General features: G+C 71.1%; 745 protein-coding genes, 1 tRNA gene and 31 pseudogenes (1 of these 777 running past the window's edge). 358 read left to right on the plus strand and 419 right to left on the minus strand.

What is annotated here, in order from left to right:
- From AS857_RS12990 to AS857_RS13020, 7 genes are all read right to left on the minus strand, one after another.
- Positions 1–281 carry the 5' portion of a class I SAM-dependent methyltransferase gene (locus AS857_RS12990; protein ID WP_058043259.1) on the minus strand. It extends 460 nt beyond the left edge of the window, so only the first 281 of its 741 coding nucleotides appear in the window; its start codon is at positions 279–281; the stop codon falls past the left edge of the window.
- Complete coding sequence (locus tag AS857_RS12995; protein WP_058043260.1) at positions 278–1,528, minus strand: flavodoxin family protein; 1,251 nt, start codon at positions 1,526–1,528, stop codon at positions 278–280. The genes AS857_RS12990 and AS857_RS12995 overlap by 4 nt, the downstream gene beginning before the upstream one ends.
- Positions 1,525–2,613 (minus strand): bifunctional diaminohydroxyphosphoribosylaminopyrimidine deaminase/5-amino-6-(5-phosphoribosylamino)uracil reductase RibD, encoded by a 1,089-nt coding sequence (gene ribD, locus AS857_RS13000; protein WP_058044116.1) that lies wholly within the window; start codon positions 2,611–2,613, stop codon positions 1,525–1,527. The genes AS857_RS12995 and ribD overlap by 4 nt, the downstream gene beginning before the upstream one ends.
- Positions 2,614–2,651: 38 nt before the next feature.
- Positions 2,652–3,644, minus strand: a complete 993-nt coding sequence (locus tag AS857_RS13005) for a formylglycine-generating enzyme family protein (protein WP_058043261.1) — start codon at positions 3,642–3,644, stop codon at positions 2,652–2,654.
- Positions 3,641–4,396 (minus strand): SAM-dependent methyltransferase, encoded by a 756-nt coding sequence (locus AS857_RS13010; protein WP_058043262.1) that lies wholly within the window; start codon positions 4,394–4,396, stop codon positions 3,641–3,643. Before AS857_RS13010 ends, AS857_RS13005 begins: the two co-directional genes overlap by 4 nt.
- Before the next feature lie 130 nt (positions 4,397–4,526).
- Positions 4,527–6,239, minus strand: a complete 1,713-nt coding sequence (locus tag AS857_RS13015) for a WD40 repeat domain-containing protein (protein ID WP_058043263.1) — start codon at positions 6,237–6,239, stop codon at positions 4,527–4,529.
- A complete protein-coding gene (locus tag AS857_RS13020) occupies positions 6,236–6,775 on the minus strand; it encodes a GTP cyclohydrolase II (RefSeq protein ID WP_079110444.1) in 540 nt (179 codons plus the stop codon). Before AS857_RS13020 ends, AS857_RS13015 begins: the two co-directional genes overlap by 4 nt.
- A gap of 823 nt (positions 6,776–7,598) precedes the next feature.
- Here AS857_RS13020 and AS857_RS13025 point away from each other — a divergent pair.
- Positions 7,599–7,991 (plus strand): DUF6233 domain-containing protein, encoded by a 393-nt coding sequence (locus AS857_RS13025; RefSeq protein ID WP_058043265.1) that lies wholly within the window; start codon positions 7,599–7,601, stop codon positions 7,989–7,991.
- Positions 7,992–8,091: 100 nt separating this feature from the next.
- Here the strand turns inward: AS857_RS13025 and AS857_RS13030 are convergent, their stop codons facing one another.
- Positions 8,092–11,985, minus strand: coding sequence for a type I polyketide synthase (locus AS857_RS13030; RefSeq protein WP_058043266.1), 3,894 nt, complete (start codon positions 11,983–11,985; stop codon positions 8,092–8,094).
- 659 nt (positions 11,986–12,644) lie between these two features.
- On the opposite strand from AS857_RS13030, the gene AS857_RS13035 reads away from it, so the two are divergent.
- The 5 genes from AS857_RS13035 to AS857_RS13055 are packed head-to-tail and all read left to right on the plus strand — an operon-like array spanning position 12,645 to position 20,035.
- Positions 12,645–13,928 carry a phenylacetate--CoA ligase family protein gene (locus AS857_RS13035; protein ID WP_058043267.1) on the plus strand — a complete coding sequence of 428 codons (1,284 nt, stop codon included), beginning with the start codon at positions 12,645–12,647 and terminating at the stop codon, positions 13,926–13,928.
- Positions 13,925–15,229 carry an MFS transporter gene (locus AS857_RS13040; protein WP_058043268.1) on the plus strand — a complete coding sequence of 435 codons (1,305 nt, stop codon included), beginning with the start codon at positions 13,925–13,927 and terminating at the stop codon, positions 15,227–15,229. Before AS857_RS13035 ends, AS857_RS13040 begins: the two co-directional genes overlap by 4 nt.
- Positions 15,226–16,371, plus strand: coding sequence for a GNAT family N-acetyltransferase (locus AS857_RS13045; RefSeq protein ID WP_058043269.1), 1,146 nt, complete (start codon positions 15,226–15,228; stop codon positions 16,369–16,371). Before AS857_RS13040 ends, AS857_RS13045 begins: the two co-directional genes overlap by 4 nt.
- Positions 16,368–17,534: a LuxE/PaaK family acyltransferase gene (locus tag AS857_RS13050; RefSeq protein ID WP_058043270.1), complete on the plus strand. Its 1,167-nt coding sequence runs from the start codon at positions 16,368–16,370 to the stop codon at positions 17,532–17,534. Before AS857_RS13045 ends, AS857_RS13050 begins: the two co-directional genes overlap by 4 nt.
- Positions 17,531–20,035 (plus strand): aldehyde dehydrogenase family protein, encoded by a 2,505-nt coding sequence (locus AS857_RS13055; RefSeq protein ID WP_058043271.1) that lies wholly within the window; start codon positions 17,531–17,533, stop codon positions 20,033–20,035. The genes AS857_RS13050 and AS857_RS13055 overlap by 4 nt, the downstream gene beginning before the upstream one ends.
- A gap of 120 nt (positions 20,036–20,155) precedes the next feature.
- Here the strand turns inward: AS857_RS13055 and AS857_RS13060 are convergent, their stop codons facing one another.
- The gene (locus AS857_RS13060; protein ID WP_058043272.1) at positions 20,156–21,067 is read right to left on the minus strand and encodes a phosphotriesterase family protein; all 912 of its coding nucleotides are present in this window, start codon (positions 21,065–21,067) and stop codon (positions 20,156–20,158) included.
- A gap of 88 nt (positions 21,068–21,155) precedes the next feature.
- Here AS857_RS13060 and AS857_RS13065 point away from each other — a divergent pair, with 88 nt between their 5' ends.
- The 3 genes from AS857_RS13065 (at position 21,156) to AS857_RS13070 (ending at position 22,977) form a co-directional block, all read left to right on the plus strand.
- Positions 21,156–21,722: a CGNR zinc finger domain-containing protein gene (locus AS857_RS13065; RefSeq protein WP_058043273.1), complete on the plus strand. Its 567-nt coding sequence runs from the start codon at positions 21,156–21,158 to the stop codon at positions 21,720–21,722.
- A gap of 323 nt (positions 21,723–22,045) precedes the next feature.
- On the plus strand, positions 22,046–22,183 hold the full coding sequence (locus AS857_RS39930) for a hypothetical protein (RefSeq protein ID WP_160330221.1): 138 nt from the start codon (positions 22,046–22,048) through the stop codon (positions 22,181–22,183).
- Between the two features lie 551 nt (positions 22,184–22,734).
- Positions 22,735–22,977, plus strand: coding sequence for a hypothetical protein (locus tag AS857_RS13070; RefSeq protein ID WP_058043274.1), 243 nt, complete (start codon positions 22,735–22,737; stop codon positions 22,975–22,977).
- Positions 22,978–23,376: 399 nt separating this feature from the next.
- Here AS857_RS13070 and AS857_RS13075 read toward each other — a convergent pair whose 3' ends face one another.
- Positions 23,377–25,647: a terpene synthase family protein gene (locus AS857_RS13075; RefSeq protein WP_173864748.1), complete on the minus strand. Its 2,271-nt coding sequence runs from the start codon at positions 25,645–25,647 to the stop codon at positions 23,377–23,379.
- Positions 25,648–25,862: 215 nt separating this feature from the next.
- Between AS857_RS13075 and AS857_RS13080 the strand changes: the two genes are divergently transcribed.
- The 7 genes and pseudogenes from AS857_RS13080 to AS857_RS13105 all read left to right on the plus strand — a co-directional run bounded on the left by AS857_RS13080 (position 25,863) and on the right by AS857_RS13105 (position 32,765).
- Positions 25,863–26,243 (plus strand): DUF937 domain-containing protein, encoded by a 381-nt coding sequence (locus tag AS857_RS13080; RefSeq protein WP_058043275.1) that lies wholly within the window; start codon positions 25,863–25,865, stop codon positions 26,241–26,243.
- A gap of 163 nt (positions 26,244–26,406) precedes the next feature.
- Complete coding sequence (locus tag AS857_RS41285; RefSeq protein ID WP_058043276.1) at positions 26,407–27,174, plus strand: hypothetical protein; 768 nt, start codon at positions 26,407–26,409, stop codon at positions 27,172–27,174.
- A complete protein-coding gene (locus AS857_RS41290) occupies positions 27,171–28,469 on the plus strand; it encodes a sensor histidine kinase (protein ID WP_420823934.1) in 1,299 nt (432 codons plus the stop codon). Before AS857_RS41285 ends, AS857_RS41290 begins: the two co-directional genes overlap by 4 nt.
- 189 nt (positions 28,470–28,658) lie before the next feature.
- Positions 28,659–28,862, plus strand: a pseudogene (locus AS857_RS42075) (acyl-CoA-like ligand-binding transcription factor); the annotation flags it as partial.
- Between the two features lie 162 nt (positions 28,863–29,024).
- Positions 29,025–30,476, plus strand: a complete 1,452-nt coding sequence (locus tag AS857_RS13095; protein ID WP_058044119.1) for an MFS transporter — start codon at positions 29,025–29,027, stop codon at positions 30,474–30,476.
- 22 nt (positions 30,477–30,498) lie between these two features.
- On the plus strand, positions 30,499–32,067 hold the full coding sequence (locus AS857_RS13100) for an alpha/beta hydrolase (RefSeq protein WP_058043277.1): 1,569 nt from the start codon (positions 30,499–30,501) through the stop codon (positions 32,065–32,067).
- A 173-nt stretch (positions 32,068–32,240) separates the two neighbouring features.
- The gene (locus AS857_RS13105) at positions 32,241–32,765 is read left to right on the plus strand and encodes a DUF4142 domain-containing protein (RefSeq protein ID WP_160330223.1); all 525 of its coding nucleotides are present in this window, start codon (positions 32,241–32,243) and stop codon (positions 32,763–32,765) included.
- Positions 32,766–32,795: 30 nt separating this feature from the next.
- Here AS857_RS13105 and AS857_RS13110 read toward each other — a convergent pair whose 3' ends face one another.
- Positions 32,796–35,276 carry a SpoIIE family protein phosphatase gene (locus tag AS857_RS13110; protein ID WP_058043279.1) on the minus strand — a complete coding sequence of 827 codons (2,481 nt, stop codon included), beginning with the start codon at positions 35,274–35,276 and terminating at the stop codon, positions 32,796–32,798.
- 436 nt (positions 35,277–35,712) lie between these two features.
- On the opposite strand from AS857_RS13110, the gene AS857_RS13115 reads away from it, so the two are divergent.
- The 8 genes from AS857_RS13115 to AS857_RS13150 all read left to right on the plus strand — a co-directional run bounded on the left by AS857_RS13115 (position 35,713) and on the right by AS857_RS13150 (position 45,996).
- Complete coding sequence (locus tag AS857_RS13115; protein WP_058043280.1) at positions 35,713–36,627, plus strand: ATP-grasp domain-containing protein; 915 nt, start codon at positions 35,713–35,715, stop codon at positions 36,625–36,627.
- Positions 36,624–37,499: an ATP-grasp domain-containing protein gene (locus AS857_RS13120; RefSeq protein WP_063804242.1), complete on the plus strand. Its 876-nt coding sequence runs from the start codon at positions 36,624–36,626 to the stop codon at positions 37,497–37,499. The genes AS857_RS13115 and AS857_RS13120 overlap by 4 nt, the downstream gene beginning before the upstream one ends.
- Before the next feature lie 512 nt (positions 37,500–38,011).
- On the plus strand, positions 38,012–38,494 hold the full coding sequence (locus AS857_RS13125; protein ID WP_058043281.1) for an NADH-quinone oxidoreductase subunit B family protein: 483 nt from the start codon (positions 38,012–38,014) through the stop codon (positions 38,492–38,494).
- Between the two features lie 85 nt (positions 38,495–38,579).
- Entirely contained in the window at positions 38,580–40,613 is a 2,034-nt protein-coding gene (locus AS857_RS13130; RefSeq protein WP_058043282.1) for a proton-conducting transporter transmembrane domain-containing protein, read from the plus strand.
- Positions 40,614–40,638: 25 nt separating this feature from the next.
- Positions 40,639–41,604, plus strand: a complete 966-nt coding sequence (locus tag AS857_RS13135; protein ID WP_245699804.1) for a respiratory chain complex I subunit 1 family protein — start codon at positions 40,639–40,641, stop codon at positions 41,602–41,604.
- 11 nt (positions 41,605–41,615) lie between these two features.
- A complete protein-coding gene (locus tag AS857_RS13140; protein ID WP_058043283.1) occupies positions 41,616–42,314 on the plus strand; it encodes a hypothetical protein in 699 nt (232 codons plus the stop codon).
- A 749-nt stretch (positions 42,315–43,063) separates the two neighbouring features.
- Complete coding sequence (locus AS857_RS13145; RefSeq protein ID WP_058043284.1) at positions 43,064–44,464, plus strand: proton-conducting transporter transmembrane domain-containing protein; 1,401 nt, start codon at positions 43,064–43,066, stop codon at positions 44,462–44,464.
- A 2-nt stretch (positions 44,465–44,466) separates the two neighbouring features.
- Positions 44,467–45,996, plus strand: coding sequence for a hydrogenase large subunit (locus AS857_RS13150; protein ID WP_058043285.1), 1,530 nt, complete (start codon positions 44,467–44,469; stop codon positions 45,994–45,996).
- Here AS857_RS13150 and AS857_RS13155 read toward each other — a convergent pair.
- Positions 45,993–46,178, minus strand: coding sequence for a hypothetical protein (locus AS857_RS13155; RefSeq protein ID WP_058043286.1), 186 nt, complete (start codon positions 46,176–46,178; stop codon positions 45,993–45,995). The two genes, AS857_RS13150 and AS857_RS13155, sit on opposite strands and share 4 nt — an antisense overlap.
- Before the next feature lie 173 nt (positions 46,179–46,351).
- On the opposite strand from AS857_RS13155, the gene AS857_RS13160 reads away from it, so the two are divergent.
- Positions 46,352–46,424 (plus strand) — tRNA-Ala (locus AS857_RS13160).
- A gap of 64 nt (positions 46,425–46,488) precedes the next feature.
- The gene (locus AS857_RS13165) at positions 46,489–47,895 is read left to right on the plus strand and encodes an SDR family NAD(P)-dependent oxidoreductase (RefSeq protein WP_058043287.1); all 1,407 of its coding nucleotides are present in this window, start codon (positions 46,489–46,491) and stop codon (positions 47,893–47,895) included.
- Positions 47,896–47,943: 48 nt separating this feature from the next.
- On the opposite strand, the gene AS857_RS13170 is transcribed toward AS857_RS13165, so the two are convergent.
- Positions 47,944–48,393, minus strand: a complete 450-nt coding sequence (locus AS857_RS13170; protein WP_079110447.1) for a winged helix-turn-helix transcriptional regulator — start codon at positions 48,391–48,393, stop codon at positions 47,944–47,946.
- Positions 48,394–48,475: 82 nt separating this feature from the next.
- Positions 48,476–49,111: a TetR/AcrR family transcriptional regulator gene (locus AS857_RS13175; protein WP_058043289.1), complete on the minus strand. Its 636-nt coding sequence runs from the start codon at positions 49,109–49,111 to the stop codon at positions 48,476–48,478.
- Positions 49,112–49,153: 42 nt separating this feature from the next.
- Between AS857_RS13175 and AS857_RS13180 the strand changes: the two genes are divergently transcribed.
- Positions 49,154–50,164, plus strand: a complete 1,011-nt coding sequence (locus tag AS857_RS13180; protein ID WP_058044121.1) for a serine/threonine dehydratase — start codon at positions 49,154–49,156, stop codon at positions 50,162–50,164.
- Between the two features lie 7 nt (positions 50,165–50,171).
- Here the strand turns inward: AS857_RS13180 and AS857_RS13185 are convergent, their stop codons facing one another.
- Together AS857_RS13185 and AS857_RS13190 are read right to left on the minus strand one after the other, a co-directional pair.
- Positions 50,172–51,161: an SMP-30/gluconolactonase/LRE family protein gene (locus tag AS857_RS13185; RefSeq protein ID WP_079110289.1), complete on the minus strand. Its 990-nt coding sequence runs from the start codon at positions 51,159–51,161 to the stop codon at positions 50,172–50,174.
- Complete coding sequence (locus AS857_RS13190; protein ID WP_058043290.1) at positions 51,158–51,802, minus strand: hypothetical protein; 645 nt, start codon at positions 51,800–51,802, stop codon at positions 51,158–51,160. Before AS857_RS13190 ends, AS857_RS13185 begins: the two co-directional genes overlap by 4 nt.
- Before the next feature lie 153 nt (positions 51,803–51,955).
- On the opposite strand from AS857_RS13190, the gene AS857_RS13195 reads away from it, so the two are divergent.
- The gene (locus AS857_RS13195; protein WP_144440799.1) at positions 51,956–54,541 is read left to right on the plus strand and encodes a hypothetical protein; all 2,586 of its coding nucleotides are present in this window, start codon (positions 51,956–51,958) and stop codon (positions 54,539–54,541) included.
- Between the two features lie 9 nt (positions 54,542–54,550).
- Here the strand turns inward: AS857_RS13195 and AS857_RS13200 are convergent, their stop codons facing one another.
- Together AS857_RS13200 and AS857_RS13205 are read right to left on the minus strand one after the other, a co-directional pair.
- On the minus strand, positions 54,551–55,444 hold the full coding sequence (locus tag AS857_RS13200; protein ID WP_058043292.1) for a trypsin-like serine peptidase: 894 nt from the start codon (positions 55,442–55,444) through the stop codon (positions 54,551–54,553).
- Between the two features lie 161 nt (positions 55,445–55,605).
- Positions 55,606–57,360: an ABC transporter ATP-binding protein gene (locus AS857_RS13205; RefSeq protein ID WP_058043293.1), complete on the minus strand. Its 1,755-nt coding sequence runs from the start codon at positions 57,358–57,360 to the stop codon at positions 55,606–55,608.
- Positions 57,361–57,535: 175 nt separating this feature from the next.
- Between AS857_RS13205 and AS857_RS13210 the strand changes: the two genes are divergently transcribed.
- Positions 57,536–58,630, plus strand: coding sequence for a TolB family protein (locus AS857_RS13210; RefSeq protein WP_058043294.1), 1,095 nt, complete (start codon positions 57,536–57,538; stop codon positions 58,628–58,630).
- Between the two features lie 9 nt (positions 58,631–58,639).
- Here AS857_RS13210 and AS857_RS13215 read toward each other — a convergent pair whose 3' ends face one another.
- On the minus strand, positions 58,640–60,787 hold the full coding sequence (locus AS857_RS13215; protein WP_107105569.1) for a type 1 glutamine amidotransferase family protein: 2,148 nt from the start codon (positions 60,785–60,787) through the stop codon (positions 58,640–58,642).
- A 261-nt stretch (positions 60,788–61,048) separates the two neighbouring features.
- On the opposite strand from AS857_RS13215, the gene AS857_RS13220 reads away from it, so the two are divergent.
- Positions 61,049–61,708, plus strand: a complete 660-nt coding sequence (locus AS857_RS13220; protein WP_058043295.1) for a 50S ribosomal protein L25/general stress protein Ctc — start codon at positions 61,049–61,051, stop codon at positions 61,706–61,708.
- Positions 61,709–62,147: 439 nt separating this feature from the next.
- On the opposite strand, the gene AS857_RS13225 is transcribed toward AS857_RS13220, so the two are convergent.
- Positions 62,148–62,948, minus strand: coding sequence for a VOC family protein (locus AS857_RS13225; protein WP_058043296.1), 801 nt, complete (start codon positions 62,946–62,948; stop codon positions 62,148–62,150).
- 246 nt (positions 62,949–63,194) lie between these two features.
- Positions 63,195–64,253, minus strand: coding sequence for an NAD(P)-dependent alcohol dehydrogenase (locus AS857_RS13230; protein WP_058043297.1), 1,059 nt, complete (start codon positions 64,251–64,253; stop codon positions 63,195–63,197).
- Between the two features lie 118 nt (positions 64,254–64,371).
- On the opposite strand from AS857_RS13230, the gene AS857_RS13235 reads away from it, so the two are divergent.
- Positions 64,372–65,247 carry a helix-turn-helix transcriptional regulator gene (locus AS857_RS13235; RefSeq protein WP_058043298.1) on the plus strand — a complete coding sequence of 292 codons (876 nt, stop codon included), beginning with the start codon at positions 64,372–64,374 and terminating at the stop codon, positions 65,245–65,247.
- 68 nt (positions 65,248–65,315) lie between these two features.
- On the opposite strand, the gene AS857_RS13240 is transcribed toward AS857_RS13235, so the two are convergent.
- The gene (locus AS857_RS13240) at positions 65,316–65,876 is read right to left on the minus strand and encodes a hypothetical protein (protein ID WP_216823966.1); all 561 of its coding nucleotides are present in this window, start codon (positions 65,874–65,876) and stop codon (positions 65,316–65,318) included.
- 293 nt (positions 65,877–66,169) lie between these two features.
- Between AS857_RS13240 and AS857_RS13245 the strand changes: the two genes are divergently transcribed.
- The 6 genes from AS857_RS13245 (at position 66,170) to AS857_RS13270 (ending at position 72,448) form a co-directional block, all read left to right on the plus strand.
- Positions 66,170–66,538: a hypothetical protein gene (locus AS857_RS13245; protein ID WP_058043299.1), complete on the plus strand. Its 369-nt coding sequence runs from the start codon at positions 66,170–66,172 to the stop codon at positions 66,536–66,538.
- Between the two features lie 70 nt (positions 66,539–66,608).
- Positions 66,609–67,118, plus strand: coding sequence for an O-acetyl-ADP-ribose deacetylase (locus tag AS857_RS13250; RefSeq protein WP_058043300.1), 510 nt, complete (start codon positions 66,609–66,611; stop codon positions 67,116–67,118).
- Positions 67,119–67,465: 347 nt separating this feature from the next.
- Positions 67,466–68,995, plus strand: coding sequence for an amino acid permease (locus tag AS857_RS13255; RefSeq protein ID WP_058043301.1), 1,530 nt, complete (start codon positions 67,466–67,468; stop codon positions 68,993–68,995).
- 107 nt (positions 68,996–69,102) lie between these two features.
- Complete coding sequence (locus AS857_RS13260; protein WP_058043302.1) at positions 69,103–69,903, plus strand: GNAT family N-acetyltransferase; 801 nt, start codon at positions 69,103–69,105, stop codon at positions 69,901–69,903.
- A gap of 522 nt (positions 69,904–70,425) precedes the next feature.
- On the plus strand, positions 70,426–71,793 hold the full coding sequence (locus AS857_RS13265; RefSeq protein WP_245699812.1) for a globin domain-containing protein: 1,368 nt from the start codon (positions 70,426–70,428) through the stop codon (positions 71,791–71,793).
- A 58-nt stretch (positions 71,794–71,851) separates the two neighbouring features.
- Positions 71,852–72,448, plus strand: a complete 597-nt coding sequence (locus AS857_RS13270) for a pyridoxamine 5'-phosphate oxidase family protein (protein WP_058044126.1) — start codon at positions 71,852–71,854, stop codon at positions 72,446–72,448.
- A gap of 159 nt (positions 72,449–72,607) precedes the next feature.
- On the opposite strand, the gene AS857_RS13275 is transcribed toward AS857_RS13270, so the two are convergent.
- Both AS857_RS13275 and AS857_RS13280 read right to left on the minus strand, forming a co-directional pair.
- Entirely contained in the window at positions 72,608–73,579 is a 972-nt protein-coding gene (locus tag AS857_RS13275; protein ID WP_058043303.1) for a PASTA domain-containing protein, read from the minus strand.
- A 100-nt stretch (positions 73,580–73,679) separates the two neighbouring features.
- Positions 73,680–73,892, minus strand: coding sequence for a hypothetical protein (locus tag AS857_RS13280; protein WP_058043304.1), 213 nt, complete (start codon positions 73,890–73,892; stop codon positions 73,680–73,682).
- 170 nt (positions 73,893–74,062) lie between these two features.
- Between AS857_RS13280 and AS857_RS39935 the strand changes: the two genes are divergently transcribed.
- From AS857_RS39935 to AS857_RS13300, 4 genes are read left to right on the plus strand one after another with little or no spacing between them, the layout of a single operon-like run.
- Positions 74,063–74,605 (plus strand): RNA polymerase sigma factor, encoded by a 543-nt coding sequence (locus AS857_RS39935; RefSeq protein WP_275477356.1) that lies wholly within the window; start codon positions 74,063–74,065, stop codon positions 74,603–74,605.
- Between the two features lie 58 nt (positions 74,606–74,663).
- Complete coding sequence (locus tag AS857_RS13290) at positions 74,664–75,335, plus strand: hypothetical protein (RefSeq protein ID WP_058043306.1); 672 nt, start codon at positions 74,664–74,666, stop codon at positions 75,333–75,335.
- Positions 75,336–75,363: 28 nt separating this feature from the next.
- Positions 75,364–76,416: an ROK family protein gene (locus tag AS857_RS13295; RefSeq protein WP_058043307.1), complete on the plus strand. Its 1,053-nt coding sequence runs from the start codon at positions 75,364–75,366 to the stop codon at positions 76,414–76,416.
- A gap of 11 nt (positions 76,417–76,427) precedes the next feature.
- Positions 76,428–77,408 carry an ROK family protein gene (locus tag AS857_RS13300; RefSeq protein ID WP_058043308.1) on the plus strand — a complete coding sequence of 327 codons (981 nt, stop codon included), beginning with the start codon at positions 76,428–76,430 and terminating at the stop codon, positions 77,406–77,408.
- 96 nt (positions 77,409–77,504) lie between these two features.
- On the opposite strand, the gene AS857_RS13305 is transcribed toward AS857_RS13300, so the two are convergent.
- The gene (locus tag AS857_RS13305; RefSeq protein ID WP_058043309.1) at positions 77,505–78,950 is read right to left on the minus strand and encodes a glyceraldehyde-3-phosphate dehydrogenase; all 1,446 of its coding nucleotides are present in this window, start codon (positions 78,948–78,950) and stop codon (positions 77,505–77,507) included.
- Positions 78,951–79,235: 285 nt separating this feature from the next.
- Between AS857_RS13305 and AS857_RS13310 the strand changes: the two genes are divergently transcribed.
- Together AS857_RS13310 and AS857_RS13315 are read left to right on the plus strand one after the other, a co-directional pair.
- Positions 79,236–80,162, plus strand: coding sequence for an NADP-dependent oxidoreductase (locus AS857_RS13310; RefSeq protein ID WP_058043310.1), 927 nt, complete (start codon positions 79,236–79,238; stop codon positions 80,160–80,162).
- A gap of 58 nt (positions 80,163–80,220) precedes the next feature.
- The gene (locus AS857_RS13315) at positions 80,221–81,156 is read left to right on the plus strand and encodes an AraC family transcriptional regulator (RefSeq protein ID WP_058043311.1); all 936 of its coding nucleotides are present in this window, start codon (positions 80,221–80,223) and stop codon (positions 81,154–81,156) included.
- 12 nt (positions 81,157–81,168) lie between these two features.
- Here the strand turns inward: AS857_RS13315 and AS857_RS13320 are convergent, their stop codons facing one another.
- Positions 81,169–81,798 (minus strand): histidine phosphatase family protein, encoded by a 630-nt coding sequence (locus AS857_RS13320; protein ID WP_058043312.1) that lies wholly within the window; start codon positions 81,796–81,798, stop codon positions 81,169–81,171.
- Positions 81,799–81,880: 82 nt separating this feature from the next.
- Between AS857_RS13320 and AS857_RS13325 the strand changes: the two genes are divergently transcribed.
- The 5 genes and pseudogenes from AS857_RS13325 (at position 81,881) to AS857_RS13345 (ending at position 88,598) form a co-directional block, all read left to right on the plus strand.
- Positions 81,881–82,357, plus strand: coding sequence for a DUF6314 family protein (locus AS857_RS13325; RefSeq protein WP_058043313.1), 477 nt, complete (start codon positions 81,881–81,883; stop codon positions 82,355–82,357).
- Positions 82,358–82,499: 142 nt separating this feature from the next.
- Positions 82,500–84,241, plus strand: a pseudogene (locus tag AS857_RS13330) (pyruvate dehydrogenase).
- Positions 84,242–84,348: 107 nt separating this feature from the next.
- The gene (locus AS857_RS13335; protein ID WP_058043314.1) at positions 84,349–84,909 is read left to right on the plus strand and encodes a PadR family transcriptional regulator; all 561 of its coding nucleotides are present in this window, start codon (positions 84,349–84,351) and stop codon (positions 84,907–84,909) included.
- A 47-nt stretch (positions 84,910–84,956) separates the two neighbouring features.
- Positions 84,957–86,678: an acyl-CoA dehydrogenase family protein gene (locus tag AS857_RS13340; RefSeq protein WP_058043315.1), complete on the plus strand. Its 1,722-nt coding sequence runs from the start codon at positions 84,957–84,959 to the stop codon at positions 86,676–86,678.
- A 204-nt stretch (positions 86,679–86,882) separates the two neighbouring features.
- Positions 86,883–88,598, plus strand: a complete 1,716-nt coding sequence (locus AS857_RS13345) for a GAF domain-containing sensor histidine kinase (RefSeq protein WP_058043316.1) — start codon at positions 86,883–86,885, stop codon at positions 88,596–88,598.
- 630 nt (positions 88,599–89,228) lie between these two features.
- Here the strand turns inward: AS857_RS13345 and AS857_RS13350 are convergent.
- The 4 genes from AS857_RS13350 to AS857_RS13360 all read right to left on the minus strand — a co-directional run bounded on the left by AS857_RS13350 (position 89,229) and on the right by AS857_RS13360 (position 93,841).
- On the minus strand, positions 89,229–89,972 hold the full coding sequence (locus AS857_RS13350; protein WP_079110292.1) for a response regulator: 744 nt from the start codon (positions 89,970–89,972) through the stop codon (positions 89,229–89,231).
- 292 nt (positions 89,973–90,264) lie between these two features.
- Positions 90,265–90,780: a hypothetical protein gene (locus tag AS857_RS13355; RefSeq protein WP_058043318.1), complete on the minus strand. Its 516-nt coding sequence runs from the start codon at positions 90,778–90,780 to the stop codon at positions 90,265–90,267.
- A gap of 86 nt (positions 90,781–90,866) precedes the next feature.
- On the minus strand, positions 90,867–92,270 hold the full coding sequence (locus AS857_RS42350) for an HNH endonuclease (protein WP_079110293.1): 1,404 nt from the start codon (positions 92,268–92,270) through the stop codon (positions 90,867–90,869).
- Positions 92,271–92,602: 332 nt separating this feature from the next.
- Positions 92,603–93,841 (minus strand): PP2C family protein-serine/threonine phosphatase, encoded by a 1,239-nt coding sequence (locus tag AS857_RS13360; protein WP_058043319.1) that lies wholly within the window; start codon positions 93,839–93,841, stop codon positions 92,603–92,605.
- A gap of 348 nt (positions 93,842–94,189) precedes the next feature.
- On the opposite strand from AS857_RS13360, the gene AS857_RS13365 reads away from it, so the two are divergent.
- The gene (locus AS857_RS13365; protein ID WP_058043320.1) at positions 94,190–94,513 is read left to right on the plus strand and encodes a hypothetical protein; all 324 of its coding nucleotides are present in this window, start codon (positions 94,190–94,192) and stop codon (positions 94,511–94,513) included.
- Between the two features lie 427 nt (positions 94,514–94,940).
- Here AS857_RS13365 and AS857_RS40245 read toward each other — a convergent pair whose 3' ends face one another.
- Both AS857_RS40245 and AS857_RS13375 read right to left on the minus strand, forming a co-directional pair.
- Positions 94,941–95,318: a hypothetical protein gene (locus AS857_RS40245; protein WP_058043321.1), complete on the minus strand. Its 378-nt coding sequence runs from the start codon at positions 95,316–95,318 to the stop codon at positions 94,941–94,943.
- Between the two features lie 413 nt (positions 95,319–95,731).
- Positions 95,732–96,199 carry a hypothetical protein gene (locus AS857_RS13375; protein ID WP_058043322.1) on the minus strand — a complete coding sequence of 156 codons (468 nt, stop codon included), beginning with the start codon at positions 96,197–96,199 and terminating at the stop codon, positions 95,732–95,734.
- A gap of 481 nt (positions 96,200–96,680) precedes the next feature.
- On the opposite strand from AS857_RS13375, the gene AS857_RS13380 reads away from it, so the two are divergent.
- Positions 96,681–96,989 carry a hypothetical protein gene (locus AS857_RS13380; RefSeq protein ID WP_058043323.1) on the plus strand — a complete coding sequence of 103 codons (309 nt, stop codon included), beginning with the start codon at positions 96,681–96,683 and terminating at the stop codon, positions 96,987–96,989.
- Between the two features lie 108 nt (positions 96,990–97,097).
- Here the strand turns inward: AS857_RS13380 and AS857_RS13385 are convergent, their stop codons facing one another.
- From AS857_RS13385 to AS857_RS13390, 3 genes and pseudogenes are all read right to left on the minus strand, one after another.
- On the minus strand, positions 97,098–97,514 hold the full coding sequence (locus AS857_RS13385; protein ID WP_058043324.1) for a hypothetical protein: 417 nt from the start codon (positions 97,512–97,514) through the stop codon (positions 97,098–97,100).
- A 213-nt stretch (positions 97,515–97,727) separates the two neighbouring features.
- Positions 97,728–97,915: pseudogene (locus AS857_RS41295) on the minus strand (substrate-binding domain-containing protein); the annotation flags it as partial.
- Positions 97,914–99,359 (minus strand): NHL repeat-containing protein, encoded by a 1,446-nt coding sequence (locus AS857_RS13390; protein WP_144440801.1) that lies wholly within the window; start codon positions 99,357–99,359, stop codon positions 97,914–97,916. The pseudogene AS857_RS41295 and the gene AS857_RS13390, both read right to left, overlap by 2 nt.
- A gap of 265 nt (positions 99,360–99,624) precedes the next feature.
- Here AS857_RS13390 and AS857_RS13395 point away from each other — a divergent pair, with 265 nt between their 5' ends.
- Positions 99,625–99,822: a hypothetical protein gene (locus AS857_RS13395; protein WP_058043326.1), complete on the plus strand. Its 198-nt coding sequence runs from the start codon at positions 99,625–99,627 to the stop codon at positions 99,820–99,822.
- A 359-nt stretch (positions 99,823–100,181) separates the two neighbouring features.
- Here AS857_RS13395 and AS857_RS13400 read toward each other — a convergent pair whose 3' ends face one another.
- The 8 genes and pseudogenes from AS857_RS13400 to AS857_RS13420 all read right to left on the minus strand — a co-directional run bounded on the left by AS857_RS13400 (position 100,182) and on the right by AS857_RS13420 (position 104,292).
- The gene (locus tag AS857_RS13400) at positions 100,182–101,159 is read right to left on the minus strand and encodes a hypothetical protein (protein ID WP_058043327.1); all 978 of its coding nucleotides are present in this window, start codon (positions 101,157–101,159) and stop codon (positions 100,182–100,184) included.
- Positions 101,160–101,243: 84 nt separating this feature from the next.
- Positions 101,244–101,833 (minus strand): annotated as a pseudogene (locus tag AS857_RS37540) (IS5 family transposase); the annotation flags it as partial.
- Between the two features lie 165 nt (positions 101,834–101,998).
- The gene (locus AS857_RS41300; protein ID WP_245699813.1) at positions 101,999–102,196 is read right to left on the minus strand and encodes a helix-turn-helix domain-containing protein; all 198 of its coding nucleotides are present in this window, start codon (positions 102,194–102,196) and stop codon (positions 101,999–102,001) included.
- Positions 102,197–102,273: 77 nt separating this feature from the next.
- Positions 102,274–102,417: pseudogene (locus tag AS857_RS42080) on the minus strand (recombinase family protein); the annotation flags it as partial.
- 9 nt (positions 102,418–102,426) lie between these two features.
- Positions 102,427–102,564 carry a hypothetical protein gene (locus AS857_RS41310; protein WP_245699815.1) on the minus strand — a complete coding sequence of 46 codons (138 nt, stop codon included), beginning with the start codon at positions 102,562–102,564 and terminating at the stop codon, positions 102,427–102,429.
- A 282-nt stretch (positions 102,565–102,846) separates the two neighbouring features.
- Positions 102,847–103,521, minus strand: coding sequence for an HD domain-containing protein (locus AS857_RS13410; RefSeq protein ID WP_058044127.1), 675 nt, complete (start codon positions 103,519–103,521; stop codon positions 102,847–102,849).
- A gap of 4 nt (positions 103,522–103,525) precedes the next feature.
- On the minus strand, positions 103,526–103,807 hold the full coding sequence (locus tag AS857_RS13415) for a hypothetical protein (protein WP_058043328.1): 282 nt from the start codon (positions 103,805–103,807) through the stop codon (positions 103,526–103,528).
- 11 nt (positions 103,808–103,818) lie between these two features.
- Positions 103,819–104,292 (minus strand): hypothetical protein, encoded by a 474-nt coding sequence (locus AS857_RS13420; protein ID WP_058043329.1) that lies wholly within the window; start codon positions 104,290–104,292, stop codon positions 103,819–103,821.
- Positions 104,293–104,377: 85 nt separating this feature from the next.
- Between AS857_RS13420 and AS857_RS13425 the strand changes: the two genes are divergently transcribed.
- Together AS857_RS13425 and AS857_RS13430 are read left to right on the plus strand one after the other, a co-directional pair.
- A complete protein-coding gene (locus tag AS857_RS13425) occupies positions 104,378–104,719 on the plus strand; it encodes a PadR family transcriptional regulator (protein ID WP_058043330.1) in 342 nt (113 codons plus the stop codon).
- A complete protein-coding gene (locus AS857_RS13430; protein ID WP_058043331.1) occupies positions 104,716–105,387 on the plus strand; it encodes a permease prefix domain 1-containing protein in 672 nt (223 codons plus the stop codon). Before AS857_RS13425 ends, AS857_RS13430 begins: the two co-directional genes overlap by 4 nt.
- A 122-nt stretch (positions 105,388–105,509) precedes the next feature.
- Here the strand turns inward: AS857_RS13430 and AS857_RS42355 are convergent.
- The 10 genes and pseudogenes from AS857_RS42355 to AS857_RS13475 all read right to left on the minus strand — a co-directional run.
- A pseudogene (locus tag AS857_RS42355) lies at positions 105,510–105,683 on the minus strand (Tn3 family transposase); the annotation flags it as partial.
- A gap of 12 nt (positions 105,684–105,695) precedes the next feature.
- Positions 105,696–105,845 (minus strand): annotated as a pseudogene (locus AS857_RS42360) (Tn3 family transposase); the annotation flags it as partial.
- 237 nt (positions 105,846–106,082) lie between these two features.
- On the minus strand, positions 106,083–107,237 hold the full coding sequence (locus AS857_RS13440) for a substrate-binding domain-containing protein (protein ID WP_079110296.1): 1,155 nt from the start codon (positions 107,235–107,237) through the stop codon (positions 106,083–106,085).
- Complete coding sequence (locus AS857_RS13445; RefSeq protein ID WP_058043333.1) at positions 107,234–108,325, minus strand: ABC transporter permease; 1,092 nt, start codon at positions 108,323–108,325, stop codon at positions 107,234–107,236. Before AS857_RS13445 ends, AS857_RS13440 begins: the two co-directional genes overlap by 4 nt.
- Positions 108,322–109,875, minus strand: coding sequence for a sugar ABC transporter ATP-binding protein (locus AS857_RS13450; protein WP_058043334.1), 1,554 nt, complete (start codon positions 109,873–109,875; stop codon positions 108,322–108,324). The genes AS857_RS13445 and AS857_RS13450 overlap by 4 nt, the downstream gene beginning before the upstream one ends.
- Before the next feature lie 133 nt (positions 109,876–110,008).
- The gene (locus AS857_RS13455) at positions 110,009–112,909 is read right to left on the minus strand and encodes a SpoIIE family protein phosphatase (RefSeq protein WP_058043335.1); all 2,901 of its coding nucleotides are present in this window, start codon (positions 112,907–112,909) and stop codon (positions 110,009–110,011) included.
- A 178-nt stretch (positions 112,910–113,087) separates the two neighbouring features.
- Positions 113,088–114,053 carry a cyclase family protein gene (locus AS857_RS13460; RefSeq protein ID WP_107105571.1) on the minus strand — a complete coding sequence of 322 codons (966 nt, stop codon included), beginning with the start codon at positions 114,051–114,053 and terminating at the stop codon, positions 113,088–113,090.
- A 232-nt stretch (positions 114,054–114,285) separates the two neighbouring features.
- The gene (locus AS857_RS13465; protein ID WP_079110297.1) at positions 114,286–116,397 is read right to left on the minus strand and encodes an ABC transporter ATP-binding protein; all 2,112 of its coding nucleotides are present in this window, start codon (positions 116,395–116,397) and stop codon (positions 114,286–114,288) included.
- Positions 116,394–116,864 (minus strand): NUDIX hydrolase, encoded by a 471-nt coding sequence (locus AS857_RS13470; RefSeq protein WP_058043337.1) that lies wholly within the window; start codon positions 116,862–116,864, stop codon positions 116,394–116,396. The genes AS857_RS13465 and AS857_RS13470 overlap by 4 nt, the downstream gene beginning before the upstream one ends.
- 453 nt (positions 116,865–117,317) lie before the next feature.
- A complete protein-coding gene (locus tag AS857_RS13475; RefSeq protein WP_058043338.1) occupies positions 117,318–118,328 on the minus strand; it encodes a zinc-dependent alcohol dehydrogenase family protein in 1,011 nt (336 codons plus the stop codon).
- A gap of 115 nt (positions 118,329–118,443) precedes the next feature.
- On the opposite strand from AS857_RS13475, the gene AS857_RS13480 reads away from it, so the two are divergent.
- A complete protein-coding gene (locus tag AS857_RS13480) occupies positions 118,444–119,373 on the plus strand; it encodes an AraC family transcriptional regulator (protein ID WP_058043339.1) in 930 nt (309 codons plus the stop codon).
- A 79-nt stretch (positions 119,374–119,452) separates the two neighbouring features.
- Here the strand turns inward: AS857_RS13480 and AS857_RS13485 are convergent, their stop codons facing one another.
- Together AS857_RS13485 and AS857_RS13490 are read right to left on the minus strand one after the other, a co-directional pair.
- The gene (locus AS857_RS13485) at positions 119,453–120,919 is read right to left on the minus strand and encodes an amino acid permease (protein WP_058043340.1); all 1,467 of its coding nucleotides are present in this window, start codon (positions 120,917–120,919) and stop codon (positions 119,453–119,455) included.
- A gap of 92 nt (positions 120,920–121,011) precedes the next feature.
- Positions 121,012–121,710 carry a TetR/AcrR family transcriptional regulator gene (locus tag AS857_RS13490; RefSeq protein WP_058043341.1) on the minus strand — a complete coding sequence of 233 codons (699 nt, stop codon included), beginning with the start codon at positions 121,708–121,710 and terminating at the stop codon, positions 121,012–121,014.
- Positions 121,711–121,876: 166 nt separating this feature from the next.
- Here AS857_RS13490 and AS857_RS13495 point away from each other — a divergent pair, with 166 nt between their 5' ends.
- Both AS857_RS13495 and AS857_RS13500 read left to right on the plus strand, forming a co-directional pair.
- Complete coding sequence (locus tag AS857_RS13495) at positions 121,877–123,295, plus strand: M6 family metalloprotease domain-containing protein (protein WP_058044130.1); 1,419 nt, start codon at positions 121,877–121,879, stop codon at positions 123,293–123,295.
- A gap of 109 nt (positions 123,296–123,404) precedes the next feature.
- The gene (locus AS857_RS13500) at positions 123,405–123,722 is read left to right on the plus strand and encodes a WhiB family transcriptional regulator (protein WP_173864749.1); all 318 of its coding nucleotides are present in this window, start codon (positions 123,405–123,407) and stop codon (positions 123,720–123,722) included.
- On the opposite strand, the gene AS857_RS13505 is transcribed toward AS857_RS13500, so the two are convergent.
- The 3 genes from AS857_RS13505 to AS857_RS13515 all read right to left on the minus strand — a co-directional run bounded on the left by AS857_RS13505 (position 123,662) and on the right by AS857_RS13515 (position 127,363).
- The gene (locus tag AS857_RS13505; RefSeq protein WP_058043343.1) at positions 123,662–124,582 is read right to left on the minus strand and encodes an alpha/beta fold hydrolase; all 921 of its coding nucleotides are present in this window, start codon (positions 124,580–124,582) and stop codon (positions 123,662–123,664) included. The genes AS857_RS13500 and AS857_RS13505 overlap by 61 nt on opposite strands.
- A gap of 199 nt (positions 124,583–124,781) precedes the next feature.
- The gene (locus tag AS857_RS13510; RefSeq protein WP_420823935.1) at positions 124,782–126,632 is read right to left on the minus strand and encodes a M4 family metallopeptidase; all 1,851 of its coding nucleotides are present in this window, start codon (positions 126,630–126,632) and stop codon (positions 124,782–124,784) included.
- A 302-nt stretch (positions 126,633–126,934) separates the two neighbouring features.
- Positions 126,935–127,363 carry a gamma-glutamylcyclotransferase family protein gene (locus tag AS857_RS13515; protein ID WP_058043344.1) on the minus strand — a complete coding sequence of 143 codons (429 nt, stop codon included), beginning with the start codon at positions 127,361–127,363 and terminating at the stop codon, positions 126,935–126,937.
- An 81-nt stretch (positions 127,364–127,444) separates the two neighbouring features.
- Here AS857_RS13515 and AS857_RS13520 point away from each other — a divergent pair, with 81 nt between their 5' ends.
- Genes AS857_RS13520 through AS857_RS13530 form a run of 3 tightly spaced genes read left to right on the plus strand, consistent with a single transcriptional unit; the run spans position 127,445 to position 131,452 of the window.
- Positions 127,445–129,886: an FHA domain-containing protein gene (locus AS857_RS13520; protein WP_058043345.1), complete on the plus strand. Its 2,442-nt coding sequence runs from the start codon at positions 127,445–127,447 to the stop codon at positions 129,884–129,886.
- Positions 129,887–129,899: 13 nt separating this feature from the next.
- Positions 129,900–130,430 (plus strand): hypothetical protein, encoded by a 531-nt coding sequence (locus AS857_RS13525; RefSeq protein WP_063804243.1) that lies wholly within the window; start codon positions 129,900–129,902, stop codon positions 130,428–130,430.
- On the plus strand, positions 130,430–131,452 hold the full coding sequence (locus AS857_RS13530; RefSeq protein ID WP_058043346.1) for a serine/threonine-protein kinase: 1,023 nt from the start codon (positions 130,430–130,432) through the stop codon (positions 131,450–131,452). The genes AS857_RS13525 and AS857_RS13530 overlap by 1 nt, the downstream gene beginning before the upstream one ends.
- Positions 131,453–131,508: 56 nt before the next feature.
- Here AS857_RS13530 and AS857_RS13535 read toward each other — a convergent pair whose 3' ends face one another.
- Positions 131,509–132,786 (minus strand): streptophobe family protein, encoded by a 1,278-nt coding sequence (locus tag AS857_RS13535; protein WP_058043347.1) that lies wholly within the window; start codon positions 132,784–132,786, stop codon positions 131,509–131,511.
- A 507-nt stretch (positions 132,787–133,293) separates the two neighbouring features.
- On the opposite strand from AS857_RS13535, the gene AS857_RS13540 reads away from it, so the two are divergent.
- From AS857_RS13540 to AS857_RS13560, 5 genes are all read left to right on the plus strand, one after another.
- A complete protein-coding gene (locus AS857_RS13540; RefSeq protein ID WP_058043348.1) occupies positions 133,294–134,199 on the plus strand; it encodes a DUF6777 domain-containing protein in 906 nt (301 codons plus the stop codon).
- Between the two features lie 37 nt (positions 134,200–134,236).
- Positions 134,237–134,956, plus strand: a complete 720-nt coding sequence (locus tag AS857_RS13545) for a DUF998 domain-containing protein (RefSeq protein WP_079110299.1) — start codon at positions 134,237–134,239, stop codon at positions 134,954–134,956.
- Positions 134,957–135,206: 250 nt separating this feature from the next.
- Positions 135,207–136,589 (plus strand): family 2B encapsulin nanocompartment shell protein, encoded by a 1,383-nt coding sequence (locus tag AS857_RS13550; RefSeq protein WP_058043349.1) that lies wholly within the window; start codon positions 135,207–135,209, stop codon positions 136,587–136,589.
- Positions 136,576–138,000, plus strand: a complete 1,425-nt coding sequence (locus AS857_RS13555) for a cysteine desulfurase (RefSeq protein WP_058043350.1) — start codon at positions 136,576–136,578, stop codon at positions 137,998–138,000. Before AS857_RS13550 ends, AS857_RS13555 begins: the two co-directional genes overlap by 14 nt.
- A gap of 232 nt (positions 138,001–138,232) precedes the next feature.
- Positions 138,233–139,327 carry a hypothetical protein gene (locus AS857_RS13560; RefSeq protein ID WP_058043351.1) on the plus strand — a complete coding sequence of 365 codons (1,095 nt, stop codon included), beginning with the start codon at positions 138,233–138,235 and terminating at the stop codon, positions 139,325–139,327.
- A 79-nt stretch (positions 139,328–139,406) separates the two neighbouring features.
- On the opposite strand, the gene AS857_RS13565 is transcribed toward AS857_RS13560, so the two are convergent.
- From AS857_RS13565 to AS857_RS13610, 12 genes are all read right to left on the minus strand, one after another.
- Positions 139,407–140,354 carry an MBL fold metallo-hydrolase gene (locus tag AS857_RS13565; protein ID WP_058043352.1) on the minus strand — a complete coding sequence of 316 codons (948 nt, stop codon included), beginning with the start codon at positions 140,352–140,354 and terminating at the stop codon, positions 139,407–139,409.
- A 67-nt stretch (positions 140,355–140,421) separates the two neighbouring features.
- Positions 140,422–141,510: a PP2C family protein-serine/threonine phosphatase gene (locus AS857_RS13570; RefSeq protein ID WP_058043353.1), complete on the minus strand. Its 1,089-nt coding sequence runs from the start codon at positions 141,508–141,510 to the stop codon at positions 140,422–140,424.
- A 56-nt stretch (positions 141,511–141,566) separates the two neighbouring features.
- Positions 141,567–141,722, minus strand: a complete 156-nt coding sequence (locus AS857_RS40360; protein ID WP_173864750.1) for a hypothetical protein — start codon at positions 141,720–141,722, stop codon at positions 141,567–141,569.
- Between the two features lie 25 nt (positions 141,723–141,747).
- Positions 141,748–143,580: a carbamoyltransferase family protein gene (locus AS857_RS13575; protein WP_058043354.1), complete on the minus strand. Its 1,833-nt coding sequence runs from the start codon at positions 143,578–143,580 to the stop codon at positions 141,748–141,750.
- A 126-nt stretch (positions 143,581–143,706) separates the two neighbouring features.
- Complete coding sequence (locus AS857_RS13580) at positions 143,707–144,630, minus strand: SGNH/GDSL hydrolase family protein (protein ID WP_058043355.1); 924 nt, start codon at positions 144,628–144,630, stop codon at positions 143,707–143,709.
- A 65-nt stretch (positions 144,631–144,695) separates the two neighbouring features.
- Positions 144,696–145,625 (minus strand): NAD(P)/FAD-dependent oxidoreductase, encoded by a 930-nt coding sequence (locus AS857_RS13585; protein WP_058043356.1) that lies wholly within the window; start codon positions 145,623–145,625, stop codon positions 144,696–144,698.
- Positions 145,606–146,931 (minus strand): MFS transporter, encoded by a 1,326-nt coding sequence (locus AS857_RS13590; protein WP_063804245.1) that lies wholly within the window; start codon positions 146,929–146,931, stop codon positions 145,606–145,608. Before AS857_RS13590 ends, AS857_RS13585 begins: the two co-directional genes overlap by 20 nt.
- Before the next feature lie 52 nt (positions 146,932–146,983).
- Complete coding sequence (locus tag AS857_RS13595) at positions 146,984–147,874, minus strand: phytanoyl-CoA dioxygenase family protein (protein ID WP_058043357.1); 891 nt, start codon at positions 147,872–147,874, stop codon at positions 146,984–146,986.
- 85 nt (positions 147,875–147,959) lie between these two features.
- Positions 147,960–149,795: a carbamoyltransferase C-terminal domain-containing protein gene (locus tag AS857_RS13600; protein WP_058043358.1), complete on the minus strand. Its 1,836-nt coding sequence runs from the start codon at positions 149,793–149,795 to the stop codon at positions 147,960–147,962.
- A gap of 12 nt (positions 149,796–149,807) precedes the next feature.
- The gene (locus AS857_RS13605; RefSeq protein WP_058043359.1) at positions 149,808–151,367 is read right to left on the minus strand and encodes a radical SAM/SPASM domain-containing protein; all 1,560 of its coding nucleotides are present in this window, start codon (positions 151,365–151,367) and stop codon (positions 149,808–149,810) included.
- A 128-nt stretch (positions 151,368–151,495) separates the two neighbouring features.
- Positions 151,496–151,660 carry a hypothetical protein gene (locus AS857_RS39945; protein WP_160330226.1) on the minus strand — a complete coding sequence of 55 codons (165 nt, stop codon included), beginning with the start codon at positions 151,658–151,660 and terminating at the stop codon, positions 151,496–151,498.
- A gap of 479 nt (positions 151,661–152,139) precedes the next feature.
- Entirely contained in the window at positions 152,140–153,099 is a 960-nt protein-coding gene (locus tag AS857_RS13610; protein WP_058043360.1) for a 2OG-Fe(II) oxygenase, read from the minus strand.
- 157 nt (positions 153,100–153,256) lie between these two features.
- Between AS857_RS13610 and AS857_RS13615 the strand changes: the two genes are divergently transcribed.
- Entirely contained in the window at positions 153,257–154,573 is a 1,317-nt protein-coding gene (locus AS857_RS13615) for an alpha/beta hydrolase (protein WP_058043361.1), read from the plus strand.
- Entirely contained in the window at positions 154,570–157,092 is a 2,523-nt protein-coding gene (locus AS857_RS13620) for a bifunctional lysylphosphatidylglycerol flippase/synthetase MprF (RefSeq protein ID WP_058043362.1), read from the plus strand. The genes AS857_RS13615 and AS857_RS13620 overlap by 4 nt, the downstream gene beginning before the upstream one ends.
- 13 nt (positions 157,093–157,105) lie before the next feature.
- On the opposite strand, the gene map is transcribed toward AS857_RS13620, so the two are convergent.
- On the minus strand, positions 157,106–157,873 hold the full coding sequence (gene map / locus AS857_RS13625) for a type I methionyl aminopeptidase (protein WP_058043363.1): 768 nt from the start codon (positions 157,871–157,873) through the stop codon (positions 157,106–157,108).
- Between the two features lie 86 nt (positions 157,874–157,959).
- On the opposite strand from map, the gene AS857_RS13630 reads away from it, so the two are divergent.
- Entirely contained in the window at positions 157,960–158,238 is a 279-nt protein-coding gene (locus AS857_RS13630; RefSeq protein WP_058043364.1) for a helix-turn-helix domain-containing protein, read from the plus strand.
- A 131-nt stretch (positions 158,239–158,369) separates the two neighbouring features.
- Positions 158,370–159,590, plus strand: coding sequence for an FAD-dependent oxidoreductase (locus tag AS857_RS13635; RefSeq protein ID WP_079110302.1), 1,221 nt, complete (start codon positions 158,370–158,372; stop codon positions 159,588–159,590).
- A 25-nt stretch (positions 159,591–159,615) separates the two neighbouring features.
- Here AS857_RS13635 and AS857_RS13640 read toward each other — a convergent pair whose 3' ends face one another.
- Positions 159,616–160,239, minus strand: coding sequence for a TetR/AcrR family transcriptional regulator (locus tag AS857_RS13640; RefSeq protein ID WP_058043366.1), 624 nt, complete (start codon positions 160,237–160,239; stop codon positions 159,616–159,618).
- A 120-nt stretch (positions 160,240–160,359) separates the two neighbouring features.
- A complete protein-coding gene (locus AS857_RS13645) occupies positions 160,360–160,821 on the minus strand; it encodes a hypothetical protein (RefSeq protein ID WP_058043367.1) in 462 nt (153 codons plus the stop codon).
- A 254-nt stretch (positions 160,822–161,075) separates the two neighbouring features.
- On the opposite strand from AS857_RS13645, the gene AS857_RS13650 reads away from it, so the two are divergent.
- A complete protein-coding gene (locus tag AS857_RS13650) occupies positions 161,076–162,665 on the plus strand; it encodes a helix-turn-helix domain-containing protein (protein WP_058043368.1) in 1,590 nt (529 codons plus the stop codon).
- Positions 162,666–163,093: 428 nt separating this feature from the next.
- On the plus strand, positions 163,094–163,891 hold the full coding sequence (locus AS857_RS13655) for a class I SAM-dependent methyltransferase (protein ID WP_058044133.1): 798 nt from the start codon (positions 163,094–163,096) through the stop codon (positions 163,889–163,891).
- 24 nt (positions 163,892–163,915) lie between these two features.
- Here the strand turns inward: AS857_RS13655 and AS857_RS13660 are convergent, their stop codons facing one another.
- The 6 genes from AS857_RS13660 to AS857_RS13685 all read right to left on the minus strand — a co-directional run bounded on the left by AS857_RS13660 (position 163,916) and on the right by AS857_RS13685 (position 169,770).
- A complete protein-coding gene (locus AS857_RS13660) occupies positions 163,916–165,385 on the minus strand; it encodes an NF041680 family putative transposase (RefSeq protein ID WP_058044134.1) in 1,470 nt (489 codons plus the stop codon).
- Positions 165,386–165,518: 133 nt separating this feature from the next.
- Positions 165,519–165,923, minus strand: coding sequence for a tail fiber domain-containing protein (locus AS857_RS13665; RefSeq protein ID WP_107105572.1), 405 nt, complete (start codon positions 165,921–165,923; stop codon positions 165,519–165,521).
- Positions 165,924–165,958: 35 nt separating this feature from the next.
- Positions 165,959–166,171, minus strand: a complete 213-nt coding sequence (locus AS857_RS13670) for a hypothetical protein (RefSeq protein ID WP_058043369.1) — start codon at positions 166,169–166,171, stop codon at positions 165,959–165,961.
- 353 nt (positions 166,172–166,524) lie between these two features.
- The gene (locus AS857_RS13675) at positions 166,525–168,000 is read right to left on the minus strand and encodes a hypothetical protein (RefSeq protein WP_058043370.1); all 1,476 of its coding nucleotides are present in this window, start codon (positions 167,998–168,000) and stop codon (positions 166,525–166,527) included.
- Positions 168,001–168,210: 210 nt separating this feature from the next.
- Positions 168,211–169,380 (minus strand): methyltransferase, encoded by a 1,170-nt coding sequence (locus AS857_RS13680; RefSeq protein ID WP_173864751.1) that lies wholly within the window; start codon positions 169,378–169,380, stop codon positions 168,211–168,213.
- 12 nt (positions 169,381–169,392) lie between these two features.
- A complete protein-coding gene (locus AS857_RS13685; protein ID WP_058043372.1) occupies positions 169,393–169,770 on the minus strand; it encodes a dihydrofolate reductase family protein in 378 nt (125 codons plus the stop codon).
- Between the two features lie 160 nt (positions 169,771–169,930).
- Between AS857_RS13685 and AS857_RS13690 the strand changes: the two genes are divergently transcribed.
- Entirely contained in the window at positions 169,931–170,752 is an 822-nt protein-coding gene (locus AS857_RS13690) for a hypothetical protein (protein WP_058043373.1), read from the plus strand.
- A gap of 183 nt (positions 170,753–170,935) precedes the next feature.
- Here AS857_RS13690 and AS857_RS13695 read toward each other — a convergent pair whose 3' ends face one another.
- A complete protein-coding gene (locus tag AS857_RS13695; RefSeq protein WP_058043374.1) occupies positions 170,936–172,510 on the minus strand; it encodes an AMP-binding protein in 1,575 nt (524 codons plus the stop codon).
- A 220-nt stretch (positions 172,511–172,730) separates the two neighbouring features.
- Entirely contained in the window at positions 172,731–173,063 is a 333-nt protein-coding gene (locus AS857_RS13700) for a glyoxalase superfamily protein (protein ID WP_058043375.1), read from the minus strand.
- Positions 173,064–173,354: 291 nt separating this feature from the next.
- Between AS857_RS13700 and AS857_RS13705 the strand changes: the two genes are divergently transcribed.
- Positions 173,355–173,864, plus strand: coding sequence for a hypothetical protein (locus AS857_RS13705; RefSeq protein WP_144440802.1), 510 nt, complete (start codon positions 173,355–173,357; stop codon positions 173,862–173,864).
- Between the two features lie 62 nt (positions 173,865–173,926).
- On the opposite strand, the gene AS857_RS13710 is transcribed toward AS857_RS13705, so the two are convergent.
- Both AS857_RS13710 and AS857_RS39540 read right to left on the minus strand, forming a co-directional pair.
- Positions 173,927–174,796 (minus strand): sulfotransferase family protein, encoded by an 870-nt coding sequence (locus tag AS857_RS13710; protein ID WP_058043377.1) that lies wholly within the window; start codon positions 174,794–174,796, stop codon positions 173,927–173,929.
- Between the two features lie 42 nt (positions 174,797–174,838).
- Positions 174,839–176,395, minus strand: a complete 1,557-nt coding sequence (locus tag AS857_RS39540) for a glycoside hydrolase family 6 protein (protein ID WP_144440803.1) — start codon at positions 176,393–176,395, stop codon at positions 174,839–174,841.
- 181 nt (positions 176,396–176,576) lie between these two features.
- Between AS857_RS39540 and AS857_RS13720 the strand changes: the two genes are divergently transcribed.
- Entirely contained in the window at positions 176,577–177,542 is a 966-nt protein-coding gene (locus AS857_RS13720) for a TIGR03557 family F420-dependent LLM class oxidoreductase (RefSeq protein ID WP_058043379.1), read from the plus strand.
- A 34-nt stretch (positions 177,543–177,576) separates the two neighbouring features.
- Here the strand turns inward: AS857_RS13720 and AS857_RS13725 are convergent, their stop codons facing one another.
- The gene (locus AS857_RS13725) at positions 177,577–178,638 is read right to left on the minus strand and encodes an ATP-dependent DNA ligase (RefSeq protein ID WP_058043380.1); all 1,062 of its coding nucleotides are present in this window, start codon (positions 178,636–178,638) and stop codon (positions 177,577–177,579) included.
- A 106-nt stretch (positions 178,639–178,744) separates the two neighbouring features.
- Between AS857_RS13725 and ligD the strand changes: the two genes are divergently transcribed.
- Together ligD and AS857_RS13735 are read left to right on the plus strand one after the other, a co-directional pair.
- Positions 178,745–179,773, plus strand: coding sequence for a non-homologous end-joining DNA ligase (gene ligD / locus AS857_RS13730; RefSeq protein WP_058043381.1), 1,029 nt, complete (start codon positions 178,745–178,747; stop codon positions 179,771–179,773).
- An 81-nt stretch (positions 179,774–179,854) separates the two neighbouring features.
- Positions 179,855–180,274: a hypothetical protein gene (locus AS857_RS13735; RefSeq protein ID WP_079110303.1), complete on the plus strand. Its 420-nt coding sequence runs from the start codon at positions 179,855–179,857 to the stop codon at positions 180,272–180,274.
- Positions 180,275–180,329: 55 nt separating this feature from the next.
- Here AS857_RS13735 and AS857_RS13740 read toward each other — a convergent pair whose 3' ends face one another.
- Positions 180,330–181,607 carry a CapA family protein gene (locus AS857_RS13740; protein ID WP_079110304.1) on the minus strand — a complete coding sequence of 426 codons (1,278 nt, stop codon included), beginning with the start codon at positions 181,605–181,607 and terminating at the stop codon, positions 180,330–180,332.
- A 181-nt stretch (positions 181,608–181,788) separates the two neighbouring features.
- On the opposite strand from AS857_RS13740, the gene AS857_RS13745 reads away from it, so the two are divergent.
- A complete protein-coding gene (locus tag AS857_RS13745; RefSeq protein WP_058043383.1) occupies positions 181,789–181,989 on the plus strand; it encodes a hypothetical protein in 201 nt (66 codons plus the stop codon).
- Between the two features lie 53 nt (positions 181,990–182,042).
- Here the strand turns inward: AS857_RS13745 and AS857_RS13750 are convergent, their stop codons facing one another.
- The 5 genes from AS857_RS13750 to AS857_RS13770 all read right to left on the minus strand — a co-directional run bounded on the left by AS857_RS13750 (position 182,043) and on the right by AS857_RS13770 (position 185,812).
- On the minus strand, positions 182,043–182,504 hold the full coding sequence (locus tag AS857_RS13750) for a large conductance mechanosensitive channel protein MscL (RefSeq protein ID WP_058043384.1): 462 nt from the start codon (positions 182,502–182,504) through the stop codon (positions 182,043–182,045).
- A 132-nt stretch (positions 182,505–182,636) separates the two neighbouring features.
- Positions 182,637–183,371: a Mut7-C RNAse domain-containing protein gene (locus AS857_RS13755; RefSeq protein ID WP_058043385.1), complete on the minus strand. Its 735-nt coding sequence runs from the start codon at positions 183,369–183,371 to the stop codon at positions 182,637–182,639.
- Between the two features lie 115 nt (positions 183,372–183,486).
- Complete coding sequence (locus AS857_RS13760; protein WP_058043386.1) at positions 183,487–183,750, minus strand: hypothetical protein; 264 nt, start codon at positions 183,748–183,750, stop codon at positions 183,487–183,489.
- Between the two features lie 228 nt (positions 183,751–183,978).
- Positions 183,979–184,980 (minus strand): hypothetical protein, encoded by a 1,002-nt coding sequence (locus AS857_RS13765; RefSeq protein WP_058043387.1) that lies wholly within the window; start codon positions 184,978–184,980, stop codon positions 183,979–183,981.
- Between the two features lie 211 nt (positions 184,981–185,191).
- Positions 185,192–185,812 carry a hypothetical protein gene (locus AS857_RS13770; protein ID WP_144440804.1) on the minus strand — a complete coding sequence of 207 codons (621 nt, stop codon included), beginning with the start codon at positions 185,810–185,812 and terminating at the stop codon, positions 185,192–185,194.
- A 309-nt stretch (positions 185,813–186,121) separates the two neighbouring features.
- Between AS857_RS13770 and AS857_RS13775 the strand changes: the two genes are divergently transcribed.
- Genes AS857_RS13775 through AS857_RS13790 form a run of 4 tightly spaced genes read left to right on the plus strand, consistent with a single transcriptional unit; the run spans position 186,122 to position 190,780 of the window.
- A complete protein-coding gene (locus AS857_RS13775; protein ID WP_058043389.1) occupies positions 186,122–187,402 on the plus strand; it encodes an aminotransferase class I/II-fold pyridoxal phosphate-dependent enzyme in 1,281 nt (426 codons plus the stop codon).
- Positions 187,399–188,577, plus strand: a complete 1,179-nt coding sequence (locus AS857_RS39950; protein ID WP_058043390.1) for a GNAT family N-acetyltransferase — start codon at positions 187,399–187,401, stop codon at positions 188,575–188,577. Before AS857_RS13775 ends, AS857_RS39950 begins: the two co-directional genes overlap by 4 nt.
- Entirely contained in the window at positions 188,574–189,512 is a 939-nt protein-coding gene (locus AS857_RS39955; protein WP_063804246.1) for an NAD-dependent epimerase/dehydratase family protein, read from the plus strand. The genes AS857_RS39950 and AS857_RS39955 overlap by 4 nt, the downstream gene beginning before the upstream one ends.
- Positions 189,509–190,780, plus strand: coding sequence for a condensation domain-containing protein (locus AS857_RS13790; RefSeq protein ID WP_058043391.1), 1,272 nt, complete (start codon positions 189,509–189,511; stop codon positions 190,778–190,780). The genes AS857_RS39955 and AS857_RS13790 overlap by 4 nt, the downstream gene beginning before the upstream one ends.
- 36 nt (positions 190,781–190,816) lie before the next feature.
- Here the strand turns inward: AS857_RS13790 and AS857_RS13795 are convergent, their stop codons facing one another.
- The 5 genes from AS857_RS13795 to AS857_RS13815 form a co-directional block, all read right to left on the minus strand.
- Positions 190,817–191,260, minus strand: a complete 444-nt coding sequence (locus AS857_RS13795) for a CBS domain-containing protein (protein WP_058043392.1) — start codon at positions 191,258–191,260, stop codon at positions 190,817–190,819.
- Positions 191,261–191,337: 77 nt separating this feature from the next.
- Complete coding sequence (locus AS857_RS13800) at positions 191,338–191,640, minus strand: thiamine-binding protein (RefSeq protein ID WP_058043393.1); 303 nt, start codon at positions 191,638–191,640, stop codon at positions 191,338–191,340.
- Between the two features lie 36 nt (positions 191,641–191,676).
- Complete coding sequence (locus tag AS857_RS13805) at positions 191,677–192,825, minus strand: MAB_1171c family putative transporter (RefSeq protein ID WP_079110305.1); 1,149 nt, start codon at positions 192,823–192,825, stop codon at positions 191,677–191,679.
- Positions 192,810–193,343: a M48 family metalloprotease gene (locus AS857_RS13810; RefSeq protein WP_216823967.1), complete on the minus strand. Its 534-nt coding sequence runs from the start codon at positions 193,341–193,343 to the stop codon at positions 192,810–192,812. The genes AS857_RS13805 and AS857_RS13810 overlap by 16 nt, the downstream gene beginning before the upstream one ends.
- A 278-nt stretch (positions 193,344–193,621) precedes the next feature.
- Positions 193,622–194,848 (minus strand): FUSC family protein, encoded by a 1,227-nt coding sequence (locus tag AS857_RS13815; RefSeq protein WP_058043395.1) that lies wholly within the window; start codon positions 194,846–194,848, stop codon positions 193,622–193,624.
- A gap of 107 nt (positions 194,849–194,955) precedes the next feature.
- Here AS857_RS13815 and AS857_RS13820 point away from each other — a divergent pair, with 107 nt between their 5' ends.
- On the plus strand, positions 194,956–195,729 hold the full coding sequence (locus AS857_RS13820; RefSeq protein ID WP_058043396.1) for an SDR family NAD(P)-dependent oxidoreductase: 774 nt from the start codon (positions 194,956–194,958) through the stop codon (positions 195,727–195,729).
- A 116-nt stretch (positions 195,730–195,845) separates the two neighbouring features.
- Here the strand turns inward: AS857_RS13820 and AS857_RS13825 are convergent, their stop codons facing one another.
- Complete coding sequence (locus AS857_RS13825; protein ID WP_058043397.1) at positions 195,846–197,051, minus strand: ScbA/BarX family gamma-butyrolactone biosynthesis protein; 1,206 nt, start codon at positions 197,049–197,051, stop codon at positions 195,846–195,848.
- A gap of 306 nt (positions 197,052–197,357) precedes the next feature.
- Here AS857_RS13825 and AS857_RS13830 point away from each other — a divergent pair, with 306 nt between their 5' ends.
- The gene (locus AS857_RS13830; protein ID WP_058043398.1) at positions 197,358–198,023 is read left to right on the plus strand and encodes a ScbR family autoregulator-binding transcription factor; all 666 of its coding nucleotides are present in this window, start codon (positions 197,358–197,360) and stop codon (positions 198,021–198,023) included.
- Positions 198,024–198,533: 510 nt separating this feature from the next.
- On the opposite strand, the gene AS857_RS13835 is transcribed toward AS857_RS13830, so the two are convergent.
- Entirely contained in the window at positions 198,534–199,211 is a 678-nt protein-coding gene (locus tag AS857_RS13835; protein ID WP_079110306.1) for a ScbR family autoregulator-binding transcription factor, read from the minus strand.
- Positions 199,212–199,612: 401 nt separating this feature from the next.
- Here AS857_RS13835 and AS857_RS13840 point away from each other — a divergent pair, with 401 nt between their 5' ends.
- The 4 genes from AS857_RS13840 to AS857_RS13855 all read left to right on the plus strand — a co-directional run bounded on the left by AS857_RS13840 (position 199,613) and on the right by AS857_RS13855 (position 204,238).
- The gene (locus AS857_RS13840; RefSeq protein ID WP_058043399.1) at positions 199,613–200,401 is read left to right on the plus strand and encodes a response regulator transcription factor; all 789 of its coding nucleotides are present in this window, start codon (positions 199,613–199,615) and stop codon (positions 200,399–200,401) included.
- Positions 200,402–200,516: 115 nt separating this feature from the next.
- Positions 200,517–202,271, plus strand: a complete 1,755-nt coding sequence (locus tag AS857_RS13845) for an acetyl/propionyl/methylcrotonyl-CoA carboxylase subunit alpha (RefSeq protein WP_058043400.1) — start codon at positions 200,517–200,519, stop codon at positions 202,269–202,271.
- Positions 202,272–202,372: 101 nt separating this feature from the next.
- Complete coding sequence (locus AS857_RS13850; protein WP_079110307.1) at positions 202,373–203,362, plus strand: alpha/beta hydrolase; 990 nt, start codon at positions 202,373–202,375, stop codon at positions 203,360–203,362.
- Between the two features lie 108 nt (positions 203,363–203,470).
- Positions 203,471–204,238, plus strand: coding sequence for a DUF6796 family protein (locus AS857_RS13855; RefSeq protein ID WP_058043401.1), 768 nt, complete (start codon positions 203,471–203,473; stop codon positions 204,236–204,238).
- Between the two features lie 6 nt (positions 204,239–204,244).
- On the opposite strand, the gene AS857_RS13860 is transcribed toward AS857_RS13855, so the two are convergent.
- Positions 204,245–204,709 carry an SRPBCC domain-containing protein gene (locus AS857_RS13860; protein ID WP_058043402.1) on the minus strand — a complete coding sequence of 155 codons (465 nt, stop codon included), beginning with the start codon at positions 204,707–204,709 and terminating at the stop codon, positions 204,245–204,247.
- Between the two features lie 226 nt (positions 204,710–204,935).
- Between AS857_RS13860 and AS857_RS13865 the strand changes: the two genes are divergently transcribed.
- The gene (locus AS857_RS13865) at positions 204,936–206,030 is read left to right on the plus strand and encodes a carboxylate-amine ligase (protein ID WP_058043403.1); all 1,095 of its coding nucleotides are present in this window, start codon (positions 204,936–204,938) and stop codon (positions 206,028–206,030) included.
- Between the two features lie 66 nt (positions 206,031–206,096).
- Here the strand turns inward: AS857_RS13865 and AS857_RS13870 are convergent, their stop codons facing one another.
- Positions 206,097–206,630, minus strand: a complete 534-nt coding sequence (locus AS857_RS13870; RefSeq protein WP_058043404.1) for a DM13 domain-containing protein — start codon at positions 206,628–206,630, stop codon at positions 206,097–206,099.
- Positions 206,631–206,828: 198 nt separating this feature from the next.
- On the opposite strand from AS857_RS13870, the gene AS857_RS41895 reads away from it, so the two are divergent.
- Complete coding sequence (locus AS857_RS41895; RefSeq protein ID WP_058043405.1) at positions 206,829–207,956, plus strand: baeRF3 domain-containing protein; 1,128 nt, start codon at positions 206,829–206,831, stop codon at positions 207,954–207,956.
- Here AS857_RS41895 and AS857_RS41900 read toward each other — a convergent pair.
- From AS857_RS41900 to AS857_RS13890, 3 genes are all read right to left on the minus strand, one after another.
- Positions 207,950–208,732, minus strand: coding sequence for an AAA family ATPase (locus AS857_RS41900; protein ID WP_275477358.1), 783 nt, complete (start codon positions 208,730–208,732; stop codon positions 207,950–207,952). The two genes, AS857_RS41895 and AS857_RS41900, sit on opposite strands and share 7 nt — an antisense overlap.
- Before the next feature lie 263 nt (positions 208,733–208,995).
- Positions 208,996–209,865 (minus strand): isocitrate lyase/PEP mutase family protein, encoded by an 870-nt coding sequence (locus AS857_RS13885; RefSeq protein WP_058043406.1) that lies wholly within the window; start codon positions 209,863–209,865, stop codon positions 208,996–208,998.
- Positions 209,866–210,306: 441 nt separating this feature from the next.
- Positions 210,307–210,555, minus strand: coding sequence for a DUF1876 domain-containing protein (locus AS857_RS13890; RefSeq protein WP_058043407.1), 249 nt, complete (start codon positions 210,553–210,555; stop codon positions 210,307–210,309).
- A gap of 859 nt (positions 210,556–211,414) precedes the next feature.
- On the opposite strand from AS857_RS13890, the gene AS857_RS13895 reads away from it, so the two are divergent.
- Positions 211,415–212,902, plus strand: coding sequence for an amino acid permease (locus AS857_RS13895; RefSeq protein ID WP_058043408.1), 1,488 nt, complete (start codon positions 211,415–211,417; stop codon positions 212,900–212,902).
- A 112-nt stretch (positions 212,903–213,014) separates the two neighbouring features.
- Here AS857_RS13895 and AS857_RS13900 read toward each other — a convergent pair whose 3' ends face one another.
- Positions 213,015–214,496, minus strand: coding sequence for a Gfo/Idh/MocA family protein (locus AS857_RS13900; RefSeq protein ID WP_079110310.1), 1,482 nt, complete (start codon positions 214,494–214,496; stop codon positions 213,015–213,017).
- A gap of 179 nt (positions 214,497–214,675) precedes the next feature.
- On the opposite strand from AS857_RS13900, the gene AS857_RS13905 reads away from it, so the two are divergent.
- Complete coding sequence (locus tag AS857_RS13905; RefSeq protein WP_245699817.1) at positions 214,676–215,314, plus strand: hypothetical protein; 639 nt, start codon at positions 214,676–214,678, stop codon at positions 215,312–215,314.
- Here the strand turns inward: AS857_RS13905 and AS857_RS13910 are convergent.
- The 3 genes from AS857_RS13910 to AS857_RS13920 all read right to left on the minus strand — a co-directional run bounded on the left by AS857_RS13910 (position 215,263) and on the right by AS857_RS13920 (position 216,507).
- The gene (locus AS857_RS13910) at positions 215,263–215,610 is read right to left on the minus strand and encodes a hypothetical protein (protein ID WP_063804317.1); all 348 of its coding nucleotides are present in this window, start codon (positions 215,608–215,610) and stop codon (positions 215,263–215,265) included. The two genes, AS857_RS13905 and AS857_RS13910, sit on opposite strands and share 52 nt — an antisense overlap.
- Before the next feature lie 117 nt (positions 215,611–215,727).
- Positions 215,728–216,201 (minus strand): hypothetical protein, encoded by a 474-nt coding sequence (locus AS857_RS13915; protein ID WP_058043410.1) that lies wholly within the window; start codon positions 216,199–216,201, stop codon positions 215,728–215,730.
- 75 nt (positions 216,202–216,276) lie between these two features.
- Positions 216,277–216,507: a hypothetical protein gene (locus AS857_RS13920; protein ID WP_144440805.1), complete on the minus strand. Its 231-nt coding sequence runs from the start codon at positions 216,505–216,507 to the stop codon at positions 216,277–216,279.
- Between the two features lie 393 nt (positions 216,508–216,900).
- Here AS857_RS13920 and AS857_RS13925 point away from each other — a divergent pair, with 393 nt between their 5' ends.
- From AS857_RS13925 to AS857_RS13935, 3 genes are all read left to right on the plus strand, one after another.
- Complete coding sequence (locus tag AS857_RS13925; RefSeq protein WP_058043412.1) at positions 216,901–217,632, plus strand: class I SAM-dependent methyltransferase; 732 nt, start codon at positions 216,901–216,903, stop codon at positions 217,630–217,632.
- Positions 217,633–217,978: 346 nt separating this feature from the next.
- Positions 217,979–218,182: a cold-shock protein gene (locus AS857_RS13930; protein ID WP_030365760.1), complete on the plus strand. Its 204-nt coding sequence runs from the start codon at positions 217,979–217,981 to the stop codon at positions 218,180–218,182.
- A gap of 323 nt (positions 218,183–218,505) precedes the next feature.
- The gene (locus AS857_RS13935) at positions 218,506–218,811 is read left to right on the plus strand and encodes an SCO5918 family protein (protein ID WP_058043413.1); all 306 of its coding nucleotides are present in this window, start codon (positions 218,506–218,508) and stop codon (positions 218,809–218,811) included.
- Positions 218,812–218,876: 65 nt separating this feature from the next.
- Here the strand turns inward: AS857_RS13935 and AS857_RS13940 are convergent, their stop codons facing one another.
- Positions 218,877–219,113, minus strand: a complete 237-nt coding sequence (locus tag AS857_RS13940) for a hypothetical protein (RefSeq protein ID WP_058043414.1) — start codon at positions 219,111–219,113, stop codon at positions 218,877–218,879.
- A gap of 338 nt (positions 219,114–219,451) precedes the next feature.
- Between AS857_RS13940 and AS857_RS13945 the strand changes: the two genes are divergently transcribed.
- The gene (locus AS857_RS13945; protein WP_058043415.1) at positions 219,452–219,994 is read left to right on the plus strand and encodes a GNAT family N-acetyltransferase; all 543 of its coding nucleotides are present in this window, start codon (positions 219,452–219,454) and stop codon (positions 219,992–219,994) included.
- A 211-nt stretch (positions 219,995–220,205) separates the two neighbouring features.
- Entirely contained in the window at positions 220,206–220,721 is a 516-nt protein-coding gene (locus AS857_RS13950) for a hypothetical protein (protein ID WP_058043416.1), read from the plus strand.
- A 36-nt stretch (positions 220,722–220,757) separates the two neighbouring features.
- Here the strand turns inward: AS857_RS13950 and AS857_RS13955 are convergent, their stop codons facing one another.
- Entirely contained in the window at positions 220,758–221,408 is a 651-nt protein-coding gene (locus tag AS857_RS13955) for a TetR/AcrR family transcriptional regulator (RefSeq protein ID WP_058043417.1), read from the minus strand.
- A gap of 115 nt (positions 221,409–221,523) precedes the next feature.
- Here AS857_RS13955 and AS857_RS13960 point away from each other — a divergent pair, with 115 nt between their 5' ends.
- Entirely contained in the window at positions 221,524–222,078 is a 555-nt protein-coding gene (locus tag AS857_RS13960; protein ID WP_058043418.1) for an NADPH-dependent FMN reductase, read from the plus strand.
- Between the two features lie 16 nt (positions 222,079–222,094).
- Here the strand turns inward: AS857_RS13960 and AS857_RS13965 are convergent, their stop codons facing one another.
- The 5 genes from AS857_RS13965 to AS857_RS13985 all read right to left on the minus strand — a co-directional run bounded on the left by AS857_RS13965 (position 222,095) and on the right by AS857_RS13985 (position 226,322).
- Positions 222,095–222,337, minus strand: coding sequence for a hypothetical protein (locus tag AS857_RS13965; protein WP_144440806.1), 243 nt, complete (start codon positions 222,335–222,337; stop codon positions 222,095–222,097).
- A 225-nt stretch (positions 222,338–222,562) separates the two neighbouring features.
- Positions 222,563–223,036, minus strand: coding sequence for a hypothetical protein (locus tag AS857_RS13970; RefSeq protein WP_144440807.1), 474 nt, complete (start codon positions 223,034–223,036; stop codon positions 222,563–222,565).
- A gap of 265 nt (positions 223,037–223,301) precedes the next feature.
- Positions 223,302–223,946, minus strand: coding sequence for a response regulator transcription factor (locus AS857_RS13975; protein WP_338058255.1), 645 nt, complete (start codon positions 223,944–223,946; stop codon positions 223,302–223,304).
- Complete coding sequence (locus AS857_RS13980; protein WP_245699819.1) at positions 223,937–225,757, minus strand: sensor histidine kinase; 1,821 nt, start codon at positions 225,755–225,757, stop codon at positions 223,937–223,939. Before AS857_RS13980 ends, AS857_RS13975 begins: the two co-directional genes overlap by 10 nt.
- A 199-nt stretch (positions 225,758–225,956) precedes the next feature.
- Complete coding sequence (locus AS857_RS13985) at positions 225,957–226,322, minus strand: hypothetical protein (RefSeq protein WP_338058256.1); 366 nt, start codon at positions 226,320–226,322, stop codon at positions 225,957–225,959.
- 226 nt (positions 226,323–226,548) lie between these two features.
- Between AS857_RS13985 and AS857_RS13990 the strand changes: the two genes are divergently transcribed.
- Positions 226,549–228,900, plus strand: a complete 2,352-nt coding sequence (locus AS857_RS13990; RefSeq protein ID WP_079110312.1) for an MMPL family transporter — start codon at positions 226,549–226,551, stop codon at positions 228,898–228,900.
- A gap of 11 nt (positions 228,901–228,911) precedes the next feature.
- Here the strand turns inward: AS857_RS13990 and AS857_RS13995 are convergent, their stop codons facing one another.
- Complete coding sequence (locus tag AS857_RS13995; protein WP_058043422.1) at positions 228,912–237,491, minus strand: type I polyketide synthase; 8,580 nt, start codon at positions 237,489–237,491, stop codon at positions 228,912–228,914.
- Positions 237,492–237,636: 145 nt separating this feature from the next.
- Between AS857_RS13995 and AS857_RS14000 the strand changes: the two genes are divergently transcribed.
- The 3 genes from AS857_RS14000 to AS857_RS14010 all read left to right on the plus strand — a co-directional run bounded on the left by AS857_RS14000 (position 237,637) and on the right by AS857_RS14010 (position 240,511).
- A complete protein-coding gene (locus AS857_RS14000; RefSeq protein ID WP_245699820.1) occupies positions 237,637–238,746 on the plus strand; it encodes an ABC transporter permease in 1,110 nt (369 codons plus the stop codon).
- Positions 238,747–239,066: 320 nt separating this feature from the next.
- A complete protein-coding gene (locus AS857_RS14005; protein WP_058043423.1) occupies positions 239,067–239,759 on the plus strand; it encodes a transglycosylase SLT domain-containing protein in 693 nt (230 codons plus the stop codon).
- A gap of 218 nt (positions 239,760–239,977) precedes the next feature.
- Positions 239,978–240,511, plus strand: coding sequence for a DUF4232 domain-containing protein (locus AS857_RS14010; protein ID WP_245699822.1), 534 nt, complete (start codon positions 239,978–239,980; stop codon positions 240,509–240,511).
- Positions 240,512–240,591: 80 nt separating this feature from the next.
- Here the strand turns inward: AS857_RS14010 and AS857_RS14015 are convergent, their stop codons facing one another.
- Both AS857_RS14015 and AS857_RS39960 read right to left on the minus strand, forming a co-directional pair.
- Complete coding sequence (locus AS857_RS14015; RefSeq protein ID WP_107105573.1) at positions 240,592–242,376, minus strand: protein-arginine deiminase family protein; 1,785 nt, start codon at positions 242,374–242,376, stop codon at positions 240,592–240,594.
- 177 nt (positions 242,377–242,553) lie between these two features.
- Positions 242,554–243,045, minus strand: a complete 492-nt coding sequence (locus AS857_RS39960) for an LppU/SCO3897 family protein (protein ID WP_058043426.1) — start codon at positions 243,043–243,045, stop codon at positions 242,554–242,556.
- Between the two features lie 696 nt (positions 243,046–243,741).
- Here AS857_RS39960 and AS857_RS42085 point away from each other — a divergent pair.
- On the plus strand, positions 243,742–244,221 hold the full coding sequence (locus AS857_RS42085; RefSeq protein ID WP_338058257.1) for an HNH endonuclease family protein: 480 nt from the start codon (positions 243,742–243,744) through the stop codon (positions 244,219–244,221).
- Between the two features lie 157 nt (positions 244,222–244,378).
- Here the strand turns inward: AS857_RS42085 and AS857_RS14030 are convergent, their stop codons facing one another.
- The 4 genes from AS857_RS14030 to AS857_RS14045 all read right to left on the minus strand — a co-directional run bounded on the left by AS857_RS14030 (position 244,379) and on the right by AS857_RS14045 (position 247,984).
- A complete protein-coding gene (locus tag AS857_RS14030; protein WP_058043427.1) occupies positions 244,379–244,894 on the minus strand; it encodes a GNAT family N-acetyltransferase in 516 nt (171 codons plus the stop codon).
- A gap of 256 nt (positions 244,895–245,150) precedes the next feature.
- Positions 245,151–245,783 (minus strand): GNAT family N-acetyltransferase, encoded by a 633-nt coding sequence (locus AS857_RS14035; RefSeq protein WP_058043428.1) that lies wholly within the window; start codon positions 245,781–245,783, stop codon positions 245,151–245,153.
- A gap of 96 nt (positions 245,784–245,879) precedes the next feature.
- Complete coding sequence (locus AS857_RS14040; RefSeq protein ID WP_058043429.1) at positions 245,880–247,211, minus strand: glycosyltransferase; 1,332 nt, start codon at positions 247,209–247,211, stop codon at positions 245,880–245,882.
- Positions 247,208–247,984, minus strand: coding sequence for a MerR family transcriptional regulator (locus AS857_RS14045; RefSeq protein WP_058043430.1), 777 nt, complete (start codon positions 247,982–247,984; stop codon positions 247,208–247,210). The genes AS857_RS14040 and AS857_RS14045 overlap by 4 nt, the downstream gene beginning before the upstream one ends.
- 478 nt (positions 247,985–248,462) lie before the next feature.
- Between AS857_RS14045 and AS857_RS14050 the strand changes: the two genes are divergently transcribed.
- The gene (locus AS857_RS14050) at positions 248,463–249,980 is read left to right on the plus strand and encodes an AMP-binding protein (protein WP_144440808.1); all 1,518 of its coding nucleotides are present in this window, start codon (positions 248,463–248,465) and stop codon (positions 249,978–249,980) included.
- A gap of 10 nt (positions 249,981–249,990) precedes the next feature.
- On the opposite strand, the gene AS857_RS14055 is transcribed toward AS857_RS14050, so the two are convergent.
- Positions 249,991–250,470, minus strand: a complete 480-nt coding sequence (locus AS857_RS14055) for a hypothetical protein (protein WP_058043432.1) — start codon at positions 250,468–250,470, stop codon at positions 249,991–249,993.
- A 54-nt stretch (positions 250,471–250,524) separates the two neighbouring features.
- Here AS857_RS14055 and AS857_RS14060 point away from each other — a divergent pair, with 54 nt between their 5' ends.
- A complete protein-coding gene (locus AS857_RS14060) occupies positions 250,525–250,872 on the plus strand; it encodes a hypothetical protein (RefSeq protein WP_144440809.1) in 348 nt (115 codons plus the stop codon).
- Positions 250,873–250,919: 47 nt separating this feature from the next.
- On the opposite strand, the gene AS857_RS14065 is transcribed toward AS857_RS14060, so the two are convergent.
- Positions 250,920–251,471, minus strand: a complete 552-nt coding sequence (locus AS857_RS14065; protein WP_058043434.1) for a GNAT family N-acetyltransferase — start codon at positions 251,469–251,471, stop codon at positions 250,920–250,922.
- A gap of 244 nt (positions 251,472–251,715) precedes the next feature.
- Between AS857_RS14065 and AS857_RS14070 the strand changes: the two genes are divergently transcribed.
- Positions 251,716–253,329, plus strand: coding sequence for an FAD-binding oxidoreductase (locus tag AS857_RS14070; protein WP_058043435.1), 1,614 nt, complete (start codon positions 251,716–251,718; stop codon positions 253,327–253,329).
- A gap of 153 nt (positions 253,330–253,482) precedes the next feature.
- On the opposite strand, the gene AS857_RS14075 is transcribed toward AS857_RS14070, so the two are convergent.
- Positions 253,483–254,244, minus strand: a complete 762-nt coding sequence (locus tag AS857_RS14075) for a class I SAM-dependent methyltransferase (protein ID WP_058043436.1) — start codon at positions 254,242–254,244, stop codon at positions 253,483–253,485.
- 240 nt (positions 254,245–254,484) lie between these two features.
- Between AS857_RS14075 and AS857_RS14080 the strand changes: the two genes are divergently transcribed.
- The 3 genes from AS857_RS14080 (at position 254,485) to AS857_RS14090 (ending at position 256,384) form a co-directional block, all read left to right on the plus strand.
- Positions 254,485–255,195: a TNT domain-containing protein gene (locus AS857_RS14080; protein WP_058043437.1), complete on the plus strand. Its 711-nt coding sequence runs from the start codon at positions 254,485–254,487 to the stop codon at positions 255,193–255,195.
- Positions 255,192–255,449: a hypothetical protein gene (locus tag AS857_RS14085; RefSeq protein WP_058043438.1), complete on the plus strand. Its 258-nt coding sequence runs from the start codon at positions 255,192–255,194 to the stop codon at positions 255,447–255,449. The genes AS857_RS14080 and AS857_RS14085 overlap by 4 nt, the downstream gene beginning before the upstream one ends.
- 77 nt (positions 255,450–255,526) lie before the next feature.
- Positions 255,527–256,384, plus strand: a complete 858-nt coding sequence (locus AS857_RS14090) for a maleylpyruvate isomerase N-terminal domain-containing protein (protein WP_058043439.1) — start codon at positions 255,527–255,529, stop codon at positions 256,382–256,384.
- A 51-nt stretch (positions 256,385–256,435) separates the two neighbouring features.
- Here AS857_RS14090 and AS857_RS14095 read toward each other — a convergent pair whose 3' ends face one another.
- Positions 256,436–257,623 (minus strand): multidrug effflux MFS transporter, encoded by a 1,188-nt coding sequence (locus AS857_RS14095; RefSeq protein ID WP_058043440.1) that lies wholly within the window; start codon positions 257,621–257,623, stop codon positions 256,436–256,438.
- Between the two features lie 349 nt (positions 257,624–257,972).
- Here AS857_RS14095 and AS857_RS14100 point away from each other — a divergent pair, with 349 nt between their 5' ends.
- Positions 257,973–258,533, plus strand: a complete 561-nt coding sequence (locus AS857_RS14100) for a GNAT family N-acetyltransferase (RefSeq protein ID WP_058043441.1) — start codon at positions 257,973–257,975, stop codon at positions 258,531–258,533.
- A 96-nt stretch (positions 258,534–258,629) separates the two neighbouring features.
- On the opposite strand, the gene AS857_RS14105 is transcribed toward AS857_RS14100, so the two are convergent.
- Positions 258,630–259,742 carry a PP2C family protein-serine/threonine phosphatase gene (locus AS857_RS14105; RefSeq protein ID WP_058043442.1) on the minus strand — a complete coding sequence of 371 codons (1,113 nt, stop codon included), beginning with the start codon at positions 259,740–259,742 and terminating at the stop codon, positions 258,630–258,632.
- A 212-nt stretch (positions 259,743–259,954) separates the two neighbouring features.
- On the minus strand, positions 259,955–261,178 hold the full coding sequence (locus AS857_RS14110; RefSeq protein WP_058043443.1) for a beta-ketoacyl-[acyl-carrier-protein] synthase family protein: 1,224 nt from the start codon (positions 261,176–261,178) through the stop codon (positions 259,955–259,957).
- 461 nt (positions 261,179–261,639) lie between these two features.
- Here AS857_RS14110 and AS857_RS14115 point away from each other — a divergent pair, with 461 nt between their 5' ends.
- Entirely contained in the window at positions 261,640–262,293 is a 654-nt protein-coding gene (locus tag AS857_RS14115; protein WP_058043444.1) for a HemK2/MTQ2 family protein methyltransferase, read from the plus strand.
- Positions 262,294–262,396: 103 nt separating this feature from the next.
- Complete coding sequence (locus AS857_RS37550) at positions 262,397–262,564, plus strand: CDGSH iron-sulfur domain-containing protein (protein WP_079110314.1); 168 nt, start codon at positions 262,397–262,399, stop codon at positions 262,562–262,564.
- 98 nt (positions 262,565–262,662) lie between these two features.
- Here AS857_RS37550 and AS857_RS14120 read toward each other — a convergent pair whose 3' ends face one another.
- The 4 genes from AS857_RS14120 to AS857_RS14130 all read right to left on the minus strand — a co-directional run bounded on the left by AS857_RS14120 (position 262,663) and on the right by AS857_RS14130 (position 265,060).
- On the minus strand, positions 262,663–263,646 hold the full coding sequence (locus AS857_RS14120; RefSeq protein WP_058043445.1) for an iron-containing redox enzyme family protein: 984 nt from the start codon (positions 263,644–263,646) through the stop codon (positions 262,663–262,665).
- A 130-nt stretch (positions 263,647–263,776) separates the two neighbouring features.
- Positions 263,777–263,932, minus strand: coding sequence for a DUF6131 family protein (locus AS857_RS40365; protein WP_173864753.1), 156 nt, complete (start codon positions 263,930–263,932; stop codon positions 263,777–263,779).
- A gap of 190 nt (positions 263,933–264,122) precedes the next feature.
- Positions 264,123–264,560: a hypothetical protein gene (locus AS857_RS14125; RefSeq protein ID WP_245699824.1), complete on the minus strand. Its 438-nt coding sequence runs from the start codon at positions 264,558–264,560 to the stop codon at positions 264,123–264,125.
- Between the two features lie 125 nt (positions 264,561–264,685).
- Positions 264,686–265,060, minus strand: a complete 375-nt coding sequence (locus tag AS857_RS14130) for a GNAT family N-acetyltransferase (protein ID WP_079110315.1) — start codon at positions 265,058–265,060, stop codon at positions 264,686–264,688.
- A gap of 107 nt (positions 265,061–265,167) precedes the next feature.
- Between AS857_RS14130 and AS857_RS40630 the strand changes: the two genes are divergently transcribed.
- Positions 265,168–267,156: an eCIS core domain-containing protein gene (locus AS857_RS40630; RefSeq protein WP_058043446.1), complete on the plus strand. Its 1,989-nt coding sequence runs from the start codon at positions 265,168–265,170 to the stop codon at positions 267,154–267,156.
- 46 nt (positions 267,157–267,202) lie between these two features.
- On the opposite strand, the gene AS857_RS14140 is transcribed toward AS857_RS40630, so the two are convergent.
- A complete protein-coding gene (locus tag AS857_RS14140; RefSeq protein WP_275477359.1) occupies positions 267,203–267,676 on the minus strand; it encodes a maltokinase N-terminal cap-like domain-containing protein in 474 nt (157 codons plus the stop codon).
- A 138-nt stretch (positions 267,677–267,814) separates the two neighbouring features.
- On the opposite strand from AS857_RS14140, the gene AS857_RS14145 reads away from it, so the two are divergent.
- Positions 267,815–268,357, plus strand: coding sequence for a DUF1707 and FHA domain-containing protein (locus AS857_RS14145; RefSeq protein WP_058043448.1), 543 nt, complete (start codon positions 267,815–267,817; stop codon positions 268,355–268,357).
- 23 nt (positions 268,358–268,380) lie between these two features.
- Here AS857_RS14145 and AS857_RS14150 read toward each other — a convergent pair whose 3' ends face one another.
- Both AS857_RS14150 and AS857_RS14155 read right to left on the minus strand, forming a co-directional pair.
- Entirely contained in the window at positions 268,381–269,022 is a 642-nt protein-coding gene (locus AS857_RS14150) for a dioxygenase family protein (RefSeq protein ID WP_058043449.1), read from the minus strand.
- Positions 269,023–269,058: 36 nt separating this feature from the next.
- Positions 269,059–270,045: an AraC family transcriptional regulator gene (locus tag AS857_RS14155; protein WP_173864754.1), complete on the minus strand. Its 987-nt coding sequence runs from the start codon at positions 270,043–270,045 to the stop codon at positions 269,059–269,061.
- A gap of 417 nt (positions 270,046–270,462) precedes the next feature.
- Between AS857_RS14155 and AS857_RS14160 the strand changes: the two genes are divergently transcribed.
- Positions 270,463–270,999, plus strand: coding sequence for a hypothetical protein (locus AS857_RS14160; protein WP_058043450.1), 537 nt, complete (start codon positions 270,463–270,465; stop codon positions 270,997–270,999).
- A 104-nt stretch (positions 271,000–271,103) separates the two neighbouring features.
- On the opposite strand, the gene AS857_RS14165 is transcribed toward AS857_RS14160, so the two are convergent.
- Positions 271,104–272,738: a CocE/NonD family hydrolase gene (locus AS857_RS14165; protein ID WP_107105625.1), complete on the minus strand. Its 1,635-nt coding sequence runs from the start codon at positions 272,736–272,738 to the stop codon at positions 271,104–271,106.
- Positions 272,739–272,871: 133 nt separating this feature from the next.
- On the opposite strand from AS857_RS14165, the gene AS857_RS14170 reads away from it, so the two are divergent.
- Positions 272,872–273,645 (plus strand): TetR/AcrR family transcriptional regulator C-terminal domain-containing protein, encoded by a 774-nt coding sequence (locus AS857_RS14170; RefSeq protein ID WP_079110316.1) that lies wholly within the window; start codon positions 272,872–272,874, stop codon positions 273,643–273,645.
- A gap of 79 nt (positions 273,646–273,724) precedes the next feature.
- A complete protein-coding gene (locus AS857_RS14175) occupies positions 273,725–275,161 on the plus strand; it encodes a hypothetical protein (protein WP_063804250.1) in 1,437 nt (478 codons plus the stop codon).
- Here the strand turns inward: AS857_RS14175 and AS857_RS14180 are convergent.
- The 9 genes from AS857_RS14180 to AS857_RS39965 all read right to left on the minus strand — a co-directional run bounded on the left by AS857_RS14180 (position 275,148) and on the right by AS857_RS39965 (position 285,656).
- Positions 275,148–275,927: an ABC transporter ATP-binding protein gene (locus AS857_RS14180; RefSeq protein ID WP_058043453.1), complete on the minus strand. Its 780-nt coding sequence runs from the start codon at positions 275,925–275,927 to the stop codon at positions 275,148–275,150. The genes AS857_RS14175 and AS857_RS14180 overlap by 14 nt on opposite strands.
- The gene (locus AS857_RS14185) at positions 275,924–278,119 is read right to left on the minus strand and encodes a prolyl oligopeptidase family serine peptidase (RefSeq protein ID WP_144440810.1); all 2,196 of its coding nucleotides are present in this window, start codon (positions 278,117–278,119) and stop codon (positions 275,924–275,926) included. Before AS857_RS14185 ends, AS857_RS14180 begins: the two co-directional genes overlap by 4 nt.
- On the minus strand, positions 278,112–279,413 hold the full coding sequence (locus AS857_RS14190; RefSeq protein ID WP_058043455.1) for an MFS transporter: 1,302 nt from the start codon (positions 279,411–279,413) through the stop codon (positions 278,112–278,114). Before AS857_RS14190 ends, AS857_RS14185 begins: the two co-directional genes overlap by 8 nt.
- Complete coding sequence (locus AS857_RS14195; protein ID WP_058043456.1) at positions 279,410–281,332, minus strand: FtsX-like permease family protein; 1,923 nt, start codon at positions 281,330–281,332, stop codon at positions 279,410–279,412. Before AS857_RS14195 ends, AS857_RS14190 begins: the two co-directional genes overlap by 4 nt.
- A gap of 158 nt (positions 281,333–281,490) precedes the next feature.
- Positions 281,491–281,580, minus strand: coding sequence for a class III lanthipeptide (locus tag AS857_RS40635; RefSeq protein WP_216823968.1), 90 nt, complete (start codon positions 281,578–281,580; stop codon positions 281,491–281,493).
- Between the two features lie 66 nt (positions 281,581–281,646).
- Positions 281,647–281,736 (minus strand): class III lanthipeptide, encoded by a 90-nt coding sequence (locus AS857_RS40640; RefSeq protein ID WP_216823969.1) that lies wholly within the window; start codon positions 281,734–281,736, stop codon positions 281,647–281,649.
- Between the two features lie 64 nt (positions 281,737–281,800).
- Positions 281,801–281,890, minus strand: coding sequence for a class III lanthipeptide (locus tag AS857_RS40645; RefSeq protein WP_206329932.1), 90 nt, complete (start codon positions 281,888–281,890; stop codon positions 281,801–281,803).
- An 18-nt stretch (positions 281,891–281,908) separates the two neighbouring features.
- A complete protein-coding gene (lanKC, locus tag AS857_RS14200; protein WP_058043457.1) occupies positions 281,909–284,515 on the minus strand; it encodes a class III lanthionine synthetase LanKC in 2,607 nt (868 codons plus the stop codon).
- Between the two features lie 364 nt (positions 284,516–284,879).
- Positions 284,880–285,656, minus strand: coding sequence for an ArsR/SmtB family transcription factor (locus tag AS857_RS39965; protein ID WP_160330227.1), 777 nt, complete (start codon positions 285,654–285,656; stop codon positions 284,880–284,882).
- An 849-nt stretch (positions 285,657–286,505) separates the two neighbouring features.
- Between AS857_RS39965 and AS857_RS40650 the strand changes: the two genes are divergently transcribed.
- From AS857_RS40650 to AS857_RS41330, 5 genes and pseudogenes are all read left to right on the plus strand, one after another.
- Positions 286,506–286,871: a hypothetical protein gene (locus tag AS857_RS40650; RefSeq protein WP_216823970.1), complete on the plus strand. Its 366-nt coding sequence runs from the start codon at positions 286,506–286,508 to the stop codon at positions 286,869–286,871.
- A 140-nt stretch (positions 286,872–287,011) separates the two neighbouring features.
- Entirely contained in the window at positions 287,012–287,317 is a 306-nt protein-coding gene (locus AS857_RS40655) for a helix-turn-helix domain-containing protein (protein WP_245699825.1), read from the plus strand.
- A gap of 265 nt (positions 287,318–287,582) precedes the next feature.
- Positions 287,583–288,671 (plus strand): mechanosensitive ion channel family protein, encoded by a 1,089-nt coding sequence (locus AS857_RS14215; protein ID WP_058043459.1) that lies wholly within the window; start codon positions 287,583–287,585, stop codon positions 288,669–288,671.
- 328 nt (positions 288,672–288,999) lie between these two features.
- The gene (locus AS857_RS14220) at positions 289,000–289,344 is read left to right on the plus strand and encodes a hypothetical protein (protein ID WP_058043460.1); all 345 of its coding nucleotides are present in this window, start codon (positions 289,000–289,002) and stop codon (positions 289,342–289,344) included.
- Between the two features lie 340 nt (positions 289,345–289,684).
- Positions 289,685–289,870: pseudogene (locus AS857_RS41330) on the plus strand (transglycosylase SLT domain-containing protein); the annotation flags it as partial.
- Here AS857_RS41330 and AS857_RS41335 read toward each other — a convergent pair.
- From AS857_RS41335 to AS857_RS14235, 4 genes and pseudogenes are all read right to left on the minus strand, one after another.
- Positions 289,864–289,986 (minus strand): annotated as a pseudogene (locus tag AS857_RS41335) (transglycosylase SLT domain-containing protein); the annotation flags it as partial. The pseudogenes AS857_RS41330 and AS857_RS41335 overlap by 7 nt on opposite strands.
- A 231-nt stretch (positions 289,987–290,217) precedes the next feature.
- The gene (locus AS857_RS14225) at positions 290,218–291,324 is read right to left on the minus strand and encodes a PP2C family protein-serine/threonine phosphatase (RefSeq protein WP_058043461.1); all 1,107 of its coding nucleotides are present in this window, start codon (positions 291,322–291,324) and stop codon (positions 290,218–290,220) included.
- Between the two features lie 344 nt (positions 291,325–291,668).
- A complete protein-coding gene (locus AS857_RS14230; protein ID WP_058043462.1) occupies positions 291,669–292,136 on the minus strand; it encodes a hypothetical protein in 468 nt (155 codons plus the stop codon).
- 129 nt (positions 292,137–292,265) lie between these two features.
- Positions 292,266–292,898, minus strand: coding sequence for a TetR/AcrR family transcriptional regulator (locus tag AS857_RS14235; RefSeq protein ID WP_058043463.1), 633 nt, complete (start codon positions 292,896–292,898; stop codon positions 292,266–292,268).
- Between the two features lie 141 nt (positions 292,899–293,039).
- Between AS857_RS14235 and AS857_RS14240 the strand changes: the two genes are divergently transcribed.
- The gene (locus AS857_RS14240) at positions 293,040–294,104 is read left to right on the plus strand and encodes an aldo/keto reductase (protein WP_058043464.1); all 1,065 of its coding nucleotides are present in this window, start codon (positions 293,040–293,042) and stop codon (positions 294,102–294,104) included.
- Between the two features lie 125 nt (positions 294,105–294,229).
- On the opposite strand, the gene AS857_RS14245 is transcribed toward AS857_RS14240, so the two are convergent.
- Complete coding sequence (locus AS857_RS14245) at positions 294,230–294,718, minus strand: glutathione peroxidase (protein WP_058043465.1); 489 nt, start codon at positions 294,716–294,718, stop codon at positions 294,230–294,232.
- A 391-nt stretch (positions 294,719–295,109) separates the two neighbouring features.
- On the opposite strand from AS857_RS14245, the gene AS857_RS14250 reads away from it, so the two are divergent.
- Entirely contained in the window at positions 295,110–296,540 is a 1,431-nt protein-coding gene (locus AS857_RS14250; RefSeq protein ID WP_173864755.1) for a tetratricopeptide repeat protein, read from the plus strand.
- 12 nt (positions 296,541–296,552) lie between these two features.
- Positions 296,553–296,699, plus strand: a complete 147-nt coding sequence (locus AS857_RS39970) for a hypothetical protein (RefSeq protein ID WP_160330228.1) — start codon at positions 296,553–296,555, stop codon at positions 296,697–296,699.
- Positions 296,700–296,710: 11 nt separating this feature from the next.
- On the opposite strand, the gene AS857_RS39555 is transcribed toward AS857_RS39970, so the two are convergent.
- Positions 296,711–297,787, minus strand: coding sequence for a hypothetical protein (locus tag AS857_RS39555; RefSeq protein ID WP_144440811.1), 1,077 nt, complete (start codon positions 297,785–297,787; stop codon positions 296,711–296,713).
- 171 nt (positions 297,788–297,958) lie between these two features.
- On the opposite strand from AS857_RS39555, the gene AS857_RS14260 reads away from it, so the two are divergent.
- The gene (locus AS857_RS14260; protein WP_144440812.1) at positions 297,959–298,651 is read left to right on the plus strand and encodes a hypothetical protein; all 693 of its coding nucleotides are present in this window, start codon (positions 297,959–297,961) and stop codon (positions 298,649–298,651) included.
- Between the two features lie 225 nt (positions 298,652–298,876).
- Complete coding sequence (locus AS857_RS14265; protein WP_107105579.1) at positions 298,877–300,478, plus strand: ADP-ribosylating toxin; 1,602 nt, start codon at positions 298,877–298,879, stop codon at positions 300,476–300,478.
- A 332-nt stretch (positions 300,479–300,810) separates the two neighbouring features.
- Here the strand turns inward: AS857_RS14265 and AS857_RS41905 are convergent, their stop codons facing one another.
- Positions 300,811–300,945 carry a hypothetical protein gene (locus tag AS857_RS41905; RefSeq protein WP_275477360.1) on the minus strand — a complete coding sequence of 45 codons (135 nt, stop codon included), beginning with the start codon at positions 300,943–300,945 and terminating at the stop codon, positions 300,811–300,813.
- A 254-nt stretch (positions 300,946–301,199) separates the two neighbouring features.
- Positions 301,200–302,336 carry an alkene reductase gene (locus AS857_RS14270; protein ID WP_079110322.1) on the minus strand — a complete coding sequence of 379 codons (1,137 nt, stop codon included), beginning with the start codon at positions 302,334–302,336 and terminating at the stop codon, positions 301,200–301,202.
- 146 nt (positions 302,337–302,482) lie between these two features.
- On the opposite strand from AS857_RS14270, the gene AS857_RS14275 reads away from it, so the two are divergent.
- Both AS857_RS14275 and AS857_RS14280 read left to right on the plus strand, forming a co-directional pair.
- Complete coding sequence (locus AS857_RS14275) at positions 302,483–303,313, plus strand: helix-turn-helix transcriptional regulator (protein WP_058043471.1); 831 nt, start codon at positions 302,483–302,485, stop codon at positions 303,311–303,313.
- Between the two features lie 76 nt (positions 303,314–303,389).
- Positions 303,390–304,553 carry a CaiB/BaiF CoA transferase family protein gene (locus tag AS857_RS14280; protein ID WP_058044144.1) on the plus strand — a complete coding sequence of 388 codons (1,164 nt, stop codon included), beginning with the start codon at positions 303,390–303,392 and terminating at the stop codon, positions 304,551–304,553.
- Between the two features lie 26 nt (positions 304,554–304,579).
- Here AS857_RS14280 and AS857_RS14285 read toward each other — a convergent pair whose 3' ends face one another.
- The 6 genes from AS857_RS14285 to AS857_RS14310 all read right to left on the minus strand — a co-directional run bounded on the left by AS857_RS14285 (position 304,580) and on the right by AS857_RS14310 (position 311,676).
- Positions 304,580–305,266 carry a response regulator gene (locus tag AS857_RS14285; RefSeq protein WP_058043472.1) on the minus strand — a complete coding sequence of 229 codons (687 nt, stop codon included), beginning with the start codon at positions 305,264–305,266 and terminating at the stop codon, positions 304,580–304,582.
- Position 305,267: 1 nt separating this feature from the next.
- Positions 305,268–306,446 (minus strand): sensor histidine kinase, encoded by a 1,179-nt coding sequence (locus tag AS857_RS14290; protein WP_058043473.1) that lies wholly within the window; start codon positions 306,444–306,446, stop codon positions 305,268–305,270.
- A 5-nt stretch (positions 306,447–306,451) separates the two neighbouring features.
- A complete protein-coding gene (locus tag AS857_RS14295) occupies positions 306,452–308,671 on the minus strand; it encodes an MMPL family transporter (protein ID WP_058043474.1) in 2,220 nt (739 codons plus the stop codon).
- Between the two features lie 96 nt (positions 308,672–308,767).
- The gene (locus AS857_RS14300) at positions 308,768–309,727 is read right to left on the minus strand and encodes a carbohydrate kinase family protein (RefSeq protein WP_058043475.1); all 960 of its coding nucleotides are present in this window, start codon (positions 309,725–309,727) and stop codon (positions 308,768–308,770) included.
- The gene (locus tag AS857_RS14305) at positions 309,724–310,677 is read right to left on the minus strand and encodes a pseudouridine-5'-phosphate glycosidase (RefSeq protein ID WP_058043476.1); all 954 of its coding nucleotides are present in this window, start codon (positions 310,675–310,677) and stop codon (positions 309,724–309,726) included. The genes AS857_RS14300 and AS857_RS14305 overlap by 4 nt, the downstream gene beginning before the upstream one ends.
- A gap of 309 nt (positions 310,678–310,986) precedes the next feature.
- A complete protein-coding gene (locus AS857_RS14310) occupies positions 310,987–311,676 on the minus strand; it encodes a LysR family transcriptional regulator substrate-binding protein (RefSeq protein WP_058043477.1) in 690 nt (229 codons plus the stop codon).
- A 44-nt stretch (positions 311,677–311,720) separates the two neighbouring features.
- Between AS857_RS14310 and AS857_RS14315 the strand changes: the two genes are divergently transcribed.
- From AS857_RS14315 to AS857_RS14330, 4 genes are all read left to right on the plus strand, one after another.
- A complete protein-coding gene (locus AS857_RS14315; RefSeq protein WP_216823971.1) occupies positions 311,721–312,053 on the plus strand; it encodes a tautomerase family protein in 333 nt (110 codons plus the stop codon).
- 80 nt (positions 312,054–312,133) lie between these two features.
- Positions 312,134–313,471, plus strand: a complete 1,338-nt coding sequence (locus AS857_RS14320) for a TolB-like translocation protein (RefSeq protein ID WP_058043478.1) — start codon at positions 312,134–312,136, stop codon at positions 313,469–313,471.
- Positions 313,472–313,717: 246 nt separating this feature from the next.
- Positions 313,718–314,260 carry an RICIN domain-containing protein gene (locus tag AS857_RS14325; RefSeq protein ID WP_058043479.1) on the plus strand — a complete coding sequence of 181 codons (543 nt, stop codon included), beginning with the start codon at positions 313,718–313,720 and terminating at the stop codon, positions 314,258–314,260.
- 198 nt (positions 314,261–314,458) lie between these two features.
- Positions 314,459–315,130 carry a lipoprotein gene (locus tag AS857_RS14330; RefSeq protein ID WP_063804251.1) on the plus strand — a complete coding sequence of 224 codons (672 nt, stop codon included), beginning with the start codon at positions 314,459–314,461 and terminating at the stop codon, positions 315,128–315,130.
- 144 nt (positions 315,131–315,274) lie between these two features.
- On the opposite strand, the pseudogene AS857_RS42090 reads toward AS857_RS14330, so the two are convergent.
- The 5 genes and pseudogenes from AS857_RS42090 to AS857_RS14350 all read right to left on the minus strand — a co-directional run bounded on the left by AS857_RS42090 (position 315,275) and on the right by AS857_RS14350 (position 319,481).
- Positions 315,275–315,581, minus strand: a pseudogene (locus tag AS857_RS42090) (hypothetical protein).
- 102 nt (positions 315,582–315,683) lie between these two features.
- Positions 315,684–318,071: an ATP-binding cassette domain-containing protein gene (locus tag AS857_RS14335; protein WP_058043480.1), complete on the minus strand. Its 2,388-nt coding sequence runs from the start codon at positions 318,069–318,071 to the stop codon at positions 315,684–315,686.
- Positions 318,072–318,213: 142 nt separating this feature from the next.
- Positions 318,214–318,603 carry a VOC family protein gene (locus AS857_RS14340; RefSeq protein WP_058043481.1) on the minus strand — a complete coding sequence of 130 codons (390 nt, stop codon included), beginning with the start codon at positions 318,601–318,603 and terminating at the stop codon, positions 318,214–318,216.
- Between the two features lie 36 nt (positions 318,604–318,639).
- Entirely contained in the window at positions 318,640–319,059 is a 420-nt protein-coding gene (locus tag AS857_RS14345; protein WP_058043482.1) for a helix-turn-helix transcriptional regulator, read from the minus strand.
- Between the two features lie 89 nt (positions 319,060–319,148).
- Positions 319,149–319,481, minus strand: a complete 333-nt coding sequence (locus tag AS857_RS14350; RefSeq protein ID WP_058044146.1) for a cupin domain-containing protein — start codon at positions 319,479–319,481, stop codon at positions 319,149–319,151.
- Positions 319,482–319,551: 70 nt separating this feature from the next.
- Between AS857_RS14350 and AS857_RS14355 the strand changes: the two genes are divergently transcribed.
- A complete protein-coding gene (locus AS857_RS14355) occupies positions 319,552–320,502 on the plus strand; it encodes a helix-turn-helix domain-containing protein (protein ID WP_058043483.1) in 951 nt (316 codons plus the stop codon).
- 268 nt (positions 320,503–320,770) lie between these two features.
- Complete coding sequence (locus AS857_RS14360; RefSeq protein WP_160330229.1) at positions 320,771–321,901, plus strand: GDSL-type esterase/lipase family protein; 1,131 nt, start codon at positions 320,771–320,773, stop codon at positions 321,899–321,901.
- Positions 321,902–321,910: 9 nt separating this feature from the next.
- Here the strand turns inward: AS857_RS14360 and AS857_RS14365 are convergent, their stop codons facing one another.
- A complete protein-coding gene (locus tag AS857_RS14365; protein ID WP_079110325.1) occupies positions 321,911–323,155 on the minus strand; it encodes a GDSL-type esterase/lipase family protein in 1,245 nt (414 codons plus the stop codon).
- A gap of 1,059 nt (positions 323,156–324,214) precedes the next feature.
- Here AS857_RS14365 and AS857_RS14370 point away from each other — a divergent pair.
- Positions 324,215–325,462 carry an ATP-grasp domain-containing protein gene (locus AS857_RS14370; protein WP_144440813.1) on the plus strand — a complete coding sequence of 416 codons (1,248 nt, stop codon included), beginning with the start codon at positions 324,215–324,217 and terminating at the stop codon, positions 325,460–325,462.
- 83 nt (positions 325,463–325,545) lie between these two features.
- Here AS857_RS14370 and AS857_RS14375 read toward each other — a convergent pair whose 3' ends face one another.
- The gene (locus AS857_RS14375) at positions 325,546–326,181 is read right to left on the minus strand and encodes a hypothetical protein (RefSeq protein WP_058043486.1); all 636 of its coding nucleotides are present in this window, start codon (positions 326,179–326,181) and stop codon (positions 325,546–325,548) included.
- 181 nt (positions 326,182–326,362) lie between these two features.
- Between AS857_RS14375 and AS857_RS14380 the strand changes: the two genes are divergently transcribed.
- On the plus strand, positions 326,363–327,853 hold the full coding sequence (locus AS857_RS14380) for an FAD-dependent monooxygenase (RefSeq protein ID WP_058043487.1): 1,491 nt from the start codon (positions 326,363–326,365) through the stop codon (positions 327,851–327,853).
- 60 nt (positions 327,854–327,913) lie between these two features.
- Here the strand turns inward: AS857_RS14380 and AS857_RS14385 are convergent, their stop codons facing one another.
- Positions 327,914–328,603: a hypothetical protein gene (locus AS857_RS14385; protein WP_058043488.1), complete on the minus strand. Its 690-nt coding sequence runs from the start codon at positions 328,601–328,603 to the stop codon at positions 327,914–327,916.
- Positions 328,600–330,849 (minus strand): MMPL family transporter, encoded by a 2,250-nt coding sequence (locus AS857_RS14390; protein ID WP_160330230.1) that lies wholly within the window; start codon positions 330,847–330,849, stop codon positions 328,600–328,602. The genes AS857_RS14385 and AS857_RS14390 overlap by 4 nt, the downstream gene beginning before the upstream one ends.
- Before the next feature lie 238 nt (positions 330,850–331,087).
- Between AS857_RS14390 and AS857_RS14395 the strand changes: the two genes are divergently transcribed.
- From AS857_RS14395 to AS857_RS14415, 6 genes and pseudogenes are all read left to right on the plus strand, one after another.
- The gene (locus AS857_RS14395) at positions 331,088–333,592 is read left to right on the plus strand and encodes a polyprenyl synthetase family protein (protein WP_058043490.1); all 2,505 of its coding nucleotides are present in this window, start codon (positions 331,088–331,090) and stop codon (positions 333,590–333,592) included.
- 24 nt (positions 333,593–333,616) lie between these two features.
- Positions 333,617–334,363, plus strand: coding sequence for an SOS response-associated peptidase (locus AS857_RS14400; RefSeq protein WP_058043491.1), 747 nt, complete (start codon positions 333,617–333,619; stop codon positions 334,361–334,363).
- 196 nt (positions 334,364–334,559) lie between these two features.
- Entirely contained in the window at positions 334,560–334,736 is a 177-nt protein-coding gene (locus AS857_RS39975) for a hypothetical protein (protein WP_160330231.1), read from the plus strand.
- Positions 334,737–334,746: 10 nt separating this feature from the next.
- Complete coding sequence (locus tag AS857_RS14405; protein WP_058043492.1) at positions 334,747–335,892, plus strand: methyltransferase domain-containing protein; 1,146 nt, start codon at positions 334,747–334,749, stop codon at positions 335,890–335,892.
- A 138-nt stretch (positions 335,893–336,030) separates the two neighbouring features.
- Positions 336,031–336,795 (plus strand): phosphotransferase enzyme family protein, encoded by a 765-nt coding sequence (locus AS857_RS14410; protein WP_058044148.1) that lies wholly within the window; start codon positions 336,031–336,033, stop codon positions 336,793–336,795.
- Positions 336,762–337,365 (plus strand): annotated as a pseudogene (locus AS857_RS14415) (hypothetical protein). Before AS857_RS14410 ends, AS857_RS14415 begins: the two are co-directional and overlap by 34 nt.
- Before the next feature lie 12 nt (positions 337,366–337,377).
- Here AS857_RS14415 and AS857_RS14420 read toward each other — a convergent pair.
- Positions 337,378–339,006: an alkaline phosphatase D family protein gene (locus tag AS857_RS14420; protein WP_058043493.1), complete on the minus strand. Its 1,629-nt coding sequence runs from the start codon at positions 339,004–339,006 to the stop codon at positions 337,378–337,380.
- 271 nt (positions 339,007–339,277) lie between these two features.
- Between AS857_RS14420 and AS857_RS14425 the strand changes: the two genes are divergently transcribed.
- A complete protein-coding gene (locus AS857_RS14425) occupies positions 339,278–339,466 on the plus strand; it encodes a hypothetical protein (protein WP_058043494.1) in 189 nt (62 codons plus the stop codon).
- A gap of 55 nt (positions 339,467–339,521) precedes the next feature.
- Here AS857_RS14425 and AS857_RS14430 read toward each other — a convergent pair whose 3' ends face one another.
- The 3 genes from AS857_RS14430 to AS857_RS14440 all read right to left on the minus strand — a co-directional run bounded on the left by AS857_RS14430 (position 339,522) and on the right by AS857_RS14440 (position 345,737).
- Complete coding sequence (locus AS857_RS14430) at positions 339,522–340,493, minus strand: hypothetical protein (RefSeq protein WP_058043495.1); 972 nt, start codon at positions 340,491–340,493, stop codon at positions 339,522–339,524.
- Positions 340,494–340,603: 110 nt separating this feature from the next.
- Positions 340,604–344,350: an ATP-binding protein gene (locus AS857_RS14435; RefSeq protein WP_058043496.1), complete on the minus strand. Its 3,747-nt coding sequence runs from the start codon at positions 344,348–344,350 to the stop codon at positions 340,604–340,606.
- Positions 344,351–344,756: 406 nt separating this feature from the next.
- The gene (locus AS857_RS14440; RefSeq protein WP_058043497.1) at positions 344,757–345,737 is read right to left on the minus strand and encodes a DUF1731 domain-containing protein; all 981 of its coding nucleotides are present in this window, start codon (positions 345,735–345,737) and stop codon (positions 344,757–344,759) included.
- 487 nt (positions 345,738–346,224) lie between these two features.
- On the opposite strand from AS857_RS14440, the gene AS857_RS14445 reads away from it, so the two are divergent.
- Positions 346,225–347,868: a hypothetical protein gene (locus AS857_RS14445; RefSeq protein ID WP_058043498.1), complete on the plus strand. Its 1,644-nt coding sequence runs from the start codon at positions 346,225–346,227 to the stop codon at positions 347,866–347,868.
- 112 nt (positions 347,869–347,980) lie between these two features.
- On the opposite strand, the gene AS857_RS14450 is transcribed toward AS857_RS14445, so the two are convergent.
- Positions 347,981–348,964 (minus strand): AraC family transcriptional regulator, encoded by a 984-nt coding sequence (locus tag AS857_RS14450; RefSeq protein ID WP_058043499.1) that lies wholly within the window; start codon positions 348,962–348,964, stop codon positions 347,981–347,983.
- A 103-nt stretch (positions 348,965–349,067) separates the two neighbouring features.
- On the opposite strand from AS857_RS14450, the gene AS857_RS14455 reads away from it, so the two are divergent.
- The 4 genes from AS857_RS14455 to AS857_RS14470 all read left to right on the plus strand — a co-directional run bounded on the left by AS857_RS14455 (position 349,068) and on the right by AS857_RS14470 (position 354,937).
- Positions 349,068–349,886: an NAD(P)H-binding protein gene (locus AS857_RS14455; RefSeq protein WP_063804319.1), complete on the plus strand. Its 819-nt coding sequence runs from the start codon at positions 349,068–349,070 to the stop codon at positions 349,884–349,886.
- Between the two features lie 389 nt (positions 349,887–350,275).
- Complete coding sequence (locus AS857_RS14460) at positions 350,276–351,544, plus strand: aspartate aminotransferase type Ic (RefSeq protein WP_058043501.1); 1,269 nt, start codon at positions 350,276–350,278, stop codon at positions 351,542–351,544.
- A 301-nt stretch (positions 351,545–351,845) separates the two neighbouring features.
- Positions 351,846–353,504 carry an amidase gene (locus AS857_RS14465; RefSeq protein WP_058043502.1) on the plus strand — a complete coding sequence of 553 codons (1,659 nt, stop codon included), beginning with the start codon at positions 351,846–351,848 and terminating at the stop codon, positions 353,502–353,504.
- A 311-nt stretch (positions 353,505–353,815) separates the two neighbouring features.
- Positions 353,816–354,937, plus strand: a complete 1,122-nt coding sequence (locus AS857_RS14470) for an alpha/beta hydrolase (RefSeq protein ID WP_079110327.1) — start codon at positions 353,816–353,818, stop codon at positions 354,935–354,937.
- Between the two features lie 105 nt (positions 354,938–355,042).
- On the opposite strand, the gene AS857_RS14475 is transcribed toward AS857_RS14470, so the two are convergent.
- A complete protein-coding gene (locus AS857_RS14475; RefSeq protein ID WP_058043503.1) occupies positions 355,043–355,711 on the minus strand; it encodes a LysE family translocator in 669 nt (222 codons plus the stop codon).
- A gap of 82 nt (positions 355,712–355,793) precedes the next feature.
- Between AS857_RS14475 and AS857_RS14480 the strand changes: the two genes are divergently transcribed.
- Both AS857_RS14480 and AS857_RS14485 read left to right on the plus strand, forming a co-directional pair.
- A complete protein-coding gene (locus tag AS857_RS14480; protein ID WP_058043504.1) occupies positions 355,794–356,507 on the plus strand; it encodes an MOSC domain-containing protein in 714 nt (237 codons plus the stop codon).
- Positions 356,508–356,617: 110 nt separating this feature from the next.
- Positions 356,618–357,604: a MerR family transcriptional regulator gene (locus tag AS857_RS14485; RefSeq protein ID WP_058043505.1), complete on the plus strand. Its 987-nt coding sequence runs from the start codon at positions 356,618–356,620 to the stop codon at positions 357,602–357,604.
- An 85-nt stretch (positions 357,605–357,689) separates the two neighbouring features.
- Here AS857_RS14485 and AS857_RS14490 read toward each other — a convergent pair whose 3' ends face one another.
- The 5 genes from AS857_RS14490 to AS857_RS14505 form a co-directional block, all read right to left on the minus strand.
- Complete coding sequence (locus AS857_RS14490) at positions 357,690–358,526, minus strand: tunnelling fold family protein (RefSeq protein ID WP_160330232.1); 837 nt, start codon at positions 358,524–358,526, stop codon at positions 357,690–357,692.
- A gap of 109 nt (positions 358,527–358,635) precedes the next feature.
- Positions 358,636–359,169 carry a hypothetical protein gene (locus AS857_RS14495; RefSeq protein ID WP_144440814.1) on the minus strand — a complete coding sequence of 178 codons (534 nt, stop codon included), beginning with the start codon at positions 359,167–359,169 and terminating at the stop codon, positions 358,636–358,638.
- 272 nt (positions 359,170–359,441) lie between these two features.
- Positions 359,442–359,633, minus strand: coding sequence for a DUF1272 domain-containing protein (locus AS857_RS37580; RefSeq protein WP_079110329.1), 192 nt, complete (start codon positions 359,631–359,633; stop codon positions 359,442–359,444).
- A gap of 207 nt (positions 359,634–359,840) precedes the next feature.
- Positions 359,841–360,173, minus strand: a complete 333-nt coding sequence (locus AS857_RS14500; RefSeq protein ID WP_058043508.1) for an antibiotic biosynthesis monooxygenase family protein — start codon at positions 360,171–360,173, stop codon at positions 359,841–359,843.
- Positions 360,174–360,377: 204 nt separating this feature from the next.
- Complete coding sequence (locus AS857_RS14505) at positions 360,378–360,731, minus strand: SH3 domain-containing protein (protein WP_058043509.1); 354 nt, start codon at positions 360,729–360,731, stop codon at positions 360,378–360,380.
- A gap of 272 nt (positions 360,732–361,003) precedes the next feature.
- Between AS857_RS14505 and AS857_RS14510 the strand changes: the two genes are divergently transcribed.
- On the plus strand, positions 361,004–361,963 hold the full coding sequence (locus AS857_RS14510; protein WP_144440815.1) for a hypothetical protein: 960 nt from the start codon (positions 361,004–361,006) through the stop codon (positions 361,961–361,963).
- 78 nt (positions 361,964–362,041) lie between these two features.
- Here AS857_RS14510 and AS857_RS14515 read toward each other — a convergent pair whose 3' ends face one another.
- Both AS857_RS14515 and AS857_RS14520 read right to left on the minus strand, forming a co-directional pair.
- Positions 362,042–363,127 carry an outer membrane protein assembly factor BamB family protein gene (locus AS857_RS14515; protein ID WP_058043511.1) on the minus strand — a complete coding sequence of 362 codons (1,086 nt, stop codon included), beginning with the start codon at positions 363,125–363,127 and terminating at the stop codon, positions 362,042–362,044.
- Positions 363,128–363,516: 389 nt separating this feature from the next.
- Positions 363,517–364,011, minus strand: a complete 495-nt coding sequence (locus AS857_RS14520) for a hypothetical protein (protein WP_058043512.1) — start codon at positions 364,009–364,011, stop codon at positions 363,517–363,519.
- Between the two features lie 159 nt (positions 364,012–364,170).
- Between AS857_RS14520 and AS857_RS14525 the strand changes: the two genes are divergently transcribed.
- A complete protein-coding gene (locus AS857_RS14525; RefSeq protein ID WP_058043513.1) occupies positions 364,171–364,605 on the plus strand; it encodes an ester cyclase in 435 nt (144 codons plus the stop codon).
- A 52-nt stretch (positions 364,606–364,657) separates the two neighbouring features.
- On the opposite strand, the gene AS857_RS14530 is transcribed toward AS857_RS14525, so the two are convergent.
- Together AS857_RS14530 and AS857_RS14535 are read right to left on the minus strand one after the other, a co-directional pair.
- Positions 364,658–364,960, minus strand: a complete 303-nt coding sequence (locus AS857_RS14530) for a hypothetical protein (RefSeq protein ID WP_058043514.1) — start codon at positions 364,958–364,960, stop codon at positions 364,658–364,660.
- A gap of 55 nt (positions 364,961–365,015) precedes the next feature.
- Positions 365,016–365,621, minus strand: coding sequence for a carbonic anhydrase (locus AS857_RS14535; RefSeq protein WP_058043515.1), 606 nt, complete (start codon positions 365,619–365,621; stop codon positions 365,016–365,018).
- 464 nt (positions 365,622–366,085) lie between these two features.
- On the opposite strand from AS857_RS14535, the gene AS857_RS14540 reads away from it, so the two are divergent.
- Positions 366,086–367,024 (plus strand): amidohydrolase family protein, encoded by a 939-nt coding sequence (locus AS857_RS14540; protein WP_058043516.1) that lies wholly within the window; start codon positions 366,086–366,088, stop codon positions 367,022–367,024.
- An 11-nt stretch (positions 367,025–367,035) separates the two neighbouring features.
- On the opposite strand, the gene AS857_RS14545 is transcribed toward AS857_RS14540, so the two are convergent.
- From AS857_RS14545 to AS857_RS14560, 4 genes are all read right to left on the minus strand, one after another.
- Positions 367,036–368,394, minus strand: coding sequence for a cytochrome P450 (locus tag AS857_RS14545; RefSeq protein ID WP_058043517.1), 1,359 nt, complete (start codon positions 368,392–368,394; stop codon positions 367,036–367,038).
- Positions 368,395–368,593: 199 nt separating this feature from the next.
- On the minus strand, positions 368,594–370,000 hold the full coding sequence (locus AS857_RS14550) for a S10 family serine carboxypeptidase-like protein (RefSeq protein WP_058043518.1): 1,407 nt from the start codon (positions 369,998–370,000) through the stop codon (positions 368,594–368,596).
- A 26-nt stretch (positions 370,001–370,026) separates the two neighbouring features.
- The gene (locus AS857_RS14555) at positions 370,027–371,244 is read right to left on the minus strand and encodes a phosphatidylserine decarboxylase (RefSeq protein ID WP_079110331.1); all 1,218 of its coding nucleotides are present in this window, start codon (positions 371,242–371,244) and stop codon (positions 370,027–370,029) included.
- A gap of 249 nt (positions 371,245–371,493) precedes the next feature.
- Positions 371,494–371,934, minus strand: coding sequence for a MarR family winged helix-turn-helix transcriptional regulator (locus AS857_RS14560; protein ID WP_058043519.1), 441 nt, complete (start codon positions 371,932–371,934; stop codon positions 371,494–371,496).
- Between the two features lie 83 nt (positions 371,935–372,017).
- On the opposite strand from AS857_RS14560, the gene AS857_RS14565 reads away from it, so the two are divergent.
- The 3 genes from AS857_RS14565 (at position 372,018) to AS857_RS14575 (ending at position 375,049) form a co-directional block, all read left to right on the plus strand.
- The gene (locus AS857_RS14565; protein WP_058043520.1) at positions 372,018–372,575 is read left to right on the plus strand and encodes a quercetin 2,3-dioxygenase; all 558 of its coding nucleotides are present in this window, start codon (positions 372,018–372,020) and stop codon (positions 372,573–372,575) included.
- Between the two features lie 301 nt (positions 372,576–372,876).
- Positions 372,877–374,130: a family 2 encapsulin nanocompartment cargo protein terpene cyclase gene (locus AS857_RS14570; protein ID WP_245699829.1), complete on the plus strand. Its 1,254-nt coding sequence runs from the start codon at positions 372,877–372,879 to the stop codon at positions 374,128–374,130.
- A 61-nt stretch (positions 374,131–374,191) separates the two neighbouring features.
- Complete coding sequence (locus AS857_RS14575; RefSeq protein ID WP_058043521.1) at positions 374,192–375,049, plus strand: geranyl diphosphate 2-C-methyltransferase; 858 nt, start codon at positions 374,192–374,194, stop codon at positions 375,047–375,049.
- A gap of 117 nt (positions 375,050–375,166) precedes the next feature.
- On the opposite strand, the gene AS857_RS14580 is transcribed toward AS857_RS14575, so the two are convergent.
- The gene (locus AS857_RS14580) at positions 375,167–375,532 is read right to left on the minus strand and encodes a DUF488 domain-containing protein (protein ID WP_058043522.1); all 366 of its coding nucleotides are present in this window, start codon (positions 375,530–375,532) and stop codon (positions 375,167–375,169) included.
- Positions 375,533–375,873: 341 nt separating this feature from the next.
- On the opposite strand from AS857_RS14580, the gene AS857_RS14585 reads away from it, so the two are divergent.
- Positions 375,874–376,872 carry an L-histidine N(alpha)-methyltransferase gene (locus AS857_RS14585; RefSeq protein ID WP_058043523.1) on the plus strand — a complete coding sequence of 333 codons (999 nt, stop codon included), beginning with the start codon at positions 375,874–375,876 and terminating at the stop codon, positions 376,870–376,872.
- Between the two features lie 76 nt (positions 376,873–376,948).
- Here the strand turns inward: AS857_RS14585 and AS857_RS38880 are convergent, their stop codons facing one another.
- Positions 376,949–377,179, minus strand: coding sequence for a hypothetical protein (locus tag AS857_RS38880; RefSeq protein ID WP_107105583.1), 231 nt, complete (start codon positions 377,177–377,179; stop codon positions 376,949–376,951).
- A gap of 354 nt (positions 377,180–377,533) precedes the next feature.
- Here AS857_RS38880 and AS857_RS14590 point away from each other — a divergent pair.
- The 3 genes and pseudogenes from AS857_RS14590 (at position 377,534) to AS857_RS14600 (ending at position 380,613) form a co-directional block, all read left to right on the plus strand.
- Positions 377,534–379,650 (plus strand): annotated as a pseudogene (locus tag AS857_RS14590) (catalase).
- A 90-nt stretch (positions 379,651–379,740) separates the two neighbouring features.
- Positions 379,741–380,250: a metallophosphoesterase family protein gene (locus AS857_RS14595; protein WP_058043524.1), complete on the plus strand. Its 510-nt coding sequence runs from the start codon at positions 379,741–379,743 to the stop codon at positions 380,248–380,250.
- 111 nt (positions 380,251–380,361) lie between these two features.
- The gene (locus AS857_RS14600) at positions 380,362–380,613 is read left to right on the plus strand and encodes a hypothetical protein (protein ID WP_058043525.1); all 252 of its coding nucleotides are present in this window, start codon (positions 380,362–380,364) and stop codon (positions 380,611–380,613) included.
- Between the two features lie 86 nt (positions 380,614–380,699).
- Here the strand turns inward: AS857_RS14600 and AS857_RS14605 are convergent, their stop codons facing one another.
- The 3 genes from AS857_RS14605 to AS857_RS14615 form a co-directional block, all read right to left on the minus strand.
- Positions 380,700–383,369 (minus strand): AMP-binding protein, encoded by a 2,670-nt coding sequence (locus AS857_RS14605; RefSeq protein WP_063804252.1) that lies wholly within the window; start codon positions 383,367–383,369, stop codon positions 380,700–380,702.
- Between the two features lie 292 nt (positions 383,370–383,661).
- Positions 383,662–384,492, minus strand: coding sequence for an ammonia-dependent NAD(+) synthetase (nadE, locus tag AS857_RS14610; protein ID WP_058043526.1), 831 nt, complete (start codon positions 384,490–384,492; stop codon positions 383,662–383,664).
- A 225-nt stretch (positions 384,493–384,717) separates the two neighbouring features.
- Entirely contained in the window at positions 384,718–385,344 is a 627-nt protein-coding gene (locus tag AS857_RS14615; RefSeq protein ID WP_058043527.1) for a TetR/AcrR family transcriptional regulator, read from the minus strand.
- A 74-nt stretch (positions 385,345–385,418) separates the two neighbouring features.
- Between AS857_RS14615 and AS857_RS14620 the strand changes: the two genes are divergently transcribed.
- From AS857_RS14620 to AS857_RS14630, 3 genes are all read left to right on the plus strand, one after another.
- Positions 385,419–386,366, plus strand: coding sequence for a GNAT family N-acetyltransferase (locus tag AS857_RS14620; RefSeq protein WP_058043528.1), 948 nt, complete (start codon positions 385,419–385,421; stop codon positions 386,364–386,366).
- A complete protein-coding gene (locus AS857_RS14625) occupies positions 386,276–388,660 on the plus strand; it encodes an alkaline phosphatase D family protein (RefSeq protein ID WP_216823972.1) in 2,385 nt (794 codons plus the stop codon). Before AS857_RS14620 ends, AS857_RS14625 begins: the two co-directional genes overlap by 91 nt.
- Positions 388,661–389,086: 426 nt before the next feature.
- Positions 389,087–389,791, plus strand: a complete 705-nt coding sequence (locus tag AS857_RS14630) for a DUF4232 domain-containing protein (RefSeq protein WP_245699832.1) — start codon at positions 389,087–389,089, stop codon at positions 389,789–389,791.
- A 43-nt stretch (positions 389,792–389,834) separates the two neighbouring features.
- On the opposite strand, the gene AS857_RS14635 is transcribed toward AS857_RS14630, so the two are convergent.
- From AS857_RS14635 to AS857_RS14650, 4 genes are all read right to left on the minus strand, one after another.
- Positions 389,835–390,251 carry an SHOCT domain-containing protein gene (locus AS857_RS14635; protein ID WP_058043531.1) on the minus strand — a complete coding sequence of 139 codons (417 nt, stop codon included), beginning with the start codon at positions 390,249–390,251 and terminating at the stop codon, positions 389,835–389,837.
- Positions 390,252–390,260: 9 nt separating this feature from the next.
- Positions 390,261–391,619 (minus strand): hypothetical protein, encoded by a 1,359-nt coding sequence (locus AS857_RS14640; RefSeq protein WP_058043532.1) that lies wholly within the window; start codon positions 391,617–391,619, stop codon positions 390,261–390,263.
- Positions 391,620–391,828: 209 nt separating this feature from the next.
- Entirely contained in the window at positions 391,829–392,026 is a 198-nt protein-coding gene (locus tag AS857_RS14645) for a hypothetical protein (RefSeq protein WP_058043533.1), read from the minus strand.
- Between the two features lie 153 nt (positions 392,027–392,179).
- Positions 392,180–394,891, minus strand: a complete 2,712-nt coding sequence (locus tag AS857_RS14650; RefSeq protein WP_058043534.1) for a winged helix-turn-helix domain-containing protein — start codon at positions 394,889–394,891, stop codon at positions 392,180–392,182.
- Between the two features lie 273 nt (positions 394,892–395,164).
- Here AS857_RS14650 and AS857_RS14655 point away from each other — a divergent pair, with 273 nt between their 5' ends.
- Positions 395,165–396,817, plus strand: a complete 1,653-nt coding sequence (locus AS857_RS14655; protein WP_079110334.1) for an MFS transporter — start codon at positions 395,165–395,167, stop codon at positions 396,815–396,817.
- A complete protein-coding gene (locus AS857_RS14660; RefSeq protein ID WP_058043535.1) occupies positions 396,814–397,353 on the plus strand; it encodes a potassium channel family protein in 540 nt (179 codons plus the stop codon). The genes AS857_RS14655 and AS857_RS14660 overlap by 4 nt, the downstream gene beginning before the upstream one ends.
- Here AS857_RS14660 and AS857_RS14665 read toward each other — a convergent pair.
- Complete coding sequence (locus tag AS857_RS14665) at positions 397,321–398,688, minus strand: diacylglycerol/lipid kinase family protein (protein WP_058043536.1); 1,368 nt, start codon at positions 398,686–398,688, stop codon at positions 397,321–397,323. The genes AS857_RS14660 and AS857_RS14665 overlap by 33 nt on opposite strands.
- Positions 398,689–398,856: 168 nt before the next feature.
- Here AS857_RS14665 and AS857_RS38890 point away from each other — a divergent pair, with 168 nt between their 5' ends.
- Both AS857_RS38890 and AS857_RS14675 read left to right on the plus strand, forming a co-directional pair.
- Positions 398,857–399,846, plus strand: a complete 990-nt coding sequence (locus AS857_RS38890; RefSeq protein WP_144440818.1) for a hypothetical protein — start codon at positions 398,857–398,859, stop codon at positions 399,844–399,846.
- 5 nt (positions 399,847–399,851) lie between these two features.
- The gene (locus AS857_RS14675; protein ID WP_058043538.1) at positions 399,852–401,258 is read left to right on the plus strand and encodes a DUF2252 domain-containing protein; all 1,407 of its coding nucleotides are present in this window, start codon (positions 399,852–399,854) and stop codon (positions 401,256–401,258) included.
- A 60-nt stretch (positions 401,259–401,318) separates the two neighbouring features.
- Here AS857_RS14675 and AS857_RS14680 read toward each other — a convergent pair whose 3' ends face one another.
- The 5 genes from AS857_RS14680 to AS857_RS14700 form a co-directional block, all read right to left on the minus strand.
- Positions 401,319–402,662 carry a cation:proton antiporter domain-containing protein gene (locus tag AS857_RS14680; RefSeq protein ID WP_058043539.1) on the minus strand — a complete coding sequence of 448 codons (1,344 nt, stop codon included), beginning with the start codon at positions 402,660–402,662 and terminating at the stop codon, positions 401,319–401,321.
- A 253-nt stretch (positions 402,663–402,915) separates the two neighbouring features.
- A complete protein-coding gene (locus tag AS857_RS14685) occupies positions 402,916–404,061 on the minus strand; it encodes an XdhC family protein (protein WP_058043540.1) in 1,146 nt (381 codons plus the stop codon).
- Positions 404,054–406,195 (minus strand): xanthine dehydrogenase family protein molybdopterin-binding subunit, encoded by a 2,142-nt coding sequence (locus tag AS857_RS14690; RefSeq protein ID WP_058043541.1) that lies wholly within the window; start codon positions 406,193–406,195, stop codon positions 404,054–404,056. Before AS857_RS14690 ends, AS857_RS14685 begins: the two co-directional genes overlap by 8 nt.
- Positions 406,192–407,184 carry an FAD binding domain-containing protein gene (locus tag AS857_RS14695; protein WP_058043542.1) on the minus strand — a complete coding sequence of 331 codons (993 nt, stop codon included), beginning with the start codon at positions 407,182–407,184 and terminating at the stop codon, positions 406,192–406,194. The genes AS857_RS14690 and AS857_RS14695 overlap by 4 nt, the downstream gene beginning before the upstream one ends.
- Complete coding sequence (locus AS857_RS14700) at positions 407,181–407,771, minus strand: 2Fe-2S iron-sulfur cluster-binding protein (protein ID WP_058043543.1); 591 nt, start codon at positions 407,769–407,771, stop codon at positions 407,181–407,183. The genes AS857_RS14695 and AS857_RS14700 overlap by 4 nt, the downstream gene beginning before the upstream one ends.
- 303 nt (positions 407,772–408,074) lie before the next feature.
- Between AS857_RS14700 and AS857_RS14705 the strand changes: the two genes are divergently transcribed.
- The 4 genes from AS857_RS14705 (at position 408,075) to AS857_RS14720 (ending at position 410,770) form a co-directional block, all read left to right on the plus strand.
- Positions 408,075–408,653: a TetR/AcrR family transcriptional regulator gene (locus AS857_RS14705; protein WP_058043544.1), complete on the plus strand. Its 579-nt coding sequence runs from the start codon at positions 408,075–408,077 to the stop codon at positions 408,651–408,653.
- Positions 408,650–409,246: an N-acetylmuramoyl-L-alanine amidase gene (locus AS857_RS14710; protein ID WP_216823973.1), complete on the plus strand. Its 597-nt coding sequence runs from the start codon at positions 408,650–408,652 to the stop codon at positions 409,244–409,246. The genes AS857_RS14705 and AS857_RS14710 overlap by 4 nt, the downstream gene beginning before the upstream one ends.
- Positions 409,247–409,401: 155 nt before the next feature.
- Positions 409,402–410,169, plus strand: a complete 768-nt coding sequence (locus AS857_RS14715) for a hypothetical protein (protein WP_058043545.1) — start codon at positions 409,402–409,404, stop codon at positions 410,167–410,169.
- A 19-nt stretch (positions 410,170–410,188) separates the two neighbouring features.
- A complete protein-coding gene (locus AS857_RS14720; protein ID WP_216823974.1) occupies positions 410,189–410,770 on the plus strand; it encodes a 2OG-Fe(II) oxygenase in 582 nt (193 codons plus the stop codon).
- Between the two features lie 64 nt (positions 410,771–410,834).
- Here AS857_RS14720 and AS857_RS14725 read toward each other — a convergent pair whose 3' ends face one another.
- Positions 410,835–411,965 carry an ABC transporter substrate-binding protein gene (locus AS857_RS14725; protein WP_058043547.1) on the minus strand — a complete coding sequence of 377 codons (1,131 nt, stop codon included), beginning with the start codon at positions 411,963–411,965 and terminating at the stop codon, positions 410,835–410,837.
- A gap of 209 nt (positions 411,966–412,174) precedes the next feature.
- On the opposite strand from AS857_RS14725, the gene AS857_RS14730 reads away from it, so the two are divergent.
- From AS857_RS14730 to AS857_RS39565, 7 genes are all read left to right on the plus strand, one after another.
- Positions 412,175–412,750: a hypothetical protein gene (locus tag AS857_RS14730; protein ID WP_144440819.1), complete on the plus strand. Its 576-nt coding sequence runs from the start codon at positions 412,175–412,177 to the stop codon at positions 412,748–412,750.
- Between the two features lie 250 nt (positions 412,751–413,000).
- On the plus strand, positions 413,001–413,336 hold the full coding sequence (locus AS857_RS40660) for a hypothetical protein (protein ID WP_058043549.1): 336 nt from the start codon (positions 413,001–413,003) through the stop codon (positions 413,334–413,336).
- 440 nt (positions 413,337–413,776) lie between these two features.
- On the plus strand, positions 413,777–415,072 hold the full coding sequence (locus AS857_RS14740) for a cytochrome P450 (protein ID WP_144440820.1): 1,296 nt from the start codon (positions 413,777–413,779) through the stop codon (positions 415,070–415,072).
- A gap of 7 nt (positions 415,073–415,079) precedes the next feature.
- Entirely contained in the window at positions 415,080–416,717 is a 1,638-nt protein-coding gene (locus tag AS857_RS14745; protein WP_079110338.1) for a PfaD family polyunsaturated fatty acid/polyketide biosynthesis protein, read from the plus strand.
- Positions 416,718–416,808: 91 nt separating this feature from the next.
- A complete protein-coding gene (locus AS857_RS14750; RefSeq protein ID WP_063804254.1) occupies positions 416,809–423,273 on the plus strand; it encodes a type I polyketide synthase in 6,465 nt (2,154 codons plus the stop codon).
- Positions 423,263–429,511, plus strand: a complete 6,249-nt coding sequence (locus AS857_RS14755) for a type I polyketide synthase (protein ID WP_058043552.1) — start codon at positions 423,263–423,265, stop codon at positions 429,509–429,511. The genes AS857_RS14750 and AS857_RS14755 overlap by 11 nt, the downstream gene beginning before the upstream one ends.
- A gap of 153 nt (positions 429,512–429,664) precedes the next feature.
- Entirely contained in the window at positions 429,665–429,850 is a 186-nt protein-coding gene (locus AS857_RS39565) for a hypothetical protein (protein WP_144440821.1), read from the plus strand.
- A 160-nt stretch (positions 429,851–430,010) separates the two neighbouring features.
- On the opposite strand, the gene AS857_RS14760 is transcribed toward AS857_RS39565, so the two are convergent.
- The 7 genes from AS857_RS14760 to AS857_RS14790 all read right to left on the minus strand — a co-directional run bounded on the left by AS857_RS14760 (position 430,011) and on the right by AS857_RS14790 (position 435,829).
- Positions 430,011–431,267, minus strand: a complete 1,257-nt coding sequence (locus tag AS857_RS14760) for a glycosyltransferase (protein ID WP_058043553.1) — start codon at positions 431,265–431,267, stop codon at positions 430,011–430,013.
- A gap of 20 nt (positions 431,268–431,287) precedes the next feature.
- Positions 431,288–432,226: an alpha/beta fold hydrolase gene (locus tag AS857_RS14765; protein ID WP_058043554.1), complete on the minus strand. Its 939-nt coding sequence runs from the start codon at positions 432,224–432,226 to the stop codon at positions 431,288–431,290.
- Positions 432,223–432,465 (minus strand): acyl carrier protein, encoded by a 243-nt coding sequence (locus tag AS857_RS14770; protein WP_058043555.1) that lies wholly within the window; start codon positions 432,463–432,465, stop codon positions 432,223–432,225. Before AS857_RS14770 ends, AS857_RS14765 begins: the two co-directional genes overlap by 4 nt.
- Before the next feature lie 73 nt (positions 432,466–432,538).
- The gene (locus tag AS857_RS14775) at positions 432,539–433,552 is read right to left on the minus strand and encodes a 3-oxoacyl-ACP synthase III family protein (RefSeq protein WP_058043556.1); all 1,014 of its coding nucleotides are present in this window, start codon (positions 433,550–433,552) and stop codon (positions 432,539–432,541) included.
- Between the two features lie 35 nt (positions 433,553–433,587).
- The gene (locus tag AS857_RS14780) at positions 433,588–434,463 is read right to left on the minus strand and encodes an alpha/beta fold hydrolase (RefSeq protein WP_063804255.1); all 876 of its coding nucleotides are present in this window, start codon (positions 434,461–434,463) and stop codon (positions 433,588–433,590) included.
- A gap of 32 nt (positions 434,464–434,495) precedes the next feature.
- Positions 434,496–434,780, minus strand: coding sequence for an acyl carrier protein (locus AS857_RS14785; RefSeq protein ID WP_058043557.1), 285 nt, complete (start codon positions 434,778–434,780; stop codon positions 434,496–434,498).
- An 11-nt stretch (positions 434,781–434,791) separates the two neighbouring features.
- Positions 434,792–435,829: a beta-ketoacyl-ACP synthase III gene (locus AS857_RS14790; protein WP_245699834.1), complete on the minus strand. Its 1,038-nt coding sequence runs from the start codon at positions 435,827–435,829 to the stop codon at positions 434,792–434,794.
- A 372-nt stretch (positions 435,830–436,201) separates the two neighbouring features.
- Between AS857_RS14790 and AS857_RS14795 the strand changes: the two genes are divergently transcribed.
- The 3 genes from AS857_RS14795 (at position 436,202) to rox (ending at position 439,235) form a co-directional block, all read left to right on the plus strand.
- Positions 436,202–436,600 carry an ectoine synthase gene (locus AS857_RS14795; protein WP_058043559.1) on the plus strand — a complete coding sequence of 133 codons (399 nt, stop codon included), beginning with the start codon at positions 436,202–436,204 and terminating at the stop codon, positions 436,598–436,600.
- Between the two features lie 2 nt (positions 436,601–436,602).
- The gene (gene thpD / locus AS857_RS14800; protein WP_058043560.1) at positions 436,603–437,526 is read left to right on the plus strand and encodes an ectoine hydroxylase; all 924 of its coding nucleotides are present in this window, start codon (positions 436,603–436,605) and stop codon (positions 437,524–437,526) included.
- A gap of 281 nt (positions 437,527–437,807) precedes the next feature.
- A complete protein-coding gene (rox, locus tag AS857_RS14805) occupies positions 437,808–439,235 on the plus strand; it encodes a rifampin monooxygenase (RefSeq protein WP_058044153.1) in 1,428 nt (475 codons plus the stop codon).
- A gap of 52 nt (positions 439,236–439,287) precedes the next feature.
- On the opposite strand, the gene AS857_RS14810 is transcribed toward rox, so the two are convergent.
- Both AS857_RS14810 and AS857_RS14815 read right to left on the minus strand, forming a co-directional pair.
- Positions 439,288–439,623 (minus strand): thioredoxin family protein, encoded by a 336-nt coding sequence (locus tag AS857_RS14810; protein ID WP_058043561.1) that lies wholly within the window; start codon positions 439,621–439,623, stop codon positions 439,288–439,290.
- Between the two features lie 286 nt (positions 439,624–439,909).
- Positions 439,910–441,214: a YhgE/Pip domain-containing protein gene (locus AS857_RS14815; protein ID WP_058043562.1), complete on the minus strand. Its 1,305-nt coding sequence runs from the start codon at positions 441,212–441,214 to the stop codon at positions 439,910–439,912.
- A gap of 134 nt (positions 441,215–441,348) precedes the next feature.
- Here AS857_RS14815 and AS857_RS14820 point away from each other — a divergent pair, with 134 nt between their 5' ends.
- The 3 genes from AS857_RS14820 (at position 441,349) to AS857_RS14830 (ending at position 444,647) form a co-directional block, all read left to right on the plus strand.
- Positions 441,349–442,023: a MerR family transcriptional regulator gene (locus AS857_RS14820; RefSeq protein WP_058043563.1), complete on the plus strand. Its 675-nt coding sequence runs from the start codon at positions 441,349–441,351 to the stop codon at positions 442,021–442,023.
- A gap of 86 nt (positions 442,024–442,109) precedes the next feature.
- Positions 442,110–442,817: a bifunctional 2-polyprenyl-6-hydroxyphenol methylase/3-demethylubiquinol 3-O-methyltransferase UbiG gene (gene ubiG, locus AS857_RS14825; protein ID WP_058043564.1), complete on the plus strand. Its 708-nt coding sequence runs from the start codon at positions 442,110–442,112 to the stop codon at positions 442,815–442,817.
- A 153-nt stretch (positions 442,818–442,970) separates the two neighbouring features.
- Positions 442,971–444,647 (plus strand): purine-cytosine permease family protein, encoded by a 1,677-nt coding sequence (locus AS857_RS14830; RefSeq protein ID WP_058043565.1) that lies wholly within the window; start codon positions 442,971–442,973, stop codon positions 444,645–444,647.
- 11 nt (positions 444,648–444,658) lie between these two features.
- On the opposite strand, the gene AS857_RS14835 is transcribed toward AS857_RS14830, so the two are convergent.
- On the minus strand, positions 444,659–445,690 hold the full coding sequence (locus AS857_RS14835; protein ID WP_245699837.1) for an acetylserotonin O-methyltransferase: 1,032 nt from the start codon (positions 445,688–445,690) through the stop codon (positions 444,659–444,661).
- A gap of 240 nt (positions 445,691–445,930) precedes the next feature.
- Here AS857_RS14835 and AS857_RS14840 point away from each other — a divergent pair, with 240 nt between their 5' ends.
- Positions 445,931–447,340 (plus strand): Dyp-type peroxidase, encoded by a 1,410-nt coding sequence (locus tag AS857_RS14840; RefSeq protein ID WP_058043567.1) that lies wholly within the window; start codon positions 445,931–445,933, stop codon positions 447,338–447,340.
- A gap of 42 nt (positions 447,341–447,382) precedes the next feature.
- Here AS857_RS14840 and AS857_RS14845 read toward each other — a convergent pair whose 3' ends face one another.
- The 8 genes from AS857_RS14845 to AS857_RS14880 all read right to left on the minus strand — a co-directional run bounded on the left by AS857_RS14845 (position 447,383) and on the right by AS857_RS14880 (position 457,657).
- Positions 447,383–448,114, minus strand: coding sequence for an alpha/beta fold hydrolase (locus tag AS857_RS14845; RefSeq protein WP_058043568.1), 732 nt, complete (start codon positions 448,112–448,114; stop codon positions 447,383–447,385).
- Positions 448,111–449,985 (minus strand): hypothetical protein, encoded by a 1,875-nt coding sequence (locus AS857_RS14850; protein WP_058043569.1) that lies wholly within the window; start codon positions 449,983–449,985, stop codon positions 448,111–448,113. Before AS857_RS14850 ends, AS857_RS14845 begins: the two co-directional genes overlap by 4 nt.
- Complete coding sequence (locus AS857_RS14855) at positions 449,982–452,459, minus strand: GMC oxidoreductase (RefSeq protein WP_058044154.1); 2,478 nt, start codon at positions 452,457–452,459, stop codon at positions 449,982–449,984. The genes AS857_RS14850 and AS857_RS14855 overlap by 4 nt, the downstream gene beginning before the upstream one ends.
- A gap of 143 nt (positions 452,460–452,602) precedes the next feature.
- Complete coding sequence (locus AS857_RS14860; protein ID WP_063804256.1) at positions 452,603–453,127, minus strand: hypothetical protein; 525 nt, start codon at positions 453,125–453,127, stop codon at positions 452,603–452,605.
- A gap of 72 nt (positions 453,128–453,199) precedes the next feature.
- A complete protein-coding gene (gene ctaD, locus AS857_RS14865; protein WP_245700139.1) occupies positions 453,200–454,849 on the minus strand; it encodes an aa3-type cytochrome oxidase subunit I in 1,650 nt (549 codons plus the stop codon).
- Between the two features lie 289 nt (positions 454,850–455,138).
- Positions 455,139–455,840: a vitamin K epoxide reductase family protein gene (locus AS857_RS14870; protein WP_079110341.1), complete on the minus strand. Its 702-nt coding sequence runs from the start codon at positions 455,838–455,840 to the stop codon at positions 455,139–455,141.
- Positions 455,837–456,352 carry a hypothetical protein gene (locus AS857_RS14875; protein ID WP_058043571.1) on the minus strand — a complete coding sequence of 172 codons (516 nt, stop codon included), beginning with the start codon at positions 456,350–456,352 and terminating at the stop codon, positions 455,837–455,839. Before AS857_RS14875 ends, AS857_RS14870 begins: the two co-directional genes overlap by 4 nt.
- A 354-nt stretch (positions 456,353–456,706) precedes the next feature.
- Complete coding sequence (locus tag AS857_RS14880; RefSeq protein WP_058044155.1) at positions 456,707–457,657, minus strand: LysR family transcriptional regulator; 951 nt, start codon at positions 457,655–457,657, stop codon at positions 456,707–456,709.
- An 89-nt stretch (positions 457,658–457,746) separates the two neighbouring features.
- Here AS857_RS14880 and AS857_RS14885 point away from each other — a divergent pair, with 89 nt between their 5' ends.
- Positions 457,747–458,667 carry a zinc-binding dehydrogenase gene (locus tag AS857_RS14885; protein WP_058043572.1) on the plus strand — a complete coding sequence of 307 codons (921 nt, stop codon included), beginning with the start codon at positions 457,747–457,749 and terminating at the stop codon, positions 458,665–458,667.
- Complete coding sequence (locus AS857_RS14890) at positions 458,664–459,656, plus strand: alpha/beta hydrolase family protein (protein WP_058043573.1); 993 nt, start codon at positions 458,664–458,666, stop codon at positions 459,654–459,656. The genes AS857_RS14885 and AS857_RS14890 overlap by 4 nt, the downstream gene beginning before the upstream one ends.
- A gap of 24 nt (positions 459,657–459,680) precedes the next feature.
- Here the strand turns inward: AS857_RS14890 and AS857_RS14895 are convergent, their stop codons facing one another.
- From AS857_RS14895 to AS857_RS14905, 3 genes are all read right to left on the minus strand, one after another.
- Positions 459,681–460,304, minus strand: coding sequence for an isochorismatase family protein (locus AS857_RS14895; RefSeq protein WP_058043574.1), 624 nt, complete (start codon positions 460,302–460,304; stop codon positions 459,681–459,683).
- A gap of 111 nt (positions 460,305–460,415) precedes the next feature.
- Positions 460,416–461,408, minus strand: coding sequence for a GlxA family transcriptional regulator (locus tag AS857_RS14900; protein WP_058043575.1), 993 nt, complete (start codon positions 461,406–461,408; stop codon positions 460,416–460,418).
- Between the two features lie 101 nt (positions 461,409–461,509).
- The gene (locus AS857_RS14905; RefSeq protein WP_058043576.1) at positions 461,510–462,385 is read right to left on the minus strand and encodes an NmrA family NAD(P)-binding protein; all 876 of its coding nucleotides are present in this window, start codon (positions 462,383–462,385) and stop codon (positions 461,510–461,512) included.
- Between the two features lie 205 nt (positions 462,386–462,590).
- Between AS857_RS14905 and AS857_RS14910 the strand changes: the two genes are divergently transcribed.
- Positions 462,591–463,139: a hypothetical protein gene (locus tag AS857_RS14910; RefSeq protein WP_058043577.1), complete on the plus strand. Its 549-nt coding sequence runs from the start codon at positions 462,591–462,593 to the stop codon at positions 463,137–463,139.
- Positions 463,140–463,256: 117 nt separating this feature from the next.
- Here AS857_RS14910 and AS857_RS14915 read toward each other — a convergent pair whose 3' ends face one another.
- The 6 genes from AS857_RS14915 to AS857_RS14940 form a co-directional block, all read right to left on the minus strand.
- Positions 463,257–464,846, minus strand: coding sequence for an FAD-dependent monooxygenase (locus AS857_RS14915; protein ID WP_058044156.1), 1,590 nt, complete (start codon positions 464,844–464,846; stop codon positions 463,257–463,259).
- Positions 464,847–464,886: 40 nt separating this feature from the next.
- Positions 464,887–466,206 carry an alpha/beta hydrolase gene (locus tag AS857_RS14920; protein ID WP_245699839.1) on the minus strand — a complete coding sequence of 440 codons (1,320 nt, stop codon included), beginning with the start codon at positions 466,204–466,206 and terminating at the stop codon, positions 464,887–464,889.
- A 194-nt stretch (positions 466,207–466,400) separates the two neighbouring features.
- Complete coding sequence (locus AS857_RS14925; RefSeq protein ID WP_144440822.1) at positions 466,401–467,522, minus strand: NHL repeat-containing protein; 1,122 nt, start codon at positions 467,520–467,522, stop codon at positions 466,401–466,403.
- A 368-nt stretch (positions 467,523–467,890) separates the two neighbouring features.
- A complete protein-coding gene (locus tag AS857_RS14930; RefSeq protein WP_216823975.1) occupies positions 467,891–468,598 on the minus strand; it encodes a hypothetical protein in 708 nt (235 codons plus the stop codon).
- 60 nt (positions 468,599–468,658) lie between these two features.
- On the minus strand, positions 468,659–471,586 hold the full coding sequence (locus AS857_RS14935; protein WP_079110452.1) for a M4 family metallopeptidase: 2,928 nt from the start codon (positions 471,584–471,586) through the stop codon (positions 468,659–468,661).
- A gap of 239 nt (positions 471,587–471,825) precedes the next feature.
- Positions 471,826–472,542 carry a hypothetical protein gene (locus tag AS857_RS14940; protein ID WP_144440823.1) on the minus strand — a complete coding sequence of 239 codons (717 nt, stop codon included), beginning with the start codon at positions 472,540–472,542 and terminating at the stop codon, positions 471,826–471,828.
- 139 nt (positions 472,543–472,681) lie between these two features.
- Between AS857_RS14940 and AS857_RS14945 the strand changes: the two genes are divergently transcribed.
- Positions 472,682–474,304 (plus strand): alpha/beta hydrolase, encoded by a 1,623-nt coding sequence (locus AS857_RS14945; RefSeq protein ID WP_058043582.1) that lies wholly within the window; start codon positions 472,682–472,684, stop codon positions 474,302–474,304.
- Between the two features lie 158 nt (positions 474,305–474,462).
- Here the strand turns inward: AS857_RS14945 and AS857_RS14950 are convergent, their stop codons facing one another.
- Positions 474,463–475,422 (minus strand): helix-turn-helix transcriptional regulator, encoded by a 960-nt coding sequence (locus tag AS857_RS14950; protein ID WP_058043583.1) that lies wholly within the window; start codon positions 475,420–475,422, stop codon positions 474,463–474,465.
- A gap of 91 nt (positions 475,423–475,513) precedes the next feature.
- Between AS857_RS14950 and AS857_RS14955 the strand changes: the two genes are divergently transcribed.
- The 3 genes from AS857_RS14955 (at position 475,514) to AS857_RS14965 (ending at position 477,440) form a co-directional block, all read left to right on the plus strand.
- Complete coding sequence (locus tag AS857_RS14955) at positions 475,514–476,224, plus strand: NADPH-dependent F420 reductase (RefSeq protein ID WP_058043584.1); 711 nt, start codon at positions 475,514–475,516, stop codon at positions 476,222–476,224.
- A gap of 50 nt (positions 476,225–476,274) precedes the next feature.
- On the plus strand, positions 476,275–476,685 hold the full coding sequence (locus AS857_RS14960; protein ID WP_079110343.1) for a VOC family protein: 411 nt from the start codon (positions 476,275–476,277) through the stop codon (positions 476,683–476,685).
- Between the two features lie 440 nt (positions 476,686–477,125).
- Complete coding sequence (locus tag AS857_RS14965) at positions 477,126–477,440, plus strand: SH3 domain-containing protein (protein WP_058043585.1); 315 nt, start codon at positions 477,126–477,128, stop codon at positions 477,438–477,440.
- A gap of 66 nt (positions 477,441–477,506) precedes the next feature.
- On the opposite strand, the gene AS857_RS14970 is transcribed toward AS857_RS14965, so the two are convergent.
- The 5 genes from AS857_RS14970 to AS857_RS14990 form a co-directional block, all read right to left on the minus strand.
- Positions 477,507–477,893, minus strand: a complete 387-nt coding sequence (locus AS857_RS14970; protein ID WP_058043586.1) for a hypothetical protein — start codon at positions 477,891–477,893, stop codon at positions 477,507–477,509.
- On the minus strand, positions 477,890–478,186 hold the full coding sequence (locus AS857_RS14975) for a type II toxin -antitoxin system TacA 1-like antitoxin (protein WP_245699840.1): 297 nt from the start codon (positions 478,184–478,186) through the stop codon (positions 477,890–477,892). Before AS857_RS14975 ends, AS857_RS14970 begins: the two co-directional genes overlap by 4 nt.
- 39 nt (positions 478,187–478,225) lie before the next feature.
- The gene (locus tag AS857_RS14980) at positions 478,226–480,124 is read right to left on the minus strand and encodes an SMI1/KNR4 family protein (RefSeq protein ID WP_058044158.1); all 1,899 of its coding nucleotides are present in this window, start codon (positions 480,122–480,124) and stop codon (positions 478,226–478,228) included.
- A gap of 326 nt (positions 480,125–480,450) precedes the next feature.
- A complete protein-coding gene (locus tag AS857_RS14985) occupies positions 480,451–481,743 on the minus strand; it encodes an MFS transporter (RefSeq protein WP_058043588.1) in 1,293 nt (430 codons plus the stop codon).
- 100 nt (positions 481,744–481,843) lie between these two features.
- Positions 481,844–482,737 (minus strand): LysR family transcriptional regulator, encoded by an 894-nt coding sequence (locus tag AS857_RS14990; RefSeq protein ID WP_058043589.1) that lies wholly within the window; start codon positions 482,735–482,737, stop codon positions 481,844–481,846.
- Positions 482,738–482,773: 36 nt separating this feature from the next.
- Here AS857_RS14990 and AS857_RS14995 point away from each other — a divergent pair, with 36 nt between their 5' ends.
- The gene (locus AS857_RS14995) at positions 482,774–483,676 is read left to right on the plus strand and encodes an EamA family transporter (RefSeq protein WP_058043590.1); all 903 of its coding nucleotides are present in this window, start codon (positions 482,774–482,776) and stop codon (positions 483,674–483,676) included.
- Between the two features lie 198 nt (positions 483,677–483,874).
- A complete protein-coding gene (locus AS857_RS15000) occupies positions 483,875–484,438 on the plus strand; it encodes a GNAT family N-acetyltransferase (RefSeq protein ID WP_079110345.1) in 564 nt (187 codons plus the stop codon).
- Between the two features lie 201 nt (positions 484,439–484,639).
- On the opposite strand, the gene AS857_RS15005 is transcribed toward AS857_RS15000, so the two are convergent.
- From AS857_RS15005 to AS857_RS41345, 4 genes are all read right to left on the minus strand, one after another.
- Positions 484,640–485,356, minus strand: a complete 717-nt coding sequence (locus AS857_RS15005; protein WP_058043591.1) for a hypothetical protein — start codon at positions 485,354–485,356, stop codon at positions 484,640–484,642.
- Positions 485,353–485,940, minus strand: coding sequence for an RNA polymerase sigma factor (locus tag AS857_RS15010; RefSeq protein ID WP_245699842.1), 588 nt, complete (start codon positions 485,938–485,940; stop codon positions 485,353–485,355). The genes AS857_RS15005 and AS857_RS15010 overlap by 4 nt, the downstream gene beginning before the upstream one ends.
- Positions 485,937–486,125 carry a hypothetical protein gene (locus tag AS857_RS15015; RefSeq protein ID WP_144440824.1) on the minus strand — a complete coding sequence of 63 codons (189 nt, stop codon included), beginning with the start codon at positions 486,123–486,125 and terminating at the stop codon, positions 485,937–485,939. The genes AS857_RS15010 and AS857_RS15015 overlap by 4 nt, the downstream gene beginning before the upstream one ends.
- A 187-nt stretch (positions 486,126–486,312) precedes the next feature.
- Complete coding sequence (locus AS857_RS41345; protein WP_079110346.1) at positions 486,313–486,699, minus strand: hypothetical protein; 387 nt, start codon at positions 486,697–486,699, stop codon at positions 486,313–486,315.
- A 602-nt stretch (positions 486,700–487,301) separates the two neighbouring features.
- Here AS857_RS41345 and AS857_RS15025 point away from each other — a divergent pair.
- From AS857_RS15025 to AS857_RS15050, 6 genes are all read left to right on the plus strand, one after another.
- On the plus strand, positions 487,302–489,011 hold the full coding sequence (locus AS857_RS15025; protein ID WP_058043594.1) for an amidohydrolase: 1,710 nt from the start codon (positions 487,302–487,304) through the stop codon (positions 489,009–489,011).
- 52 nt (positions 489,012–489,063) lie between these two features.
- On the plus strand, positions 489,064–490,095 hold the full coding sequence (locus AS857_RS41350; protein ID WP_245699844.1) for a helix-turn-helix transcriptional regulator: 1,032 nt from the start codon (positions 489,064–489,066) through the stop codon (positions 490,093–490,095).
- A gap of 183 nt (positions 490,096–490,278) precedes the next feature.
- Entirely contained in the window at positions 490,279–491,334 is a 1,056-nt protein-coding gene (locus tag AS857_RS15035) for an alpha/beta hydrolase (protein ID WP_058043596.1), read from the plus strand.
- A gap of 385 nt (positions 491,335–491,719) precedes the next feature.
- A complete protein-coding gene (locus AS857_RS15040; protein WP_058043597.1) occupies positions 491,720–492,478 on the plus strand; it encodes a transglycosylase SLT domain-containing protein in 759 nt (252 codons plus the stop codon).
- Positions 492,479–492,876: 398 nt separating this feature from the next.
- The gene (locus AS857_RS15045) at positions 492,877–493,113 is read left to right on the plus strand and encodes a chaplin family protein (RefSeq protein ID WP_058043598.1); all 237 of its coding nucleotides are present in this window, start codon (positions 492,877–492,879) and stop codon (positions 493,111–493,113) included.
- Positions 493,114–493,413: 300 nt separating this feature from the next.
- Positions 493,414–494,640, plus strand: a complete 1,227-nt coding sequence (locus AS857_RS15050; protein WP_079110347.1) for a serine hydrolase domain-containing protein — start codon at positions 493,414–493,416, stop codon at positions 494,638–494,640.
- Between the two features lie 52 nt (positions 494,641–494,692).
- Here AS857_RS15050 and AS857_RS15055 read toward each other — a convergent pair whose 3' ends face one another.
- The 3 genes from AS857_RS15055 to AS857_RS15065 all read right to left on the minus strand — a co-directional run bounded on the left by AS857_RS15055 (position 494,693) and on the right by AS857_RS15065 (position 497,317).
- Positions 494,693–495,079 (minus strand): hypothetical protein, encoded by a 387-nt coding sequence (locus AS857_RS15055; RefSeq protein ID WP_058043600.1) that lies wholly within the window; start codon positions 495,077–495,079, stop codon positions 494,693–494,695.
- 148 nt (positions 495,080–495,227) lie between these two features.
- The gene (locus AS857_RS15060) at positions 495,228–495,902 is read right to left on the minus strand and encodes a DUF6585 family protein (RefSeq protein WP_058043601.1); all 675 of its coding nucleotides are present in this window, start codon (positions 495,900–495,902) and stop codon (positions 495,228–495,230) included.
- Positions 495,903–496,081: 179 nt separating this feature from the next.
- A complete protein-coding gene (locus tag AS857_RS15065; RefSeq protein ID WP_079110348.1) occupies positions 496,082–497,317 on the minus strand; it encodes a glycosyltransferase in 1,236 nt (411 codons plus the stop codon).
- Positions 497,318–497,663: 346 nt separating this feature from the next.
- Between AS857_RS15065 and AS857_RS40665 the strand changes: the two genes are divergently transcribed.
- The gene (locus AS857_RS40665; protein WP_216823976.1) at positions 497,664–498,491 is read left to right on the plus strand and encodes an ECF-type sigma factor family protein; all 828 of its coding nucleotides are present in this window, start codon (positions 497,664–497,666) and stop codon (positions 498,489–498,491) included.
- Positions 498,492–498,523: 32 nt separating this feature from the next.
- Here the strand turns inward: AS857_RS40665 and AS857_RS15075 are convergent, their stop codons facing one another.
- On the minus strand, positions 498,524–499,447 hold the full coding sequence (locus tag AS857_RS15075; protein WP_058043602.1) for a phosphotransferase family protein: 924 nt from the start codon (positions 499,445–499,447) through the stop codon (positions 498,524–498,526).
- A 161-nt stretch (positions 499,448–499,608) separates the two neighbouring features.
- Between AS857_RS15075 and AS857_RS15080 the strand changes: the two genes are divergently transcribed.
- On the plus strand, positions 499,609–500,142 hold the full coding sequence (locus tag AS857_RS15080; protein WP_058043603.1) for an AMP-binding protein: 534 nt from the start codon (positions 499,609–499,611) through the stop codon (positions 500,140–500,142).
- A gap of 136 nt (positions 500,143–500,278) precedes the next feature.
- On the opposite strand, the gene AS857_RS15085 is transcribed toward AS857_RS15080, so the two are convergent.
- The 6 genes from AS857_RS15085 to AS857_RS15110 form a co-directional block, all read right to left on the minus strand.
- Entirely contained in the window at positions 500,279–500,608 is a 330-nt protein-coding gene (locus AS857_RS15085) for a TfoX/Sxy family protein (RefSeq protein WP_058043604.1), read from the minus strand.
- A 4-nt stretch (positions 500,609–500,612) separates the two neighbouring features.
- A complete protein-coding gene (locus AS857_RS15090) occupies positions 500,613–500,999 on the minus strand; it encodes a VOC family protein (RefSeq protein ID WP_058043605.1) in 387 nt (128 codons plus the stop codon).
- A 216-nt stretch (positions 501,000–501,215) separates the two neighbouring features.
- The gene (locus AS857_RS15095; protein WP_058043606.1) at positions 501,216–501,812 is read right to left on the minus strand and encodes a TetR/AcrR family transcriptional regulator; all 597 of its coding nucleotides are present in this window, start codon (positions 501,810–501,812) and stop codon (positions 501,216–501,218) included.
- A 103-nt stretch (positions 501,813–501,915) separates the two neighbouring features.
- Positions 501,916–502,323 carry a DnaJ family domain-containing protein gene (locus AS857_RS15100; RefSeq protein ID WP_058043607.1) on the minus strand — a complete coding sequence of 136 codons (408 nt, stop codon included), beginning with the start codon at positions 502,321–502,323 and terminating at the stop codon, positions 501,916–501,918.
- Positions 502,320–504,146, minus strand: coding sequence for a TnsA endonuclease N-terminal domain-containing protein (locus tag AS857_RS15105; protein WP_144440825.1), 1,827 nt, complete (start codon positions 504,144–504,146; stop codon positions 502,320–502,322). Before AS857_RS15105 ends, AS857_RS15100 begins: the two co-directional genes overlap by 4 nt.
- A gap of 253 nt (positions 504,147–504,399) precedes the next feature.
- Positions 504,400–505,377, minus strand: coding sequence for an isopenicillin N synthase family dioxygenase (locus tag AS857_RS15110; RefSeq protein ID WP_173864756.1), 978 nt, complete (start codon positions 505,375–505,377; stop codon positions 504,400–504,402).
- 279 nt (positions 505,378–505,656) lie between these two features.
- Here AS857_RS15110 and AS857_RS15115 point away from each other — a divergent pair, with 279 nt between their 5' ends.
- Both AS857_RS15115 and AS857_RS15120 read left to right on the plus strand, forming a co-directional pair.
- Positions 505,657–506,676, plus strand: coding sequence for an Lrp/AsnC family transcriptional regulator (locus tag AS857_RS15115; RefSeq protein WP_245699846.1), 1,020 nt, complete (start codon positions 505,657–505,659; stop codon positions 506,674–506,676).
- A 34-nt stretch (positions 506,677–506,710) separates the two neighbouring features.
- Positions 506,711–507,967 (plus strand): erythromycin esterase family protein, encoded by a 1,257-nt coding sequence (locus AS857_RS15120; RefSeq protein WP_079110352.1) that lies wholly within the window; start codon positions 506,711–506,713, stop codon positions 507,965–507,967.
- A 25-nt stretch (positions 507,968–507,992) separates the two neighbouring features.
- Here AS857_RS15120 and AS857_RS15125 read toward each other — a convergent pair whose 3' ends face one another.
- Positions 507,993–508,250 (minus strand): hypothetical protein, encoded by a 258-nt coding sequence (locus AS857_RS15125; protein WP_216823977.1) that lies wholly within the window; start codon positions 508,248–508,250, stop codon positions 507,993–507,995.
- A 117-nt stretch (positions 508,251–508,367) separates the two neighbouring features.
- Positions 508,368–509,237, minus strand: coding sequence for a LysR family transcriptional regulator (locus AS857_RS15130; RefSeq protein WP_058043611.1), 870 nt, complete (start codon positions 509,235–509,237; stop codon positions 508,368–508,370).
- 110 nt (positions 509,238–509,347) lie between these two features.
- On the opposite strand from AS857_RS15130, the gene AS857_RS15135 reads away from it, so the two are divergent.
- Positions 509,348–509,794 (plus strand): nuclear transport factor 2 family protein, encoded by a 447-nt coding sequence (locus tag AS857_RS15135; protein ID WP_058043612.1) that lies wholly within the window; start codon positions 509,348–509,350, stop codon positions 509,792–509,794.
- Positions 509,795–509,805: 11 nt separating this feature from the next.
- Positions 509,806–509,910, plus strand: a pseudogene (locus AS857_RS41355) (NAD(P)-dependent oxidoreductase); the annotation flags it as partial.
- Here the strand turns inward: AS857_RS41355 and AS857_RS15140 are convergent.
- From AS857_RS15140 to AS857_RS15190, 11 genes are all read right to left on the minus strand, one after another.
- Positions 509,869–510,765 carry an MOSC domain-containing protein gene (locus tag AS857_RS15140; RefSeq protein ID WP_079110354.1) on the minus strand — a complete coding sequence of 299 codons (897 nt, stop codon included), beginning with the start codon at positions 510,763–510,765 and terminating at the stop codon, positions 509,869–509,871. The pseudogene AS857_RS41355 and the gene AS857_RS15140 sit on opposite strands and share 42 nt — an antisense overlap.
- 19 nt (positions 510,766–510,784) lie before the next feature.
- Positions 510,785–511,453 carry an O-methyltransferase gene (locus AS857_RS15145; protein ID WP_058043613.1) on the minus strand — a complete coding sequence of 223 codons (669 nt, stop codon included), beginning with the start codon at positions 511,451–511,453 and terminating at the stop codon, positions 510,785–510,787.
- Positions 511,454–511,617: 164 nt separating this feature from the next.
- On the minus strand, positions 511,618–512,844 hold the full coding sequence (locus AS857_RS15150; RefSeq protein WP_245699848.1) for a cytochrome P450: 1,227 nt from the start codon (positions 512,842–512,844) through the stop codon (positions 511,618–511,620).
- An 88-nt stretch (positions 512,845–512,932) separates the two neighbouring features.
- A complete protein-coding gene (locus tag AS857_RS15155) occupies positions 512,933–514,165 on the minus strand; it encodes a cytochrome P450 family protein (RefSeq protein WP_058043615.1) in 1,233 nt (410 codons plus the stop codon).
- Positions 514,166–514,224: 59 nt separating this feature from the next.
- Positions 514,225–517,338 (minus strand): amino acid adenylation domain-containing protein, encoded by a 3,114-nt coding sequence (locus AS857_RS15160; protein WP_058043616.1) that lies wholly within the window; start codon positions 517,336–517,338, stop codon positions 514,225–514,227.
- Between the two features lie 115 nt (positions 517,339–517,453).
- On the minus strand, positions 517,454–517,942 hold the full coding sequence (locus AS857_RS15165; RefSeq protein ID WP_245699850.1) for a TIGR03618 family F420-dependent PPOX class oxidoreductase: 489 nt from the start codon (positions 517,940–517,942) through the stop codon (positions 517,454–517,456).
- A gap of 911 nt (positions 517,943–518,853) precedes the next feature.
- Positions 518,854–520,269 carry a DEAD/DEAH box helicase gene (locus AS857_RS15170; RefSeq protein ID WP_058043618.1) on the minus strand — a complete coding sequence of 472 codons (1,416 nt, stop codon included), beginning with the start codon at positions 520,267–520,269 and terminating at the stop codon, positions 518,854–518,856.
- Positions 520,270–520,767: 498 nt separating this feature from the next.
- Positions 520,768–521,424 (minus strand): hypothetical protein, encoded by a 657-nt coding sequence (locus AS857_RS15175; protein ID WP_058043619.1) that lies wholly within the window; start codon positions 521,422–521,424, stop codon positions 520,768–520,770.
- Positions 521,425–521,690: 266 nt separating this feature from the next.
- Positions 521,691–522,029, minus strand: coding sequence for a nuclear transport factor 2 family protein (locus tag AS857_RS15180; RefSeq protein WP_058043620.1), 339 nt, complete (start codon positions 522,027–522,029; stop codon positions 521,691–521,693).
- Positions 522,030–522,278: 249 nt separating this feature from the next.
- Positions 522,279–522,890 carry a hypothetical protein gene (locus AS857_RS15185; RefSeq protein WP_107105586.1) on the minus strand — a complete coding sequence of 204 codons (612 nt, stop codon included), beginning with the start codon at positions 522,888–522,890 and terminating at the stop codon, positions 522,279–522,281.
- A gap of 189 nt (positions 522,891–523,079) precedes the next feature.
- Positions 523,080–523,886 (minus strand): inositol monophosphatase family protein, encoded by an 807-nt coding sequence (locus AS857_RS15190; RefSeq protein ID WP_058043622.1) that lies wholly within the window; start codon positions 523,884–523,886, stop codon positions 523,080–523,082.
- 62 nt (positions 523,887–523,948) lie between these two features.
- On the opposite strand from AS857_RS15190, the gene AS857_RS15195 reads away from it, so the two are divergent.
- Together AS857_RS15195 and AS857_RS15200 are read left to right on the plus strand one after the other, a co-directional pair.
- Positions 523,949–524,677, plus strand: a complete 729-nt coding sequence (locus AS857_RS15195) for a TetR-like C-terminal domain-containing protein (protein WP_058043623.1) — start codon at positions 523,949–523,951, stop codon at positions 524,675–524,677.
- A gap of 194 nt (positions 524,678–524,871) precedes the next feature.
- The gene (locus AS857_RS15200) at positions 524,872–526,122 is read left to right on the plus strand and encodes an MFS transporter (RefSeq protein WP_063804258.1); all 1,251 of its coding nucleotides are present in this window, start codon (positions 524,872–524,874) and stop codon (positions 526,120–526,122) included.
- Between the two features lie 570 nt (positions 526,123–526,692).
- Here the strand turns inward: AS857_RS15200 and AS857_RS15205 are convergent.
- Together AS857_RS15205 and AS857_RS15210 are read right to left on the minus strand one after the other, a co-directional pair.
- Positions 526,693–528,003, minus strand: coding sequence for a phosphatase PAP2 family protein (locus AS857_RS15205; protein ID WP_275477367.1), 1,311 nt, complete (start codon positions 528,001–528,003; stop codon positions 526,693–526,695).
- Between the two features lie 513 nt (positions 528,004–528,516).
- Positions 528,517–529,452 (minus strand): hypothetical protein, encoded by a 936-nt coding sequence (locus AS857_RS15210; RefSeq protein ID WP_058043625.1) that lies wholly within the window; start codon positions 529,450–529,452, stop codon positions 528,517–528,519.
- A 264-nt stretch (positions 529,453–529,716) separates the two neighbouring features.
- Between AS857_RS15210 and AS857_RS15215 the strand changes: the two genes are divergently transcribed.
- Positions 529,717–530,802 (plus strand): glycosyl hydrolase family 18 protein, encoded by a 1,086-nt coding sequence (locus AS857_RS15215; RefSeq protein WP_058043626.1) that lies wholly within the window; start codon positions 529,717–529,719, stop codon positions 530,800–530,802.
- A gap of 41 nt (positions 530,803–530,843) precedes the next feature.
- On the opposite strand, the gene AS857_RS15220 is transcribed toward AS857_RS15215, so the two are convergent.
- Positions 530,844–531,152 carry a hypothetical protein gene (locus AS857_RS15220; protein WP_144440826.1) on the minus strand — a complete coding sequence of 103 codons (309 nt, stop codon included), beginning with the start codon at positions 531,150–531,152 and terminating at the stop codon, positions 530,844–530,846.
- Between the two features lie 310 nt (positions 531,153–531,462).
- Here AS857_RS15220 and AS857_RS15225 point away from each other — a divergent pair, with 310 nt between their 5' ends.
- Positions 531,463–532,038, plus strand: a complete 576-nt coding sequence (locus AS857_RS15225) for an HAD family acid phosphatase (protein WP_058043628.1) — start codon at positions 531,463–531,465, stop codon at positions 532,036–532,038.
- 60 nt (positions 532,039–532,098) lie between these two features.
- On the opposite strand, the gene AS857_RS15230 is transcribed toward AS857_RS15225, so the two are convergent.
- Positions 532,099–533,346 carry a cytochrome P450 family protein gene (locus AS857_RS15230; protein ID WP_058043629.1) on the minus strand — a complete coding sequence of 416 codons (1,248 nt, stop codon included), beginning with the start codon at positions 533,344–533,346 and terminating at the stop codon, positions 532,099–532,101.
- A 313-nt stretch (positions 533,347–533,659) separates the two neighbouring features.
- Here AS857_RS15230 and AS857_RS15235 point away from each other — a divergent pair, with 313 nt between their 5' ends.
- Positions 533,660–536,191, plus strand: a complete 2,532-nt coding sequence (locus tag AS857_RS15235; RefSeq protein WP_245699851.1) for a discoidin domain-containing protein — start codon at positions 533,660–533,662, stop codon at positions 536,189–536,191.
- 109 nt (positions 536,192–536,300) lie between these two features.
- Here the strand turns inward: AS857_RS15235 and AS857_RS15240 are convergent, their stop codons facing one another.
- A complete protein-coding gene (locus AS857_RS15240) occupies positions 536,301–536,867 on the minus strand; it encodes an SDR family oxidoreductase (RefSeq protein ID WP_338058258.1) in 567 nt (188 codons plus the stop codon).
- On the opposite strand from AS857_RS15240, the pseudogene AS857_RS41360 reads away from it, so the two are divergent.
- Positions 536,850–537,092, plus strand: a pseudogene (locus tag AS857_RS41360) (MmyB family transcriptional regulator); the annotation flags it as partial. The gene AS857_RS15240 and the pseudogene AS857_RS41360 overlap by 18 nt on opposite strands.
- Before the next feature lie 49 nt (positions 537,093–537,141).
- Positions 537,142–537,690: a GNAT family N-acetyltransferase gene (locus tag AS857_RS15245; RefSeq protein WP_058043630.1), complete on the plus strand. Its 549-nt coding sequence runs from the start codon at positions 537,142–537,144 to the stop codon at positions 537,688–537,690.
- A gap of 13 nt (positions 537,691–537,703) precedes the next feature.
- On the opposite strand, the gene AS857_RS15250 is transcribed toward AS857_RS15245, so the two are convergent.
- Positions 537,704–538,777 (minus strand): hypothetical protein, encoded by a 1,074-nt coding sequence (locus tag AS857_RS15250; RefSeq protein WP_058043631.1) that lies wholly within the window; start codon positions 538,775–538,777, stop codon positions 537,704–537,706.
- A 298-nt stretch (positions 538,778–539,075) separates the two neighbouring features.
- Here AS857_RS15250 and AS857_RS15255 point away from each other — a divergent pair, with 298 nt between their 5' ends.
- Together AS857_RS15255 and abc-f are read left to right on the plus strand one after the other, a co-directional pair.
- On the plus strand, positions 539,076–539,309 hold the full coding sequence (locus tag AS857_RS15255) for a hypothetical protein (RefSeq protein WP_058043632.1): 234 nt from the start codon (positions 539,076–539,078) through the stop codon (positions 539,307–539,309).
- A gap of 201 nt (positions 539,310–539,510) precedes the next feature.
- Entirely contained in the window at positions 539,511–541,157 is a 1,647-nt protein-coding gene (gene abc-f, locus AS857_RS15260) for a ribosomal protection-like ABC-F family protein (RefSeq protein ID WP_058043633.1), read from the plus strand.
- A gap of 81 nt (positions 541,158–541,238) precedes the next feature.
- Here abc-f and AS857_RS15265 read toward each other — a convergent pair whose 3' ends face one another.
- Positions 541,239–541,877 (minus strand): TetR/AcrR family transcriptional regulator, encoded by a 639-nt coding sequence (locus tag AS857_RS15265; protein ID WP_058043634.1) that lies wholly within the window; start codon positions 541,875–541,877, stop codon positions 541,239–541,241.
- Between the two features lie 66 nt (positions 541,878–541,943).
- On the opposite strand from AS857_RS15265, the gene AS857_RS15270 reads away from it, so the two are divergent.
- The 4 genes from AS857_RS15270 (at position 541,944) to AS857_RS15285 (ending at position 550,695) form a co-directional block, all read left to right on the plus strand.
- Positions 541,944–542,708, plus strand: a complete 765-nt coding sequence (locus AS857_RS15270) for an SDR family oxidoreductase (RefSeq protein ID WP_058043635.1) — start codon at positions 541,944–541,946, stop codon at positions 542,706–542,708.
- Between the two features lie 510 nt (positions 542,709–543,218).
- Positions 543,219–549,299: an FG-GAP-like repeat-containing protein gene (locus tag AS857_RS41910; RefSeq protein WP_058043636.1), complete on the plus strand. Its 6,081-nt coding sequence runs from the start codon at positions 543,219–543,221 to the stop codon at positions 549,297–549,299.
- A complete protein-coding gene (locus tag AS857_RS15280; protein WP_058043637.1) occupies positions 549,296–549,718 on the plus strand; it encodes a hypothetical protein in 423 nt (140 codons plus the stop codon). The genes AS857_RS41910 and AS857_RS15280 overlap by 4 nt, the downstream gene beginning before the upstream one ends.
- A gap of 155 nt (positions 549,719–549,873) precedes the next feature.
- Entirely contained in the window at positions 549,874–550,695 is an 822-nt protein-coding gene (locus AS857_RS15285) for a lipase family protein (protein WP_245699852.1), read from the plus strand.
- A 110-nt stretch (positions 550,696–550,805) separates the two neighbouring features.
- On the opposite strand, the gene AS857_RS15290 is transcribed toward AS857_RS15285, so the two are convergent.
- The 3 genes and pseudogenes from AS857_RS15290 to AS857_RS40415 all read right to left on the minus strand — a co-directional run.
- On the minus strand, positions 550,806–551,576 hold the full coding sequence (locus AS857_RS15290; RefSeq protein WP_058043638.1) for a maleylpyruvate isomerase family mycothiol-dependent enzyme: 771 nt from the start codon (positions 551,574–551,576) through the stop codon (positions 550,806–550,808).
- 64 nt (positions 551,577–551,640) lie between these two features.
- Positions 551,641–552,981 (minus strand): aldehyde dehydrogenase family protein, encoded by a 1,341-nt coding sequence (locus AS857_RS15295; protein WP_058044167.1) that lies wholly within the window; start codon positions 552,979–552,981, stop codon positions 551,641–551,643.
- A 21-nt stretch (positions 552,982–553,002) separates the two neighbouring features.
- Positions 553,003–553,686: pseudogene (locus AS857_RS40415) on the minus strand (type 1 glutamine amidotransferase domain-containing protein); the annotation flags it as partial.
- Positions 553,687–553,909: 223 nt separating this feature from the next.
- Here AS857_RS40415 and AS857_RS15300 point away from each other — a divergent pair.
- Positions 553,910–554,881, plus strand: a complete 972-nt coding sequence (locus AS857_RS15300) for a YwqG family protein (protein WP_063804259.1) — start codon at positions 553,910–553,912, stop codon at positions 554,879–554,881.
- A gap of 62 nt (positions 554,882–554,943) precedes the next feature.
- Here AS857_RS15300 and AS857_RS15305 read toward each other — a convergent pair whose 3' ends face one another.
- The 3 genes from AS857_RS15305 to AS857_RS15315 form a co-directional block, all read right to left on the minus strand.
- Entirely contained in the window at positions 554,944–556,107 is a 1,164-nt protein-coding gene (locus AS857_RS15305) for a hypothetical protein (RefSeq protein WP_058043640.1), read from the minus strand.
- A gap of 21 nt (positions 556,108–556,128) precedes the next feature.
- On the minus strand, positions 556,129–556,608 hold the full coding sequence (locus AS857_RS15310; RefSeq protein WP_216823978.1) for a VOC family protein: 480 nt from the start codon (positions 556,606–556,608) through the stop codon (positions 556,129–556,131).
- A gap of 112 nt (positions 556,609–556,720) precedes the next feature.
- Positions 556,721–557,308: a helix-turn-helix domain-containing protein gene (locus AS857_RS15315; protein WP_058043641.1), complete on the minus strand. Its 588-nt coding sequence runs from the start codon at positions 557,306–557,308 to the stop codon at positions 556,721–556,723.
- Between the two features lie 114 nt (positions 557,309–557,422).
- Here AS857_RS15315 and def point away from each other — a divergent pair, with 114 nt between their 5' ends.
- Positions 557,423–558,085, plus strand: coding sequence for a peptide deformylase (gene def, locus AS857_RS15320; protein WP_058044169.1), 663 nt, complete (start codon positions 557,423–557,425; stop codon positions 558,083–558,085).
- A 68-nt stretch (positions 558,086–558,153) separates the two neighbouring features.
- On the opposite strand, the pseudogene AS857_RS37620 reads toward def, so the two are convergent.
- From AS857_RS37620 to AS857_RS15365, 10 genes and pseudogenes are all read right to left on the minus strand, one after another.
- Positions 558,154–558,395: pseudogene (locus AS857_RS37620) on the minus strand (hypothetical protein); the annotation flags it as partial.
- Between the two features lie 46 nt (positions 558,396–558,441).
- The gene (locus AS857_RS15325; protein WP_058043642.1) at positions 558,442–558,816 is read right to left on the minus strand and encodes a hypothetical protein; all 375 of its coding nucleotides are present in this window, start codon (positions 558,814–558,816) and stop codon (positions 558,442–558,444) included.
- A gap of 108 nt (positions 558,817–558,924) precedes the next feature.
- Entirely contained in the window at positions 558,925–560,109 is a 1,185-nt protein-coding gene (locus AS857_RS15330; protein ID WP_058043643.1) for an acyl-CoA dehydrogenase family protein, read from the minus strand.
- Positions 560,110–560,131: 22 nt separating this feature from the next.
- Positions 560,132–561,076, minus strand: a complete 945-nt coding sequence (locus AS857_RS15335; RefSeq protein ID WP_058043644.1) for a 3-hydroxyacyl-CoA dehydrogenase NAD-binding domain-containing protein — start codon at positions 561,074–561,076, stop codon at positions 560,132–560,134.
- On the minus strand, positions 561,073–561,822 hold the full coding sequence (locus AS857_RS15340; RefSeq protein ID WP_058043645.1) for an acetoacetate decarboxylase: 750 nt from the start codon (positions 561,820–561,822) through the stop codon (positions 561,073–561,075). Before AS857_RS15340 ends, AS857_RS15335 begins: the two co-directional genes overlap by 4 nt.
- Positions 561,819–562,580 (minus strand): crotonase/enoyl-CoA hydratase family protein, encoded by a 762-nt coding sequence (locus AS857_RS15345; protein ID WP_058043646.1) that lies wholly within the window; start codon positions 562,578–562,580, stop codon positions 561,819–561,821. The genes AS857_RS15340 and AS857_RS15345 overlap by 4 nt, the downstream gene beginning before the upstream one ends.
- On the minus strand, positions 562,577–563,803 hold the full coding sequence (locus tag AS857_RS15350) for a CaiB/BaiF CoA transferase family protein (RefSeq protein ID WP_058043647.1): 1,227 nt from the start codon (positions 563,801–563,803) through the stop codon (positions 562,577–562,579). The genes AS857_RS15345 and AS857_RS15350 overlap by 4 nt, the downstream gene beginning before the upstream one ends.
- Positions 563,804–563,980: 177 nt before the next feature.
- Positions 563,981–564,880: a LysR family transcriptional regulator gene (locus AS857_RS15355; protein WP_058043648.1), complete on the minus strand. Its 900-nt coding sequence runs from the start codon at positions 564,878–564,880 to the stop codon at positions 563,981–563,983.
- A 91-nt stretch (positions 564,881–564,971) separates the two neighbouring features.
- A complete protein-coding gene (locus tag AS857_RS15360) occupies positions 564,972–565,361 on the minus strand; it encodes a VOC family protein (RefSeq protein WP_058043649.1) in 390 nt (129 codons plus the stop codon).
- Positions 565,362–565,945: 584 nt separating this feature from the next.
- Positions 565,946–566,368, minus strand: a complete 423-nt coding sequence (locus AS857_RS15365; RefSeq protein ID WP_058043650.1) for a cysteine/serine endopeptidase inhibitor — start codon at positions 566,366–566,368, stop codon at positions 565,946–565,948.
- Between the two features lie 368 nt (positions 566,369–566,736).
- Here AS857_RS15365 and AS857_RS15370 point away from each other — a divergent pair, with 368 nt between their 5' ends.
- A complete protein-coding gene (locus AS857_RS15370) occupies positions 566,737–567,642 on the plus strand; it encodes a glycoside hydrolase family 19 protein (protein ID WP_058043651.1) in 906 nt (301 codons plus the stop codon).
- A 269-nt stretch (positions 567,643–567,911) separates the two neighbouring features.
- Here the strand turns inward: AS857_RS15370 and AS857_RS15375 are convergent, their stop codons facing one another.
- A complete protein-coding gene (locus tag AS857_RS15375) occupies positions 567,912–570,791 on the minus strand; it encodes an AfsR/SARP family transcriptional regulator (protein ID WP_160330236.1) in 2,880 nt (959 codons plus the stop codon).
- A gap of 229 nt (positions 570,792–571,020) precedes the next feature.
- On the opposite strand from AS857_RS15375, the gene AS857_RS15380 reads away from it, so the two are divergent.
- The gene (locus AS857_RS15380; protein WP_058043653.1) at positions 571,021–572,493 is read left to right on the plus strand and encodes an AfsR/SARP family transcriptional regulator; all 1,473 of its coding nucleotides are present in this window, start codon (positions 571,021–571,023) and stop codon (positions 572,491–572,493) included.
- 9 nt (positions 572,494–572,502) lie between these two features.
- Here the strand turns inward: AS857_RS15380 and AS857_RS15385 are convergent, their stop codons facing one another.
- A complete protein-coding gene (locus AS857_RS15385; protein ID WP_079110359.1) occupies positions 572,503–573,000 on the minus strand; it encodes a hypothetical protein in 498 nt (165 codons plus the stop codon).
- 599 nt (positions 573,001–573,599) lie between these two features.
- Here AS857_RS15385 and AS857_RS15390 point away from each other — a divergent pair.
- The 3 genes from AS857_RS15390 (at position 573,600) to AS857_RS15400 (ending at position 577,220) form a co-directional block, all read left to right on the plus strand.
- Positions 573,600–575,093, plus strand: coding sequence for an RICIN domain-containing protein (locus AS857_RS15390; RefSeq protein ID WP_058043655.1), 1,494 nt, complete (start codon positions 573,600–573,602; stop codon positions 575,091–575,093).
- A gap of 114 nt (positions 575,094–575,207) precedes the next feature.
- Positions 575,208–576,425 (plus strand): basic secretory protein-like protein, encoded by a 1,218-nt coding sequence (locus AS857_RS15395; protein WP_058043656.1) that lies wholly within the window; start codon positions 575,208–575,210, stop codon positions 576,423–576,425.
- A 423-nt stretch (positions 576,426–576,848) separates the two neighbouring features.
- Positions 576,849–577,220, plus strand: coding sequence for a cupin domain-containing protein (locus tag AS857_RS15400; RefSeq protein ID WP_058043657.1), 372 nt, complete (start codon positions 576,849–576,851; stop codon positions 577,218–577,220).
- Here the strand turns inward: AS857_RS15400 and AS857_RS15405 are convergent.
- Together AS857_RS15405 and AS857_RS15410 are read right to left on the minus strand one after the other, a co-directional pair.
- Complete coding sequence (locus tag AS857_RS15405; RefSeq protein ID WP_058043658.1) at positions 577,196–577,717, minus strand: hypothetical protein; 522 nt, start codon at positions 577,715–577,717, stop codon at positions 577,196–577,198. The two genes, AS857_RS15400 and AS857_RS15405, sit on opposite strands and share 25 nt — an antisense overlap.
- Positions 577,718–577,872: 155 nt before the next feature.
- On the minus strand, positions 577,873–578,319 hold the full coding sequence (locus AS857_RS15410) for a hypothetical protein (RefSeq protein WP_063804260.1): 447 nt from the start codon (positions 578,317–578,319) through the stop codon (positions 577,873–577,875).
- 622 nt (positions 578,320–578,941) lie between these two features.
- Here AS857_RS15410 and AS857_RS15415 point away from each other — a divergent pair.
- The 3 genes from AS857_RS15415 to AS857_RS15430 all read left to right on the plus strand — a co-directional run bounded on the left by AS857_RS15415 (position 578,942) and on the right by AS857_RS15430 (position 583,217).
- Positions 578,942–579,505: a YrhB domain-containing protein gene (locus tag AS857_RS15415; RefSeq protein ID WP_058043659.1), complete on the plus strand. Its 564-nt coding sequence runs from the start codon at positions 578,942–578,944 to the stop codon at positions 579,503–579,505.
- A gap of 526 nt (positions 579,506–580,031) precedes the next feature.
- On the plus strand, positions 580,032–581,582 hold the full coding sequence (locus tag AS857_RS15425) for an alpha/beta fold hydrolase (protein WP_079110361.1): 1,551 nt from the start codon (positions 580,032–580,034) through the stop codon (positions 581,580–581,582).
- 12 nt (positions 581,583–581,594) lie between these two features.
- On the plus strand, positions 581,595–583,217 hold the full coding sequence (locus AS857_RS15430) for an alpha/beta fold hydrolase (protein WP_058043662.1): 1,623 nt from the start codon (positions 581,595–581,597) through the stop codon (positions 583,215–583,217).
- A 48-nt stretch (positions 583,218–583,265) separates the two neighbouring features.
- Here the strand turns inward: AS857_RS15430 and AS857_RS15435 are convergent, their stop codons facing one another.
- From AS857_RS15435 to AS857_RS15445, 3 genes are all read right to left on the minus strand, one after another.
- Positions 583,266–585,152 carry a hypothetical protein gene (locus AS857_RS15435; protein ID WP_144440827.1) on the minus strand — a complete coding sequence of 629 codons (1,887 nt, stop codon included), beginning with the start codon at positions 585,150–585,152 and terminating at the stop codon, positions 583,266–583,268.
- Positions 585,153–585,306: 154 nt separating this feature from the next.
- Positions 585,307–586,482, minus strand: coding sequence for a tryptophan 7-halogenase (locus tag AS857_RS15440; RefSeq protein ID WP_079110362.1), 1,176 nt, complete (start codon positions 586,480–586,482; stop codon positions 585,307–585,309).
- Positions 586,479–589,517 carry a LodA/GoxA family CTQ-dependent oxidase gene (locus tag AS857_RS15445; RefSeq protein ID WP_058043664.1) on the minus strand — a complete coding sequence of 1,013 codons (3,039 nt, stop codon included), beginning with the start codon at positions 589,515–589,517 and terminating at the stop codon, positions 586,479–586,481. The genes AS857_RS15440 and AS857_RS15445 overlap by 4 nt, the downstream gene beginning before the upstream one ends.
- 129 nt (positions 589,518–589,646) lie before the next feature.
- On the opposite strand from AS857_RS15445, the gene AS857_RS39570 reads away from it, so the two are divergent.
- From AS857_RS39570 to AS857_RS15470, 5 genes are read left to right on the plus strand one after another with little or no spacing between them, the layout of a single operon-like run.
- Positions 589,647–589,955, plus strand: coding sequence for an ApyA family aminopyruvatide-related RiPP (locus AS857_RS39570; RefSeq protein ID WP_144440828.1), 309 nt, complete (start codon positions 589,647–589,649; stop codon positions 589,953–589,955).
- A 19-nt stretch (positions 589,956–589,974) separates the two neighbouring features.
- Complete coding sequence (gene apyH, locus AS857_RS15455) at positions 589,975–590,844, plus strand: multinuclear non-heme iron-dependent oxidative enzyme ApyH (RefSeq protein ID WP_160330237.1); 870 nt, start codon at positions 589,975–589,977, stop codon at positions 590,842–590,844.
- An 8-nt stretch (positions 590,845–590,852) separates the two neighbouring features.
- The gene (locus AS857_RS15460) at positions 590,853–591,719 is read left to right on the plus strand and encodes a hypothetical protein (RefSeq protein ID WP_144440829.1); all 867 of its coding nucleotides are present in this window, start codon (positions 590,853–590,855) and stop codon (positions 591,717–591,719) included.
- Between the two features lie 2 nt (positions 591,720–591,721).
- Positions 591,722–593,743 (plus strand): B12-binding domain-containing radical SAM protein, encoded by a 2,022-nt coding sequence (locus AS857_RS15465; RefSeq protein WP_079110364.1) that lies wholly within the window; start codon positions 591,722–591,724, stop codon positions 593,741–593,743.
- Position 593,744: 1 nt separating this feature from the next.
- Positions 593,745–594,872, plus strand: a complete 1,128-nt coding sequence (locus AS857_RS15470) for a methyltransferase domain-containing protein (RefSeq protein ID WP_144440830.1) — start codon at positions 593,745–593,747, stop codon at positions 594,870–594,872.
- Here the strand turns inward: AS857_RS15470 and qhpG are convergent.
- The 6 genes from qhpG to AS857_RS40250 form a co-directional block, all read right to left on the minus strand.
- Positions 594,780–596,234 carry a flavin-dependent monooxygenase QhpG gene (qhpG, locus tag AS857_RS15475; RefSeq protein ID WP_058043670.1) on the minus strand — a complete coding sequence of 485 codons (1,455 nt, stop codon included), beginning with the start codon at positions 596,232–596,234 and terminating at the stop codon, positions 594,780–594,782. The two genes, AS857_RS15470 and qhpG, sit on opposite strands and share 93 nt — an antisense overlap.
- On the minus strand, positions 596,231–597,619 hold the full coding sequence (locus AS857_RS15480; RefSeq protein ID WP_107105587.1) for a radical SAM/SPASM domain-containing protein: 1,389 nt from the start codon (positions 597,617–597,619) through the stop codon (positions 596,231–596,233). The genes qhpG and AS857_RS15480 overlap by 4 nt, the downstream gene beginning before the upstream one ends.
- Positions 597,616–598,494 carry a LodA/GoxA family CTQ-dependent oxidase gene (locus AS857_RS15485; RefSeq protein ID WP_058043672.1) on the minus strand — a complete coding sequence of 293 codons (879 nt, stop codon included), beginning with the start codon at positions 598,492–598,494 and terminating at the stop codon, positions 597,616–597,618. The genes AS857_RS15480 and AS857_RS15485 overlap by 4 nt, the downstream gene beginning before the upstream one ends.
- Positions 598,491–599,909 (minus strand): hypothetical protein, encoded by a 1,419-nt coding sequence (locus AS857_RS15490; protein WP_058043673.1) that lies wholly within the window; start codon positions 599,907–599,909, stop codon positions 598,491–598,493. Before AS857_RS15490 ends, AS857_RS15485 begins: the two co-directional genes overlap by 4 nt.
- A gap of 40 nt (positions 599,910–599,949) precedes the next feature.
- Positions 599,950–601,278 carry a ferritin-like domain-containing protein gene (locus AS857_RS15495; protein WP_160330239.1) on the minus strand — a complete coding sequence of 443 codons (1,329 nt, stop codon included), beginning with the start codon at positions 601,276–601,278 and terminating at the stop codon, positions 599,950–599,952.
- 411 nt (positions 601,279–601,689) lie between these two features.
- Entirely contained in the window at positions 601,690–601,836 is a 147-nt protein-coding gene (locus AS857_RS40250) for a hypothetical protein (protein ID WP_162492564.1), read from the minus strand.
- A gap of 583 nt (positions 601,837–602,419) precedes the next feature.
- Here AS857_RS40250 and AS857_RS39980 point away from each other — a divergent pair.
- The gene (locus AS857_RS39980) at positions 602,420–602,578 is read left to right on the plus strand and encodes a hypothetical protein (protein ID WP_160330240.1); all 159 of its coding nucleotides are present in this window, start codon (positions 602,420–602,422) and stop codon (positions 602,576–602,578) included.
- Positions 602,579–602,600: 22 nt separating this feature from the next.
- Here the strand turns inward: AS857_RS39980 and AS857_RS15505 are convergent, their stop codons facing one another.
- The 4 genes from AS857_RS15505 to AS857_RS15520 form a co-directional block, all read right to left on the minus strand.
- The gene (locus AS857_RS15505; protein ID WP_058043676.1) at positions 602,601–602,852 is read right to left on the minus strand and encodes a hypothetical protein; all 252 of its coding nucleotides are present in this window, start codon (positions 602,850–602,852) and stop codon (positions 602,601–602,603) included.
- A 302-nt stretch (positions 602,853–603,154) separates the two neighbouring features.
- On the minus strand, positions 603,155–604,723 hold the full coding sequence (locus AS857_RS15510) for an RICIN domain-containing protein (RefSeq protein WP_144440832.1): 1,569 nt from the start codon (positions 604,721–604,723) through the stop codon (positions 603,155–603,157).
- Positions 604,724–605,124: 401 nt separating this feature from the next.
- Entirely contained in the window at positions 605,125–605,583 is a 459-nt protein-coding gene (locus AS857_RS15515; RefSeq protein ID WP_058043678.1) for a cupin domain-containing protein, read from the minus strand.
- 173 nt (positions 605,584–605,756) lie between these two features.
- On the minus strand, positions 605,757–606,767 hold the full coding sequence (locus tag AS857_RS15520) for a DUF2278 family protein (RefSeq protein ID WP_058043679.1): 1,011 nt from the start codon (positions 606,765–606,767) through the stop codon (positions 605,757–605,759).
- 365 nt (positions 606,768–607,132) lie between these two features.
- Between AS857_RS15520 and AS857_RS15525 the strand changes: the two genes are divergently transcribed.
- Positions 607,133–607,564, plus strand: coding sequence for a GNAT family N-acetyltransferase (locus AS857_RS15525; RefSeq protein WP_058043680.1), 432 nt, complete (start codon positions 607,133–607,135; stop codon positions 607,562–607,564).
- A 31-nt stretch (positions 607,565–607,595) separates the two neighbouring features.
- Here the strand turns inward: AS857_RS15525 and AS857_RS15530 are convergent, their stop codons facing one another.
- Positions 607,596–608,432, minus strand: coding sequence for a DUF5995 family protein (locus tag AS857_RS15530; RefSeq protein WP_058043681.1), 837 nt, complete (start codon positions 608,430–608,432; stop codon positions 607,596–607,598).
- Positions 608,429–609,007, minus strand: a complete 579-nt coding sequence (locus AS857_RS15535; RefSeq protein WP_144440833.1) for a hypothetical protein — start codon at positions 609,005–609,007, stop codon at positions 608,429–608,431. The genes AS857_RS15530 and AS857_RS15535 overlap by 4 nt, the downstream gene beginning before the upstream one ends.
- Before the next feature lie 277 nt (positions 609,008–609,284).
- Here AS857_RS15535 and AS857_RS15540 point away from each other — a divergent pair, with 277 nt between their 5' ends.
- Complete coding sequence (locus AS857_RS15540) at positions 609,285–609,641, plus strand: DUF805 domain-containing protein (RefSeq protein ID WP_058044172.1); 357 nt, start codon at positions 609,285–609,287, stop codon at positions 609,639–609,641.
- A 178-nt stretch (positions 609,642–609,819) separates the two neighbouring features.
- On the opposite strand, the gene AS857_RS41915 is transcribed toward AS857_RS15540, so the two are convergent.
- Positions 609,820–609,948, minus strand: a complete 129-nt coding sequence (locus tag AS857_RS41915; RefSeq protein WP_275477362.1) for a hypothetical protein — start codon at positions 609,946–609,948, stop codon at positions 609,820–609,822.
- A 317-nt stretch (positions 609,949–610,265) separates the two neighbouring features.
- On the opposite strand from AS857_RS41915, the gene AS857_RS15550 reads away from it, so the two are divergent.
- Positions 610,266–610,724, plus strand: a complete 459-nt coding sequence (locus AS857_RS15550; RefSeq protein ID WP_058043684.1) for a hypothetical protein — start codon at positions 610,266–610,268, stop codon at positions 610,722–610,724.
- A gap of 52 nt (positions 610,725–610,776) precedes the next feature.
- Positions 610,777–611,757, plus strand: coding sequence for an MBL fold metallo-hydrolase (locus tag AS857_RS15555; protein ID WP_245699853.1), 981 nt, complete (start codon positions 610,777–610,779; stop codon positions 611,755–611,757).
- A 99-nt stretch (positions 611,758–611,856) separates the two neighbouring features.
- Here AS857_RS15555 and AS857_RS15560 read toward each other — a convergent pair whose 3' ends face one another.
- The 4 genes from AS857_RS15560 to AS857_RS15575 all read right to left on the minus strand — a co-directional run bounded on the left by AS857_RS15560 (position 611,857) and on the right by AS857_RS15575 (position 614,731).
- On the minus strand, positions 611,857–612,561 hold the full coding sequence (locus AS857_RS15560; protein ID WP_058043686.1) for a DUF5710 domain-containing protein: 705 nt from the start codon (positions 612,559–612,561) through the stop codon (positions 611,857–611,859).
- A gap of 222 nt (positions 612,562–612,783) precedes the next feature.
- Positions 612,784–612,969 carry a DUF1737 domain-containing protein gene (locus AS857_RS15565; RefSeq protein WP_058043687.1) on the minus strand — a complete coding sequence of 62 codons (186 nt, stop codon included), beginning with the start codon at positions 612,967–612,969 and terminating at the stop codon, positions 612,784–612,786.
- A gap of 94 nt (positions 612,970–613,063) precedes the next feature.
- Entirely contained in the window at positions 613,064–613,402 is a 339-nt protein-coding gene (locus tag AS857_RS15570; RefSeq protein ID WP_245699854.1) for a hypothetical protein, read from the minus strand.
- 153 nt (positions 613,403–613,555) lie between these two features.
- Positions 613,556–614,731 carry a serine hydrolase domain-containing protein gene (locus tag AS857_RS15575; RefSeq protein ID WP_058043688.1) on the minus strand — a complete coding sequence of 392 codons (1,176 nt, stop codon included), beginning with the start codon at positions 614,729–614,731 and terminating at the stop codon, positions 613,556–613,558.
- A gap of 330 nt (positions 614,732–615,061) precedes the next feature.
- Here AS857_RS15575 and AS857_RS15580 point away from each other — a divergent pair, with 330 nt between their 5' ends.
- A complete protein-coding gene (locus AS857_RS15580; RefSeq protein WP_245699855.1) occupies positions 615,062–615,613 on the plus strand; it encodes a 2'-5' RNA ligase family protein in 552 nt (183 codons plus the stop codon).
- 41 nt (positions 615,614–615,654) lie between these two features.
- Here AS857_RS15580 and AS857_RS15585 read toward each other — a convergent pair whose 3' ends face one another.
- The gene (locus tag AS857_RS15585; RefSeq protein WP_058043690.1) at positions 615,655–616,899 is read right to left on the minus strand and encodes an amidohydrolase; all 1,245 of its coding nucleotides are present in this window, start codon (positions 616,897–616,899) and stop codon (positions 615,655–615,657) included.
- Positions 616,900–617,082: 183 nt separating this feature from the next.
- Here AS857_RS15585 and AS857_RS15590 point away from each other — a divergent pair, with 183 nt between their 5' ends.
- Complete coding sequence (locus AS857_RS15590; RefSeq protein ID WP_058043691.1) at positions 617,083–617,259, plus strand: thiazolylpeptide-type bacteriocin; 177 nt, start codon at positions 617,083–617,085, stop codon at positions 617,257–617,259.
- Positions 617,260–617,363: 104 nt separating this feature from the next.
- On the opposite strand, the gene AS857_RS15595 is transcribed toward AS857_RS15590, so the two are convergent.
- The 10 genes from AS857_RS15595 to AS857_RS15640 all read right to left on the minus strand — a co-directional run bounded on the left by AS857_RS15595 (position 617,364) and on the right by AS857_RS15640 (position 634,615).
- A complete protein-coding gene (locus AS857_RS15595; RefSeq protein WP_058043692.1) occupies positions 617,364–619,364 on the minus strand; it encodes a TOMM precursor leader peptide-binding protein in 2,001 nt (666 codons plus the stop codon).
- Positions 619,361–620,116, minus strand: a complete 756-nt coding sequence (locus AS857_RS15600) for an ABC transporter permease (RefSeq protein ID WP_058043693.1) — start codon at positions 620,114–620,116, stop codon at positions 619,361–619,363. Before AS857_RS15600 ends, AS857_RS15595 begins: the two co-directional genes overlap by 4 nt.
- A complete protein-coding gene (locus AS857_RS15605; protein WP_058043694.1) occupies positions 620,113–621,057 on the minus strand; it encodes an ABC transporter ATP-binding protein in 945 nt (314 codons plus the stop codon). The genes AS857_RS15600 and AS857_RS15605 overlap by 4 nt, the downstream gene beginning before the upstream one ends.
- A gap of 6 nt (positions 621,058–621,063) precedes the next feature.
- A complete protein-coding gene (locus tag AS857_RS15610; protein ID WP_063804261.1) occupies positions 621,064–622,419 on the minus strand; it encodes a M50 family metallopeptidase in 1,356 nt (451 codons plus the stop codon).
- Complete coding sequence (locus AS857_RS15615) at positions 622,416–623,468, minus strand: lantibiotic dehydratase C-terminal domain-containing protein (RefSeq protein WP_058043695.1); 1,053 nt, start codon at positions 623,466–623,468, stop codon at positions 622,416–622,418. Before AS857_RS15615 ends, AS857_RS15610 begins: the two co-directional genes overlap by 4 nt.
- Positions 623,465–626,269, minus strand: coding sequence for a lantibiotic dehydratase (locus AS857_RS15620; protein WP_058043696.1), 2,805 nt, complete (start codon positions 626,267–626,269; stop codon positions 623,465–623,467). Before AS857_RS15620 ends, AS857_RS15615 begins: the two co-directional genes overlap by 4 nt.
- A 126-nt stretch (positions 626,270–626,395) precedes the next feature.
- On the minus strand, positions 626,396–628,060 hold the full coding sequence (locus tag AS857_RS15625) for a nitroreductase family protein (RefSeq protein ID WP_058043697.1): 1,665 nt from the start codon (positions 628,058–628,060) through the stop codon (positions 626,396–626,398).
- Positions 628,061–628,127: 67 nt separating this feature from the next.
- Positions 628,128–630,200: a TOMM precursor leader peptide-binding protein gene (locus AS857_RS15630; protein WP_173864730.1), complete on the minus strand. Its 2,073-nt coding sequence runs from the start codon at positions 630,198–630,200 to the stop codon at positions 628,128–628,130.
- Positions 630,187–632,583, minus strand: coding sequence for a TOMM precursor leader peptide-binding protein (locus AS857_RS15635; RefSeq protein ID WP_063804262.1), 2,397 nt, complete (start codon positions 632,581–632,583; stop codon positions 630,187–630,189). Before AS857_RS15635 ends, AS857_RS15630 begins: the two co-directional genes overlap by 14 nt.
- A 103-nt stretch (positions 632,584–632,686) precedes the next feature.
- On the minus strand, positions 632,687–634,615 hold the full coding sequence (locus tag AS857_RS15640; RefSeq protein WP_058043698.1) for an AfsR/SARP family transcriptional regulator: 1,929 nt from the start codon (positions 634,613–634,615) through the stop codon (positions 632,687–632,689).
- A 350-nt stretch (positions 634,616–634,965) separates the two neighbouring features.
- Between AS857_RS15640 and AS857_RS15645 the strand changes: the two genes are divergently transcribed.
- From AS857_RS15645 to AS857_RS15655, 3 genes are all read left to right on the plus strand, one after another.
- Positions 634,966–635,808 (plus strand): helix-turn-helix transcriptional regulator, encoded by an 843-nt coding sequence (locus tag AS857_RS15645; RefSeq protein WP_079110368.1) that lies wholly within the window; start codon positions 634,966–634,968, stop codon positions 635,806–635,808.
- Positions 635,809–636,024: 216 nt separating this feature from the next.
- Positions 636,025–636,666, plus strand: coding sequence for a DUF1707 SHOCT-like domain-containing protein (locus tag AS857_RS15650; protein WP_058043700.1), 642 nt, complete (start codon positions 636,025–636,027; stop codon positions 636,664–636,666).
- Between the two features lie 375 nt (positions 636,667–637,041).
- Complete coding sequence (locus tag AS857_RS15655) at positions 637,042–637,542, plus strand: hypothetical protein (RefSeq protein WP_144440834.1); 501 nt, start codon at positions 637,042–637,044, stop codon at positions 637,540–637,542.
- A 184-nt stretch (positions 637,543–637,726) separates the two neighbouring features.
- On the opposite strand, the gene AS857_RS15660 is transcribed toward AS857_RS15655, so the two are convergent.
- Positions 637,727–638,473 carry a hypothetical protein gene (locus tag AS857_RS15660; protein ID WP_144440835.1) on the minus strand — a complete coding sequence of 249 codons (747 nt, stop codon included), beginning with the start codon at positions 638,471–638,473 and terminating at the stop codon, positions 637,727–637,729.
- Between the two features lie 229 nt (positions 638,474–638,702).
- Between AS857_RS15660 and AS857_RS15665 the strand changes: the two genes are divergently transcribed.
- Complete coding sequence (locus tag AS857_RS15665; protein WP_058043703.1) at positions 638,703–639,578, plus strand: GNAT family N-acetyltransferase; 876 nt, start codon at positions 638,703–638,705, stop codon at positions 639,576–639,578.
- Positions 639,579–639,645: 67 nt separating this feature from the next.
- Here the strand turns inward: AS857_RS15665 and AS857_RS15670 are convergent, their stop codons facing one another.
- On the minus strand, positions 639,646–640,884 hold the full coding sequence (locus AS857_RS15670; protein ID WP_058043704.1) for a HEAT repeat domain-containing protein: 1,239 nt from the start codon (positions 640,882–640,884) through the stop codon (positions 639,646–639,648).
- Between the two features lie 693 nt (positions 640,885–641,577).
- Here AS857_RS15670 and AS857_RS15675 point away from each other — a divergent pair.
- The gene (locus AS857_RS15675; protein WP_058043705.1) at positions 641,578–642,657 is read left to right on the plus strand and encodes a hypothetical protein; all 1,080 of its coding nucleotides are present in this window, start codon (positions 641,578–641,580) and stop codon (positions 642,655–642,657) included.
- Here AS857_RS15675 and AS857_RS39985 read toward each other — a convergent pair.
- The 3 genes from AS857_RS39985 to AS857_RS15685 are packed head-to-tail and all read right to left on the minus strand — an operon-like array spanning position 642,654 to position 645,431.
- Positions 642,654–642,800, minus strand: coding sequence for a hypothetical protein (locus AS857_RS39985; protein WP_160330241.1), 147 nt, complete (start codon positions 642,798–642,800; stop codon positions 642,654–642,656). The genes AS857_RS15675 and AS857_RS39985 overlap by 4 nt on opposite strands.
- Entirely contained in the window at positions 642,793–645,096 is a 2,304-nt protein-coding gene (locus AS857_RS15680) for a caspase family protein (RefSeq protein ID WP_058043706.1), read from the minus strand. The genes AS857_RS39985 and AS857_RS15680 overlap by 8 nt, the downstream gene beginning before the upstream one ends.
- Positions 645,093–645,431, minus strand: a complete 339-nt coding sequence (locus AS857_RS15685) for a hypothetical protein (RefSeq protein ID WP_058043707.1) — start codon at positions 645,429–645,431, stop codon at positions 645,093–645,095. The genes AS857_RS15680 and AS857_RS15685 overlap by 4 nt, the downstream gene beginning before the upstream one ends.
- 266 nt (positions 645,432–645,697) lie before the next feature.
- On the opposite strand from AS857_RS15685, the gene AS857_RS15690 reads away from it, so the two are divergent.
- The 4 genes from AS857_RS15690 to AS857_RS15705 all read left to right on the plus strand — a co-directional run bounded on the left by AS857_RS15690 (position 645,698) and on the right by AS857_RS15705 (position 649,038).
- Positions 645,698–646,237 carry a 2'-5' RNA ligase family protein gene (locus tag AS857_RS15690; protein ID WP_058043708.1) on the plus strand — a complete coding sequence of 180 codons (540 nt, stop codon included), beginning with the start codon at positions 645,698–645,700 and terminating at the stop codon, positions 646,235–646,237.
- 294 nt (positions 646,238–646,531) lie between these two features.
- Entirely contained in the window at positions 646,532–647,002 is a 471-nt protein-coding gene (locus AS857_RS15695; RefSeq protein WP_058043709.1) for a cupin domain-containing protein, read from the plus strand.
- A gap of 371 nt (positions 647,003–647,373) precedes the next feature.
- A complete protein-coding gene (locus AS857_RS15700) occupies positions 647,374–647,862 on the plus strand; it encodes a hypothetical protein (protein ID WP_058043710.1) in 489 nt (162 codons plus the stop codon).
- 189 nt (positions 647,863–648,051) lie between these two features.
- Complete coding sequence (locus AS857_RS15705) at positions 648,052–649,038, plus strand: aldo/keto reductase (RefSeq protein ID WP_058043711.1); 987 nt, start codon at positions 648,052–648,054, stop codon at positions 649,036–649,038.
- A 57-nt stretch (positions 649,039–649,095) separates the two neighbouring features.
- Here AS857_RS15705 and AS857_RS15710 read toward each other — a convergent pair whose 3' ends face one another.
- A complete protein-coding gene (locus tag AS857_RS15710; RefSeq protein WP_058043712.1) occupies positions 649,096–649,584 on the minus strand; it encodes a MarR family winged helix-turn-helix transcriptional regulator in 489 nt (162 codons plus the stop codon).
- Positions 649,585–649,678: 94 nt separating this feature from the next.
- Between AS857_RS15710 and AS857_RS15715 the strand changes: the two genes are divergently transcribed.
- From AS857_RS15715 to AS857_RS15730, 4 genes are all read left to right on the plus strand, one after another.
- Positions 649,679–650,560 (plus strand): NmrA/HSCARG family protein, encoded by an 882-nt coding sequence (locus AS857_RS15715; protein ID WP_058043713.1) that lies wholly within the window; start codon positions 649,679–649,681, stop codon positions 650,558–650,560.
- 383 nt (positions 650,561–650,943) lie between these two features.
- Positions 650,944–651,951 (plus strand): PP2C family protein-serine/threonine phosphatase, encoded by a 1,008-nt coding sequence (locus AS857_RS15720; RefSeq protein WP_338058259.1) that lies wholly within the window; start codon positions 650,944–650,946, stop codon positions 651,949–651,951.
- A gap of 246 nt (positions 651,952–652,197) precedes the next feature.
- The gene (locus tag AS857_RS15725; protein WP_058044175.1) at positions 652,198–652,605 is read left to right on the plus strand and encodes a YciI family protein; all 408 of its coding nucleotides are present in this window, start codon (positions 652,198–652,200) and stop codon (positions 652,603–652,605) included.
- 15 nt (positions 652,606–652,620) lie between these two features.
- On the plus strand, positions 652,621–653,775 hold the full coding sequence (locus AS857_RS15730) for an RNA polymerase sigma factor (RefSeq protein WP_058043715.1): 1,155 nt from the start codon (positions 652,621–652,623) through the stop codon (positions 653,773–653,775).
- A gap of 102 nt (positions 653,776–653,877) precedes the next feature.
- Here AS857_RS15730 and AS857_RS15735 read toward each other — a convergent pair whose 3' ends face one another.
- Positions 653,878–655,080: a globin domain-containing protein gene (locus AS857_RS15735; protein WP_058043716.1), complete on the minus strand. Its 1,203-nt coding sequence runs from the start codon at positions 655,078–655,080 to the stop codon at positions 653,878–653,880.
- Positions 655,081–655,634: 554 nt separating this feature from the next.
- Between AS857_RS15735 and AS857_RS40675 the strand changes: the two genes are divergently transcribed.
- The 3 genes from AS857_RS40675 to htpG all read left to right on the plus strand — a co-directional run bounded on the left by AS857_RS40675 (position 655,635) and on the right by htpG (position 658,907).
- Positions 655,635–655,838 (plus strand): hypothetical protein, encoded by a 204-nt coding sequence (locus AS857_RS40675; protein ID WP_144440836.1) that lies wholly within the window; start codon positions 655,635–655,637, stop codon positions 655,836–655,838.
- Positions 655,839–656,057: 219 nt separating this feature from the next.
- A complete protein-coding gene (locus AS857_RS15745; RefSeq protein ID WP_058043718.1) occupies positions 656,058–656,582 on the plus strand; it encodes a hypothetical protein in 525 nt (174 codons plus the stop codon).
- A 414-nt stretch (positions 656,583–656,996) separates the two neighbouring features.
- Positions 656,997–658,907 carry a molecular chaperone HtpG gene (gene htpG, locus AS857_RS15750; RefSeq protein WP_058043719.1) on the plus strand — a complete coding sequence of 637 codons (1,911 nt, stop codon included), beginning with the start codon at positions 656,997–656,999 and terminating at the stop codon, positions 658,905–658,907.
- A gap of 150 nt (positions 658,908–659,057) precedes the next feature.
- Here the strand turns inward: htpG and AS857_RS15755 are convergent, their stop codons facing one another.
- From AS857_RS15755 to AS857_RS15765, 3 genes are all read right to left on the minus strand, one after another.
- Complete coding sequence (locus AS857_RS15755) at positions 659,058–659,873, minus strand: DUF899 family protein (protein ID WP_058043720.1); 816 nt, start codon at positions 659,871–659,873, stop codon at positions 659,058–659,060.
- A gap of 662 nt (positions 659,874–660,535) precedes the next feature.
- Positions 660,536–660,946: a hypothetical protein gene (locus AS857_RS41380; RefSeq protein WP_058043721.1), complete on the minus strand. Its 411-nt coding sequence runs from the start codon at positions 660,944–660,946 to the stop codon at positions 660,536–660,538.
- A gap of 612 nt (positions 660,947–661,558) precedes the next feature.
- Entirely contained in the window at positions 661,559–661,942 is a 384-nt protein-coding gene (locus tag AS857_RS15765) for a hypothetical protein (RefSeq protein WP_058043722.1), read from the minus strand.
- Positions 661,943–662,279: 337 nt separating this feature from the next.
- Between AS857_RS15765 and AS857_RS15770 the strand changes: the two genes are divergently transcribed.
- Positions 662,280–663,128, plus strand: coding sequence for an aminoglycoside phosphotransferase family protein (locus AS857_RS15770; RefSeq protein ID WP_275477368.1), 849 nt, complete (start codon positions 662,280–662,282; stop codon positions 663,126–663,128).
- A gap of 241 nt (positions 663,129–663,369) precedes the next feature.
- Positions 663,370–664,178 (plus strand): IS5 family transposase gene (locus tag AS857_RS37635; protein WP_162492566.1). Its coding sequence is split into 2 segments (ribosomal slippage): positions 663,370–663,709 and positions 663,709–664,178, totalling 810 coding nucleotides; the frame shifts between segments, so codons are not numbered across the junction.
- Between the two features lie 4 nt (positions 664,179–664,182).
- Here AS857_RS37635 and AS857_RS15785 read toward each other — a convergent pair.
- Entirely contained in the window at positions 664,183–664,557 is a 375-nt protein-coding gene (locus AS857_RS15785; RefSeq protein WP_245699632.1) for a DUF6896 domain-containing protein, read from the minus strand.
- A 352-nt stretch (positions 664,558–664,909) separates the two neighbouring features.
- On the opposite strand from AS857_RS15785, the gene AS857_RS15790 reads away from it, so the two are divergent.
- A complete protein-coding gene (locus AS857_RS15790; RefSeq protein ID WP_058044176.1) occupies positions 664,910–666,805 on the plus strand; it encodes an SMI1/KNR4 family protein in 1,896 nt (631 codons plus the stop codon).
- Positions 666,806–667,283: 478 nt separating this feature from the next.
- On the opposite strand, the gene AS857_RS15795 is transcribed toward AS857_RS15790, so the two are convergent.
- Positions 667,284–667,694, minus strand: a complete 411-nt coding sequence (locus AS857_RS15795) for a DUF6463 family protein (RefSeq protein ID WP_058043724.1) — start codon at positions 667,692–667,694, stop codon at positions 667,284–667,286.
- 181 nt (positions 667,695–667,875) lie between these two features.
- Between AS857_RS15795 and AS857_RS15800 the strand changes: the two genes are divergently transcribed.
- The 4 genes from AS857_RS15800 to AS857_RS15810 all read left to right on the plus strand — a co-directional run bounded on the left by AS857_RS15800 (position 667,876) and on the right by AS857_RS15810 (position 670,619).
- Positions 667,876–668,463 carry a TetR/AcrR family transcriptional regulator gene (locus tag AS857_RS15800; protein ID WP_058043725.1) on the plus strand — a complete coding sequence of 196 codons (588 nt, stop codon included), beginning with the start codon at positions 667,876–667,878 and terminating at the stop codon, positions 668,461–668,463.
- A 360-nt stretch (positions 668,464–668,823) separates the two neighbouring features.
- Positions 668,824–669,000: a hypothetical protein gene (locus AS857_RS39990; RefSeq protein ID WP_160330243.1), complete on the plus strand. Its 177-nt coding sequence runs from the start codon at positions 668,824–668,826 to the stop codon at positions 668,998–669,000.
- A 75-nt stretch (positions 669,001–669,075) separates the two neighbouring features.
- Positions 669,076–669,849 carry an alpha/beta fold hydrolase gene (locus tag AS857_RS15805; protein WP_245699857.1) on the plus strand — a complete coding sequence of 258 codons (774 nt, stop codon included), beginning with the start codon at positions 669,076–669,078 and terminating at the stop codon, positions 669,847–669,849.
- A complete protein-coding gene (locus tag AS857_RS15810; RefSeq protein WP_058043727.1) occupies positions 669,846–670,619 on the plus strand; it encodes a MerR family DNA-binding transcriptional regulator in 774 nt (257 codons plus the stop codon). The genes AS857_RS15805 and AS857_RS15810 overlap by 4 nt, the downstream gene beginning before the upstream one ends.
- 144 nt (positions 670,620–670,763) lie before the next feature.
- On the opposite strand, the gene AS857_RS15815 is transcribed toward AS857_RS15810, so the two are convergent.
- Positions 670,764–672,044 (minus strand): MFS transporter, encoded by a 1,281-nt coding sequence (locus tag AS857_RS15815; RefSeq protein WP_173864757.1) that lies wholly within the window; start codon positions 672,042–672,044, stop codon positions 670,764–670,766.
- 97 nt (positions 672,045–672,141) lie between these two features.
- On the opposite strand from AS857_RS15815, the gene AS857_RS15820 reads away from it, so the two are divergent.
- The 4 genes from AS857_RS15820 (at position 672,142) to AS857_RS15835 (ending at position 676,276) form a co-directional block, all read left to right on the plus strand.
- Positions 672,142–672,594, plus strand: a complete 453-nt coding sequence (locus tag AS857_RS15820) for a winged helix-turn-helix transcriptional regulator (RefSeq protein WP_058043729.1) — start codon at positions 672,142–672,144, stop codon at positions 672,592–672,594.
- A 648-nt stretch (positions 672,595–673,242) separates the two neighbouring features.
- Positions 673,243–675,222 carry an ABC transporter ATP-binding protein gene (locus AS857_RS15825; RefSeq protein ID WP_058043730.1) on the plus strand — a complete coding sequence of 660 codons (1,980 nt, stop codon included), beginning with the start codon at positions 673,243–673,245 and terminating at the stop codon, positions 675,220–675,222.
- Positions 675,219–675,695 carry an NUDIX domain-containing protein gene (locus tag AS857_RS15830; protein WP_063804325.1) on the plus strand — a complete coding sequence of 159 codons (477 nt, stop codon included), beginning with the start codon at positions 675,219–675,221 and terminating at the stop codon, positions 675,693–675,695. Before AS857_RS15825 ends, AS857_RS15830 begins: the two co-directional genes overlap by 4 nt.
- Before the next feature lie 77 nt (positions 675,696–675,772).
- Complete coding sequence (locus tag AS857_RS15835; RefSeq protein WP_063804263.1) at positions 675,773–676,276, plus strand: NUDIX domain-containing protein; 504 nt, start codon at positions 675,773–675,775, stop codon at positions 676,274–676,276.
- Between the two features lie 57 nt (positions 676,277–676,333).
- Here the strand turns inward: AS857_RS15835 and AS857_RS41385 are convergent, their stop codons facing one another.
- Positions 676,334–676,771 carry a hypothetical protein gene (locus tag AS857_RS41385; RefSeq protein WP_245699858.1) on the minus strand — a complete coding sequence of 146 codons (438 nt, stop codon included), beginning with the start codon at positions 676,769–676,771 and terminating at the stop codon, positions 676,334–676,336.
- Positions 676,735–676,926 (minus strand): hypothetical protein, encoded by a 192-nt coding sequence (locus AS857_RS41390; RefSeq protein WP_245699859.1) that lies wholly within the window; start codon positions 676,924–676,926, stop codon positions 676,735–676,737. Before AS857_RS41390 ends, AS857_RS41385 begins: the two co-directional genes overlap by 37 nt.
- A gap of 117 nt (positions 676,927–677,043) precedes the next feature.
- Here AS857_RS41390 and AS857_RS15845 point away from each other — a divergent pair, with 117 nt between their 5' ends.
- The 9 genes and pseudogenes from AS857_RS15845 to AS857_RS15880 all read left to right on the plus strand — a co-directional run bounded on the left by AS857_RS15845 (position 677,044) and on the right by AS857_RS15880 (position 687,651).
- On the plus strand, positions 677,044–677,718 hold the full coding sequence (locus tag AS857_RS15845; RefSeq protein WP_058043733.1) for a hypothetical protein: 675 nt from the start codon (positions 677,044–677,046) through the stop codon (positions 677,716–677,718).
- Positions 677,719–678,460: 742 nt separating this feature from the next.
- Complete coding sequence (locus tag AS857_RS15850; protein ID WP_058043734.1) at positions 678,461–679,081, plus strand: RNA polymerase sigma factor; 621 nt, start codon at positions 678,461–678,463, stop codon at positions 679,079–679,081.
- Entirely contained in the window at positions 679,078–680,052 is a 975-nt protein-coding gene (locus AS857_RS15855) for a CU044_5270 family protein (protein WP_058043735.1), read from the plus strand. Before AS857_RS15850 ends, AS857_RS15855 begins: the two co-directional genes overlap by 4 nt.
- 108 nt (positions 680,053–680,160) lie before the next feature.
- Positions 680,161–680,415 (plus strand): annotated as a pseudogene (locus tag AS857_RS37640) (glutaredoxin domain-containing protein); the annotation flags it as partial.
- A 241-nt stretch (positions 680,416–680,656) separates the two neighbouring features.
- Positions 680,657–682,390 carry an amidohydrolase gene (locus AS857_RS15860; RefSeq protein WP_245699860.1) on the plus strand — a complete coding sequence of 578 codons (1,734 nt, stop codon included), beginning with the start codon at positions 680,657–680,659 and terminating at the stop codon, positions 682,388–682,390.
- 252 nt (positions 682,391–682,642) lie between these two features.
- Entirely contained in the window at positions 682,643–683,026 is a 384-nt protein-coding gene (locus AS857_RS15865; RefSeq protein WP_063804327.1) for a DUF6294 family protein, read from the plus strand.
- Positions 683,027–683,516: 490 nt separating this feature from the next.
- Positions 683,517–685,040: a glycosyltransferase family 39 protein gene (locus AS857_RS15870; RefSeq protein WP_245699875.1), complete on the plus strand. Its 1,524-nt coding sequence runs from the start codon at positions 683,517–683,519 to the stop codon at positions 685,038–685,040.
- A gap of 373 nt (positions 685,041–685,413) precedes the next feature.
- Positions 685,414–686,742 carry a M20 metallopeptidase family protein gene (locus tag AS857_RS15875; protein ID WP_079110461.1) on the plus strand — a complete coding sequence of 443 codons (1,329 nt, stop codon included), beginning with the start codon at positions 685,414–685,416 and terminating at the stop codon, positions 686,740–686,742.
- A 303-nt stretch (positions 686,743–687,045) separates the two neighbouring features.
- Positions 687,046–687,651 (plus strand): CAP domain-containing protein, encoded by a 606-nt coding sequence (locus AS857_RS15880; RefSeq protein WP_107105590.1) that lies wholly within the window; start codon positions 687,046–687,048, stop codon positions 687,649–687,651.
- A 165-nt stretch (positions 687,652–687,816) separates the two neighbouring features.
- Here AS857_RS15880 and AS857_RS15885 read toward each other — a convergent pair whose 3' ends face one another.
- Entirely contained in the window at positions 687,817–688,341 is a 525-nt protein-coding gene (locus AS857_RS15885; protein WP_144440837.1) for an RICIN domain-containing protein, read from the minus strand.
- A 250-nt stretch (positions 688,342–688,591) separates the two neighbouring features.
- On the opposite strand from AS857_RS15885, the gene AS857_RS15890 reads away from it, so the two are divergent.
- Positions 688,592–689,119 (plus strand): DinB family protein, encoded by a 528-nt coding sequence (locus AS857_RS15890; protein WP_058043740.1) that lies wholly within the window; start codon positions 688,592–688,594, stop codon positions 689,117–689,119.
- A gap of 38 nt (positions 689,120–689,157) precedes the next feature.
- Here AS857_RS15890 and thpR read toward each other — a convergent pair whose 3' ends face one another.
- The 3 genes from thpR to AS857_RS38915 form a co-directional block, all read right to left on the minus strand.
- Entirely contained in the window at positions 689,158–689,751 is a 594-nt protein-coding gene (gene thpR, locus AS857_RS15895; RefSeq protein ID WP_058043741.1) for an RNA 2',3'-cyclic phosphodiesterase, read from the minus strand.
- A gap of 300 nt (positions 689,752–690,051) precedes the next feature.
- Positions 690,052–690,534 carry a hypothetical protein gene (locus tag AS857_RS15900; RefSeq protein ID WP_058043742.1) on the minus strand — a complete coding sequence of 161 codons (483 nt, stop codon included), beginning with the start codon at positions 690,532–690,534 and terminating at the stop codon, positions 690,052–690,054.
- Complete coding sequence (locus tag AS857_RS38915; RefSeq protein ID WP_058043743.1) at positions 690,535–690,759, minus strand: hypothetical protein; 225 nt, start codon at positions 690,757–690,759, stop codon at positions 690,535–690,537.
- A 319-nt stretch (positions 690,760–691,078) separates the two neighbouring features.
- Between AS857_RS38915 and AS857_RS15910 the strand changes: the two genes are divergently transcribed.
- Positions 691,079–691,645: a MepB family protein gene (locus AS857_RS15910; protein ID WP_058044178.1), complete on the plus strand. Its 567-nt coding sequence runs from the start codon at positions 691,079–691,081 to the stop codon at positions 691,643–691,645.
- Between the two features lie 144 nt (positions 691,646–691,789).
- Here the strand turns inward: AS857_RS15910 and AS857_RS15915 are convergent, their stop codons facing one another.
- Positions 691,790–692,896 carry a serine hydrolase domain-containing protein gene (locus AS857_RS15915; protein ID WP_058043744.1) on the minus strand — a complete coding sequence of 369 codons (1,107 nt, stop codon included), beginning with the start codon at positions 692,894–692,896 and terminating at the stop codon, positions 691,790–691,792.
- 186 nt (positions 692,897–693,082) lie between these two features.
- Between AS857_RS15915 and AS857_RS38920 the strand changes: the two are divergent.
- Positions 693,083–693,357: pseudogene (locus AS857_RS38920) on the plus strand (transposase); the annotation flags it as partial.
- A 672-nt stretch (positions 693,358–694,029) separates the two neighbouring features.
- Here the strand turns inward: AS857_RS38920 and AS857_RS15925 are convergent.
- Positions 694,030–694,683 carry a TetR/AcrR family transcriptional regulator gene (locus tag AS857_RS15925; protein WP_058043746.1) on the minus strand — a complete coding sequence of 218 codons (654 nt, stop codon included), beginning with the start codon at positions 694,681–694,683 and terminating at the stop codon, positions 694,030–694,032.
- Between the two features lie 73 nt (positions 694,684–694,756).
- Between AS857_RS15925 and AS857_RS15930 the strand changes: the two genes are divergently transcribed.
- From AS857_RS15930 to AS857_RS41400, 3 genes and pseudogenes are all read left to right on the plus strand, one after another.
- Positions 694,757–695,152 (plus strand): Dabb family protein, encoded by a 396-nt coding sequence (locus AS857_RS15930; RefSeq protein WP_058043747.1) that lies wholly within the window; start codon positions 694,757–694,759, stop codon positions 695,150–695,152.
- Between the two features lie 498 nt (positions 695,153–695,650).
- On the plus strand, positions 695,651–696,085 hold the full coding sequence (locus AS857_RS15935) for a hypothetical protein (RefSeq protein WP_058043748.1): 435 nt from the start codon (positions 695,651–695,653) through the stop codon (positions 696,083–696,085).
- A 184-nt stretch (positions 696,086–696,269) separates the two neighbouring features.
- Positions 696,270–696,423 (plus strand): annotated as a pseudogene (locus AS857_RS41400) (SDR family oxidoreductase); the annotation flags it as partial.
- 44 nt (positions 696,424–696,467) lie between these two features.
- Here AS857_RS41400 and AS857_RS15940 read toward each other — a convergent pair.
- The 3 genes from AS857_RS15940 to AS857_RS15950 all read right to left on the minus strand — a co-directional run bounded on the left by AS857_RS15940 (position 696,468) and on the right by AS857_RS15950 (position 699,533).
- Positions 696,468–696,953 carry a DUF5709 domain-containing protein gene (locus AS857_RS15940; protein ID WP_058043749.1) on the minus strand — a complete coding sequence of 162 codons (486 nt, stop codon included), beginning with the start codon at positions 696,951–696,953 and terminating at the stop codon, positions 696,468–696,470.
- An 812-nt stretch (positions 696,954–697,765) separates the two neighbouring features.
- Entirely contained in the window at positions 697,766–698,881 is a 1,116-nt protein-coding gene (locus tag AS857_RS15945) for an NAD(P)H-dependent flavin oxidoreductase (RefSeq protein WP_058043750.1), read from the minus strand.
- A gap of 43 nt (positions 698,882–698,924) precedes the next feature.
- A complete protein-coding gene (locus AS857_RS15950) occupies positions 698,925–699,533 on the minus strand; it encodes a flavodoxin family protein (protein ID WP_058043751.1) in 609 nt (202 codons plus the stop codon).
- A gap of 120 nt (positions 699,534–699,653) precedes the next feature.
- On the opposite strand from AS857_RS15950, the gene AS857_RS15955 reads away from it, so the two are divergent.
- Both AS857_RS15955 and AS857_RS15960 read left to right on the plus strand, forming a co-directional pair.
- Positions 699,654–700,265: a TetR/AcrR family transcriptional regulator gene (locus AS857_RS15955; RefSeq protein ID WP_058043752.1), complete on the plus strand. Its 612-nt coding sequence runs from the start codon at positions 699,654–699,656 to the stop codon at positions 700,263–700,265.
- A gap of 75 nt (positions 700,266–700,340) precedes the next feature.
- Complete coding sequence (locus AS857_RS15960) at positions 700,341–700,877, plus strand: GNAT family N-acetyltransferase (protein WP_079110462.1); 537 nt, start codon at positions 700,341–700,343, stop codon at positions 700,875–700,877.
- On the opposite strand, the gene AS857_RS41405 is transcribed toward AS857_RS15960, so the two are convergent.
- Positions 700,874–701,095 carry a hypothetical protein gene (locus tag AS857_RS41405; protein WP_245700164.1) on the minus strand — a complete coding sequence of 74 codons (222 nt, stop codon included), beginning with the start codon at positions 701,093–701,095 and terminating at the stop codon, positions 700,874–700,876. The two genes, AS857_RS15960 and AS857_RS41405, sit on opposite strands and share 4 nt — an antisense overlap.
- Before the next feature lie 167 nt (positions 701,096–701,262).
- On the minus strand, positions 701,263–701,451 hold the full coding sequence (locus AS857_RS15970; protein ID WP_058043753.1) for a cupin domain-containing protein: 189 nt from the start codon (positions 701,449–701,451) through the stop codon (positions 701,263–701,265).
- A 290-nt stretch (positions 701,452–701,741) separates the two neighbouring features.
- On the opposite strand from AS857_RS15970, the gene AS857_RS15975 reads away from it, so the two are divergent.
- The 3 genes and pseudogenes from AS857_RS15975 (at position 701,742) to AS857_RS15980 (ending at position 703,821) form a co-directional block, all read left to right on the plus strand.
- Positions 701,742–702,167 (plus strand): hypothetical protein, encoded by a 426-nt coding sequence (locus tag AS857_RS15975; protein ID WP_058043754.1) that lies wholly within the window; start codon positions 701,742–701,744, stop codon positions 702,165–702,167.
- 243 nt (positions 702,168–702,410) lie between these two features.
- Positions 702,411–702,714, plus strand: a pseudogene (locus AS857_RS37645) (YkvA family protein).
- A 486-nt stretch (positions 702,715–703,200) separates the two neighbouring features.
- A complete protein-coding gene (locus AS857_RS15980; RefSeq protein WP_245699878.1) occupies positions 703,201–703,821 on the plus strand; it encodes a hypothetical protein in 621 nt (206 codons plus the stop codon).
- Positions 703,822–703,950: 129 nt separating this feature from the next.
- On the opposite strand, the gene AS857_RS37650 is transcribed toward AS857_RS15980, so the two are convergent.
- Positions 703,951–704,124, minus strand: coding sequence for a CsbD family protein (locus AS857_RS37650; protein WP_079110373.1), 174 nt, complete (start codon positions 704,122–704,124; stop codon positions 703,951–703,953).
- 637 nt (positions 704,125–704,761) lie between these two features.
- Here AS857_RS37650 and AS857_RS15985 point away from each other — a divergent pair.
- Positions 704,762–705,475, plus strand: a complete 714-nt coding sequence (locus AS857_RS15985) for a PepSY domain-containing protein (RefSeq protein ID WP_063804264.1) — start codon at positions 704,762–704,764, stop codon at positions 705,473–705,475.
- A 309-nt stretch (positions 705,476–705,784) separates the two neighbouring features.
- On the opposite strand, the gene AS857_RS15990 is transcribed toward AS857_RS15985, so the two are convergent.
- Positions 705,785–709,066, minus strand: coding sequence for a cytochrome P450 (locus AS857_RS15990; RefSeq protein ID WP_058043755.1), 3,282 nt, complete (start codon positions 709,064–709,066; stop codon positions 705,785–705,787).
- Between the two features lie 258 nt (positions 709,067–709,324).
- On the opposite strand from AS857_RS15990, the gene AS857_RS15995 reads away from it, so the two are divergent.
- From AS857_RS15995 to AS857_RS16005, 3 genes are all read left to right on the plus strand, one after another.
- Positions 709,325–709,975 (plus strand): PAS domain-containing protein, encoded by a 651-nt coding sequence (locus tag AS857_RS15995; protein WP_245699881.1) that lies wholly within the window; start codon positions 709,325–709,327, stop codon positions 709,973–709,975.
- Between the two features lie 399 nt (positions 709,976–710,374).
- Positions 710,375–711,115 carry a transglycosylase SLT domain-containing protein gene (locus tag AS857_RS16000; RefSeq protein ID WP_058043756.1) on the plus strand — a complete coding sequence of 247 codons (741 nt, stop codon included), beginning with the start codon at positions 710,375–710,377 and terminating at the stop codon, positions 711,113–711,115.
- 262 nt (positions 711,116–711,377) lie between these two features.
- Positions 711,378–712,376 (plus strand): type III polyketide synthase, encoded by a 999-nt coding sequence (locus tag AS857_RS16005; protein WP_160330244.1) that lies wholly within the window; start codon positions 711,378–711,380, stop codon positions 712,374–712,376.
- Positions 712,377–712,527: 151 nt separating this feature from the next.
- On the opposite strand, the gene AS857_RS16010 is transcribed toward AS857_RS16005, so the two are convergent.
- The 4 genes and pseudogenes from AS857_RS16010 to AS857_RS16020 all read right to left on the minus strand — a co-directional run bounded on the left by AS857_RS16010 (position 712,528) and on the right by AS857_RS16020 (position 716,439).
- Complete coding sequence (locus AS857_RS16010) at positions 712,528–713,802, minus strand: serine hydrolase domain-containing protein (protein WP_058043758.1); 1,275 nt, start codon at positions 713,800–713,802, stop codon at positions 712,528–712,530.
- Between the two features lie 1,093 nt (positions 713,803–714,895).
- On the minus strand, positions 714,896–715,288 hold the full coding sequence (locus AS857_RS16015) for a hypothetical protein (protein ID WP_144440838.1): 393 nt from the start codon (positions 715,286–715,288) through the stop codon (positions 714,896–714,898).
- Between the two features lie 433 nt (positions 715,289–715,721).
- A pseudogene (locus AS857_RS38925) lies at positions 715,722–715,826 on the minus strand (IS5/IS1182 family transposase); the annotation flags it as partial.
- Positions 715,827–715,917: 91 nt separating this feature from the next.
- Complete coding sequence (locus AS857_RS16020; RefSeq protein ID WP_058043760.1) at positions 715,918–716,439, minus strand: hypothetical protein; 522 nt, start codon at positions 716,437–716,439, stop codon at positions 715,918–715,920.
- 251 nt (positions 716,440–716,690) lie between these two features.
- Between AS857_RS16020 and AS857_RS41920 the strand changes: the two genes are divergently transcribed.
- The 3 genes and pseudogenes from AS857_RS41920 to AS857_RS37670 all read left to right on the plus strand — a co-directional run bounded on the left by AS857_RS41920 (position 716,691) and on the right by AS857_RS37670 (position 719,294).
- Positions 716,691–717,128, plus strand: coding sequence for a potassium-transporting ATPase subunit C (locus AS857_RS41920; RefSeq protein ID WP_275477369.1), 438 nt, complete (start codon positions 716,691–716,693; stop codon positions 717,126–717,128).
- 81 nt (positions 717,129–717,209) lie between these two features.
- Entirely contained in the window at positions 717,210–718,022 is an 813-nt protein-coding gene (locus AS857_RS16025) for a DUF6585 family protein (protein ID WP_338058260.1), read from the plus strand.
- Positions 718,023–718,171: 149 nt separating this feature from the next.
- A pseudogene (locus AS857_RS37670) lies at positions 718,172–719,294 on the plus strand (IS630 family transposase).
- A 54-nt stretch (positions 719,295–719,348) separates the two neighbouring features.
- Here the strand turns inward: AS857_RS37670 and AS857_RS16030 are convergent.
- From AS857_RS16030 to AS857_RS40000, 3 genes are all read right to left on the minus strand, one after another.
- Positions 719,349–719,834, minus strand: a complete 486-nt coding sequence (locus AS857_RS16030) for a GNAT family N-acetyltransferase (RefSeq protein WP_058044183.1) — start codon at positions 719,832–719,834, stop codon at positions 719,349–719,351.
- A gap of 263 nt (positions 719,835–720,097) precedes the next feature.
- Positions 720,098–720,838 carry a dienelactone hydrolase family protein gene (locus tag AS857_RS16035; protein WP_058043762.1) on the minus strand — a complete coding sequence of 247 codons (741 nt, stop codon included), beginning with the start codon at positions 720,836–720,838 and terminating at the stop codon, positions 720,098–720,100.
- 435 nt (positions 720,839–721,273) lie between these two features.
- Positions 721,274–721,417: a hypothetical protein gene (locus AS857_RS40000; RefSeq protein ID WP_160330246.1), complete on the minus strand. Its 144-nt coding sequence runs from the start codon at positions 721,415–721,417 to the stop codon at positions 721,274–721,276.
- Positions 721,418–721,523: 106 nt separating this feature from the next.
- On the opposite strand from AS857_RS40000, the gene AS857_RS40005 reads away from it, so the two are divergent.
- On the plus strand, positions 721,524–721,688 hold the full coding sequence (locus AS857_RS40005) for a hypothetical protein (RefSeq protein WP_160330247.1): 165 nt from the start codon (positions 721,524–721,526) through the stop codon (positions 721,686–721,688).
- Positions 721,689–721,952: 264 nt separating this feature from the next.
- Here AS857_RS40005 and AS857_RS16040 read toward each other — a convergent pair whose 3' ends face one another.
- Positions 721,953–723,617 carry an AAA family ATPase gene (locus AS857_RS16040; RefSeq protein ID WP_245699886.1) on the minus strand — a complete coding sequence of 555 codons (1,665 nt, stop codon included), beginning with the start codon at positions 723,615–723,617 and terminating at the stop codon, positions 721,953–721,955.
- Between the two features lie 520 nt (positions 723,618–724,137).
- Here AS857_RS16040 and AS857_RS16045 point away from each other — a divergent pair.
- Complete coding sequence (locus AS857_RS16045; protein WP_058043763.1) at positions 724,138–724,782, plus strand: hypothetical protein; 645 nt, start codon at positions 724,138–724,140, stop codon at positions 724,780–724,782.
- A 376-nt stretch (positions 724,783–725,158) separates the two neighbouring features.
- Here the strand turns inward: AS857_RS16045 and AS857_RS16050 are convergent, their stop codons facing one another.
- Positions 725,159–725,641, minus strand: a complete 483-nt coding sequence (locus tag AS857_RS16050; RefSeq protein ID WP_058044185.1) for a MarR family winged helix-turn-helix transcriptional regulator — start codon at positions 725,639–725,641, stop codon at positions 725,159–725,161.
- Positions 725,642–725,754: 113 nt separating this feature from the next.
- Here AS857_RS16050 and AS857_RS16055 point away from each other — a divergent pair, with 113 nt between their 5' ends.
- Together AS857_RS16055 and AS857_RS16060 are read left to right on the plus strand one after the other, a co-directional pair.
- Positions 725,755–726,504: a dienelactone hydrolase family protein gene (locus AS857_RS16055; protein ID WP_058044186.1), complete on the plus strand. Its 750-nt coding sequence runs from the start codon at positions 725,755–725,757 to the stop codon at positions 726,502–726,504.
- A gap of 80 nt (positions 726,505–726,584) precedes the next feature.
- On the plus strand, positions 726,585–726,959 hold the full coding sequence (locus tag AS857_RS16060) for a hypothetical protein (RefSeq protein ID WP_063804265.1): 375 nt from the start codon (positions 726,585–726,587) through the stop codon (positions 726,957–726,959).
- 133 nt (positions 726,960–727,092) lie between these two features.
- Here AS857_RS16060 and AS857_RS37675 read toward each other — a convergent pair whose 3' ends face one another.
- Both AS857_RS37675 and AS857_RS16070 read right to left on the minus strand, forming a co-directional pair.
- Positions 727,093–727,614 carry an HAD domain-containing protein gene (locus AS857_RS37675; protein WP_079110377.1) on the minus strand — a complete coding sequence of 174 codons (522 nt, stop codon included), beginning with the start codon at positions 727,612–727,614 and terminating at the stop codon, positions 727,093–727,095.
- A gap of 376 nt (positions 727,615–727,990) precedes the next feature.
- Positions 727,991–728,338: a hypothetical protein gene (locus AS857_RS16070; protein ID WP_144440840.1), complete on the minus strand. Its 348-nt coding sequence runs from the start codon at positions 728,336–728,338 to the stop codon at positions 727,991–727,993.
- A 742-nt stretch (positions 728,339–729,080) separates the two neighbouring features.
- On the opposite strand from AS857_RS16070, the gene AS857_RS39580 reads away from it, so the two are divergent.
- Entirely contained in the window at positions 729,081–729,722 is a 642-nt protein-coding gene (locus AS857_RS39580; RefSeq protein ID WP_144440841.1) for a hypothetical protein, read from the plus strand.
- A gap of 255 nt (positions 729,723–729,977) precedes the next feature.
- On the opposite strand, the gene AS857_RS16080 is transcribed toward AS857_RS39580, so the two are convergent.
- Entirely contained in the window at positions 729,978–731,222 is a 1,245-nt protein-coding gene (locus tag AS857_RS16080; protein WP_160330248.1) for a hypothetical protein, read from the minus strand.
- Positions 731,223–732,021: 799 nt separating this feature from the next.
- Between AS857_RS16080 and AS857_RS16085 the strand changes: the two genes are divergently transcribed.
- Entirely contained in the window at positions 732,022–732,606 is a 585-nt protein-coding gene (locus tag AS857_RS16085) for a TerD family protein (protein ID WP_058043768.1), read from the plus strand.
- A 228-nt stretch (positions 732,607–732,834) separates the two neighbouring features.
- Here AS857_RS16085 and AS857_RS16090 read toward each other — a convergent pair whose 3' ends face one another.
- Both AS857_RS16090 and AS857_RS16095 read right to left on the minus strand, forming a co-directional pair.
- Entirely contained in the window at positions 732,835–733,410 is a 576-nt protein-coding gene (locus AS857_RS16090) for a hypothetical protein (protein WP_058043769.1), read from the minus strand.
- Positions 733,411–734,002: 592 nt separating this feature from the next.
- Entirely contained in the window at positions 734,003–734,371 is a 369-nt protein-coding gene (locus AS857_RS16095; RefSeq protein WP_245699888.1) for a winged helix-turn-helix transcriptional regulator, read from the minus strand.
- A gap of 62 nt (positions 734,372–734,433) precedes the next feature.
- On the opposite strand from AS857_RS16095, the gene AS857_RS16100 reads away from it, so the two are divergent.
- On the plus strand, positions 734,434–735,096 hold the full coding sequence (locus AS857_RS16100; RefSeq protein WP_173864758.1) for an NAD(P)-dependent oxidoreductase: 663 nt from the start codon (positions 734,434–734,436) through the stop codon (positions 735,094–735,096).
- Between the two features lie 459 nt (positions 735,097–735,555).
- On the opposite strand, the gene AS857_RS37685 is transcribed toward AS857_RS16100, so the two are convergent.
- Positions 735,556–736,399, minus strand: a protein-coding gene (locus AS857_RS37685; RefSeq protein WP_420823936.1) for an IS5 family transposase whose coding sequence is annotated in 2 segments (ribosomal slippage) — positions 735,556–736,038 and positions 736,040–736,399 — 843 coding nt in all. Because the reading frame shifts where the segments join, the coding sequence is not laid out codon by codon here.
- 37 nt (positions 736,400–736,436) lie between these two features.
- Positions 736,437–736,760, minus strand: a complete 324-nt coding sequence (locus AS857_RS16105) for a hypothetical protein (protein WP_058043771.1) — start codon at positions 736,758–736,760, stop codon at positions 736,437–736,439.
- Positions 736,761–737,313: 553 nt separating this feature from the next.
- Between AS857_RS16105 and AS857_RS16110 the strand changes: the two genes are divergently transcribed.
- Together AS857_RS16110 and AS857_RS16115 are read left to right on the plus strand one after the other, a co-directional pair.
- Positions 737,314–737,514, plus strand: a complete 201-nt coding sequence (locus AS857_RS16110) for a S26 family signal peptidase (protein WP_058043772.1) — start codon at positions 737,314–737,316, stop codon at positions 737,512–737,514.
- Positions 737,515–737,682: 168 nt separating this feature from the next.
- Positions 737,683–738,600 carry a DUF6891 domain-containing protein gene (locus AS857_RS16115; protein ID WP_058043773.1) on the plus strand — a complete coding sequence of 306 codons (918 nt, stop codon included), beginning with the start codon at positions 737,683–737,685 and terminating at the stop codon, positions 738,598–738,600.
- Positions 738,601–738,657: 57 nt separating this feature from the next.
- On the opposite strand, the gene AS857_RS16120 is transcribed toward AS857_RS16115, so the two are convergent.
- Positions 738,658–738,900 carry a hypothetical protein gene (locus tag AS857_RS16120; RefSeq protein ID WP_058043774.1) on the minus strand — a complete coding sequence of 81 codons (243 nt, stop codon included), beginning with the start codon at positions 738,898–738,900 and terminating at the stop codon, positions 738,658–738,660.
- A gap of 619 nt (positions 738,901–739,519) precedes the next feature.
- On the opposite strand from AS857_RS16120, the gene AS857_RS38940 reads away from it, so the two are divergent.
- Entirely contained in the window at positions 739,520–739,831 is a 312-nt protein-coding gene (locus tag AS857_RS38940) for an SH3 domain-containing protein (RefSeq protein WP_144440843.1), read from the plus strand.
- A gap of 682 nt (positions 739,832–740,513) precedes the next feature.
- Here the strand turns inward: AS857_RS38940 and AS857_RS16130 are convergent.
- Positions 740,514–741,116 (minus strand): transposase, encoded by a 603-nt coding sequence (locus tag AS857_RS16130; RefSeq protein WP_058043776.1) that lies wholly within the window; start codon positions 741,114–741,116, stop codon positions 740,514–740,516.
- 194 nt (positions 741,117–741,310) lie between these two features.
- On the opposite strand from AS857_RS16130, the gene AS857_RS16135 reads away from it, so the two are divergent.
- Complete coding sequence (locus AS857_RS16135) at positions 741,311–741,694, plus strand: VOC family protein (protein ID WP_058043777.1); 384 nt, start codon at positions 741,311–741,313, stop codon at positions 741,692–741,694.
- A gap of 215 nt (positions 741,695–741,909) precedes the next feature.
- Here the strand turns inward: AS857_RS16135 and AS857_RS16140 are convergent, their stop codons facing one another.
- A complete protein-coding gene (locus tag AS857_RS16140) occupies positions 741,910–742,914 on the minus strand; it encodes a RimK family alpha-L-glutamate ligase (protein WP_063804266.1) in 1,005 nt (334 codons plus the stop codon).
- Positions 742,915–743,347: 433 nt separating this feature from the next.
- On the opposite strand from AS857_RS16140, the gene AS857_RS16145 reads away from it, so the two are divergent.
- The gene (locus AS857_RS16145; RefSeq protein ID WP_245699891.1) at positions 743,348–743,779 is read left to right on the plus strand and encodes a hypothetical protein; all 432 of its coding nucleotides are present in this window, start codon (positions 743,348–743,350) and stop codon (positions 743,777–743,779) included.
- Positions 743,776–744,147 (plus strand): peptidase inhibitor family I36 protein, encoded by a 372-nt coding sequence (locus AS857_RS16150; RefSeq protein ID WP_058043779.1) that lies wholly within the window; start codon positions 743,776–743,778, stop codon positions 744,145–744,147. The genes AS857_RS16145 and AS857_RS16150 overlap by 4 nt, the downstream gene beginning before the upstream one ends.
- A gap of 471 nt (positions 744,148–744,618) precedes the next feature.
- Here the strand turns inward: AS857_RS16150 and AS857_RS16155 are convergent, their stop codons facing one another.
- Both AS857_RS16155 and AS857_RS16160 read right to left on the minus strand, forming a co-directional pair.
- Positions 744,619–745,683: a TerC family protein gene (locus tag AS857_RS16155; RefSeq protein WP_079110381.1), complete on the minus strand. Its 1,065-nt coding sequence runs from the start codon at positions 745,681–745,683 to the stop codon at positions 744,619–744,621.
- Between the two features lie 358 nt (positions 745,684–746,041).
- On the minus strand, positions 746,042–747,526 hold the full coding sequence (locus AS857_RS16160) for a SulP family inorganic anion transporter (protein WP_058043780.1): 1,485 nt from the start codon (positions 747,524–747,526) through the stop codon (positions 746,042–746,044).
- Between the two features lie 1,010 nt (positions 747,527–748,536).
- Between AS857_RS16160 and AS857_RS16165 the strand changes: the two genes are divergently transcribed.
- Positions 748,537–749,226, plus strand: a complete 690-nt coding sequence (locus AS857_RS16165; protein WP_144440844.1) for a hypothetical protein — start codon at positions 748,537–748,539, stop codon at positions 749,224–749,226.
- A gap of 87 nt (positions 749,227–749,313) precedes the next feature.
- Here AS857_RS16165 and AS857_RS16170 read toward each other — a convergent pair whose 3' ends face one another.
- A complete protein-coding gene (locus tag AS857_RS16170; protein WP_058043782.1) occupies positions 749,314–749,532 on the minus strand; it encodes a hypothetical protein in 219 nt (72 codons plus the stop codon).
- Positions 749,533–749,592: 60 nt separating this feature from the next.
- Between AS857_RS16170 and AS857_RS16175 the strand changes: the two genes are divergently transcribed.
- On the plus strand, positions 749,593–750,450 hold the full coding sequence (locus tag AS857_RS16175; protein ID WP_058043783.1) for a maleylpyruvate isomerase family mycothiol-dependent enzyme: 858 nt from the start codon (positions 749,593–749,595) through the stop codon (positions 750,448–750,450).
- A 45-nt stretch (positions 750,451–750,495) separates the two neighbouring features.
- On the opposite strand, the pseudogene AS857_RS37695 reads toward AS857_RS16175, so the two are convergent.
- Positions 750,496–750,984: pseudogene (locus AS857_RS37695) on the minus strand (transposase family protein); the annotation flags it as partial.
- Positions 750,985–751,598: 614 nt separating this feature from the next.
- Positions 751,599–754,346 carry an AfsR/SARP family transcriptional regulator gene (locus AS857_RS16185; RefSeq protein WP_058044188.1) on the minus strand — a complete coding sequence of 916 codons (2,748 nt, stop codon included), beginning with the start codon at positions 754,344–754,346 and terminating at the stop codon, positions 751,599–751,601.
- 308 nt (positions 754,347–754,654) lie between these two features.
- Here AS857_RS16185 and AS857_RS16190 point away from each other — a divergent pair.
- A pseudogene (locus AS857_RS16190) lies at positions 754,655–755,609 on the plus strand (SDR family NAD(P)-dependent oxidoreductase).
- A gap of 366 nt (positions 755,610–755,975) precedes the next feature.
- Here AS857_RS16190 and AS857_RS38950 read toward each other — a convergent pair.
- Positions 755,976–756,380: a hypothetical protein gene (locus AS857_RS38950; RefSeq protein ID WP_058043784.1), complete on the minus strand. Its 405-nt coding sequence runs from the start codon at positions 756,378–756,380 to the stop codon at positions 755,976–755,978.
- A gap of 240 nt (positions 756,381–756,620) precedes the next feature.
- On the opposite strand from AS857_RS38950, the gene AS857_RS16200 reads away from it, so the two are divergent.
- Together AS857_RS16200 and AS857_RS16205 are read left to right on the plus strand one after the other, a co-directional pair.
- Positions 756,621–757,064, plus strand: coding sequence for a hypothetical protein (locus AS857_RS16200; RefSeq protein WP_144440845.1), 444 nt, complete (start codon positions 756,621–756,623; stop codon positions 757,062–757,064).
- Positions 757,054–757,836: an RICIN domain-containing protein gene (locus tag AS857_RS16205; protein ID WP_058043786.1), complete on the plus strand. Its 783-nt coding sequence runs from the start codon at positions 757,054–757,056 to the stop codon at positions 757,834–757,836. Before AS857_RS16200 ends, AS857_RS16205 begins: the two co-directional genes overlap by 11 nt.
- Positions 757,837–758,061: 225 nt before the next feature.
- On the opposite strand, the gene AS857_RS41425 is transcribed toward AS857_RS16205, so the two are convergent.
- The 4 genes and pseudogenes from AS857_RS41425 to AS857_RS16220 all read right to left on the minus strand — a co-directional run bounded on the left by AS857_RS41425 (position 758,062) and on the right by AS857_RS16220 (position 762,329).
- Positions 758,062–758,376 (minus strand): hypothetical protein, encoded by a 315-nt coding sequence (locus AS857_RS41425; RefSeq protein WP_245699893.1) that lies wholly within the window; start codon positions 758,374–758,376, stop codon positions 758,062–758,064.
- Between the two features lie 1,138 nt (positions 758,377–759,514).
- Positions 759,515–760,282 carry an alpha/beta fold hydrolase gene (locus tag AS857_RS16215; RefSeq protein WP_058043788.1) on the minus strand — a complete coding sequence of 256 codons (768 nt, stop codon included), beginning with the start codon at positions 760,280–760,282 and terminating at the stop codon, positions 759,515–759,517.
- A gap of 496 nt (positions 760,283–760,778) precedes the next feature.
- Positions 760,779–760,969: pseudogene (locus tag AS857_RS40420) on the minus strand (IS5/IS1182 family transposase); the annotation flags it as partial.
- A gap of 70 nt (positions 760,970–761,039) precedes the next feature.
- Positions 761,040–762,329, minus strand: a complete 1,290-nt coding sequence (locus AS857_RS16220) for an NAD(P)/FAD-dependent oxidoreductase (RefSeq protein WP_058043789.1) — start codon at positions 762,327–762,329, stop codon at positions 761,040–761,042.
- A gap of 781 nt (positions 762,330–763,110) precedes the next feature.
- On the opposite strand from AS857_RS16220, the gene AS857_RS16225 reads away from it, so the two are divergent.
- The 14 genes and pseudogenes from AS857_RS16225 to AS857_RS40010 all read left to right on the plus strand — a co-directional run bounded on the left by AS857_RS16225 (position 763,111) and on the right by AS857_RS40010 (position 777,724).
- Positions 763,111–763,578 (plus strand): hypothetical protein, encoded by a 468-nt coding sequence (locus AS857_RS16225; RefSeq protein WP_144440846.1) that lies wholly within the window; start codon positions 763,111–763,113, stop codon positions 763,576–763,578.
- A 267-nt stretch (positions 763,579–763,845) separates the two neighbouring features.
- Complete coding sequence (locus AS857_RS16230) at positions 763,846–764,688, plus strand: alpha/beta fold hydrolase (RefSeq protein ID WP_058043791.1); 843 nt, start codon at positions 763,846–763,848, stop codon at positions 764,686–764,688.
- 435 nt (positions 764,689–765,123) lie between these two features.
- Complete coding sequence (locus AS857_RS16235; RefSeq protein WP_144440847.1) at positions 765,124–765,522, plus strand: MDR/zinc-dependent alcohol dehydrogenase-like family protein; 399 nt, start codon at positions 765,124–765,126, stop codon at positions 765,520–765,522.
- 366 nt (positions 765,523–765,888) lie between these two features.
- A pseudogene (locus tag AS857_RS41925) lies at positions 765,889–768,816 on the plus strand (Tn3 family transposase); the annotation flags it as partial.
- 167 nt (positions 768,817–768,983) lie between these two features.
- A complete protein-coding gene (locus AS857_RS16250) occupies positions 768,984–770,165 on the plus strand; it encodes a tyrosine-type recombinase/integrase (protein WP_063804267.1) in 1,182 nt (393 codons plus the stop codon).
- Positions 770,166–770,248: 83 nt separating this feature from the next.
- Positions 770,249–771,334: a tyrosine-type recombinase/integrase gene (locus AS857_RS16255; protein ID WP_338058261.1), complete on the plus strand. Its 1,086-nt coding sequence runs from the start codon at positions 770,249–770,251 to the stop codon at positions 771,332–771,334.
- Between the two features lie 17 nt (positions 771,335–771,351).
- A complete protein-coding gene (locus tag AS857_RS16260) occupies positions 771,352–771,696 on the plus strand; it encodes a helix-turn-helix domain-containing protein (RefSeq protein WP_058043796.1) in 345 nt (114 codons plus the stop codon).
- Complete coding sequence (locus AS857_RS16265) at positions 771,693–774,107, plus strand: site-specific integrase (protein WP_058043797.1); 2,415 nt, start codon at positions 771,693–771,695, stop codon at positions 774,105–774,107. The genes AS857_RS16260 and AS857_RS16265 overlap by 4 nt, the downstream gene beginning before the upstream one ends.
- Positions 774,104–774,757, plus strand: a complete 654-nt coding sequence (locus AS857_RS16270; RefSeq protein WP_058043798.1) for a hypothetical protein — start codon at positions 774,104–774,106, stop codon at positions 774,755–774,757. Before AS857_RS16265 ends, AS857_RS16270 begins: the two co-directional genes overlap by 4 nt.
- A gap of 26 nt (positions 774,758–774,783) precedes the next feature.
- Positions 774,784–775,362 (plus strand): hypothetical protein, encoded by a 579-nt coding sequence (locus AS857_RS41440; RefSeq protein WP_058043799.1) that lies wholly within the window; start codon positions 774,784–774,786, stop codon positions 775,360–775,362.
- A 106-nt stretch (positions 775,363–775,468) separates the two neighbouring features.
- The gene (locus tag AS857_RS40685; RefSeq protein ID WP_216823980.1) at positions 775,469–775,930 is read left to right on the plus strand and encodes a hypothetical protein; all 462 of its coding nucleotides are present in this window, start codon (positions 775,469–775,471) and stop codon (positions 775,928–775,930) included.
- Positions 775,927–776,328: a hypothetical protein gene (locus tag AS857_RS16290; RefSeq protein ID WP_058043802.1), complete on the plus strand. Its 402-nt coding sequence runs from the start codon at positions 775,927–775,929 to the stop codon at positions 776,326–776,328. The genes AS857_RS40685 and AS857_RS16290 overlap by 4 nt, the downstream gene beginning before the upstream one ends.
- Positions 776,329–777,053: 725 nt before the next feature.
- Positions 777,054–777,464, plus strand: coding sequence for a hypothetical protein (locus AS857_RS16300; RefSeq protein WP_058043803.1), 411 nt, complete (start codon positions 777,054–777,056; stop codon positions 777,462–777,464).
- A 122-nt stretch (positions 777,465–777,586) separates the two neighbouring features.
- Positions 777,587–777,724 (plus strand): hypothetical protein, encoded by a 138-nt coding sequence (locus AS857_RS40010; protein WP_160330250.1) that lies wholly within the window; start codon positions 777,587–777,589, stop codon positions 777,722–777,724.
- A gap of 17 nt (positions 777,725–777,741) precedes the next feature.
- Here the strand turns inward: AS857_RS40010 and AS857_RS16305 are convergent, their stop codons facing one another.
- Positions 777,742–779,877, minus strand: coding sequence for a hypothetical protein (locus AS857_RS16305; protein ID WP_144440849.1), 2,136 nt, complete (start codon positions 779,875–779,877; stop codon positions 777,742–777,744).
- Between the two features lie 482 nt (positions 779,878–780,359).
- Between AS857_RS16305 and AS857_RS41445 the strand changes: the two genes are divergently transcribed.
- Together AS857_RS41445 and AS857_RS39595 are read left to right on the plus strand one after the other, a co-directional pair.
- Positions 780,360–780,509, plus strand: coding sequence for a hypothetical protein (locus tag AS857_RS41445; protein WP_245699896.1), 150 nt, complete (start codon positions 780,360–780,362; stop codon positions 780,507–780,509).
- Between the two features lie 165 nt (positions 780,510–780,674).
- A complete protein-coding gene (locus AS857_RS39595) occupies positions 780,675–780,863 on the plus strand; it encodes a hypothetical protein (RefSeq protein WP_144440850.1) in 189 nt (62 codons plus the stop codon).
- A gap of 480 nt (positions 780,864–781,343) precedes the next feature.
- Here AS857_RS39595 and AS857_RS16315 read toward each other — a convergent pair whose 3' ends face one another.
- Together AS857_RS16315 and AS857_RS16320 are read right to left on the minus strand one after the other, a co-directional pair.
- Positions 781,344–785,597, minus strand: a complete 4,254-nt coding sequence (locus AS857_RS16315; RefSeq protein ID WP_058043805.1) for an nSTAND1 domain-containing NTPase — start codon at positions 785,595–785,597, stop codon at positions 781,344–781,346.
- Positions 785,594–785,905, minus strand: coding sequence for a CU044_2847 family protein (locus AS857_RS16320; RefSeq protein WP_144440851.1), 312 nt, complete (start codon positions 785,903–785,905; stop codon positions 785,594–785,596). Before AS857_RS16320 ends, AS857_RS16315 begins: the two co-directional genes overlap by 4 nt.
- A 74-nt stretch (positions 785,906–785,979) precedes the next feature.
- Between AS857_RS16320 and AS857_RS16325 the strand changes: the two genes are divergently transcribed.
- From AS857_RS16325 to AS857_RS16345, 5 genes and pseudogenes are all read left to right on the plus strand, one after another.
- Complete coding sequence (locus AS857_RS16325; protein WP_420823944.1) at positions 785,980–786,738, plus strand: sugar nucleotide-binding protein; 759 nt, start codon at positions 785,980–785,982, stop codon at positions 786,736–786,738.
- 13 nt (positions 786,739–786,751) lie between these two features.
- A complete protein-coding gene (locus tag AS857_RS16330; protein ID WP_160330251.1) occupies positions 786,752–787,504 on the plus strand; it encodes an HAD family hydrolase in 753 nt (250 codons plus the stop codon).
- A 24-nt stretch (positions 787,505–787,528) separates the two neighbouring features.
- Positions 787,529–788,554, plus strand: a pseudogene (locus tag AS857_RS16335) (NAD(P)H-dependent glycerol-3-phosphate dehydrogenase).
- Between the two features lie 248 nt (positions 788,555–788,802).
- Positions 788,803–789,567, plus strand: a complete 765-nt coding sequence (locus AS857_RS16340) for a transposase family protein (RefSeq protein WP_063804269.1) — start codon at positions 788,803–788,805, stop codon at positions 789,565–789,567.
- Positions 789,568–789,614: 47 nt separating this feature from the next.
- Complete coding sequence (locus tag AS857_RS16345) at positions 789,615–790,166, plus strand: hypothetical protein (RefSeq protein ID WP_245699899.1); 552 nt, start codon at positions 789,615–789,617, stop codon at positions 790,164–790,166.
- Positions 790,167–790,204: 38 nt separating this feature from the next.
- On the opposite strand, the gene AS857_RS16350 is transcribed toward AS857_RS16345, so the two are convergent.
- The 18 genes from AS857_RS16350 to AS857_RS16435 all read right to left on the minus strand — a co-directional run bounded on the left by AS857_RS16350 (position 790,205) and on the right by AS857_RS16435 (position 803,822).
- Entirely contained in the window at positions 790,205–790,531 is a 327-nt protein-coding gene (locus AS857_RS16350) for an HIT family protein (RefSeq protein ID WP_058043808.1), read from the minus strand.
- A gap of 31 nt (positions 790,532–790,562) precedes the next feature.
- A complete protein-coding gene (locus AS857_RS16355; RefSeq protein WP_245699902.1) occupies positions 790,563–791,078 on the minus strand; it encodes an AAA family ATPase in 516 nt (171 codons plus the stop codon).
- 17 nt (positions 791,079–791,095) lie between these two features.
- Positions 791,096–791,755 (minus strand): HAD family hydrolase, encoded by a 660-nt coding sequence (locus AS857_RS16360; protein ID WP_160330252.1) that lies wholly within the window; start codon positions 791,753–791,755, stop codon positions 791,096–791,098.
- A gap of 19 nt (positions 791,756–791,774) precedes the next feature.
- Complete coding sequence (locus AS857_RS16365; protein ID WP_245699904.1) at positions 791,775–792,305, minus strand: HIT family protein; 531 nt, start codon at positions 792,303–792,305, stop codon at positions 791,775–791,777.
- Entirely contained in the window at positions 792,302–792,724 is a 423-nt protein-coding gene (locus AS857_RS16370; protein ID WP_245699919.1) for a MazG nucleotide pyrophosphohydrolase domain-containing protein, read from the minus strand. The genes AS857_RS16365 and AS857_RS16370 overlap by 4 nt, the downstream gene beginning before the upstream one ends.
- Positions 792,725–792,751: 27 nt before the next feature.
- Positions 792,752–793,870 carry an NUDIX hydrolase gene (locus AS857_RS16375; protein ID WP_058043812.1) on the minus strand — a complete coding sequence of 373 codons (1,119 nt, stop codon included), beginning with the start codon at positions 793,868–793,870 and terminating at the stop codon, positions 792,752–792,754.
- A 399-nt stretch (positions 793,871–794,269) separates the two neighbouring features.
- On the minus strand, positions 794,270–795,169 hold the full coding sequence (locus AS857_RS16380; protein WP_245699922.1) for an endonuclease/exonuclease/phosphatase family protein: 900 nt from the start codon (positions 795,167–795,169) through the stop codon (positions 794,270–794,272).
- A 139-nt stretch (positions 795,170–795,308) separates the two neighbouring features.
- On the minus strand, positions 795,309–796,220 hold the full coding sequence (locus AS857_RS16385) for a CPBP family glutamic-type intramembrane protease (RefSeq protein ID WP_160330253.1): 912 nt from the start codon (positions 796,218–796,220) through the stop codon (positions 795,309–795,311).
- Positions 796,221–796,277: 57 nt separating this feature from the next.
- Complete coding sequence (locus tag AS857_RS16390; RefSeq protein ID WP_160330254.1) at positions 796,278–796,970, minus strand: class I SAM-dependent methyltransferase; 693 nt, start codon at positions 796,968–796,970, stop codon at positions 796,278–796,280.
- Between the two features lie 59 nt (positions 796,971–797,029).
- On the minus strand, positions 797,030–797,632 hold the full coding sequence (locus AS857_RS40015) for a hypothetical protein (RefSeq protein WP_058043816.1): 603 nt from the start codon (positions 797,630–797,632) through the stop codon (positions 797,030–797,032).
- Complete coding sequence (locus tag AS857_RS16400) at positions 797,629–798,240, minus strand: hypothetical protein (RefSeq protein WP_144440852.1); 612 nt, start codon at positions 798,238–798,240, stop codon at positions 797,629–797,631. Before AS857_RS16400 ends, AS857_RS40015 begins: the two co-directional genes overlap by 4 nt.
- Positions 798,241–798,498: 258 nt before the next feature.
- The gene (locus AS857_RS16405) at positions 798,499–799,011 is read right to left on the minus strand and encodes a helix-turn-helix domain-containing protein (RefSeq protein ID WP_144440853.1); all 513 of its coding nucleotides are present in this window, start codon (positions 799,009–799,011) and stop codon (positions 798,499–798,501) included.
- A 29-nt stretch (positions 799,012–799,040) separates the two neighbouring features.
- A complete protein-coding gene (locus AS857_RS16410) occupies positions 799,041–799,349 on the minus strand; it encodes a hypothetical protein (RefSeq protein ID WP_058043819.1) in 309 nt (102 codons plus the stop codon).
- A gap of 158 nt (positions 799,350–799,507) precedes the next feature.
- Entirely contained in the window at positions 799,508–800,659 is a 1,152-nt protein-coding gene (locus AS857_RS16415) for a glycosyltransferase (protein WP_160330255.1), read from the minus strand.
- A gap of 337 nt (positions 800,660–800,996) precedes the next feature.
- A complete protein-coding gene (locus AS857_RS16420) occupies positions 800,997–801,725 on the minus strand; it encodes an HAD family hydrolase (RefSeq protein WP_245699924.1) in 729 nt (242 codons plus the stop codon).
- 134 nt (positions 801,726–801,859) lie between these two features.
- On the minus strand, positions 801,860–802,339 hold the full coding sequence (locus AS857_RS16425; RefSeq protein WP_058043822.1) for a helix-turn-helix domain-containing protein: 480 nt from the start codon (positions 802,337–802,339) through the stop codon (positions 801,860–801,862).
- A 60-nt stretch (positions 802,340–802,399) separates the two neighbouring features.
- Positions 802,400–802,822 (minus strand): hypothetical protein, encoded by a 423-nt coding sequence (locus AS857_RS16430; protein ID WP_058043823.1) that lies wholly within the window; start codon positions 802,820–802,822, stop codon positions 802,400–802,402.
- A gap of 73 nt (positions 802,823–802,895) precedes the next feature.
- Positions 802,896–803,822, minus strand: coding sequence for a hypothetical protein (locus AS857_RS16435; RefSeq protein ID WP_058043824.1), 927 nt, complete (start codon positions 803,820–803,822; stop codon positions 802,896–802,898).
- Positions 803,823–804,214: 392 nt separating this feature from the next.
- Here AS857_RS16435 and AS857_RS16440 point away from each other — a divergent pair, with 392 nt between their 5' ends.
- The 3 genes and pseudogenes from AS857_RS16440 to AS857_RS37715 all read left to right on the plus strand — a co-directional run.
- Positions 804,215–805,558, plus strand: a complete 1,344-nt coding sequence (locus AS857_RS16440; RefSeq protein WP_245699939.1) for an NsdA family TPR-like regulatory protein — start codon at positions 804,215–804,217, stop codon at positions 805,556–805,558.
- A 24-nt stretch (positions 805,559–805,582) separates the two neighbouring features.
- Entirely contained in the window at positions 805,583–806,128 is a 546-nt protein-coding gene (locus AS857_RS16445) for a GNAT family N-acetyltransferase (RefSeq protein WP_058043825.1), read from the plus strand.
- Between the two features lie 48 nt (positions 806,129–806,176).
- Positions 806,177–806,428: pseudogene (locus tag AS857_RS37715) on the plus strand (TrmO family methyltransferase domain-containing protein); the annotation flags it as partial.
- 106 nt (positions 806,429–806,534) lie between these two features.
- Here the strand turns inward: AS857_RS37715 and AS857_RS42365 are convergent.
- Positions 806,535–807,647: a TauD/TfdA family dioxygenase gene (locus AS857_RS42365; RefSeq protein ID WP_107105628.1), complete on the minus strand. Its 1,113-nt coding sequence runs from the start codon at positions 807,645–807,647 to the stop codon at positions 806,535–806,537.
- Between the two features lie 96 nt (positions 807,648–807,743).
- On the opposite strand from AS857_RS42365, the gene AS857_RS16455 reads away from it, so the two are divergent.
- Both AS857_RS16455 and AS857_RS16460 read left to right on the plus strand, forming a co-directional pair.
- Positions 807,744–809,030, plus strand: a complete 1,287-nt coding sequence (locus AS857_RS16455) for a helix-turn-helix domain-containing protein (RefSeq protein ID WP_058043827.1) — start codon at positions 807,744–807,746, stop codon at positions 809,028–809,030.
- Positions 809,027–809,902 carry a phosphotransferase enzyme family protein gene (locus tag AS857_RS16460; protein WP_058043828.1) on the plus strand — a complete coding sequence of 292 codons (876 nt, stop codon included), beginning with the start codon at positions 809,027–809,029 and terminating at the stop codon, positions 809,900–809,902. Before AS857_RS16455 ends, AS857_RS16460 begins: the two co-directional genes overlap by 4 nt.
- 211 nt (positions 809,903–810,113) lie before the next feature.
- Here AS857_RS16460 and AS857_RS41450 read toward each other — a convergent pair whose 3' ends face one another.
- Positions 810,114–810,476, minus strand: coding sequence for a DUF1877 family protein (locus AS857_RS41450; protein WP_338058266.1), 363 nt, complete (start codon positions 810,474–810,476; stop codon positions 810,114–810,116).
- Between AS857_RS41450 and AS857_RS41455 the strand changes: the two genes are divergently transcribed.
- Positions 810,387–810,578, plus strand: coding sequence for a hypothetical protein (locus tag AS857_RS41455; RefSeq protein WP_245699944.1), 192 nt, complete (start codon positions 810,387–810,389; stop codon positions 810,576–810,578). The two genes, AS857_RS41450 and AS857_RS41455, sit on opposite strands and share 90 nt — an antisense overlap.
- A 265-nt stretch (positions 810,579–810,843) precedes the next feature.
- Here the strand turns inward: AS857_RS41455 and AS857_RS16470 are convergent, their stop codons facing one another.
- Entirely contained in the window at positions 810,844–811,770 is a 927-nt protein-coding gene (locus tag AS857_RS16470; RefSeq protein WP_058043829.1) for a methyltransferase domain-containing protein, read from the minus strand.
- Between the two features lie 1,132 nt (positions 811,771–812,902).
- Here AS857_RS16470 and AS857_RS16475 point away from each other — a divergent pair.
- Together AS857_RS16475 and AS857_RS16480 are read left to right on the plus strand one after the other, a co-directional pair.
- Positions 812,903–813,229 (plus strand): hypothetical protein, encoded by a 327-nt coding sequence (locus AS857_RS16475; RefSeq protein WP_058043830.1) that lies wholly within the window; start codon positions 812,903–812,905, stop codon positions 813,227–813,229.
- 301 nt (positions 813,230–813,530) lie between these two features.
- Positions 813,531–813,986 carry a hypothetical protein gene (locus AS857_RS16480; RefSeq protein WP_058043831.1) on the plus strand — a complete coding sequence of 152 codons (456 nt, stop codon included), beginning with the start codon at positions 813,531–813,533 and terminating at the stop codon, positions 813,984–813,986.
- 480 nt (positions 813,987–814,466) lie between these two features.
- On the opposite strand, the gene AS857_RS16485 is transcribed toward AS857_RS16480, so the two are convergent.
- A complete protein-coding gene (locus AS857_RS16485) occupies positions 814,467–814,961 on the minus strand; it encodes a DUF4265 domain-containing protein (RefSeq protein ID WP_058044192.1) in 495 nt (164 codons plus the stop codon).
- 310 nt (positions 814,962–815,271) lie between these two features.
- On the opposite strand from AS857_RS16485, the gene AS857_RS16490 reads away from it, so the two are divergent.
- Complete coding sequence (locus AS857_RS16490) at positions 815,272–815,661, plus strand: hypothetical protein (RefSeq protein WP_245699946.1); 390 nt, start codon at positions 815,272–815,274, stop codon at positions 815,659–815,661.
- 107 nt (positions 815,662–815,768) lie between these two features.
- On the opposite strand, the gene AS857_RS16495 is transcribed toward AS857_RS16490, so the two are convergent.
- Positions 815,769–816,362, minus strand: a complete 594-nt coding sequence (locus tag AS857_RS16495; RefSeq protein WP_058043832.1) for a hypothetical protein — start codon at positions 816,360–816,362, stop codon at positions 815,769–815,771.
- 149 nt (positions 816,363–816,511) lie between these two features.
- Positions 816,512–817,006 carry a hypothetical protein gene (locus tag AS857_RS16500; protein ID WP_058044194.1) on the minus strand — a complete coding sequence of 165 codons (495 nt, stop codon included), beginning with the start codon at positions 817,004–817,006 and terminating at the stop codon, positions 816,512–816,514.
- Between the two features lie 968 nt (positions 817,007–817,974).
- Here AS857_RS16500 and AS857_RS16505 point away from each other — a divergent pair.
- The gene (locus tag AS857_RS16505; RefSeq protein ID WP_160330258.1) at positions 817,975–818,403 is read left to right on the plus strand and encodes an Imm63 family immunity protein; all 429 of its coding nucleotides are present in this window, start codon (positions 817,975–817,977) and stop codon (positions 818,401–818,403) included.
- Between the two features lie 326 nt (positions 818,404–818,729).
- The gene (locus AS857_RS16510) at positions 818,730–819,590 is read left to right on the plus strand and encodes a hypothetical protein (RefSeq protein WP_058043834.1); all 861 of its coding nucleotides are present in this window, start codon (positions 818,730–818,732) and stop codon (positions 819,588–819,590) included.
- A gap of 295 nt (positions 819,591–819,885) precedes the next feature.
- Here AS857_RS16510 and AS857_RS16515 read toward each other — a convergent pair whose 3' ends face one another.
- From AS857_RS16515 to ku, 4 genes are all read right to left on the minus strand, one after another.
- Positions 819,886–820,275: a DUF3592 domain-containing protein gene (locus AS857_RS16515; protein ID WP_144440854.1), complete on the minus strand. Its 390-nt coding sequence runs from the start codon at positions 820,273–820,275 to the stop codon at positions 819,886–819,888.
- 129 nt (positions 820,276–820,404) lie between these two features.
- Positions 820,405–820,989 (minus strand): hypothetical protein, encoded by a 585-nt coding sequence (locus AS857_RS16520; RefSeq protein WP_058043836.1) that lies wholly within the window; start codon positions 820,987–820,989, stop codon positions 820,405–820,407.
- A gap of 18 nt (positions 820,990–821,007) precedes the next feature.
- Complete coding sequence (locus tag AS857_RS16525) at positions 821,008–821,382, minus strand: hypothetical protein (RefSeq protein ID WP_058043837.1); 375 nt, start codon at positions 821,380–821,382, stop codon at positions 821,008–821,010.
- Between the two features lie 38 nt (positions 821,383–821,420).
- Positions 821,421–822,314, minus strand: a complete 894-nt coding sequence (ku, locus tag AS857_RS16530; RefSeq protein WP_058043838.1) for a non-homologous end joining protein Ku — start codon at positions 822,312–822,314, stop codon at positions 821,421–821,423.
- A 620-nt stretch (positions 822,315–822,934) separates the two neighbouring features.
- Here ku and AS857_RS16535 point away from each other — a divergent pair.
- Complete coding sequence (locus AS857_RS16535; protein WP_144440855.1) at positions 822,935–823,675, plus strand: hypothetical protein; 741 nt, start codon at positions 822,935–822,937, stop codon at positions 823,673–823,675.
- A gap of 45 nt (positions 823,676–823,720) precedes the next feature.
- Here AS857_RS16535 and AS857_RS16540 read toward each other — a convergent pair whose 3' ends face one another.
- From AS857_RS16540 to AS857_RS39600, 3 genes are all read right to left on the minus strand, one after another.
- Positions 823,721–824,710, minus strand: coding sequence for an ATP-dependent DNA ligase (locus tag AS857_RS16540; RefSeq protein ID WP_058043840.1), 990 nt, complete (start codon positions 824,708–824,710; stop codon positions 823,721–823,723).
- A gap of 71 nt (positions 824,711–824,781) precedes the next feature.
- Entirely contained in the window at positions 824,782–825,081 is a 300-nt protein-coding gene (locus AS857_RS16545; RefSeq protein WP_144440856.1) for a hypothetical protein, read from the minus strand.
- A gap of 254 nt (positions 825,082–825,335) precedes the next feature.
- Positions 825,336–826,409 carry a hypothetical protein gene (locus AS857_RS39600; RefSeq protein ID WP_144440857.1) on the minus strand — a complete coding sequence of 358 codons (1,074 nt, stop codon included), beginning with the start codon at positions 826,407–826,409 and terminating at the stop codon, positions 825,336–825,338.
- A 155-nt stretch (positions 826,410–826,564) separates the two neighbouring features.
- On the opposite strand from AS857_RS39600, the gene AS857_RS16555 reads away from it, so the two are divergent.
- Positions 826,565–826,870: a hypothetical protein gene (locus AS857_RS16555; protein ID WP_058043843.1), complete on the plus strand. Its 306-nt coding sequence runs from the start codon at positions 826,565–826,567 to the stop codon at positions 826,868–826,870.
- 171 nt (positions 826,871–827,041) lie between these two features.
- Here AS857_RS16555 and AS857_RS16560 read toward each other — a convergent pair whose 3' ends face one another.
- The gene (locus AS857_RS16560; RefSeq protein WP_420823937.1) at positions 827,042–827,323 is read right to left on the minus strand and encodes a hypothetical protein; all 282 of its coding nucleotides are present in this window, start codon (positions 827,321–827,323) and stop codon (positions 827,042–827,044) included.
- Between AS857_RS16560 and AS857_RS16565 the strand changes: the two genes are divergently transcribed.
- The 5 genes and pseudogenes from AS857_RS16565 to AS857_RS41460 form a co-directional block, all read left to right on the plus strand.
- Positions 827,322–828,263: a site-specific integrase gene (locus AS857_RS16565; RefSeq protein ID WP_245699950.1), complete on the plus strand. Its 942-nt coding sequence runs from the start codon at positions 827,322–827,324 to the stop codon at positions 828,261–828,263. The genes AS857_RS16560 and AS857_RS16565 overlap by 2 nt on opposite strands.
- Positions 828,260–828,739: a hypothetical protein gene (locus AS857_RS16570; RefSeq protein ID WP_058043845.1), complete on the plus strand. Its 480-nt coding sequence runs from the start codon at positions 828,260–828,262 to the stop codon at positions 828,737–828,739. The genes AS857_RS16565 and AS857_RS16570 overlap by 4 nt, the downstream gene beginning before the upstream one ends.
- Positions 828,736–829,266 carry a hypothetical protein gene (locus AS857_RS16575; protein WP_058043846.1) on the plus strand — a complete coding sequence of 177 codons (531 nt, stop codon included), beginning with the start codon at positions 828,736–828,738 and terminating at the stop codon, positions 829,264–829,266. Before AS857_RS16570 ends, AS857_RS16575 begins: the two co-directional genes overlap by 4 nt.
- Positions 829,267–829,288: 22 nt before the next feature.
- The gene (locus tag AS857_RS16580; RefSeq protein ID WP_058043847.1) at positions 829,289–829,774 is read left to right on the plus strand and encodes a hypothetical protein; all 486 of its coding nucleotides are present in this window, start codon (positions 829,289–829,291) and stop codon (positions 829,772–829,774) included.
- A 135-nt stretch (positions 829,775–829,909) separates the two neighbouring features.
- Positions 829,910–830,171: pseudogene (locus AS857_RS41460) on the plus strand (Tn3 family transposase); the annotation flags it as partial.
- Positions 830,172–830,266: 95 nt separating this feature from the next.
- Here AS857_RS41460 and AS857_RS16590 read toward each other — a convergent pair.
- Positions 830,267–830,869 (minus strand): TetR/AcrR family transcriptional regulator, encoded by a 603-nt coding sequence (locus tag AS857_RS16590; RefSeq protein WP_058044195.1) that lies wholly within the window; start codon positions 830,867–830,869, stop codon positions 830,267–830,269.
- Between the two features lie 153 nt (positions 830,870–831,022).
- Here AS857_RS16590 and AS857_RS16595 point away from each other — a divergent pair, with 153 nt between their 5' ends.
- The 5 genes from AS857_RS16595 to AS857_RS16615 all read left to right on the plus strand — a co-directional run bounded on the left by AS857_RS16595 (position 831,023) and on the right by AS857_RS16615 (position 834,673).
- On the plus strand, positions 831,023–831,868 hold the full coding sequence (locus AS857_RS16595) for a 4Fe-4S domain-containing protein (protein WP_160330259.1): 846 nt from the start codon (positions 831,023–831,025) through the stop codon (positions 831,866–831,868).
- Positions 831,869–832,088: 220 nt separating this feature from the next.
- Complete coding sequence (locus AS857_RS16600; RefSeq protein WP_107105594.1) at positions 832,089–832,700, plus strand: recombinase family protein; 612 nt, start codon at positions 832,089–832,091, stop codon at positions 832,698–832,700.
- 176 nt (positions 832,701–832,876) lie between these two features.
- Complete coding sequence (locus tag AS857_RS16605) at positions 832,877–833,446, plus strand: MmyB family transcriptional regulator (RefSeq protein ID WP_058043851.1); 570 nt, start codon at positions 832,877–832,879, stop codon at positions 833,444–833,446.
- A gap of 157 nt (positions 833,447–833,603) precedes the next feature.
- Positions 833,604–834,134, plus strand: coding sequence for a PaaI family thioesterase (locus AS857_RS16610; RefSeq protein WP_058043852.1), 531 nt, complete (start codon positions 833,604–833,606; stop codon positions 834,132–834,134).
- Positions 834,131–834,673, plus strand: a complete 543-nt coding sequence (locus AS857_RS16615) for an oxygenase MpaB family protein (RefSeq protein ID WP_160330260.1) — start codon at positions 834,131–834,133, stop codon at positions 834,671–834,673. Before AS857_RS16610 ends, AS857_RS16615 begins: the two co-directional genes overlap by 4 nt.
- Positions 834,674–834,944: 271 nt before the next feature.
- Here AS857_RS16615 and AS857_RS16620 read toward each other — a convergent pair whose 3' ends face one another.
- The 3 genes from AS857_RS16620 to AS857_RS16630 all read right to left on the minus strand — a co-directional run bounded on the left by AS857_RS16620 (position 834,945) and on the right by AS857_RS16630 (position 839,288).
- A complete protein-coding gene (locus AS857_RS16620; RefSeq protein WP_058043854.1) occupies positions 834,945–837,812 on the minus strand; it encodes a peroxidase family protein in 2,868 nt (955 codons plus the stop codon).
- Positions 837,813–838,236: 424 nt separating this feature from the next.
- A complete protein-coding gene (locus AS857_RS16625; RefSeq protein ID WP_058043855.1) occupies positions 838,237–838,761 on the minus strand; it encodes a hypothetical protein in 525 nt (174 codons plus the stop codon).
- Positions 838,762–838,901: 140 nt separating this feature from the next.
- Positions 838,902–839,288 (minus strand): hypothetical protein, encoded by a 387-nt coding sequence (locus tag AS857_RS16630; RefSeq protein WP_058043856.1) that lies wholly within the window; start codon positions 839,286–839,288, stop codon positions 838,902–838,904.
- Between the two features lie 149 nt (positions 839,289–839,437).
- Here AS857_RS16630 and AS857_RS41465 point away from each other — a divergent pair.
- Both AS857_RS41465 and AS857_RS16635 read left to right on the plus strand, forming a co-directional pair.
- Positions 839,438–839,626 (plus strand): annotated as a pseudogene (locus tag AS857_RS41465) (NAD(P)H-dependent glycerol-3-phosphate dehydrogenase); the annotation flags it as partial.
- A 571-nt stretch (positions 839,627–840,197) separates the two neighbouring features.
- Entirely contained in the window at positions 840,198–841,151 is a 954-nt protein-coding gene (locus AS857_RS16635; RefSeq protein ID WP_245699955.1) for an ATP-grasp domain-containing protein, read from the plus strand.
- A 3-nt stretch (positions 841,152–841,154) separates the two neighbouring features.
- Here the strand turns inward: AS857_RS16635 and AS857_RS41470 are convergent.
- From AS857_RS41470 to AS857_RS16645, 3 genes and pseudogenes are all read right to left on the minus strand, one after another.
- A pseudogene (locus tag AS857_RS41470) lies at positions 841,155–841,409 on the minus strand (IS5/IS1182 family transposase); the annotation flags it as partial.
- A gap of 92 nt (positions 841,410–841,501) precedes the next feature.
- On the minus strand, positions 841,502–842,542 hold the full coding sequence (locus AS857_RS16640) for a hypothetical protein (RefSeq protein ID WP_245699957.1): 1,041 nt from the start codon (positions 842,540–842,542) through the stop codon (positions 841,502–841,504).
- 797 nt (positions 842,543–843,339) lie between these two features.
- Positions 843,340–843,626, minus strand: a 287-nt coding sequence (locus AS857_RS16645; RefSeq protein ID WP_216823981.1) for a hypothetical protein, incomplete at its 5' end; no start/stop codon positions are given.

Consider the following 843,626-nt stretch of genomic DNA (forward strand, 5'->3'; position numbering starts at 1 on the left):
TCGCCCACCAGGTAGCGCACCCCCAGGGGGTTGCGCTTCTCGATGGACCAGGCGGCGGCCACCATCGTGTCGGAGACGTCGACGCCGAGGACCTCCGCGGCGCCGAGCAGCTTCGCCTGCCGGCTGTAGAAGCCCGTCCCGCACGCCAGGTCCAGGACCGACTTGCCGCTCAGGTCCCCGAGCATCCGCAGGAAGCTGTCCGACTCCGGGTAGCGGGCCATGGGCAGCGACTTGAAGCCCTCGTACGCCTCACCGATGTCGTCGTACTGCTGCACGGTCATGTGAGTTCCTTCTCCAGGGGGGTGTCGAGGAGGCCGGCGTCAGGGGCGGGCCGGCGGCGCAGCCGGTCGCCCGCCAGGGCCGCGCGCCTGCCCTGGTGCCGGGCGGCCGCCAGCGCCTGGACGGTCGGCAGGACCCCCGCCGACCGGGCGTGCGACGTGCCGTACGGATTGCCGCCGGCCTCGAACACCACGGGATCGGTGTAGCCCGGCGGCACCACGACCGCACCGCAGTGGTGCAGCACGTGGTGGAGGGAGAGGAGCGCCGACTCGCTGCCCGCGTGCGGGCGGGCGGTGGAGACGAACCCGCTGGCGGGCTTGCCCGCGAGCGGCCCCGGCCCGGCCGGGGGCTCCAGTGACTGCAGGAAGCCCAGCAGCGGCGCGGAGACCGCGCCGGCCCGCACCGGGGCGCCGAGGACCACCGAGTCCGCCCACGCCACGTCGGCCGGGTCGGCGGCGGCCGCCGCCGGGGCGCCGCCCGCACGGCCGGGCAGCCCCGACTCCCGCCGCACGCCCGGCCCCGCCAGCCGGCGCAGCCGCACCTCGGCACCGACCTCCCGGGCCCCGGCCGCGCACTCCTGCGCCAGCAGCCGGACCGTCTCGTCCTCGGCGCAGTGGACGACCGTCACCCGGCTGCGGACCGCGGCGTCCTGGGCGGGACGGCCGCCGGACCGCGCCCGGGCGGCCACGCCGGCCAGGCGGAGGCCCAGCTCCCGGGCCGCGGCCCGGTCGTGCTCCGCGACGCTGCCGTCGCGGAGGGCGGTGACCGCCAGCCCGTACGGATTGCCGCCCACGCCGTCACAGGACGGATCGGCCGGATCTGCGGGATCGCCGGGCCGGTCCGGCCCGGCGCCGAGGGTCCAGGCCCCCCAGTGGTGGGCCGACTGGTACAGCGTCAGCAAGGTGGCCTCGCGGCCGCCGTGCAGGCAGGTCGAGGCCGTCATCCCCGTCACCACCCGGTCGGTCAGCAGCCCGTCCCACCACAGCTTCGTCGTGCCGTCCAGGAACCGCTTGAACGGTGCGGAGACGTTGCCGAAGTACGTGGGGGAGGCCAGCACCAGGCCGTCGGCCCACAGCACGTCCTCCGGCCCGGCCTCCTCGTCCGGCCACGCGGGGCCGGCCCTGTCGTCGGCGACGCGCAGCAGCCGCACCCGGGCGCCGTAGGCCTGCGCCCCGGCGGCCGCGGCCTCGGCCAGCGACCGCATGGTGCCGCGCCGGCTGTGGTAGACGACCGCGACCCGCGGGGTCACGACACCTCCTCCGGCTCCGGGCCGCCGGGGAGGGGGCGGGCGCGCAGCACCATCCGGACGTCGTCGCCGAGCCGGGTCACCTCGTCCAGCCGCAGGCGCAGCGCCTCGCTCAGGGTGCCCGCGCCGAACCCGTCGAGCACCGCGCGCCCCTCACCGCCGATCAGCACCGGGGCGACGTACGCCACGACGCGGTCGAGCAGGCCCTGCGCCGCGAACTCCGCGGCCAGCCGGGCGCCGCCCTCCAGCAGCACGGAGCGCAGCCCCCGCTCGTACAGCGCCTTCACGAGCGCCGTGAGGTCCAGCCGCCCGCCGGGCTCGGGGAGGGTCAGCACCGCGTGGCCGTGGGGGAGTACGGGCGGGGCCGCCGACTCGCCGACGACCACGAGGGTGGGCGCCGCGTCGTCCAGGACGCGCGCGTCCGGGCGGATGCCGCCGGTGCGGTCCAGCACCACGCGCAGCGGCGGCTTGCCCTCCACGCCGTGCCGCAGCCCGAGGTGCGGGTCGTCCGCCCGCAGCGTCCCCGAGCCGACGAGCACCGCGTCGTGCGTGGCCCGCAGCGTGTGCGCGTCGGCGCGGGCCTCGTGGCCGGTGATCCAGCGCGAGGTGCCGTCGGGCGCCGCCGAGCGGCCGTCCAGGCTCCCGCCGAACTTCCAGGTCACGCACGGCCGGCCGAGCCGGGTGGCGGTCAGCCACAGCTCGTTGGCCCGCTCCGCCTCCTCGCGCAGGACGCCGCCGACGACCTCGACCCCGGCGGCGCGCAGCCGCTCGGCGCCGCCCGCGTGGCCGGGGACGGGATCCGGCACCGCGTACACCACGCGGGTGACCCCGGCCGCGAGCAGCGCGTCCGCGCAGGGCCCCGTACGGCCCTGGTGCGCGCAGGGCTCCAGGGTGACCACGGCCGTTGCTCCCCGCGCCCGGTGCCCGGCCGCGGCCAGAGCCTCGACCTCGGCGTGCATGTGGCCGGCGCCGCGGTGGTAGCCCTCCGCCACGGTGGTGCCGTCCGCGTCCAGCAGGACGCAGCCGACGACGGGGTTGGGGCTGGTGCGGCCCAGCGCGGTGACGGCGAGCGCGAGCGCCCGCCGCATCGCCTCCTGTTCGGCGGGCGTGGCGCCGTCCGGGGCCGTCACGGCGTCTCCGCGAGGCGGAAGCCCATGGCGTAGATGTCGCGCTTGTACCAGCCGTGCCGGCGCCGGACGCGGGCGAGGTCACCGAAGCGGGTGAAGCTGCCGCCGCGGGCGATCCGGTAGGCGCCCTGGGTGAGGGCGAGGTCGTCGGCGATCTCCTCCCCGCCGGGGTAGGCGGCGTAGTCGTCGGCCACGTACTCCTCGATGTTGCCCGCGAGGTCGTGCACGCCGAACGGCGAGCGCCCTGCGGGGAAGATGCCGATCGGCGTGGTCGCCAGGGGGCCCTCCTCGACGGTGTTGGCGGCCCCGGGCCGGAAGTCGTCGCCCCAGGGGAAGTCGCGGCCGTCCCCGCCGGAGGCGGCGTACTCCCACTCGGCCTCGGTCGGCAGCCGGAAGGCGCGCCCGGTGCGGGCCGCGAGCCAGGCCGCGTAGGCGTCGGCGGCCTCGGGGGTCACCGTCCACACGGGGTGGTTGGCGAGCTGGCCGGGGTAGACGCCGAAGCGCCAGGTGGTCGGCAGCTCGGTGCGGCCGGTGTCCTCCAGGAACAGGCGGAACTCGGCGTTGGTGACGGGGTACAGGGCGATGCGGAAGGCCGCGAGGTCCGCCTCGTGGACGGGGGCCTCCTTGGCGATCCACTCCTCCTCGACCCCGGCGTGGCGCCAGCGGGCGGTGACCTCGCCGACCTCGCCGGGCTCCAGGCCGAGGCTGACCCGGGCGGCGGGCACGTCGGCCATCGGTGGGTCCTCGGGGCGGATCCGCGGATCGCCGACGAGGCCGAGGACGGTGCCGGCGGCGTGGCGGCGGGCGAACGGCTCGGCGGGGTCCTGCGCGATCGCGACGAGGGCGTCCGGCTCCGTGGCGAGCAGGTCGCGGTGGCCGGCCAGGAGGTACTGCGGGCCGCGCGACACGAAGGCGTCGGGCAGGCCCATCGCGGCCCGGTCGGTCAGGGTGTTGGGGTTGGCGAGGACGACCGGCGGCGTACTGCTGGTCATGACTGGTCTCCCGTGGACGGTCGGAGGGGGCTTCCGGTCGGCCGCACGCCGGCTCCGGCGCGGCGGAACGTGCTCACCAGATAGGTGAGGTCCCCGACGGCGCGGGGCACCTGGCGGGTCGTCACGAGGGCGAACCCGTGGCAGGCGGCCAGCGCGGTCAGCTCGGCCTCGGTGAACTCGCGGTAGAGGCGGCTGCCCTCGTTGGCGTAGAGGCCGCCCCTGCCGTCCGCCGCGTGGAAGACGGAGAGCGTGAGGAGGCCGCCGGGGCGCAGCAGTTCGCGGACGCGGCGCAGGTACGGGCCGTACGTGCCGGGGTGCTGGTGGTGGAAGCACCCGTTGTCCAGGACCGCGTCGTACTGCGCGGTGCCCGGCAGGTCGAGGGCGGCGGTGGCGAGGAAGCGGGCGCGGCCCGGGTGGCGGCGGATGAGGGTCTCCCACTCGGGGGAGGCGACGAGGTCGATGCCGGTGACCCGGTGTCCGGCGGCGAGCAGGAGTCCGGCGTCGCGGCCGCGGCCGGCGCCGATGTCGAGCACGTGGGCGGGGGTGCCGGCGCCGGTCCGGGTGCGGAGGGCGTCCATGAGCAGGCGCGGCGCCTGCCGCATCGCCTCCTCACCGGTCCAGACGTCGCGGCCGCCGGCGTAGTGGTCGCGGAAGTCGCTGTGCAGGACGACGGCGTAGAGGGCCTCGTCGAGCGGCGCGGCTTCGGTGCGTTCGACCGTATACCGGTCGGCTATGGAGTGGCTTGCGCCCATCGGTGCACGGTCCTGTCGTGTTACTGGTGCTGGGTGGTGCTGGTGCTGAGGCGGGTCCGGGCATGGGGCGGTCGCGGGGGAGGCGGGCGAGCAGTCCTCGCCTCCCCCGCGACCGGTGCGGGTGCCCGTGCTAGATGCCGGGCGTGTAGTACACCTGGCCGTCGTAGGAGGACGCGGCGAAGGCCTTGCGCTCGGCGTCCCAGGTGAGGGACGAGATGCCCGCGGTGGTCGGGCGGACGACGGCGGTCCACTCGCCGGCGGTGCGGTCGTAGAGCGCGATGCGGCCGTTGTAGGAACCGGAGGCGACCACGCGGCCGTCGCCGGAGGCGGCGACGCACTTGATGGAGTGGGTGTGCGGGGTGTCGAGCACCTCGGCGCGCTGCTGCGGGTCCCAGATGCGCAGCTTCAGGTCGCGGCTGACGCTGGCGAACCAGCCGTCGCCCAGGCCCGCGCAGCCGTTGGCGATCCGGTCGTGCGCGTCCTCGATCGTGGCGACCTTGGTGAGGTCCGAGATGCGGTACCAGGTCGCGGAGGCGTCGGCGGCCACGGAGAAGATGAGGTCGCCGGAGACCGCGACGCCCTTGACGGCGTTGGTGTGCAGCGGCAGGTCCTCGACGTGCTCGGCCTCGCCGGCGCCGGTCAGGCGCAGCAGCAGGCCCTCGCCGGTGTAGGCGCCGACGACCGCGTAGGAGGCGCCGTCGCGCTCGAAGGCCGCGCCGCAGTTGAGCGGGGAGCGGTGCTGGTGGAGCTCACGGCCGGTCAGGGCGTCGAAGACCTTGCCGAGCTGGCCGCCGGAGAGCACCAGGCCGCCGAGCGGGGTGAGGAAGTTGCACAGGCTGCCGGTGCGGGCCACGACCTCGCCCTCGTGGTGCACGACGCCGCTGTCGCCGCGGTGCACGATGCCCGCGTCGCCGATGGTCAGCGTGCCGGAGGCGGTGGGCAGCACGGCGTTGACGCCCTGGGTGGGCGGCACCTCGGCGGCGTCCCAGGCCTTGCCCTCGTAGTCGTAGCCGCGGTAGCCGGCGCCGAAGGTCGCGAAGACCAGCCGGGAGCCGCCGGCGAAGGCGCAGGAGCGGGGCCAGACGTCGTCCGGCAGGGCGGTGGTGTCGCGCCGCTCGGGGACGCCCGAGGCGACGTCCCACAGCTGCATGGTGCGGTCGTAGCTGAGGCTGACCAGCAGGTTGCGGGCGTCGTCCAGGACCAGGCGCTTGATGCCCGCCTCGTGGGCCGGCAGGACCTTGCGCTCGGTGGGGCCGACGACGATGATCTGGCCCTCGTCGTTGCCCGCGAAGATGGTGCCGCCGGAGGAGATGGCGATGGTGTCGGTCTCGATGCCGTCCATGTCGAGGTCGGCGATCAGCCCGCCGGTCTCCAGGGACCAGCGCTTGATGGTGCCGTCGTCGCTGGAGGAGATGAGCTCGTCGCTGTCGCGGGCCCACTCCACCGAGATGACGTCGGCGGTGTGGCCGGTGAAGCGGGCGACGAGCTTGCCCGTGAAGTCGTAGACCCGTACCCGGTGGTCGCGGGAGGCGGTGGCTATGAGCTCCTTGGACGGGTGGAAGACCGACATCTCCACGTCGTCCTCCTGGTCGGCGAGGACCGCGACCAGGCGCAGGTCCGGCACCGTCCACAGGCGGGCGGTGTAGTCGCTGGAGGAGGTCACCAGGTGGCGTCCGTCCGGCGAGAACGAGCACTGGTTGGCCAGGTGGTCGTGGAAGGAGCGGGCGATGGCCGTTCCGGTCCGCTGGTCCCAGCAGATGACCTGGTTGTCGTAGCCGGCGGTGGCGACGTAGGCGTCCTGCCAGGCCGCGATGCCGCTGATGGGTCCCCGGTGCTGGATCACGCTGTTCCTTCCACGAGTTCGATCGAGTGGCCGCCGTACTCGGCCTTGGCGCGCAGGTAGTGGTCGTTGTTCTCGTTACGGAAGATTCCGGTACGGACCTGTTCGACGACCTCGATCCCGTACGAGGCGAGCTGCTCGGCCTTGTCGGGGTTGTTGGTGTGCAGCCTGATCCGCGTCACCCCGAGAGCCTGCAGCATCTGGGCGGCCGAGCGGTAGTCCCGCAGGTCGTCCGAGAAGTTCAGCTCGCGGTTGGCGGCGAACGTGTCCAGGCCCTGGTCCTGCAGGCGGTAGGCGTCGAGCTTGTTGTACAGCCCGATGCCCCGGCCCTCCTGGCGCAGGTAGAGCAGGACGCCGCCGGAGGCGGCGAGCAGCTGCATCGACTCGGTCAGCTGAGGGCCGCAGTCGCACCGCGCGGAGCCGAAGACGTCGCCGGTCAGGCACTCGGAGTGCAGCCGGACCAGCGGGACGTCCGCGATCGGTCCGAACTGCACCGCCACGTGCTCCAGCCCGTCGCCGAGCCCGGTGAACGTCACCATCTGGCCGGGCGTCCAGGCCCCGTCGGCCCGCTGCACGGGGATCTCGACGCGAGCTCTGACGCCCACGGACCCCTCCGGCGGTTCCACCGACGCCCCGTGCAACGGGGTGTCCTCCCCATTGAGTGTTTTGGGCACTGCTTCCTCCCGTAGAACGAGCACGCCCCGAACCCCAGGGCGCAGTCACAGCATGGGTGTGGAGGGCAGCGCGGACAGCACGGTCCGTACCGGTACGGGTACCGAGATCATTTGACAGCGGTACCGAACCATCCGGTCTGTTCGTTTGGAAGCCCGAAGCTTTTGGCCCGTCAGTTCTGCCGTGCGATCCGGACGCTTCGGGATCTTCGGTCAGGGCCCCTGTGATCGGAAACCGCTCGTCCGGTTCTGTCTCTGGCGTCCCGCAGCCGGATCCTCGGACGGCCGCTGACGACCAGGAACATCTCATCGGTGTCGGCGTGGTGGTGCCAGACGAACTCGCCGGACAGCCTGGCCGGTTCGATCCTCCTGGAGCCTAGGGGAGGTTCCGGTGCCGGACCTCCATTTGTGATCACCAATCCGGCGAGCCCGGTCGGTGCCGGCGCCGTGGGATTCGCCCTCGAGCGGCGCCAGCACGGCACGACTGGTACCGGTGCGGTCGCCCTGCTGCCGCCCGGCCGTTGCACCGGGCCACCGGCCGGCTGAGCCGCCCCCCGGCGTCACCCCTTCGGGCTAATCTCCCGGCCGCCGGGAACCGCCGCCGGGCACCGCGGTGGTACTCCGCGCACCGGTACTGCGACCTGCGCAACCACCCCCCGCCGAGCCCCCCGCGCTGCTACCGTCGCGCGGCATGGAGCAGCTCTTCAGCGACGACGAACTCGCCCTCATCACGGCGGCCGCGCAGGAGTCGGGGATGGACCCGCGCGACTGGGTCCGCGCCGTGGTCCTGCAACTCCTCACCGACGACGAGTACATGGAGGAGGAACCGACCGCCTCCGGCGGCCACCACGCGGGGGACGGCCGCCCGCCGTACCGGGCCGACATGGAGCACGCCGTGTGGCCGGTCACCACCCACCGGGGGTCCGGCCGGAACATGCACGAGCTGCATCACGCCGGATGCTGGGTACCGAAGGGGGGCGAGAGGACCATGTCCACCGCGCAGGCCCGCGAAGAGCTCCTCACGCGCAACGCCCACCCCTGCGAGGCCTGCCAGCCGGAACGGTTCCTTACCCCGCTGGTCTAGCCGTCCGCCGCAAGCGCTGCCGACCCGCACGGCGGCCCGTGCGCGGCCCCGCCGGGCACCGCGCACGGGCCGCCTGTGCGGTCCGTCCTCCCGCCGGCCGCTACGCGGCGGGAGCCCCCGCCGGCTCGTCCTGCGGGGCGAGGACGGAGGTGACGTAGCCCGCCAGCCCCTTCGCCGTCGGGTAGTTCCACAGCACCGTCACCGGCAGCCGCACGCCGAGCAGCTTCTCCAGCTGGGCGCAGACCCGCATCGACATCACCGAGTCGAGCCCGAGGTCGGTCAGCGGCCGCTCCGGGTCCAGCTCACCGGCCGGCATCTTCATCTCCCGCGCGAGCCGGCCGATGATCTCCTCGCCGACGCGGGCGGCGAGCTCGTCCGCCGGCAGCTCCCGCCAGCGCGCCGGGTCGTCCTCGGCGGTGGCCGCCGCGCCGTCCGCGGACAGCGGCTCCTGGCCGGGCGCCGTCGCGTCGTCGTCCGCCGCCGCCCCGTTCTCGTGCAGCGCCCCGAAGCGGGTGCCCGGCAGCCACGCGCGCAACTGCCCCTGCTCGTCGCTGATGACGATGTCGACGGTGTCCGTCGCCGGGTCCACGAGCCGGATGTCGACCCAGCCGGTCTCGGGGGCCTCGCCCACCACGCGGACCTCGCGGATGTGGGCGGGCATCCGCACGGTGGGCGGGCCGCCGTAGATGACCGGGACGATGCCGAGGGCCGCGTCCAGCAGCGGCGCCCACGTGACCTGGTCGCCGGGCACGGCGGGCGCGTGCACCCGGGCGCGTATGACGCCGTCGCCGGTCAGCAGCTCCTCGACCGTCCACGGCCAGGCGATGCCCTCCACGCCGATGGCGTCCAGGCGTCCGATCACGACCGACGGGTCCGCCGCCGTCAGGTCCCGGGGCGGCGTCACGGAGAGCATGCCGGCCGGGAACGGCGGGGCGTCCGCGGCCATGGTGGACGAGGTGGTGTGGGTCAGCCAGTTGCCCGGGCCGGAGGTGCCGGACGGGCCCGCCGGCCGGGTGCTCAGCCGCAGCGTCAGCCCCTCCTGCACGACCTGCACCTCGCGCGGGATCGCCAGCGCGACCGGGAACTTCAGCGAGACGTCGAACAGCGCCTTGCTGCCGCCCTGCCCGGGCGCGGCCTCCAGGAACGTGTGGATGATCGAGGAGGCCGGGACGATCGAGGTGCCGTGCAGCGCGTGCCCGCCGGGGAATGGCCGGACGGCGTCGTCCAGATAGGTGTTCCAGATGCGCAGCGGCGTCGAGGCCGCGACGTCGACCGGCGGGCCCAGCAGCGTGTGCCCGGTGACGTCGTGCCCGTGGGCGACGACGGCGCCCGCGGGCAGCACGGCGTCGGTCCAGTAGCGGCGGTGCTGCCAGGCGATCGGGGGCAGCTCCGCGATCCGGCCCGCCGGGTAGTGCGCGCTCCAGTCGACCTCGGCGCCGTGGCTGTGCAGCGAGGCCAGGTTCAGCAGCAGCGTGCGCAGCTCGGGCTGGTTGCGGCGCAGGGTGTGGGCGACGTGGCCGCCCGTCACGTCCAGGTGGGCCAGGGTCTCGCCGATCGAGTGGGAGACGACCGGGTGGGGCGAGACCTCCAGGAAGCGGCGGTGGCCGTCCTCGACGGCGGCGGTGACGGCCTGGGCGAGGCGGACGGGGTTGCGCAGGTTGGCCACCCAGTAGCCGGCGTCGTGGCGCACCTGCGCCCGCGGGTCGTCGAGCGCGGTGCTGTAGAGGGGCACCTGCGGCGTGCGCGGCTGCAGCTCCGCGAGCGCCTCGCGCAGGCCCTCCGTCAGCGGGTCCATGTGGGCGCTGTGGAAGGCGACGTCGGAGTTGACGTTGCGGACGGGCACGCCCTGCGCTCCCCAGTCCTGCACGAGCGCGGCGACGGCCTCCGCGTCGCCCGAGACCACGGCCGAGGCGGGGGAGGAAGCGATCGCCGCGCAGACCGCGGCGTTCCCTTCGAGGCGGGCGGCCACCTCCTCGAAGGGCAGGCCCGCCATGGCCATGCCGCCCTTGCCGGCGACCCGGCGCAGCAGCGAGGACCTGCGCCCGCTGAGCCGGGCGCCGTCCTCCAGGGACAGCGCCCCGGCGACGACGGCCGCGGCGATCTCGCCCACGGAGTGGCCTATGACGGCGGCCGGCCGGTGGCCGTAGGAGCGCCACACCTCGGCGAGCGCGACCTGCACCGCGAAGATCATCGACTGGGCCCGGTCGACGGCCTCGAAGTCCCCGGAGACGATGGCCTGCCGCGGCGAGAAGCCCAGCTCGGTGCGGAACACCGGCTCCAGGCGGTCGATGACGTCCGCGAACACCGCGTTGCCCGCGAGCAGTTCGCGGGCCATCCCGGTCCAGTGCGAGCCGTGGCCGGAGAAGACCCACACCGTCCCGTCGCCCGAGCCCGGGCGGACGGTGCCCTCGGCGACGTTGTCCTGCTCCTGCTCCTCCGCGTCCTCGGAGGCGACGGCCCGCAGGGCGGCCACCAGCTCCGCGCGGCCGTCCGCCACCACCGTGACCCGGTGGTCGAGGTGGGAGCGGCGGGTGGCCAGGGTGTGGCCGACCGAGGACAGCGGGGTGTCGGGGTGCCGCTCCAGCCAGTCGGCGAGCCGGCACGCGTACTCGGCGACGCCCGCGCGGGAGCGGTAGGACAGCGGGAAGAGCTGCGGCACGTTCGGCAGCGGCTCCTCCTCGCTCTCCCCGGCCGGCTCGGGCGCCTCCTCCAGGACGACGTGGCCGATCGTGCCGCCGTAGCCGTACCCCGAGACGCCCGCGCGCCGCGGGGTGTCGCCCTTGGGCCAGACCTGGTGCTCGGTCACCAGCCGCAGCCCCCACTCCTCCCACGGGATGTCCGGGCTGGGCTCGCTGGTGAGGACCGTCGCCGCCATCTCGGCGCGCTGCAGCATCAGCGTCGCCTTGATGATGCCGGCGACGCCCGAGGCGGGCTCGGCGTGCCCGATGTTGGACTTCACCGAACCGATCCAGCACGGCTTGTCGGCGGGGCGGCCCGCGCCGAAGACCGCGTGCAGCCCCGAGGCCTCGACCGGGTCGCCGAGCCGGGTGCCGGTGCCGTGCGCCTCGATGTAGCCGGCCGTCGCCGGGTCCAGGTCCGCGGCCTTCTCCCAGGCCAGCCGGAGCAGATCGCGCTGCGCGTCGGGGTTCGGGGCCATGATGCCGCTGGTCCGGCCGTCCTGCGCGACGGCCGTACCCTTGATCACGGCCAGCACGCGGTCGCCGTCGCGCTGCGCGTCCGACAGCCGCTTGAGGACCAGCACCCCGCAGCCCTCGGCCCGGCCGTAGCCGTCGCCCTCCGCGTCGAACGGCTTGCTGCGCCCGTCGGGGGAGAGCGCGCCGGCCGCTTCGAGGGTGAGGGTGTAGGCGGGGGAGAGGATGATGTTCACGCCGCCCGCCAGCGCGAGCGAGGTCTCGCCCGCCAGCAGGGACTGGCAGGCCAGGTGCACGGCCACCAGGGAGGCGGAGCAGGCCGAGTCCAGGACGAAGCTCGGCCCGTGCAGGTCCAGCACGTGCGAGACCCGGTTGGCGATGCCGGTCAGCTGGGCGCCGATGCCGGTCCAGGGCTCGATCCGCGGCAGGTCCTCCAGCAGCCGGCGCCCGTAGTCGTCCGAGCAGGTGCCGATGTAGACCCCGGCGTCGGAGCCGGCCACCGAGCGGGGCGCCATGCCGGCGTGCTCCAGCGCCTCCCAGGCGACTTCCAGCACCAGTCGCTGCTGGGGGTCCATCAGCTCGACCTCGCGCGGCGCGATACCGAAGAACTCGGCGTCGAATCCGTCGACGGCCCCGATGAAGTTGCCGGGGCGTTCGGCCCTGCGCAACGCCTCGGTGAACTCCGGGCTAATCTTTGTGTAGGCGCGCCACCGGTCCTCCGGAGTGGATTCCACGGATACCTTGCCGCCGGCCAGGAAGTCCCAGAAGGATTCGGGGGAGTCGATACCGCCGGGGAAGCGGCAGCCGATGCCGACGAGGGCTACTGATTCTTGAATACGCATGCGTCTCAATTCCGTTCGTCCGGGCGAGTGCGGATGCATGACGGAGCGGCGGAAGTCGGGGGCCGGGATGCTTTCGCAGAAGGCCGGGCACGGGTGGGTGCGGGCGTTCGCGGAGCTGCCGACGCTCCGCAGGGAAATGCTCGTTGACGAGTTCCCGGTGACTTCCTGACGAGATCCGCTGTCCTTGTGCAACGTTCACACAGCATGCGTGGTTGGTCCACACAACGCCGTGGAAGTTGTCAACTTGGTAAGGGGCGCACGCTCTTCGCGGTCGCCGGGCAGGGCCGCGAGCTGGCCAGGAGGCGGCTGTTACCTGCGGTCACCTGGTGAGGTGCTCCGGCCAATCTCGTTCCGGCCCGTTTCCCGGGCCCGTACTCGGGGCGGTGCTGTTCGCGGTGGCGAACGGTGCCCGGATGTGAGCTGCAACACCGCTGAATCGCTGCTGTTTCCAGCCATCCGAACGCGTTCGCGGGCGACCGATTTTGCAGTACGTTCGGCCGTGTTCCATCATTGTGACCGCGCGTCAGGCGGACCGCCGGCGCTTCACGAGTGCGTGGTGCACGCGTTCTCGTTGAACAGTCAACCGGAGGGCGGCGAGCGCACTGGCCCCGCCCGGCCGGAACCCCCATCCCTCATTCCCTGAGCTAGGCAAAGGCAGCATGCCCGTCCATCAGCTATCGGACCTCATACGTTATGTCCGTCACAACTCCCCGTTCTATGCGGACCTCTACGCGGACCTTCCGCCGGATGTGGACTGCCTCACCGATCTGCCGGTGGTGGACCAGAGCGCTTTCTGGGCCGCGAATACCCTGCACGGCAATCGCGTCCTGACCGCCCCGCTCGACGAGGCCTCGGTCTTCAAGACCGGCGGCACGACCGGCGCACCCAAATTCTCCTGCTACACCCGCGAGGAATGGCGGGAGTTCGTGACCGCCTTCGGCCACGGCCTCGTCGACGCCGGGCTGCGCCCCGGCCACCGGGTCGCGGACCTCTTCTACGCGGGCGAGCTCTACGCCAGCTTCCTCTTCATCCTCGACTCCCTCTCCCACGCCCCCGTGGGCAGCGTGCGCCTGCCCATCGGCGGCGGCGCCCCGCTGGAGACGACCGTCCCCACGCTGCGCGACTTCGCCGCCCAGATCGTGGCCGGCACCCCGACCACCCTGTGCCGCCTGGCCGAGCACCTGATCGCCGCCGGCGAGCAGCTCCCCTCCGTCGAGCTGCTGTTCTTCGGCGGCGAGGCCCTCTTCGACGACCAGCGCCGCCTGCTGGCCCGCGCCTTCCCCAACGCCGAGCCCCGCACACTCGGCTACGCCAGCGTCGACGCCGGCCTCCTCGGCCGCCCCGTGCCCGGTGCGGCGGACGCCCGCACACACCGCGCCTTCACCCCGCACACCGTCGTCGAGATCCTCGACGACGCCACGGACGAGCCCATCCGCGAGGCCGGCCGACCCGGACGCGTGGTCGTCACCCAGCTCTTCCGCCGCCTCATGCCCGTCATCCGCTACCCCGCGGGCGACCGAGCCGAGTGGACCGACCCCGAGGCGGGCGTCTTCCGCATCCTCGGCCGCGCCGAGGAAGGCGTGCGCGTCGGCCCCGTCTCCCTGTACTCCCAGGACGCCCAGGGCGCCGTCGCCGCGGCCGACACCGACGGCCGCGTCGTGGGCATGCAGCTCGTCGTCCGCCGCTGGGACGGCCGCGACGGCCTCGTCCTGCGCCTGGCCGTATCTCCTGACGACCCCGGCTCCGAGGACCCGGCCGGGCTCGACGTCCTCGCCAAGTCCGTCGTGGCCGAGCTCGAAGAGGCCCGCCCCTTCTACCCCGACGCCGTCGCCACCGGCTTCGTCCACCCGCTGTCCGTCGAGTGGGTGCGCCACCGCGACCTCACCGTCAACCAGCGCTCCGGCAAGCTCGTCCGCGTCATCGACGAAAGGCCCACGGCATGACCGCCGCCCCGACGGCCGGCACCGGCCGCCGGCTGCCGCTGGTCCTGCGCAACCGCGCCTTCGGCGCCGTGTGGCTCGGCCAGGTGCTCACCCAGGCCGCCGTCCGCATGTTCCAGGTCGGCGTCTCCTGGTGGCTCGTCGCCTACGCCGTCTCCGGCGGCAACGGCCTCGCCTCCGGCCTGTTCATGGCGGTCAGCACCGTGCCCGCCGTGGCCCTCGCCCCCTTCGTCGCCCGTGCGATCGGTCGCTTCGCCCACCGCTCCGTGCTGCGCACCGCGGCCGGCGGCGCCGCCGTCGCGGCCACGGCCCTCGCCGTCTGGGCGTACGCGAGCGACCTGCCCATCGCGGCCGCCTACGCCGCGACCCTCGCGCTCGCCACCTGCCAGGCCTTCTTCGACCCCTGCCTGACCACCTCCGTCCCCGAACTCGTCGACGACGAGGACATCGAGGCCGCCACCGGCTTCGAACTGTCCACCCAGTCCCTCGCGAGCCTCGGCGGAGCCCTGCTCGGCGCCCTCATCGTCGACCGCGCCGGGATCCCCGGCCTCGCCGTCGGATGCGCCGCGGCCTACGCGGCCGCCGCCGTGCTCATCGCGACCGTCCGCTTCCGCACCCCGGACGCGGGCGAGGGCGAAGGGGCGGAGGGCGACGGGACCGGCCCGCGCACGCTGCGCCAGGTCCTCTCCGGCCTGCCGTTCGTCCGCGCCATCCTGGTCTGCTTCACCGCGGCCAACCTCTTCACCACGGCCGTGTTCATCGTGATGCCGCTCTACACCAAGTCGGTGCTGCACGGCGACGGAGCCACGGTCGCCCTGCTCGAAGCGGCCCTCGGCACCGGCACGCTCATCGGCTCCTTCACCGGCGCCCGCATCCCGGGACGGCCCACCGTCGTCGGCTCCGCCTGCCTCGGCGCGATGGCCCTCGCCCTCGCCGTCCCCGGCATCGTCGGCGAACGGCCCGTCATCGCGGGCAGCCTCGCCGTGACCGGCTGGTGCGTCGGCGTCATCGGCGTGCGCTTCGTGGCCCTCTTCCAGCGCCTCGTGCCCGCCGCCGACAAGCCCGCCTTCTTCGCGGTCATGCAGGCCGTGCTCGGCGCGACCTTCCCCCTGGCCTCGCTGCTGTTCGGCCTGCTGGGCGACCACCTCTCGCCCCAGACCCTGTGCCTGATCCAGGCCGTGGGCCTGGTCCCGGCGGCCTGCGCCCTGGCCCTGCTCAAGGAGCCCGCCCCGGCCGCGGAGACCCCCCGCCCCGAGGCGGAGACGCAGGTACCGGCCGGCGCCGCCGCGGGAGGCGCGAGGTGACCGTCCCCGCCCCAGCCGTCGAGCAGGCCACCCCCGGCGACATCGCCGAACTGCGCCAGCTCTACTACGCCGTCTACGGCCCGCACTACCCCACGGCGCTCGGCACCGACCCCGCCGTGATGGCCCGCCTCATCGAGGACCCGCACACCCTCTGGCTCGTCACCCGCTGCCCGCGCACCGGCGCCCTCACCGGCTCCGCCGCGGTGCACAGCGAGCCCGGCAGCCGCCTCGGCCGCCTCGAAGGGCTCGCCGTCCACCCCGACCAGCGCGGCTCGGGGCTCGCCGGCCTGCTCACCGAGGCCCTGTGCCGGCGCACGCTGGACGCCGGCCGCCTCGACTCCGTCTACGCCACGGTCCGCACCGTCAGCGCCGGACCCCAGCGCGTCGTCGCCCGCAACGGCTTCCGCCCCATGGGCGTCCTGCCCAACGCCGTCGACGTCCACAGCCGCGAGAGCCTCGCGCTCTACGCGCGTTACTCGCCCGGCGTGCTGGAACGCCGCGCCCCCGTCGCCGAGGTGCCCGCCCCGCTCGTCCCGCTCCTGCGCACCGCGGAGCAGAGCCTGGGCGTCAGCTACGCCCGCACCCGGGCCACCGCACCGGCGCCGGCACCCGCCGGACCCGCGGCCGCGGACCTGGAGATGATCGAGGCGCCGGCGTTCGTCCGCCGCCGCTTCCGCGAGCGCTTCCCCGACGCCGGCCACTGGTTCTATCCCCTGCACACCCCCAACGTGCTGCTCGTCCCCGGCGACGGGAGCTTCGAGGTCTACGCCTGCCTCAACCGGGCCGGCGGCTACTGCGCCCTCGTCGCCGGCCACCCCGGCCCGGCCGTCGCGGCCGCCCACCTCGAACCGATCACCCGCGCCCTGACCCGCGCCGGAGCCGGCTACGTCGAGGCGCTGCTCCCGCTGGACCGGCACGACCTGCTCTCCGCCGGCCTCGCCCAGGGCTTCATCCCCAGCGCCCTCTACCCGGCCATGCGCCGGGAGGGGGACGGCTTCCACGACTACGTCGTGATGTCCCGGACCACCGAGCAGATCGACTTCCGCGGCCTGGTCGCCGACGCGGCCCTGCAGCCCTTCCTGGATTCCTACGTATCGGCCTGGGCGTCGACGTATCTGCCCTCACGCGAGGTTGCCTCATGACACTCACCGCACCCCTCAACCCCCATCTCGCCCCGGTCGCCGTCCCCGACCCGGACGCGCTCGCACACGTCCAGCGCCTGTGCGACCTGACCGACCCCTACGCCTCCGGCCCCGCCGAGGAGGAGCTCTTCGCCGCCGCCATGGCCGAGAGCCACGCCTGGCACCGCGAGCGCTCCCCGTTCTTCCGCGACCTCCACACGGCCACCGCCGCGGACGCGCCCTACGGCGCGCCCCTGGTCCACGCCAACTTCTTCAAGCGCCACGAAGTGCTGTCCATCCCCCGCGAGGACGTCCACCTGCACCTGACCTCTTCCGGCACCACCGGGCAGAAGTCGCAGATGTTCTTCGACGAGTGGACCATCCGCTCCGCCCAGCGCATGGTCGCCCGCATCTTCGAGCGCAACGGCTGGATCACCCCCGACCGGCCCGTCAACTACCTGCTCTACAGCTACGAGCCGGCCCGCGACCTCAAGCTGGGCACGTCCTTCACCGACAACTACCTGTGCGACTTCGCCCCGGCCCGCCAGGTCGAGTACGCCCTGCGCAACACCGGCGCCGGGCACGAGTTCGACCCCTTCGGCTGCATCGCCGCGCTGCGCCGCTTCGCCGAGGACGACGCCCCGGTCCGGATCCTGGGCTTCCCCGCCTTCCTCTGGTTCACCCTGGAACGCATGCGCGCCATGGGCCTGCCGCCCCTGCAGCTGCCCGAGGGCTCGCTGATCATCCTGGGCGGCGGCTGGAAGGGCCACACCGATCAGCAGATCGGCAAGCACGAGCTCTACGCCCGCGTCACCGAACAGCTCGGCGTCCCCTCCGAGCGGATCCGCGACACCTTCGGCTCCGTCGAGCACTGCATCCCCTACATCGAGTGCTCCCACCACAACCTGCACGCGCCGGTGTGGTCCCGGGTGTTCATCCGCTCCACCCGCACCCTCGAACCGCTGCCGTACGGAGAGAAGGGCTACCTGCACCTCGTCTCCCCGTACATCACCTCCGTGCCCGCCCAGAGCGTCGTCATGGGCGACCTCGCCTCCCTCCTCCCCGGCGAGGAGTGCGGCTGCGAGCTGGACACACCGTGGTTCACCATTCACGGCCGCGCCGGAGTGAGCCGCAACAAGAGCTGCGCGGTGGCCGCCGCCGAGCTGATGAAGGGAATGTCATGACCGAGACCATGAACCACCACTACTGGCAGGGCGCCTTCATCGGCGACGACGAGGCCGCACGCCGCCTCGGAACCCTGCCCGCGGCCGTCGAGCAGGCGCTCTCGTCCCCGCTCGACACCGAGACCGTCCTGGCCGCCTGCGACGGCCTCGCGAGCGCCCTGCGCGACCCGGCTCACCCCGTCCGCGCCCGCCTCGCGCCCCACGTGCCCGCCGGCGAGGACGCCGACGCGCTCCTGGGCGAACTCGCCGCCTTCCTCGGCCGCGACGCGCTCAGCCGCAAGCTCCGCCGCGAACTGGGCGGCACCGCGCCGCAGCGCCTGAACCGCCCCGACGCCAAGGAGACCGTCTACGAGGCGTGGGCCCCCGTCGGCCTCGTCGCCCACATCGCCCCCGGCAACGCCGCGACCGTCGCCCCCCTCAGCCTGATCGAGGGCCTCCTCGCCGGCAACGTCAACGTCCTCAAGACGAGCAGCGCCGACACCCTCCTCGCCCAGCACCTCCTCGCCGAGCTCGCCGCCCTCGACCCCACGGGGGCCGTCGCCGAGCGCGTCATCGTGCTGCGCTTCTCCTCCGGCCGCCAGGACTGGCTGAAGCTCATGTGCGCCCCGGCCGACGCCGTCGCCGTCTGGGGCGGAGAGGCCGCCGTCGAGGGCGTCGCCGCCCACGTCCCGGCCGGCTGCCGGCTCGTCGAGTGGGGCCACAAGATCTCCTTCGCCTACCTGACGCGCGACGCGTGGGCCGACGAGGAGACCCTCGCCGCCCTCGCCGCCGACGTGTGCCTCTTCGAGCAGCAGGCCTGCTCCAGCCCCCAGGTCGTCTACCTCGACACCGAGGACGCCGACGAGGTCTTCGCCTTCGCGGAGCGCTTCGCCGCCGTCCTCGCCGGGATGCCGGCGGCCGCCGCGGAGGACCTCGACCCGGCGGAGGAGGCCGAGCTCACCACCACCGAGCTCATCGCCCGCCTCGAGGAACACCTCGGCCTGACCCGGGTGATCGCCGCCCCCGACGGTTCCTGGCGCGTCATGGCCGACACCCGGCCCGCGCTGACCGCCTCCCCGCTGCACCGCAGCGTGTGGGTCAAGCCCCTGCCGCGCAAGGGCCTGATCGGCGCCCTGCGCCCCATGCGCCGCTACCTGCAGACCGCCGGCATCGCCGGCAGCCGCACCGACGTCGCGGAGCTGTCCGCCACCGTCCTGGCCGCGGGCGCCACCCGCGTCACCCCCGTCGGAGCCATGACCGCCGGCTACTCCGGCGAACCCCACGACGGCGTCTACGCTCTCCAGCGCTACAGCCGCCGCGTCGCCGTCCAGGCCGACGAGCGCTTCGCCACCACCGCCTGCCTCGACGACCTGGCCCGCGCCGCGGACTTCCCGGCGCCCACCGGCCCGCTGCTGGACAAGGCGGCCGTCCAGGAGCGCAACCGCGACGTCGCCCGCGGCGACGCCGAGCTGTACTTCCGCAGCGGCGGCAGCACCGGCACCCCCGCCCTGTCCCTCTTCAGCTACGACGACTACGACACCCAGATGCACGCCGCCGCCCGCGGCCTGCTCGCCGCCGGCTACGACCCGGCACGCGACCGCACCGCCAACCTCTTCTACTGCGGCGGCATGTACGGCAGCTTCATCAGCTTCTTCTCCATCCTGGAGCGGCTGGGCGGCGTCCAGATACCGATGGCCGCGGGCCCCGACCACCGGGCCACCGCCGAGGCCATCGTCGCCTACGAGGTCGACACCCTCTTCGGCATGCCCTCCTACCTGTGGCAGCTCCTGCACGAGCAGGAGGAGCTGCTGCGCTCCTACGGCGGCATCCGCAAGATCTTCTACGGTGGTGAGCACTTCACCGACGAGCAGCGGCGCACCCTCGCCGACACCTTCGGCATCGAGGTCGTCCACTCCATCACCTACGGCAGCACCGACCTCGGCCCGCTGGGCTACCAGTGCACCGAGAGCACCGGCAGCGTCCACCACCTCCACGCCGACCTGCACACCCTGGAGATCCTCGACGTCGCCTCCGACGAGCCGGTGGAGCCGGGGGAGACCGGGCGGCTGGTCTTCACCACCCGCGCCCGGCGCGGCCAGCACCTCGACCGCTACGTCATCGGCGACCTCGGCCGCGCACTGCCCGGCCGCTGCCCCTGCGGCAGCCACTCCCCGCGCTTCGAACTGCTCGGGCGGCTGGGCGACGTGATGCGCGTCGCGACGTACTTTCTCAACTACCGCCGCTTCGTGGCGATCGCCGAGGAGAGCCTGCGCTTCAGCGGCGAACTGCAGATCCTGCTCGCCGGCGACGGCACCCGTGAGGGACTCACCGTCCGCATGGAGCGCACGGCCGCGACGGACGTGGCCGCGGCGCGGGAGGCCTTCCTGGCCGGGTACCCCGAACTGCGCACGGCCGTGGAGGAGAAGCTCCTCGCCCTCACCGTCGAAGCGGTCGAAGGCGCCGACCTCGACCGCACCCCGACCAGCGGCAAGCTGCGCACGGTGGTGGACAACCGGAGGTGACCCGTCCTGCTCGTCGTCACGCAGGACCAGCGGGACGACGGTGACCAGGACGAGGGCCGGCCCCGTCAGCAGACTCGGCATGATCGCCGAACGTGCCGACGGGGCCGGCCCGTTCCCGGATCAGGCGTCGTCACGCGGCCGGCCGGCCGCGAAGGCGCGGGCCGGGTTCGTGACGAACACCCGGTGGGCGAAGTCCTCGCCGAGCTCCGCCGTCAGCGCGGGCCGCAGCGTGCGCAGCAGGTACGGCATGCCCGGGCCGTCCGCCGCCGAGCGCGCGGCGGCCGTCGTGGTGTCCCCGCCCAGGAGGATCCGGCCGGCGTGGCCCGCCTCGGCGAGGGCCGTCAGCGCGTCGAACAGCCGCCAGTCCGTGGCGTGATGGGAGCGCGAGGGGCCGTCGAAGGCGAGGAAGGCCCCCTCCCCGGCCGCCCGGAGGTGCACGCGCAGGTCGGGAGAGCGGTTGAGGTGGCCGAGGACGACCCGGACCGGCGGGACGCCCAGCTCCCCGCACAGCAGGTCCAGCACGTCCAGGGCGCCCGTGCCGAGTTCGAGGTGGACGGCGATCGGCGCACCCGTCGCGTGGTGCGCCTGCGCGGCGGCGGCCATCACGTGCCGAGCGTGTCCGTCGAGGCCGTGGAAGCCTCCGGCGACCTTGATCAGCCCGGCGCGGACCGGCCCGTGCGTCAGGTCCCGGACGAACAGCTCCGTCAGCCGGTCCCGGTCGCGGTCCAGACGCTCCCGCTCGTAGTGCACCGCCTGGTGCAGCCCCGTCGCGGCGACCACGTGCACCCCCGTGGCGGATGCCAGCGCCGCGAGATCGGCCCGCCGGCGCCCCATGCCGCGGGGCGTCCACTGCACCACGGCCTGCCCGCCCGCCGCCTGGAAGGCGCGCAGCTCCGCGCCCGCCGCCTCCACGTCGTCGAGCTCCTGGCCCGGCAGCCGGGGGCTGCGCAGGAAGAGGTGGTCGTGCGCGTCGCAGACGCCCAGCTCCTCCGCGGGAACATCCCCGAGAACGGTCCGTACGACGGGCCCCATGGTGTCTCCTCCGCTCTCCATGCGTAACGGCTCACCCGTTACATGATCAGCGTGATCACTGTAACGGGTGAGCCGTTACGATGCTCCTATGACCGACGAGGACGACCGCTTGGCCTTCCGCTTCGACTGCGGAGCCGGCTGGCTCAATCTGCTCGCCACCAGCGGCCGGCACTTCGGCACGCACCCGGTCGAGCGCATGGCCACGCCCGGGCGGCTGGCGGAGTGGCTCGACCGCAGCGAGCTGACGCCGGCCCGGCCGCCCGGCGCCGCGGACCTCCGCCAGGCCCACGCCCTGCGCGAGACCCTGCGCCCCCTCGCCCTGGCCGTAGCGGAAGGGCAGCCGCCGCCGGCCGGAGCCGTCGGGGAACTCACCCGCTTCCTCGGCGAGGAGCGCGACCCCGTACGGCTCGTCGCCGCGGACCGGCTGCTGCGGGAGCCGCCCGCCACGACCGGAGCGGCCCTCGCCCGCATCGCCCGGCAGGCCGCCGACCACCTCACCGGCCCCGAGCGCCAAACCCTGTCGGTCTGCCCCGAGCACGACTGCCGCGGCGTCTTCGCCAACCCCACCGGCCGCCGCCGCTGGTGCCCGTCACCGGCCTGCGCGAGCCGCGGCCGCGTCCGCGCCCTCCGCGAGCGCCGCCGTGCGGGGGAGTGAGGTAGAGGGATCCTCTGCGTGGCGAAGGGCGTTCATGCCGTGCCGCTTGTGTTTGCCGGAGTAGTGCGGGCTGGCGGCGATCCAGTTGATCGGCAGCAGCGCCCGTCCAGGTCGCGGACGCCGGACGGCTCGGAATGCTCGGGAAGGCAACCACTTCTAAACGCACACGGGAGCCCTCAATGAGAGCTCCCGTAGCCATCAGATTTCGAGGTTCGCCGAGCAGCCCTCGGAAAACCTAACCTGCTTTCCAGCCCGACCATGCTCCGCTGGTGGCTCGGGTGTTGTGCCACCAACCGCCATCGCTGCCTCTGCAGGATATGGTGATGGACCAGCCGTTTGCGCTGGAAGGCAGGCCGTCGTTCGGGTTGCACCAGCCCTTCATGTTGAGCCAGTTACTGGTCGACGAAGCGGTTGACCAACGGCTCCATACGCTGTGGTCAGTTCCGATGACGAAGACCTGAGGGTAGCCATCCGGCTTCTGCCAGTAGACGACGTCAACGCCGGTGCCTTTGCAGAACCAGTTTCCGCCCCAGTTGCTGAAGTGGCACCACCCGTCAGAAGTCCGGTAGGCGGATCCGGGCACTGATGCCTGGATCCTTTCATCTTCGCTTCTCGGGGCGGCTTGTGCAGCAGTGGAGCTAGCCGCGACAGCCATCAGTGCCCCAGCAGCCAGAACGCCTAGGCGTCGACCTGAACTGCGCACGATAGAACTCCTCTGTTGTCGTTTCTCTCGAAACGTGCAGAAAGTGTCTAACTGTCACCGCAGAACGCGCACATCGTAGTGTGCCTGTTTGTACCGAAGCACGACATGTTCGAGCCAACCCCACACAGCACCACTGCCGCCCGGCCGGTGAAGTCGTCGTCGATCCACACAGCGGGGCGTCCCCCAACCAGCCGTCGACGTGATCACGCTTCCACAGGTAGCCGTCGGGATGGCTGCTGGTGATCTCAGGACGCGGCACGTCGACGTGCGGCAGAGGCGGAAGGCCGCGCCCGATTCACCGGCACGAGCATGGCGGGCCCGAAGACCGACTTGGAGTTGGCCCGCCAGGAGATCACCTTGCTGCGGGCCGCGCGGGACAAACTCACTGAGGCCCTGCGGCGCCAGCTCGGCCAGCAGTTCGACCAAGTCGCCGTCGGTGATCGCGTGACCCGCGTGAACGAGCTCACCGCTCAGGACCAGCGGCTCTCTGCCGATCTCGTTGCCGCCCAGCAGGCGACGGCAGAGCTCGAAGCACAGCTCACCGAGGCCTAGGATGACCTCGCTGCGGCCCGCGGCGGTCTGCAGAAAATCTGCCGTGGACATCACCGAGCCGAGCGAACTCGATTTCTACCAGAAAGCGTTCGAGCTGCTGCGCCGAGGCGCCGTGTACGGAGATGCCGCCAAGGAGCTTCTGCGAAAGGCCCGGTCCTTCTGGACCAGTGCTCCGCTCCGGACGGGAGACCGAGACGCAGAGGACTCGATTTCCGCATGGGCCGCGGCGGCGGTTCCCTTAAGCCGACACCGCCTGACTGACTGCCCCCAGCCCGCAGGTCATCCCAAGGGACGTCCTGGCGAGCCGGGCGCGTCTTCCTTCCACGGAGAGAACTGGGGAGCAGATAGGGGGTGCGGCACCCAAGAGCTGCTGCCCCGTCGGAACTCCCCGGCGCCCCGTCAGCCCACCGGCTGGGCGCCGGTGGCGGGGGCGCGGAGCAGGGCCGACAGTCGTGCGGCCGACGTGCCCAGGCCGGTCGGGGTGCCCAAGGGCGGGGTGACGGGGGCCGGGGCGCCCTTGTGGCGGAGCAGGTCCTCCTCCCGGTAGCGGCGGCAGTCCCGGTGCCAGGTGAGGATGCCGGCCATCCAGTCCTGGAGCTCCCGGGCGTACCCCCGCAGCGCCGCGCGGGCCTCCGCGTCGAGGCCGAAGTCCTCGAAGAGGACCGGCAGCTGGTGGTCGACCACGTGCTGGAACTCCCGCATCCGCGAGGCCTGGAGGTCGGCGACGATGCCCAGCGCTTCCATGCGCCCGCAGTCGAAGAAGTCCTCGACGACCAGGACGGCGTTGTGGATCTCGCCCTCGAACTGGATCTCCTTCTGGTACGAGAACATGTCGTTCATCAGGATGGCGTAGTCCATGGCCGCGTTCTCCATGGCCTGGACCGGCTGGGAGCGGTAGATCTCCGGCGGCACGGCCGCGCCGTGGCCGTTGCGGCAGAGCGTCAGGGTGAGGTCGGAGCCGAAGGTCTGGCGGCGCATCTCGATGTAGTCCACGGGCTCGGGGACGCGGTGCAGCTTCTGGTTCTCCAGCTCCCACAGCCAGGCGTCGAGCATCGCCTTGACGGCCGCATGGAGATCGGCGCGCTCGCTGCTGGTCATGGCCTCCGTGGTGCGGGCCCACAGGTCGGCCAGGCCGAGCTCCAGGACGTGCTCCGGGGGCGGGGTGACGGGGGAGTCCACGGGCATGAACAGCAGCAGCCGCTTCGTGCAGGCCTTGGCCGCGGCCATGCCGGCCGCCCCGGTGTGCCCGCCGAAGGCCACGGGGTAGTAGTCGTCCCCGTAGGTGCCCCAGGTCAGCCAGTCGGTGGCCAGGTCGAGCTGGCCGGCGGTGCCGTCGGGGTGGAGGCCCGCGGCGCACAGCGCGAAGTCGTAGTCGGCGAGCTTCTCCTCGGTCCACAGCCCGGAGCCGGGAAGCACGGGGTTCGGGGCGAGCATCCCCATGCGGTGGCCCCACACGATGCTGTTCCGCCGGGAGGCGTCCAGGTGGGGGTTGAGCCGCACCTGGTACGGCATGGGGAAGTCCGGCAGCGGCAGGTGGCCCACGGCCTGGAACGGCACGTGGGTGTGGCGGCGCAGCCGCGCCGGTGCCGTCGCCGCGATCGAGGTGAACATCCGTGCCGCGGACGTGCCCAGCCCGAGCGGCCCGGCGAGCAGCGCCTCGGGGGCGTTGACCGCTCCGCCCGGGGCGTCGTTCATGTAGCGGCTGGAGCGCATGTGCCATTCGTGGCCGCCGGACTGCCAGTCCTGGAGCCCCTTGACGTAGGCGAAGACGTCGTGGCGGGACAGCGGGTCCAGGCCGTGCTCGTCGAAGAGGGGCGCCAGCTCGGTCAGGGCGGTGTGCTCGAACTGCTGGAGCCGGGAGGTGAGCCAGTCGTTGACGGTGTCGGCCGCCTGCTGGGTGTCGCACCCCAGGAACCGCTCCAGGACGAGGACCGCATTGGCCAGCTCGCCCTCGGCCTCGGTCTCCCGCTGGTACGAGAAGAGGTCGTTGCGCAGGTGCACCCCGTCGGCGAAGGTGTCCTTCAGCACCCGCATCGGCCGGCTCGCGGCGACGGCCCCGGGGACCTCGGCGCCCACCGCGAACTCGACGAGGTTGGCCGACCAGGGGGCGCCGCCCACCTTGCGGCGCATCTCGATGTATTCGATCGGGTTGGCGACCCGGCCCTCGTTGATGTTGGACAGTTCCCAGATGGACTCGTTGAGCAGGTGCCGCGTGCTCTCGATGAAGCGCCGCCGCCAGTCCTCCGACATGGACGGGACCGTGCGGGCCCATAGGTCCGCGAGGCCCGCCTCCACCGGGTTGGTGGGCTCGGGGGTCCCGCCGGCGTCCAGGGGCATGAAGGCCGGCAGCCGGTCGAGATACGCCTTCGCGCCCGCCATGTCACCGGTGCGCTTGAAGATGTCGAGGAAGTGGTCGTCGAAGAAGAACACCCAGACGTACCAGTCGGTGACGAGATCGAGCACCGGGCCGGACGCCTCCGGGTGGGTGTACGCGCACAGCAGGGCGTAGTCGTGCGCGTCCAGGTCCGCCTCGTCCCAGATGCCGGAGCCCTCCAGCATGTTCATCTCGCGGGCCCAGGCCTTGGAATGCTCCCGGGCGCCTTCCACGTGGGGATTGAGGCGCGCGGGGTACGGCATGTAGAAGGAGGGGAGAGCGAAAGGGTGCGACATGGCCGCCCACGCTAGTTCGCGTGCCCCTGGCAGGTAGATCGGAAGGTCATATTTCCCCTCAATGAGGTGAAAGCCGGGGCCGCGCCGCTTAAGGATCTTGAGTTCGGTGCCGCCGCTTCCGCGGGCCCCGGCGCGGGGGCGCACGCCGTTCCGCACGGTGATCGCCGCACTACCTTGCGTACCGAGATCTGTTCGGCCCGCGTAATGTCGGGCCCATGGGCGATGAAGCGCTGCAGCAGGACGTACTGGACGAGCTGGGTGAGGACAGGATCCAGGAGCTCGCAGGAGAGCTCGGCACCGACGCGGACGGGGCGACACGGATGGTGCGGGAGACCGTCGCCGCCCTCCCCGAGGAGCTCACCCGCCAGGAGAGCGCGGCCCCGGCCGGAGCAGCCGGCCCGGGCGGGTTCGGCGGCCTCGGGGGCGGGCTGGGCGGCGGGCTGATGTCCGGCGTCCTCGGGAAGATCACCGGCCCCGTGGCCGAAACCGTCGCCAAACGCACCGGCCTGCCGGTCGCCCAGGTCACCCGGGCGCTCGAACTGCTCCTGCCGGTCGTCATGACCACCATCGCCAAGCGCCGGGGAAGGAAGAAGTAGGCCGTGCGGCCGGGCGGGGGCCGCCCGCGGACACCTCCTGCGGCGGGGCTCCCGGCCGTGGCCTGCGGCGGGCCCGGAGGGCGCGGCGTGCGGCTCGCATAACATCGTGGCGTATCCCGGGTCCCGGACAGGGGCCGCCGCCAGCCGACGATGGAACCGCCGAGTGCCCCGATCCACCTGCCCCGACGCCGGGAGCGCCGTGCCGAGTGCCGCCTCCCGCCGGCGCGCCCTGCGGGCGCTCGGTGCGCTGGCCGTGCTCGCGGCGGCGGCGACCGGGTGCGCGAGCGCGGGCGAGCCCGTCGGCGCCGGCCGGACGGCCCCCGCCTCGGCCCCGTCCAGACTGTGGCCGCAGGCGACGCCGGCTCCGTCGCCGAGCGGCCCGCAGCACGACGGCGAGACGGCCACGAAGGTCCCCGGCGTCGCGGCCGTCCCCTCCGGGGACATCCACAAGGTGGACGCCTACGCCGCGGTCAAGGCCGAGGTCACGGCCAACCGCAACAGCGTCACGGGCGCGGACGCCCTCGACGACGCGACCGCCGCGAAGGTCTCCTCGTCGTGCTCCACCCCGCAGCAGCGGCAGCGCAACTGCCCCATCCGCAAGCCCGTCTACAGCGACCTCACCGGAGACGGCCGCGAGGACCTGATCGTCGGCATCGAGATGGAGGACCACTTCCTCTCGCTGCGCGCCTACACCCTCGTCAAGGGCGAGCTCACCCGCGTCCTGTCGACCGTCGCCCAGCCCTCGTCCGTCGAGGTCGCCGGCCGCGACCTGATCGTCTGGGAGCCGTGGACGACGCCGCACTACGCCCTGCGCTCGGTCTACACCTGGAACACCCAGAACCACTACATGGACTTCCGGCGCTACGAGATCCGCCGCGCCGAGTCCGGCGCCGCCCCGGCCACGCCGCGCGACCGGGAGCGCCGCCGGTGACCGCCGGGCCGCGGGGCCTGCGGGCCCGCCTCCGCAGGCTCTCCCGCCTGGGCTCGCTCTACGGGAAGTTCACGCTCTTCCTCGCCGTCGTGTGCTGCGTCGTCGCGACCGTGCTCGGCGTCCTCGTGCACGTCATCGTCACCCGGCAGACCGTCCACCAGGCCCGCTCCGAGGCCCTGTCCCGGCTCGACGCCGCCACCAAGGCCTACGCGTCCGGCGACCCCATGCACCGCCCCGCGGCCCTGAACCCGCCCGACCTCCCGCGGCGGCTCCAGGAGATGGCGCTGCGCGGCGAGCGCGGCACCGCTCTCGGCGACCACGACGGCACCCCGACCATGTGGGCCGCCGGGCCCGCCGACGCCGGGGTCATCACCGCCCGGTTCGACTACCGGCACAGCAAGGACACCATCGACGGCCTCGACCGGGCCATCGCCGGCTCCGCCACGCTCGCCATCGGCGGCACCCTGCTCATCGGCGTCTTCGCCGTCTCGCGGGTCACCCGCAGACTCCACCGCACCGCCGATGTGGCCCGCCGCATCAGCGCCGGCGACCTCGACGCCCGCGTCGCCGACCCGCGCACCACCCGCCCCGCCCGGGAGCAGGACGAGGTCGCCGCCGTCGCCGCGGCCCTCGACGCCATGGCGGGCACCCTGCAGGCCCGGCTGCAGAGCGAGCAGCGCTTCACCGCCGACGTGGCCCACGAACTGCGCACTCCCCTCGCCGGCCTGCAGGCGGCCGCGGACCTGCTGCCGCCCGGCCGGCCCACCGAGCTCGTGCGCGACCGGGTGCAGACGCTGCGCCGCCTGACCGAGGACCTGCTGGAGATCTCCCGGCTCGACTCCCTGACGGAGAAGGCCGACCTCGACGCGCACCTGCTGGGACAGCTGGCCGAGCGGGCCGTGCGCGCCTCCGGGATGGAGGCCGAGGTGCGCGTCCTGAAGGACGCGTGCGTGGAGACCGACCGGCGCCGCCTGGAGCGGGTGCTGAGCAACCTGCTCGTCAACGCCCACCGCCACGGCCGCCCGCCCGTCGTCGTCACCGTCGACGGGCCGGTGGTCTCCATCCGCGACCACGGCGAGGGCTACCCGGACTACCTCCTCGAACACGGCCCCCAGCGCTTCCGCACCGAGCCCACCAGCACCAGCACCAAGGGCCACGGCCTGGGCCTGACCATCGCCGTCGGCCAGGCCCGGACCATCCACGCGGAGCTGACGTTCGCCAACGCCCCCGGCGGAGGGGCGCTCACCACCCTGTGCCTGCCCGAGTACGAGGAGAGGCCGGAGGAAGCGGAGTAGAGGCCGCCGCCCGCTCCGGCCGCCGGCCACGGCGTGCCGACGACGGCCGCCGCCTGTCGTACGCGGCACGCGCCGCAGGAGACCGCCGCCGTGCGTCAGGCCGCGCTTCAGGCCGCTCGTGAACCGGTGGGGAGGGTGGCCCGCGCCCCGAACCACCGGGCCAGCGCGCTGCCGAAGGCCTCGGTCGCGGTGGGCCCGCCCGGAGCGGTAGTCGGCCGCCTGGCGGGCGTTGTCGGCTCGCCCGCCCTGCGCGCCCGCGTCCGCGAGGCCGTCGAGGAGCTGGAGGACGCCCTCGCGCGGGCCGTCGCCGGGACGACCGGGGCCCGCCCCGGCGACCCGGTGCCGCGACTGACCGCGGCCCTCACCGTCACCGCCTACCGCACCGTCGTCGCCACCACCATGGCCCGGCTGCTCGCGGGCGAACGTGCCGCCGACGCCGCCCCTGGCCACCGCGCGCTCATCGGCACCACGTTCGACGCCCTGGAGGCGGCGCTGCGGGCGCTCGGTGGTCCGGCCCGCGGGCCCGGGACCCCCCGACGCTGTAGCCTCGGCCGCATGCCACCGCACCCCCGCCGACCCCGGCCGTGGACCGCGGCCCTCGTCGAGGAACGGCCCCGCCCGGATCGCATACGGACCCGCCCCGGCGGCTGGCGGCTCGCGGTGGCCACCGTCTGCTTCGGTGCCTTCATGGGCCAGCTCGACGCCAGCATCGTCACCCTCGCCTACGGCGGGCTGCGCAGCGAGTTCCACGCCTCGCTGGCCGCCGTCGAGTGGGTCTCGCTGGCCTACCTCCTCACCCTCGTCGCACTGCTGGTGCCGGTCGGCCGGCTCGCGGACGCCCACGGCCGCAAGCTGTTCTACCTCTACGGATTCCTCGTCTTCACCGCCGCGTCGGCCGCCTGCGCCCTCGCCCCGTCCCTGGCCGTCCTCGTGGTCTTCCGCGTGCTGCAGGCCGCGGGGGCGGCGATGATGCAGGCCAACAGCGTGGCCCTGGTGACCACCAGCGCGCCGCGCGGGAAGATGCGCGCCGCCCTCGGCGTCCAGGCCGCGGCGCAGGCCCTCGGACTCGCCCTCGGCCCGACCGTCGGCGGCGCCCTGGTGGCCGGGCTCGGCTGGCGCTGGGTCTTCGCGGTCAACGTCCCCGTCGGCCTGGCCGCCCTCGTGGCCGGCCAGTACCTGCTGCCCCGCACCCGTACCCGCAGCCCCGCGGCCGGCTCCGACCGCCTCGGGCCGGTGCTCCTGGCCGTCGCGACCACCGCGCTGCTGCTGGCCCTGTCCATGGTGTCCGGGCTGACCGTGCCCGCCTGGGCCGTCGCCTTCCTGTTCGCCCTGGCCGCAGCCGCGACCTGGGGCTTCGTCCTGCGGGAACGCCGGGCGGCCCACCCCCTCGTCGACCCGGCCCTGCTGCGGCGCCGGGCCGTCTCCACCGGCCTCGCCGCGGCGCTCGGCGCCTACCTCGTCCTCTTCGGCCCGCTCGTGCTCGTGCCCGTCGTGCTCACCGGCGCAGGCTCCTCCGAGCTGCACGCCGGGCTGGTCCTGACGGCCCTTCCGGCCGGCTTCGCCCTGGCCGCGACCTGCGCGGAGCGCGTCCTGCCCAAGGCCCTGGGCGACCGGAGCCGCTGCCTGCTGGGCGCGGCCGTCGCGATCGCCGCGCTCGCCGCCATGCTCGCCCTCCCGCTCGCCACGGGCCCCCTGGTCCCGCTGCTCGCCCTTCTCGGCCTGGGGCTCGGCGTCTTCACCCCCGCCAACAACGCCCTGGTCATGGGGGCGATCCCGGCGGCGTCCTCCGGCACCGGGGGCGGGCTGGTCAACATGGCCCGCGGCCTCGGAACGGCCTTCGGCATCGCCCTGGTCACCCTCGCGCTCCACCACTCCGGCGCCGCCGGCCCCCACCGCGCGGTGGCCGTCCTGCTGGGCGCCGCGCTGCTCGTCGCGGCCGCCGCGTGGCTCGGGCCGACACGCCGGGGCCCGTCACCCGGACGAGCCACCGGGGACGCCGGCGGTTAGCAGGCCAAGTACCGTCCGCGGCATGAGGCCCGTACTCGCACCCTCCCTCTCCCTGCCCCTCGCCGTCGCTCTGCTGGCCTGCAGTCTGACCGCCTGTGCGAGCCGTGACGAGGCGGCGGGCCGACCGGACCTGACCCCCTATTACGACCAGGAGATCGCCTGGGAGCCCTGCTCCCGGGACCAGGACAAGACGATCAGGAACGAGACGCGGCACGCCCCCGGCGCACCCGAGTGCGCCCGGCTCACCGTGCCCTACACCTACGCGGACCCCGCCAAGGGCGAACTGCGGCTCGCCCTCATGCGCTACCGCACCAAGGACCAGGACCACCGTCTCGGCTCGCTCGTCCTGTCCTTCGGCGGACCGGGCGAGTCCGGGCTCGTACGGCTCGGCGCCCGCGGCCCGGACGGCTTCGGCAAGGCCGGCGGCCGCTACGACCTCGTCACCTTCGACCCGCGCGGCACCGGTGCCAGCTCCCCGGTCCGCTGCGGCCCCCGCGGCGCCGCCGTGGAGGCGGCCCGCGGCACGGACGAGGACTCCGGCGCCCGGGGCGGCCTCGCCGACCGCATCGAGGACCGGGCCAAGGGCCTGGAGGAGTGCAGCAGGCGCTCCGGGCCCGTCCTGCCGCACGTCGGGACCGTCAACACCACCCGCGACCTGGACGTGCTCCGCGCCGCCCTCGGCGAGGACAAGCTCCACTACCTCGGCTACTCCCACGGCACCCGGCTCGGCGCCGCCTACGCCCACCGCTTCCCGCAGAAGGTCGGCCGCATGGTCATGGACGGCGTCGACGACCCGTCGCCCGACGCGAGGCGGACCACCCTCGCCCGGGCCGCCGCCTACCACAAGGCCCTGCGCCACGCGGTGGAGATCTGCACCAGGCGGGGCGACGAGGACTGCATCCTCGGCTCCGACACCGACCGGGCCATGGAGAACGTCACCGCCGCCTTCGACCGCCTCGACGAGCAGCCCCTGCCCTGGGTGAACGGCCGCACCCTCGACCGGGAGACCGCCGTGACGCGGACCATGGGCCTGCTGCGCTCCCGCGGCGGCCTGCCCGAGGCCCCCAACCTCCTCGCGTCCATCGTCTACCACCTGCCGCCGGGGGAGTCCGCGCACATGGCCGAGGAGGAGGCCGCCCGGGCCGAGGGCAGGACCGAGGACGGCCGCGACGGATCCGGGGCGGCACGGGCCGCGGTCAACTGCGCCGACTCCAAGGGACGTTACACCGCCGGCCAGGTCGCGAACGCCTACGACGACTTCGCCGACGCCTCACCGGTCTTCGGCCCGACCCTGGCCTCCGACATGGCCCTGTGCACCGGCTGGCCGCAGGCCGGTGACGACAGCTCCCACGACGTCGCGGCCCCCCGCGCCCCCAAGATGCTCCTGCACACCTCCGAATTCGACCCCGCCACCCCCGTGCAGTGGCTGCGCCGCATGGCCCGGGCCGTCGGCCCCTCGGCCGTCACCATGACGGACACGGGCGGCGGCCACAGCGTCTACGGCTCGCCGGACGCCGAGTGCGTCAACGACAGGATCGACTCCTTCCTCCTGGACGGGACGCTGCCGGCCGACCGTACCCGCTGCACCTGACGCCCCGGCACCTGCCCGTGCTCCATTGGAGGGGACTGCGGGGCGCGCTGATGCGGCGCGCCCCGGCCGGGGGCAGGCATCAGCTCCATGGGGGCGTCGCCACGTACGTCCCACCCGATGCCGTCCCGTGCCGGGCCGACCGGCGCGGGACGATGACGAACGGAGCGTGCAGGATGCGTATGGGACACCGGTTCACGACCGCAGCGGCAGCCCTCGCCATGGTGGCGGGACCGGCGGGCGTCGCGCTCGCCCAGACGGACACGGAGGCGGCGAAGGACGGCTCCTTCCTGGCGATGGCCCATCAGGGCGGCCTCGGCGAGATCGCCATGGGCAAGGACGTCAAGAAGAACGCCACCACCTCGTGCGTCAAGAAGACCGGGGAGATCCTCGTCAGGGACCACACCCGGCTCGACAAGAAGATCACGGACCTCGCGAAGCGCCTGAGGGTGACCCTGCCCGACCGGGCCATGGCCGAGCAGCGCAAGGACCTGAAGAGCCTTCAGAAGAAGGCGCACACGCGCGAGTACGACCGGCTCTGGCTGAAGCTGGCGGCGGCCGGGCACGTCCAGGCCCTCAAGATGCTCGACGACGAGATCGCCCAGGGGAAGAACGCCGACGTGCGCGAAGCCGCCCGCATGGCGAGACCCGTGGTCGCCGACCACCTCAAGAGAGTGCAGGTGTGCCAGAAGCAACGCTGACACCCTGCCTGCCGCAGGCCGCCCCGGTGTTCACCCGGCGGCGGCCAGCGGCTGCTGGGCCCAGATCGTCTTCCCCTCCGCGGTGAAGCGCGTACCCCAGCGCTCCGTCAGCTGCGCCACCAGCAGCAGCCCCCGGCCGCCCTCGTCCGTGACCCGGGCCCGGCGCATCCGGGGCGAGGTGCTGCTCGCGTCCGACACCTCGCAGATCAGCGAGGAGCGCTCGCGGATCAGCCGGAGCCGGATGGGGGCGTAGGCGTGCCGGACGGCGTTGGTGACCAGCTCGCTGACGACCAGTTCGGTGGTGAACCCCAGCTCCTCCAGCCCCCAGGCCGTCAGCTGCTCGGACGCGAACTTGCGCGCCTCGGCGACCGTGGACCGCTCCGCCGGCAGGTCCCAGCTGCGCACCTGCGAGGCGTCCAGCGCGCGTGTGCGGGCGAGCAGCAGCGCGATGTCGTCCTTGGGCCGCTCGGGGCGGCGCGGCAGCAGTGCGTCCAGGACCGCGTCGCAGGTCTGCTCCAGGGGCGCGGCCGGACCCGACAGGGCCGTGCGCAGCCCGTCCAGGCCCGCGCCGATGTCGTGGTCGTGGCTCTCGACCAGCCCGTCGGTGTACAGCGCGAGGAGACTGCCCTCGGGCAGCTGCAGTTCGGCGGACTCGAAGGGCAGCCCGCCCAGGCCCAGTGGCGGGCCGCCGGGGAGGTCCAGGAAGCGGGCCGTGCCGTCGGGCGTCACGAGCACGGGCGCCGGATGGCCCGCCCGGGCCAGGACGCAGGAGCGCGACACCGGGTCGTACACCACGTACAGGCAGGTCGCGCCCGTCTCCCGGACGGTGCCCGGCAGCCGCTCCGCCGCCTGGTCCTGCTGGTCCTGGGCCAGCTGGACGACCAGATCGTCCAGGTGGGTGAGCAGTTCGTCGGGCGGCAGGTCCAGGTCCGCGAGGGTGCGGACGGCCGCGCGCAGCCGGCCCATGACGGCCGACGCCTGCAGCCCGTGGCCGACGACGTCGCCGACGACGAGCGCGACCCGGGCGCCGGACAGCGGGATGACGTCGAACCAGTCCCCGCCGACGCCGGCCTGGGCGCCGGCGGGCAGATAGCGGGAGGTGACCTCGACGGCCGTCGGCTCGGGCAGCCGCCCGGGCAGCAGACTGCGCTGGAGCGTGAGCGCGACCGAGCGCTCCACCGCGTATCGGCGGGCGTTGTCGACGCACACGCCCGCCCGCGCCGCGATCTCCTCGGCCAGCAGCAGGTCGTCCGCGTCGAACGGATCGGTGCCCGGGTACCGGACGAACAGGGCCACGCCGAGCGTGGAGCCCCGCGCGCCGAGCGGCACGGCGAGCACCGAGTGGGCACCCTCGTCGCCCAGGCACCGGGAGAGGGCGGGGCCGCCGCCGTCCGCCCACGCCGCGATCGCCGCCGCCTCCGCGCGGTGCAGCGAGGGGCGGCCGGAGGCGAGCGCCTCGGCGGGCGGGGAATGCGGCGCGTAGGAGAAGGAGCTGCCCGGCTCCCCGGGAAGGCCGTCGAGCACGGACCGCGCGGCTGCCCGGCGCACCGGCTCCGCGTCCGGCCCTCCGGCGCCCGCGTCGTCCGGGCCCGCACCGGCTCCACCGGCCGCATCTCCGCTGTGCAGTACGGAGTCGAGCAGATCGACGCTGACGAGGTCCGCGAACGCGCCCGTGGTGACCTCCGCCAGCTCCTCGGCGGTGCGTCCGACATCCAGCGTGGTGCCGATGCGGGCGCCCGCGTCGTTGACCATCGCCAGCCGCTGCCGGGCGCGGTGCGGCTCCGTGCGGTCCAGTGCCGCTATCGACACGCCCTGCACGCGGCCGTCGCCGTCCTTGAGCGGGGTGAAGAACGTCGCCCACGCGCGCTTGCGGGACTGGCCGGGCGCGCGGAAGAAGGTGTCCGTGCGCAAGGTCTCGCCGTTGCGCAGCACATCCGCCATCAGACGGCCGAACTCGTCGAAGGGGGCGCCGGGGAAGATCTCGGTGAGCTGCAGCCCCAGCATGGCCTCCTCGGGACGGCCCGACAGGCGCACCATCTCCCCGTTCGCACCGGTCAGCCGCAGATCGCGGTCGTAGACGGCGGTGGCGATCGGGGACTGCACGTACGCCCACTCCTTGAGGGCGGCGTCCTTCTGCGCCGCCTCCTCGAGCACGGCGTCCGGCTCGCCGGGCGGGGCGCCTTCCGGAGCGGCGCCGAGCAGCACCCACTGCACGCGGCCGTCGCCCTCCGGACAGGGGTGTGCCCGCACGGTGACCCGCACCGCCCCGCCGTCCCGGTGGCGGGCCGTGAGGGCGCCGCTCCAGGGTGCGGACCGCGTGAGCGCCCGCAGTGCCGGGGGCGGCAGGGGTGCGGCGAGCAGGGCGGCGGCGGGGCGGCCGATGACCTCCTCGGGCGCATGGCCGAGCGCGTGCCGCGCGGCGGGGCTCCACAGGGTGACGGTGCCTTCCGCGTCGACGGCGGCGACAGGGACCGTCGCCGTGGGGGAGAGGGGGTCGGAATTCGCGTCCATCGATGGTCATCTCGTCCGGCGGGCGGCGTACGGCGGGGCCGCCTGCCGCCCGCATAAATCAGGCTGTAGCTATCTTTCCCGCACCAATCGGCACTGAAGCATCCATCTCGCCCCTAACTGTCGCGGTGGTCCGGGTGGACCGCCGGGGCGGCCCGGGTGTGATCCGGCCACGACGAGGCCGTTGTATCGGCCAATCGAAGCGTGGTGTGCATAGCCCCGCTGCAGCGCCGTCCGTCCGTCGTCCTGCGCAGGGGCGGCCCGTATCCGACGGGGAATCAGTCGGTCGGATACGGAGAAAAACGGACGGCGCATGATCGGTTTGCTACACAATTGAGACAGCCCCCGACATGCCCGCCCCGTCACGCATGACATCCTGAGCCGTCACAGTTCTGCCGGACGCACTCGGCGGATGTCCGGGGATTACGAGGATGCACCAATGAGACTCTGCTTCCTGGTGGAGGAGCAGTACCGGCACGACGGCATGCCGGTGGACGTCATCCGCCAACTCAGGTCCTGGGGCCACCGGGTGGACGTGCTCAGGCCCGGCGGGTCGCTCCTCAGGCTCTCCGAGACGGTGCGCGCGGGCCGGCACGACGCCTGGATCCTCAAGACCGTCTCCGGCGGACCCGGGCTCACCCTCCTCGAAGCCGCGGCCGGCGCCGGACTCACCACCGTCAACGACGCCCGCGCCATCCGCGGCGTGCGCGACAAGGCCCTCGCCGCCGTGACCGCGGAGACCCACGGCCTGCCCGTCCCCGTGACCTACGCGGCCATGCGCATCGAGGACTTCGCGGAGGTGCCCGCCGCCGAGTACCCCCTCGTCGTCAAGCCCGCCGACGGCAGCTCCGGCCGGGCCGTGCGCCTCGTGCCCTCCCCCGACCGGCTCGCGCACCAGGCGCCCCGGGACGAACACGGGGCGGGCAGTGGCATGCTCATAGCCCAGCCCTACGTCCCCAACTCCGGCGTCGACCTCAAGGTCTACTGCGTCGACGGCGAGCTCTACGCCACCGAACGCTGCTCCCCCCTCCACCCCGACCAGCCCGCGAGCGAGCGGCAGGTGCCGCTCAGCGCCGAGGTGGCCGCCATCGCCGCCCGCGTCGGAGAGGTCTTCGGCCTCGACCTGTACGGCGTGGACGTCGTCCTCGGCCCCGACGGGCCCGTCGTCGTCGACGTCAACGACTTCCCCAGCTTCCGTCAGGTCCCGGACGCGGTCGCCCGCGTGGCCTGGGCGATCCTGCGGCTCGCCGACGCGGGAGGAACCCGCCCGCGCGCCGCCGCGGCCGGCGCCGCCGCCCTGCTGTCGGCGCAGCCGTCCGCGCCAGCCGGCGGCCCCCTCGGCGGCGACGCATGAAGATAGGCCTGCTCACCCCGGCCCCCGACCACCCGCTGCTGGCAGCCGCCACCGGCCTGCTGACGCCCCGCCACCGCGTCGACGCGCTCGACCCCGCGCACGCGCCCGACCCCGCGCCCGGTGACCTCGCCGACGTCTACCTCCTCAAGACCCGGACCCCGCGCGCCCTGGCCTTCGCCCGCCGCCTCGAGGAGCGTGGCGCGCCCGTGCTGAACTCGGCCGCCTCCACCGGGCAGTGCCAGGACCGGACCGCCATGGCGGAAGTGGCCCTGCGCGCCGCCCTCCCCTTCGTGGCCACCGCCACCGAGCCCTCCCTCGCCGGCCTGGCCGCCCGCGGCGACCTGTCCTACCCCGTCGTGATCAAGAGCCGCCACAGCCGCCGCCACGACCTGGTGGCCCGCGTCGACGACCCCGTACGGCTCGCCGTGCTCGCGGCCGAGTGGGGCGACGAGCCCGTCGTGGTGCAGCGCTTCACCCCCAACGACGGCTGGGACCACAAGCTGTGGGTCGTCGGCGACCACGTCTTCGCCGGCCTGCGCCGCTCGGAACTCGCGACCCCCGTCCGCACCGGCACCGAACCCCTGCGCACCGACGCCCTGCCCGCGGGCTGGCTCGACGTCGTACGGCGCGTCGGCGAGGTCTTCGCCCTGGACGTGTACGGCGTCGACCTGCTCGACGTCGCCGGGAGCCCGCTCATCGTGGACGTCAACGCCTTCCCCGGCGTCCGGGGCCAGACCGGCGCCCCCGAGGCCCTGACGGACCTGACCCTGCGCACGGCAAGGGGCACTCACCTCCCGCGAACCCCCACGAGCGCCACCCCCGAGCCGGCCGCCTGCCCGCCCGCCGCCGCGACGGCGCGTAACCCTCACTGAGGTACCCGGCGGTGCCGAGCGGGCCTGAGGCGTGCAGGGCACCGCTGGTCGCGGTCGTGGGGGTTGCGCGCCGTCGCGGCGGTTTTGAATGGCGCGCCCGTTCCCCGGCAGGCCGCCGTACGAACGGCGTCGCACCGCGACCCCGCAGCCCCGGTGGAGCCGTCTGCGCGCGAACCCTCGCCCGTACAAGAGACGCGAATTCGACTCATCCGTCCCAGCCGTCCGCAATGTCACCCCCAGGGGACGGCCCCTCTCCCCACCCGTGACCGCGGCCCCGTGCCGCCGTTGACCCGGCCAGACCAGTCCTCATGCAAGCGGGGCTGCCGAAGGCCGTACGACGTTCCCACCCGGAGCGCCGGCGGGCCCGGACCGGGCTACCGACCGCCGCCCGCACGGGCCGTCGCGGCCCTTCCGACCGGCGGCCGTCTCTCGGCGCGATTCCGCGCTGTGACGGCGGGAGACGGCCGCCACACCTTCGTGAGGGACACCGACGCCGAGGTGAGGGAACCCGCATGGGCCTGCTGCGCAAGATCCGTGAGACCGGACGGGTGGCGGAGGACGCCCCGCCGCGCCCGGCGGGGAACCTGCCGCCCGGCGCCGCGGAGCTGGCCGGTTCGGCCCACGTGCGCTGCATCGACGCGGGTTCCTGTAACGGCTGCGAGATCGAGATCGCGCAGGCCTTCGGGCCGGTGTACGACGCAGAGCGCTACGGTGCCCGCCTGGTGGCCTCGCCCCGCCACGCCGACGTGGCCCTCGTGACCGGCCCCGTCACCCGCAACATGGCCGAGCCGCTGCGCCGCACCGTCGCCGCGATGTCCCGGCCCCGCCTGGTGGTCGCCGTCGGCAACTGCGCGATCGACTGCGGCGAGTTCGCCGGCGGCCACGGCGTGGAGGGCGCGGTGGCCGACGTCGTCCCCGTCGACCTGCGGGTGCCGGGGTGCCCGCCGGAGCCGGAGCGGATCGTGGCGGCGCTGCGCGTCGTGACGGGCCGGTGAGCGCGTACGGCTGCAGGAGACCCGCGGCCGGCGGCGGTCCGATAGGCAGCCGTCCCCGCTCAGCCGCCCCCGCGGGGTACGCCGCATGAGCCCAGCCGAGTCCGCGACCGTCGTGGCCACGGGTCTCGCCGGTGCCGGAGTGCTGGCCGGGATGCTCCTGCCCACCCGCGCCCGGGTGGTGACGGTGGGGCTGTGCACCGCGGGGCTGGGCGGCGCCGGACTGGCGGGCGGGATCGCGGCGCTGGGCGGCACCGCCTGGTCCGCGTACCTGCCCGGCCTCCTGCCGCTGGCCGGGCTGCGCCTGGCCGTCGACGCCCTCTCGGGCCTGTTCATGGCCGTCGCGGGCGCCGTGGTCCTCGCGGTCTCCGTCTACGGGATCGGCTACGCCTCCGGCCGCGGCCCGCGCGGCACGGCGTCGCGCGGCGTCCAGTCGTCCCTGCCGGTCTTCGCCCTGACCCTGGTCCTGGTCCCGGCCGCCGCTTCGGTCTCGTCCTTCCTGCTGCTGTGGGAGGGGATGGCGGTCACGTCGCTGGTCCTGGTCCTGGCCGAGCAGCGCGACCGCTCCGCCGTCCGCGAGGCCGGCGTCTGGTACGCGGTGATGACGCACGTCGGTCTCGTCCTGCTGCTGGCGGGGCTCGCGCTGTTCGCCGCCGGGGCGGGCGGCGAGACGTTCGCGCAGCTGCGCGCGGGGGCGGCCGCCATGTCGCCGGGCGCGCGCGGCGCGGTCTTCGTCCTGGTCGCCGCGGCGTTCGCGTCGAAGGCGGGCATGGTGCCCCTGCACCCGTGGCTGCCGCGGGCCCACCCCGAGGCGCCGAGCAACGTCTCGGCGCTGATGAGCACGGCGATGGTGAACCTGGGCGCGTACGGCATCATCCGCGTGGACTTCGAACTGCTGGGCGGCGGCCCGGGCTGGGGGTGGCTGCTGGTCCTCGCGACGGGATCCCTGTCGGCCGTCTACGGCATCCTGCAGGCGGCCATGGCCTCCGACCTCAAGCGCCTGCTCGCCTATTCGACGTCGGAGAACCTGGGCCTGGTGCTCATCGGCGTGGGCGCGGCGGGCCTGTTCGCCTCCTCCGGCTATCCGGTCCCCGCGGCCCTCGCCCTGGCCGCGGCCCTGCTGCACGTCACCAACCACGCCGTCTTCAAGGCGCTGCTGTTCTGCGCGGCCGGTTCCGTCGTGCGGGCCACGGGGCTGCGCGACCTCGACCGGCTGGGCGGCCTGCGCGCCAGGATGCCGGCCACGGCGGGCTTCTTCGCGGTGGCTTCGCTGGCCGCGGTCGCGCTGCCGCCGGGCAACGGCTTCCTCAGCGAGTGGCTGCTGCTGCAGTCCCTGATCCACGGCATGGCGGTTCCCGGGGTGTCCACGGCCATCGTCCTGCCGCTCGCCGTGGCGGTCATCGCCCTGTCGGCGGGGCTGGCGGCCGCCGTGTTCGTCAAGGCCCTGGGCGTCGGCTTCTTCGCCCGGCCGCGCAGCGGAGGGGCCGCGGCGGCGGAGGAGAGCCCGCCCCTGATGCACGTCGGCATGGGCCTGCTCGCCATCGGCTGCACGGCCCTCGCCCTCGTCCCCGGCACGCTGGGCAGCAGCCTGTCGCGGGCGGTCGCCGCGGCGGGGCTCCACGACGGCCGCCCCCTGGCGGGCGGCGGCCTGGAGCTGCGGCTGGACCGGGCCGCCGCCTCCCTGTCCCCCCTGTGGGTGACGGCGGCCCTGCTCGCGGGCGTCGTCGCCGCGGCCGCCCTCATCCGTCTGACGGCCCGTCGCGGACGCCGTACGAACGCGCGGGTGTGGGACTGCGGGGGCGGCGCCCCCACGCCCCGCATGTCGTACACCGCGACCTCCTTCGCCGAGCCCCTGCAACGGGTCTTCGGCGATGTCCTCGATCCCGAGCAGGACGTGAACGTCACCCCGGTGCGCGATTCCGCCTACCTCGTGGAACGCGTGCGCTTCCGGCGCAGCGTCCGCGACCGGATCGAACACCGCCTCTACCGCCCGGTCCTGGCGGCCGCCCTGGCCGTGGGCCGGGCCGCGCGCCGGCTGGCCCCCGGCAGCGTGCACCGCTACCTCGGCTACGGGTTCTTCGGTCTCGTCGCTCTCCTGCTGGCCCTGGCGGTCGGCTGGTGAGCGCCACCTCGCACGGGGAGACGCCGTGAACGGCACCATGACCGCCACCGGAACGGCCGCGGTGACCGCCCAGGTCGCCCTGGTCGTCGCCGGGGCACCCCTGCTCGCCGGGCTGATGAGGCAGGTACGGGCGCTGATGGAGGGGCGGGCCGGGCCCGGCGTCACCCAGCCCTGGCGCGACCTGCGCAAGCTGCTGCGCAAGGAGGCCATCACCCCTGCGGGCACGGGCCCGGCCTTCCGCACGGCACCCCTGCTGCTGGTGGCCACCATGGCCGTCGTCGCCGCGCTCGTCCCGCTGGCCTCGACCGCCACCCCCGTCAGCGGCAGCGCCGACCTCATCCTCGTCGTGGCGCTGCTCGGACTCGGCACCGTCACCCTGGCCCTCGCCGGGCTGGACACGGGCACCGCCTTCGGCGGGATGGGCGCCTCCCGCGGGATGACCGTGGCCGCGCTCGTCGAACCGACGATCCTCCTCGCGGTGTTCGCCCTGTCGATACCGACGGGGTCGACGAACCTGTCCGCCATCATCGCCGGCGGCATCCACGACCCGGTCCGCCTGGTCTCCCCGGCGGGCCTGCTCGCCACCGCCGCCCTGGCCGTCGCCGTCCTCGCCGAGACCGGCCGGCTCCCGGTGGACAACCCCGCCACCCACCTGGAACTGACGATGGTCCACGAGGCGATGGTGCTGGAGTACGCCGGACCCGACCTCGCCCTGGTCGAACTCGGCTCCCAGATGCGGCTGACCGTCCTGCTGGGCCTGCTCGCCTCGCTGTCCGCCCCCTGGGGCATCGCCACGACCGCCTCCCCGGCGGCCCTCGTCCTCGCCCTCGTCCTGCTCGTGCTGAAGGTCGCCCTGCTGGGCGCGGCCCTCGCCGCGGCCGAGGTGTTCTGGGCCAAGCTGCGGCTCTTCCGCGTGCCCGAGCTGCTGGCCGGATCCTTCCTGCTGGCGCTCCTCGCGGTGACCGCCTCGTACTTCCTCACGGGAGAGTGAGTGAGGGACACATGACCGACAGCGTCTACACGCAGCTGCTCGACCTGGCGTGCGGCGCGTTCCTGCTCGCGGCCGTCGTCGTCCTGTGGCTGCGGCAACTGACCTCGATCGTCCGCGTCTTCGCCTTCCAGGGCGTGGCCCTGGCCGCCGTCGCCGCCCTGCTCGGCCTGCACGAGGACCGCCCCGGCCTGCTCGCCGTCGCCGCCGGCGTCGGGCTGCTGCGGGCCGGCGTCCTGCCGCGCCTGATGCTCCGCGCCCTGACCGCCGGCACGCCCCCGCGCCCCTACCCCCACTACCAGGAGGACGTCAGCGAGACGCGCGAGACGCGGCCGCTGGTCAACGTCGCCGCGTCCCTGCTGAGCGCCGCCCTCCTCACCCTCCTCGCCTACGCCGTGTCCCGGCCGCTGGTCGAACTGCACCCCACACCGGCGACGCGCGCCCTGCCCGTCGGGCTCGCCGTCGTCCTCATCGGCTTCTTCACCCTGGTCACGCGCCGCCGCGCGCCGGCCCAGGTGGTCGGCTTCCTGCTGCTGGACAACGGCATCACCGTCACCGCCTTCCTCGCCGCCTCCGGAGTCCCCCTGATCGTCGAACTCGGCGTGTCCTTCGACCTGCTCCTCGCCGTTCTCGTCCTGCAGATCCTCACCACCCGGATGCGGGTCGCCTTCGGCGGCACCGGCATCGACGACCTGCGGGAGCTACGCGACTGATGACGCACGCCACCACCGCACTGCTGCTGACCGCCCCCATCGCGGTACCGCTCGCCACCTCCGCCGCGTACGCCGCCTCCGGCCTGCGCGGCGCGAAGGCGCGCGCCGGGGTCGCCGCCCTCGCGCACCGGACGCCGCGTCAGCGCGGCGCCGCGGCGCCCGTGGCCACCCTCGTCCTCCGGCCGGGCGGCCGGCCGGACGAGTCCGTGCGCCACGGGGGTGCGCCGGACGCGGACGGCTCCGCGTACCCCGGCCCGGGATCCGCCACGTCCACCGTGCCCGGAGCCCGCCCGGCGGCGCCTCCGGGGCCCGGCACCGGACCCGGCGGGTCCGCCCGGCCCGGCAGGGAATCCGCTGCCTCTCCGGCGCCCGGCAGGGAAGCCGGAGCGTCCCCTCTCCCCGGCTCGGTAACGGCTTGGTCCGGTACGGGCCCTGACGGGTCCACTCCTTCCGGGCCGGGGACTGCTCCGTCCGCCCGGACCGGTACGGAATCCGCGGTGCCTCCGGGGCCCGGCACCGGACCCGGCGGGTCCACCCCGCCCGGGCCGGGGTCCTCCGCGTCCCCTTGGTCCGGGACGGAATCCTCCCCTTGGTCCGGGACGGACCCCTCCGCCTGGCCCGGCACGGAATCCGCCGTGTCACCGGCTCCCGGCAGGCGGTCCGGAGGGCCCGCCCGCCCCGGCGCCGGGCCCTCCGCGCCCCCACGGCCCTGGAGCGCGCACCGCGGCCCGCGCCCCGCCGCCGGAGCCGTGCCGCGGCCGCTCACCGGGCGGCTGGGACTCGTCTCGCCGTTCGCGATCCTCACGTGCGGGGCCGTGCTCGCCTGTACGGTCCCCGACGACGGGCCCGTCACCGCCTACGGGCGGCTGCTGCGCGCCGACGCGCTGACCGTGTGGATGCTGCTCACCGTCGGCGCGGTCGCCTGCCTCGCCTGCGCCGCCAACCCCGCCCACCTCGCCCACGAGCGCACCGACCTTCCCGCGACCCGCCGCTACCACCTGCTGATCCACGCCTTCCTCGCCGCGATGAGCGCCGCGGTCCTCGCCGCCAACCTCGGCGTCCTGTGGGTCGCCATCGAGGCCACCACCGTCGTCACCGCCTTCCTCGTCGGCCACCGGCGCACCCGCGCCTCGGTCGAAGCCGCATGGAAATACGTGGTGATCTGCTCGGCCGGCATCGCCCTGGCCTTCCTCGGCACCGTGCTCGTCTACTACGCGGCCCGCCAGGCCGGCATCCCCGAGGCGTACGCCCTGGACTGGCAGACCCTCGCCGCCCACGCGGACCGGCTCGACCCTTCGGTCACCCGTCTGGCGACCGGCCTGGTCGTCCTCGGCTTCGGGGCCAAGGCCGGCCTCGCGCCCCTGCACGCCTGGCTGCCCGACGCCCACAGCCAGGCCCCCGCGCCGGTCTCCGCCCTGATGTCCGGGGTCCTGCTCGCGGTGGCCTTCGCGGGCCTCCTGCGCTACAAGGTCATCGCGGACGAGGCCCTGGGCGCCGGCTTCACCCGTACCCTGCTCGCCGGCGTCGCCCTGGTCACCCTCGCGCTCGCGGCGGCCCTCCTGCTGGCCCAGCGCGACTGCAAGCGCATGCTGGCCTACTCCAGCATGGAGCACATGAGCCTGATCGCCCTCGGCACGGCCGTGGGCAGCCCGCTCGCCCTCTCCGCCGTCCTGCTGCACATGACCGGCCACGGCCTCGCCAAGACCGTCGCGTTCTGCGCCTCCGGCCACATCGCACGGCTGTGCGGAACCACCCGGATCGGCAGGATCCGCGGGCTGCTCGCCCACTCGCCCTGCCTCGGCACCGCCTTCGCCGCGGCCGTGGTCGCCCTGCTCGGGTTCCCGCCGTTCGGCCTGTTCGCCTCCGAACTGGGCATCGTCCGGGCCGGCTTCCTCTCCGGCCCCCGCTGGGCCCTGGCCGCGGCCCTCGTCCTGATGCTCGTCGCCTTCGCCGCCCTGGCCGCCCGCACCTCCCGCATGCTCCTGGGCCCGCCGCCGGGCGAGGACGACGAGGAGGAACCCGTCCCGCTCGGCGCCGACGCCGCGGCCCCCCTGGTCGCCGGACTGGCCGCCTGCGCGGCCCTCGGCGTCACCACCGGCCCCCTCACCGCCCTGCTGACCGAGGCCGGCGAGATCATCGGAGGCCACTGAGCATGCACCCGGGCACCGCACACCGCACCGTCACCGACATCGGCCCCGCCGAACTGCCCGGCAGAGCCGCCGACCTGCTCGGCGGCGGCCACCGCCTCGCCCTCGTCGCCGCCCACCACGACAGCGCCGACGAACCCGGCGGCCGGGCCGTCCGCGTCGTCTACCTCTTCACGGCCGGCCCGCCCGACACCCGCACCGAGCTCCACGTCCGCCTCGACCCCAAGGCCCCCGAACTCCCCACCCTCGCCCACCTCTCCTTCCCCGCCGGCCGCTTCGAGCGCGAGATGCGCGACCTGCACGGCATCGTGCCGCTGGACCACCCGCTCCCGCACCGCCTCGTGCGCCACTTCCACTGGCCGCGCGGCTGGTACCCGATGCACCCCGACGCCGGGCCGCCCCCGCCCTTCGCCGAACCCGAAGGCCCCTACCCCTTCCCGGAGGTCGAGGGGGAGGGCGTCTACGAGATCCCCGTCGGCCCCGTCCACGCCGGCATCATCGAACCCGGTCACTTCCGCTTCTCCGTCGTCGGCGAGACGATCATCAAGCTCAAGGCGCGCCTGTGGTTCGTCCACAAGGGCATCGAGAAGCTCTTCGAGGGCCGCACCCCCGAGCAGGGCCTGCCGCTCGCCGAGCGCATCAGCGGCGACACCGCCGTCGGCCACGCCCTCGCCTACTGCCTCGCCGTGGAGGAGGCCACCGGCGCGCACGTCCCCGTGGACGCGCGCCGCGCCCGCGCGCTCCTCCTCGAACTCGAACGCCTCCACAACCACGTCGCCGACCTCGGAGCCCTGTGCAACGACGTCGGCCACGGCGTCCTGAGCGCCCGCGCCCAGCACGTCCGCGAGCGCCTGCTGCGCCTCAACCACGAGGTCACCGGCCACCGGCTGCTGCGCGGCGGCGTCGTGCCCGGCGGCTCCGTCCTGCACGCCGTGCCCGGCCCGGCCAGGCTCGCGGAACTGGGCCGGGAGATCCGCGACATCGTCACCCTCGCCCTCGGTCACAGCACCGTGCGCGACCGCTTCACCGGCACCGCCCGCCTGGACGTCACCGCGGCCCGCGACCTCGGCTGCCTCGGCTACGTCGCCCGGGCCAGCGGCCTGTCCGCCGACGCCCGGGCGAGCCACCCCTTCCACGACCACGCCGGGGCCTTCACCGTCCCCGTCCACACCACCGGCGACGTCCTGGCCCGTTTCCTCGTACGGGCCGAGGAGACCGAGACCTCCCTCGCCATGGCCGAGCGGCTCGCAGCGGGGCTCACGGCGGGCCGGACGACCGGTACGTCGCTCGCCTGGCCGCCGCTGTTCGCCCGCAGCACCCGCCGCGCCGGCGTCGGCATCGTGGAGGGCTGGCGCGGCACCATCACCACACGGGTCGAACTCGGGGCCGGCGACGCGCTCACCCGCGTCAAGACCGTCGACCCGTCCTTCTTCAACTGGCCCGCCCTGCCCGTGGCCCTGGCGGACACGATCGTCCCCGACTTCCCCCTGGCCAACAAGAGCTTCAACCTCTCGTACGCGGGGAACGACCTCTAGCCGGTGTCGACGCCGTGGGCGCGGGCCAGGCGCAGGGCGTCCTCCAGCTCGTCCTCCGCCACGGCGATCTCGTAGGCGTCCCCGGCCGACTCGGCCTCCGCGAGGGCCTTCCGGGCCTGCTGTACGCGCTGCTGCATGGCCTCGGCGAATTCGCTCACGGCGGCCCCCGGCGCAATGGGCATGAACAGGAGATTCCTTGAAGTCTAGAGCCGATCGGCCCCGGTGGCGCCCACGGAGCAACGCCGACTTCCCGGTCGCAGGTCGCCGGCCCCGCCCGTTCCCGCATTCCCACGCCGACCTGCTCCGATATCCGTTTTGCCGCTGCCGAAACGATGGGTAAGGTGCGGGCCAATGCTCGTGCGTAGCGCAGAGGCAGGCGCGCCGGCCTGGCAGGTCGGAGGACGCCGGTTCGAATCCGGCCGTACGAGCAGGCTCAAGACGTGAACGAGGTGGGGCCCGGGGCTCTGCGACGGGGGCGGGGACGACGCGGACGTGGGCGGCAACACCGGCACCACTGGTGCCACCGGCACCGGTGACCTCACCGAGGGCGAGCTCGCGGCCTTCGACCGCACCGTCGGCCTGCTGAGGCAACTGCCCCTCGACGACCCGATGCGGCTGCGTGCCGAGCAGGTCGCCTCGTCCTTCGTGCGCGACGGACGGCACCGCCGCCGCAAGGCCCGGCGCGAGGAACAGGCCGCGGCGGACGCCCAAGTGGCCGCCGCCACGGCGACGGGCGCCCTAGCCCGCCGCGAGGACGCACCGCTGGAGACCCCCGGTACGGGCGGTACCTACAGCCGCTCGCGCCGCTGCTACGTCTGCAAGACCCCCTACCGGCAGGCCGACGCCTTCTACCACCTGCTCTGCCCCGGCTGCGCCGCCGACAACGCCGAGCGGAGGGGCCTGCGCACCGACCTGACGGGCCGCCGGGTCCTGCTCACCGGCGGCCGGGTCAAGATCGGCTTCCAGCTCGCCCTGATGATGCTGCGCGACGGCGCGGAGCTGCTGGTCACCAGCCGCTTCCCGCGCGACACCGTCCGCCGCTTCCACGCGGCCGAGGGCAGCGAGGCGTGGCGGGACCGGCTCACCGTGATCGGCATCGACCTGCGCGACCCCCGCCAGGTGCTCGGCCTGTGCGAGCGGCTGAGGGACGAGGGCCGGCCCCTGGACATCCTGGTCAACAACGCCGCGCAGACGATCCGCCGCCCGCCCGGGGCGTACGCGCCGCTGGCGGCGGGGGAGTCGCGGCCGCTGCCCGCCGGCGGCGCCGCGGCGACGGCCCTGTGGCAGGCGCCCGGCTTCCGCACGCCGTACGCATTGGAGGGGACCGGGGACGGCGCGGGCGCCTCGGCGGCGCTCGGTCTCGTCCTGCCGGCCGCCGCGGAGGTGGACGAGGCCGGGCTGGTCCCGGACCGCTCCGCCGCCAACTCCTGGTCCGCGTGCCTCGGCGAGCTGGACCCGGCCGAACTGCTGGAGACCCAGCTGGTCAACGCCCTCGCGCCCACGCTCCTGTGCGACCGGCTGCTGCCGCTCCTGCTGGCCTCGCCCCACCCGCGGCGCTACGTGGTCAACGTGACGGCGGTCGAGGGCCGTTTCGCCGTGCGCAACAAGACGGCGGGCCACCCGCACACCAACATGGCCAAGGCGGCGCTGAACATGCTCACCCGCACCAGCAGCCGGGAACTCGCCGCCCGCGGCGTCCACATGTGCAGCGTCGACACCGGCTGGATCACGGACGAGAACCCGGCGCCGAAGAAGGCGTGGATGGCCGCGCACGGCTTCCGCACCCCGCTGGACATCGTGGACGGCGCGGCCCGGGTCTACGACCCGATCGTGCGCGGCGAGGCGGGGGACCCGGTCTCGGGCGTCCACCTCAAGGACTACCGGGTCGCCGACTGGTGACGGGGCCGCGCTCTGCGGGAGCAGGGCGGCCCCGGGCGGAGCCGCCGGTCAGGCCGCGCCCTCGACGCCCCAGCCCGGCACCTGGAAGCGCGCGGTGATGGCCGAGCTGTCGACCTCCTCGCCGCAGCACCGGCAGACGACGGCCGGGTCGAGATCGGCGCCGCAGGAGTGCTCGAAGACGGTCGGCGGCACATCCGCCAGGTGACGGTCGCCCCAGCTCATCAGCATGATGAGGACCGGCCGCAGATCGTGCCCGGCTTCCGTGGGGCAGTACTCGAAGCGCGCGGGCCGTTCGCTGTAGGGAACCTTCTCCAGCACCCCCGCCTCCACCAGGCGGCGCAGCCGGGAGGCCAGGATGTCGCGCGGGGCCCCGGTGTTGCGGGCGATCGCGTCGAAGCGCCGGACTCCGAAGAAGACCTCGCGCAGCACCAGCAGGGAGTACTTCTCGCCGACCACACCGAGCGCGTCGGCGATCGAACAGGGGCGCGGCTTCGTCATGCGCCCCATCGTAGGGCAGCAGGATTTGCTTCCCCAACCCTTGCGGTCGCGTACATCCATTTTCCCAACCGACACGGCCGCCTCAGGGGTGTGCCGCCTCGATCAGCTGCCGCAGGGCGCCGTAGTAGACCTCATGGTCCGTCATGGCGGGCAGGATGACGCCCGTGTTCCCGGTCAGGACCGGGAACTCCCCGGGATCCAGCGCGGCCAGTGCGGTCCGGGTGCTCGTGACCGTCCGCCCGGGGTCGCGGTGGTCGACGAACGTGGCGCTGCCGAGGGTCAGCAGGTACATCCGCCGGTACGCGTGGAACGCCTGCTCCGGCGTCATCCCCGCGGCGATGCTGTCGGCGAGCGCCGGCTCGACCAGGCGGGCCAGCAGCTGGGGGCCGAGCCAGGGGCGCGAGCCGCGCAGGGCGACCAGGCCGGGGTGCGCGGTGAGGAGCTCGTACAGCCCCCGGAACCGCCGCTCCGTGGCCTCGGCCCAGGCGGTGCCCGGCGGGATCCCGGGCAGCTCGGCGGCGAGGTGGTCGGTGCACAGGTCGATCAGCCCGCCCAGGTCCGTGCAGCGGCGGTGGATCGTCGCGTGGGAGATGCCCAGCCGCTCGGCCAGGGCCCGGAAGCTGAGGGCCGAGGGGCCTTCCTCGTCGATGATCGCGAGGGCCGTGCGGGCGATGAGCTCCGGGGTCGCCCGGGCGAGGGAGGGAGATTGCCGTGGCATGTGATACAGCGTATCGTACGCTGTATCACCCACGCTTTCGCCATGCTGCGGCCCTGTGCTTCCCGCCCGGTCCCCGCCTGCGCCCCGAGGAGACACCCCGTGCACGACCTCACCCACGGCGACGTCGAACAGGCCGCCGCCCGCATCGCCGGCCGGACCCGCCCCGTCGCCGTCGCGCCGGCCGGTCCCGGCACCCCCGGCCGGGTGTGGTTCGCGCTGGAGTCCCTGCAGCACACCGGCTCCTTCAAGGCACGCGGCGCCTGGAACTTCCTCGCCGCCCACCGCGAGGCCGGCACCCTGCCCCGGGCCGGGGTCACCATCGCCTCCGGCGGCAACGCCGGACTGGCCTGCGCCTGGGCCGCGCAGCAGCAAGGGGTGCCCGCCACCGTCTTCCTGCCCGAGAACGCCCCGCAGGTGAAGACCGACCGGCTGCGCGGCTACGGCGCCGACGTCCGCCTGGTCGGCTCCGAATACGCCGAAGCGCTCGCGGCCTGCGAGGAGTTCGCGCGCACCACCGGCGCCCTCGCCAGCCACGCCTACGACCACCCGCTGATCGCCGCGGGCGCCGGCACCCTCCTGGAGGAGATCCGCGCGCGTGTCCCCGGCCTGGACACGGTCGTCGTCGCGGTGGGCGGGGGAGGCCTCTTCGCCGGCGTCGCCACGGCCGCACGGCACCACGGGATCCGCACCGTCGCGGTCGAGCCCGAGGGCAGCCGGGCCCTGCACGCCGCCCTGGAGGCCGGGCGCGTCGTCGACGTCACCGTCGACTCCGTCGCGGCGGACGCCCTAGGGGCCCGCCGCGTCTCGGAGGCGGCCCTGGCCGCGGCCCGCCACCAGGACGTCACCTCCGTCCTCGTGCCCGACGACGCCATCGTCGGCGCTCGGCAGTCCTTGTGGGACGAACACCGCCTCGTGGTCGAGCCCGCCGGGGCCACCGCGCTCGCCGCCCTGACGGCCCCCGGCGGTCCGTACGTGCCCGCGGAGGACGAGACCGTCGCCGTCGTCCTCTGCGGCGCCAACACCGACCCCGGCGACCTGGTGCGCCGCCGCTGACGCGCGGTCAGCGGGGGCCGGGCGGCAGTTCGCACCAGGCGATGCCGGGCTCCACGAGGCTGCCGAGCACGAGGGTGCCCCCGTGTTCGTACACGCTGGTGACCATCCGGTAGCCGGCGCCGCGCCGCCCCAGGTCGTGGGCGACCCGGCCGTCCGGGCCGATGCCCATCACGCGTGCGAACCGGCGCGGGGGCGGACGCAGACGGACCGCCGCGGCCGCCGCCCCGCGCCGTAACGCCGCGGGCGCACGGTGGAGCCGGTCGAGGAGCGCCTCCCGGGGCGCGGCCAGAGCGGTCCAGAAGGTGCCGTCGGCGCTGCGGGAAAGGTTGTCGGGAAAGCCCGGCAGGTCCTCGGCCAGGGTGTCGCGCAGCCCGGACCGGGGGCCGGTGAGCCACAGCCGGACGAGGCGGTACGCGCCGGTCTCGGCCACGACGACGGAGGACTCGTCGGCCGCCAGGGCGACCCCGTTCGCGAACTGCAGGTCGTCGAGGAGCACTTCGGGGACACCGCCCGGCCGGAGCCGCAGCAGCCGGCCGGTGCCGGAGTGCTCCACGATGTCCGCCCGCCAGTCGCGCAGCCCGTACCGGCGGCTGGAGGCCGTGAAGTAGACGGTGCCGTCCGCGGCGGCGGCCGCGTTGCTGCAGAAGTGCAGCGGTTCACCGGCCACCGAGTCCGCCAGGACCTCGACCTCGCCCCCGGCCTCAGGGGTGACGCGCAGCAGCCCCCGTTCGGCGTCACAGACGAGCAGCCTGCCGTCGGGGAGCAGCTCCAGGCCGAGCGGCCTGCCGCCCGTGTCCGCCAGCTCCTCCACCCGGGCACCGCCGCGCGGGCCGGGAAGGGTGATCCGCCGGATCCGGCCGTCGCCGGTGCCGGTCAGCACCCGCCCGGCGCCGTCGACGACGACGTCCTCCGGCCCCGGACCGCCGATGCGGAGCATGCGCAGGGGCGGCAGCGGCCGGGGCGGCGCGGGACGCACGGAAGCGGGCGCGTGGCTCATGAGGCGGCCACCGGGCGCCGGGCGCGCAGGCAGCGGGACATCTCCTCGGCGTACGGGAGGATCACCCCGGCACCGATCGCCACGCCGAGACCCGCGAGGTACTTCGCGGGCAGCGGCCGGTCCTTGGGGAGCAGGACCCAGTCGCCCCGGCCGCGCCCGCCGCGCAGCGCCGCACGGACCTCGTCGGCGTGCAGGCATGCGGTGAACGCCATCGCCGACAGCGGCAGCACCTCCAGGAAGCTGTGGATGTGCTGCTCCACGGGGTGCACTTCACGCTTCTTCGTGGCCAGGCTCACGTCGTAGAGGGCCGTGGCGCCGTGCGCGAGGGCGGCTCCTCCCATCACGGAGAGGACGAGCGGGTTGATCCTGGCCAGGAGTCCCATCGCGACGGGGACGCCGGCCTCGGTCATCATCAGCGCATGGACGGCGGACTCCTTCACGCCGCTGGTGTGTTCGATGCGCGTCCGCTTGTGCATCCACCAGTCGGCGACCGCGGGCACCACCCACATCGGGAGCACCCCGTAGAGCAGGAAGCGCCGGTTGGTGTCCTCGACGGCGGTGGAGTGGAGGGGGACGGACAGGTCGCGCCCGCGGCGCCAGTGCTGCCAGGAACGGACGAAGGGCTTGCCGCAGAAAGCCATGAAGCCTCCGGGGAGAGGGGTACCGGACTACATCTTCCGTACACGTGTACCCCGTACTTCTCTCCCATGCGGCCGGGAGACGGGAATCGGCGCGGCCGGGACGGAGACCGGCGCCGTGTGGCACGACCGGGCCCGGTCGCCGATCCTGGGAACGTGCCCGATGTGGTCGAAATACGCGTGCACGGTGTCGGTGGGGCACCGCCCGCGGGTGTCCTCCGGATCGCCGAGCTGCGGCATGTCGGCGGTGACGACACGGCACGGTTCCTGCGGCGCTCGGTGCCGCCGCCGGAGCCGCCCGCGAGGGAGGCCTTCCACTGGGCGAACATGACCTCCGGTTCGGTGACCAAGGCGCTGTGGCTGCTGCTGGCCCCCTTCGGCATACTGAACCTCGCCCGCTACACCCTGCCGATGGCCGTCCGCGTCCCCGGGAAGCGGGAGACCGAAGTGCGGCGCAGGGTACGGCAGACAGCCGATGCCGTGCTGCGGCTCCTCGGGCTCGTGCTGACCCTGCTGCTCACTGCGGCCGTCGCCTTCGTCGCGATCGACCTCGTCGCCTGGCAGTGCGGCGGCAGCACGCTCTGCACGTCCGGTAACAGCTGGGTGCCCTTTTCCGGCAAGCAGCCGACCAGCTGGTCGTGGCGGCTGCCCCTGGGCGTCGCCGCACCGGCCGCACTGATCTGGCTGCTGGTCCGGTTCGGCCGGCAGGTCTACGTCTATCCGCCGCCCACGGCCACGAAGCCGGAGGAGTGGCCGGACGGCGTGGGCGCTCTCGCGCAGAAGCCGTTCTGGTCCTCCTCGCCGCGCGCCCCCATGCTGAGGGTGTTCCACACGACCGCGGCGGTGGCCGTGCTCGCGATGCTCGTCGCGTACGCGTCGGTCGAGCCGGTCGCCGGTCTGCGGACCGCCGAGGGCTGGGAGGACGACGCCCTCTGGGCTCTGTTCGGCTTCGCCGCAGCGGTCGGCCTGCTCTGCGTCGCCCTCACGGCGGCCGGCTACCACCCCCGGGGCGAGAAGCTCGTCTACGACCGCACCGGCCGCGACGCCATCCGGATCCCGGTGCCGTGCCACATGCTCCGCTGGAGCATGTGGGTGGCGCTGCTCGCGGTCGTGGTGCTCGCGGTCTTCTTCGGACCGCACACCACCTCCCAGGGCACCGGCAGCCCGCCCGTGAATCTGGCCGGCTTCGCCTGGGCCTTCAACGCCCTGTACGCGGCCTGCGCGGTGCTGTTGCTCGCCTTGCTGGTCACCACCTTGTTTCTGCACGGCGTCATCCCGACCGCAGGCCTGGCGAAGGAGCAGCGGCCCATGTGGGGTGGGCTGGCGTGCCCCGTGCTCGCGAGCCTGGCGGTGCTCCTGGCCACGGGATTCACGGCCGGCTTCGCGATCCAGACCGCCCGGCTGCTGGGCAGGCTCGTCCAGCCGGAGGAGGCTCCCTCCGGGGGCGGGGCGCTGCTCGTGCTCCCCACTGTCTTCCACGTCACCGCGCTGCTGTGGGCACTGGTGCCGGCGGTCGCCGTCGTGCTCGGAATCTGTCTGTGGGTCTTCCGCCCCGGGCCGGTCCCCGACCTCAAGGGCCGCATCCGGAGCGACTACCCGCAGACGACCGAGGAGGACTTCCCCGACCGCACCGTGGCCCGCCTGGCCAAGGCCTGGCGCCAGGCTGCTCTGAAGTACCGGCTGCCCACCGTCCTGGTGGTGGTCGCCCTCACGGGGTTCGCCTGCGCGCTCCTGCAGGGCTGCTTCGCCGGCGAAGCCCTGGTGCTGGGGGAGGACCGTGGATTCAACCGGATCCAGGACGCCCTCTACAACCGCGTCTGGCTCGGCGTGAAGTTCTTCGGACTGGCCGACGATATCGGGGCATGGGTGCTGACGGGACTGGCGGCAGGCCTGGTGTTCCTGGGCGTGCGCGCCTTCCGCAGCCTGCAGTGGCGACGGGCGGTGGGGGTGCTGTGGGACCTGCTGGCGTTCTGGCCGCGCCTGGCGCACCCGATCGTGCCGCCTCCCTACGGCGGCCGGGCGGTGCTGGCGCTGACCCGGCGGATCCAGGACAAGACGGCCGAGGGCGGGACGGTCGTGCTGTCCGGCCACAGCCAGGGAAGCCTGATCTGCGTGGCGGCCGTTCTCCAGGCCGCCCATGCGCCGCAGCCGGCCGACCCGCCGCAGCCGGCGGACGCGCCGCAGCCTGTTGACCGGCTGGCCCTGCTGACGCACGGTTCGCAGCTGACGTGGGCGTACGCCCGGCTGTTCCCCGCGTACGTGGGCCATCCGCTGTTGCGGGACGTGTACACCCGGCTGAACGGGCGCTGGCGGAACCTCCACCGCTGGAGCGACTACCTCGGCGGCCCCGTCCTGGCACGCCCCGCCGAGGGGCACGTCCGGCCGTCACTCGGCGACTGGGAGACGATCGACCGGGCCGTGGTCACGCCGGACCCGGGCGGCGACGGCGACTTCTGGTGCCGCCGCATCGGTCCCGAGATCCAGCTGCGCGACCCGCACAGAATCGTCGCCCGGGACGACAAGCCCGAGGCGCCGCTGCTCAAGCACAGTGCGTACTACGCGGATCCGGCCTACGACCACGTCCTGCAGGAACTGATCGACAGCGTCCCGGGACGACAGCCGTCCGCAGCCGCCCCGGCACGCCCTTCGGCCGCCACGCGGCTCGGCACAGCCGTCGCACGCCGCCTGCGCGCCGGCCGCCGGCCGCCCGGACGACGGCCGGGCGGCGGCTTCCGGGGGTGAACGTCCCCGTCAGGCGCGCTGCGCCCGCTCGTAGGCCTTCCTGGCCTGCGCCCCCAGCACGGGGCCGAACATCGAGGTGCTGCCGTCCAGTGCGTCACCGTGGCTGTTGACCGAGACCAGCGTGCCCAGCCCGGTCGACGCGTCGAAGCCTGCCAGCCACGGGCCGCCGCTCGCCCCGCCCGCCATGTCGCACGGCACCTGCCACTCGTCCGCGGGCGCGGCCTTCGCCGGCCCGGCGCAGTACAGCAGTTCCTCGCCGCGCTGCGGGCGCGACGCCGGATAGCCGAAGGAGGTCACCTGCCCGCCCGGCTTGCGGTCGAACGACACGTCCTGCCCGCCGACCGCATCGGTCAGCTGCTTCCCCTTGTACGGATCCACCGTCAGCGCCGCGACGTCGCCGGTGCTCTCCTGCGCCCACGAGGCGGGGGTGACCGTGGCCCGCACCGGGAAGACGCCGTAGGGCCGGGCCCCCTTGGCGTAACCGGGTACGAACACGAGGTCCGTGTACGTGTTCACGGGGGAGGCCCCGCGCCGTACGCAGTGCGCGGCCGCCATCACCACGGAGCGATTGCCGCTCTTGACGGCGGTGGCGGTGCACCAGGTGTCGTTCCCGTTGGCATTGACGAAGAAGAGCCGGCCGACGGTCTTCACCGGCGCGCCCTTCCACGCCTTGGTCATCGGCCCGGTCGGGCCGAGGTCGACGCTCTGGCCGACCTTCTTCATCCGCGCCGCGGTCCAGTGGGCCAGGGCGTCCTGACGCTCCTTCACGGTGTACGTCACCTCCGCCACGTCCGGCGCGGCGGCGGGCGGCTGAGCGGCGGCCGGGGAGGGCGCGGCGCCCAGGGCGGCCGCGGAGGCGAGGGCGACGGCGCAGAGCCGTCCGAGCAGGTGTGGCGCACGCATGAAGACCTGTTTCTCCCGAGAAAGCGGAATAAGGGTTCCCACCGGGAGATGCGCGGGTGCGCAGGGAGGTTCCCGTGCACCGCGAGCTGTACGGCGCGGGCCGACGGGACGGCTTCCGGCACCCGGGCCCGTCGCGTCACGTCGTGTCATATCGTGTCATGTCACGGTGCGGGGCCTGCGGGGGAGAGCCCGCCGTGCACCTCGTCCGAGGCCAGCGCCACCACCCCCGTCGCCGTCTCCAGCAGCGCGGGCCGGTGCGTGACCATGACCACCGTCCGGTGCGCGACCAGCCGCCCCAGGGCGGCCACCACCAGCCGCTCCGCCTCCGCGTCGAGCCCCGACGTGGGCTCGTCCAGCAGCACGATCGGCGCGTCGGCCAGCAGGGCGCGGGCGATCCCCACGCGCTGGCGCTGCCCGCCCGACAGCCCGCCGCCGCAGTCGCCGAGCCGTGTGTCGAGCCCGTCGGGGAAGTCGTCGGTGAACGCCGTGACCAGCGCCGCCCGGGCGGCCGCCCGCACCTCGTGCGGTTCCGCGTCCGGCCGCGAGTAGCGGATGTTGTCGGCGATGGTCCCCGCGAACAGGAACGTCTCCTGCAGCACGGCCGTGACCTGGCGGCGCAGCCACTCCTCCGGCAGGTCGCCCGTCGCCGTCCCGTCGATGCGCACCGTGCCGCACGTGGGCCGGTACAGGCCCGCGACCAGTGCGAGCGCGGTCGACTTGCCCGCACCGTTGGGCCCGGTCAGGGCGATCCGCTCGCCCGCCCCGATGCTGAGGTCGAGGCGGTGCAGCGCGGGGCGGTCCCCGTAGCGCATCGACACCCCCTCGAAGTCGATGCGGCCGTTCGCGCGGGCGGACAGGCCCGGGGGAACGGCCCGCACCGGCCGCCGCAGCGGGCACGGCTCCTGGAGGATCTCGGCGATGCGCCCGGCCGAAGCCCGGCCCTGCGCGAACGTTCCGGAGAGCTTGGACAGCGCCCGCAGCGGAGCCACCATGCCCGTCAGATAGCTGAGCGCGACCACGAGATGGCCGGTGCTCCACCACCCGCGCAGCACCCCCATGCCGCCCACCCACAGCAGCCCCGCCGTGCCGACCGCCGTCGCCGACTCCAGCAGCGGCGCCCGGCGGGCCTGGACGTCGGCGGCCTCCAGCCCCGCGCTGAGCAGCCCCCGGCTCCGCGCCGCGAACTCCCGGTCGTGCGCCTGATGGCGGCCGAAGACGTGCACCGTCCGGATGCCCTGCAGCGCCTCGGCGACCAGCCCGGTCAGCTCGCCCTCCGCCTCCCTGCGCCGCCGGGCGGCCAGCTGCCCGCGCCGCCGGTTGCGGACGCCGAGGAGCAGGACCAGGGGGATGGCCGCCACCCCGATCAGGCCGAACCGCCAGTCGAGCAGGAGCAGCGCGGCCGCGTAGCCCGTGACCGAGAGGACACCGGGGAAGAGCACCGAGCAGAACGCGACGAGGCTGTCCTTGATGTTCCCGCAGTCGGTGATCACCCGGCTCGTGGACTCGCCCACGGTCTGCCGGTCGTGGTAGCCGAGCGGCAGGCGCTGCAGGTGGGCGAACGTCTCGCAGCGGATCGCCACGCTCATCCGCTCGCCGACGCCGTTCATCGTCCGGTCGCCCGCGTAGTCGAACACCGCGGACACCAGGGCCACCAGCACCACGAGTGCGGCCGCCGTGGTGAGCATGGCCGTCCCGTCCCGCCCGAAGACGTCGAGCAGCGGGCCGAGGGGGTTGTGCGAGCCGGCCATGCCCAGCACCCGGTCCACGACGGCGGCGACCGGCCACGGCGTCACCAGGTCGGCGGCCATCTCGCACAGCCGCATGCCGACCCCGAGGGCGAGCAGCCGCCGGTGCGGGGTGCCGAACCCGCGGAAGAACCACAGCACGTGACGGTTCGCCGTGGACGGGTCCTTCATCAGCGCTCCCAGCGGACGGCGTCGGCCGCCCTCATGGTCGCCGCAGCCCGCCGCGGCGGGCAATCCGGCACGCTGCCGGGCGGTGAAGTGACTGCGGAATGCGTAGACGCAGGGTGGGCCCCGGCTTCCGCCGTTCCGGCCTCCGGCGCGCTGCGGCTCCACTAACGTCGGCCGGGTGCGCAGTCGCCTGTACGTCGCAGCGTTCCTGGCCGCCCTCGCCCTGACGGCCTGCAGCAGCTCCGAGGGGCCGCGGCCGCCGGGGCCGTCCGACGGCCGGGCGGGCGCGCGGGCCGACGGCGCGGAGCTGCTCTACCGCGGCAAGGGGCACACGAGCGCGCAGAACCCGGCCTTCTCGCCGGACGGCGGTTCCGTGCTCTTCACGCTCTTCGCAGGCGGCTACAACGAGGGCGCCGCGGCGCTGCGCGTGCTCTCCCTGCGCGGCGGCGCGCAGAGCCGTCCCGGCACCCTGCTCGACGAGGCCGACCGGGCGGCCGTGAACCTGCCCGGCTCCAGCTGGCACTCGTCGGCGGGGGTGACCTTCGCCTCGGACCGGGAGGGCGGGCGGGACGAGGTATGGGTGATGCCGCCGGGCGGCCGGCCCACCCGGGTCACCGAGCACGGCGGCGACTCCGGCTACCTGGAGCCCAGCTTCTCGCCGGACGGCTCGTGGATCGTGTTCCAGGAGAGCCGGGAAGGGCGGGAGGGCGGTCGGGAAGGCGGCAGGGAAGACCGAGAAGACCGGGAGGGCGCGGAGAGCGGGACGGAGAAGGAACCGGCGGACGGCGGCAGCGCGCTCGGCTCCCTGTGGAAAGTCCGACGGGACGGCAGCGGACGGACCCGGCTCCTGGACGGCCCCGCCACCGGCACGGACAACCGCCAGCCCAACTGGTCGCCCAAGGGCGACCGGCTGGTCTTCCAGCGGCGCGAGCGCGGCGGCCACGACTGGGCGCTGTACGTGATGAACGCCGACGGCAGCGGCCTGCGGCGGCTCACCGGCGGCGCCGGCGAGCACACCGACGCCAGCTGGTCGCCCGACGGCCGGCAGGTGGTCTTCTCCTCCACGTCCGGCGGTCTGGAGGTGCCGCAGATCTTCGTGATCCCGGTGGACGGCGGCCGCCCCGTCCGGGTGACCAGGAACGACGGCTCCTACGACGGCGCGCCGAGCTGGTCGCCGGACGGGCGGTGGATCGCTTTCGAGTCCCACCCGGGGGACGAGGACCGGCCGACTGCACTGTGGCGGATCCCCGCCCCCGGAACGGACGGGCCGTAGCCCCGGGGCTCAGCCGGTGGTGACCGTCAGCAGGGAGTACTGGCCCACGGTCAGGGACACCGTGGCGGTGGTGCCCGCCACCTGCCAGGTGACCGGCTGCGGGGCCGGCGAGGCACCGTCCGGGGAGCTCACCGTGGCCGACAGCACCCGCTTGCCCGCGGGCAGCTCCAGAGCGACGGAGCAGGCGATCGGCGTGGTCTTGAACGCGACCGGAGTGTCACCGAAACAGGTGAAGTTGACCAGCTGGACGACGGTGTCGTCGCCGAGCCGGCTCACCTCCATGTGGATCCGGCGGTCGCCGGTGAGCCGCACCGAGGGCGGCGCGGCCGCGAGGACGGGCGCCAGGATCTGGTCGGCGCTCGCCTGGTCGGCGGAGGTCAGGTAGCTGTGCCCGGCCAGGTTCTTGACGTACCAGCACGTACCCGAGCCGAATCGATTCTGCTTGCTCGCGGGCAGCGGATCGCCCTTGCGGAACCCCAGCACGTCGGCCAGCGCGTACTCGCTGCGGGCCGTGCCCAGGCCGTCGAGGGCGGTGGGCGCCGGACCGGTGATCACGACCGTCCCGCCGCCCGCCACGTACTCCCGCAGGACCGCGGCCTCGCCGTCCGAGACGGCCTGCAGGTTCGGCAGCATCAGCACGCGGTACGGGGCCAGGTCGGCGGCCTCCAGGTGCGGGCTCGTGACGGTGGCGAAGGGGATGTGGGCGTACACCAGCGCCTTGACCGTGCCGCGGAACTCGCCCAGCCACGCCTGCTTGGTGCAGCTCTCCTCGGGGCTGCCCCCGGCCCACCAGTCCGTGACCCCGGAGGGCACCTTGGTGTTGGCGTACATCCCCGTGCCGGCGGCGGGGCTGACGAAGTCCCGGGAGGCGGAGGAGTGGTAGACGCCGACCTCGGCCGCGGGCACGGCGTTGTAGAGCTTCTCCTGGTTGGCCGCGACGAAGGCGTACATGCGGGTGCGCATCGCCTTGTCGGTGCTCGCGTCCTTGAACGGGCTCTTGACCTCGTACGGATTGCAGCCGGCCGCCAGCAGCTCGGCCATCACCAGCGACGCGTCGTCGGCCTTCCAGCCGTAGGAGAACGCCCACGCCGGCTTCGCCCCGCTGGCGGCCCGCGCGTACTTGTACATCGAGATCAGACAGGTCCAGTCGGTCGCCGTGGCGTGGCGCATCCCGTCGTAGTTGCCGAGGATGTCCACCTCCCAGACGTGGCTCACGCCCTCCGCCTTGCGCAGGTACGCCCCGTCGAGGCCGACCAGCGTGGCGTACTGGTAGTCCATGCTGACCGTCTCGACGAAGGTGACCACGTCGGGGTTGACCGACCGGCCGGCGGCGGCGATGTCGAGCTGCCACTGGTTGAGGTTGCGGTGGCGCCACTCCACGTAGCGGCGGAAGGGCAGGCTCGTGAAGTCGGCCTGGGCCGGGAGGGCGAGGCCGGTGTCGGCCTTGAAGGCGTCCGCCGCCCAGGTGGAGCCGTCGCACCAGCTCATCGCGCCGTCGAAGTAGATCGGCACGTCCGGCCAGATCGCGTCCACGCCCGTGGCGGCGAGGGCCTTGATGCGGCCTAGGTAGTAGTCGCGCCAGGGGGAGTTGGGGCTGAGCCAGCAGCTCTCGTCCCCCGGGTCGACCCAGACGACCAGGCTGCCGTAGAAGACGTTGGGCTTGCCGTCGAGGGAGCGCTGCACCCAGGACTTGCCCTCGCCGTCCTTGTAGAACGACGGGCCCTTCTCGCCGCCGACGCTGATGAGCTCCAGCGACGGGTAGTACATGACGACCCGGATCCCGGCGGCGTGCGCCAGCTCCGTGAAGCTCTTGACCTTGCCCATGTGCTCGGTGAACTCCGCGGGCGTCAGCCAGTTCGACAGGATCGTGTCGAGCTCGATCACATTGACGTTCTGCGCCTTGAGCGCGGTGATCACCGGCTTCATGTCGCGCAGCGGGTCGGCGTCCTCGTCGAACGTGCCGTCGGCCAGCCTGGCGAACCGGCTCCACTCGGGGAAGAGCCCCTGCCGGGCCGCGGCCGGCGCCCAGGCGGGCTCGGTGCCCGGGCCGGAGGGGCCGGGGAGGCGGGGGAGGAGCTGGGAGGCCAGCGCGCCGCCGCTCACTCCCAGGCCCGTCCGTAACAGCGCTCTCCGGTTGAATCTTCGCATTCCGCTCATGGGTGTCCCCTCGCATTCACGACTTCACGACTTCACGACGGTGTGACGGGGTCTGCACGGTGCCCGCAAAGTCTGCCCGATCGCCTCCGCGCCGGCCGACGGATTCCGGTTAAGGCGGTGCGCATCCGCCATCAGGGGTGCGCATCTGCCATCAGATGGAAAACAGCCCGATATCGCTCCCGTACGGAGTAGCCGGGGCGGCACCTCTCCGGCAGGCGGTTAACAGAGTCTCCAGACGACTGAACCGCGAGGAGTGCAGGCATGGCTGAAGTGAAGCTGACCGCCGAGACGCGTACCGAGTTCGGCAAGGGTGCCGCCCGTCGCATCCGCAGGGACAACAAGGTCCCCGGGGTCATCTACGGGCACGGCTCCGATCCGCGGCACGTGGCGCTGGACGGGCATGCCCTGCTGCTGGCCCTGAGGACTCCGAACGTACTGATCCGCCTGGACATCGACGGCAAGAAGGAACTCGTCATCCCCAAGGCCGTCCAGCGGGAGGCCCTGCGCGGCTTCCTCACCCACGTGGACCTGCTGATCGTCAAGAAGGGCGAGAAGGTCACCGTGGACATCCCGATCCACACCGAGGGCGAGCTCGCGCCCGGCGGCAACCTGCTGGAGTACATCCTCAACGCCCTCCCGGTCGAGGCCGAGGCCACGCACATCCCGGAGGGCGTCACCATCTCCATCGAAGGCCTGGAGGCCGGCCACACCATCCACGCCAAGGACATTCCGCTGCCGCGGGGCACCACCCTCGCCGTCGACGACGAGGACGCCGTCCTGCAGATCGTCGCGGCGCAGACCGAGCCCGAGGAGGAAGAGGAGGAGGAAGGGGAAGGCGAGGAGGCGGCGGCCGCCGCCGAGGGTGCCGAGGAGGGGGAAGCGGCTCCCGAGGGCGAGAGCGGCGGCGGCAGCGGCAGCTGAGCCGGGGTCCGGCTTCTGGTGCCGGACGGGTTTCTTGCGCGGGACGGGCTTCCGACGCCGGACCGGCTTCTGGTGTCGGGACCCGCTTCCGGGTGCGGCCTTGGGCTCGGATCCGGAGCGGACCCCGGTCCCGGACCCCGGTCCCGGACCCCGGTCCCGGACCTTGGCCCCGGACTGGACCCTGGTCCCGGACTGGACCCCGGACCCCCGGCTCTGGACCCAGGCCCGGCCCGGAGCCCTGCCCTGGCTTGCCCGGCCCGGCCCGGCCCTGCCCGGAGCCCTGCCCGGGCAGGGCCGACGGCGGACGGAATCCGCCCGCCGTGCGCCCCCCGGCGGACCGACCCCGTCGGCCTCGTTGCCCTGCTCCCGGCGTCCGGGGACCCACCCGTCGCCGTGACGTCGTCGGCCCCGGGCGGGCCGTCCCTCGCGCGATCGGGGGTCAGGCCTCGCGCGGCAGGGGCTTGATGACGCCGAAGACCGCGCCGAACTGGTCGGCCAGCCAGGCGATCCGGCCCACGTCCGGCACGTCCGCGGCCGGCGCGACCACCGAGCCGCCGCTCTCCTGCGCCTTGGTGACGGTCGCGTCGGTGTCCGTCACCAGGAAGTACGGGATCCAGCGGGACTCCATGCCGTCACCGTCACCCTCGCCCTCGCCCGGCACGGGGGCGATCCCGCCGAACGGGGCGTCGGGCCCGCTGCTGCCGGCCGTGGAGATCAGTGTGTACATGCCCGTGCTGAACTCCCTCTCCTCCGCGCCCCACCCGAACAGGGATCGGTAGAAGGCCGCGGCGGACGCCGGGTCCGCGGTGTGGAGCTCGACCCAGAGCAGGGTGTCGGGCTCGCACATCCTCTCCAGCCCCTTGACGGCACCCGGCTGCCAGAGGGAGAACTCCGCGCCGCCCGGGTCGGTGAGACAGGCCAGCCGGCCGGCGTCCATGACGTCGGCCGGCGGCACCCGCACCCTGCCGCCCGCCTGCTCGGCCGCCTTGGCGGTGGCGTCCGCGTCGGGGGTCTGGAAGTACACCGTCCACGCCGGGCTCGCGCCCTCCTCCGTCAGCGGACCGAGCGCCGCGACGTCCTTGCCGTCCTGCTGGAAGAAGGCGTAGCCGCCCGTGTCGGGCCCGGCGGACTGCACGTCCCAGCCGAAGACCCGGCCGTAGAACTCGGCGGACCCGGCCGTGTCCGGGCTGCCGAGGTCGAGCCAGTTGGGTGATCCGGTCACGAAATCTGTGCTGAGCATGGTGGGTGCCCCTTCGACGGATACGCGCGAGGGGCCCGGCACCGCGGGCGCGGCGCACGGCGTCCCCCGACGCGTCTCAGTCTTCCACCGCGGCGGAGGCACCGCGCGACGCCGTGGCCAACGCCCACCGGCGTACGGGGTCGCGGCCCGGCGCGATGCAGGGCGGTCAGTGGCCTGAGCGGCCGGTGGCCTGAGCGGCCGCCGGCCGGCTCATCGTGCCGGACCGCTGTGCGTCGGACGGTCGCGTCAGATCGTCGCGGCGTCGATGACGAAGCGGTAGCGGACGTCGCTCGCCAGCACCCGCTCGTACGCCTCGTTGATCTGCTCGGCCCGGATCAGTTCGACCTCGGCGCCGATGCCGTGCGCACCGCAGAAGTCGAGCATCTCCTGGGTCTCCGGGATGCCGCCGATCATCGAGCCCGCCAGGGACTTGCGACGGGCGACGAGGGCGAGGGACGACACCGGCTGCGGCCGCTCCGGGATGCCGACCTGCACGAGCGTGCCGTCGGTCTTCAGCAGGCCGAGGTAGGCGTCCAGGTCGAGGTCGGCGGAGACGGTGTTGACGATCAGGTCGAAGCTGTCCGCCAGCGTCTCGAAGGTGGCCGGGTCGGAGGTCGCGTAGTAGTGGTCCGCGCCCAGCCGCAGGCCGTCCTCCTGCTTGCGCAGCGACTGGCTGAGCACGGTCACCTCCGCGCCCATCGCGTGCGCGATCTTCACGCCCATGTGGCCCAGGCCGCCGAGGCCGACGATCGCGACCTTCTTGCCGGGGCCCGCCTGCCAGTGGGCGAGCGGGGAGTACAGGGTGACGCCCGCGCACAGCAGCGGCGCCGCCGCGTCCAGCGGGATGGAGTCGGGGATGCGCAGGACGTAGTTCTCGTCCACGACGATGTGCGTGGAGTAGCCGCCCTGGGTGACCTCGCCGTCACGGCCGGTGCGCCCGTAGGTGCCGACCATGCCGAGCTTGCCGGTGCAGTACTGCTGGAGCCCGGCCTTGCAGTTGTCGCACTCACGGCAGGAGTCCACGAAGCAGCCGACGCCGACGCGGTCGCCGACCCGGTGGCGGGTCACGCCGGAGCCGACCGCCGTGACCACACCGGCTATCTCGTGGCCGGGAACGACCGGGAAGTGGCCGTCGTCGCCCCACTCGCCGCGGGCGGTGTGGATGTCGGAGTGGCAGATGCCCGAGTACTTGATCTCGATGAGGACGTCGTGCTCACCCGGCTCCCGGCGCTGGACGGTGATGCGCTCCAGGGGGGCCTTCGCCGAAGGGGCGGCGTACGCGGGAACGGAGGTGTGTGTCGTCATGGCCGCAATCCTGCGCCCACCCGCACATCCCAGCCAGAACCCGGCTGAGACTACGCTTGCGGTTCCTACCACCGGCAGTATCACCCTGGCTCGCAGGGCCGCCCGCATACTGGTGGGTATGGACCAGCGCACCGAACTGAGCGAGTTCCTCCGCAGCCGCCGGGCTCGGCTGCAGCCCGAGGAAGTGGGCCTCACGCCCTACGGCGGGCGGCGCCGGGTGCCCGGGCTGCGGCGCGAGGAGCTGGCGCAGCTCGCAGGCGTCAGCGTCGCCTACTACACGCGCCTGGAGCAGGGGCGCGGCCAGAACGTCTCCACGGGTGTGCTGGAGGCGATAGCCGACGCCCTGCGTCTGACCCGCGCCGAGCGGGACCACCTCACGCACCTGGTGCACCCGTGCGCGACGAAGACGCGCCGGCCGTCCCGCCCGCAGCGCGTGCGCCCCTCGGTGCAGCACCTCATCGACACCATGGACAACACCCCGGCCTACGTGATGGGCCGCCGCCTGGACATCATCGCCTGGAACCGGCTGGCCTGCGCCCTCCTGGGCGACTTCGAGGCGATGCCCGCGGGGCAGCGCAACATGGCCTGGCAGATCTTCCTGGAGCCCGCCACCCGCGAGCTGTACACCGAGTGGGACCGCAAGGCCGCGGACGTCGTGGCCTTCCTGCGCCTCGACGCGGGCCGCTGTCCCGACGACCCCAAGCTGGCGTCCCTGGTCGGGGAACTGTCCGTCAAGAGCCCGGAGTTCCGCTCGCTGTGGGCCACCCACAACGTGCAGGACAAGGGTTTCGGGGTGAAGGAACTGCACCACGCCGTGGTGGGCCCGCTGACACTGTCCTACGAGACCCTCGTCCTCCCCGCGGACCAGAGCCAGCAGCTGATCACCTACCACGCCGAGCCCGGCTCGCCGTCCGCCGAGTCGCTGCGGATCCTGGCGAGTTGGGCCATGGAGAGCACCGGGAGCGGCATGCCCACGGCGCGCCCCGGCGCGTAACCGCCAGATTGGAGGCCGACGCCGTCCTGTGAGCCCTGTGAGCCCTGTGAGCTTCACGAACGCCGCTCTCAGTGCCGGGCGTTGACGAACCCTATGCCGACGGACCCCCACCAGCACACCTGGGAGACGAGGGCCGTGCCCGCGCCCCAGGCGAGCAGGCCCCGGCCCGGCGGGGTGGGGGAGTGCTGCGCCAGGCGCCGGGTGAGCACCCCGGCCTGGAGGCCGTTGAGGGTGAGGACGACGATCATGACGAGCTTGGCGCGGGTGAGCGGCGAGGCCGGGTCCGGGTGCAGGAAGGCGCCGCTGGCCAGCAGCCCTGCCAGGCCGGCCCAGATGGGCACGTGCAGTCGCCCGGCGGCGTTGAGCGCGTCGGCGAGCGGAAGCCGCCGGGTGACCCACAGCAGCCCGAACCAGTCGGCGGCCAGCACCGCACCGAAGCCGAGGGCCAGGGACGCGAGGTGCACGAAGAGGGCCCCGGTGTGCAGCGCCTCGTCGGTGCGGACGTGCAAGGAGACCCACAGGCAGCCCGCCAGGGCCAGGCACGCCAGGAGCGCGCCGGCGGCGACCGTCCACCACGAGTCGTACAGGCGCAGCGGCTGTGGCTGCGGCTGTGACTGAGGAGCGGACACGGGACCTCCCGGAAAACGAGGCGAGGAGCGCGGGGTAAGGAGCGCGGAGTAAGAAGTAGGTAAGCCTTACCTATGTTCGTTGCTGTCCGTCAAAGCGGGTCCGTCGATACGTCCCGATCCGGGCCGAAGCGTGACCGCCGCGAGATCACGCCGAGATACTCCGGCCGGCCGTACAGGCGTTCCCGCCTCGTCGGCGCGACGCAATGCCGCGCCCACCGACGAGTGATTCCGCCGGATGGAGCAGCGCACGTGGATATCTGGAGGCACCGTCCCGTCACCACGAAAGGACTCCCGTGCGTATCCGCCGCGCCCTGGGCACCGCCGTGTCCGTCCTGCTGCTCACCACTTTCGCCGCCTCACCCGAGGCGCACGCCGCGAACGGCACGCTGACAGTGGACTACTCCCGCTGCAGAGCGGGCACCGGCATCACCGGGGTGGCCTGCCTCCGCGAGGCCGTGAGCAGGCGCGAGAAGGACCCGCAGGACGGCAAGTGCTACAGCCTGCTCACCGAGAACCGGGCCAAGATCCGCCGGCTCACCAACGGAACCAGCCGCGCCATGCTCTACTTCACCGACCGCCACTGCACGCGGCGCGCGGGCGTCCTGGGCGCAGGCCGCCACTTGACGAACCCGCCGGTGCGCAGCGTGCAGTACCCGATCTGACGCACCGGGCGGGAGCGGGCCCGGCCGGGCCCGCTCCCGCCTTCCTGCGCCGTCGAGGAGGATGGGTCCCATGGCCACGATCACCTTCGTCCAGGGAAACATCACCCAGCAGCACGTCGACGCCGTCGTCAACGCGGCGAACTCCTCGCTCCTCGGGGGAGGCGGCGTCGACGGCGCCATCCACCGCGCGGGCGGCCCCGCAATCCTGAACGCCTGCCGCGACCTACGCGCCTCCCACTACGGCAAAGGCCTCCCCACCGGCAAGGCCGTGGCCACCACGGCGGGCGACCTCCCGGCGCGCTGGGTGATCCACACGGTGGGCCCGGTCTTCTCGCAGCAGGAGGACCGCTCCCACCTCCTGGCTTCCTGTCACCGCGAGTCGCTCCGAGTCGCCGACGAACTGGGCGCGAAGACGGTCGCGTTCCCGGCGATCTCGACGGGCGTGTACAGCTGGCCGGTCGAGGACGCGGCCCGCATCGCGGTCGAGACGGTCCGGCAGACGGAGACGTCGGTGGAAGAGGTTCGCTTCGTCCTCTTCGACGAGCGGGCGTACGAGGCATTCGCGTCGCAGATGCGTTGATGGCTGTATGGGTCGGGAGGATGACCACGCCTGAGCCCCCTGACGAAAGATCACTGGACGGCCGCCACCTCGCACAAAGATGGCGGCCGTCCAGCGATTGCCGGGCACGGTGCACCGACCCGGAATAGCCTTGCCGGAGACGGTCCCGCCCTCGTTCACTGTTGCAGGGCGTGGAGCGAGGGAGGGCAGGTTGGCGGGTCTGAAGCTGTGCCGTACGGCGGGCGGGGTGACGGAGCCCGTGCCTCAACCAGGGGCTCTTCTGCCGGCGCAAGACGTACCGCGCTTACCAGCGGTTGCGGAACATTGCCCCCTGTCCCTTTCTGCTCTCCTCTGTGCGGAGATTCTCGATGCGTACATCAGCTCATGCACGATGGCAGCCGTCCGAGCCGCCGGGCGACGACGAGCGCATACTCAAGGAGCTCGGCTATACCCAGCAACTGCACCGGCGCATGGGCGCCTTCGGTAACTTCTCCGCTTCCCTGTCGGTCATCTCCATCATGTCCGGGGCGTTGCTGCTTTTCGGCTACGGCCTGAACAGCGGTGGACCCGCAGTGGTGGTGTGGGGGTGGCTCGCCGTGGGGCCGCTGGTGCTGTGCCTGGCCGCGGCGCTGGCCGAGATCACCTCCCGCTACCCCACGAGCGGCGGCCTGTACTACATGGCCCGCCAGCTCGGCGGTGAGCGGTGGAGCTGGTACACCGGCTGGCTCAACCTTCTGGGGCTGCTCGGCGGGATCGCGGCCCAGGACTACGGCATCGCGACCTTCACCGCCGCCTGGGCGAACCTGCAGTTCGGCTACGTGCCGACGCCAGGGTCCCTGCTGGTCCTTTTCGCGGTCATCCTCGCGTTGCACGCGGTCCTGAACCTCTTAGGCACCCGGCTGATGAACGTCCTGACCTCCCTGAGCGCGTGGTGGCACCTGGCCGGGGCCGTCGTCATCATCGGCGCCCTGATGCTCGTCCCCTCCCACCACCAGTCGGCCGGCTTCGTGTTCTCCGAGTTCACCAACAACACCGGCTGGTCGAGCCCCGTGTACGTGATCCTGCTGGGCATGCTGCTGCCCTGCTTCGCCCTGGCCGGCTACGACACATCGGCCCACCTGAGCGAGGAGACCAGTGGCGCCTCCGTGGCCGCGGCGCGCGGGATCATCCGCTCGGTGACGGTGTCCTGGATCGCCGGCGGCATCCTGCTGGCCGCCTTGCTGTTCGCCATCCAGGACTACACCGGAACCCTGGGCAGCGAGACCGGGGTGCCGGTGGCGCAGATCTTCCTGGACGCTCTGGGCGTGGCGACGGCGAAGGCGTTGCTGCTGGTGATCATCGTTGCGCAGTTCCTGTGCGGCTACACCGTCACCGCCTCCGCCAGCCGCATGACCTACGCCTTCGCCCGGGACGGCGCCCTGCCCGGCTCGGCGCATTGGCAGAAGGTCAGCCGCCGTACGGCCGTCCCGGCCAACGCTGTCTGGCTCGCAGTCGGTGTCGCCTTCGTACTGGCCCTGCCGTCCCTGTATTCCGCCACGGCCTTCTCGGCGGTGACCGCGATTTCCGTCGTGGGCTTCACCCCGGCCTACGCCATCCCGGTGCTGCTGCGACTGCGCCACCGGGACCGGTTCACCCCCGGGCCCTGGCACCTGGGCCGCTGGAGCCGGCCGATCGGGTGGGTGGCCGTGCTCTGGGCAGCCGGGGTAACCGTGCTGTTCCTCCTACCGCAGTCCAGCCCGGTCACCGCCACGAGCTTCAACTACACGCCCGTCGCCTTGCTGGTGGCCCTCGGCATGGCCGCCCTGTGGTGGCGCTTCGGACGCCGCTCCTACGGGGTGCCCCGCTCCAGCACGGCGAACGCCCACGACCAGACCGAAGAAGCCGAAAACGTCACCTGATGACCGCACGACTGCACAACCGCACGTCGCAAGCAGAGTCCGAGGCGCCAAGGGCATCCACCACCTGCTCAGGAGCCTTGCCGAACACAACACGTCATGGAGGCACCGTGACCGTTTCCACGGAGTCCATCGAATCGGTACAGCAGCTCACCACGGCCTGGCGGACCATGGTGCTCGACCGCGACCCGAACGCGGACGTGCGTGACCTTCCGGGCATCGCTGTCCGCTGGGCCGACAGCCGGTTCGGGTTCTTCAACTGCATCACCTTGACCGAGGCGGAAGCGGGAGCAGAGCTCCTCAGGCACCATCTGAACCAGGCCGCGGACATCATGCGGACAAAGAAGCACCCGGGCTTCGTGTGGCTCTTCGAAGACCTCCTCGACGACGAGGCCCGCTCCGCGCTGGAGACGACAGCCGAGCAGGCCGGCCTCCAGTACGCCTTCCCCGGTACGGGCATGGCCGGCGACCTGCTCCCCATCCCCGAGCCGGCCCACCCCGACCTGACGTTCACCCGCGTGCGCACCGACGAGCAGTTGCAGGCCTACGCCGACCTCCAATCACGCGCGTACGGGTTCTCCTTGGAGGAGGGCCGCGACGGCCTGGCCGGATCCGCGCTCTGGAAGAACGAGGTGTACGCCTACTTGGCCATGCGAGGCGACGAACCGGTGGCGTGCGCCGCCACGGTCGAAGCACAAGGGCGCCTGTTCGTCGCATTCGTCGCCACGGACCCGCAGTGGCAGCGCAAGGGCTACGGCGAAGCGGTCACCCGCAAAGCGCTGTACGAAGGCGCGCGGGCCACCGGACTGACCCGCGCCACGCTGCACGCCACCGCCGCCGGAGCCCCCGTGTACCCGCGCATCGGGTTCCGGCCGAACACACCAATCCACTTCTACAGCCTGAAAGGCTGATCCGCTGAGGCAGCTTTCAGGCCTCTCCGACGGGCCAAGTGGCGGGGCCTCGGCCTCCGCCGCTTGGAGATGGATCTCGCGGTTCAGGCGTCCCGGAGCCGACCTTCAGTAGATCGTCGGCACGCGACGGCACGGCCCCGTGTTCCTCTCACGTTGGACAGGAGCGAGCAGGTGCAAAAGGACAGGAACGCGCGTTCGTGACCAGACCGGGGCACGGGTGCACCTTTCGCTGATGCGGACCGGCGCGCCGAGCGGCCCCGGTGTTGCCGGGGGCCGTTCGATATGTGCCTTCAAGTCATCACACCGATCATTTTCAGCCAGCGTGGTTCCACAAGAACTCGCACCGACTTCTAGCGGGTGCAGCTCTTCCTCACCTCGTGAACCTCCCTCAGGATCGGGGGACATCCGGAAGCGGTCAGTCCGCTTCATCGACTCCGCACTCCGATGAGGACTCATGCCGGCCCCATTCGACCTCCTTGCCGCTCGCTCTCGACCGAGATCCGCTGGGGGAGCGCTGGACCGTTGAGATTCCGGATCGGTCGCCCGAGCAGTACGCCCGCACGCACGGCTTCGGAATACCCCGAGTACCCGGAGTACCCGCAGTACCCGGAGCACCCCGAGTATCGCGAGTACCCGCAGTACTCGGAATACCCCGAGTACCCGGAGCCCGTCCACGGCGTCCATGCCGGCCATGACGTCCATGCCGACCATGACGTCCAGGCTGTGCATGCCGTAGAGCCGGAGACCGCTGAAGCGCCGTTGTCGGACCACGAGATCGCCCTCATCAGGACGTCCCTCTCGGTGGTCGAACCCCTCGCAGGGGAAATAACGGTCTACTTCTACGCAGTCCTGTTCGCCCGCTATCCCGAAGTCCGTTCGATGTTCCCGGAAGGGATGGACGCCCAGCGCGATCGCCTCCTGCGCGCGCTGCTGCGCATCGTTGACCTGGTCGACGACCCCGAAAACCTCGTCCGCTTCTGCGGACACCTCGGCCGCGATCACCGTAAATTCGGCACCGCCGCCGCGCATTTCCCGGCCGTGGGCGAATGCCTCCTCGCCACGCTGGCCCGGTACGCCGGTTCCGCGTGGACCCCGGAGATCGCCGCCGCCTGGACGAAGGCGTACGGCACGGTCGCGCAGGTCATGATCAGTGCGGCCGAGGAGGACGAGGCGGTACGGCCCGCCGTGTGGCCCGCCACGGTCGTGCACCGCGTCTCGCGCGGCCACGGCATCGCCGAAATCACCGTACGTCCCCATATTCCGTACGAGTACGCCGCAGGCCAGTACGTGAGCGTCGAGACCCCGTGGTGGCCGAAGCGGTGGCGCTACTACTCCGCCGCCAACGCGCCTCGCGAGGACGGCACCCTCACCTTTCACGTGCGCGCCGTGCCCGGCGGCTCGGTCAGCGAGGCGCTGGTGCACCGGGCGGCGGTGGGGGACGTCATCCGGCTCGGGCCCCCGATGGGCGACATGACCCTGGACGTGGCCGACCAGGGCGAACTGGTCTTCGTGGCCGGCGGCACCGGTCTCGCCCCGGTCCGCGCACTCGTCGAAGAGGTCGCCCGGCGAGGGGGATACCGGCAAGTGCACCTGTTCCTCGGCGCCCGGACCGGGGCCGAGCTGTACGGGGTCGACGACATGCTCCGGATGGCCCAGCGGCACCACTGGCTGACCATCAAGGGCGCGGTCTCCGACGAGTACATTCCCGGAATCCGCGGATCCCTCCCGGACGTACTGGCCGAATACGGGCCGTGGTACGAGCACGACGTCTTTCTCAGCGGCCCGGCCCAAATGGTCGCCTCCGCCAAGGAGATGCTCACCCTCAGCGGCACCCGGCCCGACCGCATTCATCACGACCCCTTCGAGACTCCCGTCCTGTCCGCTCCCTGAGCCGCGCCGCCCCCCTCCGAATCCGACCTGTCACCTGCCAGGAGACCCCTTCGTGACCATGCCTCCGCCGTCCTTCGGATCAGCGGGTGAACACCAGCTGCAGCAGCACATGGGCACTGCGGACCGCGCCGCCCGGTTCTACGATCAGCAGGTGCGTCGCCATCTCACGCCGGAGATGCAGGAATTCATCGGGCGCCAGGCCATGGTCTTCCTGGCCACCGCGGACTCCCACGGGGAATGCGACGCCAGCTTCCGGGCCGGGCCGCCGGGTTTCGTCCACGTGATCGACGCCCACACCCTCGCCTACCCCGAATTCCGCGGCAACGGTGTGCTGGCCAGCGCGGGCAACATGGTCGAGAACCCGCACCTCGGCATGCTCTTCGTGGACTTCACCCACCACCACGTGGGACTTCACGTCAACGGCGTCGCCCACCTCTACCACGACAGCGACCTCCGGCGTCTCCGCCCCGGCCTGCCCACCGACGTCGCGCCCGGGCGCAGTCCGGAAATGTGGGTGCACCTCACCGTCGAGGAGGCCTATATCCACTGCTCCAAGTACATACCCCACCTGGTACCGGCCCCCCGCCCCGCCGGCCGCGACGCCTCCCGCCCCAAGGACTCGGACTACTTCACCCAGCCCCACGCGGCTTACTGAGGCACACCGAAGCCTGCGCCGGCGCGCGAGTGACGCAGCAGCCGACGTTTTCGCCGCACTCCGCGCGCTCGGCGCCGACCTCGACGGCCCGCGGGGCGTTCCCGGACCGGGTCCCGCCCGGCCCGGGCGCCTGTCAGCGCGTCCGTCCTCCTCCGGCCGTCAGCACAGACGGGTGTGGCGGCAGATGATCCGGCCGCCGCCGTGGGAACCGCCGGACGAGCCGCCGGAGCCGCCGGAGTCGCCCAGGCGGGGAATGCCGTCCGGGAAGGCGGTGTTGCGGTTGCGGTCGCCGGGGAAGGGGTCGCGGTAGTCCGGATCGAGGTCGCCGTCCCGGTCCGGCAGGTCCACGGACGTGCCGTTGCCCCGGTCGGGCTCCGGGCAGCCGTTGTCCTTGGACGACAGGTAGAGCGTCACCCGTGTGCCGCTCTCGACCTTCGCGTCCTTGGCCGGGTCGTGCGCGCACACCCGCCAGTCGTCGTACTCGCCTTCGTCGGGCAGCTTGTCGTTGCGGTAGGCCTTGCGTGCCTCGATGCGGCCGGCGGGGACCCCCAGGGCGATGACCTCGGCGCGGGCCGTCCACCACGTCTTCCACACCAGCTCGGGCATGGTGGGCCACGGTATGGGCCGGCCGTCCTCCTTCGGGCACGGGGCGTCCTTCGGCACGACGCCGAAGTCGAGCGTCGGCTTCGTGCCGAGCGGCCGGCCGGCCTCCTGGAAGCAGACGGTCCACGTCGTACGGCCCCGGATGAACTTGTTCTTCTCGGACGCATCGTGGGAGTTCACGATGAACCCGGCCTTCCGGGCCTTTCCGTACGCGACGTCCAGGTTCTGGCCGCGGTAGTCGGCGGCCGGCGGTCGCGTCGGCTCCGCGGTGCTCGTCGCGGAAGAGGCGGCCGCCGCGCCGGGCTTCACGCCGCGGGGCTGCTTCGTGCCGGCCGCCTTCGCGTCCGCCGCGGTGCCCTGCGTGCCGTCCTTCTGCAGGTCGGGCAGTACGGCGCCCAGCACGGCCACGGCGGCGACCGCCGTCGCGACCTTCCGGCGCTTCGACCAGGGGTTGCGCTGCCGGGGTGCGCCCTCGGGGTCGTGCGGCGGATCGGACGGTGCCGGAGTGGTCGTCTGCGGGCCAGGCATGGCGGCGCCCTTCGAATTCGTGCAGTTGTGCGGGCGTATCGTACACAGCCCGCGGCGGGCGCCGGCCCCGGCCCCATGACGGGCTCGGGGCGCGGCGGGCTCAGGGGCCGGAGATGAAGTGCAGGGCCGTGACGGCTGCTGCCAGCACTCCGGCCAGCACCGTGATCAGGACCGATGACGTCAGCAGGTACGCGCTTCCGAGGCTCGCCGTCGTGCCGTTGACGAGCGCCACGACCTCCGTGGGGCTCGGGTGGCGCTTCGGGCCGGCGGGGCCGCTGCCGTCGGGGTGTGGTGTGCCGGTACGGCGACTCATCAGGGCCTCTCCTCCGTCGGGGCTGTCATCGAAGAAGGGGCGGAAAAGCGCCCGTCCCGTGCAAGTTCCGTGGGCGGAGGCTGCCGAGGAGCGGCTCCCGGCGGCCTTTGCACGCCATCGCCTTCTCAGGGACCTTTAAGGGTGTGGACCGACCCGGAGGAGGTGGCTGCGTGAGCCCCCGAGGAGATCACGGGGCCGTACCCGCTGAGTTACCGGTTTTCGCCGCTTTCTTTACGGCGGAGTATCCACGAGTCGTGCACAGTCTGATGAGAGCCGGGGCGACCTATGAGGAAGCCGAGGATGCGGCGCAGGACGCCATGCAGGAGCTCCTGCGCAATTGGCCGGGCTGCAAGAGCCCCGCGGGCTGGGTCCGGAAGGTCGCCTGGCACGCGTATTGCAAGAAGGCCGAGCGCAATCGCAGACGACTGGCCCTGGAATCGCGGAGCGCACGCCTGTCGGGACCGGCGTCACCGGACCGCGCCGAACCGGACGAGCACGAAAAGGTGCTGGAGATCCTGCGCGGTCTCCCGCCCCGGCAGGGGCAGGTCCTGGCCCTGCACCTGGACGGATACTCCGCGCAGGAAACCGCTGAACTCCTGAGCGTGAAGGCGAGCACCGTCCGCAGCAATCTGCGGCACGCGATCGCCACGTTGCGCAGCCTGCTGGACAACTACGAGGGACAAGAAGGAGGTCCGCGTGTCCGCAAGGGATGAGCGGGGTCTCGCAACACGCAGGGCCCGGCCGAAGGCCGCCAGAGATGCCACGCCGTGCGTGCATCCGGCCTTCGAGCGTTTTCTCCGGACCGTCCGGGCCGACGTCGAGAGCCGGCTGACCCCGGACGCGGTGGAGGAGCGCCTGCAGCGGCTCGTCGGGGCCGCGACGGCGGCAGCACCGGAGGCGAGCCCCGCACGGACGGCCGATGGCTCCGGCTTCGCCTCCCAGGCCGGCTGGGCCGCCTACGGCTATCACGTCGTCCGCCTCTGGCTGCTGGCCGTCGCGACCGCGGGCCGCCCGGGTGTCCGTCTCCACCGGGACGACGTCGACGCGCTGGCGGTGGAGACGGCGGCGCGGGCCCTGAGCAGTTTCCGCGACGGGGCGCAGCAGCCGGTTCCGGAACCGCAGGCCGCCGTGCCGGAAGTGAAGGCGGCGTTTCTCACCGAGTGCGTGCGGCACCTGCCCTATGCCGACCGGAGCCGCCGCCTCATGGCCGAGCAGGATTCCTTCGACGAATTCGAGGACACGGACGCATCCGGTCTCGTGGGTGTGCTGTGGGACTGCGCGACCACCGAGCAGGCGGAGGAACTGCGTCGCGTGGCCGGCGACGACGAGGAGGCGTGCGACACCGACGAGATCGTCACTCTGACGCCCATCGCCATCCGCGCCGCGGCCCAGCGGTACCCGGAGGGAGTGCCTCCGGACCGATGGCCTGATCTCCTCTCCTGAGCGCACCACCGGACACAGGTGACATCTCATGAACGTGAACGACGTGAAAGTGCGGCAGGTGCTGCGGCGTTCGTACGAGCTCGACCACGGGCACTACGCGGTCGGCGTCGAACTCCAGCCGTACAAACTCACGGGGGTCGTCGTCGGATCCGACGGTGTGGTGATGGCCCGCACCCGTCGGCACCTCACGGTCATGGAGTCGGCGGAGGTGGTGAAGCGCGTGGCCGAGATGGCGGGCCGTCTGATGGACGACAGACTGGGCTGCGCCTTCCCCCGGAGCAGGGTGTGCGTCGGGGTCCAGGTGGGCGGCCCCGTCGATCCGGACACGGGAACGGTCCTCCACCTCGTCAACGGCCCCGACGACCACCGGCACGAGAAGCCCCCTCCGTACGAGTGGGTGGACGTCCCCCTCGGCGCGGAGCTCGCCTTCAAGATGGGCTGCGCCACGTCGGTGGAGAACGACGCCCACGCCTTCGCGGCGTACGAGCAGAGCCTCGGCGTGGGCAGCAGGAGCGCGACGTTCGGGGTCGTGCTCGTCCGCGACGGCGTGGGTGCCGGAATGGTCGTCCGGGGCGAACGGATCTCCGTCCCGATGGAGTTCGGGCACCTCCAGGTCTGGCAGCGGGGCCGGATCTGTGACTGCGGAATGCGGGGGTGCATCGAGAGCCAGGTCGGCAACCGGGCGCTGACCGCCGTGGTCAAAGAGCTGACCGGGCGGGAACTGGACGGGCTGGAGGCCGCGATCGCGCTCGCCGACAGCAACGACCCGCAGGCCCGCCAGGCGGCAGCGGCCTTCCGCAAGGCCGGGACCTCGATCGCCCGTGGCATCGCCACAATGCTCACCACGTTCGGCCCGACCCAGGTGGTGATCTATGCGGCGGAGGATCTCATCAGCGGCGGGCCGGGGCGCCGGGCGGCGAATTCCTTCCTCCACGCGATGAGGAAGTTTCCCGCGCACACGTTCCACATCAGCAGGGACTGTCACATCGTCACCAAGCCGCTGGATGCCGTCCGTGGTGCGCACGGCGCCGCGCTGATCGCGCTGCAGAGTTGTTTCGGCGTCCGGCTCCGACCCCGGTAGGAGTGTCCCCCATGCGCCCACGGTTCCACGACGACGACCGGCTCGCCATCGGACTCGACATCGGAGGCACGAAGATCGCAGCAGGAGTGGTCGACGCGGGAGGCCGCATCGTCGAACGGGTCCCGGCCGTGCCGTGCCCCTCCGACCAGGCGGCCATCCTGAAGGCCGTTTCCGTCCTGGTCGAAGAACTGCACTCCCGGAATCCCGGGACCGTCGCCGTCGGCGTCGGAGCGGCGGGCCTCATCCACTGGCCCGAAGGCCGCATCCGGACCGCTCCCAACAATGCCTACCGCGATCTGCCGCTCCGCCGCCTGCTCCAGGAAGCCACCGGACTGCCGGCCCTTGTCGACAACGATGCCAATGCCGCCTGCTGGGCGGAGTACCGCAAGGGAAACAGCGCCGCCTACATGGCATTCGTCACCGTGGGCACCGGCGTCGGCGGCGGTCTCGTCCTGGCGGACCGACTCTTCCGCGGCCGCACCGGGATCGCCATGGAATTCGGGCACACGATCGTCGACCCGCACGGCACCGAACGCTGCGGCTGCGGCATCGTCGGCTGCCTCGAACCCCTTGCCTCCGGGCGGGCGCTCGGTCGCTACGGCAGCGCGGCGGCCGCGGCCGAACCCGGCGGGACGCTGGCCACGCTCGCCGGAGGGCCCGGCCGCGTGACCGGGGAGACGGTCTCCGCAGCCGCGCGCACCGGAGACCCGGCCGCACGTGCCCAGTTGGAACGCCTCGGCCACTGGCTCGGCATCGGCATCGCGACGCTCGTCAACCTCTTCGACGTCGAGCTGGTGGTCGTCGGCGGCGGCGTCGCGGAAGCCGGTGAACTGCTGCTGGCCCCCACCCGTTCGAGCTTCGCCCGGTACGTCACCGCGGGCGCCCACCGTGAACTCCCGGACATCAGGCCGGCCCGCCTCGGGCCGGAGGCGGGGTGGATCGGCGCGGCCCTCCTGGCCCTGGATCAGGACGGGCCGGACGGGGGAGTGTGAGAGGCCCACGGAAAACGGCCGGGCGGCCACCTCGCCGTTGAGGTGGCCGCCCGGCCGCGGCGTTCGGGAACGCCGGAGAAGACAAGTGCGCCGGGATCAGACCTGCGGCACCGGGAAGGTCGGGTACTCCACCCCGGACACGTGCTGGACGACACGGATGACCTGGCAGGAGTAGCCGAACTCGTTGTCGTACCACAGATAGAGGATCGCGTTGTCGCCGTCGACCTTGGTGGCGCCGGCGTCGACGATCGAGGCGTGGCGCGAGCCGACGAAGTCCATGGACACGGCGTCGGGGGCGGTGGTGAAGTCGATCTGGCGCTTCAGCGGCGAGTTCAGCGAGACGTCGCGGAGGTACTCGAGGACCTCCTCGCGGTTGGTCTCGCGCCCGAGCCGCAGGCTGAGGATCGCGATCGAGACGTCCGGCACCGGAACGCGGATCGAGCTGCCGGTGATCGGCGCCTTGAGGTCGGGCAGCGCCTTGGCGACGGCCGAGGCGGCACCGGTCTCGGTGATGACCATGTTCAGCGGCGCGGAACGGCCGCGGCGGTCGGCCTTGTGGTAGTTGTCCAGCAGGTTCTGGTCGTTCGTGAACGAGTGGACCGTCTCCACGTGGCCGCGCAGCACGCCGTACTCGTCGTCCATCGCCTTCAGCGGCGGGACGATCGCGTTGGTGGTGCAGGACGCGCAGGACAGGACCCGCTCGTCCGGCTTGATCATGTCGTGGTTGACGCCGTGCACGATGTTGGGCACGTCGCCCTTGCCGGGCGCGGTCAGGACGACCTTGTCGATGCCGGGGCGCAGGTGCTTGGACAGGCCCTCGCGGTCGCGCCACTTGCCCGTGTTGTCGATGAGGATGGCGTCCTCGATGCCGTACGCCGTGTAGTCGACCTCGGACGGGTCGTTGGCGTAGATCACCTTGATCTCGTTGCCGTTGGCGACGATCGTGCTGGTCGCCTCGTCGACGGTGATCGTGCCCTGGAACTGGCCGTGGATGGAGTCGCGCCGCAGCAGCGAGGCGCGCTTCACGATGTCCTGGTCGCCGCCCTGGCGGACGACGATGGCGCGCAGCCGCAGGCCGTTGCCCGAACCGGCCTTCTCGATGAGGAGGCGGGCGACGAGGCGGCCGATGCGGCCGAAGCCGTAGAGGACGACGTCGCGGCCCTCGCACCGCTCGATCTTGTTGTCACCCGTGGCGCCGGCGACGGCCTCGGCGGTGAAGTCCTCCACCGAGAGACCGCGGTCGTCGGCCTTGTACGTGGCGGCGAGCATGCCGAGGTCGATCTGGGAAGGGCCGAGATCGAGCGTGGTCAGGGCCTGCAGGAACGGCAGCGTCTCGGTGACCGAGAGCTCCTCGCCGGCTATCTGCCGGGCGAAACGGTGGGTCTTCAGGATGCTGACCACCGACTTGTTCACCAGGGAGCGGCTGTGGAGGAGGACCGTGACGTCCTGCTCCCGGTGCAGCTTCCCGATGATCGGGATCATCGACTCCGCGATCTCCTCGCGGTTCTTCCAGCTTGTGAACGAGTCCTCGTTGACAGTCACAGGTGCAGGTCCATCTCTCGATCGAGCTAGGCGGCGCTCATATGCTAACCCCACACTCTTTTGACTGTTCAAGCGGTGTCGCTGAGGGGAATCCCACACTCCGGAGCGCGGTCGCCGCGTGCCCTGGAGTAGCCGCCCCCGGGGATGGTTCAGGATCCCGGCCGTGAAGACGATGGGACATCTTTCCAAGACCCAGGGATATTCATCCGCTCATTCGATCTCCCTAATGTTGAGCACATCAACCGCCGGGGACACCGCCCCGGCCCCTCACAGGGAGAGATCACCATGCGCGCTGTCGTCCAGAAGTCCTTCGGAGGCCCCGAGGTCCTGGAGGTCGTCGAGACCGAGCGTCCCACCCCCCTCGGCGGCGAGGTCCTCGTCCGCGTCCACGCCAGCGGCGTGAACCCGGTCGACGTGGCCGTCCGCTCCGGCGCGTACCCGCTGCTCGGCGAGCCGCCCTTCGGCGTCGGCTGGGACATCTCCGGCGTCGTCGAGGAGGCCGGCCCGGGCGCCCGCTTCAAGCCGGGTGACGAGGTCTTCGGCATGCCGTTCTTCCCGCGCGCCGCCACCGGCTACGCCGAGTACGTCGCCGTGCCGTCCCGCCAGGTGGCCCGCAAGCCCGCCGGCCTCGACCACGTGCACGCCGCGGCCCTCCCGCTCGCCGCGCTCACCGCCTGGCAGGGACTGGTGGACGCGGCCCGGATCACCGAAGGGCAGCGGGTGCTGATCCACCGCGCCGCCGGCGGCGTCGGCCACCTCGCCGTGCAGATCGCCAAGGCCCGAGGCGCCCACGTGATCGCCATGGCGAGCGCCCCCAAGCACGACTTCCTGCGCGGCCTGGGCGCCGACGAGGTCATCGACTACCGCACCACCGACTTCACGGAGGCGGTCAAGGACGTCGACGTCGTCTTCGACTCCTCCTCCGAAGGCGTCCGCTCCCTGTCAGTCCTGCGTCCCGGCGGCACGCTCGTCAGCATCATGGAGCACTGGAACCAGGAGCTCGCCGCCCAGGTCGAGGCCGCGGGCCGGAACTTCGCCGGAATCTCCGTCGAGCCCGACTACGCCTCGCTGGAGGCGATCGCCGCCCTCGTGGACGCCGGCCGCATCCGCCCCCACGTCGCCGAAACGTTCCCCCTGGCCGAGGCCGCCGCGGCCCACGAGGCGGTCGGATCGGGCCGTACCCAGGGCAAGATCGTCCTGACCGTGGACTGACACGGGCCGGGACGTAGGCTGGCCGGACGGCCGGTGACGGGGACGAGAGGGGACGGCGTTGGACATCCTGACCGAGGCGCTGGGCTCGATGCGGACCGGGCAGCCCAGGTCCGTACGCACCCACGGCCGCGCCCCCTGGGGGCTGCGCCTCCCCCCGGTCGCCGGCGCCGGCTTCCACGTGGTGCTGCACGGCACCTGCTGGCTCGTCCCCCTCGGCGACGCGCCGCACCTGAAGCCCCTCGCCCTCGGCCCGGGCGACGTGGTCTTCCTGCGCGACGGCCGCGGGCACATCCTCGCCGACGACCCCGCCACGCCGGCCGAAGCGGAGCGGCCGGAGCAGTTCCGGCCCGGCTCGCCGCTCGGCACGGTCACCATCGGCGGCGACGGCCCCAGTACCAGCCTGCTGTGCGGCAACTACCACCTGGACCAGGGGCGCCCCCACCCCCTGGTGAGCCGGCTCCCCGAGATCATCCACCTCCCCACCCGGCACGGCCGCCACCCCGAACTGAGCGCCGCCGTCCAGCTCCTCGGCACGGAGCTGGAGAACCCCCGCATCGGATCGGCCGGCATCGTCCCCGCGCTCATCGACTCGCTGCTCCTCTACATCCTGCGCGCCTGGTTCGAGGACCAGCCCCCGACGGCGGCCAAGGGCTGGGCGGCCGCCCTCGGCGACAGCGCCGTCGCCCCGGCGCTCTCCGCCGTCCACGCGGACCCGGCCGCCCAGTGGACCGTCGAGGCGCTCGCCGAGCGCGTGGGCCTGTCCCGCGCGGCCTTCGCCCGCCGCTTCACGGCCCTCGTCGGAGAGCCGCCCATGGCCTATCTGACCCGCTGGCGCATGACGACCGCCGCCCGGCTGCTGCGCGAGACCGACGCTCCGCTCACCACCGTCGCGGCCCGGACCGGATACGGCTCCGAATACGCCTTCGCCAAGGCGTTCAAACGCGAATACGGCCGGGCCCCGGGCGGCTACCGCCGGGAGGCCCGGGCCGCGTGAGGCACACCGCGGTCACGAGCCGAGGTGCCGGGTGTCACCGAGGCCGACGACCTGGCGGTTGTGGAAGAAGTCGTCCTCGCGCAGCGTGGTGATGCTGCCCGGGGCCGCCCGGAAGCCGACACGGCCCAGCGCCTCGAACGGCATCCCGATCCACGCCGCCACGACGAACGTCAGGGCGAAACCGTGCGTCACGAGGACCTGGTGCGCGCAGGGGCGGCGCAGGATCTCGTCCACGGCCGCGTAGACGCGCCGGGCGAAGACCGCTCTGGTCTCGGCCCCCGGCACGCCCTCGTGGTGTCCCATCCGGTCCCCGGTGACCGGAGGCGGGACGAACCGCCGGTCCAGCCACTCCTGCGGCCTTCCCTCGGCCTCCCCGTAGGACTTCTCCCGCAGCCTGCGATCCAGGACCGGTTCCACGCCGAGGAGCGCGGCCACCTCTTCGGCCGTCTCCCGGGTCCGCTGCAGGTCGGAGGAGAACAGCTCCACCCCGGCGCCGTCGGGGACCGCGGCCCGCAGCGCCCGGGCGATGGAGGCCGCCGCGCGCCTGCCCGCCGGCGTGAGCCGTGAATCGTGCCAGCCGCCGACCACCCCTTCGACGTGGTGCGTCGCTTCCGGGTGCGTGACGACGTAGACGCTGCGCATCAGTGCGTGCCCTTCTCGTGGGGTCCTCACCCTGTGCCGCCGCGAGGCCCGTCGCCCCACGGCGGCGGGGGATGATGGGGCGGTGAACCGCGCCGCCCATGATCCGACACCCGTCAGGGATTCGGCACCCCGTCCCGTCCCCGACGCCCTCGCCTACCTGTCCGGGCAGTGGACGGTCGACCGCACCCTGCTCGACCTGGACACCGGCGCCGGCGGGTCGTTCCACGGCACGGCCGTCTTCCGGCCCGCCGATGACGGCGCGTCCGTACTGCACGTCGAGGACGGCGAGCTGAGCTGGGGCGGCGCGGTCAACCGGGCCGGGCGGACGCTCCGGCTGCTGGCCCGGCCGGACGGCACGGCCGAGGTGCTGTTCGCCGACGGCCGGCCCTTCCACGACCTCGACCTGCGCACGGGGCACTGGACCACCCGCCACCCCTGCGGGCGGGACGGCTACGACGCCACGTTCACCGTCGTCTCACCCGACGAATGGCACGTGCAGTGGCGTACCACCGGCCCGGCCAAGGACCACCTCCAGCGCTCGGTGTACCGGCGGCGCTAGGCGGCCGGTCGCCGCAGCGCCCCGCGCCCGCCCCTTCCTGCCAGGGATGCACCGGCAGGTGTTCTGTGGATTGATGGGGGCAGGGGCGGAGAGACCGGCCGCGCGCCGGTCCTTGCGACCGGCGATGCGGGAGGACGGGTTCATGCCGAAGGAGACGGTGGCGGAGCAGTTCGTGGACATCCTGGCGCGTGCCGGGGTGCGGCGGCTCTACGGGGTCGTCGGGGACAGCCTCAACCCGGTCGTGGACGCGGTGCGCCGCAATGCCGCCGTCGACTGGGTCCAGGTCCGGCACGAGGAGGCCGCCGCCTTCGCCGCGGGGGCGGAGGCCCAGCTGACCGGCAGGCTGGCGGCTTGCGCGGGCTCCTGCGGCCCGGGAAACCTGCACCTCATCAACGGCCTCTACGACGCCCACCGCTCCATGGCCCCCGTGCTCGCGCTCGCTTCGCACATCCCGAGCGGCGAGATCGGCACCGGCTTCTTCCAGGAGACCCATCCGGACCAGCTGTTCCGCGAGTGCAGCCACTACTGCGAGCTGGTCTCCAACCCGCAGCAGATGCCGCGGGTGCTGCGGACCGGCATCCAGAACGCCGTCGGACGCGGCGGCGTCAGCGTCATCGTCCTGCCCGGCGACGTCGCGGGGGAGCAGGCCCCGGCCCGCTCGGGCGAGCACGCGCTGGTCACGGCCCGGCCGTCGGTGCGGCCCGGGGACGCGGAGATCGACGCCCTCGCCCGGATGGTCGACGAGGCGGGGAAGGTGACGCTGTTCTGCGGCAGCGGCACGGCGGGGGCCCACGAGGAGGTGATGCGCTTCGCGGAGCGGGTCAAGGCTCCCGTCGGGCACGCGCTGCGCGGCAAGGAGTGGATCCAGTACGACAACCCCTACGACGTCGGCATGAGCGGCCTGCTCGGCTACGGGGCCGCCTACGAGGCCACCCACGAGTGCGACCTGCTGATCCTGCTGGGCACCGACTTCCCGTACAGCGCCTTCCTGCCGGACGACGTGAAGATCGTGCAGGTGGACGTGCGGCCCGAGCACCTGGGCCGCGGTCCGCGCTCGACCTCGCGGTGTGGGGCGACGTCCGCGAGACGCTGCGCTGCCTGACGCCGCGGGTGCAGGTCAAGAGCAGCCGGAAGTTCCTCGACAAGATGCTCGCGAAGCACGCCGACGCGCTCGAAGGCGTCGTGAAGGCGTACACGCGGAAGGTGGAGAAGCGCACGCCGATCCACCCGGAGTACGTGGCCTCCGTCCTGGACGAGGAAGCAGCCGAAGATGCGGTCTTCACCGTCGACACCGGGATGAACAACGTCTGGGCGGCCCGCTACCTCACCCCGAACGGCCGACGCCGCGTCATCGGCTCCTTCACCCACGGGTCGATGGCGAACGCCCTGCCCCAGGCCATCGGGGCGCAGTTCCTGGACCGGGACCGGCAGGTCGTCTCGATGTCCGGCGACGGCGGGTTCTCCATGCTGATGGGCGACTTCCTGACGCTGGTGCAGTACGGCCTGCCGGTGAAGGTGGTGCTGTTCAACAACTCGTCGCTGGGCATGGTCGAGCTGGAGATGATGGTGGGCGGCCTCCCGGCGTACGGAACGGCCAACCACAACCCCGATTTCGCGGCCATCGCGGGCGCGGCCGGTGCGTACGGCGTGCGGGTGGAGAAGCCGAAGCAGGTGCGGGGTGCCCTGCGGGACGCGTTCCGGCACAAGGGCCCGGCGCTGGTGGACATCGTGACCGACCCCAACGCCCTGTCGATCCCGCCGAAGATCACCGCGGACATGGTCGGCGGTTTCGCCCTGTCGGCGGGACGGATGGTCCTGGAGGGCGGCGTGGGCCGGATGGTCCAGATGGCGCGCTCGAACCTGCGCAACATCCCGCGCCCCTGAGGGCCACTTCGCCCGGACCCGGCCCCGAGGCGCGGCGGCGAGTGAGCCGCGTCTCACCCGGGCGGCGGTGCTTGTCTATGAAACGAGTTGCATAGCAGGATCCGGGTATGGCGCTCGAGCACGCGATCCTCGTCTCCCTGCTGGAGAAGCCGGGCTCCGGCTACGAGCTGGCCCGGCGCTTCGAGCGGTCCATCGGCTACTTCTGGACCGCCACCCACCAGCAGATCTACCGCGTCCTCAAGCGGATGGAGGGCGACGGCCGGCTCGACGTGCGCGAGGTGCCGCAGCAGGGCCGGCCGGACAAGAAGGAGTACTCCGTCGCCGCCCCCGGGCGCGCCGCTCTCTCCGACTGGCTCCACGAGCCGATCGAACCCGAGAGCGTCCGGCACGACCTCGCCGTGAAGATCCGCGGCGCGGCCTTCGACGACCCGGCCGCACTGATCCGCGAGGTCGAACGCCACCACCGGGCGCACTCCGACCGGCTCGCGCACTACCTCGCGGGGGAGCGGCGCGACTTCACCGGGCCCGAGGCGCCCGGCACGCCCGGCGACGCCGGGCGGGAGCTCCAGCACGTCGTCCTGCGCGGCGGCATCGCCTACGAGCGCATGACGATCGCCTGGCTCGACGACGTCCTTGCCACGCTCCACCGGCTCCGGGCCGGGCACTGACCTGCAGACCACACCCTCCGATCTCCACGCCGGAAAGGCGAACCTCCATGGCCGACCAGCTGCTCTTCAACCCGCGCACCTACGACCCCGCGCACTTCGACCCCGAGACCCGCAGGCTGCTGCGCGCCACCGTCGACTGGTTCGAGGAGCGCGGCAAGCGCAAGCTGATCGAGGACTACCGCTCCCGCGCCTGGCTGGCGGACTTCCTCGCCTTCTCGGCCAAGGAGGGCCTGTTCGCCACCTTCCTGACGCCGTCCTCCGCCGCCGACGGGAACGAGGACAAGCGCTGGGACACCGCCCGCATAGCCGCCCTCAACGAGATCTTCGGCTTCTACGGGCTCGACTACTGGTACGCGTGGCAGGTCACCATCCTCGGCCTCGGCCCGGTCTGGCAGAGCGACAACGCCACCGCCCGCGCCCGCGCAGCCGAACTCCTCGCCCAGGGCGAGGTGTTCGCCTTCGGCCTGTCCGAGAAGGCCCACGGCGCCGACATCTACTCCACCGACATGCTCCTGGAGCCGGACGGCGACGGCGGCTTCCGGGCGAGCGGCTCCAAGTACTACATCGGCAACGGCAACGCCGCAGGTCTCGTCTCCGTCTTCGGCCGCCGCACCGACGTCGAGGGCCCCGACGGCTACGTCTTCTTCGCCGCCGACAGCCGCCACGAGGCGTACCACCTCGTCAAGAACGTCGTCGACTCGTCGAAGTACGTCAGCGAGTTCCGCCTGGAGGACTACCCGGTCGCGGCCGAGGACGTCCTGCACACCGGCCGCGCCGCCTTCGACGCCGCCCTCAACACCGTCAACGTCGGCAAGTTCAACCTCTGCACCGGTGCCATCGGCATCTGCGAGCACGCGATGTACGAGGCCGTCACCCACGCGCACAACCGCATCCTCTACGGCCGCCCGGTCACCGCCTTCCCGCACGTGCGCCGCGAGCTGACCGACGCCTACGTCCGCCTCGTCGGGATGAAGCTCTTCAGCGACCGCGCCGTCGACTACTTCCGCTCCGCCGGCCCCGACGACCGCCGCTACCTCCTCTTCAACCCCATGACGAAGATGAAGGTGACCACGGAGGGCGAGAAGGTCATCGACCTGATGTGGGACGTCATCGCGGCCAAGGGCTTCGAGAAGGACACCTACTTCGCCCAGGCAGCCACCGAGATCCGGGGCCTGCCGAAGCTGGAGGGCACCGTCCACGTCAACCTCGCGCTGATCCTGAAGTTCATGGGCAACCACCTGCTGAACCCGGCCGAGTACGCGCCCGTGCCGACCCGACTCGACGCGGCCGACGACGACTTCCTCTTCCGCCAGGGACCGGCCCGCGGCCTGGGCGCCATCCGCTTCCACGACTGGCGCACCGCCTACGACGCCTACGCCGACGTGCCCAACGTCGGCCGCTTCCGGGAGCAGGCGGACGCGCTGTGCGAGTTCGTCACCACCGCCGCCCCCGACGAGGAGCAGAGCCGCGACCTCGACCTCCTCCTCGCCGTCGGCCAGCTCTTCGCGCTCGTCGTGCACGGCCAGCTGATCCTGGAGCAGGCCCGCCTGACCGGCCTCGACCGGGACGTGCTCGACGAGCTGTTCGCCGTCCTCGTCCGCGACTTCTCCGCGCACGCCGTCGAACTGCACGGCAAGGACTCCGCCACCGAGGAGCAGCAGCGGTGGGCCCTCGGCGCGGTCCGCCGCCCCGTCGTCGACGACGCCCGCTCGGCCCGCGTCTGGGAGCGCGTCGAGGCGCTGTCCGGCGCGTACGAGATGGCGCCGTAACCCACCTCCGGCCGGGGCCACTCCGGCACCGGTGACCGCTCCACGCCACCTCGGTCCTGTCCCGCTCGCATCGGGGCGGGACCGGGGCCGTTCTCCCACGGAGCCGCTTCTTCCGGCCCGGGCGGGCGCATCCGTTTCTGCCCCGCCCCGGGACCGATACGGTGGTCCGACGAGACACACCTCGCCCGTTCGTGAGGAGACGCGTTGGAGACCGCCGGGGGTGGTTCGGTGCGGCTGCCGCACCTCAGACTGGACGAGCTGCTGGGGGAGCTCCAGGCGCGGCTCGACACCGCACGCGGTACGTGGGACCGGGTGCACAGCCTGCTGGAGGCAGTGCTGTCGGTGGGGCGCGAACTGGACCTGGAGCACGTGCTGCGCCGGATCATCGAGGCGGCGGTGGTGCTGGTGGACGCGCAGTACGGGGCGCTGGGGGTCATCGGGCAGGACGGGCGCACGCTCTCGCAGTTCCTCACGGTCGGGCTGACGGACGAGCAGATCAAGGCCATCGGGCCGTTCCCCTCGGGGCACGGGCTCCTCGGGGAGCTGATCCGGCACCCCGCGCCGCTGCGTCTGCCGAAGATCTCCGAGCACGCCGCCTCGTACGGCTTCCCGCCCAACCACCCGCCGATGCACAGCTTCGTGGGCGTCCCCATCCGCGTCCGCGACCAGGTGTTCGGGAACTTGTACCTGACCGAGAAGCGCGGCGGGGCGGATTTCGACGCCGAGGACGAGGCGGTGCTCTCCACGCTCGCCGTCGCCGCCGGCGTCGCCATCGACAACGCCCGGCTGTACGAGGAGTCCACGCGGCGCGAACGGTGGCTGCGGGCGAGCGCCCGGGTGACGACCAGTCTGATGTCCGGCAGCCCGCGGCAGGACGTGATGGCCCAGATCGCCGAGCTGGCCAAGGAGATCACCGAGGCCGAGCTGGCGACGGTCTCGCTGCCGCTGGACGACGGGTCCGCGCTGACCGTCGAGGTCGCCACGGGCGGACTGGCCGACGCCATCCGCGGAGTCGCCCTCCCCGTCGAAGGGACCCTGGTCGGCGTCGTGCTCTCCGAGCGCGAGCCGGTGTGCAGCCTCAGCGTCGACGAGGACCCGCGGGTCTCCGCGGTGCCCAAGTCGCTGACGGGGCTGGGACCGGCGGTGGCGGTGCCGATCAAGTCCGGTCAGACGGTGATCGGCGTGCTCTTCCTGGCCCGGGGCACGGGGCGGCCGGTGTTCTCGCAGGAGGAGATCGAGCCCCTGCTGAACTTCGCCGGGCAGGCGGCCATGGCCATGGAGCTGGCGGAGCGCCGGGCGGACGCCGAGCAGCTCACGCTGCTGGAGGACCGCGACCGGATCGCCCGCGACCTGCACGACCTGGCGATCCAGCGGCTGTTCGCCACGGGGATGACGCTGCAGAGCGCGGACCGCTTCATCGACCACGCGGAGGCGTCGGAGCGCGTGCAGCGGGCGGTGAACGACCTCGACGAGACCATCAAGATCATCAGGGCGACGATCTTCGGCCTGCGGTCCCGGGAGACCGCGCCCCAGCACGGGCTGCGCACCCGCGTCGTGCAGACCGTCGGAGGCGCCGCCACGCTCCTCGGCTTCGCGCCGGGCCTGCGGATGGAGGGCCTGCTGGACACCCAGGTGCCGCGCGCCGTCATCGACGACGCGGTGGCGGTCCTGGCGGAGGCCCTGACGAACGTCGTCCGGCACGCCCGCGCCACGTCCGTCGGCGTCTCCGTGGTCAACGACGGCCGGGACCTGGTGCTCACCGTCACCGACGACGGCGTCGGCATGCCCGGCGACGGGCGCCGCAGCGGGTTGCGCAACCTCACCGAACGCGCGGAACGGCACGGCGGGCAACTGCTGCTCTCCGCGCCCTCCGGCGACGGCACGGTACTGACCTGGCGCGTTCCCATCCCGGCGGAATAGCCGCGGGCCGGTTGTCCCGCCGCCCTGCCGTGCCGTAAAGAAGTTCAAAATTCAAGGGGCTGGGTGTCCCTTGCCACGGCACCACCGGGGGCGTCTTGGTGCACCCCCGTGCGCACGGGTCGACCCCCGATCCGCGGGGGGCCGATCGGCCCCATGGGGAGGGACTGACCGTCCCCGTGGTCCCGGAGGGTGTTCCCCCGAAAGTGGATATCCGGCCGATGAACGGCCGGAGACGGGGGAAAGTCATGCAGGCGAACGACAACACAACGAAAACAACGGCCCATCGGGCCCGTGGCCGTGCAGCCGCGCTGCGGTCGGCCTGGATCGCGCAACTCCTGTGCCTGGGCACGCTGGGCTGGGTACGGGACGCCTCGATCAGCGCGCTGGGTCCGTTCTCCGTGGCGGGCTTCGTGCTGTTCCTCGGCTGTGAGGCGGCGGCCGCCCTGTTCATCGCCCGCGCCCGGCGCAGGAATGCGGCACCGGCAGGCTTACGGCCGTCAGCCCGGTGCACCGGGTGTACGGACGGATGTGCGAATGAATGCAGGGACGGCTGTGGCCGAGCGGGTGCCGACGAGGCGGCCGCGGGCATCTGACGGCGGCGTGACGCGCTCACGCCGGCAGCGGTCCGGCTCAGCCCTGGCGGCCGGACTGCTCCCGGCGGTCCCCGGGTTCGCCCGCCTGCGGGCCCGGCTCGGGGGCGGCCCGGCCGGCCTGCGTGGCGAGGACGGCGGCCTGGATGCGGCGCTCGACGCCGAGTTTGGCGAGCAGCCGCGAGATGTGGTTCTTGACCGTCTTCTCGGACAGGAACAAGCTCTTGCCGATCTGACGGTTGGTGAGCCCGTCACCGATCAGCGCGAGGATGTCGCGCTCGCGGGGCGAGAGGTCGGCGAGCCGCTCGTCGCCGGGTCCGGCGTCCTCGCCGTCCCCGCGCAGGCTCGTCATCAGGCGCGTGGTCGTGGCCGGGTCCAGCATGGACTGGCCGGAGGCGACGGTGCGGATGGCGGAGACGAGGTCGGACCCCTTGATCTGCTTGAGGACGTACCCGGCGGCCCCGGCCATGATCGCGTCCAGGAGGGCATCGTCGTCGTCGAACGAGGTCAGCATCAGACAGGCGAGCCCCGGCATCCGCGAGCGCAGCTCCCGGCACACGGTGATGCCGTCGCCGTCCGGCAGCCGGACGTCCAGGACGGCGACGTCGGGGCGGAGGGCGGGTCCCCGGGCGAGGGCGTGGTCGACGGTTCCCGCTTCGCCGGCGACCACGATGTCGTCCTCGGCGTCCAGCAGGTCGTGAACGCCCCGCCGGACCACCTCGTGGTCGTCCAGGAGGAAGACCCGGATCGGCCTGTCCTGGGAGAACACCTCTGTCTGGTCCACAACCGGCTCCCGTCGACGGGTCGGCGCACCGCTGCGCTGCACCGATCATGATCTGCCGGGGGCGGCGCCCGCCATGGGCCGAACGGCCCTGAGAGGGATCAGCCGCCCCGCAGCCGGGCGGCCCTCGCCCTCCTGCCACCAGGAGCCTTCAGCGGCCCCTCGGCGCGGGCGCCGGGTCGATGAAGTTCTGGTAGGTCCCGCCGCTGGAGTGGGCGTCGACGGCGTGGAAACCGGAGTCGGCCCACTGCTTCGCCGCGATCTGCGTAGGAGCGGCGTGAGCGCGCCGACAACCTCAGCTCACGAGCGACTCGCGCATGCGGTCCAGCCCTCGCAGCACCTCGTCACGGTTCTTCGCCTGCTTGATCCACGCCGGAAGGCGGCCGATGGCCCCCATCTTGCGCCAGGGTTCGTACCAGGGGTCGTGCTCACGCAGTGTCGCCTGCACGTACCGCCGCAGCAGGTCGAGGTGTTCCGGGGTGTACGCCCACAGGAAGCCGTGCCGCGTCCGGGTCTGGAGCCACAGCGGCGCCTGGAAATAGGGGTCGTTCATCTCGGGGTCGCCGTACCAGTGGAAAGTGATCGGCCATGTCTTGTCCCGCTTCCGGGACAGCCCGCAGTGGCGGCACACGAGCCGCCGCTCCGCGGACCACGTGAGCGTCGCGTCGTCGGCTTCGCGGGGCTCCGGAACGACCTGTGCCTGTTGCTCGCACCTCGGGCAGCACACCAGCACCCGGTCGGAAGAGGCGAAGTGGTACTTGTCGTGTCCGGGGTCCCGGAAGCGTAGGGGAGGAGCGGAGGCGGTGGGCACCGCCCCAGTATGCACGGTACGTCCGTGCGGAGACCGGCGGACCAGGGCGAGCCGGATCGTGGGTGGGGGACAGGCGCGGATGGTGGTCACCGCAGTAGGCGGTTTGCCGGTCGGTGAGCTCCGTGTCCGGGGAGTTCTGGTGCGGGCCGCCCGGTTCTATAGCGTGGCGACTTCTTCCCGAGCCGCCACTCCATGACTGTCCGGTCCCCTTTGGCGAGGTTGCAGTCGGGGCACGCCGGCACCAGGTTCCCGATGCTGTCATCCCCACCTCGGGAAATCGGAATGATGTGCTCTTGATGCAGGGATTGAGACTTCTCGCCACAGTAGGCACATGCGCCCCCGTACCGATCCCACAGTCGCGCGAGTTCGCGCCCGGTTATGCCGTATCGCTTGGAACTGGCCAGCATCGCCCGGCGTTGATGGTTTCCGCGACGCTTCGCGGCACGGACCTTCTCCGGATTCGCCTCGAAGTAGGCGCGCCGGGAGCATCGACTCGAACAGTAGACGCGGTTCGCCGTACTGAGAGGCATACTCTCGCCGCAGTGGGCGCACGGGCGTGAACGGAGAGCTGTTCCCACCTTGCGCTTGTACTGGAATTTCAAGTAGCAGGACTGCCCACAGAATTTGGCAGTGGCTGGACGATGGGACATCGTGCCACCGCACCAGGCACAGGAGCGGGCTTTGGGCTTGGGCGTGTAGTTGGCGCGGTACCAGCATCCGTAGCCGCAGTACTTGCGGAGACCGTGTTCCTGTGCCTCGATCGGTTGCCCGCAGACCTCACAGTGCCGGTCTTGTTTCGCCTCTGCACGTTGCACCTTGCGACGCTCTGCCTGCGCAAGGTTGTTCATGGTGACCTGGCACTCAACCGAGCAGTAGAGAGCGAGGGCACGCCTCTCGGAAGGGACAGCCAGGCCGCAGCCTTTGCACGCAAGCGGCTCCGTGCGCACCTTCGGTTTGCTGCGAGCCTTGCATGGCTGACAATGCTGCGGTCTGCGCCCCGCTTTGCCCCCGGGCGATTCGAAGGGGCTCCCGCAGCCCTTGCACCAGAGGGTTATCGAGACCGGCCTTGACTCGGCTCGCTTCTCGCGCCGCCTGAGCAGCCGCTCCTCATGGGACATGGCGGGCTGACGCGGGACATGCCCCTGAGCCCTGTAGTAGCACTGCTGGCCGCAGTGCCTCGCGAAGGCCTTGAGGTGATTGATATCGGCACCGCAGACTTCGCACCTTCTGTCGCCCCGAAGGAGGCGCAGTTCCTCCATGCGCGCCGTGTGATGACTCTTGGACCTGCGGACGCTCGCGGCGGCCCTGTGCTCCTCGGAGCAGTAACGGGGAGGTGCGCCAGGGCGGTTCGGCCGAGCGAACCGGGTGCCGCACTCCTCGCAGGTGAGCATGGTCGGTCGGCGTGCTTCTCGGGCACATGCATCCGAACAGTACTTCGCCAGTCCGTGCCGGTGGCTGATGTCCACGCTGCATACAGCACATCTCCGCATGAGTTTCTGTCCCGCCCCCTCATCGTCGCGCCCGGCACGCACTCATCGTCGGCGTCGGCGTCAGCGTCGGCGTTCAAGGTAGGGCACGGCACTGACACGTTCAGGACTTTCTCGCCTGTGCCTCCGGGGGCGGAGTTGGCAGCGGAGCGCGTGGCCTGGAAGCCGGATGTGGGGCGAACCGGCCTGCGAGACTGCGATTGTGGAACTCGCCCATGCCGGCCTTCGGCTCATCGGGGCAGGGAACCCACGCCGTTGTCCGCGGCGGCGGCTGGACCAGGACTCCTTGGGTCTGACCAGGCGGCCGCGCCCCAGCCTCGCTGAGGCGCCAACTATTAGGCGGCTTCGGTGGGACTGCCTCCGTAGTGCCATTCGATGAGTTCGGGGTGCCATTCGAGGAGCAGGATGGTGGCGTCGTCGCTGAGGGCGTTGCCCTGGTATTCGAGGATTGCGTGGATGAGCAGCCGCAGGACTTCGGAGGGCTGCTGGCCGGCGGCGGAGGAGCGGATGATGAAGTCGGTGAACCGGTCCAGGCCGAAAGCCTCGCCGTCCTTGCCACGGGCCTCGGTGACACCGTCGGTGTACAGGAGCACCCGGTCACCGGGTTCCAGCGTCGTGTTGTACACCTCGCGGCGGGTGGGTTCGAGCTGGAACGGCAGCCCCATGGGTGGCTGAGGTGGGCTTTCCAGGGCATGCTCCAGCACGCCCTCATTACGGATCAGCAGGGGAGGCGGGTGGCCGCAGTTGCACCACCGCAGCACGCCGGTGTCCACATCCAGCTGGCACACCACGCCCGTGCAGAACTGTTCGGGGAGCCACTCGGCGAGCGTCCGATCCACCGTCTCGATCATGTTCGGCAGGTCGACACCGGAGCGGCGGCCGTTGCGGCAACCGGCCATCACCACGGAAGTGGTCAGTCCCGAGGCGAGGTCGTGGCCCATCCCGTCGAAGATGCTGGCGTGCAGGATGTTCTTGCTCACCGAGTGGTCGAAGGCGTCTCCGCCGAGTTCGTAGGCGGGTTCCAGAACAGCGGTGGAGATCACGCCGGTGCGGCCGACACTGCGCGGTGGCAGGAAGGCACGCAGCATCTCGGTGGGCAGATCCATGCCCTGCGTGCGAATGCGGGCGACGAACCAGTCGCTGTAGGTGCGCTTGGAGGTGACCACCAGGGACAGCACCCGCGCCAGCATCCGGCACCGGCGCAGCCGCACCCCGTCCAGCACCCCGGCCCGCACACCCAGCACGCCGAGCCGCTCCGCACCGTCCACCATCGGCAGCCACACCACCACGTCCTGCCGGGACTCGTGGACCCGCAGCGACAGTGTGCGGTAGGCCCAGCCTCCTTCACTGGAGTCCACCGGCAGCCGTTCGGTCTGGTCGTCTAGAGGGATGAGCAGATGCTGCTGGAGGTCGACGAGGTAGATCGTGGCGCTGTCGAGGCCGAGTGCCCGGGCGCACCGGTTCACCAGTCCGGGCAGTTGGTAAGGGACGATCGCATTGGCCTCCGCGAGCAGCCGTTCCAGCATCTGCTCGTCCGCCCCGGTGGTGACCGCCCAGTCGTCCCTGCCGACCATGACACCACCTCCGCCATATCAGGATCGCATCTATCCGTCCGAGTCTCATTCCGGGCGGAAAGCGGAGGCGCTAGGGCGGTGGGCAAGAAGACATTCGCCCGCCCGCGCACCTGTCATTTCCGTATCGACCCGATGCCCCTGGCGCTTTGGATCTGCAGCGTCTGAGTGACGTTCGCTGACGGCATCCCGCCCGTCGTTAGGCCCGCCCGGATGCCCGCGGGGGTGTCCCGGAGTGGACTGCCGAGCCCACCGGCTTCCCTCAACATGCTGAGATCTGGGGAGTGCACGCCGACGGCATCGAAGAGGCCGTCGGCTTCTTCGTCAAGAACGAAAGGCTGTGGAATTTCTATGCCTGACCCTGCGGGTTTCCCCTTCCCGGTCAAGGGCGAGGTCGCCGTCTTCCACGGTGAGTTCTACCGGGCCCGTGCCGCCCTGGGGCTGTGGCCGTCCGCTGAGTTGCTGCCCGATCCCGGCCGTCCCGCACCCGTGGGCCTCGCGCCGCGTGAGGCGGCCGATGGGTCGGTGGGGTACCTGGTTGCGCCGGAGCGCCTGGAAGCCTGGTACGCCGTGACGTGGACGTTCCGCTGGCGCGGTGAGCTCTTCGAGTGCACCGCCGCCACGCCCGCCACGCTCTCGGGCGCGCTGGGGTTTCGCGGACAACTTTCAGCTTGACCCGGAGGCAGGCCCCGACAGGGTCCACACCCAGTACACGATCACGGTGGACCTCGACGGTGTCACCGACCTCGAACAGCACCGCACCGACCTACTGGCCAACCAGTAGTCGAGGCCTTGAGGGGCCTGGGGTCGCAGGTTCACGCCGCAGCGAGGGAGGGGACAAGGACGGGACCCGGGGTGCGGAAAGGGCCGTCTGCCTCATCGCCTCGACATCCAGGTCGCGGCCCGTCCTCGCTCGGCGGATCCCAGAGGGACCGTGGCCTCTGCTGACCGAACAGGCCCCCGCCCACGTCCCGGTCTGCACCTGGAACCTCGCCGACTACCGCCCGGGCCACACCCCGTCGTCCGGATCCGCCAACTGGCACACCTTCGGCGGCCCGGACCGGCCGCTCGTGGCGGCGAGTCCGGCCCGGGCGTCAGGGCATCAGCAGTGGGGGATGCCCTTCTGCGGGTCCCCCTTGGTGTCGACGTTGCCGCCCCAGACCCACACGCCGGGGCCCAGGTGGCGGTTCATGGGCTTGCCCATCCAGACGCCGCCCTGGTACCAGACGTTGGTGTGCTGGCCGCCGGAGCTGACGTCCTGCCCGCGAGTCCAGCAGTCGATGTCGATGTAGGCGCCCCGGCCTGCCGTGCCGTAGACACGGCTCTTCAGCTTCGGGGCTCCACGGACGTTGCTGTGCAGGTCGATGGTGTACCTGTCGTCCACCTTCACCGAAGCGGACGAGACGGATGCGGACGGGGCGGGCACGGCCTGAGCGACGCCGGCGGCGGTGCCTGTCATGAGGATGGCCGTGGCGGCCATGCAGACCGGTATGACTCTGTTGCGAGGACGGAGTGACACGATGTTCCTCCTGAAGGAGTTTCTGGTGCTTCTGCGGTTCCTGGACGTATCAGGGCGTGTCAGGGCGTCAGGAGACGTAGCCTTGGCCGGCTTCGGGTAGCCGTCGGGCCGCCGTCGCCCGACCCGGCGCGCCGGCAGTCGACGGTGTAGGTGTGGTTGCGGTCCGGGTCGATCCGCTGCGCGTAGACCAAGGCTTCGGCCGCCACTGCGTTCAAGGCCGATCCCGGCAGTCAGTCCCACCGTCGCCGTGGTGACGGCGTACGTCAGGCGCTTGACGTGAAGGATCCGGTGTCTCCATGCCTGATGAGGCCGTGCCCGAGGTCATCCACGTCGCGTCGCACGCGGCCGTGTCCTGGCCGGTCGGGGACGCGGCGTCAGTCCCATGGGTGGCACTGGTCTCGTACCGGAGTGCCCGAGGCGTTGCCGAGGCACACCCGCGCCTGGACGTCCTTGATGGGCTTGCGGGAGCCGTACCACTGGGCCACGATCCCGTCGTTGCCGTCGGTGCAGTCGACAGCCGGTGAGCGGTAGTGCCAGTGATCGGCCCACTTACCGCCGTCCTTCACGTGGTAGCGGATCTGTGTGACCGCGCAGTATCCGTCACGCGCGTGGTCCCTCGCCCATGCCTGGACACCGACCTTGGTGCCGGTCCACTTGATGTGCGCACCGCCGTCTGCCTGCTGCGTGGAACCACCGACCCAGCCCGAGGCCCAGCGTTCGTGCTCGGTGGTGCCGTACGACAGGGCGGGCCGCCAGTCGTTGCTGCTGTGCGCCTGCGCGCCGCCCGCAGCGGTCAGCAACAGGGCCGCGGTACCGGCCAGGGTGAGCAGTTTCCCCCGCATGATCGGTCCTTTCCCACGTGTGGTGATACCTGCTGTGCCGGATCGTCGGGGTCGCCGGACTGTTCCTCAGGGCCACGTGTCCGGGCTGCTTCCCTCTCTCGCTGTCACCGCTCAGGTGCTGCGAGAGAGGGAAGCGCGGTGCCCGACAGCCGCCCCCGCGTCCCGCTGCCGGTGTCGCCCAAGCTACGGGTCCAGGCCGCCGCGCACATCGGGGCTAACCCTGAGTCGCTCCGGCGCCGGGGCTCGGCCTCGCCGGGCATGAATACGCCTGATGAGACGCGAAGGCGGGCATGCGAGCCTGATCTCGGCTTGGGGTCGTAGAGTCGTCTGCCTCATCACCTGATCCGTGGTCAGGGACAGGCCGGCCGACCGGGCGAGCTCGCCGCCTTCCCCGCACCGTCCTCGCTGACGGAGACAGCTGCTACGTGACATGCCGCAGCTCGCCTTGCTCCGGTCGCCGGCAACAGTCGATCATTCGCAGATGAGACCCGAAGTTCAGGCGTTCGTAGCCGACGGCCCCCTCCCCGACTGGGACGCCGACGATGAGGAGATCGACCGGCGAGTCCAACAACTCGAGGCCATCTCCGCGCCCGTCACGCCCGACGAGGCACAGGCCCTGGCTGCCTGCTTCGGACCCGACGACTGCTACGGCGTCGCCTGGTCACTGCTGCACCTGATCGAGACCGGCCCAGGCCCGGTGCCGCCGGTCACACCGCCCGGCACCGATGCCGGTGAATGGCACCACACGCTCTGGAACCGCTGGGGAAACGGACTCGCCGATCACCGATGAGGGCTTGATGCGGTAGAGCCTTCGAGGCCGTCATGACAGGCATCCGTGGCGCGGCCCGGCCATGCGAACGGACAAGCTCGCCATCGCCCACGCCCTGGGCCCCCGACGTCACCCGAACGCGTTCCTGCCGCAATTGCCGTGCGCGGTACCGAGGATCTGTGAAGCCTGCTTCCCGGTGAGCTCAAGCTCCTGCTTGGTCTTTTTGGCCTGGTCGACGAGGGCCTGCCCGCGGGCGACGCAGAGCGCATTGCCATGAGTGACGAGCACGTCGTCGCTGATGCGGTCCAGATCCGGGTAGTGCTCCCGGATCGTCCTGAGGTAGAGCTTGGCCGACAGCCCTGTCAGCCCGTGTACTTCCGCGGGGGCCGCCGACGGACTCCCGGACGGGGCGGCCGAGGCGGACACGGACGCGGCAGCCGGTGTCGCCGAGGCGCTCGACTTGCTGTCACCGGACGGGCCGCACGCCGAGGCGCCGAAAGCGGCAACCGTAAGGCAGACGGCGAGCAGGGGCAGACGCTTGTGCATGAATCTCCTGGTACGTAAGTGAACCGAGAGATTCTCTCTCATTCCCGGCGTGCTCTACGACTGCATTCTCCCGCCGGCCGGCTGCACCGCGCGGGCATCACCGAGGGCCCAGCCTCTTTGGGCATGCTGGTGCCGAGTAGCGGGGCGCCTTCTCGGCACCCTTCATCACTTGCCCCAGATCTTCCGGTAGGCCGCGCGGTAGCCGGGTGGGTCTCAGGAGGTGGCGTCGGCGCTGTTGGCGGCTGTGGCGATGTGGACGGGAGCCACGTATCCGCTGGCGGGATCGCCGGAGAAGGCTCGGTTGAACTCGTCGACGATCTGCCGCCCTGCTCCGTGAGCGCCTCTGGCACGGTGGCTGCCTGGGATTGTTTGCTGTTGATGCGTTGGAAGGCGGAGAAGTCACGATTCATTCGCTTCGGCACCCTTGCGCGGATCGGACCGCACGCAGAGGGAGATCGTGGTGGGAGGCTCCGAGTCCCCATGGCCGACCTTTACCACCACCCGGTCCTCCTCCCGGCCGGCCCGCAGCGCGGGGAGCGCGGCCCGGCCCCGGGCGTCCGTGGCCAGGAGGGTCTCTGTCGTTCCGTCGCTGAACGTCGTGCCTCCGTCGGAGACCACACGGCAGGTGAGCGGCACGCCGGGGATGGGCAGGCCGTTGCTGATGTACTGAACCACGCCCGACATTCCGGTGCGCTGCCCCGGCGCTGTCTCCGTCACCAGTTGGGACACGAACTGGGTTTTCCCGCAGGGACTTTCGGGGTCATCGGGTATCGGGTACTGCCCGATCGACTTGTTGGTCGGGTTGGTGTACCAGACCCATTTGCCGTGCTTGTCCACGCACAGCCCCATGGCGTCGCCGCCGTTCGGCAGGGACGGGCCCGGGAGCTCGGTAATGCTCTTGTCCGTACGGAAGCGCGAGATCCCATTGCTGGTCGCTACCCAGAGATTTCCGTCCGTGCCCAGCATCATTTGCCGAGGCGCGCCGAATCCGGAGATGAACCGCTGCGTCCAGCTGCGGAGGGCTGTGTCGTACCGACAGATCTGGCTTGGGTTTTCGGTGCCTACCCATACCGCGTCCCCATTGGGGCTGGCGACGACGTGAACCGGCTTCTGGTTGCTTCCCCCGGGGAGCGGAATGGGCTGAGGCTGCTCGTCCTTGGCGGGGGTGTACCTGTAAAGGCTGTTCGTCTTCCGTGGATAGTCTCCCGCGCTGGCCTGCCCCGTCACCCAATAGGTGAAATCGCCGGGTGATTTCGCGTTCGCCGGAGCGGTGACGGCCACGGACCAGGGCCATGTGTCATAGACCGGGTTCTGCTGGGCATCCGGAAACGGATATGTGCTGGGAGTGCCGGACTCGTCTTCCACGTCACAATATCCGACCACAGCATGCAGGGGCTCGACGAACATGATCCAATAGGAATACATGGGTGTCCCGGCGGCGCCCGTATCGATCAGGAGCCACGTGAGGGTCTGAACCCAGGATTCATAGGCAAGCTTGACCCCGCTGAGTCGCCTCTGGTCCACGATGTCGTATTGGACGACCGAGTCTCCGGCCCAATCGGAGACGCAGGTGAACCATACGGCCTTCCTCCCGTCCGTTCGCGTCGGGCGGGGGTCCGGAATGATTCCGATGCAGGGGGTGGGGACTTCGTCGGTGACCGCGAGTTGGTTGGCAAGGCTTGTCGGATTCACCTGGACGAGCCCGCTCCACTCGGTCGTCACCCAAAGGTATCCATCCGGTCCCACGGTGACGAACTGCGGATCAGAGGCGCCATTGAGGAGTGGGTATTCCACGGGTTCGCCAACGCCCGGCATTCTGGACCACTCCTCCAATGTGCCGCTCAAGAATGAAGTGTCTACTATCGGCCCGGCGTGCCCGCCGTGCAAGTGGCCGTTGGAAGATTGGCTTGAACGCACGCCGTAAGGTGCGCGTTCAGGTATTTCTCAGGTGACTGGTGTTCGGTGTCGGCGAAATGATTCCCCCGCGCCTTTGCGGCCCTCTGTGTGACATATCCATTACACATGCTGCTGTGAATGTTGTGCCAGAGTACGGCTCCGGGTGTGCGTGAGGCGCATGGGCGCAGCTGTCCAGCCAGAGCGAGCAGGGGACATGAGGAGTGGGCAAGCGGTTCATGTCTTCACGCTCGCGGGCCTCCTGCTCGGGGGTGCCCTCTACGAGCTCTACTCCCTGGCGGGCCTCGAGCCGGCCTGCTACGCAGCCATTCCGGCGGTCTACTGCACCAATTGGCTTGTGGCACGAGCGCGCCAGTGGTGGGCGCTCCGCCGCACGGCCGCACAGCAAGAGTGAGAGATCCCAGCAAGCAGCAGTAGATGCTGCACCTTCACTGTGGATCCTCGCGGGGCATTCGCGCGGGGATCCACAGGCACGTTCGTCAGACCTCCCAAACGATCAGGTCAGACGGCTGGACCCAGGAGCGCCTCCCGGCCGTGCAGGAAGCGGCGTTGGTTCACGATGAAGTAGACCCCGGGGCTGGAGCATGAAGGAGACCTTGCCCCGGACGGGCTCCTTGGTGCCGTAGTGGATAGGCCGTCTCGGCCAGGAAGGCGCGGCTGTTCTCCGTCAGCCGATCCACCGCCGCGTGGGCGTCGGAGAGGATGCTGGAGGGCCGCCGCCGAGCGGGTCGGGGCGGACGCGCGCCGCTCGGCTCACGCGAGCCTGATGGAGATGGCCCATGAAGTGATCGATGCCACATCGGCGACCATGTGGTCCTTGGACGACGCGGTCACGAGCTGCAGGCCGCGGTCGACATACGGATGCACGTTCCACAACAGGCTGCCCGCGCCGGAGTAGTGGACGCGTGCTCCTGCGCCGCTGAGCGCCCACGCACTGTTGGGCGGGGCGGACGTGGCGGAGGGATGTTGCACGCCCCCCGTGGTCCCGGCGGTCGCACGCGCCAGGACCGTGCCGACCGGCAGCGACGTCGGGATGCCCACGACGTATCCGCTGATGCGCGCCGGGTCGGCGACCTGGTGGTCCTTCGACCGTACGGTCCAGGTCTTCCCCGGTTCGCCGTAGTTGACGGCTCCATCGGGGTACGAGGCCGTGGCGATGTTGCCCTGCCCTGTCCAGTGCACCTGGAATCCGCCACCCAGCAACGTGCACTGGTCCGACGGGAGGCGCACGGTCACCTGCGGGGCGGACTCCGGATTGGGGCTGGCCCGGCGGTCGCTGCACGACGCGACCCAGGAGCGCACCTGGTCCTTGCTCACGCCGTCGATCTTCATGCCGATCGCGTATCCGGTGAGTTCGTGGGCCTGACGGGCGTTCACGTGGTCCTTCGAGGACACGATCCAGGATGAGAAATCGGGGCTCGGGTAGGAGGCGGTCAGATAAGCGCCGTAAGGGTATTCCGCGCCGGTCGCACCGCCGCCGATGGCGATCATCGACGGGTCCTCGACTCGGACCGAGTGGTCGGTCCAGATGCTCCGGGCCGGCGCGGCCACCGACTGGAAGATCGCCAGGGTGATCCGGCCACTCGCGTCGTGGTATCTGCCTACTTCGACCGAGCGCGCCCCGTCGGGTCGGGGCGGGTGGGCGGCCGCCGTGGCCGGGCCGCCCAGCAAGGCCCCGAGCAGGGCCAACAGGGTGCCCGATATGGGCAGTAGGGCCTTTGTGCGTCGCATGGCTCTCCCTCCGCGTGTCAGTACGTCCGTCCGAACTATGGACCGGCCGGTCGCCCCGCGGAATCCCCAGATTTAGACGTCGTTCTATTTGGTGAGGCGGCGGTGACAGATGAGGGTTGCGGCTATGCCGACGAAAGCCAGGAAGTGTTCGGCCTTGCGTTCGTGGCGGCGGTGGAGCTGGCGGCAGCCCGGCGAGCCAGGACACGGCCCGTTCGGCGATCCAGCGGTGGCGTCCGAGCCGTTGTGAGGACTCGATGCCCTTGCGGGCGATGCGGTGGCGGATGCTGCGTTTGCGGAGCCATCGACGCAGGTGGTCGTAGTCGTAGCCCTTGTCTCCATGGAGCTTGCCGGGTCGCCGTCGACAAGGTCTTCGTCGGGAGCGGATCGGCGGGATGCCCCGCACGAGCGGTTCAAGACCGAGGCTGTCGTGCATGTTCGCGCCGGAATTGCCCAGCGAGAGCGACAGTCCGTTCCGGTCGGTGACCAAGTGGATTTTCGATCCAGGCTTGCCACGGCCGGTCGGATTCGGTCCTGTCAGAGGACCCCTTTGCAGCCCGCATGGTGACGGAGTCGATCGCGCAGCGCGACCGGTCCAGTTCCCCGCGGGCACCGAGTCCGTCGAGGACGACGCGGTGAAGGCGAGCCCGGACCCGTGCCCGGCTCCACTGGGCGAAGCAGATCCTTACGACGCTCTCGAGCATCCTTGAGACCGCGGTCGACGACAGGCGCCGGGTACGCAACCCGATGCGGGCCAAGTCCGTGCGCCTGCCCAAGGTGCCCGAAGATCTGCGTGAGGGGGTGCCGGCAAGAACGCTGTCACCAGCCGCAAACGGCGGTGATCAGTCCTCGGACCTGGTGGGTTTGGGCAGTTCCGGCGTGCTCGTCGCCTCAGCGAGTGCGAGGCGACCGCCCTTCAGCTCGGGCACGTAGTTGTGGATCGTGTTCCTGGAGGCGCCGAGGAGCTTCGCGATCGAGGTGACGGTGGTCTCCGGGCGGGCGAGCAGGTCGCGGGCGTGACGTACCTGCTCTTCCGCCATCGCGGGCGGGCGGCCGAGTCGGGCGCCTCGTGCAGCGAGGTGAATCCGACCCCACGCTTGCGCAGGCCGGACACGATCGCGATGAGGTCCTGGACAGAACGGCCGAGCCGGTCCAGCGACGGGACGACGAGGGTGTCGCCCTCGCGCAGGTAGTCGAGGGCCTTCCACAGCTCCTCGCGTTCGGCGTTCTTGCCGGACTTCTTGTCGGAGAAGATCCGGATGCACCCTGCTTAGGTGAGTGCATGGATCTGCCGGTCGAGCAACTGTCCCTTGGCGGACACGCGTGCGGATCCCACGAGGCCGCCGGTCCGTACGGCCGGAACGGGTGCGAGGAAATCGGCGATGTCGTCGTCCCGAGGTGGCTGCACCCGCCAGATCGTACGGAAAACGGTGCTCCTCAACTTCTTGAGCACATCGACTTTCTGGCACCGTTTCATGGGCATGATCCGGTGCCGATCCGGCCGGGCACCGCCGCCTACCGATCCTGCTCATCAATCGGTCGATGGATCAGCACCCGCGGGTGAGGGCCGGGGTGGGCCTGCCACGTCCCCACCCCGGGGTGTCTGGTGACCGCATCAGCCGTATCGTGCTGTGGGCTGACCGGACGCGACAGGGGCCTTGGCGTGCGGCGGCTGTCCGGGGACCCGTGCTCACGCCTTCGGCTGGTAGCCGTCGTAGTCGTTCCAACTGGGGGATTGGGTCATCAGTTGTTCCCAGGTAGGCCAGACAGCGTGGGTCTGCTGGCGAACCAGTTCGCCGGGCATGCTGAATGGTGGGGCCTTGTGCGGTTTGTCGAGTGCTTGACCGACGATCGTGTCGTAGAGCACGGGTGCGGCGTGGAGGCGGGGCAGCGAGGCATGGATGCGGTCGGCGTAGCCGGCCGGGAGGGTGTGGGGCCCCTCGGGGCCGAGGTCGAAGCCGGCGCCGGCCGTCACCAACGCGATCTCGGGACGCTTGCGTATGGCGATCTCGTAGTGCAGGTGCAGGGCGATCGCATCCCATACGACCTCGACCCTCTCAGGTGACACCCCCTGGTCGGTGAGGAAGCGGGCGGCCAGGTCGGCGCCGTCAATATCGAAGGGCTGATCGCCGTTGCCCTCGGGGCTGAGTCCGGCGTCGTGCAGAAGGCAGCCCAGAAACAGCAGTTCGTCGTCATAGTCGCGGCCGGGCTGCAGGCCTTGCTGCTCTCCGAGGAAGCGTCCGTACAGATAGCTGCGCATGCTGTGGTTGAAGATCGCTGGGTCCTCGATGCCTTTCACGAAGCGCATCGCGCTCAGCGCTATGCCGGTACGAGGAAAGAGCAGTTCAGCGTATACGTCGTCCATCACGTCACCCTTCCTGGGCGTTGCGTGCAAGAGGTTGGCTTCCGCGGGTACGAATGTGGATCCGCCGTAAGGCAAGCAGTCCGCCGACTCCCGGGATGGCGGCGCGCCATCGGGCGCCCGTCGAGGCGGCAGACGGGGCCATCGAAGTGGCCGCGAGGGCGACGAGGTAGGCCATGCCGTGCAGCGGGCCGACGAGCGTCGTGACCGCTTGCGTGCGTGTGGTGAGCAGGTTGCCCAGCAGCACCGCGAAGGAGGCCGTCTCGACACCGGCCGCGATCCGCAACATATGCACTGGGATCACGCTCCCGTGGTCGAGCCAGGACGGACGATCATCAGGATGACGACGATCGCCCAGAGGACGTTGAAGATGCCGGTGAGCATGGTCAGCCGCGTCGCCGCGGGACGCTGCCCATCCTGTGCCGCCGAGTCCTGGGTCAACGCGAGCAGGCGCTGCTGGCCGGGCAGGATGGCCATGGCCAGGATGGCCGCGGCGATCACGGTCAACGCCAGCGACGCGATCAGCCAGGCGTCGGTGAGGACGCCGAGCGCGGCGCCGGTGGCGAGCCCGAAGACCGGCACGGCGAGACCGGCGACAGCGTAGCCGCGGCAGATCCGGTGCAGGAGTGCGGCGATCCCGGCGGCTCGCCCGTCCGGATCCTGGCCGCCGAATGCCTGCAGCGCGTAGCGGGGGAACATGGACGCGGCCACCGTGATCGATCCGACCGCCAGAATCGCCGCGAGGACATGTACGGACAGCAGCACCTTGGTCACTGCGGATTCCTCCGAGCAGAAGCGTGAATGTGTTGGCTGCCAATACATACCCTGCCTACACCAACTTTGGGTAGGCTGCCTACTCATGAGGGCAGACATGGTGCGAGGGCACCTGGACGGACTGTTGCTGGCCGTGCTTGAACCAGGCCCGCTGCACGGCTACGCGATCATCGCCGCGGTCCAACACCGCAGCAGGGGCGCACTTGAGCTGCGCACGGGCACGATCTACCCGGCCTTGAACCGGCTGGAGCGGCTCGGGCTGCTGAGCAGCAGCTGGCAATCTTCTGGTGAACGGCGACGGCGATGCTACGAACTCACCGACGCCGGACGGCACACCCTGGCCGGCGAGCGCACCGCGTGGAGCGAGTTCACCACAGCGATCGGCTCGGTCCTGAACCCCGCCGCACCGCCCGGGTTTGCCACATGAGCGCCACCAGTCGGCAAGCCGACCCCGTCGAGGACTACATCGCGGCCCTGACAGCCACCCTGCACGGCCCGGCCCGAATCAAGGCCCGGTTGATCGAGGAGATACGCGACGGCCTCGCGGACACGGTAACGGCGCATACCCGGGAAGGAATGGCTTACCAGCGCGCTGCCCACCAGGCAGTGGAAGAGTTCGGGACCCTCGACGAACTCGTGCCGAGCTGCCAACGGGAACTGACCATCGCCCAGGCCCGGCACACCGCCCGGGCCGTCGCCCTCACCGCCCCCTTCCTGGTCGCCTGCTGGTACCTGGCCTGGACCACCGACCACGATCAGCCCTGGCAGCTGCCACGCACGGCTCAGCTGCTGGCCGTTCATCTGGCCGGTGTTGCCTGCGTCGCAGCACTACTCGCCGCGGCGACGCTGGCCGCCACCGGCACCCTCGCTCGCTGGCTGCCCATTCCGCACCAGCTGCCCCTCGCGGTCGCATGGACCGGCACTACCGCCAGCGTTGCCATGGCGGTTGCGACGCTCGCGCTCGCCACCGCCTCCGTCCTGGCCACGAACTGGCCACTGCTTGCGTTCGCCGGAGCACTCGCAGCCGCGTCGCATGCCGTGGTGGCAGCCTCGGCCCGGGCCTGCCGCCGATGCGCGCGCCTGCCGGCCACGTGACCCACCGCCCTCGGCCGCGCGGCTGACGTGTCCTCGGACACGTCACCGGGTCATCAGCCACTGGATCAGGATCACTTACGTAATCGCCGGTAGTTACCCGTGTGTGGCCGGCTGCTGGTCGTGAGCAGCTCGGCCCACTCCGGTTCGTCCAGGACGTCCTGGAGCATGAGGGTGTTCACGTAGACCAGGGCCGATTGCAGGATTCGCAGGCACAGGACGAACATTTCCTGTTCGTCGCGCCGGTTCGAGGCGATCTCTCCGCCCTTGCCGTAGGCGATCACGGAGTTCGCGCCGTTGGAGGTCCGCGTGATCCTGGGCAGCAGGTCGAAGTTCAGCAGCCTCGTGATGCAGACCCCGATTTCCGACTGCCCGTGCGAGTCCGTGTAGTTGGCTTCCACGTCCATGGTGGTGCCGTGCCGCAGTGAACAGGTTCTACGTGATCCGCCACACCTACGCAACGACTCCCTGACAGGGGCGGGTGCAGCATTCGCTGCGCCCTCCCTTTCTTTGCGTCCAGTGGCCCCTCACCCTCCGTCACACGAGGCGTCGCAGGGCCGGGCTGTCGCGGCAAGGATGGGAGTGATGCAACGCGCCCGCGAGGGGGTCACCCCCCGGCTCCGGCCGGGTTTCATTCTCCCCAGATTCTTCCCAGAGCCCCCGAGCGGTGCTTGTGAGGGCTTTTCCAGTGCTCTTGATCACTTGCCCCAGATGCTCCGGTAGGCGGCGCGGTAGCCGGGTGGGTCCCAGGAGGTGGTTCCGGTGCTGTTCGTGGCGGTGGCTACGTGTACGGGGGCGACGTATCCGCTGGCGGGGGTGCCGGAGAAGGCTCGGTTGAATTCGTCGATGATCTGCCAGCCCTGCTCCGTGAGCGCCTCTGGCACGGTGGCTGCCTGGAATTGTTTGCTGTTGATGCGTTGGAAGGCGGAGGGGTCGCCGTCGCCCGCGCCGATATTGTACGGGGGGCCGCCGCCTTTTCTGCGGGCGGCGCGTAGGGCCGGGGCGGCGTCGGCGAAGTAGACGTCGTTGATGGCTACGGAGTGGGTCCATCTGTCGCCGAGGCGGGCCAGGAGCGCGGAGACCTCCTGAGGCGTGCGGCTGCTCGTGTCCGAGATCGGGATGTTCTCCTCCGCGAGGAGCTTCACTCCGGAGCAGGTGGCGAGCTCTTTCTTGATCAGTTCGGACTTGTTCCTGGCGAACGGGATCGAGGCGTCGGTGAACACCACGACTCCGGCGGTGCCGTGGGAGTGCGCGATGACCCAGTCCGCGCTGATCCTCGCGACGTCCTCGACCCTGGTGGTGACGTTGGTGAACAGCTCGGGGTCCTTGCTCGGGCCGGGGGAGCCGACCGCGTGCCAGCCGATGAGCGGGATGTGGTCCGCGTGGGCCCTCGCGACCTGCTGGGACGTCAGGTGGGGGTCGAAGCCGCCGATGACGATGCCCGCCGGCCGGAGGGCGACGGCCTGGCCGAACGCCGCCTGGATCCCGGCGGGGGTGCCCTGGCCGTCGATCACCCGGGCGTCCCAGCCGATGGTCCTCGCGGCTTCCTGTACGCCGCGGACGGTGCCGGCGACGCCCGGGTTGGTCATGGTCTGCGCGACGTAGACGATCTTCTTGCCGGGTACGGCCCGGGGGCCGGTGGTGGGGCCGTCCCACGCCGTGTCGGTCTTCTCGGCCTGCCGGGTGGCGGCCCGGGCCTTCGCCAGGACGGCGGGGCACCCGGCCGCCGTGGGCTCCGCGGGCGGGGAGGCGGCGCCCGTCGATGCGCCGCGTTCGCAGCCGGTGGCGACGATGCACGCCGTCACCGCCAGCGCGATCGTGCCTGCCAGGCCGGCGGCGCGGGCCGTGGTCACCGCGTGGCTCCGGGCGGGTGGCGGGGCGTCCGGGAGGGTTCCGTCCGCCGTCGGCGCAGTTGCCGGCGGGCGGCGTAGCCGGCCAGGCCGACCGCGAGGAGCAGGGTGCTGCCGTTGAACAGCGGTGTGACCCAGAAGCGGGCGCCGAGCTGGCCGATCCCGGCGAGGCCGACGGCCAGGACGGCGACGGCGACGAGGGTGCCCAGGGCGTTGGCGCGGCCGGGCCTGATCGCGGTGGAGCCGAGGAGCGCGCCTACGAAGGCGGGCAGCAGGTAGTCCATGCCGACGCTGGGGTTGCCGATCTGCTGCTGAGCGGCGAGCAGGATGCCGGCGACGCCGACGACCAGGCCCGATCCGGTGAAGGCGTAGATCACGTAGCGCCGGGAGGGGATGCCCACGAGGTCGGCGGCGCGGGCGTTGGACCCGATGACGTAGAAGTACCGGCCGAGGGGCAGCCGTTCCAGCAGCAGCCACAGCGCGACGGTGAGGGCGAGGACGTAGAAGGCGGAGACCGGCAGGCCGAGGAACCGCGAGTCGTAGAGGGCGGTGAAGCCGGCGGGCAGGCCGTGCGGGCCGGGGACGATCCGGGCTCCGTCGGTGATCCAGCCGGTGAAGGCGTACATGATGCTGCCGGTGCCGAGGGTGGCGATGAAGGAGTCGATTCTGGCGAACTCGACGACGGCGCCGTTGACGGCGCCGACGGCCGCCCCGCCCAGGATCACCACGAGGCAGGCGAGCGGCCAGGGCCACCCCGCGGAGACGATGAGGTGCATCGTCATGACGTGCGCGAGGCCGAGGCCGTAGCCGATGGACAGGTCGAACTTGCCGGCGGCGATGGGGATCGTGGCGCCGAGCGCGAGCACGGCGGGGATGGACTGGCTGGACAGGACGGCGGAGACATTGTCCCGGGTGGGGAAGGTGCCGGGCAGGGCGAGGGAGAAGGCCACGAACAGCAGGGCCGTGAGGGCGAGGAGGCCGTAGGCGCCGACGAGGTGCCCGAGCCGGTGGCCCGGCGGGTGCCGGGGCGAAGGGGAGGGTGGCGGGGGCGGGGACGGGGTGGGGGGAGAGGAAGAGGAGGGCGGTGTCATCGTCCCGGCGTTCCGGTGAGGGCGGTGATGTCCGAGGCGGCGTGGGTGAGCGCGGTGACCGTGAGCGTTTCGCCGCTCAGCTCCGCCGTCACGGTGCCGCGGACGAACACCAGGGCGCGGTGGCACACGTCGGCGACCTCCTCGAAGTCGGTGGAGATGAGCAGGACGGCGAGTCCTCCGGCGAGCGCGTCCCGGAGCAGCCGGTAGATCGCCGCCTTGGCGCCGACGTCGACGCCGGCGGTCGGCTCCTCCAGGATCAGCAGGTTCCGGCTCGTCCCCAGCCAGCGCCCGAGCATGACCTTCTGCTGGTTGCCTCCGGAGAGGGTGGCGATCGGCGCCTCGCTGTCGCGGGGGTGCACCGCGAACCGCTCGATCAGGGCGCCGGCCTCGGCGCGCTCGCGCCCGGGGCTGATCCAGTGCGCGCCCTGCAGGCCGGCCGCCCGGGGGTTGGCCAGGAAGTTCTCCCGTACGGTCAGATCGGGCGCGCAGCCCTCCTCCTGCCGGTTGCTGGTCACGAAGCCGACGCCGTCGCCGACGGCGGCCGCGACCGTGCCCGGCCGGTACGGGCGCCCGCCGAGCAGGATCCGCCCGCCGAGGACCGGCCGGGAGCCGGCGAGGGCCCGGCCCAGCTCCATGTGCCCGGCGCCGGTGAGGCCCACCATGCCGAGGATCTCGCCGGGGCGCAGCCGCAGGCTGACCGGTCCGGTGTTCTCGGTGCGCACGCCGTCGAGGGTCAGGACGGCGGGGCCGGGGGCGGGGTCGGTGATGCCGTGGGTGCCCGGCCCGTGGCCCACGGCGTCGTGGCCCACGATGTCGTGCACCAGCCGGGCGGGACCGTGGCCGGCGAGCGGCCCGTGGCTGACGAGCCGGCCGTCGCGCAGCACGGCGAACGCGTCCGCGACCTTGTAGACCTCGTCGAGCCGGTGGGTGACGAAGACGACGGCGCGGCCGTGGTCGCGCAGGGTGTGCAGGACGTGGAAGAGCCGCGCGCAGTCGGCCGCCGGGAGGCTGGCGGTCGGCTCGTCCAGGACGATCAGTTCGGCCCGGGTGCTCAGGGCGCGGGCGATGGCGACCAGGGAGCGTTCGGCCCGCGTGAGGTCGGCGACGACGGCGTCCGGGTCGAGGTGCGCGGCGACGATGCCCAGGGCCTCGGTGCACTGACGGCGCGTCCGCCGCCAGGACACCAGTCCCGCGCGGCGCGGGTATCCGGTGCCCAGGGCGATGTTCTCGGCGACGGTCATCCACCCGACCAGTCCCAGGTCCTGGTGGATGAAGGACATGGCCCGGGAGGCCGCCTCGGTGCCCAGCGGGTGCCCGGCGACGCTGACCTCGCCCTCGTCCGCGTGGTGGATCCCCGCCAGCACCTTGATGAGGGTGGACTTCCCGGCGCCGTTCGCACCGAGCAGGGCCAGGACGCTGCCGGTGCGGATGTCGAGGTCGACCGAGTCCAGCGCGAGGGTGCCGCCGAGCCGTTTGCTCAGGCCGCGTATGCGGACGAGGGGCTCGGGGCCGTGGCCCGGGAGGGGGCGGGTGTCGGGAGTGTCGTGCACGGACTTCTCCGGGACCTGTCAGGACCAGTTACCGCAATGCCGTCATTTCGTGATTCCACTACTTCGTCGTTTACGTAGTTTTGCCGTTTTCGTCATGCTACGGCCACCACGGGCCCCGGCGCCGGATGGGCCGTCAGATCGCCGGAATGTCGTCGAGGAACGCCTCGGCGCCGAAGGGCTTGCCGCCGACCTCCAGGGCGCACTCCGCCCAGATGACCTTGCCCTCGGCGGTGTAACGCGTGCCCCAGCACTGGGAGAGCTGCGCGACGAGGAACAGGCCGCGGCCGCCCTCGTCGGTGGTGGCCGCGTGGCGCAGGTGCGGGGCGGTGCTGCTCGTGTCGGCGACCTCGCAGGTCAGCGCGCGGTCGTAGAGCAGGCGCACCTGGATGGGGCCGGTGCCGTACCGGATCGCGTTGGTGACCAGCTCGCTGAGCAGGAGTTCGGTGGTGAACGCGATCTCCTCCAGCCCCCACTCGGTCAGGCGGGCGGTGACGGCGGCGCGGACGGAGGAGACGAGGGCCGGGTCGGCGGGCAGGTCCCAGATGGCGATCCGGTGCGGGTCCAGGGTGTGGGTACGGGCGACGAGCAGGGCGATGTCGTCGGCGGGGTGCTCGGGGACCACGGCCCGGACGACCTCCCGGCAGGTCTCCTCGGGCGGGCGGTTCGGGTGGGACAGGGCCCGGCGCAGCTGCTCCAGGGCCACGTCGAAGTCGCGGTGGCGGTCCTCGATGAGCCCGTCGGTGTAGAGGACGAGCTGGCTGCCCTCGGGGAGGAGGAACTCGGCGCTCTCGAAGGGGAGGCCGCCCAGGCCCAGGGGCGGGCCCGCGGGCAGCTCGGGGAAGGTCACGGTGCCGTCGGGGCGGACCAGCGCGGGCGGTGGGTGCCCGGCCCGGGCCATGGTGCACTGCTGCGTGGTGGGGTCGTAGATGACGTACAGGCAGGTGGCGCCGATGATGCCGGTGTTGCCGTTGGACGGGTCCTCGCCGCACTCCTCCCGGTCCAGGCGCCCGACGAGGTTGTCGAGGTGGGTGAGGACCTCGTCGGGAGGCAGGTCCAGCTCGGCGAAGTTGCGCGCGGCGGTGCGCAGCCTGCCCATGGTCGCGGCGGCGTGCAGCCCGTGGCCGACGACGTCCCCGACGACGAGGGCGACGCGGGTGCTGGAGAGGGGGATGACGTCGAACCAGTCCCCGCCGACGCCGGACTCGGCGGGCATGTAGCGGTGCGCGACCTCGACGGCGTTCTGCTCGGGGAAGCCGTGCGGCAGCAGGCTGTGCTGCAGGGCGAGGACCATGCTGTGCTCGCGCGTGTAGCGGCGGGCGTTGTCGATGCAGATGGCGGCGCGCGTGGCGAGCTCCTGCGCCAGCGAGCAGTCGTCGTCGCCGAAGGGCGAGGGGTCCTGGGAGCGGTAGAAGCTCGCTATGCCCAGGACGATGCCGCGGGCGAGCAGCGGGACGGTGATGAGGGAGTGGACGCCGTGGGCCAGGAGGCGCTGGGCGCGCGCGGGGTTCTGGGAGATCCAGCCCGGGGCGGTCCGCAGCTCGGGCTCCAGGACGGTCTCCCCGCTGGTCAGACAGCGGAGCTGCGGCGTGGTCCCTTTGAGGTCGACCCGCTCGCCGGCGGGGTAGAAGGGGCAGTCGTCGCGGATGCCGTGGACCACCGTGCGGTGGAGGTCCTTGCGGGGGTCGGACGGCTCGTCGCCGCGCAGCACCGCCGCGGGAAGGTCGATGGTCACGTAGTCGGCCAGGCGCGGGACGGCCATCTCGGCGAGCTCCAGGGCGGTGCGGCTCACGTCCAGCGTGGTGCCGATGCGGGTGCTGGCCTCGGACAGCAGCTCCAGGCGGCGCCGCGCCGCGACGGCGTACTTCCCCACCCCCGGCTCGCCCACCAGCACCAGCCCGCTGGTCGCACCACCGTCGGCGGGCCGGCCTGGGCCGCCGGGCGCACCGCGTGCGCCGGGGGTGCCGGCTGCGCCGGGCCTGAGGGCCTGTGCCGTCGCGGCGTCCCGGCCGGGTGCCGGGTGGCCGGGAAGGGCCCCGGGCGGCGGGACGACCTCGGTGAGGGCCTGCTGCGCTAGGAGACCGGCGGGCTCGCCGAGGGGCGGTCCGGCCTCCGTGGAGACGGCGAGGCGCTGGTGCCGCGAGGGGATGACCGCCTCGACGGCGAGGCCCTCCACACCGGAGGGGCTCGTCACCGGGCGGCTCAGCAGGGTGACCCGCCGGTCGCCGGGCAGGATCACCTCGACGGCGGCCCGCTGGGCCGAGGCGAGCAGTTCGCCGGCCTTCTCCTTGAGGATCATCTGGTCGCGCCAGTCGAGGCCGCTCGCGCCGAGCTCGCCCAGCTGCCCGTTGACGGGCGTGCCGTCGGCCGACGCGTGGCGCCTGGCGTCGAGGTAGGCCTGCAGCAGGGCGCGCTCCCGTGCCGAGCTCTGTTCCAGCAGCCGCCGTTCGATGGCGCCGGCCGCCCTGCGGATCACGACGTCCAGCGCCGCGTCCGCGTCCGTGTAGGGGTAGCCGAGGCAGAGGACTCCCTCGATGCGCCCGTTGAGCAGGTCCCGTACGGGGATCGCCACGCACGCGTTCGCCTGCGAGCGTTCGGCGAAGTGCTCGGCGCCGTAGATGTTGACCAGTTGCCGCTCCGCGAGGGCCAGGCCGATGCCGTTGGTTCCGCCGTACTTCTCGGCGAACACGAAACCCGGGACGCTCTGGATCGCGGCCAGGTGCCGGACCATGTCGGCCTGGCCGAACCGGCGTTGCAGCACCGCGCCGCGCGCGTCGGCGAGGGAGATGTTCATGCTCCTGCCGTCGAACATGGCCTGCAGCCGGCTCATCACGGGCGCGGCCGCGCGGATGAGGCGGCCGTCGAGGTCGAGGTCCTGCGTGTAGGGGAGCTCGCACCCGCCCGGCGAGAGCCCCAGCGCCCGGCTGCGCTGCCACGAGTCCAGGATCGGGCTGCGCACGGCGTCCTCGACCGACCCGCCGCGAAGGAACTGCTCACGGGCGCGTACGGGACCGATGTCGTCCGCCACGAGCCCCATCCGGATCACTTCCTCATCGGTACGTGCGCCGATGGCCACCCGTACCGGGGCGGCTGCACTGTTGTTCCATTTTAGAACTTTGCCGACATAACGGAACGGGGGCGGGTGCGTGCGAGCATGCGTGGTCGTTCGGTCACCGTTGGTGACGAGGGGCGGGAGTGGGCGCGGCCAGGCGCCGTCAAAGCACGGCCACGGGGTTGACCGGGGAGCCCGTGCCACCGGGGATGTTCAGCGGCGCCACGAGGAGCAGGAACGCGTAACGGCCCGTGCCGGCGCAGACGGCGGAGAGCTCTTCGAGGTCGAGGTTGTCCAGCAGCGGCACCCCCATCGCCGCGATGGCGAGCGTGTGGACGGGGGAGTGCAGGCCCTCGACGGGGGAGGGCCGGACGTCGCTGTCGCCGTCGCCGCCGAGCAGGGCGACGCCGCGCTCGGCCAGCAGGGGCACGGCGTTCACATGGAGGCCCGCGGAGGAGGCGCCGGGGTCCCAGGCGCCCAGTTCTCGGCGGCGCCGGAAGCGGCCCGTCCGTAGCAGCACCGCGTCGCCCTCGTCGATCGTCACGCCGAGCGCCTCCTCCGCGGCGGTGAGGTCCGCGGCGTGCACGGCCTGCCCCGGCTCCAGCCACGTGCTGCCCAGGACGGCCGGCAGGTCGAGGAGCACCCCTCTGGTCACCAGGGGGCCGAGCGCCGCGACCTCGCCGAAGCGGGCCCCTCCGGCGCCGACGAGGTCGCGCGCCGTGCCGCCGCCGTAGAACCGCCCGCGGTAGGCCATGTGGGAAAGCGCGTCCAGATGGCTGACGGCCTTGCCGTGGTAGTCGGCGCCGATGAAGTCCTTGTGGGCGGCGGGCTCGGGCGCCTCGACGTCACCGAGGTCGGACATGTAGTGCAGGGCGGGCCTGGTGTTGTCCGGACCGGGCGCGGTGTCCCACGGCCGCCCCATCGGGACGACGGTCCCCGTCCGCACCAGGGCGCCGGCCCGCAGGACGTGGTCCGCGGTCACCCGGTTCCAGGCCCCGCGGTCGGCGGGCGACCAGCGGCCCCACGTGCGGACCCTCTCGAAGAGCGCGTCGAACTCCTCGCGGGAGACGGCCGGCCCGTTGCGGGCGCCGTTCGGCGGGGGAGCCGGAGCGCCGGTGGGGAAGCCCATGTCCATGGTGCTGAATGATGAGCCGTCGGCCGCCGGATGCGGGCGATGCGCGGGCGGGCATTTCGGTGACACCGCTTCTACGCGCGTTGACGGCTCGATCGGAACGTCACGCGACCCCCGGACGGAAACCGCACGGGGGCCGCACCTGCGCGTTTGCGCGTCTGCGTATCTACGTGTCTACGTGTCTACGTGTTCCACGCGTCTACACCATCCGTACCTGCACCACCCGCACCTACGCCATCCGCCGCTGCTCCGGTACGGGCACGTCCCGGAACTGCCCGCGCTGCAGCTCGTACAGGCCCCGGAAGACGCCTCCGGGCGTGTTCAGCAGCTCCTCGAACGTGCCGCTCTCCCGGAGCTCGCCCTTCTCCAGCACGTGGATGACGTCGGCGTGCCGCACGGACGCGAGGCGGTGGGTGATCAGGACGACGGTCTGGCCGCCGTCGGCGAGTTTGCGGATCTGCTCGAACACCTCCAGCTCGGCCCGCGCGTCCAGGGCCGAGGTCGGCTCGTCGACGATGAGGATGCGGGCGTCGCGGTAGCGGGCGCGGGCGATGCCCAGCCGCTGCCACTGGCCCCCGGAGATCTGATGGCCTCCCTTGTAGCCCTTCGACAACAGCGTGTCCCAGCCCTTCGGCAGCTCCGCCACGACCTTGTCGGCGCCCGAGTGGACGGCGGCCTCCTCCAGTGCCCGCTGGTCCAGCGGCCGGTCGGTGCGGCCGATGGCCACGTTCATGCGGCACGTGAACGGCCACCGGTGGAAGTCCTGGCCGACCATCGCGATCCGCGAGAACAGCTGCGCCCGGTCCAGTGCGCCGGCGTCCACGCCGTCCCACAGGATGCTCCCCGCATCGGGCCGGTACAGACCGGCCACGAGCTTGGCGACGGTGGTCTTGCCCGACCCGTTCACCCCGACGAGCGCCACGATCCTTCCGGCGGGGATGTCCAGCGAGACGTTCCTGAGCGCCGGCCGCTCGCGGTTCCGGAAACCTTCGGAGTCCTCGGAGTCTTTGGAGCCGTCGGAGCCGTCGGCGGGATAGCGGAAGGTGACGTTCTCGAAGCGGATCAGGGCCGGCCGCTCGGGCACGGGCAGCCCGCCGTCGGGGATGGCCCGATCCGCCGCCTCCTGGCACAGACGCTCCAGGTCCTGTACGTAGCAGGCCTCCTCGTAGAGGTTGTTGACCTGCAGGACGAGGGTGGACAGGCTCTGCCCGCCGGTCCGCGTGGCCAGCACCGCAGTGCCCGCCACCGACAGGTCCATCGCCCCCGCCGCCAGCAGCCCGATCAGCGCCAGGTACGTCAGGGCCGTGGCGGCGCCGGTGAGCGCGGACGCGATCAGCCGGACCCGGGCGGCGCTGTCGGCCAGCCGCGACTGCTCGGCCTCGGAGTCCTGCGACATGCTGCGGAAGTGATCCACGAGGAAGGGCCCGACGCCGTGGACGCGGATCTCCGGGGCGGGACCCGTCCGCATCAGGGTCTGGCTCAGCAGCCTCCCGGCCCGCGAGTGCTGCACCCACCGCAGGTAACTGGCGTACCGCGTCCGCGAGTTCCGGAGGGCCGCCCAGGAGCGGGGCACGGTCATCAGGACGAGGAGCGGCAGCAGCACCGGATGCAGCACGGTCAGTACGCCGGCGGCGGCCGCGAAGGACACCAGGGATCCGATGACGCCGGTGCAGTAGCTGATCATGCGGCGCGCCGAGGCGGCCCCGTACTGGGCCGAATCCAGCAGCCGGTGGAACTCCGCGTCCTCGATCGCCGCCAGCTCGACCCGGACCACGCGCTCCAGGTACTGCTCGGTCGCCACCCGCTCGACCTTCGGCTCCAGCCGGCCCGTGCCCGACGTCGAAGCCGACGCCGCCAGCGCGCTCACCGTCCCGGCGAGCGTCACCACGACCATCGCCGGGACGGCCGCCAGCAGCCGCTGCGCGATGGTCCCGGAGGCCAGGACCGCGGTCAGTACGCCGTTGACCGCGACCAGCCCCACGGCCTGCCCCGCACCCCGGATCAGCTCGGCGGCGCCGACCACGGCCAGGGACCGGCGGTCGGCCTGCCGGGCCAGGCGCACCGTCGAGCGGACGAGGCGCGGCAGGCACAGGGCCATCGCCCACAGCGACATCTCGAAGTACGCCGCCTCGTGCTGGGCCCACCCGTTGTCGTACAGCAGCGGGCCGCCGAACAGCAGCTGTTCCGAATCCGGCCGGCTCCCGGGCGCTGCGTCCTCCGCCGCGACGCCCGTGCTCTGTTCCCTCTGCCCCCTCTGCCCCCTCTGCCTCTTCTGTTCCCTCTGCTTGCTCGGCCCCCTCTGCGCCTTCTGCGCCCCCGGCTTCGTGTTCTCCTGCTTCATGCCGCGCCTCCCGGCTTCCCGTCCCAGCCGTGTGTGGACAGCAGCGCCCCCGAGACGAACCTGCCGAGGACGGCGGCCGTGCAGGGCACGCAGTCCGCGGGCGGGTGCGCCGGGTCGGCCCAGAGGAGCGTGGAGCACTTCTCCGGCTCCAGGTTGCGCGGCTCGCCCGACCACCGCTGCGCGGTGAAGACGACCCCGACCCGGGCCTGCCCCTCGGGGTTGCGGTGGTGGATCAGGTGGCAGAACTCCAGGTCGGCCGGGTCGATGGCGACTCCGACCTCCTCGGCGACTTCGCGCAGCGCGCCGTCGGCCAGGGTCTCGCCGTCCTCGAGGTGCCCGCCGGGCGGGGCGAGGAGACCGGCGGCGTACACGTCCCCGGCCCGCCGCAGCAGCAGGACGCGGCCGTCGTCGCGGTGCAGCAGGACCATCACGTCGACCACGCACGTGTAGCGCGCCCGCTGCCTCATGACGGCCACCTCCCGGCGGTGGCCGCGCCGGATCCCACGGGCCCTGCCGGCCGGCGGTGTTCGAATGCCGGATGCACCCCGCCGGTATGCGCGGGGCCCTCGTGATGGTGATGCACTACGCCTCCTCGTTGACGTACGGATCGGACGAGCGATCGGGAAAACGACCCCTGATCGGGGGCGTCACGGCCCTCCAAGGGCGTTTCGTCGCTCGGGAATTCGAGGAGGCGTCAACCGGCCCGCGGGGTCTGGGGCGGGGGCCGGTCGCCGTTTGTGCGATTCACTCCACCGTGGCCGGTCACCCGATCCGGGGGTTGCGTTGCGGCCGGAAACGATCACTTGCCGCTTCTGCCCCTGTGGCTGCGGGGCGGCCGTCGGACCCTCTTTGCAGAGGGGCCTGCAGCATCGCGCGGCGGCTGTTCACGGGCCGCGCCCGGCTCGTCGCCGCCCCGGTGGTCACACCTTCACCACGATCTTGCCGGTGAAGGTGCTGGAGTCCATCAGGCGGTGCGCGTCCGTGATGCGCTCCAGGCCGTCGAAGGTCTCGGCGATCACGGGCGCCAGCGCGCCGCTCGCCAGGCCCGAGCCGATGAAGGCGGCGGAGCGGCGGCGGTAGGCCGCGTCGCGGCACATGACTCCGTTGCCGTACGCGTGGACGGTCAGCGGCCAGTTCATCGACAGCTGGATGGGGCGCGGGTCCAGGAAGCCGTAGGCCACCATCGTGCCGCCGGGCGCGAGCGCGTCGCCGAGGGTCGCGAAGCCCGGGCCGCCCACCCCGTCGAAGGCCATCCGCGCACCCCGGCCTCCGGTGATCCGCTTGACCTCCTCGACCAGGTCCTGGGAGCCGGTGCTGACCACATGGGCCGCGCCGAGCTCCAGCAGCCGCTCCCGCTTGGACTCGCCGCGTGTGGTGGCGATCGGGACCGCACCCATCCGCAGGGCCGTCTGGATAGCGGCCGTACCCGTACCGCTGGAGGCGGCCGTGATGACCACGTGGTCGCCCGGGGCCAGCCCGCCGGTCTCCACCATGCCGCCGTACGCCGTCGAGTACGACAGCCACGCCGCCGCGGACGTGACCGCGTCCACGCCCTCGGGCCGGGGCACCAGCGACGCTTCGGGCAGGACGGCGTGCTCGCCGTACACCCCGTGGACGCCGAAGTCGAAGTTGGCCGCCGCCATCACCGCATCGCCGGGGGCGAACGCGGTCACGCCCTCGCCCACCGACTCGACCACGCCCGCCGCCTCGTAGCCGAGCCGGGAGCCGGGCAGCGTCGGCTGGTAGTAGTAGCGACCGGCCCGGAACAGGGCCTCGGCCCGGTTGAGGCCGATCGCCTCGACGCGGAAGAGGACCTCGCCGGGCCCGGGCCCTGCCAGCGGCACCTCCTCGACCTTCAGGACCTCGGGACCGCCGAGCTCATGGAAGAGAACCGCCTTGGTGACTGCCGTGTGTGCAGGAGAAGTTGTCATGGGAACGACCGTACGGAGGGGGCGGAAGACGATCCATATCCGAAAACCTCCTGGTTATGTCCCAGCGTCTTTCGATCATGGCGGCAGAGTGCGATCGTGGCGGTAGGGTGCGGCCATGGACGTTCTGAGCGACGCGATCGCCGCCATGCGCACCGGGCTCCCCCACTCCTCGCGCTCCGTCAAGCGCGCGCCCTGGGGCGTCCGCTTCCCCGCCTCCGACGGCTCCGGCTTCCACGTGGTCCTCCAGGGCTCGGCCTGGCTCCTGCCGCCCGACGGGGCCGAGCCCGTCCGCCTCGGCCCGGGCGACGTCGTCTTCCTGGCCCACGGGTACGGGCACGGTCTCGCCGACGACCCCGGCACGCCGCTGGAGGACGCCCGGTCGAAGCCGGACGGCTCCTGGCCGTCGCTCCGTGACCGAGGGCCCGTCCGCGGCGACGACACCCTCATGCTCTGCGGCGCCTACCGGCTGAACAAGGCGCGGGCCCACCCCCTCCTCACCGATCTGCCGCCGTTCATCCACCTTCCGGCCCGCATCGGAGCCCACGACCGGCTGCGCGCCGCCATCGAGCTGCTCGGCGCCGAACTGGCCGACCCCCAGCCCGGATCCGACGCCGTCGTGCCCGCGCTCCTCGACACCCTGCTGCTCTACCTGCTGCGCACCTGGTGGATGACCAAGCGACCCGAGGAGTCGTCCGGATGGGCGGCGGCCCTGGGCGACCCGGCCGTCACGGCCGCCCTGCACGCCATCCACGACGACCCGGCGCATCCTTGGACGGTCGAGGAGCTCGCCGCCCGGGCGGCGCTGTCCCGCGCCGCCTTCGCCCGGCGCTTCACCGCGCTCGTCGGCCAGCCGCCGCTCGCCTATCTGACCTGGTGGCGCATGACGACGGCGGGCCGGCTGCTGCGCGAGGGAGACGCCCCGCTGCGCACCGTCGCCGAACGGGCGGGATACACCTCGGAGTTCGCCTTCGCCAAGGCCTTCAAGCGCGAGTACGGGGTGGCGCCGGGCCGGTACCGCAAGCAGGGGGCCGGCCTCACGGCGTGACCGGTGTGCCCGAAGTGACCGGCGTGATCCGCGGAGTGGGGGTGCCGGCAGCGGTGCCGGTGACGGAGGCCGGGGCCCGTTACCCTGCCCGGTGCCGGGCCCCGGCGTGTGCGGCCCGCCGCGCCCTGCCCCGGCGCCCGTTCACCAGACCGCACACGATCAGCAGCGCCGCCCAGGCTCCCGTGCACAGGACCTGCGTACGGGAGTCCGGTTCGAGGACCATGACCACCAGGACCGCGCCGATCGCGAGCAGGGTCAGCCGGGTCAGGTGGGGGAACAGCCACATGCGCACCGGCGGTTCGGCATCCCCGGCATCCCCGCGCCGAACGCGGCGGCGGCGCAGGCGCAGCTGCGAGAGGCCGATGAGGAACCAGACGATCAGGATGGTGGCCCCCACGGCGTTGAGCAGGAAGCGGAAGACGGTGTCCGGCCAGACGACGCTGAGGACGACCGCCGCGAAGCCGAAGGCGGCGGAGGCGAGGACGGCGTTGCGCGGGACGCCGCCCGGTGTGACGCGGCCGAGGGTGCGGGGCGCGTCGCCGCGGTGCACGAGGGAGTAGAGCATGCGGGAGGAGCCGTAGATGTTGGCGTTCATGGCCGACAGCAGGGCGACGAGCACCACGGCGTTCATGAGGTGCCCGGCGCCGGGGATGCCCATGCGCTCGAGGGTGCCGCTGTAGGGGCTGATGTGCGCGGTGCTGCTGTCCCAGGGCAGCAGGGTGACGATGACGGCCATGGAGCCGATGTAGAAGAGGCAGATGCGCCAGACGACGGTTCTGGCGGCGCGGCCCACCGCCCTGACCGGGTCGGCGGATTCGGCGGCCGCGATCGTGACGGTCTCCAGCCCTCCGTAGGCGAAGACCGCCGCGACGAGGCCGAGGGCGAGCCCGTGCCAGCCGTGCGGCAGGAAGCCGCCGTGGCCGGTGAGGTGGGCGGCGCCCGGCGCGGCGGAGCCGGGCAGGAGGCCGCAGACGGCGAGCGCCCCCAGCAGGAGGAAGATGCAGATGGCGGTGACCTTCAGCCCGGCGAACCAGAATTCGAGGTCGCCGAAGCGCCGGACGGCGGCGAGGTTGCTGCCCGTGAACACGGCCATGAAGAGCGTCATCCACACCCAGCCGGGGACGCCGGGGAGCCAGTCCGTCATGATGTCGGCCGCCCCGATGGCCTCCGCGGCGACGCTGACGACCAGCAGCGACCAGTACAGCCAGCCCGCCGTCAGACCGGCCCAGGGGCCGAGCGCCTTGGCCGCGTGCACGGAGAAGGACCCGGTGGCCGGGTCGGCGGCGGACATCTCCGCCAGCATCCGCATGACCAGCAGCACCAGGCCGCCGGCCAGGACGTAGGCGACGACGATCGCGGGCCCCGCGGCCCCGATCCCCACCCCGGAGCCGACGAACAGGCCCGCTCCGATGGCGCCGCCCAGCGCGATCATGGACAGGTGACGCTGTTTGAGCCCGCGCGGCAGCCCGGCGCCCGCCTCCGTGGCGGCGGCGGGCGCGGGCGGGTTCTTGCGGGTGGCGGCGCTGGCGGGAGGTGGCGCGAGCATGCTGACCGTCCTGGGGCTGAAGGGAGGCGTGGGCGTGGAACCACTACCTACCGATCAGCCGGGCGCGGCACCCTTCCGGGCCGCCCGCTCTGTCAGGTCGGGGGAGCGAAGCGGTCGATGAGGGCGGTGACGCCGGCGGCGAGCTGCTCCTCGCCGCCGCGCACGGCCAGGCCGGGGCCGAGGGCCCGCAGGCGGGGGAACTCCTTGACCGGCAGCCGGTGCAGGCCCATGCGGAAGGCGGGCTCGGGCTCGTCCGGGTTGTCCACGACTTCCCGCAGCTCGAAGACGATGTAGCCCAGGACCCAGGAGATGACGGCCCGGTACAGCTCCAGCGTGGCCCGCTCGTCCAGCCCCGCCCGTTCCAGCCGGGTCAGCAGGCGCTCGTGGGCGCGGAGCACCGCGGGCGGGCGCCGCGTCAACGGCACCGTGAAGGGGCGGATCACCAGCAGGGGCGCGACGTTCGGGTGGGCGAGCGCGACGCGGTACATCGCCCGCGCGACGGCGACGAGGGCCTCCCGCCACGGGGGAGCGGCTTCGTCGTCCCCGCCCGCGAGGACCGCCGGGCCGAACGGGGTGCCGTTCAGCTTCTCCTCCAGCTCTATGAAGATCCGCTCGACGAGGCCGTCGAGCAGGTCGTCCTTGCTGGGGGTGTACCGGTAGAGGGCCATCGTCTCGACGCCGAGCTCCTCGGCCACCCGGCGCATGCTCAGCCCGTCGAGCCCCTCGCCGTCGACGATGCGCAGCGCCGCGCCGACGACGCGTTCCCGGGTGAGCCGGGTGCGGTCAGCCACCGCGACCGACCTCCTCTGCGGGGAAGCCCCGCCCTCGGCATCCGCCCTTGACAAGGGGCGCGAAGCGGGATGAGCCTGTACGTATACAGCATAAACGGAGACAGTATGTTTACAAGGTAAATATGCTCCGTATCCTCTGATCGATCCGACCTGGTGAGTGATCACCATGCGACACACCCGTACGACCCGGGCCTGCCCGGTGCCCCTGGCGCCCGATGCGCGGGCCCGGCTCTACACCCGGTATCTCGATCTGACGGACCTCGGCCGGCTGCCGAAGGGCACGTCCTTCGAGGACTACTACTACATCTGGCGTTCCGCCCGGCGCGGCGAGAAGCGCGTAGGACTCGACGACGGCGCCGTCCGGGTCGGACCGGTCGCCGAACGGGAGCTGATCGAACGGCCCTCCAAGCGGCTCAAGGGAGTGATCAACACCCTGGTGCTCCTGGTGGACTTCCCCGACCGGCCGCACGATCCGGATCGCCGTACCGGCCACTACCGGCAGTTGCTGTTCAGCACGGACACCCTGCCGACAGGCAGCATGCGCGACTACTACCGCACGGTGAGCGGCTTCGGCTCGTTCAGCGAGAACGGCATCGACGTCCGGGGCGAGGTCCACGGCTGGTTCCGGATGCCGCAGCCCCTCTCGTTCTACGCGGACGGGAACTCCGGCATGACCGAGGAAGGGTTCCCCAGGAACTCCCAGGGCATGGCCCGCGACGCCGTCCGGATGGCGCTGGAGGAGGGCATCGACTTCACCCCGTTCGACGTGCTCGGCGAGAACATGGTCACCGCGCTCTTCATCGTGCACGCGGGCCGTGGGGCCGAGAACACCGAGTCGCTGGACGACCTGTGGAGCTTGAAGTGGGGCATCCCGGACGGTGTCGAGGTCGCTCCCGGCCTGAAGGCCGAGACCTTCCTCACGGTCCCGGAAGACTGCTCCATGGGCGTGTGCGCCCACGAGTGGGGCCATCTGGCCGCGCGCTGGGCCGATTTCTACGACACGGGCCGGCTGGAGGCGACCAAGTCCGCCGGCCTCGGCGATTACTGCCTGATGGCGTCCGGGAGCTGGGGCAACTTCGGTCTCACGCCGACGTTCCCCAACGGCATGCTGCGCATGTTCCACGGCTGGGCCGTTGCGCAGGACATCTCCACGACCACCAAGGACGTGGTGATCCGGCCGGCGGCCGAGAGCGGCGACCTCGTCTTCATCCAGAATCCGGACACCATGACGGAGAACCAGTACCTCCTCGTCGAGTACCGGCGGAGCCGCGGGCAGGACGCCGCCCTCCCCGATCAGGGCATCGCCGTCTACGTCGTCGACGAGGCCATCGAGAACGTGAACAGGGAGAACCGCCTTGCGATCGAACTGATGCAGGCCGACGGCAAGCGGGACCTCGGGGCGATCTTCAGGACGGGGAACAGCGGGGACGCCCAGGACCTGTATCCCGAGGGGGACAACACGATCCTCGGCGAGACGACCACCCCGGCGCTCAACCTCCCCGACGGCACGTTCTCCGGCGTCACCATCGAGGTCCAGGGCAGGCCCGGGGACAAGGAGATGGGCATCGACGTCCACATGGCGTGACGTTCACACGGATACCTCACGGATCCCGGGTAACGCGGAGTAGGGAGAGGGACCCACTCATCCCACACCACACCGACCCGACCGGAGGGATCGTTCCATGGATCGCCACATGGACTGGCGACAGTACGGCGCTTGTCTCGACGAGGACCCCGAGCTGTTCTTCCCCGTCGGTACGACGGGTCCCGCACTCGTACAGACCGAGGACGCCAAATCGGTGTGCCGCACCTGCCCGGTGCGCGCGGAGTGCCTGCGCTGGGCACTGGAGTCCGGGCAGGAGAGCGGCGTGTGGGGCGGGACGAGCGAGGCCGAGCGGCGGACGCTGCACCGGGCCGCGAAGCCCCGTGCGACGTCCGCCGCGGGCCGGGTTCAGCCCAGGAACTCCAGGAGGGCGCGCGTGACGGCCTCCGGCTGCTCCTCGACGAGGTAGTTGCGGCTCCCCTCGATCTCGGCCATGCGGACGTCGGTGCCCTGCTGGGGGAACACCTCCCGCATGTACTCGAAGAACGTCCCGTAGGCGAGGCCGAGCATCGGCACGGAGATCTTGTCGTACGACTCGAAGTCCGCGATGTCCTTCTGGTACGACTGGAACCAGCCCTTGGCGGCGCGGATCGCCTCGGTCGTCGAGTACGCCTGCGCGTAGACGTCCCGGTCGCGGTCGGTGATCGCGTCGGGGTTCACCAGGCTCAGGCCGAACATGTAGTCGATGATGTGGCGGTAGCGGCCGGTGAGGATCTGCTCCGGGAAGTCGGCCACCTGGTTGAAGGCGAGCCACCAGCGGTGCGGGCCCTTGTCGCCGGGGTTCGGCAGCATGGGGAACTTGTAGTAGCTCCGGTCCGCGTGCGTGGTGTTGAGTATCGCCACCTTCTCCGTGGCGTCCGGGTGGTTCGCCGCGTAGGCGAAGGCGACCATCGCGCCGATCCCGTGCCCGGCGATGTTCACCTTGTCGTGGCCGAGGTGGCGGACCAGCTCGCGGATGTCCTGGGCCATGTTCTTCTTGTCGAAGCCCGACTCCGGCTTGCTCGACCCGCCCATGCCGCGGATGTCGACGGTGATCACGCGGAAGCGGGCCGCGAGCGCGGGCATCACCTTCCGGTACTCCCACCACGTCTCGGGCCAGCCGGGCAGCAGCACCAGCGGCTCGCCCCGACCACCGGTCACGTAGTGCAGCCGGACGCCGTTGACGTCCGCGTACTCGCTGGTGAACTCGCCGTCCAAAGACGCCGCGAGCTCGGCGTTGAGGGCCTTGAGCCCCTCGGCGTCCGTGACCGTCCCTGCGTTTGCCGACACTGCGCTCCCCCTATGTCGTCGACTGTGCTTGGCTGTCGACCAGTAGTGCCGGGGTGGGTTTGAACGCCCAACCCACTGGTGGCGACGACCATAACAACATCCACTTCACCGGACCAGATGTTGTGGATCACACGGAACCCGGCCCGTTCCCCCGCGCGAGGTGCGGGGGAACGGGCCGGGCGGGCGCGAACCGGAACCGTCAGCGCTTGACGGCCGGGCCCTCCTTGGGGGTGTTGGCCGCGGTCACGTTCACCGCGGCCCAGGCGGCGTCGACCGCCTTGTACTCGGCGCTCTTCTCGCCGTGGATGTCCGCGGCGGCCTGCAGCGTGGCGACGCGGGCCTCGTGGAAGTCGGTCGTCGAGACCATGTAGCGGGTCAGGGCGCGGTAGAAGATCTGCTGCGCCTTGTCCCGGCCGATGCCGGTGACAGCCTTGCCGTCGAACGTGGCGGAGTCGTACTCCACGCCGCCGATGGTCTTCTTGCCGCTGCCCTCGGCCAGCAGGTAGAAGGCGTGCGAGGAGACGCCGGAGCCGGCGTGCACCTCACGGTCGTAGGAGCCCTCGTCCCAGTAGTCGACGGTGCCCTCGAGGACGTCCAGCGACGGCTTGTCCATGCGGCGCAGGAACTTCTGCTCCAGGCCGAGCTTCTCGCCGAGGAGGTAGTTCGGGGGGTTGCCGCCGTTGTTCGTCCGGAACTCCACGCCCGCGCCGAAGATGTCGGCGAGCGACTCGTTGAGCGCGCCCGCCTCGCCGAACTGGTTCTGGCGCGCGTCCACCCGCGTGGGCTGGAAGTCGGCGGTCGCCTCGATCACGCCGTGGCTGAGCTCGTGACCGGTGACGTCCAGGGCCACCAACGGCTGCTTGAACGTTTCTCCATCGCCGTCGCCGTAGAGCATGCAGCCGCACTCGGGGGACCAGAAGGCGTTGCCGACCTTGTCGCCGAAGTGCACCAGGGCGCGCGGGCCGGAGCCGTCGTTCTTGATGCCGTTCCGGCCGAACGTCGCCTTGTAGTAGTCGTACGTGCTCGTGATGCCGAACTGCGCGTCGACGGCGGCGGTGGCGTTGTCGGTGGCGGTGCCGTTGCCCCAGCGGTTGTCCGCGTCGGTGAACGCCTTGCCGGCCGCGAAGGAGTCGAGCTCCTTGGACTGGGCGTCACGGGTCTCCCCGCCGCCGCGGCTGAGGTCCTTGAGGACGAAGGAGTCCTTGGCCGTCTGAGTGGTCGTCAGCGGGATGTTGCCCGCGAACAGCGAGGCGCCGGTGCCGTTGGCCTGGGCCGGGAACTGCGTGCCGGGCTGCGCCTTGGCCGGCGGAGTCGCCTTGGCGCCGGTGCGGGGCTTGGCCTCCTTGCCCTCGCTGCGCAGCTTGGCCTTCAGGCGGGGGGAGATGATGCCGTCGCTGAGCGGCGTGCTGCTGATGACCTTGCCGCTGCCGGCGTCCACGACGACGCTGTGGCTGACGCCGGTCTCGGCCTTGCCGCCGCCGGTGACGGTCACGCGGTAGGCGAGGACCGGCTCGGTGCTACGCGCGTCGACCACGAGCTCGGTCTTGGCGGCCTTGCCGTCCACCGACTTCGCGGCCTTCGCCGCGGCCTGCGGCGCGGTGAGCTTCGGGGCGACCGACGGCACGGAAACGCGGTGCCGGATCGCCCGGGTGACGCCGAGGTAGTTCTTCTTCGCGTCGAGGTGGACGACGAGGTCGCCGCCGACGACGGGGACGCCCTGGTAGGCCCGGACGAAACGGACGTGGCGCTTGCCCTCGGGGTCGATGAGGGTGTCCTTGACGCGGAGCGTCTCGTTCTTGCCGACGCCCGTGGCGTCCGCGTGGGCGAGGGCGGCGGCGGTGGCCGCCTTGACCGTCTCCGCGTTGGCGGCGAGGGCGGCGGCACCGACCGAGGAGTCCGCGGCCGCTGCGCGGGCCCGGTCCCGGAGGGAGTCGGCCGTGTCCACAGGCTGAGACGGGGCGGCGGAGGCCGTGCCCGCCATGGTGGCCGCGGCCACGATCGTCGCGGCGGCGATGAGTATTCGTTTGCGGGTCGTGGGGGTCGTACGCAAGTTCAGCGCCCTTTGCGTCAAGGGCGGTTCGGGGTGCACCCGGCCGCCTGCATGCACGCGGTGCCGTCACTCGCGCACCGCGGGAACCTGTGGTCCCGCGGAGGACTCTGCCTGTACTGGCATGGGCATGAAAAGAGCAGATAGGCGTGATGTCCGGACAGTTGATCAACTGTTAACAATGCCTCAACGCAAGGTATTCGGGCCGTGACGTGGCGTCGAACCGCAGATGAAGAGGTGGGGTTTGGGGGAGAGGTTGCGGGCAGCTCGCGCTGTCTCGCTATGTGAGATGGGGGAGTTGGTGCCTACGCCGGCCCGTGCGGCCAGCTGCCGCCCTCCACCCGCGTCCCCGCCGCCCGCAGCCGCCGCGCCGTCCGGTCCGCCGCGAGGTACACCCAGGCGCGCACCGCACCCCCGCGCTCGGGCAGCACCTGCCGCCCGACCCGTACGTACATCTCCCCGCGCCCGTCCGGGCCGCAGCCCTCCAGCTCGTCCAGGGACGCGAGCACCGCCGCGTACTCCCCGGGCGCGACGGAGACCAGCTCCCCGCGGACCTCCCCGCCCGGCTCGGCCACGGCGTACGGATAACCGGGCCCCTCGTACAGCACCGCGCCCCGCAGCCGCGCCGGCTCCTCGGCCACCGTTCGGCCCCGCAGGTAGTGCCCGTGGTTGACCTGCCCGGGACGCAGCGTCCCGTAGACGAACACGGGCAGCCGCTCCGGCTCCACCGCCATCTCCCGCTCCCTCCACCCGTCGCCACGGGCGCACCCGTCACCGAAAGGCGGGGGCGGGCGGCCCGCCGTAAAATTACCGGTATGGGAGACCGGTCTGCCGCGCCCTCCGCCCCCGGACTCGTCATCGAGTCCGAAGGCGGCTCGAAGACGATGGCTCCGGTCCGCTCCTACCTCGTGGGGCGCGATCCCCGGAGCGACCTCGTACTGCAGGACGACCGGGTCTCCTGGCACCACGCCGTGCTGCGCCCGGTCGCCGGCCACTGGATCGTCGAGGACACCGGCAGCACCAACGGCACCTGGGCCGAAGGCCGCCGCGTGCAGGTCCTCGACGTGGGGCCCGGCACCGTCCTGCGCTTCGGGAACCCCACCGACGGGCCCGCCGCCGTCCTCAGGAACGCACCGCCCCCGGTCCCGCCGCCACCGCCGCCTCCGGCGGAGCATCCCGCGCCGCCTCCGGCCGAGCGGCCCGCGCCCCCGGCGGAGCGTCCCTCGTCCGTCGCCATGCCCGCCGCCACCGGCACCTTCCGCCGGCCCACCTCCGTACGCCCGCTGACCCCCCGCACCGTGCGCATCGGCCGCGGCCCCGACAACGACGTGGCCGTCGACGACCTGGTGGTCTCCCGCCGCCACGCCGAATTGCGCTCCGGGCCGGGCGGCGCCTACGAGATCGTCGACCTCGGCAGCCACAACGGAACCTTCCTGAACGGCCACCCCGTGCGCCGCGCCCCGGTCCTCCCCGGCGACATCATCGGCATCGGCCACTCCGCCTTCTGCCTCGTCGGCGACCAGCTCCAGGAGTACGTCGACAGCGGCGAGATCTCCCTCGACGTCCAGGACCTGTGCGTCCACGTCGAGACCGACGGGGGACGCAAGCGGCTCCTCGACGACGTCTCCTTCCCCGTCGAGGAGAAGTCCCTGCTCGCCGTCGTCGGCCCCAGCGGCTCGGGCAAGTCCACGCTCCTCAACGCCCTCACCGGCCTGCGCCCCGCCGACCAGGGCGCGGTGCTCTACGACGGCCGCGACCTCTACCGCGACTACGCGGAGCTCAGGGCCCGCATCGGGCTCGTCCCCCAGGACGACATCCTGCACGTCCAGCTCACCGTGCGCCGCGCCCTGTCCTACGCCGCCGAACTGCGCTTCCCCGGCGACACCGCCAAGGCGGAACGCCTGGCCCGCGTCGAGGAGGTCATCGGCGAACTGGGCCTCGAACAGCGCGCCGACCAGCCCATCCACAGCCTCTCCGGCGGCCAGCGCAAGCGTGTCAGCGTCGCCCTGGAACTCCTCACGAAGCCGTCGCTGCTCTTCCTCGACGAGCCGACCTCCGGCCTCGACCCGGGCATGGACCGCTCGGTGATGAACACGCTGCGCACCCTCGCCGACGACGGCCGCACGGTCATCGTCGTCACCCACAGCGTGCTCAGCCTGGACGTCTGCGACCGGCTGCTGGTCCTCGCCCCCGGCGGGCGGACCGCCTACTACGGACCGCCCGGCGACACGCCCGGCTTCTTCGGGTTCAAGGAGTGGCCCGAGGCGTTCGAGGCCTTCGAGAACGACAAGGACCGGGACTGGACGGGGGAGTACCGCGCCTCGCCCCAGCACCGGCAGTTCGTCGAGGCCGCCGCCGAACAGCCGCGCCTCGCCGCGCCGACGGCTCCGGAGGCGCCGCCCGAGCCGCCCGCCAAGCCCCAGAGCTGGGGCGCCCAGCTGTGGACCCTGATGCGCCGCTACGTGAGGGCGCTCAGCACCGACCGCACCTTCCTGATCATCATGATCGTGCTGCCGTTCGTCACCGGCGCGATGGCCCGGCTGTCCTCGGGCACCCGCTTCGCCTCCGCCGACAAGGCGAACACCGTCCTGCTGATCCTGTGCGTCGGCGGCGTGCTGACGGGCGCCGCCAACGCCGTGCGCGAACTCGTCAAGGAACGGGTCATCTACCGGCGCGAACGAGCCGTGGGCCTGTCCAGGTCCGCCTACGTGATGTCGAAGATCATCGTCCTGGGCGTGATCACGGTGGGGCAGGCGATCGTCCTGTCCATCGTCGGCCTGGGCGGGGTGGACACCCGCGCGCCCGGCGGGAAGGGCGTGCTCATGCCGCCCTTGCTGGAGATGACGCTGGCCCTGGCGCTGCTGTCCTTCACCTCCATGCTGCTGGGCCTCCTGGTGTCGGCGATCGTCCGCCGCGAAGAGGTCACCATGCCGCTGCTGGTGCTCATCACCCTGGTCCAGGTCGTCTTCTGCGGCGGAATGATCGAACTCAACAACAAGCTGGTGCTGGAGCAGCTCTCCTGGCTGGTGCCCTCGCGCTGGGCCCTGGCGGCCATGAGCTCCACGATCGACTTCACCCACATCCCGCCCGCCACCGGACAGCTCCCGCCGTCGGCCGGGGGAGGCGACCCGCTCTTCCGGCACGCCGTCGGCACCTGGCTGCTCGACATGGGCATGATGGTGTTCCTGTCCCTCGTGTTCGCCTTCCTGGTGGCCCGCCTCCTGCGCCGCCACGAGCCCGCGGTCATGCGGAAGTGACGGAGTCGGAGTCATGAGCACCGTCCCCCTCTCGCCCGGCAGCGCGTCCGGCATCCCCGGATTCCTGCCCACCCACGTCGTGCCCCCCGGCGGGCTCGCCACCTGGACCGCCCCCGACGGGACCGTCCCCACCCAGCCGCTGGACCCGCTGCTGCCCGTACGGCTCGTGGAGCGCCGCGGCGAATGGGGGCAGGTGATGTGCTCCAACGGCTGGGCCGCGTGGACCGACGCCCGGCTCCTGGTCTCGCTGCCGCAGGGGCCGCCCGGGGCCGGGGGCCTGCCCGAGCGGACGCAGGACGCGCGCGCCCTCCTGGCCCGCGTCGAGGAGACCCTCGGGCAGTACCGCACGGCGGTGGAGGACCTCGCCGCCGGGCGCTCGGACGGGGAGACCTTCGGCCGCACGACCCGGGGGCTGCGGATCGGGGCCGTGGTGGACGGCGACGCCGTCTGGCTCTACGACGCCGGACGGGACGTGTGGTGCTACTGCGACGGCACGGCCATGGCCGCCCTCGCCTCCCCGGCCGGGCCCGGCGGTGAGGGCTGATGGCCGGGACCGGTGAACGCCCGTCCGAGCTGATCGGCGAACGCATCGCCGGCTACGAGGTGGAGAGCGAGATCGGGCGCGGCGGCATGGCCGTCGTCTACCGCGCCCGCGACCTGCGGCTCGGCCGGGTCGTCGCGCTCAAGCTGCTCGCCCCCGAACTGGCCCGCAACGACACCTTCCGCAAGCGCTTCGGGCACGAGTCGCAGGTCGCCGCGGCCATCGACCACCCGCACATCGTCCCGGTGTTCGAGGCCGGGGAGGCCGACGGGCGGCTCTACATCGCCATGCGGTACGTGGCCGGGCAGGACCTGCGCGTCCTGCTCGACCGCGAGGGGCCGCTGCCGCCGGACGCCGTGTGCCGCATCGCCGGTCAGGTGGCCTCCGCCCTCGACGCCGCCCACGCCCACGACCTCGTGCACCGGGACGTCAAACCGGGGAACATCCTCGTGGCCGAGGGCACCGACGCGGACCACCCCGAGCACGTGTACCTCACCGACTTCGGGCTGACGAAGAAGTCCCTGTCGCTGACCGGGTACACCCGGGTGGGCCAGTTCGTCGGCACGCTGGACTACGTCGCCCCCGAGCAGATCGCGGGCAAGCCGGTCGACGGACGGTGCGACGTGTACAGCCTGGGGTGCGTGGTCTTCGAGATGCTGACGGGAGCGCCGCCGTTCCGGCGCGAGGACGACATGGCGCTGCTGTGGGCGCACCAGTACGACGCGCCACCGCGGCTGTCGGAACGGCAGCCCGGGCTGCCGGACGCGGCCGACGACGTCCTGGGCAAGGCCTTGGCGAAGACGCCGGACGAGCGCTTCGAGAGCTGCTGCCGGTTCGTGGCGGCTCTGCGGTCCGCGACGACGACGTCCGGCAGGGGCCCGGGGGGCGGTGACAGGACGGGGAACGGTGAGAGGACGGGGACCGGCGAGAGGACCGGGCCGCCGAGGACGCCGCCGGGCGAGCCGCAGGAGGTCCCCGAGCCGCCGGCGTGGGCGGCGGCGGTGTTCCCCGAACGGTGGCGGTGAGCGGGGAGGGGTAGTGCAGGCGGGGCCTGATCCCCCTCGGCCTGCCCCCTACGGCTTTACGGCTTCCCGGTCTCCTCCGCGACGCCCCGGCGTCCGGCCCTCCGGGACAGCAGGCTGCCCAGGTAGCCCGCCACCAGTCCCCACAGCAGACCCACGCCGGTCAGCGTCAGCAGGTGCGGGGTCAGGGCGACCTCGCCGCCGAAGGACGACAGGTCGCCGATGCCCAGCAGCGACAGCCCGACGCGGGCGGAGATGCGGGTGAGGACGCCGATGACGAACAGCGTGACGGCCAGCGCCGCCCCCATCTGCACCGCGTGCTCCCAGTGCTGCATCGTCGCGGGCGACCGCACGGCCAGCAGGAAGCCCGCCGCGAGCAGGGCGACCACGGCGAGGGCCACCAGCAGCCACGCCCGCCCGTCGTGCTCCGCGAGCGAGGCGACGGTCACCGTGGACGGCTCGTCACCGCCCCCGCGCAGCACCGCCGTGAGCGCCTTGGGCAGGGGCAGCCCGAGGGACTGGCCCGGCACGCGCCCCTCCCAGGAGCCTCCGAGGCCGAGGCCCAGGGAGATCCAGGCGAGGTTGGGCAGGCCGAGCAGGAGCACCGCCATGGTCCCCGCCGGGTTGCCGCGCGTGACCGCGGAGACGAGCCCGACGAGCAGGAAGAGCAGCACGTAGCCGAGCAGCAGCGCCACCACGGCGAACGCGGCGGGCCGCACGGGGTCCTGGAAGCGCAGCAGCCGTGACGGCAGCGGCGTCTTGCGGGAGGCCGCGACCGCCACGGCGAGCAGCACGAGCAGCCACAGCAGCCCGTAGCCGAGGGTGGGCCCCACGGCCGCGCGGAACCCGACGCTGGGGGAGACGTCCAGGACGTCCCCGATGTCGCCGAGGAGGGAGTCGCCCAGGTCGATGCGGAAGGTGTGCCGCGCGCCGAGGGCGATGAGCAGCAGGGCGACCAGCCACAGTACGGCCGTACGGGCGACGCGGGCGAGCAGTTCGCGCCCGCCCGCCACCGCGTGGTGGCGCAGCGGGCGCAGGAAGACGACGGCGAGGGCGACCGCCCCGGCCAGGGTCACCGAGAGCGGCACGACGTCGAGCGAGGCCCCCGTACGGCCCAGGACGCCCGCGCCGCCGGACAGTTCCACCGTGCCGCCCACGGCCGAGACGACCGTGGCCGCGGTCACGGCCGGGAACGCGCCCGGCAGGCCGTCGGCGCCGGCGGCCCACAGCCCGAGCGCGGCGACGGCGAACATGGCCACCACCGCGGCGGCCACGGCCGCGAAGGCGTCCCACCAGACGCGGACGAAGGAGGGCGCGCCCCCGGGCGGCTGGCTCACACTGCCTCCGCATGCCTCGTCGACGGTCGGGTACCCGGGCTCCGGAGGGGGGAGCCCGCACGCTCAACGTACGCCCGCGCGGCCCGCTCCACCTGTCGGGGATCCGCCTCCCGGGCCACCCCTCCCCGGGCGAACCCCACTTGCGGCCGGTGCCGGTCTGCGGCACACAATGATCACGGGGGGCGGTGACATCCCAGCGCAGGACCCATCAGAGGACCAAACGGAGGAGCAGGGCCCGTGTCGTCCGAACCACCGTCAGAAGACCGCCCCACCGGCCCGCCGTCCGGCCCTCTCTCCGGTGGCGGAAGCGGATCCGGCCGGACCGGTCCGCCCACCCCGGCCGAGCCGCCGGAGCCGACCCGGGCGGACTGGCCCTCGTCCGGCGGCGGCCGGAGCGTGCCCTCGGGCCCGGAGCCGCCCGGCCCGCCCGCTCCGCCGTCCGGCGGCCATGGCGCGCCGCCGCCCGGCGGGGAACCGCCGCGCCCCTGGTGGCGGTCCGGTCCCAGGGTGGCCCTCGTCGGGGGCCTCGGGGTGGTCGTGGCGGCGCTCGCGGTCTACTTCCTCCGGCCGGAGGGCGGCGGCGAGGTCTTCCTGCAGGCCGCATCGGCCGAGGGCAGGGACCCCTTCACCCCCTCCACGGCCAAGGAGAAGGGCACGAAGGAGGCGACCGCGGCCCCCGTCTCCCCGGCCCCGGGCGGCACCCGAACCATCGAGGGCTCCAGCCCCGGCCTCTACGGCGGCAGCGAGAACGAGTCGAGCTGCGACGTGGAGCGCCAGATCAAATACCTGACGGAAAATCAGACAAAGGCCCGGGCCTTCGCGAGCGCGGCGGGCATCCAGCAGGGTGAGATTCCCGGCTATCTGCGCGGCCTGACCCCCGTACAGCTGCGCTCGGACACCCGCGTCACCAACCACGGCTACAAGAACGGCTCGGCCACCCCCTACCAGGCCGTCCTGCAGGCCGGAACGGCCGTCCTGACCGACAACCGGGGCGTGCCCCGGGTGCGCTGCGCCTGTGGCAACCCGCTCAGCGGGCCCGTCGCGATCAAGGGCAGCCAGACGACGAAGGGGCAGAGCTGGAGCACGTACAAGTCGTCCCAGACCGTCGCCGTCGCCCCGGCCCGCACCGTCATCGTCTTCATCATCATCTACGACCCGCGCACCGGTCAGTGGTTCGAACGGCCGGTCGGCACCGACGGCAGCAAGGACCGCCCCATCCCGCCCCCCAAGGGCGGCGTGACGTCCGGCCCGGCCACGCCGCAGTCGGAGGAGCCGAGCAGCATCGAGCCGTCGAAGCCGTACTCGTCCCCGCCGCCGTCGCCTCCCACGACACCGTCGCCCCCGCCGCCGGCCGAGCCCGGGCCCGCGTACGGCCCGCAGAACCGGAACGCCGGATCCGGGGGAGCGCCGTGAGCCGGACCGCCCGGCGGCGGATCTGAGACCGCCTCCGATGCCCGACGCGCCGCTCGCGCCCCGGTCGCAGGAGGCCGGGGCCCGCCCGGCCCCGGCCGCCGCCGGGGCGCGGGCGGCCGCGCGCGAGCTGCGCCCGGCGTGGCTGCTGGCCGCGGCGGCGGCGGCCTACAACGCCTGGCTGCTGGAGTTCCTCCTGCCCACGGGCCTGGACGCCCGGCACTCCTACGTCAGCGAGCTCTACGCCGCCGACCAGCGCTTCCACGGGCTGTTCGGCGCGATCGAGATCGTCACCGCCCTGCTCGTGGCCGTGGGAGCGGCTCCCCTTCCGCGCCCGCCGGGCAGCAGCCGCTGCGCCCTCGCGAGCCGCTGGTCGCTGGTCGCCTTCGCCGCCTCCTCCGTGGCGGACGTCGTCGTGCCGATGCGCTGCGCCCCCTCGGTGAACAGCGCCTGCGAGGTGGTCAACCCCTTGCACACGGCCACCAGCGCGCTGGCCCACGCGGCGCTGTTCGCCTCGATGGCGCTGATGGTGGCGGCCGCGGCGGGCGGCACCCGGTGGCCGCTGGTCCGCCGCTGGGGGCCGTGGGTCCTGGCCGCGGCCCTGACGACCGCCCTGCTCACGGTCGGACCGCTCATCGGCCGGCCGGGCTGGCACGGCGTCCCGCAGCGCGCGCACCTGGTGCTCGTCGGGGTGTGGCTCGCCCTGCTGGCCGCCTCGTTCGCGGGGCCGGCGAGAACCGGTCGTCACAGAAGTACGTGACGATCGAATCTGGTCGATTTATGCAAGAGAGTAAAGGGCTTCGGAGGCCTCCGACCGCTCGGACGCCCCGGAGTCCGTCCGGAAAGCGAACCTGATCAGGAACCCACCGGACAGAGCGAGTTCACTTCTGCATGAATCTGTCGCTTCGTCAACAGGCGGTGTTTTAAAGCCATGACGCATTACTGCAGTCTTGTGAACGCAATGTTTCCAACAAGACGATCATCCTCGTCACCCACACGAGGAGGTCCTCATGAACGACCGGCTGAGTCTCAGCCCGGACGCGGCACGGCAGCTCGCGACCACCACCAAGACCACACCGCAGATGCGCGGCATCACGCCCCGCTACCTGCTCCGCGCCCTGCCGTGGGTGGACGTCGAGTCCGGCACCTACCGCGTCAACCGCCGGCGGACCTTCATACTCGGCGACGACCGGATCACCACGTACAGGAACGACGACGCCCACCACATCGTCCCGGAGGACCTGCGGGAGATCCCCTACCTGCGCGAGGCGGGCGAGGACCTCCTGCGCGAACTGGCCGCCTCCTTCACCGAGGTCACCTTCGAGGCCGGGCAGACCCTGGTCGAGGAGGGCGAGACCACGGGCAGACTGTGGGTGATCGTCCAGGGCCGGGCGGAGAAGCGGGTCACCGGCCGCTACGGCGAGGACGCGCTCCTCGAAGTCGTCGGCGACGGCCAGTTCTTCGACCTCGACTCCTGGTCCCACGGCCGCCCCGCGCCCTGCCGCGTCCGGGCCCTGACCCCCGGCACCGCGCTCTGCGCCGACCGCGACCAGCTGGCCCGGCTCGCCGGGCGCGACGAGGCGCTGAGCGCCGCCCTCGCCGCCTTCAACGCCGGCGAGCGGACCGTCCCCGGCTCCGAGGTGCCGGTGGACCTCACCGCCGGGCACGTCGGCGAGCCCGACCTGCCGGGCACCTTCGTCGACTACGAGGACGTCCCCCGCGAGTACCACATGACGCTCGCCCAGACCGTGCTGCGCGTCCACTCCCGCGTCGCCGACCTCTACAACGAGCCCATCGACCAGACCCGGGCCCAGGCCGACCTGACCGTCCAGGCGCTGCGCGAGCGCCAGGAGCGGTCGATGCTCAACCACCCCGAGTTCGGCCTGTTCAACAACGTCGCCCCGGGCCAGCGGGTGCAGACCCGCACCGGCGCCCCGACCCCCGACGACATGGACGAACTGCTCAGCAGGGTCTGGAAGCAGCCCTCCTACTTCCTCGCCCACCCGCGCGCCATCGCCGCCTTCGGCCGCGAGTGCACGCGCCGCGGCGTGCCCCCGGTCATCGAGAACCGCTTCGGCAGCCCCCTGCTGACCTGGCGCGGAGTCCCGCTGCTGCCCTCCGACAAGGTGCGCATCACCGGCCCGAACGGCGCCGGCACCACAGAGATCCTGCTGATGCGCGTCGGCGAGGCCGAGCAGGGCGTGGTGGGCCTGCGCCCCGCGAAGGTGCCCGACGAGGTCGAGCCGGGCCTGTCGATGCGCAACATGGGCATGGACCAGAAGGGCATCACCCAGTACCTGATGACGGCCTACTTCAACGCCGCGGTGCTGGTCGAGGACGCCCTCGCCGTGCTCCAGAACGTCGAGGTGTCCAAGTACCATGACTACTCCTGACATGTCGTGGGGCGCGCACGCCCCGGGCATGGCCCCGGTGCCGGGAACGCAGGCACCGGGCATGACGACGCCGGGCACGGGAATGCCCGGGACGACGCCGCCCGCCGCCACGGCACCGGCCCCGAACCTGCCGTGGGCGCCGGCCGTGCCCGGGCAGCCCACCGTGGGCAGCGCGGCCACCCGCAGCGGCGGGTTCACCCCCGAGGCCGCCCGGCAGGACGTCCCCGTCCTGCAGCGCCCCGTCAACGGGCGCCCCGTCGTCTGGCTCGACAACGGCGCGACCACCCAGAAGCCCCGCCAGGTCATCGAGACCCTGGCCGCCTACTACGCCACCGCCAACTCCAACATCCACCGCGGTGCGCACACCCTGGCCCGCGAGGCCACCGAGATGTACGAGGGCGGACGGGCCGCGGTCGCCGACTTCCTGGGCGCCCCGTCACCCGACACCGTCGTCTTCACCCGGGGCACCACCGAGGCCGTCAACCTCGTCGCACAGAGCTGGGGACGCGCCAACCTCGGCCCCGGCGACGAGATCCTGGTCTCCACCCTGGAGCACCACTCCAACATCGTCCCCTGGCAGATGATCGCCAAGGAGCGGCGGGCCCGGGTCGTGCCGATCCCCCTGCTGCCCGACGGCAGCATCGACCAGGACGCCTACGCCGACCTGCTCTCCTTCCGCACCCAGCTCGTCGCGATCAGCCACGCCTCCAACGTGCTGGGCACGGTGCCGCCGGTGAAGGAGATGACGGCACTGGCCCACCGTTACGGCGCCAAGGTGCTCGTGGACGGCGCCCAGGCCGTCGCCCACTTCCCCGTGGACGTCCAGGACCTGGACAGCGACTTCTACGTCTTCTCCGGGCACAAGCTCTACGCCCCCACGGGCATCGGGGCGATGTACGCCAAGCCGGAGATCCTGGCCGCCATGCCGCCGTGGCAGGGCGGCGGCAACATGATCGACCAGGTGGAGTTCGGCCGCGTCACCTACGCCCCCGTGCCGCACTGCTTCGAGGCCGGCACCGGGCACATCTCCGGCGTCGTCGGACTCAAGGCAGCCATCGACTGGCTGACCTCCTTCGGCCGCGACGCGGTCGCCGCGTACGAGACCGCGCTGCTCGGCCACGCCCAGCAGGCCCTCGCCGCGGTACCGGGCCTCACCGTCCTGGGCAGCGCGCCCGAGAAGATCGCGGTGCTGACCTTCACGCTCGCGGGCCGGGACCCGATGGAGGTGGCCCGCAGGCTGGACCGGGACGGCATCGCCGTCCGCGCCGGCCACCACTGTGCCCAGCCCTCGCTGCGCCACTACGGGCTGGAGACCGCGACCCGGGCCTCGCTGGCCCTGTACAACACCGCCGAGGAGGTGGACCAGCTGGCCGCCGCGCTCATGCAGATCCAGGCGCAGCCCGCCATCTGATCCGCACTCACATATCCCGAACCGCCGTACAGTCGCCCCGGTGCACCGCGCGCCGGGGCACGCTGTCGTCCCGGGCTTGCGGCATCCGGGGTGTCGCGCCGAACCGATGCGCGGCACAACTACGAGATTCCGCGGTATTTCCGGTGGCACAGGGAACCATCAGCTACGGAAGACAATCTCGTACGTCAGAGACGCACGAGTGTGCGTACGACCCGGAAGCAGGGGGCGGTACATGTCACGAAGAGTCGCGCAGCGGCGGTTGTCGGCGGTGCGGGGCGCCATGGGATCGGTGGCCGCGCTCGCGGCCGGGCTGATCCTCGTCGCGGGGACGCCCGGGACGGCCGCGGCCATACCGGCCGCAGGCAGCACGCAGACGGCACCGAGCTGCGGCAGCGACCAGGAGGCGCACCGGCCGTCCGCCGCCGAGGCCGCTGCGGCCGGCGCCGCCACGGCGGAGCCGCCGGCGGCCGCGGTCGGCACCGCTGCGGAGAAGATCTCCTTCGGCATGCCCTCCCAGCTGCCCATCGGCATGTGGTCGCGCGCCGGCGTCACGCTGCGCACGCCCGTCTCCAAGGGCACCGTCCGGCTCGACGTCCGCAGCCGCGGCTTCGGCACCGACTCCCTCGTGGTCCAGCGCTACGTGCCGAAGACCCACAGCTGGACGGACCTGAAGACCCGTCCGTCCGGCTCGGGCACGCACGGCGTCCTCACCTTCCCCCTCACCGCCGACGCGAGCGCGTCCCGCCCGCACAGCGTGGCCCTGCGCATCCAGGACCTCGACCGTCCGGGCACCGTCACCGTCACGGCCTCCGTCGAGAACGGCAAGGGCCGCACCTACCGCGCCCCGGCCCGCACCGCCACGGCCACCCGGCCGGACGTCTCGGCCGGCGGCTGGAAGAGCGGCACCGCGCTGAGCCGCGGCGGCGCGGCGAGCGCGCCCTTCGCCCTCACGGTGAAGAACACCACCGACCGCCCCTACCCCTCCCTGTACGCCTCCTACTTCGCCTACGGCGCCGGCACCGGCCACGCCCTGGCCCCCAAGGACCTCGTCCTGCAGCAGTACCGGCCCGGCCACGGCTGGGAGCGCGTGCAGCTCGTCGCCGGCGGCTGCGACCCCGGCATGAGCGCGGCGCTGCTGCCGGTCACCAAGGGCCCGCTGGCGCCGGGCGCCACCGCCACCTACCGGCTGCGGGTCGCCGTCGCCGGGTCCGCCCCGCGCGACGTGACCAAGGTCGACGCGGGCCTGACGGTGGGCAACGGCGACCTGTCCTTCTTCCACCAGGACCTGCCCTTCACGGTCCGGGCGGGCAAGACGTCGGGCAAGTAGCGCACCTGTGCAGTGACACCGCGGGCCGGCCCTTCCGGAAGGGCCGGCCCGTCGGCTTCGCCGGGGACCGCCGGCCGCGTCAGGACGGGCCCGGGTCCCCGTCCTCCGTCCGGTCGAACGCCGCCCAGCGGGCGAGCGCGAACTTCCCGCCCTCCCGGCGCACTTCGGCGGCCCCGTGACCCGGAAAGTGCGCAGGGAACACCAGGGCCCGCGTGTCGGCGGCCTCCTCCAGGAACCGCCGGCGCGAGCGGGTGGCCTGCGCCTGGTCCTCGCTCAGGCACGTGTCGCATTCGGGCTCCGCTATCTGCAGCGGGCTGTGCACCAGGTCGCCGATGAACAGGGCGCGCTCAGTGCCCGACTCCAGCCGCACCACGGATGAGCCCGGAGTGTGCCCGGGAGCGGCCTCCAGGCTCAGCCCCGCGTCGATGCGGTGGCCGTCGCCCTCCCAGAGCACCATCTGCCCGGCCCGGTGCACCGGGAGCACACTGTCCTCGAACACCTCGGCGACGCCCTCGGCGAGGCTCAGGTCCCCGAGGACGCCCCGGGGGGTGTGCGGGCCGTCCGGGTTCCAGTAGTCGAAGTCCGCCCTGGCGACGAGATACGTCGCGTTCGGGAACGTCGGCACCCACACGCCGTCCTGTAACCGGGTGTTCCAGCCGATGTGGTCCGAGTGCAGATGCGTGTTCACGACGACGTCCACGTCCTCGGGACGGACCCCGGCGGCGGCCAGCCGCTCCAGGTAGCCGGTCTTCAGGTGCGACCAGTCCGGCATGTGCGGCCGGTCCTTGTCGTTGCCCAGCCCGGTGTCCACGAGCACCGTACGGCCCTCGCTGCGCAGCACCCACGTCTGCACGTTGCACACCAGCTGGTCGGTGGCCGGCCGCCAGAAGTCCGGCGCCAGCCACGACTCGTTCTCCTTCCACATCCGCGGAGTGCTGGAAGGAAAGATGGCGGGAACGGGCGCGACCGGCGAGTGCCATTCCACGATGCGGGTGATGTCCACTCCGCCCAAGGTGATCGTCTGCATGCCATCGACGCTATGCACCACAGGCGGAACCGCCAAGAGGCAGATGGCACCGTTGTGTTGAGCAGCCTCACTGCTCCCGCCGCACCGCGAGGAGCGCCGCGTCGTCCGACAGCTCGCCGCCCGCGTAGGCCAGCAGATCCGCGACGACGCGGTCCAGCAGCGCCGCCGGGGCCGACTCCGGCATGCCGGCCAGGCGCTCCGCCAGCGGATAGAAGCGGCCCGCCGCGTCCCGCGCCTCCGTCACCCCGTCGGTGTACAGCAGCAGCAGGTCGCCCCGCTCGAACACGAATGCCTGCCCGCGGTACGCGTCGTCCACCATGCCCAGCAGCGCCAGCGGCGGCTGGGGGACCGGCGCCGGCACCTCCCTGACCCGGCCCGCCCGGCACAGCAGCGGCGGCAGATGGCCGCAGTTCACCAGCTCCGCCCGGCCCGGCTCGGCCACCTGGACCAGCACCGCGGTCACGAACTCCTCGCCGGGCCGCCGCCGGCACATCGCGGCGTCCAGGCGCCCCGCCACGGCCGTGAGGGAGGGCTCGACCTGCGCGGCCTCCCGGAACGTCCCCAGCACGGCCGCCGCCGTGTCGATCGCGGACAGCCCCTTGCCGCGCACGTCCCCCAGCAGCAGCCGCGTCCCGAACGGCGTCGCCAGCGTCTCGTACAGGTCGCCGCCCACGCGCGCCTCCGCGGCGGCGGCCAGATAGCGCACCGCCACCCGCAGCCCGTCCATCCGCTCGGGCGGCGGCCGCAGCAGCGTCTGCTGCGCGGCCTCCGCCACCGACCGCGACTGCAGCAGCTCCCGCTCCCGCGTGGCCACCAGCAGTACGTTCGCGGTGCTGACGCACGTGATGGCCAGCACCGTGAAGCCCGACGTCAGGTGGACGAGCATCGGCACCTCGTCGTCGGCGAACGCCAGCGGGGCGACCAGGACGAGCGCGCCCAGGCCGACCAGCATCGGCACCCGCGCCCTCCGGGAGCCGATGCTGGCGAGCACCGGCGCGGTGGCCAGGACGGGGGACACCGTCCACCGCGGGTCCGACGCGAGGTCCATCACGACGGCCGTGACCAGCAGCATGTACGCCGCCACGACGAGGAGGCGCGCGCGATGCGGCAGGCGCGGCGCCTGGGGCTGACCGTCCGGGCCGGTGACGTGCGTCATGATTGATTTCCACCATAGGCACACCCGCCCCGGCCGCAACCCGTCCCGCCCCGCCGTCAGCGCTCCCCGGGGCCGCTCCCCGGTGTGAAGTGCCAGTACGTCTGCGCCCGCGGCCGCCAGTGCCGCGCCAAGGGGTCGCGCACCCTCCGCCGGCACCAGCCCCACGGGGTGACCGCCAGGTAGTACACCGCGGTCAGCAGCACCGTCCGCACGGCGTCGCACCTCCTTCCCCGGCAGTCAGTCCATCGGGATTTCGCCACGCCAGTCCCGCTCCTCCTGCCACGGCGGCTGCTCCTCCTTGCGCAGCAGGAAGCCGCCCAGTGCCAGCAGATCGATGTTGGTCCGCATGAAACACGCGTAGGCCTCCCGCGGCGTACGGACGATCGGCTCGCCGCGCACGTTGAACGACGTGTTCACCAGCACCGGGCAGCCGGTGCGCTCCTTGAACGCCAGCAGCACCCGGCGCAGCCGCGGGTGGCGCCCGTCCACGGTCTGCACCCGCGCCGAGCCGTCCACATGGGTCACCGCCGGGACGGTCGACCTCGGCACGTGCAGCAGATCCAGGCCGCGCACCCCCTCCGGCACCTCGGCGGCCAGCCGCTGCGCGGCCGCCACCCGGCCCACGATCAGCATGTACGGGCTCTCCTGGCGCAGGTCGAACCAGTCCTTCGCGTCCTCGGCCAGCACGGCGGGCGCGAACGGCCGGAACGACTCGCGGAACTTCGTCCGCAGGTTGAGCGCCGACTGCATGCCCGGGTCGCGCGGGTCGGCGAGGATCGAGCGCGAGCCCAGCGCCCGCGGCCCGAACTCCATCCGGCCCTGGAACCAGCCCACGATCGCACCGCCCGCCAGCGCACCGGCCACCTGCTGCGCCACGCCGTCGAAGCCCGGGCGCTCGTACGGGATGCCGTGGGCGTCCAGGTACGCGCCGATCTCGTCGTCCGAATACGCCGGGCCCAGCAGCGCACCCGCCATCGCGTCGTGCCCGGAGCCCAGGTGGGCGCGGGGCGCCCCCCGCTCGTGGGCCTCCGCGAGCGCCGCCCCGAGCGAACCCCCGGCGTCACCGGCCGCGGGCTGCACCCATAGCTCCGTCAGGCCCGCGTCCTCCAGCAGCCTGCCGTTGGCCACGCAGTTGAGCGCGACGCCGCCCGCCAGGCACAGCCGCGGCTCCCCGGTCAGCCGCCGCGCGGTGCGGGCCAGCCGGATCACCACGTCCTCCGTCACCTGCTGCACCGACGCCGCCAGATCGAACTCCCGCTCGGTCAGCGGCCCTTCCGGCCGGCGCCGCGGGCCGCCGAAGAGCTGCTCGAAACCGGGGCCGGTCATCACCTGCCCCCGCAGGAACTCGAACCGGCGCAGGTCCAGCCGGAACGAGCCGTCCGGCTTGACGTCGATCAGCCGCTCCCGGATCAGCGGCGCGAAGCGCGGCTTCCCGTACGGAGCGAGGCCCATCAGCTTGTACTCGCCCGAGTCGACCTTGAAGCCGCAGAAGTAGGTGAACGCCGAGTACAGCAGCCCCAGCGAGTGCGGGAACCGCAGCTCGGCGAGGTGCCGCAGCCGGGTGCCCACGCCCTGCCACACGGTGGTCGTCGCCCACTCGCCGACCCCGTCGACGCACAGCACGGCGGCCGACGGGTAGGGGCTCGCGAAGAACGCCGACGCGGCGTGGGACTCGTGATGGCGCCGCGCCACGACCTCCGGCACCGCCCGGCCCTGCGGCCCGGCGAGGTGATCGCGCACCGCCCGCGTGGCGCGCCGCTTCCAGCCGAGCCACGCCGGCATCCCGTCCAGGAACGACGGGAGGCCGTACGGCGCCGCCCCCGCGTACGTCGCGAGCACCCGCCGGAACTTCAGCGCCGGATCCTCGTAGTAGGCGACCGCAGAGACGTCACCGAGCTCCGCCCCGGCCTCCCGCAGGCAGTAGCCGACCGCCTCGTGCGGGAAGGACGGGTCGTGCCGCCTGCGGCTGAACCGCTCCTCCTGAGCGGCCGCGACCGGAACGCCGTCGGCGACCAGCGCGGCCGCACTGTCGTGATAGAAGGCCGACAGGCCGAGAACCAGCTGCGTCACGCGGCGCCCCCGGATCAGAACATGGGATAGATGGACGCGTCGTCCGCCGGCTGCGGCTTCAGCGCCCGCTTGCGGCGCAGCAGCCGCGCCAGGATCCTGCGGAGCAGTGCCATGCTGTCCCTCCCCTCAGGACGATGTGCCGAGGCGCTCGGCGAGGACGCGGGCGACCGCGTCGTACCCGGCGTCGACGCAGTGCACCCGGTCCACGAACAGCCAGTCCGCAGGCGCCGTCGCCGCCCCGAGGGCCTCGTTCATGTCGAGGAACGGCACCCCCAGCCCCGCACAGCCCTCGCGCAGGGCCGCCGCGTAGGCGCGGCCGACGTCCATCGAGGCGATGTCGTTGTGCAGCCGGCGCCAGTTGGAGACGTCGTCCAGCTCGTCGAACAGCGCCTTCTCCTGGGCCGCGGGCTCCTCCCGCACCCAGGGCGCGAGCGGCTGCAGGACGAACGTCAGCCGCGCCCCCAGCGCCCCGGTCAGCAGCTTCCACCCGCCGAGGTGGCGGACCGTCAGCCCGGCGGCGTGCGCGATCCGCTCGGCCGGGCCCGGCACCGCGGACGCGTCCGGCGCGGGCCCGCACTCGAAGAAGGCGCCGTGCCGGCCGTGCTGCGCCGCGGGCAGGCGGCTGAGCACGAGGTTGTTGACGCCGGAGAAGACGACGATCTCCGCCACCTCGGGCAGCAGGTGCTGGAAGAGCGTCAGCAGCATCAGCTCCTGCGCCGAATTCAGGCTCTGGCCCGAGAAGTTGAGCCACGGCAGCCCCGGGGCGTGGTGGCTGCCCAGCCGCGAGGAGACGGTCGCGTGGTCCCCGCTCGCCCCCACGCCGAAGACCGCCGAGCTGCCGGCCAGCAGCCGGACGGGGCCCGGCGGGCGGCCGTCGGCCACCGTCGCCGGCCCGCCCGCCGTGTGGGTGACCCGGAATCCGCAGGAGTCGGTGGAGTACACCGGGGTCCGCTCGTTTCCGTACTGGAAGAAGCCGATGTAGGGCTGGTCCTCCAGGACGAAGGTGTAGTGCTCCATGTGGGGGACGAGTTCGGCGCGCGGGGACTTCATGGGGCAGGGCTCTCCTCGGGTGTCCGGGCGGCGGGCGGCAGGTGGCAGGTGGCGGGGCCGCGGTGTCAGTGGGCGGCGGGCGGCAGGTCGTAGAGCGCGCCGGGCCGGTCCTCGCGGATCAGGTCGGCGTTGACGGCCATGGCGGCGAGGCCGCCGCTGGCCGCGGCCATGGCCGCCTGCTGCATGTTCTTGCCCAGGTCACCGGCCACGTACAGACGGGGGAGCGAGGTCCGGCCGCGCTCGTCGGTCTGCACCGAGGTGAGGTCGGCGGCCTGCAGCCAGGGGCGCAGCGGCTCCACGCGCGGCTCGGTGTCCATGTGCAGGAACAGGGCCGTGAAGGACAGCGAGCGCCCGCCGGCCAGTTCGACGGCCACCCCGTCGGGGTGGGCCGAGACGCCGACGACCTCGTCGGGCACGGTGTCCACCCCGGAGGCGGCCAGGAATCCGCGCTCCTCCTCGGGCAGCTCACGCCGGTCCGACAGGTAGGTGAGCGAGGACGTCCAGGCGGTCAGGGTCGCGGCGAGGCACTCGCCGGGCACCGCACCGCCGTACACGCCGAAGGAGCCGTCGCGCACCTCGTAGGCGTGGCAGTACGGGCACTCGAAGACGCCCTTGCCCCACAGCGCGGCGAGCCCCGGCACGTCGGGCAGCTTCGAGCGCACGCCGGCCGCGTAGAGCACCGTGCGGCTCGTGAGCGCCCCGGCCTCCTTGGCCGTCGTCACCAGGCGGTCGCCCTCGGGCGCCACGGTGATCACCTCGTCGTCGAGGAACTCCACGCCGTAGCGGGAGATTTCGGCGCGGGCGCGGGCACGGAAGTCCGCGATGGTCACCCCGTCGTTGGTGAGCATGTTGTGCATGACGCCGGCCGCCATGTTCCGGGCGTCGCCGGAGTCGACGAGTGCGACGCGCCTGCGCGACCTGCCCAGGTACAGCGCCGCGTTGAGGCCCGCCGGGCCGCCGCCGACGATCACGGTGTCATACGCTTCCGCGGTCATGCTCTCCTCTTTCGGTGTCGGTGTGCTGCTGCTGGTCTCGATGCGGTATGCGGGAGGACTCCGGCTGTTCGCCGGTGAGCATGTCCTGGCGCAGCGGCGCGAGCAGGGCCACGGATCCCAGGATCAGGACGGCCCCGGACGAGACGAAGACGGTGGTGACGGACGTGGTGCGGGCGAGCAGGCCGCCGAGGGCCGCTCCGATCGGCATCGTTCCCCACGAGCACAGCCGTGACACGCTCATCACGCGGCCCTGCAGTTCCGGCGGCGCGAACCGCTGGCGCAGCGACAGGACCGGGATGTTCCAGCTCATCATGAAGATGCCGTTGCAGAAGATCGCGACCCCCGCGAGGACCGTGTTCCCGGCCAGGCCCAGGCCGACGTAGGCCGCGCCCGACAGGATCAGCGACCACTGCGCCAGGACGAGCGTGGGCAGCCGCCGCGCCAGCCGGGGCGCGAGCCACGTCCCGGCGATCGAGCCGACGGAGCCGACGGTCAGCAGCAGGCCGTAGCCGGTGGCGTGCAGGTGCAGGGTGCGGTAGGCGAGCAGCACCAGCATCGAGAACGTCGCGGAGTACACCAGGCCGTAGAGAGCGCTGGCGGCCAGCGTGCGGGTGAGCGCCGCCCGCGTGAGCACGAAGGCGACCCCCGTGCGCACGTCCTGCCACAGGGAGCGGGCCGCGGACGTGCCGGGCGGGGGCGTCGTGCGCGGGGCCGCCTTGACGCCGGCCAGGCCCAGCAGCAGGACGGCGGCGAGCCCGTAGAGCGCCCCGCCCGTCGCCAGCGCCAGGGTCGCGCCGACCCCGACCAGGAGACCGGCCAGCGGCGGACCCGCCATCTCGTTGAGGATGACCTGCGGGGCGAACAGCCGGCCGTTGGCGTGCTCCAGGTGCTCCGACTCCACGATGTCGGGCAGCATCGCGGGCGCCGCGGTCTCCGCCAGGGTCTCGGCGATCCCGAGGACGAAGGACAGCACGTACAGCACGGCCAGCGACGTGCCCGCCGCGAACGCCGCGACGGCCGCCAGCAGCGCGGCCGCGCGCGTGACGTTGCTGAACAGCAGGATGCGCCGCCGGTCGTGACGGTCCGCCAGGACGCCCGCGGGCAGTGCGAACAGCAGCCACGGCAGCATGTTGACCGCCGTGAGCCCGGCCACCACCATCGGCTGCGGGTGGCTCGCGACCACCAGCAGGGGCAGCAGGGTGCGGGTGACGCCGTCCCCGGCGTTGGACGCCACGGACGACGACCACAGCCAGCGGAAGCGGCTGCCCAGCACGGGCTTGCGGGCCGGTGCCCCGGTCTTGGTCAAGGGATCTCACTCCGCGTCCGGCCGTGCCCCGCGGCCCCGCCGCCCGGCGCGGTCACGACCAACTCGTGAGCCCCAGGAGCCGCTCGCCCAGCGGAGTGAGCTCGGCGCGCCCGTAGAGCTCGCGCTCCTTCTTGCGAGGGCTTCCGTGGTGCTCGTGCTCGTGCGGCGGGATCCGGTCCCGCCAGAACCGTACGCGGCTGTCCCGGAGCGCGGCGTCGTCCTCCAGGGCGGGCGCCATGGAGATGTACTGTGCCATACGCACCCGGTCCGCGGAGCGGTTCGGGCGCACTCCGTGCGGCAGCAGGCTGTTGAAGATGATCAGGTCGCCGGGGTCCACCTGCAGCGTCTCGATCTCGTGGCCGGTGATGTCCGGCGTCATCGGGTCGCGGTCCGGCGGCTGTTCCTCCAGCCAGCCGTCCAGCTTCTCGAAGATGCCGGGCACGCACTGGAAGCCGCCGATCTCCTCGTTGCCCTCGCTGACCGAGAGCACGCCCTGGCAGCTGATGGGCAGCGGCCGCCGGGAGGTGTCGACGTCCCAGTGGACGAACCCGCCGAACTCACGGCTGCCGCGGTTGGGCGGGTTGACGTTGGCGAAGTCGATCACGACCCACAGGCCGGTGGCGTCCCAGATGTCGACGAACGCGTCGTACACCCGCTGCGTCTGCCGGTTGTCCCACATGGCCTGGTGGTTGTAGATCTCCACCAGCCCGCTGTGGCCGGGCAGCCGCTGGTTGTCCGTGCGGCCTGCGTACCAGGTGGAGGGGTCCCCGGGGGTCATGTCCTCGAATTCCCACAGGGCCTTCTCCAGCCGCTCCACGTTGCCGGCGGGCACGGCCTGGCGGACGACGACGTAGCCGCGGGTGGTCCAGTGCTCCCAGTCCTCGGGGGACAGCACGCGCAGGGGCAGCTCCTTGCGGATGTCCCTGAGCTGGGTCCTCGCCATGTTCGGTGCTCCTTGTGACTCGTGCTCTGCGGACGGACGGACGGGCAGGCAGGCGGACGGGCGGGCGGGCGTTCACCCGGTCCGTTCAGGTGATGACTGCCCGCTCGTCGGCCAGGACGACGGCGTCGAGCGCCGTGGTGTCCAGCAGCTCCAGCGCATCCCCGAGGTCGTTGAGGATGGGCCGTCCGCCGCCGTTGGCGCTGGTGTTGATGAGGATCGGCAGTCCGGTGCGGCCGGCCAGCGCGTGGCACAGGCGGTGCAGCAGCGGGTGCTCCGCGGCGTGCACGGTCTGCAGCCGCGCGGTTCCGTCGATGTGCCGCACCTCGGCGAGCTGCTCCGCCAGCTCCTCGCGGACGCGCACGGCGAACAGCATCGTGTCGGTGTGGTCGAGCGGGCCGGTGAAGTACGCGTCGGCCACCTCGGCGGGGCACAGCGGGGCCACCGGGCGGAACCACTCGCGGCGCTTGATGGTCTGCGAGACGTGGCGCCGGGCGCCGGTCCAGTGCGGGGAGACGAGCAGCGACCGGTGCCCCAGGGCGCGCGGCCCGGTCTCCATGCCGCCGCCGAGCCAGGCCACGCACTTGCGCCCGGCGAGCAGGGCGGCCACGTGGTCGACGAGGGCGGTGTCGCTCGCGAGGGTCAGGCGGGTCCGCCCGGTGCGCAGCGGGTCGCGGGCCGTGAGCCGGGGGCCGCAGTAGGCGAGCTCAGCCCCGGGGCGGCTTCCGCCGGCTGCCGGCCGGTCCTCCGGCGCGGCCGCGGCCAGCGCCGCGCCGAGCGCGATCCCGGAGTCGTCGCAGCAGGTGGGGATGGAGACCCGGGTGAACAGGCCGCTCTCCGAGATGCGGGTGTTCGCCGTGATGTTCAGGGCGCAGCCCCCGGCGTAGCTGAGCGCCGGATAGCCGGGCCAGCGCTCGTGCAGCCCGGTGACGAGGTGGGCGAGATCCTCCTCCACGGCGGTCTGGAGCGTTGCCGCCAGGGTGCGGCAGACCGGGTCGCCCGGGCTGTGGCCCACGAGGTGGCGGTGCCCGCGCGGGGTGCGGATCTCGTCGGGGAACACCCCGCCGTAGGAGTGCACGACGTCGTCGTCGGTGGCGTCGGCCAGCAGACCGTCGAGATAGCCGCCCGCGTCCTCGTCGTACGGATACCAGGTGTCCTCGTACCGCAGGGCGCTGCCGGCGGGCGCCCGGCCGCCCAGGGGTGCCAGGAGGTCGGGCGCGGTGCGCCGGGCGCGCTCCCCGGCGAGCATGGTGCGCAGCACGGGCAGCAGGTCCGGGTCGGTGGCGCCGGTGGCGGCCAGGCCCAGCAGCTTGCCCGTGTCGAACTGCCCGCCGTGCACCCTGCGGGCCAGCGCCTCGTAGACCAGCCCGAAGCGGGGGCCGGTGCGGTTGTTGAAGGACAGGACGGGGGTGAGCGACGGGCCGTCGCCCAGGCACACCATGCCGCACTCGGCGTAGTTGCCGGTGCCGTCCAGGACGAGCGTGAGGGCCTTGGCCGCCCCGGAGGTGTAGTGGGCCAGGGCCGCGTGCGCGAAGTGGTGGCGGACGGCCACGACGGGCAGGGGGCCTGCGGGGCCGTCGGCGAGCGGCCAGTCCACGGACTTGACCGGGCGCAGCACGGACGTGGCCAGGGCGTCGCCCGGGCGGCTCCAGGTGATGTCCTCGGAGACGAGCTCGACGAGCCCGTCGGGCAGGATCCGGCACGCGGGGGTGTACCAGTCGGCGACGGCGACCGCGGTGACCGGGCCGCGGGCGAGCGCGTGCAGCCGGTTCACCCAGTCGCCGATCTCGCCGGCGAACCGGGCGTTGCCGCCGCACACGTGCCGCAGTCCCACCTGCCGCTCGCCCTCGATGACGTGGAGCCCCCGGGGCTGAGCCAGCGCCGCGCCCCCGTCGTGCCCGAAGTTGAGTCCGATCGTCGGCATCTGGCGGGCTCCTCAGACGCCCGCGCAGAACTGGGCGTGGTGGCGCTCCAGCAGCCCTTGGACGACTTCGCGCATGTACGCGCAGTAGCCCGGGGACATGACCTGGATGGATCCGTTCTCCTCCTCCAGGGCGCCCGCCGAGCCGCCCGAGCACGTGCCCTGGAGCTCGCAGCCCTGGCAGCCGGGCCCGTTGGTGTAGGCGCGCATGCCGTAGTCCCGGTAGGCCGAGGAGTTGAAGACGCCCCGCCAGTCGTCGATGGTGCCGAGCTTGCGCGCCGTCGCCTTGCAGGCGAACACGCTGCCGTTGGGCTCGATGGACAGCTGCCGGCCCACTGCCGGGCACGTCTTGTAGTCCGCCTGCGCGGCCCACTTCGCCTCGTCGGCGATCATCTGGAACGTCTGGTACCAGTAGCCGCTGAGCTGGACCCCGCGCTCGCGCCCGTAGTCGACGGCGGACAGCAGCTTCTGCGCCACGTCGTGCGGGCTGTGCTGCTCGAAGAACTCGCGGGCCTGGAAGGAGACGATCACGTCCAGGGAGTCCAGGCCGGCCTCGGCGACGAAGTCGATCAGCGGAGTGCCCCACTTGTCCCACGTGTACTGCGACAGGACGGTGGTGATGCTGACGGGCACGCCAGCGGCCTTCATGTCGAGGATGGCCTTGCGCACCACCGGCCACGGCGTGCGCTGCTGCTGCCCGCCGCGGAACTCGCCGGTCTCCGGGACGAGGTAGTCGATCGAGACGGTGGTGGAGACCCGGTAATCGGCCAGGGCCTGGAGCAGCTCGGCGTCGATGCGCGAGCCGTTGCTCGTCATGTCGTAGGACAGCGAGACGCCGTCGTGGAAGTGCCCGAAGGTGCGCAGGATGTGCAGGATCGTATTGCGGGCGAGCGTCGGCTCGCCGCCGAAGAAGGACACGGTGAGCTCGCCGCCGCCGTTGGCCTTGCGCAGCGCCACCGCTTCCCGCAGCGTCTTCTCCGCCACCTGCGGGGACATGTGCATCGAGGGGTTGCGGGCGCCGTCGGTGCCCTCGTTCCAGTCGCCGCGGGCGAGCGTCGGGCCGCTGTCGCCGCGCGCGGTGCGCAGCTGGACGAGGACCGGGCCCGGCTTGACGGACTCCCCGGACGTGTTGCGCTCCTCCACGCCGCCGTCGAAGTTGTAGGCGAAACAGCCCTGACAGGAGAAGTTGCACGCGTTGGTCAGCACCAGCTGGATGGAGGAGTGGAAGACGCCGCTGCTGAGCGCCTCGCCCCGGGCGGCGAGGAGTTCGTCGATCTGCGCGGCCTCGTCGTGCCCGGCCTCCACGAGGTACTGCGCCTCGATCAGGCTGTCGACGGCCTCGCTGCCCGCCCGCTCCCGCAGCAGGTCCAGGGGGATGCCGCCGGCGGCTTCGCGGAGCAGCTCGACCGTGTCGCGGTCCACCAGGCGGGCGTTGCCGAAGAGGGAGTGGAAGGCCACCGTGCGCTCGGTGCCGTCGTAGGCGTCGAGCCGGCCGCCGAACCGGGCGAAGTCACGGTCCTTGGCGGTGCGCATCGTACGGACGTAGCGGGAGGACTGGTAAACCGGAGCCGACATCGGTGGACTTCCTCCTGGAAACGGTGCGAAATCGAACGGGCCGGGGCGGGCCGGGGGCGCGCGCTCGTGGAACGGGCCCGCCGCGGGCGTGAGGCGGCGGGCCCGTCGGAACCGGTGCGCCGGGACGACTAGGCAGGTGTGGCCGGCGCCTTCGTCTCGGAGACCTCCGTGACGGACTCCGCCTTCGGCACCGGCGTGATCGTCGGTGCGTTGCCCTTGTCGGGCGAGACGAACCCGCAGGGGCGCGACGACGCCGTGGGCGTCGGCGTGATCATTTTCTTGACTTCGGCCATCAGTCTCTCCTCGCCGTGGTCGGGCGGTATGCGTACATACGCGGTCAGCGAATCATGGCCGGGTTGGGCCGGGGGATATTTGTTCCGGCCACTTTTTTCGGAGCGTATTACTTGATCGAGAGCGATGTGATGACCATACAAATGACATGGATTCCTGTTCGAGAAGGGCGAAGGCGCCGGCGGGATGAGCATGGGATTCCGGCCTCACCAGGCGTCATGCGAAAAACGGTCCTTCTGCTCGCCGTGCCGGGTATGCATGTGCATGGCATGGATCAAATGCCAGCGCCTTACGGGCCGTTACGGAGCAGGAGGGAATCGGCGCCGGGAAGGGAAATGATCTGTGGCCCGCTCTTTTCCTGCGCCGCCCGGCGCTCTTCCCTGCCCGCGGCATCGCGGTCGTGCGCGTACGCGGGGGAGCGCGCCGGATTCCCCGTGCGCGCCGGGCGGACGCTGCGCGTGCCGCCCGGCGCGCCCCGGGTCTAGCGGAGGTCGTCCCACGTGACGACCGGGCTGCCGGCGCGCAGGCTGTAATCCACGGCGGGATTCCGCGTGGGCCACTTCAGGCGCAGCCAGCCGGGAACGGTGGCGGGAATGCCGTCGTCGGCCGCCAGGTGCCAGAACGTATTCGAATCCTGCCGCGCGAAATAAGGGCAGAAGAGGGAGATCACCAGCGTCACCCGGTGGCCCTTCGTCACGGGTGTGACCGCGTGGAAGATACGGCTGCCGTGCAGGAACAGCGTTGCGCCGCGCTCCCCGCAGTCCGCCTCGCGGAACCGGGAATCCTCCCGCCCCGGGCCGGGGAATTCGTCCGTGCGTCCCTGGAAGTAGGTGAAACGGCCGCCGTCGTAGTCGTCGTAGCCGCTCAGCTGAATGGTGAAGACGTAATCCATGCCGTCGCGGTGCCAGCGGACGCCGCCCTGACGGCCCCGGCCCTCGCCGTAATTGACCTGGGCCGTGGGCAGCCGCAGCGGATGGGGGATCAGCGGGATGCCGACCAGCCGGGAGCAGGTGAGGAGGAAGTCGCGGTCGCGGATCATGTTGGCGATGAACGGCGAGAGCAGGTCGGCGGCGCGCAGCCGCCGCGTCGCGGTGAACCCGGCGTCCTGCGCCGCCGCTTCGAGCCGCCCGCACACCGTGGCGAGGCAGTCCAGGCCCTCCTCCGTCAGGATGTGCCACGGCCCGGCGATCGCCGCGTCGTCGACCCGCCCCTTCCAGCGCCACAGCTCTTCCCCGCGGTAGCCGAACTCCCGCAGGGAGGTCACCGGTCCGGCGGCGTCCGGCGACACGAACCGGCTCCGCCAGGGCGGCTCCGCGGGGAGCCGGGCACTGCGCAGGGGCGCCCGGGCACGCAGCGCCTTGAGGACCTTGCGGAATCCGTCGGGGGCCTGGGACAGAACGAGTGCGCCGGTTCTGCCGCTCCCTGTCGACGTCGTGGGCACGAGGCATCTCCTATGGGGGAGAACGCTTTCGGCTGAACGGCCGGACGGGGCCACCGAGAATCTCCCACCGCACCCCTCCACTGACAAGAGTTGCGACGCGCGTTCCCGAGTTGCTCCCTTTGTAGGGATATGTAGCATTTTCAGGGAGGTGCGTCGGATGCGGATCGCGGCAGGCCCGCTGGAGTGGTCCCTGGTGAGCGGATGGATTCCGGTCGCCCTGCTGGCCGTGGGCCTGTGCGCCCTGGCGGTGCTCCTCTTCTCCCGCCGCCGCACCTGGTGGACCCGGTGGGCCCCGCTCGCCGTCCTGCTGGCCGCCGTCCTCACCTGGCTCCTGCGGACCGCCGTCGACGACTGGTGGCAGCCCTTCCCCGACCCCCTGCCCCTCAACGTGGTGATCTGGGCCGGGATCGCCGTCCTCGGGGTCTGCCTCGCCGCCTTCCGTATCCCGCTGCTGCGCCCCCGGTACCGGGCCGGCGCCGCCCTCGCCGCCCTCCTGGCCGTGCTCCTGGGAGCCTCCGAGATCAATCAGCACTTCGACCAGTACCCCACCGCGCGCTCCGCCCTCAACTCCTGGCTCACGAAGACCACGAGCATCACCGACGCCACCGGACGCACCGAACCCGCCCTGCGCGTCCCCGCGGGCAGGACCATCGCCGACGTCTGGCACCCGCCCCCGGGCATGCCCGGGAACGGAACCCTCTCCAAGTCGTCCATCCCCGGCACCCGGTCCGGCTTCGACGCCCGCAGCGCCTACGTCTACCTGCCGCCCGCCTACCGGGCCACCCCGCGCCCCCTGCTCCCCGTCGTCGTCCTCATGGCCGGCCAGCCCGGGTCCCCCGACGACTGGATCAACTCCGGGCGGCTCGTCGACATGATGAACGCCTTCGCCGGCGAGCACCGCGGACTCGCGCCCGTGATCGTCGTCGTGGACCCGCTGGGCTCCCAGTTCGCCAACACCCTCTGCCTCGACTCCCGCCTCGGCAACGTCCGGACCTACCTCGCCACCGACGTCCCCGACTGGATCCGCTCCCACCTCCAGGTCGCCACCGCCCGCACCTCCTGGGTCGTCTCCGGCATCTCCTTCGGCGGCACCTGCTCGATCCAGCTCGGCGTCAACGCCCCCCAGGTCTACGGGGTCGTCAACGACATCTCCGGCCAGGAGGCGCCCACGCTCGGCAGCCGCCGGAAGACCGTCGACAAGGCCTTCGGCGGCGACGAGGCGGCCTTCACCGCGGTCAACCCCCTCGACGTCATGGCACGGCAGCGCTTCCCCGATACCAAGGCCGCCTTCGTCGCCGGCAGCAGCGACGCCACCTACCGGCCCCAGCAGCGCACGGTGTACGACGCGGCCGTCAAGGCCGGGATGCGGGCCGAATGGGTCCTGCTCCCCGGCGGCCACAGCTGGCAGGTCTGGCGGCCCGGCCTGGAGAGGCAACTGCCCTGGATCTCCCGCGAGACGGGGCTGATCCGGTGAGCGAGACCACCGCCCCGCCGCCCGCGCCCACCCCCGGCGACAGCACCCACCCCTGGCGCGTCACCCTCGACCGGCTGCTCGCCCCCGTCCGGCACGCCCCCTTCACCCTCGCCTTCCTCGCGGTGCTGTGGATCGTCGGGGCGGTCACCGGCAGCCTCGGCAGCGGGCCGGGCCCGCACCGCATGGAACAGGTCGGCGCCGGCGTCCCCGCACTCGCCGAAGGCCGCTGGTGGACCCCCGTAAGCTCCCTGCTGTGGTGCCCCGGACTCGGCGGCTACATCGGCGCCACCGTCGTCGTCCTGCTGCTCGTCACCCCCGCCGAGCGGCGCCTGGGCGTGGCCCGCACCGCAGCCGTCCTCATCGGCGGCCAGATCCTCGGCACGCTCCTCGGCGTCGGCGTCGTCGCGCTCGGCAACGCCGCGGGGGAGTGGTGGCTGGAAGAGCTCGCCGGCTACCTCGCGGTGACCCCGACCGTCGGCGCCCTCGCCGTCGGCGGCGTCCTCAGCTACCGGCTCACCGCCCTGTGGCGGCGCCGCACCCGCCTCGGCATCGTCGCCTTCGCCCTCGTCATGGCCCTCTACGTCGGCCACCTCCAGGGCGTCCTGCGCCTCGGCGGCGCCGTCGTCGGCCTCGTCGCCGGCGCCCTGCTGTACCACCGGACCGGTCCCTGGCGCCTGCGGCACTCCTCCCACACCGAGGCCCGCGTCCTCGTCGCGCTCGTCGTGGCCGCCGCCGCCATCGGCCCCATGGTCGCGATCCTCTACCGGGACGCCTACGGCCCCCTCAACTCCTTCCAGCTCTACGTCTCCGTGCAGCCCACAGGCCAGGAGGTCGCCGAGGCCTGCGCCGCCTCGAAGGAGGACTGCCACTTCGTCCACGCCCTGCGGAACTTCTACGACTCCCCGGCCACCGTCATGGCCGTGCTCGTCCCCGCCCTCATGCTCGTCCTCGCCGAGGGGCTGCGCCGCGGGCTGAGGCTCGCCTGGGCGCTGGCCGTGCTCGTCCACCTCGCCTGGATCGCCCTCTTCTCCTGGTGGCTGCACGACTTCCTCAGCCACCCCGCCGGATGGGCCGAGCCCGCCGAACGCTCCACGTACGCCCAGGCCTTCGCGGAGCAGATGCTGCTGCCCGTCCTGATCGTCATCCTCCTGATCGTCACCCGCGCCCGCTTCGACCTGCGGCTCCCGCGCTCCGCCACGCGCGGGCTCGCAGCCGTCGTCGGCGGCGCGCTCGTCCTGGCCTGCGCCGCGTACGTCGGGATCGGCTACGCGGTGCGCGACCAGTACGACCCCGAGGCCACGCCGTCGGTGCTCTTCTCCGGGCTGGCCTCGGAGTTCCTGCCACCGACGCTGCTCGCCACCTTCACCGACTGGCCGGTCCCGGTCGGCGGGACCGCGCAGGCCCTGTTCCACTACTGCGGGCTCGTCTTCTGGCTCGTCACCCTGATCGCGCTGCTCGTCACCTTCCGCCGCCCGCGCCTGCACACCGACGCCGACGCCGCCGTGCGCGCCCGCGGGCTCCTCGTCGCGCACGGCGGCTCGACGCTCAGCTACCTCACCACGTGGGACGGCAACTACTACTGGTTCGACGCGAACGGCCGGGCCGCCGTGGCCTACCGGGTGGTCGCCACCGTGGCCCTGACCACCGGCGAACCCTTCGGCGCGCCCGACGCGCGGGCCGCCGCCGTCGCGGGCTTCTCGCGCCACTGCGACGAGCGCGGCTGGACACCGTGCTTCTACAGCGTCGGCGAGGAGTCCCGCGCCGCGGCCGAGGCCCTGGGCTGGCGCTCGGTGCAGGTCGCCGAGGACACCGTCGTACCCCTGCCCGACCTGGCCTTCACCGGCAAGAAGTGGCAGGACGTGCGGACCGCCCTCAACAAGGCCAAGAAGGACGGCATCACCGCCGAGTGGTGGTCCTACCCCGACGCCCCGGTCGCCATCACCGACCAGGTGCGCTCGATCTCCGAGGAGTGGGTCGCCGACAAGGGACTGCCGGAGATGGGCTTCACCCTGGGCGGCCTGGACGAGCTCGACGACCCGGCCGTGCGCTGCCTGATCGCCGTGGACGCCGACCGCACGGTCCACGGCATCACCAGCTGGATGCCCGTCTACGAAGCGGGCCGGCCGGTCGGCTGGACGCTGGACTTCATGCGCCGCCGGGCCGCCGGCTTCCGCGGCTCGATGGAATTCCTCATCGCCTCGGCCGCGCTCGGCTTCCAGGAGGAGGGCGCCCGCTTCCTCAGCCTCTCGGGCGCCCCGCTCGCCCGCAAGGCCACGGAGGAGCCGCCGGCGGCGCTCCAGCGGATCCTCGACTACGGCGGCAAGGTCCTCGAACCGGTCTACGGCTTCCGGTCGCTGCTGAACTTCAAGTCCAAGTTCCAGCCGCAGTACCGCCCCATGTACATGGCCTATCCCGACCCGGCAGCCCTCCCCGCCATCACCCGCGCCATCGGCAAGGCGTACCTGCCGCACATGACGGCGGCCCAGGGGGTCCGGCTGATGCGGCAGTTCTCGGCCTGAGCGGGCGGCGGGATCACGGCAGCGTGAGCACCCGCGGGCCGTCGTCCGTGATGGCGACCGTGTGCTCGATGTGCGCGGCGCGGCTGCCGTCGGTGGTGCGCAGCGTCCACCCGTCGGGGTCCGTGCGGTAGTCGTTGCGGCCGCCCGCCATGAGCATCGGCTCTATCGCGAGGACCAGGCCGTGCCGCAGCGGCAGGCCCCTGCGGGGGCGGCCCCAGTTGGGGACGTGCGGGTCCTCGTGCATCTGCCGGCCGATGCCGTGACCGCCGAAGTCCTCGGGCATGCCGTAGCGCCCGGCGCGGGCGACGGCCGAGACGGCGTGGGAGATGTCCCCGATGCGGTTGCCGACGACGGCCGCGGCGATGGCGGCGTCCAGGGCCTGCTGGGTGGCGTCGACGAGGGCGGTGTCGGCGGGCCGGGGCGTGCCGACGATGAAGCTCACCGCGGAGTCGCCCGTCCACCCGTCGAGCCGGGCGCCGCAGTCGAGGCTGACCAGGTCGCCGTCGCGCAGCGCGTAGTCGTCCGGGAGGCCGTGCACGACCGCGTCGTTGACCGAGGCGCAGATCACCGCCGGGAAGGGGGTGGGGGCGAAGGAGGGCCGGTAGCCCAGGAAGGGGGAGCTCGCCCCGGCCTCGCTCAGCACGGCGCGCGCCGCCTCGTCCAGCCCCCGCAGCCGTACTCCGGGCCTCGCGGCGTCACGGGCCGCGGCCAGCGCACGGGCGACGACCCGGCCTGCCGCGCGCATGGCCTCCAGCTCACCGTCGGTCTTGATCTCCACCATGGTTTCCGAACCCCCTCGGCGTACTGCCAATTCTTATACCGGCAATTCTTATACCGGTATAAGTATCACGGTCTAGTATCGAGGTCATGGTGAGGACCCCTTTGACCCCCTGGGAGCGGCACCGCGGCGAGATGCTCGGCGCCCTGCTCCGCGAGGCGCGCGGCGACCGGAGCATGGTGGAGATCGCCGCCGCCTCGGGACTGTCCGCGGAGACGCTCCGCAAGATCGAGACCGGCCGCGCGCCGACGCCCGCCTTCTTCACGATCGTGGCGCTGGCCTCCGTGCTGAACCTGTCCATGGAGCAGCTGGCGGCCGCCGCCGCGGCAGGCGCCGACGCAGTGGAGGGGGAAGTGCTGACGGCGTGAAGGCGGTGGGCGGGCCCCGGCCCTGACGGCTTTTCGGACCCTCCCGGAAGCATCGACTGACCGATCGGTTAGATTGCTGACCGATCGGTCAGAGTCATGCGCGGAGTCATGCGCGGCGAAAGGCGGGAATCATGGAAAGCACGACGTGCTGCGTGGTGGGCGGCGGACCGGCAGGCATGATGCTGGGGCTGCTGCTGGCCAGGGCCGGGGTCCAGGTGACCGTCCTGGAGAAGCACCGCGACTTCCTGCGCGACTTCCGCGGCGACACCGTCCACCCCTCCACTCTGCGGCTGCTGGACGAACTCGGCCTGGGGGAGCGGTTCGCGGAACTGCCCTTCCCCAAGCTGGAGGAGATGCGGATGGAGATCGGCGGCACCACCGTCGTCGCGGCCGACTTCCGCCGCATCCCCGGCCGCCACAAGTACATCGCCATGGTCCCGCAGTGGGACTTCCTCGACCTGCTGGCGAGCGCGGCCGCCGCCGAACCCTCCTTCACCCTGCGCATGTGCACCGAGGTCACGGGCCTGCGCAAGGAGGGCGGCCGCGTCACCGGCGTGCGCTATACCGCCGAGGACGGCACGCCCGGCGAGATCGAGGCCGCCCTGACCGTCGGCTGCGACGGCCGCCGCTCCGTCGTCCGCAGGGAAGCCGGCCTCGTCCAGGACGAATTCGACGTCCCCATGGACGTCTGGCAGGTCCGCGTGGACGCACCCCGCGGCGGCGTCAAGGACGGCCGCGTCTTCGCCCGCTTCGGCGGCGGGCAGGCCGCGGTCACCATGGACCGGGGCGCGTACTTCCAGACCTCCTACCTCATCGCCAAGGGCCGCGACGCCGAGCTGCGCGCCCACGACATCCAGTGGTTCCGCGACCGGCTCGGCGGCCTCTTCGGCTGGGACGCCGACGTCACCGGCGCGATCCGCTCCTGGGACGACGTGAAGCTGCTCGACGTGACGATGGGACGGCTCCCGCGCTGGTACGCGGGCGGCCTGCTCTGCATCGGCGACGCTGCCCACACCATGTCGCCCGTCGGCGGCGTCGGCGTCAACCTCGCGATCCAGGACGCCGTGGCGGCCGCCCGCATCCTCGCCGGCCCGCTGCGCGAGGGAAGGGTGCGCGTCCACGACCTGGCACGGGTGCAGAAGCGCCGGCGGCTGCCGACGGCCCTGGTGCAGCAGTCGCAGCTGGGCGAGCACCAGCTGATCCGGAGCGCCCTCGACGGCACCCTGAACGCCGCCACCCTGCCCCTGCCGATGCGCCTCCTGCGCCGCGCGACGCCCCTGCGCACGGTCACCGCCTACCTGGGCGGCGTCGGGATACGGCCCGAGCGTGCGCCCGCCTTCGCGAGGGCGTAGGCGCACCCCGCGACGGGCACCCGGCTCAGGCCGGGGCCCGGACCGCGTGGAGCGTGAACGTCACCAGTTCCTCGGCCGCCGCGCCGAGGTCGACGTCCGGGTCGGCGAGCCAGTGCGCGACCACCCCGTCGATCGCCCCGCCGATCGCGAGCGCCACCGCCCGCGTGTCGAACGCGCGCAGCCGGCCCGCCGCCTGCCCGGCCGCCAGCAGCTCCGCCAGGGCCTGCCAGCGGCCGCCGGTGTCGTGCCGGCCCGGCGTCTTCAGCTGCGTGCCGCCCTCGTCGTCGAGGAGCATTTCGGTGATGACCCGCACGTGCCGCCGGTTGGCCTGCTGGTAGCCGACCATCGCCCGGACGTAGGCGACGAGCGCGTCCAGCGGATCCGCCTCCCGCTCCACGCGCTCGGTGACGTACGCCCCGAACTGCTCCAGCACCTGCGCGAACGTCGCGCGCGTGAGGTTGTCCTTCGACGAGAAGTGGTAGAGGACCGCGGCCTTGGAGATCCCGGCCCGCTCCGCGATCGCCGACAGCGACGTCGCCGGATAGCCCCGGGTGGAGATCAGGTCGATGGTGCTCTCGATGATCTGCTGCCGGCGCGCCCGCTCCGTGAAGGTCGGCTCGCCGGGACCGGCACTGCGGCGAGGGGTCATCGCGACGCCACCTCTGCCTTTCTCGCTCTGCGGCCTTCACCGTCCTCCGGCCGACGGACACCAGACCGTACACCGCCGCGTCCGCGCCCGGGCGAGCGGGGAGCCGGGCCCGCCCGCCGGTCAGTCCCACCAGTTGAACAGGACGTCCCCCAGGCACGCGGGCTTCCAGTAGCGGATCTCGGTCAGCTCGGCCGGAGACAGGTCCGAGACGTCGACCTCCTCCAAGGGCGTCATCAGCTCCTTGACGCCCATCACCCGCAGCCCCGCCGTCTCGAAGGCCTGAGCCCACAGCGGCGGGTCCGCGAAGCCGGGAACCGGCTTGCCCTCGCCGACCGCGTCGGTGGTGAAGGCGACCACCGGAAGATGGGCGTGGCCCAGGGCGGTGAACGCACGGCCGTACCCGTCGGTGAGGGTCGCATGGCGGAACGTGTGCATCTCGCCGGGGACCATCTCACCGGCCCGCCCCCGGGCCTCCATGGCCGCGGTGAAGCAGGCGGCCCGGAACAGCGCCGCCTCGGTCCGCGGCAGAGGAGCCTCGTGCGGCCCCCGGAACCCCGTAGCCCCCCGCGCCAGACGGATCAACGTGACTTCCTTCCCGTGCGTCTCGTCCCGTCACGCACGTGCTCATCCGTGACGCCTCGCTCCTCCCTACCCAGCACAACGCGCGAACCGCCTCTGCGTACGCTCCACCCGCAGTGCGACCGGCCTGCCGCGCCACGGCACGCGCCCCCCGGCGTGCACACGTCCAACGCACCTCCGTACAACGGCGCGAGCACTCCGGGCGCCCTCAAGTAGCCTGGGGGAAAGGGTGAAAAGGGTGGGAAAGGGGTGGCCCTGTGGTCACAGAAGGCGGCGGCGAACAACTCCGGGGGCAGTCGCACGGCCACGCAGCCCGGCTGACCCGGCTGCTGGACTTCGCACGTACGGGGGAGAGCGGCGACGACGCGTCCGTACGCCGCCTGGTCACCTGGCTCGCCGGGGCGCTCGGCGGCGCCGTCACGCTGACCAGCCGGGACGGGGAGCCCCTGACCGGCCCGGTCTCCCGGGAAGAAGCCGCCGCCCACCGGGAACTCGCCGCACGCGCCGGCGAACTGCTCGGCCAGGTCGCCGGCGGCCGGCTCCACGCGGCAGCCGTGGACGACCACCACGGACAGCTGCGGCTCGTCGCCCTCGGACGGCGCACCCCGCGCCCCGTCCTCACCGCCGCCCTGGCCCGGCCGTTCGACGAACAGGACGCGGACCTCCTCGGCCGGGCCGCCGCCGTCCTGGCCCTGCTGCTCAAGGCCCGCGAGGCCGAGGAACACCGCCGGAGCGCGGAACGGGCCACGGAATGCCTGCGGCTCGCCGTCTTCCAGCTCCTCATGGGAGGAGACGTCGCCCTGGCCCAGCGCACCGCCGCAGGCCTCAGCCCCGGCCTGCTCGACGCCGACACGGCCCGCGTCCACGTCCTCGAACTCCCCGAGCACCGGCGCGAACTCCTCGTCCGTGAATGCGAAGAGGCCGCCGGGGAACGCGCCCTGGCCGTGCGCTGCGCCGCGTACGACAGCCAGCTCATCGTCGTCGCCCCCACGACGCGGCGGGGCGATCCGGAAGACGGCGCCGGGCATGACACCGGCGGCCACGACGTCGCCGCCGCATTGCACCGCATCGTCGAAGAGCGCCCCGGCGTCTTCCTCGGCACCGGCGGACTCCACCCCCTCACGCAGCTGGCCGACGCGTACGGCGAAGCCGCCCGCGCCCTGGCCGTGGCCCGGTACCGGCCCGGCCGGGTGGCCGAACACCTGCCCCAGACCCGGCTGACCGCCCTCCTCGACCCGGCCGCCTCGGGCGCCTGGGCCGCCCGCGTCCTGCAGCCGCTGGACTCGCTGCCGTACCACGGGCGCGGCCCCCTGCTCGCCACGGTCGGCCTGGGGCTGGAGTTCACGGCGGTCAACGCAGCCAAGATCCTCGGCATCAGCCGCAACACCGTCCGCGCCCGGATGGACAGGACGGCCGCACTGCTCGGCGCCGACCTCGCGGACGTACGCGCCCGGGCCGCGCTCCACCTGGCGCTGCAGATGCCCCCCGCCGCCCCCGGCACGGCAGCAGGCGACGGTTCCCGGCCGGCAGGCCTGGAACGCCTGCTGGCGGCCGGCCCCGTCCGCGACTGGGCGCAGGAACTCCTCGGGCGCCTCGCGGCCGCCGACCGCGACCTGCGCCGCACCCTGCGCACCTGGATCGCCGAGAACACGGCGGTCGAGGAGACGGCGGCCCGCCTGGGCGTACACCCCCGCACCGTGCGCGACCACCTGCGCGGCGCCGAGCAGCTGCTGGGCCGCCGGCTCGTACCGGGCGGCGGCGACCTCTACGAAGTGGTCCTCGCGTGCGCCGCCCTGGAGGAAGTGGAATTCGGCTCCCGCCCGGGCTGTGTCATGTGCGCCGCTTGAGGCCGCGCACCGGGGAGAGCCGGGTCTCCGCACCGTGCACCCGTGACAGAAACCGGCGCACAACCGTGCATCCGTGACGTGTCCGCGTCCGGCCGCCAGGACCTAACGTGGTCTCACCGGCGCTGCACCGCGCCGGTTCACGGGGGAACGGTGCCGCCGGCCCGACCGCCCGGCGCACCTGTCCACGCCCGCCTGATCCGCACGCGGGCGTGGACACGGAGCCGGGCCCGGGGCCGCGCCACGGCACGGCCTCCGGGCGCCCGCACTTGGGGGTGCGCCCGCGCCCGGGGCCGGCGGCCCGTCCGGGAAAAACCGTTGGCCTGTCCACGAGCGCTCCCGCTAGCGTCAGGCCGGTGACGACGACCAGTGGACAGACGGACAGCGGGCGGGCCGGCCGGGCGGAGGACTGGCGCGAGACCAACCGTGCGATGTGGGACGAGCGGGTTCCCCTCCACACGGGCAGCGCCTTCTACGACCTCGCGGGGTTCAAGGCCGGCCGCAACGACCTGCGCGGGTTCGAGCCGGACGAGGTCGGGGACGTCACCGGCAAGCGCCTGCTGCACCTGCAGTGCCACATCGGCACCGACACGCTGTCCTGGGCCCGCAAGGGCGCGGACGTGACCGGGCTGGACTTCTCCGGCGCGGCGGTGGAGGCGGCGCGGACGCTCGCGGCGGAAGTGGGCGAGGAGCGGGCCCGGTTCGTCCAGGCGGACGTGTACGACGCACCGGCCGCGCTGCAGGGCGAGACCTTCGACATCGTCTACACGGGCTTCGGGGCCCTGTGCTGGCTGCCCGACCTGGCACGCTGGGCCCGTACGGCCGCCTCGCTGATCGCGCCGGGCGGTTTCCTGTACCTGGCGGAGTTCCACCCCGTGGCCATGTGCCTGGGCGAGGACGGCGGCGCCTTCGCCGAGGACTACTTCGCCCGCGGGCCGCTCACCTACGACGAGCCGGGCTCGTACGTTGACATGAGCGCCCCGACGCGGCACAACCGCTCGGTGGAGTGGCTGCACACGATGGGCGACGTGGTGAGTGCGGTGAGCGCCGCGGGGCTGCGGCTGGAGTTCCTGCACGAGTACGACTTCACGCTGTTCGAGTTCCTCGACGACATGGTCCGGGGGCAGGACACCAGTGGCAGCCGGGGCGGCGGGAGCGCGGTCTACCGCCTCCCGGAGGGCCGCCCGCGCGTTCCGATGGTCTACTCGCTGCGCGCGTCCAAGGAGTAGGAGCACAGGAGAAAAGCTTGGCTTTTATGGTCTGAGTCGGTCACGTTCGGCGATGCTCTCGGCCCGCTTCACGGTCTTGCCCACGTTGTAGCGGCTGGCGGGCCGTCGGTTCTTCGAGCCGGGTGGGCGTCCCGGGCCGGGGCGTGAGGGTTTGGGCGCACGGGCCGGACAGGCGAGGTGCGGGCGGAGGTTCCTGAACCCGCGGCGGACCCGGGCGGGGGTGAGGCGTCCGGGCTCGGCCGGTTTCTCCCAGGGGCGCCTCAGGTCGGCGGCGGCCTGGCGGACGAGCCGGAGCTGGGTGTGGGCGGCGATCACGAGCCAGGTCCAGCGGTCGGCGGCTTCGGGGGTGCGGAGCTTCGGGCGGGTCCAGCCGAGGGTCTGCTTCATCAGTCGGAACGTGTGTTCCAGGTCGAATCTCCGCAGGAATACCTGCCAGCGCACGTCGACGTCCTCGCCGGTCAGTCCGGTGGCCGAGGACCACAGCCACAGTGGCAGCGGGTCGTTGCCGCCGGGCAGACGGTCGACCTCCAGACGGATCAGCGTGCCCTCGATGACGGGGAGTTCGCCGGTGTGGTCGATCCACGCGGAACGGGTGGTCAGACGAGGGTGGATGCGGTCCCAGGCCATCGCGCGGGCGGCGCCGTACCGTTCGGTGACCTGTGCCGTCGCAGCGTCCGGCTCGCCCCAGGTCTCGGGCTTGGCGAAGCGGAACTCCCTGCCGTGCTTGGGCGGGTGGCCGCCGCGGGGGTGGGCCAGGTAGTACTCCTTGCGGGAGGGCGCCGGGCGGCGCATGACCCGGTCCGTGCGCATCCGCCCGAGGACCTCCACCGGCAGTCCGCGCAGGAGATGGGCCATGCGCGGAGCGTCGTAGCCGGCGTCGAAGACAATGAGGATGTCGCGGTCGCCGACGTGCCAGCAACCCATCTCGATCAGGTCGGTGACCACCCGGCGGACCTGGGCAGCGGTGACCTCGGCGACGTCGTCGGCCGGACCGAGACGGACGGCGTCCAGGAGCTGGCACCAGGAGGTCCGGCCCGATTCAAGGGCGGCGACGAACGAGTACGGCCAGCCAGGCACGAACTGGTCCGAGGTCCGTCCGCTGCGGCCGTAGACGTGGCAGAACAGACGCTCCGCGCTGGTCGGGGCGTCGGGGCGGAGCCAGTTGCTGACGTCCACCGCGAGGACCAGGCGCCCGTCGCCGGCGTGCGGCATGGGCAGGCCGGCCAGCACCTGCCGCGGCCGGGGCACGTCGGCGTGTCCGTTGTTCAGCGCGTCGTACATGGCGCCGTGCCCGCGCCGGTGCTCGGCCACCAGCGTCAGGTCCACCGGCGCTCGCACTGACCCGTCCGCGCACAGCAGCGCGTCCACCAGCTCGAACAGCTCGTCCCCGCGCGCGGTGAGGCAGTCGAATAAGTCGTCCCGGAAACGTGACGCTACCGCGAACGCTTCCTCCGGAACAGCAGCAGGCAGCAGACTCACCTTCACGGCCTTCATCATGGTCACGTGCACGTGTTGGCCGAGCAGGCAATTGAGCCGACGGCCGCCCCTGCTCCCGGTGCGAGAACCCGGAGGAGCGGCCCTCGCGACCGGGATAGCGGTGAAACAGGGCCAGGCGGATTCGCCGTCTCTACGGCCTTGCCTGCCCCTCGGCCGCCTCGGCCAGGGACGACCGGCCCCGGGCGACTTGTTCCCGCAGCGTCTCGACCTGCGCGGTGAGGTCTTCGATGCGGCGGTGGAGGGCCTGGATACAGACGAGGGCGACGCCGTTGGTGTCGGTGGCGGAGATAGTGACGTTGTTGTCGCCGAGCCCGAAGGCCTCGTACCAGTCCTGTGCCATCGGGCCGAGGTGCCGGACATCCGGCGGGTCCCAGTGGTAACGCCAGGTGCTGATCGGCAGCTGGAGGACTTCCTCCAGGACCTGGTGACCGTTGACGGCCTCGGCGGGGCCGGTCGTAGCCGCAGTCGCGGCAGAGGCCAGACCTGCCGGGCCGGCGAGGACCTGCGCACGAGCCAGGTGATCACGGCGTGCCACCCGCGCTCTGCGGGCGGCACGCCACCAAATGGTGATCAACGGTCCCAGCGCACCGGGGTCACGTCGGTCTTCGCATTACGGTCCGACAGACCGCCCAGCAGGGAGTTCAGCAATCCGGTGACGATGCTCAGGAGCTGGGGGGATGCCTGCTCGGCGATCGGGGTGAGGGCGGCCGTGCTGCCTCCGGCCCGGGCTCCGTCGGCCTGGGTGACGGGCGTGGCACGACGGTCGGGATTGACCGATGTCATGAGCTTCTCCTATGAAGAAGGATCCGGCCTTGCACGATCTGCCCACGGTGACCGCGGAACAAGGCATTCCGACCTGCCGCCACCCAAACGAGTGCCAGCCCTGCGATGGCTGGCGGACGACGTGTCCACCGGAGTCCTGCCAACCCCGCAACAACACAGCCTCAGTCAGGTAACAGAAGAAAGCAGCGCCGAGAACAGGCACCGGATGCCCCGCTACGAAGTCGGCAAAACCTTCGAACCTGCCGAAACCCTCACCGCACTTCACGCAGCCAGAAGTTAAAGATCAAGAAAAGAAGGAGCACCGGTACGTGCTGGGAAGCGCGTACCGGTGCTCTTGTCCGCCTGTGCGGGGCCTACTTGCGGCGGCCCGCCGTGGAGACGGTTCCCTCTCCGCCCGCGAGCTTCCACTCCTTGTGGAGCGAGCCCAGCGGAATGGGCTTCTGGAAGATCGGCGTGCCGAAGATCTTCAGCTGGAGCTGGAGGGCTCCGGCCAGGTCCAGCCCGCCGTACGCGGCCCACTTGCCGGTGGCCGAAGCCGAGCCGTCGGCGGCCGCGGCGGCCCGCCCCTCGACCTCGGCCCGCAGGTACGGGGCGACGTCGGCCGTGACGCCGACCGCGCCGTACAGGCCGACGGACGCCTCGGCGCCGAGCGTGGCCTTCACCTTGCCGGCCGCTTCCACCGACGCCTGCGGCGAAGTGGCCGTGATGTCGGAGGAGTTGACCGGCGACCAGCCCTTGCCCTTGGTGTACTCGCCGCCGACGCGGAAGCCTCCCTTGAGGTCCTCCTTGACGTCGACGTTGACGTGGCCGTCGGCGTCCACCTGCAGGTAGCAGGTGAGGCCGAGGTTGACCACGACGGGCACCGCGCCGACCTGGATGACCGGCGAGGCGTGCAGCTTGGCGAACGGAAGCCGCAGCGGCTTGCCCTCCGTCGAGGCTGCGGCCTGGCCCTTCAGCTCCCACTGGGAGGACCAGTCGCCCGACAGCGAGACCGAGGCGCCGGCCGGCGCGCCGCCGAAGCCGGAACCGCCGCCGTCGTAGGCGAAGTTCACCTCCGGAGCCAGCTGGACGTAGCCCGAGGCCGACGCGGAGGCGGACGCGGGGGCGTCCTTGGCGGTGGCGATGGACGTGCCGACGTCGATCCGCAGGTTGCCCAGCGGCAGCTTCGCGCCCTTGGGCCCGAAGTTGACGTTGCCGGTCTTCGCCCAGGAGACCTTGACGCCCTTGACGAGCGGCTCCACGCCGACCGTGGACGGGTCCACGGGGACCGATCCGCCGGCCTTGGCGTCGCCCAGCAGGGCGCCCATCGTCGCCGGTGCGGTGTTGACCTCGGTGCCCTTCTCGGTCTTGCCGAGCACCTTGGTGACCTTGGCGAGGACACCGTCGGGGGCACCGGGGGCGGGGGCGCTGGCGATGATGTCGCCGACGTCCACCTGGTTGTTCTTCCCGGGGGCCGCGCTGCTTCCGGCGCTTGCCGAGCCGGAGGGCGTGGGGGTGCGGCCGGGGGCCAGGCCCTTCGGGGGCTTCGCCGCGCCGGAGATGACGGCGCGTCCGCTCTTCCGGTCGAACGAGGCGACCTTCAGCGAGGACTTCTGCGCCGTCCTGCCGGAGCCGGACGGGCGGGCCACGGCGCTCGGGGCGCCCGCGCCCTCGGGTGCGGCCCGGACGGCGAGCTGGGGTTCCGCGGCGGGCGGACGGGCCGCTGCGGCCTGCTCGGTGCCGGCGCCGGTGTCACTGCCGGACGGCCCGGAGGCCGCGGAGCACCCGGTGGCGAGCAGGGAGGCAGCGGTGATGGCGGGTAAAGCTATGAATCGTGCGGGCTTGCGCAAATTCGATCCTCGGGAGCGTGAGGTGGGGGCAGGCCGGAGGAGGTGTGCACTCCGGCCCGCATCACACGGCATGGACGGGTGAACCGGACGGCTACCCGCCGGTAACGGCATGATCATGCCATGGGCGCACGTGCCCTCAGAAGCCTTAAACCACTGGCGGGCAGTGATCTGGATCACTGCCCGCCAGCGGGGTCTCCCGGCCCGGAAAGTTCAGTTTTTGACCGACCGCAGAACGACGAACTTCGCGTCGCTCGCCACGATCTCGCAGTTGCCGAAGAGACGGCGCAGCTTCACGTGGTACCCGAGGTGACGGTTGCCGATGACCCACAGCTCCCCGCCGGGCCGCAGCGCGGCGCGCGACCCGGTGAACATGCGCCAGGCCGTCGCGTCGGTGGTCGACTGGTGGGAGTGGAAGGGCGGGTTGTTGAGCACCAGGTCCACGGACTCGGCGGGCATCCCCGACAGCCCGTCGCCCACCCGGAACTCGGCCGCGGCCCGCGCGCCCGCGTTCTCCCGGAACGTGGCCTCCGCGGACGCCACCGCCTGGTACGACTCGTCGACGAACACCACCTCGGCCTGCGGGTTGGCCAGTGCCGCGGCCGTCCCGACGATGCCGTTGCCGCAGCCGAGGTCCACGATGCGCTCCGGGCCGCGCCGCTGCGGCAGGTTGCGCAGGAAGAAGCGGGTGCCGATGTCGAGCCGCTCGGCGCAGAAGATGCCGGCGTGGTTGGTGGCCGTCAGCCCGGAGGCCGGACCGATGCCCAGCGGCAGCGAGTAGCTGTAGGGCCAGGGGCTCGCGGCCCGGGGGAGGGCGGGGTCCGGCGAGCAGAAGATGAGCCGGGCCTTCTTCACGGCCAGCGAGGTCCGGGTGGGGCCGACGATCCGCTCGAACAGCTTCAGCGTCGAGGTGTGGATCTCGGTCACCTTGCCCGTGCCGACGACGACGGTCCCCGCGTGCAGCCGGGGAGCGAGCCGGTGCAGCTGGTCCTCCAGGAGCGCGAGGCTCTTGGGCACGCGGACCAGCAGGACGTCGATGCGGTCCGGCGGGGAGTCCTGCGTCGACAGCAGGGTGACGGCGCCGGGCGCGACGCCGTTGCGCTCCAGGTTCAGGCGGGTGGCCTGCTGGGCGAGGAACGAGTCGGTGATCTGTACGGGGCTGTGGCCGTGCTCGGCGAGGGCAGTGGTCAGCGCGCCCCACCGGTCGCCCAGCACGGCCACCGTGCCGGACAGGTCCGTGGGGCCGTCCGCGGTCTCCGCGCTCCCCGCCAGATGGCTGAGGAGGTATTCATCGGCGGCGTCCCAGGCTCGGAGCTGGTCGCGGGGGTCCTCGGGGAAACGAGTCAGGCCCAGCTCGCCCCATGGCGTCATCAAACGGTTCATTGTGCCCTCAGGCTAGTCGAGACCCCTGGTGTAGGTGAGCACGGCCGCTCCGCCGGCGAACGAACGGCTGTCGACGAGGCCGAACCGGTGGGGCCGGAACGCGGTGCTGAAGACCGGGATGCCGGCGCCGATGGCCACCGGGTAGCACTTGACGATCAGTGCGTCGATCTCGGGCAGGAGCGTACCCGCGAGCTCTCCGCCGCCGCACAGCCAGACGTCCATGCCGTCCTGCTGCTTGAGCTCACGGACGAACGCGACCGGGTCGCCGGAGACGATCTCGACCGCCGGGTCGGCGCCGGCGAGTGTCCGGGAGAAGACGTACTGCCGCAGGTGGGCGTACGGGCTGGTGATTCCCGCGGAGAGTGCGGGCTCGTAGGTGCCGCGCCCCATCAGCCGTCCTCGCCCCGTTCCCTCTCGACGACCTGATCGCCGACCTCGTGGACCGGACCCTTCCGCCCACCGCCGGGGAGTGAGCGCTGCGCCGCCCGTCCCGATCACTGGGTAAAGTGTCGCCGCCACACGAACAACGCAGGTGAAACGGGGTCAGGGCATGGGCATACTCAACCGGGTGAAGAACCTGGGCGACCAGGTGGGATCGGCGGCCACCTCCTTCGGCAAGGATGTCGCCCACGCCGTACAGCGCGGCGTCGACGCCGGGCGCGCCGGCACGAACGCCTCCGGCGACTGGGCCCTCTCCGTCCTGCGCTCGCTGCCCGCCCCCGCCGCGCCCACGCCCGTGGAGTGGGAGTTCTCCCTCGGCGCCCTGATCTGCCGCCACCCCAAGGTCCCCGCCATCACCGCCAAGGCGCTGCGCCCGCTGGACGGCATCGGCGCGCTGCGCTTCGGACCCGAGTCGGTCGGCTTCGACGGCGAGGACATCCCCTGGGACAAGGTCGTCCACCTCCAGCTGCACGACGCCTTCAGCGCCATGACCACGGAGGCGCTCGACGCCGAGATCGACCGGATCCGGGACCTCCTGCCCCCGCTCCCCGGGCGGAAGTGGGTCGTCACCAAGGTGGTCGAGGGCCTCGCCTCGGTCATGCTCGCCGCGCTGGAGCAGGCGGGCGAGCAGCGGCTGGAGACGGTGAACGTCGCCTGTGAAATCACCTACCGCGGCGCGCTGGGGATGAAGAAGACCCTGCGGGCCAACATGTTCAGCACGGCCCTGCTGGCCCAGCAGGCCGAGGTCATGCACAGCCTGGTGCTCACGGCCCAGGCCAAGGGCATCCCGGTGCTCCCCGCGGAACCCCCGCTGCACGGCACCAAGACCGGCGAGCGCGTCCTCGCGCTACGGGCCCGCACGGACACGGTGGCCGCCCAACTGCGAGCCGAACAGGGCACGGAGCAGGCGGCCCTCGACTCCGCTCGCTGACGCGCACCGGCCCGGGCCGGCGACGGCATCGGTTGGCCGGAAAAGCATCGGTGTGATCTGCGGCTTTCGAAACGATGGTCGGATGTGCTCCCTGGCCGTGGTGATTGTTGCTCAGGGAGCGTGTGGCCACCGAATCGTTTTCGCTGAAGGGGCCGGCCGCGGGGCGGCGGCCGGCCCTGCGGGTCACAGGGAGGCTGCGGCCTCCGCCTCCGCTTCCGCCTCGCGCCGGAGCAGCTTCTTGTCCGGCTTGCCCGCGTCCGTCAGCGGCAGGGCGTCGATGAAGGAGACGTGAGCCGGCTCGTACATGGCGCCGCGCTCCCGGTTCACCATCTCGCGCAGCTCCTTCTCGTCGAGCTCGCTGCCGGGGGCGGCCACCACCGCCGCGTACACGTGCTCCATGCGGTTGGCGTCCGGGACGCCGAAGACGGCGCTCTGCAGGACCTGCGGGTGGGTGTTGAGCAGGTCCTCGAGCTCGGTGGTGTAGACGTGGCCGCCGACCACCACGATCATGTCCTTGAGCCGGTCGACGATGGTCAGGTAGCCCTCGTCGTCCAGGAAGCCGATGTCGCCGGTGTGCAGCCAGCCGTCACGCAGGACCTCGGCGGTGAGCTCGGGCTGCTTCCAGTACCCCTGCATGATGTGCTCGGAGCGCACGCAGACCTCGCCGTGCTCACCGGTGGGCAGGTTGCGGCCGGACTCGTCGCGTATCGCGATCTCGACGCCCTTCATGGCCTTGCCGGCGGTGCGCAGCCGGTCCAGGTTCTCGGGGTCGTGGTCCTCGGGGCCGAGGACGCTGATGCCGCCCGCCTCGTTCTGCCCGTAGAACTGCGTCAGCACGGACCCGAAGCGCCGGACGGCGGAGGCGAGCCGGGCGGGGGAGGACTGGCAGCCGCCGTAGGTGATGTTGCGGAGGCTGGAGGTGTCGGTGCGCTCCACCTCCGGCTGGTCCATGAGCTGGTACAGCAGGGGCGGCAGCAGGAACATGTGGGTGATGCGCTCGCGCTCGATCGTCGCCAGGACCTCCACGGGGTCGAAGTCGTCGAGCAGGACGACCGTGCCGCCGCTGGTGCGCAGGGTGACGTCGGCCAGCAGTCCGGCGGCGTGGGCGAGCGTCGTGCAGACCAGCTGCCGCATCCCGTCCTCGTCCTTGCCCTCCGGCTCCAGGATCTCGTCGACGTCGTCCTGGAAGCCCGGCAGCCGCTCGAAAGCGGTGCAGATGGCCTTGGGGTGACCCGTGGTGCCGCCGGTGTGGCGGATCATGCAGATGTCCTCGGGGCGGGCGAGTCCGCCGAGCGGTTCGGCGGACTCGCCGGCGGACAGCTCCAGCAGGTCCGTGCCCACCTCGGCCGGGCCCAGCGAGAGGACGGTGCGGACCTCCGTCAGCCCGGCCAGTTCGGCGGCGCGCGACGCGTAGGCGGGGTCGGCTATCAGGGCGCGCGTCTCGACGTCGCGGATGATGTTGGCCTGAACGTCGGCCGCCAGCTTGTTGTAGAGGTGGTTGACCGAGCAGCCGATCAGGTTGGCGGCGTAGCGGGCGGCGATCGTCTCCGGCAGGTTTCCGCTGAGCAGCGTGACGGTGTCCCCTCGCTCGATGCCCTGGGCGAGCAGCGCGCGGGCCATGCGGTGGACGAGGTCGCGGAGTTCGCCGGCGGTGACGCGGCGGTCGTGGTGAACGACGGCCGTCCTGGTGGGTTCGGCTTCCAGGATGTCGAGGTTCCGCTCCACATATGTGCGGAACTGCTGCGCCGTGGCGGTCATGGGTGATTCCTCCTGATGCGGCAGTACGATTGCCAGCAGTTGACTTAGGCAACCAGTTGGATGGTAGTGCCAGCGATCAACAGCTCCAAGTCGGCAAGCGGCGTAGCCGCGCTTCCCGCGACCGAAACGTCGATATTCGGTCAACAGGATGGAGGAGTGCGGTGGCAAGGGCTGCGGGCGGTCGGCCGGCCGGTCGCCCGCCCGGTCCGCGCCGCGTCCGTCAATTGACCGGAGTCCCCACGCGCAGCCGGTTTCCGTCGGGGTCCTGCAACTCGATCTCGCGCGCCCAGGGGGCGGAAACGGGTGGGACGCCGAACTCGGCGGCGACGGCGTCGATATCGCGGACCCGCAGATAAATCAGCGTGCCGGGCCGGGCGTCCCCCTGGTGCTCCGACAGGAACAGCCGCACCGGCCCGCGTGCCACCTCGACGAACGCCGGGAGGCCCGGCTCGAAGCGGTGTTCCCACTGCTCGGCGAAACCGAGCCGGGCGTACCACGCGACCGCTGTGCGCGCGTTCTCGACATAAAGCACGGGGATGGCTTCTTCGTCCACGGTGCCATCATTACAGACCGTGCGGATCGCCGAGTGCGCCGATCGGGCGGGGTACGGGCAGAGGCGGCCGGTCAACTCCCGTTCCGCACACGGCACGGCGCCGCCCCGGCCGACCGTGGATTTCCCTGAGATCTTGGTTCACCTGCGTGGCGTGATGCCGCTAATGTGGGTGAGCCAAGTTGGTTCCCCCCACGTGTCGGCAGCGATTTCCCGTGTCCGCAACAAAGCGGAATCGCGGATTTCGAAGTGCGGCTTTTCCCCTGCCCGTTCCGCTCGTGGAGTCCCCTGGCCATGTCTTCCTCCGAAACCTCCCCGACTTCCCCGTCCCCCTCCGCCTTTCGCCGTCGCTGGGCCGCCGCCTGCGGGATAGCCCTGGCCGGCGTGCTCACGCTGGCCGGCTGCACCGGGGGCGACGAGGGCACGTCGCCGGGCAAGAAGTCCTCGCCCTCCGTCTCCGCTCCGGTGTCCGCGGCCCCGTCCCCCTCACCCTCGACGCCGCCGTCGGAAGCTCCGGCCACCGCGCCTTCCCGCAGCACGGCGCCCTCGCCGGTCCTGCCGAAGCCGCCGCGCAAGACGGCCACCCCGCCCGCTGCCGGGCACACCGGCGCAGCCGGCTCCGCAGCCCGTACTCCCGCGCCGCGCGACGCCGGTACGACGTGCGAGATCCGCTCCAACGCCGGCAACTGCTACAAGGCGGGCCAGTACTGCCGTTCGGCCGATGTGGGGTCGCGCACGCACGACGCTCAGGGCCGGGCCATCATCTGCGGCGGCGACAGCGGCAAGCCGCGCTGGCACTACTGACGGCCCCGGAACGTACAGGCCGCACACCCTCCCTCCGCACCGGCCGCGGTCGGTGCGCCGGACTACCTCGCGTAGGGGATGTTGACCTCGCCGGCGATCTCCTCGAACACCGCCAGGGCGTCCTCCGGCATCTCCTGATGCCACCGCAGATCGAGCACCACGGCGGGCGGATGCCGGGAGTAGTGCTCGCGCTTGCCCGCGTCGACGGGGAAGTCCGCCGGCGCCGTGCCGTTCGCGCGGGAGCCGCGCGAACGGGCGAGGAGGAAATGGGTGCCGCTGTTGCCGCCGAGCGGATGCTGCTCGCTGTTCCACGGATCGAGCATCGCTGGCTCGAAGGCGAGACCGAGCGAGGCGGTCAGCCGCCGCAGCGTGCTTTCGGTCCTCGTGGCCAGGTCCTCGTAATGGAGACGGGACACCGGGCCCGGCCAGCGGGCGGCGAGTTCTTCCGAGGCGCGGATCTGCGCCGCCCATTTCCCGGCGTGCTCGCGCGCCGGGATGTGGGGGTACTTGCGCAGCTGCGAATTCACGACGGCCCGCCCGTCCCGGCCCAGGAGGAGGAGATGGGCCGGGACGACGTCCCGCACCGCTGCCGCCTGCATCTCGATCCAGCGGACCGCCTTGGTCGATTCGACGACGACAGGACGCCCGGACCGCACGGACAGGGTTTCGTACAGGTCCGGTGAACCCGCCGGCCCCAGGCCGTCGCTGCCCGGGCGCAGGCCGGCCCATACGGAGCAGCCGGCACCGCAATAGGCGCACTGGACCGTCTTCCCGTCGTCCTTCACGGCACCCAGGCGCGTGCTGTTCCACGCTTCTCCTGCGTAGAAGACCGAGGCGTGCGTGCCCAGCAGCAGGCCGAGGAGCGTCGTCCCGGAGTGCCCTGCGCCGGCGATGAACGCCACCGTTCGGTTGACCCGTCCGTCAGGGTTCATCGCAGCCCTCCGCGTCAGCCCCGGATCCGCCCGGTCAGTCGTTCACCCATGATGCCCCGGCTCGGCCGGGCTCGTGCCGGGAAGGTGCGGAACCGGCTTGTCTCCGGGCGGGTCCGTGGGCGGCCCGGCAGGCGGCGCCGCCGGCGGAGCAGTGGGAGCGGGTCCCTGGGGCGATCCGGCCGTCGGCGCCGTGGCGGGTGCGGGGACCGGGGCGGGCACGGGTGCGGGCGCAGGAGCGGACGCGGGCTCGGAGGCGGCGGGCGCCTGCGCGCCGTCGGCCGGGGCGCTCCCCGGCGGGTTGGCGGGAAGCACGGACGGCAGGAGGGGGACTTCCGGCTGCCCGGACTCCAGGGCGGGCGGCATGAGGTGCGACGGCGTGGCGCGGGCGAGGGCGAGCGCGTACTCGGCCCACCAGCGGCCCGCGGGCGGCGCGCCGCGGCAGGCGCCGTCGGACTCGCCGGGACGCTTGATCCACAGGAAGGCGTCGACGCGCGGGTTCCCCGTGGCGGTGCTGGGCGGGGCGCCGAGCGCCCGCCCGGGCGGGTTGCACCAGGACTCGGGCTCGTGTTCCTCCTCCCCGTCCCCGTCCTCCGGTTCCGCTCCGTCCCCGGGACCCCGCGTGCCCGCGGCCCTCCGGGCCTCGGCGGCCGCAGGCACGGGCTGCTGCTGGTCCTGCTCCTTGTCCTCCTCATCGCCGCCCTCCTTCTGCTTCTCCTTCTCCTTTTCCTTTTCTTTCTCCTTCTTGTGTTCGTCCTTCTTCTTCCCGCCCTCCGGCGGTGCCGGAAGCGGGCCGTTGCCGTTGCGGCTCGTGTCGATGACGTAATGGGCACCGCCGAGAAGGGCGGAGAGACGGTCGCCGTAAGCGCGGGTGACGGGCGTCGTGTGGAAATTGGAGACGTTCAGCGCGAACCCGTCGGCCTCCGCGATCCCCGCTTCGGTGAGCGCCGTGACCATCATGTTGTGGTCCCGGATCCAGCCGGGGTTTCCGGCGTCGATGTAGACGGAGACGCCGGGCTTGGACTTGAAGGTCCGCACGGCCTGCGCGATGAGCGCCAGGCGCTGCTTGGCGGCCGCTGCGGGAACGCAGCCCGACGCCCACTGGGCGAGCGCGTCCGGTTCGAGGACGATCCAGGCCCGGCGCGCGCCGATCCCGGCCGCGGCCCGCGCGGCCCAGGCGCGGTAGTGGGCGGCGTCGGGAGCGCCGCCCGACGAGTACTGACCGCAGTCGCGCTGGGGGATGTTGTAGGCGACCAGCACGGGAATGACCCCGCTGCGCTCGGCCTGCCGGGTGACGCTCTCGGCCTGCGCCTTCGGATCGTCACCGGTCAGCCAGACCGCCATGGGCTCCTTCGCGATGCGCTGCAGGACGACGGCGTCGTCCTCGCGCCCCTGCTCCTGCCAGACCCGCACCTGACGGGCCGCCGGCCCCCGCGGCTCGACCCAGAACGGGGACGTGGCATCGAGGTTGTCGTCCTCCTCCGTCAGGGCCTCGCTGGCCGGTCCCGCCAGCGACAGCGCCCCTGCGCACACCAGGACGACCGCACCGCAGCGCAGCGCCCGGTTCCTCCTCTTCTTCTTCGTTCCCGTCGGTCTCGTCATGGACGCCCGTGCCTTGCGGGGCCGGGCCGTGTGTCGCCGGGACTTGTGTGACATCGATCCCCCAATATTTCATATCGGCCGATCTGTCCATTCCAGACAGAGTGACAGGTGCCGACCCGTCAGACACGTCGGATTACGCCGAACGGGATCTGAAAAAGGGGAAATCGGAGGAGAAGGCGCAATGGTGCGCATCGGATACACGATGATGACCGAGCAGGCGGGCCCCCGTGAGCTCGTCTCGCACGTGGTGGGCGCGGAGGACGCGGGATTCGACTTCTCCGTCACGTCCGACCACTACTCCCCCTGGCTCGCGTCCCAGGGCCATTCGCCCAACGCGTGGGCCGTCCTGGGTGCCGCGGCGCAGGCGACGTCGCGGATTCCGCTCATGACGTTCGTGACGTGTCCCACCACGCGCTACCACCCCGTGGTCGTCGCCCAGCAGGCGGCCACGGTGCAGCTGCTCTCGCAGGGGCGCTTCCGCCTCGGGCTGGGGTCGGGGGAGAACCTCAACGAGCATGTCGTCGGGCGCGGCTGGCCGGGCGTCAGCGTCCGGCACGAGATGCTCGAAGAGGCGGTCTTCATCATCCGGGCGCTCCTGGACGGGGAGCTCGTCACCCACCACGGCACCCACTACGACGTCGAGCACGCCAAGCTGTGGGACGTTCCCGAGCCCGCCCCGCCCATCGGCATCGCCGTCTCGGGGGAGCACTCGTGCCGCCTGGCCGGCCATCTGGCCGACGTGGTCATCGCGACCGAGCCACGGAGGGAGCTGCTGGAGGCGTTCGACCGCCACGGAGGCGCCGGCAAGCCCCGCATCGGACAGCTGCCCGTCTGCTACGACACCGACCACGACGCGGCGGTCGAGCGGGCCCACGAGCAGTTCCGCTGGTTCGGGCTCGGCTGGCCGGTCCACTCCGAGCTGCCGCACGACGCGGCCTTCGCCTCCGCGTCCGCCTTCGTCACCAAGGACGACGTCGCGAAGGCGATCCCCTGCGGATCCAATGCGGACCGCTTCGTGGAGGCGGTGCGGGCGTACACGGAGGCGGGGTTCACCGAGGTCGCCCTCATCCAGATCGGCGGCGACCAGCAGGCCCCGTACCTGGACTGGGCCAAGAGGGAGCTGCTCCCCGCCCTGCGCACGCTCTGAGCGGGGACGCCGCGGGCGGCGCCCGCCGCGGACCTCACAGCTGGAGGACGTCGGCCAGCTTGTAGGCCGCCGGTTCCTCCAGCTGGGCGTACGTGCACTGGTGCGGCTCGCGGTCGGGGCGCCAGCGGCGGAACTGCGTGGTGTGCCGGAAGCGGTCGCCCTGGAGGTGGTCGTAGGCGACCTCGCAGACCCGTTCGGGGCGCAGGGGCACCCAGGACAGGTCCTTGGTGCCGGTCCACCGGCTGGGCCCGCCGGGCATCCGGCCGGCGGCCTGCGCCTCCTCGGTGGCCCACTCCTGCCACGGGTGACCTTCCGCCGTGGGCATCCGCAGGGGTTCGAGCTCGGCCATCAGCTCCTGCCGGCGGCGCATGGGGAAGGAGGCGCAGACCCCGACGTGCTGCAGCCGCCCGGCCGCGTCGTAGAGGCCGAGCAGCAGGGATCCCACCACGGGCCCGCTCTTGTGGTGGCGCAGCCCGGCGACGACGCAGTCGGCGGTCCGCTCGTGCTTGATCTTGGCCATGGCCCGCTCGCCGGGCCGGTACGGGGAGGCGGGCGGCTTCGCGACGACCCCGTCGAGCCCGGCCCCTTCGAACTGCTCGAACCACGCGTGGGCCGTCTCGAGGTCGTAGGTGGCCGGCGCGATGTAGACCGGGGCCCGTACGCCCTGCAGTGCCGAGGTCAGCGCGTCCCGCCGGTCCCGCTGCGGGGTCGTCAGCAGGGATTCCTCGCCGAGGGCGAGCAGGTCGAAGGCGATGAAGCTCGCCGGGGTGACCTCGGCCAGATGGCGGACGCGGGAGTCGGCGGGGTGGATGCGTTCGAGCAGGGCGTCGAAGTCGAGGCGCCCGCCGCGGCTGATGACGATCTCCCCGTCGAGCACGCAGCGGGGCGGGAGCTGCTCGCGGAAGACCTCGACGAGCTCCGGGAAGTAGCGGGTGAGCGGTTTGCTGGAGCGGCTGCCCAGCTCGACGTCGTCGCCGTCGCGGAAGACGATGGCCCGGAAGCCGTCCCACTTCGCCTCGTACAGCATGCCGGGCGGGATCTTCGCCACGGACTTGGCGAGCATCGGCTGCAGCGGGGGCATCACCGGGAGATCCATGACCGCGATTGTGCGGGCCCCGGGCCCCGGCCGCCTCTTCGCGAGCCCCGCGCCCCGAGCCGCCGCCCGCAGGCGCCGTGCGGCGCGGGCCTCTAGCGTGAGGGGTATGGCAGAGGAGGCGCTGGAGCTCACCGTCGGGGAGCGGACGGTACGGCTGTCGCACCCGGACAAGGTCTACTTCCCCGAGCGCGGCTTCACCAAGTACGACCTGGCCCGCTACTACCTCGCCGTCGCCGACGGCATCGTCCGGGCGCTCAAGGACCGCCCGACCACGATGGAGCGCTACCCGGACGGGGTCGAGGGGGAGTCCTTCTTCCAGAAGCGGGCGCCGAAGAACCTGCCCGATTGGATCCCGACCGGCCGGATCGCCTTCCCCAGCGGCCGCCACGCCGACGAGATCTGCCCCAACGAGGCCGCGGCCGTGCTGTGGGCCGCGAACCTGGGCTGCCTGACCTTCCACCCCTGGCCCGTGCGCCGGACGGACACCGAGCACCCCGACGAGCTGCGCATCGACCTCGACCCGCAGCCGGGCACCGGGTATGCGGACGCCGTTCGCGCCGCCCTCGGGCTCCGGGAGGTCCTCGACGGCCTGGGCCTGACCGGCTGGCCCAAGACCTCCGGCGGGCGCGGGCTGCACGTGTTCGTGCCCATCGCGCCGCGGTGGACGTTCGTCCAGGTGCGCAGGGCGGCCATCGCCGTCGCGCGGGAGCTGGAGCGGCGGTCGCCGCAGGAGGTCACCACGGCGTGGTGGAAGGAGGAGCGCGGGGCCAAGGTCTTCGTCGACTACAACCAGACCGCCCGCGACCGCACCATCGCCAGCGCCTATTCGGTGCGGCCCCGCCCGCACGCTCCGGTCTCCGCACCGCTGACGTGGGACGAGGTGGCCGGCGACGCGGTGCCCGAGGACTTCGACCTGGCCACCATGCCGGCCCGGTTCGAGGCCGTGGGCGATCTGCACGCGGGCATGGAGGACCGGCCGTGCGGGCTGGAGGCCGCCCTGGAACTGGCCGACCGGGACGAGCGCGAGCACGGGCTGGGCGACCTGCCCTACCCGCCGGAGCACCCGAAGATGAAGGGCGAGCCGAAGCGCGTGCAGCCCAGCCGGGCCCGCAAGGACCCACCCCCGTCCGGCTGATAGCGCTTTGTCCAGGTTTATTAAAGATTGCGGCGTGGTACGTCGGCATTGCTTCATCCACCCCGCACACAGGGAGCCCCCATGCCCAGGACCCTCGCAGCCCGCAGCAAGAAGATCTCGACGGACGCCATCGTGGTGGCCGCCCTGGCCGGCTCGCTGCTGGTCGCCGGATCCGCCCAGGCGGCCTCGGGCCCCGGCGTCCCGCCGGTGCCGCAACGCCCCGCCGGCACCATCACCAGCCCCACGGGCGTCAACGAGCGGATGTACCCCAGCACGGACTCGGCCGTACGGGGAACCTTCGGCCGAGGTGCCAAGATCGGGCTGCGCTGCAAGGTCCACGCCCAGAGCGTCGGCGGGAACGACATCTGGTACATGCTGCGCAACCGCCCCACCTGGGTCGCGGCGGCCTACGTCGGCAACGTCAACGCCGTCCCGCTGTGCAAGGAAGTCAACCGCGGCACTCTGGAGGACTCGCCCGTCACCCGGGCCGCGATGGGCTGAGCCGCCGTCACGGGCCGCTGCCCCTCACGGGCCGCCCGCACCGGGCCGGCCCCCGTCAGCGGGCGGGCGTCAGGCCGTCCTCGGCCGCACCCCGGGACAGCACGGCCGCGGCGATCTCCTTCCGCGCCCGGTCCAGGTCGGCCCGCCCGCCCGGCCGGGTGCGCAGAGAGCGAGGGAGCTCCAGGACGCGCCACGGCGGGCCGTGGTCCGTGATCTGCGGGAGGAACTCGGCCTTGACGACCCGCCAGCGGGAGCCCGCCCGGGCGGGCGGGGCGAACGTGAAGCGGGCGATGCTGCTCTCGTTGCCCCGCCGGTCCGGATCGCCCTGCGGATTGATCATCCTCCCGGCGAGCTGATCGCCCATTCCGTAGACGACCCACGTGCCGTTGACCTTCTCGTAGGCCTGCGGCACGTGGTTGTGCGTGCCGAGGATCAGATCGACGGCCGGCCGCCGCCTTCCGCCCGCCCGCGTCAGCTGCCGGGCCAGGGACAGCTGTTCCTCGTCCGGTTCGCTCTGCCACTCGGTGCCCCAGTGCATGCTCACCACGACGACGTCCGCCCCCGCCGCCCGGGCGGCCCGCGCGTCGGACAGGATCCGCGCCGGGTCGGTGAGGTTGACCATCCACGGGCGCCCCTTCGGCACCGGAGCGTTGGTCCCGTAGGTATAGGAGAGCTGAGCCACCCGGGCGGGCCCCGCCCGCAGGAGGGTGACCTGCCGCGCCTCGGCCTCCGAGCGCGCCGAACCGGCGTGCCGCAGACCCGCCTTGTCCATGGCCGCGAGCGTACGGGCGACCCCCGCACTCCCCGCGTCCGTCGTGTGGTTGGACGCCGTCGAGCACGAGTCGTACCCGGTCTCCTTGAGGGCGCGGGCGACCTGCGGCGGCGAGACGAACGACGGATAGCCGCGGAACGGCCCCTTCTCCTCGCCGTAGACCGTCTCCATGTGGCAGATCGCCAGGTCCGCGGCGGACACCGTCCCTTTGACGCCGGCGAACATGGGGCCGAAGTCGGGCTCCTTGCGGGCGCCCTCGCCCCTGCCGCCCGGCCGCCGGGACCGGGCACCGTCCTGCTGCGCCTGCCGGATGATCTCGTCGTGCGGCAGGACGTCGCCGGAGGCCACCAGGGTGAACCCGGTGCGTGCGGGCCAGGGCGGTGCCGAACGCTCCCCGGTCCGCGGGCCGGTGTGCCTCCCGCCCGCTTCCGACGCCGGCCCCCGGACCGGCTCGGCCGGGTGGTCCGGCCCCGGGCATCCCGTCACCCCCGCGAGTGCGGCGACTACGCCTGCCGTGAGCGCACAACGCCTGCCCGCGGCCCTTTTCGTCGTATCTTTCATCGCCCAGCAGCTCCCGGTGCGCCCGCGCGGCCCCACAATGCCCTATAGGACGTATATAGGGGAGTGGTATCGCGCGCGGGGTCGGTTACTCCGGGTGGCTGATGGCAACGGATTGTGCTGCCGCTGCGGGAGGCGGGCGGAATAATGGTGGTGTCTTGTTTCCCGGCCGAATGCTGTCGTGATGCTGTGTAAGGACTGTCTGAACCCGGTCATCGAGGGCCCCGAGGGCGGTTACGTCTGCGGCCAGTGCTTCCATGTGGTGGAGCCCAACGGCTACGCGGAGCGACGGGCCGAGGGGGTGCGGCGAGCCGCCGAGGAGCGCCGCATCCGGACGGAGGAGCGGCGCGCCCGCGCCGAGGCCCGCAACCGCACCTGGCCCTGACCCTGTGGGCGGGGCCGTCGTCACCGGGCCGGAGCCCCGCACGCGGCAGGCCCTCAGTACGCCCCGGGCGCGGGCCTCCCGCCCGGCGCGGCCGACGGGGGCTGCTCGCTTCCGCAGTAGCGGCACTTGAGCGCCGCCGCGGGGATGTCCTCCGACAGGCAGGCCGCGCAGGTCTTGAGCGGGCCCGGATCCGCGAAGACCACGACCCCGCGCCGCGCCTGCAGGTGCTTGTACGGGATGACGATGAAGAAGTAGACCACGGCCATGAAGACGAGGAAGTAGACGGCCGCGGAGAGGAACGAGCCGAGGTCCAGGTACGTGTTCTTGTTGCCCGCCCGGCCGAGCTGCCAGCCCAGCCCCATCGAATGCCCGCCCTGGGCCCGGGCGATGATCGGGTTGATGATGAAGTCGGTGAACGCCTTGATGAGCGTGCTGAGGGCCAGAGCGATGATCAGGCCCACGGCGACGGCGACGATGTCACCGCGCATGACGAAGTTCTTGAACCCTTTGAGCATGACCGTCCTCCGGACGCGACCGGCTCCCGTGCACGACCGGCTCCCCGAGACGGAACCGGCTTGCGGAATCCGGACAGCACGCTACATTCCGTCACGCCGCCCTCAGCGGTACGGCACGCCCCGGCGGGCGGCTCACGCGGCCGGTCCGCCGAATTCCCGCACCGCGTCCTCGACGATGGCCTCCAGCCGCTCGTGGTGCGCCCCGCGCCAGTACACGCGCTCGCAGGCCGTGCACTGCGCGAAGACGTCGTACGTCCGCCGCGTCCCGTGCTCCAGCCGCTCCGCCACGGTGTCCTTCTCGGCGTCCGCGAGGCGCCCGTTGCAGGCGGTGCACCGCGTCCACGGCGCCAGCACCGGCCTGAAGCGGCCGAGGACGTCGCGCAGTTGCTCGTCGGGCCGGTCGCTGTAGACGTAGGCGCCGGCCCATATCTCGCGCCGCCGCAGCAGGCCGCGGTCGCGGCTGAGCAGCACCCGGCGTTCCGCCGCGGAGAGCGCCGCGAGGGCGGGGTCGCCGATGTCCTCGCTCTCGTAGGCCGCGTCCACGCCCAGGAGGCGCAACCGGCGTGCGAGCGTCCCGAGATGCACGTCGAGGAGGAAGCGCAGCGGCGCGCCGGGCACCTGCTGCGGGCGCTCGACCGAGCGCACCTCCACCGATTCCCCCGCCGCGGGGACGTGGGCCGCGGGCACGGGCCGTCCGTCGACGAGCAGCCGCCCGGCCTCGGTGAGCGGGACGCCCAGCGACTCGATGACGTGGCCCAGCGACGACGACGCGTCGATCGCGACGGGCGCCCGCTTCCGCCGCAGCTCGGAGTTGACGAAGAGCTGCAGCTCAGGGGCGACGGTGACATGGATTTCCGGTCTGCTCACGCGGTCAGCATGCCACTCGCGGGGGCGCTGCCGGGTGCCGGGACGGGGGCGGTCCCGTCGGCCCGGGCCCGGCCCCCTGACAGGGGCCGGAGCCGGGAGGCGCCTCGACGGGACGTCAGGAGGCGCTGGGCAGGGCCGGCACTTGATGGGTCGGGCAGGTGTAGCCGTTGCCGTGGATGTAGCTCCAGCCGAGCTCCTTGATGTGGGGCGTGGCCGTGTGCGTGTGGTGCAGGAGGTGCCCCCACAGGTCGTCGTCGCGCGAGGGGCCGGGGTCGGGAATGACGAGGTCGAAGGTGGTGTGGGTGGTGCAGCCGTGGTGGTCGCACGCCAGGTAGAAGCGGACGGGTCCGGGAGTTTTGCCTGCAGTGGTGAGGCTCATGGGTGCAACTCTCGGGGGATCCACCGGGCGGAGGAGGCCGGATCCGCGGATCTCTCCCCCGCTCCGGTGACGCAGCGTGTGACGGCGGCCGGGGCCGGGTAGTCCTCTTCCCCTGGCGCACCTTCGGTTTTCGCCGCCGCCCGCTCATGAGTTCTGGCGGGTTGATCACTGTGCGTAGGCGGCCGGGTCGCCCGGCGGCCCCGGCGGCGGGCTTCGCGGTGCGTGCGGCTACTGACGGACCGTCCAGTGGTCGTTGGCGCCGGCCTGGAGGAACCTCAGTGGCGGGCAGAGGAAGTCACGGCCCTGGGGGCTGGTCTCGGTCCACGGCGAGTCGGCCGGCCGGGCGGGCTGCCACGCCCCACGGCTGCGCAGCGCGACGGAGCTGGAGTCGAAGACGGTGTTCCTCGCCTCGCTGCAGTAGTAGCCGGTGCCGGTCGCAGGGTTGACGCTTGCGTAGACCTCGAACATGTCCCAGCCGTGCGAGAGCCCGCTCCGGTCCTGCCCCGCGTTCCGGAAGAGCAGGTCCCAGCCGGCCGTGCGGTAGTTGTAGAGGTACGCGGACCAGCGGTTGGCCGGGGCGTCGTCCTGGACCATCTGCACGCTGTAGGCGGGCCGCCCGGTCGCGCCGTTCGTGTACGTGGCGAGGAACGAGGCGTCGACGGCCACGGTCCTCGCGGGTCCTCCGGGGTCGGAACACCAGTCCCAGGCCCAGATCTCGTTGCCGCTGTTCCAGTAGGCCGTGACCACTTCCATGCACGAGTTCTGCGCCTTGGTGGTGGGGGAGTAGGTGAAGTTCTCGCCGTCCGAGACCCGGTAGGAGGCGTCGACGCTGTGGGTGGCCATGATGCCGTCGTGGGTTCCGGGCTGCGGGAAGACGCCCCACCAGTTGTGCGTGAGGTCGGCCTCGGGGGTCGCGGTCCCGCCGCCTGCCGTGCGCGCGTGGTTGCTCAGCGAACCCGCCGAGGTCGCGGCCCGGCGGCCCTCCGCGAAGACGCGGGCGGCCCGTTCGCGGGCGGCGGAGCGGCCGGGGGCGTGCGCCCCGGTGACCGTGCCCCGGTGCGGGGCGTCGGGGGAGGGCGCGGGCGCGAGGGCGGCGAGTGCCGCGGGCTCGGCCGGCCGGGGGTGGGAGGCCGCGGGCGCCGTGCTGCCGAGGGCGGCCACCGCCGCCAGGGCGGACAGCAGGGCCACGGCGGTACGGGCGCGCGGGCGGCGGGAACGGGATCTCTTCATGGCTCCTCCGGGCAGGGCGCGGGGAAGTGCGGTGGGGGGTGGGAGCACGGCGCCGCCGGGGGCGGCGGCCGGGAGTTGGTCCGGTCCAAGCGGTGAGAATGTCCATGACAATCCCTGAGGTGTCAAGAGATGCGGAACACCGGGTGGGGCGGTGTGGCAGGGGGGGGGGGGCCCGCCGGGGCCCGCACCGCCCTGCCGGTTCCTCAGGCGCTCAGCTCAGAATGCCCTGCAACACCCCGCCGACCAGGCCCACCAGCCCGCCGACGACCCCGCCGACCGTGTGCACCAGGCCGCCCAGCAGCCACGTGACCACCGACAGCAGCCCCGAGGAGTCGTGGTCGTCGTACCGGTCGCCCTTGTGGCCCGGGCTGCGGGCCAGGTCGGAGACGTCGACGCCGTACTTGGCCAGGTACGCCGTGGCCGCGGCGGCGTCCGTCGTGGCCGTGGTCATCTTCTTCAGGTCCGGCCGGGCGGCCTTCGCCTGCTCGGCCAGCGCCGCCCGGGCGTGCCGCAGTTCCTCCAGATGACCCTTCAGCTTCGCGCACGTCCCGCCCTGCTCCGCGTCCCCGGCCGCGTCCGCCGAGGCGCACTCCTCGACGGCCGCCGCGGCCCGCTGCCCGATCACGTTGCGGTCGATGGCCCGGGCGCCGCCGGCGGCCGCCTCGCGTGCCGCCCGGGGATCCGCGGCCGACGGTTCGGTCGCCACGGGGGTCGTGGGCGGCATCGGGGGCGGGAAGCCGGCCGACGCGACGGCGGAGCCGGTCGCGCCCAGAGCCAGCGCACCACAGAGAACACCGGAGACCATGAGAGCGGTTCCGCGGGAAGCACCCATGAACGAACTCCTTCGGGCAGGACGGGTGATCTTTACGCTCACCTTGCGCCCGGCCCCACCACCCCGCAACCCGGCACGGGCCCGGCGGTGACGGGCGTGCACCGCCCCGGGCCGGGGGCGGGCGATCGTATAGAGGTACGAGCGGAAAAGCCAATGAGGACCACGCGTGAGTGAAAGCGGCCCCGACGTCCTGGCTCCGCGCGTCCCCGCACGGCAGGCTGCAGGCGCACCACCCCCGCTCCTCCCGTGCCCCCACCCCGTGCACGGCCCCCAGCTCCCTCCCGCCGACGGAATGAGCCCCACGCCCCCATGCCCGACAGCAACCGATCCGCCGACCTCTTCGACAAGCCCCTGAACTCCCCCTTCCTGCAAGCCGTCCACGCCACGCCGGTCCGCCCCTACTACCGCCCGCTCCACGCCCGCGACGGCGAAGCCGTCATGGACGGACGGCAGGTCGTGATGGCCGGCTGCAACGACTACCTCGGCCTGGCCACCGACCCCAGGGTCACCGCCGCCGCCGGCGCCGCCCTCCGCACCTACGGAGCCTCCTGCTCGGGCGCCCGCACGCTCAACGGCACCCTCCCGCTGCACGGCGAACTGGAGGCCGCCGTCGCCGACTTCCTCGGCACCGAGGACGCGGCCGTGGTCACCACGGGCTTCCAGTCCAACCTCGCCCTCGCGGCCCTCTTCGGCACCGGCGACCTCGTCCTCAGCGACAACGCCAACCACGCCTCGCTGATCGACGGCATCCGGCTGGGCGCCGCCCACCGCCTCCGCTACCGCCACCGCGATCCCGCACACCTGGACCGGCTGCTCGCCGACGCCGACCCCGCAGCCGCCAAGGCCGTCGTCACCGACGGCATGTTCTCCATGGACGGCGCCCTCGCCCCGCTGCCCGCCCTGACGGCCGTGGCCCGCCGGCACGGCGCCCGCACCATCGTCGACGGCGCCCACGACATCGGACTGCTGGGGCCCTCCGGACGCGGCGCCGCCGAGCACTTCGGCGTCCACGACCGGGTCGACCTCTTCACCGGCACGTTCTCCAAGTGCTTCGGCTCCACCGGTGGGTTCCTCGCCGGCCCCGCCCGCGTCATCACCTACCTGCGCTACGCGGCCCGGGCCATCCTCTTCTCCGCCTCCATGCCACCGCCCGCCCTCGCGGCCGCCCGGAGCGCCCTGGAGATCAGCATCGCCGAGCCGTGGCGGCGCCACCGCGTACTGACCCTCGCCGCCCGCCTCCGCGAACGGCTCGCCGGCCTCGGCTACGACACGGGCCCGGCGACGGCAACGGAGGAGACCGCCGCGGACCCCGCCGGGCCGGTCATCGCCGTACGCGCCGGGGAGCCCGCCGCCTGCGTCGGGCTGTGGCAGCGCCTCCTCGACGCAGGCGTCTACACCAACCCCGTCGGACCCCCGGCCGTACCCGAAGGGTGCTGCATCATCCGCGTCACCCTCCAGGCGACCCACACCGACGCCCATGTCGACCGCATCGCCGAAGCCTTCGCGGCCGCCCGGCGCCTGCCGCCGGCCCCCGCCGTCCCCGTCCTGGCCCGCCCCCGCCAGGCCCCCGCCCCGGAGACCGCACGATGACCGACGTCACCATCACCCCCGTGCGGGGACGCGCCGCCACCACCGCCTTCATCCGGCTGCCCTACAGGCTCTACCGCCACGACCCCCACTGGGTCGCCCCCCTCGAGCACGAGCTGCGCGCCTGCCTCGACCCCCGCCGCAACCCCTTCCACACCACCGGCACCGTCCAGCTCTTCATCGCCCACCGGGGCCCCGTCCTCCTCGGGCGCATCGCCGCCCACATCGACCCGCGCTACCAGCAGCGCCACCGGGCGGGCACCGGTCACATCGGCTTCTTCGAGTCCACCGACGACCCGGCCGTCGCCGGTGCGCTGTTCACCGCCGCCGGCCAGTGGCTGGCCGAGCAGGGGGCCGACCGCATGCTCGGCCCCCTGAGCTTCACCACCAACGACGAATGCGGCCTGCTCGTCGACGGATTCGACGGCCCGCCCACCATCCAGATGCCGCACAACCCCCCGTACTACTCGGAGCTGTTCACCGAACACGGCTTCACCAAGGCCAAGGACCTCCACACCTTCACCGGCCCCGTGCCACCGGACGGCGAGGCCCCCGCGGTCATCCGCCGCGCCGCCCGGCGCGCCCTGGCCGCACCCGGCGTACGCGTGCGGCCCCTCGACCGCCGCCGCTACGACGAGGACCTCGCGGTCGTCCAGCGCATCTACAACGAGGCCTGGGCCGAGAACTACGCCTCCGTGCCCCTCACCGACGCCGAGTTCCGGCACCTCGGCCGCCGCCTCAAGCCCCTCCTCCAGCCCGACCTGCTGCAGATCGCCGAAGTCGACGGCGAGCCCGCCGGCTTCACGCTCTGGCTCCCCGACGCCAACCAGGCGCTGGCCGCGGCCCGCGGCCGCCTCACCACCTGCGGCCTGCCCCTCGGACTGATCCGGGCCACCCTCGCGCGCCGCCGCATCACCCGCACCCGCGCCTCCACCTCCGGCATCACCAAGGAACACCGCGGACGAGGGCTGATGGCCGCCCTCTTCTGCCGGGCCCAGGAGGCCGCCGCGCGCCTCGGGTACACCGAGAACGAGTACTCGTGGATCCTGGAGGACAACCGGGACGCCGCCCGCTACGCCCGGGCCATGGGCGCCGTCCACACCCGCACCCACCGCCTCTACCACCGTGCCCTCGCCGCCGCCCCCGCCCCGTCTCCCGCTCCGGCCGCCGCCCGATGAGATACGCCGTCACCGGCGCCACCGGATTCATCGGCACCCGCCTCGTCGCGCACCTCACCGCGCTCGGCCACGACGTCACCGCGCTCGTGCGCGACCCCCGGCGCCCCGTCCCCGGCGCGCGCACCGAGACCGTCGACCTCGTCACCGGCACCGGGCTGCGCGAGGCCACCGCCGACGCCGACGTCGTCGTCCACCTCGCCGCCCTCACCCACGCCGCCGACCCCCAGGCCCTCACCACCGTCAACACCGGAGGCACACGGCGCCTGGTGGCCGCCCTGGCCGCCCAGCCCCACCCGCCCCGCCTCGTCTACTGCTCCTCACTGGCCGCAAGTGGCCCCGGGCGGCTGCGCCACGAGAACGACCCGCCGGCCCCCGTCTCCGCCTACGGCCGCAGCAAACTCGGCGGCGAACAGGCCCTGCGGGAGGCCGACACCCGCCTGCCCGCCCTCACCGTGCGGCCCCCCATCGTCTACGGGCCGGGCGACCGCCACTTCCTGCCGAGCCTGGCCGCGGCCGCCAGGACCGGACTGCTCCCCGCCGTGGGCCGCCGCGGCCCCCGCCGCTACTCCCTGCTACACGTCGACGACCTGTGCCGCGCCCTGCTCGCCGCCGCCGAGTCCGGCACGCCGGGTGCGGTCTATCACGCAGGGGACGGCACGGAGCACCTCTGGAGCGACATCGGTGCGGCCGTCGCCGCGGCCATGGGGCGGCGCCCGCCCCGGGTGGTGCACCTCCCCGTCCCCCTGGCCCTGGCCGCCGCCCGCACCCTGGGCCGCACCGGCATCCTCAACCCGGACAAGGTCGGCGAGGCCCGGCACCCCTCCTGGACCACCGCACCCGGCACCCTCCCCTCGTTCACCCCCCGCATCACCTGGCCCGACGGACTCCGCAGCACCCTGGGTCCCGCACCCCTCGACATCCGGAGCAGCACATGACCGTGCGCCGACGTCTCTCCCCGTACGAACGCGTGGTCTGGGCGGCGGGTGAGGCACTGCCCGCCACCGTCGTCGCGGCCGTTCACGTGGAGGGAACGACGACTCCCGCCCGGCTGCGGCGCGCCCTGGCCGCCGTCCGCGACCGGCACCCCCTCGTCGGCGCCCGCGTGGAGCGCACCGGCCCCTGGCGGGCGTGGCTCACGACCCGCGACGTGCCCGAAACGCCCCTGCGCGTGGTGGGCGCAGGCTCCGGACGGCCCCTCACCCGCGTGATGGAGGAGGAGCTCCAGCGTCCGTTCACCCCCGGCACCGGCCCCCTGGCACGGTTCGTCCTCGTCGACGGCGGGACGTCGTTCGACCTGCTCGCCGCCTTCCACCACGTCGTGGCGGACGGCCACTCCGCCGCCATCGTGATCCGCGACATCCTCGAGCACCTGGCCGCACCCGCAGCGGAACAGCCGGTGGTCGCCGCGCCCTCCGCGGACGGCCTCCTCCCCGGGCCCCGCGTCCGCCCCTCCGACCTCGTCAAGCTCTCCCGGTCCCTGCGCATCCCCGGCCAGGCCACCGGACCGGCACGGGCCTGTGGCCCCGCCACACCACTGACCTGCCACACCTGGACGATGGGCAAGGCGGAGACCGCCGCGCTGCTCGAACGCTGCCGCGCCGAGCGGACCACCGTGCACGGAGCCCTCTGCACGGCCTTCGCCCGCGCCCGGCGGGCCTCCGGGCCCGCCCGCATCGCCGTCGCGGCGGACCTGCGCCGCATCCTGGTGCCCGCGCCCCAGGAATCCGTCGGCCTCTACGCCGCGAGCTTCGTCCTCCCCGTCGACCCGGGGCTCCAGGACGGCTTCTGGAACCGGGCCCGCGACGTCAAGGAACGCCTGCACCGTCGCCTGAACCCGGAGGAACTGCGCCCCCTCGTGGCCGGGTTCCGGCTGATGCCCCTGCCCCACCGGATGATCACCGCGCTGCTCCACCGCAGCGAGAAGAAGGGAGCGCGCTTCGACGTGGCACTGAGCAACGTCCGCATGTCCATCCCGGACACGTACGGGGATCTGCGCGTGACCGCCTTCCACGGCGTGGCCCACACCACGCTCTCCGGCGCCCCGGTGGTCATCCTGATCGGCCTGGGCGGCCGGCTGTTCCTCAGCGTCACCTCCACCGACCCCGATGCGGCGGGCCTGTGCGAGAGGGCCATGGCTCACCTCAGGGCGGCAGCGGCACCCACGGCCACCGGGACGCTCGCGCTCGCACGCCCCGAGACCTAGCGGGTGCCCGCCCTCGAACCGCCGTGACGCGGGCGGTCAGTGCGCGCCCGCGTACACCCGCGAAGCGAACTCCGCGATCTGCTTGTCGGAGAGGTTCTGCGCGAGGTTGGCCTCCGAGATCATGCCGACGAGGCGGTGGCCGTTCTGCACGTCGATCACCGGCAGCCGCTTGATCTGGTGCTGCTCCATGGATGCCAGGGCGTCCGTCGCGCTCGCGTCCGCGTCGATCCAGTGCAGCTCGCCGCCGAGCGAACCCGCCTCCACACTCGCCGGATCCACACCGTCGGCCACGCACTGGACGACGATGTCCCGGTCGGTGACCAGGCCCTGGAGCCTGTCGTCGTCACCGCATATGGGCAGCGCGCCCACCTGCAGCTCGCGCATCATCTTCGCCGCGTCCTGCAGCGATTCGTGCTCGCCGACGCACTTCGCGCCCGCCGTCATGATGTCGCGGGCCTTGAGCGGCTTGTTGCGTGCCATGATCGCTCCTCCCGTCGTGGCCGGTTTTCCTTTCTCCATCGCAACACGGATGACCACCCGACGCCATGCGCGCACGCTCACTGCCCGCGGTCGGCCATGTGCTGTTCGAACATGCTGATCTTTCCGTCCAGCATGCCGGGCTTCCCGGGCCACAGATCGGCCTTCAGGACCAGCTGGACTCGCGGCGCCCTCGCGGCGACGGCCTCCGTGGCCCGCCGGACGACGTCCATGACCTCGTCCCACTCGCCCTCGATCATGGTGTACATGGAATCCGAGCGGTACGGCAGCCCGGATTCGCGGATGATTTTCACGGCGTCGGCGATCTCGTCGGGAAAGCTCTCCCCGACGCCGACGGGGGTCAGGGTGAAGGCGATGAGCACGGTGGTCCGCCGTCCTTTCTCTGTTGTCTCTTCGTCTCATTTCCCCGCGGGCCGCGGGGCGGTCGTGGTCGTGTGATAGGCGGACGCGACGAGCAGGAGACGGTCGATCTCGTGGGTCAGGCTGCGCGCCGACTCGTCCGCGTCCCGGTCCGTGGGCCCCGTGAGGTTCGCCGTCTGCGCATGGGGCTTCTGGCCGTCGTGCTTGTTCCGCAGGGCGGCCGTGAGCCAGGACGCCGTGATGTGCGCTTCCACCAGGTGTTCCGGCAGGGACTGCCGCCCCACGCTCTGACGGATGGATTCGAGCGTGGTGGGCGGAATGTAATTGCGCAGGACGATCATCGCGTCACGGATCTCGATGACCCGGCGGTAGAGCCGCAGCTGGAGGGGGACGGCCGCCGCGCCGATGCGGTTGGCCGGGCGCAGGACGACGTCCGGCGTGTGCGTGGTCAGGTCCTGCCACAGCTGTTCCAGGCCGCGGTAGGACCTGCGGTACTGCAGGTGGGTCCGGATCCGGGCGAACACCGGAAGCGCCACTCCGAGCGCCATGAACGCCGCCTCGACCCCGGTCACGGGCGAGAACAGCGGCGCGAACACCGGTGAACGCGTGCAGAGGTAGACGAGTTTGAGCGACCACAGCACGGAGGCCAGCAGGATGCCGGTGCCGAACAGGCGCAGCCCGTAGCGCAGGAGTCGCGGCGTGCCGTGCCGGCCGTAACTCCAGCACACGAATCCGCAGAAGGTGTCGGCCGTGAGGTGGAAGGCGAAGAACACCCACCAGTAGGCGTCCGGCACGCTCGCCGTGCTCCGGGACGGCGCGATCTGGTTGCGCGCGTGTGCCGGTCCCAGCACGTCCAGCAGTACGAGGGCGGCCATGACGGCGACCGCCGTGCCGAACAGCAGGTGCGTGCGGCGATGGCGGCCGGCCGCCCCGTGGATGAACCACAGGACCGCCGCCGCATCGACGATGCTGAACAGATGGGTGGTCAGGTCCACCCAGTGCGCCCCGGGGACGATGCGCGCGAGCGCGGCCGTCACGGGTTCGAGGTGCATGGACATCGCCAGGGCGATCATGACGACGGCGAACCACAGAGGCCGCTGCTCCCGGTGCCGGACGGCCTGCGGAGCCCTGACGAGGGCCGCCGACCACAGGGCGGCGATGCCCGCGTTCTCTATCCAGGTGAGCACGAAGCCCCCGCAGGACGGCCCACCCGCAGGCCCATCGCCGATTCCAGGCCGCCCAGCATCCCCGACAGCAGCGTCGGCGCCGGCACCCGCCCGGCCGCCTCCAGGATCAGGGTGGCGATCATCTCCGCCTCCTGCTCCTGCTCGTCGCCGTAGCGGATCCGCGGCAGGACCCGGCGCACCGACTGGGGATCGGTGATGTCGAGGTGGCGGTGGAGCCGGGTGTCGTCGAGCGCGGAGCGGTGGTTGCACACCAGGTGCCCGATCTCGTGGACGATGATGTGCTCCTGGTGCAACGGGCTGGTCTGCCCGTCGTAGAGGATGAAGTCCTGGGTCTCGACGGACAGCAGCATTCCCGACGGCGTCCCGGGGACGGTCGGTGTGGGCAGAGCCAGTAGACGCAGCGGCCGGTCGCGTTCGGCCGCAAGACGTTCGCACAGGTCCTGTGCGGAGAAAGGGTCCGGCACAGGAATCCGGCCGATCACCTTCTGGCATCGGCGGCGCAGATGCCTCCAGTGCATCTCAGTCGCTTCTCCCGCGGTCGTAGGGACGGGCGGGCACATGACCCGGTAGCCGCGCCGGGTCATCGTGGCCCCCCGGAGCCGGTGGTGGTGGGCGGGCAGCCCCGCACGGCATGCTTCAAGGCGGTCAATGGCAGCACCACGAGCCCCCCTCGCACATATGCCCAAGCCGCCTGCGATCGTAGATCGCCGCGCCGCGTCACGCCAGGGTTGCGGAACGTTGCCGGGGAAACCGGGGAAACCGGGGAATGCCGCCCGCGAAAAGGAAGGCCCGGGGGCTACTTGAGCGTGCTGCGACGGCCGTAGCGACTCTTGCGGAGCCGCTGGGCGATGCGGTGGAGACGCGGGTAGCGCTCGCGCTGTTCCCGGGAGTGGCGGTCGAGTTCCTGCGTCAGCCGCTCGGTGCGCTTCTCCACGTCGAGCTCGTCGAGGATGCGGTCGATCTCCGCCAGCAGCGCTCCGTGCAGCTGCCACTGCCGGGGATGCAGCTGCACCTGGCGGAGGAGGAGGTCCGCGGCGCGGTCACGGGTCCTGCGGGCGGCGTCGAGTTCGCGCGTGAGGTTGTCCTCGGCGTGTTCGGCGCTGGTGGTGACGTGCGTCGTGATGACGACGGCGAAGTGCTCGACCGCCAGGGCCATGTTCGTGAAGACCTCCCGGAGCGCGGCGGCGGTCTCTTCGGGGAAGAGCGACTCCTCCCTGCGGTGGGTCGCGAGGTCGGTGAGGGTACGGCAGGTCACGCGCAGCACCACCGCGGTGATCTCGAGCGCGTCCAGCCCGGTGCGCAGCACGACCCGGTAGAGGAGCCCCTCCTTGACGCGCGGATTGAGGCGGAGACTGTCCTCGGCCTGCCGCAGCGAGGCGTCCACCTGGACGATGTCGTGGTCGAGGCGGCGGGCCGCGTGCAGCCGGGCCGCGGCCTCCTCCACGGGGGTGTGGCCGGTGATCTCCTCACCGATGTCCTGCAGGAGGAGGCGCATCCGGCGGGCGAGGTCCTCGATGGCCTCCCCGGCCGGCTGCACCCACACCGGGGGGACGAGCAGGACGTTGAACAGCAGCCCGACCACCGCGCCGATCAAGGTCTCCAGCACGCGGTCCCACGCCGTTTCCGCGACCCGCGTCACCCCGAGGACGAGCATCGCGCTGATCGCGACCTCGGGGACGAACTCGCCCGCCTTCACGAACCGCCCGATGACGAGGGAGGCCAGGATGATCAGCCCGAGGCTCCACCACGACAGCCCGACCAGCACGCTGAAGCCGATCGCGATCAGGACGCCGGCCACCACGGAATTGACCCGGCGGACGCCTGTGGTGAGCGTGGCGTACAGGGTGACCTGGACGACCAGCAGTGCGGTGAGCGGCGCGGTCAGCGGGGCGGGCTCGTTGCTCAGCCACAGCGCCACGACATAGGCGATCACCGCGGCTGCGGTGGACCGGACCGTCTGCACGACCGCGGGTTCCCTGCCGCGCCTCACCAGCATCGTCAGGGGGTCACGAAGCCCGGGCACATCGGGGTTCCTTCCCCTTCCCGCCCGCCTGCGAGCCATCCGATGCGCCACTCGGGTGGCGGGAGGGGCCGACCGGGCCTGTGCAGCAGGATGGCAGGATTCCCGCCATGACTGAACATCAGGGTTTTCTTGCCGGTAAGTGCGTTCTGGTGACGGGGGCGAGCAGCGGCATCGGCGCTGCCGCAGCGAAGGTGTTCGCGCGCGAGGGCGCCGCGGTGGTGCTGACGGCACGCCGGGAGGAGCGCCTGGCGGCGCTGTGCGAGGAGATCCGCGGGGGCGGGGGTGACGCCGCGTTCGTCGTGGGCGACATACGCGACGAGGACGACGCGCGGCGGGCGGTGGAGTTCGCGGTGGAGCGGCACGGGCGCCTCGACGCCGCGTTCAACAACGCGGGAATCGGGTGGGACCAGGAGCCGATGCACCTGATGAAGGACGACGCCTATGACGCGATCATGGATACGAACGTCCGGGGCGTCTGGAACGTGATGCGGCACGAACTCGCGGCCATGGTGGAGGCCGGATCGGGCGGATCCGTCGTCAACAACAGCAGCGTCGCCGGAATGCTGGCGATACCCGCCGCCGCACCGTACATCGCGTCGAAGCACGCGGTGATCGGCCTGACGAAGGCGGCGGCGGCCGAGTACGCGCCGCACGGCATCCGGGTGAACACGGTCGCGCCGGGGACGACGCGGAGCGAGATCATCGCCGGCTGGTTCGAGCGCAACCCGCACATCGAGCCCGAGCTCCACCGCTTGACGCCGCAGGCGCGCACGGCCGAGCCGGCCGAGATCGCGGAGGCCGCGGCCTGGCTGTGCAGCGACCGGGCGTCGTTCGTGACGGGAGCGGTGCTGCCCGTGGACGGCGGATTCACGATGGTGTGACGCTGCGCGGCGGTGTGACACGGGCGGAGCCCGGCGGCCTGATCCGGCTGCCGGGCTCCGCCCGTGTTCCGCTGTGGTGCGTCTTGCCCCGCCTTGCGTCGCTTGCCCCCACCTCGTCAGGCGACGGGCGCGGGAGCGGTGTGCGTGGTGGTGAAGACGGGCTGGTCGTTCTGGAGCCCGACGGTCGTGTGGGTGACGGTGTGCGAGGTAGTACGGGTCTCGGTCGTGAGGGTGATGGGGGCGTCGAACTCCGCGTACCGGTGGAACGTGGTGTGCGTGGCGGTGGGCTGGGGCCGGTAGCCGGTGCCCGCGGCGTCCGGGGCGCAGGCGCACGGATCCACGTCCGTGGCCGCGTCCGTGCCTGCGGTGACGGCCTCGGTGACGGGTGCGGTGACGGTGTACGCGCCCTGGTTGGCGGCCTCGATGAGCACGAGTCCGGGGACGTGGTCGACGGCGTGGTCGTAGAGGACGGTGTTGTCGAAGGTGTGGCGCAGCTGCCAGGTGCGGGGCTGCGCCGTGGGGCTGAGCACGACCTCGTCGGGCGTGGTGCGGCCGACCTGCACGGGCGGGAGCGGCGGCGTGACGGGCGGCAGGGTCGTGGGCGGCCGGTGGTACGCACCCCGGAGGCGGCGGTAGACCATGGGGGGAATCCACTCGAAGTCGGTCTCGCCCGTGGCGAGAACGGTCTCGGAGGCCTCGTCGCCGGCGTCGCCGGACCCGGCGGCGGTGACGGTCATGTGGAGGTGGAGGGCGGTGGTGCGCTTGTTGCGCGTCGTGGGGGTGGCCGTGATGTTGACGTGCAGCGGCGTCGCCCGGTGGGTGTCGACGGCGGCGTCGGGGTTGAGGGTGTAGGAGAAGGTGCGCAGGAGAGTGGCGTGGTCCAGCGGGGCCGCGTAGGCGGTGTGGGCGAGGAAGAGACCGGCCTGGCGAATGGTCTGGGCGACGGTGAGGGTCTCGTAGTGGGTGCCGTGGCCGGGTATGCGGTGGGCCGTGTGGGCGGGCCAGACCGCGGAGACGGTGTAATGGGTGGCGTCCTGCTGCTCGCAGCCGGTCAGGTACACGGCGTCGTCGAAGCTCAGGTGCACCAGCTCCTTGGCGACGCGGCCGCTGCCGCCGGCCCCGGAGCCGTCGGCGGTGTCGCCGGCACCGTTACCGGCCCGCGAGTCCTCGGCGCTAAGGTCTGCGGCTGAGGCGCGGAGCCGGCCGGACGCATCGATCCGATCGGCCTGCAGCCGGACGTTCCGGCACGGGACGGACCGGTCGGCGTGCTGCTGGGTGCTCTGGTCGGCACGGGGAGCGGGGCTGAGCAGGATCTGAGACACGTCTCTCCTCGAAGTGGATTCGTGCGTCCCGGTGGTTAGCCGGCTCGGTGATAAGATACGTACTATCCGGTTTGCTTTATGGGTGGGTGGCAGGGTATGGAGCCGGCCGCCCGGCGGGCCGGGTGAGGAAGACCCCGGATTCGCCGCACCGGGGGCGGACCGCAGGTTCCGCCGGTGCGCCGGTGTCGTCGTGCTTGCTCAGGCCGTTGTCCGCGGGCCCTGCCCGGTCCCGTCCGGCTGCGCCCGGCGATCCTGCCGGGTGAGCGGTCTTGTAGCGGTTGGCTGTCGGTGATTGGGAGGTAATCAATGGCGAAGCAGGCGCGGGCGATTCACACGCGCCGTCTCATTCTCGAGGCGGCGGGCGAGGTCTTCGACGAATACGGATACGAGTCGGCGACGATCGCGGAGATCCTCGGGCGCGCGGGCGTGACCAAGGGTGCGCTGTACTTCCACTTCGCCTCCAAGGAGGAGCTGGCGCGCGGCGTCCTGAGCGAGGCGTTGACGACCGAAGGCGTCATGCCCCAGGAGTCGCGCCTGCAGGAGTGGGTGGACGTCGGCATGGTGCTGGCGCACCGGCTGCCCAGGGAGCCCCTGCTGAGCGCCGCGATCCGGCTGTCGGCCGACCGCAAGGCGCGGGACCTGTTCGGCACGTCCTGGCCGGGGTGGATCTCCTTCATCGCGGGGCAGCTGGCCGCGGCGAAGGAGCAGGGGGAGCTGCTGCCCCATGTCGACACGGACCGGATCGCCGTGCTGTTCGTGAGCGCCTGGACGGGCGTCGAGGTCCTCTCGACGGCGCTGGACGGGGGCGACTCCCTGGAGGAGCGGGTCGCGCTGCTCTACGACACGATCCTGCCGGGCATCGCGGTGCCGGGTGCACTGCGGGCGCTGGACACGGCCCCCGACCGCGGGACGCGGGTCTGGGACGCGCACCGGGCCCAGCGCGAGCAGGAAGCGGCGTCCGCCGCGTCGTGACGACCGAGGCGTTCCCCCGGCGGTGAGGCCGGGCGGGCAGGAGATGTGCCGGCGGCGGGCTGTGCAGGACCGCTGCCGCATGGAGGACAGGCTCTCCGCGCTGCCACGGATGACGACGTCCACGCTTCCCCCTGTGTTTGTGGCCGATGCCGGCGCGGGCGCCCGGTGCCGATGGACACGAGCCCCCCTCGTTCCTCCCGGCACGGCATCGGAAAGCTGTCCCGGAGCCGCTGCTCGTGACGGGCGGGGCCTCGGGTGATCCGACGTCAGGGACGCTAACAAACCGGCCATCCTGTTTGTCAAGGCTCGACGGGAATCCCATACTCATCCCGTGACCTGGGTGAATGGTCCACCGGGAAGGCGGCCGGGCGCAGCCGAAGGAGAAACCGCACGGTTGGTTTCTCCATGCTTTCAAGGGAACGACAAAGGCCCGCAATGTGCATTGCGGGCCTGGTGGTCGGTTGCGGGGGCGCGGCTGCCGTTCTCCGTCCGACGTGGCGCTGCGGGAGCTCAGCCGCGGAGCGCCTCGGCCCCGGCGGGCCGGTCGGCGGTGGTGCCGGTCGCGTTGATGACGGATTCCGTGCCGGCGGGCTGCAGTTGGGTCAGTGCCTTGGGCGTTGCCAGCTGCGGCAGCAGAGTGTGCCAGAGGCCGGTGAGGGTCTGGCGTGAGAGCCAGCTGCGGTCGTGACGTGCCAGGGCCTCGAATCCGGCGGTCGCCCCCACGACCGCGGCGGTCAGCTCCTCCCGCACGGCCTGCGGCGGTGTCTGCCCGTGGGTCGCGGACCGTTCCAGCGTGCGGCGGACGCACTCGAGCCACTCCTGGCGCAGATTCGTCTCGGAGTGGTGCGCGGTACGGCAGTTGAGGTGGAAACCCGCGCGCACCACGACGTCCCACCGCAGCTGCTGGGCGATGACGTGCGACGAGTCGACGAGCGCCTGCAGGGGGGAGGGGCTCTTGCGGTGGGCGTGCCGGGCCAGGGCGTGCAGGGTCCGGGCGGCTTCGGACTCCACGGCCGCGGCCATGGCCGCCTTGGTGTCGAAGTGGAAGTGCAGGGCGCCCGAGCTCACCCCGGCGCCGGCGCTGATGCCGGCGAGCTTGGCGCGGGTGTAGCCGAACTGGTCGAAGGCCTGGGCTGCGGAGCGGATCAATGCGTGCCGGGTGTTCATGGCCCGTTCTTGCTTCGTCACCGGCAACTCCTGGGGGACAACGTCATGGGGCACGTCATGGGCCACATGAAACCAACTAACTGGTTTTATTTCTACTGCCACTGCCCGGTATAGGCGTTAGGTGAGGTATCTGGCGTCCAGGGGTCCGTACAGGCCGTACCTCTCGGGTTGCACACCGTGCCGACCGGGGGAGTGACGTAAGGGGGTCGCCTTCTCGTGGATGCCGGTAAATCCTCTTACTGAAGGGCAAGTTGCCTCAACCTTTCAGCCTGCGCCGTTCGCTCGTGACCGAAATGCGGCTTTTGATGCGAGAGGCGACGTAGCACCCGATTAGTTCTTTGACAAACCGACAGCCCGGTTTGTAATGTCGCGGTGAACGGTTGTTCGCGGCATCGTCGCCGCGCGAACGTGCAGGAGCAGCGATGGATCAGCAGGTCAGCACCCTTGTCGATGCGCACGCCGGGGAAGCGTCCCGGCGTCGTGTGCCCGGGCCGAGGGCCGGGCACCCTGCAGACCGGGCCCCGGCCCTGACGCGGCCGGGCGAGACCCTGCGGATCCTCGTCGTCGACAGCGACACCCAGTCCGCCGAGACGCTTTCCCGGAGACTGCAGCGCCACGGCTGCGAGACCTTCTCCGTCGCCACCGGGGAGGCCGCCCTCGCCGAGTACCGTTCGGCGGACCTGGTCCTGCTGGATCCGGAACTGCCCGATCTGGACGGCCTGGAAGTCTGCCGGGCCCTGAGAGCCGCCAGCGAGGTCCCCATCATCGCCGTGACCGCCCTGGCCGGCGAGCTCGACCGGGTCCTCGGTCTGCAGGCCGGCGCCGACGACTACGTCGTCGAGCCCTACGGCTTCCGCGAGCTGATGGCCCGTATCGAAGCCGTCATGCGCCGTGCGCGCCCCGCAGCGCGCACCTCGGCGGGGGTCATCACCAGCGGAGCGCTGACCATCGACCCCGACCTGCGCGAAGTGCGCCTGGGGGGACGCCGGATCGACGTCACCCGCAAGGAATTCGACCTGCTCCACCTGCTGGCGTCCCGCCCCGAGAAGGTCGTCTCCCGCGAGCAGCTCATGACCCAGGTGTGGGACGACTACTGGTCCCGCCCCGGCCGGACGATCGACACCCACGTCAGCAGCCTGCGGGGCAAGCTCGGGTCCGCAGGCTGGATCATCACCATCCGCGGCGTCGGCTTCCGCTTCGGGCGCGCCTGAGCCCGCACACGCCCCCTCCCTCGCCGTCGACTCGTCGATCACCCCTCGACCGCTCTCTGATTGGGTCTGCCGACATCCGATGACTTCCGATCGTCTTTGAAAGAGGACATTCATCGTGCGCAAGGTGCTCATCGCCAACCGTGGCGAAATCGCTGTCCGCGTAGCTCGCGCGTGCCGGGATGCCGGGATTGCCAGTGTGGCGGTCTACGCGGATCCGGACCGGGACGCGCTGCATGTCCGCGCTGCTGATGAGGCGTATGCGCTGGGCGGTGACACCCCGGCGACGAGCTACCTCGATGTGGCCAAGGTGCTTGCCGCGGCGGCCGAGTCGGGGGCGGATGCCGTTCACCCCGGGTACGGCTTCCTTTCCGAGAACGCCGAGTTCGCGCAGGCCGTGCTGGATGCGGGTCTGACGTGGATCGGTCCGCCGCCGCAGGCGATCCGGGATCTGGGTGACAAGGTGGCGGCCCGTCACATCGCCCAGCGTGCGGGTGCGCCGCTGGTGGCCGGTACCGCCGACCCGGTTGCGGGGGCGGAGGAGGTCGTGGCGTTCGCGCAGGAACACGGCCTGCCGATCGCGATCAAGGCCGCTTTCGGTGGTGGCGGGCGTGGTCTGAAGGTCGCCCGCACGCTGGAGGAGGTCCCCGAGCTCTACGACTCCGCCGTCCGCGAGGCGGTCGCGGCGTTCGGGCGGGGGGAGTGCTTCGTCGAGCGCTACCTGGACCGGCCCCGTCACGTCGAGACGCAGTGCCTGGCCGACAAGCACGGCAACGTGGTGGTCGTCTCCACGCGTGACTGCTCGCTGCAGCGCCGCCACCAGAAGCTGGTGGAGGAGGCTCCGGCGCCGTTCCTGTCGGCGGAGCAGAACGCCGAGCTCTACCGTGCCTCGAAGGCGATCCTGCGCGAGGCCGGTTACGAGGGCGCGGGCACGTGCGAGTTCCTCGTCGGCCAGGACGGCACGATCTCCTTCCTGGAGGTCAACACCCGTCTGCAGGTCGAGCACCCGGTCACCGAAGAGGTCACCGGCATCGACCTGGTCCGCGAGATGTTCCGCATCGCCGACGGCGAGGAGCTCGGCTACGACGACCCGCCGCTGCGTGGTCACTCGTTCGAGTTCCGCATCAACGGTGAGGACCCGGGCCGCAACTTCCTGCCCGCTCCGGGCACGGTGACCCGCTTCGATGCGCCGACCGGTCCGGGTGTGCGCCTGGATGCGGGTGTGGAGTCGGGCAGTGTGATCGGCCCGGCGTGGGACTCGCTGCTGGCGAAGCTGATCGTCACCGGTGCCACGCGTGAGCAGGCCCTGCAGCGGGCGGCGCGGGCACTGAACGAGTTCAAGGTGGAAGGCATGGCCACGGCCATCCCCTTCCACCAGGCCGTGGTGACCGACCCCGCCTTCACCGCCGACCCCTTCCGGGTCCACACGCGGTGGATCGAGACCGAGTTCGTCAACACCATCGAGCCGTTCGCCGGAGCGGCGGCCGAGGAAGAGGGCGAGGAAGCCGGCCGCGAGACCGTCGTCGTCGAGGTCGGCGGCAAGCGCCTGGAAGTCTCCCTCCCCTCCTCCCTCGGCATGGCCATCGCCCGCACCACTGCGCCCGGCGGGGCCAAGCCCAAGCGCCGCGCCGCCAAGAAGTCCGGCTTCGCGGTCTCCGGCGACGCCCTCGCCTCCCCGATGCAGGGCACCATCGTCAAGGTCGCCGTCGAAGACGGCCAGCAGGTCGCCGAGGGCGACCTCATCGTGGTCCTGGAGGCGATGAAGATGGAGCAGCCCCTGAACGCGCACCGCGCGGGCACGGTCAAGGGCATCACCGCCGAGGTCGGCGCCTCCGTCTCCTCCGGCGCCGTCATCTGCGAAATCAAGGACTGAACTTCCGCAGCTCGCCCCGCCCCGCCCCGGACACGGCGGCCCCTGCGGGCCGCCGCACCGGGCCCCGGACCGCCACACCGACCACCGGTTCTGGAGACCCCATGAGCACCGAGACAACCGGACCCGCCACCGTCGCCGCCGCCTTCCCCGATCCGGCCTTCCCCGATCCGGCCGGCCCCGGACCGGCCGGTCCGGCGGAATCGGGTGAGCAGCAGGAGCTGTACCCCGTGGTCCCCGACGTCCGCGTCCGGGACGCCGTGCTGGATGCCGAGGGCGTCGCACTGTCGGCCCTGATCGCCACTCCGCCTCCGTGGATTCCACCGCGCGCCACCGTCTTCGCCGTCCACGGCGGCGGCATGCGGGCCGGCTACTTCGACGCCCGTGTTCACCCCGGGCAGTCGCTGCTCACGCTGGGGGCGAGCCTCGGCTTCACGGTCGTGGCGGTCGACCGCCCCGGTTACGGCCTGTCCGCCGAGCGCTTCCCCACGGGCGCCACGCTGGCCGAGCAGTCGGGTCTGCTGCACGCCGCGCTCGCCCAGTACGCGCGCCGCCACGACACCGGCGCGGGCATGTTCCTCCTCGCGCACTCCTACGGCGGCAAACTGGCCCTGCACGCTCTGGCCGACGACCGCGGCGCGGCATTCCTGGGAGCGGACATCTCCGGGATCAGCCACCGCTACGCCGTCGACGTCCAGGACCCGCAGGCCTTCCACAGCCGCAGGACCTGGAGCCGGCACTGGGGACGCCTCGACCTCTACCCGCCGGGCGCCTTCCGCGCGGTCAAGCCCCTGGTGACGCCGATGCCGCTGCGCGAAGCGGCCGAAGCCCTGCGCTGGGGCGAGGAGTTCCCCGGACTGGCCGCCCGGGTCCGTGTTCCCGTGCGCTTCACCTTCGCCGAGCACGAGGGCTGGTGGCGTCATGACGAGGAGACGATCGACTCGATGCGTACGGCCTTCCCGGCCGGCGCGCAGGTGCTCTTCGACCGTCAGCCGGCCGCCGGACACAACATCAGCCTCGGCTGGGCCGCTCGTTCGTATCACCTGCGCGCCCTGGCCTTCTTCGAGGACTGTCTGCTGCCGCGCACGGCCTGACGGCCGGTCAGCAGTGACTGGCCGGCAGGGGTCGGCCGGCAAGGCCTGGGCCTCCGGATGCGATCAAGATAGGTTAGCCTCACCTAAGTTGACCGGGGAGGTCGTCCCATGACGTCGAGCAACGTGGCCGAGTCGCCGTCCGTCGCACCGTCACCGCTCGCAGGTGACGGAGCAGGCAGCGGATGGATACGCATCGCCGGGCTCTCGGGGGTGCTGGCCTCGATCGCCTGGCTCGCCGGGGACATTCTCCTGCTGGGCAAACCCATGGGGACCGCCGGCCAGTACCCCCTGCTGGCCTCGTACGACGGCACGGCCCGTGACTCGCTGGCGGCCATGCTGCCCGCCTCCACGACGCGGCTGGCCTGGGGAGCGCTGCTCGGCGTCCTCACCGGTCCGCTCTATCTGGTGGCGTGCCGGCACCTGCGGTACGGCCTGAGTCCCGCCCCGCGCCGGTGGTCCCTGCCGCCGTATCTGCTGCTGACCGCCGGCTTCGCACTGGCCCCGTTCGCCCACGGCTCCTTCTACTACTGGGGGCAGGCCGCCAAGGCTGTCCACGAGTCCGGCGCCCGTTCCGAGGCCCTGATCGCGCTGCCGGGCGACATCGCCACGGTGCTGTTCATCCCCTACGTGGTGCTCCTGGTGTGCTGGGTGGCCGGGTCCGTATGGATGGCCGCCTGCATCCTGCGCGGGGGGACGGCCTTCCCCCGGTGGATGTGCGTGGCGAACCCCCTGGTCTTCATCCCCGTCGGCATGCTCCTGACCAAGGCACTGCCGGGGGCTGCGGGAACCGCGGTGCAGGGCGCGGCGCTCAGCGTGGGGAACCTGCTGCTCTTCACCCTGTCGACCGCCGTCCTGTGGAAGCGGCGCCGGGGGTGACCGGCGTCAAGGCCGGGGGAGGGCCTCGTCCCGGGGGCCATGCGCCGTCTCCGCCCGTTTCTTCAATGCTTTGTTGAGGGCCTCGAAGTCCGTGACGGTGGCGGTGATGCTCCGGCGCAGGAAGGGCACCAGCAGGCCGGTGAACTTCTCGCTCTGCACGACGCGGGTGCCGCCCCCGTCCAGGTCCGTGAGGACGAAGCGGTGTTCGCCGCTGAACAGGCCGGGCAGCACGGTCCGGCCGAGCCAGCGCAGCTCCTCGGCGGGGGCTGCGGCCTTGACCGTCGGGCGGAAGGTCATCGGCCGTCTGCCGGTGGGGAACACCCTCAGCTTCAGCCGCCGGCCGGGGGCGGCCGTTCCCGAGGCATGCCGGATGAAGGGATTCCACTCCTCGTAGCGCGGCAGGTCCGTCAGGACCTGCCAGACCCGCTCGGGTGTGGCGGCGATGTCGATCACGGTGGCTATCTCCCGCACCGGCGTCTCCCTCTGCTCCGTGCCGCAGGTATCTCCCGCAAGGCTCAGTATTGGCCGGAACGGGGCCGTCGGCCTGTCCGGACCGGCCGGCCCGGGCCCGTCGCGCATCTGGAGCAGCCGCTGTTACCGGCCGCGGCCACCGGGCACACCTGCAGCAGCCGGGCCCCTCCCGCACCGGGATCCGGGGTTCCGGCGCGGCCGTGCGGACGAGAGGGCGGATGGACGCATGATCACGATGGGGGTGGAGGAGGAGTACCTGCTCCTGGACCCCGTCACGGCGCTGCCGGTGCCGCTGGCGGACGCAGTGCGTGCGGCGTCCGGCATGGAGGCGATGACCGAGGCGCGGGAGGTCCAGACCGAACTGCTGCAGGCCCAGTTGGAGGCTGCCACTCCGGTCTGTACCGGCCTGGCCGAGGTCGGCGGGCACCTGCTGCGGCTGCGCCGTGCGATCGGCGCCGCCGCGCAGAAGGCGGGCTGCCGGCCCGTGGCCTGCGGAACCGCGCCGCTGGCCGGGGGTGCGCCGGTCGCGGTCACCGAGGGGGAGCGTTACCAGGCGCTCCAGGCGCAGGGGGCGCGTCTGGTCGACGAGCAGCTCGTCAACGGCATGCACGTGCACGTGGGGGTGCCGGACCGCGCCCGGGCGGTGGGTGCGCTGAACCGGCTGCGGCCCTGGCTGCCGGTACTGGTGGCCATGGGGGCGAACTCCCCGCTGTGGCGGGGGAGGGACACCGGGTTCGCCAGCTGGCGGACGGTGGTCTTCGGCCGCTGGCCGGTCAGCGGCCCGCCGCCGCAGTTCGAGGGGCCCGGCGACTACGACCGCCGCGTCGGCGCCCTGCTCAGAGCCGGAGCGATCCTGGACACGGGGCAGCTCTACTGGCAGGCGCGGGTCTCCGAGCGCTACCCCACCCTCGAAGTGCGGGCCCTGGACGTACAGCTCACCGTCGAGGACGCGGTCCTCTTCGCCGGGATCGTGCGTGCTCTGGTGGCCACGGCCCTGCGCGAGGATCGGGAGGGCGTGCCGCTCGCACCGTGCCCGCCGGAGATGCTCCACGCGGCCAACTGGCATGCCGCCCGGTACGGGCTGCACCGAGGCCTGATCGACGCCCACGGCCGGCGCCGCGGCCCCGGCGAGGCGGTCGGCGACCTCCTCGCACACATCACCCCCGCCCTGGACGAGGCCGGGGACACGCGCGAGGTCAACCGCCTGCTGCGGCTCTTCCTCGACCGCGGCGCCCCGGCCGACCGCCAGCGCCGCGCCCTCGCCTCCGGCGGGCTGCAGGCCCTGGTCGCCCTGGCGGCCACGGAGAGCCCGGAGCACTAGTCCGCACCGGAAGGCCCGACCCGGCGCGTACGGCGCGCGCCGGACCGGGTGCCCCCAGCCTGACGGTCAGGCGCGGGTGAGGGCGGTCGCCCCGAACGAGACGTCGAAGCGGTCGCACCAGATGCTGACGCTGGTGTAGCGGTTGAGGTCCACGCCCGCGGGCAGGGCGTAGTTCTGGTCGCCCTTGTTCCCCTTGAGCGAGCCCAGGCTGACATGCGCGCCGTCGTCGAAGACGTGCCAGCCCTCGCGCCCGGGCTTCACGGGGGCGTCGCTGATCAGGACCTTCAGCTCGGGGCCGTTGCTGGTGTCGAGGTTCTCCAGGCGCAGGGTGCGCGTCCCGTCGGGCAGCTGGAGGATGCGCACCGTCCCGCTGGTGCGGTGCTCGTGGCTGATCAGCTCACCGGTGGCCAGCGTCCGCACACCACCGGTGCCGTCCGGCCGCCCGGCGCCGGTGACCGCCGGGACGGACTCCCGCACGGTCTCGTCCACCCACAGTTTCCACGGCTGGAACCACACCAGGCCCACGGCCAGCGCGAGAGCCCCCGCGATCAGTACCCCGATGACGGCCGGCTTGCGCAGCACCCGTCGTACACGTCCCATCTCTGCCTCCGAAAAGCCGGCGTGTCCACTCACTCCTTACGACGGTTTCCAGCCGGTCCGGCGCTCCCGAAAACTGATGACGAAAGTCTTACGCCGCCCGCCGGAAGTGGTTCGTTTGGTGGCGCTGGAGTGGCTGGGATACGGCATTTCTGCTGATCTGTAATGGTCCCGGAGGCTGCAGGCGGTAGGAGAACACCCATGGACATCGGCGACCTGACCGACGAGATCCTCCGTGATCTGCGGGGACCGCGTCCCTACCCGGCGGTGTCGCTGCTCGTGCCGACGACCCGGCGCGACCCCTTCAGCCCCGAGGATCCCGTCCGGCTGCGGAACACCGTCGCGGAGGCCAAGCGCCGGCTGGCCGAGGACGCGGGGGTCTCCCGCGCCGCCCGGATGGACGTCGAGTCGCACCTGGACGCCGCCGTCGCCGAAGTGGATCTGACGCACGCGAGCGACGGGCTGCTCGTCCTCGTGGCCCCCGGCGAGCACCACGTCTGGTACGTGCCGCGCGCGGTGCCCCAGCGCGTGGTGATCGCCAAGACGTTCCTCACCCGCAACCTCGTGGCCGCCGTCCGCGTGGAGGAGCCCTACTGGGCCCTCGCCCTCTCCAAGGGCGAGGCGCGGCTGTGGGACGGCGCCGGCGACGCCCTCGCCGAGGCCGACGCGAACGGCTTCCCCGTGCAACCCGCCCTGCCCGATCACCAGGACGCCATGCCGGGCCGGCACTTCGACATGCCCGTCCGCGAGGAGGGCCACGTCGAGCGCGAGCGGCAGTACCTGCGCACGGTCGCCGCCGCTCTCACCCGCGTCCTCGAACAGCACCCCCGCCCGCTGTACGTGGTGGGCCTGCGCGAGCTCACCTCGCACTTCAGGGAAGCCCTCCCCAACCGGGTGATCACCGCCGAGGTCGAGAGCGGCGGCGCCCCCGGCAAGAGGGGCCACGACCTCCTGGAACTGCTCCGCCCGGCCTTCGCGGAACGCCGCCAGGCCCGCCGGGACGACGTGCTGCAGCGGCTGAGCGACGCGCGCGGGGCACGCCGCTTCACCTCGGGTCTCGACGAGATCTGGCAGACCGTGCGGCAGGGCCGGGTGGCCCTCCTCGCGGTCGAGGACCACTACCAGGCGGCCGTCCGCACGGACGGCAACGGCGGGCACCCCCAGCTGGTGGAGGCCCCTGTCGAACCCCTCAGTGCGGATCCCTCCCTCCACGAGGACGCCGTGGACGAGATCGTGGAGAGCGCGCTCGACAGCGGCGCGGACGTCGAGTTCCTCCCGGACGACACGCTCGCCGGGGAGGACCGCCTCGCCGCGGTCCTGCGCTACTGAGTCACGGAGCGGTCGGTCCGAAGCTCCCGGGAGACCCGGGAGTCCCGGAATTCCAGCGCGGAGACGTGCTCGCGGGTGCCGGCGCCCAGGAGCACCAGGGACGCGGCCTCCGCGACGTCCGCCGGCACCGCTCCGTTGCCCTCGCCGCGTCCGGGTGCGGCGTCCAGGGCGCGGAGCAGCTTGCGGAGACCTCGATCGTGCCGGGTGAAGACGCGCTCGCGGACCCAGCGACCCCGCGCCCGCTGCCCTTCCAGCGCCTGCGCCGTCCCCACGTCCAGCAGCACCAGGTGCAGCTGGTGGCCGCGGAGCCCGGCTTCACGGGCCAGCCAGCGCCGCATCCAGGGGCGGCTTCCGCAGTCGTGCACCAGAACCGGCCGCCCGCTGCGTACCGCTGCACGGATCCGGAAGAAGTGCTCCAGGCGGGCGCAGGGGCGGTAGAGCGCGTACGGCAACCGGTCGGGCATGCGCGCCTCCCACCTCTCGTGGGCGGTGCGCGGATCGACGGCGGGAGCCGCGGGCGACCAGCGCCGCAGCAGGGTGCTCTTGCCGCTGCCGGGCAGCCCCGACACCACGACGACCGACCCCGCCGGGTACGACAGCACCGCCGGAGCCCGGCTGCCCGGGGCCCGCAGGTCGACCACGCCCTCCGGGCGCAGCCCGGCGACGGGCGCGGGCGGGGATGCGGGCGCAGACGGGGATACGGGGGCGGGAACGGCCCCCCGGCGTATCCCCGAAGGACCCGCCGCCGCGCTGTCTGTGGTTCCGGTCCGGCTCACGGTCTGTCGTCCCCTGCCCATCGCCTGCTGTGTCCGCAGCATCGAACGTACCGCCGGCAGGGCGGTGCGCGGCCCCGGCCGGGAGCAGGGGCAGTTCTTCAGACGCCGCCGCGCCCCCCGCCGGTTCACCGGAGGCCCCTACCGGTTCACCGGGTGGGCGGCGGCGGCGGGCGGTGGCGGGCGGCGGGGCGGAGGCGGTCGCAGGGCGGAGCCCGGGGCCGGGCCGAGGGGAAGGACCCGGCCCCGGGCCGGTCGGGGACGGCTCAGCGGGCGGTCGCCGCAGTGATCAGGGACCGGTCGTGGTGGCGGCTGATGTTCTTCTCCAGCAGCGTCAGGCACTCGGCGACGCCGATGCTGGAAGCGGTGTGCTCGGGCAGCCGTCCGTCCCGTGTCCTGAGCTCCGTCAGCGCCTGGTCCATGGCCGACTGCGCGGCGAAGAGGCAGGGGGTGCTGTAGATCGCCACGTCGACGCCGAGCCCGGTCAGCTCCGGCAGCGAGAGCCGGGGCGACTTGCCGCCGGCGATCTGGTTGAACAGCAGCGGCTTGTCCCCGATGACGTCCCGGACCTTGCGGATCCAGTCGACGCTGCGGACGCCGTCGACGAGCAGGACGTCCGCGTCGGTGGCGGCCAGGGCCTTCGCGCGGCGCAGGATCTCGTCCTCCTCCGTGGCGTCGGTACGGGCGACGACGACGAGGTCGCGGCGGGAGTCGAGGACCATGTCGAGCTTGTCCAGGTACTCCTGCAGGGGAAGGATCTGCTTGCCGTCGACGTGACCGCAGCGCCGCGGACGCTGCTGGTCCTCGAGGATCACGCCCGAGGCGCCGACGGCCTCGAGCTGCTGGACGGCGTGGCAGGCGGTCTCGGGGTCGACGTAACCGTCGTCGATGTCGACGAGCAGGTGCTGGGCGGGGAAGGCGAGGCGCAGCCGCTGCACGAAGGCGACGATGTCGGGCCAGGCTATGAAGCCAATGTCGGGGAGCCCGTAGTGGGAGGCGGCGAATCCGAATCCGGAGACGAACATGCCGTCGTAGTGCTGGGCCGCCACGGAGGCGGAGAACATGTCGAAGATGCCGATGAGCGGGGTGGTGCCGTCCGAGGCGATGGCGTCGCGTAGCCGGGCGGGGTGGTTCACGGTACCCTCCGAGGACTGGGTTGGCGTGTGTCGGACCCGTTGCGGCCGCTGTCTTTGACGGAAGCCCGCAGCGGCAACGGGGAGCGTGCGCTGACCGGAGGCCCTGGGGGCACGCCGTCGCATGGCGCGCCCCCAGGGCCTTTTTGCTGTGGATCCCTGTGCCTACGGCTGCTGTTGATGTGCCGTCAGGTGACATCGGGAGATTAGGTCAAGAGATAGTCATGCGGCAATATATGCAAGGTAAAGGCGTGTGGCCGGCGATGCATTCACGCCGACCACACGCGCCCCGGGACCTCTGGCCGTCAGCCCCTGCCGGAGGCCGCTCCGCAGCTGAACCAGCCCTTCCGGCCCCGGCGTCGCCCGCTCGCATATGCCGGTGGATCGGCCGGATCTCACGGGTCGCCCCTCGCTCCCGGGGCTCCTCGCCGGGCGCCGCCGGGGCTACTGCTTGGTGAGGTTCCTGGCCTCGGCGCGCCCCTTGAGTTCGAGCTGTTCGGCGAGGTCGCGGAGCGCACGGGCGCCGGCGATCTCCTCGCCGATGCGGGGCTCGTTCGGGTCCTGCGGGTCGCGAGTGGAGGAGGTGCGCGCGCGGAGCTCCGTGCCGTCGCGCAGCCGGAGGAGGGCGGCGGCCCGGGTGTGGGATTCGTCCTCGTCGAATTCGATTTCTACGTGCCAGCCGGCGACCTGCATGGGTGGACACCTCCGCCGTTCGAGCTTCTGTGGCGGCCAATGTAAGTCGCTGCCGTGCCGCCGCCGCGTCCCGCGCGCCCGCGCGCTCCCAGGTCCACCCGTCCGGCTGCCCGGCCGTCCCCGTGTCGGCTCCCTCCGCATTCCTCCCGCTTCCGTCCGGGCCGGACGTCCGCCCCTGCTCCGTGTAACCAGCACGTTTTGCCTGGGGCAAGTAATGCAAGATCACGGACGTGTGGCCTTGATCACATCGGTCAGGGGTATGGCGCGAAAACGGTCATGTACCGCCGTGCCATTCGTGCTGCGCGAATCCCTTTGTATGTCTGGAAAATGCCCGTCCTGCGCACTCTGACCAGCGCAGACCGAGCGCTTACCGGCGGAAATATCAATTCCCTGTGAACTCTTGACGGCGCCCTTACACGCCTCACACCATTCACGGCATGGAGTCCACCGACAGCCGGCCGAGCACCGAGGCGCAGCAGCGCCCCGGCGCCATGCCGTGCCACGGGGCGCACACGCCCCACGGCAGGCCGGCCCGTCGCACGACGACACCCGGCCGGCGGCGGCCCTTAAAGGGCTGACCTCCCCGCGCCACCTGCAGCGCCCAGGGCGATGACGGAAGCACCGTCCTCCCCGGGCCACGCACCCCCACGCCCGCGCCTACCGGCCTGCCCTCCCGGCAGACCCCTCCTGGGGCTGCCCACAGGCAGCCGGAGGCACCCCGGCCACAGGCCGGCGGGCATCGCTTCACCCCTCGGAGAAGACCGGCGTCGCCAGCCGGCCCTCCGGGTAACCGGGTCGCTCCCCCTCCGAGCACCACCGCGTCCCGGTCCTGCCCCCTCCAGCGAAGGCGAAGAACCACATGAGTGACCGCACCCTCACTGCGGCCGAACCCCAGCCCGCCGCCACGGCGGCGCCGACGGCCTCCACGCACGTGGACGCCGGCGATGCCGGGTACAGCAAGGACCTCAAGTCCCGCCACGTCAACATGATCGCCATTGGTGGAGCGATCGGCACCGGACTCTTCCTCGGTGCCGGTGGCCGTCTCCACAGTGCCGGTCCGTCCCTCTTCATCGCCTACGCGGTGTGCGGCCTCTTCGCCTTCTTCGTCGTGCGTGCGCTCGGCGAGCTCGTGCTCTACCGCCCCTCCTCCGGAGCCTTCGTCTCCTACGCCCGTGAGTTCATGGGCGAGAAGGGCGCCTTCACCGCCGGCTGGCTCTACTTCCTGAACTGGGCCACCACCGGCATCGCGGACATCACCGCCGTGGCCACCTACACGCACTACTGGGGAATGTTCAGCGACATCCCCCAGTGGGTCCTCGCGCTGATCGCCCTCGCGGTCGTGCTCACCGTGAACCTGATCTCGGTGAAGTACTTCGGCGAGATGGAGTTCTGGTTCGCGATCATCAAGGTCGCCGCGATCACCCTCTTCATGGTCGTCGGCATCTTCCTGCTGGCCAGCCAGCACAGCGTCGGCGACTCGACCCCGGGCCTGGCGAACATCACCGACCACGGCGGCATCTTCCCGACCGGTGTCATGCCGATGCTGCTCGTCATCCAGGGCGTCGTCTTCGCCTACGCCTCCGTCGAGCTGTGCGGTGTGGCCGCGGGTGAGACCAAGAACCCCGAGAAGATCATGCCGAAGGCGATCAACTCGATCATGTGGCGTGTCGGCCTGTTCTACGTGGGCTCGGTCGTGCTGCTCGCGCTGCTGCTCCCCTTCACCGAGTACGTCGCCGGCGAGAGCCCGTTCGTCACCGTCCTGTCGAAGATCGGCGTGCCGTACGCGGCCGGCGTGATGAACCTCGTGGTCCTCACCGCCGCCCTCTCCAGCCTGAACTCCGGCCTGTACTCCACCGGCCGCATCCTGCGCTCGATGGCGATGTCGGGCTCCGCGCCGAAGTTCACCGGCCTGATGAACAAGGGCCAGGTGCCCTACGGCGGCATCCTGCTCACCGCGTTCTTCTGTGTCCTCGGTGTCGGTCTGAACTTCGTCGTCCCGGCGGACGCCTTCGAGATCGTGCTGAACTTCGCCGCGATCGGCATCATCGGCACCTGGGGCATGATCATGGTCTGCTCCCTGCTCTTCTACCGCCGCTCCAAGGAGGGCCGGGTCACCCGCCCCGGCTACAAGCTCCCCTGGGCGCCGTACACCCAGATCGTCACCCTGATCTTCCTGGCCGGCGTGCTCGGCATCATGGCGTCCGAGCCCGGCGCCGGCCGCACCACGGTGCTGTGCCTGCCGATCATCGCGGCGATGCTGGTCGCCGGCTGGTTCCTCGTGCGCGGCCGGGTCGCAAAGACCCAGCGCGAGAACGAGCTCGCCCGTGCGGAGGCCGGTCAGTCCTGACCGGGTGAAGCCCCGCCGGTCCTGACCGGCTGAGAACGACGAGAGGCGCCCGACCCGGGAGACCGGGGCGGGCGCCTCTTCGCATGCCTGCCGTCCGCTGCCCGCCCGCCCGCTACGGCTTCGCCGAGTCCACCCCCGGCCGCCCGGCGCGCCACTGCCCCCGCGTGAAGTCCGGGATCTCCTGCGGCGCGCCCTTCGCCTTGATGGAGGCGTGGCTCAGCGGAACCGGCGCGCTCCACGTCGCCGCGTCGTAGACGTCGAAATCGGGCACCAGCCCCTGCTGCATGCACTGCATGAGCCGGAAGATCATGATGTAGTCCATGCCGCCGTGCCCGCCCGGCGGGTTCGCGTGCTCCTTCCACAGCCAGTGGTCCCACTCCGCGTACGCCCCGAAGTCGCCCCACTCGTCCCCGGACATCTCCGGCTCCAGATAGATCCGCGGCGGGTAGTCCTCGAACGCCCCCTTCGTGCCGCCCAGCGCGTTCACGCGGCTGTAGGGGTGGGGGTTGCTGACCGCGTGCTCCAGGCGGATCACACGCCCCCGCGCCGTCTGCACGAGGCTGACCGACATGTCGCTGCCGACGTACGTCTCCTTCCAGCTCGCATCGCCGGGCGGCATGTGCTGCGCGCGGTAGGCGGCCAGGCCTGCGGCGGGGGAGCCGAACGTCGTGATCCGCACGGCCCGGTCCCCGCGGTTGACGTCCATGTAGTTGGCGACCGGCGCGAAGCCGTGAGTGGGGTAGACGTCCCCTCGCAGCCGGGTGTGCCACCGCCGCCGCCACGGCCCCTCGTAGTACGTCGGCGAGAACATCAGCTCCCGCAGGTCGTGGATGTAGGCCCCCGCCCCGTGCAGCAGCTCGCCGAACTTCCCCGCGTGAGCCATGCGCAGCACGCGCATCTCGTTCCTGCCGTAGCAGCAGTTCTCCAGCTGCATGCAGTGCCGCCGCGTGCGCTCGGACAGGTCCACCAGGCGCCACAGCTGATCGAGTTCCATGGCGGCCGGACACTCCACCCCGACGTGCTTGCCCGCGGTCAGGGCCGCCTCGGCCATCGGGAAGTGCCACTCCCACGGCGTGGCCACGTACACGAAGTCGACGTCGCCGCGCCCGCACAGCTGCCGGAAGTCGTCCTCGCCCTTGGTGTAGAGCGCAGGCGCCGGCTGGCCGGCCGACCTGACCTTGGCCGCGACCTTCTCCGCCTTCGCCCGCACCGTGTCGCACAGCGCCACCACGCGCACCCCGGGCACCGCCAGGAACAGCTCCGTCATCGCGCTGCCGCGGTTCCCCAGCCCGACGATCCCGACCCGCACCGTGCTGCGCCGCTCGAACGGCACTCCGATCATGGTCTCGCCCTGGCGCCGCGGCGCCGCTGCTGCTGCGGCGGGGGAGGCTGTCGCCTGGGCCAGCCCGAGGCCCAGGCCCGCACCGGCGCCCGCCGCGCCCGCGGACTTCAGGACGAGGCGGCGGCTGACATCGGGGGTCTGCTCCCGGCCCTCGACGGAGGTGTGGGGACTGGGGCTCTCAAGGTGATCGACGTGATCGGGGTGATCGACGTGATCAAGGTGCCTGGGGTTCTGCGGGGCTGACTCGTGCATCGGTCCTCCTGGACACAAGGGGCTGATGTGAGCTGCGGCGCGTACGTGAACCTCGCTGACTTCGGTTAGTGACCCTGACGGGTGTGATGCGTGCTACGCAAGAGGGCTCGCACGACGAGATGCAGCCGGATAGCCGGACGGCCGACGGGCTCCGGGGACCCGGTGTTTAGGGTGGCGGCATGGGTAATGAGTTCGGCGGGGCGGGGGACAGCCTCTGCATGTCCAACGGCGGGACGGCCGTCTTCGTCGACGTGCTGTGGCTGGCGGTATCGGAACTGGCGGACCGCCCCTGGGACTTCCGCTTCGCCTCGCTGCTGGCTCTGCAGGACCAGAACGTGATGGGGCGAGGCGTGGTCGGCTTCGACCTGGAGGACATCGACTGGGGGGACACCCCGTCCGAGCGGGCCGAGGCCAAGGACTTCGTCCTGCGGGTCATCGACCTCGCACTGCAGCGGCACCGCTGGGACGAGCTGGGATACGAGCCGCCCTACGCGCCCAAGTACCTGCAGCACTTCCGGGCCATGGTCGAGGCCTTCGTCCCGGCCCCGCTCCCCGACCGGGCCGGAGACGACGTCTTCCCCGGCCCGGACACGGCCGTGACGACCTCCTGCGTGCCCCACCGGGTCCTGAACGCCCTGCCGCACTGGGACGGCTGCGTCTTCTGCACCGCGGGAAGCGTGTTTCCGTCCTCACCCTCGGCGGCTGCGGAGGGGCAGGTGCGGGAAGCCGGGCATGCGGGCCCTGTTCAGTCTCATGCGGGCCCTGTTCAGTCTTCGGAGTCCGAGGACGCATCGTCCTCGAAGAACTGGGTCTCGTAGTAGTCCATCAGCTGCTCGGCGGTGTGCCCGTTCGTGCGGGCGAAGTCCTGCGCGATGGCGGCCGCCCAGTTCCCCAGGGACAACGCGAGCGCCACCACCCCGTCCGTGCCGTGCTCGGCCTCGATGCTCTTGATGGTGGCCAGGTTCACCCACGGCACCACCCCGGGCTCCGACTCCGGCACCGTCCGGCGCAGCAGCTGGATCACGGTGCGCGTCATCTGCGGTTGCAGCGGGCGCAGCCGCTCGCGCTCCTCCTGGATCCTGGCGACGATGCGGGCGCGCTCTTCCCTGTTCACGGTGTTCCCCATTCCCCCCGTCCGGTGGTGGCGAGGGCCCACCGTAGGGCCGGTGCAGGGGGCCGGGTGGCGGGATTCGAGGATTGAACACCATCTGTACCCCCCGGTACCCGCGGATCAGCGGGCGGGCGGACCGGGCCGGGCGGCCGGGGCGTACGGGACCAGCGTGGACGAGGGGTCGTCGGCGGACGTCACGGTCCGCTTGCCGCGGGCGAAGGAGAGGGCGAACTCGATCTCCTCGTCGACCGTCAGGGTGGTCACGGGTGCGTCGGAGAACGGTGGCTTCTCGGGGCCGATGCGGTAGCCGGTACGGATCAGCCGGTCGTCCGGACCGCTGTGGTCCACGGCGGCGAGACCGTTGCTGTGAAGGGCCCATTGCCCGCTGACCTGCCAGGTGCAGCGCAGCTCCAGTCGGCCGGGGGCCGGGCAGTGCCAGCGGAACCGGGAGATGCTCAGCTCGGTGCTGATGCCTTCGAAGCGGCTCCAGCCCCGGCCGTCGGCCAGGAACACGAGTTCACTCGTCTCCATGGCGCCCACGTCGAAGGGGGCGCTGCGCCACTGGCCGGTCAACTGCTCGTCGAGAAAGGTCACCCAGAGATTATTCCTGCACCGCGTGCCGCGGCGCCGGGAGCTCCGGCACCGCGGGGGGCGGCGATGCGTGGCTGGTCACCGGAGGGCGATACGGCTGGAAGCCTCCCTGGGGAGCTTGTCGTTGACGAAGGAGACGGTGTCGCCGAGGGGGCTGTCCTCGACATTGGCGAGATGGGTGACGTTGGAGAGGCGGTGCATCAGCGGCCGGGGGCTGATCCCGCCGCCCCCGCCGGCCGCCTCGGCGGTGCCGGCTGCGGAGACGGCGCCGCACACCAGAAGGGTCGATCCCACAGCAATACGCGTCACGATGCGGTTCTTCATGCCCTGCCAAACGACGCATGGGAGCAATCGACACGCATTGCCGCATCGAGGGTTCTAAGGCACATCAGACACATGAAACACATTATGGATAAAGGGTGGTTGATGTGCTGCGACCGGAGGCCCCGATCCGGCTCGTGAAGCCTTCGGGCGGGGGTCCGGAAAGATCGTCGGGAAACCCGGCCCGGCGCCGCCGGAACCGACCTCTGAGCGGCCTTCGCCGGGGGCGCGCACGGCCGTTCGACCCCCTCCGCGGGTGGCACCCTTCCCTACCGCCCCCGGTCCCCTCGCGCGGCCGGGTACGGCTTCCAGGAATGGCCTCTGACCTGGGCTTTCGTGTCATTCCAGCCTACGATCGAGGCCACGGGAAAGGGGGTCCGGATGGACCGGAACATCCGTACGGTGGACGACGTCCTGAGGCTGCTGGACGGCCTGTTCGCACCGGAGGCCGACCGCTGGACGACCGGCGCGGCGTCCTGGTGGGACGGCTTCTACGAGGACCGCTCCAGGCCGGTGCCGTTCTTCGTGGACAAGCCCGACGAGAGCCTGGTCTCGTACCTCGACCGCGGCCTGATCGCTCCCGGCCGCGCCCTCGACCTGGGCTGCGGCCCGGGCCGCAACGCGATCCACCTCGCCTCGCGGGGCTTCGAGGTCGACGCCGTCGACCTCTCCCCGGCGGCAATCGCCTGGGCGGAGGACCGCGCCCGGGAGGCGGGGGCCGAGGTCCGGTTCCGGTGCGGCGACGCCTTCGCCCTCGTCGGCGAGGAACTCGACGGCCAGTACGACCTGATCTACGACTCCGGCTGCTTCCACCACCTGCCGCCGCATCGCCGGATCAGCTACCTCGCCCTCCTCGACCGGGCCCTCGCGCCCGGCGGCCGGTTCGCCCTCACCTGCTTCGCGGCCGGCGAGATGGGCTCCGAGATCCCCGACGCGGACTTCTACCGCCAGGCCCGCCTCCACGGCGGTCTCGCGTACTCGCCGGAGTCGCTGCGCCGGATCTTCTGCGACCTCGAGGAGGCCGACCTGCGCCGCATGCGCGACGAGCCGTCCGGGTCGTCCTCCTTCGGCGAGCCCTTCCTCTGGGCGGCGCTCTTCCGTCGCGCGGCGTGACGTCGTACGGCGTGATCCGGTGACGCAGCATGACGCAGCATGACGCAGTGTGCCGGGCGGTGAACATCTGCCGTCGTAGCTGCAGAAATAGCCCGGCGGGGCCCGGATTTTTTCACCCGATGGTGGGGCGGAAAAAAATTTCTGCCCACCTGAGGTCGGTTCCGTGCTACTGTCTTTTCAGTTGCAGTTGTGGTTCCCAAAGACTTGCAAGTGTGTCCGGTCGGCCTCCAGCCGACGGAAGCACTTATTTGTATTTCCGGCTTTTCTTTTCCGGACGGGCAATCATCTCGGCGATGCGGGGCTCGCGCAGTGCGGTCCCCGGGTAACGCCCCGAAGGAGATTTACTATGGCTACTGGCACCGTGAAGTGGTTCAACGCGGAAAAGGGCTTCGGCTTCATCGAGCAGGACGGCGGCGGCGCTGACGTCTTCGCCCACTACTCGAACATCGCCACCCAGGGCTTCCGTGAGCTTCAGGAAGGCCAGAAGGTGACCTTCGACGTCACGCAGGGCCAGAAGGGCCCGCAGGCGGAGAACATCCTTCCCGCCTGACGCCTGTGCCTGACGCCCGGCGTCTGACGCGTTGACGTAGCTGGGGCCCGCACTTTGGGTGCGGGCCCCAGCTCGTTGCGTTTCCCGGGCAGTTTTCCGCACTGGTCCCGGCTCGGGCCGGCCCCCGCCGTCCCGTGGCTCGCTTTTTCTTCGGCTCGTGTGCCGGTGATTGTGATTCCTGGACGCGGCCCATGCCGCAAAGAATTTCTCGAATGTGCTGCACCGAGGAATAAGGTTCTGTGATGTCCGGCGTTCCCGCCGGCGCCGCACGCCCCCCGGCCGGCAGCCCTGCCCCGGATCCCCTCCCACCCCGTTGAGGCACTATGCGCTGCGTCATTGCCCGCTTCCCCTTCGACTTCGTCAAGAGCGAGGTCGAACAGATGATGAAGGGCATCGCGCCCGAGCCCGTCGACGGAGCGTGCGTGGTCATCGGCCGCCGCACCTACCCCGTCAAGCAGGTGGGGCAGGTGATCACCAAGCAGGACCGGCGTGATTTCACCGCCGGTGAAGTGACCCGGGCGCTGACGCGCCTCGGCTTCACCTGTCACCCCGCGGCCCCCGCCCCTGCTCGCACGCCGCTCCAGGCGACGTCACCGCTGCCCCTGCCCGGGAGCCTGCCGCAGATCTGAGGGCTGCCTCACGCCCCTGTCAGCCCCTGCCGGGAGCCGCGCGAAGCCGCCCTCTCCCGGCTTGGTCACACCCTGTCCACGATCCCCACCTTCCCCTCGGAGCGGGCGCAGTGGGCACCGCAGTACCAGTGGCCGCCCGCCTCGACCCCTTGGCCGACGATCGGGACCCGGCAGTGTTCGCAGATGGGCGCCATGCGGTGGATGGCGCACGCGAACGAATCGAACGCGTGACGTGAACCGTCCTGGGTCTCCACGAAGAACGCCAGGTCGTAGTCGTTTCCGCATACCTCGCAACGTGCCATGGGCCGCATGGTCCGGAGCGGGGAGGGCCGGGGCAAGGCTATGACGGGCGGGTCGGCGCGGCTGTACCCGACCGGCGGAACCGCGCGAGCCCGCAGAGGGAATGGCCCGGCCGTCCGGCCGGGCCATTCCCGTATGCGCGCACGCCCGTCGACGCCGACGCCGAGTCGACGTGGAGCCCCGGCCCTCCCGACCCTCGACGCCGATGCCCGTCCGGCGTTGCATCCCGCCGCGCAGGTGAAAGCCCACGGCGGTCGCCGCGACCGGCGTTCCGGCAGGCGAAACCAGGCGACCGCAAATTGGTTTGCCGCCGGCCGGTCCGGCCGGATAGGAAGCTCGCATGCTAAAAGGCAGCACGGTCGGGCTCAGGGCCCGGCACGAGGACGACATCCCGATCCTGCGGTCCGAGCTCTACGACGACGTGGTCAACGCCTCGCGGGCCGAAGGCGGGCCGTGGCGGCCGATCACGCCGGGCTCGAAGGATCCGCGGCTCGTGGTGGACGACAAGGCGCAGGGACTCGTCCAGTTCTCCGTGGTGGAGCTGGAGGGCGGCACGCTGGTCGGCACCGCGACGCTGTGGGGCATCGACAATCACAACCGGTCCGCGCACATCGGGCTGGGGCTGCTGCCGTCTGCCCGCGGCAAGGGCTACGGCACCGACGTGGTCGCGGTGCTGTGCCACTACGGTTTCGTCGTGCGCGGCCTGCAGCGGCTGCAGATAGAAACGCTGTCGGACAACGCCGCGATGCTGCGCTCCGCCGAGCGCAACGGCTTCGTCCGCGAGGGCGTGCTGCGCTCCTCGGCCTGGGTGATGGGCGAGTTCCTGGACGAGGTGCTGCTCGGGCTCCTCGTCCAGGACTGGAAGCCGGACTCGAAGGTCTAGTTCGCCGGCATCGCCGGCACCCCCATCTGCTACCACCGCTGCACCGACTGGGACGACCTCTAAGTGCCGGGACCCGGGCCCGTCATGGGTGGGTGTCAGACGCCTTTGCTGTGCGGGGAAAAGGGGTTTCTGCGGTGGCGGAGCAGCCTGTTAGGTTGGCTTGTTCTGTTCGGCAGTCGAGGGGAAATTCGTGCGTAAGGTGGCACAAACCGTGGGCGCGGCGCTGATTGCAGCGGTGCTGATGACGGGTTGCAGCAGCGGATCGGACGGCGAGGGCGGGAAGGACGCCGCCAAGGCCGGGAACGAGTCCGCGGCGAAGCCTTCGGCGGGCGGTTCCCGGAAGCCCGGGGAGGACGGCACCAGGAAGCCGGAGCAGGGTGACGCCAAGAAGCCGGCCCAGGGTGGTGGCGACGCCGACCTGGACGGCATATGGAACCAGCAGAAGGGCTACGACATCGTCCGAGTGACGATTTTCGGGGACCGTGGCATTTCCGACTCCGACAAGGGCGTGTGCAGCGGGCCCGCACAACGCTCCGGCACGACAGTGAAGTTCGACCTGAAGTGCCCCAGCCCCGGCAACCCGCGCACCAAGGGCACCGCCACCCTGGTGGACGGTGGCAAGACCCTGTCGGTCAGCTGGGAGGGAGGCCTGACGGAGACGTTCACCAAGGACCCCATCAAGGTCGAGATGCCCAAGATCGACGTACCCAAGATCGACGTCCCGTAGCGGCCCGGGCGGGCCGGTCGCCCTTGGCGCCCGGCGTCAGCGCTCCGCCCCCAGCCGCGTGACGAGGTCGTGCCAGGCGGCCTCCAGGCGGTCGAGCGGCATGCCGCGCTCGACGCTCAGGTGGTGGACGAGGGCGGTGTCGAGGCAGCCGAGCAGCGTGTGCGCGAGGAGCTCGGGATCGCCCTCCACGCCCGCCTCGCGCAGCAGCATGGCGACGTGAGCGACGCGCAGGCCGTACGCCGGGACGCCGTAGGTGCGCAGGGGGTCTGCCCGGGTGGCCAGGATCAGTTCGTGATGATCGTGCTCGTGGCGGATGACGGCGGGCCCGAAGGCGTGCAGACGCTGCGCCGCGGGGGCTCCGGGGCCCAGGGGTGGGGGACCGGAGAGGAAGGCGGCCTGGAGCTGCTGCTCGCGGTGGTCCAGGAGTGCCAGCAGCAGTCCGGTGCGGTCGCCGAAGCGCCGGAAGACGGTGCCTTTGCCGACGCCGGCGGCCGTGGCCACCGCCTCCATGGTCAGGTTCGCGGCTCCGCACTCGATCAGCAGGCGGGATGCCGCCTCCAGCAGCCGGGTGCGGTTGCGCGCCGCGTCGGCTCGGAGCTGCGGGGGCTCGCCGACCGGGAGCAGGGTGAGTTCCTTCCGGCCGTCCGGGGCGCCGGACGGCGGCGAGGGGGGAGCGGAGCCGGTCATGGGTCCAGCGTAACGTCTCGGCGAGATAACTGGACCGTGGTCCGGATAAGTGGCACAATCCTAAAACAGGACCACGGTCCGGTTTGCTTTCGTTATCATTCCCCTGGAGTTCCTCATGTCTGTCCGCATCCTTGCGCTCGTCGGCAGCCTCCGCGCCGGGTCCCACAACCGCCAGCTCGCCGAGGCCGCGGTCAAGCTCGCCCCCGAGGGCACCGAGGTCGAGATCTACGAGGGCCTGGCCGACGTGCCCTTCTACAACGAGGACCTCGACGCCGAAGGGGCCGCCCCCGAGGCCGCCGTCCGCCTGCGCGAGGCGGCCGCCTCCGCCGACGCCCTCCTGCTGTTCACCCCCGAGTACAACGGCACCATCCCCGCCGTGCTGAAGAACGCCATCGACTGGCTGTCGCGCCCGTACGGCGTGGGCGCCATCGTCGGCAAGCGGGTCGCCGTGACCGGCACCGCCGCCGGGCAGTACGGCGGTGTCTGGGCACAGGACGAGACCCGCAAGGCCGTGGGCATCGCCGGCGGCAAGGCCCTGGAGGACGTCAAGCTGGCGGTCCCCGGCTCCGTGACGCGTTTCGCCGAGACCCACCCGATCGACGACGCCGAGGTCGCCACCGCGCTGACCGAGGTCGTCCGGACCCTGGCGGACGCCCCCGTCGCGGCCTGAACCGAGGTGGGCGCGGTCAGCGCTTCGGCTGCCTGACCCAGCCCTTCTTGACCAACTGGTCGCAGTGCCACCTGCTGTAGCGCGCGCTCTCCCCGTGCTTCTTGGCCGCCTTGAGGCAGTCCTCGTACGAGAAGGGCGGCTTGGCGGAAGTCGCGTGCACGGCGGAGGGGGGTGCAGGGACGGGTTGGGCGACCGCTGCCGGTGCGGCCCAAGCGCCCGCCATGACGACCGCGGCCAGCATGAAGTTCATCCGACGCACAGCGCCCTCCGCTTCTCGCTCTCCTGCTGATTCCCGTGCCAGAGGCACTTGTCATCACCCAACGAGAGCACGGGCCGAGGGAAACGCTTTCCCGCCGTCATTCACCCTGAGGCCTGAGGCCTGAGGCCGGGTCATGGGCCTCAGGCCTCAAGGAGGCCCCGCTCGGGCCGGGCCGCCCGCCATGCTTCCCCCGTCGGGCGGCCCGGCGGCTTGGACGGCCCCGCCTCACACCTTGTGGTAGGCGCGGGCCTCGATCGTGTGCGGCTTACCGCTCAGGTGGATCCGCATGTAGTGCTTCTGGTTGGGCGAGGCGCGGAAGGTGTCCACGTTCATCCAGTCGCCGGTGCAGTAGCCCCAGCCGCCCTTGGCGATGACCTTCTTGTCGCTGCTGCGCACGATGTCGATCTTGAGCTTGGTGCCGTCGCCGCCGTTCCAGCAGCGGGCGTGCACGCCGAGCGCGTTGCTGCGCGGGACGAAGTCGGCGGTCGCCCAGTACTTGGTGGGGGAGTGCTTGTACGGGCCCCAGATCCGTTTCCAGCTCGCCTGGACGCTGTGGCCGACACCGGTGTCGAGGTCGGCGGTCTGCGTGACGACGCTCCGCGCGGCCTGCTCCGCCTGGGCCGAAGGGGCGGCCACCGCCAGCCCCGCCCCGAGGGCCACCGTTGCCGTTGCGACAGCAAGGCTCTTGCCTGCCTTCATGGCTTCCTCCCGTTGAACGTGCTCTCCATAGGAGCGGGGAGTGCGGTCCCGGGCCCCGGGTCCGGGGCTGCAACCGGCCGTTCCGCGCCGGTTTCCGAACCCTTCGGCCCGTTCCCGCGCTCCCCTTTCGGTGCTCACCATTCAAGGCCCGGGCCGCCGTGCACACATCAGGGCCAGCCCTGAAATGCGCGCCCGGCCTCTGCGGACCCGCGGTCGGCGGTTGGCAGCCGTCAGCCGGCGGTTGCTCCTTGCGCGGTGGAGCACGTCACCCGCGCAGGTACGACAGGACGGCCAGCACGCGCCGGTGGTCGGTCAGGTTCGGCTCCAGGCCGAGCTTGGCGAAGATGTTGCGCACGTGCGTCTCGACGGTCTTGCCGCCCACCACCAGCTGTTCGGCGATCGCATCGTTGGAACGCCCCTCGGCCATCAGAGCCAGCACGTCCCGCTCCCGGGGCGTCAGCTCCTCCAGCGCACTGCCCGCCCGCCGGCGGTGCAGCAGCCGGGACACCACCAACGGGTCGATCACCGACTCGCCCGCCCCCACCCGCTTGACGGCACCGATCAGCTCCTCGACGTCCGCGATCCGGTCCTTGAGCAGGTACCCGAACCCTCGTGCGCGGCGCGCCATCACCTGCACCGCGCTGCCGGCCTCCACGTACTGCGACAGCAGCAGCACCCCGACCTGCGGGCAGCGCCCGCGGATCGCGCACGCCGCCCGTACGCCCTCGTCGGTGTGGGTCGGCGGCAGGCGGATGTCGAGCAGGGCCACGTCGGGCCGTACCTCCTCCACCAGCCGCACCAGGTCCTCGGCGTCCCCGGTCTGCCCGACCACCTGCATTCCCGCCTCGGTCAGCAGCCGCACCAGGCCCTCGCGCAGCAGGGCGGAGTCCTCGGTCACCGTCACGCGCACGGCAGCTCCACCCGCACCCGGGTCCCGCCGCCCGGGGGACTGTGCACCTGCAGGACGCCGCCGACCGCGGCCAGCCGGTCCGCCAGCCCCTGCAGCCCCGTTCCGCGCGCGGGGGCCGCCCCGCCCACCCCGTCGTCGACGGTCTCGACCACCAACAGCCCCTCGCACTGCCGGGCCGACACGCTGACCGCCTGCGCCTGCGCGTACTTCGCCGCGTTCGACAGCGCCTCGCACACCGCGAAGTACGCCGTCGACTCCACCAGCGGCGGGTAGCGGCGGTCCTCCACCGAGACCACCACGGGCACCTGCGCCTGTTCCGCGAGGGCGTGCACCGCCGGGCCCAGCCCCTCCCGGGTCAGCACGGCCGGGTGGATGCCGCGGGCGATGCCCCGCAGGTCCTCCAGGGCCATCCGCAGCGTGCGGTCGGTCTCGGCGACCGTGTGGCGCAGCCCGCCGTCCTCGGCGTCCGCGAGGCGGGCGTCCAGGCGCCGCAGCGACATCAGGGCGAAGACCAGCCGGGTCTGTGCGCCGTCGTGCAAGTCCCGCTCCAGGCGCCGGCGTTCCCGGTCGGCCGCCTCCAGGATGCGGGAGCCGACCGCACGGGACTCCCGCCCGCGGGCCGCGGCCTGCGACCGCAGCCGGACGTTCTCCAGGCACAGCCGGACCGACGCGCTCACCGCGGTCAGCAGCTGAGGGTCTTCCCCCAGGGCCGCGTCGTGCACCAGCACCGCCGAAGGCCTCTCCCGGCCGTCCACTGCGGTGACGCTTTTGCCCGATCCCGGGTACGGGCCGCGCAGCGCTCGGCCGGCCGGGTCGAGGTAGCCGCCGGCCGCCTCCGACCACAGGCCCAGCCGCAGCGAGGGATCGCCGAGCAGGCGCGCCAGTACGTCCTGCAGTCGTCGCGGCGTCGGATCGGCGCCCACCTCGATCACCACACTGCCCACCGCGGCCCGCCGCAGCCGCATCCGCAACAGCCCCACCAGGAACGTCACCGGGACCGCCATCTCGCTCAGGTCCGACAGCAGCGCGGGCGTCGACGCGGCGGGCCCCAGCAGTCCGGGCGCGGCCACGTGCAACACTTCCCAGCCCACCAGCGCCAGGGCGACCAGGATCGCGATCCACGCCGGCAGCAGGGCCCGGCGCCTCGCGGTGCTGCTCGCCCGCCAGTTGCGCACCAGCGCGACGACGACCACCACGGTCAGCAGCGCACCCGTCCACCGGTAGACGAGGTCGACGCCGTCGAACAGCTCCCGGCCGGGCCGGAACAGCAGGGGGTTGGGGCCGCAGTCGACGCAGCTGAGGTAGGTCGCGTCGCGCTCGACCGACGGGTCGTAGGTGAGGACGCGCAGCAGCCCGCCCGCCGCGACGAGCAGGTAGGCGCCGGCGACCACGCGCCGGGCGAGGACCGTGGTGAGGCGGCCGTCGGGGAAGACCAGCAGCAGATGCGCCAGCACGGCCAGGTTCAGCGCCTCCCACCAGGCGCCGAGTGCGAACAGCACCGGCACGTCGGTGCCTTGCAGGTTGCCCAGGAACCACGTCACGCCCTCGGCCACCATCAGCGGCCCCGTGCGGTTGGCCGGGCGCCGCCACCAGGCGATCAGCCCGGCCGCGGCGAACGTCCAGCCCATCGCCAGATCGCGGAGGACGTCCGCCTGCGTGGCGCCCGTGCGCCCGTAGGCCCAGGAGCCCGTACAGCCGGCCGCAACGGCCAGGGCTGCCGCACCCGCGACCGCCCGTCCGGGCCTGCCGCCGAGTCCGCCCCCCGCACTCCCGCTCCCACAGGAGCCGGCTCTGCCCAGAACCCCACCCACGAGCACCACCATAGGGCAGGCCCCTCGCCGGTCAACGGAACCACGAGCGCGTGTCCTGCACTCGAACGCTCTTTTGCGGAGGGGGTGTTCGCGCCCTCGGGGGATGCGGATGCCCGGTGCGGACGCCGGGTCTGTCGCGGGATGTCCGACGGCGGCGGCCTCCGCGGCGGCTGCCGCCGCACGCAGAGGGCGCCGGGGGTCATGACCGGCCGGCAGCATGCCACGCCGCGGCGAACCGGCGGACCGACGCGAAACGCTGCCCAGGGTCGGGCCGGGTGGCACGGTGCAGCACGCCGAGCCGAGCCGGGCTGCCGCGCCAAGCGCATTCGTCGTCACCTGCGTCGAGCAGCAGCCGGGCGGCACGGCCGAGCGCGAAGACGGTGGTGCGGACGTCGATGGTCGCGCCGCGCTCGTACTCCTCCGGCGCCATGAACCGTCGTGAACCCGGCAGCCGGTCCTCCTCCAGGACGAAGGGCCCCGGGCGGTACTCGTCCAGGTCTACCAGGCGCATGGTGTCGGTGGTGAAGTCGTACAGCAGCGCGCCGTCGTAGAAGTCGACGGCCACGTAGCCGGCTTCCTCCACCGCGAGGTGCGCGCTGAGAATCCGTTCCCACGCGCGCGTGACCAGAGGGAGAGCCGTGCACCGCCGGTGGTGCCTTCCTTGACGAACCACCGTTCTCCGCCGGGGAGCCGGACGCCGTAGGACACGCATCCCGAGTCCTGATCCCATCGTTCACCCGTTCTTCTGCGAGAACGTGCCGTTTGCGGTCGGCTGGTTTCCCATTGCAGGTGTGTCCCCGCGCCAACCCCCGGCCCCCGACGACGGCGCCGCGACGAAACGCCCGCAGCCGCCCCCGCGTGGGTTGCTGGGGCGGCTCGGGCACTGGTGTGCGCGGCACTTCGTCGTCGTCATCGTCCTGTGGCTCGCCGCGCTCGGCGGCGTGCAGGTCCTGGAGCGGGCCTTCGGCGGGGACTACTCCGACGACTTCTCGCTGCCCTCGACCCAGTCCCAGGACGGCCTCGACGTCCTGAAGGCCCACGACCCGGCCGCAGGCGGCTACAGCGGGCAAGTGGTCCTCCACGACGCCGCGAAGCCCCTGGCCGCCTTCAGCGGCCAGGTCAATCAGACGGTCGCCGACCTGCGGAAACTCCCGCACGTGCTGTCCGCGCAGAACCCCCTGCCGCCACCCGGCACACCCCCTGCGCGCCCCTCCGGCAGCCCGAACACCGGACCGCTGTCCGACGACGGCAAGACCGCCTACATCACCGTACGGTTCGACGCGCCGCCCTCCACCCTCGGAACCGAGTACCTGCACGGCGTCGACGACGCCGTGAAACCGCTGCGCACGGCAGGGGTGCAGGTGGAGTACGGCGGGCCGCTCGGCGAGCTCGCCCGGCCCGAGCCGGACGACCGGAGCAGCGAACTCATCGGCTTCGGCGTGGCGATCGTGGTCCTGCTGGTCGGCTTCGGCAGCGTCATCGCCGCAGGCGTGCCGCTGGTGACCGCGCTCGCCGGCGTCGTCATCGGCCTGAGCGTGCTGTCCCTGCTGGCCGCGGCCTTCACGTTCGCCACGGTCTCCCCGACGCTCGCCACGATGATCGGGCTGGGCGTGGGCATCGACTACGCCCTGTTCCTGCTCACCCGCCACCGCCAGCACCTCATGGACGGCATGGACCCGGCCGGGAGCGCGGCCCGCGCGGTGGCCACCAGCGGCCGTGCCGTCCTGGTCTCCGGATGCACCGTCATCATCGCGCTGATCGGCCTGACCGTCTCGGGCGTGTCGTTCATCGGCAAGCTGGGGGCGGCGGCCGCCGTGACGGTGGTCTCCGCCGTCCTGGGGGCGCTCACGCTCGTCCCCGCCCTGCTCGGCCTGATCGGCTCGCGCATCGACACGCTGCGCGTCCGCACACCCGTCGCGGAAGGTACCACCGGCGACGGGACGGACGGCTCCCAGGAAGCGCACGGCACCTGGCACCGCTACGCGCGGCGCGTCGAGCGCCGGCCCTGGTGGTTCCTGGCCGCCGGTGTCGTCACCGTCGCGGTCCTCGCCATCCCGCTGTTCTCCATCCGGCTCGGCCACATCGGCGACGGCGCCGACCCCACGAGCTTCACCGACCGGCGCGCCTACGACCTGACGGCCGAGGCCTTCGGCCCGGGTGCCAACGGCCCGCTGACCCTCGTCGTCGACCAGAGCCGCGTACCGGCCGCCGACCGGCCCGCGCTGGCGAGCAACGCCGCGAAGGCCCTGACGGACGTCCCCGGCGCGGCCACCGTCACCCCGCTCAAGCCGACGCCCGACGGCGACGTGCTCGTCGCCACCGCCTTCTCCGCCAACGCGCCGCAGGACGCCTCGACGACCGACCTCGTGAACCGCCTCAAGGACGAGACGCTGCCCGAGGCCGTGTCCGGCACCGCCGCGCACGGCTACGTGACCGGCACGACCGCCGCCCAGGTCGACTTCCTCGACATCCTGGGCGCCCGGCTCCCCCTGATCATCGCCACCGTCGTCGCCTTGGCCTTCCTCATCATCCTCATCGTCTTCCGCGGCATCCTGGTGGCCCTCAAGGCGGCCGCCCTCAACGTCCTGTCCATCGCCGCCTCCTACGGCGTGGTCGTCGCCGTCTTCCAATGGGGCTGGGGCGGCCCGGCCCTGGGCGTGGAGGGCACCGTGCCCATCGAGAGCTACGTGCCGATGATGATGTTCGCCATCGTCTTCGGACTGAGCATGGACTACGAGATCTTCCTGCTCTCCCGCGTCCACGAGGCGTGGCTGCGCACGGCCGACGCGAAGGGCAGCGTCGCCCACGCGCTCGAGATCACCGCCCGTGTCATCACGTGCGCCGCCCTCATCATGGTCAGCGTCTTCGCCGCCTTCATCGCCAGCAACAACATCGTGGTCAAGATGCTCGGCCTGGGCCTGGCCGTGAGCGTCCTCATCGACGCCACCGTCGTCCGGCTCCTCCTCGTACCCGCCGTGATGACCCTCCTCGGTCACCGCGCGTGGTGGACGCCGCGATGGCTCGACCGGGTCCTTCCCCACCTGGACGTCGAAGGCGACGACACACCGCACCCCGGCACACCGCACCCCGGCACACCGCACCCCGGCACACCGCAACCCGGCCGCCGCAGCGGGGCGCCGTGACGCCCCCGGAGTTACCCGCCGGCGGGCGCTCGGGTGCCGCCGAGCCAGGACCGGATCGCGCCGGCCGTCGTGCCGGCGTGTTCCTCGAAGAGGGTCCAGTGGTCGCCGGGAACCTCCACGGCGGTGTGCGGCGCCGGCCAGGACAACTTCCGGGGACCGTCGCCCCGTGCCCCGCTCCCGGCTCCGGGATGCACGAGCGGGAGCGGTTCCCCGGCGTGGATCAGCAGCGTGGGGACGTCCGTCGGTTCGGGGTGCCAGCCGCGGGCCATGCGGGTGTAGGCGCCCAGGGCGGCGATCGACATGTCGTCCACGGCGGTGTCGAACCGCTCGCCCAGCTGGAGGGGGAGACGGGCGGGCATCGCGAGCAGCCACGTCTCCTCCTCGCGGTCCGGGGTGACGTGGTAGGTGTCGGCGATGACGAGACCGACCGGCGGCGTGCCCGTCGCCGCGAGCCGCGCGGCGACCGAGTGGGCGGGGTAGCCGCCCATCGAGTAGCCGAGGACGGCGTACGGACGGTCGCCCAGGTGTTTGCGCACGGTGTCGGCGTGCAGGTCCACGAGGGTCCCCCAGTCGCGTGGGACGGCGTCGCCGTGGGCGGTGCCGGGGTGCCGGATCTCGAGGACGTCCCGCTCGCCGGCGAAGGAGGCGGCCAGCGCCGCGTACCAGGGCCTCCCGAGGTGGGGGGAGAAACCGGGGAAGCACACCAGCGCGGGGCCGGCGGTGCCTTCGGCCAGCGTGACCGGGGCGAGCTCGTGCCGGGAGGCGTCGGCAGGGCCGAAGGAGGGCAGGGCGAGCGAGGCGGTCACCAGCATGTGCATCGCCGAGACGACGTCGCCCGTTTCGCACACCCGCCGGTAGAGGGAGGCGAGGGTCTGCGGTGACCGTGTCCTTCCGCTCGGGGCCGGTCCCGCGGCGGCGACGGCGGCTTCGGTCGGGGGCGCCGGGATGCCGTCCAGCTCCTCGTACAGATGACCGGCCAGCTCTGCGACGCTGGGCCGGTCGAACGTGACGGTGGCGGGCAGCGGCAGGCCGGTGAGCATGCCGAGGCGATTGCGCAGCAACACCCCGGTCAGGGAGTCGAAGCCCAGCTCGGTGAAGGGGCGTCCGGGCGCCACGGCCGCCGCGTCCGGGTGGCCGAGCACCGCGGCGACCTCCGCGCGGACGAGCTCCAGCAGCGCGGGCCCCCGGTCGGCTTCCGGCAGTGCCGCGAGCCGTTCCCGCCAGGACCCGGCCGCGTCACCGGGTCCGGTGCCCGCTCCTGCCGCGGAGCCGGTGCCGTCCCCGACGTTCCCGCCGTCCCCGGACCCGGCGGTCGGGCGCGCCGGGCGAACCGGGCGAGCCGGGCGCAATATCCCGCGCAAGGGAGGCGGGACGGGCGGCCCGGCGGGAGCCGCCGGCCGGGAACGGTCCGGCAGCAGCGGAGCGAGCACCGGCTCGCCCCTGCCCAGCGCGGCGTCGAACAGCGCCAGGCCCTGCTCGGGGGAGACTGCGCGCAGCACGCCGCCCATGGCCCGCTCGGCACCGTCGGTGCGCGCCGCCATCCCCTCCCCGCCCGACCACGGACCCCACACGAGGGAGAGCGCGGGCAGGCCGAGGGCGGAGCGGTGGTGGGCGAGCGCGTCCAGGAAGGCGTTGGCGGCTGCGTAGTTGGCCTGACCGGGGTTGCCCAGCAGCCCGGCCGCCGAGGAGAACAGGACGAAGTGAGACAAGGGCAGATGCCGCGTCAGCTCGTGCAGATGCCAGGCGGCGTCCACCTTGGGCCGCAGGACCGCCGCCAGTCGCCCGGGGGTCAGCGCCTCCAGTACCCCGTCGTCCAGCGCTCCGGCCGCGTGCACCACGGCCCTCAGCCGGTGCGCGTACTTCTCGACGACGGCCGTGAGCCGGGTACGGTCCGCCACGTCGCACGCGATCACGTCCACCCGGGCACCGGCCTCCTCCAGCGCGGTCCGCAACTGCAGCGCTCCGGCCGACTGCGGACCCCGGCGGCTGACGAGCACCAGATGCCGGACGCCGTGCCGGGCGACCAGGTGCCGTGCCAGCAGACCGCCGAGGGCTCCGGTGCCGCCGGTGACCAGGACGGTGCCGCCTCCGCCCGCGAACCCGTCGGCCGGGGGCGATCCGGCGGTGGAGGCGGCGGGTGAGCCGTCGGGCGGGTCGGCAGGTGTGCCTGTGGGGGACGGGGCGTCGGCGTCCGCCAGGCACGGGACGCGGACCACGCCGTCGACGAGGGAGAGCTGGGGCTCGCCGGTGGCGACGGCAGCGGGCAGCAGGCGCAGCGACTCGGGCCTGCCGTCGGTGTCGACGACCGTCAGGCGCCCGGGGTACTCCGCCTGTGCGGAACGCAGCAGGCCCCGGACGGCGGCGGCCGGCAGATCAGGCACGGGGGAGGTGGCATCGCGGGTCACCACCACGAGACGTGCTCCGGGTGCCGCCGGAGCAGACAGACGCCTCTGCAACAGGGCCAGGGCGCGGGCCGTCAGACGGTGCGTCTCCCCGGCGGGGTCCGTGGCCGAGGGATCGCTCTCCGGCGACGGAGCGAGGGAGACCACCACCGTCTCGGGGGCCTCCTTTTCTCGTTCGGCGGGCGTGGCAGGCAGCACGGAACGCAGCCCCAAGTCGTCCGGTGCTGCCACGGACAAGGAGATGCCCTCGCCCTCGGCCGGAACGACGGCCCACCGCAGGCTGTACAACCCTCCGCCGCCGTTCACGCCCGCGGCCGCGCCACCGGTGGGCTCCGGCAGCGGACGGGTGGTCAAGGACTCCACCCGGGCCACCGGATTCCCGGCGGGGTCGGCCAGGTCCACGGCGACGGTGTCCGTACCGGTGGTGCGCAGGCGTACGCGCAGGGCTGTGGCCCCGACGGCGTGCACGGTCAGGCCGCGCCAGGCGAAGGGCAGCCGGGCGGGACCGGCGGACGGCGCTGCAAGGAGTGCCGTGTGCAGTGCGGCGTCGAGCAGGGCGGGGTGGATGCCGTAACGGCGAGCGTCGGCGCCCGCCGCTTCGGGCAGCCGCACCTCGGCGTACACCTCCTCGCCCGGCCCTCGCCATGCGGCAGTGACGCCCTGGAACGCGGGCCCGTACGCGTGCCCGCTGCCGGCCAGACGCTCGTAGGCGCCGGTCAGGTCCACCGGCACGGCGGCCGGGGGCGGCCATGCGGAGGCCCGGTCCCGGCGCTCGCCGCCGGCTCCGGAGGCCGGGCCGAGCCGCCCGGTCGCATGGTGCGTCCACGGCCCCAGCGGCCCTGAGTCCTGCAGGCGGGAGTAGACGTCGGCGGTACGCCGTCCGGAGGCGTCCGGCTCGCCGAGGACCACCTGTACCTGGACGCGGTCGCCGGAGCCGGGCAGCGCCAGCGGGGCCGTCAGCACGAAGTCCTCGGCGGTGTCCAGACCACAGGCGTCGCCCGCGTGGAGCACCATCTCGGCGAACGCGGCCGCGGGGACGAGAACACGCCCGGCGACGACGTGGTCGCGCAGCCACGGCTGGGCCGCGGTGGAGAGGTCGCCGGTGCAGAGGAGTCGCTCCGTGCCCGGGACGGTGGTCGTCCGGGGCAGCAGCGGGTGGCCGTCCCGGGCCGCCGGATCCGGGACGGGGGAGAGGGCGGCAGGAGCGTCCAGCCAGTAGCGCCGCCGCTGGAAGGGGTACGTCGGCAGGTCCACCCGCCGGGCGCCGCTGCCCGCGTACACCCGGTGCCAGTCCACGGGCAGACCGTGCACGTGCAACCGGCCGAGTGCGGCGAGGACCGCCTCCGTCTCCCGGGCGCCGTCCCGTGCGGTGGTGATGAATATTGGCCCGTCGGCCCGCCCACCGGACTGCCCACCGGCCCGCCCCTCGGCCGGCTCCTCGCTGTCCGTGGCAAGACCGGCCATGGCGGCAGCGGTCAGCTGTGCACCGGGCCCGACTTCGGCGAAGGCCGTCACCCGTTCGTCGTGGGCGAGACGGTGTACGGCGTCCCCGAAACGCACGGTTTCGCGGGCGTGGCGCACCCAGTACGCGGCCGAGCACAGGTCGTCCCCGGCGGCCGGGCGCCCCGTCAGCGTCGACATCACCGGGATCCGCGGCGTGCGATACGTGAGCCGTGCCGCCACACGTCCGAACGCATCCAGCATCGGTTGCATCAGGGGCGAGTGGAAGGCGTGGCCGACCCGCAGCCGTGCAGTGCGGCGCCCCTGCGCGGCGAAGCGGGCCGCGACGGCGAGCACGGCGTCCTCCTCGCCGGAGAGGACGACCGACCGGGGGCCGTTCACCGCCGCGACCGCCACGCGGTCCGCCCAGCCCGTACGGCCCGTCCGGCCCGTCGCGTTTGTTCGGTCCGTCAGTTCCTGCTCCGCCTCGTGCTCGGAGGCTTCCAGTGCCACCATGACGCCGTTGTTGGGCAGTTGCCGCATCAGCCGGCCCCGGGCCGCGACCAGTTCCACGGCGTCCGGCTCCGAGAGGACCCCTGCGACGTGAGCCGCCGCAAGCTCCCCGACGGAGTGCCCGGAGAGGACGTCCGGCCGTACTCCCCAGGACTCCAGCAGCCGGAAGAGCGCCACCTCGAAGACGAACAGCCCGGCTTGCGCGAAGTCGGTCCGGTCCAGCAGAGCGGCATCCTCGGTGCCTTCCTCCGCCCACAGCACGGAGCGCAGGGGCCGCTCCAGGCCTTCGGCATCGAACCGTTCGCACAAGTCGTCGAAGGCGGCGGCGAACGCGGGGAAGGCGCCGTGCAGTTCCCGGCCCAGGCCCGGCCGCTGCGCGCCCTGTCCGGAGAACAGCAGGGCCAGCCGCCCGGTGGATGTGGCCGGACTCGCTCCGGTGCTCGTGCCGGTGCCGGTGCCGGTACCCGGGTCGGTGCCGGTACCCGGGCCGGTGCCGGTATCGGATCCGGCTGCCGCCTGTGCGTCCAGAGCGCTCAGCAGTGCCCCGCGGTCCGCTCCGGTCACCGCCGCCCGGTGGGTGAGTGCGGCCCGGGTCGTGGCCAGGGAGAACGCGACGTCCAGCAGGGCCGGACGGGGCTGCTTCCGCAGCAGAGCCGCCACCTGCGCGGCCTGTGCGCGCAGGGCTTGCGGATCCGCACCGGACAGCAGCAAGGGAGGCACCGTCGTCGGGCGCCCGGGGGCGGCGGCTGCGTGGCCTTCCGATCCCGCTGTCGTTCCGGCTTCCGTTGCGGCTCCCGTTCCGGCTTCCGGTCCTTCCGGTCCTTCCGGTTCGGCGCTCCAGGAGGCCTCTTCGAGGATGACGTGGGCGTTGGTCCCGCCGATGCCGAACGCGGACACCCCCGCCCGGCGCGGACTGCCGGGCGCCGGTTGCCAATCCTCGTCCCGCGTCAGCAGCCGTACAGTGCCTGACGACCAGTCCACGCGAGGGGACGGCTCTTCGCAGTGCAGGATGCGCGGCAGGTGTCCGTGCTGCATCGCAAGGATGGTCTTGATGACACCGCCGACACCGGCCGCGGCCTGGGTGTGCCCGATGTTGGACTTCAGCGCACCGAGCCACAGCGGGCGCCCGGGCGGCCGCTCCGGCCCGTACGCGCCCTGCAGCGCCCGGGCCTCGACGGGGTCGCCGAGCGCGGTACCGGTGCCGTGCGTCTCGACGGTGTCGATGTCGGCCGGGGCCAGTCCGGCGTCGGCCAGTGCCTGACGGATCACCTGCTGCTGGGCAGGGCCGCTGGGCGCGGTGAGACCGTTGGAGGCGCCGTCGGAGCCGACGGCCGAACCACGCAACAGGGCCAGGACCGGATGGCCGTTGCGCCGGGCATCGGAGAGACGCTCCAGCAGGACCACTCCGGCACCCTCCGCCCAGCCGGTGCCGTCGGCCGCGGCCGAGAACGGTTTGCACCGGCCGTCCGGCGCCAGGCCGCGCAGCCTGCTGAACGCGACGAAGGGCGCCGGGGTGGCCATCACCGTGACGCCGCCGGCCACCGCCAGCGAGCACTCGCCCGACCGCAGGGCCTGTGCCGCCCAGTGCATCGCCACCAGGGACGACGAACAGGCGGTGTCGACCGTGACGGCGGGCCCGTGCAGCCCCAGGGCGTACGCGATACGGCCCGATGCCACGCTGCCGGTCGAACCCAGCGCGAGGTGCGCCTCGAGCGCGTGCGGCCCGCGGTGCAGGAGGCGGCCTGCGTAGTCGTCGTGCATCACGCCGACGAAGACGCCGGTGTCGCTGCCGCGCAGCTCCGCCGGGTCGATGCCCGCCCGCTCACAGAGCTCCCAGGTGGTCTCCAGCAGCAGCCGCTGCTGCGGATCGGTGGCCAGCGCTTCCCGCGGGGACATCCCGAAGAAGGACGCGTCGAAGTCGGCCGCCCGGCGCAGGAAGCCGCCGCGGCGGGTGACGGACGCGCCGAGCCGGTCGGGGTCGGGGTCGAAGAGGTTCTCCGGGTCCCAGCCGCGGTCGGCGGGGAGGTCCGAGGTCGCGTCGACCCCGTCCACGAGCAACTGCCACAGCTCCTCGGGGGATGCCACGTCGTCGCCGGATCCCGGAAACCGGCACGCCATCGAGACGATGGCGACCGGATCCTCGGACGCCCTGCGCGTCGCTCCGCCGGGCGTACGGGCTGCCGGGGCACGGCCGCCGAGCAGTGCGGAGTGCAGGAACTCCGCCACGGCGCCGGGCGTCGGGTGGTCGAACACCAGGGTCGCCGGCAGCTCCAGCCCCGTGTCCGCGCCGAGCCGGTCGCGCAGCAGTACGCCTCCGAGGGAGGTGATGCCGGAGGCGCTGAAGGGACGCCCCGGTTCCAGCCCCTGCTCCTGTCCCTGTCCCTGCTCCTGTCCCTGTCCCTGCTCCTGCTCCTGTCCCTGCTCCGGTTCCGGCACGCCACCGGCGTCCGCCGCCCGGGCGAGGACGAGGCGCAGCAGGGTGTCGTGGCGGTCGGACGCAGGCAGGGAGAGGAGCCGCCTGCGCAGGGCGGTCGCGGCGTCCTCGCGCGCCGCCGCGAGCCGTTCGGTCAGCTGCCGCGCCAGCGCTGGGCGGTCGGTCTTGCCGGAGGGGGTACGGGGTACGGAGCCGGTCTCGTACACCTCGTCGGGCACTTTGAAGCCCGACAGCCGCTCCCGGCACACGGCGCGAACCCGGCTGGCGTCGACGCCGTGCGGCCCGGGCACCACGAAGGCGACCGGCACTTCGCCCAGCACGTCGTGCGGCCTGCCCACGACTGCCGCGTCCGCGACGCCGGGGCAGCCGAGCAGCACGTGCTCGACCTCGACCGGGTTGACGTTCTCGCCCCCGCGGATGATCAGCTCCTTGACCCGGCCGGTGACCAGCAGCCGGCCGCCGTGCGTGCGGCGCCCGAGATCCCCGGTGCGGTACCAGCCGTCCCTGAACGCCCGTGCGGTGTCGTCCGGGCGGTTGTGATACCCGATCATCAGGTTCGGACCGCGGACCCAGATCTCCCCTTCCGCCCCGTCGGCGACCTCATCGACACCGTTGGGACCACCGCCGGGACCACCGCCGGGATCACTGTTGGGACAGGTCAGCCGCACCTCGACACCGGGCACGGGCAGAGAGCCGGGACCGTCGTCCCGGGGGTCGCCGGGCCGGTCGACCGCGATCTTCCCGCACGTCTCGGTGCTGCCGTAGCCGTCGAGCAACCGGGCACCCAGCAGCTCCTCGACGTCCGCCCGCAGCGCCGGGGGACACGGCGCGCCCGCGGTGACGCACAGCCGTACGCCGGACGGTTGCCGCGGCTGCGGCGCGCTGCGCAGCGCCTCCGTGAGCAGGTGGTACGTCGCCGGTACTCCTGCCACGACCGTGCACGACTGCTCGGCGAGCGCCTGCGCGACGCTCGCGCCCCGGTCGAGGAGGCGGGCGCTCGCCCCCACGGAGAGAACCCCGAGCAGGCACAGCGAGTGCGCGTAGGCGTGGAACATGGGCAGCGGCCACAGCAGCCGGTCCTCCCGCTCCAGCCCCCACAGCGGGACGTAGGCCGCCGCCACCGACCACAGTGCGGTGCGCTGGCTGGAGACGACGCCCTTGCTCCGCCCGGTGGTCCCCGAGGTGTAGAGGATCCAGGCGGGCTCGTCCAGGCCGAGGTCGTCCCGGGGCGCCCGTCCCGGATCCGTCCCGGCCAGCCGCTCGAAGGCGTACGTGCCTGGGGGCGCCCCGTCCGGCACGGGGGTCGTACCTGCCACCACGATCCGGGTGCGCAGGCGCGGTGGTGCGGCCCCCTTTGGCCTGGCGGCGGCCGGGGACGGCTCGGCGAGTGGGGATTGCTCGACGAGCGGGGGCCTCCCGGCTACCGGGGGCCTCCCGGCTACCGGGGGCGGCCCGGCCCACTCGGTGATCACCGCGACTGCCCCGCTGTCGTCGAGGAAGTGCGCCAGCTCCGCGTCCGCCGCCCCGGGATCGAGCAGAACGCCGACGGCCCCCGCCCGCAGGACCGCGAGGAACCCTTCCACCATCTCGACCCGGCTGCCCAGGTGGAGGGCCACTCGGTCGCCCCGCCGCACCCCCAGCCGCGCCAGGTGACCCGCCAGCCGCGCGGTCCGTTCCTCCAGCTCCCCGTAGGTGACGCTCCGCCGCGCGTCCTGGAAAGCGGTCTTGTCCGCCATCTGCGCCGCATGCGCCTTGAGCGCCTCGGGCAGCGCACGGATCAACTCGCCATGGATCTCCGCCATCCCCCACCCCTCCGGCCACGGGGCGAAGGACAGCGCGCCCGCTCGCACACCGTACCGAGTGCCCAGGCCAGAACTCAGGGGTGAGCGGCCCCCCGGGCGGACCACGGGCCGCGCCATGTCCGGATGATCTGCATATCGTGACCGCATGGGTCGTGACCCCATGGGCGAAGAGAGCGGCGCCGGCACTCCCGACGGCCCCGCTCGCCCCGCCGACCCCACCGGCAGGCGGCATCGCGCCCGTCACTGCTGGTCGGCGTTCCGTCGCTCGCCGTTCTTCCCCGCCACCGTGCTCGTGCTCATCGTGGCCGCGGCCGCCGGGCTCTTCGCGGGCTCCTACACCTACGCCATGGCCAATCCGACCCCGCACAACATCCCCACCGCCGTCACCGGGGTCCCCGTGTCCGAGATCAAAAGGGCCGAATTCGTCCAGGGCATGGAACGGGCGCTGGGAGCCGAGCTCCGGCTGCGTCACTTCGCCACCTACGAGGAGGCCCGGAACGCGGTCGAGGACCAGCAGGTCTACGCCATCCTCCAGGACCGCCACCACGCGGCCGAGCTGGACGTCTCCGGAGCCTCCGGTGCCACCGTCGCCCAGCTGCTGACCGAGACCGCGCCCCAGGTCGGGAGGGAGATCGGCATCCCCGTGGCCGTGCGGGACGTCAATCCCCTCCAGAAGGGCGACCCGCGCGGCCTCGCGCTCTTCTACATCACCCTGGCGTCGGTCATCGTCGGCTTCGTCGGGGCCATCCAGCTGAGCGTCCACGCGCGCGAGCTCGATCCGGCCGAACGCATCGCCTTCACCGCCGCCTATTCCGTGCTGGGCGGCTTCACCATCGCCGCGATCGTGGACTGGGGGCTGGACGCGGTGCGGCTGCCGTTCGCGGAGTCCTGGCTGATCCTGGCGCTGACCATGTTCACCTCGGGCATGGTCTTCACGATGTTCAACGCGATCTTCGGGCGGTGGGCCATGCTGCCCACCTGGGGTCTGATGGTCCTGCTGGGCAATCCGTCCTCCGGCGGCGCCGTTTCCTGGCCCCTGCTGCCCTCACTCCTCGGCGAGATCGGCCGCTGGCTGCCGCCGGGGGCCTCCGTGAACGCTCAGCACACGGCCGTCTACTTCCGGCAGCACCAGCACTTCTTCCCGTTCGCCGTGCTGATCGCCTGGGCCGCCCTTTCCTGCACGGTCTTCTGGATCTGGCGGCACCGCCACCCCGGCGGACGCGAAACGGCGGGGGCGACCGCAGCCGCGAGCTGAACCGCCCCGCATTTCTCCTGACGCTGTGCGTATTCGCGCTTGCTTTGTGTTGTTTCGGGGGTGGTGGCGTGTGAGGCCGCGCATGAGGCCTGGATCACTTACGAAATGTGTTAGTAAGAAGTGCGGCGGAATCCGGGGGCGGTGCCGCTATTTCCGTGCCGGGCAATGAACGGTCGTAGTAGGTCACAGCCCTTGTCAGGGGTTTTCGTCGCCGCTAACAATTACGGGGTCGCTGGGCGCCGTCGACCGAGAAACGGCGCTTGATTTCTGCGCCGCTTCAGGGCCGGGCGACATCCGCGATTGGAAGGTTCAGCTCACTCATGCGCTCCACCGTCTCCGCTTATGCCCGTCTGCCGAAGATTCACAAGTTCTCCGTTGCCGGTATTGCCGCGACCGGTGCCGCTGTCGTCGCGGTGGCCGTCGCTCCGCACGCTTTCGCCGCTGATGCGGCTCCGGCTGCTGCGGTGAAGCCGGTGGCGTGGAGTGCCGAGGCTTTCGGTGAGACGCAGCAGGCCGAGCTGGACAAGCACGTCGATGCTGCCGCCAAGGCCGGCGCGGAGGCTGCTGCGAAGGTGAAGGTGGACCAGGAGCGCACGGAGAAGCAGGCTGCCAACCGTTCCACCGAGCGCAAGGCCATCGCCGCCAAGCCCGCCGCCCCGGCGAAGCCCGCTGCTCCGGCGAAGAAGGCGTATGCCGAGAATCTTGAGGGCTGGATCAGTGAGTCCCTGGACATTCTGCGGGCGAAGGGTATTCCGGCTTCGTACGACGGCATCAAGCGCAACATCATGCGTGAGTCGACCGGTAACCCGCGTGCGATCAACGACTGGGACATCAACGCTGTGAACGGTGTTCCGTCGAAGGGTCTGCTGCAGATGATCGACCCGACGTTCAAGGCGTACCACGTCGAGGGCACGTCCTGGGACATCTACGACCCGGTCGCCAACATCACTGCTGCGTGCAACTACGCCGCCGACAAGTACGGCTCGATGGACAACGTCAACTCCGCTTACTGATCAGCACCGATCAGCACGGATCAGCACGGATCAACGCACAACTTCAGCATCACCCCGCACTCCGCCGAGGGCGGTGGCACCCCGTACCAACGGGGACGCCACCGCCCTCGCCGCATACCCGGGGTCCCCGTGACCCGGGAGGAATGGACGGGCCAAGATGAGGTAGCCGGAAAGCAAAGACGTTCGAACGCTGGAGGGACACGATGTTAAGGAGCACCTTGCGCAGGACAGCGGCCACGGCCGTGGCGATAGCGGCGACGGCCGCAACCGTCGCCGCCCTCGGCGGTGCGGCAACCGCCTCGGCCGCCCCGGCCGCCGGGCGGACGCCTACCTGCGACGTATCCGGCCTGCGGGCCTCACTGTCCGACAAGGGAGGCCATCAGCACGGCATGTCCCACGAAGGCACCGTGCTGGTGCTCACGAACACCTCCGGCCGTACCTGCGCACTGCGCGGCTACCCCGGCCTGCAGCTCGAGGACACCCAGCACAAGGCCGTCGGCACGAGCACCTCCTGGGGAAGCACCTACTTCGTCCCCGACCCCGGCAAGAGCACCCTCCTCCTGCAGCCCGGCGGTTCCGCAGAAGCCGCTCTGGCATGGGCTCACGCCGACGCCCCGCGGATGGTGAAGGCCGGCTATCTGCGCATCACGCCTCCGGCATCCCGCGGCCACCTGACGATCCCGTTCGAGAAGACGGTGACCAACGGAGATCTCTCCGTCACCGCGTTCACGGGCAGCATCACCGTGTCCTGACGCTTCCCGGCGGAGCAGCCGGTCCCGCTGCCCGGACGGAACCGGGCAGCGCGCCGCCCTCGGCCGCCGGCCATGAGCCATTACGTGATCTCGCGGAGGGCGTTCGTGGCGCAGTGCACTTCGCCGCCGCCGAGGTGCGCCCAGGAGAAGTTCTCCACCCAGTGCACCCGCACGCCGCCTCCGGCCAGGGCACGTTCGGTCTCGGCGCGGAAGAGGTCACGTCCGGCGACCCGCGGGCCGTGCGGGGTGGGGGCGGCGAAGTCGCGGGCGGTCAGGGACAGCCCGTTGGCGAGGGCGGGGGAGAGGGCCATGTGGCGACGCGGCTGCCCCTCGCCCGATTCGACCCTGTAGTAGAGGACCGGGAGGCGGACGATCTCCTGCGGCTTCAGCCCGGTCTCCCGCAGCAGGACCGCGAGTTGCCCGTCGATGTGCCGGGCAGCGTCCTCGTTGTCACCGGCGTGCCGCTCGTAGCGGAGGAGCTCGTCGACGGTCGGCTTGGCCTCCGCGACCGTGTCGGCGAAGAGGCGCTGACCGCCCTCACCCGCCTGCTGGGCCTGTTCGAGCAGGGCCACGGCCTTGCGGGGGTCGGAGACTGCGAGCGTCCAGCCGCGCGCATTGTTCGCCCGTACGACGTGGACGGTCTCGTCGACGTGGCCGACCAGCAGCCAGGACGTGTCCAGCACCACCGCGGGCTGCTGCCCCTGGGCGTTCAGCATGCCGACGAACGACGGGTCGGGACGGCGGTCGGCGCTGCTGCCGTAGAGAACCCGGCCCTGCGGATGCCCGGCGTACGGCGGCAGGGACTCGAAGTTGCCCGTGAAGTTCAGCAGTTCGTCGACGTTCTTCTCGCGGCGGGACGTGGGCGTGTACTGCTGAACCACGCCGACATCGGGACCGCGCAGGTCACGGTAGAGGAGCCGTCCGGCGCGGCGGAGGCTCGCGGTGCGGCCGTCGGCGGACGTCCAGTAGTTGGGGGAGCGCAGCAGGATGCGCAGCGTCTGCCGGCCGTGGGGCGTCGTCCTCGTGACGTAACCGGGCTCGGCGATGTCCTGGCGCCAGATGTCCTTCCACCACTGCGCGGTGCCGGGCTGGAACCGCACGTCGCTCTCGGGAAGGCCGGACTCCCTCGCGGCTTTGCGCAGGGAGTCCGCGAATTCCTGCCACTGGCCGGGAGGCCGCGTCGCGGCGGGGACCTCGACGGGCTGCCCCTCGCCCGGACCCGGAGCGGCGGCGAAGACGTGCTGCGCGCGCTGCAGGTCGTGCTGCAGGAGCACCGGCGCCACGTGCAGCCCCGCCCGGGCCGTCCGTGTGATGCCGTGCTGCGTGACGGACAGCGTCACCTCGATCCGGCCGTCCCACCGCTTGCGGTCACGCACGATGTCGCGGCCCTCGACAGCCAGCCGCACCCCGCGCCGCAGCTCTTCGGCGCTCAACCGTCCGTCGGCGCCCAGCGATACGTACTTCCCGTCGCGCATCACGAAAATGCGCGCGTAGGGGCTCTGGGCGGCGGGCAGCGAGACCCGGCCGCCGGCTCGGCCGCTCACGGCTATGGGCGGCACCCTCAGCGGGGTGAGGTCCTTGGCATCGGCTGCGCCGTTGACCACCTCATCCGCGGCGTCGTTGCAGGCGGCGAGCCGCTCGTCGACGGCCACGTCCAGCCGGTCCAGGTCGCCGGGGCGCAGGGAGCAGCGCCGGGCGTCGTCGTCGAGATTCGGCAGTACGGTCGTGCCCTCGGGCGTGCGCAGCTCGGGCTGGGCGGGCACGGCGGAGGCCTGGGCGCCGGCGGGGGAGATCAGCGTGGCGACGACGGCCGCACAGGCCAGCACGCCGGCCACGGACGCGCGCCTGGTCAGTGGTCTTTTCATGCCTTCACTGTCGCGCCGCCGGGCCTCACCTCACATCGGCCACCGGGTGGAACTCCGGTTGCATCCTTCGATCCAGCCCAGGGTGGAGCTTCTCCACTCACAGGTGGAGAAGCTCCGCCGTGGAGCCCCGGAGATGAAACGGGGCTCCACGCTTTCGCGGTGCTGGAAGGCCGGGCTTCAGACCTTGTTGAAGCACAGCGTGTAGTCGACGCCACGACTGACGGAGTACTGGATGCCGTAGTCGAAGGACGGCCCGCATTTCTTGTCGGGCCCGTACAGCTTCTCGCCCATCTTGTACTCGGCCTGACCGGAGCCGCAGTCGACGACTTCGGGGACCGGCTTGCCCTTGGGGTCCTGGATTTTGACGCAGTCGCCGATCCCCGGGTTGTACTTCTTGTTCGCCTCGGCCTCCGCGGCCCGTGAGGCCTCCTCCTTGGCCTTGCCGCCGTTGGGGTTGGTGTTGTAATCCCACACGTACCAGGCTCCGCCGCCGAATATCGCCAGGACGATGAAGGCGGCGATCGCTCCCTGCAGCGGACTCCCCTGCCGCTGCCGGGGTCCCCGCTGCGGTTGCGGTTGCGGTTGGGGCTGCGGCTGCGGGTATCCGTGGGGAGCCTGCGGATAACCGTGCGGCGGCTGGTTCTGATAGGGCGGCGGCGGTGCGGACATGCTGGAGCTTCCCCGTCGTTGACTGCGAAGAACGAAGATCAACCTGTTGTTGACCGGTGAAGGTTACCTTCCGGAATCTCACCGTCAATCGGCAGTCCTGGCCCGTGACATCAAGCGTCATCCTTTGAGTCTCGATGTGACGTTACGTCCTTGCCGCACGCTTTCCTTCGGGGATTTCCGCTTGGAACCCGCCACGAGCCCCGCCACGAGACCCGCCATGGAACCCGCCTTGGTACCCACCCCCCGAACGGAGGTCCGGTCCTGCCTCTTGTCTCCGGTGCTGGTGGTGCAGGCAGACATGCCGCATGCCGGATTTGCCGTATAGAGACTTCAGTGGCATTTTCGTTCTGTTTGTGGATCTGTCTGGCGGGCAGCTTGGCAGCGGAACCTTCCGGCGATGGGCGGGGGATGGCGGTAGTGATGAGGCATCAGGTGCGGGTCGGTGCAGGCGTGGCGCTGGTATGTGCGGCCGGGATGGTGCTCGCAGGCTGCGGCAAGGACAGTAAGGACGGCGCGGACGGGGCGAAGTCCCCTGCCCGCAGTACTCCTCCTGCCGCTTCGGCTTCGCCTTCCGGGCAAGGATCCGGGGACGGGAAGCCCGGTGGCGCCGGCGGCGATGGCGGGCTTCCCGCCCTGCCGTCGTCAGGGGACGCGAAGAAGCAGCTGAACGGGCTGACGGTGGCCAAGCCCCGGCCGATGACCGGTTACAGCCGCGCCAAGTTCCCGCACTGGGCCCAGCAGGGCAACAAGTGCGACACCCGCGAGACGATCCTCGGGCGCGACGGCAAGGACGTGAAGCGCGATGCGGAGTGCCGGGCGGTCTCCGGCGCCTGGCAGAGCCTGTACGACGGCAAGACCTTCACCGCGGCCTCCCAGGTCGACATCGACCACATCGTGCCGTTGGCCAACGCCTGGCGGTCGGGCGCCGACCAGTGGACCACGGACCGGCGCAAGGCCCTCGCCAACGACCTCACGCACCCGCAGCTCCTGACCGTCTCGGCGGCGACGAACCGCAGCAAGGGCGACCAGAGCCCCGACCAGTGGCAGCCCCCGGCGAAGACCGCCTGGTGCGCCTACGGCCGCGCCTGGACCTCCGTGAAGTCCACCTACGGCCTGACCGTCACCGAGGACGAGAAGAAGATGCTCACGACGATGCTGGGCACCTGTACCTCTTGATCGGACAGCCGTCGTGATCGGACAGCCGTCGTGATCGGAGAGCCGTCGTGATCGGAGAGCCGTCTGCCGTCACCAGGGAGAGGCGGCTGCCGGGCGGGACGTCGTGACGCCCCGCCCGGCAACCCCGATCAGGCGGTCGGTCCGGATCGGATTCGGATCAGATGCCGAACGGCGCGGCGTAGCGGACGGTACCCGCCGGCAGCGGGTGGCCGGCGTCGAGGGCGAGGGCCATCATGGCCTCGTCCGGGACGTCGATGGTCAGCCCGATGCCGTGGGCCGAGGCCCGGGTGAAGCCGAACCTCGGGTAGTACGCCGGGTGCCCGAGGACGGTGACGAAGCGCTCGCCCATGCCCTTCGCGGCTTCCAGAGCAGCACGGATGGCTGCGGAGCCGGCGCCGGTCCTCTGGTACTCGGGGAGCACGGAGACGGGGGCCAGGCACAGGGCCGGGACGTCGTCGATGTGGCAGCGGGTGAGCAGCGCGTGACCGACCGGCTTGCCGTCGGTGTCGGTGGCGACGATCGACAGGCCCTCGATCCACGAGGAATCGGTGCGCAGGGCGTCGACGAGGCCGGCTTCCAGCGGGGTGTCGAACGCGGCGAGGACGATGTCGCGGACGGCGGGGATGTCGGCGCTGGTCTCGGCGCGCGTGATCCAGTCAATGCGATGAGTCATGACGGTACGGAGATCCGTTCCATGGTGATGTTCGTATGGGTGTCGCCCCGCGAGCTCACGCTCCCGGCAGGGGCACAGCGGGATGCGGTCAGACCGTCGCCCGGGAAGTGAGGATGATCCGGGCGCTGCGCACAGCAGTGGCCTTGAGTACGGTCATCAACCTCACCTCCCGAAATCTCTCGCTGTCGGATACGAACACCGAAAACTCTATCACCCGGGCCGCGCGTGGATGTGTGGGTGGGGGCCGGCTCTCGGGTTACGGCCTGTAGACGCACGCCGCGAGCCGGGCGTGCGCCTTCCAGCCCAGCGTCTCGTACAGCGCGCGCCCCTCGTCCGTTGCCCCCAGGACACCGAGGGACGCGCCCCCGGCCACGGCGTGGTGGGAGAGCGTGCGCATCACGAAGGCGCCGAGGCCGCGGCGCCGGTGGGCCTCCTCGGTCACCACGCGGTCGACGACCGCCTCGTGGCCGAGCAGGGCGACCTGGCCCTTGGCGGCGAGTTCGCCCGCGGCATCGTGAACCCGGACGAAGGTGACGCCGCCGCTCCTCTCCAGGGACTCGGTGTAGCCCTCGGGCGCGACGGGTTCCGTGGCCGACAGGTCCACGGCCATCAGATGGCCGGTCTCCTCTTCGTCGACCACCCAGCCCCCAGGCAGCCACGGCCTGACGTCCTCGGGCTCCGTGGGCACCTTGAGCCAGGTGTGCGGTACGCCGACCGATCCCGCGGCCGCGCGCACCGCCGACTCGTGGGCTTCGAAGATCACGTGACGCCCCGCCTGTTCGGCCTGCCCCACCTCGATGTAGACCCCCCAGGGATGCTCGGCGGGCCGCGGCGTCTGCCGCGACAGGGCCCATCCCGACGCCCACACCCTGACAAGATCCGAAACCACGACGCCTCCCGAAGTAACCGTCACTCACCAGGAGTGCACATTACGCGGCACCATGAGTCACAGCACTTTCTTTTTCTCTCACACCCTCTCTTCCTCTCACGCCGTGCCCGGCAGCCGCCCGATCGCCTTGACGGCCCTCGCCGCGCCGTCCTCCGCCTCCATGCGTCGTGCGGCCTCGGCAGCCCGCCTGCGGTACTGCGGTTCTTCGACAGCCCGTTGCACCGCTTCCGCCAGCCGGTCGGCGGTGAGTTCCTTGTACGGGACGGGGGCGGTCCCCGCGCCCAGGGCGGCGATCCGCCCTGCCCAGAACGGCTGGTCGGCCGTGACGGGAACGGGGATCGCGGGTACGCCCGCGCGGAGGGCGGCCGCTGCCGTTCCCGCGCCGGCGTGGTGCACGACAGCGGCGGTGCGTGGGAAGAGCAGAGAGTGCGGTACGTCCCCGACGGTCAGCACGTCGTCCCCTGCAGTGGACAGTTCTGCAGCGGACGGTCCTGCAGCGGACGGTCCCGTAGTGGACAGCCCCGCCCACCCGGCCTGGAGCACACCGCGGACCTTGGCCTTGCGGAGGGCCGCCACGGCGACCTCGCTCAGCCGCTCGCCCTCACCGGCGCCCATGCTGCCGAACCCGATGAAGACCGGGGGAGGTCCCGACCGGAGGAAGTCGTCGAGTTCCGCGGGGAGCTGCCGGTCGTCGGGGCAGTGGGGCCACCAGTTCCCGACGACCTCCAGCCCCTCGCGCCAGTCCCGCGGGCGGGGGACGAGCACCGTGCTGAAGCCGTGCAGGACCGGCCAGTTCGCCGCCTCCTGCCGTAGGCGTACCGCTCGGGGGCCAGCGGGCGGCAAGCCCAGCCGGGCCCGTAGGTCGGCCACCGCCGTCGCGTGGAGCCTGTCGACGACCCGCAGGGAGACGCGGCCGGCCGCCCGGTTGCCCCAGCGGCCCAGTGAACGGCTTCCGCCCACCACCGGCCCGAATTCGCCCGTAGGCGTCACCGGCTGCAGGTACACGCCGATGCTTGGGACGCCCAATGCTTCCGCGACGTGCCAGCCCAGCGGAGCCGTGGCGGTCGAGAGCAGCAGCAGGTCCGCTCCGGCCGCGGCGGCGTCGGCGATGCCCGGCCCCAGCTCCTGGATGAAGGCCGACGCCTTGCGCATGAGGCCGGTGTTGCCGCCACCGGCTGCCCTGTGCGCTTTCCCGTCCGCATCTCCGTCCGCATCTCCGTCCGGTCCGCGGGCTCCGGAAGCCCGGGCCGGGGCCCGCGGATCCGCGGGCAGGCCGCGGAACTCCAGCCCGCTGTCCGCCACCAGGCCGGCGAAGGAGGCGGGCGCGGCGAGGGCGACCTCGTGGCCGGCTTCCCGCAGACGGACACCGAGCCCGGTGTAGGGCGCCACGTCGCCGCGGGACCCGGCGGCCAGGATGAGGATCTTCACCGGTCCCGGCCCCCCTCGGCGTTGGCGTGGATCGCCGCGCGGAGGAACCGGTCCAGGCCGGGGCGCTGCTCGGACGCGGGCACGACGAGCGCGAAGGCCCGGGAGTCCTCGACATAGTCGTCGGCGATGCGGCAGTGCATCTCGGGCGGGCACGGAGTGAACCAGCGGCCGATGTGCAGGCGGTGCTCCTCTGCCAGCTGCAGGACGCGATCGCTGTCCGGGGCCTCGTCCGCGTCGAACGCGGCGATCAACCGCTTCCGCCAGGCGGCCGCCTCGGCCATGATCTGCCGCCAGTCCTCCTTGGTGTGGGTCGCGGCCCGGGCCATCGACTGCCGGTGGCCCTCGCTGTGTCCCCACTTGAGGTGCGCGTCCGTCGCGTAACTCAGATCGAAGGCGACTTCGCCGAACACCTCGAACCGTTCCGCGGGCGTCAGCTCGACGCCCGTCCGCTGAACCTCCATGGCCCGCTCGGCCACCTCGACCAGCCGGTGCAGCTTGGCTATCTGCTCGTGCAGCATCCCGTGGCGCTCCCGCAGGTGGTCCAGTGCGTCGGCCGCGGGATCCGCCATGATCGTGCCGATCTCGTCGAGGGAGAAGCCGAGCTCCCGGTAGAAGAGGATCTGCTGGAGCCGCGCCAGGTCCGCGTTGCTGTAGAGCCGGTAGCCGGCGGGGCTGCGCTCGCTGGGACACAGCAGCCCCGCCTTGTCGTAGTGGTGCAGCGTACGGACCGTGACCCCCGTGAACCCGGAGACCTGCCCGACCGAATAACTCATGGACCCGCCCTTCCTCTCTCGAGCGCCATGCTGTGGCCTGACGTGGGGTGAGGGTCAAGCGGAGCGCGGTCATGCCGCGCTACGCCCGGAAGGCCTCGGAAGGCCTCGGAAGGCCTCGGAAGGGCTGCGCTTCTACATGCCCGTCCGGGGCTTCGGCCGGCGGGCCACGCGGGCTGCGGATGTCGGAGGCGTCCGCATCGAGGGCGGGCAGCAGGTGCGGTCGCTGTACGGGGAGCCGGCCGGGGAGCCCGCACGGGCGCTCAGCAACGTGCTCCGGGGTCGGCAGCGCTCGGGGATGTCGGCCGTGGCGAGCACTCCTGGACGGATGGCATTCGGATATTCCGACCGTGCGGCGTGAGGGATTCCGGGCCGGCCACGTACGAGTGACGGCCACATGCCGGGGCGGGGGCACGGGCAGATGTTCGTCAGAGCACGGTGACAACGCCGACCGGGTCGGCCGCCGGCCGTGCTCGACGTGATGACCGCCCTGCAGGAGGCGACCGTGCGGGAACTGCTGACGACCGTGCGCCCCGACGCGGGGGCCGCGACCTCCTACCGGGCCTCCGGGCTCTGGCGCGACACCACCTTCACGGACGACCTGCGGCGGCTCGCCCGCGAGATCCCGCACGCCGTCGCCCTGGTCAACCGGCGCGGGCGCCACGGGCGCGATGATGTCCTGACCTTCCAGCAACTCGCCGACCGGACCGGACGCATCGCGGCGGGGCTGAGAGCCCTCGGCGTGCGCAGAGGGGACGTCGTCGCCGTCCAGCTGCCCTGCTGGTGGGAGACGGCGGCGCTGACCCTCGCCTGCGACCGTCTCGGCGCGGTCATCGCGCTCCTCATGCCGGACACCGGCCCCCGCGAGCTGGAACAGGCCCTGGCCGTCACCGGCGCGCACGTCCTCGTCCTTGCCGACGTGGCGGAGGGGGTGCGCAATGCGGAAGCGACGGCCTCCATGGCCGGCCGCCTTCCCGCTCTGCGGCACCGCGTCGTCCTCGGCGGGACTGTCGCCAGCGGTGTGGCTGTCCCCGCCGGTGCACTGGACTTCACCACGAGCCTGTTGCGATGCACCGACCCGCTTCCGGACCCCACGCCGCTGCACCCGGATGCCGTCTGCCTGGTCGCCTTCGCCTTCGCCTCCGGCACCCCCGGCACCTCCGGCACCCCCGGAACGGCCACCGGCGTGATGCACACCTCCAACACCCTCCACGCCGCCGTGGCCGCTCCCGCCCACCACGAGGGCGGCGAGGGGCGAGCGGTGTCGCAGGCAGTGGCCTCCAGCCCGTCCCACGTCCTCGGGCACGCGCGCAACGCGCTTTACCCGCTCGTCAACCGGGCCCCGGCGCACTGCGCCGACGTCTGGGACGCCGCCGTCTTCCTGGACATGCTGGCGCGCAACCGCACCGAGCGGATCTTCGCCTCCGCCTGGAAACTCGCCCGGCTCGTCGCCGAGCAACAGCAGCGTCCGCGCCCCCTGAACGGGCTGCGCATGGTGGTCAACACCTCCATGCCGCTCTCGCGCGAGCCGGCCTCCCTCATCCGTGACGTCCTGTGCAGGCGACTCGTCAACTCCTGGGGGATGGCCGAGACCACGGACGGGCCCTGCACCGACCCCGAGGATCCGGACGACCGGCTCGTCCGCAGCATCGGTCGCGCCCGCACCGGGGTCGAGCTGCGGCTGGACGCGGAGCCGGACGCACCGGCCGGAGTGTCCCGGCTGTTCGTCCGCAGCGCCTCCACCTGCCTGGCGACCTTCGAGGGCGACAGCGGCCGTCTCCGCTGGGACTCCGCCGGAACCGGCGGCTGGTTCGACACGGGGGACCTGGTCACCCCGGACGGCCGCGACGGCTTGCGGCTCGTCGGACGTGCGGCGGACCGCCTCGGATCCGGTGCCTGGATGGTGCCCGCACGGGACGTGGAGGAGGAGCTCCTCGGCCACCCGGCGGTCCATGACGTCACCATCGTCGGCTACCCGGATCCGGCGCAGGACGGCTGATCGGCTCCTGCTACTCCTTCTGCTCCTTCGGGCCCGGCTCCGTGTCGTCCGTGGCGGTGCGGCCGGCCAGTCGCTCGTACCGCTGGCGGGCGGCTTGCGGGGTGCTGAGCCCCAGGCCGAAGGCGATCTCCTGCCAGGTCATGCCGCGGCCCCGCGCCATCTGCAGGAGGCCGGTTTCCAGCTCGTCCATTTCGCCCCGGGCCGACGGAATGAGGCTCAGGGCGGCGGTGATGTCGGTGCGGTCCACCTCCGGCTCGCCGTCGACGGGCTGTGCAGCCCCGCTGAGCAGGAACGACACGAGCCGGACGGCTTCGTGCGGTCCGAGGACGGACGGGTGGGTCTGACGGCGGCGCTGTTCGTCGGTGGCCGCGTGCCGCTCGGCGATGCGGAACAAGGACGCGTAGACGCGCTGTGCTCGCGCCTGGTCCGCATGCGGGGGCGTGAAGGGATCGGTGGGCTGGTCGGTGGGCTGATCAGGAATCGACGGCATGTGATCAGGATGGGGAGACGCATGATGCGTTGTCAACTAGTTATTGTGAACAACATGTTCAAAGGTGTCGACGGCGTCCGGGCGGCGGCGATCTCGACGCCCACCGTCGACGTCCTCGTCTGCGAGTTCCTCGACGCGGACGGCAGTACGTACCGGTCCTTCGCGCTGGGCGAGCTCGTGGGCCGGCTGCACGAGCTGCCCCCGCAGGCCGCTTTCGGTCCCGCCCGCTGCCCGAGCGCACCGACGACTGCTGGAACCTCTACCGGCTCGACGCCGCCGTCATGCTCGCCGTCGTCTTCACCTGCGAGGCGCCCGACGCCCGGCGCGGACCGGCGGCAGTACGGCACGTGCACGAACTCGGCGCGCGGACCCCGGCCCTCGGACACCGCCCATGAGCAGTGAAGGGAAGAGAGAAGAGAAGGGTCACGGCCCGGCCCACCCTGGCCTGCCTACGATTCGCTTCGCGGTCGATCGCCCGCCTGGAGGCGGTACACCACGTTCCTGCGGAGCGGCCCGTCGGGCACGGCCAGGTCGTCGAAGTCGTCGGCGGGGTCGTACGTCATGCCGATGCGGCGCATCACCGCCTGTGACCGGAGGTTGGTGGCCGTCGTCACTGCGAGGATCTCCGTCAGGCCGAGGTCGCCGAAGCCGAATTCCACCACGGCGAGTGCGGCCTCGGTGGCGTAACCGTGGCCCCACGCCGGGCGGGCCAGGCGCCAGCCGGCCTCCACTCCGGTGAACGGCATGTCCTCCTCCACCGGGTCCAGTCCGGCGAACCCGATGAATTCCCCGGTGGCCACGACCTCCACCGCCCACCATCCCCAGCCGCGCCGCTCGAGATCGGCCCGGAAGCGGGCGACGGACGCCTCGCTCTCCTCCCGGGTGAGCACCTCCGGGAAGTACCGGCGCACTTCGGGGTCGGCATTCATGGCCGCCCAGGGATCGAGGTCGGACTCCTGCCACGCGCGGAGCACAAGCCGGTCGGTTCGCAGTTGGGACATCACACCAACCTAGTGCGGCCACCGTTGCCGAACCATCGAATAAGCAGGCGGGACGGGCCCCTTAGGGGGCCGCACCCTACTGGAGGACCGGAAGGCCGTCCTTCTGTCCTTCCTTGGACGGAGGCCTCGCTGGTCTTTGCGGACGATGTCCCGCCCTGCACCCGCCCCCGATCGTGGAAGGGAGAGATCACTTCCGCATGCGGCAGCAGGCATCGGACATCACGCATTTCCAGGAGAACAGCCCATGGCAGAAATGACGCGACGTGGCGTACTGGCAGGCACAGCGGCGTTCGGCGGGGCCGTCGCGGGATTATCCGCGCCGGGCCTCGCGGCTCCCGCGGCAGCGGCGACCCACAGCAGCCCCCCGCCCCGGCCGGACGCGGTCACGGTCGAACCCGGCGACCTGCGCTACCAGTCGCTGACACATCGCGGGTGCAACGCACGCTTCGTCGGCACACCCGACTACGTGCGCGTCGTCAGCTCGACCGAACAGGTCGTCGATGCCGTGCAGCAAGCCGTACGCCAGGGCAAGCGCATCGCCGTCCGCAGCGGCGGGCACTGCTTCGAGAGCTTCGTCGACGACCGGTCCGTCCGGGCCCTCATCGACGTCTCTCCGATGACCGCCGTCTCCTACGACCCGCAGCGCCGTGCGTTCGCCGTCGAGCCCGGCGCCTCGCTCGGCGAGATGTACCGGCGCCTCTTCCTCGGCTGGGGCGTGACCGTTCCGGCGGGTGCCACGGCGGAGGTCGGCGTCGGCGGGCACATCCTGGGAGGCGGATACGGCGCCCTGTCTCGCCGCCACGGCCTGGGCGTGGACCACCTCGAGGCCGTCGAGGTCGTGGTGGTGAACAAGGAGGGCGAGGCGCGCAGCGTGGTGGCCTCCAGGGACCCCGGTGACCCCCACCACGACCTGTGGTGGGCGCACACCGGCTGCGGGGGCGGCAACTTCGGCATCGTCACCCGCTACTGGTTCCGGTCCCCCGACGCGAAGGGCTCCGACCCCTCGCGCTTTCTGCCCCGGGCCCCGGAGTCCGCGCTCACCTTCAGCGCCTCGTGGTCCTGGAAGGACCTCGACCGGAGCTCCTTCACCCGGCTGGTGCGCAACCACGGCAGCTGGCACGAGCGCAACAGCGCCCCCGGCTCCGCCTACGCCGGGCTGTTCAGCGTCCTGATGCTCAACAACCGCAAGTCCGGCACCGTCGACCTGGTCGGGCATCTGGACTCCACCGGATCCGGCGCCCGGCGGCTGATCGACGACTACGTGGCGGCCGTCGGCCGCGGGGTCGGCGCGCAGCCCACCCGGATCCACCTGGAACGGCCGTGGCTGCAGGCCGCTGCGACCGTGGAGGAGAGCCAGCCGTCCTTCTTCAAGGCGAAGGCCGCCTACCTGCGCAAACGTTTCACGGACCGGCAGACGGACACCATCCACGACCACCTGGCGGGCAAGAAGGCCGCCGATCTCACCGGCTCCCTGTGGCTCGTCTCCTACGGCGGGAAGGTCAACGCCGTCGCGCCCGAGGCGACCGCCGTCGCGCAGCGCGACTCCATCCTCAAGGCGGTCTACCTCACCGGCTGGGAACCGGAGGACGACGCCGGGCCGCGCTTGTCGTGGGTACGCGACTTCTACCGCGCCGTCTACGCCGACAGCGGCGGCGTACCGGTCCCCGGCGCCGTCAGCGACGGCTCCTTCATCAACTACCCCGACACCGACCTCGCCGACTCCGCCTGGAACGCCTCCGGCACGCCCTGGCAGAGTCTCTACTACAAGCAGCACTACCCCCGCCTCCAGCGCATCAAGGCCCGCTGGGACCCCCGCAACGAGTTCCGTCACGCCCTGTCGATCCGTCTGCCCGAGTGACACCCCGGATGGTTGCGCGGGCAGCGGATCCATGCCGGGCAGGACGTCGAGTGGGTCGATGACGCCCTGCCCGAACTGCGCGTGCTCCGGGGCTCCGGCGCGGCACTGCCGTCTCCTGAACCCGGCGTCCCGCGGCGTGAGCCCGGCGGGCGCTCAGGGCCGGGTGGCCACGAGGAGGTCGACGAGGTAGGCCTCCTCCACGCTTCCGTCCGGGAAGGCCTCGCGGAGGACGGCCCGCTCGTCGGCGAGGAACGCCCGGGACCTGGCCCGGCCGAGGACGAGGAGCGCCGAGTGACTGCCGACGTTGGCCAGGTGCGTCTCAAGGGGGACGGTACGGCTCCAGCGCACCTGGCGGCGTGCGACCCGTAGGCCGGAGAGGCCTGAGGTCCGCACGGCGCTGCTGTCGTCGGGACGCGTCGCGGGGGACGGTTCCGCTCCGCAGAAGCGCGCCATGCGCTCGTCCTGGGCGGCTGTCCAGGGCACGTCCAGGGCGCTGATGTTCCACCAGAGGGCGAGCGCACCGCCCGGGCGCAGGACCCGCAGCGCCTCGGGAACGGAACGCTCGGTGTCGGTCCAGTGCCAGGACTGCGCGTACGTGATCAGGTCGCGGGAGCCGTCGGCGAGGGGCAGGGCGTTGCCGTCGCCGCGGACGAGCGGCACACCGGGCAGCGTGCGGCGGAACCGGGCGGCCATGCCGCCGCCGGGCTCGACGGCGACGACGTCGGCGCCGCGCTCGCGGAGCAGGGCGGTGGCGATTCCGGTGCCCGCACCGACGTCGGCGACACGGGAGCCGGCGAGGGGGCTTCCCGTGAGCTCCTCGACGGCGTCGAGGAGGGCGGGCGGGTAGGAAGGGCGGTTGGCTGCGTACTGGGCGGCGGCCGAGTTGAACGACTCGGAGCGTGGGACGGCAGACATCCGCTCAGGCTAACGACGGCCCGGCGTCCGTATCGCCGTCGACGGCGCCGTCACCTCCTTCGGCCGGATCACCGTGGACGGCCGGTTCACGTGCCCGGAACAGGAACGCTCCCCTTCACTTGGCTGATCTTGGCCTGCCCCACGGGCCGCGGTCCGGGAGAGCATGTGTGAGCACTGAGGTTTTCGATGCGTTCGTGCCTCTTGCCTCACTACGAGTCCCAAGTGCAGAGGGGAAATTGAATGAGTGACAGAAGCCGTCTCCTGGCCGCGGTCGCCGGCGCCGTCCTGACCGGCTCGCTGCTGACCGGCCCGGCCTACGCCGCGCAGGACGTGGGAGACCGGGAACGAATATCCGCGGCCACCCAGGAGCCGGCCGGTGCCACGAAGGCCGCCGACCTGCGGGCCAAGCTGTGCACAGGCGCCCTGGATCCGAAGAACCCGCAGCTCGGCCCCGCCACCAACACCCTGCCGGGACCGTCGGAGAAGCCCGTCGGCCCCCTGCTGAGCGGCTACGACAGGACCGGCGGCCTCAAGCCCGACAAGTTCCTGAGCAAGTACTGGACGGGAAGCCCCACCTGGCACTACCCGCCCAACGACGGCTTCGCCACACGCGGCGGGAAGCTCGACAAGAACAAGACCGTCCTCAAGCCGGGCCAGAAGCTGGACCGCTTCGGCCACGAAGGCGGCAGCTTCCTGGCCCCGGCCGGCGCCCGCTACTCGCAGCGCGCCCTGCCGCCGGACAACCTGCAGACCATCGACGAGAAGTACCCCTGCAACTACCACGTCTACACCGTGGCCAAGTCCTTCACCGTCTGGCAGGGCGGCATCGCCCCCTGGTTCGAGCAGGCCGGGGGCGGCCAGCAGATCCAGCTCGACCCGAAACTGGTCCCCGGCGCGCCCAAGCTCAATGTGAAGTGGCTGGTCGACAACGGCTACCTCAAGCGGACGTGACGGAGCCCGCCGACCGGCGGACGGCACTCGCGGCCCTGCGCGCGGCCGGAGTGCCCGGCCGCCTCTACCGCATCGAAGGGGTCCACGAGCCCGAAGCCCCGCTGCCGGACTTCCACTTCCTGCGGCTGCGCGAGGGCAGTTGGGAGACCGGCCTCTTCGAGCGCGGCGAGTACGTCGTCACCGCCCGCTTCCCGGCGGCTGAAGAAGCAGCCGCCTGCCGGCAACTGCTGCTCCAGCTGATCCCGGACGGCTGATTCCGGGGATCCCCTGTTGCGAGCGGTACGCCGGGAGTAGCCTGCGGGCGCCTGGTCCGCCGTCAGGGAGGTGTGCCGTGAGTGCCGTCGCCGGCGTCGATCCCGTCGCCGAGCACGAGAGGACCCGCGCCGCCCTGCGCGCCGTCATCCCGCGCCTGGCCCGTCTGCTGCGCGGCGTCCCCGACTTGGACGCGCCCTCCGGCGTGCCGCCGTGGACGGTGGGCGATGCCGGCGCCCACCTCTGCGCCGCGTACCTGGCGTACTGCTCCGCCTTCACCCATGAGTTCGCGGACTGGGACAGCGTCCTGCCACCGGGCGACGGCCCGTTCACCGAGCGGATCACGGCGGTGAACGCCAAGTCGATCGGGCTCCTGGACGCGGGCGAGCGCAGGCACCTCGGCGACCTCGTCACCGCGCGGGGGGAGAGGTTCCTGCAGGTCACGCGGGACCTCGCTCCCGGCACACCCGTCGAAGCCCCCTGGTACGGACAGCAGGTCGTCCTGACACTGGCGACCGCGACCGGGCTGATGCTCAGCGAGAGCCTCCTCCACGGTCTCGACATCGCGCGCGGCGCCCGCATCCCGTGGACGATCGGAGCGGACGAGGCCCGCCTGGTGATCGGCCAGGCGATGCCCGCGGTGATGCCGCTCGCCCTGGACGAGGCGAAGGCGCAAGGGGTCCGCATCGCGTTCGACGTCGTCATCAAGGGCGGTCCGCGCCTGGCGGTCGTCGTCGACGACGGGACGGCGACGGTGACCCGCGACGCGCCGCCCCGGGCCTACGACTGCCGGATCACGGCGGACCCGGCCGCGTTCCTGCTGATCAGCTTCCGGCGCAGGCCGCTGTGGACGGCGATCGTCCGCGGCCGGATACGCGCCGGCGGACGGAAGCCGTGGCTCGCCCTGCGCCTCGGCGAACTGATCGCCAGCCCCTGACCCGGTTGCACTCGCCGGTACCGGAGAGCCGGTGCACCGGAGAGCCGGCGTTCAACGACCGTCCGGCAGGACGGGACTTGCCCTCCGGGTAAGGGCCAAGGCGGCGAAAGCGAGGGCGGCCGAGACGGTCATGCCCAGGAACATGGGGAACGCGGTGTGCTCGCCGCCCAGCCCGACCAGCGGGGCGGCCACCGCCCCCAGCAGACCCTGCCCGGTCCCGAGCACGGCGGAGCCGGCACCGGCCGCGTGGGGAACGCGCTCCAGGGCGAGCGCGGTCGCGTTGACGGTCACCAGGCAGATCCCGACGAGGGCCACGTACACCAGCCCGAGTGTGAACGTCAGGGTGAGGGCGTCGGCCAGGGCGAGCACGGTGAGCGCGGCGGAGCCGACGACCATGACGTACAGGCCGGTGCGCAGCAGCGCTGCGGGGTTGAAGCGGCCGACCAGCTTGGTGACGGCCACGGTGGCCAGGGCGCCCACGACTCCGGTGGAGGCGAAGGCCGCGGACGTCTGCCCGACGCTCAGGCCGAGCAGGTTCTGGAAGAGGAACGACGCGCCGCCGAGGTAGCAGAAGAGCACGGCGAGGGAGAAGCCGAAGGAGAGGGCGTAGCCCAGGTAGGCGCGGTTCCCCAGCACCTCGCGCACCGCCAGCGCCGTCGCGGCTGCGCCTCCCGTACGGCGCCGGTCCCTGGGCAGGCTCTCGGGCACGGCGACGGCGGCGGAGACGACCGCGAGGACCGTCGCGGTGGCCAGGACCCAGAACACCGTCCGCCACCCGCCGTTCTCGATCACGATGCCGCCCGCGACGGGCGCGACGACCGGGGCGAGGCCGGTGAGAGCCATCACGACGCCGAAGAGGCGTGCCGCCGTCTCGCCCTGGGCCACGTCGGCTATCACCGCCCGGCCGATCACGACGCCGGCGGCACCGCTGAAGCCCTGGACGAAGCGCAGGGCGACCAGCCATTCCAGCGACGGCGCGAGCGCGCAGAACGCCGTGGTCACCACGCACGCGACGCCGCCCGCCAGCAGCGGCACCCGCCGGCCGCAGCGGTCGGAGAGCGGGCCGAGGACCAGCTGGCCGAGCCCCATGCCGATCAGGAAGGCGGTCAGGGTGAGCTGGACGCCTGATGCGTCGGTGTGCAGGTCGTCCGTCATCTGCGGCAGGGCGGGCAAGTACATGTCCGTCGCCAAGGGCATGACGAAGGCGAGCAGCCCCAAGGCCGCGATCAGGACGGGCATCCGATGACTCCAGACAGGTCGAGCGAGTGCGCTGTGCCGGACAGCGGGCCGCCGCAGGTGGCATCGCGTGGGAGCCGAGGGCCGGGTGGGCGGAAGGTCGTCGCTGTCCGGGATCCCCGACCGTAGAAGCGGAGACACCTGCTCCGCTTCCTTCCTGGGACCGGAACTGCAGCGTCCGCTGGTCCTGGTTCCCGGGCACCGGGATCCGTCGGACCGGCGCGCCGGGTTCACGTACGAGGGGTACCCCGAGTCCTAGGCCGTGGTGTGCCCGTTGCCGCACACGGCCCGTGACACCCCCATGCGAAGATCCTTTCGTAGGTGTGCCGACTCCGGACCGCGGAAGGTGACGATGTACGCGATATCCCTGGGCGACGACGGTGCGGAGCTGCGCCCGGTCGAACCGTGGCAGGCCGGGGAGTTCCTGGCCCACATGGACCGAGGGCGGGAGTTCATCGGGCAGCACAACGGGCTTCCCGACGTCGTCACGGACCTGGAATCGAGCCGGGCGTTCCTCCGGACGTACGCGGAGAGGACCGCGGCCGACACCGGGCGCCTCTACGGCATTTGGTCGGACGGCAAGCTGGTCGGCGGGTTCCTGCTGCGGAGGCTGGACTTCGAGCAGGGCATCGCCGAGGCGGGCTGCTGGCTGGAGCCGGCGGCGGTGGGCAGGGGCCTGGTGACACGGGCCGCGCGCGTGGTCATCGACTGGGCCGTCGAGGAGCGCGGCATCCACCGCGTGGAGTGGTGGGTGTCGACGGGGAACGCACCCAGCATCGCCGTGGCCCGGCGGCTCGGGATGACGAAGGACGGCGTGCTGCGGGAGAGCTTCCTGTACCGGGGGAAGCGCTACGACGAGGAGATCTGGTCGGTGCTCGCGCCGGAGTGGCGGGCGGCAAAGCAGGCATCTTGAGGTTCTGAGGCATGAGCCCCAAGGCGTCACGCGTCACGCGTGACGCCGGCACCTGACGGCCCGCGCCCCCGCCCCCGGCCTATCGGCCGAGCAGCGTCAGGGGCTCACCTCCCCGTCGCCCCGGTTGATGGCGAGCAGTACCAGGTCATCGGTGATGCAGCCACCGGTGTGGCGCCGCACATCGGTCAGGACGGCGTCGAGCAGCGCGTCCGGCGAGGGAAAGTCGCGTCCGGTCAGCCGGGCGACGGGGTCGTAGAAGGTGTCGGAGCGGTCGCGTGCCTCGCTCAGGCCGTCGGTGTACAGGAACAGGGTCGTCCCCGGCGGGAAGGGCATGGTGTCGGTCCGGCCCTCGACGGCGCCCAGTTCCGTCAGCCCCAGGGGCAGGGCCGGTTCGGACGGTTCCACGCTGCGGACCGCGTCGCCGTGCAGGAGCAACGGCGGCGGGTGGCCGCGGTTGATCAGCCGCAGTTCGCCGCCCGAGGGCGGGATCTCGGCCAGGACGCAGGTGACGAACCCCTCGGTGCGCTCGGGCCCCGGCCGCCGCTTCGCTTCGCGCAGCAGTGCCCGGTCCAGCCTGGCTGCGATCCGTACGAGCGTGGGTTCGTCGTCGGCGGCCTCCCGGAACACGCCGAGCGCCACGTCCACCGCCTTGACGGCTTCCATGCCCTTGCCCCGCACGTCGCCGACCAGGCAGCGTACGCCGTACGGAGTGTCCTGGACGCCGTAGAGGTCACCGCCGATCTGCGCGTCCTTCACGGCGGACTGGTAGCGCACGGCGATCTTGTAGGGCCCGATCGAGACCGGAGGCCGCGGCAGGATGGCGTCCTGCACGGCGAGGGCGATCCTGCGCGCGGACTGCAGGCGCACGTTGCTGTAATGCATGAGGCGGTTTACGACGACGGCGATCGCCGAGACCGTCGCGACGGCGGCCAGTTCACTGCGGCCGCCGGAATCCCCCATGATGCCGAAGTGCGTGAGCATCGCGAAGTCCGCGACGCAGGCGCCGATGGCTGCCAGGATCGTCGCGCGCAGTGACAGCAACGCGGCCGCCGCCATCGGTGCGGCGGTGTAGAAGGCCTCGGCGCTGAAGCGCGGAGGGGTGTTGTAGTCGAGGACGACGCCCCCGACGAGGAGGGCCACCGGCAGCAGCTGGAGGTGGCGCAGGAACCAGCGCCTCTCCGTGGTGCGCCCTGCGTCCGGTGCCCTCACGTGCCTGCTCCCGCTCGTTCGTGCCGTAGGACCGTACCCGTACGACACGCTCAAGCATCCTCGGGCCCGATTGCCGCTGCCAGTCATGGTGGGGCCGTATGGGTACGCGCCGGAACGGCCCCGGCCCCGCCGTCACGAGTGCTCCGGACGGACCGACGGCCCCTCGCTCCGACCCCGGCACCGGCCGGGGCGGAGGGGCCGGCTGCGACGGCTCAGGGCGCGGGTGTGAACACGAGGGAGGCGTTGTGCCCGCCGAAGCCGAAGGAGTTCGTGAGCGCGGCCGTCAGCTTGCCGTGCCGGGGCTGTCCTGCGACGACGTCGAGCTTCACCTCCGGGTCGAGGGTGTCGAGGTTCTGCGTCGCAGGGATGACGCCGTCGCGTACGGCGAGGATCGTGGCGAGGGCGCCGATCGCGCCCGCGGCGCCGAACAGGTGGCCGGTCATCGACTTGGTCGCGGTGACGGCCGGGTGCGCGCCGATGGCCTCGGTGATCGACCGGGCCTCGACGAGATCGCCCTTGGGGGTGGACGTCGCGTGGGCGTGGACGTGCTCGACGGCCAGGGGCTCCAGCCCCGCGGAGGCCATGGCCAGGCGCATCGCGCGGACCTGACCGTCGGGATGCGCGGCCGTGATGTGGTGGGCGTCCGAGGTGACACCGGCGCCTGCGAGCGTCGCGTGGGCCCGGGCTCCTCGCGAGGCCACGGACCCGGCGCGCTCCAGGACGACCACGACCGCGCCCTCGCCGATGACGAATCCGTCGCGGTCGGTGTCGAAGGGGCGGGACGCCTGCCGGGGCGCGTCGTTGCGCGTCGAGTGCGCCTTGGCCTGGGCGAACCCGGCCAGCGGCAGCGGGTGGATGCAGGCTTCCGTACCGCCTGCCACGACCACGTCCGCGCGGCCGAGCCGGATCAGGTCCAGGCCCATCGCGATGGCCTCGGCCCCGGACGCACAGGCGCTGACGGGGGTGTGCGCACCGCCGCGGGCCCCGAGGTCGATGCTGACCCATGCGGCCGGGCCGTTCGCCATCAGCATCGGGACGGTGTGGGGCGACACGCGCCGCACTCCGGAGGCTTCGAGGATGTCGTCCTGGCCGAGCATGGTCAGGGCGCCGCCGGTGGCCGTGCCGATCACGACGGCCAGCCGCTCCGGATCGACGTCGGGCCTGCCCGCGTCGGCCCAGGCCTCGCGGGCGGCGACGAGCGCTATCTGCTCGCAGCGGTCCATGCGCCGGGCCTGGACGCGGTCCAGGACCTCGGTGGGCTCGGTCCTGAGCCTGCCGGCGATCTTCACGGGCAGGCCGGCCGCCCACTCCTCCTCGATCGCGCTGATCCCCGACCGCCCGGCCAGCATCCCCGACCAGGTCGAGGCGACGTCCCCGCCGAGCGGAGTCGTGGCCCCCAGGCCCGTGACGACCACATCATCGGTGTGCGTGCTCACTGAGCGAACCCCCTTTGTAGTAGAGATACAACTCCCCGCGGAGCCGGCCGCGGGAAGAGATCGACTTGATCGCCACTCTGCCAAGGGGGTGATGGGCAATTAGATGTCGTGGCCAACGGAGTTCGGTGTCCGGGATTTGTAGGAAACGATCATTCCCAGAGGCCTGGCGGGGTGTCGTGTGATGTTCGGTCGCGAGCGGTGATCCGGGCAGCACCCGCCGTGGGCCCCGTTTCCGGTGGGGGCGGCAGGGCTCTGCCCGGAGGTCTTCGGAGCCTCATCCGTACGGCGGGGCGGCGTGTGCGACCAGAGGGCCGGCGGACGGTTCCGGATTCCGGCCGCCCGGCGGGCGGGTCCGGGACACGTGGCGGCCCGCACGGACGCCTTCCGGCGCCTCGGCTCACCCAGTGCCCGAAGGGCCTACGGTCCGCTTATGGGCCCTCCCGCCGGGGTACCCGAGGAGAATGCGGTTCTTCCGGCTTCCCGGGGTCTATGTGCCTCAGGAGGACACAGCGCTGCTCCTGGAAGCCTTCTCCCGGGAGCGGGTGGATCGTGGTGCGGCCGTGCTGGACGTGGGGACCGGCTGCGGCGTACTGGCCGTGGCGGCAGCACGGCGCCGCGCCCGGGCCGTCGCCGTCGACGCCTCGCACCGCGCGGTGTTCACGACCCGCCTGAACGCGCTGCGTGCGGGCGTGCGTGTGCGGGCCGTCCGGGGCGACCTGCTGACGCCCGTGTCCGACGGGTGCTTCGATCTGATCCTGGCCAACCCTCCGTACGTGCCGGCGCCGGGCGGCCGGAGGCCGCTGCGCGGCCCCGGGCGGAACTGGGCCGGGGGAGCGGACGGCCGGGCCCTCCTGGACCGGCTGTGCCGGGGAGTGCCGGAGCTGCTCCGGCCCGGCGGAGTGGTGCTGATGGTGCACTCGTCCGTGTGCGGGCCGGAACGCACCGTGAAGGCGCTCGAGAAGGGCGGGCTGACCGCGGAAGTGACCGCCCGGCGCACCGTGGCGTACGGGCCGGTCATGCGCGCTCAGACCCCGTGGATGCGGGAGCGAGGGCTGATCGAGGCCGACGACGTCCGTGACGAACTGGTGGTGGTCCGTGGCGAGCACCTCACCTGAGGAACCGGCCGGCTCCGGCCCCGGCCCCGGGTGCAGTCGTCCCGAAGCGGCGGAGACGGGCCGTAAAGAGGCGCGGCGGGTGTGGCAGGAACCGGGTGGGCCGATGCTGATCGAGGGGCCGGTGGAGTTCGTGACGGAGGACGGCAGCGTCGTCCGCTCGGACCGTCCGGTGGTCGCCGTGTGCACTTGCCGTCGCAGCCTTCTCTACCCGTTCTGCGACACCAGCCACCGCCGTCGTCAACGGCCGGATGCGTCTCCCCGGGAGCCGTGACGGGCGTGGGACCTTGACGGTGGCGGATCTTTGACGGTGGCGGATCTTGACGACGGTGGATCTTTGACGAGCCGGCAGCCTCGGCGTGCGTCCAGCTGTCAGAGGGGCCGGCGTACCGCGGAACCCCCGGCGTTCCACGCCCCGAGGATGTGGTCGGCGAGACGGTCCTCCAGCCACACGGTGGCGTCGATCCCGAAGACGATGTCGTTCGTCAGCCCGGGATCGTCCGCCTGCAGGCCGCCGATGACCTCACGTCGTACCAACTGCTCGTGCACGGCGTCCGCTTCGACGTGTTCGGCGTAGAAGTGACGGGCCGCGAGGCCTGCACCGAGCCTGTCGATCGCCTGGACCAGGCGCCGGGAGGAGGGGGACGACGTGATCTCCACGGCCGCGAAGTGCCCGGCGAGCGCACCGCGCAGCGACCGGTGCAGCCCCAGCAGTGACATCAGATTCACCACGGCCAGTGCGTGTGCCGTGGCCGCCTCCAGGTAGCGGCCGTACGCCGGGTCGAGGCCGAGTTCGCTCATCGCGGCGGCGAAGAGGCCCGCGTGGATGCGGTCGGCCCGCCCGGCGCCGAACTCGTCGTACTCCACGGCCACCAGCCCCGCCTTGGCCCTCCCGGTCAGCCGGGGAATGGCCCAGGCATGCGGGTCCGCCTCCTTGAGCTGGTACAGGGAGCGCAGCGCGAGGTACTCCCGCAGGTGCTGCATCCGGCCCTCGTCACGCAGGAAGTGCGAGACTCCCTCGCCGTCGGCGGGCTCCACCAGCAGGTCCCGCAGCGCGGAAGCGACGTCCGGGTGGACCGGGACGTCGCTGCGCAGGGCCGCGAGAAACGCCCGTTCCAGCGCTGCGCGCAGCCGGAGCAGCTCCGGGTCCCATTCCCAGGCGTCGTCCACGCCGTCGAAGCCCCTGTAGTGCAGCTCGTAGCAGAGGTAGAGGGCGAGGTGGAGATCGTCCCCGTACGGGTCGGGGCTGCGCACGGCGCCGTCGGGAGCAAGGCCGGCCGGCCCTCCGGGCTCGCTGCCGAGCGCACCGATCACAGCCTCGGACAGAGTTCCGCGTGCGTCGGGCAGCCTCGGCACCCTGCTCCTTCCGTCACGGCCCGCCGCCGATTCGCGAGCGGGCGCAGCATGACTGGACCGCCTGCCCTTGCGCCGACGGTCGGAGACCGGCTGTTGCGCCTAGCGCAGTTGCACCTGCCGGGAGCAACGGCTACCAGTAGTGTTTACGTCCGCCGACCGCGTGCCCCACTGCGCCGAGGACCCAGAGGATCAGCCCGATGATCAGCAGGATGATGCCGATGGTCCACAGGATCGAGATACCGGTCAGGAACCCGATGATGAGGAGAATGACTCCGAGGACGATCATGGTGTCCTCCGATTGGACGGATATCCCCTGATTTCCACTATCTTCCCCGGTCGGCCTACGCGCCAGTTGTCCCTGCATTCCAGGACCTGCCGGCGCCGGTCCTCCGGACCGCTTACCCGCCGTCGGCGGTGACAGTCGCCCCGGTGAGGTACGAGGCTTCGGGGTCACGGGCGAGGGGCGCGGACGGCCCTCACTCCGGCAGGCCGAGCACCAGGAGGATGACGATCACCGGCGGGAGCAGCGCACACCATGCGAGGTGCTTGCGCGCCTTGGCGTAGCGTATGCGGCGCGGAAGAAGCCAGGACGCCAGAAGCAGTACCGGCGTACCGATCACCGTGGTGAACAGGCTGTACTTGACCACGGCAAGGGTGCCGTCGAGCGCCCCGGAGCAGTTGTCCGGACCGCAGCTGTCGGTGGCCATGGGGGCGAGCGAGCCGAACAGCACGGCCACGGGAATGACCAGCACCGCGAGGACCGTGGCCCAGAAGGGCGCACTCGAGGCGTCGTCGTCACGATCGGCGGGTCCGCCGGGACGGGCCTCCCGTGTCTGCTCGGCGGCGTCCGCAGCGTTGGCGTCGGCCCACGCCTGCCGCAGCTCGACGTCTTCTCGCGTTCCCTGGTCGTTCATGGGACCAGTGAACCCTCCGCGCCGGCCGGCGCGCCTCGGGGCGGCTACTCAGAATGCGCAGGTGCGCGTACTCATCCGCCGGGCGGGGGGTGGGGGGGGAGAAGAAGGGGAGGGCGGATCCGGCGTCAGCGGAGTTCGCCCTCCAGGAGCCCCATGACGATCATGTCGTGCCACTTGCCGTCCCGGCGGAAGCACTCCCGCCGGCGGCCCTCCTCGACGAAGCCGACCTTCTCGTAGACACGGCGAGCCGGGACGTTGTCCGCGACGACGGTCAGGGCGATCCGGTGCAGCCGCATCTCGTCGAAGCCGTATCGGCAGATCACCCGCATGGTGTCGGTCGCGTAGCCGCGGCCCCAGTAGTCCTTGTCGCCGATCCGGAGGTCCAGCTCGGCCTCACCGGTCTCGGGGGCGGCGCCGCGCAGCCGTACCGACCCGATCAGCCGCGGTGCGTCGAGCGGCTCGTGGCGGCAAGGCTGGCCACCCCCTGAGCTGCGCCCCAGTCATTTCTCCCTCCGCCGCCGGCTCCGTCCCTCCCGGCCGGGTGCCTCGCGCCTGGAGGCGCGTCGTCCGCGGTGGCACGTCGCCGGGCCGTGGACATACTGGTGCCATGGCCGAGCACGTGCACCGGACAGCCCGCGCCGAGGTGCGCTCGCCGCTGCATCGGCCCGTCATGATCAGCCGGCCCAGCAGCATGTACGAGCGGCAGGCCCGGGCCGCCGCAGTCGGCCGCCCGTCGCTGTCGCGTATCGGCCCGACCGCCGCAGGGCCGGCGCCCGGGTTCACCCGGCCCCCGGGAAACGCCGCCCGTACCGCCATCGCGAGCGCGCTCGCCGCGCCCGGTCAAGCACTGGAACCGGCCACGCGGAAGAGGATGGAATCGCACCACGGCTACGACTTCAGCCGGGTCCGGGTGCACACCGACGCGCGCGCGGACGCGTCTGCGCGGTTGCTCGACGCGGCTGCGTACACGGCCGGACGGCACATCGTCTTCGCCGCCGGCCACTACCGGCCGGCCACGCCGCCGGGCCGGGCCCTGATCGCCCACGAACTGGCCCACGTCATCCAGCAGGAGCCGTCCGCGCGCCCGGACGGGCCGCTGTACGTGCAGCGCTCCGGCCCGCTGGGTTTCCTCGGTGACGTCGTCAACTTCCTCGGCGATGCCGTGAGCTTCGTCGGCGACATCTTCACTCAAGGCCCGGCCGAAGCCTTCTCCCGCTTGGTCGGCGAGGGGACGTTTCCGCCTGAAGAGCTGCAGCGCTACCTCGGCAAGCTGCGCCGCACCGGCAAGCCGGAGGGGGACTACGACAGCGATAACAAGGCACGCGCAGCGGTCGCACTGTGGGAAGCCGGCGACCCTTCCGTCGTGCTCGACCCGCAGCTGAAGAGACTGCTGGTGCGCGACCTGTACGACGGCTACGTGAGCAAGGGCGATGCCCAGGCGATCCTCACCATCCTGGAGCGCAGCCTCGGGCCCGACCTCACTGCCGTCCTCTCCTCCGGCGGCGTACGGACCAAGGAGCTCCACGACTCCTTCGGCGCGTCCGAACGCGCGCGCCTCGTGCATCTCCTCGACGAGCGGGTCGAAGGGGGCTTCGCCGAGGCCATGAAGGACCGGGTGGTCCCTTCGGACCGCGGCGTGAGTGCGGCCCCGCACCTCAACGACGAGACGTTCCGCAAGGAATGGGAGAAGGCCTTGCAGGAAGGAGTCGAGTTGCTCGTGCGGTCCAAGAAGGAAGCCCAGGGATGCGCCTTCCCCCGGCCGGGCGAGCTGAGGTTCGACGCGGAGCACTTCACCTCGTCGCAGACGAACATGGAAAAGATGCAGGGGCACGAGCGGCTCGTCCCCAAGACCGCCACTCCGTACGAGGCCGTGGGGTTGCTGTTCCAGCACTTGGAGAGGTGGACGTGCGAGTGCCTGTTCTTCACTCAGCTTGCCCAGCTGTATGCGTGGAGAAAGATGTTGCCGGTGGCGGCGGCGTTCAACGCCAAATTCCCCGAATTCCATGTCGGAGGCGGCCGCGGCACGTCCGTGAAGGGCCTGGAGTCGGACCAGCGCGATGTCGGCGACCCCGCCGGCCTTGAGCAGGCACCGGTCGGATCGGTCGTGGTGTGGTTCAACCGGAGCGTGCATGCAAAGGGCACCGCATTCGAGTACGAGCATGCGATCAAGACGTCCCACGGAGTCAAGGGCGAACCGGATAAATACGCTGCACACCCTTTCGAGGAGGAGCAGCCGGGCGGTGGGACCCGGTGGCAGCTGACGGCCGACGAGATCAAGCGGCACCTGGCCGAGCAGAACCCGGACTTCCCCTTCCACTTCCTGCTGACGGCCGGCGAGGTGAAGGAGCTGGAACGTGACGGGGTGGCTCCCTCGGTCATCACCGCACTGCGGTCGATCGTGGGGATCGACAAGGTGACCTGGCTGGAGTACTTCAAGGTGCTACCGCGACGGGAGCTGGCCCAGTTGCCGAGGCCCGAAGGGCTGGGCCAGCTCGGCAAGATCCGCGCACGCGCCCGGAAGCAGCCGGATCAGGGTGCCGCCGGGCAGTACATCGAGCGCGAAATCGAACTCAACAAGATCGAGGTTCCGAAGTAGCCGCCGAACCACCGCCTCGGCGCCCCGCGAAGCGTGCTGCCGCGGCTCAGGCCTGCGGGAGGTCCTGCAGGACGGCGAACAGCCCCTGAACGCGGGTGCCGTCCGGGAGTTGCCAGGAGCCGCCGACATGTCCTGCCGCCCCTTCGGGGAGGGATGCGGGGGCGTCGGGGCCGGGCCGCAGGACCCGGTGCAGGTGCAGCGTCGCGTCGTGCGGGGCGGAGAGCTCGGTGGCCTCTTCACCGTCGGTCGTGGCGGTGACGGTGAAGTCCGCCGGGGCCGGGCCGGCACCGGTGAAGGAGCGGGTGACCTCCGGGTCGGGGGTGTCGCTGACGCTCTGGTCCTGGGCCTGCACCCGGCCCTCGACCAGGGCGAGCAACTGGGCGACCAGCACCGGGTCGTGGCAGCCGTCGTAGACCCAGCGCCGCCCCAGCACCCCGTGCTCCATGGTGCCGACGAGGGCCTCGTCGCCACGGCCATGCTGTGCTCTCTCCTCCGTCGGACGGCGTGCGGGCCCTGACACCTTCCCACCCCGGCCCGGTGCGCCCCCGTGCCGGGTGCCCTCGACGCCGACACGGCCGGATCCGCTGATTTCCCATCAGCGCCGTGCATGTGTTTGATTTTATGGACAGGGCGGGGCCGAAACCCGAGAATCACCTCCATGACGTCCCCTGAGTTCCGTACGCGCGTGACACGGCCCTCCGAGGCCGATCGGGAGCGGGCCCTGGCGATCCTGCGCGACGGCACCGGCGACGGCAGGCTGTCCCACGACACGTTCATGCGCCGCATGGACCTCGTCCTGACCGCCCGCACCAGCGCCGAGATCGAGCTCGCCATGGCCGATCTCCCCGTCCGCGGACGGTTCTCGGACTTCATCCTGCGTACGGTGAGTCGTCTGTCCGCCTTCGGGGCCCACGTGCGCGGAGCCTGGCGGGGTGCGCGGCTCCCCGGCCTCCGGCTTCCCGAGCCCGGTACGAAGCCGCTGACCATCGGCCGGGCCCCGGTCTCCGACCTGCGCCTGGAGGACGACACGGTCTCCCGTCGCCACGCGGAGCTGCGCTGGCTCGACCACGGCTGGCGCCTGACGGATCTCGGCTCCCGCAACGGCACCTACGTCAACGGCCTGCGCATCGCCGGGTCCGTGCGGGTCGGGCCCGGCGATCACGTCGCATTCGGCGACCTCGGCTACCGGCTGTCGGTCTGACGGCCCGGCCGCCGCCCGCACTGCTACTTCCCGGGCCCGCCCGCGTTCACCACGAAGTCGAAGGTCGCCTGCTTCGCCGGGCCGGCCTGACGGACGTTCATGAGCAGGGCCGCGTTGAAGAGCGGGTCGGTGTTGTTGCGGGGCTCTCCGGGGAAATAGAGCTGCGTGGTGAGGAGAGGGCCGCCGGGAGCCTGCACCTTGACGTGGAGGTGGCGCGTACGGCCCGGGTAGAGGCCCGGCACGATGGTCGTCAGCTTGAACGCTCCCCGGGCGTCCGTGTACTGGTGCCCCCTCATCCGGAAGCCGCGGCTGTCGTACGCGCCTGCGTCGTCCGCCTGCCAGAAGTCCAGCAGGGCGTGCGCGACGGGGCGGCAGGTCGGTCCGAAGACGTAGCCCTCGACCGTGAGCCGCGTGCCTCGCGTCCCCGGCTCCAGCAGCGAAGCGCGCTCGGGGGAGTCGGGTTTGAAGTAGGGGCCCTCGATCTGCGGCGGCGTGGGGTCGTCCCCGTCGTCGCAGAAGGGCGTCGGCCGGAGGGGTGCGTCCGAGGGCCGGTGGTCCCGGGCGAGGGCCACGCCGCTGCCGAGCAGGGCGGGCAGGGGCACCGCCACGAGTGCCGCCTTGAGCAGGGTCTTGCGACTGACCCTCCGCGTGTGATCGTCCGTCATGGTCCGCCTCCTGGGGTGAGTGGCTCACCGACGAACCTAGGGAGGCGGGCCCTGCGGATCGATGGACTCCGCTGGGCAAACATGGTGATTCCCTGGGCTTACGTGGGGCTCTGCCTTTCCCGGCTCCTCCGTCACCGTCCTGCGGCGGAAGTCCCCGGGGCTGAGGCCGGTCTCGCGCCGGAAGAAGCGGCAGAAGTACGCGGGGTCGGTGAAGCCCACGCGCCGGGCGACCTGGCCGACGCCCAGAGAGGAACCGGCCAGCAGCCGCTTCGCCTCCAGCGTCCGGGCCGCGCGGATCAGCTCGCCGGGCGTACGGCCGGTGGCCTGTTTGACGGCCTCGTTCAGATAGCCGACGGAGACGCCGATGCGCGCCGCGTACGCCCCCACCGACCGCTCGGCACCCGCGGTCCCGGTGAGCAGCAGGCCGAATTCCCGAGCGACTTCCGCGGCCCGGCCGGCTGCGGCGTCGGGTCTTCGCGCGCCGGGCAGGCGCAGGGCGCGTACGAGCAGGATGTGCAGGTACGCCTCCAGCACGGACGCGTACCCGTCGGCCTTCGCAGCGAACTCGGCTGCCATGGCCCGGATGAGCGGGCCGATGCCCGCGGCGTCGCCGTCCCCGCCGGAGGACGCGGCGGGGAGCCGGAGCCAGTGCTGCTCCGCGAGCGTGCGCAGCAACTGCCGGTCGCCGGGGCGTGCCAGCAGGAAGTCCTCGGTGAACAGCGTCAGGACGCCGCGCAGGCCCGACACCTGCTCCCAGTGGTGCACCTGCCCGGGCAGGATGACGCACAGGTGGGGAGGGCTGAGGGGCCTGCGGACGAGGTCGATCACGTGGGCTCCCGAGCCGCCGGTCACGTAGACGATCTCGTAGAAGGTGTGCCGGTGCGGGTAGCCCGCCCGGGAGTCGGGGCCGAGGGCGTCGAAGGAGCCCATGGCGAACGGCGGTACCTGCGGCGCAGCGACCTGCAGACGGTGCAGGGGAAGGGGGTCGGCTTGCTGCACCCGGTCGCGTGCCTGTGTGGTCATGTCGCTCCGCCTCCGTCCTGTACGGCCCGCCGGTGTTGCGGCCGGCCTGCTCGCTCCGGTCGTCGTCGGGTCCCGGTCGCGTGTGCTGCCGGCCCGGGATCCACGGTCAGCTGACCCCGTGGCGTGCGGCCCGGTCAAGGGGCCGGGGAGGAGGCCGGATCGGGGGCCGGATCGGAGGTGCCTGCAAGATGTCCGGGTGCCTGCACGACGTCGGCCTCGAATGCCGGGCGCCCGGCGCCACCGTGGCGCCCCCGGGGCCCTCGGCGGACTGCCTGACGTACACGGCGAGATGGCCCGGGGCAGCCGCGGCCGCCGCCCGAGCGGTGTCCGGTTCCACCCTTGGAGGTTCTGTGAAGAGCGTGGAGAATCCCCACCGTTACGCCATCGCATCTCATGTCACATCAGTGAGGAGAAGCCATGCGCTCGGTGAAGACTGCCCTCGCTCTCGGTGTTGCGGCCCTGGCCGCGGCAGGGAGCATCGTGACCCCGGCTGCAGCCGCAACGCCCTCCGGGGACGCCAACGGCAAGGCCATGACCTGGACCCTGCTCGCGGACGGCCCCAGCGGAACGGTGCAGGTGGGCGGCGGCCCCCTGAGCAACCCGTACCAGGGTGACACCGCCACGACCACGGCCCTGCCGGTCCTCTGCCTGAGGGTCGACGGCTCGCCGGCCCCCGCCGGCATCACGCCCGGTTTCTACGCGGGCTGGGCGCGCGGCGCGGTCGCGGCCACCAATCCGATCCGCGGCACCCGCCTGACCAGCCGCGCGGTCGCCGACGGAGTCTGCGCGAACAACTTCGGATCGGGCTGGCGCATGGCCGAGTTCCACGACGGCAGATACGGGCCCAACCTGGAGAGTTCGGGCGGCTGGAGCTACTGGGCCTACGGGGACGTCCCGGCCGGCACCCGCTTCTGGACGGCCATCAACGACCAGCCGGCCAACCCCTGGAACTGACGCACCTGCTCCGTCCGCGCCGGGCGAACCCGTGATACCGCTCACCGCTCACCGCCCGGCGCGGGCGGCCACCGTCCGCCGCGGCCCCAAGCGCAGCGTTCCGCCTATCCGTCCGTCGAAGGACCGTGCACCTCGGCCGTACGAGGAAGAGCCAGCGCCGAGCCCTCGTGCAGCGTGATCCGGACCGGCGTGAAACCCGTGGCCTCGGCCCGCGGCTCCCCGGTGCCGGGGTTGCGGGCGAAGCGCGGATGCGCACCTCCGCTGATCTGGAGACGGACGCGGTGACCGGCGGCGAAGCGGTGGGCGGTCGAGCTCATCGGCACGGTGACCTCCGCGAGGGCCTGCCCGGCGGTCCGCAGCGGGATCAGCCCGTCGCAGACGTTGAGGGAACGGCCCTGCGCGTCCACGTCGCAGAGGCGGGCGAAGACATCGGCGCAGCCGGTGTCCGCGGAGATGCGCAGCTGCGCGGAGACCGGGCCGAGGACGTCGACGGGCGCAGTCAGCGGCGCGCTGGTGAACGTCACGACGTCGTCCCGCGCTTCCAGCGCCTTGTTGTCGCGGGGGCCGGCGCCGCGGGAGAGCAGGGGCCCGCCCAGGGACGGAGTGGGGTCGGCGGGATCGTAGCGGAACGTCTTCAGAGGCGTGGGTTCCGCGGAGGCATCCTGGCCGGCACCCCGGATGAGGTCCCCGTTCGCGGCGGGGAACCAGGCCGTCGTCATGCCGGGCGCCGCCGGCCAGTCGTCGAGGTCCCGCCACGTGCCGTCGCCGCCGACGTGCACGCGCACGCGTGCGGGGCGCAGGCCGGCGGGGTCGTCGCACAGGTGCGCGCGCAGCCAGGCGAGGCTCTCGGCGAAGACCTCGGGCCAACCCTGCTGAAGTGCGGAGGTGTGGGTCCAGGGACCGACCAGCAGGGAGGTTTCGCACCCGGCCCGGCGCAGCCGGGCGTACTGCTCGAGGGTCTGGTCGGCCAGGGCGTCGTGCCAGCCGGTGATCAGGCCGGTGGGCACGCTCAGCCGCTCCGCTGCCTCTCCCGGGGACGCGCCGTCCCAGTAGGGATCGCCGGCGTCCGGGTGCGTCATCACGTCGTCGAGCCAGGGCACCTCTCCGAGGGCGGGCACGTGCGCCCCGCGCAGCGGCCGCGCGGTGGTGATCTCGCGCATGCGCCGCTGCAGGCGCAGTGCCGCCCTCACGAAGGGGACGATCCCCCGGTGCTGGTACGTCATGCCGACGCCGACGGTGAGGGCGTTCTCCAGGCGGAGCGCGCCGTCCGCGTGGAAGAGGGCGTAGGGGTCGTGCAGGCCGACCTGGACCACCATCGCCTTGAGCTCCGGCGGCGGGTCCAGGGCAAGGGCCCACTGCACGTAGCCGAGGTAGCTGGGTCCGACGGTGCCCAGGGTGCCGGTGAACCAGGGCTGCTCCCGCAGCCAGGACACCGCGGCCCGGCCGTCGGCGGCCTCGTTGCGCCACAGGTCGAACCGGCCGCCCGAGCCGCCGGTGCCGCGGCAGCTCTGCAGGACCACGTGGAAGCCCTGTTCGGCGAAGAGCAACCCGTACATCGGTGACCACGGCACTCCCCTGCCGTAGGGCGAACGCACGAGCAACGTGGGGAAGTCGCCCTCGGTGCGGGGGAAGTAGTGGTCGGTGCGCAAGGTGCTGCCGTCCGCGGCCGGTACCGACAGGCCCGGTTCCCAGCCGACTTCGTGCTGTGCGGCCGGCAGGCCGCGCCACGTCGCCCTCATCAGCCGGGAGCTGAGCGGCGGCTTCCCGGACGGTGCGCCCCAGACGGTCCTCGGGGCGGCATCGTGCGCATGCGGTGTCATCGTGTTCCCCTCACTCATTTACGTACAGTGTACGAGAATAGAGGGTGCTTGGATGGTTTCCGCAAGTCGCAGTGGCAAAGAGAGGGGCGAGGAGAACGTGACCCGTGGAGACGGCGCCGGCGCCGCCGGAGTCGACCCGCAGCAGCTCTGGCTGACTCCCGGCCGGTCCGGCAGAGGGCGCAAACCGGCCTTCAGCCGCCGGGCGATCACGGCCGCAGCCGTCGCCCTGGCGGACGCCGAAGGGCTGGAAGCGGTCACCATGCGGCGCGTCGCCGCCCAGGTCGGAGCCGGCGTCATGTCGCTCTACAACTACGCCCCCGACAAGGAGACCCTGCTGGAACTGATGGTCGACCACGTCAGCGGTGAGCTCCCGGCCACGGATCCCCTCACCGGAGACTGGCGCACCGACCTCAAGGCCATCGGCCACCTGCAGCGCGCCCTCATGCTCCGGCACCCCTGGCTCCCCGCCGCGCTGTCCGCCCGCCGGTCCCTCGGCCCCCACACGCTGGCCTTCCTGGAACGCGCACTCGCCGCCCTGCGGCCGACCCGGCTGGACGGCGCCGCGAAGCTGGAGGTCTTCGCCCAGCTCACCGGATTCGTCGCCGCGCACGTCGCCCACGAGATCGCGCAGGCCGCGACCGCACAGGCACCGGACCGGGCCGCAGCCGAAGCCCGCTATCTCGCCGCCGTCGCCGCGGACGGCCACCACCCCGAGCTCGCGGAAGCCCTCGCCGCACCCGGACGGCCCCTCACCCCCGAGGCCACCTTCACCCGTTTCCTCGACCGTCTCGTCGACGGCCTCGACACGGACCCCGACGCCGACTGAGACGGCGCCTCGAGGGCACCGCCCCCTCACCTGCTGCGCCGGTGATCCACCGACAGCCCATCGACCGACCGGAGAGCCCGTGTCCGAAGACATCCTGTACGGCCTCGCCGGCAACCCCGCCGCCCCTCCCGACGTGCTCCTGCGCCTACTGCGATCGGAAAGTCCTGATACGGGGGAGAGGGTGGCGCGGCGGGCGGACCTTCCCGACGAGGTGATCGACGCGATCGTGAGCCACCCCGACGTGAAGGTCCGGTCCGCGTTCGCCGAAAGCCCGCTCGCCCCGGGCGCGCAGCGGGCACGCCTGGTCGGTGACAAGCCCAAGGTCCGGCTGGCCCTGGCCGCCGGCCCCCTGATCTTCCGGCGCCGGCCCGAGCCCCTGCCCGACGAGACCTACGAGCGCCTGTTCAACGATCCGCGCCCGATCATCCGCCACGAGGCGCTGATGTCGCCGTCCCTCCCCGCCCGCGTCCTGGCGGGCCTCGCCGACAGCCCCGACCCGGACCTGCGCCACGCCGCCTGCCGCGCATGGCACGAACTGACGCCCGAGGCCCGGGAGGCGCTGCTCGCCGACGAGGAGCCGTACGTACGCCGGGCCGCCGCCCTCCGCGCGGCACCCGGCGACGTGCGCCACGCCGCGGAGCTCGTCGGTGAACTCGACCGCTGGGACCTCGCCCTCCTGCTGACCCACGGCCGGCTCGACCGTGGCCTGGCCGAACGCTACGCGCACAGCGACGAGCCGTCCGAGCGGATGGCGATCGCCGAGAACCCCTCCCTCCCCACCGACCTGGTCGCCCACCTCGCCCGGGACCCCCACCACCCCGTACGCCTCGCCGTCTCCGCCCGCCCGGAGCTCACGGAGACCCAACGCGCGGCCATCGACTACGAGATCGGCCCCGGCGACCGGCTGCGTCCGCTGCTCTGGGTCTGGGAAGCCCGCGAGGACGCCGACGTCATGCGTCGCTGCGTCCACTCCTCCCACATATGGCTGCGCCGCAGTGCGGCCGTCAGCCCGCACCTCCCGCCCGACCTCGTCGCCCGCCTCGCCCGCGACGACGACTTCGCCGTCCGGCTCCTGCTGTGCGAGCACCATCCGGCACCGCCGCCGGAACTCATGTGGCGGATCCTCCTCGAGTGGGACGGCTACACCCGCTGGTGGCTGCTGGACAAGCCCGGCTTCCCCCTGCACCGCCTGGCCGCCCTCGCGCACCACGAAGACCCCGGACTGCGCCGCTTCGCCCTCCGCGCCCCCGACGCCTCACCCGAACTGCTCGACCGGCTCAGCAGGGACGAGGTCGGCTACGTACGCCACGAGGCGGCCGGCGATCCGAGACTGCCCCTGCCCCGGCTGCACGAACTGCTCGCCGACCCCGCAAACGCGTGCTACGCAGCCCAGAACCCGGCCCTTTCGACAGCCGAAATGCGCCGGCTCCTCGACGAGGCGGGCCTGGCCGTCCAAACGACAAGAGGTGCGTCGAGTGGCGCCGTCGCGGCCGGCGGTCCGGTCACAGGTTGTTGAAGCGCTTCATCCGGTCCAGGATCCGGTCGGCGTCCGGGTGGTGGAGTTCGTCGGTGATGCGGCCGTCGGCCAGGAAGACGACGCGGTCGGTGTAGGCGGCGGCCGCCGGGTCGTGGGTGACCATGATGATGGTCTGCCCCATGCGGTGGGTCAGGTGGGCGAGGAGGGAGAGGACTTCGGCGCTGGTGGGGGTGTCGAGGTTGCCGGTGGGTTCGTCCGCGAAGACGATGTCGGGCCGGCCGGCGAGGGCCCGGGCGCAGGCGACGCGTTGCTGCTGCCCGCCGGACAGTTCTCCGGGGCGGTGGCCGAGCCGGTCCGTGAGGCCGAGCGTGGTGACGACCTGATCGAGCCACTGCCGGTCCGGGCGCCGGCCGGTGATGGCCAGGGGCAGGGTGATGTTCTCCGCCACGGTCAGGGCGGGCAGGAGGTGGAACGCCTGGAAGATGAACCCGATCCGTTCCCTGCGCAGGCGGGTCAGCCGGCGCTCGGAGAGGCCGGCCAGGTCGGTGTCGCCGATGAGGGCCCTTCCGGACGTGGGCGTGTCCAGTCCTGCGAGGCACTGCATGAGCGTGGATTTGCCCGACCCGGAGGGGCCCATGATGGCGGTGAACTGCCCCTGCTGGAATGCCACGCTCACACCGTCGAGGGCTGCGACGCGGCGTGCTCCGCTGCCGTACACCTTGCTGAGGTCCACCGCGGAAGCGGCCGGCGGATGGTGTGCGTAGGGCTGGTGTGCCGGGCCGTGGCGCAGGTGTGCCCAGGTCATGCGGTGCTCCTCAAGGACGGTGCGGGTGCGGTCGGCTGCCGGAGCGCCCGGAGCGGGGAGGGCGCGTTCACGTCGGTGGCTGGCGAGGGCGGGTCCGGTCTCGTGGGTGCGGCGAGGCCGGTGCGGGTGGCGAGGAGGGCCAGGACGCGGGCGCTGAGGGCCGTGGCGGCGGTGCCGGTGCGCCCGTGGTGGCCTGTGTCGGGCTGGTGGTCCAGGAGGACGGGCTGCCGGGCGGCGGTCGCCTCCTGGAGCGCGGCGCAGAGTTTCCAGGCGTGCCAGGGAGGGACCCGTGCGTCGTTGCCCCCGGTGATCAGGAGCGTGGCCGGGTAGGACTCGCCCTGCCGTACGTGGTGACAAGGCGAGTACGCCAGGAGCGCTGCCATTGCGGCCGGGTCGGCGGGGTCCCCGTACTCGTCGTGCCACAGGCGGCCCAGGCCGCCGCCCGAGGTGTAGCGGGCCATGTCGGTGAGGGGCGCGGCGCAGGCGACGGCCGAGAAGAGGCGAGGGGCGCGGAGCACCGCTGCGGCCAGCACCAGGCCGCCGTTGCTCGCGGCCAGTGCGGCGAGCTGTCCCGGGCCCGCCTCGCCCTGGTCGACGAGGGCGCGCGCGGCTGCGCACAGGTCGTCGACGGTGCGCGACTTGCCCGCGCCCCGCCCCGCCGCCGCCCACTCCGGGCCGAATTCGCCGCCGCCCCGGGCGTGGACCCAGGCCACGCGCCCGCCGGCGGTGAGCCATGCGGCGAGGATGGGGTCCCAGGAGGGTTCGAGGGGGACGCCGAAGCCGCCGTAGACGGTGACCAGGACCGGGGCCGGGCCGGTGCCGGCGGAGGGCGGGTCGCAGATGGTGACGGGGAGGGAGGTGCCGTCGCTGCTGACGGCGGTCGAGGTACGGAGGGGGGAGTGGCCTGCCGGCGGGGCGACGGGTGGTGCGCCGGGGGTGAGGCGGTGGCTCCAGCAGCCGTCCCGCGGGTCGTCGGCCAGGATCCACAGCGCGTCGCCGGGACGGCCGTCATCACCGTACGAGGCAGGTCCGATGCGCAGCCGGGCGTGCCAGGTCAGGACCGTGGTGCCCCGGCTTCCCGCTTCGGTCGTCGGCTCAGCAGGGACTCCGTCCTCGGCACGCATGCCGTGGGTGGGCTGCATGCCGAGCGTGCCGAGCAGGCTGAGGCGCCGGGTGGTGCCGTGCTGCCTCAGGACCGCCAGGCACGGGTACGGTCCCGGCCCCAGGACGCGCATGGCCTTGACCTCTCCTGGCGTCGGCCCGGCATCGGCGGGGCGGGGGAGCGGGGCGGGGGCCGTGATGTGCCCGCGGGCCGCGTCCGGCAGGGCCAGCGCCGAGACCTCCCGGCCTGTGGCGAGGTAGAGATGGCTCGCGCCGAGGGCGAACGCGGTGATACGGAGGTCGTCGAGGGGAAGGGGCTGCCAGTCGGGCGTGCCGTGGCCGTCCCAGAGGGTGCACCACCACTGTGCCGAGGGCGCCTTCGCCGTCCGGGTGCGCAGCAGCAGATGGCCTCCGGGCCCGCAGTGCAAGGTGATCCTCGCCGGTCCGGGGACGGGAAGTTCCACGGTCCGGTGAGGATGCCGGGCCGCGCTCCGGGCCGGGTCATCACGTAACGGGCGGGCGTGCAGGGTGTGTTCGGTGCGGGTGCCGGCGCTGTAGAGCAGGAGGCCGTCGGCGTAGGCCACGGCGGGGTGGGGTGAGGCGTCGGGAAGGTACGCCGCGGGTGCGGTGCCGTCGGTGGGGATCAGGTGGAGGCCGCCGTTCTCGTGCCCGTCGTGGTGGAGCTGGACGAGCAGGGCGCGGCCGTGGGGGTCGGGGTGCCAGCCCGCCGTCCTGGTGGGGGAGGGGCGGTCGCCGGTGTCCAGGAGGGTGCGGGTGCGGCCGTGCGGGTCGGTCGCGGTGAGGAGTTCGCTGCCGGAGGCGCTCAGCACCTGCCGGAAGAGCATCCCTCCCGCTTCCACCGGTGGGTTCAGGAGGCGGCCCGAAGTGGCGGTCTCGATCCTGTGCAGCAGCGACTGCCAGCCGCGGTCGTCGGTGCGTTCCCGGTGGGCTTCCAGCAGGTGCTGCTGCGTTGTCAGCCACGCGCGCGTGCGTGACGAGTTCTCCTCCAGCCAGCGGTAGGGATCCGCCGGTTCACCGGTCCGCCCGTCCGGCCGGGTACCCTCACCGGCCACTGGCACGCTGTCAGCCACGGCTCGCCTCCACCGTTGGAGCCTCCACCGGCGGCACCTCTCCGACGCGGGCCTCCTGTGCGTCCGTGGCCACCTGCGCGTCCAGGGACTGCTGCGCCTCCGCCGCCACCGTACGGCGGGCGGTGGTGAACCAGCCCACCACGGCCAGGAGGACGACCAGGGCGGCCGCCGCCGTGACCGTCGGCCCCAGGCCGAAGGCGTGTGCGCTCGCTCCGGCGAGCGTGGGCCCGAGCGGGGCGACGGCCTGGGAGAGGAAGCCGCTGGCACTGTGGACGCGCCCCTGCAGCTGCGGCGGCGTGATGCGCATCTGCATCGAGGAGAGCACCACCGTGATCACGGGGCCGCCGGCGGTGGCGATCGCCAGCATGAGGGCCGCGCCCCACGTACTGCGGACCGTGGCGAAGCCGAGCAGCGCGAGGGCGATGACGGCGGTGGCCAGGGCGATGCCCCGGCCTGCGGGGAGTCTGCGCGCCACCGGGGCGGCGATCAGGGATCCGGCCACCGCGCCCGCACCGAAGCAGGCGGTCTGCACGCCCACGGCCACCGAGCCCGCGCCGGTCCTGTCGCAGGAGGCGATGACGACGATCAGCAGGCCGTTGAAGACGAGGTTGAGGACGGTGGCGTTGAGCGCGCCGTAGCGCAGGAAGGGGGACCGCCACAGGAAGCGCAGGCCTTCGGTGACGGCCCGCAGCGCCGGCTGCTGCCCCCCGGTGGGGCCCGCTTTGGCGGGGAGGAGGAAGGCGCAGCAGGCCGCGGTGAGATAGGTCAGGGCGTCGGCGGCGAAGACCCAGGCGGCGTTGGCCTTGAGCAGCACGCCTGCCACGAGAGGGCCGACGATCAGTGCGAGTGCGGCACGGCTCTGGATCAGGGCCAGGGCGCGGGGGAGCAGGTCGGCCCGGACGAAGGTGCGCACGGCCACGTTCTCGACGGGGGCCAGGGTGCTGCCCACGGCGCCGAGGAGGAAGGCGGCGGCCAGGAGGGCGCCCGGGTGGACGGAGCCCGCCGCACGGAGCACGGCCAGGGTGCCGAGCACCAGGGCGCCGACGGCGTTGCCCAGGAGGAGGAGCGTCCGGCGTTCGTAGCGGTCGGCGAGCACCCCGGCGGGCAGCCGGGCCACCACGATCCCCAGGGACAGCGCGGTACTGGTGAATCCGGCGTGCCGGACGTCGCCGCTCACCTGGTAGGCGACCATGGGCAGGGCGATGACCGAGGCCGCCGTGCCCACGGCGGAGGCGGCCTCCCCGCTGAACAGCAGCCAGAACCGCCTGCCCAGCTTCTGCTTCGGCTGCTTCACGCCGCCCTCCTTGCGAACTGTTGCCGGACGGTGGACATCGGGTGGGCGGTCATCACCGAGGGCAGGGCGACCGCCAGGGCGGCGGCGGCCAGGACCGCGGCGGTCCACGGCACGTCCAGGGCGGGCAGCGCCCCGGTGCCCAGGGACGCGGCGAAGGGGACCAGGCAGGCGACTGCCGTGGCGGCCGCCAGCGCCGCCCCGACGGCGGCCGCGCCGAACGCTTCGTAGAGCACGCAGCGCAGCAGCTGGCCTCTGCTCAGCCCGAGGGCGCGCAGGTGGGCGCGCTGGGCGCGGCGGTCGCGCTGGGCCAGGGAGGCGGTGTTGGCCGCGGCCAGCAGCGCGTAGCCGCTGACGACGGAGACGATCAGGCGCGAGGCGAGGTCGTCGGCGGGGTTGCGGGGCTTCAGGTCGTCGAGGTACTGCGCGCGGGAGGCGACGGTCTGACCGGTCTCCTTCGACCAGGAGCGGTACGCACCGCTGAGCAGGATCCGGTCGGCGTACGGTTCCCGGGTGTGCTGCAGGGCCGTGGTGCGGGCGATGACGAACGCCGGGAAGGCGAGGTCGCGTTCGTAGACGGCGACGAGGGTCAGCTCGGGGCGGGACCCGTCCGCCAGGGCGAGCCGGACCTTCTGGCCGAGCCGCCAGTGATGGGCCTCCGCCTGGCCGACGCCGGCGGCGAACGTCCCCTCCCGCAGCGCCGACAGCCGGCCTTCGCGTTCCTTGAGGTCCAGGGACTGCACGAGCGCGGAACCGTCGGCCCCCCAGGCGTCCACGGGAGAGGGCTGGTCGTCGAAGGACGTGGGAGGCGCGGTGATCCGCGTGGACACCAGCACCGTGGCGGTGACGCCGGAGAGCGCTCCGGGCCCGCCGGAGGACGCGGCGGGCTGCGCGGGAAGGCGGTGCCCGGGGCGGGCGGTGACCACGCCGTCGGCGCGCAGCCCGTCGCCCGTCTGGCGCGCGACGGCCTCCCCCATGGTGGCGCCGGTGCCCAGCAGACAGACGGCGATCCCCACCGCGAGCAGGACGGGCACCGCCATCGCCGTCGTCCGCGCGGGAGCCGCCCGCAGCCCGGCGGCGGCGATACGTCCCACCCGCCGGTCCGCGATCCGCAGGACGGCGCACACCGGCCGGGTCAGCAGGGGCACGATCCACGGCGCGAGGACGGCGAGCGTGGGGATGAGCACCAGGGCGAGGCCGGGGGCGACGGCAGCCCGCACCGTCGAGGGGAGTTGCGTGAAGGCCATGACGTACAGCAGCGGAACGCACAGCATCACGGCCATGGTCAGGCCGGTCAGCAGCCGCGCCCGGCTGCGGCGGGAAGCCAGGGCCCCTTCCGTGTCCTTCAGGAGCGCGCCGGGACCGACGCGCCCGGCGGCGAAGACGCTGGCCATCGCGGCCAGGACGGCCACCGCCCCGGTGGCGATGCACACGCCCAAGGCCGTGCCCCAGACCTGGCCCGTGGAGGGCAGGGAGGCAGCTTCGGGGAAGAGCTCGCGGTTCACCAGGAGGCGTCGCCCCGCGTGCGCCAGGGGCAGCATGCCCAGGGCTCCCACGGCGGCCGCGGCGATCGCGAGCCGGGCCACGTCGCCGGCGACCAGGCGCCGCAGCCGCCCGGCCGTGACGCCGAGCGCGCGCAGTACGGCGAACTGCCCGAGCCGCTGCCCCGTCCACAGCGACACGGTCGAGCCGATCACCAGCACGGCGCACATCAGCAGAATGGACAACAGCAGCGAGAGCAGGTTGCGGGCGTCCTGGGCCTGGGTCGCCGCCACGGAGCGGGCGGGGAAGTCCGCGCGGCCAGCACCGATCAGGAGCAGCGTGCAGGCGCCCACTCCCGCCGCCGTCATGGCACAGGCCATCGCGGCTCCGGCCAGGCGGCCGGGGTAGGCGCGCGCTTCGGCGAGGAAGAGGCGGCGCATTCGCATCGGTCCGGCGAGGGGGCGAGAGGGGTGGGACGCCTCGGACACTGTCTTCTGCCCTCCACAGTGCGTAAGCTGGAAGCAGCGCAGGGGAGGCCACCCACATTGTGGCCTCCCCGCGCTCATTTACGGCCGGTGCGACCGTTGATGACATAGCGTCAGTGGCACACGACGACGCTGACGGAGCTCAGAGGAGCGTCGAGGACAGTCTCCTCGTCGAGCTCCTGCAGGGCGAGAACGTTCAGCATTCCTTGTCACCTCCTTCAGGGGCGCGGTGGGGAAGGGTCGGTCCCGGTCTGCGCCGGGGCGGTCTTTCAGTGGCAGCCGCCGAGGCTGATGGTGCTGATGGGGGCGTCGACGATCGTCTCCTCGTCGAGCTCCTGCAGGGCCAGAATGTTCTGCATGTCCGTTCACCTCCTTCAGGGGTGTCGTGGGAGAGGGCCGGTTCCGGTCTGCGCCGGCCGAGTGTCAGTGGCACACGACGACGCTGACCGAGCTCAGGGGAGCGTCGAGGACGGTCTCCTCGTCGAGCTCCTGCAGGGCGAGAATGTTCAGCATGGCTTCTCACCTCCTCTCTCAGGCTTGTGGGGCCGGGTGGTCCGGAGCGTCGCTCCCGGCGGGCGGCCACCCGCAGGTGGGGTGGGCGCCGGGGAGCAGACGGCTGCCGGGGTTCTGGGCGGCGACGAGCGCGATCACCGCGCCGGCGGAGCCGGTCGCCAGGTCCGCCGAGAGACGGACCAGCTGGTCGCCGTGCAGGACGTGAGCGTCCTCGTACGGCGCCAAGTGCAGGGAAAGGGCGCGCAGATGGCTGTCCAGCTCTGCTCGCCACCGCCCCGTACGGGCCGGGGCGTGGGAGAGCAGGTACGCCAGCCCGGAGCGGCCGTTGAACAGCCCGCCCTGCAGGACGACTTCCACCGCGCCGGCCCGGGCGGCGCCGGCCACGATGCCGTCGGCACCGACCGCGGCCGCCTGGGGCGGGGGAAGCGCGAGGGCGGCCATCGCGACGCCGGCGGAGCCTTCCGCCAGGTAGGGCAGCAGCCGGCTCGAACTGTGCATCTGCAGCATGCCGTCCACGTCACGGGCGTGCACCAGGTCGCAGCGTACGGCGCGTTCGGCCGCCGCCGCCCATTGCAGGTCTCCGGTCACTTCCGCGCAGCGGGCCAACAGCACCGCCGGCCCCGACCAGCCGTACATCAGCCCCGGCCGGTCCAGCAGTCCCTTGACCCCCACCCGTTCACGTACCCGCAGGGCGAGGGCGAGTGCTTCGTCCTTCAGCCCGACGTCCAGGAAGAGGTGAGCGATTCCGGACAGTCCGCCGAAGAGGCCCGGTGAGGCGGGCAGGGGACCGGCCAGGAGGCGGTCGACCAGGTTCGCGCCCTGCGGGTGCCCGAGCCGGTGCAGGATCCACGCGGCACCTGCCAGCCCGTCGTAGAGACCGGGCGGCGCATCCAGGGGAGCCCGGAGCGCGGTATTGGCCAGCCATTCCACGTCCTCCCCGGAGACCGTGCTCCCGGCGGCATGCCGTGCCCACAGCACGCCCGGCGTGCCGTACGCGAGCCCCATTGAGGCGCCCGGACGGTACCCGGCCACGTCGCAGGGGTAGCGCCGGTCCTTACGGCCGGGGTCGGCGGAGCGGGAGATGCCTTGCAGCAACGTTTCCGCGGTCGGTGCGGTCGGTGCGGTCAGCGTCGGTGGGTCGGTGGGGATGCCGCCGGGTGCTCCTGCGGGTGTTCCTGCAGGCGTTCCGGGAGGTGGCAAGTGGGGGCGCAGCGTGGGCGACAGCGCCAGGAGTTCGGTCATCTGCCGGACGAACTCCGCCGGCAGGGAGGGGAAGGACGCACGGGCCAGTCCGATCAGTGAGGCCACGACGCGAGGGTTGCGCAAGGTCAGCACGGTGAGGGGGACGAGGGCGGCGAGCTGGCAGCAGCCCAGGGCGAACAGGTCCGCCTCGCGTGGATCGGTCAGGGCGGGGTCGGCGAAGCCGGGCGCCCCCAGCGCCGCACTGCGGACCGAGTCGAGCGGGGCGGCGAGCTCGAAGTCCACGAGCGCCACGGTGCCGTCGGGCCGGATCAGGATGTTGCGGTGGTGGAGGTCGCCGAAGGCCACTCCGGCCTCGTGCAGCGCCCGTACGCATCCCGCGACCTGTTCCATCCGCTCGACGACGGAGGCGGCGAAGCGGCTACGGGCCGCCGCGGCGGGCCGGTGGCGGGTGAGCGGGTGCTCGCGCCCCAGCCAGGCGCTGACGGTCTCCCCTTCGACGTACTCCATGGCGAGGTAGTGGTGTTCCCAGGCCGTGAAGGAGCCGTACCGCCGCGGGACGAACGGCAGGTGCCCGAGTCTGCCGAGGACCGCGTCCTCGGTGCGCAGTCTCGCGACCGCGTCCAGGCCGTTGGCGTCGAGGCCGGCGTGCGGCCGGGCCTCCTTGAGGACGACTTGTCCGCCGTGGCCGTCGGCCGCGAGGTACACGCCCCCGCCGTTGGAGAAGTGGAGTGCTTTGCGGACCTCGTAGCCGCCGAGTGAGGCCGGCGCGCCGTCGGCCGCCGGCTGCTCCGCGAGGAAGTCCGGGACGTCTGCCCACGGAGGGACGGTGAAGACCGGGCGGCGGGGGTCGGGCACGAGCTGCCCCTGCGGGGTGCGCATCGCGGGGACCCGTGTGCCGTCGGCGAGTTCGCACCACATCAGCGTGAAGGCTCCGTAGCGGACCGATACCGGGCCGTCGTTCCAGCGCCGGTCGGACAGTACGTAGGGCCCGGGCCGTCCGCGCATCGCCGTCTCGAGCTCCTCCAAAGCCGTGCGCAGTTCGTCCGTGGTCCGGGGGTAGACGGTCACGGTCTTGCCGCTTGCGGCCCGGTGGGCGTACTTGGTGTTCATCGCGGCGACGATCTGCCGGCTGCGCAGGAACTTCCACGGCAGCCCCAGCCGCCGGCAGACGTTCCAGGCTGCCTCTATCGTCTCCTCGGCGGCTCCGGGCGTCGCACTCACGTGGATCTTCCAGCCCTGCTCCGGCAGCTTCGCGGCGTCACCGGGCGTCAGGAATTGCCATACGCCCTGGTGTTCCCGCCGCCATCCCTCCGGGAGTTCCCGCACGGAGAGGGAGACCAGGGAATCCGAATCCTGGCAGCGGTCCAGCGGCTCGTACCACGTGGAATCTGCGATGGTGTACGTCTCGTACCTCGGATCCATGGTGCCCTCCCGCCGTGCTGCAGGCGGCATCTTCTTATGCCGTCGTCAATGTCTGAAAAGGGTTACTGGTTACCGGAGTTCTGCGACCGGTGCGACCGGTGCGACCGGTGTGTGGAACGCTTTTCCGTTCCGCTACGAGAATCCTGCACCTGCTCGCCACCGCCCGGCAATCGGCGTAAGCCCACGCTTAACCGGAGATCTACCATCCGGTAATGCGTGGGGCGGGCGGCCCGGATCCACATCGTCAAGCGATATCCGTCGAATTCCGGAGAGTTGCAGGCATCCGGCCGGACAGGCGCGCGGTATCCGCAACGCACGGGTCCGCCGAGCAGCCGGGGAACGCCGACGGCCGGGAGCCGAGTCATCACAGTGCCACCGCAGCCGCGGGCGTCCGTCTGTCCCGGGCCTGCGGCAACGCCGCCCCGCGCAGCACCGGTTCTGCCGCGTGACGTTCCGTCGCATGCCTCTCGGTCGGATGCTGCTCGGCCGGGTGCTGCTCGGCCGGGTGCCGCTCCGCCGCCTCGCCCCGTAGCAGGAGGTGGCCGAGACGGGTGACGGTGTGGATCGCATGGCTGCGGTTGCGACGCGTCGAGACCAGGCCGGCGGCCCGCAGGACGGCCATGTGCTGGCTCACCGCGGCCGCGGACACGCCCAGCCGTTCGGCCAGCTCGGCGTTGGTGCAGCCCTCGCGCAGCGCGCGCAGTGCGGCCGCTCTGGTCCGCCCGACCAGGGCGGCGAGGCTGTCCGGCCCGCACTGCGGACCGGCTGCCCGTCCGCCGCCCAGCAGCCGCGTGAGCTCCTCCGGCCCCGGACGGTCGGGAAACACCAGGACGGGGGCGCGGTGCGCGCCCTGCCGGGCCGGCGGGAGCACATGCCCTGCGCGCTGCAGGAACAAGGACGGGGCCAGCACCAGCCCGCTGCCGTCCAGTTCCCTCTCTCCGGAACGTACGCCCGCGATCTCCAAGGCCGGTGCGTTCCAGCGGATTCCCGGACCCAGCGAGTCCAGCAGCACTTCCACGCCGTCACGGCACATGATGTCCCGCAGGGTGTCCCGGACCTCGCCGAGATAGGCGCGGATCCGCCCCCAGTGCGGTGCGACGGCCATCTGCTGGAAGTCCTGGACCGCGGAATGCACGGACACGGCGGGAACCCCGGCCCCGTTCGGGGGAACCATGGTGTGGCGTCCCCCGCCGGTACACAATTCCAGCAGCTTTCCCGGACCGCCCGGAACCCGGATCAGCGTCGCGACCCGCTCCATTCTCGGATCGGGCCGGCGGCCGCCCCCGCACACCCCTTGCCGCCATGCGCGAAAACCTTCTCCACGGCCTTCCCGGAGCGCCTCCAAGGCGAACAGCGCCTCCATGGACAGGAGATCCGATTCACTGATCCTCACGCGTGCCAGGTCGTCGACCGACAAAATGATGCGATACATGAAGAGCGGCCCCCGCAGCGATCGGCTCCGCCTGGATGCGCGGCGACGTCCCGGTGCCGGCGGACGGAGCGTTGGCCAATGCTGATGTGCATGGTTCCCGGCTCCCGGGTCGCACGGGGGATGGATAATCGAGTCCGTCACCTCAGCAGACGGGCACCGGAAAACGACACGGTGACCTCCTGCCGCTGCTTGCGCACCCGTCAGCCGACGTCCGGCGGTCGATCGGCCCCGCCCGCGCGACGAACGGCGCGGCTGCCGGCCTTCCGGCGCGGCTACCCTCCTGCTCATGGAGGCACTGGTCGTACGGCTGTCGCAGTTGGATGCGGAAGCAGGGGGCGCCATCCGCGTCGTCATGTTCTACGACACGCTGATGCGCCGCCGGGTGGACCTTCCGGCGCTCGCCCGGGCCTCGGCGGGCCTCGCCGAGTGCGTGGCGGGGATCCGGCTCTTCGGCACGGGGCGCACGGGCAGGGGGTCACTGCGTACGGGCCTACCGGGCAGGGGGCCACTACGCACGGGTCCACCACCCACGGCCCCACCGCGCGCGGGTTCACGACGGTGCCGATCACACTGGACGAGGAAGAGATCGGTGCCGTGTGGCTGGAACGTCCCGGCCCGCCCGGCCCGCCCGGCCCGCCCGGCCCGTTCGACGACCTGCTGCTGGACCGGCTCGCCATCGCCGTCGCCGCGGTCGTCGAGCGACACGGACCGGCCTTCACCACCATGGCCGACCCCGCCCTGGTGGAACTCGTGATCAGTCCCGGCAGCGACGAGGCCGCCAGAGCCCGGGCGCTGCGGCTCATGGGGTTCTCCGCCGGTCTGCCGGTCCGCGTCGCCGCCGTGCGGTCGGAGATCCCCCTCGACCACGTGGGCGGATCGATCTGCGCGACCCGCCCGGTGAAGGCGGCGAAGTCGCCGGAGTAGGCGTCATCCTGGCCTCGGCGATCGCCGCGGACCGGCTCCCGGCAGGCGTACGCGCGGGCATCGGCACCGCCGGCTGCCCGGCCCGGTCGTGGCGGCAGGCCCGCACCGCCCTCCGCTTCACCAGCCCGCGCGAACCAGCCGTGCACTACGACGGACTCGGCGCCCTCGCCCTGCTCGCCGAGATACCCCAGGACCTCTCCCGGGACAACGCCGACGTGGCCGCGATCGCCCGCATGGCCGGCAGCCCGGACGACCTGGAGACCCTCGACGCCTACTGCACCACCGGATCCCTGCGCCGGGCGGCCGACCTCCTGCACCTGCACCACAGCAGCGTCGCCCGCCGCCTCGACCACATCGGGACGACCCTGGGCATCGGACTCACCGAGCCCGCCGGCCTGGTCCGCGCCAGACTCGCCCTCACCGCATGGCGGCTGCACGGCGACTGACACCTCGCTCCCCACGCGCCCGTGAGCTGCGCCTTCCGTCGGCAGGGCAGGGCTCGCTGACGGAGTGTCGGAACTGCCACCCGTGCGTGCAGGTGTGAAACCGGCGTGGTGCAGGATGACTTCTCGCGCCGGGTCACTGCCGTGGCCCGGCGCGAGCACGATCCGTCGGGACAGACAGGTACAAGGTGACGAATCATTACTCCGGGCTTCCGGCGACGGCGCGCGACGCCGCCGCTTCCTCCTCCGCAGGGCGGGGAGGACGCCGGTGAACCGGGATCTGACACTGCATGACATCATCGTCGCCGGCATCGCCGTCGCCGCGGGCCTGGCCGTCGCCCTCGTGCTGCGAGTGGTTCTGCGCTGGCTCGGCGTGCGCGCCCTCAGAACCCGCTGGCAGGGCGACGACATCATCGTCGACGTGCTGCGCACGCTCGCACCCGGATGCGCGGTCGCGGGCGGCGTGGCGGCGGCCGCCGGAGCCCTCCCGCTCACCCGCCAGGTCGGCCACGTCGTCGACGAGGTGCTGATGGGCGCCGTCGTCCTCATCGCGACGTTCACCGCCGCCCGGGTGATCAGCGGACTGGTGCGCTCCATGGCGCAGTCCCGATCGGGCGTGGCCGGATCGGCCACGATATTCGTGAACATCACGCGCATCGCGGTCCTGGCGCTGGGCTTCCTCGTCATGCTGGAAACCCTCGGCATATCCATCGCCCCGCTGCTCACCGCCCTCGGCGTCGGCGGCCTGGCGATCGCCCTGGCCCTGAAGGACACCTTGGCCAACCTCTTCGCGGGCGTGCACATCCTCGTCTCGAAGACGGTCCAGCCGGGCGACTACATACGGCTCAGCAGCGGTGAAGAGGGCTACGTCCGCGACATCAACTGGCGCATCACGGTGGTCGAGCAGCTCAACAACAACCTGGTCATCATCCCGAACGCCAAGCTCGCCGGCACGAACATGACCAACTTCAGCAGGCCGGAACAGAAGCTGGCCGTCACGGTGCAGGTGGGCGTCGGCTACGAAAGCGACCTGGAGCGCGTCGAGCGGATCACCGTCGAGGTCGCCGAGAGCGTGATGAAGGACGTCGACGGCGCCGACCCCGACTACGAGTCCGCCGTGCGGTTCCACACGTTCGGGGACTCCCGGATCGGCTTCACCGTGATCCTCGGAGTCGGCGAGTTCAGCGACAAGTACCGGATCAAGCACGAATTCATCAAGCGCCTGCACCAGCGCTACCGCGCCGAGGGCATCCGCATCCCCGCCCCGGCACGGACCGTCTCCCTGCAGCAGGCCGAGGGGACGACCACGGAGACCACGATCCCGCACCCCCGCGCGTCCCTCGACCAGGCTTCCTGAGCACCCTGGAGCCCCCCGGAATCCGCTGACGCTGTGCGTATTCGTGCTTGCTTTGTGTTGTTTCGGGGGTGGTGGCGTGTGAGGCCGCGCATGAGGCCTGGATCACTTACGAAATGTGTTAGTAAGAAGTGCGGCGGAATCCGGGGGCGGTGCCGCTATTTCCGTGCCGGGCAATGAACGGTCGTAGTAGGTCACAGCCCTTGTCAGGGGTTTTCGTCGCCGCTAACAATTACGGGGTCGCTGGGCGCCGTCGACCGAGAAACGGCGCTTGATTTCTGCGCCGCTTCAGGGCCGGGCGACATCCGCGATTGGAAGGTTCAGCTCACTCATGCGCTCCACCGTCTCCGCTTATGCCCGTCTGCCGAAGATTCACAAGTTCTCCGTTGCCGGTATTGCCGCGACCGGTGCCGCTGTCGTCGCGGTGGCCGTCGCTCCGCACGCTTTCGCCGCTGATGCGGCTCCGGCTGCTGCGGTGAAGCCGGTGGCGTGGAGTGCCGAGGCTTTCGGTGAGACGCAGCAGGCCGAGCTGGACAAGCACGTCGATGCTGCCGCCAAGGCCGGCGCGGAGGCTGCTGCGGTGAAGCCGGTGGCGTGGAGTGCCGAGGCTTTCGGTGAGACGCAGCAGGCCGAGCTGGACAAGCACGTCGATGCTGCGGCCATCCGCCGCCGCTGATGCCGCTCCGGCTGCAGCGGCGAAAGCGTGCGGGGCGACGGCCACCGCGACGACAGCGGCACCGGTCGCGGCAATACCGGCAACGGAGAACTTGTGAATCTTCGGCAGACGCCTTCTTCGCCGGAGCAGCGGGCTTCGCCGGGGCAGCCGGCTTGGCGGCGATGGGGGGGGGGCCCCCCCCCCTCGCCGAGCGCCTGGCCTCCTGGAACGAACGCGAACCACAGCGCCTGATCCAGCCCTCAAGATTCTCGGCATACGCCTTCTGCGCCGGATGGCGACCATTGCGACGTCGTCGTCGAGGGCCCCGCCGGCGTGGGCCAGCAGGTCCTGGCGGATGCGCTGGATCAGTGAGTCCCTGGACATTCTGCGGGCGAAGGGCATTCCGGCTTCGTACGACGGCATCAAGCGCAACATCATGCGTGAGTCGACCGGTAACCCGCGTGCGATCAATGACTGGGACATCAATGCCGTGAATGGCGTTCCGTCGAAGGGTCTGCTGCAGATGATCGATCCGACGTTCACGGCATTGATGTCCCAGTCATTGATCGCACGCGGGTTACCGGTCGACTCACGCATGATGTTGCGCTTGATGCCGTCGTACGAAGCCGGAATGCCCTTCGCCCGCAGAATGTCCAGGGGCTCGCTGCTCCGGCGAAGCCCGCTGCTCTGGCGAAGAAGGCGTCTGCCGAAGATTCACAAGTTCTCCGTTGCCGGTATTGCCGCGACCGGTGCCGCTGTCGTCGCGGTTGCCGCACCGCCGAGGGCGGTGGCACCCCGTACCAACGGGGACGCCACCGCCCTCGGCGGAGGGCGGGGGCGTCCCCGTTGGTACGGGGTGCCCCCGCCCTCGCCGCATACCCGGGTCCGGGGCGGTCACACAGGGCTGCGCCGGATGGCGACCATTGCGACGTCGTCGTCGAGGGCCCCGCCGGCGTGGGCCAGCAGGTCCTGGCGGATGCGCTGGATCAGGCGCTGTGGTTCGCGTTCGTTCCAGGAGGCCAGGCGCTCGGCGAGGGGGTAGAAGGTGCCGTGGGGGTCGCGGGCCTCGATGACCCCGTCGGTGTAGAGCAGGAGGAGGTCGCCGTCGCGGAAGGCGAAGGCCTCGGGTTCGTAGTCGGCCTCCGTCGTGGGGGTGCCCAGGCCGAAGGGCAGGTCGGGGTCGGAGACCGCCAGGGTGACGACCTCGCCGTCGCGGACGATCAGCGGCGGCGGATGGCCGCAGCTGATGAGGTGGAGCAGGGGCCGGTCGTCGGGGATCTCCAGCACGGCCGCGGTCACGAAGCTCTCGCCCGCCGCGAGCTCGTCGGCGGGCTCCTCCGCGTCCCAGTAGACCGTGTTGTGCAGGTGGGCGACGAGGCGGGGGAGGGGCGGGAAGCGGTGGGCGGCGGCGCGGAAGGCGCCGAGGAGCAGGGCGGCGTCCCCGACGGCGGGCAGTCCCTTGCCGCGGCAGTCTCCGATCATGACGCGGGTCGCGTCGCGGGCACGCACGGCCGCGTAGAGGTCTCCGCCGATCTGCGCCTCGGCCTCGGCCGCCGCGTACTCCGAGGCCAGCTCCAGGGGGCCGATGCGTGAGGGAAGGGGCCTGAGCAGGACTTTCTGCGCGGCGTCGGCGATTCCCCAGGCCCGGTCCAGCGCCTGTTCGTGGCGCTCGCGCAGGGCGTGGAAGGCGACGATGAAGCAGACGGCCAGGAACAGGGCCCCGGTCTGCGTCTGGTGGTCGGCGGTCGTGGCCCGGCCGAAGATGAACCCGAGGGCGATCTGGGCGCCCACGGCCAAGGCGCCGATGAAGGCGGTCAGTCGCTTGCCGCCGAAGGTCGCGGTGAGTGCGGGGGCGGCTACCAGCAGGGGGCCGAGGTGGATGTCGGGGCCGGTCACCAGGTCGACCGCCATGATGACGGCGATGAGCACCACCGGGGCGGCAATCAGCGCGCGCCGGGGTCCCGCGGGGTCGGGTCCTGCCGGAAGGAACTGAATGCGCATGTCCCTTGCTTACCTCCCCACCCCCTCCGTGCAGCTCCTGCGACACGGGCCGGATGCGCAGAGGCCGACCGGGCGCCGACGGGACCGGCTCCGGGACCGCGTCCCGGTGATCATGTATCTCATGGGGAGAACGCCGCTGGTGCCCGTCCGGCCACGTCGGCGACCTGATCTTCTGGCCGCCGGGACTCGTCGAGCTCTCGGCCGAGGAAGTGGTCGACCGTGCCCTGGAGTACCGGCCCATCACCCTGTGAGACCGGGCTGCGGAGCCCGGCACCCCTGGTGGGGCCGCTTCCGCAGCGCAGCCGGGCCCGGCCAGGGACCGGCTGCGCTGCGGGCGGGTGGGATCAGTGGTTCGTGCCGGAGTCCCAGATCGCCTGGCTGCCGTCGTAGATGACGACGTTGCCGTCGTCCTGCACGACCAGGCGCGAGCCCGGGTGCCCGGCCGTCCGGGACGACCAGACGGCCTTGCCCGAGCGGGTGTACACCACGAAGTTGCCGTCTTCTTGGAAGGCCGCTCTCCACCCCTGGCCGACGGTTCTGGAGGCCCAGCGGGCTCTGCCGAACTCGTCGTAGATGACGAGGTTGCCGTCGGACTGCATGACCAGATTGGCGGTGTCGGAGGTCAGGGACTGGTTCTGTTCCAGGGTGAACGGGGCGTGGACGGTGCGGGTGGCCTGGACACCCGGCTCGGCCGCTGCACTCGCAGCGGCCGGGGCGGCGTGGCCCGAGGTCTCCGCGGCGCCCGCCTGCCCGGCGAGGGCGACGACGGAGAGTGCGGCGGCTGCCAGCAGTGTGGTGGTCCTCTTGCTCACGAAAGATCCTTTCGTCGAGTGGTGCGTCCACCGGCCCCGGATGAGGGACCTGGGTGGGGGGACTGCACCGGACTTTTTCACCACCCGTGTGCCGGATGCCGCTGTTCGCCTCGCGATGACGCATTCGCTTCAGTGTTTGGCCGGAGCCTCAGCCGTGACGAAGGCTCCCGCCTGTGCGGCTGAGATCGCAGCCGCGGCCGCACGGTCCGCCGCCGCCTCGTCGAGCGCCTCGCCCGTGGTCAGCAGGCGGTAGTAGAGGGGGGCGGAGACGGCCCGGACGACCTCGCGGGTGTCGGTCCCCTCGGGCAGCTCGCCCCGCTCGACGGCTTCCCGGACGCAGGGCTCCCACTCCGTGACGCGGGTGGCGTAGAAGAGGCGCAGGGCCGAGGCCGCTTCGTCGTTGCAGGTCGCGGCGGCGATCACCGCCTTGAAGAGCGCTCCCTGGCGCGGGTCGGCCAGCGTGCGCTGCACGAGGCGGGCATTGGTGCGCAGGTCGCCCTGGAGGGTGCCGGTGCGGGCACGCGGGAGGGACTGCTCGGCCATGTCCGCGAGGAGGTCGGCCACCAGGGCGGCCGGCGTTCCCCAGCGGCGGTACACGGTCGTCCTGCCGACGTCCGCGCGCCGCGCCACGTCGGCGAGATCGAGGCCGGACAGCCCGCCCTCGGCCAGGGCGTCTCCGGCCGCCTGCAGGACGGCGGCTCGCACGCGGGCGGTGCGCCCGCCCGGGCGCACGGTTCCCGGATCCGCACTCCTGGATTCCATAACGGGACTCCTATTCCATTAGGGGTTCGGCCTCTGCTACGGTGGGCACATCTTAACGGGACTTCGGTCCCGGTAGTGCTGTCGACCCGAACCCGCACGGCGCAGGGCGGCACGAGGGGATACAAGGGGAAGGGAACCGCTGTGGAATTCCGACGACTGGGCGCTTCAGGACTGATGGTTCCGGCGCTGAGCATGGGCGCGGGCACGTTCGGCGGGCGCGGAGAGCTCTTCGGCGCCTGGGGCGACACCGACGCCGAGGAAGCACGCCGCCTCATCGACATCTGCCTCGAGGCAGGTCTCAACATGTTCGACACCGCCGACGTCTACTCCGCCGGCGCTTCGGAAGAGGTGCTCGGCGCCGCGATCAAGGGCCGCCGCGACGAGGTCATCATCTCCACCAAGGCGGGGCTGCCGATGGGCGACGGCCCGGCGGACGCGGGAACCTCGCGCTCACGCCTCATCAAGGCCGTCGAGGACGCCCTGCGCCGCCTCGGCACCGACTACATCGACCTCTTCCAGCTCCACGCCTTCGACGCGGGCACCCCCGTGGAGGAAGTCCTCTCCACGCTCGACGACCTCGTACGGGCCGGGAAGATCCGCTACACCGGCGTCTCCAACTTCGCCGGCTGGCAGCTGATGAAGTCCCTCGGCACCGCCGACAAGCACGGCTACCAGCGCTACGCCGCGCACCAGGTCTACTACTCCCTCATAGGCCGCGACTACGAGTGGGAGCTCATGCCGCTCGGCCTCGACCAGGGCGTCGGCGCCGTCGTCTGGAGCCCCCTGGGCTGGGGACGCCTCACCGGCAAGATCCGCCGGGACAAGCCGCTGCCGGCCGGCAGCCGTCTGCACGCCACCGCGGACTACGGCCCTCCCGTGGACGACGAACTCCTGTTCCGCGTGGTCGACACCCTCGACGAGATCGCCCTCGAAACCGGGAAGACCGTGCCGCAGATCGCCCTCAACTGGCTGTTGCAGCGCCCGACGGTCTCCTCCGTCATCATCGGCGCCCGCAACGAGGCGCAGCTGCGGCAGAACCTCGGCGCGGTGGGATGGAACCTGACCGCCGATCAGGTGGCAAGGCTCGACGCCGCGAGCGCCACGACCGCGCCGTACCCGTACTTCCCCTACGAGCGCCAGGAGGGCTTCGCCCGCCTCAACCCGCACCCGGTCCGGCGCGGAGCGGGCGCCGCCGGCGAGGCGTAGGCAGCAGGAACGCGCGGGACGGGCCGCCCGCGGCAGGTCACCGTCGGCTGCGCGGCCCGCGAGCCGGGCAGCCGACGGTGACCTGCCGCACCGTGCGGCGGCGACGCGACGCGACGCGACGCGCGTCAGGCGGGCAGGGCCGCTTCGATGGCCGAGACGACCTCGGCGGCGTCGGGCTCGGTCTGCGGGCTGAAGCGGGCGGCGACGCTGCCGTCCTGGGCGATGAGGAACTTCTCGAAGTTCCAGCGGATGTCGCCGGTGTGACCCTCGGCGTCCGCCGTGCCCACGAGGGCGGCGTACAGGGGGTGCCGCCGCTCGCCGTTGACGTCGGTCTTCTCCGTCATCGGGAAGGTCACGCCGTAGGTGGCCGAGCAGAAGGAGGCGATCTCCTCGGCGGATCCGGGCTCCTGGCCCATGAACTGGTTGCACGGGACGCCCAGCACCGTGAAGCCGCGCGGCGCGTAGTGCGCGTGCAGCTTCTCCAGCGCCGCGTACTGCGGGGTCAGGCCGCACTTCGAGGCGACGTTGACGACCAGGACGGCCTTGCCGCGGTACTGCGCGAGATTCGCGGGGCCGCCCTGGAGGGCGCCGATCTCCACGTCGTGGATGGACACGATGGCTCCTTGGCTCTTCTGTTCGGCTGCTGCATGATCAGGTCGACTTGCCTGTGGGCCAGTATGCCTCCAGCCGGACGAACTCCCGGGGCCCGGTCGCCCAACCCCGCCCGGCCGTGGAACGCGTGGAGCGCGAGGCCGGTGTCGTCGAGGCAGCGGCCCGTTTCCTCGTCGACGGCGTGTCGTCCGGCCTCCGGCGCGGCCGCGGAAGACCGCTTCACGGACAACCCCACGATCATGCGTCCGGGCGCGCAGGACCGGGCAGGCATGTACTGCCACCGCCGCGGCGCCCGGCCGGGCGGGGTGGCGCTGTCACGGCGGCTGTCACGGTGGCTGTCACAGCGGTCGAGCGGGAGGACTGGGAGTGGGAACGGACCGGCATGCTCAGGCGATGACGTTCACCAGCACTGATGCGGTGCGGCACTACGAGAAGGCGCTGGAGTCCCTGCTCTTCTTCCGCCCGGAGGTCACCGCCGAGGCGGAGGCGCTGGTCACCGACTCGCCGCGCTCGGTCATGGGCAACGTCCTCCTGGCGTACCTCAGTCTGCTGGGCACGGAGGAGAAGGACGCGGCGGCGGCGCGGAAGACCTTCGAGGACTTCCGCCGGGGCGTGCACCTTTCGGAGGTGACTCCGCGGGAGCGGATGCACATCGAGGCCGCCTCGTCCTGGCTGAACGGCGACATCCTGGGAGCCGGCCGCGTGCTCGGCGAGCTCCACGTGGCCCACCCGCGGGACGCGCTGGCCCTGGCCGTGGCCCATCAGATCGACTTCTTCACCGGCAACGCCGTGCTGCTGCGCGACCGCATCGGCGGGGCGCTGTCCGCCTGGGACGAGGACGACCCGCACTACGGCCTGCTGCTCGGCATGTACGCGTTCGGTCTCGAGGAAGCGGGGCACTACGCGCAGTCGGAGCAGGCGGGCCTGGCCGCCGTGGAGCGCAACGCCCGCGACGTGTGGGGGATCCACGCCGTCGTGCACGCCTACGAGATGACGGGCCGGTTCGCGGACGGGATCCGCTATCTGGACGAGCGGACGGCCGACTGGGCGGACGGCAATTACCTCCATGTCCACAACTACTGGCACTACGCCCTCTACAACCTGGAGGCGGGCCGCACCGACCGGGTCCTCGACGTCTACGACGCCGTCCTCCACAACGAGGAATCGGCCGGGCTGGCGATGGAGATGCTGGACGCGGCGTCCCTGCTGTGGCGGCTCTATCTGACAGGCACAGGCACAGGCAGCGATGTCGGACCCGGCGCCGGCATCGACACGGGTGACCGCTGGGCCGTGCTCTCCGACGCCTGGACGGCACGACAGGACGGCGCCTACTACGCCTTCAACGACGCGCATGCCGTCATGGCCCACGTCGGGGCCGACCGGATGGCCGAGGCCGAGAGCCTCATCCGGGACCGGGAGGCCTGGGTGCGGCAGGCCGGCCCGCACACGGCCGGCCTGTCCAACCTGCCGATGACCGCAGAGGTCGGCCTGCCGGTGTGCCGGGCGCTCGTCGCCTACGGCAAGCGCCGCTACGACGACGTCGTCGGCCTCCTGCTCCCGATCAGGCACCGACTCCAGACGTTCGGAGGAAGCCACGCGCAGCGGGACGCCGTCCAGCGGACCCTGGTGGAGGCAGCCGTGCGCAGCGGGCAGCACGACATCGCGCGCATGCTGCTGAGCGAACGCATCAACGTCCGCCCCTTGTGCCCGTACAACTGGGGCGCGCAGGCCCGGCTCGCCGAACGGCTCGGCGACACGGCGGGGGCCGGCGCGGCGCGCCGACGTGCCGCGCAGCAGGCGTCGGCGGCAGCGGCCGGGGCCTGAGCCGGAGTGAGCATGAGAACCCCGCTGGACGCCGGATGCGCACTCCTCGACCACAGCCGGCGCGGCTCCGCCCGGAGGCTGACGGCAGCCGAACTCGGCGAACCGAGGGAGAGCCGCGCCCCGGGCACCCACGCCTTGGAGGGGCAGCCGGGCCGGTGACCGAGAGGGGGTCAGCCGGCCGGCACCTCGGCGTCCGCCGGCTCGAACGACCTCAGGCCGCTCGTCAGCTCCAGGAGAGTGTCCTCCGCCAGGTCACGCAGGAAGTCGGGGCACACCCATCCGTCCAGGGGCTCGTCCTCCTGGTCCGCCTCGTCCTCCTGGTCCCACCCGTAGTACTCGGCGATCTCGGCCCGGCCGCCGGGGCTGCGCAGGAAGTAGCCGACCTGGCTTGCGTAGTCCGGGTCGCCGGTGTCGGGGTGCTCGCCGGGGGCGTGGGTGCACGGACGGTCCTCCAGCAGCGGAAGGGCCCCCTCGATCCCCTTGATCATCGCGTCCAGTACCGAGCGGTCCGTGATCCTCTCCGACGTCGCGTACCAGCAGGTCGCGTTCATGGTCACGAGGTAGCCGGCCAGCACTCCGCGGGTGGGCCGGGAGGGAAGGCAGGCGGCCTCGTCCTTCAGGTCCTCGTGCGGATCGCCGTAGGGGTAGTCGTTCACGATCCCCGATAGGGTGCTGATGCAGCTGCGGTGGTACTTCGGTGCTCCCACGGGGATGCGACGGACGGTCAACGGGGCGATCACGTCCGCGGCGAGCCGTGCCCACCCCGCGACGTTGCCGGGGCACAGCACCCGCTCGGGGTCGACGATGTCGGTGCTGGTGCCGTCGGGGTCGGGGTCACCGTCACTGTCGGCGTCGGCGTCGATGTCCGTGACGGCGTCCGGCGTCGCGAGCTTGCCGGTCAGCAGTCCGGTGTCACCGTTCCGGATCTCGTCCTCCAGTGAGTCCATCTCGGCCTCGTACGGATGACCGTCGTGCGAGCAGGGCCGGCTGCCCAGTGCTTCGACCGCGGCCCGAAGGGCGTCGAGCGCGGCGCGCTCGGCCTCCTCCTCGGGACGCCAGGCGAGGTAACCCGACATCGCCACCAGCCCGGACACCCAGATGCGGGCCTCTTCTCCGCCCGGGTCGGCGGCGAGCCGGCGGGCGCAGTCCAGGACGAGGGGGACCGCTTCGTCCGCGGGGGACGTGTCGCGGATGTTCTCCCAGGCGGCGGCGAGCCGGGCCACGCCCGGGTCGGTTGTAATGATCATGCCCTGTATGACGGGGGCCGTGTCCGGTCCGGTTCCCGCCGTCCGGGCCCTGGCCTGGCCGGCCCCGCGGGCGCCGATGGTCACTCAGGCGGTCGGCATCGAAGTCGAATGAGTATGCGAGTGAGTACGTGTGCTCAGGCCGGAGCGGCCCGGCTCCCGGATGCTGGGATCATGACGACGACGCCTCACCTCGCCTTTCCGCCCGCGCCCCCGGCGCCCGCTCCGGCCGGTCGGCCGGGCCATCGCCGGAAGCTGGTGGCCGGTGCCGTGGCGGCGCTGGTCCTGCTGCTGGTCGCCGGGATCGCCGCCGGGTGGTGGCTGACGCGTGAGGAGGACTCCTCGCCCTTCGCCGGCCGGCCGCGGGTGACGGACAGTGCGGCCGGCCTCTCCTATGCGATACCCGAAGGGTGGAAGCACGAGGAGGGAAAGAAGCTGATCGGTGCCTTCACCTCGTCGGTCACCAAGGAACATGCCGGCAGCGGCAGCGGCGCGAGCAGTGAAGGCGGCAGCACGGTCCTCGCCGGCCGTGCCGCAGCCATGCCGCAGGCTGCACTCCAGCAGCAGGCGGAGCGGGCGGCCCGCTCGAACGCGGTGTTCTTCTTCCCCGACGGAAGCTCCGAGGTCGAGGAGTCCCGGCCGACGACGGTCGGCGGCCGCCCTGCGCACACGGTGGCGCTCAAGGTGAGCGAGGGCAGGCGCGGTACCGGAAGCACGGACGGTTCCGGCGGGACGGGTCATCTGCGCCTGACGCTCATCGCGGTGGACGACAGCCGCTCGGCCTTCCTCCTCGGCATCGCCCAGCCGGGCGGGCCGGTGGAAGCGCGCGAGGTGGACCAGGTGATGGAGAGCGCCTCCCTGAACTGAGCCGGCGAAAAACGGATCAACCCCCTCCGGTCGGCGGGGGTCGCTCGGTCGCCCGGCGGGGGCCGGAACGCCGACTGCCCTACTTATGGCCAATATTCCCGGCTGCCCCTCCTGCGGCAGGATCATCGTCAACTTCCGCATCACCCCTCATGTCCCCCCTTGAAACAGAGGAGCAGTATGCGTGTTGAGACGAGACGAGCGAAGCCGACGAGACGGACGCAGCCGATGAGGCAGGCGCAGCAAATAGGGCAGGCGAAACCGGCGAGACGGCGACCCGCCTTCCAGCGCGTGTTCGCCACCACGGCCTTCGCCGGGATGATGGCGGCCGCCTCCGCAGAGCTCGCCCACGCCGCCCCCACTCCCGCGCCCGGCGGCGACCGGATATCCCAGGCGAAGCAGACCGGGCTGGAAGGCTTCCACGGCTACAAACCCGGCCACCTCGACTCGATCCTCGAAGGGTTGCGCCCCGTGGGCACCGCCGGGAACCACGACCCCAACTGGAAGGGGCTCTACCTGGCCGAGACCACCGGGCACGCCGCGGGGTACAGCACCGACGAGGCGGGTACGGCGGCCGGCGGAGTGGTGCGGGTGACGCTCCCGGACGAGGTGAACGTGGCCACGGTCCACCTCGCGCACAAGGCGGACGAGACCGACGAGGCCTTCCTGAAGCGGCAGCTGGACTTCGTCAAGAACGAGTTCGGCGTACCCGACGGCAAGCCGCTGATGGACGCCCTCGGCGAGAAGAACACCGTCCTGAAGATCGCCGACGACGGGACCGGCCAGAGCGAGCTCATCGTCCCGTGGAAGATGGCGGAGCGAGGGAAGGCCGAGAAGGCCGTCGAATTCAGGGGGAAGAACTCCGCCCTGGACGCCGCGATCTACGCGGCAGCCCCGGCCAACTGCCTCGCCCCCACCGGGCGCGCGAAGCGGTCGGCGGACCGCTGCCTGCCCGTGGACTGGGACAAGGTCGAGGAGAAGGCCAAGGCCACGGCCAAGAAGGTCGCCCAGGACGCCGAGCACGCGGAGCGGTTGCCGAAGCGCAACCCGAAGGGCCCGACCTGGGGCGAGGCCCACTCCACCGCGGAGCTCACCCACGCCAAGGTCCGCGAAGTCAGCGGCACCCACGTGGCCGCAACCGCCGCCGGCGTCGGGACCTGGGTCTACGGCATGGCGAAGACCTTCTCCGACAAGGACGCCACCACCCTCGACAAGGTCGCCGTCACCGGAGCCGTCGTCCCCGGCCTCGGGCAGGCCCTCGGCATCGCCGACGGGATCCAGCACGGCGACCCCGAGGCCGTCGCCGTCAACGCCGTGGCCCTCGCCGCCCTCGCGGCCGCCCAGGTCGTACCCGTCGTCGGCGAGGTCGTCGACGCCGTCCTCCTCACCGAACAGCTCGTCGAGGTGCTCGTCGACGTCTTCCGCGCCGCGACGGCCGACCCGCCCCCGGCGCCGCGCCTCGACACGGGCGCCCTGCCGATCCTGCCCGTGCCGCGCGCCGACCTGCCCTGCAGCGTGTGGTGGACGTACATGGACGTCCTCTGGGAGACGGCCGGGAAGGTCCCGGCGAACGAGAAGGTGCCCGCGAAGACGCAGGTCGTGGTCAGGGAGCGCGGCGGGAGCGAGTACGCCTACCCCGTGGCAGACGGGAAGTCCCCCGGCTGGCTGGTTCCCCACGGGCTCGGCTCCAGCCGGACCTTCGACGTCTTCTACCGGCTGAAGACGGACCAGGGCCGGGTCCTGGAGTCGAAGCAGCGCGCCGTCGTCCAGGCGAAGGCCGAGGTGGCCCAGTGCAACACCCTCGTCTGGAACGAGGACTGGCAGCGCTGACGCGCAAACGCCGGCCCGGCGCGCCGTGCCTCACCCGCCCGGGGGTCGCCGGTCCGCCGGTGGCGCGGGCAGGTGCCCGCCGGTGCGCCGGCCGGTGTCCTCCAGGTGGCTGGCTCCGGCGTCGCGGTCCCGGGCGGCGCCCCGTTCCGTGCGTTAGTGTGTGGCCTCGTCGGGCAGCCGACAGGGTGCGACGGGCATGCACGCCGTCGCGCCCTCCGTGCCGGAATCACGCGGTGCGGGCGTACGAGAAAATGCCCGCCGCGGGGCTGGACCCGCGACGGGCAAGCCGAGGAGTTGGCTCCACGGGGCGTACTGGTGATACGCCCCGCGGGTCAGCCCCTGCCGGTCATCACCAGGGCCAGAGCGGTGAGGGCCGTCAGCAGCTCCACCCAGGGCGTCACTGCTCGGGCCGCGCTGCGGACCAGGTTCCAGTCGACCGGCGCTTTCGGCCTTCTGTGCTGCACCATGTTCGCGCCTCTCCTCGGACCAGGAGACCCGCCGGCCGGCGAGACCCTATGAGAGCCCTCGGGTGTGGCAGCGCAACCGGCCCCTCCCGAGACCCCTGGGTGAGGCCCCGACGTGACAGGCTGACCCGAGGTCAGCGCTGGTACTGCACAATGTAACTTTATGGGCGTAACACCTTAATGCGTGGTATTTGGCTGATGAACGTCGGCGAGTCCCTTCCTCTGCAAGGGCCGTCGACGTGGCCGTCGGCGCCGCCTCAGCCCCCGCTCGCGGGGTAGTCGACGTAGCCGCCCGCCCCGCCGGAGTAGTACGTGCCCGGGTCACCGGCTGCCAGGTCGTGGCCGAGGGCGAACCGGGTGACCAGGTCGGGGTTGGCGATGAAGCGGGTCCCGAACGACACGGCGTCGGCGATCCCGGCCTCGATCGCGGCGTTCGCCGACGCGCGGTCGAAGCCGAGGTTCGCGATCAAGGGGCCGTCGAACAGGCGCCGGTACCGTGCGAACGCGCCGAGGTCGGGGGCGGCGCCCGGCCCGGCCATGTCCCGGCCGCGCAGGTGGAGATAGGCCACCGGGCGGCGGTTGAGCTCCGCCACCAGGGCGTCGTAGTCGGAAAGGGTCTCCTCGCCGGCCGTGAAACGGTCGCCCGAGGACCAGTACGGCGACAACCGGACGCCGACGCGCCGCCCCTCCCACACGGCGGTGACCGCGTCGACGATCTCCAGCAGCAGGCGCCGGCGGCCGGCACGATCACCTCCGTAGGCATCGGAACGGAGGTTCAGCCGCGGATTGAGGAACTGGGGAATCAGGAACGGGCCGACGGCATGGACCTCGACCCCGTCGAACCCGGCACGCCGGGCGTTCAGCGCGGCCACCCGGTATTCGCCGACCGTGTCCTCGATGTCGGCAAGGGTCATCTCCCGGGGAGTGACGGTGTCCTTGAACCCGTCCGGCGTGAAGGACCGCTCGTGCGGATCGACCGCCGACGGCCCGGCGGGCAGCGCGCCCCGGAGGTGATCGGGGTGCGAGGCGGCACCGGTGTGCCACAGCTGCAGCACGATCCGGCCGCCGAGGGCGTGCACGACATCGGTCACCCGTCGCCATCCGGCGACCTGCTGCTCGCTGTAGACGCCGGGAACGTTCACGAAGCCGATCGCCCGCTCGCTCACCCAGGTCCCCTCCGTGACGATCAGCCCGGCGCCGGCCCGCTGGCCGTAGTAGAGGGCGTGCAGATCCGTCGGCACCAGGCCGGGGTTGGTCGCGCGGGCCCGGGTGAGCGGAGCCATCACGACCCGGTTCGGCAGCCGGAAGTCTCCCAGGTCCGCGCAGCGCAGCAGCGCGTCCCCGGCGGTCGGCGGCATTGCGCTCATGGCGCTCATCGCGCTCGTCGTGCTCATCGGTGGGCTCTCCTCGTTCACGGGCCGGTGGTCGCCGGCGCTACGGGAGCCATCGTGCGAGCGGTGGCCGGCCGGTAGGAGGGCCGAGATGATGCTGGTACCGGCAGGGCGACCCTCCGCGGGGCGGGGCCCGCCAGAATGAGGGCATGAACGACGCCGAACTGGGCATCTGCCTGCGCGCCTGGCGCGACCGCCTGGCGCCCGCCGAGGCCGGGCTGCCGGCGGGGCCGCGCCGCCGCGCACCAGGCCTGCGCCGTCAGGAGCTCGCCACGCTGGCCGGACTCTCCGTCGAGTACCTGGCCCGGCTCGAACAGGGCCGCGCGGGAAGGCCGTCCGCCGCCGTCCTGGGGCCTCTCGCACGCGCACTGCGGCTGACCGGGGACGAACGCGACCACCTGTTCCGGCTGGCCGGCCACGCACCGCCCACGCCCGCCGTCGCACCCGCCCGCGTCACACCGGGACTGCAGCGGATCATCGACCGGCTGCACGATGCCGCGGTGATGGTGGTGGACCGGGGCTGGAACGTCGTCCTCGCCAACCCGCCGGCGATCGCCCTGCTCGGCGACGAGGCGACGGGCGCCGACGGAGAACGCAACGTCCTGCGGCGGCACTTCACCGGACGTCCCTCCCGAGTGATCCGCACACCCGCCGAAGCCGCGGACTTCGAGGCGTACGCCGTCGCCGACCTGCGCGCGAGCCTCGGACGCTTCCCCGGCGACCCCCGGCTGCGAGAACTCGCCGGCGAACTACGGGCGGCAAGCCCCCGCTTCGCGGAACTGTGGGCCCGCACCGACGTCGCCGCGAGCACCTCGCAGCGCAAGACCGTCCAGCACCCCGACGCCGGACGACTGACGCTCGACTGCGACGTACTGGAAGCCACCGGCTCGGCCCTCCGCCTGGTCGTCTACACCGCCGCACCGGGCACTCCCGACCACCGGGCCCTGGCGCTGCTCACCGCAGAGTTCTGCGCGGCGTAGCCGAGAGGTGCTCTTGCCCCGGAGCGGAGGGCGGGGGAGCCTTGCGGGACTGGTGGACTTCCCGAAGGGAGCCTCGGTGTCGCGTGCCTTCTCCGGTGTGCGGGTCCTCGACCTGACGCACGTGCTGGCCGGTCCGTTCGCGGCCTACCAACTGGGTGTGCTCGGCGCGGACGTGATCAAGATCGAGCCGCCGGACCGGCCCGACTTCGTCCGGGGCCGCGGCCCGGACCCCGAGCTCAACAGGCAGCTGCGCGGAATCAACTATCAAGTCCAGGGCGGCGGCAAGCGCGCGATGACCCTCGATCTCAGGACCTCCGGCGGCCGTGAGGTCTTCCGGGCCCTGGTGCGGACGGCCGACGTGGTCGTCGAGAACTACCGTGCCGGAGCGCTCGACCGGCTCGGCGTCGGATACGAGGACCTGTCGGCGATCAACCCCGAGCTCATTCACTGCTCGATGACCGGCTACGGGCGGAGCGGCCCCCGGGCCGAGGTCAACGCGTACGACAACGTGGTGCAGGCCGCGTCCGGCGTCATCGCACGCTGCGACGGCCACAAGCCCAACCTGGCCTTCATCGACTACGGGAGCGGCTACAACGCCGCATTCGCGATAGCCGCCGCGCTGTACGCCCGTACCCGCGACGGGCGGGGGCAGCGGATCGACTGTGCCATGTTCGACACGGCCCTGATGCTCATGGGACCGGCGGTGTCCGCGCAACTCCACCCCGGGGTACGGGAGGAGCCCGTACAGGAGAGCGGCCTGGGCGCGTACGAGACGGCGGACGGCGTGTTCGTCCTCGGCACCCCGACGCCGGACCAGAACCGGCGCCTGTGGTCGGCGCTCGCCACCGAGGGACATCCGCACCCCCGGTTCGAGGCGCTGAGCACCCTGGACGAGCTCCGCGAGCACAGCGACGCGATGCGCGACGCCCTGCGCGAGATCTTCCGGACCCAGAGCGCGGCCTGGTGGGAGGAGTGGATCCACCGCCGGGGCCTTCCCGGCGAGCGGGTCCGGACCCTCGCGGAAGCGGTGGACGAGGAGCAGCTGAAGCACAGGCCGTTCCTGCAGCCGGCACAGGACGGCGACCCGCCCGTACCGGTCGCCGCCTTCGGCTTCGCCCACGACGGCCCGAGCCGGGACCGGCCGGCGCCCGGGTTCGGCGAGCACACGGTCGAGATCCTGCAGGAGCTTGGCCTTTCCCCGGCGGACATCGACGACCTCCGGGCCGAGGGCGCCATCTGACCGATGCGCCGGCCGGGCCCGCCGTGTCAGCCGAGTGCGTCCCGCCCGGGCCGCTGCAGCAGCCCTCGTTCGATGGCGACGACCACCGCGTGGGTACGGTCGCTGACGCCGAGCTTGGCGAAGACCCGCAGCAGGTGGGTCTTCACCGTGGCTTCGGCGATGACGAGGCGCTTGCCGATGTCGGCGTTGGAGAGTCCGTCGGCGACCGCGTCGAGGACGTCCGCCTCGCGGGCGGTCAGCGGGACCTGGACCGGCCGCCGCATGCGGGCGACCAGTTTCTGCGCGACCCGGGGCGCCAGGACGGTCTCGCCGCGGGCCGCGGACCGGATGGCGTCGGCGAGCTGGTCGCGCGTGGTGTCCTTGAGGAGGTAGCCGATGGCACCGGCCTCCACCGCGCGCTCGATCTCGGCGTCGGTGTCGTACGTCGTGAGGATCAGCACGCGGGTGCCCGTCCCGCCCGAGACGATCTCGGCGGTCGCGGCCACCCCGTCCAGGACGGGCATGCGCAGGTCGATCAGCGCCACGTCGGGGCGGAGCCTCTCGACGAGTTCGACGGCCGCGCGCCCGTCGCCCGCCTCGCCGACGATCTCGATGGCGGGCTCCGAGGCCAGCAGCGCGATCACTCCCGCGCGCATGACGGTGTGGTCGTCCGCCAGGATGACGCGCAGCCGGCCGTCCTCGCGCGCCTCGTTCGGTTCCGTCGGTCGTGTCATGTCACACCTGGCCGTTCGCGTGGAGCAGGGCGAGGACGCGGGTGCCGTCCCCGGGGGAGCTGGTGACGGTGAGCTCACCGCCGAGTTCGGCCAGGCGCTTGCGCATGCCGTCGAGACCGAAGCCGCCGGCCTCCTCGACGACGAAGCCGCAGCCGTCGTCGGTGATCTCCAGCTCGACGCCGTGGGGGTGCAGGCCGAGGACGACGCCCACGGTGGAGGCGGCCGCGTGCTTGCGCACGTTGGCCAGGGACTCCTGGGTGCAGCGCAGCAGGGCGATCCGGGTCTGCTGGTCGCAGTCGACGTCCGGCAGTTCCGCGTCGACGGTGAGGCCGGTGTCCTCGGCGAACCGGTCCAGGGTCCGGCGCAGGGTCAGGGCGACCGAGCCGGGGGCCAGGCCGCTCTGCGGTGCCGAGCCCACCAGGACCCGTGCCTCCGCGAAGTTCTCGCGGGCGGTCTGCTCGATCGACAGCAGCTGCTGGGCGGTCCTGCCCGGATCCGTACCGAGGTGCGAACGGGCCGCCTCCGCGAGGACGATGATGGAGGCGAAGCCCTGGGCCAGGGTGTCGTGGATCTCCCGCGCGAGCCGCTCGCGCTCCTCGACGGCGCCCTGACGCCGGTGCGCCTCGGCCAGCCGCTGCTGGGCGTCCTCCAGCTCGGCGCCCAGCAGGTCGGCCCGTTCGTCGCCCTCCCGGACGATCCGGTGCACCATCAGCCCCACCAGCACACCGGCCGCGTAGCCGATGAGGGCGAAGGCGGCGTTGCCGCTGAGGAACTCCCCGCTGCGCGCGATGCCGCCCGCCACGGTTGCCGCCGCTGCGACGCCGCTCAGCACGACGGCGGACCGCGGACGCCGGGCGAAGATCCAGAAGTGGGGCAGCGACACGATGAACAGTGCCGCGCCGCCGCCCGGAAGCCCGGCCATCGCGCCAAGGCCCAGGGCCAGCACCCACAGGTACCCGGCCGGCCGCAGCACCCGGTTTCCGGGGACCAGCTCCGCGGTCGCGTATCCGGCGGCGAGCACGGCGAGGACGGCCAGTGCCCCGTACTTCGGCGCGCCGGAGTCGTTCTGGACGCCGATGACCGAGGGCGCCAGTCCGAGGAGTACCCAGCAGGCGGCGTTCCACCGGCGGAGTCTGCGTATCCAGTGCTGATGGCCAGGTGGCTGCGGCGGGGAGTTCATGCTGGTCAGCCTACTGAGACGGGACTTTGGGCAGCGGGGGCGGCCGCCCGGGCCCGGCGCACGCCGCGCGATGGCCACCAACTGGCCTCGCCGAGGAGCAGCATGAGGGCGGGCAGCAGCATGGCCCGGATGACGACGGCGTCGAGCAGTACGGCCACCGCAAGGGCGAAGCCCATCTGCTTCATCTCCATGATGTGCAGGAAGACGAAGGCGGCGAAGATCGTCACCATGACGAACGCGGCGCTCGTCACCACGCCGGCCGAGCTGCGGATGCCGTCGAGCACGGCCTTGCGGGTCGGTACGCCGCTCAGGGCCGCCTCCCTGATGCGGCTGATGACGAACACCTGATAGTCCATCGACAGGCCGAAGAGGATCACGAACAGGAGGAGCGGGACCCGGGAGCCGATCGACCCGGTGGAGGTGAAGCCGAGGAGCCCTTCGGCCCAGCTGCCCTGGAAGACGAGGACCAGCAGGCCGAGCGAGGCGCCGGCCGAGAGCAGGTTCAGGGCCATGCCGATCAGACCCAGGACCACGGAGCGGAACGCCCACACCGTCATGGCGAAGGTCACCAGCAGCAGGGACCCGATGACCAGCGGCAGCTTCCCCTTCTGGTGGGCCGGGTAGTCCGCGTAGCGGGCGACGTCCCCGGTCACTCCGGACTCCACGCCGGTCAGCGTGCCGACGGTCGCCGGCACGTAGTCCGTCCGCACGCGCTTGAGGGACTGCTGCGCGGCATCGGAGCTCACGTAGTGCGGAACGGGGAGTTCCAGGAGGCTGACCCGCCGGTCCTGCGACACGCGGAGCTCCGCCGTACCGGCGAGTGCGGGGTCGCTCGCGGCGCGCCTGCCGAGTTCGCGCAGCGCGCCGGCCACCTCGGCCGCCCGGCCGGGCTCGGCACGTACGACGACCTGGTGCATGGACTTCAGCTCCGGGAACGCCTCGTTGAGCCGGTCGTACGTCTGCATGGCCGGGATCTGGCGTGAGTGGGTCTCGCGTCCCATGTCGGTCAGGTTGAGGCCCAGGAGCGGGCTCGCCAGGGCGAGCAGGCCGAGGACGGTGACACACAGGGTGGCGGCGGGACGCCTGCTCGCGGGACGCAGGAGGGCGGCCGTGATGCGGCCGGTTCCGGACTTCGGCGCCCGTACGGGCGTGCCGCGCCCGGCCTTGCGGGCCGACCGGCGCTCGGCGCGGGCGCCGAGCTTGGCGATCAGCGCGGGCAGCACGGTGAGCGAGCTGGCGACGGCGACCAGGCAGACGAGGATCGCCCCGGTGGCGATCGACGAGAAGATGACGTCGTCGGCCAGGTACAGCGTGGCGCTGGAGACCGCGACGGCCAGCCCGGACACGACGACGGCCCGGCCCGAGGTGGCGGCGGCCAGCTCCACCACGGCCTGCGTGCTCAGCCGGCCGCCCGAGCGGGCCCGCTCCTCGCGTTCCCGCTTGAGGTAGAAGAGCGTGTAGTCCACGCCCACGGCCATGCCGATCAGCAGGATGACGTTGGTGCCGACACCGGCGTCCGGGAAGACGTGAGAGGCGAGCATCGACAGGCCGACGGCCGCGGCGATCGAGGAGAGCGCCAGCAGGATCGGCACCGTGGCCATGGCCGCGGACCGGAACACGAACAGCAGGGTGAGCAGGGTGACGGGCAGTGCGATCAGCTCGGTGCGAGAGAGGTCGCTGCCGCGCTGCTTCTCGACCCCCTTGCTGATCGACGGACTGCCCGTCTCCTCGATCAGCAGGCCGGGGTGGGCCGCCTGTGCCGCAGCCGTCTGCGCGCGCAGCGGTTCGACGTGCTTCTTGCCGTCCAGCTCAGGGCCCTTGAGGGTCACGGCGATCCGCAGGGCGGTGCCGTCGGAGGAGCGGACGGGCGCGGCCACGGAGGCGACTTCGGGCAGTTTGCGCATGCGGTCGCCGATGTCGCGGGCTGCGGCCGCGGCGGCGGTCCGATCGAGAACGAGACGGCCGCGCGTGGCGGTCTTCCCGGTCGTCCCCGGCTTCCCGGTGATGAGCACGTGCTCCACGGGCCGCTGCTGCAGTCCTCCCTCGGTCGCCATCGCCTCGGCACGGCCCGCTTCGCCGATGCGGAAGTCCTCGCTCTTGGCGGGGTTGCCGCCGATGCCGGCTCCGGCGCCGAGACAGAGCGCCACGAAGAGGAACCAGCCGGAGATGGCGCGCCAGGGGCGCAGGGCGCTCCAACGAGCCATGCGTACAGGGAGATTGTTCATGGTATTCATGCTGGTCCAGGGCCTGTGGTCGCCGACAGCACCGACAGGTTGGACTTCGTGTCCACCGGTCGGTGGACACGGGAGCCGAGGACGGCGTCAGGAGGAGCGGCCGAAGGGAGCTGCCCGTTCCGGGGGTTCCTCCGGGGGATCCTCCGGAGGACGGGGGCGAGCGCCGATGAGGGCGACCGCTTCGGCGCCGGCCCGGCAGCCCTGACGTGCGGCCTCGGCCGGGTCACGGCCCGCCAGGCGGGCGGCGAGGAAGGCTCCGGTGAAGGCGTCGCCTGCGCCCGTGGTGTCCACGGCAGTGGCCGGCTCGGCCGGGACGCGGGCGACGACCGCGCCGGAGGCGGCGACCAGCGCGCCCCGGGAGCCCTGCGTGGAGACCACGAGGGGGAAGTGCCGGCTCAGCTTGGCCGCTGCGTCGGCCGGATCCGGCAGACCGGTGAGGAGCGCGGCTTCGTCGTGGTTGGGCAGGAGCGTGTCCGCCCCCGCGACGGCCGCGAGGAAGCGGTCCACGCCGAAGCGGGCGATGAAACCGGCGGAGGCCGGGTCGACGCTCACCGGCACGGAGCGGGCGCGGGCCGCCTCCATCGCCAGCCGGGCGGCCGTACGGCTCGGGTCGGCGAAGAAGAGATAGCCGGAGACGTGCAGATGGCCGGCTCCGGCCAGGAGGTCGTCACTCCAGTCGGCGGCCGACAGGCGCAGCACCGCACCGCTGTCGGTGAGGAACGTCCGCTCGCCGTCCGGGCCGACCAGGGAGACGACCGTGCCGGTGGGCGCCTCGGGGTCGACGACCAGGTGCGGGCGGACGCCGGCTGCGCGGAGCGCGCGCTCGTGCCCGTCCGCCGCATCCGCGCCCACGCGGGCCAGGATGCGTACGTCGCGGGCGCCCGAGCGGGCTGCCCAGCAGGCCACGTTGGCTCCTGCACCGCCCGGGAGGGTGGCGATGCGGGCCGCCGTGTCGGTCGCGGGAGCGAGCGGCGTGCGGTGCCGGGCGACGATGTCGGTCACCACGTCACCCACGACGAGCAGCGTCGCGCTGCGGGCGCCGCTCATACGGCGTACGCCGTCGCGATCTCGGCCGCCAGCCGCACATTGCCCCGCACCGCGGCCACGTTGGCCTCCAAGGACGCGCCGTCGGTGTGCCGGACGAGGTGGTCGAGGAGGAACGGGGTGACCGCCTGTCCGGTGACCCCCTCACTCGCGCACGCCGCCAGTGCCTGCGCCAGCACCCGGTCGTGCAGGGCCGGGTCGAGCTGCTCCGCCGCGGGGACCGGATTCGCGACGATCAGGGCCGAGGGCGGGCCGCCGAGCGCATCCTGAGCGCGCAGCACACCGGCCACCTCCGCCGCGGAACCGGCCGTCCAGTCGACCGGCTCTCCGGAGCTGCTGAGGTAGAAGCCCGGGAATTCCGTCGTCCGGAAGCCCAGCACGCCGACCCCCAGCGTCTCCAGGCGCTGCAGGGTCGCCGGCACGTCCAGGACCGACTTCACCCCCGCGCAGACGACCGCGATCCGTACCCTCGCCAGCAGGCGCAGGTCCGCCGACTCGTCCTGGGTCTGCGCCCACTCGCGATGCACGCCGCCGAGGCCGCCCGTCGCGAAGACGCGGATCCCGGCCCGTGACGCCAGGAAGGCGGTCGCGGACACCGTCGTCGCCCCGCTCGCCCCCGCCGCGACCGCCGGCGCCAGATCGCGGTGCCCCAGCTTGCGGAGCCCGCTCTCGCCCGCCACGCGCGCCAATTGCGCCTTGTCCAGCCCGACATGGGGCCGCCCGTCCAGCACCGCCACCGTCGCGGGGACGGCGCCGCCGGCCCGTACGAGCTCCTCCAGCTCCTCCGCAACCTGCAGGTTCCGTGGCCTGGGCAGGCCGTGCGCGATGATCGTCGATTCGAGGGCGACCACCGGCCGGCTCCGGTCCAGCGCCTCGCGCACTTCGTCCGAGACGACCAAGGGGGGCTTGCCCGAAGCCTTCGAATCCGTTGATGCCGTTGACGCTTCTGACATGTCTGACACATCTGACACGTCTGATGCTTCTGGCACCGCTGACACCTCTGACATCGCAGGCCCCTCCTGTCGCGCCGGGCACGGCGCTGCTCACCGGATCCTCGATGCACAGAGCTGTTCCCCGAGACGTGCGACCGGAAGCCTTTCGGTGGAGAGGAACGCGCCGGCGCGCGGCTCAGGAGACCTTTGCCCTCGCGGGCCGGGCCGACGGGTCGGGGTGGTCTGCCGGCGCGGCCCCGGCCAGATGACCGACGGCCGACTCCGCCAAGGTACGGATCGCCGGGTGCCAGGGGCGGTCACGCGGGCCGGTCAGTACGAGGCGGCGTGACGTGCGGGGCTCCAGCGGCAGCAGGACCAGGTCAGGGGGATCAGGGAGCGGGACACCTCCGACAGCACGGTCACGCCGATACCCGCCTGCACCATGCTGATCAGGGTCGCCAGGTCCCGTACCCGGTGAGTGGGTGCGAAGCGCAGCCCGGCCAGGCGGTGGATCGTACGGACGCGGACTTCACAGCCGTTGGGGGAGATGAGGAACGGGTCGTCCTCCAGGTCGCGGATGTCGACGCGCGGTTCGCCCGCCAGGGGGTGGTTCCGGGGCAGCAGCGCCCGGTAGCTGTCCGTGGTGAGCTGGATGCCGGGGCCGGGCGGCGGATCGATCAGCACGGCGGCGTCGGCCGTGCCGTCCTCCAGCCACGTCGACACCTCGCTGCTGTCGCCCTCGAAGAGCCGCACGGTGATCCGCGGCTGGTCCTCGCGCCAGTGCCGGAGCAGGCCGGGGACCAGACCCTGGCAGACCGTCGGCGTGGCGGCCAGCCGCACGGTGCCGGTCATGGCCCCGGCGGCTTCGGCCGCGATCTGCTCCACGGACCGGGCCGCCGACACGGCGATGCGGGCGTGCGGCAGGACCTGCTCGCCGAGCGCGGTGGTCCGCACCGGGGCGGAACGGACCAGCAGCGGGCCGGTCAGCTCGCGTTCCAGGGAGGCGACGGGGTGCGACACCGCCGACTGGCTCATCCCTTGCCGAGGGGTTGACCCGGCTGGCGGTGTCCGCCCTGAAGAATTCGAGTGCGCGCACCATCGTCCACATCAACCCGGTTCCGGCCGGCAGCTATTACGTCGACGGCAGGCCGCTGACCGGCGGCCGTGACGCGCACGTGGAGGCCAGTATCACCCTGGGCACGAACAGCGCGGGGGAGAAGGCCGCCTTCATCGCCGAGGCCGGGGCGTTGCTGACGGACGTCCTCGGCCCGCTGGCCCGGTGCGGCGTCGCACTCCACGAACTGCACCCCGAGAGCTACGGCTACCACGGGGTGACGCAGTTCGACCACTACCGCGGGGCGGCCGCAGCCGTGCCGGAGGCCGCCCCTCACCGTTGACCGCGCCCGGTCGACGGGCTTGGCTTCCCCTGACCTTTCGCATCCCCATGCGAATTCCGCCCAGTCCAAGAGGGGGAACCATGCGCCGTCTCGCACGAGCCGCCATTCTGGTCACCGCGTTGGGTGCCTGCGCCGCAGCCACCGTGCCGGTGGCCTCCGGTGCCGAGCACCAGCGGCCGCGTACGGAACGGGTGAGCGTGACCGCCGGCGGTGCCCAGGCCAACGGCGAGTCGTACACCGCCGGCATCAGCGCCGACGGCCGCTACGCCACCTTCAGATCCCGGGCCACCGATCTGGCACCGGGCACCCGCGAGGGCGTCAACCTGTTCATCAAGGACTTACGCACCGGCGCGGTCGAACAGGCCAACGTGGCGAGCGACGGCACACCGGCCGACGACTCCTCCTTCGACATCGCGCTCAGCGCCGACGGGCGGTACGCCGTCTTCGACTCGCGGGCCGGCAACCTGTCCCCGGACAAGCGCCCCGGCGACACCGACCTCTTCGTCCGCGACCGCAGGACGGGGCGGACCGAACTCCTGCTGGAGAACAAACAGCAGCGGGCGGGCACGTCGTACGAACCGGCCATGAGCGCCGACGGGCGGTTCGTCGCCTTCGTCTCCGACCGGACCGACCTCGTCCCCGGGCCGAGCACGGATCCGGTGGCCGTCTACGTACGGGACCGCTGGAGGGGCACCACGCAGCGGGTGAGCGTCCGGTCGGACGGGAGCCAGGCGGGTACCCGCTCGGCGGCACCGGTCATCAGCGCCGACGGCAGCAAGGTCGGGTTCCTGTCGCTCGGCGGCCTGGGCGAGGGCGAGGGCCGTCCGGCCGGCGCCGGTCAGGGGCCGGCCAGGCCACGGTTGGACACCTTCTACGTCCACGACATGCGCACCGGGCGGACCGAACTCGCCGCCCGGCAGCGCGACGGCAGCAGCGCGGCGGCGACCGACATCGGGCTCAGCCCCGACGGGCGCCACGCGCTCTTCTCCTCCCGCACCTCCGACGTCGTACCGGGCAAGACCACGAACACGGCGGACGTGTACGCCCGGGACCTGAGGACCGGCGTCACCCGCCGTCTGAGCGTCGCCCACGACGGGGCCGAGGCCCTGGGCAACTCGCGCGGGCCGGTCATGAGCGCCGACAACCGGAAGGTGTTCTTCAGCTCCACCGCCCCCAACCTGATCCCCGGCGGCAGCGGCGGCACCGACAGCCGCTCGGCCGTCTACGCACGGGACCTGCTGACCGGAGCCGTCGAGCGGCTCGACGTCGCGGACGACGGAACCCCGGCCAACGGCGACTCGGACGGGGTCGCCGTCGACCTGACCGGCCGTACCGCGGTCTTCACCAGCGCCGCCGACAACCTCGTCCCCGACGACACCGGCAAGGTCGTCGACGTGTTCCTGCGCCGCCTCACGTGAGCCGCGCCGGGGGCCGGAACCCGTACGGCCCGGGCAGCGTCTTCCCGCCAACTTGCAGGGGCCCCATCCGGCATCTGCCGTTCCCCGGCGAACGGCTATAGCGTGCGGCCTGCCCGGCCCAGTCCGTCCCGGCTCCGGACCCGGCCCGGCGCGGGCACCGGACCCGGTGCGGGCATCGGGCCGAGGGCGGGCACGGCATGTACGACTCATGATCCAGGCACTTCTCTCGTACGAGGAAGGGGACACATGAAGTCGCGCTATCGCCTCCTGGGAGTGGTGGTCGCCGCCGCGGCCACGCTGCTCACCTCCGGCATCACCGGAGCCTCCGCCGCCGTACCGGACACCAAGCCCGGCACGGACGGCGCCCTCTCCTACGGCTGGATCCGCAACGCCAACAGCGCCCACTGCCTGGCCGTACCCGGTGGCAGCACCGAGAACGGCATCGGGCTCATCCAGTGGGGCTGCGGCAGCTGGCGGGACCACTACTGGCAGTTCGAGTACGCGTTCAACAACGGAGGCCGCAACTACTACCGCATAAGAAACCTCAACAGCCAGCAGTGCCTGGCCGTACCGGGAGCCAGCACAACGCCGGGCACCCAGGTCATCCAGTGGCCCTGCGGCACCTGGGCCGACCACTACTGGGGCATCGAGGTCACCGGCAACGGCAGGCGCCTGGTGAACTGGAACAGCGGCCAGTGCCTCGCCATCCCCGGCGCCAGCCGCGTACAGGGCGAGAAGGCCATTCAGTGGCCGTGCGGCACGTGGGCGGACCACTACTGGAACTTCTAGCGGCCGGTACCCGGCCGGTACCCGGTCCGTACCCGGGTCCGTACTCGCGCTCCATGCTCAATGCCGTGCCCGGCGGGGTTCGCCCCGCCGGGCACGGCTCGCTTTTCCGCCGGCAGGGAGCACCGGAATAACGGTTGGGAACTATCCGCCTTTGCGGCTAGATTTGCGCGGTTGATTCGTTCCATGAGGAAAGGCTCTATGCGCAAGCTCACGCGGGGTACGGCGGTCTGCGCCGCACTCACGATCGGCGTCCTGTCCGGCTGCTCGTCGGCCGCCGAAAAGGGTGGCGACACCGCCCGGGAGTCCACGGCCCCGGCCGAAACGGCGGCGAAGGCCGAGAAGGCCGAGAAGAACACCGGCAAGCCGGACGCGAAGAAGGTCACCCGGATCGGCGCCGCCGGCTCGGCCTGCGAGCTCCCGGTCACCTTCGATCTGGCCAAGGCATGGAAGCCCTCGGGCCTCTCCATCGAGGACGGAAAGCTCCTGGCCAAAATCTCCGGCCACGCAGCATTCAGGGGCGCCTGCGAACTCGATGCCAAGCCCGCCGGCAATATCGGCTTCATGCGGGTCTGGACCACGGACCGGACCGACTCCTCGGCGCGCCAGACGCTGGAGTCCTACATGGCCGAGGAGAAGAACGTCAGCGAGCAGAAGATCAGCGAGATCAAGGCCGGCGACCTTCCCGCCTCGGAAGTGGTCTACACGCAGAAGAGCGCCCTCACGGACGAGCCGAGGCAGCAGCGCGCCCTCGCCGTGAAGACGCCGAAGGGCGTGACCATCGTGCACCTGGGCGGTCTCGACACGGAAGAGCACAAGGAAATGCTCCCGGCCTACGAACTGGCCAAGAAGAGCATGACCCCCACCACCTGAGGCCGACTTCACCACGGCGGCTCAGCACCCCTCACGCACCATGCGCCGGGTCTACGGTCCCGGGCCGCCGCTGGACAGTCGCAACACCGCCGGGTGTGCGTCCGATGCGGGATCCGTCTTAGGTCACCACCCAGTGGCCCGGATTCAGTCGAACCGGATGGGTCTGACGCCCGTCCACGCGCGGCGCAGGTGGCCTTTCACGGCCCGGGCCGTTTCGGGGTGAGGGGCAGTCCGGCCGCGGTGGCGATGTGCTCGGCGACTTGGGGGACGGTGATCAGGACGGTTCGCCGGTCGGCGAGAAGGGTGGAGTGCCGGACGTCGTGACCGCGTTCCCGTAGGCGGCCGACGATTTCCTGGGGTCGCGGACGACGCTGCCCGGGAGCCGTCGCCGGATCTCGTACGCGGTCTGCGTCTTGCCACCGCCGAACGGTCCGTTGATCCACAGAAGCATGTGCGGACACTACGCCGACTGCCGACACCACCGGCTGGAGAGCAGGGGTGTCCGGCCATGGGGCCGTATGTCCCCATGGCCGGACACGGCCCAACGTGCCGGTCAGGCGCCGACGTACTCCGCGAGGTGCTCGCCGGTGAGGGTGGAGCGGGCGGCCACGAGGTCGGCGGGGGTGCCCTCGAAGACGATCCGGCCGCCGTCGTGGCCGGCGCCGGGGCCGAGGTCGATGATCCAGTCGGCGTGCGCCATGACCGCCGGGTGGTGCTCGACGACGATGACCGACTTGCCGGAGTCGACGATCCGGTCGAGCAGGCCGAGGAGCTGCTCGACGTCGGCGAGGTGCAGGCCGGTGGTCGGCTCGTCGAGGATGTAGACGCCGCCCTTGTCGGCCATGTGGGTCGCGAGCCTGAGGCGCTGCCGTTCGCCGCCGGACAGCGTGGTGAGCGGCTGGCCGAGGGTGAGGTAGCCGAGCCCGACGTCGGCGAGCCGGGTGAGGATCTTGTGCGCGGCCGGGATGCGCGCCTCGCCGTCGGCGAAGAACTCCTCGGCCTCGGCCACCGGCATCGCCAGCACCTCGCTGATGTCGTGACCGCCGAGGTGGTAGTCGAGGACCGACGCGTCGAACCGCTTGCCCTCGCAGTCCTCGCAGGTGGTGGCGACACCGGCCATCATCGCCAGGTCGGTGTAGATGACGCCGGCGCCGTTGCAAGTGGGGCAGGCGCCCTCGGAGTTGGCGCTGAACAGGGCCGGCTTCACGCCGTTGGCCTTCGCGAACGCCTTGCGGATCGGGTCGAGCAGCCCGGTGTACGTCGCCGGGTTGCTGCGCCGGGAGCCGCGGATCGCGCCCTGGTCGACCGAGACCACACCCTCGTCGGCGGGGATCGCCCCGTGCACGAGCGAGCTCTTGCCGGAGCCGGCGACGCCGGTGACGACGGCCAGCACGCCGAGCGGGATGTCGACGTCCACGTTCCGGAGGTTGTGCTCCGTCGCGCCGCGGACCGGAAGCTTCCCGGTGGGCTTGCGCACCGTCTCCTTGATGCCGGCCCGGTCGTCGAGATGGCGGCCGGTGACGGTGCCGCCCGCCCGCAGGCCCGCCACGGTGCCCTCGAAGCAGACGGTGCCGCCGCCCCTACCGGCGCCGGGCCCGAGGTCGACGACGTGGTCGGCGATCGCGATCGCCTGCGGCTTGTGCTCCACGACGAGCACCGTGTTGCCCTTGTCCCGCAGCCGCAGCAGCAGGTCGTTCATCCGCTGGATGTCGTGGGGGTGCAGGCCCGTGGTGGGCTCGTCGAAGACGTACGTGACGTCGGTGAGCGAGGAGCCGAGGTGGCGGATCATCTTGACGCGCTGCGCCTCGCCGCCGGACAGCGTGCCCGAGGGCCGGTCGAGCGAGAGGTAGCCGAGACCGATCTCCACGAACGAGTCGAGGGTCCCCTGCAGTGCGGTGAGCAGCGGTGCCACCGAGGGCTTCTTGAGGCGGCGGACCCACTCGGCCAGGTCCCTGATCTCCATCGCGCAGGCGTCGGCGATGCTGATCTTCTTGATCTTCGACGACCGCGCCCCCTCGCTGAGCCGGGTGCCGTCGCACTCGGGGCAGACGGCGAACGCCGTCGCCCGCTCCACGAACGCCCGGACGTGCGGCTGCAGCGCGTCGATGTCCTTGGACAGCATCGACTTCCGGATCTTCGGGATCAGCCCCTCGTACGTCAGGTTGATGCCGTCGACCTTGATCTTGGTCGGTTCCTTGTGGAGGAGGTCGTGCAGCTCCCGCTTGGTGTACTTGCGGATCGGCTTGTCCGGGTCGAAGAAGCCGCAGCCGGTGAAGATGCGGCCGTACCAGCCGTCCATGCTGTAACCGGGGATCGTGAGCGCACCCTCGTTGAGCGACTTGGAGTCGTCGTAGAGCTGGGTGAGGTCGATGTCCGAGACCGTGCCCCGGCCCTCGCAGCGCGGGCACATGCCGCCGGTGCGCTGGTAGGTCGCCTTCACCGCCTTCTTGGTGCCTCGCTCGACCGTGATCGCGCCGCTCGCCCGGACCGATGCGGTGTTGAAGGAGTACGCGCTGGGAGGGCCGATGTGCGGCTTCCCGAGCCGGCTGAAGAGGATGCGCAGCATCGCGTGGGCGTCGGTGACGGTGCCGACGGTGGAGCGGGGGTCGGCCCCCAGCCGCTGCTGGTCGACGATGATCGCGGTCGTCAGCCCGTCGAGCACGTCGACCTCGGGCCGCGCCAGCGTGGGCATGAAGCCCTGCACGAAGGCGCTGTAGGTCTCGTTGATCAGCCGCTGCGACTCCGCGGCGATCGTGTCGAACACCAGCGAGCTCTTGCCCGAGCCGGAGACGCCGGTGAACACCGTCAGCCGCCGCTTGGGGATCTCGATGCTGACGTCCTTGAGGTTGTTCACGCGCGCGCCGTGCACGCGGATCAGATCGTGGCTGTCGGCAGTGTGCGGCGCAGGCGACTTCGTGTTCGCCCTCTTGGCCGTGCTCATCGTGTGTCGTGTCTCCATCGGTTACGCGGGGCCGCCGTCGCGGTCGGGCCTCTTGTTCACTTCGCGCCGCGCCGGGCCGGGCCGTGAGGCGGCGCGGGCGGAAGTCGTCGGCGGGGTGGCGCCCGGTTCGCGGGCGCAGAGCTCACTGCCCGCGAGGCTGGGTGAAGCGCAGCATGTTGCCGGAGGGATCGCGGAAGGCGCAGTCGCGGACGCCGTACGGCTGGTCGACCGGCTCCTGCATCACCTCGCCGCCCCCGGCGCGGATGCGCTCGAAGGTGGCGTCGCAGTCGTCGGTGTGGAAGATGACTCCGCGCAGCTGGCCCTTGGCCAGCAGTTCCGCCATGGCCTGCTTGTCGGCGGGGGAGGCGTTCGGGTCCGCGAGGGGCGGTTCGAGAACGATGTTCACGTCGGGCTGCGACGGCGCCCCGACGGTCACCCAGCGCATCCCCTCGAACCCGACGTCGTTGCGCACCTCCAGGCCGAGCACGTCCCGGTAGAAGGCGAGCGCCTTGTCGTGGTCGTCGACGGCGATGAAGCACGAGGAAACTTGATGTCCATGCGTTTCACGCTACGGGCGGGGGTCGGGTTTCGCTTCTCCATTTCTGACCGGTCGCGTGTGGATCTTGGCGATGCAGGGCGGGATGGCCGCGCCGTCGTCATGGCGGCGGGCCCGGTACGCGCTCGGGCTCTCGCCCACCAGCTCGGTGAACCGTGAGCTGAACGACCCCAGCGACGTACAGCCGACCTCGAAGCAGACCTCCGTCACCGTCAGGTCACCCCGCCGCAGCAGCGCCTTCGCCCGCTCGATCCGGCGCGTCATCAGGTAGCCGTACGGGGTCTCCCCGAAGGCGGCGCGGAAGCTGCGGGAGAAATGGCCCGTCGACATCAGGGCGGCGCGCGCCAGCGCCGGCACGTCGAGCGGCTGCGCGTAGTCGCGGTCCATCCGGTCACGGGCCCGGCGCAGCCGGACGAGGTCCTCCAGGTTCACGCGACCAGGATCCCATCCCACGGGGCCGGGCGCCGAGGTGCCCGGCCCCGGCCGCCCCGCCCGCCCCGCCCGCTCGGGCCCGGGGAGGACTACCCCTCGGGATAGAAGACGAACAGCGTGCAGCCGGTCGTCGTCTGCGGTACGTGCGAGGAGCCCGCGGGGGCGTGGATGAACGAGCCGGCCGGATAGTCGCGGTCGCCGTCGTTGAAGGTCCCGGAGATCACGTAGACCTCTTCGGGGCCCGGCTCGTGGAGATCCACTCCCTGCCAGCACGCGTGGGGGTCCATCTCCACCACGAGGGCCTTCGCGCCCTGGCCGCCGCTCCACAGCGGGCGCAGGCGGATGCCGGGGAAGAGCTCGTGAACCGGAGCGTCCTGCAGGGCGGACCACGTATAGGCGGAGGCGTTCTGTTCTGTTGGCATGAGGAGAGCCTGGCCGATTGCCGCCGTCGCGCCGAGTGTCAAGAAAGACATGCTGAGGTACTTTCCTGCCATGCATCGTGTCGTGGCACTCGTCCATATCCCACAGTCGACCTTCCAGCTCGCCTGCGCGGCCGACGTCTTCGGGACCGAGCGCCGAGGACTGCCCACCCGCTACACGTTCGGCGTCTGCGCGGAGACCCCGGGCCCCGTCCCCACGAGCGCCGGGTACGACATGGTCGTGACCGACGGGCTGGACGCGCTCGACCGGGCGGACACCGTGATCGTCCCGGGATGGCTCCCCACCGACGAGCAGCCTTCGCCCGCAGTGCTCCGTGCCCTGCGCCGCGCTCACGCCCGCGGGGCGCGAATCGTCAGCATCTGCTCCGGGGCCTTCGTCGTGGCGCACGCGGGCCTGCTGGACGGTCGGCAGGCCACCACGCACTGGGGGCTGGCGCAGGAGTTCGCCGCGCGCTTCCCGGCGGTCGGGTTCGCTGCGGACGTGCTCTACGTGGATCACGGCGACGTGGCCACCAGTGCGGGTTCCGGAGCCGGCATCGACCTGTGCCTGCACCTGGTCCGCACCGACCACGGCGCCCGCTACGCAGCGGACGTCGCACGGAGCATGGTCATGCCGCCCCACCGCGAGGGCGGGCAGCTGCAGTACGCGGCGCCGCCGCACCCCTTGCAGATGGAGGGCACGCTTGCGCCGCTGCTGGAGTGGGCCACAGGCAGACTCGGCGAACCGCTGGCCCTCGACGACCTCGCCGCACATGCGGGCGTCTCGGCACGCACCCTGGCCCGGAGGTTCACCGATCAGCTCGGCACCAGCCCCGGGCAGTGGCTGCTGGCCCAGCGGATCACAGCGGCCAGGGAGCTGCTGGAGTCCTCCGACCTCCCGCTGGACGCCGTCGCCCGCCGCGTCGGCCTCTCCTCGGCCACCAACCTCCGCAGGCGCTTCCTCGGCGCCCTGGGCACGACCCCCGGCGCCTACCGCCGTGCGTTCCGGGCGGGGCAGCGGTAGCACCCCGTGGATCCGTTGGACCGGTTGGATCCGTTGGACCGGTCGGATCCGTTCCGTGTCACAACTCTTGCGCCGACACCGGGCCGAGGGTTTCCTCATTGCCGCAACTCGGCCACCGAGAGGACACCCCGTGTACTTACACCGCGCACGATTCGGAGCAGGATCCGAAGCACGTTCCAGAGTCCATCCCGGAGTCCGCCTCAGACGCCGCTCCAGACAGGCCCGCCGCCCTGCGCGCACCATACTCGTCGGTGCGATCCTCAGTACCTTGGCGGCACTCGCGAGCGCCGCGCCCGCACAGGCCGCGGCTCCGGATCCGGCTCCGGCCCCGCCGTCCGGCCCGTCCGTGGCGGTCGCGCTCGGGGACAGCTTCATCTCCGGTGAGGGCGGCCGCTGGCTCGGCAACACCGACCGCTACGACAAGGGCCGCAACGGCACCGACCGGGCCTGGACCGGCACGGCGTACGACCCCGGGCGCGTCTACGGCGCGACCGCTGCGGTCGGCGGCTGCCACCGCTCGGACGGCGCGGAGATCCTCACCGCGCCCCTGCCCGTGGCCGAACGCATCAGCCTCGCCTGCTCCGGCGCCGAGACGAAGCACGTCCTGAGCGCCGCCCGGGGCGGCCTGTCCCTCAACGGAGAGGCACCGCAGACCGACCGGCTCGCGCAGATCGCCCGCACCAAGAAGGTCACGCTCGTGGCCCTCTCCATCGGCGGGAACGACCTCGGCTTCGGCACCGTCATCGGCGACTGCGCCTACGACTGGGCGTTCAGCCGCCTGTGCTGGAAGAAGCAGGCCGCGGAGGTCGACCGTAAACTGCCCGCCGTCCAGGCGAAGGTGTCCGCGGTCGTGGACGACATCCGGGCGACGATGGCGGCCGCCGGTTACGGCGACGGCGACTACCGGCTCGTCCTGCAGTCGTACCCGTCGCCCCTCCCCGGCGGCGAGGAGTTCCGCCTGCGCGAAGGCGACCCGAACCGCCTGCGCAGGGACGGCTGTCCCTTCAACGACCGGGACGCCTCCTGGGCCCGCTACACCTTCGTCCCCCAGCTGTCCGCCATGATCCGTGACGTCGCCGCGTCCCGCGGCGCGGACTTCCTCGACCTCAAGGACACGATGGCGGGACACGAGGTCTGCGCCCTCGGAACCACCCAGGTGGGAGCCACCGGCCCCGACGCCCGTAAGCACGAGTGGTTCCGTTTCCTCGACTACGCCAACACCCAGGGGACGCTGGAGGAATCCATGCACCCCAACGCCTTCGGCCAGCGGGCGCTGGGTGCCTGCCTGGGCCTCGTGGCGGCGGCCCGGCCCGGCCGGTACGGATGCGTCGCCGACTACCTCGGCGACGGCTCGCCGACCGCCATGCGCATCCGCCCGGCGGATCAGGCCGGGCGCTGAACGGGCCTTTCAGACGCGCGTGGTGGCGAACGGCCCGCCGGAGCCGAAGGCCAGGGCGGCGAAGCGTTCGCCGATGCGGCGGTGTGCCGCGGCATCCGGGTGGAGCTGGTCGGGCAGTGGCAGTTCGGCGAAGTCCGCCTCGCCGTAGAGCTCGCGGCCGTCGAGGTAGTGCAGGTTCGGGTCGTCGGCCGCCCGCTGCTCCACCAGGCGGGCCAGTTCGTCCCGGATGACGTTGAGGGTCAGCTTCCCGGCGGCGCGCTCCGCGGGGTCGCCCGCGGCCCGGAACCGCAGCTTCCCCTCGCTGAGGCTGCTGAAGTCCGGGGCGCTGGGGCCGGGGGTGTCCTCGTGGATGGGGCACAGGATGGGGGAGACGACCAGGAGCGGCGTGGTGGGATGGCCCTCGCGGACGGTGTCGAGGAAGCCGTGCACCGCGGGGCCGAAGGCGCGCAGGCGCATCAGGTCGGTGTTGACGAGGTTGATGCCGACCTTGATGCTGATCACGTCCGCGGGGGTGTCGCGCAGGGCGCGGGCGGTGAACGGGTCGAGCAGCGCGCTGCCGCCCAGCCCCAGATTGGTCAGTTCCACGTCGCCGAGGAAGCCGGCCAGCGCGGGCCAGGTCGTGCTGGGACTCGCGGCATCGGAGCCGTGACTGATCGAACTGCCGTGATGCAGCCACTTCTTGCGGCCCCCGTCCGGCAGGGGCTCGACGGGAGCGTCCGTGCGCAGGGCGACGAGCTGGGTGATCTCGTTGTGCGGCAGCCAGATCTCGACGTCCTTGACGCGGTCGGGCAGACCGGAGAACCGGACGGTACCGACCGGGCCGGGACGGGTCTCCGCGGACCCGGTGGTCATGTCCACCAGCAGGACGTTGCCGCCGGACACGCTCGCCCGCCCGGCCAGGCGGCCGTCGACGAGCAGGTCGTAGACGCCGTCGGGCCGGGGCGGGGCGCCCTTGTAGACGTTCTTGGTGCGGAGGGCGTCCAGCTCGATGACACCGGCCCGCGTGCGGAACACCAGCCGTACGCCGGAGGGCTGGGCCTCCGCCACGGCCAGCTGCCCGTCGGCGCACTGCGCCCGGGCCCGGGCCGGCAGCCGGTGCGGCAGGACCCCGTGTTCGGTGTACTCCAGGTCCAGGGCGCCGCGCAGGAGGTCCGCGGTGATGGGCGTGGTGACGGGAGTCGTCGTCCAGTCCGTCGCCGGGGTCGAGGCGGGGGTCTCGGGGATGTCGGAGATGTCGTCGAGCCGGTCGTTCATGGGTGCATTCTGCGGGCCGGATGCGTGGAACGCCCAATCATTATCCGTTCACCGGGCCTCCGGGCGCCGGCCGCCCCGTCGCGCGCTCGTTGCGATGTGCTGACGCAATTTTCCGCCCATCGGAGGAATCTGGGGGGAACGAGAGTTGGAGACACCGGAGGGCGTGCAGGCTGTTCCGCGTGACGGGGCGGCGGAGAACACGGTATGCGGTGATGCTGGCCACGGCTGCTGCGCTGGCGATGACCGGCGAGGCGGCGGCCGACGACGGTGGCGCGAGTGTCGCGACCGGCAATACGTCGGTGAACGCTGTCCTGCACCGCCTGCCGAGCCTGCTGCCGCCTCATCCCCCGTCGCACGTCGCCGTGAACGGACTGGGCGGCAATGTTCAAGCGGAAGTGACCGACAACGGCCAAGGGTGCCTGGACGTCACTGCGCGCGTGCTCAACACCGTGGACGCAGAGGTGTGGCTGAAGTGCCGCAACGCCAGGCCGCCCGCCCCGGCGCCACCTGCCCCCGCCCCTCCGGCCCCCGCCCCTCCGGCCCCCGCCCCTCCTGCCCCTGCGCCGCCCGCGCCCGCTCCGCCGGCCCCGCCCGCTCCCGTCCCCCCACCAGGTGCACCGCAAGTACCCCCGGCCCCCGCGCCTCCTGCCCCGGCGCCCGTAGTCCCGCCTCCCGCGCCGGCGCCCCCGGCTCCCGCCCCACCGGCTCAACTCCCGCCGGCCCCCGCCCCGGTTGTGAGGACGCCGCCCCGCCCCGCCCCGCCTACCGCCCCGCCGAACACGGCGCCCGTTCCGAAACCGCCCACCAACCTGTGCGGACCCAGGAACCGTTGCCCCTCCTACCGGAAGGTCCTCCCGTCAGCGACCGAGAAGCAGCTCCGGGGCCTGTCGCTGGTGACCCTCACCCTGCTGCTCACCACCCCGGCCGTGCTGGCCGCGGCGCTGCTGCGGCCGCGCTCCAGCAGCCGACGAAACCGGTGAGGGGCCGGAGCGTGCGTTGCAACCGTGCCCGTCGGCGGGGAAGGTTGTGGTCTCCGATGGATCGACGGCGGTGGTGCGGATGGCGCGTGTGGTCGTCCTGGGGGAGTTCCGCGCGGACAGGATCGTGCCACCGTTCAGGGACGGCGGCGCGAAGGTCACCGTGCTGGGATTCGCGGACCTGACGTCGTTCCTGGGCCCCGGGACGGCGTGCGGAGAGCTGCCGACGACTCTCGACGAACGCAGGACGCTGCAGCTGCTCGAGGAGCACCGGGCCGAAGTCGCCGTTCCCAACATGGGGTGTCCCGGACAGGAGCAGCTCCTGCCCGTCTACTCCCGGGCGGCATCCCGGCTGCGTGGCGCGGGCTGCCGTATGCCCGTGCACCCGGAGGGGTTCGCGACGTCGGCCAGCGACAAGGTGGCGTTCCACCGCCTCGCGGGGGAGCGGGGCTGGCCCGTGCCGCGGGGCGTCGTCTGCGAGGCGGCGGCGGAGCTGCCGGGTGCCGTGGGCGAACTCGGGTTCCCCGTGCTGGTCAAGGAGGCCCGCAGCGAGTTCCACGCCGGACGCCACTACGTACGGGACCGGGAGCATCTGGACCGGGTGTCCGGCGAGGTGAGGTATCCGGTACTGGTCCAGGAGGCGGTGTCGGGGGAGGAGTACACGCTGGAGCTCCTCTCCGGGCCGCGGTCCTCGGCGGCCGGGCCATCGGCCACGGTCGCGTGGCCGGTTGCCTCCCTGGGCCGGCTAGGCAGCGATTGTGCTCCGGGTCGGCGGGTGCGAGTCGCACCGGCGGTGCTGCCCGCGCGAGTGCAGGAGGAACTGGCCGCCACGGTCGTGGACATGGTGGAGTCGACAGCTCCCCTGGGCCCGTGGCAGATGGACTTCGCCGTCACCGACGACGGCCGGCTGCAGGTGATCGAGCTGAACGGCCGGCTGGGCGGCGTGTCCAACATGAGCTGGGCGAGTACGGGACTCGACCCGCACGTGGCGTACGCGCACGCTGTGCTGGGCCGTGCGCCGTCCACGCGGCGGGCCCGCGCCCACCGGGTGGCGCTCGAACTGCCCGTGCGCAACGGGGCCGCCCTGCCGCCCCCGCCGACGGGGACGGAGCTGATGGCCTTCCCGGGAAACCCCGCCAACCGGGGCCCCTTCATCGGCGGGTACCACCGTCCCGTCCTGTGCGTCCCGGGCGACCGAGCCGATGTGGTGAGCGCCTGGCTGCGGTCCCTGCCGCCGGGAACGCTGCTGAACGGGGCGGACGAGGCGGCTGCTCAGCTGGGGCGCGGGCTGTACGCCCTGCGGCGGGACGGCGGCCGGCCTCCGCTGTGAAAGCCCGACAGTCTCCGCTGTGACGGCCTCCCCGCCGGCATCGGCACGGCGTCAACGGCCTCCCCGCCCGCGTCGGTACGGCATCATGCGAGGAGGTTGGTGATGAGCTTGCGCACCCTGCCCTCCGTGACCGGCAGGACGCCGTGGACCAGCTGGGTGCCGTAGACGACGGTGGTGCCCGGCGGCGGGCTGCAGATCCAGCGGGTGTGCGGCAGGTCGTCGAGTTTCACCGGGCCCGAGCGGGCGGTGATCTCGTGGACGAGCCGCGTTCCGGGCGCGTAGTCGCTTTCGGCCGCCGGGGTGGTGTCGCTCCACAGGGCGTCGGCCGAGTAGGTGTCGAGGTGGAACTCGCCACCCCGTTCGGCGTCCTGGAGGTTGAAGGCGACCCGGGCGATCCGCTGCGGCCGGGCCTGCGGGTCGCCCACGCCGTGAACGTGCGGACGGATCTTGTCGCCGGGTTTGAGGTCGTGGTACAGCCACGGATCGGTGCCCGAGGCGGAGGGGAACACCCGGCGCAGCGCGGGCAGGGCCCGCCGCACGGCGCCGTTCAGGAGGGCCTGTGCCGCGTCGGGCGGGGTCGTTCCCTCGCTGGGCCGTACGGGAACCCAGCCGGTGGCCGCGAGGTGTTCGTCCAGGACCTTGGTCAGCTCGGCCGTCTCGTCGGCGGTGAGGAAGTCCTCGACGGTCTGCACGGCCAGGGTCTCGGTCATGTGGATCACTGGCGGACTCCTCCCGCGGGCCCGGTGGCCCGGCCGTCTCATTCCAGTGCGGGACGGTGCCGAAGCCAAGCGCCGGCTTCGGCCAATCCCGAAGGGCCGCTTGACGGTCCTCGCTCATGCGGCGAAAGGTGAGGGAGTGACGTCCCGGGGCGCAGGCATCGACGCAGGCATGGACCCAGGCATGGACACCGAAGTGCTCGTCGTGGGGGCGGGGCCGACGGGACTGCTGCTGGCGTGCGAACTGGCACTGGCGGGCGTACGGGTCCGGGTGGTCGACAAGCGCGCGTCGCCCCACCGGGAGTCACGGGCGCTCAACCTTCACCCGCGCAGCATCGAGCTGATGGACATGCGCGGCCTGGCCGGCCGCTTCCTGGCCGCAGGCCGCACCGTGCCCGGCTGGCAGTTCGCCGTCAGCCTCAAGCGGCGGCTGGACTTCACCGGGCTCGACACCCGGCACCCCTACGCGCTGCTGCTGGCCCAGGCACGGACCGAGGCGCTGCTGGCGGAACGGGCCCGGGAGCTGGGGGTGGAGGTCCACCGCGGGTGCGAGGCCGTCGCAGTCGGGCAGGACGCCCACGGCGCCGTGGCCGGTCTCTCCGGACCCGGCGGCCCGGTCACGATTCGCTGCGCGTACGTCGTCGGTTGCGACGGCGGGCGCAGCCGGGTCCGGCAGGCCGCCGGCATCGGGTTCCCGGGGACGCGCGAGTCCATGAGCGCGGTCGTGGGGGACTTCGCCGTCGCCGACCACGCGTGCAACGAACGGGCCCGGCAGCACGGCGTCCTCGTCGCCCGCCTGGAGAGCGGGCTGACCCGGTTCGTGGTCATGGACCCCCGGCGGATCCGGACTCCCTCCTCCGAACCGGTGACCCTGGAGGAGTTCCGCACCTCACTGAGGCAGGTGTGCGGCACCGACTGCGGCATCGGCGAGCCCCGGTGGCTGTCGAGGTTCGGCAACACCACCCGCCTCGCCGGGACCTACCGCCGCGGCCGCGTCCTGCTGGCCGGCGATGCCGCGCACGTCCACTTCCCCGTCGGGGCCCAGGGCCTGAACACCGGGCTGCAGGACGCCATGAACCTCGGGTGGAAGCTCGCCGCCGCGGTCCGGGGCTGGGCGCCGCCCGGTCTGCTGGACACCTATCACGCCGAGCGCCACCCCGTCGGCCACGCCGTCACCGCGGGCACCCGGGCGCAGACCCTGCTGGTGGAACTCCCCCTCACCGAGCAGTACGGACTCCCTGCGGAGCTCCTGTGCGAGCTGCTCGACACGCTCCTGGGCATGAGCGAGGTCAACCGGTACCTGGCCGGCCGGATCTCCGCCCTCGACACCGCCTATCCTCCGTCCCTGCCGGACGCCGACCCGCTCACCGGCCGGCGCATGCCCGATATCGACCTGACGACGGCGGCCGGGCCGGCCCGCGTGTACGAACTCCTCCGCGACGGCCGCTTCGTCCTGCTGCACTTCGGCGAAGGCACGGGCCCGGACGAGTCCTCCCGCACCCGCGCAGTCACCGCCCGCCGGCACGAGGCCCGGTCGGACCTCGACGGCGTGAGCGCCGTACTCGTCAGGCCCGACGGCCACATCGCCTGGGCGACCCGCACCACCGACCCGCGTGCCCTGAACGCCGAACGGGCCGAGGCGCTGCTGGCGTGGACCGGCACCCGAGTGGGCTGACGGCGAGGCTCTCCTCGCGGTCGAGCCGGCCGGTCCCGGGCCCGCACGCCCCGTCGAGGGTCACGAGAAGGAGATGTTGCCCCGCCCCGCGACCGTCCGCAGACCGCGGGCCGCGCAGCCGGTCACGTCGGTGGTGGGCACCGCCCAGCCGCGTACGTGGCGGTCCGCCATCCGCCCCGAGACGACGTCGCCGCTGAGGAAGGCGTCCGCAGGGGTGTAGCCGCCACCGCCGCGCGAGGACGGCCTCAGGTGGGAGGTTCCGGCGGTCCGGCCGCGCTGGGCCCAGCCGTGGTACCAGGTGATGACGGCGGACCCCTCGGGGCGGGCGGCGGTGAGGCAGTTGGCCGTCGCCGCGCCGCGCAGGACCATCCTTCCGGACCGGATCCCGTACTGGCTGCCGTCCGCGGAGGTGCAGCGGTCGAGCAGGACCGTACCCGTGGCCGACACCCGCTGCACGCGGCCGGTGACGGGCGGGCGGAAGACGAGGGGGTCGCCGGGGGCGGTCTGCAGGGAGCAGGACAGGGCGGTCCCGGCCAAGGCCGTACCGGCCGGGGCCGCCCCGGTCACGGCGGTCACGGCCGGAGCGGTCCGGGCTGTGCCGCGCGCGGGGGCGGCCGACGCCGGCGTGGTCCCGGGACCGGCGGTCGTGCAGAGGGCGCCGAGCAGCAGGGCGCCCAGAGCCGCGTGGATCGTCGCGGTGCGCGGACGGCGCGGACGACGGGCGCGGCGCGGACGGTGCGTGGTGGTCATGTGCGGATCTTCTTCCTGACGGTCTGTTTCTGCTGGGCCGGCACGGCACCCGTGGGTGCCGGCGGCACGAAGGCGGTGTGGAGTCCGAGGCGCCGGTGGAGACGCCGCAGCGGCGCGGGCGCCCACCAGTTGGCGCGCCCGGCCAACTGCATGAAGGCGGGCACGAGGACGCCGCGTACGACGGTGGCGTCCACGAGCACGGCGAGGGCGATGCCGCATCCGAACATCTTCAGCAGCACCACGTGCGAGGTCAGCAGCGGCAGCACGGCGATGGCGACGAGCAGCGACGCCGTGGTGATCACCCGGCCGGTGCGGGCGATGCCGTTGACGACGGCGGTGCGGCAGTCGGCGCCGGCCCGGTACTCCTCCTGGATGCGGGCGATGAGGAAGAGCTCGTAGTCCACCGAGACCCCGAAGGCGAAGCAGAACATCACCACCGGCATGGCCGTCTCCAGCTCGCCCGTCACGGCGAACGACCCGAGGAGGCCGCGCAGGTGGCCGTCCTGGAAGACGTGGACCATGGCCCCGAAGCTGGCGCACATGCTCAACGTGGCCAGCACCACGGCCTTGAGCGGGATGAGCAGCGAGCCGGTGAAAAGGAACAGCAGGACCAGCACGCAGCCGATCAACAGCGCCCCGATGAAGGGCAGGACGTGCGCCAGGGCCGTCTTGGTGTCCAGCACGCGCGCCGGGCAGCCGGTGACCAGGTGTGGGCCGGGGGAGGGCAGCGCGCGCAGGGTCTGTACGAGGTCCGGGTCGCTCGCGGGCGGACCGGATCCCGTCACCGCGAGCCAGGTGCCGCCCATGGTGATCTGCAGCAGCGATCCGGGCGTCGGCCCGGCCACCTGGCGCCCGTGGGCGTACGTCCCCAGGCCCGTCACCACGCTCGCGACGTCGGGCCGTTCGGACAGCTGCCGGGCGTAGGCGGTCACCTCGGCCTCCTGCTCGACGGCATCCGTGGCCGGCAACAGGACGGTGACGGCGCGATCCCACGGGAGGGAGAAGTCGCGCTCGATCCCGGCGGCGACGGCGTGGGACTCCAGCCCGGCCGGCAGCACCCGGTAGTCGGTGACGCCGAAGCGGACGTGGGCGAACGGCAGCGCCGACGCGGCGAGCAGCAGCACGCAGCAGCCGCCGGCCAGGACGGGCCGGCCGGTGGCGGCACGGGCGACGCGCCGCCACAGCGGGCTCTCCGCGGAACGGGCCCGGCGCCACCGGGCCAGCGGGTCGCCGCGGTCGATCCAGCGGCCGAGCAGAACCAGCAGCGCCGGCAGGACGACAGCCGTGGCGAGCCCGCAGCACAGCACGACCGCGATGCCCGCGCAGGCCAGAGACCGCAGGAACGGCAGGGGGAACAGCAGCATGGGGGTCAGGCAGACCGCGATCGTGCCGCTGGAGAAGAACACCGTGCGCCCGGCGGTGCGCATGGTGCGCAGCGTGGCGCCCCGGGTGTCGGGTCTGCCGTCGGCATCGTGCGCGTCGCCTTCCACGGCGGCGAGTTCCTGGCGGTAGCGGCTGACGAGGAGCAACCCGTAGTCGACGGCCACGCCGAAGCCGAGCGCCGTCGCGACGTTCGTGGCGAGCGCGGACACGGGCATCACGCCGGCCAGCGCACACAGCAGCGGATAGGCGCCCAGCACCGCGAACAGCCCGGTCAGCACCGGCAGCAGGGCCGCGACCGGGGAACCGAAGGCCAGCAGCAGCGCCAGCGCGGCCAGCGGCACGCCGAGCAGCTCGGCCCGGAGCAGCTCCTGCCCGCTGACCTCGGTGGCCTGCGCCGAGACGTAGGAGGTGCCGGTGGCCGACACCCGCAGCGGACCGTGGGCACCGGTGAAGCGCGGCACCAGCCGTGCGGCGGCCCGCGCCGTGGCCGTGTCGTCCCCCGCCAGGTCGGCCACGACGAGGGCGCTGCGCCCGTTCTCGCTCAGCAGCTCGGAGGCGCCCGTGTTCCAGTACGAGTAGACGCGCTCGACGCCCGGCTGCCGGGAGAGCCTGACGGTGAGGTCCAGGCCCGCGCGGGAGACGTCCTCCGAACCGGCGGGGGAGCGGGCGTCCGCGCGCAGCACCAGGTCCGGCAGGCCCGCGTGGAAGCGCTCGGCCAGGACGGCGTCGGCGCGAGCGGCCTCGGTCCCGGTGGCGAGATAGCCGCCGCCGCTGAACTGAGGGCGGGCTCCCAGCAGCCACAGCCCCAGCACCGCCCCCAGGAGGCCCGCCCCGGCCAGCACCCGCCAGGGACGGGAAACCACCCACCGAGTCATCATCTTCGTCCACCGTCCCCATCCGTCGTGTCCCGGGTATACGGCGGCGGCCGGGCACCCCTGCGGGCGGCACGCCCGCGCTCACCCGAATGCACCCGACAGGGCATGGATCGCCCGCCACGGGCGATCCATACGGGTGGTCGCAGGTAACCGTGTTGACGCTCGTGCGGTTGGGCGGTTACGGCCAGTACGCAACCCGCACCGCAGGACTCCCCTTGGGGCACCCGTGAACAAGCACGCCGCACAGGCACCGCCGTCCCCGTCCGCCACCGACTCCGGCGAGTCCGTACGCGAGGACCTGCCCCACCCGGACCGTCCCGTCGAACGGTGGTCCGTCAACGCCTCGGTACGGACGGCCGGAGGCGAAGAGCACAGCCTGTCCGCGCAGTTCCTGTGCCGGCGGCCGGGCGCCGGGGGAGGGACCGGAACCGCCCGGCCCGGCGGGGGAGCGGACCGGCCCGCCGGCCACACCGTCATCTGGTCGCACACCGACCACGCCACCGGCGGCCGCACCACCGAGTCCTGGCTGGACGAGGCGGCCCTCGCCGAGGCACGCTCCGCCTTCGAGGACGCCTCGGCGTGGGACCCACACGTGCGCCGGGCCGTCCTCGACGCCCTGGCGGGCGGCAGGCCGCTCCTGCCCGACCGGCTGCTGCACGCACCCGTACGCCTCGCCGCGCACCGGCTGGACCTGGACTTCGGCGGTGTCGCCACCCTCACCCGGCACCCGGGCGGTTCGTACGGCCTGACCGTGGCCGGCGACGCCGGGGGCTTCGCACTGACCCTCGGCCCGGGCAAACCACCCCTGCCGCTGCGCGCAGGCGACGAAACGGAAGCGCCCGGGGCCCTGTCCTCGTCCTGCCTGCCGCGCATGACGGCCGAAGGCACCGTGTCCGCCTCCGGGCGCGAGCCGGTGCGCGTCACGGGAGAGGCGTGGCTGGAGCACTCCTACGGCACCTGCCCGGAGGGCGCGCACCGCCCCGGCGGCGCGGAGACCGCCTGGATGCGGGTTCAGGTGCAGCTGGACAACGGCTGGGACGTGGCGCTCCTGCGCACCAGCCTCGTCGAGGAGACCACCGGCACCGAGCCGTTGCCGTCGGCCCGGCAGCCCCTCGACGACGGAGACCCCGACCCGTCGGATCCGCCGGATGTGCTGGACGCGCTGGACGCGCCGGCTCTCCAGGAACGGCCCGATCGGCCCGATCGGCCCATGGCCACCCACACGACGCAGGCACAGCACACGGTGTGCGCCGTCTCCGGCCCCGACGGACACGGCCGGCAGGCGACGGCGGAGCTGTGGACCACGCGCCGCTGGGACTCCTCGGTCACCATGAACTCCTACCCCGTCGCCACCCGGTTGCGGATCCCCGAAGCGGGCGGCCTCGACGTACGACTCGTCGCGTCCCCGTACGCGCAAGAGGTCTCGTCGATGTCCCTGGGCCGCGCCTTCTGGCACGGCCGGTGCCGGGTGGAGGGCACGATGGGCGGGCGGCCCGTCGGCGGCCACGCGCGCGTGGAGTTCGTTCCGCCCAACACCATCAGCGACCTCGAAGACTTCATGCGCCGCATCGGCCGGATCACGCGGGCGGAAGTCCGCCGGTTCTACCCCGACACCGCCGACCCCCGGGTGCTGGGCACTCTGGCCGGGCTGGAAGGCCATGTCCCGCTCGACGAGGCCTCGTCCCGCGGGGTGCACGCAGGGCTCGTCCTGCCCGTACGCCATCTCGCGGACCTGGGCGGGAAGTCGTGGCGCTCGTTCGCCTCCGCCTGCGTCATGGCCCTCTTCTCCGAGGATGCGGACCGTTACCGCCCCCTGATGGCCGTCACCGAGCTGCTGCACACCGGGTCCCTCATCGTCGACGACGTGGAGGACGCCTCTCCGATGCGCCGTGGCGGCCCCACCGTCCACGAGGTCTTCGGCGCAGCGACCGCCATCAACGCGGGCACGGCCGCCTATTTCGTCTTCGACCGGGTGGCGGACGACATCCTGCCCGACGACCCCGCGCTGCGCCTGCGCGTGCACCGGGCCTACCTGCGCGCCCTGCGCGCGGGCCACGCCGGGCAGGCCCTCGACATCACCGGCCACGAGCAGGCCATGGACACCGCCGTGACCACCGGCGACGCCTCGGTGCTGCTGCAGCGGCTGCACTCCACCCACCGGCTGAAGTCCGGTCTGCCGGTACGGATGTTCGCCGAGGTCAGCGCCCTGCTGACCGGCGCGGGGGAGGCGGAGACCGCCGCCATCGGCGCGTACTTCGAGGCCCTCGGCGTGGCCTACCAGATCAGCGACGACGTCGCGGACCTGCGCGGCATCGGCACCGTCCGGCACGGCGGACGCCGCCGCGCGGCCAAGCGCGTGGCCGAGGACCTGCTCAACGGCAAGGTCACGGTGCCGCTCGCCCACGCCGTGCCCCTGCTGCCGCCCGACCGTCTGCGCGCCGTGTGGGAGGCCGTGCGCGGCGGCCGCGCCACTCCGCAGATGGCGGAAGCCGTCGCCGCCGTCCTCGCCGAATGCGGCGCGGTGGACGCCGCCCGCGCCCATGCCCGGGCCCTCCTGGAGGAGGCCTGGCCGGCCCTCGACCGCGCCCTGCCGCCGACGATGCCCAAGGCGATCCTGCGCGGCCTGGGCTGGTACGCGGCCGAACGCGAGGACGACGTCCCCGACCCGGCCGCGGACGGCCGGCCCCCGGCCCCGCGCAAGCCGCTGCACCTGACCGGCGACCGGGTCTGACGAGAGGACCGGCGAGGTTTTGCCATGTGCGGCCGTTACGTCTCCACCCGCAGTCCGCAGGACCTGGCCGGACTGTTCTCCGTCACCCGGTGGGACCCGGAACCTCTCCTGGAACCGAGCTGGAACGTCGCCCCGACCGACGACGTATGGGCCGTGCTGGAGCGCGCCGACCGTGAGAGCGGCGCGATCGAGCGGCAACTGCGGGCGCTGCGGTGGGGCCTGGTGCCGTCCTGGGCGAAGAGCCTGGCCACCGGCGCGAAGATGATCAACGCCAGGGTGGAGACGGTGCACGAGAAGCCCGCCTACCGCCGCGCCTTCGCCAAGCACCGCTGCCTGCTCCCGGCCGACGGCTTCTACGAATGGGAAGCGGTCGCCGCGACCCCCGCCGCGAAGGCCTACAAGCAGCCGTACTTCATCAGCCCCGCGGACGGTCAGGTGATGGCGCTGGCGGGGCTGTACGAGTTCTGGCGCGACCCGGCGACCGGAGACGACGGCCCGGCGCAGTGGTGGACCACCTGCAGCATCATCACCACCGAAGCCACCGACACCGCCGGCCGCATCCACCCCCGCATGCCGCTGGCCATCGCGCCGGCCGACTACGACACCTGGCTCGACCCCGCCCACCAGGACCCCGAAGAGCTCCGCGCACTCCTGACCACTCCCGCGGGCGGCGACCTCGGCGCCCGCCCGGTGTCGACCGCGGTCAACGACGTCCGCAACAACGGCCCCCACTTGCTCGACGACGCCCCCGGCGCGGACACGGGCGCCTGACCCCGGTCCGCTCAACCCTCCGGACCGGAGCGCCATCCTGGCCGCCCAGGGCCACAGGAAATGCCCGCTGGCCAGAAGTGGCCCATCCGGCCGACCCCCTGCTCCGAGGCCGTCGGCGAGCGGGGTTCGGCCTCCGGCCGATACGTATCGGCCAACGCACGGCCAACCTTCGGCCGACGTGCGCAAAGGACCCGCCGTGCCGCCCCCCTCCCACTACCGTCTGCCCTCATCGGAGCCCGGGACGGACGGGGACGGCGGCATGGGCAAGCACGGTGACGGCAAGGGCGGGGAGGAAGGCGACAAGCAGCAGTCGCCCCGCGAGAGCGACGGGCAGTGGAACAAGCCCGTGACCGACCCGCCGAAGAAGAAGTGATCGCTTCCAGATGAGCACTCCCGAACGACTGCTGCAGATCCTCACGAACAAGGGCTCCCTCGCTCCCGGCTCCCCGTGGGCCGCCGCCGTCGCGCAGGTGCCGCGGGAGCTGTTCCTCCCGGACGGTTTCGAGGCCGGAGGGCGCGTCGTGGACCGTGCGACGCACCCCGAGCGCTGGGCGCGGGCGGTCTACGGGGACCTCGCGCTGGTCACCCAGGTCAACGAGGGCCGCGACCTCGGCGAGGACGCCTACCAGCGGCCGACGTCCTCCAGCTCCATGCCGTCGATCATGCTGCAGATGCTCGGCCTCCTCGACGTCCGGCCGGGTCACACCGTCTTCGAGGCGGGCGCGGGCACCGGCTACAACGTGGCCTGGCTCTGCCACCGGCTCGGCGACCGGCACGTGACCACCATGGACGTCGACCCGGGCATCGCCAAGCAGGCGGAGGCCAACCTCGCCTGCGCGGGCTTCGGCCCCCGCGTCCTGTGCGGCGACGCCGAGGACGGCCGGCCGGACGGCGCACCCTACGACCGGGTACTCGCGACCTACACCGTGCCGGAGATCCCGTACGCCTGGGTCGAGCAGGCCCCCGCGGGCCGCATCGTGGCACCGTGGGGCGGCGGCCTGTTCCACTACAGCTTCGCCGTCCTCGACGTCGCCGACGGCCGGGCCCGAGGCCGCTTCACCGGCAACCCGGCGTTCATGCACACCCGCAGCCGGCCCGCCGGCGGAGGGCTCCTGCGCGACTTCCTCCACCACGAGGACGCCGGGACGCCGGGCCGCACCACCCTCTGCCCCCTCGACGTGGTCCACGACCAACACGCCCTGTTCTACGTGGACCTGGCCGTGCCCCAGGTGTGGCACTACGTGGGACGGGCCCAGGACGGAAGCGACGAGGCCACGCTCTGGCTGTTCTCCTACGACAAGGGCTCCTGGGCCACCGCCGAATACGTCCCCGGCCGGGCCTCCTACGAGGTCGAGCAGTACGGGCCCCGCTGCCTGTGGGACGAGGTCGAGGCCGCCTACCGGCAGTGGGAGCGGTACGGCCGCCCCGGACGCGAGCGCGCCGGAATGACGGTCCACCCCGGCGGACAGGACCTGTGGCTGGACGAGCCGGGCAACGCCATCGCCGTCGTCCCCCGGACGGGTCCGTAGATCCGGGCCCGTAAATGAGGTGATCGCAAGGGGCCCGTCGAGCAGACTTGCGCCGTGCAGCACGGCGAAGAGCAGCATGACGAGAAACACCCTGATGAGCAGCGCCCTGTCGAGGAGCACCCCGACGAGGAGCAGCCGCTGTCCGGCGGGAACGTCAGTGACGGCGTCGTCCGCGTCGGCGACACCGTCCGCCGCCCCGCGGGCCCGTGGACCCCGGCGGTGCACGCACTGCTGAACCATCTCCACGAAGCGGGCTTCCGGGCGGCTCCCCGCCCCCTCGGCATCGACGACCGGGGCCGGGAGGTCCTGACCTTCGCGCCGGGAGAGGTGGTCTGGCCCGGCCGGTTCGCCCTGCTGGAGCCGCCGCGGCGGCTGGCCCGGGTCGCGCGCCTGATCAGGGACTTCCACGATGCCGTGGAGGGGTTCACGCCACCGGCCGACGCCCGGTGGCAGGTGCTCGTCCCCGCCGAGGGAGCCGACATCATCGCCCACCAGGACCTGGCGCCGTGGAACCTCGTGGTCGGCGGCGAGGACGAGTGGGCGTTCATCGACTGGGACGCGGCCGGCCCCGGTTCGCGGCTGTGGGACGTCGCCTACGCCGCGCACGGCTTCATCCCGCTGTCCGCGGACCCCGCCTGGCAGCGCACCGATGCGGCCGACCGGCTGCGGATCTTCGCCGACGCCTACGGGCTCGACGAGGCCGAACGACGCCACCTGGTCCCCCTGCTGGGCCGTCGCACCCGCTCCATGCACGACTTCCTGCGCGACCAGACGGCCCGGGGCAACCAGCCCTGGGCCACCCTGTGGGCCGAAGGCCACGGCGACACCTGGCGCAATGACACCGCATACATCGAGGAGGGCGAGGAACAGTGGCTGCGTGCCCTGCTGGCCGGCGAGGGCTGAACCACGACGGGACGATCGCCCGCGAAGGCGCCCTGGACCGGGTGCCGGAAGCGTTCGCCCCCGTCGTCGGGGCTGCGCGCGCCCACCTCGCCGGGACGTACGGCCGCACGCGGCTGCACGGCGCCTACCTCTACGGCAGCGTCCCCCGCGGCACCGCCGTCCCCGGACGCTCCGACCTGGACCTGTCGCTACCGCCCCACGTCCCTGCTCGCCCGCGAAACCAACGGCGACCTCGCTCTCGCCCTGCCGCGCTGGCGCACGCGGGCCGCCGAAGCCGCCACGGACAGCGAACGCAAGGCCCTCGCCCGCGGTGTCGCCCGGCGTCTCGTACGCACCGGATTCACCCTGATCATGCCCCACTGGGGCGGCTGGACCAGCGACCTCGACGAGTCCGCCGAACTCTTCGGCCGCTACCACCCGGAGCGGGCCGGGCAGATGCGCACCGCCGCGGCCACCGGCCGCACGCCCTCGGCCGACCCGGCGGCGCTCGGCATGCCCACCGACGACCTGGGCCCCTGGCTCGCCGCCCGGTACACAGCCGTGCACGGGGAGAAGGCTCCGCGTCCGTGAACGGCATCGCCGTCACGGAGACGGCGGTCGTTCGAATCCGGGGTGGTCCGCCCGGCAGATCAGGCTGGTGGCGGTGGAGACGGGAGCGCCCGGGCGGGTGACGTAGGGGAGGGTGCGGTAGTCGACGCGGGCCTGCGACGGAGTGAGCGTGATGACGACGTAGCCGCGGCGCTTGGCGTAGTACGCCATGTGCGGGTTGACGGCGAGGAGGTGCTCCCAGTCCTCGGGTCTCTCGACTCCGTCGGCCCCGCTGGAGATGGACGTGCCGAGGATCTCCACGCCGCGCGTGGGGGAGGAGGGGTTGTCGAAGTCCTCCTTGATGTCCATGGCGAGGTGGATGTGGGAGTCACCGGAGAGCACCATGAGGTTGGTGATCCGCGCGGTGCGCGCGGCGTCGAGGAGCCGCTTGCGGGCCGCCGGGTACCCGTCCCAGGCGTCCATGGACAGGGGGGAGTTCTGGGCGCTCAGCCGGCGCCGGGAGAAGGCGACCTGCTGGGGGAGGACGTTCCAGATGGCCGACGAGCTGCGGAATCCGTTGGAGAGCCACTGCTCCTGCGCGGGGCCGAGGAGGGTGCGGGAGGGGTCTTCGGAATCGGGGCCGGGCTGCTTCCAGCCGTCCCCGTAGGCCTGGTCGGAGCGGTACTGCCGCGTGTCCAGGATGTCGAACTGCGCGAGCTTGCCGTAGCGGAGGCGGCGGAAGAGCCGCATGTCCGGCCCCGTGGGGTGCGGGAGGCGCAGGGGCATGTTCTCCCAGTACGCGCGGTAGGCCGCGGCCCGGCGCAGCAGGAACGCATCGGTCGGGTCGTTGTCCTGCGACACGTGTGCCGCGTAGTTGTTCTCCACCTCGTGGTCGTCCCAGGTGACGCACCAGGGATGGGCGGCGTGCGCGGCCTGCAGATCGGGGTCGGACTTGCCCAGGGCGTAGCGCAGGCGGTAGTCCGCCAGCGTGACGGTCTCGTGCGCGAAGACGTCGGGCAGCCGGCTGCCGTCCGGGAGCTGCCGGTCCCCGGCCCGTGCGTCGATGGCGTTCTCGTAGATGTAGTCGCCGAGGAAGAAGACGACGTCGAGGTCCTCGCGGGCCAGGTGCGACAGCGCGGTGTAGTAGCCCTCGTCGTACTGCTGGCACGAGGCCACGCCCAGGCGCAGCTGCCCGGGAGAGCTTCCGGCAGCGGGAGCGGTACGGGTGCGGCCGGCGCGGCTCACCCAGGAGCCGGCCCGGAAGCGGTACCAGTAGGTGCGCCCTGCCTTGAGCCCCCGGGCCTCGGCGTGCACGCTGTACCCGAACTCGGCGTCGGCGGCGGCCCGGCCCCGGCGCACGACGCGCGAGAAGCGTTCGTCCTCCGCGACTTCCCAGCTCACGGGGATCACCCCCGTGGCGGGCAGCCCGCTGTCCGGCTCCCACGGGCGCGGCGCCAGCCGCGTCCACAGCACCACGGCGTCCGGCAAGGGGTCGCCCGAGGCGACGCCGAGGGTGAAGGGATCGTCGCCGAGGACACGGTCGCCGAGCTCCTCGGCTCTTGCGCGGCCGGGCTCGGCCGAGAACGCCAGCACGGTCGCGGCGGCCGTCAGCGTGAGGAATCTTCGTCTGAGGTACGAGATCGATGCGGTGCCGGTCCGGTCATGTCCCTGATGCCCCGTCATGACGTGACGTCTCCCTCCAGGATCGCCGGTCACTCCTGCAGAGGGGATACCCAGGAGACACCCAGGAGGATGCCTCGTCTCCCATGCAAGAACGGCGTGCAGGCGTATCCGCCGCCACAACCCCGAGGCCGAGCCGGAACGGACCCCGACCCGGTGTCGGGGGAACCTGTAGGGGGAGAGGGTCCCGTGATCATTCTTGATCACGATCACCTGGAGGGGCGGGCGTCCATACGGTGAGGGGGCATCACCGCTCGACGGAAGGAATCCGACCATGCGCCGCCCGACAGCCGCAGTCTCCGCCCTGCTCGCCGCAACCGCCCTCGTCTCCACGGCCGTTCCGGCCGCCGCCACACCCGCCGATGAGCGCGGGACGGACCGGGAGACCGCACGCGGAGCCGCGGCACCGGCCGGCGAGGGGAAGGGCACCGCGCTGCAGCGGGCTCTGGACGGCGCGAAATGAGTGCTGCGGAACGGTCTTGGGGAACCGGCCGGGGTCGTCCGGGGTGCCGGGACCGTCACTCTTCCTCGCGGTGGCTCTCCGGCTCGCAGATCGATTCCGACCAGTCCACGCCGAGCGTCTCGGCCAGGCGTTCCAGCGCGTGCTCGGTGCGTCCGTACGCGACGAGCTCGGAGTCGCCGTACCCGGTGTCGTGGGCCACGATGACGTCCGGGCCGCCGAAGAACTCGGTACGGGCCCCCAGCTCACGCCACGGCAGCAGCCCCATCGGGCGCAGGCTCTCCCGCAGCCGGGCCGGAACTTCCGGGTCGATGCTGCCCTCCTCGACCGTCCAGCCGTAGTGGGCGGGCAAGCGCGTGACGGCCAGCAGGAGGAAGAACTCCGAGAGCGAGCGGCTCTGCAGCACCCAGGCCTCTTGCCCGTCGTCGTCCTGGGCGGAGACCAGCACCGGCGGATCGGCGAGGTGGCTGCGGGCCGCGGGATAGCCCCACTCGTTGCAGTACTGGTCCTCGGCCATGAACACGCAGACCCGCAGATCCTCGGACGGGCCGGTGAAGGGGTTCTCCGGTGGCAGGCCGCCGGCGACGCCGTAGCCGGTGGGGTCGGGGCGAACGGTGGGCGGCCACACCGGGTTGGTCCAGTACAGGCGCCACCGGTCCGCGAAGGAGTTGAACGGCAACTCCCACCACTCGTCCAGCGCGGCGGGTATCGCGAGCGAGGGGTCGACGTCGTGGGGCACGTCGTCCACCGGGGCGTCGGAGCAGGCGGTATCGGCATCGGTGCCGGCATCGGCATCGGCATCGGCATTGGCCCTGTCCTTCAGCCCGGACACGTACGCCTTGTGGGCATCGGGTTCCTCCCGCTCCCACCGCTCGCCACCAGTGGGCTCGTAACCCCAGCCCTCCTGGAACCTGCGCAGCAGCTCCCACCGCGCATCAGTGCCCGCAGGGTCCGTAGTAGTGCCGCCCTCGGCCGCACTGCGCGCCTGCTGCAGCCACTCGTGGAATTGCCCGTAGTCGATCTCTGTCACGCGGGCGATCCTAAAGCGCAGGAATCGAGGCCCTGGGCCGCAGGTTCCCGTACCGTTGCCGCGGCCCGCCAGCGCGTTCGTGCTCGTGTTCGCGTTCGTGTTCCACAGGGTCAGTCCCGGCGCCGGGCGTCCGCGGAGCGGCGGAGGTGTTCCTCTGCCCGGTCGCGCAGGGCGGGCGCTCCGCAGGACACCGACAGGTCCCGCGCGCGGACGAAGCGTGTCACGGCCTCGGCGTGACGGCCGCGGGCCGCGAGGACGGATCCGGCCGTCAGGGAGGCGGTGGCCTCGTACAGCGGCATACGGGCGGTCCGGAAGGCCAGCGCCGCTTCGTCGGCCTGCTCGGCCGCCTCCGCCTCCTCCCTGGAGAGCCCGACCTCGGCTCGGGCGAGCAGGGCGAACCCGCGCTGTCCCACAGGGCTGTCGGGCGTCAGCGCCGCGGCAGCGTCCCCGGCCCAGCGCCCGGCCGCCGCGACGTCGCCTCGTGCCAGCTCCGCGCGCGTGAGCACACGGAACCACCGGGGACGCGTGAGCGACCCGAAGCGGAGGAGTTCCGTACCGCCGCCCGCCGTGAGCACGGCACGCACGCATCCCGCCGGGTCACCGCTTTCCAGCAGGCACGGCCCGAGCATTCCGCCGATCGCCGCCCGCGGCGGTCCGGGCGCGAGGCTGTCCCGGGACATCGCCTCCTCGCAGGCGGCGAGCGCCCTCGTGACGTCACCGCGCCACAGTGCGACGGCGCTGCAGGCCGATGCCGCCAGCGAGCGGGGTTCGTCGTTGCCGATGAGCACGGCCGCCTCGGCCGCGTCCTCGGCGTGGGCCTCGGCCTCGTCCAGGCGGCCCAGCAGCGTGAGGACGTGGGCGGAGGCGGCGAACAGGTCGGCGGCCACGGCGGTCCGGCCGGTGAGGCGGGCCAGCCGCAGTCCGCGGTCGAGGTGGCGCAGGGCGGTGTCGAGGTTCCCGCGGGTCAGCTCCGTCCACCCGGCCAGGGCCAGGACGTCGACGTGCGGCGCGAGGACCCGGTCGTCGGTGTCGTCGAGCGTCTGCACCGCCCGCTCCAGGTGCAGCTCGGCCTGCGCCGCGTCCCCGGCCGTGGCGTGGGCCAGGGCCAGCAGGCTCCGGGCTCTGGCCGCCCGCAGCGACTCGCGCCGTGGCCCGTCGCCGCCCGGCTCCAGCAGGGTGCGCAGCGCTTCTTCGCTCCATTCGGCCGCCGAGTCCGCATCGCCCCGGCGCAGGGCCACGGAGGCGACACCGAGCCGCAGGTCCGCGGTCTCGGCGGGTGACAGGCCGTCGGCACCGTCCTTCAACTCGCGCAGCAGCAGGGCGGTCGCCCGGCGGTAGTGACCCAGCTGGTACTCCACGTCGGCCCGGGTCACGGCGATCCGGGCCCGCAGGCGGAGGTCGCCTGCAGGGAGGGCGTGGGCGGCGGTACGGAGGATGTCCTGGCCCTCGTGCAGCCGGCCTGCCGTGATCAGGGCCGTGGCCTGCTTCAGCAGCAGTTCCGGCTGCGGCCGCTCCTGCCGCGGGTCGGAGAGCGCGATGGCGGCGCCCAGCCACTCGGCGGCCGTCACGGGTGCGAGGGCCGTCATCTGGTCCGCGGCCGCGACCAGGGCCTCGACGGCGAGGGCGTCTCCCGGCCGGGCCGACTGCCTGATGTGCGGCGCCCGGGCCGCCGGCGGCGCATCACGCAGGGCGAGGGCGTTCGCCGCTCTCCTGTGGGCCTCGATCCGCCAGCCGGATCCGGCGCTGTGGTAGACCGCGGTACGCACCAGCGGGTGGCGGAACGCAAACCGCCCCAGGAGACCTCCCCGGCGCAGCAGATCGCGCTCGGTGAGCTCGTCGAAGGCCGCCAGGGCGGCTGCTTCATCCGCTCCGGCGACGACCGACGCCAGGTCGGCGTCGAAGGAGTCCCCGAGGACTGCGCCTGCCCGGGCACACGTCTGCGTGAGTACGGGCAACCCGTCCAGCTCCTCCTGCAGGGCGGCGCGCAGGAACTGTGGCAGGTCCTCGCCGCACAGCAGCTCCCCGGCGGGCGCGGACGCGGGCCGGAGAACGGGTCCGGGAACCGGCCGGGGAACGGGTCCGGCAACCGGCCGGGGAACGGGTCGGAGAACGCGTCGGGGAGTACCCCACCGGGTGAGGGCCTGCAGGTAGAAGGGGTTGCCATGGCCGGCCTCGTGGAGCTCCCGGATCCGTCGGCGGGGCACCCCCTCCCCGCACAACTCCCTGCACATGTCCGCGACTTCGGCCGGGGACAGCGGACCGGGCTCGATACGGGTGAGCCGGCCCTGCGCCTCGGCCACGGACAGTGCCGCGGCGAGCCGGCGGGGGTGGGGACGCGGCCGGTAGCCGAGCACCAGCAGGAAGCGCCCCCGGGGCGCATGACGTATCAGATGCCCGATCAGTTCGAGCGAGTCCTCGTCCGCCCAGTGCAGATCGTCCAGGGCGAGCATCAGCCCCGAGCCGGCGTCGGAGCCTAGTGCTTCCAGCAGGGCCCGCATTGCCGGCTGCAGTCCGCAGCGCCCGGCGACCATCGGCTCCGTACCGTCCGGGTGGAGCCAGGCCAGCGCCGGGAAGACCTCGCCGAGCAGGGCCAGTACGTCCGTGGGCAGCTGTGCGGCCCGGACCCAGTCCGTGTTCGGTGTGACCAGCCGGTCGTCGAGCGCGTCCGCGAACACCCCGTAGGGGGTCCGGGTGAACTCGACGGCCCGTCCGGTCAGGACCACGAAGCCCTGGCGGCGGGCCCGTTCACCGAGCTCACCGGCCAGCCGCGTCTTGCCGATGCCCGGCTCGCCGACGATCTCCACGACGGCGCTCGCGTCCGCCCGGGCGGACGCGAGCGCCCGATCGAGGGCGGCCAGCTCCGCCACCCGTCCGACGATCCGGTTCTCCTGCGGCCGGCCCGCGAGGTCGGCGGCTCCTGTTTCCGGCGGGGCGGGCGTGGTGGGCGTGCCCGGAGTCTCCAGTGCCTCTGTCGCCTCTGTCGCTTCCGCCGCCTCCGGCGTCGCTGACGTCACCTCGGTCCGCGGCGGGCGCTCCGCCGTCGCGGACGTCGCCGGAGAGGCCGGTGCCTGCCGACGTGGGGCGCGTGGCCGGGATGCGGCCGTCGGCTCCGGGTGGGTGGTCAGCAACTCCGGGTCGGCGGCCAGCATGCGCCGGTGCAGCTGCTGCAGCGCCGGGCCGGGCTCGCAGCCGAGCTCCTCCACCAGGCGTAATCGCGTGCGCCGGTAGTGGTCGAGCGCCTCGGCCGGACGACCGCACCGGTAGAGGGCGAGCATCAGCCGACCGGTCACGCCCTCGTCGAGAGGATGCGCCCGGGCCCGGTCGGTCAGCCCCGCGAGCACCTCTGCGTGCTGCCCCAGACGGAGCCGGGCCTCGTCGTATCCGGCTTGCGCCGCCGACCGCTCCCGCGCGAGCGCCTCCCGGACCCCGCTGATCCAGGGCGTGTCCAGACCGGCGAAGGCCTCCCCGCGCCAGAGGTCGAGCGCCTGCCCGAACAGGCGTGCCGCGCGGTCGTCCTGCCCCGCGTCACGCGCCTGCGCGGCCAGCTCACGAAAGCGGTGGACGTCCACGGCCGGGGCCGGGACGGCGAGCGTGTACCCGCCGGGACGCCGGAGGATCCTCGCACTGTCACTGACGGCCAGCGCGCGCCGGAGGCGGGAGAGATAGCCGTAGAGGGTGTCGCGGGCGCGCTGCGGAGGGTTCTCGGCCCAGACGCGGTCGATGAGCCGGCCGACGGTGACGAGCCGGTTGGCATCGACGAGCAGGGCCGCGAGCACGCACTGCTGACGACGGTGACCCAGGCCGACCGGCCGGCCTCCGACCCGCGCCTCGACGCTGCCGAGCAGAGCGAACTCCATGAACTCCCCTTCCACAGACGCCCCGTGCAGCCCAGGCTGACACGGCGCCACGGGCCGGGACCAGCGCATTTCAGTTCTGCTGCAGGTTTCCTCACGATCGGTCGCCCAGGCTGATTCCCGTCGCCCGCAGCCGGCCTGTCCGGTGCCTACCGCCCGTCCGGCACAACGGCTCCGCGCGCGGCCCCGCCGAGGCGCCCCGCGGGGGTGGGCGCCTTCGAGGGGGACTGCACGGTCCGGCCCCGTCAGCCCGGGGCCGGGCCTTGTGCCGGCGACCGGGGCGCCCGTGGAGGGCCGGCGGACGGCCTGCTCGATCCTCTGGCCGGCCTCCCGGGCCCTGTCGAACCAGGACGAGTCCTGCAGCAGCGGGCTGCGGACGTAGTCCAGCGCTCAGGCGCGCAAGCCGACTTCACGCTGCTCGTCGGCGCGGCCGGTTCGAGCCTCGCCGGCCTCGGCTGCGTACGCGCCGCACGAGATCGTCGGCGGCTTCCGGCCATTGGGGCTGCTGGAATACGAAGCCCGCTTCGAGCAGGCGGCCGGGGACGACACGTCGGCTCTTCAGGAGCAGTTCGGTGTCCGAGCGGAGCAGGAAGGCCCCGAGCCCGGCCATCCATTTCGTCGCCGGCAAGCCCACCGGAACACCCCATGCGGTGCGCAAGGCGTGCATGAGACTGAGTTGCGGCAGAGGGGCGGGGGCGGCGAGGTTGACGGGCCCGGCGACGTCGTCCCGGTCGATCAGGAACTCGACCGCGCGGACGAAGTCGCGGTCGTGAATCCAGGACACGTACTGCGCGCCGCCCGCCACGGGACCGCCGAGGCCGAGCCGGGCCAGCCACAGCAGGACGTCGAAGACGCCGCCCCGGTCGGGAGTCATCACCATCGCGGAGCGCAGGGCGACTTTACGGGTGCGCGGTGTGTCGGCCTCTGCTTGTTCCCGCTCCCAGCATTTGGCGATGTCGACGCTGTAGGCCCAGTAGCCGGGGACGCCGAGTTCGGCGCCTCCGAGGATGCCGGTCTGCTCGTCGTTCGGCGCATCGAAGCGGTGGGCGTAGATCGTGGCAGTGCTCATCTGCAGCCACACGCGAGGAGGTTCGGCTGCGGCGGCGATCGCTTCGCCCACGGCCCGCGTGGAGTGCACGCGCGAATCCATCATGGCCTGCAGGTTGGCGCCGGTGTAGCGGCAGCTCACGCTGCGCCCGGCAAGGTTGATCACGGCATCACTGCCGTCGATCACGTCGGCCCAGGGGCCCAGGGTCTTCCCGTCCCAAGGGACTTCGCCCGGCCGCGCCGGCTGTCTGCTCAGCACCGTGACCTCGTGCCCGGCGGCGCTCAGTGCGCGGTTCAGGATCGCCCCCACTTGCCCGGTTCCACCGGGTATCACGATCTTCATCCGGTTTCTCCCCATCGGTACGTAGAGACGACCGTACCGGAAATTGAACGCGTTCAAAAGTGGGGTTGCGGGTTCACGGCGACCTGGCCGGTCGGGGGGTCATGGAAACGTGCCGTCCCGGAACCCCCAGCCGGTCGTCATCGTCTGGACCCGGCCCGGCCCGAAGACACTGACGCCGATGCGGTGCCCGGATCACCGCCGGGAGGCGGAAGCCTTTCCTTCGGAGCGGGTTTCTGGGAAGTCATAAGGAGACGTGGGGCACAGGAGCGTCGTGCCGTCTCTGTGGAGGACTCTCCGGGAATATGCCTACGCCCCGTCCCACCCCGATGCGCGGCGTCCCCTCCCGGTACCCGTCGTGCCACAAGGGAAACCTCATGCGCAGCGCACAGCCCGCACGCCGGCAAGGCACTGCATCAGGGAACGCCCCGATGACTGGAGGGCCATGGGACCGATGTTACGAGGCGGGGTAAGCAGCCGGTTCGCCGATATGATCAAGGCGAACATCAAGCACTGCACCCGAGAGTACAGGCGGCGCGAGGAAGCAGGCGTCGAACGTCTGGGCGGGGCCGCGAGCACGTCGCGGCGCGGCACGGTGGAGATCCGCGCGGTAGGCACGCTGGCGGGGCCACCGCGGGAGTTTCCCGAGCCGGACGGGCCCGGGGCCGCCCGGCTCGACGGACTCGAACAAGCGCTGGCCGGCATCGGAGAAACGTTCCCTTGCCTGGGCACCGACGTCGAGATGTGCCGGATGGCGGGCCGGATGCTGGAGGGCGCCTGGTACGAGCGGGCGTCGTCCGGCCCGCTTCCCGGGGAAGGCGCCGGACTCCGGATGCAGGACGCGTCCTGTTCGTGCGTCCTCTGCTCCCAGCTCCCGGAGCCGCCCCGCCGTCATCTGCGCGATTACGCCTGGCGCCGCAGCGACGGCCTGCCGCTCGCCGTGAAGACGTGGCCCTACCGGAAGGAGTTCGACTGCGTCCTGACCGGCGGCTGGGTGTGGAACCGGAGCTTGCAGGACGCCGAGACGGGCCTCGGTCTGCGGCACCGCTACGAGGACGACATCCTCACCTTCCCCGAGTACAAGCGGGCCGGCATGACGATGGACATCGCAGGCACGGCCCGGTGCGTCGAGGAGGGGCTGGCGGAGGACTTCAGCATCAACGGAGCGCGAGCACTGGTCAGTGGGCTCTTCACCGAGTACAAGCGCTGCGTGGACGAGTACTGGATCGGCCGTCACCGGGCGGGTTCGGTCTCGCTCCCGCAGTCCACGCCCCTGGACATGACCACGTACACCATGCTCCAGACCATGGACTGCCTGTGGTGGCACGTACCGCCCGACGACCAGCTCTGGCTGGAGGAGAACCTCACCACCCTGGTCCTCTCGCGCGTCGTGGACGACATGGTGGACGTCAGGGCCGACTCCGTCACCGGTGAGATCAACAACTTCTGGCTCGCCTCCATGCCCGTCCACGACAAGGCGGCCCTGGCGGCGTGCGTCATCGCGCTCAACAAGTACCAGTGCATGCCGGAAGCCCTCGGAGTGCTCTGGAACGTCGAGCTGGTCGGGAACACGGCCGTGTGGATGGCCCTGAACGGCCGTCACGCCCTGTGGTTCGACGGGATCACCGGCCGCACGCCCGCGGCGGACGACTGCGTGCTCTGCCGGCTCCAGCCGAACCCCTGCACCGGGCTGCTCACCTCGGGCGTGACCCTGCGGGTGGGTGAGCGGTTGGGAGTCCAGCGGCTCGGCCCGCGGGCGGCGGAACTTTCGGCCCGCTGCCGGAGCGTCCATCCCGAGGCGTGGGAGACGTTCCATGCCGAACTCGGGGCGTTCGAGGCCCTGCACGGCGAATGGCACGGCGACGTGGACACCACCTGGGAGATCCTGCGCCGCACCTACGTGGCGGGCGTGCTCGCCGGCCTCGCGGGCGGCGAGGGCGCGCGGGACGTCCAGGACGCCTCGGGGCCCCTGGGGGCGGACTTGTTCCACACCTTGAGCCTGGGCGGAGCACCGGGCTGGCGGGAGAACACCGCACTCCTCGTCTACATGTTCGGGTGCGCGCACCCGCACTTCTTGTGGAACACGCTCGGCCATGCGTGCACCTCGATGGGAGGGGACTGGCTGGACGGCTGAGGGAGCAATAGGGGTACGGCCCTCCCGGCGGTACGCGTCAGGAGGGCCGTGCGCGGCCCGTGCTCCGGGTGCGTAGTGGTAGGCACGCACGGAGGGGAGGGGACCGCGTTTCTCAGGGGCGCGGCCCCCCGGCGCGATGGCCGGACGGGCTGATGCCGCGTACGCGTTTGAAGGCCGTGCTGAACGCGAAGCCGTCCGCGTAACCGACTTCCTTCGCCACTGCCGTGACCGTGGCTCCTGGCGCGCGCAGCCGGTCGGCGGCCAAAGTCATCCGCCAGTCGGTGAGGTAGGTCAGGGGCGGCCTGCCGACCAGGGCCGAGAAGCGGCGGGCGAACGCGGTACGGGACATGCCCGCCTCGTCCGCGAGCGAGGCGACCGTCCACGGCCGGGCCGGTTCCTCGTGCAGCCTGCGCAGTACGTGCCCGATGTCGGGGTCGGCGAGGGCCCGGTAGCCGGGGGGCGGGGTGGCGCCCGGGTGAGCGAACCACGTGCGCAGGGCCCGTACGAGCAGCAGGTCCAGGAAGCGGTCCAGGACGACCTGCTGGCCCGGCTCGTCGTGCTCGACCTCGGCGGCGATCAGGTCGAGGAGTGCGGACAGGCCCGTGTCCGGGTGCACGATCGCGATCGGGGGCAGGGCGTCGAGCAGCGGCCGGCACAGGTCGCCCCCGACTCTGTATCCGGCGGTGACCAGGAGGTCCGTCCCGCTGTCCGCCGCGTTCCCGACGGTGCGGCCGGTCACTCGCCAGTTGCGCCCCGGATCTGCAGGGCCTGCAGGGCTTGCAGAGTCCGCCGGATCTGCCGGATCTCCGACGAGGGTGCAGCGGTCGTCGCCGTCGACGAGTACGCGCGGCCTGCTGCCCGGCCGGTCCGCCACCGTGTAGGGCGTGCGCGCCCGTACGAGCGCGATGCCGCCCCGCGGCAGCTCGACCGGGTCGCCCGCGTCGGGCACGAGCCACGCGTCACCGCGCAGCATCGCGCTGAGCGTGAGCGGTGCGGGCTCGGTGAACCGCATCCCCCAGGGCGGGACGCTCACCGTGCTGCAGAACACCGCCCCGCGTGCCCTGACTCCGGAGAGGTAGTCGTCGAGAAGATCCACACCGGAACGATACGAGATGAAACCGAGTTGCTGGAACGATCACAAATGGATCCGGTCGTATCGACCATGGATCGTTCCGTTCAGCCCGTATTGACTCATGGGCATGACACAGATCCTCGTGCTCGGCGCCACCGGCAAGACCGGCAGCCGCGTCGTCCCCCGCCTCAAGGCCCTCGGCCACACCGTCCGTTCCGCTTCCCGCTCGTCGGCACTCCGCTTCGACTGGACCGACCGATCCACCTGGGACCCGGCCCTGGCCGGCATGGAGGCCGTCTACTTCGTCCCGACCGAGACGCTCGGCATGCCCGAGCGCGCCGGGCTGGTGGGCCGCGCGAAGGCCGCCGGCGTCCGCCGGATCGTCCAGCTGTCGGTGCGCGGCCTTGACGCCGACGGCGGTGTACCGGAGACGGAGGCCGCGGTCCGGGAGTCGGGGCTCGAGTGGACGATGCTGCGCCCCTGCTGGTTCTCGCAGGACTTCGCCGCACCGGACTTCTTCCTGCCATCGGTCCTCGCCGGCGAGCTCACGACCCCCGCCGGGGACGGACGCGAACCGTTCATCGACGTGGAGGACATCGCGGACGTGGCGGTGGCCGCCCTCACCGGCGACGGCCACGCGGAGAAGGCCTACGACCTGTCCGGCCCCCGGGCACTCACCTTCGGCGAGGCCCTCGCCGTCATCGGCGACGCCGTCGGACGCGAGCTGCGCCACCGCCACCAGACCCCGGACGCCTACGTTGCTGCCCAGGTCGCGGCCGGCCACCCCGTCGCCGACGCCGAAGCCATCGCCTCCTTCCTGGACGGCATACGCCGAGGCGAGGACGACTACGTCAGCACCGGCGTGCAGGAGGCGCTCGGCCGCGCTCCGCGCTCCTTCGAGGAGTACGTGAGGGCGGCGGCGCCGACGGGCGTGTGGAACCCCTGATCACAGGGACGGACCGTGACCGGCTCCCTCGCGTACGGTGAGGGGCCGGTCCACCGGCACTACGGGCATCACCGAGATCACCGAGATCGCCGGGATCGCCGGGATCACCGGCACCAGCGCTGTCGCCGGCCGCGGCGTACGCAGGGGAACGGCAGGCCCGCGGCTCGCCGCGCCCACGGGGATGACCCCGGCTCTCCGGCTCCGGCCCCCGTCCGGCGGCCCCCCGCGCCGTCGCCTGACGTCCTCTGCAGCGCCCGTACGGCACCGCCCGGCGACGGTCGGCGCTCGCCCGGTGCCCACTCCCGCCCCGCCCCGCGCCGGTTTGTATTCTCGGGCAGGCGATCTCATCGACAGGCAGTCGACGACCGGCACCCGCGAGAGGAAACACCATGACCACCGAGCTGAGCCCCGACGCCCTGACCGGGCTCCTCGACCAGGCCCGCCGGGACTACCAGGACCTCGCGGGACGGGGCCTGTCGCTCGACCTCACCCGGGGCAAGCCGGCCCCCGAGCAGCTCGACCTCTCCGAGGACCTGCTGAGCCTGCCCGGTGGGCGCCACACCTCCGCAGACGGCACGGACGTGCGCAACTACGGCGGGCTGCAGGGGCTGCCCGAGCTCCGGGAGATCTTCGCCGGGGCGCTCCAGGTGCCGGCCGCCCAGCTCCTCGCGGCCGGGAACTCCAGCCTCGAGCTGATGCACGACTGCCTGGTGCACGCCCTGCTGAGCGTGCTGCCGGGCGCCGAGTCGCGCTGGGTGGAGCAGGAGCGCATCGCGTTCCTGTGCCCGGTCCCCGGCTACGACCGGCACTTCGCGCTCTGCGAGCGGTTCGGGATCGACATGATCCCGGTGCCGATGACCGCCGGGGGCCCGGACATGGACGTCGTCGAGCGGCTCGTCGCCGAGGACCCTGCGGTCAAGGGCATCTGGTGCGTACCGAAGTACAGCAACCCCGACGGCGTCTGCTACAGCGACGCGACCGTGGCACGGCTCGCCTCGATGACCACCGCCGCGCCCGACTTCCGGATCTTCTGGGACAACGCCTACGCCGTCCACCACCTCACCGACGAGCCCGTCGGGATCGCCGACCTGCTCGCCGCCTGCGCCGAGGCCGGGAACCCGGACCGGGCGTTCGTGTTCGGCTCCACCTCGAAGATCACCGCGGCGGGCGCGGGCGTCGCCTTCTTCGGCTCTTCGCCCGCGAACGTGCAGTGGCTGCTCGGCAACAACGCCAAGCGGTCGATCGGCCCCGACAAGGTCAACCAGCTGCGTCACGTGATGTTCCTGCAGGACGCCGAGGGACTGCAGGCCCACATGGAGCGCCAGCGCGCCCTGCTGCAGCCCAAGTTCGAGGCGGTCGCGCGGATCCTGGACGCCGAGCTCGGCGGCACCGGCCTCGCGACCTGGACCTCCCCCAAGGGCGGCTACTTCGTGACCCTCGAAGTGGAGGACGGCTGCGCCAAGGAGGTCGTGCGCCGTGCCGCCGAGGCGGGCATCGTGCTCACCCCGGCAGGCGCCACGCACCCCCACGGCGACGACCCGCGCGACGCGGTCATCCGTATCGCGCCCAGCTACCCCGGCCTCGCCGAACTGGAGCAGGCGATCGCAGGCCTCGCCGTCTGCGTCCGGCTCGTCGGCTACGAGCAGCGGGTCCGCTAGCCGGCGGAGTCCGGAGGCGGTCCGGCCCGAACCGGTCCGGCGTGAACCGGTCCGGCGTGACCGGTCCGGCCCGAACCGGCCTGATCCGGGCAAGGGCCGCCGCCACGGGAACGCACCCGTGGCGGCGGCCCGGTCCGGCTCATGGTCAAGGCGGTGGAAGTTGCCGCTGCGGCCGTTGCAAGGACCGTCTGCAGGCTTGCTCGGGTACGTCACCATGCCCGGCCTCGGTGGCGCGGCCAGGCGTGCGTACGCGTTGCAGCGCTCTTGCGCCGGACCGTCCGCGTGTAGTCGGCTGAGGCCCATGAGGCAGAGAAGCGTTGCCACGCTGATTGCCGTCGTGGCTATGGGGTCCCTTTTCGCAGGCTTACCAGGCTTACCGGGCGCACCGATTCCAGGCGCGCGAGCCGCCGAATCCGGCGCCGACGGTTCGACGTCGCCGACCGGGGCGCACCCGCCGGGGCCGGGCGTCGATCTCGACAGGGTGACAATCCCGGAGTTGCAGGCCCGTATGGCGGACGGATCGCTGACGTCGGCGGCCCTGACCGCCGCCTACCTGCGGCGGATCCAGACCGTCGATCCCAAGATCAACGCGGTGCTGCGCACCGACCCGACAGCCCTCCGCCAGGCGGCGGCCAGTGACGTCAGGCATCGGAACGGGCGCGTCCGGGGTCCGCTCGACGGCATTCCCGTCCTGCTCAAGGACAACGTGAACACCCGCGACATGCCCACGACGGCCGGGTCGCTGGCGCTGGCCGGGAGCCCGCCCCGCACCGACGCGGCTCTGGTGACGCGGCTGCGCGATGCGGGGGCGGTGATCCTCGGGAAGACCAACCTGTCCGAGTGGGCGAACTTCCGTGCCGCGAAGCCGACATCGGGGTGGTCGGCGGTGGGCGGGCAGACCGGCAATCCCTACGTGCTGGACAGGAACCCGTGCGGGTCGTCCTCCGGTTCGGCGGCCGCGCTCGCCGCGTCGTTGGCGCAGGTGGCGATCGGCACCGAGACGGACGGCTCCATCGTGTGCCCGGCCGGGATGAACGGGATCGTCGGCCACAAGCCCAGCCTCGGGCTGGTCAGCCAGGCCGGCGTGGTGCCGATCTCCGCCGAGCAGGACACCGCGGGGCCCATGGCGCGCCACGTCATCGATGCGGCGCTCACCCTGTCGGTGCTCCGTGGCGACGGCACCTCGCGCCCCGGCACCCGCGGCGCGCCCGACGCTCTCGGCAGCCTTACCGCCCCGGAAGAGTTGACGCGTCCGGGCCCCGGCGGCCTGCGCGGCAAACGGATCGGCCTGTGGCGGCTGCCCTCGCTCGGGCCGGAGGTGGACGCCTTGATGACCCGTACGGCGGACGAACTCCGCAGCGCGGGAGCCGAGGTCGTCCAGGTGACGCCCCCATATCAGGAGCGACTGGCCCAGCTCGAGTTCCCGGCCCTGCTGAGCGAGTTCCACCGGGACATCGACGCCTACCTCGCCACCCGCGACGGGCCCCGCAACCTCGCCGAGCTGATCGAGTTCAACCGCAGCCACCCCGCGGAGCGGACCTGCTTCGCCGGTCAGGAGCTCTTCGAGCGGGCCCTCGCCGCGCCTCCCACCACCGACCCGGGGTACCGGGCCGTGCGCGCCGAGCTGAAGGACCTTTCCCGGCGTTCCCTGGACGAGACCATGGCCGCCCACCGACTGGACGCCATCGCCGCGCCGACGAACCCGCCCGCCTGGACGACCGACTGCGGGCGCGGCGACAACGACGTGATCCCCTCATCCACCCCCGCAGCCGTCGCCGGGTACCCGTCGCTGTCGGTGCCCGCAGGGTTCGTGGGCAAGCTCCCCGTAGGCCTGCTCCTGATGGCCGGTGACCACCAGGACGCCGAGCTGCTGTCGCTGGGAGCCGCGGTGGAACACCGCCTGAAGGCCTGGCGAGCGCCGCGATACCTGCCGACCGTGGGGCCCGGCGCCTCCCGGTGAACTGCCCGGCGGCCTGGAGGGCCGGGCGCGACGGGAGCTGATCGAGCGCCGCCGCCCCGCCCGCAGGACTCCTGCGAGCGGGGCGGCGGCGCTCACGGAGGCGACCGGTTCCGTCACCTGGCACCCGGGCGCTCAAGGCGCGGGGCGAGGCCCTTACGATCTCCGGTGGGTCGTGGAGGCCGGGCGCGCTTGTGAGAGCGACGCAGGTCATAGCCACGGACGGAACCGGTGGAGGGCTTTGCCCCTCCACATGGGCGGAAACACATGGTCATGTCCTTCGGGGCAGCAGCAGGAATGTCCGGAGTGACGTGATGACGCAAGCGAGCAGCGGGATCTATCAGGCAGAGGGGTACGTCCGCGCGCGCCGCGCCAAGCGATGGACCATCGTGCTGGTGTCCCTGGCCGTCGTCGGGCTGATAGCCACCGGCGTGCTCAAATACCTCAAGATCGGTCCGTTCTCCGACAAGGGGGCGCCGGTCAGCTTCGGCCAGGAGCAGGCCGCGGGCGGCGCCAGTGGCAGCGGCGGCGGTCAGGCCGGTGGCGCGAACGGCGCGCAGAAGCCGGACTCCAAGATCCTGATGCCGACCGGGCCCGCCGCCGACTTCAAGAATTCCGAGACCCTCGGTGACGGCACGCACATCGCCGTCACCACGCTGGAGGGCAAGAAGTCCGGTTTCACGGGCAAGGTGTGGGTCTGGGCTCCCAAGGAGTACAAGGACCCGAAGTTCAAGGACCATGGTTTCCCGGTCCTGATCGCCCTGCCCGGCGGCCCCGGTTTCCCGAACAACTACTGGATGGGCACCAACCTCAAGCTCCAGTCGTCGATCACCAAGTGGCACGCCGAGGGCAAGAGCAAGCCGTTCCTCCTGGCCATGCCGGTCCTCAACCCCAAGAACAACGGTACGTACTGGGATGGAAGCGACATTCCGGGTCAGCCGAAGATGGGCACCTGGCTGACCGAGGACGTACCGGACTTGATGAAGGCCAACTTCCGCACGATCAAGTCGCGCGACGGCTGGGCGTTCATGGGCTCCTCCTCCGGCGGCTTCGCCGGAATGAAGGCCGTGCTGAAGCACCCGGACAAGTTCAAGGCCGCGATCGCCTCCGGCCCGGACTTCTTCCCGGACTCCCCGCTGTGGAAGGGTCACGACAAGGAGCGGGACGAGAACGACCCCAAGCTGCTCGCGAAGGACCTGATCGCCCGAAAGGGCCCCGACGTCTACATCGCCTTCCAGTACGGCACGCGCGAGGACCCTATCACCATCAACGGGGTCAAGAACTTCGTGGCGCAGTACGGGAACGGCCCCGTGCACACCTCGGTCAAGGAGATCCCGGGCGGCAAGCACGACGCCGCCACGTACGTCCCGAGCATGGGCCAGGGCCCGATCCAGTTCATCAGCGAACAGCTGTCGGACCCCATTCCGGCATTCTGAGCGGACGCTTCCTCCCTCCATCCATCCATCGCCTCGGCCCCGGCCGGTTGCTTGAGCAACCCGCCGGGGCCGAGGCGGTTCGGTAAGGGCGGAGCGGCGTGTCGCTCAGTCGCCGAGGGCGAGGTGGACGCCGAAGCCGGCGATGACCGTGCCGCTGATCCGGTCCAGGATCCGCCGCGCCGAGGGCCGCCGCAGGCTGGTGCGGAGCGCCCGGGCGAATGCGATCAGTACGCCCGACCAGAGGGTCGCGAGCAGGATGTGCACGCCGGCCAGCATCGTGCCGGCCACTACGTGCGAGGCGCCGGCCGGGATGAACTGCGGCAGGACGGCCACGTAGAAGGCGCCCATCTTGGGGTTGAGCAGGTTGGTCATGGTGCCCCGGCGCCAGCCGCCCCGGAAGCTGTCCCCCGCGTCCTGCTTGCCTGGTGTGTGCGCGGCGTCGGGGGAGTCGGGGCCGGTGCCGGGTTCGGTGCCGGCCTGCCGGCGCAGGGCCGGTATGAGGATCCGGCCTCCCATCCACACCAGATACGCGGCTCCTGCCCAGCGGAGGATCGTGTAGGCGAGGTGGGACGCGGTCAGGACGGCGGTGATGCCGAGCGAGCTGAGCACTCCCCAGAGGAGGGTTCCCGTCTGGATGCCGAGGACCACACCCCAGACGCGTCTGTGGTGCCCCACGGCGGCGGTGCGCAGGATGAGGGCGGTGTCGAGGCCGGGCGTGAGCGTGAGGAGTCCGACGATCAGCGCGAAGGACCCCAGTGCGGAGACAGTGATCATGAAGGTTCACTGTACTGCCGGAGTCGCCAACTCCCCATTTTCTGCCCGAAGTCGGGCAGAAAACTCTTGTATCGTCTGCTGAATGACGGGTGTGGTGGGGATCATCGAGAGTATTTGGCGCTATCCGATCAAATCGACGGGCGGCGAGCGGCTGCAGCGAGCGGACGTCGACATGCGGGGCCTGGCGGGCGACCGCCTGTTCGCGGTACGCGACGAGGAGGGCCGGTTCGGCTCGGGAAAGAACACCCGGCGCTTTCGCCGTATGCCTGGCCTGCTCCAGCTGCGCTCCCGCTACCCGTACGGGCCGGCAGAACGGCCCGAGCTGCTGGATCCGCAGGGTGCGCCCGTTCCGGAGCCGACCGCTTACCTCCGCCGGTACCTCGGCCGGAGCGACGTCGAACTGGCCCGCGAAGACACGGTCTCCCACTTCGACCAGCTCCCCCTCAGCATCCTGACCACCGCCACCCTCGACTGGGTACGCTCGGCCGTTCCCGGCGTCCCGGCCGACGAGCGGCGCTTCCGCCCGAACCTCCTGGTGCGTACGCCTCCGGGCGCCCGGCCCTTCGTGGAGGACGAGTGGTTCGGGTGCAAGGCATGGATCGGCGACGGCCTGTGCGTGGAGTTCGTGCGCTCCAGCGAACGGTGCGTGATGACCAACGAGGCCCAGCAGGACCTCCCGCACTCCCCGCTGATCCTGCGGGCGATCGCGAAGGCGCACGACGCGCGGCTGGACGCCCTGGCCACGGTCGTGGCGCCCGGCCGGGTGGATTCCGGGGACCTCGTCACTCTCATCTGACGAGGGTCACGGCGTCTCCCGTCGTGGAATGCCCGGCTCGGATTGACCTTGCCCCCGAGGGCAAGGTTTAGCGTTCTGCGAGGTCGAGGCGGAAGTGGAGGGCATGCGGTATGCGTATCGGTGAGCTGGCCCGCCGCGCGGGGGTGACGACCAAGGCGGTGCGCTACTACGAATCGCTGGGATTGATCACTGCCCGGCGGCTGGCCAACGGCTACCGGGACTACGACGAGAACGACGTACGACTCGCGCAGGAGATCCGGGTGCTCAGAGGCCTCGGGATCCCGGCGGAGCGCACTCGGCCGTTCCTGGACTGCCTCGAAGCCGGCCGTCGGCACGCCGACGACTGCCCGGCCTCACTGGCCGGATACCGGGACGCCATTGACGAGCTCACGGAGCGGATCGACGCACTCACCGCCCGGCGGGCGGTGCTGATCTCGCACCTCCAGGAAGCGGCTCACCGGAACAGCAGCGTCGCACCGGTCCACGTGACCGCCCGGCCCGACCGGCCCGACCACCTGACGGAGGACCCGATGAACGACTACTTGAGCCTGCCCGCCGACCTGCCCGTCCCCGAGGACGACGGCGCGGCCGGCCATCTGCCCGGCATGAAGGCCCCGTCCATGGCCTTTGCGGGTACGGCGGGCGAGACGATCCGTATCGACGCGCTCGGCGCGGGCCGAACGGTGATCTACATCTACCCGCTCACCGGCCGCCCGGGCACCGACCTTCCCGAAGGCTGGGACTCGACCCCCGGCGCACGCGGCTGCACCCCCGAGTCGTGCGGATTCCGTGACCACTACCAGGACCTGCTGGCTGCCGGCGCAGCCGACGTGTTCGGCCTGTCCAGCCAGGACACCGAGTACCAGCGTGAGGTCGTGGAGCGGCTCCGCCTGCCGTTCCAGATGCTGTCCGACCCCGCGTTGGACCTGGCCCGGACGCTCCGCCTGCCCACGTTCGAGATCAGCGGGATGACGCTCTACAGGAGGCTGACGCTGATCATCCGCGACGGCGTGATCGAGCACGTCTTCCATCCGGTCTTCCCGCCGAACGAGCATGCGGAGCAGGTCCTGACCTGGCTACGCGACAACCCTCTGTAGGACGGCCACCGCATCCACCGCCACGGGCACAGGCACAGGCACAGGCACAGCGTTCCCGGCTCCCGGTGCCAGGTCGGGCGTCGGGCTATGCGGTTCGGCTGATGGTGATCTCGCCGGCGCTGTACGAGGAGTCGGTGCCGAGATGAACGCTGCCCGAATCGCCTCTGCCGAAGGGGGAGAGGTCGAGCGGTACGTGATAGTGCGCCCGTACGCGTACGCCGATCCGGCTGATGGCAGGGCATGCGTCGAGGACGGCGGAGGCCGAGAGGTATGCGGCGTGCTGGGACGAGGAGCTCTCCTGGTCGGTGACGGAGTCCATGAACGCCCGCAGCGCCTCGGTCCGGCACTGGTCGTAGTCCTCGCCTTCCCCCCGCGCGCCGTATTCCCACCACATGTCACCGGACAAATGCAGGACCCGGTCCTGCGTGTTCACCTGCTCGGTGAGGGTGTACTCGTCGGCGAGGAATCCGGTGAAGCTCGATCCGGTCGTCACCGCTCGATGGAGACCGCTGATACCACTCACGACGCCGGTCGGCTGCCCGCGTCGGGCCGTCGCGTCGGCGGTCCACCGGTCCGAGGGGTTCGTCGTGAACGTGTGGCGGCTGTGGGGGACCCGGGCCCACGGGTATTCGACGACGCCGACCCTGGCGGCGGTTGCCGCGGGGCACGCCTCGATCAGGCGCTCCGCCAGTGCTGCGGCCAGTTGCTCGACAGCGGAATCCAGGTGGTCGTGCAGGAAGGCCGAGGCGGTGTTCGCCATGCTGCGGGTCGGCAGGAGGCACGAGTTGTCGCCTTTGACGAAGGCGGGGGCGAAGTCGCCCTCGAGCGTCATCGTCAGCTGAAGATCGCGGGCCCGGTGAGCGGAGGTGCCGGGTCCGACACCGAGGAGGCGGAGGTCGTGTCGTCCGTATTGCGTGGACACCACTTGAGGCATCGGTCGCCCTTCCCGGGTGTTACGTGCGCCGGCTCTTGCCGGACGGCTGGTTGCGGGTGGTCGCGGGTGGGTCGCGGGTGCCGCGGTGACACGGTCTTCACGGATGGATCTGCAACTGCACCCTGCCCCCGGATCGCTGGAGCCCCTCAGGCGTCAAGCAGGCCGTCGGCAGAGAACCGGGCAGGAGCGCGACGGTGCGTTCGGCCTTACTGCCCTTGCCCCGGCCCTCGGTGACCGTGCCGTTCATTCTGACGACGGTGATACCGGCGACCCTGCCGGCGGATGTGCTGTAGGAGATCTCCGACGCGCTCCCGTCCCCGTAGCGCACGGACTCCTGCGCCTGACCGGAGTTGAGCGTCAGGCACGTGCTCGCCGATGAGTGACCGGAGAGGCTGCTGGTGGCCGTGAGCACCCGCCCCGGTCCGGCCCCGCACCGGTAGGCGGTCTGCGCCCGAACGTCCGTCGGCCGCGGTGTGAGCGTCAGCCCAGGGCTGAAGGCGATGGATTCTTCCCCGGCACAGACAATCGCTTCCGCGTCGTGGGCATGGGCGGATGGCACCCAGCCCAGCGATGTGGCGACGAGCGCCGCAGCGCACATGACCACCTCAGTAGAACGTCGTCCCAGCGTCACCAGACCTCCAGCGGCAGGAGCTACGACGCGCCTCTCGCGGCGCATTCACCTGCCGCTTCCTACCCTTGGACCGCATTCGCCAGCGCCAAGCTCTGGAGGTGCGGCAGCGCGACCGTGCGCCCGCCCCTCGGCGTGCACGCCCCGGAGCGCGGCAGTGGTCCAGCGCCAGGCCGCCGGATTCCGACGTGTCAGATCCATGTGCGGTAGCCCCGTCAGTGACGTGCCGGCCACCTTCACCAGTACCTGCCCCGCACCCGGGAGGGGCCGCTCGGTCAATCGGTAGGGGGCGACACGCGGCGGGGGCGCGCTACGAGTTCGCCGCCGCAGTTGGGGCAGATGTCCTGCATCGCGTCGCTGCAGGGCACACAGAACGTGCACTCGTGCGAGCAGATACGGGCGGGCGAGTCCTGCGGCAGCGTCGTGGTCTCACATCGTTCGCAGAGGTTGCGCATCTCCAAAGACATGACTCTCCTGGTGCGTTCGGGCATCCGCCGCCTGGTCGGCAGCTCCGGATGGAATGGATTCGGATGCCCATCCTCGGCGCAGTGATCTTGGCCTGAAAGCATCGGCAGGGCCAGCTTTACGCAAGATCCGGCCAGCGCGAGGTCGTGAGTCCCGGACGTAGCGCAAGCGCCGGCCGGCCGGGACTCACTCCACTGACCTGGCTGAGGTCAGGCGTCCTCGGCCTTGGGCGCGGCCTGCTGAACGACCTCGAAGGACCACAGGGTCGACCCGGACGCGGCCGGCTTCTGCTTGGGGGCGCCGTCGCCGCCTCCCTGGTGCGCGGCCTTCATCGGGCCCTCCATCCACGCCTGGAAGTCCTCCTCGCTGCGCCAGCGGGTGTAGACCAGGTAGGTGTCCGTCCCCTCGACGGGGCGGAGGAGTTCGAACCACTCGAAGCCGTCGGAGCTCTCGACGGAGCCGGCGCGGGCCGCGAAGCGCTGCTCCAGGACCTCTCGCTGTTCGGCCGGGACGTTCAGCACGTTGATCTTCACAACACTCATGGGCCTATCCTGCCGCACCCTCGGAAGGGATCCTGCCAGGGGGTGCCAGTGGCGCATACCGGACATCCCGTTACGGCCGCGACGGCCCGGACCGTGGGCCGGTCCGGGCCGTCGCGTACCTACTGTGAAGTGCGATGCCGCGTGGTCAGCAGCGCCCTGTCGTGAGTGCTCCGCAGTGCCCTGTCGTCAGGCTCTGCTCTGCCGTCACATGCCGCAGAAGGGCGGGATGATGTTCTTGTGGGCCACCCAGCCGCGGGCACCCTTGGACAGGCCGCCCTTGCTCTTGGCCTTCAGCTCGACGTTGTCCCAGCCGCCGGACGAGCGGAGGATGCGGATCGGGTCCCCGAAGTACAGCTGGCCCTTGACCGCGCCCGAGGTGCTGGCCTTGGTGCGCAGGCGGGTGCCGTCGGTGTAGATCATGGCGTTGTCCGCGTGGCACGCCTTGGTGCTCGCGGCGGCCTGGGTGGCGGCCGCGGGGGCGGCCTGGGCCGGGGCGGCCAGGGCCGCGGTGGCGCCGATGAGGGCGACGGTGGTGAGTGCGAGGGATATGCGTCGCACGGGTCCTCCGGAGGTGGTTCTTGTGGTGCGGCGGATGCCGCGTGATCACCCTAGGCGGCTCGGGGGAACCGTCCGGCGGCGATCTTGTCACGTCCCTGTCACGACCTGCCCACGGGGATGTCAGGCGTGCCGGCAAACCCGGAAACAGGCGCCCCCCCGGCCCCCGCTCCCTGGCCCCCACCCCCCGGCTCAGCGGCCAAGTGAGGGAATTTCCCTGTGCGCCCCGCTGGGCGACCGCGGCTTCGGCATGGGTCCGCCCTAGCGTCAAGCATGTGATCAGGCAAAGAATCATCGTCTCGGCGGCGGTGTGCTGCTGCATCGCCGCGACCGCCCTGGACGCCCGGGCCGCACGGCTGCCGCTGAAGTGGCAGCAGGTCGGCACCGGCATCACAGGGGGCGTAAGTGGCATGGCGGTGGCCAGGAGCCGGCCGGATGGCCGAGGGTCGGCCGACTTGGTCGTGGTCCGGGACAACAAGAAGCCGGGTGAGAGCCGGGTGGCCACCGTACGGCTGCGGCCCGGCAAGGAACCGGTCACGAAAGAGCTCACCTGGCGCGGATCCCTGCCCGAGGACCTGGAAGCCATCGACGCGGTGCCGGGCAGGCCGGGCCACTACATCGCACTGGCCAGCCGGGGCACGGCGTACGAGGTCGTCGTGAAGGGGAAGACGGCGACGGTCCACGGCAGTCCCGTCGGACTTCCCGGCAAGGCCCAGGGGGACAACTACGAGAGCTTCGCTCTCTGGCGCCGTCCTTCGGGCGGCGGCCTGTTCGCGGTGTGGGCCACACGGGGCAAGGGCAGCGAAAAGGCCGTGGTGCGCGCCGCCCCGGCAGCCGTCGACCGGAACGGGCTCCGCATCGGCACACCAACCGTCCGGAGGGAGTTCGCCGTGCCATTCCCCAACCAGGACGAGGTACGGCACATCAGCGACCTCAAGATCCTGGCCGACGGGACGGTGCTGGTGTCCTCGGCCTCCGACCCCAACGTGGACGACGGACCGTTCAGCTCGGCGGTCTACAAGGCGGGACGGCTGTCCGCGAACGGCCCCCGCCGGGCCGGACTGAACCTCAGGGACACGAAGAACCTCTCCGCTCTGCGCAAGTTCACCCGGCAGGACAACCGCAAGATCGAAGCCATCGCCTTCCTGCCCAGGGGGTCGGCGATCTGGGGCACCGACGACGAGAACCACGGAGGATACGTCGGGGTCGATCAAGTCGGCATCAATCGGCGGTGACGCGGTAGGCGGCGGTAGGCACACGGCACGCCGTTCCGTCGTTCCGTCGCCCCATCGTCCCGTCATGGCCCCATGCGCTCAGCCGGAGGCAGCGGCCCCGTTGGCCCGGTAGACGTCGATCGCCCGGGCCAGGGGATCGTAGACCAGCCCGTAGCGGTCGTTGACCAGCGAAGGGGAGACCGGACCGATGTCCGTACGCAGGTCGCTGCCCGTGCGGGCGTCCAGGGTCATGGCCTGATCGGCCTGGGCGTAGACCACCCCGTGCCACGCCGAAGTGATCTCGGGGGCCGTGCGGTCGGCCGTCTCGTCGGGCAGGCGCCACAGGACGCGGGCGGTGTGCACGTCCACGGCCCACGCGGCCGCCTCGCCGGAACCGTCGGCTCCGGCGCAGACCGTCGTGTTCCAGCCGTCGTAGTGGCACCTGTACAGGGAGGCGTCGCCCGAGTCCAGGCGGGTCGTGCCGGTTACGGGGTCGATCAGCAGGGTGCCGCCGGCCGTGGTTCCGTCGGCCCAGGTCAGTCCGGGGCCGGGGTCCGACGTCAGGGCGTCGCCCAGTCGGAGGTTTCGCTTCCACAGCTGGTCGCCGTCAGAGGTGGCCTTGCCCGCGAAGTCGCCGTCGCCGCGCACGCCGACGGCCACCGACTGTTCCAGGTCCACTCCCTTGAAGTCGGCGTCGGTCCAGATGACTTGGCCGGTTCGGGTGTCGAGCAGGGCGGACAGGGGAGGAGTCTGCGCATATCCCTGCTCGTACGAGGCGACGAGTACGTGCCGGGTGTCGGCGCCGACCACATGAGGGGCTGCCTCGGCCGGCACGTCCTTGCCGCCGGGGATCTCGCGCGACCACAGGCTCCTGCCGGTGCGGGCGTCCAGCGCGACGACGGTGATTCCGCGCCGGTCGGCGTAAGTGCCGCTGCCCTGTTCCGTGGTGGCGAAGGCGCCGATCACCTTGTCGCCGACCAGGCGGGGCGCTTGGGCGACGGTGTCGCCGTTCGGTACGGCTGTGTGCCAGACGGGCTCACCGGAGTCGAGCCCGTAGGCGGTGATGCCGACGTCGTCCCGGTCATAGGCGTAGGCGAGGTGGGCGCCCAGTGCCACCATGTCGGCGACGTCGCCTTCGCCGAACGTGGAGGGCCAGGCGCCCTGGAACGTGGTGGTGGGGGTCATCGGCAAGGACCCGGCCGGGGCCGTCGGCTTCGTCGTCCGTACGCTCTCGGGGTGCTCACCCTTGCTGCCGCACGCGGCTACGGCGCACAGCAACCCCGCAACAGCCAAGGCAGTACGCAGGCGCCGCCGTTCGGGCTTACGCCGGTTCGCGGAATCCATGGAGATCATGGGCACCAGAGAGTGGCAGAAGACGGCTCCTGATGGAGCCGGCTTCTGGGATCGCCTTCGCCTGATCAAGTGAACGCCCGGCCGTTTCCAGCAATGCCCGGCCCTTGCCGTGAATGCCCGTCCCGCTGTCCGCAGGCCGGGCCGCTTCCGACCGCTCGCACAGAACACGAGCGCGGACCGCTGTCTCCCCGTCAGCGGGCGTGCATGTCACAGGCGTACGGTTACGCAGCGGGCTGCACCCATCGTTTGATGATGCGCGGCTCGGAGTACGGCGCCGGCCAGGCCTGCAGTCGCAGCTGCTCGGTGGTCTCGGGTGCGTTGTCCGAGTCGATGTCCGCGAGGACGGCCGCGGCCAGGTTCCGCCGGGAAGCCCGTATGCGGGTCCACCCGGCGGGCATGTCGAAGCGTGTCGCGTCGGGGTAGTAGTCGGTGCAGCCCAGCACGACGAGGCGTCCCGAGGCCAGGTTGAGGCTCGCCTCGACGATGTGGTCGTAGTCGTCGTCGCCGCCGTCGTCGTCCGGCTGCGCCGCGAGGACGTGGACGCTGACTGCCACGTTGACGTTGACGGCGGTGCCGATGGCCAGGGCGTCCTCGGTGACACCGAGGCCGTCCAGGACGGTCTGCTCGGTCCACACGTCACTGAGGTCGCCGTCGGACTCGTCGTCCAGGAGGTGGATCTGGAAGTAGTCGGCGAAGAGCTTGAGGTCTGTTGCCATGGAGGCATCATTGCTGGCACCCAGGAAGGCCACGGCGGTGGGGTGGGGCCGTGCACGGCTGCCACGCCGTCACCGCCCGGCATGCCGGAGGAGTGATCCTTGGCAGGGGCAGGGCGCGTCATCTCCGGAGGACACGGCTCGGCTGGTGACACTGCACGGGTGCTCATCGAAGAGAACAAGCAGCTCGTCCGCCGCTTCTACGCCGCGATCGACAACGGTGACGTCGACGCCTTCGACGAACTCGTGGCGGAGGACTATCTGGACCACTCTCCACCGCCCTTCCCGGGTTTCGGCACGGGCCTCGAGGGGCTGAAGCAGATCTTCCAGGTCTTCTGGGAGGCGACCCCGGGCACGCACGAGATCCAGGACCAGGTGGCGGAGGGCGACAAGGTCGCCACGCGGTTGCTGTGCCGCGGCACCCACGAGGGCGACCTTCCGGGCATCCCCGCCACCGGCAACGAGCTGGAGATCACGGCGACGGTCATCCACCGCATCGAGAACGGCAAGCTGGCCGAGAAGTGGTCCGACAAGGACGTCCTGCGCTTCCTGCAACAGCTCGGTGTTGTTCCGCCGCTCGGCATGCCGAACGAGTGAGGGAGACCGGTGACCCGGCGGCCGGGCCGGTGTACGGGCGGCCGCCGGGACTTCACCTCACGCCGCTCTCCTCGGGCGGTTGACCTTCGCCGACGTCGTCGCCGGGCTCCTGGGGCTCGTCGGGCGCCGGGGCAGGCGTGTCCGCTGAGGAAACTGTGTCTGCCGAGGGAGCCGCGTCTGCGGAGGAAGCCGCGTCTGCCGAGGGAGCCGTGTCGTCGTCTCCCTTCGCTTCCTCCGTCTCCTCGCTCGCCTCCTCCGTTCCCTCGCCCTCCTTGCTGCGCCTCAGCCGGGCCAGGTCCGCCGCCAGCCGGTCCGAGAACATGCGCATGTCTGCCTCTGCTTTGAGGTCGAACACTGTGATTTCCTTCCTGCTCCGCCGGACCCATCGGGCCCGGCGCCGTGCCCGGCGTTCACAGTGGCCGGAACCACTGGTCCCCGGTCGTCGGGTCGGCCCGGTGCGCCCTGACCGCGCCGGTGTGCACCTCGTAGTACCAGGCGTGCACCGACAGCGTGCCGTCCTCCGTCCGCTCCGCCACGCACGGATGTGCGTAGAGCCGTTCCACCTGCGCCATGGCGTGCTGCTGGACCGCTTCCGCCAGGTCGGGGGAGTCGGGCATCGCCGGCCCGGGCGGCGGTGCGGCCCGCTCCAGCCAGCCGCGCACGGCCGGCGCGCGGGAGAGGTCGTCACCTCGCACCAGGGCGCTGACCGCGCCGCAGTGGGAGTGCCCGCACACCACGATGTCGCTGACGCCCAGGACGCGGACCGCGTACTCGATGGTGGCCGTCTCGCCGGTCGGATGGTCGCTGCGGTACTCGGGCACGATGTTGCCCGCCGTCCGAAGCTCGAACAATTCGCCCGGCCGTGCGCCCGTGATCAGGGCGGGCACGACGCGGGAGTCGGAGCAGGTGATGAACAGTGCCTGCGGGTACTGGCCGGCTTCGAGGGCGCGGAACTCGTCGGCGCGCTCCGCCACGTGCGTAGTGAAGGACCGGGCGTTGTCTGCAAGGGACTTCATGATGGCCTTTCTCCTGCGGCCGCGGGCATGCCGGGGACGCGGTGTTCAAGGTCAGCACTGGATGCCGGGTGTCGGTGGTGGTGCGAAGGGGCACGGCGGCCGGCGCAGCACACATCGCGGTCGCGCCGGTCCCGGAGGCGGAGAGGGCTGCCCTTGTGGGGTTGCCGCTCGTGGCGAAAGCACCGGGAACCGGGGCGTCCACGGCCGGGCCGGACTCGGCGGGTACAGCCACCCCTTTGCCAATACATTACCTTACGGAGGCGGGTCAAAGACTGCCCAAGCAATGCTCATGGATGCGTAATTCAGGCACGGTCGTACGCGAGCTACCAGGGCGTACGCCTTGGTGGTGAACGATCGGCGTGCGCCCCTGAAGTGCCGAAGACGCGGAAGGCGGGGATGACGCGGAAGACGGGTGGGGAATTCGAGGAGGTTCGGAAAGACATGACGAGGAGGTTCGGAGAAGCATGACGGATCCCGTACGCATCGACGTCCACCAGCATCTGATCCCACCGGAGCAACGCCGCGCGATCTCCGGCCGCGCCTCCGCCTTCGGCTGGCCCGCGCCGGTCTGGGACGTGCAGAGCGCGATCGCCATGATGGACCGGCGGTCGATCGCCGCCGGCGTGCTGTCGTTCGCCGCCCCGGTCGGGGCACCGGACGACCCCGAAGGGGCCCGCGCCACGGCCCGTACGGTCAACGAGTACACCGCGGAGCTGGTCAAGGACCGGCCCGACCGGTTCGGGCACTTCGCCGTCCTCCCCCTGCCCGACGTGGACGGCGCGCTCGCCGAGGCCGCGCACGCCCTCGACGAGCTGGACGCCGACGGGGTGATGGTGCTCTCCAACGCCCACGGCCGGTACCTCGGCGACCCGCTGTTCGAGCCGCTCTGGGCCGCACTGGACGCACGCGCCGCGGTCGTCCTGATCCACCCCACCGCGCCGCCGGGCGCCGCGCTCCCCGACCTGCCCGGCCCGCTCGTGGACTTCCCCTACGACACCACCCGCACCGCACTGCACCTGGCCGTCAACGGGGTTCCGCGCCGCTACCCGCGGATCAGGATGATCCTGCCGCACGCCGGAGGCTTCCTGCCCTACGCGGCCGACCGGTTCGCCGCCGCGGGGCGGCTGCGACCCGGCACCACCCCCGAGGACGTCCTGGCCGACCTGCGCCGCTTCTACTTCGACACCGCCTTCGCGGCCGGCCCGGCCTCGCTGCCCTCGCTCCTGGCCTTCGCGGAGCCCGGGCACGTGCTGTACGGCAGCGACTTCCCCATGGTCCCCGAGGAATGGGGCACCGGCTACGACGCGGCGCTGGACAGCCACCCGCACTGGGCACCCGGGCAACTCCACGCCGTCAACCGCGGCAACGCCGAGGCCCTCCTTCCCCGGCTCGCCCGGCGCTGACCCCGCCCCGGCTACTCCGGGACCCGCAGGCTCACGGTCATGCGGATGTCGTCGGCCGCCCATAGCACGAACCGTTCGATCGGCGTCACCTCGTGCTCCGGAACGGGCCGGAAGCGGAAGCGCTTGAGGAGTACGGCCAGTACGAGCTCGGCCTCGATCACGGCCAGGGCGGCGCCCTCGCAGCTGCGGGGCCCGATGCCGAAGGGGATGTAGGCCAGCCGGGGCCGCGCGGCCGTCTCCTCCGGGGTGAACCGCTCGGGTACGAACTTCTCGGGCTCGGGCCAGTGATCGGGGTTCATATGGACGGCCCAGATCGGATAGAAGACCGTCGTGCCGGCCGGGATCTCGTACTCGCCCCGCTCGCCCAGGAAGAGGGTCCCGGTCGTCTCGCGCGCGCCGTAGGGCCCGGGCGGGAAGAGCCGCATCGACTCCTTGAGGACCATGTCCAGGTATGTGAGCCGTCGCAGATCGGCGTACTCGGGCGCCGCGCGGTCGCCGAGCACGCGGTCCAGCTCCTCGCCGACGCGTTCGGCGACGACGGGGTGGCGGCCCAGCAGATGCAGGGTCCACGAAACGGCCACCCCGGTCGTGTGGTGGGCGGCCAGCATCATCACCATGACGGTGTCGCGGATCCGCGCGGGGCGCTCCCCGGCCTCGACGAGCGCCCCGATCAGATCGCTCCTGTCGGCGCGGTCGCCGGAGCGATGTGCCGCGACGACCTGGTCGACCGTCGCCCGCAGAAAGGCGAGGGCCGCCTGCGCCCGCTCGGCCCGTTCCTCCCGTGTGGCGGGCGCGGGAACCTCGTAGAGCTTCCCCAAGTGCTCGGTGAGCACGTCCTCGAAGGCGGCCACGACCCTGCCGGGATCGGCGACCTCGCCTCCCAGCGCGTACTCGCAGATCATCCGCAGGGACAGCGCGGTGAGATCCTTCTGCAGCTCGACGGGCTCGTGGCTGGCCCGGTCGGCCGGGCCGACGTGCGCAGCCTGCTCGGCCCAGCGGTCCGCGAGCTCCGTCGCGAGCGTGGTGAACCGCGCGAAGTGCCGCTCGTGGGAAGGCCGGCCGGCCAGCACCGACAGGAGCAGGCGCCGCCACGGCCCGTGCTCGTCGGCCGGCATCACCTGCAGATTGCCCGTCTCGAACAACGGCGCCAGGAACTCGAACAGCCGCTCCGGCCGCTTGTCGATGTGAGCGGTGGCCTCCAGCAGCACGGGGTCGGCGACGGATACGGCGGCCTGCGCCCCCGGAAGCTGGAAGCGCACGACGGGCCCATACGCGGCGTGCAGCTGCAACTGGTAGCGATGCAGACCGCCCGCGGCCGCGACGGCACCGACGCCACCGTCCGCCCCGGGCTCGGGACCGGGGATGTCCATGGCTGCTCCTCCTCGCCCTCACCGACAGACCGGTTCACGTGACGACTACCTCATGGCGATCCGCACCCACATCGCCGGGGAGGACACGGCCGCGGGTGCGGTTCTGTACGGCCCGTGGAAGACGGGGACCGGCTGACGGGCGCGAGCCGAAGCCCGTACGCACGCCCGGCAGCCGGTCTCCCTCCCCTCCCGGAAGCGTTCAGGCTTTACGCAGACCGGCGTTGCCGTTGCCGTGTTTGCGCTGCTGCTGCGGGTCGTAGCCGGGGAAGGGGCGGTCGAAGAGCCAGTTGTAGAGCATCTCCCGGCAGATCTGTGGCTGGAACGCGGGCACTTGGTGCCCGGAACCGGGCACACCGACCTGCGTCAGGTTCCCGTGACGGCGGACGAAACCCTTCGGGTTTCCCTGCGCCTGTGTCCAGATCAGCCGGGGAGCGTTGCGCCACTCCGCGTGTTCGTGCTCGCCCTTCTGCTCCATGAGGTGATCCAGGATCTCCTCGGTGCTGCGATACCCGCAGGCGGTGTCGAAGTTCCCGGTGTAGAGCAGGGTCTTGTAGCCCTCGTCGATGATTTTGGCGTACCGCCAGGAGCAGTCCACCATGTTGTCCTTGACCAGCCATTCGGCCACCGGGCCGTCGTTGTCGGCGCACTGCCAGGTGACGTCCGCCGGAACGTGCAGGGACTTCTTCACCTCCTCGCTTTCCAGATAGGCCCGCAGCGCCCCCATGGGCAAGTCGTCCCAGCGGCGCACGTCGTAGAGGTCGAAGTTCCCTCCGTACGACAGGGTCGTGGCCACCAGTTCATTGCCGAGCTTGGTGGCCTTCTTCAGCTTTCCCGCATCGAGGGCGTCCTGGAAGGCGTCGTGGGCCTTGTACAGGGATTCCTTCTGGCCGATGCCGAGGAAGCCGGTCGTGTAGGCGTAGTCGATCAGGGCGCGGAGCGACACCTCGGGCTTGATCCAGCCGTTGCCGACGGCGATCCCCTTGAGGTTGATCCGCCGCCCGGCCGCCTCGTGGCGGTTGCGCTCGTCGATCTCCATGGCGATCGCCGGCACGTACTTGCCGGCGTAGCTCTCACCGCAGACGTAGAGCGGGCATTCCGCGTACTCCGGGTGCGCGCTGAAGAACTTTTGCAGGCCCTCCCAGAACATCCGGCTGAGGGCCTTCTCGTCATGAACGTATTCCCCGACGTCGGAGTAGCTGTATCCGGTGCCGAGAGGCTGGTCCCAGAAGACGACGTGCGCTTCCTGGTTCCAGGAGTCGGGGCTCACCGATATCGTCCCGGCGGCATCGTCGCCGATGGACAGCGGCCCGTTCTCCAGGAACAGCCCCAGCAGGGAGGAGGCGCCGGGCCCGCCGTTGAGCCAGATCAGCAGCGGCGTCCGGCTGATCAGCGCCTGCTGGTCGGGGACCGCGACGTTGGGATTGCAGGTCTGGCTCTCGAAGAACCAGTAGAACAGGTGGTTCTGGGTGCCCGGGTGCTCCGTGCTGTCGATGTGCACGTGCCCGGCGTAGGAGCGGGCCTTCTTGGTGTCCTTGGTGGAGAAGTCGATGCGCTGGGTGTTGGGGATGTTCGCCGGAATCGAGGCGACGAGGTCGTCCGCGGACATGGTTCGTCCTCCGTTCGGCAGCTGGGTCAGGGAGTCAGGGGACGTTGCGACCTGGGCTGCGTTTGAGGGGAGCGGCGGAACCGCTTGGTCGTCCGTGCCGGCTCCTCCAGGACTCCGATGCGCTGTCCCTGGAGCAGTTGCACCGCGGGGAACCGGCCCTTCTGGAACAGCAGGATGTTCAGCGACCCGCCGTACTTGAAGTTCCCGACCTGCTCGCCCTTTTCCACCGGGACCGGCATCTCGCCCCTGAACTTGTCCAGGAAATTCACGGACGCGATCGAGTTGAGGCCGACGGGTACCTGCGCGACGTACCCTTCTTCGTCCGGCCCCCCGTCGGGATCCAGGTACAGCGTCTTGATGATGACGTATCCGCGGCGGAAGTCGAGGAAGTCGCTGTAGTCGTAGCCGTAGCCGACGTTGCCCTTGTCCAGCAGGTGGGGGAAGTTCCGGATCCCGTAGTACGCACCGCCGATGTCGTCGCGGGCCTCTACCACCTCACCCGCCACCGGGGTGTGGTACCAGTGGTAGCTGTCGGGCATCAGGATGCACGACACCGCCGTACCGCCGATGAAATGCCCCGCGTACGGGGAGCCGTCGAGCAGTTGACTGACGTTCATGGTCACGTTCTTGACGGGGATCTGCGTGAGCTCGCCCAGCTCATCGACGATCATGTTGATGACGCAGTCGGCCGGGGCGACCACCACGGTCTGGTCGTCCTTGGCGTCGATCGGGCGCCGGCCCTCCTTGATCTTCCGGATGAAGAACTCGTTGAAGTTCTCCCAGTCCTCGATCACGTAGTCGTCCATGCGCTTCGGACCGAGCTGTTTGACCCACCTCTTGATGGTTTCCTTCGAGTCCTGCGAGTCCATCTGCAGGCCCTGCAGGTGCGTGAAGTCGGCGATCACCCGGCTACCCGGACCCTTGGACACGAAGTCCATGCCGGGCTTGTTGTCGCCGTAGTTGATCCAGCTGAACTTCTCGATGTAGGTCAGCCCGTTGTCGACCCCCGACCCGTTCACCTGCCAGTCGTACCAGTCCCTGAAGAACTGACACAGGAACTTGATGTCCTGGTCCCGCCAGTCGCAGTACACGGGGTCGCGCTTGGGGACCGGGCACGGCTGCGCGTGCTCGACCGCCGCGTCGTACTGATCCCTGAAGCCGTCATGGTTCTCGGCGTACCAGATGTGGATTTTCTCGAGGAGCTGGTCGATGGTGCTTGAGAACGATTCCTGGCCCTTCGTCACGTTCCCGTCTCCTTCGCTTCTGCGTGAGAGGTGGCGACCTCGATAAGGGGGCAGGGGAGGGCAACGGCCGGTCGGCGGTGGGCCCGTCCTGCGTGCCGCCGCTCAATCTGCCGTGTCTCCGGGTCCGGGCGCGAGCGCGCAAAATGGCCATGGGGCAGCAGGTGCACCAGGAGCCTCTGCTCGTCCAGCGCTCTCCTGGCGGCGATTCTTTTCAGCCGCGTGCCGGAAGCCGGAGCCGATCCTGCAGGTTCACGAGCTCGGAGAAGGGGGCCGCCCCCACGCCGCTTCCAGTGCGGACCTCAGTGCGTCGAACGACTCCCGGCCGATCCGCTCGGCGAGCTCCTCCTCCAGCCGTTCGAGGATGACGCCGGCCTGATGGTGTGCGCGTTCCCCTTCCTCCGTGCGCCGGATCAGCCGCTGCCGGGCGGAGGCGGGGTCGGGGGCCTGCTCGAGGAGCCCGGCGGCGATCAGGCCCTGCACGGCCTGGTGCGCGGTCTGCCGGGTGACGCCCATGCGCCGGGCCAGCTCGGACGCCGTGGTGCCGTCCTCGTCCAGCACGGCGAAGAGCTGTACCTGCGTCGGGGACACCGGTGTGGTGCCGGCCGCCTCCATGGCCGACAGCAGCCCTTCCTCGAACCAGCGCCGGGCGTCGCTGAACAGCTGGGGGAGGGTGCGGCGGGTGGACTGCATGGGTTCCTCACGGTCGGCTTGCCTGCCGACACTCTCTCATGTCAGGCTGCCTGACATTCCTGAGGCCGTTCGAAGGAGCCCCCATGACCATCGAGTACGCCACCCGCTACCGGTCCGCCTCGCGCATACCCGCCGACCCGGGCAAGCCCTACTTCATCGAGAAGGGCGAGGGGGACCGCGCCCACCTGTTCGGTGACCTGATCACCATCTACGCCGGCGGCGAGCAGACCGAGAACACCTTCAACTTCTTCACCGTCGAAGGCCCCAAGGGCGACCTCATCCCCGCTCACCTTCACCCCGACACCCACGAGGTCTTCTACATCACCCAGGGCGCCGTACGGCTCTTCGTCGAGGACACGGAGGGCAACCAGCAGGAGAAGCTGCTGACCCCCGGCGACTTCGGCTTCGTGCCCAAGAACTGCCCGCACGCCTACCGCATGGAGCGCCACCACAGCCAGGTCGTCGGCGTCGCCGCCGGGCCCGGCGGCACCTTCGAGCGGTTCTTCGAAAACCTCGGCGCGCCCGCAGAAGAGCTGGGTCTGCCGCACCGGCCCGTCGTCCCCGGGCCCGGCAAATTCGCCACCGTCCCCGAGCAGTACGACGTGCGCTTCCTGCCCGACCACCAATGGCGGAGGCGGTGAGCTCGACGCTCGCCCCTTCCGCTCGGTCTGCCCGAGACCTCGGGGCCTTCTGTCGAATCTGCGCCACCGGCCGAGCGGATAAACATACACAGCTACATACGGATGAACTTGCGCTGCTTCTGCTGTGCGGTCGCCGGTTGATCGGCCACTCTGCTGCATGGCCTGGTCGGGGTGGCGAACGGTGACCAGCGGTGCCTGCGGTCAGCGCCGCGCGCATCGTCGGCCGGGTGCCGTGACCCGGAACCCGGGTGTCACGGACCGCCGTTCACGATGCCTGCTCGCGTAGCGAAGGGAACCCCGGATGCCCCAGCTCGACGGCGCTTCTCCGCTCAAGGCGGGTGCGCGCAGCGCTCTCCGCCCGCACGATCTCGCACCCGGCGCCACGGCACCGGCTGCGGCGGACGCGCTGCACGGGCTCCTCACCGGACCGACGGGGCTGGGTACGTCGGCGGCCCGCCTGTTCCGTACGGACCTCACTCCGCCGGGGGGAGACGGGCGGCAGGTTTCCGCAAGCCCCGGTGCATCGGCGCCTACGCAGCCCACCGGCACCAAGCCCACCGAAGCCCAGGCCGGAGACGGGCGCTCGGAGGGGTCTTCCGTTCGCGTACCGCCGCTCTACTGCCCGGACGCCGAGCGGGACGACCCGGCCCTCGGCGAAGAGGTGAACAACCGGCTGGTCGAGTGGGCGGAGGAGATCGGGATCTTCCAGGGCCGCCTGGAACGGCTGCGGTCCCACAACTTCGGGCGGCTGTTCATGCTCGCCCACCCCGACACCGACGATCCCGAGCGCATCCTCACCGCCGCCCGCTGCGGACTGGCCGAGTGGGCCGTGGACGACCACTGGGTCGACGAGGGGGAGGACACCACACCGGAGCTGATCGGTTCCCGCCTGGCCATGGCCCACGCCGTCGTCGACCCCGTCCGGCTCCCGGCCCGCTACCTGGCGGAGTTCGAGAACCTCGTCCGGAAGGAGCCGGTCCTGCGCGCCTTCCGCTCCTGTCTCGACCACCTGGCGGGGATCGCGAGCCCCACCCAGGTCGCGCGGCTGCGCCACGAACTGGCCGTGATGTTCGTGGGCTACAACCAGGAGGCGGAGTGGCGCAGCTCCGGGCGTACCCCCGCCGTGTGGGAGTACATGCTGCACCGCTACGAGAACGCCTTCTACCCGTGCATGGTCCTGATCGACCCGGTCGGCGGCTACGAACTCCCGGCCGCGGAGTTCGCCGACGCGCGCGTGCGCCGTACCTATCTGTACGCCGGCACGGCCAATGTGCTGCTCAACGACCTGTATTCGATGGGCAAGGAAGACCCCACCGACACCAACCTACCCAACCTCATCGCCGCCGAGGACAACTGCTCGCTGCAGGAAGCCGTCGACCGCGCGGCGTGCATCCACGACGAGCTCATGCACACCGTGGAGGCCGAGTGCGCCGTCCTGAGCGTGGCCGGCTCCCCTGATCTGCGGCGCTACCTCGCGGGGCTGTGGGCCTGGATGGGCGGCAGCAAGGAGTGGCACGCCACGAGCCCCCGATACCACGGCATGTCGTCCCAGTGAGCCCCTGCAACGAACCAGTGAACCCATATCAGTTCATCAGCTATCGGAAAGAGAAGACACGGTGACCATTCAGGAGACCCACGCCCCGGTTCTCGCCAGCGCTTACCAGCGGTCCGTCGCCGAGTACTGGAACCGGGAGAAGAACCCGGTCAACCTCCGCCTCGGCGAAGTGGACGGCATCTACCACCACCACTACGGAATCGGCGAGGCCGACTGGTCGGTCCTGGAAGGCCCCGAGGAGACCCGCGACGAGCGGGTCACCGCCGAACTGCACCGCCTGGAGTGCGCCCAGGCGGATCTGCTGCTGAGCCACCTGGGTCCCATCGGCCCCGACGACCACCTGCTGGACTCCGGGTCGGGCCGCGGCGGCAGCAGCCTCGTCGCCAACCAGCGGTTCGGCTGCCACGTCGACGGGGTCTCCATCTCCGAGACCCAGGTGGCGTTCGCCAATGAGCAGGCCGGCAAGCACGGCGTGGCCGACAAGGTGCGCTTCCACCTGAAGAACATGCTGGACACGGGCTTCGGGACGGGCCGCTTCCGGGCCATCTGGAACAACGAGAGCACCATGTACGTCGACCTGTCCCAGCTGTTCCCCGAGTACGCCCGGATGCTGAGCCACGGCGGACGGTACGTGACCATCACCGGCTGCTACAACGACGCCTACGGGCTGCCGTCCCGGGCCGTCAGCGAGATCAACGCCCACTACATCTGTGACATCCACCCGCGGAGCAGCTACTTCAAGGAGATGGCGAAGAACCGCCTCGTCCCGGCCGCCGTCGTGGACCTGACCGAGGCCACCATCCCGTACTGGGAGCTGCGCGCCCAGTCGCCCCTGGCCACGGGCATCGAGAAGGCCTTCCTGACCGCGTACAAGGACGGCAGCTTCCAGTACCTGCTCATCGCGGCCGACCGGGTCTGACGGAACGAAGCGGTGCGGCCCTCCGGCCCCCGGCGACTCGCCGTCGGGGGCCGGAGGGCTTGTTGCTGCTGCCCGCCGCGCGGACGCCCGCCGCGTGCGTCGGCGGCCGGGCGGGCGTCAGCCCCGCGTCAGGAGCTCCTGGAGGACTGCTGCAGCGCTGATATCGCGGTCCTTCGTCGCGGTGAGAAGGGTGACGGTGCCGTGCCGGGCCAGGTCCTTGAGGTGCTGGAGGGCCGTCGCGTGGGCCGTGTCGTCCAGTTCGGAGTGGTATCGGCGGGTGAACTCCTCGAAGCGGTCGGGGTCGTGCCCGTACCACTTGCGCAGCTCGGTGGAGGGCGCGACGTCCTTGCACCACTCGTCGAGTGCGGCAGCGTCCTTGCTCAGGCCACGCGGCCAGATGCGGTCGACGAGCACCCGGCTCCCGTCGGCCTCCTCGGGCGCGTCGTAGACCCTGCGCACCCGCACCTGCTGTGACCGCTGCATGGGCCCATCGTTCCGCCCGGCCGGGCGGAACGCACCTGCGCGAGTCCGGGCGCGCCCGCGCGCGGGCCGAGGCTGAGTGCGTTGCCGGGCAGTCCGGCCCCGCCCGGCCGACGGACGCCCGTCGTCGTGTCACCCACCCCACGCGATCACCCGGAAGGCCGAAATCACCGGGAAGGCCGAATCGGCCGGAGAACCGGCCCCGGGTCACCGCCGGTGAGAGCGTCCGGCTGCGGCGCCGCGGTATCCGGATGTCCGCTGCCCGGCTCGCCTGCACAAGCGATGCCGTGGGCGCGGTGATAGGAAGGAACGAAGGCCGGTGGCCCGAGACCCAGGAGCGGTGGATGAGCGTGGAGCGTCCCGGGTCCGGTGTCGTCGAGGTCGCTCTCGCACCGGACTCGGTGCCGGCCGGTGGCGAGGAGGACGAACTGCGGGCGGGCCTCGCCGAGAGGCCTCGCCGGATCCCGCACCGCTACGGTTACGACACGGTGGGCTCACAGCTGTTCGAGGAGATCAGCCGCCTGCCCGCCTACTACCCTCCCCGCTCGGAACGCAGGCTGCTGCGTGACCACGGAGCCGAGATGGTGCGTCTGTCGGGCGCCACCGAACTCGTGGACCTCGGGGCCGGCAGCGCGGAGAAGTCGGAGATCCTGCTGGCGGCCATGGAGACGAACGGGCTCCTCGGCGCGTACACGGGGATCGACGTGAGCCTCGAACCGATGCGGGTTGCCGCCCGCCGTCTCGGGGCCCGGTGGCCGGCGGCCCGCATCATCCTGGTGCACGGTGACTTCGCCACCGCCCTGCCGTGGCTCCGAGGCGGTGGGACGGGACGCCTCATGGCGATGCTCGGCAGCACCTTCGGATGTCTGACGCCGCCCGAGCGATCCGGCTTCCTGCGCGCCTTGCGGGCCTGCTGCGGGCCGGGCGACCACGTGCTGATCTGCGCCGACCTCTTCCAGCCGGTGGACACCGTGCGCCGGGCCTACCGGGCCGGATGCACGGGGGAACGGCCGGTGCGCCGCTTGTTCGCCCTCAACACCCTGGCTCACCTCAACAGGGAGTACGGGGCCGATTTCGACCCCGCCTTCTTCGAACCGGACGTGGTCTACGACGTGCCCCGCAGGCAGGTGCGAGGCGAGATCCGCAGCACCAGGCGCCAGCGGGTGGTGGTCTCACGGCTCGGCATGGCCCTCGACTTCGCCAAGGACGAGACGTTCTTCCACGACGTGCTGCACAAATTTGAGCTGGGCGAACTGCTGGGGGAGGTGGAATCCTTCGGCTTCCGGTGCCGTCGGCACTGGGTGGAGGAGGAATTCCAGTACGCGGCCCTGCTGCTGAGCTGAGCTGGGGTGAGCTGGGATGCGGCTCCGGACATCCGGGGCCGGCCCTCCCCGCTCGGGGCCGGACAGGCGGCGGTGTTCAGGCGGCCCGCCTGCCGCTGTCCTCGGCAGGTGGGCCGGCAGGCGACGCCCGGTCCACCGGCGGGGCAGGTTCCGGGGACGGGAGGTCGGGCACGGCCCGCAGGGGGCGCCGAGGCTGCTGTACGGGGTGTTCGGACGCGGGACTGCTCAGCAATCGTTCCTCGTAGCGGCCCAGCGCGAGCACCACGCACAACAGGAAAGGAGGCAGGAGCAGAGCGACGGCGACCACGAGGGCCCCTTCCGCAGTGGCGGTGTGTTCCCCATCGCCTTGCCGTACGTGCCGGATACAAACACCGCTGCCCGGCTCGCCCGGGTCGTTTCCCCCGGCTGTTTACCCGCCCCGCCCTGGGGAAGCAAAGGCGCCGCCCCCCGACGTCCTGCCCACGGCCTGGCAGGCCGTCGAGTACGCCGCGATCCCGCCCGGTGGCAGCGACACCGGCTGGGCAACCTGGAGCATTCCCGGCGCAACCGTCCCGCCCGTCTCGGCTTGCCGCCCCCGGGCAGGCGGGCCAGCCTGAGGGGGCGAGCGCCGCCGCCGACGCCGGCCCCGAGAGAACCGCACGACGAGGAAGGACGTACGCGCGTGCCCGCTCACTCCGCGTCAGGCCGAGGCTCCTCGGACCCGGACGCCAAGGACCAGCAGCTGGACCGGTTCCGCGCCGCGCCCCGGCACGACGCGCTCACCACCGACCAGGGGGGCGCGTCGACGACACCGACAACGCGCTGCGCGCCGGGCACCGGGGCCCCACCCTGCTGGAGGACTTCCACAACCGCGAGAAGCTCACGCACTTCGATCACGAGCGCATCCCCGAACGGGTCGTGCACGCCCGGGGCGCGGGCGCCTACGGCTACTTCGAATCGTACGAGTCGCTCAGCGAGTACACCTGCGCCGACTTCCTGGCCGAGGCGGGCCGCCGCACTCCGGTGTTCGTCCGCTTCTCCACCGTGCAGGGGCCGCGCGGATCCGCCGACACCGTCCGCGACGTCCGCGGCTTCGCCGCCAAGTTCTACACGCGCGAGGGCAATTACGACCTCGTCGGCAACAACATGCCGGTGTTCTTCATCCAGGACGCCATCAAGTTCCCCGACTTCGTGCACGCGGTGAAGATGGAGCCGCAGAACGAGATGCCCACCGGCGCCTCCGCGCACGACACCTTCTGGGACTTCTGCTCCCTCCAGCCCGAGTCCACCCACATGCTGATGTGGCTGATGTCGGACCGCGCCATCCCGCGCAGCTTCCGGATGATGCAGGGCTTCGGCGTGCACACCTTCCGCTTCGTCACCGCCGACGGGCGCGGCACGTTCGTGAAGTTCCACTGGAAGCCCGGGCTCGGCGTCCACTCCCTCGTGTGGGACGAGGCGCAGATCGCGGCCGGCCGCGACCCCGACTTCCACCGCCGCGACCTGTGGGACGCCATCGAGGCGGGCGAGTACCCGGAGTGGGAGCTCGGCGTCCAGCTCGTACCGGAGGAGGACGAGTTCGCCTTCGCCTTCGACCTGCTCGACGCCACGAAGATCATCCCCGAGGAGCAGGTGCCCGTACGGCCCGTCGGCCGTCTCGTCCTCGACCGCAACCCGCAGAACTTCTTCGCCGAGACCGAGCAGGTCGCCTTCCACACGGCGAACGTCGTCCCGGGCATCGACTTCACCAACGACCCGCTGCTCCAGGGGCGCAACTTCTCCTACCTCGACACCCAGCTGATCCGCCTCGGCGGCCCGAACTTCAGCCAGCTTCCCGTCAACCGGCCGATCGCGGACGTCCACCACAACCACCGCGACGGCTTCGGCCAGCAGGTCATCCACCCGGGCACCAGCTACTTCCCGAACTCGCTCGGTGGCGGCTGTCCCGCGCACGCGGGCGCGGGCGGCGGCGCCGGGGTCTTCCGGCACTACGCGGAGCGCGTGGACGGGGACAAGATCCGGGTGCGCAGCGAGAGCTTCAAGGACCACTACAGCCAGGCCGCGCTGTTCTGGAACAGCATGGCCGACTGGGAGCGGCGGCACATCGTCGAGGCGTTCCGCTTCGAGCTGGGCAAGGTCGGGGCGGTCGAGGTGCGCGAGCGGATGACCGGCAACCTCGCCCACGTCGGCCAGGACCTGGCGGCCGGGGTCGCCGAGGGCCTCGGCCTGCCCGCCCCGGCGCCGGTCGGCGGCGGCACCGCTGCCGCGTCACCCGCCCTGAGCCAGGAGAACCTGACCGGCACGGGCATCCGTACGCGCAAGGTCGCCGTCCTGGCCGCCGACGGCACGGACGCCGGGCAGGTCACGGCGGTCCGGGACCGGCTCACCGACCGGGGCGCGATCGTCGAGGTCCTGGCCGCCAAGGACGGCACCGTCCAGGGCGCCGGCGGCGAACCCCTCGACGTGGACCGGGCCCTGCCGACCATGGGCTCCGTCCTCTACGACGCGGTCCTCGTCCCCGACGGCGCCCGGGCGGTCTCCGTCCTGACCGCCGACCCCGCGGCCGTGCGGTTCGTCGAGGAGGCGTACCGGCACGGCAAGCCGCTGGCCGTCCTCGGCGGAGGCACCCGGCTGCTCACGGCCGCGCGGCTGCCCGAGGACGTCGTCCTGGGCGAGTCGGCCCCGGACTACGGGGTGTTCACCGGCGACGGCACCGCCCCGGCGGAGGCCCTGGCCGACGCCTTCGCCGAGGCCATCGAGCAGCACCGCTTCCCCCACCGTCCGGGACTGCTCAACTGAGGCGCGCCTGCACCTGGGCGCGGTCGTTCACCTGATGTGCGGCGCGGGCCCGGGGGGCCGGCCGCCTCCCGGAGGGTTACAGTGCGGTCCATGCGGCTGCTGCTGACCTCCGACACCCACCTGCCCACCCGGGCCCGTAAACTGCCGCCGCCCCTCCTGGACGCGATCGCCGACGCCGATGCCGTCCTCCACGCCGGCGACTGGACCGACACCGCCACCCTGGAGCTGTTCACCGCCCGCGCCCGCCGCCTCATCGCCGTCCACGGCAACAATGACGGCCCCGAGCTGCGCGCCCGCCTGCCCGAGACCGCGCACGCCGAGCTCGGCGGGCTGCGCTTCACGGTCGTCCACGAGACCGGCCCGGCCCGCGGCCGCGAGAACCGCTGCGCCGAACGCTTCCCCTCCACCGATGTCCTGGTCTTCGGCCACAGCCACATCCCCTGGGACAACACCGCCCCCGGTGGCCTGCGCCTGCTGAACCCCGGCTCACCGACCGACCGGCGCCGTCAGCCCTACCGCACGTACATGACTGCCAGTGCCGCCGACGGGAGGCTCACGGAGGTGACCCTGCACCGTATCGAGGCGGCAGAGGCCGGGTAGGACCGACCACGGTCCGCCGCCACCGCATGCCCTGCCGGGTTCCGGGTACCCGGGGCGCGCCCGCCGCATCCGCGCGGCGGGTGAACGCCCACGACCACGGAGGTGGCCGACATGGCCCGGCAGCAGCCCAGGAAGACACCCCGCGACCAGAGCGGACCGGGAGCTCATTCCGGTCGGGAGAGCCAGGCGCGCGAGCGCTCCGTGCCGGGTACGGCGAGCGCCCGTGAGGGCTACCGGACCGGGGGCGGCACTGCAGACGACGAGGCCCTGGAAGGGGTGCGGGCGCGCGGCGAGCGAGGGGAGAAGGACAGGGAGAAGGAGCGGACGCGCGACGAGGGGCACGGCAAGAGGACCCAGCCGTGACCGGAAGGCGCAGCGGGGCCGGCCGCGTATGACGTACCGGTTCTCCCCGTTCCGATGAACGGAGCCGGGCGCACCGGCGCCGCCGTCTACCCGGCCAGCGCCCCTCCGAGGTCGCCCCGGGTCCTGCTCGTGCTCGGGGCGGCCGGGGCGTCCGGTCCCGTCGGGGGCTCCTTCGCGGCCGCCCGGCGGGCGAACGGCAGCCTGCGCATCAGACGCGTCGCCACCGCGGCGTACGCGATGCCGATGACGAGCGAGGCGCACAGCGCCAGCATCGGCGAGTGGTCCTCGAGGTACGGGTAGACCTGCCAGTGCGTCAGGTAGATGGAGAGCGAGCTGCCGGCCAGCAGGCCGGCCGCCCGGTTGAGGGTCCTGGTGCTCGGCAGGACCGGGAACCACACCAGCAGGAGCAGGCCGCAGATGACCACGGCCTCCCGCTGGGCCTGGCCGGGGAAGTGGAAGAGGCCCGGCACGGACGCCAGGACCGTCGTGGTCACCAGCAGGCGGTGCCGTACGGTGCTCGCCTTGGCCGCGGCCCAGCCCAGGGCGAAGAGCCAGAAGACGACGACCGGCGTCATGTGCGGGACGCGCAGGTCGAACCCGGGCAGGTTGTAGCGGGTGACCAGCCCGAGCGCTATCAGGGCGGCGGGAAAGGCGAACGGGAACCGGCGCTCGGTGCGGTCCAGCGCCGGGACGGCCAGGCAGACGGCCAGGGCGACCAGGAAGTAGACGAGGGCCTCGACGAACCAGTAGTGCCACTCCTGCCGGCCTTCGTGCGAGCCGATGACACTGTTGAGCAGAACGGCGTTCTCGGGGTCGTAGCCCCGGCCGAGGAAGACCACGAAGCTGATCCAGGCGACGCTCGGCAGGGCGATGCGCGCGATGCTGTGCCACGCGTGCCGGACGCGCTCGCGACGCGGCGCGGAAGTGAGGTGGAAGCGGGCGAAGTTGAAGCCGGCGATGCCCAGCAGCACGTGCGCCCCGCCCTGGACGATGAACAGGGGTATGTGGGAGCCGACGATGAGGACGATGGCGACGGCACGGAGGGCGACTCCGGTCTCCAGCGTGCGGATGCGGCGCACGGCCGGGCGGCACCCGGGCCGGGGCAGGGGAGTCGTCGGCCGGAGGTCGCGGATCGGCCGGGTGTGCCAGCCGGCGGGGAGGCGGCCCAGCGTCCGCTCGATCCTCAGGGACATCTCCACGTAGGAGAGGGAGTCGCCGCCGAGGCCGACGAAGGTGCTGTCCTCGGTGACGTCGGTCCGGCCGAGGACCTCCGCGTAGACACGGCAGAGTGCCGTGGTCACGGTCATGGCCGTCGCCTCGTTCGCCGTCGCTGACGACTCCTCGGCTTCGGGGGCCCGCGCCTGCTGTCGTACGGCCCGGTAGTCGGGCTTGCCCGTGGCGAGCCGCGGCAGTTCGGCGAAGTGGCGTACGTGCACGGTGTGGACGGGCAATCCGCTCACTCCCGCCGCCAGCCGCCGCAGGTGTGCGAGGTCGCGGGGAGGGGCGCCGGTGACGGCCACGATCAGCCGCTCGTCGTCGCCGGTGCAGCACGCGGTGATGCCGCACCGCTTCAGGGACGACTCGACGGCCTGCGGATCGATGCGCAGGCCGAGGATCTTCAGGAACCGGCTGCTCCGGCCGATCACCTCGTACAGCCCGCTGTCCGTGCGCCGCGCGATGTCCCCGGTGCGCAGCTCGTCGACGGTGCGTCCCAGGCGCAGGTCCGCCGGGGTCCGGGCGTAGCCCAGCATGACGTTCGGCCCGCGGTAGACCAGCTCGCCGGCGCCCGGGCCGGCCGGGTCGCCGGGCAGGGGCTCGATGCGGAAGGAGCCGCCGGGGACGGGGACGCCGATCGACCGCGGGTGCGCGAAGACGAGTTCGGGCGGCAGGTAGGCCATGCGGGCGGTGGCCTCGGTCTGTCCGTACATCACGAACAGGTCCCAACCGGCCCGCCGGCCCAGGTCCGCGTAGCTGGCCACGCGCTCGGGCGCCAGCCTGCCGCCCGCCTGGGTGACGTAGCGCAGGTGGGGCAGGTGCATGGCGGCGAATCCGACCCTGTCGAGTAGGTCGAAGGTGTGCGGGACCCCGGCGAAGGACGTGCCGCGCGCGGAGCGGAAGAGGTCCCAGAAGCGGGGGTCGGAGACGGAGAGGTCGGTGAGGATCAGCCCCGCTCCGCGCAGGAGGTGGCTGTGGACGACCGAGAGGCCGTAGCAGTAGTGCATGGGCAGCGTCGTGGCGGCCCGGTCGTCCCCGCGGATGTCCAGGCACGAGCTGATCGATTCCGCGTTCGCCTGGAGGTTGTCGTGGGAGAGGCGCACGAGTTTCGGGGAGCCCGTCGATCCGGAGGTGCTCAGCAGCAGCGCGAGGTCGGGGTGGAGCTCGTGCGCCGAGCCGGCGCGCCGCTCGTCGATGTGCCACGTACCGTCGCCGGCGGGCAGCGCGACCACGTCGGGGTCGTACGCGGCGACGAGCGATTCCACCGCGGAGCCGCTGTCCGGTGCCAGGAGGACGGGGTGGCCGGCGGCCAGGGCTGCGAGGTGGACGACGAGGGCGTCGGCCGTGTTGGCGCCGGCGAGCAGCACGAGACGCCGCCGCGGGCCGAGGCGCCTGGCGACGGCCGTCACGTGCTCGGCGAGCTCGCGGTACGAGACCTCACCGGTGGGGGTGATGAGGGCCGTGTGATCACCATGAGTTGCGAGAGCGCGGGCGAAGGGGACCGATTCGACTCCGTTTGGCTGGCCGAAAGAGAGCGTCACCCTGAGTATCGTAGATAAGGGTTGCTTTACCTGGAAGACCGGCGGAGAGGGTCTTTTCCGGAAGGTGAACTTCCTTGCCTCCGCCGAGGAGCATGGCTCTGACCTGCAACAATGATCCAAAGCCGTTACGGGTCGGCGTTCCGGGTGACTTTCTAGATCATCCGATGAGGCTCTCCGGCCTTTTGGCGGGCTTTACCTCGAACATTGGCTGTCGAGGTTCCTCATGAGGCATTTTCGGCCTCCTCTGCCGCGCCTATGGCCGGAGGGCCTCCGGCTCAGGACATCCAGGACATCAGGGAGCGATGGGCAGCTGACGCTTGTGGTCGGTGAGGCGGTAGCGGCGGACGATCGTGTCGAAGGCCCGCTCGTCCACCGGCTTGCCCTCCAGGAAGTCGTCGATGTCGTCGTAGGTGACACCGAGCGCGTCCTCGTCGGCCTTGCCCGGGTCGAGGGTCTCCAGGTCGGCCGTCGGGGTCTTCCACACCAGCTCGGCGGGTGCGCCCAGCGCGTCCGCGACGGCGCGCACCCGGCGCTTGGTCAGGCCCGTCAGCGGCACCAGGTCGGCGGCGCCGTCGCCGAACTTGGTGAAGAAGCCGGAGACCGCCTCGGCGGCGTGGTCGGTACCGACGACCAGGCCGTCGTGGGCGCCGGCCACCGCGTACTGGGCGATCATGCGCTGCCGGGCCTTGATGTTGCCGTGCACGAAGTCCTGGTGGTGGGCGTCGCGGAAGCCGACACCGGCGGCCACCGAGGCCTCGAGTGCGGCGTCGCTCGCGGGCTTGATGTCCACGGTCAGCAGGTGGTCGGCCCGGATGAACGAGAGCGCGAGCTGGGCGTCGTGCTCGTCGGCCTGGATTCCGTAGGGCAGCCGCATCGCGTAGAACCGCGCCTCGTGCCCGGCGGCCCGGGCCCGCTCGACGGCGAGCTGGCACAGCCGGCCGGCGGTGGTGGAGTCGACGCCGCCGCTGATGCCGAGCACCAGGGAGCGCAGACCGGTCGAGGTCAGCCGCTCGGCGAGGAAGGCCACCCGGCGCTCGATCTCCCGCTCGGCCTCGAAGGTCTCGGAGACCTCCAGTTCCCGGGCGATCTCCTGCTGCAGGGCGATGGACGCCGGCTCGCTCACGTCTGCTCCTCGGTGCGCTTCACGATGTACTGTCGCGCCCACCCTAGCCGGGCCGTGTTCGAGCAGGTGGATGCGGTTCCTGCGGTGAGCGCGAGCGGGCGTGCCGGGGGCGTGCACCGGGAGCCGGCCGGCAGGGTGCCACCCTTCCGGGGCAGCAGCTCGAACATCCCGCGGCGGTGCTCGGTCGGGCGACGCTCCGGGGTCCGGTGCGGTCTGTCCTGACGGTCAGGAAGCGGAACCGCCGATGCCGGCGTCGGCCCGGGGCAGCGCGATCGAGGCCAGGAAATCGTCGAGCATGGCGGTCTGCACGTCCTCGGGGAACCGGCCGGGGTCGAAGAGGGCCTGGACGACGAGTCCGTGGGTGAACGCGACGGCGGTGGCGGCGAGTTGCTCCGGGTCGGCCGCGGCGGGGAGCTCGCCGAGGCGGCGCGCGGCTTCGAGGTGCGGCCGGATCGCTGAGCGCAGCCGCGCGTAGCGGTCGGCCTGGTCCGTGCCGAGAGCGTCGTCGGCGAGGGCCAGGTCCCAGGAGCTGACCCAGATGCGGTTGCGGGCGGTGTCGTCCGGCGTCAGCGGCAGGATGTCCAGCAGCACGGCCCTCAGCGCGGCAAGGCCCTCGGTGGGGCGTTCGCGCCGGGGGCGCTCCGCGGTGCGCTTCTCCAGCAGGTCCAGGGCGTGCGCGATCAAGGCCCGCTTGGTCGGGAAGTAGTGCATGAGCATGCCGGTCGAGACGCCCATGGCGGTGGCGACGGCGCGCAGCGTCAGTCCGCCGAACCCCTTGTCGGCGAGCACGTGCCACACCGCCTGGGACACGTCCTCGCGGCGGGCTTCACGGTCTCCGGGTGCGGGAGGCATGCTGCTACCTTACATACCGAACGCTTGTTACGTACCTCTGCCCCCACCTCCGCACCCTGCCCTGGAAGGTGTCCGTGTTCGCACTGCCGCTCGGCGACAACGCGCAGCTCCGCCCCCTCGAGCCCCGGCACGCGCAGGAGTTCCTCGCCCACATCGACCGCGCCCGGCCCCATGTGGACCCGTGGATACCCTGGGCGACCCTCAGCACCGACCTCGCCTCCGCCACCGCCGTCCTCCAGCGGTACGCCGACGGGCAGGCCGGGGACACCGCCCGGATCTACGGGATCTGGCTGGACGGCACACTGGTCGGCGGCGTCATGTTCACGAAGTTCGACGCCGCCTCCGGGGTGTGCGAGATCGGCTGCTGGCTGGAGGCGGACGGGGCCGGCCGCGGGCTGGTGACCCGGGCGTGCCGGACGCTGATCGACTGGGCCTTCGAGGAACGCGGGATGAGCCGCGTCGAATGGTGGGTCGCGGCGGGCAACACCCGCAGCATCGAGGCCGCGCGGCGGCTCGGCATGACCCGCGACGGTGTGCTGCGGCAGCGCTATCCGTACCGGGGCACGCGGCACGACAGCGAGGTCTGGTCTGTCCTCGCCGACGAGTGGGGCGCCCCCGCGTCCGGCGTCAAGGCCGAGCTCGACCGGCTGATGCGCGCCTTCCTCGGCGCGTTCACCAACACAGGTGGCACCAGTCCGAATGTCGGCGTCGTCCGCGAGCTGTTCATCCCACAGGGCACGATCATCAAGAACATCGGGGGAGAGCCCGTGGTCCACGACCTCGACGCGTTCGTCGAACCCCGGCAGAAGATGCTCACCGACGGGACGCTGACGGAATTCTCCGAATGGGAGGTCGCCGAGCGGACCGAAATCTTCGGGTCGATCGCGCACCGCTTCAGCGAATACCGCAAGTCCGGCTTCCTCGACGGCGAGTGGTTCGAGGGCGCCGGCCGCAAGACCACCCAGTTCGTCCGGACGCCTGCCGGCTGGAGGATGAGCTCGATGGCCTGGGACGACGTGTAGGACGTGCATTCTCGACGGCTGCGGCCCGGCACCGGGAAGTTTTGACAAGCCTGCCGGCCCGGTCGACAGTGAAATCAGGTCTCGGGGCTCCGCTGCGCGTTGGGGCGTGTGCGATGACGATACTGAGCTTGCAGGCACGGGACTATCTGGACGACGTTCCCCTTCCGAATCTCGATCTCGAAGTGGTGCTGACCGTCGTCGCCACCTGGCGGCGACTGGTCCCGGACATCGACGTATCGGACGACTTTCAGGACGACCTTCCCACCCCGCCCGTATTCCTGGCCGCACGAGGGCCGGGGGGCCGTGTATTCGAGGAAGAGCGGGACAGTGAGGCCCTGGAACCCGAACCGGGTGTCACGGACGGGTTCGGCAGAGCCGTCTTCGAGTGGCCGTATGCTCCCGGGGCGCCACTCTTCGAGGCGTTTCGCCGTATGCGCCTGCAGCGGCCGGGGGTTTCCGCGGTCTCGGTCTTCGCCGAGTTCGGTGTCCGCAGCGCCCTGGGAGGGCGGATCGACTCCACGTCACTGCCGGACAGGGCGGGAGAACAAGACGTCGTCGCGGCGCAGGTCGTCTTCGATCTGGCCGAGACCATCGTCGGGCACACGACCGAGACCACGGCAAAGCTGTGGTTCCGCTCACATGTCGAGCCCCTGCCCGACGACTTCCGCGCACTGTGTGAGGTCTACCCGCGCCGGGGGCGGGAGACGGGTCCCGCAGTCTTCTCCGAGGACATGCGGTTCGATCCCCTCTGGGCGGACACGGCGACCGTCGAGGTGACAGGGCTCGAACCGGAGACCGACTACGAGTACGTGCTCGCACGGGTCTCGCCCGAAGGCACCTTCCTGCGCATGGCCGGCGGGTCGTTCCGTACGGCAGCCGTCGCACCGACGGTGCTGAGCGTCGCCTTCGCCTCATGTCATCAACCCACGGGGACGGCAGACTCCCTGGATCGCTGGCAGGAACTGGAGGAGTCGTCTCCGCGGCACGACCTGCTGCTTCTCATGGGGGACCAGATCTACGGGGACCGCGTCGCCAAACCGGCACCGAACAGCAGCGACATATGGTTCGACCGGTACGCGGCCCAGTACCAGCGGTACTGGCGCTATCGGCCCGTCCGTGATGCGCTGCGGCACCATCCGACCTACATGATGCTCGACGACCACGACGTGGCGGACGACTGGGGAATCACCTTCGCGGCGGACACCATCGGCTCCGCGGACGACCAGAGGCGTGTCTTCGCAGGGCTGCGCGCCTACGCCGCCTGCCAGCAGGCTCACGGGCCACGTGGCCTGGACAAGGAGAACTGGGCGAGCACGGACGCGGTCGACTATGCGTTCCGGCGGGGGCCGGTCGCCTTCTACGTCCTCGACGACCGCACTCAGAGGGGACGCCCGGCAGCGGGCACACCGGTGCTCGGCACCGGTCAGCTCGACCGTCTGCGTGACTGGGCGTTCCGGGGGGATGCGCAGACGGCCGATGTCGTCGTGCTGGTCGCGCCTGTGCCGTTGGCAGTGGGCAACACCGAGCGGGTCGCCGCGATGATCAAGGATCCGTGGGGCAAGGGCGGCACGGAACTTGTTGCCAGACTCGTTCAGGAGTACGCGCCGGGTGGCCGGCTGCTGCGGCCCGCCGTCTCGGCACTCGGCTGGTTCCTGAGCCTGTCGCCCGTGGGCATCCTCGGCCAGATCCTTGTGGAGGAGGACGCCCTCGGACCCATACGAATCCGTGACGGTGAGGTGATCGAGCCGGATCTCGCCGACCAGTGGAACGACAAGGACAACCGGCCCGACCTGACGGCGGTCCTGGACGTCCTGTTCGACCTGGCGAACGACACCGGCAACCAAGGCGCCCGCCCACGAGTCGTCATCGTGCTGGGCGGCGACATCCATTCCGGCGGCATCCACCGGATCACTTCGAGTTCGCCGCGCCACCGGGCGATCCCTGAGATCTGGCAGTTCGTGTCATCGCCCGTATCTCATGAGCCCACCAGCATGAACGAGCTGTTCCGTATCGCGGGGGGAAACAGGTTCCACCTGGCATTCTCGTCGGACGGAGAGTACAGGGCCGAGTGGGCGGTCGCACCGCTCGGCGAACGGAACTACGGCAGCCTGCTGATCAACCGGGTCGACCCGCAGAGACGCCGCTATTGGCTCACCGTGGTGATCCGCGGGCAGGACGACTATCTCCTCAAGGAACTGGCCTTCGATCTGGAGAATCCCGGCCCTCCCGTGTCCCCGTGGCCGCAAGCGCCCATCGGGCGTCTCATCCGGGACACGCGGCGCCACCCGCTGTAGCCCTCCAGGCTGCGCAGGTGGCGGCTGATCGTTCGTCTGTGGCGTGACTGTGACAGGGGATTGTGGTGTGCGCCACGGCGGGGCGTGCTCCAGGCCTGGTCGAATCGGCACATGCTTCGTGTCTTTCGCGTTTTTCCCCTCGCCCTCACGGGTGTCCTGCTGCTCACGGCGTGCGGTTCTCAGACGGCGGGGTCGGGGGATGCCGGCCCGGCGCGGGCGCAAGGGGGCGGCTCCCGTTCTCCGGGCTCTTCCGGTGAATCCTCGTGCGGGGACCGGGCGTCCGGCGCGGCCTCCGCGCCCGGCTCATCGGCCGTACCGGGCGGTGCTGTCGGCGAGTCGGGCAAGGGCGGCGTGAGGATCACCGATGTGAGCCAGGGTCCGCTTCCCTGTGCCGGGTTCGAGGTCACCAATCACAAGAGCGAACCCTTGACGTACACGATCACCTTCACGTTCACGTCGGATTTCGGTGAGGCGCTGGAGACGGCGAAGGAGTCGGTGCTCTCGGTCGGGCCGGGGAAGACCGTGAAGGGCACGGTCACCATGAGCGAGCGCGGTCCGGGCGCCCGGAACATAGCGGGTGTGCGGATTACGAAGGTGAGGAGCGTCCCCGCCGCCGAAGCCCCGTCCCGAGGGGGCGCCTGCCCGTCATCGGGAGTGCACCTGTACTCGGATGAAGGAGACGCCGCCATGGGGCTGCGCGTCGTGGGGATCCTGCTGGAGAACTGCGGCACTCGGCCCTACCGGCTCAACGGCTACCCGCAGCTCCAGCTCCTCGACGGGGACCACCGGCCCGTGGACGGCGTGAAGATCCTCCGTGGCGGCAGTGCCATCGCGACCGGAACCGGAGCCGACGGGGAGCCTCGGCAGCTGGTCCTGCAACCCGGCGAGCGGGCGCACTCCGGTCTGGTCTGGCGCAACACCACCGGGGGCGGCGACGCCGTGAACGTCCCCTACGCGAGGGTGCGGCCGCAGCCCGGTGCTCCTGCGGTGATGGTGACGCCCGAGCTCGACCTGGGCATGACGGGACAGCTCGGCGTCGGCCCTTGGAAGAAGGACGAGACGCGCGCACCGGGCGGTGGTGGCACGTCCGGTGCGCAGGCGCCTGACAGGCCGTCCGCTCCGAGGCCGTGAAGGGGGATTCCCCGTCCCGGTGCTGCCCGGGGAACCCGGCGCTTCAGTGCAGGATCTTCTCCTTCGCGCGGCGGAATTCCTCGTCGGAGATGTCTCCTCTGGCGCGGATCTCCGAGAGCTTCATGAGCTCGTCGGCTTCGCTTCTGCGGCCCGTACCACCGGCCGTCTCACGGATGTAATGGTCGACCGCCTCCTGTTGCGCCTGGAGGTGACGCCGTTCGCGGGTGCCCATGCTCCGGCCGCGGGCGAGGACGTAGACGAAGACGCCCAGGAAGGGCAGCAGGATGGTGAGGAAGAGCCAGCCGGTCTTGGCCCAGCCGCTGAGGGTGTCGTCGCGGAAGATGTCGGCGATCACACGGAACAGCAGGATGAACCACGAGACCCACAGGACTATCCAGAGGACGGTCCAGAACGCGCCCAGGAGTGGGTAGTCGTAGGCCAGATATACGTACTCGTTCATGATCGGGTCCTATCGGGTCCTATCGGGTCCTATCGGTCTGTTTTCTTCCGTGCCCTCCACGGTGGAGGCGGCGCCGAGTACCGCGAGGACGGCCAGGACGACGACGGCGATGCCGAGCACGAGGGCGACGCATGCCGCCGTGGGGTAGTTCCAGAGGACGAGGGCCACGACCGCTGCCGCGATGACGATGCCCGTGGTCCAGCGCCGGTGCGTCTCCAGCCAGTGGCCCGTGGCACCGGTGCGCAGACCGGAGTGGGCCATGGCCCGTCCGGTGGCGCCGGTGCCCCGGGAGGCCGCCGAGCGGATGAACCGGGCGCCGCGTCCGGGACCGTAGAGATAGCCGGCCACTGCCGCGATGACTGCCGTGATGAGAACCGTGCGCGTGCTGTTGCGCAGGAAGCGGACGAAGGTGTCGTAGATCGAGGCGGCCGCGTCCGGGGGCAGGGTGGTGGTCGGGACGGAGTCCAGATAGACGCGCCGTGCGATGACGAGCCCCAGGAGGAGCAGCACCATCATCACGCCGATGCCGATGGCGGCGACCATGAGCGTCACCCTGTGCGCGGGTGCCGCCCACACGGCGAGCGCCGCCAGGGCGATCACGGTGACGGGCAGCCAGGTCCCGACGACGTTGAGCAGACGCATGGTGTCCTGGGCGTCGTCGAGCTTGTCGGTCCGGAACAGGGGGATCGTCTTGTCGACGTCGGGGATGTTCGCGGCCTTCTCGTAGCCCTCGTCGACCAGCTTCTCCTGCACCTTGTCGACGACGGTTCCCAGGTCGAGGACGACGGTGTCGCCCTTGGCCTCCACGGCGCTGCTCCCCTCGCCGGTGAGCGTCTTGACGACGGCTGCGTGGGCCCGCCGGTTCGCGCCGTCCCACAGCTGCGCGAACTGGTCGCTCGTGACGACCTTGTCGACCACGGTGTGGACGGCCGTGGTGAGAGCGTTCTTGATGGGGCCGGCGAGGAGGTGCGACTTGTCCACGATCGCCGGGGGAGCGTCGGTCTTGGCCAGCGCGTTGCTCAGGGCGTCGGTGATGCCTTTGACGTCGACGTTTTCGACCACGCGGGCGGTCAGCCGGTCCGTGACGGCGTTCTGCACGGACGGGTCCTTGGCGAGGGGCGCGACGGTCTGGACGTAACGATCGGTGTCCGAAACCTGGCTGTTGGCCCAAGCCGCCACGACCGCGAGCGGCGAGAGCACGAAGGCGAGCACCAGCAGGACGGACGCCGCGGCGTAGCGGAGTCGGCGGTGGTGCAGGTTCTCGCGCTTTCGAAGGCGCGCGTAGTCGCGGCGTTCGCTGGGGGTCAGCGGGCCGTCGTGGTACGGAGGGCCGGAGCCCTGCGGGCCGAGAGCGCGAGGCGGATCCATGGCCTGCTCCCTCCTGCTGGGCGTGCGGCGGCCTGAACGGATGCGTGCCGATGGACCCCCGTCGGTCCCATCGGCGCCTGCCGGTCGCCCCTGCCGGTTGCCCGTGCCGGGTTGCTCGAAAGGCTGATCTACGCTGATCTACACGGGCAGACTGACCGCTGGGCGCGGTGGACCGCATCACCCGTAGCGGATGAGCCGGGCGCCGTCCGTCATTCGGGCAGGCGGCGCATCTCCTCCACCTTCAGGCCGAGGGCCTGGAAGCGCGCGAGGAGCCCGTACAGGTGGGCCTCGTCCGTGACCGTGCCGAAGAACAGCGTCTGCCGCGGGACCGGCTCTGCTGCCAGCTCCGGGAAGGCCTCGGCCATGAGACGGGGAACGCTGCCCGTCACACGGAACTCGTAACGCATGGTCGAACCGCTTCCGCCGTCGGGGCGCACCGTGGTGCGTGCAGCACGCCACTGATGACAGCGTGGGCGAGTCGGGAGCCTGCGCCACCACCCGGAACAGGTGGAACGGGGGGACGGGGGGAACAGGAGGGAACGGGGGAGAAGAGGCCGGAGTCAAAGGATGTGCAGTTCCCGGCCTCGCTCCACGGCGTCGCGACGCCGCGAGACGCACAGCTTCCGGTAGACGCTCCGCAGATGGGTCTTCACGGTGTTGACGGAGAGGGTGAGCTCGTCGGCGATCTCGTCGGCGGACATCATCTTCTGGACGCACAACAGCACGTCGCGTTCACGGCTGCTGAGGGGCTGGACGAGAACGGGGGCCGGTTCGTCTCCGTGCGTGCTGAGCCAGGCTCCCCGGTTCCGTGCAGGACCGGAACTGCCCGCCGTGTTCAGCAGGTGGCGCAGCCAGGGTTCGGCTTCGGCGAAGGGCCGGCGCAGCCGCTCGGGCCGGGCAGCGTCCAGGGCCCGGTCGAGCAGGCGCTGAGCAGCCGTCCGGTCGTCGGCCAGGAGCGCGGCACGGGCCCGTAGCAGCTGGGCGTCCACCCGGTCCGGCCGGCTCAGGTCCGGGGAGGCCTCGGCACGGGCCAGCAGTCGCAGGGCGCGGTCGGTGCGTCCGGCGGCGAGGTGGGCGCGGGCCAGGGCGACGAGGGACGCCGGGCCGTCGGACCGGGTGCCGTGTACGGCGGCGACGGCGGCCTGGTGGTCCCCTCGGGCCAGCGCCACGGCCGAGCGCGTGAGCGCGACCCGTTGGACGGACCACGGCGCGCCGCCCGTTCCCGGGCGGGGGAGGGCGGTGAGGGCTGCCTCCCGGCGACCCCGGGCCAGTTCCAGGCGGGATCGCAGCACCGCTGCTTCGGTCGCCAGGACCGGGTCTTCGCGCACGTCGGGGCACGCGAGGGCCTGTTCGAGCCGGCGTTGGGCGACTTCCTGGTCGTCCCGTTCGAACGCCACCACGGCCAGGGCGACGTAACCGGCGCCGGATCGGTGGTCCGGCGGTGCGCCGTACTGGTCGGCCATCACCAGTGAGCGCAGCGCGTGATCCTCCGCCGAGGTCAGGGAGCCCTCGGCGCTCTCGGCCAGTGCGAGCAGGCCGAGGGACAGGTGCCGTACGGGGAGCGCCGCCTCGGTCGTACGGGCGTCGGCGGCCCCGGTGGCCTCGGCGGCGCCGGTGGTCCCGGCGGCCCCGGCGGCCTCGGTGGAAAGGCGGCGGGCATCGGCGAGACGGCCGGAGCCCAGGAACGCCCGGGCGAGCCCGTACAGCCTCAGCGCCTCGATCTCGGGGTGCGCCCGGAGGCGTTCGAGTGGCACCTGCCTCATCAAGTTCGAGACGGCCTGTGCCGATTCCTCCGCTCCCTCCTCCACCTGCGAGGCGCACAGCAGGTGCAGCAGCGCGCGGGTGAGCCCGACCTCCGGGGCCGGCTCCGCACCGTTCCGCTGCAGGTGCCGTTCGGCCACGGCGAGGCGCTCGTGGCAGCCGGCGCGGTCATGCTGTGCCAGCCGGCACGCGGCTGCTACGAGGGCGGGTTCGGTCCCGGCCACGGAGGGCGGCATACGGGAGAAGGCGCGCTCGGCACGTCCGGCCTCCGGAGGGGCGCACAGGGTCCCGACCATCAGCTGATGAACGGCCTCGGAGGCGCCGAATCGCCAGTCCCGGGCTTCCGCGGCGTGCTCCAGCGCCTCGATGGTGCGGCCCGCTCCGGCCAGCCACCGGGCGGCGCGGGCGTGCAGCCGCGGTGCGAGAGCGGGATGCCGTATGCGCAGCTCGGCGCGGAGCACGTCGGCGAACAGCGGATGGACCCGGCACCAGGACGTGCCGGGGACGGGGTCGACGAAGGCGTTCTCGTGGGTCAGCCTGGCCAGCACCGCCTCGGCGTCCTTGCGCCCGGTCAGTGCGTTCACCAGGTCCGGGTGGAGGCGGTCGAGGACGCTCGCGCGCAGCAACAGCTCTCTGGTGGCGGCGGGCTGGGCGTCGAGCACCTCGGCGCTCAGATAGCCCGAGACCGCCTGCTCGGAGCCGGTGAACGAGCGTGTGAAGCCGGCCGGGTCGCCGGTGCGCTGCATGGCCAGGGCGCACAACCTCAGACCGGCGGCCCACCCTTGGGTGCGCTGCGTCAGGGCACGGACCACGTCGTCTGTCGGCTTGAGGCCCTGCCTGCGCAGCAGGGCGGCCGCCTCGTGCGGGGCGAAGGCGAGGTCGGCGCCGCGGATCTCCGTCAGCCGGTCCTCGGCACGGTAGCGGTGGAGCGGCAGCAACGGGTCCAGCCGACTGGTCACGACCAGCCGCAGCAGCGGCCCGCAGTGTTCGAGGAGGTATTCCAGACCGGCCGGTACCCGTCGGCCCGCCACCTTCTCGAAGCCGTCCAGTACGAGGACCACGGGTCCGGGCAAGTGCTCCGTCGCGGCGGCGAGCCGGGTCAGCAGGGAGGTGCCGACGCTGCCCGGGCAGGCGGGCGCGGTGATGCCGTCGGGCAGCTGCCGGGGGAGCGCGCGTCGCAGGGCCTCCACGACGTAGCTCCAGAAGACGCCCGGTGCTCCGTCGTACGAGTCGAGCGTCAGCCATGCCACGGGGCCGGGAGGCGAGCCGTCCCGTACCCACGCGGCGGCGAGGGTGGTCTTCCCCGCGCCTGCGGGACCGGTGATCAGGGTGATCGGCCCGTCAGTGCCTGCGCCGAGCCTGTCGCGCAGGCGGTGCCTGGGGACGTGGGCGCGAAGGGCGGCGGGTACCGAGAGTTTCGAGGCGAGCAGGGGGTCGCCGGACCAGGCCAGTGTCGTTCCGCGCCCGTCGCCGGAGAAGTCACCGGAGAACGGGGCATCGGTCGGAGGCATCCGATCACCACCGTGCTAGACCGCTCCTCTCCATCTTCACCACGTTCCACCGTTGATCGCACACGGACCCGCTCCGGGTTCCGGCCGGTCCGGATCTCCTGAGCAGCAGGGCGACACACCCTGCCGAAAGCGTCGAAAACGCCGCCCCTTCGCCGTGCGGTTCTAGAGTGCGATCAACCCGATCAACCCGATCAATTCGACCAACCCGGTCAATTCGATCAAGCAGCCGCTCGCCCGTCACCGGGGCGCACCAGAACGCGGAAAGGCGCAGGCGTGAAACGATGGCGGGCCCTGATCGTGCTCGGGACGGCCCAGTTCCTGATGGTGCTGGACACGTCGGTGATGAATGTCTCGATCAGCACGCTGGTCGAGGACTTCGACACCGAGGTCACGGCGATTCAAGCGGTCATCACCCTCTACACGCTGGTCATGGCCGCATTCATGATCACCGGCGGGAAGCTCGGCGACGCGTTCGGCCGCCGCAGGGCCTTCGCGGTCGGGCTGATCGTCTACGGAGCCGGGTCCGCCGTCACCTCGGTGGCGCCGACGCTGTGGGTGCTGGCGGTCGGCTGGTCGGTGGTCGAGGGGCTCGGTGCCACCCTCGTCCTCCCGGCGCTCGCCGCGCTCGTCGCCGGCGCGTACCGCGGCCGGGAACGGGCGGTCGCCTACGGCGTCATCGGCGGGCTGGCCGGTGCCGGCATCGCCGTGGGGCCGCTGCTCGGCGGCTGGGTGACGACGTACCTGACCTGGCGGCTGGTGTTCGCCGGCGAGGTCGTGGTGGTCATCGCCATGCTGTGCGTCATCCGGTGGATCCCGGACGTCCCGCGGGAGCCGCGCACCGCGCTGGACAAGGGAGGCGTCGCGCTGTCCGCGGCCGGGCTGGCCCTGGTCGTCCTGGGCGTGCTGCAGAGCAGCTCCTGGGGATGGCTCAAGCCCCGTAACCCGCCCTTCACCGTCTTCGGCTTCTCCCCGACCGTGTTCGTCATCGCGGCGGGGGCCGTCGTGCTGTGGCTGTTCTGCACCTGGGAACGGCGGCAGCGGGCGCGGGGGAGGGAACCCCTGGTGCGCCTGTCGCTGTTCGGGGTACCGCCGTTGCGGTCCGGACTGACCATGCTGCTCTGTCAGAACCTCGTCCTGCTGGGCCTGTTCTTCATCATCCCGCTGTACCTCCAGGTGGTGCAGGGCTTCGACGCCTTCCAGACAGGACTCCGGCTGCTGCCCGTGTCGGTGACCATGCTGCTGTCCGCCATGGCCGGGCCGCTGCTCGGCCGGGTCGCGGCACCCAGGACCGTGGTGCGCGGCGGCCTGCTGGTGCTCGTGGCGGCGCAGGTGTGGCTGCTGGCCACGATCGAGCCCGACATCGACAACCTCTCCTTCGGCCTGGCGATGGCCGTCCTCGGCCTGGGCATGGGGCTCCTCGCCTCCCAGCTGGGCAATGTCGTGCAGTCCAGCGTCGGGGAGGAGGAACGCAGCGAGGCGGGCGGTCTGCAGTACACCGCGCAGAACCTCGGTTCGTCCCTGGGCACCGCACTCATCGGCTCCCTGCTGATCGGTGCCCTGGTCCATGCCTTCACCACGCAGATCGACGACAACCCGAAGATCTCGGACGCGGCACGCCGGCAGGCCGGCATCGCCATGGAGGCCGGGGTCAGCTTCGTCAGCACGGACCAGGTGCGCGACGCCGCCGCACGCGCCTCGCTCCCGTCGTCCGAAGCCGACGCACTCGTCGACTCCTATGCCTCGGCGCAGCTCGACGCCCTCAAGGCCGCCGTCCTGGCCGCCGCGGCCGTCACCCTCGGCGCCTTCCCCTTCACCCGCCACCTGCCGGCCGAACGGCTGACCGGGGAGACAGGGACGACGGAGAGGACGGAGAGGACGGAGAGGACGGGGAGGACGGGGAAGAAGACAGGGGAGACCGGGCGGTGAGCGTGGTCCTGCGGCCCATCGGGACCGCGACCGGTCTCGTCCTCGCCTACTACCTCCTCCCCCTGGACAAGAAGTTCGAGGGAAGCAACGCCGTGGGCCTCGTCCTCGGCCTTGCCGTCGTGGCCGCCCTCTTCACCTGGCAGATCCGCTCGATCATGCGCTCCTCCCGGCCCCGTCTGCGAGCCGTCCAGGCGCTGGCCACCACCGTGCCGCTGTTCCTGCTGCTCTTCGCGGCCACCTACTACCTCATGGAGCAGACCGGGCCGGGCAGCTTCAGTGAGCCCCTCAACCGGACCGACGCCTTGTACTTCACGCTCACGGTCTTCAGCACCGTCGGCTTCGGCGACATCAGCCCCCGCACCGAACCGGCACGGGTCGTCACCATGGTGCAGATGGCGGGCGACATCCTGCTCATCGGCGTCGCCGCCCACGTCGTCGTCGGGGCGGTCCAGCACGCCCTCGCGCGCGGGAACGCCGACGGGCAACCGCCTGCTGCCGGGCCGTCACCGGGGTCCGGGAGCACCGGCCGCGGGTAGGGAACGGTCCCGGCCACGGCCCGCCGTGAACGCGAGCTCCCACAGGCGCCGCCAGTCCAGCCGCGGCCGCGCCTGCGGAACCCCCGGACGGTGCCGGGGAACCCGTACCCGGAGCGCACCGGGCTCCGACACGCAGCGCACCGGAGCGGGGAGCGCCAGCGCCTCGCCGTCGATGCCGACCTGCACCTCCGGCCGGTCCGCGTCGACGACGATCTCGCCGGAGGTGAGGGCCACCAGGCCGGGCGCACGCCTGCCGCGGAGCAGATCGGCGGCCTGCACCGCGCTGTCGACCTTGACGCTCACCAGCCCCAGCACTCCGCCGTCGAGCCGGTCGCGCCGGCCCAGCCCGGCACGGTCGCCGACCCGGTACGGGTTGTTGCTGACCAGTACGGCCTGCGGGCCGTCGACGGTCACCGCACCGGCGGCGCGGACCGTGAGCCGGGGGCCGTGCTGATGGGTCAGCACGTCGGGCAGCAGCCGCAGCAAGGTGCCGACCTTGTCGTCGCGGTACGCCGGGCTCTGCACGACCTCCGCGTACGCGCCGAAGGACGCGTTGTTGACGAAGACGCGCCCGCCGACCCGCCCGAGGTCCACCCGGAGCTCCACCCCGTCGGTGAGCGCTTCCAGGCTCCCGGACGGGTCCTCGCGGTCGAGCCCGAGGTCCAGGGCGAAGTGATTGCGCGTCCCGGCCGGGATCACCACGAACGGCACCCCGTGCTCGGCCGCCACACCCGCCACCAGCGCCTGCGTACCGTCACCGCCTGCCACGCCGAGCAGGTCCGCGCCCCGGGCGAGGGCGTCGCGGGCGAGCTCGGCGACGTCCCAGGAGGGAGTGGAGCCGAGGAGCACGACTTCCGCCCCCAGCGCCTCGGCCTTCTCCTTCAGCCGGAAGCGCCCCACCTTCCCGCCGCCCGAGCGAGGGTTCATCAGCAGACAGGCGTGCCCGGGCGGCGGAACGGGCCGGCCGGGAGCCGTGGCGGCGGGGACGGCTTCCGACCTCAGCGCAGTCCAGCCGGCGACGGCGGCCAGCGCCCACAGCGCCAAGGAGACGAGGACGAGCCAGAGCAGCTGCGCCGCGACGTACGACGCGAGCACGGCCACCGGGGCCGCCACGGCCAGCACCAGGGCGAGGCTCCTCACCAAGCCCCGGCGCGTCAGGGCCCACCACCCGGCCGCCGCCGAAACGACCAGGCCGGCCAGCCCCACGGCCACCAGCACCACGCTCTTGAGCCCCGCGGCGGACAGCAGGAGCACCACCGCACCGACGGTCGCCGCGACCGCCAGGCGCGCACACCAGCGCTGCCTCGCCCCTCCGCGGGCGGCGGCAGGCCTCATAGGGCCATGCTTCATGGGACCACGCCTCATAGGACCTCCAGTCCCTCAGAGACCTCCGGCCCTCGCGGCCCGGACGGACTCTTCACCCATGGTCGCCGCCCGCCGGAGCACCACCCTCACCCGGAACGGGTGAGGCAGGCCCGGCGCACCGGACCCACAGTAGGACTGATGAACGGCGGCGGACGTACCACCGAGGGATCACGACCGGCCCGTACGGCCGGGTCGGCGACGGTGCAGGCCCAGGCGCTGCTGCCGATGATCTGGGCCGATCCGCAGCACATGCCCGAGCAACTGGCCCTCTTCGCGGTGAGGCGGTTCGGGCCACGGGCCGACGCCTACGTGGCCCGCCGGAAGCAGGCCAAGCCCCTGGCCGGGGCCGACGAGCTCCGCGGGGACGTCATCGCCCACGGAACGCGCCTCACGATCGCCGACGGCGCCGTGCTGGGCGGGCCGTTCATGATCACCATGCCCGTCAGCTTCGTCGCGGCCCTGCTCTCCCAGGCGCAGATGGTGATCGAACTGGCCGCCCTCGCCGGACACGACCCCCGGGGCGAGAACCGCGTCGCTGACCTGCTGGTCCTTCAGGACGTGTACCCCTCGACCGAGGCGGCCGCCAAGGCGCTGAGCGAGACGAAGCGCCACCCGCCCGGGGGCCGGGGACGGCTTCCCCGGCGGACACGGTGGTCGATGATCGTCAGGATGGCGGCGCTCCTCGGCATCGTGGGCGGGGGCGAGAAGCGCAGCCGGCTCCAGCAGGTGGTCTCGACGGCCCTGATCGCGGCCTTGTTCCTCGTGGGCATGGTGCTGCCGCTGATCTGGGTGCCCGCACTCGCGGTGATCTACCGGCAGAACACCCTGCGGCTGGGAGCCAAGGCCGTGCGGTACTACACCCCGGACGCCGCGGAGCAGCGGGGCGGACATCACAGGCGGCTCGTCCGTGTGCCCACGGCAGCGGGCGTCGCCGCCGTACTGCGGTTCCTCGCCCTCGCCGTCGCACCCTTCGTGGTGGCCGCCGTGGCTGCCGTGGCGGGGCTCCGGCTGACCGGCGGGTTCTGGGGGACGTGCCTGCTCGTCCTCGTCGCGGTCTCCCTGTTCGCGGCGGGCGTCTGGTTCGTGCACCGCCGGTCACGCCGGGGACGAGGAGGGGACGAGGAGTGAGGGAGATGGCCTCGAGCACGAAGGAACCCCAACTGACGCCGGGCGAACGCGCGGCGCGCGGCAAGGCGGCCCGCGGGCGGATGCCGCGCTCGGCCCACGCCGGGTTCGAACCCCGGGCCGACCGGGCGGACCCGGTGGAGATCCTCGAACGGCAGAGCGCCGAGCGCGTGCCGGAACTCGTACCGATCCGCTACGGCAGGATGCTGGAGTCGCCTTTCGCCTTCTACCGCGGCGCCGCGGCCGTCATGGCCGCGGACCTGGGCGCCCGGCCCACCACCGGGATCGAGGCGCAGCTGTGCGGAGACGCCCACCTCCTGAACTTCGGCCTGTTCGCCTCACCCGAGCGCCACCTCGTCTTCGACGTCAACGACTTCGACGAGACCCTGCCCGGGCCGTGGGAGTGGGACGTCGATCGGCTGGCCGCCAGCCTGGCGATCGCGGGACGGGAGAACGGCTTCCCGGGGAAGCGGCGCGCGGAGGTCGTCCGCGGCAGCGTGCGGGCCTACCGGCAGGCGATGCGCGGCTTCGCCGAGATGCGCAACCTCGACGTCTGGTACGCGCACTTCGACGCCGAACACCTGCGCGTGCTGTTCGCCGACCGGATCGGCAAGCAGGATCGCCGCCGGGTCTCCCGGGCGCTGGAAACCGCGCGTCACCGCGACCACCTGCACGCATCCCAACGGCTCACCGTGGTCGTCGACGGAGCCCGGCGGATCGCCGCCGATCCGCCCCTGCTCGTCCCGCTGAGCGACCTGCTGCCCGACGACCGGCGGGCCGAACTCGAGGAACGCCTCCGCCTGCTCGTCGAGCAGTACGGCCGCAGCCTCGCCTCCGACCGCCGGCACCTCCTGAGCCGGTTCCGCATGGCCGACGCCGCGCGCAAGGTCGTGGGCGTCGGCAGCGTCGGCACCCGCTGCTGGATCGTGCTGATGCTCGGCAGGGACGACGACGATCCGCTGTTCCTGCAGGCCAAGGAGGCGGGCCCGTCGGTGCTGGCACCGTACGTGCGTCCGAGCGCGTACGGCAACGAAGGACAGCGCGTGGTCTGCGGACAGCGCTTGATGCAGGCCGTCGGCGACATCCTCCTCGGGTGGGAGCGTGCCGAAGGGATAGACGGGCGCCGACGAGACTTCTACGTCCGGCAGCTGCGTGACTGGAAGGGAAGCGCCCGTCCCGAGACCATGTCGCCGGGGCAGCTGCAGCTCTACGGGGAGCTGTGCGGTGCCACCCTGGCCCGCGCCCACGCCCGTTCCGGCGACCGGATCGCGATCGCCGCGTACCTGGGCGGCGGCGAGGCCTTCGACCGGGCCGCGGCCGAGTTCGCCGAGGCCTACGCCGATCGGAACGAGCTCGACTTCCGGGCGCTCGACGAGGCCGTACGCCGTGGCCGTGTCGCGGCCCGGCGGGCGTGACGCGTCCGTGCCCGCCGGGCCGACGTCTCCGATGTCACCGGCTCTTCCGCCGGCCTGACGTCACCGGTTCTTCCACTCGGGCAGGACGTGCTCGTCGGCCACCACCCTGTCGGCCACGCTCTCCCGCAGGGACGGGCGGCGGGCCCGGGCTCGCTCGTACCACCGGCCATACCGGTCGGCGAGAGGAACGGACGAGACGCCGTGCAGGAGGATGCCGAGCCCGACGGTGACGGCGACGACGGTGCCCATGAGCCGGGCCTCCGGGACCTTCTCGGCCGCCACGAGCAGCCCGAGGACGAGGGAGGGCAGGCCACGGGGGCCGAACCATCCGGTGTAGGCCAGGGTGGGGGAGGACAGCCGGCTGCCGGCGAGCGCGAGGGCGGTGGGCAGCATGCGCACGGCCGTCAGGCTCAGCACCGCGTAAATGACGATGGGCCGGCTCAGGTGCTGCAGGGCGGGGCCTAGCAGCACCGCGCCGAAGACCAGGAAGGTCAGCGAAGCCAGGAGCGCCGCCAGATGCTCCACGGACTCGAGGGTGTCGTCCTCGGCGTCCTCGGCGTCCCCGGCGTCCTGAGCGTTCGCTACGACTTCCGGCGGCGGTCCCGCGCGCATGGCGGCCGCGAAGGCGAACCCCGCCACCCAGGCGGCGACGAAGGGACTGCCGCCCGTGGCCGCCGCGAGCGCGCCCGCCCCCGCGGCGAGGGCGAGGGGGAGAATGCGGCGCCAGTCGTCGGTGACCCGCCCGGCGGCCCACGACCTGGACAGCAGCACCCCACCGAGCCCCCCGGCCACCAGGCCCAGCACGGGGCTGAGCAGCAGGACCTGCCGGAGGATTCCCGTCACCCCCTCGTGAGATGCCGCTGTCCCGGGCAGCCCGGCGAGGAGGACGGCGAAGACCGGCAGGACCAGGCACTCGTTCAGCCCGCACTCGGCGTTGAGCCCGTGCCGCACGACCGCGGGGATGCGCCGTGCGAACACGGCGGCCTTGCCCACGGAGGCGTCGGTGGGCGCGAGGATCACCGCGACGAGCACCGACTCCCATACCGTCAGGCCCGGCAGCAGCGCCCACGCGAGCAGACCACCGCCCACGATGGTCAACGGCAGTCCGACGGAGAGGAGACGGACGGGCAGGAACCAGCCGTTGCGGAACTCCTCCGAACGGACGGTGGCGGCGTCGGTGAACAGGACCAGCGCCAGTGCCACCTCGGCGAGGGCGAGCACCGGCCCGGTGTCGCGCTCCAGATCCAGAAGCCCGAGGCCGACCGGGCCGATGAGCACGCCCGCGGCGGTGAACACCATCGGGGCCGACACGACGGTCGCGGCCAGCCGCCGGGAGACCAGCGCGTACCCACCGGTGACGGCGGCCACCGCAGCCACCGCCCACCCGCCGCCTCCTCCGCTCACAGTCCCTCCTCCGGCCCGCCGCGGCGCGCTGCGCACCGACGTGGCTCCCGCGCCGGCCCGGATGCCGGGGTGGGGCGGTCGGGCCCCTCGTGCCCGCGCGGGCGGACCTGTCCAGGAAGAGTGATCGGTACGGTGCGCCCTCCGGCACTGGACACGCGGACGCTCACCCGATGGACGCACACGGGTTCCGGGCCGGCGGATAGGACCGCTGATGCCCGCAAGGGCTGACGGACAACTGGCGATGCCACGTCCTTCAGGCGGCCGCGTCGGCCCTCCGTTCTCCCTCGGCGGCATGGTGAATGGGCGTGCCCGAGCCGGTCAGGGGGACTCCCGTCCCGCCCCGCCGGGCCGCCACGATCTCCGCCGCGATCGACAGGGCCGTCTCCTCGGGCGTACGGGCGCCGAGGTCGAGGCCGATCGGCGACCTCAGCCGGGCCAGCTCCTGGTCGGTCACGCCTGCGTCGCGCAGCCGCCGGTCGCGGTCCGCGTGGGTGCGGCGCGAGCCCATCGCGCCGACGAACGCGACCGGCATCCGCAGCGCCTCCTTCAGCAGGGGTACGTCGAACTTGGCGTCGTGGGTGAGCACGCACAGGACCGTGCGCCCGTCGACCGCGGTGCGCCGCAGATAGCGGTGCGGCCAGTCGACCACGATGTCGTCGGCCCCGGGGAAGCGGTCCCGGGTGGCGAAGACGGGGCGGGCGTCGCACACGGTCACGTGGTAGCCGAGGAACTTGCCCGCGCGCACGAGCGCTGCGGCGAAGTCGACCGCACCGAAGACGATCATGCGGGGCGGCGGCACGCTCGCTTCGACGAGCAGCGTGAGACCACCGGGGCAGTGCGATCCGTCCTCCGAGAGTTCGACCGTGCCGGTGCGGCCGGTGTCCAGCACGGCCCGGGCCTCGGCCGCTGCCGTCCGGTCCAGTGCCGCGGGGCCGCCGAGGGTGCCGTCGTACGCTCCCGTGTCGCGCACGAGCAGGAGCCGGCCGAGGAGCCCGGCCGGACCCCGGACGACCCGGGCGACCGCCACCGGCTCCCCTGCGGCAGCAGTCGACAACGCCGATCGGAACATCGCCCGCCACGGCGCGTCCGCGGCGACCGGCGTGATCATGACGTCGATGACCCCGCCGCAGGTGAGCCCGGTCGCGAAGGCGTCCTCGTCGCTGTAGCCGAACCGTTCGACGACCGTCTCGCCGTCTGCCAGCGCCTGCCGGCACAGCTCGTACACCGCTCCCTCGACGCAGCCCCCGGAGACCGAGCCGATGACCGTGCCCTCGCCGTCGACGGCGAGGGCGGCGCCGGGGCCGCGCGGGGCGCTGCCGGTGACGGCCACGACGGTGGCGACGGCGAAGTCCCTGCCCTGCCCGGCCCAGCGGTGCAGCTCCTCGGCGATGTCAAGCATGCGGTTCCCTCGTGCTCGTCCCGCCCAGGATGACGCGGTCCGGCCTGATGGGCAGGCTCCGGTGGCGTACGCCCGTCGCGTGCCAGACCGCGTTGGCGACGGCCGCCGCGGCGCCCACGATGCCGATCTCGCCGATGCCCTTGATGCCGACCGGGTCGTCCGGGTCCGGGGCGGGGTCGTCGATCCAGTCCGCCTCGATGCGGGGCACGTCGGCGTGCGTGGCGACGTGGTATCCCGCGAGGTCGGCGCCGTAGTGACCGCCGGAGGCGCGGTCCCGGACGGCCTCTTCGTGCAGGGCCATGGAGATGCCCCAGGCCATTCCGCCGACGAACTGGTTGCGGGCGGTGAGCGGGTTGACGATCCGGCCCGCCGCGAAGATGCCGAGCATGCGCCGCACCCGTACCTCGCCGGTGCCGACGTCGACGGCGACCTCGGCGAACTGGGCTCCGAAGGAGTGCCGTTCCTTCGGAGGGAGCGCATCGACGGCCTCGGTGGTGTCCGACCGTACCGTGATCCCCTGCGGCGGGATGTCGGCGCCCGGGGCGAGCCGCTCGCGCAATTCGGCGGCCGCAGCGGTGATCGCCCAGGCCCAGGAGCGGGTGCCCATCGAACCTCCGGCGATCATCGCCGGTCCGAAGTCGCTGTCCCCGATCCGCACCCGGACGCGGTCCGGTCCGGTCTCCAGCGCGTCGGCGGCCACCTGGGTGAGCGCGGTCCGTGCGCCGGTGCCGATGTCCGCCGCGGAGATCCGTACGGTGAAGGTCCCGTCCGCCTCCGCCGTCACGGCCGCCGTGGACGGCCGGGCCATCACCGGGAAGGAGGCCGCCGCCGTGCCCGTGCCGAGCAGCCAGCGACCTTCACAGCGCACGCCGGGACGAGGGTCGCGGTCCGCCCAGCCGAAGCGGCGGGCGCCCTCCCGGAAGCAGGCGAGCAGGTGGCGGCCGCTGAAGGGCAGGCCGGACAGGGGTCCCCGCTCGGGCTCGTTGCGCACGCGCAGCTCGATGGGGTCGATGCCGCACTTCTCGGCGAGTTCGTCGAGCGCCGCCTCCAGCGCGAACGAGCCCGGCGCCTCGCCCGGTGCGCGCATCCAGCTCGGGGTCGGCACGTCGAGGCGTACCACCCGGTTGACCGTGTGGTGGGCGTCCGCGTCGTACATCACCCGGCCCGTAGCGGCGCTCGGCTCGACGAATTCGTACACGGTGGAGGTGAGGCTCAGCGAGCGGTGCTCCAGCGCGCGCAGCCGCCCGTCGGCGTCGGCGCCCAGCCTGACCCGCTGTGCCGTGGGGCTGCGGTAGCCGGCGAGCGAGAACATCTGGCGGCGCGTCAGGACGACCCGCACCGGGCGCCGGAGGACGGTCGCGGCCATCACGGCGGCCACCTGATGGGTGCGGAGCCCCTTGCTGCCGAACCCGCCGCCGACGTGTTCGGACCGCACCCGGACCGAGGCCGGGTCGAGCGAGAACAGGCTCGCGAGCTCGCCCGCGACCCAGGTGGTGCCCTGGTTGGAGTCGACGACCTCGAGCCGGCCGCCGTCCCAGCGGGCCGTGGCCGCATGCGGCTCCATCGGACTGTGGTGCTCTTCGGGGGTGGCGTACTCCGCGTCCACGACGACGGCGGACGCCGCGAGCCCGGCCTCCAGGTCCCCCTTCTCGACGACGGCCGGCAGCTGGCCGTCCAAGGGGTACGCGTCCGGGCGGCCGCCGGAGAACGCGATGTCGTACGGCTCCTCCTCGTAGTGCACGACGAGCGCTTCGGCGGCCTCCCTGGCCTGCTCGGGCGTCCCGGCGACGACCAGCGCCACGGGCCAGCCCATGTGCGGCACCCGGTCGTGCTGGAACGCGGCGCAGGTCGGGTCCGGCGGAACCCCCAGGAGACCGATGTAGCCGGTGTCGACCCGCGGGGCGTTCCCGTGGTGGAGAACGGTGAGCACCCCCGGCATCGCGAGGACCGCGTCCGTTTCCAGCGAACGGATGCGGCCACGGGCGACGGTGGACAGCACCAGCCAGCCGTGGGCGAGTCCGGCGAAGGGGACCTCGGCGGCGTAGCGGGCCGCTCCCGTGACCTTGTCGCGGCCTTCCACCCGGGTGCGCGCGGTGCCGACGGCGCCCTTGCGTGCCGTTGGGGCGGTGGTCATCGGGCGGCCTCCTCGGCGAGTTCGGACAGCACCGCCACCACGAGATTGCGCATCAGCGTCACCTTGTACCCGTTGTGCGGCAGCGGCTCGGCGGCCGCCAGTTCGGCGTCCGCTGCGGCGGCGAACGCCTCGCCGCCGGGGTGCGCCCCGGTCAGCGCCCGTTCGGCCGCCGTGGCCCGCCACGGCCGGGACGCGACCGCGCCGAAGGCCAGGCGCGCATCACGTATCACGCCGTCCCGGAGGTCCAGCGCGGCGGCGACCGAGCCGATCGCGAAGGCGTACGAGGCACGCTCGCGCACCTTCCGGTAGCGGGAGCGGGCGGCGGCCGGAGCGGGTGGCAGGGTGACGCCGGTGATCAGTGCTCCCTGCGGCAGGGCGGTCTCCAGGTGCGGCGTGTCGCCCACGGGCAGGTAGAACTCGGTCAGCGGCAACGCACCCGGACCCCCGGTCGTTTCGTACGAGACGACGGCGTCGAAGGCCGTCAGCGCCACGGCCATGTCCGAGGGGTGGACCGCCACGCAGTGGCCGGAGGCTCCCAGGATCGCGTGGTTGCGGTGTTCGCCCTCGACGGCGGGGCAGCCGCTGCCGGGGACGCGCTTGTTGCAGGGTCTGGTCACGTCGGTGAAGTAGCCGCAGCGGGTGCGCTGGAGCAGGTTTCCGCCGACCGTGGCCATGTTGCGCAGCTGCCCGGAGGCGCCGGCCAGCACCGCCTGCGCCAGCGCCGGGTAGCGGCGCCGGACGTCGGGGTGCGCGGCGAGGTCGCTGTTGGTGACGGTCGCGCCGATGTGCAGACCTCCGTCCGCGGTCGGCTCGATGCGGCCCAAGGGCAGTTCGCGCACGTCGACGAGGCGGGCGGGGCGCTCGACGCCGGCCTTCATCAGGTCGACGAGGTTGGTGCCGCCGCCGAGGAAGCGGGCGCCGGGATCGGCATCGAGCAGGGCGAGGGCGCCGGAGACGTCGAACACGCGCTGATATCCGAACTCCTTCACGCGGCCGCCCCCTCGGCCGCCGTGGTCGCCGCGTGCTCCGTGCTCTCCGTCCGGACAGCGGCCGCGCGGGCGACCGCCTGCACGATCGACACGTAGGCGGCGCAGCGGCACAGGTTCCCGCTCATCCGCTCGCGAATCTCGTCGTCGGTCAGCGGGGGCGGGCCCGCTTCGGGCCGTACGTCGTCGGTGACGGCGCTCGGCCACCCTGCTGCGTGTTCCTCGATCACTCCGATCGCCGAGCAGATCTGCCCCGGAGTGCAGTAGCCGCACTGGTAGCCGTCCAGGTCGAGGAACGCCTGCTGGACCGGGTGCAGTTGACCGTCTTCGGCGAGGCCTTCGACGGTGGTGATCGCACGTCCCTCGGCCGCCACCGCGAGCTGCAGGCAGGCCACGGCCCGGCGTCCGTCGAGCAGGACGGTGCAGGCACCGCATTGCCCTTGGTCGCAGCCCTTCTTGGTGCCGGTCAGGTCGAGGCGCTCGCGTAACGCGTCGAGGAGGGTGGTGCGGTGGTCGACGGTCAGAGTGTGCTTGTCGCCGTTGATGTCCAAGGTGACGAAGCTGTGCGTGGGTGAGGGGGGTGGGGCCATGATCAGCCTTCTTTCGCGTATCCGGAGCACGCCGAGGGGCGGGCCGGCAGGCAGACGAATCAGGAGCCGAATCAGGAGGTGGAGGTCCGGGCGGGAGGGGGCGCGCTGTACGTACGTGGCGACGTGGGTCCGGGAGCACCGTAGGCGGCGGAGATCGCAAAGCCGGTGCCGCAACGGCCACCAGCAGGCCGTGTCCGCCGCTATGGTGAGCACAAGCGGACAACTGTCCGCTCATTCGGAGCGTAGTGGACAGTTGTCCGGTTAACAAGGGCGGGATTCGGGCACGCGCCGCCGGGAGGACGAGTGCAGGAGAAGAAGGACGCGGCTCTGCGGTCGGACGCGAGGCGAAACCGCGAGCGCATCCTCGAAGCTGCGGTGGCCGAGCTGACGCGCTGCCCGGACGCCCCGCTGAGTGCGATCGCCAAGAAGGCGGGCGTCGGGCAGGGCACGTTCTACCGCAACTTCCCCCACCGCGAGGCACTCGTCCTCGAGATCTACCGCTACGAAATGCAGCAGGTCGCCGACACGGCGGCCCAGTTGCTCGAGACGCGGGAACCGGAGCGGGCCCTGCGCGAGTGGATGGACCGCCTCGCGCGGTTCGCCATGACCAAGGCCGGCCTGGCGGACGCGATCCGCATGGCCACCAGCAGGCCCGGGGGACCGGCGAAGCCGGGACACGCACCGGTGACCTCCGCGGCCGGCCTCCTGCTCCGCGCCAACGAGCAGGCAGGCACCATCCGCCCGGGCGTTTCCCCGGACGACTTCCTCCTCGCCATCGCCGGCCTCTGGCAGATCGACCCCCGCTCGGACTGGCAGCCGCGCGCCACCCGGCTGTTGGACCTCGTCATGGACGGACTGCGCGCGGGAGCGCCGGGGCGGTGACCGCGTCGGGAATCATGGGCCTCATGGAACGCTATGCCTGCGATCACCTCGTCAGCTGGCACCACCGGCTGCCCGAGCGCCCTCTCGACACCATCACCATGGTCGTGCTGCACGCCACCGAGCTGCCCGGTTTCGACGAGGCGCTGCTGGAAGCCGACAAGACGGCACGGGCGAGCGAGATCGGGCGCGGGATGTGCGGGCACCTGTACCTCGACCGGGACGGTACGGTGCACCAACTGGTGCCGTTCGAACGCGTCGCCCAACACGTCCGCGGACACAACACCCCGTCCATCGGCATCGAACTGATCAACCGCGGGCGATACCCCCGCTGGTTCGACGCCGGCCACCAGACCCCTACCGAGCCGTTCCCGGCCGCGCAGGTGCAATCACTCCGGGAGGTGCTGAGGGCGCTTCGCGGCGAATTCCGCCACCTCACCGACCTGTACCGGCACAGCGATCTCGATACCGCCCTGGTCCCGGCAGCGGACCGCCCCGAGGTGAACGTGCGCCGCCGGATCGACCCCGGACCGCTCTTCCCCTGGAAAGCCGTGTCGGCTTTCTGGACCGGGCTCGGCCACGGACAGGAACCTTAGGCCGGGGTGCACCGGGCCCTGGAACCCTCGTGGCGCGAGGAGCTTTCCGCCGGTGAGGTGATCGCCAATACCGGGCCCGGAATGGTCGCCCAGTGCCTGCCGCCGGGTGGAGTCCCGGCCGGCTCCGAGCAGTAGCACCGGGGGGCCGCGCCGCCGTGCCGACCGTCGACATCGTCATCCGGAGCCATGCCAAGGACTTCGCGTGGCTCCGGCACTGCCTGTCCGCCGTTCGGCGCCGCTGTACCGGGTTCCGCCGTGTCATCGTGGTGGTGCCCCGCAGGAGCGCATCGCGTCTCACCCGGTACGGCATCGAGGCCGACAGCATCGTCCGGTGCCCGGACTACGCCGAGGACTACCTGGGCCAGCAGGTCACCAAGGTTCTCGCCGACCGGCTCACCGACGCCGACCTCATCGCGCACCTCGACTCCGACTGCGTGGTCCGCCGCCTCATGATCCCGGCCGACCTGATGGACGGAGCGGGCCGCCCCCGCATGCTGTACACCCCGGACCGCCACTTCCGCCGCGGGGTGCCCTGGCGGACGGCGACGGAACGCTTTCTGGGGCACCCGGTCAGCTGCGACTACATGCGCCGCCAGCCGCTCGTGTACCCGCGGTGGCTCTATGGGGAACTGCGGGAGCACAGCAGGCGTGAGCACGGCATGGAACTGTCCGGGTACATCCAGGCCCGGCGCCCCCTGGGGTTCTCCGAATTGAACGCGCTGGGCGCGTACGCCCACCGGCATCACAGGGGAGCGTTCGCGTGGACGCTGCATCCCAGCCCGGCCTACGACGCGACGCTGACCCGCGTCTTCTGGAGCTGGGCCGGCGTCACGCCGGCCGCCCGAAGAGAGCTGCGAAGACTCGACCAGGAGGACACGGCACCACTCGGGACGGGGGACGGGGATGTTCCGGCCGAGTCGTGACGTGGCGGTGTTCGCGTCCGTGGTGGAACCCCCTCTCCTGGGCGCACTCGCCCGGGCCATGAGGGCGGGCGAGGGCCGCCCGGCAGAGGTCCTCACCCCCACGGGCCGCCGGGTCGGCCGCCACGTGCGGCGCACCAGCGCCGTGCGTGTTCCGCCGGCTGTGGCGGAACCCGTACGGCGCCGCTTCGAAGCCCTCCGCGACACGCTGGCGGATCGCTTCGGGGTGCCCCTGGGCCACTGCGAGACACCGCAGTTCCTGCGCTACGAGCACGGTGACCGCTTCGTGCCCCACGCGGACGTCACGGCGTCGGGCGCCGGGTTCCCGGCCCTTCGCCGCCGGGTGTCGGCGGTCCTGCACGTGGCCCAGGACCCCGTGCCTTCCGCGTCCGGCGGGACGGCTTCCCCGAAGGGCGCAACGGCGTCGTGCGGAAGCCTGACGTTCTTCGACACGTCCCCGGACGTCACCTGGCAGACCTGCCGGGTCAAGGTCGCCGTCGACCCGGGGTCCGTCATCGCCTTTCCTTCGGACGCGGTCCACGAAGTGCCGCCCGTACGCACGAGCAGCAGGCTCACGGTCGCCGTCTGGTTCTGGGACCCGTAGGGCGGTCGGCACGGCGGGTGCGTGCGGGGGAACCGGGGCCACCCGCCGGGTCGCCTGCGGTGTGCTAGCCCTGTGTGCCGTTCTGGTCGACGGGGTACAGGCCGAGCCGGCCTTCGGGGTCGGCCGGGTTGGCGCCCTTCACATCACCGACGTAAAGGTTGATGAGCGCCTTGTAGCGGTCGAGGGCGGCACGGTCGCTCATGAACGCGCCGAGGCCGAGCGGGTTCATGTTCGGGTAGTCGAAGATGCCCTTGCGGCCGGCCGGGGTGGCGACGTCGGTGCGGGCGCTCCAGCGGTTCTGCTGCCCCTGCTTCGACAGGATCCAGCTCAGGTACAGCTTGGCGGCGGCCTTGTGCGGGGCGTCCTTGAGGATGGCGCCGGTCTGCGGCCACGCGACCCAGGGCGACTTCTCCGGGATGCTCGTCTTCGACAGACCGCTGGAGCTGCCCGAGCTGCCGAAGTTCGCCACGTAGCCGCCGGTGCCGACCAGGCCGGAGGCGTCAGCGGTGCCGCGGACGAACTTGGGGTTCTGGGCGAGGAGCTCCTTCAGATAGCCGGTGCCGTACTTGTCGGTGAGCTGCTTGAAGTAATACAGAACGGCGTCGTCGTCGTTCGGGTAGGTGAAGACGAGCTTGTTCTTGAACTCGGGCTTCAGGAAATCCTGGGCCTCGACGGGCGCGTTGTCGCCGAGCGTGGTCGCGGTGACGTTGGCGAAGGCGATGAAGAACAGGCCCGTGTAGTAGCCGTCCTTGTCCTTGACCTGGTCGTAGACCTTGTTCCAGCCGACCGGCTTGTACTTCTCGAGCGCGCCCTCCTTCTTCCAGCGCGGGAAGTCGTCGAGGGTCTGCAGGTGGACGACGTCGGCCACGACCTTGTGCCCGGCTATCTGGTTGTCCAGGCGCGCGTCGTGGTTCTTGCTGAAGTCGACGACGGTGTCGACCTTCATCTTGGGGAACTGCTTGACGAACGCGTTCTTGAGGGAGTCGGCCTGGCCCGGCTTGTCGCCGCCGGCGTAGACGACCAGACGGCCGCCCTCGGCAATGGCGTCCTGGTACAGCTTCTGCAGCTGCTCGTCCTCGCTCGCGCTCTTCGGCGCGGGGCGGGCGGCAGGGGTGGCGGCGGCGACGGTGGCTCCGCTCGCGGCGAGGACACCGAGGGCGACGACGGTGGCCCAGGCCTTTCGGGTGGACTTCACGAAGGCTCCTTCATGGGGGGAGGTGGGAGAGCTTGAAAGTTCAATGACTCTCCGGCGCTCACTCTAGGACGATGTCATTGAATGTTCAAGGAGTGGTCGCGGTGAGCGCCCGGCCGCTTCGGCTTCGGTGATCGAGGGCGTGCAGCGCCTCGGACGCCGGGAAACGGAACTTGCTGCCGTGCTCCCCTCGGTGTCCTTAAACTGCCGGTATGGCTACGGGGGGCTGGAGCTGGTTCTGGATCGTTTCGTCCATGCTGCTCGGCCAGGCCACGGTCCTGGCGACCGGGATCTTCAACAACCGGTCCCAGTTCAGGCGTGAGGCGCTGGCCAGGAAGGCCGACCGCCACAAGGTGCTCGCCGAGCGCCGTGAGACGTTCGAGCTGACTCATCTGGTCGAAGTGAACACTTTGCTGCGGACCGCGATGGACACTCTCCTCGCCTTCGGTTCCGCCAGGCATCTGTACAGGATGCGCATACAAGCAGAACCGTCCGTACCGCCGGAGAGCCTCCGGCAGCCCGTGACGGACGCGTCCGACGCGTCGGACGCCGCTCTCGACGCCTTGCGCTCGCAGATCGGCTTCATCCTCGCGAACAACGTCCGGGCACTGGCCGACGTCGCGGAAGACGCCATCACACGGGCGGCCTCGGGCATCTCCCTCGACGAACCGGTCGACTTCACCGACGTGAGCAAGAAGGCGAACGCGGCCTACGAAGCCCTGGCCGCGCGGGTCCGGGACATCTACGCGACCGCGGAGCCGACGGCGCCGACGCCGTCGGCGTCATGAGCGATCAAGTCCCTCGCGACGGTGAAGCGAGCGGCAACCAGGGCAGCATCGCGCCCTTCGCCTGTGCGCCCCCGGCGCCACGTGCGCCGGGAGCGCACAGCCGTACCCGAAGCGCTCACGCAGTCGTGATGCGCCCGTGGAGCCATAACGCGCCCGCGTAGTGACATCGTTCTCAGCCGAGGAATGAAGACACGAACTCCTCCTTCCCGCCGCGACCGCCCGCGTCGGCCAGGACGTCGACGAACACCTCGTGCACCGGGCCCTGCACGAACTGCACGCACAACACCTCCTGGCATCCCCGCCGCCCCCGCTCGCCGCGCCGCCCCTGTCCCGCAGGCGGGTCGTCCGGCGCTTCGCGGTCCTCGGCGCCGCGGCGGCCGCACTCCCGCTGATCGACTCCCTCACCCGCGTCCGCGAACAGGCGATCCAGCCCGTAGCCCAGGGCCGCAACCTGCCCGGCGGGCTGTTGCAGCCGACCGAGACGACGACGGCCACGTCGACGACCGGCGCGCCGTCGACGACCACAGCGACGACCAGCACCACGACCACGACTACGACCACGTCGACCACCATGGCACCGGTGTAGCGACCATCTTCGGAGCGTGAGCGCCTCGTAGGCGGCTCGGAGGAGCGCGTGGCCGCGTGGGTCGGCGGCGTCGAGGGCGTAGCCGATGCCGAAGCGCAAGGGAATGCCGAGTACGAGGTCGGTGCCGTGGGACTGTTCGTCGAACACCGAACGGCAGGTGGCTCCGGAGGGAAGGCGCGCCGAAGGCGTACGGCCTCCGGAGGAGAGCAGGGACTGGAGGGCGGCGACGGATCGCGCGATTCCGTAGCCCGCTGCGGCCGGGATCTCGGCACGACGCCACCGGGCGTACCAGCCGTTCCGGCGGCTTGGTCGAGGGTCCCGGCCGCAGCCGCAGCGTGCGTACTCACCTGATCGGGTGAGCTCGATTCCTCCTGCGGGTAGCGGGGAATGCGCCGGGCAGCCTCTTCCCGGAAGCTTCCCGGGCGGGAGGAGTCGCTGTCGTGGCACCAGGACCTACCCGAGCCGGCCGGACCGATGTCGTGCGGTTGCTCGTCATCGGCGTGCTCCCCACTCTCGTCCAGGGAGCCTGTCTCCGTCGCTCCCTGGGAGTCAGGCTGACGGCCGCACTGGACACCCACGCTTGGGGCTGCCGGCTTCTGGACGACTTGCGCGAGCGTCACGGTCCGGGGCCGGTGCTCGTCAACGCCTTCGGCAGAACAGGTCTCATCCTCCTTTCGGCCGACGACGCTCGCCGCATGCTCGCCGAGACCGGTGTGTCGTTCACGACTGCCAACCGCGAGAAGATGGCCGCCCTGTCACATTTCGAGCCGGACGCCGTGTTGATCACTCCGGGGGCCGTCAAGGCGGAGCGGCGCAGGTTCAACGAGGCCGCAATCGAGCATTGCGTGGCCGGGCAGTGGTTCCGCGAAGGCTGCCGGGCAGCCGTCGAGGAGGAGGCGCGGCCACTGCTCGTCGGGGGCCCGCTCACGTGGAAGCGGTTCCGCGGCGCTTACCAGCGCATCGTGCGCCGGATCGTCTTCGGTGACGCCGCCCGGGACGACGAGCGCATCACCGAGCTACGGGACAAGCTGCGCAGCGACGGCAATTGGTTCATGCTGCACCGCAAACGCCATCGTCTGCGCGATGAGCTGTTCGTCCGCTGCCGGCGCTACATCGACCTGCCCGAGCCGGGCGGCCTGGCCCGAGCGGTGAGTGTCACCCCTGCCACAGCCGAGATCAAGCCCGTGGCCCAGATGCAGCACTGGTTCTTCGCCTTCGATGCCGCCCCTGTCTCCGACTACCTCACGCTCGGTCTCCTGGCCGGCCGCCCGGAACATTCGGCCAGGGCCCGCGCGGACGGTGCGTACCTCAGGGCCTGCGTCCTGGAGGCCCAGCGGCTGTGGCCCACGACCCTGGCCCTCGTGCGCGACACCACTGCCGAGACGCACTGGCCGGGCGGCTGGACCCTTCCGGCGGGCGCGGCGGTGATCGCCTGTACCCCGTTCTTCCACCGGGACGCCCGGCGCCTTCCGTACGCCGACCGGTTCGAACCCGAGGTGTGGCTCGACGGGCGGGCCGAGGCGGACTGGTCGATCGCACCGTTCAGCCGTGGCCCCGCCCAGTGCCTCGGCAAGGAGATCGTCCTCTCCACCAGTTGCGTGCTCCTCACCGAACTGCTCGGCCGTGACTGGCGCATCACGTCGTCGAACCGTCTCGGACCCGAGCGCCCCCTCCCTCGCACTGCCGATCACATGTCGCTGCGGTTCGCGGCCGGCGATCGCGCAGCCCGCGGCTGACGCCGTGATGGACTCTTCTCGTCCGGTTGCCTCTCCGGCCCTCACCGCATCCGTGCGGTGGTATCCGGGCGACCGCCCGGCCGCCTTCACGCCGACGGAGATCCTGCGTGCGGCGGCTGTCATCAGAGAAGCCGTCCATCTCGTGACCGCCCCTGCGGGACGGGGGGTCGGGCTCGCCGTAGGGGGTTCCACGGGCCCGGTCGTCCCCGGCCGGCCGGGGCTGCCCCTGCTGGGCACCCTGCCACCGCTGTACCCGGAGTGGCTCGGGGACCGCTCCTTCGGCGAGGCGCACGGCGTGCGTTTCCCCTACGTCGCCGGGGAGATGGCGGGCGGAATCGCGACCGTGGCCATGGTCTCCGCCATGGCCCGGGCGGGCATGATGGGCTTCTTCGGCGCCGCCGGGCTGGATCCGGAGCGTGTCGAACGGGCGGTTTCCGAGCTGGCCTCCGGGCTCGCGGGGAAACCGAACTGGGGCGTCAACCTCATCCATTCGCCCGGTGAGCCGATGCTGGAGGACCGGGTAGCCGAGATCGCCCTGCGCCACCGCGTGCCGGCCGTCTCCGCCTCCGCGTTCATGTCGCTCACCCCCGCGGTGATCAAGGTCGCCGCCCGCGGGCTGCGCCGCGGACCACAGGGGCGGATCCTGCGCGGCACCCGGCTGTTCGCCAAGGTGTCCCGTCCCGAGGTCGCGGGGCCCTTCATGGCACCGGCCCCCGAGCCCCTGGTGCGCGCTCTCGTGGAGCGGGGCGAACTCACCACGGACGAGTCCGATCTGGCCACCCGGGTGCCCGTCGCGGAGGACGTCACCGTCGAGGCGGACAGCGGCGGCCACACCGACAACCGGCCGCTCACGGTCCTGCTGCCGGCCATGCTCGCCCTGCGGGACGAACTCACGGCCGTGCACGGCTACGACCGCGGCATCAGGATCGGGGCGGCAGGCGGGCTCGGCACACCCGCCGCGGTGGCCGGCGCCTTCGCCCTCGGCGCGGCGTACGTGCTGACCGGTTCCGTCAATCAGGCCACCCGGGAGTCGGGGCTGTCGGACGACGCGAAGGCGATGCTGGCGCAGGCCGACGTCGCCGACGTGACCATGGCACCGGCGGCCGACATGTTCGAGCTCGGGGTGAAGCTCCAGGTGCTGCGCAGGGGAACGCTCTTCGCCGCGCGCGCCACCCGGCTCTACGAGCTCTACCGTGACCACGAGAGCTGGGAGGACATCCCGCCCCGGCAGCGGTCCCGGGTCGAACAGGACATCCTCGGGACGTCGTTCGACGCCGTCTGGGCCGAGACCCTGCGCTTCTGGCAGCAGCGGGACCCGTCCCGGCTCCGCAAGGCCGAGCAGGATCCCCGGCACCGGATGGCGCTGGCCTTCCGCTGGTACCTGGGCATGTCGAGCCGCTGGGCGGTGGCGGGGCACACCGAGCGCCGTGCGGACTACCAGATCTGGTGCGGCCCGGCCATGGGAGCGTTCAACCGCTGGGCGGCGGACAGCTTCCTCGCCGAGCCCGGCCGGCGCGACGTGGTGCAGATCGCGCTGAACCTCCTCGAGGGCGCGGCCGTCCTCACCCGAGCCCATCAACTGCGCAGTCACGGCGTCACCGTGCCCGCCGCCGCCTTCGCCTTCCGGCCGCGGCGGCTCGCCTAGCCCCTCCCGGCGCGGCCGGTCCGGCCGCGCCGATCACTGCTCCGCCCCGCCCCACCCCGTTCCGCCCCGTTCCGCGACACGAGGACACACCATGCCGGATGAGCCGCTCCCGCGCCGCGTACCCGTCGCCGTCGTCGGTCTCGGCGCCCTGCTGCCGGACGCCCGTGACGTCGAGCAGAGCTGGCGGCTGATCCTCGGCCGCCGGAACCTCATGCGGGACGTCCCGCCGACCCGCTGGCTGACCGACGACTACTACCACCCCGTCCCCGGCACTCCGCAGAAGATCTACACGCGCCGCGGCGCATTCCTGCCCACCGTGGACTTCGATCCCATGGCCTACGGCATCCTGCCGCAGAACCTCGCGTCGACGGACACGGCGCAACTGCTCGCCCTGCTGGTCGCCGAGCAGGTCCTGCGGGACGCCGCGGACGGCGGTGCCGTCCGGCCGGACGGCGATCGCGTCGCCGTGGTGCTCGGCACGGCCGCACTGGGACTCCTCGCGGAGTCCAACGCCCCGACGCAGCGGCCGGTCTGGCTCAAGGCCCTGCGCGAGCACGGCCTGCCCGAGGCGGAGGCGCAAGCCGTCTGCGACCGCATCAACGCGCACTACCCACCACCGACCGAGGCCACCTTTCCCGGTCTGCTCAGCAACGTCGTCGCAGGACGCATCGCCGCCCGCTTCGACCTGCACGGCACGAACCACACGACAGACGCGGCGTGCGCCGGCTCGTTCGCCGCCTTGTCCACCGCCCTCGACGAACTCTCCCTGGGCCGTGCCGACCTGGTCCTCACCGGAGGCGTCGACGCGACGAACGACATCGGCATGTTCTGCTGCTTCACCACGACCCCGGCGCTCTCCCCGACGCAGGAGTGCCGGCCCTTCGCGGAGGACGCCGACGGGACCATGCTCGGCGAGGCCGTGGTGATGTTCGCGCTCAAACGCCTGGCCGACGCAGAACGCGACGGCGACGGCGTGTACGCGGTCATCCGCGGCCTGGGCAGCTCCTCGGACGGGCGCGGCACGGCCATCTACGCGCCCAGGGCGGGAGGCCAGGCGCTCGCCCTGCGCCGGGCCTACGAGGAAGCGGGCTACGCACCCGCCACCGTGGAACTCGTCGAAGCCCACGGCACCGGCACCAAGGCGGGAGACCAAGCCGAATTCACAGCCCTGAGGGAGGTGTTCGCACCGACCGGCCGTGCCGACCGGCAGTGGTGCGCCCTGGGGTCGGTCAAATCGCAGATCGGCCACACCAAGAGCGCGGCGGGAGCGGTCGGCCTGCTCAAGGCCGTCCTCGCCCTGCACCACAAGGTGCTGCCACCGACCATCAACGCCGATCGCCCGCACCCCGGCCTGCACATGCAGACCAGCCCGTTCTACCTCAACACCCTGACCCGCCCGTGGATCCGGGCCGGGGACACCCCGCGGCGCGCGTCCGTCTCCAGCTTCGGGTTCGGCGGCAGCAACTTCCACGTCACGCTGGAGGAACACCGGGCTCCGACTCCGACTCCGACTCCGAGCCCGAGCCCGAGCCCGAGCTCGAATCCGAGTCCCAGTCCGGCTCCGTCCCGTATCCCTGCCGCTTCCCGGCCGCGCCTGCGCACCGCACCGACGGAACTCCTGTTGCTCTGTGCCGACTCCGCCGAAGAGCTGCGCGAGCGGGTGGCGGATCTCCGGCGTGCCGCGGAGGAGGCCGGCGCGCGGCCGGCGCACGGTCTCGCCGGCCTGGCCCGTCGTACCCAGGAGGACTTCCGGCCCGATGCGGGCCGGCGGCTGGCGGTACTGGCCACCGACACCGCACGGCTCGTCGAGCGGCTCGACCGGGTTGCTGCGGGCCTGGACGCGGGGGAGACCCCCGACCGGCCGCTCGCCCTGCACTGGGGGGCGGAGCCGCGCGAGCCCGGCCGCCTGGCCTTGCTGTTCCCCGGCCAGGGAGCCCAGTACGTGGGCATGGGGGGCGACCTGGCGGCCCACCACCCCGGGGCGCTCGCCGTCTGGGACGCGGTAAGCAGCGGGACGGGCCCTGAGGGAGCGAGCCCTGGGGGAGCCGACCCTGAGGGAGCGGGCCCTGGGGGAGCCGACCTTGAGGGAGCGGGCCTCGGGGGAGCGGGTTCCGGCGGAATGCCGCTGCACCGCGTGGTCTTCCCCCCACCCCTGCCGGACGACCAGCAGGCCGCGCAGCAGGAGCTGCTCACGGCCACCGAGTGGGCGCAGCCCGCCCTGGCCGCGCACAGCCTGGCCCTGCTCGCCCTGCTGGATGAGTTCGGCCTCCGCCCGGACGCGGTCGCGGGTCACAGTCTCGGCGAACTCGTCGCCCTGCACGCGGCGGGTGCGTACGACGGTGAAACGCTCATGCGTCTGTCCCGTGCCCGGGGCGAGGCGATGCGCGACGCCGGGGCCGCGACGCCGGGGGCGATGCTGGTGGTCCTCGCGGGCCTCCCCGAGGTCAGGGACGCACTGGCGCAGTCCGGGGCGGAGGACGTGTGGATCGCCAACCACAACGGGCCTGGGCAGACGGTCGTTTCGGGCACTCCCGAGGCGATCGCGACGGTGGCGGCGCGGATGAAGGCCGCCGGTACCGCCACGGTGCCGCCGGCCACCTCCGCCGCCTTCCACAGCCCGCTCGTCGCGGCCGCCCGGGCCCCCTTCGCCGCGGCCCTTGCGGCTGCCACGCTCTCACCCCCGGGCATGGAGGTGTTCTCCAACACCGACGCCGCGCCCTACCCTGCCGCCGCCGAGGAGATCCGCGCCCGCCTGGCGGGCCACCTGACCGAACCCGTGCGCTTCACGGAACAGATCGAGGCCATGTACCGGGCCGGGGTGAGGACCTTCGTCGAGGCCGGACCGGGCGCGACCCTCACGGCGCTGGTGGACCGGATCCTCGGTGACAGGCCCCATCTGGCCGTACCCCTCGACCGGCGCGGGACGCACGGCGTGACCGCCTTCCAGGACGCGCTGGCCCGGCTGTCCGTCCACGGGATTCCTCTGGACTTCGCGCCGTACTGGCAGCACTACGCCATGCCGCGCCCCGCCGGCCAGGAACGCGCACCCAGGATGACCGTACAGATCGACGGCGGCAATTACGGACGGCGCTATCCGCCGCAGGATGCGGCCCGGGGGGCCACGGAACGGCCGGGGAGTGCGGACCGGCGGAAGACTGCGGACGAACCCGCCCCCGGATCCGCGCAGTCCACCGGGCCCCGCGCGGTCGTCCCGCCGGCACCTCTCGCACCGCCGGTGCCGCCGCCCCGGGCGGTCCCGCCCGCTGTTCCCGCACCGCCTGCCGAACCCGAGGCGGCGCCTGTACGGCCCGGCGTCTTCGGCATGCCCGAGGCGCCTGCGCTGCCCGGCGTCCAGGCTCCGGCCGTGGAGCTGCACGGGCCCGAGCCGGTTCCGGCGGTGCTCCCCGTACCGCCGGATGCGTCCCCGTTTCCAGCCCCTTCCCCACCCCCGCCGGCCGACGAGGACGACGCCCGGGTCGCCCTGATCGAGGACGCCCAGCGCCAGACAGCCGACGCCCACGCCGTCTTCCTGCGCTCCATGAGCGAGGCGCATCAGGCATTCCTGAGGATGTCCGAGACGTCCTTCGCGGCGCTGGTGGGAACAGCGCCCGGTGAGCCCGCGGCCCCGCTGCCGGAGCGGTCCTCCGGCATGCTTGAGGCGTCCGCAGCCGTGCCCCCGGCCGCCCGGCCGGACAGCACGGCAGTCCCCTTGCCCGCCGTCCCGGCCCTCGTACCGTCTCCTGTCGTGCCGCAGGCCGTCGAAGCCGTCACCGGGCCCGGCCCGGCGGAGTTCGACCCTGCGCAACTGGAGGAGGAACTGCTGGCTGTCGTGGCCGAGCGGACGGGCTACCCGCTCGAGATGCTCGACCTGGACATGGAGCTGGAGTCGGAGCTGGGCATCGACTCCATCAAACGTGTGGAGATCCTCTCCGTGCTGCGGCAACGGACGGGGGAGTTGCCCGAAATGCAGGGCGACCCGACGGAGCTGGTGTCCCTGCGGACGCTCCGGCAGGTCGTCGGCAAGATCCGGGAGGCGACCGGCGGCACGGCGGCGGTTGCGGACGCACCGGCGCTGGGGCCCGCTCCCGCCGAGGCACCGGCGCTTCCTCCCGGTCCTTCCGGCTCCGCCACGGCGCCGGGGCGGCCGGCCCGGGCCCCGGCCGTCGTGGGGCGCTACGCGCTGCGCACCGTCCCCGCCCCGCCCACCGGCCTGGCGGTGCCCGGCCTGGGGAAGCACGTCCTGCACGTGGTCGACGGAGGTTCCGGACTCGCCGCCCTCGTGGCCCGGCGCCTGGGGGAGCGGGGAGTCCCCGCCGAAGCCGTCACGGAGCCGCCGCCGGGGAGCCGGGCGGTGCTGCTGCTGGGCGGCCTGGCCGAGGACCTGACGGTCGACGCCATGCTGGAGGTGCAGCGGGACGCCTTCCGGACGGCGCGCACGGTGGCACCGCGGTTCGCCGAGGAGGGCGGGGTGTTCGTCACCGTGCAGGACACGGGCGGGGACTTCGGAGCCGGGGGCGCGCAGGGCGAGCGGGCCTGGCTGGGCGGCCTCGCGGGCCTCGTGCGGACGCTCGCCGGGGAATGGCCGGAGGCCGTGGTCAAGGCCGTCGACTGCGCGCGATCGGGTCGTTCGCCGGAGGCGGTGGCCGACGCGGTCGTCGGGGAACTGCTCGACGGAGGGCCGTTGCTGGAAGTGGGCCTCCCTGCGGACGGGAGCCGTGTGACGGGAGTGGCCGTCCTCGCCCCGCCGGGAGCGGAGGACGGCGGCCCGGGCCCCGACGACGTCATTGTCGTCACCGGTGGCGCCCGCGGGGTGACCGCCGCCGCGGTGACGGCGCTCGCCCGGTCCAGGCGGCCGCGGCTGGCCTTGCTGGGCCGCACCGAACTGGCCGACGAGCCCCCGGGGCTGCCGCCGGGGAGGGACGAACCCGCCCTCGTACGGGCGCTCGCCGCGCAGCGACCGGGTGCCACCCCGGCCGGACTCGCCGAGGAGGCCCGTCGCATCCTGGCAGTCCGCGAGATCCGGGGGACCCTCTCCGCGATCGAGGAAGCAGGCGCGCCCGTGCGTTACATCCCGGCTGACACACGCGACCCCGACGCAGTGCGAACCGCTTTGCACGTCGTGCGCACCGCATGGGGACCGGTCACCGGCATCGTCCACGGTGCCGGAGTGCTGGCGGACAAGCGGATCGCGGACAAGACCGACCAGCAGTTCGACGACGTCTTCGGCACCAAGGTCTCGGGGTTGCGCGTGCTCCTGGACGCGACGGCCGGCGACCCGCTGCGGACCCTCTGCCTGTTCTCGTCCGTCGCCGGCTGCTTCGGGAACCCGGGGCAGAGCGACTACGCGATGGCCAACGAGACCCTCCACCAGGTGGCGGCCGGCGAGGCGGCCGCCCGCCCCGGCTGCCGGGTGCGAGCCCTGGCCTGGGGCCCCTGGCAGGGCGGCATGGTCACCCCCGCACTGGCGGACCACTTCACGGCGGCCGGAGTGCCTCTCCTGGACGTCCCGGCCGGAGCACAGGCGTTCGTCGAGGAACTGACCCGCCCGGGAGAGGACGGCCGCGTGCTCCTCGTAGCCGTGCCCGTCGGCGCCCGAGGACAGGAGGAACTTCCAGCCCTCCTGCCGCCGCCCGGGATGCGGCGTCCTCAGGCCGCCGGTGCACGCGTCACCCCGGCCACTCACCCGTACCTGGCCCACCACGTCATCCGGGGCAGGGCGGTCCTGCCCCTGGCGCAGTCCCTGGAGTGGATCCTTGCGGCCGCCCGAGCCTGGAACCCTGCTGCCGCCGCCCTGACGCTGCGTGACATCCGCGTCCTGCTCCCGGCCTCCTGGGAGACGACGGACACCCAGGACAAGGAGTTCACCCTCCACGGAACGAACGGGACCGCGGATCCCGGCTCGCTGACCGTGGAACTGCGCGGCGCCGGGGGCCGCGTGCACTGCAGGGCGCTCGCCGTGGTCGACGACGGCCCGGCAGGAGCGCCCCCGCCCGCACCGGCGGAGACGGACGTCCCTGCCCTGCCGCCCTGGGAGCGCGGGGAGGTCTACGACGGCGAAGTACTCTTCCACGGCCCGCTGCTCCACGCGCTGACGAGCATCGGAGGGATGGGACAGGCCGGCGCCCGGGCTACACTCGCCGGCTCGGCCGCACTGGGCTGGCCCGGCGACACGTGGCAGAGCGACGTGGCCGCCCTCGACGGTGCCCTGCAACTCGCCGTGCTCTGGGCGCCGGAAGTCCTCGGAGAGGCCGCGCTCCCGATGTCCGTGGGCACCTTCCGCCTCCACCACCGCGGCCTCGCACAGGGCCCGGTCACGTGCACCCTCCAGGCGGTCCGGGCCGAGGACGACGTGGCGTGGTGCCACCTGCGACTGGCCGGCGAGGACGGCACTCCGTTCGCCGACCTGTTCGACGTCGGGCTGATCCGGCGACCGGACAGGCTCCCGAGCCCCCGGCTCGACGGCTCCCCGGCGCCCGAAGGCTCCCTGACGCCCGAAGGCCCCTTGACGCCCGAAGGCCCCCCGAGCGAGGAAGGGCGGGACACCGGTGGCCTTTGAACCCATCGCCGTCGTGGGGCGAGGATGCGTGCTGCCGGACGCGCACAGCCCGGAGGCGTTCTGGCAGAACGTCCTCGACCGCCGGGTCAGCCTCGGCCCGGTTCCGCAGGACCGCTGGGGGCTGCCCTCCGGTGCCCGGCCGACCTCCCCCGACGGCTCAGGCCGTGCCGACCACGGCGTCGGCGGATTCGTCCACGGCTTCGAAGACGTCTTCGATCCCGCTGCGTACACCCTCGGCCGCGCCGAGGCCGGGAGCCTCGACCCGCTCTTCCGATGGGTCCTCCACGCCGGGCGCCGGGCCCTTGCCGAAGCCGGGCACCCGGCTGCCGTTCCATCGCGCGCCGGCCTCGTACTCGGCAACCTGTCGTACCCCTCCACAGCCGCCGCCCGGCACACCGAGCACGTATGGCTCGCGCAGCAGGAACCCCCGGTGCGGGACGCCCTGCTGGCCTCGTTGCCGCCCCGGCCCCACGCCTTCAACCGCTTCTCCTCCGGCCTTCCGGCCCTGCTCGCGGCCCGCGCGCTGGGACTGGAGGGCGGTGCGTACGCCCTGGACGCCGCCTGCGCCACATCGCTGTACGCGGTCAAGCTCGCCTGCGACCGGCTGCAGGACGGGGCGGCGGACCTGATGGTGGCGGGCGCGGTGAGCCGTTGCGACCCTCTGCTCATCCAGGGCGGTTTCACGGTCATGGGCGTGCGCAGCCCGACGGGGCGAAGCCGGCCGTTCCACCGGGAGGCCGACGGTCTGGTGCCGGCCGAGGGCGCCGTCATGTTCGCCCTCATGCGGTTGGGCGACGCCCTGGCTCAGGACCGGCAGGTGCTCGCCGTCGTCCGGGGCGTGGGGCTCGGCAACGACGGACGCGCCTCCGGGCTGATCGCCCCCGATGCCGCGGGCCAGGAGCGCGCGATGCGCGCGGCCTACGCGTCGGCCGGGGTGCCCCCCGAGTCCGTGGGGCTGCTGGAGTGTCACGCCACCGGGACGATCGTGGGCGACGCCGTCGAGGTCCGGTCTGCGGGCCGGGTCTTCGCCGCTCACCGCGGGCTGCCGGCCGGATCCGTGAAGGCCAACGTGGGCCACCTGCTGACCGCCGCGGGCGGGGCGTCCCTGCTCAAGGCGATCGCCGCTCTGGGGGCCGGGGTCCTGCCGGCGTGCCCGCACGACGGCACCCCCACGACGCTGGAGGGGCAGCCGATCCGGTTCCTCACGGAACACGAGACCTGGTCCGGCCGCCGCCGGGCGGCGGTGAGCGCGTTCGGCTTCGGCGGCTCCAACGCCCACCTCGTCCTCGACGCCGGGGACACGCACGACACACCCTTCCCGTTCCCCGCCTCCGCGCCCCGGCCGGCCGGCGTTCCCCTGGCGGTCGTCGCGCTCGCCGCCCGGGTGGGGGGCAACGGCGGCACCGAGGACCTCGTCGTCGCGCTGTGCACGGGGCGGCCCGTCCGGGAGCCGCGCGGGAGCGTCGGCATCGCTCTGCAGGGCCTGCGGTTCCCTCCCGTGGACCTGCGGGAGGCCCTGCCCCAGCAACTGCTGGTCCTCGACGCCGCGCGGGAGGCGGCCCGCGGCGTGTCCCTCCCGTCGGCGCGCACGGCCGTCGTCGTGGGGGCGGGGGTCGACCCGCAGGTGGGCCGGCACGTCGCCCGCCGCCGGATCGAGGACATCTGGCAGTGTGCCGGGCTGCCCCTGCCGCCCGGTGCGGCGCCCGGACTGCAGGACGCGTTCACCCCTCCGGGCACCGCCGCCGGAGCCCTGGGCGCCATGATGAACATCGTCGCCAACCGCATCAACAGCCAGCTCGACCTGACGGGGCCCGGCCTCACCGTCTCGGCCGAGGAGGACTCCGGGACCACCGCCCTCGCCCTGGCCGCCCGCTTCCTGAGGGCGGACGAGGCGGACGCCGCCGTCGTCGGAGCGGTCGACCTCGCGCACGACCCCGTACACCGGGAGGCCCTGCGGGACCTGGGCGTGGACCGGGAACCGGGGGACGCCGCAGTCGTCCTCGTCCTCAAACGGCTGCCGGACGCCGAGCGGGCCGGGGAACCGGTCCTTGCGGTCCTGGACGGGCCCGAGCCCGGCGACGGTCCACCCGACCTGCGGGTCAGCACCATCCCCTTGGACGGCGCGGAGGACTGCTGCGACAACTCCGCGCTGTTCGGCACGCCGCACGCGGCCGCCGGCCTGCTCGCGGTCGCGACCGCCGTCACCGCTCTGCGCCACGGAGCCGGGCCCCGGCCGGGCCGGCTCCCCGGAATCGGGATGCCGGTGCGTACGGCCGAGGCCGTCGTCCAGGTCCTGGAAGGCCCGCAGCGGCGGGTGCGGCTCCGTGCCGCCCCCACGACCGACCGGCGCCGCGGACAGGTCGCCTTCGTGTACACGAACGGCTCTGCCGCCTACCCCCGCATGGGCCGGGAACTGACCCTCGCCCTGCCGGACCTCGCCGAGGCCGTCCGGCACCGCTGCGACACCGGGGACGTCCCCTGGCCGCCCGCGGACTTCGCCGGCACGGGCGTGCTCGGCAGGATCTGGGCCACCACCCGGCTCGCCGCCCTGCACACACTGATCACCCGGTACGCGCTCGGCCTGCGGCCCGACGCCGCCATCGGCTACTCCTCGGGCGAGACCACCGCGCTGATCGCTCTGGAAGCGTGGCCCGACGCCGCCGCCCTGGCCGAGGACGCCCGGCGCGGCGACCTGTTCACCCGCGACGTCACGGGCGAGTACCGGGCGGTCCGCCGCGCCTGGCAGGCCCGCGGCATCACCGGAAGCCGCTGGCGGAACTACCTGCTCACCGCACCGCCGGAAGAGGTCCGGGAAGCCGTCGCCGCCGAGCCGGCCGTGCACCTGATGGCGGTCAACGCCCCCGGCGTGTGCGTCATCGGAGGCGAGGAGACCGCCTGTGCCGCCCTGGTACGGGACCGGTTCGCCCACCGAGCGGTCCGGCTCGACTACGACATCGCCGCCCACGCTCCCGAACTGGAGGCGGTCCGCGACGCCTGGCACCGGCTGCACCGCCGCCGCACCGTGCCGGTCACGGGCGTCCGCTTCTACCGGGGCGACACCGCCGAACCGTACGTGCCCACCGAGGAGAGCGCCGCCGACGCCCTCACGGCGCAGGCCACCAGGATGGTGGACTTCCCGGCGGTGATCGAGCGGGCCTACGCCGACGGCGTCCGCGTCTTCGTCGAGCACGGCCCCCTCTCCCTGTGCACCGACTGGATCGGCCGCATCCTGCAGGGACGGGAGCACCTGGCAGTCGCACTCGACGAACCCGGCGGCCGGGCCCTGCACCGGCTGCACCGCTCCGTGGAGCGCCTGGCGGCTGCGGGACTGTGCGACCCGGCACCCCTGCTGCGGCTGCTCGGTCCGACGGGCACCGGCACCGGCACCGGCAACCCGGGCACCGACCGCCCCGGAACGGTGGCGGACCGGATGCTGCGCGTACCGGCCCATCCCCCCGCCGTCAGGCTGCCCGCACCGGACGCAGCGGTCACCGTCATGCGGCCGGCACCGGGCCTGCCCCCGGTGCTCCCGGAGGCCCCCGAGGGCGGGCGGCGGTCCGTGGTCCCGCCCCCGTCAGCGGCCGCTTCGTCCGCGGCTTCCGGCACAGCGGCCGTCGCACGGCACCGGACCCGGGTCACCGACCTGCACCGGCAGTACCTGGCGGATCAGGCCGCCCTGCACCAGCGGTTCCTGCAGGGACAGCAGCTGATGACGGGCCGGCGGCAGGCGAAGGACGCCCTGCCCCGCGGGTCGGCTCCGCCGCCGGCCGCGGGCCCGCAGCCGGCTCCCGCACCGCCCGCCGCTCCGCCGTCGCGGCAACCGGCCCTGCCCGGGCCCAAGTTCGATCGCGCCCAGCTGGAACGCCTGGCGGACGGACCGGTCTCCGCACTCCTCGGCCCGCTGTTCGCCGCCCAGGACGGCTACCGGCGCCAGACCCGGCTGCCCGGGCCGCCCCTGCTGCTGGTGGACCGCGTCACGGGCATCGACGCGGCACCGGCCTCCATGGGAACGGGCACCATCTGGACCGAAACCGACCTCAGGCCCGACTCCTGGTTCCTCGACCACACCGGCCGCATCCCCGGCGGCCTCCTGGTCGAGGCAGGCCAGGCCGACCTGCTCCTCATCAGCTGGCTCGGCATCGACCTGCTGAACCGGGGCGAGCGCGTCTACCGGCTCCTCGGCTGCGAGGCCGTCTACCACGGCACCGCGCCGGGGCTGGGACGGACCTTGCGGTACGAGATCCACGTCGACGGCCACGCGCAACACCAGGGCACGCGGCTCTTCTTCTTCCACTCCGACTGCTTCGCCGACGGCGAGCACGTCCTCAGCATCCGCAACGGCCAAGCCGGATTCTTCACCGACGCCGAACTGGCCGCAGCAGAGGGCATCCGGTGGACCCCGGACGCGGCCCCGTCCCCGGACCTGCCGTTCGAACCGGTCGCCCCACCACCCACTGCCGACCGGTTCGACGCCGAGGCCGTACGGGCCTTCGCCGACGGCAGGCCCTACGACTGCTTCGGACCCGCATGGGATACCACCCGTGCCCACCTCCGGACGCCCCGCATCGACGGCGGGCGGCTCCTGCTCATCGACGAGATCACCGCGTTCGAACCGGCCGGAGGCCCGCTCGGCCGCGGCTATCTGCGCGCCGAGCTGCAACTGAACCCCGACGGCTGGTACTTCGAAGGGCACTTCAAGAACGACCCCGTCCTCCCCGGCACCCTGATGAGCCACGGCGCCCAGCAGGCGATGGCCTTCTACCTGGCCGCGCTCGGGCTGACGATCGACCGGGACGGGGCCGGGTTCGAGGCGGTACCCGGCGTCACGGCCGTGTCCCGCTGCCGCGGCCAGGCGACCCCGGCGAGCAGGCGCGTGGTCTACGAGATCCACGTCGGCGGCCTGAGCACCGGCCCGGAACCCGTGCTGTACGCCGAAGCCATGGTCACCGTCGACGGCGTCAACGCGTTCCACGGCCGGAACCTGGCGCTGCGCCTGGCGCGGGACGCCCCGCTGGACCACTGGCGGGCGCTGGGGCCGCACCGCGAGCAGACCACCGGCGCATGCCTCGAACCCCGGCTGCTGGGTGGCCTCGTCGGCCACCGCGAACGCCGTCCGGCGGCCACCGAGAACGGCTTCGCCTTCGACTATCCGTCGCTGCTCGCCTGCGCCTGGGGGCGACCCAGCCAGGCCTTCGGGCCGTGGGCCGCCGTCATGGACCGGGCGGCCACGGTGATCCGCCTGCCCGGACCGCCCTACCACTTCATGAGCCGGATCGTGTCCCTGGACGCAATGCCGGGGGCCCCGCGGCCGGGCAGCTCGATCGTCGCCGAGTACGACGTGCCGCCGGACGTCTGGTACTTCGAACAGAACGGCAGCGCCGTGATGCCCTGGGCGGTGCTGATGGAAGTCGCGCTGCAGCCCTGCGGCTGGCTCGCCGTCCGCACTGCCGACGCTTCCCTCGCCACCGGCCCCCGGCTCGTCTTCCGCAACCTCGACGGCACGGCCCGTCTGCACGAGCAGGTGCGGCCGGGTACACGGACCCTGCGCACCCGGGTGGAGCTCTCCGGAGCCGTCCGGCACGGGGACACCACGATCGTCTCCTTCACCGTCGACTGCACGGCCGACGACGTGCCCCTGCTGACCGTGACCTCGTCGTTCGGCTTCTTCCCGCAGACCGCCCTGGACCGGCAGGTTGGCATTCCCGCCGACGCCGACGAGCGCACGCAGTGGGCCATGCCGTACGACCTGAGCGCCGACCTCACAGGGCGGCGCCCGGCCGGGGGCGCGCGGCTTCCCGGCCCCATGCTGCGGATGCTGGACCGGGTCACCGGGCACCGGCCGGACGGCGGCCCGGCGGGCCTGGGCCGGCTGCGTGCCGAGAAGACGGTGGACGCCGGCGCCTGGTTCTTCAAGGCGCACTTCTTCAGGGACCCGGTCCAGCCCGGTTCCCTGGGCGTGGAGGCGATGGCCCAGCTGCTGCAGTTCCACCTGTTGAAGACCGCCCCGGCGGCAGCGATCGCCGACGGGACCCTCGAACCCCTGACGGACAGGGAGTTCACCTGGCGGTACCGTGGCCAGGTCGTGCCCACCGACGGGCAGGTCACCGTCGGCATCGACGTCGTCGAGGAGGGTGAGGACGAACGGGGGCGCCATGTCTCTGCCGACGGATGGCTCTGGGTGGACGATCGCCGCATCTACCGGGTGCGGGGGTTGGGGATGAGGCTGGGCCGCGCGTGAAGTACGCAGGCCGTGCCGGCTTGGCCGCACCGTTGGCGCGCAGGTGGCCGAACGCGCCTTCGCGGCCTCCCTTGCGCCCCGTCCCCCGAGCAATCTTATGCAGCGGCAGGGAAAGGCTTACGACGACGCCACCACCACACTGAAGGAGTCTCCGTGAGCCGCACTTGCCGAACCGTCCTCGCGCTCGCCGCAGGTACCGTCCTCACCGTGCTGGGAGTGGTCGCCCCGGCCGCGTCCGCTCAGGCAGCCCCGGCATCGCTCGGCGGCGACTTCTGCAGGCTCGTACAGAACGGCTCCGTGGCCTTTGGCACCCCCATCGGTGGGACGTGCCCCGACTGATGATCTCCAGGGTGGGTGCGGACCGGGGGACTCGCGCCGACCCTTGCCAGGGCCCCTGGCGCGGCACGTGGCGGGGTCTCCGCCGACCAGTGGTCGGCGGAGACCCCGCGCCGTTGCGGATGCCGTCGCCGGAAGGACACTGCGTGCGATCGCTGGACCTTCATTGAGCACGAGCCGGGGCCGGACCGGCATGGCCGAGCGCGCGGACGACCCCCGCAATGCCGTCCTGCTCCTCGATCCTGGCCCCGATGCGGCGGGTCCGTTCGCGGTAGTGGCCGTCGGCGAGGAGCCGGGTGAGGGCGAGGCCGAGGCTGTCGCTGTCGAGGCGAGGCATGGGGATGGCGGCGGGGGTGAGTCCGAGGGAGCGGAGCCGGGCGGCCCAGAAGGGCTGGTCGAACTTGAAGGGGACGGGGAGGGTGGGGAGAGCGGCTTGCAGGGAGGCATGGGTGGTTCCCAGCCCTGCGTGGTGGACGGCGGCGGTCATGCGTGGGAAGAGCCAGGCGTGCGGGCATTCCCCGATGGTGAGGATGTCGTCGCCGCCGTCGCCTGTCAGACCGGCCCAGCCGCCTTGGACGACGGCGCGGATCCTGAGCCGGCGGACGGTGCGAGTGATGATCCGGGACAACCGTTCCGCCTGGTCCCGGCCCATGCTGCCGAAGCCGAAGTACACGGGTGCGGGCCCGGAGGCGAGGAAATCGGTGAGACGGTCATCAGGGCGCCAGTTGGGCGGCTGAGCGGGCCGCCAGATGCCGACGGTCCTGTGTGCGGCGGGCAGAGGCAAACGGTCGGGCAGCAGAGCGCTGCCGAAACCGTAGTAGACGGTGTGGCGACGGGCGGAAGGGATCAGGGCGTCGCCGGTGAAGCGGCGACTCAGGCCGAGTTCGCGCCGTAGGGCGCTGGTCGCCGGTGCGTACACCGGCCTGAGGATGCGTTTGACCAGCGCATCTGCCGCTGTGTAGCGCAGGCGCGGGGTCCCGGCGATGAGCCGTGGAAGCATCATGGCGTGCGAGACGGTGTAGACGCCGGTGCACGGCAGGCGGAGCCCTTCGCCGATGACAGCCGCTTGAGGGTGCATCAGAGGATGTGCGAGGAGGACGTCGGTGCCTTCACCGGCTGCTTCCAGAAGCGCCTTGCCTGCGGTGAGTGCCATGTCCCGGCCGTTGTCGATCCGTGCGCGGCGCGGTTTGTGCGCACCGACCGCCGCTTCCTGCTCGTCCAGGGGCATGGCCCGCACCCGGAGCCCGTGTTCGCGGAAGAGAGCCGCGTACCGCTGTGAGGTCACCACGGTGACCTGGTGCCCGGACCTGCTCAGGCCTGTTGCGAGGCCGGTGTAGGGGGCGATGTCGCCGGTGGTTCCCCAGGTGGCCAGGAGGATGCGCTGCGGCGTGGCTGGTTGAGGCTTGAGAGGGGATCGCATGGCTGCAGGACTCCCGGAGCTCAGGGCATCTTCTCGATGGAACAGTGCTGCAGGGTGCCGAGTGGCCTGCCGTCCAGGAAGAGGGCGACGAGCGTGGCGAAGTCGGCGTCGCGCTCCATGTGCAGCAGGTGGTCGGCGTTCTTCATGACGACGAAGGTCGCGCGGCTGATGGTGGCTGCGACGGCCCGGTTGTCGGCGACGGTGGTGGCGGTGTCGAACTCGCCCACGCCGACGAGCGAGGGAACGCCACGGACGCCGCCCGGGGGCAGTGGATCGCGCAGCAGAAGGAACCCCCGGTCGTGGACGTAGCGGATGAGGGGGTCGTCGGCGGATGCGGCGAGCTGGTCGAGCACGACGCGCCCTGCGGCTTTGATCAGCAGGTGCCGTTCCGCCGCCTCGGTGTTGGTCAGGACGCCGACCAGTTCGCGGGCGGCTCGCAGTCGATCGGACGGGCCTTCGGCGGAGCACGGGCTCCGGGCGTCGGCCTCCCGGTCCAGCCCTTTGCCGATCAGTTCCGCCAGGCGAGGGGTCGGCCGGGGCGAAGCGCCGAAGAGCAGCAGCCGCGTGACGCGATCGGGGTGGCGCTGGGCGAGCCGGTATCCGATGGGGTAGCCGGAGGAGACGCCGAGCACGGCGAAGCGGCGGATGCGCAGCTGGTCCACGGCACGCAGGGCGGCGTCGGTGAGGTCGTCCCAGCTCAGGCTCTGCGCAGTCTGCCCGGGTGTGCGGGCGGGTGGCAGGTCGGGGATGACGAGGGCGAACCGGGAGGCCACGTGGCGCTCGAAGCGAGCCCACGAGTGCCTGGTCTGCAGGCCGCCGCTGAGGACGAGGAGTGGTTCGGTGCCGGCCGGGCCGTGCGGGACGACGGTCCTGCACGGGTAATCTGCGGCCCTCCAGGTGATGCGGTGGTCGCGCGCGCCGGCAGGGGCGGAGAGGAGCGGGGAGCCTTGCCGGGTCACGCCTTCGCCGCCAGGTGCCTTCCGATGAGTGCCGCGAGGTCGGCGACGGTGGAGTTCGCCGACAGGTCGGCTTCGGTGATCGCCAGACCGTACTCGTCCTCGATGACCATGGCGAGTACGGCGACGGCCATGGAGTCCACCCCGGCTTCCGTCAATGTGGCCTCCGGGGTGACCGGCCCGGGAGGCAGCCCGGCCTTTTGGGTCAGAATGCCGATGACCGTCTTCTGCATGTCGTCCATGCGCCTGACCTTCCGGAAGTGACGGGTGGGGGGTTGCAGACCGTGAGTCACAGACGGGGGTTGAGACCGTGGGTCACAGGTGGGGAGTGAGAGCGTGCGGCCACGTGGCGGTGGTGGCGGCCCATGACAGGCCGCTGCCGAAGGCCACCATCAGCACCCGCTGGTCGGGTTTGATCGCGCCGTCGGAGGCGGCGTGTGCGAGCAGGATCGGAACGGACGCTGCGGCGGTGTTGCCGACGTGCTCGATGTTGGTCGGCATGCGGGCGGTCGGGAAGGACAGGGCTGCGGCCACGGCCTGTGTGATCGCCGCGTTCGCCTGGTGCGCGACGAGCACGTCGACGTCCTCCAGACTCCAGCGCGCGGCCTCGGCGGCGGCGATCGCGGCGGCGCTCATGCGCTTGACGGCGTTGCGCACGACTTCGGCGCCGCGCAGGTGCAGGAACGCATCGGCGCCGCCGAGGTCCGGTGCGGGCGTGCGCCGCCGGGAGCCTCCGGCCGGGATGGCGATGGCGTCGGCGAGGGTGCCGTCACTGCCCCATACCGACGGGCCGAAAGTGGGGGACTCACCTGGTTCGGCCCGCCGTAGTACGGCTGCGCCTGCGCCGTCTCCGAAGATCGGGGCGGTGCTGGAGTCCCGGGGATTGATCATGGTGGAGGAGCTTTCGGCGCCGATCACCAGAACCGTTCCCGCGGTGGCGGCGGCGATCAGCCCGCGGGCGAGCTCGCAGCCGTAGAGGAACCCCGAGCAGCCGGCGTTCAGGTCGAAGGCGGGGACGCCGGTCATGCCCAGGCGGCTGGCGACTTCGGGAGCTCCGGCGGGGCAGAGCCGGTCCGGGGTCGTGGTGGCCAGGACGAGCGCGTCGACGCGCGACGCGCCGGCCGAGGCCAGCGCACGGGCACCTGCTTCCGTGGCCAGGTGAACGGTGGCCTCGCCGGCGCTGACGCGGTGCCGGCGGGCGATGCCGATCCGCCGCCGTACGAAGTCGTCCATGACGGGGCTCATGAGATCCGCATTGGTCACCACGGTCGGCGGCAGCCAGCACCCCAGTCCCGCCAGCACCGTGTTCGTCTTCTGCTCTTCTGCCACGATTCTTTCCGTTGAGGCGAGGTGGTGGGTGGTCGTCACCCGACAGCCATGGCCGGTTCGATCAGGTAGTCGAGATCGGTGAGTGGCCGGCCGGTGAAGAACCGCATCACCAAGTCACTCGCTTCGTACCGGCGCTGCAGGAACACCCAGTGATCGGCTTCACCGATCGCCGCGAACGTGCAGTCCCCGATCGTGGCCGCGAACTCCTTCTGCTCCTGCAGGGAGCTGATGGTGTCGTGCTCGCCGCAGAACACCAGCGTGGGAACACCGTCCAGACCGCCCTGGGGATCCAGGTTCTCCAGGACCGAACGCTCCATCGTCCGGAACCCGTGCGCGCTGCTGGTGACGGCCCGCAGGGTCATCCGCTTGACCAGTTGACGCACCACATCCCGGTTTCTGACGGTCGCCTCGGTGTCGGAGCACAGGAACATCTCCGCCAGGACGTCGACGAAACCGTTCGCATCCCCGGACAGCATCCGCTGGGCGCCGCGCATCCACAGGTCGACGAGTTTGTCGCTGATGCGGACGGGCACGCCGCCCAGGGCCAGCTTCGCGTACCGCTCCGGGCGTCGTTGCGCGCAGCGGAAGGCGACCGCCGATCCGAAGGAGTAGCCGAGGAAGTTGACGCGCTCCAGGCCGAGGTCGTCGATGATGATCTCGGTGGCCCGGCACATGGTCTCCATGTCCTGCTCGGGCCGCAGCGGGGTGGATTCGCCGGCGCCGGGGAGGTCCACCGAGATCAGGCCGGCGTAGGGCAGCACGTGACGCTCCATGATGGACCAGCCGTGCATGCCTTGCAGAACGCCCCCGAGGACGAGCACGGGCTCGATGACGGGGGCGTCGGTGTTCACCACCTGGTAGGAAAACGACAGCCCGTCCAATTGCAGGGTGTGGGTGATCGCCTTGGTCACGGTTCTCCATCGCAGGGTCGGGTCGTTCGGAGTCAGCCGATCGCAGGCGCGTCCTGCTGCCGGCCGCCGGCCGCGTCCAGGGCCTCCTGCACGAGATCGGCCGTTTCCTGGAGGGTGGTGTTCCCGGAGGCCAGCGAGTCGTTCAGCTGGATCCTGTAGTGGTCGGAAACGGTCACGAACATTTCCACCTGCGCGATGGAGTCCAGGTCGAGGCTGTCGAACGAACGGCCGCCGGTCAGTTCCTCGGGATCGAGGTCGTAGGTGGTGGCCAGGTAGTTGCGAATGAAGTCGAACGGCCGCTGAACCGGCTCCCCCATGAAGAACTCCCTTACCGTCGTGCGGGTTTGAGATCGGGCCAGGACAACGCGACCGCCCCCCATACGGCGCCGCCTCCGAACGCGGTCAGCAGCGTCCGCGTACCGGGGGCGACGGCCCGGGCCTTGACCAAGTCGTCCATGACCAGAGGAATCGATGCCGAAGAGGTATTGCCGACTCGGTGAATGTTCCCGAAGCGGCTGGCATCGGGCACACCCACCAAGTCGGCCACCTTGTCCAGGATCCGCTGGTTGGCCTGGTGGCCGATGAATGCGCCGACGGAATCCACCGGCCATCCCGCTCTCTCCAGCAATTCCCGGGACACCTCGGTCATCCGGCGCACCGCGTGGGCGAACATCTGCGGGCCCTGCATCCGCAGACAGCGGTCCGCCACCGATGCGAGAGCACCGGGGTCGGGCCGGCGGGAGCCGCCGGCTTCGACCACGGCAAGGTCCTTCTGCGTGCCGTCGCTGCCCAGGCAGGTCGCCTGAACGGCGCCGGGCTCATCGAGCTCGCCGCCGCGCAGCACCACGGCCCCGGCCCCGTCGGCGAAGACCACGGCGGTGCCGCGGTCCGAGGGATCGGTGATCGTCGACAGCGTCTCCGCGGCCAGGACCAGGACGCACTCCGCCTGCCCCGACCGGATCCACGCGTCGCCCACGGCCAGCCCGTAGGTGAACCCCGAACAGGCGGCTGCGACGTCGAACGCCGGCAAGGTGCCCAGCCCCAGCTGGGCGGCAACCCACGGAGCCGTCGCCGGTGAATGGTGGTCGGGCGTCGTGGTCGTCAGTACGACGAGGTCCACGACCGGATCGCCGGCGCTCTGCAAGGCCGCACGGCCCGCTTCGACCGCCAGGTCCCCCGTGCTGGTTCCCGGCTCCGCCCACCGTCTGCACCCGATCCCCGTCCTGCTGCGAATCCACTCGTCACTCGAACCGAGATTCGCAAGCGCCGGGTCGTCGTTACGGATCACGCGCGGAGGGAGGTGAGAACCGACACCGGCCACTACGGAAGCGGAACTGGCCATACGAATCCCCCGGATCGACAGCAAGTCTGCGATCGTGCGTCAATCGTGCGTCACTGTATTTCACGCATTAAGCGCCCGTCAAAGGAGTCGGAGAAACCTTCGGCCGGATCGCATTCACCATGCAACGAAAGTGCGATCATCGAACGGGCGGGCATTGGAATTCTTGTTCTGGCGCTGGATGCATGTGGCCGTGAGCTGTTTGCTCGCGGCCGGTTGCTTCGTTCGGCGGTGACCGGCGTGCTGCCCGGCCCGGGCGACGCCAAGCTGATGCCCGGTAATGCTTCGCGAGGGCCGGTCGCCCGGTCGCCCGGTCGCCCGGTCGACCGCCGAGGGGCGAGCAGCCGACGGGCGAGCGGCGGTCGCACGGCACCGTGGCACCAGTAAAGGTGGAGCGCTGTGATTGTTCGATCTTTCAATGACCTCGAGGACACCGAGCGGCACGTGCGGTCGGCCTCGGGCACCTGGCACAGCAAGCGCATCATCCTGGCGCGCGAGCGGGTCGGATTTTCCCTGCACGAGACCGTGATGTTCGCGGGCACGGCAACGTCGATGTGGTACGCGAACCACATCGAGGCAGTCGTGTGCGTCGAGGGCGAGGCCGAGCTCACCGACGAGGAGACGGGTGAGCAGCACTGGATCACCCCCGGGACGATGTACCTGCTGGACGGCCACGAGCGGCACACGGTCCGCCCCAAGACCGACTTCCGGTGCATCTGCGTGTTCAATCCGCCGGTGGTCGCCCGCGAGGACCACGACGAGAACGGGGTCTATCCGCTCCTGACGGAGGAGGGGTGACGATGACCACCGTCACCGATCTCTACCCGACGCGGGGGAGTGCGGAGGTGGTCACCGAGCGGTCGGACCCGGTGGTCTGGCCGGGCCGGGAGGTGGAGGCCGCGGCCGGCCCGTGGACCGCCGCGGACCTCGCCACGTACGAACGCGACGGCTTCCTGACCGTCGACCGTCTGATCACGTCCGGGGAGGCCGGGACGTTCCGCGCCGAGGTGGAACGGCTCATCCATGACCCCGCCCTGCGGACGGACGAGCGGACGGTCACCGAGCCGGGGTCCGACGAGGTGCGGTCGGTCTTCGAGGTGCACAGGATCAGCGACGTGTTCGCGCGCCTCGTACGGGACGGGCGCCTGGTCGACCGCGCCCGCCGGCTCCTGGGATCCGAGGTCTACGTCCACCAGAGCCGGGTCAACGTCAAACCGGGCTACCGGGGCAGCGGCTTCTACTGGCACTCCGACTTCGAGACCTGGCACGCCGAGGACGGCCTGCCCCGGATGCGGGCGGTCTCGGTGTCGATCGCCCTCACCGGGAACGATGTCACGAACGGCAGCCTGATGATCATGCCGGGCTCGCACCGCACGTTCCTGGGCTGCGCAGGCGCCACGCCCCCGGACAACTACAAGACGTCGCTGCGGATGCAGGAGGCCGGGACGCCCTCGGACCGGGCCCTGGCACGGCTGGTCGACGAGCACGGCATCCGGCTCCTCACCGGCCCCGCAGGGTCCGCGACGTGGTTCGACTGCAATTGCATGCACGGCTCGGGCAGCAACATCACTCCGCTGCCGCGCAGCAACGTCTTCATCGTCTTCAACAGCGTGGAGAACGCAGCCGTGGAGCCCTTCGCCGCTCCGGCCCGGCGCCCCGAATTCATCGCCGCCCGGGATTTCACCCCTGTTCGGAGTTCCGCGGTGACAACCCCGCGTTTGTGACGCCACCGCAGCTCTTTCCTGCGCGCCGGATTCACCGGATTCAGTGGGACGAGGGGGGAGAGGCGCGCCCTGAAAGCGGCCCGGAGAGGCTGCTGTTGACGTGAGTGTCTCGGAGGGCGCTCTCGTGATAGCCGCCTGTGGTGCCGTAAGAGTGGACCCACTCCTCGCCACTCTTAACTTATAGCGCACAGGGGGTCTTGCGGCAAGGCCCCGGTCATGGCGCAGAATCACCGGCCGAAGGCGGAGAACAAGGGGGAGATTTCGTGATCGACGTGATCGACGTGATCGACGTGATCGTGGTCGGCGGTGGACCGACCGGCTTGATGCTGGCCGGCGAGTTGCGGCTGCACGGCGTGCACGCGCTCGTGCTGGAGAAGGAGGCGGAGCCGACCGGGTTCGTCCGTGCGCTCGGCCTGCACGTGCGCAGCATCGAGGTGATGGACCAGCGCGGTCTGCTGGAGCGCTTCCTCGCGCACGGCCGGCAGCACGCGGTCGGTGGTTTCTTCGCCGGTATCGGCAAGCCGTGGCCCGACCGGCTGGACACCGCGCATCCCTACGTCCTCGGTATCCCGCAGACCGTCACCGAGCGCCTGCTGACCGAGCGCGCCGCCGAGCTCGGCGCCGAGATCCGGCGCGGCTGCGAGGTGGTCGGGCTGAGCCAGGACGAGGACGGGGTGACCGTCGTGCTGGCCGACGGCACGCGGCTGCGTTCGCGCTACGTCGTCGGCTGCGACGGCGGCCGCAGTGCGGTGCGCAAGCTGCTCGGCGTCGGCTTCCCCGGTGAGCCCACCAGGGTCGAGACGCTGCTGGGCGAGATGGAGGTGACCGAGGATCCGGCGACGGTGGCCGCCGTCGTCGCGGAAATCCGCAAGACCCAGCTGCGGTTCGGCCTGGGGCCCTTCGGGGGCGGGGTGTACCGCGTCGTCGTGCCCGCCGAGGGGGTGGCCGAGGACCGCACGGTCCCGCCGACTCTGGAGGAGTTCAAGCAGCGGCTTCGGGAGGTCGCGGGCACTGACTTCGGCGTGCATTCGCCGCGCTGGCTGTCCCGCTTCGGCGACGCCACGCGGCAGGCCGAGCGCTACCGGGTCGGCCGGGTGCTGCTGGCCGGCGACGCGGCGCACATCCATCCGCCGACCGGTGGGCAGGGGCTCAACCTCGGCGTCCAGGACGCGTTCAACCTCGGCTGGAAGCTGGCCGCCGAGGTGGGCGGCTGGGCCCCGGAAGGGCTGCTGGACAGCTACCACACCGAGCGGCACCCGGTGGCCGCCGACGTACTGGACAACACCCGCGCGCAGATGGAGCTGATGTCCCTCGAGCCGGGGGCCCGGGCCGTGCGCCGGCTGCTTGCGGAGCTGATGGACTTCGAGGACGTGAACCGGTACCTGATCGAGAAGATCATTGCGATCGGGGTCCGCTACGACTTCGGCGAGGGCCACGAACTGCTCGGCCGGCGCATGCGGGACGTGCAGCTGAAGCGGGGCCGCCTCTACGGGCTGATGCACGGCGGACGCGGTCTGCTGCTCGACCGGACCGGCCGGCTCTCGGTGGAGGGCTGGGCCGACCGGGTCGACCACGTCGTCGACGTCAGCGAGGAACTGGACGTGCCCGCGGTGCTGCTGCGGCCGGACGGCCACGTGGCGTGGGCCGGTGATGACCAGCAGGACCTGCTCGGCCGGATGCCGAGGTGGTTCGGCGCTGCCGCGAGCTGAGCGCGCAGGCGGGGCACTGCGTCCTCCCGGCGAGGGCGGCGGCGGAGCCGCGTCACGCGGTTTCCTCCGTGCCCGCTTTGCCGATCAGCTCCCGCAGCGCATCCGGACCGGGTGCGACGACTTCGGCGAGCCTGGTGCCGCTGCGAAACGCCATGAAGACGGGGACCGGGCCCACGCCCGCCTTCTGGGCGACCTCGTAGGCCTCGTCCATGTCGACCGAACGGAAGTCGATGCCGGCGAATTCGGGGAGTCCGGAGAAGCGCTCGAAGACGGGGCCGATCACACGGCAGAGGGAAGCCCAGGTCGCGCAGAAGAACACCACCACCGGCTTGTCCTGGCTGATCGTCTCCTCGAACTCGGCCAAGCTCGTCAGCGGTGTGATGGCCATGTCGTTCGTCCCTTCGTGACTCTTCCGGCGTGCATGGAGGGGGACAGCCCGTGTGCATCACCGTTCCACGGGTCCGGTGGTCGCGCACACCGGCAGTCGCGCTCGGCCGTCATGAGCCGGGTGCCGTCAACCCCGGACACCGCCCGCGCCGGCGTGCCCCGCGCCGGCGTGCCCCGTTCCGGCGGGCTGCCGGTTCCGGCGGGGAACGAAGGTGAGCGGGGAAACGAAAAGCGAGCCCCGGGCGAATGACGCCCGGGGCTCGCCGGTCCTTCTTTGCTGACGCCTTCTAGGCCGCGGAAGGCGCCGCCGCGGTGTCGGTGGACTCGGCCGGGCGGGGGATGCGGTGCAAGCCCTTGCGGTCGTAGAAGCGGGTGACGCCGAAGCCGAAGAGCACGGAGGCGACCAGGGCGATGCCCATGGAGATCCACGCGCGGGTGAGGCCGGCGTCGGCCTGGGCGTCGTAGTAGAGGATGGAGCGCATGCCCCCGGTGATCTGCCGGAGCGGCTCGAATTCCGAGAGCGTGCGGAAGAAGCCGGGCAGCGCCTCCAGCGGCACGGTCGCTCCGGAGGACGGGACGGCCATGGCGATGAAGACGATGGTGGAGACCAGCATGCCGGGCGTGCCGAAGACGGCGAGCATCGCCAGGGCGCTGACGCCGACGGCCGCGATCGTGCCCACGGAGTAGAGCCACAGCAGGCCGAGGTGGGAGGCGTCCATGTCGAGGACGCCGACCGTGGCGAGTTGGACGAGGGAGCCCATGACCACGGAGAGGCCGAGCATGAGGACCGTGCCGACGGCCAGCGTGCGGACGCGGCTGGTGTGCCGGACGGGCATGCGCTGGCGGAAGGGGCCGAAGTCGGTGTGCACGTAACCGAGCGCGGTGTCGACCTGGGAGCTGATGGCGTTGGCGCCGAGCACGCCGCAGACGACGAGGACCAGGGCGTAGTAGAAGGCGCTCAGACCCATGGCGCTGTGCGTGCCGAGCGGGTGGCCGTCTGCCACCTCGACGTTCACGGGATCGGTGAGCATCAGCTTGGCGGCCGGGGCGAGCTGGGCCTTCTGGGCGGCGGCCCGGTTGAGGAGGTCCTTGCCGAGCTGGGCGGAGGCGGCGTGGGCCGCCTTCTGGTTCGCCTGGCTGGCCATGGAGGAGCCGATGCTGCCGGCGGACTGGTTGGTCAGCACCGTCAGGGTCGGGCGCTTGGCCTCCGTCGCCTTCGGGCTGGTCAGCCCCGCCACCGTGGCGGTGAAGTTCTCCGGGACGACGAGTGCGCCGTAGACCTTGCCCTGGCCGAGCCGCTTGTCGGCCTCCTGCCGGCTGACGACCTGCCAGGCGAAGCTGTCGTTGTTCGCGGCGGACTTCTCGATCCCGGAGACGACCTGGTCGCCGAGGTTGAGGTGCTTGCCGTTGGCGTCGGCGCCACGGTCGCTGTTGACCAGTGCGATGGGCAGGTCGCGCAGGTTGCCCTTGGGGTTCACGTTGCCGCCGACGTACAGCAGGGCGAACAGGATGGAAACCACCGCGACGATGAGGCCTGAACCGATCCACAGCTTCGGGCTGCGGAGTACGGAAGAGGGCTCGGGGGAAGGCATATTCGCTCCGAGTTCTTACCTAGAGTAACTAGATACTGAAGGTATCCAGTAACTAGATAGTGGCAGTATCTTCCAGGAGTGTCCAGTCGTCGCAGTAGGACGCCCGGCCGGCGCACCACCATCGAGGAAGCCGCATGAAGATCTCCGAGCTCAGCCGCACGACCGGCGTGCCGGTCGCCAGCATCAAGTACTTCCGGCGGCAGGGCCTGCTGCCCGCCGGCAAGGCGACGGCCGCGACGCTGGCCGAGTACGGGCAGGAGCACGTCCAGCGCCTGCGGCTGATCAAGGCTCTGACCACCCTGGGCGGGCTCTCCATCGCCGCCACCCGCGACGTCCTCGCAGCCGTCGACCAGGCGCACAGCACCGACAGTGCCCTGGGGGCGGTGAGCTACGCCCTGCCCGTGCCCGTCGCGGAGTCCCCGGTCGGTGACGCCGACCGGGAGGAGGAGATCGGGTCGGCCGCGGAAGCGGAGGTGGCAGACCTGATCGAGGCCATGGGCTGGCAGGCGCCCGGCACTTCCCCCCACGTGGAGGGGCTGACGGCGGCGCTGCGGGAGCTCAGACGGCTCGACGCGGACTATCGGCCCGGCGAACTCGTCGCCTACGCGGAGCTGGCCCGTTCCATCGCCCGTTTGGACCTCGACCGCGCCGCCGCCTTCGACGACGCCCCGGAGGCCCTGGCAGAGCAGGCCGTCATCGTCTTCGCCCTCTCCGCTCCCGTGCTCGAACTGCTGCGGCGGCTGGCCCAGGAGGACCAGGTCCGCCGCCGCATCACGAGCCTCCCCAGTGACGGCCCCCGCACCGGGTGACACCTCCGCGGTCCGTTGCCATGCGGGCCGGCTCTCGTTGCTCAAGGAGACGATGCCGACCGGTCGCCGGGAACGGGGTGTGCAGGATGGGACGAGGTGGCGGAGGAGCCGAGCTCTTCGAGGAGCTGGCCCGTGACTGGTGGGCCGAGGATTCCCCGGCCGCGCCCTTGCGCGCCCTCAATCAACCGCGGTTCGCCTTCTTCGACCGGTACGTCGACGGCGGCTGGACCGGCCAGAGGGTACTGGACGTGGGATGCGGCGGGGGCTTCACCACCGAGTACCTCGCCTCGCGCGGCGCGGTCGCCTCGGGAGTGGACGTTTCCCCGGCCCTGGTGCGCGCCGCCAGGCGCCACGCCGCGGAGACCGGTCTGGACATCCGCTACGCCGTGGGAGCGGGGGAGCGCCTGCCGTTCGCCGACGGGTCCTTCTCGGTGGTCACCTGCCTGGACGTGCTCGAGCACGTGCCCAGCCCCGGCGAGGTGGTGCGCGAGATCCGTCGCGTACTGGCCCCGGGCGGGGTGTTCCTCTTCGACACGATCAACCGGACCTGGCGCTCCCGCCTGATCATGATCTGGGGACTGGAGCACGTGCTCCGAGTGATCCCGCGCGGCACGCACGACTGGAACGACTTCATCACCCCGGCCGAGACGACCGGTTACCTCGGCGCTGCCGGACTCACACCACTGGGCCGGATGGCCGGTCTGTTCGTGGTCGGCCGCCGCCCCGACGGCAGCTTCCGGACCCGCCTGACCCGGGACCTCTCCTGCACCTACCTGGGCGCCGCCCGCCGCTGACCGCAGCAGCTCGCCCGGATCACCCGGATCACCGGGACGTGAACACGGAAACATCGCCTTCATGTTCGAGGTGACGGCAGGAAATGTGCCCTGCCTAGCGTTCCCCCTGGCCGGCTGCCAGCCGTTGCAGCCACAGCACGCCCAGGAGAACGCATGAGCAGTACCGAGCGACGATTGAAGGAACCCGCCGGCCGCGAAGAGTCTGCGCAGGCCGGGGCCGACCTCGGGCACGCGGCGCGGGAGACGCTGGAGGACTACACCCTCCGGTTCGCCCCGCGCAGCTACCGCCGCTGGACGCCGATGGTCGTGGCGACCACGGCGATGGGCGGGATCGCGTACCTGGCCGACTTCTCGATCGGCGCCGGCATCGGCCTCACCCACGGCACCGGGAACGCCCTGGCCGCGATCCTCGTCGCCGCTGTGGTCATCTTCGTCACCGGCTTCCCCCTCGCCTACTACGGGGCGCGCTACAACATCGACCTGGACCTGATCACCCGCGGCTCCGGCTTCGGCTACTACGGTTCGGTCCTGACCAGCGTCATCTTCGCCAGCTTCACCTTCATCTTCTTCGCCCTCGAAGGGTCGATCATGGCGCAGGGGCTGAAGCTGGGCCTGGGGCTGCCGCTGTGGCTCGGCTATCTGGTCTCGACGTTCATGGTGATCCCCCTGGTCGTCTACGGGATGAAGGCGCTCAGCAAGCTTCAGGTGTGGACGACGCCCGTCTGGTTGCTGCTGATGGTGGGACCGCTGGTCTACCTGGTGGCCACCGACCCGGGCACGGTGGACCGCTGGCTGGCCTACGCGGGCACCGACGGCCAGGGAGGAGTGAACACCGCCTCGGTGCTGCTGGGCTCCGGCGTCTGCCTGTCACTGATCGCACAGATCGGCGAACAGATCGACTACCTGCGTTTCATGCCTCCCCGTACGAGCGCGAACCGCCGCGCCTGGTGGACGGCGGTCGTGGTGGCCGGTCCCGGCTGGGTCGTGCTCGGTGCGCTGAAGCAGGCGATAGGAGTCTTCCTCGCCGTCTACGTCATCGCCTCCGTGGGGCCGGCGGCCGCGACCGAGCCCATTCAGCAGTTCAAGGCCGCCTTCGACGCGATGATGCCCTCGTGGCTGGTCGTTCCGCTGGCCGTGGTCCTGGTCGTGATCAGCCAGATCAAGATCAACGTGACGAACGCCTACTCCGGCTCACTGGCGTGGACCAACTCCTTCACCCGGCTGACCGGGCGCTACCCGGGCCGCATGGTGTTCGTCCTGCTCAACCTGGCCTTCGCGCTGGCGCTGATGGAGGCCGACATGTTCAGCTTCCTCAACCGCGTCCTGAGCTTCTACTCCAACTGCGCCATCGCCTGGGTCGTCACCGTGGCCACGGACATCATCGTGAACAAGTACTTGCTGAAACTCTCCCCGCACGCACCCGAGTTCCGGCGCGGCATGCTCTACGCCGTCAACCCCGTGGGCACGGTCGCCTTCGTCGCCGCCTCGGGCCTGTCGATCGCCATGTACTTCCACGCCCTGGGCGACACGCTCCAGCCCTACTCCCCGGTCGCGGCGGCACTGATCGCCTTCGTCGTCACCCCGCTGATGGCCGTACTGACCAAGGGGCGCTACTACCTGCGCCGCACCACGGACGGGATCGACGAACCCCTGCTCGACGCGGAGGGCAACCCGAGCGCCACGCTCTACGAGTGCCACGTGTGCCGACAGGAGTTCGAGCGCCCGGACGTGGCCGCCTGCCGCACCCACGACGCGGTGGTGTGCTCCCTGTGCCTGAGCACCGACAGGATCGGCGACCACGTGCTCCCTGCGAGCGGCGGCGCCGCGTAACCGCCGGAGGCTCAGACCGCGGCGGCCTCCACGATCGAGGCGAAGCCCGGCGTGGGCAGGGTGCGGACGTGGCGCAGGCCGGCGTCGGCGAAGAGGGCGTCGAGCTCGGCGGGGGTGCGGGTGCTGCCGCCGAGGGCGGTCATCATCAGCATGTCGAGGTCCTTGCCCGGGTGCGGGTCGTTGCCCGGCGGCGGGACGGCGTCCACGACCAGGACCCGGCCGCCCGGGGCGAGGGCCTTGCGGCAGGAGTGCAGGATGCGGACGCAGTCCTCGTCGCTCCAGTCGGGCAGGACGTGCTTGAGGAGGTGGATGTCGCCCTCCGGGGCGCCGGCGAAGAAGTCCCCGGGCTCGGCCCGCCAGCGTCCCTCCAACTCCGCTTCGGCGAGCAGGGGTTCCCGCACCGCCGCCGCCTGGTCGAAGAGGACGCCCGACAGGCCGGGGTGGCGCAGCAGGACGGCCCGGAGCAGTCCGCCCCGTCCGCCGCCGACGTCCACGACCGTGCCCCGGTCCGGGAACGGGTACGCGGCGGCGACCACGTCGTCGAGCGGCCCGGAGAAGGCCGCCATCCCGGCGTCGAAGACCTCCCGGGCCGCGCCGTCGGCGGCGAGGTGCTGGAAGAAGGGGGTGCCGAAGACCCGGGGGAAGGCGGATTCCCCGGTGCGTACGGTCTCGGCGAGGTCGGCCGAGGGACGCAGGAACATGTCGTCGGTGAGCAGGAGCACCGTGGCGTGCAGCGAGCCGGGAACGTCGGTGCGCAGGGCGTACGCGGCGGGCGTCAGCCCGAACCTGCCCGTCCCGTCCTCCTGGAAGACGCCGCGTGATGCCAGGTGCCGCAGCAGCCGGCGCAGCGTCGGGCCGTCGGTTCCGGTGTCCGCGGCGAGCTCGGCGGCGGTGCGCGGTCCGTCGGCGAGCCGGTCGGCGATCCGGAGCGACGCGGCGGTCCGCAGCGCGGCGGAGTGGAGGAAACCGAAGGTCTCCTCCATCAGCCGCATGGCCCCTGATGCGTCGGGGGCGGAGGAGTGGGGGCTGGACGAGGGCTCCAAGGTGATCTCCCGGGGGGTGGTTCCGGCGGGTACCGGTGGATCACCACCCTTCCAGCCGCCGCCCGGGCCCCGGCACCGCCGCTGTGCGGATCTTCGGCTAGGACTTCCGTCCTAAGGCGCGTCCGGGTCCGGCCGAGTCGCGCATCGCCGGGATGTCCACCAGGCTGGACACCGGGTCCGGATCCCGGTCCGGACCACCGGAAAGACGCCCAGAGTCCAGGCTCGACGGAAGGGGCCGGCATGCCCGTCGATCTCAGCAAGCCGCTGTCGTGGAAGAAGGCGACCGGTGATGCCGACACCATGCTGCAGAACCTGCAGGCGAACATCCTCAAGGGCCACGTCCGCGAGCACCTGCACATCCTGCTGGTGCAGTTCGGCAAGGGCTCGGCGGGCGCTGCGGAGGCCCGGGCGTTCCTGGCCGGGCTGGTGCCGCTGATGAAGTCGGCCAAGGAGCACCTCCAGGAAGTGGAGGGCTTCAAGCGCAACGGGTCGAGCGGCGTCCCGGACACCCCCTACGTCGGTGTGGGACTGACGAAGGCCGGCTACGACCGGCTGGGCCTGTCGGACCGGGCCCCCTCCGACGAGGCCTTCGAGCGGGGAATGCGGGACGACGGGACCCGCGGCATGCTGAAGGACCCGGACATCGCGCAGTGGGAGGCCGGCTACCGGGAGGAGATCCACGCCGTCGTCCTGGTCGGCGACGCCGAATCCCGCCCGGCGGGCGCCAGGCTCAAGAAGGTCGAGCAGCTGCTGACCGGCTCGCTCCGCGTGCTCGGCAAGGAAGTGGGCCGTGGCATGCGCAATGCGAACGGTGACGGGATCGAGCACTTCGGGTACGTCGACGGCCGCAGCCAGCCGCTGTTCCTCACCGAGGATCTGGAGGACGAGCGCCGCGGCACCGACGGAGTCTCGGTGTGGGATCCGGGCGAGGCCTTGGCGCGCGTCCTCGTTGCGGACCCGGCCGCTCCCGACCCCGCGACCGACTTCGGCAGCTACTTCGTGCTGCGCAAGCTGGAGCAGAACGTCCGGGCCTTCAGGAAGGCGGAGGAAGAGCTCGCCGATGCGTTGAAGCTCGACAACAACGACCGCGAACGGGCCGGCGCGATGCTCGTCGGACGCTTCAAGGACGGCACGCCGCTCACCCTGCAGGCCACGCCCGGAGCACACAGCCCGGTGATGAACGACTTCACCTACGCCAGCGACGGCGCCGCCGACAAGTGCCCCTTCCAGGCCCACATCCGCAAGACCAACCCGCGCGGGTCCGGCGGCTTCGAGTCGCCGGAGGAGGAGCGCCGCCACCTGATGGCGCGGCGCGGGCAGACCTACGGGGAGCGCGCCGACGGCCCCGCCGGCGATCTGCCCGAGGGCGGCGTCGGCCTGCTGTTCATGGCGTTCAACTCCGACCTGGTCGACCAGTTCGAGTTCACGCAGCGCAACTGGGCCAACAGCACCGGCTTCCCGGACTCCGGCAGCGAGCCGGCGCCCGGCCTCGACCCGGTCATCGGGCAGGGCAGCCGGCCCCCGGCGACCTGGCCGCGGGTCTGGGGCCAGGAGGAGGGCCAGGAGGTCCCTTCCCCCGCGCAGACCGTGACCATGAAGGGCGGCGAGTACTTCTTCATGCCCTCGCTCGCCTTCCTGCGCAGCCTGTGACCCCGTACGGGCCTTCGGTCGAGGGCCTTCGGCCGAGGCCCTTCAGCGCGCGAGCTCCTCGAGGATGAGGGGGCAGGTCTCGGTCGCCGCACGGCGGCCGAGGAAGACGTCGAGGTGGCCGTAGCCGGGCAGGACGTGCAGGCTGTCGCGGCCGGGGCGGTGGCGCTGCAGGAAGTCGAAGGTGCGCCGCCGGCTGTCGGCCAGGCAGGGGGTCACGCGGCTGATCAGCGGCGCCAGGTAGCCGATCTTGAAGGTCGACAAGCGGGGGACGACGGGGTGCAGCGAGACCGCGTTGCTGACCACGGTGTCCACTTCGGGGAGCAGCCCGGCGGCCATGGCCATGGTGAACGACGTCGAACCCTGGCAGTGCACGACGGCCTTGAGCCGGTCGGCGCCCGTGGCGTCGAGCACGTGGGCGACCGCGGCGGGATGGTCGTAGGCGGCGGCCTGGTCGAGGGTCCAGGGCACCGGGTCGAGGTCGATCGACGCGCGCCAGTTGAGCAGCCACACGTCCCAGCCGTCGTCGAGCAGGGCGTCGACGAAGGTGCGCGGCAGCGGCGGGCGGAAGAGTTCGGCGCGTACGCCTGCGCCGTGGACGACGATGACGGGTCCGCGGGTGGGCGGGTGGCGGCCCTGCACGTGGACGAGGGTGAGGGGCCGGCCGTCCAGTGCGGTCAGCGGCCGCACCTCGGTGATGTGGTCCCGGCGCGTGGTGGGCCGGGTGCGCCGGGTCGGCCGGTTCGTGCGCGGTGAGCGGGCCGGTGTGCCCGTCATGGTGGCTTCGCCTCCCGGGCGATCACGACGGGATCCTCGATCGGCCGTACGGGCGGCAGACGGTCGGGCACCGGGCGCTTGCCGCCGGCCGGGTCGTCCTCCAGGTGCCAGTCGCGGCAGACGCCGTCGAGCATCAGCGCGTGGAGGGTGAGGTCGCCGTCGGGGGCGATGTGCAGGCGCAGGAATCCCTTGTGGTCCTCGATGGACTGGCCCGACATCTGCCATTCGGCGACCGTGCCGTGGCGCGCCCAGAGCACCCACAGGGCGAAGGCCTCGGACCCCGCGGTCGCCCCGGCGGCCCCGGCGAGCAGGAGGCACAGCAACAGGACGGTCCACCCGGGCCAGGAGGACGGGAACGGCAGGGCGACGGCGGCGACCAGGACCCCGAGCGCGACCACACCCTGCAGCAGGGCGGCGACCGCAGGCACGGGGGGAGCCGCGGAGCGGGCGAGGGAGGTGGTCTCGTGTCTGCGCTTGCGGACCAGCCGGGCGAGCCAGGGCAGTACGGTCAGCGCCGCCACGAGGGCCACGAGCATCGCGGCGAAGCGGAGGGCGTCCTCCCAGCCGGCGGCGCGCACGGCTTCGTCGGGCCGGATCGTGCCGCGGGCGAGCGCGAACACGAAACTGACGAGCAGGAAGAGGACGGCGTGCACGCCCGCGGCCAGTGCGCCGAAGCCCGGGTTGCGCCGGGGCGGCCAGCCGTGCGACCACGGGAAGGCGATGCGCCGGGCGATGCGGCGGGACTCCTCGGCCGTGGGGCAGGTGTCCTGTGCGAGCGCGAAGTCGACCGGTGGGCTGTCCTTCTCGCGCAGGTGGGACTCGCGGGGCGGCAGCGGCAGGTCGGCGGGCAGCCCGTGCGTGGAGGTCAGGTAGGCGCCGCCCAGTCCGCACGTGACGAGCTGGCGTCTGCGTGGGTCGGGCGGCAGCGCTGCGGCGGGACCGGGCGGGTCGGTGGGCAGCCGTTCGGCGTAACGCGCGTAGTGGTGTTTGTCGCCGGTCAGCCACAGCCGGACGGAGGCGCCCGTCGGCTCCCGCGCCCCCGTCTCCCGGTCGGTGACCCGGGTCCGGACGATGTTGCGGTCGAACCAGTGCAGGGAGTTGAAGGCGTCGGCGTCCTCCTGGGCGCTCTCGACCCAGGCGGGGGTGGCGGAGCACACGATCACTCCGTCGCCCGGCTGGAGGAGGGCGGACAGGTGGGTCTCGAAGTAGCGCAGCTGGGGGTCGTCCACGTAGGCGCCGAGCTGGCTGTCGAGGCCGACGAGCCACCAGCGCCGGGGCAGCCGGACGACGAAGTAGCTGCGGGTCTGGCGGGTGCGCCAGCCGCCGATGTCGCGCCGCTGGGCGAAGATGCGCAGGAAGGCGGTGAGGCCGTCGTACCAGTCGTGATTGCCGGGAAGGGCGACCATGAGCGGGCGGTCCTCCGCCGTCGGCAGGGCGGCGCGGTAGGGGCCCTTCATCCGGTTCTCGTAGGCGGTGGCCGATGCCACGGGGTACACCTCGTCGCCGCCGAGGACGAGCAGGGAGCCGCGCGGCAGCCGGGCCGGTGCGCTGCCGGGACGTTCGACGGCGGCCTCCTGCGCCGCCAGGGTCCAGGCGACCGTGCCGGTCGCGTCGAAGCCGTCGCCGAGGTCGGCGGCGTAGTCGATCCAGATCTCCTGTGCGCCGGGGTCGCCGAGGGGCGCGTGCAGGGGCTCGGCGTCGAGGGCTCCTTGGATCTCCCGCTTGTCGAGGTAGCCGGCGAGGGTGAGGGCCAGGACGACCTTGCCGGCGGTCCGGGCCAGCTCGTGGGGCGCCAGCCAGCGCACCTGTTCCTGCGGCACGAAGGGCAGCTGGAGCTCCTCGGCGTGCTTGCGCAGCTCACGGGCCTTCATGCCGGCTCCCCGGGCGGCGGTCGCAGGTGGGAGCCGTAGACGTCCCACAACTCGCCCAGGAACAGGCGGCCGAAGCGTTCCAGTGCGCGTGCGGGGTGCGGGCCGGTGGCGCGGAACGTCGTCAGCTGCTGGACGAAGTCCGCGGGACGGATGGTGAGGACGCCCGCACCGAGCACCGCGGCGGTGGCGTCGCCGTCCGGCTGTACGTGTCCGGCGAGCAGGCGGACGTAGAGGGTGGTGGTGTCGGGCCAGACGTCGGTGCCGGGGTCGTCGTGGATGTCCTTGCGGCCGACGAGAGTGAGCGGGCCGCGGCCGGGGGCGCGCAGGTGCAGGCGGTAGAGCATGCGGCGCCGGGTGGGGTCGTCGTCCCGGGTGAAGAGGTTGAACCAGCCGTGTTCCACCGGCAGACGGCCGCCGAGGACGTCGCAGTCCGCGTGGCCCGCGACGGTGGCGGGGTGCGCCGGGTCGTCGACGAAGCGGTCGACGTCGTGGGCGGTGACGGTGAGCCGGAACGCCAGCTGCTGTTTCCGCTGCCGGCCCAGGTCGCGCCCCTGGCCGGGGTCGTCGACGTCGAGCGCGGCGTGGCCCTTCATCTCCTCGGTGAAGGAGAGGCTGGTCGGCCGCTCACCGCCGGCGGGCGCGGGCTTGGGGACCTCCTCGACGGTCATGCCGGGCGGTACGAACACCTCGGGAGGCAGGTCGGCGGGCGCCTCGGTGGGTACGTCGGCGGGCATCTCGGCGGCCGAGTGCGGGCCGGGGCCCTGCTCGAGGATGCGGTCGCAGGCGCGGTCGGCGAACGCCGCGATCGTCAGGGAGGGGTTGGCGCCCACCGGGCCGGGCAGCGCGGCGCCGTCGAGCACGTACAGGCCCGGGAGGCCGAAGACCTCGCCGAAGGAGTCGCAGACGCCCTCGGCGGGGTGGCGGCCCATCGGGGCGCCGCCCAGCGGGTGCACGGTGATCACCCGGTGGGACCACCACAAGGGGTTGTCGCGGAACTCCGCGCCCAGCTCCTCGCCCAGGTCGCGCATGACCGACCGGACGCGCTCGAAGTAGTGCAGCGAGGTCTGTGTGGTCCAGTCGATGTCGAGGTGGCCGCGGCGCAGGCTCATCCGGCCGTCGGGCACGTCGCGGCCCATGCCGAGGAGCGGCAGCGACGCGTCGGAGAACTCGGCCGGACCCAGCAGCAGGGACAGCTGACGGCCGATGTTGCTCTGCGGGTCGTGCCCCAGCCGCGCCCGCAGCCGGTGCAGGGCGAAGGCGAGCGCGCGGCGGACGCTTCCGGGCATCTGCGCCGCCTCGCTGAGCCAGTCGGCGAACGTGGGGTAGCCCGCGTCCTGGATGTAGAAGCCGCGCCCCGACGAGCCGTCCTCGTCGAGCTCGTCGCCGACGCGGACGGCGGTGGTGATGACCGTCCCGGTGCTGCTCTGCACCCGTCGCGGCCTGCGAGGGCCGTCGCCGTCGCCGTCGGTGGCGTGGAGCAGCAGTCCGAGCAGGTCGCCGTTGCCGCAGAACCGGGTGCCCAGGGCGCTGCTGATGCCGCGCAGTGCGGCGCGGTTGCGCAGCAGCAGGTACGTCGAGCCGAAGGTGCCGGCCGCGAGCACCAGCCGGCGGCAGACGATCCGGTGGACGGGGAGCTTGTCGGTGGCGGTGGGACGGCCTTCGCGGCCGGGCTCGTGGACGACGTATTGGACCTCGTAGCCGCCGCCGGGGCGGGGCGCGAAGCCGCGCACCTCGCAGCGGGTGCGGATGTCGGCGCCGTGGTGCCGGGCGGCCGACAGGTAGGTGTGGTCGAGCGTGTTCTTGGAGCCGAAGTTGCAGCCGACGTCGCATTCGCCGCACATCCGGCAGGTGCTGCGCGGCAGGTCGTGGAGGTTGCCGTAGGAGGGTTCGGCGATCTGCGCGCCGGGGACGGGCGCCGCGCCGGGGCGGGGAGCGAAGGAGACCGCGAGCGGCGGCCGCCACACGGACAGGCCGAGACGGCCCGCGGCCTCGTGCATCGCGACGGTCTTGGGCGTGTCGGTGTAGGGGTACGGGGTGGCGCCGAGCATGTCCTCGACCCGGTCGTAGTGCGCGTCGAGGTCGCCCCGGCTCAGCGGCCAGTTCTCGTAACCGCCGCCCGGCAGCGGTGACTCGTGTACGAACCAGCGTTCGTCCTTGCGCAGCAGGACGTTGGCGTAGATGAGCGAGCCGCCGCCCAGGCCGCTGGAGACGACGCCTTCCAGGCCGCGGAAGGACCAGATGTCGAAGAGGCCCTGCATGCCCGCGCTCGGGTCCCAGAAGTTGCGGGACATACCGGCCGGGGTGCGGGGGAAACTGCCGGGCGGGTAGGGCTTGCCCCGCTCCAGCACGACCACGGACCGGCCGCCTTCGGCGAGGCGGCACGCGGTGACCGAACCCCCGAAGCCCGAGCCGACGACCACGACGTCGGCGGTCTCTACGGCTGATCGACTCAGGAGCCGGTCGTCTGCTGCCATCGGTGCTCCCTTGCGGGGCTCCTCCGAAAGGCCTGCGGGAATCTGAAGGGCCTCTAGGGCAATCTTCGCGCCGGGGAAACAACCGGGCAAATCGTGGTAGGAGCCCTGCCCAAGGGTGTGAGCGCGTCCCTGCGTCGTGCCCTTCAGGCGCGGGGCCCGCGGAGGGCGGCGACCCGGGCGCCGGCGGCGAGCAGCGTCGCGGCGGCGACGCACCCGGACGTCAAGGCCGCCGTCACCATGTCCGCGACCAGGAGCAGCGTGACGGCCAGGGCGGACGCGGTGACCGTCCCGAGGAGGCTCCAGGTGAGGAAGGCCCGCCGGGAGGGCCCGGCGCCGGGAGCCGGCGGGGCCGGGTGCAGCGCCGCCCAGCAGGCCTCCGTCTCCCGCCGTTCCCGGGCGAGGTGCGCGCGGGCCCGGGACCGCAGCAGGGCCCCTGCCACGGCCCCGCCGCCCGCCACGGCGCACAGTGCCTGCCACGGTGCCGGGCCGAACAGCAGCAGGGCGACCGTGGCGAGGGCCGCCCACCCGGTCACGCAGGCCCGGGCGGCGAGCCGCCCGGAGCGCGGGCGGTCGTCGCCCGCCCGCAGGTCCGCGACGGCGGGCAGGTACCAGGCACTGCCCGCCAGGGTGACCGCCGTCGCTCCGACTGCCAGGACGATGTGGGACATGCGCTTTCTCCTCGGAGGGTTTCCACGGGACGCGGCAGGCGGAAGGGGAGGGAAGGGGCGTGGAGAGGAGGCTCAGTGCTGAGCCGGCTCCAGCGCGGCGACTTCGGGGTGGTGCAGGTCGAACGCCGGGGACTCGGAGCGCACGCGCGGCAGGCTGCGGAAGTTGTGCCGCGGCGGCGGGCAGGAGGTGGCCCACTCCAGCGAGCGGCCGTAGCCCCACGGGTCGTCGACCTCGACCTTCTTGCCGTACTTGGCCGTCTTCCAGACGTTGTAGAAGAACGGCAGGAAGGACAGGCCAAGCAGGAACGAGCCGATCGTGGAGACCGTGTTGAGCGCGGTGAAGCCGTCGGCGGTGAGGTAGTCGGCGTACCTGCGGGGCATCCCCTCGGCGCCCAGCCAGTGCTGGACCAGGAACGTGGCGTGGAAGCCCACCGTGAGGGTCCAGAAGGTGATCTTGCCGAGCTTCTCGTCCAGCATCCTGCCCGTGAACTTCGGCCACCAGAAGTGGAATCCGGCGAACATCGCGTAGACGACCGTGCCGAAGAGCGTGTAGTGGAAGTGCGCGACGACGAAGTACGAGTCGGAGACGTGGAAGTCCAGCGGGGGCGAGGCCAGGATGACACCGGTCAGGCCGCCGAAGACGAACGTGACCAGGAACCCGGTGGCCCACAGCATCGGGGTCTCGAAGGACAGCGAGCCCTTCCACATCGTGCCGATCCAGTTGAGGAACTTCACACCGGTCGGCACCGCGATCAGGAAGGTCATGAAGGCGAAGAACGGCAGCAGCACACCACCGGTCACGTACATGTGGTGCGCCCACACCGTCACCGACAGACCCGCGATCGAGATCGTGGCCGCGATCAGACCCCAGTAGCCGAACATCGGCTTGCGGGAGAAGACCGGGACGACCTCGGAGACGATGCCGAAGAACGGCAGCGCCAGGACGTAGACCTCCGGGTGGCCGAAGAACCAGAACAGGTGCTGCCACAGCAGGGCGCCGCCGTTGGCCGGGTCGAAGACGTGCGAGCCGAACTTGCGGTCCATCTCCAGGGCGAACAGCGCGGCCGCCAGAACGGGGAAGACCAGCAGGATGAGCAGGGCCGTCAGCAGCACGTTCCAGGTGAAGATCGGCATCCGGAACATCGTCATGCCGGGCGCGCGCATGCAGATGATCGTGGTGATGAAGTTGACGGCGCCCAGGATGGAGCCGAAGCCGGACAGGGCCACTCCCATGATCCACATGTCGGCGCCGACCCCGGGGGAGTGCACCGAGTCCGACAGCGGCGCATACGCGAACCAGCCGAAGTCCGCCGCGCCCTGAGGGGTGAGGAAGCCTGCCGCCGCTATCAGGGAGCCGAACAGGAAGAGCCAGTAGGCGAGCATGTTCAGCCGGGGGAACGCCACGTCGGGCGCGCCGATCTGCAGCGGCATGATCCAGTTCGCGAAACCGGTGAACAGCGGCATCGCGAACAGCAGCAGCATCACCGAGCCGTGCATCGTGAACGCCTGGTTGAACTGCTCGTTCGACATGATCTGCGTGCCGGGACGGGCGAGTTCCGCCCGCATCAGCAGGGCCATGAGGCCGCCGACGATGAAGAACACGAACGCCGAGACGAGATAGAGCGTTCCGATCTTCTTGTGGTCGGTGGTCGTCAGCCACTCCACCATCGGGCTGCGGGGAGCCTTGACGGCTCCTGCACCGACCACGGGATGCCCGCCCACGGGCTCCCTGCCCTTCGTACCCACCGTGTCCACCGGTCGCGGACCTCCGCTCTTGTGTTGCTGAAGACGACGGCGGGGAAGGGCTCCGTGTGAGGCGAGAGCCGTTGCTCTTCCCGGCCGCCGTCACATGATCAACGGGAGGGGAGGGGCGGCGGATGAGCCGGAAGGGCCTTCGCGCGTGGGCCGTTGGTCCCGGTGTGGTCCCGGGTGTGGTCCCGGTGTGGTCCCGGGTGTGGTCCCTGTGCGGTCCCGGGTGTCGTCTCGGCGTGGCCCTCGTGTGCGGTCCCGGTCAGAGCAGGGACTGCCAGTAGGACCAGAACCGGGCCGCAACGAGAAGGGCGATGAGGAGATACCAGGTCACCGGTACCGCCCAGGGGAACTCCAGTAGCCCAATCACCAGCCGGCGGGGCGCCGGGACGATGCCGTGCCTGAGATTGTGCAGGGTGGTGCACCAGAACATGGCGATGGTGGCGACCCAGGCCAGGACGCACCACAGGCACAGCGCGCCGATGGAGTACAGCGCCTGGACCATCAGCCACATGCAGAAGCCCGTACCGGCCAGAGTGCCCAGGTTCAGGCCGATCCAGTACCAGCGGCGGTGGCGCGCCCCGGCCAGCAGACCGAAGCCGATGACGGTCACGGCCCCGTAGCCGGCCAGACCCAGCAGCGGGTTGGCGAAGCCGAACACCGACGCCTGCGGGCTGCTCATCACGCTCGTGCACGAGAGCACCGGGTTGATGCTGCACGCCGGCCGGAAGCCCGGGTCCTCCAGGAGCCGGAACTTGTCGACGGTGATGACGAAGGAGGCGAGCAGACCCAGTGCGCCGGAGACGGCCAGTATCCAGGCGGTGGCGCGTCCGGCGGCGCCGGGCGGGGCGTCTGCCGCTCGGGACCGTGCGCCGTCCGGCCGGGCGCCCTCTCCCCCTCCCTGCTCCGCGTCCTTGGCCTGTGCGCTTGCGGTCCCCGCCAGGTCAACCGATCGGCTGGTCATACGCGTTGTTCTCCTGTCTCTTGCCGCTCCGGCCTCGGGCCGCCGGGCTCGCGGACGGCGCTGGTCGGCCAGAAGACCGTCACCGGGATGCCGCGGGCCCGGGCGAAGGCCACGAGGTGCGCCGTGGCGTCCCGTCCGTCGGACGGCGAGCCATCCCAGACCGCCACCACGTGCCTGCAGGACCTGATCAGCTGCTCGTCGGCGCTCACGGAGGCGTCCCGGTCGGCCGGGTCGTACGGCAGCAGCCGTACGTGCTCGGCCAGGACCAGCAGCTCACCGGCCGCCACGCGGTCGCGCGGGGGAAGCGCGCCGGCACCCGGCGCCGGTGCGGGCAGCAACACGACGAGCTTGCGGCCCGCCTTGCGCACGGCCCGGCCCGCCACCACGGGCAGGCCCGCTCCGGCGCGGACGAGCACCGACGTCCCCGTGGTGCAGCGCTCCAGCAGCTCGCACAGATCGGCTGCGAGCGAGGTGCCCGCGTCCAGGTCCCGGTGCCCCACCACAGCGATCACCCGTCGACTCCGTTCGGTCTCGTCACACCCTCGGCACGTGGTGCGCGCCGGGTGTGCCCGCCCGCCTCCCGGGAACCGGGCCGCCGATGCAGGGACGGCACACCCGGCCGCCCCGCCAGAAGATCGTCAGGGACACCGGTACGGAAAGGGCCGAACGGCCCCTGACTCCGGGGCCGGTGGGGCACGGGGCCGGCCCCGGACCCTTATGGAGTCGCGCAAGGCTCCGCTCACCTGCGAGGGTGTCCGTCATGAACACTGAGCCGAGCGGCCCGGCCCGCAGCGACCCGATCTCTCGCGGTGCGGCGCCCACGGGACCCAGGGGCGCCGCACCACCTGCACGCTCCCGAGTGCCGCTCAGCGCCCCTCGTCCTGGTGCCGGGGACGGCTCGTCGGTGGTTCGGGCAGCCAGTCGTGAGCCGGGTCGTACTCCAGCCATCGGCTCCGGCCGGCTTCTCGCGCGCAGGCGGCGATGAGGCCGTCCAGCCCCGGGTGTCCGTTTCCGTTGCGCCACAGCAGCGACCAGGCGTACAGCGGTGTGGGGTTGACCAGCGGGACGGAGCACAGGCCCGGGACCTCCGGCAGGGGTACGTCGGCGGGCAGCAGCGAGAAGCGGTTCGGGTCCTGTGCCACCTCGCCGAGGAAGTGGACGAGCCCCAGGTTGACGCTCGCGGACCTGTCCCGGATGTCGAATCGCTCGGCGAACTGGTGGAGGAAGTCGAGCCGGTCCAGCGCACCGGGTGACCACAGCACGCTGCCGCGCAGCTGTTCCGGCCGCAGTGCCGCCTCGGCTGCGAGCGGGTGATCCGTGCTCAGTACGGCGTCCACCGGTTCGAGGCGGACGAGGCGGTGCGCCAGCTGCGCGTGCAGCGGGGGGTGGACCCGGCCGAAGGCCGCGTCGATGTCGCCGTGCATCAGCGCTGCCGTGACCGACGGCAGGTCGCGCCCGTGCCCCAGCACCAGCTCCCCGGCCTGCCCGGCGACCTGGGCCAGCGTCCGCATCGGCGCGTAGAGGTGCCCCCAGACGTCGACGCGCAACGGGCGGTCCTTCCCGACCGCCGCTGCGACTGCGGCGTCGGCGGCGGCCACGGTCTGCCGGGCCGGCCGGAGAAAACGCCGCCCGGCCTCGGTGAGATGAACCCCGCCGCCGGCGCGCTGGAACAGCGCGATTCCGAGCAGCGTTTCCAGCCGCGCGATCCGCTTGGACAGTGCCTGCTGGGAGATGGCGAGCGTGCCGGCCGCCCGCCCGAAGTGCAGTTCTTCGGCGGCGCGAACGAAGGCGCGTACCTGCGCCACGTCGAGATCCATGCCTCCCACCATAGGTGACAACCAATGGTTGTTGACTGCCCTCGTTCGTTGTTGGATCGCCGGGCGCCCGTGGAGGTTGCATTCTTGGCATGCGAAGACTGATTCCCACGGGGGAGGCGGCGCGTCCCGTCGCCTTCGCCGAAGTCCCCCAGCCCGTCCCGGAGCCCGGTGAGGCACTGATCAAGGTCGAGGCGTTCGCGCCGAACCGTGGCGAGACGTTCCTCCTCGAACACCCCCGGCCGGGCCTGCTGCCCGGCAAGGACGTCGCAGGGCTCGTCGTACAGGCCGCAGCCGACGGCTCGGGCCCCGGTATCGGCACCCGCGTGGTCGGGCACCCGGCGCAGGGTGGCTGGGCCGAGTACGCCGCCGTGCCCACGCACTCGCTCGCAGTGCTCCCGGACAGCATCGACAGCGCACGGGCGGCCGCCCTGCCCCTGGCCGGGATCACCGCCCTGCGGCTGCTGCGCACGGCCGGCTCCCTGGCCGGCCGACGCGTGCTCCTCACCGGCGCTTCGGGCGGCGTCGGCCACTACGTCACCGAGCTGGCCGTCGGTGCCGGAGCCGAACTGACCGCGGTGACGGCCACGCCGGTGCGCGGCGAGCGGCTGGCGGCACTGGGCGCCGAGGTGGTGCACGACGTCGCGGCGGCACGAGGACCGTTCGACGTCGTGCTGGAGTCCACCGGCGGACCGGATCTGCCGCTCGCCCTCTCGAAGGTGCGCCCGGGCGGCACGCTCATCTGGTTCGGCCAGGCGAGCCGCACGCCGGTGACCCTCGACTTCTTCCAGCTGCTGAGCGGGCCCGAGCGCGTCACGATCCAGCACTTCCACTACACCGGCGCCCCGTACGGATCCGATCTCGCGGCCCTGGTGCGTCTCGTGGAACAGGGCCGGTTGCATCCCGAGCTCGGCCGGATCGCCCACTGGTCCGGGACCGCCGACACTCTGATCGACCTGAGAGAGCGCCGGATACGCGGCAAGGCCGTTCTGCTGACAGGAGAAGGACGATGAGCGCCGCCGAGTTCGCCGCAGCCCAGTGGACACGTGCCACCGGTGCGGGCGTCGACCCCCACGAGTACCGTCGCGTCACCGACGGCCTCACCTCCGTCGCCGACTGGGGACCGTCCTTCCTGCGCACCGGACACGCCTACCTGGAACGCGCAGAGGTCGCGAAATCCTCCGTCTCGGCAGGTGAGCACCTGCTGATGGCGGCGCGGTGGTTCCACCTCGCCACGCTCGCACCGTACGCGGAGGCCGGCCGCGCCGCCGCCGAGGCGGACCAGGCCTTGGGCAGAGCCCTCGCGGTGCTGGAGCCCGGTGCGCGGCGCGTGAGCGGCGAAGGGTTCACCGGCCGGCTGCGCGGCCCCGCCGACGCGCCCGGCACCGTGGTCGTCGTCCCCGGCCTGGACTCGGCCAAGGAGGAATTCCTCGACCTGGTGTCCGCGCTGCTGGCCAGGGGGCTGGCGGTGTTCGCGATGGACGGCCCCGGGCAGGGCTCGCTCGCCGCCACGACGACCCTCACGCCGGACTACGAGCAGGTCGTGGGCCGGGTCGTCGACGCCCTCGGCGTCGAACGCATCGGACTCGTCGGCCTCAGCCTGGGCGGCTACTTCGCGGCCCGGACCGCGGCACTGGAGACGCGCGTGGCGGCGGTCGCAACCGTCAGCGGACCCTTCCGCCTCGACTGGGAGGAACTGCCCCCGCCAGTACGAGACATCATGGCCCGACGCGCCGGAGGAGACGACGCCGCCCACGAGTTCGCCCGCCAGGTGGACCTCTCCGCCCTGGCACCGCGCATCGCTGCCCCGCTGCTGGTCGTGGACGGAGGCCAGGACGTCATTCCCGGCGTGACGAACGGCGAGCCGCTGGCCCGTCTGGCACCGCACGGCACCCATCTGTCCGTCCCGCACGGCGATCACCTCCTCGGCAACGCGCGGCCCGACTGGCTGTCCCACCTCACCGACCACATCGCGCACACCCTGATCGGAGGACGAGGATGAACCACTTCACCGGGGATCCTGGTATCAGGCGGGAAGGGCATCGACGGTGGGGACGACGGTGCCGAACAGGTCGGTGATGGTGGTCAGGGCGGCGGTCCGGAGGGCGGCGGCGGGCAGGACGGCGCCGTCGGGTGCGGTGAGGGCGCGGGTTGCGGTGGCTTCGGCGACGACCGTGGGGCGGTAGCCGAGGTTGAAGGCGCCCTGAGCTGTGTAGTTGACGCACATGTGGGTCATGAAGCCGGCTATGACCAGGTCCCTGCCGCTGCCCGGGGCGGCGCCCAGGCCGGTCAGGGTCTTCTCCAGGTCGGTGAGGTGGAAGGAATTGGGGAACTGCTTGACCACGACCGCCTCGCCGTCCACCGGAGCGACTTCGTCGCTGATGGCGCCGATGCGGGCGCGGATGTCGTAAGGGGTGTTCTCGCCGCCGTCGTTGATGATGTGGATGACCGGGATGCCCGCGGTGCGGGCGCGCTCCAGGAGGCGGGCGCCGGCTGCGAGGGCTTCTTCGGCGCCTTCCAGGGCCATGACGCCGCTGCGGTAGGTGTTCTGGAAGTCGACCATGATGAGGACGGAGTCGCTCAGCCTGGGCGGCCGGCTGTCCAGGCCGATGACGTCGCGCAGGGTCGTGGAGGGCTGGTTGCTGCTCATGGGATGCCTTTCGCAGGGGAATTTCATAGGGGAATTTCGTAGGGGAACGAGGCAGGGCGGAGCTGCCCGCCTGGCCGGAGTGAGCACTGGGGCTATCGGTGGGTGGAGAGGTCAGGTGGTCCGGGTGCGGAAGCGGCGGCGGTACGCCGCGGGGGTGGTGGCGAGCTGTCGTTTGAACGCCCGGTGCAGGGTCTCCACCGAACCGAGCCCGGCCGCGGCCGCCACCTGATCGAGCGGGTCGTCGGTGGTCTCCAGCAGACGCCGGGCCGTCTCGACCCGGGCGGCCTCGACGTAGGCGGCGGGACTGGCGCCGGTCTCCTGTCCGAAGACGCGGGCGAAGTGCCGCTCGCTCAGGCACATCCGGGCCGCCAGCACCTCCGCGGACAGGTCCTCGTCGAGGTGGTCGGCGATCCACAGCCGCAGCTCGTCGATGTCGCGGCGGGCGGAGGCGGGCCGGCTGAGCGGCACGGAGAACTGGCTCTGCCCGCCCTGCCGCTTGAGGTACATCACCAGCTGCCGGGCCACCGCCAGCGCGACGTCCTCGCCGAGGTCCTCGGCCACCAGCGCCAGCGCGAGGTCCAGGCAGGCGCTGATGCCGGCGCCCGTCCACAGCCGGCCGCGGTCGGCCCGGACGAAGATCGGATCCGGGTCGACCGTGACGGCCGGGTGGTCGGCGGCGAGCCGGGCGGCGGTCGACCAGTGCGTGGTCGCCGTCTTCCCGTCCAGCAGCCCGGCTGCCGCCAGGACGTGCGCACCCACGCACACCGACGCCACCCGCCGGGCGTGCGTGGCGGTCTCCTTCACCCACGCCACCACATCGGTGTCGATACGGGCGACGGGGCCGTCGTCGGTCATGTCGACCGCGCCGGGTACGAGGAGGGTGTCCACCTGCCCACCGACCTCGTCGAAGGCCAGATCGGCCAGCAGCCGCACACCCGCCGACGTCCGCACCTCGCCGGCGGCCGGCCCGGCGAGGCGGACCCGGTAGCCGGCGCGGCCCGCGGTCTCCCGGTTGGCCAGTGCGAAGACCTCGGCAGGGCCGGCGACGTCGAGGAGATCGACATCGGGGAAGACCGCGATGACGACACGGTGCGAAAGGGGCATGACCCCATCCTCACCGCGACCGCTCATGACTGCAATGACGGCTATCTGTCACATCCGGACATGCGGCCGAGTCCTTGTCGTTGCCACTGAGGTCGTTGCTGTCACCTTTCCAGCAGCGGACGCAGCTCGGCATGAGCCCACCCGCTGAGCCGGGTGGGAGTGGTGGTGAGCAAGTCCCGGGGCTGCTCGGGCACCAGTTCGCGCGATCCGGTGGTCATCCCGACGATGCCCTCCACCGCCGAGGGGTGCAGCCCGGCCGCGCGCAGCGCGTCCCGGGTCGCGTCGTCGCTGACGGGGTCGAGCCGGATCGGATACCCGAGCGCATCGGTGAGGATCTGTGCGACCTGCTGGAAGGTGAGGTCTTCCGGACCGTGCACGGCCTGGACCGTCCGGCCCTGCCAGGTGTCGCTCAGCAGCCGGGCCGCGACCACGTCCCCGATGTCGCGCGGATCGACCCACGGCATCGGACGGCCGGGATCGAACGCCGTGGTCAGGACGCCTCGGGAGAGTCCTTCGAGGTCGAACAGGAGGTTGGTGAAGAAGTACGCGCACCGCAGGTGCAGCACGTCCGCTCCGGTGGCGTCGAGTTGTTCCTCGATCCCGGCCAGGGCGTCGATGTGTCCGACCCCGTGCCGCTTCTCCGCCCCGATACTGCTCAAGAACACCACCCGCCCCACATCCCCGACCCGGGCGGCCGCCACCAGCGGCGCCGCGGTCCGCAGCGAGGTCTCGATCGGATCCGCTGTCGTATGCGGAGTGGGATCGACCCAGAAGACGGTTCCCGCTCCCGCCACCGCCTCGCGGACGAATCCGGCGTCCGTCAGGTCACCCCTGCGCACATCGGCCCGCGTCCGGGTCGCCTCATCCAGGCGGGCCGGGTCACGGACCAGGACGCGGGGACGGACACCGGCCTGGAGCAGAAGCCGCACCACGCGCGATCCCACGTGTCCCGTCGGTGTGGTGACCACGATGCTCATGGAAAACACCCCTTCTTTACGGCACTGGCGTGCCACGCACTCTAGAGCGCCGCATGGTCGTGGTCGCTTCCCCAGGCCAGCACACACTGGCGAGCCGCCCTTTCGCACACGGCCGGTGCAGAGCCGCGTCCCCCTCCACCGCCCGGTTTCCGCCCGGCTCCTCGGGCGCAGTATCGGGAGGGCGGCAACTGCAGAGGGGGAGTTCATGACCGTGATCGTCGGACTCGTACACAACGAGCGGGTGCACCTGGGCGGGGATTCGGCCGGTGTCTCCGGCCTCAGACTCACCGTCCGCCGGGACCCGAAGATCTTCCGCAACGGCCCCTACGCCCTGGGCTTCACCACCAGCTTCCGCATGGGCCAGCTGCTGCACCACGCGTTCAAGGCGCCCAAGCCCAAGGGCGACCTGGACCATTTCATGACCACCGTCTTCGTCGACAAGCTGCGCACCTGTCTCAAGAACGGCGGCTGGTCGCGCAAGGACTGCGAGCAGGAACAGGCCGGGACGTTCCTCGTCGGCATATACGGCCGTCTGTTCGCCGTCTACGACGACTACCAGATAGCCGAGCCCGCCGACGGGTACGCAGCGGTGGGGTGCGGGGACGAATTCGCGCTCGGCGCTCTGCACGCCACCGTGGGCCTGGACCTCAAACCACGTAAGCGTCTGGCCCTGGCACTCGCGGCCGCCGGCCACCACAGCGCGGGAGTCTCCGAACCGTTCAGGTACGTCACCGCGCGGAAGTGTTCCGCCTGATCATGAGGGCTCACGCTCTCGTCCGGGCCGGCGTCCACCCTTAGGGCCCCGCCGACCCGGAGGCAGGCAATGCCGGCCACCCTGGTGAGGCCTACGCATCACGCGTAGGACGCCGCTTCAGCGGGGTGTCGAGCAAGTGATTGAGGTGAGGGCGTGCCGGAGGGTGGCGGGGTCGCCGGGTGGGCGGTCGCGCCAGCGGGCGCCGACGTGGCCGTCAGGCCGGACGAGCAGTGCTCCGTGCGGGCCGAGGCCGCAGAGGTCGGTGTGCTCCTCGGGAAGGGTCTCGATGCGGAGCGGCCATGGTGCCGCGGCCTGCTGACTCCAGGAGGTGGGATCCGGGGTGAGCAGGGTGAACCATTCGCCGACCGCGTCGAGCGTGGAGCGGTTGTGTGCGAGCCAGAGGTGTGGCATGCGGTGGCCGGGCTCTGTGGTGGGGACGTAATCCGTGCCGGTGCCGGTGCCGGTGCCGGTGCCGGGCGGTTCGGGCGGGGGGTTCACGCCGGTGAGGACGGCGTCGGAGTGGTAGGCGGCGCCGAGCACGAGACCGAGTTGGGCGAAGTACTGCTCCGACCAGGGGAGCTCGATCCGGGCCGGCGCTGCTTCGCCGGTCCGTAGCTGGTCGCGGCGCCGGTTCTGCACTTGGATCATGAGGTGCGTGTTGGCCACTGCTTGACGGAGGGTCCGGTGGGCGACGGGTTGTCGTTCCGTTCCATAGGTGTTCAGCAGGTCTGTTCCGGCCCACCCGTGGAGGACGCCCGCCAGTTTCCAGCAGAGGTTGTGCACGTCGGCGATGCCGGTGTTCATTCCCAGGCCACCGGTGATGGGGATCGCGTGTGCGGCATCGCCGGTCAGCAGGATCCGGCTGTGGCGGAAGCGTTCGGCGACAGATGCGTTCATCGTCCAGTGCTGAACCCGCAATACGTCGGCTTGTACGTCGGTGCCGGGGCCCAGGGCACGCGAGACGAGGCCGGCCCAGTCGGCGTGTGCGGCGTCTTCGGGGGTGGGGGCGAACCAGGCCCAGCCTCCTTCGGGGTAGAGCGGGGCGAAGGCTCCGTGTGGGGTGAAGTAGACCCCGGCGGGCTGCTGGGCGCACCAGCGGCTGAGATCGGCGTCGAACACGACGGTGGTGAAGCCCGCCATCGCTCCGGGACCGGTCGTGCCGATTCCCAGCCGCTGCCGGACGGTGGAGTTCGCGCCGTCGGCGGCGATGACGAAACGGGCACGGACGCGCGTCTCCTGACCGCTTCGGTGGTCGGAGAGGACGGCCACGACGCTCTCGGCTTCCTCGGCCAGGCCGATGAGCTCGGCCCCGAACCGCACCGGGGCGTCCGCTGCGGCGAGCAGAGCGGGTTCCAGCCGGTCCTGTGAGGTGACCACGCCGATCACGGGGCTTTCGGGTACCGGCGCGTTGATCCCGACCATCGCCGCCGTGGCGAAGTCACGGTCCTGCAAGGTGTCGCGGAAGCGGATGCGGCCGTACTCCGGTGCGAACGCACCGGCCGTGATCCCGGCAGCGAGCCCGAGCTGTCGGTAGATCTCCATTGAGCGGACGTTGACCAGCCGGGCCCGGGGGAAGGGTGACAGCTCGGCGTGCTTTTCGACCAGCAGTGCCCGTACGCCCCAGCGTTCCAGCAGCGCCCGGGCGGTGAGCCCGACCGGCCCGCCGCCGACGATCAATACCGCCACCTCGGTGTCCGCTAAAGGCACGGCGAGCTCCTCCCGCTCGCCCCGCACCCTACCCGGTCGTTCATCCCGGCAGCGTGCGGAAAGGCGTGCACGCACCGGTGGGGCGGCCCCCGTGCTTGCTCAGGAAGTCGAGGATGTCGCACGAGGACCGGCCGAGTACGTCGTCGTGCCCGCTGCCCGGATAGGTGCGTTCTGTGATCGCCGGTGAGCCGAGCGCGCGGAGGTTGCCGGCGACCTGTGCCGACCACTGGGCCGGTACGTCGAGGTCGTTGCCGCCCTGGATGATCAGGAGAGGGCTGCGGACCGCGGTGCGGTCGGGGTTGCCGTAGGCGGCCATGGTGCGGCCCAGGGCGGCGAGCCGGGCGGAGTCGATCGGAATGGCCTGTTCCGAGGTGGTGCGGATGAGACCGGGATGCGGGTCGTTGATGCACTCCTCGAACACCTGCGAGGCGGTGCGCATGGAGGCGGGGCCGAGCAGGCGCGGCAGGTCGACGGACGGGTCGGTGGCGTTCAGGCCCGCCAGCGAGTAGAGGGCGAAGGTGAGCTGCCCGGCGTTGTGTGCGGCGATGACACCGGGAAGCATCACGTTCAAGTGACTGGCCGGCGCGATGGCCACGGCACCGCCGAAGCGCAGATCCGGGGCTCTCTTCGCGGCGTTGGCAGCGAAGATGGAGGCCTGGCCGCCCTGGGAGTGGCCGACGGTGAACCACGTCGGCGCGAGGCCCGGGACCAGCCGGCGGGCGGCGGTGACGCTGTCGACCACCGCGTTGCCCTCGTCGGCGCCGACCAGGTAGGTGTGCATGCCAGGAGTGCCGAGGCCGGGATAGTCCGTCGCCGTGACCGCGTATCCGGCCTTGAGGAAGGCGCCGATCTCCTGCGCGTAGGCGTTGTAGCCGAGGTTGGCCGCGTGCGAAGGCGCGCACGTGTCGGCGACGCCGGTGGTGCCGTGTGCCCAGGCGACGACGGGCCGGCCGCCGGGCGGTGGCGGCCCGGGGGGCACGAGTACGACGCCGCTGACGGGAACGTCCGCGTCGTGGGCGTTCCGCGAGTGGTACAGCACGGTCCAGCGCCGGGCACCTGCGATCCCGGCGTCGGTGCCGTGGTCGTTGGCCGCTATGAGAGTTCCGGGCGCCGCGGACGGCAGTGGTTGCGGCACTTGGTAGGTGCGGCCGGTGATCCCGATGCCCGGCAGGGACCCTCCGGCGGCACCGGGACCGGCACCAGGACCGGCGCCGCGCGCGGTTGGCTTGGGGGAACCGTCGGAACAGCCCCCGGCGGCGAGCGCCAGAGCGACGCCCAGGGCGATCAGCACGCGCGGCCAGCGCCTCCCGTGGCGCTTCCGCGGTCGGGCTATGTCGGGGTCGGCACTGGATATGTCCACGGCACGCACTCCTCCGGCCTGCGATACGACACGCGACTCAGCGTCGCACCGGGCACGGGGCGGTGCAGGCGGGGCGCGTCCAGGCGGGTGACGTGCGCAGCAGGCCGTCACGTAGACGGCGTCCATCGGCGCACACCGGGGCCGACCGGGCGCAGCAGTCGGCCTCGCGGCAACGCGGCGCGGCTACGCAGCCGTCACTCCTGGGCGCTGATGAGCTGAGCCACCCTGGCACTGGTCAGCTCGGTGGCGAGCACGCTGTTCTCCAGCGGCAGCAGACGGTGCGCCTTGCACAACTGCGTCGGCAGCGCCGCGTACTCCTCCCCGGTGATGCGTGTCCAGGACGGGTCGAACCGCACGCGGATGATCAGGTCGCGTGCCTGCTCGGAGACGATCGACGACGCCAGCAGCCACAACCCCGGCTCTCGCGCCGTACCGCGTGGGCCGAAGGCCAGGTGCAGCAGCCACGCCGACCGGCCCAGCGGGCTGCTCAGCCGGTGCCAGGCGATCCGCCCGTCCGCGTCGATCCGGCCGAACGTGCCGGTCCCCGCCTTCGCGGTGCCGAGGAGGACCACCCAGAGTGCGCCGGGGCCGCTGATCAGCCCGACCGGGGTGCTGCCCTGCTCTGCCGGAACGGGGATCTGCGAGGTGCGTCCGGTGCGCGGGTCGATGCGCAGCAGTGAGCTCGCGCCGTCCTGGCTGACGTAGAAGTCCCCGCTGACCGGGTGCTGCGCGGCGAAGATGGGGTGGGGCTTCGCGTCGAAGAGGCGGTGGCGTCCGGGACGCGTGTGGTCCAGGGCCAGGACCTGGTCGCTCCCCTTCAGGGTCACCCACAGGGTGTCCCCGTACTCGTTGACGTAGTGCGGCCCCCGGCCGCCGCCCGGAACCGCGATCTCTCGTTCGATGCGCGGGGCGGCGTCGAGGGAGTCCGCCCGCGGATCCACCAGCAGCAGCCGGTCGGCGCCCTCGTGCGTGGCCCAGATCCGTCCGGGGTGGCGCGAGGAGACCGCCAGCCCGTGCAGCATCGCGTCGGAGGAACCGAGCGGGAACGCCTTGGCGGCCGTCACCTGCTCGGTACGGGGGTCCAGCGCGAGCTTCACCAGCCGGCTGTTGGACATCTGGGACACGAGGACCATCGGCCGGTCCGGGATTTTGACGATCTCGTGCGTTTCCTCGGCGGGCGGCAGCTCGTACTCCACCACCGTCCGCCGGGGCGGGCCCGTCAGCGAGGAGTTGGCGCCCTCGTACCGCGGCCCCGCGGTCGCGGTGCCCGGCATCCCGAGCAGCGTGCCGGCCGCTGCGAGGCTGCCCAAGGACATCAGTCGGCTGTGAAAGGTGCGGCGGTCCAAGCGGTTCTCCTGGTGGGCGCGGCGTTGCGGGTCTGCGTGACGCGCCCATGCAAGCGGCCCGCCGGATCATCGGATGACGGATCCGGTGGATTCCCCCGTGTGGGTGATGCAGAAATCGCCGCCGGATCGCGCCCGGCGGCGGGGCCTTCAGAGGCTGAGGAGACGCAAGGTCCCGTTGAGGACGGACGGCAGAGCTGGGCGGCGCTCCCGGCCGTGCGCCCCGTCCGTACGGGACCGTCCGTACGCCCCCGTCCGTACGGGCCCGGCGCCGTTGACGGCCGCCGGGCCCGCGGAGGGGGCAACAGCCCGGAGCGTCCGCTTCCGGACGTCCGGGTGGGTCAGGCGCGCACGGTGTGCCAGGCGCCGACGCCACCGCAGCCGGTGCTCATGTACGTGGTGCTGCGGTATCCCGGCGGGATGGGGGAGCCGGCGCAGGTCCAGATGCCGTTGCGGACGAGCTCGTGGTACCAGGCGCCCACGCCGTTGCAGCCGGTGCGCAGGTAGTTGGTCGTGACGTAGCCGGGCGGAATGGGGGAACCCCCGCAGGTCCAGCGCTTGTCGCGGGCCAGCTCGTGGTACCAGGCTCCGATGCCGCTGCAGCCGTCACGCAGGTAGTTCGTGGTGACGTAGCCGGGTGGGACGGGGGAGCCGGCGCAGGTCCAGCGCTTGTCGCGGGCGAGCTCGTGGTACCAGGCCCCGATGCCGGTGCAGCCGCCGCGGTCGTACCGGGTGATGACGTAACCGGCCACGATCGGCGAGCCGGAACAGGTCCAGATCCCGTCCTTCACCGGCTGCTGGTACCAGGACCCGCTGCCGTTGCAGCCGGAGCGGTCGTAGCCGGTGATGACCCAGCCGTCCGGAACGGGAGCGCCGGAGCAGGCCCACTTGCCCGACGGCCGCCAGTCACCGGTCGCCGCGGCGGTGGCCGTACCGGCCGCGGTGCCGGTGAGCGCAGTCGCGATCAGCGCGATGGCTCCCACCGCGGCGGCGATCCGGCCGCGCGCTGCCGCCGCCTTCGCTCTGAGGTACGTCAAAGGTGTGTCCACGTTCATCCCCTCGTCATGGTCATGTCTTGCCGGTCGGCCGCGGCCCCGCAGACGACCGGGTCAGCCACAGGTGCCTGCCGGGCGGGTGCGGGTGACGAGGTCGGTGTGGCCGGTCGTGGCGTCGACCCAGATGACTTGCCGGCCGTCTGCCGAGGCGTGCGAGAGCTGTTCACCTCGGTTGCAGGAGACCCGTTCCCGTCGCGACCCGTCCGGGGAGAGCTGCCAGAGCCTGTCCAGTGCCTCGTAGCGGAGCTGCGGGTCCGGTGACTGCGGGTCCGGTGCGCGGACGGAGACCGTCACCGCTTCGTCGGAGGCCGTCAGGCCGGTCCCGTGCAGGGCATCCTTGCCCGTGCCGGGGCTGATGTCGACGGTGCCCGTGCCGTCCAGGTTCGAGCGGCGTACGGCGGTGGTGGTGTGGTCGGCGTCGGCGACGGTCAGCCAGAAGACGTGCTTGCCGGTGATGGCGGTGCCCATGAGGTACGAGGGCGTCCCGATCTGCTTCATCATGGTCCTCGTGCCAGTGGCGACGTCCAGGACCTCCGCGTCGTGCCGCAAGGCACCGTCGTCCACGCGGTGCCAGGTGGTGAAGGCGATCCTGCCGTGGCTGAGGGACGGGTCGCCGGTGCTCGCACTACGTCCCGTGGAGCCCGGTTCCACGTACGTCGGGGCGGTCTCGCCCATCCGCAGGTAGACCACCCGGGAGCCGGCACGGCGACGGTGGACCTGGAAGGTGACGACCTTTCCCTCCACGTGCAGTGAGGTGATGGCGAGCGCGTTGGAGAACAGTTTCTTGACCGGGCCTCCCGCGAGCGGCCGGGCGAGGATCTCCGTGGCCCGTCCCCGGCGCGCCTGCCAGACCACCGTCTTGCCGTCGGTGACCGGGTCGACGTGGTAGCGGCCGTCGTTGGGGCTGATGAGCTTCTTCTCGCCGGTGCCGTCGAGGCGTCCGGCCCAGACCGAGTAGGGCTCGGAGCCGTCGTCGTTGGACGTGGAGGCGGTCCACCAGCCGCCGCCCGCCCCGGCGCTCGTCCGGTCGTCGGTGTTGACCCGCCCGAGCAGCTGGTCGGAATCCACCCCCAGTGCGAGTTCCCAGCCCGGGACGATGCCGTGAGCGTTGAAGGCCCGCTCGACCGCCTTGTACTCCCTGTCGGTGACCTTGAGGTCGCGGGCGGCGGCGAGGACGGCGGCCCGGCCCTCGGTGAAGCCGTCGAGCGGGCTCATGTACTGCGTGAGCGCGTTGTGGACGATCCTGTCCGCGAGCGTGCGGTCGATGTCCTCGCGGATGTCCCACAGGGCGCCGGAGAAGATCGTGGAGTTCAGGTGGATGCCGCCGTTGTCGGTGCCGATGCCCACGCCGGCGAAGGACTTGGACGTGGTCCGCCCGTCGTTCAGGTCACGTGCGGCACAGGCGCGGGGCTCCTTCTGCCGGCACAGCGTCTCGCCGAGCAGGCCGGCGTCGGGGCTGTCCATGGCGATGCCGCGCGCGTCGGTCTCGACGGCATTGCCGAAGTAGTCGGCGACGGCCTCTCCCAGCGCGCCGGACTGGCCCGCGGGCACGAGGTTCGCGGTGCTCTCGACGACGCCGTGCGTCAGCTCGCGCCCGACGACGTCGAGAGCGGCCGAGAAGGGCCGGTATTCGTCGTTGCCGCTCCCGTAGATCACCTTCTGGCCGTCCCAGAAGACCTCCGCGTACGAGATCCCCAGGCCCACGAGCGAGTTCACGGCCGAGCCGCGGCCGTCCGGACCGTTCCGGCCGTGGACGTCCTTGAAGTAGTCGTGGACCCGGCCCGCGGCCCAGTGCGCGTCGACGGCGCCGATCCCGGTGGCCTCGTCGCCGAATTCGGCCGTGGGGGAGGAGAACTCCTTGAGGTCGGCCGGCCACGTGCGCCACACCTCGCCGTAACTCCGGCCGCGTGCGTCCCAGGTGGTCACGAGGTTCGCGTCGCCGCCACCTGCCTGGGCGCGGGAGCGGTCGCGCATCACGTACGCGTTGCGGTCCTCGTCCCGGGTCAGATGCAGCTCGACCTTCGTGCCGTCCAGCCGGACACCGGAGCCCTTCGTCCCGCCGTCCTGCAGGGCGGCCGTGCCCCGGGGGTCCGTGCCCCGGCGGTCCGTGGCGCGGCGGTCCGTGCCCCGGCGGTCTGTGGCGCGGCGGTCCGCGGCCGCGGAGCCGACGGCCTTGGAGCCCGCTTCGGCGGCTTTGGAGCCCGCGCCGGGGACCGCGGAACGGCTGGGCGTCCTGAATGTCTTGATCCCGCTGTACTGGAGGACGGGATGACCGGTCTGCGCCTCGATGTACACCTCGCGCAGCACAGGGGACCCGGTGGCCGGGTCGGTTCCGCGTACCGTCACGTGGTGGGTCAGCACCCCGGTGCCCCGCGGCAGCACGACCAGGCCGTGGGCCGTGCCGGTGATCGGCTGCCCGGCCTCGCCGCCCCCGGATCCTGCCCGGCCGTCGCCCTGGCTGTCCTCCTGGCCGTCGCCCCGGTCGTCGCGGGACGGGCGTACGGGCCCGAGCTGCCGCGTCACGGCGTCGACGGCCAGCTCGACGGCCAGGGGCGCGTCGATTCCGGGCTCGGTCGGGACGGTCAGCCCGGTGAAGTACCGGCCGGACGTGCCCGTGACGAACCGTGTGCCGCCGCTCTTCGCTCCCGTTGCGTCCATCCGGACGACGTACTGCCCTCCCAGGACGTCCACCCCGCGGTGCTTCTGCTGAAGGCGCACGGTCTCCGAGCCGCCGGTGGCGACGGACTGCAAGGGCTTGAGATCCCGGTCGGGGCGGGCGATCCGGTAGCGGCTCTGCTGGTCCGCCAGGTACCGCAGGGCCGCGTCGGCGGCGTTCTTTGCTGCCGGGACGGGCTCCCGGATGCCGGTCACCCAGGCGGGCGCTGCAGTGCGCCGGTCCTGCGCGACGTCGCCCGGCCCCTTCGGCGCCGTCGTTGTCGCCTGGGCCGGTACCGCAGAAACGACGAGTGCGGCGGTGCTCATCAGCGCCGCCGCACCGTACATGCCTTGTCGTGCCTTGTCTCTCCTTGATCGTGCCGTACGTGAGCTGCGTCTGCGCACGGTCCCCCCTCTGTGAGGTCTCTGGCCCGGACTTCTCCGGCGGCGCCGGAGCCGTTCCGGGCAGAGCCATGCAAACGCTGATGCGCACCGGCATCAATGTGGAGGACGAAAATGCGCAGACGACTTTCGGACGACGACGCGAGGGGGTTCGCCGGGCCCGGTCACGCCGCCGGGCACGGCTTCCCGTGGTACCGATCCTCGATCTCTCCCAGCCGGGCCAGCTCCCGGCGCGCCACGCCCACGTGGCCCAGATCGAGGCTCATCGAGATGCGTCCGCAGACGTAGTGGAAGTCCTGGCGGTCGCGGGCGGTCAGATGGCAGATCCGGAGGATTCGCGACCGGCCGACCGTGAGGGACAGGCGGATCGTCGCCAGGTCGTCCCGCTGCTTCGACGACAGGAAGCCCCGCGCCAGGTCCTTCGCGTAGTCGTGGACTTGGGCGTCGGTCTCGTAATGGCTCGGGACGGGCGGGAAGTGGGGATGGTCGGCCCAGGCCTCCGCCTCGAACTCGAGATCGTCCACCCGGCGCCGGGCCTCGTGGAGGTCGCCGCCCTCCAGCGCGCGCCGTGCGGACGCCGCCGTGTCGGCCACCCTCCGGCGCGCCGCAGCCGCGCCGTCGCCCTCGCTGTCAGTGCCCGCGCTGTCCGTGTCCCCGCTGTCAGGACCCCCGCTGTCAGGACCCCCGCTGTCAGCACCCTCGCTGTCAGTGCCCGGGCTCGCGTCACCGACCCGGCCCTCGTCACCGCCCCCGTCGCCCCCACCGGGGTAGCGCGAAGCCAGGAAGCCCGCCAGCACGTCGACGCGCTGGAGCACCTCGCTCTTCCGCCACGCCTCGTCCATCTCCGCGCACAGCGACACCTCCGGACCTGCCTCTCTCACGTACCGGTTTCTCCTCTCCGGATCTGATGAATCCTGATGATTATCGGCTCACCCTGATACGGACCCGAGGGCTACCCCCACCACGTATGGGTGGCTTCCCTGATGGTCTCGCCGGCCCTGATCAACAAGCATTGCCCGCATGGCACTTACGACCTCAAAGGTCTCCACCAAGCGCAAGGCCCTCCTGTTCACCCTCGCCACGGCGACCGTGGCCACCGCCGTCGCCGCCTCCCCGGCGACGGCCTCGGCCACTGCCGGGCCCGGCACTCCGAAGGCAGGAACCACCGGATCCGCCACCCCCGGCCTCGACTGGCACGACTGTCAGACCGGTCTCGACGGCACGGCCGGCAGCACGCCCAACGGCACGCCCGACGGCACCGAGTGCGCCACCCTCGCCGTCCCCCTCGACTACGGCAAGCCCTCCGGCCGCACCGTCGACATCGCCGTGTCCCGGATCCGCAGCGACAAGCCCACCGCCCGGCGCGGGACGCTCCTGGTCATACCGGGCGGGCCCGGGAGCTCGGGGGTCGACAGGCTGGCCAAGAAGGGCCAGGCCCTGCGCAAGGAGACCGGCGGGGCCTACGACCTCGTGAGCTTCGACCCGCGCGGCGTCGGGGACAGCACACGGGCCGACTGCAAGTTGGAGGCGGACGATCTGGAGCCCGCCCACCTGCGTTCCTGGCCCGGGGCCGACGGGGACATCGGTGGCAGCGTCGCGCGCAGCCGCCGCATCGCCGAAGCGTGCGCGCGCAACGGCGGCGAGGTCATGCGCTCGCTGACCACCGCCAACGAGGTGCGCGACATCGAGAGCCTCCGCCTGGCGCTCGGCGAGGAGAAGCTGTCGGCGTGGGCGAACTCGTACGGCACGTACGTCGGAGCGGTCTACGCGCAGAAGTACCCGGAGCACACGGACCGCTGGGTGCTGGACAGCAGCGGGGACCCGGACCCGGGCCGCGTCGCGCGCGGTTGGCTGGCGAACATGTCGGCCGCCGCGGACGACCGCTTCCCGGACTTCGCCCGCTGGGCGGCCGCGCCCGAGCGGGACGCGAAGCACCGGGTCGCCGGGCGCGCCGAGGACGTGCGGCCGTTGTTCCTCTCCCTCGCGAAGCGGCTCGACGGGGTTCCGGAGCGGTCGGCGGACGGCAAGGGGCAGCTCACCGGCAACCGCCTGCGCATGGCGATGCAGCAGGCGCTGTACTCCGACGCGGCCTTCGAGCAGTTCGCCGCGCTGGTCGTCACGGCCCGGGACGCGGGCGACAAGCCGGTCCCGTACGACCTCCCGTCCGTCTCGTCGGCCGATGCGACGGTGAACATGGCGGTCGTCTGCAACGACGTGCGCTGGCCGCGCTCGGTCCCGGAGTACGCGCGTGACGTCCGTACCGACCGCATCCGGCACCCCCTCACCGCCGGGATGCCCGTCAGCGTGACGCCCTGCGCGTTCTGGAAGGACCGGCCTGCCGACAAGCCCACCCGCATCACCTCCGACGGGCCGTCCAACATCCTGATGGTGCAGAGCCTCCGCGACCCCGCCACGCCGTACCGCGGTGCCCTGAAGATGCGCGAGGCCTTCGGCGAGCGCGCCCGGCTGGTCGGCGTCGACGCGGGAGGTCACGGCGTCTACCTCGGCAACGCCACGCGTGCGGGCGAGGACGACAAGCGGGCCGGCGCCTGCGCCGACCGTGCCGTGACCACGTTCCTCACGACCGGACAGCGCCCGGCTTCCGACACGCTCTGCACCACCGCCGGGACGGAATCCAGGTAGCGCGGCGCTGCAGCGTGTTCCGTTTCCCCGACTGCCTCGGCGTCACCCTGCGCGCCATCCGCCGCAACATCGACCGGCGGCGCGGGCGGGCTGCACGTACGGATCTGCACGGACGGCTGCACGGACGGATCTGTACGGACGGATCTGCACGTACGGGCTCAGTTCGTGGCGCGCAGGGTGCGGCGTGCGGTTTCGCGGAGGTGGTCGAGAACCTCGGGGTCGGCGTCGAGGGCGTAGTCGGTGTCGAGGCCGGCGAGGGTCTGGGCGATGCGGGGGAGGCTGTCGTCGGAGGCGTCGACACGGCAGGACGTCTCGTCGACGGGCTGGATACGGGTGGCCAGGTAGCGGGTGCGGGCGCGGATGCGGTCGGCGGGGGCGTGGACGGTGGCGACGGCGCGGTAGCGGGTCGGCGCGGCTGACAGCCGGCCGGCGACGAAGGCGGCGGGGTCGGCGCCGGGGATCTCGCGCGGTGGAACCCGCCGGCCGGTGGGTACGGGGTCGGTGATGCGGTCGAGGCGGAAGATGCGCCAGTCGTCCCTGCCGGTGTCGTGGGCGAGGAGGTACCACAGCCCTCCGGAGTCGACCAGGTGACAGGGCTCGGCCCGGCGCGAGGTCGTCGTACCGTGGCGATCGGCGTAGTCGAAGGTGATGATCTCGTGGTCGCGGCAGGCGACCGCCAGGGCAGCCAGGAGAGCCGGGTCGGCGCGCGGCCCGCGGGACTCCCACGTGATGCCGGCCAGGGAGGTCTGCAGGGCGGTGACCTGGCCGCGCAGGCGGCGGGGCAGCACCTGCTCCAGCTTGGCCAGGGCCCGTAGCGCACTCTCCTCGATGCCGGTCAGACCACCTGCGGCGGTGCGCAGGGCCACCGTGACGGCGACGGCTTCGGCGTCATCGAGGAGGAGGGGTGGCAGGCCGTTGCCGGAGGACAGGCGGTAGCCGCCGGTGTGCCCGCGGGAGCTGTCGACCGGGTAGCCCAATTCGCGCAGGCGATCGATGTCGCGGCGGAGCGTCCGCACGGTGACGCCCAGGCGGCCGGCGAGGTCGGCGCCGGACCATTCGCGCCGGGTCTGCAGCAGGGACAGCAGCCGCAGGGTGCGGGCGGTCATGTCGCTCGTCATGCTTTCCACTCTGCCCGCGTCAAAGGACACAGGCTGTCCTGAAGTCCTCCTAGTGTGGATACGTCCGCAGGAACAAAACGGGAGGTTTCCTATGAAAATCGCTGTTCTCGGTACGGGTGGCGGCGCACGCGCCCACATCGCCAAGCTCGCCGAGCTCGGGCACGAGGTCCACGTCGGCACCCGCGACCCGAAAGCCACCCTCGCGCGCACCGAGCCCGACATGATGGGCACCCCGCCGTTCGGGTCCTGGCTCGCCGGGCACCCCGGCATCGAGCTGCACACCTTCGCGGATGCCGCCGACCGGGCGGAGCTGGTCATCAACGGCATCGACGGTCACAACGCGGTGGCCGCCCTGTCGGCCGCCGCCCAGCAGCTGGCGGGCAAGACGCTCGTCGACTACGCGGTGCCGTTCATCTACAACCCCGAGATCGAGCACCCCTGGCCCACCCCCTGGGGCGTGATGCCCACGCTCGACCCGTGCGACAGCGACAGCCTCGCCGAGCAGATCCAGCGCGCGCTGCCGGACACGAAGGTCGTCAAGGCCTTCGTCACCCAGGAGCAGGCCACCGTCGTCGACCCGAAGGCCGTCGGCGGCGGCGAGCACACCATGTTCATCGCCAGCGAGAACGCCGACGCGAAGCAGACCGTCACCGATCTGCTCACCGCCTACGGCTGGAGCGACATCCTCGACCTCGGCCCCCTCGTCGCCGCCCGCGGCATGGAGATGTACGCCCACATGCACTCCGCCATCGGCTTCGCCCTGGGCTTCGGCACCCACTTCGGCATCAAAGTCGTCCGCTGAAAGCCGACTGCTGAAAGCCGACCGCTGACGCTGCGAAAGGAAACTCCCAGATGACCAGCCGCACCCACACCCACACCCGCACCGCGCCCCTGTCCGGCAAGATCATGTGCCAGGCGATGTGGGCCCGCGACGGCAGGGAGCTCGCCGAGTTCTACGCCACCGCCCTGGGCACGAAGGTGACGCAGTCCTTCCCGAACGAGGAGGGCGCCGAGGTCGCCTTCGCCTTCCGCGTGAACGGGGCGATGTACCTCTTCTACACGTCCCCCTCCTTCACCGCTCCCGACTGGCCGGAGCAGGAGCTGCCCTTCCACATGGACCTCGTGTTCGACGACGTCCGGGCAGCCGAGAAGCAGCTGCTGGAGATGGGCGCCACCAAGCCCGGCCACCAGCCCGGCGGAAAGCACTGGACCGTCCTCCTGGACCCCTCCGGACAGCCCTTCTGCATCCACGGCACCCACTGACGCCACAGCCCTTCCGGATGAGCGTGACGCAGCCGCCGGCACCGGGTTCGGCTTCGGTGCGACCCGGAGTCAGTCCCGGGCGGTGGGCCGGACGACGCTCTCGTTCACGTCGACGGCCGGCGGCTGCTCCTCGCCGGTCACGCGCCTGGTATTCCTCGAACCTGCGGCCCGGGACGTCCTGGTCGACTGGGACGCGTCGTCGTCGCCGGGACCGGCACATTGCAGACCTGCTGCAGGTTTCCTCACGACCGGTCGGCCACGCTGTTCCCCTCCCGCCGGGGAACCGCACGGCAAGGCGCACTCACCGCCGGGGCCACGGCGCTCCCATCGACCGGAAAGGCAGGCACCACGTGACACCTTCGCGACCTCGCATACGAAGAGGACGGGCCGCCCTGGTGACGGGCGTTGTCGGCGCTGCACTCACTCTCGGACTGTCTGCGGTGCCGCTGGCCACCGCGACCCCTGCTTCGGCGGCCACGCCGAGCGACTGCAGCCATTCCTGGGGCGACTACAGCGACGTCAAGACCACCATCGTCGGCACCAACGTCAACTACCGGACCGGCCCCCACACCTCGTGCCGCGCGGTCGGCGCCTGGAGCAACAGGGCCATCTACCTGCACTGCTGGGACAAGGGCGACACCGTGGCCGGCAACAACAAGTGGTGGCACGTCCGACGCGCCGGCACGCAGGAGATGGGCTGGGTGTCCGACGAGTACGTGTACGGCTACCACGACACGGACTGGGCGCGGTGCTGACCGTTCACCCTCTGCCGGTGCTCCGGCCGCGTGCGCTGCGCGTGGCCGGAGCACCACGGCCTGGCGTCAGGCGGTGGTCCAGTCGCGCAACCGGCGCGCGATCCGTGCCGCTCCGAGCGTGCCCGACGCCGCTTCCCGGACGAGTGCCACCGCTTCCTTCGGCCTGTAGTCGAGGCTATGCCCGTTCAGGGAGAGGAAGGCCTCGGTCGCATGCCAGGCGAACGCCTCGTTCGAGTGCTCCAGACACGGCATCCGTATGAGGCTGTGCAGCAGGGCCCCGGCCTTGAGGTGCTGGGAGCCGTAGACGTCCCGGTCCATCGCCCGGGCGTACATGCGGGCCACGGCACCGAACAGCGGCCCGTAGTCGTCGACTTGAGGGTCGCCGGGCAGCAGCCCTGCAGCGTGGAGCAGGAAGGGGACGTCGATCCGGAGAGGCGGCTGCTGCTCGCTCACGCGGCGTGCCCCTGCCCTTCCGCCTCGAGGGCGCGACGGGCCTGCTGCTCGGCGGCACGCTGTTCCGGCGTCGGATCGGCTCCGCCCGCCTCGGCGGCGAACGCCTCACCGCTGCGGTCCACCGAAGCCCCGAAGGCCTCCAGAAACCTCGCCTCGACGGCCGTGGCCCGCTCATAAGCAGCCGAGAGGATGTACTCCTGCATGCTCACCCCCGCCTCCTTCGCAGCAGCCGCGATGGCCGCTCGCTGCTCCGGGTCGGGGAAACGCAAGCTCATAGCTTTCGGATCAGCCATGGTGTCGACGGTACCAGCGATACCGCAACCTCCACAGAGTCACACGCCCGCCACCCCCTGCCTCCAGCACACCTCCCCAGCGCCCCAGCTCACCACCATGTACGTCTCACCGGGCCCGGGCGGCCTCGTCCACGACCGCGTCCTGAAACGGTGCAGCCGGCAGGCCGACGACAACGCGAAGCGGGGCAGCGAGACCCCGAATTCAGCGGCGATGGCCTCCAGCGCCCGGCGCTCGCCCGACAACCACGCGTCGCTGTCCCCCGCACGGGTGAAGAAGAGATCCGGGTCGAGCGTCGGCGGTATGTGCCCGTTGCGCACGACCTCTGCCGCGCAGGCCGTGAAGGCGTACATCTCGGCGCCGTTCTCCGCCACGGACAGATGGAAGGCAGGAGGGCTGCAGGACTCGGCGCGACTGCTCCACACGACGACGGCCCGCGTGCCCGCAGCCGCTGCGGCAGCCGGAGAGACGAAGCGCTTCTTGTCGAAGGCATGCGCCTCGCCGTCGAATGCGAAGCTCCATCCGGCGCCCGCCCGCCCCACGGACACCATCGGCTTGTCGTCATATGACGATCTCTCCCCCCGGCTGTGCAAGAGATCGTGTACATCCCATTGGGTCATCGGCTCGTGCAGGACGCCCTCCCCGTCGGCGCCGATGTGCCCGGGCAGCTCTGCCGGCTCCACACCTTCCACCAGGACGAAGCGGTACCCCCCGCTGCGGCCGTCTCCCTCCCCGTCCGCCAGCCAGGCCAGCCCGCCGGGGTCCAGCGCTTCCGCTACAGGGCCGGAACCGACCACCCCTTCGGGCCCTCGCGGTACCGCCAGCAACTCCCGCCTGCGTTCCGGGGTCATCAGGGGACCGAGGAGGGAATCCTCCAGCAACCCGAAGGGCACGAGGTGGTCGGCGCCCAGCGGCTGCCACCGGGGGAGGGCGGCGACGATCGTGCGCCACGCCGTATCCGTGTCGCCCCAGCGAGCCTGTTCCCGAGCCTCTTCGATGGCTGCGCCGAACGGTCCGGGCGCGGCGTAGGAGAAGGACGGCTTCTTGCGCCAGAGCGGCCCGACGAGCCATGCGCGCGCGTCGTACGCGTCGTGCCCGGAGGCCGCACGAGCCGGTGCAGGCGGGAACTCCTGGGCCCGCACCGCGGCGGACATTCCCGGTCCCCCGCGGAAGTGCGAGCTCTCGTCCAGAACGTGCCGGATCTGCCCGAGGAGCACCCCCGCCCGGGGCCTGCCGAAAGCATCCGGCTCCACGAGCGCGGCCTCGGCCGACTCGTAATCCCCTGCCAGAGCCATGTGCCAGGCCTCCTCCACGACCGCGTCCAGAGCCCGGGTCGTGGCGTTGACGAACTCCCTCTCCTCGTGCGCTTGAGCCCGCAAGTAGTGGAACTCGCGGTACATGGCCTCCATGTACGCGCGGAATGACTCGTACCGCTGTGGGGGAGCGGCTGTCCACACTTTGTGGCAGTACACGGCCCATTCGCCGTTGCCGGTCACGTCCTGCGGGTCCATGAGGATGTACGTGGCGTCGGACTCCACGTCCAGTTGCAGGGCGCGACTCCACATGCCGGCCTGCGCGATCTCCTCGGGCGACGAGCCCTCGACGAGTTCCTCCCGGAAGAACTCGCCAAAACCGGCTTCGTCCTCGTACCAGCGGGCGTGTGCCGTCCCGGCGAGGAGCCTGACGAAACCACCGGCGTTCCGCCACCCGTCACTGATCTCCAGGAACGCTCGGTACGACGGCGGGAGCCGGCACCCGAGCCGCTCCTCCGCCGCCGCGATGTGCGCCGCAGAGGCGGGAGCGAAGCCGAGCCGGCGCTCCTGCAGTGCCTTCCCGTCCGGGATCTCCTCGTCGGATCCGCACGCGTCCGCCCACTCCTCGCTCCACTGCTCAAGAAAGGGACGCCAGTTGAAGGAGGCATCAGAGGCTGCTTCAGTCATGACCGTGATGCTCGCACCAGGCACTGACATCGCCTGCGGGGGCTATGGCGAGTACGCCTCGCGCCGCGTACTCAGGCGGGTCGGTGCCCGCTGCCGGCATTCTCGGCAGCGGGACGGGGGAGCGGTGACCGGGGGAGCAGATCCAGGCCGCCCGTTCACGCTCACGGTCGGGTGCCAGGGAACCGGCTCCGTCCAGGTCACGTTCACCTCCCAGTACGGGGATACGAACCCGGTGTCTTTTGCGGTGGACTGCACGGGCGAAGGAAAGCCCGGTGTGGGATCGAAGGTTTTCGACGGTGAGCAGGGCCGCTCCTTCGGCGTTCGCGTCAGCACCTCGTCGCCGGCGATCCGCTGGGGTTTGGGTTTGACGGCCACCCAGGCGCCGAATGATCCCGGGCCCGACGGGCGGTGGATGCGGGGGCGTCGTCGCGGCGTGTTCCGGCTGCCCATCGTGTTGCCGGCGACAGTGCGGTCGAAGCCGCCAGGAACAGTCCGCCGAGCAGTACCCAGCCCAGGGCTCCCAGCCCCGTCAGCAGCCCTGTGAGCACGAGGGGGCCGAGGGTGCGGGCGATCGTGGTGCCGGTGCCGAAGAAGCCCTGGTACTCGCCGATACGTCCTGGCGGTGCCAGGTCGAATCCGATCTGCCAGGAGCCGGCCGACTGAAGCATCTCGGCGGCCACCAGAAGCACCGAGCCGGCGACCAGCACGGCGACCGCGGCCGCAGGCGACTGCCCGGCCGAGAAGGCGAAGACCACACAGGTTGCGAGGGCAAGCACGCCGGACCGGCGGATGGCCCGCGTGGCCGTGGCCAGTCCGCGCACCGAGCGGGCGGTACGGACCTGAAAGAGCATCACCGCACCGGTGTTGAAGACGAACAGCACGGAGACCAGCCACTCGGGGGCGTCGGTGCGTTCCGTGGTCCACAGCGGCAGACCGAGACTGAGCAAGGGCATCCGGAGCAGCAGCACGGCATTGAGGAGCGTGACGACGGCGTACGGCCGGTCCCGTAGGACCGCGAACCCTGCACCACGGGTGACGGTCACGGGCGCGACGGCCGGCAGCCGCGAGAGCAGGAACGCGCACAGGAGAAAGCTCGCAGCATCGGCTGCGAAGACTGTCCGGTACGCCGACCCGGTCCCGTAGGAGACCGCGAGCCCGCCGAGCGCGGCGCCCAGGGCGAGACCCGCGTTGAGCGTCGACTGCAGGTGGGCGAGCAGGCCGGTGCGCTCCTGCTCGGAGACCAGACCTGCCAGTAGCGCCTGCCGGGCGGCCGCCAGCCCCGACTGCGCGATCGCATAGAGGCAGGCGGCGACGAGGAACGGCAGGAAGCCCCGCACGACGAGGAAGGAAGCCACCGCGGCGCCGGTCGCGAGGGCGAGCAGCACGGCCGTGCCGCGCGGTCCGCGCCGGTCCGCGACCCTGCCGAGCGGTACCCCGACGACCGAGCCGACGGCCCAGGCCACGGTGAGTCCGAGCCCGATCCTGGCGGGCGCCAGACCGACGACGTGGGTGAAGTAGAGGGCGGAGGTTACGTAGTAGGCGCCGTCACCGACCGAGTTGCTCAACTGTGCGAGGGCGAGCGTGCGTTGCGGTCCGACGGGAGGGAGGAGACGGGGCATGGCTTGACAGTACGTAGACATTGGCGCGGTGAAGTAGGCCAATTGGACGCCATGTTTATGGGCCACTGTGCAGGTTTACCCGTTCCATCCGTTCCCCCGGTCACCCGTTCGCGAGGACCTCGTGTGCGAGCGCCAGCAGGTCCGGGATGGCCGGGTGTCCCGGACCCTCACGCCAGGCGAGGACGACGGGGACGGCCGGCGCGTCCGCGAGGGTGCGGTAGACCAGCGAAGGGTGCATGTGATTGCTCGGGGTCGCCGAGGTGGAGACCCCTACGGCGCGGCCTGCAGCGATCGCGATGAGCCACTCGTCGGTGTTGGTCACCTCGATGGTCGCCACGGGGCGGGCTGCCGGTGGCCACAGGTCCATGGTCGTGGTGCCGGAGACGGTGTTGAGGGCGATCGGGTAACCGGCGAGGTCCGCCAGGGTGACCCGGGGGAGAGTTGCCAGCGGGCTGTCCGCCGGCATGACCACCACTCGCTCCTCCGACAACAACAGCTCCGTGCGGAGCCCGGCCGAGGTGACGGCACCGCCGCGCAGCAGGGCCGCGTCGACCTTGCCCTGCGTGAGACCCGCCGTGCGGTCGTCGACGCGGAGCAGTTCGAGGGGGATGCCGGGGTGCGTCTCGTCCCAGCGGCGCAGCAACGGAATGGTGTGGTCGCCGAGCGCCGCCCAGGTGTGGCCGAGGCGCAGGGGCCAGCTGCGCAGCCGGCCGGGGTCGAGGGCGATGTCGACGGCGGCGAGGGCGGCGGCCGCCTTGTCGCGGAAGGTACGGCCTTCGGCGGTCAGCTCGAGGTGATGCGTGGAGCGGTCGACGAGGCGGGCTCCGAGGTGGTCCTCGAGCTGGCGCAGGGTGCGGGAGAGTGCAGGCTGGCTCAGATGGAGGCGCGCGGCGGCGCGGGTGACGTTGCCCGCCTCGGCGATGGCGAGGAAGGCACGCAGGTGCCGCAGCTCGATGGTCATGCCGCAGGAGCATAACCGCAGGCGATCAGGCATTTCACGCCGCGTGTCCGACTCCCTAGCGTGGACGGCATGACATCGACGGTGCAGAACCCATCCGCGACGACGGCCGCGCCCCTCGTCACCCGTCACGCCGCAGGACGCGGCAGCCTCGGCGGCGTCGGCCTGGTGCTGGCCGGGGCGGTGACCGGCCAGTTCGGCTCGGCCTTCGCCGCCTTGCTGTTCCCCCGGGCCGGTGCGCTCGGCGCCGTCGCACTGCGGGTGACGTTCGCCGCGTTGCTGCTGCTGGTCATCACCAGGCCCCGGCTGCGTGGCTACTCGCGCACCGACTGGTCGGTGGCCGTCGGGTTCGGCCTGGCTCTCGGCGGCATGAACATCCTCTTCTACCAGGCGATCGACCGTATCCCCCTGGGGGCAGCGGTCACCCTTGAAGTGCTCGGGCCCCTGCTCCTGTCGGTCGTCGCCTCGCGGCGTCCCGCGGGCCTGGTGTGGGCCGGTCTCGCACTGGCCGGGGTCTTCCTGCTGGGCCGCGGTGACTTCGGCCGGCTCGGCGTGGCGGGCGTGGCCTTCGCGCTGGGCGCCGGGGTGATGTGGGCGGCGTACATCGTGCTCAACGCCCGCGCGGGCGCCCGGTTCCCGCGCCTGGACGGCCTGGCGATCGCGATGACGGTCGCCGCCCTGGTCGGCCTGCCGCTGGGCATCGGGGCTGCGGGCGGGACACTGCTGGAGCCGGGGGTGCTGGGGCTGGGCCTGGCGATCGCGGTGATGAGTTCGGGCGTGCCCTACGCCCTGGAACTGCTCGCCCTGCGACGGCTGCCGGCGGCGACGTTCGCGGTGCTGACGAGCCTGGCGCCGGCCCTTGCCGCGACGGCGGGCTATCTGGTGCTGGACCAAGCGCTGTCGATGCTGCAGTGCGCCGCCGTCGCGATGGTGGTCGCGGCGAGCGCAGGCGCGATACGTACGGGCAACCGCTGAGCGAGTGCGGGCCGCAGCCGCACGGCCGGCGCCGCAGCACCTGCACGGGCCGCCTGGCATCGTGATCAGGTGTTCCTCCCGGGATATACGAAATATGCATGTAACAGTCACCTTGTAACGTTCCGGCGCCAGGAACCTGCCTGGCACGAGCCAGAACCGACAGGAGTGACAGGCGTGACAGGAGTGGAGGGAGCACCTATGCGCGACAGCGTGGCGGGGACCGCGACGGGCGTCACGACGGGCCTCACGACGGGCGTCACGGCGAGCATACGCATCCGGCCGGGAGCGGTCGGCGATCTCACCGAGCTCACCGAGATCTACAACCACTACGTGGTCCACACCCCGATCACCTTCGACATCGAGCCGGTCACCGTCGAGGAACGCCGCGCCTGGCTGGACTCCCACCCGGCCACCGGCCGCCACCGCCTCCTCGTGGCGGAGGAGGCGGGCCGGATCCTGGGCTACGCCACCAGCAGCCCCTTCCGTGACAAGCGCGCGTACGAGACCTCGGTGGAGACCAGCATCTACCTCGGGCCCGACCACACGGGACGTGGCCTTGGGGGCCTGCTGTACCGCACGCTCTTCGAAGCCTTGGCGGACGAGGACGTCCACCGCGCGTACGCCGGCATCACGCAGCCGAACGTGGCGTCCATGCGACTTCACGAACGCTTCGGCTTCCGCCCGGCGGGCGTGCTCGAACAGGTGGGCCGCAAGTTCGGCACTTTCTGGGACGTGGCATGGCTGGAGAGGCGGATCGGCTGAGGGCGCCGACGCCGACGCCGACGCCGACGCCGGCGTCGGCGCAGGCGCCGGCCCCCGCCCGGGGCCGGCGGGGGATCACCGCTGTTGCGGTACGACACCGCTTTCGGCCACGCGCAGGTGAGGCGGCCCTCTTCGAGCGCGGCCGCTTCCCCGCTGCCGGGCCCGGAGACCCCGGCAGCGGGGAGCGCGCGAGCGATTTCGTCAAGCGCTGGCAGTGAGTTCTTCGATCCGTTCGGCAAAATCGGGGCCGGGCAAGGGGAGCTCGACGTCGGCGTCGTCGGCGTCGTCGAGGGCCTCGGGGATGTAGGCGATGACGGCGGTGACGGCCGGTGAGGGGGCGTGGGTGACGTATCCGCGCTGGACCATCGTGTAGCGCAGGACGGCGCGCAGGTCGCGGAGGCTGTCCTGCCCGGGAGCGCAGGGAAGGCCGTTGCCGAGGTCGGCCTGCTCGTGCCACAGATCGGCCTCGTCGGTCTCCCCCAAGGCCATGTGGTGGAGATACAGGCACAGCGCGGCGGAGAGCTCGCCCGCGCCCGCCGCGAACTGCCACCAGAAACGGGCACCGTACTCCCGTCCGGCGAGGTGCAGGACGCACCCCAGGACCAGGGCGCCGTCCGGCTCGGGGATCCGGCTGACGAGGAAGTCGCGCAGCCGGTGCAGATCGTGGGTGGCGGTGGTCTCGCACAAGGCCCGCAGGTGCTCCCGGAAGATCCGCCGGGGCAGGGAGCGGCGCACGGCCGGGCGTTCGGCCGCAGGGCGACCGGAGGCGGGCTGCAGGGCGTCGTCGACGCGCAAGGCCCCCTGCCACGTGCGGGCGGCGATCCGTGCGGTCAGGCGTTCCTCGGCTTCCCGGGTGCGGGAGTAGGGCGGGCGCTGGATGCGGGCGTGCTCCAGAAGGCGGTCGATGGGCTCGGTCATCCTCGGCCTCCCTCGGCCTGGTCGTCTCTGCCGGGGTAACGGTCCGCCCCCAGGGCTTTGTTGAGGCGGTGCCGGGCGTAGCGGGCGGTGGAGCGTACACCGCCCTCGGTGATGCCCAGGACATCGGCGGTCTCGCGGACGGTGTAGCCCAGCACGTGGTGCAGGATGAACACGTCGTGCTGCCGCTCGGGCAGGTCCTGGACCGCCTGGTAGATCTCCAGGCTGATCTCCAGCTCGCCGATCGGATCGCAGGCCTGCTCCAGCCTGGTGGTCTCGAAGGCGGCGGTGTCGACGGCCACCGCCCGGCGACCGCGGGCCCGGGCCAGGTCGATGGTCCGGTGGCGTACGACCCGCCAGGCGTAGGCTCGCGGATTGGCCTTCGACAACACCTTCGACCAGTTGAAGTACAGCTGCTCAAAAGCGATGTCGACGGCCTCCTCCGCATCGGCCCAGCTGGAGAGGTACAGCTGCGCCCAGTACACGTAGCGGCTGCGGTAGAGCTCGTGGAAGGCCCTGAAATCCGCCGGAAGACGCGGCTGCAGCACGGCGACCGGGCGTCGGTGAGGACGGTGCGTACGCGTCACCCCTGCCCTCCCCGCTCCCGTTTCCCCGCACGATCCCCGAGGCGGTGGAGCCGGCAGCCGGACTCCGGCTCGTCCAGCAGGACACCCCTGAGCAGAGCATGACCGGGCGCCACCAAGGCGTCCCGGCCGAAGACTCGTACGAGCAGCACGACCAGCAGGCCGTCCGCGAGATGATCTGGCATCACGATCGGCAAACCCCTTCAAACGTTCCAAGGGGCTCTCCCCCCGGGCCCCGGAGGAGCGTCAGTGACTCCTCTGCCACGTAAGGCGTCTGCCGACTGCCGGATGTGCAACGGGATCCGGAAGAACTTCGCTCTCTCTGTCATCGCCCGCGCGCCGCCGACGTCTGATCAGCGGGTGCGACGGCTGTGGTCAGTGGCCGCCGGAGGGGACGTCGCAGCCGGAGTGGTCGGGATAGCCCCCGAAGGCATCCGCCTTGATGGAGGCACGGTCCATCGTGCCTTCCACGCACAGAGGAGAGCCGCCGGTGTCGATGAGGAAGCCGACCCCGGTGGGACCGTTCTGGTGCGCCTGCACCTTCCCGGCGGAGTAGCCGAGGCCGGTGAGCGCGTTGCGGGTGTTCTCCGGAGCGAAGTCTCCGCGCTTGCGCAGCGGTTCGAGTGTGTCCTTGATGCGCTGGACGACCGCGAGCCCGTCGCAGCGGCTCTGACCACGCAGCGGGAGGGGAACCCTGAAGCCGTGGTTCTCGGCGTAGTGGTCGGTGGGCGGCGCAGCCGGGCCCGAAGGACGTGCGGTCACCGACGGTGCCGGCGTGGGGCTCTCGCCGGGGCACGGGAGATCCACCGGCGACCTTGGCGTCGATGACCTCGTCGGCGTCGGATGCGAAGGCCGGTGCGCGTCGGCGGTATCCCCTGACCTCTGGGTTCCGCACCCCGTCGCCAGCGCGGCCAGCGCGGCCAGCATCACCACCGGCAGCACCCTGAGCCGGACCGCCGACGTTCGCGTCCTCGTTATCGTCATTCCCCGATCGTCTCCTGCAACTCGGCGGGCGTCATGAGTCCTTTTACTCATGAGCCACGGCCTGCAGCCACCTGCAGCCGCCTGCTGCCTGCAGCTGCCTGCAGCCCGTCCGGCCGGAGGGTGCCGGCCCTCGGCGACCGGACGAGCCGCTCGTCCCGCGCCCCGTTGCGGCCGACTGCCGCCGCCCCGGATGTCCCTGCGCCGCGTAAACGACCCACCGGGTCTCCCCGTGGACGACCCACCGGGTCTCCCTCCGTACCGGCCTGACATCGGTTGGACGACCGATGTGCGCCAACGCCGCCCGGATGCACAGTGCTGTCAGCTTCCCCGCCGATTCCGCGGGAGCCCCTCCACCAGCCCCCGGCAGACAGGACATCGCTGTGCCCGGCAGTACTCCGGCAGATCTCGTCTTCGTCAACGGTTCGGTCCTCACCGTCGACTCCCGCTTCACCGTCGCCTCCGCCCTGGCGGTCACCGACGGCCTCGTCAGCGCGGTCGGCGACCGGGACGAGGTCATGGCGCACGCCGGCCCCGCCACCCGGGTCGTCGACCTCGGCGGCGGAACGCTTCTCCCCGGCATCAACGACTCGCACCTGCACGGCTGTGCCCTCGGGCTGACCATGCCGCCGCTGTCCGTCGACGTCTCCCACCCGGCCGTGCAGTCGCTGGCCGACGTGGCCGAGGCCGTGCGGAAGACGGCCGCGACGACCCCCGCGGGGGAGTGGATCAGCGGATACGGGTGGGACGCGGGCTACCTCGCCGAGTGCGTCGCCGCCCCCTCCCGGATGCCCACCCGGCACGATCTGGACGCCGTCAGCCCCGATCACCCCGTCCTGCTGTACTCCGCCACGGGCCACGCCACCTGGGTCAACTCTGCGGCGCTCGCGCGGGCCGGGGTGGACCGGACCACCTCCGCCCCGCCCGGAAGGGTCATCGTCACCGATTCGGCGGGCGAGCCCACCGGTCTCCTCCAGGAAGGCGCCCAGGACCTCGTCCACCGGGCGCTGCCCGTCCTCTCCCCGGACGTGCGCGCCGACGCGATCCGCGCCACGCTGCGCACCCTGGCCCGGCTCGGCATCACCAGCTACACCGAGCCCGGCCTCGGACCGGGCGGCGACGCCCTGATGCGCGGCGCCATGGCCCACAGCACCCTCGGCGTCTACCGGCGCCTGCTCGCCGACGGCGAACTGACCGCGCGGGTCGGCGTCCTGCTGCTGCCGACCGGGATGACGGGGACGGCCGAGGAGTTCGTGCGGACGCTGGCGGCCATGGACGAGCCGCCGTCCACCGACCCCCGCCGCCTGGCCGTCCTCGGCGTCAAGCTGTTCGCCGACGGCATCCCGGTCAACAAGACGGCCTGGATGCACGAGCCGTACGTCGACGGCGGCTGCGGTTCGCTGTGCGTGGGCGGGGAGACCGACGACGAGCGCATCGCCCAGATCACCGAGATGATCCGGTACACCCACGCCGCCGGGTACCAGGCCGGTGTCCACGTCACCGGCGACCGGGCCATCGACACCGTCGTCGACGCCTTCGCCGCGGCCGCCGCCGCGCATCCCCGGGCCGACACCAGGCACTACGTCATCCACGGCGACTTCCTCACCGCCCGCAGCATGCGGATGCTGGCGCAGCACGGCTTCGGCGTCAACATGAACCCCACCATCAAATGGACCGTCGCCGACCTCGAGGAGGAGTTCGTCGGCCCGCAGCGGGCGGCGTACGAATGGCCCTACCGGGACGCGATCGACGCCGGCGTGACCGTCACCAGCGGCTCCGACGCCCCCGTCACCCTCCCCGACTGGCGGCAGGGCGTCTCCACGATGATGCTGCGCGAGTCCAGGGCCAGCGGCCGCGTCAGCGGACCCGGCCAGCGCATCCGGCTCGCCGAGGCCCTCCGCACCTACACCTCCGACGCGGCCTGGCAGGACTTCGCCGAGGACTGGAAGGGCACGCTGGAGGTGGGCAAGGTCGCCGACCTGTGCGTGGTCGCGGGCGATCTGCTGACCGCCGACCCGCACGACATCCCCGCCATGCCCGTCGTGTTCACCGCCGTCGGCGGCGACGTCGTGCACGACGAACTCACCGTTTGACGCCCGCACACCGGATGATCATTCTGAGCGGATGGAAGCCGAGCCGACGCCCATGACAGCACCAGCGCAGCCGAGCACGACCGACGTCCTGAGCGCCGCCCTGGACGTGCGCGAGGCCGCGCGCCACGCCGTGCGGGGGAAGGGCGATGCCGACGCCGTCCTGGCGGCGCTGTCCGCGGTGATCGACCACGACCACGCGTCGCTGTCCCGGTGGGACCCGTTGCTCCGCCGCCACGTCACGCTGGCCGGCAGCTACCCGGCGGGCACCACCCGCTACATCGAGACCCGCCTGCACGACGATCCGGCCTTCGCGCTCATCCGGCACGCGCCTGGCACCACGAGCTGGTGGCACGACGTGCCCGCGCCGGTACGGGGGGCCTCCACCGGGTTCCAGGAGGTCCTCGAACCCCTCGGCGTCCAGGACGGCGTGGCCCAGTGCCTGTTCTCCGCCGACGGCCGGTACGTGGGCATCCTCAACCTCAGCACGACGCGGGCACGGTGCGACCAGCCGGCCGTCCGCGCCGTGATGACCCTGCTGGGCGAGTGCCTCGCAGCCGTCGCCGACCCGCTCGCCGGGCACCGCTCCCCGGGGCCCGGCGGCGCGGGCCACGCTTGCGCCGTACTCCTGCCGGACGCCCAGGACGGGGACGATGCCAAGGAGGCCAAGGACGCCAAGGACGCAGCTCCGGTGACGGTCAGCGGGGAGCCGCTTCCCGGTCTCACCGAGGCCGGCTCCCCGCTCGTGGCCCTGCTGCGACGCACGGCCGCACGGCGGACGCTGCCGGCCACGGTGCTGGTGCCGTACCGGCAACGGATGCTCGAACTGCACCTGACCCGCCGGGGGGACGGCACGGTCGTCGTGTGCCGTACGGTCACCCGCCCCGCCGCGCTCTCCCCGCGCGAGCTCGAGGTGCTGGCGGAACTCACCCAGGGGCGGACCAACCGGGAGATCGCCGACCGCCTGTACGTCAGCCCGCGCACCGTCGCCACCCACATCGAGCACATCCTCGCCAAACTCGACGTCCCCAACCGTGTGGCCGCCGCGGGCCGAGCCGTCGCCTGGGGCCTCGAACCGGCGCCCTGACAGACCCTCCGGTCTGCGGTCTGCGGTCTGCGGCCTGGGCAGCAGGGCAGCCCGGCGGTGTGATTGGCTACGCCGTATGGGTCTCAGGCGAGTGTTTCCCGGGCGCACACGTGTGCAGCCGAGAAGTTCCAGCAGGGGTGCCGGGCAGCACCTCATCCTCATCGTCCGACCGGGAGGTGGGGCATGAGTGTCCACCGCGTGCCGTCGGAGTCCGGCCGTGTCCCGATACCGAAGGCAGCACCACCCTTCGACCCCGAACTCAACGTCGTGCTGGAGGCCTTGAGCAAGGAGTCGAGGGAGTCGGTCACCCCGGACAACCTCGAGGCCCGGCAAGCGCGGGACGCCTCGACCCGGCCGAGGCCGACGGCCGAGGACCTCCGCGCCGACGGCCGGTTCGAGGTGACGGAACTGCGTGTGCCGGGGCCGCCGGACGGACCGGACGTCACGCTCGTGAGCGCACGACCGGCCGGGCTCGCCGGACCGTTGCCCCTGCTGTACTACATGCACGGAGGCGCAATGATCATGGGCAACGCATGGTCCGTGCTTCCGCGGATTCTTCGCGAGTGGGTCCTCCCGCTGGAAATGGCCGTCATCTCGGTCGAGTACCGGCTGGCGCCGCGGACGCAGTACCCGGGACCGCTGGAGGACTGCTACGCCGGACTCGTCTGGGCGGCCGAGCACGCGGCCGAACTCGGCATCGACGCGGACCGCATCATCATCGGAGGGAAGAGCGCCGGCGGCGGTCTCGCCGCGGCCCTCGCCCTGCTGAACCGTGACCGCGGCGGCCCCGAGCCACTGGGGCAACTGCTGCTGTGCCCGATGCTCGACGACCGCGACAGCACCTTCTCCAGCCATCAGATGTCGGGCCTCGGCGTGTGGGACCTCACCTCCAGCGCGACCGTGTGGAAGGCACTGCTGGGCGACCGCTACGGTGCCGCGGACCTGCCGCCCTACGCGGCCCCCGCCCGCGCCACGGACCTTTCGGGACTCCCCCCGGCCTACATCGAGGTGGGGTCGGCCGAGATGTTCCGGGACGAGGACGTGGCCTACGCGAACGCGATCTGGCAGGCAGGCGGCCAGGCCGAACTGCACGTATGGCCCGGTGCCTACCACGGCTTCGACGGCATGGCCCCGAAGGCGGCCCTCAGCCGGGACGCACGTGACGCCCGTACCCGCTGGCTCCGGCGCCTCCTCGCACAGCCCGGCGTCCCGGGCGGCGAGCGACGCGACGAGGGTTGATCGCTTCTACGGGCCGGGGGCGCGCGTAATCGCGTCCCTGGGCCGTACGGGCCCGGGGCCTCACTCACCCCCACCACCGGCCGGAACTCTCCCTTTACGCACGCTCACACAAAGTAGCCAAAAGGGCTGCCGGGTGTGAGGCCGCGCATGAGGCGTAGGTCACTTACGAAATGTGTTAGTAAGAAGTGCGGCGGAATCCGGGGGCGGTGCCGCTATTTCCGTGCTGGGCAATGAATGGACGTAGTAGGTCACAGCCCTTGTCAGGGGTTTTCGTCGCCGCTAACAATTACGGGGTCGCTGGGCGCCGTCGACCGAGAAACGGCGCTTGATTTCTGCGCCGCTTCAGGGCCGGGCGACATCCGCGATTGGAAGGTTCAGCTCACTCATGCGCTCCACCGTCTCCGCTTATGCCCGTCTGCCGAAGATTCACAAGTTCTCCGTTGCCGGTATTGCCGCGACCGGTGCCGCTGTCGTCGCGGTGGCCGTCGCTCCGCACGCTTTCGCCGCTGATGCGGCTCCGGCTGCTGCGGTGAAGCCGGTGGCGTGGAGTGCCGAGGCTTTCGGTGAGACGCAGCAGGCCGAGCTGGACAAGCACGTCGATGCTGCCGCCAAGGCCGGCGCGGAGGCTGCTGCGAAGGTGAAGGTGGACCAGGAGCGGACGGCCGAGCAGGCTGCCAACCGTTCCACCGAGCGCAAGGCCATCGCCGCCAAGCCCGCCGCTCCGGCGAAGCCCGCCGCCAAGCCGGCTGCTCCGGCCAAGCCTGCCGCCCCGGCCACGCCGGCTGCTCCGGCGAAGCCCGCTGCTCTGGCGAAGAAGGCGTATGCCGAGAATCTTGAGGGCTGGATCAGTGAGTCCCTGGACATTCTGCGGGCGAAGGGCATTCCGGCTTCGTACGACGGCATCAAGCGCAACATCATGCGTGAGTCGACCGGTAACCCGCGTGCGATCAACGACTGGGACATCAATGCCGTGAATGGCGTCCCGTCGAAGGGTCTGCTGCAGATGATCGACCCGACGTTCAAGGCGTACCACGTCGAGGGCACGTCCTGGGACATTTACGACCCGGTCGCCAACATCACCGCTGCGTGCAACTACGCCGCCGACAAGTACGGCTCGATGGACAACGTCAACTCCGCTTACTGATCCACAGAGATCACCGGTCTGCGGAGGACCGAAAAGTCATCGCAGGGGCGGTGGCACCCACACGCGGGGTGCCACCGCCCCTGCTGCGAGTACGGGGCGATCGGCGGCGGGTGAGGACGAAGCCTTCCGGCCATAGCGACGCCCGTGTTCGTGGTCGGTGTACGCGTCAGCCGGCCGGTGCGGCCTGCATGCATGTTCATCGCACGCATCACTCGACCACTCATGTTCGTCAGGCAGTTGGTGGTCCGCACTCGTAGGGGGTCAATGCCGAGGACGCGGTCACGGAGGAGGATGAACATACAGGCCATTGGTAGTGCCAGCTGTTTTTCCTACGCAAGACTCTCCCTTGCCAGAGCTTTTACCTGGCTTACTTCCCCCTTCCACCTTTTGGAGAAGCTATGAGCATCCGCAACGCCGCCGCCGTCACCGCTCTCGCCGCTGCTGCCCTCGGCGCCGGCACCGCCGCCGCGAGCGCGCACGGTCAGGCCGTCGGCAGCACGGAGAACTCCCCGGGCGTGGCCGCCGGAAACGCGGTGCAGGTGGCCCCGCGCGTCTCCCCGAACGTCGGCGGCAACGTGGTCTCCGTGGTCGGCGTCGGCAACCTCAGCCACGGCAACACCCTGATCAACAAGTAAGCCCCGGTTCCAGCCGCCGAGGGCCACAGGGGTAACGCACCTGTGGCAGGCCGCGCGCCTTTCGACTTCCCGTCGGGCGCGCGGCCTTTTCCCTGTTCCCGTAGTTCGCGCCGATCGGGCGTGCCCTGGCGATCGCCTCCGCCTTCGGAATGACGTGTGCTGAACATTTCGGATGACCTTTCGATCCCCTTCCGGTGTGATGCCCCGTCCTCTCAACCTGGGGGAGGATCAGGGGCGTTGCAGCATCTCTGGTCGAGGCGGCGCATCGACGGCGCAGGAACCGGTGACGGAGGGCAGGGCATGAGACGCAGCAAGTACGGCAGGCGTCGGGCGGCAGCGAGAACGATCGCGGGGGTGGGGGCGGTCACCGCACTACTCGTCGGCGGACCGGTACCGAACGCGTTCGCACGGCCGGGGCCCGCCGCGCTCGTGGTGCAGCCGGAGCGGGCCGGGAAGGACACCCGCGCCGAGGTGCAGGAGGCACTGGACGCCATGGTGAGGGCCGGTGCGCCCGGCGTCCTGGCACGGATCGACGACAGCACAGGCTCCTGGACCGTCACCAGCGGCGTCGCCGACCTGCGGACGGAACGTGAGATCCCGTACGACGCGCAGTTCCGTATCGCGAGCCTCACCAAGGGGGTGGTGGCGACGACGGTGATGCGGCTGGCCGAGGCGGGGCGGCTGGAGCTCGACCGCCCGGTCGGAGACCGGCTGCCCGGAGTGGTCGGCGGAGCCGACCGCATCACCGTCCGCCAGTTGCTGAACCACACCGGTGGGCTCGCGGACTACATCGAGGACGAGGAGTTCAAGGATCCGGCGGTCTACGGCAGGCGTACGTACCGGCCGGAACAGCTCGTGGCCCTGGCGGACGGGCTGGGCGCGAAGCACGAGCCCGGGCCGTCGTTCACGTACTCCAACGCCGGCTACATCGTGCTGGGCATGTTGATCGAGAAGGTCACCGGGCATCAGCTCGCCGACGAGCTCCGACGCCAGGTGCTGGAGCCTGTCGGCATGACCCGGACGTTCCTGCCGCTGACCGACCCGGAGCTGCACGGGCCGCACGCCACCGGCTACTACCTGCCCGCGGGCGCCGATCCGCAGGCCCCGGGCGCGCTGCGGCCGATCACGGAGATCAACCCTTCCTTCGCCTGGGCGGCCTACGGTCTTGTGTCGGACGCCCGCGACGTCAACCGCTTCTACCAGGCCCTCTTCGGCGGCCGGCTGGTCCGGCCGGCATCGCTGGAGCAGATGCGCACGGGTGTGGCCACGCAGCACGCACCGGTCTTCCCGCACTACGGCCTCGGGCTGGAGTCGGCCGGACTGACCTGCGGCGAGATGTGGGGCGGGACCGGTTCGATTCCCGGCTACGAGACCTTCGCCTTCGCCGACAGTGACGGGAACCGCCGGATGACCCTCTCGGTCAATGTCCAGCGCAACGACCCCGGGGTGGCGGACATGGTCTACGCCGGGCTGGACGCGCTCAACCAGTACTTCTGCGGCAGGCCGTACCCGCTGCCGCCCCGGTAGGGGAAGCCGGGGGCCGAGAGCGCGAGTCTGCGAGCGCACCCGGCCCGGAAGCTCAATTGGTGATCGTGGTGCAGGGGAGTCCTACGCTGGCTCCGCCGCGGAACCCTTCTGCACAGAGCCGGGTGCCCGCCGGGAAGTGACGTTGGGGGTATGCCTGGTCCCGGTACGTCCTGAACTTCGCGACGTCTTCGCTCTTGGTGCTGGCGCTCCAGCCGTTGGTGGTCCACACGCGGGCACGGATGCGGTTCGGCTGATTGGTGTTGGTGACGGACACCTCGACCCGGCCCAGGTAGGAACCCGTGTCGTAGGTCTCGATGCAGACCGAGTGGTTGCACCACTTGCCCGCAGCCGCTGCAGGCGGTCCTGCGACGATGACGCAGCCGAGCGCCGCAGCCATTGCCCCGATTCCGGAGAGGATCTTCTTGGTGATGCCGTGCATGGCGCGTGGTCCTCCAGTGTTCGTCGATCGCGTCATCGCTCCCAGGTGCCAGTGTGATAGTCGATGGTCAGCCCGCGCGGCCTCCCGCACTCCGTTCACCCGAACCGGGCAGCCGACGCCCCCGTCCCATGAGCGCCGGCGCCGGGCCTCAGCCCCGAAGGCGTTCGGCCAGGGCGAGGAGCAGGTAGAGGTTGGGGACCTGAGAGACGCTGACGCCGGTCAGGAGGCTGCGGCCTCTGGCGTCGTTGAACCACACCAGAGCGTCCGAGATGCTGACGCCGCCGATCTGCGCCCAGTCGGCTGTCTTCCTCTTGAAAGACACGCTGTTCCGGTCCAGGGAGATACGGCCGAACACCAGCGTCTCGCCCCTCGCAAGCCGTTCGAGAGACGTCGACAGCTGAGTGCGCAGCACGCCTTGCTGGATCTCCGGGCCCCACTGCCCTTCGAACACGACCCAGGGACCGCGCGTGTGCGACGTCACGCCCACGGCCGCGAGCTCGCGTTTGAAGAGACCGTGGATGCCGCGCCCGACCGTCAGCGCGGCGCCGTCCGGGCCGATCAGCGTGTACGCGGCGTCGCGTATCGCGCCGTTGATCGTGCTCAGGTTCTGGAGGACGCTGGTCGATTCCCAGCGGTACACCCACTCACCGCTCTCGGGATCGGTGACGATCAGTCCCTCTTCGTACAGGTGGAGCCGCGCCTCGCCCCAGGATCTCCGGAGGCGGTTCTTTCGGTTCGCGGCGACCATCCGCCAGCGGCCCAGCCGCTCCCGCTCCGCCAGCGCCGTCACCCGGCCGTCCGGCCCGGGTATCTGCTCGTCCATGGGTGCCCCCGTGATGAGACGTCAGTTCGGCAGATCAATCTAGACCAGATATCTACCGAGATTCTGTGGACCACCGGTCCTCGCAGCGCAAGTACGTGCAAGTACGTGCAAGTACGTGCGTGCAGGTATGCGCAGGTATGTGCAGGTACGACGTCACCCGGCCCGCGGCACGACGTGGTTCACGCAGACACCGGCGGCTTCTCCCGGCCGATCGCGTCGAGCAGCAGTTTCGCGGCCGTCGCCGCCCCGTCGGTGCGGATCAGGCCGGCTACGGAGGCCGCTCGTGCCCGGGTCTCGGGGCTCAGGGCAGTCCTGAGCGCGGCCGACAGGGACTCGAAGGCCGGAGCCGGGCCCTTGTGTGCCGCGCCGATGCCCAGGTCGGCCACCCGGCCGGCCCAGTAGGGCTGGTCCGCCGCCTGGGGCACCACCAGCTGAGGCGCGCCGGCCCGGGTGGCCGTCGTCGTGGTCCCCGCGCCGCCGTGGTGCACGACGGCGGCCACCCGGCCGAACAACGCCTGCTGGTTGACCTCGCCGACGGCGAAGCAGTCGTCCCGGTCGTCGATCAGGGAAAGGCCGGCCCAGCCGCGCCTGACGAGTGCGCGGCGGCCCTGCGCTCGGACCGCGTCGATGGCCACTCGGGCGACGTCCGTCGACGCGTGCATGGGCATGCTGCCGAAGCCCACGTACACCGGCGGAGTGCCGGCCTCCAGGAAAGCCGCCAACTCGTCCGGGAGCGGGCGAAGATCGGGCGTGATCCATGCGCCGGTCTGGACGACGTCGAGGTCCGGGGTCGCCTGCCAGGGGTCCAGGACCGGGTCCGTCGCCAGCCAGGGCCGGTCGCCGAGGACGTAGGCGCGGACGCTTTCCACCGGGGGCAGGCCGATCGTCGCCCGGTTCGAATTGAGCGCTTCGCCGAACAGGGCGTTGACGCTCTGGGCGTCCAGCTCCCACAGCACCCGGTTGTCGGTCACGTCCGGCGGGAAAGGCCGTCCCGGATACGCCATCGGCGGGTGGTGCGGCGACGGCAGGTCGAGCTGCTGGAAGGTCACGGACACGGAGCGGATGCCCAGTTTCTCGGCCACCGACAGCGCACCGGCCGCGGCCGGCAACATGCCGGTGGCCACCAACGCATCGCAGCCCTCGGCCGCCGCGGTGACCGCGTCGAACTGGGCGGCGATCAACTCGGCGGCGTACCGGGGCAGGGACGAGGGTGGCGGCGCGGCCGCCGTCAGCTCGCGCGCCGACGGGCCGACGGGCACCACCGGTACGCCGACACCGGCCAGCCGCTCCGCGAACTCCTCATCCGGCGGCGCGCACACCCGCACCTCCGCGCCGAGTGCCCGCAATTGCACCGCGAGTGCCACCAGCGGTTCGACGTCCCCGCGCGATCCATATGTCGACAACAACACACGCATTCGCGACTCCCGATTCCGTGGATTCCGGCCTGGGCCGGTGATTCTGCGACACGACCGGGGCCTTGCCGCAAGGCCCCCGGAGCGCTATACGCTGAGAGTGGAAAGGAGCGTGGGCACGCTCCTTTTCTTCTGTTGTCCGCTGTGGACGGACAACTCCTCTCGAACGTCGTCGGGAGCGTCGCTCCTCTGACGACACGGACTTTGGCTGAAGGCGATCGTCACCTGTCGGCCGGGTCGATGGCAGACCCAGTGACGGCCTTCTGTACGTCCAATGCGCGCTCATGCCCGGACGGTGGGGGGATCCGGGTCTTCGCGCTGCGCCGGTGGAAGGGAAACAGGCGCCGTCATGCCCGAGTTCATACCCTCGTCGCGGTCGAGTCTGAGTACGGATGCCGCACGGAATCTTGCGCACACGACCAAGTCCGTACCGCAGATGCAGAGCATCTCCTCGCGCCGGCTGCTCAGGATCCTGCCCTGGGTGCAGGTGTCGGGAGGCACATACCGCGTGAACCGGCGCCTGACGTACACCCTCGGCGCCGCGCGGGTGGAGCTGGATGTCACCGGTTCCCGAGTGCGCATGATCCCCCAGGAGCCGAGAGAGATCCCGTTGCTGCGTGACTTCACCGACGACGAGGTGCTCAGGGCTCCGGCCAATGCCTTCGAACAGCGCGAGGCGGCCGCCGGAAACGTGATTTCCCACGCTGGTCGGCAGCAGGCCGAGCGGCGAGGCGTCGCCGACCGCGTGTGGTTCCACCTGCGTAACATGCTCGACACCGGTCCCACGGGCTCGCGGTACGCGGTGTGGACCGACGAGACGACCATGTACGTCGACCTGGACGAGGCGTTCGCCAAGTTCGCCCGGCTCCTGCCCCGCGGCGGACGCTATGTGTGCATCACCGGCTGCTCCAACGACGTGACCGGCGGCCGCTCCCAGGCCGTCAGCCACATCGACAGCCACTTCACCTGCAACATCCACCTCAGAAGCGCCTACTTCAAAGCCCTCGCCGGCCACGGGCTCGTCCCGATCACCGTGACCAACCTGTCCGCGCAGACCCTGCCCTACTGGGAACTGCGTGCTCGCTCCACCGTCGACACAGGCATCGAGCAGTCGTTCCCGACCGCCTACCGGGAAGGCAGCTTCCACTACCTCCTCATCGCCGCCGACCACACCTGATGCGGGGCCGGATACGCCCGGTGAAGCCTGCGTCAGGTGGTGGCGAACCACGCTTGAGCGAGCGAAGGAAGCGTGCCCTCGGCGGGTACGCCCAGTTCCCGCATGTACCAGGGGAGGTTGCTGTACACATGCAGCAGCGTGTGGGCGAGCAGCACGGTCGGCTCGAAGGCGCGGCCGTACGACTCGGTGAGACGGGCCAGCAGCTTCGGATCGCCACGGGTGACGAACAACCCGACACCGACGAAGTCGTACGCGCGGTCACCGATCATGGTCGGTTCGAAGTCGAAGAGGCCGGTCAGGCGCCACCCGTCGGGATCGACGAGGAGGTGTTGCCGCATGACTTCTGTGTGGAGGAGCGAGCGCTGCGGGGCCCGGGGGAGGGAGACCGAGGCGAGAAAGTCCGGTATCTGCTCCAGCCAGTGGTCCGGTAGCCCGCGTGCACGTTGCTGTTCCACGGCGCCGTCGCGTCGGCCGTCCAGGAAGGTTCCCCAGTCCCCTGGGCCCAGGACGTCCTCAAGAGGGGCGGGATCGAGTGAGTGGAGCACGGCGAGGGCTTCGCCGGTCTCGGTCACGAGCCGTTCACGGTCGGCCCGCGGGATGCCGTCCCAGGCCTGAGCCAGATTCCGGCCGGGGAGCCGGGACATCAGCACGTACTGCCAGCCGTTCTCGTACGGGCCGAACTCGCGCACCTGCGGCGTCGCCACCGGCAGCCGCCCTTGGAGATACGACAGGACGCGGCCTTCGGTGATTCCGTCCTCCGCTGCGGCGCCGGGAAACAGCTTGAGGACGTGGTCGTCGCCCACCGCGTACACCGGCTGGGAACCGTCGGGAAAACGCGTGAGGGGCTCGCCGGCCAGGCCGAGGCGCGCGCACAGGTCCTCGGCTCCCGGCCGCATAACCGTTTCGTCGGGGACGACGGCGTCCCACTCTTCATCTGTATCCACCGGCGGAAGCATGAGCGCACCGTAGACAGCGCGCTTTCCGGCCGGCAACAGGGTTTCTGGATCATGGCGTCCCCGGGGGCTGGACTGCCCGCGGCCACGATCGCGACACTGCTCGACCGCCGACTGGACGGCCCGGCCGGGACACCGCGTCGCCTTGCTGGTCCCTGCCGACCTTGCGGCACGTCCTCGCCAGCGGGGCGGCCCTGCCGTACCCGGTCCTGGAGCGTCTGCGCGTGTGCCTGCCCGCCGGCGCGACCGTGCACAGCGTCTACGGGGCCACCGAGGCCTTGCCCATCAGCATGATCGGCCACCATGAGCTGCTGCCTCTGCGCCCCGTCACCACCTCGGGCTCCGGGGTGTGTCCGGAGCGCCCTTTGCCCGGCGTCACCGTGCGCGTCCTTCCCCTGGACCCCGTCCCCTCGGGACGGCTGGGCACGGTGGGAGAGCCGGCCGTCGCCGGGCCCAACGTCAGCCCTGCCTACCTGGACGGCACCGTCGGCCGGGCGTCGGAGCCCCACGACCGGGAAGGCGGGCACCTCCACCGCATGGGCGACGCCGGCAGACTCGACGAGCAGGGACGCATCTGGTTCCACGGCCGCATCGCCCACCGAGTGCGCACCGCGGCGGGTGACGTGCGCGGGTGCTGTTCCACCCGTCGCTGCCCATGGACCATCGCCACGGCACCAAGTCCGACCGCATGCGGCTGACGCGTTGGGCCGCGGCTCGACGCACGACGCACCACCTGAGAGCCGCACCCGGCGTCTCCCGGGCCATCTGGACTTCCGGGGGCATCCGGACCTTACGAGGGCGGCTGCCCGGTGACGGGAGCGGCGTGCGGGTGGGTCACTTGGGCGGCAGCCCGGCCGTGGCGTCCCAGGCCGCCTTCAGCCATTCGTCCAGGACGTCGTCGTCGAGGACCTCGCCCGCCACGTACGCCCAGCCGTGCGAGGTCCGGCCGCGGAATTCGTAGGGCCGCGCGCCGGGCTGGGCGAGGGCGTCGGCCATGTCGTCGGGGTCGACGCGTACGAGCAGGTCGTCCCCGAACACCCCGGCCACCGTGTTCCCCCGGTCCAGGAAGCAGACCGCGCCGAACATCTTCTTCTCGGCAACGTCCAGGTCGGCCCGTTCCAGGTGCCGGCGGACTCTGTCCGCCAGCACCTCGTCGTAGGCCATCGGGTCAGCCGCCGAACTGCCAGAGGAACCACTGGTTCCCCCACGGGTCCTGGACGACCGCGACCGAGACCGGGCCCTTCTGGCGCTTGGGGGCCAGGACCTTGCCGCCGTTGCCCTCGACCGCGGCGATGGTGGCGTCGATGTCGTCGGTGCCCAGGAACGGCATCGCCTTGCCCGTCTTCCAGAACTCCGCCAGGTCACCCGACTCCGGGTTGCCCTCCCACATCAGGCCGACCTGAGCGCCGCCGTCACCGGTTCCCATGATCGGGTAGCCGGGGATGTCGATGTCCACGCTCCACCCGAAAGTCTCGGTGTAGAACTTTCGCGCCTCGCTGTGGGCCGCCTGCGGCACCGTGATGTCCACCAGGTTGCAGGGATTCGCCTTAGCCATCGTTCTTTCCTTTCGATGTCCGATATAGATCATTTGCTCACGTTTTCGCGACATCTTCACTCTAGCTCATCAGTACGGACGACCGTACCAATAGCTCATCCAAAGAGTGACCCGGATCGCATTCGCGCATGCAGAAGGCCCGCCGTCGACGCGGCGACGGAACTCTGCGTTCCTGCGCGTCGGCGGCGGGCCTTCTGCAATCCGCTGCGGGCCGGGCTATGCGGGCGCGGGCGTCACTCCCAGCGCCTGCCGCAAAACCGTGAGGACCTGCTCGCGGTCCGGAGGCTCGGGCGCGGTCATCACCTGCAGGCACAGCCCGTTCATCAGCGGCGGAATGCACGCCGCGAGCACGGGCCCCACCGCCGGGGTCATCGCCTCGACGCTCTCCCGGGTCAGGCGCGCGGCTGCCTCCCGCAGGGCCGGACGGCGCAGCGCCGCGAGGTACAGCTCGAACTCCACGACCATCCCGGTCCGGCCCTCGCCCAGGCAGGCCATGACGGAATCCGCCAGCGCCTCGGCCAGCTGCTCGCGGGTGTCCTGTGCATGCTCGGTGGCCCACTGGCGCACGAAGCCGGCGAAGCGGTCCGCGGCCCGCTCGAGCGCGGCTTGGACGAGCGCCTCGCGGTCGGCGAAGTGGTAGGTCGTGGAGCTGAGCGAGACGTCGGCCCGCTCGGCGATCGCCCGGTGACTGAGGCCCTCCAGGCCGCGTTCTGCGATCAGCTCCTCCGCGACCTCGGCGATGCGCTCCCGGCGATTCGGGTCGTGCCGGCGCGTACGGCGCGGGCGCCGCTCGGCCTCATCCACCACGATCATTACCCCTTCCCGAGCGTTCATTGGTACGGACGTACGTAACATGTCAGGGTTGCAGGGTAACGGGTGGCCGACCGGGCCGGTCCGCCTGTCGTACGGGCGAGCCCTACGAGGGGCCTCGGCGGTTCTCCCGCCAAGCCGCGAGGACCGTGTCGATGTCGTAGGGGGAGAGGTTCAGCGGTGCGCCGGGCGGGGGCATGCGGAGGGCGGCGGTGATCTTGTCGTTGATCCCGGCGATGATCCGCCGCACCTCGCGCTCCGTCCTGGCTTCCACGGCCGAGGCGAGGGCGTCCTCGGCCTCCTTGCGCAGGGCGAGCGCCGGCGGGAGGAAGGAGATCTTCTCGCGCCGCATCTTCTCCTTGATCCACCAGTCCTCGTCGTACGGGCGCTCCAGGCCGGGCAGCGGCTTGCCGAACCCCGGCAGGTCCTTGAAGGCGCCGCGCTGTTCGGCTTCCCGTATCTGGCGGTCGGTCCACGATTCGAATTCCATGCCGCGGGGTTTGCGTTCGGTCACTGCTCGCTCCTCCGCCGCTCGGCCCTGCCGTCTCTGCCTCCAGGATCGCAAACACCGGGCCCCGGCCCGGAGCCGACCGGCTGCGGCCCCCGGTCGGCCCGCAGCCGGTAGGGGCCGAGCTCCCAGTGCCAGTCGTTGCGCAGGACCAGCGCCGCGAGATCGAGGGAGGTGAAGGGGATGCCCCGCGCGATGTCCCGTACATCCGGCCAGGTCAGCTCCCTGGAGGCCAGAGCCGCACCGATTCTGCGCTCCAGCTCCGGGTCGACCGGGTGCCGTACGAGATCCGCGCGCGTGCGGGCGCCGTCGGTGACCAGGAGACCCCACCCCTTGCGACGGCACAGCCCGGCCGCGGCGCGGTGCTTGGCCTGGTTGATCGCGAGCGGGATGTCGCCCCGCGGCTTGGCCTCGATGAGCACGGTGCGGCCGTCGGTGGTGACGGCCAGGAAGTCGGGGTAGTACGAGCGCCGCCGCCCGGCGTGGGTGTAGCCGAGGGCGAGGGGCTGCTCCTGGAAGTAGGCGACCTGGTCGGCGTGGTCCAGGAGCTGGACGACCCGCAGCTCCGTCACCGACTCGTACTGCACTTCGCGCCCCAGCTTGCCGCTGAACCAGACGCCGGAGTGCTCGCGCTGCCGCACGCTGCGCCGGGCCGCCAGCTCTTCCCGGGCGGGGGCGGGACCGGGACCAGAAGCACCGAACCAGTCGGCCGCCTCGGCCAGCGCCGCCCACCGGCGTGACGCGCGCTCCCGGCGTTCGGCCGTCCTTTGCTGCCGCCGCTCCTCCTTGTGCCGCTCGGCAAGCGCCGTGACGGCCTCCTTGAGGAGACTCCGGGCCTGTTCGTCGCGGTACCCGGCGAGACGTGCCAGGACCAGGCCGCCGGGGTCGAGCGGCACGCCGGGCAGTGCCACCTCGGCGACGGCCGGCAACCGCTGCGCGACAGGGGTGTCGTGCGCGCGTTCGGGGCCGAGGAGGTCACCCAAGGCCTCGCGCAGGGCGACGGTGGCCGGCTCGCGGCTGCCGAGCATCCGGGTGATGCCGCGGGCCTGCAACTGGCTGATGCGCTGCCGCGTCCGCGAGAATTCCTGCCCTATGGCCTGCTGAGTGGACGGCTCATGGCCCTCGAGCCCCAGCCGCCGGCACAGCACGGAGTGGGCTCGTGCGTCACGCAGCTCGTCGACGGCCGCGGCCACCAGGTCCCGCAGCACGGTCGCCGTGCCGGCACTGTCACCGGCCACTGCTTCCCAGGACAGGTCGGTGGTCGCATAGCCCGGGCAGACGGTGTCCAGCAGCCAGGCCTCCAGCAGGAGCCGGCCGTCGGCCTGCCACAGCCGCTCGGCGACCGGGCGCAGCGCCTCGACCGGGAAGGCGCCGAGGGCCCTGAGCGGCTTCCTGGCCAGGAACTCGGCACGGCGCTCGGGCGACAGGCGGTGTCCGGTCACCTCCTGCCAGACGCCGGCTATCGCACTCGGCTCGCAGACCGAGGGCCGCTCGCGCTTCCCCCGCAGGCCCGCTGCCTCCCGCTCCTTCCTGGCAGCCGCCCGTAGCTGACGGTTCTCCGCGAGCCGCGCCTGCCAGTCGTACGCCCCCGAAGCGAGCCGTTCGGTCAGCCACGCGACGGCCGCCTCGCCATCGGCCGCCTCACCATCAGCTGCCTCGTCCGGCGGAACCAGTTGCCTGGCCGCCCAGCGCATGGCAGTGATGCTGCGCTGGTGCCGGTCCGCCAGCTCCTCGACGCTCAGCCCTCCGGCGATACCGTCGACGAGCCGTCCGTACTCCTCGGCACTCCAGCTGCGCCCCCTGCGCTCCGGCACCGGTATGTCGTCCACGTCACCGTCCACCTGCAAGCCCCCCACTCTGCACGCCTATTGCCGGCCACGAGGCGGTGGCCTGCGTACGGGAGTATGGCCGATGCGTGTTCGCGGAAGCGGGGAGGATGGCTGCCTCATCGCGCGGCGAGGCCGTCAAGGCGGCCGGCGCCCGGGCCTGGTAGGCCCGGCCTGCTTGCAGGCGACGCACTGCTGTTGCGCGGACGGGCCGGTGCCCGCGGACGGTCCGGTGCCCGCCCGCGCAGCGGTGCCGTTACCTCAGGGCGATCTCGGCGACCTTGGACCGGACGTAGGCGCGGGCCGTGACCGGAGGGTGGGGTACCCGGCCGATCGGGGCGGGGAGCGACTCGACGACGGTGTCCGGGTCGCAGTCGTAGAAGTAGACCAGGGACATCAGCTCCTCGGACGGGGCGTCGGCGGGCGGAGCCAGTACGCGGTGGCGGCCGGAGCGCCAGCGGTCGCCGGTCCAGCGGGCCATCAGGTCACCGATGTTGACGGTGAGCGCGTCGGGGTCGTAGGGGGCGTCCTGCCAGCCGTCGTCCTCGGTGTGGACCTGCAGACAGCCCTTGCCGGGCTGCCGGTCGAGGACCGTGACGGTGCCGAAGTCGGTGTGCGGGCCGACACGGAACTGGCCCGGCTGCGGTGTTCCCGCGGTGGTGATGGCGGGATACCAGTTGAGGGTCAGGGTCCAGTCGGGGCGGGTGGTGTGGCGGGTGAAGAAGTCGAGCGGCCGGCGCAGGGCCGCCGCCAGGAGTTCGAGCAGTTCGTCGGCGAGCGTTCGCATGGAACGTACGTACCGCGCGAGGAGGGGCTGCAGCTCCGGGGACCAGGACGGCCAGGCCTCCGGCAGCAATCCGGGCACGGGGCGCTCGGCAGCGGCGTCGTACGGGCCGGGGGCCATCGACCAGGTCTCCACCAGGTCGGGCGGTGTGATCAGGCCTTCCGCCCGGCCGGTGGCCACCGCTCCTGGGCCGCTCCAGCCGTACTTGCCGGCCTCCGCCAGGAACGGCAGCTTGATGTCGGCCGGTTGGTGGAAGAAGGTGCGGGCCGCGGCGCGGATCGCGGCAGGCAGGTCGGGGTGGACGCCATGGCCGGTGACGAGCAGGAAGCCCGCTCGCGCGAGCGATTGGTCGACGGCGGCGGCGAGACGATCGCGGCTCCGGCGGTCGCCGGTCCGCCACAGCGAGAGGTCGATCGTAGGAATGATCGTAGGAATGGTGGAAGCACTCATGCTGCTCTTCTCCTCATTGTCCTGCCGCGTCCGCGGTGGTGAAGCGGCCCGGTCATGGTCGTCCGACGGGCGGGCGCCGCCCAGCCGTTCGCCGGGAAGCGGGAGGAACAGGCGATTCCGGCCCGGTGAGACGGGAGAATGCGGCAGGCTGCGGGCCCGGTCGGTGCCCGGGCCGTCTATCGTCGGGTCCTGTCGTGGAGTTCGCGAGTTCGCGAGTTCGCGAGTTCGCGAGTTCGCGAGATCACGAGATGGCGTGAAGGCACGGGAGGGGAGGCCGCAGTGGTGGGCTCGGGCTCGGGCACCTTCGACGCTCTGGAACTGGGGCTGTTACAGGCCCTCCAGCTCGACGGGCGCGCGGCCCTGAGCCGCATCGCACGCCGTCTGGGCGCCTCGGAACGCACGCTGGCCCGCCGCTACAGCCGACTGTGCACGCTGGGCCTGCGCGTCGTCGGCCAGCCCGTCCCGGCACGGCTGGGCATGACCCGCTGGCTGCTGCGCCTCCACTGCGCCCCCGACTCCGCGGGCTCCGTCGCCCAGGCCCTGGCCCGCCGGCCCGACACCAGCTGGATCTCGCTGGCCTCAGGGGGCACCGAGCTGTACTGCGCCCTCACCACTTCGACGCCGCACGAGCGGGACGCCCTGCTCCTGGAGAAGCTGCCCCGCACCCCCGGACTGACGGGCGTCGGCGCACACTGCCTGCTACGCGTCTTCACCGACATCACCAGTACGTGGTACGCCAGCGGCATCCCGTTCGGCCCGGCCGATGGCCACGAAGGCCGCGTCCCGGCCCCTGCCTTGAGGACCCTGGAACCTCCCGAGCCCCTGTCCCTGGACGCCACCGACCGCGCTCTCCTCACCGAGCTGGCCAAGGACGGCCGGGCAGGCCTGCCCGAGCTCGCGGCCGCCACCGGCCGCTCGCCCTCCAGCGTCCAACGCCACCTCGAACACCTCAAGTCCCAGGGAGCACTGGGCTTCTCCGTGGACTTCGCGCCCCGGCACCTGGGTTACCACTTGATGACTCACTTCTGGCTGCGAGTGGCTCCCGGCGACGTCTCGGCCGTCGGCCGTGCCCTGGCCGTCCACCCCGAAATAGCCTTCGCAGCCGCCACCACCGGTCCGCACAATCTCGTGGCCAGCGGAGTCTTCCGCGGCAGCCACGACCTCCACCACTACCTCGACCACCGCATCGGCTCGCTCCCCGGCATCCAGGCCATCGAGACCGCCCCCATCCTCCGCGAGGTCAAACGGCTGGCCTTCGGCGCCCGGCTTCTTCCGGGCCTCAGCGCTCAGCTGCCTTGACCTCAATCAAGCTTGAGGTGCGAACCTGGGCGGCATGAACAACGCCACTTCCCCTGCTGGGGGCCCTTTCGCTTCGCCCGTGGGTGCCGCCGATCCGCGGCATGCCGACGTCCGTCCGCTGTCCGGCACTGCACTTGATGCGCTTGCCGCGGAGATTTCTGCGACGGCGACCGTTGTCGGTATGGGGGAATCCACTCGCTTTTCCCGGGAGACTTTCGGCGTGCGGGACCAGCTCTTCCGCCGGCTGGTCCAGGACCACGGGTTCCGGGCGCTGGTTGTTCAGGACAATGCTGTCGTTGCCGCTCGCCTAGACCGGTACGTACTCGCCGGTGACGGCTCGGCCGGTTCCGCTCTCGAGGGTGCCTGGCGGCCCTGGCGTACCCACGAGATGGTCGCGGCGCTGGAGTGGATCCGGGAGTACAACCGGGACCACCCGGACGACCCCGTCCGCATCTTCGGCGTGAAACCCGCACAGGCGCAGGCCGAGGACTACGACGCCGTGCTTGATCACGTCCGTGAGTCGGCCCCGGAACGCTGGGCGGAGGTGGCCTTGCACCTGGAGGTGATCCGCAGCGCACACCACACCGATGAGCACGTGCAGCGTGCCCGGGGAACGCATCCGGGACGCCCCTTCGCCGACCATGCCCGCGACGCGCTCGCGCTGATCCGGTCACTGCCCGGCTCCGGCGCCGGCCCCGGCTCCGGCCCTGGCCCCAGCCCCAACCGCGCCCATGGCGACGACATCCTGGCGCGGATGCGTCTGATCGTGGACTTCCATGAACGCAGCGTCGCCGGGCGACGCAGTTACGTGGGTGAGGACGCCGTATGGGCCGATGCCATCAGTGGCCATCAGCGCCGGACCGGCCTGCGCATGGTCTACTGGGACGGCATCGCTCATACGTCGGCGACCGAGGCAACCCTGGGCCTGGCTCCCGAGCGTGCTCCTCAGCCCACCGCCGGCAGTCTGCTCCGCGAGCGTTACGGCGACGGGTACGTCTCTGTGGCGATCGGCTTCCATCACGGGGACCTCGGCGCGGTGGTCGTCCCGGAGCCGTCCGGGGATCTGATCGACGCGGCGCTCGGCGCGGCGGATCTCCCCGCCCACTGGCTGGACCTGCGCGACGACGCCGTACGCCGCCGGTGGGACGGCCCGGCGAAGGCCCGCGTCATCAGTGGCGTCTACGACCCTTCCCGCGATGCCGCCGAGCACATGGTCGTTCCTTCTCTCGCTGACGCCTTTGACGTGCTCATCCACATTCGCGAGGCATCCGCGGTGCGATGGCTGGCATGAGTTGTGAGTCGTGGCGCTGCGGCAGTCAGGCAGCCGAAGGGTTCAGCGTGCGCGCGAAGGCGGTGAGGGCTGCGAAGTCGTCGTCGAGCAGCCCTCGTCGCGGGTCGACGTGGCGGAGCATGGCCGGGCTGTCGTGATGCTGTGCCACAAAGGCCTGGTCGGCGTGGCCGACGTCGTCATCGACCCAGGCGAACGCGCTGACGGCGGCGTGCGCGAGGAGATGGCGGGCCTTCCGGAAGGTGCCGTCCGGCCCCGCGTCGTGCATGGTGGGCCAATCCACCACAGGCAGCTCCGGCAGGCCGAGAACGGGCGCGATGAAGGAATTCGCCTCCGTCCCCCAGGTGGTCGCCCACACCAGGTCGTACAGGTCGCTCAGATGTCCGCCGGACGAAGCGGCTCTCTAGCGGATCAGCTCGCGGAAGCGGGCCACCAGCGGGTTGGGCGTATTGCGACGCCAGACCAGGGAGTTGGAGGTGGTGGCACCGGCGAGCGGGCGCGGGGTGACGCCGGTGCGGTGCAGCACCCGGTAGGAGTCGGCGAGCACGGCGGCGCCGAAGCCGGCGGCGGCCAGCGCCAGGAGCGTCTGCACCGTACGGGCCTCGGCGGCGATCCGCGGGACGACTCCTGCCTGCCGGCACAGGGCGGCGATCTCGTCGTACGACAGCGGTGAGACTTCCCGCGGCCACAGCACCAGGGGTACGTCGCCCAGTGCCGTGAGCGGCAGTTCGCCGTCGCCCGCGGCCAACGGGTGTGCAGCGGGAAGGAAGAGCGTGAAGGGCTCGCGCCACCATTCGCGTACGGCGAGGCGTTCGTCCTGCGCGGGCAGCCGCTGCACGGCGAGGTCGCAGCGGCCTTCCAGTACCTCGGCGGACATCCGGGCGTCGTCGAAGCTCTCCACCAGGCGCAGCTCGACGTCGGGGAGCGTCTCGCGGACGGTGCGCAGGGTGGCGCCGAGCGGCCCGTTGATCCCGGACCCGGCGAAGGTGATGGTCAGCCGCCCGCGCAGCCCCTGCGCCGCCAGCCGCACATCCTCCTGGGCGGCTCGGGCTTCGGCGAGGATCACCCGGGCGCGGGCGAGCAGCGCCTCGCCCGCCGGGGTGGGGGTCATGCGACGGCCCTCGCGGCGGAACAGCGGGGTGCCCAGGCGGCGTTCGAGGTCGCGCAGCTGGCGGCTGAGCGTCGGCTGGGTGAGGTGCAGGCGCTCGGCGGCGGCGACGAGGGTGCCGGTTTCGGCTACGGCGACGACATAGCCGAGGACTCTGATCTCCATGTATGCCTCCTGGGCAGACATTGTCTGCTCGGGACTGCCTTGCAGGCAAGCAAGTGCGCGGGCAGAGTGGATCACGTCAAGCAGTCGGCAACAGCGAAACGAGGACCCCGATGACCACCTCCGCTTCCACCTCCACCACCAACTCCACCCCCGTCCGGACCGCCGCCCTCCACACCGTCGAGGCGTACTTGGAGGCATTCGGCCACGGCGACATGGACGCGGTGTTCGCTCTGCTCGACCCGGAGGTCGAATGGTTCGTCCCGGGTGACGCCGCGCTGGTCCCCTGGGCAGGGCGGCGCACCGGGCACGCGGCGATGCGCGAGTGGTTCCCCATGCTCGCCGGCGCCGGGGAGCGGAAGGACTTCGAGCTGTACGGGATGACGGCGCTCGGCCCGGACCAGGTCCTGGTGAACGGCCGGTTCGTCTTTCGCATGCACGCCACCGGCGAGGTCTACGACGACGAGTTCGTCCTGCGCTTCACCGTTCGCGACGGGCTCATCACCGCCTACCGCATCTACGAGGACTCCCTCGCCCTCGCCCGCGCCTACCGGGGCTGAAGGAGCTCGGCGCCGCGGGGCGCAGCCGCATCTCGGCGGAGGACGCCGCCGTCGCCCTGGTCGACGAGGCGGAACTACCGCGCTTCGTCCAGCGCCGCTTCACGGCCGGCTACTGACAGGGGCCTCGGTGAGGCGGAAGCGTGCTGCTCGGAGTCGCCCCACGAGGTGACGGTCACTTCGTCGCCGACGGAGACCTTGCCGGGCCGGAGCACGGCGAGCTTCGTACCGAAGGAGACTCCGCCCTGGGCGGCCCGCCGGTAGCCCGCGAGGGTGCGCAGTGGTTCCGGGCCCGCTTTCTTCGCCGACTCCTGTTCGACCAGGGTGACGGCACAGCGGATGGCGAGCTTTGCGTAGCCCAGTTCGGTCGTGCCGATCCTGAGGACGTGGGCCCGGTCCTCGGTATGGGGCTCGGGCCAGCCGTCGATCACGATGTTCGGGCGGAAGCGGTTCATGGGCAGCGGCGCCGTGCCGCGTTCGGCCAGCTTGCGGTTGAGCAGCTCGAGCGTGGAGCGTGAGATGACGTGCAGGGCGCAGCTGTCGGCGTAGCCGGAGGTGCCCGGTGTCCTGCCGTCGGTGACTCGATCGTGCTCCGGCGGCACACGCACCAGGCGGCTGGGGGTACGGAGCACGTCGGACAGCCATGCGGCGGCCGTGTCGCCCTGGTCGATGCCCTGGTAGGCGGTCCCGAACAGGTCGACCGGCCGGCGGGCACCCGAGGCGTCCACGGGCAGGTCCAGCGCCTCGGTGTCCGGCGCGCGGAGGGTGAGCCGTACGCCGTCGTCGCTGATGGCGGGTCGGATCAGGGCCAGCCGCGGGTCCCGGCGCTGGGTGCGGAAGACGCCCTCCTCGCTGATGACCATGAAGCTCCGGTCGTGCGCGATCCCGGCGGGCGTCAGGGAAGCCTCACGGGTTGCCACGCCGGCGCACCCCTTGATGGGGTAGTACGACATCTCGACTACGTGGGCGGCCATGCCGTGTCCCTCCGGCTCTCTAGCGGGTGACGAGTGCGAGGGCGAAGCCGTCGTGGCCCTTGGCGCCGACGGTCTGGATGGCGGTGGCGGTGAGGCGGGGGTGCTCCGCGATCAGCTCGGTGAAGCGGCGGACGCCCTGGATGTGGGGGTCGGCACTGGCCGGGTCGGTGACCGCGCCCGCACGGACGACGTTGTCGCCGATGATGACGCTGCCGGGCCGGGTGAGCTTCAACGCCCACTCCAGGTAGGCCGGGTTGGAGGGCTTGTCGGCGTCGATGAAGACCAGGTCGAACGGGTCCCGGCCCTCCTCTGCCAGCCGGGCCAGCGAATCCAGGGCCTTGCCGACGCGAAGGTCGACGACGTGGTCCAGTCCGGCGCGGGAGATGTTGGCGGCGGCTACGGCGGCGCACTTCTCGTCGGCCTCGAGAGTGACCAGGCGTCCGTCCGCAGGCAGGGCCCGGGCGAGCCAGATGGTGCTGTAGCCGCCGAGGGTGCCGATCTCCAGGACCGTGCGGGCGCCTTGGAGCGTCGCCAGCAGGTTCAGCAGCTTGCCCTGGTTGGGGGCGACCTGGTGCGGGGGCAGCCCTGCCGCTTCACTGTCCGCGACGGCTGCGAGGAGGGCGCCGTCCTCCTCGACCAGCAAGCCGTTGAAGTAGTCGTCGACGGCGGTCCAGGTCTGCTGGGACACGTGGATTCCCTTTCGATACGCAATGCGTTCCGAAGGCGAACCTACTATGGACGTACGACAGTCGGCCAAGCGTTTGCTGCTCCGCACCAGGCGTTCCTCGCTGTCGCGGCCCGCAGTGGGCCGCGACGTGTGCTCAGATCTCACCGACCTCCTCTACCGCCACCTCACCAGGTGACCGGGATCCCGGCAGGCATGATCGCCATCCGGTTGGGGTGCCAGGGCACCTCCGCCGCCGGTACCGCGAGGCGGATGCCGGGCAGGTGGTCGAGGAGGACGCGGAAGGCCGTGTCGGACTGGCGGCGGACGAGGTGCGCGCCGGGGCAGTGGTGGCGGCCGTAGCCGAACCGCATGTGGGGGTTGGGGGAGCGGTCCGGGTCGAAGGTCTCGGGGTCGGAGAACGCGGCCGGGTCGAAGTTGACCGCGTCCAAGGACAGCAGGACCAGGTCGCCCTCGTTGATGGCAGCGGAGCCGAGCTCAGTGTCCTGGGTGACGTAGCGCGGGATGGCGTTGCCCAGGACGACGCTGCACCGCAGCAGCTCCTCCACGCACTGCGGCATGGTCTCGGGGCGGGCCCGTACCGCGCTCATCACGTCCGGCTTCTGCAGGAGGTTGACTGCCGCCACGCCCAGGAAGCTCGCGAAGTCCTCGTAGCCGCTGACGAACAGCACCGCGACGATGTTGGACAGCTGCCGATCCGTCAGCCCCTTCCCCTCGGCGTTGAGGTCGGCGAGGCGGTCCGCCAGGCCGCGCGGCTCGCCGGGGCGGCGGCCGGCCATGTGCTCCTGCATGTGGACACGGATCTCCTCCCAGTTGCGGGCGAGCTCCTCCGGCGTGAACGTGACCATGGTCAGGTCCATGTCGGCCCGCCGGGCCAGCCACTCGCGGTCCGCGAAGGGCAGGCCGAGCAGCCGGCACATGCACTGGGCGGCGACCCACTCCGCGAAGTGCCGCTGCAGATCGCCCGGTGAGCCGTCCCGGACCATCGCCTCCAGGCCTTCACGGGTGACGTCGGCGACCCAGTCGGCGGGGAGCTCCGGCTGGTTGCGGCCGAGCGCCCGGAGCACCTCGTCGCGCAGCCCGGCCTTCTGCAGGTGGTTCATGGCGTCCAGCAGCTCGGGCGCCAGGATCTGGGCGTCCTGCGTGGGGCTGTCGGCCTCGCCCAGCACGGAGCGCGCGAAGGCCCGGTCCCGCAGTACGTGCTGGGTCAGCTCGTAGCCGGTGACCAGCCACGCCTCCCCGCCGGAGTTGGTGCTGACCCGGGCCACGGGGCAGCGGCCGCGCAGTTCGGTGAGCTCGGGGGCGAGGCGGTCGCCGTCGGTGCTGAACGGATAGTGCGGAAGCGGCTCCTCGCGCGGAGCGTCGTCGGTCATGGGCGGCTGTGGTGCGGTCACGTCGTACGAACCTCTCTTCTGGGGTCGAGCGCGGTGCGGTGTTCCGGCGGAACGGATGAGGAGGACGGAACGGGCGGCGCGGGAAGGGTCACCAGCGCACCGGCAGCCGTGCCGGTGCGCGCAGCGGGGTCGTCTCGTCCCAGGGGACCGACTCCGCCGGCACCGCGAGCTCGATGCCGGGCAGCCGCTCCAGCAGCACCTGGACCGCAGTGGCGAGCTGCAGCCGGGTCAGGTGCCCGCCGGTGCACGTGTGCGGGCCGTGGCCGAACGCCACGTGGGCGTTGGGCGACCGGGTGAGGTCGAGCCGGTCGGGGTCGGCGAACGCCTCCGGGTCGCGGTTGGCCGAGGCCGGTACGGGGACGACCGCGTCGCCGGCGCGGATGTGCTGCCCGTGCAGGGTGAAGTCCTCCTTGGCGACGAGGATGTTGATGGCGTTCATCAGCGGGATGTAGCGCAGCAGCTCTTCCACGGCCGTACCGATGCCTGCCGGCTCGTCCTGCAGCCGTCGCAGCTGATCAGGGTGGGTGAGCAGGGTGAACAGGGCGTTCCCGGTGTGCTGCATGTTGGTCTTGTAGCCGGCCATGAGCATGGTGACGACGAAGCTGACGACGTCGTCCCGGGTCAGCTCGCTGCCGGGGCGGCGGCTCTCCGCAAGCAGCAGGTGGACGTAGTCCTCGCCCTCGCCCTCCTGCTCCTTGCGGGAGATGAGCTCCGACGCGTAGTCCTGCAGCGCGTAGAGCGCCGCCAGCACCTCCTCCATCGACAGCCCGGAGGCGCTGAGCAGGGTGAGGGTGTGCGGGAGGTAGAGGTCGCGGTCCTCGTGCGGCAGCCCGACGGTTTCGCACAGCACGCGCAGCGGCAGCGGCTCGACGTACGCGGAGACGAGGTCCGCCGTGCGGTCCGGGGCCCCGGCCACCATCTCGTCGAGCAGTTCCTCCCCCATGGCCCTGACCCGCGGGCCCATGAACTCCAGCCGCCGGCGGCCGAACAGCGGCAGGACGGTGCGGCGCACCCGCTCGTGGTGTTCCCCGGTCATCTCCAGGAACGTCGGCAGGCACGGCGGCGGCGCGTCGTCCCCTTCGCGGGGCGGCCAGGCCGACAGCAGCGGACGCTCCAGACGGGGATCGGCGAAGGCGGCCCGCACGTCCGCGTACCGGCTGATCAGCCAGCCCGTCTCGCCGTTGGGCAGCTGTGCCTTGACCACGGGCTGTTCGGTGCGGAGCCGGGCGTAGGCGCACGGCGGCCCGGCGGTGCCGGGCTCCACGGCCGGGACCGGGATGAGGGCTTCGGTGGCGCTCGTGCCGACTTCGGGGGCGCTCATGACAGTTCCGCGGCCATCCGCAGGGGTTCCGAGGTCGTTCGTTGCGGTTTCCAGGTCACTCATGCGATGGCCTCCGCGGAGTCGCCGGCGGGACGGGCGATGTAGCCCGAAGTGAAGAAGTAGTCCAGGTAGCGGTCGAGCAGGGCGGAGTCGACCGGCGGGCAGTCCAGCCCGCTGCCGGCCAGCGCGGCCTCGGCATTGCGCCGCCCCAGCACCGGGAACGTGTCCTTGAGGTACATCTCCTTGACGGACATGTCCGCCGTACGGCTGCGGTCGACGCACAGGGACACGAACGGGGCCGTGGCGCTCGTCGGGTGCTCGGCGACGTGCCGCACCAGCTCGCCGACCCACTGCGCGTACGGCAGCGTCCGCAGCGGGAAGCCCGCCGCGCGCATCCGGTCCAGGACGTCCGACAGCATCGCCGGGCGGGGGTTGGTGAGGTGGTAGACGCGCCCGTCGGCCGGCCCGTCGACGGCGATGTGGACGATCGACTCGGCGAGGTAGTCCACCGGGACGAAGTCCATGGGCAGCTCGATGTCGGGAGCCAGCCCGGTCTCGGCGATCGTCTTGAACAGCGAGCAGATGGCCGTCTCGGTGTTGCACACGCCGTGCGTCCGGTCGCCCGTCACCTCGTACGGCCGGTACACCGCCACCGGCAGCCCTTGCTCCGCCGCCTGCTGCAGCACCCCCTCGGCGACCCACTTGCTCTCGGCGTAGCCCATGGTGAGCCCGTCCGCGTGGGCCAGCGGCAGGTCCTCGTCCACCTCGCGCGCCCCTGCCGGGCCGAACCCGGCGAGGACGGCGACGGTCGAGACGAAGTGCACCGGCACCCGGCGCGGTGCCGCGATCCGGACGACCTCCCGGGTACCGTCCACATTCGCCGGGCGCAGCTCCTCGTACGGGTAGAGGAAGTTGACCCGGGCGCCGTTGTGCAGCACCAGGTCCAGAGTGCGGGCCAGCTCGGCCCTGTGTTCGTCCGGCAGGCCCAGCCCGGGTTCGGTCAGGTCGCCGGGGAAGCACTCCACGCGCTGCCACGCGGCCTCGTCCGGGTGGAGGCCGTAGCGGGCGAGCGCGGTGCGCACCCGTCGTTCGGCGTGCGTCCGGCTCGACGCCCGCACCGGGCAGTGGACACGCGCCGCGGTCGAGCGCAACAGCCGGTCTAGGAGGAAGGCGCCGACGAATCCCGAGGCGCCGGTGAGCAGGACGTTCCGCGGGTCCCGGGGGCGCGGGGCCGGTCCTTCGGCGGGCGGGAGGTCGAAGCCGAGACCGGCCTCCTTCTCGAAGTCGACGGTCGGACCGGCCGGCGTCACGGATCCGCCGCGCGCCGCACGTACGGCCGCAGCGAAGCTCTCCAGCGCGGGCGCGGCCAGCAGCGCCCTGATCAGGCCGGAGCCCAGGGAGGCGTCCAGGTCCAGGACGGCGAGGGTGCGGGTGACGGCCTCGGAGGCGAGCAGGGAGTCGCCGCCGAGGAGGAAGAAGTCGTCCTGGGGCGCGGGCCGGACGCGCAGCACCTGCTGCCAGACCTCGGCGAGGACGTCGAGCATTGCGTCGGCCTTCGTGCCGTCTACGTCAACAGAGGCGGGGGTGGTTTCGGGGCCCGGGGCAGCGGCCTTGAGCCGGGCGCGGTCCACCTTGCCGCCGCTGGTCACCGGGAAGTGGCCCATGGGCACGAGCACCGGGACGGCCTGCGGCGGCAGCCACTGCGCACAATACGCGCGTAGATCCGGCAGAGGGAGAGGCCGACCGAGCTCGGCAGCGGTGACGTACGCGGTCAGCGCCCCTTCCTCGGCCTCGACGACGGCCTCGCCCACCGCGGGGTGGGCCCGCAGCCGCGCCTCCACCTCGTCCAGTTCGATGCGTATGCCGCGCAGCTTCACCTGACGGTCCAGCCGTCCCCGGTATTCCAGCAGTCCACCGGCCGTTCGCATCACCCGGTCGCCGGTCCGGTACAGCAGCCCGTCCGGCTCCACCGCGGGTATCGATACGAAGCGCTCGGCGGTCAACCGCGGGTCGCCGAGGTAGCCCAGGGCCAGCCCGTCCCCGCCGACGTACAGCTCGCCCTCCTCGCCGGGTGCCGCGAGCGAGCCGTCCGCCCGCAGGACGTGGCAGACGGAGGCGCCGAAGGGGCGGCCCAGGGGGACGTGCGTGGCGTCCTCGGGCAGCGGGCGCAGCACGTGGGCGGTGGAGACCACCGAATTCTCGGTCGGACCGTAGAAGTTGACCACCGTGGTGCCGGGACAGGCCGCGAGGACGGCGTTCGCCAGCCGCGGGTCCATCGCCTCGCCGCCTGCCGAGACGAACCGCAGCCCCGAGAGCGTCTCGGGGCGGGTGCGGGCCACGAGGTGGAAGACGCTGGTCGTCAGGTAGGCGACCGTCACTTCCTGCGCGCGGAGCAACTGCTCCAGGGCGGGAGGCGAGAGGAGTTCCTCCCGGTCGGCGATGACCAGGCAGGCGCCGGTGAGCAGCGCGCCCCAGATCTCGATCGTCGAGGCGTCGGAGGACAGCCCGTAGGCGTGCAGGACCCGGTCCTCCGGCCCCGGCGGCGGCAGTTCGGGCTCGGAGAGGACGAGGCGGACCACGCCCCGGTGCGGTACCGCCACCGGCTTGGGCCGGCCGGTCGTGCCGGAGGTGAAGACCACGTAGGCGCGGTCGGTCGCGGACGGGGTGCGGGCGGGACCGGCTAAGGATTCCGGGGCGCCGCCCCCGTTTCCGTCCCTGTCGTCGAGCCCTATGTTCACGCGCAGCCCGCGCACCGGGCGGGCGCTGCCCGGCAGAGTCACGGTGGCGCGCAGCCCGGCGTCCTCCGCCATCGCCCGCAGCCGGGCCGGCGGCAGGTCCTCGTCGAGCGGTACGTATGCGCAGCCGGCCTTGAGGATGCCCAGGAACGCCACCAACGCCTCCAGCGAGCGGCTGCCGCGCACGCCCACCAGGTCGTCCGGCTCGACCCCCTGTGCGAGTAATCGTTTCGCCAATGCGTCCGAGCGGGCGTCGAGTTGCCCGTAGCTCAGGGTGCGCTCCCCGTGCCGGGCCGCCGGTGCGTCGGGCCGGGCGGCCGCCTGAGCGGCGAACAGTTCGGTCAGGCTGTGATCCCGGGAGTAGCGGGGCGGGGGCGTGCCGTCCGTCAGGGATGCGGGGCGGGGGGAGAGGGATGGCGAAACGGTGGTGTCGGTCATCGGGCTCTTCGGTCCTTCTCGTTCGGACTGTGTGCGGGGGCGTGCGGTGGGGCCTTGAGGGGTCGTGCGGGACGGCGGTGGCGACTGCCGGTGGCCGGTGGCCGATGACCGGTGGTCAGCCGGCGTCGGCTCCGGCCGCGGCCCCGGCGTCGGCTCCGGCATCGGCGAAGTCGGCGGCGAAAGCGGCGAAGTCGGCGGTGCGCCAGCGCTGGGGGCGCATGCGGAAGACGACGTCGTCCTCGAGCTGGGCCGAGGTCGCCGCCAGGTAGTCGCGCGCCTCGTCGGGGTCCAGGTAGCGCTGGGCCAGAGCCTCGCGTACGGCCGGGTCGATCGGGTCCTCGATCGAGGTGACGGGGCCCTCGACGCTGACGTAGCGGTACGGCCGTCGCTCGTCCTGCACGCAGAGGCTGAACCGCCCCGCGGCGCGCAGCAGCCGGGCCTTGACCGTCTCCCGGCCCGTCTCGACGACGATCTCACCCCCCGGCTCGTAGCCGTACCAGACCGGCACCACCAGGGGCGCACGGTCGCCGCCCCGGGGGTCGGTGACGCCCAGGACGCCGATGCGGGGGGCGGCGAGGAACCGTTCGCGTGCGTCGTGCGGCATTGCGGGCAGCATGAAGTGAGCTCCTGTTCGGGTGAGGGGGATGGTGATGAGGGTGGTGGGGGTGGTGAGAGTGAGGGGTGAGGATCGCGGAAGCGGCTCTCCGTCACTCCCTGGCTGAATGCCTGTGAATGCGGGGGACGGGTTCTCGAAGGCGCTCCCGGCTGGGTGCAGGTCGCCGTCTGTCGGCCGGCGCTCCCGCCTACGTGCCCATGTGAAGGCAGGCTCGCGTACGAGCTACCGGGCCGGCTCGGCCCGTTCTCGCCGCTCGGATCACCACTACGCCCCCACTCGGTACGTGGCCACGCAGGACGGGTACCGGAGTCCGGACCGCTGCCCCTCGTACTGCCTGCTCAAGGGGTTTCCAGGTGCCACCTACACGTACTCTCACAGAAGCCTAGCCTTCGAACTACAACAGACAGGGAAGAATAGGGAGGATGCTTGACGTACTTGAAGGAACCTCTCATACCTGACGCGGCCCTGATCCACTCTGCCCGGCCTGCGTCACGTGGCACAACCACGCCTGACGGGTATGGCCGACGGGCTACGGGTCACGCCATGGTGGGCTTGCGTAATCGACCGTGATTGGTTCCGCGCGAAAAACCACCCTGCTGGTGACCGTGCGTGGTCGCCGGGGGTGTTGGGGAAAGGGCCGTGCGTCGGAAGGGATCGGTCCGTGTCGCTACAGGCCGCCCCGTGCTCCCTTACAGACCGTCACCATGCCTTCGGGGCGCTGTCCGTTGTTCGGTTCCGCCTCGGCTTCTGTGGAGCGATCATGGTGAGTCAGATTCGGAGCGAGCCGATGCCTGTTCGGATGCGCTCGGAACGGGGGAGAGGTGAGTCCCAGGGCCCAGTTGCATGCGTCCGGGTGGCCGCCCAATCGGCTCCACCAGGGGCCGTCAGTGCGCCCGCTCTCAGCCGCCGCGGCGTACCCGGGCCGCCTTGCGGGCCTCGGCGAGCTTGCGGGCCTCGGTGGCCTTGCGCGACTTGCCGCCGGTGCCGCGAGAGGTGTCCTTGGTGGTGCCCAGGCCACGGAAAGGAGTGTTGGTGTTCTTGGCCCGGGGCGCGGCCGGACCGCCGTCGAGCGGGGTGCCGGAGGGTGCCTTGGCCCCGGTGATCCGGCTCAGCTCCGCCTCGCCCGAGCGCACCTTGGTGGTCGTCGCCTCGATGCCGGCCCCGGCCATCAGCTGGCTCACCTCGCGGCGCTGGCCCGGCAGCACCAGTGTGACGACGCGGCCGGACTCACCGGCCCGGGCAGTGCGGCCGGCGCGGTGCAGGTAGTCCTTGGGGTCGGTGGGCGGGTCGACGTTGACCACGAGGTCGAGGTCGTCGACGTGCAGGCCACGGGCCGCGACGTTGGTGGCCACCAGGACGGTGATCTGGCCGTTCTTGAACTGCGCGAGGGTCCGTGTGCGCTGCGGCTGGGACTTGCCGCTGTGCAGGCCCGCGGCGTGCACTCCGCTGGCCCGCAGATGCCGGGTGAGCTGGTCGACCGCGTGCTTCGTGTCCAGGAACAGCAGTACGCGGCCGTCGCGGGCGGCGATCTCCGTGGTGACGGCGTACCGGTCAGGGCCGTGGACGACCAGCACGTGGTGGTCCATCGTCGTGACCGCGCCCGCGGAGGGGTCGACCGAGTGGACGACGGGGTCGTGGAGGTAGCGGCGGACCAGGTGGTCGACGTCGCGGTCCAGGGTGGCCGAGAACAGCATCCGCTGGCCGTCGTGGTGCACCTGGTCGAGCACCTCGGTGACCTGCGGCAGGAAACCCATATCGCACATCTGGTCGGCCTCGTCGAGCACGGTGATCCGTACCCGTCCCAGGCGGCAGGCCTTGCGCTCGATGAGGTCGTGCAGGCGGCCGGGGGTGGCGACGACGACCTCGGCCCCGTCGCGCAGCGCGGCGGTCTGCCGGCCGATCGACATGCCGCCGACGACCGTGGCCATCCGCAGCCGGAGCGCGTCGGCATACGGCGCGAGCGCCTCGCCGACCTGCTGGGCCAGCTCCCGGGTGGGCACCAGGACCAGGGCGAGGGGCTGCTTCGGCTCCGCGCGCCGCCCGGCCGTCCGTACGAGCAGCGGCAGGCCGAAGGCGAGGGTCTTGCCCGATCCGGTGCGCCCGCGCCCCAGGACGTCACGTCCCGCGAGGGCGCTCGGCAGCGTTGCCGCCTGGATCGGGAAGGGCTCGCGCAGGCCGCGCTCGGTGAGCGTCCGCAGCACCTCGGCCGGCAGCTCCAGCTCGGCGAAGGAGGCGACCGGGGCCACCGGCGGGGTGAGGGTCACAGGCTGGGCGAGGTCGCCGTGCGGAGTGTCGAGGCGGTCCGGGTGGTTCATGAAGAGCCTTCCGTATGGGGAACGTACCGAGGAAGGCCCGGCAGGAACGAGCAGCCGACGAACAAGGGAAACCGGACGGACGGAATCACCGGCCGTCACGGTCATGCAAACGTTTGATGGTAACACAAAGTGACAGCACGCCCCGGCGCTGACCTCGATCATCGAAGCAGAAGCCGTCTGACCGACCTCATGTTCCGTGCAGCGCCCTGCCTTGGCAGCGCCCGCCGAGGCAGGGCGCTGCCAAGAGGCAGATGATGCCGATGATCAGGTGTCGGCGAGGTGGGCCAATACACGCCGGGACCGTGACCCTGGTGTCCCGGAGACCGGGACCTCCTGCTGGTGGCCCATGAAGGCGTCGCCGCACCTGCCCGGATGTGACCCGCCGGAGCTGACCCCCTCGGCCTTGACTTGGAACAAGGCCCTCATCAGCATCCGACGTGTCGATTGCACATGCGCCCGCACAGTCGGCCCGAGCGCACATGACGCGCAACGGTCCGCTCAGGCCTCGGCCGCAGTCGTCTCCGCAGCTGCCTCGGCCTCAGGCTCCGTTGCCGGGTCCGCTGTGTCCGGCGCCGCATCTCCCTGGACCGCGGGCGCGGTGTAGAACACAGAGCCCTGCTTCCGCTCGCGCTCCAGGCGCCCCTTGGCGACGAGGGCCTCCACCGTGCTGCGCACCACCGGGCCACTCACGACACGCTCCGGGTGAGCCTGTCCCAGCTCCTTGACGATCTCGCTGACCATACGCGGCTGACCGTGCTGGCCGAGAACGCCAAGAATCAGCTCACCCAGCGTGGGTCCGTCGCTCTTCCTGGTACGCGCCGCCGGTGCCGCCTGCCCCGTGCCCGCGCTGTCGGCCTGCGCCGACTTCTTCCGGCGGCCCGGGGAAGCAGCTGACTTCTTCGCCCGACGCGCCCGTGGCACGGCTCCTGCAGTCGCCGGGCTTCCGGCCTTGCCAGGTGCCCCGGCCGCTGCGCCCGAGCCCCCTTGCCGCCCGGCTACCGTGCTCCGCATGCTCGACAGCCACGCATGCTCGGTCTCCAGTGTCTGAAGGCGAGCGCGGAGAACTTCCTGCTCCTTCTTGTTCTTCTCCAGGTCAGCTGCGAACTGCGCCGCATACTGAGCCTGAATGTTGGCGCCGTCCATCTCGTCGGTCATGACCGCTCCCTCACCTGGACTGGTGTGTTGCTGCGGGATGTTACCCACCCAGGCGCGGTATCAGCACCACCTGCCGCACAAGTAGACCCGTCGCCACGTCTCACCGCGGCCCCAATTGGGATGCAACGAGGGCATGTCGGAGCCGCGCCGGACGGGACAAGCGGGGTTCAAGTGCTCACTGCACGGAGTCCGTGCCGCATGTGTGATGTTGACGGTCCGCCCGTGGCGGTTCTCGGCCGTGGGCGGACGGCAACTGCATCCAAGGGTCAGACTGCGAACCAGACCCGTTCGATGCGGTCCTGGCCCACCTCGTACATGGCCATCGCCGTACGGGTCTCGTTGCCCATGAAGCCGGTTACGCGCTCCTGATCGATGACGATGCGGCCGTGCGTCACCCGCGAGACCAGTTCGGCGTGCAGGTCGGGACTGGCGGCGAAGAGCGTCGCGTAACGCTTGCGAAAGGCCGCCCCCGACACGTCGGCGAGGACGTCACCGGACGGGAATGCGCAGACAGGCACGTCCTCGGCGTAGTAACCGAGAAATGCCTCGAGGTCGCGGGCGTTGTACGCCGCGAGCTGGCCGTCGACGATCTCTTCCGGAGACATGGGGCAGCCCCTTTCGGCCCGTCGGCTTACGGGTGCGGCGGGCGTACGTACGGTTGGTGATCAGTGCAGTAGGCCGGTGCGATGCCGTTTGAGAACCATCGACATCGAATGAGAGTCCGGAACGGATGATCATACCGACCCATCGAAGGCCGGCCGGCTGTCAGGGGGAGAGGGGCAGCACTTGTTGTCGGAGTGCTTGGAGCCGCCGTCGTCGAGGCGGTCGAGGGGCGGGCAGGGGAGTGCCGGTGTTCAGTAGAGCTTGTTCACCGCAGTGCGGGTGGTGTTCCTGAAGCCGCTGACGGGGGCGTCCTTGAACGTGCCCATCTGGCCCCAGTGCACGACGGTGACCGTCCGGCCGTCCCGTCCTACGGAGAAGAGGTGGACGTCGCTGCCCGTCTCGGCGCGCGTGGTCTGCACCCCTTGCACGTGGGCGCCGTCCGCCACCTGGACCCTGCCGAGGTCGCGCCACGTGGCGCGCGTTCCGGGATCCTCCTGCTCGACCTTGCCCGCGCAGTCCTTGACCGCCTTGTCCAGCAGCCCGGCCAGCGCCTCGGCGCGCGACGCGTCGCGCTCGACCACGGTCACCTGCACGGCGCTCGTGTCGAGGTCCGTCCAGAACGCCCGGTGCCGCGAGGTCGCTCCCGGCAGCGCCTCACCCACGCAGAACGGCAGTGGGTCCGGCACACCACTCGTCACCGCCCCGCCGTACCAGGCCGCCCCTGCCCGCGGAGGCAGCTCCGCCGGGTCGAGGAACGCCGGCACACCCGGTGCCGCGGAGGCGTTCGACGCGGCCACGACGACCGCGGCGGCGGCTGCGGCGGCCGCCAGGATGGCGACGGCTGGACGACGATGACGTCTCATGGGAACTCCCCGGGAAAGAACGAACAGTTGGTCTCTGATTGTCGCAAAGGAATGCCGCCCGCTCCGGGCGTGAACGAGCCCGCGTCCGTGCCCGCGTCCGCAGCGAGAAGGACACCCGCCGGAGCGGACGGACGACCACTTCGGGTCACACCCCGACCAAAGCCGTCGCGATCCACGAGGCCGCAGCCCCTAGCCTCGACCGTGGATCATCGACATCAGCAGCCCGTGAGTCTCGGCGTCCGCGGCCGCTACGAGCCCACGCCCTGCCTGCCCGACCGGAGCGCCGTCAACTCCGGTGACCACGCAGCCGGCGGCCTGGCACAGAGCGATACCGGCAGCGAAGTGCACGCTCCCGGCCAGGTCGCCGCCATCGGTGACGTACGCGGCACGCTTGCCGGCCGCGACCCAGGCCAGCGCCAGCGTCGTGGACACGACGCGCGGCCGGAACCGTTCGACGAAGCCGGGGTGAGCGAGCAAGTCCACGGCCCTGAACCCAGGCGCACTCGGAAAGGGCGGATCCAGGTTCACGTCCACCAGCCGGGTGGCCGCCGTCGGCGCCAGTTGCGTGTCGCCCTCATCGCGCCGCGCCCAAGCGGCATCACCATCGGTGAAGAAGACCTCGCCGCTGAACGGATCGGCCACCGCGGCCGGGCCGTTGCGCAATGCCACGTTGACGGCAACGAGCATGTTGCCGACGGCGTAGTTGAGCGTGCCGCACAAGGGGTCCACCAACCACTGGCGCACGGCGTCGGCCGCACCCTGCTGCCCGCCCTCCTCGCCGAACACCGCATCCTCGGGCCGTGCAGCACGGATGACGCCGAGGATCGCCTCCTCGGCCGCCACATCGGCGTCAGTGGCAAAGTCCCCGGCACCCTTGTCCATACGGGTGAGACGCTGCCCGTACCTGGCGCGCACGGCCTCTGCGCCGGCACGCGCAGCAGCTATCGCAACGTCGGCGTCGTCAGCATCATCAAGTCTCACAGTTGAGTTGATCACGGCATGCAGAGTATCGGGGCGACGCACCCGGAGCTGTTGCAACCGACAGGTACGGTTTGGCCATGGAAATATCCCGATCAAGTACCACCGATGAGAACACCGGGCTGTCAGCGGTCATCAAGAGCACCGCGCGTCAGCTGCTGCTGAAGGTGGGCGCCGGAGGGCTGTCCCTGGAGGCCGTTGCGGACGGCAGTGGACTTGCCGTCACCGACGTGGAAGCCGTCTTCCCGCATCGTGACGACCTGCTGACCGCGCTGGTCATCGATGCCTACAACGAATCCGGCGCCGCCATGGAACAGGCCGACCAAGCGGCCATGGACGCCGATGCGTCGGCCGGTGCGCGGCTCCTCGCGGTCACTCGCGCACTGCGGAAGTGGTCGTTCGACAACCCCGCCGAATTCACGCTGATTTACGGCTCGCCCGTTCTGGACTACCACGCCCCGCAGGACACGGTCCCGCCCGCTTCGCGCACCCCCGCGGTGCTGGCCGGGATCGTGCGGTCGGCACTGGAGGCCGGGGAACTCACCCCGCCCCGGCGGACGGTGGCAGGCCCTCCGCTGCTCCTGCCGGAAGCCGTGGAGCTTTTCGGCGGAGTGCCCGGCGCGCCGTTCTCGGACATCATCGAACGCGGCATCGTGCTGTGGAGCAACCTGATCGGGCTCCTGGTGTTCCAGGTCTTCAGCCGTACCCACGACAGTGTCCGGGACGAGTCCGCCTTCTTCGACTTCGCCGTGGCCGTGGCGGCCGAAGGCATCGGACTCGTGGTTCCTGCGGGCGAGAACACCGATTAGACCGTTCGCCGTGTACGCGGCCCTGTCCGGGGCCGCCGACCCCTGGCCATCCCGGCGGCCGCTCTGATCCGCTCGCCCATCGCCCTGGCCGGGCCCCTGCTGCCCGCCCGCTGAAAGGCGGGCCGGAAGCCGTCTGTTAAAATGAATGCGCTCGCCTCCGGCGCCCCCAACGGGCTCGCCAGGAGGCTTTTTTCATGCCTTCTGACACATCCGAACCCACCCCCCTCCCCACTACCGGTTACCGTGCCCTGCTCCGCAACGGCGAGTTCGCCGGCTTGTATGCGAGCTTCACCTTGACGGCCGCCGCGAGCACCTTGTCGGGGTTCGCGCTCGGGATGCTGGTCGACCACCGGACGCATTCCCCCTTCCTGACGGCCGTGAGCATGTACGGCGCCACGTTCGCGACGGTGTTCGGTGCACTGACGCTGATGTCGGTCGCCGACGGCAGCCGGCCTCGCCGGACCCTCGTGGCGCTCCAGTGCCTCTCGCTGGCGGGCATTGCCGCACAGGCGATTCCGGGGCTGCCGCTGCCCGCCAGGTTCGGCCTGCTCCTGATACTGGGGTTCTTCCAGTCCTTGGGGACGGGCACACGGATGGGGCTGCTCGCCGAAGTCGTTCCGGTCTCCACGTACGCGCTGGCGCGATCGCTGATGAACATCACGTCCGGTGGCATGTCGATCCTCGGCTACGCCATGGGCGCCGTGCTGCTGCGGTACCTGAGCCCGCACGGAGTCTTCGGTATCGCCGCAGTTCTGACCGGACTCGGACTGGTAGCGGTCGCCACCACCACCCGGGAACACTCGATCCGCCTGACGCGGCGGCCCGGCCTGCGTCAGACCTGGGCAACGAACATCGCGCTCTTCTCCCACCCCGGCCGGCGGGCGCTGCTGCTGAACCTCTGGGTCCCCAACGGCCTGATCGTCGGCTGCGAGGCGCTGCTGATCTCCTACTCCCCGGACCACGCCGGAGTCCTCCTGGCTGCCGGGTCGGCGGGCATGCTCCTCGGAGACCTGACCGTCGGGCGACTGCTCACCGCCGACCAGCGGCTCCGCTGCGCATTCGCCCTGCGGCTGCTGCTCGCCGTTCCCTACCTGCTGTTCGGCCTCCACCCGCCCACATTGGTGCTGACGGCTGCGGTGTTCGTTGCCGGTGCCGGGTTCGCCGCCACCTTGCCCCTGCAGGAGCAGCTCATGAAGCTGACCCCCGATCCGGTCCGCGGCCAGGTTCAGGGCGTCGAGTCCGCCGGCCGGATGACCTGGCAGGGCATCGGCGCCGCGATCGCCGGCAGCGTCGCCCAGCACCTCACCCCTGGTGCCGCGGTCACCGCCCTGGCCGCAGTATCCGTGACCGTCACCGTCTTCTCCCGGCCGTTCGTGGCCCGGAACTCGCCCACGCATTTTCGTCGACCCCGCCGGGACAGCGCACCGCGGCACCCGCGCTGGTGAGCGGCATCCGGGACCGGGCCAACGCGGCAGGGAGTGCCGCCGACGCGGCGCTCGGGCGCCTCGCGGACAAAGAGAGCCGCTACCGGATCGCTTGTCCGGACCGGGATCCGGAGCCCGTGCGGACCACCACCGCGGGCCCTTCGGAGACCGTATGACTGCAGCAGAAGCACCGGGGAGTGGACGCCCTCGGCGGGCAGTACGTCGTCCGGATGGAGAAGAAGGACGGCGAGCGGGTCGTCACCGGCACGTCCGGCAAGTAGGTCACCGGCCTGAAGGTCGCGGTCGGGCCTGAGATCGACGAGGCGGTCGCGGTCGAGCGGGCGGTCGGCGCGGTCGAGGTGCGGCTCGGACGGGAAGGACCAGGCGCGCGAGCGTGCGCTCCCTCCCCCGTGCGCCCTCGGCGCGGTGTGAAATCCACATGATGCCCATGGGGGAGGGGCGCGTCCGGCAGTTGACTTCGGCCGACGGTCGTCGGCCTCCGGCCTCCGCGTCGGCGGGCAGGACCCGGACCCGGGCCGGCCCGGTCGTCCGTGGTCGCCGTCCTCGGAGGACCGGGTGCTGCCCGTGGCGTCAAACCAGTTCGGGTTGCGGTTCCGGCTGCCGCGCCGGTGCGGCCTTCGGTTCTCGTTCCCACAGTCTGGTGGTCCGCACGTAGCCGTAGATGACCGAGATCATCATCAGCATGAGAAGCGGTCCGAACACCCACGGATTCTCGGCCATTTCCATCGGCAGATAGCGATAGGACACCAGGAACGCGGCAAAGACCGTCGCGCCGTAGGCGACCAGCTGGATTCCCGCCCGATCCCAGCCACGTTCCTGCGAGCGCAGCGCCGCCTCGATCGTGAGCGTGAACACCACGCCGGCAATGATGTCCGTGCCGTAGTGGTAGCCGAATCCCAGCGTCGCGCCGAGCGTGGCAATCAGCCAGAACGCGCCTCCGAATCGCAGAATCCTCGGGCCCTTACGGGAATGAATGAAGATCGCGGTGGCCCACGCTGTATGGAGGCTGGGCATGCAGTTGCGCGGGGTGGTCTCGTCGAACGGCATCCAGTGCGGGGTGCTGATGGGCGTCGGCGTGTTCGGCCACAGATCGGCCACCGCCCAGTGCCCGCCGTCGGCGCCGTAGGCGAAGATCGGCCCGACCACCGGGAAGATCATGTAGATGCCCGGCCCGAGGAGGCCGATCATCAGGAAGGTGCGCACCAGATGATGGCTCGGGAAGCGGCGCTCGGCCGCCACGTTGCGCAGCTGGTACAGCGTGACGAGGACCGCGGCCACCGCAAGCTGGATGTAGACGTAGTCGAGAACGTGCTCGCCGACCGTGCCGGTGGCCTCGACGATCCGGCCTGCCAGCCACGACGGGTTGCCCAGCGCGTGATCGGCGACTGCCACGTACTGGTCGAGCACCATCGGGCGGGTCTTCGAGGTGATGAGCAGCCAGGTGTCGCCGGTCTTGCGGCCGGCCACCAGCAGCAGGCCCAGCCCGACGGCCTTCAGCAGCAGGGTGCGTTCCCGGCCGGTGCGGCGCGTGACGGCGATGACGGCAAAGCCCAGAATCACCCACAACGCGCCGTTGCCGAACATCATCTTGGCGTCGACGGCCCACCGCACCAGAAAGAAGACGATGTCGATGCCTATCGCGACGCCGGCCGCGATGAACCGCTCCCGCCAGGTGAGCACCACCATCATCAACGCCATACTGGCGTACAGCAGCGGCCCCGATTTGGGGGCGAGTATCACCTCTTTCACCTGGTTGGTCATCGGCCCCGGCAGGCCGTAATGACGCGCGGCGATCTCCAGCGTGATGAAGAATCCGAGAGCCACCACTCCCACCGTGGCCCACAGTATTGTCCGTGGTCGACGCCACGCGGCGAACGTAATTCTGCGATTTATTCGCGAAAACACCCGCGATGCTATAGATATCAATTATTTGGCCGATTTGTTAGTTGTCAGTTAAATATGTCAGTCTTCGTGCCGGATAGCCTGTTTTCCGGTGAAGGACGGGCGATGGCGTGCTCGTCATGGGTCGGATCATGTTATCGGAGTGGTGCGGGTGGGTTTCGGGGGTTACGGGTGGTGGCCGGTTGACTGCGCTCGACGCTCCGGCGCGTCTCGGGATGACCATGAGGCTCTCGGCGCCCGGCAGGCACGCGTGAGGCTCGGCAAGAGCGCATCCGCCTCTTCCGTGGCTGCAGTTCATCGGTGGTCGCAGTCACGGTCTGTGCGCTACGGCTTGCCCGGTGGTCTTGGCGATCGCGCTGTCGCGGGCGCCCTCGGCGGGGGGCATGCCGGATATGTCGGACTTAACGGAGATGTGAAGTCATGGCGGTTGCCGGGCAGGTGTCGCCCGACGGCCGGCGCTCCGAACCCTCGCGATCCGAAACCTGGCGCGGCTTATTTCTCGTCGAAGACGACATCCTCGATGTCGTACTTGAGCTTGACGTTCTGACCGCTGATGGCGAAGAGCTGGTGCAGCCCGGTGAAGGACTCGCCGCGGTCGGGCGCGCCGTGAACGGCGGAGTGGACGGTGAACCTCTCCTGAGCGCCGGCCAGATAGGCGGGCAAGCAGGCCAGGGAGGCGGAACCGTTGAAGCGGATGTAGTCGTACAGCCGCCGGAAGAGCTTGGGCAGGATCACCGCGTGGTCCGTCAGCGTGCTCAGATCGGCGACCGTCACCCCGCCGTTCCTCGTCACGTCACTGGGCCACAGCCCCAGTGCGTCCGCCCTGGCCTTCTGCGCCACGTCGGCCATTTCCTGGCGCAAGGACCTGGGCAGCGCCGAGTAGAACGTGGGATAGGCGAGGCCGAGTCTCAGCAGGTGGTGATTGACGCTCGACCGCAGCAGATCCACCGGGACGTCGACCCGGTCACCGGATCGGTACCGCTTCTTGCCGTCGCCGCCGGGAACCACGGGCATGGGCCCCTTGCAGACCAGGGCGATGCATCGGCCACGGGGCCGGTCGACGCCACTGGCGAAGATGAAGCCGGGCACGGACACGGGTGTGGCGTATGTGACCGTCTCGCGGTCATCGCCCTTGCCGCCCTTGCGTCGAACTCCGGCGAAACCGAGCCAGGCCAGCATCTCGTCCGCGGCCTTGTGCCCGAATTCGAGGGGCTGGTGCACCTGATCCCCCGCGGGCTGGTAATGGGTCTCCAGCGTGTCGATTCCGTCGAACCTCACGGTGGCGTGCCCCGATCCTCCGTGATCGACCTTGTTGTGGCCGGGCACGTCCATCCAGTAACCGGGGTCGTCGGGCTGGAAGCGGATCGTGTCACCGTCCGGCTGGGTGCCGAGGACCCGATAGGTCCCCTCGATGATGACCATGCTCATGGGAGCCTCCTCCCGCGGAGGCCGGATTCTGGGGCCGGTCCCGGATTGTTCGTAAGACAGGTCACTTTCACAAGTGCCCCCGCGGGCCGCCCGCCGGGCTCCCCGGGGCGTTCTTCTTCCAGTACGCGCCGCGGGGTGGGGCGTGTCAAACCGGCCACCGACGGCAGCCGGCCGGCCGCCGGCCCGGCGGGAAACCCGCCCCCGGAAGCCCCGGGTGGGCCATCGCGGCTCGCCCGCCGGACACCCGCGTACCACGCTGGGTGAATGGCCCGCAGACACGCCGCCGCCGTCCTGACCGGAGTCGTCGCCCTCCTGAGCGCGCTGCTTCCCGCTACCGCTACCGCCACCGCGACCACCGGGCCGCCCGCCTCCCGGACCTCGGAGCGGCGCACGGTCTCCGCCTGGCTGCCGTTCTGGGAAGCAGGTGCCTACCAGGACGCGCTCGCCCACGCCGATCAGCTCCACACCGTCAGTCCCTTCTGGTACGAGGCCACCGCCGCGGACCGCATCGAGGAACACGCCGGCGCAGGCGACCGAGCCGTGATCGACGGGCTGCACCGGGCCGGGATCAAGGTGGTGCCCACCGTCACCGAGAGCCTGGACGCCGCCGGCATGGCACGCCTGACGGGCGACCCGAAGACCCGCGCCGCGCACGTCGAAACCCTGGTGCGCCTGGCCACCGGCCGCCCGTACGACGGCCTCGACCTCGACTACGAGAAGATGAACGAGACCGGCGCCGCCCCCGCCGTCCTCCAGCAGGTGCGCACGGGCTTCAACTCCCTGGTCACCGAGGTGTGCAACCGCCTGCACGCCCTGCACAAGGAATGCACGGCCGCCGTCTTCCCCCGTACGGCGACGCGAGACGAAGGCCCGGTCCACGACTACGCGCACCTGGGCCGCACCCTCGACCGCCTGCGGATCATGGGCTACAACCTGCACAACGCCCTGGACCCGCCCGGCCCGCTGTCCAGCCCCGCGTGGTACGAGGACATCCTGCGCTACGCGACCGCGCACGTACCCGCGCGGAAGATCGAGATGGGCATCCCCGCCTACGGCTGGGACCACCGCGTGGGCGACCCCGGCCGCGCCACCCACCGCACGTCCCGCGAGGCCGAGGCGCTGCGACAGCGCGTCGGCGCGCCCTACGCCCTCGACCCCGGCTCCAGGACCCCGCACTTCACCTACACCGAGGACGCCCGGCAGCGCGAGGTCTGGTACCAGGACGCGCGGGGGATCGCCGACCACCTGCCCGTCCTGCGCAAATACGGAGTCGAGCACACCGCACTGTGGGCACTGGACTTCGAGGACCCGCAACTGTGGCCCGCACTTGCCGGATTCCCGTCCCCGTAGGCGCTCGGCCCGGTCGCCCGGTGATCATGGCCGGATGAGGCTCAGCCTCCGGGCGGGTTCATGCCGTGAAGACACTCGGGGAAGCCCTTCAGCTCCGGAGCGGCCGCTGCAGGGAGCGAAGCCAGCTGCGAGGGAACGCGGACGAACAGCGTGGGCCCGAAGGCGTTGCAGGTCACGCCGACGGCCTGCCCGATCATCGGCGAGCGCGCCGGTGCCGCCGGTGCCGGCGGGGCAGGGGAGACGAGGACGGCGGCAGCGGAGGCGGCCGATGCGGCCACCATGAGCAGGCCGATGCCGATGCCGATGCCGGCGAGGGCGCGGCCCGGCGGAGGCCGGTGGGACGAGATCATGGGGTCGAGCATGCAGCCGGGGGCCGGTACGAAGCCGTAGGCGCACAGCGGCACCCCTCAAGTGGGTGACGGCCCGTCACGCGGGCAACCACGCCGAGCAGGAAGCACGTGGCCTCGGCCCGGCGATGGGACCGCATCGCCGGGCCCGGCTGTCAGATGAACGGCGGGTCGCGCCCTCTTCACGTTCACGCCACTTTTCGGTCGCCCCTGCGCCCTTTTACGGTGGTGATCTTGCCGACGGACACGCTGCACACCGGAAACCGGAACACCGGAACACCGGAACACCGCAGGACCGGAAGGAACAAGGTTGATGTTCGTCGGGAAGCTCCGCACTGCCGCATTCGCCGCCCTGGCGGCTCTCGCGCTGCCGGCCGCGTCGCTGGGCACCGCCTCCGCCGCCGAAGCCGCCTCGTCGCGGGCCGTGCCCGGCTACCAGACCTGGCAGGACGACGTCCGGAAGGCCGTCGGCCCCGCCATCCCGTGGCTGCAGGACCGCGCCGGCCGGGGCGACGGAAGGCTCGCCGTCGTGCTGGACATCGACAACACCGCGCTGGAGACCCACTACCACCCGGGACAGCCCAACAAGCCGGTCCTCAAGGTGGCCCAATGGGCGAAGGAGCACCACGTGTCGGTGCTGTTCGTCACCGCCCGCACCTCCTCGTCGTCCGCCCGGAAGGAGCTCAAGAACGCCGGCTACCCCGTGGACGCCATATGCACGCGCGAGCACGGCGAGAGCAAGGACGAGGGCAAGGAGCGCTGCCGCGGGGAACTCACCCACGACGGCTATACGATCACCGCCAACATCGGCAACCGGTCCACCGACTTCACGGGCGGCTTCTACGAGAAGGCCTTCAAGCTGCCCGACTACGGCGGCCAGCTGTCCTGAACCGCCTGCCTGCCTGCCTGCCTGCCCGACCGCCTCGCCCGGCTGTAGCGACGCCTGCGGCTACGGATGAAGCCGGACCGGGAGGATCTCCGTGCTGTTGCCCACGAAGCTCGGGTGCCGGGGCAGTTCGCGGTCGGGGGCGGCGAGCGCGAGGTCGGGATAGCGGTCGAACAGGGCCTCCAGGGCGGTCGTCGCCTCCAGCCGGGCCAGCTGTGCCCCCAGGCAGTAGTGCGGGCCGTGGCCGAAGGAGAGGTGGCGGACCGCGGGCCGGCGGGTGACGTCGAAGCGGGCCGCGTCCGGGCCGTACGCGCGCTCGTCGCGGCCTGCGGCCGTGTACGAGGCGAGCACCGGGGTGCCCCGGGGGACGACCGCGTCACCGACCTCCAGATCACGGGTGGGGTAGCGGAAGGGGAAGAAGCTCACCGGGCTGTCGTAGCGCAGGGTCTCCTCGACCACGTCCCCCCAGCCGGCCTTTCCCGCGCGCACCAGCGCCAGCTGCTCCGGGTGCGCACACAGCGCCCGTACCGCGTTGGTGATGAGGTTGAGCGTGGTCTCGTGCCCGGCGATGACCATCAGCAGCAGGGTGCCGATCAGTTCGCGGTCGGTGAGCCGGTCGCCGTCCTCGGCCTGTGCGGCCAGGAGGGCGCTGGTGAGGTCGTCGGCCGGGGCTGCGCGGCGCCGGGCGAGGACGAGGCCGAGGACGTCGGCCATCTCGCGGTTGGCGGCCAGGGCGCGCTCCGGGGTGGTCGTGGTGCTCACGATCAGATTCGACAGCCGGTGCAAACTGCCCTGCAAGTCCGGGTCGACGCCGAGCAGTTCGCAGATGACGGCCATGGGCAGCGGAAGGGCGAAGTGCTCGCGCAGGTCGACCACGCCGGAGGTCCCCGTTCCACGGCCCTGCGCGGCCTCGCCGAGCGCGTGCAGCAGCCGGGCCGTCAGCTCCTCGACGCGAGGCCGTAACCCCTCGATGCGGCGAGGGGTGAACACCTGGGTGACCAGCCCGCGCAGCCGCCGGTGGTCGTCCCCGTCCGCAGTGGTCATGCCTTCGACGGTGGCGAACGTGGCCAGTGGCCACCCCGCCGGTATGCCGCCCTCGCGCAGCGCCGTGAAGTGGCGCGCGTTCTTGGCGACGTCGGGGTGGGCGAGGAACGCCTTGAGCTCCTCGTGCCGGGTGACCGCGACAGCGGCGACGTCGCCGGGCAGAACCACGGGAACCGCGGGGCCCCGTGCGCGCAACTGCTTGTTGGCTGCGTGCTGGCCGGCTCCCGTCGGGTCGAGACGGTGCGGTGCGTCGGACCTGTCCGGCATCTGAGGCTCCTCGAGGTGCGGAAGGTGCGGAAGGTGCGGAAGGTGTGGAGGGTGCTGAGGGCTGCAGCAGGGGCATCGGCCACGACTTGGCCGTTGGCGTTGGCGTTGGCGTTGCCCCAGCCCCCTTGTGCGTACCCAGTACACCCGTGCCACTACGCCGATGACGGCGGACGAGATCGGCGAGGCATCGGCCGGATTGACGTCTTTACACCCCTCTTCCCGCCAAGAAGAGTGACCTCTTCCGTCCCAGTTCCGGGGCAGCCCGTACTGACTCAGGGCCTGATCTTCCAGGCCAGGCCCTCCAGGAGCCGATGTGTTACCCGACCCGTTCCGCAGAATCAGCCTGTTCCGCCGTTCCCGCCTCAGATCCCAAGGGCTCGTCCTGATCGCCCTGGTGGCGGTCGTCGTCGCGCTCCTGCCCGTACTGGGCACACGCGGTGGCGGGGCCGCCGCCGAGGACCACGGCACCCACCCGCCACGCCCGCACCACGCCGCCGCACCCGCCTCGACCATGGAGCCGACGGCGCCCGTCCTCTCCAGGGCGGGCTGGACCGCCGGCGCGAGCGACGAGGAGACCGCGCAGGCCGACAACCGCGCCGCCAACGTGCTGGACGGCAAGGCCGACACCCTCTGGCACAGCCGGTGGTCGGGGAGCGCGGCGCCGTTGCCGCACTCCCTCGTCATCGACATGCACCGCACCGAGGTGGTGTCCGCGCTCCTCTACCAGCCGCGCACCGACAGCCCCAACGGCCGCATCGGCGAGTACGCCATCCACCTCAGCACCGACGGGCAGAACTGGGGCGCGGCCGTCGCCGGCGGCACCCTGGCCGACGACACGACCACCAAGACACTGAGCTTCGCCGCCCGCGGCACCCGGTACGTCCGGCTGACCGCCGCCTCCGAAGCGGGCAACCGCGGGCCCTGGAGCTCCGCCGCCGAGATCCGGCTGCTGGGCGACCCGGGGCTGCCTGCCTCCGTCGTCGACCTGCCGACCACCGGCTGGACCGCCGATGCGAGCGACGAGGAGACCGCGCAGGCCGACAACCGCGCCGCCGGCATCCTGGACGGGGACGCCGACACGTTCTGGCACAGCCGCTGGTCGGGGAGTGCGGCCCCGTTGCCCCACTCCGTCACCATCGACATGCACCGCACGCAGACCGTCTCCGCGCTGACCTATCAACCCCGGAAGTCCGGGGCCAACGGGCGCATCGGCGCGTATTCCGTCGCCACCAGCCTTGACGGGGTCTCTTTCGGCAGCCCCGTGGCCAGTGGCGTGTGGAAGGACGACGACACCGTCAAGAGCACCACGTTCACCCGGCCGGTCCCGGCCCGGTTCGTCCGGCTGACCGCCACCACCGAGGCCGGCAACCGCGGCCCGTGGAGCTCCGCCGCCGAGGTCCGGCTGAGCGGCCCCGCCGACCCCTCCGTCTCCGGCTCCTGGGACCGGGTCACCGGCTTCCCGCTCGTCCCCGTGGCCACCGCCGTCCTGCCGAACAACAAGCTGCTGGCCTGGTCCGCGTACGCCATCGACCGGTTCGGCGGCAGCAACGGATACACCCAGACCGCCATCATGGACCTCGGCACCGGGCAGGTCACCCAGCGCCGGGTCGACAACACCGGCCACGACATGTTCTGCCCCGGCATCGCCCTGCTCCCCGACGGCCGGGTGCTGGTCACCGGCGGCAGCAACGCGTCCCGCGCCAGCATCTACGACCCGCGCACCGACACCTGGTCCGCCACCGGCGAGATGAACATCCCGCGCGGCTACCAGGCCATGACCCTGCTCTCGAACGGCGACGCGTTCGTGCTCGGCGGATCCTGGAGCGGCGCCCGCGGGGACAAGGACGGCGAGGTGTGGTCCCCGGCGACCGGGAAGTGGCGGAGGCTTCCCGGCGTACCGGCCAAGGGCACCATGACCGCCGACCCCGCCGGCCCCTACCGCGCCGACAACCACCAGTGGCTGCACGCCACTTCCCGCGGCCGGGTGCTGCAGCTCGGGCCGAGCAAGCAGCTCAACTGGATCGACACCACCGGCAACGGCACCGTCACGCCGGCGGGAACGCGTGCCGACAGCCCGGACGCCATGAACGGCAACGCCGTCTCCTACGACATCGGCAAGCTCCTCACGCTCGGCGGCGCCACCGCGTACGAGAACGCGAACGCCACCCGCCGCGCCTACACCGTCGATCTCGGTGACGGCACCCGGCCGGTCAGCAAGCGCACGGGCGACATGGCCTACGCCCGCTCGTTCGGCAACAGCGTCGTCATGCCGGACGGCAAGGTGGCGGTCTTCGGCGGCCAGTCCTACCCCGTCCCCTTCAGCGACGCCACCTCGGTGATGACCCCGGAGATCTGGGACCCGGCCACGGGCGCCTTCACCAAGATGGCCAGCATGGCCGTTCCGCGCAACTATCACAGCGTGGCGAACCTGCTGCCCGACGGACGGATCTTCTCGGGCGGGGGAGGGCTGTGCGGCGACTGCGCGACCAACCACTCCGACGGGGCCGTCTTCACCCCGCCGTACCTCCTCAACCCGGACGGCAGCCGGAAGCCCCGCCCGGCCCTCACCAGCACTCCGCCCGCCAGGGTCGCGAACGGCGCCGTCCTGCCGGTGACGACCGACAAGCCGGTCACCGCCTTCTCCCTGGTACGAGCCGGGGCGGCGACCCACTCGGTCGACAACGACCAGCGGAGAGTCCCGCTGACCTTCCGGCAGACGGGCAGCACCTCGTACGAGCTGACCGTCCCGGGCGATCCCGGAGTGGCCCTGCCCGGCACGTACATGCTCTTCGCCCTCGATGCGGCGGGGGTTCCGAGCGTCGCCAAAATGATCACGATCGGCTGACCTTCGCGGGGAAAAAGGCGGCGCACCCCGAATGGGTGCGCCGCTTCCGTACCACCTGCCCGGAGGGTCGTTCAGCAACCGGTGCCGCGTCCGACGACAGGAGCGCCGGTCACTGGGCGCTCGCTGCAGGGCGGACGACGATTTCGTTCACGTCGACCTGCGGAGGCTGGAAAAGGGCGTAGGCGATGGCCTCCGCGATGGCCGGGGCGGGCAGTGCCACGGCGCGGTAGGTCTTCATCGCCTCCCTGGCATCCGGGTCGGAGATGCCGTCGGCAAGTTCGGACTCGGTCACGCCCGGAGAGACGAGGGTGACCCGGACGTCCCCGGCGGACTCCTGGCGCAGTCCTTCGGAGATCGCGCGGACGGCGAACTTGGTGGCGCAGTAGACGGCAGCGGTGGGCGAGACCTCGTACGCGCCGACGGAGGCGATGTTCACGAAGTGCCCGCCGCCCTGTGCGCGCATCGCGGGCAGGGCGGCGGCGATACCGTGCAGGACTCCCCGTACGTTCACGTCGATCATGCGGTCCCACTCCTCGGTCTTGAGCGCTTCCAGCGGGGAGAGGGGCATCACACCCGCGTTGTTCACGACGGCGTCGATCCGGCCGTACTCGGAGAGCGCCGCGTCGATGAACGCGCGCGTGTCCGCCGCGTCGAGGAATTCGCCGAGCTCTGGCACTCGCACACCGTCCACGGAAAGACCCACGGCGCCAAGGAACTCGTCCACCCCGAGGTCGGCAGTCTCTCCCTCGCCTACCATTCCTTCGACGTCCGCGGAGCGCCTGGTCAGCAGGTCGTGATCTACCACGCAGAACCGGGAAGCCCCAGCTCCCAGGCGCTGTCCCTGCTCGGCAGCCTCAACGCCACGCGCACATCACGCCCTTCGGCGGGGACCGTCAGCTAGGCCTTCTCTTTCGGATCCCTCTCGCAAGCCGTGCGATAGGTTGCCCGCCATGACCGAACTCGGACCCGTTGCCTGGCCCCCTGCCCCGATAAGCACCGAACGGCTCGTGCTCCGCGCGTCCGAGGCCCGGGACCGTGCGGCGTTCATCGAGCTGTTCGCCTCGCCGGAGGTGGGCACCTACATCGGTGGCCCTCGACCGCGTGATGAGCTCGAGCGCGCGGTGCCCGAGGTGCCCGGGCGGCGCCCCGGCCTTTTCGTGATCGATCTCGACGGAGCGATGATCGGCATGATCACGCTCGATCGGCGCGACGCGGAGCGTCCGGGTCACGTCCGTCCGGATGCCGGGGAGGCCGAGCTCGGCTACATGTTCCTGCCGGAGGCGTGGGGATGCGGGTACGCCGCCGAGGCGTGCGCGGCGGCACTCGCCTGGTTCGCCGACGCACTTCCCAGCGAGCCGGTGGTGCTCTGCACCCGGACCGCCAACGACCGTGCGATGCGCCTCGCGGCGAAGCTGGGGTTCGCCGAGAGGGAGCGGTTCGAGGAGTACGGTGCCGAGCAGTGGTTCGGGGTGTGGTCCTCGGTCGCGCCGTCCGGTTGAGCCGGGCCGGCATCTAGTCGCCGCCGCCACCGCCACCGCCACCGTCGCCGCCCCCGCCGCCATCCCCGCCATCACTTCCGCCCCCGCTGTCGCCGCCGTCCGCGCCCCAGCCGTCGCTGCCGCCGGGCTCGTTGTCGTCGCTGCCCTTCCCGAGGTTGGTGAACCAGGGGCGGTCCCAGCCTGCGTCGGTGGCGATCGGCTCGCCTCCGTGCACCGGGCGCCGCCGCTCCGCCCGGAACCGCGCGAAGCCCGTCGTGTCCCCGAGCCCGAAGGCCACGGCGAAGACCTGGGCCATGACGGCATCCAGCGGGTCGGGGCTCTCGTACTGCACGTGAGCCAGCGGCAGCAGTACCGTGCCCGGCTCGAGCACCGTTCGGCGCGGAGGACGCGTCAGCAGCGCGACACGCTGTTCGTTGCGCAGCAGCCACGAACTCGCCGCGTTCTCCCGACGCAGCACCCAGTGCTGCCCGTGCAGTCGCACCTCCACGGAGCTTTTGGACTTGCGCAGCTTCTTCTTGAGGCTGAGCTCCGCGGGAACGTCTCCGACCGTCAGGTGCAGGCCGTTGGACGGTCCGGGGGACTCGCGGTAGAAGCCGTGCGGCGCCCGGATCCGTACGGCGGGGGCGCCGGGCCCCCAGACGTCGACGCGCACCAGACGCCGGTCCACGGCGACGGCGACCGGCCCGGCAGGCCCCGGCGCGTACCGCCGCGCGATCCACAGCGGTACGCCCTCGGCCCGGGCCTGGGCCGCCAGGGCGGCCACCCGCTCGGGCCCACCGCACTGCCGTACGGCCAGCTCTCCCAGCTTGCGGGCGAACGCGGCGGCCTCCCGTACCTTCACCGGCGTGGCCGTACCGGTGACGCGGGTTACGGGAACGATCCCGGGCCCGTCGGCGAGCCGCTCCAGCGGGCGCTCCGCCCCGCCGGCGCCGAGCCAGCACGAGCGCAGGAACGCCTCGGCCATGGCGCCGAGGTTCAGCTCACTCAGCGGCGTGGTCGCCCCGCCCCTCCGCAGCTGCTCCTCGGTCAGCTCCACGGTCCGTGCCAGCGGATTCCACGACCGCTCGCCATAGAGCACCTGGCTCACAACAACCCCCCGTACCTACGCGGTCCAGCTCAGCAGAGCCCACCTTCACATATGCGGGCCCTGCCCCGTCACCGGGGGGCCTGACCGGGACCGAACCAGTACACGGGCTCCTCGTGTACGACCGGCTCCCGCCGTGTGAGGCGTCAGCCTTTCGGCCCAGCGTGGGGCTCGGACACGGGGAGCGCACGATCAGCCTGAGGTCGCCTTCACGTCCGCCGAACTGGGAAACCTTGACCAAGTTCGATTCCTGTCCGAACGGGCAGGGGTAGGGATCGGGCACCGAACTGTGGAGGTTGGCATGGCTGGATTCCTCGACCGGGCCAAGGAGCAGGCCCAGAGCGCCCTCAATCAGGGGAAGCAGAAGGTGGACGAGGTCCACCAAAAGCGAGCCGGGAACGACCTGCTCCAGAAGCTCGGCGCGGCCTACTACGCGGAGCGGAGCGGCTCGGGCTCGCCGCAAGCGACCCACGATGCGCTCGCCGCTCTGGAAGCCCATATCGCCGTCCACGGGGACAGCTTCCTGCGCGGGTAGCCCCAAGCGCCTCACGTGGAAACGGGGGCGCCCCGAAGGGCGCTCCCATCCCGTGGACCCCGACAGTAAACGAGTAGAGGCGAGACGCATCGTCTTGCTAAAGTGGGTCCATGCATTTCTTCTACTTTCTCTGAGTCCGGGCACGGCCGACGCCGCCGTTTCTGCTGCCCGTAGACACTTCGTATCCCCAGGGAAAGTCACATGCGCGAACGCGCCCATACAGCTGTGCCCGCTGCCGTGGCACAGCTGTCCGTCAAGGACGTCACCAAGTCCTACGGCACCCGGACCGTCCTCGACCAGGTCTCCTTCACCGTCCGCCCGGGCGAGAAGGCCGCCGTCGTCGGCGAGAACGGCTCCGGGAAGTCCACCCTGCTGCGGCTGATCGCCGCGGCCGAGGTGCCCGACGCCGGAGAGCTCACCGTCAGCTTCCCCGGCGGCACCGGCCACCTCGCCCAGACCCTCGACCTCGACCCGGGCTGCACCGTGCAGGACGCCGTCGACCTCGCCCTCGCCGAACTGCGCGACATGGAGCGCCGGCTGCGTACGGCGGAGGAGCGCCTGGGCGAAGCATCGGAGGGCGAACTCGCCGCATACGGCGAACTGCTCATCGCGTACGAGGAGCGCGGCGGATACGAGGCGGACGCCCGTGTCGACGCCGCCATGCACGGGCTCGGGCTCGCCGGGATCACCCGCGACCGCGTGCTCGGCTCGCTCTCCGGCGGCGAGCAGTCGCGGCTCGCGCTCGCCTGCGTGCTGGCCGCGGCCCCCGAGCTGCTGCTCCTCGACGAGCCGACGAACCACCTCGACGCGGCGGCCGTGCACTGGCTCGAGGAGCACCTGCGTGCCCACCGCGGCACCGTCGTCGCGGTCACCCACGACCGCGGCTTCCTGGAGCGCATCGCCACCACGATCCTCGAGGTCGACCGGGATGCGCGCACGGTGCACCGGTACGGCGACGGCTGGGCCGGCTACCGCGCCGCGAAGGCCGCCGCACGGCGTCGCGCGGAGCAGGAACACGCCAACTGGCTTGAGGAGGTGGCCCGTACCGAGGAACTGCTCGAGGCGGCCGGGAGGCGGCTGGCCACCACCGGCAAGGACCCGCAGCAGGGCTTCGGCAAGCACCGCCGCTCGCACGAGGCGAAGCTCGGCGGGCAGGTGCGGTCGGTCCGCGAGCGCCTGGCCCACCTGCAGCGCAACCCGGTGGCGGCGCCGCCGGAACCCCTGCGGTTCACGGCGGCGCTGTCGGCCGCAGGCGGCGGGCACCCTGCCGACCGCCCGCTCGCCGAGCTCGACGGCATAGCGGTCGGCGAGCGGCTGCGGCTGGACGGGCTGCTGGCGCTCGCGCCGGGACAGCGGCTGCTGGTCACGGGCGAGAACGGGGCGGGCAAGACGACGCTGCTGCGCGTCCTGGCGGGCGACCTGGAACCGGATGCGGGCGCGGTACGCTGCCCTGCCCGCATCGGCTACCTGGCGCAGGAGCTGCCCGCGCGCTCCACGCGGCTCCCGCTGCTCGCCGCCTTCGCGGCCGGGCGGCCCGGCCTGCCGGAGGAGTACGCCGAACAGCTGCTGGCACTGGGCTTGTTCCGTGAGGAGGACCTGCACGTCGCGGTCACGTCGCTGTCCGCAGGGCAGCAGCGGCGGCTGCAGATCGCGAGCCTGGTGACCCGGCCCGCGGACCTCCTCGTACTCGACGAGCCGACGAACCACGTCGCGCTCGACCTCGTCGAGGACCTGGAGGCGGCACTCACGGCGTACCCGGGAGCGGTGGTCGCGGTCTCCCACGACCGCGGCTTCCGCGAGCGGTTCCCGGGGGAGCGCCTGGAGCTGCGCGGCGGCCGGAGGCGCTGACCTTGCCGGGCCGGGGCCAGGTTCATGGCCCCGGCCCGGCGGGAGCCGCCTCGCTCCGGACGCGCACCGGGAAGGGCCTTCTCACGCGTCCCGTCCGGTGTCGACGAAGACGTTTTCGCCGAAGGCGGCGGCAAAGGCCTTCGCGATGAGGCCGGGCAGCTCGGGCCGGCCGTCGTCCTCGGCCCAGCGCACCAGCGCGGTGTGCATGGCGGCCAGGCAGGCGCCGGCCGCCGCGCGGGCGTGGAACGCCGTGTCGGGATCGGCGGCATCGGTTCCAAGGGCGTCGACGATCGTCTGCTGAAGGGTGTAGTGGTTGTCCAAGTGCCTGGCCCGCAGGGCCGGCGTCGAGATCATCAGCCGGAGCCGGGCGAGCAGGAACTGCTTGTTCGCCGTCAGATCGTCTCCGTGGCCGCCGCTGGTCAACGTCGCGGCCGAGTCGATGAGCGCGTTGCCGATGCGGCGGACCAGGGGCTGAGCGGCGGACGACGCGGCGATTCGCTCGGCGACGAGCCGACCGTTGTGGTCGACGAGCACGAGGTCTTCCTTGGTGGGGAAGTGCCGGTAGAGGGTCATGGGGGACGTGCCTGCGGCTTCGGCGACGTCGGTCACGGTCGTGGCGTCGTATCCGCGCTCGGTGAACAGCCGTACCGCGTGGGCCTGAATCGTGCGCTGCGTCTCGGCTCGCCGTTGTGCTCGCAGTGTTGAGTGCTGGTCGGGCATGTGGTAGACCCTACCGGAATGGTAGTGACTACCAGATTGGTAGTGGCTAACAACTTGGGGGCGGACATGAGTGATCTGACCGGCAGGACGGCTCTCGTGACCGGAGCGTCGCGCGGCATCGGGCGGGCGATCGCCACCCGGCTGGCGGCCAAGGGGGCAGTGGTCGTCGTGCATTTCGGCACCGACGAGGACGGTGCCACGGCGACGGTCGACGAGATCGGGCGCGCCGGCGGGGCCGCGTTCGCCGTAGGGGCGGAGCTGGGTGTGGACGGCGACGCCGAGACGCTCTTCGCGGGAGTCGAGGCCGGCCTGGCCGGGCGGCCGCTCGACATCCTCGTCAACAATGCCGCGGCCGCGCCCGCCGGCCCGCTCGGGACCACGACGCGGAAGGAGTTCGACCACCTCTTCGCGGTGAACGTGCGAGCGCCGTACTTCATCATCCAGCGGGCATTGCCCCTGCTCCGCGACGGTGGGCGCATCGTCACGATCTCGTCCGTGGCGACCCGGATGGCCAATCCCGCCCAGACGTCCTTCGCCATGACGAAGGGCGCGGTCGAGACGATGAGCATGACGTTGGCCAACGAGCTCGGCGCCCGGGGGATCACGGTGAACGCGGTCGCTCCCGGCGCTACCCGGACGGCGGCGAACGGATCGTTCTTCGAAGCGCCGGGCCTGGTCGACTTCGTCACCGGATCGACGGCGCTCGGGCGGCTGGGCGGGCCCGAAGACGTCGCCGACGTGGTCGCGTTCCTCGCTTCCGACGCGGCGCGCTGGATCACCGGGCAGGTCATCGACGCAAGTGGAGGCCTGTTCCTCGGCCCGCGCGCCTGATCGTCCGGCCGCGCCCGGAAGGCGCCCGCATCGGGCGACCTGGCGAAGAGCAAGTCCTTTACGCCGGCATCAGGTTGCGGCGAGATCCAGCCACTCGGCCACCACAGGGCACTGTTGACAGTCCCCACCTGCGCTTTACCGCACCCCACTCAACCCCGCATCGGCGAATATCAGACATTTATTCGATGCCTTCCGTGAGGATTCGATCAGGTGGGGAGTATCTGTGTGTTTCCTATGGGGGGTGTGTGACGAGTGTTGCGATCCATGCGATCTATGCCGACTGCGCGGACTGCGCGGCCTGCGCGGCCTGTGCGACCGACACGGCGAAGAGTCGCCCAACTGCTGTCCTGCCTGCTGGCCTTCGTCCTCCTGGCCGTGGCCGGAGTCACCGAAACGGCCTGGGCCCGGACCGCAACACCCCCCGTACCCGGCCGGGCCGCACCACCCCCCATACCGGCATCTCCACTCCTGACCCGTACCGCGAAGGACCTGCCCAAGCCTCCCCGGCCGATGACCCTGCCCGAGCGGCGCAAGCAGCTCGACGCCAATCGCGGCGGCACCGGCCCGATGCGTGAGTTCGTCCGGCCCCGCCCGCCGGCCCGGTCGGCGAAGCCCGAGAGCCCGCCCGCCGGGACCCTGCAGAAGGGCCCGGCGGCCTCCGCCAAGGGCACCAGGGGCGCCCCGGGCCTCAAAGCACCCGCGGGCACGGCGCCCAACCCGGACTGGGTGTCCGCCTACGCCTCCGCCTACCCCGGCATGCTGTCCATCGGCGGGCAGGTGAAGTTCTCCGGCATCGACGCCGCCAAGCTCTCCAGCATGTGGCTCTACGTCATGGACGAGGAGAAGAAGCCGGTCCTCCAGCAGGAGATCAAGAAGGCCGACGGCGACCCCCGGGGCAGGTACCTCGAGAGCGGAGCCTGGTGCTACGGCTGGTGGCCCAAGAACTCCTACCCCGCCGACCAGTGCTTCTGGTGGACCTCCAGCCTGCTGAACGGTCACCTGAAGGACGGCAAGAAGTACTACGCCTGGATCTTCCTCACCGCCACCGACGGATCCTCCAGCCCCGGCGGCACCAGCTCGCCCTTCGTCGAGGCCTTCTACACCCCCGACATCCCCGGTGCCCAGGCCGGACTGTGCACGTGCTACGCCCAGGAGCACCGCGCCGACCCCATCAACACCGCCACCGGCATGTACTACGAGAAGATCACCGATGCCGCCCTCGCCGGCGCAGGCAAGCCCTTCTCGCTCGACCGCTACTACCGCTCCGACTCGGCGGCCACCGGATTGCTCGGCCGCGGCTGGTCCACCCCCTTCGACAGCAAACTCACCCTCGCCTCGGACAGGGCCACGCTCCAGACGGACGACGGCGCCCAGGTCGTCTTCAAGCTGTCGAACGGCGCCTACACCACCCCTGCCGGATCGGTCCTGAAGCTCGCCAAGTCGGGCTCCTCGTACGTCCTCACCTCGATCGACCACACCCGGCGCACCTACAACGCCTCCGGTCAGCTCACCGCCGTCACCGACGCGAGCGGCCACGGCCTCACCATCGGCTACGCGTCCGGCCGCCCCGCGACCGTGAAGGACACCGCCGGCCGCACCGTCGAGTTCACCGTGGACGGCGCCGGCCTGCTGACCAAGGCGGCACTGCCCGACAACACCACCGTCACCTACGGCTACACCGGCGGCCTGCTCACCTCCGCCACCGACCAGCTCGGCAGGACCTCCGCCTACACCTACGACGGCGCCAAGCGCCTGGCCACCTTCACCGACGCCGAGGGCGGCAAGGTGACCAACGCCTACGACGCCGGCGGCCGGGTGAAGTCCCAGACCGACAGCGCGGGCAAGACCACCACCCTCACCTGGGACAACAAGCGCGAGTCCCACGTCACCGACCCCAACGGCGGCGTCTGGACGGACGTCTACTCCGGCAACGTGCTGATGGAGAGCACCGACCCGTACGGCAAGACCGTCTCCTACGCCTACGACCGGCAGCTGCGCCCGGTGTCCATCACCGACCAGCTCGGCAACACCACCGAGATGACCTACGACGGCGCCGGGCGGATGCTCACCCGCAAGGCCCCGGCCTCCGCGGGTTACACCGAGAGCTGGACCTACGACGGCGCCGGCAACGTCACCAGCCACACCGACGGCCGCGGCAAGACGTCGAAGTACACCTACACCTCCGGCAACCAGCTCGAGACCAGCACGGACCCGGACGGCGGGACGGTCACCTACACCTACTCCCCGCTCGGGTCCGTCGCGAGCGTGCGCACGCCGCGTGGCAAGACCGTCACCTACGACCACGACGCGGTCGGCAACCGCACCGCCGTGACGACCCCCCTCGGCGAGAAGACCACCTTCCGCCACGACGCGGCCGGGCGGATCACCGAGAAGACCGACCCCCGCGGCAACGCCCAGGGCGCGAACCCGGCCGACTTCACCACGGCCTACACCTACGACGGCCGAGGCCTGCTGCGCACCGCCAAGGACCCGCTGGGGCACACCACCGTCTACGGCTACGACGGCGTGGGCCGGCTCACCTCGGTCAAGGACGCGACCGGCCGCACCGCCGCCTACGAGTACGACGGCGAGAACCGCCTCACCAAGACCGTCAACCCGGCCGGCAAGGCCGTCACCCGCGCCTACAACGCCAACGGCAACCTCACGGCCGTCACCGACGCCCTCGGCAACAAGACGACCTACACCTACGACAAGGCCAACCGCCTGATCGCCGAGGTCTCCGCCCGCGGCAACGCCCAGGGCGCCAACGCCGCGGCCTACACCACCAGCTACGGCTACGACGCCGCGGGCAACCGCACCACCGTCACCGATCCCAGCGGAGCCGTCACCACCACCGGCTACGACGCCCTCGGCCGGCCCGTCTCGGTCACCAACCCGCTCAAGCAGGTCACCAAAACCAGCTACGACGCGAACGACAACATCGTCACCGTCACGGACGCACTCGGGAAGGTCACCCGCTACACGTACACCGGCACCGGCCTGACGGACACCGTCACCGACCCGCTCGGCAACAAGAGCGACTACGGCTACGACGCCGACGGCCACCGCACCAGCGAGACCACCCCTCTGGGCCGGAAGACCACCTGGGCGTACGACGACGACGGGCGCACCGCCGCACAGACCGACCCGCGCGGCAACGCCCAGGGCGCGAACCCGGCCGACTTCACCACGGCCTACACCTACGACGAAGCCGGCAACGTGACCAAGGTGCGCGACCCCCTCGGGGGCACCACCGTCACCGGCTACGACGCGCTGGGTCACGTCGTCTCCGCCACCGACGCGCTCGGCAAGGTCACCAGAACCGCGTACGACGAGCTCGGACGCGTCGCCAAGGTCACCGGCCCCGACGGAGCCGTCACCGCCTACACGTACAACACGGCCGGTGACCTCGCCACCCGCACCGACCCCAAGGGGCACACCACCAGCTTCGCCTACGACGACGCGGGCCGTCGCACCGGGATCACCGACCCGCTCGGCCGCAAGAAGACCTTCGGCTACGACGCCGACGGCAACACCAACCGGATCACCAACGCCCGCGGCACCACCGCCACCGTCACCATCGACCCCCGCGGCCTGCCCACCGCGACGGCCTTCACCGACGACACCCCCGGCACCACCCTCGCCTACGACGCCCTCGGCCGCCGCAAGTCCGTCACCGACGCCACCGGCACCCGGTCCTACTCCTACGACCCGGCCGGCCGGCTGACCGGCGTCACCCCGGGGGCAGGCAAGGGCGCCTACGGCTACACCTACGACGACGCCGGGCGCCTGACTTCCCGCACCGTCGACTACACGGCCCCCAAGCCGCTTGACTGGAGCGGCTCGGCCCTCACCGCCACCGCCGACCTCGACGGCGACGGCACCACCGACGTCGTCGCCACCGACGCCAAGAGCGGCGTGCGCACCTTCCTCGGCCGCGCCGACGGCACCTTCGCCGGGGGCAGCACGCTCACCGGGTCCGGCACCGGCTTCCAGCAGGTCCTGACCGTCGAGTTCACCGGCGACGGCAAGCCGGACCTGCTGGCCGTCGACAAGGCCACCGGCCACCTGTGGCGCTACACCGGCGACGGCAAGGGCGGCTTCGCCGCGCCGACCGACCTCGGCGCGAGCTGGGGCCCGATGACCCTGACCGCCGGGGACTTCAACAAGGACGGCAAGCCGGACCTCCTGGCCGTCAGTTCCGGCGCAAACCGGCTCTACTTCTACCCCGGTGACGGCAAGGGCGGCTTCGGGGCCCGCACCGACCTCGGCAGCGGCTGGGGCACCTACCGCATCGCGCTCCTGGAGTACACCGGCGACGGCAAGCCCGACATCCTCGCCGTCAACCCCGGAGACGGGCACCTCTACCTCTACCCCGGTGACGGCAAGGGGGGCATCGGCACCCGCACCGACCTCGGAGCGGGCTGGGGAGCCATGCACCTCGTGCCGGGCGAGTTCAACGGCGACGGCAAGCAGGACTTCCTCGCCGTCGACACCGCCGCGCACAAGCTGCGCTTCTACCCCGGCAACGGCACCGGCGGCTTCGGCACGTACATCCTGCAGTCCGACGACTGGACCCCGTACGGCATCCCGCTCCTCGCCCGCACCGGCCCCTCGGACCGGCCCGGCATCGTCGCGGCGGCCGGCTCCCGGCTGCGCACCTGGAAGGGCGACGGCAAGGGGCGCTTCACCGACGCGGCCGACGCCACGAACCCGGCCTCCGGCTCGAAGGCCGGCTACGGCTACGACGCCGACGGCCGCCGGACCACCCAGACCGGCGCGGCCGGAACCATCACCTACGACTACGACCCCGCCGGGCACCTCGCCGCCACCACCCTGCCCGCGGGCAACGGCCACACCGAGAAGCGCGCCTACGACAACGCCGGCCGCCTCACCTCCGTCATCAGCGCCAAGGGCGGCACCGTCCTGTCCGGCCGGCAGCTGACCCTCGACCCGTCCGGCCGGCCCACCCGGGTCGCGACCACCCGCGCCGGACAGCCCGACAGCTACCGCTACTACGGCTACGACCCCGCCGGCCGCCTCCTCACCGACTGCACCTCCGCTACCAAGGCCGACGCCTGCCCCGCCGCGGACGCAGCCACCACCTACAGCTACGACCCCGTCGGCAACCGCAAGACCCAGAGCCGCAACGGCATCACCACCTCGTACACCTACGACAACGCCGACCAGCTCACCTCGGCCGCCGCCGGGTCCACCACCCGCGGCTTCACCTACGACGCCGACGGCAACCGCACCGGCGCCGGGGACGACACCTTCCGCTACGACGCGGCCGGCCGCCTCGCCTCGGTCACCTCCGGCTCCTCCGGCTCCGAGACCTACACCTTCGGGTACGACGCCGACGGCAACCGCGTCACGGCGAGCAAGGCCGGCAAGCGGCTGCGCACCACGACCTGGGACGTCAACGGCCCGCTCGCCACCGCCGGCACCGAGTACGACGCCGAGGGCGCCCTGAGCACCGAGTACCAGTACAACCCCCTCTCCCAGGTCCAGGCGCAGACCGGCCCCGGCGGCACCCTCTTCCACCACCACGACCAGCTCGGATCGGTCACCGACACCACCGACGCGGCAGGAGCCGCCCAGAGCAGCTACACCTACGGGGCGTTCGGCGAGACCGAGCGGACCGACGTCGCCAAGAACCCGCCCGCCAACCCCTTCACCTTCGCCGGCGGCTACGCCGAACCCGCCACCCCGGCGGCCGGCCTCTACCTCAGGGCACGCGACTACGACCCGGCCACCGGCCGCTTCACCGCCAAGGACCCGGCACCCGCAGCCGTCCACGACCCGTACGTCTCGACGTACGCCTACGCCAACAACACCCCCACCCGCTTCACCGACCCCACCGGCCTCAAGGCCGGCGACCCCGACGACGACCACATCGACTCCTTCGGCGAGGGCGTCGAGGTCTTCGGCGACGGCTTCGTCCAGGGCCTGAAAATGCCCTTCGAGTTCGTCGGCGACCTCTACAACGCCTTCACCGGCAAGAACGGCGGCGCAGGCGGCTTCTTCGACAAATACGTCCCCGTACGCCCGGCCTACACCCTCTACCGCGCCTCGTACCACTTCTCGAAACAGGGCTGCGAAGAGCTCTCCGAGGTCTACCGCAAGGCCGCCGACGAACTCGCCGCACAGGTCGCCCTCGTCGGCCTCGGCGGACTGCGCGGCTGGCAGCGCAAGGTCGCCCGGGAGGAGACCAGCGTCCTCGGCTCCGAGGGCATCTCGCCCAAGCCGGGCAAGGGCGGCGGTGGACCGCCGCCGCTGCGCCAGGCGTACATCAACGAGGTCGAGGCCCTGTCCCAGCAGGCGGCGTCGATGCGGGCGGCCGGCGCCACCCAGGAGACCATCGCGCGCACCCTGCACAAGGCCCGCCGCGACCTGGGCGTGAAGTACAAGGACCTCACCCCCGAACCGCTGCGGAGCGAGATCTACCAGCGGAACCTGCAGAAGTACGGTGACAAGCTGGGGCCGACGATCGACTGGCTCCGGGCCAAGGGCAAGACGTGGGAGCAGATCATCGAGAGCGCGACCCGCACCGGCGGGCAGGATCTCGGACTGGGGAAGAAGCAGGAATGAGCATCATGGTGCGGTCCTTCGACCGCTTCGACGAAGTGGCCGCATTCGACCCGGCGAGCGGCGAGCTCGGCCCGCGCACACGGGCCGGTTCCCCGCCGCCGGGGCAGGTGCCCGCCGGTCACTACGGCGAGCTGGGCGGGGTCCCGGTCGTGCTCTACCGCACGGCCGGCGGCCTCCGCCTGCGGCTGGGGGAACGGGACGTCGCCCTCGACGGCGGCCTGGAGATCCGGCACGAACAGTCCGCAGAACGCTGCCTGCTGACGGTCGGCACGACCACCCTCGCCTACCCCGCCCCGGACACCCTGATCGACCCGGAAGACGACCCCACGGCCTTCGCCGAGGCCGAGGACTTCGACATGGGGTTGTTCGTGGCCAACGTGGCCGGTGACCCCGGCCGCCGGGACATGGTCTACCGGTAGGGAGGCCGAGGGGGCGCCCCTGGGCTGTCCTGGAAACGCCACTGTGCTCCCACTTTCAGGGGAAAGTGGTACAGGATTTCTTTGATGCGCATGTCTTTCGGTAACGGCTGTGATGCGACGTCCCCATGTCACCGGCCCGTGAAAGGGAGCCTCCCGTGCCCGTGCCCACCGCGATCGACCACAAGGCCCGCACCTACAGCCTGGCCCACGCCTACTGGCTGGCCCAGGCGGCCGACCTCTCCTACAAGGACGAGGCCACCATCGAGAAACAGGCGCGGAACTGGGGCTTCGACCGGGTGCGCCACCACAGGACGCGGTTCACGCCGCCCTTCCCGCTGGAGGACTCCCAGGCCTTCACGATGGCCAGCGACGACATGATCATCACGGCCTTCCGGGGCACGGAACCCGCACAGATCCGCGACTGGCTCTCCGACGCGACGACCCCGCCCTGGCCGGGCCCGGCGAAGACGGGCTACATCCATTACGGCTTCGGCCAGGCCCTGGAATCCATCTTCCCGGAGGTGAAGGACACCCTCCACGAGTACCGGACGAACGGTCAGACCGTGTGGTTCACCGGCCACAGCCTGGGCGGTGCCCTGGCCATGCTGGCCGGTGCACGGCTGTATCTGGAGGAGCCGAAACTGCTGGCCGACGGCGTCTACACCTACGGCCAGCCCCGTACGTGCGACCGGCTGCTGGCGGCCGCGTGCAACAAGGGCTTCAAGCAGCGCCTCTTCCGGTTCGTGAACAACAACGACATCGTGCCGCAGCTGCCGCCCGAGCCCGCGTACACCCACGCCGAGGCCCTGCGGTACATCGACTCCGCGGGCAAGGTCCACGAGACCATGTCGCTCTTCGGCGGCCTCGCCGACCGGGCGAAGGGCCTGACGGCGGACGCCTTCGCGCCCGCGAGCGACGCCTTGCGCGACCACTCGATCCGCAAGTACGTCGCCGCACTGGAGAAGAACCTGGCCTGACCGTCCGGGCCGCGGCGACACCTTCGACGCGCGAGCGCCTGCCGTGCCGGTGGCACGGCAGGCCGCTTCTCGGCCGGTATGTCGTGGCCGGCCGGCGACGTACGAGGTCGTCAGAAGGCCGAGTGAGCGAACCAGTGGGCGATCAGGTCCCGGTCGCCGAGCAGCTCGAAGGCGTCGCTGTTGCGGTCCAGGCGGCCGTAGAGGAGCAGAAGCAGGTCCGCGGCCGTGCCCCGGACCGTGGCGTCCGCCGTGCGGGACCGGGCGTCGCCGGTCACCAGCCCGAAGCCGTCGGGGCGCAGGTGGATCAGCCAGTCGTCGCCTTCGTCGTCGCCGTCCGTGCAGCCGAAGCGAATGGTCCGGTCAGGGCCGCGCAGTTCGGCGGTCCCGGGCGCGAAGAAGGAGGCAAACGGCAGGTTGGTGAGGAACTCGTCGATGCCGTCCACCGCCAGGACGCGGTCGATGTGCGGCGACAGCCCGAGTGCGAGCTCGGCGTCGGCCCGGTGCACCAGCGTCTCGAAGAGCATGCGGCGGACCCAGAACCGGGCGTGCTGGTCGAGTCCCCAGGCCCACATCGGCGCGTCCAGGTCCGTGGCGGCGAACACCTGTGCGGCCTCCGTGGCACCCATGGTCAGCCAGTCCGGATAGCCGTCGGGCTGCTCCGGCAGGTGCAGTTCCACCTCGCGACTGGTCGGCGGCTGCTGGATGCGCCGGCTCAGCAGGACGCTGAACCAGCGGTGCACGCTGCCGGTGTGACGCGTCAGGTCGGCCAGGGTCCAGCCGGGGCAGGACGGCACCGGGGTGGCGGGGTCGGCTCCCTTCACTGTGGCGACGAAGCGGGCGGTCTCGGCCGCGACAGCCGTGGCGTGCTGGGCTGGGTTCATGTCTGGTGCCCTTCTGGCGTTGGTGCTCGGGTGCTCGTATGCCGGGGGAGTGCGGGGCAGGCCGTCAGGCCAGTGGCTTGTCGAGTACGGCCTTGGCGTGGCTGAACGTGTCGATGGAGTACTCGCCGTGGTAGCGGCCCATGCCGCTCTCGCCCACGCCGCCGAACGGCAGGTCGGGTACGGCCAGGTGGGAGACGGGCAGGCCGAAGGCCAGGGCGCCGGAGGAGGTCTCGTCGGCCAAGCGCTGCTTGGTCCGCGCCGAGTCTGTGAAGGCGTACAGGGCGAGCGGCTTGTCACGCTCGTTGACGAAGGCGATCGCGGCGTCCAGGTCGGGCACGCCGATCACCGGCAGGATGGGCCCGAAGATCTCTTCCTGCATCACCGGTGCCTCCGGGGAGACGTCCGCGAGCACGGTGGGGGCGAGGTAGCGGTTCGCCCGGTCGTGCACCCCGCCGGTGACGATGCGGCCCTCGCCCAGAAGTCCGGTCAGCCGGTCGAAGTGCCGCTCGTTGACGATCCGCCCGTACTCCTCTTCGGCCGACGGGTCCTGGCCGTACTGCGCCAGGACGGCTGCGGCCAGGTGCCCTTCGAGCGCGGCGGCGGTGTCACCGATGGCGAGTACGTAATCGGGCGCGACGCACGTCTGACCGGCGTTGAGGAACTTGCCGCGGACGAGCCGCTCGGCCGTGGCCTCCAGGTCGACGCCGGGCTCGACCAGCACGGGGCTCTTGCCGCCCAGCTCCAGGGTCACGGGAGTCAGGTTACGGGCGGCCGCGGCCATCACGATGCGCCCGACCGTGCCGTTGCCGGTGTAGAAGATGTGGTCGAAGCGCTCTTCCAGCAGCGCGGTGGTCTCCGCGACGGCACCCTCCACGACCGCGACGGCCTGCGGGTCGAGATACCGAGGCAGCAGCCGGGAGAGGGCTGCCGACGTTGCCGGTGCCAGCTCGCTGGGCTTGACCACGACCGCGTTGCCCGCGGCCAGCGCACCCACCAGCGGGGTCAGCGCGAGCTGCAGCGGATAGTTCCAGGGCGCGATGACCAGCACCACACCGAGCGGGTCACGGACCACGCGCGCTTCGGCCGGCCGAAAGGCTTCGGGAACGGGGGCCGGCCGGGGAGTCAGCCACTCCGCGAGGTGCGCGACGGTGTGGTCCAGCTCGTTCAGCGTGAAGCCGATCTCGGTGCGGTAGGCCTCCTTCGGGCCCTTACCGAGGTCGGCACGGAGGGCGGCCAGGAGTACGTCGGCCTGTTCCGTGAGGAGCGTGCGAAGTGCCTGCAGTTGGCCGAGCCGCCAGGCCAGGGGCTTCGTACGGCCGGTGGCGAACCCGGCTCGCAGCCGGGCCACCGTGCCGGCCGGATCGGTGGCGGGCGCGACATCCGGCGCGCCGTCCCGTCCGGCGATCCCTCCGGTGGTCGGCACGGCGACCAGGGCGTGGGCCAGCTCTGCCGAGGAGGCCGGGTTCTGGCCCGTGTAGAGGTTGCGGTCGATGACGATGTGCGGGGTGAACGGCTCCGCGGCGACGAAGTCGGCGCCGAGCCCGTTCAGGCGGTCCTCGAGCAGCCAGCAGGCCCGGTCGGCGAAGCCGGCTGCGGCCTCCTCGGCGTTGCTGAACGCGGTCATCCGGTACCCGGCGAACGGCCGGCTGCCGTCGTCACGGCGGGCGGCGAGCAATGCGGCGGGCGCATGGCAGAGCAGGGCGAGCGGCTTGCCCGAGTCGAGGGTGCGGGTGAGGATCCGGCCGGAGGCGGAGTCGAGGGCGAGGTCCTCCATCGGGCCGTGGCCGCCGGGGTAGAAGACCAGGTCGTAGTCGTCCGGGTCGACTTCTTCCAGCGCCGCCGGGGTGCCGAGCTCGGCCTTGATGGCGTCGAGGTAGGCGGCGAGGAGGCCGGCCCGCTCCCGGCCGCCGTTGGCGTCGGCGCTCAGGCTGACCGGGTCGACCGGGGCGGCGACGCCGCCGGGTGTCGCGATGGTGATCCGGTAGCCGGCCTCACGGAAGATCCGGTGGGGCTCGGCGAGCTCTTCCGCCCAGAATCCGGTCGGGTGCAGGGTGCCGTCGGCCAGCGTCCAGTGGGCGGCGCCGGTGACGACGAAGAGTGCGGAAGGCATGACGGGGGCTCCAGAGGACGAGCAGTAGAATTTAAGGGCATAGATGATTCATGCACTCAAGTAATGCGGTGAAGGTAAACCTCAATGGTTGACGTTGTCAACTGATCCGGTTGTGCCGCTGCCGCCGGAGAGCACAGGGGGTCGCCGCCCGGTACGGCCCCGGGCCGCCCCGCGCGCGGGCGTGTGTTTGGATTCGGCGTCGGCCTTGGAAAGAGGGGGAACGTTGACACGCACGACACCGCCGCGCCCGCTGGATGTGGCGGCCGAGCTTCCGGAGCTGGCGGGCCTGGCCAGGACGGCCATCCGCCTGCACCCGCGCCGGGGTGCCCCCACCGTCCATGAAAGCTCGGTGGGCGGTCCGCTGCTGTGGCCGGCGGGCGAGCCCTGGCCGGAGTACGAGCCTGCATACGTGGCCTATGGTCCGTTGACCACGCTGGCGGACGTCCGCAGGGCACGGGGGATCGGAGAAGACGGGCTGACCGAGCAGGAGAGGGAAGACTTCCGCCGGACCAGAGTCTGGTACCCGGAGGAAGTGCTGCCGGACGGGCCGCTGCCCCTGATTCCGCTCGTGCAGCTCTACGCCCGGGACGTACCCGGACTCCCGTGCCCCGAGGGGACGGAAATGCTTCAGGTGCTGTGGTCCCCGTTCGAGGACATCGAAGGGTGCTCCGGTGCCGTACAACTGCGGTGGCGTCGGTCCTCGGACGTGCGGGAGATCCTGACCGATCCGCCCGAGCCCGCCTACGTCGACCAGAGCGATCACGTACCGACGCCCTGTGTGCTGCATCCGGAACAGGTCCGGGAGTTCCCGCCCGTGCATCTCCTCACGGGCGAACAGGCGAAGCGCGTGGAGGCCTGGGCGGAGGAGCGGTCGGTGGACTACCAGGGAGCCCTGTCCGTCGCTCCCGGCTGGAAGCTGGGCGGCTGGCCCTCGCACGTCACCTACGGCCACCCCCCGGGCCCCGACGAGCTCCTATGTGGTGAGTGCGGCGGGCCCGTGGAGGCACTGCTGACCGTGGACAGCAAAGAATGGGGCGGATCAAGCAGGACCTGGTGCCCGGTCGAGGACGTGGACGGACATCCGTACGCCACCCACACGCCCACGGTGGTGACTGTCGGCCGCGGGTGGTGGACCCTCCAGATCTACGCCTGCGTCGGCACGCCGTCCCACCTGCCACGGTCGATCATGCAGTAGTAGGCAGGGACAGGGACAGGGACAGGGACAGGGACAGGGACAGGGTCAACGGCGGCACTGGTTCAGTACGGCGAGAGAGTGAGGCGCAGAAACCGGGGCCGGTAGATGTCGGCGCGGCGGATGACGTCGGCCGGGGCGAGACTGTTGACGTTGTAGGAGAGCACGATGTCACGGCTGCCGCGTTCGAGTTCCGGATGCTCGTGGGGGTTGTAGGCGATGACATTCGGGTTGCGGTACGTGCCCTTCGGCCCGGCTTCCGGCGCCGTGTACACCGTCCGGGGCCGGGTGAAGGGGCCGCCGGGGGAGCGGGACCAGGCAATCTGAGTCTCCGCGCTGAACGGCACATCCGCGCGCTGGGTCACCAGCGCGTACCAGGATCCGCGCCGCACCACGCTGAGCTCGTCCGAGGTGAACAGCGCACCTCCGGGACCGGCCAGCCGGCCGGCGTCCGCCTCACGACCGGACCAGACGTCGCGCGCGGTCCAGTACTGCCAGGGACGCCGCAGATCACGTCCGGCGACCCGGGCGAGCCGCAGGTGGCTGCGGCCTTCGGCGGTGCGCTCGGTCCCGTAGATGTAGGTGAACCCGCCCTGCGATTCCAGCCAGGCACCCCACGCGATGCGGGCGGAGGACGGCAGCGGGGTCACGGACACCGCTCGGCCGTACGCGCCGGCGCGAAACCTGGCCAGCACATTGTCTCGCCAGGCGATGTCCAGGGGACCGCTTCCGGTTCGGGTGTAGCGGGCGTAGACCACGCTCACGCCGTGACCGTCGGGGATGCCTGCGCGTGCCCAGTACCAGGACTCGTGGTCCGAGCCGGTCATCGGGGAGGCGGGCTGTCCGGCCCGGTCCCGGCCGGTCACCGTGCGCGGGCCACGCGCGGTCCACAGGACGAAGCTGTTGTGCAGAAAGGGGGTCGTCCCGCCCTCGCCGACAGTGGGGGAGCGCGAACCGTCGGGCCGTACGGTGCCGAGGAACGTATCGGAGAACACCCACAGTTCACCGGCCGGGGTCGGCACGGAGTACGTGCTGTCTCCGCCGGTCCAGTGGTGCGGTGACCGGTCATGGTCGGCGTAGGTCCCGAAGGCCGTGTTGAGGGCGTCTGCGGGGCGTGCGTCCACTACGCGCGGCGGTCCGGCGGCCGGGGCGGACTCCGGGGGCAGCAAGGCGCAGAGCACGGAGAGTGCGGCGGCCGCGGCGTACTTCTTCAAGGCGAAGATCCTCATGGGCTTGCCCTGTCTGTCTCTTCAGCCCCGGTAGGCGTCTTCCAGCCCCTGAATGTCGATCTTGCGCATCCCCAGCATGGCCTGCATGACGCGGTTGGCCGCGGCCCGATCCGGGTCGGTCAGCAGTTCGATGAGCCGGCGCGGGGTGATCTGCCAGGACAGGCCGTACTTGTCCTTGACCCAGCCACAGGGGCCTTCCTCCCCGCCCTCGCTCAGCCGGCCCCAGAGCCGGTCGACCTCCCCCTGGTCCGCGCAGTCGACGCTGAAGGAGACGGCCTCGGTGAAGGTGAACTCCGGCCCTCCGTTGAGGGCGACGAAGTGCTGGCCCGCGAGCGTGAACTCGACGGTCATGACGGAACCCGGTGCGCCCGGCCCCGCCTCGCCGTAGTGCTGTACTTCGACGATGCGCGAGTCGTCGAAGATCGAGACGTAGTGGGCGGCGGCCTCCTCGGCCTGCCCGTCGTACCAGAGGAAGGGCTTGATCTTCTGAGTGATCTGCACGGTGACGAGTAGACCCGACTCCACGCCCGGAAGCCCGCCCGACGCGCGCGAGGACGCGAGGCGTGCCGTCGGGGCAGGCAACAGGACCCGTTGTGCCGTTCCTTCAGCCCTCTCAGGCCTGGTCCGCCTCGTCCGCCTCGTCCGCCGCGTGGGGGAGCAGGGGGAACAGCCGGGTGATGAGGGCCACCGGTCGGGCGCCGTCGGGCCGGGCCAGGGGGCGTTGTTCGCGGTCCTGGTAGGGGGCGAGTGCCCGCCGGATGGTGTCCGCGACCCGGCTCATCTCTTCGGGAGTCAGGTAGGCGATGGCGCTGAAGGCTTCGTCGTGACGCCATTCGGCCGGCGCGTGGTCGCGTTGGGCGAGCCATCGCTGCCAGCTCTCGTCCTCCAGCCCTCGGGCCAGGTCGCCGAACTGCCCCTCCGCTGACGCACCAGGGTTGGGGTTGCGCTGCTTCAGGCGCCAGGGGCGTGCGCGGCCGCCGTGGTGAGGGGCTTCCTCGATGTGTCCGTGGCGTGCGAGCTGTCGAAGGTGGAACGAGCAGAGCCCGGAGCTGTAGCCCAGCCGGGCGGCGGCTTCGGTCGCCGTGACGGTGCCGACTTCGGCGAGCAGGTCCAGCAGCGCCGTGCGGACCTCGTGCTCGCGCAGTGCGTCGCCGGTGTGCCGGGTCCGGTCGGGCGGGGAGTTGAGGTCGTCTTCAGTCACTTTGCAAAGTCTGCTACTTTGCAAAGATCTTGGCAAGCGGTTCCTGCCCGGAGACGCCAGGCCGCGGTGAAGGCGGCCGCGGCGCATGTGGCGTACGCAGAAGAGGAGACAGCGATGTCTGTTGGTCACGACCAGTCCCGTCCCGTGGACCGGCGAGTCCGTGTGCAGGGCCAACCGGTCGACTCGTATCCCGCTCTGTCGCCGGAGGCGGAACGGGGATCGGTGCGCCGGATCACGGTGGTGGGCGAGGAGGTCCTGAGCCGCCCGTGCCGGGAGGTGACCGAATTCGGCACTCCCGAGTTGTCGGCGTTGATCGACGACATGTTCCTGACCATGCATGTGGCCGACGGTGCGGGCCTGGCGGCCAATCAGGTAGGCGTCGACCTGCAGCTGTTCGTCTATGACTGCCCGGACGAACTCGGGGTCAGGCATGTCGGCCACATAATCAACCCCGTCCTGGACCTGCCCGCTCCAGCCGGCCGCCGGCTGGTGGAGGAATCCGAGGGCTGCCTGTCCGTACCCGGTGCCACCATGACGGTCTCCCGCACCGATCGTGCCGTCGTTCGTGGATTCGACAAGGACGGCAACCCCCTTGTCATCGAGGGAATGGGCTACTTCGCACGGTGCCTGCAGCATGAAACCGACCACCTCGTCGGCCAGACATACCTCGACCGACTCTCCAAGCGGGACCGCAAGGACGCTCTGCGGCAGATGGCGGACCGCCGTGAGGACGTCTTCGCACGACGTGAGAACAAGGCTGCTCGCTTGGGCCGGTGAGGCGCGTGTCCACAGCGCCTTCTTTCATGGTCGGGGGAACCCGTGATCTGACGCGCTGTTGCCCGGTTTCACGAGCGTCGCGTTGCAGCCTGTCCGTCGGACACGGAGTTGCCGGTGCCGTGGTTGCCCGGGTTGGCGTGCAGTGTCTTGTCGGCCGAGCCCAGCGCGTCGAACAGCGCCAGGGCACGGTCCCTGGGCACCGCGTATCGTCCCATTGGAGCAGGAACTGAACCGGCACGGTGACCCGGGCGGCGGTCTCCGCCAGCCCGTGCACGCCGAGCAGGCCCAGCACCGCGGCGCGGATTCGGGGCGGCCAGCAGGTCGGGGTGACGACGGCGGAAGAGACGCGTGGGTGTTCAGGGGAGAGGCTGGGTGTCTCCTGCGAAGACGATGATCTGATCGATGAGGTTTCGCCGCAGGTGGACGACGTCCGTTCCTGCCAGACGGGGGCCCTCGTCAGGTGTGGTGAAGACCCACTGATACCGGGCCCACTCGTCTGGCATGTCCACTCCCGAGCAACGGGTCATCGTGCCGGTTCCTGCCGGATGGTGCCGGATTTCCCGTACGAAGCGCTCGACTGCCTCGATCCCCTCGCTGCGCCCCAACGGCCCCCAGAGGATCACGTCCGACGTCAGGGCCTGGGCCAGCAGAGTGGTCACATACCTGTCGTCCGAGGCGTTGAACGCCGAGATGAACGTATCGATCGCACACTGCGCGGTCTCTTCCTGCATGCGTCAGTAATACCAGTCATCTTGCGGAACGAGGCCCTCAGTTACCCGGGATGCCCATGAGGTGTCCCGGCACCCAAGGGCCCGGCCCCACCCGGCCGCGCCCGCTCGTCACACGAAGGCGCTGTGCCCGGTGACGGCCTTGCCGACGATGAGGGTGTTCATTTCACGGGAGCCCTCGAACGAGTAGACGGCCTCGGCGTCCGCGAAGAACTTGGCGATCTCGTAGTCGAGGACGATGCCGTTTCCGCCGAAGAGTTCACGGGCCCAGGCGACGCATTCGCGCATGCGGGTGGTGGTGAACGCCTTGGCGAGTGCGGCTTGTTCGGCGCTGCCCCGGCCGGCGGCGACCAGCTGGTTGAGACGGACGACCATGCCGAACATCGCGGTGATGTTGCCGAGCATCTTCACCAGGAGGTCCTGGACCAGCTGGAAGGAGCCGATGGGCCTGCCGAACTGCACGCGCGTGACGGCGTATCCACGGGCCAGCTCATAGGCGCGCACTGCAATCCCCAGCGCCTGCCAGGCCACGCCGCCCCGCGTGTGGGCCAGGACGGCGGCCGTGTCGCGGAAGCTGTCGATGCGCTGCAGGCGGTTCGCCTCGGGGACCCGTACCCCGTCGAGGACGATGTCGGCGTTCTGCACGGTCCGCAGCGCGATCTTGCCCTCGATCTTCGTGGCGGTGAAACCGGGGGTGCCCTTCTCCACCACGAAGCCCTTGACGTTGCCATCGGCGGCGTCGCGCGCCCAGACCACGACGACATCGGCGAAGGTGCCGTTGCCGATCCACCGCTTGGCGCCGTCGAGGACCCAGGTGTCTCCCTCACGCCGGGCGGTGGTGCGCATGCCGCCCGCGACGTCGGAGCCGCCCTCGGGCTCGGTCAGGGCGAATGCGCCGATCTTGTTCATCGCGGCCATGTCCGGCAGCCAGCGCTCGCGCTGCTCCGGGCTTCCGCCACCGCGGATGCTGCCCATCGCCAGACCGGTGTGGACCCCGGAGAACACCGCCAGTGACGGGTCGACGCGGTTGAGTTCCATGGTGAGGAAGCCGGAGAAGAGCTCGCTGCGCGGGCGGCCGTCGCCGAATTCGGGGTAGGCGTATCCGGCCGGCCGGAGCTTGGCCATCTTCCCGACCGCCTCGAAGGGGAATTCCGCCCGGTCCCAGGCGTTCTGGGTCAGCGGCTTGATCTCGCTTTCCAAGTAATCGCGAATGGTGGCCAGCTCGGCCTGCTCGGCATCGCTGAGCAGGCCGGCGAAGCCGAAGAAATCGGGGGTGACGATGGCGGGCTTGGGCATCGATGACTCCTTCGTGAAAGGTTCAGCCGTGGTCGGCGCGGCGCAGCGCGGCGGTCAGGGCGAGCTGTTTGCGGTCGCGGAGCAGGGCGCGTTCCCGGTACGCCTCGGGGCCGTGTCCGTACGCTGCCTCGGTCTGATGGACGATCGTGGTGACGGCGTCGTCGTCCAGCTCCGGGCGGCCCAGGCGCAGCCAGCCCTCGGCGAGGCCTGGGCCCAGGTGCTGCATCATGTGGCGGATGCCGCCGGGACCGCCGCCGAGGTGGAAGCTCTCGAAGGGGCCGACGGCCGCGTAGCGGCCGCCCAGCGACGCCTTCATCACGGTGTCGAGCTCCCCGGCGTCCACCACCCCAGTGACAACGAGGTGGACCGCCTCCTGGAGCACCGCGCTCTGCAGCCGGTTCGCCGTGAATCCGGGGATCTCCTTGCGCAGCCGCACGGGGGTCTTGCCCAGGGCCCGGTAGAAGGCGACGGCCGCCGCGACGACGTCCTCCGCGGTGCGCTCGCCCGGCACGATCTCCACGAGCGGCACGAGGTGCGGCGGATTGAAGGGGTGCGCGACCAGCAGCCGCGCGGCGACCTCGTCCGGCAGTCCGGTGGCGATCCGGGAGGCGACGATCCCGGAGCTGGACGTGGCCAGCACCGCGTCGGCCGGGGCGTGCCGGGCGATGTCGGCGAACAGCCGTTGCTTGAACTCCAGGTTCTCCGGGCCGTTCTCCTGGACGAGCCGCGCTCCGGTCACGGCCTCGGCCAGGTCGTGGGTGGTGCGGATGCGGCCGCGCAGTCCGGCCGCGTCGCTGCCGGGCAGTCCGACGGCGAGCATCGGCAGTGCGTCGTCGACGGCCTCGTCCAGGTCGTCGCGCGGATCGGTGACGGTCACCTCGATTCCGTGCGAGGCGAACAGCGCGGCCCACGCGAGGCCGATGGTGCCGGCGCCGACGACGGTGACGGTCTTCCACTCGGGGGTCATGAGGCGTCTTCCTCGGTCAGGTAGTCGTGGACGGGAACGGCCTTGTCCAGCGTGAGATCCGTGACGATGTGGCCGGCCGAGACGATCTCGCGTACCGGCAGGTCCGCCAGCGGCGCCAGCACGTGCTCGAAGAGCTGCAGCCGCGCGGGGCCGGTGTAGGCCTCCTTGACCACGAGATCGGTGATCCGCGTGCGGACCAGCTCGCAGACGCGCGGGGTGCCGTCGTAGCCGGGGACGACCTTGAGCATGTACGTGGGCACGGCGATCTGCTCGCGGGCGAGTTCCGGGGCGAGCGGCCGGTGCTTGTAGCCCATCGTCGCGGTGGCGACCCGCACGCTGCCGTAGTCCAGCGTCCCGACCAGCGCGGAGTGGTCGGCGAACAGGGCCGGCGTGCCCATCGCCTTCGGATAGGCGCTCACCTCGCGGCCCGCGGCGGTGGCGGCGAAGCTGTCCAGGTACATCGCGTGCAGGTAGTCGCCGCGCTCGTCCCCGAACCGCACCGGGATCGCCTGCCCGGCCTCGACGTACGGGCCGTAGGCCGTGACGTCCGTCATCTTCATCACCTCGAACCGCACCAGCGGTTCGTCGACCCGCAGCGGCTCGGGCACCACGGCCCGCAGCGCCTCGGGGTCGGTGCGGTAGACGATGCTGAGGTACTCGCGATCGGTGAAACGAGCGGCGACGGGGGCGTACGCGGGCGCCGTTACGGGGGTACTGAGCGTTTCCAGGATGCGTGCGCGGTTCATCGTCCGCTCCACTGCGGGGCGCGCTTCTCGGTGAAGGCGCGCACCCCCTCGGCGAAGTCGGCCGAGCGCAGCAGCGCTCCGGCCTCGGCGGCCTGCGCGGCGAACGCCTCCGACTCCGGCGCGCCGTCGGCCAGCCGGACGGTCCTCTTCACGGCGGCCAGGGCCAGCGGCGCGTTGGCCGCGATCTCCTCGGCGAGCTCCAGCGCGGCCGGCAGTGCTCCGCCGTCCGGGGTGAGGTGGTTGACGACGCCCAGCTCGCGGGCGCGTCCGGCGGTGACGGTGCGGCCGGTCAGCAGCAGTTCCATCGCCAAGTGGTGGGGGACGCGCCGGGGGAGCCGTACGACTCCACCGCCACCGGCGATCAGTCCGCGCCTGACCTCGGGGAGGGCGAAGCGGGCGCCCTCGGCGGCGACCACCAGGTCGCAGGCCAGGGCCAGTTCGAAGCCCCCTCCCAGGGCGTGGCCCTCGACGGCCGCGATCAGCGGCTTGGCCGTCGGGGCCTCGACGAGTCCGGCGAAGCCCTTGCCGGGAACGGTCACCTGCTCGCCCCGGGCGGCGGCCTTGAGGTCCATGCCCGCGCAGAAGGTGCCGTCCACGCCGGTGAGGACGCCCACCCGCAGCCCGGGGTCGGACTCCAGCCGGTCGACGGCGGCGGCGATGCCCAGAGCCACCTCGGCGTTGACGGCGTTACGGGCCCGGGGCCGGTCGATGGTGACGACGAGCGTGCTGCCGATGGCCTCGGTGCGCGTGGCGCTCATCGCCGCACCTCACCGCGGTCGAGCTCGGCGAGCACTTCCTCCGTGTGCTGGCCGGGAAGCGGCGCGTGCCGGCGCACCGAGGCCGGCGTGGCGGAGAACGCCAGCGGTATGCCGACCACCCGGTACGCGCCCTCGCTGGGGTGCTCGGCGACGTCCAGCAGGTGCCCCTCGCGGACGTACGGGTCCTCGGCGGCCTCGTCGAGCCGCAGCACGGGGCCGACGGGGATGCTGTGCTTGGTGCAGACCTCCGTCCACTCCTCCGTGGTCAGCCGCGGCGTCACCGTCTCCAGCAGCTCGGCGAGGGCCTCTCCGTCCCGCGTCGAGTCGATGAACTCGCCGTTCACACGCGGATCGTCGGCCAGGTCGGGACGGCCCGCGGCGGCGAACAGGTCGCGGAAGTTCTGCGGGCTGTACGGGATGACCATGGCCAGGCCGTCCTTGGTCGGGCGGGCCCGGTGCCCCTTGTTCATGGACAGCGGGAAACCGGTGGGTCCCATCGGCGGCTCGAAGGTGCGGCCCTGCAGGTGTTCCACCAGGTTGAACGCTAGCAGCGTGTCCACCATGGGCACCTCCACCCGCTGCCCCCGGCCGGTGGCCCGCTGGTGGACGAGGGCGGCCAGCGCCGCGTAGACGATCGTCAGCGCGGCGACCTTGTCGGCGATGATGCTCGGCAGCACCACCGGCGCCCCGACGTCACCCGCGCGCTGCGCCAGATCCAGCAGCCCGGAGGCGGCCTGCACCGTCTCGTCGTACGCGGCCAGCCGGGCCCGGTCGGAGTCCGGGCGGAACCCCTGGGCGTGGACGTGGACGAGGCGGGGGTGGGCCGCGGCGAGGCTGTCGTAATCCATGCCGAGGCGGCGCAGGGCGTCGATGCGCATGTTGCTGATCAGGATGTCGGCGGTGCCGATCAGCTCCAGCGCCCTGGCGCGTTCGCCCTTGTCCTTGAGGTTGAGCGTTACGCTGCGCTTGTTGCGGTTGACGTTGAGGTTCAGCGGTGTCATGCCGGGCGTGCGGTGCAGCGCGCCGACGCGGACGGTGTCGTTCGGCGATTCGATCTTGATGACGTCGGCGCCGAGGTCGCCGAGGATCTGCGCGGCGTAGGGCCCCATCACGACGGTGGCCATGTCGATGACGCGTACTCCGGCGAGCGGGCCGGCAGGCGCGTCTGTTCCTGTCGCGGGTTCTGTGAACTCTTCGGATTCTGCGGATTCTGCGGATTCCATCACCACTCCATTACGGGAAACGGGACGGGGAAGGTGAATCTCTCACCCTCTTCGGGGCGTTCCCGCGTCCTGGGAAAACGCTAGTCCGGTGATGTCTCGGAACCCAAGCAATCGGTGACACCAAAGCGCGAAAAACGGCGTGACCGCAGCGGTCACGCCGTTTCCTGGACGAGGCTTTCAGGAGGCCCCGGTGAACACGACCCCGGCCTCCGTCACCAGTTCGTGCAGGTCGCCGTCCGGCTCCGCCCGGTCCCGGCGCCAGATCAGCCCCGTCGCGAGGGCGGGGGAGAAGTCCCGGAAAGGCAGGACGATGCTCGCCCCGTTTTCGCTGTCGCCGCTCTTCGCGCTGAGCAGGGTGATCCCGAATACCGAGCCGTTCGCCACGATCTCGCGGACGCTCGCATAATCCCCGATATTGAGAGTGATTTCCTTGCGTATTCCTGCGGCTTTCAGGCGCACCCGGAGCTCGTCGAAATACGTCGGGAGCGTCCCGGGAGCCGACGCCACATAGGTGTGGTCGGTGAGCTCGCTCAGCGACACCGAGCTCCGCGAGCCGAACTCGGCGGACGGCAGCAGCGCGCCCAGCGGCTCGCGCAGCAGCTCCAGCACCTCGATGCCCTCGGCGTGCACCGGCAGGTGCACCAGCGCCATGGCCAGGTCGCCGCGCTGCACCGCGCTCACGAGGTTCGCGCTGTTGCCGGGCCAGCGCTTGACGTCGAACCCCTCGGTACAGCGCTCCTCGACCAGCTCCAGCCGCTCCCGCAGCCCCGGGTGCAGGGCCGGCACCACCCCCACGTACACCGTCTGCCGCTCGGGCCCCAGGGTCCGGCGCAGCTGCCAGGGGATGTCGTCGAACCGGCCGAGGACGTCCTTCGCGACGGGCAGCAACGCCGTGCCGGCGCTGGTCAGGGCCACGTGGTGCGAATCCCGGTCGAACAGCCGCTGGTCGAGCTCGCGCTCCAGGTCCCTTATTCGCTGACTCAACGGCGATGTGGCCATGTGCAGTTGACGCGCGGCCTGCGAGAAGCTGAGGTTCTCGGCGACCGCCACGAAGTAGCGCAGATGGAAGATCTCCATCGCCGTACCCTAAGACACCGCGAGCACACCGGGCACAAGCAGCGGTTGAGGGCCGCACCCCGTGCCGGGGGGCGGCCCTCAACGCCTGTGCTTACGAGGTCCAGCCGCCGTAGGGCACGGTGATGATTTCCATGGCGTGGCCCGCCGGGTCCATGAAGTACACGCCGCGGCCGCCGTCGTTGTGGTTGATCGTGCCGGGCCGTTCCTGGCGCGGGTCGGCGTAGTGTTCTATGTCGCGCTGCCTGATCTGCGCGTACGCCGCGTCGAACTCCTCCTCGGAGATCAAGAAAGCGTAGTGCTGGGGAGTGATCCGGTCCGCGGGGATCGTGGCGAAGTCCAGCGTGACGCCGTTGCTCAGGTCGACCGCGATGAACGGGCCCCACTCTGCGGTGATCTCAAGGCCCAGCAGGTCCGCGAAGAACTCTGCGGACTCCCGGTTGTCCCGGGCGTGGACGATCGTGTGGTTCAACTCAACTGTCAAGGAATGCCTCCGAGGGCATCTCCTGACACCTCCATGCCTCACCCAGTCGGTGACCGGCACGCGATGTCGCCGCAGACCTTAGTTGATGTTGTCCACGTTGTCGAAGTGAGCCGGCGGGAGTTCATGAGGGCTGCGGCTGCGATGCGTTTGTCCATGGCGGCCAGGATCCGTCGCTGCCGACCGGTGGCCCGCGGTCCGGTAAGGACGGTTGAACACCCCCTGGTGCTGTTGATCCACTTGGTGTGCTCCACGTGGTCGCGCCCCATCCGCCGGCCGAGCCGAAGGGCCTCGGTCGCGCCGGAAGCCGTGTGCGGGCGTACCAGGAGGGAGGCATCCCCTGCCAACAGGACCGGCCCCCGACGTATCTGGGGCAATTCCGGGTCGACGACGGGCTGCACCAGGTCTGTGCCCGCGCGGTGCGAGTGAAACGGCACCGGAGTTCCTCCCCAGCCGCCCCTGCGCGTCCATCAGCATGTAGCCGGAGGGCCGGTGGGGAAAGAGAGGTGGATTCCCGCCGTGGCTGTCTGGCTCTTGGACGCGAGGAACGCGCGGGCTCAACGGACCCCGGTGTCGCCCGGCGGTGCTCAGCGCACGAACTTCCAGGTGATGCCGTTGACCACGCCCCGGTCGAGCGGTGCCAGCTTCTGGAAGGCCGGTCGGCCGAGGTCGATGTGGGTGCGGTCGCAGGAGAGGCACTTGTCCCTGACCGGCACCCTGATGGTCTTGCCGTTGTAGCTGACCTCGACCGATATGCCCTTGCAGAGAGGGTCGTTGTTGGGATTGGCGGAGGTCCACCACGAGGGCGAGACCGCGACCAGGTCCTGGGAGTTCGCGTCGATGGACGTCCCGCAGGCGCCGTATCCCTTGTCGGTGTAGTAGGTCATCTTTCCGTTCATCGGCTGGCCGATCGGAACGTCGGCGGCCGCCGGTCCAGTAGCGACGGCAATTCCGGTGGCCGCGGCGGCCAGGACGACGGCTGCCGAGCGCGCAGCTCTGCTTCCACGCATGGTCTCTCCTCGTTCAGGGGTAAAGGCGGGCGGGTGTGCTCCACGGACTCGTGGAGCGAGCGCCCCGGAAACCGGCATCGCGGAGCCGTCACGGCTCGCCGGTCAGGAAGTCGAAGGACGGCGGCATTTCTTCGGCACGCGTCCGGCTTTCGATCCATGAGTGCCATGCGGGACGACGCCGACGCAAGTCCCTGCAGCGACAGTTGTCCGGAACCTATTGCCAAATGCACCTGGTTTGGCCGCCCATGATGCATGTCGTTGACAACGAAGTTGAAGAGTTATTCACTGCGCAAGGGCGACGGCGGCAGCACCTTCCGCTGGCTTCGTCGCGCTTTCGGTAGGCGAGTGTCACCTCAGCGATCGGACCCATGGGAGCCGCCGTGAGAAGAAACCGCTTCGTCACCTTGCTGCTGGCCGTACTGGCTCTGGTCGGCACGGTCCTCCTCGTGCCGTCCGGCACGGCGAGTGCCGCCGGCCCGTGCGACAACGCGCCCAACTGGGCGGCCGGCGCCCGGTATCCGGCGGGCACGGTCGTCCGGTACACGGACGGCAAGTACTACATCGCCGAACACGAGAATCCCGGCTACGACCCGCTCATCAGCACGTGGTACTGGGACCCGTACACGTGTCAGGGAGGCGGGAACCCGGGGACCGGAAATTTCCCCGTGACGGAGACCCAGTTCCAGCAGATGTTCCCGGGCCGGAACCCCTTCTACACGTACAACGGGCTGATCGCGGCGCTGGCCGCGTACCCGGGATTCGCCGGCACCGGCAGTGACCAGGTCAAGCGGCAGGAGGCCGCGGCCTTCCTGGCCAACGTCGACCACGAGACCGGGGGACTGGTCCACATCGTGGAGCAGAACACGGCCAACTATCCCCACTACTGCGACCGGAACCAGCCCTACGGCTGCCCGGCCGGCCAGGCCGCCTATTACGGCCGCGGTCCGCTCCAGCTCAGCTGGAACTCCAACTACAAGGCTGCGGGCGACGCCCTCGGAATCAACCTGCTGAACAACCCGTCGCTCGTCCAGACCGACGCGGCCGTCTCCTGGAAAGCCGCCCTGTGGTACTGGAACACCCAGCGCGGCCCCGGCACCATGACGCCGCACGACGCGATGGTCAACAGCCGTGGATTCGGGGAGACCATCCGCAGCATCAACGGCGCCGTGGAGTGCGACGGCCGCAACCCCGCCCAGGTGCAGAGCCGGGTGAACAGCTACCAGCGATTCGCCCAGATGCTGGGTGTGGCTCCGGGCGGAAACCTCTACTGCTGAGCCCCGGGGAATGCGGCTGACCGGCAGGCTCGCGGTGCATCCCACGCCCCGGAATTCCGCGCGTCACGCTTCCGGCACCGCCCTTTCGCGAACACCGGTGGAATGCGGAATGCGCCATGGTTCCGCAGGAAGACAACGGGAAATCGCCGAGCCGCCCGGCGGACCACGACGGGATGATGAGCGGGAGGCGGCCGGCGGGTCGGCCTCGTCGGATCGCCGACGAGGTGCCCCCGGCCCCCGGCCCCGGCACCAGCACTTGTGGTTCCCTCTCACCGGAGGCCCGTGAGGAGGGCGCGCGTCTGGTCGGCGTCCGCCTGCGCCTGCCGCTGCTCGAACAACCCGAGCGCGGCTTCCAGGCAGGTGCGGGCCCTGGCGCGCTGGCCGAGGTGGTCCAGGCCGCGGGCGAGGGCCCGCAGCAGGCTCGCCTCGAGCATGTCGCTCGTCCTTCGGGCCACGGGCAGGAAGGTCTCGGCGACGTCCGCCGCCAGGCGGTGCCGGCCCGCCAGGACGTGGAGGTCGGCGATCAGGGCGCCGGTGGCTGCTTCGAAAGCCGGCACGTTCAGGGAACGGAACAGCTCCAGCGCCTCCTGGGCGCGCTGCAGCGCCTCGCCCACGTCGTCGCACAGCCGCAGCACGCGGGCCAGGTAGTACAGGCCGATCGCCTTGGAAACCGAAGGCTCTCGCCCCACCAGGCGCGCGCCCCGCTCGGCTGCGGTGCGGGCCTCGGCGAGCCGCTCCTGCCGGGCGTAGTTGAACGCCAGTTCGCCCAGTGCGGTGCCCTCTGCGGTCCCGGCACGCGAGAAGCGGAAGAGCCGTACGGCCGCCTCGCCGTGCTCGACCGCCTCGTCGGTCCGGCCGCCGACGCGCGCGCCGGCGCACAGGGTGAGGTGGGCCCAGCCGCGCAGCCGCGCGTTGCCCCCGTCGTCCCCGTCGTCGTCGCACAGCGCGATGGAGCGGCGTAGTTCCGACTCGGCTTCGGCAAAGGCGTTCGTGTGCCACAGCGCGTTGCCGCACACGTAGCGGGCGAGGGCTTCGGACGTCCGGTCGCCGCGCGCCGCTGCCACCGCGGCGACGTGCCCGGCCTGGGCGATCACGCCGGTCTGGTGGGCAGTGCCGGGCAGCACGTTGTTCAGCTTGTCCACGAGGTCGGCCGCCTGGGCCAGCGGCAGGGACTCGTCCGCACAGGCGCGGTCGATCAGCGCCCGCTGGACGGGTATCTCCTCGTGCATCCAGTCGGTCGCCGCCTGTGCGCCGCCGAAGCGGAGGCCGGCCGCGGTCACCGGCACGTCGATGAGCCGGCGCTCCGTGGGGTCCACGGAGTGCGAGGCCGCATCCGCGGTACGTGCGGTGGCCAGGCAGAAGTCCAGCAGCCGGGCGAAGGCCCTGGACGTCCCGGCGGGGGAACCGTCACGGGCGTTCCTGGCCCGTGCGAAGACCCGCACCAGGTCGTGGAAGTGGTACCGGCCCATCCGCCGGGACTCCACGAGATTGAGGTCGACCAGGGACTCGAGGAGGTCCTCGGTGGTCTGCGGGTCCCGGCCGAGGAGCGCGGCGGCGCAGTGCAGGCCGAGGTCCGGCGCCTCCACGGCCGACAACAGCCGGAAGGCACGGCCCTGTTCGGGGGACAGCTTGGAGTACGAGAGCTCGAAGGTGGCTTCCACGGCGAGTTCGCCGGTGGACAGCTCGCTCAGCCTCCGGTGCTCGTCGCCGAGCCGGCGAACCATGCCCGAGAGGGGCGTGCCCGGCTCCGCGGCCAGGCGCGAGGCGACGACCCGGATGGCCAGCGGAAGACGGCCGCACGCGGCCACCACGGCCGCGGCCGCCTCGGGCTCGGCCGCGCAGCGGCGCTCGCCCACGATCCGGGCCAGCAGCTCCAGCGCTTCCCCGGGCGGCATCACGTCGAGCCGCAGGTGCTGCGCCCCGGCCAGCCCGGTCAGCCGGGCGCGGCTGGTCACCAGGACGGCGCTGCCCCCCGACCCGGGCACCAGCGGCTGTACCTGGTCGTCGGAGGCGGCGTTGTCGAGCAGCACCAGGAACCGGCGCTCCGCCATCAGCGAGCGATAGAGGGCGAGGCGTTCGTCGCCGTCGGCGGGGATCCCGCCGTCGGCCGTGCCCAGGATGCGCAGGAACGACGCCAGGACCGCTTGCGTGGCCAGGGGCTCGCGGTCGGCACCGCGCAGATCCGCGTACAGGCACCCGTCCGGAAAGCGTTCGGTGACCTGTCGCGCCGCGTGGACGGCGAGGGCGGTCTTGCCCACGCCCGGAACGCCGTTGACGGCGGAGACCACGATGGCCCGTGTGCCGGGGTGCGTGAGCATGCCGGTGAGGGTGCCGACCTCCTCGCCCCGCCCGGTGAAGTCGTCGATTCCGGAGGGCAGCCGGTGGGCCTCCGGGACGCCGTCCGCGGTGAGGGCCGGGTGGGCCGGCCCGCCGGCCCCGGCCATGGGCTCCGCGCGCAGGATCCGCTGGTGCAGCTCCCGCAGGGCCGAGCACGGCCTGCGCTCGGACGGCGGGAGGTGGGCCAGCCGGTCCTCCAGGAACCGCCGGGTGTCCTCGTAGACGCTCAGCGCCTCGGCCTGCCGGCCCGCCTGGTAGAGCGCCAGCATCTGGACGCCGCGCAGCCGCTGGCTGGCCGGGTACTCGATGACCAGATCGCCCGCCTCGGCATGCAGGTCCGGCCGGTCCCCGATCTCCGCATCGAGCTCCAGGCGGGCCTCCAGCAGCGACTGCCGGACGGCGCCGAGACGGTCCCGCTCCGCCCGGGCGTGCGGGCCGTGCAGACCGGCCAGCGGCTCGGCCGACCACAGATCGAGCGCGCTCGTCAGGGCGTCCCGGGCCTGCTCGGCCGTGCCCCCCGTGGCCCGGATGCGCCTGGCCTCCGCCTCCGCCTGCTCGAACGCCCAGGTGTCCACGGCGCCGGCCGGCACGCGCAACGCGTAGCCGTCGCCGACGGTCATGAGCAGCGGCGAATCGGCGGAGTGCCCCAGCACCCCGCGCAGCCGGTACACGTGGGTGCGGACGGACTGCTTCGGCCTGGACGGCCGGTCCGCCTCGTCCCAGACGCCCTCCGCGATCAGGGGCAGCGACACCGTCCGCCGCGCGGCGCCGAGCAGGATGGCGAGCACCTCGCGCTGCTGAGGTCTGCCCACGCAGAGTTCCACGCCGTCACGCCAGGCCCGGACCGGGCCCAGCAAAGAGAAGCGGAATGCCGGTGCCACTGCCTCGGACGGCCGACGCCCCGCCTGGGAATCCCCGTGCGTCTCCATGGCTTGCTTCCTCTCTCACGGACTAAGTTCCATGGGAAGTGCGAGTGCGTATGTGTGATGGGATGTCGGATATCCAAAATGCCGTGGTGACACGGCCGGCTTGAGGCGAGAAGTGACGGTTCGATTCCAGACGCTGGGACCGCTGCGCATACGACGGGACGACACCGAGGCTCCTGCGGGGCGGCCCCAGCAGCAGGCCGTCCTCGTGGCGCTGCTGGCGGCCAGGGGCAGGCCGCTGACGACCACCCAGCTCCTGCACGCCATATGGGGAGAGGACGAAGAGCACTGGCCGGCCCACCCGAGGCGGATCCTGGCCACACACGTCTACCGCATCCGCCAACTGCCGGCCTTCTCGCCGGCCGGTGCCGGCCCGGCCCTGCTCCAGGCCGGTGAGGGGTACCGGCTGCCGGTCGAGGACGGGGCCGTCGACATGCACCGCTTCGACGACGCCATGAGAGCGGCCGCGGCGGCCCGCAGGAAGGGCGATCCGGACGCTGCACATGCACTCCTGACCCGGGGGCTGGACCTGTGGTACGGGACCGCCCTGGAGGGGATACCCGGCCCGCTCGCCGGGCGGATCCGGCAGCGGCTGACGGTCAGCCGCACGGCAGCCCTGGAGGCGCGGCTGTCCATCGACGTGGCCCGCGGCCGGCACGCAGAGGTGCTGCCGGAGATCGCCGCTCTGGCGGAAGCCCCGGACGCCTCGGGGCAGGTGCTGTCGTTGCTCGTCCTCGCTCTCTTCCGCAGCGACCGGCGTGACGAGGCGTTCGCAGTCCTCGACCGGGCCCGGGACCGGGCCGGGGAGCTCGGCCTCGACCCCCCGCCCGAACTGGAGCGGGCGCACCGGGAGATCCTCGGCAGCCCCGCCGTGCCCGCCCGGTCCGGGCCCCGCGGCCCCGTCCGCCCGTGCCACCTGCCGGCCGACATCGGTGACTTCACCGGGCGGACCGCCGAAGCCGGCCTGCTCCTGGAAACCCTGGCACCCGACGGCCGGGCCACCGGACGGCCGGTGGTCGTCCACGGAGCCGCCGGGACCGGGAAGACCACCCTCGCCGTCCACGTCGCGCACCGGCTGCGCGACCTCTACCCCGACGGTCAGCTTTACGCCGGCCTGAGCGGTTCGCACGCGGTGCCGGTGCGTCCCGGCCAGGTCCTCGCCGCCTTCATCCGGGCACTCGGCGGTGACGTGCCCGAGGACGAGGCGGCCATGGCAGCGGCCTACCAGGCGGCGCTCGACGGGCGCCGGGTCATGGTCGTGCTCGACGACGTGCGGGACCTCGACGGCATCCGCCCGCTGCTCCCCCAACATCAAGGGTGCGGGGCCCTGGTCACCGGCCGGGCACTCACCGGACTCCTGCCCGGCGCCCGGCGGCTGGCCCTGGGCGCCCTCTCCCCGGACGACGCACTCGGCCTGCTCGTCCGTGTGCTCGGCCCCTCACGTGTCGAGGACGAACCCGACGCCGCGCGGGCCCTGGCCGAGGCCTGTCGGCGCCACCCGGCGCTGCTGCGCACGACGGCGGCGCGGCTCGCCGCCCGGCCGCACTGGTCGCTGGCGAGCATGGTCGACCGGATGACCGGTGCGTGAGCGAGGGTGTCACGACCTCCAGAGCACGTCACAGGGGAGGGGCATGCTGTACGGGGCCGTGCTCTGGCACCGTCTGCCGTTGTCACCGTAGACGATCAGGGAGCCGCTGGAGTCGAGGAAGAGCTTCACCGGGTAGGGACGGTCGCCCCGCTGGGTCCCGCTGGCCCAGCAGGCGTGCCCGTCCTGCGCGTAGACCACGAGGTTCCCGTCGGTCTGCATCACGGCCTTGTTGCCGCAGCCGACGGTGTTGCTGTTCCAGCGAGGGCTGCCGTTGACGTAGACGACGAGGTTGCCGTCCTTTTGCATGATGAGCCTGGCAGGGCCGTTGTCCAGGTGCCAGTCCCCGTAGAGGGGCTCGTCGTTCCAGATTTCCGTGTGCTCGGGGTTGACGTCTGCATGCGCCGTGCCGCCGGCGAACAGCAGGCCGGCCGTGGCGACCACCGCGGATGCCGCGAGAGCGGTGAGGCGGCGGGCTGCCGAAAGACGCTTCGTGCTTGTGGATGTCATGACGGTGACGGTCCTATCTGCGGGATGGAGACGAGGGATGAAGGCCTGACGTCTCCCACCAGCGTGTCCTCCACCGGTAAAGGAAGTTTCAACAAGCGATAAACGGAGAGGTCGGGCGGCACGGTCGGGGAGGCTGCCGGTGGGGGACGCCACCGTGTTCGCCGCAGCCGTCGCCGGTGTCCAGGCGGGGTTCGGTGATCAGGACCGCATCACGTGTGCCGCACAGCGCACCGGCATGCACGAGAAGGTCGCCGGGCTTCCCCTATGCGCACCTCTTCACCTTGCAGGCGTCCGGCTATGCGCCCGCGTCGCATGCCCTGTCCTGAGGGAGACGGTGCCGTAGGAGATGCTTCCAACCGGCACCACTGCCGCGATCACAGCGCCCCCGCAATCGCCCGCCGCAGGCGTGCTGCCATCTCGGTGCCGCCACAGGCCCCGGCCGAAGAGCCGAGCGGCCTGCCCGAGGTGAGGCGACCCCCCGGCGCCCGCGCGCCCCTGGGCCGCGAGCTGGTCGCGGATGGGCTGTCCATCGAGTGTTGAACCGATCCACCTACGGTCCGGGCACCACCACCCGCACTCGTAGATGGATGGAGCATCCGTTGCGCAGACATGCCTTCACACTGGCGCTCGCCACAGCCGGCCTGGCCGCTGCTCTCCCCATGGCCCAGGTGTACGCCGCCACCCCGACCACAGGTCCCACCGCATCCGCCCCGCGCACGGCGGACGGCGGCGCCTTCGCCCGGGCCACGGCCACCGACGCCCAGCAGCGTGCCTTCTGGACCGAGCACGAAAAGGACGGCACCTTACGCCAGTTCACGGGGAAGCTGCCGGACTGGAAGCCGAAGGCCGAGCCGCCGCGGGCGAAGGAGCCGGACGCCGGGCGGATCGTTCAGGCGCCCGCTGCCGCGCCACAGCAGCAGGGGAAGAGCCGGTTCGCTGCCGGCTCCCCGGGCGAGACCAGGCTGCGTGCCACCACCGGCCGTATCCGGATCGCCTGGCCCGATGGGGGCAGCTGGTGGGCCAGCGTCTGCACGGGCAATGTGATCACCAGCGACAGCAAGGACGTCGTCGCCACGGCGCGCCACTGCATCCCTCATGACAAACAGGACCGGATCATCTCCGAGGCGCAGTACGAGTTCACCCCGGGCTACTCCAAGGACGCCGACGGCACCGAGCACGCCCCGTACGGCAAGTGGACCTTCCGCTCCGTCGGTGTCGTCAGCGGCGGTTCCGACCAGCAGACCAGCGACACCGCGTTCCTGGCGTTCAACACCCAGAACGGCACCCACGTCCAGGACAAGGTCGGCGCCTCCGGCTACCGGTTCGGGATCACCTCGCTGCCGAACCAGGTGGTGATCGCGGGGATACCCGCCAATTCCAACCAGTTCCACACCTGTGTGAGGCAGCCCTACTGGGGTCCGGACAACCCACCGCAGATCCTGGGCCACGGCGGACCCTGCACCGGTGACAGCGAGCTCTCCGGCGGCGCGAGTGGCGGCCCCCTCCTCGACGGCGACACCTTCGACAGCGGCCCCGTCCAGATCGGCAACTTCTCCGGCAGCCGAGTGAACGACGCGGCCGCCGCGGTCTGGCGCGACGCGGCCCTCGCCGTCTTCCGCTCCGTGCAGGGCCAGGGCGGCGGTCAGCCGGGCCACGACAAGGTCACGACCTTGACCAACGCGAACAACAACCTGGCCGACCTCTACGCCTACCGCACGGACAGCGGCGCGCCCGTCCACGGCTACCACGCCACCGGAGGCCAGAACCAGCAGTGGCACCTGTGGGACAAGGGCGACGGCTACTTCCTCGTCGAGAACCGCTACACCGAGCAGCAGGGCCTCACCGGGGCCGAGGCCCGCGTCCTCGACTACAACTACTCCAACGGCACCGCCTGGTCGCACCGGGTGAACGGCACCGGATCCGACAACCAGCTCTGGCGGTTCCGCGCCACCACCGGCCGCCCCGGCTGGTACACGATCCGCAGCAAGCGGGGCGACCTTTGCCTGGGCGCCCCCGAGGGCGAGGGCCAGTTGACGGTCGCCTCCTGCGGCACCACGGACGGCCTCGACTCCCAGCAGTGGAAGCTCCAGTAGCGGAGCGCGACGCCCGTAGTCACACGTGCGGGTCCGTACCGACCGGACCCGCTTCCGCCGGCGCCCTTCGCCTGCAAGGGCGTTCTCTCTCCATCCTCGCCGAAAGGCCCGTTCATGCGCATGCGCAACCTCTCGATCACGGCCGCCGTGCTGGCCGCCGTCGCCGGTCTCACCGGTGGCCTCACCGCCACGGCGGCCCACGCCGCCGAACCCCTGCCGGAATCCGGCGGGACCTACCGGATATCCAGCCACGCAGGCGGAGCCCTGCAGTGGGACGGCCCCCGCAACGGCGCGGGCGTGCGCGTCAAGGACTGGAACGAGAACCTGACCGAACAGACCTGGACCGTCACCGACGACGGCACCGGGAGCTGGAGCGTCAGAATCCCGCGCACCAACTACGCCGTCGACCGCGACCTGGGCAACAACTCCGTCGCCGCCTGGAACGACATCGGCAGACCCAACCAGCGGTGGTGGCTGCAGAACCTCCCCGACAGCCGCGCCTGGCTGCTGCACAGCGGCGACCGCACCGGCGGCGACACCTGCCTGACCCGCCTCCCCGACCTGGGCACCGCGGCCCGCCCCTGCAACGCCGGCGACAAGGCCCAGCAGTGGAACCTCGACAAGGTCACCGCCCAGCCGCCCACGCCCAGCGTCCCCGTCACGCTGCAGATGGTCGACTCCGGTGGCTACGACCCGAACGCCCTGCGCTCCTGGTTCGACAGGAGCAGAGGTCTCCTCCAGGACCAGTACGGGAAGATCAAGCAATTCATGACCGGTGGCGCGTACGAGGTGAAGCCCGGAATCAACGTCGTCTTCGACGCCGGACACGAGAGCTTCAAGAGCCCCGGCGTCGCGGCCGTCTTCGAGCCGAACGCGAAGCCCAAGTACAACAACGAGAAGTCGATCATCCTCCGCCCCGACTACGTGATGAACAACCCGGGCGACACCGGATCGCTCATCCACGAACTCACCCACCAGGTGCAGGACGCCGCCAACGGAGGCTGGCTGAACGAGGGCCAAGCCGACTACTACCGCAAGTACGTCTACAACGTGAAGGAGAAGCCGGGCATCGACCGCGTCCGCGGCACCGACTACAACCGCGGCTACGACTCCACCGCCTTCCTGCTCAACTACATCGCCCACAAGCACCCGTCGGGTGAGAACATCATCCAGAAGATCAACAACGAGGTGCGGCGGCAGGGCTTCGGCGCCGACGGCGACCGCGTGCTGGCCACGATCACGGGCAAGGGCGGCGGGCAGTGGTGGGCCGAGATGTGGAACGACATCCAGGCCAACCCGACCAGGTGGACCAACCCGGCCTTCCGCGACTGACGGTCTTGTGGGTGGTCGGCGTGGCCAGTGCGATGGCCCATGCACGCCGTGCCGGCCTGCCGGTTCGGCGTGCACCGTTCCACCACCACGCGGGTCATCGGCGGGTGCGGTCCCTGTCCCGGTGGAACGCGGCTGCACGAGCGCTCCCGGGACGCGGCTGCGGCAGCACCGTCCGCACCGCTCCGGCAGCATCTGTGGGGCAAGCCCGGGCTCCGGCCGAAGTCGGTCGACCTCGCTGTGAGCGCGGCGGACATCAGTCGGGGGGAGAGAGAACAGCCTCCCAATCGGCACCTTGAACGCCCGCCCAGCGAAGGAGTCAGCCCACTCCCGGTCACCGGGCCACCCGCCCGGCTCGTAGCGCTCGCCGTGCACCTGCGCCCGTGCCTATGTTCAGGACAGTCGATCTATTCAAGGAGAGGGCGCATGGCCGGTCTCGTACGCAAGAGCTTCGCTTCACCGGAGGAAGTGCGTCCCTTCGAGGAGGGCAAGGGGCGACTGGAGATGGTGGACGTGGGCGCCGGGCCGGTGGGGCGGGCGACGTTCGAGCCCGGCTGGCGATGGTCCCAGCATGTCAAGCCGATCGCCGGGACCGACAGCTGTCAGGCCCCCCACTTGGCCTACGTCGCCTCGGGCCGCATCAAGGTCGTCATGGACGACGGCCAGGAGGAAGAGTTCGGCCCCGGCGACTGCATGCTCTGCCCGCCCGGTCATGACGCGTGGGTCGTCGGCGACGAGCCGTGCGTTGTGATCGACTGGCAGGGCTTCGCCGATTACGCCAAGCGCAAGGCGGGGTAGGCAGCTCGTGACGACCACCTCACGAGCCGTCTCTCACCGGCGCCTGCCAGGTTGAGGCCGCCGAGGTCGAGGATGCCGCGGGCGGCATTTTCGTCAACTGTGACGCGGGGACGGCCGGCGCCCTGGAACGCCTCGGTCTGCAACTGAAAGCGGGTGGGACTGGCGCCCTGGACGGCGCGCAGGCGCCAGGGGAGGTCGTGAGAGCTCTCGGGGTGAGGCGGCACGGCCAAGTGCACGAGGACGGAGGCGTTGTGGTGGGTGCCGTAGCGCGTGTGTGCCGGGGTGTACGTGGCCAACCGGAGGTCGGCGTCCGGCGGGCCGGGGACCGCCGGGGGGTCTGGAGCGGGCTGCTGCGGTGCGTCGGCGACCGGGTGTGCTCGGGCCTGGTCGCGGAGGCCGGCGAGGAACTCCGGTTGGTGAGCCGTCTCTGGCAGCACCGTGGCGAACCAGCCGGCGAGGGCCGGGCCGCCGCGGTGGACGAGGGGCGCGGCGGCCATGGCATTGACGCCCAAGCGTGCCTCGGCGCCGGGCGCCGAGCCCAGGTCGGCGGCGAGCGAAGCGACAGGCAGGACCGCACGTCCCGCCGCCCACCGCTCCGCCCACCACCCCGCTCACCGTCTCGGCCCGCGGGTCAGCGGACCTGTCACCTGGTCTAGGCCAGGGTGCCGCAGTTCGTCTTGTAGCGGGCCACGACATAGCCGTCGATCTCGCCGCCCCAGTCGACGCACTTACCCTTGGCGTCCAGGTAGACCGGTCCCGAGTACGAGGTGAAGAAGCCGTATTGCTCCTGCTTCGACTTCAGTTCCTGGTTGCGCTGGATCCAGGAGCCCACCCACAGCCGCGAGCCGGTCGAGCTGTTCCGCTTGGTCACCACGCAGTTCTTGCCGGTGGCCTTGTTGTAGGACAGGAAGACCGTCCCGCGGCCGGGGATCGGGATCTGGTTGACCTGCGCGTAACCAGTACCGCACTCCTGGTTGTACGCGGCGGCGCGGGCCGGAGCGGCGACAGACATTCCGCTGCCTGCCACCAGCGCGGTGACGGTCGTGGCGGTGACGAGCAGCGCAGCTCCCGCAACACGGGTACGTGCAGTACGTTTCACTGTGCCCTCCGTAGAAGTCGCATGGTGCCGGTTGATGCACGTACGCGGGACGGCCGTCTCCGTGTCCACACAGACACTCCACACCCCAAAGAGGTTGCACGCCTCCTCATCCCCACGATGCAGAACCAGCCACTACGCCGCATAACGGCGCGTGCCTCACAGGCCCCCGTAGTCCCATCCGAGTGACGCCGACCGCGCGTGCCGCCGCCCTCATGGGAGCTGTCCCGGCGTTCCTGTATTCATGGGCCTGCTCTACGTCGCCGGAGCGGTCCTGGAGGCGGAAGTCGGCGGCACCGACGCGTCTCCGCCGCGGCCCTGCCGGAGGCTGGGGAACCTGGAACGCCCCGCGAGCGTGGTCGGCTCGTGCTTTACGCTGCGCGCCTGGCCTGGCCGTCCCGGTCCGCCGCGCCGCGGTGGCGTACGTCGCTGGCGAGGGTGACCGAAGACCGACCGCCACTGCGCGGAGCCGGCCGCCTACCCCGATGCAGCGCACCCAGCACGGCCATCGCGGAGCTCGCACGGTGGCGCGGCGGTGCGGTATTCCGGAACGGTGCGTCTGCAGATGCCCTGCGAGCGGGAAATCTGTTGGCCGCTGCCCGAGTCTGTACGAGACGCTGCACGCGTGATCGATCGAGATGTGGCGGTTCGGATCGTTGAAGAAGAACTGGAACGCGACTATCAGAGGGAGCTGTCGGCAGGTCTGGACGCCGTGCGCATGGCTGTGGCGTGTGTAGAGCAGCACGAGCTGGTGTGGATCGTCTCCTGGACGTCCGAGGAGTACCTGCGCACCCGGAATCCGGACTACATGCTGGCCGGGAACGGACCCTATTTGGTTGATCGCGTCGACGGAGGCCTACACAAGATTGGTGTCGTCTCGGCGGCAACCGGCGCGTGGGAGGCGGACTACCGAGTCCGTATTCGAGGTCAGGCGATACGGACCGCGGTGGACGATCTGCATGATGAGGTCCGGGCGGTGGCAGCTGCTCGCGGCCGGATTCACGCCATGCACACCCTGCGCCGGAGCGTGCCAGTCCTGTCCCCTGTCCAGGTCATGGACTACGTGACCGCCTTGAACGACGCCGATGCTCCTCCGGCACACCTCGTAGAAATCGCCACCGTAGAGCTGGTGCCGCCGGTCGATCCGGTTCTGTCTGTGCGGACCATTCGCACGACTGGGAGCCGTTGAGCACGCTGGCCTTGGCAGCGCGGCCTTCCTCTGGGGACGCTGCCGCAGTCGTACTCCGGCAGGCCCGCGTCAGCGGGGGCCGGCGTGGGTAGCGAGTGCCTCGCCCAGCGGTGTCGGTGCCGACCTTGACGACCGGCCGGGGCCGAAGCCGGCAGATGCGTCACCGTGACATCGGTGACGGGACCGGGCCGTCCGGAAGACCCGGACAGCGCAAGGCCCGGCAAGTCCGAGCACCGTCTGGGTCCGGCTACGGGCGGAGCGCGGTCAGCGCCTCGGTGTGGATGCTCTCTTCGCCCACGCCAGTGGGGCCGAACGTCAGCAGGGCCTGGCGCAGATCCTCCTTGCACGCGTTCTGACAGGCCCCGACCTGGGCTGCTTGAGCTCTTGGGATCCATCCGGCGCCGGCTGTCTGTCCGTGTGCACCTGTCCAACCCGCCCGGTATTGTCCGTAATGCGCGATCCGCCCAAGCCGCTGCGGCGTTGTCCGGCTGGGCAGCCGTGGACGTCTGCAGAGGAACGGGATCACATGACCAAGCACGGCATAAATGCGGTGGCCGTCACGGCCGCCGCCCTGGTCTTGGCAGCGTTCAGCCCGATACCGAGCAGTGCCGCGTCTCCACACGGCCACACCGCCGGGCCCGGCCCGACAGCCCCGTCGCGGTTCGTACCCGGTCCCTGCCCGAGGACGCCCGAGCCGATCGCCGCGCTCAGCACCGCACGGTGCGGTTTCCTGGAAGTCCCCGAGAACCGCGCCCGCCCTGGCAGCCGGACGATCCGGCTTGCCGTGGCGGTCATTCCGGCCACGTCGGCCAAGCCCGCCGAGGATCCGGTGGTGTTCATGTCGGGCGGCCCGGGCGGCGAGACGTTCGACGACATCCCCTTCCTGGTCGACTCCGGCCTGAACCGGGATCGCGCGCTGATCATCATGGCCCAGCGGGGCAACCTCTACGATCAGCCGAATCTCGCCTGTCCGGAGATGGACCGGTTCAACGCGCAGTACGTGGGGCTCGGCTACGACTCGCCGCAGGCGAAACGGCTCCTGCTGGACTCGGTGAAGAAGTGCAGGAATCGCCTGGCAGCCGACGGGATCGACCTGAGCGCGTACAACACCAAGGAGAACGCCGCGGACTTCGCCGCCCTGCGCACGGCACTGGGCATCCCCCGGTGGAACGTCTACGGGCACTCCTACGGCACCAACGTGGCCCTCACCTACCTGCGCAACAACCCTCAGGGGATTCGCGCGGTGGCACTCGACTCGGCCACAGCTCCGCAGATCGTCACCCTGCCGTGGGGCTGGAGCAGCGCCCGGGAGGGCATCGAGAACGTCCTCAAGGCGTGCGCGGCCGAGCCCCGCTGCAAGAGCCGCTACCCGGACCTCCGCCGGACCCTCACCGAGCAGGTGCGCAAGCTGGAAGCGCACCCCTTGACGCTGAAGGCCCGGCCGCCGAGCGGCGGAGACCCGGTGAAGGTCGTCCTCGACGGGGGCGCCCTGCTGAACATCCTGGTCGCCAATGCCATCCCGTTCCCCGACGTCCCCGCGGCGATCCATGAGCTCGCCCACGGACGTCCGGAGCGCTTCGCGCGGGCCCGCGCGGCCGACTCGGCTGCCGTCGTCGGCATGACCGCGCACGGCCTGACGGAGTCGGTGGTGTGCAGCGAGTGGGTGCCGGGGTATTCGAAATCCGACGTGCTGAAGGCGGGGCGCCGGGCCTTCCCCGGGTGGCCGGACACGGTCCTGGCCCAGGCGCCGCAGCTTCCCTTCCAGCACGAGGTGTGCCGCATCTGGAACGTTCCCGACCGCGCCGCCTCCCACCGGGTGGCCACCACCAGCGCGGTGCCGGCACTCCTGATTGCCGGGACATTCGATGCGAAGGTCGGGGCGAGCTGGGCGCGGACCGCGGCCCGTACGCTGTCCCGCTCGACCTCCGTACAGATCCCCGGGATCGGACACTGGGTGGTCCCGCAATCGCCCTGCGCGCAACGGGTGCTGGCCTCGTTCCTCGCCCGCCCGACCGCGCCCGACACCGCTTGCGTGGCCGGTCTCACCCCGAAACCGTTCACGATCACCCCGAAGTGAACGGGAGGGCAGATGACACTCGACCACGCACCCCGCCGTCGCCGTACCCTGCGCCGGCTCCACGCCGCGCCGGCCGCGCTGGTGACCGGAATCCTCGTCGGCGGCTTGCTCGCGACGCCCGCACACGCAGAACAGCGCACCGGCACCGGCACCGGCAACGGCACCTTCACCGGAGCAGCGATCGGCACAGTCGCCCGGACGGAGGGTGATGCCCGCTTCGAGCCGGGCCCCTGCCCGAAGACACCGGAGCCGATAGCCGAGCTCGAAAAGGCCCGCTGCGGAACGCTCACCGTGCCCGAGAACCGCGCCAAGCCGGGCGGTCGGCGGATCACCCTCGGTGTCGCCGTCGTGCCGGCGGCGGCCGCCGAACCGAAGCCCGACCCGATCGTGTGGCTCGCCGGCGGCCCCGGCGACGACGCCGTCGGGGAGGCGAAGATGGCGATCGAGGGCGGCCTGAACCGCGACCGGGACGTGATTCTCATGTCCCAGCGCGGTACGTACTCGGCCGACCCGGCGCTCCTCTGCCCCAACATCGACCGCTTCAACGCACGCGCGGTCGGCCTCGTCTACGACGCGCCGTCCACCGAGCGCCTGCACGTCAAGGCCACGAAGGCCTGCCGCGACCGGCTGGCGGGCCGGGGCGCCGACCTCAGCGCCTACAACGACACCGAGAGCGCCGCCGACTACGCGGACCTGCGCGTCGCGCTGGGCATCGACCGGTGGAACGTATTCGGCATCTCCTACGGCACCCACCTGGCGCTCATCTACATGCGCCAGCATCCCCACGGAATCCGGTCGGTCGGCATCGACGGCATCCTGCCGCCGTCCACGGCGGGCTCGGCGCTGACCTGGAGCAGTGCCCGGCAGGGCTTCGACGGCCTGTTCAAGGCCTGCGCGGAGGACTCCGCGTGCAACCGGCGCTATCCGAACCTGTCCGCCACCTTCGAACGCCTCGTCCGTGAACTCGAAGCCCACCCGGTCACCACCACCGTCAGGGTCCCCGGCCACCCGGAGCCGGTGAAAGTCGTACTGGACGGCGGAGCCCTGGTGAACTGGATGACCTCCGCCACCCACGTGGCGGAGGGCGTACCCCGCTCCCTCGACGAGCTGGCCCACGGCAAACCGCAGCGGATCGCCGAGCAGTGGGCGGGCGGCAAACTCAGCCCCCAGGCCTTCGGCAGGGTGGCCCACGGGCTCGCCTACGGCATCTTCTGCAGTGAGTGGGTACCGTACGAGAGCCAGGCCGAGGCGATCCGGGGCGGGCGGGAAGCGTTCCCGTCGTTCCCCCGCTCGGTACTGGCCCAAGCCCCGCAGCTGACCTTCCTCCGTCCGGACTGCCACGTCTGGAACGTCCCCGCGGCGCCGCCCTCGATCCGGAACGTCACGCGGAGCGACATCCCCACCCTCGCCTTGTCGGGCGGCTTCGACTCCCAGACCGGGGCGGCCAGCGGACCGTACGTCGCCCGCACGCTGAGCCGCGCCACCGTCGTCACGGTCCCCTACGAGCCCCACGTGGTGTTCGCCACGTCACGGTGCGCCCAAGAGATCACCGTCTCCTTCTTCGACAACCCGACCGCCCCGAAAACCGGATGCCTCACCGGCCTCAAGCCGCCCCGGTTCGAGATCGGCCCATGAAGTAGCCGACGTGCCGGTGGGCGGACACACGGACGCTGCTTGCAGCTGCTACACCCGGAACGACTCGGTGACTGCTGACGAACTCGTGAATCCGTTCGTGGTGATGATGCGCACTTGGACGTTGTCCCCTGGACGGAACTGCCCGCGGTCGACATGAATCACGGGGTCGCGCATGCCTACGGCAATGGTTCGCCAGGTGGTGCCGCCGTCGGTGCTGACTTGAGCGGAGTAGGTCGTGGTCGGGGCCTCTTCTTCGAGTCCCCGGTCGAATTCCAGGGCCAGCCCCATGGCCCCTTCCTCGGTGCCGGTGTGCCGGGTGGCACGCAGAGCGGGCGGCGGGCCCGATGCCTGAAAGACGTCGACGGGCTCTCCTGCGATCACCAACTCGATGGCCTCCGCTTGTGGTCCGATGGGGACCACCGCATCGACAAGCCCGGTACGGTCATCGTCCGGCTCGAGTTCGGAGTCGACCTTGACTTTGACCGGGTACTCGCGTGGTGCGGCACCGCCTGCCTGGATCACCCGCAGGATCGCCGTCGTCTCGCCACCCGCCGCGGATTGTCCGGACGGCGCGGCCAGGGCGGATACCGGATTGACGAACTGGATGCTGCCCTGCCCGGTGGTGAGGTTGGCCCGCGCGACGACACTGACGTATTTGTCGGCGTGGGCATCCGGGCCGGCTGCACCCCTGGCTGCACCGCCGGCTGCACCCCCGGCGGGGGAAGCCGCCTCGGGGGAGCTGACGACAGGGCGCACCGGGAACCGCTCGTCCGGTCGCCCGCCGGATCCGCCGGGTGCCGTGGCGCCCGTCGGGGAAGCACCCCCGGTGGGGGCTCCGGCTGTGCCGTCCTCCGCGACGAGCCTGTTGCGCACCCCTTCGTAGGTGTACGAGCTCAGCCACTGGAAGTTGCAGTACGTCATCACATCGTGCCACCGCAGTCCCGGAAGGGCTGCCATGGGTATGTTCAGAGCGGGGTCGCCCACGTCGAATCCGACGAATCCGTGGTTGGTGTCGGAGATGAGTCCCTGCTCGAAGGGATAGTTCTGGAGATCATCTTCAGTCTGATTGCAGTAGCCCGGATGCAGGCGTCCGAATGTGTGTGCGAGCTCGTGTGCCCCGTACCAGTCGCCATATGTGCCATCGAAGTCCCAGCCGAAGTCGGCGGGCCCCGCCGGGCCCGAAGCGACTGTTCCGGGGTCCGGGGCCGTGGGAATCCCCGCAGCACCCCCGCGCATGAAGAAGCCTCCGTCGCCCACCATCCCGTAATAGTGGGTGCGTGGGTCGGCGCCTTCACTGATGTCCAGGGCGCGGAGGGCCGCAAGCTGGGCGTTGGCGGTGCCGTACTGGAAGGGGGGCGATGCGTTTGCGTCGACAATGGCGGTTGAACTGATGACCCGGCTCACCGGGTAGGCGCGCTTCAGCCAGGAGATCAGGCCCTGGAAATCCAGTGTCCTGGGCGCGTGGACGACGGGGGGTGTGCCCGAGTGGTAGCGCAGTCCCAGGATCCGTACCCGCAGAGGCGGGGACGACCGGAATTGAACGCTCGTCGGGCTCTGGGTTCCCGTGACCGTCAGGGACTCGCCGGTTGCCGTGTCGACGACATTCGCCACCCGTATGTGCAGCGGCCCCATTGCAGTATGTGCCTCAGGGAGACGGAAGTTGAGGCTGAGTCTCACATCATTACGGCATTGGGGGACGTTTCCCGCCAGTGAGGGATCCAGGAAGACCGTGCCGAGGGAGGAGACCACGGAGGCGGTATCGGCCGGCGACCGGCTCACCGAAATCTCGCCGCGCACGGTGACTCCGGGCGCGGAATCGCAACTGAGGTAGAGCCGGACCACCGTGGACTTACCCGCGATCAAGGGTACGGAATGGTTCAGGTCCTGCACTGTCTGGGTGACTTCGACTGCATCCAGGTTCACGTCAGGCGCCATGATCGACCTCCTCATAGCGACATGAATCGGGCGACATGAATCCTCTGTTCCACCCTACGGCCGGTCGGGTGACCCTGCCGCGCGAGCGGATCGCAGACGCTGCCGGAACGAGTGGTTTCGCTTAGGCGCGTGTAGATGCGTGTTCCGGCCCCTTTCAGGCAATGCCGGGCAGGGCCTTCACTCCCGTGCGACGTCGTCGCCAGAAGGGGCTGGAGGGCCAGCGTTGCTCCTGGTCGTACGCGTACGCATGATGTCTGCGGTAGGCAGCCGCGATGCCCTCCAGGAACTCTGTGTAGTCGGCAAGCTCATCGGCCGTCCGGCCCGCGTCGGCCAGACACGCGGCCACGGTCTGTCCGGCACGGGCACCGGTGTGCAGCGCCGTGAGGATGCCCTGCGAAGAGAGCGGGTCGAAGGCGAGGGCCGCATCCCCGGCCGCCACCCAGCCCGGGCCTGCGGCGGGGGACAGCTGCAGGCCGTGGGCGGGTGCCCAGCACGGCACGGGAGCAGAGGCGGGGTCGTAGCCCTCCAGCCGGCGGTACACGTGGCCGGTTCGGGCAACTCCGCGCCAGAAGCCCTGGGGGGTACGGAGGGAGGGGTCGGCTAGGTCGGGGTCGGTCAGATAGGCGACCAGGCGTCCGGCCGGGATTCGGGTGGTGTACCACCAGCCGTGGGGCGCCGCCTCGACAAGGGTGCGCGCCTCAACGTCCTCCCGGTGCTCCCGGTGCTGGTCCGCGGGGTGACGGTCGCGGAACACGGTGTACGCGGTGACGAGCCGGTCCTGCCGGCGGCGATGGCCGTGCCGGCGGCCGATGACGCAGCGCCGACCAGTGGCATCGACCGTCCAGCGACAGTGCAACTCCGTCACGGTGGCGGTGCCTCGCTCACGGACGATCAGGCGCCTGCCGAGCTGGTCCAGCACCGTGGCCCGCCGCAGTTCGGCGCCTGCCGCGACGGCCGCGTCCCGCAGGAAGGCGTCGAAGCGGAGTCTGTCGAGGTGCCAGCCGTGCCCGTACGGGTCGAACAGGTGGCTGCGGCCGTGCAGCTCCTCTGAACCCCAAGCACTGTAGATTCCCGTGGACCTCGGATGCCCGGCGGCCAGAAAGCCGTCCAGCAGCCCGAGGTCGCGCAACAGCGGGCGGGCGGCGGGTGGCAGGGACTCCCCGATCTTGAACCCGGCTTGGCCCGCGCGCGGCGAGGAATGCCCGCCATCGTCGAGGAGCAGGACCCGGTAGCCGGCCCTCGCCATGACCAGTGCCGCTACGGCGCCCGCCGGGCCGCTGCCTGCCACAGCCGCGTCGGCCTGTCCGGGCGGGCGCACGGGCGCGGTCACGGACTCGGCCGGAAGCGTTTGACTTTCGCGATGAAGCCTGCCGAAACCTCCTCGTCGGGCAGGTCTGCCATGGTGACTGCAGTGGCCATGGCGGCCGGGCCGTGGACCGGGTCGGCGCCGAGGGGAACGTGCACCGTGACCAGGTTGCGCCGGGCCGGCGGGGCGGGCTCACGCGGGAAGCTGACCTCGGACTCGACCAGCATCTCCGCCGGGAAGCGGGGATCGTCGGTGGGTCCGGGACGCCGCTCGACGACACCGAGCTTGCCGAAGTCCGTCACCATGGCGTTCATGGTTGCCTCGTTTCCCGTGGGGAGCCAGCGGAGCCAGGTCCGCCGCTTCTCGAACGCGGCCAGGCGCTCCGCCATGGGGCGGGAGGTGTCGACGACGATGTCGTACTCATCCTCGGCGAGCACGTGGTTGGGCACTCGGGCCGGCCAGAAAGTGGGGAGGTACGGGTCGTAGTGGCCAAATCCGTAGAGTCGTTCGTAGCCGGACCTGCAACTTGCGGTGTCGGTCTGCCAGGGCACGGCCATCCACCGGGTCAGGTGGCCGGGGCCCTGGGCGTAGAGCGGGCCGTCGAAGGAGAGCGCCTCCTTCGGGGTGAGTGTCAGGCCGTAGGACGGCGGCTTCGGCGCGAGCGGATCGCGGTGGCGTACCCGGAACGGGCTGCTGTACAGGGTGGTGTGGCGCATCGGCCAGGTGAGCTCGCAGCCGGGGTGGAAGGCGTCGGCGAGGCAGAACGACAGGGCCGCCCGGTCGAGGGTCTGGGGCCTCTGGGAGAACGGGACGTCGTCGAGGGAGGCGGGTGGCACGGCCTGCGGGTCGTAGTCGGCGACGAAGTTTCCGCCGGCCCAGCGCTCCAGGAGGCGGTACTGGAGCGGGGAGAGCGCCACGTGCTGGCGTACGGTCTGGGGCGGTAGGTTCATCGCGTCGCCGTAGACCGCCGGCCACGGCACGGGCGACGTGCCGTCACGATCGTAGTCGCGCATCGAGAGCCAGACCTGGGAGCGCAGCTCCTGGTGGACGGGGGAGGGATCCGCCAGCTTGGCGAGCCGGTCGGGGTCGAGGAAGTGCTCGCGTCCGCCGTGCCCGAACTGGGCGGCCAGCCCCTGGTTGACCCACTGAAGCCCGCACAGCCGACGCAGTACGGGCAGCACGTCACGGGTGAACGAGACCTGCTGCGGTTCGGGGAGGAGCCCGGCGGTGACGAAGGCGTCGCGCACCAGGTCGTACATCGTGCGCACCGAGGTGAGTTCGGGTGCGTAGTTGGGCGGCGCGGTCACCACCCAGCCCGGGTCGACCGGGATGGACCGCCCCGCGATGCTGACTTCCGCGGTGACCGGGCCGTCCGAGACGTCGTCGTACCAGCCGTCGTTGTTGGCGAAGTCGCCGGCGGGAGTATCGGTGACCGAGGCCGAGACACCCCGGCCGCCCAGGAAGACCAGCCGACCGCTGTCGTCGGTGCGCAGTTCGCCCAGGTAGACGGGTCGTTCCAGGAAGGTGCCGGTGTCGAAGCGGTATTCGGCCTTGCCGGAGCGGTTGCGGCCGCGCACCGATCGGGGCCCGGGATTGATGGCCAGGCGTTTGCGCTGGGCGGCCGGGACCTTGGGGTTGCGCAGGTTGCTGTCCATGGTGCCGGCCGCCTCCGGGATGTCGAGGGCCAGCTGGAACTGGTACCAGGCGGCCTTCACGTTGGCGACGTGGACGGTCCAGCGCAGGTCCGCGTTGTCGGCGGTCAGCTCGGCGACCGGCTCGCCGGCGGCGTTGTAGCCGTAGACCCGGAAGCGGACGGCCTGGCGCTTCAGGGCGCCGGTGGCATCCTTGTAGCTCCCGGTGGGCTGCGCGGCCGGATGGTCGACCTCGGGGCCGAGGACGTACTCGTCCATGCTGTCGCCGACCCGGGCCACTCCGATCGCGGGGTGCACGGCCGCCCTGACGATCCTGGTGTCGCGTCCGGGCGGCGGCGTGACCGGCGGGCGGGCGGGGCCGGGCTCGGTCGCCGGGATGCCGTTCACGTCGCGGCGTTGTTCGGCCGAGGCGCGGTAGACGGTCTTGCGCACTTCGGCAATGCTGCCCACCGGGCGGTGCTCGGCGAGGCTGTGCCACGGGTTGTAAGCGAGGTTCTCGCCGTAGGCGGCCTGGCCCCGGACGGTGACGTCCTGCTTTCGGAGGGTCAGCCGGGCCACTTTCACCGGCGCACTCCCGGACTCCTCCCAGCGCACGGTGGCCCGGTCCAGCGGCATGCGCTGCGGGTCGGTGCGGAACTGGAGCATCAGGTCGAAGGCCGCAGTTCCCGCCGCGAGCCGGTGTCGCAGGTCGGCGCCGAGATACGTGGGATCCTCGTCGGCCGGCACCGCCGCTGGGTCGCCGGGCTCACAACCTGCGGGAACGAGTTTGTACTTGACGAAGCGGTCAGGGCCGAAGGCGTAGGGCAGCACGCCCCAGTACGTGGCCGTCAGCACGCTCTCCTCGGGCTTGGCCATCGCGTCGAGGATTTCCCGGGTGATCGGGTGAGCCTGCAGGTACGGCTCGTAGTTGCCGTCGACGGCACCGGCCCTGGTGAACTCGCACATGTCCTGGGCCGTGTCGACGAAGAAGACGTCATGGTTCTGCAGCAGCAGGTCCTGGGTGCCGGCCTCGTCCTCGCCTTCCAGCAGCTTCGGGCCGGGCACTCCGAACAGCTTGATGCCGAGACCGAGGGTGGTCTTCAGATCGGGAACGCCGGGAACGGTGTCGCTGGAGAAACGTACCCAGGCGGTCAGCCCGTCAGCCCGTTCATGGGCGCATTGCAGGAACCCGAGGCGCAGTTCGGGTGGCAGATCGGGGGAGACCGTGAGCACTCCACGGGCCACACCGTGCGGTTTGAGGAATACCGGCCGTTTGACGGGGTCCTGGCCACGGGATATTCGCTCGCCCTGGGTCATGTCGACGAACATCTGCTTCAGTGCGGCGGCCGCATTCTCGGGGCACCCTGGGAGCTGCGGCTGCCCTGCGTTCTCGGCGTTCTCGTCGAAGGGTTCGGGGGTCCCGATCATGCTGTTCTCCCGTTTAGTGCAGCAGACTGCGGCCGCGGTGGCCCCGATCCAGTGGTCCTTGGGACGCCCGCTTCCGTCCACTCGCCCCCGATCCAGCGTGCACGAACCTTTGCGGACCAGCACGCCGAAGTGACCAACGGTGAGACCGGCCGTCCGAATGGAGGAGGTTCATTCGTCCAGACGGGTCATTCGATGGTGATTGACTTGACAGGTGCGCCGCATATCGCCGAAGAATCAGGTATGGCCAAATACGAAGACGCGGCACAGGTGGTCGTCACTCCGGCGTCCGTGGTGTTCTCACTCACGCCCGAGCATCGTGAACAGGCACAGCGGTGCCTGGAAAAGTCGGGTGAGGTGCGGATCTCGTTCAGCGAGGTCTCCGTGACCAACCTGACCGAGATTCGCGAACTGGGCGGAGACGGCGTCCTCGTCGACTGAACCCGGAACAGCGAAAATCGTGCCGAGCCCTGCAGTTCCGGCCGGCCCCGGAATCGGAGTCGCGTACAGCCGTACCACCCCAGGCCTCATCAGCCGGCACCCCGGACTTCTGGACTACGTGGAGGTCCCTTTCGAGCTGCTCCGTCATGACCCGACGGTCGCGAAGGCACTGGGTGGGACTCCTACGGTGCTGCACTGCGCCAGCCTCTCCCTCGCAGGTTCGGTGCCACCGACGGCAGCCGTCATGAGCAGCATCGAGGAGTGGGTCGGGGAAACCCGGACCCCATGGGTCGGCGAACACCTTTCCTTCATCACGGCCGAGCGGGCGCACACCGACTTCTCGGCCGATGTCTATGCCCCGGGTGAACCCTGGAACATCGGATACACGGTCAGCCCTCCGATGAACCTCGAGACCGTTGAATCGGTGGTCCGGTCGCTGGAGCGCGCGGCGTCCAGATTCAGTGTCCCGTTGATCATTGAGAACCCGCCTGTTTATTTTTCCATGCCCGGCTCCACCATGAGCCAGGTCGAATTCATCTCAGAGGTGGCTGCCCGCTCGCAAGTCGGCCTGCTTCTCGATCTCGCGCACTTCTGCATCACGTCCCGGACAGTTGGGTACGACCCGCTGGCCGAGCTGGCCCGGTTTCCCCTGGACCGAGTGGTGGAGGTACATATCTCGGGGTTCTCCGAAGAGGCGGGAGGGTGGTGGGACAATCACGCGAGCCGGGCGCCGGACGTGGAGCTGGAGTTGCTCGCGATGGTTGTCGAGCGTTCGCCCGTACGTGCTGTGACGCTGGAGTACAACTGGTCTTCTCGTTTCCCCGTGGGCGCTCTGCTGGAAGAGATCGCCCGCACCCGGGATGTGATCGACGCGTGCCGACGGAAGTGAGCAGGGCCGTGAACTCGGTCGTCGCCCGGTGCCTGCTGGAACCCGGGTATCTCGACCGGCTCGCACGGGACCCGCAAAGGGAATTGACAGCGCTGCCGGTCGACGAGGAGACCCGGGCCGCCATCGGAACGCTCGATGTCGGGCAGGTGCGTCTGTTCGCCGGCTTCGTCACCAAGGTCCAGCACAATGACCTGTGGGACACCTTTCCGCGGACACGGGCCCTGCTCAGGTATTACGGCATCGAACTCGAGACGTTCGCGGACTACCGCGCTCACTATGTGGAAATGTGCCGGGCCGGCAAGCCTTCCCGGGCAGAGAAGGCGGCACGCTTCCTGAGGTTTCTGGAGCGCCGTCTCCGGGATTCGGCGAGGGCGAACTGCCCCGGCCTTCTGGATGTCCTGATCCATGAGCGTCTGCAGTGGGAGGTGACACAGGAGGTTCTCGGGCACCGTCGCTCCGCCCCGGTTCGGCCGGCTGCCCGTGAGGTCCGTGCCGGCTCACTCGATCAGCGCGATCAGCGCGTGGTCGTCGCCTGTGATGTCATCCGCGTCGCCGCACTGGACCACGACCCGCTGGAGATTGCGGCCCGCCTCCAGGACGGTGGCAGCGCTCTCGCACACCTCGAGCCGAAGGCCGTCTGTTTCTGCTACTGGGGACGCACGAGCGAGCAAACGGTCTCCGTTCTCACGGTGGACACGGCAACCGCCGCTGTTCTGTCCGCTGTCGACGGCCACCGATCGGTCGACGACGTCCTTGACGAGAGCCGGGCCGTCCTGCCGGAGGCCGGTCGCACCCATCTGGCCCGCGTCCTTGACGGTGCGGTGCACCAAGGGCTCGTGCTGCTGGTCGACAGCCCGGCGAGAGAAGTGGGGTAGAGATGCGGGTCACCTTTGTCGACAACCTTCTGCTGGAGGAGAGACCCGAGGGGTACCACTTCGACCTCCAGCCCCATCTCGGGCTCATCTCCCTGCTTGCCGTTGTGCACCAAGCAGGGCATGAAGGGACTCTGGTCGATCCCAAACTGGGCGTCAGTTCAGGCAGGCTGGCGCTGGACGCATCTTTGTACGAGCGCATCGCCGACGACGTCCTCGCCTCACGGCCGGACGCCGTCGGAATGACAAGCCTCGGCTGCAATTTCATGGCCACGGCGAAAGTCGCGGCGCACCTCAAACGCCTGGCCCCCGACCTGCCGATTCTCCTGGGCGGCCCGCACGCGAGCATCCTCGACGTGCCGGTGCTCCAGCGCTACCCGCAGTTCGACCTGGTCGTACGCGGAGAGGCCGAACTCACCCTGCCGCCTCTCCTCGACAGACTCCACTCCCGGCGGTTCTCCGGTCTGCTCGGCATCACCCACCGCAACGGGCACGACATTCACCGGGCCCCCGACGCGCCCCTGGTCACCGACCTCGACGCACTCCCGCCCGCCTCCTACGACCACTACCCCCTGGCACAGGCAGGGCTGACGACTATCCGGGTGGAGGCGGGCCGCGGATGTCCCTTCGCCTGCACCTTCTGCTCGACAGCGAGCTTCTTCGGCCGCCGCTACCGGCTGAAGTCCGCGGAAAGGCTCTGCGCCGACCTGGACCGCTTGCACGACGCCTACGGAATCACGCACTTCGCACTGACCCACGACCTCTTCACGGTGAACAAGGGGAAAGTCCGGGAATTCTGCGAAGAGGTGGCGCCCCGAGGCTACACTTGGACCTGCTCCGCACGGATGGACTGTGTCGACAGCGACCTCCTCCGGGCCATGGGACAGGCCGGCTGCCGCTCCATCTACTACGGCGTCGAGACCGGGTCCCCGCGTATGCAGAAGGAAGTAGCCAAGCGCCTCGACCTCGGCCTGTTCTGGCCGACACTCGGCGCGACCCGCGAGGCCGGAATGGAAGCGGTGGCCTCCTTCATCACGGGGTACCCGCAGGAAACCGAAGCCGACCAGGCGGAAACCCTGGACCTCATCGGGGCGGCATGGATCCGGCAACCCGTAATGCTCGCCACTCAGTTGCACCTCCTCACGCCGGAACCGGGAACCGAACTGCTCGACCGGTACCGGGACCGACTGGCCTACGACGGCCACATCTCCGACTTCAACCTCCCGACCCTTGAGGCGGACGACGCGGAGATCACCCGGCTGGACCCCGAAGTCTTCGTCAACCACCACTACTACCGGAGCGTCCTGCCCAGGCATCGCCACATCCTCGTCACGTCCGCCTACCGGGTCCTGTGCAGACTCGGACGCGCAGTGCAACGCCACCTGCTGTCGCGATACGACAACAGCCTCAGCAGGTTCTTCGACGACTTGATCTCCTGGGAGCGCACCGCACCGAACGCCCCTTCGGATACGGCAGAGCTGGTACAGGCGTACCTCTGCGCCCGGTGGGGCGCGGAGGACTACCTGCTCTCCCTGGTGCGCTACATGCTCGCAGCCACCGATCCGGCGCGGGGACGTTACGGTGACGGACCGGACCGACCGGATGCGCCCTCCCGCTCGGCCGACCCGCTGGTGCAGACCTCTCCTCGGGCCGCCGTGCTGAGGGACATTCACGCGTGCCCCGAAATCCTGGACCTGCTGACCTCGGCCACGACCCCGGAACCGGTGAAGGTTCCGCACTCGCTGCGCACGCGGCGGGGCCACGGCCTCCTGCTCCCGGGCAGCGACGGACAAACCATGCGGTACATGGTGATGAGCGAGGACTCCCTGCATCTCCTCGCGTTCCTCGAGGCACCGCGAAGCAGAGCGGAGATCGTGCGGTACCTCGGTGTTCGGGGCGCCGAAGCGGAGCCGCTCGACCAGCTTCTCGATCATCTGCTCGCTCTCGGCGTCCTCAGGCAGAGGGAACCCGCCGAGCGCGAGGAACACGGCGAGTACGACGAACCCCGTGAGACGGCCCGTGTCTGACATGACGACGCGACGGGACGCCATGGACGTGATCGAGGGGTTCTACTGTTCCCAGACGGTATGGGCACTGCACAGGCTCGGCGTGCTCCCCCGCTTGGAGGACGGTGCCGACGTCCCCGCCCTTGCCGAAGAGTTCGCTCTCGACGAGCAGCTTCTGTCCGCGGTGCTCGACTTCATCCACCGGACCACGGACCTGCTGGTCCGGGAGGATCACCACTACCGCCTGGCTCCGTCCTGCCGCCCTTACCGCCGCACCGCGTTTCACCTGGAGAAGTTCCTCGGCGCGTATGGCCCAGTCATCGCCGGCACCGCCACGGTCCTCGCAGCTCCGGGGAGCGGCCCGGAGCTGAGGGACCTCCCCTCCCTGGCACGAGCCTTCGGACAGCTGGAACCACGCTCCCCCTCTTTGACCGCCCGGGTGCTGAGGGCCTGGGGCGTGACCTCCCTGTTCGACCTGGGCTGCGGCGCAGCCACCCTTCTCGTCGAACTCGCCACGGCAGACCCGGAGTTCCGTGGATGGGGCGCCGACTCCTCGGACGCCATGGTGAAGGCCGCCGACGAACGCATCAGCCGTTCCGGACTCGGCGGCCGCCTCCGCATCCTCAGAAGCGATGTCCGGGAACTCGGAGGGCTGACCCCGCGCCCGGACGTGGAGGACGTCCAAGCGCTCTACGGACGCAGCATCGCGAACGAGTTCTTCGCCGATGGCGGCCGGAGCGCCGTCGAGGTGCTGACCGGGCTCAAAGAGCTGTTCCCGGGCCGTCTGCTCTTCCTCGAGGACTACTACGGCCGCCTCACCCACCACCCGCCCGCCGGTGGGAATCACCGGCACACCCTGCTGCAGGACCTCGCTCAGGTGCTCAGCGGGCAGGGAGTGCCACCCCCGGATCTGCCCGGCTGGTCGGGTGTCTATCAGGCCGCCGGCTGCAGCTTGGTCAAGGCGTACGAAGGGCACAACGAGGAGATCTCCTGGTTCATCCATGTCCTGGTTCTCGGCCGTCGGCCCCGGCCCGGCCCTCCGTCGCCCCGTGCGATGTCAAGGGACCGCCGCCATCAGGCCGCAACGGTGCAGCCAGGTGGCGATGGTCATGACTTGCCCAGGTGCCATGGTGCGGCTCCAGGCTCCTAAGGTCTCGGCCAGCGTGTACTCGCCCGACAAAGCATCTGTGAGCGGGGCGACTGCGAGTCCCTCGACGTAGGCCACGGGTCTGGCCAGGGTGGGATGGGTGAGTGCGGGGCGGAACGACACCTGGTTGCCCACGACGCAGGGGGTGCTCACCAGCTTGGTGGCGGGCGAGAGGCGCACGCGCCGGTGTATCAGGTCCGCCAGGTCCATGGGGGAGGTGATTGCGGGTCCTTGCGTCGGGAGCGGGCGGGCGCGGTGGCGCCAGAAAGCATTGCTCCGGTGGGTCCGGTGTTCCGCGTAGTACCCACCGGCCCACTTCCTGTGCTGCTCGACGGAGTGCCGCTGACCGTCGCGGTAGAAGGTCAGCGCGGCGGTCCTGTCGCCGTCCTCGGACAGCAGAGTGTGCACGGTGACGGCACCGGCCATGGCGGTCTGCAGGGCCTTCTCCACGCCGGACGAGGAGAGCGGATCGATGGTGAAGGCGGCCTCACCGAGTCTGATGTAGTCCTCACCGACAGGATCGGGGTCGAAGTAGCTGGTGGCGCCGCAGACCTCCACCGTGGTCCCGGGTCCGTCTCCCACGAGCCCGCGGAACAGTTCGGAGCCGGCCAGCAGGTTCTGGAAGAAACCGTCCAGAGATGACTTGCGAACGCCCGAACGGTGCAGGTGCTCCAGGTCGGTGAAGGCCATGGCCCGGTAGCTTCCGCGCGGCAGGAGCGTGCCCCACAGCCAGCCGTTCGGCCCGGCCTCCACGCGGGTTGCCGGGGCGTCGCGCGGGCTGAGACGCAAGGCTGCGTGCAGGGCGATCGTCCGAGGGCCGGTGCGCTGCACGCGGCCGCCGAGGACACGTGCCCGGCCGGTGGCGTCGACCAGGAATCGGGCGCGAAGGAGCTGAGGCCCCTCGGGTGTCGTGACCGGCACCTCCCAGCCGCCGTTCCCTCGGCGCGGACGGCGTGCGAGGGCGGGCTGGAGCACCACGACGCCGGCGGACCGGGCGGCATCCAGCAGGAGTTCGTCGAAGCGGCCCCGGCATACCGTGAGCCCTGTCGCGTGTGCCGGCAGGCGGACGTGTCGCACCCGGTCGTCCGCCCAGCGCATGCTCGACTCGGTGGGGGAGAGGAAGCCCGCGCCTTGCACCGCATCAAGCATCCCGAGGCTGTCCAGCAGCGGTCGGACGGCAGGCGTCAGCGCTTCACCGATGTGAGGGCGCGGAAACGGCTCCCGTTCCACGAGAAGCACCTGGTGACCCAGTTCGCTCAGGCGCCTGGCACAGACCGCGCCCGCCGGTCCGGCGCCGATGACACACACTTCGGTCTCGGCTCCCGAAGTGATCACGGCCTTGCCGGACGCCGCTCCGGCAGTCACGCCGGTGCTCGGGTGGCCGGTACCGGACGGAAGTAGTCGGGCCGGCGGATCTGCAGGCGGTGGTACGCGCCCAGGGCATAGTGCAACCAGCCGCGGATGTAATGGCAGGAGGGCCGCCCGCGTTCGATGACCTCGTGATGGCAACCGCCTCCGCACAGGTAGCGTGCCCAGCACGAGCGGCACGGCTCCTGGCGGTGCACATGCCGGTCATCGAGCCACTTCAGTTGGCGGCTGCGATCCACGCCTCGGCTCAGGTTGCCCATCGCGCCCTTGGCGTCTCCCACGAAGCGATGGCAGGCGGCGAGATCACCCTCCGCCGAGACGCCCAGGTATCCTGCCCCGGCACCGCATGGATAGGGCCGGTGCGTGCCTTGGTGGAGCTCGCGCAGTGCGTTGACCAGGTTGGCGAACGGGTAGCGGCGGCCGGCGATCACCTGTCGCTCGAACTCCTCGCCGCATGCGACCATCTGGCCCAGCATCACCTCCAGGTCGGCGACGGTCAGCTCGCGTCGGCCGTTCGGGGAGTTGAGCAGGGGGGAGAAGCCGACGCTGTGGAAGCCCAGCTCGACGAAGGCGTCCAGGGTGTCCTTCAGGCCGAGGTTGTCGGGCGTGACCGTGACCCGGGCCGAGACCTGCATACGGCGCTGCGTGGCCAGCAGCGGGGTCACATTGGAGATCACCTTGTGGAAGCTCCCGCGCCCGCCTCTGTACGGGCGCAGCGAATCGTGCACCTCCTGGGTGCCGTCCAGACTCACCGTCACCGCGAAGCCGTGGCTTTCGAAGAAGTCGGCGTCCGCGGCCGTCACCACCGTGCCGTTCGTAGTGATCGAGAAAGTTACGGGCACGTTCTTCTCGTCCGAGAGGCGGACCGCCTGCTCGGTGGCGGCGTGAATGACGGGCCGGTTGAGCAGCGGCTCGCCGCCGAGGAACGAGAGATTCACCCGCTCACCCGGTGCGGCAGTGCTGAAGAGCAGCTCCACGGCTTCCAGCGCGGTCTCGACCGGCATGCTGGTGGGCGCGCTGCCGAAGCTGCCCTGCTGGGCGTAGCAATAGGTGCAGCCGAGATTGCACTTCTGCGCCACTGCGAGCGACAGGGCGCGCACCGGCGGCTCGACGAGCGGCCTGTCATCGATCAACTGCGGCGCGTCCATTCCCAGGTCGGACATCGCTCGGGAAAGTCCGGCTTCGTCCTTGGTCTGCCGGGCGCGGTCGAGGACCTCGTAGGTTTCGGCGTCGAGATCGAACAGACGGCTGCCATTGACCACGAGGGCGTGCGTACCGACCTCGGTGCGCAACAGATGCAGGTCGGGATTGACCGGTGCGGACATTTCAATCAAATCGCGGGCTTGGTCATGGGCCGCAGAGCCGGCGCGGGAGGAGGTCATCGGGTGGCCTCATCCGCGGTGTCCGGGTAGTCCCGGCCGCCGACGACGAATCGCAGCCGCCGCTGCCATTCCCGGAAGAGGTCCTCGTACGTCAGGAGGCGGGTGTCGTTGCCTCTGTCGAGCACGTATCCCTTGGGCTCGCGGTGCACCGAGAGCCAGTTGTTGCCGACGCTGACGCCCTGTTCGTCCACGTCGACATTGACGTAGTCCGGTCGACTGGCCGCCCAGTAGTAGCAGGCGCACTCACGGTAGTCGTTCTGCCAGGGCGAGCAGAGACTGCGGGTGAGATCCCCGGGCTGCACCAGCTGTTCGTCGATCACCGCCAGCTGATCCTTGACCACCTGGCTGGTTGCGAACAGCGGGCGGACAGTCAGCTCCACTGCCTGAACGGCCGCGCTCAGTTCGGCTGGTTCCTCCGGGATGCCCGCCGGATTGTCGGACGGCTCCTTGGTGAACTCACATGTCACCTTCTGGTTGACGTGACGGTCCAGAACACCGGCAAGAGAGTTGGACCACTCCAGCATGGTCACGGCGTCAGGATTGCTGACTGAATTGAGCTGTTCGGACCCACCTCTGGGGAACTGCGGCCCCATCAGGGGGCCGATCACCCGCTCACCGGCCACCCGGAGCAGCCGGCAGCGTTCGAGGTTCTTGTGGTCCGGGTCGGCCCGGACGACGTAGTTGTCCGCCTCATGCAGCTCGATGCCCTCGAAGATCCGGCGCCAGATGTTGCGGAAGTCGAATTCGAGCCCTGGGAAGGCGTTGGAAATCGCCGATGCCGCCAGAGTGCTCGGTGGATTGCCGGGCGCCCGGTAGTGGAGCTGTGCGGAGAGGTTGGTCGGCTGGATCGAGGTGATGGGCTGCGGAAGTGTCATCCCTGCTCCCTGAGGCCGGTGGTCGGAGTGGCGGCACCGGCCGGACCGTTCTCCGTGAAGATCGCCCGCTGGGCGGCTTTCCGGACGATGTCGACCTGGCGGCGGGTCAGTGCGAGTGAGCGGCCGTCCGCCCCGCGCATCAGGGCCGGCATCTTGCGCCGTCCCTTGTCGGACAGGTCACCGACTTCGTCGAAGTCGCGCAGCACATCGGCAAACCATGGGGCCGTGCCGCTGCGGAGACCGGTCAGCACCTGCTGATGCAGGTTCAGCAGAGCCGTCCGGTCGACCAGCGACGGAGCCATGATCGGCTCGTACGCACGGCCGGTGTCGCCGGTGTCCTGGCTGGCCATCGTGTTGTTGGGACCGACCCCGACCACCGTGTTGCCGTTCATCACCTCCGTGTTCATCAACCGGACAGTGTCGAAGGCACGTCGAACCACGTCCTCGGCGGCCTCCAGGGACATCTCATCAATGCCGACTGCAGGACCGAACATGGCCTGTTCCAGCTCGTCGGCGACAGAGCGGACCGGAAAGCTGTCCGGGGCGTAGGTCGGCGGACCTGCGCCGATCCACGCGTACGCGCTCAGCAGCGTCCCCTCGATGGTGAGTTCCGCCCTGACCAGGCCGTCGCACTCGTCGTCCAGATAGCCCTTGCTGGCCGACTCGGAGTCGCTGGCGTAGATGCCGCCGGGAACGGTCACCTTGGGGTCCCCGCTCCTATCGGCATATCCCCGCCATCCGCCCTTGTCGGCGTCGTACAGGACATCGGCCAGATTCGGGTCGCGCTCCGGCTCGACGGGCGGAGTCCCGGGCGGCGGCGTTTTCTCGCTGGAGCCGTAGACGAGTCCGGCGGCGGGCGTGAAACGCAGCCGGATGCCGGGGAAGCCGGGCGTGGGCCTGATGTACCGGACGTGCCCGAAGGGAAGTTGCTTACCCGTCAAGAAGTTCGGGCACGTGCCGTTCAACGCGTGCACAGCATGGTCGTGAATCGGTCCGACCCGGGCGTCGATCCGGTCGGCCTCGACACCCGTCCGCCGGTAGATCTTGTGGTTGGCCACGTGCACCGACCAGCGCACGTCCTCGGGACCGAGGCGGTACCGCTCCAGCATCTGGACGGTCAGCGGTTCCAGTACGTCGTCCCGGCCCGGCTCCGAGGTCAGTGCCCAGACCTCCAGGAACGGTGCCACCGGGCGGACCATGCCGTCTTCGGTGAACTGGAGTGCGAGCGGGGCGTCGGCCGACGTGATGGCTCCGCTGTCCGGATCCACATCGAAGGTCGGGGCAGGCAGCAGTTGCCGGGGTGCCAGCAGATTGTGCGGATCCACGAGCACTTCGTAATTGTCCATGGGCCGGGTGGCTTCCCCCAGCCGGCCGATCGCCAGGGGCGGGAGAATCCGGAGTTCCTTGATGGCCACGCTCTCTCCTCGTCAGCGGTTCATCAGGGGCGAGCGGTGCTCAGCCCTCGGCCAGGATGCGGTCGATGATCTCCCGCGCTTGTGCGTCCGCCTCGCGGAGGGCACGAAGGTACGCCTCGCCCCCGGGTGCCGGCGTCGTGGCGAGCAAGTCATCAATGGCGTGCGCCGCGGCGTCTGTGAGATCGCGCTGCAGCAACCACCGGTTGCGCTCGCCCGGCGGGAGGTCCAGCGTGTACGGCATCTCGAACGGCGGGCCGGCCACGAGACCGGAGGCCCCCTCGCTGTCGAGCGGGAATTGGATCAGTGTCCCGGCGATGGCCCGGAGGTTGTACATTTCGCCGAAGGCCTGGTGGATCAGCGATCCGCGCGCGGTCAGGGTGGTGCCGTTGTCCGGGGTGGCGGCGAGGTGGAAGGCATGCGTGAGATCGGTGAGCAGCATGCGGTAGCGCAGGTTGAAGAGATGACCCCAGCCGGCGGCCTCAGGGTGCGTGATGGGATTGACCTCGGGTCGTGGCTGACCTGCCCCGAGGCCCAGCGCCGACGTCAGCGCCAGGGTTTCCTCATTCAGTTGTTGATCGGTTCTCGGGTTCTCGGCGACGCGTCGAGCGACTGCCTCCCGGTCCGGTTGATGCACCCGTTCCAGTTCCCGAAAGATCGTTAGGAATCGGTCGAAGTGTGACAGATCGGTGCCGGTCGCCGGGGGCCGGTCCTGGAGGTGGAACGCCTCGCCCTGTTCGCCGATGCGGCTGAGCGCCGTCAGAGCGGAGTCGCGCGAGCGGACACGGATGATCAGCAGATCGGGCGACTGGAGCTCGGGCACGTTTCCGGAGTCCCGGCCACGTTGACCACGGGTGTATCCACGGCCCCACTCGTCCCAGGAAGCCTGGTTGGGAAGCGTCGAGGCCTGGAAGGCGGCGTCCGGGATCCGGCTCCGGTCCTGAAGGATTTCCGACAGTCTCTCGTAGAGGGCGCCCACGCGATTGACCGGCATGCCCTGCTCACCGGCCGCCAGACGCTTGATCCGCTCCGCCTCCTCGCCCGTCCAGTCAGGCGGGCTTTCCGCGCAGATGTACCGGGCGAGCGACTCCGGGGTGAGGCGCCGGAGCGTGAAGGGGAACGGGTAGAAGTCCGTGCCCCACGGGTAGTCCTCCCGGCCGAGATTGACCGGGCCGCCCAGTGCGATGAGCAGGTTCTGCACGGTGAGCAGGTGGCCCATCTCCTCCTTCGCGATGCCGAGGATGATCTCCTGCCAGCGCCGCACGTCCGCACGGAGGTTTTCGGGGACCTGAGGGCCGCCCAGCGAGTACGCGGCGAACAGGTACTGCACCATCAGGGAATGCTCGATCTCCGCAGCGACGCGCAGCAGCATGACGGTGTAGTCGCGCCAGTTGAACTCGGGCGGAAGGGCCGGCCCCCTCCGCGGAGCCCTCGGCGGAGCAGCCTCCAGGCCCGCGGTGACCTCGGGGAAGACGGACTCCAGGTGCCTGCTGATCCTCGTTCGCATGGGTTGTCGCCCCAAGACCCGACGTGCCAGAACACCCCGCCTGGTCAGAGCGCGGCACCCACAGTCACCCACAGTGACATGCGACCCGAGCCTTCCCCATCGTGATCTGCGCGACCTGTCGGCCCCCGCCGTGCCACCCGTACGGCGCAAAAACTCAGGAGGGTCCGGCCGCCAACCGAGGACAAGCCCACCTCGCCGACCGTGAGCCGGGCGGGCTCGCCGAGCGCAGCAGCCGGTCCCTTCGAGCGCCCCTGCGGCCGGGCCGCCCGACCGCCCTCACAGGTCGAGGTCGGGGAAGAGGGTGGCGTGGTCGGAGGCCTGGGTGCTCTTGTCCTTCACGCCTTCGAACGGCGTGACTCTTGGGAGCGCGGGGATGATGCCGCGTCGCTCCAGGCCCACCGACTGGCGTGCCGAGCGGGCCACCGGGATGGACGAGAAGCGTTGGCAGGCCGCACTCGGGCCCTATGTTGGCAGGCCTCACTCGGGCCCTATCTGGAGCGGAGCTTCGCCACCGGCCGATTCCCGGCGCCGGCCACGGTGGGGCGCGATGCCGCCCACCTGGACGCCGACCACACCTTCCGGATCGGCCTCGACTTCCTGCTCGACGGCATCGAAGCCCGCATCTCAAGGTGACGCGCGGCCGGGGACCGGACCGGACCGGACTGGTACGGCACGCTCAGCGGACGGCCCGCTGCCGGCTCCCTGGAGCCGCGATCACCTCGTGATGCATCGTCACCGGGCCGGGCCTGCTGTGCTGAATACGTCTTGCGATGCGCTGCTTCAACCTGGGCCTCGTACTCCTGGCGGTGAGCGGCATCCTGGCGCTGGTACCGCCGGACCACGAGGCCACCCCCCTATGGCGCTGGACCGCTGCCGGAGCCGTGGCCGCCACCGTCGTGGGTATAGGTGTCGCCAGGGCGTGGCCGGGGGGGGCCGGAGATGAGGGAACCCCCCGGTCCTCGGCAGCGAACCGGCTCGACTCGACACAGCAGTAAGGAGAAGAGCGATGCCAAGCGCGCCTCCCCGGCAGTGCCCTCTGTGCGGCGCCGCTCACGGTGAGAGGTCGGACCACTTTCCCGGCTGCCCCCTGAAGGAGAAGGGGATCCCCTTCGCGGAGGCGGTCACGATGACGCAGGAGGAAGCCGAGGAACTGCTGAACCAGTAGTTGCCGACGCAGTTTGACCGCCTCAGCGTTGCGCTCGGCCGGCATGGGGGCTGCCCTTGCTGCCGCAGGCCTCCTTCACCACCCCGGCGTACTGGCTGACGACGGGCACCGTGGTGAGGTCCTGCCGGCACACTGTGGACTGGACATCGGCCGAGAGCTTCTGTACGGGAGCGAGGGGATCGTCGGTGCCGGAGGCGTGGGCGGGTGCGGCAGTCATGCCGAGCGTGACCGCACTGAGAGCACTGAGAGCGTTGAGGGTGACGAGCAGTTTCATGCCTCAGTTATCGATTCACTGGGCCTGAGGTTGCGCATCGATGGTCCCTGCGGGTGTACGAAAGCGCATTGGCGCAGCCCTTTCAGCCTTTCAGGAAGTGGACGGTGCAGGCGGCGGCTGCTCCTCCATTGCGCTCGTGCAAGTCCTACGCGATGTGCGCGAGGGGCCACCACGAACGCATCGAGGCTTCGGTTGTGGACGGATGACCTGAACCCTCGCCCTTCCCCTGAAAAACACCACGTCCCCTGCCAGTCCGTAGGCATGGGGACGCGGTCGTTCAGGTGGTCAGGTCACGTGCTCGGTCAGCACTCTATGACGCCCTTGGCGATGCCCTTGAACGCGCCGGTGAGCATGCCGATGGCGACTCCTTCGGGACCGGTCAGGACGCCCATGGCACCTCCCACGACGATGCTGGTGCCGATCTTCTTGGCCATGCACTTGTCGTGCTCGTCGCTGCTCTTGGAAGCGGGAGCGGCCATGAAGGAATTCGCCGCCGTCATCACCTTGACGGTCTCCTTCGCGGCGGCGGCGGCGGGGGCGGCGGGGGTGCCGCTGCCCAGGGAGAAGGTCGGGGGCGTGATCGTGCCGGTGACGGTGTCGCCGGTGACGCCTTCGATGGTCTGGGTGACGGTGTTGCCGTTCACCGCGAGACTGACCTTGTGGGTCGTGCCGTTGGTGTCCGTGACGGTGCCGGGCTGCACCGTTGCGATCGTGCTGCCGTTGGCGTCACTGACTTGGACACCGCCCTTGTAGGCGGTCAGCTTGGCGCCCGCGGGCACGTCCATGGTGCCCGTCGCGGTCTTCGCGAGAGCGGCAGGCTTGACGTCGGCGCTGCTGGTGCCACTGCCGGGCGCGTCCGCGCTGGTGCGGGCGACGTACATCGTGGAGCCGGCCGCCGAGTTGACGACGGGGACGGTCACGGTCGCGTCAGTGGTCCACGGCTGGTTGTCGGTGTTGAAGGTCCACGTGCCGGTGACCTTCTTGCCGACGGCGGCGAAGTCGACCCATCCGTAGTTCTTGGACGGGACGTCGATCGCGATGCCGTTCACGGTGGTCTCGTCGGACTGGTAGGTCTGCGTCGCGGTGAGCTGGTTGGCAATCATCGCCTGGACCGGAGTGCTGACACCGACGGAGGACGACAGGCCCGCGGAGTACGACTGCGCCCAGCCGGAGTGGTAGATCGTGGTGAAGACCTGCTTCATGGTGCCGCTGGTGTCGTTGTACCAGACCGACGAGGCGGGCTGTCGGGGCAGGACTTCGGGCTGCCCTTCGGACTTCTCGGTCCATGAGCACGTGGAGGTCTTTTTCGCGCACAGGTCGGCGTAGTAGTCGAGGGCGAGGCTCTTCGCTTCGGCCGCCTTCGACGCGGGGACCGTCCATTCCTGGCTCGCGCTGCCGTTGCAGGCGTTGGGCTGGGCGAGGATGCCCCACAGGTGGAGGCCACCCCGGTTGTCCATGCAGTACTCGGTGCCGCTGGAGTCGTCGCGGCGGACGATGCCGAAGGCGTTGGGCTTGCCGTCCACGGGGCGGAAGTGCCACTGCTCGCCGTCCTTGCCGCAGGACTGCTGTACGGCGGGCTGGGAGGCGTATATGCACTTCCCGGAGGAGGTGCTGGCGATGTTGAACGTGCCGGGAGCGCTGAGCTTGATCAGCCGCCAGTTCGTGTAGTTGGTGCCGTCGGGGGTGACGGAGATCTGGTTTCCGTCGCGGGTGCCGGTCGCGTTGAGGGTGCCGTCGGTGTTGGTGAAGGTGTAGGCGTCGGTCGCGGCGGCTGCGGGGGTCGCGGTCGCTGCGAGGACGGGTAAGAGGAGGGTGAGAGCGGCGGCCGGCGCAGTGAGAAGTTTCGCGGCTCTCTTCATGGTTCTGTTCATGATCGCTTTCTGTGGAGAGTCTGTGTCGATTCTGTGGTTCTCCTGTCGCGTTCGGTGAGCGTAGGGCGGTGGAAGCCGGAATGATGGATTCCTGACGGAACTCGCCTCAGTGATCTAGGACACCTCACTCACCGGCAACGGAGGCGACCGCCGCGTCGCCCTTCGGCTCCCGCGCCGCGAAGGGTTCCCGGACGACGCAGCACTCCGCTCCGGGTCCCGACCAGGGCCTATTTCGTCCCGCCGAAGGCGGTATCGGGACTGAACCTGGCGGACCGGCTGGTCGGGCCGTGGGTTCCGCGCCATCGCCCAGGCCGACGCCACCCGTTCGTGAGCGTGCTACTGATCGCCGCAGCTGCCGTGGCCGGGCACGTCGGGGTGGTTCAAGAGAAACCTCGACCGTCTCAGCGGGGCCGATCGCACTGGGCGAGGTCCGTTTCCGCCAGAGGCTTGCCCTCCGGGGTCATGTACGTGGCCCAGAGGACCAGGGGAGCGGACCCTTCGTTGCGCCCCTCGTGGACGTATCCCCTGCCTTCGGTGATGGAATCGCCCGTGCGGTACACATGGACCCCACCCGGGTACACGGGTGCGTAGTGGGTGAGCGTGCCGGATTTGACGACGCCGACCAGCTGGCCGTGATGGCAGTGCTTTCCCGTGGAGCCGCCCGGCGGGATGCTGACTTCACGGAAGTTGACCTGTACGGGGCCCGAGACGTCCACTTTCACCGGACCGGCCTGCGTCCCTTGTGCCACCTCCTTGATGCTGGGCGCCGGACTGGCGGCATCCGAGGGGAGGCAGAACCCCGCCGTCGCCACGAGGAACACTGCGGTGATGATCGTCCGCCGCCTGCGGGAGAGTGCCATGACCTGACTCCTTGTCATCCTCGCGCTTTTGCGTTCTTCTCGACATGAATGACGAGCACGGGCGGTGTACGGCAACACGGTAGTGCCGGTCAGCAGTGGGAAGGCCGCGGAGGATGATGCCATCAGACGGGGGCCGCCTCCTGGCCGGCAGCCCCGTACCGGATCGGAGATGCTCAGAACACCACGGACCAGCCCTCGCGCCCAGCCTGGTCTGCCGTGTACGAGACGCCGTGTACCTTCCTGCCGTCGGCGTCCATGAGGGATATCTCCCCGCCGTGATTGCCGAGCTGGGCGCCGTTGGTGAGCGGGACGAGCAGGCAGGCGCCCGAGGCAAGGGGGCCCGGAGGCACGGTGCCGCCGTGGCCGAGCCGGTCGATGACGCGCCATCCGGTCAGGTCGACAGCGCTGGGCGAGGCGTTGATGAGGGTGACGCTCTCCTGCTCCGGTGCCGGACCGCGAGGGTTGACGAGGGCCGCCACGATCCGTACCGGTTGGCTGTCCGGCTCGGGACGGGTGCCGCCGCCTGAGGGGAGGGTGTGGCCGGTAACGTCATCCGTCTTCCACTGCTGGCTCTGGAAGGCCAGGAACACGGCGACCCAGCGGGACCGGCCCGGGAAGTGGATCAGCAACCCGCCGTCCTGCCATACCCCGTCGCTCTGCCGGAACTTGGAGCTGTTGCCCTGGTTCATGTGGATGTCGTGGACGCCGTTGCCCGGCAGGAACCCGAAGACCTTGTCCTTGATCTTCGGCTCGGGGCCCCAGCGCTCGCCGAAGACGTACAGTCTGGCGGTGGGGTCCTCGACCGCGTCCCGCACGTAGTGGTCGAGGAGGTCGGCGAGGTCGTTGTCGGGTCCCTCGACGTCGGGCGGGAGGGTTCGCATCTCCGCCGGGTCGAAGAGGTTTCCGCGGACGAAGTCGAGGTTGGGTCCGCCGGGCCCCGGCGGCAAGGTGTTCCAGCCGCCGGCGAGGCCTGTGAGGCGGTCGGTGACGGGATGCCGGAAATCCTCGTGGACGAGGTAGAGCAGCTCGGACGGCTGCTCCTGCGACTCCACGTTCACCGCGATGCGGTAGTGCGTCCCATGATCGTCTGTGAGATGGATTTGGTAGTGAGGCGTGTCGGCGGCACCCTCTCGGCGGGTGCCGACTGCGCGTGCGATGAGTACGCCGTATGTCTTCAGTGGCATGACGACCAACTCCCCCGTGGGGCGGTCGCGTCGCTCGCCCCGTGGGGGGAATGGTAATGGCCCATCGCCCTTCTCACCTGCCTGCTCGGTGATTTCTGCGTGCGGAAATACGGAATGGGCCCTTGCGCTTATTGAGCGTGAACGCGACCGGCGTGCCGGCGGGTGCGGTTGCCGCCCAGGCCGAAGGTGACTACGCCCCCTCCTTCCGGAGGAGGACCAGGGCGTCTACGAACTCCAGGGCGCCACCAAGTCGGTCATCGGCGGACTCGCGGCATGGCGCGGCGCCGGGACGGCTGGACCTGCGAGCTGTGCGGTGGAATCAGGTCGTGGGGGCACCCCATCGCACACCCTGTAGCGTGTAACACATGAATAGCTCAATTGACCCTTACGAGTTGCGTGCGGGCGTGCCCTCCGTCGAGGTCTTCCGCCGTCTGCGCACGGATGCCGGTCTCTCCGACAAAACCCCCGAGGCCGTCGCACTCGCCCTGCCCAACACGTGGCACGGCGTGGTCCTCCACCACGAGGGCGAGCCCATCGGCATGGGGCGAATCATCGGAGACGGTGGTACTGCGTTCCAGATCGTCGACATATGCGTACACCCTGCGCATCAGGGCCGCGGCCTCGGCAGGCTCATCATGGCCGCGCTCACCGAGGAACTGGAGCGCCGGGCGCCCGCCACCGCTTACGTCTCTCTGATCGCGGACGGCCCCGCACGCTTCCTCTACGAGAAGTTCGGCTTCGCAGATACCGCCACGCACGACTCGATCGGCATGTACCGCATGATGGGCGAGAGCTGAAGGGCGCGGGCCGGCCGGAGCCCATGCCGCGTCAGTCGAGGGCCGTGCCCGGTAGGGGCCACTGCCTGCGGGAAGGGATCAGCAGGCGCAGGAGGCGGGTGCCGCAGCGCAGCTTCCAGTCGTCCGGGTACCTGATGCGTGTGATGAGGGCAGCCGTGGACCTGCTGATGGAGCCCGTCGCCTCGGCGGCCGACGCCGGGTCCAGGAGCCGGTCGCAGTTGAACCAGGCGAGACCCCGGACGACGCGGATGCCGTAGTTCGTCAGGAGCTCGTCGTCGCGGGTGAACAGCCGGTCAAGCGAGCGCAGACCGCGGCAGTACCGGTCGGCCAGGTCGTCCTGCACCTCGTCGATGCACTTCGCGAGCAGCTCGTTCATCCGGTGGAAGTCGCCGATGTGCTCGTGGTTGCTCCGTCGGGCGTTCAGGGACCGCAAGGCGAGGGGCAGGTCGTAGGACATGTGCGCCATCATGGAGAAGAGCACGTCCTCGAGGACGTAGGACCGCCGGGCGGTGGAGGCGGCGTATACGTCGCGCCATGGCTGCGGAATGGTCTCCGGCAGGTCCGCCCGGTCGACGACGGCGTCCCGGCGCGGCGGCTGTTCCCGTTCCCCGAGCCAGGCGTCGATGGCCGTTATGGCCGTGAAGTAGGCGGATGCGAGGGAGACGGACAGGTCGGCGACCCAGTGCGGCTCCCGGAACGAGAGCGCGTTCGTGCGCAGGCTCGCGGCCAGGCTGGAGGTGAGCCGGTAGTAGGCGTAGGCGAACACCGCACGGGGGTCGCGCATTTCGTCGTATCGCCTCACGTGGTCCGCGAGGCCGCGGGCCACGCCTGCGACCTTTTCGGCGGGGGAGGGGCCCACGGCCGTCATGGGCGGTCTCCGGTGGTGCTGCCGGCTGCAGGGACCCGGGCGGCTTTCTCCGTGGCCTTCGCCCAGTCGCACACCAGCTCCCCGGCGAGTGCGCGCCGGTCGGCTGCCACCTGGTAGGTCGCGGTCCAGGCGGTTCCCAGCAGAGGCATGTGGTAGGTGGACGCCATGCCCGCCTCACGGATCTCTGCAGGGTAGGTGAAGGTCCGTGCGAGGAACCTCGGCACGGGGCCGAATTGCTCGTCCGCGTGCACGACGATCGTGCGGCCGTCGGGGTCGAGGACGTAGCGCTCCTGCAACAGGTAGAGGGTCGCACCGAATTTCGAGAGCCTGACCGTGTTGTCGGCCTCTCCGAAATCTCCCTCGCGCGGCTTGGCCACGATGGTGGAGTCCAGCTGGGACGCTCCGGTGAGCCACTGTGACACGCACATGACGATGACGAGCAGCCGGTTCTTCGCACCGATCTCCCGGGCGCGCAGGAAACGCTGCCACGAGGTGACGCGGAAGGTGAACGTCCCTCGCCGGACTCCCGTCCCCACCTCGAAGTAGTAGACGTGACTGGGTGCTGTGGTTGTCACGCTGTGCAGCGTAATGCCGTGGCCCCTGCTCACCGGGGAAGGCCGGCCCCGTGTTGCCCCAGGCGCTTCCTGCGGGCGGAGCGGACGGTCGGGCGTGCGGAGCGAACAATGGACGGGGGCTCGCGTAGGCCCAGGCGCGCACGCAGGAGCCCGGGAGCACTCTGCTGGCGCTGTTGCCCGCATCCTCACGACCGTTGACCGACCTGTTTGAGCCACCTACGTTCGAGATGAGGCCTGGTCCGTGCGGACGGGCCAGCCGCGGCTCTTGGGGGCGCAGGTGCACTGGTATGTGGATGTGCTCAAGAAATACGCGACATTCAGCGGACGGGCGAGCCGCCCCGAGTTCTGGATGTTCACCCTGGTCAGCCTTGTCATCAGCATCGTGCTGGCCGTCATCGACGCTCTGCTCGGCACGGGCATGATCATCGAAACCGTCTACGACGTCGCCGTGTTCCTTCCCAGCCTCGCTGTCAGCGTCCGGCGCCTGCACGACATCGACCGGTCGGGCTGGTGGGTACTGATTGGCCTGATTCCGATCATCGGTCTCATCGTCCTGATCGTGTTCTGGGCCACGGCCGGCAAGCCGCGGGAGAACGCCTACGGCCCGAACCCACAGGAGGTTCCGGCCTCCTGAGGGCCAGCCTCGCACTTTCATGAAACGGGCTGTCCGGCGGGCGGGCGGTCGGCTCAGTGAAAAGTGCCTCTGACCAGTGAGTATGAGAGTTGTCGAGACGCTCGTTCACGCACCAGCCGGAGGCACTTCTCAGGTGAGTAAGCCGTCAGGCTCGGGTGTCGGCGTGATGCGTCACGCTTCACAGCTGCCGGACGCGCAGCACGCCGGTCAGCATCGGGAGAGTGAACTCGCCGCGGGCGGTCTCCGGTCTACTCGCGAGGAATGCGCGGATCCGGCTCAGCGCGGCCTCTTGTTCCTGTTCCGGCATGACCAGTACCCCAGCGCGTGTCGCGATGGTCGCGACCAAGGAGGCGGCGGTCGCCACCATGGTCGCCGCTCCCGTCAGTATGCGACGCCCAATACCCTTTGTCGCAGGCATAGGATCCCCCCGTCTTCGGCTGCCCACCCCCTGTGAGGCAGCATCGACGCCGGGACAGACACGCTGCGGGCAGGCCCGGGTTCCCTCTCTCCGAAGCGCGGGCTCGCCAGCCGGCGCCTCCGCACTCACCGCACGCCCCGGAGCCGCCCCTAGGGCTTGACCGGGGGCCGTGCCCTCCGCCGCCTGGTGCGCCCTATTCTTCCGGCGTGAGTGACATATACGAACTGCAACTGGCCCTCGACCTCCCGGACACCCTTCCGGAGACGGACGTGGCAGTGCTCCGCTGGCACATGTCCGACGAGGGCGGCGGCGCCGACCACGATGAGCAGGATGGGGAGGCAGAAGGCCCCGAGACGTACCCTCTGCTTGCTTCCCGGGGCCCGGCATGGCGCATCGGCGGGGCTCTGGTCGGTGAACTCTGCCGAGGCCCGGGAGGCTGGGCCCTCACCGCGCGCCAGGAGGTGCACCCCGACGAGTTCCCCGCCCTCGAGGCCCTTCTGACGTGGCTGGCCGCGCGGACGTCGACCCCGGGCCCCATAGGGCACCTGCGTTTCTACGAGTCCGCGGTGCCCGACGTCCTGATGACGGACGGGCAGGTGCCCTGCCGCATGAGCCTGCACCCATCGGTAGCCGTCGAGGCCGAACTGCTGCCCGGCGCGGAGTAGAACGCGCCCGGCGCACCGGGCGCGCGGCGGTCGACCAGCTGCCGGCACACCCGTGCATGGTCGCCTGCTGGTCGTCGCGGCGCTTGTCCCTTTGCCGGCCGACGGCAAGCCGCACTGCTCGGCCGGCGCCGCCGGGACATCCCCTTCACAGCCGGCCTCGGCAGCCGGCCACCGCGACTTCCCCCACACGGCACTCGGCGACGGCGACAAGGTGGACCTGGGAGGGCTGATCCTGCGAGCCCTCGCCACACCCGGCCACACGGACGAGCACCTGTCCTTCCTGCTCCTCGACGGTTCCCGGGAACTCGGCGTGTTCACCGGCGGGTCACTGATCGTCGGCTCTGCCGCACGCACCGACCTCCAGGGCGCGGACCGGGCCGAGGAGCTGGCCCGCGCCCAGTACCGCTCGCTGCGCCGCCTTGCCGAGCTGCCGGACGCGACCGAGGTGTGGCCCACCCACGGCGCGGGGTCGTTCTGCTCGGCCCCGCCCGGAACCGAGCGGACCACCACCATCGGCGCGCAGAAGCGGGCGAACGACCTCCTGGCCGTGCCGGACGAGGACGCGTTCGTCGCCCGCCTGCTCGGCTCCTACCCCGCCTACTTCGCCCGCCTCGCCGAACTCAACCGCCGCGGCCCCGCCCTCCTGACCGGCACCCCCGACCTGAAGCCGCTCACCCCGGCCCGCGTCCGGGCCCTGCTCGCCGACGACGCGTACCTGGTCGACGCCCGCCCGGCCACCGAGTTCGCCGCCGGGCAGCCTCCCCGGTGCCGCGCACACCGAGCTCGGTGCCCTGGCCGCCGACGGCCAGGAGGTACGCGACGGCGCGGTGGTCATGTGCGGGCACGGCGAGAGTGCGATGACCGCCGCCAGCCTCCTCGCCCGCCGAGGCAGCCGGGGCCTTGCGGTGCTGGTCGGCGGCGCCCAGGACTGCGTGAAGGCGACCGGTCGCCCTCTGGAACGCGACCGGTGACCACCCCGCCCCCGCCGCCACGGACGGGATCCGGCCCGCCTGGTCGACCACCGTCATCATGAAGACCGGCCGGCCTCATCGACCCGGCCCGCCGCGGCCCGGCGACGGGCTTCAACGACGCGCCGCGGGCAGTGCCGCGTCCGGCATACGGCGATGCGCCTTCAGACCTGGCCTTCGGAGGCCAGGGTCGTGGCGGCGATGCCACGGCGGTCGCGTGCGTCCGGCGGCGGTGTGACGGTGATGCCGGCTCCGGTGAGGATGCTCAGGTCCAGGCTCCAGGTCGTGGCGGAGCGTTGCTGCCACAGCGCGAAGGCCGCGTCGACGTGCCGCCGAGCCCGGTCCGGAGTCACCCCGGTGACCTTGACGAGGTGGGCGAAGGCCTGGGCCTCGAGGCCGCGGACCTGGGCGTAGCCGAAGTGCGTGACGGTGTGGCAGTCGGTGCACAGGCAGATCAGCCGCTTGAGCGTCTGCACGCGGCGAGCCCCGTCGTACACCCACCGCTCGTGCGCCTCCAGCCACCTCTTGGCGTGCCGGTCCTCGCCTGCTCCGCAGGCCTCGCAGCGCATGCCGGCCCGGCGGGTAATCATGCGACGCAGCCGTTCCCAGTCCTGCTGGGTGACGCAGGAACGGACGTTGGTGAACCAGCAGCTGCTGGGCACCAGGTCGACGAACAGCCCGCTGCCGAGCGTACGGTCCTCACCGGGCAGCAGATCAGGGACGTCGGGGGCCGGCGCCCACGGGGCGAGGGCGGTCATCCCCGCCCGGGGCGCGTACCAGCGCTTGGCGGCCGGATCCCAGCGTGCCCCCGCCCTCTTCGCCTCGTCCTTCTGTGCGTACGGGACGTCCAGCCATATACGCTCAACCACTGTGCGCTTCCCTCCCCGTTGGCGACGCGGCAAACGCTACCGGTCCGGCCGGCCGCGTGTTGGCTGAGCGCTGTGGCGGCGCTGCTCACTCGCCGAAGTGTGCACGGGACACCCCGGACAGGGCAGGATGGGAAGAGGCCGCACAGGCCCAGGTGTGCGCCTCAACTCACCCGACCCGTGCGGCCCTTCTCACGGTACGAGCCGATTGCGACCACCGTGCCCCTACGGCTGTGCCGGCCAGACCAGAGCCTGGGCGACGATGACGCTCTCACCGTTGAAGGTGACGGCGGGGCCTTCGTGCAGTTCGTAGCCAAGTCCGATCGCTTCGCTCACACGTTGGCAGAACCTGGCGTCGTCCGGTCCGGTGAGGACTCGGTAGATGGGCAATCCGTCTGGTGGTGTGTTCATGAGGAGAAGGATCCCAGATGCACGCATGCACGCACCCACCGAGCCGGCTGGCCGGCCGGCACGGCCCGAAGCCGGTCGCTCCCAAGGCCGTTGGTCAGGTCTCCGGCAGTACGAGCCAGATCTCGGAGAGGGAGAGGCCGTGCTCGCGACTCACCACCCCGCAGGCGCAGCCCAACGTGGCCTGACGCCAGTCACAGGTCACGGTCCACGGGCCGTCCTTGCCTCCGCACTTCGGGCAGCCGACGGTTTCGGCTGTCCATACCCCGGGCGCGGGTCTGGTGTGGCGTCGGAATCTGCCCTGGTACTGGACCTGCCAGGGCTCGGCCAGCGGTGTGAGCGGGACAGCCCCGGGCGCGCTCGTCGCGGCGAGGGCGGTGAACAGTGCAGTCAGATCGGGGAGCAGGGCTTCGCCCGATTCGGTCGGCGGCGCCACGCCTTCCGCCACCCCCGGCGTGGTTCCGTACCTTGGGGCCGCTGCCGCAGCCGTTGGGTTCGGGGCGGCGTGCCAGGGCAGCAGGGCAGCAGGGCAGCAGGGCGCGGGCGACGGCGGCCAGGAGGGCGGCGGCAGGCGGGCTGACAGCGCCGGTCATCGGCAGAATTCCGCTTCGAGGGCCGCCTGCTCGAGCGCGGGATCGCCCCAGTCGCCGTTGCGGTTGATGGTGACGACGTGTTCGCCGTCGGCGGTGGCGGCCGTCCGGGTCAGTGAGCCGGTGATCTCGCTGCTGTGCCCCCAGACCTGCACGCCGCATGCCGTGAGCGTCTGTGACCGGATCCCAAGGCCGTAGGACCTGCCGCCGCCCAGATCGTGGCCGGTGAACATCTCCTTCTGCTGGGCGGGGGGAAGGAGCTCGCCGCCCAGGAGGGCACGGATGAAGGCGTTCAGGTCACGGGCGGTGGAGATCATCTCGCCGGAGGCCCCGGAGAAGGAGGGGTTGAAGTCGGTGACGTCGTAGATCCGTGCGGCAGGGTCGTCCACATAGAGCTTGGAATAGTGCCGCCCGTGCGGGCCGGGCACCGACGGCGACGAGCCGGGGACCGTGGTCCCGCGCAGGCCGAGAGGTCTGATGATGCGCTGTTCCACTTCGGAGCCGTAGCTGTGTCCGGTGGCCTTCTCGATGACCATGCCGGCCAGGATGTAGTTGGTGTTGGAGTAGGACCAGCCCTTGCCGGGCGCGAAGAGCGGCTTGTGGGCGAGGCCGATCCGCACCAGTTCCTCCGGCGTGGCGCCGTCGTACCGGTGGGTGAAGAACGCCTTGCCGGTGAACTTGGCGCGGAGGCCGTCGTCGTCGATGTAGTCGTAGAGCCCGCTGGTGTGCTGGAGCAGCTGGCGCAGAGTGATCCGGCGTCCGTCGTTGCCGTGGCCGCGCACCAGGCCCGGCAGCCACTTGTCCACTGTGTCGTCGGTCGACAGACCGTGCTCGGGTTCGGAGGCGAGCTGCAGCAGGACGGTGGCGATGAAGGGCTTGGTGAGACTGCCGATACGGAAGCGGTCCTGCGGAAGGCGCGGGCGGCCGGTGCGGAGGTCCGCCACGCCGGACGTGCCGTGCCAGCTCTCGCCCGCACGGTCGACCCGGGCCAGGACACCGGGGGTCCCCGCGCGCGTGATCGCGTCGAGAGCGTCCTGCGTTGCGGAGTGAGCAGAGGGAGGGGACGGGCGTGAGGTAGCGCGCGGTGCAGCGGAGGCCGGGGCGACCGCGGCTGCGGCGACCGTTCCGGCCAGTGCCAGGGTGATCAGAGTGCGGGGTAAGGCGTTCGTGGCCATGTGGGCGTTCTCCGTCTCCGGTTGGGTTCGGTACCCGGAGGGACCTCTGAGCGCTACGGCAGGTTGACGGTCTTCGGACTGTCGCACCCCTGAGCGAACCCGGAAACACCCCTGAGGCGCCCCTGAGGCTCCCCCTAGCCCCTTGGGCAGTCACTGGTCGGAGCCCGGTCGGGCGGCCCGCCGTTGAGGTGGGGCCTTCACCCGCACGGCTGGTGCCGGTGCGGTTTGGTTACGGCAGGGCCGTGTGGTTCGGGTGTGGTCCGGGAGCATGGAGGTGTGGACGGGAACCGGGATGTCGGCGGGGCCGAGCCGTTGAGTGTGCTTGAGGTGGTGCCCACGGCTCGGACGGCGGTGGCGTGGATGCCGCCGCAGGAGCTCTGGCCGGCGATTCAGGAGATCCGGTGGGAGCACGATCCGCAGGTCCGGCGGTGGCCGCCGCATGTGAACCTGCTGTTCGGCTTCGTACCGGAGGAGGAGTTCGTACGGGCTGTGCCGCTGCTGGCCGCCGGGGCGGCGGAGAACGAGGCGTTCACCGCGCGGCTGTCCGGGGTCCGGTACTTCCGGCACCGGCACTACGCCACCGTATGGCTCGATCCGGCCGCGGCCGGCCCGGCCCCGTGGGCCCGTCTCCAGCAGGCGCTGGGGTCGCGGTTCCCGCTCTGCCGCGGGCGTGGCGGCCGCTTCACCCCGCATCTGTCCCTCGGCCGCACACAGGAGCCGCGGCAGCTTGCCGCCGAGTGTGCCGCCCGGCTCGGCGCACTGCCGGCAGTGGTCGAGGAAGTGGTCCTGCTCTCCCGGCGCGGCGACGGGCCCATGCAGCCCCGGGCCGTGATCGCGCTGGGCACGGGGGAAGTCCGCAGACTGCCGGAGTATGAGCTTTAGGACTGCGGAACCCGCCCGCGCCCCGAGCCGCCGCAGGCACATCACGAGGGAGAGCCCGGCGAGTGTCTGCCCAGTGCGGCCCGCGCCGCCGTGACCATGGCCGTGATCCCGGTCGGCAGGGCCAGGCGCGGGCTCGGGGCGAAGAGGGGGGAGTGGTTGGGCGGGAGGGCGGCCAGCTTCTCGGCGGCGGTGGTGCCCGGGGCGGCCGCCCACTGGCGGGGGCCGGCCGTGCCCAGCATCCAGTACACCGTGGGTACGCCGTCGGGTGCGAGGAGCGGGAAGTCCTCGGTGGCCATGGACGGCGGCCAGCCGGTGACGCGGGCCTCGCCGAAGGCTGCTGCGTGCGCGTCCCGGACGGCTGCCGTGAGTTGCGGATCGGGATGGTTGACGGGAGAGCGCGAAGCGACGGAGATCTCCGGCGGCACCGGGCAGCCCGAAGCGTCGCATTCCGCGCGGACGATCCGGTGCACGGCCGTCACCACCCGGTCCAGCGCGGCGTCGGAGAAGCCGCGGACGGTGAGGCCGAGTTCGGCGCGGTCGGGGATGATGTTGCCGCGGGTGCCCGCCTGCAGGCGGCCGACGGTCAGGACGACCTGTTCGGCCGGTGCCGTCTCGGCGGCGACCACTGTCTGCAGGCGCAGGACCACCGCGGCGGCGGTCACCACCGGGTCGACGGCCAGGTGAGGCGTCGCGGCGTGTCCGCCACGGCCGTGGACGACGACGTCGAGGGAGACGCTGCCCGCCGTCATGGGGCCCGCTCCATGGGCGACCATGCCCGCCGGCAGGGGCGCGGCGTGCTGGGCCAGTACGGCGTCGGGCCGACCGAACCGGTCGTGGAGCCCGTCGTCGAGCATGGCCTGCGCGCCGCTCAGCGTCTCCTCCGCGGGCTGCCCGACGACCATCACCGTGCCCCGCCACAGCCCCAGCTCCCCGGCGAGTACGCTCGCCGCGCCCGCGGCCGCCGCGAGGTGGAGGTCGTGCCCGCAGGCGTGCATCACCGGCACGGGGACGTTCACCCGGCTGGCGTACGGCAGGCCGGTGCGCTCCTGGACGGGCAGGGCGTCGAGTTCGGCGCGCACCACGACCAGCGGCCCCTCGCCGTTCTCCAGCAGGGCGACGACACCGTGGCCCCCGACTCCGCTCGTCACCCGGTAGCCGGCCCGGGTCAGCCAGTCCGCGAAGCAGGCCGCCGTGCGGGACTCCTCTCCGGACAGCTCGGGGTGGGCGTGCAGGTCGAGGTAGAGCGTCGTGACGGCCTCGAGGAGGTCGCGCGGGAGCGTGGACATGGCTGGTGAGCCTTTCGGGTCGGTGCCGGGCTGCTCCCGGCATACCGCTGACACCTGTTGTCAGCGGCATGCACAGAGATCTGTCAGCGGGCCCTGCTGGACTGATGGGGCAAGAACGGGCGTACGGGCGGCGGATCGCCGGCCGTGCACGCCGGCCACAGCAACGACGCAAGGAGACGCACCATGGCTCAGCAGGCCGAACTCGCCACGCTCGCCCAGGAGATCCTGGAGCTGGAGTCGGAGACCTTCGAGATCTCGGACTACTCGGACGCGAGCGAGGTCGTCCTCGCCGGTTCCACCAGCTCCAGCTCCACGAGCACCTGCTCCAGCACCACCAGCACCACCAGCTGCTCCGCCTGATCCCAGGCAGCGCAGCCGCCCGGCGTACGGCCGGCGAACCGGAAGCCCTCGTCCCCGCCCTGGCCGAGGGCTTCCGGCGCGCGCGTCGTCTCCGGGGGCGACGTTCACGGGAACGGGTGCGGCACCCGCCTGATCTCCTCCTCCCGCAGGTCCGTCGACCGCCACCCCGCTCGCCGGAAGGCCGTCCGCAGCCGGTCCATGCCCAGGACCCGCTGCCGGTCCCAGCCGAAGTCGATGGGCACCAGTCCGGGCACCACCGTCGAGACGGTGCACAGCCCCATCCGCTCCTGCTCCGGGGAGGTCTGGTCGACGACGATCACGTCGAAGCCGGCGCCCGTCAGTTCGTCGCGGCACAGCAGCAGGTCGTCCAGGAGATCGCCCGTGGCGGGCCGCTGCCGCTGCCAGGGCCCGTAGAGCTCCGCCAGTGGCCGGACGGACTCCGGTTCCAGGTACTCGCGCGCGTGCTGCGCCATCCGCGGCAGGCCGTACAGCCGGGCGTGGTGGGTGAGTTCCCGCACCAGGGAGAAGTCGTCGGCCATGGCCTCCAGCGCGGTGCGGTGCTCGGCCACCTGCCGGTCGAGGTGCGGCAGGTACGTGAGCACCTCGGACAGCGCCGCTTCCACCGCCTCCTCCGGGTCCAGCCGGGCGCCTGCCGCGAAGGAGAGCGTGCCGGGCCCGCCGTCGCGGCGTACGGCCACGGCGGTCACCACGGGCACGGCGAGGTCGACGCGGTTGTCGAAGGCGTGGACGTCGTAGCCCTGGAGCGCCGCGCGGTCGGCCATGGCCCGCACCGCGCCGCCGCGGCACGACGCCAGGTCGATGCCGGTGAGCCGGGCCCGCCCGTACCAGCCGAGCAGGAACGCGTCCCGTTCGACGAGTTCCAGCAGCCCGAACAGGACGGCCTCCTCCAGGCAGCTGCCGGTGGCGCAGCCGTTGGAGCTCTCGAAGACGAAGTTGTCGCTGTCGAGGCCGGCGCCGTAGTGGACCGCCCGCCGGGGCACCAGGACCGTGCGGTCGTCGCGCAGGGAGTACCCCTGCACCCAGGGGATGGGCCGTGCGGGGTCGAACGGTGCGAGCATCGGGTCGGTGCGGTAGACCTCGGGCGCGTACGTGCCGCAGGTGCGCGGGTCGACGGCCTCGTCCTGCACGTCGTCGTAGGCGGCGACGAGCGGTTCGCCCCGGTGGCGGCGGTGGATGCCCGCGTACCGTTCGAGGCCCTCCAGGTACGCCAGGGTCCGGCTGGCGGCGAAGGAGTTGGCCTGGCCGCTCCAGGTGACGTCGGACAGGCCCGCGTACGTCCGGACGAAGACGCTGCCCGCGACCGGGGAAGTCGTGGGCGAGGCGACGTTGAGCCAGGTCCCTTCGCCGAGCGCGCCGCACACGGGGTTGGCCAGGGCTCCTTGCGGCAGCGGGTACGAGCCGGCCGGCCGCAGCCGGGACGCGCCGGGGCCGGGCTTGGGCCGGGTGACGAGCTCCGGCGGGGTGTACGGACCCGGAAGGGGGCCGCACGCGGGGCACAGCGGATCGCCGAGCAGCGGCAGCGTGGTGAGCCGCAGGGTGGCCAGGTCGACGCGCGTGACCTGGGGCAGCGGGAGGTCCGCGGACGTGTGCCACTCGCCGTCCGGCCGGCCCGCTCCGGCCGGGCGCCCGGAGAGCAGGACCGCTTCGTACACGGTCCAGATCGCGTCCACGGCGTGGTCGGGCAGTACGGGCCACAGGCCTGCCCCGGTCATGCCCGTGCCCACTTCGAGGGCGTCGCGCTCGGAGCGTGAGCGCAGCCGCTGCCAGCGCCGCGCGAGACAACCGCCGCACGCTGCAGGGATATCCCCCTGCGCGCCCCAGGGGCCGATCAGTGCCGCCTGCGCGGTCAGGTGCACGGTGGCGCGGGGGCGCAGCGTGCCGTACGGGTCCGCAGCGGGCCGGAAGGCGTCGGCCGCGCCCACCGGGACGACGACGGGAGCGGGATGATCGGCGACCTGCCGCCCCGAAGCCCGGAAGCGTTCGGAGAGGGCCTGCTGGAGCCGCCGGCTCGCCGCGGCCATGGGGTCGGTGACCAGCGCAGCCGTGGTGGTGGTCGTGGTCGTGGTCGTGGCGGCGGTGCTCATGAGGCGTTGCTCCAGCGGAAGGTCTTCACCGCGATCCCGCCGAAGACCAGCGCGAAGAGGGCCAGCCCCCCGCACGCCACGGCGGTGGAGGCGAGGTCGGCGCGCCCGGAGACCGCCCGCGATATGCCGTCGTTGAGATAGTGCAGCGGCAGCACCCTGGCCGCGGTCTGCAGCCAGGAGGGCATCGCGTCCAGGGGGTAGAACGCCCCGGACAGGAACGCCATCGGCACCATGACGCAGTTGGCCACGGCCGCCACGGCCTCCGGGGTGTCGGCCCGCGAGCCGATCACCATGCCGATCGCGAGGAACGCGGTGATGCCGCTCACCAGGACCGGCAGGGCCCACGGCCACGTGGCGTCCACGTGCAGTCCGAAGACCGGCAGCAGGGCCACGCCGATGAACAGCACCGCCTGGACGGCCCCGATGGCCAGGGCGATGACGTACCGCGAGGCGAGAACCGAGCCGAGGGGCGTGGGCGTCAGCCGGATCAGCCGCAGCAGGTCGTCGCGGCGCCACTGCATCAGAGTGAACGCCACCCCGAAGACGGCCGCGTTGCCCACGCCCCATGACAGGACGCCGGGGGCGATGTAGTCGATGTAGCCGCGCCCGCTCTGCTCCACCGTCTTGCCGCGGAAGATCAGCCCGAAGACGACCAGGAAGATCAGGGGGAAGGCGAAGGTGAAGAAGACGGTGGTCCGGTCGCGGACGGCGGCCCGGTAACTCGCCCCGGTCAGTGCGGTGTAGGCGCTCATGCGTGCTGCTCCGTTCCGGCGAGCTCGCCCGTGAGCTCCAGGTAGACGTCTTCGAGGGTGGCGGTGCGGGTGCGGATGCCGTCGAGGCCGACGTCCGCGCCGAGGGCGGCCAGCAGCGGTCCCGCCGACCGGGTTTCGATGACGACCGAGCCGCCCTCGGCGGTGACCCGGTCGGCGCCCTCGAAGGCCTGTGCCCGTTCCACGGTGATCCGGTCCGCCGGTACCAGCAGCCGGGTCGGCGCCTGCGCGGCGCCGACCAGCCGGTCCGGGCTGTCGAGCGCCACCACCCGTCCCGCGACGATGATGGCCACGCGGTCGCACAGCGCCTCGGCCTCGTCCAGGTGATGGGTCGTGTAGACGATCGTGCGCCCTTCGCTCTTGAGCGCGCGCAGCACCTGCCACAGGACGCGGCGCGCCTGCGGGTCGAGGGCCGCGGTCGGTTCGTCGAGGAAGATCAGCTCCGGGCCGTGGACGAGCGCGGAGGCGATGGCGAGCCGCTGCCGCTGCCCTCCGGAGAGGACGTCGACGCGCACGTCGCCCTGCTCGGCCAGTCCGACGAGCGCCAGGGTGTGCTCGACTCGGGCGGGGCCGGATCCGTAGAGGGCCGCGACGGTCGCCAGGTGTTCACGTGCCGTCAGCCGGGTGAAGAAGGCAGAGGTCTGGGTCTGCACGCCCATGCGCGGCAGCAGGGCGAGGTTCCGGGGCCAGGGGGAGACGCCGAGGACCGAGACGCTGCCCGCGTCGGCCTTGCGCAGCCCCTCCATGATCTCCACGAGCGTCGTCTTGCCCGCGCCGTTCGGCCCGAGCACGCCGAAGAACTCGCCGCGCTCCACGGTCAGGGAGATCCCGTCCACGGCCTGTTTGTCGCCGTAGCGCTTGCGTACGCCGTCCAGCACCAGGGCGGGGGCCGCCGCGCGTGCGGACGGCTTCGTGTCTGTCATCGTTCCTCAGCTCTTCTTGCGGGGTGTGTTACGCGTTGCGTTGCGTGGTGCGGATGAGGTCTGCGGGTGCCGGTCGCCCCGCCGGGCCCACGGGCCCGTCACGGCCACCAGCGCGGCGACCAGCAGGGCCGGTACGACGGCGGCCCACAGGCCGTAGCGGTTCCCGGCCAGGTGATGGCTCAGCAGGACGAGGCCCGCCCCGCTGCCGCCGACGAGGAGCACCGCCCCCAGGCCGTAGGCGGTGTACGCGATGCGGGCCGACCGCGGGTAGGCCGCGACGCCGTCGCCCCGCCGTACGGCCCGCGCGCCCAGCAGCCGCAGGAAGCGGCGGCTCTCGGTCGCGTAGTCGGCCATGCCCAGGGCTTGGCCGAGCATCTTGTAGCCGTCCAGCGGCGGCAGCGGCACCAGATTGGTGAGCGCCAGCACCGACCCGGTGAACAGCAGGCCGGCCAGCGGGCCGCGGGCAGCGTCGTCGCCGGGCAGGAGGGACCACAGCAGCCAGAAGGGCAGCAGGAAGGCCAGGTTCATGACCGTCCCGGCGGCCGCGGTGGCGACCCGTGCCCGGCGCGTGGGCAGATACGGATAGTTCTCGACCGTGCAGTACATGAACACCATGGGCAGGTGCCAGCGCAGCCCGATCTCGCCGACGGTCCCGCCGAAGTGCCGGGCGACGACCCCGTGGGCCAGCTCGTGCAGGGCCGTACTCGCCCACAGCAGGGTGAACGCGGCGAGCAGTGCACCCGGCTGCCGGAACAGGCGCACGGCGTCGTCCAGGAACGCCCCTGCGTGCACGGCGACATACGTCTCCATGCCGAGCACCAGCAGCAGGACGGGCACCACGACCACCGGCGCCAGTGCGAAACCGACGGCCCTGTACAGCCGGTCGGTGGTGGCCGTGGCATCCGCGGCCAGCCGCAGCGTGCCCTTGAGGAGGGTGCCGGTGACCAGCTTGCGCGGCGCGGCCCCGGTCGGCTGCCCGGAGACGGCGGGCTCGGAGGAGCCGGCGCCCCCGGCGGACCCGGCGGACTCGACGCCCCCGGCTCCCTCAAGCAGCCGCCGCTCCCACAGCAGCTTCAGCAACTGCTGCCAGTGGGCTTCGCCGAGCCGCCGCCCGAACCGCGCCGCGTACTCCTCGCCGACCTCACCGAGCGTGCGGGACCCGTCCAGGCGGGACATCAGGAAGTGCTCCTTGACCCCGACCTCGAAGGACTGCCCACTGCGCGGGTCCTTCACCAGATGGACGACGGCCGGTCCGCGCCGCAGCGCAGAGCTGCGCAGGATCTCCGGGCGCAGGGCCGGCCGCTGCTCCAGCAGCCTGTGATGCGTCGGGGGAGGGGTCGAGGGAGACGTCCGCGGAGTCATCGGGGGTCCGCCTCGCGCAAGGCGCGCCCGAGGACGTACGACAGGTACGCCTCGTCGCGGATGGTCACGTGCAGCCGGTTGTTGGTCATGTGCATGTACGGCGACAGCAGCAGGGGCAGGGCGACCGCCGGGTCGGTGACCTGTTCGTCGGCCGTGCCGTCCCACGAACGGAAGACGAGATCGCCGCGGACGGCCAGCGCGGTGGCCCGGTCGCGCAGCTCGGCACAGTGCTCGGCCCAGCCGCGCAGGAAGCGGGGCAGCTCGGTGAGCCCGTCGGCGGCTTCTCCGGCCAGGGCACCCAGGACGGCACCGAAGCGCCGCGCCGGCGCCGGGCCCATGGCCGCGTAGGCGCGGTCGTACTCGTCCGAGCCGATGAAGTTCGTCCCGGAGAAAGCCTTCTGCCAGAACACGTGATAGCGGTCCAGGTACTCCGCGAGCTCCGCCCGGCCGGGCAGGAACGTACCGGCCATCACCATCATCAGCTGGGCGGACGTGCCCAGGCGGACAGTCCGCAGATGGAGGTTCATGGTGCGGACGGCCTCGATGACCAGGTCGCTGGAGTGCCGGAAGTGCCACTCGGCGAGCTCCACGCCCGCCGGGCCGCCGTACTTGCCGTACTCGGGCTCGTACGGCTCCCGGCTGACGGTGTTGTTCGGCCGCAGCCGCATCCGCCCGTCGGCGTCGAGGAAGCCGCCGCGCTCGTCCTCGGGGAACTCCAGCTCGAAGAGGGTGTTGTAGAACTCGTTGAGGAAGCCCGAGGAATCCACCTCGTAGAGCGCGGGCCGCTCCCGCAGGAATGCGGTGACGGCCTGCTCGGCGCGCTCGGCGACCTCGTCCGCGACGGCCTCGGAGGAGGGCTTGAGCCGCAGCCGGACGTGCGGGCCCTCCAGCCAGTAGTTGATGAAGAAGTGGCCCGCCAGCAGCCCCTCGGCAGTGAGCTCCGCAAGGAGCGGGCCGACGCACCGGGTCATCAGGGGCTGGGGGTTGGCGGCGTAGTGGATGTGCAGGGCCTGCCAGGCGCCGGGCGTGGCGAGGGCGGGTTCGGTCATGTCGGCGCACCGGTTCCTTCGCGGTCGTGACGGGGCGTGCGGAGGGTCTCGACGGCCAGCTCGGCCATGTGGGTGCCGCGTGCGGAGACGGCGTGCAGCTCGTCCTCACCGGGCAGGGCCTCGCGGAGCACGACGCGGCCGGCCGGGTCCTTGAGCAGCCCCTCCAGGGCGGTGAGGGACAGCCAGCTGTCGAAGTCGACGTACTGCGGCTTCGCCCGGTCCGCCCCCGGGGCGGCCGCGGTCGGGGTGACGGTGGCGAAGACGCGGTGCGGCAGCCCGTGCCGCACGCGCCACCGCTGCCACTGCAGGAACCGGTCGGCGTCGCCGCCCCCGGCAGACCCGCTGCCGAGGGCAGGCAGCGCGGCGGCGGGGGCGGTCCAGCTGCGGCGGCTGAGGACGAGACCGCCGCAGCGCACCCGCGGCCGGGACGTCACGCCGTCGTCGGGTTCGCCCTCCGGAACGCCGCCCCACACGTCGAGCGGTGCCATCGACGTGGGGGAGAGGAGCAGCAGGGTGCGGGGGATCTCGGGGAGCGCCAGGGGGACGAGGTAGCCGAGGTAGACGGGAACGACCTCGCGGTCCAGCCGCCGGGAGCGCAGCACCAGACGGTCCGCCTGTACGTCGTGCTCCAGGTACAGGTCGTCGAGGGCGATCCGGCTCCCCTCCGGGACGCCGCCGTCCTCGCCCGGGCAGACGATGCGGTAGTCCGTCAGGCGCCCGTGCAGATTGAGGTTGCTGGTGGCGGCCCCGCCGGTGATCTCGGCGAAGACGGCGCCCTCCGGCGGTACGGCGGCCGCGGTGCGCCGGATCCGGGCGGAGAGCGCCCCACCACCGATACCACCGTTCTCGCTGCCTTCGCTGCCTTCGCTGCCTTCGCCGTCGAAGCAGTGGGTGAAGCGGCTGAAGGGGAAGGCGAACCCGCCGTAGGACTGGTTGAGCACCGCCAGCGGTTCGCCGTCGCGGCGCACCAGCTGCAGGAAATGGCTCTGCGGCGCGAAGCGGGGCGCGACGCCGGTGAGCCGCCCGGCGACGGCCTCGACCGTCTCGGGGTGGACGCGGATCTCCTCGGCGCCCCGCGCGGTGTCCCAGAGGCGGCGCATCCGGGACGTCCACTCCCGGCGGGCCGCGTCCACGGCCGTGATGCCGGGCAGGCCCAGCCAGTTCGGCTCGGGGACGTAGTCGCCCTGCGCGTCGAAGGGCTTGCGGCGCGCGGTGAACGTCAGGTACTGGTCGTAGAAGTCCTCGTGGAAGTCGTGCACGAGCTTCAGGAGGTCTTCGCAGCGGCCGCCGCTGCCGTACCGCGCGACGAAGAAGCCCTTGAGCGTGATGCGCTGCGGCAGGGTCAGGTCGAAGGCGGGCAGGATGCGTTCGAGCGAGCACAGGGTCTCCAGAGGGCCCTCACCGGCGGCCGTGACCGGGGCGCTCCAGGGCCGGAGGTCGCAGACGACACCGGTGTCTCCTTCCTCGTTGCCCCCGGCCCGCACGTCCTCGTACAGCAGGGTCCGCGGCAGCGTCGGCTCCGCCGCCCCGAGTTCGCGCTGGATGCCTGTGAGGGCCTGCCGCAGCTCGGACAGCAGCTCCCGGCGCAGCTTCGGACCTGCGGCGGCGTAGCGGCCGACACAGTCGATCGGCTTCTCCAGTGCCTCGGCGAGCCGTGCCGCCCACGGCCTGTCCAGAGCCTGCAGGGCGTCGCGGAAGGCGCGCAGCGGGTCGGCGTCGTGGACGTCGGTGCGCAGGCACGGGATCTGCACCATGCCCAGGTCCAGCAGGGCCGTCAGATAGCGCTCGCACTCGTCCGGGCCGGCGCCCCGCTCCTCGGCCAGCCAGCGCGCGAGGTCCCGGTAGCGCAGCTGCGGCCGCTCGCCGAACAGCGCCAGCAGCTTCTCCAGCGTGTCGCTGCGGCGCAGGAAGAACAGCCGGTCGCGGGCGGCGTCGAAGGTGACCGCCGCGCCGTCGTCGCCCGCGGTCACCGAACGGCGCACGTAGCGGACCCGGTCCTCGTCGTGCCTCCAGCCCGAGGACAGGGTGACGGGGAGGTCGCCGCGCCGCCCGGGGTCGGCGGCCATGAGCTCGGCGAGCCGGGCCAGGACCACCACGTTCAGCCGGGGATGGCCGGTCCACTCCTCCGGAACGCGGACGATGCCGGGGTCGCTCTCCGTGCCCTCGCCGCCGTCGCCGGCCTCGCCGCCGTCGGCCCCCTCGGTGAAACGGCCGAGGGCGACGGCCGTGAAGGTGCTGAACGGGCTGGTCTTGCAGGCCGTGCGGTAGAGGTAGGCGAGGGCGGAGCGCTCGGCCTTGCGCAGCCGCTTGTCCGGGCGGCGTCCCGGGTCCGCGCCGATGTACGCGTCCAGCCGCTCCTCCAGCTCCGGCGACGCCAGCAGCAGCCCCAGACGCAGCCGCTCCTCACCGAGCAGGCCGCGAAGGGCGGTGCGGGTGCGGGTGGTTTCCGCGGCCAGGAGCGGGGCGCCCTCGGTGAGCAACCCGTCCAGCGCCCGCCGGTCGCGCACCCAGCGGCCCGCATCCTCGGCGGCCCCCGTGTCGTCGGCGGCGAGCAGGGCGAGGGCCTGCTCGGGCGCGCCGGGCAGCCTGCCGTTGAACACGTCCCGCCGCAGCCGCAGCAACAGCCGCCGGGCGCCGTCGTCCTCCGCCGCCTTGACCAGGGGGTGCAGCCGGTCGCTGAGCGCAGCTCCGCGCGAGCGCAGCCGCTCCTCCTCGCGGAGTACGCGCTCCGCCCAGCGCACGGTGGCCGGGCAGCGCAGGGCCTGTACGGACTCGACGGGCAGTCCGGCCACGCGCAGCATGAAGTGTGGGCTCAGCGACCAGTGGCCGGTTCCGGTTCCGGTTCCGGTCCCGGCCGCGGTTCCGGTTCGGGTCCCGGTCCCGTGGGACGGGGATGATGTCGTGTCGGTCATGGCGTCCCCGCGCACTCAGGCGATCTCGTAGCGGAAGTCGGCGGAGCCGGGGCGTTCGTGGCCGACGAGCATGATCAGCAGTGGTGCCTCGCCGCTCTCCGCGAGCTCCAGCTCCTCGACGAACGACACGGTGTCGAAGCCCAGCGCGACCCCGCTGCCCACGCCGAGCGCGGTCGCCGCGGTGTAGAAGGTCTGCGCGACCGCCCCGACGGTGGCGTTGACCAGCCGGTAGCCGCGGTCGCCGGCCGCGTCGAGCACGGCGGCGGTGCGCACGGCGGGCACGACGACGGCCGCGGCCTGTTCCAGGTTGTAGTTGGACAGGAAGTAGTTCCGCTGGAGGAAGTCGCCCGGCGGCCCCGGCTTGACCAGCCGCAGCCCGTGCGCGCTGCCCGGCTCGTAGGCGTACGCGCCGGGAGCGATCCCCTCGACGTGGTTGACGAAGACGTAGAGTCGGGCGAGCCGAGGCGTATCCGGCCAGGCCTGCCCGTCCGGCCAGGCCTGCCTGTCCGGACCGTCCTGCCTGTCCGGACCGGTCGCGTCGCTGCCGACGGACGCCGACGCGGCGGCCGCCAGCGTCGCGGCCAGCTGATCGGCGGCGAGCGGCCGCCGGGCGTCGAACCGGCCGAAGCTGCTGCGCCGCCTGCGCAGCGCCTCCCGCACGCCCATGCTCAGCGGTGCAGGCTCCGGCAGGGCCACGGGTGCCGCCTCCGGTGCGCTGCTCGGCGGCTCCGGCGAAACGGCCGCCGGAGCGAGCGCGCCGGGCTCCGGGCGGGCGGTGGCATTCTCGAGGGTCGCGGCCTGGATCCGCCGGACGGTCTCGAAGGGGATCACGCGGCGGGAGCGTTCGCTCTCGGTGCGGCGCACCCGGGGCGCAGGCCCGGTGGCACGTCCCGTGGCGGCCGGGGCCGTTGTACGTTCCCAGGTGAGCGGAACCACCGCGAAGACGCCCTCGTCCAGGACGTCGAGGCCGAGCAGCCGGGCGATGCGCTCCTCGTCGAACCACAGGGCGGGCTCGATGCGCAGGCCCCGGGCGCGTGCCCACATCCGCCAGGTCTGCAGCAGGGCGCCGACGTCCATGCTGACCGCGTGCATGCAAAAGCTGTTGTACTTGAAGGCGTTCTGCCAGAACTTGACGCCCAGCACCAGGAACTGGTCGGTCGCCACGTCCGGGCCCAGGCCGGCGGCCTCGCGCACCTCCGCCGAGACGTCGCCGGTCAGCAGCCGCTGCATGGCGTGGTGCGTCGTGGAGTAGTGGTGGACCCCCGGTGCCAGGGGCCCGCCGGGTCCGTTCACCCAGTAGACCGTCGCGGGGTAGAGGCCGCCGCCCGAGGCCGTTCCCCGCGACCAGTTGGCGTCGGTGTAGAGGGGCAGCGACGGCAGGTCGGTGTTGGCCTGGACGCCCAGCCGCCGCCCTGTGCGGCCGTACGAGTCGAGCAGCATCCCGCCCATCAGCGGCAGGGAGAAGCACCCCTCCTGGCGGCCGGCGCCGCCGAACACCCCCTCCTGCACGGTGGCCGCGGGCCCGGCGTCGTCGCCCTCCGGCAGCGGGAAGGACTCGGCGCCCGGGTAGAACTTCCCTTTGCGCGGCCGGTCCGACCAGTCGGGAACGAAGCCGACGGGCTCCATGGGAATCCTGCCGCGATGCATGATCGCAGTCGCGTATTCATGGGCGAAACCCACTGGTTCTCCTTACGTGACGTCGTGACGTCGTGACGTGTTCGGTTCGGCAACCGGGGGAGGGAACTGCTCAAGGGAACGGATGCGGAGCCGGGTTGAGCTCGTCCGCCCGTAGCTCGCGCTCGCGCAGCCCGGCCGCATACAGCGCCGTCCGCATCCGCGGCATCCGCAGCGCCCGCTGCCGCTGCCAGCCGAAGTCGATCGGCAGCAGACCGGGCACGATCACACAGACCGTGTGCAGGCCCAGGTCGCGCTGTTCGGGCAGGGTCTGGTCGACGACGATCACGTCGAATCCCGCGCCGGTCACCACGGCCACGCACCGCTCGACGTCGTCCCGGAGGTCTTCCGCGACGGGCAGCATGCGCTCGCCCGGTGCGTACAGCTCCGCCATGGGCAGCTTCGGCCCGCGGTGGCCGAGGAGGAACGAGGCGTGCGGAGCCATCTCGGGGAGGCCGTAGACCAGTGGATGGTCGTGCAGGGCCAGCACCTTGTCGAAGTCCGCCGCCATGGCACGCAGCCGTGTGCCGTCCCGCTCGGCCCGGCCCCGGATGTTCACCGCGTCGGTCGCGATTTCGCACAGCCCGCCGGCCAGGGCGGCCTCCGGGTCGAGGCCGGCCCCCGCGCCGAAGCACAGTGTGCCGGTGCCTCCGTCGGTGCGGACCGCCACCGCGGTCACCACCGGCACCGGGAAGGTGATGCGGGTGTCGAAGAACCGCGCCTCGTAGCCGTACATCGCCAGCCGGTCGACCATCTGCCGCGTCCGCGGGTCCGTGCTGGTCTGCGGGTCGATCTCGGGGAGGGCGGCCCGCCCGTACCAGGCGAGCAGGAAGGCGTCCCGCTCGATCACCTCCATCAGCCCGTGGTGGACGGCCTCCTCCACAGAGCCGCCCGAGGCGCAGCCGTTGGAGCTTTCCTGGACGAACCGGTTCTCCAGGCCGGGCGTGCCGTAGTAGGTGAGGATCTCCGGTACGAGCAGCGGCCGGTGGTCCCGCAGGGAGTACCCCCAGACCCAGGGGATCTCCCGGTCGGGGGAGAACGGCACCACGCGCGGGTTGGCCCGGTGGAACTCCTCCGCGTACAGGCCGCACTCGCGCGGGTCGAGCGCGTCGTCACCCAGGGCGGCGAGGGACGCCCGCACCTGCGGGGACCGGCCGCGGGCCCGCATGCCCGCCGCGCGTTCGAGACCCTCCAGGACGCCGATGCGCTCGCTGTCGGCGTAGGAGTCGGCGTGGCCGCCCCAGAACGTCTCGCGCAGGTACTCGCCCGAGCGCAGCTCGAAGCAGCCGACCGTGGCCGATGTCGACGCCGAGGCGACGTCGTGCACGACACCGGGGCCGAGCGCCCCGCACACCGGATTGGCGAACGCCCTCACCGGCAGCTCGTACTGCGAGACCGCCCGCACCCGGAACGAGCCGGGCCGGTGCTTGGGCGCGGGCTGCAGGGTGAGCTCCGCGGCCTGCGCGCTGTCGGGGACGCGGCGTCCGCAGTCGGGGCACTCCGCGTCCGGGACGATCAAGTGGCGGCTGACGTGCAGGGTTTCGAGGTCGAGGAGGTGGACGGCGGGGAAGGGTCCGTCCTCGTCGGCGGCGCCTGTGGCTGGGCTGTCTGCGGTACGGGCGGCTATCAGCGCGGCCATCGCGTCCGTCAGGAACGGTAGGGCGTACGGAGGCCGCCCGGCAGCCCGTGTGTCCGACCCCAGCTCCAGTGCATCGCGCAGGGCCCGGCCGCGTACGGACTGCCAGCGGCGGGCCAGACAGCGGGGGCAGGGCACGCCGCCGTCGCGGTGCGCACGGTCCGGCCGGGGGAAGGGGCCGATGAGCGCGTGGTGCCCGTAGAGGTGGACGCGCGGCGCGAGGTCCCCCTGGGGGAGGGCCTCCTGAGCCAGTTCGTCGCGTACGCCCAGCGGTGCCACTTCGGTCGGGGCGCCCGTACCCGCGGGTGATGCGCGCAGGAGCGCGGCGATGTCGCGGCAGGCATGCTCCCACTCGGGTGGGGCGGGCGAGAGTCCGGTGCCGTCGGCGGCGATGCTGGGGACGCCGGCGGCGCCGGCGGGGCGGGCGGTGTCGGACGGGCGGGCGGTGTCGGGAAAGCTCGGGCGGGCGACGCCGGGGTCGTGGGCGGTGCCGGTGTCAGTGGGAGTCATCGGAGCCCTCGGGAGCGTTCCCGGCGGAGCCGTCGCGCGTGAGCAGCACGCGGACCGTGCTGATGCCGCCCGCGAGGAGGTCGGCCGAGCCGGTGGGCACGACGAGCGCGTCACGTCCTGCGGCACGCAGCCGGTCCAGCACCGTCGCGTACGTCGTGGCATCGGAGGCGTCCAGACGGCCGGCGCTCGTTCCCATGGTGGTGAGGGTCTCGGGGGCGAGATCGCCCAGCAGCGGATCGCCCAGGTCGACGGAGGAGGCGCGGCCACTGCGGTCGGCTCCGGCGAGTTCGCGGCCGAGCTGTTCCTGTCCCAGCAGGTCGCGCAGGGCCGTCACCGCGGCCTGCCGCCGGTCCGTGGCGCCTGCCACCGCCCAGGCCCACGTGCCGGAGTGGGGGAGGAGTGCCCGGGCGAACAGGACGTGGGCGGAGGAGCGTTCCGTCTCGCCGAGGTCGAGGAGCTCGTACCTCTCGATGCCGAGGTTGCGGGCCGAGCTGACCAGGAAGGTGAGCTCCGGATCGTCCCCGTGGGCGTCCGGGGCGATGAGGGCCGCCCCGCCGGTGCGGCGCAGGGCGCGTTCCAGCGCGTCGTGGCACAGCGCAGAGAGCAGTCCTTGGGCCGTGGCCTCGGGGGTCGTACGGCCCGCGCCGGTGCCGGCGGACGTGGGGGTGTGGAGCCGGTCGTGGTTGTACGGGCCGAAGGTGCGGACCGCGCCTGCAGGCACGAGCGCCGGGCCCGCGCCGGTGAGGGAGGAGGCGCGTACCCAGGCGGTGACGTCTTCGGCGCGGGCGGGCAGGCCGCTGGCGACGGTGAGCGAGTCGGGACCGAGGACGCGGAGCCGGCCCTGCGCCCGGTCGGGGCGGACGGCGTCCCCGGGGAGCACGCCTCCCAGGGGGACGACGTGCTCGGCGTAGACGCAGGCCGCGGTGTCCAGGGCCGTGAGCCGGGCGCCGGCGACGGTGTGCAGGTCGAACGCGGCGATCTCGCGGCTTCTCCCGTGCCCCAGGGGCAGGCGCACCGTGCCGGCCTTGAGGGGGGTCTGGGTCCACGGCTCGTCCGTGAACCGTTCGAAGACGCCCGTGTGCGGCCGGACGAGTATCTGGCGGCTGTTGAGCTCGGCGAGGAGCGCGTCCGAGTCGATGCTGGTGGGGGCGATGCCTGTGGAGTCGATGCCTGTGGGGTTGGGGCCGGCGGGGATGGTCGTAGTGATGGCGGGTGCGGGTGCGGGTACGTCGGGGAGGGCAACCGGGGCGGCGGCCGGGGCCGCCGGTTCAGGGGCCGCGGCGCCGGTCGTGCGGCAGAACGGGCAACGGGGGTGCGCGAGCAGGGGCTCGGCGACCACGTCGAACGACTCGGTGTCCTGGATGATCACCTGTCCGAGCGTCTCGGCGGGCAGCGCGCCCGTGGTGAGCCGGAAGACCTCGTAGCCAAGAAGGTTGCCGATCATCGCCGAGAGGCTGCGGCCGGGCTGCTGCGCGAGAGGATCTCCTGCTGCGGGCAGGCAGATGCCGCTCCACAGATCGGCGGCGGCCGCGGCGTCTCCATGGGCGCCGAGACGCAGCACGGCACAGGCCCAGCAGCCGGTGCTCCCGTGCGTCATGAGCGGGCCGACGACCGCGCGGCTGCCGAACATGGCCGCCGGTACGAGCGACTTGCCCTCCGGCACTCCGGCTTCGAGCAGGCGGAAGAGCGGGCGCGGGCCGTCCGTGCCGCCGGTGACGACGACGATGTCGTACGCGGCGAGGTCGCTCCAGGACACCGTCACCGGCCCGTCGGCGGCCTGCCCTGCTGCGGAACCCGTCGCTTCGATCGGCTCCAGGGAGACGGGGCATCCGGCGGCGCGGAGGCCCTCCGCCTCCTCATGAGCGCGGGCGAAACGATCCTCCGTACCGGCTCGGTGGCCGACGGATGCGATGCCGTTGCGGACCAGGCCGAGCGCGCACCAGCCTGCGACCGCATCGTCGCCGAGTACGGCCACCCGGGCCGTACGGAAGTCGTGGAAGCGTCGTTCCGCGTCGTCGGCGTAGTGGTCGGCGTAGGCGATCTGCGGCGCGAAGCGCTCCGCGACCTCGGGGGAGAAGGCGGGAGGAGCCGAGGTGCCGGGGGCGGGCGTGTCACGGGCGAACTCCCGCTCGTACAGCGTGCTCACCAGGCTGCCGACCATGGCCCGCTGCCCGTCACCGAGCCCCTCGCACAGGTCCGCGACCCGGTGCTTCCCGTTCAGGTGCGGGACGAGGAGGGTGGCGAAGCGGTACGCGGACGGGGAGTTGACGTGGAATCCGCCGTGGGCGTTGTGGAACAGCACGCCGTCCGGGGTGCGGGTGAAAAGGACGTCACGGCGGATGCGGGGCCGTGTCCCGGCAATCTCTTCGTAGGCTTCCAGCATGTGTGTACACCTCATGGACTCGTGGAATCGTGACGCTGATTGTTGAAATCGGAAACGTGATGGAGGTGAAGGTTCGTGGACTCGTAAAGATGCGGAGACGAATTCACTGCCGCGACGGCAACGCGAGGGAGCCGTCCTGGTATCCGGTGTATCCGGTGGCACACCGGGCGAATGTCCGGAGCAGTTCGTGCATACGGAAGCGACCGGCCGGCTCCTCTTCCAGCAGGCCCGCATCCGCCAGTTGCTCCAGAATTTCCTCCGCAGGCACCGGCGGTATCCCGAGAAGGCGCGCGGCATCGGCGACCGAAAGCGGGGCCGGCGGGGCTCCGCCGATGCGGAGGAACACCTCGGCGAGGCGGGGGTCCAGCCGCTGCAGAGCATCGCCCAGGACCCGGGGAACCGACATCCGCGGGTCGTCGGGCAGGGACAGCCTGCGCATCGGGTCCTCGCGCAGCCAGGCCACGCAGTCGGCGACCGCCAGGCGCGGGCGGGTGAGAAGCCGGGCGGCCGCGATCCGCAGAGCGAGAGGGAAGTGACCGCAAGCGGCCGCCAGCTCGCGTACGGCCTCCGGCTCCGCCCCGGCCCGGACGTCCCCGAGGGCGGCCGACAGCAGTTGGGACGACTCGTCCTCGGCGAGGGCGTCCAGGCGCGTGGCCCAGCCGCCGTGTGCCGCCACCAGCCCGGCCAGGCCGAGCCTGCTGGTGAGGACCGCGGCGCTGCCCGTGCCGGTCGGCAGCAGCGGCCGGACGAGGGCGGGGTCCGCCACGTCGTCCAGGATCAGCAGCACTCGGCGGTCCGCACCGCAGGCACTTGCTGGGCCGGGCGCCGCCGCCATGCCCTGCAGTTCGGCGGCGACTTCCGCCGACGTGCGCGGCGTGCCGTCCGTCCGCGTCATGCGCACCGCGAACCGGCCGTCGGGGAAGTGGTGACCCACGAGCTGGGCCACGTGCAGGGCGAGTGCCGTCTTGCCGATGCCCGGAGCGCCCGAGACCACCACCAGCGCGGGGCCCGAGCGGTCGGCGGTGAGGCGGGCGGCGATCGCGGCGCCCTCGGTCGCCCGCCCGGTGAAGGAGGAGACGGCGGTGATGGGGAGGGTGGGAGGGGGCGTGAGGATAGGCCCGGATGCTGATGCTGATGCTGATGCGGGTGTGGGTGCGGATGATGGGGAGGGTGTGGACGTGGAAGGGAAGGGCGGCGCGGTGACTGCGGCGGGCCGGGCGGCGGGATTCCCGCCGGCGACGTCCCGACCGGTGCGAGCAGACTCCCGGACAGGCACGGCAAGGGGCGGAGGTCCCAGGACGTCGCCGCGCAGGATGCGCAGCTCCAGGCGCTGCAGCGCGGGGCCGGGGTCCACCCCGAGTTCCTCGCGCAGGTACCGCTTGACGTCGCGGTACTCGGCCAGGGCGTCGGCCTTCCGGCCGCTGCGGTAGAGCGCCTCGATGAGCTGTTCCCGGAACCGCTCGTGACCGGGGTGGGCCCGGGAGGCGGCCCACAGTTCCACGAGGGCCTGGCCGCAGCGGCCCAGCAGCAGCTCGATGTCGCAGGCCCGCTCGACGACCGACAACCGCTCCTCGACGAGCCCCGGCAACTCGCCCCGGCGCAGGAAGTCCGAGGGGACGTTGGACAGCGGCGCCCCCTGCCACAGCGCCAGTGCCTCCCGGAGCAGGCACAACTCGGCCTCGGGATCCTGTGCGGCCCGTGCCCCGGCCCGCAGCTCCCGGAAGCGCACCAGGTCCAGGGCGCCGTCCTCGACCACGACCCGGTAGCCGCCGGGAACGGACTCGATGACCGCCTCGGCGATTCCGTACTTGATGAAGGTCTTGCGCAGCCGCAGCACGCACGTGTGCAGGGCCGCCTTGGCGGACGACGGTTCGTCGTCACCCCAGATCGCCTGCCGCAGGAAGTCCGCCGGGACCACCGCGTCCGGGCGCAGGAGCAGAGAGGCGAGCAGAATCGTGGGCTTGGACGGCGGGAGGACGACCACCTCGGGCCCGTCGGCGATCCGTAACGGGCCGAGAACCTGAAAGCGCATATTCTGACACCCCCAATGATGGCTTATAGGTATCCAGAATCCGGACACAAGGACACTTGGACGCACCGGTGCATGGGCATACGGCACCGGCCGCCACGGGATGCACTCACCGCGACGCCTGCTTCGCTCCCAGAGTGTGCATCACGTAATCCGCCACTCGTAGTGTCGTGAGTTCCAGTGGCGGTACGGGCGAGGGTGGGACGTGGCCGTGGCGAGAACCGGACGGGAGGTGAAAACGCGGAATGAACTCGCCTCGAAGAAAAGGCGGATGACAAGGGCTGGTCAACGTCACCCAGATCAGGTAGAAACGGGCAGAGCAATGATCGTTTTCAAGACAGGCCCGTGAATCCATGGAAAATCAGGACCAGAGTCCCGAGCGCCCGGCGACGGTCACGTGCGCCCCGCACGCCCAATCCGTCAGCCGGCTGCTGCGCGCTTGGAGGGAACGCGTCGACCGCCGGCGCATACCCGAACTGCGCCGCTGGGGACACCGGTCCGGAACGCGGATGTCACAGGCCGACGTGGCCAGACTCACCGGCGTGAGCGAAGGCTGGTACCGCGCCCTGGAGACCGGCGCCCCCCGCGAATTCTCGGACGCCTTCCTGCTCCGGGTCGCCGAGGCGCTGCAGCTGAGCGAGACCGAGACCCTCACGCTCTTCCTCGGCGTCTCGGGCCGCCGCCCGCCCGTCTCCGGCACGCACGACGGCCTGCCGACCGCCGCCCCGGCCACCGTCGCCCTCCTGGAGCACCAGGCCCCGCACCCGGCCTACCTCTCCGACGCCGCCTGGAACATCCTCGCCGCCAACTCGCCCATGACGGAGTGGTTCCCCTTCGCCCTCGGCCCCCGGCCCAACCTCATGCGCTGGGCCCTGACCTCGGCCGAGGCCCGCGAACAGATCCTGGACTGGGAGGACACCTGCGCCCGCACCTACCTCCCCATGCTCCGCGTCGCCAGCCACGGGGCCCCGAAGAACGCGGAGATCCGGGCCCTGATCGACGAGATCCTCGCCACCAACGGCACCTGCCGCCGCATCTGGGCCGAGCAGCACGCCGTGGTCGAACACCCCGGAGGTCACCGCCTCCGCCTGCGCCTGCCCTGCCACGGTGGCGTGGAGACCCAGGTCACCAGCCACGTCCTCGTCCCGGCCGAGCAGCCGGACGTGCGGTTCGTCATCGTGACGACGGTGGACTGAGGGTCCGTGTGCGCCTGGCGCATGCGTTGGGGGAGGGATGGTGGAGCGGGTTCCGCTCCACCGAGCGAGCCGGGTGGCTTGCCGAGGGCGGCGGGTTCTGCCCCCGGGATGCCCCTGGCATCGGTGAGTCGACCTCCCCTGAGATCCGTCGGGGTAATCCCCCATTTCCTCGATCGGATGTTGCCGGTCTCCTGAGCCTCTCAGCAGACTGAAGCCATGGCAGGCGACCTCTCCGAAGCAGCTGATTCCTCACTCCGTCGACATGTGTCCGAGCAGCGGATATCCCACCGGGACCGGGATCAGGCCGTGGAGATCCTCCGCGTCGCGGCCGGTGACGGCCGGTTGACGATCGCCGAGCTGGACGAGCGCATAGAAGCGGCGATGGCGGCACGCACCGCCTCCGACCTCGCGGTGCTGACCGCTGATCTACCGCTCGAAGGGATGCCGCCGCAGGCCCGCGAGGTGATCCGGATCGACCAGCGCTTCGGCGAAGGCAAGCGCACCGGTCGCTGGCTGGTTCCACGCCGGATGGAGATCCGGCTGATGTTCAGCGACCTGAAGCTCGACTTCACCGAGGCCGTGATAACCCACGACACCCTGCACATCGAGGTCGATCTGCGTATCGGCGGAAATCTGACCCTGGTGACCGGACCGGGGATCGTGGTCGATGCCGACGACGTCACCTATAGCCGTGGTGAGATCAAGGTCCGCCCGGTCGCCGGCCCGGAGGCTCCGGTGCGACTGCGCGTCGTTCTGGCCGGCAGGTCGACCGGTGGCGACATCGTGGCCCGGCCACCGCGGGGCACGCCTCGGCAGTGGCTTCGACGCAAGCCTCGAGCAGCAGGCAACGCCCGTTGACCGGCTGACGGTGGGCCGACCTGCGCGCCGGAGACGGGTCGCCACGACGTCACCCGAGGCGAGAAGAGACAGCAACGGCCCTTCCGTGCAGTCGCCACCCCACCGGTGCTCCCCGGCCCCCCGGCCCCCCGGCCCCCGGCCCCGACCGCGCGAGCGGCGAACTGTGACCGTGACCTGTTGATGAAAACGCTTTCTGCTCGGGCCTGTTGTCGTGGAGGATGAGCGGCGGTTCGTCGGCGGTGGGGACCGGGAGGAACTCCGGCCCCGCGACACGCCGGCTTTGAAGCTTGAAGGGAGAGCAAGCCCATGAAGGTCGCTCAGGGAAGTCTCTGGCGAGTTCGGTTGTCGGCCGCTGTGGCCGGGTTCCTCGCTTTGGTGGCATTGTCCGTCCCCTCCTCGGCAGCACACGCCGCCGTCGGTGCCCAGTCCGGCCCTGTGGAGCCCGGCGTCCCCTACTACCTGGTGGCCACGAAGCTCGACCGGGGCATCACGGCCGGAAGAGCCAGTGAATACGGGGACTTGGTCCACTACACGGAACGGGCGGGAGACCAGGGCACACCCGTCGTCTTCGAGAAGGACAGCAACACCACGTGGGGCGAGGGCTATCAGATACGGCTGCAGCGCCGGGGCAGCGCCACCATGCTCTGCCACACCTACCACCGATGGATCGCCCTGATGGACAGCTGCCGGCAGAACCCCTGGATGCTGGAACCCAGTGGGGACACGTTCCGTCTGAAGACCCGGTGGGACGGCTCCTACCTGTACCTCGCGGCGTCCCCCACCTTCCCGAGCGACAAGACGCTCTACTGGAAGGACCGGTACGGGAGCGACGACCTTAATGTGACGGAGTTCAAGTTGGTCAAGGCACCGCGGTAGGAAAGCCGCCCCGTGGGCCAACGGTGGCGGCCCAGCCGCTGCGAGGGCTCGGCGCTCCTACCGGGCGCCGAGCCCCTCCAGCGCCAGGCGGTGGAGCCTGCCCCAGACCCGGGCCTACGAATGCCGTACCTGAGCAGGGGCAGGGGCCGGGGCCGGGAGCGGGGCCGGGGCCGGGGTGATGCGATCAGGCGGTCTTCGCGGCGGCTGCGGTGAGCTTCTCAGCCGCCTTGGCCAGCGCCTTGGAGAAGGCTTCCTTGCCGCGGTCACCGTGGTCCGAGTAGTTGTTGAGGATCGTGGTGATGGCTCCGTGGCTGCGCATGGTGCCCATGTCGAAGTCCATCTGCATGTCGCCCGCGACGACCTTCACGGTGTAGGTGACCGATTCGTCACCGTACTTCTGCTGGTCGGCGGTCTTCTTCACGGTGACCGTCGCCTTCTTGCCGTTCTGCTTGCCCGTGAAGGTCGCGCACTTCTCGACGGCGTTCCGCAGCCCGGCCATGGCCTTCTCCGCCTGAGGGCGCGGGTATCCGCTGACGTCCTGGGCGAGCAGGATCTGGTCGCCCTCCTTGGTGAAGACCCGCTCGTGGTTGGCCTTGTAGTCCTCCTCCAGCCGCCCGCTGTTGAGGACGCTGGTGATCGGCGCACACTCGGGCTTGGCGCCGGTGACGGCGTCCTCCTCCGCGCCCTGCGACTTGTCCATGCTCGTGTTGGCCTCGACCTTCCAGCCGGCAGGCAGATCCTCGAGAGCGACGAGGGCCTGCTCGGCCTGAGCGGCGGTGATGTAGGCCGGGACCGACGGGGCAGCGGAGGCTTTGCCCTTCTTGGCTTCAGAGCTGGAGCTGGAGCCGGAGTCGCCGTTGCAGGCGGTCAGGAGCAGCAGCGACGAAGCGGCCAGAGCCGCGAGCACAACCCGGCGAGGACGAACGTGCACGAACGTTCCCTTCAATACATTTACGAATGATACGTAAGTATGCACATGCTGGTGACACCCCTTCACAGGCCGGTGCAGACATGGACGGTCCTTCAAACGACATGGCCTGCCTGCGTGAAGTCGAGTCGGCCCAGGAGGTCATCTGTGGATCGTGGGCCGAGACCGAGGGCCGGGGCCGGGGCCGAATACTCCGTTGCTTGATCGAAGGCTGGTCGACAGCATGACGCCCATGCGACGCCATGAACACGTCGGACCCATGGCGCTACGCGCCATGCAGGACCTGGCCACCCGAACCTTCCCGGCGACCGGCTACCGGCACATAGGTGACCTCACCTGGAATTGGTGTCTGTCTCTCGGCCGCGTCAATGAATGCCCGACGGCGGTCTGGACCGAAGGAGGCCGAACGCTGGCCTGGGGCTGGCTGGACCTACCGGACAGTCTGATGCTCCAAGTCGACCCGGACCACCCGGAACTGGCGCACGACGTCCTCGCTTGGGCCGAACAAGCGGCACCCGGCCCGCTGCACGTCGAGGTGGCCGGCACCGAATCACACCTGGCCAAAGCGCTGGAACAGCGGGGGTACACGCAGGCTGTCGACGGCCCGTTCATGGCATGCCTCGACCGTTCCCTCACCGAGCTGCCGGACGTTCCCCGCCTGCCGGACGGCTATGCGATCCGAACCCAGCATGACGACACCGACGTGGCCGGCCGGGCGGCCGCACACCGCGCTGCCTTCGGATCGACCCGAGTCACCACCGAACGTCATGCCCGCATGAGGGACGCCTGGCCCTATCGCCCCGAACTCGACCTCGGCGTGACAACGCCCACCGGAGACGTCGTGGCCTACTGCCAGGGCTGGTACGACGAGGTCAACGCGACCGGCGCGTTCGAACCAGTCGGCACCCATCCCGACCACCGCCGTCTGGGACTGGCCCGGGCCGTCTGCACGGCGGTGCTACATGCCTTCGCCCGTGTCGGTGGCCGGCGTGCCATCGTCCGCTCGCGGGGCGATGCCGCCTATCCCGTCCCCAAGCGGCTCTACGAATCCATGGGCTTCACCACGTACACCCGCACGCATACCTTCGTCGGCAGGCCATCGGACTGAGGTGTTCTGCCCGGTGAGCCGGGACCGGGCAGGAGCCGCCATGGGTCAGTCCCGAAGGGCCTTCGGTTCACCGGTCCCGGCGGTGCCGCCACACGTCGTACAGCAGCCAGTAGTACGGCGACGTCCGGTCGACGGTGCCGTCGAGGCCGTCCAGCAGTGCGTCACCGCGGTGGTCGTCGCGCAGAGCCAGCTGCACCGCGGCGGTGACCCGTACGGCCTCCTCGGAGTCGGAGAGGCAGGCGGCCAGGGCGTCGCAGGGGGCGGGGTCGTCGGCCCGGGCCCGGAGCAGGGTCCGGCAGGCGGCTTCCCGGACCTGGGCATCCGTGTCCCGGGTGCAGGCCAGGACGGCGGCCAGGGCGTCGGTGTTCGCCTGCTGGACCTGCCGGCCCAGGCCGCCGACCGCCCAGGACCGGACCTGGGGGTCGGGGTATCGGGTGAGGGCGGGCAGCGTCCTCTTGGCGCGGGAGTCCATCGCGTCGGCCAGTCCGGCGGCCAGGGGCCGCATCACGCGGGGGTCCTGCTCCTGCTCCACCCAGGTGAGGAAGAGGTCGACGAGCGGGGTGTCGAAGGGGGGCTCCTCGTCCTCACCGCTTTCGTCGTAGAGGTTGATGCAGCGCAGCACGTCCGCGCCGAAGTAGCGCGCCAGCGGATCGGGGTGGTGCCGAAGAGCGGCTGCGGCGTCCCAGACGGGCGGCAGCGCCGGGCCCTTGCGTCCGGCGGCCGCGACGACGGCCTCCCCCCACACCGGGTGGTCGACCTCGGGTTCGGCCATGGCCCGGTCCAGCAGCTCGGTGAAGGGCGTGGCGATTCCGCAGCACGATTCCAGGTGGGTGAGGATCGCGGTGTGGCCGTCGCGGACGGTCTGCTCGCCGATCATCAGTTCGCGGCAGATCTCGCCGTTGCCGTCGCGCACGGTCCGCCGGCGGACCCCCGCTCCGGTGCCGGTCGTGTGCCAGTGGCGGGCCAGTGCGAGAGCGTCACGGCCCTCGCGGTCCGTGACCCGGGGGTCGGCCCCGGCGAAGTGCAGGGCGGTGGCGATGTCGTGGGCGCCGCGGTCGACGGCGCGCAGCAGGGGCGTGCGGCCGTCGGCGTCGACGCCGTCCAGGTCCAGCGCGTCGAGATCGGCCAGCTTCAGCAGGGCATCGAGGACCCGGTGGTCGAGGGCATCCGCGGCCAGGCGCAGGGCGGCTGCGACGTGCGGGCCGCGCGCGTGAGCGGTGCCGTACTCCTCCTGGAGCAGGGCGGCCACCGCCTGGGTGTCGCCGTTGCGGACGGCCGTGAGGAGCGGGTGTTCGGGGGAGGTCATGCGCACAGGGAGCGGAGGATCCTTTCGGGGACGGGGGACGGGGGACGGGGGACGGGGGACGGGTTACGACTGTTCCCGCGGTAGCAGGTCACGGGCGGCGGCGAGGTCGCAGGCCGCCGCGTCCGGCTCGCGCCGACGTATCGGTCCCAGATCCGGGCAGCCCATCCGCCCATCATCCCGTCTCCCTTCACCGAACCCCACTGGTTAAACGGCACTTAACGCGCCTGTGCCGAGTCGCGGCCAGAAGGGCCACCACGTAGAACCACTGGCCCGGCGTCCCGTGGTTGAGCATGACCGGGCCGATCGGGACTCCACGGTCGGTGCCAGGCCCAGCGCATCCCTGATGTCGGCGGCCGTGCGTGCCCAACGGGCATGTTCCGGCCACCTGGCGCGGTGGTCCTCCATCTGGGCCGAACTCGCGCCGGCGAGGAAGCAGGTGAGCCCGTAGTGCAATTCTTTGCGCCAGAAGTCCGTATTCGTGCAGCGTGCCACCACGGTCGCTGCGTGCTGTGCCAGCTTGGCACGTGCCGGTTCGGCTGCCGAGCCGCGTCCGGCGGCGGCCCCCCATCGTCATCCGGCTGGGACGCCTGCAGCCCGGGTGAGGGTCAGCTCAGTGGCCCGCGGGGTGAGCTCTTGTCAGTGCCGTATGACAAGGTCTGTCGCACGAACAAGGAACGGAACGAGGAGTTCGGGATGACGGGGGCCTGGGACAAGGCGCGCGTAGTGGAGCTGGCACGACAGCTGAGGGGAGCGGAGACCGGCGGCTGGAGCGGGCCGGCACTGCGAGCAGTGGTGGAAGGTCTCGGCTGGCAGTGGGAAGAGGGCGCTGCCGGGCCGCGACTGGTCATGGGCACGCAGCCGGACGCTTCCCCGCAGTGGACGCCCCGGCTGCGCCCGGTGGACCGCTTCGAGAAGGACTATGTGCACGGCGGCGAGGAGTACGTCGGGCTGTATGTGCCCGTCGCTCTGCCGGAGGGCGGCGCGGCGGGGAAGGCCGCGGCCTTCCGGGAGGTTGCCGAGGCGCTGACGGAAGAGTTCGGCTCTGCCCACATCATGGGGGCATACGGCGACCCCGGGCCGTTCTACGACTCCGCCCCGCTGTGGGGCAGTCCGTTCCTCCGCTGGCGTGAGCGGGAGAACACGCTGGAGCTGCACGCCGGCGAGCACGGCCCCGAGCTGCTGCTCCAGCCGACCGATCCGGTGGAGAACTGGTTCTGGCGGCAGGGACACGGTGAGGACTACGCCCTCGGCGGGTTCTTCGGCAGCCGACGTGACCCGGCCAACGCGGGCCTGGGCTTCCCCGGCCGCTGGCGCACCGACGACTGGGACGTCTTCTCCCACACCCTCGGCGACTTCCTCGGCACTCTCCCCGCCGAGACCCACGCTCTCGGCATCGAGCTGGACTTCGGCTTCCACGCTCTGGTGCCCGGTACCTATGGCCCGATCTTGTTCAACCTCCTCTGCGGCGAACGACTGGAGATCATCTACGACCCGGAGCGACTCGGAGAGGGCGTCACCGATCCGAGCTCCTTCGGCTGGATCCCGCACGCCACCCGCCCGGCCGCCCTGGACCACTGGCACGAGGCCCCCTTCCACTCGGGGGACTTCGGCATCGGCGAGGTGGACGGCCGCCGACTGGCCCGCATGATGGTCGACACCCTGCGCGACCTGGGCGTCTCCTCCCCGAAGGACCTCAGCCTGACCGACCACGCGCAGCAGGTGGGGGACTATCACATCGACTACTACGGCCTCACCCTGCAGGAGAACCCCTAGCCAAGCAGCGCCACGGTGGCGCACCACCACGGTGCACGGCGGGCCGACCCGCCGTGCACCGTCCGCTCCCGTACCTCCCAGGAGGTGAGGGGCGCGAAGCGTAGCCACGCCCAGAAGCCGGTCAGGTGCAGCCGTTCAGTCACTGCCGGAGACTGCGGGGCGGCTCCTCGACGCGCGGGATGTGCGGTGCTTCCGCCACATCAGTACGGCGATCCAGACCTGCACGATCGCTCCCGCGGTGAAGGCCAGTAGGCCCAGCTGTATCTGTTTCGTCAGGAAGAGAGTGACTGCCGCTGCGGTGGTCAGCAGTGCCATCGCCGCACACCATGTACGGACCCACCAGCGGCGGAGGGGCCAGGGATCGTCCCACGTGAGAGCACACATGAGCCCGCACGCGCCTGCACTTGCGAGCGAGACGAGCACCACCGCATAGCCGATGGCTGTCGGGAGGACGTACCCATAGGGCATCTGGAAGAGCCATACGTCGCGGGAGCTCTGATAGACGGGCAACAACAGGGCGAGGACCATCAGCACTGCCGCCCCCAGGAACGGCCGGGCGTAGAGCCGAGTCGCCTCCAGAGCCGCTTCCGGCGAGGTGTTGACCACCGACGACCGGTGCAGTCGCACCGCGGCGATGACCTGGAGTACGGTGCCGGAGACAAGGGCGAGCGCTCCGAGCGGAAGGCGGGACGTCGCCCCGAGCGCGAAGAGGACGCTGACAAGGCACAGCACTGCCAACGCCGTCAGCAACGCCACCGCACCGCACCACTGACGCAAGCGCCGCCGGCGAACGTGAGCGGACCCGCGGACGATGAGGGTGCCTGTCACCGCACAGCTGATGACGCTGATGACAATCAGCGCAAAGGTCACGAAACCGCTCAGCGGCTGAAGCGGTTGGTACTCCCTCGCGAGGCTGACGAGCCAGATGGATTCGCCGTTCCTGCTTGTACCCAGCGGTACGACGAATGCGAGGCACATCAGCGCCGCCGTCCAGAAGAACGGCCAAGCCTGCACGACGGGAATTTCGGGCTCGCGTCTCGGCTGCTCCACCGGCTTCGGTTCGGGTTCGGGTTCGGGTTCCGGTTCTGGTTCTGGTTTGGGTTCTGGTTCTGCGTCTTTCGCCGGCTTCGTATCCGTAGCCGGTGGTTCCGTCGTGTCGGCGGTGTCACGGCTCATGCCCTGGACCTGGACCTGCACGTCCAGCTGACCGGTTACTGTCTGCAGGGTCAGGGTTCCCGTGTGCTCCCCCTTCTCCTGCACTTTCGCGGTCAGTTCGAGTCCATCGGTTGCGCACCGTGTCGTCAGCCAGGGCGCTGCGCTTGCACGCAAGGTGGCCAGTACGACTGGCGGGCCCTCCACCTCGAGGTGCGCCGGCTCTCCAGGCTCGCCCACCGGCACCTGTCCCAGGTCGACGGCCGAGGTCGCCGTCCTCGGCCGTGCCTGCTCAAGTGCCCGGGCGGCACTGTCCGCCACCCGGCGGCTGTCGTCGCGCTCCAGCCGGGAGAGCGCCTCATGTGCCGAGAGGGCGAGGCCCAGGTCGGTCCCTTGCAGCACCGTGTTCAGGTCGTTCACGGCCCACAACTTCCGTTCACGACTGTCGGATTCGATTGCCGTGGCCAGCGCGTCGGGCAAGGGGGAAGCCTGGGTGGCGCGCGGCCTCGAACGTGCGATGGGGAGGTCTCCGTGGCCGCCGAAGAGCCACAGCTGCGGCGTCTGGCGGCAGGCCAGCCCGTCCAGCCGCTCGCTCACGTAGTCCGCCAGCTCGGCCAGGCCGATGCAGCCGTCCCCGTCGCGATCGGCCTCCCCGCTGCGCAGCCCGTGTACCAGCGCACCGGTGAACATCGACGGCCCTCCGGCCGCCGCGCCGGGCTTGCCGACCACGGGGTGGTCACCCTCGAATGCGTACTCCACCGCACTGGAGGCGGTGAAGACGGCTCGCCCCCGCTTGGCCTTCGTGCGTTGCAGGTCGGTGAAGCTCTCCTCGACGTGTACGTCCGTGCCCGCCCGGGCGAACATGCCGCGCTCGAAAGCGCCGGCGTAGCAGCAGTCCAGGAAGACCACAGCGCACTGGGCGCGGCTGTCGAGCATCTGCTCGCTCACGAACTCGGCGGGTACGGCGGTCGACGCGAGGCGTGTCCGGTTGGTGTCGGTAGCGGCGAGGAAGAGCTTGCCCGCGCTGTTCTTGACCCCGTGGCAGGAGAAGTGGAGCAGCAGCGTGTCCTTGGGGGATCTGTCCGCGAAGAAGTCCTCCACCGCCGTGCGCAGGCGCTGGACGGGCGGATCGGCCAGTACCTCGACGTCGAAGTCACCGATGGTCTCGTCGCCGAGCACGTCGACGAGCTCCTCCGCATCCTGTGCGGGCGCCCGCAGGGCACCCAGACCCACGTCGCCGTAGGTGCCGGTCACCACGACGAGGGCGTGCCTGTTCGGATCGTTCATCGGTCCGCCTTCCCGGCGGCGCAGGACGCGATCCACGCGTCGGCCCGCGCGTCCACCAGGCGCCGCTTCTCCTCGGATGAAACGTCCGGGGGTTCGAGGACAGGGCGGTTGCCGTCGATCTCCAGAACGCTGCGCAGCTCACGGGCCCGGGCCCGCCGTACGCCGATTCTGGTGCGCGGGCACGTGCACGCGCACACGCAGGCCAGACAGGCCCTGGGATGCCCGATACAGCCCACGTCCAGCTGCAGCAGGCCTTCCTGGAGAACGTCGGATTCCCAGTACAGGGACCCGGTGTCCTCTTCGGATTCCTGGATGACGATGCGCAGCTCTGCCATTACGGCGCCTCGCCCGAACGCTAACGGCTTGTACCACCGTGCGGCACGCGCCTCTCAGTCCAGTCTCGCACTTAACCCGAGACCCAGGACAACGGTGGTGATTTCACAGACCAAACATTCGGTTGGCCAGAGTTGCAGGCTGCCTGCCCGAGCGGTGTGCAGCAGCACGCGCCGCACATCAAGGGCATCCGTCACTTGATCGGCCGCGATCGTCCAGCGGAAAAGCAGCCGCGCCGTCTGCGGCGGAGATGAGACCATGCGGTGTCATGGCAGATGACAACACCAGTGTGTTTCAGGTGGGCCAAACGGGCCTCATCGTAAGAATCCCGGAGGCAGAGCCGGCCGTCCGCAGGTGGCGTGATCGGTTCGATCCCTCAGCCGAGGCCGGGGTTCCAGCGCATGTCACCATTCTCTTCCCGTTCCTTGACGAGAGCCGGATGGATTCGCTGGTCTACTCCACTCTCGTGGACGTTTTGGGAAGTCACCAGGCGTTCAGCCTACGGTTCCAGCGGTGCGGACGACTCCCGGAGGTGCTGTATCTCGTCCCCGAGCCCGACACGCCGTTGCGGCAGCTCACCGAGGCGATCGCTGAACGATGGCCCGAGGCTCCGCCCTACGGCGGCCGGTTCGACGAGACCGTGCCGCATCTGACCATCGCTCAAGGCCAGGACGAAGTCGTCCTGGAAGAGATCGAAGCCGACCTCCTCGGCAGGCTTCCCTTCACCGCCCACGCCTCATCGGTCGTCCTCATGGCGTACGACGGCACGACGTGGCAGGAACGAGCGTCCTTCGCGCTCGGAGAATAAACAGCGCGCATGGGATCCGGCGGTCCAGTCAGCCGGCTCTGTTGGCACAGCCAGAGGCTTCCGGTCACGGCGGACGTGGAACCCCAGGCCGGCCTCAGGCTTCGGCTCCGGCCAAGCGGGGGAGGTGATGTCGAGTCAAATCCTCTGAGCTCGTGATCTGTTGTGTCGCGTATACCCGGTCCTACGGCCCTCGCCGCCTACCGATCCCGCCCCGGCGATCTACCCGGATGGCGGCCTTCCACCGGGTCACCGGCGGGAACATATGCGGAAGCTGCGAAGGTGAGGAGCGTCTGTATGGCGAAGAACTCCGTCGTACGCCAGAAGGGCGACGGCGACGCATTCTGGATGCTGAACGGTCTCTATGAGGTCAAGGCGTCCGGTGACGAAACCAACGGTGAGATGACCGTCATGGAGATGACCATTCCGGAGGGAGGGGGCCCACCACCGCATGTCCATCCCGGAACCGAGAGTGTCTACGTTGTCGAGGGGACTCTGCGCTACCACATCGGCGACGAGACGTTCGAAGGCGGCCCCGGATCGTTCTTTCACATCCCCGCGGGAACCCTGGAGCGATTCGAACCTACGAGCACGGTCCGTATGGTAATCACCTATACGCCGGGTGGAATCGACAAGTTCTTCGCTGAAGCCGGTGAACCGGCCCAGCGACGCGAGCTGCCACCGCCGTCGGCCACTCCGCCGGACGTCGAGCGCCTGGTGGAGATCGGCCGCCGGTACGGCATCGACATGAGGCCCGATCAGACCTGAGAATTGTCCCGCGCTGTCAGCCTCTGCCCGCCCGTGCTCGTACTAGGGCAGCTCGGAGCACGGCACGAGGTGGCGCCGGGCCATTTTCGCCGCCCGCCGCCCGCCGCCGGGTGGGGGCGAGGATCTCGTCCCGGCCCACCGGTCTGCGATCTTTGATCAACGCCGTTGGCGGCGCCAGGCAGCAAGCGTCGCGAACTTTCTCCGATGCAGGCCAGATGAGAAACGCCCGCGGAGTCCAACTGAAGCCAGACCCTATGGCTGTGTCCCCGCAGTGGTCGAGCTGCACGTGTCCAGGCGGACCAACCGTCTCAGTATTGCCGCGTCATCACGGCATTGGACCAGGCGGATGTCGCCATGAAATCCTGCATAGCATGCGCGTTCTGGACATCCTTATACCCTTCGCTCAGACCGGCCGCATTGGCGCGGTGCGCATAGGAGCCCAACTCAAGGACGTCATCGTGGAGTTGGGGCCGCCGTGGGCGGAAGGCTCCTCGGTCGGAGCCGGCGGGGTGCCGTATCTGTACGCGTACGGATGTCTGGAGGTCGCCACCTGCCATGCCCGCTGCCAGATGATCGAGTCGATCGTCGTCCAGACGGACTGGGTCACGATGGAATGGCCGTCACGGGAGTCGGGCCGGGCGGAGAGGTTTCCCGGTGGTCCCACGTACAGCGAAGTTCTGCGGGCGCTGAGCGAGGCCGGATGTTCCTGGGGCGTCTACGAGCCGCTGACTCTTGGGGATCAGTGTGCGATCCGTGTCCCCGCCTCGGGCGCAATCTTCGTCTTCACCACTGAGGACGTGGAAGAGCCCGTGCTCTGCAACGTGTCGGTGGCCGACCACCGCCCCCACTCCTGCGGATAGGGACCGTCCGGCGAGTCAGCTGCGGAGCCGGAGACGTACAGCAGCAACAGTCGCGGTGCCCCGGAGCGGGTCCGCGGGTGCCCGCCGCTCGTCGCGTGTGGAGGTGGCGTCGTTCATGGCGGGTTGACATGGAGTGCGATCCAACACCTAGCTTCCTGGCAGATGGTTCAGAGCTCAGGAGGCAACACCATGAACAACATTCCCACCCGCCACCTCGGCGAACTGGCGGTCTCTGCGCAGGGCCTGGGGTGCATGGGAATGAGCCACGGCTACGGTGCCGCGGACGACGCCCAGTCGATCGCGACGCTGCACCATGCTCTCGACCTCGGGGTGACCTTCTGGGACACCTCCGACTTCTACGGCGCCGGGCACAACGAGGAGCTGATCGGCCGGGCCGTCGCCGGGCGCCGCGACGAGGTGGTGCTGGCCACGAAGTTCGGCTTCGCCAACCGCCTGGGCGAGCCCACCCTGGTCCGCGGCGACGCCGCCTACGTGAGGCAGGCCTGCGAGGCGTCGCTGCGCCGGCTCGGGGTCGATCACATCGACCTCTACTACCAGCACCGGGTCGATCCGCAGGTGCCGATCGAGGAGACCGTCGGCGCCATGGCCGAGCTGGTGCAGGCCGGGAAGGTCCGTCACCTCGGGCTGTCCGAGGCCGGCGCGCAGACCATCCGGCGGGCGCACGCGGTACACCCGATCACCGCGCTGCAGAGTGAGTGGTCGCTGTGGACCCGCGACCTGGAGGCGGAGATCGCCCCGGTCTGCCGCGAGCTCGGCATCGGCCTGGTTCCGTTCTCCCCGCTCGGGCGCGGCTTCCTGACCGGCCGGTACAGCTCGGTCGAGGGCCTGGCCGAGACGGACCTGCGGCGCAGCCAGCCGCGTTTCGCCGACGGCAACCTCGAACGGAACATGGCAATCGTCGCGAAGCTGAACGAACTGGCTGCGGGGAAGGGCGTCACTGCCGGTCAGCTCGCTCTGGCCTGGGTGCAGCACCGGGGCGAAGACGTGGTGCCGATCCCCGGCACCCGGCGACAGCGCTACCTGGAGGAGAACTGCGCGGCCGTGGCCGTCGAGCTGTCGCCCGAGGACCTCGCCGCCATCGAGGCCGCCGCCCCGGCCGAGCAGGTCGCGGGTACCCGCTACGACGCGACCAGCCTCACTTTCGTCAACGGCTGAGCCCGCCGCGGCTCCCCTCCCCGGGGCCGTGAGAGTGGTGAGAGGGCTTGCGGATGCTCAGTCCGGCTTCGGCCGCGAGCGCAGGTGACGCATCTGGGTGTGGCTGAGGTCGTGTGCCCGTCGCATGTGCCGGGTGATCACCTCGAGCTCGTCCTCGGTGTGGCTGTCGAGAAGCGCGTGCCAGGCCGGAGCGAGGTCGTCCCACACTGCGGTGACCCGGGCGATGCGCTCGGGCACCGGGGTGACCAGGACCCTGCGGCGGTCCTGGCTGTCGGGTGTGCGGGCCACGTAGCCGCCCCGTTCGAGCCGGTCCACCAGCCGGGTGGCCGAGCCCGTGGTCAGACCGGTCAGGTCGGCGATCTGCCTGACAGTGAGCGGCTCGGGCTCGGCGGTCAGGAGGCTCAGGCACTGCACGTCCGTCGGATGCAGGTCGAGGTGATCGGCGACAGCTTGGTTGAACAGCGCATACGCCGCCAGGTAGCGGCGGGACTCCGTCGACAACTCCTCGTAGAGCCGGGACCGGCGCGAGTCCGTCACGTGGATCACACTCCCAATCGCTGCGCGGCGCAGCGATATCTCGTAGTCTTCTGCGTGGCGCAGTTAATGCGCCACGCAGACATTCTACTTCTCAGGGAGAACCATGCTCACCGTCGCCGTCACCGGGGCCACCGGAGCCCAGGGCGGAGCCACCGCCCGCGCGCTACTGGCCGCCGGTCACCGGGTACGCGCCCTCACCCGCCGGCCCGACTCGCCCGCTGCCCACGCCCTGCGCCGCCTGGGAGCCGACGTGCACCACGCCGACTTCGAGGACAGCACGACCCTCGAGGCCGCCCTCGCCGGCGCCGACTCCCTCTTCGCGGTCACCACCCCCTTCGGCACCGACACCGCCACCGAAACCCGGCAGGGCAAAGCCCTCGTCGACGCTGCGGCAGCCGCCCGCCTCGGGCACATCGTGTTCACCTCAGCAGCCCACGCCGACCGCAGCACCGGCGTCCCGCACTACGAGAGCAAGCGCCGGATCGAGCAGCACCTGCGCACATCCCGCGTGCCCTGGACGGTGATCGCCCCGGCCGCCTTCATGGACAACTACGCCGGCGGCTGGACCCTCGACGGACTGCGCGACGGCACCTTCGCCTGGCCCATGCCCGCCGACCGGCCGCTCACCCTCATCCCCGCCGCCGACATCGGCACCTTCGCCGCCCTGGCCCTCCAGCGCCGCGAGGAATTCAACGCCCAGCGCATCGACATCGCCTCCGACGAACGCACCCCCGCCCAGATCGCACAATCCCTCGCGGAGGCCACCGGCCGTCCGGTCGCCCACCACGAGGTCCCCCTGGACCACGTCCGGACCCGCTCCACCGACCTGGCAGCCATGTTCGAGTACTTCACCACCTCAGGCCTCGACGTCGATGTCGCCGGACTGCGCCGCGACTACCCCGAAGCCGGCTGGCACAGCTTCTCCGACTGGGCCGCCGGCCAGGACTGGACCGCGCTCCTGTCCGCCGCACCTTCACACCGGTGACAGCGAAGCAGCAATCAGCACCGACTCCCGTCCGTGACGCCGTGGGATGCCGTAGCCGCCCTTACGACCCGACCCGCGTGGGCAGGACTTCCGCCACTGGGTACGACCGTTACGGCGGCGGTACCGGCTCCGAGGCCATTAGCGAGGCCATGCCGGGTACCCCCGATAGCTCACGGCGCCGACGGCGCGGGCTGCAAGTGGACCGCTGAGGCTCCACGGGGGAGTCTGTAGACATGCGGTGGCTCTTCCGCTCACCCCCTCGACCAGGAACGGGCACCCACAGCAGGGGACTGTTCACGCTGGGGCAATGCCTACCGTTCGCGCTCGCCCTGATCGTGATCGGCATCGAGTTCTCACCCGCGCACTTCCTGTACACGGGTCCTATGCTCACTGCGACGCCCGCGCTGGCCGCGGTCACGATGGGGCCCAAGGGCACCGTTGCCGCGGCGGCCGTCGCCACAGCCGTCAGCGTATGCACGGCGACCTACAACCAGGCATGGGGCAGCCAGCAGGTCTACACCAACTTCCTCGCTCTCTTCCTGGTGTCCGCGGCGAGCATCATGACGAGCAGCGCCGTACGTACGCGCAGGCAGCACGAGCTCGACCAGGTCCGCCGCATCGCCGCGGCGGCGCAGGAGGTCATCCTCCGGCCCGTACCCGAGCGGCTCGGCCCGCTCCGGGCGGCCAGCATGTACCTCGCGGCCGAGAAGGGCGCACAGATCGGCGGCGACCTGTACGAAGCCGTGCAGACCCGGTACGGGGTCCGGCTGCTCGTGGGGGACGTCCGCGGCAAGGGGCTGCCCGCCGTGCGCGCGGCCGCGGCCGTGCTGGGCGCCTTCCGGGAGGCCGCGCACTACGAACACGACCTGGCCGAGGTCATGGACCACTGCATGGCCTCGCTGAGGCGGGAACGCGCCGTGCCGGGCGCCTTCGCCGAGGAATCCCTGGTCGAGGGCTTCGTCACCGCGCTCGTGGCGCAGGTGCCGGACGGGCCCGTCGTCGACGTGGTCAACCGCGGCCACCCGCCCCCACTGGTACTGCACCGGGGCGAGGCTCGGATGCTCGTGCCCGCCTCCCCGCAGCCGCCACTGGGGCTGGAGGACGTCGTCATCGGACTCTCCGAGGCGGAGACCTTCCCGTTCACTCCCGGCGACCGCCTCCTGCTGTACACCGACGGCGTGATCGAAGCCCGCAACCGCGACAACGCCTTCTTCCCCCTGGCCGAAGCCGTGGAAGCGGTCCACCCGGACACCACCCCGCAGGAGTTCCTCGACCACCTGCACCAGGGGCTGCTCCGGCACACCGGGGGCAGCCTGGCGGACGACGTGGCGATGCTCCTCGTCGAAAGGAGTGAGGACGTCGGCGGTCACGCCGGGTCAGTCGCCGACTGACACCGCAGCTGAACCGGTCCGGTGGAACCGAGCACCCGGCGGCGGGCTCCGCTGGAACCGGGCACCCGGCGGCGGGCTCCGCCGGAACGAGGAGAGGGCGGAACCCGGAACCGGCAGTGCCCGCGCTCAACCCCTCGACTACGAGAGCCAAAGAAATTCCGACGGCGATGTCGAGAACCCGTGACCGGCTCCGTCCCTGCAGTGAACGCGACCACAATGGGTCGCACCAGCACCGAGGAGAACACGATGGCCAAGTACTTGCTGCTCAAGCACTACCGCGGAGCCCCGGCTGCGGTCAACGACGTGCCCATGGACCAGTGGACGCCGGAAGAGATCTCGGCCCACGTGCAGTACATGAACGACTTCGCGGCCCGGCTCGAGGGGACCGGCGAGTTCGTCGACGGCCAGGCGCTCGCCCCCGAGGGGACGTTCGTCCGGTACGACGGCGAGGGTCGCCCGCCGGTCACCGACGGCCCGTTCGCCGAGACCAAGGACCTCATCGCCGGCTGGATGGTGATCGACGTCGACAGCTACGAGCGCGCCGTCGAACTCGCCGGGGAACTGTCGGCCGCCCCCGGGGCCGGCGGAAAGCCCATCCACGAGTGGCTCGAGCTGCGCCCGTTCTTGGCCGCGCCGCCCACCATCACGGAGTGATGAGTGACATCCCAGGTGAACGAGGTCCTGCTCCGGAGCCTCACACCGAGCGTGCTCGGGATCCTCGTCCGCCGCGGAGCCGACTTCGCGGCGGCCGAGGACGCCGTGCAGGACGCGCTGGTCGAAGCGGTCCGCATCTGGCCGGCCGACCCGCCACGGGACCCGAAGGGCTGGCTGATCACCGTGGCCTGGCGCCGGTTCCTCGACGCGACCCGCGCGGACGCCGCCCGCCGCCGGCGTGAGGACCTCGTCGACGGGGAACCGGCACCCGGGCTCGCGCCCGCGGTGGACGACACGCTCCAGCTCTACTTCCTGTGCGCCCACCCGTCGCTCACGCCGTCGTCCGCGGTCGCCCTCACGCTGCGCGCCGTCGGCGGGCTGACCACCCGCCAGATCGCCCAGGCCTACCTGGTCCCCGAGGCGACCATGGCGCAGCGCATCAGCCGGGCCAAGCGCACCGTCTCCGGCGTGCGGTTCGACCGGCCCGGCGACGTCGCCACCGTGCTGCGCGTCCTCTACCTGGTCTTCAACGAGGGCTACTCCGGCGACGTCGACCTCGCCGCCGAGGCCATCCGGCTCACCCGGCAGCTCGCGGCCGCGATCGACCACCCCGAGGTGGCCGGGCTGCTCGCCCTCATGCTGCTCCACCACGCCCGGCGCGCCGCCCGGACCGCGCCCGACGGCAGCCTGGTGCCGCTCGCCGAGCAGGACCGCGGCCGGTGGGACACCGGGTCGATCGCCGAGGGCGTCGAGATCCTGCAGGCGGCCCTCGCCCGCGACCGGCTGGGCGCGTACCAGGCCCAGGCCGCCATCGCGGCGCTCCACGCCGACGCGCCCACCGCCGAGGAGACCGACTGGGTGCAGATCGTCGAGTGGTACGACGAACTGGTGCGCCTGACCGACAGCCCTGTCGTCCGGCTCAACCGCGCAGTGGCGGTCGGCGAGGCCGACGGACCGCGCGCCGGCCTGGCGGCGCTCGCGGCGCTCGCGGCGCTGGACGACTCACTGCCCCGCCATACCGCGGTGGCGGCGTACCTCCACGAGCGCAACGGCGACCTGGCGACGGCGGCACGGTTGTACGCCGAGGCGGCCCCCAAGGCACCCAACCTCGCCGAACGCGACCACCTGACCCGCCAGGCCGCCCGGCTCAACGCCCGCGGCTGTCGCTGACAGGTCGCGCTTGGATTGCCCCACGGCACTGGGCGCGGTTCCACCGGGCTCATCCAAGCGGAGTTGGAAAACGGCAGCGTCCGGTCGGGCGGCAGTACCCGGTCAGGCGGTGGCGTCGGCCAGCCACAGGTCGGGGCCGAAGACCTCGTAGCGGATGTTGCGGGCAGCGATGCCGCCACGGAGCAGCTGCGACCTGATCTCCCTCATGAAGGGCAGTGGGCCGCACAGGTACACCCTCGCGTCGGTCGGCAGACCGAGCCCGTCGAGGTGCATCAGCCCCGTCCGGGAGCCGGGCGCCTCCGGCGTGGGCTGCTCGTACCAGAACGTGGCCCGTGCGGCGGGCAGTACGTCGACCAGCCGGGTCATGTCATGGCGCAGGGCGTGGTCGGCGGGGGAGCGGTCGGCGTGCAGGACCCTGACGGATCGGGTGGAGGCGGTGGCCGCGAGGTGCTCCAGCATGCCGGTCATCGGGGTGCAGCCGATACCTGCGGAGATGAGCACCAGCGGCGTGTCGCTCTCGTCCAGCACCACGTCGCCGAAGGGTGCCGAGACGGTGAGTTGGTCGCCCGCCTGCAGGGTGCGGTGCAGCAGGTTCGAAACCTCACCTTCGGGAGCACCGCCACCACGTACACGCTTGACGGTGATCCGGCGGACTTGGTCGCCGGGGGCCGAGGAGAGGCTGTACTGGCGCAGTTGGTGAACGCCGTCGGGCATCTTCACCCGCACGCTGACGTACTGCCCCGCGCGGGCCCGCGGCGCCGGGCCGCCGTCGGCCGGGCGCAGGAGGAAGGAGACGGTGTCGGTGGTCTCCTCGCGCCGCTCCAGGACGGTCCACTGCCGCCAGGGATGCCCGGGCCGTACCTGTGCTTCGAGGCAGAGGCGGGCTTCCTGGGCGATGAGGGCCCCTGCCATCAGCCAGTAGACCTCGTCCCAGGCGGCCGCCACGTCAGGGGTGACCGCCTCGCCGAGTACCTCTGCGATGGCGGCGAACAGGTACTTGTGCACGATCGTGTACTGGTCGTCGGTGACACCGACGGCCACGTGTTTGTGCGCGATGCGCGCGAGAAGCGTGTCGGGGCGGGTGCCGGGGTCGGCCGCCAGCGCCCCGGCGAAGGCGGCGAAAGCCCCGGCCAGCGCCCGCCGCTGCGCACCGCCGGCCTGGTTGCCGCGGTTGAACATGCCGTCCAGCAGCTCGGGGTGCTCGGTGAACATCGTCGCGTAGAAGCGGGTGGTTATCTGGTCCAGCTCCCTGGCGACGGCAGGCAGGGTGGCCCGGATGACCGAGGCTGATTCGGCAGACAGCATGACGCTCCCGGGTAAGAGAAAGAGAGACAAACAAGCAAGAAGAGAAGCAAGAGCGAAGTAAGAAGAGGCCCACTGGCCCTGCACAACCGCGGCCACCGTCAGGTTTAGCAGCCGCACAGCAGGTCAGCCCGGGTGCGCGGAGGATCGGGGACCAATGCCCAGCAGGAAGGGCCGTCCGGTCCCCGACGCGCCCCGAAGACCGGGACCATCAGCCCTGGTACTCCTACGTCCTGCGACTCGCCCAGCGGGCCCAGGTGGTCGCCCTCCAGGAGGTGGGCAACGAGCGGCGGACCTGAATGCGGTCCGGGTCCGGGTGGTGGCCTCCCTCGCCGGCCCGCACCTGCGGCCCGCCCTCGGCGTGGAGATCGGCGACGGCGCCCCGGGGGCAGTGGACAACATGACCTTCTACACGGTGCATGCAGCCTCCGGCGGAGGGTTCAACGCCGAGGATCCGGCCCTGCAGGTGCAATGCCGGACCACAACCCAGTGGATCAGGCTCGGCGATTTCAACCGCACGCGGACTCCGGCGTCGGCAGACCGCCCGCCAGAAGGCCGTGGGTGCGCTCGCAGACCGGCGTCGTCTGCCCGCCCAACGCTGCCACACACCCGACCATGCACCCCAGGAGCCCCTGGACTACGCGGTGCGCAGCCTCGCCACCCCGGCCCCGCCCGCCGTAACCGGCGAAGTCCAGAACCTCCAGGCCTCCGACCACCTATCGGTCCGCTACGCCTTCAGCGGCAGGAGAAGCGGGCCGTAGTGGCATGTCTGTTGACCAGTGGCGCTGTGAAGTGTCATCGGCGTGGTCTACCGGGTGGATGAGGATGAGACCGGCTCCCCCGCGTGGGGGAGAGGCTCGCTGCCTTGGCCGCCTCGGAGGATGAGTGATCTTCAGTCCCGGGCTCGATGCCCTCGCACGCGGGCCCATGGAACCGTGGCTCTTGACCACGAACTTCCATCTCATCAGGAGCCCCGAGCCATGTCCGAATTCGCTGTCCGCCGTCCAGGGAACGCAGTTGCCGAGGTTCCGCCGCCGCCCCGGTGGGCCGTCCGAGCCGCTTGTGCCTCGGCACTCTCCGCGACCGTCGGGTTCATCCCGCTCCACGCGGTCTGGGCGCTGGGCGTTCCCCTCTGGGCGGACGAGGACAAGTTCCGGGGGTGGTACGCGGGCGGTGGCGGCCCGTACCTCTTGGTACTCAACGGCCTGGCCCTACTGGCGGGCATCCTGGCGTTGAGCCTGGTCCGGCCGTGGGGTGTGGTGTTCCCGAGCTGGACTCCGTTCCTGGCCGGGTGCCGGGTTCCGCGCCGGACGCTGGCCGCCACGGCCTTCATCGTCTCGGCCTTCCTCCTCCTGTACACCGGCTGGGCCGCTGCGCAGACGATCAACCACTTCAACGACGACGGCGTTTTCAGCCCCTGGATCGTTGCCTACGGCATCCCCCAGTTCCTGGTATGGGGCGTCGGCCTGACCATCGCCGCACACTCCTACCGCCGCCGCACATGACCTGGGCATCAGGTCTCGGCGACGGCCATGGGACGGCTCCCATGACGGTTTCCAGGCGCCCAGGCCGGCGCCCATGCCGCCCATGCCGCCCATGCCGGCGAAGACGACGCCCCGTCCGTAGCCGGACTCCGGTGTGGTGCCGGCCTGGACGGTAAAGGCACCAAGGCCGGGGCGCTGGAGAGGTCGATGAGCAGGCGGGACCCGGCGCTGCCCGAGACACCGTTGGGCGAGCTGCCCAGCGTCCGGCCCTGCTGCTGGGCGGCACACCGGGCCCGGTACGGGACCGGCACCCGAGCGCGGATGCGCAGCGCGGAACCAGCCACCGTTTTCCACATCCCGGCCACTGCCCTGACGTGGTGTTTTACAGTGGCTTCCGTCAGATCTGGCGACAGGACCTGTGAGGTATTCGCGAACATGTCGAGTGAAACCTTTGAGTTTCAGGTAGAGGCTCGTCAGCTGCTGCAGCTGATGATTCACTCGGTCTACTCGAACAAAGATGTCTTCTTGCGGGAGCTCGTCTCCAATGCCTCCGACGCGCTGGACAAGCTGCGTCTCGAGAAGCTGTGGGACGACGCGCTCGACGCGGACGTGTCCGATCTGCACATCGACATCGACATCGACACGGAGGCCCGCACCCTCACGGTGCGGGACAACGGCATCGGCATGTCGTACGACGAGGTCGGGCGGCTCATCGGCACGATCGCCAACTCGGGCACCGCCAAGTTCCTCCAGGAGCTTCAGGAGGCCAAGGACGCGGCCGGAGCGGAAGGACTCATCGGCCAGTTCGGCGTCGGGTTCTACTCCGGCTTCATGGTGGCGGACGAGGTCACCCTGATGACCCGGCGCGCCGGCGAGAGCCAGGGCACCCGCTGGACCTCGCGCGGCGAGGGCACGTACACGCTGGAGACGGTCGACGACGCGCCGCAGGGCACCTCGGTCACGCTTCACCTCAAGCCGGCCGACCCGGAGAACCAGCTCCATGACTACACCTCCCCGTGGAAGATCAGGGAGATCATCAAGCGGTACTCGGACTTCATCACCTGGCCCATCCGGATGGCCCCCGAGGGCTCCGGCACGGACGACAAGAGCGACGAGGCGCCCGAAGCCGAGACGCTCAACTCCATGAAGGCGCTGTGGGCCCGCCCGCGCGGCGAGGTATCCGACGACGAGTACCACGAGCTGTACAAGCACATCGGCCACGACTGGCGCGACCCGCTGGAGACGATCCGGCTCCAGGCGGAGGGCACCTTCGAGTACCAGGCCCTGCTGTTCCTCCCCGCCCACGCACCCCACGACCTGTTCGCGCGGGACTCCAAGCGCGGCGTGCAGCTGTACGTCAAGCGCGTGTTCATCATGGACGACTGCGAGGCGCTGCTGCCGCCGTACCTCCGCTTCGTCAAGGGCGTCGTCGATGCGGCGGACCTCTCGCTCAACGTGTCCCGCGAGATCCTCCAGCAGGACCGTCACATCGAGATGATGCGGCGACGGCTGACGAAGAAGGTCCTGTCCACGGTCAAGGACATGATGACCAAGGACCAGGACCGCTACGCCACGTTCTGGCGGGAGTTCGGCACGGTCCTGAAGGAGGGACTGGTCACCGACTCGGAGAACCGCGACGTCCTCCTCTCCGTCGCGTCGTTCGCGAGCACGCACCACGACACCGAGCCGACCACGCTCAAGCAGTACGTGGAGCGGATGAAGGACGGGCAGGACGACATCTACTATCTGACCGGCGAGTCCCGGCAGAGCATCGAGAACTCCCCGCACATGGAGGCGTTCCGGGACCGGGGCATCGAGGTGCTGCTGCTCACCGATGCCGTCGACGAGGTGTGGGCGGACGCCGTCGGCGAGTACGAGGGCAAGAAGCTGCGGTCCGTCGCCAAGGGGCAGATCGACCTCGATGGCGAGGGCGAGGACACCTCCGACGGCGAGCGGGAGAAGCAGACCGAGGAGTACGCCGGACTGCTCGGCTGGATGAAGGAGCAGCTGGACGGGGACATCAAGGAGGTGCGCCTGTCCTCCCGCCTCACCGTCTCTCCGGCCTGTGTCGTCTCCGACGCGCACGACCTCACCCCAGCTCTGGAGAACATGTACCGCGCGATGGGCCAGGAGGTGCCCCGCTCCAGGCGGATCCTGGAGCTCAACCCGGACCACCGGCTGGTGAAGGGCCTCAACCAGGCCTACAACGAGCGCGAGGACCGCACGGTGCTCGCCGAGACCGCCGAGCTCCTGCACGGCCTGGCGGTGCTCGCCGAGGGCGGACAGCCGAAGGAACCGGCCCGCTTCGTCAAGCTGATGGCGGACCGCCTGGAACGCGCGCTGTAACTCGGCTCCGCCAGGCCGTTGGCGGCCTGCCCCAGAGGTGAGGGGCAGGCCGCCGACGGCTCGGCTGCCCAGCCAACTACCGTCCGGGGCTGCAGTCCCGGCACTGCCCACCCCGCTGCCCAGGGCGGCGGTGCCCGCTCTGAGTGCGTGTCAGTGGTGGTGGCCGTGCCGGCCGAGGGTCTCCACGGGGGTCGCGCCGGGGCGGGTCCACTGCGGGACGGGGCGGCTGGTCGGGCCCCAGGTGGCGACGCCGTCGGCATCCGAGCGCCAGTACCAGCAGGCCTGGCGGCTCTCGGCCGGGTACCCCTCGCGGACGTCGCCGATCACGGGCCGGCCTTCGGGATTGTCCTCCCACGCCTCGCCGCGGCCGTAGGGCGTCATGTCGAGCAGGCCGAGGGACCCGTTGACCCGCTCGTTGCCACGGCCCGTCGTGGAGTAGGTGAGGAACACGCGGTCGCCGTCGCGCAGGAAACAGACTAGGTGCCCCATTTCTCCGCCGACCGGCGCCTCCACACCCCGCACCGAGTACCAGGGCTCGGTGTATCCCATGAACTCGACGTAGCGGGCCACCTCGTCCCACGGGCCCGAGGTCAGGATGGCGAACGAGACGCCGCGGGCGTTGAGGTAGACGGCGTCCTTCACGTGCCAGGCCGTGGTGGTGCAGCCCTCGCACTGCCCCTGGTGCGGCGCGCCGTCGTACCACATGTGCTGGTAGACCACGAGCTCGTCGCGCCCCTGGAACAGGTCGAGGAACGGGACCGGCCCGTCAGCCCCGGTGACCTCGACCGCGCCGTCGAACTCGACCATCGGCAGCCGCCGCCGGGCCGCGGCGATCGCGTCGCCCTCACGGGTGTGCGCCTTCTCGCGGACCAGCAGTTCCTCACGCGCCGCCTGCCAGGTGGCCAGGTCGACGACCGGCGGCTTGCCGGGGAGGTTGCTGCTCGCGTTGCCGGGCGTGGTCGTCATGGTGTCCTCCGTGGTGTCTCGTGCCAGGGCAGCGTCGTACCACGTCCTACGACGCTTACGAGAAGAGACTCGCGACCCGGCCGGAACCCATTGCGGCAGCGGTGAGACGGTGCAGGGTGTCATCGAGACGACACTCGGCGAGCCGTCACCGCATCCAGCCGCGCCGTCCCGCTCCGCCACTGTGACCTACCGGCAATGTGTCGGCCGACCGCCAGGACTTGTGGGTTGGGGACACCGTGATCACACGGTGCCAGAGGCGGTCCTGCGGCTACGCGCCAGCCGGCGTGCGGCTCTGTCACTGAGGCGCCACCCTGGCTGGGCACTGGTGAACCACACGGCCCAGCCGTTTGCCCGTGCTCCTCCCGCCGCATACCGACACACCACACCGGCATGCGCTCGTTGCCGTGGGCAACTGGACCGTGCGGTCTCGGCGGATCAGTCAGGTGGATAGTCCTTACGGTGCCCCCAGCCAAGGACGTCCTGTTCGGGCGGGGTCTTATAGACGTCGTCTTTGGTCTCCTCCCGGGCTCTACCGGCTCCTGCCGCTCTGTCCTGCTGCTTGCGCTTGTCTTCGGCGGCGTGGGCCTCCTTGTGCTTTCTCCTCGACAGCCAGGCCATGACGCGAACCTCATCTCTCGTCCTTCAACCCCCCGATTTCAGGCTCACACGCACACGCGGACCACGCATCCCGCCCTCTTGCTGCGATTTTGATCGGGCTGGACGACGGTGGGGCGCCCGCGGAGCTCGCCGCGACCGTCGGGGCCGATGATCTGGCCGCCCCGGACGCCTGGTGCGGTGGCGGCGTAGAGCTGGTCCCAGGCGCCTTTCTCGACGGGCTGGGCCAGGATCGGGTTGGCGATCTTGGCGAAGACGAACGGAGTGCGCCGGTCGGGCCACTGGACCGGAGGTTGGTGCTGGAGTATGACCGTCACCACCCGGACGTCGCGGCCCTCGGAGGCGGACTTCTCCAGGCGGCGCAGCAGCAGGCGGGCCAGCTCCCGGGCTGTCTGGAAGCCGAGGCCGCTGTTGGCACCGGTGACGAGGGCCGTGCGGCCGGTCTTTGGCGTTGGCATTGCTACGGGGTGGCTGCGGCTACTGGTCAGGGCAGTGCCGGTGGGCCACTGGTCGGGCCCGGCATTGATCTCAACGTCGCCCGTCGGCCTGCTTCTATCCACGGCGCGGATATCGTCGGCCTGGCAGACCGTGGGTAACGGCGCGTAACCGATCAAGACTGGAGAAGCCAGCACACAGGGTTCCCCCACGCCGTGCCGCTACGAAGGGTTACCTCCGTATCTGCTTCCTCGGTCTTCGCTCCCGCTACGTCGCTACGCGCTGTTCAGATCTCTGAACTCGGGGCCGTACCCGATCACGGGCGGCTGGCGGTGGGCCGGCTGCGGCGAGTGCGGCTCTCGGTGCCGTTGCCGAAGGCGGCCGACGGCCGCCTGGGCCTCGCGGCCGACGTCTCGCCGTGGCTCCGCCCGGACGAACGAACACCCGGACGGTGCTCTATGGACGAGTTCGAGCCGCTCAACCTGATGCAACATGCCGGGCGGTAGTGGGCCGAGTGCGGCGGAAGACGCAAGGCACCCACTACGTCATCTGGCGGAACAAGCGCGTCACCGAAGACCGCCTACGCCAGATCGTGGCCCGGGCAAATGTCGCATGACGGGCTGCGGGGGCCAGCCTCACCCGAGGCGCAGGAAGCCCCGGACGTCGTCGAGGCCGTCGAGTGCCCGTCCGTCCACGTCCGAGAGATCCACCTCAGCACGCGCTGCCAAGGAGTGCGTCAGCGCAACGGCCCCGTCGCTGAGATATCCGAAGCGTCGAGCGGTATGTCCCAAGCACAAGCCAGCCAGCCCGAGCAGCGGACTGCCTGACGCGGCCCGCGTACCGACCTGAACACACCAGTGCTCGACGAACTCCCGATCATCGTCGTTCAAGGCGCACCCGACCAGAGCGTCCGCCGCCTCGGGCTCATGTGCCCGGTCCCCGAGTGCCCGCTCCAACGTCTCGATTACCACGTCATGCGGCAGGACAGGAGGGTTCTGGAAGCTCAGATATGAATGCATGCCGTTGAGACTACGTATTCCACCGCGGCGCCCACCCCAGGCGCCTACCAGGCGCGGTCTCCGGCTCGAGGCGGGGAGCTGGTGGCGGTTATGGACGCCTCGCCAGTTGCCGTAATTCTCCGGCAGGTGGACCTATTGCGTTCCGGCCTGGAACTGGTCGGCGATCGCATCGATCGCCTACTGGCGATCACACCAGCGGTCGCCCCGCTTCAGTGTCGGCCTGGGAGTAACAGCTCGTCCGCGCCCGCTGAGTCATTCGCGCCCTCTACGCTGTCGTGACCGGCAGGTTGGACGCCGACGAGCTGCCTGCCGGCTCTCCCAGGCCGTCGCCGAGAGGATCCCCGCACATGAGAGCCCCGTTGCCGCCCACGCGTTCTGGCGGGGGAAGTTCGGCCGCGAGGCCGCTGCCTACCTGGCCTTCGCCCGCTGCACACCGCCGGTGCGCGTACCGCGTCTGCTCGCCGCCGACGCCGGGAAAGGAGTACTCCTGCTGGAGCGGTTGCCCGGGCATCACGCCAGCCCCGACCGCTACCCGCCGACCCCGCTCGCGCACCAGGACGTGTGCGCAGTCGTCGATGCTCTGGGATCCCTCGCCCGCTGGACCCCCACACCGGGGGCGTTCGCCCAAGTCTGGAACTACCGGCATCGGCTGGACCGCTACCTCGGCTACGGTCTCTTCCAGGACTCCGACCACCAGGCCCTGACCCACCTGTTGCAGGAAGCCGGACCCGCCCGGAACTTCGCCCACGGCGATCCGCTGCCCGGCAACATCCTCCTCGACGGCCCCGGCGTAGGGCTGCTGGACTGGGAATTCGCCGGCTACTACCTCCCGCACCTGGACTGGGCCCTGCTGTGGATCCTCCTCCACGCCACGCCCGAGGCGCGGACCCTGATCGAGGAACGCGTCGCCGCCGGCGGCCCCGCCCACCAGGCCGCGTTCACCGTCAACCGGGCCATGCTCCTGACCCGCGAGCTGCGCACCCACCGGGAACTGCCCCCTGCGCCCCGGCAGCAGAGCCGCCTTGCCACCCTCACCCGCGACTGGGACGCGCTGCGCACCCACTGGCGCCCCGATCGGCGGCATCCGCACTCCATACCGCAACCTGGCCCTCGCCGAGCACACCCTCACCCTGATGGCGACGAGTCGGTCGCGGCATGGAGGGTTGTGTCGGGTGATGCGCAGTAGGAGGCGGGGTGGGGGGCCTTTTCGAAGAACCGTCCGTGCAGCAGAACGATCTCGTCGCTGTGGCAGTCGTACGCTGCGGCGTGCTGGTGGAGGGCGGTGGCGTCGTCGGCCATGTTGCGGATGCTGCCGGTGGCGCTGCCGGCGCGGCGGCTGGTCACGAGCCGGCGGGCTAACTGATCGTTTCAGAATGAGTTGAGCTGCGGGTCTTGCACTCGCCAATCCTGGTCGGCAGGGTGTCCGGGTGCGTGCTGATCTTGTTCCGGACGACCTGTGGGAGCGGGTGGCCCCGTTGCTGCCACCCGCTCCCGAACGGCGCCGCCGGTATCCCGGGCGGTTGCGTGTTCCTGACCGAACAGCACTCGCCGGAGTCCTGTTCGTGCTGCGGACCGGTGTCGCCTGGCGGGACGTCCCGGCGGAGACCGTGGGCTGTTCCGGGGTGACGGCCTGGCGCCGGCTGCGGGACTGGACCGAGGCCGGCGTCTGGCCACGCCTGCACGCCGCCCTGCTGACCGAACTGCGCCGCGCGGACTTGTTGGACCTGGACGACTGCTCCGTGGACGGGTCGCACGTCCGGGCCCTCAAAGGGGGGATCACGTCGGCCCTTCACCCGTCGACCGCGCCCGCCCCGGCTCGAAGCACCACCTGATCGTCGACCGCCACGGAACCCCGCTCGCCGTCACTCTCACCGGCGGCAATCGCCACGACGTCACCCAGCTCCTGCCCCTGCTCGACGCCCTCCCACCGATCCGCGGACGGCGGGGACGTCCCCGCCGCAAGCCCCGGCGCCTGTATGCCGACCGGGGCTACGACTTCGACAAGTACCGCCGCCTGCTGTGGAAGCGGGGCATCAAGCCGTTGATCGCGCGACGCGGCGTCGCCCACGGCTCCGGACTGGGCAAGGTGCGCTGGGTGGTCGAGCGCGCCTTCGCCTGGCTGCACCAGTTCAAACGGCTCCGCACCCGCTACGAGCGACGCGCCGATCTTCATCAGGGCCTGCTCGAACTGGCCTGCGGCCTCATATGCCTGCGCCGCCTGCGCACCCCATCCTGATCGATCAGCTGGCTACGCTGAACCACCCCGGTCGCACCTCGGTCAGAAGCGGTTGCAGGGACCGCACTGCGGTCCGCAGGTCCTGATCAGTGACGTCGAGAGGCTCCGGCAGGCTCAGCCCGTACGAGCGCAGCCGCCAGAGGTCGAAGATTTCGCTCCCGTCGGCGTCGAAGTCGACATCGACCTCGGTGCCGTTGTCGCTGACGAAGCGGCACCCGGCCCCATGAACCGTGTAGGAGTAGGTGCCGATGTGCCCACTCCGGCTGATGATTCGGCGCGAACGGACCAGGCCGAGGACATCTGCGAGTTGCTCAAGCGACGGGATCGCGGCCCTCATAGCCTCGTCAACCGCGTTCAGAGCCTCGACGTAGCCAAGCACGAGCTCCCGTGCAGCCCCAACCCGTTCCATACAGCACCATCCCCCCTGAGCCCGTGGCTGAAGGGATTGTTCCATGAGCCGCCAGCGTCTCCGCAGGACGGCATTCTGAAACGATCAGTAAGTGCGTCGGGGCCGGAGTCGGGACAGAACCGGAAATCGGTGTGCAGGAGCTTGACGTCGCGGGGTCCGGCGTAGCTGATGGCGCCGCGGGCGTCGACGCCGGGTTTGGCGGTGGACCGGTGGCCTTGCACCGGGCGTCGATGAGTAGCCGGCGAGTTGAGCGGGGGAGCGTGGCGGACAGGCGACGACCACGGAGGATCCGGTGTCAGTGGTGGGTGCAACTATCACGGACATGGCTGAAGCGAATGACACGACGTTCGAATGGCGGCCCTTTCTCGCGCAGTGGAGTGAGGAGTGGGCGGACGCCTGTGACCCGGACGACCCGCTCTTGGACGAGGAGGAAGCCGCGCGGCAGGCCCGCTGGCTGGGCTTCGCGCCCGCTTCCGGCTCGCAGATCACGGCGCTTGAGCAGCGTCTCGGGTGCCGGCTTGCCCCGTCTTATCGGGCGTTCTTGGAAGTCAGCGACGGTTGGCGGAATGCCGGCGGCTTTGTCGATCTCCTTGCCGGTACGGGGGAGGCCCGCTGGTACGAGGACGAATCGGGCTTCGGAGAGGTGTACCGGAGCGCGCTGGGCGAACACTCCTCGCCCGAGGAGGTCGCGGAGGTCGGCATGTGGAGCCGCGCGCTGCAACTGGACGTGGAGTCCGACGCCACATACGTCCTGATGGACCCGCAGGACATCACCGGCGGTGGCGAATGGGCCGTCTACTGTCACAGAGCCTGGGGAACCGACCGGCCAAAACGGTATGAGTCCTTCCGTGCGTTCATGGAGGACATGTACCGCGAGTTCCACAGCCTGCGTGCGAGTGAACTGGGGGAGACGGAGTTCGTCAATGCCACGACTCGGGCGCTGGACACGGTCGTCGAGGAAGCCTGGCACGAGGCACTTGACGGGGCGTACGAGCGGGCCGGAGAGATGCTCGAGGAACCGGCGGCGTACGGCAGGCCCCGGGCGGAGGCCCTGCTGGGACAACTCCGGCTGCTGCTCGGAGAAATCTACTTCCACAACGTGGGACCAGGCCTGTCTGCCGAGGTACGCACCCAGGAGTACCCGCCCGCGCCGGCCGACCGCCACCACGTGCATCCCCTGCACGTCGGCCGGCTCCGGCACAGGGACGCGCCCTTTCAGTACACCACTCCGGGGCCGTTCGGCCTGGCCGTCGAAGAAGCCCGCGAGCTGGTCCGCTGGGGCGATGCGGATGCGGCATGGCACACGCTGCTCACGGCCCTGCCTCGGTGGCAGCCGCTGGACCCCACCCACCTCGCGCCCTTCGGTCTGCTCCGGGATTCCCTCCTCGGCCCCCTGCTGACCCCCGAGCAGTCACGGGAACTGTTGGCCGTACGCAGAGGCCCCAAGGCCCTGGCAGACCCGAGCCCCGGCCTTGGCCCCGTGGCGAAGGGCCTGGACCCCAGCGGGCTGGCGTGGCTGGCTGACCAGGAACAAAGCAGCCTGAGGGCCGGGTACCGCTTCGTGCTGGTGGAGGACTCCGATCCGGCAGGACTGCCCGCGCGCCTCGGCTCGGACGGGGTCACCGTCCTGCTGGAGCCGATGACGAACTGGGATGCGCGCGGGCTGCTGCACCGCAACGGAGAGGGCTCGACGTACGGCGACAGGCCGGTGGTCTGCGTGGGCCGCGCAGGCCTGGGGTGGTGCTTCGCCTTCGACGGTGAGCCGCCCGCCTTCGACAGGGGACGCTTCGTCTCCCCGGCAGGGGTTGCGTCGCACGGAACCCGCGCGGTGGTGGTGTGGAGCACGCCCGCCGGACAGAACCGTCCCTCCTCCGTCTTCCACATGTCTGTGGCGGAGAACGGCGAGGAGCGGTACGCGTTCACCGTCCACGGCGCGGAGATCCGGCGCAGCGGCGACATACCTCCGGCACTGGACCCGGATCTCTTCTACGGACCTGTGAACGGTGGGACGGCGCAGGCCGCGGAGGCGTCCGGGCGGGCCGGCGAGCGCCGCGCGCTGGAGGCGATCGCCGCCGAGTTTGACGTCTCACTGCCATGTTTTGCTCTGACGCGAGCGGACTGCCTCTTGCATCGGTTCAAGACCCTGTCGTGGACACGGCCGCCAGGGCCCGGCGAGTCGTTCATGGTGTTGAGCCGGGTAGACGACCAAGCCTTGTGACTGTGGCTCGTCCCGTTAGCCAGGTGTCGGATGGGGCGCCCGGCATGACTTCGTATGGTTGTCGGCATTTGGATGGCCTGGATGTAGGGTCTCAGATCGCAGGGAGCCGGCGGTGTGGTTCGTCCGCCGAAACTTCGGGAAGACGAGCAGGTGCTCTGACCCTAAGAGGCTTTTCCTGTCGCTGAGTTGGCTTACCGGCTGGCGTTCTGGCATCAGAACCCGGACGCCGGCCGTGAGAGTGTGCGTGCCGCTGGCGGCCCCGGGCGACGGGCAAGCACTACGGGGGAGTGCGCTGGCCGGCCGACCGGACCGCGGACTTTGATGCGCTCCAGGACGGCGATGAAGTGGGGCTGCGGGCGGCCTGTTCCGCAGTCAGGACGAGCGACAGCGGACGGCGCCAGTGGCGTTGTCGACTTGGTGTGCTCACTGTTGGGGAGCCTCATGCCGACATGCCGCCTGTCGCTGGCGCGGCCTACGTTCACGCTCGTGGAAGGCCGGTCTTGGGTGCGGGGTTGTCGCGGCGGGCGCGGTGGGCTCCGATCAGCAGCAGGGCGCTCGCGAGCAAGAAGAGCGGCCAGGGCGTGAACGGGAGGACTATGGCGTCGACGATGGTCCAGCTGCCCAGCGTCCAGCCGATGAATGCCGGCGGGGTGATGCCGCGGCGGTCCAGCCACAGCACCGTCAGGCCGATCAGGACGAGCGGTATGCCGAAGCTTTCCAGGCTCAGCCAGTACGCGCTGCCCGCCGGGCTCATCTCGGCAAGGTCCTCGCTCCACAGTCCGCCGCTGAACCATGTCCCGGCGTGGCGCGCGGCTTTCTCCACCGTCAGGGCGCCGAGCGTGTGTGCGGTTCCGCAAAACGTGATGATCCAGCCAGCCCACTTGATCATCTGAGTTCTCCGTTCTTGTCGCGAAGTCACGCGGTGCGACTTCATCGCGGTTGTCTCTGTGCAGCGGTAGTAGGGATCTCTGCAGTCATAGTTCCGATACTGCTGTTTCGATACTCTCGTTCCGTATAATGCAGGCATGACGGTGAGAAGGCAACGGGGCGGACGCCCCCGAGACAGTCGCGTGGACCAGAAAATCCTGCAGACCACGCGTGAGCTGATCGACGAAGTCGGCTACCCGGCCCTGACCGTCGATCAGGTCGCGACGCGCGCCGGGGTGGGCAAGGCGGCGATCTACCGCCGCTACGCCTCCAAGGCCGAGATGGCGTTCGTCGCCACCATGCATGAGCAGCAGTTGCCTCCGCTGGTCGGCACCGGCTCCTTGCACGGGGACCTGCTGGCGCTGGTCCGCACGTTTCACGCCCGCATGGCCGCCCCGGCGGCCCGGCAGCTGGCACCGGCCCTGATCAGCGAACTTGCCGTCAATCCCGAACTGGATACCCGGTTTCAGGACACCTTCCTGGCCGCCGAACAGGCCGCCTTCGCCGAAATCATCGAACAGGCCGTGGCCCGCGGCGAGCTGGCCGGGACCGTCGACCCCGCGATGGCCCACCTGCTGCTGCTCGGCTCTCTGGCGTCCGCCCTTTACATTCTCAACCTGCCCGTCGACGACGCGCTGGTCACCGACCTCGCCGCCGCTGCCGCAGCAGGAATCACCGCCCTGGCCGACCGGCACCACGGCGACCCCAACGGAGCCGCCGAGCCGCGCTGACCGCTCCGTTTCTCCTGGTTGGGTGGCCGTCCCGGACTCACAAACCCCCACCGGCCTCGTGCTGGGGCGCACCATCTACCAAATGAGCCACGCGCTCCACGCGGGGCAAGGCCGGCTGTCCACGCACTCGTTGAAATACCTGCGGCAAGATTCTCGTAGCCGTTGCTCTCGGGTGGTCGGGGCGCGGCGGCGCAGGTACATGAGCGGGAATCCTCCGCTTGTGTTTACTGCGTGGCGCCGCCTGCGCTGCCCTTCGCCCGGTTCTGGCCCCACGGCCGACGCCACCTCGGCACCGTCCGCCGCGGCCAGTAGCCCGCTGTCGCCTGGCCGACCAGGTGCGGCGTACTTGGAGGCTTGCGCTTGCAGGCCGAGTACGCAGGCGTGGATGGCAAGACCTGCTTCTACGACGCCGCCGAGGTGGTGCCGATGGGCGTCGTCGTCCTGCTGGATGTCGGTGGGGAGTGCGCGCGTGCCAGGCCGATCGCCTCGCCCGGCGACGAATGCGGTGCCGACATCGGCACGGCCGGCGCCGGTTGAGCTTGACCCGAGGTCAGGGTTCACACTCCTCGCATGACCACCTCGAAACCGGCCGACTCGGCCTGGACCGGCGTGGTGCCGGTCGACGACACCGCTCTGAGCGTGACCGACACCGGTGGCCCCGGCCGTCCCGTCGTCTATCTGAACGGCTGCTATGCCGACCACCGGCCCTGGCGGCCCGTGATCGCCGAACTCGGCACCGGCTGGCGGCACATCACCTACGACGAGCGGGCTCGCGGCCGATCGAGGCGCTCGGCGGACCATTCGTTCGAGGCATGCCTCCGTGACGTCGATGCCGTCCTCGAGGCGAGGGGGGTGGACCGGCCGCTGCTGGTCGGGTGGCCCTACGGCGCGTTGATCGCGGCGCACTGTGCCGGCCGGAACCCGGACCGTACCTTCGGCATCGTCGGGGTTGACGGCCCGTTCCCCTGCGGCTGGACCGACGAGGCCTCCTTCGAGCGGATCCGGAAGCTGTTCCGCCGGATGGGCCGGCTGATGCCAGTGCTCCGGCCGCTGGGCCTGGCCGCGCGGATGACCACCGGGCAGCACGCCGAGGTAGCCATCGAGAGCCACAAGCTCCACGCCGCCCTCGGCCCGGTCCTCGACAGCCTGATCTGCCCGGTCCGGTATGCCGTCGCCTCGGGGGAGGCTTTCGGAAGCAAAGGGAACGAGCAAGAGCAGATGCGCACCACACTCGGCCCGGTGCTCGCCCGCAACCCGAACCTGAAGGTGAGCGCGAAGGTCGCGAGCAACCACGGCACGATCCTCCGCAAGGAATTCCGCGCCGTCGCCGTGGCAGTACGCGAGACGGCAGCGGCTCATGACCAGGAGGGTTCGCCGAGCCGATGACGGATGGGCTCACGATCGGCCGGGCAGCGGCCTTCGCCGGCGTCACGATCAAGACCGTGCGGCACTACCACCGGCACGGGCTGCTCCAGGAACCCCGCCGCGACCGCTCCGGCTACCGCCGGTACGGATCAACCGAACTGCTGCGGCTGGTCCAGGTCCGCACGCTGGCCGCCGCCGGCGTGCCGCTGGCCGGGATCGGGCCCCTGCTGGAGGCCGACGCCGAGCAGTTCGCCGCCGCACTCGTCGACGTCGAACAGCGCCTCACCGATCGGATCGAGGAGTTGATCGCGCGGCGCGACACGCTGCACCGGCTCGCCGAGGGCGACCGGGCCCTGCTGCCCGACCGCGCTCTGGCGCTGCTGGACCGGATGCCCGGCCTCGGCTTCACCCCCGACGAAGTGGCGGCTTCCCGGGAGGGCCTGGTGCTGGCCAGGGCGCTGGCTCCCGAAGGCGTCGACGAGTACCTCACCGCGCTCGAGCGCGCCTTTGACGACGCCCCGTTCATCGCCCTGATCAGGCGCTGCGGGGAAGCCATGACCTGGGAACCGGACGACCCCCGCATCGAGGAACTCGTGACCGCCATGGCCGAGGCATTCCTCGCCAGCCCCGAACGGCTGAAGAACGTGACCAGCTTCCAGGCCCGTACCGAGACCGCGATCCGCTACCGGCTCATCAGCCGCTTCGGCAATCAGTCACCAGCCGGGGCCCGGATGTCCGATCTCATCGAGGCCAAGCTCTGCTCCGCGGGCGTCCCCATCCCGCACCCCTGACGGCGGTCCCGCTCCCCGGCCGCAGGGCGACAAGAACTCTGGGGCTGGGCGGCGACGCCGGGCGGGTGAGCTCCCCGGCGGCCGCCCGGCCCCCCCCGGCCTGCGGCGCGCCCGTCACTCAACGTTCGGCGAGAACGCTCGGGCTTAGAACCCTCGGGCTTCACTGCGAGAGGCCAACTTGGCGGCGGGGTCCGGGGTGCTGTGCCGAGTGAACGCCCACAGCACGAGCCCGAGGCAGCTGAACGCGGCACCCAGTGCGCATACGGCGCCCCAGCCGGCCACCGTGTAGAGGGAGGTCGCGGCGATGGCGCCGGTGGCGCTGCCGACCGAGTAGAAGACCATGTATCCGCCGATCAGCCGGCTGCCCGCGTCCGGGTGCAGCGCGTAGATCAGGGTCTGGTTGGTGACGTGGACCGCCTGCACGGCGAGGTCGAGAAGGATCACCCCGACGACCAGGGCCCAGAGCGAGCTGCGGGTGAAGGCCAAGGGCAGCCACGAGGCGGCGAGCAGTGCCAGGGCGATGCCGGTGGTCCGCCGGGAGAGCCCGCGGTCGTTCAGGCGGCCCGCCACGGTCGCGGCAAGGGCGCCGGCGGCCCCGATCAGCCCCAGCGCCCCGATCGCGCTGTGGGACAGGAAGTACGGGGCCTCGCTGAGCGGCAGCGCGACGCTGCTCCACAGGGTGCTGAAGGCGGCGAAGACCAGGAGACCGAACAGGGCCCGGAGCCGCAGCAGTCGTTCCCGTGCGAACAGGGTGATCGTGGAGCGCAGGAGCTGTCCGTAGCGCAGGGCTGTCGTCGGAGCGTCACCGTGGCGCGGCAGCACTCGGTACAGGACCAGGGCGAGCAGAGCGGTGAGCGACGCCGAGGCGAGGTAGACGGAGCGCCAGCCTGCGAGATCGGCCATGAGGCCGGATGCGGTGCGGGCGAGCAGGATTCCGATGACCACACCGCTGGTGACCAGACCGACGACTCGTCCGCGCCCGGCGGGAGGGGCCAGTGATGCCGCGAAGGCCACGAGCGTCTGCGTGACGACCGCGAGGAGCCCCGTCGCGGCCATGCCCGCGAGCAGGATCGCCGCCGTGTGGGCGGCGGCCACCACGGTCAGTGCCATCACCAGGAGCAGCAACTGGGCCACGATGAGCCGTCTGCGGTCGGCCACGTCGCCCAGCGGCACGAGGAAGAAGAGTCCCAGCCCGTATCCGACATGCGTGAGGGTGACCACGCTGCCGACAAGTGCCGGGCTCATGGCGAGGTCGTGGCCCATGGTCACCAGGAGCGGTTGGGAGAAGTAGACGTTGGCCACCGCGGCCCCGCAGGCGACGGCGAACAGGATGACGATGCCGCGGGACAGGACGGGCGTGGAACCTTCCCCGCTCCGGGCCTCGGTCCTTCGTGTCACAGCCTCACCGTTGCCTGGCATCAGCATTCCTCCGCATATCTGGTTTCATCTTGCTACCAATGATGACGGCGACGGTAGCCATTTTGGTAGCATGTTGCAACCGTTGTGAGAGTGGAGGGACGCCATGGTGACCAGAACGCGCTTCGACGACAGTGAATGTCCCGTCGCCCGGTCGGTGGACGCGATCGGCGACTGGTGGTCCCTGCTGATCGTGCGGGACGCCTTCGACGGAAGCCGGCGCTTCGGGGAGTTCCAGCGCAGCCTCGGCGTGGCGAAGAACATCCTCACCGCGCGTCTGCGCACCCTGGTCGCCGGCGGTGTCCTCGAAACCGTCCCCGCCTCGGACGGCAGCGCCTACCGCGAGTACGTACTGACTCCGAAGGGCAAGGCGCTCTTCCCCGTCATCGTGGCACTGCGGCAGTGGGGCGAACAGAACTTCTTCGCCCCCGGCGAACCACACTCACAGATGGTCGACCGCCGACAGGGACATCGCCTCCGCACACTGGAAGTGCTGTCTGCGGACGGGCGGCGGCTGAACCCCGACGACACCACCGTCCACAAGATCTCCACCCAGTGACCTGAGCGGAGACCCGGTGCCGTACGCCGCTCTGCCGCCATCTGCGCGCATGCCGCGAACAGGCCGTCGAAACCCTGCCGCGCACTGCTCCAGGCCAGGCCTGACCCTGCCGGAGACGGCGGCAGGATCCCGTCGATGCCGGCCGAACGGATTTCCACGTACGCGCGCCTGGTGGACGGCTTGTCGTAGACGAGACCGGTCACGCGGGCGTTGAACTCGTCGACGATCGGGCAGGTGGGCGCCGAGGTCGGCCGAGTAAGTCCCGCGCTGGGACATGAAGATCACGTCCGGTTGCGGTTCAGGCCGCCGTCGATCACCCTCTGGCCGTGCGACACCTCGCACGCGTGTCGCACTCCCGCTCTGCGTGTTCGGTCCCGTGCGGCGGATGGGGCCTGTCTGGCGTCTGGGAGGTTTCCCGATAGCCGGTCAAACCGGAGCCTCTGGTGACCATGACGGGGCGTAGCGAATGCTTGGCGATGCCGTAGCGGCGGCTTGCCGGCACGCCGAGTACGACGCGCGGACGTGGGAGGGCTGCCGGCCGTCTGACTCCGCGGCAGGTGGTGTATGGCACCTGGTCGTCTTCGCCGGCCAGGTGCCATACACCACCTGCATGCACGTGCCCATCCGACCCTTACCCCCGGAGGCGCGGTGAAGTTGCTCCGAAAGCCGACCACGACCTACCAACCCCCCATCTCGAAGTCCGAACAGCTGCTGTTCAGCGGCCACCTGCGGCACGACAAGGCATGGGCCCAGTACGCGGACCCGCTGCTGCGCATGAGCTTCTGGTCCATGGCCAAGCAGTTCCCCGCCATGCTCGCCGTGATCGCCCGCATCGCCTGGCGCGAGGACCCCCGTGCTCTCGCCGTCCTCGTCGGAGCGCAGCTCGCTTCCGGCGTCATGACCGCGTTCCTGCTCGTCTCCATCAACGGTGTCCTGGTCGCCCTGTTCTCCAGCGGACCGACGACGGACAAGCTCCGGGACGCCCTGCCCGCACTCCTGTCCGGCGGCGCGGCATCCAGCGTCTCCGTGCTCCTGGGGTGTCTGATCGTGAAGGTCGAGGCGCGCCTGTACCCGAAGATCGAGCTGGCGTGCAGGACCGCCTACTACGAGATGATGGCGCGCGTCGAGATGTCCGCGATGGAGGACAAGGACATCCAGCGCAAGCTGTCCATGGGTTACTACGGCACGGACAGCGTCCGCCGGATGCTCGACAGCTCGGTGTGGGTCGTCAGCGGCCTGATGAGCCTGACGGCCGCCGCCGTCGTCCTCGCCTCGCTGCACGTGCTCCTCGTCGGCGCGCTCGCGCTGATCGCGGCACCCCGCTGGTGGGGCGCGGTCGTCGTCATGCGGCGGGCGTACGCCTCCCGGCACGCGTGGATCGACCACACCCGAGCCGTGGACGTCCTGACCTACCCGATCACGCGGGCCGACGCGACGCCGGAGCTGCGCGTCCACGGCGCCGGGCGCCTCCTGGTCAACGCCTCCCAGGACATGGGTGCCACGGCGGCGAAGGAGAAGGAGCGGCTGGGCAGCGCCGAGGCCATCACCGAGATCGTCGCGGCCGCCATGTCCGGCACGGCCCGCGTGCTCGCCTACGCACTGCTGTGGTGGCTGCTCGTCGCCGGAGGGATGCCGCTGGCCGCCGCCGGGACGGCCGTCTTCGCCATCCGCAACGCCACCGGCTACCTCAACACGGTCGTCAACCAGATGAACCACATGTTCGAGGAATCGCTGTACCTGACCGACATGAACAACGCGATCAAGCTCGGCCGGGAGCACGCCATCCCCACGGGCGGTAGGCCCGTGCCCGGCGACGGTGTGCGGGTGGTCCTCGAGGATGCGTCGTTCCGGTACCCGGGCGCGGAGAAGGACGCGCTGCGCGAGGTGTCGCTGACGATCCCGCCGGGCAAGGTCGTTGCACTGGTGGGGGAGAACGGCTCCGGGAAGACCACGCTGGCCGCGCTCGTGGCCGGGTTGTACCTGCCGACGTCAGGGCGGGTCTCGTACAACGGCGTGGAGGTCCGCGACGCCGATCGCGAGAGCGTCTTCGGCAAGGTCGCACTGCTGTCCCAGAACGTACAGGCGTGGCCGATGACCGTGAAGGCCAACGTGCACATCGGCGACGGCAGCAGACCGCTGGTGCACAGGAACGTCGAGGCGGCCGCCGAGCGGGCCGACGTCCGTACGATCATCGAGGAGCTGCCCCACGGGTGGGACTCGATCGCGCTCAAGGGCTTCGAGCGCGGGGTGAAGCTCTCCGGCGGGCAGTGGCAGCGCGTCGGCGTCGCCCGGGTCCTGTACCGGGGCCGGGAGCTGAACATCGTGGACGAGCCCACGGCCGCCCTCGATCCCCGGGCGGAGATCGAGATGTTCGAGTCGCTGCACGAGCTGACCGGCGACGGCGTCACCTCCGTCCTGCTCATCACCCACCGCCTCGCCGCCACCGCCACCGCGGACGTGATCTACGTCCTGCACGAGGGACGGGTGATCGAGTCGGGTACGCACGCCGAGATGATGGCCATCGAGGACGGCCACTACCGGGGCCTGTACGAACTGCAGGCCTCCCAGTACGCCACCACGACCACCGGGACGACGAAGGTCCCGCATCAGCGAGGGGGATGCGCATGAAGATCCGGAACTCGGCCAACGGGCTCGTCGTCCGCGACGGGCACGTGCTGCTCCTGCGCGGGAACTGGCCGCAGCCGGACACCTACTGGCTGCCGGGCGGCGGCCAGGAACCGGGGGAGACCCTGCCGGCGTGCGTCGAGCGTGAGGTCTGGGAGGAGACCGGCGTCCGCGTCCGGGCCGGAGAACTCCTCCTCGTCCGCGAGAACATCCCCGCCAACCACCCCGACGGGCCCTTCCCCCGCAGCGGCAGCCACCGCGTGGAGATGGTGTTCTGGTGCGACCTCGTCGACGAGCCCGAAGTCCTCGGCGGCACCGAGCCGGACACGGTGCAGGTCAGCGTCGAGTGGATTCCGGTGGACAAGCTCGCAGGTCTGCGGTTCCTGCCCCTGTGGTTCGACGAGCGGCTGCCCGAGCTCATCACCCTGGGGCAGAAGCGGGGCAGGGCCGGCGTCTACGCAGGAGATGTCGTCTGAACGCCGGCGAGGTGAAGCGGGTCCTGCCACGGCCGAGCCGTGACAGGACCCCTACCGACGAGGGAGGGAGGAGAGCAATGGGGAACCGAGAGTTACCGATGAGCCCGGACGAGTACGTCAAGACGCTCCCGAAGGTCACCGTGGCGGCAGCGGTGCTGCTCACGGTCGGGGAGGACCGGCCGGTCATGCTGCGCTCCGTTTTCAAGCGAGGCGGCTGGCAGTTCCCGGGCGGGAACTCCGAATACGGGGAAGACCCGAGGACGGCAGCCGCCCGGGAGGCGGAGGAGGAGACCGGGCTACAGGTGCCGGGCCCGATGGACCTGCTCCTCATGCACTTCATCCACCCCGGTGCAACGGGCTGGCCGCTGCCGAAGATCGTATGCGTCTTCGACGGCGGGAACATCACCTGGGAGCAGTTCAACTCCATCCGGCTCGACCCGGAAGAGCACGACCACGTCCGGGCCCTGCAATGGGACGACTGGGCGACCGAGGCCGACGCGTCCCGCATGAAACTCCTCAACGCCGTGCACCGCGCCCGGCTGACGGGGCGTGCCGAGTACGTGGTTCGCGGCACGCCGTGAGACGCGGTCGGCACAGGTGGCTCCTGCCACCTGTGCCGACCCGGTGCTCCCCGGCCCTCAACCATCTGTGTTCGTCCAGCGGTGTCGCGGACGATCGCGGGACACGGTCACGCGACCAGGCGCAGCCAGGCCGCAGCGAGTGCGGCGTGACCGGCCGGCGTCGGGTGCACGCCGTCCTCGGCCCAGTGTTCCGGTCGCCGCAGCGAGTTCGGCGAACATGCAGTCGGCGGGAAGCAGATGGGTACCGTCCTCGTCGGCGAGTTCCCGCACAGCCTGGATCTTCGGGTTCAGGTCGGCGCGCCATTGCTTTTGCTCTTCCTCTCCGATGAGCGCAACACCGGCCTCGACGACGCCGTGGATCGGCAGGAGGAACGGCTCGATGAGAATCCGCTCCGTGCCCGCTTCGGCCGGCGGCGCGAGCAGGCGGTCGTAACCCGCCGCGAAGTCCTCCGTGGGGATCACGTAGCCGTCCAGGTCGAGCGTGTGCCAGCCCATGTCACGGGCCGGTCCGGGTACCGGAAGCCCCACTCGCCCGCGACGCGCAGCGGGTAGCCGAACCCGAGGCCGTCTTCGCTCTCCGACCGCCGGCTGTCGGTGATCGAATCGCCGGTGAACATCACGGTGGTTCCCTGGCGGAGGGTGATCGTCATGTGTGCTCCATGAAGTGTGGGTTGGGGGCGAGAGAAGGTTCACCAGGAACAGGCAGGAACAGAGCGGCGGTCGGGGCCGCACGTGTCGCGGGGCACGACGACCGGGCCTGGCGCCTGGTGGTCCTGCAGTGGCCGTACCTGACCTGGCACGTGAGGGACGGCTGGGTTCCGCTGCTGGAGCAGGCCCTGGAGGCGGCGCAGCACCTCGGCGACCCGGATGCCGAATCCCGCGTGAGGGCCCTGCTGGGCTGGGTCCTCACGGAGGAGGGCCGGCCGGCCGAGGCGCTCGCCCACCTGGAACTCGCCCCCAGCCTCGCGGCCCGCGCAGGCGACCGGACGAGCGAGGCCATCGCCCTGCTCAACCTGGCGCTCGCGCTGGACCGGAGCGGGGCAGTCGATGCAGCCCGCAGCCATGCGGCCCGCGCGGCCGAACTCGCCCGCGCAGCCGACGACGTCCTCACGGAGCTCTTGGCGACGGAGACCCGCACCCGCCAACTCCTCGCCGACGGGGACGCCATGGCCGCGGAGCAGTGCGCCGCGTCCGCGCTGGCGTGCGTGGAGGATCTGACAGACGGAGCACAGGCACTGGCCGCGATGCTCCGCACGCTGCTGCGGATGAGCCGGGGAGAGGCGCTCTTCACCCTCGGTGACCACACTGCCGCACGGACCAGCGTCCGGCAGGCGCTGACCGAGGCACGGACACAGGGCTTCCAGGAGGGTGTCAGACAGGCGCAGGCCCAGCTCGCCCGCTTCACGGCGAGCATGCCGGAGAGGCCCATGCGGGGGCGCTGAGCTCGCGCGGCGCGCCCTCTCATCGGTGCGACGCGGCCCCAGGCTGCCCCTGCAGGGACGGGGCGAGAATTCGCGGTGCCATCCCGAACCCTCACAGCCGCTCCTTACCCTCATAGCCGCTCCTTCTGGCACTGTGCGGTAGCCGGAGAGGAGAGGAGCAGCCGCCCCGGGAACGCATGACACCGTCCCGAATCCTGGTCAAGACCGCGCCCCTCCCCGCCGTCCGACCGCGCCGTCGAACGGCACGGGCCGGACCCCCGCGGCGGATCACATGCTGTCGCCTCGCCCTACCACGCCACTAACGTCCCGTGGGTATCTGTCAACGCACAGTTAACACACCACAGCTAACGCTGCTCCTGCCTCGGGCCTCAGGCCCCGGAGCCTGGCCGGTGGCGAGGCCCCGTCCCGCGCATGACGGGCGGCAGGGGGAAGCGGCTCTTCGAGCCTGGGGGGGGCGGTCCGGTTCAGACCGGTACGGCTTCGGTGTGCCCGCTGGGGAGTGGGTTGCAGGACGCAGGTTTCCGAGGTCCCGTAGGAACCCTTTGGGCGTGGGCCCACTCCTCCATCGTGAACCCAGGGGGTAAGGCCGACACGGTCCCCGTTCATCTCATGCGGCGACTACGCCTGTCCGTAGCCCGGTGCCTCGTACCGAGCCGCCACCTCTTGTGACGTGGGTCACCGGAACCACCTCCGGTTCGCGGAGAGGTACTGGTCATGAATGGAATGAGAGTGAGGTGCGTCTATGCGCGACCGCATACGGGCGGGTGACCGCGAGGCGTTCGCCGAGCTCTACGACGAGCACGCACGAACCGTCTACAACCACGCCTTCCGGCTGACGGGCGACTGGTCGTCGGCCGAGGAGGTCATGTCCGAGACCTTCCTGGAGGCATGGCGCACCCGCGAGAAGCTGGAGCCGGAGGGCGGGTCGCTGCGGCCGTGGCTCCTTGGCATCGCCACCAACAAGGCACGCAACGCCAACCGGCGGGTACGCCGTCGGCTGGCATTCCTGGCCCAGCGGCTCTCGGCGGAGCCGGTGCAGGACTTCGCGGACGAATCGGCCTCGCGCATTGACGACAGCCGCGAACTGGAAGCGGTGCGCAGGGCGGTCAAGGCGCTGCGCCGTCCGGAGCGCGAGGTCCTCGCGCTGTGCGTGTGGTCCGGCCTGGACTACGCCCAGGCCGCCCAGGCGCTGCGCGTTCCGGTGGGCACCGTGCGTTCCCGCCTCTCGCGTGCCCGCGCCCGGCTCCGCCGGCTGACCGACGAACAGCTCACCGCGGATGCCGGCCGCACGCGACCCGGCCGCACGGCAAGAGAGAACACGGCCGCTCTGGCGGCCCTGGCCGTCCAGGAGGACGCCCGATGAACGTCACCGAGCACCAGGAACTCGCCCGACGGCTGCCGGCCCCGGCCGAGCGGGACCTGCCGCCGAACCGGCACCGGCATCACAAGGAACTGCTGATGCGCACCATTGACGGTGACAGGCCTCGCCCGCGCCGTCGGCTCGTACGCCCGGCCTTCGCGCTGCCTGCCGCGGCGGCGGTCGTGGCGGGCGCCCTGGCGGTCACCGTCCTGCCCGGAACGCATGACCGCTCCCCGGAGGCGCAGGTCTCGCCGGCAGAGCCCGGCACCCCACGAGGAGCGGTGGTACTGCTGGACCGGATCGCCGCCGTGGCCATGAAGACCGACACCGAAGCGGTACGGGACGACCAGTACGTCTACGTGCGCAGTCTGACCACCGACACCGTGCACATCAAACCGGTCAAGGTGGGAGGGCTCAAGGAACGGGAGGACTGGGTGCCGCAGGACCCGCATGCGTCACATGAGGCCGGTGTCTTCCGCGAGGACGGGAAGTTCGTCCCCATCACCAGCTCCGACAAGGACCGAGCAGGCATCGACCGGCCCACGTACAAGTGGCTGGCCTCCCTGCCCACCGACCCCGACGCGCTTCACGAGCGGATCCGCAAGGAGACCAGGCCGGTCCGGGGCCAGGACTTCGACCAGACCGTCTTCGACACCTTCGGCACCTTGCTGTCGAGGGGCGTCATGCCGTCCCGGACCGAGGCAGCCCTCTACAAGGCCGCTGCGAAGATCCCGGGCGTGGTGGAGATGCCGGACGCCGTCGACGCGGACGGCCGCCACGGCGTCGCCATCGCCCGCGAGGACCGGCAACTCGGCGAGCGCACCGAATGGATCTTCAACAAGGAGTCCCTGAAGTTCCTCGGCGAGCGCACCTACCTCACCAAGACCAGTGAGCGGGGCAACGCCGGCACCCTCGTCTGGGCCAACGCGATCCTGGACCGGGCGGTAGTCGACCAGCCGCGGCAGGTTCCCTGACGCGCCGGACGGGAAGTCCGCCTCGACGGACGGTCGGCAGAAGCGGAGCACCGGAACCGCCTTCAGCCCGCGCGGATGCCAGGCCCCGCGATCAGAACTTGACGATGCCGCAGTGCGGTCGACGGTCGGCTGGTCGTTTTCTGGCGGTCGGGCTGCAAGTACTGCCTGCGCCTGCGCATCCGCTTGGGCCGTAACGCTCACCGGTTGTATTGGGTCGACATCTGGCGTGACCCGGCTGGGGCGGCGGCGGTGAGGGCGGCCAACGATGGCAATGAGACCGTGCCGACCGTCGTCGTGGCGGGCCGGCCGCACGTCAACCCCGATCCTGACTGGGTGCGCGAACAGCTCTCCCCTTCCGCGTGATGAGGAGCGGTCCTATGCCGGGAAGTCCGTAAGCCCCGAAGACCGCCGGTCGGTTTGCGAAGGGGAGCATCTGCCGGTCTCCCGCCGCCGGGTTTGCCGAAGAGCCCGCCTTGCCGTTGCACAGGCGTGGAGGCCGCCTTCGCCGTGGGAGGGCTCGCCACTTGACGCATCTCCCTTCACCGGAACATCCTCCGTTCGTTCCCAGCTCCTTATGTAGATGACGCAAAACAGGAGAATTGCTTTGACTTCACCTGACATACGCCCGCCCGCGACGATCTCCCGGCGGGGCGTCGGCCGGATATTAGGAGCCGCTGCGGCTGCTTCACTGCTCGGTGGTACGGGGCGGGCTGCCGCTTCTGAATCGGGCGCCGCGGACCTGGTGTTCCACAACGGCGATGTGATCACGATGGACCCGAGGCGCCCGCGAGCAACGGCCGTGGCCGTCCGGGCGGGCAGGATCGTCTACGTGGGCCCGGACGCCGGCGCCCGGGCATTCGCCGGCAGAGGCACCGAAACAGTGGACCTGCGAGGCCGGACGCTGACCCCCGGCATCAACGACACCCACCTGCACGCAGCGGTGTACCGGCTGAACCTCCCGCCGTACGCGCTCGATCTCGGCCCGGCCGCAGCGAAGTCCGTCGCGGACATCGTCGCCGCCGTGGCAGCCGAGGCCGGACGCACCCCGGCGGGGGAGTGGATCCGGGGCGCCGGATGGAACCCCAATCGGCTGGCCGAGAACCGGGAGCCGAACCGCGACGACCTCGACCGCGTCTCGCCGGACCACCCGGTGTTCCTCCAGGACAGCGGCTATCACGTCAGCGCGGTCAACTCCCGCGCCCTCGAGATCGCCGGGATCACCGACGTCGGGCCGAACGGGACCAGGAAGCCCGGCGTCGACTACGACGCCAACGGGCGCCCCACCGGCGTACTGCGCTACGGAGGGCAGGCCCTGGTCCAACTGCTGCTCCCGCCCCGCACACGGGAGCAGCGCAAGCAGGCGATCCAGGACGCGCTCACCCGCCTGCGGGCGGAGGGCATCACCAGCTTCACCGACCCCGGCCTCGGACCCGGCGGCGACGGACTCGGCGGGGGCACCCAGGGCATCGAGACCCTCAACGCCTATGTGGACCTGGCCCGGGCCGGCACCCTCGACGCGCGGGTGAGCGCGCTGTTCCTGCCCTGCTCCCAGTCCGGCGGATCCGCCGCCGCGGTCGACAAGGCGTTGCGCGAGTTCACGCCGCCGACCGGCGTCGACCCCCGCCGGTTCGCGGTGCGCGGGGTCAAGCTGTTCTCCGACAGCGGCGGTGACCTGCTGGTCGCCGGGAACACGAACGAGGAGCGGGCGGCCGAACTCGCCGAGATGGTCCGTATCGCCCATGCCGCCGGCTACCAGGTGGGGGTGCACTGCTACCGGTGGGTCCCCACCGTCGTGGACGCGTTCACCGCGGCCCTGCGCCGCCACCCGCGAGCCGACGCCCGGCACATCGCGATGCACGGCGCGTTCGTCCCCGAGAGCCTCCTGCCCACCATGGCCAGGTACCGCATCGGCCTCGGGCCGCAGGCGCAAAGCTGGGCCAACGCGATCCACCGAGCGGCACAGGGACCGGCCGGCGACGCCTTCCTGCCGTGGCGCTCGGCGGTGGACGCCGGTGTGCCGCTCCTCGGCAGTTCGGACGCCCCGGTGAACGCGCCGAACTGGCGCGCAGGCGTACAGGCCCTGATCACCCGGCGCGGTGCCTGCGGCGACGTGCACGGTCCGGAGCAGCGCCTGACCCTGGAACAGGCACTGGCCGCCTACACCACCGCCGGCGCCTGGCAGGACTTCGCCGAGAGCTGGAAGGGCTCGGTGGGCGTGGGCAAGGTGGCCGACCTGTGCGTGCTCGGCGGCAACCTGCGCACCACGTCCCCGGACGAGATCACCGGCGTGCCCGTGGCCATGACTGTCTTCGACGGCCGGGTCGTCTACGAAGCCTGATAGCGGTTGCATCATTTGCACCATGCCCGCCGCCGGTATCACGGCCACGGATGCCGGCGGCGGGCCCAACCCTTGACCACCTTGGGGGATGCCCGGGGCGCGCTGGACTCACGGCCAGTCATATAAACGCATGTATCTCGTGAATATGGTTTTCTTCCGATGTATCTCCTCTTTTCCGTTATCCGGAGTAGCCTTTGGAGCGACGTCGTCACGTCTCGTTGCCGGCGGCACGGGGCGGGAGAGGGGGAGGGCATGGGGGAGTGCATCGGGTCGAGCGTCGCAGGGGAGCCTGTCGAGAATCCTCCGGGGGAGTTCGCGTCGAGGGCGTTCGTCTGGGGAGTCCTGCGGGCCGGTGACTGCGAGCAGAGCAACGGGCGCATCGAGTTCCGTACGGACGACTCGGGGACGTGGAGCTGCACGACCCGGACGTTCTCGACGAGCACCGGTGACATCTGGCACGCCCGGTTCACGGTCCGCAACGCCGGAGGGCTGACCCTGTTCGAGACGCCCACGTTCGACAGCCCGGAAATGGACGACGGGAACCCGCCGCCGCTGTACCACTGGTCGCGGGAGTTCATCTACGACTCGTCCATCTTCAACGAGATCGCCGGAGTCGTGCAGCACTACAGCTGCTGAGCCCCGCCCCCAGGGCAGCCCGCCAAGGCTGCCCTGTTCCAGCACGTCGAGGTAGCGGCTGTCCTGAGACGCGCAGGAGGCCGAACACCCTGACGCCGGGCTACGGGCTACGGGCTATGGGCTCCGATTGGAGCTGCGCGGCGGATCGCAGACCAGGACTAGGGCCAGGGCCCTGGGCGCGGGTCGGCAAGGGACCCAGGGCCCCGGTTTGGATCATGCGTTGCCCGGGCGCTGTCCGGCTGCTCGGCGTGATGCTCTGGACGCCCGGCTGGGGCGGGGATTGCCCGGCGCCGGTGCCCGGGCTGTGCGGGTCGCAGCCACCGCCCTTTTGGATATTGAGTCCGTATTGCACATAATGTACCGAACGTGGGGGGTGCATCCTGCTCGGTGTCACACACGATGCTGTTCGCCGCCCGTCCCAGCACCGCCCCGGTGCGGGAGCGCCAGCGACGAAAGCATCACCGTGACAGCCACCTCGCCCCACCCCGCCATGCCTGTCATACCCGGCGCGTCCACCGGCCGTGCCCGCTGGATGCGCGCGGCCGGGTGGGCGCCGCCGGTCGTCGGGCTCGGCCTCGGAATATGGGGGAACACCGACCCCTCCGCATGGACCGACGAAATCGTCACCATCGACGTGGCAAGGCGGTCCTGGTCGCAGCTGATCGAGCTGCTGGGTCAGGTCGACGCAGTGCACGGCCTGCATTACGTGCTGATGTACCTGGTCGGGCAGGTGACCGGGCTCAACGAGTTCACGACGCGGGTGCCCTCCGCGGTGGCGGTGGCCTTCGCGGTAGCCGGCCTCTCCTGGCTGGGGCGGCTGCTCGGTGGTCCACGTCTCGGGCTGTGCGCGGGGCTACTGCTCGCCGTTCTGCCGACCGCGTCGCGGTACGCCCAGGAGGCCCGCTCGTTCGCCTTCGTCATGGCGGCAGCGGTACTGGCCACGGGTGCCCTGGTGAAGGTCCTGACCAGCCGTGGCCGTGGCGGGGGCCGGTGGCTGGCCGGCTATGCCGTGCTGATAGCCCTGCTGGGCTGGTTCAACGTGCTGGGACTGCTGCTGGTGGCCGCCCACGCGGTCACCGTGGCCCTCCGGCGCCCCGGCCGCCGCGTCGTCGTACGCCTGCTGCTCGCCCAGGCCGCGGGCATCGCCGCCGTCGTCCCGCTGCTGATCCTCGGCTCCGCCCAGAGCTCCGCCGTGGGCGAAGCCGCACCGGTCACCGCCGCAACACCGTTCAACTACTTCACCTGGCTTCTCACCCCCGGCCAGGACACCCTCCCCACCGCACTGAAACTCCTGCTCACCCTCACGGCCCTCACCGCCCTGACCCTCCTTGCAGTGCGCCGGCACAAGGCCCCGCCCCTGGCCCTCGCCGTCGGCGTGCCCTGGCTGGCCGTCCCCCCACTGCTCCTCATGTCCGTCTCCCTCGGCCACCCCCTCTTCGCCTACCGCTACCTGCTGTTCTGCCTGCCGGCCCTGGCCCTGCTGCTCGCGACAGCCGCCACCGTCGTCCCCCCGCGCCAGCAGCTGCTGCTCGTACTCCTGCCGGCCGTCCCCCTCGCCGCGTCCCACCTCGCCATCCGCCAGGAGGACAGCCGCCAATGGGACACCCGCGCAGTGATCAGAACCCTGCGCATCCACGATGCCCCCGGCGACGCCGTCCTCTTCAGCGGCGCCCGGTGCGGCCTGATCGCCACCGCCTTCAAGGAGGCATTCGCGGGCCGCCCCGACCTGGGCACGGCCCGGACGGCCGCCGGAATCGGCGCCCTGGACAACCTGCCCGCCGACCCGGACCTGCTGCAACAGCGTCTGACCCACACGCCCCGCGTCTGGCACATCACCTGCAACCACCTCTCCTCCGGCGCCCGCCAGGCCGCCACCCGCACCGCCGCGTCCCAGGAAGAGGCCCTCGCCCGCGCCGGTTTCTCCCCGGCCTACCACCACAGCGCCCGCGGCGTGGACATCACCCTCGAACAACGCCCCACCGCCAGGCAGCCCGCCGACGAGCCCGCCCACTGACCCCGGAACGGACACGTACGGCCAAGCAGCCGACGCGACCGCGACCGCGACCGCGATCACGATCGCGACCATGGCGCTCATGCGGCTCAACTTGCACGCGCGTGCACCGAGGGGGCACGGGGTCGATTACCAGGGCGGTGCCGGCCAGGCGCCGGGCAAACTGGTCGGGCGGCCGGTGGTGGGGGGATCGGCATGATCTCGTGCCAGGACGCGATGGCTGCCTGGCACGCGGCCGCGTAGCACGCGATTTGCCGCGTTCCCGTGCCGCGGAGTCGCTCTGTCGGTGACCGACCAGGTGTGGTCTCATGGCGTCGACGACCGCTGCCGCACCATCCTCTGCCGGAGGACAACCCCGTTTGTTGTGGAGGCGCGCGTGCTGATCGACGGAACCGGTTCTGTCCGGCCGGAGTCGGGCCTGCTGGCCGAGGCGCGGAAGCTGCTGCCCGATGTCGTGGCGTTGCGGCGCCGGATCCACCGCATCCCGGAAGTGGGCGCGTACCTGCCCCGTACCCAGCAGGCGATCCTGGAGGCCCTCGACGGCCTGGGCCTTACGGTGACGCTCGGCAGGAAGCTGAGCTCGGTGGTGGCGGTGCTCGACAGCGGACGGCCCGGGCGGACTCTGCTCCTGCGCGCGGACATGGACGCCCTGCTGCAGCAGGAGAACACCGGCCTCGCCTTCGCCTCCCAGGTACCCGGCGTCATGCACGCGTGCGGGCACGACGCGCATACCGCCATGCTCGTGGGCGCCGCGCGGCTGCTCAGCGCTCGCAGGGACCGGCTGGCGGGGCGGGTGGTCTTCATGTTCCAGCCCGCCGAGGAGACCGGCGGCGGTGCCCTGCCCATGATCGAGGAGGGGCTGCTCACCCTGGCCGACGGCACGGCGGTGGATGCGGCGTTCGCCCTGCACATCAACGCCCGCAACGAGACGTGCACCGTCCACGTCCGGCCGGGCACGCAGTACGCTGCCGCCGACCTCGTGCGGATCACCGTCAGGGGCCGGAGCGGGCACGCGGCCGGCCCGCACCGGGTGCTCGATCCGGTCCCGGTCGCCTGTGAGATCGTCCAGGCCCTCCAGACCATGATCACCCGGACTGTCGACATCTTCGAGCCCGCGGTCCTCACGATCACCACGATCCGGGCGGGAAGCGCGTTCAACATCATCCCGGAGACCGCGGAGCTGGCCGGCACGTACCGCACGCTCTCCGAGGCGAGCCGCCGCACGGTGCGCGAGGGCATCACGCGCGTGGCCGAAGGGGTGGCTGCCGCCCATGGCATGACCGTCGCTGTGGAACTCCCCGAGGGATACCCCACGGTGCAGAACGACCGCGCTTTCACCGCTCTGGTGCGCCGTGCTGCGGCCGCCGCCCTCGGCCCCTCCCGCGTGCACGAGCTCCCCCACTCCACGATGGGCGGCGAGGACTTCTCGTACGTCCTGCAGCGCGTCCCCGGCGCGATGGTGTTTCTGGGCGCCTGCCCGCCCGGCGGTGTGCCGGGGAAGGTTCCGGACAACCACTCCGACCGCGTGCTCTACGACGAGGAGGCGCTGGCCGCCGGAGTCGCTCTGCACTGCGCGGTCGCCGAGGACTTCCTGCGCGGTGGCGGAAACGAGGGCAGCAAGGGAGAGAAGGGAAGCAAGGGAAGCAAGGGGAAGGGCGAGCTCGGCACCGTCATTGGTGCTGCATGCGCGGACGACAGGGACTGAGGACCGGCGGCGGGGTCCGCCCACGGTCGGGCGAGTGACCGACTGTCCACGGGGGGCTGCCCGCGCCGGCGCCTGTCCGGCTCGCGGCGAGTGCGACCGTGGTGTGCGGAAGCCTCGGCAGATGCAGCGCGCCGTTGCGGGCGGCCGCAGCGCCCGCAACGAAAGGTGCCGAGCATCGGCTATCGCTATCGGTCGGCCTTCCTCGGTCAGGAGGGAGGCCTTTGCTGCTCCCGAGGCCCGCGTCTACCCCAGCGGCACTCTCTCCGGGCGAAACCCTGCACCGGGGCACGCGTTGTGACAGGCATGACCACATCGAGCAACAGGCACGGCGCGCGACGCGTCGGTGTCACCGCGCCCGCTCTGGCCGCTGCCCTGTCCGCCGTCCTGTTCATCGCCGTGCCGCTTGTACATGCGGCTCCGTCCGGGCCCCTGCCGCCCGGACCGACGGCCGCGCACAGGGGCGTGTCCGGGGCCGCGCGACAGGTGTACTACCCGAACGTGGACCGGATCGTGTGCGAGGTGAACAAGGAGCGGACCAAGCGGCGGCTGGCCTCTCTGCTGATCTCGAACCCCGTCTCCGACGCGGCGCGCCGTCACGCCCGCGACATGGCCCGGATGGGCCGGCTAACCCAGGTCGGGAGTGACGGACGGGACCTGCGTGCCCGGCTGAGCGACGCGAACGTGTACTCACCCCACATCCTCGAGTACCTGTTCCAGGGCTACGACCACGACGGCTACTTCGCGGACATGGCCACGGACCCGGACCCGAACAACGAGTTCTACAAGGCGCTGATGAGCCCGGACACGGTGGCGATCGGCATGGGCTACGAGAACCGGTACTGGGACGTGGTCCTCGTCGGCAAGCACCGGAGGCTGGTCACCCGCCCGCCGTCGTGCGGGAGCGCCTGACCACGGTGTCCGGATGGCAGCCGCCGGCGCGGGCGGCGGCCGGTCCCGTCACCGCCTTCCTGAGGGTGCGAGGGCGCGGCCCACTGGCTGAATCCTGAATTCTGCCGGTGGGCCGCAGGGCCCGCGCCGGCCCGTCAGCTCGGCGCCAGGCTGTGCTCTCTCTCCTCAAGTCGTGTGCCATAGCTGGTTGTTGCCCTGGTTGCAGTCCCACGTGAGGACGGAGGCCCCGATCCACCAGTTGCCGTTGGCGATGGTCAGGCACCTGTTGTAGACGGGATTGCGCAGGCGGGCGCCGTCCCAGACCCACTGCTGGGGGGCGCCGCCATGGCAGTCCCACATGTTCAGGGAGGCGCCGTTGTCCGCGTTTCCCGCGACCACGTCGAGGCACTTGCCGTTGAGGTCGCTGCGGATCGTCAGCCCGTCCCAGTACCACCGCTCGTTCGAGCCGCCGTGGCAGTCCCACATGCCCACCAGCGCCCCGATACCGGGATTGCCCGCTCTGACCTCCAGGCATCTGTTGTTCATGTTCGAAGCGATCATGAAGCCGACCTTGACCTTCGCCTTGACCTTCGCATTGACCTTCGTCTCGGCCTGCGCCGTGGTCGGCGTCGCGGCCGATGTCGCGAAGAGGCTGACCAGCCCCAGTCCTGCTGCTGCCAGCATCGTTCCCAGCCGTTGTGACGTGATCACAGGTGCCTCCAGGTGGATGCGCGCGTGTTCGTCGCCGCAGACGCTATGAGCGGAGAGGCACCGCCGGGGAGACGAGAACGCGCCGCCTCCCGCAGCATCGACGACTGTCCTCTGCGATGGTGGTCGGGCCACGCCCCCCGGCTCCCCGCTGACCGCCCGGGCCTTGATCGTCCTGATACCCCGTCACCTATGGTGCTGTGAAGGGAATTTCGTTGCGCCGGCAAATCGCCCGGGAGTATCCTCCGCGAGCATGACACTTCCCCGTATCCGCCCTCCCTTCGCCGCGGACGAGCGGACCCAGTTGCTCGGCTGGCTCGACACGCAGCGCGCGATCGTCCAATGGAAGTGCGAGGGGCTGTCCGAAGCCGACGCCCACCGGTCCGTGCTGCCTGCCTCGCCCCTGATGACGATGGCGGGGATCGTCTCGCACCTGCGCTGGGTCGAGCACCTGTGGTTCGAGGTGCTCTTCCTCGGCCGTCCCGCCGAGGGACCACGGTTCGAGGGTCCCGACGACGACGCCGACATGGACGACGCCGACATGATGGTGGAAGGCATCCCGCTCGCCCAGCTCTTGAGCGAGTACGAGAAGCAGTGCGCAGTGTCGAACGAGATCGTGGCGGCCCATTCATTCGACGAGATCGGCCGGCACCCGGACTACCGCTCAGCCGGCGCGAGCCTACGGTGGATGCTGATCCACATGGTCGAGGAGACTGCCCGGCATGCCGGCCACATGGACGCCGTCCGGGAGCTGCTCGACGGCCGTAAGGGCTACTACTGATGGTGCAGCGCTGCAGCTGGGGGCTCGGGTCGGCCTGATCAGGGGGCCCGGCGGGTGCCCAGGGGGCAGGCCGCCACGGTCTCGTACCGGGGACGTTCGCCGACGGCCCCGGGGTCGGTTCCGGTCCCGGGCAGGTTGCTGCGCATCAGTTCCAGGCGTTCGACGCGCCACCGGCGGCCCCGGAACTCGGCCAGTTCCTCCGCGTACGGCCTGAGGTTCACATGCCCGGTGACGCGGGCGAGGGTGAGGTGGGGGCGGAAGGGCCTGGCGTCGTCCATGTGTACCCCGGCCTGCCGGGCCGCGGTGGTGGCGGAGCGGGCCAGACCGGCCAGGGTCTCCAGCGACCCGGTCGCCCCGACCCATAGGATCCGGTCGCCGAACCGGCCGCCGCCCGCGAACCTCAGCTCGTGCGCCGGGTGCCGGTGAGCGGCACTGGCGAGGCACTCGCTCAGCTCGGGAAGCAGGGCCTCGTCGACCTCACCGAGGAAGGCGAGGGTGAAGTGCCACGTGGCGGGGTGGGTCCAGCGCAGCCGGCCGTGCCGCTCGGGGAGGGCGGCGCGCAGCTGTGCCACTTCGGCTGCCAGCTCGTCGACGGCAGCCTGAGGAGGGATCACTGCGGCGAACAAACGCATGAGGTCAGTGTGACGCGGCCCGGACGTATTCCTTGTGCCCGCAACGGCGCCGGTCCGTCAGACGACGGTCACCGAGGCCCCCGCTACGGCGGGGAGAGTGCAAGAGGGCTCTCGGCGACAGCCACGGGGATGCCGTTGGCGTCCCTGCGGCGTATGGCGGACGCCTGGTAGACGTGTCCTGGCGTGCGATCCGGGCGCCGTGGACGATGCCGACGAACATGGACCGCAATGCCGGGACGGGGGCGGCGGCGCAGTCGGGCAGCATCTCGGGAAGGTTCTCGGGGCCTGCCAGGCTGTCGCTCACGGCTTGATTCCGGTGGGCCGGTAGACGACGAGCGGGCAGACCCCGCAGGCGCGCGGTCCGTCCTGGGCGAACCATCGGCATGCGGCGCGGATTCCGCATCTCGGCAGGGTCTCGCTGTCGCTGTCGCTGTCGCTGTCGCCCGGTCCCGGTGCGGCTTCGGGCCGGGCGTCGGCCAGGCGGCCGATCAGGGAACAGTGCCGGCCGCTCCAGTGCTCGCAGTCACCCTGCGCGCAGGTGTCCGCGAACCGGAAGCGGGACTCCGGGTCGCCGTGCCCCGCGCACGCCTCGATGAACTGCTCGTCGACGCGCATCGCGGGGCGCAGATAGCCGAGGCGCCCGTCCTCTCCGAGGACCGCGATGAGTACGGCTCCCTCGTGGCAGGTGGAGCTGGGGCACAGAGTGCCGCGTTCCGCGGTTCCCCGGGTTGGTGCCGGTGCCGGTGCCGGTGCCGGTTCGGTGTCGGGGTCCGCGGGCGGCATCTAGGCCTCGACCAGCCGCACGCGGATGCCCTGGGTGTGGCCCCCTCCGATGCGGCCGATCGTCAGGTCGTCGGCCAGCAGGTCGAGGGTTTGGGCCTGGACGTCGACGGTGGCCAGTTCGGTGAGGACGGCCTTGCGGATGGCTGCCTCGATCCGCTGCACCGCCTCATCGGGCAGGCTGATGCCCTCGAAATCGACCCGGAACTGCTGCCCCTTGTTCGGCATGAGGACGCACCCTTCTCTCCTCGTCCCCGGCCCTGGGGCCGGAGACAGAGGACGGACGACTTGGACACGCGGGGGCCGCTCGGGCAGCCGCGGTCCTCTCAGCCAAACACCGGGGCGGGTCCTGCGCGACCGCATACCTTCAGCCGGGTGACGGACCAGCGATGCCCGGCGGCGGGGCGTGATGCGGCGGCTGTCCTGCTGCGGATCGCACGACCGGGGCGGGCCGCCGGGGCCGGATGGCAGGCGGTTGTGACCGGGCGCCGGAGACCAAGACGAATTCGTTCACGCGTTCGATATCTGGCAGGATGTAGGCATGGCGATGGAACGTGAGGTCCCTTCGGGGTTCGGCGCCCGTGATCCTGGGCTGTGGGGTCCCGGGGTCCCCGGTGATCTACTGAGGGCGAAGGCGCTGGTGTATGACCCAAGTGGGTTCACGTGCTCACAGCCGGTACCCGAGGCGGAGAGCGCCGAGTACGGGGCCTGCGGGTTCACGGTGGACGGCCTCTCGGTGAGGTTCCGTGTGGCCAAGACGACCCCGACGAAGGTCGGTCAGTTCGTCACGGTCTGGAAGAGGTCCGTGGGCGGACCCATCCAGCCCTTTGATGCTGAAGATCCCGTTGATCTCTTCGTCATCAGCACCCGTGAGGGTGATCGGTTCGGGCAGTTCGTGTTCTCGCGGGACGTGCTCTGCGAACGAGGAGTCTTGTCAACGAACGGTTCCGGCGGGAAACGGGCCTTCCGCGTCTATCCGCCGTGGGTGACAACCACCAACCGGCAGGCCCGCAGCACGCAGACTTGGCAGATGGAACACTTCCTCCAGCTGCCTGAAGGCGAGCCCGTCGACATTCCTCGCGCCCGCGCGCTCTACCACCCCCGACTGGCCTGAGCGGTCGGGCCGCCGCCACTCGGCGGTGCGGCCCACTGGAGGAGGGCGGCTCGGAGCGCGGCGGTCAGCGGGTGCCGATCAGGCCCTGTGTGATGTTGCGATCAGTCGGCGGCCTTCGGGATCAGGAGGTCGTCGGCCGACCCGTCATTTGGTCCAGATGTCCAGCAGTTGGTTTGCTGCACGGAAATTGTCGGGTGAATCCACATTGCACACCACGGTGACTGCAGTGTTCCGGTCCGGGCTCACCTTGAAGGTGCTGTGGAATTGCTCCCAGTCGCCGCGGTGCACCAGGCTCTCGTCGGGGAGAAGGAGGATTCCGGCCCCGTACCACCCTTCTTCGATGCCGCGCTGACGCAGGGTGTCGCCCACGCTCACTGCCCCTTCCGTGACTCCGGTGAGCAGTTCCGGACCACCGATGCGGCCGGTGCGGTAGTTGTCGGCCCAGCGGACGAATTCCCCAGGGGTGGTTTGAATGGACCCGTCTCCGTACTGTTCCCAGGGGGACGAATTCGGAGTGAAGGAGCCGTCCTTCTCGTCGTACGACTTCGCCTTGCCGGGAACGTCCACTGCCGGGGACAAAGTCATGCGCAGGTGCAGCGGGGTGAAGAATTCCTGCTGGAGGAACGTCGGGAACGGCTTGCCGGTGACCCTTTCTACAACATGGGCCAGGAGGACATAGTTGGAGTTGGAGTAGGAGAAACGCATACCTGGCGGATCCTCCGGCTGTGAGGCGAGGATGGCCGCGATCGCTTCCTGCTGACCGGCCGGATCCGTCAGCTGGATGCCCTTGGCCTCCAGCAGATCCTGGTAGTCGGGAATGCCGCTGGTGTGATGCATCAGGTCACCCAGCGTGACACCCCGGGTCCAGGTGGGCGGGTTGTCGAGGAAGTCGGACAGGGGGTCGTTCAGTGCGAGCTGATGCCGCCCGGCCAGCAGAAGAACGGCATCTGCGGTGAATTGCTTGGAATTGGATGCCATGTCGAAGACCGTCTTCGAGGTAATGGCACGCCCGGTCGCCAGGTCGGCCTTCCCTCTCCCCGCCTCCCAGACGACATCACCGCGTTTGCCGACCGCGGCCGCGCAGCCCGGGCCACCGGCGGAAGGCACCAGCTCCTGGAGAACCTCTGCACTGCGCTTCTCGCGGTCGTCACCGGCCGCGTATGCCTGCGGGTCTGCGACACCGGAAAGCGCGACCACAACCATGGCGCCCCCGGCCGTGCACAACGACGCCATCCGATTCACGTAGACCACCTTCTTCCCTCCTATCGAGAGTCCTCCGGCGGCCATGCCCTGGCCAATCGATCAAGAGCCGGAGGATTTCTGCGTGCAGGCGGTCGCGGTGGCCGAGCGACGGGTGACATCGCGGACCAAGCTCGCTCGGCGCAGAGCCCTGGCCATAACCCCTCCAGTTGCCGGGAGCCCGGTAGGGCTTGGGTCGTGACGCGCAGGCAACTCTCGGATGATCAGCGGAAGTTCATCGAGCCCAACCTGCCGATCGGCAGGTTCGGCCCGTATCCCGAGCGGTTGCGGGAGCAGTTCGAGGGGGTGATCCGGCGGTTCCGGTCCAGTCCCAGCGGCGGGAGATGCCTGCCGAGTTCGGCCCGTGGGCCACCGTCCGTGGGCGTTTCCGGGTCCGGCGGGATGCCGGCGTTCTTCTCCGCCTGCGCCTGGTCCTGCGCGGACTGGAGGCCTTTGCCCTTCATGTCGGGCAGGTTTGCGGTCTTGGCGCCGGCGTCGACGGCCTTGGCGGTGTCCTGGACAGCCGGGGGCTTGCTGTCCTGGTCGGTGCTACTGCTGTTGTGTTCGAGTCGCATCCAGTGATGGCTAACAGGCCGGCTGCGGCGAGAGCCGTGATGGTGGTGGTGCGCTTGCGCATGATCCCCCCGACTCATCAAGGCGGCGCAGCTGCTGCAGGACTCTGCAAAGCGTGTTGCGCAACTCGGTGAGCGGGCATCTGCCCCGTATGGCGTGGGTGGAGAAGTGCACCGGGTTTCGGCTCGGGCAGTTTCGGCCGGTAGTTGCGAGCGGTGGGGGAGCGGGAGTGGCGACGGGCGGGCCGCGGGTTGATCGCCCGATGGCCACTGCCTCTTGTCGTGCGGGTGTGCTGGGCGCCGCGGCGTGGAAGAGGGCGTCGTCCCCTCAAGCAGTGGCCGCCCCCTCATCCGAAGACCCGGGCCGGCATGGAGTCGGCATTCCGGCACGACTTCAGTAGCGTGCGTGTACGCACCAGCGATGAGGTTCCTCGATGGCGAGGTCCCTGGCTGCGCGCCGGTTCAGCTCTGCCAGGAGCCCTCTCATGCAGTTGCTGCCACGCTCCGGCCTAGGACTTGTCCGGCCGATCATGCCGTAGAGGCGGCGTTTTCGCCCTGATCTGCCGGCCAGTCCTATTCGCTCGCGTACGCGCGCAGGAAAGTGTCCACGGCCGCTTCCGCCGTGTCGCGCAGCTCGGCGGCCGGGACGCGGCGCGTGCCCAGCCGGGAGCGGGACTCCAGGGGGCCGGTGAGCAGGGCGAAGAAGTGCTCGGCGGCCTGCTCCGGGTCGCATGGGCGCAGGCGGCCGGCCAGTGAGAGGCGGGCCAGTCGGTCGGCGAGTGCCGCGCTGGGGCGGTGCGCGGTGCGCTCCTGCACGATCTCGACCAGGTCGGGGAACTGTGCCACTTGTGCGTAGGTCAGCCGGCGCAGCGCGTGGGCGCGTTCGCCGCAGCAGATGCGCGCCAGCCGGTGCGCCAGGTCCGTCAGCGCAGCCCGCGGATCCTCGTCCGGCGCCCGATCGCGAAGGTGCTCGATCGCCGTGAGGTTCTCCGCCATGAGGGCGTCAGCCGCGGTCTCGACGGTATGGCGGAACAGGGTCTCCTTGTCGTTCAGATGGCTGTAGACGGTCGGCTTGGCGACCCCTGCCTCCTCCGCGATCTCCTGAACGCACGCTTGCGCGTATCCGCGCCGCGCGAAGACGGCGAACGCAGCGTTCAGGATCGCGTTCCGCTTGTCGGCACGCCCGCGTGGGACAGCCTTGGGTCTGCTTGACGCCGCTGAACTCATGCGTTCATTCTAGTGAACTACCAGCGGGGAAGGTTTTCTGAACCCGCGAGTTCAATCAAGGAAGTGGAAGCCCATGATCGTTCACATGCTGCGGTTCGCCTTCAAGGACGGGACGACCGAAGAGCAGAAGGCCCGTGTGCTCACACTGATGCGGCGCACGGCGTCCGTCGAATCGGTCTCCTTCGCAACGGTCGGGCAGAGCCTGGCCGACCCCGCCGACGGCTTCACCCACGCCTACTGCGTGGGCATCAAGGACCTGGCGGCCCTGGAGCGGTACATGCACGACCCGGTCCACCTGGCTGGAGACCCCGAGATCATTCCGCACCTGGCCAGGATCGCCATCGGCCCTGACCTCTCCGACGACATGGACCCGGCGCTGGCCGACGAGATCATGACGATGCACGAGAAGAAGGCCGCCCGGTATCCGCAGTGGGCAGCGCAGCTCGAACCGCTCCTCACCCTCGCCTGAGTCCGTCGGGCCATGTGACTGCCTCGTGCCTAGACCGTTGCTCTGGGCATGGGGCGCGGCGATCCAAATGATGCGGAGTGGGCAACCAGGGACAACGGGCGGCAGCGGCCGTCCGCACTCAGGTGCAGCTTGGTGGTGAAGCCGCCGCGCGAGCGGCCAAGGCCCTCACCTCCCGCACCATCTCCGCCAGACGGGCGGCGAGGCTTGCCACGGCATCTCGTCCTGGAGTTCTGAGGGTTCGGCCCCTTTTGGTGTTTGCTGCGCTGCGCCATCCACGCGCGGCATTGTCCGCCCAATTCGCGGGCTCGGGGCGGGGTTGGTGATCGGGTGTGGCAGGGTATGCCGACGACTCGCGTCGGCCGGGCTTCGCAGGAGTACGGACCGCGTGCGTGTTTCCGGGCGCCGGAATCTTGCGGCGGTGCCTGGGGGGGGCGGACTACCGCGTGCCGGACGGACTGTGCCGTCCGGTTCACACCCAACCCTTCAGGAGTACCACCCGTGAACGGAAAGCGTCGCCGACTGCTGCTGGCTGCCGTCGACCCCATGCTGGAGCCCGGCGAGCAGGTTGAGGTGGCGACCATCGTGAACCTGAGTTCCGTCTCCGTGCGCAGGACCGCGGTCTTCGCGGCAGCATCGGCGATCATGAGCGGTGGCGCCATGACGGTTATCCCGGCGCGGATCCCCATGTACCTGGCCATGACCGACCGCCACATCTTTATTTTCCGGGCGAACCCGACATTCGCTCGTCCGGAGGAACACCTCATGACGATTCCACGCGCCGGTCTCGTCCGGTCGGAGATCAAGGAGCGCCTGCTCAACTCGTCCTTTGTCGTCTCCTCGCCGACCGAAGACCAGGGCTTGAAGATCACTTTCCCGCTGCTCGGCCGCAAGGAGCGCAACGCGATAGCAGCGGTCTTGCCTCTGGCCGCCTGAGCGCCCGGATGACAGTTCCGGAGGGGCGCCGCGCCGGCTGCCCCGCCGGCGGGATGTGTTGCGTAGATCTGCCGACCGACGCGGTCGGCTGGTCACGGGTGCGGGTACGGGGGCGGCGATTCCATTCTGCTCACACAGGGTGACGGGTGCGTGCTGGATCGCCCCTGTTGGTGGCGCCTGCGCCCCGGAGGTGCCGTTGAGTAGATCAGGGGATGCCCGCGAGCTCGCAGCAGTGATCGCTCTTTTCGACGGTCCGGGCGCCGGCTACGTCACCCGCGCTTTGCCGGAGCGTGGACGGCGGCACGCCGGACATGGGGACACGTGCCGGAGCGCACCTGCGACATTGCGAGAGGACTCCTTGCGCCGCATGTGAGCACTGTCGTCACACGTTGAGGTCATCACCGAACTCGACCACGGGCTCATCAGGCACGATGTGCATCGCCGCCTCTTCCGCGGAGGCCGCCCCGCCGTCGATTCCCACGTCCCGGGCGAAGACGTCGTTGCGCCGAGGGGGCATGGCATCGATGGTGGCGGCCAGGCGCCCGGCGCGCTCACCGCCGACCTCCTCGTCGATGGGCTCGCCATCCCCACCAGGCAGATCGCCAATGTCGTCCCCACCCGTCACTGCGATGTCGGGGACCTCCTCGGCGAGCCTCTGGTCGAGGCTTTCACGCTCGTGTTGCTCGCGTGCCGTCGTACCGTGGTGCCCCACGCCGAGCGGCATCTCCGGGGGCGAGTAGCCCGCGTCGAGCACCTGGTCGTAGAGATCGTCGTCGAGCGCGTTCTCCAGGTCCAGGTCACCAGGGTTGTCCCGGCGGTCGGACCGGGCAGGCTGGTAGACCTCGTCACCCATCAGGTCATCGGACATAGTGAGGCAGCCTCCTCCCGCACGGCTCCGCGGCGACGGCCTACCTCCACTCTCCCCTCTACGGCTGTCTCGCGCTCTCCGGGGGCGACAAAAGTCGGATGCCGCTGCCAGCGCCCGGGGCCGACCGTCGCCTCTCCGGGGCTGTCGCGTCAGGTTCCAGGGGGTGGTCGGATGGTTGTTGATGGCCGTCCAGAAACGGGTGCCGGCAGAGACGTCGCCGTACCCCAGAGGCTCCAGCACCCGAGTTCTTCAGGTTGAGGCCGTATCTGCCGTCGTGGAAGTCGCCCGTGCGCCGGCCTGGCCGAAGGCGTTACCCCAGACGCCGTCGGCGGCCGCGCGGCTGGTCATGCGGGTGTCGAGGATCGGGCTGGGGGCGCAACGGTGCCGCACGCCCATCCGGTGTAGAACCCCGGGCGATGTCGGCGGGGCCAGGCTGCCGTCGATCTTCAGGCTCGACAGGGGCAGTGCGGGTTGAGCCCAGGATCCCGACCTGATCGACGTTGCTGCCCGGCCACTGCCCGGCCCTGCCCGCGCCGACTGCCGAACCCGTACAGACCAGCAATCACCCAGGGGCAAGGACTCCGAGCTGTCGTGCCTGCTGCGCGACGGTGTTCCGCATGTCCCTACGGAGCTGCGCCACCGCTTCCGCCAGGGCCACCCTTTCGACGCATGTGCCGAACCCGGCCGTAGCGCGGGTCAGCTGTGCGCCGCCACGCGGACCTGGGCGCCCTGGCGCAACTGAGCATGAGAGCCCCGGTGAGCGCGTGGGTGCTTCGGTCGGGGTGCGCGGCTCTCACATCAACCTCTACTGGCTAGGGGCGTCCAAGTGTTACGTGGTTCAGTGCCGTTTCGGTTCCGGTGATGAGTTCGTCGAGGTAGGCGTGGGCGCTTCGGGGCCGGGTGAGTGCTGCGGCTTGGCCGGACCAGAGGTTGACGTAGTCGGTCAGGCCGTGTGCCGCGGCTGCCGTGCGAAGTGGCCGGGTAAGGGTGTACTGGAGCGGATAGGGTGCCAGTTCGTTCTCGTGGGCCAGGGTCTCACGCGTGAAGCGGTTGGGGATGGCGCGTGCGAGCCGCCCGGAGAAGGCCCGGGTCAGTACGGTCGTGCGTGCGTCGGGGCCGTTGAGTGCAGCTCTGTGGACGGCGCTCGCGCCGGATTCCTCGGTGGCCAGGAAGCCGGTGCCGATCTGCACTCCGTCCGCCCCGAGGGTCAGCGCGGCGGCGATCCCCCGGCCGTCGGCGATGCCGCCGGCGGCCACGACGGGGATCGACACGGCCTGTGCGACCTGCGGGACGAGGGAGAAGGTCCCGACGAGGGACTCGTTCACGGGGCGCAGGAACGAGCCGCGGTGCCCGCCTGCATCGCTGCCCGAGGCGACGACGGCGTCCATGCCGGCTGCCTCGATCGCGAGGGCCTCCTCGACGGTGGTGGCGGTGCCGACGGTCCGGATGCCCCGGCGCCGGGCCTCGTCGAGCACCCGGCTGTCGGGGATGCCCATCACGAAGCTGATCACCGGCGGCTCCGCCGCGAGCAGTGCGTCGATCTGCTCTGCGAAGTCAGGAGCGGGTGGCGGATCGTCCAACCCGTCTGCAGGAAGCCCGAGTTCCTCGAACCAGGGGCGCAGCAGCCCGGCGTAATGGGCTGTCCGGTCACGGTCGGGCGGTACGGCGGCCTCGTCGGGGTGCGGGACCCAGAGGTTGACCGCGAAGGGCCGGGTGGTGGTCCTGCGCAGCTCGTCCACGAGCGCGCCTATGGCGTCCGGGGTGAGGATGTGTCCTCCGTACGAGCCGAGCCCGCCGCCCTCGGACACGGCGGAGGCGAGTGCCACGGACGACAGTCCGCCGCCGAACGGGCCTTGCACGATGGGGACTTCGATGCCCAGCAGCCCGGTGAGGCGGCTGCGGGTCCAAGAGGGCTTTCCGTCGGTCATGACAGTCTTCCTTGGAGTCGGGGGAGGTCTGCGGTCGGGGCTGTCACCGCGCGAGGGCGAGCGCTGTACGGCCGGACACCTGCTCGAGCGCGGTTTCGGCCACCCGGCGCCCGAGGTGCTCGGCGGTCCGCAGATCCGCCCGGGACGGGGCCCGGTCCGGGCCGAGGTCGGACGGTGACTGGGCCATCGCGCCGAGGAAACCGCCGAGGCGGTTGAGGTCCTCGGGGGTTCCGGTCGTGGAGTACTCGCCGCCGGGCGGCAGACCCAGCGAGACCCAGTTCATGCCGTGCTGGGTGGCGAAGAGCGCGAGGGAGACCAACACATTGAGCTTGTCGCCATTGACGCCGGCGGAGTTGGTGAAACCGGCGGCGAGCTTTCCGGCCCAGCCCTGCTCCGCCCAGACCGGGGCGCTGGCCTCGGCGAAGGCCTGGAAGACGGCGGATTGGCTGCCCATATAGGTCGGCGTGCCGAAGATGATCGCATCGGCGGCGGCCAGCGTCTCCCACAGCCGCTCGTCCACGACTGCCACGTCGCACAGCTCGGCCTGCGCTCCGGGCACCGAACCGGCTCCGGCGGCGACCGCACGAGCCTGGCGGGCGGTGTGGCCGTATCCGCTGTGGAAGGCGACGACGATCGTGACGTTCTGAGGCATGGCGAAGTCCTCGCAGGTCAGGTGAGTGGTGGGCGGATTTCCCACCGCATGACGAGGACAGTAGACGACCGGTCAACTAAAAACCACCCCTGATAGTTGACCGGACGTATACTCATCGCCATGGGACGGACGAGCACGGCACGGGAACGACTGCTGGACGCGGCCTGCGGCCTGATGTTGAGCCGTGGTTACGGCACGATCGGCGTCGCCGAGATCTGTGCCCGCGCGGACGTGAAGAAGGGCAGCTTCTACCACTTCTTCGAGTCGAAACAGGCCCTGACGATCGAGGCGATCAACGCCCACTGGGCGGCCCAACGGACCGGCTGGGTGGCGACCCTGCGCGGAGAAGGACCGGCGGAGGACCGGCTGGAGCGGCTCCTCCTCGACCAGGCCGCCGCCCAGCGCACGGCGAAGGCGGAGGGCGGCGCGGTCAACGGCTGCCTCTTCGGCAACCTGGCGCTGGAGCTGAGCACCCAGGACGCGGTCGTCCAGGCCCGGCTGGCAGAGATCTTCGACGAGCAGATCGACCTGGTCCACGCCACACTGACCGACGCTGCGGAGCAGGACGCGATCCCCACCCCATCCGCAACCCGCGCCAACGCCCGCGCGGTTCTCGCTCAGCTGGAAGGCATGGTCATGTTCGCGAAGCTGGCGAACGACCCGTCCGTACTGGACGGGCTGTGGGCACAGACCTCACGGCTGCTGCGCAGCCAGGGGCGTGCAGATGACTGACTCATGGCTCAAGGCGCTGTCGGCGCTGGGCGGCTGATGATGGCGGAGATCCCATTTGTGATCCAGAATGATTGGATGGTCACGCTTGAGACTCCTCGTTTGATCCTGCGTCGCTGGCGCGAGGAAGACGTTGCGCCCATGGCTGCCGTCAATGCCGACCCCGAGGTCATGCGGTGGATCCGTGACGGCAGCGTCCGTGACGAAGACCAGACTCGCGGCGGGGTCCAGGCATGGGAGAGCGAGTGGGAGTCGCAGGGCTTCGGCCTGTTCGCCGTGGAGATCCGGTCCACTGGCGAGCTGGCAGGGTTCACCGGCCTTTCGGTGCCCGACTTCTTGCCGGAGGTACTGCCGGCGGTTGAGGTCGGCTGGCGGCTGGGGCGTTCCCACTGGGGGCAGGGCTTGGCCACCGAGGCCGCTGCGGCCGCTGTGCGGTTCGGGTTCGAAGAGCGAGGGCTGGAGCGGATCGTCAGCATCGCTCAAGTGGGCAACGACGCCTCCGAACGGATCATGACCAAACTGGGGATGCATCCGGTCCGTGAGACCGTCAATCCCACCTGCGGTCGGCGAGTACGGGTGTTCGAGTTGTCGTCGGATCAGTACGGGGCGACCTAGCCCGTGGTCGTCCGGCCCGCAGGCGACACCGCCAGGCGGTTCCTGTTGGAACTCCTCTTTTCACGCGCACCGGCGGTGTGCTGGTGGGCGCGCACGATCGCGGAGTCTGCGTTGAGGTCCCAGGTGATCAGCTCCTTGGCATCCGCCCAGGCCTGCAACGCGGTGAAGATCCGATGCCAGGTGCCGTCCCGCTGACATCGGCGGAACAGGCCGTACATCCGACCCCAGGGTCCGTACTCGGCGGGCATGTCCCGCCACGGGACACCGGTGCGGACCCGGAACCGTATGCCGGCGATCAGCTGTCGCCGGGCTCACGTCAGCGGGCAGCCGGGGCTTCTCGCCCCTCTCGGTAACAACGGCTCCAGCACCGCCCATTGCTCGTCCGTCAGAACTCCAGGTTGGGCGGGGCGACCCACGTGCCTCGCTCCGTCGTGGTGGCAAGGACACCCGCCGAGGGATACAGCAACTGCCCGTCGGCATGACGGTGGAGTGCCACACCGTCTCCATGAGCGAGCAGCCCGCGCTTGTCCTCGATCGCGGTGACGAGGTAGGGCTTCTGGCGAATGGCAGGCACGCTTTCGAGCCTACCGATCGGAGTACGTGCTCCAGGGGCACTGCCTTGCGCGGCCGCTGCAGTGAAGGCAGCCGACACGATCCTCGGCCGACCGCCCCACGAGCTCAGACCACAACTCCAAACCGGCCCTGGGGGAGTTCGGCCCTCACTCCCCGGAGCTGGCCGGGGTCACCGGGGCTGATGTGTGGGGCTAGAGGGCAAGGAAGGACGCAGGGTGAGCGGTGGTGAGACGTATGGGACGCGTCCCGAGGTGGTCAGGCACGCTCTGGGAAGTAGTCGGAGGCGCGGCGATGGTGCTCACCTACGCCGAGGACCGTGCCTTCGCCGCCTTGAGCCTGGGCCGCTTTCCATCCGTCGGCTCGACGCGGCTGGACTGGGACGGCGCCGAGGTGATCGAGCGGCGCGACGGCTTCGACGCCGCGGAACTGCGCAGGACGGTGCGTGCGCACGCCACCGCGGACGAGCTGGCCGTCGTGTTCTGGGACAACTTCGTCGTGCCGACGGTCGCCTTGGACGCTGCGCTGGTGGCCGACCAGGCGGAGGCGGTGCTGGAGTGGGTCGCCCGGTGCTGGATCTTCCTTGCCGCCAGCGCCAGCGCCAGCGGGTTGCTGATCGAATTCCAGGACGGCGAGGGGCTGACGGTGGCGCGGGTGCCCAAGCCGCGTGTCACTCCTGTCCCCCCTGTCCCTGCCGACTACGGGTGCCAGCCACTGTGAATCCCGGGGGTGGGCGCGCGTGCACTACCTGGCCGAGAACTCATCGATTTGGGGCTAAGCCGACGATATCGCCGTCGCGACGGAGCTGGACGCCTCCGAAGTCGTCCCCGTCCTCGCTGACGGAGCGTTCGCTGTCCCGGAGCAGCGCGCCCCATCCCGGGCAGGGAGAGGGCCATCAGCGTCCTGCGCCGCTGGGAGCAACCTTGGTGCCGGAACGATGACGACAGGGGTACATGGTCGGGTATGAGCTTCGAATTCTGGGTCCTGATCTGTGGGGCGGCGCTCTTGCTCGTGGCGGCGGCCGGGGCCGCCGTGTTCCTGGCGGTCCGGCTCTTCCGGGCCCGTCGGCTACTGCAGCAGGCCGGGGTGCCCGAGGGCAGCAAAGTGGTCTTCTGGGGGAGCCCTGCTCTATCTCGTCTCTCCCCTCGACCTCATCCCCGACCCCGTCTATCTGGACGACATCGGCGTCCTGCTCCTGGCCTTGCGCTCGCTGCACAAGACCTCCCGCCGTCCGGTCTCCACGAGGGGGTCCGTGCCACCGTCGTGAGCGTGACGGGAGCCGCGCGCGGGCAGGGGCTGCCGACGGGCGCGGCCGGGTTGTTCGGAGGACCTCCTACACGACGCCGAGCAACGCCTGCTGTGCGACCGCATGGTCGAGCATGGATTCGAGTATCGGACTGCAGTGCGCAATCCGCTGCCCGAGGCCCGGGAGTGACCTCGAGCGCCGACTCGAGGAGATCCGGCGGAACGACCCCAATCAGCGGTACTTCCCCTGCCTGCCTGACCATGGATGCGCTGCGTCGGCTGCGGACCGGGCGGGTGACCGCCGACCCCGCGTTCACCGAGGCCACCCGGGCGTGGGCGCGGTGAATGCGGGCGGCCGGTCATGACTACATCGACCCCGCTGCCCTGCGCAGGGCACTGCCACCCCCTCCGGGCAGGGAACGGGAGGTCGCGCTGGCCGTGGCCGAGGCCACCTGCGCGCAACTCGGGACTGGCCGTCACGACAGGGCGGCTGGGAAGGAAACACACCATGGGAAAGCTGCGCACGACCCTGCCGGGTGCGGCGACCGCCGCCCTGACCACGTCGGACGTTCGCGAGAGAATGCCGCCCATGTATGCCTACCGAGACGCATCGTTCACCTATGAAGGCCTTGACCAATGGCACGCCGAACCGGTTCGCCCCCGTCGGCAGCTGGTGTTGCGGTTCCTCGCCACGGTGGTCGTACTGCCCCTGTGGTGGCTGCTGCTTCTGGTCGCCTTCGTCGTGGTCTTCGTCATCTCCCTCTTCGCGGAGATCTTTACGGTGATCCCGGGCTTCGAGCGCGGTGCCGAGCGCGTGATGGATGCCGCCTTGAGCAAGATCGTGGTCTGGCCCAGCTGGGCTGTGACCTGGCCGGAGCTGCGGCACGAAGGCGACACTGACTTCTACCGTGCGCGGGTCGACGCCTATCTCGACACCCGGACGAAGCGGGCTTCGGCTGCTCAAGGAGAGAAGAAAGCGAAACCGTCTGTCGAGTGCGAGGTGCCCTTGCGCAAGTACCGTGGCGTGGGTGGCGCGTACGTGATCGAGGCGGCGCAGCTCCGCGGGTGGGAACTCAGGCCGTCGGACCCGAAGGACGAGATCCGCCTGTGGTGGTCATCGGTGTCGTAGCCGGGGAAAGGTCTGCATTCTCCGGCGGCGCTTTCTTGAACTACTCACCGGAACTGTGTGTGGGGAGGGCGGCAGCCGGGCCGCTTCGGGGGAGGATCGTTTTGCGGCCCCACGTACCGCCGCTCCTCGTCAGTGCCGCAGAGCGTTCCTCGCGTGCTCTCCGGCCAGCTTTGCGTCCGCCTTGGCCTGCTCGGCCTTGCCCCGGGCCCGCTTGGCGTCGTTGCCTGTGGCGGAGCCGGCGGTCTCCTCGGCCTTGCCCTTGATCTTCTCGGCCGCGTGCTTAGCCTTCTTCTCGGCACTCATCGATGCCTCCAAGATGCGCTCGGCATTCTGATACTCTCGCGCCTTCCTCGTACGGGCCCCGGTAAACGCGCTCGCGGTGGTTGGGGGGCGGGAATTCGAGCAATATCTGCGTACCGGGCGGTATGCGGTGCCCTGGCCCGGGTGGTGGATGCGCGGTGCGTCCTTGCATGACAACGGCGCTGATCCGGTTGCTCGGGAACGCCGGGTTGCGCTGCGACGGCGATCTGCCGGACGAGCTCAACGCCGGCCCATACGCGTAGTCAGGTTGCCGGGGCAGAGGGGCGCAGGCACAGCCGTACGCCGATGCGCAGGATCACCTCGTGGGACCGGGCCCACCGCGGCGTTTGCGCGACGACTTCTTCGTCAGCCGCCATGTACCTGCCGCTTCTCGGTCGTCGGAGCCGGCGAACGACGAGTGGGGCAGCGGCATCGGTTTCCGCGTGACCGTCGTGCACATGTTGCCCCCCGGCCCCTGCTGTGTCCGCCGGAGTGCGGGAAGGCGCCCTGCCCGGCTCACCTCACCTGGCCGTCGTCCGGTTCGGGATCTACTCCGGATGGCGTCAGCGGCGCGGGCGGGAGGGGGTGATCCCGCCGCGAGCGGGTATGCCTGGGGATTTTACGGGCATGAGGTGCGGTCATGAAGAAAAGGAACGGAACGCAGGCGGTTCGCCGGGGCCGGACGGTGCGCGTGGTGTGCGCGGTGGCGGTCACGGCGGCGATGGTGAGCGCGTGCGGTGACGACGGTGACGGGGGAGGGGGCGACGGCGCGGCGACCACCGTGTCCGCGGCGCCCCCGTCCTCGCCGACGGCCTCCCCCTCCGGGGCGCAGACGTCGCCCTCCCCGGGCGGTACCGCGGGGATGACGGATGACCAGGCCGAGCGCAAGACGCTGGTACCCGCGGCGAAGGTCGGGTACGACCAGGCGGCCAAGTCGGCGATCGACAAGGTGCCCGGCAGCAAGCTGGTGGACATCGACCTCAAACGCTCGGCCGGGGGCGCCCCCGAATGGCACGTGAAGGTCGCCGCCACCGACGGCGCGGAGAGCGACGTCGTCGTCGACGCGGTCTCGGGCGGGGTGACCTCGTCCGGCCCGGAGGCGGACCAGGACGCCGAGGACAAGCGGGAGACGGCCGACCGGCTGAACAAGGCCAAGGTCTCCTGGCAGGACGCCGCCTCGACCGCGCTGGGCCGGAAACAGGGCACGATCACGTCCCTCGGCCTGGACGACATGGACAACGGCAGCCTGGTCTGGTCGGTGGACGTCGTGACGACGAACGACTGGAACAAGACGACGTACGACGTGGACGCGGTCGACGGCAGCGTCAAGCGCGAGCACGTCGACCGCGACTGAGCCCGTACCGGTCACCTATCACCTGTCACCGGTTGCCGTCGTTGTCGCCCGGCCCGCGGCCGCCGGCCGGACTGCAACACGCGGCCCGCATGCTGCTCAGTTCCATCCTCCCTCGGGCAGGTCGCGGGACACCGGCACCGATGCCGGCACCGACACCGGAACCGACACTGGCACCGACACCGACACAGGATCCTGCCGCTGCCCCGCGACCTGCTCCGTAGGCCCGGCTGCCCCGGCTGCCCCGGCTGCCCCGGCTGCCCCGGCCGCTCCGGCCGCTCCGGCCGTTCCAGCAGCCGTGCCGCGGGCCCGTCAGCTGCTCGCGTAGACGTCCTCGACGTAGCGGCCCTCGGCGACCGCGGCTCGCCACCACTCCTGTGCAGCGGCGGCATCGCCGCCCGTATGCCGTGCATGGAGCTGCAGGAAGGCGTCCCGCACGCCGGGGGCCATCCGGCTGCCGTCGCCGCAGACGTACACCTTCGCGCCGGCCTGCAGCAGCCGCCACACCTCCGCGCCATCCGCTTCGATCCGGTGCTGGACGAACAGCCGTCCCTCCTCGGGCGCCTTGGAGAAGACGGGGCGCATGGAGACCGCGCCGGCGGCTTCGGCGGCCTCCAGTTCGGCGCGGTGGAGGTAGTCCACGTCCGGGTGGTCGCAGCCGAAGTAGCACAGTGCGGGCGCGAGCGGCGTGCCCTGGCGGGCCAGTGCCAGGCGGTCGGCGACGGCACCCCGGAAGGGGGCCAGGCCCGTACCTGCGGCGACCATGATGACGGGGGTCTGCGCGTCGTGGCGGATGCGGAAGGCGTCCCGGCACGGTTGGACACGTGCGTACACCGTGTCGCCGCTCCGCACACGGTGCAGGTACGACGAGCCGGTGCCTTCGAAGGTGCCGTTGCCGGAGCGTGCGGGGGCGCGGAGCTGCGAGACCATCAGGTCCGCATGACCCGGGCCGGTGGCGGGGGAGGAGGAGATGGAGTAGTGGCGGGTGCGCATCGGGGGCAGCAGGTCGAGCAGCAGCGGCCAGTCCATTCGGCCGCGCAACGCCGGGTATTGCTCGGCGAGGTCGAGCAGCCGGTAGCGGAGGGCTCGGAGTGCCGACGGCTGTTCGGGGCCGGTGGCCAGCCGCCGTAGGGCCGCCTGCTCGGGCGGGCAGGGATTGAGGTCGGCGAGCCGGGCGACCTGTTCGGTGGTGAGCGGGTGCTGCAGTTCCACGTGGTGGGTGAGCAGCTCGCGGACGGTGACCGGGCGATCCAGGTGCAGGCCGGAACGGCTGGAACGGGCGGAACGGGCGGAACGGGCGGAACGGCCGGTGTGCCGGGCGCGGATGCTGAGCACCGTTTCGGGGGCGAGGCCGAGAGCGGCGATGGCGCGTTCGACCAGGACGGGGTCGTTTTCGGGCATGACGGCCAGGTGGTCGGCGGTCCGGTAGGCGACGCCCTCGGGCAGCGCGAGGCGCACGAATCTCTTGGAGCGGCCCAGGGGGTGGGCGAGGTCGGCGAGGTCCCCCGTCGCGGTCACGGTCATCGGGACCAGGCCGTGGCGGGAGGCCAGCGCGTCGAGGGGGCCGCCGATGATCTCGTCGACGTCGTAGGCGTGCCCGGGCGTGCCCTCGATGGAGTCCTCGGGCCCCGTGACGGTGTCCGGGTCTCCGTACGCCGTGAGCAGGGCGCGGCGCAGTGCGGCGGTGAAGCGTGCGAACGATCCGGCGAGGTCGCCCGAGGCGTCGGCTGCGTGCCGTTTCACGAGCCTGGTCGCACCCAGTCCGGCCAGGCGGTCGTCGATGGCGGTGGGCACGTGCTGGTAGGTGGCCGCCCAGTTGCGGTCGCCGACGCCCAGAACGGCGTAGGGCACGGCGTCTGCGGCCCCGGGTTCCGCGCCGGCCAGCCAGGAGGCGAAGGCCTTGGCGTCGTCGGTCGGCTGCCCGTTGTAGGAGGCTGCCACGATGACGAGGGGAGCACCTGCGGGCAGGGCTCCCGCGATCTTGTCGAGGGGTACGGCCTCCGTGGTGAAGCCGAGGTCGACGAATGTGCCGGCGAGGTCCTCGGCGAACTCGCGGCAGGTGCCGAAGTTGGAGCCGTACGCGACGGTCAGCGCGGTGCCCGCCGCGGCCCTGGCGGGCAGGGCACCGGCCTCCGGCTGCTCCTCGGCCCGGTCCGTGCGCGCGCCGCCGCCGGCGAGTCCGGCGAGTCCGCCGAGGGCTTCGCGGGCCCGCTCCCGGTCCTCGGCGGTGCGGTGCGCCAGGGCCAGGGTGAAGCCGTCGGGCTTGAGGGTGAGGGTCTCCTTGACGTCGAGGGTGTAGCCGATGTGGTCGAGGAAGCGGTAGCGGTGGATGAGCAGGGCCAGCAGCATGGTGGCCTCGTGCATGGCGAACTGCCGCCCGATGCAGGCGCGTTCCCCCGTGCCGAAGGGCTTGTACGCGTTCGCGGGGCGGGCGGCCTCGGCGGCGGGCGCGAAGCGGTCCGGGTCGAACTCCTCGACGTTGTCGCCCCACACCGGGTCGCGGTGCAGCATCGGGGTGAGCACGGTCAGCCGTCGGCCGGCCGGGACCGGGTACCTGCCGCCGATGACGGTGTCGGCCACGGGCGCGCGCTCGAAGGCCGCGGCGGTCGGCCAGAGGCGCAGGGTCTCGCTGAGGACCTGCCGTACGTAGCGCAGCCGGCCGACGTCCTCGAACGCGGGCTGCGGATCCGCCTCGTCGCCCCACAGCGCGTCGACCTCGGCCTGCGCCAGACGCAGGGCGACCGGGTTCTTCATCAAGTGGTAGAGGGCGAATGAGAGGGTGCCGGAGGTGGTCTCGTGGCCCGCGATCAGGAAGGTGATGACCTGGTTGCGGACGTTGGCCTCGTCGAGGGGTTCGCCGTCGCCGGGGTGACGCGAGTTCAGCATCAGCCCCAGCAGGTCGTCGTCGGCGCCGCTCTCCCCGGCAGCCCGCCGCTCGGCTATCACCTCGTCGACGACCTGCGCGAGATAGGCGGTGTCCGCACGGAAGGCCCGGTCCTCCTCCGTGGTGTCCTCGCCCGGCGTCCTCCCCAGAGCGGCCTGGCTGTGGCCGAGTGCCCGTACGAGCGCCTGGACGAAGGGGTGGGGCTCGGCGCGGGCGAAGGACTGGAAGTCGTAGCCGAAGCCCGCGAGGCCGATGGTGTCGAGCGTCATCCGGGTCATGTCCGCCGACACGTCCACAGGCTCGTCCTGGGCGAGGTGCGCGTCCCAGGCGTTGATCATCCGCCGCGCAACCTTCAGCATGACCGGGTGGTAGGTGCGCATCGAGCCCATGGCGAAGGCGGGCAACAGGATGTCGTGGGCCTTGGCCCAGTTGGGCTCGTCGTTGTAGGCGGTGAACAGGCCGTCGGCGGCGATCTCGCGGACGTTCTCCAGCGCGGGGCCGATCACCTTGGCGAACCGTGTCTCGTCCGAGAGCTCGTCGACGAGTTCGTACGAGGAGATCAGCACCGTCTCGCGGCTGTGGAAGCGGCGCCGGAAGGCGGGGCCGAACTCACGGGCGTGGGCCATGGCTTGTTGGACGGGCCTGTCGGTCAGACCCGTATCCGACACGTCGACGACGGGCAGGTCATGCATGGGCTCCATGGGCTCCATGGGCTCTCTCCTCTGGCGGGTGATAGTCCGGCCTCCGGTGGGCGATGGTCCCGACCGGTGCGTCCACGATTCCGCCGCGCGCGGGCCGGCCGGCCGCCGGAACTACGATTTCTTGTAGCGTCTTGGCCGTGTCGTGGTGTGCGCGCCGTGGCCCGATGGTGCTAGGCGGGCGGCAGGCCACTCCACGCCTGCCGGTGGCCCGGAAGGGCGAAGGACGGGCGGGGAGCAGGAGAACTGACAGCAGAGGAGCGCGTGACCGTGACCGTGACCGTGTACGACCCGGAGTCGGATCCGGCCGTGTGGCGCACCCGCTTTCTCAACCTGCTCGACCGCACGCCGGTCCCGACCGCGGTCAGCACCGCCGACGGCGTGATCACCGGCGCGAACCCGGCCCTGGCGGCACTGTGGAACCTCACCCCGGGCCGCCTGACGGGCCGCCACCTGCTCGACCTGTTCACCCCCGCCGACCCCCGCAGGCTGAGCAAGTTCGAGAGCGCCATGCGCGGGGGACGGCGCTCGCGCTACCCCTTCCGCGTCTGCTGGACCGCCGCCGGATCGTCGTACGAGGGGGAACTGACCGTCGAGCCGGTGAGCGACCCGGCGGGCGAGCCGCCGCCCCTGCTGGCCATCCTTCGTGCGGACGACCCGCACCCCGCCGTGGACGGCCGGGAGCGAGCCGTCGGCCCGGTCGCGCTCACCGCACTGGAGTCCCGCATCCTCGCCCTGGTCGCCGAGGGCCGCACCACGGCCGTGGTCGCCCGCACCGTCGGGCTCAGCGGCGACGGAGTCAACTACCACCTCGCCCGTCTGTGCCGCCGCCTGGACGCCTCCAACCGCACCGCCCTGGTGGCCCGCGCCTACGTGCTCGGCCTGCTGTCCCCGGCCGCCTGGCCACCCGAGGCGGAGTGAGTGACGCCTCGGACGCCTCGGACGCCTCGGTACTGGGCCGGCGACGGCGGAGGCTCACGGGCCAGCGCCGGAGGGCAGGCGGGCCCGCGCAGTCGGCGGGCACCCCGTATCCGCATGCTTGCGGTGGGTGACATCCGGGGGTGGTGCGTGTGAGGCCGCCCATGAGGCCCGGATCACTTACGAACCCCGTTAGTGAACAGCTGCGGAGAAATACGGGGGAAGGGCGGATAATCGCGGACCGGCAATGAAGGGGCGTAGTAGGTCACAGCCCTTGTCAGGGGTTTTCGTCGCCGCTAACAATTACGGGGTCGCTGGGCGCCGTCGACCGAGAAACGGCGCTTGATTTCTGCGCCGCTTCAGGGCCGGGCGACATCCGCGATTGGAAGGTTCAGCTCACTCATGCGCTCCACCGTCTCCGCTTATGCCCGTCTGCCGAAGATTCACAAGTTCTCCGTTGCCGGTATTGCCGCGACCGGTGCCGCTGTCGTCGCGGTGGCCGTCGCTCCGCACGCTTTCGCCGCTGATGCGGCTCCGGCTGCTGCGGTGAAGCCGGTGGCGTGGAGTGCCGAGGCTTTCGGTGAGACGCAGCAGGCCGAGCTGGACAAGCACGTCGATGCTGCCGCCAAGGCCGGCGCGGAGGCTGCTGCGAAGGTGAAGGTGGACCAGGAGCGCACGGAGAAGCAGGCTGCCAACCGTTCCACCGAGCGCAAGGCCATCGCCGCCAAGCCCGCCACCCCGGCGAAGCCCGCCGCCAAGCCTGCCGCCCCGGCCAAGCCTGCCGCTCCGGCGAAGCCCGCTGCCCCGGCGAAGAAGGCGTATGCCGAGAATCTTGAGGGCTGGATCAGTGAGTCCCTGGACATTCTGCGGGCGAAGGGCATTCCGGCTTCGTACGACGGCATCAAGCGCAACATCATGCGTGAGTCGACCGGTAACCCGCGTGCGATCAACGACTGGGACATCAATGCCGTGAATGGCGTCCCGTCGAAGGGTCTGCTGCAGATGATCGACCCGACGTTCAAGGCGTACCACGTCGAGGGCACGTCCTGGGACATCTACGACCCGGTCGCCAACATCACTGCTGCGTGCAACTACGCCGCCGACAAGTACGGCTCGATGGACAACGTCAACTCCGCTTACTGACCGGCTGACGACCATCGCAGTCGACACAGTCGACACCGTTAACACCGCGAAGGGCGGTGGCCCCCCGCACCGGGGCGCCACCGCCCTTCGCTGTTCTGCACCACCGCCGGCAGGCGGCGCCCCGCGCCCGGGCCCGAGCGCCCGGGCCTCGACAGGAGCCACGCAGATGTCTAAAGATCATCTCGCCTTCCCGTCACCGCTTTCCTCAAGGAGCGCCGTGTCCACAGCATGCCGTCCCGTGCTCTGCCTGCCTGATCACACCGTGACCCTCGACGAAGCCGTCTCCCACATGGGGGAGCTGCACGCAAGCCATCCGAGGATCGGCACGGCCCTGCGATTGATGCGCAACACCTCGGTGGGCACCAGATCGCTCGTCGACCCTTTTGCGGAAGTGACGCGATTCCGGACCTTCGGCGAGCGCATGCGCCGTTACGCCGAAGCCGGTACCGCATTAGGAGTACGGGCCGCAGAGGGCGCGCTGGCGGCCGCCGACACCACCGTGCAGGAAGTGGATCACCTCGTGCTGGTCTCGTGCACCGGGTATCTCCTGCCGGGGCTCGACGCGTACATCGCGGGCCGTCTGGGCCTGCGCAGGGACGTCCGCAGGCTGGCATTCGGCCAGGTGGGCTGCGCCGGCGGTGCCTATGCGCTGGCGCGCGCCCGCGAGCTGTCCGCCGTCCGTCCCGGGTCCGTCACTTTGATCGTCGCGGTCGAACTGTGCTCACTGTCGTACCAGCCCGGCGACGACAGGATCGCCTCGTTCGTCTCGACCGCGCTCTTCGGCGACGCAGCCGCCGCCTGCGTCGTCCGGGACGACCGGCCCGGTCTGCGGCTCGACGCCTCGTACGAGGACCTCGCACCGGACACCCTCGGGCACATCTCCTACGAGGTCGACGAGCTCGGCTTCCACTTCGATACCAACCCCCGGATATCCCGCGTGGTCGCGGACGCGATGCCGGGACTCAGACGCTGGCTCGAGGAGGAGACGCCCGTGCTCGCGCCGCAGCCGGACTTCCTCATCAGCCACACGGGCGGGCCGCGCATCATGTACGAGGTCAGCAAGGGGCTGGGAATTCCGCCGGCCATGTTCAGGCTCAGTGAGAACTCCCTGGCCCTGCGCGGCAACACCGCGAGCGCCGTGGTCTTCGACGTCCTGGAGCAGACCTTCGCCGCCCCACCGCGTCCCGGGGGAGCGGGGCTGGTCATCGCCTTCGGCCCCGGGGTCACCACGGTGGCCGTCACCGGCACCTGGGTCGCGTAGTAGGCGCGTCACGCAGCCGACAGCCTTGCCGGGATGCGCCCGCGATCCTCGCATCCCGGCTCCGGCCCGGGTTCCGGCGCGCACGCGTCCGCCACCGGACGCCGATCCGTTCAGGCTCTCCCGGCAGTCACCTGGTGCCGGGGCCGATCGGTCAGCCGGTGGGGCTGCCACCGGACGTCGGCCGCGCCCCCTGGGGGACGGGCAGGTTGAACACATGGCCCGGGGTGACGATCTTGGTGATCGCCTGACCGAAGAGGGTGCTGGGCTCCGTCAGGCCGTGCAGGATGTCCGTGTTGAGCAGGACGACGAGCGTCGCCCGCTCGTCGGGGAGGTAGATCGTCAGCGATTCGTAGCCGGGAAGCGAGCCGTTGTGACCGATCCAGCCCTGGACGTTGAAGATTCCCAGGCCGTACCCGACGCCCGAAATGGGCGTCGGAAGGGTCTTCAGACGCTCCGCCTGCGTCTTGGGACGCAGCAGGGAGCCGGTAGCGACGACACGCGCCCAGGTCCGCAGGTCCCGCAGGTCGGAGCTCATCGCTCCGGCGGCCCAGGCCCAGGACGGATTCCAGTGCGTGGCGTCCTCGACCGCGCCCGAGGCCGTCTGGTCGGTGTATCCGTGGGCGTGGGGCCTGGGGAACTCGGCGCCCGTCGGGAACAGGGTGTGGCGCAGCCCCGCCGGCTTCAGGACCCTCTCATGGATGAACTTGTGGAGTGGACGGCCGCCGGCCTTCTCCACGACAAGGCCCAGCAGGATCAGATTGGTGTTGGAGTACTCGAACTTCTCACCGGGCTGGAACTGCACCGGATGCTTGAAGGAGTAGCCGAGCAACTCCTGAGGAGAGAAGGGCCGGTACGGGTCGGACAGGAAGGCCTTGGAGAAGCCCGCATCCTCCGAGTAGTTGAACAGGCCGCTACGCATGTCCGCGAGGTCGCGCAGGGTGATGCGGTGGCCGTTGGGGACGCCCTTGACGTACCGGCCGATCGGGTCGTCCAGCTTCACCTTGCCGTCGTCGACCAGTTCGAGCAGGGCGGTCACGGTGAAGGTCTTGGTCTCGCTGCCGATCCGCATATGGAGACCGGGGCTCATGGGGGTTCTGTTGGCCTTGTCGGCGACGCCGAAGGCCCGTACGTAATTCCCCTTGCCGGGAGCCGAAAGGCCCACGATGACCCCGGGCACGGAGGTTTCGCGCATCACTTGCCGGATCGCCGTGTCCAGACGTGCGGCGACAGCGGGGCTGAGCTTCGGGAATCGGGTGCCGGTGTCCGGAGAGGAGGCGAGGGACGCGGAGGATGCGGCGTGGAGGCGGAGGGGAGAGAAGGAGGAATCCGCGGCGATCGCGCCCGGCGCGGTCACCGGTACCGCCAGCAGCCCGGCGGCGGCCAGACCCGCGCACGTTCTGCGCCAACGCGTGTGCAGGCACCTCATGTCAGGCCTCCTGGCGGACGAGGACAAGTCCTTGGTCAGCCTAGGTCCGCTCGTATGTTCTCGCACCGCGACGCATGCTCGCGACGGCGTCACCTCTCCGCCCCCGCTTTCGAACGGGCGCTCGGTGCCGCGCCCCGCCCCCTAGCGTTCCGCGCAAGCGCTGGCGGCACGGCGCGCGCAGCGGTCTCGCCCTCCTCGTACGTGTGCGCCCGCGCCCGCGCTTCGTGAATGACGTCGCCGATCTGGCGTACGGCCTCGCGGGTACGGCCCGTCGCCGCGAGTGCCTCACCGTACGTACAGCGTGCGCAGCAGCACGTGCCGGGGCCGCCAGGGGCGGCGCGGTGAGGGCCAGGCCCCGGGAGGCGTGGTCGACGGCCGCGTCGCGGATGCCGACGGCGAGGAGGCGCTACGTAAGGCGTTGATGGGCGAGGGCGACCATGGCGGTGCGACCGGCTTGCTGGGCCAGGGTGAGGGCTTGGTCGAGAAAGTCCCGTGGCCGTCCCCGGTCGCCGTGGCGCATGAGTGCGACAGCGAGATTGGACCAGAGGCCGCTGCAGGAGGACCAGACGCCAGGCACGGTCGGGCATCCCCACCGAGGCGGTGGCCTCGACGGCGCCGCGCATCGTCTCCCGTTCGGCGGAGTACCAGGCGAGGGCATCCCTGCGGTCGGCGAACGTACGGACCGCGACCGGTCGCCGGGCCCCGGCAGGCAGGGCGCAGCACGGCTCGTTGCCGTGTTTTGCGGCGGCGCACGCCGCGTGGAGCGTGTGCAGCCAGTGGTCGAGCAGCCGCAGCAGGACCTCGGGTTCGTACCCCGGGGACAGGCTGCGGGCGTAGAGCCGCACCAGGTCGTGCAGCACGCTGGAGTGCGGGCTCGTCTCGGCGACCCGTTGGGGGCGGCCGCCTGGCTGCGGCAGGCAGCCGGCGAGCGCGGCGGCCCGCGCCGAGGCCGTGGAACATCTACCGGGCCCGTTCGGGCAGGTGCTGCACGTCCAGGCCCAGCGATCGTCGACATGTCCGCAACGAACTCGTCGACCCGCTCGGTCTCCGCCGCTGGCGCTTCGGCAACGGCAGGCTTCTCGGACGCGGACGGTCACGAAGACAGAAGCACTGCGACCGGTTCCTCGTGGGCCGTCTCGTCGTCGATGAGCAGCACGTGGCGCACTGACTCCTCGGCCCTCAGCGCGGACGCCAGGCTCAGCGCGGCTCGGGTGCCGGGGGCGTCGAAGGCCGTGACGTCATGCCGTGCGTCCAGGGCACGGGCTATCCGCGCCGACTGCCACAGGGCCTGCCCCCGGCGAGGGCCGCCGCGCGCGGTGATGTAGATGACCGCATCGAGTTCGACGGCATCGAGGCAGGCATCCGACAAGGCGCGGTCGGCGGCATGCACCGCACGATCGAGTGTCTCGTCACGGGAGTAGTCGGGCGAGGCTGTGCGAGCCGGAAGGAGCGGGTGGGGATGACGCCGTATGGCCGTGTCGTCCATCGGTGACGTGAGTCCCCTCTGATTGTTGTGTGTTCTCGGTCTCCGGCCCAACTCTGCCGCCAGGTGCCTGCTCGGCAAGGTGCTCGGCCGTCGTGTTGATGCGTTTCAGATGGATGTCAGGGGAATCCGTATGTTCTTTTAGCGGAAGCGCGTTGCCACCGGACAGCGCGGGATCATGTCGCGAGGATGAACGCCAGGAGATACATGACGACGACTGAGATGTACAGGGAAGCCTGGTAGCGGGCCGGGTACTCGTAGGTGTTCCTCTTCACGCCCCGGCGCCATTCGTCGCGAATCGCCGCTGGACGTTGCCTCTCCGGGATGGGTCCCAGACGGGATTCATGTCGCGATATAGCGTTAGTCTTCCATCGCGCCGCTGCCTGCGTCGTGCGGATACGTTCGACAGGCCCAGGAGGGAAGCATGTCGGGAGAGTCCCTCATGCCGCAGCGCCGGCAGCAGTGTGCGGAACTGGCGCGGGCTCAGCCCGGTGAACGGTGCTGTCCGGGACGGCGCAGACGCCGTGATCACACCAGTCACAGCGAGATCATCTCACCCATGCCCCGCAGTACGGACGGGATAGCCCGGGCGTGAGGGAGCGCAGGCGCAGCGCCGATGGGCTGGGGCAGTGTCATGGCCTGCGCACACGGGCCTCTGTGTTCTTGAGAGTCAGATCGCGGGCGAGGTGCGCGCGACGCAGACCGTGTTTACGCAGGTAGCGAAGATCCTCGTCGGTGTCGTACATGAGTTGAGTGTGGAAATAGTTCACGTGCTCCAGCACCGCGAACAGCGCGAACGCGAGCCCCGGCCAGCTGCCGCTCCCCCCGACGACAGGTTTGTCGACTACTGCCCAGCCGGTGAACAGCACTCCGGCAATCAGCACCGGAACGTTGAGTACGCGGACAGAGGTGAAGGCCCTCGCGCCGGGAAGGGGTGCCCCCGCAACCATGAGCTGGCGGAGCTTGGCCAGCCAGTATCCGGCTCCCTGTACGAGGAGGAGTGCGAACAACGCGAAGCCCACGACGTTCGCCGGCGTCACCGGAAAACCGGTGACGCCGAACCAGATTACGGCCTGGAGAGGGATGTTGAGCAGTTCCAGCAGCGCCAGTGATCGCAGCCGCCGCTGGACCCAGACTCGAGAGCGATGGTTCATCCGAAGATCATGTCAGTGCCCGCCCGGGATGACCATGGAATCCTTCCCGGAGTGCAGCGTAACCGTTCATGGTTATGGGTGGAGCGTCCATGACACCACACGCAATGTCGCTGGACTGCGCAACTGCAGCATCTCCGGACGGGCGAGCGGATGCACGGCAACCGACTACGACCCGCATCGACTCAAAGATCATCTATGGGACAACCCTTGAACTGGGCGACGCTCGGGTATTGCGGGAGCGGCAGCTGCTGATGTGGGCCTGGCCGGCTCGACTGCTGGGTCTGGTTGGGTTTGCTGCGGGCGAGCCTGTAGGACTCGGTTCCAGTTTCGATCAAGGTGGTGTTGAAGGTGAGCCTGTCCACCGTTGCCTGATTCAAGGCTGTGGTGGAGCGCTGCTCCGCAGTGGTGGCCTTCAGCGGTGTCGTCCCCGGGCGGTGCCCGCCGACGCGCTGACCGCCAGCGGCTCCGGTCTCGACCCTCGCATCTCCCCGGGCTACGCCTACGAGCAGGCCAGACGCGTGGCCAGGGTCCGCCAGCTGCCGCCGGGCGCAGGTCCGGGCCCTGGCCAGTCGGCACGTCCGGAGCCGGGACCTCGATTTCCTGGGGCAGGAACAGGTCAACATCGTCGAGCTCGACCAGAACCTCGCCATGTCCGGGGCCGGGCGATGACGAGGCCTCACGCCTCATAGCCGGTACGGGCGGCGGGGGAGCCGGACCTTCGTGATACTTTCCGCGAGCGTTGGTGAGTTGTTTATGCTCAGGGGGGCAGCGTGACTGATCAGTTCGCCGGCAGTTCTGACGCTTGGGAGCGGGTCCGCTCGGAGGCCGAGGGCGCGGCGTTGGGGGAGCATCGCGCGGTGTACTGGCCGTTGACGTGTTACCCGCCGGGTAAACAGCGGCGGGTAGGTGTGGTTGGCATCGTCTGCCTGGCCCTGTCGGTGGCCCTTGTGAACACGTCGCTTTGGATCCTCACGGCCTTCACCGCCCCGTTCGCGGTGGTCTGCGCCCTGGGGTGGCTCATCGCGGTGCGTACCGACCGGCGGAACGCCGGTGTGCGGCTCGACCTGTTCGCGCACGGCCTGGTCTTCACCGGGCCCCGCGTTTCTCTGCACGTCTATCGCTGGGACGCGGTGTCCGTCCTGGAATGGATTCGTGATCCCACCCGTAACAGCCTGTACTACGGCCGGACATGGATCTACAAGTTGACCGCTCCCGGTGGCCGGAGCGTCAGGATCAGAGGCGGCATGACGGAGGGAGGCGGCATCGCGGACGTCGAGCGATGGGGCCCGGCGATCCTGCAGGCCGTCACCGAGGCGCAGTTGCCCGGGGCGCTCGCCGCCCTCGAACAGGGACGGACGCTGGAGTTCGGCGACCTGGCGGTGAGCCGGGACGCACTGACGGCCGTGGGGGTGCCCATACCGTGGACCCGGATCGGCGACATCACGTACAAGGGGGACGACCTCGTCTTCAAGGCCGTGGGGAGCCGGCGGGTGCTGGTCAAGGCGAGTGTCCTCCGCATTCCGAACCGGCCCCTGCTCGAGGTGCTCATCCGGCACCTGCGCGACTCCACGCGGCAGTCGTAGCGGCGACGGCCATGGCGCCCTTGTCCGCGCGCCTGAGGCCAGGTCTCCTCCCGAGGGGGTCGCTAGTGCTGTGACCGCGTAGGTTCGCGAGGTTGGTGGTTGAGGCGCTTGGACGTGCGGTGATGTCCGTTCCGACCGCTGGGGGTGTCGTGGCCGAGCCTGTGCGGGTACGCAGACTGACCGACCAGGAAGGGCAGAAGCTGCAGCAGATCGTGCGCCGGGGCAGCACCAGCTCGGTGCGCTTCCGGCGGGCGATGATGCTGCTGGCGTCCGTCGGCGGGAACCGTGTTCCCGTGATCGCCCAGCTGGTCCAGGCCGACGAGGACACAGTGCGGGAGGTGATCCACCAGTTCAACAACATCGGCCTGGCCTGCCTGGACCCTCGATGGGCGGGAGGCCGTCCCCGCCTGCTCAGCGATGACGAGGAGGACTTCGTCATCCAGACGGCCACCACCCGCCCCAGCAAGCTCGGCCAGCTCTTCACCCGCTGGTCGATCCGTAAACTCGCCGCCTACCTGACCCGCGTCCACGGACGCGTCATCCGCATCGGCCGTAAAGCCTTACGATGCCTGCTGTCGCGCCGCGGCATCACCTTCCAGCGCACCAAGACATGGAAGGAGTCCCCCGACCCCGACCGCGACGCCAAATTCGACCGGACCGAGCAGGTACTGGAACACTTCCCGGACCGGGGTTTCGCCTTCGACGAGTTCGGCCCCCTTGGGATCCGCCCCACCGCGGGCTCCTGCTGGGCGAAGCAGCGCAAGCCCGACCGGCTCCCGGCGACCTACCACCGCATCCACGGCGTCACCTGCTTCCACGGCTGCTACTCCGCTGGCGACGACCGGCTATGGGGCGTCAACCGGCGCCGCAAGGGCACCGTCAGCACCCTGGCCGCGCTGAAGTCGATCGAGCCGCCCGACCCGACGGCGCACCGATCCACATCATCCTGGACAACCTCTCCGCCCATACCGGTCAGGACATCCACCGCTGGGCGAAGAAGAACAAGGTCGAGCTGTGCTTCACCCCCGACCTACGCCTCCTGGGCCAACCCGATCGAGGCCCACTTCGGCCCGCTGCGGCAGTTCACGCTGGCCAACTCAAACCACCGCAGCCACCCTGCGCAGACCCAGGCCCTGCACCGCTACCTGCGCCGGCGCAACGCCAACGCCCGCCACCCCGACGTGCTCGCCGCTCAACACCGCGAACGCGCCCGCATCCGCAATGAGAAAAGGCATCCGCTGGGGCAGGCGCCCACTCGATGCCGCAGCGTGACCATCGCGGCAGGCGTCCCGGTCACAGCTCAGTGTTATGCCGTGAACCTTCCCATCAAGCGGGTGGAACCCGGCGGGCAGGAACCTCGAAGACGAGTTCACGACCGTCCTCCTCATCCCACTGCTCTCCGACTTCAACGAAGCCGAAGCCCGAGATCGTGGCCAGGGATGCCACGTTGTCGGGGCTGATCGTCGCCCGCACAGTCGTGACTGCGGCTTCGGCCGTTGCCCGGCGGAGCAACTCGATCAGCGCGGCTCGGGCATATCCCTGACGACGGAAATCGGGAGCGACGGAGTAGCCGATCTCGACCATGCCGACCTCATCAGGCGGTCCGTGGAACCCGGCATGTCCGACGACGAGACTGCTGTCGCCGACGACCGCTTGTCGCACCATCCACCGTGCCTGGCCGGGATCGGCGGCCATCTGGTCGAGCCGGAACCGCCATAACCACCGTGCTCTCTCGGTCACGAAGTACTTGGTCAACGAAACCCCGGCCACCCTGCTGGCTTCGGTCAGGTCACCATCGAGCAAGGCGGACATCGCCCCGCCGGACAGCTCGACAAAACGTACGCACCTCGGGCTCCGCGTGAACGGTCCCCCGTAATCGGCTTCATCTGTCACCTACGGATGCTCACTGACTGGCCCAAAGGACGGCCAACGATTTCGAAGCAGTCCAACAACTACCCCGCGACGTCATCCACCCCCACGACCCTATTCCCGGTGAACCTTCCTGGTCACAGCACTGGATGAGCAGCATCCTGGCCAGCACGGCTACCGTCTGCCGGTGGCCTGACGGCCCGGCGTCACTTCAGGTGTCGGGTGAAGAACTGGGCCGCTGCGTCCCCCGCGAACTGCGGGACGCCGGTGTGCCCGCCCATATTGGCGTGCAGTGTCTTCTCCTTGGAGCCGAAGGCGTCGAACAGGTCCAGGGCCGTCTGCCGGTCGTTCCCTTCGTCGTCCCACTGCAGCAGGACGTGCAGAGGAATGGTGACCTGGCGGGCCTCCTCGAACATGGCGCGAGGGACGAAACTCCCGGCGAACAGAACAGCGGCCGAGATGCGCGGCTCGACCACCGCCAGCCGGGTCCCGATGGAGATCACTCCCCCCGAGTACCCGACCGGGCCGCCGATCTCGGGCAGCGGCAGGAGGGCGTCCAGGGCGGCCTGCCATTCCGGGACCGCCTTGTCGACCAGGGGGAGGATGAGGGCGTCGATGATCTCGTCGCTGACCGGCTCGCCGGCCTCCATAGCCCGGCGCAGGTCGGCGAGGGCCTGCTCGGCGGCGGGCCAACGGGGCCGGTCGCCGATTCCGGGGAGCTCGATGGTGGCCGTGGCGAAGCCGTCCGCCGCGGAGTGCCGGGCTCGGGCCAACAGCCGGGGGTACGTCTTGCGCAGCCCTAGAGGAGGAGGGCTGAGCAGGATCAGCGGCGCCGGTGCGGATGCGGATGCGGACCCGGGTGTCCACAGAATGCCAGGGATCTCGCCGAGGATGAATTCGCGCTCGAGGACAGCATCGTCGAGACGCTGTTCAGAAGTAAATTGCATGGTCGTGCCTTTCGGGAGTGCCAATGAACGGCGCTCCCGGACGACCTATCGCCCGACCGTGACCCCGGAGGGGAGCACCCATGTCGATACTGCGTTCACGGGTACCACCTCCTCCCTCTCTTGCACGGCCTCCGGAAAGGTAGCAGTGGCTGCCGTGGTTCCGCCAACGGGTTTTTGCGGAGGCTCTGTGGCCGAACACCACGGCGTCGGAGTCACGCCTGCCACTGGTCGGGAAGTGCACATCTGCCACCGATTCGAGCACCGAAAAGCCGGCAACCAACCGCTGACGACGCGTCCTGGAGCATGCGAATGCCGGTCTCCAGGGAGACCCCCCCCGCACTGACGCCCTTCACAACCTCGTCGAGGATCGCGGCTCGGTCGGTGGGCGTGTGGGGGCCGAACACGAGGCGGGCCGGGGCGCTGCTCGCCCGCCGGTCACCCCTCGGCCTGCCCGGCTTGGTGCAGGCGCTGCACCATCTTCAGCAGCAGGCTGTACTTGTGAGCACGCGCCAGGCGCATCGAGTCGACAAGGGAGTCCAGCGGGCCGAGGCTGAGCTGAAGGGCGTAGCCGCTGGGCACGTCGGACGGGGTGATTGTGTTGAGGCTGACCGCGGGCGTCGTTGATGGCGACGGAGTGGGTCCCGGTGTCGGGGAAGCGGGAGAGGAGGGAGGAGACGTCCTGGGGGTGCGGCTGCTGGTGTCCGAGATCGGGATGATGTCACTCACCTACCTTCAGGACCCGCTGCCGCCGGAGGAAACAGAAGAGTTGAAGCGCACCATATTGAACGCGGCAGCCGAAGCGGGGGTGACGATCACCGCCGTCGTCCCGCGCACGCTCCCGGATGAGTAGAACCGGGGTGCCGGGTGGTCGCTCCACATGAGCGACATCCGACCAAGGGGCCCGGCGCGCGCGGTCCGCCACGTCCTCCCGTACTTGCGCTCCACAGCGCGCATCGACATGCCGGCACGCTGCTCACAGTGCACCGTCACGTACAACTCGGTCTTGGACTGCGATGCCCGCATCCGAGACCCCAGAGGGAGAAGCACGCCGATCCCCCCACGGCAAGCTCGCCAGCGCCTGGGTTGGGGGGAGTGCCGGTCAGATGTCAGGCGCTCACCCTGCGGGCGTGTGCCCGTTCCCGCTTGCCATGAGTTCGTCGAAGGCCGCGAAGACGTCTGTCGCGTGGAGGGTGATGAGGTCCTCCCGGGTCAGGGGCTGGCCGTTGCGGGTGGAGGCCGAGAGGCGGAGATCGCGCTGGGCGGCGGCTTTATGGCACAGGTTGCGGATGAAACGTCCGTTGCCGAGCGTGTCGACCCTGTCCGCCGCAGCGTCGAGGCTTTGTTCCAGGGCGCTCTCGCCTTCGGGGGAGAGTACGTCGCCGTTGTCGTCCAGCAGCACGGTGGCGATCTGCCGCAGTTCCTCCGGCGCGTACGAGGGGAAGTCGACGTGCGTGGTGAAGCGTGAGGCCAGTCCGGGGTTGGCGGCCAGAAGAGTCTCCATTTCCCGCCGGTAGCCGGCCAGGACCACGACCAGGCGCTCGCGGTCGTCCTCGGCACGCTTCAGGAGGACCTGCAGTGCCTCGTTGCCGAACGCGTCACCGCCGTTGTACCCGTCGTTGACCAGGGCGTAGGCCTCGTCGATGAAAAGCACCCCGTCCAGGGCGGAGTCGATGACCGCCGATGTCTTCAGCGCGGTGGAGCCGAGGTGTTCACCGACCAGGTCGACACGCTGCGTCTCGACGACGTGGCCGCGCTCCAGCAGGCCGAGCCCTGCGAAGACCTTGCCGACGATGCGGGCCACCGTGGTCTTCCCGGTGCCGGGCGGGCCCGCGAAGACGAAATGCTGTGGCCGGGTGCGGGTGGGTATGCCCTGCTCCGCGCGGAGCTTGGCCATCTCCAGCTGGGCGATCAGGGTGTGGACCTGGTGCTTGACCGACTTGAGGCCGATCATCGCGTCGAGCTCGGCCCGCGCCTGGGCGAGCAGGTCCGTGCGCTCCTGTGCCGCCACGGCGGTGGAGCCGGCCCCGGCCCGGACCACCTGGGCCCGCTCCTCCACGTCGTAGAGCGTGGGCCAGTACCGGAAGGAGTACTGGTAGTCCTTGAGGGCCTCCTCCTGCGCTCCCAGGCCCTCGTGGGCCCGGCCGCTCCAGTAGGCAAGCTCGGCGTCGAAGGGGCTGCCCACCTCGGCCTCCTCCGAGAGCCGGTCCAGGGTGTTGAGGGCCTCGTGCCAGACCTTCTGCGCAATGAGCGCCTGCGCGACGTAGAGCTGCGCCTCAGCGCTGAGCATGGGATCGTCGATGCCGGTCGAGCAGGACAGCACCCAGTCCCAGTCCTCCGAGAGGTAGGCGTGACGTGTGGCGACGAAGCGCGTCTCGTCGCAGTCCAGCTCCGCCTCCGCCAGTGTCTGCCAGGCCTCGTCGAGGGCACCGGCGTCCAGGAGAGCGCTCTGGGTGGCCAGCCACAGGTCGCGGCCCGTCTCCAGGGCGAAGCTGACGAACACGCCGATCGGAAACTGGGACGCCAGGGATATGTTGTGTTTGGCCCGCAGGGCCCCGAACTTCGCCGCGTGCTGGTCCATGGCGGCCAGGGCCTCGTCCTGACGCTGACCCGTCGCGTGCAGGCCGAGCCAGGCGTCGGCCGCGGTCGGGTCGTCGCGCACCGCATCCGCGAAGCGCACCGCCGCCCGGTCGGTGTGCCCTTGCCCGAGCAGGCCGACGGCGTCCAGCCAGGCCCGCTCCGCGCGCCTCGCCGCCAGCCAGGACGTGGTTCCACGCGACACGGTTCTGTCCCCCTGTGACTGCTTGGCGGCCTGCTCCGGAGCAGGAACAGGGTCGGCCGATGTGATCATCTATGGAGGGTCGATGGTACTGCGCGCCCTCAGTGACGCTCCGCGGTGACCTCCATGGCGGGCCGACATCCATGAAGCATTCCTCGAACTCGCCTGCCGCCTTATCGCCCATCGGCAACTGAAGTCATTGTGTTGGCCGCTGCCAGGCGGTGTCCGACGGGCGGTGTCCGACAGGCCGTGTTCGGCAGGCCGGGTCGTGGCCCGTACTTTGCTTATGCCGTTCCGGGCCGTGCGAGCGCAGCGACCTGGGCTGATCAGGGGAACCTCCGGGGGTGCCGGGCCACGCGGGGTCGCAATTCCGGTCTCGCCTCGGAGGGACTGCCAGCATGGGGCGTCCGGGCGGTTTCCCTGCCCGGAAAGGCTCAGTGATCGGAAGCGCGCAATGCCCGGTGCGGACAGGCCCTCCACCTCGGCATCCTCTCCTGCGCCGGTCCCTGGGGAGATTCAGGCCGTGCTGGGCAAACGCCTGGACGATGTGGCCAAGATCCTGGCCGGTGCCCTGGTGGCGGTGGCCGGCCTCATGACCACGCTGGGGCTCAACAGCCATTTCGTGTTCGTTGCCCTCAACAACAGGTCATGGCCCATCTACGTGGCCTCGTTGTGTGCCATCGTCGCCATCGTCTGCAGCATCGCCGCCCTGCTCATCCGGCCCACTGACCGCGGAGTCCTCTGGGAGACGGGCGTGCTCGTCCTCGGCGTGATCTTCTACATGGCTTCATTGAGCATCGCCGTCGTCGGAGCCGCCCAGGCCGCAGGGGGGAATGGCCGCCCGACCATCACCGACGTCAGGCTCGAAGGCCCGCGCTCCGGCACCAGACTGCACTTCGCTGTCCATGCCGACGGCGTACGGAAGTGGTCACACATCGAGGTGTCCGTGAGTCCTCAGCCCCCTGGGAAGTCCGGGGATCTCTATTGGAGTGTGCTCCGGCCGGACGACCAAGGAACTGTCGCCCAGCAGATCGATATTCCGCTTTCGCCTCCGGCAGGGACATCCGTGGTGGCGATTTCCGCAGTCAACCCCGACGAGTCCGAAGCGGGCGCGTGCGAAGCCGACACGCAGCACGGGCCGGCATGCACGGAGCTTCACCTCGGCTGAAGGCTGTACCGGCGCCGCATCCAGGCTCGTCACCGACCCACTGGATCGCCTGTAACGGCTCTGTCCGGTGTGCAGACAGTACGGGCACTTGGACGCCGAAGTCGACGCGACCGTGCGCCGTCGGCAGACACCGCGCTCCCGGGCCGGACCACGGCCGTCCGCGTACCCCGGGCAGGACTGCGGAGCTACGGGCGACGCCGCTTCCGCTGCCGCCGCTACCGGTCACGGCCTCCCCCCGGTTGGACAGGACACGGTGAGCTCCGCGGTTTCCTGCGACGTGACCAGCCTCCTCCGGAACGCGGGTGTGGTGGGGGAGTGGGGCAGTGCGGGAGGCCGAGCCGCGGGCAGCGTTGATGTCGGATGCCACAACGCGGGGTCAGGAGCTCCTAGCGTGGTGGTCCAGCAAGCGGGTGAGCAGCTGCACGAGCTGGTCGCGTTCGGCCGGGCTCAGTGGTGCGAGTAGTTCGTCGTGGAGGTCGTCCAGGACCTTGTCGAGACGGGGTAGGCGACGGCGGCCTCGGGCGGAGATCGTGATGATGTTGCGGCGCCGGTCGTCGGGATCCGGCGCCCGCTCGACGAGGTCACGCTCGGCCAGTTCGTTGAGCACGCCGACCATGTCGCTGCGGTAGATGCCGGTGCGCCGGCTCAGCGTCGCTTGGCTGCCCGGCCCGTACTCCTGCAGCGAGGCGAGCACGGCGTAGTGCCACTTGCGGGCGTCGACTTGTGCCAGCCCCTCGTTGATCAGCTTGTCCGACCGTGCGGTCAGTTGCGACAACAGCCGGCTCGCCTGTCGGCGCAGCCTGTCGGGCGTCTTGCGTGCGCCGTCGTCGGGCAAGTCCGCGGCTTCGGCTCTGGTCATGGCGCCCATTCTACCCATTGCGTTAGTCCGACTAACGATGTACGGTCACCCACACCGAAAACGTTAGTGACATAAACGTTAATTCGGTGAACTCCAAGGAAGGAAGATCCGCTATTCCCGCCAAGATGTTGCAGATTCCCACCACGGACGGCCACGCCGACGCCTTCGCTGCCTTCCCCGACCACGGCGAGCGGCACCCAGGGGTGCTGATGTACGCGGACGGCCTCGGCCTGCGGCCCGTGCTGCGGGAGATGGCCCGCGAACTGGCCGGGCACGGGTACTACGTGCTCGTCCCCAACCTCTTCTACCGGCACGGCCAGGCACCGGTGATCGAACTTCCCGAGTTCATCGGAGAAGAGGCGCGGCCCGCGGTCTTCGCCGAGCTGATGCCCTTGATCGAGGCGCACACCGCCGAACGGGTCCTGCGCGACGCCGACGCCTACCTCCAGTTCCTCACCGCCCAGCCCGAGGTCAGCGCCGGACCGGTCGCGGTGACCGGCTACTGCATAGGCGGTCTCCTGGCGATGCGCACCGCCGCGGCCCACCCCGGCCAGGTGGCCGCCGTCGCCGGATTCCACGGCCCCGTGGGCGCCGACGGGGCCGACAGGCGCAGCCTCCTCTCCACGCTCACCGCCCAGGTCCACCTCGGCCACGCCGAAACCGACCTGACGCCCGAGGCCCTTGGCGAGCTCAACCAGGCCTTGGACGCCGCTGGTGTCGACTACACCTCCGAGATCTACCCCGGCACCATCCACGGCTTCACCATGTCCGACACCGACGCCTTCAACCCAGCCGCACTGCAGCGCCACTGGGACCGTCTGCTCCCCCTCCTCGACCGCACCCTGGGCAACAGCTACAGCTGAGGCTCCGGCCCGGAAACCAAACCTGAAGCACACGGCTCCGCAGCCTGTGGCTCATACGCGCTGAGGTAGCGTCCCGGCACATGACGGCCGGCGATGACGAGAAGCAAGAGAAGTACGAGGCGGAGGGCAAGGCTGCCGGCCGGGTGCGGCTCGTGGAGGACCTGGTCGCTCAGGTGCCCGGGTTCGAGGACGCGTACGAGTGTCACGTCTTCAACGAGGAGGGGGTGCTCGCGCACCTGTTCTTCTGGGACGTCGTGCAGGACACCGTCCGCTCGTACCTGGGGGAGGGGGACCCGGACGGTCCCGACTGGCGTCGGGTCCTCGGCTTCCTGGAGGGGGAGACGCGGCGTCGCATGCCGGGGGCGATCGAGGTCATTGTGACGTCGTTCCTCTACGACCTCCCCTACAAGGGGGAGCCCGGTACGGGATCGAGGCGCACCTCGGGCCGGTCATGAAGGAGAGGTATCTGCAGCTTCGGCCCTGGTACGAGGCGGAGGCCTCGGGCGCTCCAGGGGGGCCGGCTGGCCCCCGCACACCCCCGGCCGACGACCCGCTTCCCACGAGGGAGGCGGCCCGTCTCCCCGAGTGTCAGCACGGCTGCTGCAGCCACGAGCCGAGAACGGCGTAGTCGCCATCAGTCAGACCATGACGGGGATCGACACGATGCAGCAGAGCGTGTCCCTGGTGATGGGCGGCGACCCAGACCCGATCAGCCTCGGTGATTTCGTCGTCGACCCAGGCGAATGGGTGGTTGGCGGCCCATTCGACGAGGGCGCGGGTCTTCCAGTGCAATCCGTTGCGCTCGTCCTGATCATCGATGTCCGACGGCTCTGGCCAGATCACCACTGCCAGTTGCGGCAGACCGATACGGGGGGCGATGCACTCATTCGCGTCCGTCATCCATGTCGTGGCCCAGACCACCTCGCACGGGAGTGCCGCCAGCCGGGGCCCGTGTTCAGGATTGATCCTGGTCAGGAGCGGATTGGCACCAGCATCAAGCGGTTCAAGACCTGTCGCATAGGTCGGATACTGCTGAGGCTCCGCGCCGAACGGGATGAGGGGGCCATCGACATCGAGAAATAGCAGCGGACGCTGCGCAGAGCCAGTCATGACAGCACAATAGCGACAGATCCAAACGAGGTCCTCGTCGATGACGAGGGCCCTGTAACCACCCGCAGCGCCCGCCGACCCGGACGTGCACTCGCAGCGAGGCTCCCCTGGTCTGAGGCCTCGGCGCGCGACACGGTGACGCCGAGGGCGTCATGAGCTGCGGAAGGCTTCGGGGTAGGCGAATTCGCCGTGCACGCAGGGTTGGTAGGCGGCCAGGGTACGGACCTGACAGAGGTCGCCCCAGTCCGGTTCCGGACCGACGATGCCGAAGTCTGTGCTCGGCCGCCGCCGCGGGCGAAAGCCGAAGCGGCCGTAGAAGTCGCGGTCCTGCTCCCAGCACCTGCGCTTCCCCGATGGGACGGACGCTCGGTAACCGTCACCGCAGGCGCGCAGGCGCGCAGGCGGGTGCGGGCCAGGTCAGGTGCACTGCCCCGGGCAGATCGCGTGCGACAGAGGCGGCCAGTGCTGCACGGGCGGTTCGGGACGGAGGAACGTGCGGGCTGTCGAGCCATTCGGCGAGGTCGTCGTCCCAGGCTGCCATGCGGTAAAGCGCCTCATTCAGGGCGGCGGCGTCCTCGGTGAGCAGCGCGTCCGCCAGCGCGAGGGTATCGGCACGGGCGGTGCCCGGCAGCGCCGGAATGCCGGGCAGGCGGAGCCGGGACGAACGCAGCGGTCTGCGCAGGGCAGAAGGCGGCCAGTGAGGCGAGCACACAGCGAGCGGCACCGCTCTCGAGGTCCCACTGCGGGAGAAGAGCCGGGATCCGTGCGATGACCGCCTCACTCACCGCTGCGAGGTGGCTGAGGGCGACCTGGCCGTCTCGCAGCGCATCCCAGTCGGCGGTGCGGACAGCCGTGGTGTCAAGCTTGGCGGCAAAGTCAAGCAGCAAAAGAAGAAAGCTCGCACGGGCGCCCGGCGACACGGCCTGGGAGCGGGCCAGTTCGGTGATGAACGGGACGATCGACACTATGCCGCCGTCCGGGGCCAGGGACGGCATGTGATGGGCCGTGGACACGAGGTCCGTGAGGAACAGCCGGGTGCCGTCGGGTTCGGCAAACTCCTGGACGAGGTCGTCATCCGTGAGGAACGCCAGAGGCGGGGGGTGCCGCGTCGGAGGTGCCGCACATCCGGTGCGCGACGGCTACCGCCTCGGCTATCTCCTCCCTCGGGTCGCCGAAGTGCAGACCCTCCCACGCCGGTGCCCTGCCCGGCTGTGGTAGACCGACCGACCGACCGGCACAGGGACAGGCAGCGCCGTACGGGCCGTGGCGTCCTCGTGGACCAGGCCGTCGAGAGCAGAGGCAGGCACCCCGCCCGCGTCCCACACAGCACCCGCTGCACACCCACAACCATGCCCGCCATCGTGCCGCGGCGATAGGGTCGAACATCCAGTAGTACTGGTGAGCGGGCGCGCCATCAATGGCTGATGCCGCTCGCCCGACCACGTCGCACGAGGGGGGAACACACCATGGACGCACGGTTCGGACGGTGGAGACGAGGCGCCGGCACTCTGGCCGCATTGCTCACCCTGACCACGGTCGCAGCCACCGGCTGCGCATCGGACCGCGCGTCGGACCCGGTACCCGGCACCGCAAGCGCGCCCACAGCCCCGTCGCCGAAGGCGACGCCCTCCGCGCCGGCGGCCACGCCGACCGCGGCGGGCTCCCAGCCCAGTGCACCCGGCGGATCCTCGGGGGTGCGCTACGCCCCGGACTTCTGCAAAGAGAACCCCATCGACGGCGACGCGCACCAAGTACTCCAGGTGAACGGCGGCGAACGACTGCCGAACGGGCTCCGCACGGTGGCAGCCCGCCAGACGCAGCTCAAGTGCGGGCCCGACGTCGACAACGGCGGCTACTTCGAGATGCAAGAGCCCCTCGGGCCCTACTACGTCGCCCAGAACCCCACCATCCGGCTGCTGACCCTTAACGAGGCGACGAACCGCCTAGAGCTGAAGTCCGCCGACTGGGACACGCTGCTGAAGGTCCTCCAGGGATGCGAGAAGGCGCAAGCACCCGCGCCGTACCAGTGCAGCCCCTTCTTCTACGTCACGATCGACAACAAGAACGGCGGTGTCATCACCGACTTCACCGCCATATTCCAGTCCTGAGCCGACCCGGCCCAGCGGCATCGTGGGTCACACGACTGCCGGAGCGACCATCGTCAAACGCAGGTGAGGACCCCGCCTCGACGTGACGGCGAGACCACAACACCAACCCGTTCGAAGGCCCTGCCCGAAGAAGAGGGCGGGGCCACCGGCGGGTGAGGCGGCCGGTACGGGCCTTCGCTTCGCGCCGCCCGGCCGCCCTTGCTCCTGGGCCCTGCCACCCTTCGGCGACCGGCCCCCTGCGCCGGCGGCACGCGGTCAGCGGCGGAGATTGATCCGGTACACGCGCCGCAGGTACGGATGCTCCGCCAGGCACCAGAGCCGGCCCGCGTCGTAGCTGAGGTCCTCGGGCCCGATGGCGAGCGTTCCGTGCTTCTTCGGGGCGCCCTTGCGGCCCTTGTGCAGCCACAGCTGTCCCGCCTTCGGGGCGCGGTCCTTGCTCGCCTCGCTGTCTCTGGGGCCCTTGGCGCCACGGATGTTGGCGGCGTAGTAGGCGTCGTCGCCCACGGCGACCGCCCCTTGGACGTAGGGCTTGGACAGCCAGTTCTCCTCGGACAGCCCGTCGACCAGATAGCCGGTCGGGGCCAGGCTCCAGCGCACGACCCGTCCCCTGGGGCCGTCGTCCCGGAATTCGCTGACGACCAGGGAGTGGGGTTCGTTGCGGCGTGTGCGGTCCAGTGACAGCTGCGAGTGCCGCAGCCTGCCGCCGCCGCGGTTCTCGTACAGGTGGTGCAGCGGGAGGACGTAGTCGTAGCCGAACGCCTTGCCCTTGTCCGCGCCCTCCACCTTGACCATCCGCGTGAGGTCGAAGGCGCTCACCCCGCCCTGTTTGAACGGAGCGAGCCGGCCGGGCAGGTTGGCGACGTAGAGGAAGTTCCCGATCCAGGCGACGCCGCCCGCGTGCATGATCACCGGCTGGAAGGTGGCAGTGTCCGAGCCGTGCAGCTGGCTGGGCTCCACCAGCAGCACATGCTCGTAGCGCGGCCGCTTCGGGTCACCGGTCACGTCGATGAAGCTGATCCGGGCGCCCCGGTTCTCGTAGTTCTTGTAGCCGTACCAGCTGACGGCGACGACCTTCCGGCCTTCCACGGTGCCGCCGTAACCGTCGACGCTGGTGCTGATCCCCTGCGGATACCACTGGGTGGTCTTGCCGTCCAGCTGGCCGTGCGGGTCTTTGGTGTCCGGGTCCCATGAGAAGCCGTAGTCGAAGCCGGTCGGCTCCACGCCCCTGCCGGGCCCGTCACGCCAGTTGCCCACGGAGCCACCGGTGCGTGTCGCCTGGCGCAGCACGTCCCTGACCAGGTCCGCGCGGGGCAGGCGGCGGCGCAGGGTATCGGCCGCGGCGGACCAGTTGCGGTGGTACTCCGAGGGGCTGAGCCGCATCGTCAGGGCGAAGTCGCCGGGCGCTGCCTGTGCCGTGGACGGTACGAGCAGACCGCCGGCGGTGGCGGCCAGGGGTGCCGCCGCCATGCCGCGCAGAATCGTTCTTCGTGTGGTGTCCATGACGAAGCACCGTAGGGGCGGAGCCCGATATTCGGTACGGGCATGACATCGGCGACCGCAGGAGATGACGGCCGCCACGGGCCGGGTCATGGCTTGGGATATAGCGCATGGCTCCGCAGGGCGCGTAAATCAGCTGGTTGATCTCCGTGGCGTCGCTCGTCTGCCAGGTGTCGTTGAGCGGCCCGGTGAAGTGGCGGTTCACATAGGCGGTCTGCGACAACTCGGACGCCCCGTAACGGGGTATTCGTGGCCGAGTCCCACGTGCACGACTGGGCGGAGACTCACGTGAGGTGGACTTCGGCTTTTGTAGGTCGCCGGGCGCGGCAGGCAGCCCCGTGGCGGCGGTGAACCAGTCCTCGCACGCAATCAGCAGCTCCTGGACCTCGGGCTCGTCGTTCTCGCCGTCCAGCGGGCGCAGGGTGATGGCGCGCTCTCCCACCCGGATATTCTGGGATTCGCTCTCGGACACGACTCTCCCTGTGGCGGTTTGCAGTCACCAGGCTACGAACCGTTCGCGTACCGCGAGGATTCGTATGGCCGGTGTCGAAGGAAGAACGCGTGGATCGTGGCCGACCGAAGCAAGTGGCGGGGCATACATACTGGTCGAGCACCACAAGATCGCCGCGCTGGATCTCCGGCAGGCCCGCTCGGTGTACGCGAGGCACTGCCCACCATCTGGCCCTCAGTATCTTCACGAATCGTCTTCACGGGTATTTAGCGGACCGGGTGTAGGGGCCGTCGGAGGGACCAGGCACACTCTTTGTGTCGCAGTCTCGTACACCAAGAGGATGTTCCACGCATGATTACGCTCAAAAAGGAAGACGGCCCGGCGGACCTGGACGGAGTGACGCATCTGTCCATCGGGGTGTCCTGGGACCCCACCGGCGGGAGCAGCGGCGGCGTGATGGGCGTGCTCCGCCGCAAGACCGGCACCGACCTCGACCTGATAGCCATCGCGATGCAGGGCGCGGACCCGGTCCGCCTGGCGGGCCTGGACTCCCTCGATCCGATGGGTAACGGCTCCGTGGTGCACAGCGGTGACAACCAGACCGGGCGCGGGGACGGCGACGACGAAACGGTGACGGTCGAGTTCGCCCGGGTTCCGGAGAACATCACGTCGATTGTTTTCGTCGCCGCCGCGTACAAGAAGGGCAGCTCCTTCCAGAAGGCGCGCAACATCAGCTTCAAGGTGTACGACGCGAGTGGGGGCAGTTCTCAGCAGGTTGCCGACATCTGGCCGAGCCTGCTCAGCAGTGACAACGGCTGTGCCGTGGCCAAGGCGGTGCGTGCCGGTGGCAGCTGGAAGCTTGAGGTGATCAATGTGACGGGGAAGATCAAGCAGGGCGACGAGCACGCCCTGATGCGCTTCGCCATCAGCAAGTAATACGGGCGGGCTTCATGCGGCCCGGAGGCCTGCCGGGCATCCGGGCCGCGTTCCTTACCCCTCGGGCCTGGCCGTCACCTTCGCCTGGCCGTCGTTCGAGGCCGGCGTACGGATCCAGCGCCGTGATCCCGATGCTGCCGGTCCGTCGGTGCCGCCGCCCGGGGGGCTTTCGTAAGGTGACCGGGGTGGGTGCCGACCCCCGTGCGGCACCCTGTAGTGCTGGGGCGTTTATGCGCCGGTGCGGGGCGGCAGCCAGTGGTGGGCGGTGAAGTCGCCCTTTTCCAGGGTTTCGAAGGGAGCGCTGCTCACGCACTTGCCGACACTGTTGACCGGGAGGCCGTCCATGGCCCAGCTGTAGCCGAGCCGGTCCTTCTTTCCGCCCTTGCCACCGTCGAGGATGGTGAAGCCGAATCGTTTGCCTTTCAGTTCGGCAGCAGAAGGCATCGGTATGCCCGGTGCGACCTTGACCTGGGCGTCGGTGACGACCCCGGTCGCCACGGCGACCGGTCCGCCGGTCAGCAGGCAATCGATGCGCCCCTTGAACCGCACGTCGAATTCCTTGCCGAACCGGTGGCTGACATCGAAGGTCCCACGGGCTTTGTCCGCGAACCCGTGCGCGTCGATGGCGAAGTGGACGTCGTCGCCCGGATTCCGCTGCAGCTTGGCAGAGCCGACGACGGAGGGCTCGTCCTTGGTTTGTGCTGCGGCTGTCCCGCTGGTCGTCGTGACGCCGGCCACGACGGCTGCGCACATGCCCAGGGAGACGGCAACGGTGGCAAGGGAACGGCGGCGTATCTGGGGCATTGATCCTCCTGATGGAAAGAGGAGCGGCTGGGTCCGGGAGGCCCCGCGTTTGGCATGACCCCCGGCCGCTCACATTCAGGCTGCCGTCTCTCGCACCTCAACCGCGTCATCTCTCGGACGGTTTCCTCTCCGCCGCACGGTGGAACAGCGTTCCTCCTTCACGGCGACACCGCTCTCCCATCTCAGCGGTATGGAAGCCCGGGTGACGTCGGCGTGGCCGGAGGAGTCGACGGTGATGGGCACGGCACTCCGGTGCGCGCGCCTGCGGGGATGGCCTTCTTGCTGACCGGGTCGACTACGGACGCCGCTTTGGGTACCTGGACACCCTGACGGGGCCCGCCGGGCCCAGTCAGGCGGGCCCAGTCCGGTGGGGTGGCCGGTGGCGACGACCGGGTGCCCGCCCGTTTCGCCCGGCCTGTGGTGAACGGCTTCGGCCGGACGTCGGCTCGCGGGCCTGGTTCTGATCGGCGGTGTGCCGCTCCAGGCAGTGGTGTCAGGCCCTGATGGGTGGGTGTGCGGTGGGGGAGTTGTCTCGGGCGCCGGGTGCCTTGCCCGGCTGGCTCGTGTGTTTGGGGTGTGTGGGGTTGCTGTTTCAACCCGTCTCGTACGCGGTTCTGGCCTCGACGATCTCCGGTAGGTGCCTGCGGGACCAGTCGCAGGCGGTGTCCAGCGGCCCGAGCAGTGAGCGGCCGAGCGCGGTCAGTTCGTACACCACGCGGGGCGGGTTCTCGTCGTGGACGGTCCGGGTCAGGAAGCCGTTGCGTTCCATTGAGCGGAGGGTCTCGGTGAGCACCTTGGGGGTGATCCAGTGCAGCGGGACGCGCAGCTCGGAGAACCGGCGCGGGCCGCTCTCCAGGCAGCGCAATACCATCCCGGTCCACTTGTCGCCGACACGGAACGGCTGCGCCCGGTCGGAGCAATCAGGATCGTCGAACATCTCTGCGTTCAATGGTGTGCTCACCTGCCCGACGCTAGCCCAGTACCTTTGCAGTAACCAGGCACCCCCGTCCTAGTGTCACCGGCATGAGCAACGACATCATCATTTTCGGAGCAGGCGGACGGGTCGGCCGAGCGGCGGTGGCGGAGGCGGTGACCCGCGGTCACCGAGTGACAGCGGTGGTCCGTGACCCCGCGAAGTACCAGGACCTGGGCGGCGACCGCGTCGCCGTCGTACAGGGAGATGTGACCGATCCGCGGTCGGTGGCGGCCCTGGCCGCAGGCCATGGCGCGGCACTCAACGCATCGGTGCGCCTCGACATCGGTTCGGAGGAGTACTTCACCGCGGCGGCGAGCGCGTTGATCGCGGGATTGGCGGAGGCAGGAGTACGGAGGTTGCTGACTATGGGCATCGCAACCACACTGGAGACGGCCCCGGGCGTACGGATCATGGACGGGCCGGAGTTCCCCGAGGCGTGGCGGGCCTTTGCACAGGGGCATGTGGCGGAATACGAGCTTCTCTCCACGGCCGGCCCGGACCTCGACTGGCTGATGGTCGTGCCGCCGCTGGATCTGAACGCGGACGCCGAATCCACCGGCAGTTACCGGACGGCGGTCGGAACGGTACTGGACGGTCCGGGCCGGATCTCGCACGCGGACCTCGCGATCGCCGTGCTGGACGAGATCGAGACGCCGCGCCACAGCCGCGTGCAGTTGGCAGTAACGACGGCTGCTGCCCGCAAGTCTTGACGATAGGTTCAAGTATGTCCTCGTGTTGCCGGTCTGCCCGTGCCCCTTGCGGCCATGGGCGGACCGGACAGGGCGGGGGTTGCCGTCCCCGATGAGAAGTTCGGCGTGGCCGCCGGTCGGCAGCAGCACGGCTTTCCATGCCGGCAGCCTGCGGTGGGCGACGCGGAACCGGCGGGGCTCGGCGAACATCGTCGCCTCGGGACCGGAGGCGAAGACGAGGCGGCGATCGTTTAGTTCAAGTGCCCAGGCACGAGGTGAACGGATCACCGTGCCGTGCACGCCATCGCTGCCGCCGGGTTGACGGTGTTCCTGGTCCTCACGGGGGTCATGCACTTCTGCTCCCCGGCTACTTCCGCATGCTGGTACCCGTATGGCTCCACCGGGAGCGGCTCGCGCCTCGTGGCCGTCAGTGGGGCGGCGGAGGTCATGGTGGGTGCGGGTTAGGGCCTCTCTTCTGGATCACCGTGCTGACCATAAGAAGATGCCTGTGAGGTGGAGTCCGGCCAGGTAGATGGTGGCGGTCTTCTCGTATCGGGTTGCGATGCCGCACCATTGTTTGAGGCGATTGATGCCGTGTTCGACGGTGTTGCGTTTTGTGTACGCCTCGCGGTCGAACCCAGGGGGCCTGCCGCCCTGGCTGCCGCGCCGTTTGCGGTGTGCACGCTGGTCGGCGGGGGTCGGGATCACTGCTCGGATCCCACGCTTGCGCAGGTGATCGCGGATGGCCCGGGTTGAGTACGCCTTATCGGCCAGGACTGTGACCGGCCGTGTCCGGGGGCGTCCCGTGGGCCGGGGAACACGTAGTGCGGCCATGACCCGTTCGAAGGCCGGTGCGTCTCCGGCCTGGCCCGGGGTGAGGACAAAGGCCAAGGGGTGGCATCGGCCATCCGTAGCCATATGGATCTTCGTCGTCAACCTGCCACGGGACCGGCCGAGGGCATGGTCTGCCGACTCGCTGCCGGGGCCCCCTTTTACGGGCCCCGGCAGCGTGCTGGTGGGCACGCACGATGGTGGAGTCCACCGCGATCACCCAGTCCAGATTGCCTTCGGCATCAGCCTGGGCAAGCAGAGCCGTGAAGACCCGTTCCCAGGTGCCGTCGATCGCCCAGTTCCGTAGGCGGGTGTACGCGCTCTTCCATGAGCCATACCGTTCGGGCAAGTGAGCCCACTGCGAACCGGTCTGGAACTTCCAGGCGATCGCATCGATCATCTGACGGTGGTCACGCCACCGGCCACCCCGCTTGGGCGTCCGGTCGGGCAGTAGCGGCTCGATCCGCAGCCACTGCGCATCAGTCAACGGCACGCTGGTCCAACGACCAGGCCCTCCGAAGGGAATTGTCTTAGCCGGCGCCTCCCCATCCGGATCCGGTGCCGACCGTGATGCTGAACTGGCGGCCGGCCTCCGTGTACTCCTCGTCGCCCAGGAACACCGCGCTGCCGCCGGCCATGAGTTCCTGAACCGCGGACGGGCCGAGGTTCATCGCCGCATCGGTTACCGCTTCGCCCTGCTCGTCGGTCCATGCCGATGCCAGCAGGCGATGGGATGCGGAGTAGAACTCCACCTTTCTTCCGATGACGGGGATGCCTCTGGTGTCGGTCAAGTGCGCGTACAAACCCGTGAGCTGCATCGTCAGGGGGTTGAAATGCGCTTGGCTGACCACCATTTTGGTGGCCCTGCGATGCTCGGGGTCATGATGGATGGCCCCATGCCCATCGCCATGGGTCGCCTCGGCGGCGTAAGGGGAGGAGGGCGAAAGGGCGACGGCGTGCGCGGGGATGGACGTGCCGAGAGCTGCCCCAACCAGGAGGGCAGCAGCGGCAACACGGCGTGTTGTCATACCCCTGCTAACGCCGCACAGCCCTCAACGGTGCATCTTGTCATCCTTTCCGACTACGCCAGCCAAGGGCTCCCTTGACCCGGAAAACTTCCCGTATCCGAGACGGTGATCCAAAGGAGAGGCCCTAGTCCTGTGGCCGGGAAGGTTCACCGGCTTGCCGGGCGTAGGGGAGGCGTAGGCGTACAGGAATTGAGAAGGTGATCTGTATCCTCTTCGCACGCCGTTCGGGAGGAAGCATGGGGCAGGCTGGACGACGGCTGAGATTCACTGCGTGGGCCATGGGGTCGGCTGACCTGATCCTGCTGGTGGGGGCAGCGGTGCTCCTCAGGATCGGAAGCCGCTGGCCGAGCCGTATGTCAAGAGTGGTGATCCATCCGGTATGGCTCCCCGGTACGACGTGGTGATCCCGGAGGGACGGCTCTTCCTGCTCGGCGACTACCGCGCAAACTCCAACGACTCCCGCTATTTCCTCAGCGAACAGTCAGACACGGTTGAGGCAAGCACGGTTCAGGCACGGGCCCTCCATGACCGCACGGGCCTCCTCGGTCTGATGCTGGCGGCGCTGCTCGGGGGCTCCTGACGGTCACCGCGCTGGTGTTGAGGAACGTTGCTCGAGCCGTACGGCGGCGCAGCAGGCCGGCGCCTGTGCTGCCGGCGTGCGCCTGATTCGGCGGGCCCGGGACGCGGGCGGCGCGGAAGCCCGTCACCCTCCAGGAGCGTTGTCAGTGGGCCGGGCGAAGGTGAGGTCATGCTTGCGATCGCAGTGGATACGGAAACCGGGCAGCGGCACCTCAAGGCAACAGACCGGGAGCTCGACGGGCTCGTGCGCCGTATCGGCAGGGACGGCGACAGGTTCCTCGTCGTCCAGCGGGTCCCCGACCTGCCCGACGTGTTCGTCCAGGTGTGGCACGAGACCGGTGACGTCTACACCCTGGAACACCGCGACGGCGCCCCCGACCGGCACTTCCGGGCGACCCTCGACGCGCCGGAGCCCGTGATCGCTGCGATGACCGGCTGGGCGCGCGGAGAGGACGGCTGGGACGCAGGCCTGGAGTGGATTCCTCTCGCCTTCGATGCACGGCCGCCCGTTCCTCCGCTGGAACTCGGCGACGAGGACCGAGCCTTGCTGGAGGGACGGCTCCGCGAAATCCTGGCCGGCGGCTACACCACTCGGGCCGAGCTGGCCGAGACCGCCGAGGACTACCTGATCGATGGAGACGACCGGCCCGTCTCGCCCGCGCAGGCCCGGCAGCTCGCCGACCGCATGTGGCTCGAGCGGGTGGAGGAGCAGACTTCTTGGCAGGGCGAGACCGACCCGGAGCGCCTCACCCGGGCCTTCACGGCACTGGAGGCCGCGGGCATCACGGCCCGCGAGCACTTCACCTGCTGCCGCACCTGCGGGAACACGGAGATCGGTGGGGAGGGCCCGACGGACGCCCGCGGGTTCGTCTACTTCCACACCCAGTGCACGGACGCGGCTGCCGCCGGCCACGGACTGACCCTGCTGTACGGCGGATTCGACGACTCCTCGGAGACCACGGCGACGATCGGCCGCGAGGTCGCCGCCGCGCTGACCGCAGCCGGGCTCCCGGTGGAGTGGGACGGCGACCCGAGCCAGGCCCTCACCGTCACACCCCTGGACTGGCGCAAGCGCCTCGTGGGATAGGCCCGTCGCGGAGGCCGGCCGTCGGCGATGACACACCGGGGGCACGGGACAACACAGCTAGAGCCAGTAGTGGCCGAACGCCGCCACGAAGACAGCAAGCCAGAGGGAGCCCCTGACCAGCACCCCGAACCCCGGGAGGAGGATGTGGGCGAGGTCCTCCCCTCCCGCGATCGAGGCGGTGCGCTCCGGTTTGGCGGAGTCGTAGTGGATGACCGTGCGGTAGCCGCGCTGGATGCCCTGCGAAACGTCCTCGGACAACCGGATGCGCCGGCCGTCGATCAGCCCGACAGCCGTTATCACCGTCGAGGTTTGCCCCCGTCGCGAATGAACTTTGCGCCCGGTGTGGGTCTGTGGCCCCATGCCCAGGCGGTCCACGCAGGCTGGCGTGGGCTGGAAGTGATCAAGAGTAGAGGGCGTGCGGCGGCGGGACCATCTTGCCCCCGCTGGCCGCCTGCTGGCCAGGACGCCGCGCCCTGGCATCCCGACGGTCGGCATCACTCGAGGCGGTCGTCGCTTGCTCGCGAGGAGAACCGGGCAAGGGTGGCCCACGCCATGGTGCCGTTGTGCAGGCGCTCCTTGTATCGGTGGCATGTCGTGTCACCGGCCGTCCACTCCGCCACCCGCGGGGCGAGGGTAGGTGAGGCGCTGCCGACGGCGCAGCCAGCCGTGGATGCCTGCCGTGCGGGGCCTCAAGCCGCGAAGTGGCGTACTCGCGCTGTGTATTGGCGGCCCGGTGTGGGGCGAGTGTGTCGCTGAGAGACATCCCCGCTGCACTCGAGGCGGCTCTGTCACCGATCGGTCAGGGACATGTCTTGGGACTGTTTCAGGGCTCTTTTCAAGATCATCTTGCTGATAGTTTCCCGTCTTGCCGGGTCCAAGATCATCGGTACTCGGTTCGACCATTGTTGAGGAGCAACAAGTGAATTCTGTAATTCGGGGGAAGAGCGCGGGCAAGCGTGCTGCTGCCGTGGCGGGCCTGCTGGTCGCGGCCACGCTCGGTGGTGCGGCTCTGGCGGCGCCGGCGTACGCCGACGACGTCTACGGCCACTGCAAGGGCGAGGGCGTGCGCATCCGCGCTGCCGCGAGCACGTCCAGCTCGGTCGTCGGCCTCTGCTACAGCGACCACCGCCTGGCGCACCGTGACGTCTCGGGCGACGGTCAGTGGGACAAGGTCTACGACGTGAACACCGGCGTGTCCGGCTGGATCTCGCACGGTTACTGGAGCTGGTAAACAGCAGTCGGGGGTCGCGGGGGGTCCCTACCCCGCGGCCCCCGGGGCCCTCTTCTTGGGCGTGGCGGCGGTCACTGCACATGAGAGAGCAGTACGCGCTCGTCGAAGTGCACCGGCGCACTGGCGCACCGGCACACCTGGGGCAACGGCCTGTCCCTGTGCTCCACCTGCCAGGAGGGCCGGGCCGCCGAGCAGTTAGCGCGGGATACACGGCAGCCGGATCCGGCGACGGCGGCACTCGAGCCCGATCCCGAGTCCGATCCCGAGCCCGAGACCGGGCCCGGGCCTGAGCCGGGTCTGGAGCGGCCGCAGCGCCGGCTGGGCAGTTGGGGCTGCCGCCGGTAGCTGGTCGTCGCGGCTGAACCGCTTCCCGATCAGCCCTCGTGACCGGTCCGCCGGTTCCCTCCATCGCTCCCTCCCCGCCGTTATCGCCTGCCAGAGGCATCGGGGCAGCCGGCCCACGCAGGCCAGGGGGAATGACTCGAAAACCCTTCTGCGTCTTCATGCCAGGCATGGAAGCCGACCGGAGTACGACGCATCACGAGGGTCAGGGTGAGGGTGAGGGTGGCCGACTGGCCGCCCAGCAGGCTGTGTGCGTCGTTTGAAAAGTGGCTCTGTCTCACATTCCGTGCCAGAGCCACGGAGGGTCGCCACATCCGCGATCATGAACGGCCTCGCGCCGCTAGGCGGACCCGCTGCGGAGTAGGTCGAAGTTCACGCGGCCGAAAATTTGCCGTTTCAGCATCTCGGTCTTGTTGTTGTGGCCCTCGACCGGGCCGGAGCTGTAGTGCATGCTCAGTCCGGCGACGACCGCGTCGAAGTCCGGGCCGAGGCCGGCAGCGAAGGTATGAAGGGCGGGTAGGTCGTCGGCTTGGAACCGGGCGATCCAGCTGTGGACCTGGTGGACCTGGCGGTTGTTCATGAGCTCGGCGAAGGCCCGCACGTGTCCGGCGGCCCGGTCGAGTTCGGGGCAGCGGGCGAGGATGTCCTTGAGCTGCTGGGCCTGGTCGGTACTCAGGCTGCCGGGGGTGGCGGTGATCCAACTGGTGACGTCCCGCTCCGACGGCTGCTTGCGGGGTGCCTGGTCGCGAGGGAAGGCTTCGCGGAGCCGGCGGACGTACTGGCGGACGATGGTGCTGCCGCCCCGGTAGCCGCGGCCGCCGCGCAGGGCGAACTCGTCGACCCCGAGCACCCGCGGCGTCACGGGTTCAGGATCATCGGGCAGGGCCCGAGCAAGCCGCAGGAGCATCGAGTGGCTCACGGCGGCCGTCAGCCTCTTCGTCATGCGGGCTCCGGCCCGGGCCGGCCAGCATCAGCGCGACATGCCGACGAACTGACTGGAGGCCGGAACTCCGGCGCCCGTAGCGGAACCAGGTCGCGATGGGCAACTGGCCGGTGATCCGCAAGAGGCGACCTGGTGACCTTCCTCAGCAGTCCGCGGCGGCCAAATCTGTCACGCCATCTCGTAAAGTGACGGCCATGGCATGCCGAATCAGTGAACTCGTCATCGACGCTGCGGACCCCGACCGGCTGGCCGCATTCTGGAGCGACGTCCTCGGCTACATCGAACTTGATCGGGAGGGCGACGGAAGCATCGAGATCGGCCCGCCCGACGCCGGGTTCGGCGGCCCGCAGCCCACCCTCGTCTTCAGCCCGGCCAGTGACCCCCGGACGGGAAAGCTCCGGCTGCACATCGATGTCAACGCCACCGACCGCGACCAGGATGCTGAGCTGGAACGACTGCTCGCTCTCGGCGCAAGGCCCGTAGACATCGGCCAGGCCGGCACCGAAAGCTGGCACGTCCTGGCCGACCCCGAGGGCAACGAGTTCTGCCTCCTGCGCACCCGGCTCAAGCCCCTGTGACACCTGTGACAATGGTGTCCTTGGTGCGAGGCCTGGTACGCGGCTTCGGCGGGCACCCCTGGCGCTGCTCTTCCCCGGGGACTTCCCAGGCGCACCCGCTGGGGGATGCGCTTGGCAGGGTGGGGTGCACCGGTCCAAGCGCATGCAGACACCGCCCACCGTCTCGGCGACGTTCACCGCCGTCGGAAGTCTCCCTTGAGGCTGGCCGAGTGTTGTCAGCTTGGGATTCGTCCTTGTGCGAGGCGGCCTTGACGCGGCCCTGTGGTTGGCGGTGGTGTCTCGCGGCGACGGGTCGAGAGGGCGCGGGCGATGCAGGCTGTAATGGCGGGGGCGACCGCGGTCATCTCCGGGCGCCAGCCTGGGACGGCGTTCACCTCGCAGATGGTGAAGGTGTCCCCGGAGGTGAACAACAGGTCCACCCCGGCGATGTCCAGGCCCAGGGCGCAGGCTGCGCGGACGGCCAGCTCTTCTGCCTGCGGGTAGCGGCCCGCGCAGAGCGTGGCGGAGCCGCCCTTGGCGATGTTGGCGGTGAGGGTGCCGTTGGGGGAGGTGTGCAGTACGGCGGCCACCGGTTCGCTGTCGACCACGACCACGCGCAGGGTACGGCCGTGCGAATTGGCGATGTGCTCCTGGAAGAGGAACGGCGCCTCCTGTGTGAGGCTGCCGGCCACTTCGCTGAGCAGATGGGGGTCGGGGGCCAGGAAGACCTGCCCGCCCTTGGCGCCGCTGACGGACTTCACTACGCACGGCGTGCCCAGGTGGGGGCTGCGCACGACGCCTTCCAAGGGGGCGGTGGCGTAGGAGACGGTGTCGGGCACCGGCAGCCCGGCCAGGGCGAGTTCTTGCAGCTGCCAGACCTTGTTACGGGACTTGAGCTGGGCGTCGACCGTGTTGAGGAGGGTGCTGCCCATGCGCTCAAGATGCCGCAACAAGGTCACCTCGCGGTCGTTGCGCATGGGGCCGGCCACCTGGCGAACGCACACCACCTCAGGGGCAGGTAGGTCCGCGCCGCCCAGGGTTCGCAACACCAACCGCCCGCCCTGGATGCCGAAGAGCAGCTCGTCGGTGTGCCAGACCGCGAAGCGGGGGCCGTACGTATCGGCAAGGGCTGCTGCCAGTTCGCGAGTGGACCGGCGCAGTACGGCCGGCCGCTGCCGCACCAGCATCCACACATCGGCGGGTGCCGGGATCGTCGGCAGGACACGGGGTGGTGTGACCACTCTGGCTCCTCACCTCTTTGCCGCCCACTGCCTGCGGGCTGTCGAGGGAGCCAGTCTCTCAGTTCCGTGATCGAGGTGTCACGGCGGGTGGAACACGGTGCCGGCCCGCTGGGCACGATGACACCGAGCACCGACGACGGCCACGACGGCATCATCCATAAGCGCCCTGCACTTGGGGCCATCCCGGCCCCATAGTCACCTTTGCGGGTGATAAGACGCATGCCTCCGCAAGTCGTGGGGAGGGTGAGGGGCATGTTCACAGTGCCCCAACAACCCGCCCCACCCGTCACGTTGATCTCCTCGCCCGGTTGATCCGCGCATGCACCCCCGTACGTGGGCCGCCGGGCGACTGGTTGCCTCGGTTCTTCTCGCCGGCTGCCTTCTATCCGGCTGCGCGCAATCGGAGGCTCCCCGTCGTCCGGCCGAGGACGACGTGGTCAAGGCGGCCACTCAAGTACTCACCGACTCCTGCCTCACCCGTCAGGGCCTGAAGCCCTCGTACCCGGGACGGAGTACATCGTCTCCCGCGCCCGGGGAGGCGAAGGCCGCCGAGGCGCTCTTCGGTTCGGGGCGGCCGGAACTGTCCGTTTCCCTGCCGACCGGCTATGTCGTGAGCGCGCACACGGACGGCTGTCTGGCCGCCGCGCAGCAGCGCCTGTACGGCGATCAGCCCCGGTGGTTCCGGGTGTCGACGATCGTCAACAACCTCGGGCCGGAAGCCCGTCACACCCGCCGCTCCCTGGACGAGGTCCGCGCGAAGCACCGTGCCGAGATCGCGGACTGGACGCGGTTGCGCACGCACGCCCTGGCCGAAGCGACGGCACTGCTCGACGACCCATCAACGAAGGGAAAACCACGCCCATGAAGCGTCTCACCGCTCTCCTCGCCGCTGCTCTGATCTCCACCGGCGCTGTTACGGCCACCGCCTCATCCGCGTCGGCGGCGGAGTGCCGTCGTGGATACTTCTGCGTCTGGACACACGCCAACTTCGACGGCATGAAGATCGACCACAGTGGTGACGACCGCTGGTGGGAGGGCAACATGTCGAACCAGGACTCATCGTGGGCGAACCACGGAGTCTCCGGCCCGGGGGTCCCCGACCACGTGAAGATCTACGACGGCCGTGAGCTGACCGGCGGGGTCACGCTCTGCCTCGGGCCAGGGCAGGAGGTGAGCTACAGCGGACGGGCGAACGACCGAGGCAGCTCCCACACCTGGGCGAAGGGCTGCTGAGACCTCCGCGCACAAACAGCTGCGCACCGCGGGCGGCACGTGCCCGCGGTGCGCACTTCGTACGGCCTGCTGTATGTGCTCGAGCGCGGAAGCCCGTCGACGAGTTCACGCACGCCCACGAACACATGGTGCCGGAGGTGCGCGGCGAGTCGCGCTCCCGGGGAGGAGCGGTCCCGGAGTGGGGTTGTGTCAGCGGTCCTGGGGTTGGTCGTCTTCCTGGCCCTCCGGTTCCGGGGCCTCCAGGCGTTCTGGGCAGTCGGGGTTGTGGCAGCGGCGGGGAGTCCACACGGGAACGAGGATGCCGAATGTCCTGTGCCGCCTCTTGATCGTCACGCTCAGGGGCTGGTTGCAGGCCGGGCAGAGAATTTCTCCCTGAGGACCGGTCTCATGCTGGACTTTACTCATTCTTTAACCATAGATCCTGTGGTCGGAATGGGGCGGGGAGGAGCTGTGGGAGCAGTAGGCGTTGGGTCAACGCGCAGGACGGGGCGGATCGCCCGGCTCCTGGTCCTGCCCTACGCGTGTAGTGCCGTGGGGCCTGGTGGGGTCGTCGGGTGGTGTCGCGTCGGGCGCGGACGCTGTCTCTTCGGTGGTTGTGTGGGGTGTGGAGGGGCGGCGCAGGCTGAGGACGACGGATCCGGCCAGGACGACGACGATGACCGCGAGGCTGATGGGTGAGGGGATTTCCGGGATGTCGGGGCTGATCGTCTTGTGGGATGCCTGGAGGATGAGCTTGACGCCGATGAAGGCGAGGATGATCGCAAGGCCCTTGCTCAGGTAGTGGAAGCGGTCCAGGAGGCCGGCGAGCATGAAGTACAGGGCTCGCAGGCCGAGGATGGCGAAGGCGTTGCTGGTGTAGACGATGAAGGCGTCGTCGCTGACGGCGAGGACGGCGGGGACGCTGTCGACGGCGAAGATCAGGTCGGCGGCCTCGATCGCGGCGACCACCGCGAGCAGGGGCGTGGCCATGCGCTTGCCGGCTTCCTTGACGAAGAACTTCATGCCGGCGTACTCGTCCCTGACTGGCATGATCTTGCGGAGCAGCCGCACGGCGAAGCTCTTGCCCGGGTCGAAGCTCTCCTCCTCGTCCTTGAGAAGTTTGTAGGTGCTGTAGAAGAGGACGGCGGCGAAGGCGTACAGCACCGCAGTGAAGCGGCTGACCACGGCGACGCCGAGAGACAGGAAGATCGCGCGGAAGACCAGGGCACCGATGACGCCGAAGAACAGCACGCGGTGCTGGTAGGCGCGGGGCACCTTGAAGTAGGCGAAGATCACGGCGAAGACGAACAGATTGTCGACCGACAGGCTCTTTTCCAGCAGCCACGCGGTGGTGTACTCCGTCCCGGCTGTCGTGCCGAGGACGAGGAAGACGACGGCGCCGAAGACCAGCGCGAGGCCCACCCACAGGCCGCTCCAGGCCGCGGCCTCCTTGAAGCCGATGACGTGCGCCGAGCGGTGGGCCAGCAGGTCCACCGCCAGCGACACGACCACCGTCGCGGCGAACGCCCCCCAGAGCCAGAACGGAACCTCAAGCACGCTGGTCACTTCCCTGACAGCCCGCGCTCACGCGCGGACCTTATAAGGAGTCTGCGGTATTTTGCGCCACTGGGCGACCCAGGAACGCGAACCTTTGGCCTTGCCCTTCGCCGCCCGCCGACCGGCATGCATCCGCCGGTTCACCGGCGAACGGGAGCGCATCCTGGAGCCCGGATTTCGGCAATGCCGATCGCAGTGCGTCTGCTGTGCAGTGCACGGTGTGAGCGCGTCGACAGGCGGGCTTCACGGGATGGTGCGACGGCGGCCAGAGCCCCCTGGAAGGGCTTGCACATCAGACCGGAAGCGGTGAATGCGGTCTCACCGGCATGTGGAGGGACCACGTCGCGGGACTTTCTGATCATGACGCGGTCACCACCTTCGGGTGCCTGACCCGCACCACTTCCGTTCCCTTTACGTTGTGGCGCGCCGCCCAGGTTTCCAGGGCGGTGCGGCAGGCGTGGTCGAGGTGGCGGACCTGTGAGAGGTCGAGTTCGATCGGGCGGTCCTGCGGCAGGGCCTCCAGGGTTTCCAGGAGGCGGGGCAGGCGCAGGAAGGTGGCGTGGCCCGCGACGGCGACGACGACGCGTCCATCGGCCGGCTCGCGAATGTCGAGATGGAGGGTGGAGGTGTCCCAGGCCGACTTGACGACGGCGAGGAACAGACCCAGCACCACACCTTCGAACATGCTGGTGGTGACGATGGCGATGGCCGTGATCCCCAGAATGACGGCCTCGCCGCGGTGCTCGCGCCATAGTGGGGCGAGCTCCTTGAAGGGCACGAGCTTGCAACCGGCGTGGATCAGGACGCCTGCGAGGGCGGCCAGCGGGATGATCCCGATCGCTGCCGGGAGTAGCACGGCGAACAGCAGCAGCCACGCACCGTGCAGGATGCGGGAGCGCTTGGTCTTCGCGCCGGCCTGGACGTTGGCGGAGCTGCGGACGATGACGGCGGTCATGGGCAGGGCGCCCAGGAGGCCGCAGGCGGTGTTGCCGACGCCCTGCGCCATGAGTTCTTTGTCGTAGTGGGTCCGCGGGCCGTCGTGCATGCGGTCGACCGCGGCGGCACTGAAGAGGGACTCCGCCGAGGCGATGAGGGTGAAGGCCAGGACCGTGCCGAGGACGCCGATGCCGCCGAGAGCGGTGAGGTCGTTCAGGGCCGGCGGCTGGATGGCGTCGACCAGGCCCTTTACTTCCACGTTGGCGATGTCGAGGCCGCCCAGGGCCGTGACGGCCGTGGCCAGGGCTACGGCCACGAGCGGGCCGGGGAGCGCCTGGGCCTTCGCCGGGACCTTCTTCCACAGAACCAGGATGACTATGGTGCCCGCGCCGACCGCGAAGGCGGTCAGGGTGGCGCGGTCCGTGGCGATGTCCGCGATCAGGCCAGGGATGCCGACGATCTTGTCCACGCCGGAGCGGGGTTGCTTGATGCCCGCCATGGTGTAGAGCTGGCCGAAGAAGAGGACGAGTCCGATGCCGGCGAGCATGCCCTGCACGACAGCCACGGAGATCGCCCGGAACCAGCGGCCGAAGCGCACGGCGCCCAGGGCTATCTGGGCCAGGCCGGTGGCCAGGACGATCGCCCCGAGGGCGCCGAGGCCGAATTCCTGGACCGCTTCGAAGACCAGGACGGTCAGCCCGGCTGCGGGGCCGCTGACCTGGAGGCTGCTGCCGGGCATGGCGCCGACGACAAGGCCACCGACGATGCCCGTGATCAGCCCGAGTTCGGCGGGCACGCCCGAGGCGACGGCCACACCCACGCACAAGGGCAGGGCCACCAGGAACACGACGAGGGAAGCCAGGACGTCACGCCGCAGGCCTACAGGGTCTTTGAGAGTGGGAAGCATGGTGAGGTCCTCGCATGACGGAAAGCGGAGGCCAGGGCGGCCCGTGAGAGGGGCGGACACAGGTCACGCGATGGCCCTCACCACCTCCAGGACGCAGAACTCCTCAGCCCGCTCAGCCACGTGCGTAGTGAAGGAACGCGCGTTGTCTGCCAGGGACTTCACGGACTTCATGGACTTCATGGTGGCCTACCTCCTGTGCCCACCCGAGTGCGGAAGAGCGTGGCGTGTTCAAGGTCATCATTGACGTGCATCAGTAACCGGAAAGGCATGACAACAAGCGCTTGCCGTGCATTCGTTGACGTGAGCAGCCAGTCGGCACTGCTCGCTACTACAGGGCCGAGCGGACCGCCAGCACAGGATGAGCAGGCTGTGAACATGGAACGACTGGGGGAGATCGCACTCGTCGGCGTCCGGCGTCCGGCGTCCGGTGGAAACCGCCGCGGTTCCATCAGCGATACACCCCCGAGTGACGTGGTCCGTCGGTCATACGTCATACGTGCCACTGCCTCAGGGCGGACGCGTCAACAGCCGGGCTGGCTCAGGCGCCTTTGACCACCCCTTTACCAGGAGATTACCTGATGGCCTCAGGTAATGGGGTGGTCAAGTAATGCTCTCGAAAGGGTAATTGGCGTAATGGGTGCAGTACACGCCCCCGGCGCACGCCCTTGAGGCGCGGAGGATGTAACGCGCCCGCGCTTGGCCGGGGGCACCTCGCATCCGGGAGGGTCTGACAGGGCATCCTGCCCTGCGCCGCGGTAGGGCCTGCGCACCGCATCACGCGGGCATCGAAGGCACCCTTCGCGCCGGGAAGGCCGCTGACCAGAGATCGCGGTGTGCTGGGCGGCCAGGTTCGACGGTGGTCGTCCCGAACTGCATTCTCGGTTCATGCCCGTTGTCTGATCCTGGTCAGGCCGACTGTGCCACAACGAAGCAGGTCAACTCCACGCGAACGGCACGTAGGATGCCGATGATCGGGCGGGATGGAAAGGCCCGGCGAGAGGGGGGCGGCAATGGGCGACATGCCGGGCGCACGTGAGGAGCTGGACCGGCTGGGGCGAGCCCTGCGCGCGCAGCTGGTCGAACTGATCAACGACCTGACCCCCGGCAGCGACCTGCGCCTGCTGTTTCTCGACGCACCGAGGATCGTCGACTGGCACGAACCGCTCCGCTATCAATACTCGACCAGCTCTTTCAATGGGGAGCGTCCCGCGCATGTCAGTGCCGCCGAATCCGTGTCTCGCGCGGCAGCGCTGCTCGGCTCGGCAGGCTGGGAGGTCGCCATATCGCAGGAGGGCGTCGGTGGCGGGGCCCGGCCGGGCCCGCGTCCGGGGTCCGTGGTCATCGGCCGCCGCGACGGCTGCCGCATCGAGATCAGGGTGAGCGACCATAGATCCATCGTGTACTTCGACGGGCGGACACCGGCGATGGCCTTGTACGAGCCGGAGGAATTCCAGTGGCCGGAGCCGGCGCGCACAGCCGAGACCGTCACGCCCGGATATGTGCTGTGCTACGAGTGCGACGGTCTGGGGTGGTGTCCCGGATGCGGGGGACGTGGCTGGGTGTACGACAAGGTCCGCGGGCGGAAAAACTGCTCCGTATGCCACCGTGACCGCGTCTGCCTGATCTGCAGGGGCGCGGCGCAGCTCGCGATCTCTCTGTTGTCGCCGTACCAGCGGGGCTACTACCCCGAATTGGGCTAGCTTGATTTTCAGCGTCGAGGCCGCATTCGATCCTTGCCGTTAAAGATCAAGGTAAGTGCCGGTGCCCCGAAGCCGGGTAACCGGCACTCAGGTGTGCTGGCCGTCGACGAGTGTCTCCTCCTGGCGCTTGCCGTCGGGTGCTTCGGAGGCGTGCAGGGGTGTCAGCCCTTCGGAGTCGGCGATGACGACAGCGGCGCGGGTGCCGGCGGCTTCCGTGAGTTCGTCGTGCTCCTGAGAGGCCCTAAGGCGTGTCTGGTGAATCTTGGTCCGGCGGTGCCCCGACGGCGTCAGGCGGGAGCGCGGCACGATCGATCGGAATGGGATCTTTCGGTAGCCATCAGGGCATTCGGTTGGCAGGCTTGAGCCATGAACTCCCAGCTCAATGACGTGCCCGGCCATTCCTGGCTCGGGGACCCGATCGATGCCCGATCCCTGTTCGCCCCTGAGCAGGCTGCGCTGATGACCACGCTGCGAGGCCTGGCGTCCGCCGACTGGGATCAGGAGGCGGTGCCGGGCTGGACCGTCCGCGATCTCGCCGCACACATCCTGGGCGACTTCTACGGACGCCTCGCCCGGGACAGGGACGGCCACCAGGACGGCCCCGCCTTCGCGCCGGGCGAGACGCTGGAGACGTTCATCCACCGCATCAATCATGAGTGGGTCGATGCCCACCGTCGGGTGAGCCCAGCCGCACTCGCCGACACCCTTGACCTGGTGGGCGGGCAGGTCGCCCGGTTCTTCGAGGCCACCGACCCCGATGCCCCGTCGCTGGGAGTGTCCTGGGCCGGCGTCGAACCGGCGCCAATGTGGTTGGACAGCGCGCGCGACTTCACCGAGTTCTGGACCCATCGCCAGCAGATCCGTCACGCCACCGGCCGGGACACCGACGCCGATCCACGATTCCTGTCCGTGGTCCTGGACACGTTCATGCGAGCCCTGCCCCACACCCTGCGCACGGTCACCGCGCCGGCCGGCACTCAGGTCCAGGTGTGGATCGAGGGCCCGGCCGGCGGCGTCTGGACGGCGACGTCCACCGGGGACGGCTGGTCGCTCGCCGAGCCGGTTGACGAACATCCGGCCGCGGTCGTGCGCTTGGATGCGGAGACCGCCTGGCGCTTGTGCACTCGCGGCATCCAGCCGGACACCGCCCTGGCTCGTGTCCGTATCGACGGCGACCGTCAACTGGCCGAAGCAGTCTGCCAGATCGTGTCGATCGTCTACTGACCGCAGCCGCGATAGGCCGGTCCGGCCGGGGCAATCCGGTGAGCGTCAGCCACGAAGCCACAGCCGGATCGCGGCCATCAGCGCGCTGCCGTGGAACACGTAGGCGCGCTTCTCGTCGCGGGTGACCACGGCCCGGAAGCCCTTGATCGCGTTCATGGTCCGCTCCGCTTCATTGCGGTGGCGGTAGATCTCTTTGCCGAAGCTTGTGGGCCGGCCGCCCGCGCTGCCCCGGCGTTGGCGGTTGGCCCGCTGGTTGGTCGGTTCGGGGATGGTGTGCTTGAGCGCGAGCGGACGCCGTCCGCCCTCGCTCGCCAGATGAATCTTGCAGGTGAAGTCGCCTCGCGATCGGTCCAGCGCCTCATCGTTCCGGTGCCGTGTCGGACGAGTCCGCTTCCCAGGGACGTGGGGAGCATGCTTGCGGGCTCCGGCGGCATGCTGATGGGCGCGCCAGACTGTGGAGTCCACGCTGACCAGCGACCAGTCGATGCACCCCTCGGCATCGGCATCGGCATCGGCCTGGGCCTGGACGGCACGGTCATCCGTGAATTCCTGGCGCGGGTGGCCGGAGGCGACGCGGAACACATCGCCGCCTTGTTCGCGGACCGGATCGACTGGCGCATCGCCCCCAACCCGGCCGCCCCCTGGATCCGTCCCCGCACAACCCGCGCGGACGGATGCCGGTCACTTTCGCGACTTGGCCGCCGGAGTCATCCCGGAAGCCGCGCGGCGCGGATACGCAGCGGGCTCGAACCGACACGGTCATCGCGGACGGCGTCCACGGCGTGATTAGGGGTCTCCTGGCCGGCAGCGTACGGGCGCCACCGGCAAGACCTACAGCTCGCCCTTCGCTGTTCACTTCATCGTCGAGAACGACCTGATCACTGGCTTCCATGTCTGCGAGGACAGCCTCGCCATCGCAGAAGCCCGCACCCCGTACACCGACCCATCGGACAGGCCCTAGCCCAACACCCGGCCGGCTTGCTGCCGTCCAGCTGGCCGGGTCCTCGGCGTTCCTTGCGTAGCGCAGCCACGCGCTGAGAGCTGATGCAGTTCGATTGCCACTTGCGCGGGCCCCGTGGCATGCTGCCGGGCCACAGGCCACAGGCCACAGGCCACAGGCCACAGGCCACAGGCCAACGGCCAACGGCTCACCTCCGTGTCGTGAGCCGCGCCACCGCCGCGTCGTACCGTGCCTGGAGTCCCGCGTCCGCCGATACCCGCAGCAGCACGCCGAGCGCTCGTACCGCCCCGTCGTCGTAGCCGGTGTTCTCCGCCTCCTGCGCTGCCATGCCGAGCCGCCGGATGCCCTCGGGCTCGTCACCGAGCCCCAGCAGCGCCTCTCCCGTCGTCGTGAGGAGCAGCACCCGGGACGCGACCACGGTGCCGGGAAGGTCCTCGAAGGCGAGGGCTGCGGTCGCCGTGTCGAAGGCTGCCTGCCATTGCCCGGTGTCCAGCCGGTACCGGGCGAGGTGATACAGGGCCAGCCGTTCGGTGTACCGGTCGTCGGCCTTGCGGGCCAGTTCCACCGCCCGTGCACAGCCTTCCGCGGCCTCCTCCGGGTCTCCCAGCGCGGCCTGCGCCCAGGACAGGACGACCAAGGCGGTCGCCTCGCCGCGCAGGTCGCCTGCGCGAGCGGAGAGCGCGGGGGCGGGCTCCACACACGTCCGCGCCTCGTCGCTGCGCCCTTCCTCGGTCAGTACCCAGCCGAGCAGGGCCCGTACCCGCGACTCGGCGGCCGGATCGGCCTCGGCCCGTGCCGCCTCGAGTGCGGTCTCCAGGAGCGGGGTCCAGTCGTCCAGCACCCATCGCGCCATGAGCGGCCACAACAGCATGCCGATCCGCCAGGTCCTGCTGTGCAGTCCGGCCGTGTGCGCGGCGGCCGCCGCCAGTATGAGGTCGTCCCGCTCGGCCGTGTACCAGGCCATGGCGTCGTCCCGGTCCGTGAACGTCCTCACGGCCACGGGCGCGAGGAAGTCCGGAGGCAACGGGACGCAGGCCTCGTTGCCGGGTTCGGCCACGGTCGCCGCCGCGAGGGCGGTGGCGATGTAATGGTCGAGCACGCGCGTGAGGGCATCGGGCCGGGCGTCCAGAGTCCGCGCGTAGAGCCGTACCAGATCGTGCAGTGTCCAGCGTCCCGGCGCGGTTTCCGTGACGAGGTGCGAAGCGACCAGGCGTTCCATCGTGACCTCTGCGGTGGCCGGGTCCGTTCGTGTCAGGGCTGCCGTCGCGTACCGGTCGAAGTGCGTACCGGGGTGGCGGCCGAGACAGGCGAAGTGACGGGCGACGTGCTCGGGGAGCTGTCGCACGGTCAGTCGCAGGGCCGCGCGTACGCCGGTGTCCTCGACGTCCAGCAGGCTCAGCCTGCGGGTCGAATCGAACATCTCGGCGTTCATCTCGCTCAACGCCCAGCCCGGCCGGTGCGCCAGCCTGGCTCCCGCCACCCGCAGTGCGAGGGGCAGCCCGCCGCACAGCTCGGCCAGCCGTCGCGCGGCCGCCGGCTCCGCAAGCACCCGCTCCGCACCGAGCACCCCGGAGAGAAGTGCGGTGCCGTCCTCCGGCGTGAGTACGTCCACGGGAACGGGCCGGGCGGCGTCGGTGACGATCAGCCCCGGCAGCCGGTACCGGCTGGTCACGACGGTGACGCACCGGGGACCGCCCGGCAGGAGCGGTCTGACCTGCTCGGAGTCGCGCGCGTTGTCCAGGACGACGAGGAGCTCCCGGTCGGCGGCGAGCGATCTGAACAGCGCGGCCGCGCCGTTCGCCGACTCCGGCATCCGGAGCGGCGCGACACCCAGAGCCAGGAGGAACTCGCGCAGTACTTCGGCGAGGGTCGGCTCGCCCGTATCGCCGAAGCCACGCAGGTCGGCGTAGAGCCGGCCGCCGGGAAAGCCGGCGCGATTGAGGTGGGCCCACTGCACCACCAGCGCGGTCTTCCCGACCCCTGCGGGCCCGGTGACCAGGCAGACGGGCGCCTCGCCCTCGGCGGCCCGGGACAGGGCAACCAGCTCCTGTGCCCGCCCGTGAAAGCCGCGCGGTGCCCGCGGCAGCAGGTCGGCCGGGCCGGGGCGGAAGGTGGCCGGCGTTACGGGCGGGAGCGGCACGGCGTGCACCGTGGCAGCCCGGGACGAGGCCGCTGTCTCAAGCGCCGCGTCGTCGACCTCCTCACGCAGAGCCATCGCGTAGGCGTCCGCCAGCTCACGGCCCGGGCCGATCCCCAGCTCGTCGGCGAGCAGGCGCCGGGTGCGGTGGAAGCAGTCGAGCGCCTCCGACCGGCGACCCGCCCTATGAAGCGCCGTCACGAGGGCGGCGGACAGCGATTCACGCAGTGGGTGGGCAACCGCCTCGGCGTGCAGGACAGCGGCGGCCCGGCCATGCTCGCCCAACTGCGCGTAGCCCGCGGCCAGCTGCTCCACCGCGGCCAGCCGGAGCTCCTCCAGCGCCTGCGCGGCGACCTGCAGCGGTGGGCTCGGACAGACGTCGGCCAGCGCGGGCCCCTGCCACAGCGACAACGCCTCCCGGTACAGCGTCACCGCCGCGGCCGGGCCGCGCTGCTCACGGGCCTGAGCCACCAGATCCTCGAAGCGGTGCGCGTCCAGCCGGGCTGTCGGCATGCGCAGGACATAGGCCGTGCCCTGGGTGATCAACTCGACGCCGTATGCCCCGGCGTCGGCACTGATCAGCAGGGCCCGCAGCCGCGACACATGGCCCTGGATGACGCCGCGGGCGTGCAGCGGCGGTTCCTGTTCCCACAGAGCGGCCGTCAGATGGTCGACCGGCACTGGGTAATTGGGGCGCAACAGCAGGGCGGCCAGCAGGCTGCGCCGTTTGGCAGGGCCGAGCGGCAGACCGCCGGCCTCGGTGATGACTGACACCGCTCCCAGCAACCGGAATTCCATCTGCCCCATGCCTCCCAGCAAAAGAACTCAGGATAACGGTGCGGTTCCGGCCTCGAGGACCTGCTGACCAGTGGATGGCTACGCCTGGTGGCGTACGCCGCGTCCGATCAAACCGGAGCCAGCGTCTGCGCCGGTTTGATTGGACGCGGCGTAGCGGCTTTCTTGCTCTCTGCATCCTCCGGAGGGGCGTCGGAAGCCTGTCGGCGCTGTCCGTGGTCTGTCGGGGTCATGTCGCCGGAGGTTGCGACCTTGGGCGGGTTGGTGCTCCCCATGGGCATGCTGCCCCCGACCGCAAGGAACCCGTCAACGTGTCTTTCGCATCCCAGAGCCGGGCGTGGGACGTTCACCGGTTGCCGCTCGCCGAGGGCAAGACCTTCCTGGTCACCGGGGGGTAATGCCGGGATCGGTTACTTCGCTGCCGAGCACCTGGCCACCACCGGCGCCGTCGTCGTGCTCGGCAGCCGGGACGCCGCGAAGGCCGATGGCGCCATGGCCTCGATCCGCTCGCGCGTCCCCGGCGCGCACGTGCTGCACCTTCAACTGGACCTCGCCGACCTGTCGTCCCTGAAGAGCGCCGTGGACAGGCTGGACCTCGATCGTCTCGATGCGGTGGTCTACAACGCAGGGGTCGCGCTCAACGACCCGCCGCGTCGGGAGCCCGAGGACGGCCATGAGCTGATGTTCGGCACCAACCACCTCGGCCACTTCGCGCTCACCCAGTGGCTGGCCCCCTTGCTGTCCGCGGCGTCGGCGGGCCGCATCGTGACGGTGGGAGGCTTCGCGGCGCGGTCCGAGCGACTGGACCTGGGCGGCGACCTGCAGTCGGTCCGGGACTACCGGCACAAGCGCACCTACGGCTGATCGAAGCTGGCGCAGATGTACTTCGGCTTCGAACTCGATCGCCGCCTGCGTGCCGCCGGCAGCACGGTGCTCAGTGTGGTGGCCCACCCCGGCGGCGCACTGGACTCCCTCACCCCGTCCCGCCCGCCGGTACACGTGAGAACCTCCGGCGAGCGGTTGCGCGCCGTGCCCGCCGGACTCTTGGTGCAGGGCAAGGACGCCGGGGCATGGCCCGTCGTCCGTGCCGTTCTCGACTCGGAGGTACGGGGAGGGCAGCTGTGGGGGTCGAGAGTCTTCGGCCTGCGTGGCATACCCCGGCGCGAGCCCGTCCCCTCGCATATGGCCGACCTGGCCGTCGCCGCTGACCTGTGGGCCGCCAGCGGTGAGCTGGTCGGCGCCGATCCGCGTCTCGGCTTCCGGTAGGCGTGGAGCCGCGCCCAGGGCGGCCATCCGGTGCCCGAAGCCGTATTCAGTCCGGACAACCGGGATGCTCGGTCAAAGCAGTTGCCTGCAGCGCGACCGAGGCCGCCGACATCACCGCAGGCCGGGAGGACATCCACGTCTACGCCGCAGCGCATGCGATCAGCCTCCTGCACGGCGAGCGCGGCGCCGTGCAGGGAGAAGCGCGCTTCCATGGGGTGCTGGCCGACCAGCCCGCGGGGTACTGCCCCAGGCGGAGGCAGCGGCTGATCTGTGCTGCAGCGGCAACAACGGGTGCGCTACCTGCACGTGACGCCCCGTGCCGGTCGAAGGTCGGCCCAGGGCGTCTTTCTACTGCTTTCTACTGCCTCACCACTTGTCGATTCCCATGGTCTTCGCCGCGCTGTGAATCGCGTTGTAGTGCGGGATCGACATGTCGGACTTCTTGTCCTTCGGCGGCAGGTTTCGGTCGGTCTGCCGGAATTCGTCGCGGGCGGCGGCCAGCAGGCTGGTGCCGTAGCTGACGGGCACGTCGTCCTTCCCGTGGATGGGGTGGGACTTGGCCGCCGTCTGGCTGCCGGCGTTGGCCAGGGTGCTGCGGGCCTGGTTGTACGCGGCCGGCTTGATCGTCTTCGGGTTCGGTGCCACGGCGTGTGCGCCGGCCACGACATGAGCGTCGCTGACACCGACGGCGGCGGAAGCGGGGGCAACAGCGATGGCGATGGCTCCGGCCGCAACTGCCGCGGTGAGCCCGGTCCGAACGAGGAGCTTCATGGGAGAGCCTTCCCTATTCGATAGAGGGTTCGGATGTTGCGAGGGGAGCCTGCCCGGTACGGATCATGTAATAAACGATCAAATCCAGCCCTGCTTGCTTGGTCTGCCGGTCAAGTGCTTCGGCATGCGTGAGTGAGGGGCGGGAGCTGCGTGCCGGGTCGGGCTGGGTCGGGGAGGGGGTGCTCTGCGTGTCCCTGCCGGACTGCACTCGACGAGTGGCACATCCGTACGACGCTGATCATGTCTACGACAAGCCGACGCCGGGTCGCCTTGGCCGCGACGGCCTTGATGACGCTGTTCGGTGCGGGTGCGGGTGCGAAAGGTTGCGCGTCCGGTGGAGAGGCGGCGGAGGACGCGCCGAAGGCGCAAGCGTCCTCGCAGTGGAGGGCGGAGGGAAGTCTGGTCGATATCTTGGTGGCGGGGCGATCGGTCACGGACACGAAACCGTCCGGTATCGACAGAGCCCCCTACCAGCGCACGTATAGGGACGGAGAGCTGTACTCGGCGGTGACGGGATACCGGTCGCTGATGTACGGGGCGACGGGGCTCGAGAGTATCTACAAGGACGTACGAGGCGCGGTGGAGACCACCGTCGACCCGGCCCTGCAGCGCGCGGCGGCGGAAGGCCTGCGGGGGTACAAGGGGAGCGGCGGCGGCTTTGGACGCGGAGACGATGAACTGTGACGGGAACGACGACAGGAACAGGAACTGGTTCGCCGTCTGGACGCTCGAACCGCACAGCGACGGATCGTTCGGCCTGCGCCACTACCACACCGACCAGGTGATGGACGTCGAGCACGCCAGCACCCACCAGGGTGCGAGGATCATGGTGCACCCCGAGCACCACAGGGACAACCAGCGGTTCTACATCAAACGGGCACTGAGCAGACCCCACCTGTGGGTGGGGTGTTCCATCTGCAATTTCGGCACCGCGGGCAAGACGTGGTGGCGCACGCTGAGCGTGCGCGCGCCGCGGAACGAGTACCGCATGCCCGACGGCGCCAGGCTGGTCGTCGGCTACACCACGCAGGACCATGTCGTCGGGTGGGTCCCGCCCGGCGCCCATGCCGGACTGTGGAATCCGGGCAACGCCGGCCAGAGCTGGACTGAGCCGGGGCGCGGGCTCACCGTCGATCCGTACCACACCGGGTTCATCAACTCCGAGAACGGCTGGATCGACTTCCGCAACGGCGGCAAGAAGCCCGGAACCACCCGAACAGCCCCTTCCTGCCGAGCAGCCAGAACGTCAACCACTACGCGTACTACATCGACCCGAGCGGCCGCGTCGGCCCGGTCGCCGACGCGCGATTCCGCGATCACCTCGTCCAGTGCACCGAGGACATCCCCACCAACGGCCCGCGCCTGGAATAGCCGGAACGGCTGGAACAGGGGGCTCCGGCCCTGCGGCATGGTGGGATTCTTCTGGACGCTCAGCCACACGACGTGGGAGTTCTAGGCGTTGAGGCTGGTTCTGTGTTCCGTGAGATGCCCGTTGTGCGCGTATGCGCGCATACGCGCTTCGGTGAGCAGTTTCTGCGACTCGCCCTCGGGCGTCAGCGCAGCCTCGTCCTGCGTCCTGCATCCTGCGTCCGCCAGGCCGATTGCCGGCGCCGTCGATGCCGGCGGTCTGCGGTGTCGCGATCGCGCCGCAGCAGACCGTGAGGGCGCCGGTGACCGCAGGTCAGTTGGTGATCTCGGTGTCTTCGAAGTAGGAGTCGAGCACTGTGTCCAGCTCCGTCGCCCACTGCTTGAGTTGGTTCCGGTTTGGTGCCTCGATGTGGACGTCGTAGCTGCGGCGGCTGGTGGTGTACACGCTGACGGTGAGTCGGCGGCCGAAGCGGGGGGTGTTCGTCTCTACCGCGCCGATCTCCGACCAGTCGAACTCGGCCGTCTCGTCGTCCAGCCGGAACGTGACGCCGGTGCTGTCGACGGTGATCGAGCCGCGTCGGTCGGATACTTCGAATACCGGGCCGTCGGTCACCGGTCGCGGTTCCACGTCGGCGACAGTCACCTCCGGTTCCGCCTGCGGTTCTGAAGCATCGACGACATCCGGTACGGCGTCCGCTGGTACCGTCGTACGCTCCTTTGCCTCGGCAGGGCGTGGCGGGGTCAAGCCGGGGACGAACGCCGGATCGGTTCCGGCGGCGTGCACGGGCGGGGTGTTCTGGCCTCTACGGTGCTCCACGGCGGGCAGTATGGCCGATGAAGCTGTGCAAGTGGTAGCCGGGCGTCGCGATGGCTTCAAACCTTTGACTTCTCCGACGACCTGCGCGAGGCGCAGCAGCTCCACCAGGCCCGGGCCGAGCTGAGGGCTTTCCTCACCGACCCGCAGCTTCCCTGACCCGTTGGGACAGCGTGATGGACAGCTCGCAGGTCACCAGGCCCGCCCCCTGCTCGACGTCTCCCATACCGGTGTCCCCGTCCGCCGGCACCCCTTGGCGATCGCCCGTGCCCGCACCGGCTGCCACCTCCGCACCACCGCCCCCACCCCGCCCCGGCCGAGGGGCTGCTGCGCCATGGCCCGGGGCGGGGGTGGCCTCAGGTGCGCGGGGATGACACCGACCGCTGGAAGATCGAACGTCTGCGCCACTTCTACAACAACAGTGGCCTTCGGCCCACGGTCAGTCACCACGGAAGTTGCTTCCGGATCAAAGGCTCTCTCCGAGCGCGCCACAACCCGGGCTTGTGAAGCCCTCCATGAGCCTGGAGCCAGTGCCTGCCCGATATGCGGAGCCCGGGTCACGCTCGGGCTGGTCTCCGGAGCCACGGGCCACGCCTGCGAGGTCGCCGCTTTACTCGCGGACTTCCACGACGCCCACCCCTCTGTGGAGGTGGCACTCACCGAGGACACCGCGGAGCGGATGCAGGCCGCGCTCCTGGCCGGTGAGCTCGACTGTCGGCGGCCAGTTAGATTTCCCCGCCCACAGCCGCGTGGTGGGGAGTCATCTGGCTGCCGGGAACTCTCACTGTCAGTGACGAAAGTCAGCGTCCCGACCGTCCGGCCCAGCCACTGTTGGTGGCGACGCCGTGCGCGCATCACTCCCTCTGGGCGCTCGCTGCGCTCGCAGCGCTCGGGCGTCGCGCGGCCCTTGGGGCCCGACATCGTCGGTCGTGGGATGAGGCCCACGACCGTGTCACGCGAGAGTGTCGAAGATCCCGGCCACCTCACAGGGGCGTGGCTGGATGCCCATGTGGCAGGTGTGCACGGTGTGGACCTGGAAAGGGTTCTCCGGGGTCAGCGCGTCCGCCTCGGCGATCATCCGGTCCTGCACGGCGAGCGGGATCGCCCGGTCCTGGGAGAAGCGGATGTAGGTGCGGGGGATCCGTCCCCAGGTGTCCGCCCGGCCGCGGGCGTCGGCGGTGAGGACCTGTGCGGAGTCGGCGGGTTCGAGAAGGTTCAGAGCAGCCCGGAACTGCTCGTCGGTCGCGTCGGCCATCAGGCTCTCCTTGGCCGCGAGCAGGAACTGAGGGTCGGCCGAGCGCCAGTTGACCAGGGACGAGGCAACATCCTTGATGCCCAGGGTCTCCAGGTAGTCGGCGACGCTCGGCAGCTCGACGCAGCACCACGCCGAGGCGTACACGATCCGGCTGACCAGATCGGGCACTGCGTTGCCCACGCCTGTGATGGTCGCCCCGCCCCCGCTGGTCCCCACCAGGACCACCGGTCCGTACTCCGCGACCTGGCGGACCGCCTCTACGACGTGGTCGACGTTGTCCTCCAAGGTCACGTCGGCCAGCGGCGAGGGCTGTGCCGAGAACGCCTCCAGGTCCTGAGGTGCCTGGTAGGAGAGAGGGAAGGGAGCGCCCATGCCATGGCCCGGCAGATCAACGGCCAGCGCCCGGTGGCCGAGCAGAGCGAGCTGCTGGAGGACCGGCGACCAGGAGTAGGAGTTGCTGTGCATGCCGTGGACAAGAACGAAGGTCGGCCGGCCGTCTCGGCGTGGTGTCCTTCGATGGCGTTCCTGATGCACGGGGGATTCTTCCAGCGGGGAAAAGGGGCCGATCACTCTGGCAGCGGCCGGCCGGGAGACCGGATGTCACGGCTTCGCCCAGAACATGGCCTCCATGGTGAAGGTCGGGTTGAACGGTGTGGGGCCGAGGCCCTCCTCGCACCTGCCTGACGCACTTCGCGATCTTGCCATCCCGGCCCCGGCCCCGTCATCACCCAGGCAACGGGCTGCCACGACAAGAACATCCCCGGCATCGACCGACGAGGCTTGAAGATCGATTACTGGACAAGCCTCATCGATGCCGCGCCATCGGGGACGAGCGATCCGACTCGCTATTGTGACGTTCCGTGTCCGGCGCACCAGAGATGGGGAGCTGAACTGGCCGCCGATGGGGGCCGCCAGTGGGGAGTTGCCGGCCATGCAGGGGGAGAAGATCTTGGCCGCTGTCACTGTAGGCCCGGTCGGCAAGAACTGCAGCAGGTCGCGTTCTGGGCCTTCCGGGCCCGGGCCGGGGGCCCGGATGCGGTCCATGACGGCTTCCAAGGCGGGTGCGTCCCCGACCTGGCCTGCCGTCACGAGGAGAGCGAGGGGGGCGGCTCGGTCGTCGCCAGTCAGGTGGACTTTTGCGCTCAAGCCGCCGCCCCCAGAGCGGTTCAGTGTTCCGTTCTACGGATGCTGCCAAGAGCGGATGGAGTGGGAGGGGAGTCGGTCACGACCCTGTGTGTGACAGGTGCGCGGTTGGCGCAGGCGCCCCGCGATGCTTGATGTTGACGGCCGAGGCCTTGGCCAGTACCACAGGGTTCAAGAATTGCAGCGGACTGATCAGGCGGGATGCAAACAGATGTATATGCCGCGCCACCGATTCATCGCGCGCTGCCGCCGAGAACATCAGCCGCTCCAAGGGATTGAACGGACGTGCCTTGGCGAAGTCGGCGGCCAGGTACTGGTGACCTCGCAGCCGGCGCCGGTGTCTGCGTGCGTACACCACGAGCGACCTATTGAGGTCGCCTCGACCGGTTGCGGCCGAGGCGACCGCCTCTGCCAACCATTGCGCGGACTGCAGAGCCCACCCGCATCCCACTCCCCACAGGGGATCGCCGGTCAGGGCGGCGTCGCCGATGAGCGCGACGCCCGGTGCGGTCGGCTTGCGGCTGTGGAGCGGGTAGTTGACAGTACCGATGATCTTCGTAATACGGTCGGCGGAGTCGATGGGCGGCGCCTCGGGTAAGGCGCGGACGAATTCGAAGAAGCTGCCCTCCAGGTCTTCCCGGAAGGCCGGCAGCCGATTCTTGCCCGGGAGCAACGCAAGGACCGTCACCCCGTCGTCGTTCGGGAACGCGTAGGCCATGTCGGGCTCGAGAAACCAGGTGTGACCGATCCCGTCGTGCAGCGGAAGATTGCGGAAGTGCGCGAGATAGCCGAACCGCGCGTTCTCATACAGCCGGGCAGGCACACCGGCGAACTTCGCTACGGCCGAGTCCTTTCCATCGGCGCCGACCACCAGGCGGGCCCGGATCTCACGCTCGCCCTGTGGTGTCGACGCGCGAACCCCCAAGGTTTGCCCGGCTTCCCGGACCAGCCCGGTCACATGATGACCGAGCAGCAGATCCACGCCAGGGGTCTCCGCCGCGTGGGACCTGATCAACGGATCGAGGGTGCTGCGCCGAATGTTGTACGCGTACGGCAACTCGGGGCCCGTCGGCGCCGCCCTCGGCTCGATCCAACCCCAGCGGGTGTACAAGCGGGCCTTGTTGCGGACGGCTCCCGCCTTCTCGAGAGCGGGGACGAGGCCGAGTTCGTCCAGCACCGGGTAGGCGCTGGCCTGGAGGGAATGGGTGCAAAGGATCTTGTACGCTTCGGGATCCGAGCGGCGTTCCAGCAGTGCGACGCGGACGCCGCGTCGAGCGAGCAAGATGGCCGCGGCGCTGCCGGCGAGGCTGGCTCCGCTGATGACGACGTCGTAGTCGTAGCCGTATCCCGTGCTCTCAGGTCTGGTCATGCGCTGATCGCTCCCTTCGGGGTGTGGTGCCGTTCGTGGGAGTGGTGCAGTGCCACTGCTGTCAGGTGCATGAACAGTTGTCAAGAGTTGTGGATCGGGTGATGCATGATCAGGTTGCGGTGGCCTCCTCCGTGCGTTCGATCGGGGCGCCGTTCTCGAGCCTCGCGCTGGAGCGGAACAGCGCGGTCAGGAACCCGGTGATCGCCCGTCAGCGTTCCTGGGCGGACCCGGCCGGCTTGAACGCCATCGCCAGGGCGGCAGCCGGGCTGCCTGCAGCGCGGGTGACTTGGTCCGATGCTTCACGGTCGAGGAGGTCGAGGAGATCGAGTCGATGGCGGGGTGCCCGTGAATACCTCGGCCAGGGCCCGCCACGGCTCCCTCGCCTCATCGCCGACGATCAGGTCCGGGTCGCGCAGGCTCCGAACCCGACGCTTTCTGGAGAGCCGTGCGGGTGCTGACCGACCGAGGCTCTGCCGCCGCAGGCCGCCAGGCCGCCAGGCCGCCAGGGCACTGGCGGTGCATGGCGGCCGACTGCAAGCCCGGGGAGCACGCCGCATGACCGCGCACCGGACACCGCGGACGCCCTGCACACGCCTGACCCAACGGCAGGGTCGCCGAGAGCGCGGCAGGACCCGGCTCGCGCCACGCAAGGCCCCGCCTACTCCTCACTCCATGCACCCTGTTGCTCACACTGTGCGACTGCTTGAATGCCCTGTGCGCCCTGCGTGTGACGCACTGCTGCATCGCAGAGTGAGCCCGGTTGTCACCGAAGGAGACTGGCATGCATCTGTGCGTTGGGAAGAACCGGCGAGTGGCGATCATGATCTCCGCACTCATGATCGCGGCAAGCAGTCTCACTCAGGGAGCAGCTTCAACCGCACGGGCTGCGTCGCCGACCTCGGTTGGGACCCCGGTGAAATCTGCGGCCGCAGCAATGGAGGCCTGTCGTGGGGAGGGATCGGTCCCCCTCGGGGCCGGCTGGATCCACATCAGGGCCAACATCTCCGTCGCGGGGTATCCGGGGTACAGGCAGCACTACCAGGGATTCGTTTCGAACGGAGGTGACGCCACCTCCATCGCCGTTCAGGTCAAGGGATGGGAGGGTAGTCAGGTGAAGTGGTACGGGCTTGGCGCGACGGATAACAAGTTCGAGGGGTTTGTGTCTTGGGGGTACAGCCTGGCCACGCCCGAGATCAGGGTACTGAACACCGGCTTCAAGTTTGACCCATTCGTTCGGTTTAACTGCTGATGGAGCGCACACTCCGGTGAAAGTCCCGGTGTAACCCGGCGCCCACCCGACGCGATAGTCGGGCCTGGCATGCCCTCCGTCACCTCAAAAGCCGAATCAGCTCGCCGCAACCGGCGGATCGTGCATGAAAGTTTGCGGCTGGCTATGGCTATGGCTATCGCCGAGATATGGGTTAAAGGGGCAATGAGATGATCTTGAGGTCCTGAGCGCCCAGCGGAGTAATATCGACCGCGACGCACCTGACCTACGATGTCTTGCGGTGATGTGATGACCACTGTCAACGCCAATGAGATCGCCTTGGGCATCGAGTCGTTCGGTGATGACGACGCGCCACTTGTCCTGCTCGCGGGCGGGACGACGATGCTCTCCTGGCCCGACGGGCTGTGCGAGCGCCTCGCCGCCGGCGGGCGCCATGTGGTGCGCTACGACCTGCGCGACAGCGGGGAGTCGACGACGAGGGATCCGGAGGCGCCCAACTACACCCTGCGTGGCCTCGCCGCCGACGCGGCGGCCCTTGCTGAAGCGCTCGGCGGGGGCCCTGCTCACCTCGCTGGGATCGGCGTCGGAGGGATGGTTGCCCAGGTGGCCGTGCTCGACCATCCGGGCGTGTTCTCGGCGCTCACCCTGGTCGGCACCCGCGCGGTTGCCCCTGGCCCGCCCGACGATGACCTCCCCGACCACGACCAGGCGACGATGAGCCGGCTGTTCACGCGTCCGATGCCCGATTGGACCGACCGCGAGGCGGTTGCGGAGTTCGCCGCTGCCGGCGCGGAGATCCTCGGCGACGACCCCGCTGCCGCGCGCGCAATCGCTGCGCGCATCTGGGACCGCACGCCCGGCACCGCACCTCCGGTCCAGATGGCCAACCAGATGGGCATGGTGTTTTCCAGGCTCGACTGCAAACCCCGCTGGCGCGAGCGCCTGCCCGAGATCAAGGTCCCCACGCTCGTCGTCCACGGCCGCCGCAACCGGTTCTTCCCCGTCGGCAACGGCGAGGCGATCGCGCGTGAAATCCCCGGGGCACGGCTGCTCGTCCTCGAGGAGGCCGCCACTGCGATCCCCGATGCGGCGTTCGGCGAGGTCACCGAGGCGATGCTCACGCTCGGATAGAGGACGGCGGGTGCCGCGCCAGTCCGGCCTCCACGCAGCAATGGACGTCGGAGCCTGCGACACCGGGGGACGGTGAGGACTACGGAGGGGTTCACCGGGGCCGGGGCACTCGGCGACGGCTGCATCGCCGTGGTCAGCCCAGGTCGTACCGGATGCCGGTGAGGTTCTCGGAGAGGTTCCACAGGCGCCTGGCGACGCCGGGCCCTGGGCGGCCTGGTCGGGCTGGACGACGGTGGGGTGGCTGCGGAGTTCACCGCGGCCGTCGGGGCCGATGAACTGGCCGCCCCGGACGTCCGGGGCGGTCGCGGCGCAGAGCTGGTTCCAGACACCCTTGTCGACGGGCTGGGCCATCAGCGGGTTGGCGAGCCTGGCGAAGACGAAGCGGAGCACACCGGTCGGGCCGCTGGACTGGAGGTTGGTGCTGGAGTATCCGGGGTGGGCGAGGATGCTGCGGATGGTGGAGCCGGTGGCGCGCAGTCGGCAGTCGAGTTCCAGGCTCTCGGCGGGGCAAAGGTGGTCCTGGCCACAGTCACCGACGCCGGCGCCATGTCCGCCACCGTCGACGGCCTCGGACGGCGCGGCGAACTGATCATCGTGGGTGTCTCGCCCGAGCAGCTCCAGGTCAGCGGCCTGCAGCTGATGAACGGCGACCGGAAGATCTACGCGCACTCCTCCGGCGCTGCCCTAGACACCCAGGACACCCTGCGCTTCGCCGCGCAGACCGGCGTACGGGCCTGGACCGAGGAGGTCTCGCTGGAGGAGATCGCCGCCGCCGTGGAGCGGATGACCAGCGGCAAGGCCCGCTTCCGCATGGTCGTCACCACCGGCCACTGATCCTCCCCTCGTACGACGGAGCACGAACGATGACCGACCGCGCCGAACTCGGCCGCTTCCTGCGCGCCCGTCGCGAAGCCCTGCGTCCGGCCGGCGTCGGGCTCGTGCCCGGCGGCCGCCGCCCCCGGGCTGGGCCGGGAGGAGGCGGCCGTGATCGCGAACATCTCCACCGACTACTACGAACGCCTCGAACAGGCTCGTGGCGTCAACCCCTCCGAAACGCTGCTCGCCTCCGGGTGTGAGTAGTTGTGGTACAGGAAGTGCCGCTGAGATTGATCATGGTCCGGCTAGTACACCGGCCGGGGGCTCCGCAGGAGTTCGATGAAGGCCCGCAAAGCGGACTCTGTGGCTGGCTACAGTCCGCTCGTGCCGGTGGAGTTTTTGACTGACGAACAGGCGGAGGCGTACGGCGCCTTCACCGGGGTGCCCACGCGTCCGGAGCTGGAGCGCTTCTTCTTCCTGGACGACGCGGACCGTGATCTGATCGCGCTGCGTCGGTCGGGCGGGCACCGGCTGGGCATGGCGGTGCAGATCGGGACGGTCCGTTACATCGGCCGGTTCCTCGGGGACGATCCGCTGGCGGTGCCGTGGGAGGTCGTGGAGTACCTGGCCGGGCAGCTCGGCATCGAGGACACCTCGTGCGTGAAGCGGTATGCGGAACGGCGCAGGACGCCGTACGAGCACGCGCGGGAGATCCAGGAGCGGTTCCAGTACCGCGACTTCGGCGACCGGCAGTGGGGGCGGGAGTTCCGGGCCTTCCTGTACGGGCGGGCGTGGACGCACGCCGAGGGGCCGGTGGCGCTGTTCGACCACGCGGTGACCTGGCTGCGCCGGCACCGGGTGCTGCTGCCGGGTGTCTCGGTGCTGGCCCGGCAGGTGTCGGAGGCCCGCACGGTGGCCGAGCGGCGCCTGTACCAGTCGGTGGCGCGGGCCGCCCACCGCGTGGATTCGCAGCTCGCGCCGGCGCTGAAGACGCTGCTGGTCGTACCCGAGGGCAAGCGGGTCTCGGAGCTGGAGCGGCTGCGTACGCCGCCAGTGAAGTCGACGGGCACCGCGATGGTGCGGGCAATGGAACGGGTCGAGGAGATCTCTGCCTTCGGTCTGGGGCGGGTGAACCTTTCTTCGGTACCGGTGAACCGGCTGAACACGCTCGCCCGGTACGGGCAGCTGAGCAAGGCGCAGACGATCGAGCGGGCTCCCGAGCCGCGACAGACCGCCCTGTTGACGGCGGTGGTGCGCCAGCTGGAGGCGCAGGCGGTCGGTGACGCGCTGGATCTGTTCGCGGTGCTGATGGCGGACCGACTGATCAGCCCGGCCCGCCAGGCGTCGGAGAGGGACCGCCTGGCGATGCTGCCGCAGCCGGAGAAGGCGGCCCGCATCCTGGCGAAGGCATCGAAGATCCTGACCGAGGAGCTGGACCTGGTCGCCGAGGCTGGGACGGACCTGGACGTCGAGGCTGGGACGGACCTGGACGTCGGCGCGCTGTGGGCGGCGGTGGAGGAGGCCGTGCCGCGTACGGCGGTGGCCGGGGCGGTCGCGACGGTGGAGGCCCTGGTGCCGGAGGACGACGGGTCGGCCGAGGCGGCGATGGGGGAGAAGCTGGCTCTGCGCTACAACACCGTCCGGCCGTTCCTGTCCCTGCTGGGCGAGTCGGACGCGCTCGGCGCTGCCCCGGCCGGGCGGCGGGTGCTCGCCGCGGTGCGCCGGTTGCCCGCGCTGTCCCGCCGCCGGGTCAAGGACCGGCCGCTGCTGCCCCGCGAGGTCGACGGCGAGTTGGTGCCGACGATGTGGAAGCGGGCGGTGTTCTCCAACTCGAAGCTGCCGCAGGGCGCGGTCGACCGTGACGCGTACGTGGTGTGCGTGCTGGAGCAGCTGCACCGCGCGCTGAACCGGCGGGACGTGTTCGCCTCGCCGTCGAACCGGTGGGCGGACCCGCGCGCGAGGCTGCTGGACGGGCCGCGGTGGGAGGCGATGAAGGCGGACGTGCTAGCGGGCCTGTCCCTGTCCGAGGACGCCGTCGAGCACCTGGACCAGCTGATCCGGGGCCTGGATGCCGCGTGGCGGCAGATGGCCGACCGGCTGGAGGAGGCCGGGGATGAGGCGAAGGTGGAGGTCGTCGTCCCTGAGGGTGGCGGCCGGGCCGAGTTGTCGGTGGACAAGTTGGGTGCGGTGGGTGAGCCGGAGTCGCTGACCTGGCTGAAGCAGACCACGGAGGTGATGCTTCCCAGGATCGATCTGCCGGACCTGTTGTTCGAGGTCCACTCCTGGACCGGCTTTCTGGACTCCTTCAAGCACGTGTCCGACCGGCCCACCCGCATGGAGGGGCTGCTCGTCTCCCTGGTGGCACTGCTGGTGGCGGAGAGCTGCAACATCGGCCTGACCCCGGTCATCGGTCATCGACGCCACCAACACCAACAAGGCGCTGACCCGCTCGCGGCTGTCCCACGTGGATCAGAACTACCTGCGCGCGGACACTATCGCCGCGGCGAACGCCGCGCTGATCACCGCGCAGTTCCGTATCGAGCTGGCCCAGATATGGGGCGGTGGGCTGCTTGCCTCCGTCGACGGGCTGCGCTTCGTCTTCCCCGTCAAGAGCGTCAACACCGCTCCCTCGCCCAAATATTACGGATACAAGCGGGGGCTGACCTGGCTGAATGCCGTCAATGACCAGGTCGCGGGGATCGGCGCGATGGTCGTGCGCGGTACCCCGCGCGACAGCCTGTTCACCCTGGACACCTTCCTCAACCTCAACGGCGGCGTGCGCCCCGAGATGCTCGCGACGGACAACGCCTCGTACTCCGACATGGCCTTCGGCCTGTACAAGATGCTCGGCTTCCGCTTCGCTCCGCGCTTCCGCGACCTCTCGGATCAGCGGTTCTGGCGTGCTGACCTGCCCGACGGTGAGGCGCCGGCGGCCGGGTACGGGCCGTTGGAGGCCGTCGCCTGCAACAGGTGAACCTCAAGCGGATCGCCACGCACTGGCCGGACATGCTCCGCGTCGCCGGGTCGCTCATCACGAACCAGGTCCGGGCCTACGACCTGCTGCGGATGTTCGGCCGCGAGGGCCACCCGACCCCGCTGGGTACCGCGTTCGCCGAGTACGGGCGCATCGACAAGACCATGCACCTGCTCGCTCTGGTCGACCCGGTCGACGACACCTACCGCCGGCTGATGAACCGGCAGCTGACCGTGCAGGAGTCGCGCCACCGGCTGGCCCGCGCGATCTGCCACGGCGGCCGCGGCCAGATCCGCCAGGCGTACCGCGAGGGCCAGGAGGACCTGTTGACCGAACTACCGGGGTGTGAGCCGACGAGCCCCCGGAGATCGACGCACGGTGACGGGAGCATGCACCAGTCCGGTCGGCTTGCCTCGGAAGCCGTGCCGCACGACCGTCCTGATGTGCTGTCATCACGAGCTGTTGGAGACCACAGCAGCTCGTGGAGGCTCAGGTGCAAGAGGGCATGCAGTTACGGGACGTCACGGCGGTCACGGTGCCGAGGGTCGGCCGGGTCGAGGAGACCGGCGATCCGTCGCTGCCGTACCGGCTGCTCGACCGGGACGGGATCGAGGTGGCGGCAGTCACCGAGTTCCTGCTCGACATGCTCGCCGACGATGACAGCCCGGCTTCGCTCCGCTCCTACGCGTACGAGCTGCTGGCCTGGTTCCGGTTCCTGTGGGCCCTCGACGTTCCGTGGGACCGGGCCGGCCGGGCGGAGGCCCGGGATTTCGCCCTGTGGCTGAGGGTGGTCAAGAAGCCGCCGAGACCCTGGCGTCCGGACGCCCCGGCGCCCGGGTCGGTCAATCCGGTGACCGGCAAGCGGTACGCGGGCGAGAACTACGCGGCACGCACCCGGAGGCACGCGCGGGCAGTTGTCCGCAGCTTTTACGAGTACCACCGCGACATGCACGGACGGCCACTGCTCAACCCGTTCCCGAAGACCAAGCGCGCCGATGACGAGCACCTCAACGCCCACCACAACCCGCTGCATGCCTTCAAGCACCCTGCCCGCCGGGCCCCCTACCAGCCGAAGGAGCCCCGGCGAACCCCGCGTGGCATCCCCGACCAGGCGTTCAACGAACTGTTCGCGGCCCTGCCCTCGCACCGCGACCGCGCGCTGGTCGCCTTCTACATTTCGGCCGGCCCCCGCGCCTCAGAACTCCTCGGCGTCAGCCGGGACCGGGTCAGCCCCGGTGACCAGACGATCGGTGTCATCCGCAAGGGCTCCCGGGCCCTGCAATGGATCCCCGCCTCCAGCGACGCGTTCGTATGGCTGCGGCTCTACCAGCAGCAGATTCGCCCGCAGGCCATCGACGGGCCGGAGGAGCCGCTGTGGTGGACTCTGCGGTGCCCGATCAGGCCGTTGAGCTACGACGCGGCCCGCATGGTGTTCACCCGGGCCAACGAGACGCTGGGAGCGAACTGGACCCTGCATGACCTGCGGCACAGCGCGGCCAAACGTATGGTGCGCGACCCCAAGCTCTCGCTCACCGACGTCCAATGGGTCCTTGGCCATCTCCACATCAGCACCACGGAGCAGTACCTCAAGGCTCGGGAATTGCATCAGACGGGCGAGAAGTCGCAGGTCGCCAGCTCGGGGAGAGGGCCTGATGGACTCCAACGCTACTACGAAGCGGCCTCCTGATCAGGAAGTTTGCCAGACGGAACCCATCTGATGCAGGATTTGCCCTCCAGAAGGGAGGGTCTGGAGTGGTGCAAGAGCGAAGGGTGGCCCTGGCCGGTGCAGCTCATCTGGAGCTTGTCTCCGGGGTGATCCAGCTGCGTCCGGAGGACGCGATGGTCGATGCGATGCTGCGGGGCTGGCGGGCCCAGCAGATGTCCCGGGGTTTGAAGGAAGGCACGATCGCCGGGCGGGAACGGCTGATCCGGCGCTTCCATGAATTCACCAACGAGTACCCGTGGTCGTGGCTGCCGGGCCACATGGACGAGTGGTCGGCCTCGCTGACGGGCGAGAAGCACCTGGCACCGTCCACGATCCGCAGCTACCAAGGCGACGTTCGGCAGTTCACAGAGTTCCTCGTCGACGGCCGCTACGGCTGGGGGCCGGCCTGCGAGGACGCCTTCGGCACCCATCCAGTGGCGATCTGCCACGAGTGGAACACCATCGCCCATCTCAACGACTACGAGGGCGACCCGGAGGCCAGGCCGTTCACCCGGGAGGAGCTGCAGCGGTTTCTCGACTACGCCGACGATCAGGTCGAACGCGCGGTGAAGTCCAAGCGCAAGGGCGCCCTTGCTGCCTACCGCGACGCCACACTGTTCAAGGTCATCTACGGGTGGGGTCTGCGTCGGACGGAGACTTCGAAGCTGGATGTCGTCGACTTCGGCCGCAACGCGAAGGCGCGACAGTTCGGCCGGTACGGCACGCTCAACGTCCGCTACGGCAAGGCGAAGAAGGGCCAGCCGCCACGGCGCCGGAACGTGCTGTCGGTGATGGACTGGGCGGTGGACGCGGTCCAGGACTATGTGGAGAACGTGCGGCCGCGGTTCGGCTGTGAGGACCACCCGGCGTTGTGGGTGACTGAGCGGGGAGGACGAGTCAAGCCCTCCGAGATCAACGCCCGGTTTGTGGCCTACCGGGACGCGTTGAAGCTCCCGAGGGAGCTCGTCCCCCACTCAATTCGCCACTCGTACGTCACGCATCTGACCGAGGACGGGGTTGACCGTCGGTTCATCCAGCAGCAAGTCGGCCACGAGTGCGACAGCTCCACCGCCATCTACACCCACGTCAGCGATGACTTCATGAACACTGCCCTGAGCAAGGCACTTGCCCCGGCGTTCGCCGGGACGTGACGAGGAAGGACCCGACGATGGCCGCCAAGCTCGACTACCAGTGGCACCTGCGCAAGATCATGGCGGACCGCGGGATGTTTTCCACGACCGATCTGATCGCTCCGCTGGAGGAACGCGGCATCACACTGTCCTCCAGCCAGGTCTACCGGCTCGTCGTGGATCGGCCCGAGCGGCTCAGCCTGAAGATCCTCATGGCCCTGCTGGACATCCTGGACTGCACGATGGACGACCTCATCGAGCCGATCGCAACGGCCGGCGCCGTGAAGAAGCCGAAGAAGGTGGCGGCAGGCGGGGCACCCGCCGCCGACGGAGTCGGTGACCTGCGGCCCAAGCGGGCCCGGATCGCACCGGTGGACCGTTGAACGGGTACGCGGAGGAGGTTCTGGCCGATCCGGTCGGCATGGTCGTGCGGCTGGTCGGGAACGTTGAGCGGCACCTGCACGCCGACCGCGTTCGCGAGATCGTCTGCACGGTGATGCGTGAACGAGCCGGTCGTCGACGCCTCGCCCAGGCCCTGCATGACGATCCGTCGCTGCTGCGGACCGGACGGCCTCCGGCCCCTTTCTGCGTCGCGCGGTTGCTGATGGCTCTTCGCGAAGCAGGCGCCCAGGACATCGCGCTTCCCCGCTGCGGTGAGTGCGGCCGCGGACGCCCCTACGTGGGCAGCCGCACCGGCGGCCGGTGGGGATGCTCGCCCTGCTTCGACAAACCGGCCGTCTGCGCGGGCTGCCGCCAGCAGCGACGCGTCGTCAGCCGGGACCGCCACGGCGACCCTCGTTGCGCAAAGTGCCCGGACACAAACGGCGATCCACTCGCCGAACTCACCAGACTCGTCAACGCCGTCGATCCCGTGCTGACCGCCGACACTGTTCGATCAGCCCTCGAACGCGCCACCGTCCGAACGGCTGGCCAGCGCCGCCTCGCCTGGGCGGTCATCGCCCAGCCCGACCTGCTGACCGGCGCCGGCTACGACGCCCCGACCCCCGCCGTCCTGCGGTTCATCAGCGAACTCGTCCAAGCAGGGGCCACGACGGTGGTCAACCCGGCCTGCTTCCGCTGCCAGGAGGTCAAGACACTGTCGAAGCTGCTGGACGGCAAACGGGTCTGCCGCAACTGCTTCGCCCGCAACTCGGCCGTGCCCTGCATCCGCTGCGGAGCTATCCGCGAGCCCGCCGCCCGGGATGCCGAAGGGCACCCGCTCTGCCCTAACTGCCTCGTCAGCGACCCCGTCAACCTGGAGGAATGCTGCGGCTGCGGGCGCCGCCAGACAGTCGCCGTCCGCCTTCCCGATGGACCCCGTTGCGCCAACTGCCGACCAAGGAACGCTACCCAGTGCGGCATCTGCGGACGGACAGCGGTCTGTGAGATTTCCCGGGTCACGGGCAACCCCTGGTGCAACCGGTGCCAGCTGCGGTGGACACCTTGCAGCAGCTGCGGCACCGTCGACCACGTCCGCGGCGGTACCTGGGACGCGCCTTTGTGCGCGAAGTGCACCAACCCGGATCCGGACTTCTGGGGCCGCTGCCCGGTCTGCCGCACCACATGGCAGCTCAGTACCCGCCCCTGCCAGCGATGCGCCCTCGACCAGTTGGTACGCGACCTCCTTGGCGACAACACCGGCACAGTCCGCCAGGACCTCGTCCCCCTCTACGAGGCACTGTCCGGAGCCGAACGGCCCACCAGCACCATGTTCTGGCTATCGGGCTCGAAGGTCAGCATCCTGCTCCAGCAGATCGGGCGCGACGAACGACCCGTCACGCACGAGACGCTCGACGAGCTGCCCGCGAGCAAGGTTCTCGCACATCTCCGCAGCGTCATGGTCGCCACCGGTGCACTGCCGGCCCGCGACGAACGCCTCGTCGCCCTGGAGGGCTGGATCACCTCGGCAGTCCAGGCCCGCACAGACCCCACCGAACGCCGGATCCTGCACGGATACGCAAGCTGGCATCACCTGCGGCGGCTTCGACGACGCCTCGGCAAGGAACACACCACCCATCTCCAAGCCCTGAACGTCCGCTGCCACGTCACCGCAGCGGCCAACTTCCTCGACTGGCTGACCGGCAATGGCCTGACGCTCAGCGACTGCACCCAGCCTGACCTGGAGCGATGGACCTCTGACGCCGATGAGAGTTACCGGGACGAGACCGGCCACTTCGTCCGCTGGTCGGTACAGCACCGGCACGCCCGCGGCCTGACCTACGGCACTGTCCGCTGGACGGGCCCCCTCAGCACCATCGACAGCGAGAAGCGCTGGTCAGATGCCCGACGGCTTCTCCACGACGACACCCTGCCCATCCCGGACCGCGTCGCCGGACTGCTGCTGGTCCTCTACGCGCAGAAGATCGCCAGCATCAGCCGGCTCACTGTCGACGACGTTCACCTCGACAACGACACCGTCGCGATCACGTTCGGCACCTCGCCGGTCGTCCTACCCGAGCCGCTGGCCGCACTCGTCCGCGAGCTCGTCGCGACCCGCCGAGGCAAAGCCAAGATCGGAACCCCCGAGGACGTCCCCTGGCTGTTTCCCGGCGGCCGCCCAGGACACCCCCTCGGCGATGACCGGATCAGCCAACGTCTCCACAAGATCGGGATCCGGCCCCGGCAGGACCGCTCCACCGCACTGTTTACCCTCGCCGCCGAACTGCCCGCCGCCATCCTCGCCCGGGTACTCGGCGTCCACATCCAAGTCGCCGTCCAATGGCAGAAGGCGTCAGCCGGCGACTGGGCCTCTTACGCCGCCGATGTCAGCCGCCGTGTCCCGGAGAACCAATGAAGCTACCCATCACCATCCACCAAGCACGGCTCGGATCCACGGAGTTCAAGGTCATCCGACCAGCCCGGCCCCTGGTCCACGCAGTGCTCATCGACCACGATCGGCACCTGGATACCTACCTCGATCAGGACGCCGCCCAGCGAATCGGTGGGCTATGGAAGCTCGCCGCCTCTTCACCGCGCTCGCTGGTCCACCTGCCGATGCGGGGGAACCGTGGCCCCTCCCGCGAGCTGCCAGAAGACGGCACACGGCAGCTTGATCTCGTGCTGCTGCACCACTCGCTCCAGTTCGCACCCTCACGCTGGAAGGAAATACGAGGACGGCTCGGCCCAGGGCGGCCGCAGACCGTGACGCTGCCTGGCGCAGGACACACCGACGAAGCCGTGACTGACCACGAGGCACGGCACTACCAGGAGAACCGGGATCTGTTTCACCAGCATCTCCACGCCGAGACCCTGTTCATGACCGGCAGCGCGAAGGTGTTCAGGGACACCGCCCGGCACTTCTTCGACGTCGCCCGAAACGGCCCCGGATACGTCCCCGTCCATCCGAGCTACCCGCGCTTCTGCACCGAACTCCACTCCAACGACGGCATTCTCGGTGACGCGCGCGAGATCCACATCGAGTACTGCGACCAGTGGGACGCATGACCCCGACCGACAGGACCCCACCGACCATGACGTTCAACGATCACCTCCAGCATCTCGTCGAGAGGGCCCTCACATCCATCCCGGCCGCCGACGCCGGCGACATCTACGCTGTCTCCTTCCTCATCGACAACGAGGACGACGACCCTCGTCAGCCAACCTTGACGATCGGCTACAACACTGAAACTCAGGCCCAACGCAGCATCCAGGACGCCTCTGACCAGGCAGAAGCCCGCTGGAACTACGCTTTCTGGATCCAGAACGAGCTGACTGTGGTCGGCGACCTGACCAGCGACCCCGCCGGAGCCACAGCTCGCCAGGAGTGGATCAGCGACCTCGGACTTTGGTACGCCGAGCCGACCGACCTCGCCGACTGGGATGCAGTCATCGGGCCACTCGCCGCGCAGATCGAGGCCCGCTTCAGCCAGACCTGCTGCCAGCTCGCCCGAACCCTCCATACGACCGGCGTCATCGAAAGATCTGTCGGCCGAACCGTGCCGGTGATCGTCCACGAGCTGGAGTACTACGAGGCGATCGCCCGGCAGACCCAGGCCGCCAACCCTCCCGGCCTCGCCGACGAGTTCACCTCATGGGTCCGCAACGGCTGAGGCATTCGGACAGTTCCAATACCCGACTCCACCATTAGGGACCAGCGATTCCGGTTTCCGGGCCGAGGTTGAAAGCGAGCAGGCGATCGCGCGCGGCGAGGTCTACGTGGAGATGATCGACTCCCACCAGCACGCGGGACTGACCGGTCCGTCTGCCGAAGAGGCAGCCCGTCGACTCACAGACTTCGGCGAGCGCGCGCAGTTTCAGGGCCAGGTCGCGCTGGACAGACACCGTCTCAAAAGGATCATGAAGCGTCACGACCCGGCGATCTATCCCGGCGAATACATCACCTGCGTCAACGATCCGGCCAAGGCCCTCTGCGAGAAAGCCCGCCGCGGCAACAGCGAAGGACTTCCCTCGCACGGCGGCTGCCTGCCGTTGGCCTGCCGAAACGTCGCACTGACCGCCGAGAACATCGCCGCCTGGCAACGCGAGATCGTCCGCATCGACGGCCGCATCGCCTCGCGGCCGACGCTGCCACCCCGCCTTCGCCAGCTCCTTGAGAGCAGACGGGCCGAGATCGTCGAGTTCCTGACGGCGAACGGGCAGGAGGCTGTTCCGGCATGACTCGCAACGTCCCCGACCTGCCCGAGGCCCTGGTCCGCAAGCACCTTCAGGAGGTGCTGGACACCTGCCGCGAGACCAACAAGCAGCCCAGTGTCCTCATGCTGGCCCGCCGCCTTGACCTGACCAACACCACCTTCCGCCGCCGTTACCCCGACATCGCCCGAGAGATCGCTGATCACCGGGCCACCCCCGCCGCCCCTCGCACTGGTCCGACCGCGCACGACAGACTCGTCGCCCGGAACGCGAAGCTCCGGCGGCGCAACCGCGAGCTGACCACTCAACTCGCCCTCGCTGCTGCCCAGATCCAGAACCTCGCCCTGCGCAACGAACGGCTCCAGGAGGCGCTGGAGGAAGCGTCGAACGTCACGAGCATCAACAGCAGGGCCTCACGTCGTTGAACAAGAAGCCGCAAGATCCTGTGCTATGCCGCCGACCGCCATCGGGGCCAGGACGGAGGAGCGGTCAACGGTCAGCCCTCAACCGTGTCCACAACCTCGCCTGGCACATCGCCCGCCGCCCCGGCGGACTGATCGCCCTCGCTATCCAATACGGCCACCTGCGCACCGTCCTGGACGCCCGCGCCTCCAGCGCCTACGGCTCCCGCCGCCGTCACGGCATCCACCGCGAACTCGACGTCGAAACCGCCCTCGCTGCCTCGCACACCGCAGCCAACCTGCGTGACCGCGCCGCCGCCGGCGAGAAGATCTCCGGACCTGCGGCCCGCCGGGCCCTCACCGCTGCCGCTATGACGCCACGCTTCGAGGGCCGGATCGTCCCCGCGACGTTCGCGAAGAAGGCCGCGGCGTTCCTCACCCGGGACGGCGTCGTGCTCTACGACAACCCCGACGCGTATCTGATCTGCGCGTTCAAGCGGGACAACGCATTGTGCGACCCCGGACCCGGCGCGAGCGCGCCGAGGCAGTACGACTGCCGGCCCGGCTGCGGCAACACCGTCCGCACCGACACCCACGCCCGCCTCCTGCGGGCACGGGCGAATGAGATCGACCAGCTGGCCGCCTCCGCTCCCGGCCCCGCTGGGCAAGCGCCTGCGGGCCGGCGCCGACCGGCTGCGGGCCGCCGCAGACACCCACGCCGCCACTGCCCAACCCGCCAAGGCCCTGACATGAACCAGCACGACCCCGACGAGCGCGCCCGCATCCGCGCGGCCATGGACCGCCTCCTGGCCGGACAGGCCACCACTTCCAACGGGAGCCTGACCGTCGTCGCCCTTGCCGCCGAGGCCGGTGTCCACCGCATGGCCCTCATCAAGCGGCACGCGGACCTCAAGAACGAGTTCTACGAACGCGTCCGCACCCAAGCGCGGCAGACGCCCGAGCCCGAGAGGCGACTCCGGGAGACCGTCACCAAGCTCAGGAAGACCATCGCGAACCAGAACGCGGAACTCGCGGCGCTCCGCCAGCTGGTCGCCCAACTCACCCTCGCCAGCGCCGTCCTCACTAACCAGGCGGCCGCAGACAAGCCGCTCTCGCCCGCCCACGACAACGTCGTGCCGCTCCGCCCACCCCCACCCTGACAAACGCAACCCGGAAGGCTGGCCCACCGGAGGCCGCGTAGCACAGGCCCATCGGCCGGGCGAGAGACGTGCCGCAGGGCCTCAGCTGCTCCCCTGCGGCACGCTCCCCCTTGGATGGGGATGTGGCCTACCGTCGGAAGAAGCGGGCGAAGCGTTCGATGCTGATGGAGACCTCGACCCCGGCCGCTGGCGCCCTGCGCCCGCTGTGTGACCCGGACGGGCCGGAGCTGGACGAGGACGACGAGGTCGAGCAGGGATGAGACCCCGCCAGCCCGAATCACATCGGCTTCGTCCGGAGGCGTTTCCGCCGCCGGGCCTGTGGCGTGCTGACGAGCCTTCGGAAGCGAGGGTCTGACCGGAGTTCCGTGAAACAGGGGTCGCCCTGAGCCTCTTCCTTGTCGTCTTCAGTGACGATGGCGTATCGGAGGTCCTCGATGGCGTACTCCATCTGCTGTCGTCGAGTCTCTTTGCCGAGGTCTCTCCGTCGGGCGATGAGCATATGCGTGCACGCGTGGTCGTAGGCCAGCCTTGGTGAGGCGGGTGGACCTTCGTGAGAGTGCTGTGCCGTGATCTGCTCGGCCTCGGTGGTCTCCTGCAGTGCGTTGAAGCTTTCCACGAGGTTGCGGGCGAGGGGGCGCATCGCCGCTTGCTGGTGGCGCAACTCCTTCCCCTTCCATGCGACCTTGCTGGGGTCGCATAGGTCGTTGAGCTCGTCGGCGGACTTGCGGGCGCTGACCAGCATGGCGGCGCGGCCCTCGTCCGTGTCTCCGGCATCGACGTAGCCGTTGAGCCACTGGGTGGCACTGCTGTAGAGGATTCGGATCTTGAGCGGCATCCATCCCTCGCGGTCGTTGGAAACCTTCGAGATCTCACAACGGTGGTACTGCGCGTCGATGGCCCGGGCGAAGCCGCCGAAATCCGTTTCCTCGTGGGGCTGTAGCCCGTAGGAGGCCCAGAGATACTCGAACAGCGCCAGTTCGTTCTGCGGGTCCTCGTCGACCGCTTTGGCGAGAAGTCGCACCTTGGTGGCGTCCCGGGCTTCCTCGTCGGCGAGCAGCGACTTGCTGCTGGCGATCACCTGTAGTGCGACGCTTTTCCACTGACTGGCGCCGTACAGGCGGTCCTGAAGCTTTTCGTGCACCGCGCTCAGCTGCACCAGGATGAATGCGGCGGCGCCGGTGAGCATCTGCGCCTTGGCCCGTTCCTGGTCCGGATCCTTCGGGAGGTGCAGGTCCGGGCGGCTAAACACGGCGGTGGCTGCATGCTGCCCGTTGCGCGAGAGGCTGATCGCGACGCGGTTGTCGTCCACGAGGGTGACCCTGGCGCGCCAGGTCATATCGGGCCTGAGCGCGAAGAACAAGCGGGTCAGGGCTCCCACGATCTTCCCCGCAGGCAGGACGCTGAGCTCCTCGACAGGGATCTGACTCAGCGGTGAGTTCCCCGGCGTGGATGTGGACTTCTGCAAGGACTGCGGGGTCTCGGTGCCGAGGCCCTTCATCCTGGCGAGCAGGTAGTCGGAGGAAGAGGCGTTCACGCTTCCGTCGGACTGCTGTACCTCGACCTGCAGGCGCAGGTTCTGGCCGAGGGCCGCAGCCGTCAGCAGCACGCCGATCACGGTGAGGGTGATATGTACGACCATCAGCCGCACGTCGTAGCTGAGCGCGGAGCTGATCAGCACCGCAAGAATCCCCGCCAGCATGGCAACGTCCAGGGACAGGAGCAGGGCACGCCACCGCAGCCATTCATCGCCGCGAGCGGCCCAGAGCACTAGGGCTGCTGCCACGACACCCACTAGTCCGATCACCAGGGCACCGACCCAGCATTGCGTCCACGTCGGTGCAAACGGGCTGAACATGGCGAACAACGGCGCCATGACCGCTGCTGCGAACAACAGGAACGCACCGACGCTGCCCATGGTGCGCCGCACCCAAGCCGGCCACGCGACGGCATCGACCTTCACCAGCCACCGCGAGCACAGGCCAGCAAGAGCGTAGAGGACCAGCATTCCGATCGCGGCGACCACGACGAGGCGCCCAAGGGGGAGCGCCCAGTCTCGGTAGAAGCGATCACTGTTCGAAACCGCCGTGGGCAAGGGACGAGTCTTCAGGTCGGAGACGCGCGCGATGCCGGCGACCGCGGCGGCGCTTGCGGCATCAAGCCGAAGCGCGGCGGCGAACTTGTCTTCGGCCGCCGCCAGGTCCCCGGAGCGGATCATGAGTTGCCCGGCCGTAACGAGCTCGGCTGCGTCTTGGCGGGCCTCGGCCACCAGCCGGAGGCCGTCGACTGCGCACTGCTGGTCGCCGTCGCTTGCCTTCACCGACTCGTACAGCTTCTTCGCCCGGTCCAAAGAACCCGCCAGCCGGTGACCGTCGGCCGCCTTGCACGCTTGCTGTGCGACGGTGTCGGCGGGCACCGCCGCGACTGTGGTGGCCAGGACAAGCACAACCAGGGGCAGGGCTCGAACAAGGAGTCTCCACATGACCTGTAGTCAAAGGCAGCGACGACGCCCTCGCATCCAGGCGCACCGTCGGCGACACCAAGACCGCCCTCTCGCGCAGGCACGGAGACCGCCTGGCCGAACGAACGTAGCGCCCTGGGTATACGGCGTTGTCCGGCTGGGGAAGGATCGCGCACAGGGGATGGAGGGTCGTGCGCACGGTGTACCTGGGCCCGCGACCACGGCGTCAGTCGCGGCGCCATCCGCACGGCTGTCGCCGACCTCCTGCCCGACCACACCGCCGCCGACGAGGACGGCCCGGCCCCGGAGCTGCCGGTCACCCTCGGCGTGCCGGGCAAGGTCGCCGACTTCCTCCGCACCACCGAGCTGGAGCCCCCGAGCGCGCCGCGCTCGACCAGGGAGTGACCGTACGGCGCGGTCAGGGCTACACCCTGCGCGTGACCGCAGTCCCCGCCGTGCACCGTCAGCTCCTCGCCCGCTGCCAGCCGCTCGACGGCGGCCAGGGCGTCCCCGCGGTACCGGCCCAGCGCGCGGCCCGCCGCGAGTACGAGAACCGCGTCGACGCCCTCGCGACGAATACCCCGTAGCGTGGCGTATCTGGGTCCTAACGGCAGCTTCAAGAGTGCAGGGCCTTGCACGACGGTCACCACTACGGCGACTCTCAGCCACACCCTTCCCCCAGCAACCACACTCCGTACCCATGGTATTACACTCCGCATGTCCGCAGTTGATCAGCGCGTCTAGGGGGCCGCGTGACCGGCTTTCAGACTCATACGTTCGCGATTGAGCTTGGAAATATCCGGGTGGAGACGCTTCAGAGCGTCGACGGTATGGTGATCGGCCAAGACGTCGTTGACGACAGGCAGGTGTCGTCCAGCGGTGAGCTGATCGCCGGGCGGCCTGGCGCCGCCGGGGCGAAGCAGATCACCGCCACAGCTTAGACCGACCGGCAAATGGATCACTTAAGGCGTCGGCCGCCCTACCACCCGACGCCTTAAGTGATCCATTTGCCGGTCGGTCTAAGCGGCTACCACGTACTGTCCGCCCGTCCCCTGGGCCAGCTCTTCCACGACCTGGCCCAGGGATCGGGTTCTCCCTCCGGATGCGTGGGACGCGCGATTGGGCGGGGTCTTCGGGCTGATAGCCGACGACCCCGCCTAACGGGCTGCGGCGCTGCGCCTGAGTACGGAGCGCTGTCTGTCTTCCGCCTGGTCTCCATGCCCACACCAAGCCCTGGAACCCGGCCCAAGGCCGCGCCGCCTAGGCGGGTGCGGCGCTCGGTACGCGGGCCGGGCGCCGCGCCATCCTGGTCGGCTCCCGGTCCTGGTCGTCACTCGTCTTCGTCCGGACCGGCACAGGTCGACGTCGATGTCACGGCCGAAGCCCACTTCGGCGGCCAGGTACTGCTTCGTCGATCACGTTCACGCACAGGCTGTATGGGGTCTGCTGTCGGGGCGAGCGGCCTGGAGTTCGTCGGGAGTGAGGGTGGTGCGTGTGGAGATGCGGCACAGCTGCTTGATCCAGATATCAGGGTTCATGGGCAGGACGGCGGTGGACAAGCGACGGTGACGCCCGGCGAATCGCCGGTCACCGAAGCTGGCGTCGTACAGGATTCCGTTGCCGCCTGGCGAGATGGCAGTCAGGGCGGATTCCAAGGGGATGGCACGGTCCCTCGTCCGGGTAGTGAGGTTCCAGATTTCCAGTTGCTGGCCGTCGGACAGGTATGCCGTGTCGCCGTCCCCCAGAAGTGCAGAGGAGGTGAGCCTCGTGGTGGGGATGGAGGTGTATTCGCGGCTCGTGTCCCAGCTGCGCAGTGTTCCGTCAGCCATCAGCGCGCGCAGTCGGTTGCCTGTGTAGCGCAGCTGGATGACCTCGGCGCCCGCAGAGAGTGCAAGGGTGCGCAGCAGTGGTCCGGTGGTCGCGTGGATTTCGATTCGTTTGCTGCCCTTGGTCACCGTGGCGTACTGGTCTGCGTCGGGTCGGCTGGCGATCTTGGGGGTGGTGTCGTGGTCCGCGACGGCCATGCCGATGTCAGCGGTGTTCTGAATTTTTTCCGGGCTTCCGATGCCTTTGCCGGCGCTCGGGTCCCAGCGGGTGACGAGTCCGTCGTAGGAGACGAGCAAGGATCCCTGTGCGTTGGTGGCCAGCTCAGGAGTGCCAGTGGCTTCCCGGGTGCGGGGGGCGCTACGTTGGCGGGGGAGGGTGATCTGATGTATCGGTCGCAGTGCCGGGACGCTCCACACCGTCACTGTCCCTGGCGTGCTGTTGGTGGTGATGAGGTGTTTTTCGTCGGGGGTGAAGACCAGGCTCGAGGTTGCCGTCAGGGTGTCATCGGCTGGGGTCGCGGACAGTGTTTCGCGGCCGAGGGAATCCCATAGCCTGAGCTGTACGGTGGTGATGCTCGCGAGGCTGTAGGAGAGGGTGGCGAGGTACTTGCCGTGTGGGCTGGGCTCGACAGTGCCTGTGCTTTGCGGCAGGGATTCCAGCGTGCCCAGGCCGAGTCGGAGGATGCCAACTGAGGTGATCTGGTCGACGGCCACCAGCAGCTCGTCCCGCTTGGTGACGACGGCTGCTTGGACCCACTTGAAGCCGCGCGCGGGCAGCACGCGCATGGCCGCCAGTTTGCCCGTCGTCAGGTCCCACACCGAGAGGTTGGTTCGCGGGTAATAGCCTTCCAAGCGGGCGATCGACGGCGCGGAGAGGATCAGGTGTCGGCCCTGCGCATCCAAACGCATGCCGTGGCGCTCCCCACAGGTAAAGCCCCCGCCGGTGAAGGAGTGGGTGGGCTTGCCGGTGCTGAGATCCCACACGCTCACCCGCAGATCGGGCGCTTCCGTTTCCGTGCCCTGGCAGGTGACGTCGGCCAGGACGCGGCCGTCGCCACTGACGATCAGGCCGTTCTTGTTGGGGATGGAGTGCTGGAACGCTGCTGTGTGGCGGTTCCACACGCTCACGTTCTTACCGCGAAGGACGACGAGAGTCGCGGCTCCAGGCCCTCGCCCCAGGACCGTATCGACTCCTTCGGCCGGGCGGATCTGCGGCGCGGCGCGCGCGGATGCGGCTTCCGCGGGAGATTCAAGTATGGCTGCTGTGGCGTTGGACTGGTGGATGACCAGGGTTCCGTCACCGGTGAAGGTCGCCGAAGTGATCTTGACGTCTTTCGGCTCGCCTTCCAGCATCAGCTCTCGCATGGCCGATCTTGTGGCCATGTTCCAGATCACCACCCCCCTTGTGGGATGGGTGGCTGCGAGTGTCCGTCCGTCGGGGCTTAGCGTGGCCTGTCCGAAGCCGCTGCCTGGAAGGTCATGCCGTGCTGGCCGGGCGGCGTGCAGGTCCCAGATGCTGATGCGGCCCTGTCGCTCGCGCGCCGCGGCGAAGCGGCCGTCGGCCGTCAGCTGGACCTCGGACTGGTCACCGACGTCCAGGAGGTGCGCGTAGTCGTGGGTATTGAGATAGTGGCCCAGCAGGCTGGTGTATGCCTCAGGTGTGGGGTGAGTTTGGTAGGCGGCGATGCTCAACAGGTTGCTGGCCGTCGGCCGCGCCAGCGCCCGGCTGTTGTTGTCCGCCGTGGAGGCCAGGGCGCGTGAGAGGGCAACCGCCCGCTGCTCACGGGCGACACCGCGCTGGTAGAGAAAGAGAGCCCCCAGGACGAGGGCCGTCACCACGATCGCCGAGACCGTGCCGATCGCTGCCCGCTTTAATCGCCGCTTCCTGCGCCGGTGGGCGACACTGAGGTCGATGAAGTGCCGTTCGGCCGATGACAGGTCATCGGGGCGCTTCGCGGCCCATTCTCTGGCGTCCGGGAGTGCTCTGCGCTTGAGGAGTTCTCCGGGTTCCTGGCCGCTGGTGTTCCAGCGGTCCAAAGCCTTCCGCAGATCCTCCTCCTGCCAGGTGCGGAAGGCGAGGTCTTCCTTGACCCAGTCGCCCAGGAGCGGCCAGTGCCTGATGAGCTCTTCGTGGGCCAGCTCGACAGTTTCCTCGCCTTCGGCGGCGCCAGCTGTCAGCAGCCGGGTGTCCACCAGCCGCTGGCCGACCGCCCACAGCTCTTCCGGCACGGATGTACGGCGCACGATCCTTCGCGTGTGCCGGCCCTCCTTGTCCGGGCGAACCAGTTGAGTGAACAGCCGCCGCGCCAGAATGGCTTCATCCGGCTCCAGCGTCTGCGTGTACACGCGGTCGGCATGCTGTGCCAGGGCTCCCAGGGCCCCGCCCACCTTGTCGTACGCCTGGTGAGTGATCCAGCCGTGTTCCTGCTTCGCCCACAGCAGTTCAAGGGTGGTCTCCAGCAGGGCCAGGGCTCCTGGCTGCTCCTGCACGTCTTGCACCATCCGGGTGGCCAGGCCCTGCCGGAAGGCCACCGCCGTGCCGCCGGCCGGGCCCTCGATCACCTCCCGTAGGGCCTGCGGGGACAGAGAACCCACGAGGAAGACCCTGAGGGCCTCGGTCATGCCAAACCGGTTCAGGACCGTATCCACATAGTCGGCCCGCAAGGCGAGCACGACATGCCAGTACCGCTGGCCGCCAGGGTGCTGGTTCTCGCCCATGCCCGGCAACTGGCCGATGAGCGCGGCCGCCTCCCGCTGCCACTGTGGATCCAGGACCTCTTCGAACTGGTCGATGATGAGGACCAGGCGACGGCACTCGCTCACAGCCAGCACGCGATTGACCGTGGCAAGTAATCCGCCGTCAGCGATCACGGTCGCCAACCGGGGAATTTCAGCGATCCGGTCCACTTCGCTTATGGCCGGCTCGAGTTCCGGCAGCAGCGCAGCAGCCAGCGCATGGATGGGAGTGGTCCCGCCCGCCGGCCGGCACGTGACGATCAGAGAGCCTTGAGTCTTCCGCAGGCGTGGGATGACACCAGCGTGCAGGAGCGAGGACTTGCCGCACGCGGACGGCCCGACCACGGCAAGGGTTCTCCCGCTGGCCCCGACAAGGCGGGTCAGCTCCTCCGCTGTCTTCGTCCGGCCAAAGAAGAGTTTCCTGTCCTCCTCGCCGAAGGCCGACAGCCCCTTGTACGGGCATGCCGGGACCAGACGCTTACGCAGCGCCTCGCACAGCGGTGCCAGGACGTGCAGGGGAATGGCGTAGGAGGTCCGCAGGCGGGGATCGCGTGTAGCGGATACCGCAATCCCGATCACGCCGTTCAGTTCGTCGTCCCAGACGGGCGAGCCGCTGTACCCGAGGCTGACGACGAACCCGGCAGTGCGGTGGTCATCGATCTGGAACCATTCCGCCCCTGTCAGCCCCGCGATCCTTCCCTCGGTGTACGCGCCCTGGGGATCGTCGCTGCCATGCGGAAAACCATAGGCATGGACGTTATGTCCCCGCAGGTCCAGCCGGGTGACCAACGGCGCAGAAGAGGGCTCGGCTACCGTCGGCAGCAGCTCCAGCACAGCGATGTCCCCCGAGCCGTCGGCGGCGATGGGGCACCAGCCGTCTTCCCGGACTGTTGCCCGCGAAGACGGACGAGCGGCAGCCAGCGGGAACGACACCGTCACCGGGCCCAGGGGCCGGTCCTGTGCCCTCTTGTCCCGCCCGAGCGCCGTGTTCACCACATGGGCGCATGTGACCATGGTGTCGGCCGAGAGAAGCAGTCCTCCCCCCGCAGGGGCCCCAGACACAGTTTCCACACGCACCAGTAACTCGGCGTACTCCTCCTCGTACGTGGTCACGATGTGGCGTGGTTCCACTTCATGCTGACGGTGAAGTGGCCCTCACTCGCGGCCTTGGCGATGACGACGCCGGCCTCAGCCGTCAGCTTCACGCCGAACTCGACCGTCAGTTCCTCCGGCATACGCGTCATGTCCCGAACCCCCGAGAGAAAAGCCTCGGCCACCGGCCGTATCCGTCCCACAGCCTCCTGCAAGCTCTCCGCGGCCGTAGCGATCACGTCCCCTGCCCGGGAAACCCTGTCCACCCCCGCCGGGTCAACCTCAACCTCCATGTGAATGGGCTCAGTGCCCTCAACAGGAACCTTCACCAAACAGCGCATACACGGGCCCCCGAATCACCTGTGTGCCACAGCCAAGCGGGCATGTGGCGATCCCTAGCCGACTGGTCTGGCCGGAAAACGTACTGCCGCCGCAAGCACGGCTCCAGAGCTCTGGCACAAGCCCCAGGGGCGCATGGAGGGCCCAAGGGGGCGCTCGGGCGCGCCGTAGTGAGGCAGGACCCACCACCTCAGCGTCCGTGGGCGAGAGCTGGCCACATGACCAGGCACGGGTGTCAGCTGCAGGCCCCCAAGCTGAACAGATGGACTTGACAGGGAACTTCTCCGGCGCCCGGGCCCACTGCGACGAGACCTGTCTCCCAGACCCGGTCACCCCGGACGGGGCGGCGAAGGCGGCGGCAGAGACCGGGGTCCTTGCCGTGTATCCGGATGCCGTCGTCGCCCGCACGTCGCTGATCATCGGCTACGGGCGGTCCGAGCATGAACGTGCCGTGCACGAACTCGCTGCGAGTACTCGCGACGGCACCCTGTTCACCGACGACATCCGCTGTCCAGTGCATGTCGCCGACCTGGCCGCCGCACTTCTGGAACTGGCCTCGTGCGACGCGTCCGGCATCCACCATCTCGCAGGCACCGACGCTCTGAGCCGCTACGCGCTCGGCGTCCTCATCGCCAGGCGAGACGGACTCGACGCCTCCCGGCTACCCACAGGCTTGCGGGCCAACAGCACACTACCCGGCGCCCTCGACGTACGCCTCGACAGCCGGGCAACCCAGCGGAAACTGCGCACCACGCTGCGCGGTGCTCGGCAGTTCTGCGCCGCGCCAGAGAGTCAGTCACACGATCTGACCCATCACCCCTGAGCCGGCCGCGGAAGTGAGCGCCAGCCGCTATGGTCCCCTCGTGCGTCCACCGAGGGGACATACCGCCGACCGCCCCCACCGCCCAGCACCACCGCAACGCCTGCTGCTGGACCTGGACAACACCGCCGTCAGCCGCGAAGCGGCTCTCGCCCGATGGGCGCACGACTTCGTCCTCGAACACTGCCTCGAGACGAGTGCCGTCGCATGGCTGATCACCACCGACAACGACGGCCTCACCCCCCGCGAACGCTTCTTCGCTGAGGTGCGGAACCACTTCAGCCTCACACCCACACCGGGGGAACTGCACCGGGCCTACCAGGACCGCAACCCGCGCCACATGCACTGCGGCCCGGCGGTTCTGATCCACCTTGCCAAGCTGCGCGCCTGCGGATGGACGGTCGGCGTGGTCACCAACGGGCTGACATGCACACAAGGCGCGGTGCTCGAACACACGGGCCTGACCCGCTACCTTGACGGCTGGTGCATTTCGGAGGCTGAAGGAATCCGCAAGCCGGACCCGGACCTCTTCGCCCACACGGCTACCCGCTGCGGCCGCGACATCGCCGACGGCGGCTGGATGATCGGCGACTCCTTCGAAGCCGACATCGGCGGAGCCAAGAAGGCCGGGCTGCACACCATCTGGATCCGCCGCGGACGCACATGGCCACAAAGCCTCCCGCCCCCCGACCACACGGTGGACGATGTGACCGAAGCACTTGAACACCTCGCCCGAGCGCACACAGAATCCAGTGCTCGGTCGCGGTGAGGACGGAGACGTGAGGCCCCCCTGTTGCCCACCACAACCAGCCAGCGGCGCCCCGCCCGGGTAGCGGTGTTCTCGGCCGGGTCCTGGGGGACCGCGCTCGGCAAGGTGCTGGCGGACGCCGGCAGCGACGTTGTCCTGCACGCCCGCCGGGTCGAGGTCGCCGAAGGGATCAACACCCATCGCCGCAACCCCGGCTACTTCCCGGACGTCGAACTGCCGCCGGCTCTGGCGGCGACGACTGATCCGGCTGCAGCGCTGGACGGGGCGGACTACCTCGTGCTCTCCATCCCCGCCCAGTCCCTGCGGGACAACCTCGCCGCCTAGGCGCCGCGCATCGGCCCGCACACCGTAGTCGTGTCCCTGATGAAGGGCATCGAGCAGGGCACCGGCAAGCGCGCGAGCGAGATCATCAGCGAAACCACCGGTATGCCCGCGGGCCGCATCGCGGTGCTGTCGGGCCCGAACCTTGCCCGCGAGGTCATCACCGGCCAGCCCGCCGCCGCCACCATCGCCTGCCCCGACGAAGAGGCCGCCCGCCGCTTCCAAGCCGCCTGCCACACCCCCTACTTCCGGCCCTACACCAGCACCGACGTCATCGGGTGCGAACTGGGCGGCGCCGTGAAGAACATCATCGCCCTCGCCGTCGGCATCGCCACCGGCATGGGCCTGGGCCACAACACGACAGCCACGATCATCACCCGCGGTCTGGCCGAGACCACCCGACTGGCCACTGCCCTGGGCGCCCACCCGGCCACCCTGGCCGGGCTCGCCGGCCTGGGCGACCTGGCGGCCACCTGCTCCTCCCCGCTCTCCCGCAACCGCACCTTCGGCACCCACCTCGGCGGTGGCCTGACCGTCGCCCAGGCCACCGCCGCCACCCGGCAGACCACCGAAGGCGTCAAGAGCGCTCAGGCGATTCTCGGCCTCGCCCACGCCCACGACGTCGACATGCCCATCACGAGCGTCGTCACCGCACTGCTGCACGAGAAGATCACCCTCGACGAGGCTGCCACCTTGCTCCTGCAGCGGCCCCCCAAGCCCGAGCACTGACCCCGGCCGCAGGCTCTCCGGCTGAACGCCGGCGCAGTGCGGTCACAGGCGTCCCTCGCTCGGATCTCCCCGGTGCACCACGTGGACGTGCCAGTGCTTCGATTCCTTGGCTCTGTTCACGAGAATGGGTTCTGGCTCAGGTTGTGTGGTCCGAGCACTGTGAGTGACGATTGAACCCCTTGTGGCACCTCGGGAAGTTGCCTCAAATCGAGCAGTGGCGCGAGTGACTGGGCTGACAGTTCGGTGCTGTGACTGAGATCTTGCTCCGGCTGGACGAGTTGTTGTTCTCGTCGATCGCGGACGTCGCGGTGCTGTCGGTAGACGTGAACATCGCGATAGTGCGTGTTGATGTGCGGTGCACAGCCGCGGGTGCCTCGTGTCCGGGTTGTGGAGCGTGGTCTGCCCGGGTTCACGGTTCCTACCTGCGGTTTCCTGCTGATGTCCCGAGTGCGGGACGAAGTGTCGTACTCCAGCTGCGGGTCCGACGGTTCACCTGCCGGAACGCCGACGCCTGGAAACTGTGGGAAGAGATCGTGCCGCTCAGCTACAAGGGCAGCTACCAGCACGTTCGCGCCTACCTCCGCCTGAAACGCACCTCGCCACGGCCCGTGACAGCCCGGCAGCCCTCGCCCCAGGCCGTCGCCGGATGGATCCTCCGCCGCCCGGGAACCCTCTCCGAGACCGAACACCTCCACCTGAAGAAGGTCCGGGCCAATTGCCGCGAGATCGACGCACTCACCAGGCACGTCCGGTCCTTCGTGACCATGCTCACCGAGCGCCAGGGCGAGCGACTGCCGGACTGGCTTGATGCCGTCAGACAGGACAACCTCCCCAGCCTCCACGCCCTCGCTGCGGGCATCGACCGCGACCGTGACGCCGTCGTCGCCGGCCTCACTCTCCCCTGGAACTCGGGCGTCGTCGAAGGGCATGTCAACCGCATCAAGATGCTCAAGCGCCAGATGTTCGGTCGCGCGGGCTTCGCCCTCCTGCGGAAACGGGTTCTCATGTCCTGATCACCGGACCAGGCGGGAGGAAGTCGATGGCAGCACCGTCTGCGAATGTGCGAACCTCCTTCTCCCAGATGCCGATTGAGAAGACTGTGATGACCCGCGACGACGCTCTCAAGCAGCTCAGCCACATCGCGCGCGAGAGGGCATTCGGTAGGCACGTCGGGTCTGAACAGCTCATCCAGGCAGGGCTGAACGCTCTGATTGCCGGGGTTGAGAGTCCCTCCCTCGCTATGCTGGCCGGTCTCCTCAGGAGCGAAGAGCCCGAGGCTCCGGCACTCTTCGACCAGGTGCTGGAGGAGTTGGGACTGCTCTTCCACCCGCCCGCTGACCCTCGGGCCGCGAAGTGGGCGATGGCCTACTGGGTCGCCGGTCAGATGGCCGACGGATCCCTGGATCCCGCCGCCGGCACCCACCTCATCTGGGCAGACATCGCCTATGACCTCGGCTACCCCGAAGAGCTGGAACCCCTTGTCCACTGCGCGCACAACCTGGACGGCTGGGAGGAGGACTGGAGAGTCCCTTTCGAGGAACTCAACAGGGAAGCGGTTGAGGCAGCTAAGCAGTTCCTCAGCAAGCGGTCGGCAGCAAGGGCGGGAGACTGACCGCCGTTTCATTCACGCCACCGGCATTGGTCCACCCGCTACCTGGCCCCCTCACTCCGCGTGGCCGCACCACAGAAGCTGAGCCAGAACCCGTTCTCGTAGCTGCCCACGTTCGTCACCACCGAGGCCGCGCCGTGCTCCTCACACACCCGGGCCGCCACTTCGCGCACCACGGCCATCGCCTCGCCGATCACCTTCTCACCGTGATCACCGAGGTCGATTAGCGACGGAACATGCTGCTTGGGCACGATGTGCACGGGGCACAACGGCTTGGTGTGCTCGAATGCGAGCACCGTGGCCGTCTCGGCAACCACCCTCACGGGCGTCCGCCCACTGAGTGCCTCGTCACAGTAGAAGTCGCTCACCGCACCTCCCTATGCCTCGGTCGGTCTGCGTTCACCGGGCAAGCTGCTGCTCCAGCCCGGTCTCGGTCATGACCGTGCGGACGGTCTCCTCCAACGTGCTGCCTTGCTTGATCAGCGTCTCGGTCATGCCCTCGAGAAGATCAGCCGGCCGGTACCACTCCCGCATCTCGCTCTCGCCGAACTCCGAGGCTTCCGGCCGCGTGGCGTGCCGGCGCAGCGTCTCGGTGAAGGACAGGTCGAAGTAGAAGAACCGGCTCGTCCCACGATGGTCGGCGGCCAGCCGGTGAAGGAGTTCACCCCACCGGGCAGCGGAAAAGATCCCCTCGAGGACCACGTGGAAGCCCTCGTCCAGGCACTGGCGGGTGATGACGTCGATCAGCCCGGGCGTTGCCCGAACCGGACCGTGCGACTCACACAGGATCTCCCGGCGCACCATGTCCTGGCTCACGATCGCCAGGCCACTGCCGTAGCGCTCGCGGACCGCACGGGCGGTGGTGGTCTTGCCGGACCCGGAGTTGCCACGCAGCACCGCCAGCCGGGTGTCCACTGTGCCCGTAAGGGCTTTCATGGTCGGCTCTCCGTGAGCATCAGTGCGAGGGCGTCGCAGACGGTGGCGACTGTCCGGTGCGGCTGCGGTCCGTCCCCCGGCAGGGGACGGTTATTGGAGATCCATACGGCCGACAACCCGGCTGCCAGTGCCCCGCCCACGTCTGCCGTGAGGGAATCGCCGACCATGACGACACGCGGGCTCGGTTCGGCACCGAGAGCAGCGAGGGCAAGATGGAAGATCCGCGGGTCCGGCTTGCGCACACCGGCACTCTCAGAGATCACGGCGGTGTCCACCAGGTCATACAGGCCCGCCCGGCGGAGCTTCGCCGTCTGGTTGTCGGCCATCCCGTTAGTAACGACGCCGAGCCTCCACCCGGCCACGCGCAGCGCACTGAGCGCCGTACACACCTCGGGGGCAGGCTGGATGAGCTGCGGCATGCGGCGCCGGTACTGGGCATGAAGCACGTCGACGGTGCCCGGCACGTCGAACGTGTCCTTCACCAATTGGAAGAAGGCGAGCCTGCGGGAGGAGTACGTCAGATCCGTCTCCAGCAGCCAGTCGAGCGGCACCCCGTGTTCCCTGGAGAACTCCGCCGCCCACCTCGCGTACGTGCCGGCACGATCCACGAGGCTGTCGTCGAGGTCGAACAATCCCACCTTCGTTCCGTCGGCCACCTGCACCCTCCCGTCCCGGTCACAGTAGCTCCGCGAGTTCCTGCTGCAGGCATGCTGCCATCGTGGCCCGCTCCTGCGGCGTGTATTCCAGGACGCCGTGCTCGGTCATCAACGCGTGGAACTGCTGCCGCTCGTACGGAAGCCCTCCCGGCAGTCCGGCGATATGCCAGTGCACGTGCGCATTTGCGCACTGGCTGCCCAGCGACAGCAGATACGTCCGCTCCGGCGTGAAGACGCGCTCCACCGCCAGAGCCACGGCGCGCACCACCCGCATCAGCCGCAGGTACGCGGCCTCGTCGAGGTCACGGACCACGTGCTCGACATGCGCCTTCGGCGCCACGAGAACCTTCCCCGGCACCGTCGGCCACCGGTCCAGGAACGCCACATGCTCGTCATCTTCGAACACCATCTCGTGAGCGAAGGCCGCGTCCTCGGCAAGGAAGGCACACACGAAACAGGGACCACGCTGCGCCCGGGCGGAGTAGGCGCCGAGATCCATCGGCCGCCGCTGCGGCCCGCCTACCGGCTCTCCCATCGCGGCGAGGATCACGCCAGCTCACCGGTGCCGGCCAGCTGCGCCGAAATCGACTCCTCCAGCTCTGTCATCGTGCGCCGGAATGCGCCGGCCAGGTCGATGCCGTACAGGTGGGCGAGGATCAGCACCGACCACAGGCAGTCGGCCAGCTCGTGCTCCAGAGCCGCGCGCCCTCCCGGGACCTGCCGCGCCCCTTCCTCGGCCATGATCAGTTTGGCCAGGTCGCCAACGTCTCCCACGAAACCGAGCAGGAATTCGTCGCGCCGCCAGACGCGCCGCTCGCGGCGGTTCAGCGCGTCGTACAGATCGTGAATCTCGACCGCTCGCTGCTGCATCTCGCCAAGGTCCACCGCTGCTTCCCCCCTCCTCACGGGCGTGCTTCTCGTCGAGGAACCGACGCGAACCGTGTCCGGGCAGTTGCGCAGCACGGCCATGGCAGCGCTCATTCCAGCCATGCAGTGCTACCGAACCGCGGGGCTCTGGATGGGCCGGTGGGATGGGAGTTCGGTGAGCTGTTGCCGGACGGGAGCCGGAAGGCCGAGCTCTTCCCGGGCGGCGCGGACGGCGGCCAGCTGGGGGGCGGCCTGGCTGTCCCAGTCGAAGAGCTGTGCTGCTTGCTCGGGCGTGGCCAGGAGCCGGGTGTAGGTCTGGCCGGTGGCCTCGTCGAGGCTCGGTGGCTCCCAGTCGGTGATCGCGGCCGCGTACCGGACCCGGGCGCAGGGCTGGCTGCCGGTGTCGTCATGGAGGTAGCCCAGGTAGAGCGGATCGCTGATGCGCACCTGGGCCTCCTCCCACGCCTCCCGCCGGAGCGTTCGTGCCGGATCGTCGTGATCAGCCGGCTCGACCGTGCCGCCGGGCAGGCACGCCGAGCCGGTGTCCTGGCCGATGAGGACGAGGCCCCGGCCGTCCTCCGAGAACAGCCAGCCCCAGGACTGCCGGACCTGCAGCTCGTCCGGCGCGGGACCGGTGTGCCAGGGCCAGAGCTGGGGTTTGCGTGGGGTGCGCAGCACCTCGAGGTCGTCCAGGCACGTCGGGGAGATGGAACGGCCGTCTTCGAGGACCGCGGGGCCGGTGCCGTTGATCCGCGCGTGGAGCGCGGCCAGGGCGCGCCGGGCGTTGCCTGGGCCCATGTGGTGGGGGAGGAGCGCTGGCTCGACACAGCGGACGCCAGTGACCTCCCGCTCCGGCAGACGGATCCGGGCGAAGTCGCCCTCGGCCAGGATCCCGCCGTCGAACACGTAGATCACCTCGCCGGGAAACCCCTGCGGGTAGCCAGGGGCCCCGGGAGGCACCCAGTCGACGGCCAGGGCGCGAGAGAACGTGCGGGTGAGGCCGAGTTCCTCGCGGACCTCGCGCGCGACGGCCAGGGAGGGTGCTTCTCCGGCGTCGATGGCGCCGCCGGGAAGCAGGCGTGCGGGACGGTAGTCGACGTCCTCGAGGACCACACGGCCGCGGCCGTCGGTGAACAGAGCCGATACGCCGCTCCACAGCGCGCTGCGGCTGGCCACGTACTGGGCCTCGGTCGTTCTGGGCGGCCCCGGGGTGGGGTTCTCGTCGGAGTCCTGGTTGAGCAGGGCCATGGGCGACGTCCCTTCGGTCCGTTGAGCGTCACGTTCAACAGGGTGATCGCTTCAGGGGCGGTGGGGGAGGGCGTGCAGGAGCGCGGCTGCGCCATCGTGCAGGAGCTGCAGCGCCGCCGTGCGTCGAGCTCCCACAGCTTCGACAGCATCCTCACGGCGTGAGCCCGGTCCCGGTATTCAAGGGATGCAGTGGCAATGTCAGCAGTGTCCGCCGGCCAGCCGATACTTTCCGGGGTGACCACCTGGCGCAAGGCAGCGGAGAGAACATGGCAGGCGTGCACGTCGTAGGCGGTGGTCACCTGTGCGGCGAAGGCCTTGGCGGCGGAGGGGCTCAGGCGCTGGTAGCGGGGGATGCGGGGAAGTTCCGGCGGATGTGTCATCTGGACTCTGCATTCCGGTTCAGGCGGCATGTGGTGCCGAGGTGGTCAGGGCGTGGCGGAGTGCGGCGAGGCTGAAGTCGGCGACGACCACGGCGTGGTCGGAGGCCTCCCGTACTTCGTCGGTGTCGATGACCTCGAGGCGGGTGAGGGCGGCAGCGACGTCAGGGGTGGCGTAAATGCGGTCGATCCGCTGCCGGGGGCCTTGGTCGGTGCGCCAGAGCGAGGCCGTTGCGGTCAGTGCCTGCGGCTGCTCGAGCGCGGTGGCGGCGTAGTACCCGAGCTCGACGAAGACGGGCGGGAGGCCATGGTGCTCGCCGGCGAGGATCTCGTCCGGGATGGTGTCACTGACCCGCTGCCCGTCGGCGGCAGTGATGGTGCGGTGTTCGAAGTGGCTGCGGTCGCTGATGGTGGACCAGTCGGGCAGCCAGTCCGCTTCGTCCGGGCGGTGAGGGTAGCTGTTGGTGTCGCCGCCGATGATCGCGGACATGCCGGGCTTGCCCAGCGTGGTCAGGCGCTTGGCCTCGGTCGCCCGCCGGGCGGGGTCGTGGGAGCACAGGTGGAAGGAGGCCAGCGACAGCGGCCGCGCCGTACCGTCCAGGCGCACGACGGGGTTGCAGACCGGGTGCCACATCCCGGTGACGTGCTCGTAGCAGGCGGCCGGCTCGCACAGGGCCGGGTCGAGGAAGACACCGGTGCGGTTGGGAGACTCGGGGGTGGCACCGACGAGGAAAGGGATCCGCCGGCCGAGGCGGGAGGCTTCGGCCCACAGTGCGCGCCCGCCGTTGCGGTGGGCACCGGTCAGTTCCTGCCGTAGTACAACGTGGGCTTTCAGGCGGGCGAGGAGGTCCACGCCCAGGTGCCAGCGGTCGTCACTCCCGTCACGGCCGATGCCATTGTGCTCACGGTTCCACGAGACCACGCGGAAAGTATCGGGCCCGGGTACGTTCACGAGATCCTCCAAAGCGGCGAGTGCCAGGGCGAGAGAGCTGGATGGGCTCTATGAGGCACGACCGTCCGCGGGCCACGGCCGTGCCCGGGACAAGCTGGCCTTCAGGGCCTCACGGGGCGCTGTACAGGAATCCGAGGGTGTCGAAGTACAGATGGGCGAGCAGGAGAGAGAGCAGGCGCTGGTAGCGCAGGTAGAGGAAGAGACATGCTGCCCCCAGGACGGCCATCGCGATCGCGGGGACGCCCATATAGAGGTGAACGGCAACGCGCATGCCCACGCTGAACGCATACACCGCCCACAGAGAACGGCCGGCGGTGCGGGCGAGGACAGTGACGGCACCGACGATGACCAGTTCCTCCAGCACGCTGGTGTAGACGAAGTTGGTCAGGGGATACAGCAGGCCCTTGGTGTGCCCCAGCACGTCGTCCTGGGTAGTCGTCATCGAGGGCAGAAGGCCCGGCAGATGATCGATGAGCACGTTACCGGCCCGCACACTCAGCCACGCAGCGCCGATCAGCCCTGTCATGGAAGTGGACCAGGCCCAGAACCGCTGGTCTAAGGAAGCGCGTGGGCGGCGGCTGCTGAGGACTTGCCGCGGCGGGATCCCCTGCTGGTGCAGGACGGCGAGGGTGAGCCATCCGGCCAGTGCCACGAAGGACAGATTGAACACGGCACCCCCGGCTTCTGAGGGCAGGAGGGGCGTCAGGCACGCCGTGGTGATCAAGGGCAGTGCCAGGTAGGTCCGCCAGCGGGTGGTGTGGGCGCGGAGGATGCGGAGGAGCCACAGGCCGGCTGCCAGGGAACTGCCCGACGGGACCGCAGGTGCCCAGCGGGCCGACGGTTCGCTGTCGATCAGCCCGCAGAGGCCTACGAACTGCGTGATCGCGACCCATAAGGGGGCGGCGAGGGTGACGGCGAGCAGCCCTGCCAGCGTGAGCAGCGCTCGTCTCCCGTGCGGTGCGCGCGTGGGAGCAGGTGCTGTTGCGGCAGCCGGGTTTGCCGGGGTGGTGCCAGAGGTCATGGGCATGTCCTTGCGCTCCGGGTGGACTGGGCTAGTGCATGAGGGGCGGGCGTGGTGTCAGCGGCGCAGAGCGCAGATGAGGAGGGCGGGTACTGCGGCGGCCTGGGGGTGTGCGGGGTTGGCCAGGTGGGCGAGGTGCTGGATGGTGAAGTCCCGTTCGAGCAGGGACGTCCACAGGTGCTGGCTGAGGACCCAGCGGGGGAGTGCCACGGTGGTGCCGTCGTGCTGGGGCAGCAGGGCAGGCGACGGCTGGGGGTAGGCGAGGGCCGGGGTGCCGTCGGCGTGCTCGGCCATCGTGGAGATCACCAGCCGGCCGCCGGGCCGCAGGGCTGTTGCGGCCGCGGGCAGCATCCGGGAGGGGCCGGTGAAGCACAGGGCCCCGAAACGCGAGATGCACACGTCATAGGCACCGGCCTGCTGCGCGAGGTGGCGTACGGCGTCCTCGGTCACGTACTGCAGCCGGGGCAGGTGGCTGAAGCGGCGGCGGGCGAGGGTGGTGGCGGTCGGGGAGCTGTCCACGCCCACGCCGTCGGCGCCGTGCTCCTGGACGAGGTGGGCGACGACGAGTCCGGTGCCGCAGCCGACGTCGACGACCTGGCGGCCGCGCACAGGGCCGAGGACCTCCGGCCCGGGCCCGTAGCTGTCGTACGCGTCCCAGAAGAACGGATCGCCAGGGGTGTGTGCGGCTTCGGCCAGGGCCCGCTGGTGCCCGTGGTCGGCCCATGGATCGGGCACTGTCGTCGGATTCATGCGGGTTGCAGTCCTTGAGGATGTGGTAGGCGGCTGTTGCGCCGTAACCGGCCGGGACTTCACAGGGATTCGGTGATGAGGGCGTGGAGGTGGGGGATGTGGCGGGCGGGGCGCTGCAGGAGGTGGACGTGGCGGGCGTTGTGCAGGACGGTGCCGGCGACGTCGCAGCCGATGGTGTCGCGGGCGTAGCGCATGACGTGGTCGGAGCGGGTGTGGCCGCGCACCCATGTCACAGGGGCGCTTTGGCGGGCGGCGTAGTCGCTCGTCCACCAGGTGATCAGGCGGCCCAGCCGGTCGTGCTCGGGGTTGGTGAACATCGCTCCGATGGTGAGGGCGGCTTCGCCTTGCTGTTCGGGGGTCCATCCCCAGGCGGGCGTATCGGGCAGGAGGGTGGTGACCCCGAGGGGGTGGGTGTCCTCGGTGAGTAGCCACACCCGCGGCTGCCCGTCCTCGGCAGCGCCGAAGGCAAGGAGCTGCATCACCTGGTCACGCTGCTCTTCGAGTTCGGTCTTGGCTGGTGGTAGCAGGTCGAGGAACTCGAGCCGGGAGCCGATCAGGCCGGCGACGGCGATCTGGTCTCTCTTCTCGGCTGGGCGCATGACGTACACCGGCCGGCCGACGCGAGCGATGGCGGGGATCGGCGAGGCTGCTGTGTGGTTCACGGCGCTTCTCCTGTGGTGTGAGCGGTGCGGATGGTGTCAGCGAGGCGGCGGGCCTGGGCCGGGGTGGCGTGGCCGAGGATGATCCGGTCGGGACGGGAGCAGGTGGAGCAGGCGGAATCAGCCATGGCATCGATGAACCCGCCGGTCGCCTGCTCCAGGAGAGGCAGCAACCGGTCGGCCAGCGCGTCGACAGCCTCCCGGCTGTCCAGACACAGCTCCTCGCCCTCCCTGCCCAGCAACCGGCACAAGCGCCCGGCGTCCTCAGCATCCAGCGCGCCGATCTCGATGCGGTCCTCGACCGCACGCACATCTCCGGCTGTGATGCCGGCCTGGGAGCAGGCGGTGCGCAGCTGGCGGGCGGCGGCCTGGGCCTCGGTCAGGTGGCCGCCGATCAGGGCGGCAAGCCGTTCGGCGTCCCCCGCCGTCTCCAAGGCGAGTTCCAGGGCAGGCTCGACCGCCACGACCGTACGCACATGCGCCCGGATCTCGTGACGCTCCAGCACCCTGTGCAGGGCAACAGCCAGACTCTCCACCGGCAGCAGGCTGTCGGTATTGGCGGGGGCGAGCAGAAGGTGGGGCGAGCCGTGCGCGGGAATCGTGACGGTCACCGCGGGGCTCTCCCCGCCGGGGGCCACGCGCAGGATCGGATGGGTGCCACTCGACCGCAAAGCCTCCACCAGAGCCCTGCCAGCAGCGGAACGAACGTCCCTGCTACTGGAGGAGGGGGCCGGTGGGACGGATCGGGTACTGCTCATGCCTGGAACGCTCCTCGGGTGCCGACGCATCTGGGATAGGGGGAAGGAAAGGGGGAGGTCATGGGCCGCTGCGCGCAGGGCACCGCCGTCTGCTCGGACAGGCCAGGGGGCCTACCCCGGGCACGGGGGGAGGCAGGGCGGCGAGTCTGGGGGAGGGCGTACTGACGGGGAGCGCTCGCTGAGGAGCCCCAATTGCCAGGCGAGGTGGATGGCATGGGCGGGGGTGCGGGCGTTCAGTTTGCTCAGCAGTGTCCCGCTGCCGGGACAGGGGCGGCCCCTGACGTGGTGGAGCAGCACGATCCGTTCGCCGGGGCTCAGCTTCGGCGCGCATTCCTCGCTGCGCGGCGGGGCGGGGAAGGACGGGTGGCTGTAGGCGGCATGTACCAGCGCGGGCATCCGCCGGGAGGACTCCAGCATTCGCGCCGCGGTGGCCAGGTAGGAGCGGATGGTGGAGGGCTTGAGCTGCAGCGCCTCGGCGGTCTCCGGCGCGGTCCTGCCGTGAGCGATGAGCGTGATCACGGTGCGGTGGGGGAAGCTGATGAACCGGGCCGCCTCCATTGCCTGCACCTCACCCGGCGACAGCACCCGTGCCAGGACCGCCGAGCACCATGCGGCGTGTGGCACGGCAGCCTCGACTCCGGACGGCGGCCGGGTCATCGCCTGGCCTTTCGCCCTGGGGAGGCAGTGCGGCGGGGCGGCACTGGCCGGGTTGTGGCCAGGGCCTTGTAGAGCTTGTTGGGGTCGGTGGTGCCGCCGGGGCGGACAATCCAGTGCAGGTCCCTGCCCGACGCTTGTGATCTGGGGAGCGGCAGTTCCAGGACTGCGCCGTTGCGCATCAGACGGGCGCCGGGCAGTTCCTTCCAGGCCAGGGTGGGGGTGAGGGAGATGAGGAAGGTCCAGGCGCCGCCGATGCCGGCGAGGACGGGTCCGGGGTCCGCTCCGAGCCGTGCCAGCGCCCGCATGCCGTCCTGCGCGGGGACTCTGACGGCATTCCACTCGATACCGCACGGCACCCGGTGCACACCCCCCAGTGGCATCCGGCGGCGGCCCGGATGCGCCGTGGCACCCCCGCGGGGAGCGGCACACAGCCGGTACGGATCAATCACCGTGGGAACGGCAGTCACCGGACCCTCACCCCCTCACGTCGGGGCGCGGCGCGCAGTGCAGCGCTGTCGGCTGCTGGTTCGTGACCGGTCGGTTGTTCGCTGGTGGCGGGCTGTTCGGCCAGCATGCGGAGGCCGGGGTGGGGCTGGGTTCCGGCTCGGGTCGGGCGCACCGCGCGGTAGGCGGAGGCTGCCCGGGTGGCCACATGGGCCCAGGACAGGGGGCCTTCGGCCAGGCGCCGGCCGCGGCGGCCCAGCGCCCGGGCCCGCGACGGATGCCCGTGCAACCGCGTGAGCAGGCGAGGGAGGTCGGCCATGGCGGACTGCTCGGAGACCAGCGCGAAGGACCACGTGCGGGGGAACCCGGCCAGTGCCTGGGGCGTGGCGATCACCGGCACTCCTGCAGCCATGTAGGCCAGGACCTGGGCCCGCATCCCGCAGGCCTCGCTGTGGCAGGCGATCCCGGCAGACGCCCCCGCCAGCACCGTGCCGAGGTCAGCAACCGGCCCCTGCAGCTCGAACCTGGGCACGGCTGGCGGCAGGCTCCGGGGGAAGCGGCCGTAGACGGCCACCGGTATGTCCTGCGGCAGGCGCGCATGGAGCGTCAGGAGGGCCTGGGCATTGCCGGAGCGGGTGAAGTCAGCGGCCATCACCACCGGACCGTCCTTCACCCAGCCCCCGGACACACGCCCGGGGGCGGCACCGGCGGGGACAATGCTCACCTGCCCGGCCCCGGCATCCACCGCGTGCCGCAGATCCCGGCCGGTCAGAGCCACCACCGCATCCGCCAGCCAGATCGCCTCCGCCTGCACCCCACCCGGCCCACCCGGGCCTCTGCCCGGCCGGCCGGTGCCCTGCTCGACGGCGTGCATCTCATGCACCAGCGACGCCCCCACGAGGTCGGCGAGCTGCCGCCCGCAGCGCACCACGAGGGCACTGTCATTCACGACGAGCACCTCCGGACGCCGCTCGAGCACCAGGTGCCGCAGGCGTTCGAAGCTGAAGTAGTCCTCGGGGGAGAGGCGGGTGCAGGGGAAGGGCCAGCCGGTGACTGGCGCAGGCCCGGGGCCGGGGCTGGGGTCATAGAGCAGGACCTCGACCTGCACGCCCAAGCCGCCTTCGGTCAGGTGCCGGTTGAGCTCCAGCACCCGCACCGCCGCCCCGCTCAAGGCCAGAGCACCAGCGAATCCATCAGTCGAGGCAATCACCAGCACACGCAGCGCCCGCTCACGCACCAGCAACTACCCCCACCCGGTCCAGCGCCAGGCAGACCAGCGGCTTCAGGTGGAACACGATCAGGCATATGGCAGGGGTGGGCGGGGGCCTCAGGCGTGGTGCAGGCATGACGTATTCCTTGAAGGTTGGTGTGTGACGGATGCGCTGGGGCGCACCGCGGCACGGATGACCGGGCACGAGGGTGCGGGGGTGGTGCGCCGTCTGGTGGTTCGGGCCCTGCCAGCGCGAAGCAGGACTTGGGGCTTCCAGCCGGATCGAAGAAGCGGGGAATCAGGTGCGCAAGGCGCCGACCGGGACCGGAGCGCCGGGGCGTGTCCGGCCGCGGGTTGCGGGTCGGTAGGCGGTGGACAGCAGCCAGTCGGCAGCCTCCACGACGGAGAGGGCGGTGTGCGTGGGAGAAGATCCGGTGACAGCGGTGCCAGCGAGGGGTTCACTGGAGATCCATACGGTGTCCAGCCCGGCACGCATACCGGCAAGGACATCCGTCTCGAGCTCGTCCCCGACCATCACCGCGGGCCCGTCACCGGCGTGGAGGGCATCGAGAGCGATGTGCAGCAGCGCCGGGTCGGGCTTGCGCACCCCGTACTCACCGGAGACCACGACGGCCTGCGGGAAGTAGGAGGAGAGCCGGGCTGTGCGGAGCTTGAGCCGCTGGGCGGCCGGGGCCCCGTTGGTCACCACCCCCAGCCGCCAGCCGCCCGCCATCAACCGGTCCAGAGCAGCACCAACCGCCGGCCGGTAGGGCACCAGCTCGGCCGACCGCCGCCGGTACTGCCGGTGCAGCGCCTCAACGGAGGCCGGGAGAGCGAAGGACTCCTTGAGCGCAGCGAAGAACTCATGCCGCATCTCCCCGAGTTCACGGTCGGCTTGATGAATGTCCTCCAGCGGTATGCCGTGGCAGGCGCTGAACTCGCCCGCCCAGCGCGCGAAGGCGGTGCGCTGATCGGTCAGCGTGCCGTCCAGATCGAAGAGGGCGACCTTGGATGCAGGGGTACACATTGCGGCTGGCTCCATACGGGGTGGACCGGGTGACAGCAGCGGACAGCGCCACCGGGAGATAGAGGAGGGACAGGAAGCGACTTGGGGACGGGCCGACAGGCCCGGGCCGCGTGCAGGTGCTGGGGCCGGATGGTCTACTCGTCCGGCGGCATGACGGTGTGCGTGACATCCAGCACCTGGTAGGCGTGCCCGAGCCATACCAGGTGCCCGGTGTTGCGGGCTGCGGCCCGGGCCATCAGGGCCTGGATGCGCAGGGATGCTTCGAGTTCGGACAGCCCCAGGAAACGGGCTATCTGCCGGGGCCTGGCCCGGGTGGCCACCGCCTGCCAGGCACGGCGCTCCTCCTCGGTGATCTCCCACGGCAGGACGAGCGGCTCCGGTGGCTGCAGCGCACCCGTCACGATCGCGGCATGGACCTTGACGGGTCTGCTGCGCGCGAGCAGCTTGTCACCGATGGAGCTCAGGTGGCGGGTGACCGTCCCCGGCTGCACGCCCAGGGCCTTGCCCACTTCTTCGTTGCTCAGGCCGTGGGCGACCTGCTGGATCACCGAGGTTTCCCGTGCGGTCAGCTGCGTGGTGTGAGCTTTGATGGAATGAAAGGCCCGGCCGGCCATCACATGACGCCTCTCTCAGGGGATGCGGACGAAGGGTGCTGCAGCTCGGTGCTGCTGTGATCAGGGCGTGCTGTCGGTGAGCTCGATCAGCGTGTGGATCATGTGGGCCAGGCGCCGCAGGCCCGGGAGCGTCGGTTGTGCCGATTGCCGTTCGGCGAGAACGTTCTGGGCGTGCATGAGGGTGCGGGTGGTGTGCAGCCCGGGATGCCGGGCATACAAGGTGTGCCGGGTCTGCAGCAGGTCTGCCAGGACGGGCAGCAGCTCGCCGGTGACTGCCGGGATGCGGGCGGGGCGGAGGGCGGCGTGCTGGCCCATGACCTCCTCCAAGAGGTCATACGTGCGCTCCTGGACGGCAGGCCTTGCCGGCGTGAGATGGCCGGACAGTACGGTCAGGATGCGCTGCAGAACGGCCGGGCTGTTCTGGCAGGCTGCCAGGGGAGTGTCCCACCCGGCGGGGGCGGCGGACGCGGTCGTGGTGGTCATGCCATGCCCCACAGGGCCAGCGATTCCACCAGCAGCAGCCCCCGCCCGTGCTGGGCGTCGTCGTCCGGGCTCATCATGCTGCCGATCGCGGCGACGAATGTCCGGTGGTGGTGTCGCCCCTGATGCTCGGGCTGACCTGCCACGTCATCTCACGATCAGCCACGGTGATACTGACTCGCACGGAGCGCCCTCGCCCGCACGCTTTGACCTGCGCATCGCGGGTCCGGTGGTCTCCAACCCATTCCAAAAGCAGCGCGCCGGTCTCCTGGGGGAGGAAGGAGGAGAAGGTTCTCAGGCTTGTGTGCAGCCACCGGATGGCCTGCACAGGGCTGGAGAGGTTCAGCTCCTCCCGCAGCACCTGCCGGTCCTCGGACGAGGTCACGTGCCCGGTGCGTTCACACACCCAGGACACGTGGGACAGGTCCGATGGCAGCGGGTGGGGCGGATCCCAGTCGACGGCCACACAGGAACCCTCCCGAGGCCACTCGACCCGCAACCGGGCCACGGCTGCGGACGTCCAGTCCTCATCCTGACCGCCCCGAGGGATCACGATTCCCTTCAGAGCAGCCTTGCCTGCCCGCCCGCGGTTCTGGCCGCCGGTGCGGGCGTGCCCGGCCGTCAGACGGGTGAGGACCTGCTGCAGCCGGCAGGCATCCGTCAACCGACCGCCCTGACCGTGCTCACCGTCGTCCCAGCGGATCCAGCGCAGCCCGTGCGGTGCCCAGGCCGTGCTCTCGCGAGGTGGCACGACCACGGCGGACCCCCGGCCCAGCACCACGGCCTCCTTCGGCAGGCGGGAGCCGTCGAGACGCCGGGCGGGCACGAAGAAGTAAAGCTGCTGAGCACCCTCGTCAACCAGCGGCGTACCGCCACTGCCCGGGGTTTCGGCCTCGAGCGCCGTGCAGGCCTGCAGCCCCAGACCGAGGGGGACGCGTACGGCGTCCCAAGTCTCGCCGGCGTCAACGGCACTGGGACTGCTGACATCGAGGGAGGCAATCACTGCCGACCTCCCCACCCCGTGGGGTACACCGACCGCCGGCACGTCGTGGTCATCACCGAGATCCCCTCCATGAGAGACCCTTCTGCTGTCTGACTGCTGCGAGGACGAGCGGCAGCGGTGCGGCTCGCAGCACGCCGCGCCTTTCTGGCCGCCGCCGTGGATTCGGACGGGCCGTCTCCGCAAAGCGAGAGGTCCGAGCCTGATGCCTGCAGGGAGCCATCTCCACCCCCATTCCTCCCCCGGACCTTCCCCGGATTGAGAGGGCAGTCCCCGGAGTTACCCCGGACCTTCCCCGGGTCTGCTAAACCCTGCTCGGGAAGGGAAGTTAGGAGGGTGCAGACGCTATTTTCGAAGGCACGGATCGTGCTGGGCCTACGGCAATGGGGGGCGCAATGCGCACACTGCTGCGGAAGCTGCTCGACGAGCGGGGGCAGCGCGATTACTCCGCCTTCTTGCCGCACTTCCGGAAGGCCGCCCGGGAGCTCGCGGACATCGAGGGCAACCCCGACCTCAGGAAGCTTGAGCCCGCTCTGAAGACCTTCGAGTACTGGTACTACGGCCAGCGCCACCCCCAGCGGGACGCCCGACGCGTGCTCACCCACATGTTCGGGCTGACCGTCCAGCAGCTGTGGAGCCCGGCGCCCGAGAGCACCAGCCAGGCCCTCCCGCCCGGGCCCTGCCCTGACGGCCGCGCCGACCCGGGCACGGTCCTCAACGAGATGAGAAGGACGGCACAAATGGCAGCACAGCGCGCAGCAGACTTCGTCATGGGAGCCGAACGAGGCCAGATCGGCCCCGAGACCCTCGGCCTCCTGGCCGACCGGGTGCAGTCGATCGTCGAGGACTACCCGCGGGTCCCCCTGCCGCAGATCTGGGACGAGATCGCACGGACCCAGGACGAGGTGTTCCGCCTCCTGGAAAGCGGCCGGGTCGCACGCCCGGCGCAGATCCGCGAGCTCAACATCCTCGCCGCGATCCTCTCCTTCCACATGGCCAAGGGCTCGCACGACATAGGCGACGCGAAGCTGGCGATGTACCAGGCCCGCGCCGCCGGCCTGTGCGCCCAGCACGCCGAACACCCCGGCCTCATCGCCCTCACCTACGGCCTGAAGTCGCTCATCACCTACTGGTCGAACAAAGCCACCGAGGCCCTGCACTACGCCCGCCAGGGAGCTGCCGAATGCCCCGGCGTGCGCGGCACGGTCATCGTGTGGCTGGCCGGGCTGGAAGCCCGCGCCGCTGCCCTCCTCGGCGACGCCGAAGCCGCACAAGCCGCCATCCGCCGCGCGCACGAACTCCGCGACCGTGTCGTGGCCGACGACCTCGACAATCTCGGCGGCCTGCTCCTCTTCCCCGGCAAGAAGCACCTGTACTACACCGTGGAAACCCGGGTGCTCCTGCACGACGGCACCACCGGCACCGTCGCCATGGCCGAGGAAGCCGTTGAGGGGTTCGCCGACCACAACGACCCGCACTGGGCCTTCGGCGACCAGGCCGGAGCCCAGTGCAACCTTGCCCTGACCCGCCTCCACGCCGGAGAGATCGACGGAGCCGCCGAAGCCATCCGGCCCGTCCTCGACCTCGCCCCCGCCCTGCGCAACCGCGGCATCGTCGTTTCCGCCAACCGCGTCCGCGCCGCCCTCCCCACAGGCACCGCCCGGGAAGCCGTCACAGCCCGGGACCTGCGCGAGGAGATCGAGGCCTACAGCCCCGGACAACTCGCCCTTCCCCGCTGAACTGCGCGGGTAGAGTCGCTGGACATGTACCCGGTCAGCCGCCGCAGCCAGCGCCTGGAGCTCCGTGAGCTCACCCGCAACGACACCGACGCCGTCCACGCGATCTACGGCAGCTCGAAAGCAACCGAACACCTCAGTTTCGAGCCCCGCACCCGCGACCAGGTGGACCAACTCGTGACGCGGTCGATCACCCTGGCAAGCTCGGAGCCCCGCGAGGAGTACGCCCTCGCCATCACTGCACGCGAGACAGGCAGCCTGATCGGCTTCGGCCGCCTGGCCACCGATCCCCACCAGCAGCGCGCGGCCACCTTCGGCTTCGCGCTGCGCCCGGACGCGTGGGGCGTCGGCCATGGCACCGAGACCGTCCGACTCCTGCTTGGCCTGGGCTTCGAAGAGCTGGGCCTGCACCGGATCTGGGGCGCTCGATCGCCCCTCAATGAGGCCTCCGCTCGGACGATGCGCAAAGCCGGCATGAGCGAGGAAGGACGCATCCGCGAGCACATCTGCAAGGGCGGCACATGGCGCGACTCCATCGTCCACGCCATGCTCGACCACGAGTGGAGGCGCTGAAACTGACACACACGTTGCGGGGAGCCGCACGTTCCCGGCACGAAAGGCCGGCGGCCGGCCACCGGTACCTTCGTCCACCGCAACCACCGCCGCCCCAACCAGCTCGCCCTCTCCTTTCCCCGCCTCCTGCACGTACAAGGCCGCGACCTGCACGTCACCGACCTCGACGCCATCGACGGCACCCCGATCGTGGACCTCGCCCCCTACTTCCCGCAGATGGGACCCCGCAGCGCCGTCACCACCCCCGGCTGGCCGGCAGAAATGCTCCGCCACTACTGGGACACCCCCACCCAGCGCTGACAGCCCCACCACCGCACGCCCGGCAGCACGCGGACCTCAACACACCGGAGGCTCGGACTCGCATCCCGCATCGTGCTCCCGAGGGAGCACCCCGCCGCCGCGGCGCTCACAGCCCACCCCGCACGACCAGAGGAGCGGGACGGAACCCGTTGGGCAGGGAGTGTCCCGGCTGTGCCGCGCCGACCGCCTGGACGAGACGGAACGGCCTGGTGCAGGGCATGCGCTGGGAGGCCCACCGGTGGTTGTCCAGGAGAAGGCCCTCGCCCGCCCGGAGCCTGACCTCAAAGGCCGCCGTGTTCAGGGCGGACCGGAGGTCAGCAAGGCGTGCAGCGGCCGCCTCGTGCCAGCGGACCGGAGCGTCCAGGCCCAGGCGCAAGGCCACATTCCCGTCCTTGTGGTGTGCGAAGAGCGGGCCGCGCACGCCGCCAGTGCCACCGAAGAGAGCCGCAGAGTCGTCTGAGAAGACAGCCGCCGCGGCCGGAGAACGCCGCTGCAGCTCGTGGTACAGCCGTCGCCCGTCCACCAAACGGTAGGAGACACCGTTCGCGGGAGCCCGCAAGCAGGCCAGTACTACCAGCCGGGGCGGGTTCTCAAGGTCATACCCGGTGGTCGACAGGCCCGCTGGCCCGCGGCCGGTGGGCGCCACGCCGTGGGGCCGCTGCCCCCGGAGGCCGGCAAGGGACGACAGCCCGTCCGGGCCACTGTCCCTCTGCCGTTCCATGCGCATCACCCGCGGAGCAAAACGGGCCACAGTATCCCTGTCGGCCAGCCCCTCCAACCGGACGATTCCCCCGCCGCGTACCCCGGCGGCGCACCGCTGGACATCGCCCGGGCGTAAGACCCGTACGAGGTCGACAGGTACAGCCGCTCTGGCGGGGGCATGGACGAAGGTTCGGGGGAGGGGCATGGCGGCATCACTTTCCCGAGGTCGGACCTTGCTGCTGCGCTGCCCTCCCGGGAGGCAAAGGCCCAGACGCGCATGGTCAAGGAGCTGGAGGAGAAAGAAGCAAGGGGAGGCTGGCGATATCCAGCCACCCGCCAACCATCCACCGGCGTACGCCGGTTGCGCACATTCGAATACGTAATACGGTGAGTGAATCTCGCTATGGCACGATCGGCGCCACAACCTGGTGGCGCACCGGCGGTGGCGCTGACCCGGGGCAGCCAGACAAGGGGGGGACGTGTGAACGGGCGACGACGCTGCCGGACATGCAGCCATGAGCTCAGCCGGTACAACCCAGACGATCACTGCGCCGCCTGCAGCAGCCAGCCGGCCCTGCCAGCCGGTGCAGCGCGACGGGACCTGCCCGCCGACGTGTGGGAGCACAGGGACGTACGCGAGGCTCTTGCCGCGTTCGACTTCGGAGCCTTATGCCGCCTGCTGCGCCGGTACACCGGCTGGCGGCAGAGCGACCTTGCCGCCCTCCTGGGAATGAATCAGGGCATCTTGTCGCAGATCGAACGGAATGTGCGGCGCCTGACGGACATCGACAAGATCCGCGCCTTCCTCCAGGCTCTCGGAACCCCGCCGGAACTATCCCCCTTACACCCCCGCTCCCAGCCCACCACACCCCCTCCTCCCGGCGCCTCTGACCTCACCGCCCGTGCCGCCGCCGACTCCCTCGCCTTCACCCAGCAGATCACTCCAGGCAATGTCGACGACCAAGAGCTGGAGTACCTGTCCCTGGAACTCAGCCGCATCGCCATCGCCTACGTACACAGCCCCGTGCTCCCCCTCTTTACCGACCTGCTCATCGTCCGGGACAGGACCTTTCACCTCATCCAGGGCCCCCAGCGCCCCACGCACCGCAGCACCCTGCTCATGCTCGCCGGGACCGCCTGCCTGCTCCTCGCCCACGCCTCCCAGAACATCGGGGACGACCGGTCCGCCCTCGTGCAACTGCACACCGCCTACTCATGCGCCGACCAGGCCGACCACAGGGGACTCAAAGCCTGGGTCCGCGCCACCTACGCACTGTTCGCCGAATGGTCCCCCCGCCGCCGGCAAGCCCTGACCTTCACGCACCAGGCCTGGGACCTCGCCCCGCCCGGCGACTCGCGCATCCGCATCGCCGCCATCGAAGCACGCACCGCAGCACGCCTCGGCGACCACGACCGCGCCCTGCACGCCCTGGCACGCATGCACACCGCCCAGGCCGAAACCCCCGTCCACGACGAGCTCAGCGAACTCGGCGGCATCCTGACCTTCCCCCGGGCCAAACAGGAATACTACGAAGGAGCCGTCCACAGCCTCCTGGAAGACCACACCACAGCAGAACAGCACGCCTCCGAGGCACTGCGCCGCTACGCCGTAGGCCCCGCAGAGCAGCGGTCGTACGGCGATGAAGCCCTTGCCCTGATCGACGTCGTCACCGCACGCCTGGCCCTCGGCGACCTCCACGGCGCAAGCGAGCTGCTGGAGCGCATCCTCACCCTTCCCCCCACGCTCCGCATCCAGCAGCTCCAGGACAGACTCCACCGCGTGCGAGCGATGCTGCAGCATCCCGCCCTCCGGCACAGTCCTGCAGCCCGGCAACTGGCCGAACTCACCCGCGGGTATGAAGTCATCAGCACCCACACCCCGATACCGTCCTCGCGATGACGATCACCACCACGCGACCAGAAGACGCCGCCCGCGCCGCCAGCCTCACACACGGCCTGGACGCGCGTGACCTCACACCCTTGCGCGCACACGCCACCTCCGTCTACCACCTGCCCCACGAAGCCGCCGTCGCCAGGGTCAGCCCCCTGACCAAACAAGAAGCCGTCACCCGAGGCGTCACCCTCACACACTGGCTCGCAGCCCAGGGCTACCCAGCCACCGAGCCCCTGCCCCTCCAGCCCACACCACACGGCCCCTACCTCGTCACCTTCTGGCACCACTACCCGCAACACAGCCGACCCCAGCCAACCCCCGAACACCTCGGCCACCTGCTGCGCCTGCTCCACGACCTGCCCCCGCCGCCGGCGGCCCTACCGGTCTACCAGCCGCTCGCCCAGCTGAGCGCCACGGTCGCCCGCAGCAGCTACCTGACCCCGGACATACGCACCTGGCTCACCCGCACCATCACCGAACTCCTGACCGCCTACCGGAAGCTGCACTTCCCCTTGGGTACCGGACTCATCCACGGCGACGCCTACCCCGGCAACACCCTCTGGGACGGCACATCCGTGCGCCTCGGCGACTGGGACGAAGCCGCCACCGGGCCACGGGAACTCGACCTCGCCAACACGCACCAGGGAGTGCGCTTCGGCCGAACACCTACGGCCATCGAAGCATTCACCAGGGCCTACGGCCACGACCCACGCGGCTGGCCAGGACTTCCCGTTCTGATCGCCATGCGCGACCTTCACACCCTGGGCTCGTTCATCAGGCGCGCGGACACCGGTGACCCCCACGCCACCCGGCAGCTCAAGCATCGCCTCAGCACCCTCTGCACGGGGAGCACCACAGCACGCTGGGACACCTTCTGAGCCCGGGTGCGGCCAGAGGAGCTGCATCATTCCGCTGAACGCCGCCTGGCACACAGGAAGGGAAAGCGAGTCGGCGCCGGCCCGGCGAGGAGGCGCGCCTTGACGGGCTTGCCACCATTCACCGGGCGAGAGGGGTGTGGACGTAATTCCCCGGTGGAAGTTCACGTAATTCCCCAGCTGCTGACATGAGCCGACGGGGAGGCGGTCCGTGTCAGTCCCACCAGAGCACGACGAGAAGCCGCTGCTGGGATGCGCCAAGGTAGAACTTGCGCAGGGCGTTGAAGTGCCCCAGCAGGTACTTCTTTGGGCCACCGACGATCTCGTCTGCGCCGTTGCCGATCAAGGAGGCGGCCTCTGCTTCGTCTGCCGGGAGGGCGGCCAGGAGGGCCGGAAAGTCGATCTCTCCGAGCAGTTGCGCAGCGCGAGCCACTTGAGCTGCTGAGAGGGCCGTGGGGGCCGGCCCGAAGGGGGCGATGGTATGCGGATGCGTGTTGAGGAAGGCGAGGTCGATGGCAGTCTCGCCCTCGAGAGCCTGCCGGAGACCATTCCGGTGGACGTCATCGAGACCTCCCAGCTCGCAGACCCGTTCGAGCAGGAACGGTGCCCAGTCCAGGTCGAGTACATCCGCCGACGGTGGATCCCAGAGACGATCTCCATCCGGCGACGCGTCAGCTGACTGGCGGCAGGAGTCGAGTTACTCCGCCGGGATGCGGGCGAGCTGCTGAGTGATGGCCATGACGGCAGTATCCCGACGGCGTCCACCAGTTTTCCCTACAGGGGCCGGCGCCGCCGTGCTACCCGAAACGTTCACCGCCTTGCACTCCACTGTGCCTCGCTTCCGCCAACGCCGTCTCGCCCTCACTGCCAGGGTCACCGAGCGGGATATCCATCTCTGGGGCTGGGACCAAGAGCCGACGTGCACTCCAGAACGCTGCGGATACTCACCACCCGACAAGCTCGCCGGCCCAGCCCCGGCGCGGGCTCGCGCCGTCGGCGACGGCGGCAATCCGCTGGTCTTCTTGGCCTGCCGCCACCTGCAGGTCCCTCCACTGCGTGGCCTCAAGGCCGGAAGGCCAGCCCAAGTCCGCGTAGGGACGCCGCGGCCGCTGGCCGCGTACCCGCATGAACTCCACCTGCGCCACGGCAGCGCCTGCCGCGGCTCCGTGCCCGTCACCGATGAGGCGTACCAGAAGGTCGTAGCCGAACGGGCTGTCGAGCGGAGTGACCAGGACGCCACCCGGCTTCAGCTGCCGCAGCCAGGCACGGGGGATCCGGCGGACCGAAGCGGTGGACACGATGCGGTCGTACGGCCCGCCGCCGGCATGGCCTTCCTCGCCGTCGCCCATGATGACCCGCGGGTTCACTCCCGCGGCGCGCAGCCGGTCCTCGGCGCGGGCGGCGAGGCGGGAGTCGATCTCCACCGTGACGACGCCGGCGTCACCCGCTCGGTGAGAAAGGAGCGCGGTGGTGTAGCCGGTGCCTGTGCCGATCTCAAGGATGCGCTCACCGGGCTCGGGGGCCAGGTGGCGCAGCAGCTCGATCACCACGCCGGGCGAGGAAATACTGGAGGTGAACACGCCGTCTGCCGGCCCGGTGGGGAGGACGGCACCGTCGTCGATCTGGGTGATGAGCGCGGCCCCGGGCTGGTATACCGCCTTGAGCCAGGCGCGCGGCTTCACACTCCGGTCGATCAACGGATAGCGGCCGTCGCCGGTGCGGGCGGGCCACCACACCCGGTCAGGAACGAACGCCTCCCGGGGAACATCCAAGAACGCCTGACGGAGCCAGGAACACCCGGCAAACCCCCGGGGACTCTGACTCATCTCGCGCGCGCAGCGAGTGCGCAGGCCCTCGGCGGACATCACCATCGCGCGGCCTCCCTCAGTCGTCTTCGAGATCGGTGTCGTCCGGTTCGGGCATCGGATTGCCAGGATCTCCCGGACTCGAGTACGGCCCGCCGACCTGCCCATCCCCTGACTGCCGGTCTTCCCCAGCCATCACACTCCTCCCACCCGGGCCCATCACTGCACCATCCATCACCATAGGCGCGAACTCGGCCCTCCCGAGGGGACTTTGCGATGTGTGACCAGAACCGGCAGGGCTGTCCCGTGGTATTCGTGTCGAAAATCTGAGAATGCGCTACCCGAGCGGAACTCTGTTCCCCGACGGTCAGGGGCTGGCACCGCCGCGTCGGCGGCGGCCTGCGGGAGGGAGGGAGGGAGGGAGAAGCCATGGCCACCCCGCCCCGCCGGCGTGTCCTCACAGTCCTCACACAGTCTGGCCTGGTGACCTAACGCCACAGATCCGCACCATTGCCCCCACTCGGGTCCATCGTCAAGAGGCCTTCATGAAGACCCGAGAGGGCGGTCGGTGGGACATCCCTCCTCATTGGATTCCATGACTGTCCAGCTGACATCGACCCCCAGCACGTCCGTGTCCCTGCCGCAGTCGAGCTTGTCCACCGCGGCGGATACCGCTTCGTTGAATGGTGAAGTAGTTGACAGAATGGGCGAGTTGGGGTGTCTGGTGTTGCGGATGAGAGGGTGGGTGTGCGACAATGATTAGGCGGTCCTGGCCCGCGCATGCGGGGCTCCAGGTCCAGCTTTTACCCCAACCTTTCAGGTTGGGGTTTCTTTTTCGGCTCGCGTCTCCTGCATCCGTTTGCTGCACTGACTCTGCAACGATTCTCTGGGCGGGCGCCAGCTGTATGTGTTCCGGGTTCCCGGAGTGGCGGGGTGAGGGACCCTTTGGCTCATGCATCACCCTCTCGCTATCGGCCAGATTCAGCCCGAGCCCGGCCGCGTGCCTCCCGGGCCTGAGCGGACCAGGGGGACCGCCGGGGATACCAAGAGAGCGGTCGTGATCTGCCGTTCAGCTCCCGGCCAGGACTGCAGGCCCGCGGCCCTGATAGCCGACAGCGATTGTCAGCGCGCCCTGATATTCGTTTGAGAGCCATGGAGCTATCGACAGGGCTGACGTCCTGGGAACGGAACCTTTGAGATGACACTGCCCACACCCGAGTCGCGCCTTGAGCAGGCCACCGCCCTTCTCTCTCAGGTCATCGACGTCGTGTACCGGGAAGGCAACCGGAGGTACAGCGCCCCGTATCTGATGCTGCAGGACATCCGCGACGTCCTCACCCGGCAGGAAGGCGGGGCCGAGACGGCACTGAAGGACGCAGCTGAGATGTTCCCGATGCTCTACTCGGCGCCGCGGGACGGCTTCTCCGAGTTCCATGTCACACAATGCGACCCGGACCAGCGGGCAGAAGAGAACCGCAAGTTCAGCGCGATGGTCGACGACCTCCGTGCGGCGCTCTATGGCTGATACCCCAGCTCCCGGTGCCAGCACGCGAAACCGTCCTGCCGGCGTGGCGCACACGGGCCCGGGCGCGGCCGCGCAGGGCATGCAGCTCCCCTCCACAGGTGAAGGCCGGCGGCGACCGGTGCGCAGCCGCGTACGCCACGGCAGCCCGTCCTGCGCTGACTACGGCTGCCGGCGCACTGAGTGTCTGCGTGCCGCGCGCCAGGCACGCTCGCGCCGTGATGCCGATCGCGCGGCAGGCCGCCGGGCCCACGTCAGCTCCGCTCCGGCAGCTGCTCACCTGAACCGGCTGCGTGAAGCCGGTATGTCCGCCGGCGACATCGCGGCGCGCTCCGGCGTTGCCGACACACTCGTGCGCCGGCTCCTCCGGCCGGAGGAAGCGCGGCGGCCGCCCAGGATTCTCCGGCCGACGGAAGAGGCACTGCTCGGGCTCGCCGTCCCCGTCGCACGGACAGGCCCCCGCCTTCCCGGCCGGGCCCCGGCTGCTGGCGCAGCAGCCCGTCTTCAGCAACTCGCCGAACGCGGCTGGCCCGCCACCTACCTGGCCCAGCAACTCGGAACCAGCGTCTACACCCTCGCAGAAATCCGCTACCAGCGCCGTCGCCACATCGATCTGCGCCTGGACCAGATGATCCGCCTGCTGCACCAGAACCTTGTGTCCACGACTCCGGCCCGCCGCGGGATCCCTCACGGCCACGCCCTGCGCGCCCGGATAGCCGCGTCCCGTACGGCCGCAGGAGCTCGGCTTCCCGCCTCATAGCGGGCGAGTTCGTCGCGTTCTTTGCGCTTCACGCACGTCGGGAAAAACTGGCGGCCCTATACGACGTGCGAGAGGCGCAGGGCCGCCCGTTGCCCGCGGGTCCTGTCCGCCGCGGGCAACGCGACCTTACGACGACCTGCCCGTCCGCGCTGCCCGGCCTCGCCCAACCGGGTGTGTTGCCCACACAGAGACTCGTTGCGGACGACATGACCTCGTCCAGGCGACCGACCGGGACCGACAGCGCCCAGCCTGCCCGCCATGGCCCGCTCACGGAACGGGACCGGGAATGTACGGCCGGCGTTGACGGCAGCGAGAGCCACCTTGCCGGTCGCCCCTCAGGAGTGGGAGAGGGATCGGGTGCCAGCCCTCAGTGCGCGCATGGCGATGCTTGTTCGACGATCAAGCAGGTCATGTACGGCCGATCCCTGTTCCGCCTTCTCCACAGTGTCCGGCCGCAGACCCCGGGCCGCTCGGCGGCGCTCAATCGTTCGCAGTTCCTGAACTGCCTCTCCAAGCGGCAGTGACGCATCCCTCTTCCCAGTGCCACCAGCCTTTCTCGTCACCGTGTTCCAAGAGCTTGCGGATGCGCTGGAAGTCTGCTTCCGGTGGGACGTCCAACGCGACCATCCGGAACTGCTCGATGCCCTCGCCGGTTGTGCCGAGCCGGTGGAATGTCTCCAGCACGGTCTGCCGGGCCGCAGCCGAGCCGCCGTCCCTCAGCACGATCAACCGGATGGTGCAGTTCTCCGAGGCGTGAACGGTCTCCCCGGCCCAGCGCAGGCCGTCATCATCGATGTCCACGCGAATGACATCGCCGCTCGCCACCCCACGGACGAACCACGGAGTATTGTCGAGACGCACCGTTCCGTCGCCGAGATCCACTGCCCACAGACTCTCGACGCTCGCCGGCGGCCAGCCGTTCTCGTCCACCTCCATCCGGAAGTGGACCTTCACGTGGGCGTCGCTGAGGTTCATCACCGGGCCATCATCCACGCGGACCAACAAGACGAAACCGCGGGGGTGCGCCAGCCAGCCCCGCAGTTGCCGGCGGGGGTATGGCGGCGCACCTGAAACAGAACATGGTGTGCACATGCGCCTCGGTGCCGCCTGAGCTCCATACACGCGCCAGGCCGCCCAGATGCGCCCGAGGTCGGCAGAAGCAGCACGGGCAGCGTCGGCGAGATCCAGACCCGGGGTCGGCAGATGCGTCTTGACGGGCGAGCATGCCCTGGCGCTGGCAGCCGCTCACGTCTCGGTGTCAGTACCCTGCGCCATGATGATCACTATGGACACCGAGATACTCATCCACATCTGGCAGCAGCTTCTCACCGACCCCCGCAAGTCGTGGGTGCTGTTCGAACACGGCACGTGTGTCGTGCTACCCGCCCCGGACGACGACCTTGCGGAACAAGCCACAAAGATCCTGAAGGAATTCGGCCCTGTGCACGCCGGGGCACCGGCAGGAGACTTCGCAGTGATCGACCTCAGGGACGCTGAAGGATGGGCCGTCACCGGGCACCACCGCGACATCCTCACCTACGTCGGCCCTGATGAGCCGGGCGAGCAGTCCGAACTCGCTGTCGGCCTCTGCGGACGCTCCAAACGCGATCAGGACGGAGCGGAACTTCGCATCATCCACGTCGAGGACAAACGCATCCCGGCAGACCTGGCATAACTACCAGCGCCTCCCTCCGCGGTAGCGCATGCCCTCGTGGGGGAAAGGACAGCACAGCGGCCCCCTCCGCCATCTCCCCGGCCCGGTACCAGCGTCGTCTCTGGCCGCTATGCCGGTTCGGAAGACCCAGCGGGCACCTGCTCTGGCCCAGCCTGCTCCGCTGCGCCCTCGTGGGCGACCATGCTGTAGGTGACCGACCCCTTCTGCTTGGCGCGTTGCACCCTGCCCCGGGCGACGAGCCCTTCCAGCGTGTTGCGCAATACGGTCGCCTGCACCTTTCGCGCTGGATGAGCTGCGATCACGCCGTTGGTGATCTCAGCAACGGACTGCGGACCCTGCTGCCCGGTCAGGTACGACAGCACGATCTCACCCCATGTGGCCTCCGTCCGGCCTACCTTCACCTCGGGGCGAGCGGCGCGCGCACGCGCAGGGGCTTGCGATGCGCGCGGCCGGGGAACCTTCACGCTCTTCTTCCGGCCGCCGGGGCGCCCCGAAGATACCTCCACTACCGTGGCCGGAGCGCTGGTGAGGGCGCTCTGCATCTGCAGCAGTTGCCGATGGTCGGCTTCCAGCGTCTCCAGGCGCTGCTGCAGTCCAGCGATTTCCTCACGGACCTTTTCTCGTTCCTCGGATACACGCGCGATGTCCGCGGTGATCTGAGCCGTGTACTGGTCTGTCAGGGAAGTGGCAGTGTCAGACATGAGGCTGTCCTCGCTCCGGTTGCCCAGTGTGAGCCGCGATGCTACCCCTGCACGGCCCGCCGGGCACCGGGATGGCAAATGGTGATCAAAAGCCGCTCACCCGCCACAAGCGTCCCAGGGCCAACGATCCCTGTTACCGGGCCTTGAGCTCAGCGGCTGGTGCGGTGTTCATAGACCGTCAGCGTCAGAGCGCTCACCGCCGCCTGAGCATCCTCGACGTCCTGGCCCCGGTCGATGGCTTCCAGTGCTCCGGCCGCCGCAACCCGCACCCGCAGCGGCAGGCCGTCGTAAGCACAGACCCGGTAGGCGAGAGTTCGGCGGGCTTCGCGTTCCTCCTCACGTACCCCTGCAGGGGTCAGAGGGGAAACGGCCGCCTGATAGGTCGCGATGCTCACCAGGACCGCGTCGGCTATCCCCTCCGCATACCCATCAGCCAGGACAGCCTCGTCCCCGAAGAAGGCCGCCACCTGGCGCCGGGCCACCAACGACCCGATCCCCGCACCCAGGCCCGCTACACCCGCGGCGATCAACCCCGTCAGCCGGCCGTCCAGCAGAAGACCGAAGCAGGCTCCGCCCGCCGCTGCACAGGTCACCAGCACGAACGTGACCAGCAGATGTATTCGGGCGCCGAACTGGGACATCATGCCCAGCAGTATGCACACGCCCCCCGAGCCCTCAACAAACATGCCAGCGGCAATAACGCTCCAACGAGGACTGAGGCACTCAGGGAGCGTGACGCTCGCCAGGTTCCTTTTCTAGCCGAAAGTGATTCTTTGGCGTGGACCGCATCCGGTGCTGGGGATTGTGCCTCCCCAGGCGCACACCTTGAAGTGAACACTCCGACGATACACATTCTCTGCAGGGCGAATATCGAAGTCCCCGGTACCTGAAACACGGACAGTAGGCGCCTCGGCAGGCGCGTCGTCGCAGAGGTTGGAGCTGACCTTGTAACCACGGGTGTCCGTGGAGGAGTCGCCCGACAGTGTCAAGAACCCACCCCAGAGCACCGAGGCGACGGCAGCACCCGCCACCACCGGCACCCAGCCACGTCTCCACACGGGTGTCGTGGTTGCGGCAGGGTCGGAGGGCGGGGCCGGGGGTTGTCCGTGCGGGGCGCTCGTCTGCTGATGCGGCATGTCCATGATCTGAAACCTACACAGATTGCCATCACAGGCGTCGGTGTTAACTTCCCGCAGAGCGCCCTCACAGCTTCCCTGTGAGGCTCCGGGGAGTCCGGATGCTGGCCACTGAGCCGGCGCGGTGACGCCGTGGCGAGGGGCTCCGGGGTGCCACGGCCGTTGCCTGGGCTGCAGTGCACCCGGGCTGATGTGGCGGTTGACGGAAGGTGCGAGCGGCCATCCGTTTGCGGTCACTGCTGCGCGCCCAGGGGGTGGAGTAGAGATCAGGACCGCTTGCTCCTCCGCTGCCCGCGTGTCCTCCAGTTGCCGCACCGCCGAGCCCAACCCGACACCACGCGTGGCGGTCTGCAGGCGGCTCGGACGTCTCCGCCGTTTGTAGCGACTCCCAGGCGCGAAGGTAGCCAGGGTCAGCGCATGCAATAATCGTCTGCATGACGATAAGGGTTAGGGATGTCGTAGCCGCTGTCGAGGGCATGGCCGCCAAGCTGGACGGGTGGAAGGCGCGCGACATGATCGCCTTCAGCTCGCATGATGGTCAGCCATACGTCGTCGTGGATGACGGTGTGTTCCACTGGGCCGTGAGGGAGCGTGGTCTGCTGAGCGAGCATCGCACCACGGAAAGCCTTGAGGAGCTCCTGCACTGGGTTGCCCTCGACACTGCCCGGGGCGCGGCCTTCGGCTGGGAGCTGCAGATGCGGCAGCACTTCCCTCACCAGGATCTGGGCATCGGCCGTCTGGCCAAGCAGCTCGAAGTGCTGGACCGGCTCAACCCCCAGTGGGCCGCGGAATTCCGGGCCGGCATCGCCGAGAATCAGCCGGACGTGCGCTTGGAGGACGTGGACGCCTACCCCCTGAACTCTCTCGCCGAACAGACGGTATGGGTCGAACAGGGCCGAGGCTGACACGCGAGCCGTGCTCCGGCTGGAGCCCACGTTCACGTCGGCATGAACCGGACCAGCTTGCGTGACTGCCTCTCAAGACGGCCGCCCCCGCCTGCGTAGACGAATCTGGAATGGCCGAGACCTGCCCATCTGCGCGGGTGTCCTCGGCGTCGCCGATTGAATGCCGGCCCACCTCGATGCCCGCTCTGCCGGCCGGTGCCAGCACCACGACAACAAACCCCGGAAAGGCTGTGGACAAGACTATGACTGACCCTGCGGGCTTCCGCTTTCCAGTCAGGGGCGAGGTCGCCGTCTTCCGCGGTGAGCTCTATCGGGCCCGTGGAGCTGTGGGTCTGTGGCCACACGTCGAGCTGCTACCCGAGCCAGGCCGTCCCGCACCCGAAGAACTCGCGCCGCGCGAGGCCGCCGACGGGACGGTGGGATACCCGGTCGCGCCGGAGCGCCTGGAAGCCTGGGACGTCGTGACGTGGACGTTCCGCTGGCACGGCGAGCTCTTCAAGTGCACCGCCGCCAAACCCACCACGCTCTCGGGCGACTACCTCGGCTCCGACGAACACTTCGCCAAGAAACACCTCAAGCGCCTGGCCATCGCCTACTACGGCGTCTTCCCGCGCAACGAGGTCACCGAGCTGGAGCTGCACCGTGAGGATCTGATCCAGCCACTGCACGCCCTGGTGCAGCGCCTGGACGAGTTTGACCACTTTCGCCCCAAGGTCTACGCGGTCCACCACGGCCGGACGTATCCGGCCAGCGCCAAGGCCGACGCGTCGGGCCTCATCGCCCTTACCACCGGGGATGACCGGCCTGAGGAGCTCGTCGCCGATCCCCGGGACCCGAGCGGCGAGCACCTCCTGGCCGCCCAGGAGCAGCTGGACGCCTGGTACCGGACCCACTGGACCTTCCGAGTGTACGGCGAACCCTTCGACGTGGTCGGGACGGTGGACGGCAGGATCAAGGGCCTCTACACAGGCGGCAGCTGGGGCTTCGTCGGACACAGCGGCATCCTGTCCGAGGAGAGGGGCCCCGACGGGGTGCGCCAGTACACCGTCAAGTCGGGCATCGACGGTGTCACCGACCTCGAACAGCACCGCACCGACCTACTGGCCAGTGAGGGGGGCGTCGCTTCCGCCGGCGCCGAACTCCTCGAGCACGGCGGACCAGCCGGAGGCCGGCGCGGCCCTCAATGAAGGCCCCTGCTCGAGGTCCTGGATGCGGCCGCACAGCACGCTTGACCGGCGGGCCGCCGAAGCCACGGGTGCGCCAAGGCCCGCCTCACGGTGCCGCGCGGCACCCCGGGCTGCCCGGTGCTGTGCGCCTCAGCCAGAGGCGGCAACTGCTCCCACCACGGCGTCCGCCTCGGAGACAGCGGACCGGCAGTGGCTCACCGAGGTCGTCACGGGGAAAAGTGGCCACGTTTCGCAGAACGCCGGGCGGAGCACGAGAAGGTCTTCCTCGAACAGCGCAGGTTCGAGGAAGAATTCCTCAGGAGCCAAACACTGCCGCAGCGCTCGCAAGGCAGATGAAGCCGCCGATCAGCACACCGAAGGCCGGGAAAAGGACGGGGGCCAGGTCCTCCCGGCTCGCGATCGTGGCCGTGCGCTCGGGGTTGGCAGGGTCGTAGTGGACGACCGTGCGGTAGCCGCGCTCGATACCCTGCGAGACATCCTCGGAGAACCGGATGCGCCGGCCGTCGGCGGCGTCGAACTCGAACACGTGGTGATAGGTGACGTCATCCCGGCCCGAAGACATCCGCACCTCCACACACTCCGCCTCGGTCTTGAGCCCGCGCAGCAGCACCTTGAGGATCGTCACCAGCCGGTGCAAGAAGTAGCCCGGCAGCAGTCCCATTGCCACCCACAGGACGATCGACAAGATTGCCCCTCAATGCGAAAGCACCGGACCGGCATGGAATCCTGGGCCCATGACCAGGTCACCACGCAACCCAGACGGCCGGTAGTGATCAAGAGAGTACGCGACACACACGTCCGCAATCCGACTTCGTCAGCTAGCTAGGAAGCACTCCTCGTGGTGGATGAGGATCCCCTCGCCACGGTTCCTCAGGCGCCGGATCATCCAGCGGTCCGTACCGTCGCCCCGTACCGGAGGCCACGTCTGCGGCTGGGCGCCCGCGGTGCAGGCCTCTTCGTCCTGGGCGCCGGGCGGCGGCTGCGGGGCAGTGCGCCGCGGTGGTGCCGGAGCGGGGTTCCCGGCGGCGGGAACCGGCGCGGAAGAGGGCGAGGGCGGGGGTGGCTGGCGGCCGGTCCGGGCTCGGGCGACGGCGAGCTGGTGCCGGCGGCGGGGGACACCCTCGTAGGAGACGCCAGGGAGGCGCGAGACCCGAGCGGCGGCCACGTCGAAGGCGATCTCGCAGGGTTCGGTCACGTCGCGGCCGCTGCCCAGCTGCACGTGCGACCACACCGACAGAGTCACGGTGCACAGCCACTCGCCCGCGGCGGTCTGCGCCCATCCGTCCAGCTGGCAGATGACCGTCTGGCCGTCAGGCAGGAAGACCCGGACCGGCGGTCTGGGCGGCTGCTCGGGGATCTCCTCGCTCGCCACCGCGGCGAGGGGCTCTTCACTGGTCATGGGCGGATCGTGGCGTGGTCACGCTGACGGCGAGGCGTCCTCGTCCGTGGCCTGCTCGTGGACGTGCTTGAGCGCCATGCGGGCCTTCACGACCTCGCCGCGGTCGACCGTGTCCCAGAACGGATGGGTGCTCACGGCCGTGACGAGCTCCCTGGCTCGCGCGCGCAGGGCTGTGACGGCCTCTTGCTGCTCGGGGGTCCAGCCGGGACTGTCGGGGCGCTCGCTGGTGTAGCCCCGGCCGCGGTCGCGGTCCGGGTCACTGGTCCAGCCAGGCATGGGCTCGACGGACCAGGGCGTCTCAGCGAGCTGGGCGCGCAGGCGGGCGTACACCGCGCGCAGCTCCTCCTGGGCGGCCAGGAGGTCGTCGGGGTAGGGGTAGGGAGAGTCAGGCATCACGCCACCATCGCACTGCTGTGCGATTTTGGGGAGGGTCAGCCGGTCTTCTTCCGCCCGCCCGCCGACCGCTTCCCCGCGCCCCGCCCTGCCGCGGTGGCCTTCTTCGCCGCCGTCTTCTTGACCGGGGCCTTCTTCTTCCCCGCGGGGCTGGCGGCGGCCTCCTTCTCGTCGGCGGCCGCGCGGTCGATGGAGGCCTGGAGCGCTGCCATCAGGTCCACCACGTTCGACGGCGCCGCCGCGGTCTCCGCCGGCACCTGCGGCGGACGGCTCTTGGCCTTCGCTGTCACCAGCTCGCGCAGAGCCACCTGGTACGAGTCCTGCAGCGCATCGAGGTCGAAATCGGCGGAGAGACGTTCCTGCAGGCTGGCAGCCATAGCGATCTCCTGCGGCCGAACCTTCACCGACGCCGGCGGCGCCAGACCCTCAGGGCTGCGCACCTCATCCGGCCAGTACATGGTGTGCAGCGCCAGCACGTCGCCGTGCACCCGCAGCAGCGCCAAGGACTCCCGCGACCGGATGGCAACCTTCGTGACCGCCACCCGGTCCGTCTGCTTCAAAGTCTCGCGCAGCAGCACGTAGGGCTTGGTCGCCGCGGCCCCACTGGGAGCCAGCAGATAGGGCCGGTCGAGCTGCAGCGGATCGATCTGGTCGGCGTCCACGAACGCCAGGACATCGATGAGACGCTTCGAGGGCACCGGGAGCTGCTCCAGATCGGCGTCGGTGACGACCGCCTGCTTGCCGTCCCGCTCGACGCCGCGCGCGATGTTCTCCCACGGGACCGTCTCGCCGCAGGCCTCACAGGTGCGTACCTGCCGTATCCGCCCGCCGTCCTCATCGTGGACCTGGTGCAGCCGCAGGTCGTGCTCCTCGACCGCGGTCACCAGCTCCACAGGCACGCTGACCAGGCCAAACCCGATGGCACCTTCCACATGGCTCGCGGCATACGACCAGTCTGCAAGTACCCCGGGAGAACCCGCACCCGGACCATCAGGCCCTCCGCCGGCCGTTACGGCTACGGGCCGCCTCGGTCCTGGGCGCCTTCCCACGCCAGGGCCTCGGGTCCCATTCGCCCGGTCGGGGCAGTGGTAGGCCCGCGCTCGGTCCTGTGCCGTACATGTCGGGGAAGCCGCCGGGGGCTGGGGCCCCGGCGGCTTCCGCCTGGGGCTGCCGGGTGTCCGGCTGTGGTGGTACGTCCAGGTCAGCCATGACCGTGCCCGTGAGGGGCAGGTGACGTCGAAAGGAGCGCGGGGCCGGATGGAAGGCACTTCTGCGCGCTCCCGCGCTCTCCTCCACGAAAGCGGTGGGGGCAGCATCGCGGTGGGGAGACCCGGCTTCGCCCTCGCCATGGAGCCAGCCGGGGCAATTCGGGACAAGCTTGGCTGGTCGGAATAGTATCCAGGCTGCGGCGGCGCGCGTCCGCTAGCCTCTGCGAGGACCACCGCCCACGCCGGTCCCTGCGGACAAGACTGTCGACGACTCATCGCGTACTCGTTGTGCCCGTCCGCTCTTGTGGCGACCTCGTGCGTGGGACCTGGTTGCCGCCTGTGGAGTGAGACCGATTTCCGCCCTGAACCGCCAGCACCGCCAGGCCCGCACCCGTGCGATCCGCGAAGAGATGCGCCGTACAGGCGCCCGCTACACCCAGGCCGCCAGAATCGTCGACGCCGCGACCAGCAGCAAGCGGACCACAGTCCACAGCTCCATGCCACTCGCTCCCTTCCTGCCTTACGGCGGACTCCTTGAGCCCCACCAGCCCACGCTTGAGGAAACGGTGGCTGTGAACGTGGCCAGCAGCGCGGTGGTCCTGGTGCGGCGCGAGGCCCGTGAGATGTACTCCGCCCGGGCGCAGGTGGCGGTGCAGGCCGTTTTCGAAGAGTGGCCGGGGCTGCCGGAGGGGTGGGTGCAGCTGGAGATGGCTGTCCTGGTCACGGCGCGCCGGCCGTGGCATATCGAGGGAGAGCACGATCATGTCCAGCAGGACATGGCGGATGCGTCGCTGAGGGTCCTGGCGCTGACGTGGCCAGGTCTTGTCCACGAGCCCGCGTGGAGGCCCACCTATCTGCCCCTCGACACCACTGGCCAGCTGCTTCCTTTCGCCGATCATGTCCGGTCGTTCCTTGAGTACGACGTCCCGAGGGCTGCGGCTGTCGCCGAGACCGGACCTGATCCCGATCTTGTTCTGGGGGCGGCCGACTACCCGAACGTGTGGCCGCCAAAGTCGGTCAAGTGGATGGAGGAGTGGGAGGAATACCGCCGCAAGGTGGAGGCCGCCAAGGTCGGTGCTGCCTAGGGACGGGCGGCACCCAGCAAACGGGCACGGCGGCATGCGCGGCCTTCAGCCGGTGCTCAGCGGCTCGATGTCGGCGGGGGTGAGGTCACTGCGCATGCGCAGGTACCGCACGGGGTGCCGGTGCCGGCCGCCTTCTTCTGCTGTGTCGGCGCGGTATTCGGCGATAGTGTCCGGCTGAACGGTGTCGTACCGGAGGTCCTCCCTGCTGCCCCACCCGGCACTGATCCGAACCCCCGCCCACGGATGCTCAGGCCCGCCCGGGACCAGTACCGCCCCCAGCTCGCGGCGAGCGGGGGCGGAGAGCGGCGTCGTGCGGCCGACGAAGCGCAAACGTCCGGCCGTGTCGTACCGGCCCAGGAGCAGGCTGTGCAGCGAGCGTACGGGGCCTGTCACGCCCGCGATGATCCCGTCCTCGGTCGTTCGCGCCCGCAGCTTCAGCCATCCGCCGCCGCGCTGACCAGGGCGGTACCGGGAGGCTGCATCCTTGATCATGATGCCCTCGATGCTGGCTGCTCCCCAGGCGGGTGAGAGCCAGGTCCGGGCGGTCTCGATGTCAGCGGTCTGCGGACACAACGCCCACGGGGCGGACAGCCGATGGGTGGCGAAGAGGTCCTCAAGGGCCGCCCTGCGCTCGTGCAGGGGCTGGTCGAGGAGCACAGTGCCGGAGAGTTCGAGCAGATCGAAGACGATCAGGTGGGCCGGTTGCTGCCGGGCGGCGCGCACGGCGGTCGGCCCCCGCTGGCGGGCCCGGTGCTGCAGAGCCGTGAAGTCGAGCCTGCCTTCATTCCACACCACCAGTTCGGAGTCCATGACCGCCTCGACGCCGAGAGCGGACGCGGCCCAGGCGATCTCCGGGAACGCCGACCCCAGATCAGCGCCGCGCCGCGACTGAATGAACGGCACCGGCCGGGCGAACACCACGGCGCGGAAGCCGTCGGCCTTCTGCTCATAGAGGGCCTGCCCGGCAGCTGTGGCGCGAGGCAGCTCCTCAACGGGCCGGGCCAGCATCGGCTGGATCGGAGGCGACAGCTCCACCCTCCACTCCTACGCGATCCGCGCTGCCATCACCCGCAGCGACAGCCCCGACGAGGGCGACGCCGAGAAGTTCACCCGCTCGGCGAGACCGACGGCCAGCCGCCGCACCGCCGGCAGGAGGTCAGCACCACCACACCCCGCTGCTCGGCATCCTCCAGCCGGCCGGCAACCACAGCGGCCGGGACCTCGAGGACTTCCCACTCTCCGCTGCTGATCACGGCCTTGCCGTCCTGCGGCACCACCGGACACGCCAGCGTATGGACACTGATCCTGACCTCGAGCGCGGTCGTGCTGCGCCTGAGCCGGGCGAGGAGATACCGCTTGGCGGGGTCGGCGGCGCTCGCCGGAACGACGGAGATCATCTCGGGCATTCCCGCACCATAACGGCCACCCGATGGACGATGTGGCCCGCTGCTCGCCCGGAAGCGTCGCCCCGCACTGCAGGGGCAGCTCCGGTGTGAGGAGAGGGCCGGCGGGATCAACTGATCGCCGGGGCCTTGGCGCGGGCGGCCTCGACATCGGTCCAGCAGAGGATGCAGAGCGCTTTCGCTCCCGGTCCGTTCCCTGTCAAGTCAATCTGTTCAGTTCTGGAGTGGCCGCCCGGGGACCATTGAGGCTCGAAGAATCACACTGGGGTTGGCGGACGCCGCCACCATCGAGGCTCGATCACAGCTCGCAGCCTCCTGGCGTCTGCGTAGCGACGCCTTTCCTTCAAGCGAGTGATTACCTCCAGTAGCCAGCCCTCGTCGTGGGAAAGACCGATGAAGTAGAGCAATACGTCGGCGTCATCCCGCAGCCCTGCTGCTCTGAGACGGCTAAGGAACTCCGACACTCTCGGCGCCGAGCGTCCTCGAAGGACGGCGGAGAGAATTTCCCCGATGAACGGCGATCCCCCGTCGGAGTGAAGTGTCTCGATCAGGCTCACAACCTCTGGGACGGGGCGATGCTGGACGCCGAGGTGGATCAATCCCACCGCCTCTTCGGGATGGTGGTGCTCGGCTTCCTTCACCAGAGCCGCCATGCGCGTGATCGAGGTGTCCTTCAGGACGAGACGGAGGAGGCGCCCGCCGATTTCGAGTCCTGCGTCCTCGCTCAGCGTGAGGACGGCCTGTGCGGAGCGTGCCGAAGCCGCTGTAAGTAGTTGATCTAGTTCCACTGTCCGGCCAGCGGTTCGAAGCATTTTGGCCAGGGCTGCTGCATGTTTCGGCGGCAGCTCTCTGCCAAGGGTCTCAGGTCCGACCGTCCGCATCAGATCCTCGAGCCGGGTCGTCTTCGAGGGCTCCGCAGGTGCGGCCGAAGGGGCAGTGCCTTCCGCAGGGCCTTGGCGGGCCGCCAGGATCTCTTGGGCCACCGTGCCGCAGTAGTTGTGACTTTGCGGATCGGCGAGGGCTTGCTTCATCCCGAGCCATTCGCTGTGCCATCTGCCCTCCTCGCAGAACTCGCTCGGCAGCGGGTTCCCTGCAGCGGCTGCGTAGTCGCGGAATGCCCTGACTAGTGCCAGGACCTGCTCGGCCTTTGGCGCGGTCGTTCCGTTCAGCTTGTCGTTGATGGTGGATCTGGGCATCGCCCAGCGCGGCCCTTGCTGTTTGGTTAGACGCACCAGCTGGTCGAGGGATGGCTGGCCGGCAAGTGCTCTCAGCTCGCGAAGTGCCGATGCCACGATCTGGATCGGACCATTCGGGTCGTCTGCCGTTCGCATGCGGTGTCCCTTGCGTCGGCTGCAGCCTCTGATGGATCAAGCCTAGGAGCGGTGATGTCCGGGTTCATCCGGAATGCTCGCCGAATGGCTGTTCGGGCTGGTGGTCTGAAAGAGACCACCCGCTGTTGGGGTGACTGACCCTGAGGGGACCAGCCGTGATCCGCACCTTCCTCCCGTTCGCAGCCACCGCTGGGCTCACCACTAGCGCGGTGGTGTCTCACAACACTCTTGCTGTGACGCTGGCCGTTGGTCTGCTCGGCGGCGGCGTCGTGCTTGGCGTCGTCGTCTTGCTGCTTCTGGCGGTGGCCTCCGTCTGGTCCAGCCAGCCGGAGCGTCGCAAGAACGCGTTCAAGGTCCTCGACCGCTTCCTGTCGTTCGTCCGCGAGGTCATCCGCCCCCAGCCGCCCCAGGCCACCGGGCAGACCAGACGGCGTCGGAGGGTCACTCCCGGCGATCAATAACGCGGCGGATGTGCATCAACGAGCCTGGGCCCCGGTGACCACCGGGGCCCAGGCATGCGTGTGGGGGCCTGGATGGCCGAGGGCGGGGGTGGGTCCAGCCGACGGCCTGCCGGCCCGCAAGATCGAGGCTGCTGTCCCTGGGGCGGCAGGACCCGCCTGGTCATGTCGATCTCAGCTGGTGGTGGGCGGGCGGAACGCGATGACGTTGTCGTGGGTCGGGACGGGTTCTGTGGGCATGCTCCTTCCCTGGGTGAGAACAGCGCTGGCGAGGGTCAGGCGGGTCACCAGCTGGCGGAGCTCTTCGATCTCGGTCTTTTGATTCGAGATGGTCTTCTTGAGCTTGGCGACGGTCGCCCGCAGCTGCTTCTCCGTCTCCGGGACCTGGCGGGTCTCGTTGCGGACGCGCTCGTAGAACTCGTTCTTCAGGTCCGCGTGCCGCTTCATGATGGCCATGCGGTGGACGCCGGCTTCGGAATGGACCGCCGAGACAGTCCAGGCCCGCGCCGATCTCGCCGAGCGCCGGATCCTGCACGGCTATGCGGTCTGGCACCACATGCGCCGGCTCCGGAGACGCCTCGGCGAAGACCACACGACTCGGCTCCAGGATCTGAACGTTCGCTGCCACGTCACCGCAGCCGACAGCTTCCTGACCTGGCTCAACCGCGAAGGACTCACGCTGGAGACGTGCACCCAGCCGGACCTGGAACGATGGATGGCCGATGCCACGGTCAGCTACCGCGACGAGACCGGCCACTTCGTGCGCTGGTCGGTACAGAATCGGCATGCCCGCGGACTCACCTACGGCACCGTCCGCTGGAAAGGCCCGCAGGGCGTCATCGACAGCGAGAAACGCTGGGCCGACGCCCGACGCCTCCTCAACGACGACACGCTGGCGGCCCCGGACCGCGTCGCCGGACTGCTGCTGGTCCTCTATGCACAGAAGATCTCCACCATCAGCCAGCTCACCGTCGACGACGTCCACATTGACGGGGGCACCGTCACGATCACATTCGGCAGCTCGCCGGTCGTCCTCCCCTCGCCGCTCGCCAGCCTGGTCCGCGAGCTCGCCGCGACCCGCCGCGGCAAGGCCAAGATCGGCACTCCAGACGATTGCCCCTGGCTGTTCCCGGGCGGGCAGCCAGGACGCCCCCTCACCGACGGCCAGATCGGCAAGCGCCTCCACAACATCGGGATTCGGCCCAAACAAGATCGGTCCACTGCGCTCTTCACCCTCGCAACCGAGCTTCCCGCCGCGATCCTCGCCCGGATGCTCGGCGTCCACATCAAGGTCGCCGTCCAGTGGCAGAAGGCATCCGCCGGGGACTGGGCCGCCTACGCCGCCGATGTCAGCAGCCGGAACAGCCAGTCCGACCCGATCAGGAATGGATCATGAACGCCGATCAGCAGCACCTCTGGACTCTCCTGCGTGAACTCGATGAATCTGATGACGCCGAGTTCCCCCGAGACTACGACCACGCCACGGCACGGGCACGGTTCAACCGGCTTGTTGCCGACATCGACGAGCAATTCGCCTGCACCAGCACCGTCGAGCGCGATGTGCAGGAGGCCAGCTACCACGGACGGATCACCATTCCCGTCGCCGCGACGGCCAGCGCCGACTTCATCACGATCATCGTCAGCAACTTCGGGGACCTTGCCGTCATCACACTTGGCAACCCCATGAGCTACGACAAGGAGGAGACCGGCTACCTACTCGACCTCAACGACCACAGACGCATCAATGGCGTTCTCAGCGGACTCGGCTACATCACCATCCCCGAACACCTGGCATGGGCCAACTACGACGGCGTGATGAACCTCCGCTCCCACGCAACGAGCTGGTTCGATCGCTTCTTCTTCTGGACGTGACCACGCCCTTGACCGAGGTATTCCGACACTTCCAATACCCGACTCCACCATTAGCGATCTATCCCGAGGACGTCATCAACCACCACCGGTCCTTCATCGCCCGCCGCCGGGCGCTGCGACCCGGGGTGGAGTACCGCGAGCCCACCGCACAGGAGTGGCAGGACTTCCTCGCCCACTTCGAGCTGCGGAAGGTCGCCCTCGGCGTCTGCGCACGCGACTTCGGCACCCCCTGCGTCCATGAACATGCCTGCATCCGCTGCCCTGTCCTGCGGCCCGATCCCGAGCAGATGCCCCGCCTGGAGGAGATCCACGCGAACCTGCTCGACCGGCTCCAGGAGGCCAAGGAACAGGGATGGCTCGGCGAGGTCGCCGCGATCGAGGCCAGCCTCGCTGCCGCCGAGCAGAAGCTCGCCGCCATGCGCGACCTCGCGGTCTGGCACACCACCGTCCACCTGGGCATGCCCGATCTCCGTGGCGTCGTCGCGCGCATCGACTCCGAGCAGCGAAGCGAGGATGCGAAGGGGTAGTCCTGAGCACTACAACGAGGGGATGACCGTCTTCCTCTGTTCCAAGTGCGGCACCGCGATCACGCCGGAGCTGGCCGAGCTTGCCGCCGTCCCTGAGGTCTCCGACGACGAGCGTGACCGGGACAAGGAGACACGCCGGGCGCCTTCCACCGTTCCGCAGGGCCACTACGCGATCGATCCCGAGCCCTGGGGACCTCCCTACGTCATGCAGGACGATCAGGAGGACCCGAAGCCAGCTCAGTCGCGCGGACCTGTGGTCTGCCGTGAAGAAGGCTTCGTCATCTCGGCCGGCAGCCGACACACAGTGCTGGTGCACCCTGATGACGCCGCCAGCCTTCAGCCACTGCCCAACTGGGAGAACAGCAGTGGGTGCTGCGGACCGACAGGCGACGAGGGACTCAACCGGGCCTGCCCCTGCGGCGCTCCGGTCGCGACCCTCGTGGCCGACTGTTTCGGGCCCTTCGAACTGCACCTCGACCCCGTCCGGACCTACGCGTTCTCCCAGTAAGACCGCGAAGCGCGTGCGGACGACATGCACGACACGCCCGACGGAACCCGTCCACTCAACTTCTTCACGACTACTTTCCGTGGTGAACGACGGCTCACAGGCGGACCTGCCGCCGAGCTGGGCTAGTTCGGATAAGACCAGCTCGCCGCCCTCGGCCTGGTCCTCAACGCCGTGGTCCTGTGGAACACGCTACCTGGACGCCGTCGTCGCCCAGCTCCGCACAGAGGGCCACGACATCAAGGACGAGGACCTCGCCCGCCTCTCCCCGCTCAAGGACCGGCACATCAACTTCCTGGGCCGCTACCTGTTCAACATCACAGCCAGCGGCCCCGGCCAGGGCCTGCGTCCCCTCCGGGACCCGGATGCCTTCGAGGACGACGCGGACGACGAAGGCTGACGAGGACTGCACCTGGACTCGCCGCCGGATCGCTCTCGGCCTCTTCGGACGTGGGGCGCCATCATTCTGACCTGTTGGACGGCTGAGTTCGCGGCTCATGCCTGATGGTGTTCCGGATTCGACGTATGGATACCGTTTTCGAGCGTGCGGATGACAGCGGAGACGATGCCGTGCCTCGGCAGCCCACAGGCCTCGGCGTCCTGGTACCCGGTGTACACCAGCGACCAGAGCACACGTTGGATCCAGGCGGGAGTGACGTCCGGGTCGAAGGCGCCTTCGGCTTGCCCGCGCTTGATGAGAGTGAGCACCGGGTCATCGAGAGGCTCCGGTGTCTTTGCTGCGCCGCGGCCTTCCAGAACGCGTGGATCGCCGAAGAGGAATACCAGCCGGTCGCCGACCGCCACCATCGCCGTGACCAGCCTGCGCATCGCCTCGATGGGGGAGCCCTGGTCGATGGCCGCGCCGGCCACCGACTCATCGATCGCCGCGATGGAGTCCTCGATGGCTGCGCTGATGAGCCCGGTGCGGTCGGAGAAGTAGCGGTGCAGTGTCGTGCGGCCGACGCCGGCGGCGTCTGCGATATCCGCCAGCGTGGCGTGATAGTCACGGCCGAGCACGGAGGCGGCCGCGCTGAGGATGGCGTGGCGTGTACGACTGCGCGTTCGTGCTCCTGCGGCCTCGGGGCCAGGCTCCTTCATGCTGGTCACTGTACTACCGGACCCCAATAGGTTACATCGCTGATCGTTAATGGAACATCAATGTTCCATTAGGTGATACGTTTGTCCCCCTGGTGACCTTTGCTCAGAGGAGGAACGGCGATGGCCCGCGGAGACCGGCGTCACCCTGAGAACGTGGCCGGAGACTGGTTCGTCGACGACCGCTGTATCGGCTGCGGAGGTTCGGTCTCGCTCGCGCCCACGCTGTTCGGGCTGGCAACCGACGGCGAGCATTTCGTCATGACCCGCCAGCCGGCCACCGAAGACGAGATCCTGCAGGCACAGCTCGCCGCCGAGGTGTGCCCGTCACGGTCGATCGGCACCGAATCCGGCGTGACGTGGCGGCGACACCACCCCTTGGAGATCACACCCGGCACCTGGCGGACGGGCTCGAACTCGCCCAAAACCGCAGGCGGCAACGCATTCCTCGTGCAGCGCACCGAGGGCAACCTCCTCGTCGACGCGCCGCGCTTCACCCCGTCGCTCTGCGCCTGGATGGAATCGCTCGGTGGAATCACGGCGATCTTGCTGACGCACCGCGACGACGTCGGCGACGCCGAGCGCTATGCCGATGCATTCGGCTCTGAAGTGGTCATCCATGCCGCCGACGCTGACGCCGCCCCATTCGCAGGCCGGATCCTGAGAAGTGCCGAGACCTGCGAGGTTGCCGCCGGCGTGCTGGCGATCCCCACCCCCGGGCACACCGAGGGACACGTTATGTACCTGAATGACGACGGAACCCTGTTCACCGGCGACTCACTCGGCTGGGACCCCTATCGTCATGACCTCAGCGCAGAACCGTCCGTGTGCTGGTACTCCTGGCCCGCTCAGGTCGGCTCACTCCAGCGGCTCGACGGCTTCAATTTCGCACGGGTCGTTCCCACCCACGGCACGATGAGCCCGACGCTCGAACCGGGCGACATGCGCCGGCGGCTGCAGGCGCTGGTCGCCCGCCTGCAGCGCGACCTGGCGGACGAGTAGCACGCTCCACTCGCACGGGTTCGCGGCGCTGACGCGAACCCGTGCGAGTGGAGCGTGAGGTGGGGGCGGTCGGACGGTTCCCGTGCTGCCAGGCGCTGCCAGAGTCGGCAGTTGGCAGGCACGCGGCACCGCTGAAGCCATCCCGGGGGCCACCACGCCGATCGATACGGCCCCACGCGCGTGACGATCTTCAAGAAACCTTCGTTTTCTGAAGATCGCTCTGGGAGGCCACCCGGTTCCGCAGAGCCTTGCCTCGACCAGCGGGCAGAAGCTGCAGCGGCAGCTCGACGCGCTCGCCGCCGCCGGGTGTCGGAAGATCTTCGCGGACAAGAAGTCCGGCAAGAACGCACTCCGCCCCGAACTGAAGGCGTGCCACGCCTTCCTCGACCCCGGCGACACCCTCGTCGTCCCGAGTCTGGACCGCTACGGCCGCAGCCTCCAGGACCTCATCAACATGGTCGCCGAACTGCGCGAGCGTGGGATCGGCTTCACCTCGCTGCACGAGAACCTGGACACCACCACCCCCGGCGGCCGGCTCGTCTTCCACGTCTTCGCCGCGCTGGCCCAGTTCATCCGCGAGCTCATCGTCATCGGCACAAACGAGGGCCTGGCCGCCGCCCGCGAGCGCGGCCGGGTCGGCGGGCGCCCGAGCGTCGCCACCGAGGAAGTCATCCGCGCCGCACGCGATCTGCTGCCTGCCCCCGGCCGCTCGATCACCTCGATCGCCAAGCTGCTGGGCGTCTCCCCAGGCACCCTCTACAACCACATCCCGGACCTGCGCGAGCTGCGCGCTGGCGCCGTGCCCCGTCAGCTCGAAGCGCCGACGAGGTAGGCCAATTCCAACATGATCAATCTCAGCGGCACTTTCTGTACCGCAACTACTCACACCGGCCTCCCTCGCCCGGGCCCTGCGCCTGTCCACTGACGAACGCGACCACCTGTACGCGGTCGCCCGGCTACCAGCCCCCGCAGGACCCGGCCACCGACGGCTACGCCGACCCCGGCCTGATGCACGTCCTGGACGCACTCAAGGACACACCGGCCCAGATCGTCGACGACTTCGGAACCGTCGTCATACAAATCCCCATGGCCATGGCCCTTCTCGGTCCTCTGGCCGGCCTTCCCGGCTGTGAGGGCAACGGCGCCTGGGCCTGGTTCACCCGGCCCGAGGTGCGTGGCATCTACCTCGAGGAGGATCACGAGGTGCTCGGCCGCGTCATTGTCGCCGACCTGCGCGCGGCGGTCTACCGGCACGGCCACCACGCTGCCGGGCAGGCCCTCGTCGACGAGCTCCTCAAGAGGAGCCCGGAGTTCGCGGCCATGTGGGAGCTGGGTGAAGTCGCGCTCGTGCGCTCCACGCGCAAGACGCTCCTCCACCCGCGGGCCGGCCGTCTCGATCTCCAGTGCGACGTCGTCCTCAGCCCCAACACCGGCAACCGCCTCTTCCTCCATCGCCCCCAGCCCGGCACCGACGCCGCCGAACGCCTCGCCTTCCTCCACGTCGTGGGTAACGAGACCTTCACCGCTGACGGCGCGCGGAGTCCGTACGGCCCACCGGAAGGACCCCTCGTGTCCTAAGCCCCGCACGCCCGTACCGACACCACGACCGGCACGATCGAGCGGACGCGCACCTACAGCCGCGACCCCGGCCTTGCCCTCGACACCGCCCAAGGCCTGTCGGGCCTGGAATTCCTGCGCACGGTCGGGCGCCAAGGCCGGTCCGCCCCGCCCCCCCATGAACACCACCGTCGGCATCGCTCTGCTCACCGTCGAGCCCGGTGAGGTCACGCTCGCGTTCCAGCCGCAGGCGTGGCACTACAACATCATCGGCATCGTCCACGGCGGCATGATCTGCACCATCGCGGACACCGCGATGGCCATGGCCATGGCCGTGCTCTCCCGCCTGCCGTCCGGGCTGTTCCCGACGACTACCGACAACCAGACCCGCTTCTACCGGCCCGTCACCACCGACACGGGGATCGTCCGGTGCCTCGGAACCGTCCAGTACCTCGGCCGCCGCACCGCCGCCGCCCGGGCCGAAGTCCGCGACGCACAGGGACGCCTGACGGCCCAGGCCACCACCACCTGCCTCATCGGTGCCCCGCCGCCCCGGGCACCGATGACTGACCACACTTCCCGTTCCATCCCGCAGCCCGCGCAGGAGGACCCGCGCCGCAGCCCCTCCCCGACCAGCCGCACCACACCGCCGACTCCGACACCCCCACTGACTCTGCCGCCATTGTGCGCGCCATGGCACGCCGGATGACACCCCGGATAGGCACCGCGGTCTACCGCCACCTGATCTACACCCTCGGCCTGATGCGTATCGTCGGCGCGGTCGAAGGCGCCGCCGCCGTCGACCGCGCGGGCACCGGAAAGATCCACCGCCGGGGCGACGCACGCGCCCACGACACCAACGACCACTTCCGGCTGTGGATCCAGCACGGCGCATCCAGCCCCGAGACGGCCGCCTCTGCCGCCCGCATCCAGCGCATGCACGACCACTACGCTCGCACGTACCCCTTCTCCAACGAAACCTACATCCACGGCATCGCGCTGTTCACCCTCCTGTCCGACGAGATCCTCGGCATCGCCGGAATCCACCCCTTCACCGAGCAGGAGAAGGCCGCCCAGGTCCAGCACTGGCGCACCATCGGCGCCCACATGAACGTCCAGGGCCTGCCCGCCACCTGGGCCGGCATGCAACAGGGGATGCGCGCTTACGAGGAATCACCTGACTGGTACCGGCTCACACCCGAAGGCCACCGCTGCGCCGAGGCACTCATCGAGCGTGCAAACACGTAGCCCGATCACCTTTGGTGAAAGCTGTCACGCTTCGCGCCCGCAGAGGTCCCGGACTGGTGAGCCGAAAAGACAACGATCGTGCGCTCGTCCTCGCCGAGCTGCCGGTCACGAAGCCCCGGGACGGACCCGCCCGGCCGCTCCGACGAAGGAGTGGCCGGCGGTGACCAGGTCCAGGAACTCCCCGGCCGCCGCAGCAGACCCGTGACCGCCGTACGTCTGCACCTACATCCACGAGACCGGGGGGCGAAGCCACGTGGTGGCCCGGCCTTCCTCAGAGGCTGCCGGGCTCGGAGTTGTTCCGGGCGGGTTCGACCGGGCGCCACGGTGCGAACGCGTTGGCCGAGCGGGGCAGGAAGCTCGCAAGCTCGGGACAGTGCCGCAGCAGGACGCTCGTCATGCCGTTGCGTTCGATCCAGTCCATGCCGAGCGGCGTGTACACCTCGGGACGGAAGTCGACGGTGAGGAAGCGGTCGCTCTGCAACCGCCTGCTGGCCATCACGATGAAGATGCGGAAGGCCGTGTCGCTGAAACCGAATCCCTTGGGCGGATTCTCGGCGAAGAGGCCGACCATCGTGTCGATGTCGTCGACGGTGCGGTACACGTCCTTGAGCCGGGCGAGGGTCTCCGGCTCGGTGGTCAGCTCCTCGAAGCGCTTGATGCGCGGCTTGTGCAGGCCGCTGCGGAAGTCGTTGTAGCGGGGAACGCCACGGCGCCGGCTGCGGACCAGATCGACCACGGACAGGTCGATCACCTCGCCGTCCCGTTCGAAGGCCTGCAGGGCGCGGGGGAAGTTGTGCAGGGTGATCGCCCCGGGATGGGCGATTCCGAGTGAGTACAGAGCGTTCGCCAGCCCGGTCTTGCGCATGAGGGGCTCCGTGGCGGCACCCTGCACGGCATTGAAGTCCAAGGTGTCGATCCGGTGACCGAACCTGTGGTCGACGATCTCGAAGTCGTCCGGAATCAGCGGGTGCATCCGGTAGACGGCGACGAAGTCCTCGGTGAGGGAGTACGGCGCGGCATGGTGGTCCGGCAGAGTCTTGGGGATGCCGGTGAGCGAGTGCGCCTCGAACAGCCAGAGACCCAGCTGGGTGAGCCAGTTCTTCGGGGGTCCCTGCCAGTTGGTCCTCAAGGAGATGTCGATCGTCTCCGTCGCCAGGATCGCGGGGGTCCACTCAACGGTGTGGATCTTGGCGATGAGAGCGGAGACGATGAGGCGCGCCGTGTGGTAGACCCGCTTCTGGTCCAGGTGAGGGTATTCCCGTCGCAGCGCTTCACAGACGACGTTGTGTTCACGCGCGAAGACGGTGTGCATGGCACTGAGGCCGAGCCACCAGCTCTCCCTGAACCCGGTCAGCGGGATGCCGTCGGGGCCGATCGGCAGGTGCCCGTCCTCCAGGCGCAGTGCCGCACCACCGTCCGGCTCGCGCAGCGACATCGCGACCTGCTGGTCGCCGCCGTAGACCTCCGAACCGTCCCACCAGTGGGACGCGACATTGCCGAAGAGGGCGGGCGGCGCGAGGCTGCCGGGCGGCTGCAGGCCCTTGTTATCGGCGAAGCGCATGACGTTCTCGGGCGGTCCGCCGGGGGAGTTGCGCCAGGTCATGCCGGGCGGGAGCGGTACTTTCACGCTCTGCGTGCCGGTCGGGTAGCGCTGGTGCTCGACCCAGTCGTGCACCTGGAACTGGATCCACGCGGCGGCGAGGATGTTCAGCGACCGGGCCGGGATGAAGGCGTCACGGTGGAGCAGCCGCTTGCTCACGGTGACGGGGTTGGGGCTGTCGAACAGGTCGGGTCGGTAGACCGGCGCGAGGTTGCGGCCGAACGTGGCGCCGATGGCGCCCATCTTCGGAGCGGACAGGTCGTTGTACGAACCGTCGTAGCTGCGCTCCACCCGTAGCTGTTCCTCGACGGGTGGAGGCACCTGTTGCGTCTGCGGCGGTGCCTGGTGGATCTCCGTGTCGATCAGGTTCTCGCGGCGCAGGGTCTGGCGCAGGGCCACGAGGTTGAGCAGGCCCAGCCGTGTCGGCAGCCGGTGCCAGGGGACGAACCGGTTGAGGGCGCGGAACCCCGCACGCAGCGGGACGCCGAGTACGGCGTTGCGGCGGGGTTCCTCAGTTACGAAGCGATGCCCCAGGCGCAGGGCGCTGCTGGCCTCATAGGCGGCTTTGCGCGCTCGGTTGAGGTTGCCCAGGGGGCGGAAGTCCTCCGTCGTGTTCCACGGGTTGAAGGCGAGCTGTTCGACCCGGGAGGCGGCGGCACGTGCCGGGGCGGCGTCCAGGTCCTGGCGCGGGACGACCAGTGTCGCCACGGGGATCACCGGCGTGTCGGCCTCTCTCCACTCGGCTGCGCCGTCCTCGATGGGCGTGCGCCCGCTGTCCACGTAACGCTGCACGCACAGCTCGAGGACGACGTCCGCCGTGCGCAGGCGCTGGGCGAGCTCGTGGCGCAGGTGGTCGGGGTCGGTGCGGGACGGGGGAGGGGCCGAGGGTGCATCCGGGGCGGGGCGGAGCTGATAACGCACGGGCCCTGCGTCGCCCCAGAGGACGGCACCACGGCTCCAGTACGTCGCGAGCGCGAGACTGCGCACGGTGCCCCGGCTTCCGGCGCGTACGTTGCGGCGCATGCGCCTGGCCGTGGGCCGGCCCACGGCCAGGGGTAGCTTGACGAACAGCGAGAAGGCCTTGCGGGGCGTCGAGTCGGCACCGGCCATGGCCTTCGCGAACGCGACGAATTCATGTGCGTTGCGGGCGTGGGAGACCGGGAAACTCGTCATGAGGAGGTCGTGGGCCTCGTCCGGACCGGTCCGGATCCGCAGCGCCGCCCCTCGCAGGTCGGGGACGTGATCGGGTTGCCGGGCGCCGCTCGCGTTGGACAGGCGGACGGTGACGGGGTACTCGGCTCCGGGCAGTGCGAAGCCGGTCCGAAGGTCGTCGGGGAGGTCGTCGCGGATCGTCAGCCGGGCGTTCTCGACACCTAGGGCGGCCTTCGCGTGGAAGGCTCGCGCGATGTCAGCGGCTCCGCTGCGCTTCTTGACCTTGATCTGCACCCGCATCAGGTCGCGGACGAGCCGGTCGACGAGAACTCGCTCGGCCTCGGGGGATCCACCCGCGTAGCGTTCGTACTGCCCGGCCTCGTGCATCGTTGCTTCTTTCCGAACGTGACGTCCTCTCGTGGCGCGGGGGAGAGGGACGGGCACGATCACGGCGCGGCTGCTCTGCCTGCGGAAGTGTGCGCTCTTGGGTTATCCGATCTACCTGTTCCATCTGAGGTGATTTTGCATCCCTGTGACGGGCAGTGCCGAGCGCTGTGCGGCAGACGGGTGCCCACGGCCCACGTCGACCACCGCAGGCGGACTCGCTGACCGCGCTCCCGTTGCGCTGGGCCGCTGCTTGCAGCCGGGTCACCACGGGCGCGGATCTTCGCATGCAACCTCGATGAGTGAACTGTGAGCCCGTCCACCCACACGTCGTGTCCTCCCCGTGGTGTCCTCCCCGTCGTCCCTCCCCGCTTCACCGGCGGGTTCGCAGGCTCCTTCTCCGTCGCCAAGCAGTCGGCCAGCAGTGTCAACGATCTGATTCGTGACCTTTTCCGGCTTGCCGGAAGCGGTCGAGTTCCGGGAAGGCAAGGACGTCGGCCTTCGGGAATCCCGGAACCGCGATCTCCACCGCCGGGATGGTCAGCTCGCCGCCCTCCTCCTCGGGTTCGTCGAGACGCGCGTAGCTCACCTCGCCCTTCGGCGTTGCGACCTGCCAGATCCAGGGCAGGTGCACGTCTCCGGGGAAGAGGAGGGGAGTGTCCATGGCGCGGGCGAGGAGCATGGCCAGGTCCCGCTCCGCCGGCCGGTAGGACCGCTCTGCCGCAAGACCAACGTCGAAGGCCCAGTCCAGATCCCCCCTGCGCCGTTGATAGCCGCAGAGCACGGGGGCGTCCCACCGGCAGTCGTACGTGCCGGTCACGTCGTCGCCGTCATACAGCTCGACGTCATGGGCCGGCAAATCGAAGACCTCCGCCAGGGCCATGCGCATCCGGGTGCGCGTGCTGTGACCCGGCGCCAGGAAAATGTAGAAGGCCGGCGGTCCTTCGCTCACTTCTGTACTCCCTTCCGCGATTCCTCCATCAACGGTCCCAGCTACCGGCTCAAGAACCGACTCGCAGCCATCGAACGAGACCGGGACGACGCGGCCTGAGCGAATGCGTCGGCGTCCGCGACGGCAGCCCCAGGAGGTCGCTATCCGAAGAAGAGAGCAACATTCTTGCTGACACAGATACGCAGCACGGCCACCAGCCGCTGAGCGTCCTCGACGTGCCGTTCTATGCCCGCATCGTGAGGCTCTTCCTCCGACCATTGTTCGAGGATGGCCTCCAGCTGGGGCAGGACAGCAACGCAGTCCTCAGCCGACAGGTCCTCGCTGTGATCATCCGGGTGGTTGAGAAGCGGTTCCAGGTCGGTCGAGACGTCTGTCCATGGCCGGTTCCCGCCGAAGCCCACCATCTCATCGAGGCCAAACCCCTCCGCGAGAGCCAGCCGGCGACGAAACCGAGCAAAGCCCTCATACGAGAAGCAGGCATCCAGCCCATCGACGTCTTCATCGCCAGGAAACAGACACAGCCCCATGGCACCCCCTCTTCAATGTCCATGGTCCGTACCCAAGGAGTCAGCAGCAACCAGATATCCCAACGTCACATCGGGCTGACCCAAGCCCCTGACACTGGTGCAGATATTTTCGTACTCCGTGGCGTACTCAAAGAAGTACGCCGACAACCGGCATGGGCCTGGGCCGCACCGCTGCCGCCGCCATGCTCATCACCCGCGGCCTGGCCGAGACCGCCCGCCTGGCCACCGTCCTGGGCGCCCACCCAGTCACCCGCGCCAGGCTGGCCGGCCTCGGGAACCTGGTGGCCACCTATTCCTCCCCGCTCTCCCGGAACCGCACTTTGTCACCGAACATCGGGGTGAATCCCTCTCATCCACGAGTCCAAGCAATACCCGGGCCTGTGGGCATGTCAGACAACGCTGATCACCCTCGGTCGGTCAGCGCAGAGAGACGACAGTCCATCTGTCACTCTGGCGTATGGCCGCGGGCTACCCGGCCTGAGTGGTCTCGCGCGAAGCCTTGCGCTCTCAAGAGCGTGTTTTGAGGCTCACCGTTGAATCGTCCAATAGTTCAGCATGCGGCCATAGGGCTGAAGTGCTGTGATTGAAGAAAGGGGTCGACCCGGCCAAGGATTCTACGAAGGTGACTCTGATGGCGTCGTTCAAGCTTGGAGAACCCATAGGTGAAGGTAGCAGGAGCTTGACGGGAATTGCGTCTGCGACAGCTCCTCCAGTCGTCCTCCGTGCACAGCCCGACTCCTACGTCCGCCTGGAGACTCCGGAAGAGCTGCGAGCATGGGAAGAGGCTGTTCGCGCCACTACTGGCCTCAAGATAGATGCCAGCGCCATGGCGGGCTCGGCTTCCGAGTCGTGCTCGTGCGGCTGCTCTGACGACTGCTGCGTCGACTGTCAGTAGCAATGATCCTCGCCGTGTCCGTCGAGGACGATTTCCACACCCTTGCCATTGGACGTGCCGCTGCCCGCCGCGGGTATGGCAACTTCCACATAGTGGAGTGCGATCAGATCAGCGGACGGCGTAGCTTGGCGTGGAGCTCGCACGGAGACGTGCCCAGTACCGTGCTGACGTCCGACGGATTCCCCATCCCGATAGAGGGCGTGTCGGTGCTTTGGTGGCGGAGGATGAGAGCGAATCAGCAAGCCTCTGCCAACACGGTGAACGACCATGAGCGGCGCCTGGTCAACAACGACTGTCGAGGCGCCCTGGGCGGCATCCTTGCGGCGTCCTTTCGAGGACAGTGGATATCCTCCCCGGAGGCGACAGACCGCGCTGCGGACAAGCTGTATCAGCTCGCCGTGGCGCGGGACGTGGGGTTCCGCGTACCTCGCACACTCGTCTCGCAATCACGTGAGGACGTGGTCGTGTTCGCTCGGGAGGTCGGCCGAATGATTGTCAAGCCGGTGGTCGGTGCGAGTGGCCCGCTGATGTTCACTCAGTACATCGATGATCCGGCGTCCATTCCCGAGGAATCCTTCTGGGCTTGCCCTGCCGTGTACCAGGAGTACATCCCAGGCAGGCGGCATGTGAGGCTCAACTGCTTCGGTGAACGAATGTACGCAGCCCTGATCGAGACCGACAGTCTCGACTGGCGCCCTGACCTGAACATCCCCATTTCGAAGTGGGTCATCCCGCAGGAGATAGCCCAGCAGGTCACGGCAGTACTCCGGCGGCTCGGACTGCGCATGGGCATTATTGACATCAAACTGACGCCGAGCGGCGAACCCGTATGGCTCGAAGTGAACCCTCAAGGGCAGTTCCTCTTCTTGCAGCCGATCCTGGGGGAACCGCTTGCCGATCATTTCTTTGACTTCCTGCTCTCATGCGCGGAAGGCGATTTTGCCAGCGATTGTCTCCCGCGTACATGACCGCTGACCTGGCGTGATGGCCAGAGACAGCGGGCGGCAACGGCCGTCCGCGCTCAGGTGGAGCTTGGTGGTGCCATCCGCCGCATGCTGGTGTGCCCGCACGATGGTGGAGTCGACCGAGATGTCCCAGCCGATCTCACCCGCCGCATCCGCCGCAGTCTGGACCTGCCGGGGCAGGCGCTCCCACGTCCCATCGGCTGACCACAGCCGGTGCCGTTCGTGGACGGTCTTCCACGGCCCGGAACAAGCGGGGCGGTCATGCGCCGAGCCCGTGCCGGCTTGCGTCCTTGATCGCCGGAACAAGTCCTAGGGCTGGGAGTAGGACGAGCGCCGAAGCGGCCCCGTACCGCTCAGTCCTCCCAGTCCTCGTCGTCGCCGCCGCGCATGGTGCGCCATCCCTCGAGGTTTTCCAGCGCCTCCCGCGCCAACTGGGCGTACTGCACCGGGCACTCCCACAGCTCGCGGGCCGAGAGCTCGGCGGGCACGGGGGTGTCGGGGTGGTCGTCCGGCGCGTACAGGTGGACCACCGCGCGGTACCGGGACTGGGTGGTGGAATCGGCGGTGGACCAGGGGTGCTGCGGATGCTCGCAGGAGACGTCCAGGTCGATGGTGGCGAGCGCGGCGGCCAGGTCGCGGACGTACGAGGGCGGCAGACCCTCGTACGTCTGGGCGATGCCCATCCACAGGCACAGGAACAGGCCGATCCGCTCCTCGTCCCGCACCTGCCCGGCGAGCCAACGGCGGGCGGACCACAGGGCGACCGGCCCCGTGTTGTCCTCCCAGCTACGACTGATCGCCTCCTGCATGGCGACGAGGTCGAGGCGGCCGTCGTCCCGGACGAACTGCGCGTTCAGATGGGAGACGTCGATGCTGCCGAAGAGCTCCTGGTGCGCGTTGTGCAAGCGCTCCAGGGCCTCATCGGCGAGGTCTGCGAGGAACCCCTCGCAGTCGAACACCGCCAGCTCCTCCTTGCCGAGACCGTAGTCCTCGGAGAATACGGCCCGCCCGGCCTCGGTCAGCATGCTCACGCCGGCCTCGACCTGGTACTCCGAGTCCAGCTGCGCGGGGTGGGCGCCGGCCGGGCAGGTGCAGGAGGCCCGGTCCAACTGCGCACGGAACCCGTCCAGGGCCCGTATGTACGACGCGAACACGGACTTGCTGAAGATGCGTGCGGAGACGTACCAGCAGGTGGCATGCAGGAGGATCGTGTACCCGGTCCGCTCCCGGCGGCCCTCCGGGGTGGCGTCGCGGCCGAGCGCCTCCGCCGCGTCGTCAGCGAGGACGGCGAGGGTCGATTCGGGATCCGCATAGGGGTAGTCGCTGACGATCCCGGACAGGTCGGAGATCAGTTCGCGGTGGTCGGCAGGCAGCGTGGGCGTCACTTCAGTCACATCCGTAACCGACGATTGTGCAGGTCGGACGGTTCCCGGTCGCATGTGGCCGATGGTCCGGTCGGCCCCGTCCTGAGTCCGGAGGGCGGGGAAGCGGGAGCGTCGGCCTGTCGACGGATACCTCGTGCCGTGCGTGGCTCTCTGCGGCCTCGTGTGCGGGCGGCACCACTCCCTGAAGCTGGACGCCGACCGCCCCCTGGGCCGCCGGTGAGCTGCACAGTGCGGGACGCTTTGGAGCCCGCGGCGGTAGCGGGTCGGACGGTGTAGATTCCCGCTGACGCGTCCGGAGGCGTGCGGGGTGGGGGCCAGTCCCGTATAGGTCACGAGCCGGAGCCGGTCTGCGCTGCCGCGGCGGGTGTGCCGGTTCTCGTGTGCCCCCGGCATCCTGGCGGGCCAGGAACACAAGGCGGCGTCGGCTACGGCCAGGACGTCGGCATCAGTCTTCTTCGACGGCATCGGCCCTTCTTCGACGGCATGGGATCGGCAGTCACCGTCACTGCCATGCCGCCACATCAGACCACCACAGCTCAACGGCGTGCTGATCTGGGCAGGACGGCCGCCGGCTTCGAAGCCGACGGCCATCCGCTGCTCGGGCCCGGGCGGCCGAGGCCCTAGCCCTGCGTGCGGCTCGTGCGCACACGGACCACAGGTCGTCGCCTTCCTGCGATGCCTCGGGCCCCCGGGACGCTGTCACCCGGTCGCCGGTGGCGCCGTCGGTGGCGCGGCCGATGGCGTGGTCGGGGGATGGCGGGCAGGCGCACGTGGCCCGGCTCGTGGCTCCGCTCGGGAGCATGCGATCAGCGGCGGAGTTGGATCCGGTAGACGCGTCGCAGGTCGGGGTGCTCCGCCAGGCTCCAGAGGCGGTCGGCGTCGTAGCTGAGGTCTTCGGGTCCGATGGCGAGTGTTCCGTGGAGTTTCGGGTCGCCGCTACGGCCCTTGTGCAGCCACAGTTGCCCTGCCTTCGGGGCGAGCGCCCCGATTGCTTCGCTGGCTGCGGGGCCTTGCGTGCCGCGGTCGTTGGCGGCGTAATAGGCGTCCTTGCCCACGGCGACCGCCCCTTGGACGTAGGGCTTGGACAGCCAGT

The sequence above is a fragment of the Streptomyces roseifaciens genome, assembly GCF_001445655.1.
Classification (GTDB): Bacteria; Actinomycetota; Actinomycetes; order Streptomycetales; family Streptomycetaceae; genus Streptomyces; species Streptomyces aureoversilis.

Excerpts from the sequence above, each read along its gene's own strand:
- AS857_RS15715 (WP_058043713.1), top strand. The coding sequence starts at position 649,679 with ATGCTCACCGTCGCCGTCACCGGGGCCACCGGAGCCCAGGGCGGAGCC.
- AS857_RS39960 (WP_058043426.1), bottom strand. The coding sequence starts at position 243,045 with ATGTCCGCACCGCCGCCGCCCTATCAGAACCAGCCGCCGCACGGTTAT.
- AS857_RS15925 (WP_058043746.1), bottom strand. The coding sequence starts at position 694,683 with ATGAGTTCAGCGGCGTCAAGCAGACCCAAGGCTGTCCCACGCGGGCGT.
- AS857_RS15525 (WP_058043680.1), top strand. The coding sequence starts at position 607,133 with ATGAATAGCTCAATTGACCCTTACGAGTTGCGTGCGGGCGTGCCCTCC.
- AS857_RS15640 (WP_058043698.1), bottom strand. The coding sequence starts at position 634,615 with ATGCGCTTTCAGGTTCTCGGCCCGTTACGGATCGCCGACGGGCCCGAG.
- AS857_RS13095 (WP_058044119.1), top strand. The coding sequence starts at position 29,025 with ATGCCACCGCACCCCCGCCGACCCCGGCCGTGGACCGCGGCCCTCGTC.
- AS857_RS13410 (WP_058044127.1), bottom strand. The coding sequence starts at position 103,521 with ATGGACGACGTATACGCTGAACTGCTCTTTCCTCGTACCGGCATAGCG.
- AS857_RS16385 (WP_160330253.1), bottom strand. The coding sequence starts at position 796,220 with ATGACCTCTGGCACCACCCCGGCAAACCCGGCTGCCGCAACAGCACCT.
- AS857_RS16230 (WP_058043791.1), top strand. The coding sequence starts at position 763,846 with ATGACCACTGTCAACGCCAATGAGATCGCCTTGGGCATCGAGTCGTTC.
- AS857_RS13070 (WP_058043274.1), top strand. The coding sequence starts at position 22,735 with ATGGCGGGCCCGAAGACCGACTTGGAGTTGGCCCGCCAGGAGATCACC.
- AS857_RS14955 (WP_058043584.1), top strand. The coding sequence starts at position 475,514 with ATGAAAATCGCTGTTCTCGGTACGGGTGGCGGCGCACGCGCCCACATC.
- AS857_RS13935 (WP_058043413.1), top strand. The coding sequence starts at position 218,506 with ATGCGCTGCGTCATTGCCCGCTTCCCCTTCGACTTCGTCAAGAGCGAG.
- ubiG (WP_058043564.1), top strand. The coding sequence starts at position 442,110 with ATGGGACGAGGTGGCGGAGGAGCCGAGCTCTTCGAGGAGCTGGCCCGT.
- AS857_RS13480 (WP_058043339.1), top strand. The coding sequence starts at position 118,444 with ATGGACGTTCTGAGCGACGCGATCGCCGCCATGCGCACCGGGCTCCCC.
- AS857_RS16150 (WP_058043779.1), top strand. The coding sequence starts at position 743,776 with ATGAAGCGTCTCACCGCTCTCCTCGCCGCTGCTCTGATCTCCACCGGC.
- AS857_RS16270 (WP_058043798.1), top strand. The coding sequence starts at position 774,104 with ATGAAGCTACCCATCACCATCCACCAAGCACGGCTCGGATCCACGGAG.
- AS857_RS15855 (WP_058043735.1), top strand. The coding sequence starts at position 679,078 with ATGAACGTCACCGAGCACCAGGAACTCGCCCGACGGCTGCCGGCCCCG.
- AS857_RS14425 (WP_058043494.1), top strand. The coding sequence starts at position 339,278 with ATGCGCCGCCCGACAGCCGCAGTCTCCGCCCTGCTCGCCGCAACCGCC.
- AS857_RS13840 (WP_058043399.1), top strand. The coding sequence starts at position 199,613 with ATGGATCAGCAGGTCAGCACCCTTGTCGATGCGCACGCCGGGGAAGCG.
- AS857_RS13570 (WP_058043353.1), bottom strand. The coding sequence starts at position 141,510 with ATGACGCACGTCACCGGCCCGGACGGTCAGCCCCAGGCGCCGCGCCTG.
- AS857_RS13280 (WP_058043304.1), bottom strand. The coding sequence starts at position 73,892 with ATGAGTCGCCGTACCGGCACACCACACCCCGACGGCAGCGGCCCCGCC.
- AS857_RS15990 (WP_058043755.1), bottom strand. The coding sequence starts at position 709,066 with ATGGAGCCCATGGAGCCCATGCATGACCTGCCCGTCGTCGACGTGTCG.
- AS857_RS13375 (WP_058043322.1), bottom strand. The coding sequence starts at position 96,199 with ATGCGGGGGAAACTGCTCACCCTGGCCGGTACCGCGGCCCTGTTGCTG.
- AS857_RS15615 (WP_058043695.1), bottom strand. The coding sequence starts at position 623,468 with ATGACCGAACCCGCCCTCGCCACGCCCGGCGCCTGGCAGGCCCTGCAC.
- AS857_RS15000 (WP_079110345.1), top strand. The coding sequence starts at position 483,875 with ATGCGCGACAGCGTGGCGGGGACCGCGACGGGCGTCACGACGGGCCTC.
- AS857_RS15350 (WP_058043647.1), bottom strand. The coding sequence starts at position 563,803 with ATGGAATCCGCAGAATCCGCAGAATCCGAAGAGTTCACAGAACCCGCG.
- AS857_RS14330 (WP_063804251.1), top strand. The coding sequence starts at position 314,459 with ATGCGCAAGCTCACGCGGGGTACGGCGGTCTGCGCCGCACTCACGATC.
- AS857_RS15305 (WP_058043640.1), bottom strand. The coding sequence starts at position 556,107 with ATGAGGATCTTCGCCTTGAAGAAGTACGCCGCGGCCGCCGCACTCTCC.
- AS857_RS14750 (WP_063804254.1), top strand. The coding sequence starts at position 416,809 with ATGCCGGATGAGCCGCTCCCGCGCCGCGTACCCGTCGCCGTCGTCGGT.
- AS857_RS13485 (WP_058043340.1), bottom strand. The coding sequence starts at position 120,919 with ATGCTCGCGCCACCTCCCGCCAGCGCCGCCACCCGCAAGAACCCGCCC.
- AS857_RS16010 (WP_058043758.1), bottom strand. The coding sequence starts at position 713,802 with ATGAGGTGCCTGCACACGCGTTGGCGCAGAACGTGCGCGGGTCTGGCC.
- AS857_RS15280 (WP_058043637.1), top strand. The coding sequence starts at position 549,296 with ATGAGCATCATGGTGCGGTCCTTCGACCGCTTCGACGAAGTGGCCGCA.
- AS857_RS13395 (WP_058043326.1), top strand. The coding sequence starts at position 99,625 with ATGAGGAGTGGGCAAGCGGTTCATGTCTTCACGCTCGCGGGCCTCCTG.
- AS857_RS15520 (WP_058043679.1), bottom strand. The coding sequence starts at position 606,767 with ATGCCACTGAAGACATACGGCGTACTCATCGCACGCGCAGTCGGCACC.
- AS857_RS14615 (WP_058043527.1), bottom strand. The coding sequence starts at position 385,344 with ATGCCTCCCGCACCCGGAGACCGTGAAGCCCGCCGCGAGGACGTGTCC.
- AS857_RS13025 (WP_058043265.1), top strand. The coding sequence starts at position 7,599 with ATGGAGCAGCTCTTCAGCGACGACGAACTCGCCCTCATCACGGCGGCC.
- AS857_RS16175 (WP_058043783.1), top strand. The coding sequence starts at position 749,593 with ATGAACTCCCAGCTCAATGACGTGCCCGGCCATTCCTGGCTCGGGGAC.
- AS857_RS15195 (WP_058043623.1), top strand. The coding sequence starts at position 523,949 with ATGGAAATATCCCGATCAAGTACCACCGATGAGAACACCGGGCTGTCA.
- AS857_RS14325 (WP_058043479.1), top strand. The coding sequence starts at position 313,718 with ATGAAGTCGCGCTATCGCCTCCTGGGAGTGGTGGTCGCCGCCGCGGCC.
- AS857_RS13255 (WP_058043301.1), top strand. The coding sequence starts at position 67,466 with ATGCGTACATCAGCTCATGCACGATGGCAGCCGTCCGAGCCGCCGGGC.
- AS857_RS14435 (WP_058043496.1), bottom strand. The coding sequence starts at position 344,350 with ATGGAGTTCGCTCTGCTCGGCAGCGTCGAGGCGCGGGTCGGAGGCCGG.
- AS857_RS39980 (WP_160330240.1), top strand. The coding sequence starts at position 602,420 with ATGCCAAGCGCGCCTCCCCGGCAGTGCCCTCTGTGCGGCGCCGCTCAC.
- AS857_RS13250 (WP_058043300.1), top strand. The coding sequence starts at position 66,609 with ATGGCCACGATCACCTTCGTCCAGGGAAACATCACCCAGCAGCACGTC.
- AS857_RS13385 (WP_058043324.1), bottom strand. The coding sequence starts at position 97,514 with ATGCACAAGCGTCTGCCCCTGCTCGCCGTCTGCCTTACGGTTGCCGCT.
- htpG (WP_058043719.1), top strand. The coding sequence starts at position 656,997 with ATGTCGAGTGAAACCTTTGAGTTTCAGGTAGAGGCTCGTCAGCTGCTG.
- AS857_RS13830 (WP_058043398.1), top strand. The coding sequence starts at position 197,358 with ATGGCGAAGCAGGCGCGGGCGATTCACACGCGCCGTCTCATTCTCGAG.
- AS857_RS15700 (WP_058043710.1), top strand. The coding sequence starts at position 647,374 with ATGCGCGTTCTGGACATCCTTATACCCTTCGCTCAGACCGGCCGCATT.
- AS857_RS15705 (WP_058043711.1), top strand. The coding sequence starts at position 648,052 with ATGAACAACATTCCCACCCGCCACCTCGGCGAACTGGCGGTCTCTGCG.
- AS857_RS15790 (WP_058044176.1), top strand. The coding sequence starts at position 664,910 with ATGGCTGAAGCGAATGACACGACGTTCGAATGGCGGCCCTTTCTCGCG.
- AS857_RS13870 (WP_058043404.1), bottom strand. The coding sequence starts at position 206,630 with ATGGGACGTGTACGACGGGTGCTGCGCAAGCCGGCCGTCATCGGGGTA.
- AS857_RS39930 (WP_160330221.1), top strand. The coding sequence starts at position 22,046 with ATGGACCAGCCGTTTGCGCTGGAAGGCAGGCCGTCGTTCGGGTTGCAC.
- AS857_RS14065 (WP_058043434.1), bottom strand. The coding sequence starts at position 251,471 with ATGTCCCAACTGCGAACCGACCGGCTTGTGCTCCGCGCGTGGCAGGAG.
- AS857_RS13365 (WP_058043320.1), top strand. The coding sequence starts at position 94,190 with ATGCCTGACCCTGCGGGTTTCCCCTTCCCGGTCAAGGGCGAGGTCGCC.
- AS857_RS15735 (WP_058043716.1), bottom strand. The coding sequence starts at position 655,080 with ATGCTGTCTGCCGAATCAGCCTCGGTCATCCGGGCCACCCTGCCTGCC.
- AS857_RS15650 (WP_058043700.1), top strand. The coding sequence starts at position 636,025 with ATGGCAGGCGACCTCTCCGAAGCAGCTGATTCCTCACTCCGTCGACAT.
- AS857_RS14500 (WP_058043508.1), bottom strand. The coding sequence starts at position 360,173 with ATGAGTGTTGTGAAGATCAACGTGCTGAACGTCCCGGCCGAACAGCGA.
- AS857_RS15505 (WP_058043676.1), bottom strand. The coding sequence starts at position 602,852 with ATGAAACTGCTCGTCACCCTCAACGCTCTCAGTGCTCTCAGTGCGGTC.
- AS857_RS16525 (WP_058043837.1), bottom strand. The coding sequence starts at position 821,382 with ATGCCTGACTCTCCCTACCCCTACCCCGACGACCTCCTGGCCGCCCAG.
- AS857_RS14560 (WP_058043519.1), bottom strand. The coding sequence starts at position 371,934 with ATGCAGTCCACCCGCCGCACCCTCCCCCAGCTGTTCAGCGACGCCCGG.
- AS857_RS15565 (WP_058043687.1), bottom strand. The coding sequence starts at position 612,969 with ATGAACACACCACCAGACGGATTGCCCATCTACCGAGTCCTCACCGGA.
- AS857_RS16485 (WP_058044192.1), bottom strand. The coding sequence starts at position 814,961 with ATGAACCTCAGCGACGCCCACGTGAAGGTCCACTTCCGGATGGAGGTG.
- AS857_RS14700 (WP_058043543.1), bottom strand. The coding sequence starts at position 407,771 with ATGGCCCCACCCCCCTCACCCACGCACAGCTTCGTCACCTTGGACATC.
- AS857_RS15745 (WP_058043718.1), top strand. The coding sequence starts at position 656,058 with ATGTCCGAATTCGCTGTCCGCCGTCCAGGGAACGCAGTTGCCGAGGTT.
- AS857_RS16560 (WP_420823937.1), bottom strand. The coding sequence starts at position 827,323 with ATGGCCATCATGAAGCGGCACGCGGACCTGAAGAACGAGTTCTACGAG.
- AS857_RS15480 (WP_107105587.1), bottom strand. The coding sequence starts at position 597,619 with ATGACCTCCTCCCGCGCCGGCTCTGCGGCCCATGACCAAGCCCGCGAT.
- AS857_RS15945 (WP_058043750.1), bottom strand. The coding sequence starts at position 698,881 with ATGACCGACGGAAAGCCCTCTTGGACCCGCAGCCGCCTCACCGGGCTG.
- AS857_RS14850 (WP_058043569.1), bottom strand. The coding sequence starts at position 449,985 with ATGAAGGCCCGTGAGCTGCGCAAGCACGCCGAGGAGCTCCAGCTGCCC.
- AS857_RS37675 (WP_079110377.1), bottom strand. The coding sequence starts at position 727,614 with ATGACTGGCTCTGCGCAGCGTCCGCTGCTATTTCTCGATGTCGATGGC.
- AS857_RS14580 (WP_058043522.1), bottom strand. The coding sequence starts at position 375,532 with ATGCAGCGGTCACAGCAGGTGCGGGTGCGCAGGGTCTACGACGCGCCC.
- AS857_RS15890 (WP_058043740.1), top strand. The coding sequence starts at position 688,592 with ATGACACTTCCCCGTATCCGCCCTCCCTTCGCCGCGGACGAGCGGACC.
- AS857_RS14840 (WP_058043567.1), top strand. The coding sequence starts at position 445,931 with ATGCCCGTCGATCTCAGCAAGCCGCTGTCGTGGAAGAAGGCGACCGGT.
- AS857_RS16375 (WP_058043812.1), bottom strand. The coding sequence starts at position 793,870 with ATGGCCCTGCTCAACCAGGACTCCGACGAGAACCCCACCCCGGGGCCG.
- AS857_RS15810 (WP_058043727.1), top strand. The coding sequence starts at position 669,846 with ATGACGGATGGGCTCACGATCGGCCGGGCAGCGGCCTTCGCCGGCGTC.
- AS857_RS15765 (WP_058043722.1), bottom strand. The coding sequence starts at position 661,942 with ATGCATTCATATCTGAGCTTCCAGAACCCTCCTGTCCTGCCGCATGAC.
- AS857_RS13225 (WP_058043296.1), bottom strand. The coding sequence starts at position 62,948 with ATGCTCAGCACAGATTTCGTGACCGGATCACCCAACTGGCTCGACCTC.
- AS857_RS13710 (WP_058043377.1), bottom strand. The coding sequence starts at position 174,796 with ATGAACCCTGACGGACGGGTCAACCGAACGGTGGCGTTCATCGCCGGC.
- AS857_RS13855 (WP_058043401.1), top strand. The coding sequence starts at position 203,471 with ATGACGTCGAGCAACGTGGCCGAGTCGCCGTCCGTCGCACCGTCACCG.
- AS857_RS13235 (WP_058043298.1), top strand. The coding sequence starts at position 64,372 with ATGGACCAGCGCACCGAACTGAGCGAGTTCCTCCGCAGCCGCCGGGCT.
- AS857_RS15270 (WP_058043635.1), top strand. The coding sequence starts at position 541,944 with ATGAGTGATCTGACCGGCAGGACGGCTCTCGTGACCGGAGCGTCGCGC.
- AS857_RS15385 (WP_079110359.1), bottom strand. The coding sequence starts at position 573,000 with ATGACATCCACAAGCACGAAGCGTCTTTCGGCAGCCCGCCGCCTCACC.
- AS857_RS14295 (WP_058043474.1), bottom strand. The coding sequence starts at position 308,671 with ATGAACAATCTCCCTGTACGCATGGCTCGTTGGAGCGCCCTGCGCCCC.
- AS857_RS16425 (WP_058043822.1), bottom strand. The coding sequence starts at position 802,339 with ATGGCCGGCCGGGCCTTTCATTCCATCAAAGCTCACACCACGCAGCTG.
- AS857_RS38890 (WP_144440818.1), top strand. The coding sequence starts at position 398,857 with ATGAACGGCGGCGGACGTACCACCGAGGGATCACGACCGGCCCGTACG.
- AS857_RS39945 (WP_160330226.1), bottom strand. The coding sequence starts at position 151,660 with ATGGCCGAAGTCAAGAAAATGATCACGCCGACGCCCACGGCGTCGTCG.
- AS857_RS13520 (WP_058043345.1), top strand. The coding sequence starts at position 127,445 with ATGGGAGACCGGTCTGCCGCGCCCTCCGCCCCCGGACTCGTCATCGAG.
- AS857_RS41905 (WP_275477360.1), bottom strand. The coding sequence starts at position 300,945 with ATGGTGCAGCACAGAAGGCCGAAAGCGCCGGTCGACTGGAACCTGGTC.
- AS857_RS13955 (WP_058043417.1), bottom strand. The coding sequence starts at position 221,408 with ATGACCGGCTCCGCTCCCCCCTCGCCGCCGTCCGGCGCCCCGGACGGC.
- AS857_RS13670 (WP_058043369.1), bottom strand. The coding sequence starts at position 166,171 with ATGACATCGGTCAATCCCGACCGTCGTGCCACGCCCGTCACCCAGGCC.
- AS857_RS16370 (WP_245699919.1), bottom strand. The coding sequence starts at position 792,724 with ATGGCCGTGCTGCGCAACTGCCCGGACACGGTTCGCGTCGGTTCCTCG.
- AS857_RS14380 (WP_058043487.1), top strand. The coding sequence starts at position 326,363 with ATGGACACCGAAGTGCTCGTCGTGGGGGCGGGGCCGACGGGACTGCTG.
- AS857_RS15620 (WP_058043696.1), bottom strand. The coding sequence starts at position 626,269 with ATGCTGCGCGTGGCCGGACTGCCCGTCGAGTCCGTACAGGCCCTGCGC.
- AS857_RS13795 (WP_058043392.1), bottom strand. The coding sequence starts at position 191,260 with ATGGCACGCAACAAGCCGCTCAAGGCCCGCGACATCATGACGGCGGGC.
- AS857_RS15405 (WP_058043658.1), bottom strand. The coding sequence starts at position 577,717 with ATGGCCGCCGCGCCCCTCGTCCACCGCGGCGGCCCGGCCCTCGCCGGC.
- AS857_RS14845 (WP_058043568.1), bottom strand. The coding sequence starts at position 448,114 with ATGACGGGCACACCGGCCCGCTCACCGCGCACGAACCGGCCGACCCGG.
- AS857_RS14925 (WP_144440822.1), bottom strand. The coding sequence starts at position 467,522 with ATGTCCTTGGGCAGCCTCGCAGCGGCCGGCACGCTGCTCGGGATGCCG.
- AS857_RS14385 (WP_058043488.1), bottom strand. The coding sequence starts at position 328,603 with ATGACCACCACGCACCGTCCGCGCCGCGCCCGTCGTCCGCGCCGTCCG.
- AS857_RS15435 (WP_144440827.1), bottom strand. The coding sequence starts at position 585,152 with ATGGCGCCTGACGTGAACCTGGATGCAGTCGAAGTCACCCAGACAGTG.
- AS857_RS13550 (WP_058043349.1), top strand. The coding sequence starts at position 135,207 with ATGAACGACCGGCTGAGTCTCAGCCCGGACGCGGCACGGCAGCTCGCG.
- AS857_RS15585 (WP_058043690.1), bottom strand. The coding sequence starts at position 616,899 with ATGTCCACGCTCCCGCGCGACCTCCTCGAGGCCGTCACGACGCTCTAC.
- AS857_RS15090 (WP_058043605.1), bottom strand. The coding sequence starts at position 500,999 with ATGGCTAAGGCGAATCCCTGCAACCTGGTGGACATCACGGTGCCGCAG.
- AS857_RS14355 (WP_058043483.1), top strand. The coding sequence starts at position 319,552 with ATGCATCGTGTCGTGGCACTCGTCCATATCCCACAGTCGACCTTCCAG.
- AS857_RS13415 (WP_058043328.1), bottom strand. The coding sequence starts at position 103,807 with ATGTTGCGGATCGCGGCCGGTGTCGAGACGGCCTCCTTCGCGGTGCTG.
- AS857_RS13680 (WP_173864751.1), bottom strand. The coding sequence starts at position 169,380 with ATGAACCGTTTGATGACGCCATGGGGCGAGCTGGGCCTGACTCGTTTC.
- AS857_RS14115 (WP_058043444.1), top strand. The coding sequence starts at position 261,640 with ATGCGGTTCTTCCGGCTTCCCGGGGTCTATGTGCCTCAGGAGGACACA.
- AS857_RS14460 (WP_058043501.1), top strand. The coding sequence starts at position 350,276 with ATGACCACCGAGCTGAGCCCCGACGCCCTGACCGGGCTCCTCGACCAG.
- AS857_RS13110 (WP_058043279.1), bottom strand. The coding sequence starts at position 35,276 with ATGGACGCGAATTCCGACCCCCTCTCCCCCACGGCGACGGTCCCTGTC.
- AS857_RS13465 (WP_079110297.1), bottom strand. The coding sequence starts at position 116,397 with ATGAAGCAGGAGAACACGAAGCCGGGGGCGCAGAAGGCGCAGAGGGGG.
- AS857_RS13615 (WP_058043361.1), top strand. The coding sequence starts at position 153,257 with ATGCGGATCGCGGCAGGCCCGCTGGAGTGGTCCCTGGTGAGCGGATGG.
- AS857_RS14095 (WP_058043440.1), bottom strand. The coding sequence starts at position 257,623 with ATGCCCGTCCTGATCGCGGCCTTGGGGCTGCTCGCCTTCGTCATGCCC.
- AS857_RS15035 (WP_058043596.1), top strand. The coding sequence starts at position 490,279 with ATGAGTGTCCACCGCGTGCCGTCGGAGTCCGGCCGTGTCCCGATACCG.
- AS857_RS13555 (WP_058043350.1), top strand. The coding sequence starts at position 136,576 with ATGACTACTCCTGACATGTCGTGGGGCGCGCACGCCCCGGGCATGGCC.
- AS857_RS15590 (WP_058043691.1), top strand. The coding sequence starts at position 617,083 with ATGGCTCAGCAGGCCGAACTCGCCACGCTCGCCCAGGAGATCCTGGAG.
- AS857_RS14745 (WP_079110338.1), top strand. The coding sequence starts at position 415,080 with ATGGACTCTTCTCGTCCGGTTGCCTCTCCGGCCCTCACCGCATCCGTG.
- AS857_RS42365 (WP_107105628.1), bottom strand. The coding sequence starts at position 807,647 with ATGGCTGCATGTCCGGCAGCGTCGTCGCCCGTTCACACGTCCCCCCCT.
- AS857_RS15355 (WP_058043648.1), bottom strand. The coding sequence starts at position 564,880 with ATGGAGATCTTCCATCTGCGCTACTTCGTGGCGGTCGCCGAGAACCTC.
- AS857_RS14350 (WP_058044146.1), bottom strand. The coding sequence starts at position 319,481 with ATGCCAACAGAACAGAACGCCTCCGCCTATACGTGGTCCGCCCTGCAG.
- AS857_RS13035 (WP_058043267.1), top strand. The coding sequence starts at position 12,645 with ATGCCCGTCCATCAGCTATCGGACCTCATACGTTATGTCCGTCACAAC.
- AS857_RS14265 (WP_107105579.1), top strand. The coding sequence starts at position 298,877 with ATGAGGCAGGCGCAGCAAATAGGGCAGGCGAAACCGGCGAGACGGCGA.
- AS857_RS13585 (WP_058043356.1), bottom strand. The coding sequence starts at position 145,625 with ATGACCGCGGAAGCGTATGACACCGTGATCGTCGGCGGCGGCCCGGCG.
- AS857_RS13065 (WP_058043273.1), top strand. The coding sequence starts at position 21,156 with ATGACCGACGAGGACGACCGCTTGGCCTTCCGCTTCGACTGCGGAGCC.
- AS857_RS14770 (WP_058043555.1), bottom strand. The coding sequence starts at position 432,465 with ATGGACGACATGCAGAAGACGGTCATCGGCATTCTGACCCAAAAGGCC.
- AS857_RS16060 (WP_063804265.1), top strand. The coding sequence starts at position 726,585 with ATGACGGCCGGCGATGACGAGAAGCAAGAGAAGTACGAGGCGGAGGGC.
- AS857_RS41915 (WP_275477362.1), bottom strand. The coding sequence starts at position 609,948 with ATGCCGGAACAGGAACAAGAGGCCGCGCTGAGCCGGATCCGCGCATTC.
- AS857_RS15815 (WP_173864757.1), bottom strand. The coding sequence starts at position 672,044 with ATGCTGATGCCAGGCAACGGTGAGGCTGTGACACGAAGGACCGAGGCC.
- AS857_RS37580 (WP_079110329.1), bottom strand. The coding sequence starts at position 359,633 with ATGTCTTTGGAGATGCGCAACCTCTGCGAACGATGTGAGACCACGACG.
- AS857_RS13635 (WP_079110302.1), top strand. The coding sequence starts at position 158,370 with ATGGAAAGCACGACGTGCTGCGTGGTGGGCGGCGGACCGGCAGGCATG.
- AS857_RS13170 (WP_079110447.1), bottom strand. The coding sequence starts at position 48,393 with ATGACGAAGCCGCGCCCCTGTTCGATCGCCGACGCGCTCGGTGTGGTC.
- AS857_RS13720 (WP_058043379.1), top strand. The coding sequence starts at position 176,577 with ATGGTGCGCATCGGATACACGATGATGACCGAGCAGGCGGGCCCCCGT.
- AS857_RS13040 (WP_058043268.1), top strand. The coding sequence starts at position 13,925 with ATGACCGCCGCCCCGACGGCCGGCACCGGCCGCCGGCTGCCGCTGGTC.
- AS857_RS13750 (WP_058043384.1), bottom strand. The coding sequence starts at position 182,504 with ATGCTCAAAGGGTTCAAGAACTTCGTCATGCGCGGTGACATCGTCGCC.
- AS857_RS14405 (WP_058043492.1), top strand. The coding sequence starts at position 334,747 with ATGAGCACTCCCGAACGACTGCTGCAGATCCTCACGAACAAGGGCTCC.
- AS857_RS41920 (WP_275477369.1), top strand. The coding sequence starts at position 716,691 with ATGTGGGCCTGGCCGGCTCGACTGCTGGGTCTGGTTGGGTTTGCTGCG.
- abc-f (WP_058043633.1), top strand. The coding sequence starts at position 539,511 with ATGCGCGAACGCGCCCATACAGCTGTGCCCGCTGCCGTGGCACAGCTG.
- AS857_RS16115 (WP_058043773.1), top strand. The coding sequence starts at position 737,683 with ATGCTTGCGATCGCAGTGGATACGGAAACCGGGCAGCGGCACCTCAAG.
- AS857_RS14300 (WP_058043475.1), bottom strand. The coding sequence starts at position 309,727 with ATGAGCGGCGCCCGCAGCGCGACGCTGCTCGTCGTGGGTGACGTGGTG.
- AS857_RS15835 (WP_063804263.1), top strand. The coding sequence starts at position 675,773 with ATGGGGAACCGAGAGTTACCGATGAGCCCGGACGAGTACGTCAAGACG.
- AS857_RS16080 (WP_160330248.1), bottom strand. The coding sequence starts at position 731,222 with ATGGACACCACACGAAGAACGATTCTGCGCGGCATGGCGGCGGCACCC.
- AS857_RS14150 (WP_058043449.1), bottom strand. The coding sequence starts at position 269,022 with ATGACGGACGATCACACGCGGAGGGTCAGTCGCAAGACCCTGCTCAAG.
- AS857_RS14545 (WP_058043517.1), bottom strand. The coding sequence starts at position 368,394 with ATGGACATCCCCGGTCCCGAGCCCGGGGCGGACGGTGGCGTCGGTGCC.
- AS857_RS14480 (WP_058043504.1), top strand. The coding sequence starts at position 355,794 with ATGACGGGTGTGGTGGGGATCATCGAGAGTATTTGGCGCTATCCGATC.
- AS857_RS13130 (WP_058043282.1), top strand. The coding sequence starts at position 38,580 with ATGAGCCCAGCCGAGTCCGCGACCGTCGTGGCCACGGGTCTCGCCGGT.
- AS857_RS15690 (WP_058043708.1), top strand. The coding sequence starts at position 645,698 with ATGGCAGATGACAACACCAGTGTGTTTCAGGTGGGCCAAACGGGCCTC.
- AS857_RS15900 (WP_058043742.1), bottom strand. The coding sequence starts at position 690,534 with ATGCCGCCCGCGGACCCCGACACCGAACCGGCACCGGCACCGGCACCG.
- AS857_RS15980 (WP_245699878.1), top strand. The coding sequence starts at position 703,201 with ATGGGAAAGCTGCGCACGACCCTGCCGGGTGCGGCGACCGCCGCCCTG.
- AS857_RS16470 (WP_058043829.1), bottom strand. The coding sequence starts at position 811,770 with ATGGTGATGTCCGCCGAGGGCCTGCGCACTCGCTGCGCGCGCGAGATG.
- AS857_RS13945 (WP_058043415.1), top strand. The coding sequence starts at position 219,452 with ATGCTAAAAGGCAGCACGGTCGGGCTCAGGGCCCGGCACGAGGACGAC.
- AS857_RS15515 (WP_058043678.1), bottom strand. The coding sequence starts at position 605,583 with ATGGCACTCTCCCGCAGGCGGCGGACGATCATCACCGCAGTGTTCCTC.
- AS857_RS13300 (WP_058043308.1), top strand. The coding sequence starts at position 76,428 with ATGCGCCCACGGTTCCACGACGACGACCGGCTCGCCATCGGACTCGAC.
- AS857_RS13360 (WP_058043319.1), bottom strand. The coding sequence starts at position 93,841 with ATGGTCGGCAGGGACGACTGGGCGGTCACCACCGGGGCGGACGAGCAG.
- AS857_RS39950 (WP_058043390.1), top strand. The coding sequence starts at position 187,399 with ATGACCGACGTCACCATCACCCCCGTGCGGGGACGCGCCGCCACCACC.
- AS857_RS13495 (WP_058044130.1), top strand. The coding sequence starts at position 121,877 with ATGCGACACACCCGTACGACCCGGGCCTGCCCGGTGCCCCTGGCGCCC.
- AS857_RS13080 (WP_058043275.1), top strand. The coding sequence starts at position 25,863 with ATGGGCGATGAAGCGCTGCAGCAGGACGTACTGGACGAGCTGGGTGAG.
- AS857_RS15695 (WP_058043709.1), top strand. The coding sequence starts at position 646,532 with ATGGCGAAGAACTCCGTCGTACGCCAGAAGGGCGACGGCGACGCATTC.
- AS857_RS41405 (WP_245700164.1), bottom strand. The coding sequence starts at position 701,095 with ATGTACGGCCTGTTCCGCCGATGTCAGCGGGACGGCACCTGGCATCGG.
- AS857_RS13925 (WP_058043412.1), top strand. The coding sequence starts at position 216,901 with ATGGACCGGAACATCCGTACGGTGGACGACGTCCTGAGGCTGCTGGAC.
- AS857_RS41440 (WP_058043799.1), top strand. The coding sequence starts at position 774,784 with ATGACGTTCAACGATCACCTCCAGCATCTCGTCGAGAGGGCCCTCACA.
- AS857_RS13695 (WP_058043374.1), bottom strand. The coding sequence starts at position 172,510 with ATGACCGCCACGGCGCAGCAGTTCCGCACATATGTGGAGCGGAACCTC.
- AS857_RS16225 (WP_144440846.1), top strand. The coding sequence starts at position 763,111 with ATGCATCTGTGCGTTGGGAAGAACCGGCGAGTGGCGATCATGATCTCC.
- AS857_RS15670 (WP_058043704.1), bottom strand. The coding sequence starts at position 640,884 with ATGACCTCCCCCGAACACCCGCTCCTCACGGCCGTCCGCAACGGCGAC.
- AS857_RS14470 (WP_079110327.1), top strand. The coding sequence starts at position 353,816 with ATGACGCAAGCGAGCAGCGGGATCTATCAGGCAGAGGGGTACGTCCGC.
- AS857_RS42350 (WP_079110293.1), bottom strand. The coding sequence starts at position 92,270 with ATGCGGAGATGTGCTGTATGCAGCGTGGACATCAGCCACCGGCACGGA.
- AS857_RS15630 (WP_173864730.1), bottom strand. The coding sequence starts at position 630,200 with ATGACTCCCACTGACACCGGCACCGCCCACGACCCCGGCGTCGCCCGC.
- AS857_RS16590 (WP_058044195.1), bottom strand. The coding sequence starts at position 830,869 with ATGAAGGAGCCTGGCCCCGAGGCCGCAGGAGCACGAACGCGCAGTCGT.
- AS857_RS16580 (WP_058043847.1), top strand. The coding sequence starts at position 829,289 with ATGACCGTCTTCCTCTGTTCCAAGTGCGGCACCGCGATCACGCCGGAG.
- AS857_RS14665 (WP_058043536.1), bottom strand. The coding sequence starts at position 398,688 with ATGAGGCCTGCCGCCGCCCGCGGAGGGGCGAGGCAGCGCTGGTGTGCG.
- AS857_RS15600 (WP_058043693.1), bottom strand. The coding sequence starts at position 620,116 with ATGAGCGCCTACACCGCACTGACCGGGGCGAGTTACCGGGCCGCCGTC.
- AS857_RS15880 (WP_107105590.1), top strand. The coding sequence starts at position 687,046 with ATGACCACATCGAGCAACAGGCACGGCGCGCGACGCGTCGGTGTCACC.
- AS857_RS13890 (WP_058043407.1), bottom strand. The coding sequence starts at position 210,555 with ATGCAGGTCGCCGGCTGGCACGTAGAAATCGAATTCGACGAGGACGAA.
- AS857_RS14320 (WP_058043478.1), top strand. The coding sequence starts at position 312,134 with ATGCGCCGTCTCGCACGAGCCGCCATTCTGGTCACCGCGTTGGGTGCC.
- AS857_RS16205 (WP_058043786.1), top strand. The coding sequence starts at position 757,054 with ATGAACTGTGACGGGAACGACGACAGGAACAGGAACTGGTTCGCCGTC.
- AS857_RS15060 (WP_058043601.1), bottom strand. The coding sequence starts at position 495,902 with ATGGACGAGCAGATACCCGGGCCGGACGGCCGGGTGACGGCGCTGGCG.
- AS857_RS13010 (WP_058043262.1), bottom strand. The coding sequence starts at position 4,396 with ATGGGCGCAAGCCACTCCATAGCCGACCGGTATACGGTCGAACGCACC.
- AS857_RS15680 (WP_058043706.1), bottom strand. The coding sequence starts at position 645,096 with ATGAACGATCCGAACAGGCACGCCCTCGTCGTGGTGACCGGCACCTAC.
- AS857_RS15445 (WP_058043664.1), bottom strand. The coding sequence starts at position 589,517 with ATGATCGGGACCCCCGAACCCTTCGACGAGAACGCCGAGAACGCAGGG.
- AS857_RS13630 (WP_058043364.1), top strand. The coding sequence starts at position 157,960 with ATGGTGAGGACCCCTTTGACCCCCTGGGAGCGGCACCGCGGCGAGATG.
- AS857_RS16100 (WP_173864758.1), top strand. The coding sequence starts at position 734,434 with ATGAGCAACGACATCATCATTTTCGGAGCAGGCGGACGGGTCGGCCGA.
- AS857_RS13930 (WP_030365760.1), top strand. The coding sequence starts at position 217,979 with ATGGCTACTGGCACCGTGAAGTGGTTCAACGCGGAAAAGGGCTTCGGC.
- AS857_RS16015 (WP_144440838.1), bottom strand. The coding sequence starts at position 715,288 with ATGGACGACACGGCCATACGGCGTCATCCCCACCCGCTCCTTCCGGCT.
- AS857_RS13270 (WP_058044126.1), top strand. The coding sequence starts at position 71,852 with ATGCCTCCGCCGTCCTTCGGATCAGCGGGTGAACACCAGCTGCAGCAG.
- AS857_RS15400 (WP_058043657.1), top strand. The coding sequence starts at position 576,849 with ATGGCCGGTCTCGTACGCAAGAGCTTCGCTTCACCGGAGGAAGTGCGT.
- AS857_RS14885 (WP_058043572.1), top strand. The coding sequence starts at position 457,747 with ATGCGAAGACTGATTCCCACGGGGGAGGCGGCGCGTCCCGTCGCCTTC.
- AS857_RS15215 (WP_058043626.1), top strand. The coding sequence starts at position 529,717 with ATGGCCCGCAGACACGCCGCCGCCGTCCTGACCGGAGTCGTCGCCCTC.
- AS857_RS14180 (WP_058043453.1), bottom strand. The coding sequence starts at position 275,927 with ATGACCTGGGCACACCTGCGCCACGGCCCGGCACACCAGCCCTACGCA.
- AS857_RS13230 (WP_058043297.1), bottom strand. The coding sequence starts at position 64,253 with ATGACGACACACACCTCCGTTCCCGCGTACGCCGCCCCTTCGGCGAAG.
- AS857_RS13295 (WP_058043307.1), top strand. The coding sequence starts at position 75,364 with ATGAACGTGAACGACGTGAAAGTGCGGCAGGTGCTGCGGCGTTCGTAC.
- AS857_RS14485 (WP_058043505.1), top strand. The coding sequence starts at position 356,618 with ATGCGTATCGGTGAGCTGGCCCGCCGCGCGGGGGTGACGACCAAGGCG.
- AS857_RS15045 (WP_058043598.1), top strand. The coding sequence starts at position 492,877 with ATGAGCATCCGCAACGCCGCCGCCGTCACCGCTCTCGCCGCTGCTGCC.
- AS857_RS13960 (WP_058043418.1), top strand. The coding sequence starts at position 221,524 with ATGTCTGTCCGCATCCTTGCGCTCGTCGGCAGCCTCCGCGCCGGGTCC.
- AS857_RS40245 (WP_058043321.1), bottom strand. The coding sequence starts at position 95,318 with ATGGCCGCCACGGCCATCCTCATGACAGGCACCGCCGCCGGCGTCGCT.
- AS857_RS16490 (WP_245699946.1), top strand. The coding sequence starts at position 815,272 with ATGGACACCGAGATACTCATCCACATCTGGCAGCAGCTTCTCACCGAC.
- AS857_RS14145 (WP_058043448.1), top strand. The coding sequence starts at position 267,815 with ATGACGTCCCCTGAGTTCCGTACGCGCGTGACACGGCCCTCCGAGGCC.
- AS857_RS14195 (WP_058043456.1), bottom strand. The coding sequence starts at position 281,332 with ATGCGCCGCCTCTTCCTCGCCGAAGCGCGCGCCTACCCCGGCCGCCTG.
- AS857_RS13600 (WP_058043358.1), bottom strand. The coding sequence starts at position 149,795 with ATGCCGACGATCGGACTCAACTTCGGGCACGACGGGGGCGCGGCGCTG.
- AS857_RS13075 (WP_173864748.1), bottom strand. The coding sequence starts at position 25,647 with ATGTCGCACCCTTTCGCTCTCCCCTCCTTCTACATGCCGTACCCCGCG.
- AS857_RS16545 (WP_144440856.1), bottom strand. The coding sequence starts at position 825,081 with ATGCCCGAGATGATCTCCGTCGTTCCGGCGAGCGCCGCCGACCCCGCC.
- AS857_RS13770 (WP_144440804.1), bottom strand. The coding sequence starts at position 185,812 with ATGGGTGCTTCCCGCGGAACCGCTCTCATGGTCTCCGGTGTTCTCTGT.
- AS857_RS13320 (WP_058043312.1), bottom strand. The coding sequence starts at position 81,798 with ATGCGCAGCGTCTACGTCGTCACGCACCCGGAAGCGACGCACCACGTC.
- AS857_RS14080 (WP_058043437.1), top strand. The coding sequence starts at position 254,485 with ATGAGTGACAGAAGCCGTCTCCTGGCCGCGGTCGCCGGCGCCGTCCTG.
- AS857_RS14645 (WP_058043533.1), bottom strand. The coding sequence starts at position 392,026 with ATGCGTTACGAGTTCCGTGTGACGGGCAGCGTTCCCCGTCTCATGGCC.
- AS857_RS41300 (WP_245699813.1), bottom strand. The coding sequence starts at position 102,196 with ATGGCGGAAGAGCAGGTACGTCACGCCCGCGACCTGCTCGCCCGCCCG.
- AS857_RS16630 (WP_058043856.1), bottom strand. The coding sequence starts at position 839,288 with ATGGGGCTGTGTCTGTTTCCTGGCGATGAAGACGTCGATGGGCTGGAT.
- AS857_RS16000 (WP_058043756.1), top strand. The coding sequence starts at position 710,375 with ATGCGCTCCACCGTCTCCGCTTATGCCCGTCTGCCGAAGATTCACAAG.
- AS857_RS14030 (WP_058043427.1), bottom strand. The coding sequence starts at position 244,894 with ATGACTCATCGCATTGACTGGATCACGCGCGCCGAGACCAGCGCCGAC.
- AS857_RS13155 (WP_058043286.1), bottom strand. The coding sequence starts at position 46,178 with ATGCCCATTGCGCCGGGGGCCGCCGTGAGCGAATTCGCCGAGGCCATG.
- AS857_RS14870 (WP_079110341.1), bottom strand. The coding sequence starts at position 455,840 with ATGACCAGCCGATCGGTTGACCTGGCGGGGACCGCAAGCGCACAGGCC.
- AS857_RS13215 (WP_107105569.1), bottom strand. The coding sequence starts at position 60,787 with ATGAGCGGAATGCGAAGATTCAACCGGAGAGCGCTGTTACGGACGGGC.
- AS857_RS15230 (WP_058043629.1), bottom strand. The coding sequence starts at position 533,346 with ATGCCGGACAGGTCCGACGCACCGCACCGTCTCGACCCGACGGGAGCC.
- AS857_RS15950 (WP_058043751.1), bottom strand. The coding sequence starts at position 699,533 with ATGCCTCAGAACGTCACGATCGTCGTCGCCTTCCACAGCGGATACGGC.
- AS857_RS14290 (WP_058043473.1), bottom strand. The coding sequence starts at position 306,446 with ATGAACTCCCCGCCGCAGCCACCTGGCCATCAGCACTGGATACGCAGA.
- AS857_RS14990 (WP_058043589.1), bottom strand. The coding sequence starts at position 482,737 with ATGCCTGATCGCCTGCGGTTATGCTCCTGCGGCATGACCATCGAGCTG.
- AS857_RS13005 (WP_058043261.1), bottom strand. The coding sequence starts at position 3,644 with ATGACCAGCAGTACGCCGCCGGTCGTCCTCGCCAACCCCAACACCCTG.
- AS857_RS14810 (WP_058043561.1), bottom strand. The coding sequence starts at position 439,623 with ATGGCCATCACACCGCTGACGAGCTTGGCCGAGTTCGAGGAGACGATC.
- AS857_RS14640 (WP_058043532.1), bottom strand. The coding sequence starts at position 391,619 with ATGGATCCGCCTCGCGCTCTCGGCCCGCAGGGCTCCGGCCCTCCGTAC.
- AS857_RS13850 (WP_079110307.1), top strand. The coding sequence starts at position 202,373 with ATGAGCACCGAGACAACCGGACCCGCCACCGTCGCCGCCGCCTTCCCC.
- AS857_RS14855 (WP_058044154.1), bottom strand. The coding sequence starts at position 452,459 with ATGGCAGCAGACGACCGGCTCCTGAGTCGATCAGCCGTAGAGACCGCC.
- AS857_RS14910 (WP_058043577.1), top strand. The coding sequence starts at position 462,591 with ATGACCGTGATCGTCGGACTCGTACACAACGAGCGGGTGCACCTGGGC.
- AS857_RS13120 (WP_063804242.1), top strand. The coding sequence starts at position 36,624 with ATGAAGATAGGCCTGCTCACCCCGGCCCCCGACCACCCGCTGCTGGCA.
- AS857_RS37550 (WP_079110314.1), top strand. The coding sequence starts at position 262,397 with ATGCTGATCGAGGGGCCGGTGGAGTTCGTGACGGAGGACGGCAGCGTC.
- AS857_RS15530 (WP_058043681.1), bottom strand. The coding sequence starts at position 608,432 with ATGACGGCCGTGGGCCCCTCCCCCGCCGAAAAGGTCGCAGGCGTGGCC.
- AS857_RS40630 (WP_058043446.1), top strand. The coding sequence starts at position 265,168 with ATGGCCGAGCACGTGCACCGGACAGCCCGCGCCGAGGTGCGCTCGCCG.
- AS857_RS13335 (WP_058043314.1), top strand. The coding sequence starts at position 84,349 with ATGGCGCTCGAGCACGCGATCCTCGTCTCCCTGCTGGAGAAGCCGGGC.
- AS857_RS13140 (WP_058043283.1), top strand. The coding sequence starts at position 41,616 with ATGACCGACAGCGTCTACACGCAGCTGCTCGACCTGGCGTGCGGCGCG.
- AS857_RS14015 (WP_107105573.1), bottom strand. The coding sequence starts at position 242,376 with ATGAAAAGACCACTGACCAGGCGCGCGTCCGTGGCCGGCGTGCTGGCC.
- AS857_RS15135 (WP_058043612.1), top strand. The coding sequence starts at position 509,348 with ATGACCACCTCCGCTTCCACCTCCACCACCAACTCCACCCCCGTCCGG.
- AS857_RS14900 (WP_058043575.1), bottom strand. The coding sequence starts at position 461,408 with ATGCCCCTTTCGCACCGTGTCGTCATCGCGGTCTTCCCCGATGTCGAT.
- AS857_RS13020 (WP_079110444.1), bottom strand. The coding sequence starts at position 6,775 with ATGGTGACGTTCACCGGGCTCGGCGACGGGCTGGAGCACGTGGCGGTG.
- AS857_RS15110 (WP_173864756.1), bottom strand. The coding sequence starts at position 505,377 with ATGAGTGCTTCCACCATTCCTACGATCATTCCTACGATCGACCTCTCG.
- AS857_RS14235 (WP_058043463.1), bottom strand. The coding sequence starts at position 292,898 with ATGGAATCCAGGAGTGCGGATCCGGGAACCGTGCGCCCGGGCGGGCGC.
- AS857_RS15820 (WP_058043729.1), top strand. The coding sequence starts at position 672,142 with ATGGTGACCAGAACGCGCTTCGACGACAGTGAATGTCCCGTCGCCCGG.
- AS857_RS16390 (WP_160330254.1), bottom strand. The coding sequence starts at position 796,970 with ATGAATCCGACGACAGTGCCCGATCCATGGGCCGACCACGGGCACCAG.
- AS857_RS15975 (WP_058043754.1), top strand. The coding sequence starts at position 701,742 with ATGGTGCTCACCTACGCCGAGGACCGTGCCTTCGCCGCCTTGAGCCTG.
- AS857_RS14585 (WP_058043523.1), top strand. The coding sequence starts at position 375,874 with ATGAGCGTGGAGCGTCCCGGGTCCGGTGTCGTCGAGGTCGCTCTCGCA.
- AS857_RS13595 (WP_058043357.1), bottom strand. The coding sequence starts at position 147,874 with ATGGCGAGGACCCAGCTCAGGGACATCCGCAAGGAGCTGCCCCTGCGC.
- AS857_RS15245 (WP_058043630.1), top strand. The coding sequence starts at position 537,142 with ATGACCGAACTCGGACCCGTTGCCTGGCCCCCTGCCCCGATAAGCACC.
- AS857_RS39555 (WP_144440811.1), bottom strand. The coding sequence starts at position 297,787 with ATGATCATTACAACCGACCCGGGCGTGGCCCGGCTCGCCGCCGCCTGG.
- AS857_RS14535 (WP_058043515.1), bottom strand. The coding sequence starts at position 365,621 with ATGAAGTCCCTTGCAGACAACGCCCGGTCCTTCACTACGCACGTGGCG.
- AS857_RS14220 (WP_058043460.1), top strand. The coding sequence starts at position 289,000 with ATGCGCTCCACCGTCTCCGCTTATGCCCGTCTGCCGAAGATTCACAAG.
- AS857_RS15485 (WP_058043672.1), bottom strand. The coding sequence starts at position 598,494 with ATGACACTTCCGCAGCCCATCACCTCGATCCAGCCGACCAACCTCTCC.
- AS857_RS15575 (WP_058043688.1), bottom strand. The coding sequence starts at position 614,731 with ATGGCCACGAACGCCTTACCCCGCACTCTGATCACCCTGGCACTGGCC.
- AS857_RS15325 (WP_058043642.1), bottom strand. The coding sequence starts at position 558,816 with ATGCAGGAAGAGACCGCGCAGTGTGCGATCGATACGTTCATCTCGGCG.
- AS857_RS13150 (WP_058043285.1), top strand. The coding sequence starts at position 44,467 with ATGCACCCGGGCACCGCACACCGCACCGTCACCGACATCGGCCCCGCC.
- AS857_RS41910 (WP_058043636.1), top strand. The coding sequence starts at position 543,219 with ATGACCCTGCCCGAGCGGCGCAAGCAGCTCGACGCCAATCGCGGCGGC.
- AS857_RS14060 (WP_144440809.1), top strand. The coding sequence starts at position 250,525 with ATGTTCAAAGGTGTCGACGGCGTCCGGGCGGCGGCGATCTCGACGCCC.
- AS857_RS15180 (WP_058043620.1), bottom strand. The coding sequence starts at position 522,029 with ATGTCTCCGGAAGAGATCGTCGACGGCCAGCTCGCGGCGTACAACGCC.
- AS857_RS14860 (WP_063804256.1), bottom strand. The coding sequence starts at position 453,127 with ATGTCCCACATCGTCCTGGCAGTCGGAGCGACGGCGGTCACCCTGGCG.
- AS857_RS14570 (WP_245699829.1), top strand. The coding sequence starts at position 372,877 with ATGCCCCAGCTCGACGGCGCTTCTCCGCTCAAGGCGGGTGCGCGCAGC.
- AS857_RS16220 (WP_058043789.1), bottom strand. The coding sequence starts at position 762,329 with ATGACCAGACCTGAGAGCACGGGATACGGCTACGACTACGACGTCGTC.
- AS857_RS14260 (WP_144440812.1), top strand. The coding sequence starts at position 297,959 with ATGACGACGACGCCTCACCTCGCCTTTCCGCCCGCGCCCCCGGCGCCC.
- AS857_RS38915 (WP_058043743.1), bottom strand. The coding sequence starts at position 690,759 with ATGCCGAACAAGGGGCAGCAGTTCCGGGTCGATTTCGAGGGCATCAGC.
- AS857_RS16520 (WP_058043836.1), bottom strand. The coding sequence starts at position 820,989 with ATGACCAGTGAAGAGCCCCTCGCCGCGGTGGCGAGCGAGGAGATCCCC.
- AS857_RS14335 (WP_058043480.1), bottom strand. The coding sequence starts at position 318,071 with ATGAGCACGGCCAAGAGGGCGAACACGAAGTCGCCTGCGCCGCACACT.
- AS857_RS16500 (WP_058044194.1), bottom strand. The coding sequence starts at position 817,006 with ATGATGTCCCAGTTCGGCGCCCGAATACATCTGCTGGTCACGTTCGTG.
- AS857_RS40635 (WP_216823968.1), bottom strand. The coding sequence starts at position 281,580 with ATGCTGAACGTTCTCGCCCTGCAGGAGCTCGACGAGGAGACTGTCCTC.
- lanKC (WP_058043457.1), bottom strand. The coding sequence starts at position 284,515 with ATGGATCCGAGGTACGAGACGTACACCATCGCAGATTCCACGTGGTAC.
- AS857_RS16610 (WP_058043852.1), top strand. The coding sequence starts at position 833,604 with ATGAACACCACCGTCGGCATCGCTCTGCTCACCGTCGAGCCCGGTGAG.
- AS857_RS15210 (WP_058043625.1), bottom strand. The coding sequence starts at position 529,452 with ATGAGCATGGTCATCATCGAGGGGACCTATCGGGTCCTCGGCACCCAG.
- AS857_RS16160 (WP_058043780.1), bottom strand. The coding sequence starts at position 747,526 with ATGCTTCCCACTCTCAAAGACCCTGTAGGCCTGCGGCGTGACGTCCTG.
- AS857_RS16565 (WP_245699950.1), top strand. The coding sequence starts at position 827,322 with ATGCGGTGGACGCCGGCTTCGGAATGGACCGCCGAGACAGTCCAGGCC.
- AS857_RS13060 (WP_058043272.1), bottom strand. The coding sequence starts at position 21,067 with ATGGGGCCCGTCGTACGGACCGTTCTCGGGGATGTTCCCGCGGAGGAG.
- AS857_RS14225 (WP_058043461.1), bottom strand. The coding sequence starts at position 291,324 with ATGCGCATTCAGTTCCTTCCGGCAGGACCCGACCCCGCGGGACCCCGG.
- AS857_RS15005 (WP_058043591.1), bottom strand. The coding sequence starts at position 485,356 with ATGACCGAGCCCATCGACCGCCTTCTGGAGCACGCCCGCATCCAGCGC.
- AS857_RS14890 (WP_058043573.1), top strand. The coding sequence starts at position 458,664 with ATGAGCGCCGCCGAGTTCGCCGCAGCCCAGTGGACACGTGCCACCGGT.
- AS857_RS14945 (WP_058043582.1), top strand. The coding sequence starts at position 472,682 with ATGGCACTTACGACCTCAAAGGTCTCCACCAAGCGCAAGGCCCTCCTG.
- AS857_RS39540 (WP_144440803.1), bottom strand. The coding sequence starts at position 176,395 with ATGACGAGACCGACGGGAACGAAGAAGAAGAGGAGGAACCGGGCGCTG.
- AS857_RS41455 (WP_245699944.1), top strand. The coding sequence starts at position 810,387 with ATGCGTGTTGAGGAAGGCGAGGTCGATGGCAGTCTCGCCCTCGAGAGC.
- AS857_RS14675 (WP_058043538.1), top strand. The coding sequence starts at position 399,852 with ATGGCCTCGAGCACGAAGGAACCCCAACTGACGCCGGGCGAACGCGCG.
- AS857_RS15725 (WP_058044175.1), top strand. The coding sequence starts at position 652,198 with ATGGCCAAGTACTTGCTGCTCAAGCACTACCGCGGAGCCCCGGCTGCG.
- AS857_RS14285 (WP_058043472.1), bottom strand. The coding sequence starts at position 305,266 with ATGACACGACCGACGGAACCGAACGAGGCGCGCGAGGACGGCCGGCTG.
- AS857_RS13445 (WP_058043333.1), bottom strand. The coding sequence starts at position 108,325 with ATGACACCGCCCTCCTCTTCCTCTCCCCCCACCCCGTCCCCGCCCCCG.
- AS857_RS15795 (WP_058043724.1), bottom strand. The coding sequence starts at position 667,694 with ATGATCAAGTGGGCTGGCTGGATCATCACGTTTTGCGGAACCGCACAC.
- AS857_RS38950 (WP_058043784.1), bottom strand. The coding sequence starts at position 756,380 with ATGAAGCTCCTCGTTCGGACCGGGCTCACCGCGGCAGTTGCGGCCGGA.
- AS857_RS13775 (WP_058043389.1), top strand. The coding sequence starts at position 186,122 with ATGCCCGACAGCAACCGATCCGCCGACCTCTTCGACAAGCCCCTGAAC.
- map (WP_058043363.1), bottom strand. The coding sequence starts at position 157,873 with ATGGTGGAGATCAAGACCGACGGTGAGCTGGAGGCCATGCGCGCGGCA.
- AS857_RS13905 (WP_245699817.1), top strand. The coding sequence starts at position 214,676 with ATGGGTAATGAGTTCGGCGGGGCGGGGGACAGCCTCTGCATGTCCAAC.
- AS857_RS13530 (WP_058043346.1), top strand. The coding sequence starts at position 130,430 with ATGGCCGGGACCGGTGAACGCCCGTCCGAGCTGATCGGCGAACGCATC.
- AS857_RS41390 (WP_245699859.1), bottom strand. The coding sequence starts at position 676,926 with ATGACGATCACCCTCCGCCAGGGAACCACCGTGATGTTCACCGGCGAT.
- AS857_RS13820 (WP_058043396.1), top strand. The coding sequence starts at position 194,956 with ATGACTGAACATCAGGGTTTTCTTGCCGGTAAGTGCGTTCTGGTGACG.
- AS857_RS13560 (WP_058043351.1), top strand. The coding sequence starts at position 138,233 with ATGTCACGAAGAGTCGCGCAGCGGCGGTTGTCGGCGGTGCGGGGCGCC.
- AS857_RS16480 (WP_058043831.1), top strand. The coding sequence starts at position 813,531 with ATGTCCGCCGGCGACATCGCGGCGCGCTCCGGCGTTGCCGACACACTC.
- AS857_RS16030 (WP_058044183.1), bottom strand. The coding sequence starts at position 719,834 with ATGTCCGCCTTGCTCGATGGTGACCTGACCGAAGCCAGCAGGGTGGCC.
- AS857_RS15370 (WP_058043651.1), top strand. The coding sequence starts at position 566,737 with ATGGGAGCCGCCGTGAGAAGAAACCGCTTCGTCACCTTGCTGCTGGCC.
- AS857_RS15255 (WP_058043632.1), top strand. The coding sequence starts at position 539,076 with ATGGCTGGATTCCTCGACCGGGCCAAGGAGCAGGCCCAGAGCGCCCTC.
- AS857_RS15930 (WP_058043747.1), top strand. The coding sequence starts at position 694,757 with ATGATCGTTCACATGCTGCGGTTCGCCTTCAAGGACGGGACGACCGAA.
- AS857_RS13760 (WP_058043386.1), bottom strand. The coding sequence starts at position 183,750 with ATGAGCCTCACCACTGCAGGCAAAACTCCCGGACCCGTCCGCTTCTAC.
- AS857_RS39600 (WP_144440857.1), bottom strand. The coding sequence starts at position 826,409 with ATGCGAACGGCAGACGACCCGAATGGTCCGATCCAGATCGTGGCATCG.
- AS857_RS41385 (WP_245699858.1), bottom strand. The coding sequence starts at position 676,771 with ATGGGCTGGCACACGCTCGACCTGGACGGCTACGTGATCCCCACGGAG.
- AS857_RS14730 (WP_144440819.1), top strand. The coding sequence starts at position 412,175 with ATGGCTACGGGGGGCTGGAGCTGGTTCTGGATCGTTTCGTCCATGCTG.
- AS857_RS13115 (WP_058043280.1), top strand. The coding sequence starts at position 35,713 with ATGAGACTCTGCTTCCTGGTGGAGGAGCAGTACCGGCACGACGGCATG.
- AS857_RS15200 (WP_063804258.1), top strand. The coding sequence starts at position 524,872 with ATGCCTTCTGACACATCCGAACCCACCCCCCTCCCCACTACCGGTTAC.
- AS857_RS13735 (WP_079110303.1), top strand. The coding sequence starts at position 179,855 with ATGCCCAGGACCCTCGCAGCCCGCAGCAAGAAGATCTCGACGGACGCC.
- AS857_RS14600 (WP_058043525.1), top strand. The coding sequence starts at position 380,362 with ATGGCCCGGCAGCAGCCCAGGAAGACACCCCGCGACCAGAGCGGACCG.
- AS857_RS13865 (WP_058043403.1), top strand. The coding sequence starts at position 204,936 with ATGATCACGATGGGGGTGGAGGAGGAGTACCTGCTCCTGGACCCCGTC.
- AS857_RS13640 (WP_058043366.1), bottom strand. The coding sequence starts at position 160,239 with ATGACCCCTCGCCGCAGTGCCGGTCCCGGCGAGCCGACCTTCACGGAG.
- AS857_RS16215 (WP_058043788.1), bottom strand. The coding sequence starts at position 760,282 with ATGCACAGCAACTCCTACTCCTGGTCGCCGGTCCTCCAGCAGCTCGCT.
- AS857_RS41895 (WP_058043405.1), top strand. The coding sequence starts at position 206,829 with ATGGACATCGGCGACCTGACCGACGAGATCCTCCGTGATCTGCGGGGA.
- AS857_RS16475 (WP_058043830.1), top strand. The coding sequence starts at position 812,903 with ATGACACTGCCCACACCCGAGTCGCGCCTTGAGCAGGCCACCGCCCTT.
- AS857_RS13340 (WP_058043315.1), top strand. The coding sequence starts at position 84,957 with ATGGCCGACCAGCTGCTCTTCAACCCGCGCACCTACGACCCCGCGCAC.
- AS857_RS13425 (WP_058043330.1), top strand. The coding sequence starts at position 104,378 with ATGAGGGCAGACATGGTGCGAGGGCACCTGGACGGACTGTTGCTGGCC.
- AS857_RS13545 (WP_079110299.1), top strand. The coding sequence starts at position 134,237 with ATGCCCGACGCGCCGCTCGCGCCCCGGTCGCAGGAGGCCGGGGCCCGC.
- AS857_RS13475 (WP_058043338.1), bottom strand. The coding sequence starts at position 118,328 with ATGACAACTTCTCCTGCACACACGGCAGTCACCAAGGCGGTTCTCTTC.
- AS857_RS15055 (WP_058043600.1), bottom strand. The coding sequence starts at position 495,079 with ATGCACGGCATCACCAAGAAGATCCTCTCCGGAATCGGGGCAATGGCT.
- AS857_RS14895 (WP_058043574.1), bottom strand. The coding sequence starts at position 460,304 with ATGAGCAGCAACCAGCCCTCCACGACCCTGCGCGACGTCATCGGCCTG.
- AS857_RS15960 (WP_079110462.1), top strand. The coding sequence starts at position 700,341 with ATGGTCACGCTTGAGACTCCTCGTTTGATCCTGCGTCGCTGGCGCGAG.
- AS857_RS13180 (WP_058044121.1), top strand. The coding sequence starts at position 49,154 with ATGCTGCGGCCCTGTGCTTCCCGCCCGGTCCCCGCCTGCGCCCCGAGG.
- AS857_RS13400 (WP_058043327.1), bottom strand. The coding sequence starts at position 101,159 with ATGCGACGCACAAAGGCCCTACTGCCCATATCGGGCACCCTGTTGGCC.
- AS857_RS14760 (WP_058043553.1), bottom strand. The coding sequence starts at position 431,267 with ATGCGATCCCCTCTCAAGCCTCAACCAGCCACGCCGCAGCGCATCCTC.
- AS857_RS14155 (WP_173864754.1), bottom strand. The coding sequence starts at position 270,045 with ATGACCACACAGGCACGCGACCGGGTGCAGCAAGCCGACCCCCTTCCC.
- AS857_RS14820 (WP_058043563.1), top strand. The coding sequence starts at position 441,349 with ATGAAGATCTCCGAGCTCAGCCGCACGACCGGCGTGCCGGTCGCCAGC.
- AS857_RS13790 (WP_058043391.1), top strand. The coding sequence starts at position 189,509 with ATGACCGTGCGCCGACGTCTCTCCCCGTACGAACGCGTGGTCTGGGCG.
- AS857_RS13460 (WP_107105571.1), bottom strand. The coding sequence starts at position 114,053 with ATGGGCTTCCCCACCGGCGCTCCGGCTCCCCCGCCGAACGGCGCCCGC.
- AS857_RS15830 (WP_063804325.1), top strand. The coding sequence starts at position 675,219 with ATGAAGATCCGGAACTCGGCCAACGGGCTCGTCGTCCGCGACGGGCAC.
- AS857_RS15225 (WP_058043628.1), top strand. The coding sequence starts at position 531,463 with ATGTTCGTCGGGAAGCTCCGCACTGCCGCATTCGCCGCCCTGGCGGCT.
- AS857_RS14685 (WP_058043540.1), bottom strand. The coding sequence starts at position 404,061 with ATGCTTGACATCGCCGAGGAGCTGCACCGCTGGGCCGGGCAGGGCAGG.
- AS857_RS16620 (WP_058043854.1), bottom strand. The coding sequence starts at position 837,812 with ATGCACGAGGCCGGGCAGTACGAACGCTACGCGGGTGGATCCCCCGAG.
- AS857_RS14690 (WP_058043541.1), bottom strand. The coding sequence starts at position 406,195 with ATGACCACCGCCCCAACGGCACGCAAGGGCGCCGTCGGCACCGCGCGC.
- AS857_RS16290 (WP_058043802.1), top strand. The coding sequence starts at position 775,927 with ATGACTCGCAACGTCCCCGACCTGCCCGAGGCCCTGGTCCGCAAGCAC.
- AS857_RS13765 (WP_058043387.1), bottom strand. The coding sequence starts at position 184,980 with ATGAAGAGATCCCGTTCCCGCCGCCCGCGCGCCCGTACCGCCGTGGCC.
- AS857_RS16260 (WP_058043796.1), top strand. The coding sequence starts at position 771,352 with ATGGCCGCCAAGCTCGACTACCAGTGGCACCTGCGCAAGATCATGGCG.
- AS857_RS16605 (WP_058043851.1), top strand. The coding sequence starts at position 832,877 with ATGCACGTCCTGGACGCACTCAAGGACACACCGGCCCAGATCGTCGAC.
- AS857_RS13970 (WP_144440807.1), bottom strand. The coding sequence starts at position 223,036 with ATGAAGGCAGGCAAGAGCCTTGCTGTCGCAACGGCAACGGTGGCCCTC.
- AS857_RS14520 (WP_058043512.1), bottom strand. The coding sequence starts at position 364,011 with ATGGCAACAGACCTCAAGCTCTTCGCCGACTACTTCCAGATCCACCTC.
- AS857_RS13515 (WP_058043344.1), bottom strand. The coding sequence starts at position 127,363 with ATGGCGGTGGAGCCGGAGCGGCTGCCCGTGTTCGTCTACGGGACGCTG.
- thpR (WP_058043741.1), bottom strand. The coding sequence starts at position 689,751 with ATGCGTTTGTTCGCCGCAGTGATCCCTCCTCAGGCTGCCGTCGACGAG.
- AS857_RS15940 (WP_058043749.1), bottom strand. The coding sequence starts at position 696,953 with ATGTCCGATGACCTGATGGGTGACGAGGTCTACCAGCCTGCCCGGTCC.
- AS857_RS14475 (WP_058043503.1), bottom strand. The coding sequence starts at position 355,711 with ATGATCACTGTCTCCGCACTGGGGTCCTTCGCGCTGATCGTCGGACTC.
- AS857_RS13525 (WP_063804243.1), top strand. The coding sequence starts at position 129,900 with ATGAGCACCGTCCCCCTCTCGCCCGGCAGCGCGTCCGGCATCCCCGGA.
- AS857_RS15220 (WP_144440826.1), bottom strand. The coding sequence starts at position 531,152 with ATGATCTCGTCCCACCGGCCTCCGCCGGGCCGCGCCCTCGCCGGCATC.
- AS857_RS15850 (WP_058043734.1), top strand. The coding sequence starts at position 678,461 with ATGCGCGACCGCATACGGGCGGGTGACCGCGAGGCGTTCGCCGAGCTC.
- AS857_RS13900 (WP_079110310.1), bottom strand. The coding sequence starts at position 214,496 with ATGCACGAGTCAGCCCCGCAGAACCCCAGGCACCTTGATCACGTCGAT.
- AS857_RS15130 (WP_058043611.1), bottom strand. The coding sequence starts at position 509,237 with ATGGAGATCAGAGTCCTCGGCTATGTCGTCGCCGTAGCCGAAACCGGC.
- AS857_RS14455 (WP_063804319.1), top strand. The coding sequence starts at position 349,068 with ATGACACAGATCCTCGTGCTCGGCGCCACCGGCAAGACCGGCAGCCGC.
- AS857_RS14165 (WP_107105625.1), bottom strand. The coding sequence starts at position 272,738 with ATGAGGGCGACGTGGCGCGGCCTGCCGGCCGCACAGCACGAAGTCGGC.
- AS857_RS15395 (WP_058043656.1), top strand. The coding sequence starts at position 575,208 with ATGCGCATGCGCAACCTCTCGATCACGGCCGCCGTGCTGGCCGCCGTC.
- AS857_RS14540 (WP_058043516.1), top strand. The coding sequence starts at position 366,086 with ATGACGGATCCCGTACGCATCGACGTCCACCAGCATCTGATCCCACCG.
- ligD (WP_058043381.1), top strand. The coding sequence starts at position 178,745 with ATGGCAGAGGAGGCGCTGGAGCTCACCGTCGGGGAGCGGACGGTACGG.
- AS857_RS13895 (WP_058043408.1), top strand. The coding sequence starts at position 211,415 with ATGAGTGACCGCACCCTCACTGCGGCCGAACCCCAGCCCGCCGCCACG.
- AS857_RS14370 (WP_144440813.1), top strand. The coding sequence starts at position 324,215 with ATGGCGCGTGTGGTCGTCCTGGGGGAGTTCCGCGCGGACAGGATCGTG.
- AS857_RS15495 (WP_160330239.1), bottom strand. The coding sequence starts at position 601,278 with ATGCTGCTGCGCGTCGCTGCGGAGATCGAGCATTCCCTGATGGTGCAG.
- AS857_RS15095 (WP_058043606.1), bottom strand. The coding sequence starts at position 501,812 with ATGATCGTGGTGGATGAGGCCGAGCGGCGCCCGCGCCGTACGCGCCGG.
- AS857_RS15345 (WP_058043646.1), bottom strand. The coding sequence starts at position 562,580 with ATGAGCGCCACGCGCACCGAGGCCATCGGCAGCACGCTCGTCGTCACC.
- AS857_RS14305 (WP_058043476.1), bottom strand. The coding sequence starts at position 310,677 with ATGTCAGAAGCGTCAACGGCATCAACGGATTCGAAGGCTTCGGGCAAG.
- AS857_RS14950 (WP_058043583.1), bottom strand. The coding sequence starts at position 475,422 with ATGACGAGCGACATGACCGCCCGCACCCTGCGGCTGCTGTCCCTGCTG.
- AS857_RS13740 (WP_079110304.1), bottom strand. The coding sequence starts at position 181,607 with ATGAAAGATACGACGAAAAGGGCCGCGGGCAGGCGTTGTGCGCTCACG.
- AS857_RS15160 (WP_058043616.1), bottom strand. The coding sequence starts at position 517,338 with ATGACCGACACCACCGTTTCGCCATCCCTCTCCCCCCGCCCCGCATCC.
- def (WP_058044169.1), top strand. The coding sequence starts at position 557,423 with ATGTCTGTTGGTCACGACCAGTCCCGTCCCGTGGACCGGCGAGTCCGT.
- AS857_RS15635 (WP_063804262.1), bottom strand. The coding sequence starts at position 632,583 with ATGCTGGAAGCCTACGAAGAGATTGCCGGGACACGGCCCCGCATCCGC.
- AS857_RS16200 (WP_144440845.1), top strand. The coding sequence starts at position 756,621 with ATGTCTACGACAAGCCGACGCCGGGTCGCCTTGGCCGCGACGGCCTTG.
- AS857_RS15665 (WP_058043703.1), top strand. The coding sequence starts at position 638,703 with ATGCGACGCCATGAACACGTCGGACCCATGGCGCTACGCGCCATGCAG.
- AS857_RS14595 (WP_058043524.1), top strand. The coding sequence starts at position 379,741 with ATGCGGCTGCTGCTGACCTCCGACACCCACCTGCCCACCCGGGCCCGT.
- AS857_RS16020 (WP_058043760.1), bottom strand. The coding sequence starts at position 716,439 with ATGAACCATCGCTCTCGAGTCTGGGTCCAGCGGCGGCTGCGATCACTG.
- AS857_RS13565 (WP_058043352.1), bottom strand. The coding sequence starts at position 140,354 with ATGCAGACGATCACCTTGGGCGGAGTGGACATCACCCGCATCGTGGAA.
- AS857_RS16110 (WP_058043772.1), top strand. The coding sequence starts at position 737,314 with ATGGCTCCCCGGTACGACGTGGTGATCCCGGAGGGACGGCTCTTCCTG.
- AS857_RS15425 (WP_079110361.1), top strand. The coding sequence starts at position 580,032 with ATGACCAAGCACGGCATAAATGCGGTGGCCGTCACGGCCGCCGCCCTG.
- AS857_RS14635 (WP_058043531.1), bottom strand. The coding sequence starts at position 390,251 with ATGAACGAGTACGTATATCTGGCCTACGACTACCCACTCCTGGGCGCG.
- AS857_RS14565 (WP_058043520.1), top strand. The coding sequence starts at position 372,018 with ATGACCATCGAGTACGCCACCCGCTACCGGTCCGCCTCGCGCATACCC.
- AS857_RS13685 (WP_058043372.1), bottom strand. The coding sequence starts at position 169,770 with ATGGGGCGCGGCACCTACGAGCCCGCACTCTCCGCGGGAATCACCAGC.
- AS857_RS41380 (WP_058043721.1), bottom strand. The coding sequence starts at position 660,946 with ATGCCAACGCCAAAGACCGGCCGCACGGCCCTCGTCACCGGTGCCAAC.
- AS857_RS14400 (WP_058043491.1), top strand. The coding sequence starts at position 333,617 with ATGTGCGGCCGTTACGTCTCCACCCGCAGTCCGCAGGACCTGGCCGGA.
- AS857_RS14935 (WP_079110452.1), bottom strand. The coding sequence starts at position 471,586 with ATGAGCACCGCCGCACTCGTCGTTTCTGCGGTACCGGCCCAGGCGACA.
- AS857_RS14070 (WP_058043435.1), top strand. The coding sequence starts at position 251,716 with ATGGCAGAAATGACGCGACGTGGCGTACTGGCAGGCACAGCGGCGTTC.
- AS857_RS16300 (WP_058043803.1), top strand. The coding sequence starts at position 777,054 with ATGAACCAGCACGACCCCGACGAGCGCGCCCGCATCCGCGCGGCCATG.
- AS857_RS14170 (WP_079110316.1), top strand. The coding sequence starts at position 272,872 with ATGGTTTCCGCAAGTCGCAGTGGCAAAGAGAGGGGCGAGGAGAACGTG.
- AS857_RS16090 (WP_058043769.1), bottom strand. The coding sequence starts at position 733,410 with ATGCCCCAGATACGCCGCCGTTCCCTTGCCACCGTTGCCGTCTCCCTG.
- AS857_RS13705 (WP_144440802.1), top strand. The coding sequence starts at position 173,355 with ATGTCTTCCTCCGAAACCTCCCCGACTTCCCCGTCCCCCTCCGCCTTT.
- AS857_RS14980 (WP_058044158.1), bottom strand. The coding sequence starts at position 480,124 with ATGACTGAAGCAGCCTCTGATGCCTCCTTCAACTGGCGTCCCTTTCTT.
- AS857_RS39955 (WP_063804246.1), top strand. The coding sequence starts at position 188,574 with ATGAGATACGCCGTCACCGGCGCCACCGGATTCATCGGCACCCGCCTC.
- AS857_RS14055 (WP_058043432.1), bottom strand. The coding sequence starts at position 250,470 with ATGCCGTCGATTCCTGATCAGCCCACCGACCAGCCCACCGATCCCTTC.
- AS857_RS14045 (WP_058043430.1), bottom strand. The coding sequence starts at position 247,984 with ATGAGTTATTCGGTCGGGCAGGTCTCCGGGTTCACGGGGGTCACGGTC.
- AS857_RS16410 (WP_058043819.1), bottom strand. The coding sequence starts at position 799,349 with ATGCGGGCGCTGGCACGGCTCGGAGCGGACCCCGGACCCGTCCTCGCC.
- AS857_RS15335 (WP_058043644.1), bottom strand. The coding sequence starts at position 561,076 with ATGACCCCCGAGTGGAAGACCGTCACCGTCGTCGGCGCCGGCACCATC.
- AS857_RS16495 (WP_058043832.1), bottom strand. The coding sequence starts at position 816,362 with ATGTCTGACACTGCCACTTCCCTGACAGACCAGTACACGGCTCAGATC.
- AS857_RS13995 (WP_058043422.1), bottom strand. The coding sequence starts at position 237,491 with ATGGCGGAGATCCATGGCGAGTTGATCCGTGCGCTGCCCGAGGCGCTC.
- AS857_RS13220 (WP_058043295.1), top strand. The coding sequence starts at position 61,049 with ATGGCTGAAGTGAAGCTGACCGCCGAGACGCGTACCGAGTTCGGCAAG.
- AS857_RS13500 (WP_173864749.1), top strand. The coding sequence starts at position 123,405 with ATGGACTGGCGACAGTACGGCGCTTGTCTCGACGAGGACCCCGAGCTG.
- AS857_RS15085 (WP_058043604.1), bottom strand. The coding sequence starts at position 500,608 with ATGGCCTACGACGAGGTGCTGGCGGACAGAGTCCGCCGGCACCTGGAA.
- AS857_RS14550 (WP_058043518.1), bottom strand. The coding sequence starts at position 370,000 with ATGTCCGCGGACGACCTCGTCGCCTCGATTCCGGCGAACATCCCCAAC.
- AS857_RS13690 (WP_058043373.1), top strand. The coding sequence starts at position 169,931 with ATGGGCATACTCAACCGGGTGAAGAACCTGGGCGACCAGGTGGGATCG.
- AS857_RS14905 (WP_058043576.1), bottom strand. The coding sequence starts at position 462,385 with ATGAGCATCGTGGTCACCACACCGACGGGACACGTGGGATCGCGCGTG.
- AS857_RS14830 (WP_058043565.1), top strand. The coding sequence starts at position 442,971 with ATGAGCAGTACCGAGCGACGATTGAAGGAACCCGCCGGCCGCGAAGAG.
- AS857_RS15365 (WP_058043650.1), bottom strand. The coding sequence starts at position 566,368 with ATGCGTGGAAGCAGAGCTGCGCGCTCGGCAGCCGTCGTCCTGGCCGCC.
- AS857_RS13940 (WP_058043414.1), bottom strand. The coding sequence starts at position 219,113 with ATGGCACGTTGCGAGGTATGCGGAAACGACTACGACCTGGCGTTCTTC.
- AS857_RS39970 (WP_160330228.1), top strand. The coding sequence starts at position 296,553 with ATGAGAACCCCGCTGGACGCCGGATGCGCACTCCTCGACCACAGCCGG.
- AS857_RS14365 (WP_079110325.1), bottom strand. The coding sequence starts at position 323,155 with ATGAACGACCGGCTCGACGACATCTCCGACATCCCCGAGACCCCCGCC.
- AS857_RS15430 (WP_058043662.1), top strand. The coding sequence starts at position 581,595 with ATGACACTCGACCACGCACCCCGCCGTCGCCGTACCCTGCGCCGGCTC.
- AS857_RS14075 (WP_058043436.1), bottom strand. The coding sequence starts at position 254,244 with ATGTCTGCCGTCCCACGCTCCGAGTCGTTCAACTCGGCCGCCGCCCAG.
- AS857_RS15330 (WP_058043643.1), bottom strand. The coding sequence starts at position 560,109 with ATGCCCAAGCCCGCCATCGTCACCCCCGATTTCTTCGGCTTCGCCGGC.
- AS857_RS14650 (WP_058043534.1), bottom strand. The coding sequence starts at position 394,891 with ATGCCTCCGACCGATGCCCCGTTCTCCGGTGACTTCTCCGGCGACGGG.
- AS857_RS13605 (WP_058043359.1), bottom strand. The coding sequence starts at position 151,367 with ATGTCGGCTCCGGTTTACCAGTCCTCCCGCTACGTCCGTACGATGCGC.
- AS857_RS13430 (WP_058043331.1), top strand. The coding sequence starts at position 104,716 with ATGAGCGCCACCAGTCGGCAAGCCGACCCCGTCGAGGACTACATCGCG.
- AS857_RS15645 (WP_079110368.1), top strand. The coding sequence starts at position 634,966 with ATGGAAAATCAGGACCAGAGTCCCGAGCGCCCGGCGACGGTCACGTGC.
- AS857_RS14815 (WP_058043562.1), bottom strand. The coding sequence starts at position 441,214 with ATGCCTTCCCCCGAGCCCTCTTCCGTACTCCGCAGCCCGAAGCTGTGG.
- AS857_RS14440 (WP_058043497.1), bottom strand. The coding sequence starts at position 345,737 with ATGAAGATCGTGATACCCGGTGGAACCGGGCAAGTGGGGGCGATCCTG.
- AS857_RS16420 (WP_245699924.1), bottom strand. The coding sequence starts at position 801,725 with ATGTGTACCCCTGCATCCAAGGTCGCCCTCTTCGATCTGGACGGCACG.
- AS857_RS13200 (WP_058043292.1), bottom strand. The coding sequence starts at position 55,444 with ATGCGTGCGCCACACCTGCTCGGACGGCTCTGCGCCGTCGCCCTCGCC.
- AS857_RS16035 (WP_058043762.1), bottom strand. The coding sequence starts at position 720,838 with ATGCAATTTACTTCTGAACAGCGTCTCGACGATGCTGTCCTCGAGCGC.
- AS857_RS14465 (WP_058043502.1), top strand. The coding sequence starts at position 351,846 with ATGAGGCAGAGAAGCGTTGCCACGCTGATTGCCGTCGTGGCTATGGGG.
- AS857_RS15175 (WP_058043619.1), bottom strand. The coding sequence starts at position 521,424 with ATGACCGACGAGATGGACGGCGCCAACATTCAGGCTCAGTATGCGGCG.
- AS857_RS15465 (WP_079110364.1), top strand. The coding sequence starts at position 591,722 with ATGCGGGTCACCTTTGTCGACAACCTTCTGCTGGAGGAGAGACCCGAG.
- AS857_RS16165 (WP_144440844.1), top strand. The coding sequence starts at position 748,537 with ATGGGCGACATGCCGGGCGCACGTGAGGAGCTGGACCGGCTGGGGCGA.
- AS857_RS41350 (WP_245699844.1), top strand. The coding sequence starts at position 489,064 with ATGACAGCACCAGCGCAGCCGAGCACGACCGACGTCCTGAGCGCCGCC.
- AS857_RS14785 (WP_058043557.1), bottom strand. The coding sequence starts at position 434,780 with ATGGGGGAGCCGGTTCAGCGGCCGTTCGACTTCATTCGCAACTACCTG.
- AS857_RS16185 (WP_058044188.1), bottom strand. The coding sequence starts at position 754,346 with ATGGAATTCCGGTTGCTGGGAGCGGTGTCAGTCATCACCGAGGCCGGC.
- AS857_RS13380 (WP_058043323.1), top strand. The coding sequence starts at position 96,681 with ATGAGACCCGAAGTTCAGGCGTTCGTAGCCGACGGCCCCCTCCCCGAC.
- AS857_RS15140 (WP_079110354.1), bottom strand. The coding sequence starts at position 510,765 with ATGGCCGCCCACGTAGTCGAGATGTCGTACTACCCCATCAAGGGGTGC.
- AS857_RS15955 (WP_058043752.1), top strand. The coding sequence starts at position 699,654 with ATGGGACGGACGAGCACGGCACGGGAACGACTGCTGGACGCGGCCTGC.
- AS857_RS15340 (WP_058043645.1), bottom strand. The coding sequence starts at position 561,822 with ATGAACCGCGCACGCATCCTGGAAACGCTCAGTACCCCCGTAACGGCG.
- AS857_RS15470 (WP_144440830.1), top strand. The coding sequence starts at position 593,745 with ATGACGACGCGACGGGACGCCATGGACGTGATCGAGGGGTTCTACTGT.
- AS857_RS15865 (WP_063804327.1), top strand. The coding sequence starts at position 682,643 with ATGGGGGAGTGCATCGGGTCGAGCGTCGCAGGGGAGCCTGTCGAGAAT.
- AS857_RS13175 (WP_058043289.1), bottom strand. The coding sequence starts at position 49,111 with ATGCCACGGCAATCTCCCTCCCTCGCCCGGGCGACCCCGGAGCTCATC.
- AS857_RS15120 (WP_079110352.1), top strand. The coding sequence starts at position 506,711 with ATGAACAACGCCACTTCCCCTGCTGGGGGCCCTTTCGCTTCGCCCGTG.
- AS857_RS16445 (WP_058043825.1), top strand. The coding sequence starts at position 805,583 with ATGTACCCGGTCAGCCGCCGCAGCCAGCGCCTGGAGCTCCGTGAGCTC.
- AS857_RS15040 (WP_058043597.1), top strand. The coding sequence starts at position 491,720 with ATGCGCTCCACCGTCTCCGCTTATGCCCGTCTGCCGAAGATTCACAAG.
- AS857_RS15165 (WP_245699850.1), bottom strand. The coding sequence starts at position 517,942 with ATGCCGCACGACGCACGCGAACGGTTCCTCGCCGCCCCCCGCATCGGC.
- AS857_RS16505 (WP_160330258.1), top strand. The coding sequence starts at position 817,975 with ATGGCCGCCAAGCTGGACGGGTGGAAGGCGCGCGACATGATCGCCTTC.
- AS857_RS13185 (WP_079110289.1), bottom strand. The coding sequence starts at position 51,161 with ATGAGCCACGCGCCCGCTTCCGTGCGTCCCGCGCCGCCCCGGCCGCTG.
- AS857_RS15155 (WP_058043615.1), bottom strand. The coding sequence starts at position 514,165 with ATGAGCGCCCCCGAAGTCGGCACGAGCGCCACCGAAGCCCTCATCCCG.
- AS857_RS14880 (WP_058044155.1), bottom strand. The coding sequence starts at position 457,657 with ATGGATCTCGACGTGGCGCAGGTACGCGCCTTCGTTCGCGCCGCCGAA.
- AS857_RS39580 (WP_144440841.1), top strand. The coding sequence starts at position 729,081 with ATGGACGCACGGTTCGGACGGTGGAGACGAGGCGCCGGCACTCTGGCC.
- AS857_RS13655 (WP_058044133.1), top strand. The coding sequence starts at position 163,094 with ATGTGGGACGAGCGGGTTCCCCTCCACACGGGCAGCGCCTTCTACGAC.
- AS857_RS16135 (WP_058043777.1), top strand. The coding sequence starts at position 741,311 with ATGGCATGCCGAATCAGTGAACTCGTCATCGACGCTGCGGACCCCGAC.
- AS857_RS40665 (WP_216823976.1), top strand. The coding sequence starts at position 497,664 with ATGCCCGAGTTCATACCCTCGTCGCGGTCGAGTCTGAGTACGGATGCC.
- AS857_RS15720 (WP_338058259.1), top strand. The coding sequence starts at position 650,944 with ATGCTCACTGCGACGCCCGCGCTGGCCGCGGTCACGATGGGGCCCAAG.
- AS857_RS15685 (WP_058043707.1), bottom strand. The coding sequence starts at position 645,431 with ATGGCAGAGCTGCGCATCGTCATCCAGGAATCCGAAGAGGACACCGGG.
- AS857_RS16050 (WP_058044185.1), bottom strand. The coding sequence starts at position 725,641 with ATGACCAGAGCCGAAGCCGCGGACTTGCCCGACGACGGCGCACGCAAG.
- AS857_RS13310 (WP_058043310.1), top strand. The coding sequence starts at position 79,236 with ATGCGCGCTGTCGTCCAGAAGTCCTTCGGAGGCCCCGAGGTCCTGGAG.
- AS857_RS40645 (WP_206329932.1), bottom strand. The coding sequence starts at position 281,890 with ATGCTGAACATTCTCGCCCTGCAGGAGCTCGACGAGGAGACCGTCCTC.
- AS857_RS14100 (WP_058043441.1), top strand. The coding sequence starts at position 257,973 with ATGTACGCGATATCCCTGGGCGACGACGGTGCGGAGCTGCGCCCGGTC.
- AS857_RS15755 (WP_058043720.1), bottom strand. The coding sequence starts at position 659,873 with ATGACGACCACGCCCGGCAACGCGAGCAGCAACCTCCCCGGCAAGCCG.
- AS857_RS15075 (WP_058043602.1), bottom strand. The coding sequence starts at position 499,447 with ATGCTTCCGCCGGTGGATACAGATGAAGAGTGGGACGCCGTCGTCCCC.
- AS857_RS13190 (WP_058043290.1), bottom strand. The coding sequence starts at position 51,802 with ATGGCTTTCTGCGGCAAGCCCTTCGTCCGTTCCTGGCAGCACTGGCGC.
- AS857_RS15610 (WP_063804261.1), bottom strand. The coding sequence starts at position 622,419 with ATGACTCCGCGGACGTCTCCCTCGACCCCTCCCCCGACGCATCACAGG.
- AS857_RS15870 (WP_245699875.1), top strand. The coding sequence starts at position 683,517 with ATGCCTGTCATACCCGGCGCGTCCACCGGCCGTGCCCGCTGGATGCGC.
- AS857_RS13470 (WP_058043337.1), bottom strand. The coding sequence starts at position 116,864 with ATGAGGCAGCGGGCGCGCTACACGTGCGTGGTCGACGTGATGGTCCTG.
- AS857_RS14270 (WP_079110322.1), bottom strand. The coding sequence starts at position 302,336 with ATGAGCACGACGAGCGCGATGAGCGCCATGAGCGCAATGCCGCCGACC.
- AS857_RS13100 (WP_058043277.1), top strand. The coding sequence starts at position 30,499 with ATGAGGCCCGTACTCGCACCCTCCCTCTCCCTGCCCCTCGCCGTCGCT.
- AS857_RS16615 (WP_160330260.1), top strand. The coding sequence starts at position 834,131 with ATGACACCCCGGATAGGCACCGCGGTCTACCGCCACCTGATCTACACC.
- AS857_RS13030 (WP_058043266.1), bottom strand. The coding sequence starts at position 11,985 with ATGCGTATTCAAGAATCAGTAGCCCTCGTCGGCATCGGCTGCCGCTTC.
- AS857_RS37650 (WP_079110373.1), bottom strand. The coding sequence starts at position 704,124 with ATGAGTGCCGAGAAGAAGGCTAAGCACGCGGCCGAGAAGATCAAGGGC.
- AS857_RS13455 (WP_058043335.1), bottom strand. The coding sequence starts at position 112,909 with ATGGGGCTCGTGGCGGACGACATCGGTCCCGTACGCGCCCGTGAGCAG.
- AS857_RS16460 (WP_058043828.1), top strand. The coding sequence starts at position 809,027 with ATGACGATCACCACCACGCGACCAGAAGACGCCGCCCGCGCCGCCAGC.
- AS857_RS15910 (WP_058044178.1), top strand. The coding sequence starts at position 691,079 with ATGGAACGTGAGGTCCCTTCGGGGTTCGGCGCCCGTGATCCTGGGCTG.
- ribD (WP_058044116.1), bottom strand. The coding sequence starts at position 2,613 with ATGCGGCGGGCGCTCGCGCTCGCCGTCACCGCGCTGGGCCGCACCAGC.
- thpD (WP_058043560.1), top strand. The coding sequence starts at position 436,603 with ATGACCACCGTCACCGATCTCTACCCGACGCGGGGGAGTGCGGAGGTG.
- AS857_RS40640 (WP_216823969.1), bottom strand. The coding sequence starts at position 281,736 with ATGCAGAACATTCTGGCCCTGCAGGAGCTCGACGAGGAGACGATCGTC.
- AS857_RS13810 (WP_216823967.1), bottom strand. The coding sequence starts at position 193,343 with ATGCACTGGAGGCATCTGCGCCGCCGATGCCAGAAGGTGATCGGCCGG.
- AS857_RS14975 (WP_245699840.1), bottom strand. The coding sequence starts at position 478,186 with ATGGCTGATCCGAAAGCTATGAGCTTGCGTTTCCCCGACCCGGAGCAG.
- AS857_RS13125 (WP_058043281.1), top strand. The coding sequence starts at position 38,012 with ATGGGCCTGCTGCGCAAGATCCGTGAGACCGGACGGGTGGCGGAGGAC.
- AS857_RS15985 (WP_063804264.1), top strand. The coding sequence starts at position 704,762 with ATGAAGAAAAGGAACGGAACGCAGGCGGTTCGCCGGGGCCGGACGGTG.
- AS857_RS42085 (WP_338058257.1), top strand. The coding sequence starts at position 243,742 with ATGACCGGTTACAGCCGCGCCAAGTTCCCGCACTGGGCCCAGCAGGGC.
- AS857_RS16250 (WP_063804267.1), top strand. The coding sequence starts at position 768,984 with ATGCAGTTACGGGACGTCACGGCGGTCACGGTGCCGAGGGTCGGCCGG.
- AS857_RS13275 (WP_058043303.1), bottom strand. The coding sequence starts at position 73,579 with ATGCCTGGCCCGCAGACGACCACTCCGGCACCGTCCGATCCGCCGCAC.
- AS857_RS15605 (WP_058043694.1), bottom strand. The coding sequence starts at position 621,057 with ATGACAGACACGAAGCCGTCCGCACGCGCGGCGGCCCCCGCCCTGGTG.
- AS857_RS14275 (WP_058043471.1), top strand. The coding sequence starts at position 302,483 with ATGAACGACGCCGAACTGGGCATCTGCCTGCGCGCCTGGCGCGACCGC.
- AS857_RS13050 (WP_058043270.1), top strand. The coding sequence starts at position 16,368 with ATGACACTCACCGCACCCCTCAACCCCCATCTCGCCCCGGTCGCCGTC.
- AS857_RS14000 (WP_245699820.1), top strand. The coding sequence starts at position 237,637 with ATGGGTCGTGACCCCATGGGCGAAGAGAGCGGCGCCGGCACTCCCGAC.
- AS857_RS14050 (WP_144440808.1), top strand. The coding sequence starts at position 248,463 with ATGACCGCCCTGCAGGAGGCGACCGTGCGGGAACTGCTGACGACCGTG.
- AS857_RS16085 (WP_058043768.1), top strand. The coding sequence starts at position 732,022 with ATGATTACGCTCAAAAAGGAAGACGGCCCGGCGGACCTGGACGGAGTG.
- AS857_RS16440 (WP_245699939.1), top strand. The coding sequence starts at position 804,215 with ATGCGCACACTGCTGCGGAAGCTGCTCGACGAGCGGGGGCAGCGCGAT.
- AS857_RS13660 (WP_058044134.1), bottom strand. The coding sequence starts at position 165,385 with ATGAAGGCCGTGAAGGTGAGTCTGCTGCCTGCTGCTGTTCCGGAGGAA.
- AS857_RS14420 (WP_058043493.1), bottom strand. The coding sequence starts at position 339,006 with ATGACGGGGCATCAGGGACATGACCGGACCGGCACCGCATCGATCTCG.
- AS857_RS16570 (WP_058043845.1), top strand. The coding sequence starts at position 828,260 with ATGAACGCCGATCAGCAGCACCTCTGGACTCTCCTGCGTGAACTCGAT.
- AS857_RS15065 (WP_079110348.1), bottom strand. The coding sequence starts at position 497,317 with ATGCGTGTGTTGTTGTCGACATATGGATCGCGCGGGGACGTCGAACCG.
- AS857_RS14250 (WP_173864755.1), top strand. The coding sequence starts at position 295,110 with ATGACGTTCACCAGCACTGATGCGGTGCGGCACTACGAGAAGGCGCTG.
- AS857_RS14005 (WP_058043423.1), top strand. The coding sequence starts at position 239,067 with ATGCGCTCCACCGTCTCCGCTTATGCCCGTCTGCCGAAGATTCACAAG.
- AS857_RS15510 (WP_144440832.1), bottom strand. The coding sequence starts at position 604,723 with ATGAACAGAACCATGAAGAGAGCCGCGAAACTTCTCACTGCGCCGGCC.
- AS857_RS15675 (WP_058043705.1), top strand. The coding sequence starts at position 641,578 with ATGACGGGGGCCTGGGACAAGGCGCGCGTAGTGGAGCTGGCACGACAG.
- AS857_RS13205 (WP_058043293.1), bottom strand. The coding sequence starts at position 57,360 with ATGAAGGACCCGTCCACGGCGAACCGTCACGTGCTGTGGTTCTTCCGC.
- AS857_RS16105 (WP_058043771.1), bottom strand. The coding sequence starts at position 736,760 with ATGGTGGTCAGCCAAGCGCATTTCAACCCCCTGACGATGCAGCTCACG.
- AS857_RS14445 (WP_058043498.1), top strand. The coding sequence starts at position 346,225 with ATGATCAAGGCGAACATCAAGCACTGCACCCGAGAGTACAGGCGGCGC.
- AS857_RS13055 (WP_058043271.1), top strand. The coding sequence starts at position 17,531 with ATGACCGAGACCATGAACCACCACTACTGGCAGGGCGCCTTCATCGGC.
- AS857_RS13105 (WP_160330223.1), top strand. The coding sequence starts at position 32,241 with ATGCGTATGGGACACCGGTTCACGACCGCAGCGGCAGCCCTCGCCATG.
- AS857_RS15185 (WP_107105586.1), bottom strand. The coding sequence starts at position 522,890 with ATGAGACGTCATCGTCGTCCAGCCGTCGCCATCCTGGCGGCCGCCGCA.
- AS857_RS13745 (WP_058043383.1), top strand. The coding sequence starts at position 181,789 with ATGCTGTGTAAGGACTGTCTGAACCCGGTCATCGAGGGCCCCGAGGGC.
- AS857_RS16130 (WP_058043776.1), bottom strand. The coding sequence starts at position 741,116 with ATGACGAAGAGGCTGACGGCCGCCGTGAGCCACTCGATGCTCCTGCGG.
- AS857_RS14515 (WP_058043511.1), bottom strand. The coding sequence starts at position 363,127 with ATGACCCCCACCACCACGTTCCAGGGCGCCTGGCCCTCCACGTTCGGC.
- AS857_RS15595 (WP_058043692.1), bottom strand. The coding sequence starts at position 619,364 with ATGAGCACCGCCGCCACGACCACGACCACGACCACCACCACGGCTGCG.
- AS857_RS15170 (WP_058043618.1), bottom strand. The coding sequence starts at position 520,269 with ATGAACCACCCGGACCGCCTCGACACTCCGCACGGCGACCTCGCCCAG.
- AS857_RS14985 (WP_058043588.1), bottom strand. The coding sequence starts at position 481,743 with ATGCCCCGTCTCCTCCCTCCCGTCGGACCGCAACGCACGCTCGCCCTC.
- AS857_RS14960 (WP_079110343.1), top strand. The coding sequence starts at position 476,275 with ATGACCAGCCGCACCCACACCCACACCCGCACCGCGCCCCTGTCCGGC.
- AS857_RS14995 (WP_058043590.1), top strand. The coding sequence starts at position 482,774 with ATGACATCGACGGTGCAGAACCCATCCGCGACGACGGCCGCGCCCCTC.
- AS857_RS16430 (WP_058043823.1), bottom strand. The coding sequence starts at position 802,822 with ATGACCACCACGACCGCGTCCGCCGCCCCCGCCGGGTGGGACACTCCC.
- AS857_RS13725 (WP_058043380.1), bottom strand. The coding sequence starts at position 178,638 with ATGGATCTCCCGGTGATGCCCCCGCTGCAGCCGATGCTCGCCAAGTCC.
- AS857_RS14160 (WP_058043450.1), top strand. The coding sequence starts at position 270,463 with ATGCGCTCGGTGAAGACTGCCCTCGCTCTCGGTGTTGCGGCCCTGGCC.
- AS857_RS15290 (WP_058043638.1), bottom strand. The coding sequence starts at position 551,576 with ATGAACCCAGCCCAGCACGCCACGGCTGTCGCGGCCGAGACCGCCCGC.
- AS857_RS15050 (WP_079110347.1), top strand. The coding sequence starts at position 493,414 with ATGAGACGCAGCAAGTACGGCAGGCGTCGGGCGGCAGCGAGAACGATC.
- AS857_RS14125 (WP_245699824.1), bottom strand. The coding sequence starts at position 264,560 with ATGAACGACCAGGGAACGCGAGAAGACGTCGAGCTGCGGCAGGCGTGG.
- AS857_RS13580 (WP_058043355.1), bottom strand. The coding sequence starts at position 144,630 with ATGAAGTCCCCGCGCGCCGAACTCGTCCCCCACATGGAGCACTACACC.
- AS857_RS40365 (WP_173864753.1), bottom strand. The coding sequence starts at position 263,932 with ATGATCGTCCTCGGAGTCATTCTCCTCATCATCGGGTTCCTGACCGGT.
- AS857_RS15265 (WP_058043634.1), bottom strand. The coding sequence starts at position 541,877 with ATGCCCGACCAGCACTCAACACTGCGAGCACAACGGCGAGCCGAGACG.